Here is a 922746-nt window from a genome sequence, read left to right as displayed (position 1 = left end):
CTCCATCCAAGATATAAGCTATCTTTTCTCCCAATTGCGCATTTACATGGCCAGCATTCGTAGGGCTAATGTAACCGAACGGGTTAGCACTGGGCGCAGCAAGTGGAAATGGTAGTTCCTTCAAAAGTTCAAGCAGCAAAGGATGATCAGGAACGCGCACGGCAACATTATCCAGTCCGGACGTTACCAGATCAGGAATGATCTGTTTTTTGGGAAGCAATAAAGTCAGCGGACCGGGCCAGAAATGCACGGCGAGCTGCAATGCTTTTTCCGGAAAATCGGAAACGTATTGCTGCACTTTTTCTAGTGAATCCGTGTGAATGATCAGCGGATCGAAGGCCGGCCGGTTTTTCACCTCGAAAATAGACAGCACCGCACTGTCGTTCAAGGCATTACCAGCCAATCCATAAACAGTTTCGGTAGGAATAGCCACCAATTCCCCTTTCATGAGGAATTCTTTTGCAACTTCAATATCGTTTCCGGTAATCGCCAAAGTGGATGCTGTTTTTCAAAATGCAAAAGTACGGCGATGATTGTTAAGAGCAAATGTTGGGGCGAGTCATTTAGATTGTTTTTAAATAACCTTTAAAATTGAGATTGCAGACTACTGGTATATAATCCGTGTTTATATTTATTGATTAAATAGCATTTCTAAACTACCCTTTTTACTATGTTTCAAATCAAAGAACAACCTGCTGTTTTTGACGTCTGTATCATTGGCTCAGGAGCGGGAGGTGGAATGGCAGCACTTCAACTTGCCCAACAGGGAGCCAAAGTGGCGCTTTTGGAGGCAGGTGGATATTTCGATCCTGCTGATCCTAAATATATTACGCAGCTCAAATGGCCATATGAATCGCCACGCCGCGGTGCTTCCAACCACCGTCCGTTCGGGGATTTCGATGCTGCCTGGGGAGGCTGGGAACTGGAAGGGGAACCTTACACAAGAAAGAACGGAACACAATTCGACTGGTTCAGATCGCGGATGCTGGGCGGCCGTACCAATCACTGGGGCCGTATTTCGCTGCGTTTCGGACCAAAAGATTTTAAAAGAAAAAGCATAGACGGACTTGGCGACGACTGGCCGATCGGTTACGACGACGTAAAGCCTTACTATGATAAAGTTGATAAGCTGATCGGGGTTTTCGGAACGGTTGAGAACATGGACAATGAGCCGGATGGTATCTTCCTTCCTCCTCCAAAGCCACGTTTGCACGAGCTTTTCATTAAGCAGGCTGGTAAGAAGGCCAACATTCCGGTTATCCCGTCCCGGCTTTCGATCTTAACTAAACCGATTAACGATCAGCGTGGGGTTTGCTTCTATTGCAGTCAGTGCTCCCGCGCTTGCCAGGCATATGCGGATTTTTCTTCATCATCTGTGCTTTGTATCCCTGCTGTAAAAACGGGCAATGTTACATTGATCAACAATGCAATGGCACGCGAAGTGCTTACCGATCCGGTTACAGGGCTTGCAACAGGCGTTTCTTATGTTGACAGTCAAAAACTTACTGAGCATACCATCAAGGCAAAAGTTGTTGTTCTTGCTGCAAGTGCAGGGGAATCTGCAAGGCTGCTATTGAACTCAAAATCGGACAGACACCCGAACGGACTAGCAAATTCAAGCGGCGTGGTAGGAAGATATCTGCATGATTCAACGGGTGCTTCACGCGGCGCGTTCCTTCCGCACTTAATGGACAGAAAGCGTTATAACGAGGATGGTGTAGGCGGAATGCACGTGTACACGCCTTGGTGGCTGGACAACAAAAAACTGGATTTCCCAAGAGGTTACCACATTGAATACGGCGGTGGAATGGGCATGCCTAGCTACGGATTCGGTGCTGGAATTGAAAATATGAACGGAAAATATCCGACAGCAGCAGGTGTTACCAAGCCAGCAGGTGGATATGGTTCGTCGTTGAAAGAGGATTACCGTCGCTTCTACGGAGCATATGTAGGAATGGCCGGTCGTGGCGAAGCGGTTCCCAATTTTGATAACTACTGCGAAATTGACCCGAATGTGGTTGATAAGTTTGGTATTCCGGTGCTCCGTTTCCACTACAAATGGACGGATTACGAGATCAAACAAGCAAAACACATGCATGACACTTTCGAAGAGATCATTCATGCATTGGGTGGCGTTGCGAGTGGAACCAAGCCTGGCGCAGACACCAATTACGGCATTGCAGCTCCGGGTCGTATCATTCACGAAGTAGGAACGGTGCGTATGGGTAATGATCCCAAAACTTCTGCGTTGAACAAGTTCTCACAAGCGCACGACGCGAAAAACGTGTTTGTGGTAGATGGTGGTTCTTTTGTATCCCAAGCGGATAAAAACCCAACCTGGACCATTCTGGCGCTTTCTATGAGAGCTTCGGAGTATATCACGGAGCAGGTTAAACAGAAAAATATCTAACATTGGAACACAGTTTCAAATCATAACTATGAAACGTCGAGATACATTAAAAGCATTAACGCTCAGTTCCTTGGGGATAACTGCATTAAGCCCGCAGGTTGCCCTCGCTGAACAAAGAGAACTTGATATCCAAACGCCCCCGGAAACCCCGCTTAAAATTCCGGGTGGACGCACAAAGGAAGAAGCGATCAGGGACGCCAAATTAATGAAGGAAAAATTCCTTACAGTGGCAGAACTGGCAACCATCAAAGTGCTGGTAGACATTATCATCCCGGCTGATGATAAATCGGGCAGCGCGTCACAAGCGGGCGTACCGGATTTTATCGAATTCATTGCCAAGGATATGCCTCAAAACCAGGTTCCTTTGCGTGGTGGTCTGAAATGGCTTGAATTGGAATCTAACAAAAGATTCAAAAAAGGCTTCACATTATTGACCAAAGCGCAGCAATTGCAGATTGTGGACGACATCGCATATCCTGAAAAAGCGAAACCAATGCACAGCCAAGGTGTTGCCTTCTTCAATCTGATGCGTAATTTAACTGCATCCGGTTACTATACATCTAAAATTGGCATTGCTGACCTGGGTTATATGGGTAACACGCCAAATGTGTGGGAAGGTGTTCCTGCGGATGTTTTGAAGCAATATGGTTTGAGCTACGAATAGCATTTGGTTTTATAGCAAAAGGCCCGATTACTTCTCAGTGACCGGGCCTTTTCATTTATAGTAACTTTGCCTATTAGTAAAGCTTCTGACGCTGCTGCTTCACAGTTTCGTCTTTCAGGAATTCGTCGTAAGACATTAGTTTATCTAAAATTCCTTTCGGCCCGATTTCAATGATCCGGTTCGCGATAGTATGAACGAACTGGTGGTCATGGGAATAAAACAAAAGACAACCGGAGAAATCGATCAGGCCATTGTTCAATGCCGTAATGGATTCAAGGTCAAGGTGGTTGGTAGGATCATCCAAAACCAATGCATTAGCGCCTGAAAGCATGGTTCTGGAAAGCATACAACGCACTTTTTCACCTCCCGAGAGCACTTTCGCTTTCTTTAAAGATTCTTCACCCGAGAAAAGCATTCTTCCCAAAAATCCGCGGATAAAACTTTCGTCCTTCTCCTCAGAATATTGACGCAACCAGTCAACCAGATTCAGATCTACGTCAAAAAACGAAGTCGGATCTTTTGTGAAATATGACTTGGTAATGGTAACGCCCCAGGTGTAAGTTCCTTTGTCCGCCTTCTGTTCTTCATTGATAATATCAAAGAAAGAGCTGATTGCCATCACGTTGCGGCTCACGAACGCTATTTTGTCCCCTTTATTTACATTGAAACTAACATTTTCAAACAGCTTTGTGCCGTCATCAGCCGTTTTTGACAGGCCTTCCACACGCAAAAGCTGATCGCCAACTTCCCTTTCAGATTTGAAAGCGATATATGGGTATTTACGTGAAGACGGCTTAATGTCATCAATCGTAAGCTTATCCAGCAGTTTGGCTCGGGAAGTCGCTTGCTTGGATTTCGAAGCATTGGCACTGAATCTCCTAATAAAATCTTCCAATTCCTTGCGCTTATCCTCGGATTTCTTGTTCTGGTCCTGACGCTGCTTCAAAGCAAGCTGGCTGGACTCGTACCAGAAAGAATAGTTACCGGAGAACATTTGTACTTTACTGAAATCAATGTCGACCACATGCGTACAAACCTCATCCAGGAAGTGCCTGTCGTGGGAAACAACGATCACGGTGTTTTTGAAATCGGCAAGGAAGTTTTCCAGCCAGAGCACTGTTTCAACATCAAGGTTGTTGGTAGGCTCATCAAGAAGCAGCACGTCCGGATTTCCAAAAAGTGCCTGTGCAAGTAAAACCCGCACTTTATCATTGGCATTCAGATCGCCCATTGTGGCAGAATGCTGCTCTTCCGTAAGGCCTAGTCCGCTCAATAATTGCGCAGCTTCGGTTTCGGCTTCCCAACCATTCAAGTCAGCGAATTCTGCTTCCAGATCGGCTGCTTTTTCACCATCGGCGTCTGTAAATTCTTCTTTTTCATAAATCGCCTCGCGCTCCTTCATGATCTTGTAAAGGCGCTCATGGCCCAGGATCACCGTATCCATCACAGTATATGCATCGAATTCGAACTGATCCTGTTTCAGGAAAGTCATCCTTTCCCCGGGGTTCATGCTTACATTGCCTGTCTGCGGTTCTATTTCGCCAGAAAGGATCTTCAAGAATGTAGATTTCCCAGCGCCATTCGCTCCGATCACACCATAACAATTGCCGGGAACAAACTTTATATTTACCTCATCGAATAATACCCTTTTGCCGTATCGCAATGATACGTTCTGAACCGTAATCATTTTAAAATAATTTTTATGAATGAAAGCGCAAAACTACGAAATTCAGAACGAATTCGCATGTTGAACAAACTAAAACAAACGAAGCGAACCAGTGATTACCAGTCCGCTTCACAGAAATATTGAAATAAGATTAAGGAATAACCCGCAATGTATGGGCGCCTCTGCCAACGCTGATCATCGCGCCCTGTTTTTTGAGCGAAGGCGAATCGCCTTTTGCAACCGTCCAGAACTCAACTCCTCCATTTCCTGTGCCATAAGCAAGATATTCAAAGACAGAAACGGCCACATTTGAACCATCCTTATCAAATGCAACGCTTTGCGGATAAATGCCTTCAAACGGATAATCAGCCACTTTTGTCAGTGCGCCCGTAGGCGCTGCAACTTTATATAATGTCAGCGAAGCGCCGGCTCCTGAACCTGCTTCCGTCCAGGGTGCACCGCTTTTGCCCGCATTGACGGTTACGAGCATAGAGCCGTCCGGGCTCACTGCAAACGATCCCGTATTTGTTCCGGCAGGAACCTGCGCGGCTACTTTATGTTCGATCGCGCCATCCATAGAGAAGTTAACAACATGGATTTCGCCGTCCCCGGTTCCTTTTCCAGGTGATGCCGCCTTGGTATCCAGCACAAAATAATGCCTTCCATCTGCCGAAAATTTACCAAAAGAAGGCTCCGCTCCCACTTTGATGGGTTTGCCAACCATTTCCACATTCTTTAACTTCCCTGCTTCCCGGATCACTTTATAAAGTCCTACTTCATTGGAGTTATCAAGTGTAAATGCGATGAAATCACCGGATGGGTGCCATGTAATGTCAATGATTTTATTTGCTGTATCAATGGCCGCAGGCAGGTTCAGGAAACGTGCAGGCTTGCCATCCGGCCCTGCCTCAATAAAAACGAGTTCTTTGCCGACATCATTGGTGGTCAGTATCAGTTCGTTTTTATTCACATCAATAGCATTCGGTTTGCGCCCGACTGAAAACCCAAATTTTGCTTTCGGCGCCGCCAGGTTAGTAATGTCCACGACGAACAATTTTTCTCCTGCCGGAAATTCGGTGAATGCATCCTTATATTCACTCACGCCATCCTCCGGACGCAGCCTGCTATCGAGCACATAAGCAAGCGTTCCGTTCGCCGGGACGGCTAATGTCTTTGAAGATGCAAGCACAGAATTGGATACGATAGCGCTTCCAAATCCCTTACTGCCTCTTTCAACTGGAAATTTAATGGTCGTCAGCAGATCTTTTGCTGTGTTATCCCTCAACAGCTTGCCATCGACCAGCGCTGATGCTGCCATGTCGGCATCTGAAACAACGACCAAACCCCGGGCATTAAAATTAATGGGTGATTGGGCAATCGCCGGAACTGCTCCCAAGGCTGCCAAACCAGCAAATAATGCGACTTTTTTCATAGAGTGAATTTAAGTTAAAGGTGGTTACATTATTAAAAGGGTGGTTAAACCAAAGAAACCTTGTAAAGGGTTTAAGCCTTACAAGGTTTCTTTTTCAATCCGCAATATACGACAAAAAAAGAAAAGCCCCGATAACAGCGTTACCGAGGCTAAAATCTTTGCTACAAAAAATTATGCTGCAACTGAAATTGAATTAACCAATCTGGCCAATTTCGACTTCTGGTTAGAAGCTTTTTTCTTGTGAATGATGTTTTTCTTTGCCAAACGATCCAACATTGAAGATACAGTTTTGTAAACTTCAACAGCTACTGCCTTATCGGTCGTATCACGCAATTTCTTTATGTATGAACGTGTAGTTTTGTGTTGGTAACGATTACGCAAACGCTTTGTTTCGTTAGCGCGGATTCTTTTTAATGCTGATTTATGATTTGCCATTTTGTAATGATAATTTTCTCTTCTTCTATTCGGTTTGCAAAAATAGAAATTGCTTGTTGAAATGCCAAATTTAGCTGTAAATATATTTGCTAAACCTTACAATACTCACTTGGGCATACGTTGCACATCCGAATTCAAATATTCTTCTATGCGGTTTTCCAATTCAGAATAAGGAATGTTGCTGTGCAGCTCACCTTCCACAGCAAGCGAAATTTTACCTGTCTGCTCCGAAATAACGATCACAATGGCGTCCGTAGCCTCGCTCATGCCCATGGCAGCACGATGCCTGAATCCCAGCGACGATGGAACATCGATGCCGTCGGCAACCGGTAAAACACACCTGGCCGCTTTCAAAATGCCGTCCACAATGATAATAGCGCCGTCATGCAGCTCACTATATTGATTAAATAAAGAAACCAGCAGCGGTTTGGAAACGCGGGCATCCAATAGTTCACCCGTCTCCACAAACTTGCCCAGATCGTCGCGCTTGTTGATAACTATGAGTGCCCCGGTAAAATTGGCGGCGATGGTTTTGGAAGCATCGACGATCTCTTTCAAATTTTTGCCTTTCAGGTCCAGCACCGAATTGCCCATCATTTTTTTTAGCAAACCATTATTGGTATAAATAGTCGATTTACCTATGATGAGCAAAAACCGCCGGATTTCCTGCTGAAAAATGACGATCAGTGCAACGGCTCCCACGCCCATGAAATATTGCAGGATAGCGGTGAGTAAGCCCAGTCCCAGCCCTTTTACCACCAGATAAAACACGTAAACAAACAGGTAACCCAGAAAAACCCGGCTCGCGATGCTTCCACGGACCAGTGTAAAAACCTGATAAAGAAGGATGGCCACCAAAAAAACATCCAGGACGTCAGCCCAATTGATGTTTAAAAAACCCACACGCATAAGAAAATCAATATTATTTCGCGACTAAATTACTCTTTTTAATTTACACTTGAAGTAGCCATCCACAGTTTAACAGCTTCCGCAGCGGGCCTAACATCGTGCACCCGAATGATGGAAGCCCCTCGTTCCAAAGCCATTGAATTCATCACAGACGTACCATTTAATGCTTCCGCAGCGGATATGCCTAACGTTTTATAAATGGTTGCTTTCCGCGAAATGCCAACCAGAAGCAGGCAGTCCAGCAAGCTGAATGCTGACAAATGATGCATCAACTCGAAATTCTGTTCCGTATTCTTGGCAAATCCGAAACCCGGATCCACAATAAGGTCCGCAACGCCCAAGGATCTCAGCTTGTCTATCTTCCCTTTCAAATCTTTCAAAACATCCGGAACGAGCTGATTATAAGTGGTCATCGTGCTCATCGTTTGTGGCGTTCCGCGCATATGCATTAATATGTAAGGAACGCGTAATGTGCTGACAACATCAAACATCTGATCGTCCAGAGTTCCTCCGGAAACATCATTAACGATGTGGGCACCTGTTTCTATTGCCCGCCTCGCTACTTCGGACCGAAATGTATCGACAGAAATAATCAGTTCAGGGAAATTTTTATTCAGTGGCACCACAGCCGACTCCACCCGGTCCGACTCTTCGGCCGCCTCCACTTCTTTTGCACCGGGACGTGTGGAATATCCGCCGATATCGACCATTATAGCGCCCTCTGCCAGCATCTGACCTGCTTTTGAGAGTAATTCATCTTCCGATCGCATCCGGCTTCCTTCGTAAAATGAATCGGGTGTAATGTTGAGAATCCCCATCACGGCTGGCGTGGACAGATCGAGCAGTTTGCCCCTGATGTTGAGCGTTTTTTTGCTAACTTGCAACATAAAATCTTGTTAAATCCAGACAAGGAAGTGATTATCAAAGTGTTTGATTTTCTTGTCTATTAAGCAGTAAACCAATTTTACGCAGTGAAATCCACAGAATCGGAATATCAGGAAATCATTCAGTATTGCCAAGATCTTTTCGCAAAAAAAAATAAAGATTACGGGACATCCTGGCGCATATTGCGCATCCCTTCCCTTACCGACCAGATATTCATCAAAGCGCAGCGCATCCGCACCATTCAGGAAAAAGGCATGCAGAAAGTGGATGAAGATGTTTCCTCAGAATTCATCGGAATTATCAATTATTGCGTGATGGCATTGATCCAGATCAACTCTATTGAGCAGAAGCAGGAGATCAATGACACCGAACTGACGACATTATACAATCAGCAAGTGAACGAAGTGAAGGAATTGCTGTTTAATAAAAATCATGATTACGGCGAAGCCTGGCGCGATATGCGCGTTAGTTCTATGACCGATATCATTCTCATGAAGTTATTAAGGATCAAGCAGATCGAGGATAATCAGGGATTAACCCTTGTTTCTGAGGGAGTTAAAGCTGGTTATCAGGACATTATCAACTATTCTGTCTTTTGCTTGATCAAATCCAATGCTTTGCAAACCAATTGATCCGGTATCGTCGTTACTGGCATTCCTAAAATTTTTGAAATGAAAATTCTTGCTCAGATCTCACGCGTCATTGTTGGCTTACTATTCATTTTTTCAGGCCTGATCAAGCTGAATGATCCCGTTGGAACGCAATACAAGCTGGAAGAGTATTTTGAAGTCTTTGCAATGGACCTGCCCCAGTTTCATGACTTTTTTATGGCGCTTGTTCCGCTGGCGCTTTACTTTTCAGTCTTTCTGTGTACGGCCGAAGTGGTGCTGGGCATTGCGCTGCTTGTAGGATATAAACCCAGAACAACCGCCTGGTCGCTCCTGCTGATCATTGTATTTTTTACCTTCCTGACATTCTATTCTGCTTATTTCAATAAAGTAACGGATTGCGGCTGCTTCGGCGCGGCGATCAAGCTCACGCCCTGGACTTCGTTTGGAAAAGACATTTTCCTGCTTGCGCTGATCCTGATCATCGTCTTTTACCGAAAGAAATTCAAAGCATTGCCCACCGGCATTATCGTCGTCATTTCGACCATTGCTTCGCTCGGCATTGCTGTTTACGCATTAAGGCATCTGCCCATTCTGGACCTGCTCCCCTACCGCGTCGGCGCCAGCATTCCGGCCCAACTGAAACCTTCCGAGCCATTGCGCTATCTGTATATTTTTGATAAAGGCGGCAAAGAAGTTGAGTTTGAAAAATATCCAAGTGATACCACATTGGTTTTCAAGGAAATGGTTGTGCTGAATGAGGACGCAAAGCCCAAAATAACAGATTACAAAGTTTGGAATGATGCAGGCGATTATACCGAGGAAACATTCAAAGGCAAGAAGCTTTTCCTGATCATTAAAAACCTGACAGACATTAATACTGCTGCCTTACCAGACATTAACAAGCTGATTAACAGGGTAAAAACTAAGGGCGTAGAACCCATTATCCTTACATCCGGCAATAGTGAAGAAATTGTAAAATTCCTGGCTGCGCATCAGCTCAATGCTCCTTACTACTATGTGGATGCCACGGTTTTAAAAACCATTTCCAGGTCCAATCCGGGCTTGTGGCTTTTGAAGGACGGCATAGTAAAAGGAAAATGGCATTATAACGATACGCCGGACGCAGAGGAAGTCATTGATCTGGTAAAATAATGAGCATGAAGAATGTCATATTAGTCGGTATGATGTCGTCAGGCAAATCGACATTGGGTAAAAAGCTGGCGAGACTGCTGGGTTACAAGTTTGTTGATCTGGATAAATTGATTGAAAAGGATCAGCAAAGCGACATTCCTGGCTTGTTTGCACAAAAGGGAGAACCGTACTTCCGTGAAGTAGAGAGCCGTATCTTGAAGGAACAGGCTTCACAGCAAGGCATCGTGCTGGCATCGGGCGGAGGAACACCTTGTTTTCATGATAATATGGCTTTTATTAAGGGAATGGGCATCAGTGTATTTCTGGATGTTCCTGCTTCCAGCCTGGCCAAAAGGATCCGCAGCCACGGCAAGGACGATCGCCCTATCTTGTCGGGAGCAACTTCGCTAGAAGAAACATTACAGAACAAAATCGATGAGCGCCTGCCTTTTTATTCACAAGCAGACATTGTTATAAAAGGTGAAATTGAAGCAAATCATTTACTAGAAATGCTCCATCCGTTATTGTAGAAAACCTGCATAACAGAAAAATGCCCTCAACAAGTGGATCACTGGTTGAGGGCATTTTCATTTACAGCTGAAATCGTTTTTAGAAATTCATCCCAAAAGTCATTACAACGTTTACCGGCCTGTGCGTCACTTCAACAGACGCATAGTTTTCGGGATTATTTAAGACATAGGGTGTATAAAGGGATTTGAATGTGCTCATTGTTCCGCTGAGGTCGGCAAAAAACCTGTCTTTACGAATGCCAGCTCCGGCTGAAAAAAGCAGCTTATCTCTTTTAATTCCGTCATTGTTTTGGTAAGGATCGCCAATATAAGCAGCGCCAAGCCTTGCCCGGAACAAATTCGCCCTGAACTCACCGCCTAATCTGAAATTATAAGAGCTGCGGAATGTGTCTCTAAGTTCAGCTTTTGTATTGGACTTAAATGCAGAGTTGTCACTGCTGCTCAGGTAATTTGTCCGAACACCCATAGCACTGTAATCCTGGTATTCCACAGATCCGGTTATGAAACCTCTGTCTTGTACAAAGAATGTTGCTCCAAAGTTTGCTTTTAGCGGACTTCTCAACGAATACACAAAGTCATTGGGCGCGATCGGCAGGTTCAAATAGGGAGGCTGGATCAATGTTCCATCCGGACCGGTTACACGGTCATCAACAAATTCAGTGCTGACATTTTGTGTAAAAGTCTCTTTGATAGAGCTGAATGTTGGACTGGTTAGCACACCGCCAAGCTGGAAAACAGGGTTAACCTTATAAATAACACCAAGAGCAAAATTCACCCCGTTGCCAGTTACGGTCAAAGCCTCATTTTGTTGGGTGTAGATCAACTCCGGACTGTTCACATAACTATCCTGAAAGGTACGGTCGTAATTATATCTGATCCTGCTGAAACCGAAATTGGCACCGATGTACAGTTTATCATTATAATTACCTGCATAGGCGATTGTCCACTGCGTATTCGCGCCGGTTGCCGTATAAGTTCCGAACTGGTCCACGACGCTGTTTTTATCAAGCGCGTTATAAGGAGGCCCGGCTTCTGACGATGGGCTTATCAGATACATTTGATAATAAGCTGCCGGAAGCGAGTAGGCCATCGGACCGCCATTGGAAGCGTTGCCCTCAAAGTCTGCGTCAAGCTGCTGGATAGAAACTTTGTTAGCATTAGCATCTTCAACCACTTTATCTACAAAGGCACTTTTGTCATTAGGCCCCGAGAATGTATAATGGTCCCGGAATGACTGCTGCCGTGAAAACGATATACCCAATGAAGAGCGTTTCCATTTGCGCTGAAATCCCGGCTGACTGGCTATTACCAACGAAGCCTGTGCAATGTTCAGGTTCCCTTTGTTTGCCGAGTTTTTATCGCCTAAGTAGCTGGTTTTCGTGTTGCTGGGCGTGATTCCCGGACTGAATGTAAGTTCGGATCTGGTATAAAATCCCAACCCGGCCGGGTTGCCATGAATTGAGCTTGGGTCACCTCCCAGCGAAGCATGGTTGCCGCCTAAGGACTGGAATCTGGCTGATCCGGTCTGGTCACTTTCGGAATATCGCAAAGCGTCTGTCGCGTATTGCGCGTAGGTTGTTGAGGAAGTTAAAAGGGCACAGAACACAGCGCCCCAAAGAAGTGGTTTAGTCATGTTTCAGATAAAGAATTCGACAGTTAGTTCAAATACTAATTAAACGAAAACCCTGCAAAATTATGACATCTTGCAGGGTTTGAAATTCATTTTAAGCGCAATTATCAGCCAATTATCTTGGTCCTCTTGAAGAAGAACGAGTTGCCCCGCCGCCTCCACCACCGCCACTGCTCGCAGGAGCACTGTAACTTCTGGATGGTGCGCTGTAAGTAGGCTGGCTGTATGTGCGTTGAGGAGCTGAGTAAGACTCGCTTCTGCTGCTCGGTGTTGAATAACTTCTTGTCGGAGCAGTATAGTCAGACTGGCTTCTCGTAGGTGCCGTATAAGTACTGCCACTTGAACCTCTTGAAGACCTTGGCGATGCCTGGTAGCTTCTTGTTGTTACGCCATCAGAAGAATAATTGCTTCCGCTGCTGGCACGTGGACGTGAGTAATATACATTGTTCCCTTCGCTTGAACCTCTGCTGCTGTTGTAAGAACTTCCAGCGGCTGTTCTTCCTCCCGCATCTGCAACGCCTGTTCTGTTACCTGATCTTGACGACCGTGGTGAAGAATAAGTATCATTGGCTGAAATCGTGCTGTTTGCTGCACTTCTGCCTGATCTGTTACCTGATGCACTGCGCGGAGAACCTACGTAATTTCCATTGCTGTTAGAGCGGCCGTTGCTCCTTGAACTAGTTCCGGCAACCACGCGTGGTCCGGCTGTTCTGGTCAGGCCTCTGCTTTCGTAATTGTTCACTACAACAACCGGACGACTGTAAGCCCATGGATTATAGCCATAACCACCTCCGTAGAAGCTATCATAACCGTATCCATACATGCTATTGTAGCCCCATGGAGAATAACCGAAGCCATTGTAACCGAAACCATTATAACCAAAAGGATCATAACCGAATCCGTACATGCTGTTCATCCCCCAGGGCGAGTAGCCATATCCCAGCATTGAACCCATTCCAAAACCTACGTAAGGACGAATTCTGCCATATCCGAACTGGAAGCCTAAATTCATCATGCTTCCGGGCCAGTAAGAACCCAAACCGCCAAAGCCGTAAGGATTAGCAAAACGGGATGCGCCGCGGTCGTAACCGTCTGCAAATCCGGCGTTATAGCCTGGATCCGGTGAAAGCGCACGATTTACACTTCTTGAAGACAAGTACGACTCATCGTAGTAATCACTTGTTCCTTCATCCGCATTGCCTGTATAGGCGTAGTCGGGATTGTCTGAGCGGGAAATATCTTGATCTGCACCCTGTTCTCCTCTCACTACGCCAGGGCCGGTGTTATTTCCGTAGAGGTCATCATAACCGCCTGATCGTGAAACATATTGATTTGTGGTACATCCCCAAGCTCCCAGCAACACTAGCAAAGAAAGATATTTTGCTTTATTGATCATCGTCATGGCTTTTAAGGATTAAAAGTTTGTTGCTAATATATATAAAATTTCGTTCCTAAGTACTAAGTAAACGTCCGTTACAATACATTAATTCCAAAGTTAACATAAAAAACTATCTTTGCAACTCGCGAAAAAACAGGGTAAACATAACGATATACTCCTTTTCATTTATCAAATAATCCTAATAATGAGTAAAGCCTTACCAACCCGAAGTGAAAATTACTCCGAATGGTACAATGAGTTAGTAAAAAGGGCCGACCTGGCCGAAAATTCCGCAGTAAGAGGCTGTATGGTGATCAAGCCGTATGGTTATTCGATCTGGGAGAAGATGCAGCGTGCTTTGGATGATATGTTTAAGGAAACAGGCCATTCCAATGCTTATTTCCCGCTTTTCATACCAAAATCATTTCTTAGCAAAGAGGCTTCACACGTGGAAGGCTTTGCCAAGGAATGCGCTGTTGTGACACATTATCGCCTCAAAAACGATCCCGATGGAAAAGGAGTCATTGTGGATCCGGATGCGAAACTGGAAGAAGAACTGATCGTTCGTCCTACTTCGGAAACGGTGATCTGGAGCACTTATAAGAACTGGATCCAATCCTACCGCGACCTGCCCTTGCTGATTAACCAATGGGCTAATGTGGTTCGCTGGGAAATGCGCACGCGGTTGTTTTTAAGGACGACCGAATTTTTATGGCAGGAAGGCCATACGGCGCATGCAACCTCCGCAGAAGCCATTGCAGAAACAGAACAAATGCTGGAAATATATGCGCAATTCGCTGAGGAATGGATGGCGCTTCCGGTTGTTAAAGGCGTAAAAACGGCTAACGAGCGTTTCGCAGGAGCAGTTAATACATATTGCATTGAAGCTTTGATGCAGGACGGTAAGGCCTTGCAAGCCGGAACTTCTCATTATCTGGGACAAAATTTCGCAAATGCTTTTGATGTCAAATTTCAGGATAAGGATGGTAAGCTGGAATATGTCTGGGGGACATCCTGGGGTGTAAGCACGCGGTTAATGGGCGCACTGATCATGGCGCATTCTGATGACGCCGGATTGGTTTTGCCTCCGAAACTGGCCCCTATCCAGGTGGTGATTGTTCCAATTTATAAAAATGAGGAGCAGCTGAATTTAATTTCTGAAAAAGTAAAAGAAATTTCCAAGGAGCTTAAAAAACTGGGGATCAGTGTGAAATTTGACAACAGTGATGCCTACAAACCTGGTTATAAATTTGCCGAGTATGAACTGAAAGGCGTTCCCGTGCGTCTTGCTATGGGTGCACGCGATCTTGAAAACGGAACGGTGGAGGTTGCACGCAGGGATACCAAAACGAAGGAAACGGTTTCTCTTGAAGGCATTGCCGAATTCATCCAATCGTTGCTGGACAACATTCAGGAATCCATTTACAACAAGGCACTTGCATTCCGCAAAGAGAACACGACAAAGGTCGATTCGTTTGAAGAATTCAATAAAGTGCTCGATTCCAAAGGTGGGTTTATTCTGGCGCATTGGGACGGCACATCAGAAACTGAGGAAAAGATCAAGGAAGAAACTAAGGCTACAATCCGCTGCATCCCCTTGGATCAGGTGAAAGAATCCGGCGTTTGTATTTACTCAGGAAAGCCTTCGGCAGGAAGAGTCGTTTTTGCCCGGGCATATTAATTTTATCAATCCGAAAACAGTTCATTTTCCGCTGTTAGTAAGGCATTTTTAACCATTTAAGATTTACAAGATGAAGCAGGCGCAGGCAGGTGACAATGTACAGGTCCATTACAAAGGGACTTTGACAGACGGACAACTTTTTGATTCTTCGGAAGGACGCGATCCGTTAAATTTCAAGCTGGGTAGCGGCCAGGTTATCAAAGGTTTTGATGATGGCGTTACAGGCATGGAAATCGGTGATAAAAAGACCATTCACATCCCGAATGCAGAAGCTTACGGCCCTGTAAATGAGGATATGGTTATCAATTTCGAACGCTCACAAATTCCTGCCGATATTCCCCTGGAAGTGGGCGGAACGCTTAATATGCATCAGGATGGCGGACGGGTTATCCCGGTTGTGGTGAAAGAAGTGACAGAAGAATATGTTATTCTGGATGCCAACCACCCATTAGCAGGTCAGGACCTGATTTTTGAGCTTGAATTGGTTGGGATCAACTAAGAAGTGTAGAAAATTAGAAGTTAAAAGCATAAAGTCAGATGAATGTCTGGCTTTATGCTTTTTTATTTGGCCAATTTCAGACTGAATGCTTCGGGTTTGTTGCGGGAGATTTTAAGCAGCACCTGTTTCTCTGCCAAATCATGCAGCATTCGTTCCGCCCGTTTTTCGGAAATATTAATGATCCGTGAAAAAACTTTGGCTGTTACCGAGTCCTGCTCCCTCAGATAAGTGATCAATGTCTTTATATGTCTGGATGCCAATAGTTTTTCCAGGTCGGCATCGGTTTCTCCCTGCATGAGCAGTTTTGGAATGGGAATGCTTTTGTCCTTTACCCGAATGTAAATGATCCGCATATCTTTCTCATTCACCGCATAATGTGGCTTGTCGGGGCTTTCGTCAACATCCACCTGCATCACCTTTTTTCCGTCAAGTAACGCAGATTTTATCTGGATCGTCAGCTTCGGCTCAATCAATCTACCCGTGGCCGTTTCCAGCTTTTTCAGCTCGGCCAGCTCGGAACCCACGCCCAGGATCGCGCCCGAATCGGCAATCCCGATCAATAGGCTGCCGCCGGAGGTGTTGGCGAACGATACAATGGTTTTAGCAATCTTGTACGGGCTGTCAATCGTCCTTTTAAATTCGGTCGTAAGCCCTTCTCCTTCTTTTATAATCTGTATGATGCTTTTTTCCTGCATTTAAATCAATCCATATTTTTTCCCTGGCAGCGACCGCACCATTCCCTGGAATTCCAGGTTAAGCAACAACGCCGCCAGTTTATTCAAGTGCATTCCGGCATTCCAGGAAAGTTCGTCGACTTGCATAATGCCTTTCTGCCGGAGCAATGCCAATATCTGGCTTTCGTCTTGTGTAAACCCTTCAAAGCTTGCCTGCATCTGGACCGGACGAACTTCCGCAGGCTCGTCTCCTGCCTGCTCCCAGCCCATCGCCACCGCCATATCCTCAACAGACGTGAATATGGACGCTTTGTTGTCCCGGATCAGAAAGTTACAACCTTCTGAATGCACGCTGCCAAGCATGCCGGGCACTGCGTAAACATCGCGGTGGTAATTCTGAGCAAACTCGACCGTAATCAGGCTGCCGCCCTTCCGCGCCGACTCTACCACAATGGTAACATCACTCAGCCCCGCAATGATTCGGTTCCTTGCCGGAAATCTCATAAAATCGGGTTTGGTAGCGAGTGCATTCTCGGTAACAAGGCCACCATTTTCCTGCATTTCGAATGCTGTTTTTTTGTGTGCAAAAGGATAGATGACGTCCAGGCCGCTTGCCATGACGCCGATCGTCGGCATATTGTGCTTCAGACAAGCCCGGTGGGCGGTGATATCCACACCAAATGCCAGGCCGCTCACGACCATTACATGATAAGGTTCCAGCTCCTTAATAATGGTTTCCGTCACCGATTTCCCATAGTCACTCACCTGCCGCGTCCCGACGATGCCCACCGTCCGGCTCATATTAAAGTCAAAATTGCCGCGTGAGTAAAGGACAATGGGTGAATCGTAAAGCGATTTCAGTCTGGCCGGATAAGCCGGGTCAGTAAAGAAGTGCAGGTTGGTTGCGGTGTTGTTGCAGCTGCGGAATTCCTTTTCAGCCATTCCAAGCGATTCCTTGTTTAATATCGCCCTGGCTACTTTATCGCCAACGCCGGGAATGTGGATGAGTTTTCGGTAGTCGGATTTAAATACTTTCTCGGCGCCGCCGCAATGACTGATTAGCTGCCGGATGGTAACTGCGCCGACTCCGGGCGTGTGTATAAGCGCGAGTGTACAGATCTTTTCGTACTCTGTTAATTCCAACATGATAGTGTGTTTTGAGTGGCATACAATTTGCCTATATACGTAATGAAGATAAATCAAAAATAACAAAAATCCTCAAAGGGAATATGGATAATTTACAGGCCGCTGAAACAGAACCGGTTCAGAGTTTTGAAGGAATGGGTGCGACGTGCTACCCGGAAGGAGTTTATTACAGGGTGTGGGCGCCACACGCGGAAAGTGTTTCGGTAGTGGGGACTTTTAATGATTGGAAAGCAGATGCAAATCCCCTTTCACAAGAAGAAAACGGACATTGGGGTGCACTTATAGAGAATTCGAAGGAAGGTGATGAATACAAGTTTGTTTTACAGACACCATCCGGAGAATTGCACAGAAACGATCCTTATGCATTGAAGATGACCAACTCGGCTGGAAACTGTGTGGTTTACAACCACGCAAGTTTCGATTGGCAGGATGTTGGTTTTGAAATTCCAAGCTGGCACGAGCTGGTTATATATGAGCTTCACGTTGGAACATTCCATGTGAAGGAAGAAGGTCAAATCGGAACGTTACACACCGCTATTGAAAAGCTGCCATATCTCAAAGATATGGGCTTCAACGCTGTTGAATTAATGCCCTGTTCTGAGTTTCCAGGATCGCGCTCGTGGGGATATAATCCCGCAAGTCCTTTTGCGATAGAATCTGATTACGGCGGCCCTGATGGCTTGAAAGCATTCGTAAAGGCAGCACATGAGGCCGGCATAGCCGTTATTCTGGATGTGGTATATAATCACTTCGGGCCTTCGGACCTGGACATCTGGCAATTTGACGGATGGCATGAGAACGATGGCGGCGGCATTTACTTTTATAACGACTGGCGTGCAGAAACGCCTTGGGGCAGCACCCGCCCGGATTACGGCCGTGGCGAAGTAAGACAATACATTCATGACAATGCCATGATGTGGCTGCGCGAGTTCCGTGTAGACGGCCTGAGAATGGATATGGTCCCTTACATACGGAATGTGAAAGCAGACGGAAATCCTGGTAACGATATACCTGAGGGCATTTCATTAATGCAATGGATCAATAAAGACATTCGCGAATGTTATCCAAACTGCATTACCATTGCAGAAGATATGCATTCGCTGGACTTCATTACGGACTCTGTCGAAGATGGAGGCCTGGGCTACGGTTCTCAATGGGATGCCAGGTTTGTGCATTCAGTTCGTGAAGCCATTATCACCGCTAATGATCAGGATCGGAATATGGAGGATGTTGTTGAAGCGATTACACACCGTTACAATGAAGATTCCTTTCAACGCATTATTTATACGGAATCACACGACGAGGTGGCTAATGGTCAGGCGCGGGTGGCGGAAGAGATTGCAGATGGCGATGTAAATAACTGGTATTCTAAAAAACGCGCTGCTCTGGGCGTTGCGCTGGTGCTTACTTCACCAGGCATTCCAATGGTTTTCCAGGGACAACCCTTGTTAGAAGATAAATGGTTTTCCGACAGCGACCCGATTGATTGGTCAAGACTGGAAAAATTCAGTGGATTTGCAAATTTACACCGTGATATGATCCATATGCGCCGGAACTGGTTTGGTGTAACCAAAGGGCTGCAAGGACAGAATGTTGAGATCATTCGCGCCGATAAAGACAAGAAAGTGATCGTGATGCACCGTTGGAGTGAAGGCGGGCCAAAAGACAGCGTTGTTGTCGTACTGAATTTCTCAGTTGAAACATTCCATGACTATAAAGTTGGTTTCCCAAGAGCAGGGAAATGGCACTTGCGATTCAACAGCGACAATGAGCAATACGATCCGGAATTCTCCCATCTCGGCGTGTTTGACATTGAAACAACGGATGGTGAATTTGACGGTCTGTCGGCTTATGCAGAATTGCAAATCCCACCTTACTCAGTGCTTGTATTCTCTCAGGAGGATTAATTATAAACCTATGATAAATGCAAAAGACCGGCTCATCACCGGTCTTTTTTTGCTATTCAATAATCCTGAAAATCCGGTCCCAGCGTATTTTATTTAAAAAACTAACGGGATCGGGATCCAGTGACATCCATACAAAAACTGCTTTTCCAACAATGTGGTCTTTGGGCACAAATCCCCAATATCTCGAATCGGCTGAATTGTGCCGGTTATCGCCCATCATGAAATAGTAATCCTGGTGAAATGTGTAATCGGTTAACACTTTTCCATTTTGAAGGATTTCCCCTTCCTTAATCTCTACGTTATCATTGCCGTCATAATTTCTGATCACCTCTCCGTAAAGGGCAATGTTCAGAGGCGACATTGGAATGGTCAATCCTTCTTTCGGCACGATGATAGGGCCATAATTGTCTTTATTCCAATACATTAAATCCGTCTTTGGAAATAGAAAAGGCTCTTTCAGTCCTATGCTGCTGTAAATAGGCTCAATTCTTTTTACAAAATCAAAACCCTTTAACTTCTCAGCAATCGCGCTGGTTGTCTTGACAATGTAGCCCGACTGATCATTGGAAGCAATGGTGTCGTTAAACGTTTCCGTGAATTGGGAGAAGTCCGTAATGCCATTTTTGCGAAACACATTTTGTTCGTTCACCGGCGTAGATGTGGACACAAAATATTCACTCTGCATCCGGACCGGATTCTTTTGCGCTGCCCCATTCACATACACCTGGCCACCCCTTACTTCGAGCTTATCGCCTGCGATAGCAACACATCTTTTGATATAATTGGACCTCAGATCCAGCGGATGCGGATGCAGGTCCGGCAGCACGGAACTGTATTTATCATATGCATTGGGATGCTCCACCGGTAAATTAAAAACCACCACATCGCCCCGTTTCACATCCGCAAATCCCGGAAGCCGGTATTGCGGCAGCTGTATCCAATCCAGGTAAGACGGAATTTTCGTGCCCCAGATCGTTTGATGCGTGAGTGGCATTTGCAACGGTGTAACGGGTGTAGTTGTGCCATAATGCAGCCTGCTCACAAACAGATAATCGCCTACTAAAAGCGAATTCTCCATAGAAGATGTTGGAATAACAAAAGCGCTGAAAAACAGCCAACGGATCAATGTTGCAGCAATAACCGCGAACAGCACAGAATCCAGCCATTCCCGGAATGCAGATTTTTTAGGCTTAACTTGTTGAGGCTTTTGAGGAATAGAAGTGACAGACATAATGCCGAATTGTAATTTCTTGGCAATATAATGCTTATCTTAATAACAAGTTAATAGTTATATAATGTTTATTTATATATCAAAAAATAAGGAGCACATGTTGCGCTCCTTACCATTTCCATGTATAATGTCTGCTGCTTAGTTGATCACACGGAACAAACGGTTCCATCTGATCTTATTAAAGAAGCTCGTAGGATTTGGATCGATGGACATCCAGACGAAAACCGCCTTTCCCACTATGTGATCCATCGGCACAAATCCCCAATAGCGCGAATCAGCCGAATTATGACGGTTATCCCCCATCATGAAATAGTAATCCTGCTTAAATGTGTAGCTTGTAATGGCCTTACCAGCCACTTTCAAAGATTTTTCGTCAAACTCCACGCCTTCCAGTCCTTCATAATTCTTGATGACGGGACCATATGTCGCAATATTTTCAGGAGTCAGCTGGACGGTCGCCCCTTCTTTGGGAACGGTGATGGGGCCGTAATTATCGCGGTTCCATTTGAACAAAGAGGAATTCGGATACAGCATGGGCTCGCTAATGTCCTTCGATGATTTAACCAATGTAATGCCTTTTACAAAATCATAGGCTTTCAGTTTAGCTGCAATTTCCACAGTTGTGAAAACCAGGTAACCCATTTGGTCATTGGAAGGAATTGTATCATTAAAGCTCTCAGTATACGCATTGTACTCCGAGATACCGTTTTCCTTAAACACTTTTTCCTCATTCACAGAAGTCGTCGTCGCAACGAAATATTCATTCTCCATCCGAACCGGATTTTCAACCGCAGTGCCATTGGCATAAACCTGCAAATCCCTCACTTCCAGCTTATCTCCGGGCAATCCCATGCATCGCTTGATGTAATTTGTTTTCAAATCAACCGGATGTTGCAGTTCGGGCGGATAGTTGAAAACAACAACGTCTCCCCTTTTCACTTCGCTGAAACCAGGCAGGCGATATTGTGGCAATTGAATAGCATCTGAATAGGAAGGAATGCTGGTTCCCCATATCGTTTGATGTGTTAATGGCACTTGCAGGGGCGTTTTGGGCGTCCTGGTGCCATAATGCAGCTTGCTGACAAACAAGAAATCACCTACCAAAAGGCTGTTCTCCATGGACGGCGTCGGGATTGTAAAAGCTTCGAAAAACAACCAACGGATCAAGGTCGCGGCAACAACAGCAAAAAGTATGGAATCGAACCATTCTCTGACCGGCGATTTTCTTTTGCCGGTGTGAGCAGTTCGGGAAGTCATTTCTTTATTAATAGCCATGCTATAATCAATTGATAGTTAAGAGTTTATATTTAGATTTTCAGGAGGTCATTCATACCAAAAACACCATTTCTGCCAGGAAGCCATTCGGCCGAAACCACGGCGCCCAATGCAAAACCTGCCCGACTGTGCGCAGTATGTGAAATTTCAATGGTATCCACTTCCGACTCATAGCGTACAATGTGCGTTCCGGGCACTTCACCCTCCCTTTTGGAGGTAATTTGCAGGTAACCGCTTTCCGTTTCAGGAGCCAGTTTCCATCCTTCCAGGTTGTCTATCTCGTCTGTAATCGCTTCCGCGAGTGTGATTGCCGTGCCGCTGGGCGCGTCCAGCTTGTGAATGTGGTGAATTTCGGTCATGTATTGCTCGTAACCATGTCCGTTCATCAGCCTGGCCAGCTGACGGTTGAGGCGAAAGAAAAGGTTTACACCAATGCTGTAATTGGAAGCATAAAAGAAAGCACCGTTTTGCTGCACACAAAGCTTTTCAATTTCTGCCCGGTGTTCGAGCCAGCCGGTTGTGCCGCTTACTACGGGCCAGCCTTTTTTCAAACAGTATGTAATATTGTGATAGGCAGCTTCGGGAGCACTGAATTCAATGGCAACATCCACATCGGCAGGCTGCAATGCATCCATTTCCGAGCGGTTATCAATGTCAATTTTCCCTACGATTGAATGTCCTCTTTCGAGTGCAATCTTTTCAATCGTCTTTCCCATCTTTCCATATCCCAATAATAAAATCCTCATTAACGTAAATTTATTCTGTACTAAATTATTTTAGGTTAAAAACCAGCCTCACTCCGGGTGTCGGCGTCAGCATAGCAGGTTGGTTCAGTTTCGGCTCGACTCTTAATGTAAGGTCTTCCGACAAATCGAATGTCTTCAAATGTGCCGCCACGTTCGCCTCGACGATGGATAATGTATAGATCAAACCCGACACAATTAAAGCAAAACCCCGATTGCGTCGCCAGTAATTTTTGCCTCTCGCAGCCTGGTCACGCGTTGCTACGGTCATTTCACTGTTTGTATTCAACAAATTGCGAACCCGTATCGCCTTGGTTGAATCTGGTGTTAAGCCTTTCTTAATGCTTCCGTAAGTCGGACTGTTTGGATCAAGATCATAAAAGGATCTGTAAGTGTCCAGGTAATCGTGATATTTCAGTGAGTTGAGATAATAAGCATACAATCCACCTCCAAAAGCAATGTAAACGATAGGAAGTTTCCAGTAATCGCGGTTATAGATCTGCCCTCCTCCCGGAATCAATGCAAGCCTTGTCGCCGTTTTTGGGACCGGGAAAAATTTCTTTTCTTTTTTCTTCCCTGTCAGTGAATCTATTTCGCCAATTAGCGTGCTATCTGTTGTGATAATCTGCGCCTCACCGCGTTGCAATGTGTCCTTTTTTGATTTTTGTGCGATTGCTTCCACCGAAAACAACACCAATGCGAGAAGCCAAAACCAGTTTTTCAATCTTATTTAAATTTCAGTGTTTCCAGAATCTTTTTGAGCTCGTCCTGAGAAGCAAAGGGGATCTTGATTTCGCCTTTGTTGTCATTATTGCTTTTTACGGAAACCTTAGCCCCGAAAAAGGACGATAATTGAAACTGTAACGACTTAATTTCTTGATTAATTGTTGCCTGTTTTTTGCTCGCAAATGAGATATTACTCATCATTCCCAGCTTTCTGACCTCCTCTTCCACTTTTCGCACCGACCAGCCCTCTTCAATTATTTTGTTAAAAATCTTTAATTGACTCTGATCGCTGTTAATGGTGATAATGGCACGTGCATGCCCCATGCTGATCTGGTTGTCGCGCAATGCGGCCTGGATTACCGGTGGCAATTTTAGCAAACGGATATAGTTGTTGACCGTCGTGCGGTTCTTGCCCACGCGAACGCCCAGTTCTTCCTGTTTAAGGTTACATTCCAAAATCAGCCTCTGATAGCTGAGCGCAATTTCTATCGAGTTCAGGTTTTCCCGCTGAATGTTCTCGATCAGCGCCATTTCCAGCATTTGCTGGTCATTGGCAGTCCTTATGTAGGCAGGAATGGCAGTCATTCCAATGGACCTGGAAGCCTGCAAACGCCTTTCACCAGAGATCAGCTGATAGCTGTCTTCGGACAATTGTCTTACGGTAATGGGTTGGATAATGCCCTGAACGCGAATGGAATCCGCTAATTCCTGCAAGGATTCCTGATCGAATTTCGTGCGGGGCTGGTAAGGGTTTGCCTCGATAAGGCTCACATCAATTTCGCTCATCGAACCTACGACGTCCGTTGAAGACGGCCGTTCTTTGGTCCTGTGCGTATTTACTTTTTCAGAATCCTGAAGAAGCGCTCCGAGGCCTCTTCCCAATCCTGTCATTTTCTTGGCTTTACTGTTCTCCATTGCTTTCTCGCTATTCAATCATTTATCAGTTTACACCCATCGACCTGTCCGAGGACAGCAAACCATTTTTAGTAAGAATTTCCCTGGCCAGATTCAGATAGCTCACCGCTCCCTTGCTGTCCGCATCCTGCGCCATCACGGGGATTCCGTAGCTTGGCGCCTCGCTGATGCGTACATTTCGAGGGATAATGGTGTTGAAAACCAGGGATTCAAAATGGCTGGTCACCTCGTTCACAACCTGGTTCGAAAGCCGGAGCCGCAGGTCATACATGGTAAGCAGGATGCCTTCAATGATCAGTCCTGTGTTGAGACGGGATTGAATAATGGTGATGGTATTCAACAACTTACCCAATCCTTCCAATGCAAAATATTCACATTGAACCGGGATAATGACCGAATCGGCCGCGGTAAGGCTGTTGATCGTGATAAGCCCTAGCGAGGGCGAACAGTCTATAATGATAAAATCGTAGTCTTCGCGAATCTCGGCAATAGCGTCTTTCATGCGCTGTTCGCGGTTTTTGAGATTGATCATCTCTATTTCCGCACCTACGAGATCAATGTGTGAGGGTAATAAATTTAGATTCGGAAAATCGGTTTCCAGGATAATGTCCGCCGTTTTCGCCTGCTCCACCATGCATTCGTAAATGCTGTTTTCCATCTCCTGCGGATTGAAACCAAGTCCGGAAGTTGAATTGGCCTGTGGGTCAGCGTCTATGATAAGCGTACGGAATTCCAGCGCCGCCAGACTAGCCGCCAGATTAATGGCAGTTGTCGTTTTTCCTACTCCTCCCTTTTGGTTTGCAATTGCAATTACTTTGCCCATGTATTCATTTGAGTTACCCAAGGTCAAATTTCTATTATTCGGGGCAATTCACCAAAAAATGTTCCACGGAGTTTTAAATAAATCATTCAAGCAACTGCCATTCAATTAGTTAGTTGACATTATTATTTAATTAAAAATAAAAACAAAGCCTTTTTGAGAAGTGTTTCACGCCCAGACCTGCGTTCCTTCGGTGCAGTTTTTACACATTTCAATCTCCGAACGCGAGCGGATCAGTGATGCCCGGAAGTCGCTGTATTTTTTGCCTTTCCAAAGCTGGCGGAATGTCTCGCGCTTCATATCGCCGAGCTGATATTCGGCGTCTTTGTCAAAGCAGCAAGGCACCACGGCACCATCCCAGGTGATCACGCACGAATGCCACATCTTCCAGCAATGGTCTACAAATTTGTTTTTGATTGAATAGCGGCCGCTTTCGGCTTTTTCGTAGCGGGAATATTTGTCAATGGTCGGGATAAGGTCCGAACCTTCTTCATAGTCATAGATCTGAGCCGTTTTCAAACCCACTTCATCCACACCCATTTCCTCAGCCAGTTTTTTCACATCTTCAATCTGGTGCTCATTTGGTTTAACTACCAAAAACTGGAAAATCACATGTGGCGTGGCCGATTTCAGCTCCTTTTTCCATTTGATAATGTTGCGCGTTCCTTCCAGAACCTTTTCCAGATTCCCGCCAATGCGATATTGCTTATAAACGTCTTGCGTGGTGCCGTCAATGGAAATAATCAAACGATCCAAACCGGACTCGACCGTTTTCTTCGCTTTCTCGTCCGTCAGGTAATGTGCATTCGTGGAAGTAGCCGTATAAATGCCTTTGTCATGCGCGTATTGAACCAGTTCAAAAAACTTTGGGTGCAGATAGGGCTCGCCCTGGAAGTAAAAAATCAGGTATAGTAATGTGTCGGCAAGCTCGTCAATAGTCTTTTTATATAATTTTTCTTCCATCATCCCGGTCGGGCGTGTGAAGGACCGCAGGCCGCTCGGGCACTCCGGACAGCGTAAATTACAGGAAGTGGTTGGTTCGAAAGAAATGGCGATCGGCATGCCCCAGTGGACCGGGTTACCCGTTGCTTTTGAATAAAAATAACTGCTTAGTATCTGAATGGCGTTCCAGGCCCTTTTGGGAGTGACCTTGGACATCAGGTTCAGCCCATCTTTAAAATTTTTATTCATTATTTGTGGCTTTGGGCGACTGGCAAATGCTAGCTGCCTATTAATCAGGGAAATCAAAAAGAAATGTTGCAGCCGCGCTACACCACCGAGATTCCCGTCGTGTACTTGATTTCGGAAATTACGAAATAACTGCTGATGTGTAACACACTTTTAAGGGCAGAAAGTTTGTGCTGGTAAAATTGATTGTATGCCTCGGCATCTTCCACGATCACTTTAAGCATATAATCGAAGTTTCCCGAAACGACCGAACATTCGAGCACTTCGCTCATTTGTACAATCGCCTGGTTGAAATCCTCGAAGCTTTCCTTCCGCTGTTTATCCAATGTTACATTACAGTAAACCACCAGCGCTTTGCCCAGCTTGCGGCGGTTAAGGAGGCAAACATACTTATCAATGATGCCTTCTTTTTCCAGCTTGCGGATCCGCTCGTGAACGGGCGTCACCGACAAATTAATCCTGCTCGCTATCTCCTTGATTGTCAATTGAGAATCAGTTTGCAGCAAATCCATTATTTTACGATCCGTGAGGTCAGGTTGCATACAGTTTTTTTTATTACCCGGTCTACATTTGAGAAGTTATAAGCCGAATATTTTCTTACAAATGTGATCAAAAATAGTTTTTTTTACTGTCCTTATGCTTCCCGATAGCATCTTTTTTCTACAAAAACTACTTTTGCGAACTTCGAAATTCTACACTAAAAACATACTTCCCAATGATCATTGGTGTCCCCAAAGAAATCAAGAACAATGAAAACCGCGTAGCCGTCACCCCCGCCGGAGTAACCGAATTCCGCAAACACGGACACACCGTATATGTACAGGCGGAGGCAGGCAAAGGCAGCGGTTTCAGCGACGAACAATATGCAGAAGCCGGCGCGACGATCCTCAGCAGCATCGAAGAAGTCTACGCCATCGCTGAAATGATCATCAAGGTAAAAGAACCGATCGCCAGCGAATACAGCCTCATCAAAGAAAACCAGCTCCTCTTCACTTACTTCCACTTTGCCTCTTCCGAACCACTAACACACGCCATGATCGAGCGTAAGGCCGTTTGTCTGGCTTACGAAACGGTTGAAAAAACGGACCGCAGTTTGCCATTGCTGGTTCCTATGAGCGAAGTGGCCGGAAGGATGGCGATCCAGGAAGGGGCCAAATATTTAGAGAAACCGATGGGCGGTTTCGGAATTCTCTTGGGTGGCGTTGCGGGTGTGAAACCTGCTAATGTGCTCGTACTGGGCGGCGGGATCGTAGGAACACAAGCTGCAAAAATGGCTGCGGGACTGGGTGCCAATGTAACGATCGTGGACATTAGCTTGCCAAGATTAAGATATTTGGAAGACATTATGCCTGCGAATGTGGACACCGTGATGTCCAACGAATACAACATTCGCGAGCTGATCAAAAGCACAAACCTCATCATTGGCGGTGTGCTGATCCCGGGAGCGAAAGCGCCTTCATTGATCACACGCGAAATGCTTAAACTTATGAAACCCGGCACCGTAATGGTGGATGTGGCGATTGACCAGGGCGGATGTTTTGAAACTTCCAAAGCAACAACCCACGAAGATCCTATATATGAAGTGGACGGAGTTGTGCACTATTGCGTGGCCAACATGCCCGGCGCTGTGCCCTACACTTCTACCCTCGCCCTGACAAATGCAACATTGCCTTATGCATTGCAGCTCGCCAACAAAGGCTGGCAAAGCGCCTGCGCCACGAGCGAAGAGCTGCGTAAGGGCTTGAATGTCGTAAACGGAAAGGTGGTTTTCAAAGGCGTTTCGGATGCCTGGAACCTTCCGTATACAGACGTGCAGGAAGTTTTTTAATACCAAACCTAGCTAAGGCAACCTGGCTGGCTGTAAAGCCGGTCAGGTTTTTTCATTTCCCGAAATATTACAATTAATTTCGTCTCAGTATTGCAATTTCGAAAGTTATCCTTACTTTTGCATAAAATTTGAACGAACATCCGTTCGTCTCTCTGCTTCTTACACGGTTTAGCACTTTATAGATCCGCTACCAACCTTTAAAATTCGCCTGGTTGGCACACCGTTCTCATGCAGGACCCCACGGATGGTTTGTGGTGGGCTTTGCGCAATCCCCTTTTGAATTAGTTTACGATTTGGCTTTGAGTTTTTGGTTGTGGGACAGTTTTACCGTTTCCGACTTCGACCCATCGAGCCTGCTGACCTACGATACGTTTTCTGTTACGGCGATCCGCAGCAGCATTCAAATGACCGTAACAATTTGACTATCTTTTATTTACCCAAGAATTAATACAAAAATAAATATAATGACTACTGAAAATTTCGAAACTTTCGAAGAGCTTGGCCTCTCAGAAAACATCCTTAAAGCCCTTACTGAAATGGGTTTTACTAAACCCTCACCCATACAGGCACAAGGAATTCCCGCAGTAATGCAGGGATCTGACGTGATCGGACAAGCACAAACAGGAACCGGAAAAACGGCAGCGTTTGGTATTCCCGTGCTGGAAAGAATTGATGTATCCAATAATGCCGTTCAGGCACTTGTGCTTTGCCCTACCCGCGAATTAGCGGTGCAGGTTTCCGAAGAAATTGGCCGTTTGGCTAAATATGTAAAAGGATTAAGAATTGAAGCAATCTACGGTGGCGATTCTATCGACCGCCAGATCCGCTCCCTTAAAAAAGGTGTTCACATTGTTGTAGGAACTCCTGGGCGTGTGATGGACCATATGGAACGCAAAACGTTGAAATTTGACGAAGTGCGCATGATGGTGCTTGATGAAGCAGATGAAATGCTGGATATGGGTTTCCGCGAGGACATCGAAAGCATTCTGGCAGATATGCCGGCTGACCGTCAGACGATCTTGTTCTCAGCAACAATGTCTAAGCCGATTATGTCAATCACAAAACGTTTCCAGACCGACCCTATTTTGATCAAAGTGGTTCGTAATGAGCTGACTAACGTGAACATTGAGCAGGTTTACTTCGAAGTGAAGCCACAGGCTAAGGTGGAAGTAATGACGCGCCTGATCGACATGCACCATTTAAAATCGCTTTTGGTTTTTTGTAATACCAAAAGAAAAGTGGACGAAATCGTTGAAGATCTTCAATTGAGAGGATATGCTTCGGAAGGTATTCACGGCGATTTGCGCCAGCAGCAACGCAGCAATGTAATGAGCAAATTTAAGGCAGGTGTAACAACCATTCTTGTGGCTACGGACGTTGCAGCACGCGGAATTGACGTAAGCGGACTGGATGGCGTGATCAACTTTGACATTCCATTAGACGAAGAATATTACGTACACCGTATCGGCCGTACAGGTCGTGCCGGATTGTCCGGAAAAGCATTCTCACTGGTTGCCCGCGATGAAAAATATCGTTTGAAAACCATTGAAAGTTTTACCAAAGTGAAAATTGAAAAAGGAGTAATTCCTTCTTACGAAGATATCGTAGGTGTGCGTAAGGCACGTTTCGTTGAAAGCATTTCTGCTTCTATCAAAGAAGGCGACGATCAGGAGCTTTTCGGCGACGTATTGGAAATGTTGCACCATGCAGGTTATTCTACCGAGCAGGTTGTAGGCGCTATGGCTAAGCAGATCATGGGCGTTCAGAAGAACGAATATGCAGATGCTAACCTGGCTTGGGAAGAAAGACGTGGCGAACGCGACGGACGCAGAGAAGGCGGCAGCGACAGATTTGAGCGCCGTTCATCAGGAGGAAGCCGTTTTGGAGATCGCAGAGAAAGCGCTCCACGCGGAAACGACCGTTACGCTCCCGCAGCGCGCGGAGAATCACGTCCAAGATTCGAAGGCGGCCGCGACGAATCGAAACGTTCGGCTACACCGGAAGCTGGCATGACGCGCTTGTTCCTGAGCCTTGGCCGTAAAGATCACATTTTGCCAAAAGATATCGTTGGAGCCATTGCCGGCGAAGCGAACATTCCAGGTAAAACGATCGGTGCGATTGATATTTATGACAAATTCACATTTGTAGATGTTCCTGAGCGTGATGCCCGTGCGGTTTTGCGTGCAATGGACGGCAACACCATTAAAGGTAAGCCTGTACAAATTGATATCGCTAAATAATTAAGCTTAGCACATTTAAGAAAAGGGACTTGTAACAAAGTCCCTTTTTTTGTTATTTTTCGGTATGCAAAATCAACCGAAACCCGAGGTCTGGCTCAGAGGGCCACTCCCTGAAATATCCGATTTTCTGCAGCCCGCAGCCCACGCACTTTTGCAAGCGCAGGAAGAAATCAATGCAGAACTCAGCAATTTCCCCGTTGCATTGTTATGGGAACGCCCGGCAGATGTGGCGTCTGTTGGCTTTGATTTACAACACCTTACCGGCGTGCTCGACCGTCTTTTTACCTATGCCAGGGCTGAATCTCTGAGCGAAAATCAGCTTGCCTATTTGAAATCCGAGGGCCAGCCACTATCGTCCACATCGGCTTTGAACGAATTACTCGACGCATTCAACAGACAGATTCTCATCGCGCTAACACAACTCAAACACACTGACGAAGAGACGCTTACGCAGATCCGTTACGTGGGCCGGGCCATGTTACCATCCACACATCTGGGCTTGCTGTTTCACGCGGCCGAGCATACGCAAAGGCACACGGGCCAGCTGCTGGTAACTTCCCGCATGTTGAAACAAAGCGCTTAATCCTCACTTTCGGGTCTTATATGCAGGAGACGTCTGATCCAGGACTGGCTTTCAGTTTGTTGATCCGGCTTGTCTGTTTCCGTTAAAGAATCCTTCAACTGGCGCAGATCCGGCTGACCGGCGTTGATCCAGCATGTGAACCAGATGTCGGCCACCATTTTTATAGAAGCTCTCATGCGCCGCTCAACCTGCCGGTCGAGCGTTTCGTGGTAGCGGGTTGAAAATTCCAGTGAATAAGTCCGGGTAAGTACATTGTTACGAAGTTCGTAGCTAAACTTTTTTTCAGCCGGAAATGAAGCACTAAGCTGCTTTTCAAACAGAAAAACAGAATCTGTTGCGGCGTGTGACTCGGCCACGGTCTGCCACGCAATATTGGCAACATTATCCTGATACCTGGCCTGACCGATCCATAAGTCATAGTTTTCCGCAAACAACTCAGGCAACCGCGATTCCCAGAAGCCATGAATGCCTTCCTGACCGGTTAGTTGTCCATTATAATTCCGGGTTGTATGCAAAGGCACGTGGGCATCCGCAATGTAGTGCCCAAGATCTGCCGATATTCTAAGAATCCGACGCGCGTCTTTTTCTTTAAAGGCCTCCGTAAGCTGATAGGCAGCTGTTTGAATATACCAGGGAACAATGCCATGCTTGCGCAAGCTATCCTCGCCCATGCGCTTTACCGCCTCGTTCCAAAATTTCGGCAGCACCAGCACAGCACTGTCGCCATAGACATCCAGATCAATATAATGCCGCTCGGCCTCTCCTACCACAGCGTATCGGCGGCGGTCCGGGTTGACCGCATTTTCTGTTATATAATCAATGTTCTTTTTGTAGAAAACCTGCATTTCGGGTGGCAGGCGAAATACAGCCATACGATTGATCCGCTTGTGCGCCCAGAATCCCCAATGCGGTTTGCCGGATGTCAAAGCGAGAAAAATTAGCATTACCACGCTCATTTTCAGCCAAAAATGCCTCTCGAAAGCATTTTTCTTGAAAAAAAATTTCTTGCATCCAGATTTTACTGCCATATAATGTTTTGAAGGCCATTTTTAAGGCCTTTAACCTCTTTAGACGCTTTTTGCAAAAAATGGTCACATGAACGAGTATTTTGAAAACGCTCATTTTGCTGGTTGCACAAAATTCAACTGAATTTTGCCGCATTTATCTCTGAGTTAGCATTAAATACACATCCCGGCCTCCTGCGGCCTCCCAAACTAAATTCTGCATTCTGAACATTGTACTCAGGTTTCTTTTGCCGAATGCAAGAAAATCAGAATAAGTTATATTTAATATATAAATAATGCAATTATTAATTATTCGTTTATCTTTGTATCAAGAAAATTTAGAATGATTATCAGATTTTGAAATAATGAGAACCAGAAATAAAACATTAGGATATTTAGTACCCGTTTTTGCATTGTGCGTTTTTATGCTGCTGATTTACGGTGCGTATGTTCCTCACAAACCAGCTGAAATTCAGCGCGTAGTTTGTATCAAGTTTAAGCCGGGAACAACTAACGAGGACGTTGAAAAACATTTGCGTGATTTTGCTTCCATGAAAAACGCAGTGAAGGATGTAGTTGCCTATTCAGCAGGTCACGTTCAGAAACTGGAAGGAAGCGAAGAGCAGTTTGATGTGATCCATTACCTGACATTCAGAACAAAAGAAGGCGCAGCACAATATGCAGCGAATGCCGATCGCAAACAATTTGTGAAGGCTAATGAAGGAAATTGGGACAATGTATTGGAAATGAATTCCAACATTGAAAAGTAATTTACAATAGTAATAGGAGTGAAAATCTTAAAAAGAGTCGGGTATCCCGGCTCTTTTTTTTCGTTTCTACCAATTGATCGGCTCCAAGCCTTTGCTTTCGAGATAAGCATTAGCCTGACTGAAATGATGGTTACCGAACCAGCCTCCCCCGTTTGCCGACATGGGAGACGGATGTTTTGATTTCAATACAAAGTGATTTTTGTCATGGATAATGCTTCCCTTATCCTGGGCATAACGCCCCCAGAGCATAAAAACCACATTCTTTTTCTCGTCGGACACGCATTTGATAACAGCATCGGTAAATCGTTCCCATCCCTTGTTCTGGTGTGACCCGGCTTTCCCGCTTTCCACTGTTAATGTTGCATTAAGCAATAATACGCCCTGTTTCGCCCACCTTTCCAGATTACCGGAATTAGGAATGGGCTTACCCAGGTCGCTATTGATCTCCTTGAAAATATTGACCAGCGAAGGCGGGATACGCACGCCATCATTCACCGAAAAGCAAAGTCCGTTTGCCTGTCCAAAACCGTGGTAAGGATCCTGGCCTAGTATCACCACTTTACAGTCTTCAAAGCTGCAATAATTGAATGCATTGAAAATTTGTTTCGCCGGCGGAAATATCTGTTTCGTGCTGTATTCCTCTTTTACAAAGCTCACAAGCTCAGTGAAATACGGCTTTGCAAACTCCGGTTCCAGCCTTTCTTTCCACGATTGCTCTATTTTTACGTCCATCTCATCGTTTTTAAAACCAAACCCAAATTATATTATTTTGTTTTGGTTTTATCAGTAATTGATTGTTATTTTCGTTTTAGCAGAAGTAATGCAAATACAGCTCCGGCTGCTTCCCCATACCAACGCAAAACGCCCAAACACCCTCATCCATATGGTTTCCAAAGTGACAGATGGTGTGAAAGTCACCGTATTAACTGAGTATCAGCCCGATTATTCCAACCCGGGACAAGATCATTTTGTATTTACCTACAAGATCCTGATTGAGAACCACAGCGAGCATACTGTTAAACTTTTAAGAAGGCACTGGCTTATTTACGATGCGAACGGAACCGTACGCGAAGTGGAAGGCGCTGGCATTGTGGGACTGCAACCGATCCTGGAACCAGGGGATGTGCATGATTACGTGTCGGGATGCAACCTTCGTACAGACCTGGGCAAAATGGCCGGAACGTATCTGATGGAACGTGTACTCGACGGCCGCCAGTTCCGCGTGATCATTCCCGCATTCTCCCTGATCGCACCTTACAGAATGAACTGATCAACCGCCCGACTTCGGTTTTGGTTTACTAAATATCTTACCATTGATTGCTGCCTATTTAAAGTATTTGCTCCGCTCCGGTAACGAGCATTCCATTCATTCGCCTTTCCTTTTCGAACTTTACACGCAGGTTATTGCGGCAAAAAAGGATCAGAATCCCGAATATGAGGTTTTGAAAAAATTGCGCAAAGAACTGCTGGCATCCAATGAGCGAATCAACATTCTGGATCTCGGCGCCGGCTCGCGGGTGAATAAATCCAACCTCCGCAAAATCGGCACGATTGCTAAGAATGCCGAGAAGCCCGAAAAATTCGGAAAGCTCTTCAACCGCCTCGTGCAAAGATTTCAGCCCAAAACCATTCTCGAACTGGGCACTTCACTGGGGCTGACAACATTATATTTATCAAAAGCAAAGCCGGATGCAAGAATCCTGACTTTCGAAGGCTGCCCGGCCACAGCGCAGGTTGCACGCCATAACTTTGAAAAACTGGATGCTGAAAACATTGACATCGTGATTGGCAACATTGACCAGACGCTACCCGAAACATTAAAAAAGCTGAATCCGTCTTTGGATTTCGCCTATTTCGACGCCAATCACCGCTACGAGCCAACTGTCCGCTATTTCCAGGATTGCCTCCCCTACATGCACAACGATTCGGTCTTTATTTTCGACGACATCTACTGGTCCGATGAAATGACGCAAGCCTGGGAATTCATCAAAAAACATCCCCGGGTAACGTTAACGGTCGATTTATTCTGGATCGGGCTGGTGTTCTTTCGGCAGGAGCAGGTGAAGGAAGATTTTACATTGAGATTTTAATAAAACCGTAACATAACCGGGCCGCTCCGTTGAATAAATAAGCGCTGTTCTTGTAAGCATTCTTCTTATTATTGCCAGCTCTACTCATCCTCTTTTTTCCACGGAATGAATACGCAAACCATCCTGAAAGCCTTCGTTGAGAAGGCCGTCATATCCGAAGAACAAGCTTCAATCATAGCCGATTACGAGCAAAAAAAGGCGTTTTCGCTGCATTGGGAACTGCGCTCGATCCTTTACCTGGGAATTGTTCTTTTCAGCTCCGGCATCGGGGTTATTATTTATGAGAACATAGATACCATTGGTCATCAGGTGATTATCGCTTCAATTGCCGCCTTTACAGCCTGGTGCTTTTATTACACTTATAAGCATGCGCTTCCTTACAGCAACGAAAAAGTAAGCAATCCAAAAAAACTCGCCGATTACATTCTGCTGCTTGGCTGCACGACGTTCCTGGTTCTGGAAGGTTACCTCCAATTTCAATACAACATTTTTGGGACGCGGTACGGACTCGCGATCATTATTCCGACCCTGATTTTCTTTTTCTGCGCTTACCGTTTCGATCATAAAGGAGCCCTTTCCATGGCCATTACGGGACTTGCGTCATGGCTTGGTCTTACTGTGGCGCCGCTGGCTGTGCTTTCACAAAATGATTTCACGGATAACCGCTTACTCGCCACGGCTGTCATTCTCGGCTCGATCCTGTGCGCATTCGGCTGGGCATCAGAAAAACGGAACATTAAACACCACTTTGCATTTACCTATATTTTCCTGGGAGGCAATCTGGCGGTTCTGGCGGCATTGACCGGCATTTTCAGCGATCGCGCAGAATTCATCTATATGCTTGTGGGACTAGCCCTTTCCGTATTCTTCATCCAGCGCGCCCGCCTCACACAATCACTCATTTTCCTGCTCATAGGCGTCGTTTATGGCTACATAATCCTTACACATTTTATTTTCTCAAATATCGTTTCAGAAGACGCTTCTTTCGTTTTCGGGACGTTTTATTTCGCATTCACCAGCATAGGCGTTGTTTTCTTTCTGCTCAATTTTAAAAAATTCTTAGGGATCAAAAAATGAAAAAAGCCTACAACGAAACCTGGATTGAAAATCTGCACATTCTCAATAAAGCCGAACATTGGGCAGCTAAGAAGCTGCTGACCAGAGAACAGCTCGACCAGGCGGAAAAAGCATTTCCCCAGCAATTTTACCGGCCCGGCATTTTTGTAAAAATCGGGCTATTCATTTTCACACTCATCGCCTGCTCTTTTGCCTCGGGGTTTATATCCATGTTCATCATTGGCGACGGCGGGCAGGAAAACATTTCCGTCATCAGCCTTTTCTGCATGGCAGGGTTCCTATTCTTTTTGGAATTTTTGATCAAAAAAAGAGGCTTGTATCACTCCGGAACCGACAATGCACTGCTTTATGCTGCCCTTGGCGCAGCGGCAATCCCTATTTTATCGCTTTTTCAGGATCTTCAAGTCTGGCAATTCTGCATCATTTTCTTTGCTATCACATATGCCGCCACACTCCGTTACGCAGACCTGCTGACGGCCGCCGGCTCTTTCCTCATATTGATTTTAATGTTGGGAGATATGATGATGAAGTTTCCGATCGGCAAAGCGATCCTTCCTTTCGGAGTAATGATCCTTTCCGCGCTGGTTTATTTGATTGTGAAAAAAATCAAAAGCAGCTATTACCACGACTGCCGGAAACTGATCGAAATTCTGGCACTGGCTACGTTTTACCTGGGTGGGAATTATCTGGTTGTCCGCGAAGGCAATGCTATGCTGAATAACCTGAATTTGCCTTTCGCACCTCAAATTCCATTCGCTCAAGTCTTCTATTTCTTCACAATCGGCATCCCCGTTGCATACATATTCTTTGGATTAAAAAAACACGATCGTGTTCTACTGATTACCGGGCTGCTTTCGCTGGCATTGTCCGTATATACTTATAAACATTATTTCAGCCCGTTTACGCCTGCACAGGAACTGGCGATAGCCGGAATGGCCATGATCATCCTGTCTGCCGCTGTCATTAAATATCTGCATACGCCCAAACACGGCTTATCCGATGAGCAGGAAGGCAAACGTAAGCTGGCCAATCTGGAAGCCATTTTAGTGGCGCAACATCTTGGTCAGACGCCGGGTGAGGATGGTAATGTTGAATTTGGCGGTGGAAATTTTGGCGGCGGCGGTTCGGGAGAGACCTATTAATTGGGCAAAAATTCAGAACTTAGCCAGGTACTTTTCTTGCTTAGTCCTAAAAATGAAAAAACCTATTTTGTCCATTGCGCTGCTTTTATGCGGCATAAGCACTTTTGCGCAAACCATCCAAAAAACCGCAGGCAACCCCGTCTTTCCAGGATGGTATGCTGATCCTGAGGGAATTATCTTTAACAAAAAGTTTTACATTTATCCTACATTTTCTGCACCGTACGAGCAGCAGGTGTTCCTGGATGCTTTTTCGTCCGAAGACCTGCTAACCTGGAAAAAACACCCCGCTATCCTGGACACAGCGGCTATCAAATGGGCCAAACGTGCAGTATGGGCTCCTTCCATCATTGAAAAAGACAAAAAATACTATCTCTTTTTCGGTGCCAACGACATTCAGAATGATCAGGAGAAAGGCGGCATCGGTGTAGCCGTTTCGGACAGCCCGGAAGGCCCTTTTAAAGATCATTTGGGAAAACCACTGATCGACAAATTCCACAACGGTGCGCAGCCCATCGACCAATTTGTGTTCAAAGACAAGGATGGGCAGTATTATTTGTTTTACGGCGGCTGGAAGCATTGCAATGTGGCGAAGCTTAATAAGGATTTTACCGGCTTTGTCCCTTTTGAAGACGGCACCATCTTCCGCGAAATAACGCCCGACAACTACGTAGAAGGGCCATTTATGTTTATCAAAAATGGAAAATATTACTTCATGTGGTCGGAAGGCGGCTGGACAGGCCCTAATTATTCGGTTGCATATGCCATTGCCGATTCTCCTTTCGGGCCTTTCAAAAGAGTGGGCACGATACTGAAGCAGGACCCGCAAGTGGCAAGAGGCGCGGGACACCATTCCGTTATCCAGATTCCGGGCAAGGATCAATATTACATCGTTTACCATAGACGCCCGTTGACCGAAACCGATGGAAATCACCGCGAAACATGCATTGATGTCATGACATTCAATGATAAAGGTGAAATTAACCCTGTAAAAATCACGAAAGAGGGTGTCGGCGCGGTTACATTGAAGTGACAAAAGCTGATTAAACTTCATTCAATTTACTAATGCACAGCGCAACTGACTATATTTGTTTCTTATCAATAAAAAGTCAGTTGCCTGTGAAATTGAATGTTCTACCCCTAAGAATTCTAAGACCGCTTTCTAGTTTTAGCATCAAGTTCTTTCTATTTTTTGCTACAACTGCGTTTTCAGGCAACATTGTCAATGCGCAACGCTTTTCTTCCGTTGTATTCAGCAAGCTCCCCCAGGATTTACAATTATATCCGCGCAATGCACAAAGCGAAGCCGTAATCCCTATCTCCGGTTTTACAGAAAAGGCGGGCTACAATTACATATCTGTCCAGGTTTTCAGAAATGAAACTTTGCAGAAATACCTAAGGGCCGACATCAAATATGACAAAGGCATCGGCTCTTTTACAACGGAGGCCAAGATCAAAGCCGAGCTTGCCAATTATCATTTCAAAGTATATCTCTGCAAAACCAGCGATTCCACAATGGTTGTGGAGAGGAAGAATGTTGTCAGCGGGGATGTGTACGTGCTTTCGGGGCAATCCAATTCAACCGGCTTTTTCACCGAAACCGATACCAGCACTTTTTCCCGCACTTTCGGCAAGATAACGGCCGATCTCAACACCGGACCTTACAATGCTGCCGACACATTATGGGCGTTTTCCAACCAGGACCATTATGATTACGGCGTAGGCACAATGGGTCTGGAAATCCAGAAACAACTGATCCGGCAGTCCGGTGTTCCCAATTGCCTTATTAACGCGGGTTTTCACTGGTCATCGGCCTTCGCACACGCGCAAAGGACCGAAAGCAATCCCGCCGATCTCCGTAATGGTTATGGCCGGATGCTCTACCGCTTGCAAAAAGGCGGAATGGCCGGCGCCGTGAAAGCGTACATTTTTCGCCAGGGTGAAACCGAGGCTTACCATGAAGGTGGTAACTGGCCGGAAAATTTCGCAGTGCTGCGAAATAACTTGAAAAAAGACCTGCCTAGCCTGGGCAAAATTTATGTGTTCCAGATCGATGTGATCTATTTCGCATCCTCTGTCGGCGCGGAAGTGAGGGATTACCAGCGCAGGCTACCCAGCATTTATCCGGAGCTCCGATCATTGGCAACGGTAGGAACGCAGCAGTTTGACGGACTGCATTATGGAAAAGAAGGGAACAAACAGGGCGGCCTGGAACTATCCAGACTGATAGCCCGCGATTTTTACGGGTTAAAGGATACGGCGAACATTAACTCGCCCAATATCAGGAAGATATTTTATAAAACTCCGGAAAAAAAACAGGTGATACTGGTCTTCGATGAAGGTCAAGAGCTGGTGTATCCTGAGCCTTACAAGCCCAATGGCCAAGTTACCCTGGACATGAAGGATTTTTTCTATTTCAATGGTGAATCCGGTTCTGTTGCCTCTGCAAAAGCAGATGGTAACCGCATAATCCTGGAATTAAAAGCTCCTCAGCAAGCCACAACCATGGACCTGATGCCTATGTACACGCCTGAAAACGGCCCTTACTATCCGCTGAATGGTCCATTTATCAAAAATCAATTGGGCATGCGCGCTTTCACTTTCTTCAAGGTGCCGATTGGAGAAAGTCTGGCAACACCCGAGCTGGCAGCCGAAATTGAATCCACCGGAGGCAGCGTAAAACTCTCATGGAAAAAAGTGAATGCGGTTGCTCAATTTGTGCTGGAAAGAAAACGCGACGACGAGCCTGATTACGAGACAATTGCAACATTGGACAGCGCAACTTATATTTATCTTGATAAAAATACCGCTGAGGCAAAAAAAATAAATTACAGATTAAAGGGTGTAAGCAGCGCTTCTGAATCAGCAGATTACGGTTATGCAGAAGTTGAATACGAACTGATAACCGGGGTTGAAAAGGATGATGAAGCCATGTTCACAGTGTTTCCTAACCCTGCCCGTAAAGGCGAACAAGTGACGGTTAGAATGAAAAAGCCGGTCGATGGAACATTGTCATTAATCAATGTTAATGGCCAGTCACTGAGCGACGAGCGTATCTTGCAAAGTGATGAAGCATTCATCCGCATTCCCGAAAATGCAGCAGGCAACCATATCGTCAGATTGAAAGCCGGGGACAAAATCTGGTCCAAAAAAGTGCATGTGCGATAGCAAGGCGTAGAAAGGGGCATTACAGGCCGAACAATTTGTTTGTGGGAAATTAAAAACGATATTTAGAAAATTTTTTTGCACCCATAAATGCACTCTTTTAAATACGCACTGGAAATCTTCGGCGCTATAATCGTCTTGTTTTCCGTTATCCCGCTCATTCGCAACGACTTCTGGGCATTCCGGGTTTTTGAATATCCCAGGATTCAAAAATTATTCATAAACCTGTTGATCGTCATCCTTTACATTTCGCTGTTCCGGATGGGCGGTACTTTTGAAAAAATCTTCACAGCTGTCATCATTGCGAATGCGCTTTATCTGATGTATCAGATCTTTCCATTCACTTTCCTGGCAAAGAAAGCGCTTCTGAAAGTTTCCAAGCGGGATCCGGATAATCAAATCAGCATCATTTCGTCCAATGTTTTTCAGGACAACAAAAACACAGCCGGATGCATTGCTATGCTGAAAAAGCACGATCCTGATCTTATTTTGCTGCTTGAAACAGACCAGTACTGGAACGATGGCGTGCAGGAGCTTAATGAGAAATATCCGCATCAAGTGCTTGTGCCTCTGGAAAATACCTATGGTATGCTGCTGTATTCCAAACTGGAACTGGTGGGCGCAGAAGTCCGCTATCTTGTTGATGAAGAGATCCCTTCCATTAAAACGCAGGTAAAACTTACCTCCGGAAAACTGATCCAATTGTACTGCGTACACCCTACTCCGCCAGTGCCGGGAGAAAATATGTACTCCACCGAAAGGGACAAAGAATTGCTGCTGGTTGCCAAGGAAGTAAAAGGCCAAAATGCCCCTATCATTGTCGTAGGAGACCTGAATGACGTCGCGTGGTCGTATACGACGAATTTATTTACAAAAATTAGCGGATTACTGGATCCGAGACGCGGAAGAGGCTTTTTCAATACTTTTCATGCCAAATATCCTTTCCTGAGATTCCCCCTCGACCACGTTTTTTGCTCCACCGATTTCAAGCTGCTGCACCTGAAAAGGCTCGAAAACTTTAATTCCGACCACTTCCCTATCCTCATTGCATTGCAGTATGAAGAAATGGCGGATCTGCAACAGGAAGAACCGGAAGCAGATCAGGAAGAAAAAGAGCTCGCGGAAGAAAAGATTAATAAGGTTACCTGATAACGTGGCTGTACATTGCAGGAGTTAGTAAATCCTGCTTGCAGCGGGATTGGAATGATTTTTGTAACAACGCTTCATGATTACATGAAGTATTGATTCCCTTCTATCCCACTTTAATCTTTTGTTTAAATATGCATTACCAGACATATGAGGAAACAATAACGCCTGAATTGCATAAATGGCAGCAAAAGATGCAAAAGCGGCCAAATCTGGTAGATAGGACATCGAAAGCGGTTCAGGACAAAATCAATGACATTATTCCGGATAAGGTTCATGCCGTTATCACTTCCACGATCAAACAAATGACGCGTGCGGTGCTCACCGGAGCAGAATTTACCACAGCGCTGCCGGCACCCAAGAACTCACTGGAAGAAATTGAAAGAGAGGTTTCCAGGCGCATTGAATTTTATAAAAAAGCAGGAGCCGCAGAAGGCGGCATCATCGGCGCAGGGGGATTTGTACTTGCACTGGCAGAATTCCCGATCCTGATCGCCATTAAAATGAAGCTTCTGTTTGAGATTTCCGCATTATACGGGCATTCAGCGGAAGATTACCGGGAACGACTTTTTATACTTCATATTTTCCAGCTGACATTTTCCAGCCAGAAACAGCGCCAGAAAGTGTTTGAGCAGATCATTCAATGGCAGGAGAAAAGCCAGGGGCTTCCTTCCGACATTCACCAGTTCGACTGGAAAACATTTCAACAGGAATACAGGGATTACATTGATCTCGCGAAAATGGCGCAGCTAATTCCCGGGATCGGTGCAGCTGTGGGCGTCATTGTGAATTACCGGCTCCTGAATCAATTGGGCAAAACAGCGATGAATGCTTACCGCATGCGCTGGTTTGAAGAGCGGACGTTACCGGCCGCAAGAAGACAAGAACAATTGCCGTCACCGGCTCAGAACCAATAAAGTATACCAATAAGAGTTACCCTTTGATCCACTTTGCATAAAAATTGAATGAGCGCCAATCAAAAGGAAAAAGTTTATACAAAAGGCCTGGATTCGGCTTTACTGGCAGTTTACAACGGTTACATGTTTTTCCTGCGTTTTTTCCGGGAAGCCTTTCGCGGCCGGATGGAATTTCAGGAACTGGTCAAGCAATGTTACGCGATCGGCAATAAATCATTGTTGCTGATCGGCCTTACCGGCTTCATTACCGGAATGGTATTTACCAAGCAATCCCGCCCGTCACTGGCCGAATTCGGCGCCGTTTCCTGGCTGCCGTCTCTGGTTGCGATTGCCATTGTGCGCGCCCTGGCCGCATTGGTTACGGCATTGATCAGTGCGGGGAAGGTTGGGTCCAGCATTGGTGCCGAGCTGGGTTCCATGCGCGTGACCGAGCAGATCGACGCTATGGAGGTTTCGGCTGTTAACCCTTTCAAATTTTTGGTCGTGACCCGCGTGCTCGCATCTACGATCACGATTCCGATCCTGATGTTTTATTGTACGGGCGTAGCGCTTATGGGTGCTTTTCTGAACGTCACATTGAACGAGGGCACGAGTTTCAGGGCGTTTTTTGAAAATGCTTTTGAACAAATCACTTTCCTGGATGTAGGAACCTCACTCGTAAAAGCGATTGCTTATGGCTTTACGATCGGGATTGTGGGTTGTTACCAGGGTTACAATGCGAGCAAAGGAACGGAAGGTGTGGGTAAGGCTGCGAATTCGGCAGTCGTAATTTCCATGTTCCTGATCTTCATCGAGGAGGTCATTATTGTTCAGGTTTCGAATTATTTCAGAATATAAAATGGCAGAAATCAACCAAAACGAAGAGCCGGTCATTGAGATCAAAGATCTTTACAAATCATTTGGTGATCTGCACGTGCTTCAAGGAGTCAATTTGAAGGTGGATAAAGGCGAGAATGTTGTGGTCCTCGGCCGGTCTGGAACGGGTAAGTCAGTTTTGATCAAAATCATTGCCGGGTTATTAAAACAGGATAGCGGCGTTTGCAATGTCCTGGGCCGGGAAGTTGCTGAATTAAATCAGAAAGAGCTGACAGACATTCGCCTGAAAATCGGTTTTTCATTCCAGAACAGCGCATTGTACGATAGTATGACGGTGCGGGAAAACCTGGAATTTCCGCTGGTAAGGCATGTGAAGAATCTTTCAAAAGCGGAAATCAACGAACAGGTGGAATATGTGCTGGACGCCGTTGGCCTGTTGCAGACCATTAACCAGGTTCCTTCGGAATTGTCGGGCGGACAGCGGAAGCGGATCGGCATTGCCAGGACACTTATCCTCAAACCCGAAATCATGCTTTACGATGAGCCTACCGCGGGACTTGACCCTATAACCTGCCTGGAAATTAACCAGCTGATCAATGAGGTGAAGGAAAAATATCACACAAGCTCTATCATCATTACCCACGACCTGACCTGCGCCCGCGAAACCGGAGACCGGATCGCGATGCTGCTGGATGGCAAGTTCCTGAGACAGGGCACATTTGAAGAAGTATTTGCCACAGACGAAGAAAGAATCAAAAGTTTTTACGATTATAATTTTATTCAATAATGGAAACATCAGCCAGAAAACGCTCCATAACAGTCGGACTTTTTGTTATAATAGGCTTAATTATCTTCATAGTAGGGATCCTTACGATTGGAAGTATGAAGAAAGTATTTTCTTCAACAATCTCCGTCAAAACGTTGTTCGATGACGTGAACGGGCTGAAACAAGGCAATAATGTCTGGTATTCGGGGGTAAAGATCGGGACAGTGAAGACCATTCGCTTTTTGTCTAATTCCAAAGTCGAGGTTATCCTTCACATTGAGGAGAAGTCGCAGGAATTTGTCCGCAAGAATGCGAAGGCCAAGGTTAGCACAGACGGACTGATCGGTAACAAGATCATTGTCATTTACGGCGGAACGCAAAAGGTGCCTTCCATTGAAGATGGCGACGAGCTGGTGGTTGAAAAAATGGAAAGCACGGAAGAGATGCTGGCCGTTTTGTCTGAAAACAACAAAAACCTGCTGGGCATTACGAGCGCGTTTAAAACGATCAGCAAGAATATTCTTGAAGGAAAAGGAACGGTGGGAATGCTGCTGAACGATGAGCGGCTATATAATGATGTGGATCAAACGCTCGCCGCACTGAAAAAAGCATCTGTGAATGCACAGACCATGACAGCTTCCTTGTCCGGATTTACAGAAAAACTGAATCAAAAAGGCGGTCTGGCAAATGATTTTGCAACCGATACAGTGATCATGCGGGATCTGAGGACCACTATTGGCAGATTGAACGAAACAGTAACTTCTGCAAACGGAATGGTCGACAACTTGAAAACGGCGAGTGAGAACCTTAATTCCAACAGGACAAGTCCGTTAGGCGTATTACTACACGACGAAACGACGGCGAGCAATTTGAAAGGAACATTGCAAAACCTGGAAAGCAGCACGGAAAAGCTTGATGAAAACATGCAGGCGCTCCGTTCCAATTTCCTATTCCGCAGGTATTTTAAGAAAAAAGCCAAGGAAGAAGCAAAACAACCTGAGAAAGAGGCAGTAAAAGATTCAGTGAGCCAGTAAATAATTTCATATTTTTGTAAATATATTTCGTAAACCACAGCTCAATTGAAAAAGCTATAACCTCTAATTAATGGACTTACAACTTAACCCTGCTCTGGATCTTACTTACATTGACCAAGTTTATGGAGATGACCCTGTAATTCTTTACATGATTTTTGACGCTTTCATGAGCGATTCGGTGCCACGCTGGCATTCGCTCCGCAATGCATTGGAAACTGAGGATATGAAGGAAGCGGCGAGCATTGTGCACGGACTGAAACCGTCGTTCACCATGGCTGGACTTACGTGGATAAGGCCGAAAGTGGAGGTGCTTGAAAAAGCGATTAAAGATGACGAAACGCCGGAACAGCTGATGCACATGTATCAGACCATTTCAGCAGAACTGAATGAATTGCTACCGATCATCGAACAAGAATCGGAACGGTTGAAATCACTTCAATAAGACAACAAAAATGATAAGAAGCGAGCGTGTGGCATTAGCTATACGCTTTTTCTTTTGGATTTATCCCAGGCAGCACTCTGATTTCCTTTGTAAAAGCGGACAATCCCTGCCATTACCGCATAGTTCATTACGCAGAAATAGTAAGGAACGAACAATGCCTTCACCTTGATCTTTCGTTTTTCCAGAATCCATCCCGCGAGTGCGGCGCCGTAAAAAGCAACCTGCGCGAACAGAATCAACGCATACAATGCATTCCCGTCATTGACCACAATGATAATGTTCAGCAGGAATGCCAGGATCATTAAAAACGGCGTAATCGTCCACCGCAGCACCCGGTGGCTAATGTATTGAAATGATAAAAGCGGATAATTGAACGGGTTAAGGAGCTTTTTAAGCCGTAAAATGGACTGGATCCCGCCTGCTGCAATCCTCACCTTCCTTTTCAGTTCCTCCTTAATGTTCTCCGACGAAAGCTCCGATGCATAAGCCTCGGGTTCATAAATAATGCGGTAACCTTGCTGCGCAATGAGCATGGAAATCATAAAATCGTCGAGGATCGTGTCGGGCTCCACCTGCCGGTAAAGTGAGTGCCTGACGCTGAAAAGCTCTCCCGCTGCGCCCACCACCGAGTAAAGCTCCGAATCCCACTTTTTAAGCGTCGATTCGTATTTCCAATAGAAGCCCTCCCCTGCCGTGGCGTCGGACACTGCATCCTGCATCACCCGTTTTTCTCCTGATACTGCCCCCACTTTTGGGTCGGCGTAATGCCTGGCTATCAGCAATAGTGCATCCGGGTTCAGGTAGGTGTTGGCGTCCGTGAATACAACTACTTCTGTGTTAACCTCATGCATTGCACGGTGCATAGCCAGGATCTTTCCGCTTCGGACTGGCGTGTGCAGCAACTTGATCTGGCTGTAAGCGCTCACGAGCTCTGGCGTGCGGTCGGAGGAACCATCGGTAACAAAAATCAGGCTTAGCTTGCCGTGCGGATAGGAAAGCGCAAGCGTATTCTGAATTTTTTCTTCAATGATGCTTTCCTCATTGTATGCAGCAATGATGAGCGTTAATGTTGGCATATCCTGATCAAGCGACGGAACGGGCCTTTTTCCTTTTACAGCACGCCGTATCCTGACCAAAATGTACAGGATGATCCCATAACCAAGGAATGTATAAAAAACGATGAAGAGACTGAGCCAGAAGAGTATTTCCATAAATTATCGTGACAGCGGGAAGCCAAGGTTATTGCTATCCGCCTTATTGGTGAAATGCCAGGTGATTGCTTTCAGAAAAACAGGGATGAAATTGTATTCTTTGTTTTTAATGTATTGAATAATATTCCTGGGGACCACTGCCAGCAGGAAATAGCAGCAGAAGATCAGAAATTGCACGGGGGAGCCATTTTTTCGGATAAATAAAATGCGGTTGCGGTTCATAAAAAACTCCTTCAATGCGGACCTTTTGCCTACCGCAACAGATTCTTTATGGTATATCAAAGCAGAAAGATCAACGTGGATTTCATAACCTGCATGCCTGATCCGCTCACACCAATCCAGTTCTTCATAATATAAAAAGTAATTTTCCGCCATCACGCCCGCCTTTTCGAGCGCTTCCCGGCGGATCATCATAGCAGCCCCATGCGCATAGCCCGTAATGCCGCTCAGTGAATCATACTGGCCTTTGTCCTGCTCAAACTGACCAATACAAGCATTGCGTGCAGTGTAGTAATTCATGGGCGTATAACCCGTATACTGCAACATTCCCGGCTGGTCGAAGTAATGTATTTTAGGCGAAATCATGCCGATTTTCGGGTTGGCATCCATTGTGGCGACCAATTTGCCGATCAGGTCCGCGGTAACTTCAGTGTCGTTGTTGATCAGGAATAAATATTCACCCGTAGCATATTTCAGGCCAGTGTTGTTGCCGCCTGCAAAGCCCGTGTTTTTCTCCGACCTGATGAATTTAATGTGAGGATATCGTTCTACCCAGCCTGGCACGGGATCGGGTTTGCTTCCGTTATCCACCACCACAATTTCAAGGTTCGGATATGTGTTGACTTCTTCCAGTGACCTCAATAAATCTTCTGTAATCTTAGGCTGATTAAAATTGACAGTTACAATGGAAACGCTTTTCATCGGTTCGGAGCTGGGCACTGGAAAAGTCTGAAATGAAGGAATTTTTTTATTGGCTTGTAGAACTATTTCAAAATTAACAATTTAAATATAGCTTTAAACAAAATGTAGTTTTTGCGGTTATAAAATGTTCGCAGCCCTGCTAAAAGCCTCTGCTATCTAACTAAAATCTAATTCGATATTTACAAAGTGAAAATACCGCGTCTGCTAGATATTAAAAAAGTTTCCCGCATCCCGGACGCTGCCAAACTTTCTCCCGAAATGCCCCTCATCAGAAAAAAAGTGCATGAACTCATTGAGATCATCGCACATTCAGCTGTTAACAGCATACAGGCCAGCGCCTACCAGCAGGAAATTGAAGAAGCATTCAGGCGCTCAGCGCTTAAAGCAAAAGCAGCTGCGCCTTTCCGGGCACTGGACCAGGATAATAATCTTTCGCGGGAAGAGCTTCTGGAAGGGTTGGAGAAATTGCTTTCCGAAAACAAAATCGACAGCAAGATCAGCAGCTCGAAAGGGCGGAGCAATGCAGCTCAAAAAGCAGTAATGTTCATTCTGGCTATTTTATTGATTGTTGTTGGCTTCGCTATGATCATTATGCCGGCACCGCCTAGCTTTGAAATCTTCACAGTATATTATTTCAATGCAAATGACGGTGTTACGATCATGGATCTGGTGTCATTACTCATTATTTTTGGGGGAGTGCTTTTATTCGTGCTAAACTTCAATAAAAAATGATCTCGTTTTCGGAGCCGCCGACCAGTGTTAAAAAAATCTTGCTGGTAGAGGATAATCTCATGTTTCGAAGGGTGTTTGAAGCGTCCCTCATTAAAGCAGGATACAGCTGTGTGGCTTGCGAGTCGGGCACGGAAGCACTGGCTTTGCTGGCAGTCGAGACGCCGGACCTGATCCTTTCCGATTATGATATGCCCGTCATGAACGGTTTTGATTTCCGGCAGGCGATTTTGCTTAATCCGAAAATAAGTGACATTCCGTTCGTGTTCCTCACTTCCTTTACGGATAACTCCCTGATCCTGCAAGGTTTGAGCATGTACGCCATTGATTTTATCAACAAGGAAACGCCTATTCCGGTGATTATTTCCAAGCTGGGCAATATCATTAAATCACTCCAGAATGAGCACGTCAGGTCCGTCCGTGAGTTGCGGGTAGCAGCCGAGACGCTCAATGTCAAATCTATACCCACACACAGCCCGGTCCTGCCCGGCTTCCGCGTCCATTTTTGGCATAAAGGATATCTGGGTTACCCCGGTGGCGATTTTATTGATTTTGTACAGGCAGATCAGCGGTTTTGCTTTGCATTTCTGGGGGATATCATGGGAAAAAAGTGGACCGCGTGGTTCTTTACTTTCGGCTTCCTGAGCTATATCCGTGCCGCTATCCGCTTTTGCGTACTCGATAATGACCTGACGATAGACAACATTGTTCAGAAGATTAACAAGCTGATCTGTATGGACGAAAGTTTACAAAATATCCTATCCAGCCTCTCGCTCCTCTTGCTGGACAGTGAGACCGGCGAGGTGCATTACACAGGAGCGGGCGACCTGCCCCTGATCAGTTTCAGCTCGGAAACAGGCAAACCCGTAACCGTCCTTTCATCCGGATTGCTGCTTGGCCTGATGGAAGAAGGATTTTATGACAAGCAGGTTATTAAAATGAAAACGGGCGATCAGCTGGTCATCTTCACCGATGGCATGATCGATATTCCGTCTGCTGGCTCGAAGAAGAGCGACTATCCATTTTTTGTTTCCAAAATCACACCTTATCTCGGCGAGCAGGACAGCTTTGGCAAGATCAAGACCCACGTACTCGAAAGCATCAATGACAGCAATCAAATGGATGATGCAAGCATTATTTTTATTGAAAAAACATAATCCCTCATGATACTAAAAGTAAACGAAATCAACCACGTAGCACAGGCAACGATCTTGCCGCAGGAAGCAAGCCTTGCCAACGCCGAAATGTTCAAAGAAGAGATGATTACCCTTGTAGCCAATGGCGCACGGCTAATTGTAGTGAACTTCGAAAATGTAAATTATATCGATAGTTCATTTCTCGGCAGCCTCGTGGTCGCGCTGAAATACGCAATGCCCCGAAACGTCGATATATACCTGGTTTCCCTGAAGTCTGATGTAAAAGACCTGCTTACACTGATCAGGATGGATAAAGTTTTCAAAATCTTTAAAGACTTCGACGAAGCAATGGAAGCATCACAATAATTTATGGAGCACGATCGGATAAGAATTCACTTTACCAGCAACCGGGAAGAAATTCCCGGCATATTAAGGATCTGCCTGGACCATGTCGTGCAAAACACAAAAAACGCATCCCCATCCCCAGATACATTTTCAAAAATCAAATGGGTGATTACGGAGTTGCTGACCAATGCGGTAAAGCATTCAGGAACAAGAGATTGCACATTAAACATTAAGGTAGATAACAACCGCCTTTTTCTTGAAAAAGAAGATCGTGGAAATCCGTTGTCACTTATCGGGCAAGACATGGGTAAAATATTTACCTGGCCCATCAAGGAGTTCACCAACAGGGTCGAATTTCAGATCTATCATAACGGCGTCGATTCGCTGATCGTGAGATCGGACGATGCCCATTCAGCTAAATTCTATGTAAAAGAAATGACGGGCCCGGACATGCCGCGACTGCTGAATGATTCCAGCGAACATTTCGGCTTGCTAATCCTGACAAAAGCTTCTCACGAATTTTATTATGAATATGATCCCGAAACGCAAACCAACAGGTTTACCAGTGTTTTTCTATTCGCTGAAAAAACCGGTTAAGCGGGTTTGAGGTTCTGGAAAATGATGTCGGCAATGGTGTCCACTCTTTTTTCCCATGTATTTTCAGCCGCTATGGCCAGACGCCGCGATTGCAACGCTTTGCTATCCGTTGCCAGCGCTTCTTCGATTGCCGCCGTAAAACCTTGTGCGTCTGTACAGAAAGGCACAATGTCTTCGGTGAATTCTTTCAGGTCAGGATTGAAGTCAATGGCAACAACCGGCTTGCCTGCGCCGAGATATTCGAATAATTTGAGCGGGAAAATGCTGCTGCTCACCTCATCTTTTTTGAATGGGATCAGTGCAACGTCAAATCCTTTGATAACGGCAGGCATATCTGCATAGTCGATGGCGCCCAGGAAGAAGACATTGGGAGCCGTAAAAAACCAGTCGGGAACAAATTCCTTTGCCACTGGCCCTACGAAAACGAAGCTCTTATCAGCATTATGAGTAATTACTTCTTTGAGGAGGTCGTAGTCAATGCGCCTTTCTATGGCGCCCAGGTAGCCTATAATCGGCTTTTTGATTTTCAATAATTTCGGAAAAACAGGCAGCTCGGGTCTCAATGCCTTGCTGCTATGCGTGACATCAGCTGCGTTTGGCACAAAATAGGACTTGGGATTGAACTGCTTTTTTTCAAGATACAGCGCACGGCTGCTGCAAATCACCACATCGCTTTTCCGTACGAGAATATCCTCGGATACAACGCCATGCCGCTGGTTAAATGGCAGGATCATCGGATCGAGACAATGGTAAACCGTTAAAGCAGGCGACAGCCCGTTGACTAATGTAGGATAATGGAAGTTGAAGGAATTAATAAAAATGTAGTCCTTAATGTTATGCGCCTTAATGATCGTCCGCAATTTCCGCCGGATCATCGATTCATTGATTTTCAAAATTGACCGGAAAAAGCCGCTTTCGGGTAAAAAGTTAATGGATAACAGCAGCGGCGGGATAATAATTTTCAGGTTCGGTGTGTCCGTATCAATCAGCTTTCCGCTCCAAACAGATAAATGATTTTTCCGGACTTTGAATTCAGGGCCTTTTCTCAGCTTAAAATAATCTCTTACTGTAAATGGGTTTTCGACGTAGTACACCTTATTTTCCCTGGCCAGTAACCTCGCCGTGGTGTAATTTGTAGATTCAATGGTCGAATCAAATCGGGGTAAGCCAAAGACGATGATTTGGTGTCCTTTCAGTTTCATTGATCAAATAAGAATGCGGGTATTGCTGTTACGATAGAGGTCTTTTTAATAAAAGTGGGGGTAGCCGTCTTGGTTATTCAAATATATGTGAATCAGTCGGTAATAACCTCTTTCCATTCAAATTTGTCCGTCATAATGCCTTTGGGATGCTCGCGGCCGATCCGGAAACCGAACCAGTTCTTTGGGGCAATCACACGATTCTCTTTTTCGCACAGGTAAGCTGCCCACCAGGCAAATGTACTGTTCGATATGATCGCAATATCAGCATTCATAATCAACTGAAAATCAATAATTTCAGAATTCTGAGAAAAGATAAAATTGGGTTTTTGAGGAAAAGATTTTTTAACAAAATCCATATCATCGCTCACAAAAAACACCTGGTACTGATCCAGATCGTGAATGGCGTAAAGCTCTCGCTGAAAGTATTCGACTGGAAGAGAAATGTCCCTTTTTCCGTAAGCCAGGTAATCTGTGCGGCGAATGTGCACTACAATGGTCTTATGCTCTTTGAAAACGGCTCCGAACTGCTTTTCAAACTGTTCCTTGAACTCGCTGTGAAGGCGCGGCTTGGAAGTTTCGGGTAAATGTTTGATATAATAATCTGACTGAAAATAGCCATTGTAGATCGTGCCGTTCTGCGGTGTAAATTCTTTGGGACTGAAAAAATTTTGCACATAAACGTCCTTAAAGCTAAAAACCTTCGGCAGCATTCTGGTAAACACAGAATAGAGTTTGGACTGCAATGTTACATTATAAAATGCACCAAGATCGAAATATCTGGCCAGATATGCATGGTGTGGATTCGGAAAAAAATAGGTCAGCTTGTTGTTTTTGCTTTTGAGATACATTAAAAAAAAGTACTGAAAAAGCTGATTACCCAGCCTGCCGGAAAACTTTACGCCAACCATAATGCACCGTTATTAAAGTGATTCTTCTTATTTCAAGGCCCTGTTTTTCAAAAAAGGCTTAATGTACTTTTCGAGGAATTCGGGATAAAACCGGAACATGTACATCCATGTGTTCCCTATGCTCACATCAATCTCTCTTTTCAGGATCACCTGCGCTATAATAAAGCCGACCACATTGGAGCATAATGTTGCATAAGCCGCGCCCATTACACCAAAAGACCGGATAAAGAAATAGTTAAGGACAAGGTTCAATGTGGCTGTAACGACTACAACAAAAAAAGTGACCTTCGTTTTGCCGATGGAATCGAGGATTGTGCCGAACTGGCGGCCGTAGGGAATCAGCAAACAATACAAAAGCGTGATTTGCAGCAATGGAATGGAATCATTGTATTTTTCTCCTGCTATCAGGTGTATTACAATGTCCGAAAACAGATATAAGAATACAACCACGGGAACAACCAGCGCCAGCGTTGTCCCAACCGACTTTTCATACAAATACTTTATGGCCGATTTCCCCTCTGTTTCCATCCGCTTGGCACTTTGCGGAAAAACGATCGTCGCCACCGCATTGCCAGGAATGTCGATCAGGTTCGTGATCCGGACTGCGATGTTGAAAGCCCCGGAAGCAGCCGGAGACAGGAGCGCACCCAGCATCATCTGGTCAACGGTCCCCGAAAGCAGTGAGCTGATCAGTGTTCCGAATGCGTATTTGCCATAGCCAAACAGCTTCTTAACCCACATTTTACTGACCTCGTACGAAATTTGCAAATGTCTGCGGCAATAATAGAACGCCAGTGACATGCCCAAAATGGCACTTATGATCTGCACCCAAACCAGATAGATCAATTTCACTTCTACCGAAAACAAATAGCACACAACTACAAATGTGAAGAAGGAACCCTGCCTGATAATGGTCGTCAGGAATATGCCGTTGAAGCGCAGATTGGCCTGTTCAATGCCGTTGAATTGTGCCTGCAAGCCCGAAAAAAAATAGATTGCAATGTATAAATACAGCATCTGAACCAGCTCGGGAGAATCCCAAAGCCTGCTCAGAAACGGCGCGAAGATCAGAATGGCGGTGATGCAAAAGATGGATACAAGCCCGCTTATGGCAAATGAAGCAGTAATAATGTCAGGATGCTCGTGCTCATCCGAAGCAGAAATAAACTTAACCAGCGCATTTTGAAGCAAACCGCTTCGAATGGCTTCCAGAATGGTGGTGGTAGAAAGGAACAGCGTCCACACCCCGAAATCGTGCTTGGAAAGTAATCTTACCAGCACGTAAAATCCGGCAAAGCCAAAAAAGACCCCCGAGAAATTCTGGAGAATATTGATAAAACCTGACTTGATCCAGTAATGATCCTTCGGCTTGTCGCTCATTATCTTTTGACAAAATATGCCTCCACGAAATTTTTCACCTCATCATCCGTCTTTGCATGCAGGATTTTGGCACCGGAAAACTTCGGATACAGGTTTTCAAAGCAGTGAAAGTGATGTTCCGGGCCTTTTTTAGACAAGATCAGATTGGTGCCGCCGAAGTAACTTGCCAATGTTGCCGTGCCGCCATGAATCGATATAAATTTGCTTGCATTGGCATAAACCATCAGCTGCAAATGATTGAAATTGTTGGCTTTACCTTTGTTTTCCTTGAAAAGATCTTCCATCAGGATCACATCCGGATGCACTCTTGCAAGCCATTCATATTCGTCCATATCATAAATATCACTGTTGTCCATGGTGATATTGTGTGGCTTAGGGCGGTTGTAGATAATGGTATAATCGTTTTTAAGTTTACCAACGATGAATTCCAGCAATTCCATGCTGTAAAAGCTCACCGGCGGTCCGTCCCACTCCATGTTGTAGCGGTTAGCAATGATCAGGATCGGCTTCTCGAACTGGTAAACCGGGTTGGCGTATGTCTCTTTTAAGGGAACAGGCAGCCATTTTTCAATGTCGTAATCCTGGCTGTACAGGATCCGTGGCATTTCGAAATTGAAGTTCCCTTCATTGGACCTTGTTTCAAAAGACTCTTGATGGTCCGGTGAAAAAAAGTAAAGCTCCCGGGTATATTTGGATGATTCGGTGCTGAGAAGCGTTCCGTTTTTATAGTGCCAATAGGCAAAGGGAAGCACAAATTGGAGCTCCGGCGCAAACTCTCCCTGGAAGGACAGGCGTTTATACTTTTCCTTTGTTACATAATCCTTCACAACATATTTCAGTTGTTTCAGCTGGCAATAATAGGTGTGCCTGTAATAATATCTGACGTCAATGGTTAAATCTCCATATCGGGCCCTGACGACAAAACTAAGAATTTTGTTAAGTAGTGTTTTTACCATTCGTTTACAAAAACAACTTGAAACTTCCTTTCGGAATGCTAGCGGCGCAGTAGCACTTTGTGAAGGTGTATTTCAGGACAAAAGATTTAACCGTTTCAAATGTAGAATTAATTTTGCACTAATTTCACGCCTCAAAGAGATATAACTTGCCAAAATAATTAATTTGCATCGTCCTTAATGTTAGATAGAAAGATGGCAGAATCGAACCTGTTCAGTGATGTTTCCCTGTTGATTACCCATTACAATAGAAGTAGTTCCCTCGAACGACTGCTCCAAACGCTGAAAGACCAGCAGATCAGCTTTGGTGAAATCATAGTTTCTGATGATGCGAGCCAGCCTTTGCATTTGGATTACATTAAATCATTGCACAATAAGTTCGACTTTACCCTCATCACCACGCCTGTCAACAAGGGCCTGGGAAATAACATTAACAAAGGTCAGGCGGCTGTCAAAACGCCTTATCTCCTTTATATCCAGGAAGATTTTGTCCCGCTTCCTAAATTCCTCGGTGCATTCAAAGACGCTCTGCAATTCATGCGTGAGCGCTCCGAACTGGACATTGTCCGTTTCTACGCCTACTCCTCTTTTCCATATCTGAAACCTTTCCAAAAAGGCTTTTCTGAAATGTTATATCAACCATGGTATCTCGAAACGCAGAAAATTTACATGTACAGCGATCATCCGCATTTGCGCAGAAGCACATTTGCAGAGCGTTTTGGCACATATACCGAAGGCATCAAGTCTGACAAAACGGAATATGAAATGTGTGTTTCGTTTATTCAAAACAATGGTAAAGGGCTGTTTTATAATGATTTCAGCAGCTTACTCAGCCAGGAAAATTCATCCGCCGAACCCAGCACGGTAAAACGCGCAAACTGGCGTCAAAGCTCAAATCCACTCGTCGCCATGGTCAGGTCTGTTTACAGGGTTATCAAATACAATTACGACCTGCACGTCGACACGAGGTTTAAAAGACCCCGATAGGCCGATCAGGACGGCTTTTTGTAGGAACCTTCCTCCGGCAAGCGGGAGTTGAAATTGGCCAAAAACCTTTTCCGCTCCTTATTGATCCGCGCCATGAACACTTTGGTGAATGTGTCACCGTCGCGCTGTAATGTGCGGATTCCCGTCCAGGCCCTGGCCTTATTGGACCTCACCTGCCTGATCTTGCCATATTTCATCAAACCCAGGCACAGCTGTCCGTCATCACCCCAGAAATTGTCATTGATAAAACCCACTTTCAGGCCCAGCTCGCGAATGTAGCCCATGCTGATGCCGTAGGCGTTGTAATAAGGGCGGTTAATCTGCCTTACCTCCGAGATAATGTCTTTTCCCGTTTCCAGCAGCCCAAGTTTCCATCTCGGAAATCCCTGCTCGCTGATGAAAGAATAACGCCCGTAAACACAAACAACATCGGGTTTGCTCAGCACACGGATCATTTCCTGCACCCAGCACGACGGGTAAAAACAATCGGCGTCAGCCAGGAGCACGTATTTTCCCTTGGCGTTCAGCTGGCCGTGCTGCCGTGCCGGGCCGCATCCCTGTTTTTGCTCAAAAAGTCCTTTAACCGCCAGTTTGTCGATCGTGTCCTGCGTCCGGTCCTTGGAATTGTTGTTTACAACAATGATCTCCAACGGATAATCGCAAACAGTTTTGGAAAGGCTTGAAATACAGTTCAGAATGTTGATCTCTTCATTCCAGGCCGCAATGAGCACAGTCACTACCGGCTCGTCGCTAATGATCTTTTTAAGGTCCTTGTTAATGGAATCGAACACATGCTGGGGTATTTCTTCAAACTTTTTATAGCTTTTGCTATAATCGGTCAGCCACTCCGGGTTTTCGCTAAGATTCATACAGTTATAAGTTATGATTCACCTTGCGGCGAATTTGAGCCAATACGTTTTAACAATGCCAGCCGCTTCCGCGTAACCCGTTGTGATCACACTGCCGATCGAGAAAGGATGAAACCGGTTCAATCCCCAGTAACCCACGCCAACGCCTATTAATGTGGGTATAATGCCTGCAATGGCAACCCCATACACACTATGCGTGATGGCAATGCCCAGAAAAGATGAGCAAACGCTGGCAATGAGCATGACGACCACTTTTATAAAATTGATTTTCGGCTGATGGATTACGTCCAGGGTAAGCGCAAAAAATCTGTCCATGGGATACAAAAGGGCGAAAGTCATGAACAGCCGCATGATGTTGGCAGCTTCGGTATCCATGTATTTTTTGCCTCCGATAATGCCGATCGCCACATCCGCCAGCAGCAATGCCCCAATGCACACCGGCACAAGCGCGCAGGTAAGCAAGCCTGTATATCTTTTCATGATCTCGATCACCCGCTCTTTGTTGCCTGCGTTGTATGCCGCCGAAAGTTCAGGCATCCCGGTTGCCGCAAAGCTGCGCAGGGGAATTTCGATAATCTCCATCAGGCGCTGGCCCAGGTTATAGACTGCGAGCGCGGCAGGCCCGAGCGTGAAGTTAATGATCATCGTGTTGGACGTGCCAAACAGGTTCGAGCTGAGCGTTGTGCCCACGCTGTATTTTCCAAAATGAAACAGCTCACTGATCCCAGCTTTCGTACGGGAGCCAAATGCAGCAATGCGTGACCAGCCCATGAAGATGGAAAACAGGCTCGTGGCGATGGCTGCGGTAAGGTAAGCGTAGATAATGTTTTGCAGACTGGCCGTTTTTGTAACGGCCATAATGATGACCAGCAGGATAAAAACACCCTGATTTACAAACCGGATATATAACAAATGATCAAAGCGCTGCTCTGCCTGGACCACGCAAGTGGCGATAAAGTAAGGAAGTGAAGCGACATAAATAACACCAAACCATTCTACAAACAGGATCAGCGAAGGATTTTCGAGATAAGGCGAAAAGAAATAAGCAGGAACATTCAGGACAACAAGGATGGCAGTGATCGCGCCGGCTATAAACCAGGTTGAACCCACCACTTCGGCTTTTCTTTCCGGCGTTGCGCCCGCGTAAAACTTAATAAATGCGGTGGTGATAAAACCCGAACGGAAGGTGTCAACAAGCAGTAAAACAGAGAGAAAGAAAACCCACATCCCGATGCTGGCCACCGAAAGCGTCCTGTACAGGATAATCATATTCAGCATACCCAGAACGGACATAATGCCGTTTCCCGCCAACGATAGAAAGTGCTTGTTTTGTACTTTTTGTAAAAGTTCGAATCCCATTTAATAATGACTGAGGAAATCGGTATGGCCGGGTTGTGTAGACACAAATATGGAATTTATTTAATAATATATTGTTGATTTAGCGAATTAATTTTACAGATAAATTAACTAATTTTCCACCTTGTAAGGACCGCATATGACAACATAATATACATCTTTTATGCAACATAATTTTCCGGAGACTACTTTGCTGATAACCCACTACAACAGAAGCGGTTCGTTAGAGCGATTGTTAACAACATTCCAGAACCTGGGTTGTCAGTTCGCCTCTATCGTAGTGTCTGATGACGGAAGCAAGCCCGAACATCTCACCAAACTTGTTGCATTAAAGGACCGTTTCACCTTTGAGCTGGTGACCACGCCGGTAAACAAAGGCCTCGGTGATAACATTAACAAGGGTCAGGATGCAGTAAAGACGCCTTATACCCTTTATGTGCAGGAAGATTTTGACCCGACGGAAAAATTTCCGGAGACTTTTAAAGATGCGCTGCAATTTATGAATGAGGACAAAGGGCTCGACATTGTCAGGTTCTACGCGTATTTTGCCCATCCCAAACTGAAACCTTTCAAAAAAGGATTTTCGGAAATGATATTTTCTTACTGGGACCCGAGCCACCTCAAATTTTACATTTACAGCGATCACCCGCACCTGAGACGCAGCAATTTCCTTGAAAAATTCGGACGCTACCCCGACAAGGTAAATATCAACCTCAGCGAGTATACCATGGCGATAAATTTCTTGCATAAGAAAGGCAGAGGCCTGTTCTACAACGAGTTCACGACCATTTTTGAACAAAAAAACACTGCGCAGGAGCCCAGTACGCTGGATCGGAGGAGCTGGAAGCTAAGTGAAAATCCACTGGTGCTGCTTACGCGCTTTTTTTATCTGCGTTATCGCTGGCTGAAAAACAGCCTGGATCTTGCGTTGAAAAAGTAATTTAGGAATCGATCGAGGAGGCAATAATCCAATTTATGTTAACCAGTCCGGCTACAAAGTATTTTAGGTTGTATTACGCAGGCATTTATCTTGGATTAGCCCTGATATTCGGCTCTCAATACTTTACTTACCGGAATGTCAAGGACTTGTCCCTGAACAACGAAAGGCTCAATGTCACGATCGGCGTTTTGAACCAGACGGCGAATTTCGGGTTGGTTACCAAGGACTTTCAGTCCAATATGCGGGGATTTCTGATCACCGAAAACAAGGATCTGCTGGCCGACAATTATAATAAAAAAGTGCAGCTGGTAGAGATCAGCGACACGCTTTTTAATCTCGTCAAATCCAATCCGGTTCAGACGCAACGGGTTCAGGAATTATTAAAGATTTCCGGTGATATTGTCGCCTATACCCAGAACATTATCACCATTTACAGGACCGTCAGCGCAGATTCGGCGTTCAGCGAGATCAAAAAGGGAGAAGGAATCCGGCTTAACAGCCTGCTGAACAATCAAATCAGGCAGATTGAACAGCACGAACATTACAACCTGAACAAGCGCCGGCAGCTCGTTTCCACTACGCAGAAGAATTCAGAATTTTTCATTTTCGCAACCAGCGGTGTCGGATTTTTGCTGACATTGTTTGCCATTTTTTTCCTCAACAGAGACAAGCGCAAACAGCATCTTTTGCAAAAGGAACTGAATGAAAAGGAGCGCCTTTTGAACCAATATCTTGAAGCGATTCCCGATGGCGTAATGGTGGTGAACCAGCAAAAGGAAATTGTGCTGCTCAACCAGTCGGGGATGGAAATATTAGGGATCAAATCGCGCAAGATTGAGACCCTCGAGGAGGAAGTGCAGCAGCTCGTGCTGCGTGACCCAACCAATGACCACGTTCAGTTTACGGCTGAAACCTTACCCGTTGCAAGAGGCCTTGCCGGAGAAAAGCTGACCGGCAACAAGATTGACCTCATCAAAGCAAACACCATTTTCCATTTGGAAAGCAATGTGCAGCCGGTGGTAGGCATTGATGGTGAAATCACAAGCGCCATTACCGTGTTTCGCGACATTACCGAACGCGCCAATTACGAAGCTACGCTGGAAAAAGCGCGGATACTTGCGGAAAAGTCGGTAAGGGTGAAGGATATATTCCTCTCCAATGTGAGCCATGAGATCCGGACCCCACTCAATGCGATAACCGGGTTCACCAACCTGCTGGTTAGCGAGCTTACCGATCCCAAGAGCCTGGAATTTCTGGGTTACATTCAGTATGCCAATAAAAATCTGCTGGAACTGATCAATGATATTCTCGACTTTTCCAAAATTGAAGCCGGACAGGTGCATCTTGAAAAAGGGTCTGCATCAATCAGGGATTTGATAAAGTCCATATCAGCCATTATGAGGCAACGGGCTGGCGAAAAGGGCATTTCCTATGAAGCTATCCTTGCCGATAATGTGCCGGAATTCATTGAAACGGATAAGCTCAGGCTCACGCAGATCTTGTTGAATGTTTGTGGAAATGCAATCAAGTTCACGGAAACCGGCGGTGTAAAATTACGCGTAACCCCTGTGAGCGATCTGGTTAATGGCGTTCAGACGATCCGGTTCCAGGTGGAGGACACAGGGATAGGGATTGAAAAGGATAAGCTGGCAAGCGTTTTCAATCGGTTTGTACAGGCTACGGAAAGCACAACCCGCATTTTTGGAGGAACTGGGCTTGGGCTAAGCATTGTAAAATCACTCGTTGAGCTGTTCGACGGAAAATTGACGCTGCAAAGTGAGGTAGGAAAAGGCTCTGTTTTTACCATTGAAATCCCACTTAGAATAGCCGAGCACGCCGCTCCTGAGGCTGAGATCGAAAATGTGGATGACATCAGCAAGACGGTGTCATCGCTACATATACTCGCAGCCGAAGATAACTTATTGAACCAAAAATTGCTTTCCGCTATATTTGAAAGAATGAAGATCCCGCTGACCATTGTAAACAATGGCCTGGAAGCAATCCAAAGCCTGGAAAAGGGCGGTTTCGACATTGTGCTGATGGACATTCAAATGCCTGTAATGGACGGATATACGGCGATTAAGGAAATCCGGCAGTCCATTTCGAAGACAATTCCGATAATCACCATGACCGCACATGCCATGATTGGTGAAAAAGAAGAATGCCTCAGCATCGGCGCAAACAGCTATATTTCGAAGCCTTTCAAAGAAAGCGAACTGTTGTACACGATCGCCCATTTGGGAAATAAAGAAAATAATAAAAAAACAGCACCTGCTCACGACCAGCCTCTTACTAATAACACAATGACCAACAGTATCCTAAATCTTGAATATCTAGCTGAAATAACCGGAGGTGACCGCGAACTCCGCGACGAACTGATCAGCATGTTCGAAAATGACAGTAAAATACAACTGAGCGCTATCCGGGAGGCGTCGAAAACGCGTGATCTGGAACAAATGAGACAGGCTATTCACAAATTCCGGTCGTCACTGTTCTCGGTGGGGCTGCTTACCACTGCCAATCAGTACAAAGATTACGAAGCGAAGTTAAAACAGGGGATCTGGGACGAAGAGGACAACCGCAAACTATTGCAACTGGAGGCCGATTCCACGCAAGGCCTGGCGGAACTGAAAATGTTATAATGCGTTGATCGCCTTGTAAATTTCAGCAACGCTGTTTTCCCAGCTATGTGAACGGGCAAAGGCCTGCCGCTCTTCCGCTTTGGCGCCTGAATCTTCGGCCAGAGCTTTTTCTATCATTACAATATACTCTTCCTTGTTTTCGGCCAGATACACATGGTCGCTGAAAACATCCATCGCATTGGTCCTTGTGGCTACAACAGGCTTACCGAGAGCAAGATACTCATCTATTTTCCTGGGATAATTGCCTATGGTAAGCTGGTTGAGGAGCTGGGGATTAAGGCATACGTCGAATGAATTGATATAAGCCGGAAGTGTGTCTGCGTTTTTTGAGCCCGTAAAGATTACATTGTCAAGTTGGTGCAGCGTGCTTTCCTTAAACACATCATCCTCCGGCCCTACGAGCACAAGCTGCCACGCCGGGCGTGAAACAGCGATATAATGCAGCAGTTCCAGGTCCAGCCGTAAGTTTTGCAAAGCCCCCACATAACCGATCCTTGGCCCTGGAATAGATGCAATGTCGGCTGGCTCGGCAGCGCCTATGCCGGAGTTGAAAAGTTCAAGGTCACAGCCCTGCCCTACGTAAAAAGTATTGGGATTATATTGTTTACAGTAAGCGGCCAGATACGTGGAGTTAGCAACACAGATGTCGCTTTTCGCGATCAGCTCCGGTTCCAGCTTAGCGCCGTGCTTAGCCCAATACTCCACCCCTATCATGTAATCACGCGAGTAATATACGGACAGCCGTGGTTTCAGATAATCCTTTATGTAAAAACTCCGGAAAATATCATTGTCATTAAAATGTATGACATTCTCGAATCCAAGCCTTTTGAGCGCCCTGGCAATGGAATCGACAAAAATCCGGTTGTTCCTGGCATTGAACATTTTAAAGATATCGTCGAAAGAGATCCAGTTTATCGACTCGATCATGCGATCGGGATACAGCACCCAGAGATTTTTTTCTACTTCTTCCAGGCCATCCTCCTGCTTATGAAGCACGCGCAGGCGCCTGACGATTTTCGGATCGGCACTATGCCGCATGGCAGTAATGCGGTCCAGCGGCGCATTGACATATAAAACCCGGTGCGACTTACTGAATTCCAGTGCGATATTTTTACAGTTACTGCCAATCTCCACATCCCATGCCTGCTGTCCCGTGATAACGATATCCATATCTGATCGTAGTGAGTGAAAGAATCTGGTTAGGATGTGAGCCTTTTTCTCTCCCGCTGATCCAAAATCCTGGTCACCGAAATAATGGCAATGGTTAACGAAAAATAAATGTTGGCAGGAAATTGCACAAGCGCTTCCTGCGGGTAATTCCCTAAGTTATATGCAAATACAATCAGAAGCATGCACAAGCAGTACGTTTTTAATTCCGGGTTACGGATCTGGAAATAATTATCGATCCCGACCTTCAGGATGGTGAACATCAGGCAACAGAATATAAAGAGTCCTACCCACCCCAGCTCCACGGCAACGCGGACGTAACCACTATCCGGCGGGAATTTGGCGAGATAAGAATTGGGAGCAAACCGCACGCCCCAGACACCCGTCGCCCCCAGCCCGCCGCCAAACGGATGCGATTGAATGAAGGGCTGAATGCGTTTCTGATTGATTGCCCGTGTATTGAATGAAGCATCGTCCGAAGGCTTGAACGCCGACTGAAAGCGAAACAAGGTCGGATCGGACGTGGGCATAAGTACAAGCACGACGGTCAGCGAAAATGCGAAGACCGCAAATACAAGAATCTTCTTGCTGAATTTGAGAATACAAAACATGATAAGCCCTCCGGGAAGGAGCACATAAGCACCACGTGTGCCGGAATAAAGCATAGCCATTACGAAAATGACAGCCATCACACCCAACACCACTTTTTTCCAGATTTTAAGATTCCCTGAAATCAGGCCGACGCATAGCAATGTGCTCACTACCATGTGATAGGAAAACGCAACCGGATCCGAAAAGATGGAGAACTTACGCCAATGTCCGTTAATAAAGAGCAGATCGGAAATCAGGGGATCAGAATATAAATACTCATTTTCCGCATCCGAAAAGCCGATGAATTCCTGCTTGAAACCATATAGTGCCCCAATGACCGACAATCCGAGCCAGAGTTTCAGGATCAACCTCAGAAACTGTATCGTGTTGATCTGATACACGAATACGAAATACGTAAGCATGACAATAGCAACTGACCGGATCGTATACACCCACGCAAGGCGCGATTCGGCCGTAGGATTGCCCACCTGAAGGAAGTTATAGAACACCCAGATGACAATGATGGTGCTTACAGGTCCTTTCAGGATCTTCCAGTCAGGGTTTTTCTTTTGCGAGATAAAAAAACCAAGCATTAACAGAATTTCGACGCCGTCAACAGCCGTTCCCCACGGAAAGTTAATGCCCAGCCGGATAATCGAAAAGACAAAAATGGCGAGCATGAGCAGGATAATGATGCCGAATTTGGGATACGTCACAATTCCGTACAGCACGAGCACGCCAACAAGCGCAGCAATGATCAGCACACCAACTTTAAGTCCGAACACCGCATTTGCCCAACCAAAACCGACAGAGAAAAGCAGCAAAAAGAGCATTCCGGGAATGTTCTGCAACTTTTCGTCCCAAAAGATCCGGCGCAGATATCTTCTAACAGGACCGGCAGAATCAGGGCTGGAAGGTGTTGATATTTGATAAATTTCCACTAAAAGAAGACTATTTTAAACAAGAAAATGAACACGCTCACGAACGCCAGAACCAATGCAGCCTGCCGTACTTTTTGTTCAAAAGGTGGCAGCTCATCGAAACTTTCCTTTCTTTTCTTGCCGAACTTAGATGGATAAATTTTCATAATGTTCGCTCTTGCGATCCTGAGCTATGTTTTGTGGCAACAGAAATCTGATTGGCCTTACCTGCTTTCAATAGTGCGAGTATCTGAAAAGATATGAACTTCGGAATGTTCACGAGCGACTGATAGATCCGCGGGTCCGTTGCTGAGCTTTTCAGCGAGATGTAAAACCCAATCACAAATGTGCAAAGCGCGGCAAACCAGGCTAATGCAATGCCGGGCGCTATAAACAAATTGATCAGCATAAAGAGCACGGAGAGCAACAGGAAAATAAACAAAGGCGGTCGCAACAGCACCAGGCCAAACAGCGTCTGGTTCCAGTTGAAATTCACCAACCCTCTGAAAAACACGCCGAAGCCCAGCGCGAAATACTTGAACCAGGTGTTGATCCACCTTGCCCGTTGCTTCACCAGCTGGTCCGTGCTCGTGGTTTTCTCATCGTATACAACGGCCCGTTCAGCAAATGCAATCCGGTATTTCCGGCGTACAATCGCCTCTTGCAGCACTTTATCAAAACCGGCCCCGGTAACATCCAGATGTTCCAGACATTCCCTGTAAAGCGGAACCGTAAATGCCATTCCCGAACCTGCCAGCGTTGCCGAAGAGCCAGCCCCAAAAAGCACTTTTCCATCATAAAAATGATAGTAAATGTCCCTGGCAGCATCCAGACAAGCATAAGTGCTATCCAGGTTCTTAGCATCCCGAACACCCTGCACTGCATGGAAACCCCGACTGAAATAAACATTCAATTCGTCGAGATAACCCGGATCGGTCAGGTTGTCGCTGTCGATAATGGTCAGGTGAGAATGCGGCCGGATGAAGTTCCTGATCGCGTAAAAATGGGAACGGGTGTTGCTGCCGAGGACCGTTTCCGGCCGGAGCAACGAAACCTTGTCCGAGCCAAAATGCAGATTGCTGATATCGCATTTATCGGCAACCACATAAATATGGAAATTGGGATAACGGACCTTTAAAAATGCGCTCACAACTGCCGGCAGCTGTTGCGTTTGCTCATAAGCCGTCACAATCACAGCGTAGTCGGGGCTCGTGGTCACCGTGTTTTTCGAACGCCCTTTAACCGACCTGCGCACCGTGTAAATCAGCAGCAATGTAACCGGAAAGATCAGGTTGAAGCCAATAACGCATTGGATAAGCAGCCATATGTATCCAATGATCATCATACTTCTACGGGTTTGTCAATTTTGCCTGCCTGCTCCGGAATGTCTTCTGTGTTGGTCAAAACCCATCCTGAGAACTTTTCTTCCAGGCTGTTCAGATACTGGATTTTGGATTGATCCTCGCCTGAAATCGTTTCCCCGGCTGAGAATACAGCAACCACGCGATCCGTAAAGCTGATCCATTCCTTCGCCTTGTTCATGGAAGTAAGCGCGTCGGTTTCGATGAGGACAATGTCAAATTGTGTTTTCAAAACCTGGATGCGCTGCGCGATCATCTTCTCATCCGAAAGTTCAAGTAATGAGACATCTCCGCCTTTATTTCCCAGAATGCTGATTTGTCCCGGGACCGCTTCCAGCAAGTCGTTTTGTTTCAGATAATTTTCGAAAAGCCTCGATTCCGGATTCAGCTTGGTAATGTCGGGCTGGTTAAAATTGCCGTCAATGATCAGGACCGTTTTGTTGATCTTGGAAAACGCCCAGGCCAGTGCGACCACAAAGGACGTTTTACCAACATCATTAGAAAGGCTTGTTACTGCAATGATTTTCGGATCGCTCAGCTCGCTGTCCAGCTCGTAGCGGATAGAACGAACGAGGTTTTTATACAACCGGATCGCCTTGCCGTCGGAGGAATTCATGCCCGAAAAGCTCAGGCCGGAGTCCTTACCCAGTGAATTGAGATAACCCAATACAGGCCGGTCCGTCGTGTTCGCCAGTTGGAGCGGATACCTGATGGATTTGTCGAGATAAAAAAGGATGAAGAAAACAAACACGCAGAATGTAAAGCTGATAACACCCGAAAGCACGATCAGCACCATCTTTTTAGAAGCCTGAACCGTTCCCGGCATCGCTTTCTCGATAAGCCTTAAATAAACCGGAAAACTGAATTCCAGACTCGCATCATTATATCGCTGCAAAGCCTCAATGTATTCTTTGCTCGCAATGTCGATACTGGTTTCGTATTCCTGGATCGTGGCTTCGTTTGGCACGAGCCCGTCAAATTTTTTGTTCAGCCGGTTCAGCTCGCCCTGGATGGAAGCCACACTGTTTTTGGCCATTTCCAGCGAAATTTCCATAGTCAGCTTCTTCCCTACAAGATCCTGCTTAGTCACCATCGGATTGTAAATGTATTTATCCGAGGCCGCATCTATCTCAGCCGAAAGAATGTTCCTGACCGAGTCCATGCTGGCTTTCAACTTCGGGTTGAAATTGCTCGCGATATATCGTTCATTCAGGTCTCTCAGCGCCCGCTTGTCGCTCACAATGCTTTGATTAATGCTCGTTAACGCACTTTCAAAATATTTTCTGTCCGCAGGATTAAATTTGTTGTCAATGTTCTTGATGGCAGCATCGTAGGCGATAATTTCCTTCTGGGCAACTTCCCTTCTGGTTTCATAATCAGCCATTTGACCGTAAATGCTTCTGGCCTGCTCATTCAGGTTCATCACCCGGTTCTTGATCTTAAAATCCCGGAGCTTGTTCATCCTTTCATTCAGCGCGACCTGCTTCGCAAGCATAAAGCTTTGCAGGAAATCAATCGTTTTCTTGTTGTTTTCAACCACGCGTGACGAATTGAAGCCAATGGACTCCTGGCTCACTGCATTCACCACATAAGCAGCAAGATCCGGATGTTCGGCTTCGTATTCAATATCGATATAGTCACTGTTACCCGCGCGGTAAACGACCAGCTTCTCGCGGATTGCGGCAGCATCATAGCCCATGTCTGTGATGATGTTATTAAGGCTGTTTTCATAAGCTTTTGAGAGATCAAGGCCTTCGCGCGCTTTGTATTTTTTGGTCAGGAAGTTGATGGCCTTCGCCTTATCCGCCTTACTCATGCTTTCAAGCTGGTCCACAGGCTCCCGCCATGTCGAGTCTTTCAAATCTTTCAAATCATTGATCATCAACCGGTAAGAAACCAGATCGAGATTGCGTTTCAATGTCATCATCTGGATAAGGCTCTCAAACTTGCGGTTGATCTGGGACTCCTGCTCGTCCTTTTCCTTCGTAACGACCTGGTCGGTTTTATCAACAAGGCCCGTTGCAATCCGCGCACGGGACTCGAAAGTGTCGGGCAGCTTCTGGACCAGGAAATAACAAATAATAACCGTAATCAGCGGAACCAGGATGAGGGTAATCTTATTCCGTTGTAGTAATCGTAAAAATTGCAGCACTTCGCTCATTTGATATCTTCCAGTTTTTGTCCAACGATTTCTTCCAAACTACTTTTCGCCACCAGGACCTCGCCCTCCGCATTAACAATGTTCTGACTGTAATCCGATTGTACGATCAATGCCTGGTTGTAGTTCTGTAATGTTTCTTCACCTTTTTCAAACCGGTGTCTGGCGTTGGTAACCGCATCATTGATATCCAAAATAGACGACGACCTTATCCGCAGCACGGCGACCTTCTGCATATAAGTAAAATATCGCTTTTTAACTTCTGCCTCCATGTTGAGATCAAAAGCCTGTTTGTCGTATTCGGCCGCTTTGAATTCACTTTTGGCTTGTTTTACCTGATTAGGCTTTTGCAGGATGGAACCAATGTTGGCAAAAAAACCAAACTGGTAACCGCTCAGTAAATCCGGCGAAACAGAGCGGTTATTATTGTTAGGACTGTACAGATATGAAAATGAAAAGATGTCAAAATAGGAAAGCTTGGCCTTCTTAATGCCATTTTCAGCAATGTTGACCCGCGCTTCGTACATTTTGACCCGCGGATAATTTGTCTTGCAGGCGGCGATTAACTTTTCGAGATAAGCATAGTCCACATCTTTGCTCAAAGACTCCTGTGCGTGCGTTGTGAGGGTAATCAAAAACAAAGGAATTAAAAACACTGCGTATCTCATTGACATCAATTTTTAAAAAAATAACTTATTTAAAATGAATATTGCTTGATTATGTAGTTATAAAAAATACATTTGACTAAAATTACTTCTACTTTTTCCTGCCTTAACAAATGGCCTTTTCTGACCGAATCAAGAGTAACCCCCGTCTAAAAAAGTTCTTTCACTGGCTTCTTATCCCTACTAATCAGGCTCGTCCGAGGCTTTGGGTGAGAGTGATACTGAACCGCTTTTATCATCAAAAAGGTAAAAATGTCATCATCAGGAGCTGGGTAAGAATGGATGTATTGCCATTCAATCCCTTCTCAATCGGAGACAATTCTATGGTTGAAGACTTTACGACGATCAATAATGGTGTGGGAGAAGTTAGGATCGGCAATAACTCGCTGATCGGGCTGGGTAATGTGATCATCGGCCCGATTACGGTTGGGAACAATGTGATCCTCGCGCAGAACATTGTCGCCAGCGGATTGAACCACAACTACGCCGATATCAGACAACCTATTCATCAGCAAGGCGTTAGCGTAGCCCCGATTGTGATTGAAGACGATTGCTGGATTGGCGCCAACACCGTTATCACGGCCGGGGTAAGGATAGGAAAACATTGCGTAATTGCCGCCGGGGCCGTTGTCACTAAAAATATCCCTCCCTACTCTGTGGCTGTGGGCAACCCTGCGCGGGTTATCAAGCACTACGACGCGTCCAGGGATGAATGGATTAAGACCATTTAACATAAGCGTGTAAAAGTAATTTCGATAATGTTATGATAGGGAGGGTTATACGTTCTCTGATTGCAAGAGGGCCGGGAATGTTTTCAAGATAATCTGCATATCCATTTTAAAGGAAAATTCCTTGGCATAGGTAATGTCCAGCTGCGTCCTTTCTTCTTCCGACATGTCCGCCTTTCCTTTTCCGCGCTTGGTCACCTGCCATAAGCCGGTAAGACCTGCCGGGCCGGCAAAGCGCAGGATTTTATCGTCGGTCGTCATTTTTTCGGCTTCGTAAAGCGGCAGCGGCCGGTTACCCACCAGCGACATATCGCCTTTCAGAATGTTGATCAACTGCGGAAGCTCATCCAGACTGCTGTTTCTTAGAAACTGTCCGAAACGGGTGATCCGCGGATCATTCTGGAACTTCATAAATGCTGCTTTCTGATCTTTCTGGAAGTGATAAAGCTTTTCACAGATTTCTCTCCCATCATGGAACAACAAGCTTTTGCATTGATTTCCCGCTATGCATTCGTCGCATAAGCCGTTGCTTTCCATCTGGTTGGCAGCTGGCTCGGCGACCTTATTGTACATACTTAATGCAGCCATCTTCCGGATGAGCTGGTCGGCATCGGTACGCATGGTGCGGAATTTGTAAAGGTCAAAGATCTTGTAGCCGCTCCCTACTCTTTTTGATTTGTAAAAAACAGGGCCTTTTGAATCCAAGCGAATCAGAAGTGCAATTAACAGGAATACGGGAAGCAGCAGGAGGACCGCACCACCGGTCGAAATAACGTCGATCGACCTTTTCCACAATGGCGTGCGCGTGTTTTCCGCGCTGATTTTTTGAGAGGCTTTGCTGGCCACATACCATTGCCGTTTTTTGAAATAGCGGATGCGGGTAATGAGGTCGCCATCATCGAACCGGACAGAGAAAACGTCGTCGGCGTGATGCTTGCGGGCCGTTTCGATTGCCTCGCTGCTGAGCTTATCCACCATCAGCACAAAAGGAATGTTGCCGAAACCGGCCGTGTTCCGGATCGTGTCCAGCAGTTCAAGGCCACCGCTTTCGCTGTGGGCGAGGATGATATCCGCAGGATAATTTTCTTCCAGGGCATGCAGAACGCCCTCTTTTGAATCGAAATATTCAACCTGCAGCGTATCCGAATATTGTTCGGAAAATTTCAGATACTGTTCCAGATCCTTGTTCAGATAAATTACCCTGAACAAAGCAACATAGGATTTTGACTCAACAACCATTCCTTCGGACGTGCTTGCCAATTCCATATTATATTATTGATTAAGAGTAGCGTTTACTTCGGCGGAGGATCGCGTTGATCTTGGCATGAACCTCCATGGGATTGAATGGCTTTAACATAAAGTCGTCGGCACCCAGGTTGAGGCACTGGATACGTTCGCTGCTTTCATCAGATCCGGAAAGGATGATCACAGGGATATCGGCATATAAATTGCTGGCTTTCGCGACCTTTAAAAACTCTTTCCCGCTCAGATTCGGCATATGAAGGTCCGCGATGATGAGGTCGGCCTGGTTTCCCTCTTCCAGCCACAGCATCCCTTCGGACCCGTCATTTTTAATTACAACATTAAAGTCCTTTTTCAAAAAATGCTCCAATATTTTGGTAATACTGGGTTCGTCATCTAAAATCAAAAGATTTCTTCTACTGCTCATAGGTGGGTACAAATTATTCAAATTATCAAGGCCTGTTAAGGTGTTTCGGATTATGGCTTTCGCCCGGGTTGGGATGGTTGCCTCCTAAACCTATAAAATAATAGCTAATTATTCCGTAGAATTAATAATAATACTTTCCATTGCAAAATCTATCCGGAAATATTATCAGGAGACCCTTATTTCTGCGCATCAGATCATATTAAAAGCATCAAATTTTGGTGTTATCAATCGATTTCCAGAAATTATTATAAAGGGTAAATGTATGAAGGGGCGTGATGATGCTGATAGTAAAATTAAGTACTACAATCGAATTCACAAAAGATAAAGGTTCTAAATTAGAAAATATTGCAAAGTAGTTCTACGACAGGCTTGTAACCGCTATATCGCCAGGCATTTACAAGTTAATTTTCGAGATTTCACCTATTTTCTGAACTTCAACCGGAGCGTTGCAGCCGTGCTGACGGCGGAATCATTTTGTTGGGCAGGAACCCATAGCGGCCCTCCGCTGATAATGCGTATAGCCTCAGGTTGTAAAGGTTTTTTCCCTTGCGCTGTGAAGTCGGTTAATGAGCCATCCGCATTTATTTTAAAACTGACGATCACCTCACCATTTCGCCGGGCAGCGCGGGTTTGCTCGTCCAGGTAAGCATTGTAAGCATCCCAGCCCATTAGCGGACGGGCCTTTACCGGATAAATTGATTTGAATGCTGCAACTGATGGTGCCGTTCGTAGGGTGGATGCAGTTTCGGGCACAACATGATTGCTCTTTTTATACTTGGGCTTGTCACTCAGGCTGTTCGTCGCAGATGACCTGAGCGGGTCGCGCGCCGAATAGCTGAATGCCTGCCCCTCCGGCGCAGCCGATGCGGGAACGCTCACCTGATCCGAATGCTCTGCAATCCTTACTTCCTCATTAAGATTAGTTTCAACCTCAGCAACAGCAGGTTCCAATTCTTTGGCACGTCTCGGTTTGGACTCAGCCTTAGGTGTGGATTTTGAAGCTGAAACAGCAACCTCAGGTGTATTGGACAAACTCGGTTGAGCTTCCGGAGTGGGTCTGGTCAACGGCTTTTCCAATGGCTTTTGACTGATTTCACGGATTGTTTCTTGTTTTGGGTTTGAAACAAATACAAGCCAGCAGGCGCCCAATGTAATGATCAGCGATGCTGCAGCGCCATAAGCCCAGAGCGGCACCGTTCTTTTACGGCTGGCAGAAGTTCTGTTTTCTAATCTTTCACGGAGCTCTTTGTTAATGTTGGCAAAATCGATCTGATTATTTTGCAGTAAGAGAAATCCCTCATAGGCATCTGCAAGCAAGCGATTTTCAAGCATTTCCTTTTCCAGCAAATGCCGCTCACGGGAAGACATCTCGCCGTTCTGATAGCGGCGAAAATCTTCGAATCCTGATGTATCGGACCTATTTGCTTTCATTTTTTTCAATGCAAATTTTCAGGTTACGCTTACCATTCTGAATATAACTCTTCACCTTGCTGGCTTCGAAACCAGTCTCTTGGCTGATTTCTCTGTAACATTTTTCCTCTATATAAAACAGCTGGATTGCCTTCCGCTGAGCGGCCGGCAATGTGCCCAGACACGTTTCCAGTGCCTCGAATTTCCTTTCTCCAAAAAGTGGCTCGTCCTCTTCATATGAAACCATTATGGATTCAACATCCTCACTGTCAGCCTGATCTGCCGTCACAAATGTCCTGCTAGCCCGCAGCTGCATCAGGCAGAAATTCCGGGATACGCTGTGAAGCCAGCTTTTGAAATTTTCCACTTCATGACTTTTTAATTCAACCAGCAGCTTTTCAAATATCTGCATAACCGCATCCTTGCTCGCATCTTCGTCCTGCAAATACTTGTAACACAATGCAAAAACCATATCCATATAAGGCTCGTAAAGCTTGCCCAATAAGCCAGCGTCCCCCGAGCTGCGGTAAGCAGCGAGTTGCTGAGCTTCTGAAAGCGGTGCTACGATGTCTCTTTTGAATATCTTTAAAAACTTCACATGAGTCGAAAATAGAATGACCTCCGTTTGTTAACCCTTAGATGCAGCTTTTTTAAAATTCCATAAAAAAACCGAAAAACTTTTATGGAATCGTCCTGGTGCGTGCATCCAGCTGATAAACAAAATCTATTAGCCATGAAAATCAAAATTGTATTGCTCCTCATTGCCGCCCTGAGTGCATTTTCAATGCTCCAGACCAGGAAGATTTCCGGAGTTGTAACGAATGAAAACGGAATACCACTGGCAGATGTCATGGTTATGGTGGAAAAAACATTGCCGCACACTAAAACCGATTCGCTAGGAAGATATGAAATTCAGGTTCCGGCTTATGCTGTTTCGCTCACGTTTGTAATGCCCGGCTATACATCCAAAAAAGTAACATTAGGGACTTCAAATGTTGTGAACATAACCTTTGCAACCGGCAAAATGGACTTGACGGGTGTTTTGACTAAAAGCCGTTATCCTAAGCATAAGGTTACCGGCATTGTTGCCAATATGGAAATGAGCACGGCCACCTTCGCAGTGCCTGCCCAGCGCCACCAGCCCCTGGAAACGGAAAATTATAATCCGGTTAATGAAAACGGCTTCCAGAGTGCATCCCAAACGCCCGTCACCACATTCTCGGTTGATGTGGACAGGGCTTCATATAGTAACACACGCCGGTTCCTGAATTCGGGCCAGATGCCTCCTGTCGACGCGGTGCGGATCGAAGAAATGATCAACTATTTTGATTACGATTATGTGGGCCCATCCGGGGCTCATCCCATTGCTGTTTCGACCGAAATGACCGAGTCGCCGTGGAATCCGGGTCTTAAACTGCTGCATATCGGCTTGCAGGCGAAGCATATTCCCATGAAAGAGCTGCCTGCGTCCAACCTCGTTTTTCTTCTCGACGTGTCCGGTTCCATGTCGGACCAGAACAAGCTTCCCCTTTTGAAACAAGCTTTCAAGTTACTCGTTGACCAGCTGCGGCCGCAGGATAAGGTTTCGATTGTAGTATATGCGGGCGCGGCCGGTGAAATTTTGAAACCTACATCCGGAAACGAGAAAATGACCATCAAGGAAGCGCTCGACGGACTTGAAGCGGGAGGATCAACGGCTGGCGGCGAAGGCATTGAACTGGCCTACAAACTTGCAAAAGATAACTTCCTGAAAAATGGCAATAACCGGGTTATCCTGGCAACGGATGGCGATTTCAATGTGGGTGTTTCCAGTGAAGCAGCATTGCAGCGGCTTATTGAGGAAAAACGCAAAGAGGGCATTTTTCTAAGCATTATGGGATTTGGAATGGGAAATTACAAAGACAGCCACATTGAAACACTGGCTGACAAAGGCAACGGAAACTACGCTTACATTGACAACATTCAGGAAGCCAGGAAAGAATTTGTCCAGGAAGTCGGTGGGACGCTGTTCACGGTTGCTAAGGATGTTAAAATCCAGATAGAATTTAACCCAAGGCATGTAAAAGCTTACCGGCTGATTGGTTACGAAAATCGCGCGCTTAAAAACGAAGAGTTTCATGACGACAAAAAGGACGCAGGCGAAATGGGCTCGGGACACACGGTAACAGCATTGTATGAAATCGTTCCAGCAGGCTCCGAAAGCCATTATCTCGCTAAAAACGACCCGCTGAAATATCAGAAAACGGATGCTTCGGAGATAGGCAAAACGGATGAAATGCTAACATTGAAGATCCGCTACAAAAAGCCCGATTCGGAAGTGAGCACACTGTTCGACCTGCCTGTCAAAAATGCCTCCAAACCCTTTGCTTCCTGTTCTGAAAATCTCCGGTTTGCCAGCGCAGTGGCGGAGTTTGGCTTGTTACTGCGCAACTCTGAATTTAAGGGAAAGGCTGCTTATAAAGATGTGGTTACCCGTGCCAAAACGGCCCTTGGAAAGGATGACGAAGGCTATCGCGCGGAATTTATCCAGCTGGTAAAAACTGCGGAAGCACTGGACGGCAGGAAAGAGGTTGTCAGGCAGGATTAATTATGACCTTGCATCAGGCGGCGCCTAATGCAAGGTTTATAAGGCGCTTTCCTTCATCACCATATTGGAGAGAAAGCGCCATGTTTCTTCCCTGATCACTCATTTTTGCCCAGGTTTTCTGTAAAATATTGACCATTTTCTCCTCGCTGGTTTTCGCGATCAGGTCGTCGTATTGGAATTGCAGGAAAACAAGGCACAGTGCATTCTCCATGGTTTGCACTTCCTCATCGTCCTTGATGCGCTGCTTTCGGATGATTTGCTGCACGCGCTGGATGGTTTCATCCTCATAACCGACAGATTCCAGTATTTCTGCTGCCTTTGCAGCGTGAAACTTAGACAAATCAGTGCGCCATTTGAGATAGCCTACCCTACCCTCCGGATAACTGCTGCGTGCGATTTCCCAGCGCCCGATATGCTGTGCGCGGGATGCCAGTAACAGGCTTTCGCTCGCTTCGGGGTCCAGTTTCGTAACCCATTCATGCAATTTCAGCGCATAAAAATATTCTGACGGATATTCAGTTCCGTCATAGGTCAGATGTTCGGGGGCGTTACGGTTATAATCGTCAAAAAGCGTGAATGCTTTTTCCAGGTTTGTCATTTCAAATGTGTTTCGGAGGTGGCGGGTCTACTTTACAGCTTTAAATTTCAGTGAAATCCGGGTCATTCTTGGGTAATCGTAAGCGGTGCTCTGCGTTTTCATGGTAAAGAACTCATTGCTTACATCTTTCGGATCAATGGTCCATTCGCCACCCTTCGCAGCTCCGTCAGCGGCTCCTACTGTCAGGTTTTTATCATTTTGCCTCCATTTCAGGATAAATGGTTTGGCATCACCCTTAAATACACCCGAAAATGTGCCGTCCTTACGAACCTCAACCGTTTCCATATAGCGCTCGAAATCAATCCCGCCAGATTGCTTGGTCAGTTTCCCGTCTTTAAAAGTAACCGCGTCATTGACCACGATCTCATCGATTTGCCACTGTTTCAGCTCCGTGAGCAATGCAGCCGCATCCGCAGGACTATCCGCTCCGCTTTTGCAGCTGCTAAAATTGATCAAATAAAACCCAACAAGGATTAAGAAAACCGCTTTTTTTAAATACATAGAAACACCCGGTTGCTGTATTTCACAAATATAGCGACAACACAACATTCACAATCATTTTCCTGAACCTAGTCCCGGTTATACATGGTTGTCAGGTTCAGCAAATACTGCTGATGCTCGTCTGTAATCTGGCCTGGTGTAAGCCGCCATGACCAGTTATTCTCGTTGGAGCCAGGAATGTTCATAATTGCCGTCTCATCCAGGCGTAGCACGTCCTGCAAAGGCAGTATGGCCGCTTTTGCCACTGAGGAATAAGTAAGACGCGCCAATACATCACAAATATTTTCTTCTGTTACCTCATAACCAACATATTGCCCGATCAGCTCTTTGATATCATCGTCCTTCGCCGCCTTAAACCAGCCTAATGTGGTGTTGTTATCATGCGTGCCGGTGTAGGCATAAAAATTAACATTGAAATTGTGCGGAATGTGATCCGACTGCGCCATGTTTTCACCAAAAGCAAATTGCAGCACTTTCATCCCAGGCAGCTTGAATTTGTCCCGCAGTTTATAAACCTCCGGACTAATTTCTCCCAGATCCTCCGCAACAAAGGGCAAATCCCCTAGTGCGGATTCTATCTTTTTGAAAAATTCCTCATCAGGGCCCAGCTTCCATTCTCCATTTACGGCTGTTTTTTCATCACCCGGAACTTCCCAATAGTCGGCAAATGCACGGAAATGATCCAGTCGCACAATGTCAAACATTTCAATGTTTTTGGCCAGGCGGTCCACCCACCATTTATAATCTTGCTTTTTCACTGCACCCCAGTTGAATACAGGCATTCCCCACAACTGCCCGTCATCCGAGAACGCGTCAGGCGGCACGCCTGCAATGCCGGTGATCTTACCCTCTTCGTCCACGCAGAAAAGCTCAGGGTTGGCCCAAACGTCCGCCGAATCATAGCTTACATAGAATGGAATGTCACCCAGGAGTTTGATATCCTGTTCATTACAATAGGATTTCAGCTCTTTCCACTGCTTATCAAAAATGTATTGCTGCCACTTGATAAATTCAATTTTATCCCGGTCAATTCCGGCCAGCGCGTTTACGTCACGCTTTCTGAATTCTTCCGGCCAAGTATACCAGGGCTTGCCATCGTGCTTTTGTTTGAGGGCAATATAAATGGCAAAATCTTCCAGCCACTCTTCATTTTTTTCACAAAAAGCCTGAAATGCTTCCTTCGCCTCAGCAATGTCCAGCGAAAGGAATTTCTCATAAGCTTTTGACAAGAAGTCATGTTTTAATTTCCCTGCCTGCTCGTAATCGGCTTTGCCATCCTGTGGAAGCACAAATTCAGTCAGACTATCCAGTTCCAGAAGTCCTTCATTCGCCAGCATTTCCGGGCTGACCAGTAGCGGATTTCCCGCGCGGCTGGAAAGTGCGCTGTATGGCGAATTGGATTGCGCTGCTTCGACCGGATTAAGAGGCAAAATCTGCCATAATTTCTGTCCGCTTTTCGCAAGGAAATCGGCGAATGCATATGCCTCAGAACCAAGGTCTCCTATCCCGAATGGGGAAGCAAGGGATGTAATGTGCAGCAAAACACCTGCCTTACGCTCATTATCGGGCTTCTTCCCTTTCAAAACCGCAATAGGCAGACCATTGAATATTTCTGCTGGGGTTAGTTTCCCTTCATAGTTGGCTTCCTTTCCGGTGAGCATTTCTGTCCAGGCGGCCTCCATATTATCCGGCAGCACAATGGACGTATCCTTCCAGTCGAGGTCAAAAAACGCCTTTCCCTGCTCTTTGCATAGCATTGCACTGTGCAGCGGAATGGCTACAACCAGGAATTCTTTTTTATGTTTCCGGGCAAAAGCCAGAATATGCTCTTTATAGGCACCGCGGATTTTTAGCGGCACATATTCCCCTTCAGAGAAAAGGACAGGATTGGTTTTTCTGAGATTGTAAAGCTGGTGTGTAAGCCATAGTTTGATCTGCCCCGAATTCCTTGTTTCCCACAACTTTTCCAGCAGTCTTTCGGTATCATAATCCTCAAATTCCTTCAACCAGGTGTTGCGGATTTCATAGTCAAACGGCCTGCGATTGTCAGGATCCACAAGACTCAAATCCCAGAGTTCGGTTCCCTGGTAAACATCCGGAATGCCCGGACATGTAAATTTCAGCAGCACCTGCGATAAGGAATTCACTATTCCAGCATCGGTAATCGTTTTTAAATACTCCTGGAAATCCTGAAAGAACGGAGACTGCGGATCGAGCAGGGCAAGTGCAAACTCCTCCGTACTTTTCTCATAGGCCTCATTGGGCTCAGCCCAGGTTGTATCTGTTTTAGCTTCGCGAAGTGCTTTTTTCAGATAATCACCCAACCGTTCGGCAAAGTCGCCTGCATCCTCACCCGGCATCGGATAAGCTCCCACCAATGTCTGATAGATCAGATATTCGTCATTATCCGTTGGTCCGTCCGCCTTTTTCAGCGGCGCATTCAGTTTCCGCCATTCATTGACTTTGGCGATCCACTCTTCGGGCAGGTCGGTGAGCACATTGAGCCTTGCTCTTACATCCTCACCCCGCTTTGTATCGTGCGTAGAAGTGGTGTTCATTGATAATGGCCATTCCTTCCGGCGCACCCGCATTTTGTGATGGAAATCCTTTACCGGCATCCCAAAGCGGTCTGGAAAATCTCCCACATCATTATGTCCGATGAAGCGGTTATAAGTATACATTAATGTATCCTCTCCCCCTTTGGCCATCAGCGGCCCGGAGAACTGCATCCAGCGCTGATAGAATTCCAGCGCTTTGGCATTATACGCATCATCATTGTCAACCGTTTTCTTCAAAATAGCCTCATCAAGCATTTCTGCTGCGTCCGCCAGATCAGGATGATGCTCCTTAACCTCGGTCAACACAGCCCTTACTGCGTCGATTTCAGTCTGTGACAAAGGCATTTCCTTACCATAATAACGGTAAATAGGGCAATGGATCAGAAATTCGCCAATGGCTGCTTTAACTTTGTCTTTACCAACAGTTTCCAGTTCCTGCAAATCAACCAATTCCAGATCCGTAAACAGTTGGTAGAGATTATCCAGCTCCCCGCCCATGTGGTTGTTCAGGATTCCAGACTTTTTTTCCAACAACTGCTCCCTGATGGTGTCATCCGTTTCGGTAAGTTCATGGTAAAAATCAGAGAAGAGCTCTTCCGCCCCGGCATTGGTAAGAACATTGTTCACATCGGCCAGAAACTCATAGCCCGAAGTGCCTTGAATCGGCCATTGCACCGGCATGGACTCATCTTTTTCAAGAATTTTTTCAACAATAAGATAGGTGTCCTGGCCTGCGAGTTCGCGAAGCTTATCCATATAGCCCGCGGGGTCGTAAAGCCCGTCGATATGGTCTACGCGCAAGCCCTGGAAAATACCTTCGTCTACAAGTTGCTTGATAAATTGGTGATACTTTTCGAAAACGTCATCCCGCTGCATATTAAGGCATATCAGGCCGTTTACAGTAAAAAATCTCCGGAAATTAATTTTGGAATCGGTTTCCTGCCAGAAGCAAAGTAAGTATTCCTGCCCTTTGGCAATCGAAGTCAGTTTCTCCTTATCCGCATTGACCGAGGCTATGACCTGATCGATCCAGCCTTTGATCTTTTCGTTTTTCATCAGAGAAGAAAGTTGAAGCAAAAACTCGCTCCAACGCTGCGAAAATACTTTGGCATCCTCGGCCTCGTGAATTTCGTTCAGCTGGGTGACCAATTGCTGGATCGTCTCAGGAGCATTCTCCTGATCTGTGCCCAGCAGGTTCATGTAAGAACGGATATTCAAAGGAAATGTCGCCCCTTCGTAATTGATAACCAGCTTGTTTCCGGCGTATTCCAGTTTTAGCTGCTCATTTTCAATCACTTCTTCGAGCGTAGCGCCCAGAAAAGGGACCATTAACTTACCCTGAAACAACTTACTATTCCACGCTATATCAAAAAACGAAGCATATTCCGACTGCTGCCCTTTTTCGAGCACATCCATTAACCACTCATTTTCCGAATGAAATGCCATGTGATTGGGAACAATGTCCTGCAACCAGTCTATATCCAGTTGCTTCAATGTTTCGCTTATTTTTTTTAATTGCTCGATAGTTCCTATTTCTGGGTTAATGAGTTCGGGGCTGATGCCGTCGTAACCGTGCGTGCTGCCCTTTGTCGCAGCCAAAATAGGAGAAGCGTAGATCGTCCGGACGCCCAGTTTCTGTAAATAGGATATCTGGTTCTCGAAGTCTGAAAAGGAAAAATCTTTATGAAATTGTAACCGATAAGTAGCTGTTGGATTCTTCATAATGGCTGAATGTTATTTTTCCATCCGCATTAAATATTGTGCCACCCAATTTACTTACGGGCTATCAACCCAATTTACTGCCCCAGCAGTGCCCTCAAAACAGGAATTTCCAGCGGTTTGGAAAGCAGGTGCATTACGTAGGGATTGGAACGGACTCTGGCAATGTCGTCTGTGTCCACGGTTGAAGAAATCATGTAGATCCTGATCCGGCGTCTCAGGCTTTCGGGGAGATGTGCATATTGCCGGGTAAACTCGAATCCGTTCAGGCCGGGCATCTGGATATCGAGCAGAATGATGGTTTCGGGAAAATGTTCTGTTTGATTTTCAAGAAAATCCATGGCAGATTGGGCAGAACTGAATGCTTTGACGGCATGCGCAAGACCACTCTTTAAAAGCAGCTTTTCTTGCGTAAACAAGTCAAAAGCACTGTCGTCTATCAAAATAAACTCCATCGGTCCGGCTGGGAAAATTATGGATCTGAATAAGCTATAAACACTAATTCGTGTAAAACTCAAAAAAAAATAACCAAATACAATCAGCATCTACGGCCAGATTGCGTCGGGCCGGAACTTGAATTGATGAAATTGTGGCGGTATAAATTGAGAAGTCGCTGAAATTTACGCGATTACAAAAATTAATCCAAACCGGAAACTAGAAAATAACTGCAATATTAGCGGCTATTGACCTCAATTATAAGCTTCTGGACATTTCTCCAGGCATGGTTTTGATTGATTCAACAGGCATTCATGAACGGAAAACTAAAAATCGGATCGATGCATATTCAGGACGGCAGAAAGCGGGTCGTGATTTCCAACGTTACTCCCCAGATTGAAAGTGGCAGATTTCCTGCTAAAAGAGCCATAGGAGAAAAAGTGGTTCTGACGGCAGACATTATCGGGGATGGCCATGACGTGGTAGCGGCAAGCGTAATTTACAAACACGAATCAGCAACAATGTGGGACGAAGTTCCCATGAAATACATGATCAACGATCAATGGGAAGCGACCTGGAAACCAGAAAAAACGGGTTTCTACGAATATCGTTTTACTGGCTGGATCGACCACTTTACAACATGGAAAAATGGCCTCGTTAAAAAATACGATGCAAACCAGGACATTTCGGTTGAAATACTGATAGGCGCAGAACTGCTTGAAGAAGCGATGCAACTCGCTGACGAGACCGACAAACCTGCATTCACTAAATGGATCGAAGCGCTCAAAACAGGCCAGAACCCCGAAGCTGCGGTAAATTTGTCGGTGAGTGACGAGGTGGCCGATGCCATGAAAAAGATCCGCTACACGGATCGGATCACGGTGTACGAGCATACTTACAAACTGGAAGTGGAGCGCAAAAAAGCCGCTTTCAGCAGCTGGTATGAGCTTTTCCCAAGATCTGCCTCCGCATTGCCGGACACCCACGGAACATTCAAAGACGTAATCAACCTGTTGCCGCTGGTTTCGAAGATGGGTTTTGATACACTTTATTTCCCGCCGGTTCACCCGATCGGTGAAATGAAAAGGAAAGGGAAAAACAATTCACTTACACCATCCGAAACGGATCCGGGTTCGCCCTGGGCAATCGGTAACCGGCTCGGCGGGCACAAAGCGATCCATCCGGAGCTGGGCACAATCGAAGATTTTGTGGAGCTGGTCTCGGAGGCAAAAAACCTGGGCATCGAGGTTGCTATGGACATTGCTTATCAATGTGCCCCGGATCATCCTTATGTGAAAGAACATCCCCAATGGTTTAAATGGCGCCCGGACGGGACGGTCCAGTATGCCGAAAATCCCCCCAAACGATATGAAGATATCCTGCCTTTCGACTTCGAAACACAGGATTGGCAGAACCTTTGGATAGAATTGAAAAGTGTCATTGACTTCTGGATCGGTAAGGGTGTTAAAGTTTTCAGGATCGATAATCCGCATACAAAAGCATTTGCATTCTGGGAATGGATGATCGGGGAAGTGCGGAAAGTAAACCCCGAAATCATTTTCCTTGCTGAGGCATTCACCAGGCCGCGTGTAATGGAACGGTTGGCAAAAATTGGTTTTAACCAGTCATACACCTATTTCACATGGCGTAACAGCAAATGGGAAATAGAAAAGTATATGGAAGAGCTTACCAAAACCGACCAACAATACTATTTCCGTCCGAATTTCTGGCCGAATACACCGGACATTCTGCCGCATCATCTGGCAGAAGGTGGCGAGAATGCGCACATTATGCGTCTGATTCTGGCTGCTACATTATCATCCAATTACGGATTATATGGACCTGTGTATGAATACGGGGTTAACAAGCCGCATCCGGGAAAGGAAGAATATACCGACAATGAAAAATACGAGATCAAGCAGTGGGACTGGAAACAATACAGCCGCACGCGCGAGATCATAACGCGTGTTAATAGGATCCGCAAGGAAAATCCGGCATTGCAATCCACCTGGAACATTGATTTTGCGGAGACCACCAATGATATGGTGATCAGCTATATCAAGCAGGACGAAGAGTCGAACAATGCATTGCTGATATCCGTGAATCTGGACGTCTTCAACACGCAAGGCGCCCACGTTAAGGTGCCTATTCATCGCTTCGGCATTCATCCCGATCAGACTTACCTGGTCAGCGATATGCTTAGCGGTGAAAAATATTACTGGCGGGGTGAATACAATTTTGTTCAACTGAACCCATACGAAATGCCTGCACACATATTTAAAATTGAAACGCTCAATGGATAAAATAATGGAAGACAAAAACGGAATACTTGATAAGAACCTGCATTGGTATAAAGATGCCATTATATATGAATTGCACATTAAAGCTTTTAAAGACGGCAACTGCGACGGGATCGGAGATTTCAAGGGGCTTATGGAGCAACTTGATTATTTGCAGGACCTTGGCGTAACGGCCATCTGGTTATTGCCTTTTTATCCATCACCGCTCCGCGACGACGGTTACGATATCGCTGATTATTACTCGATCAACCCATCTTATGGTGATCTGACCGAGTTCCAGGATTTCCTGAAAGAAGCTCATCAGCGCGGCTTGAAGGTGATTACCGAGTTGGTTATCAACCACACTTCTGATCAGCATCCCTGGTTTCAGCGTGCAAGAAAAGCGCCGAAAGGTTCGCCGGAACGTGAGTTTTATGTCTGGACAGACGATCCGAAGCAATTCAAGGATGCCCGGATCATTTTCCAGGATTATGAAAAATCCAACTGGACGTGGGATAGCGAAGCAGAACAATATTACTGGCACCGCTTCTTCCATCACCAACCGGATTTGAACTATGACAGTCCCCTGGTACAGGAAGAAATCCTGAAAATACTGGAATTCTGGTGTGAAATGGGTGTGGACGGTTTCCGTCTGGATGCTGTTCCTTACCTGTTTGAACGGGATGGAACAAACTGTGAAAACCTTCCTGAAACGCATGAGTATCTTAAAAAACTGAGATCTTATGTAGACGAGCGCTATCCGGGCACATTGCTGTTGGCGGAAGCGAATATGTGGCCGGAAGATTCTGCTGCGTATTTTGGCGACGGTGATGAATGTCAGATGAACTATCATTTTCCAATTATGCCGCGCATGTTTATGTCGCTGCAAATGGAAGACCGCTATCCGATCACTGATATCTTTGACCAAACGCCTGAGATTCCTGAAAACTGCCAGTGGGGAATATTCCTGCGGAACCATGATGAGCTGACGCTGGAAATGGTAACCGATGAGGAACGTGACTATATGTATAAAGTATATGTCAAAGATCCGAAGGCAAGAATCAACCTGGGAATCAGGCACAGACTTGCTCCTTTGATGGAGAACAGCCGGAAAAAGATCGAGCTGCTTAACTCACTGCTTTTCACATTCCCCGGCACACCGATCATTTACTACGGTGATGAAATTGGTATGGGTGATAACTTCTATCTCGGCGACCGCGATGGAGTAAGAACGCCTATGCAATGGAACCCCGACCGTAATGCAGGCTTTTCACAGGCCAACCCGCAGCGGCTTTACTTACCATTGATCTTGGATCCGCAATATCATTATGAATCGGTGAATGTAGAGTTGCAGGAGCGTAATTCATCCTCATTATTGTGGTGGATGAAAAGGGCTATCGCTACCCGGAAGAAGTACGACGCATTCAGCCGCGGGGATATTAAGTTTCTCAACTCAGAGAACTCAAAAGTGCTGGCTTTCACCAGAACTTTCAAAGACGAAACTATGCTGGTGATCGCGAACCTGTCGCGCTTCCCACAGCCCGTGGAGCTGGATCTGGACGCATATAAAGGTTTCCAGCCGGTTGAAATATATAGCAAAAACAAATTTCCTTCGGTTAAAGATAACACCCCATATTTCTTCACATTGGAGGCATATGCTTGCCAATCTTTTGTAATGCAAAAAACGCATCCGGAAATCGATCAGAACGAGGAGCTTCCGCTGCTTGAATTGAAAGACTGGAGTGATTTGCTTAAACCGGAGGTTCTCGAAAAACTGGAAAACAAATTCCTGCCTTCTTACCTGATGAAAATGAGGTGGTTTGGTGGAAAAGGAAAAGGTCTGGACAGCATTAAGGTTGTTTCGCAGGCAACAATCCCGTTGGGACAAAACCCGCCGGCTTACATTCTGCTGCTTGAAATGGCTTATCAAAATGATCTGCCTGAAATGTATCAGCTTCCTGTGGCATATGGCAAAGAGCAATTCTCAAACCGTGTGAAGGAAGACTGTCCGCAAGCTGTAATCGCCAGGATCAAGATCGGTGGCGAAGAGGAAGGCGTGCTGTTCGACGCCATTTACGGACTGGAAATGCAGCAGGCCTTGCTTGTTAATATGGGTGAAAATGTAAAACTGAAAGCCAAAAACAGTGAGATCCATTTCACAGGAAATGCAGATCTGGCTGCGCACATTAAGGAGAATGAGAAGTTCAAACCGCGTGTGCTTTCGGGAGAGCAGAGCAATACTTCCATCACCTTCGACGGCAAGTATTTCTTCAAACTGTACAGAAAAGTGGACCGGGCGATCAATCCCGATATGGAAATCACGCATTTCCTTACGCATGAGGCGCAGTTCAAAAATATCCCGGCTTTTGTGGGCGCAGTGGAGTGGAAACACAAGAACGACAGCATGGTGCTGGGTATGATGCAGGAAATGGTTGTCAACAGCACCGACGCCTGGGCCAACATGCTGGACAGATTGGATAGCTTCAATGAAAAAATCCTTTCGACCAGCGAAATACAGCTCCCTACCGAACTTGTGGGCACATTGACAAACCCGGTGGGTTACGAGGACATTCCGGAGGCATTGAAGGACTTGCTGGATGTTCCCGTAGCGGAACAGGTTGCATTACTTGGAACCAGAACAGCTGAAATGCACCTGGCGCTGGCATCAGGCAAAAACAATCCGGATTTCAAACCAGAAGAATTTTCGCTGCATTACCAGCGCTCGGTTTATTCTTCGTTGCAATCACTTGTCCGCGTTGCATTCCAGAGTCTTAACCGCAACACCAAGAAACTGACGCCGGAAGCACAACAGGAAGCTGCGGACGTATTACAAATGAAAGACGAAATCCTGACGGAACTGAAAAAAGTATATAGCCGCAAAATCGACACGGACAAGATCCGGATCCACGGCGATTATCACTTAGGCCAGGTCTTGTTCACAGGAAAAGACTTCATCATCCTCGATTTCGAAGGCGAACCAGCGCGTAGTTACAGTGAAAGAAGGCTGAAACGCTCCGCATTGAGAGATGTCGCGGGCATGTTGCGTTCGTTTCATTATGCGGCATATGGCAGTTTGCATCTGGACAATCAGGTGCGTAAGGAAGACATTACGAAACTGCTTCCTTTTGTAGAACAATGGTATCATTACATGAGTGGGTTTTTCATGAAGGCATATCTGGAAACGGTTAAGGACAGTCCGATCATCCCCCAGAAAAAGGAGGACCTGGAAGTGCTGTTGCAGACATTCCTGCTGCAGAAGGCCATTTATGAACTGAATTATGAGGTCAATAACAGGCCTACATGGGTGATGGTGCCGTTAAGTGGCATAAAGTCACTCATGCACAAATCCGAACCTCAGGTAACAGCTTAAAATTTTGACCATGACAGATCAGCGCAGCGATGCATTGCCAATGCTTTCCGGATTTGACATTGACTTGTTCAAGTCCGGAACACATTATCATATTTATAATAAACTTGGCTCCCACATTATCGAACGGGACGGGGTCAAGGGAACGCATTTTGCCGTTTGGGCACCTAATGCGCAGCAGGTTTCAGTGGTTGGAAATTTCAATGGCTGGAACAGGGAATCACATCCCTTAAATGGCAGAACGGACGGTTCCGGCATTTGGGAGGGCTTTTTGCCGGGAATTGGCCGTGGAGAATATTACAAATATTTTATCCGCTCCAATAATGGTTACGAAGTAGAAAAAGGAGACCCTTACGCATTTCACTGGGAGACACCACCTCACACTGCAACCGTGGTATGGGACCTTGATTACCAATGGAATGATGCGCAATGGCTGGAAAAACGCCGTAGCGCACCTCCGCTCAGCCAACCTATTTCCGTTTACGAAATGCATATTGGCTCCTGGCGGAGGGTAGATGAAGAAGAGGGCCGTTTCTTAACCTACCGCGAGCTGGCCGCAGAGTTACCGGAATATTGCAATTACATGAATTTCACACACGTGGAATTTATGCCGGTGATGGAACACCCGTTTTACGGATCGTGGGGTTACCAGCTCACTGGTTACTTCGCTCCCAGCAGTCGATTCGGCACGCCTCAGGATTTCATGTTCCTTGTTGACTCGCTGCACCAGGCTGGCATCGGAGTGATCCTGGACTGGGTGCCTTCCCACTTCCCGACCGACGAGCACGGGCTGGGCTATTTTGACGGAACGCATCTTTACGAGCATGCTGATCCTAAAAAGGGCTTTCATCCGGACTGGAAGAGTTTCATCTTCAACTACGGCCGGAATGAAGTGAAGGCATTCCTGATTTCAAATGCTATTTACTGGCTGGACAAATTCCACATCGATGCCTTACGGGTTGATGCCGTTGCATCTATGCTTTACCTGGATTATTCCAGAAATGAAGGAGAATGGATCCCTAACCAGTATGGCGGACGCGAGAACCTGGAAGCGCTGGATTTCCTAAGGGAATTCAACAATGCGGTGCATACCAATTTCCCTGATGTTCTCACCATTGCCGAAGAATCCACCGCCTGGCCGGGCGTTACCAGCCCCACAAACAATGGTGGCCTGGGCTTTGACATGAAGTGGATGATGGGCTGGATGCACGATACATTGTCGTATTTCCAACTGGACCCGGTTTACCGCTCCCATCATCAGGGACAGCTTGCATTCAGCATTCATTATGCGTTTTCTGAGAAATTTACTTTGCCGCTTTCACACGATGAGGTGGTTTATGGTAAAAATTCGATGATCAATAAAATGCCTGGCGATCATTGGCAGCAGTTTGCCAACCTGCGTTTGCTTTATGGCTACATGTTCGGTCATCCGGGTGCGAAGTTGCTTTTCATGGGCGCGGATTTTGCACAACGGCACGAATGGCGACACGATTTCAGCCTGGACTGGAACGAAAACAACAATCCGTCCCATACAGGCATTCAGCTCTTGCTAAAAGATCTGAATGGTTTCTATAAATCGCAACCCGCTCTTTACGAAAATAATTTTTCACAAGAGGGTTTCGAATGGATCGATAATCAGGATGGTGTAAACAGCATCATGAGCTGGATCCGGAAAGGAAAGAATGAAGAGGACGATCTGATTTTTGTCGGAAACTTCACGCCGATTGTTAAGAGCAATTACCGGATTGGAGTTTCGAAGCCTGGATACTATCAGGAAATCTTTAATACGGATGACCTGAAATATGGCGGATCTGATGTGGTTAACCGGGAAGAACAGGAAAGTTATCCTGTTCCGAAATACGGAAGAATTCACTCACTACCGCTCGTTTTACCACCCCTTGGCATTGTTGTATTAAAATATGTGCGGGGTTTTGACTGGTTGTAATTTAATCTTCATCAATAAACTACTTTAATTATGTCATCTAATGGAAAATATGCGCTAATCACAGGCGCAACAAGCGGCATAGGCTACGAGTTGGCCCTGCTGTTTGCAAAAGACCAGTATAACCTGGTGATCGTATCGCGCGACGAGCAGCAGCTGGAAGTGAAGGCGCAGGAGTTCAGGCAGCATGGCGTGGAAGTGATCACAATTGCGAAGGACTTTTTCAACCGGGAAGAAACCTTGTCGGTTTATGACGAAGTGAAAAGCAAAGGGATTACCATTGATGTGCTGGTGAATGATGCCGGCCAGGGCGTTTACGGATTATTCCAGGATAATGAGCTGGACCGCGAACTTGACATTATTGAGCTGAACATCTCAGCTGTAGTGATCCTTACCAAGCTTTTCCTGAAAGATATGCTGGCAGCGAATTCCGGTAAAATCCTTAACCTGGCCTCTATTGCAAGTAAAACCCCGGGCCCATGGCAAGCGGTTTATCACGGGACAAAAGCATTTGTGTTGTCGTTCAGCCAGGGGCTGCGTGAAGAATTGAGCGAGACGGATATAACCGTAACCGCATTGTTACCAGGCGTTACCGACACCGATTTCTTTAACAAAGCAGATATGAACAGCAGCAAAGCTGTGCAGGACGAAGATTCCAAAGCTGATCCTGCGGGCGTGGCCAAAGATGGTTACGACGCATTGATGTCGGGCAAGGATAAGGTGATATCCGGGCTTAAAAATAAGTTACAAATGGGTATGAGCAATGTGACGCCCGACAGCATGGTCGCGCATAACATGAACGAAATGCAAAAGCCTGTTACTGAGGATTAATTTCCAATATTTCGACGTTACGGCCATATCATCGCAGGGTGATATGGCCTTTTTGCGTTTAGCCTTTAAATAAATCTCACCGGCCTTTTACTGGTTGAAAAAGCACATTCTTCTTCTTTTCTTTTAATTATACTTCCGGTTAAAAACAGATCAGCGTTTCCATGATAATCACCCGGCCTCACCGGGTAATGCCTGGCCAAGCGTCGATCAGTTTATGTGTCCCACGTCACCTTTTACAACATTAAAGACATTATGATAAACGCGCTGATTATCGATGATGAAATTAAAGCCCGTCACATTCTTGCCAATTATCTGGAAACAATGATCCCGGAGGAAATGACCATCAGGCAGGCACGATCGGTGGATCAAGCATTGGAAGTGATGAAAACATTCAAGCCCGGACTCATATTCCTGGATGTGGAGATGCCGGGAAAGTTTGGTTTTGAATTGCTGGCCGGCCGAAAGAATCCTGACTTCGATATCATTTTTATAACCGCATTCAATAAATACGCCATTCAGGCAATCCGGTTCAGTGCGCTGGATTACTTACTAAAACCCATTTGTGTGGAAGAATTGAGATCTGCCATTGAACGGCATATCGAAAAAGTGAAGGAGAAGAATGCCCGCCCGAGTCAGGTGCTTCTGGACAACCTGATGGACAACATTAAGAAGAAGGAAATTAAAGATTTTCGTCTGGCCGTCCCTTCCAGCGAAGGCGTTTTCTTCTTTATGCTGGACGAAATCCTGAGGCTCGAAGCAGACAAAAATTACACATCCATACATTTGGTTGGTAAAAGACCGTTCGTTTCCAGCAAAACCTTAAAGCACTTTGACGAAATGCTGGCCGACTTTAATTTCATCCGCACGCACAAATCACACCTCGTTAACTCCCGGTACATTAAGCAAGTGTCGCACAACAGTCAGTATGTGCTCCTTTCCGACGGATCGCAGGTGGAAGTATCCAGAAGAAAAAAGGAAGAAGTCCAACAGCAGCTGAACCTGCGCTAAGTTATCTGACCATTTGATCAAACAATTTACCCAAACTCACTTCCGGTTCCCGGCAAAAGCCGGGATGCACTTTTGATGATTGTATAACAGTGCTTCGCGTGGCGGTAAGCCAGCGGAAACGCGATGCAGGCGGCAGCGCAGCAATGGTGCCGCCTTCTTTTTTGCCCAAACAAATCAACTTCAATGCATTCAGGTAAGCACTTACCTCATCGAGGTCCAGGCTTTCGGACAGTACGCGCAACTTGGCAGCATTCAGCTCAATGGTGCATTCCAGAAAACGCTTTGACGGACAAAATAAAATAACACCCACATTCACAAATTCTTCGCGCTCGACCCTGGGCACGACGCGAATTACGGCGTACTCAAATAAGTGCTGCTCTTGCATCATTAGCTCCTTTAACAAATACATCCGACACGGAGAGCCGCGACGCTAAAAATTTCACATAAGCCTGCCGATGTTCTTCGGCAGTTTCAAAAGGCGCATCGCGCAGCAGCCAGTCATCCGGGATCAGCGATACAACGGCCTCAATTTTCTCAACATCTAAAATGGACTTGAATTCGGCATCAACAGACTCGATATCAGCAGCGTAACGAAGCAGCACATGATCTTTTACTTGTGCAAACGGCCGCTTTGCCTGCTCTTCCCAGTTATCCCACGAATGATGAAAATACAATGCTGCGCCATGGTCTATAAGCCATAACTCTTTGTGCCACATAAGCATATTGGTGTTCCTGGCCGTGCGGTCTACATTGGTAATGAGGCTGTCGAGCCATACGATTGCTGATGCAAGCCGTGACTCCACGTCGGTTACCACGGGATCAAAAGTAATGGCGCCGGATAAATAATGGATGGCCAGATTCAACCCCGTGCTGGCGCGAAGCAGATCCTGAATTTCTTCGTCGGGCTCTGTCCTCCCGAACGCCTCGTCGAGATTGGCAAAAACGATTTCAGGAACTTTCAAACCCAGCAATCGCGCAATTTCCCCTCCTATCAGCTCTGCAATCAGCGCTTTTGTTCCTTGCCCGGCCCCGCGGAATTTCAGGACATATAAAAAATCGTCGTCGGCCTCGGCAATTGCAGGCAGCGATCCGCCTTCCCGCAGCGGGGTAACATATCGGGTAACATTTACAGTTCTGGGTTGAAGTTGTTGACCATTCATTACATTATACTAACGGTTCAAAGCTGTCAATATAGAGATTTTTCATTAAACAAGTCCATTTCAGCCATCACCTGCGCCATCAGAAGGAGGCTTTACTCACATCCGCTCAGGTTGGAACGGTATTTGATACTTCCCTTAATATTAAACAAACTGGCAACCCAAACGACCAAGCGCATGAGACGGTTAAAAATATTAATGATTTTGATGGTGTTAACTGCACCAACGATTGCTTTTTCACAATCGCGGGATAACAAAACGGAGTCAAAACGCTCTGAGCGAACATTCCAGAAAAAATCTTCGAGGCTGAGCTCTTCGACAGACACATCCGATGTCTCCGCGATCGTAAAGGATTCGTCCAACGCCGAGAGCGGGCCTATCCTTAATGATAACGGAACCGTGAGCACAAACGGGACGATCAATGGAAGAAGCAGCACCGGTCGCCCCGATGCCGATACCACGACATCTTATTCAGTAAAACGCAATAAGAAAACGATCCGAAGCGGTGGTGCCGCAATGCCCGACACGACCAAGAGAAGAAGCAGACCTTAAAAAAGTTGACCATAACCCCGATCCAGCGTCGGGGTTCATTTTTTCCTTTGTATCAAAATACAGCAAAACATTGCTAGCCGACAAGCTTTGTGTAAGTTTTCAAAATTTCCTCCAAATCACCTTTTTTCGCCTCCACATCGGCCATATCAGTAAAGTACATCATTCTCCGATCTTTGTAATCCCCTTCCAGAAGTGCTGACTTAATTTGTACAATGGCAATGTGATGAAAGATCAAATGGACTTTTGTTTGCAGTCTATGATTAAATGTAAGCAGATCGGCCGATGTATAATAGCTTGGCGCATTCCATTTAATCCTTTCTTTGATTTCAGGATCAGCGTTTTTTATAATGTTGCGGACCGCTTCGATTTCCGCTTTCAACGGATGCTCCAACTGCTCCATATACGCCTCCACCTGCGCTGCGTCGCTTAATTTTACAGGTTTCGCTTTCGGTTCTTGATCTGTTTTTTTGGCCATGGTCGCAGGTTAGATTAAGGTTACTGCAATTACGACAATTGCTTATTTTTTGCAATGTTTTAACCAAACAATCAACACCTTTCAATGCGGCACATGCCTAGAATGAAGCATCTTTGCTGTCTTTGAATTTGTAATTTTAACAGCGAACTTGCAGCATGGTCTTCGATTTTCGGTTACAGGTTTTTAACACGGTCGCCCGCCGGCTCAACTTTACAAAAGCGGCTGCGGAGCTTTATATCACACAACCAGCCGTAACAAAGCACATTCACGAGCTTGAAAATCAGCTGAATACCAAGCTTTTTGAGCGTAACGGCTCACGTGTGAAGCTTACCCAGGCCGGTGAAATTCTCCTGCACCATAGCGAACAGATCTTTGAGATTTACCGGAACATTGAGTTTGAGATCAACAACCTTGCACAGCGCCAGGGCGGAAAGCTGCGGCTCGGCGCCAGCACCACGGCCGCGCAATACATTCTCCCTCCTATCCTGGCGGCTTTTCACAGGAAGTTTCACAACATTCAGGTAACGCTCACCATTAAAAATACCGAAGAGATTGAGCAAGCCCTGCAAAACAAAGAGATTGACCTGGGCGTGATTGAAGGTTTTTCCAAAAACGCTGCTATAAAGTATATCGAGTTTTTAAAGGACGAAATTGTTCTCGTGGCCGCCAGTAAAAATCCGACTGCCATGACCGGCACCGTTTCACCCGAAAAGCTCAAAACCATCCCGTTACTTATGCGCGAACCCGGTTCGGGGACATTGGAAGTGATCGCCCATGCGTTAAAGACGATTGGCGTCAGCATTGCCGAACTGAACATTGAAATGCAGCTGGGCAGCAGCGAAAGCATGAAACTATATATGCTGCATTCGGATTCCATGGCGTTACTATCTGTTCATGCCGTGCTGAAAGAGCTGCAAAGCAAGGAATGCCGCATTGTGGATGTGGAAGGGCTGAACATTGAGCGCTACTTCTATTTTACGATCCTGCACGGACAGCACGAGGCATTACCCGACCTTTTTATGAAATTTGCCCGCTTTGTTGCGAAGTAGACGTCCCAAATGAATTGAGGCTTTTTTGAGTAGTTATTTCCGAATATCCCATTTATTAAGTTGAGTTTGTATCCATTTTTTTCATCTGAAACAAGGTGAATTGTTTTTCTGAAATCCAATTATGTTAAAGATTACTCTGAGTCTCGTAACTGCCTTCCTGATCCTTTACTGGAATAATGCAGCGATCGACCGTTCTGCATCCGTTAACAGTTCAACCCGCTCTGTAACAGCGGATTCTCTTCCCAATGCAGCTGCCTGGCCTGCCGAGCTGAATGTTACTCATTTTGCGGGGTCAGACCTTACGCCAAGTCCGGCCTGCCTTGCTGTTGCAGCCAGCGGAGAAGTTTTTGTGGGCGTTGACATGATCGGATCACTGGGGAAAACGCCCGGAAAAGGACGCATTGTGCGCTTGGTCGATACGGATCATGATGGGAAAGTTGATAAAAATACCACATTCGCAGAGGTCGACAATCCGCGTGGGATCATTGCTATGGGTGATCGCGTGTATGTTTTGCACACCACTTTTTCAAAAGAAACTCAAAAGGCATCGGGGATGGACCTGGTCGTTTTTGAAGATAAAAACCGGGATGGCGTGGCCGACGGAGGCCCTTCGCCTTTGATCCAAAGCATAAGCTCACCAAAATTCCTCCAAAGCCGCGGAACGGATCATTCAACAAACGGGATCCGGATGGGGATCGATGGCTGGATTTACATTGCTGTAGGTGATTTTGGTTTTCATGACGCCGTCGACAGGTCGGGCAAAAAGCTGACCCAACTGGGTGGCGGAATCGTACGCGTCAGACCCGACGGGACTGAGATGGAGGTTTTCACTCACGGCATGCGCAACATTTACGATGTGGCGATTGACCCTTATATGAATATTTTTACAAGAGACAACACCAATGACGGAGGCGGCTGGAACATTCGGTTTAGCCATCAGATACAATCAGGTGAATATGGCTATCCTGTTCTCTTCAAGCATTTTACGGAAGAAATTATTCCTGCGCTCGTCGATGTAGGCGGTGGCTCGGGAACGGGGTCCTTGTTTATGGATGATCCCAACTGGCCCGCAAAATACAATCAGGTGCCTATGATGGCCGACTGGGGCAGAAACCAGCTTTACATTCACAGGGTGACACCCGACGGGCCCACGTTCACGCAGAAAGAAGAGGAATTCATCAAGCTTGCACAGATTACAGATATTGATATCGATGCGGCAGGAAGCGTTTACTTATCCGCCTGGGATGGCGCGGGTTATTCGGGGAATCCGGGCAAAGGTTTTGTGGTTCGGGCGGTGCCCAAAACTTGGCAGTACAAGCCTTTTGCCGACCTTAAAAAATCCTCTGTAAAAGACCTGGCTGCATTGCTGACGAATCCAAGCGCTGTGCAACGCCTTGCTGCGCAGCAGGAGCTGCTTACCCGGAAAGCAAAAGATGCCGGAAAAGCGTCCTTAGCCATTGCCACGAACAAAAAACTTCCGCTTTACGCCCGTGTTGCCGGGATTTTCACATACGCCCAGGTTGCAGGCACTTCCGGCCAGGATAACCTCGTTAAGCTCACCGAAGATATTGATGTGAGGGAATTTGCCCTCCGCGCATTGGCCGATCGCCTGAAAAATGTTTCCAATGTCCCTGTTGAGCCGTTTCTGAAAGGTTTGCAAGACGGATCTCCGCGCGTCCAGCTTGTATCGACGGTAGGATTAGGCCGGTTGGGCCGCCCTGAAACGGCAGACGCATTGCTGAAAGTTAAGGTGCCTGCATCATTCGTATCACCTGCCAAAGGAACAGAAGGACCGCACGCAACGCCAAACTCACCCATTATAGCCCCGCACATTGCCGTAAGAGCACTTGTTGCGCTCAATGCTGTGGATGCATGCGTGAAAGCCATCGGAACAGAAAATGCCACGCTCGCGCTATGGGCACTGCGTTACATGCATGATCCCAAAGCAGTATCAGGGCTGGTTTCGGCTTACGGACAAGCGAAAGACGATGCATCTAAAAACCAGATAATGTCCACATTAGCAAGGCTTTACAAAAAAGAAGCACCTTATGACGGCTCCTGGTGGTGGAGCACCCGCCCTGATACGCACGGCCCTTACTATAAGGCCGTTACATGGGAATCGTCGGATTCGATCAAAGGATTTTTGATGGAGGAATGGAAAAAAACGGATGAAAACGGAAAGCAGCGCTTTGCCGACCTGAATGGTAAACTGCGCATGGGAATCACCGAATTCGGCGGTGAAGAAGTGGTTGCTGCCAAAGAAGAAGTGAAAATCGATTTAAATAAAATCCGAAATAAAAAAGGGCAGGTGGGCGAATCTTCCATTGAAGACGTCATGCTGGCGATTGCCAAAATCGAAGGTAATCCTGCGTTGGGAAAACAGCTTTTCACCAAGCAGGGATGTATTGCATGCCATAGCCTCAGCAAAGGCGAAGTCATGAAAGGACCATTTATGGGCCAGATCGGCTCCATTATGAACCGCGAACAAATCGCCGAATCCATTTTGAAGCCCAATGCATCAATTTCTCAGGGATTTGCCACGGTGTTGATCAATGCAAAAGGGGATAAGACTTACATGGGATTCGTTTCCGAAGAATCTGCGGAGAAGGTCGTGATCCGTGACATTACCGGACAAGTAACGGTTATAAAGGCATCCGATATCATTTCGCGGAAAGAAATGGAGACGTCAATGATGCCTCCGGGGCTTGCTAATGAGCTTTCTTACGAGGAATTTGCTTCGCTGATCACATTTTTATCTCAGCAACGGAAATAGCGGCAGTCGTTGCAGCCCGGTTCAATCTTAAACATTCCATTCATGAAAAAACATCTGGCGTTTCTTTTCTTGCTTGCACTGGGATCCTGTAACGATGATAAAAACCAGCCCACGCCCTACCCCGACCCTGCGGTGCTGGCGAAGCAGCAGGCGCCTTTTGGTTCGCCGCCCGTAGATGTAAAATTGAAAGAGCTGCTGTATAACGGCAAGCTGGCTGCGGAATACATTTATGAGGGAGATTTGCTTAGCGAACAAAAAAAGTTCCTGTTTTTTAATGTTCCGGGGCATTATCAAAGCGGCAATTTCATAAGGAACGCGGGGGTTACAGAGTCTTACGATGTAGTCTCCGCGGCTTGGAACAGCGAAGCCCAAACCGTTTCCGATGTTTTCAAACCTGCGTATTCGATCCGGTTCAATAAGCCTGATAATGATTCATTGCGGGAAGTGACGGAAGAGAACCTGATCTTCCTGGAAATTTTTTACAGAACCTATGCAATTAATAAAGCAGGTTTTATCACGCGCCAGGAATTTACCGAGAAGACCAACACAGCCAACGATTTTTCAATATTCTACATCCGGAATGGGCAGCACAATATCGCCAAAAGCTGGGTCAAATATGCCGAACAAACTGCTCCCGGCAACTATGTCGAATACGAATTTGATAATCACCCGAACCCGTTCTTTAAGCTTGGCCTGGACCGGACCGGGCAGCTGGCTGCACATGCAATGAACCCGAACAATGTGGTGAAAGAGACCGTAAGCGATGCCAATGGCCCGATTTATTCTATTGATTACAAATATGAATACGCTGCAAATGGCTATCCAAGCAAAGTCAGCGTCGGATCCAAAAGCCCGGCTTTCACTCCCTATACGATGGAATTTAACTATTAACAAAGCTAGAACATTGCCCTAATTGCTTAACTGCAGGGATGGAATGGTAGATACGATCCCGATTTTTTTATATTTTCAATGTTTGATAGCAGGGCCGCCTCAGTATTGTCCATCCTTATTTTACATTTCGTATCCTTTCAAAGTTAGCCAACATATCCGCTATTTTGCAAAGTTTTTAATCCATGTGGCAGCGATGGTCACAGGCTGTGCGTTAGCGGAGTCTTTTGTCGAATTTTATATTTAAATTGTCACCCTTAACTTTTTATCAAAAACATGAAAAAATTAATACAAACCTGTCTTTTTGCATTCGCATTATTGCCAGGCGCTTTCGCAAACCAAGCAAATCCGAACCCCTCAGCCCCTGCCCCTGCGCCTATCGAAGGCCGCTGGGACATTACCGTAGATATGGATGGTAAAAAGGCCCCATCATGGCTGGAAGTGCGCCATTCAGGCAACCATACATTGATTGGCCAGTTTACAAGCGTCTCGGGAAGTGCCCGCCCTATTTCAGAAGTCATCTTTAAGGACGGCCAGTTTAGCTTTGAAATCCCACCTCAATGGGAAAAAGGCGATGGCAATTTGAAGCTCGAAGGAACGCTGACAGGAGAAAAGATCGCAGGAAGTGTAAGCACACCCGATGGTAAAAAATACAATTACACCGGCGTTCGCGCACCGTCATTACGCAGGACAGCGGCACCCGTGTGGGGCACGCCGATCAAGCTGACCGGCGGAAATGAGATAAAAGGATGGCATGCTGCAGGTGAGAATCAGTGGATCGCTGAAAACGGCATTTTACGCAGCCCGAAATCCGGTGCTAACCTTATTACAGATCAGAAATTTAATGATTTTAAATTGCATGTAGAATTCCGCATTCCAAAAGGAAGCAACAGCGGCGTGTATCTGAGAGGCCGTTATGAGGTGCAGGTTACCGACAGCAAAGGCATGGAGCCATCTCTGGACCAGTTGGGTGCTGTTTACGGCTTCCTGGTTCCAAGCGAAATGATCGCCAAAGATCCGGGCGAATGGCAGTCGTTTGATATTACACTGGTTGGCCGCATGCTGACACTGGTTACCAACGGCAAAACCGTGATCACCAATCAGGAAATTCCCGGCATCACAGGTGGGGCGCTGGACAGCAACGAAGGAGAGCCAGGCCCGCTTTACATCCAGGGCGATCATGGCCCGGTGGAATACAGAAATATTGTGATTACTCCCGCCAAATAATTTCAATCATTCAGAGCGGATTTTTATTGGATCAAACAAAAAAGTGGCAGGGAAATTCCCTGCCACTTTCACTATACACACACTGTCATGACCCTTGGGTCACCTCTTAAAAAACAGATGCATTTTAAGGCATCTGGCAAGTCGATTATTAGCTAGGTTTGAAAACATGGTTTGATACATTGAATACGCCGTTCAGGCTTACCGTCTACTTTAGAAAAAAATAACTTTCCTGAAAATCAGGAAAGTTATCCGCATTATTTACTCAACGTTCCTCTATTACTTAACCTTTAAACTTATCCGCCAGATCGAAGAATCTGACGAATGCCTAAGCTTTGGTTCAGAATATTGATCAAATATGGCAGGTTGGAGGCGACCAAGACAAATGCGATGATTAATCGGTGGACCTGAGTTAATTTACGGAAAATTTTGGCCTTAAATGGCAAAAATTCTAGACAGGTTGTTATATTTAAAGGTTAATTTTAATTAATTCCATTCCCGACTTAAATCCTTGACTAATGAACCGTAGAGAAGCTGTTCAAAAAATAACCTTCCTGCTTGGAGGCACACTCTCCGCCCCTTTAATGGCAGGTATCATGGGTGAAAAACTGAACTTTGGCCCTTCACTGGATATATCTGCCGAACAGGAAGCACTTTTGGCCGATGTTGCAGATACAATCATCCCAACCACCGGAACGCCGGGGGCCAAGGCGGCGGGCGCAGACAAGTTTATCACCAGGATCATGCGCGACTGCTACGAAATGGCGGATCAAAAGAAATTCTATTCAGGACTGGATAAAATAGATGCGCAAAGCAAAGAAGTGTACAGCAAAGGGTTTTCGGCCCTCGATGCAACGCAGAAAAATGACATTATCAAACGCACGACGGTTTCGGATAAACCATTTTTCCTGCAAATGAAAGGTTTGACCGTAACCGGTTATTTCACTTCGGAAATCGGCGCAACGCAGGCACTGGATTATTTGCCGATCCCGGGACGCTTCGACGGCAGCTGGCCGATGCCAAAAGGCCAGAAAAGCTGGGCGCTATAAATGACTATCCCTGACCAAATCATTAATAATATCCCTTATAATGGCGAATTTAAATATTGACGCAGTAAAAGAAATTACCTACGACGCAATCGTGATCGGTTCCGGCGTATCCGGTGGCTGGGCAGCAAAAGAGCTGACAGAAAAAGGGCTGAAAGTGCTGATGCTCGAAAAAGGCAAAAACCTGGAACACGTTACCGGCTACGAAAACGCCCTGAAAGCGCCCTGGGAAACGCAATACAACGGCCGGTTGACGGTAAAGCAAAAAGAAACGCACCCATTCCTCTCCCGCGATTATCCGTATAATGAAATGACGGAAAAATACTGGATGAATGATATGGACTCGCCTTATGAAGAAAAGAAAAGATTCGACTGGTTCCGTCCCAACATTGTTGGCGGGAAATCGATCATGTGGGGAAGGCAGTCGTACAGGTTAAGCGACATTGATTTTGAAGCAAATTTAAAGGACGGCATCGCAGTCGACTGGCCGATCCGTTATAAAGATATAGCGCCCTGGTACTCTTATGTTGAAAAGCATGTTGGGATTTCAGGCGAAAAACTGGGGCTTCCTCAGTTGCCGGACAGCGATTTCATTCCGCCTATGGACATGTATTTCGTTGAAAAGGAAGTCAGAAAAAGACTTGAAAAGCAATTCCCCGGCCGCACAATGACCATTGGCCGCGTTGCTAACCTTTCACAGCCTACCAAAATCCAGCTTGAAGGAGGCCGTTCTCCATGCCAGTATCGTAACAAATGCTCACTAGGCTGTCCTTACGGCGCTTATTTCAGTACGCAGTCCAGCACGCTTCCGCCAGCAGTAAAAACCGGCTTGCTAACCTTGCGCCCGGATTCGGTGGTGCGGGAAATTACTTATGACGCAAAATCGAGTAAAGCCACAGGTGTAAAAGTAGTGGATTCGGTAACATTGCAGGAAAAGGAGTATTTCGCAGGACTGATCTTCGTTTGCGCCAGCGCGCTGGGTTCAACAGCTGTGTTGCTCAACTCAACCTCGGACCGTTTCCCGAACGGAATGGGCAATGATTCGGGTGAGCTTGGACATAACTTGATGGATCACCATTTCAGAACAGGCGCCAGTGGCGTTTGGGAGGGTGATTTGGATAAATATTATTTCGGACGCCGTGCCAATGGCATCTACGTTCCCCGTTACCGCAACATTGGTTCTGATAAAAGGGATTATCTGCGCGGATTTGGTTACCAGGGTGGCGGTGGCCGTCAGGGATGGCAGCGCAATGTAGCCGAACTTGCTTTCGGTGCTGACTTTAAAGAAGAACTGACAACTCCGGGCAACTGGACAATGGGCTTCGGCGGTTTTGGCGAAACATTGCCTTACCACGAAAACTACATGTATCTGAACAAAGACAATAAGGATAAATTCGGCATGCCTGCGGTCGTATTCGATGCAGAACTGCGTGAAAACGAGAAGAAAATGCGCGTGGACATGATGAATGACGCAGCCGAAATGCTCGAAAAATCAGGTCTGAAAAATGTGAAGACGCATGATAACGGTTCGTATCTGGGCATGGCCATTCACGAAATGGGAACAGCCAGAATGGGCCGTGACCCTAAAACTTCGGTTTTGAATGGAAACAACCAATTGCATTCCGTTAAAAACGTGTTTGTTACCGACGGGGCAGCCATGACTTCGGCTTCCTGTGTTAACCCTTCGCTGACTTACATGGCATTAACGGCCCGCGCGGTTGATTTCGCTGTGAAAGAATCGAAGAAGAAAAATATCTGATAAGTCACTTACATTAGCATATCAAAAACTATCCGGGCTCATCAAAGCCGGATAGTTTTTTTTTAACCCAAATGCTATAACGCAAACATTTTGCAGTTTTTTGCAACATTTAATTTAGTTATCTCATTAATGTTGCATATTATTGCATCATAATCCTTTGTATTAGTCCTTTTATGCAAGAAAAAGCAAAAATAAGCGCTGCAAGAAAAGCGGTATTACTCATTTTCCTGGTCTGCGGCATCGGGTTATCCAGCTGGGCCCCGATGGTGCCTTTCGCTAAACTTGCATTAGGGCTCAGTGAGGCTGATTTAGGCGTCGTACTGTTAGCATTGGGAGCAGGAGCGATTCTGACAATGCCTATAACCGGAATTTTAATCAATAAATACGGTAGCCGCCGGATCTCTCTTCTCTCTGCGCTTATTATCGCTATATTCTTGCCCTTGCTCTTACTGGCCAGCACACCTTACGAACTTGCGGCAGCATTATTTGTCTTTGGAGCGGGTATCGGCTCTGTTGATGTGGCTATGAACGCGCAGGCCGTTTTGGTCCAGGAAAAACACGGAAGTCACATTATGTCATCTTTTCACGGAATGTTCAGTGTAGGCGGCTTGCTGGGTTCCATCGGGCTCGGTTTCCTTATCAAGGCCGGACTTTCTCCCACGGTTGCGGCGGTGAGCATATCCGCATTACTGGTTATTATCGCAGCCACACAGTTCAAATACCTACTCCCCCATTCCGAAGAAGCAAAAATCGACAAAGCGAGTTTTATTCTTCCAAAAGGCCCTGTGCTTGTGCTGGGACTTATGTGCTTTATCCTATTCCTGGCGGAAGGTTCGTTGCTGGACTGGAGCGCGGTATTTTTACAGTTTTCCCGGGACTTTGATCCTTCCCTCTCCGGCGTTGGTTATGCCGTATTTTCAGTTGCCATGGCCATTATGCGCTTAACCGGCGATAACCTGATCCACAAGCTCGGACCTTCCAAGGTTGTGTTTTACGGAACATTTCTGGCGGGAGCTGGTTTCCTGCTCGCAGTAGCAGTGCCCTGGGCGCCAGCTGCATTGGCCGGCTTTGTTCTGGTTGGTCTGGGTGCCGCTAATGTCGTCCCGATTTTCTTTACAGCCGCTGGTCGTTTTCCCAATGTACCACCGTCCGTTTCGCTTCCTGCTGTGACAACATTAGGCTACGCAGGACAATTGGCTGGTCCCGCATTGATCGGTTTTATAGCCGAATTCACCTCCCTATCCATCGCATTGGGCTTTGTGGGCGTGCTTTTGTTCATCGTGGCTTTCACTTACAAGCACAGGGATTGATTTTGAAATAACATTAAAAGGCTTCCCCTGTAAACAAATAAAATCCTGGCCCGTCTTTGGTAAAACCAACGTCCAGCCGGAGGAAAATGTCCTTTTTGGGAAAAAGCAAATAACGCAAGCCTACACCACCAGAGGCCCTCACGTGTTTGAATGTGAATGCATTGAGCTTAGGCGCTACAACGGCAGTGCCGGCAAAAGCAACTGCACCGAAACGCTTGCTAAACCCAAATGGCAGCCAACGGTGCTCCACCTGGCCTGCAATCATATTTTTATCCCGGTAACGGCCATAGTAGTAACCCCGCATGATCATTTCGCCGCCCATCAACGCAAGCTGGTTGAACGGAACATTACCCGAATAAAAATTGCCCAAAACCTGCCAAGCCAGCACATTGCGCGCGCTCACGGGGTGTGATGAACGCACATCCAGATTAACGCCCTGAAAATTAAAGTTACTTCCCAGTGCCGGGCTGTATTTCAAAAATGATATTTCGCCGAAAAATCCTTTGCGAACATTGAGCACATTGTGCCGGTTGTCGTAAACCAAGGCGCCGCCCAGCCCTATATTTCGCGTCCCGTCACTGCCCAGCGGCTTGTCATAGGTGTGATTATCAGGTTGTTCAAAATCTGTGTTATATAGTTGCTGGTAATCAATTTCAGGCCCGGCGAAGAAGTTGGGCTTTATTTTTCTTAGCACTCTTTGTTTAAAAAGAATGTAATTCGCGTCGATCAGCGCCGGGTCCTTACCCACTGTTTCGGGTCCTATGCCGTAATAAAGCAGCGGGAAACGCTGGAAACGCGTTCTGCCAAGGAAAAACCAGTTGTCTTTGTCTCCATAAATGGCATTATCAAGCCAGATGCCGTATTGTGCTTCCAACGTGACAAAAGTGAAAGCCTGCACTTCACTTAACCGGTTGAGTGTGTCTTTTTTAGCCTGAAAGATCAGCAAGGAGGACAATCCGAATTCAAAACTGGTTTCGGGCGAGTAGCCCAATGTAGGATAGATCCGAAAGCTGGATTCGCCGGGAGCGGTTGTATCAGAAACGGTTTTTTGTACAAATCTTTTAAACCAGCCCTCCTGTGCCTCAGCACGATGGCCCGCCGCCACATAAAGAATAATGAGCAGCGCCGCGACTTTAACCTTATCCAATTCCGGTAACTTTTGATGAGAAAGATTTTATATAACAAGAGATATAAAAATTGCGCCAAATGCCGGGAACCCATTTTCCAAAACGATCGAAAACCGTTAGTAGATCACAATTACATCATTGCTTTCCCTGTAAACGACATAAACTCCTGATGAAAAAATTAACGGCGCTTATCTTATTTCTGTTTTTGACCAATACGCTTTACGCACAAAATACAAAAGATCTTTGGTGGAAAAGGAACAATCTGAGGGTGATCCAGATGAACCTGCCTTCCTACGAAGCCGCCACGATAAACGCTGACTCTATCGTCGCAGATTTGATAACCTATTCTGCTAACACATTGCTGATCAATGCAGGCGGCATCATGGCTTTTTATCCCACGAAGCTGGATTTCCATTATACCAATCCTTTTATGAAGGAAAATGTGCTGGGGAATGTTATCAAAAAATGTCATCAAAACAACATTAAGGTTATCGTCCGCTTCGATTTCAGCCGCGTCCACGAAAGCATTTACAAAGCGCATCCCGAATGGTGCTACATTTCTCCAAAAGGTGAGCGGATCATCAACACCGACATGTATGTGGTTTCCATTAATGCGCCCTACGTGCAGGAAAAGGCCTTTAAGATCATTGAGGAAGTGATCGACATGTTCCCGATCGACGGCATTTTCCTGAATATGCCGGGTTACCAGGTTAACAATCCATACGAAGGAAAATACCACGGCATCGATCAGAATGAGTTTGATAAAAAGGCATTTGCCGCTTACTCGAACGGAAAAGTGCTTCCTACCGAAGAAAATAAAGCCGATTCACTTTATCAGAAATATCTTGCGTTTAAAAAACACACGGTGGAAGATTGGTCGGAAAGGCTTCATAAACTGGTGAAATCCAAAAATGAGCAGATCGCCATTTGCACTTACTCGGATAAGTTCGTTGACATTATCCGGCACGAATCGCAGAGCATGACAACCCTGCCTTACTGGCCTTACACGGCTTCCGACAATGTCAGCAATGCCGTTAATTCTTTTCCGGACCACATTATCAGCAACGCCAGTATTCAGCAAATCTCTTTTCAATCGCGCTATAATGCTGTGGAACCACAGGAAGTTCAGATCCGGCTATATGAGAACATTGCCAATGGTTCGGGCCTGGATCTCAGCATGATGGGTGATATGCGGGGCTATGAAGACGAGCGCAATTATGGGGTGATCAAGAAGGTTTATGCCTTTCACAAGCAGCATGAGCAGTATTTTGGCAAATATAAATCTCTGGCTAAAATCGCCATCATTGCGCCCGGCGCCTGGCCGAATGGCGAGCCGATGCAGGAATATCGCGGCGTCCAGCTCATGCTACGCGAGGCACACATTCCGTTTGACATCATTGAGGATGGTCAGATAGGAAACCTGGCTGAGAAAGTGAAGGGTTACAAGCTTGTCATTCTCCCCGAAATCACCTATTTAAAACCCGAAGCCATTCAGGTCCTGAAAGATGCGAGCAAAGCAGGCACTCACCTGATCGCCACAAGCCGCACCATGTTTGACAGTCCGGCAGCGTTGCAGGAGCTGTTTGGAGCTAAAATTGAGAAAAAGGATAATGACGGCGCCGGAAATTACCTCGTTCCGGACAACCGCAACATATTTAAAAGTTTCCCCGGCCAGAAAATGCTTTTCTGGAAATTCAATCTTGGACTTTACGACCTCTCGGGCACAGACCAAAAACTGCTTCCCATCTTATCCAAAGGCCGCCCCGGCCCACCCGAAATCATCGGCGGCCACGAACCGACGGGCTATTATGCTTTGGGGATCAAAAATCATGAAAAAAGCAAAGCACTCATTTTCCCTGTCAGCCTGGGCAGGATCTATTATATGCACGGCTACCAGGAGCACAAAAATCTGCTGCTGGACGCTATTAGTTACGTTTTACCAAATGCAAAAGAAGATATTCAAACCAATGCTCCGGAAAGAATTGAAGTTATTTTAAAGGAATTTACGAAGAACAACGTCAGTAATAGAGAGCAGACAAAAAGTGACGGTTTAATCATGCATTTGATCAATCTGACAGGTTTCAGCGGCAACACCTATTTTGCACCATTGCCCGTCTACAACCTGGATTTCAAAATCAAATCACAAAAAAAACCAACCAAAATCTTCTCCCTGAGCACCGGTCAGCCTATTAAGTTTACTTATACCAATGCGGCGATCAACTTGAAGATCAGCAGGCTGGATGGTTTCGATGGGATTGTGATGGAGTATTAAATGCTACATTTGAGCATGGACTTTTTTGATAAATTAAAAGGATTTGAAAGTCAAGCTATATTTCAATATGGAACAAAAACCAATCCCTACTTTATACGAATGGGCTGGCGGGATGCCGGTGTTTGAAAGATTGACGGAGCTTTTTTACAAGAAGGTTCTAGCTAATCCGCTTTTGGAGCCGGTATTCAAGCATATGTCTACGGAGCATCAGCTGCATGTGGCACATTTTATTGCGGAGGTTTTTGGTGGTCCTAAAATGTACAGCACGGAGGAAGGAAGCCATTTCAAGATGATCCAGAAGCATCTATCCAAACACCTGACCGAAGCGCACCGGAAACGCTGGGTGGCACTGCTGCTGGAAACGTCCGACGAAATCAACCTCCCCGACGACCCCGAGTTCCGGTCCGCATTTGTCGCCTACATTGAATGGGGCACACGCATAGCAGTCCTCAACTCCAATATCGACGACCTGACCATGAACCCCGAAGAACCGATGCCGAAATGGGGCTGGGGCGTTCCGGGCGGGCCGTTTATAACTTAGGCGCGTCGGGCTTGTTGGGTGTATCGCGGCTGTTCGCTCCTTTCACATTCAGTTTGCGGCGGTAGACCTTTTCACCGGCAGTCGCATAAATCGTGTCGAAATTTTCGCCGCCGAATGTAATCCTGGAAGCTGCGCCGGCGGGCGTTGGTAATATGGCATTTACACGGCCGGTTTGATCTAAAACCTGAATTCCCATACGCATTGCCACATATATGCGCCCCTCCCGATCGCACATAATGCCGCGTGCCCCGGCATTATCGTCATCGTCACGGACATGGAGCCAGCCGTATTTTTGCTTGTGGGTTAATGTTCCGTCCGGCTGGATCTGGTAAGCCCAAACCCAATGCGAAGCGGATTCCGTGGCATATAGCAATGTTTGATCCGGTGATAATGCTATGCCGCCGACAGATAACAGGGCTTTGTCAACAAGCACTTTTTTCCCATTGCGTGTGATTAAAAAAATGCTGCCGGATTTTTCCGGGCCATCCGAAACTGTTACGTATACATTACCATTGTGCGCGACTATTGAATCGGATTTCGAAAGGTTTTTGGTGATTTTCTGCTTCTTATTTGGCTCCTTCTTCTCTTCCGAAGTAAGCTCCCAATCCTGCCCGGGAATGAGTATGGCACTTAGCATTTGATTCTGTGAATTCCCTGCTTTCACGGGTTTAGGCCAATCTTTCCACAAAAACCGCATGGCTTTGGGGAACAATGCGGTTCCGTGCTTGCCGTTGTGGCCGCCTTCGCCCCACTGGTGTTGCACTTCGTAACCTGCGAATGTCAAAGCGCGCAGCATGGTTTGGTTAGCCATCCACCAGTCGCCGGCGTAAATGTTGAGGTCATTGGCACCGTCTTGAAGGAAGATCCGGATGGGCTTGGGTTCGTATTTCCTGACCAATGTGTGGTAACGGTCGGCACCACGCAAGCCCACATACGTGCCTATGGCGCTGTAAACGCGGGTAAATGCATCCGGACGCTCCCAGGCTGCGGTGAATGCACAAACTGCCCCGCTGCTCGATCCGCCTATCGCCCTATCATTGCCACTTTTAGACAAACGGATTACGCGTCCGTCACTGGTTTTCTGCTTTTCTACTTCCGGGAGAATTTCTTCAAGGATAAATCGTGCATAAGCATCCCCTAACCCATCATATTCAAAACTGCGGTTAAAACGATCATTAGCCTCACTTGCATTAGCAGCTCTCACTTTTCCGTGCATTACGAAAACGCCGATTGTGACAGGCATTTCGCCCTTATGGATCAGATTATCAAACACAACCGGCGCTTTCCACTGAATGCCGTCCTGGTTAATGTAAACACAAGCAGGCTTGTCAGGCTTATATTGTGCAGGCACATAAACCCAATATTCCCGCCATGTTCCCGGAAAGATTTTTGAATGTTCGAATGTAAATTTCAGAACCTCCCCTTTCGGCACACCAACCTGCTCTTCCGAAGCAGGATCTACCGGATAATTCTCAGTGGGCGCCTGCGCGAAAAGTGTGTTTATTGAGATACAAAAAATAAAAGCAAACGTGCGTACAATGTGCATTTCAGAGTTGGGTTTTTGATAAGAATAAATCCTCTGCCGGATGAATGAAAGCGAGTGGGAAATGTAATGCTATAAATAGCTCAGCCACCATTTCTTGTTCCGCTCACGGTAATTCCCAAACCACCGGCATGGATAATAGAGCGCGAGGACAATGGAAATCCATATCACATACACGATTCCAAGGCTGTAACCGAAATCGTTCGGGCGGAATTTGAAGAAAAGATCCGGTGCGGTCGCCTGTGCCCAGGTGTAGCCCGAGGACAAAACGGCGATCATGGTCAGCAAGTGAATCAGATAGAAATGCAGCATAAAGTAGAAGAACGGGACCTTACCGTAAACCGTAAAAAACCGCGTCAACGCATTGTCAGTATGTTCCGTGAAGGCAAGCAAAATAAGGATCGGGCCGAGTGTGATGAGGGTAAAAATGAGCGAGGGCGGATACTTGGACGCATTCATAAATGATAAAAACGTCCTCATCCCTTCCGATTGAGGGCTCCATAGCGATTGATCTCCGTAATAATTCACGAAGCGCAAAACGAGGAACAGCACAATGGCGGCAACGCCCGATTGCAGCAATATTTTTCTGCGTTTCTGTTCAGGAAAAGCACGGTTATAGATCATCCCCAACCCATATCCCGACATCATAATCCCCGCCCAGGGCAATATCACATATAAGAAAGCAATGTTCCCGCCATCGCCCCTCGGCACGAAACGCCCGGCGCCAGTCATGAAAATACCCAAGAAAATGTCGAGCCCCGAGCCGGGGGCAGCTTTTACCAGATCGAAAAGGTTATGTCCGAAGATCAGCACCAAACCGGAGATCAGAATCGCCTTTGGAGAAAAGAAACGTACGAACAATCCCAAAACCAGCATACTCGTTCCCAGCGCCCAGAGCACGGCGAGAAAGATGGTTTTAAATGTTACGTCAAACGAAAAGGCAAATGTCATAAAGGTTATTTCAACCAGAATCAGCCACAGACCGCGTTTCAGGAGGAAGGAAGATGTGTCAGCGGTGGTTTTGTTCTGGCCGGACAGATAGGCCGAAATCCCGGAAAGCAGCATAAACGACGGTGCGCAAAAATGCGTGATCCATCTTGTAAAAAAAAGGGCGGGATTGGTTGTGGCCGGATCGAGCGGATCGGCGGAGAACGCCGTAATGTGAAAATAGTCCCTGACATGGTCGAGCGCCATGATTACCATAATGAGCCCACGGACTGTATCAATGGACTTTATGCGCAAGGAGATTCCGTTCGTTAACATAGAACCTTGTTTCCGATAGAGTGATTTAATTCACTAAGAAGCTCCGGAACATGCTGGTTTACTGGTTATAACATGCCGGAATCACCTTGCTAAGCATATTTTACAAGAGTGCTGCACCGAAAACCCCGGCGCTGTCGCCCAGCTTCGGTTTCAGGATCGGAGTGGTCACAACGCCCTTGTTGAAAATGTATTTTTTGATCTTTTCAAAACCCGCGGTGTAAAGCAATTCAACATTGCCAACGCCGCCGCCAATCACGATCAGTCCCGGATCCAGGACATTGATCAATGTCGAAATGGCACGTCCGTAGAATTCCAGCAAGCGTTCAATGGTGGCTTTCGCAAACTCGTCATTGCCCTGGTGATAACGGTCAAGGATTACTTTCATCGTCAGCTTTTCACCACTTACTTTTTCGTAAAAACGTTCCAGCGCCGGGCCGGAAATGACCTGCTCTACGCAGCCTGCTTTTCCGCAATAACAAGGTTCACCGTTCTCTTCCAGAATGTTATGTCCCCATTCGCCGCCAATTCCATGATGTCCGGCAATGATCTTGTTGTTCACCACCAATCCGCCGCCAACGCCCGTGCCCATGATCACACCAAAAACAACTTCCGCCCTGGGATAATCCTTTCCGGCACCGATCAATGCTTCGGCCAGTGCAAAACAGTTGGCATCATTCGCAAGCTGAACAGGAATGCCTAATATTTTTTCAAGATCCGCTTTTAATGGCATGCCATTGAGACAGATCGTGTTAGAGTTTTTCATCAACTGCGAATCCGGCTCCAAAACACCCGGCGTAGCAAACCCGATCTTGGTTGGCTTCTCACCCACCTGCTCTGCAACCTGATCGATCAGTTTTTTGATCTGTGATAAAATATGCTCGTAACCGTTCGCAGATTCGGTCGGAAGGCGCATGCGTACAACTACTTCCAAATTGCGCTCGGGATCCAGCACGGCGCATTCTATTTTTGTTCCTCCTAAGTCAATTCCCCAGAGTTTCATAATATTAGGGCTGTCGGCCGCAGGCTCTCAGCAATCGATTTTTTTATTGATTATTGATTAAAGTTTTTGGAGCAAACCGCCTTAAAGCACTTTATAATATTTGTATCCAAACATGAAAATCACTGCATAGCAAATGATCGGCAAGTAATAAGCATGTGCCACATCCGACTCAGCCACAGCGCCCATAGCGAACGGGAAGAACGCGCCACCGACAACACCCATCGAAATAAAGGATGAAGCCTGTTGCGTATGCTTGCCCAAGTTTTTCAATCCCAAACTAAAAATGGTCGGGAACATAATGCTGAAAAAGAAGTTAAGCATCAGCAAGGCGATGAATGAAGGCCAGCCGAGACTCTGCGCGATGATAAGGCACATAACAATGTTACAAGCTGCAAAAATCGCCAAGATCGTATGCGGCGCTACGAAGCGCATCAGGAATGTTCCAACAAAACGACCTGTAAGCATTAACACAAAAAACAGGATCATATAATTACCAGCTACAACGTCGGTAAAACCCATTTTCTCGTGACCATAATTGATGAAGAATGCCCAGGTTCCGGCTTGTGCCGCTACATTGAAAAACTGTGCGATAACCGCCCATTTAAAATGTCTGTGATCAAAAAGCCCTTTTTCGGGATGCGTGTCCACATTCGCCGCAGCAGGATCAGCAACCACGTGCGGATCCGTTAGCGCAGGCACTTTTACAAATGAGAACAAAATAGCGATCGTAGCGATAACGCTTCCGATCACGATATATAATGTTTTTACAGAAGTCAGGTCCGTGCTGCCCTCCACATTGTTCCTCAACAAAAAGTAAGAACCAACCGCCGGTCCAATGATGGTGCCCAATGCATTGAAAGCCTGTGCAAAGTTGATCCGCATGTCACTCGTGCGCTGATCACCGAGCGACGCTACGAACGGATGCGCGACAGTTTCCAAAGTGGAGATTCCACAACCCAGGATAAATAATGCTCCTCCGAAGAATGGAAATGATGCTGCCGCAGCTGCCGGAACAAACAAGAACGACCCCAGTGCAAATAGCGATAACCCGAAAAGCACGCCGTTTTTATAGCCAAAGCGCTTCATGAAAAGCCCTGCCGGGATCCCCATAACACCATAAGCGCCAAAAATGGCGAACTGTACAAATGCAGACTGGGTTTTGGTAAGACTTAATACGTGTTGAAAATGTTTGTTTAAAACGTCGCCCATCGTGATGGCAATTCCCCAGAACATGAACAGGGACGTTACGAAGATGAGGGTTATCAAATATCTGTTTTCAGTGAATCGGGCTTTTGTGGGTTCCACGGTTGAGGAATAGTTGCTCATTTAGCTGAATAGTAAAATTTAATGTAAGGTAGATTCTATTTTTTGAAATGTAAATTAGAGAAATTTAATTGGAAGGATTTGGCTTTTTATTGAAATAGTTACTCATAAAAAGCAACTGATATTGTACTGCATTCGTCCAGTAAGGCCAATTATGGGCACCCGGCCGGACAAGATAATCGTGCGGGATATTTCTGTAAACGAGCTGTTCGTGCAACTTTTCATTCACTTTAAAAAAGAAATCGTCCACGCCGCAGTCGATGATTAAAGCCAGTGAGTTCGGCGTCAGCAGGTGCAGCATATTAATGACCGTGTTCTTCTCCCATCTTTCCGGCTGCTCGGCGTATTTTCCCAGTCGGTCGGCCATGTTCCAGTTATTTGGGAACGGCCTGATATCCACGCCGCCGCTCATGCTGCCCGCTGCCCCAAAAACATCCTGATGCCTGAAAGCAAGATAAAGCGCGCCATGCCCGCCCATGCTCAAACCCGTAATGCCCCGACCAGCGCGGTCCTTAATGGTTTTATATTTTGAATCAATAAAGGAAACCAGTTCTTTGGAAACATAGGTCTCATATTGCGACTGCGGGTCCATCGGGCTATCCCAATACCAGCTGCTGTAACCGCCGTCCGGGCATACAATGATCATATTATAAGTATCGGCCGCTGTTTCAAAGCCTTTCGCCTTCGAAATCCAGTCGGCGTGGTTGCCACTGTATCCATGGAGCAGGTAAACAACCGGATAGGCTCTACCCGAATCATACTGAGATGGCCTTATAACGACTGTTTTAAGGCTTTTTTTCATGATATTACTATAAACCTGAACAGTGTCGACAGTGGCTGCCGGGGAAAAATGGCAGATAATTGAGCAAATCAGCAGAACTAAAAGGGTGGTTCGTTTCATATGGTTTGAGAAAAATTTCTACAACTTAAAGCTATACATGATATCAATTGATCAAATATTGTAGAATTCGGGGAATAATAACGCCTTATTTCCAATCTTACAGGCTGGCATCCTAATTGATAAGATATTGATTATCGCAAATAACACTAACTCAAAAAATTAAGACAATGGGAAATCTTCTTTATACAATAGCTGTCATTTTGGTCATTCTGTGGCTAATCGGCTATTTCGGCTTTGCTAGCTTTGGAATGGGTAACATTATTCACATTCTTTTGGTGATTGCAGTTGTTGCAATAATTCTTCGATTGATTCGTGGCGACAGGGTTGTGTAAGGAAAACACCTAATGAAACAAAAGGCCCGGAATGTATGTTTTTTAACATATTTCCGGGCCTTTTTCTTGTTTTACTATGCACCGGCTTGCGAATTAAAGCAGGTCCTTAATCCGCACCCAAACGTTTTCAGCAAGGATTTTGTGTCCTTCCGCAGTCGGGTGAATGCCGTCGGGCAGGTTTAGTTTGCTTTCGCCACCTACGCCTTCCAGTAAGAATGGAATAAGGGTAATTTTATTTTTATCAGCAATCTCTGCATATACGGCTTTGAATTCCGAAGCATATTTCTGTCCCATATTAGGCGGGATTTGCATGCCTGCCAATACAAGTTTAGCATCGGGATACTTTGCCCGCACTTTGTCCAGAATGGCTTGCAGGTTCTTCCTGGTTTCCGAAACCGGGATGCCCCTTAACCCATCGTTACCGCCCAGTTCCAGCACAAAAATATCCAGAGGCTGTTTCAGAAGCCAGTCGATCCGGCTGTTTCCGCCTGAGGTGGTTTCGCCGCTCACGCCAGCATTGATCACCTTATAACTGAGTCCCAGGGAATCAATGCGTTTTTGGATTAAACCGGCAAATGCCTGCGAAGGATCATCCAGTCCGTATCCTGCGGTAAGGCTGTTTCCAAAAAACACAATGGTTTTGTTGGCACTGGCAGGGGTTTTTAAAGTTGTTTTTACCGAATCCTTCTGTTCGGCAGTTTCTTTATTTTCACTGTTGCAAGAAGTCAGAATGGCGCCGATAAGCAGCATTTTGGCTATAAAAACAAAGCGATTCATCATATAATGGTATATTTATGTGCAAGCTAAATCCAAAAGAACCAAATTGGAGTAAATCAAGTTGCCCCAGTTTAGCACACCGGAAAAACATAAAATTAAAAACAATTGATGGATACCATACTCGATCTGCAACAGGTTAGTAAAATATATAAAAGTGGCGACCGTTCGCTGACCGTTTTAGACAATATCAATTTCTCAATCGCAGCCGGCTCAACGATGTCGATCGTGGGGCCTTCCGGAAGCGGAAAAACTACACTTCTGGGCTTGTGCGCAGGTTTGGACCGGTCTACATCCGGAACCGTTGAGCTGCATGGAACGAGGCTCAATGGTCTCAATGAAGATCAGCTCGCCTCCGTCAGGAATCAGTATGTAGGTTTCATATTCCAAAATTTCCAGTTGCTCCCCACGCTTACTGCACTCGAAAACGTAATGGTCCCGCTGGAATTACGAGGCGAAAAGAACATTAAGCCCCGCGCGCTGGACCTGCTCGATAAAGTAGGCCTTGCCGAAAGAAGCCATCATTATCCTACCCAGTTATCCGGCGGAGAACAGCAACGCGTTTCCCTTGCCCGGGCATTTTCCAATAAACCGCAGATCCTTTTTGCCGACGAACCGACCGGGAACCTGGACGCAGAAACCAGCGAAAAAGTGGTAAAACTGCTTTTCGACCTCAACCGGGAAGCCGGAACGACGCTTGTGCTGGTAACGCACGATCTGGAACTGGCGGCAAAAACGCAACGCATTATTCGCATTAAAGGCGGCAAACTGGTTGAATGATGAATCAAGATAAAATTAATTTCCCCTGGTTATTGCAAATGGCGTGGCGTGACAGCCGGAAAAACCGCTCGCGGCTGCTCCTTTTCATCTCATCCATTATCCTGGGAATTGCTGCCCTTGTGGCCATTTACTCCCTGGGTGATAACCTCAGATTGAACATTGATAACCAAGCGGCAACATTAATAGGCGCTGACCTGGCCCTTAATACCGGAAAACCTGTTGAAGGAAAGGCTAAAACGCTTGTGGATTCTTTGGGGAAAACCAGGTCTGAGGAGCGCAGTTTTGCCTCTATGATTTATTTTCCGAAAAATGGCGGAAACAGACTTGCTCAGGTCAGGGCTTTGGAAGGCGACTTTCCTTATTATGGAAAGTTCGAGACCATTCCCTTGACTGCCGAACAAACATTCCGATCACGGCAAGAAGCGCTTGTAGATCAAAGCCTTATGCTGCAATATCAGGCAAAAGTCGGCGATTCGATCAAGATCGGAAATGTTACTTTTGCCATTGCCGGAATTTTGGAAAAAGCGCCTGGCTCTACGGGACTTACGAGCACAGTTGCGCCATCGGTTTACATTCCCATGCGCTATCTGGCCCAAACGGGTTTAATGCAGAAAGGAAGCCGCGTCGCTTACCGCTATTATTACAAATTCGCGCCGGAGACAGATGTTGAAAAGCTTGCCAAGCAGCTCGAACCTCGTTTTGAAGCCGGTGATCTGGACTATAAAACCATTCAATCCCAAAAAGAAGACACGGGCAGATCATTCAAAGATCTGACGCGCTTTTTAGCGTTGGTAGGATTTGTCGCATTGCTTTTGGGCTGCATCGGGGTTGCGAGTGCCATTCATATTTACATTCGTGAAAAACTCAACTCAATTGCTATTCTGCGCTGTCTGGGTGTAAAAGGCTCTCAGGCATTCCTGATTTATCTGATCCAGATTGCAGGAATCGGCATCATTGGTTCTATACTGGGCGCTATCCTGGGCACGACCATTCAGCAATTTTTACCGATCGTGATCAAGGATTTTCTGCCTTTTGAACTTACTACGGACATTTCCTGGCTCGCAATCGGACAAGGTTTGGCTATTGGTGTGCTAATTTCAATCCTTTTTGCATTGCCTCCGCTTGTTTCCATCCGTAAGGTTTCGCCGCTGAATGTGCTGCGCGTTTCGCTGGATGCGGTGAAGATGGAAAGAGATCCGTGGGCGTGGGTGCTCTACGGCCTGATCGTCGTGTTTATTTACGGCTTCGCATTTCTGCAAATGCAAACGTGGATCGAAGCGCTGGTCTTCACGGCCAGCATTCTGGCTTCGTTTGTTGTGTTATATGCATTCGCAAGTTTGCTTATGTGGCTCGTCCGCAAGTTTTTCCCGACGTCATGGAGCTATTTATGGCGACAGGGCCTGGCTAATTTGTATCGTCCCAACAACCAAACTTCCATTCTGGTTGTCTCCATCGGCCTCGGCACTTGTCTGGTCTGCACCTTGTTTTTTGTTCAAACGATTTTGCTCAACCGGGTGAAAATGTCGTCCAGCGGAAACCAGCCGAACATTGTCCTTTTTGACATTCAGGGCAGTCAGAAAGAAGCTGTGCTGGCAATTGCAAAAGCGCAGAATATTCCTGTTAACCAGAACGTTGCGATCGTAAACATGCGATTGGAAGAAGTCAATGGAAAAACAGCATCCGACTTTGAAGGCGACACCACAGCCGAGCAATCCCGCCGCATCTTTGGCCGCGAATACCGCGTAACATTCAGGGATTCACTGAGTTCCACAGAAAAATTGACCAAAGGAAAGTGGAAGGGCACTTACAAGAGCACCGACGGCCTCATCCCCATTTCTGTTGAGCAGGGATTTGCAGACCGGAGCAGGCTCAAACTAGGTGATACGCTGGTTTTCAATGTGCAGGGAACCATGATGTCGACCACCGTTTCCAGTTTACGCGAAGTGAACTGGGGCGAAGTCCAGACCAACTTCCTGGTTGTTTTCCCAACCGGCGTGCTGGAAGAAGCACCTCAGTTTCACGTTATGCTTACGCATGTGCCCAATCCGCAGGCATCGGCCGTTTTTCAGCAATCCATCGTGCGCCAGTTTCCCAACATTTCAATCATCGATCTGGCATTGGTACTTCGTGTTTTGGATGATATTTTCAATAAAATCGGTTTCGTGATCCGCTTTATGGCAGGTTTCAGCATTCTTACGGGACTAATTGTGCTGATTGCTTCCGTATTGATCAGCAAATACCAGCGCTTACAGGAAAGTGTGCTGCTCCGGACATTAGGCGCTAGTCGTAAACAGATCTTCTCCATTACGGCATTGGAATACTTTTTCCTGGGATCACTGGCCGCTTTTACAGGCATTCTGCTTTCGCTGATCGGGAGCTGGTTACTGGCAAAGTTCAGTTTTGAAGCGGAATTTAAGCCTGAGTTTATACCAATACTTATAGTCTTTTTATTCGTGTCTTTGATGACCGTTTTCATCGGGCTTATCAATAGCCGGGGCATTCTCTCGCGCCCGCCGTTGGAAGTCCTGCGCCAGGACGTGTAGGCGCTCAGGAGCTGATTTAACAATTCCTTAAACTCAAATTGTTTTCGCAAGGAGCAATAACAACGACTTTTGCGTGCAATTGCCGGTTGTGGCTGCTTGTGGGGTTTTTTGGTGCTTTTCCTGTTGATTTCATCCTATAAAATCTTCTTATTTTTTCAAACGTTTGCATAAAATTTCAAACGTTTGCATAGCCTATAAAGTAATTTCTATTAAATATTTTAAAAATACAATTTGTAATCTTGCGTAACCAGAACCCTAAAATATCATTATATGCCCCTCTCTGCTTGCGCATCCTACCTTTCATTAACAATTCAACCCAATAATTTGATCTCATGAAAAAAACTTTGACTCTATTAGTCAAAACCGGGACACTTAGCATTTGCCTGTTGCAGGGCGCGGCCATTTCTGGGCCACATGCAACGGCAGCGGCTATATTGCCGGTTTCGGGAAGTTTATCGAGCCATTTCGGAGCCGACATGCGTGTAATGCAGGACGTTACGCTCACAGGAAAAGTGCTGACAGACGGCACAACAGACGGATTGCCCGGTGTTACGGTGGTTGTTACACCCGTTGGCGGCGGTTCCAAGCAAGGCGCCACAACAGACGAAAATGGTGTCTTCACCATTTCGAGCCTTCAAACAGGAGTTCGTTACAACCTGGAATTCAGCTATATAGGTTTTGAAAAACAATCTCTGAACGATTTTTTACTCACAGAATCAAATAACAGTTCGATTGAAATCAAACTAAAAGAATCAACATCCAACCTTAGCGAAGTGGTGGTTGTAGGTTACGGAACGACTGTTAAGAAAGACATTACGGGATCCGTTAAATCTTTGAAAAGCAGCGAGTTCAATACGGGTATCATTAACTCACCGGAACAATTGCTGCAAGGTAAAGTTTCGGGTGTGAACATTACTTCGGCAACCGGTGAACCGGGTGCAAAAACCAGCATTACCGTTCGCGGGCCGGGTGGGATACGCACGGGAAGCACGCCGCTTTTTGTCGTGGACGGAATGGCGCTGGATAATAGCGGAACCGGCGGCGATACAAACCCGCTGAATTTCATCAATCCACAGGACATTGAGTCAATGGATGTTTTGAAAGATGCCTCTGCGACAGCGATTTATGGTGCACGCGGTGCCAATGGTGTTATTTTAATTACAACTAAAAAAGGAAAATCGGGACAAGCCAGCGTGACCTATTCAGGATCATTGGGGATATCCAAGATGGCCCGTCCGCTGGATGTGTTATCAGGCCCGGAATTTCTTACCGAAGCTGCCAAACTGGGCGGTACGGTGATTGATGGCGGCGCAAATACGGATTGGCAAAAGGAAATATCCCGGAGCGCAACCACGCATAACCACAACATTTCAGTAGGCGGTGGAACGGACAAGATGACCTATTACGGATCATTCGGTGCGCAAAAACAACAGGGTATTTTGAAAGGCAGCCAGCAGGACCGTTACACAGGCCGCATTAACCTTTCCCAAAAGTTGCTGAACGACCGCGTTACATTAGATGTGAATCTGAATGCAACCAATACCAAAAATAGACGGCCTAACATTCAGGGAATGATCGGCGGCGCTATAACGGCGAACCCGACTTATGCGCCTTACGACGCGAATGGCGAACCGTTTCAGTATCAGGATGGAACCAACCCGCTGATCCCGCTGAGATTATACAAAGAAGTTTTGAACACAAACCGTGTCCTGGCATCTATTTCGCCTTCGGTGACCATCATTAAGGGTTTGGTTTATAAGCTGAATTTCGGTCTTGATAATTCTACGGCAACCCAGGACAAGCAAACCTTGCCGAATGCTGTTCCGTTCGAGATCGGTCGTCTGGAAAATTACCAGACAAAAAACAGTAACAGCCTGATCGAAAATTACCTGACGTATACTGCAAATAGCAAGAACCACAGTTTCAGCGCACTGGTTGGTCACTCTTTCCAGCGCATCTCGTTGTCCGGAAAGAATTTCAGCATTAATAAATTCCCGATTTCGGACATTGAGCCTATTAATAACCCGAACCTTGGTCAGGATTTGACATTGATCCTGAACGCTCCGGGCGGTTATGCTCGTATTAATGAGCTGCAATCGTTCTTTGGAAGGGTGAACTATGGTTTCAAAGACAGATATCTCGCAACAGCAACGCTTCGCGTGGACGGCTCATCCAAGTTTGGAGCTAATAACAAATACGGCTCATTCCCTTCATTCTCATTGGGTTGGATAATTTCTGAGGAAGAATTCATGAAATCGTCTCCTTTCTCGGACCTGAAACTTCGTGCAGGTTGGGGATCAACGGGAAATCAGGAAATCCCTTCTAAAATTACACAGGCCCGTTTCACATCAGTTGTCTCACCCACAACAAGTTACCCAATCGGAACAGGCTCCTACCCTGCCGGGACTACCAACACCAGGCTGGCTAACCCGAACATTCAATGGGAAGTGTCGAAGCAAACGGATATAGGACTTGACTTCGCTTTGTTCAAAGGCGCATTGAGCGGTGAAATCGACTATTTTACCAAAACATCTGAGAAAATATTATTGGAAGTAATTCCTGCCGATCCTATCCAGCCAGCTGGTGTTTTCTGGACCAACGTACCTGATATGAAGATCAAAAACCAGGGACTTGAAGTTGATTTGAATTACCGCGAATCACTGGACAACGGACTACGATACTCTTTTGGTGGTAACATTACATTTATCAAAAATAACGTAACAGGTTCTCCTTATTCTGTAATCCCATCGGGCGCTGCCCAAGGCCCGGGCCTCACGTCGGCGACCATTAACGGATACATTAATAATCAGCCGATCGGCACATTCTTCCTGAAAGAATTTACAGGTTTTGACGAAAAAGGAATCAGCACATTCAGGGACGTGGATGGCGACGGAATTGTGACAGACAAGGACCGCGTTGCTGCCGGGACGGCACTTCCTACCCGGATGTACAATTTCAATGGTAATGTGTCTTTTAAAGGTTTTGATTTGACAGCAAACTTCAACGGCGTGGCTGGAAACAAGGTTTATGACAACACGGCCAACTCCAATTTCTTTAAGCTGAGATTATCAAAAGGTTTGAATGTCACCCGCGAATCATTTGCAGAAGCAGCTGAATCGGTGAACAATTCGGCGCCTGTGTCAACAAGATATTTGAAAAACGGCGCTTATCTGAGGTTGAATAACCTTGCATTGGGATACAACCTGAATACCACGAAACTGGGTATCAACAAATGGGTGCAAACTGTGCGCGTGTCGGTTACAGGCCAGAACCTCGTGGTATCGACCAAATACACAGGTTACGATCCTGAGGTGAACAACGACCGCAATATCAATGAGATTACTTCTTACGGCGTTGATTATCTGAGTTATCCAAAGGCTAAAACAATCCTTTTTGGTCTAAACATTGGCTTTTAATAAATAAAAGATGAAAAAGAAATTATCACTCATATTTGCGGTTGCGAGCTTATTATTTGTCACAAATGCCTGCACCGATCTTGAAGAGCAGGTTTTGGACGAAACGCTTAAAGCCAATTTGTCTCCCGACGAAGCTGCAAACGGCCTGATAGCGCCCGTTTACGCATTGCTGCCCAACTTGTTCCAGCATACGACCTACTTTGCGCTCAACGAAATATCCACCGACGAGGCCATCCTACCCTATCGCGGCGGAACCGACTGGGGCGATAACGGAATTTATCTGGCGCTGCACCAGCACAATACAACGGCTACGGATCCGAATGTTACCAGCACCTGGAACACATTATCGCAATCCATTTCCAGGTCGATCACGGCTATCACCGGTTTGAAAGATTCCAAGTCGGCCACGGCGGGACTTTACGCTGCGGAAGCTCGGGGCATGCGTGCATATTATAACATGATTATGCTGGATATGTACGGCGTGGTTTTTGTGAAGGACGATCCCAATGTGGCTTCCGTGATCATCAGGGGTGACGAAGCTGTGAAATACATTGAAAGTGAACTCCTTGCTATTGAGCCGATTGTACAACCTAAATCTGTGGTTGGCCCTGGAAGGCTGAACCAGGTTGCCGTTTGGGGACTACTAGCACGCCTTAATTTGAATGCAGCGGTTTACCGCAACATTTACGCACCGGCTTTCACATTTTCACCTGCGGATATGGATAAAGTAATCCAGTATACCGACAAAATCATTGCCTCAGGCCAAGCAAAACTGTCACCGGATTACTTCGCGATTTTCGGCAACCAAAACCATACGAACCAGGAGCTTATTTTCGCAGTGGACCAGCGTTCCGATTTGAATGGTCACAATCGTCTGGCTTATTTCTCCATCTCGGGTGACCAGTTCCCACTCGCAGCGTTTCCAGCCGCAAACGGAACGGACGGCCCCGCCATCACATCCGACTTTTACCAGTCGTGGGTGCAGGCATATGGCGCAGTTGATCCGAAACGAGATCCTCGGTTTTATCAGGAAAATATGTCTGTGTATTCCAACACAGCAGATACATGCGTGAAGGATTCTGATTACAAGATCAACCGCGGCATTCTGCGCGGTCAGCAATATGGTGCATTGCGTGTCAATGGCGCATTTGTAAGATGTCCGGATGGCAAGCTGAAAGTAGGTAAATTGGCCTACATCACCCGTAACCGCGCCGACTTGCCTGTAAGTTTTGGCGAACTCGTTGACTTTACGACGGCTGGAAGTAACTATAACACAGGTTTCCGCGTTGCGAAATACGAATTCGGCAGCGAATCCAATACAGGCCGTAACAAAGGGGATGCAGACATTGTAATCCTGCGCCTTGCAGACATTTACATGATGCGTGCCGAAGCCAAATTGCGTAAAAGCAACGATGCCGCCGCCGCATTGGCAGACGTAAACATCGTAAGGGCATCCAGAACCGCCACCACGCCGCCACCCGCATTAACAACCATGAACCTCGACCTGCTATTCCGCGAAAGAGGTTTCGAATTCTACTGGGAAATGCTCCGCCGCAGCGACATGATCCGTTTCGGCAAATACGAAGGAAAATGGACCGAAAAATCCAATGCCGACGTAAAGAAACGCATCTTCCCAATTCCCCAGGGCGCCATCGATGGCGCATCGAACACTCCTGGATATTTGGTACAAAATGAGGGATATTGATATTTGAGAAGTTCAACGTTTATAAATGCAAAAAAGCAGCTGGGGACCCGGCTGCTTTTTTTGCGTTTATAATTACCAATAAACTAGTTTACAAGGAATGAATTCGCAAATGATTAGCTCTCGATCTGTTTCAATGAAGACAATGGTGTATTTCTTTTTGTAAACAAAACATTTGTAGCCAATCAATCTTCTATCCGGTTCCCGACACGTGGCAAATGATCTATCCGATTTTCCGAGGCTTCCTAAAAAATCGTAAGTATCATCTACAAATTTCTTAGCTGTCTGCGACATTCCCTTTGATTCAATAAACCAAGAAATGTCAGCAAGATCATCAATAACCGATTGCCGAATGACTACTTCCCGGAAGCCCATTCATCAATTCGCTTCTTGCTTAGCGCACGAGCTTCCTCGATGGAAAAGGTTTTTTCAGGCTTCCACTTCAATGCTGCGGTTATTTGCAGCGCTTGGTAATCTTTTTTCGGAATGACAACATAGTTTTCGTCGTCAATGATTAATTCTTTCATGAAGTCCATGATTTAATAATTCAAGTTAACAATATTTACCGGACAAACAACTCCTGTTCATCCAATGCATCCTTTGCATCACTGAATTAGACGTTAGACTTTTCTATCGGTCACATTTATTTTCTAAAAACTCAAATCCGCAACGAACTTTCTCTAATAATCAACTCCGAAGGCAGCACGATGCTTTCATGTTTAAAGTCCTCTGCGCCATTGACTTGGTTAAGAAAAAGCCGTGACGCTTCCATGCCGATTTTGCGGCCAGGGCGGCTTACGGTGGTTAAGGATGGGAATGTGTAGGCAGAGATGGGCGAATTGTCGAAGCCTACCAGGCCGACGTCCTGCGGGATGCGGAGGCCTTTGTCTTTAACGACCCGCATGGCGCCGATGGCAACCTGGTCATTTACGCCGAAAATAGCGTCCGGTGGCGTGGCCATTTCCAGGAGCCGTTTTGTGGGTACAATGGCGCTTTCGACTTTAAAGTTGGTATTAATGATGAATTCTTCCTGAACGGGCATGTCATATTTTTTGAGGCAATCAATGTAGCCTTTCAAACGTTGTTCGCTGACCGTTAGGCCGTTAGGCCCTTTTAAATGGGCGATGTTCCTATATCCGATGCTGAGCAAATGCTCGACGGCCGCAAAAGCACCATGATAATCGTCCACCGTGGCCCGGCTGGTCTCGAAATCTTCATACTCGCGGTCAATAAAAATGAGCGGTGTTTTTCGCTGGATCACACTTTCCAGATGCTCGTAATAGCCTGAGTCATAAGTCTCCTGCGATACGGAAAGGAAAATCCCTTCGGTCCTGTTCGAGAGCAGTTTGGCGAGATATTCTTTTTCCAAAGCATAATTCTCATTGGTTACACAAATGTTAAGCGTGTAACCCATGGGCTGCAATGCCTGATGAAGACCTTCAATAACGGCGGTTTCGTAGTAATTACTGATTGTCGGGACAACCACTCCCAGCGATGCCGTTTTTTTATTTAACAAACTCAAAGACACCTCATTCCGCTGGTAACCCACTTCCCGGGCATATTCCTGGATGTTTTTACGGGTGTCTTCGTTGATGGCCGGATGGTCGTTAAGAGCGCGGGAAACGGTGGATGGCGAGCACCGGAAACGGCGGGCAATGTCTTTAATGGTTACGGGTCGGGGGGAATTCATTTGTATAATTATGGCAATTAAATCTTTGAAATTTTTTCAAACGTTTGCATTCAATATAAACATATTTACATTTTGTGTTTAATTTATACAACGCTATCATTGTGTACAAATGTAACGAATTACCACAATGAGTGACCTGCTAGTTAAACCTGCGCCTGACCAAAAAACCTACCATTCCCTTACGAGCGATCAAGCCGGTTGGACTTATTTGAACTTCGAGGCTAAAATACTGGATGTAAACGAACAAATTTCAGGAAACACGGGCGAGTACGAATATTGCTTCGTTTTGCTTGGCGGAAATTTTAAAGTCGAAGCCGCCGGACAAACCTGGGAAACGAAAAACGGTCGCAAAGATGTGTTCAGCGGAATTGGACATGCCATGTATTTGTCGAGAAATACGGATTACGTTTTAACGGCACAATCACCTCAGACCGACATTGCGATTTGCTACGTAGCATCCGACGAGGATCACCCGCCGCGCATGAAACGCCCGGAAGAAGCTGCGATCGAATATCGGGGCGGCGACAATGCGAACCGTCAGATTAACAGCTTATTGGAGCCTGGTTTTGACTGCCACAAAATCGTTTGCGTGGAAGTTTACACGCCTTCGGGCAATTGGAGCTCGTTCCCTGCCCATAAGCATGATGTTCGCACGGAAGATGAAAACGGCAATCTGATTGAGGCGAATCTGGAGGAAATTTATTTTTACAAAATCGACAAACCGCAGGGTTACGCCATCCAGCAGGTTTATACTCAGGACAGATCATTGGATGAAATAGTCCGTGTGCATCATAATGAAGCCGTACTGGTTCCAAAAGGTTACCACCCCGTTGTTGCCGGACATGGTTACAATGTTTATTATCTCAATTTCCTGGCCGGAAGCGACCAATCGCTGGCCAACACCTCTGACCCCGACCACGACTGGATTTACGGAACCTGGAAAGGCTCCGATCCGCGCTTGCCGATTGTAACGGCCGAAATGAATGGCAAATAACGCCGCACCCCTTTTTTAATTCTCCGCAATGAAAAAATACGACTTACTGACCCTTGGCCGCTCGTCTATCGACCTGTATTCGGCTAATGTAGGCAGTCCTTTTGAAAAAATAGAAGCATTCAACGCATTCGTGGGCGGATGCCCGCTGAACATTGCCACCGGTGCACGCAGACTTGGTCTGGAAACCGCCATTCTAACAGGCATAGGCAACGATCAGGTCGGGAATTTTATCAAACATTTCCTTGATAACGAAGGCATTAAAACAGATTATGTTCCAACAATTGAGGGCACCAGAAGTTCCGCTGTTGTACTCGGCATTGAGCCGCCGGATCGTTTTCCGCTCGTTTATTACCGCGAAAACTGCGCCGACATTAATCTGAACCTGGATCACGTTGATGCCATTCCGTTCGAAGATTTCAAAGCAGCTGCGTTTTCAGGAACGGCATTCAGCAAAGATCCGAGCCGCACTGCTATGTTTTATGCATTGGAACTAGCTAAGAAAAACAATGTGACCCGTTTGCTGGACATTGATTTCCGGGCCGATCAATGGTTTGATCCAAGGGCATTTGGCGTTACAATCCGGGCTGCATTGCCCAGCTTCAATATTGTCGTAGGGACCGAAGAAGAAATCCTGGCCACATTCCTGACCGACAAAGAGCAGCTCCTGATTAAGCATCAGCAAATCTCTGCTCCTGAAATCCGCGGCAACATTGAAAACGCAATCCAGGAAATTATGGCTTCCGGTGTGGAAACATTGGTGGTCAAGCGCGGGAAAGATGGCGCTTCTATTTTTCAGCCTGGAAAAGAGGAGGTTAAGGTGCCTGGTTTCCCTGTTGAAGTTTTGAATGTGCTCGGCGCTGGCGACGCGTTTTGCGCCGGATTTTCTTTTGGGTTACTGAGCGGCTGGGACCTTTATCAGAGTGTAAGAATGGGGAATGCATGCGGGGCGATCATTGTGACGCGCGAAGGCTGCGCCAATTTTATGCCGACCCGGGCCGAAGTGGATGCCTTTGTCGCTGGTTACGGCGGCTTCTAGTCTTCTGAATTAATGCAACCCAGGTTCCGATAATCGGACAATCTGACCAAACTTTTGAATTAATACAATTTAGATAAAATGGAAAAATTACAGAATTACATCAATGGACAGTGGGTGGACAGCCATTCGGATCATTTCGAAAATGTGCTGAACCCTGCTAACCAGGAAGTGCTCGCGCAAGTGCCTTATGGCAATGCAAAGGACGTGGAAGATGCTGCAGAAGCCGCTGTTAAGGGGTTTCAGGAGTGGAGAAGCACGCCCGTTTCGAAGCGCGTTCAATATTTGTTTAAACTAAAAACATTGCTGGAGGATAACGCCGACGACATTGCACGTACGATCGTGCTGGAATCGGGCAAGACGTTTATCGAAGCCAAAGCCGAAATGGTGCGGGCGATCGAGAATGTGGAAAATGCCTGTGGAATGCCTGCAATGATGCAGGGAGAATTTTCTGAAGACATCGCCAAGGGCATCGACGAATACATGATCCGTCAGCCGCTGGGCCCGTGTGCATGCATTGCGCCGTTCAATTTTCCCGGAATGATCACATTCTGGTTCCTGCCTTACGCGCTGGCTTGCGGGAACAGCTACATCATTAAGCCTTCGGAAAAAGTGCCGTTGACAATGACCAAAATTGTGGCGTTGATGGAAAAGCTGGATCTGCCAAAAGGCGTCCTTAACCTCGTGCAAGGTGCGTGTGAAGTAGTCGATGGCATTCTGGAACATCCTGCTATTAAAGGCATTAGCTTCGTAGGATCATCCAATGTTGCTAAATATGTGTATTCCAAAGGCGCTGCGAACGGAAAACGCGTACAAGCACAAGGCGGCGCAAAAAATCCCGTGATCGTGCTGCCCGATGCAGACATTGAAATGACTTCCCAAATCGTGATCGACAGTGTTTATGGTTGTGCGGGACAACGTTGCCTGGCAGCTTCGACCATCATCACAGTTGGTGAGTATAAGGACATTACGGAAAGTCTGGTGGAATCTGCCAAGAACAGAAAAACCGGTTTCGGACTCGATAGCGACGTGCAAATGGGTCCGGTAATTTCAGCTGAAAGCAAAAACCGCGTTCAGACATTGATTGATAAAGGATTAAGCGAAGGCGGAAGGCTGCTCGTTGACGGCCGCAATGCAAAAGTGGAAGGTTATGAAGGCGGAAACTTCATCAATCCAACCATTATCGAAGACATCCCATTAGACGGCGAACTGGCCGGAACGGAGATTTTCGGTCCTGTTTTGAGCCTGGTTCACATTAACACCATTGACGAAGCGATCCGGTTTATCAATGCAGGCAGATATGGAAATATGGCCTGCATATTTACGAGCAGCGGCTCCAATGCCCGCAAATTCCGCCATGAAGCAGAAGCTGGAAACATTGGTATCAACATTGGAGTAGCCGCTCCCGTGGCCCAATTCCCATTCTCAGGCTGGAAAGAAAGCTTTTACGGCGACTTGCACGGACAAGGCAAACACGCCGTAGAGTTCTTCACGCAAACCAAAGTCGTGATCGAACGCTGGCTGAAAGAGTGGAACAGGAAGTTTTGACAAAACATAAACCATTATTCTAATATAAAATGACTAGAAAATTAAAGACCGGGGTGATTGGCCTGGGTCGGATCGGGCAGATACATTTGAGCAACCTGGTTCATCACATGCCTGACGCACAGGTGATTATCGCTTCCGACGTCTTACCTGCGGCACATGAATTTGCACGCAGTCTGGGTGTTGCCGAGGTTACTACGGATGCTTATGATGTGATCAACCATCCTGATGTTGAGGCGGTTATCATTTGCTCACCTACTCCATTCCACGTTCCTTACACAGTTGCGGCTGCGGAAAAGGGAAAGCATGTGTTTTGTGAAAAACCTTTGGACGTAACACTGGAAGCGATTCAAGCTGCGGAAAAGGCTGTGAACGAGAACAATGTGAAACTAATGCTCGGTTTCAACCGCCGTTTTGATGCCAATTTCAGCAACGTCCGCAGTCTGGTGGAAGCCAATAAAATCGGTGATCCGCACATTCTGCGCATTACGAGCCGCGACCCTGCACCTCCGCCAGTGGAATATCTGAAAATCTCAGGCGGCATTTTCCTCGATATGTCGATCCATGACTTTGATATGGCGCGCTACATTGTGGGCAGCGAGGTGAAGGAGGTTTTTGTAAAAGGCGATGCGCTGATCCATCCGGAGATCAAGGAATTTGGGGACATTGACACGGCGGTGATCGTTTTGACATTCGAAAATGGCGCTATCGGCGTGATTGACAATAGCAGAAAGGCCGTTTACGGTTACGATCAGCGTCTTGAAATTTTCGGTTCAAAAGGCATGGCGAAGGCAGAAAACAACACGTCCGACACGCTCGTACATTTCGACAGCAATGGCGGACACATTTCGTTGCCGCTGCATTTCTTCCTGGAAAGATACGAAACAGCTTATCGGGTTTGTCTTAAATCATTCATTGACTGCGTGTTGCAAGACAAGCCGTCGCCTGTGGACGCGCATGACGGACTTATGGCAACCGCCATTGGCATTGCTGCAATGAAGTCGCTGAGCGAAGGCAGAAGTGTGAAAATCGAGGAGGTTTTGCAGTATGCGGTCGTTTAAGTTACTTCGTGCAGAAAATTGAATACCAATTTACCTAACCCTTTACCCGAATGTCCAATACCGGTTTGCAATCGCTGGATTATGTTGTATTCTTTATTTATTTGATAGGCGTTTCTGCTTATGGTTATTGGATTTACAAAAAGAAAAGCTCCAAGGAAGTCAGCTCGACGGACTATTTCCTGGCAGAAGGATCACTGACATTCTGGGCGATCGGCGCCTCGATTATTGCCTCCAACATCTCGGCAGAGCACTTTATCGGGATGTCGGGTTCGGGTTTTGCGATCGGGCTTGCGATTTCTTCCTATGAATGGATGGCGGCGGCTTCACTGATTGTGGTGGCGCTTTTTATCCTGCCGGTTTATCTCAAAAATAAGATTTATACCATGCCGCAATTCCTCCGGGAGCGGTATAATCCCACGGTAGCGACCATTATGGCCGTTTTCTGGCTGTTGCTTTACGTGTTTGTAAACCTTACTTCGATCCTTTACTTAGGTGCATTGGCATTGGAAGTGACTGCTGGTCTGGACTTTGCGTGGGGCATTATAGGATTAGGGCTCTTTGCCGTCATCATCACGATTGGCGGGATGAAAGTGATTGGTTACACGGACGTTGTACAGGTGATCGTGCTTGTTATGGGCGGGCTGGCAACCACTTACCTGGCATTAGATCTTGTTTCAACCCATTTTAACAGACCCGGGATTTTCAATGCGTTAGGCTTGCTCAAAGAACAGGCAGATTCTCATTTCCACATGATTTTGCCCAAAGAAAATCCTTTTTACAAAGACTTGCCGGGCCTATCAGTGATCATTGGTGCGATGTGGATCAATAACCTTGCCTATTTTGGTTGCAATCAATACATTATTCAAAGAAGCTTAGGCGCTGATTTAAAGACTGCGCGGAAAGGGATTTTGTTTGCGGCTTTGCTGAAACTGCTCATTCCGATCATCGTCGTTATCCCGGGCATTGCGGCTTATGTTTTGTACCAAAATGGCATGTTTCAAAAGGAAATGCTGGATGGCGTCGGCGTTGTAAAACCGGATCATGCTTATCCTGTTTTGCTCAATTTGCTTCCGGGTGGACTAAAAGGAATGGCCTTTGCTGCCTTAACCGCCGCAATCGTCGCTTCCCTGGCCGGAAAAGCGAACAGTATTTCGACCATTTTTACACTGGACATTTACAAACAATACATTAATCCGAACGCCAGCGAAAAACAGCTTGTGAAGATCGGCCGCTACACTATTTATGTAGCCATGATCATTGGCGTCATTATTGCGCCGCAGCTGCGTGTGCTGGATCAGGCTTACCAGTTTATCCAGGAATACAGCAGCTTCATTACGCCGGGTGTTTTTGCGATTTTCATTCTTGGAATGTTCTGGAAACGAACAACTTCCGCTGCTGCGTTGACCGCTGCATTGCTGACAATTCCATTGTCCACAGCCGGAAAGTTTATGGCGCCCGAGATTCCATTTCTGGACCGGATGGGCATTATATTCCTGATTCTCTGCGCGGTAATCGTAGTCATGACATTAGCTGATCCGAAAAGCAAACACAATCCAAAAGGACTTGAAATCGACCGGACCATGTTTGAACCAGGCAAAAGTTTCGTCATCGGCTCGATCATGATCTGCGGCGTGATCGCGGCGTTGTACACCGTTTTTTGGTAAAATAAATTATGCTTTTAACGACAAAACAACTTTTTGAAAAATGCTATGGCCGCTATGCGATTCCGGCGGTGAATGTGTTTTTCATGGAAGAAATCCACGGCTTGTTCGCAGCGGCTCAGGAAGCGGAAGCGCCATTTGTAGTGCAGACGACGCCGTTTGCAAGAGATTATGCGCACCCCGATATGCTGCTTTCTATGATCGCTGCGGCGGCCCGGATATATCCTGATGTAGCCTATGCAATCCACATGGATCATGGTTTTGAAGAACATATTTTTCAAGCCATTGAAGCGGGTGGTTACACCTCGGTGATGATTGATGCCAGTCATGATGATTTTGATCAGAATGTGGCTCGGACCAGGGAAGTCGTTGCGCGTGCGCATGCAAAGAACATTAGCGTGGAGGCCGAATTGGGTGTTTTGGCGGGTGTAGAGGACGATCTGACGGTGGATGCGGCGCATTCATTTTATACCAATCCGCAACAGGTTGAGGATTTTGTCAAAGCGACGGATTGTGATAGTCTGGCCATTGCGGTGGGCACGAGCCATGGCGCTTACAAGTTCTCAGGCGGACAAGGTTTGCAGTTTCACATTTTGGAAGAAATTCAAAAGCGGCTTCCGGGCTTTCCTTTGGTGCTGCATGGCGGTTCTAATGTAATTCCTGAGGTTGTGGAGCGCATTAACGCGGCGGGCGGCAATCTGAAAACGGATGCCAAAGGCGTTCAGGAAGACGAAATCCGGAAGGCGATCCCGCTGGGTGTTTGCAAGATCAACATTGCCACGGACACGCGGCTGCTCTGGACGATGGTGAACCGCGAATTTTTCCGCGACAAGCCGGAAGAGTTCGCTCCGACCACGCCGGGGAAGATTTTTATGGAAGAATATAAAAAATTTATGCTGAAAAAGTTTGACCTGTTCGGTTGTACGGGCAAGGCCGGCGATTTCACTTTCGCCTGATAATTCAAGCAAAATCATCACAAAATGACCAGAAGACTTACAGTAGCGCAGGCTACGATCACATTTTTAAAGAACCAGTTCATCGAGCGCGATGGTGTGGAACAGCCTTACTTTGGCGGTTGTTTCGGGATTTTCGGGCATGGTAATGTGGCTGGATTGGGCCAGGCATTGCAGGAAAACCCTGATTTTCGTTACTATCAATGCCGCAATGAGCAATCGATGGTGCATACGGCTGTGGCTTATGCAAAGGTTAAAAACCGTCTCGGTGCATTCGTTTGCACGACTTCCATTGGCCCAGGCGCTACGAATATGATCACCGGTGCGGCTTTGGCGACCATTAACCGGCTGCCCGTTTTGCTCTTGCCCGGAGATATTTTCTCTACCCGAGAGCCTAATCCCGTTTTGCAGCAATTGGAAAGCGCGTCGACACAGGACATTTCTGTCAATGATTGTTTTAAACCCGTTTCCAAATACTGGGACCGCATTAACCGCCCCGAACAGCTCATTTATTCGCTGCCGGAAGTGATGCGCGTGCTCACCTCGCAAGCAGAAATGGGCGCCGTGACATTATCCATGCCGCAGGACGTGCAGACACACGCCTATGACTTCCCGGAGGAGCTTTTCAGGAAAAGAGTCTGGCACGTCGGCAGGCCGAGACCAGATTTGATCACACTGCAGAAAGCTGCGGAATGGATTAAATCTTCTAAAAACCCTGTCATCGTTGCTGGCGGCGGAGCGATTTATAGTGACGCTTGTCCTGTTCTTCAAGATTTTGCCAGTAAAACGGGCATTCCGGTTGGTGAGACATTCGCAGGAAAAGGCGCGGTCCGTTATGACGCTCCTTACAGCATTGGCGGCCTGGGCGCAACCGGGACGAAATATGCGATTGAAATTGCGAACGAAGCCGATGTTGTAATCGGCATAGGAACGCGTTACAGCGATTTTACGACGGCTTCCAAGTCGATATTCAAGAACCCGGATGTAAAGTTTATCAACATTAATATTAGCGAATTCGATGCTTTCAAGCACGCTGCATTGCCGGTTATTGGCGATGCAAAGGCGGTTTTGGAAGAGTTATCAGGCTTATTAGGCGACTACGAAGTTGACTCAAATTACCGCCAGCACATTGCGGATGTTAACAAAGCCTGGGACGACGAAGTGACCCAGATTTACGCCGAAGGCAATGGAACGGTTGTACCTATCGATCAGGCAGTTGTAATCGGCACACTAAACAGTTTCATGGACGACCACGATGTGATGATCAATGCGTCGGGCAGCGCGCCGGGTGATTTGCATAAGTTATGGCGTGCGACTGATCCGAAAAACTTCCATCTGGAATATGGCTTCTCTTGTATGGGCTATGAAATTGCGGCAGGAATGGGTGCAAAAATGGCCGATCCGACGCGCGAGATTTACGTGATCTGCGGCGATGGCGGTTATCTGATGAACAACCACGAAATCGTGACCGCCATTCAGGAAGGCATTAAGTTCACGATCCTGCTTTTGAATAATAACGGTTATGCCAGCATTGGCGGTCTTTCAGAAAGCATTGGCAGTGAACGCTTTGGAACAATGTATAAATATCGGGATGAAAATTCGGGACAGCTTTCAGGCGATTTCCTGCCGGTGGATTTGGCCAAAAATGCGGAAAGCTTGGGCGCTAATGTAATCCGCGCGACAGATCGAGAATCGCTGGAAAATGCTTTGGCTCAATCCAAAACGGCCGATCGCACGACGGTTATTTACATTGAAACCAGTCTTTACCGCACCGTGAAGGGTTACCACGCCTGGTGGGAAGTGCCGATTGCGGAAGTTTCCACTTCTCCGAGCGTGCAAAAGGCCTTTGAAACATATAAAACAAACAAAAAAGAACAGCGCATTTTCCTATAAGCCATGAATTTCGAGAACATTAAACTAGGCGTTGCGCCCATCAACTGGACCAACGACGATATGCCCGAACTGGGCGGCGAAAATACTTTTGAGCAATGCATCAGCGAAATGGCGCTGGCCGGTTTCACAGGCTGCGAAGTCGGAAACAAGTTTCCACGTGATACGAATGTGTTGAAGAAGGCATTGGAATTGAGAGGTTTGCAGATTTGCAACCAATGGAATAGCTACGAGCTAACGACCAAAACCTTCGCCGAAAACCGCGAGAACTTCACCACATTGCTTGATTTCCTCGAAACAATGGGAGCGAAAGTGATTGGTGGCGGTGAAACGGGGAACAGTTGCCAGGGGCAAATGAATGTGCCCGTTTTCGAAGGAAAAGGTATGTTGAATACCAAAGAAGAATGGGACAGCTTCTCATTTGGCTTGAACGAACTGGGCAAAATTGCCCGTGACCGCGGCATGAAGCTGGCTTTTCACCATCACATGGGAACCTGCATTCAAACCATTGAAGAAACGGACCGCCTATTAAATGAAACCGATCCCGAAAATGTGTTCCTGAATTACGACTGCGGACATTTCCATTTCGCAGGCGAAGATCCGGCAGTTGCGCTTCAAAAATACATTGGCCGCACAGCGCATATTCATTTAAAAGACGTACGTCCGAGCATTTTGCAACGTGTTCACGACGAAAAGCTTAGCTTCCTGACAGCCGTTAAAAACGGTGTTTTCACGGTCCCGGGAGATCCCGAAGGCTGCATTGATTTCCCGTCCCTTTTTGCCATCATTAAAGAAAGCGACTACAACGGCTGGATCGTCCTCGAAGCCGAACAAGATCCCGCCAAAGCGGATCCGTTGGAATATGCTATGATCGCGAGGAAGTTTTTTAAGGGGTTGACAGGGATTTGAGATAACAAAACATTACATGATCGCCACCGGCCCAAACGGAAGTCTTGATTTTTTGAGATAATCCCGGACCTGTGGCGATAATTTTGTAAGCTCTGAATAAGAATTGATTTTGGCAGATAAAACAAAAACGGTTACTGGGTAAGCTTTAAAGTTTTGCTGATAACGCATGTTCTTGTCGAAAGTAAGCAACGCATGAAAGCCGTTTTCTTTCAGTAATGCCAATAACTGCGAATCTTTGACGCCGTTCCAGCCCATATCACCGATCGTAAAAATCTCGTGTTCGGGAAAGTCTTCTTTAAGTCTTTTTGGTAGATTCTCGTCAAGCAGCAGCTTCATAGAGTGCCGCAATGTTCTTTGAAGATGTTATTTTACTCGCAACCTCTAACAGACCAACGGCCTGTTCCTTACTAACGGTTGGAAAATCGTCAAGAAATTCGTCCAGCGAAACGCCCGCTTCCAGGTGATCAAATAAAGACTCGACAGGCACGCGGGTTCCGCTAAAAACGGGCTGGCCATTCAGAATGTCATTATCTATTGTCACAATTTGCTTGATATCCATAAGTCTCGGCATTAACGCATGCTGTAAATTTAAACAAAATTTACACTAATCAAATCTCAATTAAATTTCACGTATTTCCCCCGTTTGGAACGCTTCCCGCCGCCACAAAGTGCTTTTGATATACGTAATAGCAGTGTAGTTCGTTAAACAACTTAATTCAACAAACCTGCTAATATGTTAAATCTTAAAAAGTTAAACCTTCTTTTTGCGCTTGCACTGGGGATACTGGTGGCAGGGTGCAAGGATAAGGATGTGGAACCGGACGTGCTCGCTGCGGCGGATACGACGTCGGTTTCTGATAGAAAAGCAATCAATGCCTGGCTGTATGAGGTGATGGACGATGCTTATTTCTGGTATAAGGAGCTCCCGGCGGAATCCAGCCTGGACGCTTCGGCAAGCCCATATGACTATTTCGAAAAATTGATTTATCAGAGACAAACTGTCGATCGTTTTTCGGCTGTGACAGACGACATTGATGCGCTGCAAAACGAATTCAATGGTGTCAGCAAAATTTTCGGGATCAGTTACTCGCTTTCTTTTCTTGATGACGGTCAGTCGAACATCGGCGCTTTTCTGAACTATGTTGTGAAAGGAAGCCCTGCCGCGGCTGCGGGCCTGAAAAGAGGTGACATTATCCTGAAAGTGAATGGAACGCAGCTGACGCAAAGTAATTACGCCAGCTTACTAAGCGGAAATGAGACGGTTAAACTCACCATGGGTGCGTTACAAGATGGTAAAATCATCGCTACCAATACTACATATTCCATCACAAAAGCGGAGGTAACAGAAGATCCCGTTGCCTTTTCCACCGTTATATCCAAGCCGACTGCTGGTAAAACGATCGGCTACCTCGTATACACGCAATTTGTTCCTGGTAATGAGGCTGATAAGAACAAGTATGATAACGAACTGCGCCAGGTTTTTGCTGATTTCAAAGCAAAGGGCGTGAACGAACTGGTGCTTGACCTGCGCTTGAATTCGGGCGGTTATATCAGCTCCGCGAATACATTGGCATCATTGATTGGTAAAAACATCACGGCTTCCAAGATCTTTTACAAAGAGCAATGGAACGATAAATACATCGCTTACTGGCAAAAGCAAAATGGTGCTAATGCGCTCAATTACAACTTCCAGGCAGAGCCCAATAACATTGGCAGCAGCCTTAATCGCGTTTTCGTTCTTACTTCAAACGGCACTGCATCAGCTAGTGAGCTCGTTATTAATGGATTAAAACCTTACATGAATGTGGTCACCATCGGAGAGAACACGGCAGGTAAAAACCTGTTTGGTTCGTTGATCGATGACGATAAGGATCGCTGGAAGTGGGGCGTTTATGTTATGCTGGGTCAAACAGCCAATGCTAACGACGAGTCGGACTACGGAACCGTTGATGGCATTACGCCCAACTATATCGTGGAAGATTCAAAAGTCCCTTACAGCGCATTCGGGGATGAAAACGAAACCCTTTTCCGTAAAGCGCTGGAAGTGATGGGCGTACCAGCCGTTGCAAACAGCAGAATAGCAGCTGCGAAAAACGTGGAGCCATTCAGGAAGTTGCTTCGAGATGATCTGCAAACCAGAAAAAATCTGATGATCAAGGATGGTAGTTTGAAAGCTGTTAATCAATAAGTCGATATAAAATCAATGCAGTTAAAGAGGTTCCGGTTACGGAGCCTCTTTTCTTTTTAAACATTTCCCCTGTCAAATAATGGGCTGCTAACATCTAATATGTGGGATTTAGCGTAATTTTAGTATAAAAACCATTACTACTTAGCCGCTTCAAAGATTCCGACATAAATCGGGCTGTTTACCGTTTATAGATTTATCAGCGTCACTCACGTTCTTTACTTCCGGCCTCGGCTGAATATGAAAATAAGATTACTATTACTTTTTCTTTGCGCATTCCCTTTTCTGTCAAACTCTTACGGCCAGACTGTTAAGCATACTTACCGGTTTTACGAGACATTCGACGTGGCAGCGCCCGAGTGCGGGCCCGCGCTTACACCTGTTAAATTAGCAAGCGAATGTGCCGCCTTACCATCAACAGAGGGAGCTTTTGTCAACGACATTTTGCCTTGTGGCGTTCAGAGAAGAGTATATCAAAATGGCATGAATTCGGGATTAATGTATCCCAATTCTGATGGCACAATAACGGACAACTATACAATTCAAATTTACCTGAAACCCACTCAATGGGGCAATATATGGACTCGTATCCTTGATTTCTCTGGTGGTACTCTGAATCAGGGAATATATTTCAAACAAGACGCGGGGTCGGATGCAAGATGCTTAAATATTTTTCCGAATGGCACAGGGGGACCATGTCCATTTTTTAACACAAACACTTACTATCTCCTGACTATTACGAGGAATTCACAAACTGAAATTTTGGACGTTTATATTGATAATGTGCTCTTCGCTTCACATAAGGACACCAATCGAATGTACGTTGGCAAAGCAGGAACGCCTATCTATATTTTCCGGGACGATCAGTCGGTTTCCTGTGAATCAGGGCAGGCTAATTTTGGATATTTGTCGTTTACGGACCGTTATTTTTCTAAAACGGATGTGGATAAGACGTTTACCGATATCTGTTTTACAGCCAACATAAATCCGAACGCAGACTTCTCAACCGTTCCGTTCAACATTTGCAAAAGCGACCAGATTGTTGAAATCAAATACACGGGCACCATCCCGGTCCCCGGCGACGGCTACAAATTCGAATGGGATTTTGACGGTGCGCAGGTTATTTCGGGACGAGATATGGGCCCTTATACGGTAAGATGGAACAGCGCAGGAAAAAAAGATGTGCAGCTGAAAATTACCAATTTGCTATGCCAAAACGAAATTACCAACATTAAGCAAGTGGCTGTCAGTGACCTGAGCCTTACCACCACGCTACAACCCGGAACCTGCGATGGCAACAGCGAAGGAACACTTGCAATCACCGGAAAAGGCGGCACTATGCCGTATCAATATTCGATAGATTCCGTTAATTATCAGGCAGATGCAACATTTAAACTCTTTCCGGCGAACTATAAAGTTTTCATGAAAGATGGCGATGGCTGTGTGGTCAGTGAGCCCGTGAAAGTTGAATTTTCAAGCAATATCAATGTTCAAACCATTCCCGACACGGTTGTTTGTGCAGGTGAATCGGTGCAGCTTTTCACAACCAGCAACGCGCAAACATTCACTTGGGAAACACAAATGGGCCTGGACAATCCAAACTTAAAGGATCCGATTGCAAGTCCCTCAACCACAACACAATATATTGTAAATGCATCGCTAGGTGTGTGCAATCTGAGAGATACGGTTACGGTTCAGGTGGCCCCGGCGATTGAGGTGCGCTCCACGCCTGATGCATTTATAGACGCCAATGTTCCTTATCAACTAGTCGCTTCGTCGCCGCAAGTTACGAACCTGAATGACGCCACCTTCACGTGGTCGCCGCCGGATGGGCTAACCAATCCGTCGAGTCCGAGCCCGCGGGCGACGTTGCAGGCAGATCAAAGTTATACCGTCTTCATTACTTCAGGGATGGGTTGTACAGGAAAAGCGACTGTTAATCTGCGGGTAAGACGACGCGAAAACCTCAATGTTCCGACAGCATTTACACCGGACGGTGATGGTAGAAATGAGATCTTAATGCCGGTGATCAATGAGATTACCAGCCTTAATTATTTCAAAATATACAATCGATGGGGGGAATTGATGTTTTACACAAAAGATATGAACAAGGGCTGGGATGGCACATTTGAAGGAAAACAAGCCATTTCCGGGACTTACGTATGGATGATAGAAGGAATCTCCAACGAGGGAAAGGTGATGCGGAAGAATGGATCCGTAATGTTAATCAAGTAGTCTGTCACGCTGAGCGGAGTCGAAGCGATGATACTCCACTTCGACTCCGCTCAGTGTGATAGGCTACTTAATCCAGCTGAACTCATATTGCAATTCCGGAACTCTTGTCCGGTCTGCAATCCTCTTTAATCTGTCGGGCAGCGCCATCAGGTAATCTCTGGCTTTTTCGGCCTTCTCGTTAATATTCCGAACGGCGCCTATCTCCCACTCTATCAACAAACTATCTAGAATTTCGATGTAATCATTGGTTGTATATACCCCGAGCCTTTGTGCTGCATCGGAGAAATGAGAGAATGTGTCACCCATTTTCACACCCGATTCACGCAGGAAATGTGCGGGCATTACAATCTTTTTACGCATCATATCTTCCAGGGCCAGAAGTAGTTCCGAAGGATCCACCTCTAAAATACGCCTTACAAAGTCCTTGTATGCTTTTGCATGACGCATTTCATCAGAAGCGATCACACCGCAGATTTTGGACAAGTGCGGGTTTCCAAATTTCTTGGCCAATGTCGCCGTTCTTCTGTGCGAAACATTGGTTGCCAGTTCCTGGAAAGAGGTGTAAATGAAGTTGCGGTAAGGATCACGGTCTGTTCCGATATCAAAACCATCGGCGATCAGAAACTGCGTTGAAACCTCCATCGCGCGCATGTTTACACGACCAGACAAATAAAGATATTTATTCAGAAGATCACCGTGACGATTTTCCTCCGCTGTCCAGGCACGCACCCATTGAGACCATCCGGACGGATTATTAACCTGATCCACGCCAATTACATCCATTAACCAGGACTCATAAGTAGGCAGCGCTTCTTCGGTAATGGTGTCTCCGATCAGCACAGCAATGTAGTCGTAAGGTAATTCGCGGCAGCTTTCCTGCAATAACTTGACTTCGCTGAAAAAATTTTCATCGCTGGAATCCGGCAAAAAATCCTGCGGTTGCCAGTTCTCCTCAATTGGTTTTAAATATTCCGTCATAAGCACATTCAGGTCCTTTCCTACATGTTGCATGACTTCGAGTCTTTCAGCTGAAAGTGCGGTATCCATTATATTTCTATTTTTAGCTCTGTTTGTTAATTTACAAATTACGTGAATTTAATGTAAGTTTTGAATGACTTTTATCATTTCACAGCTGATAAATTAGCATAATCGAAGCAGTTTTAAACTATTTTTGCAGAAAAAAACGGATGAAAAAAATTCTCGACTATGTTCTTAGTGCTATTTACCTGACTCATTTTGGCCTAACCCTTCTCGTCTTTCACGTTTTACAGGTTATTGCATTTCATGTTTTTGGCAAAAAAGTACACAAAGCCGTTGTCGACTATCTCAACTTCTTCCTTACCTACGGCTTGTATCTCACCGGCTCCCGCATTACGCTGCAAAATCTGACGCAGCTGCCTGATAACCGCCCTATTATTTTTGTTGCCAATCACCAAAGCACATTCGATATTCCGGCGATCATCTGGTTTTTAAGAAAATATCACCCGCGGTTCGTATCTAAAATAGAACTATCAAAAGGCGTTCCAAGCATTTCTTATAACCTGAGAAAAAGTGGTGCAGCGCTCATCAACAGGAAAGATGGCAAACAAGCTGTAACGGAGATAGCGCGGCTGGGCAAACTCATCCACGATGAAAAAACGTCTGCTATAATATTTCCGGAAGGAACACGCACAGCCAGTGGCATCATGAAACCCTTTGTCCCGGGCGGCGTAGCCACATTGCTGAAACGCGCCCCGGATGCATTGATCGTTCCTATCGCGATCAATGGCACTGGCTCATTTAACCCCAAAGGAATTTTCCCTCTCAAATCATTTTCCCACCTCTCCTGGACCGTGCTTCCCGGCATCGAGCCTGCCGGAAAAAAAGCAGAAGATATTCTGGCGGAAGCAAAAGAAGCTATCCAAAATTCGATTTCAAAAAGTTAAGTATCTCAAAATCAAATCGTCCTGTACAGCGTTTAAACGGTTGTTTTTTCCTTAACAATCATTAACAAGCGCAATTTAAACCTATGTCTTTTGTGGCCCTCTAACCCATGAACTTAAAAATTTATTGGTCATGAAAAAGATATTTTTTGCAGTCGCACTGGTCACATTAGGATTCACAAGCGCATTCGCTCAATATGGTGCAACGCCTCACTCAGAACGGGGTGACCGCCGTCATTACGAATATCGTGAGCGGGGCGGATCTGAGATCAACTATCTCCAACGCGAAGCGCGCCAACGCATTGCGGCCGGAATCAACCGCGGCACATTGTCTTCCCGGGAAGCTAACGCGCTGATGAACCGATACGAGCGTATCGAGGCCCGCGAGAGAGAATACAGCCGCCGCGGAAGGTTGTCACCAAGAGAAACCCGGATCCTCCGTGAAGATCTGAAAAGATTAATGGCCGACACACGCAGAATGAGCGATCGCCGCGGCGATGGATGGGCCCGTGACAACAGAGGCAGATATTAAGCAATTAAATGGCAGTTGAAGGTTTAGGGTAATTTGGAAAACATCCGGTCGTTTGACCGGATGTTTTTTTTGATCATGATTACAGGTGACCCGTTTCTGCCGTATAACAGCTTGCCTGACTGCTATTTCTGCCGGCTTTTTAAAATTTTAGACAAAAGCGCTTTCCCCTGTAATGGCGCGCCCGACGATGAGCGAATTGATCTCTTTGGTTCCTTCGTAAGAATAAATCGCCTCTGCATCCGCGACGAAACGTGCAATGTCATATTCCAGCAAAATCCCGTTTCCGCCAAACAGCTCCCGCGCGTGATCCACAATTGATCGCATACGCAATGTGCTGAAAACCTTTGCAAGAGATGCATGCTCGTCGGTAAGCACGCCGCTGTCTTGTAGTTGAGACAGTCTGTAAACCAATGTTTGCATGGCCGTAAGATCGCCGAGCATGGTTACCAAAAGATCCTGTACGAGCTGAAATCCGGCAATCGGACGGCCAAACTGTTTTCTTTCCAATGTATATTTCAATGCAAGTTCATAAGCGCCGCGTCCGCAACCTACTGCCTGCCAGGCCACGCCAGCGCGGGTCATGCGCAACACATTGGCCGTATCTTTAAACGAATTAGCATTTTGAAGGCGGTCTGTTTCCGGCACTTTACAATCCGTTAAAGTGATCAAAGCATTCTGGACCGTCCGCAACGCCATTTTATCCTGCATTTTCTCCGCTACAAACCCGGGATTTTCTTTTTTTACGATAAACCCTTTTACCTGATTATCAGCCATATCTCTGGCCCAGATAATTGTAATGTCCGAAAACGTTGCATTACCAATCCATTTCTTCTGACCATTGATAACCCATTCATCGCCAATGCGTTCACAGGTTGTAGTAAGCCCGCCTGCAACTCCCGATCCTACTTCCGGCTCGGTTAATCCGAATGCCCCGATAATTTCCATCCGCTGCATAATCGGCAGCCAGTATTGCTTCTGCTCCTCCGAGCCGCATAAGTAAATCGAACCCATCGCCAGTCCGCTGTGGACGCCGAAAAAAGTTGAAATGGATGAATCCACACGTGCCATTTCCATCGCTACAAACCCTTCCAGCAAAGCGGATTTGCCTGCGCAGCCGTAACCTTTATAAGTAAGCCCGCTGATGTTCAGCTTAGCCATCAACGGGATAATGTGCATCGGGAAATGGGCTTTATTCCAATACTCGTTTGCGATGGGCCTGATTTCCGTTTCCATAAAGTCACGCACTTTCAGCTGAATTTCGCGATCCTCCCCTGTTAATGTGGCGCTAAGCTCGTAGAAATCGCCATTAACAACCGGCGGCGCCTTCTTTTTGCCCGATCCCGCTTCCATGAACTTCAACATTTTCCCAAGATCTTCCTCACTCATTTTAGACACGACACCCATCATTCTATTGAGGTCCACCTTCTTGGAAAGCTTTCCCAGCGCGTCCAGATCAATGTTTTTAAGTAATGTTCGTATGTCGGAAAATGATTCAAGAAATCCCATAATGCTGATTTTAATTGATTGCAATTTTTCTTTCTAAACAAAGTCCCGTTTCCCGGGAATCTATTCCATCCGAAAGAAATCGTTTCAATGTGTAGAATTTAATAATCATCGGAAACGTATAGGCTTCGGGTATGAAAATTGAGCATTAACCTGAAAAATCAGACGAATATGGCAACGCAAGCAAATAAAGAAAATGTAGAAGGCGGCTCACCGACACATGGAGGACCAAAAGGCAAAGAGAAGCAAAAAGACGACAGCGCAAAACCTTCCAAAACCCTTTCAAAAGAAGCGGCCAGGGAGTCGGAAGAGGAAAATATGACGGGCAAGAAAGGTTATAACGAAACGCCTCCGACCGTGCCCGTCAAGTCAACTAAACAGTAAGCTGTCATTTCATTTCCGACAATGCTTCCAATGCGGCGGCGAGGTAAACCATGGGTGCATTCCAGTTGATCGCAATCTCATTGGAAGCATAGGAACAATCGTCATCGGTGAACGACTCATCTGCAAATTTGCTGGTATAGGTCGTGCATTTATCCTGCTGAGCCGGATTGGGACCACCTGATAAAAGTCCCGGAACAGGATCAACAACGCCATCGGCAACAGACAGTCGATGGTGCGGATGCATAACGCGTTTTGATCCAAATCCCGTCAGAAATGAGTATCCCGTTGCATTCCTTCCCAGCAAATAATCCAGGTTTCCCTGTGCGGCCAGTGCGTATTTCGGATTTTTTGTGAGTTTAAAAGCGTAAAGCAATGCTATTCCCTGGTTGGCCGCCACTGAACTGCTCCCCCAGGCGTAATCCTTGCCCGTTTTGCCCATGACCGTGTGATATGGTTGCTTTTCCAGGTCTTGAAGCAGATTATCTGCAAAAGAAATAATATTCGTTTTCAGGCTTTTGGTTAATGCTGGATCGGTTTTGAGTTCATCCGCAAACCTGATCATTGTGTAATAACCCAGGGTTTTGACCTGATTCCAAGTTGGCAATGGCATGGGCTGATCGGCTTGAAATGCAATGTCTTTCAAGTAGTCGGATTTTTTAGTGAGCGCGTACATTTCCGCCGCAGCCCAGATCCATTCATCATTCACATTCCGGTCGCCATATGCGCCTGTCACAACGTCCGGATCAAACTTTTTATTCATTTCATCCTGATTATAAAGCACCGCAGGATTCTTTTTAGCCCACTCCCAGCCTTTCACGGCAGCAGTAATACAAGAATCGGAAAGACCTGGAAATTTATTCTCAAAATTCTTGAAAATACGCCCCGATTGGGCCATTACAGCAACAAAATCTAATGTGGCAGCCGTGCCTTTCTGAACAACATAACGCGGATTTTTACAAGCATCGGGCATGACCATGCCGTCGAACCGTGGATTTGTTAATTTGTGGTAAACACCGCCATCCGCAGGGTCCTGCATCGTTAGCATCCAGCGCAAATTGTATAGTGCTTCGTCCAGCAAGTCGGGAACGCCGTTGTTGCTTTCGGGAATGTTGGTCATGAAATTTTCGCAGAAAGACGGATAATCTTCATACAATGACAGCAGCGTGCCCATTGTGATGCCGGAATTGACGATGTATTTATTATAATCTCCCGCATCATACCAGCCTCTCGCTGAGCTGATTACTGAATTCTCGGCTCTACCCTCAGAAACAGCGGAAGCGTGGATCAAAACCTTATCGTCCGGGTGTCCGGCTGGGCGTGCCCACTTACCCGCAAACTTTTCGGGCAACTCCACAGAGGCCCGCTGGTAATAAAAGCCTTTAAGAGATGCAGCGGCAACATCTTTATAAACATGATCCTTAATTTCAAATGGCGCAGATTTGCGCAGAGACGGAACTTCCAATACATATTTTCCCGGCTTACGAACCTCCGAAAAATCTGCTATCCGGCTCATTTTCCCGGAATGCTGATTGGTTCGGGGCTCGCTCAATTTACCTTTGAAAACCGTTTTTCCGGTTGCAACATCTTTCAGTTGAAAAGCCGTTTGTTTATCACCGAGTACAACGGCGATTTTCTTTGCATTAGGATAAAATCCAACCTGATTTAAACGTACCGGATCGGGCTCATTCTGGCCAGAAGCTGGTTGCGACAAGCTAATAACTGAACAAATGAAAACGAGGGCAATCTGATATTTAAAGAGCGGGAACGGCTGCATGGACTTAATTTTTGACTGATTGTGCTACCCTACTTTTTTTGGTCCTACCGAATCGTAAACAACCACTTTTTCCCACAAATGCGCATAATCCTTAACGAATTCCAGGTGGATCGGGTGCGTTTGATAGATTTCCTCTTCGATGATATTTTTGAAAAAACACATCCATGAAAATGTGTAATCTCTTACAATAACAGACCGGTTTGTCTCAGCAGGTTTCCCGATGTGTACATACTGGATTGTCGGGACTTTTGCCAGCTTGTTTAAACCTTCCAGCAATTTCGCCTCATCCTGTGCATTATGAGGGTCTTTCAGGTAAAAATAAACGTGGTGAATAAATAGCTCCTTTACTTTTTCCGGCTCGGCTGCCAGTGGGGAAATTGAAGCGATTGTGGCTAGTCCGGCATTTTGCAAAAACTTCCGTCTTGATTTGTCTACCATGTTATTAAGCGAGTATCCCAGTTCTGATCGGGAAGGATTTAAAAATTAGCAATTCAAATGTTAATCAACACCAAGAATACAACTTCTTTCCAATCTTTTCAAACCAGGCGTTCATGGTAAGATTTAAAAAAGCAGGTCTTTATGTAAAAACACAAACACCCCGAAGAAGAAATTATCATTATCAAAGAAGGGACCGTTGAAGCGCTGGTCAACGGCAAAATGAAGCAAGTAGGACCAGGCTCCGTCATCTTCCAAGCCTCCGACCAAATGCACTCCATCAAAAACATAGGCAAAACGCCAACGACCTACCACGTATTTAGCTGGCACTCGGCTGAGATGAAGAAGTAACTAGGTGATTATCGGATTACTACTTCTTTAAAAATTTTTCAGGGACAGGGTAAGCTTCCAAAAGTGCCCGCATCTTTTCTGATTTTTTCTCGAAGTGGGCAGTAATTATTTCGATTTTTCTTGCAAGTGCCTTTTCTGCCTCGGCGTCTTTTGTTTTTTCAAGTGTTGTGTCCATAGTGATTACTTTTGTTTAAGTAAAAATATAAAATCATTTGAGGGATAGCAAAAAAGCGTCGTAATTCACTCCTGGTTCTAAATTTTGCCATTCACCCTGCCAGTCGGGAATAGCTCCGATACGCGCATCGGGAGAATGTATGTCCAATACCAAACCCTGCACTTTGTAAGTTTCTTTTAGATCCCTTAAATGTTTGTTGATACCCATTTGGTATTTCCGGGTTCGCATTGGGCAGCTGCCAGTCGCGTAAATATTAGCTTCGGGAATTTCACTAAGAAAATTCAGAGTTGTATGAGCTACAGTTCCAAGAATCTTGTCCGTGTCACCATTACGCGTTTCAATAGAATCATCGACCTTCTCGAGTAACTCATTCCAAACACCAAATCCTAGATTGAAAGCATTGTCGCGTAGCGGCGTAAAAATAATGATCATTTCAATGTTCCCACGAACACCATCGCTATGGAACTGATAGATACGTGCACTTAGCCTCTCGACTTGATAATTTTCAACCTTCATAAAAATCATAGTGTGTAATGAGCCACAATAATACCTAAAAAGCGCCACAGAATACTGCGGCGCCTTTTGGTAAGAATAATTTAATGGTATACTACTTCGTCTTCGCGTAGTCCGCTGCCATGGCATTAATCGCTTCGTCTTTCAAATGTTCTGAGGCGATTACCAGGCGGTAGCGGAATGTGGTGGATTCGCCTTTTTTTAGTTTAAAATTCAGTGTTTCTTTTCCGTTGCTCAGGGCTTTCATTCCTAATGGATTTACGGCGAAAAGACCGTAGCCGCGGGCGTGCCAGTAAGCTGGATAACCTACGTTTTTCGGGTGATCGATCATGGCGACGCTGATGTTTTCGTCTTTGATCTTTCCTGTGAGGTTGCACCAGATGGCGCGCTTGCCCCAAACATCCTCTCCTTCCACCCCATTACTGTTGCGGTAATTTCCGCTGATCCCTTCGTTGTTCATGACCGGAACCTTAGTGGCAATGCCGCTCGCGTCTGTGAAGATCTCAGGCTTGTTGGAAGGCAATTCTAGCTCGCGGGCTACACGGATCGCAAACATTCCGTCTTTAATGTCGGGCATGGCCACTTCGTCCAGCACGGCGGTTAAGGTTGTGGAGCGGTCTATGATGCGCTGATCGCCTTTGCCGCTGAAATGATAGGTTGTGGTTTCCTTTAATGTGAGGACACCATTTTTATCCTTCCAATCTGCGGTTACCGTCAGCTCACCTTTGTCTTTTCCACCTTTCATGGATTTGATGCCGGTGTGAACAATGGTCCCGTAAGCACGTTTTGCGTGGTCAACGGCGTCGGAGTTGTTCCAGTAATCATTGCCATTGACATCCTCATAATTGAGCCAAATCCCGACATGGTGCGGGTGATCGACGCGCTCGCCAGGTCTCGGATCAAGTGGCCAGCCTCTGGTAATGAGTGTGCCTTTTGCCGTTTGAACGGGATAGAGCACCGCTTTTTTCAATTTGTCTTCACCTGGATAGAAATAAGATGTAAAAGCTTTGCCATCGATTTTGACTTCAACCTTCTTTTCCTTCTCATTATTAACCAGATCCACTTTTTGGGCTTGCACCAACCCACCTGCTGCAAAAACAGAAAGCGCGGTTACTGCAATGCCCTTCGTTATAACGTTCACGTTTAATGTCGTTTAGCTTAAAACAATGTCTTTCTTCTTAGGATCCCAGCTCACGCGCTTGCCTGTATGAAGCGCCTGGGTGGCCATAATGTTCGCTACCGAGTGATTGAACCCAACACGCGCAGGCGCATTGCTCTCTTTACGGCTGCGGATACATTCCATCCAGTTGCGCATGTGAAGTGAAGTCATCGGATCTCCGCCGGTGTTGGCGTCTGTTGCAATTTTATCGCCTGCTTTCAACGACATTTCCGTCAGCAAGTTGGCTTCCATGCCCATTCCTTTGGCATCTTTTGCTTTCAAACCGCCTTCGGGAGTGATCTTATTGGTGTCGAGGTTGATCATTCCACCATTAGAGTAGTAATATTCCTTCACGCCGCCTGCTTCGTTGTTGAAACGGGATGAATAGATCACCTGGAAGCCTTTTTCCTTGTTATCAAATGGTCCGTATTCGAACGCGGCGCTGAATGTATCCACATTTGTACGGCCATCTTTCCAGGTATAAACCCCACCATTGGCTACGACATTCCGTGGTGCGTCAAGTGCTGAGAACCAGTGCACTGTATCAATCTGGTGAGCCATCCATTGTCCTGGAATCCCAGAAGAATATGGGTAAAACAAGCGGAATTCAAGATAAAAGCGTGGGTTCCATGCTACTTTCGGACGGTTCATCAGGAAGCGGTCCCAGTCTGTATCCTCTTTTCTGATTTGGGAAACTAGCTCTTTACGTCTCCAACGGCCAGGCTGGTTTACATTCCAGGTCATTTCCACCGTGGTAATATCCCCGAATTTGCCAGATTTAATGTATTCATAAGCAGCCCAATAGTTGGGTGCGCTACGACGCTGTGAACCCACCTGCACAATTTGCTTGGACGCTTCAACAGCCTTCAAAGCGATTTTCGCATCTTCCAATGTTTCAGCAAATGGTTTCTCCACATATACATCACGGCCCGATTTCACGGCTTCCGCACAATGCAATGCATGCTGGAAATCCGCCGTGCTGATGATAACTGCATCCACATCTTTACGACCCAGCAATTCTTCGTTATTTCTTGCTTTTGCAAATTCCGCAGATGCATAAGGCTTTCCTTTCATAAACGCCTCAGCTTCATCACGGCGGCGGTTCCAAAGATCGGATACGCCCATAAATTCAAAGTTCAGTTCTTTCGCATGATCAGAAAAGCTTGGAGCCAGCGAGCTGCGGAAACGATCGGAAAAACCAATAATCCCCACACGTACGCGATCGTTCGCGCCCAAAATTTTCCGGTAACTTGCTGCGCTAAAAGCATTTGAACCAACCGCAACACCCGCCGAAGCCAGCGCTGCATTTTTTATAAAATCCCTCCTGCTTGTCATGATATTGATCTTAAAAAGTTAATTTTCAGTTAATGTGCCGCGAGTTTGGCGGGCAATCAGTTGTAAAAAACCTAAGGACTTTTATCTACTCTTGAAAAATATTCTTTTTTAAACCGGAGCGCTTTATTTGGTCTCCTTAATTTTCAAACTGCGGAAGGAAACATTGTCGCCATGATCCTGCAAAAGCAGATTACCTTGCTGAGACAAGCCAAATCCTTCGAAACCTTTGAACTTGGATTCAGCCACGAAATCCTTGAACTGCTGCGAACCACGCACGTATTCCACCACTTTGTAACCGTTCAAAAAGTGCTGAACCGTTCCGTCCTTCTGCACCACAATCCTTCCCTGATTCCATTCTCCAATCTTTTTTACAGCATTTCTGGGTCTGTCGGCAGGGATTACATCGTAAAACGAAGCGATAGTACGGTTCCCGTTTTTGCCGAGCTTCGCATCCGGGTGTTTCTCATCGTCCAGCACCTGATATTCACAGCCAATGCCCGACTTTCCACCCGAATTGAATTTTTGGTCTACAAAATATTTTACACCACTGTTAGCGCCTTCCGTAAGTTTAAAATCAAATTCAAACTCAAATGCCGGGCCATATAATTTTTTGGTAACAATGTCATTTCCTGTTTCGGAACCGTCTGATTTTGAGATGGTGATCGTTCCGTCTGCATAATTCCAGCGTTTGGAAGGAAAATCCGTCCCGCCGTATGAGCGCCATTGATCGACCGTTTTTCCGTCATAAAGCAATGAATAACCCTGCGCTTTTTCCGCAGCATTCAGGGAATTAGGGATCAGGTTTACAATGCGAATGTTGGCTGCCGGGCTTGGTTTAAGATTTGAAGTTTTGATCCGCACATTTTTCCAGCTTACCTGCGTTCCTTCCAGGTCTTTGCTGCCAATAGCGTGCACTTGCAGGCAGATAAATCCGCTAGGCGTCATGTCGTCAATTACGTGTGCAACGGGAACACCGTTCAGGAATGTGCGGATGGATGATCCGATAGCTTCAATGCGGTATTTGTTCCAGGCGTCTTTTTTAAATGCTTTTTTTGCCTCCGGGTTCAAATCCAGCGGATATAGCCACCCGCGGCGTGCTTCGTCATAGAGTCCGGCTGAGTAAGCGCGGTCGCTCGGGTCGATTTCAACCTGGTAACCATGCACGCGGCCGTTTTGATATTCTGGTTTGGATAGGCTCCTGATCTGAATGCCGGAGTTGAGCTTGTTATCCACTTTAACATCACATTCAAAAATGAAATCACCGTAATCCTTCTCAGTTGTAAGGAAAGAATTGGGCGTATCGCTGACAGACGTTCCAACAATGGCGCCGTCTTTGACTTCATATTTAGCTTTTCCATTCAATTGTTTCCAGCCGGTAAGGTCTTTTCCGTTGAAAAGATTTTCCCATCCGTCTTTCGATTTTTGCGCATTCGCGAATGTCAGGGTGACCAAAAGAAGTAAAATGGTCAGCGGTAATCTTTGTTTTTTCATTTTAAAAGGAACTCTGTTTGATAAATGACCTAAGTAACGGACTAAAATTGACTTCCGTACATTATCAATGTAACGATATTTTGCATACGTTACCCTTACTTTTTAACAAACATTCCCATCATCCAAAGGACCTTTAAATCCTCTGACATGACGGGAATGTGCATTTTCAAAAATTCAACTCAATATTAATAACCCGGGTTTTGCGGGAATGCTGTTGCACCGCCTTCCGTTCTGTCGATCTGTGTCTGCGGGATAGGACGCAGCAAATGGATCGCTTTTACGTTAGGAGCTGCCTGCGGATTGTATTTCTGAACCCTTTCAACCAGGTTACCCCAGCGTTTCAAGTCCATCCAGCGGATCTGCTCTCCAAGTAATTCACGTCCACGCTCTTCCATGAGCATTTCCATGTTCATATCTGCCTGCTTGATCTCCATGGCGGCTGCTTTGCCAGCAAAGGCTGCACGGCGACGCACCATATTGATAGCGTCCGTGGCTTCTTTCACCTTGCCTGTCAGCAATTGCGCTTCGGCTAGCAACAAATAAGTATCTGCCAACCGGAAACACATGAAATCGCGGCTTCCCGGCTCGTAAGTACGGTCTGGGCGAAGGGGATCAAGGAATTTACGGTTCACAGGGAATAATGCTTCATCGTAACGACTTGGCACCAGCACCTGATAAGGCTTTTTCGCACGCTCTGCCAAAGGCATTTCGTAGCCAGGAATGAAAATCGCCGTATCCCCAGCTTTGAATGTTACTTCCGTTTTCGAGTTGTCAAATACGTTTGTAAACTTGCCCGGGTTGTTGGAAAGCCATGTATCCTTAAAGGTCTTCTTGTAACGTGAATCATTCACACGGTCTGCAAAGACGGTTTCCAGACAGTATTTCGTCGGGCGCATGCGCTTGAAAGGACGACCATTCAAAATATCCCGCACCATGCCGGCCTGCACGTCATATTGCATTCCGAAGTAAAGGTGCAAGCTGTTTCCTGTGCTGTTCGTCAATGGATCTGTGGTATACTGAACTGCAAACACAACCTCGTCATGGTTTTGATTGGCCTGATCAAAAACGCTTGCGAAATCCGGTAACAGCTTGAATGTATAGTTATTGATCACATTCGATGCATACGTTGCTGCTTTGGCATAATCGTCCGCTGCTTTGGAAGTTGAATTGCCTTTTGCCAAAAATACCCTGGCAAGCAAATGCTCCGCAGCTGGCTTTGTGGCACGACCGTAATCAGTGGCTTTCGATTTTGCTTCCAGGTCCGGCAAAGCGGATTCCAGGTCAGCAATGATTTGCTTGTAAATTTCCGATTCAGGCGCGCGGGTAGTTTTCTTGGTGGGCAAAATGGTTTCAGTCAACCGCAGATCGACCGGGCCATATTGCTGCATCAAAAGGAAATAATAATGCGCACGCAGGAATTTCATTTCAGCAACACGCGCTTTTTTGATCGCATCGGAAACAGTCGCAGCTGGCGCCCGTTCGATTACCGCATTACAAACGTTGATCCCGCGATAAGTTTCATCCCAAATGGTGGCCAGGTAATCCACAGTGGGCTGCAGCTGGGCATCATAAAAGTGAAAACCCTTGTAACCACCGTCCGCACCCGTCGCATAAAGGTCTGTGCCGAATTCAGTCATGGTAATGCCTTGCTGCGTTCCGTAGTAGTTTCGCAGCGAAGAATAGGCCGATTTGGCAGCGTCTTCAAAACCTTTCGGTGTATTAATGTAGTCATTGCCGATGTTGGAAATGACCTCTTCTTCCAGCAGGTCGCTGCACGACTGGCCCATGAGCATCAAAGCCATTAAGCCAATGTATTTGTATGATTTTTTGATGTATCTAAATGTCATTTTCGTCAATATTAAATGTTTTACCAAACCTTTCAGCATGCTCAGAACTTCACATTAAGTCCGATCGTGGATACGCGCGTAGCCGGCGTTACACCTGATCCGATGGTTGTCTCTGAGGTTTCAGGATCCACACCATTGTATTTGGAGCGATATTTCGACCAGATCTTTGGCTGCTGGATACTTGCAAACAAGCGAAGCGATTCCAGACCCAGTTTCTTGGTCAGATTATTAGTAAAAGTGTAACCGAAGTTGATGTTACGGATCTTCACAAACGAACCATCGTAATAGATAATCGCCTGATTGTTAACCGGGAACTCCTGGTCTTTGTTTGGCTGAGGGAATTCGTTGGTTGGATTGTTTGGCGTCCAGTAATCCACATACATTTGCTGATAACGGCCAGCCAATGCATTGTTATCGCGGTGGAACCCGCTGATGATCATCTGGCCTTGTCTTGCGTAGATGAAGAAAGAAAGGTCAAACCCTTTGAAATTGAAACGGTTGGTAATACCACCACTCCAATCCGGCACATCTGAACCCAACTTTTGACGGTCATCAGCATTGATCTTACCATCTGGCTGTCCGGTCAACTGTCCGTCCGCGCCGCGGCCATTTACGTCGGCAACTTTAATTTGCCCTACACGGCTTCCGTAAGATTTGGCTGCATCCGCTTCGTTTGTTTGCCAGATCCCCGCTTTTTTGTAATCAAAAAACTCAGACAAAGGATAGCCGATAAACCATTTGTTACCCAAATCATCCACCGCACCATTATAAAGCGAAATGATCTCTTCGGTGTTTTTGGTGAACTGGAAATCCGTAGTCCATTTAAAACCGTTTTTAGCATTCACGTTAATGGTAGATACGCCCAGCTCAATTCCGCGGTTGCGGGTTTCACCTACGTTACGTGTCACGGCATTGAATCCGATAGAAGCAGGCAGCTGATCGGAAAGCAGCAAGTCTGTTGTATTGGTTTCATAAAGTTCAAGAGATCCCTGAACGCGTCCTTTGATAAAGCTGAAATCGATACCCACGTTTTTGGTTGCAGAAGATTCCCATCTCAAATCCGGGTTACCGATCGTATTGGGGCGATATCCGTAAGCGGGCGTGTTATCCCAGGCATAAACAGTCCGGCCCAGCAAACCTTGCGTCTGGTAAGGTGCCACACCCTGGTTACCCACAGAGCCATAGCTTACCCGAAGTTTCAGGAGATCTAGCCACGAGACGCTTTTCATGAAAGGCTCATTTGAAATATTCCATCCCAAAGCAACACCCGGAAATGTTCCGTATTTTGTATTCTCTCCAAAACGGCTGGAACCATCACGACGAGCCGTTACAGTTACCAGATATTTGTCTGCATAGTCGTAGTTAATACGCGCCATGTAAGAGTTCAACGTCCATGGAATCAGCACGCTACCCACGCCTAACACTGCATTGGCGTTACCCACACTGTAAAATTGCTGTGTTTCGGCTGGCACACCCTGAACTGAGATTGTGTTAGCCTCAAAATTCTCGCGCTGCACCGAGTGAAGCGCTGTAATGCCCAGATTATGCTTCGCCGCGAACGTTTTATTATAGGTGACAATGTTTTCCAATGTCCAGTTAAAACCAAACTGGTTATAGATAGAAGCTTGCGGGTCACCGCCTTTTCTTGCATTGGTTTGCGCACCAATAAAGCGTCCGCCGCGTTCCACTGCAAAGTCGGGACCGAAATTGATACGGTATTTCAAACCTTCGATGATCTTCACTTCTGTATAGAGGCTGTTGAAGATCCTGTATTTTTTGCGCTCATCCACCTGAGCGCCTGGAACGATTTCAGCCAGCGGGTTGGTCAGAAGCGCATCGTTGGTTGGTGCGAAGATGAGCTTCCCTGCATCATCATAGGCTCGTCCAAGCGGGTTTTGGTTTAATGTAAATCCGTAAGGGTTCAAATCTTTACCATTTCTAACAGAATACATCAGGTAAGAAGATATCCCTACTTTCACGCGGCTGTTGATGTTATGGTCAATGTTGGCGCGCAGAGAAGTTCTTGTGTAATCCAGCCCTTCCGAAATCCCTTTATCCCTGAAAAATCCGCCGGAAATGTAGAATTGCGTTTTTTCGTTTCCGCCCTGCACCCCTACCGAATGGTTTTGCTGGAAACCCTGACGCAGGATCATATCCTGATAATCTGTCGTACGGTTTTTGGCAATCCCATCCAATTCAACGGCCTCAAACAATTTCGAATCCGCAAAGGCATCCACCTGGCCCGAAGGAACCGGATTTCCATTCGCATCCTTATAAATGCTCCCGGATGCAATGCCACGGCGCGACTCGCGCATATATTCTGCAAATTCAGGTCCTGAGAAAAGACGGATTTTATCCAGCGCGTCCGTTACACCCACATACGTATCGTAACTGACAGTAGTTTTACCTTTGGTAGACTCTCCTCTTTTCGTTGTGATCAGGACAACGCCGTTGGCACCTCTGGCACCATAAATCGCCGTTGCCGTCGCATCTTTCAGGATTTCCATAGATGCCACATCATTCGGGTTCATATCTTCATAACCGCCCGACACAAAATCAAACGGGCGAACAGACATTAATTCGTTCCGGTCACCTGCCAAAGGAATTCCATCCACAACATATAATGGGTTGTTACCGGCATTGAATGAACGTCGGCCACGGATAAGCACCTTTGGCGTAGAGCCAGGCTTACTTCCCGACTGGGAAACGTCCACCCCGGCCACACGGCCCTGCATGGCCTGGCCAATGTTGGTGATAGGCATTTCGCTGATCTGCTTGGCTGAAACAGATGAAATGGCCCCGGTTGTCTGGCTCTTTTTCTGGCTACCATAACCCACAACCACAACCTCCGAAAGCGCCTTCATATCGGACTCCAACTTGATGTCAACGACACTTTTAGCGCCTACTGCAACCTCCTGAGTAATAAAGCCAACCGATGAAAACACAAGCACGGCACCATTATCGGGCACGTCAATTTTAAAATTTCCGTCTGCATCTGTGTTTGTTCCGCTTCTGCTGCCTTTCAATACAACCGACACCCCGGGGATTGGCGTATTATCTTCTGATGAGGTGATTTTTCCGGAAACACTTTTGTCAATGGAAAAAACATGGGTTACGTTAGGCCGGTTCAGTGAAAATGCCTCGGCTGTGATGCCCGACACCATCATCGCTGCCATGGTCAGACGCAGGGCGCTTTGACCAGTACTGGTAAATTTTCTTTTCATACGCATGGATTGGTGATTGATAAAGTTCTGACTGCTTACTGCTTGACGAGGTTTTCTAAGCTTACCCCGATAAAAAATTATATTTATTATTAAAAAAGTTTTAATGTATATCAACGGTTACACTTATTCGGTGACAAAAGGTAAAATGGAAGCTGGTGATGGAAGTGTTGAGAAAAGGTTACCGCGATTTGCAAGCTGTTTTAGAACAATTCCGATAACAACATTTTTTGTACATAAAGTACAATTTCAAAGGCGGAATCGAGAATAGCGATAAGTGCCTTAACGCGGAAGTAAAAGCAGATTTTTATTTATGCAAACGTTATCGGGAACGTTGCCAGAATATTCAGTATCAAATATTTTATTGTAAAATATTACCAATCAGCTCACTAAGTGGAGTGAGATGCAGCGGTTTGTGCACTACGGATTTTGGTACTATACTAATATTATTTAATATAAATACCCCAGATGAAGCGGGTACTAATTTATTATGGAGAAGAAAAAGAAGGCAAGCAGAATAAGTAGTGCCATGGAAATTACACCAAGGATAATGTTACTTGAAGCCACGGGTTTTTTAAGGGCACCGGCGCTTGTTTGGGCGGGATCACGCTCGGTAATGATGTCCAGAGAATTCCGGATCCTCCCCCAGATTGAATTTACCTCCTGGCTCGAAAGCGAATCAGGCTTCCAGTCGGACGCCACCAAAACGAGTTCCCTGGCTCTGGCAACGGTGTCTTTCATGGACGGATACTTCGTCATCCAGCCTTCCCAAAAAGAGCGGATAGGTGGATCATCGGGAAACCGGACCCATCTAATGAATAGGTTTTCCATCGCTAACTCTTCCGCCGATAACTCCGAAAACGGTTTCATTTCAAGCACATTATAAATTCAAAAGGCACATTCCCTTTGGTATAAAAATCAAAAATCCATTTGCAAAAATCCCTGCAAACAACAGCACCGCAGGATCAGTGAATTTTATAAAAAAGAAAATCCCGGCAGGTTTATACTCAAAATGGCTTTCCTAAAAGACTAAATGCTGATCACTGTAACCCCAAATTCTAATTTGAGAGATGAGCCTGGCTTACCGGCAACTAAACGCATTTTTTCCTTACATTTGCCCCCTGTTTCGTAGACTATAAGGACCAAAATATATACAATGACCTCGCATCAAATACGTCAGGCTTTTCTTGATTTTTTTAGGAGTAAACAACATTTAATTGTGCCTTCGGCACCTTTGGTGGCTAAAAACGACCCTACCCTCATGTTTAACAACTCGGGGATGGCGCAGTTTAAAGACTTCTTTCTGGGCAATGGCACGCCTCCCTCCCGCCGCATTGCGGATACTCAGAAATGCCTCCGGGTTTCAGGAAAACACAATGATTTAGAGGACGTTGGTTTTGATACTTATCATCATACCATGTTTGAAATGCTGGGCAACTGGTCTTTTGGCGATTATTTCAAAAAAGAGGCAATTACCTGGGCGTGGGAGCTTTTGACGGAGGTTTATAAACTTCCGAAGGACCGGCTTTATGTGTCGGTTTTTGAGGGTGATTCCAAAGATGGCGTTCCGTTTGATCAGGAGGCCTGGGATCTCTGGAAGCCGATCGTGGGTGAAGACCGCATTATTTTAGGAAATAAAAAAGACAATTTCTGGGAAATGGGCGATACAGGTCCGTGTGGTCCTTGCTCAGAAATTCATATTGATTTGCGCCCTGCCTCGGAAGTGACGGAAATTTCCGGGAAATCGCTGGTTAATAATGATCATCCGCAGGTTGTAGAGATCTGGAACCTCGTTTTCATGCAGTTTGAACGCAAAGCCGACAGCTCGCTCGTGCCGCTTCCTGCCACGCATGTGGATACAGGAATGGGCTTCGAACGCTTGTGTATGGCGGTTCAGGCTAAGACTTCTAATTATGATACAGACGTTTTTCAAAACACGATCCAGGTTCTGGAAACATTGTCCGGCAAGCGATACGGCGTTAATGATGAGCCATTTGCGGATATTGCAATGCGCGTTATTGCAGACCATATCCGGGCAGTTGCATTTGCGATTACGGATGGTCAGCTGCCTTCCAACAACAAAGCTGGTTACGTTATCCGCCGGATTTTGCGCCGCGCAGTTCGTTATGGTTATTCCTATCTTGGTTTTCAAGAGCCGTTTTTCTACAAGCTGGTCCCTGTTCTGGCTGAGCAGTTTAAAGATGTTTTCACGGATCTGAAATCACAGGAAGAATTTGTGACGCGGGTGATCCTGGAAGAAGAAAAGAGCTTTTTAAGAACGCTTGAATCGGGCTTGAAACGACTGGATGTGATTGTGCATTCTTTGAAAGAGAAGGGCATTAATACCATAGCCGGTAACGAGGTTTTTGAACTGAGCGACACATTTGGCTTTCCGGTTGACCTTACCGCGCTTATCGCAAGGGAAAAAGGGTTTCAAATTGATGAAACAGGTTTCCAGGATGCATTGAGAGAACAGAAAAACCGATCGAGACAGGATGCGGCGAAAGAGGCGACAGACTGGATCGAGCTGCGTGAGGCGGACGGCGTTGAGTTTTTAGGATATGATTTTGAAGAAACGCACAGCCAGATTATCAAATATCGCAAGGTTAAGACAAAAACGGGAGAAGAATATCACATTGTCCTGGACCGCACACCGTTCTACGCTGAAATGGGTGGACAAGTTGGTGACACAGGCGTCCTGCTCCTGGATAACGGTCTGGCGGATGGTAAGAAAACAATCCGGATCGTGGATACCAAGAAAGAAAACGACCTTTTTGTACATATTTCGTTGGATAAAAATCTGGATGACGCACTACAAAATGCAGGAATTATCGTCGCTAAAATCGATAGCGACCGCCGTGAAAAGATCAAGGCAAATCACTCGGCAACGCACTTAATGCTGTCGGCAATGCGGGAAGTGCTGGGCACGCACATCGGCCAGAAGGGCTCTTACCTGAACGACGAAGTGCTGCGTTTCGACTTTTCCCACTTTGCGAAAGTGACCGACGAGGAACTGCAAAAAATTGAAGACCGTGTCAATGAAAAAATCCGTGAGGACATTGCATTGGACGAAAGAAGGAACGTGCCGATCAAGCAGGCATTGGATCAGGGTGCAACGGCGACATTCGGTGAGAAATATGGCGATTTTGTTCGTCTGATCATTTTTGACCCGACTTACTCTTTCGAGCTTTGCGGTGGAACGCACATTCCATCAACGGGCCAGATTGGTGTTTTTAAATTTATTTCCGAAGGATCTGTATCCGCAGGCGTGCGTCGTGTAGAAGCGGTTACGGGTGCGAAAGCGCTTGAAATCATGCGTGAACAGGAAGCAACATTGACGAAAATCAAAGATTTGCTCAAAAACCCAACGGATCTGATCAAGGCCGTGGAGAGCTTACTGGATGAACGCAATGCTTTGCAAAAAAGGATTGTTTCGCTTGAAAACGAAAAGATCCAGTCGCTGAAAACGACATTGATCGACAATATGAAAAAGCACAGCACATTCAACCTGATCGTAGAGAAAGTGGACGTGCCAAATGCTGATTCATTAAAACAATTATCATATGAATTGCGCGACCAGATCGAAAACCTGATCGCTGTTTTTGGGACAGAAATCGCTGGTAAGCCGCAGCTTTCGGTGTTTATTGCTGAAAATATCGTGCAGGAAACGGGTTTGAATGCTGGTAAGATCGTGAAAGATCTTGCGAAGGAAATTCGTGGCGGCGGTGGCGGTCAGCCATTCTTTGCAACAGCTGGCGGTTCGGACGCAAGCGGCCTGGACGCAGCACTAGATAAAGCGAAAGGGCTTTTCTAGGTAACTCAGTACGATACGACGCAAAAAAGGGCGACGCCAAAATTGGCGTCGCCCTTTGATTTTACGACTGACTCACACCTTTCGCTGAATCAACATTTATAGGCTTTTGAGGCAAAGCGCCAGGAAAACCGAATTTCCATCTGTTGTGAGACCAAAGCCATAACTCCGGCTGGCGCCTGATACTCATTTCCAACTCTGCATAATACAGTTTCATAATTTCTGTTTCGGTCATTTTTGCTGCGTCCTTCACTAGCAGGTTAAATCGAAAATTATATTTATTCACGCCGCGTTGTTGGACATCCAGATACACCACGGCACTATTTCGTCGGATCGCCATCCGTGCTGCACCTGTCTGTATATACGTATTATGGCGAAAGAACTGAACGACATGTTTGCCCGCATCGGCGGGTCTCTGGTCCGCAATGTTGATAAAAATGGTGGGCTTCGTATCCTGCCAATTGACTACCGAGCGATACCAATGAGTCTTCGGGACCAGCTTCACGCCAAAGCGGCTTCTCAGCCCTTTCAGTTTTTCGTTCAACATTCTGTTTGAGACTGGCGAGTAAGCGGCAAGCACATTGCAATCGGTTAGCAGCGGCAGGGAAAGCAAATATTCCCAATTGCCATAATGTGAAACCATAAGCACAATGTCCTTTTTCTCCTTTATCAACTGATGCAAAACAGACTGATTGCCATAGCTAACAAACTTTGCAAGGTCCTGCGGCGACAGTTTACGCACCAGGAAAGGCTCAATAATAAGATCCGCCAGATGCCTGTAATACCGATCGGCCAACACAGCTGTCTCTGCATTTGAAAGTTCGGGAAAACAGATCGCCAGATTTTTGAGGATCACATTTTTGCGATAAGGCCAAATGTGCTTGAATATCAGATAAATCAAGCGAGCGATTGATCGCCAGATGTGAACGGACAGGCTCGCGGTGCCCTTCCGGAAGAGAAAAGCGGTAAGTCCCCGCCCTTCTCTCCAAGGCAAAGTTTGCACGGCCCGCATTATAGAATAAACTGAATGCCCGTATTGAACCCTAGGTGAACACCCTGGAAATCTTTTGAACTATCGTTTTTCCAGATATATTTTTTGACAAAATCGTAGTCATTTTCGCGCTTGTAACTTACGTAATTGATGGTCGGGCCAGCGAAGATTTCGAGTTTGCTGCCAATTTTGTAAGCCGGGATAATGCGGAGTGAATTTTTAAAATAGTGAGCCTTTTTGAAGTTGGAAAGTGAATGACTCACGGCTTCGAGATTGAGCCTGAAATTGTTTACCAGCTTAATGTGTGCTCCCAAACCTGCTTCCACAGCGTACAAATCGTGTTTGCTATCTTTCAAATTGTATCCAATCCCGGCAATCCCATACAAAACGCGGCCACCGGAACGGAATGAGGCGATGGTCGTCATGGATTCGTCAACCGTTACCGCAATGGATTTTTCACCACTTTTGATAAAATTGAAAATGGCGATCGGGTAATCGCTGGTGTCGGCAATGTTGATCAAACCAGCCAGTTGGATGCCTTTCACATTCTTGGCAATGTTAGCAAAACCGGCAACCTGCCCATTGACATTCTTGCACTTATTCAGAAACCCGCTCACCTGCAATCCCTTCGCATCATTGCGTGTAATGTTGGCAAAACCAGCCATTTGCACCGACTGCGAGCTTCCGGCCAGGTTCATGAAACCCGCAATCTGCGCGCCTTTTGCTTCATTCTTAACAATATTTGAAAAACCTGCCATCTGGATTCCGTTGGCATTATTCCCGATAATGTTAGCCCCTCCCGCAATTTGAACTCCTTTTGCATTGTTGGATATCAGGTTTACCGCGCCAGCCATTTGCAATCCCGAAGCGTCCTGTTTGATGATATTCGCAGCGCCTGCGATGGCCACACCGGTTTCTGATTTGGACAGCCCGGCAATGGCGTGGAGCGAAAACTGGTTTGTATAGGACGCCGCGTGTTTGCCATTGGTGCTGAGCGGATATATAAGGCCAAAGTGCACGACCGATGTGCTGTCATGCTGACCAAAAGAAACAAGGGATAAACCGAAAAGGAATATGCTGAGAAGTGCAGCCTTAGCCGCGCAAAATCTTAAATTTTTCATGTGAATGTATTTAAAAAGAAATCATTTAAACACATACAGTCCGCAGGAACCCCAAAATTGCAGGCCTTCAATCCGGTCCAATTGCTGTATGCAAAGTACCGACAACGAGAGGCGGGGTTACCCTAAAAATTTGAAGAAGATATTTAGTAAATGTATTGAGCCTGTAAAATACTGCTACCCTCAACTTTCACAGCATCCCGAATTTTGCTATTTTTGGTTACGATCAGGACACTATAACAATAATATATGATAACTAAGGAGGAATCGCGTCTGAATGAGCATTTGAAGGATCTTCGTTTGGAAACTTTTGAGAAAGGTTTTCCCTTTATGCTTCATGACACAAAAATTACCACCGAGGGCTTCATCTATGAGTTCCCTGATGGCTCTATGAAAATAATGACCCTGGCAGACGATTTACAAACGATCGTAGAGGTGAGACCATTGACAACCGGTGAGATTGCCGGTGTTAGGAAAGAGCTCAATCTGCCTGCGTTCCAGTATGCCTGAGCTGTTCGTTATCACGGGACCAAATGGCGCCGGAAAGTCTTCAAATGCCAACATTTTAAATTTAAAGCTCACTAACCTTCCGGTTTTTGATGGTGACAAACTATTTTATCAATTGCTGGATAAGCATTATAAGATGACCAAAGTCGCCAAGTATGCCCGTGAGTTGGCGGACGAAGACCTTCAAAATATCTTCGAAGAACAGGTTAATAACGCTATTACGGGATATAAGGACTATGCCTACGAAGGACATTTCAGCACCGAAAGTTCCTGGAAAACCATCAGACGGTTTCAACAAGCAGGATATAAGATTAATATGATTTTCCTGGCACTTGAAAGCGTTAACATATCTTTACAGAGGGTTGCTGTGCGCGTTTCACAGGGTGGACATCATGTTGCGCCTGCTCACATTTACGAAAACTTTTACGGTAACATCAAATTCCTGGACCAAAACTTATCCTTGATAAACAAGCTCACGTTTATCGACAACAGTTCCATGAACGCCGTACACATTCTCACATTGGAGAATTGGGAAATCAGTTTTATCAGGAAGACAAGATTACCGAAATGGATGCAGCATAATATGCCCGAACTGATGAAGATTATCCGGAATTTTGACTCGAATTAAGAACTAAAATCTACCATAACGCCAGCTCAAACCACCTTGCCAGCCGATCCAGGAAGTCATGTTTTTGTTGCCAATCTTGAAGTCGGGGTAACCCTTTGGGGGGAAGGATTTGTAGCCTTTTTCGGTTTGGAAGCCATCGCTGTCGTAAATGTTGAATGACGGGCCGGCGAAGAGCATAAGGCGTTTATTCAGCTTGTAAGTAAGGGCAGTTTGGAAGCGGTAAATGAAGGGCAGCTTATCCCAGCTGGTGGTGTAAATGTTCTGATTGAGGATTTCGGTGAAGAAGCCAACCTTTTTGAATGGAAAAAACTCCCGCCCTATTCCAGCACCGAAAGTAAGGACCTTGTTTTGTCTGCCTGTGGTGGAGCCGACCATGAGTATGCTGTAGAATTTGTGCGTCCCCATCTTCCAGGCCACATTCAAAGGCGTAACGTCATTGGCATAAACAGAAATATTGGAAGTGCTTTTTTTGATAATGTTGATCAACCCTAAACTCAAACCCGACGAACTGTCTGCAATGTTAACAATGCCCAGCTGCGTTCCGTGAAGCCGCCTGGCCACATTTATGGTCGCGAGCTGAAACCCGCGCACCTCACGCTTGCCTATGTTGATCCCTCCGCTAATTTGTCCCCCCGAAAGGTTGCCTTTGACTACATTAACCCCACCGCCAACCTGTACACCGTTGAAATCTTCCGAAGCGTGGTTGTAAGCGCCCGAAATCTGCGCACCGCTCGATCTATCACCAAGAATGCTCAATGCACCTGACACCTGCACACCTCGCAACGGCCCTGCGGAACGGCTCAAAAATCCACTGACTTGCGAACCACTAACATTTTTTTTGACACTCCCAGCAAATCCGGAGACCTGAACGCCGCTCAGCGAGTCAAGAATGTGATTCAGAAAGCCAGCTACCTGGGCGCCTTTTACATCACCCGAAACCACATTAAATAGCCCTGCGATCTGGGCATAGCGCACATCCTGCTTTGAAATATTAAAGCCACCGGCTATTTCTGCGCCATTTACGCCAGCCGTATAACCACCCAGAAGGTTAAGCGAAAATTTGTTCACAACCTGCGAGCTCATCCGCCCATGTGTCCCCAAACCTGGTGTCAATGACGCCTGGTAGGGCAATGCAACAAAGAAACGGCCAATGTTGCGGCTTTGCGCGCGAAGCTTTGCGGAAAGGAAAAAACGGCCAAGCCACGTGGATTCGCCTTCGGAATAGCGGACGATGAGTGGGTCGAGGTCAACCGCTTTTTGTAAAATATTGATCCGAAGATCTGCACTTTCCTCATTGATCACGATCGTCGTATCCCCATAGCCCACTTTGCTGATTGTCAGGTTCAAAGGCAAGCTTCGGTCTTTGATCCGTATCCTGAAATGCCCGGCGTCATCAGATAATGTTGAAACCAGTAACTGCCTTGAATAAACGCTGGCGTAATCGATGGGCACATTGGTTTCCTGATCGAAAATATGACCGCTTATATAAAACACTTTTTCTTTCGCCGCGGGAAGAATGATCAGGTAATCACCTTTTTCCCTGTATTGATATTTGTTGCTGAACAACTGGCCCAAAACCTGCCTGACGGGTTGCCGGGCTACATTTAATGTAACCAGGCTATCGCCGGAAATGATGTTGCTGTTATAGGAAAAGTAAAATTTTCCCTGGTCGCTGATGTTTTTTAATACTTCTGAAACAGGTTGTTTTTGCGCGGATACGCTCACGGTTTTATTCAGAATGCCCTGTGCGTAGGTTGCACAGGGCATAATTAGCATGATAATAATGTATTTAATCGTGTTCAGTTTCGTAAAAGTCTGATTCATTCCGAAAGATAAGTGCTATTTCAAAATGATCTGCTCTCCCCTATGCTCAACTTTTATTGTTAATGTTTCACTAATCAGGCTCAATGTGCTGTCCAGCGACTTTGTATCAAATGTGGTGTTGATAGGCATGTTGTTCAGACGTTCATTTCCAATCACAATGTTGGCGTCGTAAGTTTCATTCAGTATTTCCACTAATCTCCACAAAGGTGTATCGTTGCAAACCAACTTGTTTGTCCTGTAATATTTGTAAAAATCATCTGCCGTTTCGTCCTTAACCAGTGCCGGATGCGATTTAAGCACGGTTGCTTTCTGCTTTGGACTAATGCGGACAAACTTGTTTTTTTTAGCCACTTCAACCAAACCGGTTTCCACGATCACTTCTGTCTTCTTCGCATTGTCCTTCACATTAAAACTGGTCCCCAACACCTTAACGGTCATATTATTCACAGCGATCACAAACGGTTTGGTCTTGTCTTTGGTAACCTCAAAAAACGCCTCGCCCGTTAATGACACCTCCCTTTTGCTGCCAGAGAATTCGGCCGGATACGAAATGCTTGATTTTTTATTCAAAGTCACAATGGACCCATCGGGCAATGTATCGATCACCGTTTCTGCCCCTGATCGAACAGTCAGCATTTGCGGTTCCGCATTTTGGCCAAAAAATACATATGCAAGCCAGCCGGTGCACAAAGTTGCAGCGATCATCGCAGCGACCCTGAGGAACGCGAACGACCTTTGGGGTTCGAAAAGCGGGATTACCGGCGCTTCTTCCCTACTCTTCTGCGTCCGTTTGCGGAACCGTTCCCAGGCTGCGTTTTCATCCACGGCGCTCTGTGCCGCGAGTTGCTTGCTCTGGTTCCATATCAATTCAAAATGTTCGAAATAGCGCTGGTTATCATCGCTGTCGGACAACCATTGGTTGATCTCGATCTGTTCTGCGACGCTCGTCTCATCCAGTAAAGCCTTGACAAGCAGGTCGTCTATGTTGTAATTCAGTTCTTTATTCATGACCGGCACGGATTAGCTGAGGAGAAATAAAAGTATGGATGCGGGCAGGAAATCAACCAGTTTCAGGCGCAGCAGACGCAGTGCCTTACCCATTTGATTTTCCACCGTTTTCAATGGCAATTGCAGGCGTTCGGCGATTTCCTGGTATTTCAGTTCTTCAAAACGGCTCATCTGGAAAATCGTTCTGCACTTTTCGGGCAATTCTTTAAGGGCTTTGTCCAGGCGCTGTTCAAGCTCTTTCAGTTCCAGCGGATGGGAGGTGTTATTGCTGTGTTCCATTTGGTTAATTGCGTACGTTTGGTAGGCGTCCCTCACTTTCAAATGTTTGATATAATTAAGGCTTTCATGATAAACCGAGCGGTAGAGATAGCCGCTGAACGATTCCTTGATTTCAATGTGATCTGTTTTTTCCCAAAGCCTGCAAAACACATTCTGCACCATTTCCTCGGCCATAACATCGTCCCGCAGAATGGTGCAGGCATAGGCATGAAGTCCCTTGAAGTGTGCTTTAAAAACCCGTTCAAACTCCGCTTCCCGATCTCTGCTTAAATATGTCACGTGATCCGCGATGGCTACGTTCATTGCAATGATTGATTACTGATAAAAAATAAGCGCCCGACTTAGGCTGTTCATTGGAATGACAACCAGTCGGGCGCTTACCCTAAATTTTCCGGAAAATAATTCCGGCATTTATTTGATCTATTGCTTTTTAGATGCTTTTAGTGAGTCGGCTTTATTGCTTTTGTAACGTTTGTCCGGCGTGCCGTCTTTTTTGAGGTTCTTGTTTTCGCTGTAACGCTTGTCCGGCGTCCCATCAGCTTTGAGTTTCTTGTTCTCAGCATAACGCTTATCGGGCGTTCCGTTGGCTTTTACCTTAATGGTTGTCTTGTCATTTCCGGTCTGCCTGGTGGCAACGGTCGTTTTGTTGGTAGCCGGTTTGGCTGGTGTTGCAGTTTGCGCAAATGAAGGCGCGGCAAATGCCATAAAGGCCAGCAAGACTAATGCTTTCAAGTTTTTCATTTTCATTGGATTAAAGTGTGACAAACGTGGATCATATTAAAGCAATTATAAAAAAATCCAGCCAGAGCTGTTCGATAAGGTGAATTTAATCATCATTTAATCCAAAGGTTTATGGATTAGCCGTTACTTTTTCCAATCAACAACGTCTCAATAGCATTTAACCAACAATGCTATGCCGACAAAAAACACAACCATTCAAGTTTCAGGGCAGGAAATCGCCCTTATGAACATTAATGACAACGATTTCATATCCCTCACAGACATTGCCAAGCACAAAAATCCGGAGTTAGCCGGACAGCTCGTCTTAAATTGGCTCAGGACAAGATTCACAATTGAATTTATGGGACTGTGGGAACAGATGCATAATTCGAATTTTAAAGTCATCGAATTCGATGACTTTAAAAATGATGCTGGCAGCAATTCATTTGTGTTGTCACCCAAGCAATGGATTGAAAAGACGAACGCTATCGGCCTGATTTCCAAAAGCGGACGGTATGCCAGTGGCACATTTGCGCACAAGGATATTGCATTCGAATTCGCGTCATGGATCTCTCCATCATTTAAATTGTACTTGATCAAAGAATTCCAACGCCTGAAATCAGAGGAGAGCGATCGCCTGAATCAAAGCTGGAATCTGCAAAGAACGCTGGTCAAGGTAAACTACACGATTCATACCGATGCAATCAAAGCTCACCTTATTCCAAAATCACTGAACAGGGAACAATGCAGTGCGATTTATGCAAGCGAAGCGGATTTGCTCAATATGGCGCTCTTTGGAATGACTGCCAAAGAGTGGCGTCATCAAAATAAAGGGATTATGGGCAATGTGCGGGATAACGCGTCCATTGAGCAACTAGTTATCCTCTCCAATTTAGAAAGCATTAATGCAATGCTCATCCAACAAAAGTTAAGTGCTTCGGATAGACTGGTTCAGCTTAATCAAATCGCGATTACACAAATGCGGTCGCTTTTAAACATCACGCTTGTGAAGAAGCTGGAATAGCAGCTATGGAATGTCTATGTCGATTATTTCAGAATCCAACTCAATTCCATCATAGACCAAAGCATTTAAATTGTACTTTTGCATAAATAAAATCTATTAATACTACTGACTCTGCTCTATCAAATGAATCTTCAACAACTGGAATACATTGTAGCCGTTGATAATTACCGGCATTTTGTTCAGGCGGCTGAACATTGCAATGTGACCCAGCCTACGCTTTCAATGATGATCCGTAAGTTGGAAGAAGAATTAGCTGTTAAAATTTTTGACCGGACAAAGCAGCCGATTGTTCCAACCGGAATTGGCCGTGAAATAATTGATCAGGCCAAAACGATTTTGCGCGAAGCATCTCGGATGAATGAGATCGCCAAACATTTCAATGGTGATTTATCGGGCGAATTGCGGATAGGGATCATTCCAACCATTGCTCCCTATCTGCTGCCGCATTTTGTAAATCCATTTATCAGTCATTATCCGGACATTAAGCTGCATGTGTCTGAAATGATTACGGAAAGGATCATAAGTGAGTTAAAACTGGGCAATCTGGATGTGGGGATCATTGCATCGCTATCCGAAGAAAGCAGCTTGCAGGAAATCCCGCTGTATAAGGAACGCTTTTACGCCTATGTTTCGGAAAACACTGATTTATATGCCAAAAAATACATCCTGCCAGCAGATATCGAACCTAATGAACTCTGGCTGCTGGAAGAAGGACATTGTTTTCGCACGCAGATCCAGCGACTTTGTGAGTTGAGCCGGAATAGTCAGTTTGGCAGTAGTTTCAGTTACCGGTCGGGCAGTATAGAAACGTTGATCCGGATGGTTGAAAAGAACGGAGGCATTACTATTCTGCCCGAAATGGCAGTTATGGAGCTTTCTGACATCAGGAAAAAACATATCCGGAGCTTTCAGTTTCCCGAGCCAGCGCGTGAAGTTTGCCTGCTGGTGAATCGCGAACAAATGAAAACAAGGCTTATAGATGCATTAAAAACAGGAATTACTGCCTATTTGCCGCAGGAAATTTTTGAAACAAATAAGGAAATAAGGATTTTGTAACAATGCGCATTGATCTCCGACTTCACTGAAACGGCTGCAAAACCCGGCCTAAGTTGAAGAAGTGCACGAATTATTCGACGACAACGACCGGACGAAGATTTCAAGGATTTTAGCTTTGGTGTTTGGGAAGGATTAAGACATTCATCATTTGGGGACCTTTACCTGATAAAGCCTCCCCAAATGAACCCTTCGAATTTCTTTAACCGGATGCCTTCCTATCACGTAGCATGTTGCGATTTTCAAATTTTTAGCCAAGGATTGAACATTTTTCAAATCTGCCTCAGTTGCCGTTTCTTTCACCTCAAAGCAATAGTTTTTGTCGACGATAAAATCAATTTCCCGACCCGTTTTAAGCTGATAATAAGCTACTTCTCCTTTATGCATTAGTTGATTAAAAACTGCATTTTCGAATTTAGAACCACTTCCTAATTCGCCTGATAATGAGGCAACACCATTATCTAAAAAATAAACTTTCTTTGCTTTTACAATTTCGCGATCAGGACTTGTGGAAAGAACTGGAATTGTTTTGATTAGGTAGCTTTTTTCCAAAAGTTCAAGATAGTTTTCAACCGTTGCCCGCGGTATCCCGATAACACTTGTAATTTTCGAGACATCCAATTTCGTCCCGATGCGAACAGAGAGCAATTTAATAAGTTTATACAAGTTGGTTGGATCGCGAATGTCGGATAATAAATTAAGGTCGAAATTAATATAGGAGCTTAAAATGTCGCTGATCAGGTCTCGCTTGTCAGCCGCAGAATCAGCCAGAACTACCTCTGGAAAACCCCCAAAATTGATATAGTCGTCATAATACATTTTAAGCCGCTCATATTCCGAGGAGATATAATTGACCGACTGGCTAAAATTCAAGGGAATCGCGCTGACACCATTAAATTTAAGGAGCTCGCCAAAATGGAGCGGAAAAATCTCAAAAATCTTTTTCCTACCTGCAAGCGACTCCGAAAATTGATTTTTCATATAGTAAGCACTTGATCCCGTCACAATGAATTTAATGTCATAAGTGTCGTATAAGTATTTCAGGACGCTTGGGAGGTTAGGCACCAGCTGAATCTCGTCAATGGCGATCAACACTTTCTTTGAAAAATCTGTCCCTTGCTGTGTTAGCGCGTGGATTATGGTTTCATAATTAGGTTCTGAAAAGATGGCTCTAATGTCTATCCTTTCAAGATCGAAATAATGCTTTTGTTGGATGTTCGACTGTGCAAGAAGCTGCTTAACCAAGGAAGTTTTGCCAGTTCTTCTCATCCCCGTTAAGACAGTTATCTGTCTTTTTGGCAAATGTTGAACTAATGAAGGATATATGTCTCTTTCTAAAAACATTGAAATTTGTGTTAGTTGATGCAGTATACCTAGTCAACCATATCAACACAAAAATAGTTATACTATTTTACTATACTTATATAAAAATAGTAAGCTTTTAACATTTTATTATAATATAAATAATACAGATTATCACTTACCACGGCTGGTTAAATACTCCTCCATCCGCTCTAATCCAAACGCATTGAACGTCATATCCTTCGTCAAACCGCCTTTTCTTGCTACTGCTACACCGTAATGCATGTCGAAATAGCCTTCTTTGGAGTGGGCGTCGGGGTTGATGCTGAGCAGGACGCCTTTTTCCATGCAGTAGGAAATCCAGCGCCAGTCGAGGTCGAGGCGCCAGGGAGAGGCGTTGATTTCTATGACGACATTATGCGCTGCACAGGCGTCGATGATGGCTTTGTGATCGATGGGATAGCCTTCGCGGGAGAGCAGTAGGCGGCCGGTTGGGTGACCCAAAATGGTTGTATATGGATTTTCAATGGCTTTTAGCAAGCGCGTTGTAGCCTTTTCCAACGACATGGTAAGGTTGCTGTGCACAGACGCTACAATGTAATCGAATGAGGCCAGGATTTCGGTTGGATAATCCAGCGAACCGTCACCCAGAATATCGGATTCTATCCCTTTCAGAATTTTGAAGGGCTTTTCCGGATTTTCGGATGCAAAACGTGCATTCAGTTTCTCGATTTCTTCATGCTGACGGATGACGTCCTCTATTTTAAGACCCTGAGCATATGTGGCGGTTTGCGAATGATCGGCAATTCCCAGATATTCAAAACCCAGCTCCCGGCAATACAGCGCCATTTGTTCCAATGTATGCTGGCCATCGGAATAAGTGCTGTGGTTGTGCAAAATCCCTTTCAGATCGTCCCAGGTAATGAGCTGGTCCGCGGAATGTGTCTCAGCCCAGGTAAATTCACCGGCGCCTTCCCGCATTTCAGGAACAATGTAAGGCAATCCCGCTTTTTGGTAAATGGCTTCTTCATTCTCAACCGCTTCATAATGAGCTTGCCGCCAGATTGTGCTGCCGGATGATGTGGGATAGCCTAAATGTAATGCGTCAGAAGTTTCTATAAATAAGTCATTGACAACACGTTCCGGCTTTGAAGCGATAATTTCAATGCCAACGGCCACATCCTGCACATTTCCCCGCCATACAAAAGGTGACGACCGCTTTTCATCCTGGACCAGGATTTCAATGTCGCCAATAAATGTCTGCAACAAAGCAGGCGAATCCGTTCCGACCAGGATTTTGATGTTGTCGACAATTTCGGCGCGGCGCCGGATGTCTCCTGCCACTTCCACCTGATCAAAGTTTTTTTTCAGCTCCCTGACGATCATCTCAGCAATTACTTCTGCCTTGTCCATCCGCAATTTGCCCGCCTGATCTTTCAAAAATGCCAATGAATCAATGATCTTTTGCTGAATGCTCCCGCCAAAACCTTTGAGCTTGGCGACTGAACCATTCAAACAAGCGAGTTCGAGCTCGTGCAGGTTGTCAATGCCCAGCTCTTGCCACAGAACGGCTATCTTTTTAGGACCTATTCCTTTGATATTGAACATTTCCATCACCCCCAGCGGCGTGTTGCGCAGCAGCTCTTCGAGCTCGGGAAATGTTCCTGTTTTTGCGATCTGAACAATTTTCCCGGCAGTGCTTTTACCAATGCCCTGCAACTTGGTAAGCTCCTGTTCCGTCATATTTTGGAGCTCTCCTTCCTTATATTTATCCAGGTAAAAGGCCGCAATGGAATATCCTTTGATCTTAAAAGGATCCACACCATGCAGTTCCATCAATTTGGCGGTCAATTCCAGGATCTCTACAATTTCAGGATTGCTCATATCATTTCAGGTTAAAGAATTCTTTGCGAATTACGAAGTATGTCTCAGCATTTGCAAATATCGGGCAAGTAGTCCATTTTTTCCTTTAAGTAGTTATAGTATCAGCTGGTCTTAAATAGAAAAAACTTTAAACAAAACAGCCCTTCCCGGGACATAAAATAGGATTTCCAAAATGAGCATTGATCAACTAAAAAGTTACCGCGACGAGATTCACAACCATTTAACAACTGAACTGCTTCCTTTTTGGGAAACCAGATGTGTAGACAAGGAAAATGGCGGCTTTATTACGCATTTCGACAATGCCGGAAATGACTCCGGTGAGGATGAGAAGTCGCTTATAGCGCAAACCAGGACTGTTTTTACATTTTCCTCTGCGCATAGGGCCGGCTATGGCGACGGTCGCTATGCTGCCATTGCAAGCCACGGCGTCGATTTCCTGATCAATAAAATGTGGGATGAAGAAAATGGCGGTTTTTACTGGCTCATGGACCGCAAAGGGAATGTTAAGATCGATGAAAAGATCGTTTACGGACACAGCTTCGCTATCTACAGTCTGGCCGAATACACATTAGCAACGGGCGATCCAAGGGGTTTGGAATATGCAGAAAAGGTTTTTGATCTGCTACAAATCCATGGCGCAGACACTTACTATGGCGGCTATTTTGAAATGTTCCACCGCAATTGGGAGCTGAAAGGCAGCGGCCCGGCTGGCGGCGACCGCAAAACCCTGGATGCGCACATGCATTTGATGGAGGCCTTCACTACATTATATGAAGCGAGCCAAAAACAGGTGCATAAGCGCAAGCTGATGGAAATAATCGAGCTGCTTTTGCATAAAATCATGCACCCAACCTATAAAACAGGCATCCCGCAATTCTGGGCAGACTGGACAGTTGCACCGCAGATCAAATTCGACATTATCTGGGGCTGGGACCGGTTTTCAGAAGACGGCATGAAAAGCAGTGCCGAAGACAACACCAGCTATGGCCATAATGTAGAGTTTGCATGGCTGCTTATGCACGCGCTGGACATTGCAGGCGTGCCTTATGACGCTTATCAGCACCAACTGCTGGCTTCGTATGATCACGCTGTGGAACACGGCATCGACTGGGAGTTCGGCGGCGTGTATGTGGAGGGCTCGCACGCGGGTGAAGTTTATGACCGTGAAAAGGAGTTTTGGCAGCAAGCCGAGGTGATCATTGGCATGCTGGACGCTTACCGTGTTTACGGCGATGAAAAATATCTAAAAGCTTACGACGCAACGCACCGTTTTGTGTTTGATAAAATGATCCACCATGAAGTAGGCGAATGGCTGCCATTGCTGACACGCCAGGGAGAGCCGATCTGGAAGCATATGAGCCATTCATGGAAGGTGAATTACCATTCCGTGCGTTCTATGGTGCAGGGAATTGTACGCCTTGATAAGCTGATTGCACAATCTGCGTAAGATTTTCCATACAAAAGGTTGTACTGATCCTTGAAATCACTTAGCCAGGACGCAAAACACGGTTTGGTATGATGTTTGAACTGTTGTGTGTAGTTCAATGCTTCTAACGAGGCTACTTTTTAAATTTAAATAGAAAAAGTCATGAGTGCTTTCACACAACAAGTAAAAGGCAATTGGAACGAGCTGAAAGGCAAATTCAAACAACAATATGCAGATTTGACCGACGACGACCTGTTATATGAAGATGGAAAAGAAGACGAACTTCTTGGAAAGCTTCAAAAGAAACTAGGAAAGACCCGTGAAGAAGTGGAAAGTGAAGTAGATAGATGGTCACGATAGACCCGGTTTGAAATACAGAGTAAATAATAGGTTAAGAGCCCTGGAATTGCGATTCCAGGGCTCTTTTTTTGTAGTAGGAAGCTCTGCATAAGTCCTTTTTGTTTCATCTTTTATATAAATATTCTTGAAATGAATCCAAATGAAATACCGGTCGGCATAGTGGGTTTGGGATTAATGGGTTGCAGTATAGTGACCTGCCTGCTGATTGCCGGCCATCCCGTAATTGCCGTTGCGCCTGTGAGCGCGGATCTGCTTCATGCGGAAAGAAGGATTCGGGAACATCTGGAAAATGCAAAAGAAAAGGGACTCATTGAAAATGGCCCGGAATTCTATTTTAAAAACCTCATCATTACCGAGGATTACGCTCAGCTGAAACCGTGCAAAATTGTTAACGAATGCACGATTGAAGACATTGATATCAAGAATTCAGTATATAAAAAAGTTGAAACGGTTATTGCGCCGGATGCATTGTTGTCGAGCAACACGTCTGCTATTCCAATTAGTCAGCTGCAAAAATTAACGCTTCATCCTGAGCGCTTTCTGGGATTGCATTGGACTGAACCGGCGCATACTACGCGGTTTCTGGAAGTGATCTGCGGGGATGATACGGACATTAAAAATGCAGAATATCTGTATGAACTTTCTTACAAATGGGGAAAAGAGCCAATCCTGGTAAGAAAAGACATTGCCGGATTTATCACCAACCGGCTCATGTATGCCATGTACCGCGAGGCGATCAGTCTGGTAGAAAATGGTTACGCGACCATTGAGGATGTCGACCGCTCGTGCCGCAACAATGCAGGCTATTTCATGACATTGGTCGGTGTTTTCCGATGGATGGACCTGACTGGCGTGCCTGCATATCACACAGTCATGAAAAACCTGCTTCCTACTTTAAACAACAGCACCGAAGTCCCCGAACTGATCGATAAAGTAGTCCGCGAAGGCGGCCGAGGTATCGCCAACTCCCACGGATTCTACAACTACGAACCCGGCGAAGCCGAAGTCTGGGAAGAAACATTCAAAGAATTCACCTACGAAATAAGGCAGCTCGCATTAAAATACCCGGCAGATGTTGTGAAGAAAAGACTGGCTAAGAAGCGGAATGGGTAACGTTATTTAGGAGGAAACTTTTTGTAAATATCCCCGCGTGACTGGATAGTAATGATGGAAACAATCTTGATTGTGCCACCGTCATATTTAAGGCCTATCCTGTAACCACCCACACGAATCCGGTAATATTCCTTGTTGCCTTTTCCTTGCAGCAAGGAACAGTCAGGAATATCCATGAGGTGATCAACGACTTTGATCGTATTCAAAACAACAGCGACTTGTCGCTGAATATAATCCGGACAACGTTTTAATTCCTTTACAAATGTCTTTTCGACAACTAGTTCCATCCCATTTCTTTTTGGAACTGCTCAAAAGTTAAGGTGTCACTCTTATCCCGGTCCTTTAAAATCTCGAGAAGAAAGATATCTTCCAGCTCCTGATTTTCAATTACTTTCAAAATTTTTTCCACCTCCTCAACCGACCAGTTTCCCCGTTTCTTTTTTTGGGAAAAATTAGGTGCAGGAATGCCGGTTTTTTCTGCGATGTAGGCATTTTTATATCCTGACTTATCAATCAGGATACCCAAATGACTTTTTAATTCTTTATAATCTTCGATAATACCTAACATATCAAGAACATTGGCGTTTCATATATTAGTAATATTACTAATTATTTTTTGTTTGATTACTAATATTGATTTAAAATTTCACTCGAAAGTGCAGGTTCCATAAAGAAGATTTAGCATCAAAATTTTTCCCTATTCCTCTCATTTCTCCTGATCCTTTTTACCAAAAAACTGGTTCTTGATATAAGACTTCACTAGTTTTGGATGGTGCCGGTTTTGGTGCCGGAAGTTTTTGGAGACCTCCAATTTTTTAGTAAAATAATTCCACAATGGATGATTTTATAGCTGCCCGATCTCAGATGGCCCTTTCGCTGGGTTTTCACATTATATTTTCCTGTATTGGCATGGTGATGCCGTTTTTTATGGCCGTAGCGCACTACTATTGGCTCAGGACCGACAACATTGTTTATAAAAACGTCACGAAAGCATGGAGCAAAGGCGTTGCGATCTTCTTCGCCACAGGTGCCGTCTCCGGGACGGTCCTTTCGTTTGAACTCGGGCTCTTATGGCCGGAATTTATGAAACACGCAGGCCCCATATTCGGAATGCCGTTCTCGCTGGAAGGAACGGCATTTTTTATTGAGGCCATCGCCCTGGGTTTTTTCCTGTATGGTTGGGACAGGTTTAACAAATGGTTCCACTGGTTCACCGGCGTCATTGTCGGCGTAAGCGGACTTGCATCGGGAATCCTGGTAGTGGCTGCCAATGCGTGGATGAACAGTCCGGCTGGTTTTGATTTTGTCAACGGCCAATATATTAACATTGATCCTATCGAAGCCATGTTCAATGACGCGTGGTTTTCGCAGGCACTTCATATGACCATTGCTGCGTTTGTGGCCACGGGTTTTGCGGTTGCGGGCGTACACGCATTCATGATCCTGAAAGGTGAGAATGTGCTTTTTCATACCAAATCCTTTAAAATAGCCGCGATATTCGGGTGCGTAGCTGCGATTTTGCAACCATTAAGCGGTGATATTTCGGCCAAAGATGTGGCCATTCGCCAGCCCGCCAAGCTTGCAGCAATGGAAGCGCATTTCCATACCGAAAAATCGGCGCCCCTGATCGTCGGCGGCATCCCTGACGAAGAGAATAAAAAGGTGGATTACGCCATAAAATTGCCTGGCTTCCTGAGCTTTCTGGCACACGGTGATTTTGAATCAGAAGTGACAGGCCTGGATAAAATTCCCGAAGAAAACCAGCCCCCGGTAGCCATCACGCATTATGCGTTTCAGATTATGGTCGGCATGGGCATGGCAATGATGCTGGTTGCTATCCTTTATTTTATTGCGCTTTGGAAAAAGAAAAACTGGCTCGCCAGTCCGTGGCTGTTGAAATTGTTCGTTGCAGCAACGCCGCTGGGCTTCATCGCCGTGGAAGCTGGCTGGACCGTAACAGAAGTGGGCAGACAACCCTGGATTATCCACAACGTCATGCGGACCGCCGACGCCGTAACCCCCATGCCTGGCATAGCCTACTCATTCTACCTTTTCAGCGCCGTGTATGTCTCATTAGCATTAGTCGTAATTTTCATGCTCTACCGTCAAATCAAAATGGTAGGAACGCTATACGACAAGCCGAGATAAGAATCCAACCAAGCACATCGCCCTGCGACCCGGTCAATCATCGCTCGGCGACCCGGTCAAACATTCAATCATCGCCGGCAACCCGGTAACATTTTAGATCAAAATGCTCTACATAGTCATCACCTTTCTCTGGACTTCCATCCTGCTCTACCTGCTGCTGGGCGGGGCGGATTATGGCGCCGGGATCATCGAACTTTTTACCTCACGTAAAAATAAAGCGGTGACCCGCAAGACATTATACGGCGCTATCGGGCCGATCTGGGAAGCGAACCACATGTGGCTGATCATTGCCATTGTGATCCTGTTTGTAGGTTTTCCGGTGATTTATTCAACCATGTCTGTGCACCTGCATATCCCGCTTACCATCATGCTTCTGGGCATTATAGCACGTGGGACAGCCTTTACTTTCCGACATTATGATGCGGTTGTAGATGATATGCAGTATTTATACAACACAATATTTGCCATATCGAGCTTCATAACGCCCCTATTTCTGGGCATCATTGCAGGAAGCGCCGTTTCCGGTCACATTGATCCACAGGCTGATACATTTCTTTCAGCTTATATTTTCAGCTGGCTGCATTGGTTTGGGGTTTCCGTGGGTCTTTTCACTGTGGCAATTTGCGGTTTTTTGGCTTCTGTGTATCTGATCGGTGAAACGGATAATGATCAGGACCGGTTGCGGTTTGCACACAAAGCGCAGTTTTTCAATATTGCTGCCGTCATATGCGGGATACTCGTTTTTATTGCCGCATATATCGAACACATTCCGCTGATCGACTGGGTCTTTGGAAACTGGGTCGGGCGGATCGCCATTGTTTCAGCTACGCTTTCGCTGGTCTGGATGTGGTCGCTGCTTTACCAGGGCAAGCTTGTTCTGTTGCGGCCCCTTGCAGGATTTCAGGTGACAATGATCTTGCTGACAACCACTTACAAGCATTTTCCTAACATTGTGATCTTAAAAGGAGGCGGCTATTTATCGCTGCTCGAACACAGCGGACAAGAGAAAACGATGGAGGCTCTGGCACTCGCATTGCTGATCGGCAGCGTTTTTATTTTGCCTGCATTGTTCTACCTTATTTACAGCTTTCAGAAGAAACCTTTGGAGTACGGAGCCGAACATTAGCCAATGAATCAACCATAACGGCCGTTCGCACATCCGAAAGGCGGCCTTTTCTCAATTACCAATACTTTGGAATGCGAGAAAAGTGCAATAGGCTTTGCATTAAAAGTGCCTCGCCCGCCTGGTATGATCAAAATTCTAATTGTTGATGATGAACAAAAGGCAAGGAGTTTCCTGCATCGGCTGATCATCGAGTTTGTCCCGGAAGTATCTGAAATCCGCTTCGCTGCGTCAGCAACCAAAGCACGGGAGCTATTGAATGACTATGAGCCTGATATTGCATTTCTGAATATCGAAATGGCTTATCAAAACGGGTTTCAATTGCTGATAAGTTTGAAAAACCCGCAGTTCGAGGTCATTTTCACAACCTGCCAGAGTAAACATGCTATTCAGGCTCTCCGGTTCAGTGCGCTGGATTATCTGATGAAACCCATTGACCCGAAAGAACTCGTCGGTGCGATCCAGCGCTATCTCGTGAAGCGCAATTTAAAGCCCAGAAAGCCAAAGACATATGAGCATTTCATAGGCAGCGCGGAGAAAAAAGACTCCAAAGAGTTCCGGCTGACGGTTAGCTCTAGTAAGGGCGTTTTCTTCTTCCCGCTTGCAGAGATCATTCGCATCGAGTCCGACCGCAACTACTCGGTTATCCATTTCACGGATCAGGTAAAACCTTTTGTTGCTACCAAAACGCTCAAATATTTCGAGTACATTCTCGAACAATTTAAATTCATCCGAACACACAAATCCCACCTGGTTAATGCTGAGCATGTTATCCGCATCTCCAACAGCAATGATTTTGTTGTGCTTTCAGACGGAACCAGAATAGAGGTTTCTCGGAGAAAAAGAGATGTTCTTATAAGGTTGCTGAATGTTTAATTGGGTGATAAATTGCCAAAAGAATTCGGCCCTGGTCAAGTAGATACGCGGCGAAGCGACGTTACTATATCTTGTTATTAATTACTAACTACGGACCTCTATGACCGATCGTAAAACACGGCTGGCTATCATTCTCATTACTTCGTTATTTTTTCTTTGGGGCTTCGCCCTTAATCTCAACCCCATCCTCATTCCGCATTTAAAGAAAGCATGTCAGCTAAGCGACTTTCAATCAGCACTTATTGATTCGGCTTCCTATATCGCTTACTTTCTGATTGCATTGCCTGCCGGGCTTTTTATGAAAAGGTTCGGTTACAAGGCCGGGATCACCCTGGGGCTGCTTTTGTTTGCATTTGGCACATTCCTGTTTTATCCCGCTGCCGAAATGAGGCATTTTGGCTTTTTCCTGTTTGCCTTGTTCGTGATTGCCAGCGGTTTAACATTGCTGGAAACGGCTGCCAACCCTTATATAACCGTTCTAGGAGACAGTGAGTCGGCGACGCAGCGACTTAACTTCGCACAGTCATTCAATGGTTTGGCTGCTTTTTTAGCGCCGTTAATGGGCGGGACTTTTATCCTCTCGGGAAAAACACTTTCTGAGCAGGAAGAGCAATCGATGTCTGCGGACCAGCTGAACAGTTACCTCAATGCAGAAGCCTCTTCGGTTCAAATACCCTTTCTGGTGATAGGAATTGTGGTTTTGTTGGTTGCGGTAATGATCTGGCGCACGCAATTGCCTGAAATCAAGGAAGAAACGGACGACAGCGGCAAGATCAGCGGCTCGATATGGTCAGAAAAAAACCTGATTTTAGGCGTCATAGCACAGTTTTTCTATGTTGGTGCGCAAGTTTGTATCAGCAGTTTCTTTATTCGTTTTTCGGATAAAGTCGCAGGCATTGATGAAAAAACGGCCGCATATGTGCTGTCCGGAGCATTTTTAAGCTTTATGATCGGCCGGTTTATCGGCACATATTTAATGCGATTTGTTGCTCCGCCGCGCTTACTCGCACTTTACAGCATTATTAATGTTGCGTTGCTTATCCTGGCCGTCCTTACCGAAGGCATGGTTGCGGTGTATGCATTGGTAGGCGTGCAGTTTTTCATGTCCATTATGTTCCCGACAATTTTTGCGCTTAGTATCCGCGGACTGGGAGAAAAGACCAAAATCGGGTCTTCACTGGTTATTATGTCTATCGTTGGCGGAGCGATTTTCCCGGTTATTATGGGTCAGGTTTCTGACATTTCGTCGATACAAACGGCCTATATCGTTCCGGCGGTCTGCTTCCTGGTGGTTCTTTATTTTGCGATCAAAAACAATTCAATTAAACATGTGACGCTGGGTGCTTCCCATTAAAAGTCGTCCGTATTCTTGCTAACATTCTCTATTATGGATTTACAATTAAAAGATAAAGTCGTCATCGTAACGGGTGGCGCAAAAGGGATTGGTGAAGGCATTGTGCATGTGCTGGCCAACGAGGGCGCTATTCCTGTTATAGTTGGCCGCAATGCTGCTGATAATCAAAAATTGGTTGACGAGCTTTCCGCCAAAGGCACGTCCTCATTCCAGGTGGTTGCCGAGCTTACCAGGCCTGAAGCTTGCGAGCAGGCGGTTGCAGCCGTTTTAGAAAGATTCGGCCGCATCGACGGGCTGGTGAACAATGCAGGTGTAAATGACGGAGTGGGCCTAGAAAGCGGTAATTATGAAGCATTTATGGCTTCGCTGCATAAAAATGTCGTGCATTACTATCTCATGGCACATTATGCATTGCCAGCGCTGAAAGCCTCCAAAGGTTCCATTGTCAATATCAGTTCAAAAACGGCTGATACAGGTCAGGGAGGCACATCGGCTTACGCTGCATCCAACGGCGGACGCAATGCACTTACCCGTGAGTGGGCGGTGGAGCTCCTTAAATATGGTATCCGTGTCAATTCGGTTATTGTGGCTGAATGCTGGACGCCGCTTTATGAAAGATGGATCGAAACGCTGCCCAATCCACAAGAAAAACTGGCTTCTATTACGGCGCACATTCCATTGGAAAACCGGATGACAACGGCCGAAGAAATCGCTAATATGACTGTTTTTCTACTGTCGCAACGTTCGAGTCATACAACGGGCCAGCTGATTTATGTGGACGGGGGTTATGTTCATCTGGATCGTGCGTTGGCTAATTCTTAATATTCTCAACATAAATTAGAAGTTTATTCCATTCAGCTATGGAGGTTTTGGTTTGTACAACACCCGGGGAATTTGCTTATCAGCAAGCAGAAAAACCAGCGTTAACCCCGGGGAATACCATTATAAAGATTAAAAGGATCGGCATTTGCGGGACAGATCTGCATGCATTTGAAGGAACGCAGCCTTTTTTCAATTATCCGCGCATTCTCGGTCATGAACTGGCCGGGGAAATTGTCGAAACGGACGGAGCGCCGGGGTTTTCAGTCGGTGAAGCAGTTACTTTTATTCCTTATTTCAATTGTGGCAAATGCATTGCCTGCCGGAACAATAAGCCTAATTGCTGCACGAGCATCCGGGTTTCTGGGGTCCATATTGATGGCGGGATGTCTGAATATTTATCGGTTCCCTCCTATTCGCTCGTGCATGGAAACGGTTTGAGCTTTGACGAATTGGCGCTTGTTGAAATGCTTTCAATCGGCGCACACGGGATCAGGCGGGCAAATGTGCAGCCAAATGAAACGGTGCTGGTCGTAGGTGCCGGGCCGATCGGGCTAGGAACGATGGAATTCGCGCGCATTGCCGGAGCGAATGTGATTGCGCTGGACATTAATGATGGAAGACTAGCGTTCTGCCGTGAAAAACTGGGCGTAGCACATACGATCAATGCATTGAATGGCAATGTTTTGGAAAAATTAGCCGAAATCACAAATGGCGACATGCCAACGGTTATCGTGGATGCAACGGGCAATTTGAGAGCGATTAACACCGCATTCAGCTATCTGGCACATGGCGGCAGATATGTGCTTGTAGGCCTTCAAAAAGGGGATATCAGTTTCACTCATCCCGAATTCCACAAGCGGGAAGCCACATTAATGAGCAGCCGGAATGCAACCCGCGCTGATTTCGAACATGTGATTAGCAGCATGAAAAACGGCTTTATCGATCCTACCACTTACATTACGCACCGGGTGGCTTTTGGTCAGGTGAAGGACGAGTTTGAAGGCTGGCTGGATCCTGCCAATGGTGTGATCAAGGCGATGGTTTCTGTGGATTGAACCGTTTGTTTTATTGTAATTAAAGAATTCCTGACTGTTTCGGATCAGGCATTTTGCTTTCATTTAGGGTGCGTATTTGCGTTAAGTTTGAACTTCAATGAGAAAAGCTGTTGAAATATTAATTACCCTCGTAATTTTGCAGGTGTTTTGCCTCAGACTTTTACGAGCCAAACATTGGAACAGTAACTACTTTCATGAAGAAAATCCGTAATTTTTGCATCATTGCCCATATTGACCACGGGAAAAGCACACTGGCAGACCGATTGCTGGAATTTACAAATACTGTAAGCAAACGCGAAATGCAGGCTCAGCTACTTGATAACATGGACCTGGAACGCGAGCGCGGCATCACGATCAAGAGCCACGCTATCCAAATGACTTATCCTTACAAAGGAGAAGAATATACTTTTAATCTTATTGATACGCCGGGCCACGTCGACTTTTCTTATGAAGTCTCGCGCTCCATTGCTGCCTGCGAAGGCGCATTGCTGCTCGTGGATGCATCGCAGGGAACGGAAGCCCAGACGATCTCGAACTTATATCTGGCGATCAACCACGACCTGGTGATCATTCCGGTTTTAAATAAAATAGATTTACCGGGCGCTATGCCTGAGGAAATTAAGGATGAAATGGTCGATCTGCTCGGTTGTGATCGGGATGACATCATTCCTGCCAGCGGAAAAGAAGGAATCGGCATTGAGGCCATTCTGAATGCGATTGTAGAAAGAATTCCGGCTCCGGTAGGCGATCCGAAAGCACCTTTGCAAGCATTGATCTTCGACTCGGTTTTTAATTCATACCGCGGGATCGAAGTTATATTCCGGGTTAAAAACGGGACAATCAGAAAAGGTGACCGCGTTAAATTTATGGCGACGGGCAAAGAATATATTGCTGACGAAATCGGAACATTAGGTCTGGCGCAAATCCCGAAACAAGTGGTGGAATGCGGCGACGTAGGTTACCTGATTTCGGGGATTAAAGTGGCTAAGGAAGTAAAAGTAGGCGATACATTTACGCATATCGACAGGCCTGCAAGTGAAGGAATTGTTGGTTTTTCAGAGGTTAAGCCCATGGTTTTTGCCGGGATTTATCCAGTGGACACGAGCGAGTTCGAAGAACTGCGCGAGGCCATGGAAAAGCTGCAACTGAATGATGCTGCGCTTGTTTGGGAACCGGAAACATCTGCGGCATTGGGCTTTGGATTCCGTTGCGGTTTCCTCGGTATGCTGCATATGGAGATCGTTCAGGAACGTCTGGAACGTGAGTTTGATATGACGGTTATCACCACGGTGCCTTCGGTGCAGTTCCGTGTGACGAATACAAAGAACCAGTTGTTGAACATCAGCGCACCTTCGGAAATGCCTGATCCTAACCACATTAATTCGATTGAGGAGCCATATATCAATGCACAGATTATCACGAAATCCGATTACATCGGCGCGATCCTGAACTTGTGTATGGACAAACGCGGCATTCTGAAAAACCAGGTTTACCTGACTTCGGAACGCGTTGAGCTTCAATTCCTTATTCCGCTTGCGGAGGTCGTTTTTGATTTCTTTGATAAACTAAAAACCATATCCCGAGGTTATGCGTCTTTGGACTATGAATTGGCGGGTTACCAGGAATCGGACATGGTGAAGCTGGACGTTATGTTGAATGGCGAGCCGGTTGATGCGCTTTCTGCCATCGTTCACCGATCAAAATCTTATGAATGGGGCAAAAAGCTTTGCGAAAAGTTAAGAGAACTGATCCCGCGCCAGATGTTTGAAATCGCTATCCAGGCGGCAATCGGTCAGAAGATCATTGCGCGTGAAACGGTGAAAGCGATGCGGAAAGACGTTTTGGCAAAATGTTATGGCGGTGATATTTCCCGTAAAAGAAAGCTTCTGGAGAAGCAGAAAAAGGGTAAAAAACGCATGCGCCAGGTTGGTAATGTGGAAATCCCGCAGGAGGCGTTTATGGCCGTATTGAAAATCAATTGATTAAATCATAAATATTCAGCCGAGCGCTGTCTTGGTCAATTTTATGGCGTGAAAGGCAAGACCTATCCGCGTTTTGTTGTAATTTTGACTGAATTCAAATTTTTAGACCAAGAAACTAAAATACCTTAACAAGCGATATGGCAGAAGTAATTCGTATGCCCAAGATGAGCGACACCATGGAAGAAGGTGTTATCGCAGAATGGCACAAAAAAGTTGGCGATAAAATAAAATCAGGTGAAATTATTGCTGAGGTGGAAACCGACAAAGCAACTATGGATCTTGAGTCCTATTATGACGGCACTCTTCTATACATTGGTGTTAACAAGGGCGATGCGGTTCCGATAGACGGCATTATGGCGGTTGTTGGTTCCGAAGGCGAAGACTATAAATCATTGCTCGAAGGCGGAAGCACAAATGGCGCAGCGAACGCGGAGGCAAGTGCAGAACCTGCCAAAGAAGAAGCAAAACCAGCCGCTGCCATTGAAACGGCGACGCCGGAACCTGCAAAGAAAGCAGCTCCTGCGGCCCCAGTGGAGAAAATCAACGCAGTCGTTGTCAGAATGCCGAAGATGAGCGACACGATGGAAGAAGGAACATTGGTAGGATGGCAGAAAAAGGTTGGAGATAAAGTAAAATCAGGTGACATCCTGGCCGAAGTTGAAACTGACAAGGCGACGATGGAGCTGGAAGCGTATGAAGACGGAACGCTGCTATATATTGGAATTAAAGACGGCGAATCTGTTCCTGTTGACGGCATTATCGCGGTTATCGGTGAAGAGGGCGCTAATGTGGAAGCATTGCTGGCCCGTGAAAACGGTGAAGGTGGTGCGGAAGTTGAAAACATTGATGCAACCGACGAAGGCAAAGCGGCTCCTGCTGCTGAGTCCGGTTCAAATGACGTTGACAAAACGGTTTCTGTCGCTGATTCAGGTGACAGGATCAAGGCTTCACCATTGGCTAAACGTCTGGCAGACGAAAAAGGAATTGATCTGAGCCAGGTTGGCGGTAGTGGCGACAACGGTCGCATCGTGAAACGCGATGTGGATGAGTTCAAACCTGCTGCGGCGGCCACTGCTGCAAAAACAGAAGCGCCTGCTCAGGCGGCATCTGCGCCAGCTCCTGTTGCGAAATCTGAACAGTCTGCTGCAAGCGCCCCAGCAAATGGTGACTTCACAGATTCGCCTATCTCGCAAATGCGTAAAACCATTGCCCGCAGACTGAGCGACAGCTTGTTTACCGCGCCGCATTTCTATGTGACAATGGAAATCAACATGGATAAGGCCATGGCATTGCGTCCACAACTGAACGAGGTGAGCCCTGCTAAGATCTCTTTCAATGATATGGTGATCAAAGCTTGCGCAGTGGCGTTGAAACAACATCCTGCCGTTAACTCAGCTTGGTTGGGAGACAAAATCAGAAGATACAATTACGTAAATATCGGTGTGGCCGTAGCGGTTGACGAAGGTCTGCTGGTTCCGGTGATCCGTGATGCCGACAAGAAAACATTGTCGACGATTTCCGGCGAAGTGAAAGATCTTGCAGGCAAAGCGAAAGACAAAAAGTTGCAGCCTAAGGACTGGGAAGGAAACACATTCTCGATCTCAAACCTTGGCATGTTCGGCGTAGATGAATTCACAGCGATCATTAACCCGCCGGATTCCTGCATCCTGGCCATCGGGGCGATCAAGAAAGTAGCGGCTTTCAAAGAAGATGGAACGGTTTACCCGCAAAACATCATGAAAGTAACCCTTTCTGCTGACCACCGCGTTGTAGACGGAGCATTAGGCGCTCAGTTCTTGCTCACAGTGAAAAAATTGTTGGAAGAGCCGATGAGTATGCTGGTTTAGCAATTTATTTATCATCTAAACAAAAACACACTATGAATGCAGACAGAAGATTAGATCAATTGGAGCCGGTTATCTCTGAACTATTAATAAAGCAGGATAGGACAGATAAGAAAGTTGACAACCTTACTTTTATGGTGTCAAACATAACTGAGTTGGTTATTACGCAAAATGAGAACATTACATTTTTGCTTAAAAATCAGCTTCAAATGTCCGGAAGGATTGGTAATATTGAAATTAGACTGGATGGAATGGACTCGCAGTTTAAAGACGTGCTCTCAAACCAGGACTCGTTAAAAGCGACTCAAAGTTTAATCTCCGAAAAACAGGAAGCAATGTTTATTACGCAGGAAGCAATGTCGGCTAAGCAGGATTTTTTGTCTAGAATGCAAGAGTCAATGTTGACCGAGCAACAGATGATATCCGCTAAACAGGATTTCCTATCGAGAATGCAGGAAACTATACTTGCTAAGCAGGATTTGATCCTTGACTTCATTAAAAAGGAGTAGATTTCAATTGTAATGATTTAATAAATGTACAAAGTGTCAGGTTTTCCGACCTGGCACTTTTGTTTTGTGAGGGGTTTTACGAATTAGTATAAAATCAATTTATGGAAAAAATACATGCTACCACAGTCTTGGGGGTGCTTCATAACGGAACAGTTTCCCTGGGCGCGGATGGCCAGGCTACAATGGGTAATACAGTTGCTAAAAGCAATGTGAAAAAGATCCGGACCCTAATGGGTGGAAAGATCCTCGTGGGTTTTGCAGGATCGACAGCAGATGCTTTTACGCTTCTTGAAAAATTTGAAGAAAAGTTGAATGCATACGGTGGCAATATGAAACGCGCTGCAATAGAATTAGCAAAAGATTGGCGGACAGACCGTTACCTGCGCAAGTTGGAAGCCATGATGATCACAGCTAACAAGGAAGAAATCCTCGTGATCTCAGGAACTGGCGATGTGCTTGAACCAGAAAATGGCATTGCGGCCATAGGATCGGGCGGGAATTATGCGTTGTCAGCTGCACAAGCATTGAAAAAACATGCTGGACACCTTACTGCGGAAGAGATGGTGCGCGAAGGATTAACGGTTGCAGCGGACCTTTGCATTTATACAAATCACAACCTGGTGATCGAAAAAGTCCAGTAGGATTATAATTCAGCCATTAATGTCATGATTTTCACCAGCGAATCGGAAATCATGCGGTTGCTGCCCGGCATGTATTTGTGGGCGATGATTGAAAAGCTGAGCAATGAACCTGATTTGGACGTGACATAACCGGCATAAGCGCGGGTTCCTTCAATGGACCCGCTCTTAACATGCATATTCCCAGCGGCTTTCGTGCCCTTACCAAGGTTCCGGACGGTGCCATTCAAGCCGAGAACGGCAATGCTCTTGTAAAAATCATTGAAACTGGCATCCTTGTTAGCAACGTTCAGAATGTCTGTCAGGCTGTGGGTTGTGATGGAGCCGGATGGTGACAGGCCACTTCCGTCTTTGATATAAAATCCCCTCAAATCCGCTCCTTTACCCGACCAGTAAGCCGTAATGGCCTTGGCTGCATCATCAAATGCTGCGTTTCCTGCAAGTCGTTTCCCGGCTTGCTTGAAAAGTGCCTCGGCATATAGGTTAACGCTCCAAAAATTAGTTTGCTGGCAAAGATCACGCAACGGCGGTGACTCGTATTTGTCCAGCACAACCTTAGGATTGGCAGACGCGGCGGGCATTCCGGGCTGCGGCACTTTGTTCTCTCCTATTCCGATCGCCGCGTTTAACAAACTATTTTTCAATGCAAAAGCCACATATTCAGCCGCATTGGGGATTGAACCTTTTACTGTAAACACTGCCGGGCCGGCAGGGATTGTGCCGGTAAGGACGACCGAATTGCCCAGCGGACTGCTGTAAACAATGGTCTTATCGCCAGAGCCTTTTTCACCCGTCGTGACCTTATTGACAAATGTCAGGTAAGGAATGGCTGGCTCGATGCCAACAAATGTGGTGGGATCGCCAAAGTCCGCGCCGGGCTTGAATTTAATTTTGTACAAATTTTCGTTGAAATTCAATCCTGAAACACCTGCGCCGTAATAATTCCCCATATCCCCCCAGATCCAGGTGCTGGCAACGGTTTCGGCATCGAAAAAGGAGGCATCGGGAATGATACTGCCTTTGATATACCGGATCCCCGTTTTTTTAACCGCTGCAAGCCAACGGGTAACGAGCTCGTTTGCTGTGGGATACCCCTTGAAACGCTCACTTCCCAGCGACGGATCGCCGGTTCCGTGAATGTATACATTACCGATTAATGTGTCGTTTCTGATGATCCCGTCGTGTTCCAGAAATGTTTGAAATTTAAAATCACCACCAAACACCGCCAGCGCTGTGGCTGTTGAGACTAATTTTAATGTGGAAGCGGATGGCAATGAGCGTTCTGTATTTAATGCGAAGACATTTGAGGCATCCTTTACTTTTTTTACACTCAGGGAAAGGGAACCGCTTCGCATCAATTCGCTGTTTTCGAGTTCCAGCACGGCATCGCGGAGGTTGTTGAGCGCGATACTGTCTATATTTTGAGCATTGACATTTAAACAGAAAAAAAGAAAAAACAAAAACAGGCCGGATTTCATATTAGTTTAGCAGGGTGACTTTCGCACAGAAAGAGAAGATACCAAATCTAAACTAGTAAGTAATCTCCAAATCTCAGCCGGTTTTTGGTACTTTTGTAAGATACACCCCATTTCCAACGTATGAAATTGACATTTTGGGGAGCTGCGCAGCAGGTGACAGGTAGCATGTTTCTTTTAGAGACAGATGATTACCGAATTTTAATTGACTGCGGCTCTGACTTTGACTTAGACGAGATCGGTAGAAAAACCAGGTATGAAGAGCAAAAAAGTGTATTCCCATTTGATGCGAGTTTAATCAATACAGTACTTTTAACACACGCTCACATTGACCATTCGGGCAACATTCCGAATCTGTATAAATATGGATTTGAAGGAAGGGTTGTTTGTACTGAGCCTACCCTGGCGCTCACTTCACTGCTTTTGAGGGATGCCGCTAACCTGCATCAGAAACGCCTGAATGCACGCATGAACGGTTCTTCCAAGAAAAGAGGCAAGAAAAAGAAGGAAGTTCCGATGGATTATTTCGTTGAAAAGAACGTAAATGAGGCATTGGACAACTTCGTGCCGGTCGCTTTCGGTCAGCGCTATCGCATTGCGGATAATGTAACCATCGTTTTCTACGCGGCCGGGCATTTGCTGGGCGCCGCGCATATTGTGCTTGAAGTTTATGAAGATGGCGAGAAAAAGCGAATCTGCTTTTCGGGGGACATCGGCCGGAGCAATTATCCGCTGCTGATTGATCCCCAGGAAATCCCGCAGGTTGATTATTTGATCTGCGAATCCACTTACGGAAACCGTCTGCATGAGGACCAGGGCTCGCCCGCGGAAGCATTAGCAGATGTGATCAAACGAACTTGCATTGATATTCCGGGCAGGTTAATTATTCCTTCGTTCAGTGTGGGCCGCACGCAGGCGCTCCTTTACACATTGAATAAGATCTACATGGATCATTCATTTCCAAACTTAAAGGTGTTCTCAGACAGTCCGCTGGCGCATAGCAGCACGAAAGTGTACCAGCGCCACGTGCGTCTGCTGAATAAGGAAGCACGCACTTTTCAGGATGATAATGACATGCTCTTTGATTTTGACAACCTTATCTATCTCGAAAGCTCCGATGCCAGCAAGGCTGTTTCCAATTACAACGAACCCTGCATTATCATCTCGTCTTCAGGTATGGTCCAGGGCGGTCGTGTGGAGCAGCATGTAGAGGCTAACATTGGCAACCCTTATGCTACTATCCTGATGATCGGATATGCTTCTGAGGGAACATTGGGATGGCGGCTTCTGAATGGACAGGACACGATCTCAATTCGCGGAAAGCAGCTGCCCGTCTTGGCTAATATTGAAAAAATTGACGTATTTAGCGGCCACGGAGATCAGAATGATTTATTGAAATTCATCACATTACAAGATCCGGAAAAGCTGAAAGGCATTTTTCTGGTACACGGAGAACAGCAAAGCATGGCTGATTTCCAAAGTAAAATTCAAGAAAACGGCTATAAATCGGTAGAAATACCATTGAGGGGACGCACTTACGAACTTTAAGCTGCCCCGCTGCCAAACAAACAAGAACCTGAATATGAGAACATACCTGGATTTCGAAAAACCTATGGCCGAGCTCGAACGCAAGCTCGAAGAAATGAAAACACTGGCGCAGAACAATAATGTGGATTTTTCCGGCGCCATTTCCTTATTGGAAAACAATATAACAGATCTTCGAAAGGAAATTTTTGAGAACCTTACACGCTGGCAGCGTGTGCAGCTCTCGCGCCATCCGGACCGTCCATATACGCTCGATTACATTGAGCTGATTTGCGACGAGTTCATCGAATTGCATGGTGACCGCCAGGTTCGGGATGATCCGGCTATTATTGGCGGGCTTGCCAATGTAGGCGGACAGTCTTTCATGCTCATAGGACAACAAAAAGGCCGGAATACAAAACAAAGGCAGCACCGGAACTTTGGTATGCCTAATCCCGAAGGCTATCGCAAGGCATTACGCCTGATGAAACTGGCTGAAAAATTCAACAAACCTATTATTACGCTTATCGACACTCCGGGCGCATTTCCTGGTATGGAGGCTGAGGAACGCGGTCAGGGTGAGGCCATTGCGCGTAACCTGAAAGAAATGTTCATGCTGAAAGTGCCGGTTATATGCATCGTGATCGGTGAAGGCGCTTCGGGCGGTGCGCTTGGAATTGCCATAGGCGACCGTGTTTTAATGTTGGAAAATACCTGGTACTCAGTGATTTCCCCTGAAAACTGTTCAGCAATCCTTTGGAGAAGCTGGGATTTCAAAGAGCAGGCTGCCGAAGCGATGAAAATCACGGCTAAGGATATGAAAAAGAACGGGTTAATCGACGGCATTATTCCCGAACCATTGGGCGGAGCACATTTAGATCACCACTGGATGGCCGAGAAGTTGAAAATGGTTATCCTGGAAAACATTAACGAGCTCGCTGCGATTGAGCACCAGGACAGGATTGACCAGCGCATTGAGAAATTCTGTGCAATGGGTGTAGTTGTTGAATAACCGGACCGATGAAGAATAGCAAGATAAAGAATATCATTTTTGACCTGGGCGACGTAATTCTGAACATTGACGTGCCCGTTGCGTCAAAATCATTTGCAGAACTAAGCGGCAGGGAACAAGCTGAAATCCTTGAACTATTCAGCAAAAATGCGCTTTTCCGGCAGTTTGAAACGGGCGAACTGGACGAAGCAGGTTTTCGCAATTATGTGCGGAAAATCCTGGAATTCTCCGATCTTTCCGACGAAGCCATTGATACAGCCTGGAACAGTCTCCTGCTCGATCTACCTCCGGAGCGCGTGGAACTGCTTCAAAACCTATCAAAAAGTTACCGGCTTTTCCTGCTGAGCAACACGAGCTCGATCCACATTACACAGGTTAACAAAATTCTGGAAGCATCAACCGGCGTTAAAAAGCTGGATGATCTTTTCGAAACCGTTTTCCTATCCTATGAAATGGGGTTAATGAAGCCCGACCCGCGGATTTATCAAAAAGTGTTGGAACAGGCAGGTCTTAAAGCAGAGGAGACCCTTTTCCTGGACGATAACCGCGACAACATTGAGGCCGCTTCGTTATTAGGAATTGACACCATTCACGTCCAGAAACCAGTAACCATTTTGGAATATCTTAAAGACTATGCAGTCTAACACACGCACTTACATCATTCAGGCCGTTCTTTTCATTCTGACGATCATTACCACCACAATGGCTGGCGCTGAATGGATTTACGGCAACATTTTTGCTTTCGTATACGACTTCGCCTACTTCCTGATGGGCAGCGGGACTGAAAAGCCGGTCACCGATGAAACCGTTAAATTTCTCGGGTGGGCTGAATTCAAGCAGGGCTTCCAATTTTCAATCCCTTTTCTGGCGATCCTGACCATTCATGAGTTCGGCCATTATTTCGTTGCCAAAATGCATCGCGTGAAGGTTACGCTCCCCTACTACATTCCGCTTTGGTTCGGTATTTCAAACAGTATCGGAACCATGGGCGCATTTATTCGCATTAAATCCGTTGTCCGTTCGCGCTTAAAGTTCTTCGACATCGGCATAGCTGGTCCGCTGGCCGGTTTCATTGCTGCTTTGGTGGTTCTCTGGTATGGCTTTACCCATTTGCCGCCACCGGAATACATTTTTTCCATACATCCTGAGTATGCGCGGTTTGGTATGAGTTACCCGCAATTTGCTTATGAAAATGCCTCAGGTAACATTGCATTGGGCGATAACATTCTATTCTGGATGTTCAAAACCTACATTGCAGATCCGGCGCGCTTGCCGCATGCCTACGAAATGATCCATTATCCGTACATTTTTGCGGGTTATCTGGCACTTTTCTTTACATCGCTGAACCTTATTCCAATCGGTCAGCTGGATGGCGGGCACATTCTTTACGGCTTAATCGGCAAGAAAAAATTTGATATCGTTGCGCCGATCCTTTTCGGATTGTTCGCTTTTTATGCTGGTTTGGGTCTTTTTACGGCCGAGTCGTTTGCAACAGGAAGCAATGCTGTTTTCTACGAGCGTTTCTTCTATCTGGCCATCTACATTTATTTCCTATATATCTGTTTCAAAAGGGCCAGCGATAGTCCCATGACGGGCTTAATGCTAAGTTTGATCGTGGTAGTAGGGCAATTCGCCGTATCTTACATTCGGCCCGACTGGCAAGGTTCTACCGGTTTCCTACCATTCATTTTCATCCTGGGCCGCTTCCTCGGCATCCGCCACCCCGACACCGGCGAAAATGAACCCCTCGACGCCCCCCGTATCATCCTGGGCATCTGCGCATTAATCATCTTCATCATCTCATTCAGCCCAACCCCGTTTATTTTGATTGAGTAGTAAAGCGTTGGATCAGGGGAATCTCAACGAATGAAACATTGTGCAGTTCGTCACATCCCTCCGGGATTTGTGAAATACGCACGAATAATATATTGCTACCAACATTGCATCGCTCCGCGATTTTGGGCGGTTGTGCAATCCCGGAGGGATGAAATATCGGTAGCAAAACGAGGGACAATGCGCTTTCAAATGAAGGATCAAAATTGCAACTTCACACATATGAAATCAGTAAACGTTAACCTACCAACCCCTATATTCTCCCGAAGGCAATTCGTTGCTGCTTGCGCCGGCGTGCCGTTTTTGGGGAAATTTTCTTTTGATGAGCCATTTACATATAGCGTCAAAGGAAAAATCAATGTTGCTGATCTTGGCTTGACGCTTATTCATGAGCATGTTCTCGTTGATTTTATCGGGGCGGATAAGGTTACACTGGATCGATGGGATCACGACGAAGTCATTAACAAAGTCCTTCCCTATCTGCTTGAAATTAAGGAAAGGGGCATCAAGAGTCTGGTTGAATGTACGCCTGCTTACCTTGGAAGGGACGTTTTATTGCTGCAAAAATTATCTAAAAAATCCGGATTGAATATCTTGACGAACACGGGTTACTATGGTGCTTCGGACAATAAATATTTACCCCGATTTGCCTTCACAGAAACCGCGGAACAACTTTCAAAGCGCTGGATTAATGAATTCCAGAACGGCATTGACGGTACGAACATTAAGCCGGGATTTATTAAAACCAGCGTTAATGCCGGCCAGCTTTCTGAACTTCACCAGAAACTGATCCGTGCAGCCGCACTTACTCATCTACAAACTGGATTAACGATCTGTTCTCATACGGGGCCAGCTCTCACAGCCGCTCAGGAAATCAAAATATTGCAGAAACATGGGGTTAGTCCGTCAGCTTTCGTCTGGGTTCACGCCAGCGGAAGTAATGAGGATTTTGAAAAAATTGCGAAAAGTGGTTGCTGGGTTAGTCTGGATGGCGTGAATGAAGATAATGTTGAGAAGATAGCTACGCTGATTTTATTTCTGAAAGCAAAGGGCTTTATAAAACAAATCCTCCTGTCACACGACGCGGGCTGGTATAAACCTGGCGAGCCAAATGGCGGAACATTCAGAGGTTATATCACCATTTCAGACAAGCTTTTACCTCTGTTGAAACAGAAAGGATTCAGCGAGTTCGATACAAAGCAGGTTATGCTCACTAATCCAGCCAATGCATTTACGATCCGTATCCGCAAGTTAAATGCATAAGCAGCATATTTCAACGGATTTCTCAGCCTTCAAATTCGATTCGAAAAGCTGTCCAGCCGTCTGGATTGGTCTGTAATGAGAATGTGAATCCGTGGTTTATGAGGATTTCTCTGGCTAATGTGAGCCCTATGCCCTGGCCGTCGTGCTTGGTGCTGAAAAACGGGTTGAAAAGCTGCGCCCCTACTTCGGCTTCGATGGGGCTGCCGTTATTTTTAATGGTCAGATTATTTGCGGAAACTTCGATACGGATCTCATTGCCAGGTTTGCACGCCTCAATCGCATTTTTCAGAACATTGACAAGCACGTGCTCCATCTGGCCTACGTCGATTTTTTTGAAGATAACATTTGCCGGCAGTGATGTGTGGATTGAGACACCCCGGTGTGCGGCTGCCGGCTCCATGAAAATAGCTACGTCCTTGACAAATTTATTCAAATCCGTAGGAACCGGCGCGGGTGCTGGCAGCCGAACGACGTCCGCAAAGTTTCGCATGAATTTCGTTAGCCGCCGGTTGCGTTCAGAAGCAATGGTTAGCGCTTCTCGCAGTTCAATGTAAGAATCATCCGAAAGAATATTTGTGGTTGTCTGCAAAATGGAATCCGTGGCGCCTAATGTGTTGTTAACCTCGTGTGCCATCATGCGGATCACTTTGCCATATGCATTCTTTTCCGATTCAAGTATCTCATTAGTAAGTTCTTCGATCATCAGAAACGAGCGACGGAAGCCTTGATCCATGAAATGCGAGCGCTGCACTTTGAATGTTACCACGCCATTGGTTTTCACAATTTTCGATTCCCCGTCCTGAATATGAGCCAGTTCAACCAGCAACGGGTGATTGGTTTCCTCCAATAACAGCCCTTTCAAACCTTCCGCTTCATTTTTGAAATATTCCTTTGCTTTGACATTGAACGAATCGATTTTTTCATCAAAATCGAGGATAATGATGGAAATAGGCGATGCGGCGATCAGTTTTTCGAGGAAAAAATGTTGCTCATGCAAGCGCGTCCGCTCCTCACGGAGCTGGTCGATCATAAGGTTATAAACTTCAATCAATGTATCCACTTCGCCTTTGCCGGTCGGGACGAATTTGATGGAAAAATCCTTGTCCTTAATGGCCTCAATTCCCGATTTCACAAATTGGATAGGTTGCATAAAATTCTGATAAATCTGTATGGAAACGATGGCAGAAAGCAACAGAAACACCTCAAAACCAATGAAAAGCAATTTGTCCTGATACAGAATTTTGTAAACCAGGAAAACCAGGACAATGTGCAATACCAATATGTAAAGAATGTATTTGGCCTTCGTTGATAATCTCATACGTCCTCGGATTCGTAGGAAATACCATATTTTTCCAATCTGCGATAGAGCGCAAACCGTGTGATTCCGAGCGATCTGGCCACTTTGCTCACTTTATTCTGGTGAAATTGCATGGCCTTGGTGATCATTTGATATTCCATTTCTTCCAAAGTGATCGCGCCTACTTCTGGGAGGTTTTTCTGGGCCGACGGCTGTATGCCGCCACTCAGATTTCGCTGTAAATCAGTTATATCCAACGTATCCGAGCCGGACAGCAATACGGTGCGCTCGACCAGGTTTTTCAGCTGACGGATATTTCCCTGCAACTGCAATGTCCGGAGCCATTTCATTGCTGCCGGGCTTAGGCGCAGGTTGGGGCGTTGATAAATGGTTTTCAGGTTGTTAACAAAAAATTCAGACAGCAACGGAATATCATCCGGCCTTTCCCTAAGCGCTGGCAGCTTAACGGTGATCAGGTTAATGCGGTAATAAAGATCTTCCCGGAATGTTCCTTGCGCGACCATCTCCTCCAAATTCCGGTTTGTAGCACAGATCACACGCACGTCCACCGTCCTGCTTTTACTGCTTCCTAGCGGCTCAAAAGTTCTTTCCTGCAACACACGCAGCAATTTTACCTGACTTGATAAATCCAGTTCCCCGATCTCATCCAAAAAGATCGATCCCTTATGCGCCATTTCAAACCGGCCCAAGCGATCCGTTTTGGCATCCGTAAAAGCGCCACGGACGTGACCGAACAGCTCGCTTTCAAATAATGTTGAAGAAATCCCGCCCAGATTCACCTTTACAAAGGGCCGTGATTTTCGCTTGCTATTCATGTGAATTGCCTCGGCAATCAGTTCCTTTCCCGTTCCGCTTTCGCCCGTGATAAGCACCGCCGCATCTGTGGAAGCAACGCGGCCAACGGTTTCCAGAATATCAAGCAGTTTAGGGTCCTGGCCTACAATGTTCTCGAAATGATACCGTTGTTCCAGCTTCTTCCTGCTGCCTGAAAGTGGTAATGTTTGTGACAAATTCAGAATGGTCCGCACCGATTGCAGCACATGATCATTCTGCCAGGGTTTGGTAATGAAATCAATCGCACCTTCCTTCATTCCCCTCACAGCCAGATCAATAGTGCCCCATCCCGTAATCAAAATCACAGGAATGGCAGGGTAACGCTTCTTAATTTGCTGCAAAAGCTGCATGCCCTCCTTCCCCGAAGTTTCAATCGAAAAGTTCAGGTCCAGCAGGATCAGCTCCGGCGTAACCGTCTTCAAAATATCAAAAGTCTCATCCGGCGACCCCACACCTCTAACCTCAAACCCCTCCTTTTTAAGCAGCAGGATCAAAGAAGTCCGTATCGCAAGATCATCATCGACAATTAGGAGCATTGCGCAACCTTATTATTTATCATAGAAAAAATGTACAAACTCTGAAAGGTTTAGAACCTGGATTTTGGGAAAATCCAATGCTTTAACAGCATTAAAATGTTTGTCTTCCGTAACAATGCAGACCGCGCCAGAAGCGACATAACAATCGACAAATTTATCATCGTCAGGATCCGCTTTAACAGCAAACCAGCGATAGTAGCGCGTTATGTGCTCAATGTTTGGCAGATTATCAAATGTGCTTAAAACAGCTTCTGAAACTGCACTTCCTAATTTCCTCTCGATAATCTCAGCATATTCGTCCAAAATTTCATTTGTGACGCAAAGCGTGATCGCGCCGTCGAGAATTCTTTGGAAAATCCAGTGAGAGGAGGAGCGGCTGGATATGGAAACCCATAAAACATTTGTATCAATTACAATTTTCAAGGATGTGACGGTGTGCGGTTATGTTCTTGCGAAAGTTGTTCGGTATGCTCAGATTTCCATCCTTTTTCAACCCAAACGTCGTCTGCCAGGCGAATCGCCTTCTCCGCAAAATAGGTTGCCAACATTTTTCGGATTGCTACTACGTCTTCATCCTCAATCTGGCGGGAATATACTTTCAGCAATTCCAGCTGGATATTTGAAAGTGATTGAGTATCCATTTGCTAGTTTTTGGTTTCAATTATTAACGTATGTGCTTACTGCAAGTTACAAAATTCCCATCTAAACCCTCACTCTTCATGCAACGCCACGGCAGGGTGGATCCGGGAGGCTTGCTTGCTGGGGAGCCAGGCGCAGAGGGTAACGATGATGTAAATTACGGCAATGGAGGCGAAAATTGAAGTGATATAAATTTCACTGTCCAGATCAAACACATTCATCAGCGGAAACTGCACGGCGAAAAGTAGCCCAATGATAAGACTGAAAGTCGCGATCACCCATATTTCTCCCAAAAACTGAATGGCCACTTTGCCTTCCGTGGCACCCATCGCCCTGCGAAGTCCGATTTCATTTTTCCTGCGTGAAATGTTGAGATTTAGTATCCCAAAAAGTCCCAGCGCAACATTAGTAAGCAAAAAAGCGCTGATAATCAGAAAAATCAAAACAGGAACGAGTGTCAGATTATGGCGGTTGAGCCGTGATTCTTTTAAGTAACTTACCTCAATTCCCCATCCCGGAAGCATCATCGCAATGTCCTTTACAAGCTTGGCTTCAAAGTTCGCATCCGTGCCTCGTTTGGTCTTGATCAGCACATTGGAATTCCAGCTGTCATCTTTGGCAAGCATTTCGAAGAGAGCCGGGTTATCCGACATATACTCACCTTTGGCTTTGAAATTGTCTACAACGCCCATCACCTTGTACGAGCTCTTATCATCGATCTTTATCACTTTATTCAGCGAAGTTTCATCGAGAAAGAGCTTGTCTTCCATTGCTTTATTGATGACAATAGGAACAAACTTCGCTACCCGATCACCGTCTTTGTACCAGCGCCCTTTTATGAGCGCCAGGTCAAGGGTTTTGCTGAAATCCGGGTCAGTATAATAAAAATCCCCGCCGACGGTAACCTTGTTATAAGTGATCGAATTGCCGATTTGATTTGCTGAAAATGGCGTGTTACTGCTCATTCTCGTGGCAGTTTCTACCTCTTTGTAAGACCGGATACGCTCCATAACGCTGGTAAGCTTTCGCGCAACTTCCACTGTATCCTGGTTGCTGGACAAATCTACATTCCAGACTTGTTCGTACTCAAAACCAATGGGTTGCAAATAATTTCTCACATTAAAAACGATCAGCGAAAGCACTCCGAAGAGCACCAGGAACGACGCCAGAATTTCGATTATAAGCAGGGAATGCGTGCCCTTCTTATTCCAGATTAGTTTGAAAAGATGTTTAAGCATGGGGGCATTTTTAATGAGTGAATGATTCAATGAGTGACCGGGTCGCCGGGCGATGAGTGAATGTTGCTTTCAGACTTTCAATGCATCTACGATTTTTAATCTTGACATCCTGAATGCGGGTAAGACGCCGGACATGAGGCCGAAAAATAGGCAGACGGCCAGGCTGATCAGAAATACGGGCACATTGATCGTCAGGTCTGCGTAGGCGATCCATCCGCTGGAATTGATGAAGTAAATGATCAGGTAAGAAAGCGCCAGTGCAAATGTGCCGCCAATGAATGTGATGAAAATATTTTCAATGATAAACTGCCAGAGCAATGCGGCCGAAGGTGCGCCAAAAGCTTTCCTGACACCTATTTCAGAAGCCCTTTCCAAAATCCGACTGACATTGACATTGACCAGATTAATGGCTGGCAAGCCCATAAACATTAAAATCACAAAACTCACCACCGTGTAAAACATGAACCGCTGCGTGCTGCTCCGGGCAAAAGTGTTGACGAAGTGATCAAAGTATTTATCTGCTTTCACTTCCAAAACAGTCAGGTTCTTCTCGGTATGGATCTCCGCATAAGGAATGCGGGAAATATTACTGTCAAATTCCGACTGGATCACAGGCATGTCAGCAGCATCTTTCGCCGTAGCGATGGCAATGTAGCGGCCTCTCATTCCTTTGTTCTCGTAATTGCTTTTGGGAGCCGTATAGGGAAAATAAATGTCCGAATAGCTGTAAACACGCGTTGGCGGACTGCCTTTCACCACACCTATCACGCGATAGTTGATGTTCTCAATCTCAATGTTCTTCCCCACCACCGATTTGCCGTCTGTTTCAAAATACTGGTCACGCAACGCATCCGTAATAACCGCCACGTGATCTGAATTTTTAATGTTGTTATCATTGTAAGGCTTCCCTTCCAAAAACTGAAAACCCATCACCTCCCAGAATTCGGCATCAGTATATTTGGTATTTAACTTTATTCTTTTTCCATTCACATAAGTGTTTGAAAAACTGAAATTGGACATAATAGCAACCTTATCAGCCGATTTCAGCGACTTCACATGCTTGGTCAAAAAATCGAAAGTTGCAGGTCCGGACGACATGGAAGTGCGCGCCGAATCGGTCTGGATAACGGTGGCAACATACAATGAGCGATCGCGGTTAACTTCCGGGTAATGTGTCCCGAACAAATGGTCCAGGAATGAAGTCAGCACCATTAACACCGTAAGTGTGAGGCTGATGCCGAAAAGCGTAATAAATGTATAGAAAGGATGCCGCAGCAGCACTTTCCAGGCGATTTTGATATAATTTAAGAGCATAATGTTAAATGAGTGATTGAGCGAATGTTGAATGATTGAATGACCGAATGATTGAATGAAAACTATTCAGTCATTCACTCATTCAATCATTCAATCATTAATTAAAGCACCTGCGTGCCATCAAACAACCGTATCAGCCTGTGCGTGCGTTTGGCCATGGCGTCGTCGTGGGTTACCATCACGATGGTGGCGCCTCCTTCATTCAGGTTTTGCAGAATGCTCAGGATTTCATTTCCCATTGCGCTGTCGAGGTTTCCGGTCGGCTCATCCGCTAAGATGATCTCCGGCTTGCCTACAATGGCCCTGGCGATGGCTACGCGCTGTTTTTGCCCTCCGGAAAGTTGCTTTGGGAAATGTTTCATCCGGTTGCTCAACCCCACTTTTTCGAGTGCTTCCTGCGCCAGCTCGCGGCGTTCTTTGGAGGAACTGGTCCGGTATAAAAGCGGGATTTCCACATTATCAATCACCGAAAGGTCGTTAATGAGGTGAAAGCTCTGGAAAATGAAGCCCAGTTTCTGGTTACGCAGACTTGCCAGCGATTTGTCCGTATATTTTTCAACCTTACTTCCATCAATCTCAATATGTCCCTTGCTAGGTTCGTCCAGAAGGCCCATAATGTTCAGTAAAGTGCTTTTTCCGCAGCCGGATGGACCCATTATAGAAACAAATTCTCCCTTTTTTACATCGATATTGATGTTGTTCAGCGCGAGTGTTTCAATGGAGCTTGTGCGGTAAACTTTTTCAACGTTTTGCAGTTTGATCATGGCTCAGTATGTTATTTTTTTATTTTGTTCAAAATCGTATAATGTCAAGATCCTCAGGCTGTAATAGGCTTGCCAGTAATCCCGCAACGCTAAAATGTAGTCTCTCCGGGCAATGTCTTTTTCCTGCGTTGCGATGCCCAGATCGGTAACACTCAGGTCACTCAGGATAAATCTTTCTTTGGCGATCTGATAGCGGTCCGCGGCAATATTATCGGCCAGTTTGGTGAGTTTAACCTGCTTTTGTAACATTTGCAAAAGGGTAACCTGCGTAAAAATCTCCTGCTCAAATGTCAGCTTCTCCTGCTCCACCGATTGCTGCGCAAACTCCTGATTCGCCTTCGCCACCTCCGTGCGGGCCTTATTACGACCCCAGGTCATGATCGGTAATGTAAATTGCAGCTCCACAAACTCACGGTCCTGCGGATTCCTGTATACGTCGGAGGGCTCTGCACCTTGATTTGATAATCCGAAAGTCGCATTCAGCGAAGCATTCAAACCGTTTTCCTTCCTGGCAAACTGCACTTCCCGTTCGGCTTCCAGCAATTTTCGCTTAAAAGCGACCGCAGCGGACCTGTTTGCAAACGCCTCATCCAATGCAAGCTGTGTATTGATTGCAAATTCCGCTGCTTCCAGTGGGATTTGCAGTTCCAGCTCCCTTTCATCCCGTGAACCCATGTACATTTTCAGTTTCAGGGAAGCTACTGCGGCTGCTTGCTGAGCCGATGCAAGGTCTTTCTGCGCTGTTAGCAGTCCCATTTGAAGTTGCAGAAGGTCATTCTGAGATATTTTTCCCAATGCCAACTTTTGCTGCGCGATCTTGTATAGCGTATCATTATTGCTCCGGTTCTTCTCGGCGATCTGCAAATTTACCTGCGCAACCAGCAGCTCGAAATAATAACCCGTCGCATCCAGCGAAACCTGTTCGAGCGACTGGATAAATTGCTGATTGCCCTCCTGGTATTTCAAAGGCTGAATTTTCCGGTCCCATTTCAATGTGTTAAACCGGAAAAGCGGCTGGGTAATGCCAATTTCAAATGGAATGCCGTTGTATCTGGTGTTATTTCTGGCAAAATCATCAAAACGCTGCGTCTGCTGCTGCACGTAAACCGTTCCACCCGTAAGCGCAATGCTCTGACTCAGAGACAAATTTAGCAAAGAGTTGTTGTTTGAAACCTGCTCAAAAGAAATCGTTCCGTCCGGTTGCCTGACCTCAATGTAAGATCTCGTAAAACCCGGAATTGTTCCATTCAGGCTAAGTTGCGGCCGGTAGTCCGCCTGGAACGAACGATATTGCCAATAGTTGGTTTTCCTGGCCGTAACCGCCTGTTTAGAAGCAACAGATTGCTCTTTGGACATGAGCACAACATCTTGCAGCGAAAGTATCCTGGGCTGTGCTAAAACCGGAAAAGTCACAAAACAAGCGAAAATGAATGTAAGAATGTTTTTCATAGCATTTATTGAATTGAAATTTCCTCCAAATGCTCATAATCATTCAAATCCGTCAGGATCACTTTCTCGCCCACCTCTAAACCGCTTTTTATTTCAACAAAATCGAAATTTGAAAGTCCGGTTTCAACTTCCCGGCGCAACGCTTTGTTGTCCTTCAAAACATAAACAAACTGCTTTTTCTTACCTGTAAATGCTGGTCCATTGGCAACGCGCACCGTATTGGAGCTGCTGCTGGTCACCACATAAACTTCCACCTTCATATTCGGCCTGAGCGATTCGCTTTTTGCGTTATCCAACTGGATCACAAACCCGATCACGCCGTCTTTCACAGCTGGTTTCACCTGCGTTATCACACCTCGTAATGTCACCTCATTCAGCCTGATAATCACGCTAAGTCCTGCTTTCACCTGATCTGCATAAATATCCGAGCAACTCCCCTCGACCCTGAAACTGCCCAGGTCAGCCACTTTTGCAAGCATTTCTCCTTCATTCACCGACGAGCCAATGTTCTCATTTACCCAGGTCAAAACCCCTTTCCGGTCGGCGACGATGTCCGCCATTCTCAGCTTATGCTGTAATTCTTTCAAATTCTTACTCTCAATCTGCGCGCCCAGTTCGGTCTCTTTCAAGCTCGCGCCCATCGATTCCCGGTTGTATTTTAGGTCATTCTCCAACTGCTTCTTTTCCAGCTCCGCAATTTTTAACGCGTTCTCTGCCCGGGTAATGTCTTCCGCCGTGCCCCCTCCTACTTTTTGAAGTCTTTTTGCATCTTCAAAATCAGCCCGGAGTTTGTTAATGTTCAAAGATTTGATGCGATCATTAATTTCAGCGTCATACAAGTCCTTGTTCAGCTTCATCCGCAGCTGCTCAATGCTGTTTTGCTTCAATTTCAGTTGGTCCTCATAACGTTCGGACTCGATTACAGTAAGCGACTTATCCAGCTCAACAATGGCCTCGCCTGGATTTACCTGCGTTCCCGGCGTCAGCAAAATGCGCTTGATGCTGGCGCGGATGGGGCTCGTAAAAATTTGCTCATAAGCCGGGATGACTTCTCCCGATGCAGTCAATGTGTTTTCAACATTCCCTTTTTCAACCGTTCCCGTACGGATTCTGCTGCTTTCCAAAGTGCTGCCAAGGGATTTGCGAAAAAAATAAAGCAATGTTACCGTTAAGATTATTCCCAGCGCGATGAAAAGCCATCGTCGGTTTCTGGTGGTTTTAATGTAGTCCGGCGCAACTTCCCGATCCATTGTTTTTTGTTTGGAGGTTAAATGTGTTTCATGGCTAATGTGCTTCTAGTTAATCCATTTTTGTGCCAACACATAAAACACTAACAATCAATGTTTTATATAAAAAATAAAAACAAAAAACCGTGCGATAGCGCACGGTTTGTGTGATTTGGAACTGAAAATTTAAGCCTTCGAAACTAGGTTTTCAGCTTCTTCTTTTTAGCTGCCGGAAACAGGATATTATTGAGGATCAGCCTATAACCGGCCGAATTTGGATGCAAGTTCAGGTCCGTAGGTTCTTCGCCTACACGGTGCTGGTAATCCTCCGGATCATGCCCCCCGTAAAAAGTAAAAAAGCCTTTTCCATGCGTGCTATGAATGTAACGCGCTTCCTTAGCAGTCTTATTTTCAGCCAGAATGATGACCTCAGGCTTGATTAGGCGATTTTTAAAAGCGGTTGTTTGGCCCAAGAAACCTTTGATAATGGTCTGGTGATTTTGCGTGAGCATGCTGGGCACCGGGTCCCATTTAGCAGAAAACTGGAACAGCGAGAAGAAATCGTTAGCCTCCGTCAGATTACGCTCTTCAGGCTGGTTATCAATGTCTGAAAACTCAACTTCATAAGGATAGGAAATGGTTTTGAAATCCTTGAAAGCAAATGTGTTATCATAATTTAGTTTACTATTAGCAGTCGGATCTACGGGCGTGCCATCGTACATAGCCTCCACAATATCCAGCCCTTCCGCGGCAAGTGTAATGTCAAATGTATCGGTGGCATTGCACATGGCGAACATGTAACCGCCACCCGTAACGAACTCCGAAATCCGCTTTGCCACTGCCAGTTTCATCTGTGGCACATTACCAAAATGGTATTTATTGGCCGTCTCTTCCGCCTCGCGCTTTTGCTCGCGATACCATGGAAAATCTTTGTATTGATAAAATTTACCAAACTGGCCCGTAAAATCTTCGTGGTGCAAATGCAGCCAATCGTATTCCGGAAGCTTATTGTTCAGCACTTCATCGTCATAAATCACATCATAAGGAATCTCCGCATAAGTTAGCACCAGCGTCACCGCGTCATCCCAGGGAAGCTTCGATTTGGGAGAATAAACGGCGATCTTAGGCGCTTTCTGCAATTTTACCGCATCCATATTCACATCCGGCGCACTGATCTGGCTCAGGATCTGACCCGCCTGCCCTTCCGAGATCACTTCAAAACTCACACCGCGAACCGTCATTTCCGACGCAAACTGCTGATTATAAGCGATCATAAAACTGCCGCCACGGTAATTTAGCAGCCAATCCATTTCCATTTCAAAATTTTTCAGGATCCAGTAAGAAATCCCGTAAGCCTTCAAATGGTTCTTTTGGCCCTCATCCATAGGGATAAGCAGCCGGTTGGACATGCTGTCAAATGATAATGTTAAAAAAATGATAAGCGGGATAAACAAGCGTATCACTGGTTTGATTCTTTCACGTTTCATGCGCAGCTTTACAAAGTCGGATTTTATTAAATATAAAAAGAAAACGATAGAAATCACATTATGGTGCACAAGCTTTAAAACCATGAACATCAGGGAAAATATTGACGAAGGCCTCCGCTCCATTCAAAGCAATCTGCTCAGAACCGTTCTCACTGCGCTGATCATTGCCATCGGAATCACGTCCCTGGTCGGCATCCTGACCGCCATCGAAGGCATTCAGAATTCGGTCAACAGCAGCTTTGCAGACCTGGGAGCCAACACTTTCACCGTCAAAAACAAAGAGGACGATGAATTTCGCAATGGCGGCCGCCGGAGCAAGCAATATCCCGCAGTAACCTATCGGCAAGCGCTTACATTTGCCAATCAATTTAAATCATCTTACACTGCAACCGCCTCACTTTCAGCAGACATAGGCGGAGCTGTTCAGGTAAATTATCTCTCCCAAAAAACAAATCCAAACACCAGCGTCGTCGGTTCCGACGAGCAATATCTAGGCATTAACGGCTACAAAATAGACCTGGGCCGTAATCTCGACAAGAATGATATGGAAAACGCGCTGAATGTTGCAGTGATAGGCCAGGAAATTGCCAAAAAACTCTTTCAACGCGTTGACCCGCTCAATAAGGACATTACTTTCATGGGCAGCCGTTACAAAGTTGTGGGTGTGCTGCAAAAGAAAGGTTCGCTCGGCGGACAAAATGACGCAGACCGCATTATCCTCATTCCCCTCGAAAATGGCCGCGGACTTGCCGCAAACCGCGCATTAACATACAACATTACCGCCTCTGCCCCGAACATTTCCGACGGAGATTTTATCGTAGAAGAAGCCCGCGGGATCATGCGCAGGATCCGGAACGATGCTTTGGGCAAAGAAGATTCATTCACCATCGACCGCGCGGATGCAGTCGCCAAGGATTTTGAAGAGGTGACCGGTTATCTGCGTATCGGCGGATTCGGCATTGGCATTATCACATTATTAGGCGCTTCCATCGCATTGATGAACATTATGCTCGTCTCCGTCACCGAACGAACCCGCGAAATCGGGATCCGCAAATCGCTCGGCGCAACGCCAGGTGTGATCCGTTTCCAATTTCTGATCGAAGCCATCGTTGTCTGCATACTAGGAGGAATAGCCGGCTTGATTCTAGGCATTGTCATCGGCAACGTCATTTCCGGCCTCATCAGCTCCGACAGTACATTTGTGGTTCCTTGGATCTGGATGGCGATGGGAATTCTCGTTTGCGTAGTTGTGGGCGTTCTTTCGGGGATTTACCCGGCCATCAAAGCCTCACGCCTCGATCCGATAGAAGCACTGCGTTATGAATAAGGAAGTTAAGTTTCGTGAATGTATTGCCATTATTTTTTCCAATGATTTTTTCGGCGATACGCTTGCTTAATATATTTTTCTCCCTACTTTTGCACTCCCAACAAGAGAAGATCAATGCCCAGATGGCGGAATTGGTAGACGCGTTGGTCTCAAACACCAATGAGGTTACACTCGTGCCGGTTCGACTCCGGCTCTGGGTACAAAAGCCCTTCAACGCAAGTTGAGGGGCTTTTTTGCTATTAGATGTTTTTGGAAAACGCGATTTCCAGCGCATTTTCCCCACATGGCTGGTTCGACTCCTGAGTACATCGGTTCCTACCAAAATCAAAATGTAGCACTCCAGGTTGATGTCCTAAAAAGTCAGGCTGTGGCAGGATTTCGCTGGTGAAAGTGTGTTAGGTGAAAAAGCTTGCCTTGCTCGATGCATCCATATTGGCGTGGTACGCCCTCGTCAAAATCGAAGTCCTGCTGGCCATATCTGATTTTGGAGTTGACGTTTTTCTTGAGCGCGGTTGTGTAAAAGTGATGGCTGATACTTTTCGGAGCCACGGCAGGTTGCGCTTTGATATCCTCAAATCGGACCACGCCGATGAGCGGGTGCTCAGGTCTGGGCAATTGCATCAATCGATGATATTCGGTGATGGTGCGAATGTGCCTTGGTGCTTCAATTGACTTCATAACAAAGGGATCGTTTATAACCCAAACAGTAATTTTAGCCCTTCCCTAAGTTCAGCGGGTGGACGCCCAAGTTTTTGGGCCAGATCGGCGGTCACTACGGATTCCTGCCCGTTTCGAATATCAGCATTAAAATCGGTAATTATTCTTGCCATTGCCTGCGGAATGCCTTTCTGAACCAGGATATCTTCGAACGCCTGACTTTCAACCGAGGTGTAGCGCACCTCTTTTCCCGACAGCTCAGTCAATGCCCGGGCAACGTCATCAAACGAATAGGCCTCCCCGCCCGTAAACAGGTATGTCTTGTTTTCGCATGGTTCGTCCAGCATTACATGCGCGATCGCCTCGCCCATTTCCTGTCGAAGCGCAAATAATGCTGCTGGCCGGGATCTTTTTCAGCATCGTTTCGATCACTGCACTTCCCAACGCACCCGTCGCGCCTGTTACTAATATCCGCATGATTTTGTTTTAAGTACAAAGCAAAGCTCGGCAGAAACCTGAATGCATAGATAGCCAAATCCGGCTTTATTGTAGCCCAATCTGACTTCCACAAGAAAACACTGGTAGGGATAAGATAGCTCGAAAAAACTGCATGTGTGGAGACAAGCTTAACAGGCCAGGCTTTTTGGTATATCCATTTAAATCAGTTTTGCGAATTGGAAGAAAACCACCACTTTTGTCAGACATAATACACAATATGCAAGCTCGCTCTTAGACAAGATGGAGAGTAACCGCATCGCCGACGAATGCAAGCTTTGTGTCTTTTCGAATAACCGACTATCCTAAACCCATCAGATTTTTCTAAAATGAGGCTTTTTTCAATGCTGCAAAACGCCTGCCGAATCGCAGGCTTGATCCTTTTTATCTTTTCCCAGAACATTCAGGCGCAAAACGCGCCTGCTAAACCAGCCAAACCAAATATCGTCATCATTATTTCGGACGATCATGCTTTTCAGGCGGTCAGCGCGTATGGCAACAAGCTTGTCAAAACGCCCAACATTGACCGCATTGCACAGAAAGGTGTCCGGCTCGACAAAGCTTATGTTACTAATTCCATTTGCGGACCCAGCAGGGCGGTAATACTCACTGGCAAATACAGCCACAAGAATGGTTTTAAGGACAACGAAACCTCCAAATTCGACCATAGCCAGGACAATTTTGCCAAACATTTACAGACCGGCGGATATCAGACAGCCTGGATCGGAAAGATCCACCTCGCAGGCAAACCGGAAGGCTTTAACTTTTTCAATCTGTTGCCCGACCAGGGTTCTTACTATAATCCGGAATTTATCGGAATGGACGGAAAGAGCATTAAAAAAGAAGGTTATGTTACCAATCTGATCGAGGATATTTCCGAAGAATGGCTGGACTCACGTGATTCCACCAAGCCATTTTGCCTGGTGGTCGGCCACAAGGCGACGCACAGAACCTGGCTGCCGGATACGGTGGATTTTGGCCGATATGATTCGCTGACATTCCCAATTCCAGCTAATTTTTATGATCAATACAAAACCAGAAGTGCTGCCGTAGTGCAGGATATGAGCATTGACAAAACAATGCAAATGGCATACGACCTGAAAATGCTCAGCTACAGTTCAAAAGGAGAGCCTACTGTAAACAGGATGAATCCGGCGCAGCGCGCGAAGTTTGACGCTTATTATGGAGCGATTGAAGCTGACTTGAAATCAAAAAACCTGACTGGCAAAGCACTGGCAGAGTGGAAATTCCAGCGTTATATGAAGGATTATTACAGCACGGCCGAGTCGCTCGACCGCAATATCGGGCGCATGCTGGATTATTTTGAAAAACGCGAATTGGATCAAAATACAATTGTGATCTACATGTCGGATCAGGGATTTTACCTGGGCGAACACGGTTGGTTTGACAAAAGGTTTATGTACGAAGAATCATTCCGTACTCCGCTGCTGATGCAATTTCCGGGCGTGATTAAACCAGGGACAAACAGCAGTCAAATGGTCATGAACCTGGATATAGCGCCTACGCTTCTGGATGCGGCCGGGCTTGCGATCCCATCGGATATGCAGGGAAAATCCATGCTGCCCGTCTTAGCAAATAAAGCTGCCAAAGGCCGGGAGGCATTGTATTATCACTATTATGAAAACGGTGAGCACGCGGTCTCACCGCATTTTGGGGTGAGCACGAAGGATTACAAACTCATTCGTTTTTACAAGCGGGTCAATTCATGGGAGCTTTTTGATCTGAACAAAGATCCCTCAGAGGAAAGCAATGTATACGGCAAAAAAGGATATGAAAAGACCACGCTTGCACTGAAACAGCAGCTCACGAAATTGATTGCGGAGTATGACGACAAGGAGGCGAAAGTGATCCTAAGATCAGAACCCTCGGCCATTAACGCAACTCATCCAGCTCCACAACTTTCGCCGTTTTGGTCAGCATATGAATGATGAGCCAGGCGATCAAATACGTGCAACCGCAGATTGTGAAAATGATGTTGTATCCTCCTTGCAGGTTCCCGGCTGCTTTGTAACTGTCCAGCAGGCTGCCGATTAACATGGGAAACAAAATTCCGCCAACCGCACCCGCCATGCCGCCAATTCCGACAACAGAACTCACGGCTTGTTTGGGAAAAAGATCGGACGGTAATGTGAATACATTGGTTGCCCAGGCTTGGTGCAATGCCACGGCAAAGCTGATCAGGCCGACTGCGATCCAGACGTCACCTGCGAACTGGATCAGGATTACCGATAACTCCAATACTGCGAATGCCAAGAGAACCGTTTTTCTGGCTTTTAATGTAGGCCATCCTTTTTTGATGAGCCACGAAGAAAGATAGCCGCCGCCAATGCTGCCGATGGTAGTTGCGGTGTAAATCAGCATCAATTCAAGGCTTGGCTTTTTAAGGTCCAAAGCAAATGTCGATGCGAAATACGAGGGTAACCAGAATAGAAAAAACCAATAAATAGGATCAATAAGGCCCTTTCCGGTAATGTAAGCCCACGTTTGCGGAAATGTAAAAAGCTTGATCCATTTCACAGGCTGCTTCTCGGCATCGTTTTCATCCTGATCCTGCCCGCTGACAATGTAATGCAGTTCCTGGGCACTGAGGCGCTTTTGCTGAGCAGGAATATCGTAGTAAATCAGCCAGAAAATAAGCCAGACAAAGCCGAGTGCCCCGGTAATCCAAAATACTTCCTGCCAGCCATAATGGTTTAATATCCAGGGCACCAGCAGCAATGCAACCACCACGCCGACGCTTGTGCCGGCGTTAAAAAGTCCCGTTGCCAGCGCACGCTCTTTTTTCGGAAACCATTCGGCAACCGTCTTGACTGCCGCAGGATAATTTCCGGCTTCACCCAAACCGAGTCCCACACGCGCCAGACCAAAACCAAATGCGCTCCTTGCGACAGCATGCAACATACCCGCAATGCTCCAAAAAACAATGGTGATAGAATAACCCATTTTCGTGCCGATTTTATCGATCAGCCAGCCGAAAAGTAGCAGACCCAGGGCATAGGCGGCCGTAAAAGCCATGACAATCCGTGCAAAATCGGTTTCAGTCCAAGCGAATTCTTTTTCTAAAATCGGTTTGAGTAAACCAATGATCTGCCTGTCAAGGTAGTTGATTGTCGTGGCCGTGAAAAGTAGCACAACAATGAGCCAGCGGTAATTTTTAGTTGTAGCATTCAGCATAATGAGGCGAGTTGCTTTTTGAATTGCAGGAAATGTGCTTTGAGGCTCTGCCAAAGTAAGTATTTTTCCATTTTGATAAATTTATTATTGGCTACGGCAATGCAAACGCCACATAGGTTCCGCCTGCTTTCAGGCCATAGCGTGCGCCTCCGGCAGCGATGGCTATGTATTGCTTGCCATTCACCATGTAAGTAACGGGCGTGGCGAAACCACCTGCGGGCAATTTGTATTCCCACACTATTTTTCCGGTTTTAGAATCGAACGCCCTTAGTTTTTCGTCGTAAGTTGCTGCGATGAAGAGCAAGCCGCCTGCCGTAACGATCGGGCCGCCGTGATTTTCTGTGCCAGTAGGCGGAATGCCTTTTCTGGTAAGCTCCGGGTATTCTCCTAACGGCACCTTCCAGAGATATTCGCCCGTGTTCATGTCAATTGCGTTCAATGTTCCCCACGGCGGTTTGATGGCCGGATAATTGTCCCGATCGCGGAACTGCACGTTGCCATTGTTTACAAATGGCGGTGCATACGGGAAATCGGAAGCGGTTTTTTGAATGTCTGAGACCGCGTGAATGTCATTAGCGGCCGGTTTTTTTTCCATGTTTAAAAGAAAATTGACCAGCTCCTCACGATCCGCTTTGGGAATATGTTGGAAAGACGGCATCCTGTTGCGGCCAGTTTCAAGCAATGTGCTGATCTGCGCACGGGTCATTCTCTTTCCAATGTCTTTTAAGGAAGGGTAAGCTTGGTTTGCGGGGGCGCTTTTGCCATCGTTTGCGTGGCAGGCGGCACAATTTGTATTAAACAGAGTATTGCCTTTCGAGAAGGTTTTTCCTGCTGATTTCTCTTTCGCATCACGCATTTTGAGCCACCAGAGCATGTTATTGGAGTTCACATACATGACTCCGTTCGGATCAGCGGCGGTTCCACCCCACTCTGCCCCGCCGCCAATGCCGTAAAGCAGGCCGCCTTTTAATGTTGGCGGTTGGTTTTTCAGGCCCTTAATGCTGTTTGTAAACCGTTCTAGCACGTAGGCGTGTGCTTCGGGCGTGCGGTTGGTAATGTTCGCCTCTGTCACTGTCTGATTTGCAAAAGGTGCTGGCTTCACCGGGACAGGTTGTGTGGGCCAGGGATGCTCGCCGGGCAGTGCATTGGAAGTTGGAGCAGGGATTTCTTTTACATCAAATAAAGGTTTACCCGTATCCCGATCCAAAAGGAAAATAAGGCCATCCTTGGTTGCCTGCGCAACTGCTTCTACCGTTTTGCCTTTGCTTTTAACCGTGATTAAATTGGGTGGACAAGGAATGTCACGGTCCCACAGGTCGTGGTGAACGGTTTGAAAATGCCATCTGCGCTTGCCGGTTGCCGCGTCCAGTGCAATTACGCAGTTGGCAAACAGATTGGTCCCTTTCCGGGCACCTCCATAAAAATCCACCGAAGGCGAGCCGGTTCCCAGAAACACTGTTCCGCGCTTTTCATCAATCACCATTCCCGCCCAACAATTAGCGCCGCCGAGTTTTTTGTAAGAATCTTTTGACCAGGTTTCGTAACCAAATTCACCTGGAAGCGGAATGGTCCTGAAAATCCAGGCCAGCTTTCCGGTACGCACGTCGAAGGCGCGGATGTGACCAGGTAATGCATCGCCGCCTTCGGAAACGGACGAACCGGTTATCAGAAGATTTTTGTAAATAACGCCGGGTGTCGTTGAGCGAATGTTGAAGTTATTCAGGTCATAGCCATACGTTTCTTTATCACCAAGTCCGGCATGAAAATCAATCTTTCCATTTTCACCAAACGCTTTCACCAACTGGCCATTATCAGCATTGATCGCATATAATGTTGAACCAGCCGTGTACAGAATCCGCTTATCATTGCCTTCCTGCCAGTACATGACGCCGCGCACGGGATGAAAGCTGGGCCGCACATTCGGGTCAGCAAATGGATCAAATTTCCAGAGTTCCTTACCGGTGCCCGCTTCGATGGCAAACACTTTCAGGCGCGGCGTGGTGCCGTACATAATGCCGTTGATGACAATGGGCTGACACTGAATATCCATTCCCCGTTGCTGTGGATCATTGTTCTCACCCGTGTCGTATGACCAGGCCAGTTTCAGGTTTTTAACATTCCCCTTATTGATCTGATTCAAGGCAGAGTAGCGGTTTCCTGCATTGTTTCCCCCATATACGGGCCAGTCGTCATTACGTTCAGAAAACTTTCCAGGCTTTGAAAACCTGGAAAGTTTCATTCCGCAAAAAAGGACTGTTACCAGCAGTAAAATCAGATATCTGACAGCAGTTCTTGTCATAGTTGTTACTATTCAGAGCGATGAACCATTGTTTTAGTTCAAATTTGGATTGATAGATGTGTCTGAATAAGGGAGCGGAAACCAATAGCTGGCTTTCGTGATGGGTTTGATGGGCTGTAAATCGTCCGGACTTTTCTTCGCATTCGCTTCCTCCACTTTCTCCAATCTTACGAGGTCAAACCAGCGCGTTGTCTCACACGCAAATTCCCACGCCCGTTCCTCTACCACCGCGTCGGCAAACTTAGCGGCAGTTAAGCTTCCCATTGCCAGCGGTTTTGTTCCCGCAGGCAAGCCACGCAGGCGAACCTGGTTCAATGCGTCGTAAGCAGATTGGTCTGGTCCGCCTGTTCCGCGCGCTTTCGCTTCTGCATACGTGGTAAGCACGTGCGGGTAACGCATCATGACCGTAGGCAGCGAAATGTTGGAAGTCACCAGATTGCCTTTGATATACCATTTTTTGTAATATGGATGTTTCGTCAGACTGTTTTGCCATGGAATTTTGGTCGCGCCCAGTCCGAATTCCGTGCGGAATGTGGCGTCTTTTCTTGGTCCCGCAGGGAAATCGCGGAAAAAGTTAAGCTCGGCAAACATATCATCCCAGCCTCCTTCTTCACCCGGCATCGCTGTGTTTCCATAGGCTGCGTTCCCAGTTCCACTGCCTCCCGCAAATCCGCTTATTTGAAAAACAGCTTCCCGGGTTCCAGGTGAAGCAGGATCGTTTTCAAACACTGCGGCAAATGTGGGCAAAAGCTCAAAACCGTAAGCAGTGTGGTTGTCGATCACCTCTTTTGCTTTGGCAGCGGCAAGGTCGTACTTGTCGGTTTGTTTCAAAGGCCAGCCTGCCATGGTTAGGTAAACTTCGGCCAGGAACGCTTTCGCTGCGCCTTTATTAGCCCGGCCCGGATCGCGTTTCAGGTTAGGCAAATTGGTTTCCGCAATCTTCAAATCGGCAACAATCAGATCGTAAATTTCCTGCGGCGTGGACTTCCCTACTGTAAGCAACTCATCCGAATATTCACCGGCCGTGATAAGCGGAATGTTGCCATAAAATCGTACGAGCCAATAGTATGAAAATGCACGGATGAAATGCGCTTCGCCGACAATGATGTCGATCGTGGCTTTTGTTCCAACCGTTTTTTCCCAGTTATTGATCACATTATTTGCTCCCTGGATGGCCTTGTAGCAGCCTATGTAAACGGCATTGGAGCGCTGATTGGTCGTCGATGGATTGAACTGATCGAACTCCCGGATGTCGGCTTTATTACTCGCCGGATGCGTAGTGATATCATCGCCACCCATGACTGCACCTAGTGCACCCGTGTGCAGGAACCCGTAAGACCATTGCGCCCCCAGCCCCTTATAGGCACCGGTTAATGCAGATTCGAGTCCGTCTTGTGTGGCGAGTACATTTTCGCCATACAGCAATCCTGTTGTGTCTTCGTCAAGATAATCTTTGCAGCCCGCGCCTGTCAATAGCAATGCTGCCAGAATAAGAAGGTTATATTTTTTCATTTTTGTCTGATAATTAAAAGCCAAGATTAAGTCCAATTGTGTAAACTTTCGCGTTAGGATAGGAACCGCGGTCGATGCCGATGGCCGTGTCTGTTCCTGATCCTACATTGCTGGATTCAGGGTCCGGACCGGTGTATTTGGTGAATGTCAAAACATTGGATGCACTAGCAAATACGCGTACGGTTACTTTGTCTTTGAAAATCGACGTGGGTAGATTATAAGAAAGGCTTATGTTTTTCAACCTGATGAAACTTCCGTTTTCCACAAAGCGGCTCGACTGGGTAAATGGCTGATATGTTTTTGTGAATGCAGGAATGTCGGAAGTCTCATTGCCGGGGCGATAATAATCCCTGATCTCTGTAAGCAGAAACTGCCGTGCATCACCCGAGCCCGACATTGCGCCGGCTCTCGTATAGTTCAGCTTATCCAACCCGAATGCACCCTGGAAAAACACATTCAATGTCAATCCGCTGTAGGTAAATGTGTTGTTCCAGCCACCCGTCAGTTTAGGGAAGGCGCGGCCCACGATCTGGAAATCATCCGTATTGATCGCATTGTCACCATTGAGGTCTTCATAACGCGGGTCACCCGGTACTCGGCCCTGTTTGGCAGCTGCATCCGCATCGGCTGGTTTGAATGTGCCCAGATAATTCAGGCCCCAGTAAGAACCAAGTGGCTCGCCGGGTTTCAGCATGAATTCGTTTGTAATGGACAACCCGCCACCAGCGCCGGTTCCTGTTCCAAGGCGAGGCAAGCCACCCAGACTGATGATCTTATTTTTCAATGTTGAAAAATTCAGATTCGTTTCCCAGCTGAATTTCCCGCTTTCAACTGGCGTTCCGCCGATTGAGAATTCAAAGCCTTTGTTCTCGATTTCACCTACGTTTCGGGTCTGTGTTCCGCCACCGGCGTAGTTAGGCAAAGCCACGTTCAGAAGCAGATCTGTTGTGCTTTTTTGGAAGTAATCGGCTTCCACACGCAGGCGGCCATTCAGAAATTCCATTTCTACGCCGACGTCTGTCTGCCGCGTTGTTTCCCATTTAAGGTTTTTGTTTCCCTGGTTTCCCTGAATCACACCGGCGGTAACGGCCGTATTGTTGAAAGCAACCTGCGTCGTGTTGTAGGCAGATAATGTTGCATAAGGATTAATTGCCTGACTGCCCGTAACGCCCCAGCTTGCACGCAGTTTCAGGTTGCTGAATACATTCATGTTTTTGATAAATTCCTCCTCAGAAAGTCTCCAACCCACGGCAACGGACGGGAAAACGCTGTTCCGGTTATCTTCACTGAATTTGGAAGAACCATCTCTTCTCAGCGCCGCAGTAACCAGATATTTGTCTTTGAATGCATAGTTAACCCGTCCCAATAGAGAGAATAAAGTCCATTTTGAAAATGCCGAGTTAACAGATGCTGCTGAGTTGCCGCCAATGTTGTCATAACCAAGCTGCGGAAAACGCAGACCGCTTGCAGTGGCGGTGAAATTTCTGTCGGTGAATTGCTGGGTTTCCAAAACCGCCACGGCGTTGATCGAATGGTTACCTACGGTTGTGGTGTAGTTCAGTGCATTCGTATTTTGCAGCGTTACTTGTTCGGATGAGTAGCGGGTTGCGCCGGGGTTGTTGTTGGAAAGTCTTTTACCCGTGAAATTCTTATTCTGCGCATTGAGGTAATTGATCGCATACTGCAAATCCAGGCTCAATCCTTTGATTGGTAACTGCCAGTTCAAACCTCCGATCGCATTGATGTTCATGCGGTCGATATCATTGGATTTATCATACAACTGATCCAGCGGACTTCTTGAAACCGAACCGATGGGATCCGCGAATGTAGGCTGGCCGTCTGCACCGTAAGCAGGTGTGGTAGGTGCCCATTGCAAGGCTTCGATCAACGGACCGCCGCCGTCTGTGTTGTGGTTCATTGATTTTGCGCCCGACAAATTCACGCGCAAGGCAAGCTTGTTATTGATCTGCGTGTTTAGGTTTGTGCGCAGCACGTAGCGCTTGAAACCCGTGTTTTCCACGATCCCCTTTTGCTTCACATAGTTTCCCGAAACGAGGAAAGAGGTTTTGTCATTGCCGCCCGAGACGGTCACCTGCTGCTGTGTTCCGCTGCCATTTCTGTAAATCAGATCTTGCCAGTCGGTGCCGCCGTTTTGTTTAAAATCTGCAATCTGCGCATCTGTAAATGGTTTGTTAGAACCGGTAGCGGAGGCTCTCGCATTGACGATTTCGGCAAATTCGTCTGCCGGCAAGATGTCAAATCTTTTAATTAAATTGGATACGCTTCCCTGACCTTCGTAATTTACTTTCAGGCCTTTTGTTCCTTTTTTGGTGGTAATAATGACCACGCCATTCGCTCCCCGGCTTCCGTAAATAGATGTTGAAGCAGCATCTTTCAAAATTTGAAGCGACTCGATATCGGCTGGGTTAAGCAAGTTGTAGTTTGCGCCTACAAAGCCATCAATCACATACAAAGGATCATTGTTTCCTAAAACAGAATTGGCTCCCCGCACTCTAACCCGCGAATCGCCGCCCGGCGCTCCATTGGATTGCGTGACCTGCACACCTGCCGCACGACCTTGCAAAACCTGATCGAGACGGGTAACAGGCTGTTGGGCAAACTCCCTGGTGGACACCACAGATAACGCGCCGGTTACGTCCGATTTTTTTTGCGTTCCATAACCCACCACAACCAGCTCGCCCAGACTTGTCGATTCCTGAGCAAGTTGTATATCAATGGTCGCTCGGTTGTTAATAGCCACTGTCTGGCTTTGGTATCCGATGAAGGAAAATACCAGACTTCCATCGCCGGGCGCATTTAGATTAAAATTTCCGTCAGCATCGGTGACGGTTCCCGTTGCTGTTCCACTCAGTAAAATGCTCACGCCTGGCAGGGCAACTTTGTCCTGGTCCGTAACCTTTCCGGTTATTTTGCTATTCTGCGCAAAGGCGTAGCTCTGGCTCAGAATAAAATGGAATAAAATCAGACTTAAAAGTTTTTTCATAGTAAAAAGTTCAATTGGTGTTATATAAAAGGTTTGAATAATACAATTTTCGTACACATAAGGCGGTAACAAGCCTGACATGCGTGACAGATGGGCGTGCTTAACTATCTATGAATGTGGAGCTTTACCAATTATGGATGGAACCGTCGGGCGCTTTCAGGATGGGATGCGGAAACTTGGTTTTCTCTTTGATCTCCATGATAAACGTTGCCTTTTTAGGGTCGAATTTGACGCCCAGTCCGGGGTTGTCATTGAGATATAACTTGCCGTTTTTGAAATTGATAAAATCCTCGTTGAAATATGCCGGACGCTCAGGTTCACCACCCACCAGCTCCATCATCATACGCGCCGGACTGCTGGAACCCAGCACATGCACAAGCGTGGCCGTGGAAAGCGGGCCGGTAAAGTGCGGGATCATCCCTACATAATGCGTTTCGCACATGGACGCCATCTTCTTGAATTCACTGATCCCGCCCGTGTTTGGAAGGGTAAACCGCGTGTAATCGATCAATCGGTTTTCAATCAACTCGTTGGTGTCCCAGCGGTCACCGAACTGCTCGCCGACGGCCAAGGGAGCCTTGGTCATGGACCTTACATTTTTGTAAACGCCCGGATTTTCCGAACGTACAACGTCTTCGATAAAATAGGGTTCAAGCTCTTCCAGCGCTGTACAGATTTTCAAACCGTCGGTCAAATCAAAGCGCGTGTGCAGATCAATTGCCCATTTGCCGCCGCCGCCTACTGCTTTATCAATTCGCTTACAGTAATCGATCGTCTTTTTAACATTATCATAAAATTCAAACGGCTGCTCGCCCCTGCCGCCCGTGGGTCCTATGCAAAATGTGCGTAATCCTGCTGCCAGGCAATCCTGGGCTCTTTCTTCATCGGTTTTGGCTTTCGAAGCACGAAAACCGGTGGCATAACAATCGATGTAGTCGCGCGTGGCGCCACCCAGCAATTCGTAAACAGGCACACTTAATGCTTTACCTTTAATGTCCCAAAGCGCCATTTCCAATGCACCCAAGGCGTGCAGTTTTTCACGGCCGGGCGGATAAAACATGCCGCGATATACATTCTGCCAAATGTGCTCGATGCGGAAGGGATCTTCGCCGATCATCATTTGCGCACATTGTTCGATCATATCCTTCGAGCCGCCTTCGCCAATGCCAATAATGCCACCGTCAGTTTCAATTTCAACGATCCCACGCGCCTGGTTGAAGAGTGGTTTGGTATAGCCCGGAGCCGCGTAATAGCGGATTTTGGTAATCTTCAATTTAGAAGCCGCTTCGGTCCGGGTCGTTGGAAATCCGGTCATCGCTGCGGCGGCGCCAAGGGTGGCGGTTTTCAGGAAAGTTCTTCTCTGCATTATTTATTGGTGGTTAATAAAATTGGACAGCCATGCTACTTTGTAATCCCTGTTAACTGAATGATCAGGGAATCGCCAGGATTTGTTTGCTTGAACATTCAGCCTTGGCCACGGATAAATCCCTGGCAATCAGCTATGCTTAATCGATTAAGCATTCGATTTTTAAAAAAATCTGGATTTGGTATCCAAATTTCGTTTTGCACTAACTGAAACACATTATTACTAATAATGAGACACATCCTAATAATAAAACTCTGTCTTATGTTTGACATAATAAAGGTAAAGCAGCAGTGTATTCCTTGCAAGTATATTGCGAAAATTATTTTTTTTTGCGGTAATTTCATATTGCAGTTAACATGAAATGCTTCTGCCATTTATCAGGACATGCTTGAACCCATCTCACCAAGTCCAGGCGACGGGGTATGTCATCGATCTGATGCAATAGCAATTTGTCTGCAACTTCGTTTTCTGTCTGCTACTTGGTTTTGTTTTAAAATATGAGCTTGTAGCCCGCACCACGAATGCTCATGAGCTGCACACTTTCATCATCCTTTAACATCTTCCGCAAATGGGACATGAAAACATCCATACTGCGTGCATTATAAAAAGTGTCGTCTCCCCAGATTTTAAGCAAAGGCACCTGCCTTGGCATCAGCGTGTTCCTGTTTTGAAGCAATAATTCCAGCAGCGCTGTCTCCTTATACGATAGCGCGTATGTTCCCAGCGGCGTTTTTAACTGCTGTATGAGGGTGTCGAATTCGCATCTGCCAAAACGCACCGGCATCTGCGATGCGCCTCTTGCTTCGTCCGAACTGTCGAATCGATGCAGCAGCGCCTCCATCCGGACCAGCAGCTCGCCCATATTGAAGGGTTTTCGGAGATAATCGTTTCCCCCGCTTTTGAATCCCTTAATCACATCTTCGGCCAATGACTTGGCACTCAGAAAAATGATTGGAACACTGCTTTTCTGTTTTCTGATGTCTTCTGCAACCGTGTAGCCGTCTTTCAGGGGCATCATGATGTCCAGCACACAGATATCCGGCTGGCTTGATTCGAAAAGTTGCAATGCCTGCTGTCCGTCGAAGGCCACTTGTACTTCGTAACCGCTGCTTTTGAGCCCATCGCTGATAATTTGTGCCAAAGTAGGCTCATCTTCGGCATACAGAACTTTATACTTCATGATAAGCTGGTAGAATGATTGTAAAGGTGCTGCCTTTCCTTGCTTCACTTTGAAGCTTCACTGAGCCGCCATGCTTCTCAACGATTTGCTTCACGTAATGCAAGCCCAGCCCTGAGCCCTTTATATTATGAACGTCCGGATTTTCAGGCACCCGAAAAAACCTTTCAAAGATCCGCTCCTGATATATCACTGAAATTCCAGGGCCATTATCCTGAAAGCTGATGTGTATTTTTTCCAAGCTGCATTTGCACGAGATCGCGATCCTGACATTCTTGCCGCCATACTTCAATGCATTGTCAATGAGGTTGTAAAAAACATTAGTCAAATGCACCGGATCTCCATCCACAAAGCAGGGTTCGGTGGCTGGTTGGTAATGGATGACAGTGGCTGTCTGTGCCTGGCGCAGCTGCATTGAAGAAACTACACTTGTCAATCCTTGCTGGACATCATACAATTCACGGCGCAGTGACAACTGGCCATTATCGAGATGATCAAGGCTGAGTACTTTGTCGATCATCAGATTCAGGCGCTGTAATTCCGATTGGCTAATCTGAATATAGTTGTTCATTTTGGCCGGTTCCTGCGCAAGATCGTAGCGCGTAATGGCATCAAGGGCTGCCTCGATGACGGAAACGGGCGTTTTTAATTCATGGGTCATATTGCTGGTAAACGCCAGCCTTGCCTGTGAATAAAGCCGCTGACTATGCATTATTCTGAACAGGAAGAAAAAGGCTGCTCCGGTTGACAAAAGCATCAGCAGCGAAGAACCGAGGTAATAGCGCATCCGGTAAAGCACCACTCCATTTATTGATTGCGCCACCAGCTGGTAAGTGTGCAAGAAAAAATTCAGGTTGTAGCCATGTTGCTGGCTCCGATAGGCCGCTTGCTGTGCTTTTTTCCAGATAGCGGGCGACTTAGGCTTACCGCTGTCGTAATCATATAATACATGATAGGTATCCAGATCAAGTTGCGCACGCAGACATTCAACCTTAACAAGGCTATCCATTCGGGCCAGATCGCGTTTATCAGCAGCCATTATTGTTTGCAAGGTCTCGCCTTCGTCATAAATACGGATAATTTGCCGGTGGCCTGACCTGGGCTTATCATTGGCAATGTGGATCCCTATCGTGACAATGGTGCTGTCGGGCCTGATCTGCGAGCTGAAACTGCCTCCAAACTGACGGTCGCGCAGCCGCGTAAAAGCTTGTTTGATTTGTAGCCAGTCAGAAGAAAGGAAAAAGTTCTTGAAATTTTCACTGTTCTCATGCCCCTTGGCAACGCTCAGGTAATCGCTTTGACTTGCCGCATTGGCCACTGCCTGGTCAAGGTCACGTTTTACCTGAACCTGTTGGGCGCGGAACAGCTGGCCGAGCCAGGCCACCTGTAGCCCGACACTAGCCAGCATCACTAATGCAACAATTGGGTACGCATATCGGTTGGAAAGCCATTTCATGCCACTAAGTTCAGCATATTGCAGCATTGGTAATAAGGCTGCCGGACGATTTAACCATGTTTAACATTGCTTAACCCGCCATAAGGCAGGTGCATGGTAGGTTTGCATCATGAAAAAGTTAGCAATATTTTTAATGATGATCCTGCCTTGCCTGACTTACGGGCAGATGCAGCTGCAAGGCAAAGTAGTAGACAATGCAGGTAAACCACTCGATGCAGCAACTATCATATTGATGCAGGATGAAAAGCAAATTGCACTGGCGTTTGCTGATTCGGGCAACTTTGATTTGACCTTCCCAGCGGGCGGCACATACACTATTTTTGCAAGCCTTGTGGGTTACCAGCAGGTCAGGATGCTGGTTGAACTGCCCAAAGACAGTCTCGTTCTCACCATGCAGCAGGACAACAAGCAGCTGGATGAAGTTACCGTTACTTTTCGCAAGCCACTGGTCGAGCGCAAAGTTGACCGGGTAACGTTTAATGTCGAGAACAGCATCCTGGCTTCCGGCAGCAGCGCCTGGGAATCACTCGGGAAAGCGCCGGGCATTCAGATTAACAGTAACGAGGAGATTACCGCCAACCGAAAAGGAGTGCGTATATACATTGACGGCAAGCCGCTTAACCTTGCGGGAGACGACCTTTCGGCTTATCTCAAAGGCCTTCCATCTCATCTGCTTGCTCAGATAGAGGTTTATTCAAACCCTCCGGCGCAATTCGATGCCGCAGGGGCATCCGTTATCAATATAATCACCAAAAAGGGTGGAAAACAAGGACTTAATGTAACCCTTAATACAGCTGCAACCCAGGGTATCTATCTGGGCCACAACACCAGCACGACTTTTAATTACAGGAACAATAAGCTTAACCTTTACGGAAGTTACGGCTTTGCGCACAGGCATAATTTTCAGGACCACGATGTGGACATTGATTACGGCACTTCTCTCTGGAGCAGCCCAAACCGTATTATTTATAAGTCCGACAACCATAACTATCGTTTAGGCGCAGATTATCAGCTGACCTCTAACCAGGTTATAGGCTTTCTGGTGACAGGAAGTAACCGCGCAGGTTCTTCGGCGGGATACACAAAAACACGGATAACCGGCAACCAAATGGCACTGGATTCAACATTGAAAACTGATAACTTCGCGGCCACCAGGGGAAATCAATACGCTTATAACCTTAATTATAACATGAAGCTCGATTCTGGCAAGCAGAGTCTGAATATCGATATCGATTACTCACCATACCAAAGCAAGACGAATTCTTTTGCCGACAACATTTCATTTTTGCCCAACGGCCAGCAGACCTCCAACAAGTTCCACATCTTTACCCCCAGCTCACAGCACATTGCTATTTACTCGGGTAAGGCAGATTACATTTACCGCTTGTTTGGATCCTGGGAAGCAGTGTCAGGCATAAAGTTCAGCAGTACGAAGAGCCGTAATCATTTTGACTACTATAATCGAGACGAAACAACACAAACAGCCGTTCCGGCCAACTTCAACCATTTCATATATCAAGAAAAAATTGCCGCTGCGTACACTTCCCTGTCGCGTACATTCGGGCAATGGACGGTGCAAGGGGGACTGCGGGCCGAATTTACCCGGATAAAAGGTTACTCAATAACACTTGATTCATTGAATGAACGCATGTATTTCAAAGTATTCCCAACGGTATTTGTCCTATATAAAGCCAATGAAAATCACCAGTTGCAGTTCAATTATGCCTACCGGATTGAGCGTCCCAAATACAACCGTTTAAATCCGGCCAAGCGTTATTCCTCGCCATTCAATTTCTATGTTGGTAATCCCGCCCTGCAACCTGCATTTGTACAAAATGCAGAGCTGAGCTATACTTATAAACAACAATATAGCATCACAGCTTACTACACCTCAATCCAGGATGTTTTCACCAACATCAATGTGCAGGACAATCAGACAAAGCTTTATTATGGAACGCACGCAAACCTGGGTTTAAGCGCGAATGCAGGTGTCCGTTTATCAGCAGCATTTCAGCCGTGCAGCTGGTGGGATATCAATGTGATGGGCGGCGCTTACAGGCTGCGGGAAAAATCAGCCTATTTGTCCAGCGCATTCGACTATCACCTGTTTTCCTACGATGCGAACTTGACGCAGTCCTTCACCATTCATACGAAAGCAGCAGTAAAGGCTGAGATCAGCGGGACTTACAACGGGCCCGGCATTCAGGGAATCTACCGGGCGGGGCACAATTGGCAAGTGGGTGCTGGTGTAAAAACAAATGTCTTTCGTGGTGCAGGCACTTTGCGGCTGGCTGTAAACGACATCTTTAATACTTACAACGTTAAAATCAGGATCAGTTACCTGGATCAACAAAGCAATTTCTTCCACCATGCCGAAAGCCGCACTGTATCATTGAGCTTTTCATATCGTATCGGAAAGAATGTAACCGCTTCGCGAAGCCGAAGTACAGCCAGCGAAGAGGAGCGAAAGCGTGCACAGTAAAGCTTACAGAAGATTAGCAAGGAAAGCGATTTCAAGGCATTGCGCGGCTTGGCAACAGCCGGAATGTAAATTACGGTATGCTACAAGCAAGAATTTTACTTAACCAAAAACTGGGACTGGTCGTATGCCTGGCCCTATATGTTAACGCTCATACATCATGTCCATAAATAACCAATCCAAAAACAGTAGTATCTCCAAACCCGAGAGTAAAAAAGCGATCGGAATATTTCTGCTTTTAACTTTTGCTTTTAGTAGCGTCGTTTGGATATTAACAATTCACTCAGGCGAAGGCCGGATCGGTGGCAGAATATATGGCTATGGCATCATGTGGTGCCCGGCGCTAGCAACCTGGCTAACGTGTAAAATCATGAATTACAGAGTTAGCGATCTTGCCTGGCAATGGGGTAAACCGAAATACCTGGCTTGGGCCTATCTCACTCCTTTATTGTATTCGCTGATCGCTTACCTGATCATATGGTTAACAGGCTGGGGAGGATTTTACAATAAAGAGTTTGTTACGGAAGCAGCAAAGTCCCTGGGCTGGGCTGGTTTATCTCCCGGCGTGTTCATCCCCTTATTTTTTGTTGTAAATGGGATTATCGGCCTTTTCGGGAGCATGAGTACGGCATTAGGTGAAGAGATCGGCTGGCGCGGATTTCTGGTACCCCATCTTAGTAACATTACCAGTTTTACCAATACCTCCCTGATCAGCGGCATGATCTGGGCCTTTTGGCACTACCCTCTTATTATCTGGGGACATTATAATGGCGGCGCGCCAATCTGGTATGGGTTGACCTGTTTTACTATAGCAGTGGTTAGCGCAAGCTTTATCTATACTTGGTTCAGGCTGAAATCAGCGAGCCTATGGACAGGTGTAATGCTGCATGCCAGTCATAATTTATTCATCCAGACTTTTTTTACACCTATAACCATTGTTTACAGTCCCAGGACCAATTACTTCATAGACGAATTCGGGGCTGTGCTTGCAGCTGTAACTTTTTGCGCCGCCATTTACCTCTGGTCCCGCAGACAAGAAGTGTTTTAAATTTGAATTATAGGCAGTGTTATTATTTTTTTATCCGTTTCCGTATCCTGCTCAATGATGGGTTCGTAATACCTAAAAATGAGGAAATGTGATAGGCTGGAATCCGCTCTATGATATTGGGGTGCTCTTCGAGCAGCCTCAGATATCGCTCCTCATGCGAAAAGAAGACAAATTCCTCTGTGCGCGTCTGTGCGTAAGAGAAGAACAGTTCTGCCAACAGCCTTCCGAATTTTGCCCAATTGGCATTGGCTTCATACAAATTATTGAGGTCTTTGTAGGAAATAAAAAAAATTTCAGAATCTTCCATTGCTTCTATATAATACCAGCAGGCTTTTTGGGAAATAAAGCTCCTGAAAGAAACGACAAACTGATTCTCTGAAAAGAAAAACAGGTTTTTATCTGTATCCGTTTTGGGATCGTGGTAGTATATGCGAAAAATCCCTTTTACAACTAATCCGAGGTCATTGCAGACCATGCTCTGCATATTAAAAAAATCCCCTTTTTTGATCGTTCGCGGTTTCCAGAACGGGCGTCCCTCAGCAATATCCTTTTCTTTCAGCGAAGCGAAATCTCTCAGACGCTGGGCTACAATTTCATTTTTGTCACTCATGGCACTTCATTAATTGATACAAAACAGCGGCAGCTGAAAAGCAAGAATAATTATTTTTTTGGCAAAACAAATTTACAAACGCCTCGTGATTTCTGAACTTCTATTGATCGTTTTACTTAAACGAAATGCCGCCAGTATGAAGTAAAACGCGCCAAAAGCGGCATAACCAGCTAGGGTATTCACACCTGTACCCGGCGTATGTGCTTGTAAATAGATGGAGACGCCCGCCAGCATGGACTGCCCGCCGCTAATAATCATCGGCCATTGACCGTCCATTTGCTTACGTCGATGCAAACCTAGGATTAGTTGGATCAGCCCAGTCAGGATTGCCCAGGCGCTAAAAACGATCATTGCCTCTGGAATTCCTTTTTGCAAGGCTATGGAAACCGCAATTGTGGTAATGACGCCGATGGCAACATTCACATATTGCGGTATTTTATTAGCCGATGGTGGGTTGGATTTAATGTCGAAAAAGGTAGCAATTACATCCCAAGCAGGATAGATGACAAACAAGACCATAGCGAAAGAAGCATTTGTCTTCGCTAAGGTGGTCACCAGCAATACCCATACAATTGAGAATGCAGCGCGTGTAAAATAAAGTGTCCGCAGCGACTTGGCGGTTTCAACAGCCTCGTTGGAGAAGGTAATTGTGGATGTGTCCGGTGATTTCATGATGTAACATTTTGTTTTTTGTTACATCAAAGGTCAATGGTATTCACTCGCCTGATTTTCACCTAAGTTAAAAACGCGAGTAAAAACCCGAAATTTTCGTCAATATTTTTGCTGAATCTGTTTTCAATCTTTTAAGGCTGCTTTTCCAAATTGATACGACATTGCCACCACAGCTGCTGACATACTGTTGTCATTTCCGCATTATAATTTTGAGAAAAACATTCCATCTTATGAAATTTGCATCCATCCGAATTATCACCGCAGACATCCAACCTCTAATTGCATTCTATGAACAAATTACGGGTTTATCCATTATTCAGCATACAGCGGATTTTGCAGAATTACACACCTCATCAATCGTACTGGCGATCGGCAGCACCCGGACTTTGGAGCTTTTTGGAGGAAGCCATCCGGCCGTCCCGGCATCCAATCAATCGGTCATTTTGGAGTTTCTCGTGGACGATGTAGACGCAGAATACCACAAGCTGGCAGACATCCTTAGCGATGACATTGTTCAAACACCAACAACAATGCCTTGGGGAAACCGCTCTATGTTGTTTCGCGATCCTGACGGAAACCTCGTAAACTTTTTTACGCCAGTCACCCGGTAAGCAGTTTGCCACCCATCAATGCAGCGCTGCCGACTCGCATGACAGGCTCACTAAGAGAAGCCTACCGAAGTCAAGTGTCAATATCACTGTTTTCAGCAGGCACAATACTTTAACATTGAATGATGTATTCATTTTCCCCGAAATTATTTTACATTCCCGGGGATAGTGGGGTAAATAAATCTCTTATAGCAACAAAGATCCTGCCGGGTTTAGCATATATAAATACACCAAAAGTGAAGAGCGATCTGAAAATAGTGTACCTGGAAGGTTCAGAGGCGGGGGCAGTTACGGCGCGACAAGCCTTAAACAAAGCAGGGATAAACGCTGAGATACGTGTTGCCTGCAACAACCATCAATATATAGCGGCACTAGCGGGTTTTGGCCCAGATATTATCCTCTCTGAATATACTCTGGCCGGTATCCATTGCTCAGAGGCAATTGCGAGTCTCCGGCAGAGCGGGCTGAAAATTCCTTTCATGATCTTCTCGAATGCAGTGTCCGATGAAATGGCAGAAGAGCTTCTGATGCTGGGGGTGGACGATTACATTATCAAGGACCAGCCCGGCCGCCTGCCGTTCGCAATACAGCAGAGTCTGGAAAAATACAAGCTTAAAAAAGAGCAGCAGGACATGCTCGAACAGTTAACCAACAGTGAAAAGCGTTTTCGCACGCTGGTGGAAAACAGCATGGAGGCCGTTGTCGTGCTAAATGCGCAGGCCCAGCCAACCTACGTTTCGCCGGCCGTTAAAAATGTATTGGGATACTCCCCGCAGGAGGTCCTTAACATGGACCTTTTTACTTTGCCACATCCTGACGATATGGAAGAACATGCTAAAGTCCTGATGAAAGTTCTTGCCAGTCCGGGCGTACCCATACAGGGGCATACCGGGCGGATGCTGCACAAGGATGGCACCTGGCGCTGGATTGAGGCTACGGTCACCAACCTGCTACATGAACCCGCTATCAACGGGATAGTCGACAATTTCCGGGATGTGACCGACACGGTCCTGGCCAACCAGCAGCTTAAACACAAGGAAGGGCGTCTGAGCCAGGCCCAGGCCGTTGCCCACCTGGGCAGCTGGGAACTTGATTTAGCGACGCGAACCAATGCGTTCTCCGATGAAGCCTGCCGGATTTGCGGTTTATCCCTAACAGACAATATCCAAAGTGCGGCTTCCTGGATATCGTTCATACATCCGGATGATGTTGAATACGTACTGAAAAAGAACCGGGATGCGATAGATTCCCAACAGGCGGCGGACTACTACTTCCGGATTGTCAGAAGGGACGGACAGATCAGGTACCTGCATGCGCAAACCCATGTAGAGCTAAATAGCCAAGGGCAACCCGTCAGCCTATACGGCGTGATGCACGATGTGACGGAAACTAAAAAATCTGAGCAGGCCCTGAGAAGTTCGGAATCCAACCTGCGGGCTGTCTTTGAAAATTCTATGGAAGGTTTTATCCTGGCCGATACCCAGGCGGTAGTAAAGTACTTCAATAGCAAGGCCAGTAATTTTTATAAGCTAAGCACCGGCAAAGAAATTCAAGTGGGCGGTAGTTTGTTTGATGCGGTCAGTAAGGACAAAAGCGCTGATTATCAAAAGATGATCACCAGTGTGCTATCCGGTAATACCCGGCAGTATGACCATATATATGAGCTAATTGATGGTGAGAGCAAATGGTTAAGCATTATGTTTGTCCCTGTGTACGGGAACGGCGAAATCACGGGACTCAGCTTAGCTATGACTGATATTACTGATCGGAAGCTGGCCCAGGAGCTGCTTCAACGCTCAGAATCGAACCTGAACGCTATTATCAACAATACCGATTCCCTAATTTACTCCCTTGATACCGACCTGAGATACATCACCTACAACGGCGCACTGAAAAGCATGATGAAGGAAAGGTACGGCATAGATGTACAGCCAGGCGATGATATCCGCGAATCTCTGGAAGAGTTTGATCCCGGCTCGGCCCAGGAATGGGAGGTGATCAATGCTCGTACATTGAGCGGTGAAATTTTGAAATTCGAAAAGTTGTTCCCCTACAACGGATCTGACAGCTATCTGAGATTTTCAATTCACCCCATCATCAAAGACAATACCGTTACCGGCCTATCCTGTTTTGTAAATGATATTACCCGGGAAAAACACGCTGAACAAGAAGTGCTTAAAGCGCTTGAAGAAAGGAATGTCATCCTGGAAAGTATAGGCGATGGGTTTTATGCACTAGATAAGAACTGGATTGTAACCTACTGGAATAAGCAAGCAGAGACCATGCTAAACTGCCCCAAAGACACCATATTGGGCCGGGTTGTATGGGATGTGTTTTCCGACATCGTAGACACCGAATTCCATCATAACTACCATAAAGCTATTGAGCAAAATGCCATCCAGCATTTTGAATCCTATTACGAAAGGGACAATGCGTGGTTCGAGGTGACCGCATACCCTTCTGCAAATGGGTTATCTGTCTATTTCAGGGATATTACCCAACGCAAGCACTCGGAGTTTGAGCTTAATGAGCTCCACAAAAATCTTCAGAAATATACCGATGAGCTTTTGGCTTCTAACAAGGGCCTTGAACAGTTCTCCTACATTTTATCACACAACCTGCGTGCCCCGGTTGCCAATATCATAGGTTTAGCCGAGCTGGTAAACGAGGACACCTACCCTGCACAAGTAAAGCAGCAGTTTGTGACCGAGATATTAGTGAATGTCAAACGTCTCGACGATGTCATTTCAGATCTTAACAGGATTCTGCAGGTTAAAATGGGAGTAAGTGAAAATAGGGAACCGGTTTCTTTGCAGCAGCTGATAGACGAAATCAGCTCGAGCATCCAGAATATTATCGAAAAAGAAAATGTGCGGATAGAAACCGATTTTAGTGCTGTAAGTGAATTATTCACCTTGAAAAGTTATTTGCATAGTATTTTCTTTAACCTGATCATGAACAGTATCAAATACCGCCAGAAGGACATCGATCCTGTGATCAGGATAATAAGCAGCAGGGATCAGGACCTGGTAACGCTTTCCTTTCAGGATAATGGAATGGGGATTGACCTGGCCAGTAAAGGTGCGCAACTCTTTGGCCTCTACAAACGCTTCCACCACCACGTGGAAGGCAAAGGAATGGGGTTATTTATGGTCAAGACGCAAGTTGAAATGCTTGGCGGGAAAATTGCAGTAGAGAGTGTCGTTAATCAAGGCACCGAAGTTAGGGTTGCATTTAGTCCCCATGCTTACCAAATTCCAGTTCATGAAACTACCTTCTAAATTCATTGTCGTCGATGACGATCCCGGCAACAACCTGATCTGCAAATATATCATTGGCTCCATTGCACCTGATGCCAGTATCCATCTGTTTACTGACCCCGAAAAGGCGTTGGAATGGATCAGAGAAGACTATGGTAATAGCACGCAGGATCAGCACGCTGCCCTCTTTCTTGATATCAATATGCCGGTAATGACCGGATGGGAATTTTTGGATACATTCTGTTCGTTTCCCAGCCTGGTACAGGAACAAATCACCATATTTATCCTCTCCTCTTCCATCGATCCGGAAGATACCCAGAAGGCAGAAAACCACCCACTCGTTAACGGTTACTATTCAAAACCGTTAAGTAGGGAAACGATAAAACAGATATTTAGCACATAATGTGGCCAAAATACTTCAACTAAAAAGCCGGAGCCGAAACATTAAAGTTTTAGTTCCGGCTTTTCCAAATACGCAAGCGATTTACTGATAAAACCAGCGTGCTTTGTAAACTTTCATGTCCGGGAATGCAAAACTCCGCTCCGGAGCAAGGAATCGTACATGATACGTCCACCAGCTTTTTTCAGGGATAGTGAAAATGTACTGGCCAGCGCTATCACGGTTCAGACTTTTAATATTCTCTGCATCGGGAAAACCGCTGATCTTGGTAAATTGATGATCGTTGAGGTTGAAAGTCCAGGCACCCGTATGTTCCGTCACAAAAAGGGCATTCTCATCTGAGGTAAGCCCCAGCTCATGTCCGCCTTCGCCAGGAATTTTCCAGTGTGCATTCAAGCTGAGACTTTTTCCGTTTACCAATTTATATTCCCTTAGGACATCAAATCCCAAAGCGAATAAACTCTTTCGCTTAGCATCCCACACAACCCCGTGAGCTGAATACAGGCTGTCCGTAAAAAGCGGCTCGTTGGGTTTTTTGATATCAAAAAGCATAATCTTGTTTCCATTCGCGTGCGTCGAGGCAGCAGCTGCTATCTTGTTACCTGGGAGAATTGCAACGGAATGTGCGTTAGGTACTTCGGCATAGAAAACGACTTTTTTATCGGACACATTCAGGATTGCGATCGCACCTGAGGACGATGATATCAGTATTTGTTTTCCATCGTTGATAGCCTTACAATCGTCGGTCGAATTGAACTTTCTGTTTCTGAAAGTTTCCGGAAGATCTTTTGCCAGATGCGCATCCCAGCTCCAAATGATCTCGGGTATGCTGTCACGAGATTTGTTGTAATCCACGATCAGGATCTTGCTATCCCCGCAAACCAGAAATGACTTTGGCGGAATGGATTGCGCGTATTCCTGATTTATCCATGCTTTTTTCAAAGATTCGTAATTGGGCTTTAAATCTTTAAAGCTGTAATTGTTGTCGGCCTTCTTCACAGCCTCGTACATGAACGAGCCTTTGTATCCGACTTCGACGAGCGCTGAGATGACATTGTTCCAATCGATGATACCCTTCCCAGGCAGCCAGTGGCGCTCGTTTACGTTATCATAGTCGGAAATGTGAACGGTACGGATCCGTTTATTCACCGCCTTTACAAAATCCTGGGGAGTCTCTTTCAATAAATGGTTGGAATCAAAACAAATACCGATGTTATCAATACCGTCCAATATCTGCAGGATCTCCTTGCTGGTGTTGCCCAGGCAGGTGCGGGGAAGGCATTCAATGTTAAGCGAAGCACCTTTTTTCTTGCTGTATACTGAAAGCTCTTTCAGCGACTCCCGGCAGGCCGCTATCTTCGCCGCCCGCTCCGAATCCGGAATTGGTTCGGTACTCGGGTGAATCACAATTTGCTTGACCTTCATTTCCATTGCCAGGTCGATGTATTCCTTGGCATTGCGCAAAATGTCTGGCCTCTTCTGAGGATCAGTTTCCGCCAGGTCGAACTTTTTGCCGTAAGGTATATGTGTCGACCAGATTACAAGACCCGCTTTTTTAGCATCACGATGAAAATTCTTCGCGAAGGCCAGGCGTTCCGCCGGTGTACCATTTACGAGTTCCGGTTTCCAGTTAACTTCAATATGCTCAATGCCACTCGCTTTAACTTCTTTCAATGTCTCAGGAGTTAAATCCGGGAACAGGCCGGAAGCTGTTCCAAGCTTCCAGCTTTCCGGAATTATTTTTTTACCCTGAGCCAAACAAGGTTGAGAAAGATAGCCTGCCGCAAACACGGTAAGCATTACAAGGCATTTCATTCCCAAAAGGCCTGAACCCATGTTTTTCGCAGTTTTAGTATCCAATGTTTTGATCTAGTTTAGGATTTCTGTCACGCTGTACATCCGGGATAGGCCACCAGTAGTCGCGCTGGGCATTGAATGTGCGGCTCATAATGGGTTTTGCGTCGTAAGTAAGAACGGGCGCGTTAAGTACCACCTCGGCAGTTTTCCATCTGCGAATGTCGGTATAGTACAACCCTTCACCTGCAAACTCGATGCGGCGTTCCAGGCGGATTATCTCTCGCATTTCGGCTTTGGTCTTTCCTGCAGCAAAGAGTGGCATGCCTGCGCGAGCTCGTATTTTGGTTACCGCGTCCAGTACTGAAGCGTCAGGCGCGGCCGAAGCTTCGTTTTGCGCCTCGGCATACATCAGCAATATGTCTGCATAACGGATCACCATATAGTTGATCTCCGAGCGACTTTCCTGAACGTTATTGCTATTGGCTTCCTTGTCATAAATAGTATATTTCTTGGTGCCATATCCGGTTACTACAAATCGGGCGGGGGTAACCAGCTGGCCCTGGAACATATCTCCGGGATACACGATCGTCTGGTACATACGCGGGTCGCGGTTGTCGTGCGGATTGGCTGCATCATACAAAGGCGACTGAGACTGGGGCAGCCCGTCTTTCATCAGATAGGCATTTACCAGGTCACGCACGGGTGCATTGGTATTGTACTGGCGGCCGATCAGGTCAAAAGAGCTCCCCAGTTGCGGTGCCATAAATTGTACATCAAAGATCGATTCGCTGCTGTTTTCATTCGCTGGAAGAAACAATCCGCGGTAGTTTGGAAAAAGTGCGTAGCCGGTTCCGGGAAGGTCCATCACTGCTTTGGCGGCATCGGCAGCCAGCTTCCATTTAGCAGCGTCTCCTGAGGTGTTGATTAATGGGCTTGCCTCAAAAAGGAGCACTTTCGCTTTCAACGCCAACGCAGCACCCTTGGTAGCCCTTCCAATGTCAGTAGCAGCTGAGTATTTTACCGGAAGCACAGCAATCGCTGCGTCCAGGTCTTTCAGTACCTGCTGTACTACTTCCTCCCGGGAATTCCGTGGCAGCTCCGACTGGGCAGCCGGGTCCGGCTGGTCGAGGATCAGCGGCACGCCACCGTAGTAGTTTGCAAGGGTAGAATAATACAATGCTCTCAAAAAGTTTGCTTCGCCCTTCATGCGATTTTTCAATGCAGCATCCATGGATACGGCATCAATTTTTGCAAGAAGCGAATTACAACGTCCTACTCCACGATAGGCGTCGTCCCATCTGCTGGTGATGATCGCTGAATTGCTGGCTGTCTGAGTACCAGCCCCGATCACATTCCAGCCTCCGGAGTTGTCATAGTTATATGCATTGGGTGTGGCGGTTTCCTCCCAGAGCGGAGTCGCGGTTCCACCAAACATACCTGCATTGCGCAACACAGCGTAGCAGCCGGTAAGCCCCATCATAGCATTGGATTCAGATGTCCAGAAGGTTTCCTCGGTATACCGGTCATTCGGCTGCACATTCAACATATCGTTTCCGCAACCGGCCATAAACAGACTGAGCGTAAAAACGCAGATTATCTTTTTCATAATATCTTTTTTAAGGGTAGGTTAGAAAGTAACGTTCAGGCCAAAGCTTACGGTCTTCAGCATCGGATAATCATAAAGGTTATCGGCGGTGATATTACGTTCAGGATCAGAGTCTTTATACTTGGAAAAAGTAAAGAAGTTCTGAACATTGGCAAACAGGTTCAGCTTGCTGATAGATGCTTTTGAAATCCATTTCTCAGGAAAAGCATAGTTAAGCTGAATGTTCTGGGCACGCAGGTAAGATCCGCTTCTCAGCCAGGCAGTTGAGGCCTGGTAGTTTTCCGAAGCGCCTTGCGGCGTGGTCAGGATAGGTAGCTTTGCGCCCGTATTTTGCGGTGTCCACGCATCGGTCGCCCATTCCTTGGTAAGTCCGGCACCGTTATTGACGGGATACGCCAGGTTAGCAGTAGGGTAAATATTGATTCCCTGCACACCCTGGAAGTAAGTATTGAGGCTAAACTGTTTGTAAGTCAGGTTTATCGCAAAGCTGTAATTCCATTTTGGAATGGACGAGCCGGTAATGATACGGTCGTCACCATTGATGGTACCATTGCCATCCATATCCTTATATTTCAAGTAACCCGGTTTTACTGCGTTGCTCACCTTGGCGCTGTTGTTTACTTCTTCCTGCGTCTGGTAAATCCCATCGCTTTGCAGCAAATAGTAAGCGTCCAGCGGGTAACCTTCTTTGTATATTCTTCTTCCGGTGATAACAGTTTCGCCATTCAGGTCGACAACCTTGTTTTTTACGTAACTGGCGCCTGTACGTAGTTCGTATTTAAAAGCACCAATCCGGTTTCTATGGCTGAGCGTAACCTCAAAACCTGTGTTATCCACCACACCTATGTTTCTTTGAGGACCGTTCAATGCACCCACCTGAGAAGGGATGGCAACCTGGCGTAAAATACCTGAAGTCCGTTTTTTGAAAACTTCGAATTCACCGGAAAGCTTGCCAGACCAGGCGTCTACATCCAACCCTGCGTTATAGGTAGTGGTTGTTTCCCACGAAATATTCGGATCGTTGTAAGATGTGGTGGCGGCGCCTGGCTGAAGTACATTACCAAATGAATAATCACTGCCCAGGCTTACCACATTGAGGTAACTGTAAAGCGGCACAGCCTGGTTACCCAGCTTCCCGATCGAGGCACGGAGCTTCAACAGATTGATAAAGTTGGAGTCAAAGAAGCCTTCCTGGTCAATGCGCCATCCGGCAGAAAGACCCGGAAACACCCCCCAGCGATTATTCTGGCCGAAACGCGAAGAACCATCATATCTTATTACTGCTTCAAGCAGGTATTTTTCCTTAAAATCATAATTAACTCTTCCAAAAAAAGAAGTAAGCTTATCGCGCGTTACCTCTCCGCCTATTACCGGGTTCAATGAACTTGCTTTCAGGTCAGTGAGCGTGTTTCCGGAGAGGTTTTCTATGCTTGCGTTGAATAGGCTGTTGTCAAAATCATTATAGCTTGTTCCAACCAGCGCAGATAAGTGGTGATTGCCTGCAAATGTTTTATCCCAGGAAAGTGTCTGGAAGAAATTCAGGTTCAGATTGCTTATGTTGCCATTGTAAGAAACCGTCTGCCCGTAGTTCATCACTGCCAGCGTGAGCGGATCGTAGGTATTTACCCTTGAATTAAAACGTCTTTCGACATTATCAAGCTTGTCGATACCCAGGTTAACGCTGTACTTGATATCATAGGGTAGCTGATAATCGGCAAAAAGCTTTGCAAAAATACGCTGAACGGTAGGCTTACGATAACCTTCCCTGACTAATTTCATCGGGTTTTCGATCAGGTTACGTCCAGGGGTACGGAATACCGTGTTGCCGTACCTTCCGTCCTCAACATAAGGCGTGAAAATAGGTAAGACCCGCATCAGGGAACCGAAGTATCCCGAAGTTGCGTCGGCAGGTTCGGTAGATTTTCTGTAATTGGCAATGATATTGGCTCCAACCCGCAGGTTTTTTGCCACTTGTGAAGACAGGTTCAGATCGATGGAATAGCGTTTTGCATTGTCATTTGCAATCAGCACACCCTTCTGGTCCATGTATCCCAGCGACAATTTGTAAAGCATTTTATCGCTGCCGCCTGAGAACTGGAGATGGTGCTGGTTAAGCGAGCCATTCTTCATCACCTGGTCGAACCAGTTAATGTTGGGGTAAGCATAGGGATTCGTAGCCATACCGGCCTGGTACTGCTCAATTTGAGCATCCGAATAATCAACTACTGTTTTGCCTTCATTGCGTAATGCCTGGTTTTTCAGCTGCATGTACTGGATCGGGTCCCAGATCACGTCGGGCATCATTGTGGGACTTTGGATACCGTACGAAAAATTGTAGCTGATCTTGCTTTTGCCTGCTACTCCGGTTTTCGTTGTGATCAAAACAACCCCGTTTGCAGCACGCGATCCGTAAATGGCAGCCGATGCATCTTTAAGAACGGTAATGGTTTCGATGTCATTGGGATTAACCTCATTCATGTCATATTCCATCCCATTGACCAAAACCAGCGGGTTGCTGTTGTTGGTCGTACCTACACCCCTGATGCGGATGGTAGCATTATCCGCCCCGGGCCGTGATCCCGATTGGTTGACCCATAACCCTGATACACCATGAAGTGCCTGGCTGGCATTGGTTACAGGTGTATTTTCCTTGGTTTTCATATCCAGCATGGAAAGTGCGCCGGTCAGGTTTGCTTTTTTCTGCGTTCCATAACCTACCACTACTACTTCTTCCAATGCTTTCGTGTCGGGTTTCAGTGTGATATCGAGGGTCGTTTTGTTGCCTGCAATCAACTCTTGGGTCAGGTAACCAACAAATGAAAACACGAGAATATCAGAATCGCTTTTGGTAACAATCTGGTATTTTCCGTCAACATCCGTCGTGGTACCCTGCTGTGTTCCTTTAAGCAAAACACTTACGCCAGGCAAACCAACCCCCGTTTCGTCAACCACAGTCCCGTTAAGGGTTTTGTCTATCGAATATTTAACGCCTCCCATCGGGCTCGCAGGGGGCGTTTTTTCCTCCTTTTTTTCATTTTTAATTAAAACCCGGTTTTCGGAAACGACATAGGTGAGCGATATGGGTTTAAGGAGTTCCTTTAAAATCGCTTCCAGGTTCCTGTTGGTGGCCTTGATATTTACTTTTTGATTAATATCAATGGCACTGGAACTGTAAACAAAGCGCACGTTTGTCTGACTTTCGATCGACAGAAGCACTTTTTTTAGCTTCACATTCTCCATTTCCAGGGAAACGGGCTTATTCAGAATGTCCTGCCCCTCGGCTTCGCGGGCATAAGAGAATCCACAAAAAAGTAATACGATAAGAAATTGGTTGAAGGACATTTTCATTGCGCTCCAGGCTGCGGCTGGAATCTGTAAATTTTTATGCATAAATTAGCAAAGTTTAAGTTTTTGACAGGACTTCAAACTGGTAGATTTCCACAAGTGTCATGGCCTCAAATTGACGTTTGAGTCATGTACTCATGTTAGCCGGCAATATTGACGTATTGCCGGCTTTTCATTGTTGGGGCAACTTTTAAAGGGTTTAGGAATATTTCAAAATAAGGGAGGAGGGTTTAAGTGAATGAAGGTTACAAAATTGGTATGTTAATATTATCCCCGTATTACCGGGTTGTCGTCATAATTTTAAGAATTCAAACTATTGTTCTTTTGTGGTGGCTGGATGTATGCAGCCGGTTCATTTGATCTTGCATTTATTTGGTTGCATTGCATCCGCTTCCCGTCACGAAGATTGTTGTCCCGCGAATCTCGTATTCTGCATCTACAACGCCGCAAACCATTTCCAACTGCTGATACATTGAAAGCCCATTCAGATCACCGGTAAACGCACACTGCTCCAATACTGGATTAGCGACGACAATCTCAACGCCGTACGCGTTTTGCATGGCGGACAAAACTTTCCGGATCGTCGCCTCCTCGAATTGGAAGTCGGAGACTATTGGATGTGGCAGTATGATCTCAGGTGCGTCGACAATATCTTGTCGGATGGTCCTGTTTTCAGTATCATACAATACTTTCTGGTTTGGCGTAATGATCACACCGTTTTTCTTTTTGCCACCAGAAATATCTGCAGCGTATACCGAAACCCGGCCGGTCTTAACAGAGACCTCGATGGTTTTGCTGCCACTATGAGGCCTGATCCAAAAACTAGTACCTAGCACTTCGGTAACGAGCTCACCCGTATGCACCAAGAAAGGCATTTTCTCATTGCGTTTTATATCAAAAAAAGCTTCCCCGGACAGATAAACTGTCCGCGTCTCTTTTCCATAGTCCTCTGCTGTAACAATGCTTGCATTTTCGGCCAGTGTGACTTTGCTCCCATCCGGCAAAGTGACTTTATGCTGCGAGTGACCGGTATTTTTAGTCTCAACTCCGTTGATTGAGATTTGGGACTCAGGAAGCAGCGAAACCTCTTTACGGATATAAAGAACCGAAATCAGCAGTAGGAAAGAGGCTGCTACACCTGTCCATAGCCATTTGTTATGCAGCCAAAGCCGTTCCTTAGGTGCCAGCGCATCGGACTGGATTCTGTCCCATATCAACTGCTCCGTCTCCATGGCTTCGGCCTCTGAGGCGAATGAACGATTCCCCTCATTTTGCCCGAAATGCAGGTCAGACCATTCCCGCAGGATAGCAATTTCTTCCGGAGGGCAATTTCCCGCTAGATATTTCTCTGAAAGGTTATCGAATTCATGATGTGTCATCAAGCCGTATTGTTAATTGTCTGAGTGAAAGGCCTGCAGATGCTGCCGAAGTATTTTGAGGGACTTGGTAATGTGATACTCGACGGCTTTGTCTGTCAGATCCATTTTTAGAGCAATTTTTTTGACAGGTATTTCGTCGATCTTGCTCATGCGGAATATGGTCGCCGTCTTTTCCGGCATTTTTTTCAGTACGTTCTCTATTGCGTTCGTCAAGTCGTTTACCTTAAAAATATCTTCCGAATCTTTGAACTCAAAGACCTGATGCAGCAGCTGATATTCCCGGTACTTTCGCAGGTTAATGTGCGACTTGATTAACTTATTCGTCAGGTTCCGTGCCGCAATAAAAAGGTAAATCCTTAAATGTTGAATTTGAGAATGCTTGCGGTTCTGCCATAAGCTTAACATCAAGTCGTGGACCACTTCTTCTGAATCTTCCTTATAACCCAGCTGCTGATATACAAAACCGTAAAGCTGCCGCCAATACCTTTGATAAATTATCTTAAAGGCATCCGCGTCATCACCTTTCATTAAATTAACCAACATTTCGTCATCCAGATCTGTATGGGACATCTGATTCATTGTTATTCCCTAAGGTTCACCTTAGGGCCGCAATCCCTAGATTTTTTTTAGTTTTTTTTTCAATACTACGGTGAAATCAACGCATTACAAGTCCGGCTCTTTCGGGAGTTTCTGTTTTACCACATCATGGGGATACTTCAATGCAAGCTCCCTAATCTCGTAGCTGAACGCGGTAAATGTATCTTCCCAGAGCCGGGCTTCCCCGGGTGCGTATTCGTAAAATCCATGTGCATTGGAAACACCATTGCCGCCTACTTTTACAATATCATCTATCAGTTTCGGAACATGCGTACTGTTATCCAATGTCGGCAGCAGATCCTTCATCACCGTGTGATACGCCGCTACACCGGTGAGGTCCATCCAGCGAAACACGCCCATTAACGTCATGAAATAACCTGCATTGTTGCGGCACGAACGATCCACATCTTCCACCGTCGCGTAGCCGTTTTCCACCAGACTAATTGCCTCGCGGTACATAGCGTACATCAGCCGGTTGGTGATAAATCCCGGAATATCTTTGCGCACAAGTATTGGTTCCTTACTCCACAAATGCGAAAGTTCGTACAGATATTCGCCTTTTGATTTATCACTTTCATCCCCGCAAATGATTTCCAGAAAACGCGTGGTATGCGCCGGTTCGGCCCAATGTAGTCCGAAGAAACGGTCCGGATGAATGGTTAGCTTTTGGAGCGTACTGATCGGAATGGCCGAAGTATTGCTGGCAAGCACGGCGTCGGAAGCGATGACCTGTTCCACTTTTTTAAAAACCGACTCCTTGATAGCAATGTTCTCAATGGTGCATTCAATGACCAGTTTGCAGCCGCTCAGCTGCGCGTAATCTTCGGTGATGGTTAGCTGATCGATATAAAACTCTGGGCCATTTGCGACCAAACCGTTTTCAAAAGAATGCTTTAAATGGTTGCATACCCTGCTTTCTGCATGAATCAAGTCACTTGCTATGGGGGCAACTGCTACCACCGGGTGACCGGCGATCAGTAAACATGTTGTGATGCTGCAGCCCATCAGCCCCAGGCCTACAACACCGACGGAAATTTCTTGTGGGTCCATTCTCATTTACTTTAAAGTGACCACCTGTCCTGTCCGTACCGATTCATCGCACGCAAATGCAATCCGGAGACTGTTCACCGCATCTTCCATATGATCCGTGAGATCAATATTTTCTTCGATTGATCTAAGAAAATAGCGCTGCTCCCGGTTACACAGTTCCTGATGGTCCGGGTCGTCCTGCAGATTGATCCACAAGTCTTCTTTCGCAAAATTTTCGTCCGCATCCAGGTCAGAGTAATGCACTCGAATAGATTCCGTTTTGGTATGGGCTTCAATGGAAGACGATTTACCCTCGCCGCCCGCTTCCTTCGCAACAATGGAGACCGATCCTTTCGGACCGAAAACATCTTTGACAAAAAAGGCCGTTTCACTCACCATTGGCCCCCAGCCTGCCTCGTACCAGCCCACCGAGCCGTCTTCGAAACGGATCTGTAATTGACCATAATTGTAATTCCCAACCGGAATTTCTTCCGTAAGTCTCGCGCCGATCGCATATACCTGCGTGGGTTTGGAACGCGTCATCTGGCACATTACGTCGATGTAATGCACGCCGCAATCCACGATCGGGCTCAAACTGGCCATCAGGTTTCTGTGCAGCGTCCACATGCTGCCCTGGCTTTGCTGGTTTAGGTTCATGCGCATTACCAGCGGTTTTCCAAGTTCATGCGACACGCTCACAAATTTCTCCCAGGATGGATGATGGCGTAAAATGTAGCCTACCACCAGTTTTTTCCCAGCTTTGTTTGCAGCTGCTACCACACGTTCGGCACCGGCGACTGAGTCGGCAACCGGTTTTTCGATGAATACGTGGCATCCTTTTTCAAAAGCGGCGACCGCAAATTTTTCGTGGGTGTCGGGGTAAGTGGAGATGCATACTGCGTCGGGATTGGTCGCTTCCAGCGCTTGTTCGTAATCGCTGAAAAGCGTGTAACCGCCGCCCAGTTTTTCATTCAAAACCTCCTTACTTTTTCCGGTGGAGACGATTCCGCAGATTTCAAACCCGCTGAGCGTGTGGTAGGCAGTTGCATGAGACGCGCCCATATTCCCGGCGCCCACAACGAGGACCCGTAGTGACTTTTTTTCTTCTGACATTTTGCTTAAGGATTTAGGAATAATTAAAAAACTCGATTCTAAAACACTATTTCAAGGGTTTCAGCACTACTTTTCGGACAAACATTTCTGCTCCCTCCGACTGGATCTGAATGCGCCCTTTCGATGGTTTTACCTGTGTTGCCTGATTGACAAGTGTACCATTAAGGTAAATGGATACATCATCTCCATCCGCAATGCATTCCATTGTATTCCATTCACCAACCGGCTTTTCAATATCTTTTGCACCTCTGAAACCTTTTACATCTTTCCACGATGGATCGCGGTTGAACCAGTCGATCCGGCCACTGTGAATGGTGAGTGGCGTTCCGCCCGGCTGATATACATTGCCGCCGCCTTCTTTTTTCGGCGCCACAGTCGCAGTCAATGCAAATTTATCGCTACCATCTCCCACTACAAGAAAATCGCCCGTTCCGCCTTCAATGATCTGGCATTCAATGGAGTGCATCCAAATTCCGTTGTAGCCGCCATCCTCGCCGGTGGAATGTAACAGTATGCCATTGTCGCGGGCACGATCCGCGCGGGGCGCATACGTTTTATCGCCCCATTTAAATTCCACGGTCAGCTTGTAGTTTTCGAACTCTTCATTGGTCACAATACTTCCGTACTCTTCTCCGGAGATATGTATCAAGCCTTTTTCGACTGAAAACACATTTTTCACGTCCTTTTCTTTTCCCCGGTTCTGCACGAATTTGTACCAGCCATCCAGGTTCTTTCCATTAAAAAGCTTGATGGTTTTTCCTTTCGACTGGGCTGCACTGTTTCCAGAAACAATCATCAGACAAATCAAGCAGGGAATGAACAGCGCATTTATTTTCATTTTCATAGGGTTTAGTTAATGGAAATCATTTTGGTTATTTCCTTTCCCGAGCTTCAATCATCCTTTCCAGACGGTATGGAAGTGCTTCCAAAAACGCGGTTAGGCTGGCCATTTCGGAGGATGTAAGTTGCTGATCTAGGCCGGGAGGCATCATCGATAAGGTTTGTGGCTCAATGGAAACGATCTCCGAACGCGGAATCCGCAATCCTGGAACCGGCCCCACTTCGATGATGATAGCCTCGGGCAACTGCTCCTTGATCACACCCGTATACGAGCTGGTTTTGGTAACAACACGGAAGGTTTCATACTCACGCGCAAAGCTCGCGCTCGGGTACACAACCGCTTCGAGAATATCATGCTTCGACCTAATTTCGCCGATGTTGGTAAGATCCGGGCCGAAACGTCCGCCTTCCGAACCTACGGAGTGGCATAAGTAGCAAGATGCTTTGCCGTAAAAAAGTTTTCGGCCTTCGCCCACATCGCCGCCTTTTAGTCGGGCTTCCATATCCTGTAAATGCGCCAGCCGCTCGGCATGCTGCGCTTTTAGTTTCACCAGCAACGGGGCGGCCATTTCATGTACGGATGGCGGAAAGCTTTTTAGTAACCTCTGAAAATCCTGCTCGGCGACATTATCAAGTCGGCCGGAGCCGGATTGGATCCCTGCGATCAATTCTTTACCAACCTGCTCGTTTGTATTTCCTTCAAATGCTTCCATTAATGAAGGCAACAGAAATAAGTCTGTTTTACCAATGTGTTCGCGGGCGATCACCAGTAACTGCTCATTATTGAGCTCCGCGTGGTTGAGCAGGCGGACCGAAAGCTGGCGCAAAGGTGAATCGTACTCCTTGCCGATGTATTTCAGTAACATTTTGAATTCACTATCGGAAAGTTTGGACGAGGACATAATCCGCGCGCTCAATGCTTTCAAACGGAAATCGACGGGCGCTTTTTCATCTTTAATGATCTCATTCAAACTCGGATTCATCGCCTCAATACGGCGTGATTCGATCAGGCCCAGAATCTGAGAACGTACCAAAGCATCGTCGCTGCGAAGTTGCTTTCCGATCTCAGTCACCCATGACGCCGGCAATTCTTTCAGTGATGATCTTGATATCACATTCAGCATCAACAACTTCCGGTCGGCAGTAGCCGACGGGCTACCAAGTTGCTTTGCTACAAAATTCTGCACAGAAGATTCTTTCATAAAAATGAGCATCAGGTCACCGATCGCTGCAGCATCCGACTCGGAAAGCTTAGCATCTCCCAGGCTTTTTTCAAGAAAACTGACAACAATATCCGTCCATTCCGGATGGTGGGATGCGATCCACACGGCTGTATTTCTGAGTTCAGCGTCTTTGCTGGCGAGTACCGGAGCCAGGTCGTTTTTCTTCAACGGCGTCCCATCCATCTGATCCAGTGCTGTCAATGCGGCGATCCGAATCTGAGGAGAAGGATTACTCAACGCTTTCACCAGCGGCTCGGTGGTTTTGAGCGTAATCAGGGAATGCACAATGGCGTGTTTTACAAAACGATCGCTGTTATCCGCAGCTCCATTCAACAATGCAGGCACAGCGCGTACATCTCCGATCTGACCTAATGCAGTAGCAGCCTGGCGGCGAACCGGCGGAAAATCTTTCTGAACCAGCTGCATGAGCTTATCGACCGATTTCACATCTTTTGCCAAGCCAATCATCCTCGCAGAAGCCACACGTACCACGCTGCTTTTGTCATTGAGTCCATTGCGGACACCAGCCCAGGCTGCAGTGGTATTGATTCTTGCTAAAACAAAAATCGCCGCTGCACGAATTTTATCGTCTTTGATAGTCGGTAAGGCGCTCAAAATCGGCGCCACTGCCGCATTTCCACGCAGTACCAGTTGTTCAGCGGCATTGTCGGCAACAAATGGACGGGTATCTGAAAGGTACTTTAGCAAGGTAGCCGGTGTCTGTTTTTCAAGATCCAATTTTTTGCCCCAGGGATCAGAAACCTTGGCTGCGCCCGTTTTGCGGATTCTGTAAATGCCGCCCTTTACATCCGGTTTCGCAACCCTCGACAATGGGCAGCCTTCTATGAACCAGCCGCCTGTGATTACCACCAGCATACTTCCGTCCGCATCCTGCAAAACATCGGTTGGGTGGGAATCCGAACTGGTGGATTTCATGAAAACTTCATCTTCGGTTTTGTAGGTTGCGCCATCTGCGGAAACGATATGGCGCATAACCCGGCCGGTATTAAACTCCGCATGGAAAAGGTCACCCTTGTATTTTGCACCAAAATTCGGGCCCCGGTAACGCATGAGTCCCGACGGAGCAACGCGTGCCATTTTGGTCATTACCGGCATGAAATCGCCTGTCATTTTCAGTTTATCTGCTTCAACGGCTGGATTTGGTTTTGGATACGTTCCACCTTCCACCCAGTGCATCAATGCGTCGCGTTGCCCATCCTGGGGATCGACGAAGTAGGTCATGGTACCAATGGTTTCACCGGACGGCATGAATGCAATCTCAATGGAATTGTCAAATCCTCCGCCGGACATTGCTTCCAGGCCGGTTCCATCCGGGCGGCAACGCCAGATCCGGGCGGTTTTGCCTTTCAATGCTTTCCCTTCCTTCGTGGTAATGCTGAACCCGCGGCGGGCGTCGGTAATGTACATCCAGCCATCCGGCCCGAAGAACGGACCTCCCAGCGTTGCCCCGTTTGAACTCAACACCCAGCCGGTCAAAATCACTTCTCTTTTATCTGACGTTCCATCTCCATTGGTATCGGTATACTTTACGAGATTTGGGGATTCGGTCACGTATAAGCTGCCCTGGTAAAACACCCCGCCTTTTGGAAACGGGATGTTTTTGGCAAAAATCTGATTTTTCTCGAAATTCCCGTCTCCGTCCACATCTTCCAGCAACCGGATGTGGTACGATGGTTCGGCCAGCATTTTCTCGGTCCCCATAATGTTTGGCTCGGTCGACTCGAAGACGAACAGGCGGCCTTTTCCGTCAAAACTGGCAAACATGGGGTACGAAAGCAATTCGGGAGACACGACGCTTTCGATCGTGAATCCTTCCGGCACGAGAAGTCCGGTAGCTTCCTGCGGGCTTTTCTCTGTTAGCCCGAAAGAAAAAATACCTACTAGTGCCAGCACGGCAGGCCGTACTAACTTTCTGGTTATGTTACGATTGTCTTTTGATATGAATGGATTCATCACTTTTAATTTCATTAATACGAAGTGGATAACGGGCTCAGGACATGTCTGAATAACTAAGGATTCTGAACCAGACTGCGGTTGATATTGATCTCACGCTCAGGAATATAGTACACGACACGTGGCGCAGTCGGCTCTACCGTCAAATGAAAGTTGTCTGTACCATGCAGACCCGGATATGCCCGCACCAGCGGAAGATTGTTCCTGTATATATCACCCGGACGGTGGCCTTCGTAAGCCAGTTCCAGACGGCGTTCTTCCAAAACCACATTCAACACACTGCCCCGGCCTTTGAGGGTACCAACCGTATAAAGTGCATTACCAGTCAGACCTGCACGCGTGCGGATCAGGTTTACATCGTCGATCGCGAGCTGGTTTTTCCCCGTTTTCGCATATGCCTCGGCGCGGTTGAGGTACATTTCGGCAAGACGCAGATACACGGGGGAAGCCAGGTTCGCGATCCCTTCCTGCCAGTTGAATTTATTGATAAAATACTGCGGCGACGTGCCTCGATACTGCAGCTTGCCATCAATGTAATGCGGCGTGATAAAGCTGATCCGGGCATCCTGCGGATTTTCATGCAAAAGATCCCAGAGCGCAACGGAAGTATAGTATTCTCCCCAGCCTGTCGAAAGCGTAGCCGGATCATTGTAGTACAAAGAACCCACGGCATTTTTGTCTTTGTTATCCGCCAGGGTATGCCTAAAATTGAAAATCGTTTCAGGATTGCTTTCGGGCACGAGCGTCGGTGATTTCTTGTACATCTCCGTGGAAGCCAGCTGGTAACGTTTTGAATTGATCACTTTATTGGCATACAAAATGGCATTTTCATTGTCCTCCATATACAAATAGATCCGCGACAAAAGCGCATCCACCACTTCTTTTGAAGCAAAATTTGCATTCTTCTGTTCGGTCATCAGACTCGCCGCTTTCACCAGATCTGCAATCACGGCGGCGTACACCTCTTTCACGGAACTTCGGGCCGGATACAAATTTTCGTCGGTTCCCAAAACGACCGGGATGCCGGGATTCTCTCCCTTATTCTGTGAATAGGGCCGGCCAAACAGCCTCACCAGGTTGAAATGCGCCATCGCCCGCAAGTACAGGTTTTCTCCTTTCAACTGATCCAGCTCTGCCGACTGCCCATCGGTGATCTTATTGATGACCAGGTTTGTACCGTAAATTAATTTATAGGATTGCGCCCAGAAATCGGTGGTCGGGTACATGGCCGGAATGTGCAGGTAGGATGCTCCCAGGGAAGCCTGGTCCCCGTCCGCGCCACTTTGTACCACATTATCTCCCGGCCATTCGTTCAGGGTCAGAAAATGACGGGTATATGCCTCGGTAACCAGCATGGCGTAATTTCCATACGTAGCGATCTGGATGTCGGCCGGAGTTGCCAGTGCCACTTCATTGGGCTTGCTGTCGTACGGCTGCAGCTCATTGTCGCAGGATGCCGTGAAAAGCAGCAGGGCAACCAGTATATTTTTAAATATGATATTTGATTTCATGATTTCCTTTTTTAGAAGCCGATATTAATTCCGAACAACACTTTCTTACTGATGGGATACTTGATGCTGGAAGTCCCACCGGAAGGCCCAAGCAATACTTCGGGATCCATACCTGAAAATTTGGTGAATGTTACCAGGTTGTCGCCGCTCACAAAAATCCGCACGTTCTCCGACTTGATCTTTCTTGCAAGATGATCGGGTAACTGGTAGGAAAAATTGATGTTCCTCAACCGGATGTAGCTGCCGTCTTCCAGGTATCTCGACGACGCCTGATTGGAGTTTTTGTTACCCCCAAAAACCGGTTTTGGATGCGTGGCAACATCACCGGGCTTCTCCCAGCGATTCCATCCGTCGGCGAGCACCATGCTGTTGTAGGTATAATAGGCCCCGTCCGAGTCGAACAACGCGCGTGACGTGTGATATACTTTGTTGCCGCTCACATAATTGAAAAATGCAGACAATGTAAATCCTTTGTAACTCCATGTGTTGCTCATGCCACCTGTAAAATCCGGAGATGCGGAGCCTACATTCTGCTGGGTTGCGCTGGCGTACGAGTTGGTGGTAGTCCTTATCTCCTCGCCATCGGTACCTTTGGTGATCTGCTCCCATAACGGGTCGCCGGTAGCGGGGTCTACCCCCATCCATTTGCGCAGGTTCCAGGTATAAAGCTCTTCACCTTCGCTGATGAGAATGTTTCCGGTTCTGATATCCTTTCCCTGGTCCAGCGTGAGTACCTTGCTGCGGTTGAATGCAATGTTAAAGTTGGTTTCCCAGCGGAACTTGCCACCCAGGTTCACGCTGTTCAGGTTCAGTTCCAAACCCCTGTTCCGGATTGCGCCCACATTCCTGATCACCGATCCAAAACCGCTGGTGTAAGGCATTTCTACATTCAGCAGCAGTCCGTCGGTCGTTTTGTTGTAGGCATCAATGTTCAGCATCAGTCTTTTGTACAAGCTGATATCCAATCCAAAATTCAGACTTTTCGCTTTTTCCCAGGTAAGATCCCGGTTATCCATCTGATACGGAAACGCACCGGAGTTGCCCGCATACTGCGTCGCAAAACTATAAAGCCCGAACGACTGGTAATTCCCGATTTCTGCATTACCGGTCACCCCGTAACTGGCGCGGACTTTCAGCAGGTCGAATGTGACAAAATCCTTCATGAAGCTCTCATTGCTCAGTACCCAGGAAGCTCCCAGGGTATAAAAGTTACCGGAGCGATTGTTTGCCCCGAACCGCGATGAAGATTCATTGATATACGATCCAACCAGAAAATAACGGTTGTCGTAATTGTAATCCAGCTGAACAAGACCTTTGATGAACGAATTTTCATTGATAAGTCCGTTCGCGGAAAGGATCCGGGAAGCGGTGTTCATCACATGCAGCCCGGGTGCAAAACCTTCGCCGGTTACTCCATCATTTTCTAACTTATTTTTTTCTCCTTCCAAAACAGCTAATGCGCTGATCTCGTGTTTGCCGAAATTCTTGTCGTAATGCAGGCGGTTGGACGTGATCATGGAAAGGCTGCTCACGAATCCGTTGGTGAGACGTCCCAGTCCTTTTCCTGCTTTTGCGCGGATATCGTAGTACAATTCACTTTTTGAACTGGAAGTACTCACCCGGTTGTAGGATGAAAATGTGAGGTTTGGGAGGATCGTATAGTCGAGGTTCAGGTCGCCGTCGAGGCCGGATGCATTGGCGTGATTGATATTATACTGCCAGCCGTGCAGGAAGTTTTCCTGCTCTCTTCCGTACCAGCCGCCATCTGTTCCTTTGTTTACAGAACCATCTGCATTATAAGGATTATCCCACGGCATGTTGTTGTAGGCTCCATATAATGCACCATCGAGGCCCGCGCGGTCGGAACCCTGGTTGCTGAACCTTGCATTCACTTTGAAATTCAGCTTCACCCGGTCGTTGATCTTCTGGGTAATATTGGCTCTTACATTATACCGTTTAGCATCGTTATAATTCAGCGTTCCCTGCTCATTGTAGTAATTTCCTGAAATGTAAAACTTGGTTTTTTCCGAACCTCCTGAAAGGGATAGCACGTAATTTTGTGTGATCCCAGTCCTAAATGCGAGATCCTGCCAGTTGGTATTTTGTGATACGACGCTCGCCGGTATTTCGGTATTGAAACGATCGGCCGGGTAGAAGCTTTGTTCATAATCGTACAACTGCTGGGAATTCATCACCTCGAAATTACCTGTGGTCACGTTGTTAAAACCGGCAGATGCATTGAAGTCAATGCGGGTTTTGCCTGTTTTACCAGCTTTTGTGGTAATGATGATTACGCCATTCGCTGCCCGCGAGCCGTACAAACCGGTTGCGGCAGCATCTTTCAAGATCGTAACCGACTCAATATCGTTTGGATTTGCATTCCCACCGATAATCCCGTCGACAACCATCAGTGGTGCCGAGCCAGCTGTAATGGAGCTCGATCCACGCACTACAATACTGCTGGTCGCATTGGGATCGCCGGAGGAATTTGAAACGATCACGCCCGGAGCCTTTCCCTGCAACAAACTAATGGGATTGTTTGACGTTACATCGTTTAGCTGCTTGCCGGAAACCACTGAAACCGAGCTCGAAAGCTGGGAAAGCTGTTTGGAAGAATATCCAACCACGACGATTTCATTCAGTGCTTTGGTATCTGCCATTAAAGAAACATTGATCACCGCAGAATTCCCAACTACGACTTCCTGACTTTCATATCCTACAAAACTGAAAATGAGCACACTCTGCGCGTCCGGAACTTCCATGGAATAGGCGCCATCCACGCCCGTATTGGACCCCTGACTGGTTCCTTTCAGCACAATGTTCACACCTGGCAACGGTTCCCCTTTTTCATCAATAACCTTCCCGGATATACGCTGTACATTTTTGATGGGTATAATCGGTTTCACTGGAATGGAATTGACTTTAAGATCGGTGGTCTTAATCACAATGCTGTTCTTCATCGTGACATACGACAAACCGTATGGATAAAGCAGTTTTGAAAGTACTTCACCTAATTTCTGATCGTCCGCATTCAATTCAATTTTCTTTGCATCCTGAGTACTGCCAACGAAAACAAATTTTACATCCGCAGCCGATGCCAGCTTGTCCAGCGCTTCGCTAAGCGTCACATTCCTGAGATGGATCGTTACCGATTTGTTGAGGTTCTGCGCATAGGAGTCCTCTGCAAATGACATCGAACAGATGGAGCAGACGAGCATGTAAAAAAAAGCGCTGTATTTCATCGTCATTAGAATATAATGAACTACTTCACCCCTTGGGAGAGATTTTTTCATAATTTTGAAATCATTAAAGTGATAGGAATTGTGTTTTTGTAGCGGACCGTTAGAGTTCGAAGGCTGCGGCACGCATACAAGCTTAAACTTTCATTTTACTGGTTCCCCGGGATCATTTCCGGGGATTTTTGCTGTCTGTGGGCTTTATTCATAGGCTTGGGGTTTAGATTTCCATTAAACTTCATTTTACTCTTCTGCATCATTCGCTCTGGCGCGGATATCCTTACAATTTCCTTCCAGTCTGTACTGTGCGTTTCCAAGGTTGTTCACATTTCCGCCCAATGAAACCGCAAGCATCTCCATCACATTCTCAATCGGTGTTTCGGCATCAAAATCGGCATGTACATAACAATCGCTTAAACCAGCATTGTAAGTAATTGCGACGGTGTAGTTTCGTTCCAGCGTTTTAATAACATCCGAAAGAAGCTTGTTCCGAAACTGCAGTTTTCCGTTTTGCCAGGCGATTTGGGCAGTGGCATCGATATCTACCTCTTTATAAATATTTCCATTCATATACTTCACCTGCTGGTTCCTGACGATCTGAATGACTGATTCTGAGGCATTAACCTGCACTTTCCCCGTCAATACGGTAACTGAAACTGCCGGATCTGCATCATAGGCCTGGATATTGAAGCTGGTCCCGAGTACTTTCGTTCTCACCTGCCCAGACTCCACGGTAAACGGTCTGTTTACATCCCTGAAGATTTCAAAATAAGCCTCCCCTTCCAGACTGACTTCCCGGCTATTTTTCTCGAACGAAGCCGGATAGGTCAGCTTGCTTTTTGCATTGAGCCACACGACCGAACCATCTTCCAATAAGATCTTTTTCTTCTCCCCAATGCCCGTAACTGTGGTTTGCATTTGTACCGAACTGAAAGTCGGATTTTCGGAAATGGCATGATCTGCCTTGCGCATAAAAAAGTAAGCCGTGATCCCGCAGCTCACCGCCAGTAACACCCAGACCGCGGCCATTCGCGACCACAGAGGTAATGAATAGGAATACTTTGGAGCAGGTTTGACTTCTGTTTTGACATCCAATTGATTCAAAAGCCGGTTATATACTTCCTGAACAGCTCCATTAGCCGATGCATCGTTCGATTCAGGCGATTCAAAATGCTGCGTAATCAGGTTTCGCAACGTACCGTTATCTTCCGGCAGGCCGAAATACGCGACGAGTTTACGTATCTGCTCGGGGGTGCATTCATCGGCCAGGTAACGCTCGAATAGTACTTTAATTTGTCCGTTGTCTTCCAAAGCGGTTCACGTCAGTTAGGATTCTGGGTGTAATACGCTTGGCAAAATTTAATCCTCTGCTCGGGAACAAAAAAAAAATTAAATTTTATAAATCCATCAAAATGCAGATGAAAAGCGACACCGTCACATCCGCGTGCATCTGCAGATATTTCTTGATCGCCCGGTTTGCTTTCACTATGTGGTCACTGATGGTAGAAGTCGATATTTGCATTATCGAAGCGATCTCTTCGTAGCTTTTTCCCTCTATTTTGGACAGCTTAAAAATGTGCTTTCGCACGGGAGGCAAGTGTTCAATGGCTTTATGAATGTATTGCAATCTTACCTCAAATACCTCGCTGTCCTCTGAACGGTAATACATGGAGGCAGAAGATATGAGGTTGTCTACCAGTACTTTATCCCTGGCCACCTTGCGGAAGTGGTCATAAATCAGATTTTGCGCGATCGTAAACAAATATGCCTTGAATGGCTTTTCGGGATTGATCTGCGAACGCCTCTCCCAAACCTTCAAAAAAAGCTCCTGTAATATTTCCTGGGATGTTTCCTCGCATTTGGTTAAACGCAGAATCTTTGAATAGATCTGTGCACTATACGTAAAATAGAGACTTGTAAAGGCACGCTTATCCCCAGTATTTAATTCCGTTAAAAGCTCCCTCTCTAGCATATTTATGCTGTCTAATGCATAACGACCATCTTTTCGATGGAATATGGTAAAGATAGCACATATTACTTTATTTAGAGTCGCGAATATCTGCTTATATGTCCTGCTTAGAATAACGGCTTGGTAAGGGAAATCTAGTTTACGTGGCTTAGGTTTGAGCGTGAGATAGTTATTCAGCTCATACGACAAGCTTTCCGCCCAGCCAAAACGGTTGCGCTGCGGAAAATGACTAAAAAAATAATACAGTTCGGGATGCTGGCTACCTAATCGTATATGATGTAGTATCAAACTCACCTAGCCTGAAATACCCCAATACTTCTTCATTAGTATCATTGACATTAGAACAGTTTCCTTTTAACTGTACAGGGATAGTTGGAAAAGGCCCGCCTTCATCACTTCCGGATTGCTGAATCAATATGTTTAGATAGTCGTAATATCTTCGTGAAATACCATAAACATTAATTCCTACAGTTACTCCTGCAACATTGTTTTCGTTATCGTTCTCAATATAATTTTCGTTACCATCTGAAAATTTATCGCTGATAACTGAAAGAGATGGCAGTGGTAAATTAGACGGAGCAAATTCACCTAAATAATAATTTGAAACAGCAACGCGGTCGTCAAAAAATACCTGAAGCACAATTTCTGTGTCACCATCAGAACCTTCAATGGCTTGCTCAACCCGATTAATAACAGGTGCTTTAATCAAGGTTTCGGTTGCCGTGTAGGAGTTGCCGTTGTAAAGGATTTTCAAAGTGTACGATGCGTTTAATTCCGGAATAAAGTCGGTTGCAGTGTAATTACCATTATTCTGATCGGCAAACACAAATACTGACCCATCATTTTCTTTGGTTACTGTTACTGAGGCACCCGTAACAGGAACATCCGGATTCTTGTCAAAAAAAGCAGTTGATTTTCTTAGATTAATGGTTTGTGTTTTTCCCGCAGTACCTTTTTGCCACTTAATAGACGCATCAACCACCAATCGTGCCCCACCGTTCGGGACATCAACATCTATGATATCTGTACACGAGTTTAATAATCCTATTAGAATAAGGAGTATCCCTAATTTGGTGAATATATTTCTGTTTTCCATTGTTTTAAAAATTAAAATTGTATGTTACTGATGGGACAATACCAAATATGGAAGTACGCGTGGCTTCAGATACGCCGGTCTGGTGATTTTGACCAAAAGAGATAGAGGCTGCATTGCTTCGGTTATAAGCGTTGTATATGCCAAATACCCATTCTCCCTGCCATTTTCTATCTTTATTTTTTTGCGGTGTTAAGGTTGCTGAAAGGTCTAGTCTGTGATAGGCAGGCAATCGGTCTGCATTCCTTTCGGAATAAGTCGCCACGGATAGTCCGTTGTATATAAACTGTCCGTTAGGATAGGTAACAGGTCGCCCTGTCTGGAATACCATATTAGCCCCAAATCGCCATTTTTTGTTGAGTTTATAACTTCCGGTAAACTCAAAGTCGTGGGTTCTGTCCCAGTTAGAGTTATACCATTTCCCATTGTTAATGCCTAATCCGCCAGCCGCTCCTCCGGGCGTGCGTTGCTGCGATTTTGACAACGTATACGCTACCCAGCCTGTAAAATCGCCTTGGTTCTTCCGCAATAGAAACTCTAAGCCATAAGCCCGGGCTTCACCAGTCAAAATTTCGGTTTCAATGGTGTTTTGTGCTATCAGTTCTGCACCGTTAATATAATCTATCCTGTTATCGATGGTTTTGTAATAGGCCTCGGCCTCGATGGAAAACATATTTTCGTTTAAATTTCTGAAATAGCCAATAGCATATTGGTCTGCAATTTGCGGTTCAATAAACTTTCCGCTAGGTGTCCAAACGTCCAATGGTGTGGCTGATGAGGTATTGGAAATTAAATGAAGGTATTGAGCAACCCGGTTATAACTTGCTTTAAAAGAAGACTTCTCGTTAAGCTGATATGAAAGTGCAAACCGGGGCTCTAAATTATTGAATATAGTTATGCTTTTTCCTTGACCGTAGTCTGTATTGGAAATGGGTTCGGTACGCTCATAAATGCCTAATTCCTTGTTGTAAATTACTGGTAGATTATTTGCGTAATTGTTTAATGTTTGCTTTCCAAGTCGATTAAAGTAACTAAGCCGCAAGCCATATTCAGCGGTGAGTCTTTCAGAAATCTTGTGTTCTAAACTTGCATAGATCCCAGCTTCGAAAGCAAATTTGTCGTCTAATTTCTCTGGATTAACGCCCGAAGTTGCATTTAAAGGATTGAGTCTTCCTGGATTAAAGTTGTAATAAATTCCATTTATCCCAAAGTCAAATTTTAATTTATCGCTTGCATAATACCCAAAGTCATAGCGCATATTATAATTGCTTATATCTGAGGTCCAATCAATTCCCTCAATAGGAATTTCCAGGTTATAATTATATCGACTGTATATTAAGGATACATTGGAGAATAACTTGTTATTGAAAATATGATTCCATCGCAAATTTCCTGAGAGGTTTCCGTATGAATTAGTGAAGAGTCCTGCCAGGTTAAAGTTATCATTGCCTAAATAACCAGATAGATATAGTTTGTTCTTCTCACTAATTTCATAGTTTGTTTTCAGATTCAAATCGTAAAATCCGGCTCTACTGCTCTCCTTGGCCAAGGCCAAGAATATATTTACATAAGAGGCTCGACCAGCAATCAGAAACGAACCTTTGTCCTTAAACATGGGCCCTTCCGCCGCCAAACGACTGGAAATAGCACCGATACCGCCAGTGAGTTCAAATTCTTTACTGTTTCCATCTTTTTGCCGTATATCCAGTACCGAAGAAGCACGACCTCCAAAACGGGCAGGAATTCCTCCCTTATAAAGTTTAACATCCTTAATTGCATCAGCATTAAATATGGAGAAGAAACCAAATAAATGAGAGGCGTTGTAAATAATTGCTTCATCCAAAAGAATCAGATTCTGGTCTTCTGCACCACCGCGTACATTGAAGCCCGATGCGCCTTCGCCGGCGTTGGTAACACCTGGCAGCAATTGAATGGACTTGATTAAGTCTACCTCACCCAAAACAACAGGTATCCGTTTGATATCCTTCGTTGAGAGTCTTGTCACACTCATTTGAGGTGTCCCAATGTCTACTTGTTTTGATTCTTCAGCTGTGATGACTACTTCATTTAATTGGGCGTCATCCCCTTTGAGCTCAATGTTAAGCTTTTGATTAGAGTTATGGTCTATGGCCCTTTCAAAAGTTGTAAATCCTAAATAGGAAATCGTTAAGGTATAATTACCTTCCGGTGCTGTAATAGAATAAAAACCGTATTCATTGGTTACGCTTCCAACAGAAGTCCCTTTTAAAATGACAGTTGCCCCCAGAAGTGTTTCACCGTTGCCAACATCCTTGACTATACCGCTAATTGTATATTTTGTTTGTGCAAAAAGGAATACTGGACACAACATTATGAGCACGAATAAGGCGTACCTTTTCCTTGACCCGAAGGGCTTGAACTGACTTGTTTTTTTCATAATATTTTAAAAAAGTTATTTATGTGTTCTTCTAAATCTTCCATTAATGGTTATGCGACGGAACCTTTGTGATGCGAACAGGTAGGCACACTGTAACCAACGGAAGAAACTACACGCAACGTAGAGACGAAACAGGGATACTGTTTTCAAAAGCCATTACGGGTTGTCGGAAAAAATAGTGGGGTTAATGCTGAAAAATCTTTTCTCTCAAAAAAAATATAGAATCACACCCCACCTTTGCATGTTACCTTCCGTAAGGGGAAGAAGATGATGTTAAATCTAATTACCATTGCTATTTAGAAGGAAAGCTCTCTTTGATGAAAAGGATCTGTCAAGCATTTTGGATGCCTGTAAGGGTGGCAATGCTCAGGCACAACGATGTCTGATCCGACAATTCGCAGGATATGCCAAAAGCATTTCGCTTCGATATGCGGCTACCTTTGAGGAAGCGGACGAGATTGTCAATGACTGCTTTTTAAAAGTGTTTATGAATTTACATAGCCATGATAAAGCGCAACCTTTCAAAGCCTGGTTTCGAACAATTGCTATTAATACGGCTATTGACCATTACCGGAAGAATCTCAAATGGCAGGAACAGCTTAGTCTGGATAATCTGGAAGTTGCGGACTGGAGTGATGACATTTTAAGCGAAATATCTGCCCAAGAAATATTAACAATGGTTCAACGCCTCCCACCGGCTTATAGAATGGTTTTCACACTGTTTGTAATTGATGGATATTCACATAAAGAAATAGCTAATATGCTTGGTATCCAGGAAGGAACATCAAAATCTAACCTGAGGGATGCCAGACGAAAATTGCAGACAATGATAAAACTAAACTTTCCGCATTTGTATCAACTTTATAACTGGCCTAATAAGGGATTTAATGAAAACTGAGCAATTTGACGACGAATTCCGGAAAAAGCTATTGGGTCTGGATCCAAGCGATGAAGAAGTCGATCGGATATATAATTATGTCTCTTCGAATGGTAATATGACGCCCCATTTTTCATGGACCAAAATCCTGATTTACGGGTTGGTCGCTTCATTACTGGTCGGCTCTCTATCCTTCAATTACGTTCAAAATCTTACCAATAAAAAACTCTTATCCTCCCTCGATTCTTTAAAAAGCAGAATCACTTCTATTGAACTAAATTCTGCTCAAAAAACAAGTCTACGTGTCGATACCATATACATTGACCGATATATTGAAAAAACCATTGCAGCCCAAAATCATCAGGAGTTGCTTTACACCAGGCAGGGTCCTCATAACGAAATTCAGCAGCCAATTAATAATCAGCCTACGGAAGAATCAGTACAGAATTCAAACTTCCAACCAGCAGATTCATCTGGCATGGTAATAGATAAAACGGCTGGAACGGTTGCAAAATCCATTGCTCGGAATAATGCTTCCGGCACAGGATTAAATAGCTACAAATCAGACGATGCCGTTGTTGAGAAAGAACCTTCCGAAATAAAGGGCAATGACAATAATCCGGCTAACAAAGCACCGTATACAAATACTGAAAATTTCCTCAAAGCTGGTAAGACAATATTAAATAGCCGTATTGGCAACATTCATCTTTCATTTACGCATTTGAAACTACCGGTTTTAAAGACGCCCGAGAAATTACCTTTGTTTAGCAAAGACAAACCTAAATATTACTCAGAATCAATGAAGTCGGTTCTTAAAAAGATGGATTATTATGTGGGTGGAAGCCTTGACGCAGGTAACAGGCAGGTGGCAGGCGCACTTTTCGGAGAGCTGCGGATCACTCCCAAATGGAGTTTTCAAACCGGTGCCCGCTGGAAAGAGATCACCGGCGACAGTTACGACACTGCCGAGCAGTTTGGTCAAAATACTCGCCAGGATTTTAGGGCTCTGTATGCGCCCTACATAGCTCAAAATGTTGATTTGTTAAATATTGAACAAAATCATCAGCTCGTTCAAATCCCTTTAACAATTGCACATCATTACGAAATACATCCGAATTGGGCCCTGCGTTTCGGGATAGGAACTGATCTTTTCGTCTACGCCCAAAAAGACATTCATTTCAATTATAAGAAAGACAGTCAATCCTTTGATAAAGGAGAATACAATGCGAAATTATCAATAAAGGCTATTAACGATATTACAATAAACCTGGGTCTGGAGCGTCGCTCGAACAAGTTCCTGTTTAGTGTAAGTCCTTATGTTAGTCCTCAATTACGTAAAACAGAATTTTACAACAAAGGTCTTTTGTGGGGCGGCAGGGTGCAGGCTTTCTATAAATTAAATAGATGACTTTTAACGACGTCGGCAGGCTGTCTCAAAAAACAATGTCCAAAAGCTCCCCCATATGATATTACTTACTATAACAAATTCAAATAACCCTCAGGAGGTGCTCTGCACTCCAATCCGTTAAATCCTTCTGGTCCACCAGAGGCGCCAATCAGCACCCGGGCCTTCAATCTTGGCTCTGCGGCATTCACTATTTTTCCTGTTGCAGGGTCGGTTACCTCCATTCCTGCCAGCATGGCCACGGTCTGGCCGCCCATGGAATGGCCGATGGCAGCAACTTTTGCTTGATCGACTCTTCCGGTTAACCCCGGCACTGTGGAAATAATTTCTTCTAAATGATCCAGGATAAATTGCATGTCCGTTGCCCGTGAACTCCAAAACAAGGGTGCTTCCGGAAGGGATGACGAAAGACCAAGTGCTCGGGAATTTTGATGAGTGGGTTGAATGACAACAAACCCTTCTGCCGCAAAAAAATCAACCATGGGACCGTATCCTCTATACGAAGAGAGGAAATTAGAGGGGCCATGCCCATGCGAAAGAAGAATGACCGGCAGGTTGTTTCCGCTAGCAGGAGCAGAAACTTTCATTTCGAGGTCTACGTGACGGCCGGAAACTGGTAATACAACCGGACTGAAGCTCATGATGGGTGTTTGTGACTGTTTCATGTTGTTATTGATTTTGAATTTTGAGATATGCAAAGTTCATCAGCCTTCAACTCCCCGGCGTAGTGAAATCGGGGCATTGCGTAGCCAAACCCCGGAAAAATTGAGGTACACATCAATTCTTTTCAATTTGTTTCAAACTCCATTTGTGATACATTTATAGACATCAACCAACAGACTTGAATACAAGAAAACATTGAAATACTTTAACCTTATTATTCTGGTTTGTTTTATGGTGACTGCTTGTTCCAAAAAGGAATCGAAGCAGTTTACGATTGGCTTTTCGCAGTGCACGGGCAGTGATAACTGGCGTAAAACCATGCAGGAGAGCATGTACCGGGAGCTGTCTTTCAATCCGGAGATTAACTTTGTGATGAAGGATGCGGGAGGAAACAGTCAAAAACAAATCACGCAGATTGAAGCATTACTCGAACAAAAAATTGACCTGCTGATCGTATCTCCGAATGAAGCCGAGCCGATTACACCTGTTGTAGAAAAAGCCTATCAAAGCGGAATTCCAGTCATTATTTTGGATCGCCGGACCAATTCTGATCAGTATACAGCCTATGTAGGTGCTGATAATGTGGAAGTCGGGCAGATTGCCGGAGCTTATACGAATACACTTCTGAAAGGGAAGGGAAAGGTGATCGAGATCAGTGAAAAGCCTGGCTCATCAGCGGATATTGATCGCCATAAGGGTTTTATGGAAACGGTCAGCCGCTTTCCGGGCATTAGATTGACAGCAAAATTGGATGGAGACTGGGACAAATATTCTTTCGAAGCTCCCCTCACCAAACTGCTGCAAACGCATACCGACATTGACGTTATTTTCTGCCAGAATGATCGCCGTGCGCTCACCGCTTTTAAGGTTTGTAACAATTTAGGTCTCGAAAAAAAGATCCGCCTCATTGGTGTAGACGGCCTAACCGGGCCGAATGGCGGCATTGATCTTGTTGATAGGAATGTTTTAAATGCTACTATTCTATATCCGACTGGCGGTGAAGAAGCCATTCGAACTGCGATTTCTATTCTTCAAAAGAAGCCTTTCAAAAGGGAAAACCGGCTTCAAATCACCATGATCGATTCGACCAATGTCAGGATCATGAAGTTGCAGAGCGAGAAATTGGTCGCGCAGCAGCAAGACATTGAACGTCGGCAGGAGAAAATTGAAGAGCAGCGTGCGATTTCTGAAAACCAGAGCATTGTCATTTACACCGTTTCCATCACGCTTGCATTAGCACTCATTTTCGGGGCCATTTCCTTTTATTCTTTACGCGAAAACAGGAAGATTAACAAGCGGCTGGAAGTGCAGAACCATGAAATTTCAGATCAAAAAAACCAGATCGAACAACTGGCGCAAAGTGCTGAAATTGAGAATGAGGCCAAATTAAAATTCTTCACCAACATTTCGCACGAATTCCGCACACCGCTTACATTGATTTTAGCACCCATTGAAGACGTCTTAGCCAGCGAAAAAATCCGCGATCCTTTGATTAAACAAGAACTTTCCCTGATCAGAAAGAACACATTAAGACTGCTTAGGCTGGTGAGCCAGCTGATGGATTTCCGAAAATTGGGAAGTCATCGCATGCAGGTGCGTGCTGGCGAGCACAATCTGGTGGCATTTGTGAAAGACATTATGGTTGCCTTTGAACGCATTGCTTCCAAACGCAAGATTGATTTTCAGCTGATCGCTTCCGATCCCGAAGTGATGGTCTGGTTTGATGCCATGATGCTCGATAAGGTGATTTTTAACTTGCTTTCCAATGCATTCAAGTTCACGCCCGATAAAGGAAGGGTTTATTTGTATATCAAAACCAATTCCAATAATCAAGCGCAGATTACAGTGGAAGACAACGGAATAGGCATGACGGAATCGGAAGTTGCGCATGTTTTCGAGGTTTTTTATCAAGCCGAAAGCGGTTATAAAGCATTGGGAACCGGGCTCGGCCTGGCGCTTTCCAAGGAATTGATTTCGCTTCATAAAGGCACAATTTCTGTTCGCAGCCAGCCTAATAAGGAAACAGCATTCACCATTGAACTGCCGCTGGGTAACAAGCATTTCCAGGAAGATGAATTACAAACCGGGCACGCGGAAGATTTTTCTATGGTTCAAAATTTCGAAATTCAGGAAGATGATCCGGCTTCGAATAATCCTTCTTCCAAGGAAGTTTCAGCTCATGAACAATCTGTGCTGCTCATTGAAGACAACAATGATCTGGTCAGGCTTTTGGAACAAAAACTGAATGTCAATTACCAAATACTCGTTGCTAATGATGGTGAAGAAGGTTTGAGGCTGGCATTTGAACACATTCCTGATCTGATCGTGTGCGACGTGACATTGCCCAAAAAGGATGGACTGGGCGTGAGCGCGATACTGAAAGCAGATTTCAGGACGTCGCATATTCCAGTGATTTTACTAACCGCCAGGACCACCATCGAACAGCAAATCGAAGGCATTCAAACGGGCGTGGACGCTTACATTACCAAACCATTTAACCTGCAATATGTGCAGGAAAGCATTAAGACTTTGCTGAAAAACCGGTCCGTGCTTCGCGAACATTATACGAGTGAGCTGCCCATTGAAACCTCGTCGGGCACGAATCCGAACAAACTGGATAAGAAATTTATCACCCAATTCACTGCATATATTGAGGAGCGTTACGATAATTCCGAGCTCAGCGTGGAAGATATTGGCAGAGATCTCGGCATGTCGCGGGTGCAGCTTTACAGGAAGGTGAAGGCGTTGCTGAGCATGAGCGTGAATGAATACATTCAGCAGGTAAGACTCAACAAAGCCAAGTTCCTGCTGCGCCGCGACGATCTGACCATTGCTGACATCGCCTATAAGGTCGGATTTTCCTCCCCTACCTACTTCTCAACGGCCTTCAAAGGAAAATATAATCAAACACCGATGGAATATAAGAAATCATAAGAAGCCAGATTTTTATTCAAGATTTTCAATCAATCGTCCAATGCGGTTCCCCCTGAATTCATAAGAAATGATACAATTTTGAAACAAGATGTATCAAAATTGAAAGGTTACGGATGTATCAAATTTTAAATCGCAAGTTAATTCACTGATTATCATCATTATATACTTCTAAAATACCACTGTATCAAAGTTTAACTTTTTTGAGATATTATTTAGTTATTCCGGGCAGCAAGTGGCGGTAGTTTTGACAAAAAATCAGAACTACCAATGAAAAACAGTAAGGTATTAGTTTGGTCGATCGTCGTTGCACTTGGCGGGTTTCTTTTCGGGTTTGATACGGCCGTGATCTCGGGGGCGGAAAAAGCCATTCAGCATTTATGGGATCTGTCCGCGGTCGAACACGGGTTCACGGTTTCCATCGCATTGATAGGAACTGTTCTCGGGGCTATGTTAGGCGGCATTCCGGCAGACAGACTGGGAAGAAAAACCACCTTATTCTGGATCGCTGTTTTATATCTCGTTTCATCTCTCGGTTCGGCGCTCGCGACGGATTGGTATGTTTTCATATTCTTCCGATTCCTTGGCGGACTGGGCGTTGGTGCTTCCTCAGTGGCTGCGCCCATGTATATTTCCGAAATCTCTCCTGCGAAGTCACGCGGAAAAATGGTTGGGCTATTCCAGTTTAATGTCGTTTTCGGAATTCTCATCGCCTACTTCTCCAATTACTTCATGCAGGATATGGGCGACAACGCCTGGCGCTGGATGCTAGGTGTGCAGGCTCTGCCTTCTCTGATTTTCTTACTCGCCATTCTTTATGTTCCTGAAAGTCCGCGCTGGCTGATCATGAAAAAGGGTGACGTGCAACAAGCCCGAGACATTCTGAACATCATTGATACGGAGACTAGCGAAGAAACTTTGTCTGCGATCATGAACGCAAACGAAGAAACAAAAGACAAACCTTCGGCCCGGCTATTTTCTGCCAAGTACAAAACACCTGTAATGCTTGCCATTCTGTTTGCAGTTTTCAACCAGGTTTCTGGGATCAATGCCATCATTTATTACAGTCCGCGCATTTTTGAAATGACGGGATTGGGAGCAAAAGCTGCGTTTTTATCTTCCGCCGGAATTGGGTTTGTGAACTTTGCCTTTACACTTTTAGCCATCAACTTTATAGATCGTTTCGGCAGGCGCACATTGATGGCGATCGGCTCCGTGGGTGTCATTATCACACTTGGATTGGTTGCCAGGGCATTTTTTATCCAAGACTTCACGGGCGTTCCGGTTTTCCTTTTTGTTTACATTGCCTTTTTCGCATTCTCACAGGGCGCGGTCATCTGGGTTTTCATATCTGAAATTTTCCCTAATGAAGTACGCGCAAACGGCCAGGCGCTGGGAAGCTTTACCCACTGGTTTATGGCGGCCGTCATCGCCTTTTCCTTCCCGATCATTTCCGAATATCTGGGCGGAGGAATTACGTTTTCCTTCTTCGCAGTGATGATGATTTTGCAGCTCATTTTCGTGTGGCGCATCATGCCTGAAACCAAAGGAACCTCGCTGGAAAGGACTGACAAAACAATGATTCTACATTAATTTCTCAACTTATATGACACCAAAAATAACCGTTTTCGGCGAAATGCTTTGGGACATGCTGCCTTCTGGCAAACAACCCGGCGGAGCGCCCATGAATGTGGCTATTCACCTGAAAAACTTCGGCATGAATCCTGCTTTCATTAGTCGCGTCGGCGACGACGACCTCGGCGTTGAGCTCATGGATTACCTTACCAGTCAGGATTTTAATACAGATTTTATTCAAACCGGCATTACGCACCTTACCGGCATTGTAAAGGTTAACCTGACAGATAAAACAGAAGTAACCTACAAAATCGTGCAGCCCGTGGCCTGGGACTACATTATGACCACGCCTGAAAACAAAGAGTTAGTAAAGAACTCAGATGTGTTTGTCTACGGCACGCTTTCCGTTCGCAGCCAGCAATCGCGTGACACGCTTTTTGATTTACTGAAAGATGCAAAATTGAAAGTGTTTGACGTCAACATTCGCCCTCCGCATCTGGACAGAGCCACAACCGAATATCTGCTGGAACAAGCCGACATTGTAAAAGTAAACGAGCACGAGCTTAACACGGTTTGCACCTGGTTTGGCATCCAGCCCGAAGTGGAAACGCAGATGAAATTTCTCTATGAGCGCTTCAACCTGAAACTAGTTTGTGTAACGCTTGGTGCCGATGGCGCGGTCGTCCTTTCTGGTGACGGATTTCATTCTCAGGGTGGCTATGTCGTGGAAGTGCAGGACACCATTGGCAGCGGCGATTCCTTCCTGGCAATGTTTCTGAAAGAATACATATCCGGCTCTTCCATTCCCTCAGCCCTTGAAAAAGCCTGCGCAGTTGGTGCGCTGGTTGCCTCCTATTCTGGTGCTACACCTGTTATTGCTGAAAAAGAAATTGCTGATTTTTTAATCAATAATCAAATCAATCATGTTTAAACGACTACCGCTTCTGGCTTTTGCCATACTATGTTGGGTGCAACTTGCGGCTGCTCAATCCAACATCACCGGAACCGTGAAAGACGGCGCCGGCGTGACGCTCCCGGGTGTAAGTATCCTCGAAAAGGGTACAACCAATGGCACATTATCCGATGCCGATGGAAAGTATAGCATCAGCATTAACGGTGGCGCTACGATTTTGTTTTCTTACGTGGGCATGGTCCCAAGTGAGGTGGTTCCGGGCACGAATAGTGTCATGGATGTGACGCTGGAATATGATTCAAAGAGCCTGAATGAAGTCGTTGTCACCGGTTATCAGTCTGAGCGAAAGAAAGATATCACAGGTGCGGTGAGTGTGGTGAGCATTAAAGACATTAAGGACAGTCAGGTGGGTAACCCGGCAAAAGCATTGCAGGGAAGAGTGCCGGGTGTGTTGATCACCACGGATGGAGCGCCCGGTGGTGGTGCTACGGTAAGGATCAGAGGCGGCAGTACATTGGGCAATAATGATCCGCTTTACATCATCGACGGCATTCCTACCAAAAGAGGATTGAATGAAATTAACCCGGCCGATGTCGAATCTATTCAGGTTTTGAAAGACGCATCTTCGGCGACCATTTATGGTTCAAGAGCTGCAAATGGCGTGGTGATTGTTACGACCAAAAAAGCCAAAAACGGTCAATCGCGGTTGAATGTGAACATTTCTACTTCAATTCAGGATTATGCTTCCAAGTTGAAAACATTGAATGCAGACGGCAGAGGCCGCGCTTACTGGCAGGCGGCAGTCAATGACAAAGCGGATCCAAATGCGAACCAGATTTATCAATACGACTGGAATAACGACTTCAATAGTCCTTCATTGAATCAGGTAAAGTATCCCGAATTCATTGATGCGGCAAAAACGATGAAGCCTGCGAACACTTATTGGTATGATGAGATTGCACAAAAGTCTATCATTCAATCCTATGATATGTCCATTTCTAATGGTTCTGAAAAAGGAAATACCATGTTTTCGCTGGGCTATTATGATAATAAAGGAGTTGTAAAATCGACGCATAATAAAAAGTATAATGCAAGGTTGAACACAGATTTCTCGCTCTTTAAGTCCAAATTGAAAATCGGCGAAAACCTGTCTGCTACTTACATCCAGGATGTTCAGTCTCCTACTGCTGATATTTTGTTTGCTTCACTGGTTTCACAGCCCGTTGTGCCGGTTTACACCGTCGATGGCGGCTGGGGCGGTCCTGCTTCCGGCATGACCGATCGCCAAAACCCGGTAAGGCTTATCGAGGACAACCGTCAGAACAAAGGCAACTTCTACCGGCTATTCGGAAATGTATTTGCCGACCTGGAAATTATCCCAAAACTGCACCTGAAAACCAGCTATGGAATTGATTACAGCGGTGGTTACAAGAGATTGCTTAGAAAATCGTACACCTCCGGTTTCTTGTCTGATCCAACCAATCAGGTAAGCAATTTCCAGGACTATTCAGGAAATTCGATCTGGCAAAATACATTAAACTATGACATTCAAACTGGTAAGCACCAAATTGGAATCCTGGTTGGACAAGAAAGCATCCGATATATCGCCCAGGAATTTTCAGCAAGCAGAAGAGGCCTGGCGTTGGAGAATATCAATTATTCTTATTTGAACGCAGGAAGCAACAACATTAATAATGGCGGCAGCGGCAGTGCGAATTCGCTTTTCTCCTATTTCGCAAAGGTTAATTACACTTACGCCGACAAATTCCTGGCATCGGCAACCGTACGCCGCGATGGTTCGTCACGCTTTGGAAAAGAAAACCGTTTCGGAACATTCCCTGCATTTTCATTGGGTTACCGTCTGAGCGAAGAAACATTTATTAAAGACATTCCCTTCATCTCTGACCTGAAACTAAGATATGGCTGGGGTCGCTCGGGTAACCAGGAAATTCCAAACAATGCTACGCAGTCTTTATACTCAGCCATTTATGGCAGCGATCCGACCTGGGATTTTGATAATGGCAGTGCTTATGACATTGGCGGCAACGGCACGGGCCAGCTTCCGTCAGGATTTACATTAATCCAACAAGGCAATGACGCGCTGAGATGGGAATCTCTGGCAGAATCGAATTTTGGTGTGGATTTTGGTTTTTTAAACAACACATTGACTGGTTCTGTTGATTATTTCCAGAGAAAGACTTCCGACATCCTCATCAGCCCGGCATATCTGGCCGTGATTGGTGATGGTGGAAACCGGTTTACCAACGGTGCTTCGATGAAAAACAGCGGTTTCGAAGCATTGCTTTCCTATGACTCAAAAATTGGCAACGATCTAAGAATCAACCTAACAGGTAACTTCTCTCTGTATCGCAACAAGATCACTTATTTGCCAAAAGAGGTGATTGCATCCTATCCGGGAAATGGAACGGACAAGACTATTCTGGGTCGTCCGGCCAACTCATTCTTCGGATATGTAGCCGACGGCATATTCCAAAATCAGGGTGAAGTAGACAATGCTGCAACCCAGCCGGGCAAGGGCGTGGGACGGATCAGATATGCAGATCTGAACAGCGATGGCACCATTGACGCGCAGGACAGGGATTTTATCGGAAACAGCACGCCAAAATATATGTACGGCTTCAATACTTCCGTAAGCTGGAAAAATTTCGATCTGAGCTTTTTCTTCCAGGGAATCAATGTAAAGGTTCAGAACGAATTTAAAACCTACACCGATTTCTCATCACTTTGGACCGGCACGAACTGGGGTGAAAGAACGCTGGACGCATGGACGCCTGAAAACACAAGTTCTGATATTCCTGCATTGACATTGGTGGACAGAAATAATGAAGGCCGCTTCTCGACTTACTTCATTGAAAACGGTTCCTATTTAAAGCTGAGAAACGCGCAGATCGGTTACAATTTCAAAAGTCTAAATGCCCTGAAAATCCAGAGCGCGCGGTTGTATCTGCAAGGAAGTAATCTGTTTACCATCAAAAGTAAAGCTTTCACAGGTCCCGACCCGGAGATTCCAAACTTCGCTTTCCCGATCCCTGTCATAGGAACCATTGGCCTGAATGTCACTTTCTAATTTCTGAAATCATGATCACTAAAAAAATAATATACGCCCTGACATTGCTCATGGTGCTTTTCACAGGCTGCGATGATGCGCTGGTAGAACCTGCTCAAGGCGTCATTTCGGGCGACGATTTGAACACCCCTGAAAATGTGGACAAAATGGTGGTAGCAGCCTACTCCGCACTTGGAAACGATCATTACACTTCCCCTTTTTCCAGTATGTGGGCGTATGGAAGCATTCGCGGAGGCGATATGTACAAAGGTGGCGACGGGCCGGGTGATTTGTCGGAATTCCATTTGTTCGAAACATTTTCCCTGAACCGGGTGGATAATGCATTGATCGACCAGGTTTGGTTCAGATTATATGTTGGAATCAGCCGTACCAATGATGCAATGCGGAGAGTGAGTGCATTTTCAGACGCGGAATATCCGGAAAAAGCAGCCCGCATGGGTGAACTGAATTTCCTGAGAGGACATTTCTATTTCCTGCTTAAAATCTTGTTCAAATATGTCCCGTATATCGACGAAACCATTGCCAAAACCGACTATCCGACCATTTCAAATGATAAGCTTTCCAATGATGAACTATGGTCAAAAATAGAAGCCGATTTCCGGAGTGCCGTTGACAAGCTTCCTGAAAATCAAAATGACAAAGGCCGCGCAAACAAGATGTCGGCGAAGGCTTATTTGGCAAAAACACTCTTGTACAAGGCTTACGAACAAAACGAAACCAATGCCGTCGTAACCATAAACAAAGCCTTGCTGACAGAAGTAAATGCGCTTTGTGATGAGGTGATCAGCTCGGGCAAGTATAATCTGAGTCCAGATTACGCTGACAACTTTTTGACAGCAACCGAAAACGGTCCCGAATCCGTATTTGCAATCCAATACTCAAAAAACGACGGCACACCACTCGGCAGGCTGGATTACGGACATGCGCTGAATTACACCATGAACCAGGAATACGGGTGCTGCGGTTTCCACGTTCCCAGCCACGACCTGATCAATTCCTTCAAAACAAGTGCTGACGGGCTGCCTTTGTTTCAAACCTATGCGGCTAATGACGTTGCAGCGTCCCTCGATTTCCAGACCAGCTCTTTCGATCCGCGGCTTGATCACACCGTAGCAAGGCCAAATGCACCATTCAAATATGGTAAAAGCTATGTATTCCAAAAATCCTGGGCACGCGCTCCGGCGGTTTACGGTGCATTTGCAAGCATTAAAGAAGTGGTTTTACCAACAGATCCGTCTTTCCAAAAAGTGCCGCCATTTATGTCCAGCGCCAAAAACTGGCAGATTATCCGGTTCGCCGATGTATTGCTTTGGAAAGCCGAAGCATTGATCGAACTGGGTAGACAAGACGAAGCACTTCCTTTGATCAACAGGATCCGTGCCCGTGCAGCCACAAGTACAGGTTTGCTCGTAGCAGCAGATGGAAAACCAACGGCCAATTTCAGGGTGAAACCATATGTTAAGAGTTCGGACTGGACACAGAACTATGCAAGAATGGCAATGCGTTGGGAAAGAAGACTTGAATTTGCTGGTGAAGGTTATCATTTCTTCGACCTGGTTCGCTGGGGCGTTGCGGCTGAAAACATTAATGCCTATTTCCAGATTGAGAAAACAAGGGCAACGCATTTGGGAGATGCGAAATTTACAGCAGGCCGGGATGAATATCTGCCTATCCCATTGAATCAGATCAATTTCAGCAGCGGCTTGTACAAACAAAATGCAGGATGGTAAATGTCAGCAACTGGCCTGGCTCAAACACAATCAAATAACTTTATGAAAAAAATAATCATTGCATTACTCCTTATCTGCGCCATAACCGGCTCTAATGCTATTGCCCAGGCGTTTAAAGAAAAATACCGTCCGCAGTTTCACTTTACGCCCAAAGCCAATTGGATGAATGATCCGAATGGGATGGTATATCACAACGGGATTTATCATTTGTTTTATCAATACTATCCGGACGGCAAGGTTTGGGGACCCATGCACTGGGGACATGCTACGAGCAAGGATATGATCGCGTGGAAAGAGCAGCCGATTGCTTTGTATCCGGATAGCCTAGGTTACATCTTTTCAGGAAGTGCGGTTGTTGATAAGAACAATACAGCTGGATTCGGGAAAGACGCATTAGTTGCCATTTTTACGCACCACGACCCTGTCGAGGAAAAAAAGCAAACCGGTAAACACGAAACGCAAAGCATTGCATACAGTTTGGACGACGGAAAAACGTGGACGAAATACAAAGGAAATCCGGTGATCCAGAATCCGGGCGTAACCGATTTCCGGGACCCGAAAGTAAGATGGTTTGAACCGCAGAAGAAATGGGTGATGACGCTGGCAACCAAAGACCGCATCACGTTTTATTCTTCTCCTGACCTGAAATCCTGGACGCGCGAAAGTGAATTCGGGGCGAATGAAGGCGGCCACGGCGGCGTGTGGGAATGTCCGGATCTTTTTCCGATCAAACACGAAGGAAAAGACATTTGGGTGCTGATCGTGAACATTAATCCAGGCGGACCGAACAAAGGTTCTGCGGGCCAATATTTCCTCGGAGACTTTGACGGTAAAACATTCACTTCCAATTCAAAGGAAACCAAATGGCTGGATTTTGGAACAGATAATTACGCAGCTGTAACATTCGCCAACACAGGCAATCGCAACATTCTGATGGGCTGGATGAGCAACTGGCAATATGCTAATCAGGTTCCGACAGATCCTTGGAGAAGTGCGAATACGATTGCCCGTGAGTTGGGTTTAAAAACAGTCGGTAAAGAAACTTACCTGACTTCGGTTCCCGTTAAAGAACTGGATGTTTTGAACACCACCACATTTTCAATGAAGAATGTAAAGGTGAAAGATCAGCTGGATCTGACGGAACAAGCAAAGAACAAAACCGGACTTTTCCGCCTGGATTTTACGACCAAAAACACAGCGGATTTCTCAATAGTGCTGGCGAATGAGGCTGGTAATGAACTGATCGTCGGTTATAACAAAGCAAAAAATCAATATTACATTGACCGTTCGAAATCCGGTGCCATTGACTTTGAAAAAGGTTTTGGAGAAAAACACATTGCGCCCAGATTTGCAACAGGAAGTGATATTCCGCTGACATTAATCGCCGACGTTGCCTCCGTCGAGCTCTTCGCTGACAATGGGCTAACGGTGATGACCGATATTTTCTTTCCGGAAACCCCGATGTCCAAACTGCACATTAAATCCGTTTCAGGGATTACGGTTGATAATCTGAAATATACAGTTTTGAAACCTTCGGTAGAATAATCATCTATTTCCATGCGGCAAATGTAAAAATTTGACGCATGGACAGGAAATCAACCTCAACGCGTGCTCGCCAGCGCCCACCATACTAACACCGGCTGAAAAAATAACCTTACTAAACGCTTCTTATCCGTATCAAGTCCGAATGCGTTTCGCTGGTGGGTGTATTGAGTGATGTTGCCGGGAAAAACGGCGGTGAAGAATGCAGCAGCGAACTTTCCGATTTTGGGCCGGTGTTCCTGAGGTGTGGCGATCAAAGCAGCTCCGAGGGCGATTTCCGCGATCCCGGAATAGACTACTGTGTCGTCCTTTTTAAGTGGAATAAAGTCAGGGACCTGTGCGCGGAACTCTTTTCTGGCGAATGTTAAATGACTGATGCCTGCATAAACCAGACTTGCTCCCAGCAATAGCCTGCCTGCGGTTTTTAAATCTTGTTGTTTCATCTTGATACGTAGGTTTTAGAAAATCAAGACAAGAACCATACCTGCACGCATATCATTCAGCATTCACTAGTTGTCTCAGAATCACATCCCGCAAACGGCCTTCATGTTCATCGCTCCATTGCCCTAATGCGGCGATGACGGGGATTAATGTCTTACCGAATTCGGTCAGGCTGTATTCTACTTTTGGCGGCACAACGGGATAGATTTTCCTGGTCACCAATTCGTGCTCTTCCAATTCTTTCAATTGGATATTCAAAACCCTGCGGGATGCATCCGGAATTTTGCGTTGGAGCTCGCTTGGGCGTTTATGACCTTCATTGATAAACCACAACAAACGTATTTTCCATTTGCCGTAGAGCACTTCGCCTATCAGATCAAGGCCACAATTCAGGTTCGGTAATGTTTTCCGCTCATACATATTTCAAATGTAAATGTATGTCTCAATTTGTGCAATAGGGGATCAATTTATCCCTATATGAATCGTAGTTCCGTACTTGTACCAACTGTTTTTACACACCAATTTTGCCCTATAAAATTCTTAAAAAAGGAAAAATAAAATGGAGCAATTTAATTTCAACAATGAGTTATCAGGCAAAATTGCACTGGTAACAGGAGGTACAAAAGGAGCCGGAAGAGCAATTGCAGAAAGGCTTTTACAGGCTGGTGCAACAGTTATCATTACCGCCAGAAACGCACCGGAAAAAGAGAACACCCGTTTGCATTTCATTCCCTCCGATTTGAGTAAAGCAGAAGGAGCGCAAAAAGTGGCTGATGAGGTGCTATCGACTTATGGGAGACTGGATATCCTGGTGAACAATCTTGGTTCTTCGGAAACCCCTGCCGGTGGTTTTGCCGTGTTAACTGATGAGGATTGGGAATCGACCTTACAAGCTAATCTGCTTGCTCCGGTCCGGCTGGACAGAGCATTGTTGCCACAAATGATCGGGCAAAAAAGCGGTGTTATCATTCATATCGCTTCTATTCAGGGCACGCTGCCGTTATTTGATTCCACATTGCCCTATGCAGCCGCAAAAGCAGGATTGATAAATTACAGCAAAAGCTTATCCAATGAGGTGACGCCAAAAGGAGTTCGTGTGCTCACTGTTTCGCCAGGCTGGATCCGAACGGAAAATGTGAAAGTTTGGCTGGAAAGGATCGCTCAAAGCTCGAATATTTCCGTTGAGGAGGCGCAAAAAAGTGTCATGGATGCCTTGGGCGGAATTCCATTTGGAAGACCGGCTGAGCCAGAAGAAGTGGCAGAACTGGTCGGCTTCCTCGTTTCGCCGAGAGCAAGCTATCTCACCGGAACAGAATTTGTCATCGACGGCGGCACTGTACCGACCATTTAAACAATTCAAAACGCACAAGTAAAAACAGGCAATAGAACGCTGAAATTGCAGGTCATGGAGAACGGCTGATAGAAGTATCTTCCGTTTGACTAATCTTATAAATTTTTGTATTATTGGTGTATACAAAATTTATAAACCATGATAAATCTATTCTATGTTTCCGTATTTGCTTTAATGTGCAGCACAGTGGTAGGTCAGGGCATGAAGACTGAAATTGTAGGCAATAAGCAAATGACAAATTCGAGTCGGGAGATTCCAAATTTCAGTCATTTAAGAATTATCGGACTGGATGTGGATTTACAAAAAGGACAAACCAATTCTATTTCTTTGACAGCAGAATCAAATATCATTGAGCACATTGTAAGTAAGGTCGATGGTGACACGCTTGTGATTCATTACGAGAGAAATCAGCCATTAAGAAATGTCACAAGCCCTAAAATAATGCTGACTTTCAGTAACAGTATAAACAGCATATTGGGTAGCATTTCTAACATCAAATTACTTTCTCTACTTGAAAATGATGATCTGGTTGTAAAACTTCAAACCAAATCATCCATTACCGGAATGGTAAAATTGAATTCCTTAAACCTGAGGATGGAAACGTCATGTAATGCCGCATTAAGCGGATCAGCGAATGATATGCATGCCGAATTATTCACAAAAAGCAACTTGAATGCAAGGGATTTGGCAATAAAGAACCTGGACATTGTTGAAGAAACGCACTGCAAGTCCGAATTGAATGTTTCAGAACAACTTACAGCCAAATTATTTGTTGAAAGCACACTCAATAATGTGGGTCATGCAAAGCCAGATATCACTTATCCGTCTATGGACCAGATGACTTCTATGAAATCATTCAGCCGGAATGTTGATATGTTTAAGTTTAATTGACAGCTGAAACGTGTAATTGAGTTTTCAGATTTGATAACAAACATTGACCTGGGTTCCACTTCGACAATCCATTATCACCGACATTGATACTGGATCTCTAACATTCTGTTATTAAATGCACCATTCAGCGGATAACTCTTGTCATTATATTGGTAATGAGAATCATGAACTTCACGGAATTGCTCTTTCACGAAAAGATAGCTGGCCCGTGTCATGTTATTTGTTGAAAGCAGATACATGAATTCAGAACTACTGCCTCCTTGTAACTCATGCCAGGTTTTGTTAGGGTTTGGGTGTGAATCATAGTCATATCTGATTTCTGTAACAATGTCCGGATATGCGGTTCGTTTGACGTAAATCACATTGCCTTTTTCATCATACTCGAGATCCAATACGAGCGTCAGCTTTTCTGTGTAGTTTTCTATTTTATCAGGCGATCCTTTGACTTCATAATCACTCCTTTTCACCCTGGAAATCCTGCCGTCCTTCCACTCGAATTCTGTTTTTGACATTGGGAATGGCATTCGTGAGTAGGAAATCTTGGTAGATAAGTTTCCATCGGCTCCATAATTGAACCTGGTTGCTGGGTTCTCACCGGATGCATTACCAATGGAGTTTAGCTTATTATCAGCATTATAACTTATGTTCATAACATCTTCCACCCGGCCAAATCCAAACGGATCCGGGTGGCTCGCCCGTATTTCAACCAGTTTTTTGCCATCATATTTGAAATTATAATGGTATCCACCCGAGGTCGTATCTGTGACATAACTCGAAATCAAACATGCATCCTGTTCCTGCTGCTTTTCAACAGTACTTTTTTGACAACTGAATAAAGAAATTAATAACAATAGAACAAAAGCAGATTTCATTAGGAAATGTAAGTCAATAGAATTCGAAACAATTATAGCATTTTAAAACATAAAGTAGCACGAAAAACGAAAATACGGCCAAACCTTACACCAGCCTTTCCCTGATCGCCAGGCTTACTGCTTCTGTGGCGCTGTTTACGTAAAGTTTATCGTAGATATTGCGGATGTGGTTATTTACTGTGTTGTAGGCGATGCCACATTCTGCGGCGATTAGTTTATAGCTGTAACCTTTGACCAGAAAACCCAATATGTGCTTCTCGCGCTCGGTCAGGTGGTAGTCTTTTTTAGCTATGGTTTCAGCAGAAAAGTAGCGCAGGACTTTGGTGGCAATGCTGCCGGTCATAGGCGCGCCGCCTTCAAGCGCCTCCCGCAAACTCTCGATAAACCGCTCCGGACTTGTCTTTTTTAATAAATATCCATTGGCACCGGCTTGCAGACTGCCAAAAATCCGCTCGTCTTCTTCAAAGTTTGTTTGGATGAGCACGGGCAATGCGCCAAAATGCCTTCTGATCAGGATAGTTGCATCGATGCCGTTAATTCCGGGCATGTCTATATCCATGAGCACAAGGTCCGGTTTCGATTCGGTAATGTTGACCAGAAGGTTGTTGGCATTTGGGAAAGTTCCGGTGCACACGAAACCGTCGGAGAGATTGAGGAGCATGGAGACGCTGTTCAATCTTTCCTGATTATCGTCGAAAATGATGATCCTTGACGCCATACGGTGAGTCAATAGCAATTAATATGATGTTGAAATAAAATATCCTGCAAAATTAGCATTCGAATTTCTTCTACAATATAGCAAATACTAGTCATCCTCATTGCATCAGAATACCAGCGTAATGGTCGTCCCCTCGTCGATGACGGAGTGTATCGTAAGCAGGCCGTTCATTTGTGCCGCCCGGTGGTGCATATTGGCCAGTCCATTGCCCTTCCTGATGAAATCCGGATCAAAGCCCCGGCCATTGTCATGGATAGTCAGCTTTGTATGGCCGCTTTCCCGCATTGTAAATACATCTATGGTGCTGGCATTGGAATATTTGGCAGCATTGTTCATCGCTTCTTTGAAAATCAGATACAGGTTTTTCCTCGTCTGCATATTCAGTTTAAGGTTTTGGATTTGAATATCTGTTTCAAAACAAAAAGTAAATCCTTTGGACTCGGCCAATGTGCTGCCAAACTCAAACATCCGGGCAAACACGTCCTCGATCTGGTCATTCCCGGCTTTGACACTCCATACAATATCGCTAAGCCCTTCCTGAACCTGCTGGGCATTTTCCTTTATCTTCCGGACCACCTGCTGATGTTCCGTTTTCTCGATTTGCATGAGCAATGCCTGGCTGTAAAAAGTAATGCTGCTAAGCGTGCTCCCGATCTCATCATGCATATCAGCGCTGATCCCGTTGCGGATTTTTTGGATATCCATGATCTGCCGGAGCCTGTATTGATAAAAAAAGTAAATCAGCAACCCCACGCCCAGCAGACTGAGAATGAAAAACCAAACCGATTGATACCAGGGCGTAAGAACCCGGATCGGTGACTGCCATTCCTGACTGCTCCAATCGGCGCCGCCAACGGAAACCTGGACTTTCAGCATGTAATCACCCGGTGGCAGACTGTTAAAGAGTAGTTTGTTCCCAAATTCAAACATTTGCCACCTATCGTCCCCCCACCCTTCCAGCTTGTAGCGAAACCGGTTCAATGACGTATTCTGGTAATCCGAGCTCATGAATGCAAAGGCAAACAGGCGGTCACCTGGATTGAAAACGATCTGCTGACCAGTCTGGTGGGTAATGATGGTGTCGGTTTTGTTCCGGCTCGCATCGAATTTCGAATAGGAAATAAGCTGCAATGCACTTTCTTTTTTCGCGCTTGAATCAAGCTCTTCCGGGTTGAATGCCACCACGCCGTTCAGGCCGCCGAAGTAAAGTGTGCCGTCTCTTGATTTCAGATAGGATCCATGATTGAATTCCAAATGAGGTAAGCCGTCTGAAATGCCGTAGTTATGGAATTTTCCCGTTTTCGTATTAAAGCGCGACAAACCTTTATTCGTACTCATCCAAAGATTCCCCCGTTTATCGGGCAGGGCCGCATAAATGTTGTTATCAGGCAGGCCGTCATGCGTGGTAAAAAGCCGCGTTTGTTTGCTATCTACGTCAATGCGGATCAAACCTTGCCCGGTTGCCGCCCAAAGTGCATTTTCAAACCATGTTGTATGGAAAATCTGCAAAGCGGGAAGCTTGATCTTATCTCCGGCTGCCTGTCCGTAATGTTCATAAATACTGGCATCCGCATTCAGCACATACAGACCATTGGTTGTACTGACCAAAACACGGTTTTTCTGCCAGGGCATGAAGTTGTTGACGCGCACGTTTTTGATATAGCGTCCCGCTTTATCATTCAAAAGAACAGGTTGCATGTCCCGCGTGCCGATAATTCCCATTCCACCCCAGGTGCCTGTCCAGAAAGTTGAGTCATTGAGTTTATAAAAAGAAGTAAAGCCGCGTCCGCTCACAAACGGGAAATCCACCTCCGCGTAAGCCTCGGTCTCAGGATCAATTTTAAGGAACTCGATGCCATCTGTTACTGCATAAACCTCGTTTTTGGTAAAAAGCACTTTATAAGGAATCACCGTATTCTTCATAGTCCTGTTCTGGCTGTGCAGCTGCATATGCCTGCTCCTATGTGTCACGGGATCGATCTGATGAAGCAGATATTGCAAACCGTCGCGGTTATAGCCATAGGAACACGCCCAGATCTTTCCGGAATTATCCTCAGTAATGCCTCTGACGCTGCTACCGATATCGCCGGTCTTTTCCAAAGGCACGCTCATGTATCGTCTAAAAATCTCTTCGGTTAGCGTAACTTTTATCAGACCGTTGACGCCTGCCACCCAAAAACTGCCGTCGGTGCTCAGACAGGCGGCAAAAAAGTAAATGTCTGCACCTGATTTTTGCAGCAGGCGGGTGGTCAGATCGGTGAATTGACCGGTTTTTTGATTTAATAAACCAATTTCCTTTGAAGATTTATACCACTTATAATTTCCTTTATCAGTATAAATGATCCCGGGCGCTATCGGGGCGTCCGTATCAGTAATAGGGCCAAAATGTCCGGTTTTGAAAGCATAATGCAGCATCCGGAAGTGTTTCCCTGTTTTTTGCTCAAAATATATTAATAATGTATCCGCACTCACCTGCACCACACTGAAGATGCGAAATGGACGGAGGTTAATGTCATTTCCTATCAGATCAGTTCGTTTAACCAGTTTGGCATTATCATCAATTTCGTCCAAAAAAGCCCCGTCACTAAACGCATACTGCTTGCCTTTCCCGTCCAGAAACAGGTTGGTAACTTGGCTCGCAACACCGGAAGCCTGTCCCGCATGGGTTGGTGGCATATATAGTGCCTCAGGAACAAGATCTTTACTGATCTTAATGAGCTTTCCACGCGGTATCGAAACCCAGCCATTTTGATCATTGTCAAAAAAAACATCCAGATGCTGTTTGGAATCAACACTTTTGAGAGCAGTTGAAGGTTTAATGGTCTTGCACGTGAGGTTAAGTACATCGACAATGCTGACGCCGATATTATGCGTCACCCATATGTCGCCACCCGGCCCGGTCTTGATTTGGTTGATCAGGGTTCCGCTGCCGATGGATCGGGTTAGCATGTCCGTAAAATTCTGAAAACTGTAACCATCATAACGCCATAGCTCCTGGCCGGTTGCCACCCACATGAAGCCGCGGCCATCCTGGGCGAGCGCGCGCGTATTCCGGCTGGGCAAGCCTTGCTCCGGGCCAAGCAACTGAATGTTTACACGCGTTTGCGGAGCCTGCGCCACGCAGATATCCGCAAAAAGCAAAACCAGGAAAGGCAGCAGACCATACAAGTGGATTTTTATGCAAGACAAATTTATCTTGAATTGTAAAACTCTGCGAAGCATGAAGAGGTGGGAGTGAATATAAGACGGATGTAACTTGTATACTCTTAAAGTGACTTTTCGATTAAAGAACAAATAACCTTTTTTCTAACCGCCTGTCACAACAATGATTAAGGAAGTAAAACCGGCCCGTATAGCAATAATTTGCTATTGCGTTATGGCGCTTTCCTATCGTCTTTTGCGCTAAGATTTTACTCAACGTTTTTTTCTTAATCACTATGTCCAATGCCAGGTTCTGTGAAAATGCTGCAACAGCGTTCTTCACAGGATTTCCCTGGTCTGCACAACCAAAAGCTCCACAATCATCATCCTTAACAACCTCAATTTCAAAACAATGAAAAAATTAATTTACTCACTTTCAACATTACTGGCTTTTCTCTTCGTCCTGGCTTGCACAGATCACGACATTTTTGAACCTGAACCGGAAACTTTGTCTTCCGAACTATTTGTAACCGGCTTGAAATATCCGATCGGGATGGCAGCGGATGACAAGAACAACCTGTGGGTAACCGAAGCAGGATCCGGTAAAGGCGATGATGGCAGCGTATCCATGATTACCCCCTCGGGCGTGAAAACGACATTTGTTACCGGTCTCCAGTCCCTGATGCGGGAAGGATCCATAGAAGGAATAGCTCATCTGGCTTACCGCGCAGGGAAATTATATTTTCTGCATGGCTCCAACGGCATACTTTACACAGCCGATGTGTCGTCCTTCAAATCCGGCGACAGCCCTGTTGCGCTGGCCCTTATCGACTCAGCAGACATTGGAAGCTATGTCGAAAGCCTGGCTTTGACCAATCCCATTAATTCAAATACATACCATGTTACATTCGGGCCGGACGATCATATGTACATCGTTGACGCCGGAAGCAATGCCATTATTAAAAGAGACAAGACAAGCGGCGCCCTAAGCCTTTTTGCTAAAATACCCAATGTTGCAGCGGGTGTGGAGGCTGTGCCAACCGGCATCGTTTACGATGGAAGCAAATTCCTCGTAAGCACATTAACCGGCTTCCCTTTCACGCCGGGTGATGCCAAAATCTTTGAGGTAAAGACCTCGGGAGCGGTTGAGGTTTACAAGTCTAACTTCACAACCCTGACCGGCATTACACTTTCAGCCAACCAGAAGCCCATCGTCATCCAGCATGGTGTTTTCGGAGCAATGGGATTTGCGGCTAAGTCTGGCAAAGTACTCAATGAAGACGGAAAGATCCTGCTCGACGGTCTTTCGCGGCCAACTGACATTATTCGTGGCAACGGCAAACTCTACTATTTGCTTAGCTATCAGGACGGGACGATCAGCAAGCTGTCGTATAAATAAGTTCTTCTTTCCGGAAAAGTGTGGACAGTCGCCCGATATAGTAGCGCTTCCATGATCTCAATGGGGAAGTTACGTCTCAGAAAACCGTTTCAGACGACACGAAACCGGATAATTTATTTATAATTATTCTAAGTTTCGTAAATAATGGTGCAGTTCTTCCTTGCACTAATTATTCCAGTGCTATCAATTTAGGATTAAATACAAAAAAGCGGAATGAAGTAACCGATTGGTTATTTATTCCGCTTTTTTGTATTTAATTCCTCCATTTTCTGGCATGAGAATTTTGCTGTATACATGGTCTGCTAGGGGGCCACACTATCCGCATACTCATGAGCAATAAATGCACTTTACTAATAGCGAGTCTTTTTCTTATTCTCTGCATCTACCTCAAAGAGGCACGTGCACGGGCTGAGGAAAGCAGTAAGTTGAAGTCTGAGCTTCACAGTAAAATGATAAGTACTGTCCCGGAGGCGGGCTTGTTACGCCGACATTAGGCTTCAAAGCTTAAAAACACACTTGTATATAAAAATATCAACCTAGACTATACTCAACGTATTAAATTTTAGCCGGGTAGAAACATCTTCCCGGCTTTTATTCTTTTTGATGGTTGAAATTTTTGCTGACACTCTTTCAGCCTGCTGATCCGGCTCTGGCCTAATGTTCACGTGATATTTAAAAGCCTGGGATACCTCTCATAAAAGGCACAGTCCCAATCGAAGTATACATTCTGTCCAACTTAATCCTTGACTTATATGCTTTTTCTATTCTTCATTATCGCCTGTTTTAACTGACTGCATGGGATCTGGGTGCAGCTTCTTCTAATTACTTACCGGCCGTTTCCAACGAGTTGCGCGCAGTGGAGCCCGGATATTACTTTTGTCTCGCAACGACACCATTGTCCGAAAATCAATATATTTTCGTCGCCACACCTTTAAAAAAAGGAAATTTGATGATCGATGGCCGGATCATTAATGTTAGCTACACCATGACCGACAAAGACCGGAAGGGTTTTACGGATTATTTTTCGGGTGAAAACTACAACGTCAGGTTGATTATCCGGGACGAAATAAAAAGTGAGATCGGCATTTCCGACTATCGCGGGATACTGGAAGTGCAGCATGGCGCTGAGAACCGGAAATATAAAGTCCACGGACGCCGCTATTAAGATTTTGAAGAAATTGGGAACTATACCATTATTGCAAGGTGTTCCGCAATAATTTTCCAACCAATTCTCTTCATGAAGCCTATCTATTTTCAAGAATTTGTTACTTCTTTTTCCGAAATTCTATCATCTGATAATGAATTCCTCGCCCTGGCAGCAGGTGGTTCATGGATCGATGGCCGGATGGATCAATTCTCAGACATTGACCTGGTTATTATTCACCAGTCTGAAACAATTTCTATTGAAGACAAAAAAGCATTGGCCGAATCAGCCGGCGATTTGCTCGCGTGCTTCACTGGCGAGCATGTAGGTGAGCCAAGATTACTGATTTGTCTGTACAATAACCCCATGCTTCATGTCGACTTAAAGTTTGTCTGTCTGCCTGATATGGCTTCCAGAGTAGAAGATCCGGTTATAATCTGGGAAAGAAATGGTGTGTTAACCGACGTACTGACACAGTCGGTGGCGAAATTCCCCCATCCTGATTTGCAGTGGATTGAAGACCGTTTCTGGGTTTGGGTTCACTACGCAGCCGCAAAAATTGGCCGGGGAGAGTATTTTGAAACGACAACATTTTTCTCATTTATCCAGCAAACTGTACTCGGCCCGCTGGCTTTGATCAGTAATAATGAGTTGCCAAAAGGGGTAAGAAAAATAGAATTCCTGCTTCCTGAGCAAGACTTAACATTCATGAAAAACACGATGGCGGAACATAATGCCGAATCCTGTTTGAATGCTTTGCAAAACACAGTCCGCTATTATCGATTCCTAAGAGAAGCCACGAAGCCGGATTCCCTCCAAATAAACCACCGCGCGGAACAAGTTGTAATGGCTTACTTGTCCGACTACGCGAACCAATCCTCCCGATAACATTCATTGCGAAGAGCGTAAGATATCCGGAAACTTCCCGGGAGAAATTGTATACTACTTTTTAAAATCCACACTCACCCAATTGATGCCATAAAATGGCCATTTCGTTGTCCATTAAGGCCAATTGCTGCAAAGTGTACTTCCCTTTTTTATACAACATTGCTAAACTAGCACCCGCCCTCATGACATCCGGGCGATCTGACGGATGAAGTGGGCATTGACGGTCGTTAAACCGAGCCGTTGGCTGCTTGTGACAGCTAGTTTTTGTATTTCAAAAAGTACATTTTAAAGCCATGAATTGGAAAAGTTGGATGCTTCCGGGAGCGATCTTTATTGCCTCCGGGTGTAAAATTCAGTACCAGACAGATAAGATTGAATACAAAGTCGAGTCCCAGGACGTTGAAGAAGGAAAACGACTTACTATGCTGGTGTGCGGATCTTGTCATTATAATTTTGAAACAAAGGATTTGAGTGGCAAAAGGCTGGAAGACACGCCAAAATTCATCGGTAAGATCTACTCCGCAAACATCACGCAGGATCCCGAGCGCGGTGCAGGCAATTACACGCCCGGCGAACTGGCTTACCTGATCCGCACGGGCATAAGCAGGACGGGACGACTAATGCCTTACATGCACCGCCCCAATATGGCCGACCAGGACCTGGACGACATCATTGCTTACTTGAGATCCGATGATGCTGCCGTAAAGCCATCGGTAAGGAGCGCGGGTAAAACAAAGTATACGCCTGCGGGCAGGCTTGCTTTGAGCATGATGAAACCCGGGGAATATCGCAACCACAGCATTCAAAAGCCCAAAGAGGATCAGGTTATGCTCGGGAAATACCTGGTCGATAACCTGGCTTGCTACCATTGTCATTCCAGAAGTTTTGCTTCGCTCGACCCGCTCGACCCGGCCAGATCGAAAGGCTATATGGGTGGCGGGAATAAATTGCGGGATGCAAGCGGAAAAAAGATCAAATCACCGAATCTTACGCCGCACATAACCGGCATCGAGAATTGGACGGATGCCGAGTTCAGACGCGCTATTACCGAGGGCATTTCAAAAGACAATTCGGTTATCAGTTACCCTATGCCGCTATTCCCGGAATTGACGGAAGATGAAAGTTCTGCCATATTCGCCTACTTACAAACTGTTCCACCCATAAAAAGGAAAAGATAACAAGCAACATTCAATTGGTAAACTCGTCGTGATGCGATTCGAGAAATGCGGGCTTACGCTGGCAAATGTCGTATGCCTCCCGCAACCCAATTGGCGCGTAATGCTGCTTTATTTTGAAAATATTATCTATTCCCACATCCAGGGATTTGCCCACATTCTCGTACGAGCCGTGAACATGTCCATAGAACAAAGGAACATTGTGATGCGACTGATGCCAGATCGCCATAGGATAATGGGCACACACGAATTTGAGGGATTCCACCTGATAGAAGCCTATCTGGGTAAATTCAATGAATAAATTTTGCGGGCCCACATGCGCCCGCGAGATATGGTGATCGTGATTGCCTTGCAGTAAGATCACATTTTTACAGGCAATTTTCTTCCTGAATATCTGGATATTATCCTTACCACCAAACGACCAGTCGCCGCAATGGATCAGCAAGTCATTTTTGCCCACAGTTGCATTAATGCCGGCAACGATGGCATCATTCATCTCCTCAATGAGCGGGAATTTACGACATCCCTCGGCATGATCCTCGGGCCACGTTGTTGTTCCTGAACAAATATTTTTATGCCCATAATGCGTGTCAGAGGTCAGGTAAACCTGATCGATTTTGAAGGGCAAATTACGGAATGGTATCATTTTGGAACTGCTTTCTCTAATCCTTATCAAATGAATGGTGTTCGCCTTAACAGTTATCTGTTTGCGTTACATTCATTTGTTTGCGTAATGCAACGTCACAACCCCTGATCCCAGTGTTCTGGATTCCAGTAATTTCAGATTACTCAGCTGCGTATTGCCGTCGAAGAGGCTGTTTCCTTTACCTAAAATAATGGGATGTAAAGTAAGCTGATAGGCGTCTATCAGGCCGAGGTTCATCAAACTTTTGGCCAGACCCGGGCTGCCGAATATGACAAGATCCTTGCCCGGCTGCGCTTTCAGCTTGTTCACCTCTTCCACAATGTTGTCTTTGATCAGCGTGGTGTTGTTCCAATCAGCACTTTCCAATGTGGTTGAAAAAACGATTTTCGGAATTTCCTGCACCCATCTGGCATGGGCCAGTGCATGCTCGTTCGCATTCGGGTCGTTGAGGACGGTGGGCCAGTAGCCTTCCATTAAATGATATGTATTCTTGCCATACACGGGGGAGCCTACCGTTTTAACCACTTCGTCTGCAAATTGTTGCAGCTCTTCATTATAAGTCAGGAAACCAAGTCCGCCGTTCGCGTCACCGGCAAAACCATCAATAGACATATGCGCAAATAAAACCAGCTTCCTCATTTTGAGCGTTTTTTCGATTGTTACCAAAGTAAATTTAGTTACAAAACTAACGCCAGCACAGCAGAATATTTATGGGGTTTCAGGACGACCAAGGGAGGTGTTAGCGACAATTTGAATGATGGTTGGCTTTGGTGTTTACTTTTTCCCAAAAGTGCTCTGAAACAATGCATAAAAAAAGCAACCAGCTTCGTGCTGATTGCCTTCCTTTCATTCTCAGGATTTCATCTTTCCGACATCCTGGAAGAAGAACACAAGTTCCTTAAATGAAACGAACCTATTGTGACTTCTCGGATCAGTCCCGCATTCTTGTGCAAAATGCGTGAAACCGGTGTACATGTCCCAGAGATCATTAATCCAAGTGGCAGCGTCGCTTGAAGAAAGCAACTCTTCCACTTTACGGCCATAGGCGCGATGGAGCGAGTCCGCAGACGTGTAGTCCTGCAACTCGCCATGTTCTTAATTTGTGTGCATAATTTTACGATTTATAGGATAAAAAACGAGCCCTGTTTTAGGTGTCCTAGTGCTCGTAAAAACACCCGGGGGCCTTTCGGCACACCCGCACCATAACAGGGCATTTCTTGCAAGATCATTCATACGTTTACGAAATTAGGAATGCGAATATTTGCAGGATTTCGGTGGGAAGCAAATTTGCTTTGACGGATATTCTTCAAAGGCCGGTTAGAATTTTCCTGCGGCTACTTTATTGGTAAGTGAAGGTCCTATCTTTGCGCCCCGATTAATCAAAAAATTGAAAAATGTTTATCAATTAACATTAGCCGATTTAGAAGAGTTAAAAAAGAGCCTACTACAAAAAGCGTTCACCGGACAACTAACAGAAAAACTAATCGAAGAAGAAATTTCATAAACACACACAACCCAAATGACCGAGCAGCAACTCATAGATTTGATAAATGAACTGGTTAAGCAGCCGCACGAAAGTGAATGGGTGGAGTTTAAGCTCAATTTTCATTCTCCGGAAGAGATTGGAGAACGGATTTCCTCACTTTCCAATGGTGCCTGCATTCATAATCAAAGTGTGGGTTATCTGGTATTTGGGGTTGAAGATCAAACGCATATTATTAAAGGCACTTCTTTCAAAGCGAAATCACAGAAAAAGGGAGGCGAAGACCTGGAACATTGGCTGACGTGCCGGTTAAATCCGAAGATCGATATTACGGTCTATGAATTTGATTATGATGTCAACCGGCATATATCGCTTTACGTCATTCCCGCGGCCAAGAACCAGCCAGTTGAGTTTCTTCACCAGTCCTATATCCGCATTGGCAGCATTACCAAAAAGCTGAACGAATATCCCGAGAAGCAAGCCAAAATCTGGAAGAAAGACACGGTTCCATTCGAAAAGGAAATTGCGATGGATAACCTGTCTGCGGCGGATATTACGAAATACCTGAGCACAGAAACTTACTTTGATTTGATGAAAGTCCCCTATCCATCGACGCAGCAAGGCGTTATTGATAAGTTTCTCGAAGAAGGATTGGTTGTCAAAAACAGCGGATATGCAATCACTAAACTAGGTGCCTTACTGTTCGCCAAACAGTTGAAGGAATTTGAAAGTGTAGCACGGAAATCGATTCGGGTAATAGTTTACAAGGGAAAAAATAAGGTTGAGACAGAAAGGGAACAAATCGGCGGACGTGGATATGCGATCGGTTTTGAAGGGTTAATGACGTGGATTAACGGACAGCTTCCTGCCAATGAAGAAATAGGTAAAGCATTTCGGAACGAGTCGCGAATGTATCCAGAAATAGCAGTCCGCGAATTAGTAGCAAATGCACTGATTCATCAGGACTTAACCGAGAAAGGCTTTCCGATGGTTGAAATATTTTCTGACAGAATCGAAATTTCCAATGCCGGAACTCCACTGGTAACACCGGATCGATTTATCGACGCTTATCTGTCTCGTAATGAAAAGCTGGCCGACGTTATGCGCAGGATGGGGTTTTGTGAGGAGAAAGGAAGTGGGTTAGATAAAGTGATTCTTAACATTGAGTTATATCAATTGCCTCCACTGAATGTGATCGTAGCAGAGAGCAGGACAAGGATTACAATGTACAGTTATAAAATTTTACTTGATCTTGATAGGAAAGAAAAGGTAAGGGCCTGTTATCAGCATGCGTGCCTGAAATATGTGTCAAACGAGAAAATGACAAACCAGTCTCTAAGAGATCGTTTCAAAATTGCCGATCACAATTACGCCGTTGCATCAAGAATTATCAGGGATGCTCTTACGGAAGGATTCATTAAGGAAGATGATCCTGAAAGTAAATCAAGAAAATATGCGGCTTATATCCCATTTTGGGCTTAGATTCTTATGTGACGGTAATGTGATAGGCAGGCATCAAAAAGAACTTAAATCACTGATTATCAGCAAATTTTTATGTGATGGTAATGTGATAGTATTTAATTCTTATTTGATAATCATTTGATAAATGGAATCAAGCTGGCCGTCATTGAAGCAAAAAGCGGCGATCTGGCTGTGGGCGAAGGCGTAGCGCAGGCAAATTATATGCGGAGAAACTCAGCGTTGAAACAACATATGCTACGAATGGAAAAGAGATTTACAGCATTTGTCTAAAAACTGGCAAAGAAGGTTTAGTCGAAAACTATCTTACACCCGAAGAACTTTGGGCCAAAACTTTTCCGTTCGAAAATACCTGGCGAGACAAGTTTAATGCGGTTCCATTTGAAGACGTGGGCGGCACTAAAGGAGCGCGATACTATCAGGAAATTGCGGTTAATAATACGCTGGAAGCGGTTGCCGGAGACAAGGACCGTATCTTGCTCACATTAGCAACCGGCACCGGTAAAACTTTCATTTCCTTCCAGATCGCATGGAAGCTTTTTCAAACCCGCTGGAACCTCAAACGGGATGGCGCACGTAGGCCGCGCATTCTTTTTCTGGCAGATCGTAACATTTTGGCCAATCAGGCATTTAATGCTTTTTCTGCATCTCTGGAAGACGCGCTTGTAAGGATCAGCCCGAAAGAAATCACAAAATCGGAGAACAGTTTCTGCCAAAATTCCAGGATAATGAAAAGATGATTCCGACCATTCTGACCACATCACAAAAGCTTTCCACAGGTGTTGATGCGCGGAACATTCGCAACATTGTTCTTATGCGTCCTGTTAATTTGATGATTGAGTTCAAACAAATAGTTGGTCGAGGAACACGTCTTTTTGACGGAAAAGAATTCTTCACTATCTATGACTTTGTCAATGCTTACGAACATTTCGCCGATCGGGAATGGGACGGAGAACCCATTGAACCGGAACCAAAACGTGTTAAACCAGATATCCCACCGGTAGAACCATCAAAAAAACCGGAAGATATAGGTGAGGACGATGATTCAGGGTCTGTGAAAAGGACCCGGGTAAAGATCAGGCTTAGAGACGGCAAAGAGCGTGAAATACAGCACATGATCGCAACTTCGTTCTGGGGTGCAGATGGAAAGCCAATTTCGTCTCAGGAATTCTTAAATAATTTATTTGGCGCATTACCGGAATTTTTCCAAAATGAAGAAGAGCTACGAGCAATATGGAGTAATCCACTTACCATAAAAATAATTCTCTAAAACCTGGACGCTGGATCAGGATAAGTTGCCAACATTATTAACATCAAAATACCAGTCACTTGAAGAAGCAAAAGCAATTTTAGGGAATGTATTTCATTGAGTTTAAAAGCATTTGTACGCGCAAAAAGGTGCCTAGTCCTTGCTCATCATCAGCTTGCCGCCTTTCTTAATAACCAAAACATCCCTCACCACGCTCTCACCCGGCAGGAACAGCTTCATGGTTGTCCGCGGACTTTCCACATTAAAACCCACCAGTTCTATATTTTTCCAATCGATCTGATCCGTTGACTGGGCCACTTTTGCATGGGGTAACACGGCGCCTTCGCGGACCAGCATGACCACTTCCAATTCACCAGCGGCAATATCGTGCCAGCCGCCTTCGTACACCTTGCGGCTTTGGTAATCCACCCATTTTCCTTTTGGTAAATACACCTGCCGGCTTTTGGCTTTTTCAAAAAACGGCGCAATCAGCATATCCGATCCCAGCATATATTCATTGTCCACCATCCAGGCACCCGGATCGTCCGGAAATTCGACCAGCAACGCGCGCACCATCGGCAAGCCCTTCTCGGAAGCTATTTTGGATTGGGTATAAATGTATGGCATAAGCTTATATTTCAGCTCCACCGCTTTTCTGAAATAATCCTGAAAATCTTTCCCATATTCCCAGGGTTCTTTGGGCGCTTGTCCATGCGTGCGGGTGTGGGAGCTCAGCAAGCCCATCATTAACCAGCGGCGGTAAAGATCTTCGGGCGTTTTCATGGTAAAACCGCCGATATCATGGCTCCAAAAAGTAAAACCCGAAAGTCCCAGCGACAATCCGCCGCGCAGCTGTGCTTCCATTCCCTTGTCCGTGGTTTCCGCATCCCCGCCCCAATGGATGGGGTAACGCTGGCTGCCAGCCCAGGTGCTTCTGGCCCAGATAATGTTGTCGCCGGTTATCTTTTTTGTCAGTTCCGACACGATCTTATTATAACGCAATGGATACAGGTTATGCTCATAAAAGCCCGTGCGGCCGGATGCATACACGCCCGATAATGGTGCAGCTTCACCAAAATCAACCTTAATAGCGCCAACGCCAAGTTTCAGCAATCCTGAAATTTTATCTTCATACCATTTAATGGTGTTGGGATTGGAAAAATCAAGCACAGCATCTTCATAGGGAATGGTCCCGTTTGCGTTCTTCACAGCCAGGCCTTTGTCCACGATTTCGGGATACAATGTGTTTTTCGGAACAAAATAAGGCAGCTGCCACAGCGATGTACGGAAACCCTGTTTTTTGAGGTCCGCGATCATGCCCTCAGGATTTTTGAAGCGACTTGGGGCGAAGTTGTAGTCGCAACGCCAGTCCGTCTCAAACCAGCCTGTGTCGAAATGGATGACGTCGGAAGGGATTCGGTTCTCGCGCAATTTGGCGGCAACATTGCGCCCGTCCTGCTCTGAGAAGTACGTTATGCGGCTCATCCACAGCCCAAATGACCACAACGGAGGCATGGATGCCTTGCCGGTCAGGTTTGTATATTCATCCAGAATGTCTTTGGGCTGACCCAAAAACACGAACAGGTCCAGGTTCTCATCGCCGATCTGCATGGCGTTGGATTCCCCGTAAGTAGCGCCAAAGTCGCAGGTTATGGGTGAAGTTGTGTGCATAAACATTCCATAGCCGCGCGAGCTCATGTAAAATGGAATCGGTTTATACATCGTCTGCGTTTGTACGCCATTCGGGTCGTGCGTCCATAAAACAACCTTTTGCCCGTTTTTGTCAAGCCGCGTAAACGACTCGCCGCAACCAAAAATCTTCTCGTCAGGCGAAATAGAAAAAACCGCAGCAACGCTCCGCGAATAGTCGGCAGCCCGGCGGACAAATGAAAACGGCAATGTCGGCGTATAAGAAGATTTGCCGTCTGCCTGCCCCCGCGTCTGCGTAAGCACTTTCCCATTTGAATCCTTAATCAGGATCTTCCAGGGATTTTCGTATATAGTAACAGATCCGTGTGCATTCGTGTATTCGTGGCCACCATTAATCTTTTTATATTTCCAGGAACCATCCTTAACCGGCTCTTTCACAAGCATCAGCGACATTTCGGAGAAAGGTCCCTGAGCACCCGTATTCGCACGTATACGGACTGTACGCGGCGATGTAAACTCAACCGAAAAAGACAAAACAGGATCCTGGGCGTATTCAATGGAAGGAAATTCATTGCTATAAGAGCGCTTATAGCTCAGCATAGAATTATCAAAATTATGCGCAGCGAAAGCCTCATGCCGCTTCCATTTGATCTTTCCCACACCGGTTGCAGGATCAAATGAGGCCAGACTATCGGCAAAAAACAATGTGTTGGAAAAATCCCGGAAATCACCGCTGATATCAACGGGGTCATTCACGAGCTTGCTCTGCTGGGCTGAAACAGGATTTATATTAAAGATCAGCGAAAGCAGGAGGAGGAGCAATGCTGTTTTTTGTAGGAATTTATAATGATACATATTGGAGGATGCAATTGTTGTTGCCCTTGATTGCTGTTACCTGGGCGGACTAGGTGTCCTTTCACCCTGAGCGGACCGGGCCGCCGGGCGGCCGAAGGGGTGCTACTGCCTAGGCATGACGCCTTTTGCATCGTGCTCCTCCCCTTCGACTCCGCTCAGGGTGACAGCCCTTCGGCCGTCAGGCGGTGCGCCCCTGAGGGTGACAGGGGCCGCCGGCCGTACTATTACTTCTTCACAATCCTGAAATTATCAACACTTCCATTAAACGAAGCAATGGCTACGTCGGCTGAGCCGAATGATACTTTCAGGTCGCTTACTTTGGATGCGTCTGCGATGGTGCCGCCGGAGGCGCTTTTGAATTCGGAAAGCTCTATGACGGCCGTTCTCCATCCATTGGTTTGATAACCGGTTGCGGTGAATTCTGTGGAATTCCAGGGCTGGAATGCGTATACGAATTCGGTGCCGCCTGCGGTGATCGTGATTTCGTATTTACCTGCTTTCCAAGGCTCTGCAATGTTGTGCTCGAATTTGAATTGTCTTTCAGCGGCCGGACCTGCTGCCAGCTTGAAATCGAAACTGCAAGTAGAGAAAACCCACGCGTCAGCGTAGCCCGTTGCGGGTAATTTGGTTTGTTTGATCCGTGAATATTTTCCTGAGATCGCATTCGCATCGGTTGCCGGCACAATCGGCGCTCCGCCCCAGCATACTTCTGCCCCCCATGTTGTTGCAGGCACGTCAAAATTGACCATATGCCCTTCCATACTGTTCACTTTGAAAGCGGTTTTGACAATGCCAAATTCTCCCTCCACCGTAACAATGTCCGAAACGGCAGTAGCGGGCATTTTGGCGGTGATCTGCTTCACGGTAGTGTTCAGGATCTGCAAGTTGGTCGCGCCTACTTTTACGGATTTAATGTTATAAAAATAATCTCCATTGATAACCAGCGTGCCTCCGGGCTTTACAAATTCGGAATACAAACCTGTGAGCACAGGCGTCGGCGCGGATAATACGAAGTCGTAAGTAGCCTCCCCGCCGCGGGTTTGCACTTTAATTTTATTGGACACATTCGCGTCCACTGCCTTGGTAGGCGCATTGGCTGGTATGGTCACAACCAGATTTGAGTTGCTGCCCAATGCAGCATTGAATGTAGCCTCGAAATCATTGAAATACACCTTCATCACACTCCCCAGGTTCTGTCCCTGGATCACGATCAGACTACCGGGTTCTGCTGCATTCAGCGAACTGTCGGCTTTGGTAGGGTCGAGCAGGCGGACGTTGGTGATTGCAGGCGCGCCGTCCACATCGTCGTCATTACAGCTCTGGAACGAAAGCAGCATTCCCGCTGCCAGGCACAGCCCCAGTGCTGTTTTATATATATTTTTAAAGTTCATCGCTTTACAAAAATTAGGGTTAGTCAACTAATGTGCTGAAATCAAAAGGAACCGGTTCACCTTTCAATGAAGGTGCATTCACGAGCTCTCCCTCGGGAAATGGCAGGTAAAGTGTGTTTTCCGACAACGGATAATACTCAGCCGGTGAATAAGTCACGGTGTATTTCTTCGGATTGGTAGAACCTGGCACGTAAGTCATTGTATAGTTCTCCCTGCGTTGTGCAGCGGTGTAAGCGATTGCTTTGGCCGGATTGAAATAATACCAGCGGACAATCTCATTCCAGGAATTACCTTCAAACACGGTTTCAATTCTTCTTTCTTTGAAAATATCCTCGAAAGTCAGTGAAGTTTTAGCCGCCAGACCCGCTCTTTTGCGCACCGCATTATAGTATTGCAATGCTTTGGCATCATTGGTTGTAGCCGCATTGCCTAAAACCGCATCTGCATAAATCAGGTAAACTTCTGCCAATCGCAGCATATAGGAATTGATATTGGCAGCCATGAATCCGCCCAAACCACCATTATCTGCCGGCGAGCCAACAATGTATTTTTTGATCGCCGATAATTGCGCAGGCCTGTTGTATTTCAAACCACCGGTCGCTTTCTGAATGTTCGGGTACACATCGCTGTCGAACATCGCGATTGATTTTCTGCGAAGTGAATCCGCAGGGTTTTCAACAAAATATTTCACCAGATCCGCCGACAAACCTTGCGCTGCGCCCCAGCCATCGCCCGTTGTGGTAATGTTGGCGTCGTAGGCAAAGTATGCCTGGAACGAATTGTTCACTCCCCAGGGACTGCTTACCGGCATCCATTGCAGCGAGAACAAGCTTTCCGGGTTATTTTTGGAAGAGTTGTTATTAGCACTTTCAAACAGCTCCGCATAGGTTGGCGCGAGCGTCCGGCCGCTTTTCATGATCACATCTTCCGCATAATATTTTGCACTGTCCAGATCCGACTGGTTACGCGTTCCTTTCTGGTTCAATCCGGCGCGCATCAGGTACATTCTGGCCAGCATTCCTTCGGCTGAATATTTTGTCAAACGGCCCTGATCGGCAGTTGCAGGAAGGTTTTCTGCTGCGAAACGGTAATCTTGAATCAACAGCTTCCACACATCTTCAATGCGGTTGCGGACAGGTGGCAAGTTAAGCTGTGCCACGTTATCATACACAATCGGCACCGCGCCCCAGTTGGTTACCAGGTAATAATAGGCTGTTGCACGCATAAAACGGCATTCACCCAATCCCTGCGCTTTCACAGAAGCCGAAGCCGTGCTTCCGGTCGCTTCCTTGATCGCCTTATAAGCATTGTTACTTTGCGCAATGATCTTGTAAAACGATTTGTAACCCGGCAAAAGCGTATTTACATCCGTCGATGGAATGGCGTGCTTAACGTATGCCGTCCTGTCATTGGAATTAAGGTTACCAGCGCGGGCTTCCTGAAATGACATGTTGGCCTTATCATTGAAATCGAACCACACAATGTTGTAAAGTGGCGCCGTTCCTGCCAGGATTTCGGCGTCAGTTTTGTAAAAATTACCCGAAGTGAGCGCGTCCAGTGGCGGGCGGTCCAGGAATTCTTCGCTGCATCCCTGCATAAGCATCAGTGTGCCGATGGCTGCCAGGAGTTTTATTTTGAATTGCATATAAAATTTCTTTTAAAAAATGATTGGATCAGATCGATTAAAAATCAGCCATCAGACCGAAAGAATACATACGAACAGACGGATAGCGTCCTGTGTCGATGCCGGCCATGACCGTTCCGCCATAGCTTACCATTCCGATCTCCGGATCATAACCTTTGTATTTCGTAATGGTAAACAGGTTTTGCGCGCCTACCGAAGCTTTCAATCCACGGATGAAAGTGTCTTTCAGCAATGACTTAGGGAAGTTGTAGCTCAATGTGATATTTTTCAAACGTACATAGCTTCCGTCTTCAATGAAATTGGTGCTCATCCGGTTGTTACCATTCGGGTCACCCGGCGCGATACGCGGGATTACGTGACCAGGATTGGTAAGTGTTACCGTTTCCGCATCACCTACTGCATAGCTGCTTGGGCGTGCATAGTTGGCCACCGATTTCCACTGGTTTCCAAATACACCACCATTACCCGGTACTTCCGCACGGTAACGCGGATAGTTAAGAATATCATTCTTGAAACTTCCCGTCATGAACGCGTTCAGCTCGAAGTTTTTGTAGGTCATATTGTTATTGAAACCCAATGTGAACTTCGGCCATGGGTTACCGATCACGGTGCGGTCTTCTGCATCAATGATGCCGTCGCCGTTCAGATCCTTGAATTTGGTATCCCCTACCCAGCTGCCTGTGAGCGGATTCATCGTCAGCTCGCCGTTGGATGTCTGGATCGCATGGCCTTTAATGTCGGCAGCGTCCTGATAAAGTCCCTCGGCAATGTAGCCGGTTAGCATACTGGCTGGTTGTCCCACCTCTGTTTTGAAACCAACCGAAGTTGCGTTCCAGGTTGGTGTGATCGGGTTCAGCAGTGACGTTACCTTATTGCGGTCGAACGAAAGGTTAATGCCTGTTCTCCAATAGAAACCCGCTTTGTCGATGTTCACCGTGTTCAATGTAAAGCCCACACCGCGGTTTTTCATGGAACCAGCATTAACGGCCGGCCAGCTCAGGTAACCTGGCGAGTAAGCAATGTCACCACCATAAGTAAACGGATATGAATTAACCGTGATCAGGCTCGTAATGTTTTTGATATAAGCATCCACGATCAGTTCCACGCGGTTGCTGAACATATGCAGGTCCAATCCGGCATTGATCACGTCGTCTTTTTCCCAGGTCAGGAATTCATTGGCAAAGTTAGAAGCCAGGAAGCCTGTGCCCCAGCCCGTTGGAACCGTTTGAAGTGTAGAATAAATGGCATTACCGCCGCTGCCCTGGTTACCCGAGCGACCGATCTCAAATCTCAGTTTCAGGTCATTGATTGCATTAACACTTTTCAGGAAAGGCTCTTCCGAAACGCGCCATGCCACCGAAACGGCCGGGAAGTTGCCCCAGCGACGTCCTTCACGGAATGCGGAAGAACCATCCATCCGGTAAGTTCCCTGCAAGAAGTAACGCTCATTGAAGCTATAATTCACACGTGCAAAATACGATTCACGCGATCCTGAACCTTTACCGCTGTTGTTGCTGACATTGGAAATAACAGATGCATCACCACCGGAAAGCTCTTCTATCGTATTGGTAATGAACTTTTTACGCGAACCGCTCAATGATTCATATGTAAATGCCTGTGCTTCATGACCAGCCATAATATTCACACCGTGACGTCCCAGTTTCAAATCATATGTCATACGGCTGTGCAAGCTCCACCAGTTGTTGGTGTTGACCGAGCGCGTCGAGGTGGCTGCGTCTTGTGAAACCACGTAACCGCCGATTGTATAAGAAGGGTGGAATGAGTAGTATTTCAAAAACTCAGAGCTTCCGTTCACCTCCGTGTGCCACGTCAGGTTTTTCATCAGCTTCACATCTGCAAAAAGGCTTCCTAAAATCGATGTACGGCGGTTATAGTCGTTGTAGATCTTGGAAATCATCACCGGGTTCGTGAATTGGAACTGTGTAGAAACAGGCCCGCCCCAGCTTCCATCCGGATTGGTTACCGGCACACTTGGGTTTTGGTCCAGAGCAAGCTGAATGATGCCGCCATTGTTCGTGTTCACTTTCTCTTCCGTAATACCAACGCTCATATTCGCGCCGATTTTCAGCCAGTTACGCGTTTGGTTTTCAAGGTTCAAACGACCATTATAGCGCTTGAAACCCGAACCTTCCACAATCCCTTTCTGATTAAAATACTCACCGGAAAGGTAATAGGTCGATTTTTCCGTACCGCCGCTCAGGCCCACAGAATACTTCTGCAATGTAGTCGGACGAAAAAGTGCGCTCTGCCAGTTTGTACCATCTCCTAATACCGAAGGGTCCGCAAATTGCGGTTCGGTAGCCGTGCTACCCACAGCCGCCGCTTCATTCCGGAACTGTGCATATTCACGCAGGTTCATTACATCAATGTGCTTTGGCTCCGATTGCAATGTCAGCAGCGAGTTGAAAGTAATTTTCGCTTCGCCCGCCTTACCGCGTTTGGTAGTGATCATGACAACACCATTCGCCCCTACTGCACCATAAATCGCTGTGGCAGAAGGACCTTGCAAAACGTTGATCGTTTCGATATCGTCCGGGTTAATGCTCGAAAGAATGTTTGAAAAACCGGTTGGCCGGTTATTCGGATCATCCTTCATGTTATCAGGCTTGATCTGCACACCATCAATTACATATAATGGCTGCGTTGTGCCCGTCAAAGAGCTTAGTCCGCGTATCAAAACCGAAGGCGCCGCTCCCGGCTGACCCGAATTTTGCTGCACCATTACGTTCGCCGCACGTCCCTGTAAACCCTGTTCAAGTGAAGTATTGATCGTTTTGCTCAGGTCTTTGCCAGAAACAGTCACTTGTGAGCTCGAAACGTCCGTTTTCTTCATTTCCCCGTATCCAACCACCACCACTTCGTCCAGGGCAGCAATGCTTTCCTGTAATCTGATGTCGATTTTTGTCTTGTTCCCTACCGGAATTTCCTGCGTCACATACCCGATAAAAGAGATCACCAATGTATTTCCCGCACTCGCCTCAATTGAGAATTCACCCTCCGTATTTGTAGTTGTACCATTAGAGGTTCCCTTCACCACCACGCTTGCGCCTGGAATTCCATCGTCGCCATCCACCGAAACCACTGTACCGGTAATCTTTTTTTTCGCATCGCCCTGCGCAAAGGCACCCAGCCCAGCGCCCATGATCCCCAATGTTAAAAGAAGAGGTCGTAGCAACCCGGCGAGGAACTGCAAGCTGCGACTTACCCGCCTTGTTTCGTACAAATTTTGTTGCATGTTGTTTGGTTTTATAAAGTGACTATTTGTTCACCTCCGATTTAGATTTTTCCGGGACTACTGGGTGAAGTGCCGGATTTGGTATAAATCGAATGAATAGTTGGACAAATGTGCCTTTAAAAAACAATCAGCAGGGGATCCAAATGTTTACAAATAGGGGTTCATTTGTAAACTCAGACGGAAAATTGCCCTATTTTTTCGCCTGTGGATGCATTATGGGATGGTTATTTAAAAAATGCGATTGAGCAGGTAATGAGCAAGTGTATGCCGATTATATGTTAGTATCAAAATGATCTTTTGTACTATTCCTGGCCGAGATGCTCTTTCCGGTAGGCTGTGGGAAGCATGTTATACTCTTCTTTGAAGAGTTTTGCGAAGTATTTCGGATTGTTAAAACCGATCTGATAAGCGATTTCAGAAATGGATAGCTGGCTTTTTTCCAACAGGCTCGCGCCCCTGCGTATACGGATGATGCGAATGAATTCAATGGGCGTTTTGCCGGTCAGTGAAAGGATTTTTTTGTACAAATACATGCGGCTCATGGACATGGCATCGCTCAGTTCTTCGACGGTAAACTCGGCATTGGACAGGTTTGCTTCCACCACTTTCACTGCGCTGTTTACAAATTCCTCGTCCAGCGAACGAATGGCAACCTCGCTCGGACGGATCTCAACGTGCTGCTGAAATTGCTGCTGCAACTGCTCACGCTGACGGATCAGGTTGGCGATCCTGACTTGTAAAATATCCAGCCGGAAAGGCTTGGTCACATACGCATCGGCGCCGGTCTGGTATCCTTGCAATTGCTGTTCTTCTTCCGCACGGGCTGTGAGCAGCACCACCGGAATATGCGAAATACGCCGGTCCGTTTTAATAATGCGGCAAAGCTCGATCCCGTCCATTTCGGGCATCATTACATCGCTTACGATCAGGTCAGGGATTTGTTCCAATGTGATTTCCAGTCCGGTTTTCCCGTTACCGGCTTCCAGGATGTCGTATTCTTTTTGAAATACTTCTTTTAAATACACCCTGAACTCGTCATTGTCCTCCACGAGCAGCACGAGCGGCTTGTTTTTCGCCGCTTTTTCCACGGGCAGATCTATTTCCACGTCGGTCATACTGGGCGCCAATGCCTCTGTCGCGGGCAATGCATACACTCGGGACGGATTTTCCTGCAAAGGCAATGTCACGGTGAATGTGCTTCCCTGGCCCACTGCGCTTTCGAGATCGATGGTGCCGCCATGCATTTTTACAAATTCCGAGACAATCGCAAGCCCGATCCCGCTGCCCTGGTTCATCATATTGTCGGGCATCGGATGCTGGTAAAACCGTTCGAACACCTTGGCTTGCGCGTCGGGCGGAATCCCGATCCCCGAATCGGCCACGCTTATTTCCAATGCTTCGCTATTATCCTGGTTCACAATGTGCAAGGTCACAGTTACGCGGCCGTTTTCCGGCGTGAATTTGAATGCATTAGAAAGCAGGTTATACATGATCTTCGACAACTTATCCTGATCAAAATCAGCATAGCGGGAGGTTAATTCACTTTCAAACCGGTAACGAATGTGCTTGTGCTCGGACAGGTCCGAAAAAGTCTGCGCGATCTGCCGCAAAAACCGGACAATATCTCCCCGTTCCGGCCGGAACTGCGTTTCTTCCACTTCCAGCTTTTTGAAATCGAGCATCTGGGTTACCAGGTTAAACAGCCGCTGCGCATTCCGGTGCACCAGCGACAACTGCCGGTGTACAGTGTGATCGGAACGGATATTTTTCAACAAGTTTTCGAGGGGAGTCAACATCAGCGTAAGCGGCGTGCGGAACTCGTGGCTTACATTGGTGAAAAACCGGATCTTCATCATGTCCAGCTCGTGCAGCTGCTGTGCATAATGTCGCTCCTGTTCGAGTTTGAAGTTCATCCGTTCGCGCTCAATCAGGATCCATCGCGCAACCATCAGCGCACCGGCTGCAAACAGGAAGTAAAGCAGATAAGCCAGAGGCGTCCGCCAGAATGGCGGCAGGATCACCACACGCAGGCTGCGCTCCGTGGACGCGCCGCCCTCTTTCATTTTCACCTTGAAAATATAAGTCCCCGGATCAAGGTTGGTGTAAGTCACCTTGCGCGTATTGTCGGCTTCAAACCATTGTTCGTTAAAGCCTTCCAATGTATACAGGTAATGGTTTTTCTCAGGATGCAGGAAATTCAGCGCAGCAAATTCGATCGTAAATACATTCTGGCTGTATTTCAACACAATGCGATCTGTCAGTGAAACCGACTTGGCCAGCACAGCCTCGCCATCGAAAAGCTCCCCAGGCTGAACGCTTTGATTGAAAATCTGAAAATCGGTAAGCATTACCTGTGTGGCGGTGCGTTCGTTTGTAATTTGTTTTGGATCAAAAATCGAGAAACCGTTGGCCCCGCCAAAAACCATTTCGCCCGATTGCAGACGGAGCGCAGCATTTTCATTGAACCCCCTACCCTGTAAACCATCGACCTCATTGAAGGTCCGCACCTGAAATGTGACGGGCACCCCACCCGAACGCTTGGAAATATCCACATGAACCAATCCTTTTGGTGTACCAAGCCACAAATTTTGCATCTCGTCGACGGCCACTGTCAGAATGGAGTTATCCGGCAAGCCGTGTCGCGTATTATAGGCAACGAATGCATTGGTGCGCGCGTCGTATCTGTTCAATCCTTCCGAAGTCCCGATCCAGATGTTGCCGAAATGGTCCTGTGCGAGTGAAGTAACTGCATCGCTGCTCAAACTTTTGGGATCGCCGGCTTTGTAGGCATAATGCACAAACCGGCCCGTTTGCCGCATTAAAACGTCGATCCCGTTTGCGGTTCCGATCCAGATGTTGCCTTGCCTGTCTTCGAGCATGGCCGAAATGTAATCCGAGCTGACGGAGTTGGGGGCCAGCCGCCGGTAATGCCGGAATGTCTTTTTGTTCCGGTCAAATAAATCGAGGCCATCGGCGAGGGTGCCTACCCACAATCGCTTTTGCGAATCTTCAAAAATCTCCCAGACGCGGTCATCAATGAGGCTCGTGGAATCAGCCGGATCGTGCAGATAGCGCGTGAAGGTTTTGCCGTCAAAACTGTTGAGCCCACCAAAATAAGTTCCTATCCAGAGCACATTGCTTTTATCGAGACAAAGACTGACAATCACGTTGTTACTCAAACTTGCGGGGTCGCCGGGAATGTTCTTGTATTGCCGGAATGTGTTGTTTTTACGATCAAAATAAATCAGACCACCGCCATTCATACCCAGCCAGAGATTGCCTTTCTGATCCTCCACAAACATATTCACATCGTCAAAAGGAAGGCTGCGCGGATCGCCGGGTGCGTGCTGTATCAGCGAGAATTTGAAGATATTCTTATGGTAACTGCAAAATCCTTTCTTAAATGTCCCGGCCCAGATCATGCCCGTCGGATCCTTGTACAAAGCCTGAATGCTGTTCTGGCTGATCGTTCTGGGGTCACCGGGATTAAACAGCATGGTGGAAACGGTCCCGCGTTTTTTGTCCACGACATTAATGCCCCCATGATCCGTGCCCATCCAGATGCGCCCATCCGGGCCGGTGACCATGGAACTTACGGTGTTGTTACTGAGGCGGAAATCTGCTCCGGCGGTGTTGGCAATGCGTAATGTGTTGTTTTTGAAATCAAAATAAAATGCACCCAATGCGGCTTTTACCACATACACCCAGGGCTCGCCATCGTCATCCACAAAAACCTTGTGGTTGGACAAATTACCCAGGTTTCGGTTTTGTAACATGGCACTTTGGACATCCACCTGGTAGGTTTTTGCATGCAAACGGGCCAGAAACCCATCGTCACACACCACCCACAAGTTACCCTGCGCATCCTCACCAAAATCGGAGATCAGACGCTTGGCGGGCTCGGATGAGTCTTCGGAAGGGCTGAATTTAACCTTGACCAGCTTTTTGGAACGGGTAATAAATTTCAGTAACCCCAGCCGGTTGTGATTGATCCAGTAGTCGCCGGAGCGTGTTTTTATAATGCGGCTGAAATTGGCATCGGGCAGTCCGAGCCTTTTTGCCGCCAAGTCGGCATTGTGGTCAATGCGTTCAGCGATGGGATCGTAAATATCAAATCCAACCGGTGTACTGATCCAGATATAACCCTGCGGATCTTCAAATATCGCATTGATCCGATGATCGGAAATGGTGGTGGAATCGCCTTGAATGTGCTTGAAAACGCGAAACGAGTAGCCGTCGAACCGATTAAGGCCATTAGCCGTGCCGATCCAGACAAAACCCTGGCTGTCTTTCAGGAAACAGTTGACTTCATTGTGAGAAAGTCCGCGTTCGGTGTTATAGCGTGCAAACTGATATTCATTGGATTGAGCCAGGCTCTTCCCCACGCAACCCAGCACGACCATTACCACCCAGCAAAAACCCCAAAAGCAACTTCGCATCACACAAAAAAACGAATCTTTTGTCTGAATTCTTACATTGTTATATGTGAATGTGGATACAACCGGGCGAGCAGGCAATGTTGCTGCCCGGCAACATTGCTTATCAGAGCTTCCTGCTGAAACTTAGTCCTACACCTGCCTGATTATTTCCATCCGGAAAGCTGTAAATATTCCAGGAGGTGCGTTTCTGCTCCATTTTCTTCTGGCGCAAAAGATTCCAGCTGCTCAATAGAATGGTGCTGGTGCCTATGCCTATATTGAACAAAGAAAGCCTGCCCTGACTGGTAAATTGAGGCGAATTGTCACCTCTCGTCAAACGTCTCTCGCGCGCAAAGCCAAAAGCACCCATAGCAACCTGGCTTGTCCCGGCCAAAAATCCGAGGACCGGGGCCGTTTTGGAATCAGCGCCCCTGGCAATATCTGCAATATTGATAACATTAAAAGTCGCATTTGCGCCCATCAAAACGGCTGAACTGATGGCATACATGGGCTTAATGCGGTTTGAAGGCTGATCGGGATATGGATATGAGCCGTAGGCTGGCTGAATCATCGCACATTCTTTCTTTGTTAACCCGCTCGACGCGATCCAGTTATCAACCGATTCGCTGTTCATATCCAAAATGTCGGCATACTGATAATTGGCGTTGATAAGCTCTGCTGTACGCCTGCCGGCAGTTTGTTCAACGAGATAACCTACCGCGCAAATATTCTGGTCTTTGTCGATGAAACACGGTTTGCGCTGCCCTTCGTAATCGTAGTTTTTAGGATACTTTCCAGCTTGTGCATAGCTCCGGAGCAGGTTGAGCAAATGGGTTCTTCTGGATTTAAATTCGCTGGTAAGGTGCGAAACATCCGCTTGACGCAAAAGCCGCTCCACATACAGGAGGTGTGTTTTGATCCGGAGCTCGTTATCCGTGTCCTCGTCAGGCTCAAATCCAAACTTCTCAACAAAACTAATGTTACCGATGACCGGGTTGACCACGTCGGACTTTTGGTGATTACACCCGGCAAAAAATGCGATACTACACAGGCAGATAAATAAGGAAACGGTGCGCATAGGACGTTGACGGTTAGGTTGATGGTTCGGTTTAATATCCTTCCAGTTACTAAGAACTAAACAAATCGAAAATGGTTGGAAACTACTCGTCAATCCTTTGTGCAAAAGCTTCCTATTCATTTTTCCCGCTAAAAAATGTTTCAAAATCTCCGCGGCATAGGGACCAACAAATATTGCGGGGGATGGGGAGGAGGAATTGCGGGGGATGGGGAGGAGGATTGTCATTTAAATCGCTTTTACCGGAAATCGAACGACTGCTGCCATGACACAGAACTACGCGAAGATCGCTTTCCGGGGACTTGCCAGAAATAAAGCTTATTCCTTCATCAACATTGCCGGCCTGGCCATCGGGATGGCCGTTGCACTGCTTATCTCCATGTGGGTGTGGGACGAATGGAATTTCAATAAAAAGATTGAAAACAGCGACCGCATTGCGCGGGTTATGTGGAATTCGACGCAAAATGGCAAGGTGATCACCTCTGCCAATATGCCGTTCCCACTCGCTGCCGAGCTGCGCAACAGTCACGGGCAAGACCTGGAACAGGTAGCCGTGTCATGGAGCAGTGACGATTATGATATCTTGTCGGATGAGAACAAGTTTCGGCGTAAAGGGCGCTTCATGGAGCCGCAGGGGGCGCACATTCTGTCGCCCATAATGATGAAAGGCAGCCGGGAGGCTCTTCAAAACCCTTCCGCGGTGCTCATTTCCGAATCCGCTGCGAGCGCATTTTTTGGAAAAGGTGAAGCATTGGGCAAAATCATCCTGATCGATCACGAGCTGCGGGCCGAAGTTGCCGGCATTTATCAAGATTTCCCTGAGAATTCTGAATACAAGAATCTCGATTTCATCGCACCATGGAAACTGTTCGTCAGTGCCAAAAGAAGGCAATGGATAGGCGAGGCTAAGGATAACTGGGGCATTAAGACATTTGAAATACTCATAAAAGTTACGCCCAAAACAAACATTGAGTCGGTGTCCGAGCGGATCAGCGGGTTAATGATGAGCCGCGTAAAGGACAATAAGATGGAAGCGAGTTTAAAACCAAGCTTACTATTGCATCCTATGGACCGCTGGCATTTGTTCGCCGATTGGGAAAATGGCCGGAATGCGGGCGGTCAGATTACATATGTATATATTTTCAGCGTTGCCGGCATCTCCATTTTGCTGCTGGCTTGCATCAATTTCATGAATCTGAGCACGGCGCGGTCTGAGAAAAGAGCCCGTGAAGTAGGCGTCCGGAAGGCGGTTGGATCGATGCGTTACCAGCTTGTTTTCCAATTTTTGTTTGAATCCCTTATTACCGTTACTATTGCATTGCTTATTTCATTTGTTCTGGTTGAAGTTGCTTTGCCTTATTTCAACGCGGTTGCCGATAAAAACCTGCAATTGGTACGAGGCACTGCATTCATCACCAGCCCGGCTTTCTGGATCCTGATCCTTGCGCTTTGTGGTGTCGTTTCCGTTATTTCCGGCAGTTATCCTGCTTTCTATCTGTCGTCCTTCAAGCCTGCTAAAATCTTAAAATCAGGGAATGTTCACTTTGGCAACATTACCTCCTTACCAAGAAAAATACTGGTCGTTTTACAATTCACGGTTTCTGTTTCTTTGATTATCGGGACCATTGTCGTTTTCCGGCAGATCCAGTTCGGACAAAACCGGGCAGTCGGTTACGAACGAAACGGACTCATTAATGTTCAAATGCCACGCGGGGGCGGCCCATTGGATGCGCTGAATAATGATCTGCTGCAATCGGGTTATGTGGCCGATGTTGCACAGTCATCCGGCCCGGCGACGGACGTGATGTCCAATGCGAGCGGATTTTCATGGGCTGGAAAAGCGCCTGACTTGCAGGAAAACTTCGCCGTCATTGCAGCTTCACACAGTTATGGCAACACGGTGGGCTGGCACGTGAAGGAAGGACGTGATTTTTCAAAAGCATTTCCGTCCGACTCTACGGCAGTTATTTTGAACAAATCTGCCGTTGAATACATGGGTTTGAAAGATCCGATAGGGAAAACCATCCGCTGGAAAGATGCGACTTTTAATGATGATGTGTATCACATTGTGGGTGTGATCGACGATATGGTCATGCAATCGCCTTTTCAGCAGGTGAAGCAGACTATCTATTTCATGACCTACGCACCAAATTTTCTTTACTTTAAACTAAAACCCGGAACCGAAACTGCGACGGCCATGGAAAAGGTCCAGTCCATTTTCAAAAAGCATCTGCCGGATGCAGTGATCGATTTCAAGTTTGCAGATCAGGAATATAGCTTGAAGTTTGCAGTGGAACAGCGTGTTGCCAAGCTGGTTACCTTCTTCGCTGTGCTCGCAATTCTTATTTCCTGCCTGGGACTTTTCGCATTGGCAGCATTCACCGCCGAGCGGCGAACCAAGGAAATCGGCATCCGGAAAGTGCTTGGCGCAACCATCACGAACATCTGGCTGATGATTTCGAAAGAATTTGTTTACCTCATCGTAATTGCACTGCTCATAGCAACTCCCCTAACCTATTATTCTTTATCCAACTGGCTTGCTAAATATCAGTATCATACCACATTATCCTGGTGGATATTCACAATTTCGGGGTTGCTGGCATTGGGTTTAACCGTGCTTACAGTAAGCTATCAGGCTATTAAAGCTGCCTCACTAAATCCTGTCAAATCACTTAAATCGGACTGATCACTTCTTTTCAAACAATTTGATCGTATAATCCAGCAGCGCAGTATCGCCTGACTTGCCGTGGCCCGGGATTATGACCTCGACGTCGGGATATCGCTGTTTAAGCCTGGTCACCGTTGCGGGCCAGGCGGCTTCGTTGGCGTCTTCCAGGTTCCCTTTTCCTGCTCCGACTTCCTTAATAAGGCATCCGCCAAACATTACTTTTTCGCTCGGGAAATAACCGACGACGTTGTCTTTGGTATGTCCTTCACCAAAAAATTCCGTGATCACATCCCTGTTGCCCACTTTCAATGCAAGCTTGTTATCAAAACCTTTTTCAGGCGTCGGGAAATTTTTTAGTTTGGTGGAAGCAATGGTGCGGTTTTCGGCATAAGAAGGAATCCCACGGCGTTGAAACTCTTTAAGCCCGCCTACACAATCTTCGTGAAAATGAGTTGCAATGATGGCGACGACCTTACAATCGAGGCTATCCTGAACCCAGCTGATGAGTTGCGAAGAAGTGGAATCATCGACCGGCGTATCAAAAATAATAGCTTCACCTTTATCAAATACAACCATCCCGTTGCAAGGCACTTTTCCAAATGTCTCACTTTGGAAGTAAGTAATGTGCCGGTAAACATTCGGCTTAACGCGCTCAACAATAATATCTGCCTTGCTGAAACTTTTGTCAGAAACTTTTGCGGATTTGCAGCATGTCAGGAGAAATACAAGGCTTAGGAACAGGAGTTGTCTCATTGTTGCGTATCGTTGATTTTTGTTTTTAGTAAAACAAAACGAATTCGCCTGCTTAAACAAATCTCAACCAACAAATAGCCGAATCAAAGTTAAAAATCACCTGGAAGTAATCGAATCGCGGTCCGCAGCTGCTGAACTGTCGCGATATTGCCTTCTCTGGCCCACCTGTGAACTGTCAGCGTATGTCTTTTGATTTGGACGCTGCGGTAGGGTCGTTACGGTTTTGGTCTGCATCATTCCCTCATTGCCTCCCGCGTCCGCTCCGCTCATTTCCCACCCTGTCAGTGGCGCGGGACTGTCTGTCGGTTTATACAGATCGGTTTTTATTTCCCTTTTAATATAAATGCTGGAAGGGTTTGCCAGCTTCGTCCTTGTTGCAAGCATCTCGGATTGTCTATTCTGATTTACCATGATCATGCAGCCAATCAAAACAAATAAAGTAATGATCAGGCTAAAAAACTGCCAATTTTTTGTCATAACTATGCAGAGTATACGTTCGCGGTGCTTTGCACTTCTTTACAGAGATATTTGTCACCATTGATCACTGTCTTAATGCACGTTACCAGTTCGTCGGGATGATTGGTTTTTAGTAGATATCCGCTCACACCCTCATCCAGAAGCGAATTTGCCAGATCGTGCTGTAATTTTCCAGCGTAAACGACGAATGATGATTGCGGATAAGCGCTCATAATGCGCTTTAATGCTACATTATCGATACCATCCGCTTCCTCTGTCATACCAATGATGATGATATCAAAAGTATGCTGTTCATCACATTTCCCGAACGTTTGCATACAAGAGGTTTGGATCATTGTGAGATTCTGGAAGTGATCCCTGAGAAAGATGCGCATCCCTGAGCGAAGGACCGGATGCTGGTCTATTACGGCGATTTTCATGGCGCAAAACTACAACGTATAGCTGTCAGCGACACGCGAGATAATTGAATTGATAATTGAAAAATGTTATTTGAGGACTAAAAAAATTAAATACCCTGACAAATTAATTCTATAACTATTTTTTCTAACTTGTTGTGTGAATATGCCAGGTGTCATTATTACTTACGTTCCTCATGAGCATTCAAATTATTGTGGCCGAGGACCATCCATTGATTTTGATGGGGATCCAGCATTTGTTGATGGAACACATGCCAGGCGCTGTCGTCACGGCAACCGGCGATTTCAACAAAGCGCTGGCCTTGCTTGAAAAACAGCCATACAACTTACTGATCATGGATATTAACCTGCCTGGCGGCGACAAAGTGGGAATGATCACCTCTGTGCGGATGAAACAGCCCAAGATCCCGATCCTGGTATGTTCCAGCTATGACGAACAGCTTTACGCGCTCCCTTTTTTGAAAGCCGGGGCCAATGGCTATATTTCGAAAACGGCACTTAACGAGGAATTTAAGCAGGCGATTGACAGTGTGATCAGTGGAAAAATTTACGCGAGCCCTTCGGTTATGGAGCAGGTTTTTGGTCAGCTTTTCAATAAAGGCAGCCAGGATCTGATTACTGATAAGCTGACGGACAAAGAGCTGGAAGTCGCCAAATTACTATCCAAAGGACTGTCTACCAAGGCCATAAGCGAGCACATTCACTTGTCACCTTCATCCGTGAGCAGTTACAAAGCAAAGATCTTTGAAAAACTCGGCGTAACCAATGTCATTGAACTTACGAGATATTTTGAATTGAACGGGTAACTTCATGTACCGGCATTCTCTTAATTGGAAACGTGTTATTGACGCCCGAATGAGAATCTGTCCGGTCATCGTTTTACGGTGCTTTCTTTGCCTTATGCTCGTTGCCTTTTACATTAAAGCGCAGCCGCAGGACGAGCTTTCATCGTACCGCCTCCAACATTTCACTGACGAAAACGGGCTCCCGCAGAATAGCGTAAAGGCCATTATGGAAGACCGAAACGGCTTTTTTTGGCTTGCGACAGAGGTGGGCGTCGTGCGTTTTGACGGGCAGAAGTTTATCACTTTCGATAAGTCTAATGTAGCCATTTCAAGCAACCGGATACGCGGCTTTGTTCCCGCCCTGCCAAGTCCGCAGGCCGATCCCGATTACGAATTTTACGGACTCACGGAGGACAACCAATACATCGGCATTCGCAACAACGGGCTGGTAAAATCTGACACCGCTTTTTATAAAAAATACACGCAGACCGACCCTTTCACAGGCAGGCAGATCAGGCACAACAGCATGCTGGGAAGCTCGCCCGCGCAATACCCAAACAGGCCGATGGAGGAGCATTACTTCGTGGCTGCGGACAGCGCGACATTCTACATATGGAGGCAAAACACCATTTCCTGCTATAAAAATCAAAAGCTGATCTCGACATCCCGCGGCTTGTTCCGGGATTTTTTCCTGATTGGGTCCCAACCGTTCGCCATCGACGCATTGGGCAGGATTATCAGAATAAGGATTGGGAAAAGCAATGAAATCGTTTCGCCCGATGGAGACATCGTTCGTAATGCTTCATTTATCAAGGGCAAAGACAATCTCAAATTGTATTGGAACAATGTTGCAAAAAGTGCCTTTCTATATCTGAATGAAACCTTCTACGCGCTCGAATTAACGCCTGGGGGACGATTGACCACAAAATTGCTTCTGCAGGGTTTTGATTTTGAGGATCAGGATATCGTGGCCGCGCATTATAGCAAAACCACCGGCGCTCTGCTGCTGGGAAGCACGACCAAAGGTTTGTTTTTAATTAAGAATAAAAACTTTGTAACGCTTAAAATAACCGGTAAGGACGCTGATAATGCATACTACGCACAAAAACCAGCGGGAAACAATGCTGTAATAACCAGCCAGGGATACCGTATAGGACGGAACGCAGCAGGTGCTCCGTTTTTTGAAGGCTTGGTTTCTCCGTTTATGAAAGAGTTTGGTTACAAATTCTCTCTGGCTATGAATCCTGACAGTTCTTTCTGGTTTGGGATCGGTGACGATCTTTTTAAATTGGATAAAACTGCACGAAATGTGCTATATCAGTTAAAATTGCAGCAAAAATTCATGTCGCTTCGTATCGATAAGCAACATAGGGTATGGCTGGGCGGGGAAAACAACACGCTGCATGAACTGGTAAAGTCCGGCAACGGCTACCAGCCCAAATTGGTTTTAAAAGCAGATTTCGGAGGTGTTTCCATCATAGGCCAGGAGTCAGCTGACGTCCTTCTGCTGGGAACTACAAAGGGGTTTTTCAGATATAATGTCCGCACCAAGCTGTTCCAAAAGCTGACTAATTTCAAGGATATGAGTATCCGGAGCTTTTACACAACCGCGGAGGGAACATGGATCACAACTTATGGAAACGGTTTTTTTCTGTTAAAAAAAGACCGCTTGATCCCGTTTCCCTTAGATAAGGACCGGTTTCTGGCCTTTGCACATTGCATCAGCGAAGATGCGAATGGCTTTTTTTGGATCACCACAAACAGGGGCTTATTTCAGGTAGCGAAGCGGCATTTACTGGACTATGTCCAGAATAGTCATAACATGGTTTACTATTTATATTACGACCGGAGCCAGGGTTTTGCTACAAATGAGTTTAATGGTGGTTGTTATCCGTGTTCTGTAAAGCTGGCCGACGGCACTTTATCACTTCCTTCAATGGATGGCCTTGTGTGGTTCTCTCCAAACAAAATCAAGCCCGAATTGCCGGATAGGGGCGTTTTTGTAAGTTCTGTCACTATGGATGGGAAAGACATCCCGGTCAAAGACACGCTGCTTGTTCCACATAACTCGGAACAGCTTCGCTTGCAGGTGACGACACCGTATCCCGGTCATGTGAATAACATTCAGATGCATTATTCCTTGTCAGGCGGAGGAAGAGAGGAGAAATGGTTGCGCGTTAATACCGACTTCATGATCTCCATCCCGAAGATGTCGTACGGTAAATACAACCTGACGATCAGAAAGAAAAACGGCTTTAAGACCAACGATTACACCTACAAAACGATCGTCCTGGACATTCGGCCGGCGTGGTATGAAACGTGGTGGTTCCGGTTACTCATCGCGCTTGCCTTGCTGGGATTGTACTTCATGGCTGTAAAATGGCGGGCGGGTTATCTGGTAAAAAAAGAGCGAAAAGACAATCTGGTCCGGCATTACCGGGTTATCAGCCAGATTGTTGCAGCCGTAAATCACGACATTCAGACGCCATTGCATTACATCGGCTATTCGCTGCGGTATATCAACGATTATCTTCAAAAACTGGAAAATGGTAATCCGCTGATAAACAGGATGAGCGAAGAAACGCTTAACACCACGGTGCACATTGGAACGCTGACCAAAAATTTGCTGGATTACATCAAAATTCAAAACAAAAACGGCTCTTCGCGCACACAAATGAGCCAGGTAGAGGCGCGGGCCATGATCGATGGCATTTATTCGCTTTTCTCCGGCATTGCCGTTTCCAGGGGAGTTGTATTAAAAAATAATGTTGAGCCCGGTTTTCATGTGTGGAGCGATCCCAGTCTGCTATCGATTATTGTGCATAATTTACTAGATAATGCATTAAAAATCAGCGCATCCGAAATAACAATATCGTCCGGCATTGAGGATGGCAAGAAGCAGATCATCATCGAAGACAGCGGAACCGGCATGCCGGAAGACCTTATGAAATGGCTCAATAAATCCTATCGCTCCTACGAAGAATGGCTGAAAATCTCCCTATACCCCGAACAAAGAGGCATCGGGCTGGTAATAGTAAAAGACCTAAGCGTCCTGCTCGCCATTAACATCATCGCCACCATCAACACCAAAAATCACACGATTGTGAGGTTGGTTTTTGAGTAGTTGTTTTGAAGGGATGAATGTTACTCTTTGTCTTCCTTCTGCACAACCCTTAAGTTCAATTTTTCTATCGTCTTGAGGAGATTACCATATTTGGTCTGCACTGCTTCTTCGGCAGTGACAAACTTCCTAACCGGCTTATTAGTAGCCGGTTTACTTCCAGACTTTGTCAGCGTTGCCATATATTTTTAGATAAATTGTTCAACGTTAATGTTCTTTAAAGATATTAGAAAAGCCTCATAGCGCTTCCCTTTGCAAAAAACTTCTATTTCGTCATTAGCCATTCCCAAGATATTGAAACGCTCTCTTAATGCCAAGAGTTCTCTTGCAATAGCGATCTGGTATAATCGCGTCCGTGCCTCGTTACTTCCGGAAAATACGACGACAGCCGCTGGATTTTCTGCCAGAAAGATATCAACAGCCTTAAACACTGTTGCCAGTATGGTCTGCATGTCGCCATTGTTGCTGATTGTTTGTGTATCAAGCAAATCATCCGGCGCAAGGTCAGCAAGGACAAGCATGAAGAAACAACTCCTATTTGTTTGATGAAATTGTATCGTTTTGGGAATCGATTTCTTTCCTATACTCAAAAAATCAAATCGTTTCGCTTCATTAAGCACTGTAAATTGATAAAAAGGTTTGTCCATTGGTGGTGTCATATTACATCACCCTTGATACGCACCTTCTTTAACAAAGTCACATTGCCCGTATATTTTTTTTACCTCCCCACCCTCAAACCAACTTATCAACCGTGATCGGTAGCTCTCTTATGCGCTTTGCGGTGGCGTGGAAAACTGCGTTGGCGATGGCGGCGGCTACGCCTACGATGGCGATTTCTCCGAGGCCCTTGGAGCCGATGGGATTGACGACCATATCAGGCTTATCAATGTAAATTACCTCAATTTCCGGAGTGTCCATGTGAACCGGGAGATGATAGCTTGACAAATCATTCGTCACGTAACGGCCATAACGGTGGTCCATAACGGCTTCTTCCATCAGCGCCATGCCTATGCCGCCTACTATGCCGCTAATGGATTGGCTCCGGGCAGTTTTGTAATTGATTATTTTGCCAACGTCCGCGCAGGTGACGACACGCGTTACCCGCACTTCCGCCGTAACCGGATTCACCTGCACTTCCACAAAATGACACCCAAAAGAATACATGGAATACTGGTCACGCTCCGGCCCGGATTTAGATTCTTCCGTGACTTCGACTTGTGGTAAGTTGTGATATTTCAAAATGTCGGGATACGAAATGGATTTCGAACCGGAGTCGGGCATCGCCTCAGCCAGTTCGGACAATCTCTTTTTCAGGGCTTCGCAAGCGACGTGAACTGCCGAGCCAACGCTTGGAATGGTGGATGAGCCATTCTGCCCTGGCGCGTCCGGCAGGCTGGAATCGCCCAGGTCAAACCGGATTTTTTCCGGGCTTATTCCCAGGACTTTCGATGCAATGCTGGTCATGGCCGTTCCTGTTCCCGGCCCAATATCCATCGTTGCGCTTTGCACAATAACGGACCCGTTGGCGAGCATAATCGCTCTGGCTTTGCTCGGGTGCCGGTGAAAACCATAAAGGCTCGAAGCCATTCCATAACCAACCAGCATATGGTCTTTTTGCATCGAGCGAGGTGCCATGACCCGATCTTTCCAACCGAATTTTTCAGCTCCCAGTTTGTAACATTCCCGAAGTCCTTTTGCCGACCACGGCAGATTCCTTTCCGGGTCACTTTCGGCATAATTGCGCAACCGCATTTCCAGCGGATCGATTTTCAATGCATAGGCCAGCTCGTCCAATGCCGATTCCAGTGCAAACATTCCCGTTGCGTCGCCAGGCCCGCGCATCCATGTCGGCGTGCTAACGTCCAGTTTCAAAAGCCTGTATTGCGTAGACACATTCGGGCAGGCGTACATGGCGCGGGACGCGAGGATGGTCCGCTCCAAATGTTCTTCGTAAGTGGAGGTCTGCCCTACCCCTTCATGTACAATGGCGAAAAGCATGCCCTGCTCATCTGCCCCCATAGCCACTTTTTGAACCGTATAGGGACGATAACCGACGGATGTGAACATTTGCTCACGGGCCAGAACGAGCTTCACCGGCCGATCCATTTTTTTGGCTGCCAACACCGCTGCCACCGTGTGCGGCCATACACGGATGCCCGATCCAAATGCACCGCCAATGAACTGCGCGTTCACTTTTACATTCTCCCGGGGCAGTTTGAACGCTTGCGCCAGATTCCCCTGGGCAGACTTAACTCCCTGATTTTTATCATAAATGGTCAATTTATCCGCGCCTTCCCAAACCGCAATGATCGCGTGCGGCTCGATGGGCTGGTGATGCTGCGTAGGGATCGTGTAGGTGGCCTCAATCTTTACTTTCGCTTCACGAATGGCATCCGGATTTCCCCTTACATAATCCTGAAAAGGTGAATTTTTATTTCTCTGTACGCCTTCTGCTAGGGCAGCATTTTTTATATTTTCCTCAAAGTCAGTTTGATGAGCCTCCTTTTGGTATTTTACTTTGACGAGTGATGCAGCTTGATTTGCCTGCTCCAATGTCTGCGCGACCACCATAGCAACCGGCTGGCCGCTGAAATAGACGAGGTTATCATAGAAAACGCGAAATGCTGTTCCGACAGCCGCTCTTTCGGCCGGTTGTTTAACATCCCCATGTCCCGGAACGCCGGGGGAATTCAAATGGCTGATCACAGCGAGGACGCCGCGGACAGCCGCCGCTTTTTTGGAATCAATGCTTACAATGCTTCCTTTTGCTATTGTACTGGTAATCAGCACAGCATAAGCCATATTAGGGAAGTGGTAATCTGCTGAATAAGTCGCGGCCCCCGTAACTTTTACCCGCCCATCCACACGATCGAGTGACATGTCCGGCTCCGAAGATTCAAAAAATGGCTTCATTGCTCTTGATTGTCATTTTGGACCTGCATAACGATATTTATTTTCTTATACATAGTTCAAAAAGCGCTATCTGCCTGCAAGTCTACCCGTTGTATCAACGCGCTGCCAGCACTTCGCGTATGCGCGTCCAGCGGATATCCGCGAAGCGATCGTTGTCAAGCGGGCTCATTTTTGGCTTGCCGCTCAACATGTTATGAAGATATTGCATACCCTGCCAGGGCGGAAAGACTTCGTCGTTTTGCGGAGATAAAGTGCGGGTGATTTTGATCATCGTGCCAAGAAAATCCAAGCCACCTGGACGCAATGTACCAAACTTTTCACCCGTCGCTTCCGAGGCTGCCCGCTGAATGTCCCGGATGGTCGCCACGTCTCCCGCAATCCGCAGATAACGCGGCGTCGTAGGATCCAGCGCCGCAGCTGCGGTATAATCAGCAGTGTCCCGCATGGTTGTAAAGTCCATGGGCTGATCCGCGTTTCCCCAATAAAGCACGCGTTTGATTTTAAACAAAACCACGGGCGCCTGACCGGTTAACAGGTCGGTAAACATTCCGTTAAGGATAGATGTGGCCACAATGGGCGCATCATTAAGCATCCTGCCAAATTCGCGCCGGAGATCAAGGTTGCGGTTGCTGCCATCGGGCAGCTTGGTGAAATCAATGCTGAAATCGGAAGGAATAAATCGCGGAATACCGGCAGCAACAGCAGCATTTAACAAACGCATCTGCATGTCAACAATCACGTCCCGGAGCCCTGATAGCGCGGAAACGAAGCAAGTCCCGCCGGCGCAAGCGCGTGTCAGCTCGTCGACATCAGCAAAATCCACCTCAATGATTTCGGCCCCTATACGCCGGAGTTCTGAAACGCGGGGGTTGCTGCTGCCTTGCCTGACGAGTGCCTTCACGACCCCACCGCGCTTCAATATAAAGCCTGCAATCAGAAAACCCAGCTCGCCCGTGGCCCCTGCCAGAATTATAGTCCCCGGTTCGGGTAATTTTGTAATGTCCGTCATGATATCCGTTTAATGTTGCAACAGAAAATACAACAATTGTACCCGGATACATTTACTTTACAGCATTGCAATGTATGGCTGAACGGACTTTCATTCAGGAACCGTCTTTCTAATCAAAGCACCGACAAAAAAGCAGCTCCTTGTTTTCATCTTCCAGACTTGATCTGTCACTTTTTCAGAGACTTAATAAACAATGTAACAGACTCAATGTCCGGCTCGGTCAGGATGCCGACGAACGAGGGCATCTCTTCATTATAACCCTTCACTATTTTGACGCCCGGTTTCAGAATAGATTCCTTAATGTATTTTTCGTCTGCAACTGCGCTTGTTCCATCCTCAAAAACACGTTTTGAACCGTACAGATTCTGAAATGGTGGGCCATACATGCCGTCTGTTTTCAAACCTTCTGAGTGGCAGCCGGCACAGGCCATTTTTTGGAATATTTCCCGGCCGTGTTCCGCTGAAACCACAACCTTTTTGTCTTCCTTTTCCGCGATTACCGGCTTTTTGACGTCCAGAAGCGCAAGATCAACATTGCCAAACCCATACGACGTCAAATCCATATTTTGCGCTTTGTTCACCGTAAACCAGAAGCTGTCGTTCATCTTTTTGCCGTCAGCCGCAGCCAGCTTATACGAAACTTCCATTTGCATCACTTCGGCCATTCCGGGGACCAGGATCAGAATCTTTTTACGGTCTGCCGACAAGTAGGAAGCGGCAGCAGTCAAGGTTTCCTCGCCGGAAGTACCATCCATTTTGAAGTGACCCGAACCATATTCTTCCGTGCGCTGATAATTCCATCTTTTCACTGCGAAATTGGCTGCATCCGCTGCCATTTTCGGATCCAGCTCCGCATCAAAACCAAGGATAATTCCTTGTTTGCCAGCCTTAAACTGGTTGGGCAAATAGCTCGTCTTACCCGTATAGCGCAGGCGCAGCAATGCACTGATGCCCGTTGAAGTAGAGCCCCACAAGTTGAAACCGGCAACATATAGCTGCCCGTCGACCGGGTTAACAATGCCTTTGGAGGTCGGCGCAGGATAATCAGCATGAATGACCGAAACCCCTCCCTGCGTTACATTCGAAGAACTATCAATCAAAACTCTGAACAAACCCGGCCGGCCAAATGAGAAATGGATCAGGCTGCCATTCAGCGGGCCCATCTTATTGCCGGTAATCCACGCCTGGCTAATGCTGGAACGGTCCACTCTATGCGGAATCCAGGTCAGTGGAGGCGCCACTTCCGGATTATCTGAGCGGTGGGCAGTGGGTTGAACGCCATAGTAATCCCCTTTTTTAATCAAATAAATAGGTGTTGACGGAACAAAATTTCCTTGCTGATCCGAAGCAGTAAGAATGCCCTTTTCAGGATGAATTCCAAGGTAAGGCCCCCTTAGCCCCGTTGCTATCACCTCCGATTTCAGACCGTTACGGCTTATTTTAAGGATCGCCCCATTCTGCGTCGATCCCGATCTGAAACCTTTGCCGGTTTTGGCAGTCATTCCCGGCCCGTTGTCCAGGCTTCCGCCTTTCGCAATGTAAAAACTACCGTCCGGCGCCGCCACCATATCCGCAGCCCATTCTCTCGATTCGGCCGATTGCTCCATCACATTGGAGAAATTTTCGTAGAAATCAGCCACGCCATCTTTATTAAGATCGTGCAATTTCACAATGCCTTCCCGCCCGAATACATAAACCCGATCATTTACGATTTCAATGCTCATAGGCTCATGAAAACCAGAAGCAAAGCGCGTCCATTTCAGATTTTGAAGGTTTTTATCAATTCCTTCGATCATCCACACATCTCCCTCGAAAGTCACTACGCTGGCACGCCCATCTTTGAAAAACCCAACATCTGCCACACGCACATTGCGCTTCCACGGATTCGGCAAAGGAAGCGTTAACTGATCCGTCACAAAAGCGGCCGTGTCCGGCGAGAGTTTCCCTTTGGTAACAACTGTTTCTTTCCATAGAGCCGGCCCGCCTTTTTTGTAGTCGGGAATGGACACCTTGCCCTTTTTACAATAATTTTCAAATGCTTTTTTAAGTCTGACAGGACCTTTCCAGATCACAACCGTCTCATTGATAGCCTTTTGAAACACAGGAACTCTTACCGTCAAGAACTGATTACCCGTAATTTCAGGCTGTAATAAACCTCCTTTGCCCAGAATACCGACCGCCGTAATTGTATCCTTGTTCGCCCCGTGGTATAGATATGCAATTTTGCCCTTCACCTCCGAACCCGTTGCCTGCCGGACTTCTGCCGCTGTCAGGAAAATCTCCTTTGTAGTGTTTTCAAATTGAAATGCTCTCGTAAAAGCCGTTTGATCTTCAAACTTCGTGCTTCCCGGCAATTCGGCAACGTCGGCACTCCCCACCGTATAGGTCAAAACAGCCTGATTACCATAGACATAAACGCCCTTCCACCGACCTTGCTCCGCAGGCATCGGCACCCAGGTTGGCTGCTTTGTTTCAATAATGTTGGATAAATCTCCCGAAAACGGCTTTTCCAGAGTCCAGCCAGGATAGAGCCCCGTGGCTATTTTCGCTTCTCCGGTGAGTGAAGCGATTTTATTATTCTTATTGAAAAAGTCCTTATACGAAACCTGCGCCATCAAAACCATCGGCAAATACTTCCCTGTCCATGCCACCGACCAGCGCAAAAGATCGGTATCGAAGCAAACATAAGTGTCGTTACCGAGCTGCAAAGCCAATGTTCGCGCCGCCATATTGTCCTGCGGGTAAGCCGGTCCAAGCTTACGCGCATCAACGGATGTGGAAATATATGGAAAGCCATCCTCTATGAACGAACCGAGTTCCAGGGAATCCTTGTAATTGGCGACAACCGTTTTATTATCCGTATAACCCGTCAGAAAAACAGAACCCAACGTCAAAATACACATCCAGACTGTCCCCAGGTGTTTACGGCAATATCTCAAAATAAGCATGGTAATGAATATGGTAAAAGAACAGAGTCAAAAGTCTGTTGCAGTTGAAAAGTTACTTGTAAAACTATCTGAAAAAGTGAAAGCGCACCTGTACACCCACTTGAAGAGGACGCGTAAATGGAGGTCTTAGCCTGAATGATTTTACCTTAAAATAACTCAAACCGTCTACTGGCACAATGGATTACCCAAGAATTCAGAATCTCCGCAATTTTTATCAAACGCATTAAGGAAACGCGTCATTTCAACTTTGTAAACCTTACTATGTTATGAAGAAAATTGTTTTACTATTTTCCCTACTCTGGTTCCAGCAAAAGCTCTTCGCACAAACCATCGAGAATGTCGGAATCAACACTTATTACCCCGATCCCAGCGCGGCGCTGGATGTTCAGGCTACGAACAAGGGGGTGTTGCTGCCTCGTGTTTTTTTGCAGTCAAACACCGATGCCGGAACCGTCGCAAACCCAGAAAGAGGATTGCTAATCTTCAACACAAATCCCGGATTACTGGATAAAGAAGGCTTTTACTTCAATATCGGTACGGCTGCGAGTCCTGATTGGAAGAGTATCGAGGAGAACATCAAGCTTCCTTTTAATCAGACTGCGACAAGTTCGGGGGCGCTTTTTTCTATTAAGAATACGACGACAACCGGCAATTCTGCTGGAATTGGAGGCTATGCTAATATTGGACAAGCGATAGCAGGCCTTTCGTCGACCGGGACGGCGGTTATGGGAAGAGGTATTCAAAATGGAACGGGGGTGTATGCTTCTTCACTTACTGGACTTGCGCTAGAAGTAAATGGCAAATTCAAATATGATGGCCCGACATTATCGCCAGGGACAGGAAAAGTTCTAACATCGGACGGTGTTGGCAATGCAACCTGGGAAACACCGCTTAACGAATTTGATAATATCTTCAATGGTTTTCAGGCGAGTGGCATTCTTGGAGGTGGCAGCCAGAATATGTCTGAAAGCACTTTCGTCAAAGTTGCATTCGCAAATCAGATTTACGATTGGGGCGGAAGTTACAATGACGTTAATATGGCTCCGCATAGCACTTTTAATGCTCCAAAACATGGGATTTATCATTTTGACGTAATGGCAAGATGGGAGAAAAGTTCAGACGACCTTTTTGGCCCTACAATGAAGCTTGTTAGAATTAGAGGCGGAGTTACCACAGAGTTGTCAGAAAGCAGGGCATGGTCAACGGACGGATCTCATACATCACACATAGCCATTGATTGTGAATTAGAGCAAGGCGATCAGGTAAATGTGATTGCCAGGTCTTATGGGACTCAGGTAGCCCTTGCGATGTCTGATAGGGATGCACACTTTAATGGACATCTTGCTATAGAACTATAATTTTTAACTCCCCAAAATTAAGATACTTATGAAAAAATTATTCATCCTTTTAACAACAACGCTATTATGGGAAAGCGCTTCTGCGCAAAGCGTCGGCATTAACACAAATTCGCCACACCCTAGCGCCATACTGGATGTAAATAGCACCAACAAGGGTGTTCTTTTTCCGAAGATCTCACTGCAATCGGAATCGGATAAAATAACAATTCCCAATCCAGCAAAGGGCTTGTTGATTTATAATACGAACACGCTGGCGGGCAGTGAAGGCTTATACTACAATTCCGGTGATGGTAACAATCCTTTTTGGAGAATAGTTGGTTCAAAACTAAGTTTCCCTTTCAGCCAGATCGGGAACAGTAATGTTGCGTTGTTTTATGTTTCGAATTCGGGCGTTTCGCAAAATTCCGTCGCAATTTCTGGATCCTCCGAAGTGATAGGTGTTAGAGGTGCCTCCGATACGGGGATAGGTGTTTCAGGAACGAGCTCGTCCGGAGTAGGAGTTTTGGCGGCAAGCACTTCGGGACTTGCCTTACACGTTTCTGGAAACCTTAAAATCGCAGGAAACGGACAATCCCCTGGCAACGGTAAAATACTGACATCAGACGCCAATGGTAATGCAACATGGCAAGCACCGGCTGTAAACATTGTCGCTTTCTCAGAAGTGGGCATCAACGGTGGAGGCAATATCAATTCATCAGGCGGACAGGAGTTTGTCACGGTTAACTTTGGCAATATCACATATAATGTCGGTGGAAATTATAACCCTCTGGCTAACAGCTTCGTTGCTCCATTTAATGGAATTTACCACTTTGACGCCATGGTTGAATGGACCCACGGAGATCCGGACTTGGAATTCAGTCCTTCGTTGCAATTGGTCAGATTTAGCGGAAATAATGTCTCAGAACTAGCACTAGACTACAAATACAAGGTAAGTTCCAAGTATACATCGATCATATCAATCGATTGTCAATTGCAGCAAGGCGATGTTGTAAATGTCAGGGGGAAATCGGGAGTAAACGGTGTAGAGCTTGAAACCGCAAACTCCACTGCTCATTTCAACGGAAGAATGCTACAAAAGCTTTGATGCAAAAAAATTCAGTTCATTCAATAGTCAAATAATATATTATGAAAACAAAACATACCATAATAGCACTGCTAGGCTTCACAGCCGTTTTTGCAGAGGCACAGGCGCAATTGAAGACAGGCGCGAACAGCTTCTTTATATCGCCGGGAACAACCGTGACCGTTAGCTCTTTGTCACTGACGCCAACCGAAGCGACGAACCTGAACAACAATGAAATAACACATTCGGATGTGGCAATTGCTGGTAAGCCAACGGGCAGCATCAATCGTGTTTACAATCTGGCGAGCCCACTTACTTTTAAAGGAAAAGTGCTGATCACTTATCTTGAATCAGAATTGAATGGTAACAATGAAAATGTGCTGCAAATCACACATGCAGGACCAGATCACATTTACACGATTCCGACGAACAAAAGCACACCCGACCCGATTTTGAACAATGTTTCCGAATCAGGAGACTGGACGAACATCAGCACCCTCACTGCAACAGAATCCGGCAGTGGGCTGCCTGTTACATTGGTGGACTTCGTTGCCGCACAAAAGGAAAATGATGTTGTTCTTACTTGGAGCACTTCGTTTGAAGCCAATAGCGATTTCTTTGAAATTCAGCATAGCACAGATGGGAAGAACTGGCTCGTACTCGGAGACGTAAATTCAAACGGCGATAGCAAGATAGAACGCACTTACTCCTACGTACATGAGCGACCGTTAGCAGCTGTGCATTATTACCGCTTGCGTATGGTAGACAATGATGGAAAATTTGCATTCAGCAGAATCCGGAATATTCGGGTGGCAAATAATTTCGCTGTTGCATTCCATCCAAACCCAGTAGCAGATTGGCTTACCATTGAAATGCCGGATGCACGTCAACCCGAAAATGTAAAAATTGTAAGTAAATCCGGCAGTGTTGTGTACGAAGCCAATAAGAGTGAACTACAAAAGCTGCCTGATGGTGCAATCAATTTGAAACAGCTTACACCAGGCATTTATGTTATACAGGTCCGTGAGCAGGATGGAACATTACATTCTTCTAAATTGATCAAAAACTGATTACTATGATCAAAAATCCCTATTCATGCGCTTGTATGATTTTATAAAGTGAATCTTTCTCTACCACGACGGCGTAGCTTAGTGACCAATGTGTCCTGGCTGCGTCGTTTTTTTGTTTCCAACTAGTGTGTTACCTGTTTAAAGCCACAGCTAATAAAGTCGATTCATGCCAAAACAATCCCTGTCAACAGCTTATCTAAAATTTTTCAGATATTTTTAGTGTCAAATGTTTGATATTTAAAATAACAATATTATTTTTACATCAAGGTTACACTTCATCAGCAAAAATTATGAAACGCGTTCACATCGACAACAACCATTGGAATACACTGGCCAGCATCAGGCATCACATGTATGAATATCTCCTGGTATTTTCTTGTGATAAGGTGACGGAAGCATTGCTTCATAATGTAAAGCGTTATTTTGAGGAAAATTATGGGTGCGCCTATGCTGCGAACCTGGTACCGCACCTTACGCTCTTCAAATGTACGATTCATGAAAACAAAGTGGATCGCATTATCCAGGGATTTGAGAAAGTGGCCCGCCATACATCTCCATTGTCCATTTCGCTGACGCAATTCAAGAAGTACGAATACGGGAAATTTTATGTCGATCTGGAAACAACGGCGTCCGATCAGGTGCTTGATCTGACTAAAAAGTTGAAATCAGAAATAGGCCGGCACGTGCGGCAATGGGCGCCCGGCGAGAATCATTTTTGTGAAGATCCGCATTTCACCATTGCAAGGAATATGAGCGCCTTGCAAACCGCCAAGGCAGCCATAGATTGGCTTTACCGCGAGTTCCTGGCATCATTTCAAGCCAGCGAAATGGTTCTCCTTAGGAGATCACTGGTTACAGGCTCTAAATACGAGCAAATCGCAAACTTCCCACTTCTTGGAGTTCCAGGAGGCAGTTATACACAAGGTTCACTGTTTTGAATGGTTAGGTTCATGGCGTGCGGGTGTCACATCATGAACAACATTCAATAGTTAGCGTAAACAAAATACCAGGAGTTGCCGCATATATGGGGTAGCAACATATGTGGAGTAACAAAATTCACTAGTGGGCGGCTCAGCAATGAGTAAATGTTTAAATTGCGTAAGGACGGCAGTATGATTAAGGCTGTTGATCCCGCAAAACCTGAACCAGCTACGTTTATGAAATTACGTCTCCTACTTAATTTGTCTGTTCTCAGCATATGTGCTTTTGCAGCAAATGGTCAGTCTTTTAACAACTTTCCGGTTACCACGCAAAAACCTCCTTTGCATGCCAAGCACTGGATCGGCATTACCGGAAAACCGTTGGCGGCTACGGCGGGAGCGATGATTTTTAGTAAAGGCGGGAATGCGATTGACGCTTCCTGCGCAATGCTGGCAGCAACCTGCACCATGTGGGATGTGTTGAGCTGGGGCGGTGAAACGCAGGCGCTGATCTATAACCCAAAAACGAAAAAAGTAATCGCAATCAATGCGATGGGTGTTGCTCCGACCGGGGCAACCGCTGATTTTTTTAAAAACAAGGGCATGAAATATCCACCGGAATATGGGCCATTGGCGGCAACAACGCCGGGAACGGCTGGTGGTTTAATGACAATGCTGGCAGAATATGGTTCAATGTCCCTGAAAGAAGTGCTCGCACCAGCAATGCAACTGGCGGAAGGATATCCCATCGAAGCACAGACTGCCAATGCGATCGAAAGAGATAAGGCCGAAATAAAAAAGTGGCCATATTCCACCAAAGTGTTTCTGCCACATCTTGGTTCAAAACGGGAGGCGCCGGATGCGGGCGAAATATTTGTTCAGAAAGACTTGCTGGCGACGTTGCAAAAACTGGTTGACACAGAACAGGAAGCATTAAAAAAGGGGAAGAGCCGGAAAGAAGCGATTTATGCAGCTTACGACCGTTTTTATAAAGGTGACATTGCCAAAGAAATCGCCAGAGGAACGAAGGAACAAGGCGGCCTGATCACAGAACAGGACATGGCCAATTGGAAAGTCAAGATCGAGGAACCGCTGATGACTTCTTACAGAGGGATCGATGTCTATAAAATGCAGCAATGGACGCAAGGCCCTGTGTTATTGCAGACTTTGAATATGCTGGAAAACTTCGATCTGAAAAGTATGGGTTACAACTCATCGCGATACGTGCACACGTTGTATCAGACCATGAACCTGGCTTTTGCCGACCGGGACTTTTACTATGGTGATCCGGCTTTTGCACCTGAGGAACCAATGAAAGGTTTGCTTTCGAAAGAATATGCCAAGGAAAGAATCAAGCAGATCAATTGGGAAACGAATGATGCGAAGGCACTTCCCGGAGATCCGTATCCATTCGAGGGAAAGAAAAACCCTTATGCAGATCAAATTAAGTCATGGGGAAATTTCCATGCTTCGCTTAACCGTAACGCGAACGGATTAAGTAATGAATATATGGATGAGTTCACAGCGGGGACGACATCTGTGGAAGCAGCCGATGAAGAAGGCTGGGTGGTAAGCATTACGCCCAGTGGCGGCTGGGTGCCTGCCTGCATTGCAGGCAATACGGGTGTGGGATTGAGCCAGCGTATGCAGTCATTCGTTCTGGATGCGAAGGAAAACCCGTTCAATGTTGTAGAGCCGGGCAAACGGCCGAGGGTTACCTTGACGCCAAGCCTTGCGCTGAAAGATGGAAAGCCATTTTTGTCATTTGCAAAACAAGCCGGGGATGAACAGGACCAGTTGCTGCTGCAATTCTTTCTGAATATGGTGGAGTTTGGCATGACGGTGCAGGAGGCTACGGAAGCACCCAGCTTTAAGACCTTGCAAATGTATGCAAGCTTTGGAGCACATGAAAAAGAGCCGGGCGGGCTTATACTCAACCAAGCCATGCCCGATTGGTCCCGAAAAGAACTTACCAGAATGGGTTACAAGCTTTACTTTCAGCCGAGAACAAGCGGACCGATCAATGCGATCTATTTTGACTGGCAACATAAAAGCTTCTGGGGCGGATCCAGCAACCATGGGGAAGATTATGGCATTGGCTGGTGATCCCTATTAAAATCCGGACCGTACTAACCCGGACAAGTGAGTTGCCATTCCTGTCGATGCATTTTTTTAAACAAAGCGCAATCAATATCTTTGAAATAAACCGATACGTATGTTTTCCGCTGCTGAATTAAAGAAACACAACACTTCATTGTCCACTGAAATTCTTGCAGGAGTGTCGTCGTTTCTGGCCACAGCGTACATTATCGTAGTCAACCCATCCATATTAAGCCAAACGGGTATGCCGTTTTCGGCAGTGCTGACGGCCACAATTCTGGTTGCTTTTTTCAGCAGCTTAATGATGGGTTTCTATGCAAATAATCCGATCCTGGTTGCGCCGGGAATGGGATTGAATGCATTTTTTACATTTACAGCAGTCTTTACCGAGAAACTGAGCTGGCAAGTTGCGCTGGGGACTGTGTTCTGGTCGGGTATCTTTTTCCTGTTGCTATCGTTTTTTAATGTGCGCGCCTACATTGTAAAGGCCATTCCAAAATCGCTGCGGTTTGCCATAGCGGCCGGAATCGGCCTTTTTATTACATTAATAGGCTTTGCAAATGCCAAATTCATCGTTGCCCATCCCGCAACAATGGTGGGTTTGGGCAAATTAAATGCTTCGTCGCTCACATTTGCCGCGGGGTTATTAATTACGGTCGTTCTTTTGATCAAAAATATTAAAGGCAGCATTCTTATCGGCATTGTTTTAACGAGCCTGCTCGCCTGGCCAATCGGACGCTGGTGGGGCGGAACGGAGACCATTATCAACATCGACACCATTGTTTCACAACCTGATTTCAGCCTGCTTTTCGAGCTGGATATGGTCAATTCACTGAAATGGAGCCTGGCCCCTATTATCCTGGCATTTGTTTTCACGGATATGTTCGACAGTCTTTCCACATTCGTAGGACTCGCCGAAGCGGCGGAACTGCTGGATGAGAACGGCGAACCCAGGAACATTAAAAGATCACTCGTTACCGACGCCTTTTCCACCACCATCGCTGGATTGGTCGGCAGCAGCCCGGGAACTGCATACATTGAATCGGCCGTAGGCATTGAGCAAGGCGGAAAAACAGGCCTTACCGCTGTTGCGGGAGCGATTCTCTTTCTTCCTTTTCTTTTTTTATCGCCATTATTAAGCGCTATTCCGGCTATTGCAACTGCTCCGGCACTTGTATTGGTGGGCGTTTTTATGATGAAACCGGTTGTCAAGATCAATTGGGGGAACCTGAGCGAAGCGTTTCCAGCATTTTTTGCGATGGTGCTGATTCCATTTACTTACTCCATCACGCAAGGAATTATCTGGGGATTTTTGAGCTGGACCGCACTGCATATTGCAACGGGCAAGATCAGGGAAATTAGTCTGGCGCTCTGGATCATTGACATTTTTGCCATTCTGGCGCTCATTCTTTAACTTTTTATGAAAAAATCACTCCTTATTTTTCTTCTCTTATTTTTACAAATCACAAACATTAATGCGCAGAGCATAACGGGCGTTCTTGGTGCATTTCCTCCTGAGCTGGTGTTGCTGCAAAGCAGAATGGAAGAGAAAAAAGACACGACCATACAGCAGATCCATTTTACAAAAGGCAAATTAAACGGCCGTCAGATCGTGTTGGCGCAAACGGGGATCGGGAAGGTGAATGCTGCGATCACTACGACTTTGATGATCGAACATTTCAAGCCACGCGAAATTATCTTTTCCGGAATTGCGGGCGGCATTGACCCTGCGCTTAACCCAGGCGACATTGTGATTGGGACACATGTGACTTACCACGATTTTGGTATGGCCGAAGACAACGGGATGCAATATTGGTCTACTAAAAACCCGGCAACAATGTTGGAAAACCCGAGGTCATTTGTTTGTGACAGTACATTGGTTAAGAAGGCGTTAGCCGTTTCCAAGGGACTTACATTCTCTAAGATCAAACGCGACAACGGCAGCTTTGAACCAGCTGTAAAGCAGGGAATTATTGTCACAGGCGATGTTTTTGTCTCTTCTAAAATTATCACGAAACGCCTCCGTGAAGAGCTGAATGCCGCTGCAACTGAGATGGAAGGTGCTGCTATTGCCCAAACTTGTTACCAACAAAACACACCTTTCCTGATCATCCGCAGCCTGAGCGACAATGCCAATGAAAAAGCGCAAAATGACATTATGGCTTTTTACGACATTGCCGCTCACAACGCCGCCACACTTGTAATGGCTGTTGTCGGGAAAATGTAAATGTGCTGTTATTATGCCCAGACATCGTTGCTGGCCGTTAAAATGATCGGCGCGCCGTCGGTTACCACGATTGTGTGCTCGTGCTGAGCCATGAAACCGCCTTTGTCCCCTACCGTTGTCCAGCCGTCGCCTGTTTCCACGGCCAGCGATGAACGTGTTGAAATAAACGTTTCGATGGCAACTACTGAGTTTTTCTTGAAGCGCCTCGTATTAGAACGGTCGCGGTAATTGGCAATTTCGGATGGTTCTTCGTGCAAATGCCGTCCTATTCCATGGCCATTCAAGTTTTTGATCACCTTATAACCGCGTTTTCTAGCTTCTGATTCTATTAAAAAACCGATATCCGAGATTCTTACGCCGCCTTTGATGTTGCTGATCGCCTTTTTCAGGATTTGTTTGGAAGCGTCCACAAGCTGCTGATGCCCGTTTGTATCTGGTCCCAACACAAATGATCCGCCGTTATCAGACCAGTAGCCACCCACTTCTGCCGAAACATCAATGTTCACCAGATCGCCATCACGCAAGATCGTTCTGTCCGTTGGGATGCCGTGGCAAAACTCATTATTAACGCTGATACACGTCCAACCGGGAAAGCCATAAGCGAGGTTAGGCGCTGATTTTGCCCCAAATTCTTTAAAAAGCCCAGCCCCGAAATTGTCGAGTTCCTTGGTTGTCATTCCGGGTTTTGCAAACGCCGTCATTCTTTTCAGGATCACGGCAACCACTTCACTCGCACGCTGCATTCCCGTTAATTCTTCTTCTTTGGTAATCGACATATCTTAATTGTAAAATCCCCTATGCTTATTCGCCCCTAACATAAGCAGACAAATGTGCTTAGTCAAGCGCGGATATGAAAATCGAGCAATTGTTTCTGGTGTTCTATTGTGGGAACAAGGATTTTCAACCGCTTCAAATCTTCTATACTCACGTAATAAACACTGCCTTTTTGTTTTGCGATCCTGTGAATGCTTCCTTCCAGACGTAATTGGGTAAGGATTAGTAACAAAAAATGGCTGTTCATGTGCTCATTGGCAACAATGCGCAGATATTTGGTATGTAAAACAAAATGGGGAAGATCGAAAAGGACACAATTGCCAAGCTGGCTGGAACTGCTGTTATGGGTAAATATAATGTCGCCGTGCTGGAAACCGAACTTCTTTTTCTCGCGCTCGGAAACGCGCATATATTTCTCTTCTCCCAGAATAATACTGTCGCCGACCAGTTTTTCAATGAGTGTGAATGGTTGTAAATTTTCATCGGGCCATTCGAACTGAGCATATTGGCATCCCGTCATGATCGTTGCCACAGCGCCCAGCTCTGCCTGCTCGCAGTCTTTAAAATTAAAATACTTTATGGGTTTCAATAATTCCATCGTTTTGCCCCGGTCATCAAAATGTGTCCGCTCGAACATTAAAGCGCTTCATAAGATAGCCGGATAAGCATAGGAATGGAAGAAGGCAGGAGCTGAATGCCGGGAATTTTGGCCTGAATGACAGTTATATCGGATTTAAGGAATGCATCAATGATCCTATTTACCGAGCCAATCCTTAAATGCAGCAATGCGATCCAGGCTTACAGTCACTTCAACTCGTGGCGTAGGCTCGATTTCCACGACCATTTTGCCCATGGGATGCTGATTCACCGACCGGATGGAATGTAAAGAGATCACTTGCGATCTGTTAACCCTGAAAAATCGATTCGGATCAAGCAGTTCAACAAGCTTATCCAAACTGTAATCAAGGCTATAAAATTTCCCGTCTGTTGTGTTCAACAGCGTGGTTTTTCGCTCATAGGAAAAATAGGCGACTTGCGCCACCGCAATGCTCTGCAATCGCGTTCCGGCCGTGACCATGAACCGCTCTTTATAGGCCGACTCCTTATAATTTTCCAGTAACCGGGCAAACCGATTTTCAGGCAACGCAGGTTTTACAATGGTTTTAAACTTGTCGATCGCCTCCGAAAGCTCTTGATCATCAATTGGCTTTAACAAATAATCGATACTGAACGTTTTGAAGGCCCTTAATGCATATTCGTTGAAAGCGGTTGTAAAAATAACAGGAACGGTTAGTTTCAGCTCTTCCAGAATGCGGAATCCAAGATCGTCTTCCAGGTGAATGTCCATGAAGATCAGGTCTGGAAGCTCCGCATTTTGTTTTGCAAAATATGCCAGCGTCTTTTCAACAGATCCGATTTTGTCGAGCACCCGGATCGTCTTCTCATACCTGTGAATGAGGTTTTCCAGGCGTTCGGCAGTCTGGCCTTCATCTTCAATGATCAATACTTTCATGTCAGCAATGGGATTTTCACAACGAATGAACCGCCTGTTTCAGAGACCGTTACCGGCTCTTTGGTCAGCAATCCATATCTGCGGATAATGTTGGACAGTCCTATTTCAGCCGAAGCCGGCAGGTTGTTCCGCTTTCTGATGGGATTACTAATAATCAGCTGAAAATCAATCATTCCAATACTGATATGCAAAGGATTTTCCATCGACATTTGGTTGTGTTTCACTGCATTTTCGATGAGCAATTGCAATGTGAGCGGAGCGATTTTGTACTGGTAATGGGCAGCAGCAGGGATTTCGATGTGCACATGCATCTTTTCCTCAAACCTCGATTTTAGTAAAAAAACATACGCTTCAATGAAATCCAGCTCCGTTTTCAATGTTACCGATTCCAGATCGGAATGATCCAGTATATAACGGTAAGATTTCGATAACCTATTGACATACAACACCGATTGCTGCGGATTCTTTTCAATGATAGAGGTCAGAATACTCAGGCTATTAAACAAAAAATGAGGGCTTAGCTGATTTTTGAGTGCTATAAAGCGGGTTTGCAAATTCTCCTTTTCGAGCTGTGCTGCGCGCAAGCTTACTTGTTCCAGCTGTTCATTGCTGCGCTTGACCGAGACCATATAAATGGTCGCCAACATAGCCATCACCGTCAGGCCCGTATTGGCTTTTGCTTTTTGCTGACGGTTGAAAGGCTGTATTTCCTGTTCGGTCCTTTTGATGACGATCTGTAATTGCTGCGCCAGCAACATTTCCATATTGCGCCAAAGGAAAATGAATGCAAAATTGAATAACACCGCCAGCACCAAACCAACGGCATAGGTAAAAAGCCGCCTCGGAAACCTGAACGTAAACGTTGCATCGAGCCTGCCGGATGAGTATTGTATGGCACCGATGATCGCGATCCATATCCTGAAAAACAGCAGGTTAACAGCGAATTCAGCAATCCAGAGCGGCATTTTATTTAAAATGGTCTCTCCGTCCAACGCCACATTGCTTACAAATATCCGCACAGGCAGATAAATGCAAACAATCCCGGCCGCCAGCTGCCACTCCTGTTTTGAGAATAATGTTGAGACCGGAACTAATCGCATAGCGGAAGCAGGGCGGCGAGGGTTACGTGACAGTACGAACCCGGACTATCATTATGTATGCCTGGAAATGTAATCTGCATGACTTGAATTGCATTTTTTCAAAAGTAAGTATAAATCTGAAAGTCCCAGGCTGTAATGCAACGGAATTGAAGTAGTGATGTGTCCTTATGACAAAGCAATTATTACTACGATCCTGCATGATATCAAGAAAATTCTATCTTTCATTGACTTTGACTGCGCTGCTTTATGTCTTTTCAGAAGTCATTTTCAGGATAGGCCTTTCCCTGGTCGGTTATCCGTTCTTTCAGCCGGCCCGATATCTTGAAAAGAAATATTACCCCTATATCGAAGCCATGCAGGAGGCGCAAGTGGAACGTGGCGGCGACACCCGGAACATCCTGATCCTGGGCGGATCGGTAGTCAACACGCATTGGTCGAGGTTGGAAATGCGGCTGGATACATTGTTTCAAAAGGCCTATCCGGCAGTTAAAAAATTCAACTTCTTCAATGTCGCCATGCCGGGCCACAACTCCCGCGACAATCTCGTAAAATACCGGCTGCTCAAAAACCAGCCCTATGACCTGGTCATTTTTTATGAAGCCATCAATGAGAACCGCGCCAATAACATTTCCACCGAAATGTTTTACCCGGATTACAGCCACATCAAATGGTATGACGAGATCAATTTGCTGTTGAAGCATCCGGAAATGAATGTGACTGTGATACCCTACTCCATTCATTTATTAATTAAAACACTGATAGACAAGATAAAACACCGGAATTACATCAGCAATGACCAGGTTGACCCTGCATATGCCGGTTATGGTGAGGACATTAAAACGGCTGCATCCTACTATAACAACCTGAATGACATTGCCCAGCTAGCCAACAAGAAACAGGACCCGCTGCTTTTGGTAAAATATGCAACCTTCTTCCCGCCCGGCATAACATTGACGGGTGAGGAGGCCGACAAAAAATATTTCACGCCCTGCTACATGGTGTCGCCGGTGACCACGTGGGGCAAGCCGGAAAATGTTGCGAAAGGAATCCGGATGCATAATGCAATGCTGGAAAAAGTGCATCGCGAACAAAAGACCGGTTTCTTTAATATGGCGGCGGTTATGCCCGAAGATTCGGTTTTGTTCTGTGATGTATGCCACCTGAGCGAGCCTGGCGCGCAGCGTTTTGCAAGGGAGCTTTCGAAACATATCGTATCGAGCGGAGTGTTAAAGTAATCCTTTTTGCATATTTAATTTCAGTTCAAAAACTTGCTGCAAATCCATATTTAGACCAATTATCGTTTAACTTTGTGCATCTTGACTCTCAAAACAGGGAAGTTGCACCTGTTAACCCGTTATTTTAATTCGTCTTAATATGAAAAAACTTCTTATTGCTGCCTGTGCATTCTTATCGTTTGCTGCTCAGGCTCAGCAGAATGTCCTTCTGGAACAATCTTTCTGGAAAACCTCCCCGGATGTGAATGCAGTGAAAGCGGAGATTGAAAAAGGAAGCAATCCTGCCCAGTTCAATAACAACATGTTTGATCCGGTTGTGCTTGCTATCAATGCAGGAGCGCCCAACCCTACCATTGAATATCTGCTGACCCAGCCGGGCAACACAGTGGATAAGGCAACCCACGACGGCCGGATTTATCTGCATTGGGCTGCTATGCGAGGCAATGTGGAATTGATGGAATATCTGGTTGCCAAGGGAGCGAAAGGAAATTATGTGGATGGCCACGGTGCTACGCCGATCAACTTTGCTGCAGGCGGCGGTCAGCAGAACACCAAAGTTTACGATATATGCCTGGCGCACGGCGCCGATTTGAAAAAAGACCTGAATAATGACGGTGCCAATGCATTGCTGATCGGCATAGCAAATGATAAAGACCTGGCGTTGACCAATTATTTTATATCCAAAGGCCTGGACTTAAAAAGCACTGACGCTGCCGGACACAATGCATTCAGTTATGCTGCCCGTGCGGGTAAGATCGATGTTTTGAAAACACTTTTAGCAAAAGGAGTTCCTGCCAATTCGGATGCGATTCTCATGGCTGCGCAAGGCGGTCGTGGCAGTGCTAACCCTATCGAAGTTTATCAATATCTGGAAAGCCTGAAATTGAAACCGACAGTTATCGGAAAGAACGGAGAGAATGCATTGCATGCTATTGTGCGCAAGCCAAAGCAGGAAGATATCATCAAATATTTCCTGAGCAAGGGCGTGGATGTGAACAAAGCGGATGAAGACGGCAACACCGTTTTCATGAATGCCGCGGCAAGCAATCGGGACACAGCGACCATTGGCATATTACTTTCCAGTGTTAGAAACATTAACCAGCTGAACGAAAAGGGCGTTAGTGCGTTGGCAATGGCTGTTCGAGGCAATTCCCCTGAGGTGATCGGCTACCTGATCGGCAAAGGTGCAGATATTAATACAACGGATAAAAACGGCGATAACCTTGCTTTCTATCTCGCTCAATCTTACAATGCCAGGACAGCAGGCGAGTTTGGACCGAAAATAAAAGTGTTGCAGGACAAAGGGTTTAAAATCGCTGCACCGGCGAAAAACGGTAACACATTATACCATATCGCAGTGGCGAAAAACGACCTGGCACTGGTTAAAAGTCTGGAAGCATATCAGATAGATGTGAATGCAAAAAACAGCGAAGGCATCACCGCATTGCACAAGGCTGCTATGGTTTCAAAAGACGATGCAATGCTGAAATATCTGCTTTCCATCGGTGCCAAAAAAGAGATTGAGACAAACTTCAACGAAACTGCTTTTGACTTGGCGGGAGAGAATGAGTCGCTTTCTAAAAACAATGTAACTGTCAATTTCCTGAAATAACTTTCATGTCTGATTTATTTAAAATAACACTCCTTTTCCTGACACTGACGATCGCCCGCCCAAACAATGCTGTTGCACAGGCGGCCGACAAGAGCAAATACAAATGCATGATCCAGATGACCAATTACATGGGTGAAGGCGCGTATATCGTGATTTCGCTCATTAACAATAAAGGTGCTTACGAGAAGACATTGTATGTGCTGGGGCCTGATAAAAAGTGGTACAACAGCATGAAAGAATGGCACAAGTTCCAATCCAGGCAAAAAGCCAACATCAGCGCCATTACAGGTGCATCGGTGACGGGAGGCGACCGGAGCGTGAACGTGTTTGAAATTGATAATGCCAAGATCAACGCGGGATATAAGATCCGTTTTGAGAGCGCTGTGGAAGACAAGGAATACCACGTGAAAGACCTGGAAATCCCATTGACCACCGAGTCACTGGCTGCGAAAAACGAGGGAACTGGATACATTCGTTACGTCCGTTTCAGCGCTAATTAAAGTTTAAGTTCCTTATGACCATTTCTGTATGGAGATACAGCCACCTTGCGTTGGCTGTATCTTCTTTTCTTTTACTGACCCTCGCCGCTGTTACGGGCATCATTCTGGCATTTCAGCCATTGTCCGAAAAAGTCCTGCCCTACCGCACCGATCATTTCAGTGAAACTACGCTGGCGGGAACATTACCCGTTTTACGAAAACAATATCCCGGAATCAGCGAGCTTACGGTTGATAAAAATCAGTTTGTACAGATCAAAGGCAGTGATGCGGAAGGGAAAAAACTGCAAGCTTACATTGATCCGCAAACCGGCACCCTACTGGGTTACCCCGCACCCAAAAGCGAATTTTTCGAATGGGTAACGGCGCTGCACCGCTCGCTCTTTATTCATGAAACAGGCCGGTTTTTCATCGGGCTGACTGCGTTTTTATTACTCCTGATCACCGTTTCCGGCACAATGCTCATCATTCAGCGGCAGCGTGGATTGAAACGTTTTTTCAGCCGCATTGTGCGGGATAATTTTGCGCAGTATTACCATGTGGTGCTTGGCAGGCTGTCGCTCATTCCTATTTTCATCATTGCATTAAGTGGCACGTATCTCTCGCTGGCCCGGTTTGGGTTGATAGAGTCCCCGGTTGTATCCACTGAGGTTGATTTTGATGCGATTAAGTCGGGACCTGTTCGGGATCCTGCTGATTTTGAGGTGTTTAAAAAAATAAATTTATCCGAGGTTCAAACCATTGAATTTCCCTTTTCCGAAGATCCTGAGGATTACTATACATTAAAACTTACCGACCGCGAGATAACGGTTAACCAGATCAACGGAGACATTTTAAGCGAGGTTCGATATCCGACGGCTGCATTGCTTACCGAGCTAAATCTGGACCTGCACACGGGGCGCACCCATGCGATATGGGCTGTTATCCTGGCAGTTGCTTCCGGTAACATTCTCTTTTTCATCTACTCAGGCTTTGCGATGACATGGAAGCGCAGGGCTAACCGGGTAAAAAACAAGTATACGGCCGATGAAAGTGAGTTTGTCATCCTGGTAGGATCTGAAAACGGCAGTACTTTTGGTTTCGCCAATGCCATTCACAAGCAGCTGATCGCAGGAGGCAGATCGGCTTATGTTACGGAGCTTAATAATTATAAAGTTTATCCAAAAGCATCAAACATCATTGTCATGGCGGCTACTTACGGGCTGGGTAACCCGCCTACCAATGCTGCACATTTCGCTGCACATCTGGAAAAGCACAAGCAACCCCGTCCCGTCCGTTTTTCTGTGGTAGGCTTTGGTTCACACGGTTATCCGGATTTTTGCAAATTCGCGTTTGAGGTTGATAATCTTTTGGCCAAACAGGATTGGGCTGTTCCTGCCCTTGAAATCCACACCGTCAATGACAAATCCCCGGATGAGTTCGGTCAGTGGGCAGCGAGCTGGTCGCAGCATGCGGGTGTGGCGCTTGCTATATCCTCCGACTCGCTAACCACCCGCCATGAACCCGTACAGCAACTTACCGTCGTTGATAAAACAACCGTTTCAACGCCAGGCGAAGCCTTTCTCATCAGCCTTCGGGCAAATAACCCGACGGATTTCACTTCCGGCGATTTACTTGCCGTTTATCCCGCAAATGATCACCGGGAGCGGCTTTATTCGATTGGCAAGGTTGGTAGCAACATTCAATTGAGTGTAAAATTGCATGAAGGCGGGCTGGGTTCGGATTATCTCTATCGCCTGAATGCAGGGAGCGAGATTGGTGCCAGGATTGTCGGCAACCCGCATTTCCACTTTCCAGAGAATGCATCTTCGGTGATTATGATCTCTAACGGGACGGGCATAGCGCCGTTCCTGGGTATGATTGATCAGCAAATTGCTTCGGTGGATTGCCGTTTATACTGCGGTTTCCGGGACGATGCCTCGTTTTTGCTTTACAAAACTTCCATTGAAACTAACCTGGAAAACGGGAAGTTAAACAGTCTGCACGTCGCTTATTCCCGGCTAGGCGCCAGGGAATATGTGAAAGATCTGCTGGCAAGGGACGAAGCTTTTGTGGCCGAAACGTTGTCCAATAACGGTGTAGTCATGCTTTGCGGGTCGTTGGCCATGCAGAACAATGTAGTCGCTTTGCTGGACCATATTTGTCAAACCCGCCTGGGGAAAAACATCAGTTACTTCCAGTCGCACGGCCAGGTGCTAATGGATTGTTACTAAGGGCGGTATCTGGCAATATTGAAATTTTTTGAAGTAACCACTTTACCGTCGTCTGTGATCATTACGCAACTGAATTCCGGGAATTGGTTGATGAGCTTCATTCCGGCTTCCTGACCCATAACCATCAGCGATGTGCTGAAACCATTGGCGCGCTCGGCACCGGGCCCGAAAACGGTCACGCTCGTGAGGCCCGTAGCAGGATAACCCGTCGCAGGATTGATAATGTGCGCATAACGCTTGCCATCTATAACCACAAACTTCTCATAACTGCCCGACGTCACTACGGCACCCTGACGAAGCGGCACCACCGCAAAAAGTTCTCCCGGACGCCCCGGATCCGTTATGCCGATCACCCAGTCGCTGCCATCGGGCTGTTTTCCCCACGCGCTCATATCTCCGGAACCATTCACTATGCCAGCCTTAATGCCCTGTTTTAACATCATATCTCGACACCGGTCCGTCGCGTAACCTTCCCCCAGCGCCCCGAACCCGATTTTCATTCCTTTCTTTTTCATAAAAATAGTCCCTTCCTCTTTATCCAGGATAATGTTTTGGTAACCCACATTTTCAACAGATTTTTTCACAGCATCGGCACTGGGCATTGCTGTCATTGAGCCATCGAATTTCCAGATGCGTTCCATAGCTGCAAAACTGATATCGAAGGCACCATTGGTCAGTTTTGAAAGAGCAATGGCCCTTTCCGTTAACCCGAAAACCTCCGCATCGACTTTCACCGGCCGGATACCCGCATTTGCATTGACTTCTGAAACCTGGGAGTCGGGTTTCCAATCGGAAATCAGATTTTCGATCCGCGTAATTTCCGCAATCACGGCATCAATGCCTGCTTCTGCTGCGGCGGAATCTTGTGCTACGATGGTGATGTCAAAACGGCCACCCATGAGCATAGTGGTCCTTTTCCGCAAAACCTGTGCATTTGTTGTGAGGCAAAAAAGAAAGAAGAATATAGTAAAACGATATCGCATGTCAGAAGGATTCTTTGCAAAATTAATCCCTAGTCCATCTTTTTAAACACTTTTCAAAAACTATTGCTGCACCACGCATTTATAGCATGCCGGTTGGTACGGTTTTAGTTTAGCACTGACGAAAAAATTAGATTAATGATATGGAAAATAATAAAAATACGCGCGACGGACGCAACACAAGCCTTTGGCAAAAAAATACATCCGGTGCAGCAGCCTCTGATGGGCTCGACACTTCCAGGACATTTGACACACTCGTTGTAGGTGCGGGAATTACGGGAGTAACAACGGCTTTACTCTTACAGAAGGCCGGGCGGAGTTGCATCCTCGTGGACGCGCACAATCCCGGATATGGCACAACCGGAGGCACCACGGCACACATTAATACATTTGCAGACACCACTTTTGCAGAAGTAGAAAGCAAATTCAGCGAAGAGGCTGCGAAACAATTCGCGGATTCCATCGCAGGGTCCGTACGCTTGATCCATAAGCATGTTGAAACCTACGAGATCGACTGCGATTTCGAATGGAAAAAAGGATATGTGTATTCGCAAACGGATAAAGAAACTAAGGAGCTGGACGATATTTTCGACAGCTCGCTGCGGGCTGGTGTGAAAGTGGAAGTGACCAGCCAGGTTCCCGTAAACTCCGAATTTCAAAAAGCCATTGTATTTGAAAACCAGGCACAATTCCACCCGCTCAAATACATCCAGGGCCTTCTTTCGGAGTTTGAAAAGCTGGGTGGTGTAACATTGGGAAATACGCTGATTGATGATATTAAAACAGAAGGCGGTGTTCACATTGCCTCAGCAACGTCGCGGGAAATAAAGGCGAAAACGGTTGTGTATGCCACCCACATTCCGCCGGGGGGAGTTAATGTGCTCCATTTCCGGAATGCGCCTTATCGCAGTTACGTCATAGCAGCTACGCTTACCAACGACGAATATCCTGAGGATCTGGTCTATGATATGCAAGAGCCTTACCATTATTTCAGGACGCATGAAATCGATGGACAAAAGTATCTGATAGCGGGAGGTCATGACCATAAAACAGGCCACGGTGATCCGGAACAGTCATTTACTGACCTGATCAACTTTACAAAACAATGTTATCCCGTCAAAGATATTTACACCCAGTGGTCGGCACAGTATTATGTTCCGGCGGATGGGTTGCCTTACATTGGCAAGTCGCCCGGGGCTTCGGACGGAATTTATACAGCCACAGGCTTCAACGGAAATGGTATGATCCTGGGAACAGTTTCGGCGATGGTTCTTTCAGATATTATTTTAAATGGAAAAAGCGAATACGAAGACCTGTACAATCCGGCAAGAATTAAGCCGATCGCTGGTTTTACAGAGGTCATCAAAGAAAATGCTGACGTCGTGGGCCGCTTTATAGCAGACCGCTTTGGTGTGCAAGAAATCGACTCAGTTGCCCAACTACCGGTTGATTCAGGTGAAATTGTTGAACTGGACGGTCAGAAGCTGGCCATTTACAAAGATTCAACGGGAAAGGTCCAGGCACTAGATCCGGTTTGCACACACACCCATTGCATTGTGAACTGGAATAATGCTGAAAAAAGCTGGGACTGCCCCTGCCACGGAGCGCGCTTTGATACGGACGGGACCGTACTAACAGGACCGGCCAGAAAAAATCTCCAGCCGGTCAACATTGGGGCAAAATGATATCAGTAATAATTATGAGTATGGTTTTAAATCATACTCATAATTGCGCCAGTTCGTGGATAACCGTCTTCGCGGCCAGGTCTGCTGCGAGCAGCACTATTTCTTCCGGAGAGCCTTCAAAAACTTCCCTTGCAGCAATAGAGCGTTCATTTAGGAACATATGAATGAAGATGGTGCCCACTGGCTTTTGTTCCGTTTCGCTCCCACCCGGTGTGGTTAACCCGGTAACCGCAACCTGGACATCAGATTTGATCAGGTTTTTCAGGCGCAGGGCCAGATCTTTGGTAACTTCCCCGGATTCAGGAGTGAATTCTTCTATCAAAGCCGGATCCATACCTAACACATCCACTTTTACTTCCGCATCATAACACACAAGTCCGCCTTTGAGGACACTGCCGGAATTTTCCGTCAATGAAAACTCCGCGGCTAGCCGGCCCGCCGTCGCACTTTCGGCGAAGGCAATGGTCAGTCCTTTTTCGTTTAAAATTTTACTACAATCAATAATCAGTTGTGAAGGCATATTTTCAATAGTTTAATCAGGAAACTGCATAGTTTGCGGCCGGTAGTCCGTATAGACGAGCCCGTTTTCTTTGCGCTCTCTTATAATGAAAAAGATATACAGGCTTCTTGGCAGAAACAACATTCAGCTTGCAATATAGCTGATGCGCTTTTTCTGCGACATAAGCCCAGGTAAAATTCTCATTCACCCGTTTCAAGGCATTATTACACAAGGCCTGATACTTTTCAGGGCATGATAATCCTTCCAACAAAGCATCGGCAAGTGCCTTAGGATTGTGCGGAGGAACCAGAAAGCCCGTTTTTTTATCTAACACTGTAAACTTGATGCCGCCAACATCGGAGCCTATGACCGGTGTGCCGCAAGCCATAGCTTCCAGTGGCGTTATGCCAAATGGTTCGTACCAGGGTGTTGAAATGAAGAAATCGGCTGCCTGATAATAGTAGCGGAGTTGCTGCCTGTTCCGTCGTCCTACGAACTCCACCGCGCCGGAAACTTCCTCTACTTCTGCCACTTCTTTGAGGCGTTTGAGCTCCGGATCATTCACAAAGTCAGGCTTCTCATCCGCACCGCCTACCACAAGCAGTTTGATCTTCGGAATATGTTTCAGGAACCGGATGGCGCGGATTACATTGTCAATGCCTTTGCGGGGCACAACCCTGCCCAGTTGGAGCAGCACCACATCATCTTTTTCAAGGCCGAGCTTACGTCTGGCTTTTTCTTTGGGATACGGATAAAATTCCTCGGAACTGAACCCGCACGGAATGATCGTTATGCGCGAAGGGTCAGCATTATAATGTTCTATCAGATCCTGTTTGTCCTGAGGGCACTCGGCGATGACGAAATCGGCGTCGTCCACAAGCATCTGCTCAATGTCCATCCGGGCTGCGGGAAATGCATCCTTGTCTTTCTGATGGATCATACGGATCTTACCTAAGGCATGGAAAGTAATTACATAAGGAATATCCAGTTGTTTTTTAACTTCGGAAGCCACAAGGCCGGACATGAAAAAATTAGCATGCACAAGATCATACTGGAAGTCCTGCTGGTTGATAAACCGGATCATGCTTTGGGTAAATTCATCCATATACCCCAGCAGCATTTCCTTAGGCACTTCCTGCGCAGGCCCCGCATCCATGTGAATAACGCGGATATTAGGAAGCCAGTGAACGATCTGAGACAAATCTTCATCGTCTCTCCGCGTAAAAATGTCAATCACATAACCCAGTTTAGCCAGACATTTGCATAGTTCGGCCACGTATACATTCTGGCCACCACTATCCACTCCGCCCAGGGTTGCCAGCGGCGAAGCGTGCTCACTGATAAATGCTATTCTTTTTGTCATGATTGTGGATCGTTAGTTGGATCGTTTGTCTGAAGGTATTTTCCCAATCACTGGTAAACCTGTTAATGTCAAATTTTTCCAGCGCCGTCTGTTTCGCTTTGGCGCCCATATCCGCAGCCCTTGCAGGATCGGCTATGAGCGAATTCATCTTATCAATTAGATTTCCAATGTTGGTATCAATAAATCCGGATTCGCCATCCTTGATCACGGTCACATATTCCGTGGTAGCAAGCGCAACAACGGGCATACCGGTCATCATGGCTTCGCACACCGCCAGACCGAAGCTCGTATACCGGATGGGGTTAAAGAAAAATCGGTAATGGCTGATAAATTCGGGAAGTTGCGGGTTCAGCACCTCGCCTAACCCACCGGATTCTGATGTTCCCATGCCGATCAGGTCCAGCGGCACATGCTTCCTCACTTCATCAAAAACATCCCAACCAGTGATCCGCCCCCGCTGTTGTATATGGTTAATCACCACAATGCCCCGGGGGATATCTCCCTGATAAGCAACCTGCGGGATGCACACTCCGTGCTCAATTACCCGCACATTGCGAATTCCGGTGCTGTCCCACATCAGCTTATTGAAATGCGTCACATGCACAAGCGTCACCTGCGGATCCGACATGACGTGCCGCGTGTTGGTGGGATGCTTTTCCGGTGTGTTATGCTCCACGTATACGCGCGGGAGTTGTTTCTGCCAGTCGGCGAGAACCTCATGCTGATCAATCAGGAAGTTGCGTTCGGACTGAAAAAGGATGCAGTCAAACTGCATGTTCCTGACTTCCCCTGCCGGCACTTCAATCACATTCGGACCAAAAGGAAACGTTTCTCCCCTACCGTAATAGCCTTCACTCTTGCGTTCAGTAACGGGGATGCAAATGTCATAATCACCTTGCGATAAGTAGTACAGATAGCTTCCGTGAATGTGCCAGGTAAAGATTTTTAACCTTCCATTTGTCGTGTTGATTTGATGCATAGGTCAGCGAATTTGGATGAGGACAGAACGGCGTTATAAAAACAATGCCATCCAGTACAAAACGCTTCCCTAATTATCAATGAGTTACGAAACCTGCTCATTGTCAGGACGAAACGATTTCAGGATTTTTATCAACATTTTAGAATCTCAGATTTACAAGCAATAAGTTCCACACATCTTGCTGGCACCAAACTTGTAAGCAACCCGCTGCATTTTAAACCAGACCACTGCTTATGTATATCCTTGGAATCAATGCTGCGTTTCACGATACCGCCGCAGCACTCGTAAAGGACGGCAAGATCATTGCTGCCGCCGAAGAAGAGCGTTTTACGCATATCAAGCACGGGAAACGGCCTGTTCCTTTTTCCACGTGGGAGCTTCCGTTTCATGCCATTGATTATTGCCTCAAAACAGCGGGCATCACCATGAAGGACGTCGACCACATTGCGTATTCATTTGATCCGGATGGCGTAAGCGAAGCAGCCGTATACGAAGACGACCTGCTTTCCGGCTCTGATGTGCTGGAAGCGGCAGATGTATACAATGGCTGGGATACATTATTTCTCAATTACATACGCAAAGCACCCGATCAGCTCCGGGACGGTTATCCGCACCATTTGCAAAAACGATTTGCGGATGCGGGTGATTTAAATGCAAAATGGACATTCATCAACCATCATAATGCGCATGCAGCAAGCGCTTTCTTTCCCTCTCCTTATGAAGAATCAGCCGTGCTGACGTTGGACGGCCGCGGTGAGAAGGCAACGACAGGCTATTTTTTAGGAAAAGGAAATAAAATCACACAGCTGGCGACGGTGGATATGCCGCACTCGCTGGGTATGTTATATGAAAAAATCACAACCTATCTGGGCTTTTTGCATTCATCCGATGAATACAAAGTCATGGCCCTTGCTTCCTATGGTAAGCCGGTCTATATAGAAGATTTCCGTTCCGTGATCCATATTGAGGACAACGGCCAATATACAATTGATGACTTCGACCCGGAACAATGGTGGGGACCAGGGAGGAAAAAAGATGATCCTTTTGAGCAGCTGCACCACGACATTGCACATTCCCTGCAAAAAGCGTTGGAGGAAACTGTGCTGAAACTGGTTCACTGGCTGCACGAACAAACCAACTCGGAAAACCTGTGCATGGCCGGAGGCGTTGCACTGAACTGCGTAATGAATGCAGTGATCCGGGATCATGGCCCGTTCAAAAATGTGTGGGTACAACCGGCGGCAGGAGATGCAGGCACGGCGCTGGGAGCGGCGCAATGGCTGGATGTAGCGTTGAACGCGCAAGGCGATATGCGCTATACGGCAGAGATGAACCACGTTTACTGGGGACCTGAATATACCGATGATGAGATAGAAAAATTCATGATATGGGCAAAGATGCCTTATAAGAGACTGTATAATGTGGCCAGCGAAACGGCCGCTATCCTGGCTGAAGACAAGATTATTGCCTGGTACCAGGGCCGTATGGAATTTGGTCCGCGCTCGCTGGGGAGCAGGTCTATCCTGGCGTCACCTATTCACCCGGATATGCAGGCCAGGCTTAACGATATCAAGGACCGGGAAGATTTCCGGCCTGTTGCTCCGGTGGTTTTGGAAGAAGATGCCCCTGAATGGTTTGAAGACGCAACCGTTTCTCCCTTCATGCTTTTTGTATATCCTGTAAAAGATGATAAAGCGGACCGCATCCCGGCGGTACGTCATACGGATGGAACGGCACGCGTGCAGACCATTAATGCACAGCAGCATCCGTTATATTATGAGCTTATCCGGGAGTTCAAAGCAAAAACGGGCGTGCCTGTTCTTGTAAATACATCATTCAATACGCGCGGCGAACCCATTGTTTGCTCTCCGCGGGATGCCATCGAATGTTTCTGGACATCACCATTCGACGCCCTGATCATTAATTCTTTCATCCTCGAAAAATAATGGCAGACCTGATTAGTGTAGTGATCCCAACTTATCGGCGACCCACACTTTTGCGCAAGTGCCTCGAAGCCATAGCCCTGCAAACGTGCAGAGGCTTTGCCTTCGAGGTTATTGTGGTCTCCGACGGGCCTGATCCCGCAACGGCATTGCTTATTGAGCGTATCAGGGCCGAGCAGCCTCATTTATCCATCTCATTTCTTCCCCTTGAAAGAAAAAGTGGCCCCGCGGCTGCCCGGAATTCCGGCTGGAAAAACAGCAAGGGTTCATTGATCGCATTTACGGATGATGACTGCATTCCCGCACCGGGCTGGCTGCAAGGGTTCTGGCAGCAATATAAAAATGAGGTTTTACCAGCGATGGCATTCACGGGACAAGTTGAAGTTCCGGTTCCTGAGCGGCCCACGGATTATCAGAAAAATGTTTCACATCTGGCTACGGCCGAGTTCATTACGGCCAACTGCGCTTGTACCAGAGCCGCATTGGAGCAGGTTAACGGGTTTGACGAATCTTTTCCCGCAGCCTGGCGTGAAGATTCTGATCTGCAGTTCAAGTTTTTGAAAAATAAAATACCCATTATCAAGGTGCACGAAGCGCTGGTATGCCATCCTGTGCGCGAGGCGGCCTGGGGATCGAGCATTCGCGACCAGGAAAAAAGTATGTTTAATGCGCTGCTGTTCAAAAAGCACCCCGACCTTTACAGGACCAGGATCGCGAGCGGACCAGTGTGGAATTATTATATTATTATAATGTCGACCATAGTTGCCATTATTGGATTGCTTGCAGGCAATAAATGGATTGCGGGCATTGCGCTTGGGATCTGGCTCATTACAGTGACCCGTTTTATTCTGAAACGCCTGAAAGGCACAGATTTAAGTTGGTCGCACCGGTTGGAAATGATCATTACTTCGTTTCTGATCCCCTACCTTTCCGTATATTGGACATTGCGCGGAGCCATGCGTTATAAAGTTTTTTTCCTATGAAATTCTCCCCGGATACCACACATAAGATTGCCATTTTCAGGGCGTTACAACTGGGCGATATGCTTTGCACGGTTCCAGCATTACGGGCGCTTCGCAATAGCTATCCCGACGCCGAAATAACATTGCTCGGATTGCCCTGGGCGGCATCCTTCAGCGAGCGGTTTTCTGATTATATCGATCGTTTCATTCATTTCCCCGGCTACCACGGCTTACCCGAGCAACCGTTTGACGAAGTAGCCTGGGATGCTTTTCAGGCGCAGATAAAAGAGGAGCATTTCGACCTTATCCTGCAAATGCAGGGGAACGGGAACATTGTCAATGAAATGCTGGAAAAGTTAGACGCTGGGCCGGTCGCGGGCTTTCATAGTGCTGGTAATCACAGTAATGAAGCGCTTTTTCTTGAATATCCCAATGGCATTTCTGAGATTGAGAAACATTTAAAAATGCTGGAAAACCTCGGAATCCCTTCACTGGGCACGGATCTGGAATTCCCGATATCAGCGGCTGAAAGGCGGCATCTGCAGGAATCCGTTTCCTTGCCGGATGGTCGTTATGTATGTGTACATCCGGGTTCCCGCGGTGCATGGCGGCAATGGCCTCCCTCACATTTCGCCAGCCTGGCGGACCATTGCGCAGATCAAGGCTATCACATAATCATTACCGGCACAAAGGACGAGGCACCTATTACTGCGCAAGTGATTGGCTTAATGAAACGTCGGGTTTTGGATCTTACCGGCAAAACGGGGCTGGGAGAAATTGCCGCGCTAATTGATGGGGCAGACCTGCTGATCAGTAACTGCACGGGCGTTTCCCACATTGCGGCCGCCACGCGCACGCGCAGCATTGTTATCAGTATGGACGGAGAGCCCGAACGCTGGGGACCTTTGAATAAATCTCTGCATTATACCATTGACTGGACCAGGGATACATCGTTCGAAAACGTCCGCATGGCGCTTGACAACCTGCTGAGCATTTAGTTATACGACAGACCTTCCGGATCAAAGTCGCTCGTCTTCATTGTCGCCAGATCTTCCGTATTGAAGTCGTTCGTTTTACGATACGACACATCGTCTGGATCTGTAATATTCAAGTGTATAGCGGACTGCTTTTTTGCTTCCAGTGTTTTTGTAATAAGCATTTGTGCCGCCATTAGCGCGTGCTGCGATTCTTCATGTAAAACCCGGCTGTATTTGCTTGAAAAATCAGTATCCCAAAGTCCCGAATGATGCCAGATATGGAGATGGTCCCAGTCGGGCCGGTCGATGATCGGATATAGACACACGCCCAGCAATGGAACGCCGCGATCCAGCACATCGGCACATTCCGATGCGATCATATTGATCCATAAAGGTCTGTCCTCTTTGGGATGGCTCGTTTCCGATATAATGATTGGCTTGTTATATCGCTCGTATCCGGCTTGCAAAAGATCGGCCAGCGGTTTCCAGCGAGGATCAAGCACAGGATCGTTCCAGCCGAGAAACTGGTATCCGCCTATGATCCATTGGTTGTTATAATAAAAATTAAAGCCGATCACATCCACCAGATCCTCGCTGCCGCCAAGCTCCGGGCATATCCGCCCGCAAAGCATATCGACGGACTGGAACTGCTGCTCATTCTGTGCAGCGGCGGTTGCCAGGTCTTCGAAGTCCGGGTCGAAATCAGGCACCATATTCACGAGCGGCTCTGTGGTCACGATCCGGACGAGGCCGCTGCGCTGTTTCATTGCTCTGGCTCCTGCAATGTAGGCGCGCATTAATGCATACTTCAATTCCCAGCCGTTTTTCGTACAGTAAGGCACCGTTCCGGCCACTTCTCCGCCCAGCCAGGAAATAAAACTCACCTCATTGATGGGTGTTACGAGCAATAATTTCCCAGGATTATTTTGAAAATAAAAATCAACAAATGCCTCACAAAGCGCCACAAAACGCGCGGTAAACTTGGGATGGAAAGGACTCAGATCATCTGGGTAGCCAAAATGACAAATGTCCCAGATCTGCTGCACATTGTGCTCGTCAGCCGCACGCATCATTTCCAGCACCGGACTGAAATCATACTCGTAAGGGCTTCTCTCCACGAAACTCCAACGAATCCCTTCGCGCACCGCTGAAATTCCCAGTAACGAAATCCGTGCATAATCCGCCCTGATCAGTTCGAGGTGACCGGTCATTTCGAGCAGATCGACCCGTTCGCCGCTGTTGTTCAACTGATCCGTGCATTCGAAGCCTGCCATCCAAAATGTTTTGAATGGATTCTCGAAAGTCCTTTTTGATTCAGTCAGGATGTTATTTTCAGTCAGCATTGCTGTTGGTCTAATGTCTGTCATTGCGGTTTATTTCTTGATCCGGGTCGGGCGAGGATGTAAGCAGTCCGGCCGGAACCGTTAATTCGCCGGTTTCAAAGTCAATCAGTCCGTTGCGTTCATCCTCAATGTTGGTGGCCTGCGTATAAACATCTCCCGAAAAGGACCGCTTTCTCAGTTCCTTTTTAAAAAGGGCGATCTGGCTGGCACGTGCAGAATCGTCCACCGGCCCGCCGTAGTTTTCAAATCCAAAACCTCCCCATTCACTTACGATCAGCGGCACCTGTTTCCTGTAAAAGAACGGGTCGCCGACAACGAGCGGAAAGGCTGCAACCGAATTGAGATTTCCGGCTGTCAATTCATCGAGCATCCATTTCCAATGATTGAGGTCAGGGGTGTACAAATGCGCGGTCAGCAGATCGGACTTTAATCTTCCCTCAAAGGAAATATGCTGCCAGCCGTCATTATCAACCACTATAAACTGCGGGTAGGCAATCTGCATGAAGTGATACATATTAATAATATACTGGCGCGTATCCACATTCACGGCAATGTCCTGGGCTCCCCAATCTTCATTATACAAGCTCCATATCACTACGGAAGGATGCGTCCCGATCAATGCCAGCATGCGCATCAGCTCGGCGCGGTGATTCTCCCGGCTCTTCTGCGTCGATTGGTGCGGACTGGGAACTTCCACCCACAGCAGTATGCCAATTTTATCGGCCAATTTATAAATACGCGGGTCCACACCCGCAATGTGGATCCTTACCAAGTTGCATCCCAGCTCTTTCATAGCCAGCAAATGCTTCTTGATCTGGTCATAGCTGGCATTGCCCGGCTGGTAAAGAATGCCATCCAGGTAAACCGGCAAATTATTGAGATACAGGCGACTGCCCCGGGCCTCAAATTTCCTGAGGCCGAATTTTGTTTCAATTTCAGAAATAGCGCCTCTTTCATCAATGAGCTGCGCCACAAGCCGGTATTGGTTGGGCGTTTCGGGCGACCATAGCAACGCATCCGGCAAGTCCAGCACAAGCCGTTGCGCCTTCTGGCCTGCTACAAGCACGAGCGGAAATTCGTCCTCTGCCACGAGTTTATCATATTTCCCCGATTCGGCACCAAAAACCGACAGCTTGATCTTGTACTGTCCCGGGTCATGAATACGCGTGGTAAGCGTGAACCGCACCAGGTTATCCTCGATAATGCTCACAACACCTACCCTGGATCGCAAACGGTTTCGTTCTACCCTTTCAAGCCATATGCTGCGGACCGCGCCGGTGAATGTCTGGTACCAGATGCCGCCCCGTTTGTAAACATGGGATTCTTGCTTACCACGCGGAATATCAGCGTCCATACTGCTGGTAACACGAACGGTAAGCTTGTTGACCGGCCGGAGCACTTCCAATTCATATGAAAATGAGGTATACTCGCCCATATGGACCTGCTCGCCTTCAATGGTGGATAACAGATGACCGTTTAACCAAACCCGGGTCTCATATCCGCAGGCACCAAAAGTCAGCTGCAAAATGCTGTCCGTATCATGCTCGGCCAATGCTTCCTGAGAAAGTTCGAATTCACGTTCGTACCATACTACGATTTTGTCCTTCCAGGAAGCAAGGTCATGCTGGGATGCTGCCAGGTGCTGTTCTACACTTCCGGGCCACTGCGCGGTTTGTGAAAAATTGTGCCGGACATACCAGCTTTCAGTAATCCCCTGGTCATTCGGATCGACTGCAAATTTCCACTCTCCATCGAGCAGCACATATTCGTTCGGCCGGAGCACCGCGCGGGGCAGATCATCCTGAAATGTAAGGTCCTCAACATTCGCTTCCCGGCTTTTGGACGAGCCGTAATTGGTATGGTTTTGCATTGCTATTTTTTTGAATTCCGCGTCGGTTATGTCCACTAATGCGGACGGATACTGTTACTAGCTGGCACTTTTGAGCTCTCTTGTCAGCGCAACCGGCGTTTCCTGCTTTTTGACTGAAAGCATCAACCGCTGCATGGCGCTAAAAGTGTGTTCCCAGGACTTGTCCGCCAGATATTCGTCTACGGACTGCAGCCATTGCGCATTCTCCTGGTTAGTGAGCTCATGCTCAATAGCATTAATAAAAGTATCTGCATCGTGCCCGATACTCACGAGACCCATTTTTGCATATGGAAAAACAACATCACGGATCGCAGTGGACACCACAGGCTTGCCTGCGGCGAGATATTCGGGTGTTTTTGTAGGACTGATAAAACGCGTGGATTCATTCAAAAGGAACGGGATCAATGCTACATTCCATCCTGCCAGATAGGACGGCAGTTCCTGATAAGTCTTGCATCCCAGATAGTGAATGTTGTCTGCAACAGGCAGTTCGGCCATATCGATTTTTACAACAGGCCCTATCAGCATCAAATGCCAGTCCGGTCGCTTGCTGGCTATTTCGCGGATCAGCTGCTGATCAAAACGCTCATCGATCACCCCATAAAAGCCCAGTTTTATTCCTTTAACGGAAGCCTGGTCTTCCGGCTCTGCCAGCTGTTTTCTGGCTGCCTGAAAGTGTTGCTTATCAATGCTGCTCGGGAATGGATGAATGTTGTGGTGACTTGCCTTCTTGGCTTCATATAAACTTACGCCGCCGGTAAATACAACATCGGCCTTGGCCAAAAGCTGCTGCTCGACGAATTTAAGGCGCGGTGGCGCAAACTTAAATGCCGACAGCTCATCCATGCAGTCGTACACGATCAGGCCGGGCGCAAATGATCTTGAAAACTCAAAGGCAACGGGCGTATAATACCAAAATACAAAATCAGCGCAGTCACGCTCCTCGAAGAATGAATCCAGAAGCATTTTGATCTGCGCGTTGGTCTGCTCCTGTGTGCCGCCGGCCGGAAGATGCGGCACGCAAACCCATAATCCGGGCAGCTTTTTATTAATGTCAAGATATGCCTTCCCGGAAGCATCGAAGAAAGGTTCTTCCAGGAAATAAACGTTCCCATTTTGGGCAAAGCGTGTCATCAAGTGTTGAGGCCGCTGAAACACAAAGTCCCACCTGAGGTGGGAAAAACATAGTAGGTCTTTCTGAAGTCTGGTGGTCATAAGAAAACGGTGTCGGATTAAAAGAAAAAACTCCCACTTAAATAAGAATTGTGCCAGGCGAAAATGGCGCTATAAAAAAGACCCGCACTGGAATGAGTACGGGTCTTTTTTTGGATTAAAATGCAGGCTTCTTAACTGTCGTCCCGCGAGCGTGACTTCATTAGTAACACAGCGAATGTAATCACCGCTGCACCCGTCAGCACCTTTTTTGCCAACCCTATTTTATTAAACTGCAGCTCGGATTTCAATCCATGCTCTGCGATCAGATCCGGTATGTGACCGTTTTTGAGATCTTCGCCGATTCCTTCCATCATGTTGATCCGGTCGGCTACTAAAAGTGCCAGCCAGTGCGTCCAGGTGTTTTCACTGTACCGGAAAGCAAAGCGCCGCAACTGCCCGCTCAGCCCTTTTGGCGGATTGGGTGTGCCGAACACGGCTGTAAGTCCGGGACGCTCGTTGGAATGCAATATTTCAACCAGCGCCGGTTGTTGCGCCGGGCGCTCCCAGATCATCCCTTTGTTATCGTTTTCGTTTCGTTTTTTTATCGGATAGTTCGGCACGTCCAATGGGTCCGCGTCGATGCCCCATCCGTTAATGTGGCTGTAATCACTTGCTGTCTTTTTCATATCGAGCTTATTTTCTTGCTGATGGTGGGATAAGAATCGTTTTTATACAGTTGTCCAGTTTCGCGGAAAAAATATGGTAAGCGTCCCCTACTTCTTCCAGCGGAATCCGGTGCGTAATGATCCCTTTCGGATCCAGGCGGCCAGCCTGCACGTGCTCGATCAACCTTGGAAGCAGCCGTTTCACGGACGCCTGATTGGCCCTGATCGTGATGCCTTTGTTGACTACATTACCGATCGGGATGAGGTTACCCGTAGGACCGTAAACACCCACAATCGACACAATTCCGCCTTTTTTAACAGCATTAATAGCCCAGTGTAAGGCTGTTGCTGAACCGGCCTGCAACATCAGTTTCCGGCCGGTAATGGTCTGCAATGCATCTCCGGCCGCTTCGCAGCCTACTGCGTCAATACACACATCAGCCCCGATCCAGTCTGTTGTTTTCTTAATAAAAAGCACAGGATCTTCCAATGAGCGGAAGTTATAGGCTTCGCATTGCGCGTATTGTTTTACAAATTCTAACCTGTATTCAATGTGATCAATAACGATCACCCTTCCTGCACCGAACAGCCATGCCGATTTCGCTGCCATAATGCCTATCGGCCCGGCACCGAACACCACCACCGTATCACCCGGTTTGATACCGGCCATTTCCGCAGCCTGGTAACCTGTGGGAACAACGTCTGTAAGCAAAACTGCATCGTCGTGATCCATGTCTTCGGGGATGAGCGTCGGGCCAAAGTCAGCGTACGGAACGCGCACATATTCTGCCTGCCCTCCGTCAAAGCCCCCAGCCGTGTGCGAATAACCGAAGATCCCGCCTACCGCAGTTGCCTCCGGATTGGATTCATGGCAGTTACCATACAGCCCCTGCTGGCAGAAAACGCATTTTCCACACGCAATGTTGAAAGGCACCAGGACGGTATCACCCACTTTCAGGTTTTGAACCGAATCTCCGATTTCTTCAACAACGCCAATAAACTCATGGCCAAACGTCGTGCCCACTCTTGTGTCCGGCACTAATCCGTGATATAAATGCAGGTCTGAGCCGCAAATACATGAGCGGGTAACCCGCACGATCGCATCTCCGGAATGCTCGATTTCAGGCATCGGCTTATTCCGGTCTGCTCTTACGCGGTAAGGTCCGCGGTAATTCATTGCTAACATATTATTTTCTTTAGTTAGTGATGATTAATATTCCTGTTGAAGCGCGCCTTACTAAAAAACCATTCCTCAGAAGATTAGTTATATGCACGCTAAATCGGCAATGGCACAAAAATTATAGCCCGCGGGAATAAATAGTTATCTAAAATTCATGCATATGCGGGTCAATAAATGGTTAATCGTTTTGCTGGTATTGCTTGTACTGGCTGGGGTTGGGATTTGGTGGTGGAAGTCGCCTTCTTCGGAAAACGCGAAAGAAAAGGCGGCAGATAAGGTGATGCCTACAATCGGCGTGGCTTCAACAAATATCACGGACATTGATGCCGAGCGGATCAAAATGCAAAGCAAGGTCATACTTCATAACCCCCTTCCGGTCGACATTAAAACAAGCCGGCTCAATTACGTCGTCTATATCGATTCCGTAAAGGTGATCGAGGATGCTTATGAGAAACCTATCAACATCCGTTCATCTGACAGCACCACGCTTACCATGCCTATGGAGCTGTTGGTAAAGCCAATGGCCCGAGTACTCAAATATTTTGAGGACAATAAGATTGACAGTGCGGATTATCAGATGAAAGCTTCTTTTGAGGTGGATGTTCCTATTGCCGGTGACCGCGAATTTACCATGAAAGTCTCGAAGCGACTGCCTGCTTTGCGAATACCCAAAGTAAAAATCAATCATGTGGATTTGAATGCACTTGCCCTGAAAAGCAAAGGCATGGATATCGAAGTGGCGGTGTTTAACCCGAATTTATTTCCCCTGAAATTAAGTGATGGAAAATTTGAGTTCAGCGTGGAAGACGCGCTTCAGATGAACGGAGTTTTGGAAAAAACCATTTCAATTCCGGCAAAAGGAAGCCAGAACATTTCTGTGCATGCACAGTTAACAGACGGCAATATGCTGAAAACCGGCTGGAAAATGCTGACAGACAAAAAAGATACGCAGTTTGCCTGCAAGTTCGCGGGCATGATCGATTCTGAAAACAAGATGCTCAACAAAAGTAAAATGGTTACAACCATCACAGGCACGCTCGATGAAATCACGAATGCTGTAAAGAAGGCGGACTAATGCTAAACTTTTGATAGAAAGATAAATGCGACGGTTAGGCTCAAAAGAAAAGCCGGAATGTTCCGGCTTTATAAATTCCCCAATACTGGCATTAATCTGCCCAGTTTAACTCCCTCATGCATTGCAACTTACGTTATCTCAGCAAGGCTAGCAACCGGTGCATATCATCCATTTCACCGCTTTTCTGACTAATGGCAGTTTTAATAATATCGTCCAGCCTGTTGTTGAATTCTGCAAATGCTGTTTGCAAAGATTCATAACAGCGTTGCAGACCTGCTGCATATTCCTGGTGCGCTGCCAATGTCTTTTTTGGATACTTTTCATAATCCATATATTCGACACTGATATGCTGGCTTACTATATCTGCCTGCCATTCCCCTATCGGCGCCGGCACGTCTATAGGCGGCCGACATCCCAGGAGATAGGTTTGTCCGTTAAAGGCATAATGCACGATCAGGACAGAAACCTTAACCTTTGCTTTATTATTTCGTCCTGGCTGGTAAACTGAAACAGGATAAATCCGTTCACACAATTCTTGCCGCCCGTTGAGAAAATCTAACTGGGGCAATTTCAGCTCCTGATCGTTTTTCAGACCGCTAATGTGCATTTCTATTTGCTCCGGCGCGAAATAAGCGTCAGGCCATTCGCTTATCAGGTCGTTAACCTCGTTTGTTTTCTTTAAAAATAGCGAGTCGAGGTCATATTGGTCAAATAAATGTATGGTTTTCATGGACAAGGCTAGGATGTTTCTTTTTGCTATCATTAAAAAATCAGTGCCCATTGCCCGCTTTTCAGATAATTTTGCAAATCTATTTTACTGCATAAATAAAGGCGTCGCTGCCACAGTTCGTGCATTTCTGATCGGTTGCATTGTCAACGGCTGCATTGCCGCATTGCTCACAAACGTACTCATCCGCTGCTTCGCTGATCTCATACTGATATTCCTTGTCCCAGATAGGCAAAATAGGCAGCCCGGGCACCTGATCGTATCTTCGCATTAACGTGAAAGTGCCACCAGCTTCAAAATAAAGTCTTTTTACCTCCCCCAGATGCCGGATACCTTTACTGCGAAGCTGCGCAAATGCTCTTTCCCGGGTTATACCCACCTTTTTCATGTTATGCAAATTCAGATGTGAATCCTCAATAAGCGGTGTTATATCCCCCTGTGTAACCGTTTCCAGCCTTTCATTTCTGGTGGCAAGCTTGGCGATCAGCTGCTGAACAGATACGACGATTACCGCAATGACCACAGCTGCAAGAATGCCGCGATCGGGCGATTGCAGCGGTACACCGATGGCGGCAGCAAGGGATACCATCGCTACCATTTCATTACGGCTGAGCTGTGAGGCCATTCTTTTGCCCATAAGCCGCATGGAGACCATGAGGATGAGATAGATAACAGCAATGCGTAACACTACTTCCAGGTAAAATTCAGGAGGAACGTCGCCTATGAATATTCGTTGCCAATCATTGATATGGATGTCTTCTGGTTTCATGAATCGGCAAGTTGGGATTTTACGGAAATGGTGGCGGAGATCCAGGTTTTAGCGGTGCAGATCTGGCAAGCCTCGTCTTCATCCGCTGAATTTGTAACGTTCCCGCACGTGGCACATGCGCGGGAATTTTCTACCATTTCCTGGGCATAACCGTTCACAGCATCATCGGTTGGAGGAAAAATAGGAAGGCCTGCGGCAGGCTCCTTGGTTTTGTAAATACTAAAAATACCGCAGGCTTCTAAGTATACACGCCCCGTATCTCCAAGGTTATAGACATTCTCACTTCTTAAAGCGGAAAACAGCTGCTGCCGCGACACCTTTGCAGCGGCCATCTGATCGAGCTGAATACGGCCATCCTTAACAAGAAGCTGCGTTTCTCCCTGGCTTATTTTTTCAAATGCCGGGCTCTTCGTCTCTGTAAGGTTCAGGCCGCGTTGAAAAATCAATGCGCAGATCAGGATCAGGATACCCATCAGCACGCCCAGCTGCGGGATCTGCATGGCAGGTGAGACGATTGCACCGAGGGTGACCATAACGGCCAGCTCGGATACCGTCAACTGACCGCCCATGCGCTTACCCATCAGCCTCACAATGATGAGCAAAGCAATATAAATGATGAATGTCCGTACAAAAACTTCCACAAGGAATTCAGGCGGCGCTTCCCCAAACAATATCCTTTGCCAGTCCCAGGGCTGTATGTCTTCTTTTTTCATTATTTCAAAAAAGATCTAGGATAAAGTATTTTTCTCTATTCCTGCATCCGGGCATTTCAGGACCATAATGGAGCTGGCAGGCACAGTTAATACTTCTCCGGGTTTGAAATCATCGCCCGATTCTGCAATCATCCCAGCGTCGGTGTCGATCACTATCTCCCACTCGTTACCACATTCTTCTGACGGCAGCACAAAGTCCACCGCTTCATCGGAATTATTGAATATCAGCAGGAAGCTATCGTCTACAATGCGTTCGTTGTCCATATTTACGCACCGGATCCCTTTTCCATCCAGGTAAACTCCTATCGCACCTGCGCAGCTTCTTTCCCACTGCTCATCCGTGAGCTGATTTCCGTCAGGCATAAACCACATAATGTCTTTCGCTTCGGAACCGTGGAGCGGCAAGCCCTGGAACCACCTCCTGCGCCGGAAGGTCGGATGCTCCTTGCAGAACCGGATCAGCGATCTGGTGAAATCAAGTAATTGGTTATCAGCCTTTTCCCATGAAACCCAGGATATTTCATCATCGTGACAATAGCTGTTGTTGTTGCCTCCCTGCGTACGGCCCAGCTCGTCGCCTGCTACCAGCATCGGCACGCCTTGTGACAGGAACATTGTTGCCAGAAAATTTCTTTTTTGTTTGTTCCGAAGCAGAATAATGGCTTCGTCATCCGTTTCGCCTTCTACACCGCAGTTCCACGACCTGTTATCATCGGCCCCGTCCTTGTTATCCTCGCCATTCGCCTCATTATGCTTCGAATTATAGGAAACAAGATCGTGTAGCGTGAAGCCATCATGGGCTGTAACAAAATTAACGCTTGCCGTGGGTCGGCGGTAATCGCCCTGGTAAAGGTCCGGGCTGCCTGTAAAACGATTGGCAAAAGCACTTATCCCTACCGACTCCCCGCGCCAGAAATCACGGATCTGATCCCGGAACATATCATTCCATTCCGCCCAGCCAGGAGGGAATTTCCCTACCATATAACCTTCATCACCAATGTCCCAGGGCTCCGCAATCAGTTTGACGCGCGAAATAATGGGATCCTGATGGATAATGTTGAAGAAAGAACCCAGGTTATCCGTCTCATGCAGCGTTCGTGCCAGCGTAGACGCCAGGTCAAAGCGGAAACCGTCCACGTGCATTTCGGTGATCCAGTAACGCAGGCTGTCCATGATCAGCGCGAGCACATTAGGCAATTGCACATTCAGCGTGTTTCCTGTGCCCGTGTAATCCATGTAATAGCGCTGGTCTTCCGGGGTCAGCCGATAATAGGAAGCATTGTCAAATCCTTTGAAAGAAAACGTGGGTCCCTGGTGATTGCCTTCCGCGGTATGGTTGTACACCACGTCCAAAATCACTTCAATACCCGCTTTATGGAGCTCTTTCACCATATTTTTAAACTCAGTAACCTGCTCTCCATTATGCCCGCTGCTGCTGTATCGTGGGTCGGGTGCAAAAAAATTGAGGGTGTTATAGCCCCAATAGTTGGTCAGCCCTTTTTCCAGTAAATGCCTGTCGGCCACAAATTGGTGGACCGGCATCAGTTCAATGGCCGTTATTCCCAGCGAAGTAAGATACTTAATGGTAACCGGATGGGCCAGGGCTGCATAAGTGCCGCGAATTTCCTCGGGAATGTCCGGATGCGTCATCGTCAGCCCTTTGACATGCGCTTCGTAAATGATAGAGTCATGGTAAGGAATTTCAGGACGCTTATCGTCTTCCCAGTCGAACTGGCCGTCAATCACAATCGATTTTGGGATAAATGGCGCACTGTCGGACTTGCTGAAACTCAGGTCTCCGTCCTCATGGCCGATTTCATAACCGAACAATGCATCATCCCATTTCAGGTCACCGGCCAGCGCGCGGCTGTACGGATCTACGAGCAATTTATTGGGATTAAAACGATGTCCTTTTTCCGGCTCATAGGGGCCTGCCACCCGGTAACCATATAGTTGTCCGGGTTTGAGTCCGGGAATATACACGTGCCATACGTGGTGTGTGACCTCCTCGATCTTGATCTTAATGTATTCTTCGGTATCATGCTCCGATTTGAACAGGCATAAATCTACTTCTTCGGCATTTTCGGAGAATACCGCGAAGTTGACCCCATTTCCGTCAAAAGTTGAGCCTAGTGGGAACGGATTTCCCGGTAAAACTTTAAGCTGCCTCGATTTCGGCGCTTTAATCAATTCATTTTCTATATGTCTGTCGGCCATAATGTGTTTGCTTTACTGTACATTAACTTCCGGCGAATATAAAATGTGTGCCAAAGTGGGCCATAGGACCCCAAAAGCGAGTATAATATTGATTTTCAAGCGGTATAATCTTTGTAAGCAACATGACCGTCATTTACTTAGCCTCGTGAATGACTCCCAACCCATCACAATAAAAGATTATGTTATGAAACCAGTAACCAACACCCTTTTGGCTGCCGCGACGGCCACATCCGCCATGACGCTTTTCAGCTATATTGCCTCGCACAAGGAGGATGAAAATTTCAGCGAACCAAAGCTGCTTGCGACATTCCTGGAAAGATCTCTGAATATTGAAAAAGAAGCGGCGCCACCGCTGGGCTGGCTATCCCATTACCTCATTGGTGCAGGGTTCGGAGTAGGTTATAAGTTATTTCTCAAATTGGGCAAAACGCAGGCTTCACCGCTGAACGGACTTTTATACGGGGCCGCAGCAGGTGCCTCGGGGATACTCTGGTGGAAAACAATGTTCGAAAACCATCCTAACCCGCCCAAAACGCACCGAAAAGGATATTACACGCAGCTTATGATCGCACACCTCATCTTCGGGGTGACATTATCTGCTTTTAAGGACAAACGAATTGTGTAGAGCAATATGACTCAACAACGCGGCGGCTGGTATGGTTTTTACATACCCGAGCCGCACTAAAACCAATAAATATGGAAAATATAACAAATGCCACGCATAGCGAAGGCAAAGTAGCCGAGGCAATCGAAGAGCAGACCGCTAAATTACCATCTGACATTTTCTTATGGGCGGCATTGGGATCAATGGGCGTTTCGCTCGCATTGAAAATCATGAAACGCAAGCATACAGCCTTGTTTGTAGGACAATGGGCAGCACCATTTTTGCTGCTGGGCGTTTATAACAAGATTGTTAAAACGCAGGGACACGATCAGGAAGGTGATTAGTCCATGCAAACTTAATTCAGCCCACCGTGCGTTATTTCAAGACACGGTGGGCTTTTTTATTATTGATTTTTAAATACAAATTTCTCTATAACTGCCACTTCACCCTCAACGCCTTTTGCCAAAATGCCGGCGCGAACCGCCCGGTCCCATGGTGGCAGGAAAGTAATATCAGGCGCGCTGATTTTCAAAGCTGTAAAAGCGGAGCCATTAAGGCTGTATTGAAAACCAATCTCCGTATTGTTTTTTACAGTCATTTTGATGAATAAATTTTTCCCCTTTGTGGCAATAGGAAACTTACCCAGACTGCTTCTTGCGCCATCTTTAACAATGGTAATGTCAATGCTATCCTGCTTTGCCACAGCGTAAATCAAATTTTTCTCGTCACCGATCAATGCTACACCGGCCATTGCGCTTTTTGCGGGAATGGTCTCCACAGTTGCCTCATAATTGGGGCCTTCTATCCTTCTTGCGATAAACAACTCGCGGTCGTCTTTAATCTGTAAACCTATACGGCCGTTTTTCAGCTCGAAAGCGGGCTTGTTGAAAACCGACCAGCTCCATTGCAGATCAAGTTTTTCTTTGTTAAAATCGTCTGTTGCCGTAAACATTTTCGGGCTGTCCGACGGGGAAAGATATTCATCTGTAAAACGGATCCAGTTATCGGGTGTGAATTCAAAACCGCGAACCAGCGCCTGACGGCCCGTATATTTGTTTGAAGACTTGTCGTAAGCGTGATAAAGGAAATAATTTTTTCCCTGGTACGTAACGGCTGTTCCGTGTCCCGGGCACATCCAGTCGCCCTGGCCGGTCATAATTGGGTTTCCTTCGAATTTCTCCCAGGGCCCCATCAGGCTTTTGGAACGTGCAATGCCGGTGGCATAGGTGCAGCCTGGCCCGCAGCAGCCTGCTGCTGCATAAATTGCGTAGAAATAGCCATTGTTCCTAATCACCGAAACGCCTTCCACAAGGTTGGCTTCCCAGGGCGTATCGTTTCTGAACAGCTCCTTTTTCTCGCCCACAAGCGCCGTTTTTTCCTCATTGATTTCCTGGATCCAGATCGGCGTTGCCTTACCTACGCTATTGCCGTCTTCTTTCCAGATCAGGTGCAGCTTGTTATTTTCATCCCGGATCGGGAAACCGTCGATCGAGCCTACTTCCTGACAAACCAGCGGACCGTGATCTTTGAATGGCCCCTCGGGCGTGTCGGCACTGGCTACCCCTACGCACAGGTTACCCCCTTTTTTATGTGCAGTATAATAAACGTATACTTTCCCATTCTCGTAATTCAGCTCAGGCGCCCAGTAGTAATAGTCCGCCCAGCCGGTCAGGTCCGGGAAAATGGATCCTGTTTGTGTCCAGTTTTTCAGGTCTTTGGACTTCATCACCGGAAAGCCAGGCGCCCAGTTGGAACTGGTTCCTGCGGCGTAATATGTGTCTCCTACTTTAATAACGGAAGGGTCCGCGAAATCACCACGGATTACTGCCTGCTGTGCATGGGCAATGTGTACGAATATCAACAACAGCAGACTAATGCTCAATTTTTTCATAAATAACTTTTAAATGTAAACTGCATTCCGGCCCCAAATATAAGCCAAAACGCTATTCGCCCGAGGGAACGGCAATGGCTTGCCCCGTAGAAACCGGCTCGCCGAAGCTGGGAAGACCGTCCGCTGTCCAGGTGAATTTCTGCATTCTCACATTCCGTGAACCGCCGCAGCCCTGCCCGGAGGCCGAGTTGGCATGGTAAATGATCCAGTCTTCCTTGCCGTCTCTGGATTTGAAAAAGCCATTGTGCCCCACGCCGAAAGCATTGGCCGAAGCCAGGCCTGTGAAAACCGGATTGGCTATTTTAGTCCAGCTTGCGGGTTTCAATGGATCACTTCCTTCCTGCAAACGGGCGATACCGAGCGAATAACGGTCATCCCCGCAGTAACTTCCCGAAAATACGAGAAGGGTTTGTCCGGCCGGGTTTTTCAAAATCTCCGGGCCTTCGTTCACTGGAAACCCACGCTTTTCCCAATCATACTGCGGATCAGCGATCTTCACCGTGGGTCCGGCAAGGGTAAACGGATTAGCCATCCGCGAAATGTATAAATTCTGGGTTAAATCGGTGCTTCCGCCTGCAAACGGCCTTCCTGACCAAACCATAAAGAGCGTAGTATCCTGCTGAAAAACAGTCGCATCAATGGACCAGAGGTCTTCCGGCTGCGTTTTGAGCTGCCCTTTGTCCGTCCAGGTGCCCTGCGTCGGGTCTGCATTTGCATTTTCCAGCACCCACATGCGGTGGTTGCGGTCCTGTCCGTCGGAGCCGGTATAGTAGATATACCATTTACCATTCAGAAAAAAGAGCTCCGGTGCCCATATATCCCGCGAGTTACCGCCCGATGCAGGCGCATTAAAGACCGTAACCGGCGTAACATCCTTCAAGCGGCTCATTTTACCCGTCTTCCAGATCTGTATCCGGTTGCCTAACGTGTGCAAATAATAGTAGGTTGTATCTTTTTGAAAAACCCAGGGATCGGGAGCAGCATTCAGTAAGGGGTTAGAGAATGTTGCTGCCTGCTGCTGCTTACCCGGCTCGGGGCTTTTTGCTTCCTTTTTACAGGATGCGTCGATAAATAAAAATGCAAGGCACCAGATCAGGACTGGCTTGTACAAGGTTTTAAATGTCATAACGGCGGTTTAAATGGAACCAGAATTTGCTACTAATAACGTGGATTCTGCGTTAAATTAGGATTTAAATCAATATCCGATTGTGGAATGGGATACCACTCGTTCCTGCCTTTTTCAAAGTTCGTAAATTCAGGGTCGCGGGCAGCCAGCTCTTTTCCTAAATCCCCCCACCGTTGCAGATCGGCGAATCGCCAGGTTTCACCAGTAAGTTCAGTAATGCGCTCATGCTTGATCTGGGCAAGGAATTGTGCTTGCGACAAGCCTGGTCTGGCCTGTGTAAGCGGTCGCAGACCTGCCCGCACACGCACCATGTCTACGAATGGATAAGCCTGTGCGGTTTGCCCGAGTCCGTTAAGCGCCTCTGCGTACATAAGTAAAATGTCGGCATAGCGCAGCAGGCGATGGTTATTGGGTGAACGGAAACCTTCCTCCGTCCGGCCCGCTTCATTATCATTGAGCTGTTTTCTGAACCATACTGAGCTGCTTTCGCCGGTGTTGGTGCCGTAACGGCTGGCAAATGTCTTCCCGTAAACCATGGTAAAGTTAGGACCACGAACGTCTGTAGAATCAAAAAGTAATGTTGCGGCAAGTCTGGGGTCTCTGGTGCCCAGTGCGGTATTTTCCTTTTTGAATTCGCCTACCAGCCAGCGACGCGCACCTCCATCCGAAAAGCCGACGCCCCGTGGCGCATAAAACTGCGCAATGGAAGTTCCGGTGTTATTAATACGGGTTTCATCCACGTCGTCATCCGTATTTTCGTTCGGATTAAAACGAAACTGGATCTCAAACACCGATTCGCTGTTGTTTTCCGTGGATGCTTTGAAGTTGTCCTGATAGTTGGCCGTAAGCGTGTACAGCCCTTTTCCTTCTCCTGTAATGAACCAGGCCAATGCTGTTGCTGCTTCCTGATTTTTATTCTGCTGCAAAAAGGCTTTTCCCAATAAACCCATGGCTGCGCCGCGTGTGGCCCGGCCGAGGTCGTCTCCGGTGTAGCTTAGTGGCAATGCAGGTGCGGCTTCGGTGAGGTCTTTTACAACTTGCGCCCAGGCTTGTTCATTGGTTGCATTAACAGGACGATCTGTTGGTTCGGAAGGTTCAAGGATAATGGGCGGCCTTCCGAAATAAAGCGTCAGGTTGAAATAAAACAGGCCGCGCATAAACTTCGCTTCGCCGATGATCCGGTTTTTCAATGCTTCGTCCATCTCGATCCCCGGCACATAAGCAAGCACCTGATTGGCCCTGAATATGCCGATAAACAGATTTTGCCACGTCCCGGCGGTCAGTCCTTCGTTGTAATTGGTCTGATTGAAACCCATTACATTGTTCAGCGTAATGTCACCGCCTGAGCCGTAACCTTCGTCCGAACGCAGCATGCCGTGGTAAAACAGGAACCGGGAATAAAGCGTGGCAGTCCTGTGGAATGTGCTGTAAACGGCGTTGATCCCTTTAATGGCATCGTTCTGGCTCTTCCAAAAAGACGCAATGGTAGGGTTATTCGGATTAGGCTGATCAAAATCGCGGTTACAAGCCGTGGCAACCATTAATATGAATGAGGTAAGCAAAAATATCTTTTTCATGTTGATGTCTTTTGAGATAAAGGCTGCTGATCAGAAACCCAGGTTGATGCCGAAAGAAATAATACGGGAAGACGGATATCCACCCAGGTCGACGCCCGGTTCGAGATTGAAATTCGCTCCGACCACATCCGGATCAAGGCCCGTGTATTTGGTGAACGTCAGCAGGTTCTGCGCGCTTACATATACTCTGGCATTGCTCAGAGCCAGTTTGGTAGTCACAGCTTCGGGGATAGAATATGAAAGTTCGACATTTCTAAGCCTCAGATAGGACCCGTTTTCCAGCCAGCGGTCGGTATTGCCGCGCACATTGGATACAATGCCCCGATCTGCACTGGCAGGGTCGCCTGCTGCTCCGGTGGAGTACGAAACCCCTAACCTTGGGAAATCAGTGTCCGTATTTTGTGGAGTCCACGGGTTAATGTCACGGCGGTAGTTGGAGTAGCCCATTCCGTCAATGTCCCTTCTCACATCATTGTAAATTTTTTGGCCAAATGCCCCATAGAACTGGACATTCAGCGATAAGCCCGACCACGACCCGTTCAGGATCAAACCGGAAGTTAGTTTTGGCCATGGACTGCCTGCAAATGTGCGGTCACGGTCGTTGATATCATCATTGGTTCCCTGATCTATGCGGTTTACGTAGCGGACATCACCCGGTTTTGCGTAAGCGGCCTGCGCTTTATGCGCCTGAATTTCTTCGTCATTCTGGAAGAGGCCATCTGTTTTAATCAAATAATATTCACCAATAGAGCGGCCAACTTGCGAACGCGTATTGCCCGATTGAATGTAATTCCTCGGCTCTCCCGTTTCTTCATCCACACCCAGATTACCCAACTCGAGCACCTTGTTCCGGATCAGACTGAAATTGGGCGCAACGCTCCAAGTGAATGGTCCGGATGTATGGCGATACGTAAAATCCAGCTCAATGCCTTTGTTTTCAATAGAACCAATGTTAACCAACGGATCGCCTTGCAAATTCCCGATGTAAAGGGGCAGTGGCAGCGATAGCAGAACGTCTTTTGCCACAGAACGGAAGGCGTCAATGGTAATAGCGAGCTTGTTGTTGAAAAGCACCAGGTCTGCACCAATGTTGGTTGTCGCTTTTTGCTCCCATTTAATATCTTCATAAACCAGCCTGGCTTGCGTAGCACCGGGAAATTCTGTCTGCCCCGATCCAAAAACTGCCCTTGGTGCCTGGTTTAAGAATCCGGTAAACTGATAGTTACTCAAATTCGCCGAGCCGAGGACGCCATAAGAACCTCTCAGTTTCAGCTCGTCGATAATGTCAGATTTGAAAAATTCTTCATTACTGACTTTCCATGAAGCTGCGGCCGATGGAAAATATCCCGTGCGATGGGCAGGCGAAAAACGTGAATCCTTATCAGCCCGGAAAGTGAATGTGAGGTAATATTTTTCAGCAAAATTATAGTTTAGCCTGCCCAAAGCGGAATTGATCAGCGTCTGTGAACGGGTTCCCGTCGCTGTCATGCCACCACTGGCCGAATTGATGGTTGTAAAATAATCACCGCCGTACACACCCAGTTGTAAACGCCGCCCCCCAACATCATCATTGCGAATGGTCTGCTGCGTATACCCTACGACCCCGTTTAAGTTGTGCTTGTTAAACGTAAAATTGAAATTCAATGTATGCTCAAACAGATAGCTCAGGAATTGTGCCCTTGTCTGCCCTACGCTGCTGAATTCCGGTGATTGGTTCCAGTACCAGAGGCCTTCTTTCCTGATGTTATTCGTTTTGTCAAAGCTCGTTTCCAAACCGGCATTGAAGCGGTAAGTAACGTTTTTCAGGATTTTATAATCGATAAATGCATTACCCAGCACTTTGAAAAAATTGGAAGTTGAGCGGGTAATGTCGTTGATGGCTGCCTGGTTTCTGGAAAATGACCGCGCATTGAATGACCCGTAACCCCAGCCGCCCGGATTGGAAGTACTTTGCAGGTCGGCACTTTGGACCGGGATGATCGGCAGGCTTGTCCATACATCGTACCAGGCATTCCCCTCTGCGAATCCACCCTGAAATGGTGCATTCCGCTCGGTGCTCGACACCATCAGGTTTTCGCCGAACGTAAATTTATTGCGGGTCGCCTCGGTGTTGATCCGCATCGAACCACGCTTGAAATCCCGGGCTTTGAGCACACCTTCATCCGCAAAATAAGAGCCGGAGATGAGATATTTGCTATCCTTGCCTCCCCCGGACAAGCTGACATTATAATCCTGAATACTGCCTGTTTGCAGCAACTCATCAGCCCAGTTTGTATTGACGGCGCCATTATAATTAGCCACAGATGGCTGCAATGCATAACCTGCCGCCTGGTAAGCGCGGGTATTGGTTTCCACGTATTCCTGTGCATTCATCATATCCCACCGTTTGGGAAGCGACGAAATGCCAAAACGCGCCGATGCATCCACTTTCAGCGCACCTTCTTTTCCTTTTTTGGTAGTAATGATAATGACTCCGTTTGCAGCCCGGGAACCGTAAATGGCCGCCGCCGACGCGTCTTTTAACACTTGTATCGTTTCTACATCATTGGGATTGACCGTTGTATTGGCGTCGGCCAGCATACCGTCGATCACGTACAGCGGACTGGCATTTCCGAACAGTGTACTCAGTCCGCGAATGTTCACTACTGCTTCCTGTCCCGGCGCACCGCCATTCCGGACCGCGACGCCCGGGGTCATGCCCTGCAATGCTTCCGGGACCGAACGGGCAATCCGCTTATTCGTATTCTGGGCGTCAATGATGCCCGTTGCGCCCGTCAGGTCTGAACGGCGAACCGACTGGTAACCGATCACCACAAATTCTTCCAGATTCTGAGCATCCTCGGCGAGCTGTATCGTGTAGCTGGTCTGGTCGGTAACCGGCACTTCCGAGGGCAAGTAACCGATAAAAGTAACCCTTAAGGTCTGACCATTTTGTGCAGTGATTGTAAACTTCCCGTCGGCATCTGTAATGGTGGCGGCATTCGTTCCTGCGACGACGACCGTGGCGCCAGGCAGGGCTTCACCCGTGGCTGTTTGCACGACACCGGTTACATTGGTGCCTTGCCCGAGGGCAAAATGAACGCCGGAAAGCAGAATAAATAAGAGTTGAAACAGGGTATAATAATTACGCATAGCTGATGGGTTGATGAATTTAATTGAATCCTTAATGTTAATTGTAACTCCTCATTGACAGGAAAAATTGCATATATTCTATAAAAATTGTGCCAATTCAAGGATAAAGCAATAATTACATAGCGTAAAATACCGCCACATTTCTATGGCGGTATTCTTATGCTGTTACATTGAAATCTGAGGTTACTCGCGTGGGATTATTACTGCTTCGTATTATGCTTGGTCGCCTCGTTTTTGTAGTTGTTGGTCTTTCCGGTGTGGTTCTTTGTATTTTTTGGTGCAGAACCGCTGCCCTTCTTCATGGTCGTATCCGATTCGGTCAGGTTTTTTTTACGCCTTGCTACTGCTTCCTTTGAGTTCAGTAATGATTTCGAATCTTCATTATCGGAAGAATATCTGCCGACGTCGTTCGCGTTCTCGTTCGTGGCGCCTCCCGGTCTCGTGCTTGATTGTACGTCACCGCTGTTAGCGTTGCTCCTGCCCTCCGGCCTGGGATTGGATGGACTGGCTGCCGGTGCGTTATTCGCGCCTTGCTTGCTCTGAGCGGCAGACTGTCCTTGCTTACTTTGCGATGCAGTTTGTCCTTGCTTACTCTTATCAGCATTTTGCCCGCCCGAAACGGTTGCATTTTGAGAATACGACACGGTGGTAGCGAATAGCATCGCTGCAAAAAATGAGATTATTGGCTTGTTCATGGTTCGGTTAATGTTTGATGAATAATGTTTGGCATAATAGCCATTCCAGGCGGAGGATATTATAAAAGGCATGCCAACAGATCAGATCGCTCACTAACAAATTTTCATTTTTGGGCACAAAAAAATAGGCACCTGTTAAAGTGCCTATTTGACGTCTAATTATGTCTGATCAAAGGTCGAGCCCCCTTCTTCTCAATCGCTCTTCATTGGTCAGATCTTCGGCTTCCACTTCTGTATGGCGCAGCGTTTCGTTGATTACCTCATCGCGCTCGTCCACTGTCTTGTTCAAGCTTACTTCTTCCACGACCCGAGCTTCCTTATTTACAACCGGGATCTCTGCATATTCCTTCATTTCAATAGTTCCTTCTGTGAAGGTATCAAAATCCGATTCTGAAGCAATGCGGTCAACAGGTGTCCTGTTCACATTCACTTGCTCCTGACGCAGGCGAACGCTTTCCTGGACCGGACGTTCAATGATGCGGCTTCTCAGACGCACGCCACCCGTTTCAATCTCGCGTTTCCCAACTTGCAACTCTTCCTTGATAACCGGTAACGATCCCGATTGCTCATCCGCAACGATGGATCTTTCATCCCGATCGGTTGCATAGTCATCTCCAATCAGTGAACTCTCCCGATTTGTTGAAATGTCATCGCTAACAATCGAGCTGTCGTTCCGAATTGTTGAATAGTCATCTTCAATAAGTGAACGATCGCGATTTGTTGAATACTCATCGCCAATCAGCGAGCTGTCGTTACGGGTTGTTAAATCATCAGAATCAGATACAACATTAAGCGATCGGTTTGCATAGGGATCTACTGTGTTATCGGGATATGGATTTACCGGAACTTCCGTAGCGGTGCCTGCATATCCTTGACCTGCCGTATATCCTTGGTCTGCCGTATACTTAGCATTATGGTCATTCACATCCACTGCACCGAACTGGTCAAGAATAGCAGCTGCGTTTTCCGCTTCCATCGCATTGGCAGCATGAACTGTTACAATGGTTCCGCGACGTCCCGCTTCCGAGTAACGTCTTGTTTCTTCTTCGTCCCCATCAAACAGGTCCCTGAAAAAGTTACCGATACGGTCCATCACATCCTCGTCGTCATTATGAACAGTTGATGTTTCCTGGTCCGACTTATAGGAAGCCGTTTTGATATCGACATCGCCGCCTGCGAATCCGTTTGCCAGTAAATAGTTTTGCGCTTCCTGCGCATCGCTTTCATATTCGAAAATTCCAACTACTGTATTAGCCATGATTTCTTATTTTAAAAGTTATTGGTTTGTTGATTAGCCGCCCACTCTTAAATATCCATGCCTGAAGTGTCTCTTGAAATCGTGACTTCTTCTTTTCTCAGCACTTGTGAATATGTTTTCTGATCCTGGTGCTGATGCTTTTTTATGTGAATTTCTTCAACCAGCATCAACCGCTTTTCCACAACCAAAACCTCCTTGACAACCGAAATAATGGTAATATCCCCCTCTTGTCGAACAGGTGCCGGAGCAGCGTCCACATACTGATTGATTTCTTTTCTTTCTATGGTCACTTCTTCACGCGTAACCGTAGCATCAGCGAAAACTTCCTCTTCCAGCACTTTTTTTGAAACAGTAACACTCCCCGTTTCTACAACTTTGGAAGATATCACCAGTTTTTCCTCGATTACCGGGATCTTCTTTGTTTCCCCGGAAGAAAATTCATGACCGATCCCGGAACCGTCATTATTGGAAGACATTGTTATTGTCTCGGAAATTTGTCCACAGTTTCTTTTGTCTCATCGGCAAGTTGTTCAGCGGAACCCTTTGCTTTATCGACATATGCATTCGCTGTGTCTTTAACCTGGTCTGTCAAAGAGTTAAGCTTATCCTTGGCTGTGCCAGCTACTTCGGCAGCCTTTGATTTGGTTTCTTCCCATTGATTTTTCAGCTTGTCTTTTTGCTGATCGGCCAGGTCTTTAATCTGCTGACGTGTCTCTGCGCCTGATTTTGGAGCGAATAACATGGCAGCTAACGCACCAACTGTCGCACCTACGAGCACACCAATTACAAAACCGCCGTTAAAATCTTCTTTGTCTTCATAATGATACTTCGAGCTCATGACATTATAATGTTTAGTTGAGCCTCAATTACTGCTAAAAATGTGCCAGGCGAAAAGCCAGCGACGATTCAGCGATGCATAGTGCAATGTTAGGCCATGCACAATTCGTTGGCCCAGTTATTTAGGGCGTAATGTTGATTTGACATTAAAGCTGTTTAGCTTTGGCAAATTACTTCCTGCAAAAGTATGTTTGTAATTCAATTGAATTCTCCGCTACACAATTATATAGCATGAATAAGAACGGCCCGATTATCATTATAGAGGACGACCCCGACGATCAGTTTGTATTAGAAGAAGTTTTTAATGAGCTCGGTTACTCTAATCCGCGGATGTATTTTGCGGATGGGCAAACGGCATTACAATATTTGTATCAGGTCGACGAACGGCCCTTTATTATTATCTCGGACATTAACCTGCCCCAGCTTAACGGACTGGAACTGAGGAGAAAAGTCCAAACAGATGCCGAGCTGAGCCTTAAATGCATTCCTTACGTTTATTTTACAACGGCCATCAACCATCAGGTCGTTATCGATGCTTACAGCACATCAGCGCAGGGATTTTTTGTAAAACCAGGTGAATTTGAAGAGATTAAATCGACTATCAAAGTGATGATCGACTATTGGAAAAAGTGTGCTGCCCCGAATAATTTCTGAACCGCCTTTCACTCATTTTCTGAATAAATCTTCCCGAACACTTCCTTGCTGAGCGGCTTGGAATGATAACCCTGCACAAGCGGATGTTCTTCGGCACTCTTGATATCCTCCGGGTCGATGGAGGACGAAAGCAAATATATCGCAAGTTGTGAGCGCATTTGACTGGGAAATAAGGCCACCTCATCCAGAAATTCCCACCCGCTCATTGTGGGCATATTAATGTCAAGAAAGAGCACCGTTTCCCCAAAAAGTGTCGCCTGCCCGAATGCTTCTTTGAAGAACGTTAGCGCTTCTTCCGGATTGGTAAACAGCTGTATGCTGGCCGCGGGTGCAACACTTGCGATCACATATTTGCAGACCATATTGTTGATCGGATCATCATCGACCACAATAAATTGAGCAGGTAACTTCATATAACCGGGTTTTGATTCAGTTCAGACTGAAATTCAATCTTGAATTCAGTGCCTTCATTCACAGTACTATTCACATGAATCTTTCCACCGAGCATTTCCACCTGCGTTTTGACCATAAACAGCCCCAGGCCTTTGCCTTCTACATGCTGATGGAAGCGTTTATATAAACCAAAAATCTGAGAGCCTTTTCTTGTCAGATCAATTCCCATCCCATTATCGCGTATACTAATGTTCACCAGGCCGTCGTCGAGGCTGCTGCTAATGTAAATAACAGGCGACAGATCCGGGCGGCGATACTTTATGCTATTGATAATCAAATTGTAAAAGATGCTGTACAGGTAAGTTTTAAGCGTAAACAACTCATCTACGGCGCGGAAGTCTGTTTGAATGCTGACCTGCTCTCTATCAATGATGTTTTGAAGGCTCGACCGTATGTTATCGACCAGATGCTGCAAATTCACAGATTCTTTGTTTTCACTTACCTCCCGTTTGATACGCAAGATTGTATTCAAATCCGAAATGACATCATCCAGCCTTTTTACATTCAATAGTATGCCTTCCAGGAACTCGTCCTTCACCGGTTGCGGATAGGCATCCTGGCTAATCAGCTCGCCGAGGCCGATAATATTTGCTACGGGCGCCCGCAGGTTGTGCGATACGATGTACGCAAACTGGTCAAGCCCTTTGTTGGATTCGGAAAGCTCACTCGCATAGTTCCGTAAATTCTCATTAAGCTCCCGGAGCCTTGATTCAGACTCTTTCCGCTCGGTAATGTCCCGGAAATATGCCGATAGGCCATTCAGGGAAGGGTAAGCTGTAATCTCGAACCAGGTGTTGTCCATTGCATAATAAAACTCGAAATGCTGGATTGCATTGAGCTCCACCGCCTTATTATATTTTTCATAAATAGTTGTCTGGACGACGTGCGGAAAAACATCCCACAAGCTCCGACCCAGTATTTTTTCTTTCGGGAGATGCAACAGGATCTCGGCTTCTTTGTTCCAATAGTTGACGGTCCAGTTTTTATCCAATGCATAAAACCCGTCCCCAATGCTTTCAAGGATCACTTTTCTTTCTTCAAGTGCCTTAATTACTTTTTCATCGGCTTGTTTTTGCTCAGTAACATCATGTAAAACACCATATAATGTAGCTGGTTCTCCGAGGCTGTTCAGCTCGATCTGCGCGCGCACGTGCAAATGCCTGACCTGCCCGTCTTTTCTGATGATACGGTGATGATAGTCGGCGGGCTGCATGGAATCCAATACGCGCTGATTGCTTTTTATAACATATTCCAGGTCCTCGGGATACACAAATGACAGCCACGACGCTGTGGATTGAATGTTGTCCTGATCTTCCAGGCCGTAAATCCGGCATGCTTCATCCGACCATACACTGGTATTGGTTGCCAGGTCTGTTTCCCAGCTGCCCAAATGCGCTATCGCCTGGGCCTGCCGCAAGCGTCTTTCTTTGTGTTTGAGTTGTTCGTCAGCGATCAGTTTCAATCTTTCCTTTTCGAAGAAATCCAGGGAGTAAGAAATTTCCATGGCTGCTTCCTCCAATAAAGTAATTTCGGCCTCAGTGAATATATCCGTTTCGGAAGCGTAAAGGTTAAACGTCCCCACGATCTCGCCCGATCTTTTGATGGGCAAAACCAAACAAGACTGATATCCAGCCAAAGCTGCCAGCGCTTTCCAGGAATCGGAAAGAAATTTTTCCTGTGTGTTATTGGTAATATAATAAGGCTGTGATTCCAGAGACGAACGCAACATGGTCTGCTCGCCAGCTACATTTGCAAGGCCAGCCATAAATTCTTCCGGCACGGCATGCTGCTCAACAACATTGATTTTTTCAGTGTCATGGACAAACATCCCTACCCAGGCTCCCTGAAATTTCCCGGTTTCACACGCAATCCTGCAAACTTCTTTCAGGACCGTTTGCGCGTCCGGCGCATGTACAACCGTGTGGTTAACCTGGCTCAGGAAAGCGTACAGCCTGTTCAGATGAAGTATTTTATCTTCGCTGACCTTTTGTTTTGTAATATCCCTGAAATTATCAACAATCCCATTCACCGCCGGCTCGTCCAGGAGGTTGGTTACCGTTGCCTCTATCCAGCGCCATGTGCCATCCTTATGAAGCATTCGGCCGGTGTGCCCTGGTATTGCGGTTCCGGGATTGGCAAATACTTTCATCATGGTATCCGATAACCCGGAAAGGTCCTCGGGGTGCGCCTTGGAAAAAATGTCCATAGCCATAACTTCCTCGGCCGTATATCCCAGGACGTTTTTTACCGCATGCGATACATAAGTTGGCCGCGCTTCCCTATCGAGTATCACCACCGCATCGCTGCTGTTTTCAACAAGGGTGCGAAAACGCCTTTCACTATTGGTTAATTGTTGCAGCAACGCCTGTTGTTCCCGCTTAACCTGGTATTTTTCAAGGGCCTTATGCACTGCAAATGACAAACGGCCAGCCTGATTTTTGATCATATAGTCATCTACCCCGGTCAGCAACATTTCTTCCGCCATTGTATCGGAGACCGCATCGGAAATAACAATGAAGGGAATCGTAAGGTCAAGCGACCGCAGAATTTCAAGCGCCTCGGTGCATTTAATGCCTGGTAAATTGTATTCCGAAAGAATGATATCGGGAGCAGATTCCGTAACAGCAGCAATAAATTGTTCTCTCGTGCCAGCTATTGTGATGACTGGAAGCAGGTCTGCTTTCTGCAAGGCTTGTGTTACAATGTTCGCTTGATCGTGTGAATTTTCCAGGTAAACTATTTTCAGACTACTCTCCATTTTAAATCCATTAGGATGTGTGCAACACGCCGGGGCTTGATTTTGAATTTATTATTTCAATATGCAAATGTTAAACGAAGAGTGAAGCTAACAATGTCGAATTATTTTGTATTAAATATAGGAAGAAGTAGTGTCGTAAACACTTCTTCCTTTTTTCGGCAGGGATTGGAGTTGAAGAATTGGGGAATGCTAATGGCTTCCGCCCCTCAGAGCGCTACGTGGTAGTTAGGGTCGTCGACGATATTTACTTCGATTACATCCTGTGCGTTGGCCAATAACCTGCGACAATCAGGGCTCAGATGGGTCAGATGGACTTTTTTGCCTGCTTTCTGATACTTTTCAGTGATCTTATTAAGCGCTTCAATGCCAGACATATCTGCAACCCGGCTTTCAGAGAAATCAATAATTACTTTTTCCGGATCACTAGCAATGTCGAACTTCTCGGAAAATGCAGTTACCGATCCGAAAAACAGCGGGCCATAGATTTTATAATGTTTGACGCCGTTTTCATCGGTCATTTTTTGGGCGCGGATACGTTTGGCACTCTCCCAGGCAAATACCAATGCCGAAATAATGACGCCAATGAGGACAGCCAGGGCGAGATTATGCAGGTAAATCGTGATCGCCGCAACCAGTATCCCTACAAACACATCCTGCTTGGGCATTTTATTAATAATCCTGAAACTCACCCACTCGAAAGTCCCTATCGCAACCATGAACATGACACCCGTAAGGGCGGCCATGGGAACGAGTTCAATGACAGGCGCACCGAAAAGAATGATCATAAGAATGGTCAGTGAAGCGATAATACCTGATAATCTGGCCCTTGCGCCTGCCGAAAGATTGACCAGCGTTTGCGCGATCATGGGGCATCCACCCATTCCGGTGAAAAAACCATTTAAAATATTTGCACTCCCCTGTGCGATGCATTCTCTGTTTCCGTCACCCCGCGTCCCGGTTATTTCGTCCACCAGATTCAATGTGAGAAGTCCTTCGGTAAGCCCCACCGCACCCATGACCAGGGCATAGGGAAAAATAATCTGTAATGTCGAGAAATTGAGCCGGATGTCCGGAATGTGAAAGGGAGGAAACCCGCCGCTTACGGACGCAATGTCGCGCACTGTTTTGGTTTCAATTCCCAATCCCAGGACAACGAGGGATACGATAATGATCGCAACCAGTGAAGGCGGAACTGCCTTCGTAAGTTTTGGAAAAATGATAATAATGCCGATCGTAAGCGCCACCAAACCAGCCATAACCAGTAACGGCGCACCTGCTAACCAGGTAGTTTCACCATTTACAACCGTTTTGAACTGTTCCAGCTGCGACATAAAAATGACCACTGCCAAACCATTCACAAAGCCATACATGACCGGCTGCGGCACCAACCGCACAAACTTCCCGAACTTGAATATTCCGACCAGGATTTGAAAAACCCCGGCCAACGCCACCGCTGCAAACACATATTCCACCCCGTGCGATTGCATAAGCGCGATCAATACAATCACCGTGGCTCCCGCTCCGCCCGAAATCAAGCCCGGCCGGCCGCCGAAAATGGACGTGACCAGGCCCATAATGAATGCTGCATAAAGCCCGACCAAAGGTGAAAAACCAGCCAGAATAGCAAAAGAAAGCGATTCCGGCATCATCGTCATCGCGACGGTCAGTCCGGCTAAAATTTCATTTTTATAATTTACTTTCTGCTTGAAATCGAACAGATTAAAGAAGCTTTTCATTTATAGATTTATTATATCATTCTGTTTCAGGAGCTGAGCCAGCCCATCATTGCAGCCCGAACCACCTGACAACTTCCCGCGAACAGCGTTGCGTAGCAACAGCAAAAGTATAAGGAAGATCTTCATAAATGATGATGGAGCCCACTTTTAAACCACAGAAAAGCTGGCCCATTGCAACCCATAGGCGGCTATATTCAATACAATGCTAAGTAAAAGACGTTACGGCAGGCCTTTCGACTTACTTAAAGCCTTCAGAATATCCAATCTTCTAATGCTAAGCCAGCCGATGGACGGAAATGTTGATGAACAGGAGTTATGGAAAGCATTTCAGTCGGGCAGCGAGGATGCCTACACCCACCTTTACCGGCTGCATGTGAAGGCCCTGTATCGTTACGGGATGAGCCTGGTGCCGGTTTCAGAAGCTTTTGTGCTGGACTGCATTCATGATGTTTTCACCGAGATCTGGATAAAAAGGGAGCGGCTTTCTCTTCCTGAACACATTCGTCACTATCTGCTCAAAGCATTAAAAATCAGAATAATTCATCTATTAAAACGGCAGGAAAAATCACATTCGCCGATTACACAGGCAGATTTAGACGATCTGTGGTCCGAGCCTTCCACGGACGAAGTGTATGCCGAAAAAGAAGAAGCTGAAAACCGGCAGGAGCTGATGCGCAGGCTGGTCGCACTGCTGCCGCATCGCCAGCAGGAGGCGATCAGACTTCGTTACACCGAAAATATGGATTATCAGGAAATAGGAAACATCCTTTCTGTGAACCGGCAATCGGCGCAGAACCTCGTCCACCGTGCTGTCCAAAAACTTCGTGAGTGGCTGAAATAGCCATATTTTATTCTGCATTTGCAAATTTTTTACTTTTTTTCAATGGCAAGTGAGTATGATCATAGCTGTTTTGTTATATACTGATAAATAACAGGCAGTAATGTGATTAAAGACTACACAAATTTCAGCGTAATTGACCTGGCGATAGATGATGCCTTCCTGCGGCACTATTTGTTACCAAGCCCTGAATCCGATCTGTTTTGGTACAATTGGCTGCGCGATAATCCGGGACAAGCAACAGATTGGGAGGAAGCCCGTAAGCTGGTAGAAGCAGTCCTGCTTGGATTAAAGGACTACACACGCATTTATCTTTCGGAAGAAGCAGAAGAAGAGTTGCTTCAAAGAATCTGGGCGACCAATCGCTCCGCGCAGCCGGACCGGGAAAAGGTCGTTCCGATGGTAAGCTGGCAACATAGCCGCCTGTTGGCCGCATGCGTGGTGCTGGCTATTCTGGCCGCAGGTTACTGGTTTGTATGGCAGCATGATGCAGCAGGTTCCATGTATCAGAAGCAGGTTTCCCAATTACAGGATACGCGCATTGAAAAAGTTAACTCACTTTCTGAGCCGCAAATATTCTACCTGCCCGACAGCAGTTCCGTGCTCCTGTTTCCTGCCAGTAAGATGAGCTATTCAAGCGCCTACAACAATGAGAACCGCAATGTATACTTGTCGGGCAAAGCGGTTTTTGACGTTCGTAAAAATCCGGAGCGGCCGTTTTTGGTATATGCCAATGAAATTATAACCAAAGTACTCGGCACGCGCTTCGAAGTAAGTGCTTTTGAAAAAGACGCGGATGTAATCGTGAAAGTACAGAGCGGCCAAGTTTCTGTTTATCAGGAAAAAGAATACAGTAACAGCTCGCGACAGCATTCAGAAAAAGCGGGCGTGCTGCTCTTGCCCAACCAGCAGGTCGTGTTCAAACGGACTGGCGAACAGTTCAACAAAGCACTGGTTGAAAGTCCTGCATTACTCCCGGCTGCACCTGTCAGCGCATTTGTGTATGATGAAACCCCGGTGTTAAGGGTTTTGGAAGAAATTGAAATGGCTTACGGTGTTGATATTGTCTTTAGTGACGAATTACTCCAAAGCTGCGAGCTTACTGCAAATCTGAGCGAGGAGCCCCTGCGTGGCAAGCTGGACATTATTTGCCGGTCTATCGGCGCTACTTATGAGATTGTGGATGCGCAGATCATTATCACTTCCAAAGGCTGCAAAGAGATTTGAATACCTTATTCCTAAACCCTAATCCTAAATCACCGCCCTATGAAAGGAAACACATAAACTACCGCCGCAAAAATTAGCCAACGATGCTTGCTCCATCGTTGGCCGGAATTCCTTCGATAACAGCCTTGCCAGACTGACGGGGAATCCTTTGTCCGAACTTTTCAATCATTACGAACAAACAATCAAAAATATGGAACATGCCAGAAATTTACTATTCCTATGTATGAAAATCTCGTTGGTGCAAATACTGCTGCTATGCGCATTTTTTGGTGTTTCCTGGGCAAATGACCTGTCGGCGCAGGAGTTGCTCAACCAGCGGCTTTCGCTGGACCTGAAAGAGAAAAAGATGAAAATGGTGCTCAAAGAGATTGAAAAATCGGCTGATGTACACTTTTCGTATAGTCCCCAGGTTATCGAATCCGGCAGGATGGTCAGTATCACTGTAAAAGACGCTACGCTGGGCGAAGTGCTCAAACAACTGCTCACGCCTTTACAGATTTCCTACGATGTAACCGGCAAGCAGATTGTGCTCAGCTATGCTCCCCAAATGCTTAAACCTACGAAAGAAAATAATCCCGGCTCGTCCGCTCCGATCGATAAATCGATAAACGGCCGCGTGACCGATGATAAGGGTGATGCGCTGCCGGGCGTGAGCATTATGATCAAAGGACGCACGCAGGGAACCACCACGGACAACGACGGCTATTACAAACTGACCGTACCGGATGGCCCGGTTTCCCTCATTTTCAGCTTTGTTGGATACACCAGTCAGGAAGTGGCCGCAGACAAAAGCAGCATTGATATTCAACTTACAGCAGATATCAAATCGCTGACCGAAATGGTGGTGGTGGGTTATGGAGTACAAAAGAAAACATCCGTAACCGCGGCAGTTTCTACATTGAAAGGTGAAGAAGTAGGCGATATTCCGATCACGAATTTAAGCAACAGTCTGGGAGGGCGGCTGTCTGGTGTGATTGTAAAACAGGGTTCGGGAGAGCCCGGACGCGACGGATCCAGCATATTCATCCGCGGCATCTCTTCTACCGGGGCCAATCAGCCGCTTCTGATCGTTGATAATATCCCTAGAAACTTCCAGCATTTAGATCCCAATACGATCGAATCCTTCACGATTTTGAAAGATGCCGCTGCCGTGGCTCCCTACGGTGTTGCCGGTGCAAATGGGGTTGTGCTTGTGACTACTAAACGAGGAAAAAAAGGCACGCCAAGCCTTACATACAATGGTTATGTAGGTTTTCAAAACCCGACTGTCCTACCCGACTATGCAAGTGCGCACCAGTTTGGCTTACTAAAAAATGCAGCTGCCGAATCGGCCGGTCTGCCGAAACCTTATACAGATGAAGAGCTGCAAAAATTCATTGACGGATCGGATACCGACAAATATCCGAACCATGACGTACGTAAAGAGCTCATCGCCCGGAATGCAGTAATCACGACGCATAACATTGAGCTTTCGGGCGGAGCCGAACGTGTATCGTATTATGCCAGTGTGGGTTATCAGCATCAGGCTGGTATGTGGCACGCAACCAACAACAACCGGTACAATCTTGCATTAAACCTGGACGCGAACGTAACAAACTCTACCAAAATTTCCCTGAACCTTAATGGCCGGGTACAAAAATCGCTTTACCCATCCATTAATACCGCGCGGATTTTCGAGCTGCTGCATTATGCCCATCCGCAGAACGGGCCGCTGTTTTTCAGCAATGGAATGAACGGTTCCTATGTGACTGGCAGCATTCTGAACAGCGGATACCAGCGGGATAATACCACCAGCATTTACACGCAACTTTCCATAGAGCAGCAGATCCCATTTATTGAAGGACTGAGCTTGAAAGGCACCATTGCCTACGATCCTACGACTGAAATGAGTAAACTCTGGACGTTACCCGTGCATCTGGCGTCTATCAATACTTCTCAGAAACCCTATGTGATCACCGATGGTATTTTTGGTCAGACGAAACCGTCACTGAACATGAGCACGGCGAAAAATCACCAGCTCACCTATCAGGCCGGCCTGAACTACAACCGCTCTTTCGGAAAAAACAACATTGGGGTTTTGGGTTTATTTGAAGCAAAAGCAAACGAGTTCATGACCCTTGCTGCGACTCGCAGGAACTACAATCTCGCGATCGACGAGATCAATATGGGTAGTAGCAGTAATGCGGATATGACCACCAGCGGGACTTCCAGTTCAGCGAGGCAAGTGGGCGTGGTTTATCGTGTCACTTACGATTATGCAGATAAATATTTACTTGAAGCAAGCGGTCGCTACGATGGAAGCTACTTTTTTTCACCTGAACAAAGGTTCGGCTTTTTCCCGGCATTCTCAGCGGGTTGGAGGCTGTCGGAGGAGCCGTTTTTGAAAGGAAAAGTGCGCTGGCTGGACAACCTTAAAGTGAGGGCCTCTTATGGAGAAGTTGGCGCACTTGCCGGAAGCCCTTTCCAGTATCTCAGTACATACAATGTGGTTGGCCCGGCATATGTGATTGGCGGAGGCGCGGTACAAGCCGTTCGCGAGCGCAATCAGGCCAATCCGAATATTACCTGGGAAAGGGCCAGAAAAACCGACATTGGTCTGGAAGGGACATTGTGGCGGGGGCTTTTGAATTTTGAAGTGGATTATTTCTACGAAAAACGTTCTAATATGCTCGTCAACCCAGATGTGGTCCTTCCGCTGGAATACGGCATCGGGCTGAGCCAGGTCAACGACGGGATCATGGACAACCGTGGTTTCGACCTCTCGCTGGGATCCAATTACCGCGTTTCCAACGATCTGCAAATATCACTTTCAGGAAACCTGACTTATGCTAAGAACAAAGTATTACAGGTGTTTGAAACAGCTACTACTTTCAATAACCCCAATAGAAGGCTGACCGGCCGGCCGCTGGGCACACAGTTCGGTTTCCACTCCCTGGGCTTTTTTCAGGTGGAGGATTTTGATGACGCGGGCGCGCTCAAACCGGGAATTGCAGTTCAGCCCTGGGGCAAAGTGCAGCCGGGAGATATCCGGTACGAAGACCTCGACGGCGATGGGCGTATCAATGACAATGACATCACAACCATCGGCGATCCCGTTGCAAGTCCGCGCATTATTTACGGAATTTCTCCTGGTGTCAAATACAAAAACTTTAATCTGGACATGCTCTTTCAGGGCGCGGGCAAAACCAACTTTTATTACGATCTGGATGCAGGATGGGCCTTTTTTAACGGAATGGGTGCATTCGCAAACCACATGGATTACTGGACGCCCGAGAACCGCAATGCCAGCAATCCGCGGATCACAGCTGCTCCAACCACCAATAACACACAGCGGTCGAGTTTTTGGATGGGCAATGCAAAATATCTCCGGCTAAAAACGGTCACCTTTTCCTACAACATTCCGGCTGCGGTAACCAAAAAAATCAGGACCCAGAGTGCCCGGGTATATGTATCTGCGCAGAACCTGTTTACCTGGACGCCTCTGCGCAATTTTGATCCTGAAATAGGAAATAACCTGGGCCGTGGTTATCCGCAGCAAAAAGTGACTTCAATTGGTCTGAACATTACGTTTTAAAACCCGCTAAATCACCATATCATGATAAACATCGAGATTATACGTAATTATAGTGGCAAGTGTCTGTTAATCTGCCTTTTTCTGACACAACTGTCCTGCTCCAAATTCCTGGAAGTTGAATCCAGGGAACAGGTTTCTGACGCTACCCTTTGGCAAACGACAGGCAATGCCGACCTTTTTCTTAACAATGTTTACTCCGGTTTGCCCGGCCCGTTTAACACATATGATCCGGGTGAAAATTTCACCGATAATGCGATGAACGGCGTGAATGGAACGGCAAGCCGGACACTTTACGCAAATTCCGTTTATACCCCGAGTAACACCCCCAATGTCTGGAATTTGTATAACAGCATCCGGGCCGCCAACCTGTTCATTTCCAAAGCTACGGCATCGCCACTTGCCGATGACTGGAAGAAATTGAGGTTGGCAGAGGCAAGGTTTGTGCGGGCTTACTATTATATGCTTTTATGGACCAATCACGGCGGTGTTCCCATTATCACCGATGTACTGAACCAGAGCGAGCAGGACGATGAGATTTTCCGCGCACGAAATACAGCGGAGGAAACTTACCAGTTCATTGTCAGCGAATGTGCGGCTATTGCCAATGATCTGCCCCTAACTGCCGAAGCCGGCCGCGCTTCAAAAGGGGCAGCATTAACCTTGCAGGGTTTTTGCGAGCTATACCAGGCAAGTGCGCTTTATAATCCTTCAAACGACAAAGCAAAATGGTTGCAGGCCGCAAAAACCAATAAACAGGTGATTGACCTTGCTGCCTACACCCTGTTTCCGAACTATGAAACCATGTTATTGGAAGCCAATAACAACAACAGTGAAGTCATTTTTGCCAAACAATATCTTGGCGGCACTTCCCTGGGGGCGGGTAAAGAAGGACTGTACGGGCCCTGGATCGTGGGCGGGATCCAGTTTGCTTACGGCGGCGTGAATCCTACGCAGGAGTTGGTGGATGAGTACGCAATGGCAAATGGTCTGCCTATCTCCGATCCCGCTTCTGGTTATGATCCCCAAAAACCTTATGTCAATCGGGAAAAGCGCTTTTATCAGTCTGTTATCTATGATGGCGCATTGTGGCTGGACAAGGAAATGGTCATGAAACAGGGTGTCGGCAGTCGGAATGCGACAGATTTGAGTAATACAAATGAAGCAACGAACACCGGCTATTATCTCAAAAAAGGGCTTGATCCAAAATATGCAGTCAACGGAGATCACAAGCTAAGTAGCGCAAATTTTGTGATATTCCGCTTGGCGGAGGTGCTGCTGAGCTATGCAGAAGCACAGAATGAAGCAGTAGGGCCCGATGTATCTGTATATGAAGCCATTAACGCGGTTAGAAAACGAGCTGAGCTTCCAGCATTGAAAGCAGGACTTACCCAGGCGCAAATGCGCACGGCGATCCACCGGGAGCGACGGGTAGAACTGGCTTTTGAGGAGAAAAGATGGTACGACCTGATGCGTTTGAAACTGGCTGAGAAAAATCTGAATGGTACGGTTCATGCCATGGTGATCGAACAGACTGGAGGAAAGTGGGTATACAAAGTCGTGCCTGCGCCGGAAGGTGCGAGAGCATTTTTTGCCAATAAAAACTACGTATTCCCTATTCCGCAGAATGCTATTGACAGAAATTCAAAGCTGACCCAAAACCCTAATTACTAGGACAGGATAAGGTCAGTACTCATTCAAATAGATTGCTATAATGACTATTTCAAAATTGCTTGGCGCTTGCATACTGCCGTGTTTGCTGCTTGTGACAACCGCAGGCTTACGCACTAAACCTGTTGCCCGCGAAGTGCCGCCGGAAAAGGCGTTGGCCACATTTCAGTTGCCCGACAATTTTCAGATCGAGCTTGTGGCCAGCGAGCCGCTGCTATCCGATCCGGTGGCCATGGAAATTGATGAATATGGCCGTATGTATGTGGTTGAAATGCACGGGTATCCTTTGGATAAAAGCGGAACAGGAAAAGTGCGGATCCTGGAAGATGCGGACGGAGATGGTAAGATGGACAAAACGACCATTTTTGCAGAGGGACTGGTGCTTCCAACGGGTATTATGCGCTGGAAAAAGGGAATATTGGTCACGGATCCCCCTAATGTGCTTTACCTGGAAGACCGGGATGGCGATGGCAAGTCGGACATCCGCGACACTTTGCTGACAGGGTTCGCTATGTCGAACCCGCAGCATAACTTCAATAACCCGCTGCTGGGCATTGATAACTGGATTTACCTGGGACATGAACCAGCTGTTACCGCCAAGGTTTTTCAGGAAGAGTTTGGCGACCGGGGCGGCGAGATTCTTTACCCGAAAGAAAAAGGCGGTAAAACGTTGCCACAAAATGCATTGGGGCGCAGCGTCCGTTTTAATCCGGATAGAAAAGACATTGAGATCCTTTCCAGCTATACCCAGTTTGGCCATACCTTCGACAAATGGGGCCGTTACCTCCTGGTGAGCAATGCTAACCCCGGTTACCACGAAGTGATCGCTGCCCGCTATCTGAACCGCAATCCCGACCTGCTGGTATCGAACGTAACGCAAAGCATTTCTGATCATTCGTCGGAAGTGTTTCCCATCACCAAAAACCCATTACACCAGTTGCTGACCGACGTGGGCGTTTTTACCTCTGCCTGCGGCATTACCAGTTACCAGGGAGGACTTTTCCCCGCTCCTTTCGACAGCGTCACGCTGGTAGCCGAGCCGGTCAGTAACATTGTTCATGCAGATATCATCCGAGACAAAGGCGCCAGTTTCACGGCCAGCCGCCTATATAAGGATAAGGAATTTCTTGCCTCGACAGATCCCTGGTTCAGGCCTGTGAATATGTACATTGGTCCCGATGGTGCTTTGTATGTGGTGGATTATTACCGGCAGATCATTGAGCATCCTGAGTGGATGGCCGATGATGTGATCAAATCCGGCGCATTGTACAATGGTGTAGATAAAGGCAGGATTTATCGTATTACACCAAAAGGAACCGCAAAAGCTTCCTGGACCAAAAACCTGAAACTTGGCGACGCCCCGGACGATGAGCTGGTGCAGCAGCTTGCCAACCCTAATATCTGGTGGAGAAGAAACGCGCAGCGATTGCTGCTGGACAGAAACCCTGAGCATGCTTTACCCGCTTTGGAAAAAATGGCTTCTAACGCAGCATCCCCGGCAGGCAGATTGCATGCACTCTGGACATTGGAAGGATTAAACAAACTGGGCACCAAGACTATTATCCATGCATTACAGGACAAAGAAGCGGGAGTGAGAGAAAACGCGGTCAGGCTGGCAGAACTCCATTTGCAGCAATCTCCGGAGCTTTCGGAAAAGCTGCTGAATATGAAAAACGATGCTAATGCAAAAGTGCGGTTTCAGCTCCTCGCTACACTGGGCTTTGTAGATACACCGCAGGCTGCGGAGGTGCGCCAGGCTATTTTGTTCAGAGATTTGAATGATCCCTGGGTACAAATTGCTGCATTGTCAGCTCCTACGTCCGGAAAAGGTGTGCTAATGGATGCGGTATTGAAGAATTACAAACCAGCAATCCCGGCTTATGCTTCGCTTGTGGAGCGACTGAGCACCATGGCGGGCACCAGCGGTGATACAGCTGCGATTAAAAAGCTGGTCAGAAATGCATTGACAAATGACGCATACAAAGGCAAACCATTGCTGAAAGCCGACTGGCGTCCTGCTGTATTGCACGGTCTGGCGCAAAGTATGAAGAAACCGAAGGATCCCGGCGCACTGAAAGACACGAAAACGATGCTATTGCAGGCCGCGTTATCCAACCCGTCGGCGGCTTTACGCGAAGCAAGCTTACGCTTGTTAAAAACAACCGGTTTACCACAAAGCAACGAATCGGTGCTGGCTATGCAGCGGTCTGCCAAACTTGCAGCCGACCCCAATGCCGCGCCCGAAAGGCGAAATGATGCGATCCAGTTCTTGTCTCTGGACAACCCGGCAAAGTATGAACAGATCCTGAAAAAGCTGGTCGCACCCCATGAGCCCCGTGCCATTCAGCTGACCGCATTAAAAACCCTGAGCGCTATCCCTGATGAAACGGTAAGCCGTTTTTTGCTCGAAAACTGGCCATCACTCACCCCCGACCTCCGGGATGCGGCTATCAGTACTTTTATGGTTAATGACAAGCGTATCAAATTGCTGCTTGACGGTGTGGAATCAGGTAAAATCCATCAGGAAAGTATCGGATGGCCACGTAGTGTCGGGCTTATGGCGCAAGGTAACGAAGCGCTGAGAAACCGGTCGAGGGCGTTGCTGACGAAGAAAGATGACGCCCGGCAAGGCATTATTAAAAAATACAATGAAGCATTGAGCCTCACTGGTAACGCATCTTCCGGAAAGCTGGTCTATCAGAAAAATTGCTCTGTATGTCACCAGATCGGCGGTAGCGAAGGTGTGGCTTTCGGTCCGGACCTGGGTACGATCCGCAACCGGCGCCCCGAGTCCATTGTGGGCGATATCCTGGACCCCAATCTTTCGATTGCCGATGGTTACGATATCTGGATCATTGAATTAAAAGCGGGTGAATCCGTGCAGGGATTGATCGCTAACGAAACGCCTACTGCGATTACAGTAAGCAATTACGGCGGGCAGAAAACCGTGATTGCCCGGAAGGATATCAAATCACTCAAAGCACTGGGCATGTCGAGCATGCCCGCAGGACTGGAAGCTGAAATTGACCAGCAGGCGATGGCAGATTTGCTAGCCTATATTAAACAACCCAAATAAAAGACCCTTATGCGATACTTAACAATGCGTTTTTTACCCGTTTGCATTATTCTTGCCCATATTGTTTTTACAAATGCTGCTTTTGCTCAAAACTTCCGGGCCTCGGTGGTGAAAGTTGATATAACACCGGATAATTCGCAGCAACTATTGGGTTACCAGGCGCGTAAATCCACCGGTGTGCACGATAAGATCTATCACCGCATTGTGGCTATGGATGACGGCAAGACGCAGTTTTACATTATTTCTACCGATATATGTCTCATCTCGCCTTCCCAATACGACAAGCTGACGGCCAGGCTGCAAAAGCAGTTAGGCATTACGCCGATGCAGGTTTGGTGGGCAGCAACGCACACGCATTCGGCGCCGGAAGTAGGCCCGGCTGGCTTGCCTTCCGTATTTCTAGGAGATCGCTACAAGCATGAATTTGATGCGCAGTATACCGATCTGGTGGAACAAAAGATCGTTGATGGAATGGTAGAAGCGAAGAAAAACCTGGCTCCCGCAAAGCTTGGAACCGGCTGGGGATCATCGAATGCCAATATCAATCGCCGCGCCAGGAGCATCGAGGGGAAAACAAGCCTGGGTATGAACCCGGACGGCCCGGTTGACCGCCGCATCGGGTTGCTTCGCCTGGAGAAAACCGACGGCAGCCTGCTTGCACTGATCGCAAATTACGCTATGCATGGGACCGTCATGAGCGGAGAAAACCTGCTGATCAGCGGCGACGGCCCGGGAATTGTGTCGGAATATGTGGAACAAAAAACCGGCGCTCCATTGCTATATATTAATGGCGCAGCCGGAAACATCGCCCCGATTTACAGCGTTTACCCAAGCCCGGCAGCGGGACGTTTGAACCAGTTCAAAGCTATGCTGGGTGAAAAGATCATTGACGCCAGCAAAACCATTACTGCAACTTCCAATCAGGTGACGCTCAAAGCGGCTGGCACTATCGTAGAAATCCCACGAAAAGAAGGTCTGGGCTGGCCCGATGATCTGAGAAATTATACGCGGACTACCAAGGCAGGTGTAAATATGATCCGGTTGCCGGTCCGTTTTCTTAAAGTAAATGACGACGTGGCCATTTGGAGTGCACCGCTTGAACTGTTCTGCGAAATCTCGAATGAAGTACGCGATCGCTCGCCATTTCCGTATACTTTCTATTTTGGATATACTAATGGCTGGCTGGGTTATTTGCTGGCAGAGGAAGAATTACAATACGGCGGCTATGAACCCACTGTTTCTCCCTACGCGCCAGGTGCTGCAAAATCGCTGACCGAAGCGGTAGTCAATTACCTGCAGGGCGATATGCGCAGCGGACATTAACCATTCATTCAGAACCTTTAATATTAAAATATGAAGCATTTAATAATTCCAATCATAACACTATTCTGCTTTTATACAGAACCCGTATTAGCCCAAAATAAACCTTTTAAATGGCCGGAAGGAAAACGAATGGCGATCAGCCTGAGCTTCGACGATGCCCGGCTGAGCAATGTGGATGAAGGAACGGCGCTACTAAACGAATACGATGTGAAAGCAACCTTTTACCTGGTTCCAAATAATGCAAAACAACGGTTGGAAGGGTGGAAAAAGGCAGTTGCCAGCGGGCACGAAATAGGAAACCACTCGATTAACCATGCTTGCAGCGGTAATTTTGTCTGGGCAAGAAAAAATCCCCTGGAAGATTACACACTGGAAAAAATGCGTGAGGAACTCATTGAAACAAACCGACAGCTGAAAGATATGCTCGGCGTAACGCCCACCGTATACGCCTACCCCTGCGGCCAGACTTCGCTCGGACGTGGAAAAAATACGCAGAGCTTTGTTCCCTTGATCTCGGAATTGTTTGTATCCGGACGCACGTGGCTGGATGAAGCGCCCGTAGACCCCACCTATTGCGATATGGCGCAGCTTACGGGTATGGAAACGGATGGAAAGAGCTTTGAGCAGATCTTAACGATCATTAAAGACGCCGCCAAAAACGGCCAGTGGCTCGTGCTTGCGGGACATGAAACGGCTGCATCCGGTGCGCAAACCACGCGGCTTGATGTGCTCCGCCAACTTTGCGCTTATGCCAAAGATCCGGCAAACGGCATTTGGATCGCACCCGTAGGAGAAGTTGCCGCATATGTAAAGGCTGCCCGCGATACGATCAACATTCCCGAAATGGTGGGGCCACAAACCGATGGGAAAATTGTTTTGAATGCAAACACCGGGAAAGGATTAGGACCAAAAATCCAGTATATGCCTGAGTGGAAAGCGTTTGGATGGTTTACAGCGGCGGATCGGGTGGAATGGGATGTGGACATAACCAATGCCGGTAAATACGAAATTCAAATGGAATGGTCGGTGGATGACACGGAGGCCGGTAAGCCATTTGTGATAGAAGCCGGCAGCGCCAAATATGCAGGTAAGGTGGGAAAAACGGGGTCATGGGAAACCTTCAAAAAAGAAACGTTAGGACAACTGAAGCTAGCCGCCGGTAAACAAAAGCTGGTATTCAAACCAGGTTCCCAGTTTTCCAAAGGTGCATTGCTGGATCTCCGAGCCATCGAGCTCGTGCCGGTCAAATGATAATCAATTGGATTTAAAAGATCACAGACCTAATGCGGCAAATGATCCCTGAACCTGCATAAACCCAGGTGCCTGCATCAACAGCGCTGCCGATAATGCCGTACATATGAAATGTCTGAAGCCGGGACATTTCCTGGATACGGAACCAGCTGATCACTTCGGCTTTCACAAAGCACTCCGAAAAATAAGGCTACCACGAGGTATTTCAGGTTGTGATACCACTTAAATAAAAAAGCCACCTACAATCTAATTGTAAGTGGCTGAATGTGAATGTGGAGAATATCGGATTCGAACCGACGACCTCTTGCATGCCATGCAAGCGCTCTAGCCAACTGAGCTAATCCCCCATTTCAAGTATGAATTCCCCTCCGTTGAAGGGAGTGCAAAGATGAAACGGAGAAAGCTTATAAGCAAGCTTGCAGCAAACTTTATCTTTTGGCAGAAAGGTCAGTGCGAAGTGATAAATTACCTCCTACCGCCTCCGAATGCTTTTGACAATGCCCAAATTACGATTGCAATTACGGCAACCACGAGAATGACACCCGTCCAGACGCCACCTTTAAAAATGCCGCCAACAACTTCACAGCTTGTAAGTGTAACGGTTAATAGCAAAACGATGAGGAAGTTGATGTATGCTTTCATGTGACGGTAAATTTAGGTTGGTACTTTCCATCATTTATCTAAAGAATCATTCCAAACGGTCCTATCGCACTTATTTAAGCATAAAATCCATAGGGATCAGACTGTTCCGGTCGTTAAAGAGCAGTTTTTCAAATAGTTGGACAGTTGCAGCTGCATCACCGTGAGCACGGTGGCGATTTTCAATATTGATTTCCAGACTTTCGCACAGATTTCCCAAACTGTAAGATTTCAGTCCCGGAAATATTTTCCTGCTCAACTGAACGGTGCACAGTAAATCGCGCTGGAAATATTCATCCAATGCGCCAAACTCGCGTTTGATAAAACCATAATCGAACTTTGCATTGTGGGCAACAAACCAGGCATCCTTCGTCAATGCGCGAACAGAGTCTTGCACATCATAAAATGTAGGCGAATCTTTCACCATCTCGTTATCTATCCCGGTAAGGCGGGTGATAAATGGCGGGATATAAATCTCGGGATTGATCAGGGAATGGAATATATCGACTATCTGCTGGCCGTCGTGCCGGAAAACGGCAATTTCGGTAATGCGTGCTGCTCCTCCCCCACCTGTTGTTTCAATATCTACTATCGCGTACATTAACCTGCTACCTTCCCTTTTTGATTTGACTACAAAAAAACAAAAAAATCCCCGGCAAAGCGAGGATTTTTTCAATAACAAGGAGGCATTTACGCAATGCCGTGTGCAACATTTAATTGAGCTGGAAACTGATAGGCAATGTAAAGCGAACCTTTACGGGCACTCCGGCTTGCTTACCGGGAGCCCAATTTTTCATTAGCTTCACAACGCGTACTGCCTCTTCGTCACAGCCAAACCCAATTCCTTTGATTGCAGTTACATTTTCAACTTTTCCATCAGATGCAACGGTGAATTCAACAAATACCTTTCCCTGAATGCCAGCTTGTGCTGCGGGGGCCGGGTATCTCAGGTTTTTTTGGAGGAAAGCACCCATTTCCGCCAGTCCACCTTTATATTGAGGCGCTTGTTCAACGCTCCTGAATATTTCTTCTTTTCTTGTTTCTAATCCTGCTGTGGCCGGCTTGGATGAAGCAACTTCGGGCGCCGGAGGCATGATTAGCGTGATTTCCTCAGAGCCATCCAGCGTTTTTTCTGCTGGCTGCGCATTTTCCAGCTCTTGAATGGCTGGTGGCAGATTTTCAATCGTTACCTGTTCATCCGGCAAAACTACCGGCGGCAGCGAACGGACCGTTTTAGGCATTGGCGCTACTTCCTCTTTCACTGGTGGTTTAGGAAGCATTTCCGGCGTAATGTCAATCGGGTTCGCTTCTACGATATACGCAATGTCATCCGGCTTTGACTCCGGCACCAGACGTGCGTACAAGTTGGGAAACATGACCAGCAGCAGGAAAAGCGTCACGCCCATCAGCACGGAGCGCTGGATGGTTTGCCCGTAACTTTTTCTTAAATCATAAGCTCCGTAAAGTTTGTTGCGGCCTTCGAAAACGATGTCATTTAATGATTTTTTCATGGCTAACAGATTTTGGTGATCGACACTCAGGTTCAGGAGCGATTGCCGATCAGCCGTTTCCATCATATTATGATAGATCTGCTCAAACGGTCTCCCATCCCAAAGACGCTCTTCTGCTTCACAAGCCAAATGGTCGAGGATCTCCGGGAGGAGTTCCGGATCCAGTTTGCTTGATTGCAAATATTTATTAATCAAATCAATGCGACTTTCCTGAAGGCGTTTCATCGGATTATCTGTTTAGATATGAGCCATGTAACAAGGTTTTACTCAGTTGCCAAACTTTTCGGGGCCAATAATAATCTTACAGCATCTATAAAACGTTCAAGGTCATTGGTTTTATTACGGGCGGCCTCATTTCCAGGGGTTGTCAGTGAATAATATTTTCTCAAACGTCCATCCACCTCAACCGACTCCGTTACCAGCATTCCTTCTTGTTCCAATTTATGTAAAACAGGATATAATGCACCAAATGTCAATGCGATAGCGCCGCCTGTTCTTTCTTTTACCTCCTGGGTTATCTCATATCCGTACATCCGGTCATGCTCAGCCAATAGGTTCAAAACTATGGTTTTCAATGTACCGCGTACGTACTCGTTACTCGTTGCGTTATTCTCCATGAGTGATTTTGTTTCTGAACAAATATATATAAGTTTTTTATATATACAATACAAAATTATCAGATTTATTTTGCTCTGCAAATGATTGTCTCAAATTTTAACTCTCGGCCAGCGGAATGGAGCGGTTAATGCGCTCTTCGAGGGAAATGAAGGTTTCGGTTCGCTGGATGCCGTTTACCTTCTGGATCTTGTCGTGGAGGATTTCACGCAAATGTCCCGTATCACGGCATACGATCTTTAAGAATATACTATAAATACCTGTCGTATAATGAATGTTCACAACTTCCGGAATGCCTTCGAGCTCGGTCGCCACTTGTTCGTAGAGCGAGCTCTTATCCAGGTAAATTCCTAAAAATGCACTGATGTCCCAACCCAGTTTGGCAGGGTCGATGACGAGCTGTGAGCCCTTTACAATACCCATCTGTTCGAGCTTTTTCATGCGAACGTGTACGGTACCGCCCGATACAAATACCCTTTTTCCAATTTCTGTATAGGGCAGTGCCGCATTTTCAATAAGCAGAGAAAGTATGCGCAAATCCGTGCTGTCTATATCTGAATATTTCTGCATTTAACATTCAATGTTTGAATTTTTCATAATAATCCTATCCAAATTATGAAACAATTGTAAATTTTAACAATTTTAAATGAAAATATTTTATATTTTAGTCTAGAAGTTTTAGTTTTGCAGAACCAAAGTATGAGGCATGTTTAATAAATGCCTCTTGCAATGAGAAATGTCACATTGTAGGGTGATGAAATTGGCAGCCATGCCCTCCTGTCTCGGGGGTGGTGAATAAGGGATAAACGCGGCATAATGCCGACGCAAGTCGACTGGGGTGGACCACCAACAGTATTTGTACCGTAGCTAACCGCACCGTGGGTGGTTCGAATCCCCCTCCTACAGCAAAAAAAACTTGACAAGCGAATTTTTTCGTATTAGTTTTATTTGGTTTTTAGTTTGTTGATGAAGTGTAATTTGACACGCGGGTTCATTTTGAAACCTGCGTGTTTTTTTTACACCTATTTCTCATCAAGCACCTTACCAATCAGCATTTGGCTCTCATGATTTTCATTCGAATGCATTTTCCCTAACTTGTCATTCAGGTCCTTCAAAACCTTTTTCGAATCTTCTGTCCCGATGGCAGCCACGCGCTGGATGGTATACGGCAGAATTTTAGGCAGTTTCGCTTTCTCGGCCATTTGCAGTGCCCTTTTCATATCCATTGCCGCTAGCGGTTCAGCAGCATACCAGACCATGAGCGGCAGATTATGGTCATCTGTATCCTCTTCTTTCTGCATCAATGCATCCACCACATCCCAACGCTGAGCGGGATCAAGCCGGAGCATTCCTGACGCCAGATAAAGCCTTACCATGGCAGATTGGTCATTCTGGGCCATTTCTGTGAATTTCTTTAATGCTTCCGGCGAGACTTGTTTGTCTTCCGTAAGCAACTGCACAGACCAGCTTCTGATGTATTCGTTTTCATTGCCCAGCAACTCCATGAGATCTTTGTCTTCCAGACCTTTGGTCACATGCAGCGTCCACAATGCACGCAGCTTGCGGGTTACGTCCGGGTTCTTGGCTAACATGTCCTTTAATGCTTTGTGCACTTTCTTATTGGGACCTCGTTCCTGCAAAAGTGTGCGCGCCTGTCTTACGTAGTAATCGTTATCATTAAGCTGATAATTAACCAATTCCATATCCGATGCCTTTGTCAGGTCCACTTTCACCCATTTGTCATTTTCATGCGTGATCTTGAAAATTCTACCCATCGTTTTGTCATGCACGTCCGGGTTAGGACTGTGACATTGGTTTTTGTCGTACCAGTCTATCGCCCAAACCGAGCCACTTGCATCATATTTGAAATTCAGCCATTGCGACCAGGAATCGTTCATTGCCAGAAAATCCGGCCGGTGCTGCGCTACATAACCTGACCCTTTTTTCTCAAAATGGTCAATATTCATGCGGGCGCCGTTAATGTTGTTCATGAAGATCTCATTGCGATATTCCTTTGGCCAGCTGTTTCCAAGATAAATCATCGCCCCGGCATGCGCGTGCCCGCCGCCAGCAGCAGCCGAACGGAAGTTGCCCGCATGCGGACCGCGTTCGCCTAACCAGTGGACGTGGTCGCCGATGGTCTTGATATCGTCGTAAGTATATGGATTAAAGTGCTTGCCCGCCTGACGCTGGTAACGCGCGCCTTGAATGACGTGATACATATGCGGGATTACGCACACCGTAATAAACGGATGCCCGTAATCATTGAAATCAATGCCCCATGGATTGCTAGAACCTTCTGCAAAAACCTCGAATTTCTGCAATGTGGGATGGTAACGCCATACGCCGCCATTGATTTCTGCCCTGTCTGCCGCTGGTGTTCCCGGCTTGCCAACCACAGAATTCGTAAAAACGCCGTGCGTTCCGTATAGCCAGCCGTCAGGTCCCCAGCGGAAGCTGTTCAAAACTTCATGCGTATCGTCCAGGCCCCATCCGTCCAGCAAAATTTGCTCGGGGCCAGCCGGTTTGTCCGTTTTAGGGTCAATTGGAATAAAGAGCATATTGGGAGCCGAACCCAGCCAAACGCCACCCATGCCCACTTCTATCCCACTAATTAAATTGAGGTTTTCTGCAAAAACTTTTTTACTATCCAATGTGCCATCACCATTCGTGTCTTCCAGGATTAAAATGCGGTCCCTACCCTGCCCTTCCGGCGCACGAACGGGATAAGTATGCCCTTCCACCACCCATAACCGGCCTTTTGCATCAATTGTAAAAGCAATAGGCTTCACCACTTCCGGCTCAGATGCTGCCAATGTGACTTTGAAACCTTTCGGCGGCGTCATGGCGGCAGCCGCTTTTTCGCCCGAAAGTCCTGCATTCAGGACCGGATCCAGCGGCGGGAGGATAATGATATCTTTTTGTTTGAGCTCATTGGGAAATTCGGGGCGGCTTGGGTAGAATAGGAATTCATCAAAATTGATATGCGCCCATTTATCGTCTGCGATGTAAGGAATTTGCGATATACCCGTCTCATTATCAATAATTCGGATGAAGATTTCTTTGTCTAAGTATTTTTGTAAATCAACAACTGCAGGCTGTAAAGTGGCGCGCCCTTGCCCGGTGATGTGATAAATAATGCTGTCCGTCCCGGCCAGGATCAGCTCCACGCGTGTATCCGCCAATGCGCCGCCCGAAACTTTAAATGCCGCGAAAGGTTGTGTCACTTTAAATGGCGCTGAGGTTAAGGTTCCCGTCGCTTTGTAATTTTTATTGCCGCCGCTGCTCAGGAAATATTTGCCGTCAAAACCGATTTTCATGTCTTTTTCATGCACCGGCGAGGGGTCCTCGCTGAGTAACGGATTGGCAAAAGCATCGCCCTTTGCTGTCCAGTCTTTCAATGTGCCCGTTTCAAAATTCAGGTTCAGCGGCTGGCCATCCTTCATAGGGAACTGCCCGGCAACTGTCATCTCGTTCACATTCCCTTCCACTACTTCGAAACTTCCTACCATGCCCGCCGCGCGGTGTCCCGGCACGGAACAGAAATAAGTATCACTTTCCTTCGCCACGAAGTTGATGCTCGTACTAGAACCCTTTTCCAGGATCACTTTGCTTTTAAGCCCCAGCTTTTCCAGCGATATGTCATGCGTCATCAGCTCGCCGTTGGTGATTTTTATGCGGACCTTATCCCCTTTATTGGCCTTTAATGTCGGATTGCGCGCACCATCCGGAGCGAAGTAGCCCAGCATGGTCGCCTCTAATGCATATTCCCGATCAAATTTCCCGGTATCCGACTTGGTCTCAGTTGCTTTGGCTAGGGAAGTTTTCGGCTTTTGCGCCATGAGCGGTGTTTGCAATGCCGTCAAGCCAACAATAAATGACAGCAACAATGATTTTGGAAGTGTGGACATAGGAATTAATATATTGGGCTAAAAATAATCCATTTAAAATCAAAAAAAGCAATAGATACGGCCCAGTGCAGTTGAGTTTACACCACACTAAACTTTTCAATAATCCGGGACGCGAATAGAGGAGTTTTTAAAAAAGGACGCGACGGCAAGGTTATACTTATTGGCAAAAGCCGTCAATAGAGGAGCATTAAAATGTCAGGACTTGCTGTTTTCTTCCAATCGCCAGGCGACAATTTTAGCGATGAGTTCTAGCGGCATCGGTTTATCGATCGGAAAATGCACCGAACCTTTCGTGCCTTTATAGCCTTCAAGATCCGCTTTCAATGATTCCGCCAATGCCGCAGAAACAGGATACAACGCAATATGCTTTTTCCAAGCCGCGAAATAAATCAGATAAGTCCCATTCAGATTAAATGTTGGCATATCGTAAGCAATCGTCTCCTCCGCCTCCGGAGCAGCCTCCCGCACCACTCCCCGAATCTGCCGCAAAGCCTCCTGCACTCCCGAAGGGAAGTTAGCAATGTATTCATCGATGTTTTTTGGTTTAGAGGACTGCATATCAGGCATTAGTTAGGGAACGTAAGTGCTTTGGGTTTAAAAACTTGTTACAATTTAATGGATAATTCCAAATGCCCACCCAAACCTAATTCAACAATTCTTTGTAGCGTTGATATCCTGACTTCTTTAATGTTATTTTCGATTTTAGAAATATAAGACCTCGTCGTTCCGACCTTAGTTGCCAATTCCTCCTGCGTCAGCCCCTTCTGCAATCGCGCCTCGTGAAGCATGGCTCCAATCTTAAAATGCTCATATCCGGCTTCCAGTGCATCTCTTTCTGCGCTTCCAACCAAGCCATAATGCTGATCCTTAAAATGATCTAATGTTGTTACTTTTTTCGTTTTCATAATCTGATTTAATTCTGAGTGCTAATGCTATTTCTTTCTTTGGCGTCTTCTGGGTCTTCTTCTGAAAACCATTGGCAAGCACAACCAGTTTTCCCTCGTCAAAAAAGCAAAAGATGCGAAAGATATCGCTCCCATGCTGCACCCGGATTTCATAAAGTCCTTCCGTATCTTCAATGTGCTTCAGATATGTTTCTGGAATTCGCGGAAGCTCTTGCAGCAGGCTTAAAGTCCAGATAATCTTTTCTCTGACTTTCTCACGCTGCCGGGAGAAGAACGCCTGAAAATAGTCCTCATAAAATATAATAGTGCGATGTCTGTGTGGTTTCTTCATCGAATATACAAAAAGTTGCCCCAAAGTGCACATTATTATTCGCGGGGGCAACTTTTTCGTGATACTGAGTGGCCAATTTATTTTGCGGAGTTAGTTAATGCGGATTCGTGCATTCGCAATATGAAAATTGAAACGCTTAAAAACGAAAAAGCCCAGATTTCTCTGAGCTTTCTGCGGTCTGGTGGTACGGCATTCCGGCGGGACACGAACCGCGCGGCCCGCTTTCCTGCGTGACAGGCTGCGCGGCCCGGCCAGATAATCTAACCAACTGAAATACTAAGCGAAACGCTTAAAAACGAAAAAAGCCCAGATTTCTCTGAGCTTTCTGCGGTCTGGACGGGACTCGAACCCGCGACCCCATGCGTGACAGGCATGTATTCTAACCAACTGAACTACCAAACCATTAAATAAAGAACTTCACTAATTTGCCATCCTTGCGGATAACATTTAAACTTTTCTGGCGGTCTGGACGGGACTCGAACCGGGCTGCGTAAGTCCGCGACCCCATGCGTGACACCTAACGTAGGCCGGGCATGTATTCTAACCAACTGAACTACCAAACCAATAATTTCAAAACTTCAACTCTTCTGGCGGTCTGGACGGGACTCGAACCCGCGACCCCATGCGTGACAGGCATGTATTCTAACCAACTGAACTACCAAACCAGACTAATTTCACAGCACTTTCCTGTAAAACGTGGTGCAAAACTAGTATTATTATTTTCCATTGCAATACTTACGACGCCAATTTAGTTATTTATTTGCAAAATATTAGTGTCAGATTAATGAAGAATCTGAAAGTGAAACAGTTGTATCCTACACAAAAATGACATTTATAAAAGAAATTATTCAGGTTCTCGAACAACTGGCTCCGCCGGCCTATCAGGAAAGTTATGATAATGCCGGATTAATCGTAGGATCAGGCCAGGTTGAGGTCTCCGGCGTATTGCTGACGCTGGATGTGACTGAGGAAGTGGTTGCCGAGGCAATCGACCGGAATTGCAACCTGATTGTAGCGCATCACCCCATAGTTTTTAAAGGACTGAAAAAACTGAACGGCAAAAATTATGTGGAACGGACTGTGCTGAAAGCCATCAAAAACGATATTGCCATTTATGCAACCCACACCAACCTCGACCACGTTACCAACGGCGTAAACTGGCAAATCGCAAACTTGCTTGGATTGGAAAATATCCGTGTCCTTGCTCCGAAAAAGCAGATTTTGTCCAAACTAACATTCTTCTCGCCAGTCGCAAACACGCAATCCATTCTTAACGCGCTTCACGATGCGGGCGCAGGGAACATTGGCAATTATTCAAATTGCAGTTTCAAAACAGAAGGAACGGGAACATTCAGGCCGAATGCTGCGGCCAATCCGGTCATCGGCAAAAATGGAGAGCAAGAGGAAGTGAGGGAACATAGGGCTGAACTCATTTTTCCTTCCTACCTGGAATCCCAGATCCTTCGTGCACTGCGGCAGGCGCATCCTTATGAAGAAGTGGCCTATTATCTATCCTCGCTGGAAAACGAAAACCAGGAAGTGGGCGCGGGTGCGTATGGCGAGTTGCCGGAGCCCGTCGAAACGGAAGCATTTTTGCATTTGCTAAAAGAAAAAATGAATTTGCATGTGATCAAGCATACCAAACCGGTGAGAAATGCGGTCCAGCGGATCGCTGTTTGCGGAGGGGCCGGCAGTTTTTTATTGCCGAACGCGATTGGGGCAGGTGCAGATATCTTTGTAACCGCCGACTACAAGTACCACGAGTTTTTCGATGCAGAAAGCAGCATTATGATCTGCGATATCGGACATTACGAGAGCGAAGTGTTTACGAAAAATTTACTGTATAACTATTTATCGGGAAAATTCCCTAATTTTGCACTCTGTTTGTCAGAAGTCAATACCAATCCGGTACGATATTTTGTTTAAACCTTCACTTTACGCATTGAAACAAGTCCATTAAAGACATACATGGAAAACACAATCGCACAAAAATTAGACGCTCTCCTGAAATTGCAGGAAATTGATTCAAGCCTTGACGAAATACTGAAAACGCGTGGTGATCTTCCTGAGGAAGTACGGGATCTGGAAGATGAAATTATTGGCTTTGAAACACGTTTAGGCAAGTTTAGAAGTGAAATCGCCAACCTGAACTCTGAGATCGATAATTTCAAGAACGCTCAGAAAGAAGGTGAAAAACTGATCAAAAAATACAAGGATCAGCAAATGAATGTTCGCAACAACCGTGAGTATGATGCGATCACCAAAGAAATTGAATTGCAAGAGCTTGATATGCAATTGGCTGATAAGAAAATCAACGAAGCCAAAGCCCGTATCCGCCTGATCGAAGATGACGCAAATCGTGCGGAGTCCGTTTTAAATGAAAGAAACGAAGATTTGAAAGCGAAAAAAGGCGAATTGAACGTCATTACAAGCGAAAGTGAAGCTGAGGAAAAAGGACTGATCGTAGAGAGAGAAAAGCATGTCAAGAAAATCGAAGACCGCTTATTGAAATCTTATCAGAAAATCCGTGATAACTCAATGAATGGTCTGGCTGTCGTGCACGTGTCACGCGGTGCTTGCGGAGGATGTTTCAGCATCGTTCCCCCACAACGCCAGGCTGATATCCGTGAACGCAAAAAACTGATTGTTTGCGAACATTGCGGACGTATCCTTGCAGACGTTGAAAGTGTTGAGCCTGTTCATCAGCGCAGATAACATTCCATATAAAAGATTAAGAGGTTGTCTTACCCGGACAACCTTTTTTTTATGTGCTTACAAACATGAATTGGAAAAGTATCCGGCATATTTCCGTAACTGCATTCCTGGGGCAAGCAATGCTGGCTTCGCTGCTTGTATGCGCTTTTTCCGTGCAAGCCGAAGACTTACAATATGACGTTATCTTTACGCCAAAGCTTCAAAAAGCCTATTTTGACATTCAAAAACTGCGTTTACCATCTGCCCGGGCATTAATCAATGCGGAACGCAACACGGAAAAAACCAACGCATTTATTCCCTATCTGGACAATTATGCTGACCTGCATTATTTACTGATTTCCGAGGATAAAAAGGCTTATAAGGAATTGTCACAGCTTGAAAATCCCCGTTTACAGGCGATTGGAAATCTGCCTGATAATTCTCCTTACAAACGTTTTCTGCAAGCCGAGATCCGCCTGCATTGGGCATTTGCCAAGCTTAAATTTGGAAATGAAGTCAGTGGATCGTGGGAAATTATCAAGGCTTATAAGCTTTTGGAAGAGAATCGAAAACGCTTTCCCGATTTCCTTCCCACACTAAAATCACTAGGGCTTTTACATGTCCTAATCGGCTCTATTCCAGAAAACTATGGATGGGTAGCCAAAATTCTGGGCTTAAAAGGCAACATTCAAAATGGGATCAACGAGTTGCGCATTGTTGAAAAAGAGGTGCCTTTTTTCAAACAGGAGGCCGAGCTGATCGACTTGCTATTGCACGCCTACACATTACAACTCTCACCTGCTCAACAAACGCGCCTGCGGCAGTGGCCCAAGCAACAGCCGGATAACCTCTTGATCCATTTCTTTGCAACAACTGTTTTGATGAAGGAAGGTAAGAGCGATGAAGCAGCACAGTTCCTTGCCGACGCACCTTCCGGAGATCCGTACATTTCCTTCCCTTTTTTGGAGTATTTAAAGGGGGAAATCAGTCTACAAAAGGGTAATTATAAGCAAGCTGGTGAGCATTATACATTATTTTTGAAGCAATATAACGGCTTCAACTACATCAAAGACAGCAATCTTAAACTGTTCATGTCGCATTGGCTTAATGATGAGGACCAGCAAGCGAATGTTTACATTAAAAAAGTTAAAGCAGCCGGCAGTGCAATCATCGAAGCCGATCAACTTGCGGAACGGATTGCGGCAGAATTCCTTTCCGGAAAAATAAATCCACGTCAAAAAATCCTTTACAAAGCACGATACGCGACGGACGGAGGTTATCTGAAAACTGCCTCATCGCTGATGGAAACGGTTACCGAAAAATCATTCATATCGACCGAAGAGAAAGCGGAATTTAATTACAGGAAAGGAAGGATTCTTCAAAAATCGGGTCAGGCTGCATCTGCAATTCCCTATTACAACAGGGCGCTTACCATCGCACAACAAGAGGCCGCTGGCTTTGGAGCAGCCTCTGCGTTGCAGCTGGGCTATATTTTCTTAGAAAAAAACGACAAGCCCAACGCAATTGCTCACTTCAAGAAAGCAATGGCATTCAAGAAACACGAATACAAAAACAGCATTGACAATAAGGCCCGCGCCGCGCTCACTACACTAGGCCAATAATTTTTTGTGACCATTCTCCCGTAACCACGTCTAAAAGGAAAAGTCATCTATTTCCTTTATGTCAAAAAACGGATTCAAAAACCCTCTGAAAATTTTAAGCTGGTCTGAGGAAGACCGCCCGCGTGAAAAATTCGTGCACAAAGGCAGGACCGCGCTGTCCGATGCAGAACTGATCGCCATCCTTATCGGATCCGGAACGCCTAGCATGTCCGCTGTGGACCTCGCCAAAATCGTCATGCAAACTTGCGGCGACAACATTAACGAACTTGCAAAGGCCACTGTCAACGATTTAAAGAAGCATCCCGGGATTGGCGAAGCGAAGGCGATCGCAGTGCTGGCGGCGCTGGAACTCGGCCGCAGGCGAAATGACCTCATAGGCAAGCAAAAACGGAAAATCACGAGCTCGAAATGTGTCTATGAGGAAATGAAGCAGTATTTGCTGGATAAGCCCAATGAGGAATTCTGGATCATCCTCTTAAACCGGGCGAACCAGGTGATGCGGTGCGTTCAGATCAGTGTTGGCGGGGTTTCGAGCACGTCTGTGGACGTCAAAGTAATTTTCAAACTGGCCGTAGACAACCTGGCCAGCTCTGTCATTTTGGTTCATAATCACCCGTCAGGGCAGCTTGTGCCGAGCAAAGCTGATACCTCACTTACATTACAAATAAAAGAGGCAGGCCGATTGCTCGACATGCCCGTTCTGGATCATATGATCTTTACAGATAATGGTTATTACAGCTTTATGGATGCCGGTGAAATGTGATCAGAAAACCTTGTCGCGGTCAATCACGCCATTCAGCTCGGCATAAGGAATCGTAAAATGAATGGCCCCGCGTGCATATGCGGCAATTTCGTAGGGATTGTAATAAAACAAAATTCCGTCAGGCACGAAAACGTAAGCAACCGGCAGCACAAACTTATGATTCAGCAGGAAATAACCTGCCTCTTCCAGGTCGGTTTCCGCGCTTAGCTTTTCTGTTTTTCTGAATGCCTTGTCCACCAGGCTTAGCAGTTTGGTAGAGTCGGAAACGAAGTCTTTCATCTCAATTTCAGCTCCTGTTTTTGTATTAAAAGCATGGTAGGAACGGAATGTATTGGGATGAGCGCCTCCGGTGAAAGCGTAATGATCGAGCTGGTAAAACAAGATTTTAGATGTAGAAAAAACCGTGTTGCCTTTCAGCTCCACTTCCCAGCAACCAGGAGCGTCGGGAAAATCCTTTTTGAAGTCGTTGTAATTTTTCTCAAAAACTTCAAAGGCGCTTTTAATGCTTTTTCCTGCTTCCGGGTTTGCAGCAATGCTGGCCGAATCTCCATAAGAGTTGATTCTTTGAAGAGATTTCTGTGTTAATGTTGTCCGGATTGCCTTTGCAGCCTCGCTGGAATCGGATGGCTCCCATAAATTGAGTTTGATGGAAATGCCTTTGCTATTAACCGTGTCACAACCTCCAAACTGTGAACTTACTTTGCTGCCAACAAGTTTTTGCTGACCGCCTTCCGAATTTTCCCGCTCGCCGGAACGATTACAGGCCGTAAAGAACGACACAGCCAGCAGGAAAGCACCAATTTTAATCAAACGCATTATATTTTCGATGAAATGGAAAAAGCAATTATAAACTCATCAGCTCCTTAAACCGGATGGCCTGACGGCGCGAGATCTCGATTTTGTCGCCGCCTTGCAGCGTAACAAGCAGTCCGCCGCTAAACCAGGGTTCTATTTTTTCGATCCAGTGCAGGTTTATAATGTGCTTGCGATTGGCGCGGAAGTAAGTGTTGGGTTCAAGCCGCTCTTCCAGATTATTTAGCGATTTTAATACCAAAGGTTTTTGATCATCAAAATGCAGACGAACGTAGTTTCCCATGGATTCAAAAAGGCGGATCTTGCCCAGTTTCACAAACCAGCATTTCTCACCGTCTTTCACGAACACCTGATCATTCTCGCCAAGCACTTTTTCTGCACGTTCATGCGCCTGGGCAGGTGCCTCCGGCTGCGCCTGATTTTCCTCGATGCGATGAATGGTATCCTTTAAACGCTCAGAATCAATTGGTTTTAACAAATAATCCAGTGCATTGAACTCAAATGCTTTGATCGCATATTCATCATAAGCAGTTGTAAAAATCACTTCCGGACTTTTTCCTTCAATAGACGAAAGCAATTCGAAACCATTTTTGCCTGGCATCTGAATGTCCAGGAACAGCAGTTCCGGCTGTAATTCTTCAATCATCACCAAAGCCTCTTCCGCATTGGCCGCTTCCCCTACAATGTCAATCTTGGTATAAGGTTCCAGCAATCTTTTCAATTCATTTCTTGCAAGGCGTTCGTCGTCGACAATAAGAGTCCTCATAACAGGTCAGTTAGGAATTAAATGAAGTTTAATAATTGATGTAAGCTGTCAGTTGCGTTTCCCTGTCTCCTCACCCACCATCATCACGCCCTCCGACAACATTGGAATCCTTACTTCGGAGCAAACCACGTCTTGTTTCTCCTGAAAAATGCGGAACGCTGCGCCCTTACCATATAAAATAGACAGCCGCTCGGCCGTGTTCTTTAAACCAACGCCTCCCGAATCCGTGTTACCCAGATTTCCCGAGTTGAGAATGGTAATAATCAGCAGCTCGTTTGCAATTTCCGATTTTACATCGATAAATCCACCACCCATTTCCTTTGAAACGCCATGTTTAATGCCGTTTTCGACCAAAGTTTGGAGCATCATAGGTGGGACTTGCCAGTAAATGGCTTGCGGATCTGTTGCTATGGAGTAACGTAGACGATCTTCATAGCGGACCTTTTCAAGTTCAAGATAATCTTCAACAGTTCTCAGTTCTTCTTGCAAGTCAACCGTTTTACGTCTGTCTGCAAGCAAAGAATTTCGTAAAATATTGGATAACTGTGTGATACTGAGCTGCGCTTTTTTAGGATCTTCATACACCAGTGCGCGGATGCTGTTCAATGCATTGAATGTAAAATGCGGGTTCAACTGTGAACGGAGGACCTTTGCCTCTGCTTCCCGCATGGACATTTTCAGCATGATCTTCTCATATCCGGCAAGCCTGGTTTGTTCTATATAATGATAAACAGTGTAAGACAAGATCCAGGCAAGAAGGTTTTTGCACCAGTTGGCGTAGTAACCCCAGAAAACAAGCGGCTGATTCAGTAAATTTTGTTCAAGCACTTTTCTGTCCATCGGCTGATTGACCAGGGTCATAATCAGTCCCAATAACAAAACGGAGCCGATCACGCGCAATGAGAGCCGCGGAAGCGGTAAAGAAGACCAGTTCCATTTCCGGATCACAAGCCTGTACACGTGCGTGAGGCAAATGCCTAGAAGAATGTTGGCTAATGCTGTGTAAAATACTCCGACTTCAAAACCAAATTCAAGCGCATAAGGCACATACTCGAACATGATCAGTAAGGTCCAGCCGAGAATTTGTAACGTCCAATAAGTACGTTTTTTGGACATAAAGGTTTTTCTGTTGTGCTGTTTGAACTTTGGCAAATGTATCCCTGTGAACTGCACCTCAGTTCACAAATACACCAAAGGAAACGAATGTACACAAACGGTTTTTACAAAGTTTGAGGAATTTCAAGAGACAACAGGTGGGTAATGTTGTTGGCCACTTCCAGCTCAAACTTCCCTGTGTCGTAAGAATAGTTGATTTTATACAAACAGAGGTTACTATGCTCGTAATCATCCATATTAACAAGAGTCTGATTGAAAAGCGTGGTAAGCAGCACCCGCATGGCGCGGCCGTGCATGGCAATCAGGATATTTCTTTCGTGCGGCCGGGACAGAATGGTCTCGATCACCGGGATCTGGCGCTCGCGCACCTGCAAAGGACTTTCTCCCTCTTCCGCCGCAAGATCAACCTGACCGTTTTTCCAGGCAGTGACCAGCTCGCGGTAATAGTTGTTATCACCCGTGTTCGGTTCGCGGCCTTCGCGGTTTCCCCAGGAGATCTCGTTCAGCCCTGCATAACTTTCATGAGGGATACCAAGCCTGATGAACCCACGAACAGTTTGATGTGTTCGTTTTAAATCAGAGGTGTAAATTTTATCAAAAGGAACATGTTGATAAGCATTAAAAAAAGCGGCAGCCTGGGCTTCGCCCCATTCATTCAGCAAGGAATCAACACCGCTTCCCTGAACCACTCCCCTGCGGTTAAAATCTGTTTCACCGTGACGAATGAGGTAGATAGACTTTCTTTTCAAAATAATAGGATTTTTTAAATATTAATTTTGCAAATACCTTGTTTTTAACCTTTTCAGCAGATACAAATTTATACAATTTTTAGATATGTTCACCAGATCCATTACGTTAGATGCACTTCATTCTTTTAGTCAGAATACAATTTCCAACCACCTCGGAATTGAGTTCACGGAGATTGGAAATGATTATATAACTGCAAGAATGCCAGTGGACAAACGTACGCATCAGCCATTTGGAATTTTACATGGCGGCGCATCTGTTGTTCTGGCAGAGACATTGGGCAGCATTGCATCATTTCTTTGTCTGCCCGACCCTGATAAACAACATGCGGTGGGTTTGGAGATCAATGCAAATCATATCCGATCTGCCAGGGCGGGTTTCGTCTACGGAACTGTGCGACCGATCCACCTGGGCAGGACAACTCACATTTGGGACATTCAAATCACCAATGAAGAAAGAAAGTTGGTATGCATCAGCCGCCTGACAGTTGCTATTGTGAATGCCGACCGCTGACATTATTTTGCAGAAAAATAACCTAACGATTAGATTAAAGACTAAATGCTTTCAGTACAAACCGACACACGACTTTCCATATTTGAGGGATTACAGGTTGAGGAGCTTTGGACAGCATCCAGGCAATTGGGATTTCCGTCGGCATTATGGAGATTACCGCACAGAAATGAAATTCAGCTGCTGATTTCGGTTCGGGACGGAATCCGAAAATGTCAGCCTGAGCTCGAAAAACTCTCACCCGGCTTCGTCGTAAGCAACTTTCATTGGGAAACCGATCAGGAGGTGCTGTTTCTGGAAGGCGACATTATTCTGACTTTTTCTGACGATAATAGTATAAAAGACATTGAAAATAACGTCAGCGAGGAACATCCGGATGTGATAAAGCTGGTAACGCTGGCCACTGAAATTGCCAAAGATGCCAATCCGCATGCCTATCACAATGCTATTGCCGTAAACGAATTACCGGATCTGAATGCCCGCGACCGTTTCAAAAGGACGGTCGAGCTGGCTGTATCTGCTATCCGCCAGGGGCAGTTTAAAAAAGTAGTTTTATCCCGCACAAAGGACTTAGCCTATTCCGAAAACTTTCAGCCCGCCAAAGCATTCTGCAAGCTGGCAAAAGTATATCCGCATGCATTTGTTTCACTGGTTAACCTGCCCGATCAGAATGAGTTGTGGCTTGGGGCGAGTCCGGAGGCATTGGTACGCCAGGATTCGAATGGCACTTTCAGGACAATGTCGCTCGCGGGAACGCAGAACGCGCGGAATGACGCTGGTGAACTTATCCCGAAGTTTGATATTCGCTGGGGCGAAAAGGAGATTGAGGAACATGCGCTGGTTAGCCGTTACATTGTGGAATGTTTCAAAAAAATCCGCCTCCGGGAATACACGGAGACCGGCCCTAAAACAGTTCTGGCTGGTAATTTATATCATTTAAGGACCGATTTTGAAGTGGATACGGCGACGTTGAACTTTCCTGAGCTCGCGTCTGTGATGCTTAAACTCCTGCACCCGACCTCTGCGGTTTGCGGCGTACCGAAACTTCCCAGCCTGCAATTCCTTACCGAGATCGAAGGCTATGACCGCTCATTTTACAGTGGCTTTATCGGGCCGGCACAAGTGGGCGGCGATACAAATCTTTTTGTAAACCTGCGGACGGTGAGGTTTAAAGATGGAAAAGCAACATTTTTTGCGGGTGCCGGCATCACCGAAGATTCCATTCCTGAGCGGGAATGGGAAGAAACGGAGATGAAATGTGATACACTTCTGAAAGTAATTGCGCAGGAATTCTAAAAATATATTTTCTGCTATTAAACTTTTATAGTAGAAAAAAGTCCAATAGGTTTTAGATTAATATATAATTTTGGGAAAGACCCGAATTTCGATATTATTCACAACAACGCCCCCTAAACCAAAGCTCTGGAATTATTATTTTATGAATCCAAACACAAAGTCTGTATTTTCGAAAATACCGAACCTGAATAAAACCCTCTCCTCTGTAATCCTCTCGGGTACGCTTCTCTTCACATTTTCATGCAAGGAAAAAAAGGACACTTTTCAGGCGAAGGGTGGTGGCGGACCTACGATCGTTGACGTCATCATTGCCAAAACTGAGAATGTAAGTGATAAGGTCGAAGTTAACGGAACAATTGTTGCTAGTGAATTTGCCGAACTCAGACCGGAAGTAAGCGGACTGCTTACATTTCTCAATGTTCCTGAGGGACAAACTGTTTCCAAAGGAACGGTGATCGCCAGGATCAATAATGCGGATTTACAGGCGCAGCTGAACCGTACAAAAGTGCAGCTCGAACTTGCAGAAACCACTGAAAAGCGATTGAAACAGCTTGTGGCCGTAAACGGCATTAACCAGGCCGATTACGATCTGGCTGTGAACCAAGTCAATACATTTAAGGCGGATATGGCTTACACACAGGCTTTGATTGACAAAACCATTATTCGTGCGCCATTTACGGGTGTTATAGGTTTAAGGAAGGTAAGTGAAGGTTCTTACGTGACGCCAACGAACGTCCTTGCTACCATGCAGCAGCTGGCCAATCTTAGGATCGATTTTACAATTCCTGAAACTTACCAGAAATATGTAAGGAAAGGTGCCAATGTAGAAGTGCTTCTGGACCAGAATTCCGGAAAGAGAGAAAGTGCACGGATTATCGCCCTGGAACCGCAGGTTAACCAGTCTACCAGGAACATTACGGTAAGAGCTGTGCTGAATTCCGGCTCCACAAGTCCGGGTTCGTTCGCGAAAGTATATTTGAATGCCAGTACGAATAAATCCAGTATCCTGATCCCTACTAACTGCATTATACCGGAAGCAATGGGCAAAAAGGCGGTTACCGTGAAGGGCGGCAAGGCGGTTTTTGTAGAAATCCAGACTGGTGACAGACGTGAAGAAGTAGTTGAAGTAACCAGTGGCCTGAGCGTTGGGGATACCGTAGTTGTTTCGGGCGTGTTATTTGCCCGTCCTGATGCCCCAGTGAAAGTGAGAAGCGTAAAAAGCTTGAATGCTGTGAAGTAATTACGGCGGTAGAACAACTATTTCCTTGAACCTGACCTATGAACATTTCTGAATTATCATTAAAACGGCCCGTTTTGGCCGTAGTTATGAACCTGCTCATCATCCTCTTCGGTGTGGTAGGCTATAACTTTCTCTCACTCCGCGACTACCCGGCCATTGACCCTCCGGTTGTGAACGTCCGCACGAGTTACACGGGTGCAAACGCCGATATCATTGAAAGCCAGATCACTGAGCCGCTTGAAAAAAGCATCAATGGTATTCCCGGTATTAAAAGTATCAGCTCATCCAGCCAGATCGGGTCCAGTAACATTACTGTTGAATTCAACCTGGAATCGGATCTTGAAGGCGCAGCCAATGATGTTCGTGACAAAGTAAGCCAGGCGCAGCGCAACCTTCCACAAGATGTGGACGCGCCGCCAGTGGTAAGTAAGGCGGATGCAAACAGTGATTTTATCCTGCTTCTTGCGGTTCAAAGTCCTTCCAAGGGTTTATTGGAATTGAGTGAATATGCAGAAAACGTATTGCAGCAAAGTCTTCAAACCATTGATGGAGTAAGTGCCATCAACATTTTCGGGCAAAAGCGTTATGCCATGCGCATCTGGCTTGATCCGGATAAAATGAGCGCCTATGGCATCTCTTTCAATGATATTTCAACAACATTAAGCTCTGAAAACGTCGAGTTACCCGCGGGAAAGATTTACGGAGCAAACACCGAGCTGACCATCAGGACAATGGGCCGGCTTACCAGCGAAAAAGAGTTCAGCGACCTCGTTATCAGAAATGACAGTGCAGGGATTGTGCGTCTGGCTAATGTTGCAAAAGTAGAGCTTGGCCCTGAAAATGAGGAACAAAGCTGGAAATACAACGGTATGTACGCCGTTGGTCTGGCGGTAATCCCACAACCGGGAGCCAACTATGTTGAGATTTCAGATGAGTTCAACAAAAGGCTTGCAGAGATCCAGAAATCAAATAAATCGGACATTACCTTCAATGTTCTCCTCGATAACACGCGACTGGTTCGTCAGTCTATCCTGGAAGTTGAGGAAACCCTTCTTATCGCCTTTTCACTCGTGGTGATCGTTATCCTGTTCTTCTTCAGGAGCTTTATCGTAGCAGTCCGGCCATTGATCGATATTCCGATATCGCTGGTTGCGACGTTCTTTATCATGTATCTGTTCGGGTTTTCAATAAATATATTGACCCTTCTAGGCATTGTACTGGCAACAGGACTTGTGGTGGATGATGGAATTGTAGTCACGGAAAACATTTTTCGAAAGCTTGAAAGCGGCCTTCCGATAAGGCAGGCTGCATTGGAAGGAAGCCGCGAGATCTTCTTTGCTGTAATTTCTACCTCGCTTACGCTTGCCGTTGTGTTCCTGCCCGTTATTTTCCTCGAAGGTTTTGTCGGCAGTCTGTTCAGGGAATTTGGTATCGTCGTGGCTTCCGCGGTTTTGATCTCAGCATTTGTTTCGCTTACGATCACCCCGGTTTTGAATGTGTTTTTAAATCGTAAAAGTGCAGGCCATGGCTGGTTCTACAATAAGACAGAGCCATTTTTCACAGGCATGGAAGATGGATACAACCGGTCACTGCGCGGCTTTATGAAGGCACGCTGGCTTGCCTGGGTTCTGGTGGCCGCCTGCGGTGTACTTATTTATTTTACCTACACCAACTTACAAAGTGAGCTGGCACCAATGGAAGATAGGAACAGCATCCGTTTCAACCTCTCAGCGCCGGAAGGAACCAGTTTTGACCAGATGCAGGGCGTTTCCGATCAGCTTTCCAACTTCCTGAACGATTCCATTCCCGAAAAAGCATTCACATTCTCCGCAACGCCGGGCTTTGGCGGCGGCGGTGTAAACAGCGGCACGGCGCGTATTGGCCTTGTTCCGGCTGGTGAGCGTAAGAAAAGCCAGAACGACCTGGCTCAGGAAATCAACAAGAAGCTGGCGCGTTTCAATGATGCGCGGATTTTCGCAACACAGGAACAAACCATTGCCGTTGGTCAGGGCTCACGGGGCGGCTTACCGGTTCAGTTTGTATTACAAAACCTTGATTTCAACAAGATTTTTGAAGTATTACCCAAATTCCTGGAAGAAGCGCGGCAAGATCCGACATTCCAGAATGTGGACGTGAACTTGAAATTTAACAAACCTGAGATCCGGCTTAATATTGACCGCTTGAAGGCACGAGATCTTGGATTGTCGACAACAGACGTTGCCGGCGCAATCCAGTCTGCATTTAGTGGAAGAAGGCTGGCCTATTTCATCATGAACGGCCAGCAATATCAGGTAATCGGCCAGGTGGAGCGTTCGGAACGGAACAAGCCTGCTGATATTTCGAAACTTTATGTGCGGAATAACCGGGGTGAAAATATTCCGTTGACGGCCGTTGTCCAGATGAAGGAAGAAAGCGGCCCGCCTACGATTTATCACTATAATCGTTACAAGAGCGCGACGGTTTCTGCATCATTAGTGGAAGGAAAAACCATCGGCGACGGTGTGGCCGCTATGCGTAGGATTGCCGCAAAACTGCTGGACGAATCATTCCAGACGTCACTGACAGGCTCGTCGCGTGACTTTGAAGAGAGCTCGTCGAACACCAGCTTCGCATTTGGATTAGCATTATTACTTGTATATCTGGTGCTTGCAGGACAGTTTGAAAGCTTTACAGATCCATTTATCATCATGATCACAGTGCCGCTTGCGTTAGCGGGTGCATTGCTGAGCTTGTATCTTTTTGGCCTCACGATCAATATATTCTCTCAGATCGGGATGATTATGCTCATTGGTTTGGTAACCAAAAACGGGATCCTGATCGTGGAGTTTGCCAACCAGAAACGGGAACAGGGAATGGGAAGAATGGCCGCCGCCGTGGAATCGGCCACGCAGCGTTTACGACCAATTCTTATGACGAGCCTTGCCACGGCCTTCGGAGCATTGCCGATTGCGCTTAGCCTGGGTGCAGCTGCCACGAGCCGCGTTCCGCTGGGTGTGGTTATCGTGGGAGGGTTAATGTTCTCGCTGATCCTGACATTGTTTGTGATCCCGGCGGTTTACACGTTCATCTCACCGAAAAACCACAAAATGACCGAAGAACAGAAAATGGCAGAAGAGCTGGCTGTTCAGCATTAACAGCCATTTTTCCTGAAATATTTATAAATCAACTATTGTCTTTGCATGAACCCGCTCCTGATTTTGAAATGTAAGAAAAACCTTTTGCTAATGCTCCTGCTGGTCAGCAGCAGCGCGTTTTCCATGCAGGCCGACAGCCTTACGATCACCTTGGAAGATGCGATCGCGACGGCTTTAAAGAATAATTACGAAATAGAAATCGCCAAAAACAATGTGGAAGCCAACACGCTGCTCAACAATTATGGCGTTGCCGGAGGCTTGCCGCTGGTGACAGCTCAGGCTTCCAATACAGAACAGATCACACAGGTCAATCAAAAGTTAACGGACGGAACTGAGATCAATCGGAATGCTGCAGCAGGTAACAACACCCAGGCCAGCTTGAATGCTGGTATTTTATTATACAATGGTAAAAGGGTTGTTTCCACAAAAAAACGTCTGGCCGAGCTGCAATATCAAAGCACAGAGCTGCTTAACTCTCAGATTCAGAACACAATAGCATTGGTAATGACGAGTTATTATGATGTCGTTCGCCAATTGAGTTACCTGAATACGGTACGAACTTCGATCCAAGCTTCCGAAAAACGACTTGAAATCCTGAAAGTGCGCAAAGAAGCGGGAATGGCTAATAATGCAGATCTTTTTCAAGCCGAAATCGATTTAAATACATTAAACCAGACATTTCTGGACCAGCTGAATGTAGCCCAGGTCGCCAAAACCGAACTGCTTCGCATCCTGACGCTCGATCCGAAGTCGGCGGTAAGCATTAAGGATACAATTATGGTTGATAACACGCTTAAACTTGACGCCATTCTCGACCGGATTGCGGCGAATGCAGACGTGAAAGCAGCGGATCATCAAATCCGCATCAACGAGCTGATCGTCCGCGAAACGGCTGCGTTAAGATACCCGACCGTGCGGTTCAACACGGCTTACAACTTTTCCAGAAACCAAACTGCCGCCGGTTTTACCTTGCTGAACAGGGTTGCAGGGCCTAATGCAGGCCTCACGCTCGCTATCCCGATTTACAACGGTTCGGCGTTTAAAAGACAGCAGCAGGTTGCGGAAATTAACACGGAAAGCGCCAAGTTGCAACGAAGCTCTATTGTCCGCGATTACAATGCAGGTGCAGTGAAAATGTATCAGACTTTCCTGACCTCGCTCGAACAACTTGAAACACAAAAACGCAACTTTAACCTGGCAAAACAGCTCTTGGATCTTACATTACAACGTTTTGAACTGATCCAGGCAACAATCATCGATGTGCGTGAGGCCCAGCGGAGCTTTGAAGATGCCGGTTACCGGATGATCAACCTGAATTATGCAGCCAAAGCAGCCGAAATCGAGCTAAAACGGCTTAGTAATACATTGCAATAGCATTTGAATCTCATTTTTGATTAAAGGGCTGGCTATCAAATAGTCAGCCTTTTCTTTTTGCGCTGGAAGAAGCGTTGGTGGCATAGGTTTTTCTCCTTTTTGTTTATCGAGATTAAAAAGAGATTAAACCTTTCACCATTTCACCCATCTAACAAACTTACTTCCTTCAACTTAACGTCATGAGAAATTTCCGGCTCCCCTTTTTGCTATTGCTTTTAATCAACCTGCAAAGTTTTGCACAGGAAGAGCCAGCGGAGACTTTCCTAATTAAAGGCAAATTGGAGGATGGGGATAAGAATCCGGTTCTGTTTGCCAATGTCGCACTCTATTCTGCAAAGGATTCCAGCCTGACAGGCGGCATTGCTTCTGACGATAAAGGCCTTTTTGAATTCCCTGCTGCACCGGGAAATTATTTTCTCAAAATCACGTATCTCACTTTGGATGAGAAGATTGTCCCCAATGTGAATGTGGCCAGCCAAAACCTGGACCTTGGAATAATTTCACTTCAATCGAATTCAAAAGTTTTGGAAGAAGTGCTCGTGCGCGGGGAAAAGAGCCAGATGGAATTACAGCTCGACAAACGTGTTTTTAATGTTGGAAAAGACCTCAGCAACATTGGAAGCAATGCATCGGACATCTTGAATAATATGCCTTCGGTAACTGTTGATGTGGAAGGAAATGTAGCATTAAGGGGAAGCGGTAACGTCCGGATTCTGATCGATGGAAAGCAATCGGGCATGATCGGCTTAAACCCGGCAGAAGCGCTGCGGCAGATTCCCGGCGACCTGATCGAGAGCATTGAGATCATTACCAATCCTTCCTCGCGTTATGATGCGGAAGGCGAAGTCGGCATCCTGAACATTGTGATGAAGAAAAATATCCGTTACGGATTGAATGGTTCGTTTACGGCGACTGCCGGTTATCCCTCCAATTTCGGCGGCTCTTTCAATCTTAATTATCGGCGTAAAAAGGTGAATTTGATTGCGAATTACGGCTTAATGTATCGCGAAGGGCCAGGCAGGGGCAATTCGCGCCAGGAATATAACAGCTCTGATACGAGTTTTGTCTATGAGCAACGTTCGGCGCGGACGCGCTCGGGGACTTCAAATAACTTTATGGTTGGTCTGGATTATTTTCTGAACAATTTTAACACGGTTACGGCGACAGTTTCTTACCGTAAGTCCATGAATAACAACAGGTCACAGCTGGATTACATGGATTATGATTTTAACAATGTACTGACACAAACCGTTACGCGTACGGAAAGAGAAACCGAGCCAAGAACGAACATTGAGGCAGCATTGAATTATGAAAAGAAATTTGACAAAAAGGGACAAAGCCTGTCATTCAATTCCAAATACATCATTAGTGACGAAACGGAATCCGCTCGTTACCGGGAGTTTTCGAATCTCGATCCAACCGGCATTATGCAGCGTGCATATAATACCGAAGATGAAAAGACATTCCTTGCCCAGCTTGATTACATTCAACCTATCGGGAAGGATGGAAAAATAGAAGCGGGACTAAAAACGTCCATCCGGTTACTGGACAATGATTTCTCAGTGCATCAGCAGGATGAGCAGATGGATTGGATTATTCTGGACCAGTATGATAACCGGTTTGCTTACGACGAAAAAATCCATGCAGGTTATGTCATGGCCAGCAATCAGTTTGGAAAAGTGTTTGTTCAAGCGGGGTTAAGAGGAGAATATTCGGACATTACTACGGAGCTTAAAAAGACGAATCAGCGCAATCACCGAGGCTATTTCAATCTTTTTCCAAGCATTCATACGTCATACAAAGTTGCTGATGCGCAAACTGTTCAACTGAGTTACAGTTACCGCCTGAGCCGTCCTAATTTCCGCGACCTCCTACCCTTCTCCAATTTCAGCGATTCCCGCGTATTCCGCGCCGGTAATCCATTGCTGAATCCGGAATTTACACATTCGTTTGAAGCCGGACATTTGCTGAATATGCCAAAAGGCTCATTGCTGTCCAGCATTTACTATCGTCACCGGCTGGGCGTTGTGGAGAACATTACTTCCGTTGATTCCACGGGTTTTACCACCATTACACCTATCAATCTTTCGACCGGCGATTCCTATGGATTTGAATTTAACCTCACCTATGACCCGGCTCCCTGGTGGAAACTGACCGGAAACGCGAACATTTTCAGGGCAATTAATGAAGGTTTTTACCAGGATAAGGCTTTAAAAAGCGACACTTATTCCTGGACAAGCCGGTTCTCATCGAGGGTTACATTGTTTAAATCTGTTGATTTTCAGTCTTCATTCAATTACCGTGCACCGCGCAAAACAACGCAGGGACGCGATCTGGCCATTTATTTTATTGATCTCGGGCTCTCCAAAGACATTCTCAAAGGCAGAGGAACGGTTACGGCCAGCGTGCGTGATCTGCTTAATTCTCAGAAAAGACGCAGCATTGTCGAGAATGCAGGTTACTATTCCCGTTCAGAGTTCCAGTGGCGTGCAAGGCAGTTTTTGGTAACATTCGCCTACCGCCTCAATCGCTCCAAAGAGAAGGAAAGAATGGATAACAAAGGCGGCGAAGGTGAAGAAGACTAATCCTACGGTTGAAAACCGTACATTTGCGCAAACTTTTGTACAATAGCGAATGCTTTTTATAGGAAAATACAATCACCTCACCATTGAGCGCTTAACCAGCGTCGGCATGTTCCTGAGTGATGTCGAGGGCGAAGAAGTGCTTTTACCAAATCAATATTTAACGGATGAAATGCAGATCGGCGACACCATTAAGGTGTTCGTTTACCTGGATTCCGAAGACCGGCCCGTAGCGACCACGGAAACGCCGAAAATCATCCGCAATCAGTTTGCTTTTCTGGAAGTAACGGATGTTACGGAACATGGCGCTTTCATGGATTGGGGTTTAATTAAAGACCTTTTCGTGCCGTTCCGCGAACAAAGCACGCCGATGCAGCTCGGAGAATGGCACGTCGTTTTCCTTTATCTCGACCAAAAATCTTCGCGCCTGATTGCATCCACCAAGATCGACCGTTTTCTTGAAAACGAAAGACTTACAGTTGCCGAAGGCGATGAAGTGGATCTGCTGATTTTTTCAAAATCGGATTTGGGTTACAACGCCATTGTGAATCAATATCACAAAGGTTTGATCTACGCGAATGAAGTTTTCCGTGACATTCATGTTGGCGATTCGTTAAAGGGTTATGTCAAAAAAATAAGGGAGGAAAACAAGCTGGACCTCAGCCTGCAAAAAACCGGTTATGAAGTCGTTGAACCAACTGCACAGGCTATTTTGGACCAACTAAAAAAAGCGAACGGTTTCCTGAATTTATCGGATAACAGCTCGCCGGAGGATATTTACAAGAAATTACAGATCAGCAAAAAAGTCTTCAAAAAGGCGATCGGTGGACTTTACAGACAAGGCCTGATCAAGATCGGTGATGACGGCATTAGGCTGGTTGTAGAAGATTAAAACAAAAATGCCGGCTTGCGACCGGCATTTTTTTTGTCATTTCTTCCCGTATTTGGCTTTATACTTTTCGTAAAGCCGTTTCTGTTTATCGTCCAGGTTCACTTTCCCGCCCTTAATAAAGGCCATCTGGATCACATTGCCGCGCATATCCAGCATATCTCCTGCCGTCACGAGGAACGAAGCCTGTTTCCCTTTTTCCAATGTTCCTACCAGTTTGTCAGCGCCGATGATTTCAGCAGCATTTTTAGTAACAAATTGCAATGCTTCCTCTGGCGTCACATTGCCAAATCCTGATGAAGTCCCCGCCAAAAAAGCCAGGTTACGCGTCCGCCACCATTCGTCCGCATACGTGATCGCCACTTTTACGCCTGCTTTGTGCAACATGCCGGGCAGCTCGTAAGGCAGGTAAACCTGTTCGTCCACACGGCCGGGAAGTCGGTGCGTAGGGTTTAGAACCACGGGAATCTGGTTTTCTTTCAGGAAAGCAGCGACTTTGTAAGACTCATCGCCGCCTACGATTACGATTTTTTTCACCCCGTTTTCCTTCGCAAAATTTACCGCTTCAATAATGTCCTTCCCATATTCCGCACGAATGTACAAATTGGCCGAGCCATCAAAAAGCGGCTTCATCGCAGCCAGGCGTAGGTTTACAGGACCAGGCGACTGCGTTTCCGCATAAGCTCTCGCATCTGCAAATGTGGAACGGAAGACATTAATGGCCTCAGCGCGCTTGTCATTTCTCTTAACCGAAACAGTGAAATCTTCATAATTAAAACTGCTCGACAAAAATGGCGGCCAGCTCAGCCAGATGCCATCGTCCTTGACCAAAACCGCATCTTCCCAGTTCCAGCCATCGCTGTAAAAAACAGAGGAGGAGCCGGAAATCACGCCGCCCTGCGGCACAGCTTGCGAAAGCAGAATGCCGTTGCCGCGCAAGGTAGGGATCACTTCCGAATCGGTGTTGTAAGCCACCAGCGCGCGAACGTGCGGGTTGATCTGGCCGACTTCGTTATAGTCCAAAGTGGCCCTTACCGAAGCAATTTCCTGCAAACCAACGGTCGTGTTGAGCGAAACTATGCCTGGATAAATGTGCTTTCCCTTGGCATCGATCACCTCGGCGCCATTGCCACCGGAAAAAGATCCCGTGGTGCCCACTGCCGTGATAATGCCGTTATCGAAGGCAATGGAGCCGTTTTCAATCACCTGTCCGTTGCCCACGTGAATGGTTGCGCCGGTGACGAGGATCATTTTTGTTTGTTTGACTGCCGGAGCCGGGTTTTGCGCGTTTCCGGTGGTGACGCATGCGGCAATGCCCAGCAGCAAGCCTGTCATCCGGCGCTTAATGTTATGTTTTATCATGATAATGAGTTGGAATCCTGATGATTAAGAAGATTAATGTCCTGTTTCGTGCTCGGTGTGAACGCCTACAATGTCTTCACAATGCCACATTTTGGGCTGCGTAGCTTGTGGTTTTTGCGTCGGTTTTCCTTCGGCCTTGTCGCCCAGCATTTTCTGGATCAGCCGCTCACGTTCCAAAGCCATTGTTTTCTGCTTTTCTTCATCTTTTTTCCTGTCAAAATAAACAGCGCCTTCCACCATCGTAAACTCAGGTCTTGCATAAATAGAAAGCGGATGCGCATTCCAGAGCACCAGATCAGCATCTTTTCCAGGTTTCACACTTCCCAGGCGATTATCCACATGCAGCAATTTCGCAGGGTTCAGCGTCACCATTTTCCATGCTTCTTCCTCCGGCACACTACCATATTCCACCGTTTTAGCCGCTTCCTGGTTCAGTCTGCGCGCCATTTCGGCGTCATCGGAGTTGATCGCCACGGTTACGCCTTCGTGATACATTAATGCTGCATTGTATGGAATCGCCTCTTTTACTTCCATTTTATAAGCCCACCAGTCACCGAATGTAGAACCGCCTATGCCACGTTTCGCCATCTTGTCGGCCAGCTTGTAACCTTCCAGAATGTGGGTAAATGTGTTAATCTTAAAATTCAGGGAATCAGCTACATGCATGAGCATATTGATCTCGGACTGCACATACGAATGGCAAGTAATGAAACGTTCGCTCGCCAGGATTTCGGCCAATGCATCCAGTTCAATATCTCGTCTTGGTGCATTCGCGGCTTGTTTTTTGGAACCCGCATTATAGGATTTCCATTGGGCAGCATAATCTTTTGCTCTCAAAAAATGATCAAAAAACACCTGCTCTACGCCCATTCTGGTTTGCGGAAAACGCGTGCGAACAATGTCGCCCCAGTTGGATTGCTTCACATTTTCTCCCAAAGCAAACTTGATCGTTTTCACCTCGGGAATCAGCATTTCGGATTGACTTGCACCCCATTTCAGCTTAATCAACGCACTTTGTCCGCCAATTGAGTTCGCAGATCCATGCAGCAAATGAGAAGTAGTCACGCCACCGGCCAGTTGGCGATAGATGTTCACGTCATCCGGATTGATCACATCGCTCATTCTCACCTCGGCTGAACTCGTTTGCCCGCCTTCATTAATGGTAAAGAGCGCAATGTGCGAATGTTCGTCTATAATGCCGCTGGTCAAATGCTTGCCTGTTCCGTCAATGGTTTTTGCTCCCGAAGGCGCCGGCAATGCCTTACCTACTTTCGCAATCTTACCGTTCTGAACGAGGACGTCTGCATTCTGTAAAATGCCTTCTTTCTCGTTGGTCCAGATCGTCGCGTTTTTGATCAACACCGTTTCCGCCACAGGCAATGTCTCATTTCCAAAGCCTACAAAAGGATAATAAACCAGCCCGGTTTCCTTCACTTTGGCGATCGTGGAATCCTTGGTTGCCGCAGGCTGATATTTCTCGGATAATGTTGCCGACCAGGGGACAACATTCCCATTCGGCAACACGCCTTCTCCGGAAAGATTTGTTCCCGCGAGCCAACCCGTCAGGCGAGTCGTTCCTGCACTTTTATCAGCCTGGTAAGTCATCGTCAGCAACTTGTCCGACAAGATAACCTTAGGCGTTACTTTCACCGAATCCTGTACAACGATCTTATAATCAGGCTTATCTAATCCACCCGTGATCTGCAACTTGCCCGCAGGCTGGTTGTTCACCGAGAGCGCGTAAGTCCCCCGCACATCCGGCGCATTCATGGCCGATAGTACAAATTGCTTTCCCTGAATCCAGTTTTCATAAATGACATTGTCTTTCCCAAACAGATCACCGGAAGTGATGATGAAGTTGGCCAGCAACCCGCTTTTCAGGCTCCCTACCTGCCCTTCCGCCTTGATCAGGCTTGCAGGAATGGTCGTTAATGCTTCCAATGCCTTTTCTTTCGGCAGGCCGTACTCAATAGCTGTTTTTATATTTTTCCAAAAATCACCCTTGTTTTTCAAGCCGGAAACCGTGAATGCAAACGGAATTTCGGCCTTCGCAACTTCGGATGCATTCTTGGGCGCCATTTCCCAATGTTTCAGCTGTGCCACGCTCACCAGATCCGCGTCCCAGGGATCGGCAACGTCATAAGCATCAGGAAATTGAAGGGGCAGAATCAATGTTGCCTTCGTGGCTTTTATTTCTTTAATGCGCTGATATTCGTCGCCTCCGCCTTTGATAATGTATTGTATTCCAAACTCATCACCGACCTTATCCGCACGCAAAATGCTGTATTTGTCATTGGTTTCGAAAAACGAAGGAAGGGTTTTGATCTGGTTGAATGCTTCAAGCGAAAGGTTGGTTTCCTTGGCCTTTTCTGTTTTGGCATACCAGTCGGCATCGTAATAATTCTGCCTTAACAGCGCTACTATGCCCATCGTTGACGACGGGTAAGTCTGTGAAGAAGTGCCTTTGCTGAATGAATAATGGGCCGACGCTTTTCGTTTCAACAATGCTTTGTTGGCAGCCTCATCGGTCAATGTTACTACTGCACCGTTTCCGCGTACAATCCCGTCATGTGGGTGAACAAGCACTGTCCCGAAACCGATTTTACGAAGCTCCTCGGCTTTTTTAGCGTCGGGAGTAAACATTAAGCTCGCGTCATTTTCAGGCTGAATAGCCTGGTTCCAGCCAAAGGCACCCTTTTTATTGGATTCCAGTTGCGGCGTTTGCCTGCCTCCCCCCGTCCGCTCGCGCTTCACTTCCGGCATTCCATAATCCGAATCCAGGTCAATTAGGGAAGGATAAATGTATTTTTCTTTCAAATCCATCACCACGGTGCCCGCAGGAATTTTCACCTGCTTGCCCACTTCACGGATAATCCCGTTTTCAATGAGCATGGTCCCTTTCAGGATCGTAGTTTTGGAATCGACAACAATGTTTGCGTTTGTAAAAGCATAGCGCCCCGGCCGGTCGTCATAGGCTCCGTTTTGGGGAAAAGTCTCCTGCGCATGCGCGATCATGCCGATCGTAAGACAGGTCAGCAGGGCTGATAATTGTTTAAACATAGGTTGGGATTTAATTGCAGTTCGGAACTACAATATACAAGTTAAATTGACAAATCAGGGCTTAAAGGGCATTTTCACTGGAAGTTACAATTGCCGCGGGGAATTGTTATGTTGCCTATTTTTTGCATCTTGTCGCTGTGTTTTCAAATGACTATTTAGCTTTTTAAAAATATGGACTATCAAGAATTTAAAGATTCCCTTTCCCAGGATTCACCACCAGAAACGGTCTCAGAGCCGCTCAAAGCGCTTTGGTATGCAGCAAAAGATGACTGGGAAGCAGCTCATAACATTGCCCAAAGCAAAGAAGGAACGCCCGTTTATGATCATTTGCATGCGTATCTGCACCGCGTAGAAGGCGACACCTGGAATGCCGGTTATTGGTACAAGCGCGCCGGAAAGCCTGTTTTTAAGGGTTCCTTGCAAGAAGAATGGGAAGCTTTGGCGCATGCTATGCTTTAAAAATATAAGGCTTTTACCTTATATTCAATTAATATAAGCTTTTTGCCTTATATTTGGCTGATATAAGGTTTTTACCTTATATTTAAACATTATAAGGCAAAAAGCTTATATTTATGAAAAAGCATTATGCTGTAATCACCGCTGATATGGTCAATTCAACGTTTTTCTCACGAGAAAAGACCACTGAATGGCTAAGCGAAATGATCGATTTGTTACGAGAAAATCCAGCCTTTGACTGGGTGTTGAAACCTGAAATATATCGCGGGGACAGCTTCCAGGGTGTGTTGAAAAACCCTAACGAAGCCATGTTTGCCGCCATTCTGGCCCGCGCCAATATGCGTACACATGCCAAAAACACCGATTTACGCGTAGCGATTGGCATAGGAAAAGCAGAGCAGCTTACCGACCGCGCGGGCACATCCGATGGCGAAGCATTTCGTTTGTCAGGGCATTTGGCCGACAATATCAGGAAGCAAAAAGCGCGGATCGGAATTGCATTGCCAACGCCTTCTGAGCCACTGAATGCGACATTGGATCTTTTGGAAACACTTATTGAGAACTGGACAACCGCTCAGAGCGAGGTGATTGTGGCTTTGCTTCTGAAAAAGAACATTAACCAGATTTCCGAGCAGCTTGGGATCAGTCAGCCTGCCGCCAGCCAGCGTGTGGCCTCTTCAAAATGGTGGGCAGTTGAAAATTTTCTTGCTACCTTTCCCAAACATTTATCACTATACACAAAAACAAAATCATGATCGAGTTTCTCCAATTATTGCTCGCACACATTCTTGTCGATTTCTACTGGCAGCCTACGAAATGGGTCATTGAAAAAAGAGAAAAATCTTTCCGTTCCAAATACTTTTATCTCCACATTGCGCTTGTCATCGTTGTTTCTTACGTCGTGCTGGGTTACTGGACCAATCCGGTTCCTGCTCTCGCATTAGGCGTGGCTCACGGCGTGATTGACATTGCAAAAATCGCGTTTGATAAAAAGGGAACATTACTCTGGTTTGTGGCCGATCAGGTTGCTCACGTAATCAGCATTGCGCTTACCGCGCTTATTATCACCAGTGCTTTGCCGGCTGGCGTGGAAACTTTCAAAACCTGGCTGTTCACTACCAAAACGCTCGCCATTTTCACTGGCGCGCTGGTTTCACTCTCTCCTATTTCGTTTTTTGTGGGCATCCTTACAAAACCCTGGCGAGAGGAACTGGCTGCATTGGCGCCTAATGCAGATGATAACCTGGCCAATGCCGGACGCTGGATCGGGATGTCGGAAAGGTTGCTGATCTTTGTTTTTGTACTGGTTAGTCAGTTTTCAGCCATTGGATTTTTGATTGCTGCGAAGTCGCTTTTGCGTTATAATGACAAATCTGCCAGCGGAGAAATTTCGGCAGCTTACATTAGCAAGAAGTCGGAATATGTGCTGGTGGGGACATTGATGAGCTACACTTGTGCGATCGCGGTGGCGCTGGTGGTGAAAACATTGTATTAAAAATCCAACACAATTAAACCTTGCTGCAACAAATTGCTCTAACCTGGGTATCTAAATTTGATAACCATGAAAAAGACAATGTTGGCCATGCTAATGGCTCTTTTCAGCATCGCAGCCTTCGCCCAACGCCAGGATTCTGATATGACGCCTGAAAAACGCGCAGAAAACCAGACCAAGCAAATGACCGAAAAGCTGAACCTTTCCGAAGATCAGCAAAAACAGGTTTACAACCTGACGCTGGCAAGAACGCAGAAAATGAAGGAGTTAAGGGATGCCCAAACCGCCGACCGCGAGCAAATGCGTGCTTCGATGGAAACCTACAACAACGAAGTCGCGAAAATACTGACGGTGGAGCAACAGGAAAAATACAAAACCATGCTGGACGATCGCCGGGGTGGCGACCGTCGCGGTGGAACGAGAGGACCGCGCGGAGAAAATTAATTTTGAATGAGTGAATGAGTGACCGGGTCGCCGGGCGATGACTGAATGACTGAATAAATTTTAAACATTCACTCATTCACTCATTCAATCATTCAATCATTCAATCATTCAGCGCAGCGGCGCCCGCTCATTCTTCTAAATCGCCATTTCGGTCTTAAATTCCGACGTGAAGTGAAAATGAATGGCTGGATTGTTTTCCCGGTTCATACGGATCATCCATTCAGATTCTGCCAGGAAAACCGGGTTTCTATCTTTATCGTAGGCGATCTGGTTTCCTTTGAGGCGGATAAACTGGTCCATAGCAGGCTTTTCATCAGCGGTAAGCCAGCAAGCGCGCGTAATGCTCATCGGAACCCAGCGGCATTTTGCGCCATATTCATGTTCGAGGCGATATTGGATTACATCAAATTGAAGTTCTCCAACCGTTCCTACTATTTTACGGTTTCCTAAGTCCAATGTAAAAAGCTGCGCAACACCTTCATCTGTAAGTTGTTGAATGCCTTTTTCCAATTGCTTGGACTTCATCGGATCCAGGTTGATCAACTCTTTAAAGATTTCCGGCGAAAAGCTCGGAATCCCTGAAAATTGAAGGTTTTCTCCTTCCGTCAATGTATCGCCGATCTTGAAACTTCCTGTATCATAAAGTCCTACAACGTCACCGGGAAAACCTTCGTCCATTACACTTTTCGCCGAAGCCATGAATGTAAAGGGAGAAGAAAAACGGACATCTTTACCCATTCTGACGTGTTTATAGAATTTACCACGTTCAAATTTCCCTGAACAAATCCTTAAAAATGCAATTCTGTCGCGGTGACGCGGGTCTAGGTTTGCGTGGATTTTAAATACAAAACCAGTGAACTTTGGCTCCATAGGTGACACTTCACGCACATCCGTCGGACGTGGCTGCGGAATGGGTGAGATTTCGCAGAATGTGTCCAGCAGTTCTTTTATACCAAAATTATTGATCGCACTGCCAAAGAAAACAGGCGCTAACTGGCCTTTTTGATAAGCTTCTTCCGAAAACACGTCATAAACACCTTCCACAAGCTCTACGTCCTCGGTAAGCTGCGAAGCGTCTCTTTCTCCAAGCAAATCCACGAGATTTTCATCTTCCAGACTCACCTTGGCAACGTCGCTTTCGATTTTCGTTTTGTTGATTTTGAAGAAATAAAGCATTTGCTCGTACAAGCTATAAACGCCTTTGAAATTTGCCCCCATATTGATTGGCCACGTCAAAGGACGCACGCGGATGCTGAGTTTTGTTTCCAGCTCATCCAGCAATTCAAACGGATTCTGGCCTTCCCTATCGAGCTTATTGATGAAAACGATCACAGGCGTGTTCCGCATCCGGCACACTTCCATGAGCCTTTCGGTCTGTTCCTCCACGCCTTTTACGCAGTCAATCACCAGGATAACGCTGTCCACGGCGGTTAATGTGCGATAGGTGTCTTCTGCAAAGTCCTTGTGACCGGGCGTATCCAGAATATTGATCAGCAGGTCTTTATATTCAAAGGTCATTACCGAAGTTGCGACCGAAATTCCCCTTTGCTTCTCAATTTCCATGAAATCGGAAGTAGCGGTCTTTTTGATTTTATTGGATTTTACCGCGCCCGCCGTTTGGATCGCACCTCCAAAAAGCAGCAGCTTTTCGGTAAGTGTGGTTTTACCAGCATCTGGGTGACTGATAATTGCGAATGTGCGCCGCTTCTTGATCTCTTCTAAATTACTCATATCTAAAATTTGCACAAAGATAAGAATAAACAAAAGCCGCCCCTAACCGGGACGGCTCTAAATTATCTCGTTAAGAAACGATCGGTGTTCAGACCGGATCTCAGTAAAATGAATGCTTGTAATCTTCCACAGAAGTCATGATCACCTCGTGTGCTTCTTCTCTGCCGTATACATTGGTAATTTCAATGTGGGCTTTTTCACCCGGCAAATTCTTGTAAGTCAGGAAGTAATGTTTCAAACGCTCCACGATTCCTTCCGGCAGCTCGCTCAGGTCGGAAAAACCGCCGTAGACTTCGTCACCTTTCAAAACGGCAATGATTTTGTCATCTGCTTCACCACCATCGATCAGACGGATTCCGCCGATAGGCTTCGCCGTGCAAAGAATGTCACCGTGCGAAATGATTTTTTCACAAAGAACCAAAACGTCCAGCGGGTCACCATCGCCTTCCGTTACGTCTCTTCCCGAACGCTCGCGGGCAAGCGCTGCGATCTTTTCTGAGCAGTACGTTTTAGGGATAAATCCGTAAAGTGCCGGAACGATGTTGGAATATTTTTGCGGGCGGTCGATCATCAGATAGCCCGTTGCTTTATCAATTTCGTATTTAACTGTGTCGGTAGGAACAATCTCAATAAAGGCAGTTACGAGGTTCGGTGCATTATCCCCCATCGGGATTCCATGCCAGGGATGTGCTTTGTGTACGTTAGCGATCATTATTTGTGTAATAGTAATACTTTTTAAATGGATAAATTTTTTAATAACGTTGATTGTGGGGGTTAACCGACCTTATCTGCAATGTTATAATCTCCTGTTTTTGACACAGATTGTTTTACAAATAATTCCCCGAGAAAGCCCGCAAGAAATAACTGTGAACCTACCATGATCGCAACCAGGGCGAGAAAAAACAACGGATTATCGGTGACATTCCGATAGGGCTGCAAATGGTAAATGTTGTAAATCTTTTTGCCTAAAAGCCAGAAAGCTATAATGCTTCCCAGAAAAAACATGAGTGTTCCCAGACTGCCAAACAAATGCATGGGCCTGCGCCCAAACTTATTCACAAAGGCAATCGAAAGCAAATCCAGAAAGCCAAAAATGAAACGTTCCAGTCCGAATTTCGTCGTGCCGTATTTTCTTGGACGATGCTGCACCACTTTCTCCCCGATCTTGCCGAAGCCATTCCACTTGGCGATCACCGGAATGTAACGATGCATTTCCCCGTAAATCGTAATGTTTTTGACCACTTCCTTGCGGTAAGCTTTCAGGCCGCAATTGAAATCGTGCAGCGAAACGCCGGAAATGCTGCGGGTGGCCGCATTGAATATTTTGGTAGGAACAGTCTTGGTAATCGGGTCGTAACGCTTCTTTTTCCAGCCCGAAACCAGGTCATAGCGGTCCTCTTTGATCATTTTGTAAAGCTCCGGTATTTCGTCCGGGCTGTCTTGCAGGTCGGCGTCCATGGTAATGATCACATCGCCTTTTGCCGCCTGAAAAGCCGTTTGCAATGCGGCGGTTTTGCCATAATTTCTCACAAAACGCAATCCACGAATGTTTGGATTTTCTTGTGAAATGTTTGAAATAACGTCCCAGGAGCAGTCTTTGCTGCCATCATCGACAAAAATCACTTCATAGGAAAAGCCATTTTCATTCATCACCCGCGCAATCCATTCACTGAGTTCTGGCAATGATTCTTCCTCATTGTAAAGCGGAACGACAACGGAAATCTGGATAGCTGATAGAGTCATGAATGTATAATAGCAAAGCCCAAAACCGGGATCACCGGGCAAAGTTCGTGTTTTTCCCGATCAAAATATCATATAAAAATCTTTGAGCAAATCCTTGAACGGCTGATTATAAGTCGTCCCGTCGGGCTCAAATATGTAAAGTTCTTTGTTAATGTCCTTATTATGAACCGGTTCTGTTCGCTGAAAGGTCATCAGATGACGAAATGCTTTCTTGCCTTCCTGGTGAAACAATGTAAGTTTTCTGGTCAAAACCCAGCCGGATGCCAATGCTTTTGTCAAAAACTGTTTGCCTTCATCAACCGGAAAAAGAATGTTGAACTTTCCGCTTTCTGACAAAAGCGTGTCGATAGCAGTCAGTAATTCGGCGAAATCCAGCGATTTAGCGTGGTGGGCAATGTTCTTTTTATCTAACGGGGAAAGCAGATCGGACTGGAAAAAGGGCGGATTGGTGATAATGACGTCATATTTATGCTCGGAAGTAAATTCCTGAACGGCAGAGTGAAAAAGCCTGATCCGGTCGTGATAAGGGCTGTTTTCCACATTCTCACCGGCCTGGTAAAAAGCCTCTGCGTCAATTTCAACGGCGTCAATGATGCCATAGGAATTCCGTTGTGCGACCATTAAGGAAAGCAAACCCGTTCCCGCTCCAATATCCAGAATGTAATCGGCGTCGTCGACATCGGCCCAGGCGCCGAGTACACAGGCATCCGTGCACACTTTCATGGCGCATTTGTCTTGCTGCACCGTAAAATTCTTGAAGCGAAAAGAGGAATTTCGTGCCATAACCGTTCTATTTTCTACCAAAGTCAGCCGGGTTTTCGCCCCAGTACTCGGTTTCCCATTTCAGGATCTTGTTTGAAAATTTATTGGCCGCAAGCCATCTTTCGGCGCGTTGCAGCATTTCAAAAACAGGTTTATTCCTCGGCGTTAACGCCAGTTTAGTATTTGCATGCTTCTTTTTGACCCAGGCAATGGCCGTTCTGGAATCGCTGTAAATGGGCAGATCGCTTTCCTTTTTTTGTAAATAAGCCAATGCGTGCACGATCGCCAGAAACTCCCCAATGTTATTCGTCGCGTCTTTGAATGGTCCCTGCAAGAAAATCCGTTCGCCGGTCTGGTAATAAATGCCCTGATATTCCATGTCGCCCGAAGCCGTATTCCAGGCCGCATCCACGGCAATGCTGTTTTTTATAGGTTTTCCAATGCTCGCGGGCGCTTCTTTGGTGATCGCGGGTTTGTTTTCCTTTTTAGCTACAAATTCCCAATAATTCCGCTGAATGGCCGCTTCCGCCTCTTGTATGGATTCAAAGGACTTGTAACGCGCGTCTTCAAAACCCTTAATCTGTGCCTCACACTCTTTCCAATCCGTAAAAACGCCCGTTTTCCTGCCCTGCCAGACGACGTAGTATTTTGTTTTCTTCGCCATTAAGCTTTTTCTTCCCAGATCTGGGCAATGTTTACGATCACTTCTACTGCTTTTTCCATGTCCTGAACCGAAACCCACTCGAGTTTTGAATGGAAAGCGTGTTCTCCTGCAAATATATTAGGGCAAGGCAAACCCATGAATGATAATCTGGAACCGTCAGTGCCTCCCCGAATACTGCGCTGAATTGGATTTAAACCGGCTTTTTGCATCGCTATCAATGCATTTTCCAAAACTGCCGGATGCTGGTCCAGGATTTCTTTCATATTCCGATATTGCTCGGTTACTTTGAATTCCATGCTGGAATGCGGGTAACTGGCCAGCACATTGTCAGCAATCTCCTTCAATTTCGCTTCTTTTTCATGCAATCCTTCAACTGTGAAATCGCGGATGATAAAGCCTAATGTTACTTTTTCCTGGATTCCTTCGATTTGGGTCGGATGGATAAAGCCTTCTTTTCCTTCGGTGGTTTCCGGGGATAATGTGTCTTTGGGCAAAGCAGCGAGAAATTCTCCAGCAATTTTCAATGCGTTTTCGAGCTTGCCTAACGCGTATCCCGGGTGCGTGCTCACGCCGTGAATCGTGATTTTGACGGCGTCTGCGGAAAATGTTTCGTTTTCCAATGTGCCTACTGCCTCGCCATCAACGGTGTAGCCGAAGTCCGCGCCTAGTTTAGCAATATTCACATGCTCCGTTCCGCGACCGACTTCTTCATCCGGCGTGAACAAAATGCGAATGTTACCGTGCTTGATCTCAGGATGTGTGACCAAATATTCCGCCGCAGCCATAATTTCAGCAACGCCTGCTTTGTTATCCGCGCCAAGAAGCGTGGTTCCGCTGGCTGTAACGATATCATTACCAATCTGTTGATCGAGATCATGCAGTTCAACCATTCTTAAAACCTGTGTTGGATCATCCGGCAAAACGATGTCGGCGCCGTTCCAGTTGTGATGCACGATCGGCTTTACATGCGCGCCTGACACGTCCGGGGACGTGTCCACGTGCGAGCAAAAACAAATGACCGGAATGTCTGTTTTCTCGGAATTGGAAGGAATGGTCGCGTAGACGTAACCATGCTCGTCCAGGTGCGCATCTTCAATTCCAAGTTCCTGTAATTCAACGACAAGCTGATTGCTCAGATCGCGCTGTTTGGCAGTACTAGGAAAACTCTCGGAATTTGGGTCCGACTGCGTGTCTATTTGCACATACCGAAGAAAACGTTCCAGCACAGATGTCATAAAAGCAGCATTTAATGTTTAGGAATCCCTGCGCGATCAGTTCAGGATGGAAGTCAGATCGGCTGGCGAATAATTGATATTTTTCAATGTTTTATCATCTGATTTTCTGTAAACCAGATATTTACCATTGTCTTCTTTGTAATAACAATCCGTGCCCTTGGCTTCATAATGCGCCACAGTCGCCTCGGCTTCTTCAATGTTAAGGCATGCTTTCGACATATTCGAACGCTGGACTTCATCAAACAAAGCCCTGAATTTTTCCCCTAAACCAAATTCCAGAACTGCCCCCGACAATACATATTGCAGGTCACATAGCGCGTCGGCGATCTCCACAATGTCCTTTTCCAGAATGGCTACTTCCAGCTCTTTCAATTCTTCCGCCAGCAATGCCACACGCAACCGGCTCCGCTCTTCGGATGGAATGGTTGGCGTTTCGAGAATGGGGTGTTTAAATGTTTTATGAAATTCAGCGACCTGGTTAAGGCTGTCCAATTGTTGCATGTCTTTTTGTATTAATTAAAAATTTCAGATATAAATGTGCTCTAAATCACCAGATTGGTTTTAAAAAGCTTGATCGCGATCGCCAGCAGGATGATCCCGAAAACTTTCCTGAGAATGTCTGTCCCACCTTGTCCGAGTTTTTTTTCAAGCCAGTTAGAAGATTTCAAAACCAGATAAACAAAGAAAAGATTGAGCATAATGCCGACCAGAATGTTCTCCGTCTGGTAAGCCGAACGCAAGGAAAGCAATGTGGTCATGGTGGCGGCGCCGGCAATGAGCGGAAAGGCAATGGGCACAATGGAAGCCACGCCTACATCTAGATTATCGTGCTTGAAAATGTTCCTGCCTAAAATCATTTCCATACCCAGCAAAAACAGGATAATAGCGCCCGCAATGGCAAATGAGGCCACATCCACACCAAACAAACTCAGCAAACGCTCTCCCAAAAACAGGAAAAGAACCATGATAAACCCTGCTGCCAATGTGGCTTTTTCAGATTCAATCTTGCCCAGCTTCCGGCGGAAATCCACGATCACGGGCAACGAACCCAGGATATCGATGACCGAGAAAAGGATGAGTGTTACGGAAACGATTTCCTTAAAATTAAACATGGGGCTATGCCAGGTGATATGTCCGCAAAGTTGCTTAAAACCCACTGCTTACACAACCCTTAATGCTATTCGAACCAAAATTTAGGCCTTAGGAAGCGCTTCCCGGAAGAAAATTGAGGAATGTGTTGAACTGCTTTTTATACTTTTCCTCGTCAATTTTATAGAAGAAAGCACCCTTTTTGGAGAAGCCCTTTTGTTTCTCGTCCAGCTTGACTAACAAATTGGTAGAAAGCAGCTTGCGCGAGAAGTTTCGCTTATCCAATTCTGTTCCAAAAATTGCTTCATAGAGTTTCTGCAATTGTGGAATGGTGAATTTTTCAGGAAGCAGCTCAAAACCGATCGGATGCTGGGAAGCTTTGTAACGCAAATGCTGAATGGCCATTTCAACCATGGAACCGTGGTCAAAAAGCAATTTGGGTAGTTCCTGGATCGGGAACCATTGTGCTTCGAAGTTTTTAGAAAGCTTATGATCGTAATCCTCTACATTGATCAAGGCGAAATAAGCCACCGAAACGGTCCTTTCGACCGGGTCGCGTTGCGGGCTTCCGAATGTATGAAGCTGCTCTAAGTAAATATCTGTGAGGTTGGTAAGCTCAAAAAGAATGCGGGACGATGCGCCTTCGAGGCTTTCGTCGGGCTGCACCCAGCCGCCCATTAAGGACCACGTGTGATGCTCGTCCTCGATGCCTCTTTTGACCAATAATAATTTTAATTCTTCGCCGTCAAAACCGAAAATAATGGAGTCCAGAGCGACCAGACACTTGGTTTGGGCCTGATATTGTTTTAATATATCTAATCGCACAACTTGATACTGCGGGGGTGAGTAATTAATATTTAGTTAATAAAGCAAATCGCCCCTATTACTACTCATTCGCTATTTTGAAGAGAAGGAAAGCAGAAAATCCTTTAATGTCCGGATCTCGCTATCGGTGATCGCCGGAAAATTCGCGATCCGAAAACTAACCTCCTTATCCTTCCCGTAACCATTCCCAAGCACAATTCCGGCTTGCAATGCCGCCTTTTTGATCGCCACAATGCGTTCTTTCGAATCCTTAACCGCAACCACCGTTTCTGAACGGACAGCCTCGTTTTCCACTAAAAGCCGGTAACCGTTTTCAGGCAAGAATTTACACCAATCCTGCGCGCGTTTGTGCGTCTGCTCCGCGACGGTTTCAATAGGCAGAACCTGCTTCATAACCCTACCCATCAGGTATATACCCAATGTATTCGGCGTGTAAGGCGTCTGGAATTTCAGGAAATTATCACGGATAAAAAGCAGGCTGTTGTAATGCGACCGGTTGCCAACGGCAATGGCACGTTCCACGGCTTTCGGCGAGACGATCATCACGCCCATGCCAGCAGGCAGGCCAAAACACTTTTGAACCGACCCATACCAAACATCCGCACTGTCCCAGGGAAGCACGACGCCAGCCATCGACGAAGTGGCATCAATGGCGATAATGTTTTCACATTGAGCACGTAATGTGTTCAGGAACTCCGAAGTTAGCGCGGTCCCGTTGGAAGTTTCGTTGTGTGTCAGACAAATGATTTCATTCGCAGCAAGCTTTGTTACCGCATTTAAATCCGGCTCTTCGTTGGTTTCGAAAAAACAAGATCGTGCAGAACCCGTCAGCTTTTGGGTGTATTCCATCCATTTTTCACCGAATGCACCATTGTAAATGTGCAGGCTGGCATCCGAAATGAGATTTTCGGCGATGATTTCCCAGCACTCTGTTGCCGATGAAACGAAATAAACCTCGTAGTCATCGGGCACATTCAGCTTGGTTTTCAGGTTACGGATCGCGTCTTCCAGCATTTGCATGAAAGCCGTGCTTCTGTGATTGGCACTGATGACGCCACTCTCGAATGCTTCTTGCAAATAGCGGCCAACCTCGTCGTAAACTTTGGAAGGGCCCGGATAAAAGGTTATCATTTTAAGATCAGATAAAGCCTTCGCGCACCATTGCCTTTTCCAGCTTTTCACCCAATGCCTGGGAAGCTTTCAGCAACGGCAAACGCACCGCAGAGCTGCATATCCCTTTGATTTCCAGACATTTTTTAATACCCACCGGATTGGATTCAACGTATAGTAAGGTGTCGAATTCAAGAAAAGCAAGCTGCAACTTGGCGGCTTCTTTGAAACGGCCTTCCAATGCATGCCAGGTCAGTTCGCCAAATTCTTTCGGGAATGCGTTGGCAATCACCGAGATGACACCATGCCAGCCCACGCTTACCATGGTCGTTACAAGATTATCATCACCTGAAAGCAACAGGAAATCATCCGGCACGCGGGAAGCGAGTTCCATACTTTGCTCGATCGAACCACCGGCGTCTTTAATGCCGATAATGTTGGCATGCCCAGCCAGCGCAATGATCGTATCCGGCTTCATATTGATCACCGTGCGACCGGGAACATTATAGAGCAGAACAGGAACAGGAGAGGCGTCTGCTATGGCCGTAAAATGGGCGATTATGCCTTCCTGCGTGGGTTTATTATAATAGGGACAAACCGAAAGAATGGCGTCCACGCCTGTAAAATCCGTTTCCTTAATGCAATCCAGCACGGATTGCGTATCGTTGCCGCCCAATCCGTAGACAATAGGAAGCGATTTGGAGTTATTTTTTATTGTAAATGCCAGGATCTCACGCTTTTCGCGGGAATTTACCGTAGGCGATTCGCCGGTTGTCCCCTGCACCACAAGGTAATCCGATCCGCCTTCTGTTACCAGGTCGATCAGTCTTTTCAAACCCGGGTAATCAATTGCATTCTGCTCATCAAAAGGTGTAATCAGCGCCGCTCCTACCCCTTTGAAACGTTGGTCCAATGGCATTATTTACTTATATAATTGGTTGAAATTTAAAACACAAAGTTAGCTTTCTGAGCCATTTTTCATCACTTATTCTCGATCATCGCTAAAAATTCTTCCTCGCTGAGAATGGTAACGCCCAATTTGCGCGCCTTTTCGAGCTTGGCAGGCCCCATATTAGCGCCTGCAAGCAAGTAATTGAGCTTACCCGAAACGCCGCTCAGGACCCGGCCGCCATTGACCTCGATTTTCAATTTGAGATCGTCCCTTTCAAAATTTTCGAAAACGCCGGATATCACAAAGGTTTTGCCTTCCAGCATGTCGCTTTCGAGTTCAACAGGCTTTTCATCGCTTTCCATCTGGATGCCCGCAGCCTGCAAGCGTGCCACCAATTGCTGGTTTTCGGGCACGCTGAAATAGGAAGCAATGCTCTCCGCGATCCTTCCGCCAATTTCCGGGACGGCAATGAGCTGGTCGTAAGTGGCCAATCGCAACGCATTCATGGATTTGAAATAAGCGGCCAGTTTTTCGGCCACCGTCGCGCCCACAAACCTGATTCCCAATGCAAAAAGCACATTTTTAAAAGGAACTGTTTTGGATAGATTAATGCCATTCAGAATGTTCTCAACCGTTTTTTCGCGGAAGCTGATCTTCTTCACCTTGCCCGTTTCTTCATTAAGAATGTTCTTTTCGAGGCCGAGAAGCGTTTCATTAGTCAGATCATAAAGATCAGCAGGCGTCCGAACCAATCCCAGATCAAAAAGCAGCTCTATTTTCCCCTCTCCAAGACTTTCAATGTTCATGGCCTTCCGGTGAATGAAATGCTCGATCCGGCCTTTCAGCTGCGGCGGGCAATGGCTGTCATTGGGACAGAAAAAGGCGACTTCGCCTTCATTGCGCTGTAATTCGGAGCCGCATTCGGGGCAATGTGTGGGAAAAATTAAAGGTTCAGTCAAGAATTTTTCGCGTTGTGAAATATCTACGCCTGTGATTTTAGGAATGATTTCACCACTTTTTTCGACAAAAACCGTGTCCCCGATTTCCAGTCCCAGCCGCAGCACTTCATTAGCATTATGCAATGTAGCCCGCTTCACGCGCGTCCCCGAAAGATGAACGCCTTTCACCTTGCTGTAAGGCAATGCGCGTTCGGTAATGTCGCACAGGTTCGCCACCGGCGTCACCGCTCCCGTCCGCCCGACCTGGTAAGTCACCATCCGCAGGACGGCGGGTTTGTTTTCAGCTTTGTATTTAAATGAAATGGCCCAGCGCGGACTTTTAGCCGTGAAACCTAGCTCGCGTTGCTGTTCGAAAGAGTTGATCTTCACCACAATTCCATCCGTAGCCAAAGGAAGTGTCAGCCGTTTTTCCTCCCATTCGTGGATGAATTCTATCACCTCATCAATGGTCTGTACTTTTTTCCAGCCCGGCGAAACATTAAAACCCCAGGATTTCAGCCCCAGCAAGCTTTCTTCGTGGCTTTTGAAAAATTCTGTGTCAGTAAGAAAAGAATAGAGATAGCAATCCAGTCCGCGCCGCGCGGTTTCCGCAGAATCCTGTAACTTGAATGATCCCGACGCCGCATTCCGAGGGTTGGCATATTGATTTTCACCCAATGTATCCATCTCCTCATTCAGCTTTTGGAAGGACGTGATGGGCATAAAACCTTCACCGCGAATTTCAAAAACAGGCGGAACATTCTCAGCTTTAACTCTTAATGGCAGGGAGCGAATGGTTTTCACGTTGTTGGTGATTTCATCCCCGCGCGTGCCATCGCCACGCGTAACGCCACGCACAAGCACGCCGTTTTCGTAGGTAAAACTGAGCGAAATACCGTCAAATTTCAGCTCACAAATGTATTCATAAGGCTCTCCATCCAGCCCACGTCTCACGCGGTCGTCGAAATTCCGAAGCTCTTGTTCATTATACGTGTTGTCAAGCGACAACATCGGGTGGCGATGATAAACCGTGTTAAAGTTCTTCGTGATCGTGCCGCCTACCCGGAGCGTCGGAGAATCTTCCTGCCGCAAATCAGGATGTTGATCTTCAAGATCTTTTAACTGTTTCAGCAGTTGATCAAATTCAAAATCCGAGACCTCAGAAACATTGTCCTGATAATATCGATAATTCAAATGCTGCAGTTTGTCTACAAGCTCCTGGATTTGCTGTTCTGGATTCATGGTAAGGCGGCTAAAACGGATAGTGCCCAAATTTAAGAAGCGTTCGCGCCGATTTCAAATAGTGCAGCCCTCCGTTACTTTTTTAGGAAACCGCGTATCAATGGAAAAACAAATCAAACACTTGTCTTTCTTTGATACACAAACTCGTATGAATCATTTCAAAAATTCATTAATTTTCCTAAAAACTCGCTATGCACATGAAAAGCACAGAAACAATCATCTGGCAGGACTGGGATCTCTCACAGATCATAAACGGGGAGGAAATCATGTCTCCTAGCCCTAAAAAGCCGCATCAGAAGGCGTCCCGTAAATTGCAACGGATTCTGGAAGATCATGTAGAGGACCATGATCTAGGCGAGATTTGGAACGCCCCTATGGACGTCATTTTTGAAGAAGACTACAATCGTTTGCAGCCGGACCTCATTTTTATTTCGAAAGAAAATGAGGACATCGCGCAGGATTGGATAAGAGGTGTTCCTGATATGGTGGTTGAAATCGTATCAAAAAGCACCATTAAAATGGATACGGTAGTCAAGAAAGAAATTTATGAGCGCTATGGCGTGCAGGAATATTGGCTTTTGAAACCGGAGAAGCGGTTTTTGGAAATTTACACCCTGACTGATGGACGTTATGAACTTTATGCTTCGTACGGCGAAAATGATGTGGTCAGCTCACCATTATTTCACGATTTGGCGTTCAAGTTGAACATTATATTCTAATTTCGGCCTGAACTAAGATTTAAAATTCATGGCGGAAATTGCCCCTTCGATACTTGCTGCTGACTTTGCGAATTTACAACGGGACGTAGAAATGCTGAACGTGAGCCAGGCAGATTATATACACGTTGATATTATGGACGGCATGTTTGTGCCGAATATTTCTTTTGGAATGCCCGTTTGTGAAGCCGTTCACAAGCATGCCACAAAGCCATTGGACGTGCATTTAATGATAGAGCAGCCGGATCGTTATCTGGAAGCATTTGCAAAAGCAGGCGCATCGATACTGACCGTACATTACGAAGCCTGTCCGCATTTACACCGGACTATCCAGCGCATTAAGGAAGTAGGTGCGTTGCCCGGCGTTGCATTGAACCCGCACACGCCAGTGGAAGTGCTTTCTGAGATCCTGGGCGATGTTTCCCTGGTGCTGATTATGTCCGTAAATCCGGGTTTTGGCGGGCAGAAATTTATACAAAACACGTATCAGAAAATTGCCAGATTACAGGCTTTGAAAGAAAAATTTGGCTACACATTCAAGATTGAGGTGGATGGCGGCGTTAATCTTGACAATGCGCCTTTGCTTGTAAAAGAAGGCGTGAACATTCTGGTTGCAGGAAGCTTTGTTTTCAGTTCGGAAGACCCGCTGAAAACCATTGCCGACCTGAAAACCAGCTGATTTTCAAGGTTCCGAAACACCCCGATATGTTAAAAGATTTTTCCCGACCAGGACTATGAAGTGGCTCAGATACTTCATTTTCAGCATTTTGGCAGCGTCCGGCCTGGCAGCTATTAATGTCTCCAAAAGGCCGGAGCTGGCTGTCGCTAAATTTCCTTTGAAAATCAGCCCGAATGGCCGCCACATCACCGATAATAATGGCGTTCCGTTCCTGATGGTGGCTGATGTGGCCTGGCAAATGCTGCGTAAGCTGAGCTATAACGATGCCATTCATTACATGGATGCGCGCAAGTCTCAGTCATTCAATACATTTCTGGTTCAGCTTTTGCCCGCACTTCCCAATCAGCGGAATTTTAATAAGACCCTTCCATTTCAGGATAACGATATTTCAAAACCAAATAAGCCCTATTTCGACTATTTTGACAAGATTATTGCCGCAGCGAAAGAGCGTAACCTTGTCGTGGGCATTGTGGTTTCCCGCAAAAGCTGGAATGCGATTTTCGACGCGCAAAATCCAACGGTTTGGAAAAATTACGGTGCCTATGTCGGCAAGCATTTTGCCAAGTACAGCAATGTGATCTGGATTGTGAGTGAGGAGGAATATCAGACAGCCGCTCAGTTCGAGGCTATTGCAGACGGAATCCGTTCCGTTTCTGAAGGTCAGATTATAGCGTCGCTGAGCACTTGCTCGCCTTCCAGTGTGAACGACAGCTCGAAAGTCAGATCAGACCTAAAATTCATTATTCCGGATTCTACGGTGACGCCCGCTGAGTATGCGGCGCTGGCCAACTGGCAAAAAAACTCAGCCGAAGTTGCATTAAGGCCATTTTTAATCGCTAATTCGGAGTTCCCAAAAGAAATAACAGACCAGTCTGTCTTGATCAGAAATCAGGCTTACCAGTCCATCATGAGTGCTGCTGCGGGCTTTTGCCATATGAGCACGATCAAAAATTTCAACCCGACCTGGAAAGTTAACATCGATAAAGACGGCGCGGAATACATTCATGAACTCGTCAAAATCCTGAAAGGCATTCCCTGGGAATATATGCAACCCGAAAACATCTCGGAACTGCTTCCCGATTCAACCGATAAGGCTGACATAGGCATAGTTTCTTTATCCAATAAGAAAATGTCCATGTTATACTTACCAGAATCGCGTCCGGTCCGGCTTAACCTTAATTATCTCAACGGGACGGATTTTGGAGCCGTCTGGTATAGTCCGCGCACGGGGAAAAGATGGTCTGGAGGTGAGTTTAGGGCTGCGCCGGAAGCGGTTGTTCAGCCACCCGATTCACAGCCGGGCTGGGATTGGATTCTCTTAATAGGAGCAAAAAAATGAATAAAACCTTACTCTTCAACGTTTTTCTGCTGCTTTCGGCAGTTGTTATAAATAAAGGATACGGTCAGCAGATTTTGTGGGCTAATAAAGTGCTGGGCTATTCTTCCGAAAACCGGCCCGCGCAGTACGGGCACGCCTTCCGCGCAAAACAAATTCTCGGCATTCCTAACAAGCTTCCCGATTTCGGGAATAGTCCGTGCGCCTGGATGCCCTCCGATCCCGATGGCCGCAATGAAGAGTGGATTAAGGTCGGTTTTGAAAAAACAATTTCCCTGAAACAGGTTGCTATCGCAGAAAATTTCAATCCGGGCGCCATTGCCCGGGTGTATGCCTATGATGAGTCTGGGAAGGAGTTTCTTATTTCCGACACACCCGCATCACAGCTCAATGTTAAAGGCAGAATGTTCAGGATCTTTCCAAAACAACAGAATATCCTGGCCAATGCGATCAAGATTGTGATGCAACCTTCGAAAGTTTCGGGAGCGAATCAAATCGATGCAATAGGGATTTCTGATGACACGACGCCCATTGAAGCTGTCATTAACATTGCAAAAGGGCCGCTTTTGAAAACCAAACGTGAAAACATGGGAGCGGCGATCAACAGTCAGGGCCAGGAAGTTGCGCCTATTATTGCCCCCGATGGCAAGACGCTTTATTTCACGAGAGGCAATTTTCTGGGCAATGTGGGCACGTCAGAAACACAGGACATCTGGTATTCCAAACTAAATGAAAAAAATGTCTGGGGCGCAGCGGTGAATATGGGCCCGCCGATCAATAATGCTGCGGATAATGCTATAACAAGCATTTCGGCAGACGGCAAAACCATTTATGTTATCAACGTTTACCGGCCGGACGGCTCCATGGAGTTAGGATTGTCGCGCTGTTTTCAGACGAAGACGGGCTGGACTTTTCCCAAAGAATACAAGATCAACAACCTGCGGGAAAGCATTACGGGCAATAATAAGATCAAACAGGTCGAAAGCATGGAAACCACGGTTTCGCCCTATGGTAATGTGATGATCATCTCGGTTGAGCGCAGCGATACGGAAGGAAAAAAGGACTTGTATGTTTCCTTTCTGCAATCGAGCGACAGCTGGTCGGAGCCGCTGCATCTTGGAAATGTGATCAATACGGCCGATTACGAAGGAACTCCGTTTTTAGCATTGGACAACAAAACATTATATTTTTCCTCACACGGACACAGCGGCTACGGAGCCGGTGATTTGTTCCTCACCCGACGGCTGGATGACAGCTGGGTCAACTGGTCCAAACCTGAAAACCTTGGCCCGGTGATTAATACTTCGCTTTGGGATGCTTATTTTAATGTTCCTGCAACGGGTGATTATGCCTATTTCAGTGCCAGCGAAAAGGTTTCGGGGCAGGAAGATATTTTTCGTGTAAGGCTTACTCCCGAGACACGCCCGGATCCGGTGGCCATCATTTCCGGGACCATCCTGGAAGCAGAAACGAACAAGGCTGTGCGTTCCGACCTCATCGCACAGATCAAGAAAAACAATGATGTTTTTACAAAAGCAACATTTGACCCGGAAACCGGCGAGTACCGGCTTATTTTGCCGCTGAAAGAAATTTACCGCATTACGGCATCTGAAAACGGCTATTTCCCTTTTACTGAGGAAATTGATTTATCCAAAGACACCACATTACGCAACATCCGGAAAGACCTTTATCTGCAACCTATCAAAGCGGGGCAGCGGATCAGGCTTAGCAGCACCATGTTTGCGCAGAGCAGCGCCGAAGTGATCCGGTCGTCCTACCCGGAGCTGGACAGGATTGTTTCGGCTATGACAAATTATCCGGCAATGGAAATTTTGCTGGAAGGACATACAGACAATCAGGGCGAAGTCCAAAAAAATGTAAAGCTGGCGGAAGACCGTGTGCAACAGGTCAAAAAATATCTTTTATCAAAAGGAGTAGACGGCAAAAGGATCCAGACAAAGGCCTGGGGACCAGCCAAACCCATCGCCAGCAACCTTACTGAACAGACCCGCCAGAAGAACCGGCGCGTGGAGTTTACAATTCTTAAAATCTAAAAAATATCCTATAAAGGGAATTTTGCTTAATTTCGCGGCAACTCGGTCTGTTTCCCAATTTTTGGGCAAAATAGAACGAAACAGAAATTATAGCGCACATCAACTTTCTTAAATGTCTTCAAACCGTACGAACGAAACTCTGAAAACCTGGCTCATTTTCGCTGTCATTTTAATTGCGGGAACTGCGCTCAGGCTTCACAATCTGGATCGTTACAGTATTTTCTTCGATGAGAGAAGCACAATGGTGATCAGCCAGGGTGTTGTGTTGGAAGGTGCCAACCAAAAGGAAGTTTTTTCTAAGCTAACATTATCGGATTCGCAGTTCTGGAAAACGCCTGAATTCAGCCTCAGGCCGCCAAGAGTCTTACGCTCATTTACTTACAACGAAAATTATGCTCCGCGTGCATTTACGCCCGCCGAGTTTTGGGCATCCAAAACAATAGAAGATTATTATGAAGCCAATAACCGGAGCGATATTGGAAACAGCCCTTTCTATTATCTGCTGCTGCATTATTGGATGGAGGTTTTCGGCCTTTCGGACTTCTCTGCGCGATCCCTTTCCGTGCTTTTCAGCGTGCTCATCATTGGTGTGGTATACTTGTTCGGAAGGCGTTTTTTTGGGGTTAATACAGGGCTGATTGCCGCTGCGATCGTGGCTATTGAGCCGTTTTTTATCGGTTACAGCCAGCAAGCCCGCAGTTACTCCTTAATGTTCTTCCTTACCCTGCTTGCTACATATTTCTTTTTACAAATCATTGAAAGAGAGCCTGCAAAGGGGAAAACAACCCGGCTTTACATTGGCTACATTATAACCGCAGCATTAAGCATCCTATCCCATTTTCTTTCAATTGCGGTCCTTTTAGGGCATGCTTTATACGCTTTGCTTTTTCTAAGGAATGTTAAAGGTTGGATAAGAATGGCGGTTTCGGCCGTGGCGGCTTTGTCTGGTGTGGCCTGGTGGATGATTTATGGCGGCGGGACGTATACGCTTCATACGCTTAATTATCAGGCAGCGCTCTACAAAAGAATGGCCGAAACACGGCCTATGGACAATCCTTTCGGGATTATTTTACCTGCCACAATTGGTAATGTGTTCACCAAAGCGCTGCCACTTTTTTCAGACCTCATTATTTTTACCAACGGCCTGACGGATGCCCTTGCCGGCAGAAAAAACGTGATTGTTTCTATATCAATTGGCGTGCTGCTGATCATTTGGTATCGGTTCAGAAACCACATTAAAATGCACGACGGACTGAAAGCGGCTATTCCTTTCGTTCTGGCCATTTCCGGTGCGGTATTTTACTCAAATCACAAGCTGCAATTCATCATTCTTTCGGTCAGTATTTTTGCACTTTCCTTTATTCCCGATGTGCATATCCAGGCTGATAAGCAACATAGGAGACGGCTTTGGATCATCTATATTATGGCGCTGTTTCCAACGATCTTTTTGATTATTATGTCGTTCAAAAACGGCCATACATATGGATTGATGCAGCGTTATTCGGGTTTTTCGTTTCCCTATGCGATCATATTGCTGAGTCTTTTGCTGCAATATTATAACACCATTAAGCTGGAATTCAGGGCATTGATCTTTGTTGGCCTGGCTTGTCAGTTGTATTTTGTTTCGTTACGGCTTGGAGAATTCTATGCAGACCGGTCGGTGAAATACGGCTATTTTTCGACACCGCGGGCTCCTAACCCTTACTATGAGGCGGCGCAAAAAATCAAGGAATTGTATCAGGAAGGCGACACGATCCTGTATCCCGCTTCCCGCTATCCGATTTTATCAGAAATGGACAGGACATTCCTCTCTTATTCAGTTCAGGACGCGCAGGTGACGAATTTGTATCTGCCCAAAGACGCGCAATATGTGCAGGTGATGGACACGACACAGACTACACATATTTTACTTAAAAAAGCAGGAAATCCTGAACCGGTTGTGATCAAGAAATTGAAAGGGCTGCGTTACGGATTGGAGTAGGCAATGTAGGCTGATATCAAAAGCCGACAAATAAGATTTTGTATATTGCACTCTCAAAATCGAAGATTTGACCTTTATTTAGTGAGATTTTCTTAATATCGACATATACACAGGCATGACCGCAGAAGAGATATTGAATGACCCAAGACAGATAAGCGGAGAACTTCGGCTTAAAATTCTGGGTCTCTACCACAAAGCAAATGCCGGTCATATCGGCTGCTCATTAAGCTGCATTGATCTGATGATCGCTGTTCTTTTTCTGCAAAAATCGGAGGAAGACACCTTTATTTTATCCAAAGGACACGCCGCCGCCGCATTATACGCCTGCCTGAATGTTACGGGCGAAATTACCGACGAAGAACTGGACACTTTTTACCTGGACGGCACCTCACTCCCAGCCCATCCGGCCCCAAGGCAATACAAAGGAATTCCTTTCGCAACCGGCTCACTAGGTCACGGCCTCCCCATTGCAACCGGAATCGCTCACGCAGCAAAAGTGGGTGGAGAAGAAACTTATTCATTCGCGTTGCTTTCAGATGGCGAGACGAATGAAGGAACAACCTGGGAAGCAGCACATTATGCGATCCAAAATCAGCTGGATAACCTGTTTATGATTGTTGATAAAAACGGTTTGCAGGGTTTTGGTCCAACGGATAAAGTGTTGGGAGAAACAGCCTCCGTTGAGAAATGGAATGCAATCGGTTTTGAAACGATAGAGGTTGACGGTCACGACATTAATGCGCTAAGTCTGGCTATTGACGAACTTAAAACGCACAAAAACGGGCTGCCAAAGGCGATTATCGCAAACACTGTGAAGGGTAAGGGAGTGTCCTACATGGAGAATAAATTAGAGTGGCATTATTTACCAATGAACAAAGACCAATACGAGCAAGCCACGCTGGAAGTAAAGGAACGCTACTTTAATGAATTGACGAATGCTTGACCAATTGCCGGTTTTCCGCGATAAAATAGAAAGTTTAAAAGGGCCAGTTTTTGTTTTTGGTGCAAGCGGCTTCATCGGAGCCAATCTTTTCAACGAAATTTTTAAGATCCGAAAGGACTGTTATGCGCTCACACACGACGCAACAAAAGCATGGAGGCTGAAATTGCTGAATGTTCCTTTTGAAAACATTGTCCATTGCGATATCCTTTCCAATAACTCTGTTCAAGAGGTTTTTGAAAAATATAAACCGCAAACGATTTTTAATCTGGCCGCCTACGGCGCTTACAGCAAGCAAAATAATGTTAACCTGACCTATGAAACCAATGTCATAGGAACCGTAAACATTCTGCAAAACTGTACGACCGAAATGGTTTATATCCATGCAGGAAGCAGTTCGGAATATGGCTTCAACTGCACTTCTCCAAAAGAGACTGATCGCGTTGAGCCAAACAGTCATTATGCGGTTTCCAAGGTTTCAGCGGCCTATTTATTAGAATATTATGCCAAAGTTTTCAATCTGAAAACGCTTAATCTCAGACTTTACTCCATTTACGGATATTGGGAAGAGCCGGACCGGCTGATCCCGAAACTAATCGAAAACGCCCGGAAAAAGCAACTTCCTTCGCTCGTATCTCCGGATATAAGCCGTGATTTTGTTTTCATAGAAGACTGCGTGGAAGCTTTTCTGGACGCGGCATTAAAGATTAACAAGGAGACTTCCGGGAAGTCCTACAACATTGCAACGGGCCGTAAAACAACGATGGGCGACCTCGTTGATACATCCAGACGAACATTCAACATTACGCAGGAGCCGCAGTGGGGCAGCATGTCCAACAGAAAGTGGGACCTTGCTGAATGGTTCGGCGATCCGAGTGCATTTGAAACGGACTTTGGCTGGAAAGCCCGGACTTCGCTGGAAACCGGTCTTTCAAAATACAGTGACTGGCAGGCGCAGATAAAATACGAAGACCGTGTCATTCCTGCTTTCGAAAATCCGAAACTGAACCCGATCATTACGGCAATCATCGCTTGTTATAAGGATGCGCAGGCTATCCCGTTCATGTACGAGCGGCTTGTGAAGACTTTCAATGATCTGAAAGTGCGCTATGAAATCATATTTGTCAATGACAACTCGCCTGATAATCAGGAAGAAGTGATTAGCCAGATTTGTGATAAAGATCCTAATGTTGTTGGAATCAGTCACTCGCGTAATTTCGGATCTCAATCTGCATTTTTGAGTGGAATGGAGATCGCAACGGGCGATTGCGTGGTTTTAATGGATGGTGATTTACAAGATCCGCCGGAAATTATCCCTGCTTTTTACGAGAAATGGATGGAAGGATTCGATGTCGTTTATGGCGTTCGGGTTCAGAGAGAAATGAAACCGCACATTCACTTTTTCTATAAATCGTTTTATAAAGTATTTCAGGGACTCAGTTATATTTCGATTCCCCGCGATGCCGGCGATTTTTCTATGATTGATCGCAAGGTTGTTAAGGAATTGGTAGATCTGCCTGAAACAGAGCAGTTTCTGCGTGGATTGCGCGCCTGGGTTGGTTTCAAGCAAACGGGCGTTCCTTATGTAAGGCCTGAGAGAATGTTTGGCGTATCAACCAACAACTGGACAAAAAACATCTGGTGGGCGAAAAAAGCGATTTTCTCGTTCAGCTTTGCGCCGTTAGAATTGATGAGTTACGCAGGTTTTGCCTTAACCGGATTTTCGATTTTAGGGATTATCTGGCAAATCTTAGCGAAATTCGTGTTTTTCAGGGACACACCGCAAGGCATCAGCACCGTTATTGTGTTAGTCGTTTTCTTCGGAGGGTTAACCATCCTCGGCATTTCATTCCTGGGAGAATACATTGCCAAGATCTTTGAAGAAACCAAAAAGCGACCAAAATACATCCGGACCAGAATCCGCCGCGGCTCAAAATCATACAAAACCGCAGACGAAATCCGGACGTTAGTGAAGCAATTGAGGAAGTAATGTAATGTTTAAGCAAGCTCAACAACTTTTAAATGAAATTGGATAAATTCAAATTAAGGTTGATGCTTGATGGTTATTATCAAACAAAAGACATTACACAACTATTGCATTAAATACCCTGAGGCCAAAGTTGCCATTGCCGAATGGGCAGACAAGACAGAATTGGCGGATTGGGCAAACTTCCTGGAAGTTAAATCCGTTTTTAACAGCGTCGACTATGTTGGCGATAACAGGTTTGTCTTTAACATTAAAGGAAACCAGTATCGAATGGTCGCCATGATATTTTTCAGCGTTCGGACGGTCTATATCCGCTGGTTCGGATCGCATAGCGAGTATGATAAGATCAATGTTTCAAAGATTTAAAGAACATTGCTATGAAACTTTCGACGGAACAAGAATATAATGACGCTTTCAGGGTTATTGATAACCTGATTGCTGGGAATTTTGAAGAGGACGTTAACAAACAGCAGGAGTTTTTGGAGGTTGCGAAAGCAATACAGGAATACGAGAAAAACATGTATCCGCTCCCGAAAATGAAGCCTGCCGTTAGAATCAAAAGTGCTTAACAGCATCATCATACAAACCGAATGAGAAAAGAATTTTCAAACGCTATGGAGCAGTTGGCAGTGGAGGATGACTCCGTTGTCTTCATTACTGGCGATCTTGGCTATAATGCATTGGAAAATTTGCAGGCCAAAATGGGTAAAAGATTTATAAATGCTGGTGTTGCTGAGCAGAATATGGTCGGCGTGGCAGCAGGATTTGCGCATAAAGGCTATAAAGTTTTCTGTTACAGCATTGCCCCTTTTATCGTTTACCGTTGCTTAGAGCAGTTTCGGAATGATGTGTGTTTCAATAACTTGCCCGTATTCCTTGTCGGGAACGGCGGTGGTTATGGATATGGAATCATGGGAAGCAGCCATCATACAATTGAAGATCTGGCTTGCCTGAGCGGCCAGCAGAACGCAAATGTGTGGGTTCCTGCTTTTGCTGATGAAGTGGAACCTATGATTCAACAGATTGTCACTGACGCGCGCCCCGCTTACCTGCGTTTGGGTGCGGGAAAAACAACCCCCGACAACAGTTACATTTCAGGTTCGTTCAAAGTAATCCATGCGCCGGAAACGGCTGAAATTACGGTTTTTGCATTAGGACCAATTGCTAATAATGTCATGACCGCCCTTTCACTTTCGGAAGATCTTACAGCGAAGGTGAATGTGATTACGGCAATGCATTTCCCTTTGCAAATTACCGACGAAGTGGAAACGCTCATTCGGAAAGCGCCTGCAATTCTTGTGGCGGAAGAACACATCAGCATTGGCGGATTGGCGCAACAGCTTTCTGTCCAGCTTTTGGAGAAAGGCATTTTCCCACGCGCTTTCAAAAGCCTCAGAGCGGAAGGTTATCCGAACGCCCGTTACGGAAGTCAGACATATCACCAGAAATTATCCGGCCTGGATCCTGATTCCATCGTTTCCCATATTGGTCAGTTAATGATTCCGGCATGACGAAAAAGGCTTTAACTATCTTTCTGAGCCTGATCCTGCTGCTACCGGTCCTGATTTATTTTATGGTCTGGAATTATTATGCTATTAATATTCCAAAATTCGACGACCACGCTTTAAAAGAATTTATCCTGTATTATTCCCAGGCGTCGTCCTGGAAAGAGAAGATCTGGCTGCTTTTTAAACAGCATAATGAGCACCGGATTTCCTTAACAAGGCTCATTTCCTGGTGGGACTATTCGTTATTTGGATCATTGAATTACCGGCATCTGATGACAACCGGGAATTTGTTGCTTTTGGCTGTTATCCCGCTTTGGTACGAACTGCTAAAAAAGAACAAAAAGCCTTTATCTGCCCTATTACCCGTCCCTTTTCTCTGGCTTACACTTGCATTTTGGGAAAATATGTATTGGGGAATGGCTGCGATCCAGAATTTTGGTGTCGTTACTCTGGCAGTCTGGACGTTGTATTTGTGTATCAATTTTAAAACACTGCCCTTCGTAATTTCCCTTATTCTTGCTGGCGTCACGATCCTGACGAGCGGGAACGGTTTGCTGGTTCTTCCGCTGGGCGCACTGCTATTATTCCTGACAGGCAATAGAAAGCGCTTCGCATTGTGGCTTGTTGTCAGCGCCGTTGAGATCTTCTGCTATTTCAATTGGTATACCAAACCGGAATCCAATCCTGAGTCCAAAGCGACCATTTTCCAGTTCATTAAGGGCTACATGGCATTTCTGGGATCATTTGCGGAATCATTTCCGGTTGCCGACCACATTAAGGTTTGCTTTTTTATGGGGATCGTTTTGTTCCTGGTTGCTATTTCTATTGTTTCCACCACGCTGTTCCGCATCGTCCGGAATAAATACAGCCAGAAATTTGAGCGCATAACCGACCTTTTCTGTCTCGGAACTATCCTTTTCATTCTGGCCACTGCATTAATTGTAGTTTACAGCCGTGCCGGATTTGGATTTGACACACTCGTAACCAGCCGTTATAAGATTTACTCGGTGCTCTTGCTGATTGTCGCGTATTTGTATGTGGTTATTCCGATTCGCGGAAGCTTTCTTTCACCCTATGTCACATCAATTGTTTTCCTGGGCGTGATATTCAACATTTTCAGCTACCATTATCATTTGGTTGACGCTTATAACTTGCGCAAGGAGTTAACGACTTCGCAGTTTAACTGGACTTTTACAGACAAAGAACTGAAATCCCCGACTGACACTTCGTTCGCGGCCAATATAGTCGAGAAAACGCCTGTCTTCTATAATAAGCTTCTCCCGCTCATTTCAGTGGCCGACCGCCAGACTTATGCCGGAAATTCACGCGGCCTGACCGAATTATACGATCGCAATACTTTCAAAGCTGGTGAAGAAAATCTGACCATTGAAAATAATACTTTTACCAGCCAGAGATTACAGGACAGCGGCATTTACATTTTGCTCAGTTCCAAAGAGCGATATTACTTGTTTCCAGCACTGAGAACGCGTAATACAAGCCGGAAAGAGCTTTTTTTGAAACAATATTACTTTGCACCGGGATTCAGGGCGAACATTCCTTTTTCTGAAATGGACAAAGGGCTTTATGATGTTGCATTAATCAGGCAGCAGGGAGATCAAACGGGCATTCTGTTTCAAAACCAGAAAGTGCGGGTAAAGGAAACTAAGAAAAAGACAGTGAAGGTAAACTGGTAATTATGCGCAGCACATCACAGGGACACATTATTCAACTTGATGGAATCCGCTTCATTGCCATCGCGCTGGTGCTGATCGAACATCTGTTTGTAGAAATCAACACGGTGCCCGTCGGCGCTACGGGAGTAACGATCTTCTTTGTACTAAGCGGCTTTTTGATTTCCCGGATTCTCCTGAAAAGCAAAGAGAAAAACTATGAACTGGAAGGCGGGTTCAAAAAATACCTTAGCAAATTCCTGATCCGCAGAACAATAAGGATCTTTCCGGTCTATTATCTGACCATTTTCCTGCTCTATATCTTTAATGTGCCTCCCGTAAGAGAAAAACTGGGCTGGCTGGCATTGTATGGGACAAATATTTACATGGCCTGGAATAAAACCTGGATGGGTTCTATGGACCATTTGTGGTCGCTGGCCGTTGAAGAGCAGGTTTATTTATTCTTTCCTTTCCTTATATTTTTTATTCCGAAAGGCAAGCTGGTTCCGGTTTTGGGCATTATGGGCTTGCTAAGCCTTGCATTTCGTTTTTACTATTTCTACACACATCCGAATTTTGCCCTGGACGACTGGATTGTTACGTATGTAAGTACGCCAGCATGTCTGGACTCATTTGCATTGGGTGGCTTACTTGCGTGGTTGCAGCTTTACAGGAACGATTTTTTTGAAAGGCTTTTCAGTAAATCATGGCCCGTTGTGCTTGCATTCGCTATATGGGTCCTGCTTCAGTTCTGGTCTAAAACATTTGATAACCGTTTCAATGTATCATTTGTTGTCCTGGACAGAACGGTGTCGTCCATCTTCGGCTTTTTCCTGATCGGGCGGGGCGTTATGGGTTATACGGGAATCATGGCCGCTTTTCTGGAAAATCCAGTGAGCATTTACTTAGGAAAAATCAGTTACGGCTTGTATCTCTATCACAATTTCGTCTATAACCACTTCCATAGTGGCCCTATGCATCCTACCGTTCGCATTTTCCGGAAAATCTACCAATATGCTCCGGAACTGAAAGGCTCGGTTGCCTTTGAAGCGCTGGTCGTGATCCTCTTAACGATTGCTGTCGCTGCTGTCTCCTGGCACTTTTTTGAGAAGCCCATTAATGCCTTGAAAGACAGGTACGCTTAGTAATTTATCATTACCCATAGCCCGGTTACAGGCTTTATTTATTAATTTCGCGCAACCATACCAAATAAGTTTCTGCATGTCGTACCTTCTTAGTATAGTAATGCCCGCATACAATGAACAGGATTGTATCGAAAAGGTAGTATATAATTGGACTAATTTCTTAAAAAATAAATTTCCCAACGACAATACAACACTGATTGTAATCAATGATGGTTCGAAAGACAATACGAAAGTGCTTTTGGACAAATTACAGCAGGAGGTTACCAATCTGACAGTTATCAATCAGAAAAACGGTGGTCATGGCAATGCAGTCGTAAATGGCTATCGCAAAGCGCTTGAACTGAATTCGGAATATGTTTTCCAGACAGACAGCGATGATCAGTTTGTTTCCGATGATTTCGATAAACTTTGGAACAAGCGCAGCCAATCACAGTTTATACTAGGTTACAGACAAGTAAGGCACGATGCCGGCGTCCGTTTGTTCATCACAAAATTCCTTCGCGGAACGATCTCGACGGTTTATGGCACATTCATTATGGACAGTAACATTCCTTTCCGTTTGATCAAAGGAACGTTCCTGCAAAAACTGATGAACCAATTGCCTGATCCTGAGCCCTTCGCACCTAACATTTTCTTGTCTGTGATGGCCAAAAAATCGGGTCAGGAATTGTTCGATATCCCCATTACACATAAAGACCGCGAAACCGGAACGGTTTCGATCGTCAAATGGAACCTGTGGAAGGTTTGTATACGCAGCTTTAAAGAACTGTTGCGGTTTCGCCTGGAACTCAATGATAAAGTGAGAGCGATCCGTGCTTAACCATTAGGCTTGTGTCGAAAAAATACATTTTAGCTATCCTGCTCGCTGCTGTCATTGCAGCAGCAGGATATTTTCTGTTCAAATATTCGAGAGGCTCGGCTGCTGCGTGGAAATTCATCCCGTCCAGCGCGCTCGTGGTCATTACCAGCGAACATCTTCAGGACTCTCTCTACGTCGCTACGGACGCAAATCTGGATGTAAAGCGACTTCCTCTGCTGGATGTAGCGAGCGATAATTTATCGCTCCTTAACCTTTTTACAAAAGACCAGAAAAAGTTAAGTAACTTCCTCAAAAACAAAGCAGTATCCTACTCCTACCATCCGCGCACAAGCACAGAATGGGGTGTGATCATGTACATTCCCATTGCTAATGAGGAAGAATCGAAATGGCTGAGCACGCCGCAGAATCCCAATATCCGCGCGCTGCACCATAACTTTCAAGATCATCGCATTACGGACATTATCGATGCCAATTCACGTCCGCTTTTTTCCTATCTTATTGAAGATCATTATTTAATTGTAAGCTATTACGGCGATCTGATCGAGGATGCAGTCCGGGCTTCTTCTATTAACATTGAATCATTCAGGCTGAAATCGCGCTTCTCCGATCTGAACGATTCGGACTATGGAACAAGCATTTATCTGCGAAATGATGCCTGGAAATCAGTTATTGCCGGTGATAATATCAATAGCAACTTTTACGAGTTCGGCCGGAATTTTCCAACATTCCAGGATTTTCACATTGAAGAAGCGAAGTCAAAAGGCGGTCTGTCATTGAAGTCGACCGGAACTGATGCACCGGATTATTACCTTACCAACATTATCAAGGACATTCCCGGTGCCCCGTTCAGCGGTCACAAGCACATATCTCAACAAACCTCATTTCTTTACAGATCGGGAGTTGTAGACCGGGCTGCATTTCAGAAGGAGTTTAAAAAATGGCATAAAAAATACAAGTCAGAATCCTGGAATAAGCTTGCTTACTACATTGGAAAGGAAAGCAATCAGCTCATCGATAACCTGGGTGCCGAGTTGATTTTATGTCAATTGGAAGAAAATAACAGCATTAGTGACGGCAAGATTTTGTTGGCTGAGTTTTCAAATTATGAAAAATTGCGGCCTGTACTGCAAAAGCTGGCGCGCCTTGCAAATGAAGAAACCAATGTTTCCATTGACCAATATCAGGGTTACGACATTTACTCTGTGCCCATTCCGGAGCTGCCGTCTGGCCTCTACGGCCCGATGTTTACCGGTTTCCCGCGCAGTTACATTACGTACATTGCGCCTTATCTGGTGATCAGCAACAATTCCCAGGTTTTGCAGAATTACATTGTCGACTACGAAAATCAGATTACCTGGAAACAATCCCCTGAATATGACAGCATCCTTACTTCTGCGAAATCAGAAGCCCAGCTTTCGTTGATCGTCAATTTGCGTAAGGCGCAGACGCGTGCAGGCAATGGCGGGATTAAGAAATATAATGATTTGGTTACCAAGATGGAATCACTCGTATTTCAATGCAAATATGAGGACGGCGATGCGTTTCCGGAAATCACACTTATTCCCAAAAAACGCCAGACCGCTAATAAAGTCCTGAACCGCACTTTCCTGAACATTGACATTGAATGGCCGGAAATCTTTGATTCCCAATTGGCGGCTTTGCAGAACCCGATCGATGGAAGTTCGGAGATATTGCTGACCGACAAGCAAAATAACTTACTAAGGACCAATAATTTACGGGAAGGGAAAACTGAAACAATTGCCAAGCTTAACGGGCCGATCATTACATCTGCCTATAAGGTCGATTTTCTTAACATTGGACGGCAACAGCGTATTTTTGCAACTAAGAGCACGGTTTACGCATTGGACGAAGATGATTCTACCACCGTCACAACATTTACGGGCTCGCTGCCTTCCGGCCAGGATATTGCTGCATTATACGCGATCGACGGTGGTGATGACGGCAGTAACCGGTTTATTATAAAAAATACGGCGGAAGAGCTTTTCCTTTGGGAAAGCGTCACAAAGCCGATCAGGCGACTGAACCACTCGGTTCAGTTCGAGAACATTCAAAGTCCCGTTGTTGCATTGAACCAGATCGGGAATCGGGGGTTTATTGTAACACAGAAAAACGGTAAGATTTTCCTCTTAAAGGAAAACGGCACGGTCAAGCAAGGTTTCCCGGTGGACATCCTGACCCGGACGGAAAGTGCATTTACGTGGACGCAGAATCCCGCAACCGGCCAGCCTGAACTTGTGGGTGTAAGTGTCTCCGGCGAGTTGATACGCATTAGTCTGGATGGCAAAATTACTTCCCGTAAGCAATTGCTGAGACCTGAACCCGGCTCGAAATTCAAGACATTATTTGACCGGAATTCGCTGGATTGGATCCTGATCCGATCATTGAATTCTAAAACGGCGATCATCACGAAGGATGGAAACGATCTTTTTGAAATAAAGGACATTCTTCCAAATTCGATCATTCAATATCACTTTTTTGGCGTTGACAATCGCTTTATTACCATTAAGTCAGGAAGTTACACAACGGTTTTCGACATGACCGGCAAGCGGCTGGGCGACAAGGCTATCCCGTCCGAAATGCCTGTGCAACTCACTTATCAGCCCGGATATTACAAATTGCTTATATTTAGCCGTTCGGAGAAAAAAATCCAGGTTTGGTCTATTAAGCTTCGTTAGCAGTTATGAAGTTTTTAAAATACGCGGTTTTATTTTTAGGATGCATTGTCTGGGCCACCGGGCTCAACCCCACCCTGTTAGCATTGGTTGGAAAATACAGATTAATCACCGACGGTTATCAGTACGGTGACCTTTACCGCATGGCCAACCTGTCCGCATTCAAAGATCCACGACAAGAATGCCCGGCATACACGCCCCCAGCCAGGAAAAGCACTGCAAAAAAAGTGCATTTGTATATCATAGGCGATAGTTTTACAGAAGCGCAGCGCGTAGGAAAAAGTGATTTCGCAGTGGATCATTATGCATATGTGAAGTGGGCCGATGTGCTGCATGTGAAACTCGACACGTCGGCGACCAACATTCTTTTGCTTGAATCCGTAGAACGCCATTTCAGACAGCATCTGGCAACACCCGTAACCTCCGTTGTGCCGGATTCAGCCACATTTACACAACAGATCTCGTCATCCAAATTTATGCACAAACTGGATGCAGCATTCAACGGGAAACAAGCGCAGGACCGCTTTGAGGCTCTTTTGTTCCAAAATGAAGCTTTTTTGAAGGTTAAGGAATGGAAAGCCGATTTTACCTATCATCTTTTTCATCGTGTCAACACCAATGTTACCCTGGTCGACAATGACCGTGCCGTGGTTTCACACATGGACACAGACACGCCCAACGTTACTTCTTCATTCTCCGAAGTCCGGAATTCAGAACTGGATTCGCTGGTAATGAATCTTGAATTGACAAAAAATGCTGCGCTAACAATGGGTTTTGACTTCGTTGCACTAGCTATCATTCCCAACAAAGTTTCTGTTTTACAGCCCGACTACGGCGTTTATAATCAACTGATTGAGCGGGTTTACACCCATCCAAAGCTGCCGGTTCCCTACATTGACGTGCTTACCGATTTCCGCAAAATGGGAGCTGCTTCTTACCTGAAAGGCGATTCCCACTGGACTTGTGAAGCACAGAATTTGTGGCTCAACAAAGCCAATGCATTGATTAACACACTCGTTGATCAGGAAAATATTTAAATGCCTGCCTGCTTATCTGCCGGGATTTTCTACATTTAAGTGAACAAATGTTACGTTCACGCTTTTAAAGATTTGGATCGTATGTCAGAGAATCACCCGCGCAGCTCACGTTGCAAAATTGAAAGACACTATTGCTGCTTTCTTGCCATTCTGATTCTGCTCGGTTCAGTTTCCGTAAAAGCGCAAAATAACCAGCTCAAACCGGGCTTTGATAAAGAGGAATATTTGGAATTGCTCAGGATGCACGTTCTGTTATACGATTCCACAAAGGTTGACCCTTCAAAACCAAAATCTGCAATCACAAAACCGACCCATTTTACGAATGTATACAACTCTTCCGTGGTGGGCCTGGATAACAAATGGGGATTGTGGATCAGCAAAAAGCACCCTATCGCAGTGCTCAATGTCCGCGGGACGACAGTGAATCCTGTCGGTTGGTTAGAAAACTTTTATGCGGCCATGGTGCCGGCAAAAGGCGAGGTTAAGCTGACGAATGACTACACATTTCAATATCATTTGGCCGACAATCCGGACGCGGCCGTTCATATCGGCTGGCTTGTCGGGATGGCTTTTTTAGCGAAAGATATTGTTCCAAAAATCGATTCCTGCTATAAGTCGGGCATTAAAGAATTTCTGATTATGGGCCACAGCCAGGGAGGCGCCATCACTTTTCTGCTTACTTCTCATCTTTTTCAATTACAAAAAGACAAAAAGCTGCCTGCCGATATCCGTTTCAAGAGTTATGCAAGCGCAAGCCCGAAAGTCGGAAACACTTATTATGCCTACGAATACGAGAGCCTGATTGACGGTGGCTGGGGTTACAATGTGGTAAATGCGGCAGATTGGGTGCCTGAGCTGCCCTTTTCCGTACAGACCCTGGATGACTTTAATGAAACCAATCCTTTTAAGAACATTGACCCGGTTATCAAAAAACAAAAACTGCTAACCCGGTTTGCCTTGAAGCACGCTTACAAACAGATGAAAAACCCGAGTGTTAAGGCGCAGAAAAACTATCAGAAATACCTGGGAAATTATGCGTCGAAGTCCATTAAAAAGGCATTGCCGGAGTTTCAGCCGCCAGTTTATTTCAAAAGTGCCAATTACGTCCGCATAGGGCCTACAATTGCATTAATCCCGGATGCAGCATATTACAAGCTATTCCCAGATTCAGATACGCAGGTTTTTATGCATCATTTGCCAGACCCGTATTTGTATTTAATGCAGAAATACAAACATTAATCTTAACAAGTTTCAATTCAAATATGCGTTTATTTTTTTACTCAATACTCTTCTCCTTTACATTATCAGCACAGGCCCAGTACACAACCCGATTCGAAAGCAGCGGCGGCAAACAAACGCCAACTTATGAAGAAGGGATTGCTTTTTACAAACTTCTGGCCAAGGACTTTCCGCAGATTCAGATCACTGAAAAAGGACTCACCGACAGCGGGTATCCGCTTCACCTGGTGTTATATTCAAAAAGCAAAACATTCGACATTAAAAAACTAAAATCGCAGCAAAAAGCCATTCTGCTGATTAATAACGCCATTCACCCGGGCGAGTCGGATGGTGTGGATGCGTCCATGATGCTGCTGCGCGACATAGCCGTTAATCCGGGAAAATTCCCTGAGCTAGACAATGTGATCATAGCCGTAATTCCATTTTACAACATTGGCGGTGCATTAAACAGGAACAGCACAACGCGCACGAACCAGGCAGGGCCGGAAGAATATGGTTTTCGCGGCAATGCCCGGAATTACGACCTGAACAGGGATTTTATCAAGAACGACACCAGAAATGCACGAAGCTTTGCGGCTATTTTCCATGAATTGGACCCCGATCTTTTTGCAGATACACACGTGAGCAATGGCGCTGATTATCAGTATGTAATGACATTGGATTATGCACAAAACGATAAGCTGGGAGGCAAATTGGGCTATTTCAATGATAAGGTTTTCCTGCCTTATATGTACAAGCATTTAAAAGAATCAGGATTTGAGGCAACGCCTTATGTCAATTCCTGGGGCCAGACGCCGGACAAGGGTTTTGTGCAATTCCCCGACTGGCCGCGCTATTCAACAGGTTATGCTGCATTGTTTCACACGATCGGCGTGATGACAGAAACGCATATGTTGAAGCCTTATGACAAGCGCGTTGCCGCAACTTACGCTTATTTGTTGGGCAATATTAAGTTCCTGGCAAGGAACCGCAGGGAGCTCCTGAAACTTCGGAAAGACACCAAAGATGCTGTAAAAACGCAGGAGAAATTTGCTGTTTCGTGGGAAGTCAATAAAGTCAAAAACACGCAAATTGACTTTAAGGGTTTTGAACCAGAATACATTACCAGCAAGGTGAGCGGAGCGCAAAGGTTATCGTACAACCGCTCTAAACCATTTACCAAAAAAATTCCTTTTTACGACACTTACTCGCCATTAGACGAAGTTACCAAGCCCGTTGCATACATTATTCCGCAAGGATGGCACAACATTATCGACCTCATGAAGCTGAATGGCGTTGAGGTAAAGCAACTCGAAAACGACGCTGAAATGGAAGTGGAGACATATTATATCCAAGACCTGGAAACGCCCAAGCAGCCATTTGAGGGCCACTACTGGCATACGAGCGTGACGACGAGAACTGTTAAACAACAGGTCAAATTCAAGAAAGGCGATTGGTATATCCCTGTAAACCAATGGACTAACCGTTACATTGTGGAAACGCTGGAACCGAAAGGTGTAGATTCTTTTTTCAAGTGGAATTTCTTTGACACGATCTTGCAGTCCAAGGAACATTATTCCGCCTATGTGTTTGAAGATCTTGCCGCCGAGCTGCTCGCCAAGGACGTCAGCCTGAGGATCAAGCTGGCGGATAGGCGTAAAAATGATCCTGAGTTTGCAAAAAGTGCCGCGGCGCAGCTGGACTTTATTTACGACAATTCGCCATACCGCGAAAAAGAATATATGCGCTATCCGGTATTCAGGCTGATGAAATGATGCTTTTCAGAAACGCAGCCCCAGATTAAAATTGAATTCGCCCGTGATATTAATGCCGCCATTACTTATCTGCCGGGTGTCATTATAAGTCTCCCGGTCGATATACCGCGACCCTAACCCTGCGTTCAGACCAATCTGGAAGCGTTCTGTGATTTGGAAATTCACATAATTGTTGACGATAATGCCAAATCGAAAAATTTTTGTTTCGGTATTGTTGCCCGTATAGGTTCCTGTGTTAGGATCGTAATAACCGTTATTGCGGGACTGTTTTCCAAAGCCGGTAAAAACGCTCGGTCCGACGGCATAGGTAACCTTTCTTTGTCCGAAGGGATATATTTTCAAGCCAGGAGAAAAGTAAAACGACTCTGTCTGATTGCCATTTCCATCAAACGTATAGTTGAAACGGTCCGGAAAAATGATGGAAATAGGCAGTATGACGCCAAAATAACCTTTTTCATCTGCCAGGATTTCATAGCTGAGCCCCAATCCTGGTCCGCTATCCAATGCTTTGAATGGTGAAAAGTTGATCAGATGCCTTCCAAAAAGATACGAGTTGCTCGCCGGATGTGCACGCCGCTTGCCCGGCAGATTTCTTTCGTCGATGAAAACAGTTTGTCCGTTTCCAAACTCAATGCGGTTCAACTCATTTTTTTTAATCACGAAACTGGCACTTCCGTCTTCCGAGCTGATTTTGTAAGAAACGCGGTCGATCCCAACTTCTGTAACCTTCCCCTCAATGGTCGAGCCGTTTTTCTTAACGAGAACATCCTGGCCGTTTGTAACTACGAATATCGCTGATAATAATACAGTTAGCGCGAAGGATCTGATCATAAAACAAATGAGTTGATGAATGTCAATCAAATTTAAACAATCCTGGATACTTTTGCGGAGTATATGGACTGAACGTTTAAAAATATACTACTGTTATACCCTTGGCTTACAAGGGCCTTTATATTATTCAGGCTGTTTTTATATTAATATAAAGGACAGCCATTTAAAAAAATCAAATGACATTTCAAGATTTAAAGCTCATTGAGCCTATTGCTAAGGCTCTTCAAGAAGAAGGATACACCACTCCCACCCCCATCCAAGCGAAAGCGATCCCCATTATCCTGGATCAGAAAGATTTACTAGGCTGCGCGCAGACAGGCACAGGAAAAACAGCAGCATTTGCTATTCCAATGCTTCAATTGCTTCATAATAATCCAGTTGGAAAATTCGAGAAAAGCAGAATCCGTGCATTAATTTTGACGCCAACACGTGAACTTGCGATCCAGATCGGTGAAAGTTTCGCCGCTTATGGTCGGCATACGGGTGTTAAGCATACAGTGATCTTTGGTGGAGTTGGTCAAAAACCACAAACGGATGCGCTTCAAAGGGGCGTAGACGTGCTTATAGCAACACCAGGACGTTTATTAGACCTTATTAATCAAGGCTTTATCAAGCTGAACCAACTTGAATTCTTTGTTCTGGATGAGGCTGACAGGATGCTGGACATGGGTTTTGTTCATGATGTTAAAAAAGTGATCAAGCTGCTTCCGGCTAAAAGGCAATCGCTGTTTTTCTCAGCTACAATGCCACCAGCAATTGTAACATTAGCTAATACGATTTTAAGAAATCCGCTGAAAGTAGAAGTAACTCCGGTTTCCTCCACTGCGGACACCATTCGTCAGTCTGTTTTTTTTGTAGATAAATCTGATAAAAATTCGCTTTTACTACACATTTTGAGGGACGAATCCATTGCAACTGCATTGGTTTTCACCCGGACAAAGCATGGAGCAGATAAAGTTGTGAAGGTTTTGAGAAAAGCAGGCGTGAGCTCTGAGGCAATCCATGGAAACAAATCCCAGAATGCCCGTCAGAACGCTTTGAAAAACTTTAAAAGCCAGACCACCAGGGTTTTAGTAGCAACAGACATTGCTGCAAGGGGAATTGACGTGGATGACTTGACACACGTTATCAACTACGAGATCCCTAACATTCCTGAAACTTACGTGCATAGAATCGGTAGAACCGGTCGTGCTGGCGCCAAGGGAATTGCATTTTCATTCTGTGATCTGGATGAAAAAGTCTATCTGAAAGACATTCACAAACTGATTGCCAAAAATATCCCGGTTGTAAACGACCATCCGTACGCAACGGGCCGGTAACAATGACAAGGAATACTTACACCGACATTAACCTCCATGAGGCCAGGCAATTAGGAAAACAACCTGATGCTGTATTAGTTGATGTAAGGGAAACCTGGGAATTTGAAGAATTTAATGAAGGCGGAGTTAATATTCCTTTGGCCGAGATCCGCGAAAGAAGAGCGGATCTCGTTCCATATAGGCGCATTATCGTAATTTGTACAAATGGTGTAAGAAGCAAAGTGGCTGCCATGGACTACTGCCGCGTGCCGGAGTGGCTCGATAAGCAGATTTTCCATGTCCACGGTGGGATTATTGAGTCGGAATAGATGTCCGAAGCTGAAATTTGCTAAGTCTTACAGGCTTGGCAAGTCCAAAACACCCTCAAAAACCCTAACCGCGGGCCCTATCAAATGAATGTTGTCAAATCCGGACGGCGTTTCTTCAAAATCAACTTTCAATGTGCCGCCAATTGTTTCAATGGTAATTGGCCCGTTAAAGCCCTTGCGTAAATGCGCCGATAATGCACATGCAGTTACACCCGTTCCGCAGGAGTAAGTTTCATCCTCAACGCCCCGTTCGTAGGTCCTGACGCTTAAATGATTGTCCTCGATCACTTCGATAAAATTTACATTCGTCCCGCCTTTCGGCCCATAAACCGAACCATAGCGAATTTCACTGCCGATATTCACAACATCCGTTTCTGACACATTATCCACATAAGTGACATAATGCGGTGAGCCGGTGTTCATGAAATCAAATTCTTCATAACGCTCGACATTGCTGACCGGGGACATTTTTAAGCTGATGACATCACCCGTAACCGTGGCCTCATGCAAACCATCAACTGCTATAAATGTCGTCGAATCCGTAAAAAGCCCTAAATCGTGCGCGAAGCGCACAACACAGCGTCCGCCATTGCCGCACATGCTGCCCTCGCCCCCATCCGCATTGAAGTACACCATTCTGAAATCGTAGCCCGGCTCATTCTGCAACAGGATCAGCCCATCGGAACCAATGCCGAACCGGCGGTGACAGATAGAAGCGATCAACTCTTTCGAAACCGGAAATGTTTTGCTTCGATCGTCAATCATCACAAAATCGTTTCCCGTTCCCTGATATTTAAAAAAAGCAATGTTCATATTATTAATGTTTCCGTCGGTTTAAACCGACGGGCATGGGGTCCATTTAAATTGACGGACAAATAAAACAATGGCCGCCGGTTTCAACCGGCGGACAATGGAAAAACAAAACCCTGCAAGAAATGATCGCTTGCAGGGTTTAAATTTTTTGTCCGAAGGAAATTTATATTACTTCGATACTTTAAGCTCTTTAATACGAGCGGCTTTACCCTGACGGCCACGTAAGAAGAACAGACGTGCACGACGCACCTTACCGCGACGAATCAATTCGATTTTAGCGATACTTGGTGAAAGAATTGGGAAAACACGTTCTACGGCAATGCCGTTTGAGATTTTACGTACTGTGAAAGTTTCACCGCTTCCGCTAAGGTTACGACGTTGCATAACCGTGCCCTGGAATTGCTGAACACGCTCTTTGTTACCTTCACGGATCTTAACGTGTACGTTGATCGTGTCGCCTGAAGTAAATTCAGGATACTCGGATTTACGATTTTCAATCGTAGCTTCTACGAGTTTAATAAGTTCGCTCATGACGAATGCTTTTTTGGATTTAAAATGATAGCTTGCTTCCAGCGGATGAGGTGACGCCCCTTCATTCAAAACAGCTCTTGCGAAAACGAGTGCAAAGCTAATATTTTTTCTTTGTTTGTAAAAGCATTTACATGAAAATCCTAAATGTTGAACAGATTCGCGCACTGGATGCCTATACTATTGAAAATGAGCCGGTTTCGTCGCTTGATTTAATGGAACGGGCTTCAAAAGCATTCGTGAGATGGTTTTGCGACCAATTTGTAAATACACGCCCTGTTGCTATTTTTTGTGGCAAAGGAAATAATGGCGGGGACGGACTGGCGATTGCCCGGATTTTGAGCTCCAATAATTATGATGTTCAAGTTTACATCGTTGAATACACAGACAAAGCTTCTCAGGATTTTCAGAGCAACCTAGCCCGTTTAAAGGATCATTTGCAACCCGTTACTATCACTGCCCAGGGTTCATTCCCAACATTGGCACCCAACGTGATTTGCATTGATGCCTTATTAGGATCCGGTTTATCAAGACCCGCCGAAGGGCTGTTGGCGCATGTAATTGATTCTTTAAATGCACTTCCCAACAAGCTGGTTTCAGTCGACATTGCAAGCGGATTGTATACTGACAAAAGCAATCAAAAGGATGATCCGATTATAGAACCTGACTTCACCGTCTCATTTCAGCTGCCAAAGCTTAGTTTTATGATGCCTCAAAACTCGAAATTTGTGGGTTCATGGCATTTGGTGGACATTGGTTTACATGAAGAATTTATTAAAAATGCAGAAACGCCTTACCATTATACAGACAAGCGCACAGCAGAAAAACTAATTAAGCCAAGGGACAAGTTTTCACATAAAGGCACTTTTGGGCACGCATTGCTTATGGCAGGGAGTTATGGCAAAATGGGTGCTGCCGCCCTTTCGGGCAAGGCTTGTCTCAGGTCCGGCGTCGGTTTGCTGACCATGCACATTCCGTCCTGCGGATATGACATTATCCAGATTTCCATTCCCGAGGCAATGGCCAGTACGGATCAGAATGTTAAACATTTAAGCGAAGTAACAGATCTCACATCTTACTCAGCCATCGGCATCGGCCCGGGCGTTGGCAAAGACGCTGCGACTGTTCAAGTCGTAGAAAAATTATTAGATGGCATCAATGCGGAGGATATAAAAGCCAGATTGATCATTGATGCGGATGCACTTAACATTCTATCCGAAAACAGACATTTACTGGATAAATTACCCGAAAACACAGTCCTAACCCCACATCCCAAAGAATTCCAGCGCCTGGCAGGAGAAAGCAAAGACGAATTTGAACGCTTAAAAATCGGCATTGATTTTGCCAAAAAACACAAAGCAATTATCTGTCTGAAAGGCGCGAATACAGCCGTTATTCATCCAGACGGCGAGGTGCATTTCAACTCCACCGGCAACCCCGGCATGGCCACAGGCGGCACCGGCGACGTGCTTACAGGGATAGTAACCAGTCTTTTAGCCCAAAAATACGAACCTGAGACAGCGGCAATCCTGGCAGTATACCAACACGGCCTGGCAGGTGACCGCGCCGCCGACCAACGAGGACAAAGCGCGCTGATCGCTTCGGATTTGGTGGAGCATTTGGGTTGGTAAGCGCAAAGATTAGATTTGATACAATTGATTAAGCTATGCAATACTTTCCCTGATCCTTCAACTCAAAACCTGATAAACCACAAACGCCGATACATAAGCAAGCACCATTAAATAGGCTAACTGGATCAACGGCCATTTCCAGCCGTGGGTTTCGCGCTGGACTACGGCGATGGTGCTCATACACATCATGGCGAAAACGTAGAATATCAGGAGCGAATAACAAACGGCTGGCGTGAACATGGCTCCGCCGGTTTCTGGGTTCTTTTCCTTTATTAATCTTTCCTTAACTGTCGGGACGTCCTCAAAATCACCGCTGATGCTGTAAATGGTTGCCATTGTTCCCACAAAAACTTCCCTTGCGGCAAATGAGGCGAGTAATGCAATGCCGATCTTCCAGTCATAACCCAAAGGCCTTATTGCCGGCTCGATGAAATGACCGAAATGGCCCGCGTAGGAATTTTCCAGGCGCGCGGACGAAATGGCTGCATTAACTTGTTCCTCAGAAGCTTGCGGCATGCTGGCAACAACTTTTTCCTCCGCCCGCTCCATTTTATCACCCGGGCCATATGTGGATAACACCCAAAGAATGATCGAAATAGCCATAATCACTTTTCCTGCTTCCAGCACAAATGATTTCACGCTGTCATACATGGTAAATGCCACATGGCCCCAGCGCGGCAGCTTATAAGAAGGCATTTCCAGCATGAAATAGCCGGGTTCTTTTCTGGGAATGAACAATGATAAAATCCAGGCAGTCGCCAGCGCACCTGCAAGACCCAGGAAATACAGTCCGAACAAAACCAAACCTTGTATATTGAGGAAGCCAAGCACTTTTGTAGGCGGCACAACCAAGGCAATAAGGATAGTGTAAATGGGCAAACGGGCCGAACAGCTCATCAATGGTGTTACCAAAATCGTCAGTAAACGTTCATAACGGCTGCTAATGCTCCGGGTTGTCATGATCGCAGGCACCGCGCAGGCCACGCCTGAGATCAGAGGAACTACGCTCCGGCCATTCAGACCGAATTTGCGCATGAGTTTATCCATAATCACCATCACCCGTGCCATATAACCCGATTCTTCGAGAATTGAAACGAGCGCGAAGAGAATGGCAATCGGCGGAATGAATACCAGAATTCCTCCCAGTCCAGCCATGATGCCGTCGGTAAGTAGATCATTTAAAAATCCTTGGGGCAAAACTGCTTTTGTCCATTCAATAGTTGCCGCAATTCCCGCATCCAGCAAATCGCTGGGATAAGTTGCCCATGAAAAAATGGCTTGAAAAACCAGGATCAGGACGGCAGCAAATGTAACATATCCCCAAAACGGGTGCATCAGAATGCTGTCCAGCTTTCGCGTCCAGTAAGGTTGTTCGGTTACACCTGCTGACTTAACTGATTTAGAAATTATCGGCTTTATTTTCTCATAGCGTGCAACGGTTTCTGCGGCCAGAAAGCCGTTTTCATCAAATTCGTGCTTTTCAATCAGTTTATCCAGCGCAACCCTTGCCCGCGTTTCCAAAAATGAGAAATTATCATGCTGGCAAACATACTGCAACGCAACGTAATCATTATCAAGGTCATACATACGCCTGACATCGGCAATCAAATCGATCTCGTTGTCTTTGGGCTCATAGAAATAGGCAAGTTCCGGTTTTTCAACCCGATCCGCCATTTGCCGCACCGCATCTTTCAAGGCATTCAAACCTTCACCTGTGCGCGCATTGATGCGCACGACCGGCACATTCAGTTTCATAGCAAGCTGCACGGCATTAACCGTCAGGTTCATACTCGTAGCCACATCAAGCATATTCAGTGCCAGGACGCACGGCAGGCCAAGATCGCTGATTTCAGTAAAAAGAAGCAGGTTCCGTTGAAGATTCGACGCATCGACAACTACGATAACGACATCCGGGAAGTCAGGGTGGGCAGGGTTAGCGAGAATGTCCATTACGACAACCTCGTCCCTTGATTTGGGATAAATACTATATGTGCCCGGAAGATCTACGACGATGGCAGCAGCATCGGGCTGGCCCGACTGGCCGGGAAGCTTGAATGTTCCGGATTTTTTTTCAACGGTAACGCCCGGAAAATTCCCGGTCTTTTGGCGTAAACCGGTCAATGCATTAAATAATGTAGACTTGCCGGCATTGGGGTTACCAACCAGCGCAACTTTTATATTCCCTTGTTTCAATGGAGAGGCTTATAATCGGAACGTATCGCTTATTCAAGCACAATCACGGCCGCCTCGTTCAACCTGAGCGAAAGGCAATAGGAACCGCCAACATTAATACAGATCGGATCACCAAAAGGCGCAACTGCATCCAGACGCACTTCGCACCCGGGCAGGCAGCCCATTTCCAGTAATTTTAATGACATTGCCCGATCCGTAAAAGATTTTATGACCCCCTTTTCGCCCTTTCGAAGATGACTGACCGTACGAGCTGACATACACTCCTTATTTAGATTCATTTTATTTAAAGTGCAAATAAAGCACTATCACACCGTAATTCAAACATAACTTTTGCAATTGTGCCCCCACCCATACAAATCATGGAAAATCATGACCGTTTTATTATTTCCCTCAGGCTTTATGTAGTACTTTTGCAGCGCAAAGAGTAAATGAGCAGCGGAATTTTGAACGAGATTAAAACCCTTATCTGGAAAGAAGTTACACTCGAATGGCGTCAAAAGTATGCGCTGAGCGGCATGTTACTTTACGTGATCAGCACCGTTTTCGTTTGCTATCTGAGCTTTAATCTCAGAAGAAATCAACTCACTCCTATTGTCTGGAACACACTATTCTGGATCATCATTCTGTTCACTGCGGTAAATGCGATCGCCAAAAGTTTCTCTCAGGAGCGCTATGGCCGGTTGCTTTATTATTACAGCCTTTGCAGTCCGCAGGCGATCATTATTTCAAAAATAATTTACAATTCGCTGATAATGTTACTGTTATCAGGAATGGGGTTTGTATTTTATTCGTTTGTAATGGGCAATGCAATCGGTGATATGGGGCTTTTTATCCTGTGCCTTTTTTTGGCCGCCATCGGTTTTGCATCTGTGCTTACCCTTGTGGCAGGGATTGCCTCCAAAGCGGATAACAGCGCAACATTAATGGCTGTTCTGAGCTTCCCGATCATATTACCCATGCTCCTGATGACGATCAAGCTGGCCAAGAATGCCATGGATGGCTTGGACTGGTCGGTTAGCACGGACGAAATCAGCACACTGTTATCAATTGATCTCATAGTAATTACGCTCAGTTATCTGCTTTTTCCTTATCTGTGGAGAAGTTGATTCAGACTGGCGAGTAAGCATTAAAGTAAAGAGTAAAATGAGAAAGATCTGGTGGAAAATCCTCTGCATAGTAATCATATTCTATGTCATTGTTATGGGTCTGATGGGCCCTGTTCCGCACCTTGCCATCATCAATGAGAGCATTCGTAATACTTATTTTCACGTAGCACTCTGGCTGGCAATGACCACCCTGCTGTTCGTGTCCATGATTTTTTCAATCCGTTATTTGAACAAAGGACGAATAGGTGATGACGACATTGCAAGCGAACTGGCCAAGTCCGCCATATTCTTCGGAATTTTGGGCTGCCTGACAGGCTCGGTTTGGGCTAATTATACCTGGGGCGATCCCTGGCCGAATGATCCGAAACTGAATGGTGCAGCAGTTGGCATCCTGATATATCTGGCTTATCTGCTGCTGAGAAGCTCTTTTGAAGACGAGCAGCGAAAAGCGCGTATTTCCTCAGTTTACAACATTTTTGCATTCGCTGTTTTTATTCCAATCATTTACATCCTGCCCCGGCTGACAGATTCTTTGCACCCAGGCAGCGGCGGAAACAGCACATTCGGCTCCTACGATTTCAACAGCGATATCCGTAAAGTATTCTATCCTGCTATCATCGGTTACATTCTGCTGGGATTATGGCTGGCCGAACTTCGGATCCGGATTAAAGTAATCAACCGCGTCAGGGACGAAGCATTGATAACTTCTGACAAAATCGCCTGAACACGCACTAAGTTTGAACGATCACAAACATTTTAAATCAAATTTTCGTTAAGAATTTAGACCGTTACCCATATAATGAAAAAAGTCTCCCTCTTACTACTCACCTTATTTTTGATCTCAGGAAACTTGTTTGCACAAGCTGTTGATAATGGCGTGCCTATGGCCGACAAACTCCGGGAAGACGGTAAGATCTGGGTTGTTGTAGCTGTGATTGCTGTGATTTTCGCAGGGATCGCGATCAATATGCTTCGGATAGATTCCAAAGTAAGCAAAATCGAAAAAGAATTAAATATCAAGTAAACTTTCATGAAAAAGATACAAATATTCGGTTTGATCATCATTGCTGTGGCTATTGGCATTATTGTCTCAACAGCCGGTGACGCGAGCACATATGTCGATTTTACAAAGGCCAAAGAGATGGCGCAGGACGGTGATGCAGAAAGCATTCACGTTGTGGGCACACTCAAAAAAGATGCATCAGGCCATATTATCGGCATGGAATACCAGCCTCAGGTTGATCCCAACTATTTTGCCTTTACATTGATCGACAACAACCAGGTGGAACAAAGGGTCGTTTACAAGAACTCAAAACCGCAGGATTTCGATAAATCGGAGCAGGTTGTGGTAGTAGGTAAAATGAAAGACGGCGCTTTCACTGCGGAGAAAATCCTGATGAAGTGCCCGTCGAAATACGAGAACGGCAAAATGGAAACGACTGAACATACAGCAGAACAATCATGATTCACAGCACAATCGGAAGTGCAGGTCACCTGCTGGTAATAATTGCATTTGTAACAGCCCTGGTTGCCACATTCGCCTATTTCAAGGCTAGCACGGCTGGCATCACCATTGACGATGCCAAAACCTGGAAAAAATTCGGACGCGCCGTTTTTTATGCGCACGTTGCTGCCGTTATAGGCGTGGTTTTCTCCCTTTACTGGATCATCGGAAACCATTATTTTGAATATCACTACGCTTGGAAAAACTCCTCGCTGTCCCTGCCAACAGGCTACACAATTTCCAGTTTCTGGCAGGATCAGGAAGGAAGTTTCTTGTTGTGGATCTTCTGGAATGTTGTTTTGGGTTGTGTTTTAATCTTCACAAACCGCTCCTGGGAAGCACCGGTAATGACCGTTTTTGCATTGGTGCAGGCGTTTTTGACTTCCATGATTTTAGGTGTTGTCATTCCTGGCTTGGATCTTAAAATCGGTTCAACACCATTCCTGTTATTAAAAGAAGTAATGCCGGATCTACCTGTTTACGAGATGGATGCGAATTTTATTCCGAAAGACGGAAACGGTTTGAACCCGCTTTTGCAAAATTATTGGATGGTAATCCACCCTCCTACCCTGTTCCTTGGTTTTGCTACAACATTGATTCCTTTCTCGTTTGCAATCGCAGGCCTTTGGACCAAAAAAATCCAGGAATGGATTCGTCCGGCTTTGCCCTGGGCATTATTTTCTGCCATGATCCTTTGCATAGGCATCCTTATGGGCGCTTACTGGGCCTACGAAACGCTTAACTTCGGCGGTTACTGGAACTGGGATCCTGTTGAAAATTCATCTATCGTGCCCTGGTTAATCCTGGTGGCGGCGGTTCATACAATGATCATTGGACGCAAGAATGCGACAGCGCTTAAAACGTCATTCATTCTTACCATTGCCACCTTTATCCTGATCCTTTACTCCACTTTCATGACGCGAAGCGGGGTTTTGGGAAATGCTTCTGTTCACTCATTTACGGATCTGGGTCTTTCAGGACAGCTTTTGATTTACTTGCTGACATTCACAATCGTAGCAATCGGCTTGCTGATTTATCGTTGGAAAGACTTGCCAAGTGACGAAGAAGAAGTTTCCACCTACTCTCAGGAATTCTGGATTTTTATTGGTGCAACATTACTTTGTTTGTCTGGTTTCCAGATTCTTGCAACGACCTCTATCCCAGTTTATAACAAAATCGCCGAAGCATTCGGAACGGTTTTAAACATGGCGCTTCCTGCCGATCAGATCGGACATTATAACAAATTCCAGCTTTGGTTCTTCTCCCTGATTGTCATTCTAACGGGTGTAGGACAGTTTTTCTGGTGGAAAAGAACAGGCAAGGACAAATTGCAAGCTCTGTACAATCCGTTGCTGATCTCGCTGATTATCAGTGCTGCGATCATCACGATTCAAGGTGTTAAGGAAATCCAATACATTATTTTGCTGACATCAGCAGTCTTTGCGATCGTTGCAAACGGGACGATTTTGATCAACATTATCCGTGGCAATTACAATTTGTCAGGCGGAGCGATCACGCATATTGGTGTGGCCTTAATGCTGATCGGGATCCTGTTTTCTTCGGCTTATACCAAAGTCGTTTCGATCAACAATTCGGGTTTGATGATTTCCCGGAGCGAAGAATTTACCAATAACGACAATAAGGAAAATAAGGAGAACATTACCCTGTGGCTTAATAAGCCCGAGAAAATGGGCGACTATATGCTTACCTGGCGCGACGTGCGCGTTGAGCCGCGTAAGATTCCTGGTTATATTCCTAAGAGCTGGGTCGATATCATCGAGGGTGATTTCCATGCAGTTGCTTTGAGAGACATTGTTGTGGACGGGAAAAAGTATAATGTCAAAGGCGATACAATCGAGCTTTTCCCTGAAAACTTCTATTACGAAATCGAATACAGGGAGCCATCAGGACGTATTTTCAGCTTATTCCCGAGGGTGCAGATCAACCCGAGAATGGGTGGAATTGTTTCGTCACCCGACATTCAGCGAAAGGTTGACAAAGACCTCTATACCCACGTAAACATGGTGACCAATCCAACTGCAGAGCCGGTTTGGAGCCAGACGGAGAACTTTACGATCAGCATGCGCGACACATTCTTTGTGAACGATTACGTCGCGATCCTGGATAACGTGGTGCGTACAGAGCAGGTTGAGGGCGTTAAGCTCGGCGATGGTGATGCTGCGGTGAAAGCCGTGATCCGCGTGCTGGATAAAGACAAAGAATACGTGGTAACACCTTCCTTCGTGATACGCGACCGCATGGTGGCACGCAAGCCTGAGGTAAATAACGATTTGGGCATGCGCATTCAGTTTCAGGAGATCAATCCACAAACAGGACAGTTCTCCTTCGCTGTTAATACCACCCAGCGCGACTTTATCGTGATGAAAGCCATTGAAAAACCGTTGATTAACATTCTTTGGCTGGGAACATTTGTGCTCGTGATTGGCTTCATTATGGCGACGATCAGACGTTTCAAAGACTTTATTAAAATGCGGGATAAGGAAAATCAGTCTGCCGATAAGAAGCCGAAAATCAAGGTGCAGGCTGTCTAGCGATTCTGGATCATTTAAAAGGGTGCGTTTGCTAAGCGAACGCACCCTTTTTATTTGTAATAACTCAAAGTTTCACGCGTAAAAGCAGCATGCTAAATAACGAACATCTAAGTTTTTGATTGAACAATATGTTAAAACCTGAAACCCAATCTGGTAAAGAAGAAAGCTCCGTTGGTGCCCATTTGTACGGGATCCCAGCCGCCACCAGATTCTGTCAGACTAGGCAGAGACTTATCAGGATAAACATTCAGAATGTTGCTGCCACCGATCGAAAGCGAAATGTTTTTGCTGAACTTGTAATTCGCAGTTAAATCAGTCTGGACTTTGGCCTTGTAGATATCCAGCTCATAGTCCCAATTGGCCAGCTTTACCTCGCCAAAGCGTATAAAACGGAGCATAAGGCTGAATTTATCAACGCCATAGTCAAACGTCAGGTTGATTTTCGACGGCGGCGCGGAAGCCAGGACGAAACGTCGCTCCCTTTCATCAAAATATGTGTCTTCTTTTCCTTGCAATCTTGGCACTGTATTAACCGGCCCCAAATCCATATCATTAAAGTTAGCCGCCAATGTTGTGCTTAGCCGCCCGATGCCCAGCGAAGTGGAATGCGCAATGATCAGGTCAATGCCTTGCGTGGTGGTGTAAGAAAGCGCGTTTGTGAAAAACTGGGCTTGTCCAACCCGCAGATCTTTCAGCAGCTCGCCGATATCCTCATCCTCATCGCTAAACTGCCCCGTAAGCACCACGCGATCCTTCACTTTTACATAGTAACCGTCAATCGTCACGGAAAGCCCCGGAGCCGGGTTCATCGTAAGTCCGATGCTGGCGTTTTGGGAAGTTTCCTGCTTTAATTTTGGAATGCCCAGCGCCCTGGTCACTTCGCTATTATTATTGGCCAGCAGCACATCCACCGCTTCACCATTGACGAAATTGGTGAAAGTTGAATTGAAATATTTCTGAGCCAGTGAAGGCGCCCTGAAACCTGTGCTCACCGATCCGCGTAACGCAATGGCGTTGGTGATCTTGTAACGCAAGCCGACTTTCCCATTCAATGTAGTCCCAAAATCGCTGTAACTTTCAAACCGGGCGGCTGCATCGATCAACAATTTTTTAGTCAGATCTGCTTCTACGTCCAGGTAAGCACCTGCGTTGGAGCGGCTTTTGTCCGTGACATCCGAGGGACTGTAACCCGGAAAGCCCTGCGATCCGCCTGCCAGGGATGGATCGTAATTGTAGTACGAACCGCGCTCGCCCGCGAAAATCTTATAGCGCTCATTCCGAAATTCACCTCCAAAAGCAACGTTGAGTCCTTGCAAAATGGTTTTGTAATGACGTGTAATGTTGAGGTTTGTAACGCTTTGTGCCAACTGAAATCCGCCTGCATCAAACTCCGTCCGTGACCCCTCGCCCAACGACGTGTTAATGGTGTTTTTCACATCAAACTGGAATTTATTAAACCCGTAAGTATTGCTGAGATCAATGTTCCATGACTTCCAAACGCCCCGAACTCCCGCTGTTACAGCTCTGTCATCGATGGTGCTTGCAATGATGGGATCAAATCCGTTAGGGTAAATGGAGGGCACATTGCGGTCATCATCGGCGAAACGTGTCCACGCATAAGCATCGCCTCTGCGCTTGTTGATTCCCCCGAAACTATAAAACTGGATATTCTCACCGACCGGAACTTTTGCATTGTAATAAAGCGCAGCATTGTTGATCCTGGGATCGCCATATTGCCGCCTTTGGAGCTCGTCCGGATCGGAAACTGTGTTTGCGCGGTTGGTATGGTCCCGGAAATTATAGTCGGCCGTCACATTCACAAAACCTTTTTGCGCAATTTTTACGCCGTAGTTGAAGTTAACATTATAATTCAGCCCATCGAAATCCTTGTTATCAAATCGATATTTTGCCTTATAAATTCCTGCGTTCACATTGGCGGAAAGCTGGTTGACTGTCTCTTTTAAAACAATGTTGATTACGCCCGCAATCGCATCAGAGCCATATTGAGCTGCTGCGCCGTCCCTCAAAATCTCGATACGCTCAATGGCCGCAGCCGGAATGGCATTTAAATCGGTGCCCGTATTCCCGCGGCCTCTTGTTCCGAAAAGATTGACCAATGCAGATTGATGGCGTCTTTTTCCGTTGATCAAAACCAATGTCTGGTCAGGTCCAAGGCCTCGCAGCGATGCGGGGTCCACATGATCCGCGCCGTCAGATCCCGTTTGCCTGTTGGAATTGAAGGAAGGCGCAGCGAATTGCAAAAGCTGGTTTACATCCAGCTGGCCTTGTTTGGTGGTGATCTCACGAATATCAATCACATCCACGGGCGAAGGCGTGTCGGTGGACGAACGGTTTGCGTTCCTCGAACCCACAATGGTTACCTGATTAAGAATGGACGCGTCGGTCATTGTGAAGTCCAGATTAGCATTGGCCGAAACCGCGCGCTCAACAACATTGTAACCGACAAATGTCGCAACGAGAACAGCATTGGACTTCCCTACCGACAGCGTATAGGCGCCGCTGCCGTCGGTAATGGTGCCATTATTGGTTCCTTTTTCCAGCACCGAAGCGCCAACGAGCGGCTCTCCGCGCTCATCGCGTACATTTCCCGAAACTTTAAGGCTTTGCGCCGTTGCATAAAATCCTGCAAGCGCAAGCAGACATGTAAAAATTGATTTTCTCACGAACGTTGGTGTTTGATTTTTGGTTATTCCTGCTTTCTAAATCTTCCTATTGCGTATCTTTACACTTAATAATCTTACGCTTACAGTTCTTTTTTTATGATCTCCACGCTTGTTAAATCCGCCCTCGGCCGTCTTCGCATCATTGCTTTTCTTGAAGGCATTTCTTACCTCGTTTTGCTCGGCATTGCTATGCCGTTGAAATATCTTGCCGGTCTTCCGCAGGCTGTCCGCATTGTTGGCATGGCGCACGGCGTTTTGTTCGTACTTTTTGTCGTTTTGCTGATCCAGGTTGCTACGGAAAGAAGCTGGTCTTTTAAGAAATCACTTCTGGCTTTCATTTCTTCGCTCGTTCCTTTCGGGACTTTTTATGCGGATGCAAAGTGGTTCAGAAGCTGAGAACACCGCCTGAGCCTTTATTCAACCATTCCTACACCCTGATCAAGTGCAAAAAATTTCTATCCTAAACCTTATTTTTTTCTGTTTAATCATTTCAAAAAGCATTGCACAGAAACCCAATGAAAAATATCAATACAATATTCATTCCGCGACATCCTCGCTGAACATTGATGGTGTCGCGGATGACCTGGCATGGGAATCCGCTGAGGTTGCCAACAACTTTTTCATGATCACGCCTATGGATACAAGTTTTTCCAGGGCGCTTACGGATGTGAAAATGTGCTATGATAAGGACAACCTCTACATTCTGGTGGTTAATTATAAGCCCGTAAAAGGCTCTATTATTGTCGAATCATTGAAAAGGGATTTTTCTTTCGGGAAAAATGACAACTTTCTCCTTTTCATGGACACATTTGATGATAAGACCAATGGTTTTTCATTCGGTGCCAATGCGGCCGGCGCGCCGTGGGATGGCCAGCAGGGAGATGGTGGAACGGTCGATCTGAGCTGGGACAATAAATGGGTGAGCGCGGTAAAGAATGATGATGACAAATGGGTCTGGGAAGCCGCAATTCCTTTCAAAAGCATTCGGTATAAGCCGGGAATAACGAGATGGGGCATTAATTTCAGCCGTCAGGATCTCACTATCTCTGAAAAATCGGCTTGGGCGCCCGTTCCGCGGCAGTTTCCTTCGGCCTCACTGGCTTACACGGGCGTGCTGGCATGGGACGTTCCTCCGCCCAATCCGGGCCCGAACATTTCCATCATACCCTACGCGGCCACGCGTTTGACAAAAGATTATCAAAAAGACACGCCTAATAAATATAAGCCGGCCATCGGAGGCGATGTAAAAATCGGCCTTACCCCTTCTCTGAACCTCGACTTAACTGTCAATCCGGACTTTTCTCAGGTGGACGTGGACGTGCAGCAGACCAATCTGGACCGCTTTGAATTGTTTTTCCCGGAGCGCCGTCAGTTCTTTCTAGAAAATGCTGACCTTTTCGCCAATTTCGGGTACGCTACCATCCGGCCTTTTTTCTCCCGACGCATCGGATTAGGCGTTCCGATTCAGTTTGGTGCGCGTATGAGCGGAAAGATCAACAAGAACTGGCGCATCGGTGTGCTGGACGTGCAGACGGGTTCTTCCGATAGCCTGACGCCCAGAAATAATTACGCGGTTTTTGCATTGCAAAGGCAATTATTAGCCCGGTCCAATGTCCGTTTTATATTTGTAAATAAAGATGCGACGAATTACTCGCCGGAGCAGCATCAGGCCACAAACCGCTATAACCGCAATATAGGAGCAGAATTTAACCTTGCCAGCGCTAAAAACCTCTGGACAGGAAAAGTTATGATGCTCAAATCATTCACACCTGGCAAGTCCACAGACGATTTTACGCACGCTGCTGATTTGAAATTTAACAAAGCCAATTTTTTCTGGCAGTGGCAGCACGAATATGTGGGTAAAAATTTCAATGCAGAAGTAGGTTACGTGCCGAATGCCGTCAGGATGGGTTATTACAAGATCAGTCCGAACATTGGTTATCTGTTTTTTGTCAAAAATCCAAAGATCATCAGCCACGGCCCCAAGCTGATCAGCAATGTATTTTGGGACAAAAAATTTGACCTCAGCGATCGTGAATTTATCCTTTCCTATAACCTGAATTTTATCAACCGCGCCACAGTTGCCGTTTGGGGATCGAGTAATTATGTCAGGTTATTAAGGCCATTTGACCCTACCAACCTCGGTGTGGGAACATTGGCAACCGGCAGCGAGCACAATTGGAAAGCCGCCGGTTTTGACATTGTTTCAGGTCCGCAGAATCGCCTTACTTACACTGCTTCGGGGATTTTCGGCGGTTATTATCAGAATGGTCATCGTAACAATTTACGGGCGGAGCTGGGCTATCGTGTGCAGCCTTACGTAGCGATCACCATGGCTGGAAACTATAACGATATCCGCCTTCCTGAGCCTTGGAAAAGAACGCAGTTATGGCTCGTAGGCCCGCGGGTAGACTTTACATTTACCAATAACCTGTTCTTTACCACATTCATGCAGTACAACAATCAGGCAGATAATATCAACCTGAATGCGCGTCTGCAATGGCGCTATAAGCCGGCTTCGGATTTATTTATCGTGTATACGGATAATTATCTGCCCGAAAATTTCCGGGTTAAGAACCGGGCAGTTGTGTTGAAATTTACCTATTGGTGGAATTTGTAATTCAGTAAAACACTTCAATATTCTTGCTTTTCAGCTGGCCGAGCTGCCTGCTGTATTTGGTCTCCGCATCGTCTTTTACAAATGGGTTGCCGCGCAGGTAAAGTTTTTCCAGTTTCTTTATTTCCAACAGCTGCTCCGGGAAATCGGGGAAGTTGTTGGAAGAAAGATCCAGCTCCTGCAATTTAACGAACGCGGTCAGTTCCGGGGGAAAATTGGTAAACCAGTTAAAACCCAGATCCAGAATTTTCAGATTTTGCATTTTGGTAATGCTTGCCGGGAGTTTGCTAAGCCGATTATGGTGCGCATATAATGTATGAATGCGGCTCAATTTGTCGATCCGTTCGGGCAATGCTTTTATCTGGTTATAGGAAACGGCCAGATGTGTCAGGTTTTTAAGCTTAGTTATGCTTTTCGGCAGCATTTCCAGCTGGTTATAATACAAATCCAATACTTCCAGATTCTTCATTTTCTTAATCCCCTTGGGTAAAACGGCGATGTCGGATTTGTAAAAATTCAGGTCTTGCACCGATTTCAGTTTTCGAAAACTGCCGTTGGACAATGCTGACATTTGGTTACCGCCAAGCCATAGCGTCCTTAATTTCTTGCATTTACGAATGGCGGTAGGAATGTTGGTAAATTTATTTTCTTTCAGATTCAGCAGATATAATGTGTTGTTACCTGTGATCTGAAAGCCTTTTTCGGTGAGCTTATTTTGCTGTAAATGAAGTTGAGCCAGCTTAGGCAGGCGCGCCATATCTATATGAACCGCCTGCAACTCGTTGTTTCCCAGATACAACTCTTCGAGGTTCGGAAACCGGTAAATGACATCGGGTAATGTCTTCAATTCCAGCTGGTTCAGATAAAGCCGCTTGGTTTTTAATGTATCCTGAAAAACGAGCGCCGTTTTGAGGTCAACGACCGAGCTGTCGCCACGCCTAACCTCGCGCACCACAGGCTGCTTCCCTACCGTTCGGACCGACACGACAGAAAACTTTTTCCCTGTTTTCGAAACTTTCCATCCATCAAAACCTGTCAGAAAAGCATATTTGGCGTGTTTATCGAGAGAGTCTTTGTCATATCCATCACCGGTCCGCAAGTCAAAGATCAAATAGTCCAGGCTTCCGGATTCATTGAAATAAATCTGCGTGAATACGGTGATACCCGGATTGGGATTCTCGGGAAATGCGGACGCGATGATCAGACTGGTTTTCTTCATCACCTCAGTCATCATAGACTGCTCCTCACTTCCGTACTCATTAGCGATTTTAATAGGGTCGATGCCCTCTTTTTCGAGATTTTTTGAAGAGACCACCTTCATTTGTGCGCACGCACATTGCACGCACAAGCAGATTAATGCAGAGAATATAGCTTTCATGACATAAAGGTTTTTATGGAAGTGCTAACATAACTAAAAGTTTAGTCATATTATTATAGTTACTTACATATTTGTCGCGAAAGGGAAATGAAGGGGTGAATGAATGAATTTTGAATGAGTGAATGAGTGAATGACTGAATATTTTTTTGTCACTCATTCACTCATTCACTCATTCATTAATTCACTCATTCACTCATTCACTCATTCATTAATTCACTCATTCAAATTACTTACTTCTTTCAATGGTGTATTGAACGAGTTGTTCGAGGGAATGCCGGTGTGGTGACTCAGCGAATTCGTATAAAAGTGCCCTTGCTTCCTCGACGTAACGCTGCATGACCTGCTGTGCGTAACCCAGGCCACCAGAATCTTTTACGAAGGCAATCACCTCGCTCACTTTTTTAGGTTTGTGACTTTCGTTCCGGATGATATTGATGATCCTCCGTTTTTCAAGCCAGCTTGCCTTATTGAGCGCGTAAATGAGCGGCAGCGTCATTTTTTTCTCCTTAATGTCGATCCCAAGCGGTTTGCCGATCTCGTCTTCGCCGTAATCGAAAAGATCGTCTTTGATCTGGAATGCCATGCCCACTTTTTCGCCAAACGCATGCATGCGCTTCACAATGTCAGCCGTAGCACCCACAGAACTGGCGCCTACCGCGCAGCAGGATGCGATAAGCGAGGCAGTTTTTTGCTTAATGATCTGATAGTAAACTTCTTCGTTAATGTCGAGCCGGCGCGCTTTTTCAATTTGAAGCAACTCCCCTTCACTCAGCTCACGAACGGCAGTAGAAACGATTTTTAGGATATCAAATTCCCCATGATCCACGGACAGGAGCAGCCCGCGCGAGAGTAAATAATCACCCACAAGGACGGCTATCTTATTCTTCCACAATGCATTAACAGAGAAAAAACCGCGACGGTAATTGGAGTCATCCACCACATCGTCGTGCACGAGCGTAGCCGTATGGAGCAATTCGATCAATGCGGCGCCCCGATAAGTGGACTCGGCTATCTGGCCGCAAACACCAGCTGAAAGAAACACAAACATCGGCCGCAGCTGCTTGCCTTTGCGGCGGACAATGTAATTCATAATCTGGTCCAGCAGCATTACGTCACTTTTCATAAACTGACGAAACTTGTGCTCAAAAGCCTTCATTTCATCTGCAACCGGGACCTGGATTTCCTTTATTGAAAGGGTCATATTTATGGACGAGGGCTTCAAAAATCCCTCCTGATATAAAAGGCGTCGGAAAAACCGGAATTCGTTTTCATCGTTTTTCCGCTTCTGAACTCTGATCTTCAAATTTGGAATAAAATCTTCTGTTTATATCAATTTTAGTATGAAAATGTTTAGAATTGAAAAAATTAGGATTGCGATCCGTCGTTCTACCATTCAATCACTGCGCCGGCACCCCGGTTCAAACAACGTTACATGAAAGCATTAGTGCTGGGAGGAGGATCAATGAAAGGCGCCTTTCAGGTTGGCGTTATACAAGCTGTGCTGGAAAATGGGTTTGAGCCCGAGATGGTCTACGGCATTTCCGTCGGCGCGCTGAATGCAACGTTTCTTGCCAATGAAGCGGGAAAGCAAATGCACGAAAAGAATGCAGTGCAATGGCCGGTCGTCGGCAGGAAACTGCTCGAATTCTGGATCAAAAACATTACGCAGCCACAGGACATTTCCATGCTCCGCTCGCGGGTAATGCTTGGTATGGCCACGCTTATGAGCCGTTTCGACGGGATCGTGGATCCTATGCCCCTGCATTCCATGATCCGGAAGCACGTGAACGATCAATATCTTCATAACAGCCCCGTTAAGCTGAAAGTAGGCGCCGTGAACATTGGCAGCGGAGAAATAAAGTATGCTTCGCCCGATAACCCCCACTTTATGAGCTATGTATATGCAAGCTCATCCATTCCTATGCTGATGCCCGCAGTCGAGATCGAGCAGCAGCTTTACCTGGATGGCGGTTTGCGGGAAGTGGCCCCTATCCGGCAGGCGATTGAAGATGGTGCTACTGAAATAGTGCTTATTGCCTGCCATTCGCCGCTTTTGTACCAGCCGGAAGACATGAACTCACGCAACCTGATCACATTGATAGAGCGCGTCAGGGACATTACCGTCAATCAGATCGTCAACAGCAACATTGCCTGGGCCGAGTCATTTGTCGACCGCTCCAATCTGCGCGGAAAGCCCATGAAACTAACGGTGATCCGTCCGGCGGCACCGCTTTTTCTTGATTTACAACATTTCACTTCCGAAGACATTTCCCGCCTGATTGTAGAAGGTTACCGGGCTGGGATTGAAGCCGTTATTGCAGCAACCGAAAAAGTACAGAAATAAAAAACCATTATTATAAAGCAAGAAAGTCTGCCCCGGATCGGAACAGACTTTCTTGCTTTATAATAAATCGTCTAGGCTGATCCCTAGTTAAAAATATAACGGATACCGATTTGTGCCTGCCAAACGTCATTGATCGTGCGACCTTTAACGAAAGCATCACGAACCAAAACTGTCTCGCCACCAATTACTTGTGTCCCCATTCTGTATGAAGGAACGCCGTCCGCAGAAACACTTGCGAAGTTAAGCGGGGTCGACTGTGTAGAGTTGGAAGAAACCGTTACCTGGTTGCCTACACCCCATTTGTTGTTGATCATGTTTCCAATGTTGAAAACGTCGGCACGCAAACGGATAATGTTCTTTTTATCTTTTGCACCCACTTTTACATAGAAATCCTGTTCAACGGTCAGGTCAAAGCGGGTTAACCATGGATATGCACCACCGTTACGTTCTGTATATTGTCCTTTTCTTTTTGACAAATAAGGATGGCTGTCGATGTAGTTCTGGAACGCTTCTTTTTGCTGTTCTGGTGAGAACGTGTAGGTCTTTCCATTTACAGTTGTAGTAGAAGTCACGAAATTAACGTCAGAAGCACTTTTCGGCACATATAGCAAGTCATTGTTCTGACCGTCACCATTCATATCCGTCGAGCTGATGTAAGAAAGCTTCGTTCCGCTGTTGGAAACACCGCCTAATGTGATCATCGTTGCTCCGCCGATTTTGCCACCATATTCTTTTCTGTAAGATACGTAACCTACAAAACGGTGACGCAGGTCGTTACCAGACCACGCAAGATCCAGATTGTTCAAACCATTGATCCCCGGCACGTTGCCTTCCACTGTGCTGGAAACAGAAGCGATGTCTTTTGCCTGTCCGTAAGTATAACCCACCATTCCACCAAAGCCGCGGGTTGCCGCTTTTTCCAGTTTTCCTGTGATCGAGTAAGAATAACCTTTGTTGGTGTTTGTCAAGACGTAAACGTTTGAAACATCTCCGTTGATCAGACGCGCCGCAGTCGCAGCTTGTCCGGACAATCCTGATGCAGGAAAACGGTCACGTGAGTCTGTGCCAGCAAACTGAGCAGTTGCAGGTTTAAGGTTCACGTCAATATAGCGGAGTGCATTGTAATTTTTGTTAAAAATACCTTCCACCGTTGCTATAACGCCCCAGCCAAGCTGCTGATCAATACCAATGTTGCTTTTCCAAACCTGTGGGAATTTCAGGTTTTCATCCGAAGCATTGACCTGGTAACCAGTCAACTTCTTGGATTGTTGCGGATTGTATCTGGAAGGATCTAATGTAAATGGAAAGTCTACAGTGTTACTTCCTTGGACTGTTGCAGAGTTCACACCGTTGTTACCCAATTGATTGGATATCAATACATAAGGAATTCTGGACAAGAATAACCCTGTTCCCCCACGCACCTGTGTCATTCTGTTTCCTTTCACGTCCCAGTTGAAACCAAGGCGAGGCGAAAGATAAATGCGTGCTTTCGGAACATTACCTGTGTTCACCTTATAGTCTGCACCTTCATTGTCTTTAAATGTCAATGCGGCTACATCTGCATTGTAATATTGTTTCGAAGTGTTCGGGATGGTGATATAATCTCCGCGAAGACCTGCTGTAACTTTGAAGTTTGGCGCAACCTGATATTCGTCCTGAACATACAAACTAAATGTCTGTGTCTTGAATTCCTGCCAAGGTGCAGAACCGTCCGGAAGCAATGAGTAGCGATAATTGAAACGAACCAATGTGTCCGGCGCAACTGTCAGGTTTGGATTAGCCAAATATGCATTGGCTGCATTTTTAAAATCCTGGATCGATTTGAACACGTAAACACCGTTCGAAGTCGGGAAGAACAAGTTGTTCGATTTGAAATATTCGAAAGAAGCACCCGCTGTTAATGTGTGTTTTCCGGCGAAGTAAGTCAGGTTATCCGTAATGTTCAATGTGGAGTAATCCAGACGGTTGTTCGGTGTAAAAGGATCGGAACCGATTGTCGTGTAAGTTGATCCGTCTTTCTGGATTTCTACGGTTGGGAAAATCGGTGCTTTGTATTTCCTGTCTTCGATCTGCTTATTGAATGTTCCGATCAGGTTATTGGCAAATTTTCCTCCGAAATTTGAGTTCAGTTCTGCTACGAAAGAGCGCGTGTTATCCTGGATAATGTAGCCCGTATTCTGAGGAGAAATTGCTGACAATGAGTTGGTACGGTTACCAAATCCTGCTGTGTTACTGCTGTTGCTCTGGCTGATCAACACGTCCGAATCCGAATCGTGGTGCGAGTAACGCAATGTCAGTTTATGTGCGTCGCTGATGTTATAATCAATGCGCGCAAGAAATTTATTACTCTTGTTCTCATTGTTAAAACCATCAATAGCACCGATGTCATACTTGAATTTATCCTTCATAAATGCGCCAAGATCTTCAAGATCAGCAGCAGTTGTGCGGGAAACATTGTCTCCTGACTGTCCGCGGTTAAGCACAAAATCCAATGCCGGGCTCGAACGTTTTACAAACTCACCGTTAACGAAGAAGAAAAGTTTGTTTTTAATGATCGGCCCGCCCAAACGGAATCCGGTTGTTTTCTCACTGAATTCCGTAACGTTGATCTTGTTTCCGTCCGCTTTGTCCCCCGCCAGGTTTTTATTTTTGAAAAAATGAAAAACCGAACCTGAGAATTCATTTGTTCCTGAGCGCGTTACCGCGTTAATACCCGCACCTGCAAAACCCGATTGACGAATGTCATAAGGAGCAATGTTGATCTGAACCTCTTCAATTGCATCCAGGGATATCGCAGAAGAACCTGTCCGGCCACCCGCTGCCGCCTCGCTACCCAATCCAAAACCGTTGTTGAAAACAGAACCGTCGATGGTAAAGTTGTTATAGCGGCTATCCTGGCCTCCAAATGAGCGGCCATTGCCATATGCATTGTATTTGGTAATGTCGTTAAGTGTCCTTCCCAATGTGGGCAGGCTGGTTAGCAAGCCCTTGTTGAATGTTGTTGCTGCTCCAGTGCGGTCCGAGCTGAAAATATCGCTTCCGGCACCGGTTACCACCACTTCACTAAGTTCAGTAGAACCGTCTTGCAAATCGAAATTAACATTAGCCGCTGTTCCGAGGTTGGCAAAAATGTTTTCTTGTGATTTGTCGCTGAACCCTACAAATGAAACCGTTACAGTGTAAGGGCCACCGACACGAACAGCCGGAATCGTGTAAAGTCCCTGCTCGTTGGTCACGGAACCATACTTACTTCCTGAGGGAACGTGAATCGCTACGACAGTCGCTCCCGGAAGCACATCTCCCTTGCTGTCTGCCACACGACCTGTAATTGCTGATGAAGTAACCTGCGCCCGGGCTTCGGGACTCAGCAGGGACATTAAGAAGACAACCAGCGCAAAGCTCGCTGCCCTGAAAAGTAAACTTTTCACGTTCATAAAATTAGTTGATTTGGTTTTTAATATTAGTAGCTTCATCAAAGGCGATGAGTAATATATACCGTAAAATAAATTCTTTTTTATTTCAATAACAAAATTGCAAATCCTACTAAAATACAATACTAATCGGCGTAACTGCTTGATTTGTTGGAATAATACATAATTCTGTACCAATTATTCAATATTACAAAGATTAAGAAATTGTTAACAAACCAGCGGATCCGCCCCATTGCTTTTTAAAGCAATTATTGATCTGCTAACCAGTTTTTTCGGTTGGAAAATAAATTTTTGAAACACCCGCAAAAAGATCCTGGAAAATCAATGTTGAATTAAAACCGGCCTGGTTTTGTCCTTCTTATAAATAGCCCGACTTTTACATTTCGACTATTAAAACCATTTCCAATACATAATGCAACTCAACTATAAACAGATCGGTGAAAGCGGAAGGGCTGTGATTATTCTCCACGGCGTTTTCGGTTTTCTCGACAACTGGCTTACAATTGGCAAGACCATTTCTGAACACGGCTTCCAGGTATATCTCGTCGACCAGCGCAACCACGGACGTTCCCCGCACGAGGGACATCTGGATTTTCAGACCTTGGCAGCAGATTTGAAGGGCTTTCTGGAAGAGCACCAAATCATTGATCCTGTTCTGATCGGCCATTCCATGGGCGGCAAAACCGTTATGGAATACGCCGTGACTTACCCGGAAACCCTTACACAGCTCGTCATTGTGGACATAGGACCCAAAGCCTACCCTATCCATCATAAAAGAATATTGGAAGGACTTAATGCGATTCCTATCAACGAAATAGAAAGCAGGAACCAGGCGGATGAGATATTAAGCGAATACGAGCCGATTTTAGCGGTGCGTCAGTTTTTGCTTAAAAATCTATACAGGAAAGACGAAGGTGGTTTCGGATGGCGGTTTAACTTGCCAATCCTCACATCCGATATGAGCAAGGTAGGATCAGAGATTGTTTCTAAACAAAAAATTGAAGCTCCCACCCTTTTTATCAAGGGTGAAAACTCCAAATACATTGTTGATGAAGACTGGGAAGGGATACTAAAAATATTTCCGAATGCCCGGCTCGAAAGCATTGCCGACGCGGGACATTGGGTGCAGGCGGAGCAACCGAAAGCATTTGTTGCCGCGCTGCTGAAATTTCTGGAAGAAACTACCTGACATATTTAAGCCGCTGATTATTGCACGGCGTAACGATCATTTCAGGACCGGATAGCTCTATTTCCCAACTGGGGCAATTAACACAATTGACGAGTACGCATAATGGATTCGGCGGAAGCGCGACCTGCGGCTTAACAGGCATTACCTGATCATTGATGATGAGCATTCCCGGGGCGCAGCAACGCGGTTTCCCGTCCGTGTCCAGCATCACACCGTCGGAACGGAAGATCAGCGTGTCTGCCTTGGCGAGGTCGATGGGCTCCCAGACCTTATTTCTGCCGTCGATGGCGTTTTTCTCAACTGCGGTAAGATACCATTTGCCCTGAACAGATAAAAGCTCCGGGGCGTTCATTGCCTCCATTGTGTCTTTTTTACAGGATAACAACAGGGCGATACAGAAGGGTATGTATAGTAACTGTTTCATTGTCTTTTAACTTTGTTATTTCACATATGAAACAAATCAGGTGAATAAGGTTGGAAGAAAATTTAAATTTCACATTAACTTATGAATCAACTCCCTACCAAGCTTTATCTTATCCCGACCATCCTTGCAGATGATACACAGCAGAAAGTGCTAAGCCCTCAGATTCTTAGCACGATCCAAAATCTGAATGTATTTTTTGTAGAGAATGTGCGGACGGCCAGGCGCTTTATCAGCGGCCTCCGGTTAGGTAAGGTCATTGACGAATTAACATTTATCGAGCTGCATAAGGATACGCCTGAGCACATTACGCGGGAGCATTTGCGGGCACTTACCCAGGATGCGGGCGTGCTTTCGGAAGCGGGTTGCCCGGGCGTGGCCGACCCCGGCGCCGTGGCGGTGGGCCTGGCTCATATACTGGGCATTCAGGTGGTGCCATTGGTTGGTCCTTCCTCTATTTTGTTGGCGCTGATGGCTTCTGGGCTGAGCGGCCAGTCTTTTGCATTTCACGGCTATCTGCCCATTGATAAGTCCGACAGGAAAAAAGCTTTGCAGCAGTTGGAACGCGACTCTAGACAAACCGGCCAGACGCAGATTTTCATGGAAACACCATTTCGTAACAACACATTTTTAGAGGCGATCCTCGAATCCTGCGCACCGGATACCATGCTTTGTATTGCTGCCAATGTGACGGCTGAGGATGAGTTTATTAAGACGATGTCTGTCAAAAACTGGAAGTCGGCCAAGCCCGATCTGCACAAGAAACCTTCGATTTTCCTGATTGGATAATGCTGAAATGTTATACAATCTTTCCAACCATCTGTGCGGGGAACTGATCTTAATGGTAATTAAAGTCAATAACTCAACTACAAACTTTACTCCACCATGAAAAAATGGATCCTGTTTTTGGTCTTTCCGCTGGCTGCTTTCATGTCATCGTGTAAGGACGACGATTCGCTTAATGCCGTATTTATCTCCGATTCCGCTTTTGAAACCGGCACGGATGGCTGGGCAGCTGAATTTGCTGAATACGACACAACCACCGATTCTTCAACACTTCGCATGTTAGCGGTCCGCTCACGGCTGCCAACCGGCCTGGATACGAGCAAATACGCCTATTTCGTTGAGGCGTCAAATCGCAGTGATGATATGTTTATGTATCTCAAAAAGAGACTGACCGGCTTTAATGCGAACCAGACTTACAACATCACATTTGAAGTAACCATTGCAACAAATTATCCCGAAGACGGCATAGGCGCCGGCGGCGCTCCCGGCGGTTCCATGTTTCTGAAAGCCGGCGCGTCCGGTGTTCAGCCAGGCCGGAGACTGGTAAGTGGAACATACGAATTCAATCTTGACAAGGGAGCCCAGTCGGAGGAAGGCGTTGATGCGGTTATCCTTGGAAACGCAACCAACGAAAGCACTCAGAGCGCATTCAGGCTCACCAAAAAGTCCAACACGAAACCATTTGCCGTGAAGGCCAACGAGAATGGTGAGATTTGGCTCTTTGTGGGCGTTGATTCCGGTTATGAAGGTCTCAACACCGTTTATTACGACCGGGTCAAAGCATTTATATCTGCGCAATAACGGCTCCTGGCAACTTATGATTTAAAGCGCTGCTGCATTTTTAATGTAGCGGCGCTTTTTGTTTTTGGCACATTCAGGGCATCTTTCAGGTCTGTTTGCAAAGTGTTTTGTAACTTCGTCCGAAACTATTGCAGCTCTTATCCATATAAAATGACGACCGTTCAGACTTTCACATTCAACCCATTTCAGGAAAATACCTACGTGCTTTATGACGAAACGGGCGAGGCGGTCATCATTGATCCGGGCTGTGTGGAGAAAGATGAATACGAGGAATTATATGGTTTTATTGAAAAAAATGGCCTGAAACCGGTCGCGATCATCAACACGCATGCACACATTGACCATGTCCTGGGCGTTGCAGCTGTAAAACGGAAATATAACATTCCCTTCGCGTTGCACCAGATCGATGAACCTTACCTGCGAGCCGTTAAAACTTACGCTTCCAATTATGGCTTTTACCAGTTTGACGAGCCCGAAATTGACCGTTATCTTACCGAAGGAGAAATTGTGAAATTCGGTACAACTGAGCTGGAAGTCATTTTTGTCCCCGGCCACGCTCCCGGACACGTTGCATTTGTAAGCCATGCCGATCATTTCGTAATTGGCGGTGACGTACTGTTTTACATGAGCATCGGGCGTTCGGATCTGCCGGGAGGAAACCATGAGATTTTAATCAACAGCATTCGCACCAAAATGTTTACATTGCCTGATGACTATAAGGTTTACGCAGGCCATATGCATGCAACGACCATTGGTTTTGAGAAGAAGAACAACCCTTTTTTCAAATAACCCATGATCCGCCGCAACATTCCCAACGCCCTCACCTGTGCAAACCTGCTATGCGGGTGCATAGGCGTCGTAGAAGCGTTTCATAATAATCTGGTTATTTCCTGCATTTTAATCGGGGCAGCACTTATTTTTGATTTTTTTGACGGCTTTTTGGCGAGGCTATTGAAAGTGAGTTCTGCCATCGGAAAAGATCTTGACTCGCTGGCCGACATGGTAACATTCGGATTGCTGCCTGCCATTATCGTTTATCAGCTCCTGATGCAAAGCATTCCTGACCTGCTCGGCATATGGAAAGCCTATCCTGCGTTTATCATTGCCATATTCTCAGCGCTAAGGCTGGCGAAGTTTAACAATGATCCCCGCCAGAGCGATTCCTTCATTGGCCTGCCCACACCGGCCAACGCAATGCTGATCGCATCGCTTCCGGTTATCCTGTTGACCGAAGATCCGTTCTGGAAAGACATTATTGTCAACACCACCAATCTCCTCATCTTATCCGTTGTAATGTCGTTCATGCTGGTCATGGAAATGCCATTGATTGCATTGAAATTCAAGCATTTCGGCTGGCAAGGGAATGAATTCCGGTTTTTGCTGATCGCATCGACGGTGATCCTGATCCTGACGCTTAAAATTCTTGCAGTGCCCGCCATTATCATTCTTTACATCCTGCTTTCGGTGGCGGATAATGTCACGAAAAAGAATAGATCAATTGGTAACATTTAGTTTTTATTGCAACTTTGTCACGGGTGTTTTCAAGTAATTCTTCGCAAAAAAAGTATGGCTTTCTCTAAAATAACCGGTCTTGGCTATTACGTGCCTGATAACATTGTCACCAATAATGACCTGACCAAATGGATGGAGACTTCGGATGAATGGATCCAGGAAAGGACCGGAATCCGCGAACGGCGCTACTTTGAGCATGGAAAAGACACCAATTACAGCATGGCCGCCGCAGCGTCCAGGCAGGCACTGGAACGTGCAGGTTTGGAGCCCAACGACATCGACGTTATTGTTTACGCCACCATTACACCCGACTATTTCTTTCCCGGCTCCGCCTTTTTAATGCAGCGCGAGCTCGGCATGGACGGGAAGCCGGTGATCGATATCCGTCAGCAATGTTCCGGGTTTGTATATGCGCTTTCCATTGCAGATCAGTTCATCCGCTCCGGCATGTATAAGACAGCACTGGTGATCGGCAGCGAGATCCAGTCTTCCTGGATTGACAAGACCACGGCCGGCAGAAACACCGCCGTAATCTTCGGAGACGGCGCTGGAGCAGCGGTTCTTACCGCCACTGAAGATCCCCAACATTGTATATTATCTACACACCTTCACGCAGACGGGCGTTTTGCAGAAGATTTATATGTAAAAGAACCAGGCAGCAGCCGCCCTGGCCGGGCTGCCACAAAAGAGATGCTCGACGAGGGTGGTTTCAATGTTCATATGAATGGAAATGCGGTTTTCAAGCACGCAATCGTCCGTTTCGGAGAGGTGATCAATGAGGCCCTGGAAGCGAATGGATTCCAGCAAAGCGATCTTGATTTACTGGTTCCGCACCAGGCCAATATCCGCATCAGCGACTATGTCCGCCAGCAATTAGGGCTGTCTGAGACACAGGTGGTTAATAATATTCAACGTTTTGGTAACACCACGGCGGCCTCCATCCCCATCGCCATGGCGGAAGCCTGGGAGCAGGGCCGGTTACAAGATGGAAACCTGATTTGTCTGGCTGCTTTCGGAAGCGGGTTTACGTGGGCTTCTGCGCTGATCAGGTGGTAAATAGCCTAATATTGGCCAACTGAAAGCATTACTAGCGTGCATCCCTCTATTGGTATGATATTTTTATCTTTAAGGATGCTTTTAAATTCAGGATTCTCTGTACCGGGATTGAAGATGACGCGTTTAGGGTTTAAAGAAAGGATATAATCGTAATATTCGGGCTGATGGGTTGGATTAATGTATAACGTCACCGTATCTACATCCTTCCAATCTTGTTTGTCCAAATGAATTTCTTCACCTAATGCAGTTCCCTTTCTCCGGCCAAGGAGCAAAATCGGATGTCCGTAGGTTCTGAGTTTTTGTGCAGCCAGATAAGCGTATCTGGTGGGATTTGAGGTTGCTCCGAGGACAAGCGTGCGCTTCATACTTTTAGATTTAGTGAACAAATGGAATCATATTCCTTGCTCATTAACATCGAAAAGATGCAAAATCGTTTCCAAGACAACAGATCGTGAGAGTGAGTACTAAAATCAGCTTTAAAAACTATTATATATTGTATCAAAATGAATGAGTCAAATGTAGGTCGGAGTTTCTGGAACGAAAAGTGGGCAAAAATTATCTTCGACGAAATCGAGAACGCTCCTCATTACGAAGTATCAAATTACGGCAGATTAAAGAGCTTTCAGAATAATCCAAAGGAAGGCGCAGTGATAAAAGGCTCTGTAATACAAGGTTACAGGTCATTAAATATACGGGTAACAGGCGGAAAGACAATCAACAGATACGTGCACAAGCTTGTAGCGGAGCATTTTGTTGACAAACCAAGCGATGAGCACATCTTCGTGATCCACTCGGATTTTGAAAAACAAAACAACCATTTCGAGAACCTGAAATGGGTTACAAAAGCTGAAATGATCGACCACAACCGGGAAAACCCTGCTTTTATCAACCGTGTTATTCCAAGAAGGACTAAAAATTATAAACTGACGGAAAGCAAGGTAAGGATCATTAAGAAGCTGTTAAAGAACGACAATAACCGCTTAAAAATGATTGCAAAGCAGTTTGGGATCACGCATACGCAGCTCAACAGGATTCGTTCGGGAGAAAACTGGAAACATGTAACCATTGAAGATTAAAGCAAATACTTAATTACACTTTTTCCTCGGTAGAAACCGTATAACCAGTGCCGTTCGCTCCTTCCTCGAAATCGACAGACAAACCGATTACGTACATAAGGTGTCGCCTGTCTACAAAGATCTTGATATCGTCCACCACATAAGTCTGGTCATGCTCGGTTGCGGTGTCAAAACCCAGCAGAAATGAACCGCTGCATGCGCCGCCTTTGAGTCCGACCCTTAATCCGTAAGTATCTGGAATTTTATTGGCGGCTAATGTTGTCCTTATTTCCGTTTTGGCCTTTTCTGTAAGCTGAACAGGGCTTTCCATTTTAAATCTGATGCAATGTTGTGTTAAGTATCTCCATGAACACGAAAGGCTGTTAATCCATTCGCTATTTCAAATAATTCTCTGCTTAATGCAGTTATTCCTTTAATTTTGCGGTTTATTGATCAAAATCAGCATTCTAAAAACGATGGAATATTATTCACTGCTTGTTATTGTCGTGCTTGGCCTCGCCATAATCTTCGGCATTTATGCAACCATTACAACCGTAGCATCCAAGTTGTCGGATAAGCAAAGATGGGAAATCCGCGGCAAACATACCGACATTACACTTCCATTAAGGTTGCAGGCTTACGAACGCATGTGCCTCTTTCTAGAACGGATCGCACCTAATAATTTGTTGATAAGACTGGTGCCCTCGGCAATGAGCGCCCTGGAACTGCAACAGATCCTGCTGCACGAGATCCGCGAAGAATACAATCATAATGTTGCGCAGCAAATGTATATCAGCAGCAATGCATGGGAACAGGTCACGAACGCTATGAACGAAATGGTTGCAGTCATCAACCAGGCTTCTACGGAAGTGGCTGCGGACTCTCCTCCTGCGGATCTTGCAAAAAAAATATTTTCGCACGTGATCGAGAGAGAAGTGCAGCCTTCGGCACATGCATTAAAGGTCTTGAAAGAAGAAATCAGGACTTTATTTTAAAAAGCAACCGGCTGTCGGGTCATGGCTGTCGGATTGCGTTATGTTTTACAATATTTCAGGCCGAAAGCGGATTGCCGCAGGCCGATAGCCATAAAAAATGCTTTATCCCAATACATTAGAACAAAAATTAGGCTTCGACAAGCTGCGGGAGCGGCTCAAAGAAGCTTGCATAAGCCCGCTGGGACAGAGTTACGTTGAGAAAATCAAGTTTTCGGAAAATTTCGGACTTGTCGAAAAGCTGGTAAGCCAAACAGCTGAAATGCAGAAGATTATGCAGATCGGTGAAAATTTCCCTTCTCAAAATTACATTGACGCCACTTCCTTTCTGAAACGCGCGGCCATTGAGGGAATGCTGCTCACGCAGGCCGAATTTTCTGACATTAAAGTTTCGCTGCTCACTATCAGACTTTGCCTTCGCTTTTTCGCAAATGAAGAGCCGGAAGCTTACCCGATCCTGGGTGAGTATGCCAAAACAATCCGCGTCGACAAGGCCATTACGGACGCCATTGACCGCATTATTGATGATCGGGGGCAGATCCGCGATTCGGCTTCATCCGAATTATCGCGCATCAGAAAAAGGCTTATATCCGAACAGGCGGGCATTCGCAAGAAGCTGGATACAATCCTGAAATCGGCACGGAGCAATGGCTGGGTAGGCGACGATGTTTCGCTGACCATAAGAAATGGCCGGATGGTTATTCCCGTTGCCGCCGAACACAAGCGGAAGCTGCGAGGATTCGTGCACGACGAGTCGGCCACCGGGCAAACCGTATTCATAGAACCAACGGATGTTTTAGAATCCAATAACGAGATCCGTGAACTGGAATACGAGGAACGCCGCGAAATTAACCGGATTCTACTGGAACTTACGGCACAGCTCCGTCCTTACGTCCCGGATCTGCAAAAGGCCTATGGCTTTTTGGGCTTGATGGATTTCCTGAGGGCCAAGGCAAAGCTCGCTGCTGAAATGAGTGCGATTAACCCGCCTTTTTTCAATAAGCAGTTTATCGACTGGCGTGATGCAAGGCACCCGTTATTACATCTTTCTTTCCAAAAACAAGGCAAGAAAGTGGTTCCGCTTAATATTGAATTGCAGGAAAAGCAACGCATACTCATTGTTTCCGGGCCAAATGCAGGTGGAAAATCGGTGTCGTTGAAAACAGTGGGTTTGATCCAATATATGTTCCAATGCGGCTTGCTGGTGCCGGTTGCAGAAGGTTCTACAATGGGTTTTTTCCAAAACATTTTCATTGATATCGGTGATGAGCAATCACTTGAAAATGACCTGAGTACATACAGTTCACATCTTACAAACATGCGCCATTTCCTGGCCATGGCCAACAGGCGCACGCTTTTCCTGATCGATGAATTCGGAACCGGAACGGAGCCGGGACTTGGCGGAGCAATAGCCGAAGCAATCCTGGAAAACCTGACCAAATCAGGTGCATATGGCGTCATCAATACGCATTATACCAACCTGAAAGTGCTTGCGGACAAAACCGAAGGCCTTGTGAATGGTGCCATGCGTTTTGACGGTGAGCACTTGGAGCCGCTTTATCAACTCGAAATAGGAAGGCCCGGCAGTTCTTTTGCATTTGAAATCGCTTCCAAAATAGGGCTGCCGAATGCTGTGGTTGACCGGGCGAAGGAAAAGCTGGGAACGCAGCAGGTGAATTTTGAAAAACTGTTGAAAGAGCTCGACATTGAAAGGCGGGTTTTCGCCGAAAAGAACATTGAAGTCGGCATTAAGGAGCGCAAACTGGCCAAACAACTTGCTGACTACACGGCACTGAAAGAAAAGCTGGATAACAATGAGAAAAAGATCGTTAACGAGGCAAAGCAAAAAGCCAAAACGCTCATTTCTGACGCTAACCAGCTGATTGAAAACACGATCCGGGAGATTAAAGAAAATAAAGCCGAAAAGGAAAAAACAAAGACAGTAAGGGTCGAGCTTGAAAAATTTGGCAAGAAAAACCTTGAACTGGAACAAGTGACCGAACCGGCACCGGCAGAGGACATTTTTGAACCCGAAAGCGGCGACATTATCCCTGGCAGTTACGTCCGGATTGTGGGCCAAACGGCTATTGGTGAGGTCATTGGATTAAGAGGAAAAGACGCCGAAGTGCGGATCGGTGACCTGAAATCTACCATTAAGCTGAATCGATTGGAAAAGGTTTCCAACAAAACTTACAAAGCCGCAACAGGCGAAAAGAAGTTAAAAACCAGTGCTAAGGGCGTTGATTTGAATGAGCGTATGCTCAATTTCAGTTTCAATCTGGATATGCGCGGCAAACGCGGGGAAGAAGCATTGGGGCTTGTGGACCAATTCATGGACAACGCCATCATGCTCGGCTACGACGAACTGCGCATCGTACACGGTAAAGGCGACGGAATACTCAGGACGTTGGTAAGGAACCATTTGAGAGGTTACTCGCAAGTTTCCGGCATGCAGGACGAGCATCCGGACCGCGGCGGGGCGGGTGTTACCATTGTAAAATTGAAATAGCGTTTATCTATCTCATATCAACAAAAAAGAGGGTGCCTTCCGGCACCCTCTCCTATTTTATAAGCCCAGCAAAATTAATGTGCTGCAGCCGCCGTAGTTGTGGTTGTTGAACGTCTGCCTTTCATCCAGAAGAACAAAATCCCGAATGCAACGATCAAAATCGCAGGGAAAATGATCATGGTGCTGAGCGTCGCCTGACCGGCTGCCAGTTCCATTTCATCACCTGTAAGACCTGCTGCAATTTTTTCAGCTTTCGCATCATCAAGCCATTTACCGATAACAGGCTGCCAGATCGCAGTTGAGAACATACCCACACCACCTACGATGGACATTCCCAACGCGCCGCTAAGCGGAACATTCTGTGCAATAAAACCAATCATTGTTGGCCAGAAAAGGCCCACGCCCATCGCGAAGATAACCGCTGCCGCATAAGCCGCTCCGCCTGTTACCGTGCTGAATAAATAGATTCCGATAGCCGCCAGCACAGACGAGCCCCAAAGAATCCCTGTTGCGCCAAGTACTTTCACGATTGGCGCAGCGAAGAAGCGGATCAAAGCCATTAAGCCTGTTACGAGCGCAAGAATAAGCATTGGACTTGCACCGCTTTTGCTCATGATCAAACCAGTCCATTGCTGTGGCCCGAACTCAGAAATAGCCGTTAGCATCATGCAAACGAAGATAAATATGAACAAAGGCGAGGCCATTGCTTTCAGGTTTTCGCCGATAGAAGTTACACCTGCAACGTGAGGCCTAGGAAATGCCTGTCCCCAGAACAAGAATGCATAAATCACAGCCGGGATCATAATCACCCAGATTTGCGCCTGCCATCCCAGGTTCGCATCAGTCATAAATTTAGATATCAAGCTTCCTACAACGATTCCGCCCGGGAACCACATGTGGAAACGGTTAAGCATCTTATTCATTTTCAAACCTTCGTAAGTGTCCGCTATCATTGGGTTACAGGCCGCTTCCGTACACCCGTTTCCAATTCCAATAAAAAATGTCGAGATCAAAAGGCCGGTATAACCGCCTGCATATATGGTAAGAAGAATGCCGATTACGTGGCAGACAAATGCAATCTGCATGATGATTTTTGGGCCCACGGTGTGGTAAACAAGTCCGCCAATGATCATGGACAAGGGAAAACCGAGGAAAAACATAAGGTTAATAAACCCAAGCTGCTCCGCAGTCAGGCCAAATTCATCCCCCAGCTGTGGAAGGATACCCGCCCGGATACTGAAAGAAAAAGCGGTGGTAATAAGAGCAAAACAACTAGCATTAAAAAGCCTGTCGCTATTAATTGTTTGAGTCATGAGACTAAAAGGGTTTGTTATTTAAATGGATGATTAACCTTATGGAGACTGCTGTTTTTATGTAAGAATTTCACAGAAAAAACAAATAAACGCTTTTTCTACTGCATTTAGTTATGCCCGGGAAGTGTTTTTTAAGTGTTAAAATTATATTTGTAAGAAGTAAGAGTCATCTATACTACTCTTTAACATGTTATAAATCTTTTCAAAACTTTAAACCAACTGGAATGTCAAGAAAGATTAGGATGGGTATGGTGGGCGGATCGCTTGATGCCTTTATAGGCGGCGTCCATCGCCGTGCTGCTATTATGGATGGAGAAATAGAGCTGGTTTGTGGTGTGTTCAGTTCCGATCCTTCCAAATCGAAAGAGACGGGCAGAGCCTTATATTTGCCGGAGGATAGATTATACAACGATTTCGAGGAGATGATCCTCAAAGAAAAAGAGCTTCCCGAAGGAGAACGCATGGATTTTGTGGCCATTGTAACGCCCAACCACATGCACAAGGCCCCTACTAAACTAGCCCTTGAAAACGGTTTTCATGTCGTTTGCGATAAGCCAATCACATTAAATACGGAGGAAGCGGAGGAAATTACAGCATTGGTTGAAAAAACAGGCTTGATTTTCTGCCTTACCCACAATTATACGGGTTATCCTATGGTCAAAGAGGCGAAACATATGATCGCTTCGGGTGCTATCGGCAAGATCAGGAAAGTGATTGTGGAATATCCGCAGGGCTGGCTGGCAACATTGGTGGAAGTGACTGGTAACAAGCAGGCTGCATGGAGAACTGACCCGAAACGCTCAGGCGCTGCGGGCGGCTTAGGCGACATTGGAACACATGCCGAAAACCTGGCCGAATACATTACCGGGCTGAAAATCACTCAGGTTTGCGCCGATCTGACAATTTTCGTCGAAGGCCGCTTACTGGATGACGATGCGCATGTATTGCTGCGTTTCGACAACGGTGCAAAAGGAATTCTGCAAAACAGCCAGATCGCCAACGGCGAAGAAAATGACCTGAACATTCGTGTTTACGGCGAAACAGGCGGCTTGCAATGGAAGCAGCTGGACCCGAACACATTGATCCACAAAACCAACCAGGGCGCACGGATCATCCGCACCGGTGTAGGTAACTTATCCAAAGCCGCTCAGGTGCACACCCGCATTCCCGCAGGTCACCCGGAAGGCTATTTTGAGGCATTTGCGAACCTGTACCGCAATTTTGCCATCCATTTGAGAGCATACTGGGAAGGAGGCAAAGCTGATCCCGTTTATGATTTCCCGTCGGCACAGGATGGCCTTAGGGGTATGAAGTTCATTGATGCCGTCATAGCATCAAATGCTTCGGATACCAAATGGACAAATTTCTGATCTAATCTTTTTTCACCTTTTCATTCAATACCCGTTTTATGAACAAAATTAAAGTTGGCGTTGTCGGAACCGGCTTCATTGGGCCCGCACACATCGAAGCTTTGAGACGTCTTCCCAATGTAGAAGTTGCTGCACTTTGCGAAGTAACCGCTGAGCTTGCAAAAGAAAAAGCAGATGGACTCGGAATCGCCCGTTCCTACACATTTGATGAATTACTGAAACAAGATGACATTCAGGCGATTCACATTTGTACACCAAACTTTCTTCACTATTCCCAGTCAAAAGCCGCATTGCTTGCCGGGAAACATGTTATTTGTGAAAAACCACTTGCCAAGGACCTGCATGAAGCAGAGGAACTGGTAAAACTGGCTGCTGAAACTGGCTTGGTTAATGCAGTTCACTTTAATTTGCGTTATTACCCTCTGGCGCGCCAGATGAAATCCATGCGCGAAAAAGGAGAATTGGGTGAAATTTATTCGTTCATCGGTTCTTACCTGCAAGACTGGCTGTTTTACCAAACCGATTACAACTGGCGCCTTGAACCGGACAAATCCGGCGATTCCCGCGCCATTGCCGACATTGGCTCGCACTTAATGGATATCCTGGAATACATTACGGGATTGAAAACTGTTGCCGTTATGGCCGATTTCAACACCGTTCATAAAACGCGTAAAAAACCGCTTAAAGCCGTTGAAACTTATTCAGGCAAAATGTTGCAGCCGGAAGATTACGCAGACGTCCCCATTACTACCGAAGATCATGCGAACGTTTTGCTTCGTTTCGATAATGGTAACAAAGGGGTTATCACCGTTTCACAAGTTTCTGCCGGCCGTAAAAACCGCATGAGCCTGGAAATTTCCGGTTCGAAGAAAACATTCAGCTGGTGCTCAGAATCACCCAACGAAATGTGGATCGGAAACCGTGACAAAGCCAATGAAATCCTGATGCGGGACCCGTCTCTGGTAAATGAAGACGTTCGCTCCACCATCACATTCCCGGGCGGACACAACGAAGGCTTCCCGGACACTTCAAAACAAATGTTCAAAGAAGTGTACGCCGCCATTGCAGAAGGCAAACAACCAGAAAAACCAACATTCCCAACCTTCGCAGACGGCTACCGCGAACTGCTGATCTGCGAAAAAATCCTGGAAAGCAACAAAGCACAGGCTTGGGTAACTATTTAATTTTGAATCAATAACATTATGAAAACAATAAAAGGACCTGGAATCTTTCTTGCCCAGTTTTTGGGCGATGAGGCTCCGTTTAATTCATTGGATTCTATCGCTGATTACATGGCGGGGTTGGGCTATAAAGGCTTGCAGCTTCCTACCTGGGATCCGCGTGTGATTGATGTGAAGCAGGCTGCTGAATCGCAGACTTATGCGGATGAGCTGAAAGGAAAGCTGGCTGATAAAGGCTTGGAAATCACTGAACTGGCGTCTCACATTATCGGACAATTGGTTGCTTCGCACCCGGTGTATGATGAAATGTATGACGGTTTTGCGGTTCCGGAAGTTCGGAATAACCCGAAAGCACGCGCAGAATGGGCAACGCAGCATTTGAAATATGTTGCCAAAGCGAGCGCAAACCTGGGTTTGAAAGCCAGTGCAACATTCTCAGGCGCATTGGCGTGGCCATTCCTTTACCCATGGCCGCAACGCCCTGCCGGTTTGGTTGAGACTGCATTTAAAGAACTGGCAGCGCGCTGGAAACCGATTCTGGATGTTTATGACGAAAACGGCGTGGATGTATGCTACGAGCTGCACCCGGGCGAGGACTTGTTCGATGGCTCAACATTCGAAATGTTTGTTGACTATTTAGACGGCCATACGCGCGCCAACATTAACTATGATCCAAGCCATTTTGTATTGCAGCAATTGGATTATCTGCAATTCATCGACCTTTACCACGACCGCATCAAAGCATTCCACGTAAAAGACGCGGAATTCAATCCAACCGGTAAGCAAGGCGTTTATAGCGGTTTTGCAGGCTGGGCCGATCGTGCAGGACGTTTCCGTTCGTTAGGCGATGGTCAGGTTGATTTTAACAGCATTTTCTCGCAATTATCTCAGTATGATTATGATAGCTGGGCGGTTTTGGAATGGGAATGCTGCATTAAGTCACCCGTTCAGGGAGCCGCGGAAGGCGCACCGTTTATTGAGAGCCATATTATTGAAGTTACAACTAAAGCATTTGACGATTTTGCCGGAACCGGTGCCGATGAGGCATTCAACCGCAAGGTGTTAGGACTTTAATTGTCGACTTCACAAGTATATTGAAAACCTATTTTCCTTATGGAAGATAGGTTTTTTTGCTATATCAGTTAACCCCATTATGACTCTAAGAATGAGTAATTTTTTAAATCAGATTTTACCAAAACAGCTGCGGAAGATTGGCATTGTGGCTATGGCCTGTTTTTGTGTAAATGCAACCGCGCAAACGGTGACCCCTGAAAAGCGGGTGCTTGTTTTCTCAAAAACTGCAGGCTTCCGACATGCATCGATCCCGGCCGGACGGACGGCGCTTATTAAGCTGGGCAAAGAGAAGGGCTTTGCAGTGGATACAACAGAGAATTCTTCTGTTTTTAATGAAAAAAACTTACAAAAATACAGCGCTGTCGTTTTCCTGAATACAACAGGCGACATCCTGAACGACAAGCAGCAGGATGCATTTGAACGTTACATTCAGGCTGGCGGTGGTTATCTGGGCATTCACGCGTCTACGGACACAGAATATGAATGGCCGTGGTATAACAAGCTGGCAGGCGCACAATTCCTGAGCCATCCGGGCAATCCGAATGTGCAGGAAGGTGAGGCTTATGTGGTGAATGACAAGCACGAATCCATGACCGATTTTCCTAAAAAATGGAAGATTAAGGATGAGTTTTATGATTTCAAAAACTTCAATCCGAAAGTGAATGTGTTGGTTAAGATCGATGAAAAGTCTTACAAAGACGGCAAAATGGGCGATGACCATCCCATGTCATGGTATCACGAATACGACGGTGGAAAGGCATTTTATACCAATTTCGGCCATGAGGACGCAACATTCGTTAACCCCGTTTTTGTAAAACATTTAACCGGCGGCTTGAATTACGTCATGGCTTCCAAGCTGGATTATTCCAAATCCCGTCCGGAAGAAAACCGCTTCACTAAGAAAGTGCTGGCAACAAAACTGGACGAACCAACCGAGCTTGTTGTGCTTGACGATCAACGCGTTTTGTTAAGTGAGCGCAAAGGAAAGCTTAAACTTTATAATCCGAAAACAGGTAAGATCAAGGTCGTTGCTGATGTTCCGGTTTATATCAAACAAGAATATGGCTTAATGGGATTAAACATCGATCCTAATTTCAAGACCAACAAGCTGGTTTACCTTTACTATTCGCCGCCTTCAACTGAAAAAGACACCGCTCAGCATTTGTCGCGCTTCAAATATGATGATGTAAAAGACACATTGCTGCTTTCAACCGAGGAAGTTTTGCTGACTGTGCCTGTGAAAAGAAATGATTGCTGCCATACGGGAGGTTCGATCGCCTGGGATGCAAAGGGCAATTTGTATTTATCTACGGGTGATGACGTAAACCCTTTCCAATCAAATGGTTATGGACCAATCGACGGACGGCCGGGACGTGAAGGCTGGGATGGTCGCCATACTTCGTCAAACACGAATTCCTTGCGTGGTAAGGTGCTCAGGATCAAGCCAAGATATGGCGATCGTCGTGCGAACATGCCGGGCGGGACCAACTTGTATGACATTCCGGAAGGAAACCTGTTTCCTCCCGGAGACCCGAAAGCCAGACCAGAGATTTATGTTATGGGAACGAGAAATCCGTATCGTATTTCAGTGGATCAGCATACGGGTTATTTGTATTGGGGTGACGTAGGCCCGGATGCATCCAATGATGATCCAAAACGCGGCCCGCGTGGTTATGACGAGGTTAACCAGGCAAGAAAAGCAGGCTACTTCGGTTATCCGCTGTTCATTGCCGACAATAAGCCATACGTTGAATTCAATTTTGCGGACAGCACGTCGGGAAAACCTTTCGATCCGGCTAAGCCTATCAACAATTCACCGCATAACACTGGTTTACAGGAACTTCCGCCTGCGCAGCCTGCATACATTTACTACCCATATGCCGATTCACCTGACTTTGGCGCTATTGTAGGCAAAGGCGGCCGTAATGCAATGGCTGGCCCTGTTTACTATGCTGCTGATTTTCAGGATAGCAAGAGTAAATTCCCTGGCTATTACAGCGGCAAATTCTTCTCCTACGACTGGATCCGTGATTACATTAATGTGGTAACCATGAATGAGCAAGGTGATTTGCAGAACATTGAGCGCTTCCTGCCCAATACGAAATTCAGTCACCCGATTGATATGCAGTTTGCTAATGACGGCTCATTGTATACATTGGAATACGGCCCGAACTGGTTTGCACAAAATGATGAGGCGAGCTTGTCGCACATTACTTATAATGCAGGAAACCGCGTTCCGGTTGCATTAGCAACTGCTACAAATACAGTGGGAGCGGTTCCTTTAAAAGTTAATTTCTCCTCAAAAGGCTCTATCGATCATGACGGCGATGCGGTGAAATATGAATGGACGTTTGGTAAAGGACTTCCAAAAAGCACGGTTGCCAATTCAAGCTTCACTTATGCAAAGCCAGGTGAGTACATTGCGATTTTAAAAGTGACGGACAGTGCCGGCAATTCGAACACTTCTGAAGTAACTGTGAAAGCTGGCAATGCCATTCCAAAAGTGGATGTGGCCATCAAGGGAAACAAGACTTTCTATTGGAATGATAAACCTGTAAACTACGAAGTTTCCGTGGCGGATAAGGAAGACGGAAGCCTGGCCGACAAGAAGATTCCGGAAGATGAGGTAACATTGACCATCAATTATCTGGAAGGCTTTGATAAAACGCAATTGGCACAGGGCCACGTTGCAAATACAGGTTTTGAAACGGGCAAACGGCTGATCGAGCTGAGCGATTGCAAGGCTTGCCATTCGATCGATAAGAAATCGATCGGACCGGCTTACATAGAAGTAGCAAAACGCTATGAAAAAGAACGCAACTCGGTTAAAACACTGGCCGACAAGGTGATCAGAGGCGGTGGCGGTGTTTGGGGAGAGCAGGCTATGGCAGCGCATCCGCAGCATAAGCCGGAAGAAGCGGAAGAAATGGTGAAATACATTCTTTCCCTGGCGAAGGAAAAAGTGGTGGATAAAAAGCCGCTCAAAAGCAGTTATGTGACCGAAGCCAAGAAAAAAGACGGTTCGTACATTTTCACGGCCAGCTATACCGACAAGGGGAGCGCAGCCATGGGACCATTAACCGGCTCAAAAACGATTGCATTGCGTCCTGCAACATTGCTGGCGAACGCGGCGGACAGCACCAGCAACATTTTCAAATTCAAAAATGAAAAAGGCGGTGAAATGGTCATTGGGACAAAAAACGGCAGTTTCATCACATTTGATGACATTGATCTGAGTGGAATTTCAAATCTGTCGGTGGCCGTAACTTCGGTTGCGGAACGGACAGCAGGCGGAATACTGGAAATCCACCTCGATGGTGTTGCCGGACCAAAAGTTGGTGAAGGAAAGGTTGATAAGGCCGAAACCATCAACATTACTATTAAAGCGCCGGCAGACAACAAGCTGCACAAGCTATTTTTCGTGTTCAAAAACCCCTCAGCAGGCCCGAAACCACTTTTCGGAATCGAATGGATAAAGTTCGATAGCGCAGCGTTGTAAGGTTTTGACGTTGATTTGATAAAAAATGCTGGCTTCGAGATGGAGCCAGCATTTTTTTTATTTTGTACAGAAAAGATCACTTAGCAAATCCCTCAATCCCTAACCCAAAAAGCGCGAAATCATACTTCACGGGATCTTCGGGACTTAGTTGCTTTAATGATGCAGTGAGTTCCTTGGCGGTTTGCCAGTCGGTGAGCGGGCGTTTGATGAGGCCTAGCAGTCGTGCGACGCGGTCTACGTGGACGTCGCAGGGGCAGACGAGCTGGGATGGTTTAATGGTGTTCCAGATGCCAAAGTCTACGCCTTTGTCGTCTTTCCTGACCATCCAGCGCAGGAACATGTTCAGGCGCTTGCAGGAAGATTTTCTTAATGGTGTGGCAATGTGTTTGGCCGTTCTGGTTGGGAAGTCCTCCGAGTCGCGGAATAGATTATGGAAACCTATTAATGCGTTTTCGATAGTTTCTTCGCCTTCCTGCATATGGCTGCTGAATGCAAATTCAAGCGATTCGTGCTGGCGGTAATACTGTTGGAAAAAATGGAGAAAATAAAGTGTGTCGGTCGCGTTGAATGTGCGGTGCTTGAAATGCAGGAATGGCTTTAAATCGCTTTCCGTGTGGTTAAGAACGAAGTCGTAAGGTGCGCCATCCATCAGCGCAGACAATTCGTGACATTTATTAATAATCGTTTTCCGTTGTCCCCAGGCAAGCACAGCCGCCCAAAAGCCCATAATCTCAATGTCCTGTTTTACAGAAAATGAATGCGGAATGCTGATCGGGTCCAAGGGAATGAATGCGGGCTGATTATATTGCTCAGCCTTTTCTTCCAGTAAATCCGTGACGAATGATGAAAATGTAGGGATGATAACCTCAGTGCCGTGCATGGCTTCCTCCGAACAGGTAAGCCAAAACTTTTGAAATACCTGAGAAAAACATAATGATGCCCGAAAACAAGAAGGTAAAGATGGCAATAAACGGATATAGAATCGTGAACATCACGCTCCATAATTTATAGCCGGTTGTGTTTTTCAGTGCTGCTCGCTCCTCTTCTCTTTTTGAACGAAATTGAGGTAAATGCTTCATAATGTTGATGTGGGATGCTTATTCAAGATAACTCACAACTGCCCGGAATCGTTTGCTGTTAGGCGAAACTTTTTCAAAAGCCCTTGAAGATAACTTGATTACAATGTCATCGTTAATGCTCGTATCGGGAATACGGCCAATGATGCGTACAATGATTTTTTCCTGATTATATTCATTCAAAACCTCCACCAAAGCGCCCACAGGAGCGGTGCGGTGCAAGCCCAGAAATTTGCTGGTGCTTTCATCCGTCTCGATCACTTCCGCAAGACCGGATTCTGATTTCTTCTTGCCCTTTACGACTTTTGGAGGCGCAACTTCTTCAACCGGCTTTACTACTTTCTCAGGAACAATGGCTTTTGCCTTTACAGAATCCTTTACCACAGTGGTTGTAGTAGTAACCTTCGGCGCAGGCGCTGCAACCGTTGGAGCCGGCTTTTCCGGTGCTTTCTCGCTGACGATCAGCTCCTGTCCGTCTTTAAGATTATCGTCGGCCAGGTTGTTCCACTTTCTCAGATCGGCCATTAATACGCCGTATTTTACTGCAACACGGTAAAGCGTTTCACCTGGTTCAACTTTGTGTATGCCGTTGGCTGGCGCAGCGACGGTTGCGCTGGCAGTTGGTGCAGATGTTGTTGTAGGTGCCGGTGCAGCGGGTGTCGCAGCGGCGGGTGCTGTGGGAGCAGGTGTTGTAGCCGCAGGTGTGGTTACAGTCGGTTTTACCTCCTTCGCCTCAGCTTTTGCTGCTTCTTTTTTATCCTCTTTCTTGTCTTCTTTTTTATCCTCTTTCTTGTCTTCCTTTTTCGAATCCTTCTTGCTGGTTTTCGGCGTGTAAGGCACCCTTATCGTTTGTCCTGACTGGATCTGATCAGCCATACCGGGGTTAGCCTCGCGAAGCGCCTGAATGGAAGTGCCATACTGACGGACCACCGCAAACATGGTCTGCCCCTGGTTTACCCTATGCAGAACGAAAATCTTACCTCCCACTCTTTCGACCCCAACGGAGTCAACCTTATAACTCCCGTTTGACCGGGCCTCACTCATACCTGTCAACAAACCTAACAAAATGGTCAGGCAAAAAATGTATTTCATTTATTATGAAAGTGTTAGACTCGAAAACTCGTTGTTATTTTTAAGATAAACCAATGTAGATGCTTTTAACATCATCGTTGAGCGGCCCATTCCTTCGCGTTCTTCAGATAGTTGTTCATGTAAAACCAACTGCCTTTGATCTGTCACAATGAGGAGGTATTGAACTGATTTATCCCGATCGTAAATATAATAAGAAAACATTATATAGGGTCTTTTCTCCAAATAATCAATCGTTACGGCTTCATGCCCGTTGGTTATTTCGCGGATAAATGAGGCCAGCTTTTGGAAATAAACACTGTCCTTCCTGTAACGAACCGGTTCCTGTAAAATTACTTTTTCCATTTGGGGCCCATAATTTTCTTTCAGCGACGCGGTTGCAGCTGTCTCCACATCACATACTTTATGAATAAACTGCTCTCCCGACTTGGTTGCGACTTCTATATGCCTGGAATCCAGCTGCCTTACCATTAAATGTCCGGGTAAGGCCCACCGAAAATGCCCGTCGGTGGCTGAGAATGCCAGTAAGTCGGTGGGTTCGGGAATATCCGGATAACGATAATTGTGCAGGAAAATGCTGTTCTGTGAAAATGCGGTCAGGGAACTCCACCAATCGGCTTCGTCGGGCGAATGATGCCACAGCTGTGTCATTTGTGCCGTATCAATGACACAAAATGATACTTTTTTCAATGTCGTGTCGCGCAATTCCACCACCCAGAGATCGCTGTCCGGATCGGCGTTGGGTAAAATCCGCCAGATATTTTGTAAAAACCGTTGAGAAAAGACCTTTTGCAATTTTTTAGCTTTATTTTGAAACAAAATTCAACAAAAATATAGACCAACCGACCTCGTGCGAATACTAGGAATAATCCCTGCCCGCTACGCTTCCACCCGTTTTCCAGCCAAAGCACTGGTTGATATAGGCGGAAAAAGCATGATCCAGCGGGTTTATGAACAATCGTCCAAAGCTACACAACTCGATCAGGTAATTGTTGCCACGGATGACGAAAGAATCTTTAACCATGTTGTGGATTTCGGCGGCAAAGCCATTATGACGGATAGCGCGCACCAGAGCGGGACGGACCGTTGTTTCGAAGCACTTTCCAAAACGGATGGCATATACGAATATGTGATCAACATCCAGGGGGACGAGCCATTTATCAGCCCTGAACCCATTGATAATCTGGCAGAAGCATTGAATGGTGAAGTGGAACTCGCAACGCTTGTCAAAGTGATTGACAGCGATGAAATCCTTTTTAATCACAATGTACCCAAAGCCGTTTTGAATAAGCGCAACGAAGTCCTGTATTTCAGCAGGCAAACAATCCCTTATTTACGCAACCCGGAATCGGGCCAATGGCTTGGCGCTCATACATTTTACAAACATATAGGCATCTACGCTTACCGGGCGGACGTCCTTGCGGAAATCACTAAATTACCCGTTTCCTCGCTCGAAAAAGCAGAAGCACTGGAGCAACTTCGGTGGCTGGAAAATGGTTATGCAATCAAAGCAGTGATCACTTCTGACGACTCTCATGGCGTGGATACGCCGGAGGACCTGATTCGTGTAAGCAGAAAGTTTTTGCTTTAAATTCCGGCATCTGGAACGCTATTTGTAACTTTTTCGGCAACGCGCTTTCAGATTTTATTCTCTTAAAAAACGTTAAAATGGGTATTTTTATACGACCCGTTCAAACTGGGGCGTTACCCTTGTAGTGATTTTATTAACAACAATTGAAAAAACGTATCTATGCAATATAACATTCTTTGGGCCGATGACGAAATAGATCTTCTCAAACCACATATCATGTTTTTGACCAATAAAGGTTACAGTGTTACGCCCGTGAACAGCGGCGCCGATGCACTGGACCGCATTGAAAATGACCGGTTTGACATTGTTTTTCTGGACGAAATGATGCCGGGTATGACTGGCCTCGAAACATTGGCACAAATAAAACAGCAACAGCCGAATTTGCCTGTTGTGATGATTACAAAGAGTGAGGAAGAGCATATTATGGAAGATGCCATCGGTTCCAAAATCGATGACTACTTGATCAAACCACTGAATCCCAATCAAATATTACTTTCTGTAAAGAAGATCCTGGACAATAAAAGACTCGTTACTGAAAAAACGACATTAAGTTACCAGCAGGAATTCCGGAATCTGGCGATGCAATATCAGGACCGGATTGGACATGAAGAATGGGCGGATATTTATAAAAAGCTGATTTACTGGGAATTGGAACTGGAAAGCTCCGAAGACCAAGGTATGGCGGAGGTTTTCAGCATGCAAAAAAGCGAGGCGAATGCTAACTTTTGCAAGTTTATTGAAGACGAATATGAAGAATGGCTGAACGACCCGCGTTCGGATAAGCCTATTTTGTCACATCAATTGATGAAACAAAAGGTTTTCCCGCATCTTAAGGGATCTGATGAACCATTGTTTTTCCTGCTGATTGATAATTTCCGTTATGACCAATGGAAAATGATTCAGCCAATCTTGCAGGAATATTTCAACATTGAGGAAGAGTCGTCCTACTACTCTATCTTGCCTACAACGACCGGGTATGCCCGTAATGCGATTTTCTCGGGCCTTATGCCTAGCGAAATGGAGCGTAAGCATCCGCAATGGTGGGTAAGTGACGAAAATACGCCCGAAGGTGAAGAGGGATTGAACAATCACGAGCATGACTTCCTGCAAAAGCAGTTGGAAATGAACCACCTTAATAACGTAAAAAGCTCCTATCACAAAATCCTGAACGCCAACCAGGGTAAAGCATTGATTGACAACTTCAACAACATGCTGAATAACCAGCTGAATGTGGTGGTTTACAACTTTGTGGATATGCTATCGCATGCACGGACGGACGTTCAGATGATAAAAGAACTGGCGCCGGATGAGGCTGCTTACAGGTCTATTACCAAATCCTGGTTCCAGCATTCACCACTTTTGGACTTCATTAAAAAGGTGGCGGAGAAAAAATGCAGATTGATCCTGACTACGGACCACGGCATGATCCGCGTTCAGAAACCGGTAAAAATCATAGGTTACCGCGAAACGAATACAAACCTCCGTTACAAACACGGAAAGAATTTGGGCTTTGATGATAAAAACCTGATGGTGTGCCGCAAGCCTGAAAGAATTTTCCTTCCAAAACCACACGTTTCTACATCTTATGTGTTTACCAAGGAGGATTATTTCTTTGCCTACCCGAACAACTATAATCAATACGTGAATTTGTACCGGGATACATTCCAGCACGGAGGTGTGTCACTGGAAGAAATGATTATTCCGATCATTGATTTAACTGCAAAGTAATTTAAGGTTCATATAAAAAAGTAAAGCATCCCGTCGCTCGACAGGATGCTTTTCCTTTTACAGGCTTATTTTAATCAGCCTTCTATAACACTTCCGTTCTCGCATTTCAAAACACGCGCCGGGAATTTCCTCAGGAATTCGTGGTTATGGGTTGCCATCAGAATAGCAACGCCAGCGTTGTTGATCGTCTTAAAAACCTGCATAATCTGCTCCGCTACTTCCGGATCCAGATTACCCGTAGGCTCATCGGCGATCAGTATCCGCGGCTCGTTCAGCATGGCGCGGGCAATTACGACCCGCTGCTGCTCACCGCCCGAAAGCTGGTGAGGCATTCTTTTCTGTGCAGTTCCCAGTCCTACCTGCATTAAAACCTCAGCAATGCGCTTTGAGATTTTGCCCTTATCGTCCCAGCCAGTTGCTTTTAAAACAAATGACAGGTTATCCTCAACAGAGCGATCGGAAAGCAACTGAAAGTCCTGAAAAACAATGCCTATTTTACGGCGAAGAAACGGAATATCAGATCTTTTAATGTTGTGCAGCTCGTAACCAACTACTTTGGCAGATCCTGTGTGCAGCCACAAGTCCGCGTACAACGTCTTCAAAAGAGAACTTTTTCCGCTTCCGGTCCGTCCGATCATGTAGACGAATTCACCGTTTTTTATTTCAAAATGTACATCGTTTAAAACAGGCCGCTCACCCTGATAAATATCTGCCCGATCCAGTATGATAATTGGCTCTGTTGACTCCGTCATAAAAAATTAGGTATTTGGATTTCCCTTTTTGTAATCAGCAAGGAATTTTTCCAGTCCGATATCCGTAAGCGGGTGTTTCAGCAATGCTTCCATCGCGCTCAAAGGACCAGTCATTACATCTGCACCAACTTCTGCGCATTGGATAATGTGCATTGGGTGACGAACAGATGCTGCCAGAACTTGTGTATCAAAACCGTAGTTTCTGTAAATCAAAAGGATTTGCTCGATCAACGCGATACCGTCTGTTGAAATATCGTCCAGACGACCGATGAATGGAGAAACATATGTAGCACCTGCTTTTGCAGCCAAAAGAGCCTGTCCTGCTGAGAAAATCAATGTACAGTTGGTACGAACACCTTTTCCAGAGAAATATTTCAAAGCTTTAACGCCTTCTTTCGTCATAGGGATCTTCACAACGATCTTGTCGTCGATCTCGATCAATTCTTCACCTTCACGGATCATTCCAGCCAAATCGATTGAAATAACCTCTGCACTTACATCTCCTTCTACGATGTCGCAGATTGCTTTGTAGTGGCGCATGATGTTATCCCTGCCCGTAATTCCTTCCTTAGCCATTAACGATGGGTTGGTAGTAACGCCGTCCAAAACACCAAGTGCTTGTGCTTCCTGAATCTCTGCCAGGTTAGCAGTATCAATAAAAAATTTCATAACGGGAATTTATTGGTTAGAATATTCCACAAAAGTAGAAAACCCTGGTCAAAAGCAAAAAGAAAGAGGAGAATAGAACCGAAAGGACATAAAAAAAGGCAAACCGAGAATCTCACCGCATCGACCACCTACCCTTGCTTCCGTCAGGACCTGGGGGATTCGGAAGGAGCTGGTAGTTCCGATTTGCCAGGTGCAAAGATAAAGACATTTTATTGACAAAAAGAAAACATTCATTTAACGTTTGGGCTTACTTTTGTGCGAATCAATTAGAAATGAACAGTTATGCCGCGTTATTTTTTTTTATTTTTCCTCTATTTATGTGTTTCATGTGCCCAATCTTCTGATGCTTTTTTGCAAAAAGGGAAAGAATTAATGCAACAGGGCAAGACCCGTGAAGCCATTGAGTTCATCAACAAAGCCATTGAAAAAGACGATGCGAACGCTGATGCATTCAATTTACGGGGCGTTGCTTATTACGAACTGAAAGAATACCCAAGCGCACTCTTGGATTTTGGCCAGGCAATCAAAATAAAACCAGCCTCCTACCGACCATACTTTAATCGTGCGCTGCTTTACACAGATGAGAACAAGCTGGATTCCGCATTTGCAGATTATAATAAATCAGCTGAACTCGCGCCGGACACCGCCGACGTATTCCTTAACCGTGGTCAGTTATTGGTGTTAATGGAAAGACCCACCGAAGCCATCGCTGACTTTGAGAAAGCCACCAAACTGGATGACAACAACAAAATGGCCTGGTATAACCTCGGAAATACCTGCTATCGCAACAAAGACTACAAGAAAGCCACACTGGCCTTTCGCCAGACCGTACGTTTGGACGCAGCTTATGGCAAAGCATTTTACGGGCTCGGCCTTGCGCAATGGAATGATGGTGAAAAGGATTTGGGTTGTACGAATCTGAAACAAGCCCTTAATGTTGGTTACTCGGATGCTGCCAATGCGCTGGCGCAATTTTGTAAATAAAACCAATCTAACCCCACTTCGATATGAGACTTTTTAAGATTGCTTCCGGAATACTTTTCATCGCTTTTGCTTATTTACAGCTTAACGACCCCGATTCGGGCTTATGGATTGCTATTTACAGTTTTGCAGCGCTTGCCTGTTTTATGAGCATTCGTGAACTGTGGCCTAGCTGGGTGTTTTATGCGCTTGGTGCGGGATATCTGGTCGCGGCTGTGCTGCAATGGCCGCCGGAATTTGAAGGGGTATTCTTTGGAGAAACTGCCATGCGAAGCCTCAACATTGAATTGGCAAGAGAGTCGCTCGGCTTGGGAATCTGCACGATTGTGATGATTGTGATAGGCAAATGGGGCTGATCTAATCTTTCAGCCATTCTATTTCTTTCAGCCCGACTTCCAGCATGCCGCTTTCGGAAAGCAGTTTCATAACCAGCTTGCCCTGCAAAGTAACATGGCTTACCGTGCCTTCAAGAACGCGGTCCTGATATTTAAACCGAACAGCGTGATTGTATCCGAAGAGGTTTGTCAAATAATCTTTACGGATACGATCATGTAATGTTCTGGATTTCAAATCGGCATAGGAATGATCGAGGCAGCGAAGCAGCTTTTGAAATTCTTCGCTGAGCACAAACTGCCGGCCTGTTTCCCTGCCAATAGATGTTGCGTAAGAATTCGTAAAGGCTGCCTGGTTAATGTTCACGCCTATGCCTATGATCGAGCTGGCAATTCTGCTTCCCTGAATGGAATTTTCGATCAGGACGCCGCTTACTTTTTTGCCATTCACATGCACATCATTTGGCCATTTCACTTTGGCGTCATTAACGTATAATGCGGCATAAGCGCAGATTCCCAAAGCGACTGTCTGGCTTAGTAAAAACTGGTCTCCTACCGGCAGGAAACCGGGCTTTAAAATGACCGAGAATGTGAGATTCTGACCCGGATCCGCCACCCATTCGGTCCCTCGCTGCCCCCTCCCTTTTACCTGATTGTCGGTTATGACAATAGTCCCTTCGTCAAACAACCCTGCGTGCACTATTTCAGCCGCTATGTCGTTTGTAGAGTGACAAGTTGGCAGATATATAACTTTTTTACCAATTATTAAGGTATCCTGTATAGAGTTGTACAATTTTTTTGTTTTACTTTAGGGTTTAGAAAAGGAATTAACTACGAATGAAAGAACGCAAAAATAAAGAACTATCCTCAAAAGATCTCTCTGAGCTGGTAGCAAAAGGAATGATAGAAAAGAAGGGCCTGGACATCGCAATACTTGACCTCAGAAATGTAAAAAACTCAATCACTGATTTTTTTGTAATTTGTTCGGGTAACTCCGACACGCAGATAGATGCTTTGGCCAATTCGGTTGAAGACGAAATTTATAAAATGTCCAAAACAGAACCCTGGCAGAAGGAAGGAAAGGCGAATGGAGAGTGGATCTTGATTGATTATGTTGACGTTGTCGCACACATATTCAACAAAGATCGCCGCAAGCATTATGATCTGGAAGAACTTTGGGGAGATGCAGAGGTGACATACCTGGAAGATTCCATGGTATAAATGACCGGCAGGTGAACATTCGCCTGGGCCGGAATGTTGTTTATTATATTTCCTCTTAATTAAAAACACAGAATGTCCGAAAACGATAACAAAAGAGGGCCTCTCAGTCCTAAAAGTCCCCAAAAAGGATATCAGGGCTGGATTATCGCTGCTCTGATTGCCACTATACTTGGAATAACATACCTCAACCGGACCTCAACCATTCGCGAGACGACGCAAAAGCGTTTCGAGAAAATGATGGCTGACAAAGAAGTCGAACGGGTAACGATTGTTAATGACAAGTCTGTTGAGGTAACGCTGAAACCAGAGGCCCTGAAACAAGATAAATACAAGGTTGTTGCAAAGGAGAATAATTATTTCGGTGGTGAGACAGTTTCTCATTACCAATTCCAGGTAACGTCCGCTGAAACATTTAAGAAAGATTTCGACAAAATGCAGGAAGGCATTCCTGACGATGACAAGGTGCCTTTTGTTGTAGATACGCGTAACGACTGGACCAGCTTCCTCGGAACCTGGGGCTTTTTCATTGTCATGATCCTGGTGATGTACTTCATTCTGGGCAGAATGTCCGGCGGCGTTGGGCCGGGTGGTCAGATTTTTAACATTGGCCGTTCACGTGCTACATTGTTCGATGCTGAAAACAAAGTTAAAATCACTTTTAACGACGTTGCAGGCCTTGACGAAGCGAAAGAAGAGATTAAAGAGATCGTTGAATATCTGCAAAGCCCGGACAAATTCAAGAAGCTGGGTGCTAAAATTCCAAAAGGTGCATTGCTTGTAGGACCTCCGGGAACGGGTAAAACATTGTTGGCCAAGGCTGTTGCCGGTGAAGCTGGCGTTCCATTCTTCTCCCTGTCCGGTTCCGACTTCGTTGAAATGTTCGTGGGTGTGGGTGCGGCGCGTGTTCGTGACCTTTTCAAGCAAGCAAAAGAAAAAGCGCCTTGTATCATCTTTATTGATGAGATCGACGCAGTTGGCCGTTCACGTGGACGTGGTGCAATGCCAGGTTCCAATGACGAACGCGAAAATACATTGAACTCGCTGCTGGTTGAAATGGATGGTTTTGCTACCGATTCCGGTATCATTATCGTAGCAGCAACCAACCGTCCGGATGTTTTGGACCCAGCTTTGCTTCGTCCAGGCCGTTTTGACCGTCAGATCTCAGTTGATAAGCCGGATGTTATCGGTCGTGAAGCGATTTTCAAAGTGCATTTGAAACCTTTGAAATTGTCGACTGACGTTAACATTCAAAAACTATCATCTCAGACGCCCGGTTTTGCGGGAGCTGAAATTGCGAACGTTTGTAACGAAGCAGCATTAATTGCAGCCCGTCGTAACCGTGAGGAAGTAACTATGCAGGACTTCCAGGATGCAATGGACCGGGTTATCGGTGGATTGGAAAAGAAAAACAAACTGATCTCACCTGAGGAAAAGGAAATCGTTGCTTACCATGAAGCAGGTCACGCGGTGGCAGGCTGGTTCCTGGAACACGCTGATCCATTGGTTAAAGTATCGATCGTTCCCCGTGGTGTTGCAGCATTAGGTTATGCTCAGTATCTTCCGAGAGAACAGTATTTGTATCGTACAGAACAGCTGTTTGACGAAATGTGTATGACATTAGGCGGTCGCGCTGCGGAAGATGTAGTTTTCGGCAAGATCTCAACCGGTGCATTAAGTGACCTTGAACGCGTTACGAAAGTGGCGTACAGCATGGTAACCATGTACGGAATGAACGAGCGTATCGGAAACATTTCTTACTACGATTCCAAACAAAGCGATTACGCATTCACGAAGCCATATTCCGAATCAACGTCACAAGCTATTGATGAAGAAGTTAGAAAGCTGATCGATCAGGCATACCAGTTTGTTAAAAATCTGTTATTCGAGAAGCGGGACAAATTGGAAGTGTTGGCGAAAGAGCTTTTGGAAAAAGAAATTTTATTCCAGAGTGATCTTGAAAAACTGATTGGAAAACGTCCTTACGAGAAGGAAACGAGCTATCAGGCCTACATTAACCGTCGTTCCAATGAAGAAGCAGCGATCCATGAGGAAGTTGTAAAACATACATTGGAAAAAGACAACAAAGAAGAAGAATTGGCAGAGGCAGGTAAAGACGTTTCAAACGAATAAGCCGCTTTGACTTCATAATTATATATAGCCGGGCAATCACATTGTCCGGCTATTATTTTTGTAACAAACATCCATCCCAAACTCCGCAACAGATGTCTTTTGAAATATTTGAACAACAATTTGGCGAGCTTACTGAACTTGTAATCCAGGAATCAACAACTGGAAATCGCTGTGTTATTATTCCTGAGTTAGGCGGCATTGTTCGCCAGTTATCACTGAGAAAAGGGCTTACTTTGTTTTCTCTGTTAAAGACGCCGCCTACTCCCGACAGCCTCCTTGCGGATACGAAGAGTGCTAGCGAACTCCTCTTTCCGTTTGCTAGCAGGATTCCGGATGGGAAATATAAGTTTCTGGGTAAAGAATATCAGTTGGTTAAAAATGAAACCGGCAACCTGAACGCCATACACGGATTGGTGAGAAAACAATCATTCAACATTGAGGAGCAGGACATTCAGGCCGACAGGGCTTCGGTGAAACTCTCCTATTCGATCAATAATCCCGAAGGCTATCCATTTGCCGTGGATTTCTCCGTACTTTATACATTGCACGCCGACGGGCGGTTTGTATTAACTTATGAGGCGATTAATCAAGGTAATGAGCCGGCTCCGGCAATGTTTGGATGGCATCCATATTTCGTGCTTGGTAATGAGCAGGCCGACGCATGGAAGATCAACATTCCTTCTGATGAAATTGTAGATTTTGACAATAACCAGATTCCGGTTGGCAGAAAGCCGTTTCTTGTAGAAAAGCCGACCAAAATATATCAAAAGGCATTTGATAATTGCTTCGTGGTAAATGCTGCGTCTGACAGTGTCACAACTGAGCTGATCTCAGAGAATCAGGACATTACATTGCGGATCAAACAGGAAACCGGAGAAGGCAAGTTTAATTATCTGGTCGTATACACCCCGCCTGCGCGCGATTGTGTGGCTATTGAGCCATTGACAGCCAATGTGGATTCATTCAATTCCGGCGAAGGGCTTAACATTCTTGCGCATGGAAAGAGCATTTCCGGCTCCATTACACTTACGCTCGTTTAAGAGCGGTGTTGCTTGTACCAAAAGGCCTTATGCCAGAGCAACTTCCAGTAAGTGAGATAGCGTAAATGGGCAGTGATAATTGATAGTTTAATGCTCAGATTATCCCTATGGCGCATATTATAAGTAAATATGCGCCACGATTTTGACTTCAATACCGGACGTTCGTTTTCCCAATGCGTAAGAATTGCATTTCTAAAATGTTCGGAAGGAGCGTTCACAGTATCTGCCATGTTCGGGCTTGAAAAGGTTTCACCAGTAAGCATATGGGCCATCGCCAGCGATTCCATGAGCAGCCGGTTGAAACCTTTCTTAATCGTCATGTCCTGAATGTAATCCCAATCGAGTTCATCCGCATGTTTCCGTAAAAGTCTTACGAAATCGCCCATGTATTTCAGCTTGTCCCACTGCTCGATGCCGCCATGGTGAATGACCATCAGGAGCAATTGGTTTTCCATGCGGGGAATGTGGATAGCAGCACCAGCCATTTGCACCTCAATCATATCATTTGAAAGTTCTTCCCACGTCAGATCATAGCAGTAACGAGGGTAACTCGGCCTCCACTGGACTTCCAGCGACTGCAATGTATGTTCCCCGACCGGTTCTAAAGGAAGCTGATAATCCGTATCCAGATAGGCCTGTCTCAATGCATCCTCACTCAATAAATACCTGCGGTAAGCGTCTGGCGCAAAGCCACTTGTTTTCAATGTGTCAAGACTTTGCGGAACATCTTCTTCCTTGATAAAAAAGTCAATATCGCCGAATTCCCGCTGATTGGGCTTGTCATACAACAGCCAGGCCCACAATGCACCTTTCATTAAAAAAGCTTTGACGTCAGCCGCAATAAGCTGCTGATATAAGCGCACGGAAATTCCTAAAAACGCCATATTTGTCACGGCCTGCCCCATCGCGAATTCTTTCAAAGCCGCTAAATGTTTAACAGGAATTTCAGGCTGTTCTGCCCCGTTTTGCAAATGATCCAATAATAATGGTCTCACCTGATGCCAGTTGGCCAGCCTTGTGAATTTTGGCCAGACTACCTCGCGTTGATGTATTTGGAATGGCGGTTTTGATTTCCCTCCGAGCGCAGCTTCAATCAGCAGGGCCAGCTCGGGAGAAATTTTCAGGTCTGGCATATTATCCGGCTGTTTGTTGTTCCGGAATGCATTCACTGACCCATTTTTCCAGGTTTTCAAATCCGTCCGGACGTTTCTTCTTCCACAGCTTCGCGGATTTGCTGCATTGGAAGCTCTGTAAAAAAAGTCTTTTCAAAACGTCCCTGGTAAGCAGTTGGCTGGGCAGCGGGAAGTGCTTCAATGTCTCGGTTGGGATCTCAGCGGCAGACAGCGCTGCCAACGGCTTCCTATTGCGCGCTCTATGCAGAAAAAACACTTTCTTTAATGGCACCGGCTCATGTGAAAAACCTGATTTCGGCTCATAAGAGAATTTGTTGACGCCTTCGCTCACCGGATGTAATTCGGATTCCGAGTAGTGCAGGCCTGCGACCGTTTTGTCCCAGATTTTAAGCTGTGGATATGCAGGAACAATGTAAGCTGATCCATCTTCATGGAAGGCGATAGCGGTTAGGTCGTCACTTAGTAATTTGCAACCTGCCTTAATAAACGCAGCTGCCGTTGTTGACTTTCCGGCTCCCGGCGTTCCCATGAAACACCAGCCTTCATTGCCCACCTGCACCGAGCTTGCATGCAGGAGAAACAACCCGCGTTGAAACAGGATCAAACCGATAGCCTCACTTACTGTAAACAGGCTTATCAGATTATCGTCATTAGTTAATGCATTAACATACAGATAATTACCATTTGTGGCTTTAAACGAGGCTATATTATCCCAATGCAAATAAAGATTCTCGTCAGCATCTTTCCCGAATGATGCCCGCACGCCTCTTCGATACAACTGTGTTTTGCCCAGAGCAGGCAATTCGAATGCTGCTGATTTGATATATAAATCGGGATCGGAGTTACCGTCTCCGTCACTTAATTCGGGAAGTTGTATTTCGGAAAGGATATTTAACCCAAAGGCTTTATAATAATGCATGTATATTATGGTAAAATCATTTCCAAACCCAAATTCGCTGATAAAGAACTGATTCCGGCCAGTTACCCATAATGACGGAGCCGTTTTTCTCCACCCAGGCATGTGCCTCAAACTGCTTGGCAGGATTTACTTCGATGCCTATTTCTAATGTTAATGCGGGCACTTTACGGAGCAGATATTTTGTTGCCAGCGCGCGCGGGAGACATAGCAATTCTAATGGCAGTATATGGGAGGCAGTATCCACGGCCCAGACAGTCTGATCGATTCTTTCCTGGGATATTTCACCGGTGTATTCACTTTTGCAAAGCCAATGGAATATTTTCCTGAATGTGCCAAAGGGTAAAATCGCCAGACCCGTTTTGATAAGCACCAGACTCACAGCCGCTTTCAGAAAAATGAGCTTTCCTTCATGCGATAAACCGTTCCATTTGGCAATATGGTGCTTAACTCGTCCCAATCGTCCCTAATTAGTTACCTCCACCAGTTTTTCAGAAATAAGGTCTTTCAGCAAAAAGTCAATATCATTTTTACAAGTTTCAGCATCAATCTCGTATTCGCTGATCACTGCATCACAAAGAGAATCAATGGTTTGTGGGCCCTTTTCCAGATTATCCCAGACAAGCATTCCTACTTCATTCAGTCCGTAATAAGCACCTTTGCTGTGATTGAGTATGACTGTTTCGCCGGCTACTTTGGAGCTAATCTGGTCTGAGGTAAGTTGGTATTTAGTCATGAGGGGCTATTCTGATGTTATATAATGTGTTTTGATTTGTACAAAGTTAAAAATTTTAATTACTCAATCTCAAACTTTATTCCCTGCGCCAGCGGGAGTGCCGTTCCGTAATTGATCGTGTTTGTCTGCCTGCGCATATAAACTTTCCAGGCATCCGAACCCGATTCACGACCGCCGCCCGTTTCTTTTTCTCCGCCGAATGCCCCGCCAATCTCCGCTCCCGAAGTGCCAATGTTCACATTAGCAATCCCGCAATCGGATCCTGCATGAGAAAGGAACAGCTCTGATTCTCTGATATTTAGCGTAAAAATAGCAGATGATAATCCTTGCGGAACGTCATTCTGGATGCCGATGGCTTCTTCCAGATCATTGTATTTGATCAAATAAAGAATGGGCGCGAAGGTCTCATGCTGCACAATTGCATATCTATTTTGAACCTCCGCAATACAAGGCGCAACGTAACATCCAGACGAAAATTCTGGCCCATTCAGCACTTGCGGCTCGACAATAAAAGTGCCACCGGCGTCTATCACTTTTTCTACGGCAAGCTGATATTGAGAAACAGCATCCGTATCGATCAACGGACCGACGTGCATGTTGGCATCAAGTGGATTTCCAATGCGCAGTTGCGCGTATGCTTTCACCAGCCGCTGCTTCACCTCTTCATAAATCTCAGCCTGGACAATGATCCTTCGGGTAGATGTGCATCGCTGGCCAGCTGTTCCCACTGCCCCGAATACAATGCCGGGGATAGCAACATGCAGGTCGGCCGACGGCGTGATAATGATGGCATTGTTACCGCCCAGTTCAAGCAAGCTTTTACCCAGCCGCCTAGCCACAGCTTCACCCACCGCTTTACCCATCCGTGTGCTTCCCGTTGCCGAAACCAATGCGATCCGGGGATCATTTGCCAGCCATGCTCCTACTTCGCGGCCGCCCGTCAAAATACACGACACGCCTTCCGGCACATCGTTTTTTTCAAGCACTGTTTTGATAATGTTTTGTGATGCCAATGCCGTTAGCGGCGTTTTTTCCGAAGGTTTCCAGATACAAACATCCCCGCAAACCCACGCCAGCATCGCATTCCACGACCAGACTGCAACCGGAAAATTAAATGCAGAAATAATGCCGACGACACCGACCGGATGCCATTGCTCATACATCCGGTGTTGCGGGCGTTCGCTATGCATGCTTAATCCGTAAAGCTGGCGCGAAAGACCCACTGCAAAATCGCAGATATCGATCATTTCCTGCACTTCTCCCAATCCTTCCTGCAAGCTTTTACCCATTTCATAACTTACCAGTGTGCCAAGCTCCGTTTTAAATTTCCGAAGCTGATCACCCATCTGGCGCACGATCTCACCGCGTTTTGGTGCAGGGATCTGTTTCCAAATTTTAAATGCTTCTACCGCTTTCTGCACCACGAAGTCATAATCAGAGCGATCAGCCTGGTTTGCCTGCGCAATTCTTTTACCGTCAACCGGCGAAACGGATTCCAAAATCCCTCCATTTCCGGCCTGATGAACTTTGCCTGTGCTAACACCATTATTAAGCTGCTGAATGCCTAGCGCATCCAGGACGGTTTGTATATTTTCCATTACTAAGTCTTTTGTGTGTAATGTTCCTTCTCAATTAAAAAACGAACCATTTTGCGTTTGAAGGAAATCTTGCAATAAAATATCTTCCTGGCGAATAAAACCCTTACTGGGTAACACACCATTTGCAACCATCTCTACAACCGAAGCAATGGAGGCGGCAGTTGTCCAGGAAATAGCGCGCCAATGTTGCCCGTCGATCTCAATGGGATGGTATGCCCGGTAAAACTCTTCCCTTTCCAACCGGTTTTCTTTCCAGCCTTCAACAACTGCATAAACGTAAACAACATCCTGCTGCACAGGCGGTTTTGCCTCTGTCAATATTTGCTCGATCAGTTCGCGCTTATCCTTCAAGCAAAGTTCGTAAAGCATGAAACGCATCAGACTGCAATGTCCGGGATATCGTATCGTCTTGTAATTCAGCGTATCCAGCTTTCCTTCCAATGTTTCACACATGGTCCCTAAACCTCCGGAGGTGATGAAAGCCTCAAACTCCTGCCCTTCTATATTGATCATTTCAATGCCTTCCAATGAAGGAACCATCTTCCGGACGCCATTGTGGATCACTTCCGCATCATTGATATACTCATTCACGACACCCGCCGGAGACCATGTAAAAGAATAACCCATCAAGCCATTCGGATAGCGTGGCAAAGCGCCTACGCGCAGTTCGATGTCGCGTAATTTGGTAAACCGTTTGGCCAGATCCATCCCTACTATGCCAATAAAGCCAGGCGCCAGGCCACATTGCGGTGCAAGCACGCTCCTGCTTTCCTTTGCCATTTCCCGTATCGCGGCGGTCGTGGCAACGTCTTCGGTCAGATCGAAATAATGTATTCCCTGCTCGCAGGCTTTGCGCGCGATGGGTAAGTTGAGATTATAAGGCATGCAGGATACAACTGCATCAAACCCGGCAAGCGTTTGTTCCAGAAATTCCGGATTGCTAATGTCGCCGGGGATTACCGGAAATGGAAGCAGCACAGCAGGTTGGGTTTTATCAACCCCGGTAACATTGAATTTTTTACTCAATAAAGTCCCGACGAGAGACCCCACTTTTCCGAGACCGATAACGAGGATTTTTTGCATGTATAGTCAAACATTTAGGTTGTAAATATTTTAGCTGTGGAGAAAGATATGAAAAGAAATAGCAGTTTTTAAAACTTACATGTCATTTTTGTATGATAAATAGAAGTGCTATGCAGATTGTCATTGTGGGTGGAGGCGCCTCCGGGTTTATGGCTGCTATAACGGCGGCAGAAGAGAACCCGGACGCGAAAATTGTGATTTTGGAGAAGAATAAGACGGTTTTGAACAAAGTCCGGGTGTCGGGCGGTGGCCGCTGCAATGTGACGCATAACCCGTCCGATCTGCGTTTTTTTATTAAAAATTATCCCCGTGGTGAAAAGTTGCTTCGGAAATTGCTACATCATTTCGATGCGAAGGACACCGTCAGTTGGTTTGAGAATAAGGGTGTAAAATTGAAGACCGAGCCCGATGGCAGAATGTTCCCGGTTACAGATTCTTCACAAACGATTATTGAATGCATGATCAGAACGGCTCGTAACCTGAACATTGAGATCAGAACGGGCACGTCTGTTCAGTCATTTTCTCAAATTACAGGGGAAGGCCGGGAAGGTTTTTCGGTTCAGCTAAATGACGATGAAAAACTCTATGCGGATAAACTGCTGATTGCAACCGGCGGCTATCCGAAGGCGAGCGGATTTGATTGGCTTCAAACGCATGATCACACGATCATTAACCCGCTTCCATCTCTTTTTACATTTAACACACCCGGGAATTATCTTCTGCCGCTGGCCGGTGTCTCAGTTCAGGATGCTCTTTTGAAAATTTCAGGAACCAAGCATGAATGGCAAGGCCCGCTGCTGATAACACATTGGGGTTTTAGTGGCCCGGCCGTTCTGAAACTTTCGGCCTGGGGCGCACGCGATCTTGCGGAAAAAGATTACAATTTTATTTGCAAGATCAATTGGGTTCCGCAAATGAATGAGCAGCAGGTCAGGGAATTTTTGATGGGTGAAAAAGCCAAAACGCCGAAACAGCAAATCTCCTCGCACGCAAGGCTGGGCATTCCCGCGCGGTTATGGAAAGTGTTCGTTGCAAAATCAGAAATTCCGGACGAGCTGCGCTGGTCGGACGCGACGAAGAAAGCATTGAACCGGCTTACTGAATTACTGACAAACAGTCAGTTTGACGTAAAAGGAAAGACAACATTTAAGGAAGAGTTCGTGACATGCGGCGGAATTTCCCTGAACGACATTAATCATGAAACATTAGAAAGCAAAGCAGTCCCAGGTTTATATTTCGCAGGAGAAGTGCTTGACATTGATGGCATTACAGGTGGCTTCAATTTCCAAAATGCCTGGACAACCGGATACATTGCCGGCAAAAACCTGGCCGGTCACTCAACATTGTCTGCCATAGCATCGAAATAAGCCCTTACCTTCTTCGCCCGGTCAAGCCCGACGAGCCCCGCCAACTGTTCCAATGAACTTTCACGGATACCACGGACAGAACCGAAGAATTTCAGCAATTTCGCAGCCGTCACCTTACCTACGCCGTCCACACCGTCCAGTTCACTGATCAGGCTGGCTTTGCTTCTCTTATCCCTGTGAAACGTAATCCCGAACCGGTGCGCTTCATCGCGGATCTGCTGAATGAGCTTCAATGATTCAGACTTTTTATCAATGTAAAGCGGCAGGGAATCTTCCGGAAAGTAGATTTCTTCCAACCTTTTAGCAATGCCGATAATAGGCACCTGGCCATATATACCCAGATTTTTCAATGCATCACAAGCAGCGCCAAGCTGCCCTTTTCCACCATCGACCACTATTAAGTCCGGGAGCGGCTGCTCTTCTGCAATCAGCCTGAGATAACGCCTTCCTACCACCTCGTTCATGGACGCGAAGTCATTGGGGCCGATCACGGTTTTAATGTTGAAGTGCCGGTAGTCCTTTTTAGAAGGCTTGCCGTCCTTAAAACAAACCATGGCCGCAACCGGGTTCGTGCCCTGAATGTTGGAGTTATCGAAGCATTCAATGTGCCTAGGGAGCGTCTTTAATTGCAAATCTGCCTTTAAACGAATCAGAATCCTGTCTTTTTTGGACGAAGTCGCAGATGCTTCCACTTCCCTGCGCTCAGCTTTATCACGGCGGAAATACATCACATTCTTCATGGACATATCGAGCAGTTTCTTTTTATCACCTATCTGAGGGACAGTCAGTTCCAGGCGCATTTCCAGATCGGGCTTAATGTTCGAGATCAGCTCTTTGGCTTCGGCCCCAAACTTGGAACGCATTTCGACTATCATTAATGCCAGGATTTCCGCATCGCTTTCATCAAGCTTTTTCTTCACCTCAATGGTCTGTGTAGCAACCATATATCCCTGTTTTATTTTCATAAAATTGAGATACGCGGCTTCTTCATCGGACACGATCGTCAGCACATCAATGTTCCCGATCTTCGGATTCGTAACAGTGGCTTTGCTTTGGAAATTAGAAAGGCTTTCGATTTTCGTTTTCCAGGAATGTGCTTTTTCAAATTCCATTTGCTCGGCAGCTTTCAACATTTTGTCTTTAAAATATTGTTGCGGCAGCGATAAATTGCCTTTCAGGATATTATGGACCTGTTCGATTTCCGCATTGTACTCGGCTTCGTCCTGCAACCCTTCGCACGGGCCTTTGCAGTTGCCAATGTGGTATTCCAGACAAACTTTAAATTTCCCTGCTTCAATGTTCGCCTGCGAAAGCGGCAACTGACACGAACGGATCGTGTAAAGCGATCTGAACATATCAAGCAGCGTGTGCATGGTCCGCAAACTGGCAAACGGACCGTAAAAAGTGCCCTTAGTCCTGTCCAGGTTGCGCGTTACGTACACACGCGGAAAGCGCTCCTGCGTAACGCATATGAAGGGATAGGTTTTGTCGTCTTTGAGGAGAATGTTAAACTTCGGCTGCAACTGCTTGATAAGCTGATTTTCAAGCAATAATGCATCCCATTCGCTGTGAACGATTGTGTATTCAATGCGACGGATCTGACTTACGAGCCGTTTGGTTTTACGGTCGTGCTGATTGGATTTCAGGAAATAGCTCGAAACCCGGCTTCTGAGGCTTTTCGCCTTACCCACATATATTACTTCCCCGGTTTCATCAAAATAGCGATATACACCTGGATCAAGCGGAATTTTTGAAAGTTCTTCTTTATAATTGAATTCAGACATTGAATAAATTTCTGGACCTTATCTATTTGAAAAAAACAACCGCACAAGATGAAAAGTTGCGTCCTTAACCAACTCAAAAGCATCTGCCTGGGCCTGGTTAAGATCCATAGGCCGGTTCAAAATGGACACTGCATAAGTTATGCCAGCATCACGCACTTGCTCGGGCGTAATCTGCAAAGTGCCGCAAACCACAGCCAGCGGAACCTGGTTTATGCTGCAAAAATCGGCCAGTCCTTTGACAACTTTACCTGCCAATGTCTGCTCGTCGACTTTACCTTCACCGGTAATAACCAGATCGGCATCTTTAATGCGCTCGGCAATGTGCGTTTGCTCAATAACAATGCTCACGCCGTCTTTCAAGACTGCATTTAAAAACCAGAGACAACCTGCACCTAAGCCACCCGCAGCACCTGCGCCCGGATGATTACTAATGTCTCTTTCAAAAGTTTTTGAAGCGATTTCACTCAAATTTTTCAGGCCATTGTCGAGCAATTCGACCATTTCGGGATCGGCACCTTTTTGCGGGCCGTAAATGTGTGCGGCGCCATTTGGCCCGTAAAGCGGGTTGGTAACATCGCAGGCAACCGTGATGGAAACTGCATTTAAACGGCGATCCTTTTCAGTTTCGTCAATAAGCGCGACCTCATGCATCGATTCACCTTTTGCAGGCAATTGCACATTGTTTTTATCATAAAAATGATAGCCCAATGCTTCCGCCATGCCCATACCGCCGTCGGTCGTAGCGCTTCCGCCTATGCCTAGAATGATTTGCTGAACACCCCGATCCAAGGCATCTTTGATGAGTTGGCCGGTCCCGTATGTGCTGGTTAGCAACGGATTACGCTCTTCCTGGGGCAGCAATGCCAAACCAGACGCAGCCGCCATTTCAATATAGGCAGTTTGCCCGTCACCGGACAGGCCGTAAGAAGCTGTAATTGAACGCCCTAGCGGATCATTTACTTCAATGCGGATGGTTTTACCTCGTGCTTGCTGTGTCAGGATTTGCGCTGTTCCCTCGCCTCCATCAGCTAGAGGGATGGTTGTGACATTCGCATCGGGGTAAGCAAGTAAAATACCCGCTTCGATCGCCCTGCAAACGTCAATTGCTTCAAGAGAGCCACGAAATTTGTCAGGTGCAACGAGAATGTTCACAATAAGTGCATTAACCCATTAAAACAACACGCCTTCGTCGTCTGAGCGGGAAGGTGGAACATATGTGTCGGTGCTGTCGGTGGACACGCCGCCGCATTCCCGCACGTAATTTTCAGGTTTTTTGAAAGGTTCTTTTCTGTATTGAACCAGCGTCGGATCTTTGTAAACCTTTTGCATAAACATTCCCCAGGCAGGCATCGCAATGCGGCCACCTTGCCCGTAAGCAATGGTCCGGAAGTGAATGCTGCGATCCTCTCCTCCTACCCAGATTCCGGACACCAAATGCTGTGTCATGCCCATGAACCAGCCGTCCGAATAATTGGAAGTTGTTCCGGTTTTGGCCGCGATCTCGTTGCCTTCGGTTACGCCATATTGTCTCAGCCTTCCAGCCGTTCCACCCGGATCTTCCACGGCTCCACGCATCAGATACAGCATATTATAAGCCATATTCTCGCTGATTTCCTGATTTTGCTTTTGGAAAAATTCCTGCAAAACATTGCCATAACGGTCCTCAATGCGGAGAATGGTCATAGGCTCAGTCCTGTGGCCACCATTGGCGAATGCACTGTAAGCGCCTACCATTTCAAAAACCGATACATCACTGATCCCAAGACAAAGTGAAGGAACTTCCTGCAATTTGCTCGTAATGCCCAGCTTATGGGCATACTCAGCCACGGTTTTGGCTTTCACCATTTTTATGAGATAAGCACTGACCGTATTCACAGACTTACCCAAAGCCTGACGCAGTGAAAGTGACTGGTAAGAGTATTTATTGTTGGAGTTTTTAGGAGACCAACCGCCGGGCACACCGTCGGAAGGACCAAAATAAATCGGGGCATCCGTTACGTGATCACAAGGCGTCAGGAAGTTTTTGTCCAATGCCGAAACGTACACAAATGGCTTGAATGTAGAGCCCGGCTGCCGTGATCCCTGCTTAACGTGATCATATTTGAAATATTTGAAATTGATGCCGCCTACCCAAGCCTTAACATGGCCGTTTCTCGGGTCCATTGACATCATGCCCGCTCTTAAAAACCGCTTGTAATATGCGATGGAATCAATCGGACTCATCATCACTTCTTTTTCCCCATTCCATGAGAAAACCTTCATTTTATAAGGCTTACGCATTATTTTCCAAGCTTCTTCCTCGCCCAGATCACGCTTTAATGAGATGAAATGTGGTGATCTCCGGGCGGCTGTTGTCAGGAAACCCGGAATTTCTTTTCCGTTATCAAATGACCATGGGTTACGACCTTTCCAGTGTTCGTCAAAGAGCTTTTGCTGTCCTTTCATATGCTCGGTCAGTGCGTCCTCCTGGTAACGCTGCATTCTTGAATCAATGGTCGTATAAATGCGCAAACCGCTGGTATACAGATCATAATTCATATCATGCTCCTCATTATACATCTTCACCCAGCTTTTCAGATAACCCCGCATGGATTCCCGGAAATAAGGCGCTAACCCTGTATTATGGCCTTCTACATTAAAATCGATGCCTAGTGGCTTTTCCTTATATCTCTCAAAATCTTCTCTCGGGATGTAATCGTATTTGGTCATTTGCGCCAAAACCGTATTTCTGCGGTTCATAGCATTGGTAGGGAAGCGCAATGGGTTGAAGAGCGTTGGGTTTTGCAGCATTCCAACCAGCAATGCAGCTTCTGTCACATTCAGATCCCATGCCTCTTTATTGAAATATGTCTTCGCAGCAACCTTGATCCCGTAGGTGTTATTACCAAAGGAAACTGTGTTGAGATACATTTGCATGATCTCCTGTTTGGTATATTTCCTTTCCAGGATCACAGCCAAAACCCATTCTTTGGTCTTTGCAATTACAATCCTTACCAAGGGTATTTTACCTAAAAGGCCTTCAAATTCCTCTGAACGTGTGTTAAACAAGTTTTTGGCAACCTGCTGTGTCAGCGTACTTCCCCCGCCTGAGCTCGAATTTCCGGAAACAACACCCTTGAAAACACGCAACAAACTTCTTGGATCTATACCCGAATGGTTCACAAAACGCGCATCCTCAGTAGCAACCAACGCGTCTATCAGATTGGGAGAGATCTGCGAAATATCAATCTGCGTTCTGTTTTCGAAGAAATACTTACCCAGTGACTTCCCATCTTCACTGATAAGCTCGGATGCAAGTTCACTTTTAGGATTTTCAAGTGTTTTCAAATCGGGCATTCCGCCGAATAACCAGAAAAAGTTAAAGCTGACGGCAACAATGTAAAGTATAAACAGACCCAGTCCAATTCCGATAGTCCGCCAGAGACGGATTATGGTGCGGCGATACTTTCCGGGTTGGAATTCAAGCATATAAAACGGAGTTAATTAATTGTAAACAGACAAATATACAATTTCGGCTAATTATCTCTTTCCCATGGAAAGCGAATTCAGCTCTTGCATCTCTTTGAGCCTTGGAAGATAGATGCTGGAAGGATATAACCTCATAAATTCAGCAATGGCCTGTGTGTAAGCATCTTTGCCGCGCACTTTGCCGATCAGGAAAACGCGTAAAAGCGCAAATTTGTCCTCCATAGCGTGGCCTTTATAAGCCGGAAGATTTTGTTCAATGTCATCAAGTGCTTTGGTATAGTCACCTTTTGAATAAAGGGCATAGGCAGCTTCATATTCCTTCACCGGGTTTCCCGAACCGGCCGAATTGTTATCAGATGCCTTACCAACTAGCCTGGCATAGGTGGAAGTCGGATATTCGTCGAACAGCTTGTTTTTCCATGTATCTTTATCATTATCAGCCTCATAGGTCAGATAAAGCAGATAATAGAGCTCTTCCTTGTATTGTGTTTTGGGATATTCCGCGAGAACACGCTCGAATGTGTTGATAGAACGCTGCGATTCCTGCAAATCGAACCTGTAAATCTTGCCCAGATTATAAAGTGCATCCTCTTTTTTCTTTTGAGAATCGGCCATCTGTCCTTCTGTGAGAGGGATATTTTGTTTTAAAGATGCGTGCAAAGCGTCCCATTCCGGTGTGCCCTTTTTCAGGCTGTTGTCGGCTATGACTTCTGTTTGTGCAGCAAGTGAGTCGGGTGCATTCGGATCATTACCGGCCAGTGAGCGCATTTGCCGGCTACTCCTGCGCCAGTCGTCTTCCAAAGGACGGTTACCCCAGGTTCTTTTAAACTCTGTCCGTCCTTGATTAATCAGTGCCGGATCGTAAAGCTCCCACCTGCGTTCGCCACCATTGATCAGCGGGTTTTGCACACTTTGAACATTCGTATTCTGAGCGACCAACATTGCTTTTCTTTCTTTTGCTTCCTGCTCCTTTCTTGCGGTTTCCTGCGCTTCAATAATAGCGTCTATCCGGTTATCTAGCGCGGCAGGGTTCATTTGCGCCAGCTTTTGCAGACTGTCTTCTGTATTTACAACGCTATAATGCTTTACAAACTCATCCAGCGCCCTTTTTCTCTCTGACACAAGCTTGTATTCAGGCGCTTGCTGCGGCAGAATGGTAAGTGCGCTATCATAATATGCTTTTGACAACTCAAATTTTTCCAAAGATTCATAGTTGATTCGCGCGAGTTGCAGGTAACTGTAAGCTTTCTGCTCCATATTTGTTCCTTTTGAGGCTGCAACGGCCTTTTGCAAATAACCAATGGCCTCGGGGATCTGCTTTCTATGCTCAGCCAACAAGCCCATCGTGAAATAGATCTTGTCGTTCAGGTCTGCATTCTTGCGATCACGAAGCATTTTATCAAAACCGACATCATCCAAATCCTTCTTCGGGTTCAGCACAACTTCATTTTGAAGCGAATTCATGGCAGAATAAAAACCCAGATCATAACCCGGACGATTTTTGCTTACACTTTTATAATGCTTATTCGCCAGTCCATACTGTCCCAGGCGGTCGTACATCTGAGCGGCCGCAAAGTGGATACGGGCTGTTTCGGTAGATTTTTTAAGGAGCGGAAATGCCTCTTCCAGGATCGCCACGGAAGTCAGATATTCTCCGTTTTGCTGGTGCAGGTAGGCTTTAGTAAGATAAAATTCGCGGGTCGATGATTTGCTGAGCGGCTGCTGGCTCAAATATTCGGCCACGCCCAGTGCATTGGAAAAATCCTTTCTGATAATGTAAGCCCGCATAAGCAGGATTAGCGCATTGTTCTTGTCATTTTCGTCCTTGCCATTTGCATACACATAGCGCAATGCTTCAAGCCCGTCGGCCCATTCGCCGAGATATAATCTGGATTTCCCAAGAACGATATAACTGTTGTCAACCCATTTACTGTTCTGGTGCTTTTCGGCAACTATGGACGCTTTTTTAATGGCATCCTGCAACTGCGGCTTTACAGGCAGGGAAAGCACTGAGTCCATGGGCAGCAGAATGGGCAGCAATTCATTATAGTTTTCTTTGTAAGCCTTATTCATCTGAAACTCCGCCTCGGCAAGACCCTGCTCGGCGATGAAATAGGCATTGTAATGTGCGGAAAGATTGTGGAAACCGACCGCCGCAGGTTTTGTACTGAACTGCGAACAACCTGCCACCAAACTGATCATGGTTAGTGAAAGGGCTGTGCGGCAGATGTAGAGGGCAAAACGGTTGGTCACAAATATGAAGTTAGGGATGTCTTTGGTCTTCTTATAAGCAAATCTAAAACGGTAATTTAAATAATTACGTATCGAAGATAAGCGCAATTGTAAAATTTGAAGCAATTTTGCCTCATATAATCCGGCAACTACATGGAAACGAACAATGATGATGCGGCAAAGGAAGAGCGTAAAAGGACGCTGCAAAAACAATCTTCGGGTTTCCTGAAATATTCCGGCATGGCCACCCAAATGCTCGGGACCATTCTGATCTTCACTTACGGGGGCTATAAGCTCGACGAATGGCAGCAAAATGATGTTCCGGTCTGGACGCTGGTGCTGTCGCTGCTGTCGATTGCAGGTTCATTATATATGTTGATCAAAGGTTTTACAAAAAAATAGATTGCACTTAAAGCGCCACGCATGTTACGAACAGTTGCTGCTACTATCATTATCGGAATTGCATTTTTCCTTGCTCAGCATTTTCACTTCGACCGCTTTTTGCACCCTTATATATGGTACATTCTGGTATTCTTCTTCGGGCTCTCGTTTTTCGCCCATCGCCTGATGGAGATCGGGTTTCGAAACAATCGTGAAAAATTTGTCACTTTTTACATTGCAGTCATCGTCGGAAGGATCATTCTCAGCCTGATTTTCATTGCATTATTTTTGTTCAAAGGGCTAAGTGATTCATTCTTATTTATTACCAACTTTTTTGCACTCTATTTATTTTATACATGCTTTGAAATATATGGTTTGTATCGTAACTTGCGCCGCAATTGACAAAGCATAGCATTTCAAGCCTTTATGTACACCCATTTGAGACTGTTTTTTACTACTGCCCTGGTTGCGGCAACCTGCCTTTTGAATGTTCCTGCAAGGGCGGACGAACCTACCCAGCACGAGGCTGAAAAGTTGGTTGAAGGCATTAATGAGCAAGAGCATAAAATTGAACATAATCTTGAAGAGTCAGAAGAGGAGTTCAATATTGGTCAGATGATCATGCACCACATTGCTGATTCCCATGAGTGGGAAATCACGCATGGCGTGGTTCTTCCGCTTCCTGTAATTCTTTATTCAGCAGATCGCGGAATTGAAGTTTTCTCATCTTCGAACTTTCACAACGAGCACCACGAATACAATGGTTATCACCTGGTTCACGGTGATGCTGAGACGATTGTCCCTGTTGACGAGTCCCGCGTTGTTTATGATTTCTCGATCACCAAGAACGTAGCATCCATGATGCTGAGCGCGGTGATCCTGATCCTGATCTTCACCAGCATTGCAGGTTACTACAAAAACAGCAAGGGCAAGGCACCGAAAGGTTTCCAATCCGCCATGGAGGTTATTATCCTTTTCATCCGCGATGATGTTGTGAAGCCAAATGTGGGCCCCAAATACGAAAAATACCTTCCTTACCTGCTGACATTGTTCTTCTTTATATTGGTCAACAACATTCTGGGTTTGCTTCCGGGATCGGCCAACGTGACGGGTAACATTGCTATTACAATGACGCTTGCCGTTCTGACATTCATCGTAGTTCACCTGAATGCAAATGGCAATTATTATAAGCACCTTGTAAAGCCAGATGGCGTTCCCATTCCGTTATTGCTGATTATGATTCCGGTTGAGATCGTGGGTGTTTTTATGAAGCCTTTCTCTCTCATGGTCCGGTTGTTCGCAAACATGACAGCAGGTCACATTATCCTTTTGAGTCTTTTCGGTCTGATCTTTATTTTCCAAAGCATTGTGATCGCTCCTGTTATTTCGCTTTTCGCCTTGTTCCTCAACTTTATCGAGATCATGGTGGCGTTTATCCAGGCATTTATCTTTACCCTTTTATCGTCCATGTACATTGGAAGTGCCATTGAAGAGCACAGCCATGCAGATCACGGACATTGATTGAATCTCTTTTTTATTAATTATATATTTTAACAAACACAATTATGTTGTTTCAAATCTTGCTTCAAGCTGCAGAACAAAGTGGTGCTGGTCTAGCTGTATTCGGTGCTGCAATCGGCGCTGGTCTTGCTGCTATCGGTGCTGGTCTTGGTATTGGTAGAATCGGTGGAAGCGCTGTTGAAGGTATCGCTCGTCAGCCAGAAGCTGCTGGTGCTATCCAGACTGCAATGCTTATCATCGCCGCTCTTATCGAGGCGGTTGCGCTTTTCGCAGCGGTTATCTGTCTGCTGATTTCGTTCAAGCTGTAGTAAAAAACATTGGGCCCCGGGCCCTTACTTCTTTTGCATTAGGCGGCTGAGGTAACATTGAAATTCTTCGTGGGAGCATTAGGCTTCCACGATTTTTTAAGAAATAAAAGAGAGCGGTTCTTACACTCAAAACTCATTATACTATGTCATTGCTTACTCCAAACCCAGGCCTTATTTTCTGGATGCTGGTTGTATTCTTGCTGGTTGTTTTCATCTTAGCCAAATTTGCCTGGAAACCGATCATTAAAGGCCTTAAAGACCGTGAAAATGAGATCCAGGGCGCACTTGATCTTGCAGAAAGAACAAGAGCCGAAATGATTAAATTGAAATCGGACAACGAAAAACTAATCGCAGAAGCAAACGCCGTTCGTGATCAGATCCTTCGCGATGCGAAAGATGCTGCTGACCGCACCATCCTTGAATCAAAAGATAAGGCAGCTGTTGAAGCACAAAAAATGATCGACAGCGCACGTGAAGCGATCCGTAACGAACAACAAATGGCCGTTACGAAAATCAGAAAAGAGGTTGCTGTTCTTTCCCTTGAAATTGCTGAGAAGGTTTTGCAACGCGAGTTGAAAGACAAAGAAGCACAGGAAAAACTGATCGCAGACCTTGCTTCCTCTGCCCGCTTAAACTAATTAGTCCCTTAAATTAAAAATCAATGTCAGTAAGTATAGTTGCTTCCAGATATGCAAAGTCGCTGATCGAGCTAGCCAAAGAACAGAATGTTCTGGAAGCGGTTTATCAGGATATGCTTTTATTTAAGGATACGGCTGAGAAAAACAGGGGCTTAATGCTTGCATTGAAAAGCCCGGTTGTGCGTCACGAGAAGAAACTGAATATTTTGAAAGCGCTTTTTGAAACGCGTGTCAATTCGGTTTCCTACGCGATCTTCACCATCATTACCAAGAAAAACAGGGAGGCAATCCTTGACGAAATAGCAAACGAATTTATCAAAAGCTATAACCTGAACCAGGGAATCCAGAGAGCGACAGTTACCACAACTATCCCGCTTACGGAAGAGCTTCGCAAGCAATTCTCTGACATGGTTACTGCAAAAACCGGCCGCACTGTGCAGCTGGCTGAGAAAATCGATCCGAATCTGATCGGTGGATATGTGCTGAAAATCGATGACCGTCAGATCGACGCATCTTTGAGAAGCCGTTTGAACGAGCTTAAATTACAGTTTGTAAACTGATATTTTTATCTGCATAATTTGGAAGACCCGGCTGCTATGCGGCCAGGTCTTTTTTTATGTCCAAATGTTGCTATACTTTCATCTTCGTAACATTCTTGAAGCTGATGTCGATCGCCTCCAAAGCCGGGCGCTTCGCTACATCCTGCTCCACGAAGAAATGCTGCAGACCAGCAATTTTGCGCGCGTCAAAGATCTTTTTGAAGTCAATAGAACCGGTTCCTACCTCTGCGAAAGACTGATCGGTTTTGTCCATATCTTTCACGTGCCACAATGGGAAACGGCCTGGATATTTTTTGAACAAATCAACTGGGTCAAGTCCTGCTTTTACGATCCAGTACAAGTCCAATTCAAGCTTAACCAAGTCAGGATCCGTGCTAGCAATCAAATCGTAAGGAAGCTGGCCGTCCATCTTCTTGAACTCAAAATCGTGGTTGTGGTAACCAAACTGCAAACCTGCTTTCTTGGCAACCTCTCCTGATTTGTTAAACAGATCAACGTATTTTTTATAATCTTCAATTGACTTTCTTTCGCCGTCCGTCAGATAAGCGCAGTTCACGTATTTCTGCCCGATAGCAGCTGCGTCGTCAACCGCGCGCTGCCAGTCGTTGGATAATGTGCCTTTTTGGTCTTTCATCTGAACACCTGCGCCATAATGTCCGCTTACGGGGTTTAGTCCCAGGCCGTCCAGGATCGCTTTGAATTCTTTTGGTGTTTTTCCAAAAAATTTGCCGTCGTTATATCCAAAAAGCTCAACTTCCTTGTATCCGATCGCCGCAACTTTTTTCAATGTCCCCTCCAAATCCTTCGCAAGGTCTGTCCGTAGCGTGTAAAGCTGCAAACCGATCTTAGAGGATGCCTTAGCCGTCAAATCAAATTTTGAAAGCATAGGAGCTGCCAACATAAAAGCACTCGCTTTCATGAATGATTTCCGTGAAATCTTCTCGTTGTAATTCATTTGTTTTCTGTCGAAAATTGGGGTTGGTTATATTTATTTGGTAATCGTAATTGCTCCTGAATTGGAAAGCTTCGTCTTCATTTCGTCCGTCACTTTCCAGTCTTCCGAAAAGTTTCCGTCGACAATCACATTGGTGGACGAATCTTTAAAGAAAAACAGGTCCTTGAATTCCGGAAGCCTGCGGTGCACAGGAGATATGAACGCAGCATCCTTATTATCCGCGCCAGTCCACCACGGCAAACCGGAGCTTACCGCCACATAATGCTTATCCACAGGGAATATGTAAAAAAGGCCATGTGACTTATCAGCAGCATTCAAATGCACCGGCAGCCGGTCGGCATATTTTGCAATCAGCGAATTGGTTTCTTTTGTCCCGAACAGAATCAAATTGCCATGCTCTATATCGCTTGGCCGCACATTTTTATCAGACAAAGTCCTCGGAAAGAACATGATCCTGCCTACAAATTCACCTCTGTAATAGGACCAGTTCGCGGCCTGCGTGGCAGCGTCTACGCGCTTTTTCAACTCTTCGGGTGAAGGATTGTCAGCAGTGCCATACACGTAAATATGAGGGGTTGAGAATGCTTCGTAAATTGGACCTTCTGCTCCTTTTTTCTTAACCAGGCCTGTCGCAATGGGATTTGTAGCCACTGCCCACACATTGTTGTTTTTCACGAATGAAACCGAGCTGTCCACTTTCGCCGAAAGCGCTTTTCCATCGATGCTGAACGTTACATTGCTTGCAGCATTAAATCTCGGGTGCCCTTTCAGGTTGACCGTAAATGCAGAAAGGTTTTTCGTGGTAATAGTTGCAGCATTGGGCTTGTTCAGATTGGCGTCGATCTCTGCCAGCGTTCCCAGGTTCATTTTATCAAACTGAACCCAGAATGCCTTATTGTATTTGTATTGCTTGCTGACAAACTTCACTCGATCAGGAAACGGATTACGTTCGGCGTGGCCGAACCATTCGAAGATAAATTCATTGTCATAGGCACTTACCCAGCTGTCATGTTTGACATCCACAAACTCTTTATAACTTACTTCCACTCCAATATCCTGCAGATGCTGCACCCACTTCCGCGTGTCCGCAACAGGAACCACGGGATCTGCATCGCCATGGAAAAAGTGGATCGGAAAATTCAATGCATTGGCTGCCAGATCGAACGTTCCGTTCGGCGGCGCAGGGCAAACAGGCGCTATTGCTGCCCATATGTCCGGCCTTGTCAGTCCGAGCCAAAGCGTTCCTCCCCCACCCATGGACAAGCCCGTGAGATAGGTTTTATTTTCATCGATTTTAAAGCGCTTTTTTACATCGTCCAGCACATCGTAAACATCCTCTTCCGGGATGCCCTGATAACCTGCTGTTCCTCTTGCAAATGGCGCAGCAACAATGAAATCGACATCTTCCCATTGTGGAAAATAGCGGGTTGCTTCTTTATCTGTCTCGTCCTCTGCATTGCTTTTTCCAAAAACACGACGCAAGTCCAAACGGTGATTGGAACCAGCGCCATGCAGCATAATTACCAGCGGATATTTTTTATTTTCATCGAAATTCTTGGGAAGATAGAGGCCATATGGCTGCTCGGTGTCGTCGGCGTCTGAGAAGAAAGTCAGGACTTGCGGGCCGGTAGCAAGCTTTTGCGCTTGTAAATTGGTAAAGCCCAGCAGTAAGCCCAGTACAATTAAAACTGCTTGATTCCGGAATTTGACGGTCATTTGATATGATAATTTTCTTGGGCTAAATATAAACTAAATCATAACGACTATTTGCTAAAATCTGCATTTCATTCTTGGTAATGAATGTTAACAAAAAAAAGAGGCGGATCAAATGACCCGCCTCTTCAAGCATTGTTACTTTAAAAGATCCGCCGATTAGTTGGCAAGCTCTTCTTCTTTTTTACGAACACTGATAACAAGTTGTTCACTGTTCTCTTCGTGATTGGCAACCAGCACATCACCTTCGCGCAAATCGCCTTTCAATATTTCCTCTGCTACGGGATCTTCAAGATATTTCTGGATCGCCCGGTTCAAAGGACGCGCTCCGTATTGCGGATCGTAACCTTTTTCCGATAGGAAGTCCTTCGCAGGAATTGTCAATTCTATTTCGTAACCCAAACCTTTCACACGGTTAAACAATTTACCCAGCGAAATGTCGATGATTCTGTGCAGATCTTCACGTTGCAGTGAGTTGAACACGATCACATCATCCAAACGGTTCAGGAACTCAGGAGAGAATGCTTTACGAAGTGCACTCTGAATGGTGCCTTTCATAATGTCGTCCTGATTTTCTGTTTTTGCCTTGGTTGAGAAACCGATGCCGGATCCGAAATCCTTCAAGTCACGCGCTCCAATGTTTGAAGTCATGATAATGATCGTATTTCTGAAATCCACTCTGCGTCCCAGACCATCAGTCAGGATCCCATCGTCAAGCACTTGCAGCAGAATGTTGAACACATCCGGGTGCGCTTTTTCGATCTCATCCAGAAGAACTACGCTGTAAGGCTTGCGTCTGATTTTCTCAGTTAACTGACCACCTTCTTCATAACCCACATATCCCGGAGGAGCTCCTACCAAACGCGATACGCTGAATTTCTCCATGTATTCGCTCATATCGATCCGAACCAAAGAATCATCTTTGTCAAACAGATAAGTAGAAAGCACTTTTGCAAGCTCGGTTTTACCCACACCCGTTGGCCCTAGGAAGATGAATGATCCAATTGGTTTCTTAGGATCTTTCAAACCTACCCTCGTGCGCTGAATAGCTTTCACAAGCTTTTCAATCGGCGGGTTCTGGCCGATAACTTTCGCTTTCAATTCATCCGCCATGTTCAGCAATTTCTTGCCTTCGTCCATGGAAACATTCGTTACCGGAATGCCCGTCATCATCGCTACCACTTCGGCTACATTATGCTCGGTTACGGTGTAACGCTTTTGTTTGGTTTCTTCTTCCCAAGCCAGTTTCGCACGATCCAATTGATCGATCAATTTCTTTTCACGATCTCTCAGTTGCGCTGCTTCTTCGTATTTCTGGCTTTTAACAACCCTGTTCTTTTCTTGCTTGATGTTTTCAATCTGCTCTTCGAGAACTAGAATGTCTTCTGGAACTGTAATGTTGCTAATGTGAACCCTCGCTCCTACTTCATCCAGAACGTCGATCGCCTTATCCGGCAAGAAACGGTCTGTAATGTATCTTTCAGAAAGCTTAACAGCCGTGCTGATCGACTCAGGCGTGTAATTCACATGGTGGTGATCTTCGTATTTATCCTTAATGTTTTCAAGGATCTGAATGGTTTCTTCAATCGAAGTTGCATCCACCATCACCATCTGGAAACGACGTGCTAATGCACCGTCCTTCTCAATATACTGGCGATATTCGTCTAATGTCGTAGCACCGATACACTGGATTTCTCCGCGTGACAATGCAGGCTTGAACATGTTTGAAGCATCAAGCGAACCGGAAGCGCCACCTGCGCCTACAATCGTGTGCAACTCATCAATGAAAAGGATCACATCCGGGGATTTTTCCAATTCATTCATTACCGCCTTCATTCTTTCCTCAAACTGACCGCGGTATTTTGTTCCTGCAACCAGAGAAGCCAGATCCAATGTTACAACGCGTTTTCCGAAAAGCACACGCGATACTTTTTTCTGAACAATTCTTAGTGCAAGACCTTCTGCAATCGCAGTTTTACCCACACCAGGCTCACCGATAAGGATCGGGTTATTCTTTTTACGACGGCTAAGGATCTGGGCTACACGTTCGATCTCCTTTTCACGTCCAACGATCGGATCCAGTTTACCAACCTCAGCCATTTTGGTCAGGTCGCGTCCAAAGTTATCCAACACCGGAGTCCGTGATTTCTCTGCTCCTTTCGATTCTTTACCAGATGCAGAGCCGCTTCCTCCTCCGAACATGCCACCTCTTGCCTCCTCATCTCCGTCTTCGGTCTCCGGCCCCATATGCGGCTTTGATCCTGATGATTGATATTCTAACATTTCTTTGATGACTTCGTAGTTAACATTAAATTTATGAAGAATCTGGGTGCCAACATTATCTTCATCACGCAAAATCGAAAGCAGCAAATGCTCTGTCCCGATCAAATTACTCTTAAAAATTTTGGCTTCCAGATAGGTAATTTTCAAAACTTTTTCCGACTGTCTTGTCAGGGGTATATTTTGTAAATTCTTAACGTTATTGGTCGCTGCGCCCTTTGTTGCCTGCTCAATGGTCTGTCGGACATCGTCCAGTGAAACGCCAAGCTTCTTTAATAAGCCAATCGCCACGCCGTCTCCTTCACGAATCATTCCTAACAACAAATGCTCTGCTCCAATGTAATCATGACCGAGGCGAAGGGCTTCTTCCCGGCTCATCGTGATTACTTCTTTCACTCTATTCGAAAATTTTGCTTCCATTATGCAGCAATAAAAAGTGTTTAATATTCTAAACGCTACTTGATCCTCGTTTGTTCAAAATAGCTTTACTGGAACTTACAGGATCTTAACAAAACACTCCTTGCTTCCGGCCCCATATTAAATAGTAAATCGATAATACTCAAGTTACTTACAAAATCATTCCCAAATGTCTGGTAATAAGGCTCTGGCTTATAATATTCGGGTGAAAAGTCGCTTTTCTTATTGTTAATGAGGGAAATAGCATTAAAAACGCTGCTTTCCTCCATTTCCAAACCTGACAAATTGTACTGTAAATCCTTTTTAACTCCTACCAATCTAAGACAAATTGTCAATAATTCATAATTCAAATCGACGAGATAAGCTAATTTTTTGTCGTATATCTGCAAAAGCTCCGGGGCGTAAAACTCGTAGAACGGGGATTTTCCGTAAGCTGATTGCAAGCAGCCTAAGTGACGGCGGAGCCAATCCTGGCCGTAGTCGATCTTAATGTCTTTCGTGGGGGTGGCTGTCTCGTACTTCTGAACCGGAACTGTCAGCTGGTCTACTTTATTCGCAGTCAGCACACTGCATCTGTTTCGATAGGTCTGCTTTACGTACCGTTCCTCAATGTCAATATAAATACGGTCGTACTTTAATAAACTTGTAAAATACGCTATACAAGGCAAATACTGTAATTCGATCCGTATTCCGCTAATTTCCTTACTGTTATTCTCAATTTCTGGCACTATCAAATATGGTAAAGCCTCACGATATTATCAAAAAATTTATAATAAATATTTTGCCCGGATAGCATTATACCATACGAACTTAAAACATTACAATTTCGGCCTATAAAAACATAGTCGTATCGCCCAGCCCTTCCCGGATGATCTCGAATCCGTCACTGTCTGATTTCACGATGGTCGAAGCAATGTTCCCTCCGTATCCGCCGTCAATAACAATGTCCACCTGGTGCTGGAATTTCTCATAAATCAGCTCGGGATCAGTAGAATATTCGATGATCTCATCGTCGTCTTTGATAGAAGTCGTGACAATGGGATTACCGAGCTCTTTCACGATCAGGCGGGCAATGTTGTTGTCAGGGACACGGATTCCAACCGTTTTTTTATTGGTATTTAAAAGTTTGGGAACCGCGCTGGTGGCTTCCAGAATGAATGTGTAAGGACCCGGCAAAACCCTCTTCATGATCTTGAATGCGGAATTATCGACGCGGGCAAAATCCGAAATGTGGCTCAGATCGTAGCAGATAAAGGAAAAATCGTTTTTTTGAGGCTTGATCCCTTTGATACGGGCGATTTTCTCGACAGCCCTGGAATTATAAATATCGCATCCAAGCCCATAAACCGTGTCGGTAGGATAAATCACCAGACCACCATTTCTAAGCACATCCACGACCTGGCGGATTCTTCTTTCGTCAGGATTTTGCGGGTAAATTTTTATAAACTCAGCAGGCATAGGCAATAGTAACTTTTTAAAATAACAATCCTAAAAGCTAAAACCTTCCTGACCAAGCGCTTTTTTTAAGTTTTTGATATAAAAACGATACGCAAAATTAACAGGAAGATGAAGTCTGCACATTAAAACAACGAGCTCGGTTTGCCATCCCGGATTCTCAATGTAGTTCAGCAAAACCCGAAAACGAACTGCAAGTTCATATTCTTGTGCATACCAGCATTTTCTGATAAATGTACGGATGCGTGCAGCCAAAAGATCGAATTCCTGCTGATCCCTGTTCAGGTCGTAAGCTTTGTTGCAGACTGCATAATAGGAGGCCAGCATGCCGCTTCCTTTTTTATAAACCATGGAAGAAAGGGATGAAGGCACAATGCGCTTTTGGGTAAGAATTTCATCCAGATAAAAATATTGGAATTTGGAAGCCGAGCGCACCCAAAAGTCGAAATCCTCAAATGTAAGCGTCTCATCATAGCCGCCGAGTTCAAGCATCGTGCTCGTACGCATCATCATGGTAGGCGTGCAGATGAAGTAACGTTCCAGCACATTTTTATAAACATCACCCGAAGGAATTGGCCTGACCGCGCTGCCATGCGCATCCACTGCATAATGATTACCAAGCTTTTTTCCGGCAGGATCAATGTATTGCGCATTGGAAAAAATCACCGCATAATTCTCCGGCAGCAATTCAAAAGCTGCCACTTGCTTTTCAATGCGATCGGGCATCAGCACATCGTCTCCCGAAAGGTCGATCACATATTTTCCCTTTGCTATGGACAGCCCGTAGTTAAAGGCGGCGCACAAGCCGGAATTTTTTCTGTTTTTAATCAATGAAAAATTCCGGGAAGGATTTTTAAAGGTCTGGATAACAGCCAGCGTATCGTCTGCGCTTGCATTGTCGATGACAATTAGTTCGAGGTTGGGGTAAGTTTGGTCAAAGACCGATGCGAGTGTGTCGCTAATGTATTTTTCCTGATTATAGGCTGTCAGGATAACAGTCACCAATGGATTCTCCTTTTCTTTCATCTCAACACGAAGGGCATTTCAGGGCGTTCAGCCACTTTTTTTAGTTCTTAATGAAGCCGTAAAGGACAAAACTAGCAACATTGAAGCGATGTCAGAAAAGTAGTTAGTTTGCGGTAGGTCAGCGTTTGGAGATGGCTTTGGCCCTGGTTGCTGTGTTAATTCCCGCATTGATTTCAAACCCAAGAATGATCACGAAGGCTAGCAGATAAAGCCAGATCATTAAAGCAATCATGGTTCCTATGGAGCCGTAAAGTTTGTTATAGGAGCTGAAACGGGACAAATAAAAGGAGAAGCCGTAAGTAGCAAAAAGGATCAGCACAGACGAAATGACAGCGCCGGCGTTGATAAAGCTGAATTGCCTTCCATGCGAAGGTGCAAACCTGTAAATCATGGAAATCGTGAGCATTAACGAGCCAAAACTGATGAGATAACGGGTAATGTTCAGCAAGCTGATCATCCAGGTGTCTCGCAGAATGTTCCAGTCGCTGAGAATATTCATCACCGCATCACCCACAATCAGCAAAATGACAGAAAGAAAAAGCACGAGAATTAGAAGCAGGGTCAGTAATGTAGCAATGCCGCGCAGTTTCAGGAACCCCCGCGTTTCGTTGTCATCATACACCATATCAAATGACCGCATCAACGAAATCATCCCATTAGTCGACGCGATCATGGCGAAAATAAAACCAAAAGAGAGCACGCCTTTCCTCGGCCTGCTGATAATGTCCATGATCGTCTGGTCTGCATCTCCGTAAATGCCGCTCGGAATATTTTCACGCAGCAATTCCATGATCTGCTGATCCAGGTGCTCGATGGGAATGTAGGGAATTAATGTAAAAAGGAAGATAATGGCCGGGAAAGCCGCCAGTGTAAGGCTGTAAGCAACCGCGGAAGCGCGCTGATCAATGTCGTATTTCCGGTTGCTCCTTACCAGATTCACCAGAATTTCGTACAGAGAAACTGTCCCGCCTAGAAAAACGGTCTGCTGCAACCAGACAATTAGCCGCTTCACATGACGGTTCTTCAACAGTTTCTCAAGCATAGGCAGTTATTTAAATTGCAAAATACGGTTTCAGCTTATTCAGGAGCTTTTCCGGGGCCACGCAAAGCTTTCCATTGTCGCGTCGTTGAAACACCAGTGTCGTTTCTCCCGTATTAAGAAGCACATTCAGCTGGTTACGGATCTCATAATGAAAAACGACCCTTATGCCCGGCATTTCCTGCAAAATAACACGGATACTCAGTTCATCATCATAGCGGGCAGGTTTAATGTAGCGAGAATGATTTTCGTAAACCGGCATCATAACCCCTTCATCTTCCATCACCTTATAATGAAAATCCAGGCTCCGCAATGCTTCCACCCTTCCTATTTCGTAATAGCGCGCATAATTTCCATAATACACATATCCCATCTGATCCGTATCCGCATACCGGACCCGAACGCCCTTAACTTCGTGAATGAACATTATTTCATGATTTTGAGTCGGTTCAACTCAGCCTGGTACATTCTTGCGTTGTTCAGGTGGTCCGAATAATTGGTGGCAAAAGCATGGTAACCCGAAAGGTCCGCCTTTGCACACATATATACATAATCGTGCTTTTCGTAGTTCAGCACAGCATTCAGGGAATTAAGATCTGCAACGCGGATCGGGCCGGGAGGCAAGCCTACATTAACATATGTATTGTAAGGAGATTTAATCGAAAGCTGACCATTCAAAATCCGTTTGATAGCGAAGTCCTGCAAAGCAAATTTAATGGTTGGGTCGGCTTGCAAAGGCATCTGGGCGTTCAGGCGGTTCATGTAAAGCCCTGCCACTTTGGCCCGCTCGTCTACTTTCCGCGCTTGTTCTTCTTCCACAATGGAAGCCAGGATCGATACCTGCTCAGGCGTCAGTCCGATGGCTTTTGCTTTTGCAGTTCTTTCCTCATTCCAATATTTTTTATACTCACTGTGCATCCTGTCCAGGAATTTCTCCGTGCCGGTTGTCCAGTATATTTCATAAGTGTTTGGTAAAAACATGGAAACGATCGTCAGTGTATCCAGCCCGTATTTATTACAAACAGCCGGATTGTTCAATGCTTTTCTGAAACCCTCTTCTCCAAACTCAAACCGACTGCCGATTCTTTTGATAAGATCCTCTTTCAGCCTGATATTGTTGAAAGTCAGCTTCACGGCATCCTGGTTTCCCGCCGCAAGCTTTTTAACCACTGTATAGTTACTTGATTTCGGCTTAATGACATATCTTCCCGGCTTTACCTTGTCAGGATAGTTCAGAAGCTTTGCCAGAAACTGAAATGAAATGTGATCATTAATAACGTCATGCTTATTCAGCGAATCAAGCACGCCTTTATAAGTCCCGTTTTCAGGAATAAGCAATGCAAAGCTTGTCTCTTTATCCGCTTGCAGGTTTGGCGTTTTGAATATCTGCCAGAAATAAAACGTGAATGTTGTAGTCAGAATGGCAATGGTTACAAACAACCCTACTTTGAAATTACGCGACATAAGTGATACGGCTATCGGCTTCCGGCAGGCGGCCGTCGGCTTTTGTGTTTAATGTTATAAATTGATTTCAAAGGGTATGCCAAATCTTTTGGCCAACTCCTGTAATGACAAAACGACGGGTTCGAGTAAATGAATGCCATTCACGCTGCGATCCGCTTCACTTTCACGCTCAGGGTCACCGGGAATAAGCACTTTTTGTCCATCCACAGCCCGGGCGCCGCGAAATGCCTTAATCCATTTGTCCATATCCTGCTTGAATTCCTCCGCAGGACGGAAACCATCCACGCGCATGGCGCCCAGGAAATGTCCCGTTCCCAAGCCAACACCCTGCTGCGCAGTCATGAATCCGGCAGTTGCAAATGGCGGAACCCAGGGGCCGAAATTAGCACCCGAAAGCACGCCCGAAAATATATCGACGATGGCTCCGAGTCCGTAACCTTTATGACTTCCATGCTCGCGGTCGGAGCCCAGCGGAAGCAAGCCGCCCCCGCTTTTCACGGCATTGGAATCCGTCGTGGCGTTCCCCTCCGCATCCTGCGCCCAACCAAGCGGAGCAGGCAATCCTTTGCGCTGCAATATTTCAAATTTTCCATACGCAACGGCCGTTGAAGCAAAATCTGCTACAAATGCAGGTTCCGTCAGAGCAGGCACTGCAACGGCTATGGGATTGGTCCCCAATAATTTATCCAAAGAAAAAGTAGGCGTTACCAACGGCGCGGCATTGGTCATGGTCCAGCCGATCATGTCTTTTTCCAAAGCCAGCATCGCATGATATCCGGCAATGCCAAAGTGGTTTGAATTCCGGACAGAAACCCATCCTGAACCCACTTTTTCGGCCTTTTCCATGGCAATTTCCATCGCTTTCGGGGCCACTACGAGACCTAAGCCTCTGTCGCCGTCCACAACGGCTGTGCTTGGGGTTTCATAAACAACTTTTACATCCGGCGTGGGATTAAGCCTTCCGTGATCATACAGTCGAACATAACCTGCCAAACGCGCAATGCCGTGGGAGTCAACGCCACGCAAATCGGCGCTTACCAAAACCGTTGAAGCCAGTTTCGCCTCTTCCGGCGAGCATCCGATGGCAAGAAAAACTTCTTCCGTGAAATGTTTTAAATAACTGGCCTGATACATATACGTCAAATGAGTGAACTTCTTTTCAAGTCCGCAAATATCCTAATTCAATTCGCATCGTCCAATATTTCATGGAAATCTGTTCAGCTGTGCTGTAAGACGGGCAGATTAATGCATTTCAAACCGCTGGCGAAGATTAGTTTAAGGTTAAAAAGTACGCAACAATGCAACACTTTTGCCCGTTTCAGAGAATGATTCCCTATATTTGAAACATTCTTTTAACGCTATGAAACAGCTTTTCGTTATCGCTATTTTTCTACTCACAGGGAGTCTTCACGCATGGTCGCAGGACCATTATGATGCCAGAAAAGCACTTTCAAGCGAAGAACTTTTTATCAAACAAGGCAATACAAGCCGGGTAATTGCAACACCCGGACAAAAATATCTGGTCCTGGATGCTTCTCCAATGATTGGAGGATTTCACAGATACCGCTTCTTTCCCGGCGACAACATTAAGTTCCGGATGCACAATGAGACCATTCGTTTCAACGAAACCATCGCCAGCGTCACTGATTCCTCTTTTAGCATTGCCATTATCAATGAGGCAGTTGGCAGAATGGATTACCAGGAAATCCTTTTGAAAGATATCCGGTTGATGAAGGTTTCACGACGGATCCCGTTCATTTCTCAGCTGGCACCGTTACTGCCTCTGGCCGGCCTCCTTTATGTGGGTGCCGATTTTTTTAACAAAGGCGTTGATGACAAAAGATTCACAACCGACGCATCTTCACTTGTTGTAGGCGGTGCGTTCATTGCCGCAGGTTTTGTTTGCTACAAACTGACTTTCTCCTCGCTTAAAATAAACGGCAGGAATAAGCTGAAAGTCCTGGAAACATATTAATACTTACCAAATTATCCGAAGGCCAATGCCTTTGATTTGTCCTTAATCTGATTCTTTACAGTGAAATCCATTCTAGTCCACCCACCCCAGAAATCCATACGCGCAGAAATCCGGCTTGCAGCATCCAAAAGCGAATGCAACCGTGCTTTGATCATTAATGCCTTGACCGGTTTTGAATGCGAGCTCACCAACATTTCGGAAGCACGGGATTCGCAAACCATGCTCAGATTGCTCAATTCCAATGATGCTGTGGCCGATGTGATCGATGCAGGCACGACAATGCGTTTCCTGACCGCTTATTTTGCTGTAACAGGTCAGGCGAAAATCATGACGGGCACGCCGCGGATGTGTGAAAGGCCTATCGGCATTCTGGTAGATGCGTTAAGGATCTTAGGTGCAGATATTGAATATCAGAAAGAAACAGGTTACCCGCCATTAAAACTGAATGGTTTCACCTATTCCGGCCAGAACGAAATCAACATGCGCGGCGACGTCAGCAGCCAGTATATTTCAGCATTGCTGTTAATAGCGCCGGGATTGCCTAGTGGATTGAAAATCCAGCTGGAAGGTGAAGTAGGCTCGAAGCCATACATTGAAATGACATTAAATCAAATGGCTCATTTCGGCATCAATTATCATGCAGACTGGCATACAAACACCATTATAATTCCTCCGTTCAAGTATGAGCCACATCCTTACGCCATCGAATCAGACTGGTCGGGTGCGAGTTATTGGTATAGCATTGTGGCGCTCGCCGATGATGCCGAAGTGGAATTGCTGGGATTGAAGAAGGATTCATTGCAAGGTGATAGCGCCATTGTCGACATTATGCGTCATTTGGGCGTGGAAAGTACATTTACGGAAAGAGGCGTTCTGTTAACCAAAATCGCCCCCGCCGCGTCCATAGGCTGGGACTTTACGGCTTGCCCGGATCTTGCCCAGACCGTCGCAGTTTGCTGCGCCGTTAAAGGCATTACTTTGTCTCTTACCGGCATCGAAAGCCTTAAAATTAAGGAAACAGACCGCGTTTTTGCCTTACAGCAGGAATTGCAGAAGCTGGGTGCCACATTAAAGGAAATAGAAAAAGACCACCTTTACGAAGTCGCTGGGATTCCGGGTTTTGAGTCCACAGAAACGCCATCCATCCACACGTATGACGATCACCGCATGGCTATGGCTTTCGCACCCGCCGGAATTGTGTCGCCAATTATCATCGAAGAACCGGGCGTGGTCGTAAAATCGTATCCTGGTTACTGGAAGGACCTCGCGGTGGTAACCACCTGGGAAGAAGTCTGACCTTCCGTTCACTAAACCCATCAATTCATGGAAAACGTTGCGTCGTTCTTTGCTGCTGTCCCGATATGGGCATACCTGATCCTGATTCCCGTTATCATTGCCGTCAGGGACATTTTGCAGCAAAAGCATACGATCCAGCATAATTTTCCATTGGTAGGCCATTTCCGCTATATGCTGGAAACGATCGGACCTGAGTTGCGGCAGTATATTGTGGCCAACAACCGCGAGGAGCTGCCATTCAACCGGCGTCAGCGTTCGTGGATTTACGCTTCTTCCAAAAAAGAAAATAATTACCAGGGTTTTGGCACAGACCAAAATATGCAAGAGCCTGGATATGTGCTCATTAAACCAGCAATGCTTCCTTTTCGGCTGGATACTACGCATAGCCATCACATCAAGAATGGCAATGATCCGCATCATTATACCATTCCTTCGGCCAAAGTAATCGGTCAATCCCATAACCGGAAACGCCCTTATCGCCCGCGTTCCATTGTAAATGTAAGCGCAATGAGCTTCGGTTCGCTTTCCTCGCGGGCCATTGAATCATTGAATAAGGGCTCGTACCAATTTGGCAATTACCATAACACCGGCGAAGGCGGCTTGTCTCCCTACCATAAGTTCGGGGCGGACGTGGTCTTCAATATGGGGACTTCGTACTTTGGTGTCCGGGACGATGATGGCAATTTTGTGATGGAAAAGCTTGTGAAAATGACACAGCAGAACCCGTTCGTGCGATTGATCGAGCTTAAACTTTCACAAGGTGCAAAACCGGGAAAAGGCGGCGTGCTTCCTGCGAGTAAAATCACGGCAGAGATTGCCGAGATCCGCGGCGTACCCATCGGCAAAGACGTGGTTTCCCCACCCTATCACAGCGCTTTTTCGAATGTGAAGGAAATGGTGGATTTTATCGAGGCCATGGCGGATGCGACGGGCCTGCCGGTCGGGCTGAAATCGGCCGTCGGGAAAACGGATATGTGGGAAGAATTGGCAGATATTATGGCCGAAACGGGAAAAGGCCCAGACTTTATAACCATTGACGGCGGTGAAGGCGGAACGGGTGCAGCACCGCCTTCTTTTGCCGATCACGTTTCGTTGCCATTGGTTTTTGCTTTCAGCACTGTTTATAAAATATTTCAAAAAAGAAACCTTACTGATAAGATCACGTTTATCGCTTCGGGCAAGCTGGGACTTCCTGCTCAGGCAGTGATGGCTTTTTCTATGGGTGCGGACATCATCAATGTGGCACGCGAGGCAATGATGTCAATCGGCTGCATTCAGGCGCAAACCTGTCATACCAACCGCTGCCCTACCGGCATCGCCACCAACAACAAATGGCTCGAAGCGGGCATTGATCCAACATTAAAGAGTGAGCGCTTCAACAGTTATATGAGCACGCTGGCCAAAGAGATCATCGAAATCACACACGCCACGGGATATGAGCATCCTTGCCAGTTTGGAATGAATGATATTGACATTTCAATGGGCGATCTCAATAAAACCATTACTTTGGCAGACAATTATGGTTATCTGAAAACCATTGTCCCCTATTCCGGCATTCGCGAGCTCCTCGATTGTCCGCATCTGGGTGGCAGAAAGATTCCTGGTGAAAAGACGGTTTAACCTTTTAGGAACATGATAAGAACTATACAAACCACACTTATTGCTTCATTCCTTTGCCTGAACCTTTGTTTCGCGCAAAACAACCCACGTTATTTTGTTCTTTTTAAGGATAAAACCAACACAACATTCTCCGTAGATAAACCGGCAGAGTTTCTGTCAGCCCGGTCTATCGAAAGAAGGACGCGGCAGAATATCCCGGTTACCACGCGTGATTTTCCTGTGAATCAAACTTACACAGCTGCAATAAAACAGCTGGGCGCGTCGGTCATTTTCACCTCCCGCTGGTTCAATGGCGCCGTGGTAGAAGCCAATGCTGCACAGCTGGCGAACATTAAAAAGCTGGCATTTTACAAAAGCATTGAATTCGACCTTCCCGTTGCCAACATTAACGGACAATCCCCCGGCGTAGAGCGCGTGAGCGCATTGAACCGGAAACTCGAAGCGGAAGAAGTCAACTATGGAAATATGAATGCGCAGCTTGCATTAATGGACGTTCCGCAGTTGCATACCAAGGGTTTCCACGGAGAAAATATGCTGATCGCGATCCTCGACAATGGCTTTTTGAATGCCGATCAGGTCGGCTTTTTGAAACCGCTCCGCGATGAAAAAAGGGTCATGGACACTTATGATTTCATGGGCCGCGAAAGCAATGTTTATAATGATGGATCGCACGGTTTGCACGTCATGTCCACCATGGCAGCGAATCAGCCCGGAACTATGATAGGCGCTGCATTTAAAGCTGATTATGCCCTGTATCGCACAGAAAACGACTTTCTGGAATCACCTTACGAAGAAATTGCCTGGTTAATGGCAGCTGAACGCGCAGACAGCGTGGGCGCGGACGTGATCAATTCCTCCTTAGGTTACAGCCAGTTTGACGCGGAATTTAACAAACCCGAATACAATTACACCTACGAAGATCTGGACGGAAAAACCACCATTGTAAGCCGTGCCGCGCGCTATGCAACCCGCACGGGCATGCTGGTGGTGTGCTCAGCCGGTAACGAAGGGAATAAGCCGTGGCACTATGTCACTGCTCCCGCAGATGTGGATTCTGTACTAACGGTGGGCGCGACCAATTACGAGCGGGCTTATGCAGCATTAAGTTCAGTTGGGCCAAATGCAGCAGGCCAGCAAAAGCCGGATGTTGCCGCCGTGGGCCTGGGCTCGGTGATCGGTAACACATCGGGAAATGTGGCGAGCAGCAACGGCACATCATTTTCGTCGCCTTTGATCGCTGGCTTTTCGACCATTTTGTGGCAGGCTTATCCTAATCTGACCGCGCAGCAGCTCATTTATGTAATCAAAAAATCGGGACATCAGGCCAGCGCGCCTGACAACTTGCTAGGCTACGGTGTTCCAAGCACGGTTAAGGCCGAACAGATTATTCAGGACGAATTTATGCCACTTGGCACAGAGGATAATCTGCTTACGGCCATTGTGCTGTTGCCCAACCCTGTCCAGGAGAATGCAAGCCTTTCCATCCCGCCACATTTGATCGGCAAAAAAGCTACGCTTAGTATCTATGGATTAAATGGAAAGGCATTAAGTATCTCAGAGTCAAGACTGACCAGCACACAGCCCATTGCTACAAACCAATTGGCAGCAGGCCTTTATCTGATTAACATCCGGGTGGATAATCACGAAAAAGCACTGAAATTCATCAAGCAGTAATCTTCCGGATCATCCGCACCACGGATTCGGAATCGTTCAGCTTTTGCACCTCCTGCAACGGGATCCACTGCACATCAAGCGATTCATCATTCACAACGATTTCCTGGCCGGGCGCAGCCTTAAAAGCAAACCGAATGTCATAATGGTTATGTGCAGGAAGGCCTTTTCGCTCGGGAATCAGATGAATATCGACATCAAAAATTCCGTTTTTATACAGATCCAAATGTTGGATCCCTGTTTCTTCCCATACTTCTTTACGCGCAACCCGTTCTGTGTCAGAGTCGCCATCACAATGTCCGCCGGGCTGTAACCACCGTCCCAGTTTCTGATGATGCATGAGCAACACCGATTGCTTGTCCGTAGAAAGTACAAGTCCGGAAGCCGTAATATGCCCGATTTCCAGTGACCTTTCGAAACAATCCGGGTGCATTTTCACAAATGCAATCGTGTCCTGATACATTTCTTTTTCAATTCCATCTTCCGGCGTATATGCATCAAGGAGGGTGAGCAAACTATTCCGCTTCATGTAGGCTATGTGATTTTTTCATTCTAATTTCACCACAAGTTTAATACTTCAAGAAATAAACCACCTTATTAAGAAATGAAAAAGTATTTATTATCGGTTTCCCTTGCCGCATTATTGGCTACAACCGCCATTGGTCAACGCACGCCACAGGCCAGCCCGGCCGCTACGGTAATGCAAAGCATCGGAGTAACCGATTTCACTGTAAAATATTCACGTCCAGCCCTTAAAGGAAGAAAAGTATTTGCCGACAGCTCCGCATTGGCTCCCTATAACCAGGTCTGGCGCACAGGCGCTAACATGGCCACCATATTAGAAGCCGGAACAGATTTCTCGTTCGGAGGCAAAAAAGTCCCCGCAGGAAAATACGCATTGTTTTCCATCCCATCCGGCGCTGCCTGGACTGTGATTTTGAATAAAAACTTCAACCAGGGCGGAACGCAGGATTATAAAGAAGCGGAAGACGTAGCAAGAGTCATGGTCGTTCCTACATCCGCTGAATTTACCGAAAACTTCAAAATTTGCATCGAACCTACGTCGGATAGCACGGGCTTCCTGAACATTGCCTGGTCGTCCGTTAATGTGCCTGTTCCGTTGGCTGTAAACACAGAGTCACTTACCATGGCCGGCCTTAATAAGGCAGTTGCAGAAAAACCGGAGGATATAGCGGCGTTACAGAGCACAGCAGGTTACTTGTTGTCCAAAGGCAAAGATCTGCAAGTGGCGCTTTCGCTGGCTGATAAGGCGATCGCACTGAAAGAATCTTACTCCAATTTATGGCTCAAAGCACAGATTTTAAGTAAGCTGGGCAAGAATGCAGAAGCATTGCCGGTTGCCCAAAAAGCATTGACATTGGGAGCTGCTGCGAATGATGTCGCTTTTTCAAGTTTTTATAAAGGACAAATCGAAAGCGGGATCAAGCAAATCCAATCCAAAGTTTCGGCCGCGCCCAAGCAGGCTTCCCCGGCAGTAAAAGGCAAGAAAAAGAAGAGTTAACAGAGAATGTTCAGATAATATGGGATGCGGCAAATTTTGTCGCATCTTTTTTTTGCATATTGGAAGTCGTTCCATCCCTCCGGGATTCAGATCCCCACACGCACGTTGCTACCAATATTACATGCCTCCGGCATTTGCTGGCAACAACGCTAAGTCGCGGAGCGACGTAATATTGGTAGCAATGGATATGCGAATGTTGAATTTAATGCCGGAGGCATGTAATGACATTCGTAACGCCACCCTGGAACCCACGTTAGCGGAAAAACCGTGGGACGGTCCAGCCGTATTTTACCGCTAAAATGCGAATGGCTATGATGACGAGTGAGGCGGAAATGAACGCAACATTGCGCCCGGCCCCAACGCTATCCAGCAGCAAATAACTGCAAGCGCCTGCAAAACAAGCGGTTGCATACACTTCCTTCCGATAAATGATCGGAATCTCATTGGTCATCATGTCGCGGATTACACCGCCCATGGTGGCTGTGAAGATGCCCATAATGACAGCTATCTCAGGCCGGACGCCCAGATGCAACGCTTTTTCTGTGCCGATAATGGTGAATAATGCTATCCCGAAAGTATCGAACAGAAAAAGCGTTTTACGAAGCCTGAGCAGGAATTTGTAAAAAATAAATGTAGCCAGAATGCCCGCCATAATGGCGTAAATGATTGTGATATCACTGATCCAGACGAGCGGGTAACTGCCCAGCAGAATGTCGCGCAATGTTCCTCCGCCAATGGACGAAATAAAAGCCGTGAAACTCGCTCCAAACCAGTCCTGGTGCTTCTGATCTTTCACAGCCAGCGCGCCGGAAATAGCAAAAGCGAATGTGCCGATGATCTCTAAAATATACTGAATGCTCATCCCACGAAATTGCTAAACCGCAACCGGGGCCTTGATGCCCGGCCAGGGACTGTAATCCTGCAATTCAAAATCTTCAAATTTGAAATCAAAAACACTCTTAACGTCCGGATTGATGACCATTTTTGGAAGGGCACGCGGTTCGCGGCTCAGTTGTAAGCCGACTTGCTCCAAATGGTTCAGGTAAATATGCGTATCGCCGCCGGTCCAGATGAAATCACCCAGATCGAGATCACATTCCTGCGCGATCATCATGGTAAGCAACGCATAACTGGCAATGTTAAACGGCACGCCCAGGAAAACGTCCGCGCTGCGCTGGTAAAGCTGGCAAGACAATTTCCCGCGTGTTTCTCCCGAATCTTCATCCGGAGGTGCCACGTAAAACTGGAACAATGCATGACAAGGCTGCAATTTCATTTCCGATAATTGCGACGGGTTCCATGCCGAAACCATGATCCGGCGCGAGTCCGGCGAATTTTTCAATTGCTTCAAAACCTCCTGCAACTGGTCCACAGTCTTGCCGTCAGGCCCTTCCCAGCTCCTCCACTGCTTGCCGTACACCGGACCCAGATCGCCATTTTCGTCCGCCCATTCGTCCCAGATCGAGACGCCGTTCTCTTTCAGATACTGAATGTTGGTATCGCCTTTCAGAAACCACAAAAGCTCGTGAATGATCGATTTTGTATGCACTTTTTTGGTGGTAACCAAAGGAAATCCGTCTTTCAGGTTGAAGCGCATTTGATAACCAAAAACACTGACCGTTCCTGTGCCGGTTCGGTCGGTTTTACGAACTCCGTGTTTGAGTACATGGCGTAACAAATCCTGATATTGCTGCATTGCGATATAATTAATGCGTTGTAAAAGAAGGTAATGTTGAATTAAACGGTTGCGATCTCAACGTCATAAGTGATCGTTGCAAGCGCTTCCAGCTGGGCTGTTGCCGAGCAATATTTTTCCATCGACAAGCCGATAGCACGGTTAATTTTGCTTTCATCCAACTGATTACCAGCAAATTTGAATGTCAGATGTATTTTGGTAAATGGCTTGCGCTGCGTGTCTTCTTCCTGTGTGCGGTCGCCGTCGGCGATAACGCGAAAATCGGTGATATCCTGGCGTTGCTTTTTGAGGATCAGTACCACGTCGATGGCGCTGCAGCTGGCCAGTCCCATCAATAATAATTCCATAGGCCGCACGCCTTGGTTGCTTCCGCCGATTTCCGGGGAGCCGTCGGTATGCACTTTCACTTCTGAGGAACCACTGCCTTCAAAATGAAAAGCATCATCAACACGAACGAGTTCTACTTTCATAATAATACTCCTGATTGTAAGCGGAGCTTGGGTTAAATGTAAATGTTCACAAGGCCAGCAAAAACTGCTTTCGCGAGTGATTTGTAATGTGCTGTCGGCCGTTATACTTTAATAAGGATATGAACCGGATCAAAGTTCAAATATACTCCATCAAACCCGATTCGGCTATTTAACCGAATAATTTAAAAAGATACATAAACCTCGTATATTCGTTTTATTATGCCGTTTTAAAGGTTTTTAATAAAATAAACGCGAAACGATATGTGGAAAGAGGACGATAACAAGCTCAAAAAAAGCTTCACTTTCAAGGATTTCAAACAGGCATTTGCCTTCATGACCGAGGTCGCGGAAACCGTGGACGAAATGGACCATCATCCTTTCTGGACCAACACTTATAACAAAGTGACATTTGAATTAAACACACATGACGCAGGCGACATTGTTACCGAGAAAGACCGGAAGCTCGCAGCTGCGATTGACGAAATTTTTGAAAAAACCAAAAAATAACTGCGTGGCCGGCCCATTTGCGCCCATTTGCATTCAATGAAACTTTACATAGTCCCCACGCCCATCGGCAACCTGGAAGATATTACACTTCGCGCCATCAATGTTTTAAAAAGTGTGGACGTAGTTCTGGCAGAAGACACCCGCACATCGGGATCGCTGCTGAAACACCTGGGCATTTCCAAGCCCATGCACAGTTACCATATTCATAATGAGCACCAAACGGTTACGCGGGTGGTAGAACGGATCCTGAAAGGTGAAAGCATGGCGCTCGTTTCGGATGCCGGGACGCCCGCTGTGTCTGACCCTGGATTTCTGCTGGTTAGGGAATGCATTAAGCAGGGCATTCAGGTTGAATGTCTGCCCGGACCTACTGCTTTTGTGCCAGCGCTGGTAAACTCGGGCTTGCCGAGTGACCGGTTCACATTTGAAGGTTTTTTACCCCATAAAAAAGGCCGCCAGACGCGTCTGCAAAATCTTGCGTCAGAAGAAAGGACGATGATATTTTATGAATCGCCGCATCGTTTGATCAAGGCATTGCAGCAATTCGTCGAGTTTTTCGGCGCCGACAGGCAGGTTTCGGTTGCGCGGGAGCTGACCAAAATTTATGAAGAAAATGTTCGCGGGACGCTGGAAGAAGTCATTGCATATTTTTCAGAGAAAACCATCAAAGGTGAAATCGTGATCATCCTGGCAGGCAAAGCAGAAGAAAAAAAGAAATCAGATAAATATGAGGATTAGCATTTTCAGGTTCATTGCATTTGTAGCGATTTTTTTACTGGCAAAAACAACCGCAAGCGCCCAATTTGCCACATTAAGCCCCGAAGCGAAGGTGAGCCTCGTTACATTCGGCCCCGGCGACGAACTATACTCCGGTTTCGGACACAGCGTGCTATGGGTTTATGACCCCGTTCTGAACATTGATAATGCTTACAGTTACGGCACATTCAGTTTTGACCAGGGTAATTTTTACATCAATTTCATGCGCGGCTATCTGCCATACAGCATTTCGGTGCATCCGCTGGGGCCCCAACTGGAATATTATCGCGCCGAAAACCGGTCTATTTCCGAGCAGGTCTTAAACCTGAGCATTCCGCAAAAACAAAAACTTTACAATTACCTGGAAAACAACTATCTGCCGCAAAACAGGGTTTATTCCTACAAATTTTTTTACGACAACTGCGCGAGCCGACTTGCCGTTGCTTTGAAAGAAGCCTGCGGCGACAGCCTGGTTTACAAAGGTTATACGCATGAAAAACTGAGTTTCAGGCAATGGATCGACCGCTATGCATATAAGCAGAATCCCTGGGCGGATTTTGGGATGGATCTGGCGCTTGGTACACCCGCAGATGAAATTGCCACACCTGAGCAAGCCACTTTCCTGCCTGATAACCTGGCCATTGCATTTACCGATGCAAAAGTAAAAACGGCTTCCGGGTTAATGCCGCTGGTAAAGAGTACAAATGAGTATTTCAAAGCCGAACCGCGCAATTACACCGGCATTTTCACCCCTATGAACGTTTTCTGGGCCCTTGCTGTGATCACATTAGCCATTACTTACTGGCAGATCAAGAAGGAGAAGCTTAATTTTCTTTTGGACAAAATTCTTTTCTCAGTTGTAGGTCTCGCAGGCTGGCTGCTCGCTCTGCTATGGTTCGCTACCGAGCACAATGATACCAAATGGAATTACGACATTCTTTGGGCTTTCCCGCTGTGGATGCCGCTGATTTTTCAGATTTCTAAAAAGAAGAAACCATCGTGGTTCTCGTTCTTGTTGATATTTTACGGATTTCTCTTACTTTGCGCAACAGGTAATCTGTTAAAACATAATTTCGTTGTGATCCCGATCATTTTGACATTGGTCATCCGGGTTTACTACATGAATAATTCACTCTCTAAAATTCCTGAGAAAGGATAGTATAGTAATGGATCTCGAACAGCTCACGCAACAAACCATAGAAATCGTAAGAAAGGCTTCATCCTTCATTCAGCAGGAAGCGGCATTATTTTCACGCGACAAGATTGAATATAAAGACCTGAACAATTTGGTTTCTTACGTCGATAAGGAAGCAGAAAAACTGCTGGTGGCGGGGCTTAATGCACTGCTTCCCGAAGCAAGCTTCATCACAGAAGAAGGCACAACCGGCCAGGAACCCGATCCAACCGCATTGAACTGGATCATTGATCCCCTCGATGGAACAACAAATTTCATCCACGGAATCCCGGTTTACTGCGTCAGCGTAGGACTGGCGAGAGGAAAGGAACTGCTCGTCGGCGTGATCCACGAGCCGAGCCTGAACGAAATGTTTTACGCATGGCAAGGCGGCGGTGCCTGGTGCAATGGAAAGCCGATGAGGGTTTCTAATGTAGAATCGCTGGCCGACAGTCTCATCGCAACGGGTTTCCCTTATTATAAATTCGAGAAGCAAAAGCGCTATATGTACATTCTGGAATTGCTTATGCAAAGAACGCACGGCATCCGGAGAATGGGCGCAGCAGCCGTGGATCTTGCTTACGTTGCAGCAGGCAGATTTGACGGTTTTTACGAATATAACCTCAATTCCTGGGACATGGCAGCAGGCGTGCTCATGATCAAAGAAGCCGGAGGAAAGGTAACCGACTTTAATGGCGGCGACAACTATCTTTTTGGAGGTGACATCATTGCAGCCTCAGGCGGTCACAAGGAATTGGTAGAAGTGATCAGAGAGAATTTCTAAGAAAATATAAGAATGGACATCGAACAACTCAAATACCCGATCGGGAAATTTCAGCACCAGGAGCTTTATACACCCGCAGAAGTTAAATCCAACATTCAGATCATCAGCGCATTACCATCCAAATTTATTAATCTTTTGGGTGGCTGGGACGATGACAAATATAACACACCTTACCGGCCCGACGGCTGGACAGTGCGACAGCTCGTACATCACGTGGCCGATAGCCATATGAATGCTTACGTGCGCTGCAGGCTTGCGATGACAGAGGATAACCCGGTGATAAAGCCGTACGAGGAACACCTTTGGGCTGAGTTGCCGGATGCAAAAATGGCGCAGGTTGAATTGTCCATTCAGCTGCTTCGCTATGTTCATTTGCGGTGGGTGCTGCTGCTTAATTCATTGGATGAAAATGATTTGGCAAGAACTTACACGCATCCCGCAACCGGCCGCGTGTTCCGCCTCGATGAAGTCATCGCCAATTACGCATGGCACAGCGAACATCATTACCAGCACGCATTTCAGCTTGCGGCCAGGAACAATTGGTAAAAACCGGCTGTTACTAAACCATGGGACAACAGATCATCATATTAATCCTTTTCCTTGCCGCAGTCGGTTTTATGGGCTGGCGTGTCTGGAAAGCATTTGACAAGCGAAATGCCGGCGGATGTGCAAAAGGGTGCGGTTGCGCAACGGATAAAGCGATGACTGCCAAAAACCATTGATATACAACATTAAGGCATAAAAACGGGGAGCCCAATTGGAGTTCCCCGTTTTCTTTATCAGCATTGGTATTTTACAACGCTCCTTTCTTGATATCCTCGACAACCGCCGGGTCTAACAATGTAGACGTGTCTCCTAAATTATTCATATCTCCTTCTGAAATCTTTCTCAAAATCCGTCTCATGATCTTCCCTGAACGCGTCTTGGGCAATCCTGTCACGAACTGAACCTTATCTGGCTTAGCGATCGGGCCGATGATACGGGAAACGGTGGCTGCAATGTCTTTTCGGAACATTTCAGGATCGTCCGGTTCACTTTCCGCGATCACATAAGCGTAAATTCCCTGGCCCTTAATGTCGTGTGCATAACCTACAACAGCCGATTCAACCACGCCCAAATGCATGTTAATGGCATTTTCGACTTCTGCTGTGCCAATCCTATGTCCGGAAACATTCAATACATCATCCACGCGGCCGGTAATGCGGTAATAGCCATCTTCATCGCGCAAACATCCGTCTCCTGTAAAATACATGCCCGGATAGGCTGAGAAATAGGTTTGTTTTGCACGTTCATGATCGCCATATGTGGTCCGGACAATGCCCGGCCAGGGAAATTTGATGCACAAGTTACCGCTGACACCATTCCCTTCCAGTTCCTTGCCGTTTTCATCCACCAACACCGGCTGAATGCCGGGTAATGGCAGTGTTGCAAAGGTTGGTTTTTCAGGCGTGATGCCGGCCAGCGGGGAAATCATAATTCCGCCTGTTTCGGTCTGCCACCAGGTATCCACCAAAGGACAATGGTCATGGCCAATGTTGGTTTTAAACCAATGCCACGCCTCTTCATTGATAGGCTCTCCTACTGAACCCAGTTTGGTAAGCGATGAAAGATCATGATTTTTAACAAAATCCAAACCAAAGCTCATGAGCGAGCGAATAGCGGTTGGTGCTGTATAAAGAATATTGACCTTATGCTTGGCAACAATTTCCCAGAACCGGCCTGCATCCGGATAAGTAGGAACGCCTTCGAAGATCACCGAAGTGGCTCCATAGCAAAGCGGACCGTAGACAATGTAGCTGTGACCGGTGATCCAGCCAATGTCAGCGGTGCAGAAATGGACTTCTCCCGGCTCATACTGGAACACATTGGCAAATGTATAGGTCACATAAACCATATAACCGCCGCAGGTGTGCACCACGCCTTTGGGCTTGCCCGTTGAACCCGAAGTGTAAAGGATAAACAATGTATCCTCGGCATCCATAGGCTCGGCGGGACATACGGAATCCACGTGTTTTACTTCCTCTTCCCACCACAAATCCCTGCCTTTCAGCATGGAAACCGGCGTCCGCGTGCGCGTCATCACGATCACATGCTTTACACTATGGCATTGATCCAATGCGGCATCAACCGTTTCTTTCATCGGGATCACTTTCGAGCCGCGGAATGCGCCGTCGGAAGTGATGACCATATTACACTCGGCATCATTGATCCGGTCGGCGATGGATTTGGCAGAAAAACCTCCAAAAACAACCGAATGAATGGCTCCTATGCGTGCGCAGGCCAGCACGGCCACCGTCAGCTCGGGCACCATAGGCAGATAAATACAAACACGATCTCCCTTTTTCACGCCATGCTTTTTCAGGACATTGGCAAAACGGCAAACGCGGTCGTATAAAACACGGTAGGTAATGGTTACGGATTTGTCCTCGGGATCATTGGATTCCCAGATAATGGCAGGCTGATCGCCGCGCTCGGCAAGATGCCTGTCCAGTGCATTTTCGGTAATGTTGAGCTCGCCGCCTTCAAACCACTTGATATTCGCTTCGTTGAAGTCCCAGCTCAGGACTTTTTTCCATGGTTTACGCCATTGAAACTGTTGGGCTACTTCTGCCCAGAAACCTTCGGGATCGTCTACACTTTGTTTGTAGGCAGCCTGATACGCTTCAAAGGTCTTAATTTTCATGATAAATAAAGGTTAGACTTAGGATTAAGGGATATAGGGGGACAATTTATAATTTTCATTTGGTTAGTCCTACTTATTACAATGCAGAAAAAATAGCCCTGAGTGTGCATGACGCTGATAATCAATGCCCAGCCGTCCAATGTTGATAAGCAGGTTTTTCAAGATTCTGCAATGCTGACCGTAAAGCATCGTAAAACTGTGACAGACGATCAAAAAGACGTATTTTCGAAAAGTTAAATTATAAACGATCACATACACATGGATAAAATCACATCACAACGCATTGCCGCTGAAACGTTTTTCACCGACGCAGAAACCGAATTCATCCAGGAACATTTGCGGGATGATGTGAGCAAGCTCATGTTACGGGCCAAGCATTTCAAGAACGTTAATGTCCGGAAACTAGGGGCGCAAATTCAATCCAGGCAAAAGGCCTTAAAGAAACTGCCTGACTGGTCCGCTAATCCCAACCTCATATTCCCGCCTGCCCTGTCGGTTGAACAATGTTCTTCCGAGGCTACGGCGCGGTATAAAGCAACGTTAATGTCTGGCGATGAATTGATTGACATTACAGGCGGCATGGGTGTGGATTGTTACTATATGCATCCGAATTTCAAAAATGTGCGGTATTTTGAGCAGCAGCCCGAGGTGGCCGTGACGGCAAAATTCAACTTTAAGCAACTGGGCGTCACCAACATTAAAGTGCAGGTGCTGGACTCAATAGAAACGCTTAAAACGGAGCAACGCTATGCCGACTGGATCTACGCCGATCCCGCCAGACGCAATGATAGACAGGAAAAAGTGGTGCTGCTTTCCGATTGCACACCCGATATCGTCGAAAATCTGTCCGTTTTATTTGAAAGTTCACCCAATATTTTGCTCAAAACGTCACCACTCCTGGACATCGACCTTGCTGCGAAAACGCTTGTTAATGTCAAAGAAGTGCACGTGATCGGTTACGAAGGGGAATGTAAAGAGCTGCTTTTTGTGCTTAAAAAAGACTGGATATCCGACACATTTGACATTAAAGTGCGCATTATCAACAGCTCCGGTAAGGTGATCAGCCAGCTGGACCTGACCCGTGATTCCGAGCGGCTGACCGGCGTGGATTACTCGCGACCATTGAAATATCTGTATGAACCGCATGCTGCCATCCTTAAAGCGGGTGCTTTCCGAACCGTATGCAGTGCTTATGCGCTCGCTAAATTGTCCATTAACAGTCAGTTATATACGTCTGAAAAGCTGATAACCGATTTTCCGGGCCGTGCTTTTGAAGTGGTTGCGGTTTGCAAGCCGGACATTCGCGAAATTATGCAGCACATGGAGGGTGACAAAGCGCATCTGACAGTCCGCAACTTCCCGGCCAAAAGCGAAGAATTGAGAAAGAAATGGAAATTGAAAGATGGTGGCAAATATTATCTCTTCGCCACCACATTCTCCAATAAACTGAAAGCAGTTGTAGTTACCGTAAAACCGGAGTCTTAAAGGAACTTCTCTTCATATTCCTTCTCCGAAAAGCCAATAGTCACTGCCTTGCCCGATGCGTCTTCGATCAGCGGTCTCTTAATGACCGACGTGTGCGCCATCATCAGCTTGGCAGCGGCTTTTTCGTCAGTTATCAGCGCTTTCTCTTCATCTGAAAGTGCTTTCCAGGTTGTGCTCGCCTTATTGACCACCTTATCCCAGGGAAGCGTTTTAAACCAGGCCTTGATCTTGTCGTTGCTGATGCCCTCTGTTTTGTAGTTATGAAAAGTATATGCAATGTGATGCTTTTCCAACCAGGTGCGCGTTTTTTTTACTGTATCGCAATTAGGAATTCCGTAAACCGTCAACATAAAAATAATTTAACCAATAAAATCTAACTTTTTGTTATCACCGGCTCCTCCGTGATGAGATCTGAATTGTGCATTTTCAGATCATCCAATTCTCCTTCCCAGCGCGCGATAACCGCCGTTGCAAGGCAGTTTCCTGTTACATTAACCGAGGTCCGGGCCATATCCATCAGCTCGTCGATGCCCATAATGAGCAATACCGGCCATTCCGGCATGCCAAAGTTGGCAATGGCACCTAGCAGGATTACCAATGTTGCCCTCGGGATCCCTGCTACGCCTTTACTGGTCAACATTAATAGTAAAACCATGGTAAGCTGCTGTCCGATAGACATTTCCGTTCCGGTAGCCTGCGCCACAAAAACAGTTGCCAAGGCCAGATACAAAGTCGAACCATCGAGGTTGAAACTATAACCCGTGGGCATAACAAAAGAAACGATCTGCCGCGGGACGCCAAATTTCTCCATTTTCTCCATCGCCTTTGGCAGCGCGGATTCGGAGCTTGTAGTGGCAAATGCAATGGAAACCGGCTCGAAAATAGCCTTTGCAAACTTCACAACTGGAATTCTTGCGAACCATGCAATGGGGATAAAAACGATGAGGACAAAAACAATCAGTGCGCAGTATAATGTTGCAAGCAGCAATGCCAGGTTCCTCAGCACGTCGATTCCCATATGCCCTACCGTTTCAGCAATGGCCGCACCTACGCCGATCGGCGCAAAAAGCATGATGATCTTGGTAAGCTTAAACATGACCTCAGCCAGCAATTCCACGCCATGAACGAATTTCTCTTTCTTGACGGTTGGCAGCAAAGCCAGGCTTATTCCGAACAAAACGCTGAAAACAACGATTTGAAGCACTTCTCCATGATAAATAGACTTGGCAATGTTCTCCGGGAATGAATGCAGAACAATGTCCTGCCAGGTTTGTTCAGCCACTTTCGGCAACGTTGCATTCAATGTCTCGGGAGGAATAATGCCGACGCCGGGTTTAAACCAGTTGGCAAAAAACAGCCCGATGAGCAATGCGAATGTGGTTACTACTTCGAAGTAAAGCAATGATTTCCAGCCCATTCTGCCCACTTGTTTCAAATCCGAATGCCCGGCTATCCCCGTTACAAGCGTTGCAAAAAGCAACGGTGCAATCACCGTTTTAATCATTTGTAAAAATATCTGCCGCAAGAAATGCAGCTCCGTGCCCATTTTCGGAAAATCATAACCGATTTCCGTTCCTACCAGCATGGAGATCAGGATAGACGTGGTCAGATTCCTTTTGAGGATCGCAAAAATGATCAGCCCGGCAAGAGCGGCCCAGCGAAGGCTCATTAAAACAGTGGCGGGTATGGAGATAATATCGTATGCATCCAGCACGGTGGCTATCGCAGCAATGGTAACTAGGACAATGTTGATGATGGTAATTTTGCTCTTCATACGGGAAATTGGAATGAGGAATTCTTTTCGACGGTAAACATATAAAAAATCAATTTAAGGCCAACTATCCGGACAGCCGCATTTAAAGCCTAGCACAAAATTAATTATATGTATTGGACAATATTATTTAATGATTGTACTAAACAATACTCGCTTTATAAAATAATTATTGGTTTGACGGGTTTTTGAAACAGTCTGGAAAATTTGAAATACACTACCACCGGGACACGGACAAACTGACATTAGTCCATAGATTATCTTTGTTTTAAAAGCGGCGGAAATCCTTGTTTGGAGTCTGTAAATTTGATATGTTCGGAAATTACATCATTCCATTCAAAACAAGCCCTGACAATGAACAAGATCCTTATCCCGATTGACTTTTCTGAAAACGCGGAACATGCATTGGCTGCGGCAAAAATCATAGCGGACAAAGAAGCTACAAAATTGCTCGTGCTGCATGCGTATCAGCCTTATATAGCGGATGTTAACATTACACCCGGCAATGTGTTGCCCGGCATCGACGGCAGCGATTTTCTCTCAATGAGCAGCGAGCTGGAAGTAGAATATCTGAAGAGGCTGGAAAGATATGTGGATGATGTGATTGCGGAAGGTTATCAGGCGGAAGCGATCTGGGCCATCGGCAGCGTTCAATCCACTGTGTCGGAAGCCATTGAAGCGCATAACCCAAATCTGGTCATTATCGGAAGAACCGGAACAGGCGGATTTCTGGATAAGCTGATCGGCAGCTCGGCCACAAGTATTGGCTTAAATTCCAGTTGCCCGGTGCTCGTGATCCCGCCGCAAAGCACACCGAAACAATTCCAGAAAGTCGTTTACGCCACGCAGTTTGAATATGATGAGACTGACATTCTCCGCGAAGTTTACGTGCTAATCAACCACCTCGGTGCTAATCTGACCTTATTAAAAATCAAATCAGATTCACAGCCAAACATTCAGGCTGATCATCAGTATATCGATGAAATCAAATCCAACTTCGCCATTGCGGAAGATGCGATCGTGTTTCGCGAGGCCCGGCACGTGCTGGATGGCATAGAGGATTATTGTGACGAAGTGGGTGCGGATCTGTTGATCATGTCGGCGCGGGAGCGGTCATTTATTGAAGAATTTTTGATCAATCCGAGCGTTACCCGTAAGCTGATCATCGATACACACGTGCCGCTGCTCGTTTTTCACCTTAAATAAAAAACATTGGAAAAGGCAGAGAATACAAGGGCTTTTCAGCCTGAACATCTGATTTCACGCGACAGGAAGCCGAAGCGATACAAGAAAAATCTGCTTACCTCTCCCGGCACACTCACGTACATTGGCCCTGATGTTGAGTTAAAAACCAAGATCAGGAAGATTGTGTATAATGATCAGATTTTCAAGGATGAACAAGTAAAATCTCTGCTGGAATGCAGCCCCGGCACAGCGACGGAAAAGGCCGTCACCTGGCTCGACGTCGACGGCATTCACGAAACTGCATTGATCGCCAAACTCGGCAAACTATATAAGCTGCACCCGCTCCTGCTGGAAGATGTGGTGAATACGGAACACAAGCCCAAACTGGAAATATATGACAGCGGCCACCTGTTCCTGACATTGAAAATGCTGCATATTGATTCGGAATCGCCTATCTGCCTTTCTTCGGAGCATGTCAGTTTTGTTTTGGGGGAAAATTACCTGGTGTCTTTTCAGGAAGAGCTAACAAATGATATTTTTTCCCCGGTGCTGGATCGTTTGCAAGCATCCGTTGGGAAAACGCGCAGGAACGGCGCTGATTATCTGATGTTTGCCTTAATGGACATTGTTATTGACAATTATTTTATCGTGTTGGAAAAACTGGGCGACAGCCTGGATACGGTTGAAGATCAGGTGATCCGGGGCACGGAGGAGTTGTCGCTCAAAGAACTCTATTCCCTGAAACGGGAGCTAACCATTGCCAGAAGGGTCATCTGGCCGCTGCGTGACATGATTAACCAGTTGATCCGTGAAGATAATCCGCTCATCAACAGAGATACAATTCCTTATCTGCGAGATCTTTACGACCATGTGATGCAGGTTCTGGACACCATTGACTCCTACCGCGAACTTGTGGCCAGCCTTGCAGATGTACATTTGTCCACGATCAGCAACCGGATGAATTCGGTGATGAAAACATTGACCATCTTCTCTGCTGTGTTCATGCCCCTGACCTTTATCGTCGGCGTTTACGGCATGAACTTCGAAAATATGCCCGAACTGAGGGCGCACAACGGTTATTATTATGTTTGGGGATTGATGATCGCGGTCACGACAGGGCTGATATTTTATTTCAAATCCAAGAAATGGATGTAAGGTTTGATACCTTTGTGGCCTGAAAACCGCATTGGAATGAACATTACTGCAAACAGCTTTCAAACAATCACCACCGACGCTGCTTACCTGCTTACGGACAGCCGCCAGATCTCATTTCCTGGCCAGAGTATCTTTTTCGCGATTAAGGGCGACCGTCATGATGGTCACCAGTTTTTACCAGCGTTGTATGCGAGCGGTGTGCGCGAATTTGTGGTTGAAGAGGCTGCTTATTCAGAGTCTTTGCGTTGGCAAACAGCGGTTTGGCACGATGCCACCATATGGATTGTGCCTTCCAGCATTCGTGCTTTGCAGTCGCTGGTGGCGGAAAGAAGGCGTCGGTTCAACCTTCCCGTGGTAGGCATAGCAGGCAGTAATGGCAAAACAATTGTAAAGGAATGGCTCGTCCAGCTTGCTTCTCCGCAGGCGACCATCGTGGCGAGTCCGAAAAGTTATAACTCCCAGATCGGTGTTCCATTATCCGTTTGGAACATTGGAAAACAACATACATTAGGCATTTTCGAAGCGGGCATTTCACGCGCTCACGAAATGGAATACCTGCAACCGGTTATGCAGCCAACGATTGGCATTTTTACCAATATCGGCCCTGCGCATGACGATGGTTTCAAAAGCCGTAAGCAGAAAATCACCGAAAAGCTCCGACTATTTACGAAGGTCAGAAAACTCATTTACCGCAAGGATTATACGGAGCTCGACGAAGAAATTAACCTGATATTAAAACCCGTAAACTCCTTTTTGCAGACGATCAGCTGGGGAAAACCTGCATCCGGCGCCGATATTATTATTTCGTATCAAAAAGACAAAGTCAAAACGGCCATTTCACTGACTGGTAAATTCGGCAACCAGAAGTTTGAGACCACATTTACCGATGACGCTTCGCTTGAAAATCTCACGCATTGCATCGTGTTTTTGTTGGATTTTGGATTTTCAAATACGTCAATCCAGGAAGGCATCCGGCTGCTGAAACCGGTTTCCATGCGTTTGGAACTGAAAGAAGGCATCAATCACAATTACATTATTGATGATGCCTATAACAATGATTTGCAGGGACTTTCCATGGCACTGAACTTTCTCGCCCAGCAGGAACAGCGCCAGAAAAAGACGGTCATTTTATCCGATGTATTACAAACGGGACAAACGCCCGCAGAACTTTACAAAACGGTTGCCAAGCTCCTGAAAGAGAAGACAATTGATCAATTGATCGGCATAGGGCCCGAAATCGAGAGTCAGGCTTCATTGTTTAACGTTAAGACGACCCACTTTTTCGCGGATACGGCCACATTCCTGCACGAATTTCCTTTCAACTCCTTATCAGACAGCCTTGTACTGATCAAAGGAGCCAGACCATTCTCATTTGAAAAAATCGTTCAGCGGTTGCAGCAAAAAGCGCATGGGACGGTTTTAGAGATCAATCTGGATGCATTATCCCATAATTTAAATTTTTACAGGTCAAAAGTCGGGGCGCAGACCAAGATCATGGCGATGGTGAAGGCATTTGCGTATGGAACCGGCAGTTCCGAAGTGGCTTCGCTCCTGCAATTTCACCGCGTGGATTACCTGGGCGTTGCCTATGCGGACGAAGGTGTTGCATTAAGGCAAAGCGGCATTACATTGCCGATTATGGTCATGAATGCTACTTCCCAAGCATTTGATCTGCTGCTGCAATACAGGCTTGAACCTGAAATTTACAGCCAGCGCATTTTTACCGAGTGGATCGCATTTGTAAACAAGAATAAGTTCACCGCCGAGATCCCAGCCATGCATTTGAAGCTTGATACAGGCATGCACCGCCTGGGTTTTGTAAAAGATGATCTGGAATGGCTGATTGAAATGTTGAAGGCAAATCCCCACATGAAGGTCGCCTCTATTTTCTCCCACCTTGTCGGAGCGGACGAAGGTGTTCACAATGCTTTTTCAAAACAACAATTCGAGCTTTTCCATGAAGGCGCACAGCAAATTGAAACAGCACTCGGTTATACTGCAATTAAGCACATGCTGAATTCAGCTGGAATTGTTCGTTTTCCGGATTATAAGCTGGATATGGTGCGTTTGGGCATCGGGCTTTATGGCGTCGAAGCAACCGGGCAGGAGCAGCAGGCCTTGCAGTCAGTGGGCACATTGAAAACAGTTGTCTCGCAAATCAAATATCTGTCGGCAGGTGAAACGGTCGGTTACAGCCGGCGCGGGCATCTGGACCACGACGCCGCCATTGCCACGCTGGCCATTGGCTATGCGGATGGCTACGACCGCGGATTAGGAAATGGAACTGGTAAAGTGTGGGTAAATGGCACGCTATGCCCTACAATTGGCAACATTTGCATGGATATGACCATGATCGACGTCACGGGAGCCACTGTCAACGAGGGCGACGAAGTGATTATTTTTGGAAAAGAAATGCCGATTATCGAACTCTCCAAACAAATTAACACGATCCCTTATGAAATCCTGACAGGAATCGGGGACCGTGTTAAAAGGGTTTTTTATAAAGAATAACTAAACCTGTGTTTCGTCTGGCGTTTCTGTTAACTCCCCCGTTGCGATGGCTTCGGGGACTTCCGGCCGGGATGGGCGAACCGGCTCATCCTCAAACAAATGCGTGGCCATAACCTGGTCGAGCGTTACGGTATAGAATGCCTCATGCACGTTAAGAGGCTCAGTTCCTTCTTTAATTTCGCATTTGATATAACTACCGTCTTCCTGCATTTCGTAGGCATTCACATTGTCGTGCAAGCTATAATACAGAATGTGGATCGCTTCCTGGCGTACGCGCGGGTCCACGAGCTTGAAGAGGGATTCAATGCGCTTGTCGAAACTGCGCACCATAGCGTCAGCGCTTCCGCCGTAAACCACCGGATCGCCGTTTTGATGGAAATAAAATATTCTCGAATGCTCCAGAAAGTCCCCTACCAGCGACCTGACCGTGATATTCTCACTCAATCCCACCCTTTGTGGACGCAAGCAGCACATTCCACGCACAATTAATTTGATCGGAACGCCTGCTTCGGATGCCTTGTAAAGTTCCAGAATGGTTGTCCGGTCTTCCAGCGAGTTGATCTTGATGCAAATACCGCTTTTCAAGCCTGCCTGCGCATTCTTGGCTTCCTGCTGGATCAGCTCTACCAATTTATCACGCATATAACGCGGTGCGGTGATCAGGTTCTGATATTCCGACGGAATCGAATGTCCGGTGATAACATTGAAAAACTCAGAAATGTCTTCCGTATATTTTTCATTGGAGGTCAGTAAACCCGTGTCCGTATACAGCCTGGAAGTGTCCTCATTGTAATTCCCGCTCGACAAATGCGCATAACGCAATACGCGATTTCCCTCATTACGAACGATCAGCAGCAGTTTTGTATGGGTTTTGAGTAAGCCAATGCCATAGATCACAAAGCAACCCGCTTTTTGCAGCCTTTGCGCCTCCCTGATGTTGTTTTCTTCATCAAAACGCGCCTTAACCTCAAACAAAACGGCTACGTGCTTACCATTTTCGGCCGCATGCAGTAATGCTTCTGTAACCCTGGAATTTTTCGCCAACCTGTAAATGGTCAGTTTGATAGACAAAACTTTTGGATCCTCGGCTGCCTGTTCCAACAGCTGCAATACCGGCTCAAAGTTGTTATAAGGGTGGTGCAAGAGGATATCCCGCTCACGCATTACTTCAAAAATATCCGGAATACGTTCCCTGTCCAGCCCCAGCGGAGGCACAGGCGGGTGGATCGCCGGAATCTGGTCTTTGAACTCGGGATGCTTGATAATGCCCCAGAATGATGTGTAATCGATAAAACCATCGATCGGGAAAATGTTATAATCGTCTATTTCCCAACGCTTTTTGAATAGATTCAGCAAATCAGGATTGGTATCATGCTCTATGGAAACCTGCACGACACGTCCCAGACGCCTGCTTTTTATCTTTTGTTTGATCTCATCAATAAAATCCGACTCTACATCGTCGCTTTCTTCCAGGGAAAAATCGCCGTTGCGGATGATCCTGAACAGATTGGTGGAAACAATGTCCACATTACGGTAAAGCTTGTGAATGTATTCCCTGACAATGTCCTCAATAGGCAAAAACAACAGCTCATCCTCGCGATCGATTACATAGAAACGAGGCAGATTAAGCGGCAACTGCACAAATGAAAGTTTCCTGTCCTCCTCGGAGCTGGTGCCTTTCACCTGCGTGATCACACCCAGAATAAGCACTTTCGCGAGTAAAACCGGGAATGCGTGGGTATAATCAAAAAGCATTGGGGTTAACATCGGATATACCGTCCGCTCGAAATATTCTTCCACAGCGGCCTTTTCGTCGTCGTGGACTGCATCCAGCTTGATGATCTTGAAACCGTGCTGCTCAAACAGCGGTAAAAGCTGATTTTTATAACAATCATTCTGCTTCCTGACAAACTCGTGCGCTTCACGCATGAGCACCTTCCGGAAAGGGATTTCCCTCAGACCGGAATAGTCAAGCCGCTCTTTTCCAAAATCAAGATAATTATAAAGGCTCCCGACGCGGATCGTGAAAAACTCGTCCAGATTGGAAGATGTAATAGCCAGAAATTTCAGGCGGTCAAAAAGGTTTCGTTCCTCATTGGTTGCCTGGTCGAGCACGCGGTCATTGAATTTCAGCCAGCTCAGATCCCGGCTGATCAGGTCACTCTGCTGAACCAGCGTGTTGGTCTTTTCAGTAGGCGGGCTGATGATCTTATTGTCTTCGGGGGAAGCAGTGCCTTTGGTACTTTTAAAAAAAGCAAACAGATTATTTAATCTGCCCTTTTTTCCATTGCTATATATGGGATCGGTTGAGCCGGACATATTTGAATTCTTTAAGGGTTGTGTTATAAATGGCTATTAAAAATTCAACGAATCTAAGAATCTAATGTTTCTCCTAACATGAAGTTTCTGTTAAATCTTAGTCCGAAAAACAGAAACGGATGGCTGCGATTGACAGCCATCCGTTTCCAAAACTTATAGGGGTCAAAAGCTACACGTCCACACGTGCATATTTGGCATTTTTCTCAATAAAATCGCGCCTAGGAGCCACTTCGTCGCCCATCAGCATAGAAAATAAATGATCTGCTTCTGCTGCTGACTCAATGGAAACCTGTTTAAGGCTTCTTTTATCCGGATTCATGGTTGTTTCCCATAATTGTTCCGCATTCATTTCTCCCAAACCTTTGTAACGCTGCACGTTAACCGATTCTTCACGACCTGCACCGATCTCCCGGATAGCAGTCTCTCTTTGTGCCTCTGTCCAGCAATAACGCTCTTCACGTCCTTTTTTCACGAGGTAAAGCGGCGGCTGCGCAATGTAAATGTAGCCGTGGTCGATCAGGATCTTCATATAGCGGAAGAAGAAGGTCAGGATCAATGTACGAATGTGGCTACCGTCAATATCCGCATCCGTCATGATGACGATCTTGTGATAACGAAGCTTGTCAATGTTCAAAGCTCTTTCATCTCCGTCTTTTCCGATCTGCACACCCATTGCGGTGAACATATTTTTAATCTCCTCGTTTTCGTAAATCCGGTATTCCTGTGCTTTCTCCACGTTCAGGATCTTACCACGAAGTGGCAAAATCGCCTGGTATGCGCGGTTACGGCCTTGCTTCGCCGTTCCGCCCGCAGAGTCCCCTTCGACCAGGTACAACTCGCAAACATTCGGATCGGTTTCCGAACAGTCGGACAGCTTACCAGGTAAGCCGGTTCCTGTCAGGATATTTTTCCGCTGCACCATTTCGCGTGCTTTTTTAGCAGCGATACGTGCTTTGGCGGCCAGGATAACCTTATCAATGATAACACGTGCTTCTTTCGGATGTTCGTCCAGATATGTATCAAGCATTTCCGACACCACCTGACTTACTACACCGGTCACCTCAGAGTTTCCAAGCTTCGTTTTAGTCTGGCCCTCAAACTGAGGCTCCTGAACTTTGATCGAGATTACGGCAGTTAAGCCTTCCCGGAAGTCGTCCCCACTGATCTCGATTTTTTCTTTGGCAAGAACCCCTGATTTCTCAGCGTAATTTTTCAATGTTCTTGTCAAGGCCGCCCGGAAACCGGAAACGTGCGTTCCTCCTTCAATGGTGTTAATGTTGTTTACATAAGAAAATACATTCTCGCTGTAAGACGTATTATACATCATCGCCACTTCCACCGGAACAGTTCCTTTCAGCGTTTCCATGTGGATCGGCGCAGGAATCAAGGGCTGACGGGTTGCATCCAGGTAAGTCACAAATTCGTTCAGACCGATCTCGGAATAGAACTCTTCACCTCTGAATTTGCCGTCCTCATCTTCCTCACGTTTGTCTTCCAGGGTGATCCGGATTCTTTTATTCAAATAGGATAATTCCCGGAGACGTGTTGCTACGGTTTCGTATTTGTATTCTGTAACTGTGAAAATGGTTGCATCCGGCAGGAAGTGAATAAATGTCCCTGTTTTTTCGGATTCACCGATCACTCTAACCGGGTAAAGCGGCTTGCCTTCGCTGTATTCCTGCTCGAATATTTTTCCTTCGCGATGGATCTCTGCTCTCAAATGAATTGAAAGTGCATTTACGCAGGAAACCCCTACACCGTGCAAACCACCGGAAACCTTATACGTATCTTTATCAAACTTACCACCGGCGTGAAGAACCGTCAAAACGACTTCCAGCGCGGATCTTTTCTCTTTTGTATGCATTCCGGTTGGAATCCCCCGGCCATTGTCCTGAACAGTAATGGAGTTATTTTTCTCAATTGTAACATTGATGGTGTCGCAATAGCCAGCCATCGCTTCATCAATGGAGTTGTCGACAACCTCCCAAATCAAATGGTGAACCCCCTTAAAACCAGTGTCACCAATATACATGGCCGGACGCTTACGAACGGCCTCTAAACCTTCAAGAACCTGGATGTTTTCGGCTGAATAACTATTTACTTCAATCACTGCTTCGTTTGACATATAGTTTGTTTTACACTTGGATAAAAAGAACCATTTTCAGGCTTTTTAAGCCCGTAAAGATACGATTTTTTTACCGCTTAACCTAGCACAAAAAACATTGGGATCACATCCGAAATACTATTTCAGGCTGTATGCGGAGCCAGATGCAAAAAGGGATTTATCTAATTTGTAAAACGTCTTTTGGCCGTTGTTGCTTACGTCCAGAATCCCCATGTCATAAGTTCCGGGAACGAGGTCGTCCTCTCTCAGGAAAGTGTTGAACCCTGCTTTGTAATAGTGCATTTTAGTGATGATTTCCTTTCTCGAATCTATTTTCGGATTGGCATTCAAGAGATGTATCACACGCGTTTTCTGGTCTCTCAAAACCAAAAAGCGATCACCGGCGAGGCCTTTTCCGCCGGGAGCAGCATTGCTTGCCACGAAGTAAGCGGTAAGGTGTTCGACGCCCTGCCGCACGACCCTTTCAATATCCCAGTCCTCCACATAAAGCGCGTAATTTCTGGCAGCCGTGGCGTTCGCGTTAAACATGGAATCCAGCTCGTCGCGCTCAACGACGGGTTCCGGCAAATGGAAAAATCCTTTTTCGTAGCCTGGTATCAGATAAAAGCTGCCATTCCTGATGATGGTCTTTTCAACCGAAAACATATTGCGGTTTGTTTTCCAGTTGTATACATCGGCGAGATAGGTCGTTCTTTTGATCGCAACCGTGCCTGTAAATTTGTAATAGGAATAAACGCAATAGAACACGCTCAGCGCTGTAATGGTATAAAAAACCGCTTTCCTGCGAAAGAATGAGCTGTAATCCAGCAACAGAATATAAAACATCACGGTCGACAGCGATGCATAGATCTGGAACCGGCTTGCTATGGTGCTGCCCGCCCACGAACGGAAAAGCGCAATCACCAGACTTGTTATAAAAATGAATGCGAACAACGCCAGCAGCTCAGCCGTCCCGGGCTTAACATTGACGGGCTTGTTGAAATAGATTGCAGCCACGCGCCAAACAATGTATACCATAAACGCAATGATAACTGCGCCCCAAATTGCCGACAATAGCTCCGGAAACGCCCATAGCGACATGGCCGAACCAATAAATCCGAAAAGTGATGAGAAAAACACCCCCAGGTCCTTAGGAAGGCTGACGGCCTGCCCTGATTCGTAACCTGCGAGGTAGATCACCAGGCAAAGGATCATGAATCCGCCTGAAATAATGGCCCGCTTGAAGTCCTTGAAACAAAGGAAGTAGAATATGATCGCAGGAAAAGACAAGATTCCGTTCCCATGCGTAAAAGTGGCCAGAAAGCAGCAAAGCATCGCGCCGTACAGCGACAGATTGGTGCGGCGGGAAGCCAGTATTATGGCACTGACCGTGAATGCCGTCAGGAACGAATGCTGCATTCCGTTCAGTGCCCAGCCAGAGACATCGTAATAAAGCGGCTGGAAATACAGGAAAGCGGCAGGAATGAAATAATAAAGCGGCAGCCTGGTCTTCTTGTATTGCAGGTAAATGAAATAGAAAATGAATGTTACATTAATCGAAACAAGCACGATATAAAACCGGAAGTTGAGATGCCCGGTGATGGTGTATTCGATAAGGGCGATAAGCCTCGGCACCACTGCCTTATGGTCATTGAATGTTCGGAAGAGCTCCGTGATCAGGCCAAGAACACCGAGCCCGCCCTGGGAAACCACTTCAATGAATTGGATTAAGAGAAAATCGTCCTGGTAGGGGAAGTTGACGGAATAATAAAAATTGTAAAATAAGTATACAAGAATGACCAAGCATATAACGACACCCGAGAGAAATCGTGACTTCATATGAACCGGAAAGTGAATTGAATTTTGTAGCCCTGATTTATTTAAACCCAGCATTTATCAATTCAAAACTAAACCATTATAACCGGATTCTTAAATTTCAACGCCTTTTTTACGCGCAGGCGAATGCGGAAACCGGATTGGCGCAATACAAAAAAGAGCGGGCATAACGCCCGCTCCAAGTAATTCCAAATGTTTCTTTTGGCTTAATCCACAACCACTTTATACCGGACCTGCTTGGTGCCATAATCTGCATTGAGAATGTACAAGCCGGGTATTAACCGCGTTTTTGCCTTCACATTCAGCTGATCGGGGCTGGTTTTTTCGGTGGTTATGGGAACGGTCCTGCCGGTAATATCGGTGAGCGTCACCGTGGGTGCCGCACCGGAATATTGCAGAAAAATGGTGCCCGAAGTGACAGGGTTCGGATATAGCGTTAGTTTCTCAGCATTTTCAAATGCGGCTGAAATGATCCGCGAATAAGCAAATGTGTCGTCCTGATCCACCATTTTCAGGCGATACAGGTTTTTGCCATTCACCGGAAACGAATGGACAAAATGGTAGCTTTTCAAAACCTTGCTTTCTGCCGCTGCGTCCACTTCTCCTATCTTTGTCCACTGCTTTCCGTCCACGCCATGCTGGATCTCAAAATGATCGCTGTTGGTTTCTTCGGAAGTCTGCCAGTGAAGCGAAACCGCGTTTTCTTCTTTCTTCCCATTGAAATTAATGAGGTTCACGGGCAGTGGTGCTGCATTAACGGCTGAGATATAGAATGTTGAAAATCCGTTTACGTTAAATCTTATCCTCCAGAGATTGAGTATGCCATCCCACTGAATGTCATCGTCGTTCGGGTCAATGGTAAAATCCGGGTTACCGGGCTTCATGTCGCCGTGCCATTGCAGGATCCTGAGGTTAGCCCGGAACCGGTCGGAATCCGTTGCATTCTCAGGCAGCTTGACTGTACTCATGGCATTGAAAGCCGTAAGCTCTTCCTGGCTGACATATAACGTAATGTTGGCACTTGTTGGGTTAGTGCCGCCCGGAGTCAGTTTGAAATGGCGTTGCACATAAGGCTGTCCGTCGTGCGAATTCACCTGGTTATCAATGTCAACTTTCGCTGTAAAGTTATCGGTGCCGTTCGTGAGGCCGGAACCTTTAACGGTGGAGATCAGCTTACAGTTTGCATCCGTCATATGGACGAATTTCCCGTCCGGAATGATGGAGGCTGACTGCTGTCCGTTGCCGGCAAGTGAAAGATCTTTATAAAAGCAGCCCGGCTTCACCACATCATTTTGCATTGTGAAGTTGATGGGCCTTCCGCCACCATTGTCAAAAGTGTTTCTCCACCGGATGTAAGCGTCGCAGTCGTTCCAGTAAGTATCACGTACTGTACGGCAACCATCACTGTCGATCATGCTGGACAATGTGAAGGTGTTTGAATTGCTGGGTGCAGGATTGATCACAGTCTTGTTCGTTACCCAATTGGAAGCGAGCGTTTTCAATGCATTAACCGCACTGGGAGACTTCAGGGCATTTTCGAGATAGAACATGGTTACCACATGGGCGCCGTGTGTAAAACTTTCCGTTGTAATGCTTTCCACCGATTCCATTCCCGTCACATAGGCCGCTTCGTTCACGTAAAGCTTCCCCGGCAGGTTGGACCGCACCAGATCTATTGCAAAACGGTGATCATAATATACTTCATCATTGATCTTGATACCATCCAGATCTGCACCGATCTCGTTAAAATGAAGCGTGCCCCTCGACCGGGCAATCTTATCGTAAACCGATCCGTGGTGCGTGATTACTTTTGTACTAGGACTTACACCTTTGACCGCGTTCTTGAACAAATTATTGGTCTCTTTTAAAATCAGCGTCCGGAATGTAAACCAGTCGGTTCCGTCCGGGCCGGTAAATGTGGAACCGGAAGGCCGCTTTGGCGAAACCTGGTCGAATGACGAATGATTCGTGCCCCAGGCAGCATTCAGATATTCGATATATCCATATTTTCCTTTCAGCCACTTCCTGTATGCATTGGTCATGGGCTGCGAGTAATCCGTCAGCGCATTGACCATATCGAGCTGCTGCTCATAGTGATATTTTGTAGAACCCATATCAAACTCACCTTCACCCTGGCGTGAGTATATCAGGTTCACATACAGCAGATTGTTCTGATCCTGCAAATATTTGTAACGCTGCATAACCTTTGCTGCAAATGCGGAAATGCGGTCACGCGTGGATTGCGCAGCAAGCGAAGTCATTACAAATTGCAGGTTAATGTTAGGCCTTATCGGACCGCCTTGCTTTTGAAAAACGGCCTCCTGCCCTTCATAGTTAACCACCAGCATGCGCTCTTCCTTTTTCCAGCCATCGCCCGTATCTACGCCATAGCGGTCGGAAATGCTGTTTGTAACATCATCGCCGGTGCTGACAGCAATGTTAAGCGCTATTTTCATCCCCAGCGAAGTGGCCAGGGAAATCTGGTCGTCATACTGCTTCCAAACATTGTAATCGCCTCCTTTCTCGGCTTTCAGAATCCTGGAAATTTTTCCTTCAATAGTTCCCCATTGCACCGTAAGTGCCACAGCATTGAATCCAATGTCCTTCGCCGCCTGAATGGTTGGCAAAGACGCATTGTCATTTTCATTGACCATGGAAACTGCGAAGTAGCGGGGCTGCTGAGCTGATAAGTCGAGCGGGGAAACAAAAAGGGAAAGAGAGAAGAAAAGAGTATTAGCCTGCCATTTTACGAATATACGTTTTCTCATATTTTCAAACACCACATTTACAAATTATTCGATTTTCAAATGTAAGAAATTCTACAAAATAGCATGGGTTTTTATTCATTTTTAAATAATATTAAATGAAATAATACTATAACCGCCGAGTTACAACCGAAACGCAGATGAATTCGTAAACCAAAAAAAAGGCTATTTCCCCTTCGGAAAATAGCCTTTTTGTATAAAGCAATGTAGTCTACATTTTTTCAAGCGGATGCTCTTTCAGCAACTGGTCAGGAGAATAAAAGTCTTTTTTGCTCTCCGTTGCAGCCCTTACCTGCTTCACTTTTTCAGGCATGATGGCCGGGCCTTTGTTTCCAAATGAATTCCTGACGTAAGTAAGCACGGCAGCCATTTCATCATCATTCAGCAAGCCGGCAAATGGCGTCATAGGCACCTGACCAGGATATTTCTGTCCATTGACCTCAATCGGCCCCAGCAATCCTTTCAAAGCCAGCTTGATCAACCGCTCATCGCTGCCCAGCACCCAAGGGGTGCCTGCCAATGGCGGGAACCCGGACGCTGTAAGCCCCTTTCCGTCAGGCTGATGGCAAGTTGCACAATATCCTTCTTTTGCATAAATAGTTTTGCCTAATGTATACAATTCGAGCGCTTTGCCTTTCAGTGCCGTTTGCGTCACTTCCTGCTTTTCTTTTTTCATGTTCTCACCATTAAGGTGGGCCAGCGCGCCTTCGTATGCATGGATCGTCCAGTCATCGAGCGGCAACTTTTTCGCTTCTGCCAGCACAGCAAGCCCTTTCTCTTTTTCGATCCACGAAGCAGCGACAATGGCTACAAGCCTAACCCGGCTGTTTTCGTCCCGTGCAGCCTGCATCAGCAGGTCGGCCTGATCCGGCACCTGATGGCCCGTGTAACGCACAACTTGTACGGCCGCAGCCCTTGCATGATAATCCTTTGCCTTCAAAACCTGCTTTAACAGCTTCTGGTCCACTTTATTAAGGCCCCATGTTACCCATAATCCTTCCAGCAGGTGGTGTTCGTATCTTGGATCATTTTTATCCAGTCCGGCAACCCACTTGGTAATTTTTGGCAGCACTTCCGAAGCATTACGGCCTCTGAGTTCACGTCTGGTCCTGTAACGCGTGCGGTATTCTGGCAATTTCAGGTTTTCCAAAAGCGCATCAATGCTGGCGCCATCCACTTTTGCAGGCGTTACCAACGGGCGCGAAGGATACGTAACACGATAAACGCGGCCGTGCGAGTGATCGCGCAAAGGGTCGCGGGCATTGTGCTGCATGTGACCGATGAGGATATTGTGCCAGTCGATAAGGTAAAGGGAGCCGTCGGGGGCGAATTCCATGTCCACCGGACGGAAATTGCGGTCTTCGCTTACGATCAGGTCCATGCGGTGCGTGCTTTTGTATCCCGTGCCGTCGTCCTTTAATGTATGTTCTTTTGTCCCCAAAAAACCAATCGTGTTATTGATCAGAAAGTCGCCTTGCAATTCATCCGGGAAATGGCGGCTGGAAACAAATTCCAGACCTGAAGTGGGCCTTACCCTGTGTTTTTCTTCTATCAGCTGAACCGATTTATGGTTGGCTTCTCCGTAGCGGGGCAAAATGGAGCCCGGCAACATCCATCGCACATCCGGACTGGAAGTTTCAGCAAAAAACGGCTGTCCCCAGTCGTCAAATGCAATGCCCCAGGGATTTGGGATCGAAAGCTGCGCGGTGCGTTCCAATTTTCTCAATTGCGGCGCATATCTGTAAAATCCACCATTCGTTGCCCGCACAGGCCCGTAAGAAGTTTCAACATTGGTATGTAAAAACACCCCTTCACCTGAATAAATAGCGCCCGAAGGGTCAACCGTAAAAGCGTGGCTGTTATGGTGCGTATCGTGATCGTCGAATCCGCTGAGCAGGATTTCACTTTTATCCGCTTTGTCGTCGCCATTCGTATCTGTGAACAATTTCAGATTTGTTCCCTGCGAAATGTAGACGCCTTCCGGAGCGATCTCAAAACCAAGCGGCAAATGCAGCCCATCTGCAAAAACGGTTTGCTTATCCGCTTTTCCGTCGCCATTGGTATCTTCCAGGATAATGATCTTATCATTCGGTTTTGAATCACCCGGCTTGTAATGCGGGTAACTTGGCATGGTCGCGATCCACAGACGGCCTTTGTTGTCAAATGACATCTGCATAGGCTTTGCCAGATCCGGAAATTCCTCTTCCGAAGCGAAAAGCTCGATTTTATACCCTTCCGGCACTTTCAGCTTGGCAAGTGCATCTTTCCCATACAAATATTGAAGGCTTCCGTTTTTTTCAGGATTAAAATTAGTTTTGACCGGAGGCAGGGGTTTCGTGTTTTTATCTGCCGCCGCAAGGTCCGTTTTCTGGCCTTTCGATGCTGCAAGCCAGATCGCCTTGTCCCGGATATCCGTCATTTCACGGATTTTCTCTATTTCAGCAGGATAATTATCAGGACCGAAAGGATTGTAACGACGACCATAAACGTGGACACCATTCGGGATCTTGAAATCATTGTGCCACATCCAGTTCTTCTCATCCACAGCGTCCTTCACCATTTTCCGGTTGGCCTCCGCTTTTGGTGATGCTTTGCCAAAAACCTGGTCTGCAAGGAGGACGCCCAGCTTTTTATAGCCAGCCTCATTCAATTGCGAGCCGTCAATGGTCAGATCCTCTTTGCTATCGGCATACCATTGCTTCGAGGGCGCAAATGCGTCTACAAAAAGCACATTGTTTTTTGCAGCGATTTCCTTCATTCCTTTTGCATAAAGCGCCAGGTTCTCATTTTCCTTTTTGCCATTAGGAAGGTCGAATTTGGCTGAAAGATCTTCGAAAGCGATCGGCGAGACGATGGCCAGCTGCGGCGCTGCGGCTCCGTTGTATTTCTGGCTTAATGTATGTTTGATAAATGCGTCCAGCTCAGCCTTATAATTTTCAAGTCCCTCTTTTCCCTGAAACGACTCATTATAGCCAAAGAATGCAATGATCACGTCCGGTCTCAGGCGCGTGAGCCACTGATCCGGCGTGTCCAGATGTCCTTCACTTTGCGATGGGTTGGCCAGTTCGGTCTGGAACTTTTCAGCTCCCGGAAAGGCCCATGGCAGGTTACGGCTCGCGTGCGGCCGGAAACCAGGGGTGTCGCCGCCATCGCACATATTGCGGATGTAGAGCATGTCCTCGGGATAGCGCACGTGCAGCTCCGTTTCGAAATTGTCGTAATTCATCATCCGCGAACCCAGGTTGTTCCCCAGCAGCACAATGCGGGAGCCCTTTTTAATGGTTAATGATGCTGATCTATTGAATTGAAAGGCACTAAATGCGATAATGATCAGTCCGAACACAATGAGCGATGTGTATATGCTGATTCTTTTGGGTTTAGACATTTCGGTTGATAAGCTTTAAGTGGGGATTTAGGATGTATTATTTCAATTATTTCGCTTCTCTATACTGCACATTAATGTCCATTTTGCCTTTCCATTTCGGGATTTTCATGCCTAATTCCCAATGTATGGCGTTGATAACCAGCCTTTGGAACGATTCAATCTTAAAATCGTCGGGATGGCCTAATGTGGTCATGAAGATCTTTGCACCAAATGAATTGGTCCCGGTCCAGGCAACCGGATTTTCAATTGCTTCCTTATCCGGGTCAACAGATTTGCCCATTAAAAGCAATGTTGAACCTTTGGTAGGATAATCAGGAAGGACCCTGTACAACCATGATCTTGCATGAAATGGTGTTGTAACTCCTGTTAAAATCGGATTCTTGGCCTGATCCGGAATGGTTGTTACATCCGTGCTGCTATTATGGCCGTAATGGGTATGCTTGGCAGCGCCGCCCCAGCCCGGAGGCGAATTCAGCGCGAATTCCCCGAATGCATTCCACTTTTCATTTTCATTTCCCTTGGGATAATTAAATGCATGGGTGGTTGTACGGAAGCCCATTAATGGCTTTTTTGATTTGAGATAGGCATCAATGTGCGCAAGTTGTTCTTTGGGAAGCTGGCGCCAGCGAAGATAGAAAACGGCAAGATCGGCATCCTTCAACGCTTCCAGACCTGGAATATCATTCTCACTGTTGGGCCCGGGATAAGCTTTGAGGACAATGGCTTTCATACCGTAGTTCTTTTCAAGTTCGGCGGCAATGATCGGCAATGTTTCTTCGCCGCTGTACTCATGGTCGCCCGTTACAAACACGACAACCGGCTTTTTGTTTTTAGTAGTGGATTGGGCAAATGTTGTGTTAATGTGCAGCAAAACGCCAAACAACAAAGCGCAGAGAACGAAGCAACGCTTACGTACATTCATGGTAAAGAGTTTTAGGATCAAAGTGGGACTGTCAGGATATAACGTAAAATACGGAAGAAACTACTGTCTTTCTAATGAAGACTGTTTCATCCAATTTTTCCCTTACTTTTTCATACAACTTTAAAAAAAGCTGAATCCCAGCGAAACAGAGAACCTGGAAAGGTCCACGCTGTCGTCTTTTGACAAATGAAGTGTTTCTGTATTAATGTCCGTTTTGCGCTGCAGGCGGAACACTGCGCCCATCATGGCAGACCCGGTCAGGCTGAGCGCAAATTTCCGGCCGAAACGATGCTCCGCCCCTACACTCACGCCCCAGCCCATTGTTTTGCCGTTGAATGTAAATGCATTGTCTCCAACCTGGGTATGGTTGCGATATGGCTGGTAACCAAGCAATAATGAGGTTAAGATGGCATTTTTGGGGTTTTTCATGATCGCCTTATGAATGACTTCGCCGCCCAGAAACTGGATTGCAACATCTTCTGTCATGACATTGCCTTGGCTGGCTTTGCTTTGGTAACGGTCGTATTTAACACCGAAACCTACTTTTTTCCAGGGAAAGTAGGCCACTTCGCCGCCGTAGGAAATACCGGATTTGAAATCTTTCATGTAACGCTTCCGGTCGTTGTCGAAAATAGGCCGGGACCGGAAAACGCGTTGTCCATAACCGCCATTGACACCAAACTTCCATTTGCTGTCCGCTGTCTCTACCTCATTTTTCACCGTTTCCTGCGCACGGAGAGGCATACAGGGTAGGCAAATGAGCAGCAGCAAAATGATTGTTATGTTCTTCATTACGTGAGTAGACCTAAAACACAGTTCCCAAAACTACTGATTTAGCAGGAAAGTCGGGACGTTGAGATTCTGATATTTGTCAAATGGCGGGTTTTATGCCGTTTGCTTTTAATTTCTCCACAATAAAATCGCCAATTGCTTTGCCCTGGCTCTGGCCGTTTTCAATCGCATCGCGGTAATGTATGCCGCCGTACAACCTGGAAATGGCCGCTTCCTCGGCAGCTTGCCTGAATGATCTGAAATCTCGTGTGGGCAGGTCAAAAATCACTTCTGTATCGTCCCGGAAAGAAAAATTATCACCCAAAAGATAGGTTAATGTTTCCGCCACGGCTGTGGAGATTACGCTGTGGCCGCTTGTATATTCGGGAAAAGGCGGTGTTTGCAGCAGCGGTTGCCACTTCTGGTCGATGTAGCGGGTGATCACGGTTTCGGGGCGGACGCGGCTGCTCCGGTATTTTTCGTCCCAGCAGCTGATAAAAGAATCCAGCAGCGTCGCCGCCGTCAATGCATGCACCATAATGCCTTTATCCAGATCCAGACCTGCTTTTGTAGTGGCAATGCTCGTAATGTTCATCCAGTGCCCGCCCGGGCTTATTTTTTTAAAACCAATGGACATATGGCCCGAGGTGTTGATTGCGAATGGGTTACAATCCCAATAAGAAGCAATGAAACGCTCTTTTTCGGTCATGTTCCGGCCTACGTCATACACTTCTTTCGAAAGCCGGTAAAATTCACTGGTGCTATCCTTACTGAACGCAACCGGCGGCTTTGGCAAAAACTGATTGCACGAGTCGATCATCATCGTGCGGATGGTTTTCCAGTGCGGCTCGATGCCTTCCATATATCCCGGGGGCGTCGGATACCAGTATGCCTCGCCTTTTTTCGGACGGTAACGCAGCCTCGTGCTTAATTTCAAATAACCATCTGTGTTGGCGTAGGTGACTGTTTGTTTGGCTACTTCCCGGGCAACGGCAATTGCCTGATCAATGGTTTTCTGCGCATGTCCTTGCCGGAGCAACGCTATAATGAGCTTTTTCTGGTCCTCTTCCAGCATATAACCCGATGGAAGAATAAGTCTGCCTGTTTCGAGAATGCAGTAAAGCGCCGCGATCTGGTAATTATAGCCGGGTGCGGCCGTAATGCTCGCGGGTTGCATACCCGGGATGAATTTGGTGGGCGGCACGATCTGCTTGTTGTGCTGCGCTACAATGTCATAAGCGCCCATGAGGCAATAAGTGTAAAAACGGCTCGCCGCCGGCGGGTTAACCACATCATGGATCATTACCATTGTGACCGAAAAAACGGCAGGCTGCAAGTGTGTCCGCAGCTCAGCTTTTGTCTTCTGTGCCACCGCGGCCTGGCTTGCCAGTAATGCCAATATGAAAAATACCCGGATCACTTTGTTCTTTTGTAAAATTGTAATGACTCATTAAATGCACCCACAACCAGACAAGGCGATTTATTAATCTCAATTTGAATGCAGGATTTCACGTCGCCCGTCACCGATAAACCTGAAAGCGGCTGTGGAATGTAAGCGAAACCACCTTTGCCGTCTCCTGCCAGCAGGCAGCCGTAATTTGCATCCATACTGCCGATTTTCAGCCGGTTATCGGTCTTGTTCCCCATCAAAAGCAGGTCTGTCTTCCCATCCTGGTTATAATCACCGGATGCAATCATGGTTACGGGTGCAAACTGCGCCTGTACGGGTAACGGTTGTTTTTCAAATGTTCCGTTCTTATTCAAAAAGCACACGGAACGCATTTCCGTTGCTTCCAGCTTGGTTGCATTGCTAAGTTCCTCATTCGAAAATATATTGGTGATGGAAGCATTTGCATAATCTTTATAGTAAGGAAATTTCTTACGCATAGGATAAATCTGATCATTCAGCTCGTCGCGGCTTACGAAGGGATAGGATTTACCCTGAACATAAAAACTGAAAAAGGGATCAATGGAGCCGTTTTTGTCAAAATCTGCGTAGTAAAGTTCTGCCGGTTCCTTTTCGGATGCTTTGATCTGCGTGTTAAGGCCCATATTGCCAGCCACAATGTCCAGCTTCCCATCCTGATCGAGATCGCCGATGAAAAGCGACGACCAGAACCCGGATTCCTCTCGTTTGAAGAACTTTAATGTATTGTCTGTGAAATCATTATTACTGAAAGAAAAGACTTTTATCGCCATCATTTCACCGCAAATGATCAGCTCCACACTCCCATCCGCGTCCAGATCCGCCCATTGCGCGTCGGTAACCATACCTATTTTGAAGAACGGCGAATCTTTGACTTTGTAATTGCCCTTTCCGTCATTGATCAGCAAGTAGGAAACCGGCGTTTCGGGATAGCGGCCCGGAATGATGCGGCCGCCGACAAAAAGGTCCTGATCACCATCTTTATCAAAATCAAATGCGCGAACGCAGGATTTACTGCTGGATTTGAGGTTGGGCAGTGATAAAACCGACAGATTGAGCTTGCCTTTCCCGTCGTTGAGATATATCTCATCCTGTAAGGAAATCGTGTTCGGCTCAAACATGGAATAGCCGCCTTTGGCCACATACAGATCATCAAAACCATCGCCGTTCGCATCGAAGAAAATGGCGGAAGTGGCTGCGGAAATATTCTCGTCGCCAACTGCAAAATCAGGCATTTCGCCGAATGTTCCGTCTTTTTGCTGCAACCAGATTTTCGCCTGCTTATTCTGGTCGCCACTTACAAAAACATCGTCCAAACCATCCTTATTCACATCCCCCTTCGCCACAATCGGGCCGGTTTGGGAATACATGGATAACATTAATGGCTGACGCTTGAAATCGTTTTCATTAAAACCTTCGTGCTGATATGCAATGCTGCTGTTTTGTTTTTGAAAAACAGGCGCATTGGTTTTAGCCGCTAATGGCTTTGCATTGACTTTGCCCGACTTCTCGATAACCAGTAATTGGTTCGATTTTACGTTTTGTAATAACTCAACAGCTCCGCCAGGCCAGATCACTTTCACGGAATCAATGGTGGTTGTTTCCCCTAATCCAAAATGCAGCCGGGTGGGTGTGCACGACAGATAACCCCGGTTGGGATTAACTTCCTGATATTGCTGTGTGCCTTTTGTATAAATGTAAACCTTCGCTCCTACCGCATTTTTATTGGCAGCATTGTCTGTGAGCTTAACTTGAAACCAGGCGTTGCCGGCTTGCTCCTGCTGCATATTCTGGTATACAAATGCCGGATCATTAATGTTGTTCACAACCAGGTCCAGGTCGCCATCATTGTCCAGATCCGCATAAACCGCACCGCTGGAAACCGCAGGCTGCGCCAGTCCCCATTGCTCCTGCATTTTACTGAATGTCAGATCCTTGTTATTCTTAAAAATATAGTTGGCCAGCTTGGTTGAAGGCATCGCCCGGATCAGGTCCATCAACAAGAAAGGCTCCTTGTCTACGGCCCTTCTGACCTTGTAATCACCCCAGTATTTGAGAAAATCCTTATTGGTATAATCCCTTAAATAGCCATTGGAAACGAAAAGATCCTTGTAACCGTCATTGTCAAAATCCGCCAGCAGCGGGCTCCAACTCCAATCTGTATTGGAAACGCCGGAGAACTGGGCTATCTCGCTGAATGTGCCGTCGCCATTGTTGAGCTGCAACATATTTCGCATATACTGCTTGTGCAGCTTCTGGTTCATCATAAGCTCAAAAGCTTCGTAATTTTCCTGTAACTGCAATAATTTCTGACGCTGATTGTCTTCCGGAAGCATATCCAGCGACATCACATCAGGCAAGCCGTCATTGTTGAAATCAGCAATGTCAATTCCCATCGAGAATTGAGCTAAATGCCTGAAATACTGCTGGGTAACATCCGAGAATGTTCCGTCCTGATTGTTGATATATAAATAATCCGACTCGTTGTAATCGTTGGTCACGTAAATGTCCTGCCAGCCGTCCTGGTTCACGTCTGCAATGGCCATACCCAGCCCGAATGTGAGCGGATACTGGTGAATGCCAGCTTTTTGCGTAACTTCTTTGAATTGATTTTTCTGATTTTCAAATAACTTATTCCCTGCGAGCATGTCCGTTTCCTGCTTGGCCTTCGCAAGCTCCATATTGTCGATTTTCTTGACACTATGGTTCAAAAGCATCATATCCAGGTCACCGTCGTTGTCGTAGTCAAAAAATGCTGCTTGTGTGCTGTAACTGATATTATCCAGGCCATATTGAGCGGCCTGCTCGAGGAATTTAAGATTTCCCTGATTGATGAAGAGCTGATTTTTTCGTTTTTCATCGGCTACTTTACCTGAGTAGCAAATGTAAATGTCCAGCAGGCCGTCGCTGTTCACATCGGCCATGGTAACGCCCGTTTTCCAGCCGTCTTTACGGCCTTCCAAACCTTTTCCTGCTGCATTGGTAATGTCCTTGAATTTTAAAGCCTGCCCCTTCGTCGCGCCCAGATTGAGGTAAAGCTTATTCGCTCCCATGTTTGAGGTAAGGAAAAGGTCTTCGAAACCATCGTTATTAATGTCGCCGACTGCCACGCCGCCGCCGTTGTAAAAATATTCGTACGACATCACATTCTGGCCTTCATCCTCGGTAATGGTGTTGATGAAGTTAATGCCGGTTTGTTTGGCAGGAAGCAATTGGAACAAAGGCTGCTGCGCTCTGACCGCAGCGATATGAAGAGTCAGAAACAATGCAAAAATCAGGTAACGATGGAGCCTTTTTGTATGCATTAATCTATTGTGACTGTTTAAAAAGAGGAAGATATGTTGTAAAATAAAAAACTTCAACGAAAGGTTGAAGTTAAAACTTAGTGCAATCAATTTTTGGAAAGCGGTAAGAAAATTTACATTTCTTACCGCTTTAATTTTATTTATTACTTATCCCACCAGATGCGTGAAACCCAGTTGTCTCCGCTGGAAAGTCTGCCTACTGCTTCGCTATAATTAGCTCCGTTCTGAGCAGCCTCCGTAGTTGGGTAAGGCTGTCTTCTTGGAATTGCTCCTCCTGAGAAGTTACCTACATAATTTACAGGTTTCAATTCAGGGAAACCGGAACGCTTCCAGTTGTTCCATGATTCTGTAAAGTTGAACAAAATACCGGTTGTAGCCCATATCTGCTCATTGATCTGCTTCAAAGCATTAGCAGGCACAAGCGGGTGAGCCGTTGCGTAAGCATCAGCTACCGCAGCCGTGATCACAGCACCTTCGCCATATTTGCCAAGCGACTGGATACCGGCAGATACGCCGTTCTTATAATGCGCTGCTGCCGTTCCGCCAACTGCATAACCTCTTGTTACAGCCTCTGCAAGCAACAATTCTGTTTCAGCATAAGTAAGCACGAAAAGCGGTGCACTTCTGGTCCGATAAATGGAAGTGGGACGGGAATAACGGCCGATTGGCGTTACGTTTGCGCCTGCTCCGGTGCCACCAGGATAACCTGCGCTTTTAGAGATGTCGGTTGCGCCGCCATTCAGGTCATAACCATTTGGAAGACCCAACTGAACTTCGGGAGCGCTGCTGCCAGAGGAAGTCAGTGCCTGATTAGCCGTCAATCCAGCCGCAGGAACTTCTGCAATCCGGCCTAAGCGCGGATCATTTGTGGCTTTCAGATAATCAATCATTGTCTTGCTCCATCTTACCTGATAAATGTCAGCTGGTGTAGACAATGCTGCTCCGTTACCATTGTTATAGCCATTGGCTTCGTCCATAATGATATAGGCATCATCCGCAACGCTTGCAAACGTGCCGCCGGCTGCTGCTTTCTCTGCATAAGTCTTCGCTGTTGCCGGATCTGCCTTTGTCAAACGCATCGCCAGTTTCAGCATGAGCGAGTAACCATACTTTTTCCATTTAACAATGCTTCCTTCATAACCTTCAAAAGAATCGTTGGTTGGAATAGGTGCATCTGCATTCAAAGCACCCAAAGCTGTTTCCAGTCTGGTCAGCAATGATTTGTAGACCGCTTCCTGCGTGTCATATGCTGGCAATGTAATGCCGGTTTTTGCTTGCAAAGCCTCCGTGTAAGGCACATCTCCGTAAGTGTCGGAGATGGTTGCAATGCTCTGCACCTGCATAATGATCGCAATGTTCATCAAGTTCACGAGGGCAGGCTTGTCTTTCGAAAGCTGCTCCATTTCATAGGCAAGGCTGGCTGCACGGAAACCCGTGTTCCATGTGCTTGACAGGTAGGAGTTGGTGTTGCTCGAAATCCCGTATTTGTCGCCGTTGGAATAATAGTTGGCTGCGCCGGAAGTTGTTGATGCAAGAACCTGCACCCACATGCTCTGGAACAGGATCCCGCCGTTATAACCTGCCGTGGCATTCACATAATTATACTGAACCGATGGCAGCAGCAGGTTGGCATCAAAGGATTCGCCGGTTGCTTTTGTCGGGTCGGTGTTCAGCTCGTCAAAGCTATCTGTACAGGACAAAGGAAGCAGCCCTGCCAGAATGATCATACTTATAATACTCTTTTTCATGTCGATTTTCATTTAAACTTGAAGTTTACGTTCACACCATAATTGCGCGTTGCAGGTAAACTGGTTCCTTCGATACCCGCGTATCTAAGGTTAGCACCGAAAGTAGCTTCCGGATCGATGTTTTTGGTTTCTCTTGCGAAATACAGCAAATTCCGACCAACCAGGGAAATGTTCACGGCACGGATCAATGGCCATTTTTCTACCATTTTCGCAGGCAGGTTGTAACCTAATGTAAGCTGGCGAAGTTTGATAAAGTCACCATCTACAACGCTTATTCCCGTCACATTGTTTGCAAGGGCTGTGTAATAAGCTTTTGCAGTGGCAGTAACCGTGTTAGGTGCACCTGTTTCCGTAACGCCTGTTGTCACACCGCCTTCGCGGCCTACCAGTGTCGCTTTGTTCAAACCGTTTCTGTAAGTGTAGTTTTCTGTTGCAGAAAGGATTTTGTTGCCATAGTTGTAATCAACCAAAACACCAAAATTGAAGTCGCCCAACCGGATGTCGTTGTTAAGTCCGCCATACAATGTTGGCAACACCGATCCGAAGCTCGTCAACTTGTCATCGCGAACAGGCAAACCCGAAGCATCTACAATGATCTGGCCATTTGCGTGATACTTGTAATCATATGCACGGATCTGCGGACCAGCCTCTCCTACTACGAACGCCGTTACTGCATTACCCAATGTTGCACGGTTGGAACCCAGGTTAATGTCCAGGTTGTCCTGGTCTGTGCTCAGGATTTTGTTTTTAACTGATGTCAGGTTGAAAGATACATTCCATTCGAATTTCGAAGTTCTTACAGGCGAGCCTGTCAACATTACTTCCAGACCTCTGTTTTGAACTGAACCTGTTCCTACCACACCTCTTACGTAACCTGTTGCGCTGCTGTATGTTGCAGGCATGATTTCGTTTTTCGTTTTCTGATCGTAGTAAGAAACATCCAATCCAAGACGGCTTCCGAAGAATTTCATTTCAAGCCCTACTTCAACTTCGCTTTTGGTAAATGGTTTCAGGAATAAGTTTGGAAGCTCATCGCTGAAATTTCCTGTAGGAACGCCATTGAAGGAGTTTCCTACACCATAGTAAATAGCTGTTCCATAAGGCGTTGCAGGCTCTCCGCTCGTACGGGCGTAAGAAGCGCGAACCTTACCGAAGCTAAGTGCAGATGAGTTCAGAAGATCCGTAAAAATGAATGAACCAGTTACAGAAGGTGTGAAAATGCTTCTTGCGCTGTTTGGCAGCGTTGAGTAAGAGTCATACCGGCCGGTTGTGCTCAAATTCAGGATGCCTTTGTATCCAAGATCAACACTGTAATAAGCCGACTGAACTTCGCTGTTCTGAACTTCATAGTTCCTGTTGAAATTCACCACGTTGTTCCAGCTGTACAAATAAGGAAGAACAAACGGGCCACCGCCGATCTGCACTTTCTCGTACTGATTTTTACGAAGGTTAGCACCCAGGATCGCGTCTACGGTGAAATCTTCGCCGAAGCTTTTGGTAACGCCCAACAATCCATCTACGTTGATTTCTGTACGCTGTGCATTGGAAAGCTCATCCAGTGCACCTTTACCATTCTGAGAAAAACCTGTTCCCCAAGGAGTTACTTTGAAAATACGGTCATTCGCATTGTCATAACCAACTCTTCCCTGTGCATAGATCCAGTCAGCGAACTGATATTTCACTGCAACAGCAGAGATCAAACGTTTCCGTTTTACGTCATTAACAAACTGGTTAACAACAAAATATGGGTTTGTAACATATTCGTCATCACTGAAAACGATCTCTTTTCCAGTTTCAGGATTGAAGCCCGGCGCAAGAATACGCTGATCAATGTTTGGTGCAAGGAAAATACCGTTGTTGGCATTCATCGGACCATCGCTCAATACAGGCTTGCCTTTGATTTTTTCGTCAATGTAATTGGCCATTACATTAATGCTCAGCCTCTTGGTAATGTTCTGATCAGCTGTAAGGTTGATCGTTTTTCTGCCCAATCCGCTGTTTTCAATGATTGATTTCGTATCAAGATTTGCAAGTGATAAACGGAATGATCCGTTATCGCCGCCTTTGGTTACTGCAACACTGTTTGTGAAGTTGGAACCAATGCGATAGAAATTCTTGATATTGTCTTTCTGAGCAGAGTAAGCATAGTTTTTACCGTCAAACTGGATCGCTTGTGAGCCATCCAGTCTTGCACCCCATGCCTGGCGTGCAGTTTGCTGCGCTGCCACAGCAGTAGTTGGTTTCATACCTGCATCTCCCTGACCGAATTCATATTGAAAATCAGTCATGTTGCGGGGCTCATCCATGGAATAGTTCAAATTGTAATCCACGGAGAAATCGCCTTTTTTCCCTGCTTTTGTTTTAACCAAAATAACCCCGTTGGACGCGCGCGCACCAAACAAAGCGGATGCAGCCTGACCTTTCAGAACGGTCATTGACTCGATATCGTCCGGGTTAAGGTTACCAATTCCGTCTCCGCCGTCAGCACCACCCCATTCTCCTGCACTTCCACGCTGCGTGTTATCCATCGGAACGCCGTTGATGACGATCAATGGTGAACCACCCGAATTCATACTTGGCATACCGCGCATAAGGATTTTAGCTGTTCCACCGGGGCCGCCGCTTGTTCCTTTTACGTTCAAACCGGCCACACGTCCTGCCAGTGAGTTGGCTACGTTCGTTTCACGAGCTCTTGTCATCACTTCGCCACCGATCGTTGTTACCGAATAGCCCAGTTTTCTGGCTTCTTTGGAAATACCTAAAGCCGTCACAACCACTTCTTCCAGGTTCGCCACGTCAGGTGTCATTTTCACATCCACTACGGATTTGTTACCGATGCTGATCTCTTGCTTCAAAAAACCAATGGAGCTAAAAACCAACACGTCCGTATCCTGCACGCCCGAAATCGAGAAGTTTCCTTCTGCATCCGAATTCGTTCCCCTCGTGGAACCCTTTACCGTCACAGATGCTCCGGGAAGCCCCCCATCTTTCTCGTCAGTCACCTTGCCCGTTACCGTTCTTCCTTGTGCGAAGACAGATAATGAAGCAAAAAGTAAAAAAACGACAAGTGGAATAAATCCCCCTGAACAACTTTTTAATAGCTTTTCTTTCATAGTTAGGATAAATTAATAGACTAAAATTAGGTTAAAACATGTATCGGCCGAAGATTAAACGCTCGGTCTTACCATTCGGCAAATATCCTAAGTTCTAAGCTAATTAAATAATTTTAAGAAAGCATTAATAGATTTTTATTTTTTTAATGTTAAGTTAATGTTGAAATGATACATTTTAATAACTCTTTTGTCATAAGTGTAGGTGCCCGTAAGTATGCTGGGTTGGGAAGCAAAACCAATTATTTTTTTGAGGCTGGCTTGCGGAGTTGATAAGTAACCAGCTTCGCATTATTCAAAGCTGCCAACAGCCGGGTTTCCTGCCCGGACGAGACAAGCGCCAGGTCACGGACTTCGCCGGTTGTGAAAAATCCGCTCTGGGATTGGGGAAGATATTGAAAAGAAAGATTGCCTTTGTTAAGAAAAACCTGAATGTAACTGGCGTCGCTTTTCCCGATCCGGACACGCGTTTGTTTGAGGTTACCACCCAGGATAATGTCCGACTTGCCATCCGCATTCATATCAAAAAGTGAAATGGCATAAACAGGAGAAAACTGTGCTTCAATGGGCAGGGGATGGAAAACCAGCTTTCCGTTTTTGTTTTCGAGAATGCCGCTCTTATAAATCTTTGCCGTCAGCTTTTGTGCATTTTTTAATTTTTCTGCTGGCAGCATGTCCGAGAGGCTGGCTTTGGAATAGGAAACGTAGTCGGTGTATTTCTTTTTCAGCGACGGGATCTGATCCAATAATTCATCCCGGCTCGCATAAGGCGCTTCCCGACCGTCCTGCGTGACGGTGATGACCGGGACAATCCGTTGCAAATTATCGTAATCAGCTGCATATAAAGATAGGCTGTCGGGGGAAGTGAGGTTCCATTGCCAGTTTGTCCCCATATTGCCAACCACAAAATCCATGTCGCCGTCATTATCGAGGTCCGCTGGCTTGATGACATTCCAGCAACCGTTTGTGCCAGCGGTTCCGTACATTGTGCTGGCGTCAGTTAACCGGCCGGCTTTGTTGCTGAAAACCTGGATCGGTTTCCAGTCGGCGGTGAGGATCAGCTCGGGATAGCCATCTTTGTTCAGATCTTCAAAAACAGCATCGGTTACCATACCCGCTCTCGCGAGCTGAGGCGCCAGAAGCTCTGTTTGATCTGTGAAATAGCCTTTTCCATTGTTCGTATACAGGAAACCACCTGCACTTTCAGGAAACCTTCCGGGCGTAACGCGGACGCCCACAAAAACATCCAGATCGCCGTCGCTATCGATATCCGAAACGGCTATCGTCCCGGCATTGCCTGCGAGGTTTGGGAAGTAAGTCCTTACAAATGTGCCGTTTACATTGGTATACAACCGGGGCATAGCCATTCTATCCTCCCGATTAAGTTCATAACCTGCACTCACAACCAACAAATCCTGATCTCCATCCCGGTCTGCGTCCAAAAATACGGCTTCGGCATCCTCATATCCTTCCCTGCCTGCAAATTCAGGCTGTGGCGACTGGACGAATTTTCCATTTTTACTGATGAACAAACTTCCGCCCTGCCCTCTTGCGCCGCCAATGTAAAAATCATCTGTTCCGTCGCCGTTAATGTCCTTTTGAGCGATTTTCGGGCCCTGGTAACTGAGCATATTCGGCAGCAAAGTCTGTATCCGGAAATCATTTCTCGCATCCTCCATGTGTGTGAAGTCAACTCCGTCAACCGGCTCCCAGTAAGTGAATGGTCTGACAACTGGCGCCTCGGGAAGCTTTTTAGCATCGCTATACTTCACAATCAAGGACTTGTTCGCTGCCGGATTTTTCAATGTCTGCCTACTGCCGTCTGCCCAGGCTATAACCAGCGAATCGACCCTGCTTTCATTTCTTAGACCAAAATGTACCTGATCCCATTGCGCAGACTGGAAGCCGCGGACGGGCATGAAATGTTGTGTTTGTGTGAGTGAATCGGAATAGAGCGTCAGTTTTGTCCCGGCCAGGAATGCGTACCTGGGCGATTCCAGTTTTACTTTGAGATAGTTGGATTTTAGCTTGGTTTCTGCATTGTTTTTATAAACAAATGCCGGTTGGTTCACATTATTTGTGACAATGTCCAGGTCACCGTCATTATCCAGGTCCGCGTAGATTGCGCCGTTGGATTGATTTGCCTTTTCAAAACCCCATTCCTTGATTTTTTTGGTGAATGTCAATCCTTTCTGATTCTGGAAAATATAGTCTGGTTCGTCAATAGGAGGCATTTCAGCGATAATTTCCATTTGTGTGGGCGTCTTTCCGCCTTGCACTGCCTTCACCTGCACATCCGTTGAGTATTTCAGAAACTCCATATTGGTATAATCGCGGGCATAGCCATTGGACACGAAAATGTCCTTCCAGCCATCATTATCGAAATCGCCCATAAGCGCCGCCCAGCTCCAATCGGTGTTCGAAACGCCTGCTAACTGGCCTATTTCGCTAAAAACAGGCACGCCGTTCGGATTGTTGCCATTGTTCAGTTGCAGCATGTTCCTCGAACTCTGATCATGGAAACCAGCGCGGACTAGCTGTTGATATTTATCATAATTATCATCTCCGGACGTAAGTTTGATACGCTCATTGGAAGCGGGAAGCATGTCTAGCGTCATAATGTCCGTCAGGCCATCATTGTTAATGTCGGACGCATCGGTCCCCATCGAATAAAGTGAATTGTGGCCGGTTGCCTCCCGGATGACTTCTCTGAATGTGCCATCTTTCTGATTGAGATAGAGATAATCATTTTCGTTATAATCGTTGGCAATGTAGATATCCTGCCAGCCATCATTGTTAAAGTCGTTAATATTCACGCCCAGACCAAAACTCAGCACATTGGATATTATGCCGGAAGAGTCGGTAACATTCGTAAACTTGCCAGCGTCATTACGCAACAGTTTATTACCATACGCTTCATTGCGCTGTTGGCGATAACTGCTTATCAAATTGCTGAAACCCGCATATTTTTGCACAGAATGGTTGAGCAGAAAACAATCGGTGTCTCCATCGCGATCGTAGTCGAAAAATACTGCTTGTGTGGTATAAGATTGGTCGTTAAGGCCGTATTCGGCGGATTTTTCTTTGAATGTTGGAATGCCGTCTGTGGTTTTGCCGTCGTTAATATAAAGGAGTTTGCTCCTGAGCCGTGGGTCCTGCGCGCCGGCCCGGCTTACATAAATGTCAATCCAGCCGTCATCATTAATGTCCACCAGCGAAACGCCCGTTTTCCAGCCCTCGTTTAATGCTGTTCCGGATTTTTCAGAGACATCCTCAAATTCGAATTCTCCCTTATTAAGATATAATTTATTGGCTACCATATTCCCGGTGAAATACAGATCCACCAGGCCGTCATTGTTAAAATCCGCCGCTGCTACACCTCCCCCATTATAGAAATAACCGTATGCCAGTACATTGTTCCCGGCATCTTCCTTGATGTAATTATTAAACTCAACACCTGTTTCACTGGATTTGAGCAGCGTGAAAAGGGTATCTTTGTTTTGACAAGATGTAAGGAAAATGCTGAGGAGCAGGATTATACGGCTATTTTTCATTGTAACCAGCATCAGTAGTTTTATAAAATCAAACAGTAGCAAAAAGGCAGGCATAGTGCCCGCCTTTTTGCTACATGTGAATTTAAGATAACATTATGGTTTATCCCACCAAAGTCTTGTCGCTGAATTGTCAGGCCCGCCGAGCAGCTTGATTGCCTCAGTTACAGCGGCTTGATTCGTCTGCTTTTCACTATCGACGTAAGGCGTGCGCCGTACTACTGCATCTTTGGGTGAATCAGGATTATCGGAGTTGATCCGGGCATACAGCTTTGGAAAACCAGTTCTGCGGTATTCAGCCCAAGCTTCGTGACCATTCGGATAATTTGCCAGCCATTTCTGGGTAATGATCTGTTCCAACTGCTTGGCCGGGACTGTTGCAAATTTTACAGGAACATCTGTTAAAGGAGGGCTTTTCACAAAATCTGCCAATGCCACCGGGGGCGTAGTTCCGTTGATGTAGGCCGTAATAGCCGCCGCATCCGTTATACCCCATTGTCTCATAGCAATATCAATTCCTTTTTCATAAAAGTCTTTTGCAGTGCCTGTGCCCATGTTCCATCCTTTCAAGGCGCCTTCTGCTTTCAGGAAGTAAGCTTCGGATGCATACATGATCGCAAATGGATTGGTTCCCTGTACGGCCGGAAGAAATGCGTCGGCAACATTGGAAGTTGCAGAGGCAGCATTGATCGGTTGCCCCAGCTCACCTTGTGTATATCCGTTACGCAACCCCTTGAATGTATTGGTAGTGCCAGGCACCGGCGCGTAATATTTACTGATCCGGGGATCTTCGTATCCTTTCAGAACACTTTCCATAGCCGCGCTCATCCGGAACTCATTCCAGGCGGTGGCCTGGTTCATCGGATTGAACGAGTTAGGGGTTACTTTCAGGAATGCGTCGTCTGCATTGGTTGCCAAAGTTCCAGCCGCCACCGCCGACTCAGCTTCTGTTTTCGCCAAGGCTGGCTCCACTTCCGACATCCGCATCGCGATCCGCAGCCTCAATGTATTTGCAAAAAGGATCCATTTGTTCACATCTCCGGCATAAATCTGATCTACCGAACCAAATACTTTTGTGCCTTTAAGCGTTTCCAGCGTGGCTGTTGAAGCTTTCAGGGTTGCGATAAAATCCTTGTAAATAAACTCCTGGCTGTCATAAGGCACGGATGCTTCGCCGCTGCCTACTTTCGAGTAAGGGATAGGTCCCCAATAATCTGTTCTTGGCAGATACATATATACTTTCCAGATGTTGGCCATTGCGAACTTGCCCGCGTTCTCATATTTGCCGCCAGGGCCTGTGTTTTCCAAAACACCCAGTAAAGCAGGAATCGCCGTGCCATAGAAGTCGTTCCAGGCGCCGTTAAGCCAGTTACCCACCATTACATTGCGATCCGAAGAGAAACCCTGCGCTACATTGGCAAAGTACTGCCCCTGCAAATCCGCGAAAAGGCTTTGGTAAGTTTGCCAAGCTGCAAAAATAGACCGGTACTGGGCCGCTGCATAAGCATTTTCTGTTCCGGATTCATCCAGTTCAGTCAGCTTGGTTGGATTTGTATTGATCTCCTCAAAATTCCCCGTGCAGGAATAAGTTGATACTGCAACAGTTGTAAGGAGAGCGAACGATAGTATTTTATAGCTCCTTTTCATTTTTCAGATTTACAATTAAAATGTCAAATTAAGACTTACACCCAATGAGCGCGTCGCTGGCATCGAGAACGATTCCAAACCAACCGTTGTGTTGGCCGAGCCCGCAACCAATTCGGGATCAAAACCTTTCGCCTTGTTCATAAGGAAAAACAGGTTACGGCCTACAAGCGATAATGAGGCGCTTTGAAAAGGCGATTTTGCCAGCACACCGGCAGGAATGGTATAACCCAGCGTGGCCTCTCTCAGCCTGATGTTGGAAGCACTGTATGTAAATGCTTCTCCGATAGGTGTATTACGTCCGCCAACAAATTTCCAGTAAGCCTCCGCTGTTGTCGACACGGTGTTAGCCGTGCCATCCGCCTGCACCCCTTCCACAACCATTCCGTCCCGTCCGGCCAGTGTTTCTTCTGTCACACCATCCGCATAAATGACCGCATTGGTGAAAGAAGTAACCACGCCCCCGATTCTTCCGCTGATCAGGAAGCTCAGATTGAAGCCCTTGTAACTGAAACGGTTTGTAACGCCGCCCGTCCAGCTTGGTCGTGAAGTTCCCAATGGAACAGTAGTGCTCGCAGTTACCAGCGGAATCCCGTTTGTACCAACTTTAATGCGTCCCTGCTCGTCTCTTTGAAAACCGCGGCTGTAAATCTGTCCCAGCGGCTTACCTTCCTCAGCACGCACAAAGTTCATAAAGTCAGAGGCCAGAGGCAGTGTAGCAACCCTGTCAGACAATTTCACGACTTCGTTCACATTCCTCGCATAATTCAGATCCAGGTTCCAGGAAAAATTCTCCGTTTTGACTGGTGCAATGTTGAATGTCAATTCTATACCGCTGTTTTTCACATCACCAGCATTAATGTATTCAAAACTCCATCCCGATGCACGAGAAAGCGGAACCTGGAACAGCTGGTTTTTGGAATTACTACTATACAATGTAAGATCGAAACCAATCCTGTTTTGCAGGAATTTCGCTTCCAGACCGATTTCACGGGCAGTGGTCAGCTCTGGTTTCAAATCGGGGAAAGGCTTAATGTTGTCCCTGACGATATAGCCCGTATTTCCTCCTGCTACATAGGAGTAAGTTTGTGCCAAAAGATATGGGCTGGCATCGTTACCCGTCAATGCGTAGCTTCCTCTGATCTTGGCAAAAGAAATGGCCTGAGGCAGATTGAACAGACTGCTCAGAACCGCAGCCGCTCCTACCGATGGGAAGAAATAGGACTGGTTTTCGGTTGGCAATGTAGACGACCAGTCATTTCTCGCAGATGCGGAAAGTGTCAATGCGTCTTTCCAGATCAGATCCGCGGATGCAAATACGCCTTGCTTGCGCGTTTGTGTCACGGTCCTGTTGGTAACTGAGTTTCTTGCATTTGTGGTTACAAACAAATTATCGCGGTTCAAACCGTTGTTCAATGTTTGGTGATTCACATAATCGCGTTTCAGGATGTTGCCACCAACCGTTGCGTCCAATTTGAAGTTTTCGCCAAATTGCTTGCTGATCAATGCAAATAAATCAAGGTTCAACTCGGAATTATCTCTCCAGTTGGTCTGGTAATCCCCGAAATCAGCAATGGTGTAAGTATTGGTATACCATTTTCCCTCAAACTTATCAATGTACTTGTCATATCCCGCACGTCCCATCACAGTCAGCCAGGTCGTAGGTTTGTAGTTAAGGGACGTAAACCCGTAGATCCGGTCGCGGTTATCAAGCGCAAGGACGCGGTTTTTGATCCAGTAAGGATTTTGGCCACCGTTAGAACCTGGGTTCCAGTAATTTTGAAGCGTTTTTCCGGTTGCCGGGTCTACATATTCAAAATCCTTGGCCTGCGCTAAATCGATACTTCTTGGAAGGCGCAGAATGTGGCGTTGCAGGTTAGCGAATGCTTCTCCTGTTTGCTGTCTGTTCTCAATTTTTTCGCTCAGATAAGTCACTTTACCATCAAAGCTGAGGTTGCTGGTGATCTGGCTGGACAAGCGCAGGTTGAAGTTATGCCTGCTTAGCTTATTGTTTGAAACAACTCCCTTGGCAGATGTATTTGTGTAGGAAAAATAAGTCTGCACTTTTTCGTTGCCCGCTGTCAGCGCTAAGGAGTTCGCCAGCGATGTTCCTGTTGAATAGAAGTCTTTATAAGAATTAGGCTGCGGGGAATAAGCATAGGTTTTACCTTTGTTTTCCGGATCAGGACCCCAGGCTGCTACTTGCTGGCCATCCATTTTAGGCCCCCAGCTAAATTCACTGTTCGGCTGGAACTTGCCTTCCACACCTTGTCCGTACACATTCTGGAACTTCTGCAACTCCATAGCTTGCTCTGCCTGGAAAGTGCTGCTGATGCTCACACCAACCCCTTTTCTGACAGAACCTTTTTTGGTGGTAATCAAAAGGGCACCATTTGCAGCGCGGCTTCCGTATAGTGCAGTCGCAGACGCTCCTCTCAATACGTTGATGGATTCAATGTCGTCAGGGTTAATGCTGGACAGACCATCGCTCGCATCGCGGCCACCGTTTGCATTGCCCGGACTAAAATTAGAGTTGTCAATAGGAACACCATCCACAACAATCAGTGCCTGGTTATTTCCTGTAATAGAACGATCACCACGCAAAACGACGCGGCTGGAACCACCCACACCAGAAGACGATCTTACAATGTCCAACCCTGCAACCCGACCGGAAAGTGAGTTGGCAACATTGAGTTCGCGCGCTTTGGAAAAGTTGTCTGTATTGATCATCTGGGTCGCGTAACTCAGTGTTTTTTGCTCTTTCGAGATTCCCAGCGCTGTTACAACCACTTCGCCCAGGTTTCTGATATCAGGTTCCAGGGCCACATTTACATTGGAAACCGAAGCGGTAACTTCCACTTCTTTCGATGTATAACCAACGGATGAAATGATGAGCGTTCCGGCTGATCCCATGGTGATGGTAAAAGCTCCTTCAGCATCTGTGTTGGTTCCCCGGGTCGTGCCCTTGATGAGGATATTTGCGCCGGGTATTCCTGCTCCGCTCTCATCATTGACCTTACCGGTAAGCTGCCGGTCCTGGGCCATTGACACGGAATTAAAAAGTGCCGTCACCACTAGCGTGAGCAGCAGGTATTGTAGACCTCTTTTCATAGGTTGAGCTTTGGGTTTATTGATTTTTTATGAAATGTATAATTAATAAAGAACACAAACAATTTATTTGGCAAAATTTAATTGCACTAAACTAATATTCGGCCATTTTCCATATCCTAAGTGATAAAAGTGACTATATCAGCCTAATAAGAAATATTATTTGTCGGATTAACATTTATTAATATTGCTGCGTTTTTTTTGCGTGCTCGAAACACAACGCAGCAGAGGCGGTTTTTGGAAATTTGTCAAATCCCGAATTTATGGATCAGATGGACGGGAAGGAAAGCAGCGTTTGCAATGATCGTATAGCATTGCCCGCTCCGATGATGTACATCGGAACTAGTATTATTGCAAGAAGGATTAGGCTGTTGACAGGAAGAATTAATCGTACTTCCGCCAGGCACCGAGAATGGAACCCGTAATTGCGTACACGAGCACACGCACGCCGCCATCGATCAGCGACAGCGCAAGCGGCCGCATGGAGAACATGTCTTTAACAATGATTTCAAAAAGCACAAAAACCACGCCGAAAAGCAAGCCGGTAAACAAACCTGAGGGCAAGGATTTAACAGGAATCTTGGTGAAAACCCATGCCATCGTATAAGCCACAAAAGAAGATGAAACGATGCTAACGAGATAAGGAATGGGACTCGTATTCCCTTTGATCTGCTCCGCGGTAAAGCCGTTCAAAGCCATCCAGCGGTCCGAAAAAGCGGCATACCACAAAGCCGGTATAATTTGACCTAACACCACACATACAAGCACGGCCCAAAGATTGACAGATTGTTTTCTCATTTGTTTGAGTCTTTTATTCAGTCATGGGGTCACCCCAGGGCAGGAACTCCGGGCAGCTCCCCCGATTTCAAATATAGGGTGTTTCGGAATTAGTTGTGCTTTTTATTTAGATGATATGACAAATTCTATATTACGCTTCAAACCATCGAATTTTGTGCGTTTGATGGGTGAACGGCGAAAGAGCTCGCGAAAAACCTCTTCTGTAATTTCCTGCCAATCGTTGTTTGTGAAACCTGCCAGACTTTCAGGCAAAGTGAATTCCTTGGTTGTGTGCGGCTTGGAAAAACGGTTCCATGGGCACACATCCTGGCAGATGTCGCAGCCGAACATCCAGTTATCAAACTTACCCTGCGCTTCCTGCGGAATGGCCTCTTTTAATTCAATCGTATAATAACTGATGCATTTGCTGCCGTCAACAACAAATGGTTCGGTGATTGCATCCGTCGGACAAGCATCGAGGCATCTTGTACACGTTCCGCAATAATCCTGAACGGCGCCGTCATACGCCAGGTCAAGGTCACAGATAATTTCCCCGATAAAGAAAAAACTGCCCATATCCCGGTTCAGCAGGTTAGAATGCTTCCCTACCCAGCCTAATCCGCTTTTTGCAGCCCACACTTTATCCATTACCGGCGCAGAATCCACAAATATTCTTCCGCTCACCTCCCCGATCTCCTCCTGGATGGATTGCAAAAGTGCGCCCAGTTTTTCTTTTAATACAAAATGATAATCCGTCCCGTAAGCATATTTGGAGATTTTGAGATCTTCCGGACCTTCCGGCAGCTTGTTTTCGGGATAGTAATTGAGGAGAACGGAGATGACACTTTTGGCGCCGTCGACGAGTTTACGGGGATCGAGGCGCTTATCGAAATGATTGGCCATATAGCCCATTGCGCCATGATGGTTCTTATTTAACCAGTTTTCCAGGCGCGGCGCTTCTTTTTCCAGAAAATCTGCTTTGGAAATGCCGCAGAAATCAAAGCCATTTTCCAATGCTTTGGCTTTAATAAACTGACTCCTCTGCTGCCTTACAAGATCTTCTGCCGTCATGCTGCAAAGTTACGAATTGATTGTAAAATGCCATCTTGTCAGTAATTTAGCCCTGGCAAAATAATTTAGGTCAATAAAGGTTGATTAAAACGTCACAATATCATTAAGAATTATGCCTGAAAATACCGAATTCAATATAGATCAAGACAAAAATTACGAAATGAACGAGGAACAAGCGCCACTAGGAGCTGACAAGTTAGACAACGACGAGACGAGTGGAACAAATTCAGTGCCGTTGGACAATGCCGGTAAGGAAATTTTGAATGATATGCCTGCTGATGAGGCGTCCTTGAATGAATCGTCGGTTGAAAAAGATCCAATGGAAGAAGCGAGGATCGAGCTTGCGGAGATGAAAGACAAATATATCCGCCTGTATGCTGATTTTGAAAACTTCCGCAGACGCACGGCAAAAGAGAAACTGGAAATGATCTCTGGCGCCAGCTCAGACATGGTGAAGGCAATCCTGCCTATCGTGGACGACTTCGAGCGCGCAAAAGTATCATTTGAATCCTCTACTGAAATCGACGCATTGAAAGAGGGCGTTGATTTGATATACACAAAACTTTTCAAAACACTGGAAGCCAAAGGATTAAAACCAATGGATTCCAAAGGTGAAACATTTGATGCAGAGCTTCACGAATCAATTGCGCAGTTCCCTGCTCCCTCTGAAGATCTTAAAGGTAAAGTGATCGATGAGATCGAAAAGGGGTATTTTCTTAACGACAAAGTGATACGTTACGCGAAAGTGATCGTAGGAGCTTAATTTCAGCAACATAAAATGGCAAAGAAAAGAGATTACTACGAAGTCCTTGGCGTAGACCGCGGTGCTGCCGCAGATGAGATTAAAAAGGCTTATCGTAAGCTGGCAATCAAGTTTCACCCTGACAAAAACCCGGACGATCCTACTGCGGAAGACAAATTCAAGGAAGCGGCCGAAGCGTACAGCATTCTCAGCGATGAGAACAAGCGCGCGCGTTATGATCAATATGGTCATGCGGGTGTAGGCGGCGCAGGTGCCGGTGCGGGTGGTTTCAGCGGCGGAGGATTTTCCATGGACGATATTTTTTCTCAATTCGGCGATATTTTCGGCGACAGTAGTCCGTTTGGTGACATTTTTGGCCGCGGTGGCGGTGGAGGCGGCCGTCGGGTGCGTAAAGGCTCGGATCTCAGGATTAAGCTGAAACTCAACCTGGAAGAAGTCGCTAATGGTGTTGAGAAAAAAATAAAGGTAAAACGACATGTAACCTGCAACACTTGCGGTGGCAATGGCGCGAAAAACGGAACGTCGCTGACCAACTGTAATTCGTGTAACGGAACAGGTCAGGTTAGGAAAGTGGTAAGCACAATGTTGGGCCAGATGGTTTCAACAAGCACTTGCCCGACTTGTAATGGCGATGGAAAGATTATCAGCGAGCGCTGCGATTCTTGTGCGGGAGAAGGAAGATTGCTGCAGGACGACCTAATCACCCTGAACATTCCGGGCGGTGTTGCCGAAGGAATGCAGCTTTCAATGTCCGGCAAAGGCAATGTGCCTACAAGAGGCGGCGTAGCGGGCGACTTGCTGATTGTGATTGAGGAAGAAGAAGATGCAAATTTGAAAAGAGATGGTAACAACATTGTTTTCGACATGCACCTGAGCTTTATCGATGCTACATTAGGAACATCCGTTGAAATCCCGACCATTGACGGCAAAGCCAGGATCAACATTGAATCGGGCACGCAGGCAGGCAAAATCCTCCGCTTAAAGGGTAAAGGGATCAAAGATTTGAATGGTTACGGCAAAGGTGATCAGCTGGTTCATATTAATGTTTGGACGCCACAGCAACTGTCATCTGACGAGCGTGAAACATTGGAATCACTTCGTCATTCGCCTAACTTCCAACCTAAGCCAGGAAAGAATGAGAAAGGCTTCTTTGACAAAATGAAGGATTTCTTTCACTGAGAAGGTTTATCAAATCGTTAAATATAGAACAAGCCGTTTCAGCAATGAGGCGGCTTGTTTACTTTGAACCGGAATGCGGTTATTCTTGTCGTCGCTCTGACTAACCAAAGACAATATCCGGTCCGGTCCTGTAATTCATTTAATCCAAATATGAAACATTTAGTAATTACCATTGCCCTATTACTTCCCAGAATGCTTTTCGCTCAAAATAACAACCCTTCCGAACTTACCTTCGCTACCTATAATGTAAGTATGGAAGCCGAAAATTATGTCCCAAAAGGCACAAAGGACATTTCGGAACAAGTGTTGGTCAAAGAGCTGGCCAGCGGCACGAATCCACAGATCCGCAACATTGCACGGATTATTAAGACTGTAAGACCGGACGTAATCCTGCTGAACGAGTTTGACTACATCGCCGATCCGCAGCAGGGCGTTTTACAGTTTGTGAAAGCTTACCTGAATGTTGATTCCGATGGCGCAAAGGCCATTGATTATCCCTATTACTATTACGGAACATCCAACACCGGACAGCCAAGCCCTTTCGATCTTGATAATAACGGCAAAACGGAACGGTTCGGAGCGGATGCGTGGGGATTCGGGGTGTATCCAGGACAGTATGCTATGGTGCTTTTATCCAAATACCCGATCGAAACGGATAAGGTGCGCACATTCCAGCATTTCAAGTGGAAGGATATGCCGCAGGCTTTGCAAACGAAAAAAGCGGACGGCAGCGATTGGTATGCACCGGAGGCATGGCAGCAATTCCCGCTTTCGTCTAAGTCGCACTGGGATGTTCCGGTAAAAGTGGGCGCAAAATCGATCCACTTCCTGGCCAGCCACCCCACGCCACCCAGCTTTGACGGTGCTGAGGACCGGAATGGCAAGCGTAACCATGATGAAATCCGTTTTTGGAAAGACTACATCAGCGGCGAGCAAGGCGCTTATATTTATGATGACAAAGGAACACGCGGCGCTTTGGCAACGGATGCCCGTTTTGTAATACTAGGAGATCAAAATGCTTCGCCTGATGAAGGCAATGCAATAGGTGAAGGAATAAAATCCCTCTTGTCCCACCCAAAAATCAACAACGATGCAGCACCTGCCAGTAAAGGCGGCGTGGAACATTCCAGCAGCAATCCGTTCGCTAAAAACCACACGGCCGTATGGCGCATGCGAGCGGATTACGTGTTGCCTTCGCGGGCTGGGTTGAAGTTCATTGATAGCGGTGTCTTCTGGCCGGCCAAAGGCGAACCGCTGGCTGAATTGGTTGAAAAACGCGAGTCGAGCTCGGATCACCGGTTGGTTTGGGTGAAGGTTAGTTTGGATTGATCTCCTTGTCACCCTGGGCGGAGTCGAAGGGACGCTATTACCTAGATGATAGCGCCCCTTCGGCTCCGCTCAGGGTGACAAGGGATGTTCAGCTTTAGCGCTCTAGCCATTGGCCGCCCAGCGGTCGGGCCTCCGAAGGTGCCGTTGTGCTAGCCCTTCGGCTCCGCTCAGGGTGACAAGACAGACGCCCTGTCACCCTGAGCGAAGCCGAAGGGGGCGTTACCACCTTGGTAATAACGCCCCCTTAATTACTTCCACACTTCGTTACATTAACAGCAGTTACTGCCCGCCGTACATGTTAAATGCGGCAAGGTGCTTCTGGAATATGGCTTCGTATTTCTTTGCGACGGCTTCTTGCTTCGCTTCGCGGCATTCCTGGACGATGATCTGCATGATGTAGAGATAAACGTTGGTGTCGCGGCGTTTTGTAGTGCCGTTGTCTTTGGCCCACGTTAATACCTCGTCGGCGCGTGTTGCCATGGTTTCTGCTATTTCCAATGCCTTTTTCGTTTCACCCAGGTCGAACAATGGTCCGATGAAGTTTGCCGAGAACTGGTCATATGGAATGCTTTTGTCCGGCATTGTAGCCAATGATTTTTCGATTGCTTTCTTAGCTTCGTCCTTGCGGCCGTCTGCGATCAGCTGACCCGTTAAGCGAAGGAATGCGATACGTGCCGTGGCAACCGGTGAACCCAGATATGTGTTGTCATAATAGGTGTTCGGGTTATCCAGCTCCCGCCAGAACATTTTGGTCATTAGGTTGTTGTACATCACATCCGTGTTCACGTAGCCGTCGCTGGCCCCCGGCACTTTTACGGGAAGCAGGCGGTAAGCGTATCCTTCCAGCTGCATGTATTCTTTCAAATTCAGGTAACTCGATCCGCCCAATGTTGAGGAGAAGTAAATCGGTCTTTTCCAGTCGTTTGTGGCAATGATGTCGAGCATGATCAGGTCCGATTTATACAGATCACCCTTACCAATGGTCCAGCTGATGGAATCGCTTACGAATGGGATCAGGTCGCTTTTGATAATATTCATTTTCTTAACCGCCTCTGCGTTCACAGGCAGGAAAAGCACAGATGATGGCAAGATAGAAGTCATATCGCCACTGGTTAGCGGCACTTGAATGGCTTTATTTTCTTGTTTTACCAATCCAAGATATTCTTTCAGGTTAATCCCTTCTTTTACGCTCGGAATTTCATAGAACGGCACAATGTCATTTTTACCGAAAGCGTAATTGTTTTTATCCAGAGAAATCGGAAGCGCTTCTGATAAATACGTTTTGCGCTTCATCTGGTCGATATACCAGTCCGTTCCTAGTAAGCTGAGGTTACATACACGCACGTCTGTCCGGAACCCTTCAACTTCCTGGACATACCACAATGGGAATGTATCATTATCGCCACCGGTGAAAAGGATCGCATTCGGTGCGCAGGAGTTCAAAAGGTTTTTGGCAAAATCCACGGAATGGAACCGGTTATCGCGGTTGTGGTTATCCCACCCTTTTACTCCCATAATAACGGGAACAACCAGACAGATCGCCGTGGCAGCTCCTGCTCTTGTAGTAGCGCTTTTTACGAATTTGCTCAATGCATCGGCAATGGAAATGACGCCAAAACCAATCCAGATACAGAAAATATAGAATGACCCCACGTAAATGTAATCACGCTCACGAGGCTCTGTTGGCGGCGAGTTCAGGTAAACAACGAGTGCTACGCCGGTCAAAATAAACAATAGTCCCAGGACAAGCAGGTCGCGTTTTTGTCTGAAATAAACAATCACAACCCCGAGTAATCCCAGTATGAATGGCAGCATGAAATAATTGTCATGCGCTTTGTTATTGGCAATCGGTGCAGGGTATGTTTTGCCGGCATCCCACGGAAGCATATTACCAGCCCCCTCTTCGTCACTTTCACGCCCTACGAAATTCCAAAGGAAATAACGCCAGTACATATGCCCGATCTGATACGAGAACATGAAAGACAGGTTGTTACCCATTGTTGGCTTCTGTCCTTCTGCCAGGCCGGTCATTTGCTGGTAAAGCTGGGGGTGACCCGACTGCGTGCTATACATACGCGGCAACAGCATGCTGCTCCCCGGTTCGTATTCATACTCAGGACGATAGTCATAAATAGCATACTTACCATCCTGTTTGCGATACATAGGCGCACCACGTTTCTGGCTTACCGGACGGGATACAAATGAAGGCCCGTAAAGCAAAGGACGGCTGCCATACTGCTCTCTTTTAAGGTAAGAAACGAAGCTCAGGACGTCGTTAGGATTGTTTTCATTGATGGGCGGATTGTACTCCGCACGCACAAGCACCATCAGGTAACTTGCATAACCGATCAAAACAAAAGCAAGTGAAAGCAAGCTTGTATTCAGGAGCACATTGCCTTTTTGGTGGGAATAACGGATTCCCCAGATGATGGCACCAATGAAAATAATGATGAAAAATATAACTCCTGACTTGTAAGGAAGCCCAAGTGAGTTTACGAAGAAGATCTCGAATTTACCCGCCACACTTGGCAAGCCAGGAATGATTCCTGAGTTGATAATAGCCAGGACAACAAGGCCGCCGGCAAATGCAAGAATGCCTCCGAAAACGCTGACCTTCGGGTATTTTTTGAAATAATAAACCAGCGCCAATGCCGGAATAGTTACCAGATTCAGCAAATGGACGCCTATTGAAAGCCCTACCAGGTAAGCGATAAAGATCAGCCAGCGGTTTTCAGCAGCCGGATCTTCGACGCGTTCCCATTTGAAAACGGCCCAGATAACGATCGCCGTGAAGAATGAAGACATTCCGTAAACCTCAGCTTCAACGGCTGAAAACCAGAACGAATCGGACCAGGTGTAAGCAAGTGCGCCCACAATTCCGGAGCCCATCAACAGGATAATGTCGCCTGATGTAAGGTCCGCATCGCTTTTCGCGATCAGCTTGCGTGCCAGCAATGTAATGGTCCAGAATAGAAAGAGGATCGTAAATGCGCTGCTTAGCACGGAAACCATGTTGATCCAGTAAGCAACATTAGTGAGGTCACCGAATGCTAATAATGAGAAAATCCGGCCTATTAACAGAAAAAAAGGTGCTCCCGGAGGGTGTGGCACCTGTAATTTGAAAGCGCAAGCGATAAATTCTCCGCAATCCCAAAAACTGGCAGTTCGTTCGACTGTAAGTGTATATGTGATTAATGCAATTGCGAAAACAATCCAACCCGTAAGGTTGTTGGAACGGTTGAAACGGGTCATTTGACAGACGGTAAATTTAAAAATGTTATGGGCAAAATGCGCAAAAACGGTAACTCGCTATGGGCAGTTTTATCAATGGTCGGCCAAAATTAGCAAAATTACCTCAACAGTAAGATTTTCCTTCTCTTAAAAAGTGTTAAAGAACTTAAAACCCTTTCACTTGTAAAAGATCCATTTGGCCAGCTCTTTGTAACTTACTTTTTTTCCATACATCAGGATACCAACGCGGTAAATCCGGGCTGCCAGCCACGTTGTGCCCATAAAACCCAGCACGAGCAGCACCATAGACAGCGCAATTTCCCAGGCCGGAACGCCAAACGGGATCCGCACCATCATAATGATCGGCGATGTGAAGGGAATAATGGAAGTCCAGAATGCCAGTGTCCCGTCGGGGTCGCGCAGGACGAATTGGGCGAAAACAAAAGAGAAAATGATTGGTAATGTGATCGGGAGCATGAATTGCTGGGTGTCTGCATCATTGTCCACCGCAGCACCTACAGCTCCGAAAAGCGCGCTGTAAAGCAGGTAACCTCCTAAATAATAGAATAGAAAGCAACCCAGGATCAAGGGAATATTCAAGCTGTTGATGGCCCCCAAAACTTCTGCAACCGGATTTTCAACATTACCGCCCGGCATACCCGATGGCCCGGGCATGCCCTTTTGGACCTTTTCCATTTCCTGTGCCATTTCAGGCGATTCTTTGGACATTTGGTTGCTCAAAACAGCCGAAGTAGCGCTCGTTAATGCGGTCGTAAGCAAAATCCAAAGCACGAATTGCGTGAGTCCAACCAGTGCTACCCCAATGATTTTACCCAACATTAACTGAAATGGCTTAACCGAAGAAATGATTACTTCGACGATCCGGCTTGTTTTTTCCTCTGTTATCCCGCGCATCACCTGCGTGCCGTAAATAAAAACGGACATATATATAAGGAATGCACAAATGCCGCCAATCACCGTTGCGGCTCCTGAACTGCTCGTTTTCTCGCCTTCCTCGCTCAGACTGATGGTTTCCGAGCTCACATTCACACGCGAATCTTCCAGGATTTTGTGCGTGATACCCGCTTCTTCAAGCTTAATGTTTTCGATTTCTTTCTCTATCACCTTTTCAATTTCCGATTTCAGGTCCATGCTCACATTTTTTGCAGCATAAATACGGACGCTTTTCGGTTCCTTAATGACATTTTCAGGAATGTACACCAATGCATTCGCGTCGCTATTTTTGAATTTGACTTTGGCAGAATCTATGGACGTATCCAGATAAGCAAATTTCAATGTTTCGCTATCCTTGAATTCATTCCGGAACAAACCGCTCTCATCCAGCACCTGGACCGTTTTTGTGTCAACAGAACCAACGGCAACCCAAATCACTACACCGTAAAAAGCGACGAATAGCAACGGCCCAAGCAGCGTCATGATCAGAAATGACTTCTTTTTGACCCTTACGAGATATTCCCTTCTGATTACCAAAAATATATTGCGCATTGTGGAAAGTTTTAAATGTAGGACGGCTTGAAACTATGCTTCCGGGACTTCATTGACGGAGCGCATGAAAATGTCGCTCATACTTGGAATGTTTTCTCCAAAAGACCGTATTTCAGCTCTCGGCAGCAAATCCCTGAGCAGATCATTTGGACTCGCAACTTCGCCCAGGTGAATGTTCGTACGCCTGTAACCGTTTTCAAGTTCTTTTTCAGGAGTAAGCGTGTAAAATTCTTCCAGACCACTCAGATCTCCTTTATATTCAACAAAATAAGTGTGGGTTTTAAATTGTTCCTTAATCAGCTTTTTGGGTCCGTCGAGCACTTTTTTGGCTTTGTGGATCAACGCAATGTTGTCGCAAAGCTCCTCCACGGTTTCCATTCTGTGCGTTGAAAAAATGATCGTGCTTCCTTTTTGTTTTAATTCCAGAATTTCGTCCCGGATAAGGTTTGCATTGATGGGGTCAAAACCTGAAAAGGGCTCGTCGAGAATGATCAGATCGGGTTCGTGGAGCACGGTGGAAACAAATTGCACCTTTTGCTGCATTCCTTTCGACAGGTCCGAAACGCTTTTATCCCACCAGGTTTTAATGTCGAATTTGATAAACCAGGTTTTCAGCTTGTCCATTGCCTGTTTCTGCGACAAGCCTTTGAGCTGCGCCAGATAGAGCAGCTGCTCCCCTACTTTCATTTTCTTATAAAGTCCGCGTTCTTCGGGCAAATAACCGATCCGCGAAATGTGACTTTGATTTAAATGCTTTCCGTCAAACAAAATTTCACCTTTATCTGGCCCGGTAATCTGGTTAATGATCCGGATCAGCGAGGTTTTTCCGGCGCCATTCGGCCCTAGCAAGCCAAAAATGCATCCTTTTGGGATGTTGATACTAACATCATCCAATGCAACATGATTGGAATACTCCTTGGTAACATTCCGGACTTCTATGATATTCATAATCTATATAATCGGCTGTAAAATGAGCTGCGAACTTGTGCGGTGTAAAATGCAAAGTAATCAGCGGCCAGATTAAAGTTACATTATGAGCGTCTAAAATCGAGTGATCAGTGGTAAAATAAAAAAAAGCGGGCGGATCACCGCTCGCTTTCGATTTTCAAATATTCAGGAAATGTGCTCAGATATATTTTTCTCTGATTTGAAATAAAACCCAAAACCCGATGACGCCGCTGATAAGCGCGACCAGAATGCTAAGCTGGATCAAATTACTCACCAAACCCACAAGCAATGCGTAATAAAGCAGGTTCCAACCCTCGCGCTTGCGGGCACGCAATGGCGAAAATGCCAGCACGTACATGATGAGCGTGATAACGCCAAGGGCAATGCTCACATAAAAGTTAAAACCAATGCCGACCGAAACGGCGCCCAGCCCAAGTGCTGCGCCACCAATGCCGAATGCCGTAAGCAAGCCTAAAATCCCAAGGATGGATAAAACGAGTATGAAATAGGGCCCGTAATGCACCAAAAATTCTTTGACAGACTCTGAAAACGGAGGGAATTTTTGTAAAAAGATGGGCTCTAATTCTTTTTCCAAAGGTAAGTTTGATTGCATAAAGAGGTACGTTTAGCTGAATATCAATAAATTAATCACTAAAACTAGAAAGAAAACTTTGTAACCCTTCTAACCCAATTAGCAACCGTTGCCGGTGTTTATTAATCGGCTTTTGGCATATCAAAGGCACATTAGTCTTCCGGATAAGGCACAAAAACAAAGCCGGAAAAATCGCCGATCAATGCAAAAAGGCAGCAGAACTCGTCGGCATTTTTGTAATTCTCGGTGAACATTAAAACCGATTCTTCGCCAATCAGCTTCCTGTCCACGAATTCCTGCATGAAACTAGCGCGATAGGCGTAGTTATTTGTCAGTTCGGTCCTATCGATCAGCAGTGCGCCTAATTCCACCTCACTATTGCTTACGATAAAAATCGGATAGTCAGAAAAGCCGCGTTTGCGGATCTGGTAAGACGCTTCTTTGAGCTGATCCGCCACTTTGATAAAATCCTGCGATATATAACCCATCAGTTTCTGGTTCAACTCAGGTGAGTTGGCGTCGTCCATCAGGGCATTTTCATTACTATTATTAATCATGATAATTTTAAATTAAAAAATCGGCTGACGCCTTACATTCTGGCTGCCAGCAGCAATGTTAAATCTTTATAGCGCATGTTAAAACTCCTTGCGATATGCGAATTTGTCAATGTTCCTTTGTGACAATACACTCCTTTCATAAACCAACGATTGGCATAAATCATTTCCTCGATGCCGCCAATTGTGCCTGTTTGCAATAAAAACGGCAAAAATACATTGCTAAGCGCCGTGCTGGCCGTATGCGCCACGCGTGAAGGAATGTTGGGCACGCAGTAATGAATCACATCATTATATTTGAATGTCGGGTGCTTGTGTGTGGTCATGCGGGAAGTTTCGAAAGACCCGCCCTGGTCAATGCTGACGTCAATGATTACGGAGCCGGGCTTCATCTGGGAAACCATTTCTTTGGTAACGACCAATGGGCTGATGCCGTTCTCAGCGCGCATCGTGCCTATGACAACATCAGCGCGGGCGATGGCCTCCGCTAATGTATCCGAGTCAATGATGGATGTATAAAGGTTTTGGCCTATCGCGTATTTTAACCTTTGTAACCTATATATATGTTTGTCAAAAACCTTGATATCCGCGCCCACGCTGATGGCGGCGCGCGTGGCATATTCCGCAACTGTTCCGGCTCCCAGGATCACGATTTTAGTGGGCGGAACGCCTGTAATACCACCCAGAATGATGCCTCTTCCACCATTAGGTGTAGATAAATATTCAGCAGCGATCAGCAAAACGGTGCTTCCCGCGATCTCGCCCATCGCCCTGATGATGGGCTTCCCTCCTACTTTATCTTCAATGAGCTCGTAACCGATCCCTGTTATTTTCAGCTCATTCAGTTTCTCAAAATATTTCTTTTCCAGCGTTGGCAGGTTCATCGCCGAAATTAATGTTGTCCCTGCTTTGATATAACGGAATTCTTCTTCCACCAGCGGCTCCACTTTCAGGATCACATTGGCCTGATACACTTCCTTGGCACTTTGCACGATCACCGCCCCGGCTTCGCTGTACTCGTGGTCGGAGAGGTTTCCGCCTTTTCCTGCATCTTTTTCAACCCACACTTCATGTCCGTTTCGAACGAGGATTTTTACAGCGTCGGGAGTCAATGCAATCCGGTTTTCCTGCAAAGAAACTTCACGCGGCAAGCCAATGTGCAGCGAATTCTGATCCTTGCGCACCGCCACCAGGGATTCCTGCGGATACAACGCCGACTGCTTGGCAAGCTCTTCGAAACCGGTAATCTGAGGTTGTGCCATTGAAAAAAGTAAATGTAAAACGAATTGATTATGACCTCTATACCTGGGTTGCCTTTAACATTCTCACGCCATTTTCATCCGCTTCCATTTGGATAAGCAGATAATGCAATGGCCATAAGGATTCAATTTTCCCTGGCCATTCGACAAAGCAGAAATGCCCGGAATCGAAATATTCCTCCACGCCCATATCGAGCGCTTCGACTTCATCCTTAATCCTGTAAAAATCAAAATGATACACCAATTTATCACCGGCGTCATATTCGTTGACCAGTGAAAATGTAGGGCTTTGAACGTGTGAGCGAACGCCCAGCTTTTTGCAGAGCGCTTTGATGAGGGTTGTCTTGCCGGCGGCCATATGGCCCTCGAAAAGCCATACGGGAATGTCTTTGCCAAGATGCAGCAGATCAGCAGAGACCGTTTCCAGTTCTTCCAACTCACTAAATTGCATAACGGCAGACTCTCCAAACATGCTACAAAAATACACATTTTGGAAAAACTCGTGACATTAAATCATGGAGTGTTGTGTTAAACCTTCCACTCGGCCTTCATGTCGCGGCCCAGAAGTTGGTTTGCCTCCTTGTCTTTTTTAAATTCTTCCTTTTTGGGATTCCAGGTTAATGAACGTTGCAGGCGATACGCGATGTTCCCAATATTGCAGACAGAAGCGGTCCTATGCCCCACTTCCACATCACAGATCGGCGGCTTCCGCGTCCGGATCGCATTCAGGAAATCTTTATAATGATTGTCACTGACGTAGACTTTTGAATTTTCACTGGTAAAGGTCTTCTCTTTTAATGTTTCGTGCGTGGTGCGCAGCTCTCCTCTTGCTACAAAAACCTCGCCGTCTGTTCCTACGAAATGACAATGTTGCTTGCCTTCCATCGGCCGGTGGATCACTTCGGCGCCGTTGGCATATTTGTAAATCAATCCTTTTGTAGGCTCTGAATAAACGAGCTCCACCGGCCCGCTGTTGTCCATGCCCAATCCCCATTGCGCGATGTCAAACATATGTGCGCCCCAGTCGGTCATGCCGCCGCCGCCAAATTCAATGTAATCACGCCATTTGGGCCAGAATGTGGCTGTCATGGCGGGTGCCAGTTCATTGTTATAAGGCCGGTTCATGGCATTGGGGCCCATCCAGAGATCCCAGTTCAGGCCATCGGGTTTTGTTTCTTCTTTTAAATCCCATGCTTTCGGCGGTCCGCCTACATTGACGAAAACCTGCTTCACTTTGCCAATGGCGCCACTTTGCACCAATTGCACAGCCTGCGTAAATTCCTTGGCCGATCGCTGCATGCTTCCTGTCTGGAAAACGCGATTATGCTTGCGGGTTGCATCCACCATAGCACGTCCTTCTCTGACAGTGAGCGCTAACGGTTTTTCGCAATAAATATCTTTCCCTGCCTCGGCAGCCCGCACCGCCATAGACGCATGCCAGTGATCCGGCGCTGCAATTACCACAGCATCAATGTCTTTACGGGCAAGCAACTCGCGAAAATCTTCAATTCCGATGGCTGACTTATAATTGCTTTGAGCCGCTTTCTCAGCATACCATTTATTTACATTGGTCACAAATGCTTCACGCTTAACCGCATACACATCCGAAGCAGCAACAATCTGCGTTTCCATCGTGTCCAGAAAACGATTCCTTAAACCGCCGCTCTGCCGACCGCAGCCGATAAATCCTAATGCAATTTTATCGCTCGGCGCCAGATATCCTTTCCCCAAAACATGCCTTGGAACGATCATGAATGAGGATAGCACCGCCCCTGCTTTTAGAAAGTCCCTGCGATTCAAAGTGTTGATTTCCATATCAGTTAGAAGTTGAGTTCTGATATTTCAAAGAAAAAAGAAGATATTTCTACTAACGAATTTTATTGATTGAAATCAATAGCAAATTCAATTTATCAAAAATTCCAATCGCTTTTTTAAATCCGTTGATTGAAATCAACGGCGAGATTTTTCAATATTCTATCGCCTTTGATTTTTAAACCACTTCCTTTTAAATCCGTTGATTGAAATCAACGGCGAATTTTTCAATCATTCCCGTCGATTTTAATCGACGGAAAATACTCGACACAGAAAATTGATTATCATCTAGTAAAAAACAACTTTCCAAAACTTATGATCATTAAGTTTTCATTTGAAAATTAAATTCAAACTCATGTCCCAACACATTTCCCGTCGCGATTTTCTCATCAATAGCGCTTTAGCTGGTGCAATTGCTCCTGTCATTGCGGACAATGCTTTTGCGGCAAGGGCTGATTCAGCAGCAGAAGTCCCTAAAATCAACATTTTTTCCAAACACCTGCACTTCCTGAATTATAGCGATATGGCGGATGCCGCCAAGGAACTCGGCTTCGATGGCATTGACCTCACGGTGCGCCCGAAAGGACATGTTTTGCCGGAGAATGTGGAAAATGACTTACCAAAAGCTGCGGAAGCGATGAAAAAGGCTGGTTTTACGCCCTTAATGTTCTGCACCGCCGTGGAAGATGCAACCAATCCGGTTGACAAAAAATTGCTGGAAACGGCTTCCAAGCTGGGTTTCAAATATTACCGCATGAATTGGTATAAATACAACGAACAGCAAACCATTCCGCAACTTCTGGATCAGTATAAGGATAAAATGGCTGGGTTAAGCCAGTTAAATAACCAGCTCGGGCTTGTTGGCTGCTATCAAAACCACGCGGGCAGACTGGTAGGCGCGAGCATGTTTGAAATCTGGGAAATTCTGCAAAAAGCCGATCCTAAAAGCATGGGTGCACAATATGACATCCGCCACGCCACATTGGAAGGTGGTCTTTCATGGCAAACGGGCTTCAATCTCATCAGGCCGAGCATTAAGACCATTGTTTTAAAAGATTTTATGTGGGAAAAAACCAATGGCAAATGGGGACCCAAAAGCGTCCCGCTCGGAGAAGGCATGGTGGATTTCAAAACCTATTTCAAACTACTGAAAGACAATAAAGTAGACGTTCCGATCTGCCTGCACCTGGAATATCCGCTGGGCGGTGCAGATCAGGGCGCGGATAAAATTACGGTGGATAAAAAGATCGTTTTCGATGCCATGCGACGGGATTTGAAAAGAGCAAAAGAACTTTGGCAGGAAGCATGAACAGCCCGTCATTATGAAGCGCCTGATCTTGTTTTCGCTGATTTTCGTGGCTGTTACCGGCTTCGCGATTGCTCCCTATTTAAATGATACGGACTGGCCGGAATACAACGGAAATGGTGAACGAAGTCATTATTCTGCGCTTAATCAAATTACAAAGAATAATGTCTCTGAGCTGAAAGTCGTGTGGACATATGCCTCCGGCGGAGCGGATACGGCGCGAAACCGCAGTCAGATGCAATGCAATCCCATCATTATTAACGGCATTCTTTATGGCGTTTCTGCATCTATCCAGGCTTTTGCGGTTGACGCGGCGACGGGCAAAGAAATTTGGAAAAGCGATTTGCCGGATGTTGCGGGAACGTTGAGCCGTGGTGTAACTTACTGGTCTGATAATCAAAGTAAACGCATCTTTTTTGGCGCTGCAAACTGGCTCTGCGCACTTGATGCAAACACCGGAAGGCTCATTGATTCGTTCGGTGATCACGGCAAAATCAACCTCAAAACAGGCATTGAACGCCCTGGCTCTGACGATTTTATATCATCCAACACACCTAACACCATTTATAAAAATCTGATCATTGTCGGCGGCAGGGTTGCCGAGAATGAAACGGCGCTTTTGGGCGATGTGCGTGCTTATAACACGGTCACGGGTAAGCTCATCTGGACGTTCCATACCATTCCGGACAAAGGTGAATTTGGCCACAACACGTGGTTGGCGCAGCCGGCAAGACAGAAATTCGGTGGCGCCAATGCCTGGGCAGGAATGGCCATTGACCGGAAACGCGGCATTGTTTACATTCCAACCGGCTCGGCGGCTTTTGATTTTTGGGGCGGCAACAGGCCCGGTGATAATTTGTTCGCCAATTGCCTCATAGCGCTCGATGCCGCAACAGGCAGACGACTCTGGCATTACCAGCTCGTCCACCATGACATTTGGGACCGCGATCCGCCTTGTCCGCCTAATCTGGTAACGCTGAACATTAACGGAAAACAAGTCGACGCCGTTGTGCAGATCACTAAGCAGGGTTACATCTTTGTTTTCGACCGCGTAACGGGCAAACCATTGTTTCCTATCAAAGAAACGGCCTTTCCAACGGATGCTATGGAAGGCGAAAAACCCAGCAAAACACAGCCCATTCCTACATTACCGCTGCCGTTCACAAGGCAGACATTCAGTGCAAAAGACTTTAATTCATTTGTCGCAGACCGCGATTCGTTGGAAGGGTTACTGAAAAAAGCACGCTTCGGAACGGCTTACATTCCGATCACCGGCGATATGACTATTTTTTATCCAGGAACAGATGGCGGCGCGCAGTGGGGCGGCGCGGCGACTGATCAGGATGGGATCATGTATATTCCGGCAAAGGAAATTCCGGTTTACACGACATTAAAGAAAAAGGAAGTGCTGAGTGAAAAGGCCGTTAACGGCAGCAAACTTTATCAATTGAATTGCGCCGCCTGTCACGGAGCTGATAAAACCGGAAACCACGACGGTTCTTATCCTTCACTCGTGAATGTTGAAAAGCGGTTATCCCGAGAACAGATCACAGCCATTTTACAAAAGGGAAAAGGAATGATGCCTTCGTTTTCGCACATTTCGGATGCAGAAAAAAATCTGATCACTGATTTTTTACAAAATAAAAACACGGAACAAAAGATCATCAGCACCAACACCGGGCAGGTTCCTTACCATAACACGGGTTATAATCGCTGGTATGACAAGAATGGCTATCCCGTAAGTCAGCCGCCTTGGGGAACGCTTACCGCCGTGGATCTCAACACAGGCCAACGCCGCTGGCAGGTGCCGCTAGGAGAATACAAAGCATTGACAGACAAAGGAATTCCACCAACCGGAACAGATAATTACGGCGGTCCGCTCGTCACATCGAGCGGCCTGATCTTCATCGCCGCCAGCCGCGACGAAAAGATCAGAGCATTCGACAAAGCAACCGGAAAAATCCTCTGGACCGCCACATTACCCGCCGCCGGCTACGCCTCAGCCAGCACCTATTCAGTGAAAGGCAAACAATTCCTCGTCATAGCCTGCGGAGGCGGTAAGTTGAATACGAAGTCGGGAGATAAATACGTGGCGTTCGCGCTGCCTTAGAAATGTTAGTTCCAAAGAATGGGGACCAACTTTTGATATAAGGCAAACTTCTTGTCCTGCGTAATGATAGTAAGCTTTTCTGCAATGGCCTGCGCAATGATCATCCGGTCGAACGGATCTGCGTGGAGCAAAGGCAGCTGTTCCAGCACGTCGTAATGTTCGTTGTAAAATGAGAGGGAATGAAAGGAATTCCGCATCGCGATTTTTTGGAATTCCGAGATGGGAACATTCAGATCCAGTTTTCCCAAACCTTTCTTGATCGTCATTTCCCAGTAAGTTGCGTGACTGACATAAAGGCTCGCAGAAGAAGAATTCAACTCGGAAATGACCTGACTGGAAAGTTTTTGATTGTTATCTGAATGCCAAAGTAAAATGTGTGTGTCTATTAAATAGTGCATAGTTAGTGTGAGAATCCGGGTGGAATAAAGTCGTCAAAATCGTCCGAAATGCGACCGACCATGCCTTTACCCCAACCTGGTTTCCTGAAACCGGAATCCGGATTGCTGGTGTCAAGAAGATTATTAACCATATCGATCAACTTATCATCCTCCGTGCTGATGATTTTTCCGATAATATCAATTTTCTTTTCTTCAGTTGTCATGGCAGCTTCATTTTGTCGTAGTCAAATATAATGTCATTAATTCCAAAACTCAAATATTCACGGGAGTGTTCGGGATGGCCAGCAGTTGCCCATTTCCCTTCAAAAGTTACCTTTGTTATTATTGTCTAAAAATAAAATTATGGCTTCACGAATTCTTAATGTTGGGTTGATTGGCTTTGGGTTGTCCGGGCGTTACTTTCATTCCCCTTTTCTTAGCACCAATCCGAATTTCAAGATCAAGACCGTTGTCGAAAGAAGTAAGAACGAGGCGCAGGAATTCGATCCGAACATTGGCAATGCGCGGTCTGTTGAGGAGCTTTTGAGCGACGAATCCATTGATCTTGTCTTCATATGCACGCCTAATGATACGCATTTCCCTTACGCAATGGACGCTTTGGAAAATGGCAAACATGTGGTGATCGAAAAGCCATTTGCGGCAACGGAGGAAGAAGCACGCCAGCTCGTTGCGGTGGCCAAAGAGAAAGGATTGATCCTGACGGCTTACCAAAACCGCCGCTGGGATTCGGATTTCTTAACCATTAAAAAACTGATTGCAGAAGATAAATTAGGCGACATTGTTGAGTATGAATGTCGCTACGACCGTTTCCGCCCGGTTGTTCCGACTGAATCCTGGAAAGAGAAAAGCGTTCCGGTGGGTGGCAACCTTTATAACCTGGGACCGCATTTGATTGATCAGGCTTTGGTGCTGTTCGGTGAGCCGCTGACAGTAACTGCCGAAATCCGTTCGGTAAGGCCTAACAGCGAGATTGATGATTACTTTGACGTGCGGCTGGGCTATGCGGATAAGCTGGTGATCGTAAAATCGAGCCTGATGGTTTATGAAAATTTCCTGCGCTATAACCTGCACGGGACGAAAGGATCATTTATCAAAGGCGGCCTGGACCCGCAGGAAGAGACATTAAGGAAAAATATTTTACCTACCGAAAAACCGTTGGGCGTTGAGCCGGAAAATCGCTGGGGAAAATTATCCAGCGAAGCGTTTACAGGCATCATCGAAAGTGAAGCGGGTGATTATGCGCCGTTTTATCAGAATGTGTATGACGCGATCGTAAACGGCGCGGAGCTGGCTGTAAAACCAGAAGAAATCCTACGCACAACGCGCGTGATCGATTTGGCTTTCCAAAGCAGCCGCGAGAAGCAGGTGATGACTTATTAATGTTTGATTTGGATTAAAAAAAACGAAAGGCTGTCACATTTCTGTGGCAGCCTTTTTTGCAGGAAGGTCCGTTGAGTTACTTAACAACTGCTGTTACCAGACGTTTTGTTTCCGTTGCGATCACGAATGGTTTTGCAGAAGTTTCGCCACCGTTGTTCACGATGAAGCTGTAATTTCCGTCAGTAAGGTTCGATAGATCGAAGATTTTTGAGTAGTTCTCAGATTTTGGAAGAACTGTGCTGTAAACGATGTCTCCGTTGAAATCTTTGATAACCAATGAAGATCTTTCTTTCACGCTGTCAAGCGTAAGTTTGAATTTCAATTCGCTGTTTGAAACCAGTTCAATAGAAGCGTTATTTTCTTTGTTTTTGTCTGCGGCGATGGTAAGATTAGCAGCTGATACTCCCAACAGAACTGCGATCGTCAAAATTGTCTTTTTCATGTTTCTAATGTTAATGTTTTGATTGAGTTTACTTTTGTACTTTTCAGATATTAAACCAACTCTATATTCTAATTCAATCTCAAACTTCCGTTGCACCGATATGCTGTGCTGTTTGATGATGTAAATGTAGATAACATTATGAATAGAATGCAACAGGCAAATATTCAGTTGGTTAAAGTTCTTTTCGTTGTTATCTAATCTTATTAGAATAATCCTATATTTATGGCAAAAGTGCAACAAGTAGTTTAAAATTTGATGGACGCCCAGATGACGCTAAGCAAAACCATTTTTGCACTTTTTTAATAATAACCATTCATAAAGAATTGCGGTTAACAAACACATAATATACCGCCGGATTTAAAGTATTTTCGTTTGCTATCCGTCTGCACTGTTAATACCAATTTTCAATCTTCACTTTGTCGGAGAAAAGGCCAAATATCATTCAAACCGTTGCGTCTTATAGTAAGCAGCTCATGGGGTTTATCCGGCAACGGGTGAATACCGATGAGGATGCTGAGGATATTTTGCAGGATGTTTGGTTTCAGCTAAGCAGTGTCCCTGAGATTGAAGCCATTGAGCAGATCGGCAGCTGGTTGTATCGCGTGGCGCGCAACCGTATCATTGATAAATACCGGAAACAAAAACCGGATTCGCTGGAAGATTACGGCTACGAGGACGAGGAAGGTGAGTTCTATTTCAAAGACATCCTGCTAGCCGATGACGGCACACCCGAAACGGTTTATATGCGAGAGCTTTTCTGGGAGCAACTGGGCATCGCTCTGGCCGAGCTTCCCGAAAACCAGCGGCAAGTGTTTGTTTGGAATGAACTGGAGGATCAGACTTTTCAGGAAATTTCAGACCGCACGGGAGAGAATATCAAAACATTAATTTCCAGGAAACGTTATGCTGTCCAGCATTTGCGACGAAGACTGGAAAACGTATATCAGGAATTTGTAAATTATTAAATTTGTCTATCATGAATCAGCGACATACATACAAGAAGCGCTTTTGGATGTTTCCCGTTTTCGGGTTTGCTGCTGCGCTCCTGCTGGGCGCGATTGTGCGTTGGTTATGGAATGCCATTTTGCCCGAGGTTTTGAATACCAATCCGATCTCCTACTGGCAGGCCGTTGGGTTGATCGTATTGTGCAGGATTTTGTTCGGCAATTTTGGCGGCGGACCGGGCAGGTGGCGTAAGCCTGGTTTCGGTGGAAACTTCCAAAATGAAGGAGGACCGGGATTCAGGTCGTGGCGAAATAAGTGGATGGATATGACGGATGAAGACAGGAAAAAATTTAAACAAGAGATGCGAAGGCGCTGCGGCAAGCCGCCCGAAAATGAATAGATACTACAAACCCAGCCCATAAAGCTGGGTTTTTTATTTTTTCAAAAATCATTAAAGTAATTTTTCTAATCAGCCGTCTGCGATGATGTACACCATTTGTATGCTATTCATTTTAAATCTAAAAAGCCATGTTTAATCAAATTCTTAAAACCGTTGCCGGCGGCATCCTGGGAGGGATTATCCTTTTCCTGATCCCGTTCCTGCTTTTCAAAGCACTTTTCTTTTTCCTTTTCATCGGCCTCATTTTCCGGCTGTTTGCAGGCAGGCGCCGCGGATACCACAGATGGAGACATTATGATCCGTATTTCGGCGGCCAGGATAGTCACCGTTTTTATGAAGGAAAAGAAGGGTTAAGAGATCCATTTTATCAGCATCCAAAAAATATTTAGCCATGAAAAAAAGTACAAGAATGCTGCTGGGGATAAGCATAGCGCTTATCACAGCAGCGAGTTTAAATTTTACAATAGGAAACCGCTTCCATCACCGCCAATGGGGCTCCGGATGGAGCCGTGAAGGAGGACCACATTACGGACACAGGGACTGCGGCGATAGTCATTCTTATCGGGGTGATGATCGGATGAAAGAAAATTCATCGCGGGAGCCGTCCCGTGCAGTTAGCCCCTAAATCCCCTGAAGGGGACTTTTACATCACTCTTGAAAGTCCCCTTTAGGGGATTTAGGGGCCCAGCATGCGTAAGCAATTTTCAACATTAAATTCAACACAAAATGTGCAATAACAGATTTGGACACCGTGGTCAGGGAATGCGCCATGAATATTCAGGAAAACAATTTGGCGGCAGCCATAACTATCGCGTGCCGGTTAACATCGTAAAAAACGATACGAACTATGAACTGATGGTGTTTGCACCTGACAGGGCGAAGGAGGATTTTAAGATCAGCATCAAAGGGCACGAGTTAACCATTGCCTATACATCAAACCACGAAAGAGAGGACAACCGGAACTGGATCCGCCATGAATTCAGCAAAACTTCTTTCGAGCGGTCGTTTGTGATTGATGAAACAGTAGATTCAGACAACATTGTGGCTGAGTACAACAATGGAATTCTCCATTTGAACCTCCCGATCATTCCCGGATCGGAAAAACCGGCACAGGAAATTAGCATCAGCTAATTAATAGGTGTTGACAAAAAAGGCCTCTGCCGAAATGCAGAGGCCTTTTTTGGTTATTTCAATGTCCGCTTATTTCCTTTGGAGTCGATGGCGGTTGCTTGCTCGGCGTAGGCGGGCAAGAATAAAGTATGCGAGGATTGCGACAGGAATGATGAACCGTATCCCAGCTCCTCTCTCCTGGTTTTTCCGCCTTTTAGTTTCAATAGCACCGTCGTTTCATTCGGCATAAGCGTGTGCTTTTTAGTCTCTTTGCGTAGCTGGTGGAAACACAACGAATCCCTGTTTTGTGAGGTGGCTGCGATCCAGTTATTGCCGGAAGATGCTAATTTCACTAACCCTTTTGCATTGCCCATGGCAGCATAACCGCCTTGCGCCAGGTTCAATGGCTTGAAATTGCCCTTCCCATCCCCTTTCAGTACCAACCCGTAAAACGCGTCGTACCGCCCTACCGAAACTTCCGACCCGTAATCATTGCCGGTAAGCAGCACATCCAGGTTTCCGTCCTGATCAAAATCATCGGCGATCATGCCGAAAATCGGTGCGACCTGTGCCTGGACTGGGAGCTCGCGGACTGCGAATTTACCATTTCCAAGATTTTCTATATAACTACTTTTCATCCAGGTGGCGCTCACATGCAGGGCGTCTTTAAGCTCTTCGGGTTTTAAGATTTCGGGCAGGCTTACCTGGGCAAACTTGTTGTATTCCTGAAAGCGCTGCCGCACCTGAATGATCTGCTTGCCCATATCATCCCTCGTATTGTAAGGAAACTCTTTGTAAGTCTTGTCGTCTGCGCGATAGTAAACGGTTGGTATGGCATCAAAATAGCCGTCATTGTTGAAATCTTTGGCATACATGCTCACCGGTTGTTTCTCGGAAGCACGCGCCAGTGAATTGATCCCCAAATTCCCGGCGATGTAATCCATATCCCCGTCGTTATCAAAATCTCCTGCCGTAAGGCTTCCCCACCAGCCTTTCTTGTCTTCCAGTCCGGATGTCGCTTTTGCAAATTTGCCTTTGTTATTTTTGAAGAAAGTTACCGGCATCCATTCTCCCGCAACGACCAGGTCCACCCAGCCATCATTGTCATAATCAGTCCATAATGCGTCGCATACCAAACCAATGTTGACAAGATCCGGAATGACAGCCTTGGTTGCATCCGAAAATTTCACTGTGCTGCTTTGTGAATCATTGCGCAGAATGTGACTTGAAACGGGCTTTGGATATGCCCCAGACTCCACCCTACCGCCAATAAAAAGGTCCAGGTCGCCATCTTTGTCATAATCGACTGCCTTTATGCAAGAACCATTCACGAGGAACTGTGGCAGAGCGGCTGTATCAAGGCTGAATTTGCCTTTGCCATCATTGGTATAAAGCAGCGTTTTAAGGCCCGGCGTGCCTGCCCGTATTTCATAGCTTCCGCTAACCACGCACAGGTCGAGATCTTTATCATTATCCGCGTCAAAAAGCAGGACGCCCATGTCTTCTGTGTCTTTCGTTACACCTTCCAAGCCGGGAAGTAAATCCGTAACCTGGAATTTCCCATTTGTTTGCTGCAACAGGAAGCGGCCTTTGAAGTTCATTGGACCGCCAATAAAGATATCGTCCAAACCATCCCCATTCACATCACCAGCAGCCAAAGCCGGGCCGAATTGTGACATTTTGTGCGGAAGCAGTTTTTGTATATTAAAATCAATAACATCGGTTTCCTGGTGCCTGTATGGAAGGTTTATCTTGGATGTAATGTCTGTAAAAAGCGGCGTTTCAGAGTTTTCATTCTGATGAGATTCGATGATATTCTTCGCATCTGCTTCGTTGAATGTAAGCACTTGATTCGTTTTTACATCCTTCATGATCTGTGACTTACCACCTGGCCAGGTCACTTTTACGTGGTCTACTTTTCTGGTTGTACCAAGGCCGAAATGTACATATGGCTCAATTGTTGACAAGTAACCGCGGTAAGGTGAATTCTCGGAAATCTGGCGCACCGTATCTGCATACATAATCTCTGCAATCGCGCCGATTCCTGCTTTGTTATAACGCGCTCCTTTGAATGCAATTCGTAAGTAATTGCTCTCTTCGGGCTTAGTCTGAATGCTGTTGTTCCGGTAAACAAATGCGGAATCATTGATGTTGTTTACCACGAAATCTAGGTCACCGTCATTATCAAGATCGGCATATGCGGCACCATTGGAGAAGCTTTCTGTTTCGAGGCCCCATTGCTCTGAGACATCCTGGAAACCTAGGTCTCCCTTATTTTTAAATGCAAAATTGTTAATCTTAATAGTCGGAATGTAATCCAGCATCATCATAGGCTCCATCACGCTCGATACTTCGTTCCGGTAAGCGATGAAGTCGAGGTCGGTAATGTCTTTGGGAAAACCATTGGTAATGATCATGTCCCTCATGCCGTCGTTATCGAAATCCGTAACCATGGGCGTCCAGCTCCAATCCGTTTCAGCCACGCCGCTCAGCAAACCTATTTCGCTGAAAACAGGACTTTTGCTCTTGCCATCCACCGATCCCAAATTAAGCTGCAATGTGTTTCTTGCCACCTGATATTGGTAACCAAAAAGCTCATTGTTCTGGTAAGTGACATAGCTGTTCGCGGGCGTCATCATTTTCTTCCTGCGGTTGGTGGCGGGCATCATGTCCACGGCGACCAGATCTACCAACCCGTCGTTGTTAATGTCGGCCACATCATTGCCCATCGCTGAATGGGAAGTGTGCTTGAATGAGGATGCTGCTTTGTCTGTGAATGTACCGTTACCATTATTAATGTAAAGCAGGTCATTGGTCAGATAGTCGTTCGTAACATAGATGTCCTTGTAACCATCCTGATTGATATCCGTCACATTCACACCCAAACCATAACCTTCTATAAGGATCCCCGCCTCTTTTGACACATTGGTAAATACGGGATGATTTAATTTTTCGTCCCAATCATTGCGATATAACCGGTCAGTTCTTTTTGATGATCCGTCGACGATCTTTTTGTGATATTTGTTGGGAAAAGTGTTGTCGTCCATCTCGTTAACGAGCAAAAAGAGATCCAGATCGCCATCATTGTCGTAGTCCAGAAAAGCGGCGTTGGTGGTGTGTGTAGTGTCGGCAACTCCATATTCTTTGCCCATTTCTTTGAAAACCGGAGTGCCATCCTTATCCAGCCCCTGGTTTACATAAAGCAAATTTTCGCGCTCCTTTGCGACCTTCCTTACTGACGCACAAACATAAATATCCAGCAGGTTGTCTGCATTGATATCGATCAATGCCACGCCTGTGGACCATTTGTTCTTAGCTTCCACTCCCGCCTTCCGGGTGACGTCCTCAAACTTGAAATCACCTTTGTTGAGATACAATTTGTTTTCAACCGAGTTTCCGGTAAAATATACGTCCGGGAGGCTGTCATTGTTGAAGTCGCCCAAAGCTACGCCCCCGCCATTGTACACATATTCGAACGAAAGAATGTTCATCGTATCGTTTTCCGCAATCCGATTCGAAAACTGAATGCCCGTTTCATCGCTGTCAAGCAGGGTAAATGTTTTCAACTTCTTATTGCATGACGAAAGCAGTGCAGCAACTACAAGTAGAATTAAGAAATGTTTTGGGGGTAAAATGGACTTCATTTGAAAAAAACAAAAGTGGGGAACATCTCGAAATTAATAAAAGGAGATGGTAAACAAATACCACCTCCTTTTATTAAGCAATTCTTAAAATATTAATAACCTGGATTCTGCACCAGAACGTCTTTACCAAGCAAGTCAATCTGCTCCTGAGGAACTGGCAGGAATTCATTTTTCTTCGATGTAAATTTCGTTCCGCCCAGTGCGCCGCTCAACTTTTTGCCTTCGTAAGTAAGGTAAGCATTGATTGCTGAATCAGCGATTTCCCAACGTACAAGGTCGAAGAAGCGGTGGCCTTCGCCGGAAAGTTCAAGTTTTCTTTCGAAACGAACTGCTGTGCGGGCTGCATCTTTGCTTGCGAAAGGCGCTTTGTAAGTATTGATCACGTAGTTAGCAGCAACTGCGCCATTGGCACGTTTTACAAAACTTTCTGGGTTAGCAGCACGTGTACGGACAAGGTTCACATATTCTCTCGCTTTTTCCAATGATCCCACTTCAATCTCAGCTTCTGCTGCCATCAAAAGGACGTCGGCATAACGGATAATGTTGACGTTGATCGCTGTGTAACCTGGTGTCCATGAGCTGTTATCCTGCAACGAACCAATGTCGGACTTGTAATACGCATATTTTTTAGGCGTATAAGGACCTGCATTTGGCTGGTTACGGATCCAGTCATTACCCGGGTGATCGATCCAGTCAAGGAAAGGAAGACCGCGACGGCCGATAGAGTGGTCCAGACGTGGGTCAACAGGACCTGCATCCGGCGTGAAAGCGTCAGACGATTTCAAACCCATATCTGTTTTCAGCTCTTTGCCTGCCGTGTTGTAAGAACCGTCCAGATAAGGAAGTCCGCTTGCATCAGTACGGAAAGAGTTACCCAGCTCAAAGCTTGGCTGGAAGAAAGAACAGCAGTTACCCGGACCGTTAGGACCTGTGTTATAAGGCCAGTTAAGGTCAAATTCCGGGTTTGCATTGTTTACACTTCCTGTGTTGGCTGCAGCCTGGATCGCGAAAACCGACTCAGAATTGTTGTCATTAGCCGCTTTGAATGCGTCCTGGAATTTTGGTACCAAAGCGTATTTTTTACCATTGGTTGTTTTACCGTTGGCAATGATCAGGTCATAAAGCCCTTTTGCTTCGGTAAACTTCTTCTGATACATGTAGATTTTCGCAAGATAAGCCGCAGCCGCCCATTTGTTAGCGCGACCAGCTGCACCTTGTGTTTCCGGCAGGTTTTCATAAGCAAATTTCATATCTGCTTCGATCAATGGCCAGATCTCTACTGTGTTAGGAACTGATTCAATGCCTGTTCCGTAGTCCTTTGTTTCATCTACAAAAGGAACATTGTTGAATCCTCTTTTCAGCTCGAAATAGTAGTGGCTTCTCAGGAAGCGTGCTTCACCACCGATTCTTTTCTTGTCGGCTTCTGTAACATCCTCCTGTGCAACACCCAGCAGCTTGATAACCAAGTTTGCACGGGCTACACCTTCGTAGTTTCCTTTCCATTTATCCAAAATTACACCTTGTGTAGTCTGATACTCAAAGCGTTGGATTGGGTTGATATCACTGAAATCCCCAGGGTCGGTTCCTTTGTTGGCATCACCTCCGCGAATACTGCCCCACACCCAGTTACTGGCGCTGGCCATACGGTTTGCACGTCCGTTAAGCTGTCCATACACCGATACAAGCACACCCTCAATCCCCTTTTTGGTTGAAAGCTGCCCTTCATCCAGCTGTCCTGTTGCCGGAATTGTCAGGAAACTTTCTTTACAGGAGTATCCGACCAGCATGATCACTAATAAAAGTGCCAGTCCACCTTTTTTTGAAATATTGTTTTTCATTTTATTCATTTTTATCAAGATCTGTCTAAACCGATGTTTTGAAATAAGGCTTTTGTTTCTTCGATTTTAGAAACCTAAATTGATACCCAATGTGTAGCTTCTTGTGATCGGATAGTTACCTACGTCGATACCGAAGTTTGTATCAGCATTTCCACCAACACCCGGATCAAGTCCTTTGTATTTCGTCAGCGTGAACAAGTTGTTCGTTGAAGCGAATACGCGCAATTTAGACATGCGAAGTTTGCTCAATATGTTGCCTGGCAATGTGTAGCCAAGTGTGATATTCTGCATACGGAAGAATGTTCCGTCCTCAACATAGAATGAGTTTGACTGCGTGTTCGTACTGAAATTGGAAGTACTTTCAAAGATCGGCGTATCAGTGTTCGTAGCATTTGGCAACCATGAACCTTTTACACGGTCACTAACTGCCGCTCCTGTAAATGATGGGTAGAAATCTGTAAACCATTTAGAAAGGTTGAAGATTTTGTTACCAACAGAAGTGTACATGTAAGTTTCAACGTCAAATCCTTTGTAAGTCAATTTCAGGTTGATACCGCCTGTGAACTTAGGAACCGGGCTTCCCAGGTAAGTTCTGTCATCCGCATTGATCACACCGTCATTGTTGATATCCTCATAACGGAAACGGCCAGGGCCTTTACCATCCTGAGCTGGCGCGCCGTCAACTTCTGCTTTGTCTTTGAAAAGACCCATCACTTTGTATCCGTAGAAAGAAGAGATTGCATAACCGATCTGGTTTCTGATTGGCTTGATACCACGGAAATCAGGGTTAACTGTCAGGTAATTGATACCCGGCGCAAGCGACTCAATCTTATTTTTAAGAATACCGGCAGTGAAATTCACTTCATAACCAAGGTCGTTAGTGATACGGCCACGGTTGATGATCTGCAAGTCAATTCCTTTGTTTGACATTTTACCAACGTTAACAGAAGGTGCAGCAGCATCGTAACCAGCTGTTGCAGTGATCGGAACCTGGAACAAAAGGTCCTTGGTGTCTTTCTGCCACAAGTCGATGATAACGTCCAGTTTGCCTTTCAGGAATGTTCCGTCGATACCAATGTTTTTAGTGATACTGGTTTCCCATTTCGCGCTTTTGTTACCAATCCGCGTTCTGTAATATCCTTCTAATGCGCTTGAATTGGTTCCGTTCAAGTCATAAGATGACTGGCCAAGACTTGCACCGAATAAGCTGTACTGGTTGTTTGGATCCACGTTGTTAGAGTTACCCATCAAACCGTAACCACCTCTAAGTTTAAGCTCTGTAACAAAAGGAACGCTTTTCATGAAGTTTTCCGAAGAAATTCTCCATGCTGCCGAGAACGCAGGGAACACACCATAACGGTTGTTTTCTCCGAAACGGGAAGAACCATCGCGGCGAACAACCCCTGTCAGGATATACCGGTCATTGAATGTGTAGTTGGCACGGGCAAACAGTGAGTAGAAGTTAACTCCTTTATAGTAATCACTGAACACCTGCTTGGAACCAACGTTATTCATGTTAATGTAGTTGATATCCGTCGAGAATGGATTCAAACCAGATGAATTCTGATTTTTCCCCACGCCTGTGTTCAATGCTTCCTGACCAATGATCACGTCCAGATTATGCAATCCGAAAGTTTTCTTGAAGTTGGCCGTGTTTGTCAATGTCCAGCTGAAACGGTGTCCCGAACCTTCATTGTAACCGAATGCAGAGTTGTTTTCAGAGTTTTCATATTGTAATCTGCTGAAACCTCTGTTGGCATAATTGGAATATTGAGCCCCAACGCTTGAACGCAATGTCAAACCAGGAACTACATCCAGTTCAATGTAGAAGTTACCAAAACCGTTACCGGCGAAACCTGCATTGTTTTTAAGACCATCCCTGCGTGCAACCGGGTTTTGCGGGTTATTGAAACCTTTTGAAGATGTTCCTGCATATCCGCCAAACTCATCGTAAACCGGAATGATCGAAGGCATACGGAATGCAAAAAGAATGTCATTTTCATTCGCTGCAACACCTTGTCCGCCCGATCCACCATCCTGACCTAATACTTGCAGGTAAGTAAACTGTGCATTCTGACCGATTCTCAGGTTCTTAAGCACATCAAATTCAGTATTAACACGGAAAGCATAACGCTTGAAACCATTGTTAATCATGATCCCTTTCTGATCCTGAACGCTGAAACCAGCATAGAAACGGTTGTTGTCGCCACCACCTGAAAATCCAAGTGAATGTCTCTGCAAAGGTGCGTTTCTTGTGATCGCATCATACCAGTCTGTTCCTTGCTTGTTAGCTTTAACCACCTGATAGATAGAACCGCGGTTTGGATCTACATTGTATTTCAACTTTTCAGCTGCAAGATCCACTTCTCCAATTACACCTGTTTTTCCGCCTACGTTAATGTAGTCTGGCAAAACCGGCTTGTCGCCTGAGCCATATTGTCCGCTGGCAACGTTTGTAAATTTAGGAAGTGAGTCACCCTGGAATGCGTCATTTCTGATCGCCTGCCATGTCCAGTCTGCCTGCTCCTGTGGCGTAAGCATAGTCTGTCCTTTTCCAGGAGTAGTTACCCCGAAAAGTCCATCATATGTAATGCTCAGTTTCTTAGCTTTCTTTGTTCCTTTTTTGGTTGTGTAAACGATTACACCGTTCGCTGCACGTGCTCCATAAATAGAAGCAGCCGCTGCATCTTTCAGTACAGTCGTTGTTTCAATGTCATCAGGGTTAAGAAAATCGGTTGATCCTGTTGGCACCCCGTCCACAACGTACAATGGCTCGTTACCACCGAAAGCACCAAAACCCCTTACGCGGATCTGGCTGGTTGTTCCCGGCTGACCGTTTGTAATGACAGTCACACCCGCAACGCGGCCTTGTAATTGCTGTTCAACGTTACCAGATGGGGTTGCTGTTAAATCTTTTGACTTAACTGTTGAAACCGCACCGGTTGTTTCTCTTCTGCTATCGATGGTGTAACCCGTTACGATAACCTCCTCTAGCGCCGAAACGTCGTCATCCATCTGAATGTTGATGACACTTTGATTTCCCACACTTACCTCTTTTGTCTTGTAACCCACAAAGCTGATGACTAATGTGGTGTTGTTACCAACATTGATAGAGAAATCACCATCCGTGTTAGTGTTTGTTCCCGTCTGGGTTCCTTTCACGACAACCGTGGCCCCTGGGATGCCTGTTCCGGCGAGGTCGGTGATCTTTCCTGTTACCTTACGTTCTTGTGCGAATGCAACAATTGCTGCAAAACTTAGCATGAAGGAGAAGAAGATGCCCCTGCCGGAGATCTTGTAGATTCTTTTCATAATACTCGGTTAGGTTAATAATTATTAAGCAGTCAAATCTATGATTATTTCCACAAATAATTGGCCGTTTTAGATTAATATTTTCTAGCAATGAAATAATAGTATTATAAAGAGATAAAATAATGTCATAGATAACCGACTTTTGAGTGTTTATTTACGCAAACGCATACAAAATCGTTAAGCCGCATATTGTACAATCTTAGTATTTCCACGCTACAACCTACTATTCCAGAATGCTAAGGAAGATCTCATGGCTTAAATATTACTTTTTCCAGATTTCTATTTACCTCTGCCTTAGTAACCTTTCATGCGGAACGGAAGGCTCCGGGGAGTCGGTTGCCGACGGGAAAGCACTGGCTGGAAAATATTGCTCAAACTGTCACCAGGTGCCCGATCCGGCTCTTCTGGACAAATCAACGTGGACAAATAGTGTGTTGCCAGCTATGGCGGAGCAGCTTGGTATTGAGGTTCTGGAAGGAAACATTTACCTGCATAGCCAGCAATCTGCGCTCTCCTCCGCGGACTGGACGAAACTTGTACATTATTATCAAACCCTCGCTCCGGACACATTGCAAGTTCCTAACGGTTACAAGCACACGCAGGACTGGGCCGTATTTACATTGAAGCAGCCAAAAATTGAATTATCTGCCGTAAGCAGCACATTATTAGTTGCAATCGATTCGTCCAGGCAACGCCTCTACACCAGCGACCTGGAAAATCCGGGCCTGTACACTTCCGACCGCCTGGAACAACGCAAGCTGCTCACCACGCTTCCCTCCTCCGCCATCGACATTTGCTTTCCAACGCTAAAAAACCCAGAAATGGCGATCACATGCATGGGCGGCATGCGTGCCCTGGACATTACTAAGGGCCAAATATTCACTTTGGATAAAAAACGCGGCACCGAACCCGAAATGATATCGCAGGACCTCATCCGGCCGATCCAGAGCCAACCCATAGATTACAACAAAGACGGATTACAAGACTACCTGGTCTGCGCATTCGGGCATAACAGAGGCGGCCTATACATTCTGAAACAGCTTGCGGACAAGCAAACTTCCGGCAGTAGGTTCGAGAAAGTGGTGGTAAGGGAAATGCCGGGGGCAACGCAAAGCTATATACGTGACCTGAATAGTGATGGCTGGCCTGATATCATGACGCTTTTTGCCCATGCAGATGAAGGGATCTGGGTTTTTATGAATGACCAGAAAGGAGGATTTATTGAAAAGAATGTGCTTCGGTTTCCTTCTGTATATGGTTCAAGCAGCTTTCAGCTCGTTGATGTCACGCAAGACGGCAAGCCGGACATTGTTTACACCGCTGGTGATAACAGCGACTTTTCGAGGATTTTGAAACCTTATCATGGCCTTTATATTTTTGAAAATACAGGAAACCTGATATTCCGGCAAAGCTATTTTTATCCTATTAATGGCTGCACAAAAGCCGTGGCGTCAGATTTTGATCAGGACGGCGACATGGACATTGCGACCATTGCCTTTTTCGCGGATTTTCATAAGAAGCCGCAGGAAGGCTTTTTGTATTTTGAACAAACCGATACAACGCCAAAGCAGCAACCGAATTTCAAACCGCACGCCGTGCCCGTGCATACGCATGGCCGCTGGATCTGTATGGATGTTGAAGATTATGACGGCGATGGAGACGACGACATTGTTTTGGGTAATTTTTCAAAAGGTTTTTTAAATCAGGAAAGCTTGAAGCCAACCTGGAATGTGCATATCCCTTATGTGCTGCTTGAAAACAAAACATTGTCTTCAAAATTGCAATAGGCTAATCGTCTCTTTTCCAGTCTGCTGGCAGCAGGGATGAGAAACGATCGTTACCCAGGTCGCCCGCAATCTCAAATCCCATGGGAATAGAAACCCATCCCGAAGGCGTAATGACCATATATCCCTGTGGCAGTGTGATTTGCGTGTAAGCATATGGCATGTCCGAATAAGGCGATCTTCCCTTTTTCTTCATATAAAAAACTTCTAACTGCGTGCCCGACACGACCAGCCGCTCCGTCACCAACTCTCCCGGCCGGATGAGCCGCATGCCGCGGATCTGCTCAATGCGGTTATGCAAATGATTGGCAATGGTGTTGTAGCCATTTTGTGTCCGCACCGTGTTGAACCTGCGCATGGAATCGGGAATTGCCTGATATACTTTGAAACCCTCCTCCTGCAAACTGTCCGACACCATACTCGACAATAAATGCTTCACAGAGCCCTGATAAGCGATCTTCTGGTTAGCGCGCCATTGTTTTTTCTGTATGCTGTCTTTCGGCACCAGCAGCTCAAATCTCGTGCTGCCACCATAGAATAGCTTTCCGTTGAAATAATCAAAATCGTCCAGATCCTGATGAATGCGATAACCTAATGCAAGGTTTTCAATGATCAGCGGCTTGGTCGTTTGCGCAGTTAAATGCTTGTCATCGTCCTCGGAAATCCGCAAAACCTGCGGGTTAACGATCCTGCATTGCTTGCTAAAACGGCTGTTTCCAAGCAGTTCTCGGGTGATAATTTTCAAGTTCCGCTCTCGTTTTTTATTCTTTTTAGCATAAACCGTAACGCCTTGCAGCTCCATTCCTTCCCTCAGTTTGAAAAGGACAGTCTTCACTCCCGGATGCTCAAACCGCAATGTTTGTTTGACAGTCTCATAACCCAAAAACGAAACTGCCATTTCGAGATTACCAATGGACAAATTCGTCAGCCGGTAATTGCCATTCTCGTCCGCATTCGTTCCTATGGTGGAATTATTAATAAAAACGTTGGCAAACGGAAGTGGCTTACCCGTTTTCTCGTCGGTCACCTTTCCAGTAAGCGTAACCATTCCCCCTTGCTGCGCATATACATGGCACAGACTGCAAACGGCGATGACGACCGTCAACCAAAAACGATATAAGGCATTAGGTTTAAGCAAATTATTAATCACGAGCATTGTCAGAATCCTGCACTTTTACTTCAAATATAAAACGACGGACGCATACGGGCGCGCTGTTTGCTGAAATAGGCAAAAAAAAGGCTGCTCCGCCAGGGAACAGCCTCTTCAATTCTATTTATAAACGAATTATTTCAACCCAAGCTCCTCGCCTATTGCGCTCACTTTTGCTTTCAGGCTGGCATATACATTGTCGAAATCTTCGTTTTTCTCCAGTGCAGCGCGAACACCTACGTAGAACTTAATTTTTGGTTCCGTTCCGGATGGGCGGCATGTGAATTTCGTTCCGTCTTCGGTGAAGAATTGAAGCACATTAGATGGTTCGATCCCCATTTCCCCCGATGGAATTGAATGCGTGGTGCCGCTGGTAAAGTCTACCGTGCTCAGTGCTTTGTAATCATCCATTCTGATTACAGGCGAGCCTGCCAATGTTTTAGGCGGGTTGGCACGGAAATCGGCCATCATCTGCTGGATTTCATCAGCTCCGGTTTTTCCTTTTTTGGTTAAAGAAATGAGTCCTTCATAATAGAAACCAAATTGCTTGTAGATTTCCATCAACATATCAAACAGGCTCAACCCTTTATCCTTCGCATAAGCAGTTAATTCCGCGATCATGGCGCAGGAAGCGATCGCATCCTTGTCACGAACTGCATCGCCAATCAGGTAACCATAACTTTCTTCACCACCGCCGATGAACTGCTCAATGCCTTCTTTTTCACGGATAACCTGTGCAATGTATTTGAAACCGGTCAGCGTGTTATAACATTTCACATCGTACGCTGCCGCCATTTTATCAATTAAGTCGGTAGTAACGATGGTTTTGCAAACAAACTGGGTTCCTGTAAGCTTGCCGGCATCTTTCCACGCATTCAAAAGATAATAGATCAGCACACTGGCAGTCTGGTTACCATTTAAAAGCTGGATTTCGCCATGATGGTTTTTCACCGCAATTCCTACACGGTCTGCATCCGGATCGGTTCCCAATACCAGGTCTGCATCAATTTCCCTGGCTTTCTCAACCGCCTTGGACATGGCTTCACTTTCCTCCGGATTTGGATAAACCACCGTTGGAAACTGGCCGTTTCCTTTTGGCTCTGCCTGCTCCTCAATCACAGTAACCGCCTCGAAACCCATTTTGGCCAAAAGCGCAGGAACCAATGTTACCCCGGTTCCGTGCAATGGCGTATAAACTATTTTAAGGCCTTTTTGACGCTCCAAAGCACCTTTTGAAATGGAGAGCGACAGAATATGATCCATATATTTTTCATCAACATCCGCACCGATCTTAATGATCTTCGACGCATCGCCGTCAAATTTCACGTCATCAATCGAAGTGATTGCGTTCACCTCGTTGATAATGTTCGTGTCGTGCGGTGCAACTACCTGAGAACCATCATCCCAGTATGCTTTGTAGCCATTATATTCTTTCGGATTATGCGAAGCCGTTACAACCACACCGCTTTTGCAACCCAGCAAGCGGATCGCAAACGATAGCTCGGGCGTAGGACGAAGCGCTTCAAAAAGATAAACGGTGATGTCATTTGCAGAAAAAATATCAGCAATGATTTTGGCAAATTCATCCGATTTAATGCGGCTGTCGTAAGCAATTGCCACTTTTATTTCTTCATTTGGAAATGCCTGGTTCAGATAATTTGCCAAACCCTGCGTCGCGGTGCCCACTGTGTAGCGGTTCATGCGATTGGAACCGATCCCGATAAGGCCTCTTAGCCCGCCCGTCCCGAATTCCAGGTCTTTATAAAATGCGTCTGTCAGTTCAGTATCGTTTCCTTCATCGATTAATTGCTGAATGGATTGTTTGGTATCGATATCATAATCACCGTTGAGCCAGCTGCTCACTTTGGTCATTACACTAGGTTCCAATTTTGCAGTCATAAGTTGATTGGATGGAATTAATTGAAAATATACTTTATGGATTGTTGAGTTACTTACTGATTTCCAGCTCTTCTTTTTCGGGTTGCCTGGCCGTTTCCTTAGCAGTTTTGTGGATGAGCTCGGCTACAAGCCCGGTCCAGCCTGTCTGATGGCTTGCGCCGCAACCGCGACCATTATCTCCATGAAAATATTCGTAAAAAAGAATGTGTTCATTGAAATTCGGGTCTTTCTGCATTTTCTGGTCAACGCCATACACGGCCCGGTTTCCGTCTGCATCCTTTTTGAAAATATCAATCAATCGGCATGCAATGGCAACAGCTGCTTCCTTAATCGTCGCAAGATTGCCGGAATTGGTTGGATATTCTACCATAAAATCCTCGCCATAGTAAGCATGGAATTTCATCAGGGAGTCAAATATGAGGTAATTTAAAGGAAACCAAATTGGCCCGCGCCAGTTGGAATTCCCACCCATAATGTCGGTAAGTGCCTCAGCCGGAGTATAATCCACTTGCAGCACCTCACCATTGATATAAAATTTATACGGATTTTCTTCATGGTATTTAGACAAAGCCCTAACGCCATAGTCCGAAAGAAATTCATTTTCATCCAGCATCCGCTTCATGATCATTTTCATCCGGTGACCACGCAGGATGGATAGCAGGCGATTTTCCCCTTTACCGGACTCAAACCAGCGTGATATCAGCCTCGCCAGATCCGGTCTGTTTGCCAAAACCCATTCTACACGCCGTTTGAAGACAGGCATTTTATCGAGGTTTTGCGGATCAAGAATCTCAACTGCAAAAAGCGGGATAAGCCCCACTATTGACCTCACTTTCAGCAATATACTCTGTCCATTCGGAATGTGGATCACGTCATAATAGAACTGATCTTCTTCATCCCAAAGGCTTATCGAAGAATTTTTGCCTCCTATGGACTCCATAGCTCCCGCAATGTGCAGGAAGTGCTCGAAAAATTTGGAAGCCATATCCTGATAAACCGGGTGCACAAGGGCGATTTCCACCGAAATACGAAGCATATTCAGCGTATACATTGCCATCCAGCCTGTGGCGTCGGCCTGTTGCAATTTTCCGCCAAAAGGCATTGGCGTCGACCGGTCAAAAACTCCGATATTATCCAGGCCTAGGAAGCCGCCGCTGAAAATGTTGTTGCCTGTATCGTCCTTCTGGTTAACCCACCAGGTAAAGTTCAGGAGCAGCTTATGGAATATTTTTTCAAGGAATTCAATGTCCCCTACTCCGTTATTCTGCTCACGATCAATCTCATACACCTTCCACGTTGCCCAGCCGTGCACCGGCGGGTTAACGTCCGAGAAATTCCATTCATAGGCAGGAATCTGCCCGTTAGGGTGCATATAATACTCCCGAAGTAATATTTCAAGTTGTCTTTTGGCAAAATCCGCATCCACCCTGGCCAGCGGAACACAGTGAAAAGCAAGGTCCCATGCAGCAAACCATGGATATTCCCACTTATCCGGCATCGAAATAATATTAGCCGCATACAAATGTTTCCACCCGGAATTCCGCCCCCATTTTCGGCCTTGATTTGGCCCCGGCTGCGCCGGATCGCCCTTTAACCATTCGTAAACATTGTAATAATAAAACTGCTTGCTCCAAAGCATGCCTGCATACGCCTGCCGCTGAATGGATCGCAGATCGGCATCTGCCACATCGCGCTGCAAATCGTCATAAAACTCGTCCGCCTCCCTGATCCTTTTTGCAAAAAGATCTTCAAAGCCGCCAAAAGGTTCTGAAATCGTATGGTTTACAAACCTTAATCTGAATGTAGTGCTTTCGCCAGCCTTAATGGTCCGTGTGAAACGGGCTGCTGCCTTCGTTCCAATGTTGTTTGGATTTACGGTCGAGGACTTTTTATTGCTGACAATGTAGTCGTTGATCCCGTCTTTCGGATAGGCTGTATTATTCGCAGTTCCGTATAGTTTCTTGAAATTGGTCTCGTTTTCACAGAACAGCAGTTCGTCCGCGCCATCCAGATACAGGTTGTATTTCCCGTGTTTACGGTGCGTAACCTCTATCAAACGGTTCGAAATACCATTCATGATCGGCTTATAATTGAAAGCCTCGTATCCCCACGACCACGTATTTCTGAACATGATCGTTGGCAAAACCGTGATAGGAGCATCCTGGTCGCTGCGGTTGAAAACCGTTACCTTCATCATAATGTCCTCTTCATCGGCCTTGGCATGCTCAATGAAAATATCGAAATACTCATCATTCTCGAACACGCCTGTGTCCATGATTTCATATTCCGGATCTTCCTTCCCGCGACGGCCGTTTTCCTGACGTAACTTTTCGTAAGGGAAAGCGTTCTGCGGGTATTTATAAAGCATTTTGGTATAAGAGTGCGTAGGTGTGCTATCCAGATAATAGTACATTTCCTTCACGTCTTCGCCATGATTGGACTCCCGATTTGTGAGGCCAAAAATCCTTTCTTTCAGGATCTTATCTTTATGGTTCCAAAACCCGAACGAGAAACATATATGCTGCTTATTGTCAGAAAAACCTCCGATTCCGTCCTCCCCCCAGCGATAAGCTTTTGAGAGTGCCATCTCGTGGGTGATATAATTCCAGGCATCACCATTTCCACTGTAATCCTCACGAACCGTTCCCCACTGGCGTTCAGACAAATAAGGTCCCCACTTTTTCCACCCTGTATTCTCTTTTTGCAGGCTTAGTCTTACTTTTTCCGCGCCGTGTGCCATTAATTTATATTTTTCTGAAAGGAATGAAAATCTCTGTGTAAAACTAAAAACTTAATCGGCAAATCATCACCGATCAGCAAATTTCACCTCAAACTGCAAGTGATTCCAGGTCATTGTAGACGCTTACCTGATAGTTTACTTTGCCTGCATAAAATGCAGTCGTTTCAGCTGCCCTCTGCGCCGTTTCGGTCAATAATGGATGGCGTTCCGTGTGCAACAATGCTTCCACATCCGCTACATATTCCTTGAACATCAGCGGATTGGTTAACACATAATATTTTCCATCCGAAGCATGAAGGACTGGAATTGGCTTCACTTCTCCTTCCGCATTCATCCTGCCGTATTTTGACCGTGCTGCTCTATAATCTTCATCAGTTGAAGCAAATACGATAAATTTCGAAGGTTTGCTTTTAGCATTCTCTGCTCTAATTTTCGCATCAAGACCATCCAGCAAAGTCCTTAATTGCCAGATATTTTTCCCGGAACGGATCCTTTCCCGGATCGACTGCCTCACAAGATAGGTAAGCGCATGCGTCACGTTCAGCCCAATTTCAGCCATCTGCTTGAAGATGAATGATGTAGGTGACATTCCGGGAATCGTATTAGGGTCATGGAGCACAATGGTGCCTTCTGGCGTCAGAAATCCGTCGATACGGACGCAAACATCAATGCCCAGTTGTTCAAAAACGGTCGCTATCACCTTTTGGATCTCCTGATTCAGTTCAAGCGTTGTGTCAACCGGAATGCGTTTGCGGCTCGCTCCGGGCTTATATTTTGCATTAAAATCAAAAACCTGTACCATTTTGATCACCTCGCTGGGCGGCAGGGCCAACGGTTTCCCATTATCAAGCTGGATGCAGCCGCAGGAAAACTCCTGCCCGCTGACAAACTCTTCTATTAAAACCTGGTCTTCACCATTAGCACTGCTGAGAACAGCAGGTTCATTTGCTGTTGAGAAATAGCTGTCCAGCACATCGATCAGCTTTGCCGGGTGATATATCATTTCACCATTCAAAACCAGCGGAAACCCGATTCCCTCATCAAGATTTGCCACTTTTTGTGCCCAAGCCTGTTTTTCGGATCCGCCCAGCGCATTCCAGGTCGCGCCATCGAGCTCCACCTGGAAAAAGCATTGGTTAACTGCTGATATAAATTCTTCCAAAGAATCATCCTTTACAATAGCAACGCCGATAGACGAGCCCTGATGCGGCGCTTTAATGACCAACGGAAGTCCTAAATGTTTTTTAAGGACCTGAAAAAGAATTGGATACTCATTTGGAATCCATTGATCATAACGCAATGTCCAGCTCTTTTTCTGCTGACCATTCACCAATGTGATCATTTCATTTTGAAGAATTTTATCAATTCCGACTGCCGAACCCATTAAACCGGGCCCGCTGTAAGGAATTTTATACCATTCCAACAAACCCTGAATTGCACCGTCCTCACAATCAGGGCCATGCATGGCCAGGAATACGAAATCGAAATGTTGCTTGAATTGTTCAGGAGATATTTCTACCCCAATTTCGGAAGGAACGGACTCGTTGGCGAGTTCTGGATGCGATTCTATATAGGTTTTAAAAACAGTTTGCTGGATGCTTCGCGACGGATAGAACTCCCTGATCTCACTGGCATACATAAGTGGTTTTTCCAGCAGGATAAAACGTCCGAAACTATCCACAAAGACCGGAACTGGCTCAAAAAGTGATTTATCCAGGTATTCAAAAGCAGTTTTTCCACCAGCAAATGAAATTTCCCTTTCGCGGGAAGGTCCTCCGAAAAAAATTCCGATACGCATATTTAAATGTCAGGTAAAATCTTCTAAATCTTACGCGCAATATAACGTACTAATCGGGACGAATCAATTTCTGGCTGAAATGCCCGAAAATTTTAAATAAAAAAGCAGCTTTCCGTTTAGAAAAGCTGCTTTTGACAAAAACAAGGTTATAAAACCGGCTTATTTTAAGCCAATTCAGGGACATTCACAGAAACAACTTTGCTAACATAAGGAACAGCTTTGCGAATGGATTCTTCCAGACCTGCGCGGAATGTCATTGCACTCATAGGGCAGCTTTGGCAAGAGCCCTGCAACTCCAATTTAACGACCAGATCATCAGTCAATTCCACAAATTTCACATCTCCACCGTCTGCATGCAAATAAGGTCGTACCGTATCGAGTGCCTGCTCGATGAGCTCTATTATTTTTTCTTTTGAATCCATTGTTAAAAAATCTATTTGCTAAGGTGCAAGAATATATTCAAAAAATCAAATCATTAACATATAATGCTAAGCCTGGATTTCAACGGGCTGCGTTTTCTCCTTTGTAGCATTTCTGATCGCAACCTGCTGCGCCAACGACTCAGCTGCATCACGGAAAGCATCATTCACAATCGGATTCATATCCATAACAGCCGGGCGTCCTTCATCACCTGCCTCCCTAATGCCTTGTACCAAAGGAATTTGACCTAATAAAGGAACATCAAACTTATCTGCAAGCAGCTGACCTCCGCCTTTTCCGAAGATATGATACTGATGATCAGGCATTTCTTCCGGCGTAAACCAGGACATGTTTTCAACTACACCCAAAATCGGCACATTGATCTGCGGCTGGCGGAACATTTGCAAACCTTTGATAGCATCAGCAAGTGCCACTTTTTGAGGCGTGGTAACGATCACCGCTCCGGTTACGGGCACTGTTTGCACTAATGTTAAATGTATATCGCTGGTGCCGGGAGGAAGGTCGATCAAAAGATAATCCAGATCGCCCCAGTCCGTATCTGCAAAAAATTGCTTCAAAGCCTGGCTGGCCATCGGCCCACGCCAAACGACCGCGCTATCAGGAGGAGTAAGGAATCCGATGGAGATCATTTTGATCCCGTACTGGCGGATCGGGTTAATGAAGTTTTTACCGTCTTTCGGCGTAATGGTAGGCTGCATATTCTCTGCACCAAACATTACCGGGATCGAAGGCCCAAAAATATCCGCATCAATAATGCCGACCGAAGCGCCCGAACGATGTAGCGCCATAGCAAGGTTCGCAGTGACTGTTGACTTACCCACGCCGCCTTTTCCGGAAGAAATAGCGATCACATTCTTCACGCCCGGAATAACCGGCCCGGACTGACGCGTTGAAGTTACATTGGCTGTAAGCTTGATAACAACCTCGACGTCCGGACTTAAATGCTCGTGAATGGCTGCCTCGCAATTTCTGCGGATCAGCTCTTTCAAAGGGCAGGCAGGGGTTGTCAAAACAACTGTAAATCTTACCTGATTCACCCCGATTTCAATGTCCTGGATCATACCCAACGTCACCAAATCCTTTTTGAGATCCGGTTCTTCAACAGTGCTGAGCGCCTGTAAAACTTTCTCCTTATTAATTGTAAATTCTCCCATTATACTGGTTAAGACCTCTCGATTGTTACGCCTTATGAAGCCCCGGAAACTTAAAAATATCTGATTCTATACTTGAATATTATGCAACACGAATTATTCCCAATGAGTTTATCTCAAATCTGAAAATTCATGGATTTTCTCTTCTGTTTCCGCAATTTCCTTGGTTACATCAATTTGCGATGACAGCGCTTTTAATTTTGACAACACGTTTTTCAGCAATTTCCGGTGACTTTCCGTAACCCCATGCAAAGGCCTGTGCTGCGTCATTTGGCGTATAGCGTCCCATTCTTTCATAAGATTCCGGGCGCTGGGTTCAATGTAAGTTTTAGCGAAAGCATTGAAAATGTAATCTTCTGCAACGTTGGTCGGATGGATCATATCTTCCTCATAAAACCGGTAATCACGCAGCTCATCCATCATGATTTCGTAAGCAGGAAAATACTCGACATGCTTGTATTTTTCGGATAACCGGTGACAAACCAGCCGCAATGTTGACTTGCTAACCTGGTTCAGCGGCAGCGTATCCCGTGTATGCCTCACCGGACTGACCGTCAATATCACCCTGAGATTTCTTTGGAAAGACTGCAATTTTTGGATCAGCTGATCATAAGCGATCATGATCTGATCGGGATGAAGCAGCTCTCTCAGGAAACGGTCGGCTGGCTGCTTATGGCAATTGCCAACGATCAGATTCGTCTGCTTATGCCGGTAAGCAAACGCAGTTCCGAAAGTGATTACCAGAACATCCGCTTCTTTCAAAAAGACTCTTGCAGACACCAATTTATCTGTCAACTGTGCATGTAAAGCCTCCCTATCATGTCCGTACAACGATGAATGGAAATCATGATGAAGCCAGATCTTATCCGGATTCTCTAAAAACAATGCTTGATTAGGCTCCTTACCTTCCAGCGTAATATCTAAAATTTTGGCAATGGCCAGCGGATTAAATGCAGTTCCAAAATCATTATTCAAAACCGGAAATTTATACCCGCTAAGCTGACTACCAAGCACATCTGCAAAACAAGAACCGATTGTCGCAATCCTGGAATGATGGCCAATTTTCCAATCCGATGGAGTGATGCCAACCTCCGTACTAAGCTTAATTTCCATCATTAACCTATAAAATGTATCAATCGCAAAATTACAAGTATTTGCCCGGTTTAGGGCAATTAATGTGTTTTCATAAATTAGAGAAAAGGATTATGTTTGGGATAAATTACACACTATACATTTTCTTTAATGCAAGAAACCTTCTACCCCTTTACGCTTGCCCAGCACGAGTTGCGGTATGAATTTGTAAGCGTCAGTGCTGAAAAGCGAGTAAAAAAGGTTGTTTTAGTAAGGCAATCCGATGACGAGACAGTTTACAACTTAGCCCTTCTTGATCTTCTATCAGACGGTGAACTTTGTGACATAACGGAAACAAAGAATAAGGATTTCCGAACAGTTATGGCAACGACGATAAAAATTATAACTGATTTTTTTAAGAGAAACCCAGGTAGCAACGTTGTCTTTCGAGGAAGTGATCCTAAACGGCACAGGTTGTACAGCATGATCATTACCAGAGAATTACATGCCTTCCATAATTCTTTCGAAATTTTAGGCGTAATAGATAGCGTGCTCTATCCATTTACAAGCAATAGTTCTTATCATTTTTATCTAATCAGAAGAAAACATGACACGAATTAAAGAAGACGACAAAGCTGCGAAGCTTACAGGTGAGCAGATCGTAAAAAAGAAGCTTGACGAGGTAAATGCAATGCTAAGGAAAATGGATCCAGCGCAGTTAGAGCGCATTAGAAAAGGCAAATCAATACACTCGAATGATTAAACCCTTACTATTTGGCGCATTCATGCTGTCGAGCCTTCTCTATTGCTGTGCTCAGCCTGCGACCACATCAGCAACCTCTTCCAAATACAATTTCGCCTCCACCCCTTCCTGGCAGGATGAATTCGATTACGCTGGTAAGCCTGACCCGAAGAAGTGGAGCTATGACCTGGGGGATCAAGGCTGGGGGAATAATGAGTTGCAGAATTATACGGATAAGATCGAAAATGCCAAAGTGGAAAACGGGCATCTAGTCATTGAGGCTGTTAAAGGAAAGTCGGGAAAGGCTGATTATAGTTCGGCGCGGCTGGTTTCGAAGGGTAAGGGGGATTTTACTTATGGCAAATTCGAAATTCGTGCGAAGCTTCCGAAAGGCCGCGGCACCTGGCCTGCGATATGGATGCTGGCGAGCGGAAACAGCTATGGAAATAAGGGTTGGCCGGATAATGGTGAGATTGATATCATGGAACACGTAGGTTTTGACCAGAACCGGGTTCATGGTAACATTCATACCAAGGCTTTTAACCATGCTATTAAGACGAATAAGGGTAATAATGTCGTCGTTGAAACGGTTTCGGATGAGTTCCACATTTACTCCTGCGAATGGACGCCCGAAAGCGTAAAGATCCTGTTGGACGGCAAAGACTATTTTACTTTTAATAAAGAAGCTGGCTACGACTGGGCTCAATGGCCCTTTGATAAACCTTTTCATTTAATTTTAAATATGGCTGTCGGAGGCAACTGGGGCGGACAGAAAGGCGTGGATGACAGCATTTTCCCTCAAAAAATGGAGGTCGATTACGTGCGCGTTTACCCGCTTGTCGAGAAAAAGTAGCTTTGAAATTCGAGCGCATGGAAGTATCTTGCGCTATGGATAATTTCGTTGTCTCGGCCAGAAAGTATCGTCCCGTCACTTTCGACTCGGTGGTTGGCCAGTCACACATCACTACAACTTTAAAAAACGCAATCCGCACCAATCACCTGGCGCAGGCTTTCCTTTTTTGCGGACCGCGAGGGGTTGGAAAAACAACTTGCGCAAGGATCTTGGCCAAAACCATCAACTGCCAGAACCTTGGCGACGATGTGGAAGCGTGCGGCGAATGCGAATCTTGCGTCAGTTTTCAAAACAATGCATCATTCAACATTCATGAACTGGATGCTGCTTCCAATAACTCCGTTGAAGATATCCGTAACCTGATAGACCAGGTTCGTTACCCGCCTCAAACCGGGAAATACAAAATCTATATTATTGATGAGGTGCACATGCTTTCGCAAGCTGCCTTCAATGCATTTTTGAAAACATTGGAAGAGCCGCCTGGTTACGCCATTTTTATCCTGGCGACCACGGAAAAGCATAAAATTCTGCCAACCATTCTTTCACGCTGCCAGATCTTCGACTTCAACCGCATTCAGCCGAAAGACATTGCTTATCATTTGTCAGATATAGCGCAGAAAGAGGGTATCGAAACAGAAAAAGAAGCATTGGAGCTGATCGGCCAGAAGGCTGATGGCGGTCTTCGGGATGCGCTTTCGATGTTTGACCTGAATGTGACATTTTCGACAGATAACAAGCTTACTTATGAAGCTGTGCTGGAAAATCTGCACATTCTGGACTACGATTATTATTTCAAAATCACAGATGCGCTGACTTCGGGCAGCATTGCCCGCTCGCTGGTTTTATTTGATGAAATTTTGAGAAAAGGCTTTGACGGTCATCTGTTCGTGGTTGGCCTTTTGGAACATTTCCGCAATCTTTTGGTATGCAAAGACCCGCAGACTGTAACACTTTTACAGGTTTCGGAGTCGGCCGAACGGAAATATCAGCAGCAGTCGGCATTGGCGGATATGAGCTTTTTGTTGTCTGCGCTAAGCATTGCCAGCCAGTGTGATATCAATTATAAATCGGCGAAAAACCAGCGGTTGCATGTGGAGCTTTGTTTGATGAAGCTTGCCAATCTGCCCCATGTCCTTCAACTTTCTTCTCTTGCCGCCGTTGATGAAACGGCAAAAAAAAAAGTTGAGCCTGAGCTAAAACCTTTAAATACTGCCCCTGCAACGCCCATTGAAACGCCCAGCAATGGTTTGTCCTTAAATGGAAATCATACCGAGGCTCCAGCGCGCGTTGCCCAGCCAGTTGTACAGGCCCCTTCGCGTCTCAAAAATACGATTGCATTAAGTCCCACAGCGGCGGTTGCAGATACAGCAGTTAAAGAAAAGCCAAGTAGCGAGGTGGAGAACGGTTATGCGGCCACGCAAACCAATGTAAGAAAAGAGACACTAACATTCGAAACGCTGCAAACGCATTGGTATGAATTCGCCGAAAAGCGAAGGATAGCAGGTAACTCAACAACGGAAGAAATCAGTTTGAACAAAGAATTCAAACTGGAAGGCACAAGCATTGAAATCGCTTTGGACAACACGCACCAGTTGGAAGCAATGGCGAATGTGCGTTATGAACTGCTAACCTATCTAAAAAGTCGCATTGATGCACCGAGGCTGGAAATAAACCCGCGCGTGGCGCCGCAGGAAGTGAACAGGCTTCCTTACACCCCGGCAGAAAAATTTAATTTTATGGCGGAGAAAAATCCGTATCTCCTGGAATTGAAACAAGCTTTGGGATTAGATGTAGATTTCTAATTTAGCTTCTTGCCGTCAGGAAAATTTCATGAAGCTTCAATATCTGCGGAATCAGAGCTGATTTTTCGTCATTATTGACAAAAAAATTGCCGACCATTCTCCGTTCGTCGTCCGAAACCTGTCTCTTTACAATGGCCCTGATCTGGTCCTCGCTGCGATTGTCCCTTTGCAGGATTCGGGATATCCGCAATTCCAATGGCGCTTCAACCACAACCACATAATCCAGTGCATTGCGGTCGCCAGCCTTATTCATAATGGCTGCTTCCTTTACAACATACGGCGATCCTGCATGATTTTCAACCCAATCTGCGGTGTCCTGCATGACGACGGGATGAATGATTGCATTCAGTTTTTTGAGTAAATGTTCATTGCTGAAAACCAGCGAGCTAACATATGCTGTATTATAATGTCCTTCGCTGGTGTAGGATTCTTTTCCTAACAGCGAGACAACACTTTCAATGATCTGGGGATTGTGATTGGTGAGCCATTTGGCCCGGCTGTCTGCATTGTAAACGGGAATGCCCAGGCAGGCAAACAATTTACAGACAACACTTTTCCCAGAGCCGATTCCGCCGGTAATTCCAACTTGAAGGGGAAGTGACATGACGGAAAATGACGTGAATGATGAATTTACGGCGTGATCACATTGAGATACTGCGCCACCTCAAAACTGATGTAAACGTCCCGATGACTAACCTCTACCAACGGCGAAACCGGCAGCGGGATGGGCAGGCTTTCGTCAAAGTTGTTTTGGATCTTGGGCGTAGGAACGCTGACACGGATCGTATCCGGATAAGTCTTGATCAACGAAACGGGCCCGTCGACAGATATAAGCGATGGGGAAACATTAATAATGCTCGAAATAACGTAACCATCCCGGATATTTATGGCCGCGCTATCCACCCGGATAGGAATGATCTTCCTGATCTTTCGCTCGAAATTGAGCTCGAATGTATCCGCAATGACATAATTCACGTGCAGGTTCGGGAACAATTCCGTGATCTGGTCCGTCAATGTGGTCGAGTTGATGAAACTTGCCTCATTGGGGTTGTTGACCTTATAAACCACGGGATTAGCATTGAAATTAAGCCAGGATTTTTGCAGCAGCGTCCAGCCGTCGCCCGAGACATTCACGGAAATCCGTTTTGGTAATGGCTGCATAGGAACAAAAGCCGAATAATCGTATTCGATGTCCAGCGGATAATTAAGCTTAATCGAATAATTATCCTTGTTCAATACATTCATTAACCAAAAAAACGAGGCTGCCAGAATACATACAAAAAAGGTCTTGACTTTATTCTGGCCTGATGGTGCGTTACTCATAACATGACTTTACCCTGCAATAGTACGCGCAACCGCTGACTTATCCACTGTAAGCTTCACTCCTTTATCCAGTTCAAGCGTAACAATGGCGTCTTCAACAGTATAAACCCGCGCGTGGATCCCTCCTATTGTAACGACTTGATCTCCTTTTTTAAGATTGCCAAGAAGCTCTTTTTGCTCTTTTTGTTTCTTTTGCTGCGGACGGATCATGAAAAAATAGAATACACCAATGATACCAACCCACATCACGACCTGGTAAATCATGGCTTCTGAACCGCCACTTGCTGCTTGTGCTAAAATCGAAAATTTCATTATAATGAACGGATTAGTAAGTTGTTAACCTTTCGGTTGTGATAGAGAAAGCTAGTTGAGTGTATCAGGCTTGGAAGCTGCATTTACAATTCCTTTCAGCCTGACCTCCGTGTAAGCCGGCTCCGTGTTGGCATAAACCGTTATGGTTTTTACCTGCGGGCCAGTTTTATTTTTACTGTCAAAACGGACTTTAATGCTGGAAGTCTGCTTCGGACCAATGGGATCTTTCGGCCACTCCGGCGTGGTGCAGCCGCAAGATGAAGTTATATTATTGAGGATCAAAGGATATTCGCCATCATTCCGGAACTTGAAATCATGTTCGACAATCTCCCCTTCCTGAATTGTCCCGAATTCAAATGTTGAACTATCGCTCAAAGTAAAAACAGGCATCTTTGAGTCTGCCTGTTTTGAATCTTCTTTATTATCGCTTTTGGAACAATTGGAAAGTAGTAATGCAACTCCCAATAAGAAACCCAATGACCGTATTTTCATATGAAATAAATCAGCTGGTCTGACCTTTGATTTGTGCCATCAGGCGATCTACGTCTTCAAGTAACTTTTCTGCTTTTTCGCGTGCATCATTGACAACACGCTCGCCCTCAGTCTTTGTGAAGTTATCAGGCTGGTCTTTTTTCTGAACAAGATCATCTATAACATCCTGTAATTTTTCTCTGTATTTAGACAATCTATATGTCAATTGCGTACGCAGAACCTCCCCTTTATCAGGTGCGTAGAGGATCCCGAGAGCAGCGCCAGTGACACAACCGGTTAAAAATGCGATTAAACTATTGCTCGTTTTACTCATGACTTTTGGTTTTTAGCTGTAATTATTGTGCTCAGCCTATTTGTTATCTATCAGTCCGCGTCCGCTTTTTCTGATCACGCCTTCTTTGGCCAGTTTAACCGAAAGCACGTCCAGGACACCATTTACAAACTTACCGCTTTTTGGCGTACTGTACCTTTTTGCAATTTCAATAAACTCGTTGATGGTTACTTTAACAGGAATTCCTGGGAAATGGATCAGCTCGGCAAGCGCCGTTTTCAGAATGATCAGATCAACCAATGCAATCCGGTCAAGTTCCCAGTTTTTCAGGTGCTCATCCAGATAAACATCATACTGGTCACTCTCCTCAACAACAATCCTGCAAAGTTCCTCAACAAAAAACCGGTCTTCTTCCCAATCTTTTGTCAACGGAGAAATTTCAAATGTTGCGCTGTTATCTGCTGATCTTAATGTTTTGATAGCAAGGCTCCTGATCAGTTCGCTGTGATCTACCCAGTAAAGATCGCGCTGTTCCAGATAGTCCAGGGGCACTTCATGCTTTAATATAACTTGCCGCAAAACGTGTTGTACAATGGCCTGATCTTCTTCCGGCGTATGCGATGCGTTTTTGCAATAAGCTGTGTATTCCTCGTCCTTACGCAGTGCTTCACGATAGGTTTTCCGGATCAGGTTCATTTCATTACTCCAATTGATCCCGTTCCTGATAATTTCTTCTTCAAGCGTTTTATCAGCAATCAAAACCTGGATAACCCGGTTCGTATCGAGTCCGGCATCCTTAGGAAAAGGCGCCTCAGGATCGTCATATCTTCTTTCGCGGTCAATTTTAGCCTGATGCGAAAGCTCTATTAACATGGATAAAACCCGGATGAAATCCACGTAAATGGATTCCGTTTCATTCAAAACCCGGCGAACCATTTTCTCCCCATCGGAAGTTGTTTGTCTGCTGTATGCCTCAAAAGCGCTACGCGCCACTCTGATCACCTGCTCAGGAAGTTCTTCATCTTCCTTCGGCTTTCCGTGCTTTATAAATTCATCGAGGGTCATTCCGGCAAGCTTTCTCATTCCCGACAGTTTCGCCCGGTCCTGAAATTCCATGGAATTAAGATCCGGCTGAAAAGCCGCTTCAATGTGGTCTAAGGCCAGTAAACGATTGGCATCTCTTGTAAGCTGACGGGCATAAAGCGCCTGAACCGCCTTAGTTCTTAATAATCTTCTATTCAGCATAAGCCGGAACACTAATTGGATAAAAGGTACAGTAAATCAAAGAACGTATCTGTATTTGGCAGGGCCGTTTGAATACTTTCCCCTGCGTTTTTCGTTTAAAATTGACCGCAAAAATAGACTATTTTGTTTAGAATCGAAAAAATGAAATGCCGTCTTTTAAATTTGCAACGTTTTGAAACGATAGGATGTTGGTTAGTTATCGCCTGTCTGGCTTGGGAAAATCCGCAGTTAAAATAAGATATAGTGAAAGCATTAAAGTACCTCAACCAGTACTTATGGAAATACAAGTGGTATCTGATCCTTGGGACCATTTTTACAATTATTTCTAACCTTTTTGGAATAATCCCTGCCCAGCTTGTGCGTTACGCGCTGGATCTGGTGATTGAGACGCTGGATATCTATTATCTGTTCAACGGCGCCGCTTTGCAGACTGAGATGTATGACATTTTCGCGTTCAGCATCCTGCTATATGGCTTGTTAATCCTTGCTATGGCGCTTCTGAAAGGGATTTTCCTGTTCCTTGTCAGGCAGACGATCATCGTTATGTCTCGGCATATCGAGTTTGAGCTCAAAAATGACATTTACCAGCATTACCAAACCTTACCAGCCAGCTTCTTCCGCCGCCACAGCACAGGCGACCTGATGGCCCGGATTTCCGAGGATGTGAGCAATGTCCGCATGTATGTCGGTCCGGCATTAATGTATGGCATCAACCTTATCGTCCTGTTCTTTCTGGTCATTTCCTACATGCTCTCCGTGAGCACGAAGCTTACTCTATTTGTGCTGCTGCCGCTTCCGGTGCTTTCGATCAGCGTTTACATTGTGAACAGCATGATCATGAAACGCTCCCAGGAAATCCAGAAGCAGCTTTCCGGACTGTCCACTTACGTGCAGGAAGCTTTTTCAGGGATAAGGGTTATTAAATCCTTTGTTCAGGAGAAACATTCATATACGAATTTTGAAAGAGAGGCGGAAGATTTTAAAAAGAAATCATTGAGCCTGACCAAGGTCGACGCCTTCTTTTATCCTGTAATTGTATTGCTGATCGGGCTGAGTAACATTCTCGTCATTTTCGTCGGCGGGCAGGAAATCATCAATGGGAACCTTACGCCTGGGAACATTACGGAGTTTATTTTATATGTCAATATGCTGACGTGGCCCGTGATGGCGCTCGGCTGGACAACGAGTCAGATCCAAAGGGCGGCATCTTCACAAACTCGGATCAATGAGTTTTTAAATGAAAAAACGACATTGGTTTCGGTCAAAAATATCGAGAAAGCACTCGAAGGCGCGATCACATTCAAACATGTAGGCTTCGTTTACCCGGATTCTGGTATAAAGGCATTGCACGATTTTGATTTAGAGGTAAAACCGGGTGAAAGCGTAGCAATTCTAGGAACTACGGGTTCTGGAAAAAGCACGCTGGCCCATCTGCTGGGCCGTCTTTACGATCCGACCGAAGGTGAAATCCTGATCGACAACATTCCAATGAAGGACTACGATGTGCATGCTTATCGCCGGCAAATTGGCTACGTGCCTCAGGATGTGTTCCTTTTCTCCGATTCGATTGAGAACAATGTTCGCTTCGGAACAACGGATATGCCGTTTGAACGAATTGAGCAAGCCATTAAGGATGCCGACTTGTATAATAACATTAAAGACTTCCCGCAGGGTTATCAAACATTGCTCGGCGAACGCGGCATAACGCTTTCCGGAGGTCAAAAACAGCGCCTATCCATTGCCAGAGCCATCGCACGGGACCCAAAAATCCTCGTTCTCGATGACTGCTTGTCCGCCGTCGACACCAACACGGAGAACATTATCCTTAACAACCTGAAACGCATCATGGATCAGCGCACCTCCGTGATCATCTCCCACCGCGTCTCCTCCGCCAAGCTCGCCGACCGCATCGTGGTGCTGGACGAAGGAAAAATTATCGAACAAGGAACCCACACCGAACTCATGGCCCTCAACAAGGCGTATAAAGAGCTGTATGAGAAGCAGTTAGTTGCGGAAGAAGCGTAAATGCGGCCTCTGCGACAATAATTGCTGGATATTTGTATATTTATGGTGCTTTACTTGCAAGATTATGAGACAGACCATCACAGTTGACATAATTAATGAAAAAGCGCTCAATCTTTTAATGGATATGGAGCGCCTTGAACTGATCAGTTTAAGGAAGGAAGAGCGGAACGCGCCAGCAGATAGGTTGCAAATTGCTCAATATAAAGGAGGAATGTCAAAACAGTCTATCCAAGATGTTGACACTCATCTGGATGAACTTCGAGCAGGATAATAAAAGCAGCAGAAATTCGAAAACTGCATAATCTTAAACTTCCCGATGCGATTATTGCTGCAACGGCAATGGTGTATAATCTTACGTTGGTGACACGAAACACTAAGGATTTTTCGAATATCAGCGGGCTAACATTGATAAATCCTTACGATCAATAAATCAAAAGCAACATTACTTCGACACTACATCTTTTACCAGCTTCCGCATCTCTTCCTTCAATTCGCGCATTTCTGAATGTAAAGTCAGCAAACTCACTTGCTTGTTATCCGCTTCGAGGTCAAAAGTCAGTTTACTACTAACAATCCAGATTTCCTTGATCTCACTCCTATCCAGTTTAATAGGGCTGTATTCCGGGTTTGAAGAAATTAGATTGATAAACGTTGACTGACTTTCCTGCTGTATTTTTTTCACTAAAATACTATCCACTGTCACAACAACGTAGATCTGCTTCGGATTCACGTCCTCCCAATCATCCAGCGCCTTCCCGACGATCCATTCGCCAGAATGCAGCACCGGCAACATACTATCGCCTTCCACCTGAAAACCTCGGAATGTAGCATTCCGGAATTCGGGCAGCGGGATAGAAAAGGCCGGCAATGTTTCAAACCATTGTGCATCCCCAATGTTGTTGGGATACCCGGCTGCCGCTTTGGCACTTACCAGCACGATGTTGTCTTTGCCAGCATTATCCACGGTCACAACCCTGGGACTCATCAGCAACTTGTCCGGCTGTAAATATTTCTGTTTGCTATCGCCGAAAAGCCATAATGGATTAATGCTATATTTTCGCAACAATTCCTTCACAACCTGCCCGGGAATCCGCGTCCGCCCACGCTCAATGTCAGCGGTCGTCGCGCTTATGCCCAGCTCGTCTGCAAACGCAGACTGGGTCAAATTCAACTCTTCCCTTATTTGTTTAAAACGCTTGAATTCCTCGTCGATCTGCATAGCCGAATGATCAGGTCAAAAAATCTGTAACTCCTTATCACAAGCAAAGATACATATTTTTTGGAATATTTCCTTTTTAATTTTGGATATGCTCCATATATTTGGAAATAATCCATATTTTTGTAAAAATTCCAAACGCAATGGACCGTACGATACTACATCTGGATCTGGACACATTCTTTGTGTCGGTGGAGCGAAAGCACGACAGCCGTCTTAACAACCGCCCCGTGCTCGTTGGCGGCACCGGGGACCGGGGTGTAGTAGCGGCATGCAGTTATGAAACCCGACCGTTTGGCGTGCATTCCGGCATGTCCATGAAGATGGCGCGTATGCTTTGCCCGGAGGCGACGATCATTCGCGGCGAAGCCGGGATTTATTCCAAAGAGTCGAAACTTGTGTCGGAGATCATTGCGGACACGGTACCCGTTTTCGAAAAAGCCAGCATTGATGAATTTTATGCCGACTTGTCCGGGATGGACAAGTTTTTCGGCACTTATCAGCTTGCTACTAACCTGAGAGAGCGCATCAAACGTGAGAGCGGCCTTCCTATTTCCTGCGGCCTTTCGACCAGTAAAGTTGTGTCTAAAGTCGCGACCGGCGAGGCAAAACCGGACAATCACAAGAAGATCGACGCAGGAACAGAAAAAAGCTTTCTGGCGCCCATGCACGTGCAAAAGATTCCGATGGTCGGGGACAAGACGAACAAGATCCTCTACGACATGGGTGTCAAGTATGTGAAAACGATACAGGAAATGCCGGTGGAAATGATGGGTGAAATATTGGGTAAAAACGGCATTCTGCTCTGGAACCGCGCAAATGGGCTTGACAATTCTCCTATCATCCCGTTTCATGAGCGCAAATCTATCTCGAATGAGCGGACTTTCGGTAAAGACACCGGCGACGTGAAGCGAATGCGGGAAATGCTGCGTGCGATGGGTGAAAATCTGGCTTACCAGCTTCGGAATGGCAACAAGCTCACTTCCTGCATTTCTGTTAAGATCCGGTATTCGGATTTTAATACGGTTTCCAAACAAGTGAAGATTCCTTACACATCTGCCGACCATACATTGATCCCTCAGATTGAAAGGTTATTCGATTTGCTGCATAATCGTCGAATGATGGTGCGGCTTGTAGGGGTCAATTTCAGTGATCTTGTTTCCGGCAGTCATCAGATCAACATGTTCGACGACTCCGAGGAGAAGTTAAATCTTTATCAGGCCATGGATTATATCCGGAACAGATACGGCACCGACAAGCGCGGAAACGCGATTCTAAGCTGGGGCACCACCATCGGCATCCCTAACATTTCCAGCATGGGAAACCCCTTCAACGGCGACCCGCCCATCATCCCCGCACATCGGAATGCGTGAATTTACTCGACGAATAAGTTTATTTCCAAAATACCATGCTACTCAACTGTCACTCTTATTTCAGCCTTCGTTTTGGGACTATTCCGGAACAGGAATTGCTTCAAATAAGCAGGGAAAACGGTTATGGCTGTATTGCACTGACCGATATTAATAACACATCCGGCTGCCTGAACTTCATCAGGATGGCGCCGAAATATGATATTAAACCAATCGTAGGAATTGATTTTCGCAATGGAATGCAGCAGCAATATGTAGGGTTAGCTAAAAATAACGCCGGGTTTCAGGAGCTGAATGCTTTCCTGTCAAAACATTCTCTATTGAAAGAAGCATTCCCGGATGAAGCACCGGAGCTGGAAAATGCGGTGTTCATTTATCCTTTTCAAAAACTATTTGCTACCAAAAAAGAAACGTTGCTACCCAATGAGTTCATTGGCATTGCGCAAAAAGACTTGAACAGAATACGCTTTTCACCATTATATAAACATAAGGAAAAGTTTGTGGTTATGCAGCCGCTGAGTTTTCGCAACAAGCGCGATTTCAACATGCACAGGCTATTGCGGTCGATCGATGAAAACACATTGCTAAGCAAGCTTTCACCTGCGGAAACGGGCGAAGAATCCGAGCAAATCATGCCGTTGAAGGTTTTGGAATATCACTTCAAGGAAAAAGATCTTGATTTCATTATCCATAACACCGAAAAACTGATGGAGGAATGCAGCATTCATTTCAATTTCGGTGATGACCGGGAGCATCAGAATCTGCGGGTTTATGGTGAAAGCGCAAAAGACGATTACCAAAAATTGACGTCACTCAGTTATCAGGCACTGGGCTATCGATACGGTGCGCATGTAACGGACGAGATTTTTGACCGGATCGCTATGGAACTCGATCTGATCCAGAAGCAGAATTTCGTGCCGTTTTTCCTGGTTAACCATGACATTGTCAGCTATGCGCGACGGAAAGGTTATTATTATGTAGGTCGCGGAAGCGGCGCGAACAGCATTGTGGCTTATCTGCTAAACATTACGAATGTTGACCCGATAGAGTTGGACCTTTATTTTGAACGTTTCATCAACCTCCACCGTAAAAATCCGCCCGATTTCGACATAGACTTTTCGTGGCGCGACCGCGAGGATGTGACACAATACATTTTCGACACTTTTGGGAAAAATGGGCAGACATCGTTGCTGGCGACTTATAGCACATTCCAGCACAGTGCGGCCGTTCGTGAGTTAGGCAAAGTTTTCGGTTTGCCTGCTTATGAGATCGATGCGCTGAGCAATGGAAAATTTGACCCTAAAAAACTGGACCAGATTTCGGGGCTGGTCATTAAGTATGCGGGTTATTTGCAGGATAATAATCAGCCGAACCATTTGAGCATTCACGCGGGCGGAATCCTCATTTCGGAAAGGCCTATCCATTATTTTACCGCAACCGATGTGCCACCCAAAGGCTTCCCTACCACGCAATTCGACATGGTGATTGCGGAAGATGTGGGACTGAACAAGTATGACATTCTTGCGCAGCGCGGGTTGGCGAAGATCAAGGAAACTTTGGAGGTGATCCGATACAATCGCCCTGGGGAGCAGCCTATTGACATCGACGATGTCAAAAAATTCAAGACTGACCCAAAAATCAACGAGCTCATCAAGCAGGCGCAATGCATTGGTTGCTTTTATGTGGAATCGCCTGCTATGCGCATGCTTTTACGTAAGCTGGAAGTGGATAACTATCTCGGTCTGGTGGCGGCAAGCTCCATTATCAGGCCTGGCGTGGCGAAAAGCGGCATGATGCGCGAATACATTTTGCGGCATCAAAATCCTGAAAAAATCCAGGAAGCACATCCTGAACTATTAAAATTAATGCCCGAAACGTACGGCATTATGGTTTATCAGGAAGATGTGATCAAGGTTGCGCACTATTTTGCCAAGCTTACATTGGGCGAAGCCGATGTGATCAGGCGTGGAATGAGCGGCAAATTTCGCGGGCGCGATGAGTTTGAGCGTGTGAAGAAAAAGTATTTCAAAAACTGCTCGGATATGGGCTATGCCCCGCAAACGACACAGGAAATCTGGAATCAGATCGCCAGTTTTGCCGGCTACGCATTTGCGAAGGGACATTCTGCGTCCTATGCAGTGGAAAGTTACCAAACCCTTTTCCTGAAAGCCTATTATCCATTGGAATATATGGTCGCCGTGCTGAATAACGGCGGAGGCTTTTACGCACCGGAATTATATCTCCACGAGGCTCGCATGATGGGCGCAACCATCATGGCGCCTTGCGTGAACAACAGCAATGCGCAAGCCGTGATCAAGGGAAAGGACATTTATCTGGGATTGCAGTTTTTGAATGAAATTGAAGAAAAAACGATCCTGAAAATTGTGTCGGCGCGCGAGCAGGATGGCGTGTACACATCCTTGAATAATTTCATTGATCGCGTGGCCATTTCAATCGAGCAATTGACAATCCTGATTCGCATTGACGCATTCAGATTTACGGGAATTAACAAAAAAACATTGCTTTGGAAAGCGCATTTCCGGCTCAGTAAAACACCGGCAAAAGTCCCGCAGAAGCAGTTGTTTCATACGGAAGTGAAAGATTATCAGCTCCCAACCTTCCACTCTTCGCCGATTGACGATGCATATGACCAGATAGAATTACTGGGTTTTGCATTATGCAGCCCTTTCGATCTTTTGAAAAATGCGCTGCCGAAAAGCGTCATGAGCAAAGACCTCCATGCTTACGTTAATCGCGAAGTGGTGCAATATGGGTATCTCGTAGCAGTTAAAAACACACGGACGGCGAGGGGTGAAACCATGCAATTCGGCACTTTTCTGGATCAGGAAGGGCATTTCATTGATACGGTGCATTTTCCACAGGTCGCAGCGAAGTTTAATTTTTCTGTAAAAGGTGTTTATAAAATCCGTGGCGTAGTCACAGAAGAATTTGGTTTTTTAACGATCGAAGTGATTGAAATTACAAGGATGGACTCCGCAACGCGTTAAGGTTATAGAAAGGGAAATTTTATTACGTTTTCATCCGGCTTTCGCTGGTTAAAGCAGTACCTTGACTCATCTTAATATTTCTATACAAAACGATTATGACAAAGCGAATCCATCTTATACTTGCGCTTGCCTGCATTTTTGCGGCATGTACAAAGAAAGAATCTGAATCCTCCTCAGCGACAGAAAACACTGCTCAGCCTGTTTCTGAATGTTACGCTTACACAACCGACAAGGACTCTGCCTTCCTGCATATTGAAATGAAAGCTGACAACATTGTGACAGGGGAATTGGAATATAGTCTGTTTGAAAAAGATAAAAACCGGGGCAAAATTGAGGGCAAAATCAATGGTGACACATTGCGAGCCGATTATCAATTCATGTCGGAAGGCGTAGAATCCACACGTGAAGTGGTGTTTCTAAAAATGGATGGCAACTGGGTCGAAGGATTCGGGCCGGTGGATGAAAAAGACGGCGGCATGAGGTTCAGCGACAGATCTAAGTTGGATTTCACCAATGGCCTGACGTTTAGAAATGCTAAGTGTCGCTGATTTCGAAAAAGTCGCAAGTTTTTTAAATATCTTTCGCTCTTCTGAGTGCATTAATTAAAATAAAAACAATGAAAAAGGCGCTGATCGCTTTATATATCGCGGGGTTTGGAATCGGCCCGCTGACTATTTCTTTTGCCCAGGATCTTTCAACCCAAAAAGTCCCGCTTGATCCGGGTGTGCGGACAGGGAAACTTAAAAACGGCCTGACTTACTATATCAGAAAGAATGCTGAGCCTAAAAATCGTGCAGAATTACGTCTTGCTGTAAAGGCAGGATCGGTCCTCGAAACGGATGCCCAACAAGGATTGGCGCATTTCATGGAGCATATGAACTTCAATGGCACGACCAATTTCCCTAAAAATGAACTGGTTAACTTCCTTCAAAAGACCGGTGTGCGCTTCGGGGCGGATTTGAATGCTTATACGGGTTTCGACGAAACTGTTTATATGCTGCCTATTCCTACTGATTCGGCCGGATTGCTGGACAAAGGCCTTCAAGTGCTGGAAGATTGGGCGCACGGCGCCTTGCTGGATCCTGCCGAAATTGAAAAAGAGCGCGGCGTTGTGCTGGAAGAGTCGAGAATGGGACGCGGTGCGCAACAGCGTATGCGGGATAAATTCCTGAAAGTAATCCTTAATAATTCGCGCTATGCAGAGCGGCTGCCGATTGGAAAAGACAGCATTCTTAAAAGCTTCAAACCGGAGACAATTACAGCATTTTACAAGGATTGGTATCGCCCTGACCTGATGGCCGTTATAGCTGTCGGTGATTTTGATGTGGATAAAGTGGAAGCTACGATCAAGCAGAAATTCGGTTCAATGCCTGCGCCTGTCAATGCTAAGAAGCGGACAAAATATACCATCCCACTGGATGGATCAACACAGGTGGCCATCGTGACAGATCCGGAATATCCGCAGAATCTGATTCAGCTTATTTACAAGCAGCCCAACAGCAAAGAGAAAACATTGAAAAATGTACGGGACAACTTCGCGCAGGGATTGTATAATTCAATGATGGCGCAGCGCATGCAGGAGCTTACCCAAAAAGCGAATCCACCTTTTCTGTACGGAGACAGCCAGTATGGCGACTTCCTGGGTGACCTGGATTCTTATACTTCGATAGCATTGGCCAAAGATGCCGCTTCGATGAAAACTGCTTTGACCGCATTACTTGAAGAAAATGCACGTGTGCAGAAATTTGGCTTCACACAGCCGGAATTGGATCGCGCAAAAAAAGATTTTTACAACTCCATTGAGCAGTATTATAAAGAACGGGATAAGACTAAGTCGGCAAATCATGTTCAGGAATATCTGGACCATTTCCTTCACGAGGAGCCTTATATGAGCGCAGAGGCTTATTTTGAATTTGTAAAAAAACATTTGGAAGGCGTCTCACTGGCGGAAATCAATGCGCTTGCCAAAAAATACATAACAGACAAAAACAGGGCCGTAGTGGTCATGGGGCCCGAAAAGAGTAAAGACGAACTGCCTAAGGAAGCCGAAATCCGGAAGCTGTTACTTGAAGCAGGCAAAGATGTAACTGCCTATGTGGATGACGTTGTTGACTCTCCCCTCTTGCCTGCCGAACCAAAACCCGGGAAGGTGACCAGCGAAAAACAATTGGATAAATTGGGCGTTACCGAGCTTACATTGTCAAACGGTGTAAAGGTTTTGCTGAAACCGACAGATTTTAAAAATGATGAAATCCTGATCAAAGCAACAGGAAAAGGGGGCTATTCGCAATTTCCGGAAGAACGTGAAACGGGTATTTTCGCCAGTTATCTGGTTCAATCCGGCGGTGTAGGGCCTTATAACCAAACGCAACTTCAAAAATTCCTGGCTGGAAAAACGGCCAGTGCCGGGCCTTACCTGAGCGAGCTGACCGAGGGAATGGGCGGCAGCACTAATCCGAAAGACCTGGAAACGACATTGCAGCTGATATACGCCTACTTCACAGCACCCAGGAAAGATGCAGACGTGGTAACCGGGATCTTGGCGAACCAAAAGGCCTATCTCGAAAACATGCAAAAAACGCTAACGCCTGAGAAAGTCTATTCCGATTCCCTGAATGGCGTCCTGACCAGCTATGACCCGAAACGCAGACCATTGAAACCGGAAAGCATTGATAAGGTTAATTTGGATCGTGCGGTGGAAATGTACAAAGACCGCTTTGCAGATGCATCCGATTTCGTGTTTACGTTCGTAGGTGCATTCAAGCCGGAAGAAATTAAGCCGCTGCTCGAAAAATACATTGGCGGGCTGCCTTCAACCGATCGTGATGATACATTTAAACACCCCAACATTTTCCCTCCGAAAGGGACTATTGACAAAACAATCTACAAGGGTTTAGAGCCTAAAAGCCGCGTTACACTGATTTCAAGTGGTGAATTTGAATATAGCCCTGAAAACAATATGCAGATCGAAGCATTGCAGGAAGTGCTGCAAATCAAGCTCATAGAGGCATTACGCGAAGAAGAAAGTGGCGTCTACGGCGTAAGTGTTTCAGAAAGCACTGACAAATTTCCCTCAGGACATTACCGGTTCAGCATTGGTTTTGGATGCGCGCCTGAGAATGTGGATAAGCTTGTGAAACGCGCGAGAGAGGAAGTGAACAAGGTGAAGCAGAACGGTGCAGATCCAAAAGACATTGAAAAGTTTGTAGCGGAAACACAACGTAAAACGGAAACTGCATTGAAAACCAACAACTTCTGGCTGGATTACCTGGATGATAACACATTCCTGGGCGACGACCTGAACGAGATTTTCATGCAGGACAAATTATTGAAATCCATCACCGTTGCCAGCACCAAAGCCGCGGCTGAAAAGTATTTCAATGACGAAAACTTCATCAAGGTTGTGCTAATGCCTGAAAAGAAGTAACCCAATAATCTGACATGAAGGAAGATGCAGAACTTACTGCATCTTCCTCAGTCGGTAAAGCAGCTCCCCCAGCCCATTAATCTGGATTTCATACATGGTGCTGAGCAACATTCCGAGCTTACCCGCCGGAAATCCCTGCCGCTGAAACCATTCCAGATATGAAACCGGCAGATCGGCAATCAATGTATCCTTGTATTTCCCGAAAGGCATTTTGTATTTCAAGAGCTCCTTCAAAATGGCCGGATCGGGCACTTGCATTTCTTCCATAAACAATATTTTAAGATTCGTTTGCTGCGCGAAGTTTCAGAATAAGGCTTGTTTTCATATCAAAAAGACCTTTTTCCAAACCGACAGGATAAGTGTGCGGGTTCACAAATCGCTTAATGCCTTTGTGAAAGTTGGAAAGCTGTTCCTGAACGCGGTCTCTCGTTTCATGAACAGAAGGCATTTTATAAACCAGATAACCTTTAACAAAAATCGGCACCAGCAAGTCTTCAAAAAATGTGCTTTCTGAAAATGACCGGTTTCTGGTAAAATCATAAGGATCCACCATGGTCGCTTTGCCGGTTGACGGTGTTTCAATGTTAAAAATCATGTCGGACACAAATCCTTTGGTATCCTTGAAACGGCGCACCTGCTGGATGCCAGGCGTAGAAACCTTGATAGCCTGTTCTGAAAGTTTTAATTTATAATCCCATTCACCTGATTCCGAACGGATTGCAGCAAGCTTGTATACACCGCCCAATGCAGGCTGATCATAGGCCGTCACGAGTTTTGTGCCTATTCCCCAAACATTGATCTTTGCACCCTGGATCTTCAAACTGTCCATAATGTGCTCGTCAAGATCATTGCTGGCCACAATGTTGGTTTTTTCAAACCCTGCATCATCGAGGAGCTTCCGCGCTTCGATGCTCAAATAAGCCAAATCGCCCGAATCAAGCCGGATCCCGCCCAAGTCATACCCACGCTCGCGAAGCTGATTACCCACTTTGATCGCATGCCGAACACCATTGAGTGAGTCGTAGGTGTCCACGAGCAGCGTTACATTATTGGGCATATATTGTGCATACGTTTCAAAAGACTCCAATTCACTGTCAAACGACATAACCCAGCTGTGCGCGTGGGTGCCCTTTACAGGAATGTCGTACAGTTTACCGGCCAGGACATTCGACGTTGCATCAAAACCACCAATGTAGGCGGCCCGGCTTGCCGTTACGCCACCGTCAGGACCTTGCGCTCGTCGCAAACCAAATTCAAGCAGTGTATCGTCCTTGGCAACCAGGCGCATCCTGGCAGCTTTTGTGGCGATGAGCGATTGGAAATTTATGAGATTTAAAAGAGGCGTTTCCAGCAACTGACATTGTAAAATTGGCCCCTGGATGCGTAAAAGTGGCTCATTCGGGAAGACAGCGGTTCCTTCGGGTATTGCATCGATGCTGCATGCGAATTCAATGTTTTTGAGATAATCCAAAAAACCCGGCTCAAACAGTTTTTCGCCGTCATTTCCTGTAATGGAGCCGACGTAGGCAAGATCCTCCTCGCTAAATTGGTATTCGCTCAGATAATCAACAACGCTGCTGAGCCCACAGGCAATGGTGAAGCCGCCCTGAAACGGATGTTTTCTGAAATAAAGATTGAAAACCGCTTCCTGCTCCGCCTTTCCCGCTTTCCAATAGCCATAAGCCATTGTAAGTTGATACAGATCAGTGAGTAAGCTTAGTGAAGTGTTGTATAATTGATTAATCATCCCGCATTTTGACACAATATGAAGGGCCTAATTAATAAAATTAATTGACACATCAATAAGCCATTTGTCTGTAAGCGGAGTAAGGAGTTGACCAGCCTGTCAGCCATATCACATTTTTTTCATAAATTTTCAATAACGTGCCTGCGGTTTTACCAATCGCTTTGATTTAAATAAAAACGATTCTGTGTCGTTGATAATCAGCTTTTTAAATTTAACATTTCCTATTTCAAGTGTGACATTACCCATAAACGTTAAGTGCCTCAATTCTTCCGACTGGTCTGAAAAATGATCTTTTGAACCCTTATAAATCGTATGTCTCTGGACAAAGGAGGTTTTTGTTCACTAAAACAAGATTTATGAACGAATCAATTGACACGCGGATCCGGGCTGTTGCATTGAATATCAGGAAGATCAGGGAGTACAGGAATTACACACAGGAGTATCTGGCGATGAAACTGGGCATTTCACAAAATGCATATAGTAAGATTGAATTGGGCTACACGCGCATTACACTGGAACGTCTCATACAGATCTCACACATTCTGGACGTTGATACGGTCAATTTGCTAAGCGCAAACGCAGAAGATCTCGTGCGGCTGCACACTTCGAAATGATGTAGCATTGCATGAAAGCAAAAAAGGGCTGTTTCGCGATGAAACAGCCCTTTTTTATGCCTTCTCTTAAATATCAGATTGCTTCCAGAATGCGCTCGATAGCAACCTGATAGCCAATCTTTTCTTTTAATTCGCTGATAGCAACGCGTTCCTGCTCCATTGTGTCGCGGTGGCGGATCGTTACCGTATCGTCTTCCATAGTTTGATAATCTACCGCAATGCAGAATGGCGTTCCGATCAGATCCTGGCGGGTATAACGTTTGCCGATGGCCGCGCCGTCATCATAAGTGGTGCGGAAAGACGATTTCAGTGAGTTGGCAATCGCCTGCGCTTTTTCAGCCAACCCGTCCTTCTTAACCAGAGGAAGCACTGCCACTTTGAATGGTGCCAGGGCAGGATGCAGCTTCAAATAAGTTCTCTCCTTCACATTATCGCCTTCGCCAACCGTCTCAACAGTATAAGCATTGCAGAATGTAGCCAGGAAAAGCCTGTCCGCCCCTACCGAAGTTTCAACCACATACGGAATGTAGTTTCCGTAAGGCTTACCATTTTCGTCCAGGTCCGAATCGAAATATTGTTGTTTCTTTTTCGACAATTCCTGGTGGTTTCTCAGGTCGAAATCTGTTCTTGAATGGATCCCTTCCATCTCCCTGAAACCAAACGGGAACTGATATTCAATGTCGACAGCCGCGTTTGCATAATGCGCCAGCTTTTCATGGTCGTGGAATTTCAATTTTTCCGCAGGCAAGCCAATCGCTTTATGGAACTTCATCCTAGCCTCTTTCCAGCTCTCATACCAAGCCATTTCGGTGCCAGGGCGGATGAAAAATTGCATTTCCATTTGTTCAAATTCCCGCATACGGAATGTAAACTGACGCGCAACGATCTCATTTCTAAAAGCTTTTCCTATTTGCGCAATCCCGAAAGGAATCTTCATCCGGCCGCTTTTCTGCACATTCAGAAAGTTGACAAATATTCCCTGAGCCGTTTCCGGACGAAGGTAAATCAGGTTCGAATCCTCTGCAACCGAGCCAACTTGCGTACTAAACATCAGGTTAAACTGACGCACTTCTGTCCAGTTGGCAGTTCCCGAAACCGGGCATTTGATATTTTCTGCAATGATCAGTTCGCGAACGCCGTTCAGATCTTCGGCACTCAGCAAACGGCCCATTTCAGCCAGCAAAGCCTGTCCTTTTTCAGCCTGGCCTTCCGCTTCATACTGTTCCGCTTTTCCTTCCAGCAGCTGATCCGCACGATAACGCTTTTTAGAATCCTTGTTATCGATCATCGGATCATTAAAACCATCCACGTGACCGGAAGCTTTCCAGGTCAGCGGATGCATAAATATAGCCGCATCAATGCCCACAATGTTGTCGTGCAGCTGCGTCATTGCTTTCCACCAAGCCGCTTTCAGGTTATTTTTCAACTCAACACCATTCTGACCGTAGTCATAAACAGCTTGCAATCCATCATATATTTCAGAAGAGGGAAACACAAAACCGTATTCTTTGGCATGTCCAACAATGTCTTGTAAAGAAGTAGCAGGTGCTTGGTTCATTCTATTTGGTTAAAAATCAATAAATAACAACAATTGAATCCACTAAAATCATCAATTGGGCAAAATTAGCGAATTTGCCGTCAATGCGGCAGGAAGGTTGGAAAATTTAGGGGTTCAAAGTGAAGGGCTTCCATTTGTTCTAACTCTATATATCGGTGTTTTCGATATGAGCAGGCTATCCAATTTGCTGCCGAAACTTCCATGAATTTCAAGATCATCGAATGTGACCTTTTCGTTAACAAGGATTTTAAGCACATCGTCACTTACATTCGCAAATTGCCTTGACCAACCGCTTCCAGGATCTCCACATAATGTTAAAAGCTCCAAGCCAGGCACATAATTTATAATGAACCTTCCATTTTTTTTTGATATTACTTCGTATGCCTCCCTGTCTTTTGCGCTGTTCTGATAATGCGCATACAATTCAGGAATAGCCTGTCGTCTTTGTGCTGCTCTATCCCCTTCTTCTAGATAAATAGTTGATATCACAGGATCTATTCTATCACCGCATCCGGATAATAGCGCGACCATAATCAGAAACCACAATTGAAATTTCATAATCGTTTTAGAATAAGCAATGTGAAACTTTGCAACTCTTCTTAATTTGAATTCAAATTTACAAGATGCTGGTATGGCCCATAAAGATTATTATACAAATTATTCCACGTATTCTGAACGTTTCCACCATGCAAGTTGAGAATGTCAGTCATTGTATGTTTTGAGCTCGAATTTGCACGTGAGACGAACGTATTTATAATTTCATCATTTTTTGGGATGGATCTGAAAGGCCCGAATCCCCATTTCGTTTCGCTTTCCATCCATACTCTTGCTGACATGTTGTTATGCAAATCCATTGCTTCCTTTTGAGTATGCACTTGGTTTCCATTATCATCCTGTTCGTGCTTTGAAGTTCCATCTTGGGTAAAATCTATCGCCTGATTTTCACTAACCGGGGAGCCTTTCAATATGTAACGAATTGATAATGCATTCCATGTTGCATGCTTAAAGGCGTTGGCTTTATTGTCATCATCATTATTACCAAATATACTGGGAGTCAAAAATTCAACATCTTTTGCGGCTTGAATATAATGCTGAGCCAGTCCAGGATTTAGCAGCAAATGATTCTTTTCAGGCTTTGTCAAAGATCCCGGTGATGGACCATTAGTCCTGGCATTTTTAGCGTTTTCCAACGCAATCACCTCCGCTACAACATCACGCTTGCATAGTGTCTGATAGTAATCATAGACAACAGCTCGCTTTTCATTTGCTTCTGCATGCGTTTCAATGTCTGGAAAATCTCTGTATATTCTTTCAAGATCTTTCTCCAAAACGCCCTCCTCCGAGTTGATGGTGGGATATTTAGCGTTTTGCGTTACTAAAATACGGAGTAGTTCTTCGTAGGTTATCAATGCTCGCTCACCGGAAGAGCGAACATTAGCGCCTTGCGCCGCCTTTTCATAATAAGCATCAAATTCTTCCTGCGTTTGCCCGAAAAGTTCTTTTGGGAAATAGATAGGAATGATGACGCGCTCTCCCTTGAATTCAATCGTTTCGGCTTTTTCCGATGCATTTGGTCCCGACGTCTGTTCAAGTTTGGGATCATTACAAGACAAAATCGTGAAGCCAAAAATCAGCAAACTGGCAGCTTTTCCCAGATTTAATTTCATAAATTGTAACTGTTTAAATAGTGAAATATTATTTAAATGATTCATGTCCCGCCCTTCCGACGCCAATCTGGGGGCGGGACTTCTGCTGCAAGATATTCGACATTTATTAAGAAATAGCTTGGGACATTCAGTCAATTACCTGGCGGCAGGCACGAGTGTCCGATCGGTATTTTTGGTGCAAGAAAATATTTCCGAAATCAGAGCGCTATTGTCCGAAACCGAACAGACTTTTACAGTAAAAATTATGTAACATATTGATTTTAAGCAAGTAACATGTATGGCATATTAGTTTTATAAGCTAAAACTATATTGCTTTTCAAATCCTGACTAATAACAACTTCATATCATGTTCCTTAATTACTTCAAAATCGCGCTTCGGAATTTTCGGAATCAAAGGCTGTTTAGCAGTCTGAATATATTTGGGCTGGCGATTGGCATGGCGGCGGTTTGGCTGATGGTTTTGTATGTTGCCGATGAGCTGAGCTATGATCGTTTTCATGAGAAGGCGGACCGCATTTACCGGGTTACGCACGAAGCAAAATGGTCTACCGGCGGCTTCAAATTTGCGCCTACTTCGGCTCCGTATGCTGCTGCGCTGCAAAACGATTATCCCGAAATTGAAAAGACGGCCAGAATCAGCACGGAAGGTGGCGGGACGATCACCTTTGCAGAAAAGAAGATCGAGGCTGGCAATATTTTCTTTACAGACCCTTCGATTTTTGGCATTTTCACTTATCCAATGCTCTACGGCGATCCAAAAACAGCATTGCAGGGTTCGCAAAAAATAGTCCTTACTAAAAAATTGGCAGAGAAATTGTTTGGCGATGCTTCCGATGCTTTGGGGAAGACGGTTTTGTTTTCAAATAATTATCCAAATACCGTTACCGGCGTGCTTGCCGACGTGCCAGCTAATTCACATTTGAATTTTCAAGCATTGCGCTCGCTTCCTGAGAATTACACCTCTGGCTGGCAGCAATCGGATCTTTACACTTATATATTATTGAAAAATGGCGTAGACGCTGCGAAATTTGAGCATAAACTCGACGGATTTTTTACAAAATATCTCAAAAGCGAGCTTGGAGATGTGCAGTACAAAATGTCGTTACAGCCACTGACTTTCATCCACTTACACTCTGACCTTGAATATGAGATCGGCGCAAACGGAAACATTAAGACGATTTATATATTCTCTGTCGTCGCTGCGCTCATTCTCATCATTGCCTGCATTAATTACGTGAATCTTTACACGGCGCGCTCCATGAAACGGGTGCGTGAAGTGGGTGTCCGTAAGGCGGTTGGCTCGAAGCGCTCACAATTGGTTGCCCAATTCCTGACCGAATCATTTCTGATGACCATTTCAGCAGGGATCATCGGTGCGTTATTGGTAATGATTACATTACCTTTTTTCAATGAACTAGCGAATAAAACGTTGACAATGAGTTATGATAATGGTTGGTCGACGGCTTTCACAGCACTGGCATTTGTTGTGATCATCGGTCTGGTCAGCGGCGTTTACCCTGCCTTTATGCTGTCTGGATTTCGGCCGGTTATTGCTTTAAAAGGTCAGTTGGGCAGCCAGATCGGCGGTGCTCAGTTTCGTAAATCGCTGGTGGTTTTCCAATTTGCCGTAACCGTGATCATGATCGCTTGTTCCGGCATTGTATACCGACAATTGTATTATGTTAATCATAAAGATCTGGGGTTCAATAAGGACCAGGTTTTGACATTTCATATCGATCGCGAAGAAACCAGGAGCCAGATCAACGCGATCAAGCAGAAACTAAACCAGAGCCCGCTTATCGAAAGCGTTGCTGCTGCAAGCAATCCGTTAGGGAACAATGGGTTAAGCTCCGGCGGTTTGTTCATAGAAACCGAATCTGGTGAAATGCCCGGTTCGCCACAGGTAATCAAACGATTTTCGGCAGATGGCGATTTTGTTAAAACATTGGAAATTAAACTTTTGCAAGGGAGAAGTTTTCATGACAACTCCCCGGCTGACCAAACCAACGCACTGCTGGTGAATGAAGCTCTGGTAAAAAAACAAGGCTGGAATGATCCGGTAGGCAAAAGGATCAGATATTTTATTGATGATAAAGGCACAACGAGGGAAGCAAAAGTGGTTGGTGTGGTCGCCGATTTTCACACCTATTCTTTACAGCACAAAATTGAACCGCTGGCGATCCAGCTCCCGGCGCCATCGGACAAAGACAATGTTTACGTGCGTATCCAACGCGGAAAAACGCAGGAAGCGCTGGCTTACATTAGCAATGCTTACAAGCCTTTCGATCCCGAAGCGAAGCTTGATTTTCACTTTATCGACGAGAATTTTTCCAGACAATATCAGGCAGAACAAAAGCAGGGAAGCGTTTTGCTATCATTTGCAGTGTTGGCTGTTGTTATTGCTTGCCTGGGTTTGTTCGGACTTGCAGCATTTGCCGCGGAAGCCAGAACTAAGGAGATTGGCGTCAGAAAAGTCCTGGGTGCCAGCGTGCAAAACGTCGTCTTGCTCCTATCGGGCGACTTCTTAAAATTGGTAATCATCGCCATCATAATCAGCATTCCTGTGGCAGTTTATGCCATGAACGAATGGCTGAAAAGCTTTGAATATCAGGCTGGTTTATCGTGGTGGGTGTTTGCGTCGGCTGGTTTTATCGCATTGGTCATTGCGCTGCTCACAGTGAGTTTCCAGGCGCTCCGGGCTGCGCTGGTTAATCCGGTTGAATCATTAAAAAGCGAATAACATCTGGATTAAGCGCTGGGCGGCAAACCGCTGGGCGGCAACCGCTGGGCGGCAACCGCTGGGCAGCAAACCGTTAAAAATAGTTAAACGGCAGCTCAGCGAAAATCAGCGCCCGAAAATTTGGCTAGTTTTGGGAATGATCCAAAATTACTTCAAAATCGCCTGGCGAAACCTGCTCAAACGTAAGTTCTATTCACTGGTAATGATCTTCGGCTTGTCGGTCGGGATGACATTTACATTCCTCATTATGAGCTACGTATGGGGCGAAATGAGGGTCAACAGCGACTTGCGAAATGCGGACAATCAATACATTGTCCGCAGCAAATGGAAGAACCCGGATATGGGCATTGATATGGCGACGCTGGGTCCGCTTGGCGCAACGTTAAAAGCTGATTACCCTGGTTTGGTTGCGAATTTCTACCGTTACGATGGCATTACAGTTGCCGTTTCCAAAAACGATAAACATTTCCGTGATGAGGTGCAGACGGGTGATTCAACATTGCTTGTTATGTATGGTTTCCCGCTGTTACACGGCGATGCCAAAACGGCATTGAACCGAAGCAATTCGGTGGCCATAACCGAGGAAAAAGCGTTAAAATATTTTGGCAGAACAGATGTTTTGGGTGAAACATTAACCTTGCACAATTTCATCGGCGGTAAGCAGGAATTCCAGGTTACTGCCGTTTTGAAAACGCTTGGTAATAATTCGGTGAACAATCTGTTGCCGAAGCCGGTGGAAATTTTTATTCCGTTAAGCAGCCTGGATGGCCGAAAGGGCGCGGAAGACAATTGGGATTTCCCATACATGATCACCTATATTGAGCTTCAAAACGGCATAATGCCGAAAGACCTTCAAAAGCCTATTGCTCAAACCCTCGCGACGCACGGATCTGCAAATACAAAGGCTAATCTGGAAATTTATCTTACGCCTCTCAAAGAATATTATCTTGACGCAAACAATGGATTAGTTCGGAAAATGATCTACACGCTTTCCGGCGTGACGCTTTTTATTTTGCTGATGGCCATTGTCAACTTCGTCAATATTTCCATTGGTAAATCCTCCTCTCGATTAAAAGAAATTGGTGTTCGAAAAGTGCTGGGCAGCCAGAAAATGCAGTTAGTCGGTCAGTTTCTTGCGGAATCCATCATTCTCGCATTGTTAGCCATGTTTCTTTCGATCTTGTTTTACGAAATCTCGCGCGGAGCATTTTCGGATATTTTGGGAAAACCATTGCCTTCTTCATTGGCATTGTTCCCCTATTCGCTTGTTATGCCATTGTTTTGCGCATTCCTAATCGGCCTAATGGCAGGGATTTACCCAGCATTTGTCCTTTCAGGCATTTCTTCAATCGACTCCATGAAGGGCAAACTGAAATCGATCAGAGAAAATGTGCTGTTACGACAAGGGCTTGTTGCGTCGCAGTTTGTCATAGCCCTGTTTGTGTTTGCGGGCGCAGTGGTCATCGCTAAACAGGTTGATTATTTTTTCAACAAAAATCTGGGTTACAACAAGGAATCGCTCGTTTCCATTGCCGTTCCCCGCGATTGGACGCCCGAGGGGTTAGCAAAAATGGAAGCCATCCGGGACCAGCTTTCGCAATTAAAGGAAGTAAGTAATGTGAGTCTGTCCTACGAAATCCCAAACGGAAACAACGGCGGTCACACCGGGCTATACAAGTCCGGCCAGGATTCGACACAGGCCATTCACACCCAATTTGTAAGCACAGACGAAAAATATGCCGACACTTACCAGATCAAAATCCTGGCTGGAAAGTTCTTTAATGCCAAACAAGGTGCATTTCAGGCCAACCGGATCGTGCTGAACCAGACTGCTGCGAAAGCCCTGGGTTTTGCAAATCCCCAAGACGCAGTTGGCCAGCAGGTAAGGGTTCATAATGTGCCCGGCATACTGACTGTTGACGGCGTTTCGGCAGATTTCAATTTCGCGTCTATGCATCAGGTTATCAAGCCATTGGGATTTTTCACGTAAAAGAAGGAAACGCGTTCCGCTTCCTCACATTCCGCCTCAACCCGTCTAATTTGGGTGAATCCATGGCTGTCATTGAAAACAAATGGCAAGAGCTGATGCCGGATGCGCCGTTCGAATATGCATTTATGGATGACACGCTTCAAAAACTGTATCAATCTGAAATGCAGCTCAAAAAGGCATCGCAAATAGCGACCATTCTCTCTGTAGTGATTGTTTTTCTCGGCGTCCTCGGCATGGTTTCACTCAATGTCGCCCGCCGAACGCGCGAACTGGGCATCCGCAAAGTCCTCGGCGCCTCGGAAATAGGCATTATCATGCTTTTTCTCAAAGAATTTTTGCTAGTAATGGCATTAGCCATGCTCATCTCCTTCCCCCTGGCATTCCTGACAATGAAACGCTGGCTGGAAACCTACGCCTACCGCATCCAGGTCGGCTGGGAACCGTTCGCCCTGGTCGGAACCGGATTTTGTCTGATTATCATTATCCTAGTCTGCCTGCAAACCACAAAAGCAGCATTAATGAATCCTGTTAAGAGCCTGCGGAGTGAGTGATGCGGGTTGGGGATTATCATCCGAAAGCATCTTATGATAATCCTGAGTTGAGTATTTTTTCTTGTCTAAAACTTCTTTCAATTCTTTTTGCAATCCCTGATCAAAATAATCCATCAACATCTTCCTAACTTCAAGTTCCTCTGACTCACTAATGCCCTGTTCGAAAAGCCTTAATAAGCTAATCTGCATATCATTAAGCTTGCTACTCCCACGAAATTGTTCCGATGTTGACACCATTTCCATCCTGATTTTACCAATGCAATTTACTAAATATCGCGATTTACTGAAACAAATTTAATCCTGCTTAAAACTAATAATGGTGTGGTAATATAATTACTAAACAGATTTAAAAACCTCATAAAGAACATATTCATCACTTTCTACAAACTCATGAATGGATTGAGTTTTTGACAGTAATGTCTCAGCTAGTGCGGAGGTTGAAGAGTTTCCGGTTCTTATCCAGATTACTTTGGGAGGAATGGAAAAAAGATGAAGAAGGCGGACAAAATCGTCATCAATGGTAAGAACTGCATCATAGTTATTTTCACGGGCAAACATGAAAATTTTATGATCATCTGCATTAATCAGATTCAAACTTTTCACATGCTGAACCTCACTATAACCTTCTGAAATAAGAGGCAGTAATCGATGCGAAATGTTCTGATCTACTAATAACTTCATGCAGCAACATCGTAAAAGATTTTCTTCTGCTGGTTCGCGGAGAATTCTAATGCAACCATAATATCCTCCTTTGTCAACTCCGGAAAGTCAGCAATAATATCTTCGAATGACATTCCAGAAGCGAGCCAGAGCAAAATATCCTCTACTGTAATCCGCATTTCACGGATGCAAGGCTTTCCACTTCTTTTGCCTTCATCTATGCTGATAATGTTCTTATAGATATACATAACAGGATTTTATATGTTAAACAAAAATAGCAAATCTTTCCATTAGACAGCGCCCTAACTCAACCGCACCGAGAACAGATCCTTGGACCGCATATAAATGTAGCTGACGACGATGATGGTGAGGATGCCGCCGGCCATGACGGATGGGACTGTGCCGAATGCTTTGGCCATAACTCCCGATTCGAATGCGCCGAGTTCGTTGGAGGAACTTACGAATATGCCGTTTACTGCAGCTACGCGTCCGCGCATTTCGTCGGGAGGGTAAATGAGCAGGATTGTTTGTCGGACGATTACACTTACACTGTCGAAGACACCGGTGGCGAACAGGGCGGCGCAGGATAACATAAAATTGGTCGATAACGAAAAAATAATGGTACAAACCCCAAAACCGGCCACGGCAATGAGCATATTTCGCCAGGCATTGTGCGTAGGCGGATAGTAAGCCATGGCAAACATTGTGAGCAGCGAGCCAATGGAAGGAGCCGCCCTGAGCAATCCTAACCCTTGCGGCCCGACTTTCAAAATATCCTCTGCAAAGACAGGCAAAATAGCCACCACACCGCCGAAAAGCACCGAAAAAAGATCCAGCGAAATCGCATATAACACAATCCTGGTGCGGAAAACAAACCGGAAACCTTCTTTCAGACTCTCTATAATAGGCGTAACAATCTTAGGAAATTCGGGGCGTGTTTTAATCATCCCCAACAAGATCCAGCACACTACGAAGTTGCCGATCACAATCAGTAATGTGTTCGTAAGGCCCATGTAAGCGTAAAGAAAACCGGCTATGGCCGGACCTGTAATAGATCCAGCCTGTGAAAATGAGCTGCTCCAGGTGGATGAATTGTGATAGATCACCCTGGGCACCAAAAACGGTTTCAGTGAACTGGAGGCTGGTGAGTAAAAGCCTTTTGCAAAACCTATTAAGGCAAAAACAGCATATATGACGATCAAATGCTGCGTCTCCGAAAGCCTGTCATAAATAAATGGTTGAAAGGCCATGTAAAGGATCACAGAACCCAGCAGAATCACCACCAGACTAATGTGCATGATCGTGATCTTGTTCTTTTGATCGGCTACATAACCCCCGAAAATGGAAGTTATCACAAAAGGGATTACCTGCGCGAGCCCGATCAATCCAAGCGCCAGCGGATCATGGGTAAGCTTGTAAAGTTCATACGCGACAATGACCTCCTGGATAAGAATGGACGCGGAAAAGAGAAATGAATTGGATATAAAAAACCGGAAGTCGGAATACCGGAGCGCTGCGTAGGGATCTTGGGAAGAAACTGTTTTCAATTCGTTAATTAGGTGTTCATTTTGGGTAACACGAATCTTTTACATTTCGTTTACAATGTTTTACAGGCCTTTTACGGCGTCTCTTTCAGGTTGCCCTACATTTGGTTTAATCAAAAAACAGCCAACCTTTTAAGTCAAATGTTATGAAAAACAATCTCTGGAAAATCGTCGCGGCGCTGACCGTCATGTTTTCGCTTCCGCCCTCTGTTGCGTTGCCTAAGGAAACGGTGGATAGTTTTTACTGGAACCCGGTTCTGCTGAATGGTCGCTCCGCAAGTCCTGCGCAATTGGCTGCCGCAAGTTCAGGTAAATTGTCGCTTGTAAAGTTTGATCCCCAATCCAGCCGGGTTACCAAAGTGCCGTTCATCATTTACCTGAAAAGAGGCGGAAAGATCATCAATAATGATGCATATGCGCACAATAATGCGGTTCTGGAAGGTGACATTTATGAAGTTCTGAAACCCGCACAAGCCGGCGATCAGCTGATCATTGATCCCGTCGATAAAGAGGCTCAGATCGATCGGCGCGTGATCACCGTGCGCAGCGGTCAGTTGACACCGCAATTCAAATGGTTTGGTTTTTACAAAAAAGGCGATGGCTGCTGATTCGTGATGGATTATGTTAAATTTGTTTATCCTCTTTAATTCCCTTTCAATGCAACCGTTCCGACTTGCTCTGTTTCAGAATTGCATGGATTTCAGGAAAATTGCTTTCCTGGTGCTGTTCATTGGATTATGCTTTTCGGGAAATGGGGTTTTCGCAAATAATGAGCAATTCCGGTTTGCTGAAAAAGCCAATCTGGCCCTTCGGCGCACGGCGCATTTGCTGTTACTAAAGAACGGCGATTCACTGTCAACCATCCCGCCCGTAAAGCAAACTGATCCGAACACATTCTCAATCCGGATGGAGCATTTGTTTGATTATGAGGAACTTCCGGCACTACTGAAACAGTCGCTTGAAATGCAAAACGTTAGTCGCGGCTATAATGTAATGGTGCTGAATTGTGCGGACGGAGAAGTCCAGCTCGGCTATAATTTCCTTGAACTTAACCAAAAAGACGGCGTTGCCTGCGGTGGCAGAAGGCTGGAAAAAGGCTGTTACCAACTGAAAGTCAGCTTCATTCCTGAAAACAATGAGACTAAAACCGCAAGCGGAAACTGGTGGCTGCTGCCGTTTGGAAGCGCGCTGGCCGGTCTGGGTTTCATGGTTTGGAACAAAACCAGGCACAAAAAGGATTTGAGGCCCATTTCACCCGCCGCCAACATGACTATTGATACCCGGACACGCCTCGGCGCCTCGCTTTTTGACATTAGTAATCAAACATTGATTTCCGGCGATGCCACGCACCAGCTTACATTCCGCGAAGCGAAACTGCTCGCATTGTTTGCCAAAAACCCGAACCAGGTTCTGGATCGCGACTTTATTCTCAAATCCGTCTGGGAAGATGAAGGCGTAATTGTGGGCCGCAGCGTAGATGTGTTCGTTTCCCGGCTCCGCAAAATGCTCGCTAGCGATCCGGCTGTGAAGATTACCGCCGTCCACGGTGTTGGATACAAAATGGAGGTCTTTTCTTAGAATTCCATGTTCAAAACTTTCCTGAAAATTGCCTGCCGTCATCTGTGGCAGACGAAATTGTACGCCCTTATTAATGTCACAGGCCTGGCGATCGGCACGGCTTGTGTGCTTTTAGCTGTGATTTACCTTGCCGACGAACACGGTTTCGACCAGTTTCACAAACACAATCCAAACCTTTACCGCATCACAACTACATATGCAGAAAAGGATAACGCCATCAAAACAGGTGGCACCGGCCAGGTGCAAGGCCCGATATTTAAGGCGCAGATCCCTGAAATACAGCATTATGCACGCATTATGGGCGGCGACATTTACAGCGACGTACGCGCTGGCGACAAAGCACTGAAACTACGTCAGTTGTTTGCAGACAGCTCTTTTTTTGAAGTCTTCTCATTCAAATTTTTGCAGGGAAATAAAAGCACGGCCCTCAAAACTGTTAATGCTGTGGTGATTTCTGAAAAAACCGCGCGCAAGTTCTTCAACCGAACGGATGTTGTTGGCCAAATGCTGCAAATGGATGCCGACCCGTCTGCGATCCGCATAGGCAAACCGCTGGTGATCTCGGCGATGGTCGAAAACCCGCCTGCCAATTCTTCGATCCAGTTTGATATCGTTTCGCCTTTTCAGTTTCTGCAAGTTTCATTTGATGACAAAAGCTGGCTGAATGCTTATCTGGGAACATTTATCGTGCTTCATCCGCAGGCAAATCCGGACGAAGTGATCGGAAAATTCAACCGTATCCATGAGCTGAATGCTAAAAGAGACAAAACCGTGGCGTACGGCTTGCAACGAATTACCGACATACACCTGAACCCGCAGGAAATCTCGGATCAAAGCCGGGAAGCAGGCATTGTCAATGGTAGCAAGCCCATTTATTCACTGGTTTTTCTGAGTCTTGCCGCGTTTATCATGTTGATGGCCAGCATTAATTTCATCAATATCAGCATTGCCAATGCCATGCGAAGGGCTAAGGAAGTCGGCATCAGAAAGGCGACGGGCAGCAGCAGGACGGCTATAATCCTTCAATTTTTGGGTGAATCGTCTATCATTAATGTTCTGGCCTTCATTTTGGCAATGGGCATTACCATTGGCCTTTTACCTCTTTTTAATCAATTGGCAGGTAAACAGATCCTGTTATCTGCACTTTGGAAAGCATCCTTAATGCTCTCCCTGCTTGGGATTTTGACCATTAACATTCTTTTATCAAGACTTTATCCTGCTTATCTGCTTGCCAATTTCAATCCTCTGGTTGTGCTGAATAACCGTCAGAAATTATCTTCCAATAATGTCTGGGGACGCGGCTTACTCGTGTTTCAATTTGCGATTGCTGTCGCGCTGGGCATTGCCACGGTGGTTTTTTACCGGCAAATGCAGTTTATCCAAACCAAAAATCTGGGCTATAATCCGAATCAGGTTATCAAAATCGGCATCTCGGGCGTGCGGGACGTGCAGAAGATCACCCGCAGTTTTCGATTTTACTTAAAAGAAAACATTTTGATAAAAAGCACATCGCTCGCTGGCGAATTCGGCTTTCGCGACATACAGGTGAATGATCGCAAACTGCTCAGCTATGTCCGCACAATCGACGAAAAATACGTTGATCTCATGCAGATCAGGATTGCAAAGGGCAGGAATTTCTCGGATCAGTTCCGCTCCGATAGTGCATTTGGCGTTCTGGTGAATGAATCATTTGTGAAAGCCTCGGGCTTCAAAGATGCCGTCGGCATGCAGATCACGTCCGAAACCAATGCTGCTGAAAAGCTGACTATCGTAGGTGTTGTCAAAGACTTTCATTACGGATCATTGAAACAACGCATTCAGCCCATGGTAATGCCCATGAGTGGCCATTCCGGCGGTGACGCGCTCTGGGTCAAGGTGGAAACAGTGCGACAGACAGAAGCATTGGCCTTACTGGAACGAACATTCCAGAAAGTATTACCGGGCGCGGTTTTCAACTACCAGTTTTTGGATCAGCAAAATGCGCTGGAATACGAAACGGAAACACGGTGGCAGCAAATCATCGGTTATGCAACCGCCATTTCTATGGCTATATGCTGCATTGGACTGTTTGGGCTCACCCATTTAGCAACCGCCAGGCGGACGAAAGAAACAGCGATCCGAGTCGTTCTAGGTGCAAAGGCTTCACATATAGCCCTGCTTTTTTCCGGCGATTTCTTGCGGATTGTCATCATTGCCATCCTCCTCGCCTGTCCCGTCAGCGCCTATTTACTGAACATTTGGCTAAGCGATTTTGCCTACCGAATCCACATTTCCTGGTGGATGTTTGCGGCTGTTGGAGGTGTTTCATTTGTGCTTACGCTGCTTACAGTTTCGTCCCAGGCGTTCATCTCGGCGCTCAAAAATCCGGTTTGCTCTTTACGCGCAGAGTAAACTTTTAAGGTCTTTGGAAATGCGCCGTTGGTCACGTCCGATACCGTACACATTTGTACGAATTCGGACGGTTCGGCTTTATAATCAAAAATTAAACTTCTTACTATCAATGAGTTAACCTTTTGGCAAGCCTTTTTTTAATAGGACTGGCATAAGAGACGGAGGTATATGCATTTGTTTTTAAATGTGCTTGTCTGTAATTATACCAAAAATCTCAAACCCAACATTTTTTATGATTAAGTTAGAAAAGATATCCAAATATTACCCGGCAGGTTTTGGCAAAACGTATGTGTTGCGCCACATTGATTTACACATTAAAGAAGGCGAGTTTGTATCGATCATGGGACCTTCCGGTTCCGGAAAATCGACATTACTGCATATTTTAGGGTTACTCGAAGAACCATCCGAGGGCGAATATCTTTTCCTGGACGAACCCGTTCAGAAACTGTCTGAGAAAAAGCGAACTGAACTGCACCGCCACCACATTGGATTTGTATTCCAGGCTTATCACCTCATCGACGAACTGACTGTTTATGAGAACATTGAAACACCATTACTGTACAAAGGAACGCCAGGATCGGAGCGTAAAAGCAGGGTTGCAGAATTGCTCGACCGCTTCAATATGGTTGCTAAAAAAGACCTTTTCCCCCACCAGCTTTCCGGTGGACAGCAGCAATTGGTAGGCGTTGCCCGGGCTATTGTGCATAACCCGAAAGTGATTTTTGCAGACGAACCAACCGGGAACCTGCATTCTGAGCAATCAATCGAGATTATGGAATTATTTCAAAAACTTAACCAGGAAGATAAAGTTACCATCGTTCAGGTAACCCACTCGGAAGTCAATGCCGGTTATGGAAATCGGATTGTACGCTTAAAAGATGGGTGGTTAGCCTAGCATTATCTATTAGCCATGAAACATTTAATTTTACTTTTATGCCTTTTACCGGTTTTCGGGAAAGCGCAATCTACGCTCAGCCTTGCTGAATGTGTGGACCTGTTGATCAAAAACAACCTTACCTACAAACAAGGAAGCCTTCAAGCGGAAGCTGCTCAGGCTCAATTGCGCCAAACGCGGTCGCAGATCCTGCCTCAAATTTCAATCACGGCGGATCAGAGCTTGAATATCGGTCGCAGCATTGACCAATATACCAATACGTATATAGACCAGGTTTATGGGTATAATGCGATTGGAACTGGTGTTAGCATTCCCATTTTTCAAGGTTTTAAATTACAAAATCAAATCCGCCAGGGAACATTGCTTAAAGAATCGGCAGTAGAGAACCGCACCGCCGTTTTCAATGCGCAAACTGTTCTTTTAATGCAGGGTTATGTGAATGTTTTAGCAACCAATGCATTACTGGACGCTGCTAACCAGCAAGTTGAATCATCAGCTCAGCAAGTTGACCGGGTAAGCAAGCAAGTAGATGCCGGAATTATTGGATCCAACCTCTTATTTGAAATTAAAGCGCAGCTTGCCAATGACAAATTTGCCCAGGTAACGGCGCTTAACAACTACCGCACAGCCCGTCTCGCATTGTTTCAGCGGATCAACATTAGTCCTGATGATAAAGTCCAGTTCGAGGCATTAACCCCAAAAGAAACCATTCCCCAGGCCGATAACGCAACTGCCATTTATGAAGATGCGCAAAAGACCTTTCCGGAGCTCCGGAGTGCGGAGTTATATCGCCAAAGCTTTGCATATCAGGTTAAAAGCATCAAGGCCGACAACTACCCATCGTTAAGCCTGGGCGGCAATATGCGGGCTTTTTATGCTTCCACCAATGCTAATCTTGATTATTTCAAACAATTGAACGCGACTCGCAACGGCTCCATTGGCGTGAGCCTGAACATCCCGATCATGGGTCGCTGGGTAACGCGTCCGCGTGTTGAGTATGCAAAAGTACAGGAGCGCCTGGCCCAGAACACATTGGATGTGACCAACCAGCAACTCAGACAAGCCATTGAACTTGCCGTGCTCAATCTCAATGCCATGGCCGATAAATATGCAGCCGCAACCGGACAGGTGGAGTCCTTGACCGCCAGCTTTGCAGTGGTAGAAAGTAAGCTGAATGCAGGGATTGCAAACATCTTTGAGTATTCACTTGCCAAGGCCAATCTTGCCAAAGCACAGGCCAATGCCATCCAGGCAAAATATGATTATGTCATGCAGCAGAGATTATTGCAATACTATCGTCAGGGCAACTGGACGGGCGTATTTTAAGATATAAAAGAATGTTAGGTTAAATTTGGTATCGGTAATCTTTAAGAGGCAGTGACATTCTCACTGCCTCTTTTTTGTACTATTTGCTTAAATTAAGTTAAATAACTAATTGGTTACATAAACATTATTATCTTGCTTCAACTAACTAAACATCAGCTATGAGAAAACTTATCCTCTTCTCGTCCCTCGGGATTTTATGCCTGGTTGCCGAGGTCCGGGCGCAACTTCCGAAAGGCACCCGATATTGGGGCACCACAATTACTTCCAACGGAGAAGCCACCACCCAGAAATCCAATGCTTACAAAGCAGATGCAAAACTCGCAAACATTTATCCGTCCCTGAGGACCGGGTGGGTTTTCAAAGAGAATACCATGTTTGGCATTGACCTGAGTCCGTCTATCAGCATGTCGAGAACTAAAAACGATTTCTCCGGAACCGAAAGCAAATATAAATACGACGGACTGGCCGTGAATCTGACTCCTTATCTCGGAAAATACAAACCATTGAGCCCAAAATGGTTGCTATATGTTCATTCGGGAGTAAGCCTGAGTTATGTGAGAACCAAAAATGCCGGTGAGGAAGAATCCAGGATTAAAAATGGCTATGGTGCGGGAATCAACATTGTACCCGGTGTTGCGTATCGGTTGACGCCGCGTTTCTGGATTGAGTCGGACGTGAGCGTTTTCAATCTTAACCTTTCGTACGTGAACTTCAACGATAGCAACAACATCAATTTTGGAACGGGGTTAAGGTCTGAAATTCAGCAGTATTTTACGTTACGCGCTGCATGGTATATCCAAAAATCTAACTAACCGACGCCATGAAAAAACAAATATTAATCATATTGTTACTGCAAACTTGCCTCGCAACGGCAGCAATGGCCCAGCTTGAAGGAAAGCGGTTCCTGTCGGGCGGCATAGGAGTGAATTTCACGAATAACAATCCCGATTTGACCGAAGCCACGAATAACTACGGCGGAAATGTCAACATTGGCGTCGGAAAATTCACTACGCAGAACAAAGCAGCCGGCTGGAACCTGACCGGTTATTTCGGCGGAGCCAAGACCTTACGCTACGTCAACGGTCAAAATGAGTCCCATAGCGAGATCAACCAATATGGAATTGGTATGGGACGGTTCTGGCAGTTTTATAAGCATTTCAACGAAAAAATCGGCATCTATGCCGGCCCGAACGTGAGCGCCAACTACAATTACAGAAAAGAACGGATTGACGAACAGAACGATGTCAATGATAAAAAAACCCATGAGACAACGCTCGCATTAGGCGTGGGTGCTGGTGTATATTACAGGTTGTCGGAAAGATGGTGGCTGGATGCAAGTCTTGGATTTGCCACTCCGTTTTCGTTGGGCTACACCAAGATCAACAATGATTTTATCGGATCCAATACGAGCTCTACATCAAATCAATTCACTTATAACCTGTCGCCGTCCTTCACTTTCCCGAGCGTCGGATTGGGGTTGCGTTATTTTTTAGCTCATTAAAAAGCTGCCCGATTTCTAATTTTTAAGACTTTTTACATTAAAAACACTGTGGATATGCCTTCTCTGGTATATCCACATTTTTTATATTAATGAAAAAATATACCCTGTTTCTCATTCTCGTTTGGCTGAGCGCTTGTCACAAGCCCAACACTGCTAATTTAGCAGAACCGTGGCAGCCCGATTACGACGTAAAAAGATCTGAGGCGTCGATTGAAGCATATGAGAAGAAGGATGCCATAAAAATGCCCGCGCCCGGTGGGATCGTTTTTACCGGAAGCTCGTCATTTACCAAGTGGCAGAATGCAGCCGAAGACCTTGCACCGCTGCCGATTATCAACCGCGGTTTCGGCGGATCAACATTCCCCGAGGTAATTTATTACGCGCCCCGCAACGTGTTGAAATACAATCCCAAAACAATTGTGACCTATTGCGAGAACGATATGTTCGGCAAAAAACCCAAGACGCCTGAACAGGTCCGGGACGAATACGTTACGTTTGTAAAACTCGTACGCGGCAAACTGCCTGATGTGCAGCTATATTTTGTTTCACTAAAACCTTCTCCGTCCAGGTGGGCTAAAAAAGACGATGTGATCAAGGCCAATCAGCTGATACAGGACTACATTAAGAAAGACAAAAAACACCATTATATAGATGTCTGGCCAGTAATGTTAAAAAACGGCCGGCCGGACGGGAGCATATTTGTCGGCGACAGCCTGCACATGAATGATGAGGGTTACCGCCGTTGGACTAAGGTTTTCAAGCCGATTCTGGAAAAGGCATTGTAGCGAAAATGTCTGGCCTGGCGGCTAAATCCAAAGATTTTAAAAGAACAGTAAGGGTATTGGTTTTAACGTAAAGTCACTATATTAACCGAAAAATACATTTCCGGGTAAAAAAGTGATATCGCATTCAAATAATGAAAGTAACAGCGGTTTTTGACATTGGCAGGACCAATAAGAAGTATGTACTTTTTGATGAAAAGTATCAGATTATAGATGAATTTTCAGAGTCACTTCCGGAGACAACGGACGAAGACGGGTTCCCGACCGAGGATATTGAACTGCTAACCAAGTGGGTGCAGGATCGCTGGACAGCTTTACTCGAAGATCCGAGATATGACATCAAGGCAGTAAACGTGGCCGCATATGGTGCCAGTCTGGTGCATCTGGATGCTTCCAATAAGCCGCTTACGCCATTATATTCCTATTTAAAGCCTTTTCCTGAGGATCTTTTAAAGCAATTTTACAGCAAATACGGCGACCCGACGCGCCTTTCTCTGCAAACGGGTTCTCCGGCGATGGGCATGTTAAATTCGGGCATGCAGCTTTACTGGCTCAAATACACTTACCCCGACATTTACAAGCAGATCGCTTCAACATTACATTTACCACAATACATTCTTTATCTGCTCACAGGCCGTAAAGTGAGCGATTACACTTCATTAGGTTGTCATACAGCACTCTGGAGTTTTGAAATGTGGGATTACCACGAGTGGGTGAAAGAAGAAGGAATTCACAAAAAGCTCGCACCTGTTTTGGCGTCCTCTTCATTTATATACAGACATAATGACAAGGGCATTCAGTCGGGATTTGGCTTGCATGATAGTTCTTCTGCGCTGATTCCTTATCGCATGGCTGTTAAGAAGCCATTTGTATTGCTGTCAACCGGAACCTGGTGTATTAATTTCAATTCCTTCGCTTCCAAGCCGATGACTTCCTATCAGCTCGAACGTGATTGCATGAACTATCTGACGCCTGAGGGCAGCGGAGTGACGGCTTCACGCTTGTTCTTGGGCAGGGAGCATGATTATCAGGTTGCGCGCATTGCCGAATATTTCCGTGTAGAGCCGGATTTTTACAAAACGGTTGCCTTTGATGAAGCAATCTTGAAACAAGATACGCCGCCTTTTTATACTGCTTGCATGGTCGGAAACGGACCTTCGCCTGAGCCTAGCCCACAGGACTGGCAGATCAGCGCATTTGCTTCAGCTGAAAGCGCCTATCATCATTTGATCAAAGGACTTACAGAATTGCTGTTCAAATCACTCGATCTGATCGGGATCAATGATGTACAGGCGATCTATATTGACGGGGGTTTTGCAAGAAATGAGATTTTCACGAAGCTCATCGCGCGTAATTACCCGAATCACACCGTTTACGCGACGGACCTTCCTTATGCAACGTCCCTGGGCGCTGCATTGCACGTGACAAGGCCGCAAACATTCGATTTTTCAAAAGAAATTTACGAGATAGAAGCACAATGACTTACTAACTGATCCTGCTCCAATTGGTCGCCTCCTTACCCATATGCTCAATATGCGCGCGAATGGGTTGGTTTACAGGTTGGAGCAGGTCAGGATCTGCATTCAGGATTTCCTCTGCGGATATTCTCGCTGCTTTCAAAATTTCCCCGTCCTGGGCCAGGTTGGCAACCAAAAGATCCAGAAGCCCGCTCTGCTGCGTCCCGGACAAGTCCCCCGGTCCGCGTAATTGAAGATCCACTTCCGCAATTTCAAAGCCATCATTTGTCCTGCACATTGTTTCAATGCGCAGCTTGGTTTCCTTGCTGATTTTATAATCGGTGATCAGAATGCAATAGGACTGTTCGGCGCCCCTTCCTACCCTGCCGCGCAACTGGTGCAATTGAGATAAACCAAATCTTTCCGCATTCTCGATGACCATTACGGATGCATTGGGCACATTAACGCCAACCTCAATCACCGTCGTCGCGACCATGATCTTTGTTTCCCCACGCACAAACCGCGCCATTTCATAATCCTTATCTGCGGACTTCATCTTCCCGTGCAGAATGCTGAGCGGCACGTCGGGAAATGCTCTCGAAACGCTTTCATAACCATCCATAAGATCTTTCAAATCCATTTTTTCGGATTCTTCAATTAATGGGTAAACCATATAGATCTGCCTTCCTTTTGCAATTTCATCTTTCAGAAAACCAAAAACAGATAACCGGTGCGCATCATAGCGGTGAACGGTCTTGATCGGTTTCCTGCCCGCCGGGAGCTCATTAATGGCTGAAATATCAAGATCACCGTATAGTGTCATTGCCAATGTCCGGGGAATGGGCGTTGCGGTCATAACAAGCATATGCGGGTTAATGCGGCTGTTCTTAGCCCATAACTTCGCACGCTGTGCCACCCCGAAACGGTGCTGCTCGTCGATAATGCACAATCCCAGGTTCTTGAATTGCACAATGTCTTCTATAAGGGCGTGCGTGCCTACGATAATGTGCATCGAGCCGTCCAGCAATTGCCTGTGGATAAGCTCCCTTTCCTTCTTTTTGGTTGAGCCGGTAAGCTTGCAAATGTTGACCCCCAGCGCATCAGCGAATTTCTTTAAACCCTGATAATGTTGATCTGCCAGGATTTCCGTCGGGGCCATTAAGCACGCCTGAGCATCATTATCCAGCGCGAAAAGCATTGAAATGAATGCGACAATGGTCTTACCGGAACCCACATCGCCTTGCAAAAGGCGGTTCATTTGTCTGCCGGTTTTCAGGTCTTCATGAATTTCTGAGAGAACCCGGATCTGTGCATTGGTTAATGTAAAAGGCAAATGATTCTCGTAAAACTGCTTTACCAGGTTGGTATGACCGAAAATCATCCCGGGATATTCCGTTTTGTGCAGCAGCTTGTTTTTGATCAACCGAAATTGATTGTAAAAAAGCTCCTCAAATTTCAATCTCCTCTGAGCCTGATGCAGCCACTGTGCATTTTGCGGCAGGTGAAAGTTCCAAAGTGCATCAGCCTTCGAGACCAATCTGTATTTCTGAACGAGCGTTTCGGGAAGCGTTTCACGGATGTGCGACCTGGAAACTTCCAGCAGCGATTTCATCATCCGGCTTATCGTCCGGCTGTCGACGAATTTCCTTCGAAGCTTTTCGGTAAGCGGATAAATGGGCTGCCAGAAACCGCCATTTTCGTTTTCCGGCGTGATCAGGTCGAGCTCCGGATGGGTGATGCTCCATCTGCCGCCAAATGCAACGGGTTTTCCAAAAACAATATATTCCGTATTCGGGCGAAGATTTTTTTCGTACCAGGCAATGCTTTGAAACCAAACGAGTTCCAGTATTCCCGTGCCGTCCGTAAAGTATGCCACGAGCCGCTTTTTGTTTCCTTCGCCGGTGAGGGTCCACTCGCGGAGCCTGCCCTTAATCTGCGCAGCCGGAAGCTGATCATTCAGGTTTTTGATCTGATGAAAAACGGTTCTGTCCTCATGTCGGAAAGGATAATGTTGGATGAGGTCACCAAACGTAAAAATGCCAAGTTCCTGATTCAGGAGAGCCGCTTTTTGCGGACCTACACCTTTCAAAAACTCGATTTTTGTATCAAAGAAGCGTGTTCTTACTGTTTGGTTTGCATCAGAAGTCATTATTCAAATATAGGGCGAATTCATAAAAAACAAAGATCCGAACTTTCGGATATGTTAATCAAAGTTAATGTGCCCGTTTCCCAACAGTTTTTGCACTACGTGGTTTGGTTCACAACTTTTGAATGGCGTATTTCGTTGGATTATTAATTTTTATCCACCTAAAATCAATTTTAATCATTTATGAAAACCACATTTTTAACGCTTTTCCTGACATTAGTTTCATTGACATGGGCAGCTGCACAAAGTCCGAGAGTGACAACCGACGGCCCTAATGTCAGCATTGCTTACGGCCAGCCTTCGAAAAAAGGAAGGGTCCTTTTTGGAAAAGAGGGAAGTGAAAGTTTGGAAAAATATGGAAAAGTATGGAGAACCGGCGCAAATGCTTCAACTGAAATCACTTTCAAAAAAGACGGCATGTTTGCTGGCAAAGCTGTAAAAGCAGGCACTTACAGCTTGTTCACCATTCCGGGAGAAAAAGAATGGTCTGTTATCCTTAACAGCGTTCTGGGCCAGTCTGGTGCTTACGACTACGAAAAAAATAAAGACAAAGATGTTTTGAAAGTGACTGTACCAAGCAAAACATATCCTACATCAGAAGAAAAACTTACCTTCAAAGTAAGCGCAACCTCGCTTGATTTTCAATGGGATAAGTCAGGGTTTTCTGTTCCTTTGAAGTTTTAATTGGCGAAGCTTTAACTTGCTTGTCAGCCGGAGCTTACCTGTCAGCCTGAGCGGAGACGAAGGCGCGCTACTCCTGGGTAACGCGCCTTCGACTCCGCTCAGGCTGACAAGCTTGTATTAGTTGAAAAGCTTATTAGGCTGACAGCTAATCTTACAAGTTCGCCTTGATCATATTTTCCAGCACTTGGAGATGCTCCGTAAATGCTTTTTGCCCAGCGTCTGTGGCTTTATAGGTTGTCAGGGGCTTTCTGCCTAGGAACTGCTTCTGGAATTCAATATATTTTGTTTCTTCCAATGCCTTCAAATGTGAGGCGAGATTGCCGTCGGTTAGCTGCAAAAGTTCTTTTAATTCATTGAAACTGAGCGAATCATTCACCACAAGCACAGACATCAGCCCAAGCCTAATTTTACTCTCAAAAACTTTATTAAACTTCTCTAACCACTCCATTTGTTACGGGCCTAAGGCCCCATTCTTGGCGACAAATTTTATCTGTTAAGCTCCATAAACAGCATTGCATCCCGGTTTCGAAGCCAAACGGCCTGGTCACGCTGATTGTTTGCACGCGTTGTCAGCAGCGTCGAAACAAATCCGGTGCCTAATGATATCCAAAAAAAAGTTTTCACATTATTTCTATTTCCCGAAACGAGCGAGTTCACCGACCCTATGACGCCCGCCAGGGATAAAACATAAGCAATGTTTCTTGTCCGGCGGGAGCTTTTGTAAAGTTGAAGCCCGCCTTGTGAGATGATAAACTCCTGATTCAGCGCCCTTTGACCTCTGTATAATACATTGTTTTTCACAAAACTATTTCCGCTTTGCAGATAAATGGTCTCCTTATCATACCATTTTTTAGCCATTACCACGGCGCTGTCGGAAACAGACTGGCCGTTGCTGACAAAAGAAAACAACAATAACGCCACGCAGATGAGGCCTTTGGCAACCGTTTTGTTGCTGCTTAACTTTTCCCTTTCGTACCGGTTGTACATGGTAAGGCCATAAATAATGTGCAGTACGCCAAATCCCAGCGCCCAAAAAAGCAGGGAATAGTTGGTCATGAAAAGCGTAAGGCTGCCGAGAGCGATTTCGCAGATGCCCATGTAAAAGAGCTCCGGGTAAGTGAATTTGCTCGCATTAACCAGTGCAATGCCGTAAAAAATCAATGTTGCCGGAAATACGATCCATAACATGCGATGGTAAAGCAGCATGGCCAGGCAAAAGATCCCACCTGTTAAAAGTGGCACAAGCATGCCGATCAACAATCTTTTAGAACTGCCATTCCAGACCGTTAACCCTCTTTTTCTGCCTTTACGTACAGTCAAAATAACGCCGGCAGCTAGCGACAGGATCAGGACACAAATGCCATCGGCAATCAAAAAGCGGGCAACATCTTGCTGGCTGTTATCGCCGTAAGGTGCAGCCGGTGACGCGACGGCAACGAGCCAATCGGTTTTGAATTTCGCATAGGCTACCCCGGCTCCGATCAGCGCAAAAACACCAATAAACACACCGCTCAACCCGCTTAGCGACAAGAACTTTGATGACCGCTCCATCAGGCTGCGGATCTCATTCAGGGTGTGCAGAGAGTCCTCGTTCGTATTCATAGAACAGATTGTAAAAGCGTTAAATCAAAAAAGGAGCAAAAATTTGGGGACAAAAATAATCAGGCCGACCAGCACCGCGGAGATAGCCAGAAGCAGGACGGCCGCAGCAGCCGTGTCTTTTACAACCTTAATAACAGGATGATAATCCGGCATAACGAGGTCTGCCAGTTTTTCAATAGACGTGTTAAACGCCTCAGCAGCCAGCACCAGCGCGATTTGAATGATAATAATGGTCCATTCGACGGACGAAATATCGAAAAACACACCGGCCACTAAAACCAGTATGCAGGCCATTAAATGGATGCGTGCATTGTTCTCGTAGCGAAATAGATTGTAAATCCCCACACCCGCGAAGCGAAAACTGCGTGCGGCTTTAAGAAAATCTATGGGTCCGTTCATTTTGTTTGATTTCTGCGAAAATATGGAACGCAAAGTACAACAACATCAGCACGAACGAAAACGTCAATGCGTGTTTTGTGCCTTCCCTTTCGCAAAAATAAGCTCGATTATTTCTTATTAACCTCCTCGAAAGCCTTCATCATCGCCCATTCTCTTCCGGCTGTGGGAGCTTTGAAAGTTTCCAGGCAGCCGCGGTCTTGCAGGGTAATGTAGCAGGTTTTGCCATTTTTACCGCCGAAGCAAATGTTGGAAACCTTTTTGCCAATGGTGGTAATGGTCTGGATTACTTTGCCTTCGGGAGATAGCACGGCAACTTCGCCTTTTCCATGCCTTGCAATGTAAAGATTGCCCTCGACATCGCAGCGCATGCCATCCATTCCGCCGTCTTCAAATTTGTGAAGGAGCTTTTTGTTGGATAAAGAACCATCTGGTGCCAGGTCGAAAACCCACACATTCCTTTGCACGCTTTCGTTCACATACAACTTCTTTTCATCCGGGCTGACGTCTATTCCGTTGGTAGTCCCCATATTTTCGGCTACCAACCGCGTTTTGCCTTCGGGTGAAACGTGCCAGATCTGGCCCGTTCCCTCTTTCCAGTTCGGGTCAGAGCAGAAAATGTGACCTTTTGCGGTGATAGCAAGGTCATTGGGCTGGTTCATTTTCGGTTCATTGGCAAAGACCGAAATGTCCTTTGTGAGCAGGTTTACTTTCAGCACATTATGCCCTGTAAAATCTGCTACGAAAAAAGTGTTCTTATCCGCAAACCGGATGCCGTTACCCGTGCTGCCCTTGGGAAGTGTTACGAAAAAGCTCGCATTGCCTTTCCGGTTCATGATTGCTACTGTTCCGTCACGGGCGAAATTCACTGCATATACGTTTCCTTCACTGTCAACCGCGGGGCCTTCACAGTTGCTTGTGAATTCACCTTCGTTGGAGAATTTTTTGCTTTTCGTTTGTGCAAAAGAAACCTGAGCAAAAACGGTGCAGGAAATAAGGAGGAGCAAAAATTTATTCATGATCAAGAATTTCAAGGCACTAATTTTTCCATTTGATCGCGCAACCAACCGGCTTGGTAATAGTCGTAACGACGGGTTTTCCGGTCAAAAGATTGCTAACGGCTTCATCTGCATATAACTTGGTAACCCCGGCAGGGTCTTGCGGATTATCGTCGATCATACCAATGTAACGAACCGTGAATTTGGAGCCGTTTTTTTGTAAAATATAAACCTGCGGCGTGCGCCCTGCACCAAACGCTTTGGCAACCTGCTGCGATTCATCCACCAGGTAAGGATAACCATATCCTTTCGAGGCTGCACGCTCTTTCATTTTCTCAAATGTATCATCCTGATGCGTTCCGGGATCGCTCGGGTTAATGGCGATGACAGGAAAGCCCTGTGCGGCAAACTTATTGTTCAATGCAATAATCCGGTCTTCATAAGCTTTGGCAAAAGGGCAATGGTTGCTTGTAAAGATCACAATGACGCCTTTTGCATTAATGAAATCATTCAGCGAAACCATGTTACCGTCCGTATTTTTCAATCGGAAGCTTGCTGCGGCGTCGCCTACCTGATATCCAGCGGATTGTTTCACTTCAATGAGTGCGATTTTTTCCTCAGATGCATTTGCATCGGACGCAAATCCCACACCTAAAAACATTGCAACCCATAACCAAATTTTCATTTTCCTGTTTTTTATACGCATGCTATCATTAAGACACAAAATATGGAATAAAGTAACAGATCGGATTGTTAAGTTTTGTTAATTCAACGATTCAACGCCATGAAGGCTGGTAATCATATAAAGGTAACGGTTTGTCAAACTTTAACTATACGCACCGAAATATTTGCAGGGAAATCAGGTAACATTTGCGTTAATGCATTGTAATTCTGTACGCAAGTGTCTATCTTTGCACCTCATTTTAGAAATCAGTTTTACATAATTTATTAACATGTACGCAATCGTAGAAATCGCAGGTCAGCAATTTAAGGTTGAAAAGGGTCTCGAAATCTTCACGCATAGGCTTGAAGGTGACGTGAACGCTGCTCTTGTGTTTGACAAAGTCCTTCTGGTTGACACCGCAGGCACAGTACAGGTAGGTCTTCCAACAGTTGCAGGCGCTTCTGTTAAGGCAACTGTTCTTGAACACCTTAAAGGTGAAAAAGTGATCGTCTTCAAAAAGAAAAGACGTAAAGGTTACAAAGTTAAGAATGGTCACCGTCAGTATCTGACGAAGATCAGCATTGACGAGATCGTAGCTTAATCAGTTTTAAATAAAGAAATTATAATTAATAGTTAAGATATCATGGCACATAAGAAAGGTGTAGGTAGCTCGAGAAACGGACGTGAATCGGAAAGCAAGCGTCTGGGAGTAAAATTATTCGGTGGCCAGGTTGCCAAAGCAGGAAATATCCTGGTTCGTCAGCGTGGAACCAAGCACAATCCTGGTAACAATGTAGGCATCGGCCGTGACCATACTTTATTTGCATTGGTTGAAGGCAATGTAGTTTTCCGTAAGACGCGTCAGAACAAGTCATACGTTCACATTGAACCGCTTGCAGTTGCAGCAACTGAGGCTCCTGTTACAGCAGAAGCATAGTCAGCAAAGGTCAAGATTTGACAATGAAAGAACCCGAAGGATATTCAGTCCTTTGGGTTTTTTTATGTTTAAAGGAAGGCATCAAACCAAAACCCCGATTTGCTTGTTTAACCTACACAAAGTCATTTACCCGTTTAAAACATACTTACCAAGACAATGCTAACACGCCCGGTTTTTGTATATACAGAATTAAGTCCGAACCCTAACTCGATGAAGTTTGTGCTCAACTTTGAGCTGGTGCCCGATGGACTTTCGTTTGACTATCCATCATTGGAAGCCGCTCTGGAAGAAGGAAAAGCTTCACCACTAGCGTCTGATCTCTTTCAGTTTCCGCATGTAAAAAGGGTTTTTATCGCCAGCAATTTTGTCACGATCACCAAGGACGATGCCATAGCATGGGAAGAAGTTCTGCGTGATACAAAGCAGTTTATCAAGATATATTTCGAAGAAAACCATCCCGTTTTCGAACAACAGACAATTGATAAAAATACATTGATCGTCGATGAAAGGGATTCTGACACAGTGCAGAAAATCAAAGCAGCATTGGATCAATATGTTCGTCCGGCTGTGGAATCGGACGGCGGCGCTATTAATTTCCATTCGTTTAATGAGGATTCGGGTGTTGTGAAGGTGTTGTTACAAGGATCCTGCAGCGGCTGCCCTTCTTCTACCCTGACATTGAAAGCGGGCATTGAAAACCTGCTTACGCGTATGGTTCCGGATGTGAAGGAAGTGGTTGCCGAAGGCGTTTAAGAACATGAAACCCATATACAGAAACCCTGTCATTCACTGGCAGGGTTTCTTTTTTTGTACTGTTTCACTAGTTTCGGCGTATGAAGCAATCGCTGCAAAAATTTTTGGATCAAATTGAAAGTCTGCAATCCAATGGTACCCGTTATTTTCCTGACGGGATATTTCCCGCGCACAGGGAGAATAAACTGATCGGTTACCACCGGCCGGATACTACCATCTTCTTTTCCGCGATTTCTTGCTTCACATTACAATCCATTGCGAAATATGCCGACCCGGAACTGCAAAAAATCATCGAACGGATCTGTAAGAATGTAATCAAAAATTACCCGGATTTCCAGAACAAGGACGGACTTAAAACTTACAACTTCTGGAAAACCAGGCCGTCACGACACTTTCCGAATGGCCACATTTTTCATCGTTTTGAACATTTCCGTATTCCTGACGATGTGGATGATACAGCATTCATTTACCTCACAACCAGCCCTACAGCTAATGAACTAGCCTGGCTGAAAGAGAAGCTCAAACTGCACGCCAACGGAACGAAGTTAAGCGTTCGCAATACATTTGAAGAATATAAAAGCCTAAAAGCCTACTCCACATGGTTTGGCAAAAACATGTATGTGGAATTCGACGTTTGCGTCCTCAGTAATTTAATGTATTGCATTCTCCAATACGATCTGCCTCTGAATGAGCATGATGAAGATAGCTTGCATTACATCCGCTCGGTTATAGAAACCGATCGATACATTACTATGCCGTTCCGCTGCGCGCATCAGTATCCGCGGACGCCGCTGATTATTTACCACGTCGCGCGACTGATAGCAACTTTCGATCCGCCTGCGTTGCAGCCGGTTAAGAGCAAATTTATTACCGATGCACAGCGCATTTTAAAAACCACCAATCATCCGATGGATAAGGTGATTATCTCTTCTTCGCTCATCCGGCTTGGTGTAAAAACCGAGCACATTGGCATTGAAAATTTCACCAAAACCGATTTTAACGGCTTCTTTTTCTTTATAGCCGGCCTCCTTACCGCTTATGAGCACCCAGTCCTTTACAAGCTCGCTATCAATCCGTTATTTCATATGCATTGGATCTGCGAGGCCCATTGCTGGACACTTCTCGCAGAATATGAGACACTTTGGAACAACACCGCACAAAATATGCGTTAAACTTTCATTCCCATAAACGACGAATAACGCAATGTCCGAAGCCACGATTTCTTTGCAGGTAAAACACATTATCCAGGAAGCAACCGACGCAAAGACATTCGTTTTTGAAAGAACGAACAAGCAGCCATTCACCTACAAAGCCGGTCAGTTCCTTACATTCCTGATTCCCATGCACGGGCACGAAACCAGGCGTTCGTATTCCATGAGTTCTGCGCCTGATGTGGATGAAGACCCGGCCATAACTGTGAAGCGCGTTCCCAATGGTGAAGTATCGCGCTTCTGGATTAATACGGTAAAAGTGGGCGACCAGCTTAATGTATTGCCGGCTTCGGGCAGGTTTGTATTGGAAGAGTCCTTCGGATCGCCGCGCGACATTGTGCTTATAGCAGCTGGAAGTGGCATCACACCACTTTTTTCCATTTTAAAACAAGCCCTGGTGCAGGAAAAGGAAAGCAACATTACATTGCTATATGCCAGCAGGAACGTGCGGCATGCGCTGTTTCATGACCAGATCCGGCAATGGCAGGAGCAATTTCCGGAACGGCTGAATGTCGTCCACATTCACAGTCAGCCGCTGGACGACTGGAATGGGCTGCGCGGGCGAATTAACAACACCAGGCTGGAACAGCTGGTCAACAAATCGTTGCGTTTCCAGCCCAGGAACGCACGTTTCTTCATTTGCGGCCCTTATGAGCTGATGCGTTCGGTGGAAATAACATTGCATTTCATGGGCTTTTCGTCCTTACAGATCAGGAAGGAGAATTTCATAATTCCTGCTGCACCACCGCCCCCGCCTGTCTCCTACCCGCACGTAATTAAGCTTAATTTTCGGAGTGAGACACATGATCTTTTTGTTCCTGCCCACACCACCGTACTGGATGCGGCCCTGGCGGCAAATATTAAGCTGCCTTACAGCTGCAAAGGCGGAAGATGTTCGACATGTGCCGGGATATGCAGGTCCGGAAAGCTGCATATGAGTGTGAACGAAGTGCTCACAGACCGTGATTTGGAGGAAGATGGGTCCTAACCTGCTCAGCTTATGTGGATTCCGCAGATGTTTCAATTGACATTATCTAAACCATTTCAAGCAAAAAGCGTACGAATGTGATTTCGTACGCTTTATTATGGATTTAGGATTAGCAGAAAATGGGTAATTCTGGAAAAGGTTAAAGGTTAGGTTCTTTCAAGTGTTAAGGACGAGGAACGTAGAATATTATTTTATTTGAGATCTTCCTGACAAAATTAATTGTAAAAATGGTTAATCCAATTAAAAATCGAAAAAGTGTTCGAGCACACACGCAAAATGTGTTCTCGGGATCGTACCCGAAAGCGCAGACGTAAATGCATTTGCACTGCGTAAAACTAAACTCTATTCAGGACAATCTCAAATTTATTATAAATAAAATTTGAAAAGTATTGTGCCAGATACATTAGTTTGTTCTAAACTATTTATCCTTCAAATAAAAATTTGATATTCGTCCTGGCAACCGAAAGTGATGGATACAGACACCCCAAGAAAGTGAAAAAGAGAATCGTCAGAATAAAAGACATAGCAGAAAAGGCCCAAACGTCAAAAGGAACCGTAGACCGTGTATTGCACAACCGAGGCCGGGTTGCCGATGATGTGCGTGAGCGTATTTTGAGCATTATCAAAGAGCTTAACTATGAGCCAAATTTCATAGCACAATCACTAAAATCCCAGAAGACTTACAATTTGGCCGTCCTTATCCCCGACCCAGATGCGGATTCGTACTGGGAAGCACCGAAAATCGGGCTTGAAAAGGCGGAAAAAGAATTACGTCAATATGGCGTATACATTACCCTGTTCATTTTCAATTCGCATGAGGAACAGTCATTTATCGCAAAGGCTAAGGAAGTTTCCAAAGAGCATCCCGACGGACTTTTGATCGCACCGGTTTTTTACAAAGAAGCATTGCCTTTTTTCGAAGAATGGGCGAATCTTAATATTCCTTATGTGCTTTTCAACACGCAGATTGAGCATGTAAACCCGCTTTGCTACATTGGGCAGGACTCGTACAGAAGTGGCTCGCTGGCGGCAAAAATCCTGAGTTTCGGCTTGCAGTCGCCTGGGACCGTTTTGGTGGCGCACGTGAATGAAGACATTTCGAACTCTGCCCATTTGATTACAAAAGAAGCTGGCTTCCGCGATTATTTTAAGGCCAGTGACGACGCTGCTTACAAGGTGATCAGCAAGGAGATCAATTTCCCGGATGGAGAAACGCTCGATGACCAGCTGGATGCGATCCTGACAGATGAACCGGAACTGAAGGCCGTTTATGTCACCAATTCCAAAGCATTCGAAGTGGCCTCCTACCTGGAAAGAAAGGCTTTAAAACACATTAAACTGGTGGGTTATGACTTGTTAAAGCCGAACCTCAACTTCCTGGAAAAAGAGATCATTAACTTTCTGATCAACCAAAATCCGCTTGGACAAGGTTACTGGGGAATTCATCAGCTGGCCAACTTCCTTGTGTTTAAAAAGGACATTCAGCCTATCAAATTCCTGCCGCTGGACATTATCACCAAGGAAAACCTGGATTATTACCTGGATCCGCAATAAGGTTTCTCGGATCAACAGGGTTTTGCATAGTAATGCTACTTACAAATCGCCGAACTGGCTGTACATCTCTTTCAGCTTGGGTTCGGTTTCTTTGGCCCGGATATCCTTGCGCAAAGCCGCTACACCCTGAATGTCTGTCAGCAAGCCCAAAGCCTGGAATGCGCCAAATCTGACGAAATAAGAAGGGTTTTCGCGCGCCAGCCCTTCCAGAACCGGAATGCTTTTGCGCTGCACATCCTGCTTGGATTTGATCAGATACTTTCCAAAAACCTGCAAAAAATTATACTTCTCAGTAGGCTTCATCGCCTTCATCTTGTCTAAAAACCAGTCGAACCGCTCCGGCTGGGCGAGTCCTGCGTAATAATTGCCAACTGATGTGACAATGGCATCATTGGGACTGTTTTCAAATTGTGCGGCTATTTCATTCGCATCGGTCGGTTGCGCCATCAGATATTTTTCTATCGCCACCGAAACGACCTGGTAAGAGCTGTCACTCAATGCTTCCCTGAAAATCGAATCGCTGTTGTTATCACCGAAAGAAGCCAGTGTGATCATCGCTTCCGAGCGCACTTGCGGATGTGCGTCCTGCCTTGCAGCGCTCTGGATCACCTTCTCAATATCAGCAAAACCGTCCCCGTCATATTCCGAAAAATTACTGATCGCCATCTGACGGAATTTCCAGAAAGGATCCGTCATCGCTTTTACCAGAATGGCCCTTGCTAAGGTGTCAGTAAGGTTTCCTTCCAATGATGCCAGCGCTTCATATTTATGTAAAAACCGGTCGCTATGCGTGTATTGGAACTCCATCTCACGTCTGTTCTTTTCATGCTCCACAACGCCAAGCAACTGCGCTTCCGCATCGAAAACAACCAGATCAGGCTTTTTAGCAGCTGGGAATTCGAGTGTTTGGTTTACCTTGTCGACTAGCACATTATACTGGCTTTTCTTACCGTTAACCCAAACATCCACTTTCAGCGGAAGCCTGTAAACCGTTGTGGCCAGCGTGTCCTGGGTTTGTTTTAATTTCAAAAGAACCTTTCCCGTTGCCGCCGCGTATTCCTGCTGGATTTTAATGTTTGGGTGCCCCGGCTTATGAAACCATTGATCAAAAAACCAGTTCAGATCTTCTCCCGTAACTTTTTCGAAAGACATTCTCAGATCATCGATCTCAGCGGTCCCGAATGCGTGGCTTTTTAAATAATGCTGAAGGGAAGCAAAAAAAGCATCATCGCCTACATAGTTGCGCAACATATGCAGGATCCGGCCACCTTTGGCGTAGGAATGGCTGTCGAACATATTTTCACGATCCTTATAAAAATAGCGGATCATCGGCACTTGCTTTGTTTCGGATTCAGCCAGATAAGCTTTCATTTCCTGCAAGTTCTGCCAGTCTGCTTCGTATTTTCCATTGTTATACTCACTCCAGAGATATTCGGAGTAATTTGCAAATGACTCATTCAAAGGAAGTTGCCCCCACTCTTCGGCGGTAACATAATCCCCAAACCAGTGATGCGCCAGCTCATGGGCAATAACAGCATCCGAGTTTCCGTCCACAAGCGACCGGGCGTCATTTTGAACGCCTTCTTCATGAACCGTGGCGGTTGTATTTTCCATTGCGCCCGCCACAAAGTCTCTTACGGCAATCTGTGCGTATTTTTCCCAGGGATATTCTATTCCGAAAACGTTGGCAAAAAAGCCCATCATTTCAGGCGTACGGCCAAAGATTGCGTGCGCATCCTGTCCATATTTTGGCTCAACGTAGTAACTCAGCTCCAATCCGTTTGGCATCATATCCTTGGCAACGACAAAGTCACCCACGGCCAGCATAGTAAGGTAAGGCGCATGCGGAAGCGTTTGTTTCCAATGGTCGGTCCGCAAACCGTTTTTGCCTTCATTCTGAGCAACTAACAGACCATTTGATAACGTTTTATAGGTGGTGTCTACGGTAATGTAAATGTCCTGGGTAAATTTTTGGTTAGGTGCGTCAATGGTAGGAAACCAGCAGCTGCTTCCTTCGGTCTCACCTTGCGTCCAGATCTGCTTCGGTTTGCCTTCATCCATACCATCTGCATTGATAAAATAAAGTCCTTTGTCGGATGCGCTGTCTCCCGGCTTGTCACGCGGAACGTCATTCGGACGCGCTATGTAATCTATTTTAACAAAAACGGTGTCTTTCCTGGTGTAGCTCTGGTCCAGCTTGATCAGCAATTTTCGCTTATCATAAGTGTATTCCAGCTTTTTCTTGACTTTTCCCTGAATCTCTTCCGTGGATAATGACCCGTAATCTCCCACCGTGTCCATGAGAGCGATGCCTTTTATATCAAAGCCCTTAGCATCCAGTTCCAGTATGTTTTGCGGATAAAAATGCGGCTTGAACATGAGAACGGCCGACGCCGGAACCTGCTGTTTCTCCCAGTCGAATGCGACATCAAGGCGTGTATAAAGAATATCACTTTTCCTTGGCCGCTCGGGACGGTAAGCGCCCTGTGAGGAAACTGTTCCCGGGTTCCTTCTTCTCAGCGTATCTGCCACCTCGGCAGCCTGTGAAGGAACGGAGAACAATAGCAATGCTGTGCAGATAACAAAGATCAAACGGCCCAAAAAAAGCCCCCTATCGTGGCTGGTAACGTCTCTTTTCAAGATGATTGTGTAGATGTATGTCAAAATGTTTTTGTTAGTATTTTTTGTTCTTTTGCTCAAATAAAATATCAGGTCGGCAGGATTCTCCCTGCTTCTGCTGCTCTCCTGGCAGGAATATACGACACCAGCATTGTTATGATAACGACGATAACGCCCGTATAGAGTATATCTTCCCATATTAATTTAACGGGATAGGCATCCACCAGTGACGTTGCCATTCCCATTGAAACAAATCCATATTTCAATTGCAATACGCATAGCAAAATTCCACCACCAAGCCCAGCCAGCGCACCAGACAGAGCCACAATTGCTCCTTCTGCAAGAAAAATTCTCCGGATCAACCCCGGCGTGGCGCCTAATGCATAGAGCATGGAAACGTCTTTCTTTTTCTCAATAGCCAGCATGCTGAGCGAAAAGAAAATGTTGATCGCAGCTACTAAAATAATGAAAGACAAGGTTATAGCCACAAAAAGTTTTTCCAGACGGATCGCACGAAGCAAGTCGGAGTTAAGCGAATCCCTGTCTCTGACCACAAACCGGTCACCCAATTGATCCGCAATCCTCCTGCTTACCTTTCCTTCCTTGTAACCTGGCATAACCTGCACTTCCAGCGAAGATCTTTCACCTTCATATCCCATCAGCTTTTCGACCAGTGCAATGGGTGCGATCACGTAATCGTCGTAACGTGTCTCTATAAAAAATATGCCGCCGGGCCTCAGCAGAAGGTGGTTAAATGCTTCTGAGGAGGTCAGGTTTAATGTTTTGGAGCCGGTTTTGGGATACATTAATTGTAACGGCGTAATAATGTCTTCCAAAGAAATGGATAAAGCATTCCTGACGCCTTCCGCAATGATGCCATACGGCGTGCCGCCCTGGCCATAAAGTTTTAATGTTCCTTCAATGATCGCCGTATCGAGCTGGCCCTGCCGCTGAAATGTGCTGTCAACGCCTTTGAGCCGCACAATGATCTGCTGGTTACCATACTGGGCAAGCGCGTTGTCTTCCACAACCTGCGTAACCAGCCTGACGCCTTCAACGGATCTGACCTTTTGAATCAATGCATTGTCTGTTTTAAACCTTTTGCCTTCGGCGGGCGTGATCTTAACGTCCGCATCGAAGGTTTTGAAGATTTTCCGGTTCAGGTCCTCCATTCCATTGAAAACAGAAAGCACGACGACCATAGCCATGGTTCCAACTGCTACGCCAGCCATAGCGATGCGGGCTATGACGCTGATGAAGCTGCGTTTGTTCCGGGAAAAAAAATAGCGGACAGCGATCCTGTACGAAAGATGCATTAGGCAGGAGCTTTAATCAATTGGATTCGTCGTCCTCGTCCGGTTGAGCTGGTGGAATAACAATATCCGAAAATAGCAGGTCCATTTTGGCTGCATACTCGGCAGTATCGTCCATATAGAATTGAAGATGAGGTACGATCCGAAGCTGGTGACGCACCCTTTCGCCCAGTTTCTGACGAATGAATTTGGTGTTTTCCTGAATCGTTTCCAGTAATATCGACTTATTTTTATCGGGCAAAAAACTCAGGTATGCTCTTGCAATGCTCAGATCTGGCGTAACACGCACGGCTGTAATGGTAACAAAAGAGCCATTCGTCAAATGATGTGCGTCCTTTTGAAATATCTCCCCAAGATCCTTCTGAATCTGCCTCCCTACTTTTTGTTGTCTTTTAGATTCCATGTTTCAAAAGTACAAATATCCGGACTTATTTTGTTTTTGTAGAATGCGGAGTTGTAATTTCGTGAAAGTTATTCTGATAAGATACATAATCCGCATACTTCTTGTTAAGTTTTTTTCGCGTTAACGCACGGTATCAGAGCATCAGTCTGGTCGTATTTTTCCTGCTGCTCCGGCTTCCATTTTTCATGGGGGGTGCGCCGCTGCTTATCCCGGAACTGAGCTGGATGCTGGTAGGCGAGCAAATGGGCCGTGGATTTATGCTCTACCGGGACGTGTGGGACAATGTAAGCCCTTTTTCGGGCCTTACTTACTGGCTTATCGACACGCTTTTCGGCCGCACGCAATGGGTTTATCAGCTCGCGGCGATCACGGTTTCAGTTGTGCAGATCCTTTATTTCAATTACGTTATACATTCCCGGGAAGTTTTCCCCGAACGCACGTTCCTTCCAGGTGCTTTATACGCATTGTTCCTGAACATTTCCTTTGATATGGGCACGCTCTCGCCCATGCTGATGGCTAATACATTCCTGCTATTCGCCTTCGGTGCCATTGTTAAGATCCTGGTAAGAAGGGAAGTAACGACCCAGGTTTTTGAAATGGGGCTTTATATCGGGATTGCCACATTGTTTTATCTGCCGGCTTCATTGTTCATGATCTGGGCATTTTTGGCGCTGTTGTTTTATACAGGTTCCACCGTGCGTCACCATTTGCTGGGGTTGTTCGGATCTTTATTCCCGTTGCTGATGGTCGTGCTGTTCTTTTATATGAACAATGGCATTGAAAGTCTTAACAGGAACCTGCTGACTTCTGTTTTTCAGGTAAAACAATATAACCTCAATGATTTTTCCTCGCTGATCGCGTCGCTGTTGCTGCCGCTGGGCTTCGGGGTGATGGGTTTTATGCGGATCTTCACCACGTTGCGCTTTGTCAATTATCAAACTCGGATCCAGCAGGTGATGGCGCTCTGGTTTATCATTGCGGTGTTCACTATTCCGCTCATGCAGTTTATGGCGCCTATGCAGTTTGTGATCTTCATCCCGCCTGCTGCGTTTTTTGCAACACATTATTTTCAGAGTTTCAGGAAAAAAAGCTGGGCCGACGAGTTTCAGTTTATCACAATGGGCGCTGTGATCCTGATGATCCAATATCAGGGTTTACGCGGCATTATACCCGGAATATCCATGGGTAAGCTCGAAAATCTGCGTGCAAAACAAGCAGCGCTTCCGGAACAGATCCAGAATAAGCGCGTTCTGGTGCTGGGGCAGCATTCAGGGGAGTATATCAATAATTACACGGCAACGCCTTACCTCAACTGGGAACTCGCCAGCTACGATTTACGCAACCTGGATAATTTTGACAGCGTGATCCACGTCTACGACAACTTCAAAAAGGACCCACCGGACTACGTTATCGACAAAGTGAACATTATGCCGAAACTGCTTTACCGCGTTCCGGCATTAAGAAGCCAATATGAATTAAGTCCCTGGAAAGGGATTTATCAGCGTAAGATCTAGCAGGCGATCTTATCCACCCGGGTCTGGTGACGACCACCTTCAAATTCCGTCGCCAGGAATGCGCCTACGCTTGCCAGTGCCGTTTCCAATTCGATAAATCGAACGGGTATGCAAATAATATTTGCATCGTTATGCTGGCGTGCTAATGCTGCCAATGGCAAATCCCAAACCAATGCTGCACGGATTCCCTGATGCTTGTTGGCCGTAATGCAAACGCCCTGGCCACTGCCGCAAAGCAACACGCCTTTCTCGAACTCGCCGCTTTCAACGCCGCTAGCCACGGGATGGGCAAAATCTGCATAGTCAGCAGAATCGGCGCTGTATGTGCCGAAATCCTTCACTTCAAAACCATTCGTCGTTAACCAGTTGATAACCGGTTCCTTATATGGAAAACCCGCGTGATCCGAACCGATAGCAATTTTTCTCATTAGTTTTTTGTTAATTGTAACATTTAATGATGGTCTTACAAAGTTACGATTATCTACTTCAACAACTAAATTGAATATCCGAATATGAGTGAAGAAGCAAAGCCAACCAATGCGGAATTAATAGACGTTTCCCTGATGAACCCCGCGGTTCCCGAAGATGAAAAGCGGATCAAGGAAGCATTTGAAGACCGGAATTGGAATGAGATAAAAAGTGCAGATTCCTGGGTTGTGTTTAAAGTAATGGCCGAGTTTGTTGAAGGGTTTGACAAGCTGGCGAAAATCGGGCCTTGCGTTTCTATATTCGGGTCGGCGCGGACGCTATCCACCAATCCGCATTACAAAACAGCCGAAGATATTGCAGCCAAGCTCGTAAGACATGGATATGGCGTAATTACGGGCGGTGGGCCCGGGATTATGGAGGCGGGTAACAAAGGTGCGCGTGAGCAAGGCGGAAAGTCGGTTGGATTAAATATAAAACTTCCTTTTGAGCAGCATAGCAACATTTATATCGATCCTGACAAGAACATTAACTTCGATTTTTTCTTTGTACGAAAAGTAATGTTTGTTAAATATTCGCAGGGATTTATTGTTATGCCGGGCGGATTTGGAACCCTGGACGAAATGTTTGAAGCGATGACGCTGATCCAGACCAAGAAGATCGGCCGCTTCCCTATCGTGCTTGTAGGAAGCAGTTACTGGACCGGTTTGCTCGACTGGATCAAAGGAACAATGCTGACCGAGGGCAACATTAATCCCGAAGACATGAAACTGATCAGTGTTGTAGACACGCCGGATGAAGCCGTGAAAGTGATCGACAACTTCTACAATAAATATATGTTGAAGCCAAACTTCTAAGCACACAAGTCGCAACATTACCAGAGCCGTATCCTAGTCAAAACGAAGATACGGCTCTATTTTTTTGATCATGGCGTCATCCACAACCCGCACTTTCCGCAAATCATCCACATTCCTGAACGGCCCGTGCTGATTGCGGTAATTAATAATGATGGCAGTGACTTTCTTGTTTTTGAAATACAAATGCTTACCCAAGGCCTCGGCACTCACGCTATTGAGATTAATCTTTTTCACTGCGCTGCTGACCTTTCCATAACGGTGCAGCTCAGCCAGGGACACAGAGTCCAGCCCGAAAATCTCTTGATATTGATCCGCAGAATGGAATCCCCCCAGCGCATCACGGAATTTGAGGATGCGTAACGAAAGCTTGCTTCCAATCCCGCGCAATTTCACAAGTTCGGTTGTATCTGCGGTGTTCATGTCAAATGCCGTTATGACCGTTTTCGAAGGCTTACTAAATGCTGAATAAGGTGCCTTATCGTTTCCAGTATGCTTTTTTATTCCGGTAATGTTCTTTTCAAGTGTTGGCTGAGCCGTAAAAACAATGTGTTTTTCGAGCTTATGGAACAGTTCTGACGGAAAATCGTAGATATTAAGCAGGTCGTTTTTCTTTCGGAATTTGCCTCCTTTGCTTCGAAAATTTTCAATTCTTTTAGCAAGAAATGCGGGAATGCCAAGCGTTTCCAATTGGTCAACGGAGGCCACATTAGGATCAAAATCAGACAGCTTAACCAGCTTCCCGGGTTTGCGTGCAAATGTTTTTTTAGGATACGGTTTAAAAGATTTACTCTTAGCCTGGCTTGCCTTCTCCAACACAACGGCCAGACTGTCCAGCATTTTCACATTAGCCGGGCGCTCGTTGATGTGCAGACCAGGCAACAGGAACCTCCGGAAAAAGAAGGGTAACCACAGCAAAAGCAGGCAGAGCACCATGAGGACCAGCGCACCCCTGGCTTCTTTTCTTGAAATACCAAAATACGATTGCAGCAGTGACGCGATTTTACGAAACATGTGTCGGGACATTAATTTCCCTTTAGACGCAGCTTTCGTTTTTGGTCACAAAAAAACTGCGAAGATGTTTTTACACCTTCGCAGCCCTCATTTACAATATAATTACTGATTCACAGAAACACTTCCGGCGCTGGCTGACAGCGTAACCGGAATGCCGCCGCCATTCATTTTTCCGCGGACACGGTCCTTTGCTGCTTCCCCATCAAAGTTTTTCAGGGCAATGTTCACTTTGTTTCCTTTCAGGTCCAGGTCTACGCCCTTATCCATCGGCATGGTCACGCGAACGCTTCCTGCTGAGCTCGACAGATCCACATAATCGCCTAGTTTAGCCATTTCCACCTCAATACTTCCCGCACTTGTGCTGGCCCGCAAGCTTCCCGATACATTAGCAAGCCTTACCGAACCGCCCGATGTGCCCGTATTCAATGTGCCTTTAATGCCATCGCCTTTTACGCTTCCGCCGCTCGTGCGTGCTTCAATGTCGCCTTCAAGGCCATTCAATGCAATGCTGCCGCCGGAGGTTTTGAGCTGGATTTTGCCGGTCAATTCGGTTGCTTTAATACTTCCTCCGCTTGTATGGAGGTCGATGTCCTTTTTGCAATTCATGACATCGATGCTGCCGCCCGAAGTCCGTCCGCGGATCATACCGTCGAGGTCACTCACTTTCAGGCTTCCGCCGCTTGTTTCAAAATTCTGCTCACCGCTCAGCGACGCAATGTGGATGCTGCCGCCGCTGGTTTTTAAGTTTGTTTGTGTATTTCTTGGGGCCGAAACTTTGAAACCAATGGAAATGCTTTTTTTATCATTCCATTTCACATTGTTTTTCCGTTTTGCAGTCGCAACAACCCGGTTTCCTTCCGTCCCGATAAGAATGTCGTAGTCTTCCAGGCGGTCTTCGATGTCTTCCTTGGTCAGTTCGCTCTTGCCATTCCAATTATTTGGTCTGACATACATTTCGACTTTGAATCCGCTGTTCTGGCCACCATTTACGGTTATTGAACCGCCAGATGTTTCTACGGCAAGTTCTTTCAGGTTTGCGCTATTGAAATTTTTGGTAACATAGGGCTTATCGCTATCAACCTGGGCAGAAACGGCCCCTGCTGTGAAAAGCGCAAACATTATTAAAAGTAGTTTTCTGTTTCTCATGTCTAATATGATTAGGTTTTTCTCAATGATGCTGAATCTGGCTGCGAGGTTGCATCGCCGGTATGGTTTTTGAAATAATATATTTAAATACAAAAAGACTACTATGAAAACCTTTCACATTGAAGTGGCGAATGACTCGGAAGAAGAATTGATCACTAAAATCCTCGAAAATTTACAGCAAAAAGGAATGATCCATTTCAGCGAAATTCCGGAGCATGAATCCACTGACAAGCCTATGCGCGCATCCGAAGACCAGGTTCACGAGATTATTGACGAAGCAGAGCTTGGCCCCTACTATTCCGAAAAGGAAGCCAAAGACATTCTCAATCTATAAGTTATTCGACCATTCTCGGTCGCATTTCACATTTTCAGAAAAGAGGCAAACCATTTGCCCGAATCCTTAACAGTGCGTTTCTGGGTCTTAAAATCCACATGCACCAGCCCAAATCGGGCTGCATAGCCTTCTGCCCATTCAAAATTATCCATCATTGTCCAGGCCAGGTAACCTTTCACTTTTACTCCTTCATTTTTAGCTTTCAATATAGCCGCCAGATATTCCTGATAGAATGATGTTCGCTCAGGATCTTGAACATTTTCTCCCTCCACCTGATCGTGAAAAGCGGCACCGTTTTCCGAAACAATGATCTCCCGGATTCCTTCGTACGCGTCAAATTGTTTCAAAATGTGATACATTCCATCACTGCTTACTTCCCAGCCCATAGCTGTTACCGGCACATTCCTGAGTTTTGCAGGGACTTCTTTCAACCAAACCACTGGTGCGAAATAAGAATGCTTAACCACCACACTGAAATAGTTTTGTATACCAATAAAATCAAAGTCAAATTTGAGCCTTTCGGCATCGCCGGGTTGCATGTAGCGTTTGATACTTCCTAAAAAACGGGACGCATCTTCCGGGTAACCCATTCCCAATGCGGGCTCAATAAAGAGTCGGTTCATCAATGCGTCGGCGCGTTTGGCAGCGCGTACGTCCCGGAAGCTCGCACTCGCTGGGTGTACATATGAACATGAAATGGCTGTTCCAATGTAAGCATCTGCAACATTGCGCCTGATCACTTCCCCACCGATCGCCTGGCACATGGCCAAATGATGCACAACGGGCAAAAAGTTGCTGATACTTTTCCTTCCCGGCGCATGCAATCCCGTGGTATAACCTAGTCCCGCTACAGCCATCGGCTCGTTGAGCACAATCCATTTTTTGACCCTGTCGCCAAATGCATTTGCACATATCGTGGCGTAGGACTCAAACCATTCCAGAATCTTTCGGTTTTTCCACCCGCCGAGATCTTCAAGTGCTTGCGGAAGATCCCAGTGATAGAGCGTAATCCATGGAACGATATCAAGTGACAAGCATTTGTCTATCAATTTATTATAAAATAAAATCCCGGCCTCGTTCACTTCGCCGTAACCTTTCGGCAAAATGCGTGACCAGGAAATCGAAAACCTGAATTCCTTGAAACCCAATGCATGTACCAGCTCGATATCGCTTTCGTAATGGTTATAAAAATCACAAGCTATGCGTGCATCATCCCCGTTTTTAATCTTGCCTTTTATCGTTGCAAACTTATCCCAGACGCACGGGCCACGGCCGTCCACATCCACCGCCCCTTCGATCTGGTAAGCTGCCGTAGCGACTCCCCAGCTGAAATCAGCACCAAAATCCTGCCTATTGAAATGAATATCCGTCGTCACTGCTGCCTTTTTATGTGCCGGAAAGTTAGAAACATATTACAAAAGAAAAGCCCTCCACCCGATAATTACGGATGAAGGGCTCTCAAAATATCAAGCGGCTGTTACCTCACGATCAGGATTTTGCGCGTCAGGGTTCCGTCATTGATTTTGACAAAGTATGTTCCCTGATTCAGTTTTCTAACGTCGATCGCATTAGATGCGTCAGGTAATGTGTTCAGAACCAGCACGCCACGCTGATCATAGAACTTAACACTTGAAATGGCCTGGCTGCTGTTCAATACGATGCGGTCTACCGTCGGGTTTGGATACACGCTCAATTGTGCGTCACCATCAAATTTCAGGCTTTTGATCGAACTGAAAGAGAATGTGCCATCCTGATCAACCATTCTTAACCTGTAAAGGTTGGTAGCCAGAGGGTTAGTGTGAGTATAGCTGTATGGAACCAATGATTTGCTTTCGCCTTGTGCTGCTACGATATCAAGGACCGCCCATTTCTTACCGTCACCGCTGTGCTGAACTTCAAAATGATCAGAGTTCGTTTCAGAAGTTGTTGACCAGGATAATGTGGCAACAGTCCCTTCTTTTTTCACATTAAAGGCAGACAATGTTACCGGAAGCGGAGGACCTGAGAAAGTTAAGCAACCTCCGTCAACTGCCAGATAATCTTCCGATCCGGAGCCCTGAATGCGGATTATTGTTGTACCTGATGGAATCGCACCGGCAAGAATGTATTTCTGCAAGCCATAAGGATCGCTGGTCACCAATTTATCGACCTGCTGTGTCAATGTCCCCAGCACTTTATTGGAGCCATTAAGGAAGATCATTTCGATTTTCTGATCCCGGTTCTCTTTTACCGCTGCCCAAATGCTCAATGTAACAGAATTTCCAAGAGATGATTCAAAGGCGAAATCCTGATGGAACGAACCGTTACCCGCTAAGATTAGGCTTTTCGAGCCGCACACGGCAATGGTAGCATCTGCAAATACGTGTCCTACTATTGTCCAGTTGGCCGTTCCTTCTTCAAAGCTGGCGTCAACCAATTTATTATCGTTACAAGTCTCGCATTGCGGAGTTGTTGGCGGCGTAAGGGTCATACACACCACGTCGAATTTGAAATAGTTACCTCCGGAAATTACATTGATCCGTACTTTGGTAGCTCCCACTGGTGCCGTTTCGGATAAGTTATATTGCTGTAACTTGTGCTCCTGCGTTACCTGATAGTTCATATGAACCAGGTTTTGAGGTGTTTCGGCAACTGGGATCAATTCGCCTGCGCTGTTATAAAATTCCAGTTTGAACTTGTGGTCCTGATTTGTGTCATGCGTTCCGCCATATACGCTTACATTCACTCTGGTTCCTGAGGTCAGGGTTACATCCTGGTAAACAGTTGCTGCACCCTCGATCAAACCGTTTTTGCTGCCGCAGATGCTGTATGGATCATCCTGTCTGAAATTTCCGTTTCCGAATTTCTGCCAATCATTCGTTCCGTTTTCGAAACTTCCGTTTTTCACTGCGTTTTCAGAATCCTTGCAGCAATCAGCAGTTACCGGAGGAGGCGTGATCGACATACAGGCAACATCCACTTTGAAATATGCCCCGCTAGCGTAAAATCTGAATTGAACCTTCACAGCATTTGCAGGAACAACATCCTTCTTTAATGTGAATTTTTTCAGCTTGCCATTTCCGGTAACCTGATAGTCCATATCAACGGTTACACGCTCATTTTCTATCTCGTTGTTGTTTTTGTCATAGAAACGAAGATAGAATTTATGCGTCTGCCTCACATCGTGCGTACCACCATACACAGTCATATTGATGGCGCTTCCACCCTGCACAGGCACATTTTGATACACATATCCCGACTGATCGATCAAGCCGTTCTTACTGCCGCATTGGTTGTATGCATTGTCAAGACGGAAATTTGTACCGTCTGACTTTTGCCAGTGATCCAATGATTCAAAATTTCCGTTTTTAAGCGCATTATCGGAATCGCTGCAGCCACAATCATCTGTGGCGTAGACATTTCCGGCAAGTCCGAAGGTTAACAGGAGGGAACAAATGAGCAATACGCGCGTTCGTAAAGGGCTCTGGAGAGAATGTAAAGCTTGTATGAGACTTGTAGCAGAAGCTAAAAATGCATTGAGAAAATTCGACAAAAAAAATTTGCGTAATTTTTTGAGTTCTACAAAATTCCCTGCCCATTTATGCTGTGTAGAATATAGTGTAACGGCTAAAACAGCAAACGGGCAATCTGCCGTTAAAAAATTGATGAAGGAGATAAACAGAAGATTATGAAGCCAGTGCAGTTAGCTTATTGACCGCAGGCTCATTTAGAGACATACGCTAAACTTACGTATATCCAGCGCAAAATGCATAAAATTGCATATGTACTGACCGCGCTCGTATTCAGGAAATTAAAAGTATAAAGCAGCGTAATGTAGAAATACTGTTAGCTTGATATTAAGCAAAGATGGGCTTCGGAGCGCAGACCTCGAAAATCTCACGCAGTTCTTGCAAAGCTTTCCGGATTCTTGACTTTACAGTTCCCAAAGGCAGGCTAAGCCGCTCTGAAACTTCTTCGTGCGTATATCCTTGGAAATAAACCATTTCAATAAGCACTTTACGCTCAGGAAGCAGGCGCTCTACAATTGAGCGAAGATCCATTGTCGCCGGAAGCGGGTTAAAAATCGTAGAGGAAATAAGATCGCCATCGCGGACAAGCTCCAGCTGGATAACGCGTTCCTTTTTCAATTCTACACGCAGCTTGTCAATGGCAGTATTACGCGCAATGTTCAGAATCCAGGTGAAAAGGGTTCCCTTCTCAGAATTGTAGTGGCCGATATTTTTCCAAATTTTCAGAAAGGTATCTTGCATAGCATCACAGGCACGTTCCTCGTCTTTCACAATCTTGACAATGATACCATATAACGCCGAAGAGTAATTATCATACAAATATTCAAAGGCACTACGATCGTTAGATTTCAGAAGGGATACAAGCGTTGCTTCTGTGTAGGTATACTTGGCATTCATGTAGATAGCTTTTTGTCTGGGTTCATGTCCGGCTATATCCGGCTCTTGTGATTTTATTAATATTGTTCCAGTTCCGTTTCCAATCAATCTGTGTAATTTACACCCAATGTGGGATCGGGACTTTATCTAACTATTCACTGCAATGACCTTAAAAAGCCTTTTCATATTTGTTTTGTGTATAATTGTCTCCTGCTCGTCCGAAAAGCGATCGGTTAATGATGAGGAAAAGCTGCAACAAATCGGTCGGGAATATGTAACACTGGGCCTTACCATTGGCCAGTATGACGGCGATTTTGTAGATGCATATTACGGGCCGGATTCCCTGCGACCGGCAGCGGCAAAGGACACGGCTGATTTCCCGAAAGACAGTTTGACCCTCAGGATCACAGAGCTTAAAAGTCGGGTTACTGACCTGCTAACCAATACAGAAAACGACACAATTCGTCACCGTGCTGAGTGGTTGGGCTCACAGCTTACGGCCTTTGAACGCCGGGTAAAGATCGTTGCTGGGGAGCGTGATGCATTTGATACAGAATCCCGGGATCTGTTTGATGCCGTTGCACCGATTTACAATGAAAAACACTTTCAGGACCTGATTGCACAAATGGACGGGATTTTGCCGGGCAAGGGTGCGCTTCCGGACCGGTTTCAGAAGTTAGCTGCGAGGTTTTTGATCCCAAAAGATAAGATTGACACGGTTTTTCAGGTTGCCATTGCGGAAGCGAGGCGACGAACCCTGCAACATTACACATTGCCTGCGGGTGAGAATTTCAAGCTCGAATACGTGACGGACAAGCCGTGGTCGGGATATAACTGGTATAAGGGCAATTACCAAAGCGTGATTCAGATCAATATTAGTCAGCCTATATTTATCCAGAGGGCCATTGACCTTGCCTGCCATGAAGGTTATCCGGGGCATCACGTGTTAAATGTGCTTTTGGAAAAAAATGTTTATTACGATCAGGGTTCGCAGGAAATTTCACTGTATCCGCTGTTCAGTCCGCAGTCGCTCATTGCCGAGGGAAGTGCTAACTACGGCATTTCCATTGCATTCCCCGGCGATTCTCAGGAACAATATTGCAAACAAATTCTGATGCCTTTGGCGGGTATTGACACCACCGGCGCGCATCTTTACTTCGAAGCGCTTAAAATAGGCTCTGCCCTGAACTATGCCCGGAATGAAGTTGCCAGAGGACTTATTAATAAATCAATGAATAACAAAGATGCATTGCGCTGGTTAACAGACTATTGCCTGCTGACCGAAAAGGGGGCAACGGACTATCTCAGGTTCATCAAAAAATACGGAAGCTATGTGATCAACTACAATTATGGTCAGGACCTGGTCAAAAACTACATTGAGAAAACGTCCGGCCAGGACCAGGAAAAACGCTGGAAAGCATTTGAGAAGTTATTAAGTAATCCTATGAGAGCCAGTGATCTGGTGGCGGCCGACAAAAAATAAATCAAAAGATTGCTTGTAAACCTTCCGGGTCACAACGACCCGAAAGGTTTTTATCATGGCTAGTGACTTTCGTCTGACTCAATGCCCAGGACACTCAAACGATATGGTGTTGCTGAAACTTTGATTTTCTCACCTTTGGAAAAATCTTTGGTATTGATCCGCAGCAATTCTCCGTTTTTCGGTTGGGTAATGTAGATAAACCGCGTTGTTGCTTCGAGCTGTGGCTTTTGGGTTTCATCTTTGGCAGTTGCAGGAATGACCGATCCGGTTTTCTTAACTGTATTTGTTTTTAAATCAAAAATCTGCACTTCGCCGCTGTGGAGCAGGATCACGAGGTTGTTCCCTGCATAATCCACTTTTGCCTGCATAATGTCTGTATTGGCAAGAATGGGCGTTACTGTGTTCGCAGTAATATCAATCAGATAAGCGCCTTTCGCGGCAGTGTAACCGATGAATTTTCCGGCTCCCTTCGCTTCCAGTATCGAACCAAACCATGCGTCACCAAAGTCCGCAGGATGTGCAATGAGCCTTTGTTTTCCACTTGATTCTACAACCAAAATACCACTCGAAGAGCCAAATAAAGACACAGAACCGTTTGTGGCGTTGCCGTGAATGCCTTTCGTTGCCAGCGTTGAAGCAAAAAGCGTTTTACCCGAAGCGTCGATGATTTTAACACGCTCAGGCAATGTACCCGCTACCGAGCCGTCTTTTACAGTAATGGCATAAGTGCCGTTATCAAACTTCGTCATTGCGCCGTGGTGCGCAACATTTCCTGCATTGACAATCGTCATTTTAGCACCCGGCGTGTGGAAGTCTGCCTCTTTCGCAATGGCCAGTGTGCCGTCCCCGTCATTGAAAGTGATGACCTCATCGCTTTTGCTCTTGAAGTGCGTCGGCTTATTTCCTGTTCCGGTCAATGCACCGAACTTCGGGGTTCCTTTCACATCCACATGATCTCCGTGGCCTTCAAAACCAGTATCAAAAAACTGGACATAATTATTGGCACCATTAACCAAAGCACCGAAACGACCTGCCTGCGTTCCATACAAGGCCGATTTAGGAAACTGCGCTTCAAATTTTTCAACAGTCAGCTTAACAGGATCTACCAGTGAGATTTCCTTGCTGCTCTCATCATTGACCAGGATACGGATGAATTTAAATTCGCTTTGCGCGGCGGGCGTAACCGGATTTTCGTCATCCTTATCGCAGGAAGCGAGTGCGAAAACCAGTCCGATTGTGAAGAGTGTTTTGAATAAATGCTTTTTCATAAAAAAATCTTTAAATGCAACATTGATGCAAATATAGAATCATCGGATTGAATATTGCAACAATGATGCAAATAAAGATTTTAAATATTAATTGCTTAGTTCAAGATCTATGCAATTGCCTCTCTAAGCAGGTTACGGCTCTCTTTTTTCACGAAGGTAATGGGAACGAAATCATCATTGGGAGCACCTATATAGTAAACCGTCCAATCCGGATCGTGATGTGACAGCATTTCGCTAATGCAGTCAGCACGATGCGCGACGGGATTTGAGCAGTCTTCCCAATAAAAAAGCTCAACACGATAAAACAAATTTTGCTTGATGCCATTAATTGTTACTTCAACTTTAATCTCCTGCTTTCCTTGAAGCGGCGGGATTGGGATAGCGATATGGCTCATGATTGTTTAAGGTTAGAAATGCAACATAGCTGAGTCGTTTATCAATGAAATTATGGGTTACTCACTTCGTAAAGACTTCACAGGGTTTGTTAATGCCGCCTTAATGCTCTGGAAACTGATCGTCAGCAGCGCTACCACCACTGAAAGCGCGCCAGCCAGCGCGAAAATCCACCATTCAATGTCAATCCGATAAGCGAAGTCCTTTAACCAGGTGCTTACGGCCCACCAGGCGATGGGCGAAGCGATCAGAATAGAAGCAATAACGAGTTTTAGAAAATCCTTAGATAGCAGTGCGACGATGCCGGCCACCGAAGCGCCCATCACTTTTCGTACGCCGATCTCTTTAAACCGGCGTTCAGCCGAGTAGGAAGCAAGCCCGAACAAGCCGAGGCAGGAAACGAAAACCGCCAGTGCAGCAAGGATGCCGACAATTTCACTAACCTGGCTATCAGCCTTATATAATGTTGCGAAATGGTCGTCGAGGAAAGAATACTTAAATTCCTGCTGCGGCACAATGTTGTTCCAAATCCCTTGAATGCCCGCAATAGCACGCTTGGCATCATTGCCTTTTATACGCACCGACATCTCTCCATAACCCCAATTCTTTTGGTTAAAAAGACAAAGCGTTTCTATCTTATGGTGCAGTGAATTGAAATTAAAATCCTTCGCTACGCCCACGATCACACCCGCCGAATCCATCCCCGAGAAGCCGAAATGCTTTCCTACCAGTGTTTGAAGCGTCAGTTTAGGCTGGTCTTTTAAAAGTTCTTTGGCCAAGGATTCGTTAACAATGTAAGCCTTTGCATTATCTCCTTCATCATCCCGGAAATTCCGGCCGGCAATGATCTTGATTTTATATAAAGACAAATAATCCGGGTCAACGACCACTTGCGAAGATGCGATCTGTTTCTCCGGCCCGTCGCCATGAAAAGTTACGCCGGTCTGATGTAAATTATTGCCCAGGCGTTGCTGCGAACCGGTTACACCCGACACAAATGAGCTGGCGAGCAACTCCTGTTTGAGGGCCTGATATTTGGGTCCCGACTTGGAATCGAGCGGAATGATCACAACTTGCTCCCTGTCAAACCCCGGGTCTTTTTGCTGCATGTAACGCAATTGCTTCACGGCGAAGCCAGTGGCAATGATGAGAAAGATGGCACTCGAAAACTGTGCGATGACGAGCAAATTCCTGAAATTCGCTTTTCCTGTCCTTAATGTGCCTTTCAAAACCGCGATAGGCTGAAACGAAGACAAGAATACAGCTGGATACAAGCCGGAAAATATGCCAATCACAATGGTTCCAAGCAGGATGCTGCCCAGCAATGAAGGATTGGTAAAAAACGCGAAGTCAAGATCGCGCTGACTAAAATTACTTACGACCGGAATCAGCAACTTCACCATCGCAACTGCCAGCACCAAAGCCATAAATGTCAGCAAAATCGATTCTCCGATAAATTGGCCGGCAAGCTGAAACCGCTGCGCGCCAATCGATTTTCTGATCCCGACCTCCTTTGCCCGGCCAGTAGAGCGGGCCGTGGACAAGTTCATAAAGTTGACGCACGCTATCACGAGCACAATGATGCCTATTACAGAAAATATATACGTGTAACTACGGTCGAACTTTTGATAATTGATATAATCGTGGGTGATATCTGTAGATTTGGCGTGGACATCGGAAAGCGGCTGCAAGAAAAGCTCATAATCGCTGGCGCCTTCTTTGCTCATGTGCCTGCCCAGGTAAGCAGGGAATTTCTTTTCTAATGCGGCTATATCTGCACCGGGAGCCAGTTCCAGATAGGTTACCAGCCAGTTGCCACCCCAATTGTTCATGTAATCCGGACGCGTGATGGTGCTGAACGAAAATAAGGCATCGAATTGCAGGTGCGAACTAGCCGGAACATTTTCCATGATGCCGGTTACTTTGAAGGTCAATGTATCCCCGCCATAATGGATTACCGACTTCCCGATCGGGTTTTGTTTTCCAAATAAGCTGGCAGCGCTTTTCTCGGAGAGAACCACTGTATTGGGTTCTTTCAGCACGCTTTGCTTCTGCCCTTCAAGCAGTTTAAAATCAAACATTTCCAGGAAATTAGCATCTACCCACAGTGCTTTGGGAACCTCTGTCTTCTTTTCCTGGTACAGCAACGGAACTTTATCGAACTTACTGATGCGGACAAAATCCTTTATCTCGGGATATTCATTTTTGAGTGTGGGGCCCATCGGGAACATCGAAAGCGCCACTTTCTGAGGTGCCACCATGCCTTTGAACTTCTGGACTTCATCGAGCCGGTAAATGTTTTTGGAGTGGATTTTATCAAAACTAAACTCGTAAAAAACAAAAACCATAATGAGCATGCAAGCAGCCATCCCAATGGCGAGGCCGACAATGTTGATCCCGGAAAAAACCTTGTTTTTCCAGATATTGCGAAAAGCAATTTTCAGGTAGTTTTTAAGCATAGCAGAGATAGGGATAAGATTGTGTCAGCAACAAACTTATGCCAAAAATTAACCAGTTAGTTATGAGATCCTTACATACAAAAAGGCGAACAAAGTTGTCCGAAATCGGACAACTTTGTTCGCCTTTGAACAGCCCCTCCAATGGCCTCCTACCAGGTTCTCTTAATGCCAAAATAACCGCCCGCAGAATCGACAAACAAACTGCCGTTATCAAGTCCGAATTTTGCTGTCAGACTGGTTTTTTTCAAATGTGGAAATGCGTATTCGCCAGCTAAATAAGTGGATAACTGCCCGCGAACCGGCTTGAAATTTTCGCCCGGCATCCCGAAATTCTGACTGTACGAGACCTTCAATGTAAGCGCAAGCATATTCCCCCAGCCTCCCTGCACGCCTGCATACCAAACATTCACCCGGTTGCTGGGAAAATAGCGTGAACTCGTCTTCTTTGACTGGTCCATATCCTTACCAGGCACAATAAACGGCGTGCCCACGGTCCGGTCGAAATAAGACCAGCCTTTGGAATATTGAGAATGGTTGAAATAATTATCAGCACCCTGGTAAGTGCTTCCGGGAATATAAAATGTGGATCCCGACTGGTCTTTTGTGGAAAGGAACTCTAATGTTACCCGTGACAGAGCAAAACCTGCACTATTTTGTAATGCATTCATTTTCACATTAATACCATACAAACCATCTGGTACATTCTTAAAAAGCATACTCGATACATCTTCGAACGGATGCTGATGATACACAAACAGCTGCTTGTCGCCAACCTTAGTTTCAAACGCAAAATCATAGCTTCCCAAATGATTACCTAAACGGTAACTGTCAAAAGAACCGTAACCGTTTTTGGTAAACCAGTTTTTGGAAGTGTAAGCCAGCACCACATTGGGATAGAACTTCCAGGACGATGGCAATTCGCCGTTCACTGCCAGTTCAGGATGTTTTTTGAGCTCTTCAGAATGCCCGGCCCAAAGCACATTGTGGTTTAAACCGAAATAAAATTTACTTTTTGATGTAGGCTTGCCCAGTCGCAGATACATAAACTTCTGATGAAGCCTCACGCCCTTTATATAATCCGTATCAAACCAGCCATGCGCGAAGCCGGCGTGGACAGCGAGAAAATTGCGTGTAAATTTCAAGGGAACAAAGGTAATGGTTCCGATCTGCACCTTTGGAATAGGCAGGGCATTACCCGAGCCTGCATAAAACCCGGATGATAATGTCGTATCGCCCAGTCCCATCACCTCAGGCCTTCTTCCGGCATAAATTTCCAGCATTTTGAACCTCGCCTTCACATGCGCTTCCGGCAACAAAACCTTAAACTGATTCTGCTCATTGTAGCTAAGAACGGGATTTACAGCAAATCCCCAATCTGTTTTTTGCGGACGGTTGGAAAGGCTGTCAAAAAATACATAGTCTTTTCGAATCGTACCCTGGATTTGTCCCGCAGGGCCGGTGTTGGGCACAATGCCGAATTGGTTGGTGCGCAGCCAAAATGGAGTCGTTTCGGGCGACGAAATGTATCCACCGGCTTCAAGCCCTGCTTTCAAACCTAAGGGCAAAGCATTTCCGTTTTGCGCGTTCACCCGCAGACATTGAAATGTGAAAAGGCAGATTGCAATGTAAAAAATGGCCTTAAACCTGAGCATAACGCAATTATATGAAAGGATTACCTTGCAAGATAAAGACGTTTGCACTAAAACTTTCTACCCAAAAATTATTTCAATGTTATTAAACGGCGTTACTCATTTTAATGTTTGCACCGGATTCGCAAGCGCGGCTTTAATGGACTGATAACCGACAGTAAGGCAAGCGATGGCGACGGCCATTAGTGCGGACACAGCAAAGATCCACCATTCAATGTCGATCCTGAATGCGAAATCCTGCAACCATTTGTTCATAAAATAATAGGAAACCGGGCTCGCTATAATGATCGCTATGCCCACCAGGCGCAAAAAATCTATGGATAACAAGGTGGTTATGCTGGCAATGGATGCGCCCAATACTTTGCGAATCCCAATTTCTTTGGTGCGTTGTTCAATGGAGAACAGCGCCAGCCCGAAAAGTCCGAGGCAGGACAAGAACACGGATAAAAGCGCAAACATGGAGGTAAGATTGGAGGCTAACTCCTCTCTTTTGTAAAATCCTGCTATCTCTTCGTCGTAAAAACTATATTGGAACACATATTCCGGAAAGTGTTTCTGCCAAACTTTCATAATGTCCGGAATCGTCGAAGCACTTAAATTTTGCAGCTTGATCCCGGCGCTGCGGTAATGTTTTTTAGATGCGTAAATGACGGTAGGTTCAATGCTGGAATATAGATCTGCATTGTTAAAATCGGACAAAACACCAACGATCACGCCCGTTTTATTATCCATATCACCCACTACCAGACGCTTGTTCAACGCTTCATCAGGGGATTTCAGCCCCAATGCTTTTACTAACTTATTATTGATCAGCAGCTCATGAAGCGTATCCGACTGAATTGGATTGCGACCTGCAATAAGCTTCAATCCGTAAGTTGCCACGTAATGGTTGTCCGCGCTTCTGGACCGGGCCACAAACTTCTCCCAATCGCGGTTTTCAAATTTAATGCTGCCGCCATTGCCTGCCTGCGATGAAGGTGGATTTCTAAAAAATGAGATGCTGGCGACTTCCTTGATCCTAGGAATTTCGTTGCTTAGGGCTGCAATTTCAGTAGTTCCTGTGTCGGGCAGTCCTACATGCAGGATCAGTTCTTTGTTTAAGCCCAAATCTTTATTTTTCAAATATCTGGATTGCAGAATGATCACCATTGAAACAGCGATCAAAACAAAGGAAATGCTGAATTGCACTACGACAAGCGACTTTCTCACGGAAAACGAACCGCGGTCGTTAGCAACCGCCAGACCCTTGATCGCCCGGACCGGATTAAAATTTGAGATAACAAATGCGGGATAAATGCCCGCTGCGCACACTACAAAAATCAACAGCACCAGGCTGAATGCGAGCAACTGAGAATCGGCAAACACATTAAGATCTAAATTGATTTCCAGCCAGTTACTGATCATTGGCATCAGCAACTTGGAAAGAAGAATGGCTAGAATGAATGATATTCCCGTAAACAAAGCAGCCTCATGAATAAAAAGCCAGAACACTTGCCATTGCGAAACGCCAAGCACTTTCCGGATCCCTACTTCCTTGCTTCTTTTTAAAGATTGGGCGGTTGTAATGTTAATGAAGTTGAAACAAGCAATGAGTATCAGCAGCAAACCAACTGTTGCAAGCATTATAATGGTGTAGTATTTGATTTTACCACCATAATGCATGTTGAAATGGACGTCGGAAAGTGGCTGCAAGTGATAATGGAACACATTGCTGTCCGCACCGTGAATCTTTTTCGCGAATGCGATCAGCTGTTGTTCCAAAGCTTCCTTATCCTCTTCGGAACGCAGGCTCACATACGTTTCCCGGTTGCTATCGATCCAGCCCCAGTCTTCATAGCCATATTCGGGAATCAGCTTCTTTAATGTAGGAAGTGAAACGAAGATGTCTTTTTTAAAATCAGTTTGCTCTGGAAAATCCTTGATAACGCCGGCAACTGTGACATTTTCAGCATTATTAATCCGGATCAGGCGGCCTATCGGATTTGATTTCCCAAAGTATTTTCTTGCGTAACGCTCTGTCAGGACAGCCTGTCCCGGAAGGTTCAAAACTGTTGCATTACCGGCAACAAACTGATAATCAAATATTTTAAAGAATTCCGAATCTGTGAAAGCCGCGGATGATTTTTCAAAAAACTTCCTGGAATTATTGGCCTCCTCAATGCTGAGCGTTAATTCACGCTGAGCCAGGTAAGCGGCATGCGAAATATTTGCAAACTCCTTCCTGAGCGCTGTATGCAAAGGAAAAGCCGAGCCCTTCTCATGCTCCACGGAACCATCTTCCAAATGGAGATCAACCACCATACGGAAGATCTTATCCGCCTGCCGATGATGCTTATCAACACCTAAATGATAGGAAACCAGCTGAAAAATGATGATCGCCCCAGCCATACCAATCCCCAAACCGGTCATATTGATAGCCGAGTAAACCTTATTCTTCACCAAATTCCGCCAGGCAATGCTAAAATAATTCCGAAGCATAATAAATTAAATTCACTCATTCACTCATTGAATAATCATTCACTCCGAAGACTTTTCACCGGATTCATCAGCGCCGCCCTGATACTCTGGAAACTCACAGTGGCGAATGCGATGGCCGCTGATAAAAAGGCTGCAACTGCAAAGATCCACCAGTAAATGTCGGTCTTATAAGCAAAGTTTTCCAACCAGCGGTACATTCCGTAATATGCTATTGGCGAAGCGATCACAAATGCAATGAGCACCAATTTCAAAAAGTCTTTGGATAATAACCCTACAATGCTGCCGGTTGAGGCTCCCATTACTTTCCGCACGCCGATTTCCTTTGTGCGCTGCATGGTGCTGTAAGAGGCCAAACCAAGCAATCCGAGGCATGAAATAAAGATGGCGAGGATGGCAAAATTGAAGAAAAGCTTTTCAAAACGCTCTTCACTCCTGTACTGCCGGTCGAAGAACTCGTCCATAAAATAGTAGCTAAACGGACGGTTTGGCATGACCGTCTTCCATTTTTGCTCCACAGCCGCAACGGTTTCCTTAATGTTGCCTCCATCAATTTTGATGGAAACCAGCTCGCTGCCGCGTGGCTCAATGCGCATGGTTAATGGCTTAATCGTTTCCTGCAAAGACCGGAAGTGAAAATCTTTAACAACCCCCACAATCTTGCCCTCACGGCCCCATTGCTTAAACCTGCGACCAATGGCTTCTTCCGGCGAGCTGTAACCAAACAACTTTACGGCGGCTTCGTTCATCACCATTGCCTGCGTCGTATCGGTTCCAAAATCCCTTGAAAACGGACGTCCGGCAGCCATTTTCAGGCCAAATTGCGGGATATAATCAAAGTCAACGAAATACAGGTCCAGGTTTGCGATCTGCAAATCCCCGCTTTTGTTCTCAATTTCTGAGTATGCGCCCGGATTACCGCTGCCCGGCACGCTGGAAGATGTCGCTGTGGACTTTACGCCCGTCAGGTCCGCCAGCGATTGCTTGAATGCATCTTTTTTGGGATCGCCCTGGGAGTTCACGATCATCATCTGGTCTTTACTAAACCCAAGATCACGGTTCCGCATGAAATCCATCTGGATGTAAACCACAATGGTCGCAATGATCAATGCAATCGATATTGCAAATTGAATGGTTACCAATGATTTTCTTAACAATATCCCTTTAACACTTGTCGTAAAACGACCTTTCAGTACAACTACGGGCTCGAATGAAGACAAAACCAAAGCCGGATATATCCCTGCTACGATCCCTATAATCACCGCAGCAACGAACATTCCAGCCACAAAAGGCAGGTTATCAAGAATTCCGGTGCTAATAATTTTACCGGAAAGGTTATTGAAGAGCGGGATCAATGCAGTGGAGAGCACGACGGCGAAGACGAATGCGATCAAGCACAAAAGAATGGATTCGCTGATAAACTGTCTCGCTACAAGCATCTTAGGCGCACCTACGACTTTGCGAATCCCCACTTCCTTCGCGCGCTCCACCGAACGCGCCGTAGTAAGATTCACAAAATTAATGCAGGCAATCAGCAAGATAAAGATGGCCACAACCGAGAACACGTAAACATTATTCATGCTGCCCGACTCTTCGGCGTCCCTGGTCGATTTCAGGTATACATCACGCAGCGGCTCCAAGAAAAGCTTGTAATACATTTGCGACTCTTTCATTGTTTTCCCAGCGCGCCGTTCAAGGAATGCAGGAAATTTGCTTTCAAGCGCCGTTTTTGTCGCACCAGGAGTGAGTAACAAATAGGTTGTTGCGCCAAAATTACCCCATTGATCGTCAAGTCCTTTATTGAAGCGCTGCGTCATGGTTGTCATCGAGAGGATCATATCGCCTTTGATCTGCGAATTTTCGGGAATATCCTTCATTACGCCCGTTACCTTAGCTGGTAAGCCCTCGCCCGAAAGCAACAATGTCTGGCCAATAGGATCTGCGTCTCCGAAATATTTTTTGGCCGCCTTTTCTGTAAAAACAATGCTTAATTGTTCCTTCAAAGCAGTTTTAGGATCTCCTTTTATTAGTTTAAAATCAAAAACCTGGAACAGGGTTGAATCGGCGAAAAGCGTTTTTTCCTCCTGGAATTTGATATCTCCTTTTCTTACTAAAAAGCTGCCGCTGCTCACGCGCGTAAAAGCTTCCACTTCGGGAAAATCACTTTTAATGTTCGGCGCAAACGCCCACGATGTAATACCCGCATTAATAGTCTCCGAAGGCGTTTTGATATCGGTTACCAGCCTGTAAATGCGATCAGCCTTGGTATTGAACGCGTCATAACTCAGCTCGAAATTCACGTAAAGAAATATCAGGAAACAGGCCGACATCCCGACCGTAAGTCCCATGATATTGATAAAAGAGAACACTTTGTGCTTCCACAAATTCCGAAAGGCAATTTTAAGGTAGTTTCTGAGCATGGTTATGAGTCGAAAAAAATTATAGAGGAAGCGCCCGCTGAGCGCTCTGAGCACAATCAAAACATATGTGCCAAATTTTACATCGAATACAACTAACTGACTAATAAATGATTATCCTTTAAAACAAAAAAATTAGCTGTCCGAAATCGGACAGCTAATTTTTAACCTGAACACAGGAAAAATCTTAGTTATAGTTGAATGCTATTTCATTTCCATAGACCACCGAGTTGTCTTCTAAAATAGCATAAGCACGGTAATAAACATTACCTCCACAAACTTCTCCGGATAACTTATGCTTAGGCCCGGGAAGAAATGGCATCGGAAAAACTTCTTTCATATCACTCTCAACAACAGGATTACCTACGCGGGGATTACCAACTCCTGTTGTAGTGTAAACGATTCCATACTCTTTCACTGTCTTCGTGCCCACATCCTTAATGTCCAGATTAAAAGTGTAACTACACTTCCAACCGTTACCCGAAGTCCATTTCAGCGTTTCCAACTGAGGCGGATTTCCAGGGAGCTCGTGATCCACACAAGCTTGCGTGAAAAGCACTAATGCAAAAATCAGGGAATAATAGAGCGTACGGCGCATATAAATAGTTGTTTGAGATAATTAAAAATGACCATAATACAACAAATATTACTAAATATTGGCCAAAACTTCAATACTAAGTCCCACAGAATTATTAATCGGTCTGCAATATACGTTTAGTCACTCTTTAACGACTTAACAGGGTTCATCAATGCAGCCTTAATGCTCTGAAAACTTACCGTCGTGAATGCGATGAAAATGGCCGTTACAGCGCTGATGGCAAACATCCACCAGCTTATAGTAATCTTATATTCAAAGTCTTGCAGCCATTTATTCATAAAATACCAGGCAACGGGCGACGCAAGCACAATGGCGATAAATACCAGCAACAGGAAGTCTCTGGAAAGCAATGCGACAATGCTGGATACAGATGCACCAAGCACCTTTCGTACGCCGATTTCCTTCATGCGCTGCTGGGCCATAAATGTGGCTAGCCCAAATAATCCAAGGCATGCGATGAAGATGGAAAGCCCCGCGAAAATCTGATAGAGTAAGCTCAATTGCCGGTCCTGATTGTAAAACTCCTCAATGCTCTGATCAAAAAATTTCCCTTGTAAAGTCACCTCCGGAAACACGCGCGCATGTATCTTTTCGATCTCACCAACTGCCCTTGACACGTTTTTGGTCTGGATCTTGATTCCCGCGAGCCAGTAAAATTTTGGCACAGGCATGATCATGATCGGCTTGGCGGCATCCCTTGCTGAATTAGCCTTAAAATCCTTTACGACACCAACGATAGGCTGCCATTCTCCGCCACCCATACGGATATTTTTTCCAATGGCCTCTTGCGGATCTTTAATCCCGACCTTATGCAGAAATGTTTCATTCACAACGCAGGAACCGATGGAATCGCCTGCCTGATAGGGCCCGCCAGCCGCGAATTCCATCCCGTAAGCCTGGAAATAATGATGGTCGGCAAATTTGTTGAAAACCTGAAAATCCTCGTCTTTTCCCTTATTGTCAAAAGCAAAATTGCCGGACCAGTTATCATCAGAAGAAGGAACATCGGATGAGAAGCTGACGGAAGAGATGTCAGGGCTTTGCAGGAGTTCATTTCTTAATGTTTCAAAACGGGTTTGATACGCTTCGTCCAGATTCACGGAATAGACTCCTTCTTTGACAAATCCAAGATCGAGGTTGCCGATGTATTTCATCTGCGCAATGGTCACAATGGTGCCTACGACCAGAATTTGAGAAATGCCAAATTGAATGATAATAAGCGCTTTTTGTAAGGAAACACCACCCAGCGACTGGTTTGCGATCTTACTTTTAATCGCTTCTATCGGCCGGAAACCCGACATCACCACCGCCGGATAGAATCCCGCAACAAAGCTTACGATGATAGTGAGAGCGCCAATAAAAAGCCAAAGCTGAGGATTTTTTACGACGGGAAGGTCCGCAGGAACACGTGATATTTTACCAAGTAAAGGCATGCTAAGCATGGCAATAAACACGCCAAGTACGACCGCAAAACCAACTATGAGGACAGTTTCGCTTAAAAACTGCCGTATCAGTTCTGAGCGACCGCTTCCAAGCACCTTCCGCACACCAACCTCTTTTGAACGACGCACAGATTGGACAGTGGCCAGATTGATGAAATTAATACAAGCCATTGAAATAATAAGAATTCCAATCACTACGAGCGTCCAGAGCACGTCCTTACCCATGATATGGTCGGAATAATTGACAAAACGGTCGTCATAATGCTGGTCTGCGAGCGGGCTGAGGAAGTGCTTTATCTTGAAATTATCCTTCTTGCTATTGTAATGTTTGGAAACAAATTTTACCAAAAGCTTGTCAATGCTGGCCGGTGCGACATTCTCAGGCAGAAGCACAAAAAGCTGATCATTGCTGCTTGTACCGCCCCAGCTTTCGAAGCCCCCGAAGCCAAATAACTGGGGCTGCTGTCTTTTGGATTCATAAGAAACCACCATGTCAACGGGAAAATCCGTGTTAATCGGCGGATTGGCCAGGATCCCGCCTACTTTCATCACTGTTTTGTTATTGATCTTAACGAATTGTCCTATGGCCTCTTGCCAGTTGCCAAAGTATTTTTCGGCACGCCGCTGAGAAAGCACGATCACATTGGGGTCTTTCAAAACCATTTTCGAGCCTGCTAAGAATGGAAAATCAAAGACATCAAAGAACTCTGGAACAGTAAGTAAACCGTCATCATCTTCGTAATATTTTTTTTCGGAAGTCTGATTATTGGCATCCTTGCCTAGCACCGTGACCTGTGGTTCGAGCGTGCCATAGACCGGCACAAGCTTTTCAAATTGCGGCACGTCCACTTTTAATGCTGCGTAAAAAGGCAACGGACTGCCGGGCGTATAATCGGTTTGTCCGGTCGCGTAATCCGTTTGCTTTACAATCCGGTAAATGCGGTCGTATTTGCTGTGAAATTTGTCAAATCCCGACTCATAGGAATATACTACGTAAAGCAACAAACAGGCGGCCACACCCACAGACAAGCCCAATACATTGAGAATGGTGTAGTTGCGATAACGCAGAATGGTCCGCAATGCAACTTTGAGATGATTTTTAAGCATAAGTTCCGGTTTTTGGCCAAGGCCTGCTCACTCATTTTTTAAAGATTCGACCGGGTTCATCAATGCGGCCCGGATACTTTGGAAACTAATGGTAATCAATGCAATGACAATGGCAAGGCTGCCTGCTGCTGCGAATATCCAGACAGGCATCTGAATTTTATAAGTAAAATCCTGCAACCATTTATCCATGAAGTAATAGGCAACCGGCACGGCGAAAACAATTGCAATCACAACCAGTTTTACAAAATCTTTGGACAACAATGCGACTATTGCCGAAACGGACGCACCGAGCACCTTACGAATGCCGATTTCCTTGGTACGGGTTTCAGCCGTAAAGGTTACCAGACCAAACAGGCCCATACAGGCAATAAAAATCGCCAATCCTGTAAAGACAGAGAACATTGTCGACATCCGGATCTCGGTTTTGAATGTCTCATTGAAAGCTTCATCCAGGAAATAGTATTCAAATGGCTTTTCATGGTCGTATTTTTTAAAAATCTTCCGGATCAATGTTACTTTATCCTGAATGTTCGCAGCCGGATCCAGGCGGGCGTAGAGCACACCGTTCGACCCCGGAAAATTGAGAATGTTCGTGGTATCGCTCACGACGATCAATTCCATGGCTTTAATGCTATTCTGCAAGGAAGTGAAATGAAAATCCTGCACAATGCCAGCGATTTCATCCGTTTCGCCAAGCATCTGGCCGATCGGATTCCCCTTGATACCGAGCTCCTTGATCGCCGTTTCGTTCAGTAATACGTGTTTGCGGTTTTTCATCACCCCGGCCGCCGGTTCCGTTTTCCATTTCAGGCCAAGCGTTTTTACAAATTGATTATCAGTGACCATGTTCGCCAGCCCGACATCTATTTTTGTGGTGAAGTTTTTGACAAACCACATATTATAGCCCTTGAAAAGCCCGGCATTGGTTACGGTAACATTCTGGACACCAACTTGTTGTTTTATTTCATCCCGCAGCGGAAAGTAACTTTTTGCAACCGTTGCCGAAAGCGGAATGCTCAGGATCTGATCTTTATATAAACCCAGCTTTTTGTTTTGCATAAATGTCAGCTGGTTTTTTACAACCAAACTGCAAATGATCAGCGCTATGGAAACAGTGAATTGGAAGACCATAAAAAACTTGCGTAAAGTAGCGCCATTGTGGTTTCCTCCAAATCTTCCCTTCAAGACATCCAAAGGTGCAAACCCGGATAAAATCAACGCAGGATAACTTCCGGCCACCAATGCTGAAAACAATAACAGGATCACCAAAAAGCCTAAAAATGAAGGAGAGATAAGAAATGAGGCATCTATTTGCAGGTTAAGCAGGTCGTAAAAAGGCTGCTGCAACAGATATACAAAGATGAAGGCAAGCAAAAACGCAAGCACACAAACCAGGACCGATTCGGCATAAAATTGACGAACGAGGCCACTCCTACCCGCGCCTATCACCTTGCGAACGCCTACTTCTTTTGCGCGCAAAGTGGCTCGGGCGGTGGTAAGGCTCATGTAGTTGAAAAGCGCCAGTGACAGGATCAGCAAAGCGACGCCCGCAAAAATGGAGATCAGTTTCGAGTTGCCGGATTCATTGAAATTATTTCCCAGATGCGTTGTGGCGAAGCTTTCCAGCACATAATTGGCCTCATTGTCAAATGCACCTGTGCGCATGCCTTCCCGTTTGATATTTTTCTCCACCGCCGCCACCGACTGCTCAGAATCCAGGAGCAGATAAGTATTGAATGCACCCGCATTGTCCCAGGCATTTTTATTATGATCATTCAGCGCGGGAAATGTCAGCGACGAGAGTATGAAATCAAAATTAAAAGTGGAGTTGGAAGGCGGATTTTCGGCAACGGCGGTGATACGCAACGGGTGTTTTCCTTCGTAAATCAGTGCTTTGCCGATCGGGTCTGTTGCTCCGAAATACTTTTCAGCAGCACGCTCCGAGATGACCACGTCGAAGGGATTTTCCAGCACCGCTTTTGGATTTCCTTCTTTCAGTTTGAATGTAAAAAAACGCAGAAATGAGGGATCAGCGAACATTACATTCTGCTCAAAAAAGACTTGTGACGGATTTTCAGGATTTTTGATAACCACCTTATCCACAATGGTTTTAACGCGTGCATAATCCTTAACTTGTGGATTATACTCCTTCAAAAACGGACCGAGTTTTGTCGAAAACGAATTGAACTGCAGGTCCGTGTCGCCCATTTTCACCCGCGCAAGGATCCGGTAAATGCGGTCGTGATTTGTATGAAATCTATCAAAACTAAACTCGTGCATTACAAACATAAGGATCAGCATGGAAACGGCCATTCCGCCCGCCAGTCCAAAAATGTTGATGAAAGAGTAAGTCTTGTTTCTGGCAAGATTCCTCAGGGCAATTTTGAGATAGTTCTGAAGCATTGGCTTTTATATTTAGTCACTCTTCAACGATTTTACGGGGTTCATCAAAGCGGCCTTGATGCTTTGAAAACTAGTTGTGAGCAAGGCGATTGCTATGGTTGCAAGCCCGACATATACAAATGTGAAAGGACTGATTTTGATCTGGTAAGCGAAGTCGGAAAGCCATTTATTCATACCATACCAAGCAGCCGGAACCGCTATTGCGATCGCAATCAGCATTAGTTTCACAAAATCTTTCGAAAGCAACAGGACAATGCTTGCAACCGAAGCGCCCAGCACTTTTCTGACACCGATTTCTTTGGTTCTTTGCTCTGAGATAAAAGCAATTAATGCGAACAGCCCCAGGCATGCTATGAAAATGGTAATGCCAGAAAATAATGCAAGAATTGAAGAAATACGGTTTTCTGCCTTATACATATCATCAAATTCCTGGTCCAGGAAGTGATATTCAAATGGGCGCATCGGGAAGTTTTCTTTCCAGCTTTTCCTGAGCAGTTCTACGGCCTGCGTTGATTCGTTACCCGCAATTTTCACCATTATTTTTCCAAAATAATTGTATTCCGGAATGATGGCGATGGGACCTATTTTTTCGTGCAATGATCTGAAATGAAAGTCTTTGGCAACTGCTTTCACTGCTCCCTCCCTGCCATTCATGCTAACTAATTTGCCAATGGCCGTTTCTGCCGTCCAGCCCAGCGCCTTTACTGCGGACTCATTGAGTATGAATGCAAATTTCCTTAACGCCGCCGAATCCGCTGTTGCCTGTAAAATATCGGTGTCGTTGAAATTCTGACCGGCAACGAGCTGCATTCCGAGTGTTGGCACAAAATCCTTTTCTACCGGAATGGCAGTAATGTTCAACTGGAAATTCTGCGGTTTGTCGCTGGCAGTGATGGTATAGCCGCCCTGCACATTAAGCGGCGAATCATAAGAGGCGGTAACCGACCTAACAATGGGATTAGTAAGCAATTCGTTTTTGATCGTCGTCAATTTCCCGGTGGAAATGCCGGTGCCCATGTTCACAACAATGATCTGCGAAGGATTCAAACCCAGATTTTTGTTCTGAATGAAATGAAGCTGCTGGTTGGCAATGATCGTCCCGATGATGAAAAGGATCGAAACGGTGAACTGGAAAACAACGAGCGAGCTGCGCAAGCCGGAGCCACTATTGGTTGCAAGAATTTTCCCTTTCAGCACCTTAATAGGCTCAAAGCCGGAAAGCACCGCGGCCGGATAAAGTCCCGACAACAAAGTCACAACAACAGCCAAGCCGATCATCAGCAGGATGACGGAATAAGCCGGCCAGATGCCCAACCCCAATGCACTTTCTGTGAGATTGCTAAGAATTGGAAAACCCAGAAAGGAAATAAGCAACCCTATCACAATCGCAAGGATCGTAATGAGGCCGCATTCAAATAAATATTGACGAAAAACCTGCATTCTGTCGGCCCCCATCACTTTCCGAACACCTACTTCACGCGCGCGAACGACAGACCTGGCTGTAACGAGATTGATAAAATTAATGCAGGCAATAACCAGAATCAGCAAGCCGACGCCCGAGAGGATATAAACGTATTTGTAATTGCCCGAGGCCTCCAATCCCGCAGAGACGTTGGAATAAAGGTGAATACGGTTAAATGCTTCCAGTTCAAACCTTAGCTTTGTAGACGGGTCCTGCGGATTATTCAGGTTTTTGGCTACATACTGATCCACCTTGGCCTGCAATGCTCCCATGTTCGCCTGTGGTTGCAGCTGCAAATAAGTGTACTCATTGGCAGCATCAAATGTTTCCGTTTTGGAGCGGGGCAATGTGCTGTAACTGCCTAACCAATTCCATTTTATATGTGAATATGACGGAATGTCGGCAATCACGCCAGTTACCTGCATGGTCAGATTCTCGTTCATCAACACCGATTTGCCGATTGCGCTTTCGTCACCAAAATATTTCCTGGCAGTGGTTTGGTCTATAACCACTGAATTGGGCTGCGCAAGCGCCGTAGCCTGATCGCCTTCGATAAATTCGGAAGGAAAAATTTTGAAATAGGAGGCGTCCGCAAAAAGGACTTTCTTCTCATTGAAGAGCTTATCATCATATTTGACAGCCACTGCTCCCCCACCGCTGTAAGGATAAAGCCGGACCGCTTCTTTGATTTCACCAAACTCGCGCGCAAAAACAGGCGCCACCGCCGTGGGTGTGACTGCAACATTCACCGGCTCGCTGTCACCGGATTGATAAAACAAATTCACCCTTACAATATCAGCACTATTGACCTGGAAGCGGTCATAACGGACTTCGTGCAGGACATAGGTGGCCAGCAAAAGGAAACAACCAATCCCCAGTGAAAGCCCTATGATGCTCACAAGAGAATTGGTTTTGTATTTCCAGAGATTTCGAACGGCAATTTTAAAATAATTCTTAAGCATGTGTTATGTATATGATCAGGTTTAAATTTTACTCACTTTTTAATGATTTGACCGGGTTCATCAACGCGGCCTTTATGCTTTGAAAACTGATGGTAAACAGGGCAATCGCGACAGAAATAACAGCTGCAAATGCAAATACGCCCCAATGAATGTTTGTATGATAAGCAAAGTCCTGCAACCAGGAATTCATTGCATACCAAGCTATGGGTGAAGCAATTACAATGGCAACCAACACCAATTTCAGAAAATCGTTGGATAGCAAGATCACAAGACTGGTGACTGACGCACCAAGCACTTTTCGTACACCAATCTCCTTCGTCCGGATTTCCGCCATGAAGATCGACAAACCCAGTAAGCCCATGCAGGAAATGAAGATCGCAATGCCCGAAAATATACCGAAAAGCAGCTGCTGGGTTTGTTCTGTTGCGTACAAAACGCCGAATTTTTGATCCAGAAACTCATATTCAAATGGCCGGTCAGGAAACTGTTTCTGCCAAACGGACTCAATGTGAGCCAAAGCTTCTTTGATATTACCACCCGAGATATGCACCGACATCCAGCCCAACCGGTCTGTTTGTGCAAACATGGCAATAGGAGCCACTTTCTGGTGAAGTGATTCGAAATGATAATCCTTGGTAACGCCCACGATCTGGCCGCGGATCTCGCCGTAACCAAAGCGTGCACCAACAGCGTCGGCAGGATTTTTCCAGCCCAACTGCTTTATGGCAGTCTCATTCAAAATAAAACCGTTGGTCTTATCTGTCGAAAAAGCTTTCGAAAAATTCCGTCCGGCTGCCATTTCTATTTCATATGCCGGAATAAAATCTTCATCCACAGACAATGATTTCACGCCAATATCTGCCGGTGCCATGGAATCGCCTTTCATGACATAGGCCTCCCAGGAATCCAGCAAACGGCCCGAAGGAATGCGTGATGATCGTCCCACCTCCACAATGTTGCTGTTTGCCTTTAACTGCTGCTTAATACTCTCATAGTTAATAACCGAATCACTTCCGGCACGCAATAGCACCATTTGATCTTTGGAATAACCCAGTTTGTAATTCTTTACATATTTCATCTGATTATAAACCACCGCCGTACAAATGATCAGCACAACGGCAATCGCAAATTGTGTCACCACAAGGCCCTGACGTAGTTTTCCATTCTTCAATGCAGATGCAATGCGACCTTTGAAAACACTTAGCGGCTGAAATGAAGTCATGAAGAATGCCGGATAACTTCCTGCTATCACGCCAGTGAATAAGGTGATAGCCAGCACAATGCTCAGGAATACAGGATCCAGTAATGCATCGAAAGAAAGTTGTTTTTGTGTAAAGTCATTCAAAAACGGGAGACATATGACAACGAGCAGAATGGCGAAGAATAGTGACACGACAACGAGCAAAATAGATTCACTCAAAAACTGCCGCACCAGCTGGTGCCTTACCGCGCCAATCACTTTGCGCATCCCCACTTCCTTGGCCCGCGTAGCGGAACGCGCGGTGGCAAGGTTCATATAGTTAATGCAGGCAATGACCAGGATGAAAATTGCGATGGCTGAAAACAGGTAAACATATTGGATATCACCATTGGATTCAATTTCTGAATCAAGGTGCGAGCGCAAATGTATGTCTGTAAGTTTTGTCAGGTTAAGCACCGAGTAAGTGGACGCTTTGGGATCAATATGGCGGTTCTGGAATGCCGGAAAGGCTTTTACCAGCTTTTGGGGATCGTAATTTTTAGGTAAAAGCAAAAATGTCGAGAACGAATTATTCCCCCAGTTTGACCTTAAACCCTCAGCTCCATAAACCCGGTCGTCATTCAGTGTAGAAAAGGAAATCAATGCTTCGGGATGAAAGTGAGATTGAGATGGCAAAGACTCAAAAACACCCGTTACAGTGCAGTCAAACTGGTTTTCCAGCTTAACAGTCTTTCCGATCGGGTTTTCTTTGCCAAAATATTTCTCCGCCATCTTTTTGGAAAACATGATGGAGAAGGGATTTTCAAGCGCTTTGTCGGGGTTACCCTGGATCACCTTGAAAGAGAAAAGCTTAAAAATGTTGGCCTCGGCAGCGAAAACATCATTTTCATTATAAATATTCTCACCGTACTCAATCAGCCCGCCCATTTCAAGCAACCGCACAACCTGCTCAACCTCAGGAAAATCCTGCTTCACCAAAGGACCAAATGGCGGAGCTGCATGTCCCAAACGAAGCGATTCGGTACCGTCTTTGGAAAGGAATGTCCGGTTCAAACGATAAATGCGTTCGGCATTTGCATGAAAACGGTCATAGCTCAGCTCGTCTTTAACATAAAGAGATAAAAGCAAAAAACAAGCAAGGCCAATGGCAACCCCAGATATATTGATAAAACTGAATGTCTTGTGTTTCAGTAAGTTCCGGAGTGCGATTTTAAGATAGTTTTGAAACATGGCTATTAGGCGTTTGACTTGCACGTCAATAAATGTATGCCATCCACATAAACGGCTGATTGTCAGAAATTTAAAACGAAAGCAATTGTCCGATAACGGACAGGGTTGTTCGCCTGTGCGCCGAGACAGACTTTTTGGCTAAAACCTCGGAAGTCTGTCTCAGTCAGCCACATCAATTCTGAACATCGTCGTTTCTGATGCTGCGCTTGTTTTTCTTGATGGCTTCTTTCAACCGGCCAAACTTATAATTAAGGCTTACATTGAAGTAGCGGAAGTAATCTCTCCGATCGTTGAAGGATGTAAAATTCGGCCCGGATGTTTCTGTATGGTATTTTCTGAATTTTGTAAATGGGTTATTTGCGGCGGCGGAAAACGAGAGTTTATCCTTTATAATGTCCTTATTCACACTGAACGAGGGGCTGATCATGGAATTGGACGTGCCTTGCAAATTCACGCTTGGTCCTATACTAACCAGATTTGCATTGATACGCCAGTCTTTTTCTAACTTATAACCCGTTGAAGCTGACAGCTGATACATCACACCGCTGTTAGTAATGGTCGCGCCGTTCACGACGCCCGTCACTTTTCCGTGCGCAATGCGCAGGTTCGCGCTGAAATTCCATTTTTTGGTGATCGGATAGTTCATATTCAAATTTCCATTAATGAGCCTGGCCCGGCCTGTATTTCCGTACGATGTGCGGGTGATTTCGGTCTCCGGATTGTACACGGCAACCGCAAAAATCAGGTCTTTAAATTGTGTAAAACCCACACCAAAATTGATAGACCCTTTTTTGGATTTACTATAACCCAATTGCAGATCATGCACGAACGCAGGCCGGAGATCCGGATTTCCTGTTCTTTCGAAACTCGGATTGGTGCGGTCGACAAATGGATTGAGCTGATAAATACCGGGACGCTGAATGCGTTGGGTATAGCCAAAATTCACACCAACATTATCCTTAAATTTCCTGTTGATCGAAACCGAAGGAATCACATTGAAATAATTTTGCTTCACTTCCGAATCGGTAGAAACAAAGTCGGCATTGATGACGGTTTGCTCAATCCTTGCGCCTGCCTTTATGCCCCAGTTTTTGAAACTGTACTGATATGTGTTATAAGCTCCAAAAACATTCTGCGTATTATTGAACATATTACTCATGGCGGTATTCACCACAAATGTCTTACGGTCAGCATCGTAGGTGCTATATTGAAAATCACTTTTATTATCCCGCATAATGCCTTTCAGGCCAGCTTCAACGTTCAGTTTTTTAATCGGATACACATAATCCACCTGAAATGTCTGCTCTGAGAAGCTCTGATCGTTGATCTGACGGTAATCTGGTGTGTCATAATTAATCCTTTCGGAGACCAGCAGGTTGCTGTTTTGGTCATTATCAAAACCATAGTAGCGATAAGACAAAGTCAAAAGCCTGTTTTTATCTGCTTTAAAGCCTTTTTGATAATTCAATGCTGCGTCCATTCCCTTTCCACGACCGTCATTGTAATTTCTTACACGATAACCCTCCACCACTTCTTCATTCACATTGATCACCGAAGTCTGATTGCCAGACCCATCAGATTTACTCCCGTTGAAATTCACCTGGGCACTTAATAAATTGAGGCTATCTACCTCATAACTAATCTCATATCCGATATACCCGTTCTTATTTCCTGATCGTGTAAAATTCTCCTGAAACAATTCTGATGGTTCCGTTCCCAATGCGGTCCGTCCCACCTGCGTACGTGTCAGCGGCGTGTCGTAGATGCTGCCGCCGGCCAGGGCTGTCATCCCAAATTTGCCCAGCTTTGCAGAAAATGTCCCGCCAAAACCCGGCCCGCCAACGCGGAAACGTTCGCTTACATTCAATGTGCCATCGTAACCATTATCCAGTTTCTTGTTTGTGATAATGTTGATAATCCCTGCCAATCCTTCCGCATCGTATTTTGCTGGCGGCGTTGTGATCACTTCAATGCGTTCGATGGAAGAGGCTGGCATGCTTCGCAACACTTCTTTATAGCTGCGTTCGACCATACTGGACGGTTTCCCGTTGATCAGAATTTTGAAGTCCGCATTGCCTTTCAGGTAAATGTTCTCATCGCCATCCACTGACAGGAAAGGGACCTTGCGCATCATTTCGAGCACACTGTAAACTTTGCTTTCGGGATCGGCCTGCAAATCGTAAGTAATGCGGTCAATCTCCTGCTTTACAATGGGTTTAAAAGCCGTAACCGTTACTTCTTTCAAGCCAACAGTTGCAGGGCTAATCGCTATCAACCCTAAGTCAATTGTATTTTTTAAGCTATCGGAAAGATCAGCGGTCAGGGTTTTTGAGTGATAACCTACGCCTACAAGGACTACTGAATATTTTCCTGGTTTCAGTTTCTCAAAAGCGAAGGACCCATCGGTTTTTGTAAAATCAGCTTTCACCGCGGCATTTCCTTGCATCAGATTAACGGTTACAAAATCAAGCGGCTTTCCGCTTGCAGAGTCGGATACCGCACCGGAAATTTTACCGCCAGGTGGCAAGGACTGACTAAGAGCAGCGGAACAGATGCATACGAGCCCGTAGATCAGGGCTGCAAGAATAGTTGAGAATAAAGTTTTCATGGCTAATTGATTATGGCTAACAGATAAAAAAAGGCATAGAAATTCCGGTAAGAGTTTTCACTCTTTTAAAATTGCCGGCACTAAATGATTTTGAAATTTGCCCTTGGCGCGCTTGACTTGATGCACCCCAGGCGACGCAACAAATGTATACAAAGGTACTTTGCGATGCAAGGTACTATGCTAAATTAATTTTTAGCTGCATAAAGTTGTCGTCTAGCACTGAATTGGGATTGCCTGAAAACAAAAAGACTTGCTAAGTCTTGAAGAAACAGAGTCCTTCAAAACTTAGCAAGTCAAAAAAATCAGGTTAGGTTTGATTAACCTCTTCGGTTGTAACGTCCGTTATTGTAGCTGTTCTGGTACGCAAACAGGCGTTGGCGTTGCACGGGTGTCAGCACTTCTAGAATGTCTTTTTGTTTAGCTTTTTCCAGTCTTTTTGCATTCTGAAAACTGCTGTATCGTCTGTTAGACATCAGTTCGTCATAGTGGTTTTCGATCTTTTTGATCTTGTTTTCCTGCTTGCGGGTCAGCTTTACAATCTGGTCCAGCTTGTTGATTTGGTATTCCTCCAAAGCATTGTCTCCGCGCGAATTGTTCACAGCAGGAACTTCATGCCGGTAACGTTGTGCGAAGCTGTTACCAATGGTCAATGTTACTATGGTTGCGATTGCTAAGATGGTCTTTTTCATGGTTTCTAATATTAAATTGTTTGTTCATGTAGGTTAGAGGCCTATTTTCCACAAACGTTTAACGCACCAGAAAAGCAATCTGCAAACTGTAACAATTACCAGATCATCTGCCCATCCGCACCGATGAATTGCTTTTATATTTTTATAAAAGCCGGGTTGAAACCCGGCGCCAGGAAATCTTTCGTGCCTGACGGCACTTGTCAGGACGAGTGCCGTCAGGCACGGATATTTTTAACCCCGGGTTTCAACCCGGGGGAGGACAGGGATGAGAGAGAGAGAGAGAGAGAGAGAGAGAGAGAGGGAGAGAGAGAGAGAGAGAGAAAAAAAAGAACCCTACTCGCTCCTCAGCGACTTCACGGGATTCATTAATGCGGCTTTGATAGCTTGGAAACTTACAGTCAGTAACGTGATCAGGATGGCAGTGATGGCCGAGACGGCGAAAACGACCCAGCTTAGCTCAATGTGATATTCATACTTTTTCAGCCAGTCGCTCAGGAAATACAATGCGATGGGTGATGCAATGGCGCAGGAGACGATGACCAGATAGACGAATTCTTTGGAGAGCATTGCCCACATTTGCGCAACGCTTGCGCCGAGCGCCTTTCTGATACCGATTTCCTTGGTTCTCTGCTCAGCCGTATAAGCGGCCAGACCGAATAAACCTAAGCAGGATATGAACACAGCCAACACCGCAAAAACTCTCGCCAACTTTCCGATCCGTTCCTCAGCCCGGAATTTAGCTTCATATTCCTCATCAGCAAACTTGAACTCAAATGGCGAATCCGGATCGTGCTTCCTGAATATGGCTTCCACTTTTTTGAGAGACTTTTCTATGGGAGCGCCAGGCAAAAGCTTCACGTTAATCAGGTTAGCCCATTCGTAATCCATTAGAAAGACAGTCGGGACGGCGGGCTCATAAGGAGATTGCATGACCATATCCTTAACAACGCCCACCACTTGTCTCGGTTTTCCATTAAAGCGGATCGTTTTACCAATAATATCCTTTATACCCGTCAGCTTAACAGCCGATTCATTTAATACAAATGCTGCTGTGTCCGTCGAGAATTCCCTCGAAAAATCGCGGCCTTCAATGATTTTCCAGCCAATTGTTTTTCCAAAATCATGCGTGCAAGCAATGGTCCCGAACAAAGGAACAGAACCTTCTTCCATTCCCTCCCATTCAAAACCGATCTGATTGGAATAAATGCCGGTCGTAGGACTTGACGATTCGCTCATTTCGTATACCACGCCGGATTTCAGCAAATCGTCACGCAATGGATAATATTTACCAAAAAGATTTGGCGAAATATTGATCTGTAAAAGTCCTTGTCTGTCATAACCGACCGGCCTGTTTTTGGCATGATGGATCTGCTGGAAAACGATGATCGTTCCGATAATTAACGTGATAGAAACTGTAAACTGCATTACAACCATCACTTTACGCGGCACGGCTGACCACTTACCCACTTTAAATGTGCCTTTCAAAACGGCAAGCGGATTGAACGATGACAAATAAAAGGCCGGATAACTGCCTGATATCAAGCCTGTAAATAATGAGAAAATGACCAGCATCAACCAGAACTGAATGTATTGCCAAGGAAAACTCACGTGCTTACCGGACAGATCATTGAACGCAGGAAGTGCAACCAAAACGATAAGAATAGCGAGGATTAATGCGAAGGAAACCACCAGAAACGATTCGCTCAAGAACTGGAATATCAGTTGGCTGCGCAACGAACCAATCGACTTTCTAATGCCCACTTCTTTCGCGCGCTTTTCGGACCGCGCCGTGCTGAGGTTCATGAAATTGATACAAGCCAGCAGCAGCACAAAGACGCCGATAATGCTGAACAGCCACACAAACTGGATGCCACCACCAACATTTTTGCCATTTTTAAAATCCGAATACAGGTGCCAGCGGCTCATCGGATGCAGAAAATATTGTGGTTTATCCGTTTTCGAAAAAGCATGCGGCAGTTCCACATCCCGTATTTTTAAGGACACCTTTTCGATATCTGCATGGTCGGCAACCTGCGCATAAAACTGGAAAGAATGGTTTCCCCATTGCGTTTGAGCCTCTTTTACCCAATTCTCGGCAAGCAGATAATCATTCCAGGGCAGCAGCAAGTTGAGCTCATTGAACTCGGAGTTGAAGGGAATGTCTTCATAAACGCCAGTCACTTTTACATCCTTCTTAATGTCCAGTTTAAGTGTTTTATTCAAAGGATCTTCCTTACCAAATAGCGCCTTCGCAACCGATTCTGAGATAACAACCGAGCCTGGCTCTTTCAATGCCGTTTTCAAATCGCCTTTCAGCATTTTCAAAGAAAGCATTTCTGGAAGGGCTGGTTGCGCCCACATGCCTGGTTTGTTGATTTTTTTATCCCCATTGGCCAGCAAATGCCCGAAATTCCACGATGCCATGGAGGTGTTTTTAAAATCTGCCGAGTATTTGTTGGCCATTTCCGCAACCGCCGGAAGCGACACGGCTCTTCCGCTACCGGTTTGGCCGTTAAATGTCTGGCTAATGTACGCTTGCGTGAGCCGGTCGTAGTTTTTGTGATATTTATTAAATGACAGCTCATCCCATACCCAAAGTCCGATTAGCATGGCAACCGCGATGCCTACGGCCAGCCCGGCAATGTTGATGAATGAATAGATCTTGTTTTTTGAGAGATTCCGGAATGCGATTTTCAAATAGTTCTTGATCATTGCCTGTGCAGTTTTGGGTGAATCGTTACTCGCTTCTTAATGATGTAACTGGGTTCACTAATGCTGCTTTGATGCTCTGAAAACTTATTGTTACCAATGCAATAATCACCGCCCCGATGCCAGCCACGACATATAACCAGGCACTGATCTCCACTTGATACGTAAAATCTTCCAGCCAACCCTTCATTACATACCATGCAATAGGAGACGCAATAATCAATGCGACTAAGACCAATTTGATAAAATCGACCGAAAACAAACTGAAAATATTAAATGCCGACGCGCCTATCGCCTTGCGAATGCCCATTTCCTTCGTCCGCGATTCAGCCATAAAAGCCACAACGCCGTATAAGCCCAGACAACCGATAAAAATGGCGATTCCTGTCAGGATTTTGAACAGGTCAAACAATTTGGACTCCTTTTCGTAAAAACTGTTCAGCGTTTCATCCAGAAATGTATAGCTGAATAAATAATCCGGGAATGTGGCTGACCAAACTTTTTCAATCCTTTCAATTTGCTTGGCATCCGCATTTTCCGACAGTTTAACTCCCAATGTGCGGTAATTGCCTCGATCGCTGGTAAGCACGCAGGGAATAATTTCACGGTGCAGACTATATGTATTAAAGTTTTTAACCACACCAACAATCGGCAGCTTATGCTCCGATCCACCGATCGTAAGCCGCTTTCCGATCGCGTCAGCCGGATTTTTGAAACCTAATTTTTTCACAAATGCCTCATTCACCACATATTCCCGCATAGTGTCTGCCGGCAAATACATGCGACCGGCAATGAGCTTCAAACCATAAGTTTTCACGTAAGCCGTATCCGCAGGCCGCATAACAATCTCGTAATCAAGAAATTCAGCATCATTCTCATATTTGAAACCTGTTTGCCAATTGCTCCTTGACATGGGTGTAAAGGCACTGAAACTCATGGATTTAATCTCCGGTTCATTTGCCAGCTTAGCATACAAACCTTCCAAAACACCCGGATCCTGGCTTGGAATCTGCATACTGATGATTTCGTCTTTCTGGAAACCAAGATCCAGTGTACGGAAGTATTTCATCTGACTGTAAGCAATCAATGTTCCGACGAGCACGATCTGAGAAATTGTAAATTGCAGCACAATAAGTCCCGAACGCAAATTTGCCTGCCCGCTTCCCACCGTCCGCATTTTGCCTTTTAATGCAAGGATAGGCTGGTAACCCGACACCACCATTGCAGGATAGAAACCGGCGAGAATGGTCGTTATGATAGTCAGCACAACCAAAAATGTCATAACCGAAGCATCTGTAACGAAAACAACGCCTTCCGCCTTGATGTTCAGAATGTTGGCAACGCTGGGCAGCACAACCTGCGCCACGATCAGCGCGAGGATAACAGACAGAAAGGTAATGACCGCAGTTTCTGAAAAATATTGTCTTAATAACTGCCCCTTGGTGCTGCCTAACACTTTTCTTACGCCCACCTCTCTGGCACGTCTGAGCGCCTGCGCGGTCGCAAGATTTATGAAGTTTACACAAGCCGTAATTAAAATAAACAACCCTACCAGAACCATTGCCCAGATCATTCCTTTGCTGATGGTTCTGCCGGTGTAATTGGAAGTTTTTGTATCAAAATGAATATCATTAACAGGTTGGAGGATAAACTCTTCGGTCGCCGCATCCTTTGGTTCTCTGTATTTTTTGACAAATGAAACCAGCTGCTGCTCCATTTTTTCTTCGCTTACATTTTCCGGCAGCATCATATACATTTGCCCACCGCCGTAAGTGCTTTGCCAGTCGTCCCAGTTCGTAAATGAGCCGTAATCTTTCAGCGACGCGAACGACAGCATGGTTGTGAAAGGGAAGTTTGTCGTCGCAGGCGGGTCCTGGATAATGCCGGTAACAATAAAATTCTTACGGTTTTCGACCCGGATGGTTTTTCCCATCGGATCCGCATTCCCAAAATACTTTTTCGCCTGGGTCTCAGAAAGCACCACTGTGCCCGGATTGTTCAGCGAAGTGGCAGCAGAACCTTTTAGCCACTTGTAATCGAATAGTTTGAAATATTCGGGATCGATAAATGAAACCGCATTATTGTCCTCAGGATACTTTTTCCTGTTTGTCCCTTCGCCAATCGTTACCAGTGCGCCGCGTAAGGCATATGTGCAGGAAACCTGATTTCGAATCTCGGGAAAATCATTCCGTAATGCTGCCAAAGCCGGAAGCGGCATTCCTGTGTTATAGCCCTTGTCCACCTCCCCTTTCGTATGTTTCAGGATACGGTAAACGCGGTCCACATATTTATGATGCCGATCAAAACTAAGCTCATACCGGACGGTAAAGAAGATCAGCAAACAACAGGCTAGCCCTAATGTAAGCCCGGTAATGTTGATCAAAGTAAAATTCCAATTACGCCGTAAATTTCTGAAAGAGGTGATGAGATAGTTCCTGATCATGGCTGTTTATTGCTTTTTCAATGGAGAATGTTCAAATGCGCTATATCCTGCATCACTCGCTTTTCAGCGACTTCACCGGGTTCATCAATGCGGCTTTGATGCTTTGGAAACCTACTGTTGCTACGGCGACCATTATAGCTGCCAGACCGACTAAAACGAAGATTAACGGGTTGATTTCAATGCGATAGGCGTAATTATCAAGCCATTTCTGCATGAAGAACCAGGCCAGCGGCGTGGCAATGACAATTGCGATCAAAACCAGCTTGACGAAATCTTTGGACAACACAAAAACCAGACTCGCAATGCTGGCACCCAGCACTTTACGCACACCAATCTCCTTGGTCCGCTGCTCCATCGCGATCAATGCGACGGCGAACAGTCCCAGGCAGGAAAGAACAATTGCGATGCCCGAAGCAAGGCTGAAAACTTTCGACAAATGTCCTTCCTCGCGATACCAGGAATTGGTGTTTTCGTCCACAAATGTTCCAGTGAATTCTGTTTCGGGTGCGACTTCATTCCAAACACTTTTCAACTTATCCATGGCCATGCGCACACTCTGCGGAGTAACCCGGACCAAGATATAATTCACAGACCCCGAGCCGCCTAAATGCATGGTGATAGGCTTTTTCTCATTTTTGGAAGAATAGAGCGTAAAGTCCGGAATTACGCCGATGATCTGATATTTGACACCCGCCGTATCAGTCTGGAAGTATTTGCCGACCGGATCCTTTTCCTGGATCATTTTAGCCATACTTTCCGTAATAATCACCCTATCCAGCGAGTCACTTGGAACAGCCGGACTAAATTCCCGCCCTGCCAGCAAATTGATATTTAGCACTTTGAGATAATCATAATCAATGGGGAGCCAGTCAGTTGTGACCTCTTTTTCTTTATATGTAAATCCAATAACACTCCTGGACGTGCTTCTGTCCTTGCCCACACCCAAGTTCACCGCACTTCCGCTGATAGCAAGCACATTAGGGTCTCCTTCAAGCTCATTACGCAGCCTCCGCAGGACTTTATTGCCATTGATCTTATTACCAACAGGAATACTGATCACCTGCTCCTTATCAAATCCGAGCGGTTGAGTCCGCAAATGGTTAACCTGCTGAACGGCAATTATTGTGCTGCAAATCAGTAAGCTTGATAATGTAAACTGCGCGATAATGAGCGAATTCCGAAGCACGCCGGGCTTTTTCAATGTTACCTTGCCCTTCAGTACTTCCACCGCATTGAACTTGGACATTTGCCAGGCCGGATAACCGCCTGCAATCAATGTTACCAGGATAAACAGTCCCAAAAGCAGCGCAATTTTGTCCGGTTCCAGCATGTAATCCAGACTTAGCTTGCTTTGGAAAGTGGCATTGAAGGTTGGTAACAATAAAACAGCAAGTATCACACCGGTTAGGAAGCCAAAAAAGCAGATCACGGCAGCTTCTCCCCAGATCTGGAAAAACAGCTGGTTTTTCAATGCGCCGAGCGATTTGCGGACACCCACTTCCCTCGCCCGGATGAATGACCGGGCGACATTTAAGTTGATAAAATTGATACAAGCGATCAGAAGAATAAAAAAACCAATTCCCATCAGCGCATATACAAGCGCAATCGGAGCCGCACCTCCGCCTGATATCCTTGAATCGAAACGAAGGTTTTTCAGGCTCTGGATCCTGATTGCAAAAATGTCACCCCTTTCGTCCGGCTTTGCACCCTTTCTTTTTAAACTGGTAATATTATCTGCGAAGTATTTTTCTGCAAATGGTTTCAGCCGCTTTTCAAACGCTGCTTGATCTGCATTAGGGGTCAATTTTAAATATACCCTGTGTGAATGCGCGTCCCACTGCTCCTTCGAATGTTGATATCCCCGATCGTTTTCTGTTCGCACAAATGCATCGTACTTGATTGTCGAGTTTTCAGGGAAATCTTTCAAAACGCCGGTAACCACATATTCTTTACGATTTTCATCCAAACCAACTTTCAACGACTTGCCCATCGGATCTTCTTTTCCAAATATGGCCTTAGCCATGTTCTCGCTGATGACAATGCTGCTCAAATCTTGCAGCGCCGTTTCCGTCGTCCCTTTTACAAGTGGGAAAGTGAATATTTTCAGAAAATCCGGGTCTGCAAACATTACTTGTTTATCAAAATATTTCCCTTTGTATTCCAGCACATCACTGCCGTTCACCACTCTCGTGATGCTTTCTATTTCCGGAAATTCCGCTTTCAATGCGGGTGTTAGCGGAAAAGGCATCGAGCCGGAAGCCTGCGCTTTTTCCGGATCATTGGACATAAAATAGGTTTGATAAATGCGCTCTTTGTCTTTATGAAAATTATCAAATGACAACTGGAAGTAAGCCGTCAGGAACAGGAAAGCGCTGATGCAGAATGCTACGGACAGGCCTACAATATTAATAAACGCGTAACCCTTGCTTTTCCAAAGGTTACGCAGCGCGATTTTGAGATAATTTTTGAACATTTTATTATCAGGCTAATATTTATTTCTATTCACTTTTTAACGATTTAATCGGATTGGTAACCGCTGCCTTTATCGCCTGTGTGCTCACAGTAACCAAGGCGATAACGACTGCCAATGCACCTGCTGCCACAAACATCCACCACTGAATGCTGATTTTGTAAGCAAAATCCTGCAACCATTGATTCATAATGTACCAGGTCAGCGGCGTTGCAATCAGCATAGAAATAATTACCAATTTGATAAAATCACTTGAAAGCAACCCCACGATGCTACCAATGGAAGCGCCCAAAACCTTCCTTACACCAATTTCCTTGATCCTTTGCTGCGCCGCAAAAGCCGCCAAACCGAACAAACCGAGACAGGAAATCAGAATGGAAATAATCGTAAATGAATTCACAATCCTGGCTGTACGTGCATCAGCAGCATAATTGCTTTCAAAATCCTGGTCAAGGAATGTATATGTAAATGGCTCACCAGGCACCAGCGACTTCCATTTGGCTTCCATAAAGGGCACAACCCGGCTTACATCTTTCGTATTGACGTGGGCGATAATGTAATTATGATTTGCATCGGCACTTAGAAAAAAGGCATACGGCTCAATGACTTTATGCAGGTCCTGATAATGAAAATCTTTCACTACACCTACAATTTCGAGCGAACTGATTGCATTGTTGCCTGAATTAAAGTCCAGGTGCTGCCCAACTGCCTTTTCCAGCGGGATCGCAAACTTCCGCAATGTAGCTTCATTCACTACAATCTTATAATTGGTATCGCCCGGAAATGCGGCAGAAAACATCCGGCCTGCCGCCATTTTGAAACCCATGGTTTCCATGAGGTCGGGAGACACCCAGTTTGTTTTCACTAATCCATCTTCATTTACACTTTGTCCAGGCAGAAAAACAGACATATCACTCGGATTGAGAATACCCGGATAATAGGCTGTTCCCGAAGCAGCGGTGATTTGATTATTCTCTAACATCTCGTTACGGAGTGCAGTATACGCTTTACGCGATTCCTCACTTCTGAACGGAATTACAATTTGTTGTTCGTTGGTAAAACCTAATGGCTGCTCCTGCATAAATTTGATTTGCCCCTGAATAACCATCGTGGCAACAACAAGGCCAATTGAGATCACAAACTGGAACACAACCAGCCCTCTACGCAATGCAGTAGCGGACACCGAATTGACAAATTTTCCCTTGATGACATCCAGCGGGTTGAAAACGGAAAGATAAAAAGCTGGATAACTCCCGGCCAGCAAGCCGGTAATGAATGCCAGAACCACAAATGAGGCAATGATTTCAGGCTTGAACAGTTCCGATAAAGACAATGCTTTATCCGCAAGCTGATTAAAAATAGGAAGGAAGAGAACTACAAAAACGGCCGCAACAATGAGCGCGAGGAATGTGAGTACCAGGGATTCACCCAAAAACTGACCGATCAAGCCACTTTTTCCTGCACCCATTACTTTTCTCATTCCCACTTCTGCGGCACGCTTTGCCGAGCGCGCGGTCGCGAGATTCATGAAATTGATGCAGGCGATCAGCAATGTAAAGATCGCTATCGAAGCAAGAACATAAAGGTAAGTGGTGCTGGTGGTGCTGGTAACAATCTTATCTATCCTGCTGAACAGGTGAATGTCTTTCACCGGAAGTAATGCAAGCTTTTTATCAAAACCAGCGATTTTCAGATCCTTACGTGCATATTTTTCGATAAATGAAGGAAGTTTCTCACTAAATTTTTCTGCGCTGGTGCCAGGCTTCAAACGCAGATAATGGTAAAACATATTATTACTCGTAAAATTCAGATCAGGCTGCTGCAGGTAATCGCCCACCCAGCCCACTTGGAGCGAGACAAAATAATTCGCATCAATGTGTGACTTCCCTTCCTGACTTTTAAAAACGCCGGTTACCTTGAAATTCTCATTATTCCCTGATTTCCCGCCAATTTTAACCGTCTTGTTCAGCGCAGGCCCACTTCCAAAAAGCCTATGGGCAGCAGCTTCCGAAAGGACCACAGAATGCGCATCTTTCAACGACGTGTGCGGATCGCCTTCGACAAATTCGTAGGTAAAAACATCAAAGAATGTAGAGTCTGCATGAATTCCCTTGGTTTCGTAGAATGACTTTTCGCCTTGCCCCGGCTGGTTTACAGTAAATAACGACTTGTCTTCCAGGAAATTCTGCCAAAGTCTGGTGACCAGCACCACTTCCGGAAATTCCATTTTCATAGCCTGTGCATATGGTGCCGGCCCGCGCGGGTTATCCATTTTCTCACCACTGGACTGGACATTTTCGCTGCGCAGGAGATACAGGTCGTCAATGTGTTCGTGCTGTTTGTCAAAAGAGATCTCACTTTGGATGTATAGCAGCAACAGCATGCAGCAAGTCATCCCAACGGATAGTCCAAACACATTAATGGCGGAAAAGAGCTTACTTTTAAGCACATTCCGCCAGGCAATTTTCAAATAATTTTTAATCATGGCTAGTTTTCCTTAATTAATCTTGACCCCACAAACGCGCTCATTTTCATGAGGTGCAGAGGATATTTTATTTTTCATAGCTAAATAGATATTTGAGTCTATTGAATAATTATACCACGACACGGATAAGCATCATATTTCACTCATTATCAATTCATTATATCTAATTTAAAACAACAAAAGTGTCCGGTTTCGGACACTTTTGTTCGGTAATGGACTGGTTAGATTTTTATTAGAAAAAGTCAGGTGCGAAGAGGTAGGATCCGAACTTTCGCCCGCTGTTCATACAGTGTTACCAAACTACCTTCTTCCAGGTAGAGGGAATATTGGGATAAGCACGCTACTACCGTCTCCCCAATCAAATGCGGCAGTAAACTTTGACTTCTGACTTGAAAAACACTCGGACTTGTGGCATTAGTCGCGGCTAAAATCGATCCGAAATCCAGATCATTTGTAAAGACAAGGTAACCGTTCAGCCGCGCATATTCAAAAATAATATCGTCCTGATCTGTCGCTTTTCCTACCGCCGACCAATGGACTGCATGAACTTGCTTACCAGCAAAGAATTCAACCCAGTGTGGCGACAAGTTCATGTCAATCAAGATCTTCATGCAGCTTGAAAAGGCATTTCGATTTCCTCCGACCGCCAGGCTGCATATGATAATGCTTGTTTAATATCCTCGATCTCTATGTAAGGGTAAGCCTGCAAAATGTTATCAAAAGTGCTCCCCGAGGCTACAAGGCCCACGAGCGTTCCAACCGTAACCCGCATTCCGCGGATGCAAGGCTTCCCCCCCATCATGTTCGGATCAAATGTTATTCGGTCTAAGATCATAAGCTTTGAATTCAGTTCTTCTCAAAATTAACCAATATTCCAAAATTTGCCTAATCCCAAACCTCTACTCATTCTTCAAACTCTCAACCGGATTAATCAATGCTGTTCTGATGCTTTGATAGCCTACGGTTAACAGGGCGACGGTGATGGCTAATAGGGCGGCGACGGCGAAATACCACCAGGAAATGACAATGCGGTAAGGGAAATCCTGTAACCAGGTGTCTGCCGCGTAATAGGAAAAGGGCAAGGCAAGGACTATGGCAACCAGGACAAGTTTGATGAAATCAGAAGATAGCAATGCTGCTATGCTGGCGGCGGACGCTCCCAGCACTTTTCTGATGCCGATTTCCTTCACCCGCGTTTCCGCATTGAACGTTGCCAGGCCAAATAGCCCGATGCAGGAAACAAAAATGGACAGCATGGCTGCTAATGTGATCATTTCCTTCCACTTCGCTTCCGACTCGTAGCGTTTCAGGTTTTTCGCATCCTCAAATTGATATTCAAACGGCATAAATGGGACATATTTGCGGAATATTTTTTCAACCGTTTTTACGGTTTCCACAGTGTTCCCATTACTCAGTTTGAGAAATAAGGTGCTTAACCCATAATTAGGATCCTGCGTCATCAACAGCGGCTGGATTGTGTCTTTCAGCGAGGCATAATGATAATTTTTGACTACGCCGATGACCGTCAATTTTTGATTCTTCCATTCAAAATTAATTTGCTTCCCAACCGGATTCTGCCATCCGGCCTTTTTCACAAATGCTTCATTCACAACCGCAGACTGCACAGGATCAGAAGGAAAGCTTTTCGAGAAATTACGTCCCCTAACGACCGAAATTCCCAAGGTTTTAAGAAAATTATCGTCCACGCCGATGTATCCAAAATTCATTTTCCCGGTTTCGATATTGGCCAGTGTTCCGTTATAATTTCCGTTAAATGCTGCAACCTCTTCTATGCCTGCAATGCTTTCAAGTTCTTCTTTCACCACAGCCAGATACTTCTCACCGGATTGGCCCCGACCCAGGCTGAAACTCATCAGATTTTTATCGTTATAACCTAAGTCCTTATTTGTCAAATATTTAAATTGTGAATAAATAACAATTGTTCCGATGACAAGACAAACGGACAATGCAAACTGAAAAACGACCAGACCTTTGGTCAGATAGTTTTTCTGTGTCAGCCTGGTCCGGTTGTATAATGTCTGCGCCGGGCTGAATCCGGAGAGCACCAATGCGGGATAAAAGCCTGCCACTGCCCCTGTTACGAGGAACAATGCAAAATATCCGGAAACCAGCTTGCTATCCAGTAAATATGACAATGCCAATTGCTTATTGGCCAGCTCGTTGAACGTAGGCAAAACAGCAAGCGTCAGAACAATTGCAAAGACAAATGCCACAAACGAAAGAATAAATGATTCACCCAGAAACTGGTAAATCAATTGCTTCCGCTGACTTCCCACAACCTTCCTGATGCCGATTTCCTTGGCTCTTTTCAGGGAACGGGCAACAGTTAGATTTACAAAATTAATGCATGCGATCAGCAGGATGAAAATGGCTATGCCAGATAAGATATAACTGTAAATAGCGCTGCTGCCGCGTCCGAGGCCATTTCGCAAGTCGCTTACTTCGCTGTCGAGATGGATTTCCAGGAACGGTTGCAGACTAAAATTGATCTTTTGATCAAAGTCCTTGATCTTGCTGATTTCCTCGGCTGATTTGCTTTTGAAAACCTGATTTAGTTTAGGAATAACGGCCTGGTAACTGGCTTTATCATGCAACAAAACGAATGTGTTCATATAAAAACCCAGCCAATCTTTGTCCGTCCAGCCTCTCACGACCTGCAACTCAAATGGGATCACAGCACCAAACTGCACTGAAGAATTCTGCGGGCACTTTTTGGCCACGCCGGATACAACCAGCTTCTCAAAAGTATCGCCGATTTTCAACTCCATTGTCTTGCCAACCGCATCCGTTGTATTGAAGTATTTCTCAGCTATTTCTTCTGTCAGAACTATCGAATTGACATTGGACAGCACCGTTCCAGGGTCGCCTGCAACCAGCGGTATCGAAAAAACTGTGAAGAAATTGTTATCAGCAAACAGCACATCTTCGCTCAGCAGCTCATTGCCTTTCCTCGTCACAAACGTGTTGCTCTGCGCCCTCACAATCTCCTTAATCTCCGGAATCTCCGCTTTAAAGCTCGGCCCGTGAATGGCATTTGTACTGCCGAGCGTCCGTGTCTCACGGCTGTCCGACAGGGTTACCTTTATGCGGAAAAGCTGATCCTTATGTGCCTGAAACCGGTCAAAACTGACTTCATCCTTGATATATAGCACAATAAGCATGCAGCAAGTAAGCCCGAGCGAAAGCCCGGCAATATTGATAAAGGAGAAAACCTTATTCCTCATCAAACTACGAACGGCAATTTTCAGATAGTTTTTGATCATGGCTTTTGGGTATGAATGTTGACTTACCTCTTTAAGCGCCCCTACTCACTCCGCAGACTCCTCACCGGGTTCATAAGTGCGGCCTTAATGCTTTGAAAACTAACGGTTAGCAACGCAATGGTGATAGCAATCGCCCCGGCAGCCAGGAACATCCACCAGGCCAGGTCTACGTGATAGGCGAAATCGTTGAGCCATAGGTTCATCCCAAACCAGGCGATAGGGATGCCGATCAGGATCGCGATAATGATCAGCCTTAAAAATTCTTTTGAAAGCAAAGCGACAATGTTGGCAACGCTCGCACCAAGCACCTTTCTCACACCGATTTCCTTTGTGCGCCGCTCAGCCGTGTAAGCCGACAAACCAAACAATCCCAGACAGCCGATAATGATCGAAATCGTTGCGAATGTGATGAAGATCTGCCCTACGCGCTGCTCGCTGCGGTAAACATTGTTGAAATCTTCGTCCATAAACCGGTAACTGAACGGCTGCCCGGGAGCCATTTTCTTCCAGAGTTGCTCCACCTGATCAACGGTTTGGGCCACATCGCCGCCATTCAATTTGAAGACGACTGTTCCGTTGCTGCGCGAAAGCACCAGGCTCAATGCACCAATATTTTTCTTTAATGATTCAAAATGAAAGTTCTTTACAACGCCAATGATCGTATAATCAATGCGTTGTTTCATCTTCTGATCTGCATATCCGAATATCTTCTTCCCAATGGGCTCAGCGTACCCGAGCACTTTTGCAGCGGCCTCGTTGATAATAATGCCGGATGAATCCGAAGGGAATTCTTCCTGGAATGGTCGACCGTTTGCCATTTGCAATCCCATAGTATTTATAAAATCATAATCAACGGCCCAGTTCTGCATACTAATGCCCTTGTCTTGCTGCATCTGGCCAGCCGGAAAAAATGTATTATCTGTACGTGACGATGGCGTTGGCAGGAAACTTGTTACCGTGGCATTTTCCACATTCGGAAGTCGCATTACCTGTTCCTTGAATGCCGTAACCTGCTTATCGAGAGCATAAGCGTCGTTCACGATCAACATCTGATCCTTATTAAAGCCCAGTTTTTTAGTTTGTATAAAATTTAGCTGACGATAAATAACACCGGTGCCAACAATCAGCATGACCGAGATCACAAATTGAAAAACAACGAGTGCATTGCGCAAATAGCCTCCCTTTCCTTGCAGCTCTACGCTATTTTTCAAAACTTTCAGTGGGTTGAAGGCCGACAGGAAAAATGCAGGATAGCTCCCTGCAAGAACACCCACAACACCGCCCGTAATCAATAATGTTATCCAAAATCCAACCTCGCCAATCGGAAATTTGACTTGCTTGCCTGCCAGATTATTGAAAAGCGGAAGAGCGAAATATGCCAGCGCAACAGCCAATGCCAGTGAAAAAAAACTAAGCATGACCGATTCCGTAAGAAACTGGTTGACCAGCGAAGATCTCTCCGAACCCAGCGCTTTGCGGACGCCGACTTCTTTTGCCCGGTTTGAGGAGCGGGCCGTTGCCAGGTTCATAAAATTAACACAAGCAATGGTCAGGAGGAACAAAGCAACAACCGCGAATATATATACGTATTGAATATTGCCATTCACATTAATCTCAGCCGTACGGTCTGAATGCAAATGGATTTCAGTCAGCGGAATAAGCGAGTAACGCAAGTAACTGCCCGACTTGCGAATCTCATCCAGCGATGCACCCATGAAGCTTACCAGCCATTTGGCTGTGTGTTTTTGCAAAACAGTTTCGAAGTTCTTTTCGAACTGCCTGGGATCGACACCTTCTTTAAGCAATAAATAAGTGTTAAAATTATGGCTTCCCCAGCCATTCAGCCGACTTTCAGGATTCGAGCTCATGGACAGCAGCATATTCATGTCCCGCAAATGCGACTGCGCGGGAATGTCCTGCATCACGCCTGTTACCGTGTAAGTCTGGTCATTATCAATTATTAAACCCTTACCCATCGGATTTTCTTTCCCAAAATATTTGAGCGCATTGCTTTCCGAGATCACCACAGTATAAGGATCTTTCAAGGCCTTTTCTTTATCACCCATGATTAACGGAAGAGAAAACACCTTGAAAAATGTTGAATCTGCGAAGCATACCTGATCTTCTTTCAGGTTCTCGGTGCCCTCGGACCGGCGTACAAGCTGACTTCCATTCTCACGAAGCCGCACAACCTGTTCAATCTGTGGATAATCCTTCTTTAATGTAAATGCGAGCGGATCGGGCGCAACGGCAAGCGCCATATCTGCCCCACCGAAACGAATGTCTGCATTGACCCTGTGAATACGGTCTGCGTGTTCAAAAGACTTATCAAAACTGAGCTCATCCAACACATAAAGCGTAATCAGCAAACAGCTTGCAAGGCCGAGTGCCAATCCGAAAATGTTCAGGAATGAGTAAAACTTATGCTTACGCAGGTTCCGCCACGCGATCTTAATGTAATTCTGCAGCATGTCCGTTGTTTTAAATGCCCCGTCCGGGAAGCTCTATTTCAATCTCGAAGTGGTCAATGATCTGCTGGCGTTCTTCCTCTGATTTCTCCGCTGCATTCACCGTTTTTTCGTAGATAAATTCTTCATTCCGTTTGCTGAATTTGTATTGCAAAAACAGCTCTCCCGATTCCTTACTAAACCTCACTTGTTTGGAATAACCATTGTCGCCAATGATCGTAGCGTGCTGCTGGTTTTCATCGTCGGAGATCCAGATTTGCGCTTTGGCATCTGCGGAAGAATACAGAACCGGCGCGTGAGGTGCGGCCGGAGCGGAAGGCGCAACAGGCGCAGGCGGAGCTGGAAGCACGTGGCTATGGCTCATTCTCTTTTGTGCGATCGCCAGCGTACTTGCGCCGGCGAGGAGGATTGTAAGGATTCTTTTCATGGCGCCTGCGCTAAACGTGCACTTTTTCGGTCACGATCTTGCCGTCGAACAAGTTGACGATACGGTGTGCGAAACCGGCATCATATGGTGAGTGCGTTACCATTAGAATGGTGGTCCCTGCTGCATTCAGCTGGCTCAGGAGGTTCATTACTTCTTCCCCGTTTTTGGAGTCGAGATTACCCGTAGGCTCATCCGCAAGGATTGTTTTTGGTGTGGCCACAACGGCGCGGGCGATGGCCGTACGTTGCTGCTGCCCCCCGGAAAGTTGCTGTGGAAAGTGATTGCGGCGGTGCATCATGTTCATGCGGGTTAATGCTGCTTCTACTTTCTCCTTGCGTTCGGCTGGCGGTGTTTTCAGATAAAGCAATGGAAGTTCAACGTTCTCATAAACAGTCAGTTCGTCGATGAGGTTAAAACTCTGGAATACAAATCCAATGTTACCTTTACGGATTTGTGCGCGCTGCCTTTCCGACATCTTGGCTACTTCTGTGCCGTAGAATTCGTAGGAGCCTTCACTAGGGTTGTCAAGCAGACCGAGAATGTTCAGTAAGGTAGATTTACCACAACCGGATGGTCCCATGATAGCGACAAACTCGCCGTCTTTTACATCCATGTCAATGCCGTTCAGGGCAGTGGTTTCTACTTCCTCGGTAGAAAAGATCTTATGAAGGTTGCTAATTTTGATCATTGGGTTTTCTTTGGCTATCGGCTTTCAGCTGAGGGCTATGGGCCTTTTATGATTGATTGAATTGATTACTAATAGAGTCTGATTCCTAAAATTCCAGTACTTCATTGTCCCCGAAGTTCTCGTATGAGCTTGTGATCACTTTCTCACCTGGCTGCAAACCTTCCAGAACCTCGAAATACTCAGGGTTTTTGCGGCCCAATGTAATTTTACGTTTCGAAGCACGCTTGCCGTCCTCACCCACCACATATACCCAGTTTCCGCCAGTTTCGGAGAAGAATCCACCCACCGGGAGCAATGTTGCTTGTGAAGGTTGTCCCAATTGCAGACGAATCGGAGCCGACTGGCCTCTCTTGATCAATTCGGGAGCGCCTTTATCAAATTGCATGTCCACTTCAAATCTTCCGCTCAAAACCTCCGGATAAATTTTGATGATCTTTAATCCGTAATCTTTTCCATTGAATTCCATAGAACCCATCAAGCCAGCAAAGATCCTCGAAATATAATGTTCATCCACGCTTACACGCATCTTGAAACCGTTCAGGTCATCGATTTGTCCAATGTTCTGGCCCTGGTTAATGTTCGATCCCACTTCCACATTCATAGAAGAAAGCAAGCCGGAAACGGGTGCCTTAACCGAAAGGTTTTCAAGCGTTTGTCTCCAAAGGTTCACGTTTTTCTGCGTGCTGGCCAATGTTCCTTCTAGCTGCGCGATCTGCATTTTGGAGTTTTCTTCCTGATATTTCTGCGATTCAACTTCAATCTCGCGCTGCTTGGTCAGGCGATCAAATTCTCTTTTTGTTTTCAAATAATCTGCATCCGGAATCACTTTATCCTTGTAAAGCTTAGCATTCCGCTCATGTGCATCCTTCGCCTGATCGATCTGAAAATCGAGCTCGCTTAATGTCTTTTGCAGGTTAAACCGGGCAATACGCAGGCTCTGGCGTGTATTCTGAAGATCATTTACCAGTCGGCTCGCCTCCGTTTCTGATTGTAGAAAGCTTAGTTTCAGGTTTTGGTTTTCCAATCTTAAAAGTACATCGCCTTGTTTTACCATGTTACCGCCTTCAATAAGTTTCTCGGTAACATATCCGCCTACAATGGCATCCAATTGAATTGTTTTCAATGGCTGCACAACGCCGGTTACCACAATGAATTCGTCGAATTTGCCTTGCTTAACCGTTGAAACTGTCAGTTTATCTTGCTCCACATTGAGCTTGCTGCGTTTATCGGCAAAGAAAAATTGATATACTAAAAAGGCAATCAGCAGCGTGCTGCCGGCGATTATGCCAATGCGTTGTGTGTTCCAGAATTTCTTTGGTTTGATTTTATCCATTGTCGAGCCCCCGGTGAAACCGTTGTTACTGGTGCTGGATGAGTTAGGTGTTTTGACTTCCATTATATTGTTGGTGATTGGATTCGCTGTTAAACTTTGATCTATTCTATCCAATCCCTATGCCAAAGGAGCCATAGCCATACAAAACACTAAATATCAATCCCTTAACCTTATTTAAAACCATTTTGAATGTCCGATAACGGACAATTTTGTTCGGGTGCGGACAAGCCATTTTTATGCTTATTAGGGTAAAATACTGACTTTTTAACGGGTTATAAAATTAAATTTCAAAATGCTTCTGCTATCTTTCCAAACAATAGCCAATAAAGGGATTTAGCCCTTAGCAACTCCAAAACCAGCCATGCAACTCTCTGAAGCAAAAATCCTGATCATCGATGACGATGTAGACGTATTAAGTGCGGCCAAACTCCTGTTGAAGCGCCACGCCAAAGCGGTGGACATTGAAAAAAATCCGCAAAAACTGCCATTCCTCGTCACCAACGGCGATTATAACCTGATCCTGCTGGACATGAACTTCACCCGCGACGTGAACAGCGGCCGCGAGGGCTTTCATTGGCTGGATCGCATTCTGGACATCAAGCCAGCTTCCAAAGTGATCATGATCACGGCATACGGAGACATTGAAATGGCCATTCGCGCGATCAAGGCCGGTGCCACGGATTTTGTACTGAAGCCCTGGGAAAACGATAAGCTCCTAACCACGATCAGCGGCGCACTTGAAGGGGGCAATGATAAAATACAGGTTGTTGCGGAGGAAAAAAGCAAGGACGAGGGCAAAAAAAGCAAGTCAACCGGCGAAGCCATAGTAGCATCAAGTGATTCGATGAAACAAGTGCTGGCCACCGCAGAACGCGTAGCCGCGACAGATGCTAATGTGCTCATCCTGGGAGAGAACGGGACGGGTAAAACACAGCTGGCCAAGCATATACATCAGCATTCAAAGCGTGCCGACAAGCCCTTCGTAGTTGTGGATTTGGGTGCATTGAGTGAGAGTTTGTTCGAAAGCGAGCTTTTCGGTCATGTTAAGGGTGCATTTACGGATGCAAAAGAAGACCGTGCAGGGCGATTTGAAGAGGCCAAAGGCGGAACCATCTTTCTGGATGAAATAGGAAACCTTACGCTGGCACTACAAGCGAAGTTGCTGACTGTCATACAGGAAAGGCGCGTTACACGGGTGGGATCCAACAAACCCATTTCTCTGGACGTGAGGTTGTTATGCGCTACAAATATGAATATTGAAAAAATGGTGACTGAAAAAACGTTCCGCCAGGATTTGCTCTACAGGATTAACACCATTGAACTGGACTTGCCTCCATTGCGCGAGCGTCCGGAGGACATCAGCGCATTGGCCGAATATTATCTTAAACAATACGGCAAGAAATACAACCGCCCGGTTAACGACATCAGCAGTGCATTGATCAAGAAAATGCAGCAGTACAACTGGCCGGGAAACATCCGCGAATTGCAGCACGCGATTGAACGCGCTGTGATTCTTTCGCAGGAAAAAACATTGCAGCCCGACGACCTTTTCCTGAAAAGCTCCGGCGGCACGCCAACTACCGCCACCGGCTTCGACCTGGAAGATATGGAGAAGACTTTGATCGTGAAAGCGATGAAACGTTTTAACGGAAATATTACAGATGCAGCGCGTGAGCTCGGTCTCAGCCGCGCGGCACTTTACCGGAGAATGGAGAAGTACGGCCTTTAATTGGCATGTTTTTTGGGTCATATCGAATAAAGTTTCTCAGGTTAATCTCAATTTATTCATATAATGACCAAATATTTCTTGCTGTTCTCCCTGCTGTTTTGCTATCAGTTGTCTTTTGCGCAAAACAGCAAAATCAACGCTGTTCCGCTTAAAAATGTAAAAACCAAACAAGGTTTCTGGCACACACGCGTGGAAGCTGCACGTGAAGTGACCGTTCCGCATGCTTTGCAACAATGCGAAGAATCGGGCCGGATCGACAATTTTGCGGTGGCTGGCGGGCTCAAAAAGGGAAAATTCGAAGGCGTACGCTTCAATGATTCTGACGTTTTTAAGGTTGTGGAAGGCGCGTCCTATGTGCTGCAAAACCAATATGATCCCAAGCTGGACCATTATCTGGATAGCCTGATCACGCTTTTTGCAGCCGCACAGGAGCCGGATGGCTATTTATATACAATCCGGACCATCAATAAAGACACCACCGGTTCTTACGACTGGATTGCCGGCCCTTACCGCTACGGATTCGAAAACGGCAGCCACGAACTCTACAATGTGGGGCACCTTTATGAAGCGGCCATTGCCCATTACGAAGCCACGGGCAAGAAAACACTGCTCGATGTTGCCACCAAAAATGCAGATCACCTCGTCAAGACTTTTGGCACCAAACCTGGCCAGCTGTTAGTCGTTCCCGGACACCAGGAGATTGAAATTGCATTGATCAAACTTTACCGGACTACTGGAAAAAAGGAATATCTGGATCTTTCCAAATTCTTCATTGATATGCGTGGTCGCTCGGATAAGCGTGCTTTGTATCTGGACGAGCACAAACTTGGCCCTGCATATTTCCAGGACCAGGTTCCGTTTGTGAGACAAAAAGAAGCGGTCGGTCATGCGGTTCGTGCGCAATACTTATACACAGCCGTTGCGGACATGCTGACGATCGAGGACGAACCTGAACACAGCCATGCTATTCACACAATATGGAACGATGCCACGGAGAAAAAGCAGTATGTCACCGGCGGCGTAGGCGCGCGCGAGGATGGCGAAGCTTTTGACAAACCTTACGTCCTACCGAATGACAACGCGTATGCCGAAACTTGCGCGGCGATTGCCAACATGCTTTGGAACCATAAAATGTATCTGTATACGGGTGAATCCAAATACATGGATGTCTTCGAGCGTGTACTTTATAATGGTTTTTTGGGTGGCATGTCGGTCAAGGGAGATAAGTTTTTTTATGTAAACCCCATGGCTTCCAATGGTGTCAATGATTTTAACAAGGGCTCTGGCGCTGAAAGACAAGCCTGGTTTGGAACGGCATGCTGCCCTACCAATGTATCCCGGTTCTTGCCATCAATGCCTGCCTATATTTATGCAACAAAAGGCAACGAGCTGATCGTCAATCTTTTTGCAGATAATGAAGCGACATTAACAGTAAATAATAATGCTGTTAAACTCGCGCAGCAAACCAATTATCCTTGGGACGGGAATGTCAAAATACTGGTGGATCCGGAAAAGGCAGGAAACTTCACGTTGTCGGTGCGGATTCCGGGCTGGGCAACGGGCGAGGCGATTCCCGGTAACTTGTATGCGTATACCAACAAAGATTCCAAGCCCGTAACATTGCGGGTTAATGGCAAAAACATGCCTGCAACGATTGAAAAAGGTTATATAAAGCTGGCTCGTAACTGGAAAAAAGGGGACCAGTTGGAGCTGGCATTGGATATGCCGGTCAGAAAGATCATTTCCAACGAAAACATTACGGCTAATAAAGATAAAATAGCCATCGAGCGGGGACCTGTTTTGTATTGCGCAGAAGGCCATGACAACAACGGAAAGGCACTGGATATACCTATCTCGGAAAGCCAGAACTTCGCTGCGAGTTATCAGCAAAGCTTGCTGGGCGGCATTAATGTTCTGAAAGCCGAAGCCGGTAATGTAACGCTCATTCCTTATTACGCCTGGGCTAACCGCGGCCCGAATGAAATGGTGATCTGGTTTAACAAAGCGCGGTAACCTGCGAGTAACAGCCAGGTAACTAGCCAATATCTGATAAGCTTTTTTCAGTATAGGAAACCTTTCGAAGTCCAGTCTACTTCGAAAGGTTTTTTTGTACCGTTTCCAGATCCTTTAATGTTCCGTTGACGATAATGTTGACGTCACTGTTTTTAAAGATGTCGTTTTCTGAGACCAGTTTACTTTTGAAATACAAAACAAATGGTAACTGTTTCCCTTTTGAAACAAGTTGACCTGCCGCTTTGAGAACTTTGCCCATATCAATGGCGAGCGGAATTTCGTAGATCTCGCTGCTCTTCCCTTTCACCTTGGTAACGCCCTTAACGCTCCCTTCGGCCAGGCGGTCCTGCTTACCCAGGTCAACAACGTATGCAGGATTTTCAAACTGAACGGGAAACGGATTCTGATTAGAGAATTTCAGTTTTAAGACAATTTCAGATTTACCCAGACTGAATTTTTTCATGTCATAATCTACAATTTCAACTTTGGGAAGCCTGTAAAGCGGCAGCCTTTTGTCCATATCAAGCACAATGCTGTCTTTTCCTAAAATCGGCTTCTTCAAATGAAAATGGCCTTCGAAATGATAATCGGCGCTATCTTCTCCCGCAGCATTTTCCGAATCTCCTTCCTTTTTTAGCTTCGCGATCTTCAACTTCGCTGGAATGGTAACCATTGTGCTGTCGCGCGGGTTAATTGTTAACGGTTTAGCATATTCGTCCTCTACAATGGTCACTCCGTTCATCTGCACAAAATAACTGAAGCGCTCTACGTCCACACCTACGGGCAGGGGATTGTCCACCAAAAGTTTCAGTGATAAATCAATAGTACTGTCCGTAATGTTGCTGATTTGCCCGATTCCCATTTCTACGCGCGGTTTCAGTCCCGAAACGGGATTGGCGTTTTCATTTTTATATTTTTTGAAAAGGAACCAGCCTATGGCACCGGCTGCAATGAAGACAAAAACAATAAGTACGATTTTCAGCGATCGGTTGGACTGCATAAATAAATGAGGGTTCAAATGGATAATGGGAATGCTCAAAAATCATTCCAAAAAATATCCCGCACGTACGCAATGCCATGAAAACTTCCCCAAAACTGGATTTTACGCAGCTATATGTGTACTTAAATCTTCATAGAAACCTGGCAACCAGCATTGGGCCACGGGCAAAACGCTGGTACGGTTTTTACCAATGGTGGGGGCAAGGACGATAGCAAGATCCTTCACAGACAACAATAAACTATTAAAACTACGAATCATGAAAGCGACTAAAAGTAAAACCGTTAACCAGATTACAGGAACAGACAGCGAAAAGCTAAAAGAACTATTTGTAGATGGTCTTAAAGACATTTACTGGGCAGAAAAACACCTTGCAAAAGCATTGACAAAGATGTCTAAAAATGCTACTTCGGAAGAACTGAAAGCAGCTTTTGAACAACATACAACTGAAACAGAAGAACACGCTGCAAGATTGGAAGAAGTTTTCGGTCTGATCGGCGAGAAAGCACAAGCTAAGAAATGTGCGGCCATGGAAGGACTTATCGAAGAAGCAGAAGAAATTATCAGCAGCACCGATAAAGGAACAATGGTTCGCGATTGCGGATTGATCATGGCTGCTCAGAAAGTTGAGCATTACGAAATCGCATCTTACGGAACATTGAGAAACATTGCGAGAACACTAGGCCACAGCGACGTAGCAGATTTACTGCAACAAACGCTTGACCAGGAAGGCGAAACAGACCATAAATTGACAGAGCTAGCTGAAACGTATGTGAACGAAGAAGCCAGCGCTGAATAAGCTATTACACTTCATCATCAGATTAAAGAGAAAGGGTTGGCCATATGGTCAACCCTTTTCAGTTATTGGTAATTCGAAAATCCTGTCAGGAATTTAGGAGTCGAAATCAGCCGCTTATGCCAAATTCAACTTCCCATGATCGCCGCCATCCGGCGTTGTGCCTGTAAGCACGGCTTTTACCATAGAAAAGAAAACCACCATTTTGGATGACGTCGCATCCCAGTAAGCAGCTTCTCCCGTTGTCACTTTTAAAAGCACCAGGTTTGGATCTTCCTTGCCTTCCGGAAACCAGGCTTTTGCCATCGGATTCCATAATTCCTCTTTTTTCGCTTCGTCTTCCACAATTTCAGCCTTTCCGGAAACGCTGATATAGGTGTTATTTTGGGGTTCTGAATAAATCAATGTAACCGGTTCGCCCTGATTCGAGCCGTCGCCAATGTCTGTGTTTCTATTTGTAAAAAACCAAACGTTACCGTTCTCATCAATCTGTTGCGTAGTCATAGGCCGCGATTCGATTTTCTCGTTGGCGTATGTCGTATACATGCAGAACCGGATATCCTCGGCCATTGATTTCAATTTTTCTATCGCTTCCTTATTTTGAAGGTCCTTTTCCATAATTGTTTTTGTTTGAATCTCTGATCTTATTTATCAGGGATTGTAAAACAACTATTCCAAGGGCTGGCTAGCTGCGCATTAATTTTTCATATTCCCGCTCTGCCATTTCCTTTTCGCCGAGATTACCGTATGCGGTGATATAATGAGAGGCAAGTCCTATGCCCCACCCCAGCATTGGAAATATCGGCCATGGCATATGATCATTGCCAAAGTGCGGAAAAGCGGTTACAGCCCACAGCAGCCATAAACCCCCATTCACAACCATATAAGTGCTCAGATGAACTTTGAACGATGCTCTCTTTTTCGCTTTTCTCCAGATAAATTCGTTACGCGGCGTTTCCATATTTGTATCGGTTTAGAATGTAAGGTTTCGCTTCAATGAACTGCTTTTTGACATTGATACAACCAAATTATAACACCACTATCCGTACGAAAAGCGAATACAGATGGAGTCCAGCATTTCCACGACGAAGAAACAGATTAGCCGGATGAACCGACTGGCCCTATTAGAATTCCAGACGATAGTTCAGCACCGGGATCAGCCCGGTCTGCGTTGTGTTTCTTATTTCCTTGTTGGTAGGGTCGTAAGTTTGCTCATATGCATTCAAACGATTGGTCACATTCTGGATGTCCAGCGAGATCGTGGATGCCGTGCGCCTTTTATTCTTTGTATAACTTACCCGAACATCCGAGCGGAAATAATGCGGCAGCTGCTCCGAATATGCCTTTGTCCAGTCGCGCTCTGTTTTTCCTGTTTGTTTGGATTTTTCGAGGTCAACAGGCGTTACGCGGTTTCCGCCCGACGCGAGCAGCTTAATGTTCGCCGCAAATACATTGGTTTTGTTTTTTCCCACTTTCCACTCTTTTCCTGCCAGAACATTCTGAACAAACTGACCATTAAACCTGCTGTCGCGCTCAATGCCGTCCCGACCGGTATATTTGGCCTGATATAGCGATGTTGTACTCATCAGGTAAATGCCGCCCGTCAGTGATTTTTCAACAGTCAGTTCCACGCCATAGCTGCGTCCGGTTCCGTCACTTGTTAGGGAATCATTGGCAAAACCACTGATCTCATTGATTTGTGAATTATGCAAAAGATATGGTTTGGTCGCGTTCGGTGAACCGATTGGCACATGGTAATGATGCTGATAATAGGTTTCGGTGAGGATACGCCAGCTGCTGGTTGGGCGGAACTCGTAGCCAGCCACAAAATGCACCGATTTCATCAGTTTAAGATCCTTATTAGCAGCAGCCGTTTTTCCACTTTCTGCATTCACCTGTGCGAAATAGGTTGAGATCGATTCTGTTTTGCTATGCAGCCCGGCCCCGAAACTAACGGTCGAGCGGGATGCGACGGCCCATTTCATCCCTAACCGCGGTTCGAGAGAAAACTGGTTATTAAGTCCCAATAACATGCCGTGAACACCCGCATTGATCGTAACTGTCGGCGATATACGCGATTTAAGCTGACCATATGCCTGATAAAGCTGAGTACTGCCCTTTTGATCCAGAAAAACACGCACAGGACCATTTTCATTATTGCGGTCGAAAAGGTTGAAATCCAAATGATTGATGATGAACCCGCCCCGGAAGGTATTTCTTGCATTCAATTTGTAGTTGAGAAGGGAAGAAATCCTGAGGGTCTGATTAATGAAGCTCTGGTGATAAGAGATTTGCTTTCCAAGGTCATCAGAGTCGTCCGTAACCTTGGTACCAGCGTATGAAATGATGCTTTCCACGTAAGCCTTGTTGCTGATATAGCGCAGATAATTGATGCCTAATATGCCCCTGTTTGACGTAAAAACTTCATTTTCCTGCGGCGTACGCTCCTTGGAAGTGCTGATCCCGCCAATTCCCCAAACCGTCACTACCGACCGATCATCCGAAGGAACGTGGATTTTAAAAGCGCCATCCTGGAAGTCCGTGGATGCATCGCCCTGAATGTTCAATCCCAATTTGTCAAGAACGGATAGGGTGGAATAGCGATAATTGGCCAGGTAGGAAGCGCCGCCTTTTGCACCGATTGGTCCTTCCGCGGCAAAATCGAGGCCCAAAACGCCGGCTTGCAGCGCATACTCACGCTTTTCATTGTTTCCGTTTCTTAATTTTAAGTCAAAAACCCCGGAAGTAGCATTGCCATATTCCGCCGGAAACGCACCAGTCAGAAAATCAGAATTCCCTAAAACGTTGGCGCTTAATGCACTTATCCCGCCGCCGCTGGACCCTTCCTCTCCGAAATGGTTGGGATTAGGAATTTCAACGCCTTCCATTCTCCACAACATTCCTTTCGGGCTGTTACCGCGTATAATGATCTGGTTACCACCATCATCGTTGGTTGCAACGCCTGCGAAAGACAGTGCCATCCGCGCCGGATCATTCACCGAAGCCGCAAACCTTTTGGTTTGATCCACCGTAAATGATCGTCCGCTAACGCTTACCATATCATTCAGTGGAGCGCCGTTCTCCTTCTGCGCCTTCACCACCACTTCATCCAACGACTTAAAAGATTCCGCCAATTTGATCGTCAGCTCTACTTCCTTGCCCGAACCGACAGCGATTTCCTGCAAAAAAGCGTCGTCATAGCCAATGCTTGTGATCTTAATGGAATGCCGTCCGACCGGCACATGCTCGATTCGAAATCCGCCTTCTGCATCCGTCGCGCCGCCCATGATCGGGTTAAGCGTAGTAATGATCACATTAGCACCGATCACGGGCTGCAGCGACTCAGCATCAATGACATGGCCCTTCACAAGTTGTGCAGGTTGCTGGGCATAAGCCAGCGAAAAGACCGCCATCGCGATCAGCGAAAGAATATATTTTTTCATAGCTAATAGTTTTCCTTCCAGACAACCTAGCTATGTCTTACCCTAACTTTTTAAAGAAATTATTTTTCAGGAATGTTTTGCGAACACTATTTTTTCCATGCAATTGTGGCACTATAATTCACAAATTTTTCATCTTTCGTTACCACCGCAAGATTTTCTTCAATTGATTGCGCAATGATGATGCGATCAAAGGGATCATGATGATGATGCGGCAAATTCGCATTCGTTAAAATGTGACTTGCTGTTATAGGGAGCAGTTCGAAACCTGTCTTATCGATAATTGCAAAAATCTCTTTGAGCCCGGTATGTAATTCCAATCTGCCCAAAGAATTTTTAATAGCAATTTCCCACAAAGTTGCGACGCTGATAAAACAGCTGCTACCAGCGTCTTCTAACAATGCCCTTGTTTTGCGTGGAAGTCTCAAATCATCTGTGATAAACCAAATAACTGCGTGCGTATCTAGCAGTAAATTCATTTGGTAAAGACATTAAATCCCTCGATATCATTATCGAAATCGTCCTTCATGGCGATCAATCCCTTTGCCATTCCAGCCTGCCTTTTCTTATTGGGCCGGGGCGTTACCGCAAAATCTTTTTTCAGATTATTAATAAAACTCGCTACCTGCGCTTTCTGCTGCACAGGCAAATTTGAAAGTTTCGTGTATAGTTTTAAGTCTGTCATCATGATAACTGTCTAAACAAATTTACAATTTAAAGCTCAATATCAGGCAAGTAACCCTATTAATGATCGGTTTATATATTTAGACGTACGTTTTGCCGATTGGTCACATTAAAACAGAAAATATTTTTTCCCTAATCTAAAACCCGCATTGGTACGGGATCAAAAAAGTGGTTTAAGGGGCCGTTTCCGGTTCCGGTTTTGGCGTCTTTACCGGCTGCGATGGCGGCGGAGATGTATTCTTTTGCGAAAATAATGGCTTCGGGGAGGGAGTTGCCCACGGCTTTGAAGGTGGCGATGGCTGAGGATAATGTGCAGCCGGTTCCGTGGAGATTAGGACTGGGGATGAATGCGGATTCAAATACCAACACTTCCTGGCCTTTCTGGGCTAAAACGTCAAATAATTGCTCGGAAACCAGATGTCCGCCTTTAAGTAAGACGGCCCGGCAACCTTTGGCAATCATTTCCGAAGCAGCTTCCTGCATGGATTCCAAGGAATTAATTTCCCGGCCCAACAGCAACTTTGCCTCATCAATGTTAGGCGTAACCAAATCTGCAAGCGGAAATAACTTTTCCCAAAATACATTGATCATCTCAGCGGTAGCGAGCCTGGTCCCGCTGGATGATGCCAGAACCGGATCTACGACCACGAATCCCGGCTTAAACTGCGCAATAATATCGGCGATCACCCATGCATTCTCAACCGTCCCGATCATGCCGATCTTAATCGCATCTACCTGAATATCTTCCAGAACGGCGAGCAACTGCTCTTTCAAAAAATCAGCCGGAACCGCAAGTACAGACCTCACTTCTACCGTATTCTGGGCCGTGAGCGCAGTTATTGCGGATAAACCGTTCCCTCCCAGTGACCCGATCGTCTTCAAGTCTGCCTGAATTCCTGCGCCGCCGCCGCTGTCTGATCCCGCAATGGTAAGTATGGTTGGATATCGGTTCATGAATGGTCCGGGATTTGTAAATACTTATCGGTGAAAGTAGTAGTTTTGAATAGTTTTAAAAAAAACAGACCCACTTAATAATGATTAAAGCTGCCATATTTGACATGGACGGATTGCTGATAGATTCCGAGCCAATCTGGACAGATGCTGCCCGTAAGGTAATGCAAAGAGTAAATTTTACGATTTCCGATGCGCTGAAAAACCAGACAACCGGCCTTTCTATCAAACTTTTTCTTGAATATTGTCACAAAATCCAGCCCTGGAATACGCCTTCTTTCGAGGAATTGGAACGGGAGATCCTGGAATATGCCCATGAAAATATCCTGGCTCACGCCGTGGCCATGCCAGGCGCAATTGAATTGGTAAAAAACCTGAAAGCGCAAGGTCTGAAACTGGCGGTGGCTTCGGCCTCGCATATGGACCTGATTGAAGGCGTGCTGAAAAGGCTCGAAATTATTGATTACTTTGATACATGGCATTCCGGGGAACTTGAAGAATTTACCAAACCGCATCCGGCAGTCTATCTGACAACGGCGGCTAAACTGGGATTACGCCCTGACGAATGCATTGCTTTTGAAGATTCGCATGCAGGTCTCCGATCGGCCCACGCGGCAGGAATGATCACGATTTCGGTGCCTGCGATGGAAGTTTTTGACGACGCCAAGTTTGATATGGCACATTATAAGATCAATTCACTTGAAAAATATATATTGAGCGAAATGTCCGGCGTGCCGCAAAGCGCGATTGAAAATTAAAACCCAAATCTTCTATCTCATTCATTAATGATCGGATTAAGACATTTCAGCATTGTGATCATGATCCGGATAGTGGTCATTATCCTGAGCGTCATCGCGGTTGCCTGGCTTGCGTCCAAGCACACGAATGAGGTGCTCGTATATGTGCTTGGGACCATTTTCATCTTTGTCCAGGGGTCATTATTGTATCAATATGTTACCAATGTCAACCGCAAGCTGACCTACTTCCTCGAATCGGTCCGCTATTCTGATTTCACGATCAATTTCCGTTCGGACAATAAGATGGGCCGGACATTCAAGGAACTCAACCAGCAGTTCAATGAAGTGCTTCATGCATTCAGGCAGGCGCGGGCAGAAAAAGAGGCTAACCTGCAATATCTGAATACGATTGTGCAACATATCGGGACCGGGTTGATCACGTTTGACAGCAACGGACAGGTTAACCTCATTAATAACGCTGCTTTGCGTATGCTGGGAATTTACCGGCTGCATCAGCTGAGCGAGCTTAAAGACAAGCATCCAAGACTGTACGAACTACTTTCTACACTAGACAGCGGCGTACGCGAGCTTTACCGGACGCCTTCGGACCAGCCGCTTGCATTGCAGGGTGCTGCGATCCAGCTCCGGGGAATGTGGGTCAGGATCGTGGTTTTACAGAATATCCAAACGGAACTTCAACAGCAGGAAGTAGAATCGTGGCAAAACCTGACGCGCGTTCTAAGGCACGAGATCATGAACTCGATGACACCGATCGTGTCGCTAGTAGGCACAATGCGACTGATTGTAAATGAGGACATTGAGAAGTCAACCAGCGATCAGGAGGCAGTAAATGACTTGAAAGAAGCATTGCATACGCTTGAAAAACGCAGTAAGGGCATGATGCAATTTGTGAATGCTTACCGCGATTTTACCACATTACCAAAGCCGGTGTTTGCTAATCTCAGCGTCGCGGAGTTGTTTCAGGAAGTAATCCAATTATTACAAACGGACCTTACCGGCTCAGGGGTTTTATGGAAAATTTCTGTCAAACCTGAAACGCTTACCGTAAAGGCCGACGCCAGCCAGATCCAGCAAGTGCTCATCAACCTGGTGAAAAACGCCTCCGAAGCATTCTCAACCCAAACAAACAGACTGATCACATTGAGCGCATATCAGTCTGACAGCGTGACCATTATCGATGTTGAAGACAACGGTGACGGCATTGAACCTGAGGCAATTGAGAATATTTTTATCCCTTTTTACACCACGAAAAAAACCGGTTCGGGAATCGGGCTCAGCCTCTCTCGACAGATCTTACAACAGCACAATGGTCAGCTGAATGTTTCCTCGGAAGTAGGAAAAGGAACCGTTTTTACCTTAATTATTTAGGCTAGTTTACTCTTCCTGTAACCGTAGCTGAAATAGATCACAAGCCCGATCGCCAGCCAGATCACGAAGATCAGCCAGTTGGAAGATCCCAGTTCGGTCATCAGATAAAGGTTTGTCAGAATGCCCGCAACAGGTAAAACCGAGAAGTTATATTTGTAGCCCATTACAGCTAGAATGCACCATGTGATCCAGAAAATGATCGTTAAGAGCTTATGCTCGACGATTTCCATCGCAGACATTGCTTTCCATTCATCAATCACACTTTGTCCGTAAATAGTAATTCCCGCAATGGCCAGGATCAGTGCAAAACCGATCAAATATTTCCCGTTCAGGTAAGGAACGCGGAATTTGGATTGTGCTGAAATGCCCGTATGATCCAAATAAAGAACGCCGCCGCAAACAAGGATGAATGCAAAAAACGTCCCGACGCTGGTCAGATCCACGAAGAAATCCATTTTAAAAAACAATGCAGGAATGCCGACCACAAAGCCCGTTACAATGGTTGCAAAGGATGGGGTCTGGTATTTGGGATGAATTTTCGAGAATTTTTTCCAAAGCAAACCGTCGCGGCTCATCGTCATCCAGATACGCGGCTGGCCAAGCTGATAAACCAGCAAAGCGCTCGTAATAGCAATAACGGAGCTCACGGAAATAACGCCGGCCATGAAATCAAGGCCATTTTTCTCGAAAACAAATGCCAGCGGATCGCTCACTTTCAGTTCTGTATAATTGACCATCCCGGTAAGCACCAGCGTGATGAGCACATACAGGACCGTACAGATAATAAGGCAGTAAATCATGGCCTTTGGCATATCGCGCTGCGGATTTTTACATTCCTCGGCGGTTGTTGATATAGAATCAAAACCAATGAATGCGAAGAAAACGGAGGCAACCCCGCCCATAACGCCCTTGATGCCATTGGGTGCAAATGGTGACCAGTTTTCGGGTTTTACATAAAATGCACCGGCTAAAATTACCAGCAGAACAACCCCGATCTTTAAAACCACCATAATGTTGCTGGCAGTCCTGGATTCGCGTATACCAATGTAAACCAGCGCGGTAATGAGCAATGTAACAAGCCCGGCGGGCAGATTGAGCATAATGTGCAGGTCACCAATGACGGGAGATGTTTCGTAGGCTGCAGCCGCAAATCGCTCATAGGTGCTCATTTCCGCTGCTGCAGCGCTGTGTAATTTTGCAAAGGCATCGGAAGCCGTTTCATAGTTGACAGTAAGCCATCCCGGCAGCACTATCCCGAAACCTTTGAGCATCCCCGTAAAATATTCCGACCAGGAAATGGCTACGACCATATTCGAAACCGCATATTCGAGAATCAATGACCAGCCTATGATCCACGCAAACAATTCCCCGAAGGCAACATAGGCATACGTGTACGCACTACCGGATACCGGCACTGTGCTCGCAAACTGCGCATAGGACAATGCCGTGAAAACACATGCAATGGCCGTAAATACAAACAACAGTGAGACCGCGGGCCCGCCGTTATAACTCGCAACGCCTATCGTACTAAAAATCCCAGCTCCAACAATCGCCGCGATGCCCAGGGAAACCAGGTCCCTTACGCCGAGAATCTTGGCTAGTCCGCCGTTTTCAGCTGAGTCGGCGTCCCTGAGTATTTGGCTAACTGTTTTTTTACGAAAGAGAGAAGAATTTTGTTTCATGCAAGCGCTGATTGGCAATGTCTTGTTGTGTTAATAAGTCGGCTAAAATAATGATATTCTCAACGCATCCTGCCAACGGTTGAAATTTTGTTTAATAAAATGCAGGTTTCCAGTAGAAAATTCGCCGGCATGAAATCAAACGCCAAAACAATGTGTTTGTGACTATAAATTACCTAATTTTCCGACTTGCAACCCCACCACATTCCATGAAAAAAATCGTTACGCTACTTGTACTCATTCTGCTTTGTGCCAGGATGTTGGACGCTCAGGACATTAAAGCTTACACCACAGCGCAGGCGCATTCCCACAATGATTACGAACGGAGAGGCGCATTTTATGATGCGATCGATCAGCAGTTCGGCTCAATTGAAGCGGACTTATTTTTGGTAAATGATACGCTCTTCGTGGCGCATAATCTCAAAGACATTCATCCCAAAAGAACATTAAACACGCTTTACATTCAGCCTATATTGACTAAAATAGAAAAGAATGGCGGCAGCATTTATCCGCAAAAAGACGTTCCCCTTCAATTTCTGATCGATTTGAAAACCAGCGCTACGGAAACGCTGGCTGCACTGGTCAAAGAACTAGAACCGCATAAGCACATTTTAGCGCCTGACGGCAACCTCACAATCGTGGTCAGCGGCAACACGCCCGATCCTGCCAATTTTAATAAATATCCCGATTTCATATTTTTTGATGGCCGTCCTGAGATCACCTACACGCCGGAGCAGCTCAAACGCATTGGCCTGATCAGTCAGGGATTTGCGAAATATTCGAAATGGAATGGAGAAGGCCCATTACCGGAAAAAGACAAGAAAGCGATTCAGAAAGTGATTAAGCAAACGCACGATCTTGGAAAAAAAATGCGGCTGTGGGCAACACCCGACAACATTAATTCATGGAAAATCATGATGACTTTGGGTGTAGATTACCTTAATACCGATAAAGTGAAGGAAATGGGAGATTACCTCAGAACTGCACCACGCTGACATTTCAAAATAAAATTTAGGCAACTTTACAATATTCAATAGTATTGAATGGCGTTCGGGGAGTTATAGGTTATATTGTATTGTATTGTTTTCTAACCTACCAACCTTTCCCTGCATGTCATCCGATCAAAACGCTGCGCTTAAAAAAGTTTTAAAACCAATACATCTCTGGGCCATCGCCGTCGGGCTGGTTATTTCGGGTGAATATTTTGGCTGGAACTATGGCTGGGGCGTTTCAGGCACAGTGGGTTTTCTGATCGCAACCCTGGTAGTGACGCTAATGTACGTCACATTCATTTTCAGTTTTACCGAACTGACCACTTCCATCCCGCAAGCTGGCGGGCCTTTTTCATATTCACAAAGGGCTTTTGGATGGCTGGGCGGCCTCGTCGCAGGTTACGCCACCCTCGTGGAATTCCTGGTAACGCCGCCTGCTATTGCGTTCGCGCTGGGAAGTTACACGCATTTCCTTTATCCGTCACTTGAAGTGCTGGACGTTGCTTTTGCGTGTTATGTGATTTTTATTCTGATTAATTTACTTGGGATCAAAGAGTCGGCCATGTTTTCCCTCGTGGTAACATTGCTTGCTGTGGGCGAGCTGCTGATATACATTGGCATCGTAGCGCCCCATTTCTCTTACGAAACCTTTGTTACCGAGCCGATGCCATTCGGCTGGCCGGGCGTTTTTGCTGCGTTGCCGTTTGCCATCTGGTTTTATCTTGCCATTGAAGGCGTAGCGATGGTGGCCGAAGAAGTGGAGGATCCCAAACGGACCATTTCACGCGGCTACATTTATGGGATACTTACATTGGTTGTGCTGGCGCTTTCAGTAATGATTTTCACCGGCGGCGTCGCACACTGGCGGCTGCTCAGCGAGATCGACTATCCGCTTCCCGCTGCGCTAGGCATCGTGCTGGGACGCGACAGTGCGCTTACACAGCTTTTTGCCAGTCTGGGACTATTCGGGCTGATCGCGTCTTTTCACGGGACGATCATCGGTTACTCACGGCAAATCTTTGCATTGGCCAGGGCGGGCTTGTTGCCGTCATTTTTAGGAAATGTCAATGCCCGGTTTCAGACCCCACACTGGGCTTTGATAGCGGGCGGCCTCGCCGGCTGCGTAGCGCTGAAACTCGGAACCACGGACCAGGTGATTATTCTGGCCGCATTGGGAGCCGTAGTTATGTACATTATCAGCATGGCCGCACTTTTTGCACTTCGCCGCAAAGAACCCCGACTTGAACGCCCTTTCACAGTGCCGGCTTACCCCTATTTTCCATTGATCGCACTTGTTTTATCCATCGTGTGCCTTATCGCGATCATTTATTACAATGTTCTGCTGAGCCTGTGGTTTTTTGCGGGATTGATATTAGTGACCATTCTGTATATGGCAACCGGCAGGCATAAGGTGGTCGAAAACGGCATGGCGGGAACCGAACATTTAAAATAAAAATCTTCGTTTAGCATCTACCGGTTACTAAATAGTTTCATCAAAATGGTCGCAACGCTTAACTAATTCGTATATTAAACTGGAATTCTTACTCAACGGTTATCTCAAATTTGAAACATCATAAAAACATTAACATTGCCCTTGCGCTAAAGCCCTGATTTTTAAAGCGCGGGTCTCCATTTTATAGTCAAGAATGAACATTTTAATTGTTGAGGACGATCTGGTTGTTGCAAAACATCTTCAATATCTTCTTAATGGCTTCGGTTATGAGGCGAATGACGTTGCAACAGACTACAATTCGGCCGTCGAGCTGCTGAATACCAAAGTTTTTCATCTTGCGGTTCTCGATATCAGTATCAATGGTTACCAAACCGGGATCGATCTTGCGCATTACATCCGGGAAAATTTTAAAATCCCGTTTCTGTTCCTTTCAAGTCATGAAGACATTGCGATTGTAAACGCCGCTTTGCAGGCTTCCCCGCACGCATTTCTTCAAAAGCCCTGTCAAAAAATCACTGTTTACACGGCGGTAAAGCTGGCTTTGAAAAACTATCGCCTTGCGGCCTTGGCAGGTGAATCCAACGAGGAAGAAAAGCAGGATTCTACGGTCATTAAGGATGCGCTTTTCATCAAGGAGAAGCACATGTTTACCAAAATCCTGCTTGCAGACATCCTCTATATCCGCAGTGACGACAATTATCTCGAATTGCACACCAAGAAAAAGAAATATACGATCCGGGAAACATTGAAAAACATGCTGCAGCAATTGCCGGCAAATTACTTCTTCAGGGTTCATAAGTCGTTTATTATCAATCTCAATGCCATTACATCCATCAATTACATTCATGTAATGATCAATGACATCGAGATCCCGATCACGAACGATAACAGGAACGAGCTGCTGAGCCGCGTGAAGACATTCTCATGATTTCCGACTTTCACCCCGGAAAATGACTGCTTCACCCCATTATTTTGCCTGCAAGCTCACTACGAATTATTATTACACCACGTAAGAACCCTCTTCTATTTTAACTATTAGTAGTTACCAGCAGCCTGAACTTCAACCTTTAATAAAAAAATTTTGAAGTTCAGGCATCCAATTGATTTACAAAAACGTAAATGGTGTAAACTGAGATTTTTCTGCATAGCATCGACCATGATGCGCCGACATAACCTAAACTAAATCATTACCATTAGTTTTTTTTATTTTAATATCGTTGAGAATAATTAGACATCCCCGGGAATACATTCCCTGGGATGTTTTGTTTTAATCTTATTTTAATGCGTGGAATAATATTTTAGGAGGATTTTTCAAAAGTCCTATTCCTAATTTTTAACTCCGCTTTTCAATATGCTTATCCAGGCAGTACGACACACTTTGGACGAAATCGATCATTTTCTCAGTCAAGTTTCCGCCGATCAGTACAATTATCCTTGCCCCCAACTCAGCGGTTCTACGATCGGGCAGCATACCAGGCACATTATTGAGCTGTTTGAATGCCTGATCAATCAATACAACGAGGGCACGATCAATTACGACAACCGTTGCCGGAACCCGCTCACCGAAACTTTGCCGGATTACGCCAGGGAATGTGTAGAAAAAGTCAGGAAGTCGATTAATAAGCCGGATAAGCAGCTTATGTTAGCGCAACGGATCGCGGGTGAGCACATTACACTTCAATCCAATTACCATCGGGAGTTGCTTTATAATCTCGAACATTGCATTCATCACCAGGCACTAATTAAAGTCGCTACCGTTGGCATGCGCGATTTGCAGGTTCACGAGAATTTTGGTGTAGCACCTTCCACTATTGAATTCAAAAAGCAATGTGCACAGTAACATACATTTGGGCGAATGGCCGGGCAATCATTACGTCCAACCGCGACGAACACGTGAACCGTCCTGCTTCCCTATCGCCGCAGTCCTATATAGTTCACGGTAAGCGGCTCACTTTCCCGAAAGATCCGCAAGCAGGCGGGACCTGGTTTGTCACGGACGAGGCTGCCAATGTGGGCGTTTTGCTCAATGGCGCAGCAATGCGGCACATTTCAAGAGGCAGTTATGTAAAAAGCCGGGGGCTGGTTTTGCTCGATATCATTGCCGGATCTTCGCCGATCGACACATGGCATACTTATAATCTGACGGGTATAGAGCCATTTACCATCATCTTGATGCAACAGGGAAAGCTGTATCAGCTTCGCTGGGATTTTATACAAAAAGAGACCAGTGTACTCGATGCGACTGACAACCATATCTGGTCATCCTCAACACTTTATTCCAAAGAAATACAAGAAGAAAGGAAAGAATGGCTGGCCGCTTTCGTGGCCGGTAAGGAGGACATTGATGCCGAGGACATGAAGCATTTTCATATGTACGCGGGCAATGGAAATGAAGAAAACGGATTGATCATCAACAAAAACGATATCATGAAAACGTTCAGCATAACGCAAACGGTCATTGAACAAAATAAAGCGGCGCTCTTTCATTACGATCTGCTGGAAGAAGCGTCATTTCCAACCCATTTGTAATTATTTAACCGTTCTTTTTTGAAAAAATTTGCACTCCTGCTTCATAAATTAACGCATTGGGAATACTGGCCATTCGGCATCGTTTACATTCCGATGCACTTCGTCTGGTTTTATTACTCCTTCAGGGCTAGGTCTTTCTTTTTCTTCAATGCATCAAATCCGACCATCAAGAATGGTGGTTTTCTAATGGAATCGAAAAAGGAAATTTATGATATCCTTCCCGCGCAGTATTATCCAAAAACCATGCTGGTAAGGCTTGGTGATATTTTTGAAACGGTTGCAGAAGAATGTGTCCGGGTCGGGTTACATTATCCGCTGATCGCTAAACCGGATATCGGAATGCGCGGAATGGCTGTGCAAAAGTTGGAAACGGATGCAGATCTTGCAATGTATTTCAAAAAGGCTGACTTTAACTTTCTGATCCAGGAGTTTGTAGACTTGCCCAACGAAGTAGGGATTTTCTACGTCCGCGAGCCGGATCAAAGCCAGGGAAAAATTACCGGGATAGTTGCCAAAGAATATCTCATCGTGACTGGTGACGGAAAATCGAGTTTAAGAAATCTCGTTGAAAGCAATCCGCGTTACCATATACAATTGGGTGCGCTTTCCAGAATGTATGGTGAAAAATTGCTCGACGTTCCGGCACGCGGTGAACTGGTTAATCTGGTCCCTTATGGAAACCATGCGCGGGGTTCCAGGTTTATCAATGCAACGCATCTCGCAACAGACCGGCTCACCGAAACCATCAACAAGCTCTGCACCCAGGTGCCGCACTTCTATTATGGGAGGCTGGATATCAAATATAACACATGGGAAGAACTTGAAAATGGACAAAACATTTCCATCATTGAGCTCAATGGCGCAGGCAGCGAACCCACGCACATTTACGATCCCGGACAATCCATTTTCGTAGCCTGGAAAGAAATTAGCAGACATTTCGGAATGCTTTTCAGGATCAGCATGCAGAACTACAAAAAAGGATTTCCTTTTCTGACGTTTCAGGAAGGTCTGGAAATGTTCAGGCAAAACAGCCTGCACGTGCGGAAATTAGAGAACTTTTGAAATAATGAGAAGTCTGAAAAATCTGGGCGTCGGATTCCTGGTCAGCTTAGTAGGCTCATTACCAATGGGCTATATCAACATTGTAGCACTTAAAGTGTTTGATACGCAAGGCTTACCTGCGCTGATCTCCTTTTTGCTGGGCGTGGTGACTATTGAGTTTTTCCTCATCCTGCTAACGCTTAAAGGCGCGCAATGGCTGCTTAATCATGAAAAAATCGTCAAAGCGGCGGAATTGCTTTCCATCATATTCATTGTGCTGATCGCACTATCCTTTTATACTGAGCCAGCGAATGCTTCCACGGGCGACAACATTTCAAGCCATTTCCTGGTTGCCTATCCCCCGCTGGTGCTTGGGCTTTTTCTCAATGCGATCAATTTTGTTCAGGTTCCATTCTGGACTGGCTGGAATGTATATCTGATCAACGCAGCACTGATCAATGTAAAAGGCAGACGAAAGTATGCTTACGTAACCGGCACATCAGTCGGAACTTTCAGCGGCATCCTGGTTTTTGTGTTATTTTTCCAACAGCTTTTTCAAAAAGCCTCGGGGTTCAGTTCGCAGCTGGCTTACCACTTTTTTCCGGCCATAATGCTGCTATTGGCTGCTTTTCAGGCATTTAAGTTTTATAAAAAACATTACCAAACTCAGGGATAGATCAGATATTTCTTGCGCATATCCTTGTAATTTCCCAGTCCGGGCTCCCAGCTTTTGCGAATCTCTTCCTCAGAAACACCAGCAATAATCTGCTTTTTTAAATTTTCAGTGCCGGCCAATTTGTCGAAGTTACCCATTTGCTTGCTTTGGCTCATGTCAAAAAACCTGGCTTTGTCAGGATAGGCTTTGTACATATCCATGATCCATGCGAGATTCAGTTTTCCTGCTTTTTCGAGTTTAGCAATGTCGTATTTCCGCAGATCCAGTCCATAGCACTCCTGATTAATGTGCAATGGCGATTCGCTCATTCCTTTGATGCTTTTCGGCTTAAAAACGAAATCGTATTTTCCTTTCAGTAACGGTGCGCCTAAAATGGTAAAGGGCATGTAAGTCCCGCGTCCCTGACTGATAATGGTGCCTTCAAACATGCAGATATGCGGGTAAAGCATTACAGACTGCTGTGTGTTCAAGTTTGGCGACGGCATGATCGGCAATGTATATGGCGTTTGGTGGTCATAGTTAGCCACTTTAATGATCTTCAATTTGCATTGCATTTTGTTCGGCAGCCAGCCTTCGCCATTGATCATCTGCGCAAATTCGGCGATGGTCAAGCCATGCGAAACGGGAATTTTATACATCCCGATGCCCGAACGCAAATGATCTTCCAGGATCGGACCGTCCACCAGAAAACCGTTCGGATTAGGGCGGTCCAGGATGAGCATTTCCTTGTTTGTCTCGGCGCACGCCTCCATCACATGTCCTAATGTGTTGATATACGTATAAAAACGAGCCCCAACGTCCTGAATGTCAAAGATCATCAGGTCTATACCGGCCATTTGTTCCTTACTAGGCTTCTTTTGCTTGCCATAGAGCGAAATCGCAGGGATGCCCGTTTTAGGATCCACGCTGTCGCTCACTTTATCGCCGTTGCTGGCCGTTCCCCGAAAACCATGTTCCGGACCGAATATCATCACCACATTGACACCCAATGCCACCAGGCTGTCCACAATCGGCGTTTTCCCAATGATGGAAGTCTGGTTGACCAATATCCCGATCTTTTTCCCTTTCAGATAATCCAGATATTCCGAAACCTGATCCGCACCTGTAACCGGTGCTTTGGCAGGTGCAACCGTGTTCTTACCAACATTTAAAGAATCACCTTCCGTTATGGCAGGCGTCTTTTGTGAGGAAGAGTTAACGCAGTTGCTAAACAAGCAGATGCATAGTGTGAGGCATAGTAAGGTGGAAATTGATTTCATTGGATTCAGGATTAATTTTTAAAATAAGCGCATTTGTCCCGCCCGCATAAATTGCGTCGTATCGAGGCCTGGCAATACGCTGTCCTTGAAATATTTACGGCAGGCATGCGCGTGAAGCTGCCTGATATTTTCTGCAAAGTTACCTTCGCCTACCATTCTCCGACCAAATTGAGAGTCATTCAGATTGCCTCCGTGACATTCCGAGATCTGGTTCAAGACTTTCGCCGCGCGGTCAGGAAAGTGGTGATGGATCCATTCGTCAAACAAAGTGGAAATGGTACCATTCAGCCTCACAATCGTATAATTGGCCCATAATGCGCCGTTTTCAGCGGCCGCCTGCACAATTGCAGGAATTTCGTGATCATTTAATCCCGGAATGATCGGCGCCGTCATTACGCCCATCGGCACACCCGCTTCGTGCAGGGCCTTCACAACCTGTAACCTGCGTTTTCCCGTCACAGTCCTCGGTTCCAATGCGCCGCGCAGGTCTTCATTTAATGATGTGATGGAAATTGCGCCGTGTACCAGGTTCAGCTTTGCCAGCTTTTCCAACACGTCCAAATCCCTTAGTACCAAAGCATTTTTGGTCAAAACACTCACCGGATTGCGATATTTGAGGCAGATTTCCAGCATTTGCCTGGTTAAGCGATATTTTTTCTCGCCAGGCTGGTAACAATCCGTGTTTCCTGAAAAATGAATGACCTTAGGCTCCCAATTTTTCGAATTGAAAAGCTTTTCAAGCAACTGAGGGGCGTTTTTCTTGACAATGATCTTCGTTTCGAAATCCAGCCCGGCAGAATAGCCCCAGTATTCGTGGGAGTTGCGCGCGTAGCAATAAATACACCCGTGTTCGCAGCCCCGATAAGGATTAATGGAATGAAAATGACCCAGATCCGGGCTATCCGTAACGCTGAGCAATGTTTTGGAATGCTCTTCGATAAACTGCGTTTTCGGGTTCAGCGCCGGTTCTTCCCACTGCTGCCAATCCTCCGACGTGTATTCTATTTCATGCTTAAAAAATTTGTTGTGGGTGTTAATAGCAGCCCCCCGGCCCCTAGCCCTGTTGTCCATTTGTTGATGATGATGAAGTGTAATTTTGAATGATTGACCGGGTCACTCATCGCCCGGCGACCCGGTCAATCATTATTTTATATATCTGAAATCCTCGTTGCCTTTTAGCGACAGCAATACGTCGTACATGAGTTGGATTACATTCTGAACGTCCTCTTTGTGAACCATTTCCACGGTGGTGTGCATGTATTTCAGCGGAAGTGATATCAACGCCGAGGCGATGCCTTCGGTTGAGTAGGCAAATGAATCCGTATCGGTTCCTGTCGAACGACTTACTGCCTGGCGCTGGAACAGGATCTTTTTCTCGTCGGCAATGCGGATCAGCATATCGCGCACATTGTTCTGCACAGCAGGTCCGTAGCAGATTACCGGCCCGCCGCCGCTTTTTAGATCGCCCTGCTCCTTCTTATTGTACATGGGCGACTGCGTGTCGTGCGTTACATCTGTAACGATGGCCAGATTGGGCTTCAAACGGCGCGCGATCATTTCCGCTCCGCGTAATCCGATCTCTTCCTGCACGGCATTCACCACATATAATGTAAAGGGCAATCGAACATTATTCTCATGCAGCATCCGCGCCACTTCGGCTATCATGAAACCGCCCATTCTGTTGTCCAGTGCGCGTCCCAGGTAATATTTGTCATTCAATTCATCCAGCCCGTCTGCAAACGTGGCAACCGTTCCCACGTGAATACCCATTTCGAAAACTTCGTCCTTTTTGGAGGCGCCCACGTCGATGAATAATTCATGCACTTTGGGAACGGCATCTTTGGCGACGTCCCTGACGTGGATCGCAGGCCAGCCAAAAACGCCTTTTACAACGCCTTTTGCCGTGTGCAAATTCACGCGCATGGAAGGTGCAATGATCGCATCCGAGCCTCCGTTGCGGCGCACATGAATGTAACCGTCATCTGTAATGTAGTTTACAAACCACGAAATCTCATCGGAATGTGCTTCGATTACAACTTTGTAGTCCTGGCCTCCGCCGATCACGCCCACAGCCGTTCCGTAGACGTCCACAATGGTGTCTTCAATGTAAGGCTTGATGTAATCCAGCCATATCTGCTGACCGCTTGCTTCGAAGCCGGTCGGCGATGCATTGTTCAGGTATTTATAAAGAAACTCTCTGCTTTGGTCTGACATATTTATCAAAATTACTTACTAAAAAATGCTGTTAAACAACGCCTTAATCAGCGCTTAATGTTGTTTCAAATAGCCCCAGAAAGCCCATAACCGTCTTTTTTTAAGATAATCCAGATCGGCCTGATGCTGATATGCCTCCCGCTCGAAAGAAATGTGGAGATAGGCGAGATAATGTTTTTTGTACTGGATCAGGCGGACTAAATATTCGGCAAAATACCAAATATAAAAGACAATCAAACCCAATTCAAGCTGTTGCCGCAAATGGATTTGCTCGTGGTTGATCAGGAAGCGGCTACATGGTTTTCTTTTAACCAAAATGAATGGAAACAACGCCATACCCTCCACCCAAAGGAAAGAAACATTCAATAAAAACCCTTTGAATTTCATAGCGGTGACTGGGATCCAAACCAATTTAAAACAAAAATGTTGGATTGCGAATGATCCAACATTCTCCAATCCAACATCCTATTTATGTCTTATGAAATTACTCGCTGAACCTGCTGATATCCAGGACTTCAAATTCCATCAATCCCGCAGGAACCTTAATTTCCGTTGTATCTCCTACTTTTTTACCCAGCAAACCTTTCCCGATCGGCGATCCCACGGAGATCTTGCCTGTTTTCAGGTCCGCCTCTTCTTCTGAAACCAAAGTATATGTCACTTCCATTCCATTTTTCCGGTTTTTGATCTTCACTTTGGAAAGCACCGCAACCTGCGAAGTGTCAATCGATGATTCATCGATCACCCGCGCATTGGACATGATCTCTTCAAGCTTGGCAATTTTCATTTCATGCATTCCCTGCGCATCCTTCGCCGCGTCATATTCTGCATTCTCGCTCAAATCGCCCTTATCCCGCGCTTCTGCAATCTGTTTTGCAATCTCCGTGCGGCCTTTTGTTTTCATATCATTCAGCTCATTCCTCAGCTTATTTAATCCTTCTTCCGTATAGTATGAAATTTTAGCCATGACCTTAAATTGGTTTACAATCCTTTAAATTTTTGAAAGTTTGAATAAAAAAAAAGAACGGCTCTAAGACCGCTCTACAAGAGTTACAACACTCGTAGTAGAAGGCTAGAAAACCTTATCTTTTCGGTTCGTATATGATTTCGTCTGTATCATAATTTTCTGTTAAGAACGACAAAAATAACAATATTTGTAAATGGTATCACCATTTTTTATCCAAAAGCGGTAACAAACTATGTCAACCCCGTTAAGAATAATTTTCATGGGAACGCCCGAATTTGCGGTCCCGAGTTTAAAAAGTCTGGTCGAAAGCAATTCTAATGTTGTGGCTGTCATAACTGTTCCCGACAAGCCCGCAGGCCGCGGACAGAAGCAAACCGCATCGCCTGTTAAGCTATACGCAGAAGCACAGGGCATTCCCGTTTTACAACCCGAAAAATTGAAAAATCCTGAGTTTCTAGAAGAGCTCAGATCCTATAAAGCAGACTTGCAGGTCGTGGTCGCATTTCGCATGCTGCCCGAAGTCGTTTGGAGCATGCCACCGAAAGGAACATTCAATTTACACAGTTCACTCCTCCCGCAATATCGCGGCGCGGCGCCCATTAACTGGGCCGTCATCAACGGGGAAACCGAAACCGGCGTCACGACATTCTTTATTGAAAAAGACATTGACACCGGAAAGGTTATTTTCCAGGATAAGGAACCCATCCACCGGGAAGATGACGCGGGCTCTTTATATGAACGATTGATGGAAAAAGGCGCGAGACTAGTTGTAAAGACTGTAAGAGCGATCGAGGCAGGCAATTATCCGCAGGAACCGCAGGAAGAGCCCGCCGAAATCCGCACCGCCCCCAAAATTTTCCGGGAAACCTGCGAAATCGACTGGCAAAAACCCGCATCAGAAATCCATAACTTCATTCGCGGCCTTTCTCCCTACCCCGCCGCCTGGACAACCCTTAACGGACTGTCGTGCAAAATCTTCAAATCGAGCATCGTCGAGTTTGAAGCCAGCGACACCCCAGGCCAGTTCCGGACAGACAGCAAATCCTATCTCTACTTCAAAACCAGCGACGGCTGGCTATCCATCGATGTTTTGCAACTGGAAGGTAAGAAACGGATGGAGATCGGGGATTTTTTGCGGGGGAATAGGCTGTGACCAAAATCTAACATTACATAATGCAAATTTCAATCATTGTTGCCGTATCGGAAAACGGCGTTATCGGAAAGGATAATGAACTTCTCTGGCGCTTGCCGGACGATTTGAAACGGTTCAAGCAGCTCACGCTGGGGCATCCGATGATCATGGGACGGAAGACATTTGAATCCATCGGCAAACCTTTGCCCGGGCGGACTTCTATTGTGATCACGAGCCAGAAGGATTTTAATGCGGAAGGCATTCTCGTTGCGCATTCGCTGGATGAGGCGCTGGATGTTGCCAGGAGCCTGGAAGGATCGGAAGCATTTGTGATCGGTGGGGGCGAAATTTATAAGCAGTCGCTGCCGCTTGCAGACCGGCTATATGTAACGGAAGTCAAAACAATTATCGATGGAGACACTTACTTTGAAATCACCGATCCCGGCTCGTGGAAAGAAACGGAGCGGATTGTGCGTGAGGCAGATGAGCGGCATAAATGGAAATTTGAATTTGTAAATTACATTAAACAAAAATTTTAATAAGTACCTTTGGGGCATAACCCACAGTGATTATCAGCGCAATGCAAGTTTTAGAAGAAAAAACAGCACTATCACCTATTATTGAGGTGCTTTCCGAGACATTTGAAATTCCTCAGCTCAAAAAAAAGCGGCGTGTTCACGTTCTGCTTCCCCACGATTACTACGAAAACCAGGAGCAGCGTTATCCGGTCCTATATATGACGGATGCGCAGAATCTTTTTGGTGAAGGCTCGCCTTACGGCAACTGGGAAATCGATAAAAGCCTGGCTGAACTGGCCAGGGAAAATAAAGCAGGCGTAATTATCGTGGCGATTGACCATGGGGATGAAGAACGCATCAATGAATTTTCTCCTTACGACAACCCACGCCTGGGAAAAGGACTTGGCTCTTTATTTCTACGCTTTGTTGCTGAAACGCTTAAACCGCACGTAGATGCCCATTACCGCACCAAGCCCGAGCGCTTGAACACGGGCATGGGTGGAAGTTCGGTGGGCGGGTTGCTCAGCATTTATGCGGCGCTGATGTTCCCACACGTTTTCGGACGCCTGATGATCTTTTCGCCGTCGCTCTGGATTTCGCAGAAGGTTTATTTTGACGCTATTCACTTTTTCGAGCCGTTTGAAACACGGATTTACTTATACGCTGGTGGCAAGGAAGGCGCTAATATGTTACCCAACTTTGAAAAATTACATAAGACGCTTGAAAACCAAGGCTTTGGTTATAAGCGTGTAAAAATTAAAAGTTCGGTCGATCCCGAGGGAGAGCATGAGGAAAAACAATGGAGCAAAGAATTTCCTACGGCTTTGAGATGGCTGTTTTTTGAAGAATAAAATCCTTGATCACATTGATTTTGATCGCATTAATACAGAAAAGGGAGAGCGGCGCATTGGCCAGCTCTCCCTTTTTCATTTGTCAATAAGCTATTATAAGATATATTGGCTCAGGTCCCTGTTCTTCACCAGGGCAGAAAGCTTTTCTGAAACCAGTTCCGCTGTCACAACAATGTGTGAATCGGCGCCGATAACGTCCGGAATGTCGAACATGAAATCATTGAGTAACAAGCTCATTACGGTTTGCAAACGACGCGCGCCAATGTTTTCAACCTCGCTGTTCACTTCAAAAGCGATCCTCGCGATCTCTTTCAATGCGCTATCCTCAAACTCCAATTCAACGCCCTCTGACTCCATCATGGCCACATACTGTTTAGTAAGGGCGTTTTTCGGGGTTTTCAGGATTTGGTAAAAATCGGCCTCAGTAAGGCTGTTCAGTTCCACGCGGATGGGGAAACGTCCTTGTAATTCAGGGATAAGGTCCGAAGGCTTTGCAACGTGGAATGCACCGGCTGCAACGAAAAGAATGTGGTCCGTGTTGATCACGCCGTGTTTCGTATTTACGGCACTTCCTTCTACGATCGGAAGCAAGTCGCGCTGAACGCCTTCGCGGCTTACATCCGGGCCGCCGCCTCCGCCCGATCTGCTGGATGCTACTTTATCAATTTCATCTATAAAAATGATCCCCAGGTTCTCCGCTTTCTTGATCGCCTCCATTTTCACCTCGTCCATATCGATCAGCTTGGAAGCTTCTTCATCCAAAAGGATTTTTCTGGCTTCTTCGACGGTCACTTTGCGTTTTTTGCCTCGACGCGGCATCATGTTACCGATCATTTCCTGAATGTTCATCATCGAAACATCGTCCATTGCGCCGCCGATCATGCCTACATTAGGTGCCTGGTTTTGCTGCACTTCAATGTCTATCTTCCGGCTGTCGAGCTCGCCGTTGCGGATCTTTTCACGGAAACGTTCCCTGGTCCGCTGGTTAAGCTCAGCATCGTTCTCAGGCATTACTTCGGACGTGTTGTTGTCCGGTTGGATTTTAACTGAACTCGAACCATGAACGGGCGGGATCAGGGCATCAAGGATAATGTCCTCCACAGCCTGCTCGGCTTTGAGCTTTACTTCTTCTTTTTTCTGCGTCCGCACCATGCCCACAGCCTGCTCCACCAGGTCACGGACCATGCTTTCCACGTCCCGGCCTACGTAACCTACTTCGGTAAATTTGGATGCTTCCACTTTCACAAATGGCGCATCTGCGATTTTGGCAAGGCGGCGTGCGATCTCTGTTTTGCCCACACCCGTAGCGCCGATCATTAATATATTGTTGGGAATAATTTCCTTTTGTATATCCTCGGGACTATTCATTCGCCTCCAACGGTTCCTCAATGCGATCGCAACATTGCGCTTCGCGTCATTTTGTCCGATGATGTATTGGTCAAGCTCGAAAACGATCTGACGCGGGGTTAGGCGATTTAAGTGTTCAGTCATGTGATTTAATATCGATAGGTATTATTATTGGTTTTACTCAAAAATGGCCATGTTTTCCGAAAAAAGAGGCCATGCTTTTCAAGATTGCTGAAAAGAACTATGCCGGTACAAAATGTCATGCTGGCGTGTTTCGGGAAATCTTTTGCGCGTTTACATTTTGTACATAGCCTTCCATTACCTTTGTTTTCTCTTCAAGTTTCTGTAAAAAGATTTGTTTATAATATGAAAAAAATCCTGCAAGCCCTTTACATTCTGGTTGCAAGCACTCCTCTCCTTTTCGCGCAGACTCCGGCTGATAACAATCCCGTGGACCTGGTGAACCCGCTGATGGGAACGCAGTCCAAATTCAGCCTTTCATCCGGTAACACCTATCCTGCCATAGCCCTGCCCTGGGGAATGAATTTCTGGATGCCGCAAACGGGCAAAATGGGCGATGGTTGGGCGTATATGTATGACGCTGAGAAAATCCGCGGTTTCAAACAAACCCACCAGCCAAGTCCCTGGATCAATGATTACGGCCAGTTTTCGATCATGCCTGTCACGGGAAAGCTGAAAATTGACGAGGAAAGCCGCGCAAGCTGGTTTTCACACAAGGCCGAAGTGGCAAAGCCCCATTACTACAAGGTTTACCTGGCCGATCACGACGTAACGACGGAGATCGCGCCTACGGAAAGAGCGGCGCAATTCCGTTTTACGTTTCCACAAGCCGACAGCTCATTTGTGCTGATCGATGCATTTGACAGGGGTTCTTACATTAAAATCATCCCTGCTGAACGCAAGATCATTGGTTACACCACCAAAAACAGCGGAGGCGTGCCGGCTAACTTCAAAAACTATTTCGTGGTCGTTTTTGACAAAGCATTTACATTCTCCTCGGCATTTCATGGAAAGACATTGGCCAAAGACACTTTGGAACTGAAAGCGGGCCACGTGGGTGCGGTTGTTGGTTTCAAAACAAAAAAAGGCGAACAAGTTGGACTGAAGGTAGCTTCTTCGTTCATCAGTCCGGAGCAGGCAGAGCTTAATTTGCAGCGCGAGATTGCGGGTGACAACTTTGAGGCCACCAAAGAAAAAGGGCGCAAGGCGTGGAACGCGGAGCTGTCGCGTATACAGGTGGAGGGTGATAACAAGGACCAGATCCGCACATTCTATTCGTGCCTTTATCGGGTGCTTTTGTTCCCAAGGAAGTTTTATGAATTTGATAAAGCCAACAAGATCGTACATTACAGCCCGTACAGCGGCGAGGTGAAGCCAGGTTATATGTTTACGGATAACGGCTTCTGGGATACATTCCGGGCGGTTTTCCCATTCTTCACATTAATGTACCCAACGCTTAATGCGCACATTATGGAAGGTTTGGCCAACGCTTATGACGAAAGCGGTTACCTGCCCGAGTGGGCCAGCCCTGGCCACCGCGATTGTATGATCGGTTCCAATTCTGCATCCTTGATCGCAGATTCCTACATTAAGGGAATCCGCGGTTATGACATTAATAAGCTGTACGAAGCCGTAATCAAAAACACCGAGAATGCAGGCCCGGTGAGTTCAGTAGGCCGTTTTGGTCATGAATATTATAACGAACTCGGTTATGTGCCTTACGACGTAAAAGTGAATGAGAACGTAGCGCGTACGCTGGAATATGCCTATGCAGATTTTTGTATAGCCCAATTGGGAACAGCTTTGAAAAAGCCTCAGAAAGAAGTTGATCTATTTCTGAAAAGAAGCCAGAATTACCGCAATGTATTTGATCCTGAAACGAAATGGATGCGCGGAAAGATGAAGGATGGACAATTTCAAAAGCCATTTAACCCGTTCAAATGGGGCGATGCATTCACCGAAGGGAACAGCATTCACTACACCTGGTCTGTTTTTCAGGATGTTAAGGGCTTAATTGGTTTGGTTGGCGGCAGAGAAGCTTTTGTTCAGAAACTGGATACGGTTTTTACATTGCCCCCTATTTTTGACGATAGTTATTACGGATTCCCCATTCACGAAATCCGCGAAATGCAGATCATGAACATGGGTAATTACGCGCATGGAAACCAGCCGATCCAGCATATGATTTACCTTTACAACTATGCAGGAGCACCTTATAAGGCTCAATATTGGCTGCGCCAGGTTATGAACAAGCTTTATCAGGCAGCGCCGGACGGTTACTGCGGGGATGAAGACAATGGCCAGACTTCGGCCTGGTATGTGTTCTCTTCGCTGGGCTTTTATCCGGTAACACCCGGAACAACGCAGTATGTGATCGGCTCGCCGCTTTTCAAAAAAGCCACATTAACGATGGAAGACGGTAAGAAATTCATAGTCCAAGCTCCGGCTTCGAATGATGCCAATATGTACATTCAGGGCGCTTCGCTGAATGGTAAAACATATGGCAAGACCTTCCTGGAACATGCCGACATTCAAAAAGGCGGAACGGTTCAGTTCAATATGGGCGCTCAGCCTTCCAAAACCTGGGGTGTAGCTGCGGATGCAGCGCCATTTTCGCTGACCAAATAGAAGTTATTGCTTTATAATCTGGTTACGCACCAGGACAATTTCCAATTATTCCACTTTTTAGGTCTGGCAAACCGGGAAGTGGAATAATTATTTGACACAAACCAAAAAACTAAATCAATTAAAAATGCAATACAGGAAACTAGGAAACTCTGACCTGGAAGTTTCGGTGATCACTTTTGGTGCATGGGCAGCCGGCGGCTGGATGTGGGGCGGAACCGAGCGAAGCGAAGCTGTAAAGGCCATCCAGGCTTCATACCATGCCGGGGTTACCTCCATAGATACGGCGCCTGTTTACGGGCAGGGATTAAGTGAAGAAATTGTTGGTGAAGCGATCAAAGATTTGCCCAGGGAAAAGATTCAGATCTTGACCAAATACGGGATGCGCTGGGACCTTACGAAAGGTGATTTTGCCATGCATAGCAAAAACAATGCAGGTGAGGACATTGACATTTATAAATATGCAGCCAAAGACAGCATTATTAAGGAATGTGAAGACAGCCTGAAACGCCTCGGAACGGATTACATTGACCTTTATCAAATCCACTGGCACGATAAGACCACGCCGATCGAGGAAACTATGGAGGCTGTTTCTCAGCTTATCCAGCAAGGCAAAGTGCGGCATGCGGGCGTTTGTAATTATGACGCAGCACTCATGCGCGAAGCGGCGCAATACATTGATCTCGTTTCGGACCAGGTTCCTTACAGCATGGTGAAGCGGGAAATTGAGAAAGAATTGGTGCCTTACTGCATTGAAAACAACAAATCCATATTGGCTTACAGTCCTTTGGAACGCGGATTACTGACTGGAAAAATGAAGCCGGGCCACAAATTCGCTGCGGACGATCACCGGGCTTCCATTCATTTTTATAAAGATGAAAACCTGGAACGCGTCAATGCATTCCTGGATAAGATCAAGCCCATTGCCGAAACAAAAAACGCAACACTTGGCCAGCTTGTGCTGCGATGGACGGTAGAACAGCCGGGCATCAGCATTGCGCTCGTTGGTGCGCGGGATGCCACTCAGGCATTGCAGAATGCGGCTGCGATCGACATTTTGCTGAGTGCGGAAGAGATCAATACGATCACCGCAGAATTGGATAAACTCCATTTAGTTAAATAAGGAGGGAAGGCCGCAAGGCCTTTCTTTTCGCTATCTTTGACATGTTCACCACGAATCAAAATCAGGCATATTTATCCAACATTATGAACAAAAACATTCCTTTCCTTAAAAAATATCTTCCCGTCGCATTGGGAGGTTTACTGCTTACCGCCTCCATCGGATTAATGAGTAACAGCGGTCTTGAACCCGGCAAACTTTCGGAAGCTAACCTGAAAGTCGACACGGTTGCATCAGGACTTACCATGCCATGGGCTTCTGCCTTGTTGCCAAACGGTGATATGCTGGTTACTGAGCGCGGCGGAAAATTGCGGCTGGTAACAGGCGGAAAGCTTGATCCCCAGGAAATCACAGGCGTTCCCGAAGTCTTTTACAAAGGACAAGGCGGCTTGCTGGACGTTGCATTGCATCCCGACTACAAAACCAATGGCTGGATTTACATCAGCTATTCTTCCCCAAAAGCAGCGGGTGAAGATGGTGAAGATGGCGGCGCGAACACCGCCTTGATGCGTGCAAAATTGAAAGACCATGCATTAACCGACATCCAGCCATTATTCAAGGCCATCCCGAATGTGAAGGGAAGCCCGCACTATGGCGGACGCATTGTATTTGATAAAAAAGGTTACGTTTTCCTTTCCCTGGGCGAGCGCGGACAAAAACAAAATGCGCAGGATCTTGGAAAAGATCAGGGCAAAGTGATCCGCTTGCATGAAGACGGCAAAATTCCCACCGACAATCCCTTCGTAAAAACAGCTGGTGCAAGACCCGAGATCTGGACTTATGGCCACCGCAACCCGCAAGGAATGGTTATTCACCCGGCTACGGGCGTGATTTGGGAGCATGAACACGGTCCGCAGGGAGGCGACGAGCTTAATATCATTGAAAAAGGCAAAAATTACGGCTGGCCGCTGATCACTTTTGGGATCGATTATGATAACAGCATTATTTCAAAAGACACTGCACGCGCAGGTCTGGAACAGCCGGTTGTTTACTGGAAACCGTCCATAGCGCCCTGTGGAATGACATTCGTTACGAGCGATAAATTCAAGGATTGGAATGGCGATCTGCTGGTTGGCTCCCTCAAATTCATGTATCTGCAACATTTGGTAGTTAAAGGAAATAAAGTGATCAGCCGCGAAATTATTTTTGATAAAATAGGTCGTGTGCGGGATGTGCGCCAGGCATGGGACGGCAATATTTACGTGGTGCTTGAAAATTCAGGCAAAGTTGTCCGCATCAGCCCAAAATCATAATGAAGAGTGTTTTCGCATTACTAACGGTCGCGGTTTTCTGCTCGGCCATGTTGCCGCAGGACGATGAGCTTGCCAAAAGCATTGAGCGGGGTAAAATGGTGTATTCCGAAAACTGCATAAGCTGCCACATGGGCACCGGCGAAGGCGTAACGGCCACGTTTCCGCCCTTGGCAAAATCGGATTATCTGATGAAAACGCCGGAACTGGCGATCAAAGCGATCAAATATGGGCTGATCGGTAAGATTAAGGTGAATGATGTGGACTATGATAACATGATGCCGAACCCGGGTTTGGGCAATGACGAAATTGCCGATGTTACGAACTACATTATGAACACCTGGGGAAACTCGTCCGAAAAGAAAATGATAACGGAGAAAATGGTTGACGAAATCAAAGAGAAGAAATAAGTTAACCAAAAGCTTGATATAGAACAGGATCGCCATAAACGATCCTGTTTTTTTCTTTTTATATAAAACCGAATGCCTGCAACATAGCCACCAACTTCACTATTTGAAATAAATCTAAATAAACGCTTGGTTCGAAAAAATTGCCGAACGATATTTGCCAGCCAAAATATTATTTAGACCAATTTTAAATACAATGCAAAGATTTTACGCTTTTATCCTGTTTATGCTTTGTGCAACTGCTGCATTCGCACAAAACGGCAGAATTACAGGCCAGATACTCAGCTCCGACGGCCAACCTGCGGAACAGGTTTCGGTCGGCATTAAGGGAAGTTCCAAAGGCTCTGTTTCCGATGCAGAAGGAAAATTTGTGATCGAAAGAGTGAAACCAGGCAATTACACCCTGCTGGTAAGCTTCGTAGGACTGGAAACGCAGGAAAAATCGGTGGAAGTGGTTGCCGGCGAAACGGTGAATGTTGCTTTCACACTTTCGGAAAGTGCTAACCAATTGTCGGAAGTGATTGTAAAAGGTGGAAACCCTTACAAATCTGATCAGGTTTCTTCGAGCCTGAAATTGCTTACTCCTATTTTGGAAACACCTCAAAATGTACAGGTTGTAACCTCCAAAGTTTTGGCCGATCAGCAGATCATCAGCATGAGCGACGGTTTGATCCGGAATGTAAGCGGCGCTACCCGCCTGGAACACTGGGGCGATCTGTACGCCAACATTACCATGCGCGGCTCGCAGATCCAGGCTTTTCGTAATGGGTTTAATGTTGTCAGCTCATTCTGGGGACCGCTTACCGAGGATATGAGCTTTGTGGACCACATTGAATTTGTAAAAGGCCCTGCTGGATTTATGCTGGCAAATGGTGATCCTAGCGGCCTCTATAATGTGGTTACCAAAAAACCAACGGGTGAAACAAAAGGTGAAGTGTCGCTGACGATGGGCAGCTTTGACTTTTACCGCGCAACATTGGACCTGGACGGAAAACTGGATAAAAGCGGAAAACTGCTTTACCGCCTGAACCTGGCCGGACAGAACAAAAATTCGCACCGCCCTTACGAATACAACAACCGTTACAGCATCGCGCCGGTCATTTCCTACCAGATCGATGATAAGACGAAACTGACGGCGGAATACACCATGCAGTATGCAAAAATGTCGGATGTTGGTTCCTATTACGCGTTTACGACAGACGGTTACGCGACATTGCCAAGAAATTTCACGGCTATGCCTCCGGGACTGGATCCCACGAAAATTAAAGATCAAAGCCTTTTTGTAAACCTGCAACACCAGATTAACAGCGACTGGAAGCTGACAGCGCAAGTCGGTTATTTCAACTATAATCAAAAAGGGTCCAGCATGTGGCCGGATTCCATCAGCGAGGATGCTCGAATGGTAAGGAGCGTGGGGATATGGGATGCAAAAAGTGAAATGACACTTGCACAAACGTTTATTAATGGTTCGGTAACGACCGGCGGCGTGCAGCACCGCATATTGGGCGGGATCGACATCGGGACAAAAAACTATTTTGCAGACTGGTCGCAGACGCACGGGCTGGATACACTAGGCGCGCTGTTTGACCCAAAAAATCCATATTATTCAACGCCCAACAATGGTTACCCGGTGTGGGACCGCTCGCTGAACCTGGAAGCAAGAGCTGTAAACGGTGGTGGAACCATGGACCAGAAATACACTGGAATCTACTTGCAGGATGAACTTGGTTTCATTGATAACAAGATCAGGCTGACATTGGCCGGGCGTTACACGCACGTGAGCCAGTCGTCGTGGGGCGGTGCGCCGGATAAAGCCAGCCATTTCACGCCGAGAGTTGGATTAAGTATTTCAATTGATAAAAACACTTCGGTGTATGCGTTATATGATGAAGCATTTTTACCGCAATCCGGAAGGATCAGAGGTGGCGGCAATGCAAAACCCATTACCGGAAGCAACCGTGAGCTTGGGGTGAAAAGAGATTGGGCGGAGGGACGCTGGAACACAACGGTCTCGGTTTACCGGATTGTCAAAAGCAATGAGCTGACACCAGATCCATTCAGCCCGAACAATTCAGGAATTAGTGTTGTATTTGGTCAAAAGCGTGCGCAGGGCGTAGAATTTGACCTTCGCGGATCCATTGTCAAAGGACTTAATCTGACAGCAAACTACGCCTATACCAATTCGGAAGTATCGAAAGTGAACGAGGGCGTCCAGACATTTACTGTTGGCGACGTGATCCCGGGGTTTGCCAAGCACACGGCAAACGGCTGGCTTAGCTACACATTACAGCAAGGCGCAGCTAAAGGGCTCGGCGTGTCCGGTGGTTTTACGTATCTGGCCGACCGCGCTACGGCTACATGGAGCCTCACGAATGACAAACAGAACCTGCCGAATTACTTCAAGCTGGACGGTGGACTTTTCTGGGAGAAAGACAAAATCAGACTGACATTGAACGTCTTCAATGTGCTTGATAAATATCTTTACAGCGGAAGTTTCGAGAGTTATATCAACGCTTACTACACACAGTCAGAAGCGCCAAGGAACTATCGTTTGGGGCTAGCTTATAAGTTCTGAGAACATTTATTCAACATATTTTCCGGGCATTCAGCGATCATATGCTGAATGCCCTTTTGTTTTCAGACGGCATGCGCCAGCATTAACCTTGCCCCTTTTTTAAATTTATCACTCAGCGCTTCATAAGTTTGATGCACTTTCCCATTTGGATCAAACTCCTGCCCGACAGTTGTAAATGCCTTCATATCGGCATAATGTTCGAAGATGCCAAGCGCTTTAAGCCCCATCATTGCAGCACCCACCGCACCGGTTTCGACTGTTTCATTCAATTTTACTTCCTTTCCAAAAATATCCGAAAGCATTTGCACCCAGATCGGGCTGCGCGCAAAACCGCCGTTGGCGTAGATCACATTAACCTTTTGCATTTCCATCAGGATTTTGCCAATTCCGAAGAGATTGAGTAGAATGCCTTCCATAACCGCCTTGGCGAAATGTGACCGCGTGTGCTGAATATCGAGTCCGGTGAACCCGCCGCGCACGGTAGAACTCCAAAGCGGCGCGCGCTCGCCCAGCAGATAAGGGTAGAAAAGCAGTCCGTTAGCGCCTGCATCTATTTTCGAAGCTTCTTCAAAAACCGTATCAAATTCCTCTTTTGGGAAAAATGTATTCATTAACCATTCAAAAATGACAGCCCCATTATTGGAAGGACCTCCAATAATGAATGTATGCTCATCCAGGACATAGCAGAAAGTCTGCATCTGGGGATCTGAGTAGGGTTTATCAAAACAAATTCTTACCGCTGCGCTAGTGCCGATAGTAACGGCCATAGAGCCCGTCTGAACCGCTCCGCTGCCCAGGTTGGCCAGGCAGCCATCGCTGGCACCCATGATCAGCGCTGTTCCTCCGGGTAAACCGGCATCGTTTTTCGCGGGCGTTTCTTCAATGTGATACGGAGAAACTGCAGTGGATAATTTCTCAGCCGTCAAACCCAGCTTTTTGAGTGTGTAAGCATCCCATTGTAATTCCCGGATATTGAACATTCCCGTGGCAGAAGCGACCGAATAGTCAATGACAAACTTGCCCGTCAACCGATAAATAATGTATTCTTTAATGCCGACAAAACGGTTTGCCTTTTTATAGATTTGCGGCTCATGCTTTTTGAGCCAGAGTAACTTACACACCGGCGCCATGGCGTGAACAGGCGTTCCGTTGTTGTAATAGATTTTTTTTCCGACCCTGGAAGTGCGTAGTTTGAGCGCAATGTCGGAGCTGCGGTTATCGGCCCAAATGATGAGTTGCGTAAGCTGCTTTCCGTCCTTATCCAATGCCAGCACACCATGCATGGCTGCACTAAAACTGATGCCCAGCAATTTGTGCCGCCCCGCGCAAGCTTTCACAACGGTTTTGATGGTTTTGCAGGCCGCATCATAAATTTCATCCGGGTTCTGCTCACTCCAGTCCGGGTGCGGATGGTACATTTCATAACTTTCACTGTGTGAGGCCAGAATGTTGCCTTTCACGGAATCGAAAGCGACGCATTTTACATTTGTTGTACCAATATCACAACCTATGATGTAGGGCATTTTGTTAAATTTAGAAGGCACTGACGGGCTAAAACCCAGTCAGGCAGCCCGATTATTTAATTAAAACAAATCAAAAAATCTGAAATCTTGCCAACAACTTGGCACGGATTTGTTATTTTCGCAGAAATAAACGCATTAAGATTTTTATACATCCGACCATGTCCGATACAACACATAACGAATCCAGTTCACTTTCCAGCGGAGTTTACGTTGCAGCATTTATCATTCTGTTCCTGGTGCTGGCTGTACTTGCTGATCTGTTTACCTTTATTTTGGGAACAATCGGACTTGTTATAACATTCGCAGCTTTTTACAGAGATAACAGCCACCACGGCGACGATCACCACTGATATTTCTGAGCTGATCAATCGCTGATCAAGCTGATTAATCGTTTCAAAAAACGTTTTAACGAACGGCCATTTCGGGCATGGATTGTAGTATTTTCCATTCCAACTGGCCGTTTGTCATGTCCGAAGTCCAGGATTCTTCGAACACACATTGATCCTCCAAGTCGCGATAGTCTGCGGTAACGACGTTGCCTTTCAGCAGCAATCGGACAAAGCCATTGTAACCGATCTGATGTCTTTTTATCACTTTCCGCACCCTGCGGTCATAATAACCTATTTTTTCGAGGTCTTTTCCAACAGGCATCGCCGTTTCAACGGGTAAGCCACCGTGACCAATGCAACGCCCGTAAGCCTCGGGACCTTTTCCGTTGGTACCAACGTTGTACACAACCAGCCTGTGATCATGTCCCCAGAACCAGACAACTGGGCGCACAACATCGCCCATCAGCTCACGAATCTGCTCGCCAGGCTTTGCATAATCTTCCCTGAATGATGATATGTACGGATGGTGGCTAAGGAAGACGATCCCGCGTTTGTCCGCAGGATTACCCAGTTGCACCACATCCCTGAGCCACGCCACCTGTTCATCTTTCAAATGACAATCGGGCGGCGAAAGGATCTCTACAAACGGCCTGCCGACGGAAGTATAACCCGTATCAATCCCTATGATTCGCCAATGTTCGTTTTGAAGACAAAAGAACCCGGCTTGTTGCGATTTTTTCACATCGCCTTCCTGAATGTACATAGCAGGCAGCAGGTGCTGGAAAAAGGCATTTCCATTGGAATACATTTCATGATTGCCCGATAAAGCCAAACTTCCCGACGCCCCATAATACCAGGAAGCATGCGGAGCGGTAAAATTATCTTCAATCTCTTTTGGCGCACCTACGAAGTAAATATCGCCCATATGTATGGTATAATCAGGCGCATAGCGGGCAACCAAATGCGCGACTGCATCTGACTCCGCCGTATCGCTGGCCCAATCGGACAGCAATGCAATGCTTATTTCATCTCTCGAAGGAATGGAAGAATTTAACTTGTAAACGCCCGTATCACCATTCCTCGGATAAGCCTGGTAAGGATGCCGCGGCCCGAAACGACTTTTCAGATAATGCCAGGCAAAGCCTAGCAGGTTGGTTTTGAAGAAGTTAGAAACAACATTGGTTGCACTGGATGTATCCTTAACGTGCTTTTCGTAAAGTTCAAGTTGGGTTTTTGCATGATTTTCGGCTTCGCTGTGACCAAGGTCCAGATACTTTTTGGTTCGGTCTTCTGCTGACTCGGGCATATGTAATTCGATATTCGGATGTTAACCGGTAAATAAAATGATTATTGATTACCTTTCCCAAAAAAATTAAACCACCATAAACACAGACTCAAATGAAAAAATTGACTTTTACTCTTATGTTCTTTTTTGCGGCGAGTGCTGCATTTGCACAAACGATGATCGCCAAGCAGGTTGCGGACTGGGAAAGAGCAAAAAAATACACCCAACAATATCTGGATGCAATGCCGGAAGAAGGTTATGCTTTCAAGCCCACACCTGAAATCCGCTCATTTGCGGCCCAGATGGACCATATTGCAGATGCTAACTTTGCATTTGTTTCGGCCGCATCCGGTAAAAAAAGTCCGTTTGAGGGTTCAGCAGAAAAAATGACAGATCAATCGAAAGCTGCTGTTTCTAAGGCGGTTATGGAAAGCTATGATTTTGTTATCAACACATTGAAAGGCATGACCGAAGCGGATCTTGCGAAAGACGTGAAAGTATTCGGAATGGATATGAAAGCGGGTGTTGCATTCGAAAAAGCATTCGAGCATCAGACACACCACCGCGGGCAGACAACGCCTTACATCCGTATGAAAGGCGCGACGCCTCCAAAAGAAATGTTATTCTAATCAACAAAAATGGGATCGACGAGATCCCATTTTTGTTTTGCTTCAAGCCTTTGCTTTTGACTTGATATTATAAAGGTTCAATGCAAAAAAGCTGTATAATTTCATAAACGCGGGTGGTATAACAAAGTCGCGGATCACTTCCTTCCTTCGCTGCGGCGAAGGATCTCCATCAGCCAGATATTTCAGCGCATACTTCAATCTTGGCCAGTAAGTTTTGCCATATTCTTTGGAAAACAGCAACTTATAATAGTAAGTGGCAATGTTCTTCTTCAACTTATCATCGTATTTATAGTCCAGCTCCTTATTAATGTTGGAATAAAGCTGAATACGGTTGAAAAGGAAATCAGCGCCATAATGGTTATCCGCAAAGCTTGCCCCTCCCCTGTTTTTCCTGTAAACCGACATCACTTCGTCGATATAACCAATCGGGCCACGGGTGGCAAACATGATATTTCTGGGAATATCGCCGCTGGTTGACAGGTTGGTCCACTCAGGATCAGGATGTTTGGCAAAATCCTCCCGACGGAACATTAAGCTGGAAGTCGCGATGAAACAAAGCTCGTCCTCTCCTACCAGGTCCTCCACGGTTATTTCCGGTTTTGAAAGCGTATTGACCAGATAAGGCGTCGCTGCATTGTCGTCAAAAATAACGCGGGCATTATGGTAACAAGCTGAGTAATGCGGATTTGCGTCCATCATTTCCACTTGTTTTTGAAGCTTATGCGGAGAAATCAGGTAATCGTCGCCGTCAAACTGCGCTATATATTCACCTTTGGCGGCTGCAAATGTGGCAAGTGCATTGAATTTACCATTAAGCCCCATGTTTTTCGGATGCAGCAAAAGCCTGATCTTATCTGGAAACCGTTGCTGGTAATCCTTTAATATAGCGGCCGTATTATCCTTGGAGCAATCGTCCCCTACAACAATCTCAAAAGGAAATGTAGTCTGCTGCATTAAGATCGAATCCAGCATCTGGGCTACAAACTTTTCGTGGTTGTAAGTGACAACACACACACTCACTTTTATCATATTCATTAGTCAATTGATGCACGTCTGGCTGTAAATTTAATTTTTTATTCCCGTTTTACCCGAATCATGATATTTTCCGGCCGGGATTGCCACTGTTTCAGCTCGTCAGTACAGACACTAAACTTATAACCGGATGAAATAAATTCCGTTACCCAACATTAATTTGCTATAATCTACATTTGTGAAAGTTTGATCACGACCATTTTCTTCATGTCTTCAACAGAAACCAACATCAGCAAGCCACTTTTCAGGGCTCCGCATATATTTTCCCGATTCGCCGGGCTTATCGCTGCGGAAAGCACCAGGCACGGTGGCGTAAGCAAAGCACCTTATTCATCATTGAACCTGGGCGGCTCGCAAGACGATCCTGCGGACGTGCTGGAAAACAACATTCGCTTTTTCAATGCATTAAATGTCCCGTTTGAAACCGTCGCCAAGTCGCATCAGGTGCATGATGATAAAATTTTAAATATCGAAAATCCAGGCCGGTTTGATGGTTTTGATGCGCTTATTACCAATAAAACGAACATTCAGCTAGCAGTAACGATCGCGGATTGCACCCCGCTCCTGATCTTTGATCCGGTAACCAGGAGTGTTGCTGCTGTCCATGCAGGCTGGCGCGGAACCGTAAAGGGCATTGCAGCTAAAACCATCGCTATGCTCGAAGCAGAGTTCGGCGCAGACCCGGCGAATTGCGTCGCTTACATTGGCACATGCATCGATGAATGTTCATTTGAAGTCGGCGAAGACGTTTCTGAACATTTTGAAGGAAAATATAAACGCTATGATTCTGAAAAACAGAAATATTTCGTGGATTTGAAGGCGAGCAACCGCGACCAGCTCCTGGCATCTGGGCTGTCTGAGGAGAACATAGAAGTCTCCCCTTTCTCGACGGTGCTCAACAACGAAGATTACTTTTCCTACCGCTTGGAAAAAGGTTTTACAGGAAGGCTACTGGCAACGATCGGAATGACCGACCGAGGCTAAAAAGCAGAAAGACAGCATCCTGGGATGCTGTCTTTCTTTTACTTCCATGTATTTTTATTGAGCTGGTGTTTCTACAATCGGATTTTCCTTTTCCGATGAAGATTGGGTAGCTGGTCGCGAAGCGGCGCGGCCAACGGCTGGCTTAGCATTGGTTGCTTTTACAGCGATCGGTTTAGCGGGAGCGGCAACAGCAGCTTTTGTGGATGCAGCGGCAACGAGCGCAGCAACCTTAGCAGCCTTTTCTTTCTTGCTTTCCTTTTTACCTTTGTCTTTCGATTTCAGCTTTTTCTCTTCATTCTTAGCATCCTTAGCCTGTTTTTTGGCAGTTTCCTTCTCAAACTTTGCTACTTTCTTAGCCAGTTTTTCAGCCGCCTTTTCGATAGACTTCTTTATTTTCTTGGAACCTGCAGAAACTGCAGCGATTTTGCCGGAAAGCGTTTCTGCAATTTCGGTCGATAATTTTTTTGTAGCAGATTTCATAATGTAGTTTTAAATTCTGGTAAAGTTTCTACCCGGTTGAACAAGCAAACGGCGTGTGAACGTGAGGATATATCATTGCATTTATAACCTGCAATTAATGCTTATTAAGCGATAAACACCAAATATCTCGTATTATATTTATGTTATCTTTTTGCTTACAAATTCCCAGAGTACGATTCCAGCGGATACGGACACATTAAAGGAATGCTTTGTTCCGAACTGCGGGATTTCCAGGCAGCCGTCGGCAGCGGCAATAACATTATCCGCGACGCCTTCCACCTCATTTCCAAACACAAATGCGTACGGCTTCTCCATGTTCGGAGCAAAATTTTGTAACATTACGCTCCCTTCCGCCTGCTCCACACACCACACTTCATAACCCTGAGCCTTCAACTGTTTCACCGCATCCTCGGCGCTATCGTTCTTTTCCCAATGCACCGACAACTCGGCACCAATGGCGCTCCTGGTAATTTCCCTGTGCGGGGGACTTTGGGTATAACCACATAAGATGATCTTCTGAGCCCGAAAAGCATCTGCTGTTCTAAAAAAGGAGCCAATGTTGGCCAGGCTCCGGATGTTATCAAGGACAATAACAAATGGGAATTTCTCCGATTCCTTAAATTCTTCAACCGTCAACCGGCCCATTTCTTCAATCTGCAACTTGCGCATGCGCGTTTTCATTGATGTTTCGGCAAACGTACGGGAAAGAAGCAAATTAATTTTTCAAACCCCACAAAAAAACCCCGCACGGCCAAGTGCAGGGTTCAAATCTTTTATCTGAGTCAATTATTTGATCTTTGTGATCAGTTCAACGATGTTTTTAACACCGAGTTTCTCAAAAATCCTTGCTTTGTAAGTACTAACGGTTGAGAGCTGTAGGTTGAGTTTTTCAGCTATTTTAGCGGTTCCTAATCCTTCTTTCAAAAGATTCATTACGTCCGTTTCCCGTGGCGAAAGACTTACGATCGGGTCTGGAAGAAACTCTCTTGGATTGATGAGCCTGTTGATATTCATTTGCTGCATATCTTCGCTCATGTATTTTTTATTGTTCAAAACGCTCATAACGGCTGTTTTAAACTCTTCCTCAGGCGCGTCCTTCGATAAATAACCGTCCGCACCGGCTTGGAGATACATTAAACCGTATTGCTGTTCGTCATAGCTTGAAAACATCAATATCCTTATGCCAGGAGATTTTTGACGGATGGTTTCAACCATTTTAGTCGTGTTCCCGCCGGGAATGTTGATATCGAGGATCAGAAGATCGTACGATTTCACTTCAATTTCCTGAAGTATCTTGTCAAAATCGTCGACGTCCGAAATGGTTGAGTCCGGTATCAGTGATTTGAGGAGGTGTTTGGTGCCTATTCTCACTACTGCATGATCTTCGGCAATAAGTATGTGTTTCATGTACGGGTTTGAGTCCAATTAATTAAAAAAATGCAGGTGCCAGTCTATAAAAACCAGGGAATCAACAAAAATAGCAATCAGCATTGTATTAAACATAAAAAATATCAAATTAGTATCTCAATTTTTAACAATTTTGAATAAAATCGTCTCCTGAGGGCATACTTTAAAGTAAACCATCAGTTACATACTACTAATTAGTCGTTTAGCTTTCAGATTATTTCTCACAACACACACTATTTAGGAAAAACAGATAAACTGGAAGTTTGTCTGGATATTGGAAAAAGCCACTTTTCAAAGACATTGGCTTTTCTCCCTTTTTTATACCTGGAACCGGAGCATTTATTAACCCAGACTGCCGGTCCGATATATGCGTTCTCCCTGCTCCGCCAAGATCCTCAGCATGTCATAGCCATTTTTCAATGTGTAGAAATGCCTGATAGCAGCTGGATTTCGCCTCCTAACGCTCCATTTGGCGGCATTCAATGCGGTACGGATTGCCAGGAGAGCGAGATTATCTTTTTTATAAATTGTATTAAAAAGTGGATCAATGATCGCTCAGGAAAACAGCTGACGATTAAAACTGCTCCATGCTGCTATGAACCTGATCAACAACGCTTATTACACGACGCTTATCTATATACTGGACTTATCCCCGTTCAGGCCTGCCTTAATAGTTATATTAATGTGGATGGCGATGACTTCATTGCTCACATCAGGCCGGCGGAAAAACGAAAATTCAAAAAAGCTGTTTTTGCTGGATTCAGAGCTGGGCCAGCGCATGAAATTTCATCCCAGGTTACTTATGAATTCCCGGCACACTGCCGTGAAAGTAATGGTTACCGCATGCCTTTAACATTATCTCAAATTGACATATTGAGACACACATTTCCCGAGGCATATCAGATTTTTACGGTTGTTGACCAGGAAAAGATCATCGCCCTTACCATGACGGTGCGGGTTAACGATCACATACTTTACAACTTTTTGTGCGGGGATTTACCTGACTACCGCGTTTACAGCCCGGTTGTCATGTTAATGGATCGCGTTTATCAACATTGTCAGCGGGAAAACATCAGGATATTAGACCTGGGCATTTCGCTGGATGGCAATGGTGTCCACAAGCCTTCGCTTAGCAGGTTCAAGAAAAATATTGGTGGGAAAGAATGTTTGAAAATGACTTATGAAATAACTTTCCGCTGATCAGATGCCCAAACAGTTACCATCCCGGTAAAACACGCTCGTGCACGTTTCGATGCCTACAATTGGCGCCATACCAATGAAATCCAGTCTTCGGAAACCTCTTTCTTTCAAATATTCCTTTGCTTTCTGATACCACTCACGTTCCGAATTGTCGAGGATCAGGACGCCATCATTGGTCAGATAATCGACTGCAAAATTGGCACATTTCACCCTGTTGCGTCCGTCAACAATGATAATGTTATAATGCTCGCCAGCATCCTTAACCGCCTGAATGTAAGAATCGCCCAGCGGTTTTTCGATAACTTTTGCATTGCCGGGAAGCTTTGGCTTTATAAGTTTGATCCATTCCGCATCGTGTTCCACAGCCGTAATTTGCTTCACGCGGGCACCATACCAGCGGGTAGAATTTCCAGAACCATATTCAAAAACCACGAAATCAGGCTTCAAACGCGGTTTCAAAAACAATATAAATGGATATGTATACCAGGGAAGCGGATCACCATTTGCGTCAACGGATTGTTTGGTATGAAAACTTCTGAACCAGCCGTACTGCTTCAAAGCACCGTCCAGAAAAAGCTGCACACTCCCACCCAGGCCGATCCCATTGAGCAGATCCCAGGTGTTATTTTTTATTTTTTTAATCATTTCAAATCCGACGGTTGACGCTTACCGGCACAAACGTACGAATTAATGTACTTTTCTCGCAGAATTGTCACGATGCGATCTGCTGCGCAACCATCCCATAATTCCGGGATCTGTCCTTTTTTACAATGTCCCCCCATTATCTTTCTGGCCATTTCCACCACGGATTGCGCATTCCAGTCGGGCAGCAGATGATTTGTGCCCGCTTCAACAGTGACCGGACGCTCGGTGCTTTCTCTTAATGTAATGCAAGGCACTTTCAGAAACGTGGTTTCCTCCTGAATGCCGCCAGAATCGGTGATCACCAGAGACGCGTTCTTAATCAATGTTAAAAACTCCCTGTAACCCTGCGGTTCAGTAATTTCCAGATTTTTTATTTTTTTCAAATCATGCAATAACCCTTGCGTTTCAAGGCTCTTCAATGTACGCGGGTGGATTGGGAAGATAATGGGATGCAATGCCGATAACCTTCTGATCATGTTTGCAATTTCGAACATTACCACCGCATTATCCACATTAGCTGGTCTGTGCATGGTCATTAAGATATATTCGTTTTGCCTTTCCGGTTGCCTCGCATCTTCGGTAACCTGATTCAAACAATGCAGCAGCGAATCGATCATTACATTGCCGACGAAGTGAATCTTTTCAGGCGAAATATTTTCTTTTAAAAGATTACAAACCGCCGACTTCTCCGTTACAAAAAGCTGATCTGCAATGGCATCGGTGAGAATCCGGTTAATCTCTTCGGGCATTTTCCTGTCGCCGCTCCTTAGCCCGGCTTCCACATGAACTACGGGAATATGCATTTTTACTGCCACTAGTGCGCAAGCCAGCGTGGAATTAACATCGCCCACGACCAGCACGATGTCCGGCTTTTCAATAAGGAGCACCTTTTCAAATGCAACCATTATAGCTGCCGTTTGCTGCGCGTGCGAACCATTGCTTACGCCTAAAAAATAATCCGGTTCGGGAAGTTGAAGCTGTTCGAAAAAGATGCCGGACATCCGGAAATCATAATGCTGGCCGGTGTGGACGATCAGGGAATTGATATCCGGATAGAGTGTGAAAGCGCGGTGCAGCGGCGCGACTTTCATAAAATTGGGACGTGCCCCAACGATATTGATTACTTTCAAGAAATAGTGTGTTTAATTAAGGAAGCAAAGTTATCACAAACATTCAGAGGAACTAATCGGGCTCCGCGGTTAGGCTATCTTCTGGTTTTTGTCTTAATTTTGCCTTGTTAATCATTGCACCTTCATGGGGATAATTGTACGTCAGGGTTTTAAAAGTTCAATCGTTTCTTACGTCGGGGTTGTCATCGGCATTTTTAACATCCTCATCCTCTATAACCAGTTTCTGACCCAGGAACAATTAGGTTTGTACGCTTCCACCCTGCTTACTTTTCCTGTCATTTACATGTCGTTTGCGCTGCTGGGCGTTCCGTCTGTCGCCGTGCGGTTTCATAGCCGGTTCCAGGATCATGAGTCGCGGAGGCAGCTTTTCACCTTTATCATCATTACGCCATTGGTCGGGCTGGCCGCTTTTGTGGTGCTATATCTGCTTTTCAAGCCGCTTTATCTTAAATTCTACCTTGACCATTCTCCTATGCTGGTCAAGTATTATTACGTTTTTATCCCGCTCACCGTGGGAATGGTTTATCTGCTGGCGCTGGAATCTTATTCGCGAATTAATTTACGTATTGCGGTTCCTTCCCTCATCCGCGAGGTCGGGTTGCGGCTTTTTAACAGCGCGGTGGTCATCATGTTTGGTTATAAAATCATCACTTTTGATACGATGGTGAACCTCACCGTGCTGAGCTACGGACTTGCCATTGCGGCCATGCTGATCTATCTGCACCTGCAAAAACGCCTTTATACCAGGCTGGATTTTGGCTTTATAAAACACCCAGCGTTCAAAGAAATGTATCGTTACGGGCTCTGGGTTTTGCTTGGCGGGGCCAGTGCCGCATTGCTTCCGCATATTGAAAAAGTCCTTTTACCTGCATTCAAAGGCGGTCTGGGCAGCACTGCCATTTTCGACATTGCCTCGCGGATCGCACTGGTCATTTCCATTCCCAGAAATGCCATTGTGATGATCAGCGCGCCGATTATTTCAGAAGCTTATACGCGCAACGACATTGCGCACATTGACACGATCTATAAAAAATCCTCGCTTAACCTCTTCATTATCGGCTCCTTCCTGTTCCTGGGCATATGGACCAACATTGATGCTATTTTTGGTATTATTCCAAAATCAGACATTTACTCGCAAGGCAAATGGGTCGTGTTAATGGTCGGCATTTCCCGAATCGTTGATATGATGACCGGCCTGAATACGGAAATCCTGACCAATTCGAAATATTATCGCTACGACATTGTTTTCATGTTGTTTTTCACGATCCTGATCTTATTCAGCAGCCAGTTCCTGATCCCGCTTTACGGCTTTAATGGTGCGGCTGCCGCGGCGCTCTTCTCCACGGTCATTTATAATTTTGTCAAATTGTTTTTTATCAGACAAAAACTTGGCATTCAACCCTTCACACTGGGAACATTCAAGGTAATATTGCTGGGGACTGTTGCCTATTTGGTCGCTCACTACATGCCGTTTCCCGAATCTGATGACCTGATTTCCACGGTAGTGATCATTCTGGCCCGTTCGGTTATTGTTACAGTGATTTTTGGTGGCGGAATCCTGCTCTGGAATGTATCAGAGGACATTTCGGCGGGCTTCGGAAGTGGCTGGAAATTAATTAAGACAAGTATTCTGAGGATAAAATAAGAGACCGTTATCTTTGAAGCATTAAAACAGATCCATTTCTGATGTCGTTAAAGGAAAAAATAATTGCCGGCGTTCTCAAACAGCCATATAGTTTATATCAATTGACCACCTACGATCCGACCAAACCGGTCAATATGGTCGTGGGAAGCATGTACTCGCTTTACAAAGGCTGGATACATTCTGATATTGAGACACTTAACTTGCTGAAAGAAAGTGATTGGCAAAAATATTTTAACGAAAATTCAATTGATAAAATCCTTGCCGAGCACGTCTGGGAACATTTGACACTGGAAGAAGGACAGCTCGCATTCAAACATTGCCATACTTATCTCAAACCCGGTGGTTTTCTGAGAGTTGCGGTTCCGGATGGTTTTAATCCCAGCGAAGAATACATCAATTATGTAAAGCCCGGCGGCACGGGAAACGGAGCAGATGACCATAAGTTGCTCTACAATTATCAAATCATGTCGCGCTCACTCGAAGCTGTTGGTTTTACAGTAAAATTGCTCGAATATTTTGATGAAGAAGGCCAGTTTCACAAGTCGCCCTGGAAGCCGGAAGATGGCATGATCAGGCGCTCGGCGGACCACGACAGCCGTAATGCTGGCGGAAAACTGGGTTATACTTCTTTGATCATCGATGCTTATAAAAGCTAACAATGAGTTTGCCCGCCAGTCTTGCCCCTATCGTGTTGTTTTGTTTCAATCGCCCTGCGCATTTGCAGCAAACGATCGAGGCGCTGCAACAGAACATACTGGCAACGGAAAGCGAACTGATTATTTACTCGGACGGGCCCCGGAATAAGTCCGATGAAACCCTAGTAGCGGATGTAAGGACTTATCTGACCTCTATTACTGGTTTCAAGCACATTAAGATCCATCATTCAGAGCAAAATAAGGGCTTGGCGGCTTCTGTGATCCGAGGCGTTACCGAAGTGCTGAACCAGTTTGAAAAGGTGATTGTGCTGGAAGACGACATGCTTACCGCGCCGGATTTCCTGGTTTTTATGAATGAGGCGTTAGCTGCATTCGAATCGCGTAAAGACGTTTTTTCAGTAACGGCTTACGGCCCGCCGATCTCTTTTCCGGCACATTATAAAGAAGACCTCTATCTCGCACCGCGCGCAAGTTCGTGGGGCTGGGGAACCTGGCGGAGCAAATGGAATAAGGCCGATTGGGAAGTTACAGCGTTTGACAAGCTGGAAAAGGATAAAACTAAAAGAAATCAGTTTAAATCAGGCGGAGAAGATCTCTGGCCCATGCTGGTAAAGCAACAGCGAAAAGTAATCGATTCCTGGGCGATCCGCTGGACTTACAGCCAGTTTCTGAATGATGCATATGGCGTATATCCGGTGCATTCGAAAATCAGGAACATTGGCACAGACGGTAGCGGGACGAATTTTACATTTAAAACGGGCTATTATGGCTCGGAAGTGAGCGACAGCAAAATCCGGATCGACCCGAACATTGTGCCTGATCATCAGGTTATTCAGGCATTTGCGGATTATTACAAACTTCCGCTTGCATTAAAGATCAAGAACCGGATCAAATACCGGATCTGACGAAACAGAAATTATATGTATTGGCTGCGCTATTTACTGAAAGAACCTTTCAACGCCTTGCGGACCTCAACCAACCGTGAGTTTATGGGTCTGCTATTGAAATATGGCAACAGTCGCAGGCATACGCGGACGCAGGTTGAATTTGGAAATTCAAAACTGACCGTGCCCGATACAATGTCGTTTCTCTGGCAGCATAAGGAGATTTTTGCTGATGAATTTTATTTTTTTGAGTCAAAAAATCCTGAGCCGGTCATTTTCGATTGTGGGGCCAATGTTGGGATGAGTGTTTTATATTTCAAAAAGCTTTTCCCAAAATCACACATTACGGCCTTCGAAGCGGAACCTGAAATCGCCGCATTGCTTCGTGATAACCTGAGGAATAACAACATTAATGATGTTAAGATCATTGATAAGGCTGTCTGGATGAATGATGAGGGCATTTGGTTTGGGAGCGAATCGGCAGATTCTTCCTCCATTTATTCCAGTGCTGAAAAGAAAAAAATTGCTTCAATCCGTTTAAAGGACTTTCTCCTGGCCGAAAAGCGCATTGATTTTCTGAAAATCGACATTGAAGGCGCTGAGAAAGAAGTGCTCAATGACTGCCGCAACGCCCTGGGCCATGTTCAGAATTTATTTGTCGAATTCCACTCCTACATCGGCAATCCGCAGGGACTGGCAGAAATCATCCGCATCTTCGAAGAAAACAACTTCCGTTATTACATCGACACCAACCAGCACCGCCTAAAACCCTTCACCAACTACCGCTACCGAGGCAACGACGTCATGGATTTACAGCTAAATATTTTCGGCTGGCGGGAGTAGGCGCTTGATAAATAGCTGACATTTCATGGAAACTTGAGATCACAAATTGTGATCTCAAAGAAGTCCCTAACCTACCTAGCGTAAGGGTTCGGCGGGAAAATGTGTATTTGGAAACCTTCACGTTTCATTGCATCCATTACTTTTTGTGAAGGTAATTTCTTGAAAATCACGGCGCACAGCACTTGTGACGGCATGAGCGAGAATTTGATCAGGAAGTCGTGCAATGCCAGTTTCCGTTTGATTTTTCGAAATGCGGGGGACGAATCGTCAGCTTTGTCTTTGGCGTAGGATGGGTGGTAATAGTTGTTGTTGATGCCTTTGAATGCGACGGCTGGCAGGCCCATTCCGTTCGCTAGTTTATCCATTTCCCGCTCCGAAAGCTTGAAAACATAGTTGCCTACTTCCTCAAAAGAATAGCGGTTCTTCCAATATTTTTGAAGCAGTTTCGTATCAAAACGATCGAAAATGTTCCGTAATGCCAACAAAAACGGCATTTTTGAGATCGGATCATGTGGCTCTACCAGGATGACTGCTTCCCTGGCGACCCGCAGCATTTCATAAACCCCCAGATAAGGCCTTGGAAAATGGTGATAGGCTTCCTTGCAAAAGATGTAATCGTAAGTGTCGTCGCCAAAGCTCAGTTTCTCAACATTCTCGACCGAATAATGATCAAAAAAGCCTCTGGCTTGCGATAATGGCAGAAATGTGCCGGAAATGTCTGTGGCAGTGGTGTCCAGGCCCTGGCGGAAAAAGTAGTTGGCGTCGAAACCATACCCATCGCCGATGGTAAGCCAGGATTTTTTTTCCAGAGTAAATGGCGCGGTTAATTCAAGCTGCCTGCGGTGGATCCAGTGATTGATCGTTTTGTGCTGTTCGTCGTACTCCCAGTTTTCTATCGCCTTGTCCTTTGCCTCCTGAGTAGCATACTGCACCTCATACCAACCTGAATGCGCCTCATGGCTTTGCTTTTCCGTAGACATTTTACCTTGATTACTATTTTTTGATAAAGATACTTTTAAGCATAAAATTTATTTAACCACAGAACTATTTAATTTTACCCTCTTACAATCGCAGGGCATTCAATTCTTATAACTCTCAAACAACGATCGCAGTAAATGGTGCTTCACCTCAGCAATTTTCACCTGGAAGGAGGAGCGGGCGTTGCCGCCACGCGATTGCACCGGGCGCTGCTGAAATCAGGCACAGAATCGAAGTTGCTGGTGTCCGGTTTATCGGCCGAAGAGCCGGGCGTTGCCGGACTTTCAAGCACAGCATTGCAGTCAAAACTAGCCTGGGTGCGGTTTGTTGGCGAGAGGCTTTATTTTTATCCGCAGGAGCGCGATGCATCTGTGCGATTTGCGTTCTCGCCGGCTGAGATTGGTGCCGATATCAGCAACAATCCCTGGGTGCAGGAAGCGAATATCATTCATTTACATTGGATTAACTTCGGATTTCTGTCCCTGGATTCGCTTGACAAGCTTTTTGCGTTGGGTAAACCAATCGTCTGGACGTTGCATGATATGTGGACATTTACAGGCGGGTGTCATTACAGCCGGGGTTGTGAAAACTTCCTGACGCATTGTCATTACTGCCCTTATCTGGCCAAACCAGACGCATACGACATATCTTTCGCGCAGTTTGAGCGGAAGCGCTCCATTTATAAAAATACCCGGATGGCACTGGTTTCCCCAAGCCAGTGGCTGGATTCTCTGGTAAAAAAGGCCGCATTAACGGGAGCTAAAAAATCATTGAGCATTCCTAACTGCATTGATACGGAATTGTTCAGGCCTTTTGAAAAACTTGCTATCAGAAGAAAACTCAACCTGCCTGAATCAAAAAAGCTGATCCTATTTGCCGGCGCCAACATTGGTGACCCGCGAAAAGGCTTTATGTTTTTCAGACAGGCTTTGGAAAAAAAAGGCTTACCGACCAGCGATATCGAAATACTGGTGCTTGGAAAAGCAAATCCCGATTTGATGGCTTCGTTTCCTGTGCCGGTCCATTATCTGGGGAAAATTTCGGATCCTAATGCCATGGTGGAAGCCTATAATGCGGCTGATATGATCGTGGTGCCTTCCCTGGAAGACAACTTGCCCAATACGATCATGGAGGCTATGTCCTGCGGCACGCCGGCTCTCGGATTTGCCACTGGTGGCATTCCTGAAATGATCGACCATCAAGTCAACGGATACATTGCATTGCAAGGGTCGGCACAGTCGCTTGCGGAAGGAATCGAGTGGATTTTGAATCCTGAAAACAATGCTGAATTGCCCGGTAAGGCACGTTCCAAAGTTTTGCAAACATATAGCGAGCGCGTCGTAGCGGATCAATACCAACAATTATATCACACACTGCTCGCAAATGAATGATTTCCCGCTGCTCACGATCGTTACGATCACATACAATGCCGGACCATTTCTTGAACGCACGCTCCAAAGTGCCCGGCACGCGCTGAGCAACATGGCCGCTCCGGAAGCTGTGGAGTATCTGATCATTGACGGGAAATCCAATGATACTACGCTGCAAATCGCTGATAAACATTCATTTATATCCAAAATAGTTTCGGAGTCTGACCGCGGTTTGTATGATGCCATGAACAAAGGCCTTGCACTGGCGAGCGGAAAATATGTGTGGTTCCTGAATGCAGGGGATGAAATTTATGATGCTAATGTTCTGAAAAACCTCATTTCCGCATTCGGATCAGATGCTGATGTGTATTATAGCGATGCAATGCTGGTTCGCGAAAATGGCGTTGAAATAGGTATGCGGAGTGAATTCACACCGCATTCGCTGCCCCGGGAATTGAAATGGCAGGATTTTGCATTGGGTATGAAAGTTTGCCATCAGGCGTTTATCGCCAAAAAGTCCATTGCCCCACCCTATGACATTAACAATCTCAGCGCAGACATTGATTGGGAAATTGAATGTTTGAAACGGGCAGAGCGGATTCAGTTCATTGAAAACCCACTTTGCCGCTATCTGGTTGGCGGGCTATCCGTACAAAATCACCGCCGTTCACTAATTGACCGATTTTATGTTTTACGAAAACATTTCGGTCTGGCCGCATCTCTGTATAATCATATCCGCATTTTTGTGCGTGGAACGCAGTTTGCCCGGTCTAAAGGCAAATATTGGTAGGCGTTTCCTCCTCTTTTGAACAAGAATAAATAGTGTCGTTTCTGAGCCACACCAGTTACAATATTTTGTTATTGTACTGAAAACCATATTTTTGTTTCGATGTTTTCTATTCTAATTATTTCTAGTAATCATGAAAAAAAATCTACTATTAGCCATGTTATGCTTGCTGAGCACGTGGATGTCCGTCTATGGGCAGAGTGTTCAGATTACCGGTAAAGTTACAACGGACAGTGACGATGCGCCGCTGCCGGGTGCAACGGTTCACATCAAAGGATCGACCATTGGAACACAAACCGACGCTGATGGAAACTACACAATCAGCGCGCCTTCGTCAAGTTCTGTTATCATTTTCAGTTTTGTGGGGTTAACTGCGCAGGAAGTGACTGTCGGCAGCCGAAGTGTGATCGATGTAAAACTGTCAACCGATACGCGCAGTTTGAGCGAAGTGGTCGTGACAGGTTTCGGATCACAGATCAAGCGCGATCTGACGGGTAACATTGCGCAGGTGAAAGGCACGGAAATACAGAATATGCCTGTTGCAAGCGTGGATGCAGCTTTGCAGGGACGTGCGGCGGGTGTTTATGTCAATAGCGGCTCGGGAAAGTTAGGCCAGGCGATCAATGTCCGTATCCGCGGAAATTCATCAATCAGCGCAAGCAGCCAGCCATTGTATGTGGTGGATGGCATGCCCATTACAACGTCCGATCTGAGTAGCAGCACTGGTGGCGCCACCAACCCGCTGTCCGACATTAATTCCAACGACATCGAATCCATAGAAATCCTGAAAGATGCTTCTGCGGGCTCTATTTACGGTTCCCGGGCTGCTAATGGGGTTGTTTTGATCACAACCAAGCGTGGTAAGGCGGGAAAAACCAATGTTAGTATCAATTATCAGCAGGGATCTTCGGAAGCAACACGGCGCGTGCAATTTTTGAATGCAGATGAGTACGTAAAGTTCTATACGGCCGCGGCCCTTAACAGCGACCGGATAGATGAATACGACCCCAGCGATCCGGAGTCGAATACGGCCTATTTCCTGGATAACCTAAACCGTTACAGTCTGGGAACTGCCAACACACCTCAGCAGAAAAACTACCCCTGGCAGGATCAGGCCTTCACCAAAGGCGGCATGCAGCAGCTTGATTTCCAGCTGAATGGAGGAAATGATAAAACGAAATTTTTCCTTTCAGGTCAATATCTGGATCAGAAAGGAACCATCATCGGCAATGAGCTGGACAGGCTTTCAACACGCATGAACCTGGATCACCAGGCGTCCAACTGGTTGCAAGTCGGCTTATCAATGGGTTTGGCGAGAACGGTTAACAAGCGCTTGCCGGGTGACAATTCATTCTCGAATCCGCTTCAAATGTCTGCATTAACGCCATTAACCCCATTTACAGATCCGGAAACGGGTTTGCCGATTGGTACGCCGCCGGGAGATGTGAACCTGCCCCTATATTTCAACCCGATGATCTCGGTTAAATATTCGAACTTCACGGCCACATCATTCCGGAACCTTACCAATGCTTATGCACAGATCAACATTCTGCCTTCGCTGAAATTCCGGACCGAGCTGGGTGTTGATTTATTAAATCAGAATGAAGAGAGCTATTACCAAAGCCAGAACCTGCGTAATGTAGATGAGGCGGTGAATGGATTGGGCGAAAACTTCGGCACGTTTGTAACCAACTACAACACCAACAATTTCTTCACTTTCGACAAAGTATTTGACATCCATAGCATTAGCGCAACATTGGGTATGTCCTATCAGGATTCCCAAACGAAAGAAAACTTCATTGCAGGAACACAGTTTCCCTCGAACTCATACAAAAAGATCGCGAGTGCGGCCACGAAGTCGGACGGAAGTTCTACCGAAACCAATTATCGTTTCCTATCCTACTTCTTACGCTTCAATTATAAGTTATCTGAAAGATATCTGCTGGCTGCCAGCGCCCGTATCGACGGTTCTTCGCGATTTGGAGCGAATTCTCGTTATGGGTTTTTCCCTTCTGTATCCGCAGGCTGGGTGCTCACGGAGGAAAACTTTTTGAAAGAAAATAATACGCTGAGCTTCCTTAAACTGAGAGGAAGCTATGGTTCTACAGGAAACTCAGAAATCGGTGATTTCCCGCAACTCGGATTGTTTTCAGGAGATGCGGGTTATGGCGGTGCAGCCGGGCAGCGTCCTTCACAGCTGGCTAACCCGAATTTGAAATGGGAAACAACGAAGCAGGCTGATATAGGTCTTGATTTCGGCTTGTTCAACAACCGTATCAATGGTGAAATTGATTATTATATTAAAAAAACCAATGGTCTGTTACTGGAAGTAAATGTTCCAGCAACTTCGGGCTTTGCTATCCAGGTTGCCAATGTAGGCAAGCTGGAAAACAAGGGCTTCGAATTCGTACTGAATACACAGAACATTGTGGGCGCATTCAAATGGACCACTTCATTTAACATTGCCAATAACAAAAACAAGGTCACAAACATCCAGAAACAAATCATCGAAGGCGGGATTTCCAATATGAGCCGGGTGATGGAAGGTGAGGCTGTGGGTGTGTTTTACACCGTTGAATATGCCGGTGTCGACAAAGCAAACGGCGATGCGCTATTCTACAAAAACACAGAAGAAGCCAATGGCAACATTGACAGATCAACAACCTCTTCCTACAACAGCGCACGTCGGGTAGTTGCGGGTAATCCAAACCCTAAATTTGTAGGCGGGATCACCAACACATTCTCTTACAAAGGATTAGACCTGACAATTTTCCTGAATGGTGTTGCCGGAAATAAAATTAATTTTTATGGTGTAGGCCAATATGCTTCCGCCAACGGGATCTATGAAGACAACCAGACAGTGGATCAGCTTAATTCCTGGACTCCGCAAAACACCGATACAAATGTACCGGAGGCGCGTTTTTACAAAGGAAATGGTAACGAGGCATCTACGCGTTACATTTATGACGGCTCATACTTACGCTTGCGAACCATGACATTGGGATACAATTTACCTTCCAACATTGTGAGCCGGATCAAGATGGACCGTGTCCGTGTGTATGTATCCGCCATGAACCTGGCCACCTGGACCAATTACAAAGGCTGGGACCCCGAAGTAAGCACGGATGACATTCCCGTAAGAGATTTGAAATTCGCACTTGGAAACGACTTTTATACACCGCCTCAGCCACGCACGTTGCTCTTCGGTGTTAACATTGGTTTCTAATTGCATTCAGCCATTTATTCTAAAATCATGAAAAGAAAAATATTCATATATAATGTGGCATTAGCCGCCGGGTTGTTTTTTACGAGTGCCTGCGATAGCAAACTGGACGTTGACCCAACACAAAGTATCGACGAAACGGCCGCGTTAAGCACATCGAAAGACGTAGAAGTGACGCTGATCGGCTGTTACGACGCTTTGCAGGATGTTGACGTTTATGGTGGCGCTTTTCAATACGCCTCCGAGCTTCTGGGCAATAATGATGAGATCGCCTTCGGCGGGACATTCAGGAATATGCTCGAAATATCTGCCAGACAGCTTACTACACAAAACCTGACTGCCGAATTGATCTGGCGCGACTCCTATATTGCGATCAACCGCTGCAACAATGTGCTGTCAGCGCTGAGCATTGTGGACGAAGAAAAGCGGGCACGCATCGAAGGCGAGGCGAGATTTATCCGCGGTTCGTTGTATTTCGACCTTGTAAGATTGTATGCTAAAACCTGGGGAGACGGAGATAACGCAACGAATCCCGGCGTTCCGCTCGTGCTCAAACCAACACGCGTTGTGACTGAGGAAGATAAGCTGGCGAGAAACTCAGTGGCCGAAGTGTACGCGCAGGTTTTGGAAGATTTGAATGCTGCAAAATCGCTGCTACCCGAATCTAACACCATTTACGCGACAAAATATGCCGCATCGGCTCAGCTTTCGAGGGTTTATTTACAGCAAAGCAATTTCGCTTTGGCGCGGGATGAGGCTAATGCCGTCATTGCATCAGGCAAATACACCCTGAACAGCGACTTTGAATCACTATTCTACACCTTCTTAAACAATGGTGGCGCCAATCCTGCTGAATATATTTTCGCGATGGTTGTGACCCAACAAGACGGTGTAAATGATTTAAACACATTTTTCGGAACTACCATTGATGACATTCCGGGAACGGGCGGACGCGGCGATATCCGTATTCTGAATAAGCACAGGGCACTTTATGAAGCAGGCGACAAGCGCGGCGAATTTTTCCTGACGCCAACCAACAATACATATACGCAAAAGCATCTTGACAATTTGGGCAATGTATTGCAGTTCCGTTTGGCCGAAATGTATCTCACACGGGCGGAAGCAAACTTCCGGCTCGGAACTGTCGTAGGCGCGACGCCGCTAGCCGACATTAACCGCATCAGGGCCAGAGCAGGACTGAAAGCGACAACGGCTGTAACATTGGCTTCTGTCCTGAAAGAGCGCCACTTAGAACTTGCTTTTGAAGGCCTGGCGCTCCATGATGCAAAACGGAATAAGCAAAACATCAGCACAATCCCCTATAATTCGCCCAGACTGATCTTCCCTATCCCGCAACGCGAGATCGATGTAAATCAGAAACTGGTTCAGAATGAGGGCTATAATTAAGGGATTTGACAAAAGGTCATTTCAAGAATAATAGAAAAACCACTTCTGCCTGGAAGTGGTTTTTTTAGTGCCTTATACAAAAACAAATGTATGATGCTATTACTGCCAGCTGATCCAGGATTTGGCATCTTTTGCGCTGACCATATCATACGTTGATGAAGAAGTCTGGATAAGATAGTAGCCGCTCGGTTCATATAGCAACTTAGCAGTTTCTACTGCGGGGCCTGTTGCGGGAGCCTTACCTAACGTTCCTGCATCACGGAAAATGATACGGCCATCGCTGGCAAAAGTCGGTGTATCGGGCGCAAAACCGTAAATAAGTCTTAGCGCATCATCTTTAAAAAATATTGGACCAAAAAGGTCATAAGTTGCATCATATCCAGGCTGGTAAATGACAAAAGCGTATTGCGCCCCATCTTCTGTTAGGTCTTGTATTTTAAATGCATCGTCGACGCCATTTACATGAAATCCTTGCAGTGAACGCCAGTCTCCGCCGGATTCAATCGGCTCTTGCCACCATCTTCTGGATGCCGCCAGATCCACGGATAGCGGCTTGGTGGCACTTACTACGGTTCCTTTCAAACCAGCCCCGGTAACCCCGACCTGGCCCGCATTGGCATTCCATGTTACATTTGTAAAGCCGTTGATGGTTTGTGAACCATTGACCAGTGGCGAGGAGAATGCCACACCTGCCTCTGTAAAGTAATAATTGCTGGTAAAAACTTTGGGTATGTTTCCATCGAGCCAAGTCATTTTAATGGTGCGCGTACTTGGGCTTAATGTAATTTCATAAGTTACATTTCCCAAAGTAACCCTTTTGAAATAGGCCTGATACTTTGTGATATTATTGAACAAAGCGCCTTTTGCCAGGTTACCCGCCGCATAAGATGCTGCCTGTGCCTGGGTTGCTTTGGTCAAAACAAGTCTGCTGTTATTTTTCCTGCCAACAAGTGTAATCGATTCCGATTTAACCGAATCCGGGAAGATGCTGAACTCGAAATCAGACAACAGCCCGTCGCCGCGCACACCGCCATTTACCTCCTCGTCCGGATCAGACAGAATGTGGAGATAGGAATAGGTATCAAAGATCAGAACCGGCGTTTGCACTGCTTTCAGGCGGTAACTGCTTTCCTTTGGTTTGGCAGCAGACTCATCGGAAAAATCGGAGTACATGGTGACGCGGTTCTTAGCATCAAATTTGAAATGAAAACCGTAAGTCCCGCCACCGCCAGGATAAATGACTGCATTCCAGCCATATGGAGACTCCACAAGTTGCTTTTCGTAGGATGTCAGCGCTGCGTTCAGTCGCGCATCGGCTGTTTCTTCAAACAATGTGTCGTCGTTATTTTCACAAGCCGTGAGAGAGACGCATAAAAACAGCAGATATAAAATGGATTTTTTCATCCGGAAATATTTTGAAATACAATTAAAAAAGCTTGTTCATTGATCCCCTAACCCTGTTTTGCAGGCTGTAAAAATCAATTTTCCAGGTGTTTTTATAATAAGCGACCACAATCGCTTCCTTTTGTCTTAATGCCGCTTGTGCCTGCGCTTTGGTGGTCCCCCGCGGGCTGGTGCCTTCGGGAATAGCATTTACAATTTTGTCAAAACCGGCTTTCCCTTCCGTCAGCATCATGGCGATCATTTCCACAAAATCCTCATCGAAATTCAGCGAACTGTAAGCCGTAATGAAGCCATCCCGGCGCGCATCATTATCCGACCAGTTGATCCAGTTTCCGCCTTGGTATAATGATCTTGAAACGGCTTTATATTCAACAGGGTAAAGAACAGTCTGATGCAAAATGTGACCAAATTCGTGATGGATCGTATGTAAAAACCAGTCTTTCACAAAGGACGAATCCCGGGCCGCATCATATCCGGCCATTCCCTTTATCTTGAAAAGATTCACCCCGAATAATACAACCTTACGGCCGCCCTCGGCCGTTCCGAGCGTGATCGAGCCTTCTGCATTATACTCGTTACTGCCGGATAGAATGAAGAATTTGGGCGAAAATTTGTTATAAAAAACTTTCCCTGCTTCCTGCACATACGGCATAGTCCAGGCTTTTTTGATGGTGCTAAGCAGCGGCACAACCTGTGACTCGTCCGGCGGAACGAGCGTTTTGGTAATGTTACCAAATTCAAACTGGTCCCATTTGTACTTGGCCGAAATGTTATAAGGTGTTACAAGACTGTCCAGGATCCATTTATCGATCGGTCCCTGCACCCATTCGTCACCTCCGAGGCCTGGAATATCTTCCGCCTCCCCTATTTCCTCCTCCTTGCAGCTGCTAAATCCCACCGTCAGGAACAATGCTGCGAAGAATAATTTATGTAACTGTTTTATCATCATATCATTAAATGCTTAGGATCATCGCTTGTTTTGTTCAATGCCTGCCAATGTAGCGGATTGTGGAATTTGTAAAATTCGTCTCGGATCATTGGCCTGAACCGTGAGCGTGCCGCCATTAACCGTTTGGTGGGTCACGGGCAGCGCATAACGCTGCAAATCGAACCAGCGCATGCCTTCCTGAACGAATTCGACGCGTTTGAAAGACAAGATTGTACTAATGATCCCGTCCCGGAGATTGACCGGCCCAAAAAACCTGCGGATACTCGCGGCTGTAACAGTATGCTTAGCAGGCTGATAGCCGCCGACACGCTTACTCACAAATAAATTCAGATCCGCCAGGGAAGCGGCGGTATTGCCCAGGAATGCATTGGCCTCGGCGCGGTTGAAAAGCACTTCCTCCGCCGTGAAAATCGGCAACATGACATAGGGCTGCCCAATTTCCGCATTGACGGATTCTCTTACAAAATATTCATTCAGTTTAGGGATGAGATAATTGTTATCTCCCTGGGAATACAATGGATAAGACCATCCCGGCGAATCATTGATAATGTTTTCACTTGCTGAAATTTCCTGCCATTTCTGGAAATTCATTCCAAAACGATAACGCGCAACATGTCTTCCGAAAAGGGAAGCAGTTTCTACGAGCATCAGGTTAGCATTCTGACTTGCTCTTGAATAAGTGTTGTAAAGTTCCTGTGGCGAAAGACTGGAATAGGTTGTGTTCCAGGGGCGGAGGTTATCCACAATGCTGCTGCCCGGAAAAACGGCATTGGCATACTGCACCACCTTGGGATAATCCCTTTTTACCAGATAAAAACGCGCCGCAAATGCATTCGCTGCTGCCCGGTTGAAATGGTATTTCGGAATGGTGTATGAGCCGTCACTGATCAGCGGTAAACCTTCAACCAAATCCTGCTCAATTTTTTGATACACACTGGAAACGGTGCCTCTTTCGTATTTTTTCAATACAACCGTTTCAGGTTCAGTAACATAGGGAACGCCCGGCTCTGTATTCGGCTGGCTGGGATCGAAAAATTTGCTGAAAAAATTGACCAGCATGAAATGTGCATAAGCCCGCGCCACCAATGCTTCACCCCGCTGGGCATCATACTGCGACGGATTTGAAGATTTGCTGATAATGTCCAGCGCCTGATTAGCAACAGAAATAGCGCGGTAACATTCCGCCCAGTATTGGTCGGGAGAATCTTGTTCATCGACCGTGGCCTCCACTTCTTCAAAAAGAAAAGATGCGCGGTTCGTCTTATCGTCTTCGCCAATGCCCTTGTCTGCAACATTATCGCTCATAGACTCCGCAAAAACAACATAACCTCCTTGCGGATAAGCTGTTGTAAGCAACTGAGAAACCTGTTGCGGCGTGTTGATCGTGGCCCTGGTACTATCCGGTTCTGTTGAAAGAAATTCTTCGCAACCCGCCAGCATAAAGAGCGGCAGAGCGAAAAGTATCTTTTTAAAAATTTTAGTCTTGTTCATATTCAAAAACTTAAAATCATCCATACTGATTACCCCCTTCACGATCATAATGTCAGTTTGAGTGCCACCGTGAATTGCTTCTGGATCGGCTGGGCCACACCACCCGAGTTGAAAAACTCAGGATCCTGTCCTTTCAATTTTTTATCCGCATAAATCAACCATGGATTGATCGATGACAGCTGAATGCTCGCTCCTTTGAAACCGTATCTTGCAGCAACCACCAATGGGACTTTATATGCCAGTGAGACAGATTTCAATCTGATAAAATCCCCTCTGGCAACGCGCTCGGTTGAATAATTATAGATGTTATAGGGATATGTTCCTGACAGATATTGCTTTTCAAGCATATCGCTGATGGATGGAACAGTTGTTACGCTTTCATCACCTGCCATTACCCACCGATCCAGGAATTCCCTCGGCATGGCATCCAGATCGCTGAATGTGTCCTTGTAAAGCGGGTTGAGGCGAATTTTGTTTCCGGCCTGATACGTTATAAACACATTCAGCGACAGATCTTTATAAGTTAATGTGTTATTAAAACCACCTGTAAATGGTGGGTCAACCGGCCCTTCATATTTAAGGTAACCTACATTCTGATCTTGCAGATAAACATCCGAACTGACTTCACCATTTTCGTTCAAAAAGATAGGCACGCCCGTTGTCGGATTCAGTGCGTCATATTTAATCGAGAATAAACTCCGAACGGGCCTTCCTTTTACATTGGCGCCTTCTGCTTTGACAAGATCAAAGATGCCGGGGCTGTTATCCACATTCGTGATCTGCGTGCGGGCATAACCCACCGTCACACGCGAGCGGAAATCCCAATCTTTGTTTTTAAATAAAACGCCATCCAAAGAAAAATCCACACCATAGGATTGCATATCGGCGTAGTTGGCCACTTTATAAATCTGCCCTCCTATCCCCGACGTCTTGATTTGATCGATCAGGTCAAAGCTGTTGCGAATGTAACCGTCCACGCTCAGGTTTATGCGATTAGCCAGAAAGCCAAGATCCAATCCCACGTTTCCGCTGTAAAGCTTCTCCCAGGTCAGCTCTGTGTTTTCGAGAGACGCAAGCTGTATAGCAGACTCTTTTTCATCACCATAAGGGCGTCTGGTAATGATGCTCTGGAACAATGCTGCTGAGTTTGTTGCCGGACCTGTGTCCGCAGAAAGCCCATAACTCGCGCGCAACCGACCCATACTGAGCCATTTAAACCTTTTGATAAAATTCTCACGGTCAAAATTCCAGGAACCTGCTACGGTGTACGTTGGCAGCCAGCGTGCTATTGCCGACTTTCCGAAGCCGTTGGAACCATCGTAGCGGACATAACCTGTGAAATTGTACTTGTCGTCTAATGTATAACCGGCGCTTCCGTAAAATGCAGCGAAACGCTCGTAATCCATCCGCATGCCGTAATATTGGAAATTGGCCTCAATGGTCTGTTTCAAGATCCGGTAATCCACAAACGGCGTCCCACCCTGCCCATATTGAAAGCCGTAACCGGTGTTATTGGAATTTTGCCGGTTAGTATATTTAATTTCCTGCCCCGCCAGCACATTGACAGCGTGCCTTTCATTAAAAGTTTTATTGTATCTGATGTTGTTACGAATGTTATAAAACAACATTTGATCCTCGTTCCGGTTGTAGAAACCACCGCTGGGGAGCACAACCACAGGATATGCATTGGGCACATCGGGATCGGTGTAGAGATATTTGTTGGCTAATGCAATCGTCGAATTATCCGCCGCGCGATATGCATTGGCCATATTGGAATTTTCGGTGATAATGTGCTCGCGGCCCGTTTGAATGTAGCGCAACGCACCTATAAAATCATAGGTAATGTTATCCGTGATTTTATAAGAAAAATCGCCCTGCAATTTGATATCGGCCAGATTAAGCTTGATCCGGTTGTTTTCCAGCTCCGATACAATGTTGAATGGTGCGAAGTTTCTTCTGAAAAATTCCAGGTTTCCATTTTCGTCATAGGCAGTCAGCGTCCGGCTCGTATTGAGCGCATAACTGAAAGGATTAATGTCGAAATCCCTGTCAAACTTGCCTTCGACCGGATTGCTTCTCCGGCTCAGCGAACCAGGCGCTTCCTGTCTTCTTACGGAAGCAAGCGTCAGCAGCCCGAGCGTAATTCTCGGTGAAAGCTGGTAATTGTTTTTAAAGTTTAATGTGTATCGCTTGACCTTATCAGCAATTGTCCAGCCATTATCATCGAGATAACTGGTTGATACATAAGATTGTGATTTGTCTGTCCCAAATGAAACGCTTACAGAATGTTCCTGAATGAAGTTTTGCTTGAAAAGGACATCAAACCAGTCGGTGTTGGTCCGGGCGTATCCCAGCAAGAAATTCCGCTTCGCTTCCTGCGTATTGGCAAGGGGAAAATTTCCCTGATCGTCGCCTGCGAGGGAATTGTAATATTTGCCATAAACACCATAATCAGGCTTGGAAAGGACGCTGGAAGTAAGGAAGCCTTTTCTTTCGAGCTCACCCAGCACAGACATTTGCTGAGCGGAGTTCATAATATTGAAATTCCTGTAACTGGGAGTCAGCTGCGTGCTGAAATTCCCGGAATAGGTAATGACAGGCTTGCCGCTTTTCCCTTTTTTCGTAGTGATCACGATTACACCATTCATGGCGCGCGCACCATAGAGTGCGGCAGCGGCGGCGTCTTTAAGAATGTCAAATGTCTCAATATCAGCCGGGTTAACCCCTGCCACTGCAGAACCCAGCAATGTTGTAGGATCGCCGCTTGAAAGCTGATCATTGGAAATATTAACAATATCTTCCTGCACGACACCGTCAATCACCCATAGTGGCTTGTTATCGCCATTCAATGAAGTTGCACCGCGAATCCGCACTTTGGGTGCAGCGCCGAATGTTCCGGAAACGTTTTGGACAGAAACCCCTGCTGCACGTCCTTCGAGCATCCGGCTAACATCGGGCAGACCGTCGATCTTGACATCGTCCGTTTTTAATGTTACAGCCGATCCTGTAAATTTATTTTTGTCAATTTGCTGAAAGCCAGTTACTACCACATCCTGCAATCCCACTGCATCCTCGGCGAGTTCGATAGAAACACTTCGCGCAGCTTTCACCTCTTTGGGCAAAAATCCGATCATTGTCACAACCAGCGTGGCACCCTCATTCACTCCTTGCAGCACAAACTCACCTTTTTCGTTCGTTACCGTGCCTTTTTGCGTTCCTTTCACCCGGACTGTGGACCCAACAAGCGTTTCCCCGGTCGTGCTTTTGACAACGCCCTTAATGTCAATATCCGCAGTGGATATTGTATTTGAAAAAACAGAAATTGTACTGGAAAGGAAAACGAAGAATGCAAGCAAAAATGAAAGCCGACTCAGGCCACTGATCCGATAGAGAACATTCATATAAAACAAAGTATAAGTCTAACGCAAATTAATGGGTTTCCGCCAGGACGGATTTAATGATTAATTATCTCAATAATACGCAGAAAAACGGAACGATATGGAGGGGTGGCGCTAAACTTTCGCTTTGCAATTAATAAAACTTTCTGTACTCAAATTTATTGTGATGTAACCGGGCGTTGTAGGCCTTTTTTTGACTATTTTTTTTTCTCTGTCAAAACGGAAGTAATGCGGTTCAATTCGTCAACTTTAAAGGCAAAATCGCCCTTTAACATATCCCTGACAGCCTTTAATTGTTCCATTGCCGTTTCCAGATTATCGGGCAAGGCTTCCCCTAAAACCTCCTTCAAACGCTTGGCGAGCGTCGGGGACATTCCATTTGTGGAAATCGCCACTTTCAAATTCCCTTTCCTCACCACCGAAGAAAGATAAAAATCGCAGATTGCGGGCGTATCGGCGACATTGACAAGCATGTTCCGCGACCTGGCTACGCCGGCGATCCGGGCGTTTTCCAGCTTGTCATTGGTTGCGACAATAACCATGTCTTTCGTGTCAAGATCCGCGTCCTCAAACCTGCGTTCAATTAAACTTATCCGGGAATTCAGGTTTGCTATATCGCGTATTTCCTGGCGGATGTCGGGGGAAACGAGCGTAACATTGGCAAGGGGCGAATTGTCCAGCACGGCTGTGATTTTTTCCAGTCCTACATATCCTCCACCCACGATAAGCGTATGCAGGTTTTCGAGTTTGAGGAAGATCGGGAAGAGATTGTTCATGTTCAAATTTACATTAAATCTGACAATAACCTGGTTATGCGAGGGCTTTTATAACTATTCCAACAAATCCACTTTTTCTATCTCCCACTTTCGCCGTACCTTTGCGGCATGATCGCGATTACCAACCTCAGTTACTTTCTTGGCGACCGGGCACTCTACGACAGTGCTTCGCTGCATATTAAGCCCAAACAAAAGATCGGCCTTATCGGTCTTAACGGCACAGGAAAGTCAACATTGCTTAGAATGATAAACGGGGAGTTCCAGCCGGACGGCGGAAATATCTCCAAATCGGGCGACTGTACCATCGGTTTCCTGAACCAGGATTTGCTTTCTTACCAGAGCGATGATTCCATTTTGTCGGTAGCCATGCAGGCTTTTGAACGGCAAAATGTGTTGCAAATCCAGATGGACAAGATCCTGCACGACATGGAGCACGATTATACAGATGCACTGGTCGATAAGCTGGCGCGGGTCCAGGAAGAATTTGAAGCATTGGACGGTTACACCATTCAATCCAAGGCAGAAGCGATCCTGGAAGGCCTGGGTTTTGTTACAGATGATCTACACAGACCATTGAAATTGTTTTCCGGGGGTTGGAGAATGCGGGTTATGCTGGCAAAGTTGCTCTTGCAAAAACCATCATTACTCATGCTCGATGAGCCAACCAACCACTTGGACTTACCTTCTATTCAGTGGGTTGAGAAATATGTTCAGAGTTATGAAGGCGCTGTGATCGTGGTTTCCCACGACAGGCAATTTCTGGATAACACCATTGACACAACGGTTGAAGTTGCCAATGGAAAGCTGAATTACTACGCCGGAAACTATTCCTACTATATGGAGGAAAAAGAGGAACGCAACGAAATTCAGCGCGGTGCTTATGAAAACCAGCAGGCCAAAATTCGCCAGACGGAACGATTTATCGAGCGTTTTAAAGCCAAAGCAACCAAATCGCGTCAGGTTCAGAGCCGTGTGAAGGCATTGGATAAAATGGATGTTGTGGACCAGGTGATCGACGAGAATGCGAAAGTGCATTTTCGTTTCCAATTTACTACGCAACCGGGAAGACACGTTTTCCAGCTTGAAGATGCTTCCAAAGCTTATGGCGACAAGGTCATTCTGGACAGCACCAACATTAGCATGGAACGCGGTGATAAAATTGCATTGATAGGAGCCAACGGACGCGGAAAATCAACAGTGCTTCGTGTTGTAGCTGGAACAGAGCCGATTGAAGGAAAAAGAAGACTAGGGCACAATGTTTCTTTTACATTCTACGCACAGCACCAGCTGGAATCGCTGAATGTGAACCACAACCTTATTGAAGAGCTTAAATACGCTAATCCTAACAAAACTGAGACGGAGTTACGGACGGTTTTAGGATGTTTTTTATTCACCGGGGATGATGTTTTTAAGAAAATAAAAGTCCTTTCGGGAGGTGAGAAATCACGGGTTGCATTGGCCAAGGTTTTGCTTTCGCAAGCCAACTTCCTGCTGCTCGATGAGCCTACCAACCACTTGGACATGCAGTCGGTGAACATTCTGATCCAGGCTTTGCAGCAATATGAAGGCAGTTACATTGTGGTTTCCCACGATAGATATTTTGTTGAAAACATTGCGAACAAGATCTGGTACATTGAAGATCACCAGATTAAGGAATATCCAGGCACATATCAGGAATATGAAGTGTGGGTTGAAGAGCGTGGTTTGCAATCGGCTGTAAGTGATAAAGCAACGGTTAGCAGCGCACCGCCACAGAAAGCAGCTCCGCAACCTGCATCCAATGGTAATGCCTCCAAAAACAATGGTAAGCCTGTTTCCAATGAAGATTCGCAAAAAATAAAGAAAGCACAGAAGCAGATCGAAGAACTTGAAGCTACGATCAACAATCTGGAAATCAAGAAAACAGAAACAGAAGTTAAGCTCGCAAATCCGGAGATTTACAACGATTCAAAAGCACTTGCTGATTTAAACAGATTTTATACAGACATTAAACAGAAGCTGGATCAAAGCACGGAGACCTGGGAGAATCTGATGCTGGAAGTGGATGCGCTGGCTGGGAAGTAAGTATTTAATATTAGTAATGCAGAAAGGGAAATCAAACGATTTCCCTTTTTGCTTTTAATGTCTAATTCAATCCAATAGTTCGAGCATAAACGTCTTTCAGCTCTATCTGGACATTAATGTTTGTCAATGTGATCCGCTCGTTAATGTTGTTGATTTCTGAATTCAACAACCAAGTGCCGTCTTCGTTTTTCCGAAAGACCTCGACGGAAATTGATAAGGAATCAACAAGGATATAGTCCGTCAATGTTGGGATTGATCTGTAAAGCCGAAATTTATCACCCCTATCATATGCGCTTGTAGATTTAGACAATACTTCAATTATTACAGATGGGTTGATTAATGTGTCCTTATCATTTTGAGAGAATTCCGGCTTCCCGCAAAGGATTATTATGTCAGGATAAGTATAAAGACCGTTTTGGGGAATATGCAAGCGCATGTCACTTGAAAAATTTTGACAAGATCGGCCTTTCAGTGCCATGTAAATTTCCCCTGATAGGTTTGCCATAATCCGATTGTGATTAGGACTCGCCCCTGCCATTGCAAATATCTCTCCCTTGTAATATTCGCTCTTATAATCGGCTTTCCTTTCCAGCTCCAAATACTCTTGTTCTGAATACATTTTAATAGTCTGTGCGATCATGTTGGATAATGTAAGTTAAAAAATAGTTGCCAGCGTGCAAAACACGTTTGGCTATTCAGACGTACATTACATAAAAAGTCACAGGATAATTTTAATGATTTATTATGAGGTTGATTTCGCTTTTTTTGTGGTTTGGGTTGACGTATGGAAATGCGAATGCGCAATCTCAAAACATCAGATTGGAAGATTTTATATATAATGATAAAATAAAAACCGTGCTGCTTGCACCAGCATTGGAAAACCCCGAAAACCCAACGCGCCTGCTAACGCCTTCCATTAAGCCGCTAACGAGTCCTGCCCCGCTTGTTTTAGAATTTGATGATCTTTCGGGTCAATTTGAGGGTTACCGTGCTAAAATCATCCATTGCAATGCGGATTGGACCAAATCAAACCTGAACGACATTGAATTTACATTTGAATTTAATGAATATCCGATCAATGATTACCAGCAGGCTTTCAGCACCAAAGTGCCTTATTTTCATTACAAACTAGAATTGCCTAAACTCAAATTATCAGGAAATTATGTCATTTATGTTTATTCCGATCGGGATAGAAAGCCTGTGCTAAGCCGCCGTTTCATGCTTTATGAATCACGCGTGAACATTGATGCGAAAGCGCGTTTTTCACAAGGGATTCAGCAGCAGTTCTCGGACCAGCAGCTTGATTTTGTAGTTGATTATAAAGGATATCCCTTAAATGCGCCGCAAACAGACCTGAAAGTGGTCCTCAGGAAAAACTTCCGTTTCAATGAAATAAGGACCAATTTTAAACCGACCAATGTCAGGCCTTTTGATCAGATTTTGGAGTACACATTCTTTGATCTGGAAAACACTTTTCCCGGCGGAAATGAATTTCGCTATTTCGATAGCCGAAGCCTGACAGGCAGGGGTTTTGGCGTTAATGAAATCGAGCGGTCGGACGAATTTACAAGGCTGATGTTATTCCCTGACAAGTCCCGGGCTAACAATGCATACATTCAAACAGATGATTTTAATGGTCAATACATTGTAGATCAACGTGAATCAGGGAACGGAAGTATCGAAGCTGACTATACGCCTGTCCTGTTCACATTGAGAACCCAACAAGACCCCGAGGCTACATTTTACGTGAATGGTGCCTTCAATCTTTGGCAACTTACGGATGCCAATAAGATGACTTACAATGCGGCGACAAATGCTTATGAAGTTGAAATGATGATCAAACAAGGCGTCATCAATTACAATTACACGATGGTTAAGGCGGGACAAAGACCGGATGAAGGATATATTGAAGGCAATTATGGCGCAACAGAGAATGACTATGACATCCTCATTTACCATCGCCCGCAAGCCGGAAGAGCCGATCTGCTGATCGGTTACCGTACTGTGGAATGGAACAGAAGGCGCTAAAAGGCACAAGAAAAGGAGCGACAGACAGTCGCTCCTTCATCAATCAGAATATTATTTGCTATACATTAAAACGGAAGTGCATGATGTCCCCATCCGCAACAACGTATTCCTTGCCTTCAACGGCCATTTTACCAACTTCTTTCACGCCAGCCTCTGTTTTATATTGCTCGTAATCAGCAATTTTAATCACTTCCGCACGGATGAAGCCTTTTTCAAAATCACTGTGAATCACACCCGCAGCTTGTGGCGCTTTCCAGCCTTTTTCAATCGTCCAAGCTCTTACTTCCTTCACACCGGCTGTGAAATACGTAATCAGGTTCAGCAGTGAATAAGATGCTTTGATCAATTTACTCAAACCTGATTCTTTCAAACCATATTCTCCCAGGAACATTTCATGCTCTTCCGGATCTTCAATTTCCGAAATCTGTGATTCGATAGCTGCACAAAGGACAATTACGTCTGCGCCTTCATGTTTCACAGCCTCGCGCAGTTTTTCAGAATACTCGTTGCCGGTCAGCATTGAGTTTTCATCCACATTAGCAACATACAGAACCGGCTTGGCAGTCAGCAATTGCAAATCACCGATTACGGCTTCTTTGGTTTCTGCATCAATCACGACGCTGCGGGCATTTTTGCCTTCTTCCAGCGTTGCTTTATATTTTTTCAGCCATTCCAGTTCCGCTTTTGCTTTTGCATCACCGGCACGGGCTCCTTTTTCTGTTTTTTGGATTTTCTTATCAACAGATTCGAGATCTTTCATCTGTAATTCAATGTCGATGATCTCTTTATCAAAAACAGGGTCCACACGACCTTCCACGTGCACGACATTTTCATCCTGAAAACATCTTACAACATGCACAATGGCATCAACTTCCCGGATATTGGCAAGAAATTTATTCCCTAACCCTGCTCCCTGGCTTGCGCCTTTCACAAGGCCGGCTATGTCAACGAATTCTATGATGGTTGGTATAACCTTCTGCGGACTTACCAGCTTTGTAAGAACATCCAGACGCTCGTCAGGCACAGTTACCACGCCTACGTTGGGTTCGATTGTACAGAAAGGATAATTGGCGGCTTCGGCTTTACCGGTTGAAATGGCATTAAAAAGAGTGGATTTCCCTACGTTCGGCAATCCCACGATCCCACATTGAAGACTCATGTTATAATTTATGCAGTTAAAAGCAGGTAGTTTTCCATGCAACAATGCAAAGAGCTCCTGTCTGCCAGATGATAATTTACAAAATTACCACTTAGCGAGTAGAAAAACCAAAAGCCTTCGTAATAGATTGCGAAGGCTTTTTCATTCTGTTAATTTTTTTAATCCCACTTAAGGTCCGACTCTCCAACTACGTCCACCTCATCTGCCTTGGCTTCGAACTGAGAAAAGTCAACTTCCGGCATCAACTCTGTTTTCACATGATCCACGGCATCCTTCAAAGCATCAACGAACTTATCAAAATCCTCTTTGTATAAAAACATCTTGTGTTTTTCATACGTAAAACCGTCTCCCTGCGGATGGCGGCGGCTTTCTGTGATGGTAAGATAATAATCGTTGGATCGCGTCGAGCGAACATCGAAGAAGTAAGTCCTTTTTCCTGCCCTGACCCTTTTGGAGTAGATTTGCTCTCTGTCTTCCACTATGTTAAGTTTTAAATAGGTTTTCAAACGCTAAAATATAAAGTTTATTGCTGCTAACAAAAAAACAAGAGCATATTAGCAATTTGTTAGTATTGACTAGTACATTTTTCATGTAGCGCGCTCACTTTTGCTTTCGGAATTGCTCTTTTTTAAAAAGTTTTTATTAGTTTTGAAATTCGTGGGTTTCCAATTTCTCGGGAAACTCCAAATAAATGGTATGAAATAAGGGCTTTTACCTTATTTATGTTTCACCTAAAACCACAGATATGACTTATAATCGTATCCTGATTCTTATCCTGTTAGCTTTCGCTTTCACGCCTGAAACCTTCGCACAGGTTAAACTAGGCAAAACTGAAACTGGTCACGCATCCTATTATGCAACCCGGTTCAATGGCAAAAAAACCTCCTTTGGAGAAGTGCATAAAAGCACAGAATTGTCAGCAGCTCACAGAAGCTACCCGCTTAATACGATGCTCGAAGTAACGAATCTGGAAAACGACGAAAAAGTAATTGTAAGAGTTAACGATCGCGGACCTTTTGCAAAAAACCGATTGGTCGATCTTAGCAACGAGGCCGCCAGATTACTTGGCATAATTGCAAAAGGTGTTGCCAATGTCTCCATCCGCGTAGTAGGCATGGAAGGAATGGTGCTCCTTGATCCTAATGAACAAATTGACGCCAGATCGGGAAAAGTAGTCGCCATGCGCGGCAACAGATAATGTAATTTCAGAATGAACAGCCGGCAACTTGATCTAGCAAAAGTAAGGGAGTTTGGCAATCTGGAATTTCTGGCAAAACAACTTGTGGAAGGCTTTATCACAGGCCTCCACAAATCCCCGTTTCACGGTTTCTCCGTTGAATTTGCGGAACATCAGCTCTATAACACAGGGGAATCCACCCGTAACATTGATTGGAAGGTCTACGCCAAAACAGACCGCCTTTATGTAAAACGTTACGAGGAAGAAACCAACCTCCGCTGCCATTTACTGCTCGATACTTCCTCTTCAATGTATTACCCCGAAGAAAGTTACGGCAAAATGACGTTCAGCGTAATGGCTGCTGCAAGCCTTACTTATCTTTTACAAAGACAAAAAGACGCAGTAAGCCTCTGCACATTCTCCGAAAATATCGAAATCCAGACGGCTGTAAAATCTACGCCATCTCACGTGCACAAGATTATCCTGGAACTGGACAATGTGCTGCAAAGCAAGCGGCCGCTAACAAAAACCTCCGTCGCCACCGTTTTGCACCAGATCGCGGAGAAAATCCATAAGCGCTCGCTTGTAGTAATTTTTAGCGATATGTTCGATAACCTGGAAGAAGCCGATAAGATCTTCTCCGCATTACAACATTTAAGACATAACCTTCACGAAGTCCTACTATTCCACGTTACCGACCGCCAAACCGAGGAGCTGTTCGCTTTCGAAAACCGCCCTTATGAATTTATCGACCTCGAATCGGGCGACAGGGTTAAGGTCCAACCGGATCAGGTAAGGGAATCTTACAAAGAATTTGTAGGCGACTTTTATCAAAAGCTTAAACTGAAATGCGGCCAGTATAAGATCGACTTTATTGAGGCGGACATTGCAAAAGGCTTCGATCCTATCTTAATGGCGTATTTGGTGAAACACGCTAAAATGAGGTAATTTTTTCAGAAATTTGAAAGCAGATCCCTTCCCGGTTTGCTGTCAGATATGAAAAAACACTTTACCCACTTCTTCTATTTAACCTTCATTTTATTTTCGCTGGCAGGGTGTAAATCTGCTGAGAAATCGCTTAAAAAGGGTGATTTCGATGAATCTGTCATCCGGGCGGTTGATAAGCTGAAAAACAATGCCACGCACAGCTCCTCCATCGAAGCGCTAAAACAAGCCTATCCCCTCGCGCTCGAACAACATTTGAATGATATCAAGCACAATAAGGAGTCGGATGACCTTTTTAAATGGGAGGCTGAATTGCAATCCTACGTTAAACTAAACAGGCTCTTTCAGGCGATTGATCAATGTAGTTCGTGTGCTAAACTGGTTAGCGCCCAGAATTTCGAAAAAGAGGAGAAACTGGCAAGGCATAATGCCGCAAATGTCCGTTACAAAGAGGGGCAAACATTGCTGGCGATAGGCGACCGCGAAAACGCACGGAAGGCTTATGAGCATTTTGAAGTGGTCAATAACCTGATCCCGAATTTCAATGATGTGGAGAAAAAGCTGGAACTGGCTTATGAGGTGGCATCTTTCAAAGTAGTTGTGGAGCAGGTTTTGGTTACTTCCAGGACTTACCAGCTGAGTAATGAATATTTTCAGGAAAGGGTCAATGAATATCTGCAAACCAATAAGCGGCTGAATAAATTCGTGCGGTTTTATATGCCCGAAGAAGCGGGAAACCTCAAACTCGAACCCGACCACATTATCAGACTGCAATTCGATGATTTCGTCGTAGGAAATACGCTCGTTGAAAAAAATACGGAAGTTGTGATTAGTAAAGACAGCGTAAAAGTGGGTGAGGTCCAGGTGGGCAGAACGAAAAAGCCTGTTTATGACAAAGTTACGGCGAAGCTGACCCAAAGCCGCAAAACCGTTCTCTCCGCAGGGTTACTGGATATGCAGATCATGGATTTCAAGACAAAGCGAGTAGAAACCCAGGAAAAATTTAATGGTGAATACAACTGGATGTGCGAATGGGCTTCCTTCAATGGCGATGAACGCGCCCTTACTGCGGCTCAGCTTAGAAAGTGCAAAAGCCAGGAACTGATGCCGCCTGCTCCCCAGCAACTATTCATAGAATTCAGCAAACCGATTTACGAACGCCTTACCAGCAAGCTGCAAAGTTATTATGCAAAATACTGATAAGGCGATTCATTAAAATTATCTACTAAGTATTTAAAAAGAGCGACATAAATAGCTCATCCAGGCTTGCCACCGCGATGACTTCGATCCTGAATTTTTTCAAGTCCAATCCTCTGCTGTTGTATTTTGAAATGTAAACTTTTTTGAAACCCAATTTTTCAGCCTCAGAAATTCGGTTCTCGATCCTGCTGACTGCCCTCACTTCTCCCCCAAGCCCTACTTCCGCCGCGAAACAGACCGAAGGCGGGATGAATTTATCTTCATAGGACGAAACAATAGAAGCAATCACCGCCAAATCAATCGCAGGATCTTCCACTTTCAATCCGCCAGCTACATTTAAAAACACATCCTGAACGCCCAAGCGAAAACCACCACGCTTTTCGAGCACTGCCAGCAACATTTGAAGCCGCTTTCCGTCAAAACCCGTGCTGCTTCTTTGCGGCGTTCCGTAATTAGCGACGCTTACAAGTGATTGTATTTCAATCAATAATGGACGGTTTCCCTCCATCATAGAGCCAATGGCAATGCCGCTTACCGGTTCGTCTCGCTGTGAAATGAGAATTTCGGATGGGTTACTAACCTGCCGCAAACCGGAACCGTGCATTTCGTATATACCAAGTTCAGAAGTGCTCCCGAAGCGGTTTTTCACTGTTCGCAGAATGCGATAGGTGTTATGACGGTCACCTTCGAATTGCAAAACCGTGTCCACCATATGTTCCAGCACTTTCGGCCCTGCCAGCGAACCATCTTTGGTAATGTGTCCGATAAGAAAAACCGGGACGCCCATTTCCTTGGCGTATTTCATAAATTCGGCCGTACATTCCCTCACTTGCGAGACGCTGCCTGCGCCTGATTCAATGTAAGTGGATTGCATTGTTTGAATAGAGTCGATGATCAGGATCTCAGGCTGAAAATCTTCGATCTGCCGGAAAATATTTTGGGTATGGGTTTCCGTGAGGATAAAGCAATTGTCACTTTTAGAATCCATCCGCTCCGCCCGCATTTTTATCTGCTGATCGGATTCCTCTCCCGAAACGTACAAAACCTTCTTGTTGGACAGCGTAAGTGCAATTTGCAGCATTAATGTTGACTTCCCGATTCCGGGCTCGCCACCGATCAGAACCAGCGAACCTTGTACAATCCCGCCTCCCAGCACGCGGTTGAGTTCTCCGTCAAATGTTGTGATCCTCGGCTCATTCTGATATTCAATTTCAGCAATAGAACGAGGTCTACTGGCCAGATTGACGCCTTTCCAGGCAACTGCGGTCTTCTTATCTTCTTTTTCAATAACTTCCTGAACAAAAGTATTCCATTCGCCGCACGACGGGCAGCGACCCACCCATTTGGGTGAATTATACCCACATTCCTGACAAAAATAAGCTGTCTTGGCTTTGGCCATAAGTAGAAAAGTAATATTTATATATCCTTAAAGACTAACACGATTTACCCAATAATTATCTAAATATTTGTACGTTTCAATCACAAAATCAAAAAAAATATGGGCCGGGTATAGTTTTTTATTTTTTCGCGTTATTAACCGGTTTTACTTAAAAAATTATATTATCCATGAACATCCTGAAAAAAGTAGCTTGCCTCTGCCTGTTATGCTTGATTGCCATAACATCCGCGCAAGCACAGAAAAAAGGTTTTGCGTTCGGTATTAAGGGTGGTGTGAATTTATCGCGCCTGACGATGGGAAATGTTTTTACGACGAGATACGACGCTGCGGGGAATCCCTACCTGGGATATGATGGCAAGGAAGTGAAGGATAATCTGAAACAAAGTTTTGATACAAGAACCGGTGCAGTAGGCGGCATTTATGCAAGATTCGGCCGTACATTATTCATTCAGCCCGAAGTGCTCGTTTCCACCAAAGGAGGATCATTTGAAATCGTTAAGAATGATCTTGAAACACCCGTAACAGAAAGAATTAATGTTAAATACAGCAACATTGATGTGCCTTTGCTCATCGGTTTTAAAGGCGGTCCGTTAAGAATTTTGGCGGGACCCGTAACTTCATTCAGAATTGGCGATAATCAGCGCTTAAGAGATGCTTTTGAACATTATACGTCGGACCTAGACAATGCCATGTCCGAGGCAACATTCGGATATCAGCTGGGTGCTGGCCTGGATATCGGCAGTTTTAGTCTGGATGTGCGAAGGGAAGGTTCATTTACCAATCTTGCATCGTTTCAGGTGAACGGACAAAATGTTGGAAACGGCAACGAGTCTGTGAAGCAAAAGATTAAATCCTGGCAGGTAACACTTGGACTGAAAATATTCTAAAAGCCTTGATTTTTAACTTGGCCTAAAAACAAAACAAGCAGCCTTCGATCATGCGATGGCTGCTGTTTTTATGAATAACCCACTAATTTAATTCACCAAAATCGCTTATGCGGAAATGCGCAGGTTGGTATGATCCAACATTCCGGAAACCTCTTTAATTTTCCTGCGCGAAACCACCACTTCTTTGCCGCAAGACAGTTTCAGCATGCGATCGTCTTCAAGGCGTGCAACCACGTAATCCGAATTTACCAGGTAAGATTTGTGCACACGCATGAAGTTTTGATTTAATTGACCGGCCAGTGATTTCAAAGTCTTGGAAACCAGATATTTCTTGCCAGTGTTCGTATATATGAAAGTGTAATTGCCTTCGCCTTCCAGGAAAGTAATTACCTCAGGAGCTAAGTAAACGGTCCGTCCCATTGATTGTACGGAGATGAAAGCGGCACTGCCATTGATTGATTTTGATGACAGGTTGCGGTGTGTAAAGCTTGAAAAATTTTTCATGGTAATAGAGACTAATATGTTTTGTTTTCTTGTATTCAAAATTAGTACATAGCGTATATTCAGAAAATACGTAGAAGTACGTATGCGTTTGTAACTAATTCATATACAATAATTTAACATTAGCAGAAAACGGAAAAGGCGTAACTAAACTTACTTAAATGCGTAATTTTACCTACTCCCGAAATCTTAGCCGCAATCAATTCACATCACTAGGCCGAACTTTAATTATCTTTGCACCGCTTTTGGTGTGAATCCTGATACATACCAGCCTCCAATCATTTGATAACAACAATAGTTTATGGTTACCGAACGCGTTAAAGAGTTAATTTCGGAATTAGAGCAAACCACAGTCAACAGCAAAGACCAGCTGGAAGCTTTCCGCCTCAGATATATCAGTAAAAAAGGTGTCGTATCAGAATTGTTCGACGGGTTGAAAAACATTCCTCAAGAAGACCGTCGCGCGGTTGGTCAGGAGCTGAACACGCTTAAAAATCTTGCGCAGGACCGGTTTCAGGAATTTAGTGCAGCCATTGAAAACGCTGTCGACACGAATCCCGAAATGGTTTTTGACCTGACTTTACCCGTCGTTCCTAACCAGCAGGGAAGCTTGCACCCATTGACCATTGTAAGAAGACGGATCATTGAAATTTTCGAAAGAATGGGTTTCAATGTTTCCTATGGACCTGAAATTGAGAAAGATTGGTATAATTTCAGCGCTTTGAATTTTGCAGATAACCACCCTGCGCGTGAGATGCAGGATACGTTCTTCATTTCAAAAAGCCAGGGTGAAGTGAAGGACGATGTGCTTTTACGTACGCACACTTCCAATGTGCAGGTGCGGTTGATGGAAAGACAAAAACCGCCGATCCGGTCTATTATGCCCGGACGTGTTTTCCGGAACGAGGCTATTTCGGCCCGTGCACATTGTGTTTTCCATCAGGTGGAAGGTTTATATGTGGACCGGAATGTGAGTTTCAAAGATCTGAAAGACACATTATATCATTTTGCCAAAGAAATGTTTGGTAAGGAATCAAAAATTCGCCTGCGTCCCTCCTACTTCCCGTTTACGGAACCCAGTGCGGAAATTGATGTGACGTGTTTTATATGTAAAGGAAAAGGCTGCAACATTTGTAAATATTCCGGCTGGGTAGAAATAGCTGGCTCAGGAATGGTTGATCCTAATGTGCTTACCAATTGCGGGATCGACAGTGAAGAATATACAGGTTTCGCATTCGGGATGGGAATTGAGCGGATTACAATGCTCCGTTACGGAATCAATGATCTGCGTTTGTTTACAGAAAACGACGTGCGGTTTTTAAGACAATTTGAAGGTGCCTAATTAGATAGAGTTAAAAGAAAAAAGCTCAAAGTTGCTGGACGCTGCGTCTGCCACTTTGAGCTTTTTTCTTTTACTAAAACCTCGTTTCCAAATAGTAAGGAAGCATTCTTTTCCAAACCCACCATTCATGCGGCATATCCGGCCCCCAGATGTCCAGCTCGTGCGGAACATTCTTTGAAGTCAGGATCGATGAGATGGCCCTGGAATATTCAGGAACCTCATATGCACCTGAACCTGTGACGAAATGAATGTGGCGGCTATCGCGATACATCGAAAGATGCCACTCGGCTTTCAATTGCGGCAAATAATGCACTGGTGAATTGAAATACACATTATCATCGTAATAACCGTCCGTATACTGGCTCAGATCGTAACATCCGCTCATGGCAATGATGCCGTGGATATAATCCGGATGCTTGAAAAACAGGTTAGCGGCATGCATTGCTCCAAAAGACGCGCCTACTGCTATGATTTCATTGTCCTGGCTTGAAGTATCCTTGATAAAAGGGATCACTTCTTTGATTACATAATCATTGAACAGCTGGTGCCGCACGGCCTTATCGTAGCCATGCATATAAGGGTTCATCCAGCTTTCCGAATTGATACTGTTAATGCAATAAACTTTTACTTTTCCTGCATCAATAAAAGGTGCAATGCTCTCTATTAGTCCATTTTGTTCATATTCCAAATAATCCGAAGCTGCTGTAGGAATCATCAACAAGGCTATTCCATAATGTCCGTAGACTGCAATATCCATATTCTCATTCAGCGCCGGACTATACCAACCGGTTACTTCACGTTGCATTGTTCAATCATTTAAGTTGCGTTATATACTGATAAAATCAGGCAGTCAACAATTTTGGTTTAAAGAATAAAATAAACCAACATCATTAACAGCCTGCCAGCAACTGTTAATGATAAATTAATACAACACCCACGTATCCTTGCCCCCTCCGCCTTGTGACGAATTTACGACCAAAGAACCTTTACGCAAGGCCACCCGCGTTAAACCACCCGGGATAACACTGATGTCGTCACCATATAATATGTAAGGGCGCAAGTCCACGTGCCGGCCTTCCGCATGTCCGTCTACCATGCAAGGCACACGTGATAATGAAATCGTGGGCTGCGCAATGTAGTTCCTCGGGTTATCACGTATTTTTTGCCTGAACAGCTCGTGTTCTTCTTCCGTTGCTTTGGGGCCGATGAGCATACCATAACCTCCTGCTTCATTAGCTTCCTTCACCACGAGCTGAGAAATATTTTCGAGCACATAATCGAAGTCTTCCTGCTCCCCGCAGATGTAGGTTTTCACATTAGGAATGATCGCCTCTTCTCCCAAATAATACTTGATGATACGCGGAACGTACGCATACACAACCTTATCATCGGCCACACCAGTTCCCGGCGCGTTCGCTAATGCTACACGGCCTTTTTTATAAACCTCAAAAATCCCGGGAATTCCAATCAGAGAATCGGCATAAAATGATTCGGGATCCAGGAAAGTGTCGTCGATCCGGCGGTAAATAACGTCCACAATTTGCAGTCCGTTGGTCGTCCGCATCTTTACGTATCCATCCGAAACCACCAGATCGCGCGCATCCACCAGCTCGACGCCCATTTGTTGCGCCAGATAGGAATGTTCAAAATACGCAGAGTTGTAAATTCCGGGCGTAAGCACAGCCACAGTCGGATTAGGACGGTCGGCCAGATGCTGTAACATTTGCAGCAATCGGGTAGGATAATCTGACACGGGCCTTACGCCGGTCCTGGCCAGCACGTCCGGGAAAATCTGCTTGGACAACTCCCTGTTTTCCAACATATAAGATACACCGGAAGGACAACGCAGGTTATCTTCCAAAACCATAAATGTCCCGTCATCGCCTTTGATGAGGTCGGTGCCTGTAATGTGGCACCAGATTCCTTTTGGCGGTTTCAGGCCGATACAAGGTTTTAAAAAGCATTTACTTGACTCAATCAGCTCTCTCGGCACAACGCCGTCGTTCAGGATATTCTGTTCATTATAAACATCATCAATGAACATGTTCAATGCCTTAATACGCTGTTTCAGACCGGTTTCGAGCCACTCCCATTCTGCATTGGAAAGCACGCGCGGAATGATATCGATGGGCATGATCCGCTCGGTTCCTTCGCCTTCGGAATATACATTGAATGTTATTCCCATCGAAAGCAATGCACGCTCGGTAGCCAGCTGGCGGTTGGTAAGGTCGTCGTGTGTGAGGTTTTCAAATTTGTTCTTTAAATGTTCGTAACCCGGCCTTATCTCCCCATCAGCTGTGAACATTTCATCGAAGAAATTTTCGCTTTGATAATCAGAAAATGAAAAATTCATACAATACAAAATTTGAATAAGTATATATCAGTTGTTTACAAAACAATATATGGTCAATCTTTCAACTAACAAACAAATAAACTGATAAATACGAGGTTATGCTAAATATTAAAATCATGCCGTTCGTTTAATGCAAACATTATTTTTCCAATCAATAAACATTGGTTGCAAGTCCGTGCAGTTAGGCTTTTCTTTGCAAGCGAATTGGCCCCGCATCAACGTCTTCTTAATAATATGTTTAAATATAGTTTACCTGCAATTGCACTTATTCTGGGATTGGCGCAGGCTGCCAAAGCCCAGCATTTGCCAGGTGTTGCAATGGGTAACTATGCTGGAACCAATGCGTTATATCACAATCCGGCCTTTGTTGCAGACAGTCGTTACAGCTTCTATGTCAATGTGGTCGGCACTCAGTTTTACACGGCCAACAATCACGTCCGATACGAAGCGCCCTACTCGTTTTTGAACCTGGTTACCAACACCGTCTCCGACGAATACCGTAACGAAAGAGGCGTTTTACAGTTTCCGCGTTCCTATCTGGGCGAAAAATTGAATGGAAATCAGAAATATCTGAACGCCGGTGGAGACGCCCGACTGCCTTCTGTAATGTTCAATTTGTTCAAAGGAAAGATCGGCGTAGGCATTTCAACGCGGGTAAGATACATGCTGAACACATCCGGCGTCACGGAGCCGCTCGCCAGGTTGATCAGTAAAACCACTCAGCTCGAAGAATTGCAAGGCCCTTTCTTCGATAACCAGGCAGGCAGGCTGCATTTGAATGGGATGGGGGAAGTTGCGTTCACGCTTGGCGGGACGGTGTATGATAATGAAACGGATTTTTTGAAAGTCGGATTTACCGTGAAAAGGCTGATCGGGCTTTATAATGCGCATGCGATCATTGACAATTCTTCATATGACATTCAGCCCGACGAAACCTGGGAGAACAAACGCCAGTTTATCCGCGTGGAAGAAATTAATATGCGTTACGGGATAACCCGTGATGAGGGTTTTCAAAATATAAAACCTTCACCAGCATGGCTGATAGGCGGCGCACCTCCGGGAAGCGGCTGGGGTTTTGACCTCGGTGCCGTTTATGAATACAGGCCGGATATTAACAAATTTTCATACACGGAAAAAGGCGAAAGAAAGCATGACGCATCCAAAAACAAATATCTGTATCGCGTAGCCGTTTCGCTAACAGACATTGGCCGGGTTCATTTCAAGAATCCAGCTTATGTTTTGCAACAGGAAATTCATACAACCAACAAGGAACTCCGTTACGATTCATTCCAGAAGCTGGAAGGTTCTGAGGGAATTTTCAATGCGATCAACAGTTCTCTGGACGGTGGAGCGCCGCTGGCACCCAATTTTAAGTCGGTGTTACCAACGGCTTTTCAGGCAAGTGTTGATTATCATGTGCAGCCGCGGGTTTACGTAAGCGGGTTATGGGTCCAAAATCTGATTCCTCAAAGTGCATTTGGCATGAAAGCCGAATCCGCGATTTCTGTAACACCGCGCTATGAGCATAAATGGTATGAAATTTCCGTTCCTTTAACATTGATGAACCGGTACAGATCGCCCGCAATCGGCCTCGCCGGCCGCATCGGTCCTTTGTGGCTCGGAACGGATCATTTAACTGGATTACTGAATATTGGCAATCCAAAATCCTTTAACTTGTATTTTGGGATTTCGGCAGGACTTTTCCGCCGCCCGCCCGAGTCACAAAATCAATGCTGGCCACCAGAAGATTCGTGGATAAGACGCATTTTTAGCAAACGATAAATACACCTTGCGCGTTTAATATTGATATGGCACAATTTCTATTGATGCTATGATCTTTAAAACACAAACTGAAATGAGAGAAGTAGAAAAAACAAAAGAAGAATGGCAAAAAGAGCTGACCGGACAACAATGCTTCGTGCTCTTCGAAAAAGGAACAGAAAGGCCTTTTTCACACCCATATAATGACAATAAGGAAGAAGGCACCTATGTATGCGCTGCCTGCGGCACACCATTGTTCAGCTCGGAGACCAAATATGAATCCGGGTCGGGATGGCCGAGTTTCTTCCAGCCGATCTCATCCGGAAATGTAGAAGAGATCGTGGACAAAGGCCATGGCATGATCCGCACAGAAGTGGTTTGCAGGACCTGCGGCGGGCATCTTGGTCACGTTTTTAATGACGGGCCCAAACCAACAGGTCTTAGATATTGCATGAATGGCGCGGCGTTGAAATTCAACAAAGCCTGATCAAATAGTTCATAAAAAGCCGGACGAACTCAAAAATGTCCGGCTTTTCTTATCTTTGAATTCTTACGAACCTTACCGTTTGATGGAAGTTATCAGATCGTTTTTTAATAAAATAAGGGCAATGTTCCAATTCATTGGGGCACAGCTTTCAACATTCATCAACCGTGTTGCATACAAGTTAACTTCGCTAGTTACGGGTAAGAACCGCGCCGATGCTTATTTTCAATCCTACCGAAACAAGAAAAGATCAATTCGCGAATGGTGGCATAACACCATAGACGTGAATGCGGCTTATTACAGGCCGGTAATGATCCTATGGAAAACATTCGTATACGGTTTCGTTACATTTGCCCTTTACATTTTTTGCGTGGAGACCAACTTCCTGTGGCTCATGGGAAGTATGCCGAGCGTAGAAGACCTTCAAAACCCGAAAGTGGCTCAATCTTCCGAAATTTATACGTCGGACGGTGTAATGATCGGCAAGTTCTATACAGAAAACAGGACACCGGTTACAGCCAAAATGATCTCCCCCAACCTCGTGAAAGCATTGATTGCGACGGAGGATGTACGTTTTTACAAACATTCGGGGATTGACTACAAAGCTATGGCGAGCGTAGCCGTAGGCATTATCACGGGCGCAACAGACCGCGGAGGCGGCAGCACGATCACACAGCAATTAGCCAAAAAACTTTTTAAAACCCGTAAAACCGGCGCTCGCGGCTTGCTCGGTTCCATTCCTGGTTTCAGTACATTAATTTATAAGACCAAAGAATGGCTCACGGCCATTAAGCTTGAACGAAATTTCACCAAAGAAGAGATCCTGACCATGTATTTTAACACGGTGGATTATGGTAACAACACGTACGGGATCAACACGGCGGCACAATCCTATTTCAGCAAATCCCCGGACAGCCTTAACATTCAGGAATCGGCCGTTTTGGTTGGTTTACAGAAAGCTACGACAACCTATAACCCGATCCGTAACATGAAACGGTCGCTGGAAAGGCGTAATGTGGTGATTAATCAAATGCAGAAATATGGCTATATCTCGGCGAAGCAAGCGGATTCCATCAGTGCGTTACCGATTGTTTTGAAGACAAAGTTCGAGACACCATACGATGGAAATGCCAATTATTTCAAGAATGCAGTAGTTGATTTTGTGAGAAAATGGGGTGAAGAAAACGGTTATGACCTTTATACGGATGGATTGAAGATTTACACCACGATCGATTCCCGCATGCAGGAAGCAGCCGAAGAGGCTATGGTACAGAAAATGAAGCAATTGCAGCGCGTTTTCGAAGACCACTGGCGCAACCAAAATCCATGGCGCGATGAGCAGGGAAAAGAGATTACGGACTTCCTGGACAATGTTGTAAAACGCACCAGCAAATACAAATCACTCGCCGCCAAGTTTCCAAACCAACCGGACAGTATCAAATATTATCTGAACAAAAAAGATACTATGACTGTGTATGACTGGAAAAACAGCGGTGAAATGACGCAGTATTGGAGTTCAATGGACTCTTTGGAATACTATAAGCGGATTTTGCGCGCGGGAATGATGGCCATGCACCCGCAATCGGGCCAGATTAAGGCCTGGGTAGGCGGTTTGGACTATAATTATTTCAAATACGATGCAGTAAAGCAAGGCAAAAGACAGCCCGGATCCACATTCAAGCCATTTGTATACACGACGGCGATTGACGATTCGACATTCAATATGTCACCCTGTGATCAGATCGTGGACAAGCCATTTGAAAAAATATACATGGAAGACGGCGAGCAAAAGGAATGGAGGCCGCGGAATGCAACGGGCACATTCTCTTATGCAAATATGACATTGCGCCGCGCATTGGCACAATCCATCAACTCGGTAACTGCTGAACTCACCGATCAGGTTGGCCCTGCAAATGTGGCTCGTTATGCCAAGAAAATGGGGATTACTACGCCCTTGAAACCATTGCCTTCCATCGGGCTTGGGCCATTTGACGTTTCGCTTTATGATATGGTGGCCGCTTATGGCGTTTTTGTCAATAACGGAACCTACACGCAGCCGATCCTGGTAACCAAAATTGAAGATAGCAACGGAAAAGTGATCGAAGAATTTCAGCCGGAACACCGCCAGGCCATTAGCGAAGAATCTGCGTTTTTAATGGTTCAAATGCTTAAAGGCGGCGTGGAAGAGCCGGGAGGAACTTCAGGGAGCATTCGCTGGAAGTTTGATGTGACCCGTAATGGCAACGAGCTGGGCGGGAAAACAGGAACGACTTCCAACAACTCCGACGGCTGGTTTATGTGCATCACGCGCGACCTGGTTGTAGGTGCCTGGGTTGGCGGCGACGACCGCAGCATTCACTTTCGATCCACCGATCTGGGGGAAGGCGCTAAAACAGCCTTACCGATCGTAGGAAGCTTTTTGGAGAAAATTTACAGGGATAAATCGCTGGCATTGGAGCCCGGACCATTCCCCAAGCCCACATTCAAAATCTCTAAAAATTACAACTGCCCGACGCAGTGGGCGCCAGCTGCGAATGATTCGCTGGGCATTGGCGGTGACAGCACACCAGCCAAACGGAATGATGAAGATGACTTTCTGATCGGCCCGCCACCGATTCCGCTGGATACGGGAGGAAGAAATTAGAAAAAATAATTGAATTCAAAAGACATTCTGGTTTAACCCGGAATGTCTTTTCTTTTTATAAATCCGTTCCGATCTTCAACACTTCCTTATACTGCATGCGATAAAGGTTAGCATAAAAACCTTCTTTTTCAAGCAATTGCTCATGGTTACCTTCCTCTACAATCTCACCTTTATCCACAACAATGATCTTATCCGCTTCCTGGATTGTGGATAACCTGTGCGCGATCACAACAGCCGTGCGGCCTTTCATTAATTTTTCAATTGCCTTTTGAATCAATTCCTCCGTTTCGCTGTCAACGGACGACGTTGCCTCATCCAGCACGATGATTTCCGGCTCATGCACCATAGCGCGCACGAATGAAATCAGCTGCCGCTGCCCTACCGAAAGCGTAGCGCCGCGCTCCATTACATTATAACTGTAACCACCTGGCAATCTTTCAATAAAATCATGAACGCCGACCAGTTTAGCTGCCTCAACGATCTTTTCGTGGGTAATGCTGCTGTCGCCCAGCCTGATGTTATTTTCGATCGTATCCGAAAACAAGAAAACATCCTGCAAAACAACGCCAATGTGCTTCCGGAGTGCATTAAGATCATAGTCATGAACTTCCACGCCGTCAATATAAATGTTCCCTTTGTTAATGTCGTAAAAGCGCGTTAAGAGGTTGATAATAGATGACTTACCTGCACCAGTTGCACCTACGAAGGCAATGGTCTGCCCGGAACTGACACTGAAATTGATATTTTTCAACACATATTCTTCTTCATTATAGGCAAACCAAACGTCCTTGAAAGTCACATTTCCCTTGATAGATTCCGGTGCAAATGTGCCTTCGTTGGCAGTATATTCGTCACTATCAAGCACTTTCAGGATTCTGTCGGTGCTCACGATGCCCATTTGCAATGTGTTGAATCGGTCGGCAAGCTGACGAATAGGTCTGAAAAACAGGTTGATAAACATGACGAATGCCGTTACCGTCCCGAAGGTGACTTCTGCATTCAAAATCTGTTTGGAACCATACCAAACCACCAGACCCGTTCCCGCAGCGGCTATAACGTCCGCAACGGGAAAATAAATGGAATAATAAAGGATAGACCGAATGTTCGCGTCGCGGTGGACCTTGTTGATTTCCCTGAACTTCTTAAACTCAATGTCTTCGCTGCTAAAAATCTGCACGATACCAATGCCCGTCAAATGTTCCTGGACAAAGGAATTGAGGTTGGAAACAGCCGCACGCACCTCGTTGAAAGAATCCTTGATCTTCTCCTTGAAAATGTAAGTACAAATCAGCATCAATGGAATGGTCGATAAGCTGATAATCGACAGTTTCCAATCGGTGTAAAACATCACCGCAATGATAAGGACCAACTGCAAAATGTCCCCGGCAATAGCCGCCATACCATCACTGAAAACGTTGGAAAGCGTTTCCACATCCGAAATCGTGCGGGTTACGAGCCTTCCAATGGGCGTGTTATCAAAAAATTTAAGCCTTAAACCAATGATTTTCTGATACAGCTGGACCCGGATGTCTTTGATAATATGCTGCCCCAGCCACCCGGACATATAAGTGTTCCAAAACTGGGCGAAGCCCTGCAGAATTGTTACGACGATCATAATGCCCAGCATGACAGTCAATTGCGCATAATCTCCGTTCGCAATGGGCGTGTCAATGGTATATTTGATCAGCAGTGGCGTCAGCGGTGCAAGTAGTGCATTGAGTAAGATGATGACAATCAGCAGATAGAACTGCTTTTCATACGGACGTACAAATGTATATAAGCGCCGTAATGTAGGAAGATCGAATATCTGGCCGCTTTTGGTTTCCTGATTCACCTGCTGAAATTAAATTGACAAAGTTTGTGACTGTGTTATTGACCAACAACGTAAAAGTAAAAAATGTCACCCGGGGATTAAAAATTCTGGCATTATAGTCGGTAAGGTGGTAGTTCTCTTGGTTTTCCGGCTTTTATGAGGGTTATTGAGTCAGCAAAATCATAGTCCATGGCTTTCGTTCCCGATGCAATTCCTGTACATTCCTTACCCAAAACACCTAGCCAGGTTCCTGCATTAAAGATTTTTCGTTTCAAAAACAGCGAAGGAAAATTAAGGGAATCGCCTGTTTCCCTGCCCATTACGCCCTTACCTACCGACACCCCGCACCGTCACACTTACTATGAGATCCTTTTTATAGAAGAAGGCGCTGGCTTTCACGAGATCGACTTCCATTCCTACAACATTCAGGGAGCCGGATTGCACTTCTTAACGCCCGGACAAGTGCATTTGCTCACATTCTCAACCTCATTCCAAGGTTACATCGTTGCCTTTTCCGAAGATTTTTACACTTTTTATAATCCCGTAAGCCCATCGCTTTCACAGCTTCCCTTTTTCCAGCCCGCGCGTAAGCAGCCCATCATTACGCTTTCTGAGGCTGAGAAACGCTATTTTCATAACATTCTGGAAAACATGGTTTCCGATCACCTGGCATCCGAAACGGATCAGACGATGATCGGAAAGTATTTGGGTCTTATTCTGCAAAAATGTGCTTTCCTCGCGCCAAAAAACATTCAGCCTGCCGAATCTGCCGTGCAAACCGTGCCGGAGCTGGTAGGAAGATTTCAGGAGTTGGTTGAGAAAAATTTTCGTCAAATGCATGAGGTTCAGCAGTATGCGCAAGAACTTTCTGTTTCGCCGGACTATTTAAGCAAGATCATTAAGAAATATCTCGGTACGCCCTCACAGGAATACATTCTGGACAAACTACTATTGGAGGCCAAAAGGCTGCTTGTATTTACCAACCTGAGCAGCAAGGAAATAGGTTACCACATTCACATGGACGACCCTTCCTATTTCAGCCGGATCTTCAAAAAGAAAACCGGGCTAACGCCCAACGAGTATCGCGATCATGTTCGGAAAAGTACCATTTAATAGCAAAAATGTACCTTGCCCCCGCCTGTATGGGCGGATATCTTTGTATTATCCAAAAATAAAATGGCTAAATAATACTATCGATATCCACTATGCAGATTCGCAACGATCTTACCGCCGCTTCGCTTCAGCCTAAAATTGACAAGCTCTGGCAGCTTTCCGCCGAGAAAATCAACCTTATTTCCCGGGAATACGATAATTCAAAAGGAACGCCCGTTTTCACAGTCAATGGCAAATACACATTGCGCGGCTGGACGGAATGGACACAAGGTTTCCAATATGGCGCGGAGGTTTTGCAGTTCGATGCAACGGGCGAAACGCAGTTTTTGGAAAGTGCCCGTAAGAACACGGTAAGCAGCATGGCTTCGCATGTTGGCCATTTTGGGGTGCATGACCATGGTTTCAATAATGTGAGCACTTACGGCAACTTATTAAGATTGATGAACGAAGGCCGCATTGAAGAAAACGAGTGGGAACGCAACTTTTACGAGATCGCCCTGAAAATTTCCGGCGCAGTCCAGGCTAAAAGATGGACGACGACAAAAGACGGACAAGGTTTTATCCATTCCTTCAATGGCCCGCATTCTCTGTTTGTAGATACCATACGTTCGGTGCGTGCGCTGATGGTTTCGCATTTACTAGGGCATAGCTTAATGGGTGAAAATGATGTTAAAACAAGCCTGCTCGAACGCGGCACATTACATTCTATCGCCACTGCTAAATATGCCGTTTACTATGGTGAAGGCCGTGATAGTTATGACATTTGGGGCCGCACGGCACATGAAAGCGTTTTTAACACCAATGACGGCAATTACCGCTGCCCCAATTCCCAGCAAGGTTTCTCCGGTTTCACCACCTGGACACGCGGACTTGCGTGGGCCATGGCGGGTTTCGCAGAACAATTGGAATCGCTTTCCAGCTTTTCTGACGACGAACTGGCGCAACTGGGCGGCAGAGCAGAAATCGAGAAAATATATTTGAAAGGTGCAAAAGCCACCTGCGACTTCTACATTGATAACACCGCCTCCGATGGCATTCCTTACTGGGACACCGGCGCGCCGCAACTTTATAAATTAGGCGATTACACGTCCAGAACTTCCGATCCTTACAATGAATTTGAGCCCATAGACAGCTCCGCGGCAGCCATAGGCGCGCAAGGTTTGCTTCGTTTGGGAAAATATCTGAATGATAAGGGCGAAACGGAACAAGGAAAAAAATACTGGCAGGCAGGCTTAACGGCATTGGACTCGCTATTTGCAGAACCTTATTTATCAACTGACCCAACGCATCAGGGCTTGATCCTGCATTCGATCTACCACCGTCCGAATGGATGGGACAACATTCCGGCTGGACAGAAAATCCCTTGTGGCGAATCCAGTATGTGGGGCGATTACCACGCACGCGAAGTGGCGCTTTATGTAGACCGCATTAATAAAAATCTGCCTTACTACACTTATCTGGGCGCTGTTAAGTAATCGAAAATGGAAAATATAACATTAGACCGTTGCTGCATACACACCATTACGACGAAGCCCTGGGAGCTTTCGGAGGCGGTGGAAAACTATGCGGCAGCTGGTGTGAAAGGAATAAGTGTCTGGCAGAATGCAACCGAACGGATCGGCCCTCACCGTGCCGGAGAGCTGATCCGGTCTGCCGGGCTTGAAATCGTCTCTTACGTTCGTGGCGGATTTTTCCCCCATACGAGCAGCGCAGGACGTGCACAGGCCATTGATCACAACCGGAAGTTACTCGAAGAAGCCGCAGCTTTGGGTGCTCCCATGATCGTGCTCGTATGCGGCGCATCGCCCGATCAATCCATGGAAAAGTCCCGCGAACAGATCAAAGAAGGCATTGCAGCCATTTTACCATTGGCCGAAAAACTGAAAGTGAAGCTGGCCATTGAGCCGCTGCATCCGATGTATGCTGCTGATCGATCAGCAATTAACACATTGGCACAGGCGAATGATATGGCTGAGTATTTTAATTCTCCGTATGTCGGCGTGGCGGTGGATGTGTATCATTTGTGGTGGGACGGCGACCTGGAAAAGGAAATCGCCCGTTGCGGTGCAAACGGAAACTTGCTGGCTTACCACGTTTGCGACTGGAAGGTCAACACCATTGATCTGCTGAATGACCGCGGGCTAATGGGCGAAGGCTGCATTGATCTGAAAAAGATCCGCGGATGGGTGGAAGCGACTGGTTTCAAAGGCTTTTGTGAGGTGGAGATTTTCTCCAACATTCACTGGGCCAAGGATCAGCATTTGTTTTTGAGAGAGATTACAGAAGCATTTTTAAAAACTGTTTAAAATAAAAAAATGACTACACATAACATTGGCATTATCATGAACGGCGTGACGGGCCGTATGGGAACGAATCAGCATTTATTAAGATCCATCAAAGCCATTATCGAGCAAGGCGGGGTGAAAATCTCGGCAGACGAAGTGATTATGCCGGATCCAATCCTGGTTGGTCGCAACGAAAGCAAGCTGCAATCGCTTTGCAAACAGTCCGGAATAGCGAAATACACAACGGATCTGGATTCTGTAATGTCTGATCCGCAGTATCAGATTTATTTTGATGCCCAGGTTACGGGTCGCCGCGCGGCTGCTGTGAAAAAAGCTATTCTTGCCGGAAAACACATTTATTGTGAAAAACCGACCGGAACAACGACCGAGGAAGCTCTTGAACTTTATGAATTGGCAACGGCCGCGGGTTTGAAAAACGGCGTTGTTCAAGATAAGCTCTGGCTTCCCGGAATGCTGAAATTGAAGCGTTTAATGGAAAATGGTTTCTTTGGAAAAATCCTTTCCGTACGCGGAGAATTTGGTTACTGGGTTTTCGAAGGTCATAGCATTCCGGCGCAGCGTCCTTCCTGGAATTACCGGAAAGAAGACGATGGCGGCATTATCGTAGATATGCTTTGCCACTGGCGCTATGTTCTGGACAACCTTTTTGGCAAAGTAAAAGCTGTTTCCTGCCTCGGCGCCACGCACATTCCCGAGCGCATCGATGAAAATGGCAACCCATACAAAGCAACTGCCGACGACGCTTGCTACGCTACGTTCGAGCTTGAAGATGACGTCATTGCGCAGTTCAACTCATCCTGGACCGTCCGCGTCCGCCGCGACGACTTGCTGACATTGCAAGTGGACGGAACGCACGGTTCCGCAGTCGCTGGCCTACGCGATTGCTACACGCAACATTACGGAAACACGCCTAAGCCCGTCTGGAACCCGGATATCCCCCAACCAATCCCGTTTTTTGAAGGTTGGGCGAAAGTGCCTGAGCAGGAAATTTTCGACAATGCATTCAAAGCGCAGTGGGAGCTTTTCTTGAAACACATTGTAAAAGACACGCCATTCCCATGGGATTTGAAAGCAGGGGCACGCGGTGTGCAACTGGCTGAAAAAGGCATTGAAAGCTGGGAAAAACGTCAGTGGGTTAACATTGAGGAATTATGAAAAACACGGCGTTAATCACCGGCGGAAGTCGTGGCATCGGCTTTGGAATCGCCAAAGCCCTTGCCAACGAAGGCTATAACCTCGCCATCAACGGCGTGCGCGACGAAGCTGGCGCAGCGGAAGCCCTGAATGAGTTAAGAGAACTGGGCGCGGAAGTGGCATACTGCCAGGGAAATATCGCCAATGCAGCCGATCGCGAGGCGATTATCGAGAAAGCCTATTCGGTTTTTGGACAAATTAATATTCTCGTAAATAATGCAGGAATAGCTCCGCGGGAACGACTGGATATCCTGGAAACGACTCCCGAAAATTTTCAGGAGGTTATGCAAACCAACCTCGAAGGGCCATTTTTCCTGACGCAGGCCATTGCAAAACGAATGGCACATGCGAAGCAAAATAACCACGCGTTTGAAGCGACGATCATTTTTGTGACTTCCATTTCGGCAACGGTTGCGTCTATAAACAGGGGTGAATATTGTATTTCGAAATCGGGCCTGGCGATGACAAATCTGCTTTTTGCAGTTCGTATGGCAGAGTTTAACATTCCCGTTTTCGAGATACGGCCAGGTATTATTGCCACGGATATGACTTCCAAAGTGCAGGAAAAATATGATAACCTGTTCCAGAGCGGCATCGCCTTGCAGCCACGCTGGGGAACGCCTGAGGACGTAGGAAAGGCCGTTGCATCGCTCACAAGAGGTGATTTCCCCTACTCCACCGGCCAGGTGATTGGTGTGGATGGCGGAATGTTGATTGATAGATTATAGCTTTCAAAGTAAACCAAATCACTTATGTCCGAACATTCCACTCCTCGCCCTAGCTTACTCTCACAATTGCTTCAAGTGCCGGTCATTGTGGCTGCGCTGGGCTATCTGGTCGACATGTACGACCTCTTCTTGTTCAGCGTAGTGCGCGTTCCAAGTTTGAAAGCGCTGAATGTGCCGACAGATCAGTTGCTCGGCGAGGGCATCCGGCTGCTCAATTATCAAATGGCCGGAATGCTCATCGGTGGCGTTTTATGGGGCGTTATTGCAGACAAAAAAGGACGGCTTTCAGTGCTTTTCGGATCTATTATCATGTATTCGCTTGCCAATATCGGGAACGGTTTTGTTACTTCACTGGATCAGTATGCATTGCTCCGTTTCATTGCAGGTGTGGGCCTTGCGGGAGAGCTGGGAGCGGGAATCACATTGGTAACCGAGGTTTTACCCAAAGAAATACGCGGTTACGGCACTACACTGGTTGCAACATTAGGCGTTCTCGGCGCTATCCTTGCCTATTTTGTGGCGGATATGTTCGCATGGCGGATTTCCTATTTTGTTGGTGGTGGAATGGGCTTGCTATTGCTTGTCTTGAGGTTCAATGTATTTGAATCGGGCATGTTCAAGCAGGTTAAGGAGCGAACTGTGGACCGTGGCAACGTTATGATGATTCTGACGAACGGGAAGCGTTTTGCCAAATATATGATGGCGATCCTGGTGGGGTTGCCCATCTGGTTTGTGGTTGGTATCCTGATCACATTCTCCCCCGAATTTGGCGCTGCAAAGGGAATTGAAGGAATCAATGCAGGAAAGGCAGTTATGCTGGCGTTTTCCGGACAAGTTTTCGGGGACATTTTCAGTGGTTTGTTAAGCCAATATCTGAAAAGCAGAAAGCGCGTAATTGGCTTGTTTATCATCCTTTCACTAACCATGATGGTTGGCTATCTGATGATCCCGTCGCTCGATCTGTTTACATTCTATCTGATGTGCGCATTGTTAGGGTTTTGCAACGGTTACTGGACCTTATTTATCACCATCGCCGCGGAGCTTTTCGGAACCAACCTGCGTGCCACTGTGGCGACAACTGTTCCTAACTTTGTAAGAGGCGCTACGATCCCGCTGGCTGCATTGTTTGTCAGCTTCAAACCGGACCTCGGCGTCATCCAGAGTGCCCTGCTCATTGGCGTGGCCACATCGCTGGTTGCATTGCTAGCTTTATATTTTTTAGAAGAAACATTTACAAAGGATATGGATTACGTGGAAAAGGAATAGTTCATACTCTTAATTGAAATTTTGCTAAAACGGCTCCTGCATTGCAGCGAGCCGTTTTTTTTAACACTTATTAACAGTTTAAAAAGCAACACATGCCTTGTACAAACCATCATTGAATCGAAATAAAGAAACCATTTAATTACTCATGAAAGATATAAACCACTCATTCACGTAAAGTTTCCACTCCTGTACTTTGTATTACATAGTACCGGGATTTGCGCCACCTTTGTTATGTCCTCAGAGACAAAAAGTAAATAAAATATTAGCCATAAAAATAAAATAAGCCATGAAAACTACAATCAAAACCTTCGCATTTGCCTTAGCATTAATCGCATCTTCATTTGCTGCCAACGCAGAAGACAAAGAAACCAAGAAAGCTTCAACATTCGGAACAGGAATTTACCCAACTAAAAGCGGTAAGATTAATGTTCTGGTCAACAAGGCAAACAACAACGCCAACACAGTGATTTTACTTAAAAACGAAGCTGGAAACGTTGTTTATCGCGAAACTGTCAGCAAAGACAACCAAAAATTCGGTCGTACATTGAACATGGACCAGATGGACGCAGGGAAATACGAACTGGACGTCATCAGCGGCAAAGAAATCCAATCCAAATCTTTCGAACTCTCGGAACAAAAATTGGAACGCTCTTTAACCGTCAAATAATTAAAGCGTAAACCTTAAATCACTAGGCCTCCGGAAACCCGGAGGCTTTTTTTGTTTAAGAAATTTTGGAAACCGTTACTTTTTTAAAAGAATAGCGTCCTAAGGTTAAAATTCATTTTGATAGTTCTACTTTTTGTGGAACTTTTTAATTAAATTTAACTTTGCGATGCAGTTAGACGAAAAAAGAATCTTAACTAAGTGGCAACAAAAAAACCGCGGCAATCGCAGACTATTAGATGCAATTGACAAACTGATTTTTGATTTAGAGAGTTCTGAATATGCTTCTTACACGGATTTACTGAAAGAACGTAAAGATGCGGATCAGGTGCATACTAAGGGCATTTTCTTCTTCAATGTTGAGAATGACCGTGTGCTGGTAGCGATCAAATTTGAGGAGAATCGAGCGATAGCGCTATGGATAGGCACACATAGCAGTTATGAAAAACTATTTAGGAACAACAAAACTACGATTGAGAAATGGCTAAGATCAAAGGGGCACATACGCTGAAAGAAACAGATATAAAATCAATGATTCGCAAAGGAGAGATCTCTTCCGAGTTAGAATTAGAACGCGCTTCACTTGCCGCAAGATTTCTCAGGCTTCAAGGTGAGGACCAACCCGAATTGGCTGCGCTAGAGCAACAATTAAGCACTTTAATTCGTGATTATGAATCGAAAAACTGGGCCGATTTTAAGCTGGTCACAGAAAAACAAGTGAAAGAAAGTAACCTGGCTGAAAAGCTCGCAGCTAGGGAGTTTAAGTTTTATAAACAAAGGCGCGAGCTGATCATCCAAACCTTGAAACAAAATGGACTCAATCAAAATGACTTATCCGCAATACTGGCACATAGCAAATCGTATACTTCCGAGCTTCTGAATGGGATCAGGTCTTTTTCAATGAATGACTTGGTCATCATCCATAAGCTCTTCAAAATAAAGTTGGAGGATCTTATTTTCACGGAGATAACTCCGGATGTAGAACTGAGGATAAGGGAAACATTTGAAAAAGCTGCCGAAAATACTTCAAAATCAAAAAAACCAGCACAGGTAACTTCTTTAATGAAAGCGCTTTATTCGTAAACACAATCTTGTGAAACAACTGCCTGTCAAAAGATATGATCCTAATAGACGTCATTTACGAACCGCTTCGCATAAATATTTATCAATAACTATTCACTCATTACTATGGACTCACGTCGCGATTTTCTTCAAAAATTAACCCTCGGAATCGGCGCAACCGCGCTAACCGACCTGCCCGCTGCTGCACGAGAGCTTTATGCCGGCCCAAAAGCAGACAAACAACTACGCGTCGCCATTATGGGACTTGGCAGTTATGGAACGCGGGTTGCGGATGCCATGAAAGATTGTAAAATGGCAACACTTGTGGGAGCCGTTTCGGGCACACCAGCCAAGATCGAAGATTGGAAAAAGAAATACAACATTCCTGAAAAGAACACTTACAATTACGATACGGTCAGTAAGATCAAGGACAATCCTGATATTGATCTTGTATACATTACAACACCTAACTCACTGCATTACAAGCATGTTTTGCAAATAGCTGCTGCTGGCAAACATGTTCTTTGTGAAAAACCGGTGGCTGACAATGCGAAACAGACGCGTGAAATGATTGCAGCTTGCGAGAAGGCCGGAGTGAAATTTTACATTGGTTACCGCATGCATTTTGAACCGCACACCCGCGAACTGATCCGCATGCGTGAGGCTGGCGAGCTGGGCAAGATTATGCATGTAAACAATTATATGGGTTTCAAATCCGGCGATCCGAATCAATGGAGACTGAAAAAAGCGCTGGCTGGCGGCGGAGCGATGATGGACGTGGGCATTTACGCACTGAACGGCGCACGATATGCAACAGGTGAAGAGCCGATCTGGGTGACGGCGCAGGAAACGAAAACCGACCCGGTGAAATTCAAGGAAGTGGACGAAACGATCATGTTCCAGCTAGGCTTCCCCAGCGGCGTGGTAGCGAGCTGCGGTACGACCTACAACTTCAATAATTACGAAAGACTTTATGTAATTGGCGATAAAGGCTTTGTGGAACTAAGCCCGGCATTTAGCTACGGCCCGATCAAAGGCCGGACGCACAACGGCCCAATGAATCAGCCCATAGTCACGCACCAGACATTGCAAATGGATGGCATTGCCGACATTATCCTCAACAACAAGCCCGACCCCAATGTAAGCGGAGCCGAAGGATTAAAGGATATGATCGTTGTTGACGCCGTTTACGAATCAATCCGCAAAGGCGGTGCAAAAATCATGTTAGCAGGCAAATAGACATTCATAATCAGGATCACCATGATAGTTTCGAAGTTGTTAAAGCAATGCATCTCCGTTCTCATGGTGATTCTTGCATTAAATACCAGTTGTAGTAAAAAAAACATCACCGCTTCCGGCAGCGGCGATATGGATAATCGATTCAAAGTTGTCGGCTATCTGCCAAACCGAACCGATCTTCTGGCGTCTGCCAAACAAATCGATTTTGGCAAAATCACCCACTTATACATTGCCTTCATTAATCCCGATTCCCTGGGGAATCTCACAGGAACTGAGAATCTCAAAGAAGTTGCCGCCCTGGCCCATTCCAAAAATGTCAGGATTATGGCATCGATCGGAGGAGGCGGCGCTCCGAAATATTATCCTTCCTTTTTAACAGGAGAAAAGAAAACAAAACTCATCAGTGACCTTGTAAACCTGGCAGTTGATAACAACCTTGATGGCATCGACGTAGATCTGGAAGGCGCATTAATTGACGCCAATTACGAAAGCTTTGTAACCGATCTTGCAGCCCCTTTGAAACAAAAAAACAAACTCATCACAGCCGCCATCGCCACAGTTTACAAGGATCAATTTACAGACAAAGCATTGGCCCAGTTCGATTTCGTAAACATCATGTCCTACGACCGCACCGGTCCATGGCGCCCCGACAAACCCGGCTCGCACGCCCCCTACTCCATGGCCGAAGAGGATCTCCAGTACTGGCTCGAAACGCGCAAAATCCCCAAAGAAAAACTAACTCTCGGCGTGCCCTTCTACGGCTACGGTTTCGGCGGCACCGCTCCCGAAAGCATGTCCTACAAAAACATCCTCCGCCAATATCCCGACTCCGTCAACCAGGATCAGATGCATTTAAATGGCGGAATGCTCTATTACAATGGCTTACCCACAATCCGGAAGAAAACACAGTTGGCAAAACAAAAAGTAAGCGGCGTAATGATCTGGCAATTATTGCAGGATAGCACCGGCGTGAAGTCGTTGCTTGGCGAGATTGATGGGGTTGTGAAAAGGAAGTGAATTTGCTGAATGTTATATTTTAAGTTAACTTTACATAACACACTATTAAATGGAGCAAATACGAAAGGTCGTATTTTATGGTAATTATTTTGACAATTTCTATCAAAAGCAAAATGCAAAAGTCAGGGACAAAATCGACTATGTGATTTATCTTTTAATGCATTTGGATCGGGTTCCTGAGAAATTCTTGAAACACATTGAAGGTCAGAAAGGCTTGTATGAGCTGCGGCTTGAAGCCGGCAGTAACATTTTCAGGGTCTTCTGTTGCCTTGACAAAGATAAAATTGTCGTCCTGTTAAATGGCTTTCAAAAGAAAAGCCAAAAGACTCCGGCCGACGAACTTCAACTTGCTGTAAAACTCATGAATGAATACTTGAATAAGAATTGATATGAAAGAAGACCTCGAAATTACTTCTGCGGAAGACCATTTTACCCACTATCATGGGGCACCAGGCGCAAAAGAGCGGATTGAATTTGAATTAAAAGCGAAAGCATTTCTGATAGGAGAAATCATTAAAGAAGAGCGAAGACTTGCGAAACTCACTCAGGAGCAGCTTGCTAATAAAATCGGGGCAAAAAAAAGCTTTATTTCCAGAATAGAAAATGGCCATACGGACATTCAACTTTCCACGCTTTATCGAATTTTGGAAATAGGATTAGGAAAGAAACTTGAACTATCAGTTCATTAATATTAAAAAAACGCAACCCCGGGCTCACTATATCCGGCATTATTTTGATATGAAAAAGTCAGTAGGTATTTATTCAATTTTTTCCGGGTTGGCAGCGTTGCTGTTCCCGGCATTACTTTCAGCACAGATGATGGATTCAAAATCGATAGTAGCGCCCGGCGCACAGGTTGAGAAACTCGGCGACGGTTACAAATTTACAGAAGGCCCGGTTGCCGATCAGGATGGCAATGTGTTCTTCACAGATCAGCCCAACAATAAAATCATTCGCTGGGACGCAGAAACAAATAAATTCTCCGTTTTCTCGGACAATGCAGGTCGTGCGAACGGCATGTATTTTGATAAAAAAGGAAACCTGGTGGCGTGTTCGGATGAAGACAATCAGGTTTGGTCCTTTGATAAAAACGGTAAGCCTACGGTGTTGGTAAAAGATTTCGAAGGCAAGCTTTTGAATGGCCCTAATGACCTTTGGATCGATCCGCAGGGAGGCATTTATCTGACAGACCCTTTGTATAAAAGAGACTACTGGAAGCGCGATCCGAAAATGCAGCAGGATGGTGAGCACGTGTATTATCTTGATCCGAAAGGAAAAAATCTGATCAGAGTTGATGGCAACATTAAAAAACCAAACGGGATCATCGGCACGAAAGATGGCAAGACGTTGTATGTGGCGGACATTGGCGACAACAAGACCTACAAATACGACATTCAAAAAGACGGAACGTTAACCAACCGGACCCTTTTTGTGCCAAAAGGATCTGACGGAATGATTCTCGACGCAGAAGGAAATCTTTACATTACGGGAAAGGGTGTTACCGTTTTCGATAAAAATGGTGAACAAATCGGTCACTTTCCGATTCACAATGGTTGGACTGCAAATTTGTGTTTTGGCGGAAAAGACAACGATCTTCTTTTTGTAACGGCCGAAACAGCAGTTTACGGATTGAAAATGAAGGTTAAGGGTGTGAAATAATCTTGCAAACTACTTTGCAGGCGCTTTATTGAAACCATAACTTGCGTGCTGAAAAACATTTGATACCAATATGTCTCAGCAAGCGAATAACCCATTTTTAACGCCATATAAAACCCCATTTCAGGTTCCGCCTTTTGACAAGGTGGAACCTGAACATTTTTTACCGGCTTTCGAGCAAGGCATGGCCGAGCAGAAATAGCATTGCGGCCATCCACTCAAATGAAGCGGAACCGACTTTTGAGAACACTATTTTAGCATTGGAACGCACCGGCGAGCTGCTCAACAGGGTGAGTTCGGTGTTTTTCAATCTGGCATCCGCACATACAAACCCTGAAATCGAAGCGCTTTCAAAAGACATTGCGCCGCAATTATCTAAGCATAGCGATGATATTTTCCTGAATGCCGCGCTTTTTCAGCGTGCAAAAAAAATCAACGACACTCGCGAAACGCTCAACCTGGATGCAGCCAGCAAGCGCTTGCTGGAGAAAACCTACAAAGCCTTTGTGCGGAGCGGCGCAAATCTCAGCGATGCGGATCAGGCCAAAATGCGGGACATTAACAAGCAATTATCTGTGCTAACTGTCCGTTTCGCCCAGAATTTGCTGGCTGAAACCAACAAATTTGAACTGATCATTCAGGATCAAACGCAGCTTTCTGGCTTGCCGGAGTTTCTCAAACTGAATGCTGCACAACTGGCTAAGGAGGCGGGCAAAGAAGGAAGCTGGAAGTTTACATTGCATCAACCCAGTGTGATGCCTTTTCTGCAATATGCTGATAACCGGTCACTTCGGGAGGAAATGTACAAAGCATATACAAGTCGCTGCAACCACGACGACGACCTTGATAATAAGGATATCATTGTACAAATCACATCCCTGCGTGCCAAAAGGGCGAACTTACTCGGCTACCCGAATCACGCAGCCTATGTTTTGGAAGAAAGTATGGCCAAAATGACCTCTAATGTTTTCGATCTGCTGGATGGATTATGGAAAGCTGCATTGCCGGTGGCCAAATCCGAAGCGTTGCAGATGCAGGCATTAATGAATAAGGAAGGAAACTCCGATGAACTGGAAGCGTGGGACTGGGCCTACTATGCAAATAAGGTCCGGAAGGAAAAGTACAATTACGACGCCGAAACCCTGAAGCCTTACTTCCAACTCGCTAACGTACGTGACGGCATTTTTGAGGTTGTGAAAAACCTGTATGGACTTACATTCACTGAAATCACCGACATTCCGAAATATCACGAAGATGTTACTGCCTATGAAGTAAGAGAGGCAAATGGCGATCTTACGGGTATTTTTTACATGGATTTCTTTACACGAAATTCCAAAAGAGGTGGTGCCTGGATGACTTCTTATCGCAAGCAAAGCGTGAAGGACGGCCAGCGCGTTGCCCCTATTGTGTCCATTGTTTGCAACTATGCCAAGCCAACCGGTGAAAATCCCGTTCTGTTGACCGCAGAGGAAGTCGAAACCTTCTTCCACGAATTCGGCCATGCGCTGCACGGTCTGCTTTCCAATGTTGAATTTGAATCATTATCCGGCACTTCGGTCCCCCGTGACTTTGTGGAATTGCCCTCCCAGATCATGGAACATTGGGCCTTCGAACCGGAAGTCCTCAAATTTTACGCAAAACATTACCAAACCGGCGAAACGATCCCTGACGAAGCAGTGGAAAAGATGAAAAATGCTTCGAAATTTAACCAGGGCTTTGCTACGGTGGAATATCTTGCAGCTTCCATGCTGGACCTTTCTTATCACAGTATCAGCCCCGACAAGCCCATCGACCCTGACAGATTTGAACAACAACGGATGAAAGACGCAGGTCTGATCAGGCAGATTGCACCGCGTTACCGGAGCACATATTTTCAGCACATTTTTGCAGGCGGCTACTCTGCGGGCTATTACAGCTACATCTGGTCGGAAGTGCTGGACAGCGATGCGTTTGCAGCTTTCAAGGAAACAGGCAACATTTTCGATCCGGTTACGGCGCTTTCATTCCGAAAAAATATTCTGGAAAAAGGCGGCACGGAAGAGCCTGCGACGCTTTACAAATCCTTCCGCGGAAGAATGGCTGACGAAAAATATCTGCTGGAAAACAGGGGACTGGTAAAAGCATAAGCGCACATTGATCCAACGTGCACAAAAAGGAGTATATACGGCTAAGCGGAGGTTTGCTCAGGCCATTTTACCCTTTACTATGATCCATACTTTATTATCGGAAGTGTTGTTACAAAAATCAACCAGCCCGCTTGCTATGCGCTTCATTTTTGTCGTCTCATTACTGCTGTTTTCTATGGCCGTTTCCGCTCAGGAACGCGTAACGATCAGCGGTTTTGTGAAGGAAAAAGGCAGCCAGGAGCAGTTGCCGGGGGTTAATGTGTACATTGAAGGCACACCCTACGGAGCAGTTACCAACACGTATGGCTTTTATTCCCTGACCGTGCCGGCAGGCGACAGCGCAATGCTTTCCTTTTCATTTGTTGGTTATGAAAAAACGGATTTACGCGTCAGTCTGACTAAAAATCAGGAATTGAGTATTTTCCTGGCGACCATTAATCAACTGGAAGAAGTGGTCGTTTCGGCGCGTCGGCAGGAGGATTATGTGAGCCGGTCTGTACAGATGAGCCAGATTGAGATTCCGATTGCGCAGTTGAAGAAAGTCCCTGCCTTTTTTGGCGAAAAAGACGTCTTACGCGTGCTCCAACTCATGCCCGGCGTTCAAAAAGGGACCGAGGGACAGACTGGTTTGTATGTGCGTGGCGGCGGGCCCGACCAGAACCTCATTATTCTCGACGATGCGGTTGTTTACAATGCCAATCACCTTTTCGGCTTCTTTTCCATTTTCAATAGTGATGCATTAAAAAGTGTGGAGCTCACCAAAGGCGGATTTCCGGCTCGCTATGGCGGCAGGCTCTCCTCGGTTTTGGAAATGAACATGAAAGAAGGAAGCAAGGATAAGCTGCACGGCGAAGGCGGGATCGGGCTTATATCGTCCAGACTTACACTGGAAGGACCCATTTCAAAAGGAAAATCTTCATTCCTGATCTCAGGACGCAGGACTTACATTGATTTGCTGGCTTCTCCATTTATTAAGCAGTCTCAAAAGGGCGATGAAAGCCAGGTAAGGCCAGGTTATTATTTTTATGATCTTAATGCAAAGATGAACTATGATCTCGGCCCTAAAGACAAGCTTTATGTAAGCGGATATTTTGGCAGGGATAAATTTTATGTAGAAGAAAAAAGCCCTGATTCCGAAACCCGGGCTGGCCTGGACTGGGGCAATGCAACGGCAACCATGCGCTGGAACCATCTGCTGAGCCAGAAACTCTTTGTTAACACATCATTCATTTTCAGCAATTTCAATTTCGGCGTTTCCAGTTATTCCAAGGACATTAACGGCGATGGAACGGTGCAGGATGAGTTTAGTCTGGAATACGATTCACGGATCAGGGATTTCGGCTTAAAAACCGATTTTGATTTTTATCCGTCTGCCAAGCACGCGATCAAGTTTGGAGCACAGGTTACGCAGCATAAATTTATCCCTTCGGCGCTAGCAATTGAGGGCTCTTTTATTGATAATCCAATTGAAAGATCTGCAAAACCGATCAATACATTTGAGGCCGGTGCTTACGTGGAAGACACCTGGCAGCCGTTTGAATCACTGAAAATGAACGCCGGCTTCCGGTTAAGTGCATTTCAAACCCAAACAAAAACCTACATCCGCCCCGAACCACGGTTTTCGGCGGCATTAAGGCTTGCAAAGGACTTTTCCGTAAAGGCCTCGTATGCCCAGATGAACCAATACGTTCATTTGCTTTCCAACACCGGATTGGGCCTGCCAACGGACCTTTGGGTGCCCACAACCGACCGCGTTGCCCCACAGCAGTCGCAGCAGGTCGCGTTTGGTTTTGCCAAGGATCTGGAACGGCCCGCGCTTACCTTGACGTTGGAAGGCTATTATAAAGACATGAACCACATCCTTAATTACAAGGAAGGATCTTCGTTTTTGAGCATTAATGGTGAAAATGCCAATGAGCTGAGCTGGGAAGACAATGTTACAGCTGGAAAAGGCTGGTCGTACGGAGGTGAATTTTTAATTCAGAAAAAAACAGGCAGACTTTCGGGCTGGGTAGGATATACATTGTCGTGGACCTACTGGAAATTCCCTGAACTAAATTTTGGTAAAACATTTTTCCCACGTTACGACCGCCGCCACGACCTTTCGGTGGTTGGGATCTATGAGCTGACCAAGCGCATAACCATCTCTTCCACATGGGTTTACGGCACTGGGAATGCACTAACATTGCCTATTGCAACTTACACAGGCGTGAGTGACAATTTCATCACCCGGATAAACCCGAACGGCAAACCGGCCATCGGCTGGAACGGCCCTATGGTAAGCGAATACGGCGCAAAAAACAGTTTCCGTGCAGAGCCTTTTCACCGGATGGATTTTGCCATTCAATTCCGCAAACAGAAAAAACGGCATGAAAGGACGTGGGAGTTTGGTGTGTACAATGTTTACAATCGCAGAAACCCGTTTTTCTATGATATAGATAACGACGACGCGGATACAGGAACCAGCACCAACAACAAAAACACGCTCAAACGCTATTCACTGTTTCCGGTCCTTCCCTATTTCAGCTATAATTTTAAGTTCTAATTGCGCCGCCATGAGACTGCATTCTATCATTATTATACTCATTTCAATTTGCTTCTCAGCCTGCGAATCGCTGATTACGGACATTCCTGCGGATAAGCTGCCGAGAACAGAATCCAAGCTTGTTGTACAATCATTCATTTCACCGCAATCGCCGCGCATTAATGTGGTGGTTACGGAATCTGTTCCGCTCTTTACGGATTCAGGGAATAAGGGAGGCGTTGTAAGAAATGCATTGGTAAAAATTTCAGACGGGACCAAAGAAGTGGCCATTCCTTTTGATTCCGCCAGCACATTATACAGCATTGACACATCAGTTTTTCCCATTATAGCAGGGAAAACTTATTCACTTTTTGTATCTGACGGCAACCGCGTAGCTACCGGCGTCTGTACAGTTCCTGCGGCCCAGGTACTGGCCACTTCTTATAAGCTGGACACTTCCTTTTCGAGCAATATTTTTGAACAGGACACCGTGTTGACCGTCCAAATGAGCTGGACCGACGCTCCCCGGGATACCAATTATTATCGGGTAAGAAGCTCCGTTGATCTGGAATATAGTGTTGTTGAAGGCACAAGCGCGGAAACATTTAAAGAAAGGCGGGTGAAAAACCGTTTCAATTTTAATTGGGATGAAACCATCGGCCGTAATGATTACCAAAGCGATGCGAACCTGGATGGGGCTGAATTCACTTCACCCTTAGGCCGCACTGTCTTGCCGAATGTGATCGTTTACGATTATGGAAACGGCAATAAATTCACGTTGTATCCCAAGGCGAAGATTGCGATGGTAATGCTCGAAATTTACAACACCGACGTCCACTATTTCAAATATCACCGGTCGCTGGAAATGCGCGGCACTTCGGATAATCCATTTATCGAGCCATCTTTGATTTACAGCAATATCAGCGGCGGCCTTGGTTGCTTTGCGGCCTACAATTCCGGGCAGGTTACTTATCGTCCCTGATCCGGGAAACGCGCTGCATTCTACATTTTTGGCAAATTGTGGTCAAAGCACCTCAAAATGTTCATCTCTTTTTTACAACAATAACAGGAAATCTGTGCATTAATTAAAGCAGGCGCAATTTACCGGGAGTGACGCTGCAAGGCATACTTTTTTCGTGCGTCTGATTCAAAAAGCACCACTATGCGTTTCTGCCGTTTTGAGGCAGCTGCCTTGCGGTAGTAATATTTGACTTTCAACAATAAAATTATCGATGTCAATTGTTGGCATTCGAAAGAAATACTAACCTTAAACCACTTTGTTATGGACTTGCAAGGCTCAGATCAAGATAAAGAACAAAAAAGACATCCGTCCAATAAAAACATGGACGAACCGGATACGCTTATTGAAACGCTCGAAGACTTACAGGCAGAGGGTTATACCTACGATTTCAATATGACCGCACACGCATTGGAATTGCATAAAGAGGACGGCATTTGCCTGACCCTTTCACCGGAGGACTTCGATATTATCAAGGTTTACCGTTTTGAGGGAATGACCAATCCATCCGATATGTCGATCCTCTATGCGATCGAATCGAAAGACGGGCTAAAAGGCACATTGGTAAGCAGTTATGGTGTTTATGCAGATGCGATGTCCAATGAGATGATCAAGAAACTCGATACGCGCAGCTCGTTGATCGTGCATCATCCGGAGGAAGATGACATGGCGCATTAAGCCCATTTTCGGCCGTTTAGACCATTAGTTCAGATTAAGATGTTACTTTGCCATAGAGATGGCCGGGTAGCATCTTTTTTTGTAGACCAGCATTGCATGAAAGAGATTTTTGAGTTGGAAAGGTTTCTGATGAACGACCTGCCTTACAAGTTCCTGGCAGAAGTGGTTGTGCGTTCAACGATCATGTTCGTAATTCTCCTGACCGCGCTTCGCGTGACCGGAAAGCGGGGGGTAAGACAGCTTTCGGTCTTTGAAACCGTCATTATCATTGCGTTGGGTTCCGCAGCCGGAGACCCGATGTTTTATGAAGATGTGGGTGTAATTCCTGCCCTTGTTGTATTTACGACCATTATCCTGCTTTACAGGTTTGTAACCTGGCTTACAGGGAAAAGTGTTTGGTTTGAAAAACTGATTGAAGGCAAAACGGTCTGCCTGATCAACGAAGGCCGGTTTTCCATCAGCGCATTTAAGAAAGAAACATTGGCACAAGATGAATTTTTCTCCGAATTGCGCGTGAAAAGTATCTCACATTTAGGACAGGTTTGCAGCGCTTATCTCGAACCCTCGGGAGAAGTCAGCGTCTTCTTTTATCCTGATAATGAAGTCAAATACGGCTTGCCGCTGCTGCCAGACCTTTATAATGCGAAGAGCAAGAAGATCTTCAAAGATGGATTTCATGCCTGCGCGTTTTGCGGAAATGTTGAAAAATTGACCATAGGGGAAGCCATTTGTCCGGTATGTGAAAGAGAAGAATGGGTTTTTGCCATTAAGACATCCAGATTAAGTTAGTAAAAACAGCCCTGTGAGCTGGCACGGGTATTTAATCATGTTTAACAAAAAAATTTAAACGCATACTATTATGCATATGGTAGAATTGACCGACGACTTAATAAAATCTGCCGAGGAGCGATCTGCCGGGCAGGCTTACCCTTATTTCGTCAAAAACCTGAAAGCCATCGGTGTTGACAATTATGAAATTAAGGTAGGAAACCACAGACGTACTTATACATCCGTTATTGGTGATAAGCTGGTGATTGAAGGTGACATTCCGGAGTTTGAATGTGCAGAAACATTCGAGCTGGAAGCTGTGAAAACAGCCATCAAACGCAATCAGGAGGGGGTTACCGACTATCCTACATTCCTGCGCGAAATAGGCGCTGCGGGCATACACACATATGTGGCTGACCTGGCGGGAATGAAGGTTATCTATCAGGGACCCAATTCGGAATATGAATATGAAGAAGCGATTCCGGAAGTTTAAACGGATCTGATACGCTTGTTCATTTCGTGTAAATGATCGTCCGTGAAATCCAGGTGGGTAACAAAGCGGACGAGGTTTTTTCCAAAAGTCACAGCCAGGATTCCCTGCTGCGCCATTTTATTTACATAGTCAATCTCTGAAATGCCTTCGCCGAGCCGGATAATGACAATGTTGGTGTCAACAGGAAAAATCTCTTCCACTTCGGGCAAATGCCGGAACATTTCACCGATAGCCCTTGCCCGGGCGTGATCTTCTTTGAGCCTTTCAACATGATGATCGAGCGCATACATGCCTGCCGCTGCCAGGAATCCTGCCTGACGCCAGCCACCGCCCATTACTTTACGGAAACGTCTTGCCTTTTTGATCACTTCATGTGTCCCCAAAAGCAGCGATCCAACCGGGCAGCCCAATCCTTTTGAAAGACAAATACTAATGCTGTCAAAGGCCTGACCATATTGCAAAGGGCTTTCACCCGTTTCAACCAATGCATTGAAAAGCCGTGCTCCGTCGAGATGCAGGGGAATGTGTTTATCCTGACAAACCCTCTTAATGGCTTCAATTTCGACTAAATCATAATAACAGCCGCCGCCTTTGTTCATCGTATTTTCCAGTGAAACGAGGCGGGTTACCGTTGAATGAATGTCGTGCTCGGGGCTTATCGCTCCTTCAACTTGCTGTGCTGTGAGCCTGCCACGATCGCCGTCCAGCAGTTTCACGGACGACAGCGCATTAAGCATGATGCCACCGCCTTCGTATAAGTAAATGTGCGAATATTTGTCACAGATCACATCGCTGCCCGGTTGTGTATGCACGCGGATCGCCAGCTGATTGGTCATTGTTCCGGACGGACAGAAAAGTGCTTCTTCCATGCCAAAAAGCTTTGCTGCCTTTTCCTGCAAGGCATTCACCATCGGATCATCGCCCAATACATCGTCACCCACTTCGGCCGCCCACATGGCTTGCTGCATTTCCTTCGTTGGCTTGGTGACTGTATCGCTGCGCAGGTCAATTTTCATATTCGGACTCAGATTTTAAATAATATGCAAAAGTATGCGCATATATTGCGAAAAAATCGGGATAATGGAATTTGAAGCTTATTTAAGGTTAAAAAAAATTGATCCGCAAACATTCAGCACGGTAGACCCCGACCGGTATGCGGAATGGAAAGCGCTGTTTGTCACCATGCATCCCGAAAGTTTTACCGCGCAAAAAAAATTCCTGGTCAACGAAATCCGGAGACGCTATCATTTGAAAGAAGACGTTTCGAAGCCGCAATAACTTAGCCTTTCATATCTTCCATCAGCTTCATTAGTATCCCAACTGTTTTTTCGGTTTGTTCCTTACTCGGCGTCGTATCCCAATTCCCGACGATCCCATTGCTGCCAATGTAAATGCCGTCTTTCCGGGAAATGAAGTTTGCACCCTGTGTATACAACTTGTAATTCACGTCACTTTGCGGGATCAGGCAAGAAAGCTGGCCGGAAACGGGCGTCAATTCCTGATCATTGAATACGGGTTTTGCACCGAGCCCCATGCAGTTTACCACCACTTTTTCGGGTAATGCATCAATATCTTCCAGTTTTTTGATCTCGTGGATTTTGACTTTGCCGCCGAACATGACAAAATCTTCCAGCTGATGCCGTAGATAACTCGGAATGTTAAACATTAAATTCGTCCGTCTGGTAACGTGGTCCGCTTTGAACGGATGTTCTTTTGCTTCGAGCTTTACGCGTTCAGGGATCAGACCGTGTATTTCAAAATCCTCTCCGCCGGCGCCGGGTGTGTAGACGGGCATTTGTTTAAAAACCCCATATTCTTCTGCCCAGCAAGCAATGTCATTCAATCCCAGAAAGAACTGAAACCGGCGGAACGAAAAGCGTGTTGCCTCTTCCCAAACCGCCTTGAACTCGGGCTTAGCCACCTTTACATCGCAAACCCGCGAAGCAGGCGACCATGTTCCGGTTGCCAGGTTACTGGTAATGTTTGGGGGAACGTCCTTCGTATAAATGGTTACTTCGCAACCGCTTTCCTGCAAGAGACGCGCCGTTGCAATGCCCACTGTTCCGCAGCCTATTACGGCCACTTTCTTTTCGTTGGTTGCGAGCACATTATTCCGCGCAATGTTCCCTGTTCCCCACGAAAGTGACCAGCCGCTGCCGCCATGCCCGTAGTTATGGACAATGGTTTTACTGCCCAATTGCTCCACGTCCAATCGCGGCCCCGACGCCCTGAATGGCCGCAGACCAACCGTTTCCTTCACAATGCGATCCATTGAAAGCCGTAATTTTGGAATCTGATGATAACCGCGGCCAATGTGGAAATGCTTGTCCGGGTAATATAGCTGGGTTTTGGGTGCACAGGATGAGGAAATGGTGCCTAATGCAAAACTGGCGGGAATAGCTTTCTCGAAAAAGTTTCTGCGGTTCATTAAGGATGGAATAGAAGGTGATACACTTGAAAAATAGCGAGGAACATTAGTTTTTACAAATATTCTATTGAACCATTTACTTTAACCCAAACATTATTGCAGCTATTACAGATTAATACAATTATAACGCACCATTGTCATACGCAACCTTCCATATCGAGCGCGGATTAAGGCGCTGAAAATTTTGAAGTGCGTTCGATTTAGGTAACTTTCCGATATGAACATTCACATTATAGACACTGGCTTCTTCAAACTGGACGGCGGCGCAATGTTCGGCGTGGTCCCTAAATCGCTTTGGAACAGGCATAATCCGGCTGATGAAAAAAATCTTTGCACCTGGGCCATGCGCTGCCTGCTCATTGAAGACGGCGGAAAACTGATTTTGATCGATACCGGACTCGGGAACAAACAAGATCAAAAGTTTTTCGGACATTACGACCTGCACGGAGACGCCAGCCTTATTGGCTCCATCAAAAACTGCGGCTATGACGTTACTGACATTACAGATGTTGTCCTGACGCATTTGCATTTCGATCATGTAGGCGGTGCCGTGCGATACAACCCCGACGGGTCACAATTGCTTCCGACATTTCCGAATGCCGTTTACTGGTCCAATGAAGCACATTGGGAATGGGCTGTCGACCCTAATCCGCGCGAGAAAGCTTCTTTTTTAAAAGAGAACATTTTTCCCTTGCAGGAATCCGGTCAGTTGAAGTTCATTGAGAAAGACCAATCTCCTTTTTCCAACATTGCATTTATCCACGTGGATGGTCACACCGAGCAAATGATGCTGCCAGTGATTCAATATAAGGACCAAAAGATCATTTACGCTGCGGATCTGTTGCCATCTTCTTACCACATTCCGCTTGCCTGGATCATGAGTTATGACATGCGTCCACTTGTTACGATGCAGGAGAAACAGGAAGTTCTGCAAAATGCCGCAGCAGAAAAGCACATCATATTATTTGAGCATGATCCCGTTTTTGAAGCAGCCGTTGTGGAGCAGACAGAAAAAGGAATTGCGATTCGTGAGCGCGGTGCATTGAGCACATTTATCAGCTAATGTTATGAAAATCGGTTTGGTTTTGTCCGGTGGCGGGGCACGTGGTATTGCACACATTGGTGCAATAAAAGCATTAATGGAGCATGGAATTAAGCCCGACGTGATCAGCGGGACAAGCTCCGGCGCATTTATTGGTGCTATGCTGGCGCACGGTTACACGCCCGACGAGATCATTGAAATGATCATCCAGACCAGTTTTTACCCCTATATCCGCTTCGGCTTCGGCGCGAACGGGCTTTTGCATATGAACAAGCTGGAAGCCGTACTTCGCAAATACATTCCCGAAAACACATTCGAATCCCTGAAAACCCCGCTTGTTGTAACAGCAACCGACATTGTTTCCGGAGAAGAATTGCAGTTCCGAAACGGCGAACTAGCCATTCCGGTGCTAGCTTCATGCTGCATCCCGGGCCTGTTCAGCCCTATCCGCTTTCAAGGCCGCGAACTGGTGGACGGTGGCGTGTTGAACAACCTGCCCGTCGAGCCCATTATGGAAGAAGCCGACTTCATCATCGGCATACACTGCAACCCATTTACGCTGGACAAGCCGCTTAAAAAAACCACAGAGCTCGTCTACCGCAGCCTCATCCTGGCCATGCACAGCAAGACCAAGGAACGCTTCAAAAAATGCAACCTCCTCATCGAACCCCCGGAACTAAGTAAGTTCAGCATTTTCGACTTCCGAAAAGCCGGGGAGTTGTTTGATGTGGGTTATGGTTATACGAAGCGTCTATTAGAAGAAACCGAGGTTATAATTGAATAAAAATCTAATCTCCAAGCTTCCTAACAACCCATTCGCCCACCTGAACGCCTTGCTTTTGTCCGTTTTCTATGGCATCCATGAAGTGGATTCCTCCGTAGAAGCGTGACATGCCGGATTCTTCGGCGGCGGCTATGAATGATGGGAATTTGCGGGCTTTCAGGCCGAAACGTTCTTCGACCGTGTCGGTGTATTCAAATTGGTTGCCGAAATAATGGGTTAACACAATGGCCGAGGCGGATGAGATGACGGAATGGCCGCTGAGATATTCCGGGAAAGGAGGTGTTTGTAAAAATGGTGTCCAGGTTGGATCAATGTATTTTCGGATGGCTGTTTCGGGGCGTATGCGGTTGCTGCGGAATTTTTCTTCCCAGCAGGTCATAAAGCCATCCATTAATGCAATGGCGACGGAAGTGTTTACCAGCATTGTTTTGGAAAAATCGGCCTTTGCTTGTTTGCAGGCAATGTTGGTAATCCCCATCCAGTGCGCCCCGGGCGAAATTTTCTTCATCCCTACCAGCAAATGTCCCTTATTCTCCAAGGCAAATGGGTTACAATCCCAAAACGCAGCCATAACCCTGTGCTCAGGCTCCTTTTTATCGTCGTAATTGAGCTTCATTAGTTTGAAAAAAGCAGAATTCTTGTCCTCCGAAAAAGCAACGGGCGGCAGGGGACGGAACTGTGCGGAAGAATCGAGCGTAAATGGCCTTACGGTCTCAAAATAAGGCTCCACGGGCGGAAAATAGCCCGGAGGCGTCGGATACCAGGCTCCCGGGGTTTGGCTTGGTTCGTATCGGGGAAAATTGCTGATCAGATTGTACTTGTCTGCTTTGGCATATTTCAAAATCTGCTTGCTGATAGCCACTGCATACTCCTGCGAGCCGGCGATCATTTCTTCACTAACCCCCTCATTCCTGCACGAATCGAGCAGCCGGGCTTGATATGTCTGCAAAAGCGAACCGGAAGGCTGCATTTTCTTCGCTGTTTCGAGCATCGCCAGCATGGCACTGAGCTGGTAAGAAAACGCGGCTACCGCAGGCTTTTCCATTTTCGGGTAATCGTTCAAAACGCCATGCATGCTTTTGTAAGCGGTGTCATTTTGTGAAACGACTTCGTATCCTGCCAGGCACGCATATGCGAAGAACCGGGCGCTAAGTGGCGGATTGGTCACATCATGGATCATGACGTCCGTCATTTGCAAGGTCATATTCCCGATCTCATCCGGACTGATGTTGGCCGGCGCATCCTTCTTGCAGCTTGCAAAAAAACAGATGCCGACAATGATCAGCCAGCCCTTAATTAACTTTGCCAATTTGATATGCTTTAATTTCTTGTTGATTTATTCCAAACAACAGCTTGTTACCTATCGGCAGCACGCTTCTTACATCTCCTTTTAAATTGAAGCCGGACTTATCTTGTTTAATGTAAGCAAACTGGCCTTTACCATTTCCTTTTAACAAAACACCGAAATTCGCGTCATACTTACCAAACCGCAGCCTAGCCTTGCTCACATTGCCGCAAAGGAGCAAATCCTTGTTCCCGTCTTTGTCAAAATCAACAGCCGTAATGGTGTACACGGGAGAAATCTGGGATTGGAAGGGAAGCTGCTTTTCGGTGAACTTGCCATTCGTGCCTTGTTCGAAATAGGCGGTTTTCAGGTAATTGGCTTTCAATTCCTTTGCTCCCGCAAGTTCGTCCGCTGTAAATATTTCTTTCGTTGTTGCATCAGCGTAGCCTTTGTAATCCTGAAAACGCGTTCGCATAATGCTCATTTGGTCCAGCATTTCGTCACGCGTTACATAGGGATAGCTTTTGCCCTGAATGTAAAAACTCATGATCGGATCTACGGAGCCGTTGTCGTCAAAATCTTTGTAAATCATTTCAACGGGTTCTTCGTCACTGGCTTTACATTGGCTGTTCAGACCTAAATTTCCTATTACCAGATCTTCCTTACCATCGCCATTTAAGTCGGTGAGCAATATTTTGTTCCACCAGCCGCTGTATTGTTTATCAAAATAACTGGTCGTTTTGTTTTCCAGTTTACCATTGACATTGATATAAACCGTGACCGGCATCCATTCGCCTACCACGATCAGATCTGGTTTTTTATCAGCATTCATATCTGTCCAAACCGCATCCGTCACCAAACCAATGTTTGCCAGTTCGGCAGACACGCTGGCTGTCTTGTCGGAAAATTTGCCTGAGCCGTCATTGATCAGCACATAACTTTTTGGTGTTTCGGGATAACGGCCCGGGATCACGCGACCGCCCACGAAAAGATCGGGTTTACCGTCACCATTAATGTCTGCAACGCGCACACAGCTTGTGCTTGTGATCATTTTGGGCAATGCGCCTGCGCTTTTGGTAAAGTTACCTTTGCCATCATTTAAATATAAACGGCTTTGCAGCAACGGATCTTCGGGCATGAAGGCGGCATAACCTCCACTGCAAACGAACAAATCCTGAAAACCATCGCCATTCGCGTCGAAGAACGCCGCATCCGTGTCGTCACTTTGTTTGTCTGATTCAAAAGCCGCCACTGGTTTGCTGGTAAAAGAACCGCCTTTTTGCTGTAAATAGAGCTTTCCGGCTTCCCCTGAGCCTCCGCCTGCGTAAATATCCTCCAAACCGTCACCATTTACATCGCCTTTGACCAGGCAAGGGCCCGAAAAAGAAATCGGGTTAATCAGCAACGGCTGTCGTTTAAAATCATTCGTATTACTGGCCTTTCCACTATATGCGATCGGTGACTGAACAACATTGTAGAGCGGGTTGGCAGATTCCGCATTGGGTTTGGCCAATTTTGCATTTGTTTCATTTAATGTCAAAAGCGCATTCACCTTAGGTTTAAGCACGCTTTCGCGCTTACCGCTGAGCCATACAATTTGCAGGGAATCAATGCTTTCTTTGCCCAAACCAAAATGCAGAACCGGCGAAACGCTCGATTGGTAACCGCGTGTGGGCATTTGTTCCAGATATTGTTTTTGGCCTTTGTTATAGATGGTAACCTTCGCTCCTATGCCCAGCTTATTGGCCTTCTCACCTTCCAGTTTAATCTTCAAATAGTTGTTTTTCAAAAGCTTATCACCATCATTCTGATAGATGAAGGCGGGCTTGTTAATGTTATTGACGATCAAATCCAGGTCGCCATCATTGTCAAGATCGGCATAAGCTGCGCCACCGCTGTTTGAAATCTCTCCTAATCCCCAGTTGTCGGCAACATTGCTGAATGTCAGGTCCTTTTTGTTTTGGAAAAGATAATTTTTCATGTTGGAGGACGGCATTTGATACACCATATTGAGCACATCCTCGCGCTTCACCTGTCCTTCGATACGCTTCAAATGATCGCCCATGAACTTAACAAAGTCCATATTCGTAAAATCACGAAGGTTACCGTTAGTTATAAAAATGTCTTTCCAGCCATCATTATCGTAATCAGCAAACAGCGATGCCCAGCTCCAGTCGGTGTTGGAAACCCCGGATAATTGCCCCACTTCCGAGAAAACAGGCAATTTGCTTTTTCCGCCCTGCCCCTGGTTAAGTTGCAGCATATTGCGCATATACTGGTGATTAAAACCCATCTTGACATTGAAATCAAACAACTCATAATTATCCAGGCCAGCTAGTAACTTCTGTCTGCGGTTGTCCTCAGGCAACATATCGAGCGTGAAAATGTCGGGCAAACCATCATTATTGAAGTCTGCAATGTCATTGCCCATGGAGGAATGGGACGTGTGGCCGATGGATGCATTCAGCACGTCGGTAAATGTGCCGTTTTTGTTGTTGATATATAAAAAATCGGGAACCGAATAGTCGTTCGAAATATACATATCCTGCCATCCGTCCTGATTTACATCGGCTACTCCAATGCCCAGGCCGTAAGTAAGGGGCGAACTTTGAATGCCTGTTTTCTTGGTAATGTCTGTAAAGTAAGGTTTTCCGTCTGCTTTGGGGTCATTCCTGAAAAACCGCACACCTGTAACCGGATCGTCCTTTTTAAGCAAATCGGCTGTGCTGGCTTCATCCAGGATCGGTAGTGATTTTGGATTGTGATTCAATAAGAACAGATCCATATCACCATCTTTGTCAAAATCGAAAAAGGCGGCTTGGGTGCTGTTACTAGGCGCACCCAAACCATATTTTTCAGCCGATTCTTCAAACTGCGGAATGCCGTTTGCATCATTTCCTGTATTTATAAAAAGCTGTCCTTTAAGACTTTCCGGCGAGACGTTCCCTGAATAACAAATGTAAATATCCAGCTTGCCATCACCGTTCACATCCGCCATGGTAACGCCCGTTTTCCACGGACGCTCCCTGCCTCCTACGCCCGCGAGTGCAGTAATATCTTCAAAAACCATCCGGCCTTTGTTAAGATAAAGCTTATTGGGCACCATGTTGCCGGTGAAGTAAATGTCGTCAAGCCCGTCACCATTGAGGTCGCCTGCTGCCACTCCGCCACCATTATAAAAATATTCGTACATCAACACATTGGTATTCAGTCCTTCTGTTAATGTATTGGCAAAATCGATTTTTGTTTTTTCGGCAGGTAAGAGGGTAAACAAAGGTTTCTGGCTTGTGCCATCTTTGGGCTTATCGGAATCTGCGGATTTATCACATCCCACAAAACCAAGACTCATTGCCAGCAACATCATTCCTGGGGTCCAGGATTTTATTCGCTTCATAATAGGACCACGAAGGTTGAACTGTATAGAAAAAAAACTATGCCTTCATAACGAAGACATAGTTCCACAAATTTACTAATAAAGCGAGGACTAACTATTTATCATAACCCGGATTCTGCACCAGTTTTGCATTTCTGTTGATCTCATCACGACTGAACGGACGGAAGTACATTTTATCAGCCCATGTACGGTTTTCATGCGATTTCTCGACAATCGGCGTATAAGTGTAAGTATATACATCTGTATCGTAATGATAAGGCTCCTTCATCGATTTGCCTGGTTTGAATTTGCCGAGCACGTTGATGTATTCCAATGGACGGCCCAATGTTTCTTTGGCGATCATCCAGCGGCGTGCATCATGGTAACGTTGCTCCTCATAAGCCATTTCAATTCTTCTTTCGTGACGGTAAGCATCTTTCAGCGCAGCACCTGATACTTTCAGTGCAGGCATACCGGCACGGAAACGGATCTTGTTCAACCAAGCCAGTGCTTCTGCATCCTGACCCAATTCAATGCTCGCCTCAATGTAGTTGAAAACGGACTCCGTAATACGGATGAATGGCCAAGGAATGTTCTGACGATCGGTGTTGTCGTACAATGCAGGGTTTGGATCTATAAACTTGCGCATGTAGTAACCTGTGCGGCTTCCGTTCCAGTCTTCGATAGAGCTGCTGCGGGTATCCAACCCTTTGCGGTTGATCAATGCTCCTTTGTCGTCCAGAAGGTCATAAGCACCGGTCTGGATCTGGTTTGCAGGATCCTTTGCATCGGAAGGGCGTGGTTTCCAGCCTGCGCCATCATACATGACAGTAGCGTAGAAACGGGGGTCACGGTTGTTGTAAGGAGCCGCAGCATGCGCTGGATTGGTCCATTTGAATGCCGTTCCGTCCATCAGTTCGTAATCATCCACCAATGTTCCGATCGGCGTGTTTCCAGCCCAGTTGTGGTAACCGTTCGGTCCGTTGTTCAAGCCTGTCTGACGCGCGCCTTCACCCAAACTTGGTGTGAAATAACGGCCGAAAAGGATTTCACTCGCAGCAGAAGGATCGAGCGTTTTATCCGCACTTGCACCCGCCATTGCGATAGAAATGTAGTTCAGCTTTCCTGCCGCAGCCGAAACGGGAGCAGTCAGGTTCAGCTTGTAAGCATTGCCTGCACCTGCATCAACAACCGCTTTTGCAGCAGCTTGTGCAGCCGTCCAGCGCGCCTTACGGTCGCCGGAAATATATCCCAAAAATTCAGGATTCGGATAAGCAGCAATCACAGCTGACTTTGCCTTTGCAGTAGGAATGTCGTGCAGATCACTTGCAGCGTACAACAACACGCGGGATTTCAAGGCCTGAGCAGCAATTTTAGAAGCGCGGCCTTTTACAAGTGTTTTGCCATCCAAAAGCAATGCTGCACTGTCACAGTCACTTACAATAGCCTGGATGCATTCGTCCCAGGTGTTGCGGGGAACGCTGTAATCTTCGTTCAGCGCATATACTTTCTTGATCAACGGCACAGCACCATAGTAGCGCGCCAATTGCTGATAGTAATATGCTCTCAGAAAATAAGCCTCTCCTTTTAAGCGCGCCTTCAGCGTCTCATCCGTAAATGTTGAAGTTTGCAGGTTGGCAATTGCAAGGTTAGCAGCCCGGATACGTGTATACATGGGCCCCCAGCCATAAGTGTCGTCCACCCAGCCTAGGTTGGACGGGCTCAAACTGCCTTCGTTCACGGTGTTAATGTTCCGGCCTGTGTGGGTGAACACGGCTTCATCTGTCAGCGAAGCAAGCATTTGCTCGCTAAATCCGCCTTGTTGAAGTCCCGCGTAAATACCCGTTACAAAACCTTCCGCAAGCGCACCATCCTTCCAGACTTCGTCGGCCTGGATTTCAGTAGGAGGCGTTACATCCAGAAACTCAGTGTCGCAAGACGATAATCCAGTCGCCGTAAGCAACGCAATTAAGATTATACTTTTATATTTCAATTTCATATTCGTTGTCTTTAAAATGCTACACGTAGACCGGCATTGATAATTCTTGCCTGTGGATAGTACTGGCCGCTGTTGGTAGTGGATTCAGGATCCCAAACCTTGATCTTGTCAAAAGTGAACAAGTTCAATCCGTTTACGTAGATGCGGAATTTGCTCAGGCCGATTTTGCTTCCCAATTCTGAAGGCAGGTTGTATCCGATCTCAACGTTCTTCACACGCAGGTAATTATTACTTTTCAGGAAGTAGTTGTTGATACCAGCTTGTCCTGTGTTGGTATAATACCGGTTGTTACGGTTCGTCAAACGTGGATATTCACTTGTTGGGTTGTCAATTGTCCAGCGGTGATCGTAATCGTATTTCAGATAGTTACCAATGTCTCCTGATTCCGTAAGACCTACGATCTGCAAACCTCCCAATGTTCCCTGCATCAATACAGAAAGATCGAATGCTTTGTAACCAAGGTTGATTGACGCACCACCTGTGAAATATGGACGCTGTACTTTCTCAGTTCTCAAACGGTCGTCAGCACTGATTTTTCCATCTCCATTCACGTCTTTGAACTTCATGTCACCAGGTCTCAGGTTGCCCGTGATCGGCGTGTAGTCCAGCTTGTTTCCATCGATCTCACCCTGATCTTTAAATACTCCGTCGAACTGATACACAAGGAATGAGTTATAAGGCATTCCGGTCGAACGCTGATAAGAAGGTGCGCCCGGTGTTTCATCCCAGTATTTGATCCTGTTTTTGGCATAACCACCATTCACACTTACAGAATATCTGAAATCGTCACCCGAATTGCCGTCGTAGCTCAACTTGAACTCCCATCCTTTATTTTGCAGTTTTCCAAGGTTTTGAGGAGGAAGCTTTCCATCGATACCCGCAGAAGAAGGCGTTGAACCCGCTTTCGGGATCAGAATGTTAGAACGGTTGTTTACGAAATAATCAAATTCAAATGCAAGCTTGTCGTTCAGCAATGTTCCTTCAATCCCGAAGTTGGAGTTGTTGGCAACTTCCCAGGTGAAGTTCCTGTTGGCAACACGTGCTTCCAGCAGAGATTTAGCCACCTGATCGTTGATAATGTAGCTACCAAAGCCCATTGTGGACAGATACTGATATTCAGCAAGCGTTTCTGTTCCAAGGAAATAAGGCTCAGCACCCATTTGTCCCCACGATGCACGCAGTTTTACGTTATCAACAACTTGCGAAATGCTGTTTTTCCAGAAACTTTCTTCCGAAACTCTCCAACCCGCAGAAACCCCCGGGAAGAAACCGAAACGGCCTTCTTTTGGAAATACATAAGATCCATCTACGCGCCAAAGGAATTCAGCAAGATACTTTTCTTTGAAGTTGTAACCTGCACGACCAAAATAGCTCAAACGGGCACGTGAGAACAAGTCACCATTGTTTGTCCCTGAGTTTCCAATGTTCTGCTCAGGCGTTCCACCAGCAAACAGCTGATCCACAACCGGTGAAATGTAGTAGCGACGGAATGCGAAGAAACCATCAGCATCCACTTTTTCACGCTGCACACCCGCCATAACATTGAAGTTATGCGAGCCGATTGATTTCTCGTAAGACATCTGGCCTGTCAGCTGGATAGACAATTCTTGGTAGGAGCCTTCTGTCAAACGCGGATCTTTGAAAGTAGAACGAACTGTTCCTGTAAGCAATGGTGAAGTGCCATCCGCTTCATAGGTTTTCTTATCCCAGAAATACAATGTCCAGGGCGTTTCGAAGTTTTTCTGACGGCGGATTTGCTTATCCAATGCTGCCATGGTGTTGATTTTCAACCCTGGTACACCTGGAATCAGAATTTCAAGACCTCCGTTTGTTTGGATATAATCTCTTCTGTCGCGCTCGTAACCAGTTGTGTTGGTTGTGATAACCGCTGGGTTTTGACCATTTTCAATGTCAGGACCTGCTTTTCCATTAGGCCAGATCGCTATTTCAGTTGGCTTACCACGCATCAGCATCCGGAAGATCGGACCTGCATCGTTACCACCGCTTGGATAGTTACGATCTTCTTCACGCAATGTAAGGCCCACGTTTGCAGAAATGTATTTGTTGATTTTTGTATCCAAATTGATACGCATATCATACTGCTTGTAAGCGGTCGCCGTGTTTTTGTAGTAACCTTCCTGGTTGATATAACCCAAAGAAGCCAGATATTTAATGTTCTCGCTACCACCTGTCAATTGCAGATTGTGACGCTGCTGCGGTGCCCATTTGCGGATTACCGAGCCGTACCAGTCTGTGTTGGGATGAAGCAAAGGATCGCTTCCGTCATTAAACTTCTTCATGTCATCCGGGTTAAAAACCGCATTGATGACGTTTCCGTTGTCTTGTCTTTTATAAGAACCCGTCGTGTTAAAGCCTGTCAAAGCGTTTCCCCACTCTCCTACCTGGAGGTTATCATAGATCTGCAATTCGTTACGGATCGTAGCGTATTCAGAAGCGTTAGCCATTTCAGGTGTTCTTGTTGGCTGTGAAGCACCGAAGTTCATGTCATAGGATAACTGTGGCTTGCCTGTTTTTCCACGTTTGGTGGTAATCAGGATTACCCCGTTACCCGCACGTGAACCGTAAATCGCAGCCGCAGCATCTTTCAGAACCGAAATGCTTTCAATGTCCGCAGGGTTAATACGGTCCAAACCACCACTCCGGTTAGGAACGCCGTCCACAACGATCAGTGCATTGCTGTTACCCAGCGAGTTCGTACCGCGGATACGGATGGCAGAACCATCGTTTCCAGGCTCACCGCTTGCTTGTACAGCCGAAATACCAGGCAGACGACCGCCCAGTGTGTTGGATAAGTTTGCGGCAGGCGCTTTTTCAAGCTCTGCTCCCTTTACTGCTGTTACAGAACCGGTTAGGGTTGCTTTTTTGGCAGTACCATAACCTACAACCACAACCTCGGTTAATGCTTTGGTGTCAGAAACAAGTTTGACATCGATATTTGATTTGCTGCCGACCGGTAATTCCTGTGTCAGATAGCCGATGAAAGAGAAGACCAATGTGCCTTGCTTGTCGGCTGCCACCGAGTAAACGCCCTCATTGTCAGTGACCGTTCCGGCTGTGGTCCCTTTCACCACCACGCTCACGCCCGGCAAGGCCACTCCTTGATCATCTTTGACTGTTCCCTTCACCACATTCTGGGCGTAAGCCCCTACTACTGCGATCAGAGCCAGTAAAAGAGAAAAAACACATCGCGATGCAGCACGAGATGTCCATCCAGTAGAAATTCTCATAGATTGAAATTTTGATTATATAATAGAATTAAAAAAAGTTGCTTAACCGTATAAGCACGGAACGTAGAGACAGCCACCGGCTTACATGAAGAAACCGGACATTAGAAGTAATAAGATTCAGATCGGAAAGTATTTACATAGGTTAGCGATGATTGTTTGGGTGAGTTAGAGAAGTTATCAGTCAGTTTTATCCAGCGTGTATTTTGTACACAATTCGACGCGTGATCCTGGGAAAGCGCATTGGATAAGCCGCTGGATTTTTGTTTTGCTCGTTCGTTTGTACAAAAAGATATTAAATATTTTACAAAAGAAAACATTCTGTCTTTTAACATATGCATTCTATGAAAATAACAATTTTATCTACTTCAAATTCGAATAATTATAGAATTGTATACCAAAAGTTACATATTTTGCGTCTGAAATGTGACGGATGTTTACTAACTTCGCCTTATAGTAATCTTGTATTTGTTACCATTGTTTACATAATGAAATTCCGTTTACTCTCCCTGATATGTATGTCGTTTGCATTCGGCTGCACCAAAAATGTGTCACCGGACGAATACAATCTCAAAGCAGCTGACCCGAAAATATTCCATGAAACAGCGACGCACCTGACGGATGTGATCATTCATGACATTTTCAAACCGCCGGTTGCCAGCCGTATTTACAGTTATTCTTTCCTTGCTGCCTACGAGGCGCTCGTTCCAGGATATCCTGAATACCAGTCACTTGGCGGACAACTCGTCAAATTTACATCACCGCAAAAACCAGATTCCTCCCTTGCGTACTGCTATCCGCTTGCCAGTATAAAGGCATTTGCAACGGTGGGCCGCACGCTTACGTTTTCCGGGAATATGTGGGACGATTATGAGAAGGATCTTTTTCAAAAATATCGCGATATGGGCATTCCGGACGATGTTTTTGAACGCTCCACTGCATACGGTGACTCTGTGGCCAAGCATGTGCTCGCCTATTCTGCAAAAGATCATTACAAAGAGATTCGCGGTTATCGCTATACGGTGACAAATGCGCCCGGAACCTGGGTGCCTACGCCGCCTGCATATGCGGATGCCTGCGAGCCTATGTGGAACACCGTTAGGACTTTTGCATTGGATTCCGTGACGCAGTTCCGCTGTCCGCCGCCAGCCAAATATGATCTTGACAAGAAAAGCAAGTTCATGGAACTGGCGATGGAAGTTTACAATATAGGCAAAACAATTACCGAGGAACAGAAGGCAACGGCTTACTTTTGGGATGATAATGCATTTGTAACCAATGTGGTAGGCCATGCCATGTTTGCAAACAAAAAAATGACTCCGGCCGGACATTGGCTGGCAATTATCAGGACCGTAGCCACAGACAAGAAACTCGATCTGATGCGTTCGACCGAAGCTTATACATTAGGAGCATTATCCCTTTTCGATGCATTTTCGGCTTGCTGGGATGAGAAATACCGGACAGTTCGGATCCGCCCGGAAACTGTGATCAACAACAACTGGGACCCTAACTGGCGGCCATTTTTGGAAACCCCTGCATTCCCGGAATATGTGAGCGGCCACAGCGCTATTTCAGCCGCCTGCGGAACTGTACTCACGCATCTGATTGGTGACAATGTTGCCTTCACCGATACGACCGAAAAGAAATACGGCCATGGTATCAAATCATTTAAATCCTTTGAAGAGGCGTATTGGGATGCCTCCATAAGCCGGGTCTACGGCGGGATACATTACCGCGACGGTGTCGAGCAAGGAACTTATCTGGGTCAGAAGGTAGGTGAAAATGTCTGGAAACGTGCCGTTACCAAAAAAGGCCGGCACGAAATCGCTGCGAAATAGTACAAGCTGATCCAGTTAAAAAAAAACGATTTTCCGGATCAGCCGAAAGCTAATCTTATTTCACATGATCTGAATTGTAATGCAGCCCGATGTTCTCGCGTCGGGCCATTGCCATTTTAATGATCAGATAGGAAACCGAAATCATGTTCCGGAGCTCGCAAATGGCTACCGAAACTTTGGATTCCCTGTAAAGCTGTTCGTGCTCTTCGTGAAGCAATTCCAGGCGGTCATAGGCCCGTTTCATACGACGGTTTGTGCGCACAATGCCAACATAATTGGACATAATGCTATTCAATTCCCGCGTCATTTCAGTCACCAAAACCTGTTCTTCGGGATGCGTGGTGCCCGTATCGTCCCATTCCGGAATGTTGTCGGGCGTGACTGCATCATTAAAACTGTCAACCGTACTTTCATAGGCCCTGTGCCCGAACACAACAGCTTCAAGCAATGAATTGGAAGCCAGGCGATTGGAACCGTGCAGACCTGTGCAGGAACATTCTCCCACTGCGTAAAGGAAGTTGATGTTGGTTTTGCCCCATTCATTAACCTTAATCCCTCCGCACATATAATGCTGCGCAGGAACAACCGGAATCATGTCTTTTCTGACGTCAATGCCGGAGTTAAGGCAGTATTCGGTAATGTTGGGGAAATGCTCTAAAAATTTCTCATAATCCAGGTGGCGCACATCCAGATACACATGATCGACACCATTCTTTTTCATTTCGGAGTCGATGGCCCTGGCTACAATGTCGCGCGGGGCGAGCGAAAGCCGGTCGTCGTAAAGCTCCATGAAAGTGCTGCCATCCGCCCGTTTTAAAATCCCTCCAAATCCTCTCACCGCTTCCGATATCAGAAAAGAGGGTTTTTGCCCTGGCTGATAAAAACTGGTGGGATGAAACTGGATAAACTCCATATTGTCGCATAGGCCTTTGGCGCGATAAGCCATGGCAATGCCGTCGCCGGTTGCAATGGTAGGATTGGTTGTGCTTTGATAAATGTTGCCGATCCCTCCCGTGGCTAACATGGTTGTTTTAGACACAAATTTCTCCACTTCGCCGGTCTGGCGGTTCAGCACGTATGCGCCGTAACACTGGATATCTTCCCGGTAACGATAAACGGTTTCACCCAAATGATGCTGCGTAATGAGCTCTACGGCATAATAGTGCGTAAAAACCTGAATGCTCTTGTGCCTGTTTACCTCTTCCAGTAACGCGCGCTCGATCTCCGCGCCGGTAATGTCTTTGAAATGCAGGATCCGGTGGTCCGAATGTCCCCCTTCTTTGGCTAAATCGTATTCCCCGCCCTTTTCTCTGTCAAATCGTGTTCCGTAATCGATCAGTTCCTGTATGCGCTGGGGCGCTTCCCGAACTACAATTTCGACAATGTTACGCTTGTTAACCTCATCGCCCGCATCCATGGTGTCCTGAATGTGCTTTTCGAACGAATCCGATTCGGCCCAAACCACCGCAATTCCACCTTGCGCGTATTTGGTGTTGGTTTCATCTGCCTGGACTTTGGTAATGACCGCAATGGAAATTTCCTGTTGTAATTCGTCAAAATGTCTCGCCAGTTTGGCTGCATAACTTAATCCGGCAATCCCGGAACCGATAATCAGGAAATCGAATTGGGGCATTTGTTTCAGGTTAATGTTTGGGCAATGTGTCCGGCTTTCGGCAGTCGGTTAAGCGCTGACTGCCGGAAGCTGTTCTAAATTCCTCTGCTTAATTCCAGCATCCGGGCAACGGATTTGTATGCTTTCAGCCGGATATCTTCCGGAACAAGAATCTCCGGTTGTTCATACAAAAGGGCATTGTACACTTTCTCTAATGTATTCATTTTCATATAAGGACATTCGGAGCAGGCGCAGGTGTTATTGTCTGAGCCGGGAGCCGGGATCAATTTCTTGTCCGGAACCGATTGTTTCATTTTATGCAAAATTCCCGCTTCTGTCGCAACGATGAATTTCTGATGCGGTGATGCCTTTACAAATGTCAGCAAGCCGGTAGTTGAGCTCACAAAATCGGCTTGCATTAATATGTCTTCCTTGCATTCGGGATGCGCAATAAGCAATGCATCCGGATGTTCCTCCCGGAGTTGTTTTAATTTTTCTCTTGAAATATCAATGTGAACGATGCAGGCGCCATCCCAAAGAACCATTTCACGCCCCGTTTTTTGCGCCACGTATCTTCCCAGATTAGCGTCGGGAGCAAAAATAATTTTCTGCTCAGGCGGCAAACTGTTAACAATCTGCAATGCGTTTGAAGAGGTGCAGACAATGTCCGTCAAGGCTTTAATTTCAGCCGAACAGTTGATGTAACTGATCACAATATGATCAGGATATTGAGCCTTGAATGCAGCGAATTTGTCAGCCGGAGCAGAATCCGCCAGTGAGCAGCCTGCATTCAAATCGGGAATTACAACCTTTTTACTCGGGCTTAAAACCTTTGCCGTTTCACCCATGAAATGCACACCGCAGAATACGATCATATCAGCTTCTGTGGCCGCGGCTTGCTGCGAAAGGCCCAGACTATCACCGATATAGTCTGCAAGATCCTGGATTTCAGCGTCTACATAATAGTGCGCCAGGATTACGGCATTCTTTTCTTTTTTCAATCGATTGATTTCAGCAATTAAATCAATATCATCAGCAACAGCCTCGGTAACATAACCGTAACGGTTGACCTGCTCTTCAATAGTTGTCATTATGGTGAATAATTGGCTTTTAGTTGATCATAAAAATCCAACCCGAATTTACACTAATAAACCAATGAAAAGCAAAGAAAGTGCATCGGTATAAAAATGAAAGGCCGCCGGAAATGTTTCCAGCGGCCTTTTTATAGGTTTGTTTGATGTCTGCTATTATAATATCCAGCGGAAGAAAACGTAAAGTGTTCCAGATAACAGCATGGTAACAGGCAATGTCAGCACCCATGCGATCACGATATTCCGTATTGTGCCGCCCTGCAAGTTCTTAACGCCCTTACTCGCGACCATGGAACCTGCAATCCCGGAAGAAAGCACGTGAGTGGTGCTTACAGGAAGTCCTAAGTATGAAGAAACGCCGATAGTGCTGGCTGCCACAAGTTCGGCAGAAGCCCCTTGCGCGTAGGTTAAATGTTGCTTACCGATTTTTTCACCAATGGTAACCACAATCCGTTTCCATCCTACCATTGTGCCGAGTCCCAGAGAAAGTGAAATCATCAAAATCACCCAATCCGGCGCATAATCTGTATATCTTCTGATCCCGCCTTCGCTTCCCGACTGCATTTTGAGGAATGCCTTATCGTCCGTATTCAGGTTAGCATGGCCGTTATCCAGAATCGTTTTCAGGTTACGGCTGATCAGCAGCAATGAGCGACGGGCGTTCATCCGGTCTTCCAAAGGCAGCTTGTGATCTACCAGCGGCTTCTGAATCTGCGCATTGAGTGTATCAATTTCCGACTGGATGGTAAAAAGATGGTGACGATCAGAAACAGACAGTCTGGATGAATCAATAGTGCTAACCGCACGTTCAATGCCGGCCAGGTCCGCCTTCATTCCGGCAGGGTCAATACTGTTGTCAAGTGCAAAATGTGCAGGAACAATGCCGATCAGGATCAGCATAACAAGGCCCACACCTTTTTGTCCGTCATTCGATCCGTGAAAAAAGCTTACCAATGTGCAGGTTGTGATCAAAATAGCGCGTATCCAGAGCGGAGGCGGCTGATTTTTCTTTGGTTCACTAAAAACAATTTCGCGAAGCGGCTTGGAAAGCATTCTGCGCAGAATGAACATAATGATGATCGCCAGGGCAAAACCGAAGATCGGCGATGTAAGCAATGAAGTGAAAAGCTCCTGTGCTTTGGTCCAGTTCACACCCGCGCCTTCTGAATTTTCAGGCATGAATGTAAATGCCAGACCAACACCCAGAATGGAGCCGATCAATGTATGTGAGCTTGAACTCGGAAGACCGAAATACCAGGTTCCAAGGTTCCAGATAATGGCGCTGATCAGCAATGAAAAAACCATAGCGGCGCTATGGTAGACATTCTGATCAATCAATAATTCAACGGGAAGCAGGTTGACAATCCCCATCGCAACGGCAATCCCACCCAGGAACACACCGCAAAAATTCATAAAACCTGACCAGATCACGGCCACATTGGGTTTTAATGAATTGGTATAAATAACTGTCGCAACTGCGTTGGCTGTATCGTGGAAACCATTTACAAACTCGAATGCACAAGCCGCTAAAATACTGAGAGCGAGGAGGATAAAAATGTCGGTTTCAAGACCAAACATAAAAGAAGAATATAGGTTTATTTAATAGGAGACAAAACTACTTATTCCTTACCGTTGCAATATTACCAAATTGTTAATTCAGGTTTCAGAATAAGTATCGGAGATTATGCTGCTTCTTTATTGGCCAACTGGCCGCAAGCTGCATCAATGTCCTTTCCGCGACTCCTGCGAACATGCACAGAAACGCCCCTGTCTTCGAGATATGCGGCAAATTTGTCCAGTCTGTCTGCTTCGGTGTTCTTAAAATCGGCCTCAGCAATCGGATTGTACTCTATAATGTTCACCCGCGCCGGAACACGTTTTGTAAACTCCCACAATTCCTTCGCGTCCTGCAAAGTGTCATTGAAGTTGTTAAAAACAATGTATTCGAATGTAATGCGGTTACCTGTTTTCTTATAAAAGTAGTTCAGTGCCTCCGCCAGGTTATCCAGTGAATTGGACTCATTGATAGGCATGATCTGATTTCTCTTCTCGTCATTGGCAGCATGCAATGATAATGCAAGTCTGAACTTAACCTCATCATCCCCAAGCTTTTTGATCATCTTGGCTATGCCAGCTGTGGAAACCGTAATGCGCCGGGGCGACATATTGAGGCCTTCGGGAGAAGTAATGTGTGCGATAGATTCCAGCACATTGGCATAATTAAGCAAGGGTTCGCCCATGCCCATGTATACGATGTTGGTCAATGGTGCCTTGAAACTTCCTTCCGCCTGTCTTGCGATCGCTACAACCTGATCGTAAATTTCTCCTGCTTCCAGGTTGCGTTTGCGGTCCATATAACCTGTTGCGCAGAACTTGCAGGTTAATGAACAACCCACCTGGCTGCTTACGCAAGCGGTCATGCGGTCGGCGGCGGGAATCAGAACGCCTTCAACCAGGTTGCCGTCGAACAGTTTGAATGCAGATTTTATAGTCCCGTCATTGCTTTGCTGCTGCTTGGCGATGTCGAGTGAGTGGATCAGGAAGTGCTCGTTGAGCAACTGGCGTGTTGCGAGCGACAGATTGGTCATTTCATCAAATGAATGTGCCGATTTTTTCCAGATCCATTCAAAAACCTGTTTGGCACGAAAACCCTTCTCTCCATGCGTGGCCAGCCAGCTTTTAAGCTGTTCAACGTCCATTTTCCGGATATCCTGCCGCTTATTAATTTCAATCATTATTTTCTTTCTATTAGCCCGGTGCGTGAAGCATCCGGACGATTTGGTTCGCAAAGTTACTGAAACTCAATCAGGGAACGTAACCTTTGCTGAATTTTGAAAGTTCAAATCATGGTGATTTTTGTACAAATCACAGATCCTCCTGCGAAACTTCCTCTTTTTCATCATCCAGATATTCCCGCTTCCATTCTTTAATCAGCTCGGTGCCAGACGGCATCCAGGTGAGTGCTTTTGTAATGAGGTTTGGCGCAACGGGCACCACAATTGGATAAAGATAAGTGTCGTCCGTCCTATGCGCAGGGATTTTTACACCAATCGCATTAACAAGCCAAAAGAAAACGCTGATCCCGAAAACCCAGGTCAGCACGCCCACCATGCCGCCCGCGAGGCTATCAAATGTCCCCAGCATGGAAAAGCGGAGCGATCTGCGGATAGAATAGCCAAATTGGTTTAAAAGAAAAATAGTAGGAAAGAAAATGGCCGAAAACCCAACATAAGGAAGGATTTTCTTGGCCACACTATCACTGAAATAAGGTGTGAGAATTTCCATTCCCAGCCCTAAAAATTTGAAACCCAATACCATGGCTATCACAAGTCCGGCAATGCCGATAATTTCTATTAAAAGTCCTTTGCGATAACCATGCAATGCCCCCCAAAGGAGGGGAAGGAGGATGAGAACATCCAATAATTTCATGCTAACAAGCTCTTTACCAAAGTAGAAACCACACGTCCGTCTGCCTGCCCAGCCAATTCTTTGGTTGCCACGCCCATCACTTTACCCATATCCGCAGGTGACGACGCTCCTACCCGGGCGATAATGTCCTGCAATTTGGCCTTAACCTCATCTTCTGTAAGCTGTTTCGGAAGGAATTGCTCGATAATCGCGAGCTCCGCTTCCTCCTTTTCCAGAAGGTCAGGACGGTTTTGGGTTTTGTAAATATCGGCCGATTCGCGACGTTGTTTTGCTGCCTTGGTGAGCAGTTTAAGTTCGTCATCAGCAGTGAGTTCACCCGTAGCGCCGCCTTTTGTTTCTTCCAGAAGAATAAGTGACTTAATCGCGCGCAAAGCCCGCAATGTATCCTGATCTTTCGCCCGCATGGCATCCTTAATGCCTGATTCAACTTGGGTTTTTAGTGACATGGTATTATAATTTTGAATGAGTGAATGAGTGAATGACTGAATGATTTCTAATTTTGAATGAGTGAATGAGCGGGCGCCGTTGCGCTGAATGACTGAATGTATTTTTAAATTTGAATATCAAAGGTTGAATTAAAATCGGCCAATGGGGCTGCAAAGTTAAAGGAAACCTTATAAATTGTCCTATTCCACGTAACCACTCATTCAATCATTCACACACATTCAATCATTCAGTCATTCAGCGCAACGGCGCCCGCTCATTCACTCATTCACTCATTCACTCATTGCCTATGACACGTCTAAGCGTTAACATCAACAAGATAGCAACCCTGCGCAATTCACGCGGGGGCGATAATCCCAATGTGCTTAAAGTGGCGCTGGATTGTGAGCGGTTTGGGGCACAAGGCATTACGGTCCATCCCCGCCCCGACGAACGTCATATCCGTTACCAGGATGTTTATGACCTGAAGGAGGTTGTGACTACGGAATTCAACATCGAGGGAAATCCTTCTGAAAAAAAATTCGTGGAGCTGGTACTGGCGAACAAACCAGACCAGGTAACATTGGTGCCGGATGCATTGCATGCCATCACTTCCAATGCAGGCTGGGATACGGTCACCAACAGAAGCGAGCTGACTGATCTGATCCAGACATTCAAATCCGCTGGAATCCGTGTTTCGGTTTTTGTAGATCCGGACGAAAGAATGGTCGAAGGCGCAAAAATCTGCGGCGCCGACCGTGTGGAGCTTTACACAGAGCCCTATGCCGCACAATATTTCGAAAACCGCCAAAAAGCGGTGTTGACATTCGTTTTGGCTGCTGAAAAAGCGCGGGAGGTTGGATTAGGATTGAATGCTGGACATGACCTTAGCCTTGATAACCTTCACTTTTTGAAACAAAGCATTCCCTGGATGGATGAAGTTTCCATAGGGCACGCTTTGATTTCGGATGCATTGTATTTGGGATTGGAAAATACGATTCAGATGTATTTACGGGAGTTGGAGTTGAAGCGTGTGGGGGGTGGGGGACCCCCAGTGGGCCCCCGCCCAGTGTGACAGACTTATTGCCTGTCACACTGAGCGGAGCCGAAGTGGAGGACCACCAGGCGGCCGAAGTGAATCCCCAACGCCGAAGTGCTACCACCCAGTCCGATACTCCCTCTTCACAAAGCGGTTAGCCACATCAAAATTCGTTATCTTCATATTAGCACCGTCCCAAATGAGCTTCTGCCTTCCGGGAAAGTTGAAGCCGCCTTTTCCGTCTGCTTTGGGTTCGCGGTGGAGGTAGGAACGTACGGCCAGGTTTCCCATTAAGACGATTTCGGTTAATGGTCCGGATTCCTCGAATGCGGAACTGGTGTATGTGCCGTGGCCCTTTTTGCAAGCTTGTACAAATTGCTGCTGATGCCCTTCCGATCCGCCCGGGACTAATGCACGGGGTTTAATGTTCGGTCTTACTGTTTCAAATTTCTTTTCAGGCCATAAGCGTGGATTGTTACCGAACATTTCGGCGCTCAGGATTCCCTTGGTGCCGGTGAAGAGCATGCCGCCGTCAACACTTCCGAAAACGGTTTTGTAGTCACAGCCTTCGGGCAGCTGCGGGCGCATTCCGCCGTCGTACCAGGAGAAATTAATGTCCTTACCCGGCGTTTTGGAAGCAAATTTCATGTGGATGGAAGCCGATGGCGGGGCTACGTCATCGAAAAATGCCTGCTTAAAAAAGTCGGCATACACGGATCCTACGCTGCATTCCACCGATGTGGGGTAGCCCAGTTTCAATGCCCGGAACGGCACGTCGATGAAATGGCAGCCCATGTCGCCCAATGCGCCCGTGCCAAAATCCCAGTAACCGCGCCATCTGAATGGCATATAGGCTTCGTGGTAATCGCGTTTCGGAGCGGTGCCCAGCCACAGATCCCAGTCCACACCTTGCGGAATGGGTTGTGACTCTCCTTTATCTTTGGGTGATTGCACGCCTTGCGGCCACACGGGCCGGTCTGTCCAGACTTCAATTTTATGCACGTCCCCGATAATGCCGGACTGGACCAATGCTTCTGTTTGCCGGGTCCCATCGCTGCTGCTTCCCTGGTTGCCCATTTGGGTTACCACTTTATATTTTTTTGCGGCAATGGTGAGGTTACGCGCTTCCCAAATGTCCTTGGTCAGGGGTTTTTCCACATACACATGTTTTCCAAGCTCCATTGCGGCCATCGCAATCGGGAAATGCATGTGATCGGGCGTGGTAACGATCACGGCATCCATGTTTTTGGCTTCCTTTTCAAACATTTTCCGGTAATCCTTATAATAAGGTGCATTCGGAAATTGCTTGCGGTATTTCTCCGACTGACGGTCATCGACGTCGCATAACGCGACAATGTTTTCCGCACCATTATTATAAGCCAGCCTGATATTAACATCCGCTTTTCCACCGCAGCCCACTGCCGCAATGTTCAGCTTATCGCTGGGCGGGATAAAGCCTCTGCCTAAAACATGCCTTGGAACAATCATGAAAGTCCCGGCGGTCAGCGCGCCGGCTTTTAAGAAATCCCTGCGCCTGATCTCATTTTTCCCGGACTCATTTTGCTGTTCCATAACACGTCATGATTTAGGTTTTGAATAAATATTAACCGTCAAAAATGAAAAGGAATTGGCTGCGGAAGACTACTAACGTCCCCCGAAAGTTTCGGCGATGCGCATCGCTACGCCCATATCACCGTCGATTTTAAGCTTGCCTGTCATATACGCCATCATGGCATTCAGGTCGCCGTCGATGAGTTTGAGCGCATTCTTGGTAGAAACTTCAAATGTGCAATCTGCTTCCAGGTCATCATTGGAAACCGTGTTAGGCACTGATTTGCTGTCTATAAATACGTTTCCTTCTTCGGTTTTAAACTTAACGGTTGCATTAAGGCCGCTGTCGGTTCCCAGGATATTTTTAACACGGTCGGTCAGAATTTGTAGGCTCATAAAAGCTGGTCTTTCGGTTGTTGAATTATTTTCGGACTAAAAATGACAAATGTATGTTCCCTTATAAGAATATTCAAATGGCTTTGGTGTTTTCAGCTAAAACCACAAATTTTACACGCATCATCAGAAAATCCTGCTGATATTATTTACTACCCAATGAGTGAACCAGTAATCCGTCCTACATTTCTTACCATATTATGTATCCTGACTTTTATGAGCTCCGTGTCCGGCCTCTGGACACAATCCGAAAGGTTATGGAACCCCGAAATCATGGCTGACAAGACACGTGAAACATTTGAAGGCGTGCGTGAAAACCTTGAAAATCAGGCAACGACTGCGGATACGGAGACCATGGACAAAATGTTCGAGGCGGTGATCGAGCAAACTACTGCCGGGTCCATTAAAACGGGAGCGATCATTATGCTGATTTTTGAATCGCTGTCCTTGTTTGCGGCTTATTTAATGTGGAACCTGGATAAAAGGGGCTTCTTCTTATATATGGGCGGAATCGCCGTTGCTTTTCTTTTGCCGCTGTTTCTGATCGGTGGTTGGTTAGGAGTTATTACATCCATGGCTGGGGTCTTCTTCAGTATTTTTATGCTAATTATGTATGCTTTCAATTTGAAACACATGCATTCGGCATAACCTCTTGCATTCCACGAAGAAAAGATTTTATTTTGCGGACTAATTTGAATCGAGAAAATGGCTTTAATTACAAAAATCAGAGAAAAATCCGGGATCGCTGTGACGGTTATCGCGATCAGTTTAATTCTTTTTATGGTGGGGGGCGACTTAATGGGCCCAAATTCCATGCTTGGAGGGGGAAATGATCAGACTGTTGGTGAAATCGCCGGCAAAGAAATCAACATTAAAGACTTCCAGTCACGCGTGGACGGCTTTCGTCAGAATTACGAAGCACAGTCAGGACGCAGCCTGAACGAAAATGAGCTGGCGTCGCTGAGAGATCAGGCCTGGAACCAGTTTGTAGTCGACATTGCCTACAAAAAAGAATTTGAAGATCTTGGACTCACTGTTACCGACCAGGAATTGGTCGAAATGGTTCAGGGTAACCACATCAGCCCATCGATTCTACAAGCTTTTTCTGATCCTACCACTGGTAAATTTGATAAAAACGCCGTTGTTAACTATCTGAAAAATCTTAAAACACTTCCTGTTGAACAACAAAAATCCTGGGAGAATTTTGAGAAAAGCCTTCGTGAAGAGCGCACACGTGCCAAATATGAAAACATGCTCAGACTTTCAACTTACATTCCGAAAGCACTGGCTGAAAAAGAATATGTGGCGCAAAACAGCAAAGCAACACTGCGTTACCTGTATGTCCCTTATTTCTCGGTTGTGGACACCACAATTAAAGTTACCGACAAGCAACTTGAAGATTATCTGAGCGCGCACCGCTCGGAATACAAAGGAACCGATACGCGTTCAATCGAATACGTTACTTTCCCGATCCAGCCTGCCAAAGACGACAGCGCTGCATTATACAGCGAAATTAAGGAACTTGCCCGCGGCCTGGCCACTGCGCAGAACGATTCATCTTTCGCAGCTATGAACTCAGACATTCCTTTGCCAATCAATATGTCATTGGGAACCATGTCCGATCAGTTGAAAGAAGCCGTAAAAACATTCGTTCCGGGTGGCGTTTATGGCCCTTACCGCGAAGGCAACACTTATTATATATACAAATATGGCGGAACGCGCGTGGATACGGTTGCTTCTGCAAGAGCCAGCCACATCCTGATCCGTGCTGAAAACCAATCTGACTCTGCAAAAGCTGCGGCCCGTACCAAGGCGGAAGGCATTCTTGCCCAAATCCGTGCGGGTGCTAATTTCGAAGCATTGGCTGCAACAACCAGCGCTGACCCGCAATCTGCACAGCGTGGGGGTGACCTGAGCTATTTCCAGAATAATGGCCAAATGGTGAAGCCTTTTGAAGAAGCTGTGTTCTCTGCAACTGCTCCGGGCCTGATCCCAAGATTGGTTGAGAGCCAGTTTGGTTTCCACATTATCAAGGTTACTGATCCAAAATCAAACACATTATACCGCATTGCAGCCATCGGAAAAACGATTGCCCCAAGCCAGGCAACACGTGACGAGGCTTACAGAAAAGCGGATGAGTTTGCAAACACGGTTAAAACGAAAACTGACTTTGACGAAGCGGTTAAGAAAAATAAAGCATTGGTTGTAGCCAACGCAAACCGCATCCCTGAATCTGCAACGAACATTAACGCCATTCAAAACGGCCGTGATATCGTAAGATGGGCATTTAAAGATGATTCGGACATTAACGAGGTTTCTCCTGTTTTTGAAACTGAGGAACAATATATCGTAGCTGTGCTGGTTGGCAAGTCTGATGCGAAGGATGTAAAAGTTGCTGACTTCCGCGATGAGCTTACTACTAAGGTTCGTAACCAGATCAAAGCAGAACAAATCACGGCAAAGCTGAAAGGTGCAACAGGCGACCTTCCTGCTATCGCTGCCAAATACGGCGCAGGTGCATTGGTTGAAAACGCAACGGATATTTCACTTGCAACAGGATTCTTAACCAGCGCAGGATTTGATCCGATCGCATTGGGTAAAGCATTCGGCTTGAAGCCAGGTCAGAAATCAGATGTTTTCACGGGTGAGAATGGTGTTTTCATTATGGAACTGGTTAGCAAAACAGAGGCGCCTAAGGTTGCGGATTACACGCAATACAAAACGCAGCTGACGCAATCACTGGAAAGCCGCATGTCGTATCTTGTAAACGAAGCGATCCGCGAGAACGCTAAAATCGAAGACCGCCGCGCGAAATTCTTTTGATTAGATTCAAAAAATTCAAAAAAAAGAGGAGCAGAAATCATTTCTGCTCCTCTTTTTATTTTCACTGCAAAAAATTCAGAAAAAAGTGATAGTATTGCAGCATGAAATGTCAATGTTACACTTATTAATAAAGAACAAATCACAATGAGCATCTTACTCGGAGAACAGGAGTATTTCAAAGGAATCGGGAAAATCGCATTTGAAGGTCCTGAATCAGACAATCCACTGGCTTATCGTTTCTACGACGAAAACCGGATCATAGCAGGCAAAAGCATGAAAGATCACCTTCGCTTTGCTGTTGCTTACTGGCATACATTCTGCGGTTCAGGCCTTGACCCATTTGGCGGACCTACCCTTTTTTACCCATGGGACAAAAAAGCAGATGCCGTTGACCGCGCGAAAGACAAAGCGGATGCTGCATTTGAATTCATTACTAAATTAGGTGTCCCTTACTATTGCTTCCACGATCTGGACGTTGTTGATTATGAGGACGATGTGAAGACAAACGAACAGCGTTTGCAAGCATTGACAGCCTATTTGGGTCAGAAACAAAAAGAATCCGGCGTAAAATTGCTTTGGGGAACTGCCAACCTGTTTAGCCATCACCGTTACATGAACGGCGCTTCTACCAACCCTGATTTCGATGTGGTTACACACGCAGGCGCTCAGGTAAAAATGGCTTTGGACGCTACAATCGCGCTAGGCGGAGAAAATTATGTGTTCTGGGGCGGTCGCGAAGGTTATATGACTTTGCTGAATACAGACATGAAACGTGAGCAGGAGCACTTTGCGCAGATGCTTAAAATGTCTGTGGCTTATGCACGTGCAAATGGTTTCAAAGGTAAATTCTTCATCGAACCAAAACCTTGCGAGCCTACAAAACACCAGTATGACTATGATGCAGCAACCGTAATCGGTTTCCTTCGTCAGCACGACTTGCTGGGCGACTTTGCATTGAACCTGGAAGTAAACCACGCTACATTGGCGGGACATACATTCGAGCACGAGCTACAAGTTGCTGTTGACGCAGGAATTTTGGGATCGATCGACGCTAACCGTGGTGATTACCAAAACGGATGGGATACAGACCAATTCCCGAACGACCTCGCTGAATGGACCAAAGCACTGTTGGTAATCCTGAAAGGCGGCGGATTGCAAGGCGGCGGAATCAACTTCGATGCAAAACGTCGTCGTAACTCAACCGATGTAGAAGATGTTTTCCACGCACACATCGGCGGTATCGACACAGTAGCAAGAGCATTGATCGTTGCCGACAAGATCATCCAAAACGGAGAATACGACAAAATCCGCACTGACCGCTACGCAAGCTTCGACGGAGGAAAAGGCGCTGACTTCGAAAAAGGACAATTGAAGCTGGAAGATCTGTTTGATCTGGCTGCCGGTAAAGGCGAGCCTGCAACGATTTCTGGCAAACAGGAGTATTTGGAGAACTTGATTAATCGGTTTATCTAGGGATGAGGGTTGGGCTATGACCCTGTCAGCTTACACCGTATAAGCCTGTCAGCCTGAGCGGAGACGAAGGCGCGCTACTCCTTGGTAACGTGCTTCGACTCCGCTCAGCATGACAGTGTTAATGGGCGCTCAGCATGACAGTGTTAATGGGCGCTCAGGCTGACAGGCTATGTGACAGGCTTATATCCGCTCAGGTTGGCAACCTACTTTCACTCTTCACTCAGCTCCTTATTAATAGCAACGATCCGTTGCTGAATCTCTTTCTGGACTGTCTCCAATCTTTTATCTTCCATAGGCTTTGCCATTTCCAGGATATTAGCCTGTAACAGGTCGCGCTCTTTTACGGCTTTGTCCATCTTCGCCGTGAGGCGTTTTTTGGCGTTTCCATCGGCGGACTTTATTTTATCATTGAGCTTGGCAATGCGCTCCTGTAAGCTGGATTCTTCTTTTTTGAGCGATGCCATGTAATCGCGCTGCTTCTCGTTTAATTTATCATTCGCTTCCAGCAGATCTTCCTTCGCAGCGGCCATGTCGGTTGTATCCGAAGTGTTGGCTATTTCCTGACTGGCTTCGTCGGCGGTTTCCAGGGCCTTTTCTTCGGCATTGGCCAATTCCTTTCTGTCTTTATCAGCTCCTGAGTTGCAACCTACCAGCAACGCGCCAGCGGCTATTGCGAAATTTGCGAAAACGATTCTTGTTAACTTCTTCATATCAGATCAAATTTGGTGATGATAGTGCAAACGGATAAAATACAATGCCAGCAACAAAGAAGCCGCTGAAAAATTTCCAGCGGCTTGCACCTTTAATATGCTTAACTATTAACCTAAATGCACGAATTGTAACGTTTCTGACTGCTTAATATCCGTTGTTCTGGCGCAGATTCGTGTTGTTACGGATTTCGGCCGTGGGGATCGGGAACAGCAGTTCGCGTTCTGTTACCGTGGGTCCATAAGTAAATTTGTGGCCTACGTAATTTTCAAACGTCTTGGTTTTAACATTGAATGCTTTCCGCAATCTTACCATATCAAACCAGGTGATGTTCTCGAAACACAGCTCATGCCAGCGCTCTTTCCAGATCGCTTCACGCAATTTATCCTTCGCCAAACCGGTCAGTGCGGGCAATTGTGCGCGTGTCCTGATGGCATTAACCGCTTCTAAAACTTTGGCAGATGGCCCGGTTGCTTCGTTTGCAGCTTCCGCGTAAGTCAGTAAAACATCGGCGTAGCGGATCACAGGCCAGTTCAGGTCGCTGTTGGCTGTGCTGGTTTGGGCTACGTTATCAAAATGTTTGTAAATAAAATATCCACCGAGATCTACTTCTTTGGTCCGGTCTGTTTCGTTGGTGAATTTGGTGTAGAAAAATTGCTTTTCCTTGATCCTCAAATCAGCGGCATCGTACGATTTTACAAAATCTGCTGTTGAGTAAATCCCACCCGTTTCATCCGAATACTGTGAGATATTTTTGTTGTAAGGGATGATCGACACCTGCCAGTTGGACGGAAGGATCTGCGTCCTGAACTGGATCATGAAGATATTTTCCTCCACATTTTTCTTAGCCGGGTTGTGAAGGTCATCATAGGAAGCAAAAAGCTTGAATTGCTTCGAATCAATCACTTCGCCAGCTTTTTCAGCTGCCAGTGCATAATGAGTAGCGCCTTTTTGCAATGGAAAACCAGCCATAGTAAGGTAAACCTGAGACATCAGCGATTTCACAGCACCCATGCTCACTTTTCCCGAAACATCAGCCCAGGGCAAGCCGGATGCTTCCGCCACCTTTAAATCCTCCACAATCAGGTTATACACATCCTCCGCAGCCGCGGCGGTTGGCTTTAATTGCTCGGATGTAAGATCCACCGGCTTGGTTACCAGCGGAATGTTGCCAAACATGCGCACCAGGTTGAAATAATAAAAAGCTCTCAGGAAACTTGCTTCACCAACGAGCATTTTGGCCTCAGCAGGGTTAATAGCGGGGATATTGGGTATTTTCTCGATGGAAAGATTGGCGTTGGCTATGCCCCTGTAATAGGCAGCCCAATAAGTCTGGCTGTACCCGTTATCAGAAGTATTCCTCAGATCTTTAACAAAATAGCTGTTAACAGCCTGCCCCAGATCCGTCCCGGCCAGTCCGGTTGCAAATTCGGTCATCATCCAGGCACCGCCGCCAAATCCGCTTGAAAGAGGCTCACGCAAACTAGCATAAATAGAATTGACTGCACTACGGCCCTGTGCGGGGGTAGTAAAATAGCTGTCGGTTGTGAAATTGCTGGGATCTGATTCATCCAGGAAATCCTTGCAACCTGTGGCCCAAAACATACTCACCACGGTGGTAAACAGTCCGATTTTTTTTGATATACTATTCATATAATGATTCGAATAAAGGTCAAGATTTACAAACCAATGTTGAGTCCGAGCATAAACACTCTTGGCTTCGGATAATCGTACAATCCAAATCCCTGGTCAAATGGTGAGCCTGAATTGGAAACTTCCGGGTCATAACCTTTGTATTTGGTGGTCACGAAGAAGTTCTGGATGGAGCCATAAATTCTCAAGCGGTCCAGTTTGAGCTTCGAGACCGTCGACGCCGGGAACGAGTAGGCCAGCAACAGGTTGCGCCCGCGGATGAATGAACCATCCGTAACTTTATGGCTGTCGTTGTTGGTGTCGTAACCCGCATTGATCGGCCGCACTTGTGCAATTGGCGTATTCTGATTTGTCTCTGTCCAGGCGTTCAGCACTGTTTTATAACTGTTGGCAATGCCTTGTCTGTCTTCTGCCGAGTGGATACTCCGGTCCAGCACGTCGTTTCCGTACATATATTGCAAATCCACCGTGAGCGACCAGGCTTTGTACTGAAAGGTGTTCAGGAATGTTCCGAAACCGTCGGGAATACCTTTTCCGATGATCGCCCGGTCCAGGTCATTAATTGCCCCGTCTTCGTTTAGGTCCGCGTATTTCACGTCACCCGGCAGCTCGCCGTAACTCTTTGCCAGATCTGCCTCTGCTGTTGACCATGTTCCCTGGTTCACTCTTCCGAAAAACGAACCCACCGGCTCACCAACCCGGATTACCGTGGCTCCCGAGAAAATGTCACTGCCACCGGACAATGCCAGCACTTTGTTTTTATTGACAGAAATGTTGAAGGTGGTATTCCAGGAGAAATCACCCGCTTTAATGTTGGTAGAATTCACCGCAAACTCAACCCCCTTGTTTTCCATGCTTCCGACATTGGTAAAAATGCTGCTGTAACCGCTGCTTAAAGGAAGTGGCGCATCAAGAAGCATTTCATTCACTTTTCTCCGATAAAGGTCCAGTTCAAAGCTCAGCCTGTTTGAAAACAAGCCCAATTCTATTCCCAAATCAACCTGCTGTGTTTTTTCCCATTGCAGGTTCGAGTTCGACATTCGGCTGATGCCCGTGCCAATGGCGCGGTTGCCACCAAAAATCACACTATAATCGATCACATTCGAGATATTGTTGGTCATACCAGCCAATGCGCGGTAAGCAGGAATTTCTGAGTTACCCGTAGCGCCATAGCTCGCCCTGATTTTCAGGTTGGAGATCGCTGCGTTCGATTTCAGGAATTCTTCTTCGGATATGCGCCATGCAAGTGCCGCCGATGGGAAGAACGCATATCTGTTGGCATCCCCGAATTTGGAAGAACCATCGATCCGGCCTGTAAAGGTGACCAGATATTTATCCATCAGGCTATAATTCAGCCTTGCAAAGTAAGAGTTGAGCCCATAAGCCTGCGCATTGGAAGTTGGGGCCAGTGCAGTTGCTCCTGCTCCAAGGTTATTAAACTGAAAATAAGTATCCGTAAAATTCTGGCTCCTGGCAAGATTTTCAAACCGGTCCACGTGCTGCCACGACAAACCCAGCATTGCATTAATGGAATGGATTTTCCCAAAATCCCGGACATAGGTCAAGTAGTTTTCAAACTGCCATGAATTGAAACGTCTGTTCTGAACAGAGGCATCACCATTATTTGAAATGTACTGCAAGCCCGCAGCAGCAAAATAGTCCTCGCGCTGATTGATCACATTGGTTCCTATTGTCGAGCGGAAATCCAGGCCTGGCGCCAGGCTTATTGTCGCGTACATGTTTCCAAGCATTGTTTGGGTTCTCAGGTAAGACAACCGCTCCGCTCCTACGCGCAATGGGCTGTCGCCGCCTTCCATTCCGGGATAATCCCTGTTGCTCGCCCATCTTCCGTCAGGATATTTAACCGGGATAATCGGCAAAGCTTCCAGCACCTGGCGCATAGCCGTGATACCTCCACCACCCAACTGGTCAATTTGCTTTTCGTTCTGGTCGGTATAGCCCAGGGTTCCTCCTACTTTTAGCCAGCTTTTGATCTGGCTATCGAATACAAATCTTCCTGCAAACCGTTTCTGCCACGATTCGCGCACGATCCCGTTTTCATTCCGGTAGTTCAGGAATGCGCCGTAGCTTCCTTTTTCACTTCCGCCTGTTAAGCCAAGCTGGTGGTTTTGTGTAAATGCTTTCTGGAATGTTTCATCTTGCCAATCCGTGTCGTAAAGTGGGTTACCACTGGCATCGAATAGCAGCGGATTAGTACGTTTCAGCTTAGGATCGGTGTATTTGGTTCCCGTCGCCCAGCCTACCGGATCGAATTTTGCGGCATTGACATAAGCCTGCTCTTCCACTGCCAAAAACTCTCTTGAATTCAAAACAGGCAGTTTTTTAGGTGCTATACCAATGGAAAAGTCGGTATCGTAAGTAACTTTTCCGCCGCCGGATGTTCCGCGCTTCGTGGTTACAAGGATTACCCCGTTCGCACCTCTGGCACCATAAATAGCCGTGGAAGAGGCATCTTTTAAAACTTCAATGGAAGCAATGTCGTTCGGGTTAATGTAATCAATGGGTGTACTTCCGTTCGCAAGGTCCACTGCATTCAAAATGACTCCGTCGATCACATACAGCGGATTATTGGAAACAGAAATCGAGCTCGCTCCACGGATACGAATATTCGCGCGCCCACCCGGCCGACCCGAGTTGGACGACACATTCACACCGGCAATGCGGCCCGAAAGTCCCTGGTTCAGGGAGGATGCAGGGCGTTCCTGTAAAACTTCTCCTTTTATCGTTCCAACAGCGCCGGTAAGGTCAGATTTCTTCACTGTTCCATAACCCACAACAACGATCTCGTCAAGCGCATTTTCGTCAGGTAACATTGTCACGTCAATGGCCGACTGGCTTCCGACTGTTACTTCCTGGGATTTATATCCTACAAAGCTCATTACAAGCACGTTCTGAGATCCGCCATCCGGAATATCCAGTGTAAATTCTCCATTGGCGCCGGTTGAAGTCCCGCGTTGGGTTCCTTTTAAAACCACGCTTACGCCGGGCAGTCCGCCGCCCGATTCGTCCGAAACTTTTCCTTTAACCGTCCTGTCTGCCACCGCTTGCGTGCCTGATGAAGTCAGCAGCGCCTGCTGGTTCAGCAAAGCCTGGTCTGTGGATGTCGGCTTGCCGGGAGCAGCGTCTTTTGTCCTGATTTCCGTAATGACAAAAGTATTTTTTCGCGTCCTTTTGTAGGTCAAACCGTTCTGTTGTAACAATAAACCCAGATTTTTTTCAAGTGACTGGTTGAAATCCAGTGTGCCCACGGCAACATTGACGGATCTTACCAGGCGGTCCTCGAAAATAATCTCAACCCCATAATGTTTCTGCAAATCAAGCAGCACATTCTTTAACTTCATTTCCTGGCCGAAACTGGTGTGCTGGCGCGTGGGAATAGAAGCGTAAGCGATAATCTGGGAGTGGGCAACCAGAGAAGATTGCGTCATCAGCACAATCCCGATTGCTACCCATTGCTTAGCTGATAGCGTTATATTCATAGTTAATTGATTTAGGTATTTATTGGTTTTTTAAAATGATGGTATCGCCGTTCTGCTCTATTTTCATGTCGAGAACCTCAGAAACCGTTTTCAACAGCTCGTCGGCATTCTTTGTTTTGAAATTTCCTGTAATAGTCCGCTCCGCGATCTCTGCATGGGAAAGCTTTACTTTCTGACCGAAATTTTCATCGATCATGGCCAGAATATCCCTTACTGATGTGGAATTAAAAACATAGCGCTGCTCTTTCCAGGTCGCAAATGTGTTGGTATCCTGCTTTTTGGCCAGCTGAACAGCTCCGGCTGGATCTACCACTGCCATGTCGCCTGGTTCCATCATGACTTCTTTACGCTCGTTGTTCTGAGAATAGTCAATGCGGACGCTGCCACTTTTTAAAGCTACTTTGGTTCCCCGCGGACGGGCAAACACCGAGAATGTTGTCCCGAGCACTTCCACTTGAAAATCATCTGATGTTTTTACCACAAACCGCTTATCATCAATGGTATGGCTTACTGCAAATTCCGCTTCACCTTCCAGAATTACATTTCTTACCTCGTCGTCAAATCCTAACCGCGGGATTTTCAGCTTTGAGTTTGAGTTTAGCGCAACGCGGCTGCCGTCTTCGAGATATACGTCGGTCGTTTGGCCGTAAGCGGTTTGGTAGGTTTTATACTGCAAGGGTTCGCGAAACCACCAGCCAAATCCCACAACGAATGTAACCGAAGCCGCCATTAACCAGAAACTGTTGGACCTTGCCGAGAAGAAGTTCGGACGAACGTGGCCGACGGATGTTTTGGAAGATTCTTCAACGGGCTCCGTTTCCAGGCGATGCAGCAGGGATTTGATTGCGGCGTCCTGATCCGGAACAAATTGCGGGCTTTTCGTTTCATATTCCATCAGCCATTGACTGAATGTCTCCTCATTATCTTTTTCCCGTATCCAATCTTCTACAAGCTGCCGTTCCAGCGGATTGGCGCGACCCGCCAAATACTCGAACAGCGTGTATTTTGATATAATTTTTTTCATCATGTTTTTAGTTTCGAAATAGTTGTCACGGTCCTTTTGACACATGACATTCAGGTTTTAAATGAAGCTTACCAGCATTAATCCCGCAGAAATCATCCATTCGCCTCGCAGGGCCAGCCGAAGGTGTTTCAAAGCTTTTGAAATGTGCACTTCCACCGTCTTGGGCGAAATATGAAGCTCAGCAGCGATTTCGTGGTATTTTTTATTCTCAAAGCGACTCAGTAAAAACACTTTCTGACATTGCATCGGCAGGCGCGCAATTACTTCATTCACTTTCAGAAAAAGGTTGTTATAATGGATTTCAGCGTCAGGCTGCTGATGGTAAGTTGAAATGGTGTTTTCTTCACTCGCTTCCAGGGAGGCCATTTTTCCGAACTCTCTACGCATATACGTATAGCATTCATTCCGCACACACCGGAAAAGATAGCTTGTATAGGATGATGTAATGTTCTCGTAAGCCCGTGTCCGGTAGAACTGGAAAAACACTTCACTTACCAGGTCTTCCGCGATTTGCTTGGAGTAGACAAACCGCACTGCGTGACTGCAAAGCGGGTTGTAATAGCGCCTGAACAATAGTTCAAGTCCTTTCCCAGGATCCTGTTCAAAAGTTGCCTTTAAAAAAACGGCAGAATCGATTTCATTGACATTACTCTTCCCTTCTTGTAAAGGAGACACGAATGTACTTGTGCGCTTTGGTTCCGGGTTAAGCAAAGGGTCGTGCATTGAGTCTTTATTTTATGTAATAATTAAAAGACTTTATTGCACTCGAATTCCCTTAGTCTGAATTAGAAAAAACTAAAACTTTTTTTAATTATATCGTTTGCAGCCTCAGGGCAATAAAAAAACCGCCACGGTGAGGTGGCGGTTTGCAATATACTTTCGTAAGATTATAAATTCTTGGCTTTCATTTCCTTCACTGCGTGGTCAACGGCACGTGCGGACAAGGCCATATAAGTAAGCGACGGATTTTGTGTAGACGTCGAAGTCATACAAGCGCCATCGGTTACGAACACATTTTTGCAGGCATGCAACTGGTTAAATTTGTTCAGCATGGACGTTTTCGGGTCCTTACCCATTCGTACACCGCCCATTTCATGAATGTCATTCCCCGGATTTCTGTGTCCGTCATGTGATTTTACATTCTTAAAACCAGCTTGCGTAAACATCTCGCTAACCTGCTCAATGTAATCCTTGATCATTTTCTCATCATTATCGTCATACCCAACCGAAATTTTAAGCTGGGGCATGCCGAAAGGATCTTTCATCGTCTCATCCAGCGCTACGTAATTGCTTTCTTTTGGAATGGTTTCACCCATCATGTGTGATCCCACGCTCCAATTGCCATATTTTGTAGCCAGAAGTCCCGCTTTCAACGACTCGCCCATTCCGTCCCGATCGTTATAGGTCTGGCGGTTCGCTCCAAAGCCGGCTGCATAGCCTCTCAGGAAATCGGTTTCCTGCTTGTAAACATTACGGAACCTTGGAATGTAGCCGCTGTTCGGGCGTCGTCCCTCGGTGGTTGAATCCAGGAAGCCTTCATACTCGCCGGAAATGCTCGCGCGATAATTGTGGAAGGCTACGTATTTTCCCAGCACACCGCTATCATTGCCCAGGCCATTCGGAAAGCGTGATGATATGGAGTTTAATAAAATAAGATTGCTGTTCAATGCGGCTGCATTTACAAAAATAATATCCGCATAAAAATCCATCGTTTCCTTGGTGTTGGCATCGATAACCCGAACGCCGCTCGCCTTTTGCTTCTTGTCGTCATAAATAATCGAATGCACGACAGAATGCGGGCGCAATGTCATATTCCCGGTTTTCATAGCCCAGGGAATGGTGGACGAGTTGCTGCTGAAATAGCCTCCGAACGGACATCCCCGCTCACAAATGGTCCTATGCTGACATTTCGCGCGTCCCTGATCGAGGTGGATCTGCTGCGAGTCGGTAATGTGCGCCGCGCGGCCGATAATAATGTGGCGGTCTTTGTATTGTTTTGAAACCGATTCCTTGAAATATTTCTCAACACAGTTCAGATCGTGCGGAGCCAGGAACTCACCATCCGGCAATGTATCGATGCCGTCTTTGTTTCCGGTTATGCCGGCAAATTTCTCCACGTGGCTGTACCAGGGTGCAATGTCGTCGTAACCGATCGGCCATTCAACGGCGAACTTGTCACGTGCCGGTCCTTCGAAATCATACTTGCTCCAACGCTGCGTCTGGCGAGCCCATAGCAGCGATTTGCCACCAACCTGGTAACCACGGATCCAGTCAAATGGCTTTTCCTGCACATATGGATGCTCATTATCTTTGGCAAAAAAGTGCGCAGACGATTCCTTGAAGTTATAGCATCTGCTGGCAATGGGATTTGCATCGGTAACCTCTTTCGGGAGCCTTTCGCGGTGCTCAAACTCCCAAGGCATCATATTCGTGGTAGGATAATCCTTAATGTGCTGCACATCGCGGCCGCGTTCCAGCACCAGTGTTTTCAAACCTTTTTCAGTCAGCTCCTTCGCCGACCAGCCGCCGCTGATTCCTGAGCCAATTACGATGGCATCATAAGTGCGGGCTTTTTTACTGTCAATATTAAAATTCGCCATAATTTTTTTGTGAGATAGGAAGGGAACTCCTAGCCTTTTGTAACCGGAACGCAGCCGTGGTAACGTGCCGGGATCATTTCATAATGGGTCAGGTTGGTCATCACATATTCGGACGACATATATCCCTGGATGGTCAGGTTTTTAACCATTCCTAAAAACGCTTTCTGGCTCGCGTCACTGCCTTTGTCCATGTCCTGCAAAAGCTGCATCCGCTGATCTTTGCCTGCGTCGGCAAATGATTTACCGAAACGCTGAATGCTTTGCTCGTCCAAATTGGACAGACCGCTTTTCAGGCCTGCCTGCGCTTTACTGTCGTAGCAATCTGTCACCATTTTTTGAACAAAACCACCTACGCCCAGTTCACCCGCTCCCGGCGTGTCTGTTTTTGGAATAATGGTTTCCACCATTCCGGTCAGTATTTTAGACTGGTCGGCTGAAAGCAGTGTGCCTTTTTCCAAAGCGCTTTTGCTCCATCCGGATGCCCATGCAGGCAGCCCCGCCATTGCGCCCATGGCCAGTGCCATGCTTTTAAGCGCTACGCGTCTCTCCATTGTTTTTATGTTTTGAATGTTGTTGTTACGCTGTTGAAAGCTTATTCTTCCAGAAAGTCAAGGTCTCTGCCGTGGGTTTCGGGAATGGTCAGAATGCAGAAAAGGCCTATCGCAAAGCATATGATTCCGACCAGCGCTCCTGAGTTAATGACTGAAAAAGAGTCTTTAAAAGTAGCAAATAATGTTGTCATAAGCACTACGGTCCCGCGCACCATATTGGGCACGGTGGTGGCTGCTGTTGCTCTCAAATTGGTCCCAAACTGCTCAGCACCAATGGTGACGAACATGGCCCAGTAACCAATACCAAACCCCAGCAATCCTGCTACGCCGTAAAATGTTGACACAGATTTGATTCCGGCATACAAATAAACGACGCTCCATATTAACGTAAATATCATCAGATAAAATACAGCCTTCTTACGCGATTCCAGCCAATGACTTAAAAAACCACTGCATAAGTCACCCATAGACAACCCAACGTAACACCACATGATTGATAATCCGGGCTTTACGACTTCTGACAGGCCCAGCGCTTTCCCGAATTCGTTGCTGAATGTGGCCAGGATCCCGATCACAAACCAGGTAGGAAGCCCGATCCCGATGCATTTGAGATAACGGATCAGCCGGTCTTTATTGGTAAAAAGCGCGAAGAAGTTTCCTTTCTCAACATGCTTTTGATTCTTGATATCCTTAAAAATACCGGATTCAAAAACGCCGATCCGCAGCAGCAGCAACGAAATCCCTAGTCCGCCGCCAATGAAATAGGCATAACGCCAATCGAAATATTCTACCGTAAAATAGGCCACTACTGCGCCCAAAAGCCCGATCCCGGCAACCAATGATGTGCCTATGGCGCGTAAATGCTTTGGTAAAATTTCGGAAACCAATGTAATTCCAGCACCCAGCTCACCGGCGAGGCCGATGCCTGCTATAAAACGTAAAAGCTTGTAAGTAGTAGGATCCTGCACGAAACCGCAGGCAATGTTGGCAAGCGAATAAGTAATAATGGAGCCAAAAAGCACGGATAAGCGCCCTTTTTTGTCCCCCAACACACCCCACAGGATGCCGCCCAGCAGCAAACCTGTCATTTGCCAGTTCAGGATGCTGGCACCAGTCAGTGAAATTTCTGTTTCCGAAAGACCGAGTGAGGCAAGGCTGGGCAAGCGTACAATCCCGAAAAGCAGCAGGTCATATATATCAACAAAATATCCAAGGGCAGCGACAATGACGGGGGCACTAAAAAGATGGGAAAAGTCTGATCGCTCAGCAGTAATGGTGGCCATTGTGATTAATATCGGGTTAAGGAGTTGTTATCGTTTCAAATAAATAGCCGGATTTTCACCCGGCTATTGACCATTTATACATCGAAAATTAGGCTGCAAATGTAATTGACAAAATAATATATTACAATTCTAATTTTTGTTTGTCTTTTAAAAGCTGCTGTTTCAATTTCGCATAATCCACGTCCTGAACGGCCACTTTTGTGTCAATCGCCTGCACGGCGGCCGCTGCTGCGCTTTGTCCTAAAATCATGAAAACAGGCTCCATACGGATCGATCCATAGGCAATGTGCGAGCTGGAAAGGCACACCGGAACGAACAAGTTTTCACACTCCTCTTTTTTAGGCACAATAGAAGCATAGGAAATGCTGTAAGGCGATTTTGGGTGCACACCAATGTCCCCTTCGTTCTGCACATAGCCATCTTTTTTCACATAACGCTGCGCATTGTGCGAATCCAGTGCATACGAGCCCATTCCGACTGGTTGCTCTACCGGCGTGATGCCCATTGTATGGTTTTCGTTCATCACTGTTGCCGAGATCATCCGGCGCGCTTCACGCACGTAAATCTGATGCGGCCATCCGCCGTTGTCCTTGAACTCGTCTTTGGGCAAACCCCACTTGCTCATCTCTTTACGCACATCCGCAGGGACGCGGGGATCGTTGGTTAAGAAATACATCAGGCCTTTCTGATACACTTCATGCGCCTTAATGATCTCTTTTCTGCGTTCGTAGGTTGCCTCAGGATAATCATAATTTTCACCAATAAAATCGGTGCTGAATGGGCCGTGGTTGTTTGTATCCGTCTTTTTATTGGGAATCGGGTCGTATTTATCAAATGTTTCGTCCCAACCTGCTTTGTAAACCCTGGCCAGTAATTCGTAATTGGCAACGTCATAACCTTCCGGTTTTTCGAACGGAATGCGGTTATCAGGATTTGACGAAAGGCACATACGGAAGCAGTAAGCCTGGATCTTTTTATCGCCCGAGCCGTTTTCCGCAATCGGCTCGTCGCTGATGTACGGCAACATGCCGCTTTTCGGGTCGCCTTCCACTTTGTAAGGGCTGATGTTTTTCTTGAAATAATGTCCGTGCTGAAAAACGCCCGCCTGCACACCATTCCATTTTTCATTGTAAACGCTGTTTGCCTCACGTCCCACGTGGTATTTTACGCCCGCCGAAGCCATAAGATCGCCTTCGTAAGTAGCGTCAATGAACATTTTGCCTGCGAATGTTTTACCTGAAAGTGTTTTGATTGAAACAATTTTTCCGTCTTTCTTCTCTACACCTTTATCCCTGTCCAGCCATTCGTCGCGGTAGATTTTAATGTTGTTTTCTTTTACAAAATCCTCAAAAACCTGCTCAGCAGCATGCGGCTCGAAAATCCACATGGTGCGCTCAGCTCCGTCCATAGCAGGAGTTCCCTGGCCTTTGTTGCCATATTCGTCCTTTTTCTGCCATTTCCAGGCTTCGGGCTTGTCGTAATGCTGGTATAACCTGTGGTAAAATTCCCTTGCAAGTCCCCCGATCACGGATTTGTTACCGGTATCCGTGAATCCCAGGCCGCCCGCAGAAAGTCCGCCCAAATGCTTATCCGGCGAAACCACGAGCACTGTTTTCCCAGACTTAATCACCTGAACAGCAGCTGTAACCGCCGCGGAAGTTCCTCCATAAATGATCACGTCCGCGGTAAGGGCGTCTTTTGCTTCTTCATTCTTCTTTTCAGAGCATGAAGGGCTGGCGGCGATTAAAAAAAATGCAATCAGATAAATCAAATACTTATTCATTTTCATCAATTGTTGGTTGGGAATAGGAAAAATCAGTAACCTGGATTTTGGTCTTTGGCAGGGTCAAGTGCCTTGTTATAAAGCAATTCTGAATTCGGGATCGGCCACATCATATGCTTGTCGGCAATGTCGATGTTCTTCACTTCCTTGATACGCTTTTTGGCAATGCCCAGGCGTTTCAGGTCGAGCCAGCGCTTGCTTTCGTACATGGTTTCGTAGCCGCGCTCACGCACAACAAGGTCAATAAATGACGTCAATGTTTGTCCTGCGAGTTTGAAATCCACTGGTGACACAGTTTCTGCATTATAGCCGTAAGCCCTGCGATGAACTTTGTTCAGACTTTCCAAGGCTTCGGCCGTTGGCGCGCCATTGGCCCTGGCTGCGGTTTCGGCATGGAAAAGCAATAGATCAGCATAGCGATACCATGGATAGTCATTTCCACCGCCGTCGGTTGCCACTGGATCGCGGAACTTCCGGTACAGGCAGGTGTTCGGGCCAAGGCCTACGTCTACATTATACAGGATGTGGGCTTTACGCAAATCTTTCATATCCCAGGTTTTGATAAAAGAATTGGAAGTTGAATCTGTATACTGTGCATATACGCCGCCCGGGCCATAGTAACGATACGGCCCAATGGCACGGTGCGCGTAGCCGACCAGTCCAAAACCCTGCTGACGTGAGAATTTGAAGTAAAAGATCTCTTCGGGAGTGGATACTACTTCCGGACCATAAATTTTTTGAAAATCTTCCGAAACACTCACAGGCACCAATGAATATTTTCCCGATGCCATCACCTCTTTGGCCCGTTCGCTGGATTCTTTCCATTTTTCCTGATACATGTAGATCTCCGAAAGCAATGTTTTCGCAGCCCATTTCGTAGGACGTCCTACTTCCGACGGCGCATCTGGCAGAAATTGCTCGGCGTTCAATGCATCACTCAAAATCAGATCATACACTTCCTCAATGCTGGCGCGTTTCAGGTCGGTAACCGTCATGTTTGCCTCCGTCCGCAAAGGAACGCCGCCCCAGTTGCGGACCATTGCGAAATAGATCACCGAACGCAGATATTTGGCTTCTGCCACAAACTTGGCAATGTCACCTTCCGAAATTTCTTTCGCTTTCGGCACATTATCGATTACAATGTTGGCATTCCGGATAGACTGGTAAAAGGCATCCCAGATTGCGCCAACACGGTTAATGTTCGTATTGTCCAGCCCCTGGTACAGGCTCACCGGCGTCTGGCTGCCCCTTGAATTTCCATAGTCCGGCAACCCTTCCTGCTGCGCCGGGTAATTGACACTCAGACCATTAGGGCCACGCATAGGACCGTAGATGGCATTCACCGCCGCACGTGCTTCGTCCGGGGTGTTGTAAAAAACTTCCGCAGCCAGTGATTTTGGCTCTTCTTTCAGAACGTCTTCACACGCCATGAGGGAAAGGGCGAGTATTAAACAGATAGCTATATTTTTCATTACAGGTGAATTTTAATGTTTGATAGATCAGAAACCTACGCGCAAGCCGATAGTCGTCGTTTTTGCAGTAGGATAGCTGTAATGGTCAATGCCCATGCGGATCGAGTTGGAGCCGCCATAGGAACTGATTTCAGGATCAAACCAGGAATATTTGGTGAATGTGATCAGGTTTTGTGCGCTTACATAAACCTGCGCACTGGTAAGCCATTTGATGTTTTTCACCGGCACATTGTAGCTCAGCTGAATGTTCTTGAAACGCAGGTAAGATCCGTCTTCTACGAACCGGTTCGAAACCTGCGCTTGCGACACTTTGCCTGTGATCAATGGATATTTGGCATTGGTATTGGTTGGCGTCCAGTGGTTTGCAAACACTTCGCGCGGCATATTCAGGGCCTGACCATAATCCATGGTTTGGTTTACAGAGCTCAGGTTGAAGATATCATTTCCCTGCGTGCCTTGAATAAACACATTCAACTCGAAATTTTTGTAATTCATGCTCGAATTGAGACCGTAAATCAGCTTCGGGTTCGGGTTTCCGATGATGCGTTTGTCGCCAATGTCACGCGTGCCGTTTCCGTTGAAATCTTCGTAAACGATCTTGCCGGTTTCATCATAGCCTTTTTCAATGTATCCGTAAAAAGTCCCGATCGACTCGCCTTCACGCAGCACATTCACATTGTCATTAATCACCGAAATGTCGATTGCCTGGCCCAGAACATCATTGCCGCCATATAATTTCAAGACTTTGTTCTTATTGATAGATGCATTAGCAGACACATTCCACTTGAAAGCGCCGGTAAGCACATTGGCATTGGCCGAGATCTCAAAACCTTTATTCTGCACTTTTCCTACATTATCAATGGTGTAAGTATAGCCCAGTGATGAAGGCAAAGGCACATTATTGAGCAGATCACGCGTATTTTTGATATAATAATCCAATGTCAGCGAGAATCGGTTTTGAAAAAACCCAATGTCCAATCCAATGTCGGACTGCGAAGTAGTTTCCCATTTCAATGGTCCGGCAAGGCGTAAGCCTGGTGCATAGGAAGTTGTTAAGGCGTCTCCAAAAACCACTTTGTTGGACGACAGCTGGTTTAATGTGTAGTACGGATCAATGGCCGTGCTTCCCGTTTCGCCATAACCCACCCGGATTTTCAGGTCCGAAATGAAGGGTATATCTTGGATAAATTTCTCCTCCGACAAACGATACGCAATGGATCCCGAAGGAAAGTAACCCCATTTCTGACGTTCGGTATAACGTGAGGAACCATCCGCACGGAAACTGACCGTTGCCAGGAATTTATCGTTAAAAGAATAATTTAACCGGCCCAGATAAGACAAAAGTGACCATTTGAAATAGCTCGATCTCGGCACACCCTGCGTTGCACCAGCGCCAACATCAAATGACTCCTGGATATCACTCACAAAGCCACTCGCGTTTGTGTTCAGCTCAGTCTGGGTCAGGTCCTGGTAAGTGAAACCGGCCACTGCGGAAATGCTGTGCTTGCCAATTTCTTTTACATAGCTTACCGTATTCTCATTCAACAAGCTGGTGGTCTGAGTGGTGTTAATGGAGGCTGACCCCAGGGAATTCACGAATTTTTTAGTTGTATAAAAGTCGCCGCGGTCATCCGTATTCTCAATCCCGCCCGAGATTTTGATAGAAAGTCCTTCCAGCGGCATGTAAGTAAGCGCTCCGTTGGCAAGCACTTTATTCGAACGAAGGTGATCCGTTTGCTGCTCAATAAAGTTCAGCGGATTAGTGATCACATTGGAACCCCAGGAATAAACCGTGGCCAAATTGGAATAACCACCTTCGGGCAAACGTGCATCCACAGTCGGGTAACCCGAAAGCATAGCCGAAATCAGCGAGTTACCCCTGTTTCCACCGCCTGAATTCTTGCGATCCGTGTCGATGCGGGTCAAAATTGTATTGATATCGAACTTAAACTTTTTGCTGAAATCGGTGCTCAGATTGGCCCGGATGGAGTTACGCACATAGTCGCTTCCAATAATGATACCGCCCTGATTGAAGTTGCTTCCTGAAACCGAGAAGCGTGTTTTCTCATTTCCGCCGTTTACCGAAACCGAGTGGTTTTGAATGGCAGCTGTCCGGAGTGTCAGATCCTGCCAGTCGGTTCCTTTGCCGAAACCATTGATTTCATCTTGTGTAAAATGCGGTGCAAGTCCGTCATTAGCAGCTTGTTCGTTGTAGAATTGTGCATATTCATTGGCATTCATCATTTCAATTTTCTTCCTCGGCTTTTGAAAACCTACATAACTGTCCAGGTCCACGCTGATCCTGCCTGACTTTCCCTTTTTGGTCGTGATCAAGACAACGCCATTCGCCCCTCTCGAACCATAAATGGCTGTGGCAGAAGCGTCTTTCAGGATTTCAATGGATTCAACATCGGCATTGTTCAGCAATGTCGGGCTGGTAGAATAAGGAAAGCCATCCACCACATAAAGTGGCTCGTTACCGCCCTGAACCGAGTTTGTTCCCCGGATCCGTACGCTGATAGGACTTCCCGGTGCGCCTGTGTTCTGCGAAATCTGCACACCTGTCGCGCGTCCGGCCAGTGATTGCATGAGGTTTGTTGCCGGGTAAGCATTCAATTCCGTGGATTTGATTGAAGCAACCGATCCGGTCAAATCAGACTTTTTAACAACTCCATAACCCACCACCACCAGTTCGCTCAGTGATTTCACATCAGCTTCAAGCGTAATGTTGATCGTGCTTTGATTTCCGACCGGAATTTCCTTGGTCATATACCCTACAAAACTCAGCACAAGCACTCCATTATCAGGCACATCCAGCGTAAAACCGCCATCGGCGTCGGTTGTTGTGCCGGTTTGCGTTCCCTTCACCACAATGCTTACCCCCGGAAGCGGCGCGTTCATTTCGTCCACCACTTTACCCGTAAGGTTACGCTTGGGAGAAATGCTTTTGGAAGGCAGTTCAGCCGGCGGAAGGGCGTCCTGTCTTTTAAGGATTATTATTTTCCCTGAAACTTCGTATTCAAGCTCCAAGGGCGTCAGTATCTGGTCAAGGACTTCGTATAAAGGCTTTTCGGTCGCGTTAACTGTCACTTTTCTGGCCGATTTGATCAGTTTGGAACTGAACACAAACCGGACATCGGCCTGCTTTTCGACCTGGCCCAGCACTTTTTTTACTTCACTGCCGCTGGCCTTAATCGTAATTTTCTGAGATAGAAGCGACTGCGCGTTGCTGTCGTGGGCTTGGCCGGTTCCAATGAACCATATGGCAAATATCAATTGTGTAGCTGTTATTCGCATCGTCCAAAGTAATACCTGGCGGTATTTAAAGGGTTTTTTCATAGATTTGATTGTTTTGTTATGATTCAAAAGCTGGCAAAACGGTCCCTGCCTCCGCATAGGAGGAAAAATGGCGACAACCAAAAGGGATTATTCGGAGCCGGTGATGCGGGAACATTGCCGGCTCTTTTTTATGGATTATTCTTTCTGTTTTTTAATCGGGTCGTTTAGGTGTTGGATTAAAGTAGAACATTGATTTACAACATATTAATATCAATTCTTACAACCTCTGCTGTGGATCACAACCTGCCCGTCGATGATTTCATAACTGGCTTCCACAGCCTGACAGATAATAAAAAGCTTTTCGTGAAGTGTCTGGTTATCCAGTGTTGCCGTTAGCGGGCAGTCTTTCAGAATTTCTGCATCGTACAGGATTTCAATACCATAAGCCTTGCCAACGGTTGCAAAAACATCGCTCGCAGGCGTGTCTTCGAATTCAAATTGTGGGATTTCAGCCTTAGGAACGACTATTTCGGGTTTCTCGACCAGCGTCTTCACCATTCTCACTTCCTCTCTCGAATAAATGATTTTCTGATTCGGGCTCAGCACAATGCCTTGCAATTCCCTACCCGAAGTTTTTTGCTCAAAATCAGGATCCGACTGCGGAAAAACGGAAACTCGCCCGGTTTTCACCTCCACCGTAACCTCATTCGAATTTCCATATGCCCTAATGGTAAAACTTGTACCCAAAACCTTGGTAACCAAGCCATTGGAATACACAAAAAACGGACGGTCAGCGTCTTTTGTAATATCAAAAAATGCTTCGCCTTCCAGGTAAACTTCGCGCTTGGCAGCCACGAACTTGTTGGCATAACGGATGCGGGCCTTGGCAGACAATGTCACCTTGCTCCCATCGTCTAAAACCACCGTCATAGGCTTCGTAGAAGCGTTCCACTTCTCGGTAATGCTGTCCTTATCCTCTTGAATGGGCTTTTCGAATGTGATCTGCCGAGACTCTTTTTTGGTAGAAAGTGAGTAAATGATCCAACCTGAAATAAGCAGCAATGCAACCGCTGCTGCCATGCGAAACCATGGAAAATGGTAAGTTTTTAGCTGTTTTACAGGCTCGGCAAAAGTGGGATATTTTTCAAAACCGTCTATGCGGCCAATGGTGTTCTTTACGATTTCTGTAATCTCAGGATCGCTTAATTCGGGTTCGTGCAATCGCAACGACAGCACTATACTCTTAGCCTGCTGAATTTTGTCATGGGCATCTGCATTTTTTTCAATCCACGCTTCCCAAAGCTCATCCGTTTCGCGCGTAGGCGACAGGACCCATTGCCTAAAAACGTTATCCCAGACAAAATCTTCAACGGTAAAATCTCTGTAATGATCCATATGAGGCTTGCTTCTAACATACGATAGACACAAAGCGGATCGGGATACCAATAAATTTTAAATTATTTCTAGAAAAATCAATAAAACCGCATTTTCAGTGGCATTATGACCCTTTTTTATATAAATAAATGGATCAAAAAGAAGGTAAGGAATTCAGCTTTCCAATGTTTTTTGAGCTGCTTAATGGCGATTTGGAGGAGGTTGGAAACGGTTTGCGGGGAAACGGACATGATCTCGGAGATCTGCTCCCGGCTCAGCTCCTGGAAAAATTTCAGATAGATCACTTCCTTCTGACGCTTAGGAAGCTCCATCAGCAGTTTTTCGAGCTGGCGCGTGCGCACAAGCGTGGATTCGTTGATAATGTATTGCTGCTCAACAGAAAATTCAAGATCAAATGCTTCATCCGCCTGCTCAGCATTCCCCTCTACCACCCACGACCTGGACGAGACGCTTCTGTGCATAAGGCGGCGCAGTGAAGCCATCAGATAAGGTTTGACAGCAACTTCCGCACTCAGATTCTCCCGTTTTTCCCACAAATGCAAAAACAAATCCTGCACCGAGTCCTTAACAAACTCCTGGTCCTTCGAAAATTTACAGCCGTAACGGAAAAGCACGCGGAAATGTGAAGACATCAATTGCTCAAACGCAGCCACATTCCCCGACAAAAACTGTCGCCAGAGCGCATTGTCATCAGAAGATTGAGGAGGCTGAGAATGTGGTTTCATAACATTGTAAAAGTTGCCACAAGGTTACAAACGCAAGCTTGCTTAATTACAACGATTAGTCAAACTTAATCCAATTTTCATCCTATACCAAAAAATCTTACACCCTGAACATTACTCCACCATCACCCTGACAGATTTCTTCTTGTGCTCCTTATTTTGAAAATACACGATATACATTCCCGACGCCAGCTCCTCGGCAGGGTGGATGAAGATTTTATCAGAAGCCGCTATCTCCGCCGAAATATTCACATCACGCCCCCACATATTGAATAGCCGGAGCGACGATTTATCCACGTTTTCAGCACGTAATGTGATCATTTTCCGAGTTGCCGGATTGGGCGCGACTACAACCTCTCCCGTTTTCAATTCAGATACACCATCACGGATCATTATTTCGTGGATGCGCACCTTACCCTGCCCGTTCCGGAACCGCATTTCAAAGTTGGAAAGTTTATTAGCAGCATATAAAGAATTGCCTGGATATGCGGGACTATTGAGGCTTACTGGTTCATTATCAACCCATAGATCGTAACTCCCCTGCAGGGCGTTGTAGGTGACAGCATGAGACGATGACAATTTGTAAGCCAGTAATTTCTTTGAATTATTCAGGACCCAGGTCAATGTAACCTGCTTCTTTTTGCCTATGACCTTACTGGTATTTTGCGTTGCGAAGTCTTTAATATTGAACCCACCATCTTGAAAATTAAGCGAGAACTTTCCAAACATCAATGCATTGCCCGGAAAGGAATGGTTATCAGGATTAAAATTTTCACCCACATAAAAATACATCGCATTCAGCGCCGCCGACTGCACAGATTCAGCGCTGAGGGTGATCTGGATAAATAATGTTTCCGGGTTCGGCTTAAATGGTGTCGCCCGCAAAACCCTTATAATCCCACCCGTCGCAGAATCCTCCTGCGTCCGCACGAGATCCATATAATTTTTGGAAAATTTAGAAAAAGAAAGCTCCGGAACCGTCTCAACAATATGGCTAAACTGCCCGGAATCAGGATCAGCACGCACATAAGGCCCCGATTTCGAGAAATCCTGGTGAAAATAAATAGTCTGCGCCAATGCACATTGAAACAGCGCCGACCACAAAACAGCTGCCAAAACGCTCAAAAAAGAAATAAAATGTGACGTCATAAAACATGGGTTTTATGTGTTTAGACGTCAGGTCTTAGTAATGGTCACAAAGTATTTTGGGAAATTTTTTATTAGTTGATAAAACGGCCCTTATGCAAGTTTGTAAATGAAGTCGATAATGTTTTCCTGCTTGATTCCCAGGTAGGTCCCATCCGTAAAGTCATCCATAGATAGGACTATTTTAGGATAGTTATCATTGACCCTTAACAAGTTACCGAATTCCCGATCTCTAACTTCATCTGTTGCGATGAGGTAAGCAACCTGGATGTAAAGTTTTTCTCCATTTTTTTCACATATGAAATCTATTTCCCGCCCATTTTCCCATCCGATCCGAACATCGTAGCCAGCCACTTTTAGGTGAATGAAAACAATGTTCTCCAAGATTTTATTAATGTCGCTTTGTCTGAAACCAACAACTGAATGTCGCAGACCCAGATCTTCGAAGTAATATTTTTCACCAATTTCAAACACCTTTTTTCCCACCAAATCCCAACGCTGAACCTTGAAGAGGAAAAAAGCATCTTTCAAGAAGTCCAGATAGTTGATGACAACGCTGGGAGACAGGTTAACTTTTTGCGATTTCAAAAAGTCACTCACTTTTTTCGCCGATACTATGCTGCCGACGTGGTCTGCGAGGAACTGGATAAGATTTTCCAGAAAAGCAACATTTCTGATATTATGTCGCTTAACGACATCCTTGAAAAGAATTGCAGAATAAATGTTTCTTAGGTAATCGTACACTGCCCGTTCCTCGAGCTGAAAGTGTACAAGACCTGGCAAGCCTCCAAATTTGATATAATCATTAAAGCTCTTCGTGCCTTTTTTAAGATTTCGAAAATGCAGAAACTCGCGGTAAGACAATCCAAAGACCTTAATTTCAACGTAGCGACCACTTAGGAATGTAGACAGTTCACCCGATAGAAGCTGTGCATTACTACCCGTAATAAAAATTTCAGCTTCCTTTTTAGCCTGAATGCTTCTCAGACATTTCTCGAACTCGTCTATTTCCTGAATTTCATCAATAAAGAAATAATTATTCTGATCTGTCTGCCTATTATCTTCGAAGTAGGAGTTGAGTGATTTATAGTCTTTTATGAAGTCAAATTCGTAGAGCTCCTTATTAATGTAAATGATGTTTGCGTTCGGATCCAATTGCTTGATTAACTCAATAAGTTGGTAGAGTAAATAACTTTTCCCAACTCTTCGTTGCCCTGTTAAAACCTTTATAAGGCTGACACCTAAAAATGGTTTGACCAAATCAATGTATCGTTCGCGCTTAATGAAATTCATCGTACCATTTAAATATACTTCAAATATACTAATAAATATATTATAGTTTTAAGTGTACTTAAAACTATCTACTCCTTTCAGCCTCCCTGATTTTTGCCAGTTCCCCTGCCATAGCCTTCACTTTTGCGGGATATTCGGTTGCCAGGTTTGTTTTTTCTCCCAGATCTTTGCTTAAATCGTAAAGTTGAGGGGATGCGTTATTTCCGGTTTCTGTGTTTGTCAGTTCCTGGATCGCTTTGCCTTCTCTTGGCTCAATGTATTTCCAGTTTTCCCTGGTGATGGACAATGCTCCGCCTTGTTTGATGAGATACGGCCTGCCGATTTTTGATTTTCCCAGGATGGCATCCATGGTATTGAAACTGTCCGGGGCATCATCGACCTCCATTTTTTGCTGGAAATAATGAGCGAATGATGCGAGCAGATCGATCTGGCAGATCAATGCGTCCGAAACAGTGCCTGGTTTAATCGCCTGCGGCCAGCGCGCGAGCCATGGCACGCGGCTTCCACCTTCAAAAGCGCTATATTTTCCACCTCTTAATACGCCCGCAGGCTTGTGCCCTTGGGCCAGTTCAACAGCCTTATCCGCATAACCATCGTCCAGAACGGGACCATTGTCACTTGAAAAAATAATCAGCGTATTTTCAGTCAACTTCAATTCATCCAGCTTTTTAAGTATTTCGCCTACCGTCCAGTCCATTTGCAGGATCACGTCGCCGCGCAAGCCCATTTGGCTTTTTCCTTTGAACTGGCTGCTTGGCATTCTCGGAACATGGATGTCATTCAATGAGAAATACAGGAAAAATGGGTTCTTTTGGTTTTCCTCCATGAACTGCTCCGCTTTGCTCAAAAACACATGTGCAATTTCCTCATCCGTCCACCGGGTCTGCTTCCCGCCCGTCATCCATCCAATGCGACCAATTCCATTCACTATGGTGTTATTATGCCCGTGATTCGGCGAGGCAGGTAATTTCAAAAGTTCAGGATTTTCCAGTCCCGTGGGCTCATTGCCTATTTTTTTGGAATAGTCCACTGCTATGGGATCCGATTTATCGAGTCCTTGCACATTCTGATTTTCGATAAAAACGGTGGGGACGCGGTCGGAGGTTGCGGGGAAAAAGTAAGCGTAGTCAAAGCCGGTTTCATTGGGGCCTTTGGTAATGGGTTCATTCCAATTGATCTGCTTGTTCTTTTCGCCTAGTCCCAAATGCCACTTTCCAACCGATGCCGTTTTATATCCTGCATTTTGAAAGACTTTCGCCAAAGTGAGCCGGTCAGTAGGAATAATCAGAGACGCATCGCCCGGCAAAACGCCCGTCCCTTTCTGCCGCCAGGGATATTTTCCTGTTAACAATCCAAACCTGGAAGGCGTACAAGTCGCAGAGGTCGTATGCGCATTCGTGAAGCGAACCCCTTCCTTCCCGATCCGGTCAATGCTGGGTGTCGAGATTTTTGTCGCGCCATAACTGCTCAGATCACCATAACCCACGTCATCCGCATAGATGAAAATAACATTGGGTCTTTGCTGTTTTTTCTGAGCGAACAGCAGCCCTTGGCTAAACAGGGTTACCGTTAGAAAAATGGCAAGAATACTTGGGGTCCGGAACAAATGCTTTTTTGTAATATTGGCAATACACATACTATGATAAGTCAATGAATGATCCTTTTTATGAGTTTGACTCGCTGAATAATGCAACGCGATTTGATTTTTTAAGCATTGGCAAGAAAGAAATTCACAAAGCCGTAATTTATAGTCAAACTGCCGATCCTCAAATTTTCTTTCTGAGTCTTGCCAATGTTTTACAAGACGACTCATTGGATTTTGTAACAATCAGTAATAATGGCGATTTAAAAGTTGTAATGGCAACCGTCGTCCAGACATTAATGACATTTCTTGACGTTTATCCGACGGCGATGATCGCTTTTACGGGTAACACGCCTTCTAGATCACGCTTGTATAATATTCTAATAGGTCAGGAGCTCGGTCAAGCATCAGCAAGTTTTAAAATATTCGGTATAAAAGGAGACCACATCGAGTCATTCGCACCTGATAGATGCTATGACAGCTTTCTTGTTATGCTTAAAAATGTTAATATTGAATAAAAAAAATAAATTATGGCAACTACACACAAAGACAAGACTGCAACCGTCACTCCTTTCAAAAAAAAGAATTTAGGACCTTTTGCAACAGAGAAAGAAGCTTCGGATGCGAAAAACGGAGAACTTTGGGAAAGGATTTCTAAAATGAATGTTAAGGAATTTGTTAAAAATCACTGACAGTAATAGACAAAAATAAGACCTGCCAAAGCAAATCTGGCAGGTCTTATTTTTTAATTCAACCTGAGTTACTTCGCCGCAGTTAAGCTTTTTATCAACTCAACTTCATCGTTCTTATAAGGCGTTCCGTCTTTGCGGAAGATGTCGTGGAACCAGAGGTCGGGTTCTTTGGTGTAGGCTTTTTTCCAGCTGTCCCATGGGTAGATCGTTTGCGATTTGCCGTCTACAAGTCCCCAGTTGATGGCGCCAACATTGTACTTCTTGGCGATAGGCAACGATCCTTTGAAGAAGCTGCCATTTCCGCGTGACATATACTCTGTGCAAATCATCGGGCGGCCGTATTGCTGCAACTGCTTGATACGCTTCTCAAAATCTGCTGCGTCTTCGTAATTATGAAAAGTAACAATGTCCGATTGGTCGATCATTACTTTTTCAATTGGCTTCAAAGTCTCATGAGAAGTCCAGTCACCATTCCAGACTCCCGCTGTCAATGGTTGCGAAGGATTCACGGACCGTGCCCAAACGAATGCTTTTGACAGCAATGGGATCACATAATCCACTTTGTTAGGCAATTCAACTTTGCCGTAAGAGCTTGTATTCGGGTTATCCGGCTCATTCCAAATGTCCCAGGCCAGCACCCTGTTATCGTTGGCAAAAGCAGCGACTGTGCCTTTTACATATCTTTCCAAACGCGGATATTGCGTACTGTCTTTCAGTGCATTGAGCCCCGGGCTCTGCACCCAGCCTGAGTTATGGACGCCAGGTTTTGGTGCACGTTGTTTTCCCAGCTTAGGAAACGGGTCCCAGCAGGAATCGAATAATACAAACAATGGCTTTATCTTATGTTTTTCTGCAATGTCCAAAAACACGTCCAACCGCTGTACAAAGCCGGCAGAATCTTCCTGGAACAACAAATCGTGCAGATAAACCCGCATCGTATTCATGCCGATATCAGCTGCCCAGCCAAGTTCCTTATTGATGGTGGCTGTGTCAAAATCGGCCGCCTGGAACATTTCGAGCTGGTTAATGGCGGTGCTGGGCAGGAAATCGGCACCTACCAGCCAGCCTTGTTTAGCATACCATTCGTTTGCCTGCTCCTTGGTCCAAATCTCACGCGTATCCTTTTGCTCCGTTGCGGCGCTTTCCTCTTTCTGCTCTTTTTTCGCGCAGTTTTGAAATGAAAGGCAAATAAGGATCGCCCAGACTGTCGTTTTTAAAAATCTCATTCAGTTAAGGATTTTGTTTATAATTATTTAAAAGACGCGCAGCAGCCTTTTCTACACTTGGCTGCGCATGAAGAATTTCCGGTCAGTTATCTTTTCTACGTTACCAGTCACCTGAAAAGTATGCTATTCAAGCCATACTATTTGCGTAAATGCGCCATTAGCAGCCACATCCCAAACTTCCACGCGCACCCATTTCCTGTTTTTCAAACTTTTGGTAAATGTAAATGACTTCTCTCCAAATGCTTCCGTATCATTCAAATTGATCACATCGTGAAAAACCTCTTTTCCATCCCCAGAAATCACTTCCGCCCGGTTCAATGGAAATGTCCATTTGGCATTTAATTTAATCTCAACATTCCCTTTCGCATCGACTTTTGTGGTTTCTCCGGATGTAACATTGTTCACTGTAAATACCGGCAAAAGCACTTCTCCCGTCGAGACAAAAAACTTACCTTTTTCCATTGCGTCCAGTAAAGATTGCCAGCCGTCTTCAAATTGTGGCATGTGATCGAGCTGCATGTAATTCACATTCAGATGGCCATACAACTCATAATTTGGCTCAATTCTGAACAAATCTGCCTCGGCGATCACATATTTTTTCTGTCCCCAATTGGCCATATCGTCCATCAGGTCCAGGACGCGTTTGCCTAATTTTGGCTGGGATAAATCCGCCGGCATTGCCTTCCAGGCGGCACCCAGGAATCGGTCCGACTTGTAAAAAGCTTCATCTTTATATTTGTCAGGAAAGCCGGTGGAACCTTTTGTTCTTGCGTGGGCAGTCCAGGCGAGGCCTTTTTCCAGTTCCAGCAACTTTAACATTTCCTCCTTATTGCCTATGCGGTAAAGCTTTCCATATTCCGCGTTTTCTTCAACAAATGGCTGGTTTTTCTCCCGCGACATGAGCCAGTAAACAGGTTTTGGGAAAATATTCATCCAATGTCCACCAAAGAAATTGTTCGGCTCCTCACCGGGCAGAAGCAGGAAATTACCATCCGAAAGCCGCTTGCATTCTTCAAACATCATTTTCAGTTCGGGCCAGCGCTTCGCTTCGGGTCCGCGCGGACTTCCCGGGCCGTGAAATTCACCGAGATGAACAATGTTAACGCCTGTGTTGCGGAATGCTTTTACAAAACCGGGCATCTCGGGCATGGGCCTCCGCGTAAGCACCTCATCCACATGCTCCTGGTGAAAGTGGCTGGACATGGTGTAATAGCCGGTCAGCGGTTCATAAGTATCATTATGCGTGAACGCTTTGACCTTTTCGAGCACTTTTCCATCCTTTTCAGCACTTAGCAGGCAGAAGAAATTATATCGCTGCTGTGTTTTGGGCGGCGCATTGAACCATGGAACCCAGCGGCGGTCGCCTAGTAAGTCATGCCGCAGGCCTATGCCAAAACCCGGAAACTGGTTCCGATAATTATTTCCATACCAAATGTGTTCGAGGTTATAAGCATTGTCCAGCGGGTAAAAAAACTGGTGCGGCGCTGGAAAAACGGCCAGACTGCCTTCTTTTCCTTCTCCGATAATGGTACGATATTTCACGGCCATCATATTCACAGTGTCCATCCTGGCAACGGCCCTGCTCCTGACATTATTCTCAGTATCCGACCAAAACAATTTTTCCCAGGGCGTCTGCTGGCTCACCAATCCCGCATCATAAACCACCGCCAGCGAATCGACATCGGTGGCCATGACAGCCGCAACATTCATTAGCGGACTGCCATTATAAAGGGTAAAATTGTATGAACCGGAAAATGGCCCTGCGATGGCGCCGGAGACAATAATTTCGGTTTGAGAACCTGCGGAAACGACCTTCACGCCCGTTTTATCCAGCTTAACCGGATAAGCTTTGTAAGGCAGATAAGCCGTTTTGTCAAAGAAAATATTCCAGCCGTTCTGCGACACAAGATCACGTTTGCCAACCGTCAGGATGACGGCCGGATCCAGGTTCTTAACAATGGTTTTATAAGCATTGTCTCTGCCCATCAGTAGACCGTTGATAATGGGCTGACCTTTGCTAAGATCAATGATAATTTTCCCGGATTCTGCATTGCCTGCGGGCCATTCTATGTGAAGCAAATTGCCTTCATTCGTTACTTTTACTCCTTTCTTTTTATCGAAACCAGCCAAATCAACAGGGATTTGAGCATGGGCACATATTTTGGAAAAGACAAAAAGGAACAACAGGACTTTACGCATAAGACAGAATTTTAAGAGAACATTTTTTTATAAAAGGCCAAACCTTCCTCGGCCAGTTCATCGGCACTATTAGCAAGCGGACGCCAGATGCAAGCGGCACGCGCAAGCTCCTTGGAAGGCTGACCGAAAGTTTCAATCACAACAGCGCCGTCATAGCCGATCTCGACCAATGCGTCCCGGATCCCCTCCCATTCCAAATGTCCGGTCCCAGGTGTCCCACGGTCACTTTCATTACCCTGGACATGGCATAGCAAGTCCTTCCCGATCTTCCTTACCGAAGCAGGAATGTCTTTTTCTTCAATGTTGGAATGGAATGTATCCAGAACGATTTTGAGGTTTGGGCTCGCCACTTCCTGCACAATGGAAAGTGCCTGATCAACCGTGTTTACCATGTCTGTCTCAAAGCGGTTAAGCGGCTCCAAACCAACGACAACGCCATGATCCGCAGCAATTTGTCCAATCTCAACGAGTGTTTCAATACACCAGGCACGCTCCTGTTTTTTCTGCTCATCCGAAACGATCCTCGTCTTCCCGACAGCGGAATAAACCGGCCCTCCGAAGATGGGGCTGCCTACATTTTGTGCAATTTTAATGCAGTCGATAATGTATTGTTTTCCCAGCTGCCGATGCAATGGCTCGGTGCTGGAAATGTCCCGCTCCGGCCCGAAAGCGCCGCTGATCGTAATTTTCAAATCCAGGTCTCGGGCGACGGTTTTTATCAATTCCCAATTGATAATGTCTGTTGCTTCCACGGCTATTTCAATAATGTCATAGCCCATGTTTTTAACCTTGGTAAGGAGGTCAATGTTCTGCGTGGAGAATGGGGAAACCCATATAAATGTGCTTGCTCCGAATAGCATTGGAGGAATGTTAGTAGTGAGTATTGAATGTGAGGCGTTACGCCTCGAAGCTCGGCACATTGACCCTTATGCCGCCATTCATGGCAGATTCATGGGCGCATATGCCTGCGCAGGTGTAATTCGCTGCTAATGCTGCATCAACCGCAGAATCGCGGCCTTCAACGATGGCGGCTACAAATTCCTGCACCAAATGCGGGTGCGATCCGCCGTGGCCTGCGCCCTGGAGGAAGGAAACGTGGTTTGGATCGTCTATTTTTTCGCGTTTTGTGAAATGTTTGATTGGTTCGATCAAAAGTTCGTCTGTATCGGGCACATCAATGCGTTTTGAATTTTCGCCGCCGTCGAAGATAATGTGGCTTTCATCTTGCAATTGCTCCCATTCAAAGGACATTTTGGTGCCGTAAACGTCATAACTCTCACGATACTGACGTACAACGTCAAACAATGAACGCGTTGCTTCTGCAACTACGTCCGAATTTTTTAGCGTAAATGTTGCTGTTTCCACTGCAAATGGCGACCCGTAACGACTTGCCAGATCTTCGCTTAACCGGCCTGATCCGTGACATACAACGGTTTCGGCAATGGTATTGTTGATTTTTAAGAGCGGAGAAATGGCGTGGGTGCCGTTCAGCATGGGTGGGTAACCCTTCCAATATTCGCCCCAGCCTTCCATGCTCATATCCTGAATGTGGGATCCGCGGACAAACTGAATACGACCTAGTTCGCCCGTTTCAGCCAGTTTCAAACCATATAAAAATTCACGCGTATAAAGCGCGGTTTCCATCATCATATACACCTTTCCGGAGCGGCGCTTGGCTTCGACAATCGCTGTGCAATCCTCCACGGTCATGGCCATAGGGATGGTGCACGCGGTGTGTTTTCCTGCATTTAGCGATGCCAATGTCATTTTCGCGTGCTCGGGAACAGGTGTTACAACGTGGATGGCATCTACATCTTCCCGTTTAGGAACATCTTCAAAATGTTCAAAAACCAGATTTGGGTCGAGATTGAATTTGGCAGTCAGTTCGTCACGGGTTTCTTTGCTGCGCGTACAAATTCCTACGGCTTTAATGTTCGGGTGATTTTGGTAAATGGGGATAAATTCTTTTCCAAAACCCATTCCAACGATAACGACTGTGATTTGCTTCTGACTCATTTTTGTTTTGTTTAGTTGTCTGTATTTTACTATGTCTCTTTGTTTTTGTCTCTTTGTTTTTGTCTCTATCTCTATCTCTCTATCTCTCTATCTCTCTATCTCTCTATCCCCAGGTTGAAACCTGGGGCTATAAATAAATTGTCCCGATGGGACTTTAATAAGTGCCTTTGGATTTGGGCCCTAGGAGTTAATAGCCGTCCCATCGGGACTATCTATATTGTTCCTCCGGGTTTCAACCCTGAAAAACCAGTTAGCAAGTCCCATCGGGACAATCCATATCATGGCCCCGGGTTTTAACCCGGGGAAAACTAGTTAGCAAGTCCCATCGGGACGATCCATATCAGGGCCCCGGGTTTCAACCCTGAAAAAACCAGTTAGCAAGTCCCATCGGGACGATCAATATCATGGCCCCGGGTTTCAACCCTGAAAAAACCAGTTAGCAAGTCCCATCGGGACGATCCATATCATGGCCCCGGGTTTTAACCCGGGAAAACCAGTTAGCAAGTCCCATCGGGACGATCCATATCATGGCGCCGGGTTTTAACCCGGGGAAAACTAGTTAGCAGCCCACTGAACAGCATTCCGCAAAATAGTCTGATAAGGTGCTATGGTGTGTGATGCCGCATCATGACCCAGGGCAATCCCTACAATCCTTCGTTTGGGATATTTCACAATGAATATGCTTGGAAAAACTTTCTCCGAACCGGCGGCTTTCGCAGTTGCCAGAACTTCAATCGGTGATCCTGATTCATCCGGAATCTGGTAATATAGCTCGTCGTCCAGATGAAATGTTTCGGGCACATTCTTCGTTACCGGGTGCTTTTTGGTTATTGTCACATCAAACGGGCCATATTTATCATGCCCTTTTGAGCCGCCGCCTACCAGCTTCTGATTGTATTCAGGCCAGTCTTTCCAGTTGTACCAAAGCGCAGGATGGGCAAGGACCAGGCCTTTACCTGCATCTACAAATGCAAATATTGCTTTCCTCGTCGCATCATCAGCGATGGGCTGGTTGTTGGCCAGAAGAAGCACGTCAATGTCTTTTAGTTTTGGTAAAATAGTGGTCGGGTCACTGGTATATTCGACCGTTGCCAAGCCATCTTTTTGCAGCGTTTCTACGTCTGTACCCTTATACCATTTATCAAAATCGTGAGAAGAGCCGCCGCCGACCATTAAAACGCGGATGGCTTTTTTAGCGGTTTTATCAATGCTATTGCCTGCATATGCCACTGAAAAAGCCACCAGCAGGATCCATGTCAATGCAGTTTTGAAAATTGAATTTGTCATTTGAAGAAAATTAAAAGTTTAGCTTCTGGGCTTAAAAGGCATTTTAAATTATTTAACTACCCGCAAAATCCCGTTCATTCCGCGCCAGTGGCCCGGGAATGTGCATACGTAAGTGTAGTCGCCGGGTTCATTAGGAACCGTAAATTCCAATGTGACCGTTTCGCCTGAGTTGACGAGTCGGGTTGCGTATAAAACTTCGGGAACTTTCGGAACATACTGCTTCTCAGCAGCTTTTGGGTCGCGCAGCATTTCGTCTGCTGCCTGACCGACTTGTTGCAATGTTCCAGGCTTGATAATGACCAGATTATGCTGCATTCCATCCGGGTTTTCCAGATTGATCACCACCTTTTGCCCTGCTTTCACCGTAAGCTGCTTTTTGTCAAACTGCATGATTTCCTTTTCAACTTTCAGCTCGATCACCGTCGCATTCGACGATTTTGTATTGCTGGCAGTTGTCGTTTTTTCGCGCTCCATGGCCGCTGCATTTTCTTCCGACGGACGATTCAGTTCCAGAGATGCCTTTTGGAAATTGCCTGCAAAGCCAAATTTACCTTCATACGAACCAATCTTGTCTTCACCTTCCATATCCTCGCCAGTGCGGACGGAGTTGCTGAGCGGCGTAGCAAAAAGCATATGCGCTTTTCCTTTTGCAGCTTCTTTTCCGTCGATAGCAATGGTAATGTCTCCCGTTTTGGTCAAACTGGCTACAACATCGAATTTTTCAGGGAGCGGCTCAGTGGTTGCTGCCTGACTCATCATACCATGCTGTTTGACCGCCATAATCAACTTGCCATCCTGAATGTACAATGCATAACCTCCATCTTTTCCACCATGTCCGGCGATAAAACCTTGCAATGCTTTGTCTTTTGCCTTGGTGACACTTGCTTTAATGGTGATTTCCTTTCCGGATACATCAGGCGGATATTGCAACGTATTGCGACGGCCCAACGGATATACTTCCTTTGCAAGCGCTTTTGTAACCTGCCCGGCAAACGCCGATTTCCCGGATTGCTTTTCCGAAGCAGCTAAAAATCCTTTTTCATGGCTAATAGCGGCGGCCAACAATGCTTTGGACAGCCATGGGTCTTTTGCGTTTTGTTCGTCCAATGCCGCCTGATAAACTGCTTCACCTACTTTCTCCGAAGCCGGCAATGTGATCAGAGCAACAAAAACACTTAAACGCGTATTCAGATTGGCATCTTTCATGCCTTTTTGAAGCATTCCAAAACTTTGTTCATTTTTTGGCAAAACACTTGCTGCTGCCTTGCGAACGCCCGCAGCCGGGTGTGTTAATGCTCTATTTACAACCTGCAATGGTTCCGCATTAGAACCGTCCAAGACACCGAGGCCATGTAATGTCCATAATGCATGGACGGCTGGGCTGTTTAGTCCAATCTCGTCTACTTTTGGGTTGTTGATGATTTTATACAAATCAGGAACAACAGACAGTTTTTTGGACTCTACCAATAGCCGCTGAGCCGTCATGCGCCAGAACATGTTATCATTTTCCAACGCGGCTACAAGGCCAGGCAGGTCGTCCTTTGACAACTTCATAGGAGGCGTTTTCTTGGCGTTTTTATAAACAACCCGGTAAATCCGACCGTGATTCAGGTCGCGCATGGGGCTGCTGAATGCGTTTCCGGGGCCTGGGGGCTGTTCTTTGGAGGGCATAATAAATTCTGCGGGTGACTGCGCAGGCACGAACACATTGTGCTGAATAATGAAGTTGTACCAGTCTGCAATCCAAACCGCTCCATCCGGACCTGTTTCCGCTTGCACCGGACCAAACCATTCGTCGGAACTAGCCATAAAATTCCAGCCGTCTTTTTCCTTAAAACCAGCTCCATCCGGTTCCAGAATGGCTTTATGCACGAGACGAATTGTGGGTTCAGAAACAAATGCAATGCGGTTCCAGTATTCTTTTGGGAAATTTCTGGCTGTATAGAAGCGGTGACCGGCAGCGGAAGTAAACCCGCCCACCACATCCACCTGCCGCAAATTCGGCGTTAGCGAATGCGCATCATAATGTCCGTCGATTTTTTGGACGGATAAAAGAGCAGGCTGATCGTCGCCAATGGTGCGCTGCATATACTGGCCAGGAATGGAATAATAAGCGCTATGCGTGTTGTTGGCGGTCGAAAGAAATACATTGTTATCCTCCGTCATGCCGAGGCCCCAGGTGTTGTTGCTGCTGCTCCCAAGGTAGGCAAACTCCTTTCCATCCGGTTTAAAATGGTAAACACCTTGTGAAAAATTCATTTTCTTGCCATCGATGGTGCCTTTGAAGCCCGAATAACCCAGCACGCCCCAGATCTTATTGTCAAATCCGTATTGCAAATTGGACGGTCCTGCGTGCGTATCATTCTTGCCCCAGCCTGTCATGATTACGTCCCGCACGTCAGCAACGTCATCGCCATTGGTGTCTTTCATGAAAACAAAATCCGGCGCCATGGAAACGATGATCCCGCCATTGGAGAAAACCATGCTGGTCGGAATGTTCAGCTTATCTGCGAAAACGGTGAATTTATCGGCTTTGCCATCGCCGTTGGTGTCTTCACAGATCTTAATGCGGTCATTGGCCGCACCGTCTGTTTCTTTGAATGTGTTGGGATAATCCACAGATTCTACGACCCATAGCCTGCCTCGCTCATCCCAGGCCATGGCAATGGGGTTGGTAATATCGGGTTCGGCCGCAAAAAGTTGTATTTCAAAATCAGCCGGGATCTGAGTCAATTTATTCGATTCCAATGGCGAAAGTGATTCCTGCATTTTCGGAACGACATGCCTCTTGGTATAATGAGAAATGGTATCTGACTGGTAAATGTCTACATCCGGCAATTTCAAGGCTGCAATTTCTGCCTTCACTTTATCGCCTACTGCCCACATGACGCCATTTCTTACTAGATCCAAAAATCCTCTGTTCGTCCAGGTGCTGTCTTCATGACCATAAGCCGTGTAAAAAACGCGGCCTTTCCCTTCGTTGCGCACCCATGTATAGGGCTCATGCACATTACCTTCGACGCGCTCTCCGAGCACAGTCTTATCAGGATTCAGGTTTTTGTGAACATAGGTTTCGTCCCAGGTCTCAAAATCCGTAATGCCCTGCATGACCGGATGATCGGGTTTTAAAATCGTATTTTTAAAACTGCCTACCTTATGAGAAGCAAACTGCCCGCCGATTGTTTTGATATACCAGCTCGAGTTCTTGAAACAGCCCGAAGCCGAATGCAGCGGGATGAGACCCTTGCCGCCTTCGACAAAAGCCTTCATTGCGCTTTCCTGTGACGGCGACAGTGAATCGTGATTGGCGTAAATGATCAGCCCGTCGTATTTTTTCAGGTTGTCGGCGTTGATGTCGTTCAGATCCGCTGTGTAAGTCATGTTGATCCCGCTTTTGAACAATTTCACGGAGAGCCAGGGCGCATATTTTCCCGAATCGTGGTGCTTGCTATTATGACCCAGAAACAGCACTTCTGCCCTGCGGCCTTGCGAAACACTCGTTTTTGTACCGGAAGAACCCTTTTTGCTCTTGGCGCACCCTAACACAAATAACCCGATCAGCAATACTAAACTGTACTTCCTCATTAATACGCTATTTAAATTCACTTGGAGTCTGTTATTTAAATTCCACCTTTTGAACCGGTGAAAAAATCATGTCTTCTACATCCTTGATCTTCACACCGACTCTTGCAAAAACATATTTCTGGGTCGGCACAAGTGCAGGAATTTCGGTCGCTATGGTGATTGCATTCAAATTTTTGACGT

752 protein-coding genes, 5 tRNA genes and 2 pseudogenes (2 of these 759 cut by a window edge) are annotated in these 922746 nt (G+C 46.0%); 349 read left to right on the top strand and 410 right to left on the bottom strand.

All coding sequences use genetic code 11. The annotated features are described in order from the left end of the window. On the bottom strand, window positions 1-493 hold the 5' portion of the coding sequence (locus tag LZG74_RS08460) for an L-threonylcarbamoyladenylate synthase (RefSeq protein ID WP_233796115.1). The gene continues 461 nt to the left of window position 1, outside the view; the window shows 493 of its 954 coding nt (coding positions 1-493); it begins with the start codon at window positions 491-493; its stop codon lies beyond the left edge, outside the window. 177 nt (window positions 494-670) lie between these two features. On the opposite strand from LZG74_RS08460, the gene LZG74_RS08455 reads away from it, so the two are divergent. Beyond that, window positions 671-2410 (top strand): GMC family oxidoreductase, encoded by a 1740-nt coding sequence (locus tag LZG74_RS08455; protein WP_026630293.1) that lies wholly within the window; start codon window positions 671-673, stop codon window positions 2408-2410. Between the two features lie 28 nt (window positions 2411-2438). Continuing rightward, a complete protein-coding gene (locus tag LZG74_RS08450) occupies window positions 2439-3074 on the top strand; it encodes a gluconate 2-dehydrogenase subunit 3 family protein (RefSeq protein WP_233796114.1) in 636 nt (211 codons plus the stop codon). 73 nt (window positions 3075-3147) lie between these two features. On the opposite strand, the gene LZG74_RS08445 is transcribed toward LZG74_RS08450, so the two are convergent. The 5 genes from LZG74_RS08445 to folP all read right to left on the bottom strand — a co-directional run bounded on the left by LZG74_RS08445 (window position 3148) and on the right by folP (window position 8403). Then, window positions 3148-4761, bottom strand: coding sequence for an ABC-F family ATP-binding cassette domain-containing protein (locus LZG74_RS08445; protein ID WP_233796113.1), 1614 nt, complete (start codon window positions 4759-4761; stop codon window positions 3148-3150). Between the two features lie 130 nt (window positions 4762-4891). Beyond that, the gene (locus tag LZG74_RS08440) at window positions 4892-6172 is read right to left on the bottom strand and encodes a beta-propeller fold lactonase family protein (protein WP_233796112.1); all 1281 of its coding nucleotides are present in this window, start codon (window positions 6170-6172) and stop codon (window positions 4892-4894) included. A gap of 171 nt (window positions 6173-6343) precedes the next feature. Then, a complete protein-coding gene (rpsT, locus tag LZG74_RS08435; RefSeq protein WP_233796111.1) occupies window positions 6344-6607 on the bottom strand; it encodes a 30S ribosomal protein S20 in 264 nt (87 codons plus the stop codon). A gap of 105 nt (window positions 6608-6712) precedes the next feature. After that, the gene (gene cdaA, locus LZG74_RS08430) at window positions 6713-7516 is read right to left on the bottom strand and encodes a diadenylate cyclase CdaA (protein ID WP_233796110.1); all 804 of its coding nucleotides are present in this window, start codon (window positions 7514-7516) and stop codon (window positions 6713-6715) included. 38 nt (window positions 7517-7554) lie between these two features. Further along, window positions 7555-8403, bottom strand: a complete 849-nt coding sequence (gene folP, locus LZG74_RS08425) for a dihydropteroate synthase (RefSeq protein WP_233796109.1) — start codon at window positions 8401-8403, stop codon at window positions 7555-7557. A gap of 84 nt (window positions 8404-8487) precedes the next feature. On the opposite strand from folP, the gene LZG74_RS08420 reads away from it, so the two are divergent. From LZG74_RS08420 to LZG74_RS08410, 3 genes are read left to right on the top strand one after another with little or no spacing between them, the layout of a single operon-like run. Continuing rightward, a complete protein-coding gene (locus LZG74_RS08420) occupies window positions 8488-9033 on the top strand; it encodes a DUF1599 domain-containing protein (RefSeq protein ID WP_233796108.1) in 546 nt (181 codons plus the stop codon). A 39-nt stretch (window positions 9034-9072) separates the two neighbouring features. Further along, window positions 9073-10164 (top strand): BT_3928 family protein, encoded by a 1092-nt coding sequence (locus LZG74_RS08415; protein ID WP_233796107.1) that lies wholly within the window; start codon window positions 9073-9075, stop codon window positions 10162-10164. A 5-nt stretch (window positions 10165-10169) separates the two neighbouring features. Continuing rightward, the gene (locus LZG74_RS08410) at window positions 10170-10673 is read left to right on the top strand and encodes a shikimate kinase (protein WP_233796106.1); all 504 of its coding nucleotides are present in this window, start codon (window positions 10170-10172) and stop codon (window positions 10671-10673) included. Window positions 10674-10752: 79 nt separating this feature from the next. On the opposite strand, the gene LZG74_RS08405 is transcribed toward LZG74_RS08410, so the two are convergent. Together LZG74_RS08405 and LZG74_RS08400 are read right to left on the bottom strand one after the other, a co-directional pair. Beyond that, on the bottom strand, window positions 10753-12306 hold the full coding sequence (locus LZG74_RS08405; RefSeq protein WP_233796105.1) for a hypothetical protein: 1554 nt from the start codon (window positions 12304-12306) through the stop codon (window positions 10753-10755). Between the two features lie 112 nt (window positions 12307-12418). Next, a complete protein-coding gene (locus LZG74_RS08400; protein WP_233796104.1) occupies window positions 12419-13705 on the bottom strand; it encodes a hypothetical protein in 1287 nt (428 codons plus the stop codon). A 181-nt stretch (window positions 13706-13886) separates the two neighbouring features. Here LZG74_RS08400 and proS point away from each other — a divergent pair, with 181 nt between their 5' ends. Beyond that, window positions 13887-15362, top strand: coding sequence for a proline--tRNA ligase (gene proS, locus LZG74_RS08395; RefSeq protein ID WP_233796103.1), 1476 nt, complete (start codon window positions 13887-13889; stop codon window positions 15360-15362). A gap of 70 nt (window positions 15363-15432) precedes the next feature. Beyond that, window positions 15433-15861: a peptidylprolyl isomerase gene (locus LZG74_RS08390; protein ID WP_233796102.1), complete on the top strand. Its 429-nt coding sequence runs from the start codon at window positions 15433-15435 to the stop codon at window positions 15859-15861. Window positions 15862-15923: 62 nt separating this feature from the next. Here the strand turns inward: LZG74_RS08390 and LZG74_RS08385 are convergent, their stop codons facing one another. Together LZG74_RS08385 and dprA are read right to left on the bottom strand one after the other, a co-directional pair. Next, window positions 15924-16556 carry a helix-turn-helix domain-containing protein gene (locus LZG74_RS08385; RefSeq protein ID WP_233796101.1) on the bottom strand — a complete coding sequence of 211 codons (633 nt, stop codon included), beginning with the start codon at window positions 16554-16556 and terminating at the stop codon, window positions 15924-15926. Next, window positions 16557-17681 carry a DNA-processing protein DprA gene (dprA, locus tag LZG74_RS08380; protein ID WP_233796100.1) on the bottom strand — a complete coding sequence of 375 codons (1125 nt, stop codon included), beginning with the start codon at window positions 17679-17681 and terminating at the stop codon, window positions 16557-16559. Window positions 17682-17764: 83 nt separating this feature from the next. Here dprA and LZG74_RS08375 point away from each other — a divergent pair, with 83 nt between their 5' ends. Next, window positions 17765-19588: an alpha-amylase family glycosyl hydrolase gene (locus LZG74_RS08375; protein ID WP_233796099.1), complete on the top strand. Its 1824-nt coding sequence runs from the start codon at window positions 17765-17767 to the stop codon at window positions 19586-19588. 52 nt (window positions 19589-19640) lie between these two features. Here the strand turns inward: LZG74_RS08375 and lepB (LZG74_RS08370) are convergent, their stop codons facing one another. From lepB (LZG74_RS08370) to LZG74_RS08335, 8 genes are all read right to left on the bottom strand, one after another. Continuing rightward, a complete protein-coding gene (lepB, locus tag LZG74_RS08370) occupies window positions 19641-20819 on the bottom strand; it encodes a signal peptidase I (protein ID WP_233796098.1) in 1179 nt (392 codons plus the stop codon). Window positions 20820-20957: 138 nt separating this feature from the next. Beyond that, entirely contained in the window at window positions 20958-22094 is a 1137-nt protein-coding gene (gene lepB / locus LZG74_RS08365; RefSeq protein ID WP_233796097.1) for a signal peptidase I, read from the bottom strand. 32 nt (window positions 22095-22126) lie between these two features. Further along, window positions 22127-22840 carry a 4-hydroxy-tetrahydrodipicolinate reductase gene (dapB, locus tag LZG74_RS08360; protein ID WP_026630312.1) on the bottom strand — a complete coding sequence of 238 codons (714 nt, stop codon included), beginning with the start codon at window positions 22838-22840 and terminating at the stop codon, window positions 22127-22129. A 25-nt stretch (window positions 22841-22865) separates the two neighbouring features. Next, window positions 22866-23561 (bottom strand): DUF5683 domain-containing protein, encoded by a 696-nt coding sequence (locus LZG74_RS08355; RefSeq protein WP_026630313.1) that lies wholly within the window; start codon window positions 23559-23561, stop codon window positions 22866-22868. Between the two features lie 2 nt (window positions 23562-23563). After that, complete coding sequence (locus LZG74_RS08350; RefSeq protein ID WP_233796096.1) at window positions 23564-24478, bottom strand: ParB/RepB/Spo0J family partition protein; 915 nt, start codon at window positions 24476-24478, stop codon at window positions 23564-23566. Between the two features lie 25 nt (window positions 24479-24503). Then, window positions 24504-25301: a ParA family protein gene (locus LZG74_RS08345; RefSeq protein WP_233796095.1), complete on the bottom strand. Its 798-nt coding sequence runs from the start codon at window positions 25299-25301 to the stop codon at window positions 24504-24506. Between the two features lie 165 nt (window positions 25302-25466). Continuing rightward, window positions 25467-26489, bottom strand: coding sequence for a radical SAM protein (locus tag LZG74_RS08340; RefSeq protein WP_233796094.1), 1023 nt, complete (start codon window positions 26487-26489; stop codon window positions 25467-25469). Window positions 26490-26566: 77 nt separating this feature from the next. Further along, window positions 26567-27028 (bottom strand): Lrp/AsnC family transcriptional regulator, encoded by a 462-nt coding sequence (locus LZG74_RS08335; protein ID WP_233796093.1) that lies wholly within the window; start codon window positions 27026-27028, stop codon window positions 26567-26569. A gap of 173 nt (window positions 27029-27201) precedes the next feature. On the opposite strand from LZG74_RS08335, the gene ald reads away from it, so the two are divergent. The 4 genes from ald (at window position 27202) to LZG74_RS08315 (ending at window position 31137) form a co-directional block, all read left to right on the top strand. Continuing rightward, window positions 27202-28314 (top strand): alanine dehydrogenase, encoded by a 1113-nt coding sequence (gene ald / locus LZG74_RS08330; protein ID WP_233796092.1) that lies wholly within the window; start codon window positions 27202-27204, stop codon window positions 28312-28314. A gap of 212 nt (window positions 28315-28526) precedes the next feature. Continuing rightward, window positions 28527-28736 carry a hypothetical protein gene (locus LZG74_RS08325; RefSeq protein ID WP_233796091.1) on the top strand — a complete coding sequence of 70 codons (210 nt, stop codon included), beginning with the start codon at window positions 28527-28529 and terminating at the stop codon, window positions 28734-28736. 42 nt (window positions 28737-28778) lie between these two features. After that, window positions 28779-30554, top strand: coding sequence for a DEAD/DEAH box helicase (locus LZG74_RS08320; RefSeq protein ID WP_233796090.1), 1776 nt, complete (start codon window positions 28779-28781; stop codon window positions 30552-30554). A gap of 64 nt (window positions 30555-30618) precedes the next feature. Beyond that, window positions 30619-31137, top strand: a complete 519-nt coding sequence (locus tag LZG74_RS08315; RefSeq protein WP_233796089.1) for a DinB family protein — start codon at window positions 30619-30621, stop codon at window positions 31135-31137. Here LZG74_RS08315 and LZG74_RS08310 read toward each other — a convergent pair. Beyond that, entirely contained in the window at window positions 31134-32009 is an 876-nt protein-coding gene (locus LZG74_RS08310; protein WP_233796088.1) for a zinc dependent phospholipase C family protein, read from the bottom strand. The genes LZG74_RS08315 and LZG74_RS08310 overlap by 4 nt on opposite strands. Then, complete coding sequence (locus tag LZG74_RS08305) at window positions 31954-32298, bottom strand: hypothetical protein (RefSeq protein ID WP_233796087.1); 345 nt, start codon at window positions 32296-32298, stop codon at window positions 31954-31956. Before LZG74_RS08305 ends, LZG74_RS08310 begins: the two co-directional genes overlap by 56 nt. Before the next feature lie 208 nt (window positions 32299-32506). On the opposite strand from LZG74_RS08305, the gene LZG74_RS08300 reads away from it, so the two are divergent. Continuing rightward, window positions 32507-32911 (top strand): Dabb family protein, encoded by a 405-nt coding sequence (locus LZG74_RS08300; protein ID WP_233796086.1) that lies wholly within the window; start codon window positions 32507-32509, stop codon window positions 32909-32911. A 66-nt stretch (window positions 32912-32977) separates the two neighbouring features. Here the strand turns inward: LZG74_RS08300 and ung are convergent, their stop codons facing one another. Beyond that, window positions 32978-33643, bottom strand: coding sequence for a uracil-DNA glycosylase (ung, locus tag LZG74_RS08295; RefSeq protein ID WP_233796085.1), 666 nt, complete (start codon window positions 33641-33643; stop codon window positions 32978-32980). Window positions 33644-33794: 151 nt separating this feature from the next. On the opposite strand from ung, the gene apaG reads away from it, so the two are divergent. From apaG to LZG74_RS08235, 12 genes are all read left to right on the top strand, one after another. Beyond that, the gene (apaG, locus tag LZG74_RS08290) at window positions 33795-34181 is read left to right on the top strand and encodes a Co2+/Mg2+ efflux protein ApaG (RefSeq protein WP_026630324.1); all 387 of its coding nucleotides are present in this window, start codon (window positions 33795-33797) and stop codon (window positions 34179-34181) included. 43 nt (window positions 34182-34224) lie between these two features. Then, window positions 34225-35001 carry an O-methyltransferase gene (locus tag LZG74_RS08285; protein ID WP_233796084.1) on the top strand — a complete coding sequence of 259 codons (777 nt, stop codon included), beginning with the start codon at window positions 34225-34227 and terminating at the stop codon, window positions 34999-35001. A gap of 105 nt (window positions 35002-35106) precedes the next feature. Next, the gene (locus LZG74_RS08280; protein WP_233796083.1) at window positions 35107-36078 is read left to right on the top strand and encodes a DUF2157 domain-containing protein; all 972 of its coding nucleotides are present in this window, start codon (window positions 35107-35109) and stop codon (window positions 36076-36078) included. Continuing rightward, window positions 36075-37220 (top strand): hypothetical protein, encoded by a 1146-nt coding sequence (locus LZG74_RS08275; RefSeq protein WP_233796082.1) that lies wholly within the window; start codon window positions 36075-36077, stop codon window positions 37218-37220. Before LZG74_RS08280 ends, LZG74_RS08275 begins: the two co-directional genes overlap by 4 nt. Window positions 37221-37272: 52 nt before the next feature. After that, window positions 37273-38250, top strand: coding sequence for a glycoside hydrolase family 43 protein (locus LZG74_RS08270; RefSeq protein ID WP_233796081.1), 978 nt, complete (start codon window positions 37273-37275; stop codon window positions 38248-38250). Between the two features lie 86 nt (window positions 38251-38336). Then, the gene (locus LZG74_RS08265; protein ID WP_233796080.1) at window positions 38337-40385 is read left to right on the top strand and encodes a T9SS type A sorting domain-containing protein; all 2049 of its coding nucleotides are present in this window, start codon (window positions 38337-38339) and stop codon (window positions 40383-40385) included. Window positions 40386-40472: 87 nt separating this feature from the next. After that, window positions 40473-41531: an endonuclease/exonuclease/phosphatase family protein gene (locus LZG74_RS08260; RefSeq protein ID WP_233796079.1), complete on the top strand. Its 1059-nt coding sequence runs from the start codon at window positions 40473-40475 to the stop codon at window positions 41529-41531. A gap of 131 nt (window positions 41532-41662) precedes the next feature. After that, window positions 41663-42445: an EcsC family protein gene (locus tag LZG74_RS08255; protein WP_233796078.1), complete on the top strand. Its 783-nt coding sequence runs from the start codon at window positions 41663-41665 to the stop codon at window positions 42443-42445. Window positions 42446-42493: 48 nt separating this feature from the next. Then, on the top strand, window positions 42494-43282 hold the full coding sequence (locus tag LZG74_RS08250) for an ABC transporter permease (RefSeq protein WP_233796077.1): 789 nt from the start codon (window positions 42494-42496) through the stop codon (window positions 43280-43282). A 1-nt stretch (window position 43283) separates the two neighbouring features. After that, window positions 43284-44048, top strand: a complete 765-nt coding sequence (locus LZG74_RS08245) for an ABC transporter ATP-binding protein (RefSeq protein ID WP_233796076.1) — start codon at window positions 43284-43286, stop codon at window positions 44046-44048. Between the two features lie 95 nt (window positions 44049-44143). After that, window positions 44144-45061 (top strand): MlaD family protein, encoded by a 918-nt coding sequence (locus LZG74_RS08240; protein WP_233796075.1) that lies wholly within the window; start codon window positions 44144-44146, stop codon window positions 45059-45061. 70 nt (window positions 45062-45131) lie between these two features. Further along, on the top strand, window positions 45132-45503 hold the full coding sequence (locus tag LZG74_RS08235) for an Hpt domain-containing protein (protein WP_233796074.1): 372 nt from the start codon (window positions 45132-45134) through the stop codon (window positions 45501-45503). A gap of 38 nt (window positions 45504-45541) precedes the next feature. Here the strand turns inward: LZG74_RS08235 and LZG74_RS08230 are convergent, their stop codons facing one another. Both LZG74_RS08230 and LZG74_RS08225 read right to left on the bottom strand, forming a co-directional pair. After that, entirely contained in the window at window positions 45542-46714 is a 1173-nt protein-coding gene (locus LZG74_RS08230) for a glycosyltransferase family 2 protein (RefSeq protein WP_233796073.1), read from the bottom strand. A 3-nt stretch (window positions 46715-46717) separates the two neighbouring features. Continuing rightward, on the bottom strand, window positions 46718-47635 hold the full coding sequence (locus LZG74_RS08225) for a glycosyltransferase family 2 protein (RefSeq protein WP_233796072.1): 918 nt from the start codon (window positions 47633-47635) through the stop codon (window positions 46718-46720). A 186-nt stretch (window positions 47636-47821) separates the two neighbouring features. Between LZG74_RS08225 and LZG74_RS08220 the strand changes: the two genes are divergently transcribed. From LZG74_RS08220 to LZG74_RS08205, 4 genes are read left to right on the top strand one after another with little or no spacing between them, the layout of a single operon-like run. Beyond that, window positions 47822-48367 (top strand): hypothetical protein, encoded by a 546-nt coding sequence (locus LZG74_RS08220; protein WP_233796071.1) that lies wholly within the window; start codon window positions 47822-47824, stop codon window positions 48365-48367. After that, window positions 48364-49521 (top strand): SpoIIE family protein phosphatase, encoded by a 1158-nt coding sequence (locus tag LZG74_RS08215; protein WP_233796070.1) that lies wholly within the window; start codon window positions 48364-48366, stop codon window positions 49519-49521. Before LZG74_RS08220 ends, LZG74_RS08215 begins: the two co-directional genes overlap by 4 nt. Window positions 49522-49527: 6 nt before the next feature. Then, the gene (locus LZG74_RS08210; protein ID WP_026630339.1) at window positions 49528-49866 is read left to right on the top strand and encodes an STAS domain-containing protein; all 339 of its coding nucleotides are present in this window, start codon (window positions 49528-49530) and stop codon (window positions 49864-49866) included. A gap of 3 nt (window positions 49867-49869) precedes the next feature. Further along, the gene (locus LZG74_RS08205; RefSeq protein WP_233796069.1) at window positions 49870-50442 is read left to right on the top strand and encodes an anti-sigma regulatory factor; all 573 of its coding nucleotides are present in this window, start codon (window positions 49870-49872) and stop codon (window positions 50440-50442) included. Here the strand turns inward: LZG74_RS08205 and LZG74_RS08200 are convergent. From LZG74_RS08200 to LZG74_RS08185, 4 genes are all read right to left on the bottom strand, one after another. Continuing rightward, a complete protein-coding gene (locus LZG74_RS08200; protein WP_233796068.1) occupies window positions 50439-51644 on the bottom strand; it encodes a glycosyltransferase in 1206 nt (401 codons plus the stop codon). The genes LZG74_RS08205 and LZG74_RS08200 overlap by 4 nt on opposite strands. Window positions 51645-51736: 92 nt before the next feature. Next, on the bottom strand, window positions 51737-52552 hold the full coding sequence (locus LZG74_RS08195) for an alpha-1,2-fucosyltransferase (RefSeq protein WP_233796067.1): 816 nt from the start codon (window positions 52550-52552) through the stop codon (window positions 51737-51739). A gap of 27 nt (window positions 52553-52579) precedes the next feature. Then, the gene (locus LZG74_RS08190; RefSeq protein ID WP_233796066.1) at window positions 52580-53932 is read right to left on the bottom strand and encodes a flippase; all 1353 of its coding nucleotides are present in this window, start codon (window positions 53930-53932) and stop codon (window positions 52580-52582) included. Then, window positions 53932-54888, bottom strand: coding sequence for a hypothetical protein (locus LZG74_RS08185; protein WP_233796065.1), 957 nt, complete (start codon window positions 54886-54888; stop codon window positions 53932-53934). The genes LZG74_RS08190 and LZG74_RS08185 overlap by 1 nt, the downstream gene beginning before the upstream one ends. A 177-nt stretch (window positions 54889-55065) precedes the next feature. On the opposite strand from LZG74_RS08185, the gene LZG74_RS08180 reads away from it, so the two are divergent. Next, on the top strand, window positions 55066-55872 hold the full coding sequence (locus LZG74_RS08180; protein ID WP_233796064.1) for a glycosyltransferase family 2 protein: 807 nt from the start codon (window positions 55066-55068) through the stop codon (window positions 55870-55872). A gap of 5 nt (window positions 55873-55877) precedes the next feature. Here the strand turns inward: LZG74_RS08180 and LZG74_RS08175 are convergent, their stop codons facing one another. Together LZG74_RS08175 and LZG74_RS08170 are read right to left on the bottom strand one after the other, a co-directional pair. After that, window positions 55878-56741 carry a glycosyltransferase family 2 protein gene (locus LZG74_RS08175; protein WP_233796063.1) on the bottom strand — a complete coding sequence of 288 codons (864 nt, stop codon included), beginning with the start codon at window positions 56739-56741 and terminating at the stop codon, window positions 55878-55880. Between the two features lie 18 nt (window positions 56742-56759). After that, window positions 56760-58100: a lipopolysaccharide biosynthesis protein gene (locus tag LZG74_RS08170; RefSeq protein ID WP_233796062.1), complete on the bottom strand. Its 1341-nt coding sequence runs from the start codon at window positions 58098-58100 to the stop codon at window positions 56760-56762. Window positions 58101-58260: 160 nt separating this feature from the next. Between LZG74_RS08170 and LZG74_RS08165 the strand changes: the two genes are divergently transcribed. Continuing rightward, window positions 58261-59037 carry a glycosyltransferase gene (locus tag LZG74_RS08165; RefSeq protein WP_233796061.1) on the top strand — a complete coding sequence of 259 codons (777 nt, stop codon included), beginning with the start codon at window positions 58261-58263 and terminating at the stop codon, window positions 59035-59037. 35 nt (window positions 59038-59072) lie between these two features. Beyond that, window positions 59073-61679, top strand: a complete 2607-nt coding sequence (locus tag LZG74_RS08160) for an ATP-binding protein (protein WP_233796060.1) — start codon at window positions 59073-59075, stop codon at window positions 61677-61679. Here LZG74_RS08160 and LZG74_RS08155 read toward each other — a convergent pair. From LZG74_RS08155 to LZG74_RS08135, 5 genes are all read right to left on the bottom strand, one after another. Continuing rightward, window positions 61674-62849 carry a glycosyltransferase gene (locus LZG74_RS08155; protein WP_233796059.1) on the bottom strand — a complete coding sequence of 392 codons (1176 nt, stop codon included), beginning with the start codon at window positions 62847-62849 and terminating at the stop codon, window positions 61674-61676. The genes LZG74_RS08160 and LZG74_RS08155 overlap by 6 nt on opposite strands. Window positions 62850-62878: 29 nt before the next feature. Next, entirely contained in the window at window positions 62879-64378 is a 1500-nt protein-coding gene (locus tag LZG74_RS08150) for an O-antigen ligase (protein WP_233796058.1), read from the bottom strand. Window positions 64379-64520: 142 nt separating this feature from the next. Then, window positions 64521-65702: a glycosyltransferase gene (locus LZG74_RS08145; RefSeq protein ID WP_233796057.1), complete on the bottom strand. Its 1182-nt coding sequence runs from the start codon at window positions 65700-65702 to the stop codon at window positions 64521-64523. Further along, a complete protein-coding gene (locus LZG74_RS08140) occupies window positions 65699-67879 on the bottom strand; it encodes a lipopolysaccharide biosynthesis protein (protein ID WP_233796056.1) in 2181 nt (726 codons plus the stop codon). Before LZG74_RS08140 ends, LZG74_RS08145 begins: the two co-directional genes overlap by 4 nt. Further along, window positions 67876-68544 carry a TolC family protein gene (locus LZG74_RS08135; RefSeq protein WP_233796055.1) on the bottom strand — a complete coding sequence of 223 codons (669 nt, stop codon included), beginning with the start codon at window positions 68542-68544 and terminating at the stop codon, window positions 67876-67878. Before LZG74_RS08135 ends, LZG74_RS08140 begins: the two co-directional genes overlap by 4 nt. 110 nt (window positions 68545-68654) lie before the next feature. Between LZG74_RS08135 and LZG74_RS08130 the strand changes: the two genes are divergently transcribed. Continuing rightward, window positions 68655-69272 (top strand): DapH/DapD/GlmU-related protein, encoded by a 618-nt coding sequence (locus LZG74_RS08130; protein ID WP_233796054.1) that lies wholly within the window; start codon window positions 68655-68657, stop codon window positions 69270-69272. Between the two features lie 45 nt (window positions 69273-69317). Here LZG74_RS08130 and LZG74_RS08125 read toward each other — a convergent pair whose 3' ends face one another. The 4 genes from LZG74_RS08125 to LZG74_RS08110 all read right to left on the bottom strand — a co-directional run bounded on the left by LZG74_RS08125 (window position 69318) and on the right by LZG74_RS08110 (window position 72946). Then, window positions 69318-70535, bottom strand: coding sequence for a sugar transferase (locus tag LZG74_RS08125; protein ID WP_255699040.1), 1218 nt, complete (start codon window positions 70533-70535; stop codon window positions 69318-69320). 13 nt (window positions 70536-70548) lie between these two features. Then, window positions 70549-70938, bottom strand: coding sequence for a response regulator transcription factor (locus LZG74_RS08120; protein ID WP_026630356.1), 390 nt, complete (start codon window positions 70936-70938; stop codon window positions 70549-70551). Between the two features lie 420 nt (window positions 70939-71358). Then, window positions 71359-72369, bottom strand: coding sequence for an energy transducer TonB (locus tag LZG74_RS08115; protein ID WP_233796053.1), 1011 nt, complete (start codon window positions 72367-72369; stop codon window positions 71359-71361). Further along, window positions 72356-72946: an RNA polymerase sigma factor gene (locus LZG74_RS08110; RefSeq protein ID WP_233796052.1), complete on the bottom strand. Its 591-nt coding sequence runs from the start codon at window positions 72944-72946 to the stop codon at window positions 72356-72358. The genes LZG74_RS08115 and LZG74_RS08110 overlap by 14 nt, the downstream gene beginning before the upstream one ends. A 135-nt stretch (window positions 72947-73081) precedes the next feature. Here LZG74_RS08110 and LZG74_RS08105 point away from each other — a divergent pair, with 135 nt between their 5' ends. Next, complete coding sequence (locus LZG74_RS08105; protein WP_233796051.1) at window positions 73082-74935, top strand: von Willebrand factor type A domain-containing protein; 1854 nt, start codon at window positions 73082-73084, stop codon at window positions 74933-74935. 13 nt (window positions 74936-74948) lie between these two features. Here LZG74_RS08105 and LZG74_RS08100 read toward each other — a convergent pair whose 3' ends face one another. The 4 genes from LZG74_RS08100 to LZG74_RS08085 all read right to left on the bottom strand — a co-directional run bounded on the left by LZG74_RS08100 (window position 74949) and on the right by LZG74_RS08085 (window position 80766). Continuing rightward, window positions 74949-75533, bottom strand: coding sequence for a DUF4202 domain-containing protein (locus LZG74_RS08100; protein WP_233796050.1), 585 nt, complete (start codon window positions 75531-75533; stop codon window positions 74949-74951). A 27-nt stretch (window positions 75534-75560) separates the two neighbouring features. Continuing rightward, window positions 75561-76034 (bottom strand): hypothetical protein, encoded by a 474-nt coding sequence (locus LZG74_RS08095; protein WP_233796049.1) that lies wholly within the window; start codon window positions 76032-76034, stop codon window positions 75561-75563. Window positions 76035-76102: 68 nt separating this feature from the next. Then, window positions 76103-80314 (bottom strand): malto-oligosyltrehalose synthase, encoded by a 4212-nt coding sequence (gene treY / locus LZG74_RS08090; protein WP_233796048.1) that lies wholly within the window; start codon window positions 80312-80314, stop codon window positions 76103-76105. A 74-nt stretch (window positions 80315-80388) separates the two neighbouring features. Next, on the bottom strand, window positions 80389-80766 hold the full coding sequence (locus LZG74_RS08085) for a response regulator (RefSeq protein ID WP_233796047.1): 378 nt from the start codon (window positions 80764-80766) through the stop codon (window positions 80389-80391). Window positions 80767-81060: 294 nt separating this feature from the next. On the opposite strand from LZG74_RS08085, the gene LZG74_RS08080 reads away from it, so the two are divergent. The 5 genes from LZG74_RS08080 to LZG74_RS08060 all read left to right on the top strand — a co-directional run bounded on the left by LZG74_RS08080 (window position 81061) and on the right by LZG74_RS08060 (window position 90173). Next, window positions 81061-83049, top strand: a complete 1989-nt coding sequence (locus LZG74_RS08080; protein ID WP_233796046.1) for an alpha-1,4-glucan--maltose-1-phosphate maltosyltransferase — start codon at window positions 81061-81063, stop codon at window positions 83047-83049. Next, on the top strand, window positions 83042-86395 hold the full coding sequence (gene treS, locus LZG74_RS08075; RefSeq protein ID WP_409014445.1) for a maltose alpha-D-glucosyltransferase: 3354 nt from the start codon (window positions 83042-83044) through the stop codon (window positions 86393-86395). The genes LZG74_RS08080 and treS overlap by 8 nt, the downstream gene beginning before the upstream one ends. Before the next feature lie 10 nt (window positions 86396-86405). Beyond that, a complete protein-coding gene (gene glgB / locus LZG74_RS08070) occupies window positions 86406-88337 on the top strand; it encodes a 1,4-alpha-glucan branching protein GlgB (RefSeq protein WP_233796045.1) in 1932 nt (643 codons plus the stop codon). A gap of 30 nt (window positions 88338-88367) precedes the next feature. Then, window positions 88368-89165: an SDR family oxidoreductase gene (locus LZG74_RS08065; RefSeq protein ID WP_233796044.1), complete on the top strand. Its 798-nt coding sequence runs from the start codon at window positions 88368-88370 to the stop codon at window positions 89163-89165. Window positions 89166-89417: 252 nt separating this feature from the next. Further along, window positions 89418-90173, top strand: coding sequence for a LytTR family DNA-binding domain-containing protein (locus tag LZG74_RS08060; protein WP_233796043.1), 756 nt, complete (start codon window positions 89418-89420; stop codon window positions 90171-90173). Between the two features lies 1 nt (window position 90174). Here the strand turns inward: LZG74_RS08060 and LZG74_RS08055 are convergent, their stop codons facing one another. Further along, window positions 90175-90561, bottom strand: a complete 387-nt coding sequence (locus tag LZG74_RS08055) for a DUF3037 domain-containing protein (protein ID WP_310589292.1) — start codon at window positions 90559-90561, stop codon at window positions 90175-90177. After that, on the bottom strand, window positions 90536-91333 hold the full coding sequence (locus LZG74_RS08050; RefSeq protein WP_233796042.1) for a HipA family kinase: 798 nt from the start codon (window positions 91331-91333) through the stop codon (window positions 90536-90538). Before LZG74_RS08050 ends, LZG74_RS08055 begins: the two co-directional genes overlap by 26 nt. A gap of 174 nt (window positions 91334-91507) precedes the next feature. Here LZG74_RS08050 and LZG74_RS08045 point away from each other — a divergent pair, with 174 nt between their 5' ends. Further along, complete coding sequence (locus tag LZG74_RS08045; RefSeq protein WP_233796041.1) at window positions 91508-91882, top strand: hypothetical protein; 375 nt, start codon at window positions 91508-91510, stop codon at window positions 91880-91882. A gap of 73 nt (window positions 91883-91955) precedes the next feature. Here LZG74_RS08045 and LZG74_RS08040 read toward each other — a convergent pair whose 3' ends face one another. Then, a complete protein-coding gene (locus LZG74_RS08040) occupies window positions 91956-92357 on the bottom strand; it encodes a DUF1801 domain-containing protein (RefSeq protein ID WP_233796040.1) in 402 nt (133 codons plus the stop codon). Between the two features lie 155 nt (window positions 92358-92512). Here LZG74_RS08040 and LZG74_RS08035 point away from each other — a divergent pair, with 155 nt between their 5' ends. The 7 genes from LZG74_RS08035 to LZG74_RS08005 all read left to right on the top strand — a co-directional run bounded on the left by LZG74_RS08035 (window position 92513) and on the right by LZG74_RS08005 (window position 102406). Further along, window positions 92513-93406 carry a LysR substrate-binding domain-containing protein gene (locus LZG74_RS08035; protein ID WP_026630372.1) on the top strand — a complete coding sequence of 298 codons (894 nt, stop codon included), beginning with the start codon at window positions 92513-92515 and terminating at the stop codon, window positions 93404-93406. Between the two features lie 121 nt (window positions 93407-93527). Then, a complete protein-coding gene (locus tag LZG74_RS08030) occupies window positions 93528-96179 on the top strand; it encodes a c-type cytochrome (RefSeq protein ID WP_233796039.1) in 2652 nt (883 codons plus the stop codon). 42 nt (window positions 96180-96221) lie between these two features. Further along, window positions 96222-97070, top strand: a complete 849-nt coding sequence (locus LZG74_RS08025; RefSeq protein WP_233796038.1) for a hypothetical protein — start codon at window positions 96222-96224, stop codon at window positions 97068-97070. 273 nt (window positions 97071-97343) lie between these two features. Beyond that, complete coding sequence (locus LZG74_RS08020) at window positions 97344-98294, top strand: DUF1080 domain-containing protein (protein WP_233796037.1); 951 nt, start codon at window positions 97344-97346, stop codon at window positions 98292-98294. 515 nt (window positions 98295-98809) lie between these two features. Next, complete coding sequence (locus tag LZG74_RS08015) at window positions 98810-99340, top strand: gluconate 2-dehydrogenase subunit 3 family protein (RefSeq protein WP_026630376.1); 531 nt, start codon at window positions 98810-98812, stop codon at window positions 99338-99340. Between the two features lie 40 nt (window positions 99341-99380). Continuing rightward, a complete protein-coding gene (locus LZG74_RS08010) occupies window positions 99381-101096 on the top strand; it encodes a GMC oxidoreductase (protein WP_026630377.1) in 1716 nt (571 codons plus the stop codon). Between the two features lie 173 nt (window positions 101097-101269). Then, window positions 101270-102406, top strand: coding sequence for an MFS transporter (locus LZG74_RS08005; protein WP_026630378.1), 1137 nt, complete (start codon window positions 101270-101272; stop codon window positions 102404-102406). 13 nt (window positions 102407-102419) lie between these two features. Here LZG74_RS08005 and LZG74_RS08000 read toward each other — a convergent pair whose 3' ends face one another. Then, complete coding sequence (locus LZG74_RS08000) at window positions 102420-103553, bottom strand: BamA/TamA family outer membrane protein (RefSeq protein WP_233796036.1); 1134 nt, start codon at window positions 103551-103553, stop codon at window positions 102420-102422. A gap of 149 nt (window positions 103554-103702) precedes the next feature. Here LZG74_RS08000 and LZG74_RS07995 point away from each other — a divergent pair, with 149 nt between their 5' ends. Beyond that, window positions 103703-105805, top strand: coding sequence for a family 10 glycosylhydrolase (locus LZG74_RS07995; RefSeq protein WP_233796035.1), 2103 nt, complete (start codon window positions 103703-103705; stop codon window positions 105803-105805). A gap of 67 nt (window positions 105806-105872) precedes the next feature. Next, the gene (locus tag LZG74_RS07990; protein ID WP_233796034.1) at window positions 105873-106346 is read left to right on the top strand and encodes a group II truncated hemoglobin; all 474 of its coding nucleotides are present in this window, start codon (window positions 105873-105875) and stop codon (window positions 106344-106346) included. On the opposite strand, the gene LZG74_RS07985 is transcribed toward LZG74_RS07990, so the two are convergent. The 5 genes from LZG74_RS07985 to LZG74_RS07965 form a co-directional block, all read right to left on the bottom strand. Continuing rightward, on the bottom strand, window positions 106336-107892 hold the full coding sequence (locus LZG74_RS07985; RefSeq protein WP_233796033.1) for an SMP-30/gluconolactonase/LRE family protein: 1557 nt from the start codon (window positions 107890-107892) through the stop codon (window positions 106336-106338). The genes LZG74_RS07990 and LZG74_RS07985 overlap by 11 nt on opposite strands. A 69-nt stretch (window positions 107893-107961) precedes the next feature. Then, window positions 107962-109152, bottom strand: coding sequence for a DUF1624 domain-containing protein (locus LZG74_RS07980; RefSeq protein WP_233796032.1), 1191 nt, complete (start codon window positions 109150-109152; stop codon window positions 107962-107964). A 100-nt stretch (window positions 109153-109252) separates the two neighbouring features. Next, window positions 109253-110152, bottom strand: coding sequence for an ROK family protein (locus LZG74_RS07975; RefSeq protein WP_255699033.1), 900 nt, complete (start codon window positions 110150-110152; stop codon window positions 109253-109255). Between the two features lie 81 nt (window positions 110153-110233). Continuing rightward, complete coding sequence (fucP, locus tag LZG74_RS07970; RefSeq protein WP_233796031.1) at window positions 110234-111478, bottom strand: L-fucose:H+ symporter permease; 1245 nt, start codon at window positions 111476-111478, stop codon at window positions 110234-110236. Between the two features lie 64 nt (window positions 111479-111542). Further along, window positions 111543-112376: an alpha/beta hydrolase family protein gene (locus LZG74_RS07965; protein WP_233796030.1), complete on the bottom strand. Its 834-nt coding sequence runs from the start codon at window positions 112374-112376 to the stop codon at window positions 111543-111545. 167 nt (window positions 112377-112543) lie between these two features. Here LZG74_RS07965 and LZG74_RS07960 point away from each other — a divergent pair, with 167 nt between their 5' ends. Continuing rightward, window positions 112544-112708: a lmo0937 family membrane protein gene (locus tag LZG74_RS07960; RefSeq protein WP_157486687.1), complete on the top strand. Its 165-nt coding sequence runs from the start codon at window positions 112544-112546 to the stop codon at window positions 112706-112708. Window positions 112709-112801: 93 nt separating this feature from the next. On the opposite strand, the gene LZG74_RS07955 is transcribed toward LZG74_RS07960, so the two are convergent. Continuing rightward, complete coding sequence (locus tag LZG74_RS07955) at window positions 112802-113485, bottom strand: arylesterase (RefSeq protein WP_233796345.1); 684 nt, start codon at window positions 113483-113485, stop codon at window positions 112802-112804. A gap of 108 nt (window positions 113486-113593) precedes the next feature. Here LZG74_RS07955 and LZG74_RS07950 point away from each other — a divergent pair, with 108 nt between their 5' ends. From LZG74_RS07950 to LZG74_RS07935, 4 genes are all read left to right on the top strand, one after another. Beyond that, window positions 113594-114262 (top strand): ABC transporter ATP-binding protein, encoded by a 669-nt coding sequence (locus tag LZG74_RS07950; protein WP_233796029.1) that lies wholly within the window; start codon window positions 113594-113596, stop codon window positions 114260-114262. Beyond that, window positions 114259-116805 (top strand): FtsX-like permease family protein, encoded by a 2547-nt coding sequence (locus LZG74_RS07945; RefSeq protein WP_310589291.1) that lies wholly within the window; start codon window positions 114259-114261, stop codon window positions 116803-116805. The genes LZG74_RS07950 and LZG74_RS07945 overlap by 4 nt, the downstream gene beginning before the upstream one ends. Before the next feature lie 332 nt (window positions 116806-117137). Then, on the top strand, window positions 117138-120221 hold the full coding sequence (locus LZG74_RS07940) for a SusC/RagA family TonB-linked outer membrane protein (protein ID WP_233796028.1): 3084 nt from the start codon (window positions 117138-117140) through the stop codon (window positions 120219-120221). Window positions 120222-120231: 10 nt separating this feature from the next. Further along, window positions 120232-121926: a RagB/SusD family nutrient uptake outer membrane protein gene (locus LZG74_RS07935; RefSeq protein ID WP_233796027.1), complete on the top strand. Its 1695-nt coding sequence runs from the start codon at window positions 120232-120234 to the stop codon at window positions 121924-121926. 353 nt (window positions 121927-122279) lie between these two features. Here LZG74_RS07935 and LZG74_RS07930 read toward each other — a convergent pair whose 3' ends face one another. Then, a complete protein-coding gene (locus LZG74_RS07930; RefSeq protein ID WP_233796026.1) occupies window positions 122280-122450 on the bottom strand; it encodes a hypothetical protein in 171 nt (56 codons plus the stop codon). A 131-nt stretch (window positions 122451-122581) separates the two neighbouring features. Next, the gene (locus tag LZG74_RS07925) at window positions 122582-123613 is read right to left on the bottom strand and encodes a LacI family DNA-binding transcriptional regulator (protein WP_233796025.1); all 1032 of its coding nucleotides are present in this window, start codon (window positions 123611-123613) and stop codon (window positions 122582-122584) included. Window positions 123614-123740: 127 nt separating this feature from the next. Between LZG74_RS07925 and iolB the strand changes: the two genes are divergently transcribed. The 8 genes from iolB to iolE all read left to right on the top strand — a co-directional run bounded on the left by iolB (window position 123741) and on the right by iolE (window position 133659). Next, a complete protein-coding gene (gene iolB / locus LZG74_RS07920; protein ID WP_233796024.1) occupies window positions 123741-124607 on the top strand; it encodes a 5-deoxy-glucuronate isomerase in 867 nt (288 codons plus the stop codon). Between the two features lie 28 nt (window positions 124608-124635). After that, window positions 124636-125643 carry a 5-dehydro-2-deoxygluconokinase gene (iolC, locus tag LZG74_RS07915; protein WP_233796023.1) on the top strand — a complete coding sequence of 336 codons (1008 nt, stop codon included), beginning with the start codon at window positions 124636-124638 and terminating at the stop codon, window positions 125641-125643. 78 nt (window positions 125644-125721) lie between these two features. Continuing rightward, the gene (locus LZG74_RS07910; RefSeq protein WP_233796022.1) at window positions 125722-127188 is read left to right on the top strand and encodes a CoA-acylating methylmalonate-semialdehyde dehydrogenase; all 1467 of its coding nucleotides are present in this window, start codon (window positions 125722-125724) and stop codon (window positions 127186-127188) included. Between the two features lie 29 nt (window positions 127189-127217). Continuing rightward, window positions 127218-128246, top strand: a complete 1029-nt coding sequence (iolG, locus tag LZG74_RS07905) for an inositol 2-dehydrogenase (protein ID WP_233796021.1) — start codon at window positions 127218-127220, stop codon at window positions 128244-128246. Between the two features lie 50 nt (window positions 128247-128296). After that, window positions 128297-129910 carry a sodium/sugar symporter gene (locus LZG74_RS07900; protein ID WP_233796020.1) on the top strand — a complete coding sequence of 538 codons (1614 nt, stop codon included), beginning with the start codon at window positions 128297-128299 and terminating at the stop codon, window positions 129908-129910. A gap of 8 nt (window positions 129911-129918) precedes the next feature. Next, complete coding sequence (locus LZG74_RS07895; protein ID WP_233796019.1) at window positions 129919-130863, top strand: class II fructose-bisphosphate aldolase; 945 nt, start codon at window positions 129919-129921, stop codon at window positions 130861-130863. Window positions 130864-130887: 24 nt separating this feature from the next. Then, on the top strand, window positions 130888-132753 hold the full coding sequence (gene iolD, locus LZG74_RS07890) for a 3D-(3,5/4)-trihydroxycyclohexane-1,2-dione acylhydrolase (decyclizing) (RefSeq protein ID WP_233796018.1): 1866 nt from the start codon (window positions 130888-130890) through the stop codon (window positions 132751-132753). Between the two features lie 3 nt (window positions 132754-132756). Next, the gene (gene iolE / locus LZG74_RS07885) at window positions 132757-133659 is read left to right on the top strand and encodes a myo-inosose-2 dehydratase (protein WP_233796017.1); all 903 of its coding nucleotides are present in this window, start codon (window positions 132757-132759) and stop codon (window positions 133657-133659) included. Window positions 133660-133671: 12 nt separating this feature from the next. On the opposite strand, the gene LZG74_RS07880 is transcribed toward iolE, so the two are convergent. Both LZG74_RS07880 and LZG74_RS07875 read right to left on the bottom strand, forming a co-directional pair. Continuing rightward, on the bottom strand, window positions 133672-133995 hold the full coding sequence (locus tag LZG74_RS07880) for a DUF5615 family PIN-like protein (RefSeq protein WP_233796016.1): 324 nt from the start codon (window positions 133993-133995) through the stop codon (window positions 133672-133674). Next, a complete protein-coding gene (locus tag LZG74_RS07875) occupies window positions 133979-134218 on the bottom strand; it encodes a DUF433 domain-containing protein (protein ID WP_233796015.1) in 240 nt (79 codons plus the stop codon). Before LZG74_RS07875 ends, LZG74_RS07880 begins: the two co-directional genes overlap by 17 nt. Before the next feature lie 174 nt (window positions 134219-134392). Between LZG74_RS07875 and LZG74_RS07870 the strand changes: the two genes are divergently transcribed. Together LZG74_RS07870 and LZG74_RS07865 are read left to right on the top strand one after the other, a co-directional pair. Continuing rightward, a complete protein-coding gene (locus LZG74_RS07870; RefSeq protein ID WP_233796014.1) occupies window positions 134393-135847 on the top strand; it encodes a S41 family peptidase in 1455 nt (484 codons plus the stop codon). Between the two features lie 237 nt (window positions 135848-136084). Next, window positions 136085-138079: a gliding motility-associated C-terminal domain-containing protein gene (locus tag LZG74_RS07865; RefSeq protein WP_233796013.1), complete on the top strand. Its 1995-nt coding sequence runs from the start codon at window positions 136085-136087 to the stop codon at window positions 138077-138079. 63 nt (window positions 138080-138142) lie between these two features. On the opposite strand, the gene LZG74_RS07860 is transcribed toward LZG74_RS07865, so the two are convergent. Next, on the bottom strand, window positions 138143-139126 hold the full coding sequence (locus tag LZG74_RS07860) for an acyl-ACP desaturase (protein ID WP_233796012.1): 984 nt from the start codon (window positions 139124-139126) through the stop codon (window positions 138143-138145). A gap of 140 nt (window positions 139127-139266) precedes the next feature. On the opposite strand from LZG74_RS07860, the gene LZG74_RS07855 reads away from it, so the two are divergent. Both LZG74_RS07855 and LZG74_RS07850 read left to right on the top strand, forming a co-directional pair. Beyond that, window positions 139267-140004, top strand: a complete 738-nt coding sequence (locus tag LZG74_RS07855) for a 1-acyl-sn-glycerol-3-phosphate acyltransferase (RefSeq protein WP_233796011.1) — start codon at window positions 139267-139269, stop codon at window positions 140002-140004. A gap of 130 nt (window positions 140005-140134) precedes the next feature. After that, complete coding sequence (locus tag LZG74_RS07850) at window positions 140135-140533, top strand: hypothetical protein (RefSeq protein WP_233796010.1); 399 nt, start codon at window positions 140135-140137, stop codon at window positions 140531-140533. Window positions 140534-140680: 147 nt separating this feature from the next. On the opposite strand, the gene LZG74_RS07845 is transcribed toward LZG74_RS07850, so the two are convergent. Continuing rightward, window positions 140681-142039: an acyl-CoA dehydrogenase family protein gene (locus LZG74_RS07845; RefSeq protein WP_233796009.1), complete on the bottom strand. Its 1359-nt coding sequence runs from the start codon at window positions 142037-142039 to the stop codon at window positions 140681-140683. A gap of 168 nt (window positions 142040-142207) precedes the next feature. Here LZG74_RS07845 and LZG74_RS07840 point away from each other — a divergent pair, with 168 nt between their 5' ends. After that, the gene (locus tag LZG74_RS07840) at window positions 142208-142420 is read left to right on the top strand and encodes a hypothetical protein (RefSeq protein ID WP_233796008.1); all 213 of its coding nucleotides are present in this window, start codon (window positions 142208-142210) and stop codon (window positions 142418-142420) included. Between the two features lie 4 nt (window positions 142421-142424). Here LZG74_RS07840 and LZG74_RS07835 read toward each other — a convergent pair whose 3' ends face one another. After that, the gene (locus LZG74_RS07835; RefSeq protein WP_233796007.1) at window positions 142425-144194 is read right to left on the bottom strand and encodes a glycoside hydrolase family 9 protein; all 1770 of its coding nucleotides are present in this window, start codon (window positions 144192-144194) and stop codon (window positions 142425-142427) included. A gap of 24 nt (window positions 144195-144218) precedes the next feature. After that, window positions 144219-144632, bottom strand: a complete 414-nt coding sequence (locus LZG74_RS07830) for a Dabb family protein (RefSeq protein ID WP_233796006.1) — start codon at window positions 144630-144632, stop codon at window positions 144219-144221. Between the two features lie 171 nt (window positions 144633-144803). Between LZG74_RS07830 and LZG74_RS07825 the strand changes: the two genes are divergently transcribed. Beyond that, entirely contained in the window at window positions 144804-144980 is a 177-nt protein-coding gene (locus LZG74_RS07825; RefSeq protein WP_310589302.1) for an AraC family ligand binding domain-containing protein, read from the top strand. 19 nt (window positions 144981-144999) lie between these two features. Here the strand turns inward: LZG74_RS07825 and LZG74_RS07820 are convergent, their stop codons facing one another. The 8 genes from LZG74_RS07820 to LZG74_RS07785 form a co-directional block, all read right to left on the bottom strand. Next, window positions 145000-145155, bottom strand: a complete 156-nt coding sequence (locus tag LZG74_RS07820; RefSeq protein ID WP_233796005.1) for a hypothetical protein — start codon at window positions 145153-145155, stop codon at window positions 145000-145002. Between the two features lie 33 nt (window positions 145156-145188). Beyond that, window positions 145189-145671, bottom strand: coding sequence for a DUF6934 family protein (locus LZG74_RS07815; protein WP_233796004.1), 483 nt, complete (start codon window positions 145669-145671; stop codon window positions 145189-145191). Window positions 145672-145762: 91 nt separating this feature from the next. Next, entirely contained in the window at window positions 145763-146800 is a 1038-nt protein-coding gene (locus LZG74_RS07810; protein WP_409014453.1) for a PmoA family protein, read from the bottom strand. Window positions 146801-146821: 21 nt separating this feature from the next. Continuing rightward, window positions 146822-148162, bottom strand: a complete 1341-nt coding sequence (locus tag LZG74_RS07805; RefSeq protein ID WP_233796003.1) for a Gfo/Idh/MocA family protein — start codon at window positions 148160-148162, stop codon at window positions 146822-146824. 123 nt (window positions 148163-148285) lie between these two features. Further along, a complete protein-coding gene (locus tag LZG74_RS07800) occupies window positions 148286-149653 on the bottom strand; it encodes a DUF1080 domain-containing protein (protein WP_233796002.1) in 1368 nt (455 codons plus the stop codon). A gap of 185 nt (window positions 149654-149838) precedes the next feature. Beyond that, window positions 149839-151500 carry a RagB/SusD family nutrient uptake outer membrane protein gene (locus LZG74_RS07795; RefSeq protein ID WP_233796001.1) on the bottom strand — a complete coding sequence of 554 codons (1662 nt, stop codon included), beginning with the start codon at window positions 151498-151500 and terminating at the stop codon, window positions 149839-149841. A gap of 41 nt (window positions 151501-151541) precedes the next feature. Beyond that, window positions 151542-154724 (bottom strand): SusC/RagA family TonB-linked outer membrane protein, encoded by a 3183-nt coding sequence (locus LZG74_RS07790; RefSeq protein ID WP_409014442.1) that lies wholly within the window; start codon window positions 154722-154724, stop codon window positions 151542-151544. Window positions 154725-155201: 477 nt separating this feature from the next. After that, window positions 155202-155591 (bottom strand): hypothetical protein, encoded by a 390-nt coding sequence (locus LZG74_RS07785; RefSeq protein WP_233796000.1) that lies wholly within the window; start codon window positions 155589-155591, stop codon window positions 155202-155204. Between the two features lie 286 nt (window positions 155592-155877). Between LZG74_RS07785 and alaS the strand changes: the two genes are divergently transcribed. Then, entirely contained in the window at window positions 155878-158535 is a 2658-nt protein-coding gene (gene alaS, locus LZG74_RS07780; protein WP_233795999.1) for an alanine--tRNA ligase, read from the top strand. Between the two features lie 61 nt (window positions 158536-158596). Here the strand turns inward: alaS and LZG74_RS07775 are convergent, their stop codons facing one another. Then, on the bottom strand, window positions 158597-159526 hold the full coding sequence (locus tag LZG74_RS07775) for a lysophospholipid acyltransferase family protein (protein WP_233795998.1): 930 nt from the start codon (window positions 159524-159526) through the stop codon (window positions 158597-158599). 17 nt (window positions 159527-159543) lie between these two features. Then, window positions 159544-160644, bottom strand: a complete 1101-nt coding sequence (locus LZG74_RS07770; protein ID WP_233795997.1) for a hypothetical protein — start codon at window positions 160642-160644, stop codon at window positions 159544-159546. A 246-nt stretch (window positions 160645-160890) separates the two neighbouring features. Here LZG74_RS07770 and LZG74_RS07765 point away from each other — a divergent pair, with 246 nt between their 5' ends. Continuing rightward, window positions 160891-161151 carry a hypothetical protein gene (locus tag LZG74_RS07765; protein ID WP_233795996.1) on the top strand — a complete coding sequence of 87 codons (261 nt, stop codon included), beginning with the start codon at window positions 160891-160893 and terminating at the stop codon, window positions 161149-161151. Continuing rightward, the gene (locus LZG74_RS07760; RefSeq protein ID WP_233795995.1) at window positions 161144-161776 is read left to right on the top strand and encodes a zeta toxin family protein; all 633 of its coding nucleotides are present in this window, start codon (window positions 161144-161146) and stop codon (window positions 161774-161776) included. The genes LZG74_RS07765 and LZG74_RS07760 overlap by 8 nt, the downstream gene beginning before the upstream one ends. A gap of 3 nt (window positions 161777-161779) precedes the next feature. Here the strand turns inward: LZG74_RS07760 and LZG74_RS07755 are convergent, their stop codons facing one another. The 4 genes from LZG74_RS07755 to LZG74_RS07740 all read right to left on the bottom strand — a co-directional run bounded on the left by LZG74_RS07755 (window position 161780) and on the right by LZG74_RS07740 (window position 165628). Next, window positions 161780-163600 (bottom strand): STN and carboxypeptidase regulatory-like domain-containing protein, encoded by a 1821-nt coding sequence (locus LZG74_RS07755; protein WP_233795994.1) that lies wholly within the window; start codon window positions 163598-163600, stop codon window positions 161780-161782. A gap of 15 nt (window positions 163601-163615) precedes the next feature. Beyond that, the gene (locus LZG74_RS07750; RefSeq protein ID WP_233795993.1) at window positions 163616-164608 is read right to left on the bottom strand and encodes a FecR family protein; all 993 of its coding nucleotides are present in this window, start codon (window positions 164606-164608) and stop codon (window positions 163616-163618) included. 12 nt (window positions 164609-164620) lie between these two features. Further along, window positions 164621-165190, bottom strand: a complete 570-nt coding sequence (locus LZG74_RS07745; RefSeq protein ID WP_233795992.1) for an RNA polymerase sigma-70 factor — start codon at window positions 165188-165190, stop codon at window positions 164621-164623. Between the two features lie 117 nt (window positions 165191-165307). Further along, on the bottom strand, window positions 165308-165628 hold the full coding sequence (locus LZG74_RS07740; protein WP_233795991.1) for a hypothetical protein: 321 nt from the start codon (window positions 165626-165628) through the stop codon (window positions 165308-165310). Between the two features lie 172 nt (window positions 165629-165800). Between LZG74_RS07740 and LZG74_RS07735 the strand changes: the two genes are divergently transcribed. Continuing rightward, complete coding sequence (locus LZG74_RS07735) at window positions 165801-166631, top strand: KilA-N domain-containing protein (RefSeq protein ID WP_233795990.1); 831 nt, start codon at window positions 165801-165803, stop codon at window positions 166629-166631. Between the two features lie 123 nt (window positions 166632-166754). Beyond that, window positions 166755-167687, top strand: coding sequence for a hydrogen peroxide-inducible genes activator (locus LZG74_RS07730; RefSeq protein ID WP_233795989.1), 933 nt, complete (start codon window positions 166755-166757; stop codon window positions 167685-167687). A gap of 144 nt (window positions 167688-167831) precedes the next feature. Here LZG74_RS07730 and LZG74_RS07725 read toward each other — a convergent pair whose 3' ends face one another. Both LZG74_RS07725 and LZG74_RS07720 read right to left on the bottom strand, forming a co-directional pair. Next, window positions 167832-168953, bottom strand: coding sequence for an ATP-binding protein (locus tag LZG74_RS07725; protein WP_233795988.1), 1122 nt, complete (start codon window positions 168951-168953; stop codon window positions 167832-167834). Window positions 168954-169160: 207 nt separating this feature from the next. Next, a complete protein-coding gene (locus LZG74_RS07720) occupies window positions 169161-170870 on the bottom strand; it encodes a DNA polymerase/3'-5' exonuclease PolX (RefSeq protein WP_233795987.1) in 1710 nt (569 codons plus the stop codon). A 172-nt stretch (window positions 170871-171042) separates the two neighbouring features. Between LZG74_RS07720 and LZG74_RS07715 the strand changes: the two genes are divergently transcribed. The 3 genes from LZG74_RS07715 (at window position 171043) to LZG74_RS07705 (ending at window position 173769) form a co-directional block, all read left to right on the top strand. Next, window positions 171043-172317: an AGE family epimerase/isomerase gene (locus LZG74_RS07715; RefSeq protein ID WP_233795986.1), complete on the top strand. Its 1275-nt coding sequence runs from the start codon at window positions 171043-171045 to the stop codon at window positions 172315-172317. Between the two features lie 141 nt (window positions 172318-172458). After that, window positions 172459-172656 (top strand): CsbD family protein, encoded by a 198-nt coding sequence (locus LZG74_RS07710; RefSeq protein ID WP_026630426.1) that lies wholly within the window; start codon window positions 172459-172461, stop codon window positions 172654-172656. 129 nt (window positions 172657-172785) lie between these two features. After that, window positions 172786-173769, top strand: a complete 984-nt coding sequence (locus LZG74_RS07705) for a 3-hydroxyacyl-CoA dehydrogenase family protein (RefSeq protein WP_233795985.1) — start codon at window positions 172786-172788, stop codon at window positions 173767-173769. Between the two features lie 2 nt (window positions 173770-173771). On the opposite strand, the gene LZG74_RS07700 is transcribed toward LZG74_RS07705, so the two are convergent. After that, the gene (locus tag LZG74_RS07700; protein ID WP_233795984.1) at window positions 173772-174056 is read right to left on the bottom strand and encodes a type II toxin-antitoxin system RelE/ParE family toxin; all 285 of its coding nucleotides are present in this window, start codon (window positions 174054-174056) and stop codon (window positions 173772-173774) included. Continuing rightward, a complete protein-coding gene (locus LZG74_RS07695) occupies window positions 174047-174337 on the bottom strand; it encodes a hypothetical protein (RefSeq protein ID WP_233795983.1) in 291 nt (96 codons plus the stop codon). The genes LZG74_RS07700 and LZG74_RS07695 overlap by 10 nt, the downstream gene beginning before the upstream one ends. A gap of 266 nt (window positions 174338-174603) precedes the next feature. On the opposite strand from LZG74_RS07695, the gene LZG74_RS07690 reads away from it, so the two are divergent. From LZG74_RS07690 to hslV, 10 genes are all read left to right on the top strand, one after another. Then, entirely contained in the window at window positions 174604-175917 is a 1314-nt protein-coding gene (locus LZG74_RS07690) for a cytochrome ubiquinol oxidase subunit I (protein WP_233795982.1), read from the top strand. Between the two features lie 103 nt (window positions 175918-176020). Then, on the top strand, window positions 176021-177043 hold the full coding sequence (locus tag LZG74_RS07685; protein WP_233795981.1) for a cytochrome d ubiquinol oxidase subunit II: 1023 nt from the start codon (window positions 176021-176023) through the stop codon (window positions 177041-177043). Between the two features lie 123 nt (window positions 177044-177166). Beyond that, window positions 177167-177916: a LytTR family DNA-binding domain-containing protein gene (locus LZG74_RS07680; protein WP_233795980.1), complete on the top strand. Its 750-nt coding sequence runs from the start codon at window positions 177167-177169 to the stop codon at window positions 177914-177916. A 100-nt stretch (window positions 177917-178016) separates the two neighbouring features. After that, complete coding sequence (fucP, locus tag LZG74_RS07675; protein ID WP_233795979.1) at window positions 178017-179270, top strand: L-fucose:H+ symporter permease; 1254 nt, start codon at window positions 178017-178019, stop codon at window positions 179268-179270. 33 nt (window positions 179271-179303) lie between these two features. Next, a complete protein-coding gene (locus tag LZG74_RS07670) occupies window positions 179304-180092 on the top strand; it encodes an SDR family oxidoreductase (protein ID WP_233795978.1) in 789 nt (262 codons plus the stop codon). Window positions 180093-180130: 38 nt separating this feature from the next. Then, on the top strand, window positions 180131-181147 hold the full coding sequence (locus LZG74_RS07665) for a zinc-binding alcohol dehydrogenase family protein (protein WP_233795977.1): 1017 nt from the start codon (window positions 180131-180133) through the stop codon (window positions 181145-181147). Window positions 181148-181341: 194 nt separating this feature from the next. Then, complete coding sequence (lepA, locus tag LZG74_RS07660) at window positions 181342-183129, top strand: translation elongation factor 4 (RefSeq protein ID WP_233795976.1); 1788 nt, start codon at window positions 181342-181344, stop codon at window positions 183127-183129. A gap of 137 nt (window positions 183130-183266) precedes the next feature. Further along, the gene (locus tag LZG74_RS07655) at window positions 183267-184976 is read left to right on the top strand and encodes a pyruvate dehydrogenase complex dihydrolipoamide acetyltransferase (protein WP_233795975.1); all 1710 of its coding nucleotides are present in this window, start codon (window positions 183267-183269) and stop codon (window positions 184974-184976) included. A 32-nt stretch (window positions 184977-185008) separates the two neighbouring features. After that, window positions 185009-185482, top strand: a complete 474-nt coding sequence (locus tag LZG74_RS07650) for a hypothetical protein (protein ID WP_233795974.1) — start codon at window positions 185009-185011, stop codon at window positions 185480-185482. Window positions 185483-185583: 101 nt separating this feature from the next. Then, window positions 185584-186123 carry an ATP-dependent protease subunit HslV gene (hslV, locus tag LZG74_RS07645; protein ID WP_026630438.1) on the top strand — a complete coding sequence of 180 codons (540 nt, stop codon included), beginning with the start codon at window positions 185584-185586 and terminating at the stop codon, window positions 186121-186123. 2 nt (window positions 186124-186125) lie between these two features. On the opposite strand, the gene dacB is transcribed toward hslV, so the two are convergent. Continuing rightward, window positions 186126-187598, bottom strand: a complete 1473-nt coding sequence (gene dacB, locus LZG74_RS07640; protein WP_233795973.1) for a D-alanyl-D-alanine carboxypeptidase/D-alanyl-D-alanine-endopeptidase — start codon at window positions 187596-187598, stop codon at window positions 186126-186128. Window positions 187599-187718: 120 nt separating this feature from the next. On the opposite strand from dacB, the gene LZG74_RS07635 reads away from it, so the two are divergent. From LZG74_RS07635 to LZG74_RS07615, 5 genes are all read left to right on the top strand, one after another. Then, window positions 187719-189143, top strand: coding sequence for an MBL fold metallo-hydrolase RNA specificity domain-containing protein (locus LZG74_RS07635; RefSeq protein ID WP_233795972.1), 1425 nt, complete (start codon window positions 187719-187721; stop codon window positions 189141-189143). 34 nt (window positions 189144-189177) lie between these two features. Then, window positions 189178-190131, top strand: a complete 954-nt coding sequence (locus LZG74_RS07630; RefSeq protein ID WP_233795971.1) for an acetyl-CoA carboxylase carboxyltransferase subunit alpha — start codon at window positions 189178-189180, stop codon at window positions 190129-190131. A gap of 8 nt (window positions 190132-190139) precedes the next feature. After that, window positions 190140-190775, top strand: coding sequence for an HAD family phosphatase (locus LZG74_RS07625; protein WP_233795970.1), 636 nt, complete (start codon window positions 190140-190142; stop codon window positions 190773-190775). Then, on the top strand, window positions 190765-191967 hold the full coding sequence (locus LZG74_RS07620) for a site-2 protease family protein (protein ID WP_233795969.1): 1203 nt from the start codon (window positions 190765-190767) through the stop codon (window positions 191965-191967). The genes LZG74_RS07625 and LZG74_RS07620 overlap by 11 nt, the downstream gene beginning before the upstream one ends. Before the next feature lie 219 nt (window positions 191968-192186). Beyond that, a complete protein-coding gene (locus LZG74_RS07615; RefSeq protein WP_233795968.1) occupies window positions 192187-193227 on the top strand; it encodes a phosphotriesterase in 1041 nt (346 codons plus the stop codon). 22 nt (window positions 193228-193249) lie between these two features. Here LZG74_RS07615 and LZG74_RS07610 read toward each other — a convergent pair whose 3' ends face one another. The 10 genes from LZG74_RS07610 to LZG74_RS07565 form a co-directional block, all read right to left on the bottom strand. Next, complete coding sequence (locus tag LZG74_RS07610; RefSeq protein WP_233795967.1) at window positions 193250-194545, bottom strand: PAS domain-containing sensor histidine kinase; 1296 nt, start codon at window positions 194543-194545, stop codon at window positions 193250-193252. After that, window positions 194542-195915, bottom strand: coding sequence for a sigma-54 dependent transcriptional regulator (locus tag LZG74_RS07605; RefSeq protein ID WP_233795966.1), 1374 nt, complete (start codon window positions 195913-195915; stop codon window positions 194542-194544). Before LZG74_RS07605 ends, LZG74_RS07610 begins: the two co-directional genes overlap by 4 nt. A 12-nt stretch (window positions 195916-195927) precedes the next feature. Further along, complete coding sequence (locus LZG74_RS07600) at window positions 195928-196338, bottom strand: putative toxin-antitoxin system toxin component, PIN family (RefSeq protein ID WP_233795965.1); 411 nt, start codon at window positions 196336-196338, stop codon at window positions 195928-195930. Then, entirely contained in the window at window positions 196335-196556 is a 222-nt protein-coding gene (locus LZG74_RS07595; RefSeq protein WP_233795964.1) for a hypothetical protein, read from the bottom strand. Before LZG74_RS07595 ends, LZG74_RS07600 begins: the two co-directional genes overlap by 4 nt. 69 nt (window positions 196557-196625) lie before the next feature. Continuing rightward, a complete protein-coding gene (locus LZG74_RS07590) occupies window positions 196626-197792 on the bottom strand; it encodes an ABC transporter permease (protein ID WP_233795963.1) in 1167 nt (388 codons plus the stop codon). A 69-nt stretch (window positions 197793-197861) separates the two neighbouring features. Beyond that, window positions 197862-199106 (bottom strand): ABC transporter permease, encoded by a 1245-nt coding sequence (locus LZG74_RS07585; protein ID WP_233795962.1) that lies wholly within the window; start codon window positions 199104-199106, stop codon window positions 197862-197864. Window positions 199107-199207: 101 nt separating this feature from the next. Next, window positions 199208-199870, bottom strand: coding sequence for an ABC transporter ATP-binding protein (locus LZG74_RS07580; protein ID WP_026630449.1), 663 nt, complete (start codon window positions 199868-199870; stop codon window positions 199208-199210). Between the two features lie 3 nt (window positions 199871-199873). Then, complete coding sequence (locus LZG74_RS07575; protein ID WP_233795961.1) at window positions 199874-201319, bottom strand: TolC family protein; 1446 nt, start codon at window positions 201317-201319, stop codon at window positions 199874-199876. Between the two features lie 5 nt (window positions 201320-201324). Then, on the bottom strand, window positions 201325-202569 hold the full coding sequence (locus tag LZG74_RS07570; RefSeq protein WP_233795960.1) for an efflux RND transporter periplasmic adaptor subunit: 1245 nt from the start codon (window positions 202567-202569) through the stop codon (window positions 201325-201327). Window positions 202570-202745: 176 nt separating this feature from the next. After that, window positions 202746-204008 (bottom strand): asparagine synthetase B, encoded by a 1263-nt coding sequence (locus LZG74_RS07565; RefSeq protein WP_233796340.1) that lies wholly within the window; start codon window positions 204006-204008, stop codon window positions 202746-202748. 106 nt (window positions 204009-204114) lie between these two features. Here LZG74_RS07565 and LZG74_RS07560 point away from each other — a divergent pair, with 106 nt between their 5' ends. Next, window positions 204115-205359: an ABC transporter permease gene (locus LZG74_RS07560; protein WP_233795959.1), complete on the top strand. Its 1245-nt coding sequence runs from the start codon at window positions 204115-204117 to the stop codon at window positions 205357-205359. Window positions 205360-205475: 116 nt separating this feature from the next. Further along, window positions 205476-205559 (top strand) — tRNA-Leu (locus LZG74_RS07555). A gap of 160 nt (window positions 205560-205719) precedes the next feature. On the opposite strand, the gene LZG74_RS07550 is transcribed toward LZG74_RS07555, so the two are convergent. Together LZG74_RS07550 and LZG74_RS07545 are read right to left on the bottom strand one after the other, a co-directional pair. Further along, window positions 205720-206037 carry a hypothetical protein gene (locus LZG74_RS07550; RefSeq protein ID WP_233795958.1) on the bottom strand — a complete coding sequence of 106 codons (318 nt, stop codon included), beginning with the start codon at window positions 206035-206037 and terminating at the stop codon, window positions 205720-205722. A gap of 14 nt (window positions 206038-206051) precedes the next feature. Beyond that, window positions 206052-206387 (bottom strand): hypothetical protein, encoded by a 336-nt coding sequence (locus tag LZG74_RS07545; protein WP_233795957.1) that lies wholly within the window; start codon window positions 206385-206387, stop codon window positions 206052-206054. Window positions 206388-206840: 453 nt separating this feature from the next. Between LZG74_RS07545 and LZG74_RS07540 the strand changes: the two genes are divergently transcribed. After that, window positions 206841-208460, top strand: a complete 1620-nt coding sequence (locus LZG74_RS07540; protein ID WP_233795956.1) for a sulfatase — start codon at window positions 206841-206843, stop codon at window positions 208458-208460. Here the strand turns inward: LZG74_RS07540 and LZG74_RS07535 are convergent. The 7 genes from LZG74_RS07535 to LZG74_RS07505 all read right to left on the bottom strand — a co-directional run bounded on the left by LZG74_RS07535 (window position 208405) and on the right by LZG74_RS07505 (window position 220520). Next, the gene (locus tag LZG74_RS07535) at window positions 208405-209706 is read right to left on the bottom strand and encodes an MFS transporter (RefSeq protein WP_233796339.1); all 1302 of its coding nucleotides are present in this window, start codon (window positions 209704-209706) and stop codon (window positions 208405-208407) included. The genes LZG74_RS07540 and LZG74_RS07535 overlap by 56 nt on opposite strands. A 91-nt stretch (window positions 209707-209797) precedes the next feature. Further along, the gene (locus tag LZG74_RS07530; RefSeq protein ID WP_409014441.1) at window positions 209798-212005 is read right to left on the bottom strand and encodes a PQQ-binding-like beta-propeller repeat protein; all 2208 of its coding nucleotides are present in this window, start codon (window positions 212003-212005) and stop codon (window positions 209798-209800) included. 33 nt (window positions 212006-212038) lie between these two features. Beyond that, complete coding sequence (locus LZG74_RS07525) at window positions 212039-213517, bottom strand: RagB/SusD family nutrient uptake outer membrane protein (RefSeq protein ID WP_233795955.1); 1479 nt, start codon at window positions 213515-213517, stop codon at window positions 212039-212041. Window positions 213518-213530: 13 nt separating this feature from the next. Further along, window positions 213531-216521: a TonB-dependent receptor gene (locus tag LZG74_RS07520; RefSeq protein WP_233795954.1), complete on the bottom strand. Its 2991-nt coding sequence runs from the start codon at window positions 216519-216521 to the stop codon at window positions 213531-213533. A gap of 124 nt (window positions 216522-216645) precedes the next feature. After that, on the bottom strand, window positions 216646-217887 hold the full coding sequence (locus LZG74_RS07515; protein ID WP_233795953.1) for an enolase C-terminal domain-like protein: 1242 nt from the start codon (window positions 217885-217887) through the stop codon (window positions 216646-216648). 490 nt (window positions 217888-218377) lie between these two features. Continuing rightward, window positions 218378-219067 (bottom strand): response regulator transcription factor, encoded by a 690-nt coding sequence (locus LZG74_RS07510; protein ID WP_233795952.1) that lies wholly within the window; start codon window positions 219065-219067, stop codon window positions 218378-218380. Beyond that, window positions 219057-220520, bottom strand: coding sequence for a sensor histidine kinase KdpD (locus LZG74_RS07505; protein ID WP_233795951.1), 1464 nt, complete (start codon window positions 220518-220520; stop codon window positions 219057-219059). The genes LZG74_RS07510 and LZG74_RS07505 overlap by 11 nt, the downstream gene beginning before the upstream one ends. A 109-nt stretch (window positions 220521-220629) precedes the next feature. On the opposite strand from LZG74_RS07505, the gene LZG74_RS07500 reads away from it, so the two are divergent. Then, the gene (locus LZG74_RS07500) at window positions 220630-223002 is read left to right on the top strand and encodes an outer membrane beta-barrel family protein (protein ID WP_233795950.1); all 2373 of its coding nucleotides are present in this window, start codon (window positions 220630-220632) and stop codon (window positions 223000-223002) included. Window positions 223003-223369: 367 nt separating this feature from the next. Next, entirely contained in the window at window positions 223370-224047 is a 678-nt protein-coding gene (locus LZG74_RS07495) for a CPBP family intramembrane glutamic endopeptidase (RefSeq protein WP_233795949.1), read from the top strand. Window positions 224048-224069: 22 nt separating this feature from the next. Here the strand turns inward: LZG74_RS07495 and LZG74_RS07490 are convergent, their stop codons facing one another. Together LZG74_RS07490 and LZG74_RS07485 are read right to left on the bottom strand one after the other, a co-directional pair. After that, on the bottom strand, window positions 224070-224657 hold the full coding sequence (locus LZG74_RS07490; protein ID WP_233795948.1) for a Crp/Fnr family transcriptional regulator: 588 nt from the start codon (window positions 224655-224657) through the stop codon (window positions 224070-224072). A 72-nt stretch (window positions 224658-224729) separates the two neighbouring features. Next, the gene (locus LZG74_RS07485; protein WP_233795947.1) at window positions 224730-225329 is read right to left on the bottom strand and encodes a hypothetical protein; all 600 of its coding nucleotides are present in this window, start codon (window positions 225327-225329) and stop codon (window positions 224730-224732) included. Window positions 225330-225559: 230 nt separating this feature from the next. Between LZG74_RS07485 and LZG74_RS07480 the strand changes: the two genes are divergently transcribed. The 3 genes from LZG74_RS07480 to LZG74_RS07470 all read left to right on the top strand — a co-directional run bounded on the left by LZG74_RS07480 (window position 225560) and on the right by LZG74_RS07470 (window position 229600). Further along, window positions 225560-225940: a VOC family protein gene (locus LZG74_RS07480; protein ID WP_233795946.1), complete on the top strand. Its 381-nt coding sequence runs from the start codon at window positions 225560-225562 to the stop codon at window positions 225938-225940. Between the two features lie 119 nt (window positions 225941-226059). Then, the gene (locus LZG74_RS07475; protein WP_233795945.1) at window positions 226060-229218 is read left to right on the top strand and encodes a PAS domain S-box protein; all 3159 of its coding nucleotides are present in this window, start codon (window positions 226060-226062) and stop codon (window positions 229216-229218) included. Next, window positions 229202-229600: a response regulator gene (locus LZG74_RS07470; protein WP_233795944.1), complete on the top strand. Its 399-nt coding sequence runs from the start codon at window positions 229202-229204 to the stop codon at window positions 229598-229600. The genes LZG74_RS07475 and LZG74_RS07470 overlap by 17 nt, the downstream gene beginning before the upstream one ends. Before the next feature lie 81 nt (window positions 229601-229681). Here LZG74_RS07470 and LZG74_RS07465 read toward each other — a convergent pair whose 3' ends face one another. From LZG74_RS07465 to LZG74_RS07395, 15 genes are all read right to left on the bottom strand, one after another. Further along, the gene (locus LZG74_RS07465; protein WP_233795943.1) at window positions 229682-231433 is read right to left on the bottom strand and encodes a DUF6528 family protein; all 1752 of its coding nucleotides are present in this window, start codon (window positions 231431-231433) and stop codon (window positions 229682-229684) included. A 13-nt stretch (window positions 231434-231446) separates the two neighbouring features. Further along, entirely contained in the window at window positions 231447-233000 is a 1554-nt protein-coding gene (locus tag LZG74_RS07460; RefSeq protein ID WP_233795942.1) for a RagB/SusD family nutrient uptake outer membrane protein, read from the bottom strand. A gap of 21 nt (window positions 233001-233021) precedes the next feature. After that, window positions 233022-236390, bottom strand: a complete 3369-nt coding sequence (locus LZG74_RS07455; RefSeq protein ID WP_233795941.1) for a TonB-dependent receptor — start codon at window positions 236388-236390, stop codon at window positions 233022-233024. Window positions 236391-236713: 323 nt separating this feature from the next. Continuing rightward, window positions 236714-237724: a FecR family protein gene (locus tag LZG74_RS07450; protein WP_233795940.1), complete on the bottom strand. Its 1011-nt coding sequence runs from the start codon at window positions 237722-237724 to the stop codon at window positions 236714-236716. A 12-nt stretch (window positions 237725-237736) separates the two neighbouring features. Further along, window positions 237737-238294 (bottom strand): RNA polymerase sigma factor, encoded by a 558-nt coding sequence (locus LZG74_RS07445; protein WP_233795939.1) that lies wholly within the window; start codon window positions 238292-238294, stop codon window positions 237737-237739. A 93-nt stretch (window positions 238295-238387) separates the two neighbouring features. Beyond that, on the bottom strand, window positions 238388-239371 hold the full coding sequence (locus tag LZG74_RS07440) for a 3-hydroxyacyl-CoA dehydrogenase family protein (RefSeq protein ID WP_233795938.1): 984 nt from the start codon (window positions 239369-239371) through the stop codon (window positions 238388-238390). A gap of 6 nt (window positions 239372-239377) precedes the next feature. Beyond that, window positions 239378-240463, bottom strand: coding sequence for a Gfo/Idh/MocA family protein (locus LZG74_RS07435; protein ID WP_233795937.1), 1086 nt, complete (start codon window positions 240461-240463; stop codon window positions 239378-239380). Window positions 240464-240509: 46 nt separating this feature from the next. Next, window positions 240510-241307 (bottom strand): DUF1080 domain-containing protein, encoded by a 798-nt coding sequence (locus tag LZG74_RS07430; RefSeq protein ID WP_233795936.1) that lies wholly within the window; start codon window positions 241305-241307, stop codon window positions 240510-240512. A 28-nt stretch (window positions 241308-241335) separates the two neighbouring features. Then, window positions 241336-244500 (bottom strand): PVC-type heme-binding CxxCH protein, encoded by a 3165-nt coding sequence (locus LZG74_RS07425; protein WP_233795935.1) that lies wholly within the window; start codon window positions 244498-244500, stop codon window positions 241336-241338. Window positions 244501-244556: 56 nt separating this feature from the next. Continuing rightward, on the bottom strand, window positions 244557-246011 hold the full coding sequence (locus tag LZG74_RS07420) for a RagB/SusD family nutrient uptake outer membrane protein (protein ID WP_233795934.1): 1455 nt from the start codon (window positions 246009-246011) through the stop codon (window positions 244557-244559). A gap of 11 nt (window positions 246012-246022) precedes the next feature. After that, a complete protein-coding gene (locus LZG74_RS07415; protein WP_233795933.1) occupies window positions 246023-249304 on the bottom strand; it encodes a TonB-dependent receptor in 3282 nt (1093 codons plus the stop codon). Between the two features lie 186 nt (window positions 249305-249490). After that, entirely contained in the window at window positions 249491-250558 is a 1068-nt protein-coding gene (locus tag LZG74_RS07410; protein ID WP_233795932.1) for a FecR family protein, read from the bottom strand. An 85-nt stretch (window positions 250559-250643) separates the two neighbouring features. Continuing rightward, window positions 250644-251219 carry an RNA polymerase sigma factor gene (locus LZG74_RS07405; protein WP_233795931.1) on the bottom strand — a complete coding sequence of 192 codons (576 nt, stop codon included), beginning with the start codon at window positions 251217-251219 and terminating at the stop codon, window positions 250644-250646. Between the two features lie 256 nt (window positions 251220-251475). After that, window positions 251476-252312, bottom strand: a complete 837-nt coding sequence (locus LZG74_RS07400) for a DUF4249 family protein (RefSeq protein ID WP_233795930.1) — start codon at window positions 252310-252312, stop codon at window positions 251476-251478. A gap of 4 nt (window positions 252313-252316) precedes the next feature. After that, on the bottom strand, window positions 252317-254725 hold the full coding sequence (locus LZG74_RS07395) for a TonB-dependent receptor (protein ID WP_233795929.1): 2409 nt from the start codon (window positions 254723-254725) through the stop codon (window positions 252317-252319). A gap of 289 nt (window positions 254726-255014) precedes the next feature. On the opposite strand from LZG74_RS07395, the gene LZG74_RS07390 reads away from it, so the two are divergent. Both LZG74_RS07390 and LZG74_RS07385 read left to right on the top strand, forming a co-directional pair. After that, entirely contained in the window at window positions 255015-255623 is a 609-nt protein-coding gene (locus LZG74_RS07390; RefSeq protein WP_233795928.1) for an RNA polymerase sigma factor, read from the top strand. After that, on the top strand, window positions 255613-257010 hold the full coding sequence (locus LZG74_RS07385) for a hypothetical protein (RefSeq protein WP_233795927.1): 1398 nt from the start codon (window positions 255613-255615) through the stop codon (window positions 257008-257010). The genes LZG74_RS07390 and LZG74_RS07385 overlap by 11 nt, the downstream gene beginning before the upstream one ends. Window positions 257011-257078: 68 nt before the next feature. On the opposite strand, the gene LZG74_RS07380 is transcribed toward LZG74_RS07385, so the two are convergent. Then, window positions 257079-257672, bottom strand: coding sequence for an alpha/beta fold hydrolase (locus LZG74_RS07380; RefSeq protein WP_233795926.1), 594 nt, complete (start codon window positions 257670-257672; stop codon window positions 257079-257081). A gap of 193 nt (window positions 257673-257865) precedes the next feature. Here LZG74_RS07380 and LZG74_RS07375 point away from each other — a divergent pair, with 193 nt between their 5' ends. From LZG74_RS07375 to LZG74_RS07350, 6 genes are all read left to right on the top strand, one after another. Then, complete coding sequence (locus LZG74_RS07375; protein ID WP_233795925.1) at window positions 257866-260604, top strand: substrate-binding domain-containing protein; 2739 nt, start codon at window positions 257866-257868, stop codon at window positions 260602-260604. 267 nt (window positions 260605-260871) lie between these two features. Then, a complete protein-coding gene (locus LZG74_RS07370) occupies window positions 260872-262194 on the top strand; it encodes a sugar porter family MFS transporter (RefSeq protein WP_233795924.1) in 1323 nt (440 codons plus the stop codon). A gap of 13 nt (window positions 262195-262207) precedes the next feature. Beyond that, entirely contained in the window at window positions 262208-263107 is a 900-nt protein-coding gene (locus LZG74_RS07365; protein WP_233795923.1) for a carbohydrate kinase, read from the top strand. Further along, window positions 263100-266177, top strand: a complete 3078-nt coding sequence (locus LZG74_RS07360) for a TonB-dependent receptor (RefSeq protein WP_233795922.1) — start codon at window positions 263100-263102, stop codon at window positions 266175-266177. Before LZG74_RS07365 ends, LZG74_RS07360 begins: the two co-directional genes overlap by 8 nt. 11 nt (window positions 266178-266188) lie before the next feature. Continuing rightward, window positions 266189-267907, top strand: a complete 1719-nt coding sequence (locus LZG74_RS07355; RefSeq protein ID WP_233795921.1) for a RagB/SusD family nutrient uptake outer membrane protein — start codon at window positions 266189-266191, stop codon at window positions 267905-267907. A gap of 42 nt (window positions 267908-267949) precedes the next feature. Then, the gene (locus LZG74_RS07350; RefSeq protein WP_233795920.1) at window positions 267950-269452 is read left to right on the top strand and encodes a glycoside hydrolase family 32 protein; all 1503 of its coding nucleotides are present in this window, start codon (window positions 267950-267952) and stop codon (window positions 269450-269452) included. Window positions 269453-269508: 56 nt separating this feature from the next. Here the strand turns inward: LZG74_RS07350 and LZG74_RS07345 are convergent, their stop codons facing one another. Next, window positions 269509-269892, bottom strand: coding sequence for a hypothetical protein (locus tag LZG74_RS07345; protein ID WP_233795919.1), 384 nt, complete (start codon window positions 269890-269892; stop codon window positions 269509-269511). A 52-nt stretch (window positions 269893-269944) separates the two neighbouring features. Then, window positions 269945-270310, bottom strand: a complete 366-nt coding sequence (locus tag LZG74_RS07340) for a helix-turn-helix domain-containing protein (RefSeq protein WP_233795918.1) — start codon at window positions 270308-270310, stop codon at window positions 269945-269947. 139 nt (window positions 270311-270449) lie between these two features. Here LZG74_RS07340 and LZG74_RS07335 point away from each other — a divergent pair, with 139 nt between their 5' ends. Together LZG74_RS07335 and LZG74_RS07330 are read left to right on the top strand one after the other, a co-directional pair. Further along, window positions 270450-271241, top strand: a complete 792-nt coding sequence (locus LZG74_RS07335; protein ID WP_233795917.1) for an SDR family oxidoreductase — start codon at window positions 270450-270452, stop codon at window positions 271239-271241. Window positions 271242-271379: 138 nt separating this feature from the next. Then, window positions 271380-272132, top strand: a complete 753-nt coding sequence (locus LZG74_RS07330; RefSeq protein ID WP_233795916.1) for a GIN domain-containing protein — start codon at window positions 271380-271382, stop codon at window positions 272130-272132. A gap of 74 nt (window positions 272133-272206) precedes the next feature. Here the strand turns inward: LZG74_RS07330 and LZG74_RS07325 are convergent, their stop codons facing one another. The 3 genes from LZG74_RS07325 to LZG74_RS07315 form a co-directional block, all read right to left on the bottom strand. Further along, on the bottom strand, window positions 272207-272914 hold the full coding sequence (locus LZG74_RS07325; RefSeq protein WP_233795915.1) for a hypothetical protein: 708 nt from the start codon (window positions 272912-272914) through the stop codon (window positions 272207-272209). Between the two features lie 175 nt (window positions 272915-273089). Beyond that, entirely contained in the window at window positions 273090-273722 is a 633-nt protein-coding gene (locus LZG74_RS07320) for a response regulator transcription factor (RefSeq protein ID WP_233795914.1), read from the bottom strand. 105 nt (window positions 273723-273827) lie between these two features. Then, the gene (locus LZG74_RS07315) at window positions 273828-276911 is read right to left on the bottom strand and encodes a sensor histidine kinase (protein WP_233795913.1); all 3084 of its coding nucleotides are present in this window, start codon (window positions 276909-276911) and stop codon (window positions 273828-273830) included. A 364-nt stretch (window positions 276912-277275) separates the two neighbouring features. Between LZG74_RS07315 and LZG74_RS07310 the strand changes: the two genes are divergently transcribed. The 4 genes from LZG74_RS07310 (at window position 277276) to LZG74_RS07295 (ending at window position 281472) form a co-directional block, all read left to right on the top strand. Then, complete coding sequence (locus tag LZG74_RS07310) at window positions 277276-278262, top strand: ScyD/ScyE family protein (RefSeq protein WP_233795912.1); 987 nt, start codon at window positions 277276-277278, stop codon at window positions 278260-278262. Window positions 278263-279118: 856 nt separating this feature from the next. Then, on the top strand, window positions 279119-279427 hold the full coding sequence (locus LZG74_RS07305; protein ID WP_233795911.1) for a hypothetical protein: 309 nt from the start codon (window positions 279119-279121) through the stop codon (window positions 279425-279427). A 72-nt stretch (window positions 279428-279499) separates the two neighbouring features. Beyond that, window positions 279500-280294, top strand: a complete 795-nt coding sequence (locus LZG74_RS07300; protein WP_233795910.1) for an oxalate:formate antiporter — start codon at window positions 279500-279502, stop codon at window positions 280292-280294. Between the two features lie 293 nt (window positions 280295-280587). Then, complete coding sequence (locus LZG74_RS07295) at window positions 280588-281472, top strand: c-type cytochrome (protein WP_233795909.1); 885 nt, start codon at window positions 280588-280590, stop codon at window positions 281470-281472. Between the two features lie 10 nt (window positions 281473-281482). Here LZG74_RS07295 and LZG74_RS07290 read toward each other — a convergent pair whose 3' ends face one another. The 3 genes from LZG74_RS07290 to LZG74_RS07280 all read right to left on the bottom strand — a co-directional run bounded on the left by LZG74_RS07290 (window position 281483) and on the right by LZG74_RS07280 (window position 283198). After that, entirely contained in the window at window positions 281483-282115 is a 633-nt protein-coding gene (locus LZG74_RS07290) for a metallophosphoesterase (RefSeq protein WP_233795908.1), read from the bottom strand. 72 nt (window positions 282116-282187) lie between these two features. Beyond that, window positions 282188-282754 carry a dihydrofolate reductase family protein gene (locus LZG74_RS07285; RefSeq protein WP_233795907.1) on the bottom strand — a complete coding sequence of 189 codons (567 nt, stop codon included), beginning with the start codon at window positions 282752-282754 and terminating at the stop codon, window positions 282188-282190. Between the two features lie 213 nt (window positions 282755-282967). Further along, window positions 282968-283198: a hypothetical protein gene (locus tag LZG74_RS07280; RefSeq protein WP_233795906.1), complete on the bottom strand. Its 231-nt coding sequence runs from the start codon at window positions 283196-283198 to the stop codon at window positions 282968-282970. Between the two features lie 436 nt (window positions 283199-283634). Between LZG74_RS07280 and LZG74_RS07275 the strand changes: the two genes are divergently transcribed. Both LZG74_RS07275 and LZG74_RS26490 read left to right on the top strand, forming a co-directional pair. Beyond that, on the top strand, window positions 283635-285080 hold the full coding sequence (locus LZG74_RS07275; RefSeq protein ID WP_233795905.1) for an ATP-binding protein: 1446 nt from the start codon (window positions 283635-283637) through the stop codon (window positions 285078-285080). Between the two features lie 126 nt (window positions 285081-285206). After that, window positions 285207-286251 (top strand): annotated as a pseudogene (locus tag LZG74_RS26490) (DEAD/DEAH box helicase family protein); the annotation flags it as partial. Between the two features lie 228 nt (window positions 286252-286479). On the opposite strand, the gene LZG74_RS07255 reads toward LZG74_RS26490, so the two are convergent. The 6 genes from LZG74_RS07255 to LZG74_RS07230 all read right to left on the bottom strand — a co-directional run bounded on the left by LZG74_RS07255 (window position 286480) and on the right by LZG74_RS07230 (window position 300619). Continuing rightward, window positions 286480-288831 carry an alpha-xylosidase gene (locus tag LZG74_RS07255; RefSeq protein WP_233795901.1) on the bottom strand — a complete coding sequence of 784 codons (2352 nt, stop codon included), beginning with the start codon at window positions 288829-288831 and terminating at the stop codon, window positions 286480-286482. Between the two features lie 224 nt (window positions 288832-289055). After that, window positions 289056-290222, bottom strand: coding sequence for a glycan-binding surface protein (locus LZG74_RS07250; RefSeq protein WP_233795900.1), 1167 nt, complete (start codon window positions 290220-290222; stop codon window positions 289056-289058). 19 nt (window positions 290223-290241) lie between these two features. Further along, the gene (locus LZG74_RS07245; RefSeq protein WP_233795899.1) at window positions 290242-291867 is read right to left on the bottom strand and encodes a RagB/SusD family nutrient uptake outer membrane protein; all 1626 of its coding nucleotides are present in this window, start codon (window positions 291865-291867) and stop codon (window positions 290242-290244) included. Between the two features lie 37 nt (window positions 291868-291904). Further along, the gene (locus LZG74_RS07240) at window positions 291905-295123 is read right to left on the bottom strand and encodes a TonB-dependent receptor (RefSeq protein WP_233795898.1); all 3219 of its coding nucleotides are present in this window, start codon (window positions 295121-295123) and stop codon (window positions 291905-291907) included. A gap of 302 nt (window positions 295124-295425) precedes the next feature. Continuing rightward, window positions 295426-299562, bottom strand: a complete 4137-nt coding sequence (locus LZG74_RS07235; RefSeq protein ID WP_233795897.1) for a hybrid sensor histidine kinase/response regulator transcription factor — start codon at window positions 299560-299562, stop codon at window positions 295426-295428. A 103-nt stretch (window positions 299563-299665) separates the two neighbouring features. Continuing rightward, window positions 299666-300619 (bottom strand): hypothetical protein, encoded by a 954-nt coding sequence (locus LZG74_RS07230; protein WP_233795896.1) that lies wholly within the window; start codon window positions 300617-300619, stop codon window positions 299666-299668. A gap of 262 nt (window positions 300620-300881) precedes the next feature. Between LZG74_RS07230 and LZG74_RS07225 the strand changes: the two genes are divergently transcribed. Further along, the gene (locus LZG74_RS07225) at window positions 300882-303302 is read left to right on the top strand and encodes an ABC transporter permease (RefSeq protein WP_233795895.1); all 2421 of its coding nucleotides are present in this window, start codon (window positions 300882-300884) and stop codon (window positions 303300-303302) included. Here the strand turns inward: LZG74_RS07225 and bla are convergent, their stop codons facing one another. The 3 genes from bla to LZG74_RS07210 form a co-directional block, all read right to left on the bottom strand. Beyond that, a complete protein-coding gene (bla, locus tag LZG74_RS07220; protein ID WP_233795894.1) occupies window positions 303303-304037 on the bottom strand; it encodes a subclass B1 metallo-beta-lactamase in 735 nt (244 codons plus the stop codon). Window positions 304038-304133: 96 nt separating this feature from the next. After that, window positions 304134-304514 (bottom strand): hypothetical protein, encoded by a 381-nt coding sequence (locus tag LZG74_RS07215; RefSeq protein ID WP_233795893.1) that lies wholly within the window; start codon window positions 304512-304514, stop codon window positions 304134-304136. 2 nt (window positions 304515-304516) lie between these two features. After that, window positions 304517-304933 carry a response regulator transcription factor gene (locus LZG74_RS07210; protein ID WP_233795892.1) on the bottom strand — a complete coding sequence of 139 codons (417 nt, stop codon included), beginning with the start codon at window positions 304931-304933 and terminating at the stop codon, window positions 304517-304519. A gap of 173 nt (window positions 304934-305106) precedes the next feature. On the opposite strand from LZG74_RS07210, the gene LZG74_RS07205 reads away from it, so the two are divergent. Both LZG74_RS07205 and LZG74_RS07200 read left to right on the top strand, forming a co-directional pair. Beyond that, entirely contained in the window at window positions 305107-305736 is a 630-nt protein-coding gene (locus LZG74_RS07205) for a response regulator transcription factor (protein WP_233795891.1), read from the top strand. 94 nt (window positions 305737-305830) lie between these two features. Then, the gene (locus LZG74_RS07200) at window positions 305831-308839 is read left to right on the top strand and encodes a HAMP domain-containing sensor histidine kinase (RefSeq protein WP_233795890.1); all 3009 of its coding nucleotides are present in this window, start codon (window positions 305831-305833) and stop codon (window positions 308837-308839) included. Between the two features lie 20 nt (window positions 308840-308859). On the opposite strand, the gene LZG74_RS07195 is transcribed toward LZG74_RS07200, so the two are convergent. The 5 genes from LZG74_RS07195 to LZG74_RS07175 all read right to left on the bottom strand — a co-directional run bounded on the left by LZG74_RS07195 (window position 308860) and on the right by LZG74_RS07175 (window position 315706). Next, window positions 308860-309018 (bottom strand): hypothetical protein, encoded by a 159-nt coding sequence (locus LZG74_RS07195; RefSeq protein WP_233795889.1) that lies wholly within the window; start codon window positions 309016-309018, stop codon window positions 308860-308862. A gap of 6 nt (window positions 309019-309024) precedes the next feature. Continuing rightward, window positions 309025-309483: a DUF6934 family protein gene (locus LZG74_RS07190; protein ID WP_233795888.1), complete on the bottom strand. Its 459-nt coding sequence runs from the start codon at window positions 309481-309483 to the stop codon at window positions 309025-309027. 85 nt (window positions 309484-309568) lie between these two features. Beyond that, window positions 309569-311749 (bottom strand): xanthine dehydrogenase family protein molybdopterin-binding subunit, encoded by a 2181-nt coding sequence (locus LZG74_RS07185; protein WP_233795887.1) that lies wholly within the window; start codon window positions 311747-311749, stop codon window positions 309569-309571. Between the two features lie 94 nt (window positions 311750-311843). Next, a complete protein-coding gene (locus LZG74_RS07180; RefSeq protein ID WP_233795886.1) occupies window positions 311844-312758 on the bottom strand; it encodes an NmrA family NAD(P)-binding protein in 915 nt (304 codons plus the stop codon). A 167-nt stretch (window positions 312759-312925) separates the two neighbouring features. Further along, window positions 312926-315706 (bottom strand): DUF6797 domain-containing protein, encoded by a 2781-nt coding sequence (locus LZG74_RS07175; RefSeq protein ID WP_233795885.1) that lies wholly within the window; start codon window positions 315704-315706, stop codon window positions 312926-312928. 266 nt (window positions 315707-315972) lie between these two features. On the opposite strand from LZG74_RS07175, the gene LZG74_RS07170 reads away from it, so the two are divergent. The 7 genes from LZG74_RS07170 to LZG74_RS07140 all read left to right on the top strand — a co-directional run bounded on the left by LZG74_RS07170 (window position 315973) and on the right by LZG74_RS07140 (window position 324444). Then, on the top strand, window positions 315973-317064 hold the full coding sequence (locus LZG74_RS07170) for a hypothetical protein (RefSeq protein ID WP_233795884.1): 1092 nt from the start codon (window positions 315973-315975) through the stop codon (window positions 317062-317064). Between the two features lie 28 nt (window positions 317065-317092). Then, window positions 317093-318148: a C1q-like domain-containing protein gene (locus tag LZG74_RS07165; RefSeq protein ID WP_233795883.1), complete on the top strand. Its 1056-nt coding sequence runs from the start codon at window positions 317093-317095 to the stop codon at window positions 318146-318148. 41 nt (window positions 318149-318189) lie between these two features. Then, window positions 318190-319197, top strand: a complete 1008-nt coding sequence (locus LZG74_RS07160) for a T9SS type A sorting domain-containing protein (RefSeq protein ID WP_233795882.1) — start codon at window positions 318190-318192, stop codon at window positions 319195-319197. A gap of 290 nt (window positions 319198-319487) precedes the next feature. Further along, window positions 319488-320135 (top strand): 2'-5' RNA ligase family protein, encoded by a 648-nt coding sequence (locus tag LZG74_RS07155; RefSeq protein ID WP_233795881.1) that lies wholly within the window; start codon window positions 319488-319490, stop codon window positions 320133-320135. A 219-nt stretch (window positions 320136-320354) separates the two neighbouring features. Beyond that, complete coding sequence (locus LZG74_RS07150; RefSeq protein ID WP_233795880.1) at window positions 320355-322223, top strand: gamma-glutamyltransferase family protein; 1869 nt, start codon at window positions 320355-320357, stop codon at window positions 322221-322223. 109 nt (window positions 322224-322332) lie between these two features. After that, window positions 322333-323631: an NCS2 family permease gene (locus LZG74_RS07145; RefSeq protein WP_233795879.1), complete on the top strand. Its 1299-nt coding sequence runs from the start codon at window positions 322333-322335 to the stop codon at window positions 323629-323631. Between the two features lie 6 nt (window positions 323632-323637). Beyond that, window positions 323638-324444, top strand: a complete 807-nt coding sequence (locus LZG74_RS07140; protein ID WP_233795878.1) for a 5'-methylthioadenosine/adenosylhomocysteine nucleosidase — start codon at window positions 323638-323640, stop codon at window positions 324442-324444. Between the two features lie 11 nt (window positions 324445-324455). Here the strand turns inward: LZG74_RS07140 and map are convergent, their stop codons facing one another. From map to LZG74_RS07120, 4 genes are all read right to left on the bottom strand, one after another. Next, a complete protein-coding gene (gene map / locus LZG74_RS07135; protein WP_233795877.1) occupies window positions 324456-325220 on the bottom strand; it encodes a type I methionyl aminopeptidase in 765 nt (254 codons plus the stop codon). A 62-nt stretch (window positions 325221-325282) separates the two neighbouring features. Next, entirely contained in the window at window positions 325283-325855 is a 573-nt protein-coding gene (locus LZG74_RS07130) for a restriction endonuclease subunit S (RefSeq protein ID WP_233795876.1), read from the bottom strand. Window positions 325856-325972: 117 nt separating this feature from the next. After that, window positions 325973-326731 (bottom strand): LytTR family DNA-binding domain-containing protein, encoded by a 759-nt coding sequence (locus LZG74_RS07125; protein ID WP_233795875.1) that lies wholly within the window; start codon window positions 326729-326731, stop codon window positions 325973-325975. Further along, on the bottom strand, window positions 326728-327831 hold the full coding sequence (locus tag LZG74_RS07120) for a sensor histidine kinase (protein ID WP_233795874.1): 1104 nt from the start codon (window positions 327829-327831) through the stop codon (window positions 326728-326730). The genes LZG74_RS07125 and LZG74_RS07120 overlap by 4 nt, the downstream gene beginning before the upstream one ends. Window positions 327832-328028: 197 nt before the next feature. Here LZG74_RS07120 and LZG74_RS07115 point away from each other — a divergent pair, with 197 nt between their 5' ends. From LZG74_RS07115 to LZG74_RS07100, 4 genes are all read left to right on the top strand, one after another. Continuing rightward, entirely contained in the window at window positions 328029-329066 is a 1038-nt protein-coding gene (locus LZG74_RS07115; RefSeq protein ID WP_233795873.1) for a hypothetical protein, read from the top strand. Between the two features lie 139 nt (window positions 329067-329205). Beyond that, window positions 329206-330678 (top strand): ankyrin repeat domain-containing protein, encoded by a 1473-nt coding sequence (locus LZG74_RS07110; RefSeq protein WP_233795872.1) that lies wholly within the window; start codon window positions 329206-329208, stop codon window positions 330676-330678. A gap of 5 nt (window positions 330679-330683) precedes the next feature. Continuing rightward, window positions 330684-331178 (top strand): DUF2271 domain-containing protein, encoded by a 495-nt coding sequence (locus tag LZG74_RS07105; RefSeq protein WP_233795871.1) that lies wholly within the window; start codon window positions 330684-330686, stop codon window positions 331176-331178. A 14-nt stretch (window positions 331179-331192) separates the two neighbouring features. Continuing rightward, window positions 331193-333388 (top strand): PepSY domain-containing protein, encoded by a 2196-nt coding sequence (locus LZG74_RS07100; RefSeq protein WP_233795870.1) that lies wholly within the window; start codon window positions 331193-331195, stop codon window positions 333386-333388. On the opposite strand, the gene LZG74_RS07095 is transcribed toward LZG74_RS07100, so the two are convergent. Beyond that, complete coding sequence (locus tag LZG74_RS07095; RefSeq protein ID WP_233795869.1) at window positions 333385-334371, bottom strand: FAD:protein FMN transferase; 987 nt, start codon at window positions 334369-334371, stop codon at window positions 333385-333387. The two genes, LZG74_RS07100 and LZG74_RS07095, sit on opposite strands and share 4 nt — an antisense overlap. Before the next feature lie 140 nt (window positions 334372-334511). On the opposite strand from LZG74_RS07095, the gene LZG74_RS07090 reads away from it, so the two are divergent. Further along, on the top strand, window positions 334512-336053 hold the full coding sequence (locus LZG74_RS07090; RefSeq protein ID WP_233795868.1) for an FAD-dependent oxidoreductase: 1542 nt from the start codon (window positions 334512-334514) through the stop codon (window positions 336051-336053). Window positions 336054-336090: 37 nt separating this feature from the next. Here the strand turns inward: LZG74_RS07090 and LZG74_RS07085 are convergent, their stop codons facing one another. From LZG74_RS07085 to LZG74_RS07075, 3 genes are read right to left on the bottom strand one after another with little or no spacing between them, the layout of a single operon-like run. Next, window positions 336091-336573 (bottom strand): CinA family protein, encoded by a 483-nt coding sequence (locus LZG74_RS07085; RefSeq protein WP_233795867.1) that lies wholly within the window; start codon window positions 336571-336573, stop codon window positions 336091-336093. A gap of 16 nt (window positions 336574-336589) precedes the next feature. Further along, the gene (locus LZG74_RS07080) at window positions 336590-337915 is read right to left on the bottom strand and encodes a glycosyltransferase family 1 protein (protein ID WP_233795866.1); all 1326 of its coding nucleotides are present in this window, start codon (window positions 337913-337915) and stop codon (window positions 336590-336592) included. Further along, window positions 337887-338894, bottom strand: coding sequence for a glycosyltransferase family 4 protein (locus LZG74_RS07075; protein WP_233795865.1), 1008 nt, complete (start codon window positions 338892-338894; stop codon window positions 337887-337889). The genes LZG74_RS07080 and LZG74_RS07075 overlap by 29 nt, the downstream gene beginning before the upstream one ends. Window positions 338895-339127: 233 nt before the next feature. Here LZG74_RS07075 and LZG74_RS07070 point away from each other — a divergent pair, with 233 nt between their 5' ends. Genes LZG74_RS07070 through LZG74_RS07060 form a run of 3 tightly spaced genes read left to right on the top strand, consistent with a single transcriptional unit; the run spans window position 339128 to window position 342797 of the window. Continuing rightward, window positions 339128-340840: a carbamoyltransferase C-terminal domain-containing protein gene (locus LZG74_RS07070; RefSeq protein WP_233795864.1), complete on the top strand. Its 1713-nt coding sequence runs from the start codon at window positions 339128-339130 to the stop codon at window positions 340838-340840. Beyond that, the gene (locus LZG74_RS07065; RefSeq protein ID WP_233795863.1) at window positions 340840-341820 is read left to right on the top strand and encodes a glycosyltransferase family 2 protein; all 981 of its coding nucleotides are present in this window, start codon (window positions 340840-340842) and stop codon (window positions 341818-341820) included. Before LZG74_RS07070 ends, LZG74_RS07065 begins: the two co-directional genes overlap by 1 nt. After that, window positions 341817-342797, top strand: coding sequence for a glycosyltransferase family 9 protein (locus LZG74_RS07060; RefSeq protein ID WP_233795862.1), 981 nt, complete (start codon window positions 341817-341819; stop codon window positions 342795-342797). Before LZG74_RS07065 ends, LZG74_RS07060 begins: the two co-directional genes overlap by 4 nt. On the opposite strand, the gene LZG74_RS07055 is transcribed toward LZG74_RS07060, so the two are convergent. The 5 genes from LZG74_RS07055 to LZG74_RS07035 form a co-directional block, all read right to left on the bottom strand. Then, window positions 342794-344143, bottom strand: coding sequence for an amine oxidase (locus LZG74_RS07055; protein WP_310589289.1), 1350 nt, complete (start codon window positions 344141-344143; stop codon window positions 342794-342796). The genes LZG74_RS07060 and LZG74_RS07055 overlap by 4 nt on opposite strands. Continuing rightward, window positions 344130-345989, bottom strand: a complete 1860-nt coding sequence (locus LZG74_RS07050; RefSeq protein ID WP_233795861.1) for a glycoside hydrolase family 2 protein — start codon at window positions 345987-345989, stop codon at window positions 344130-344132. The genes LZG74_RS07055 and LZG74_RS07050 overlap by 14 nt, the downstream gene beginning before the upstream one ends. Before the next feature lie 57 nt (window positions 345990-346046). Next, window positions 346047-347123 carry a glycosyltransferase gene (locus LZG74_RS07045; protein ID WP_233795860.1) on the bottom strand — a complete coding sequence of 359 codons (1077 nt, stop codon included), beginning with the start codon at window positions 347121-347123 and terminating at the stop codon, window positions 346047-346049. Between the two features lie 212 nt (window positions 347124-347335). Then, window positions 347336-347830, bottom strand: a complete 495-nt coding sequence (locus LZG74_RS07040) for a hypothetical protein (RefSeq protein WP_233795859.1) — start codon at window positions 347828-347830, stop codon at window positions 347336-347338. A 7-nt stretch (window positions 347831-347837) separates the two neighbouring features. Next, the gene (locus LZG74_RS07035) at window positions 347838-348995 is read right to left on the bottom strand and encodes a zinc-dependent alcohol dehydrogenase (protein WP_026631009.1); all 1158 of its coding nucleotides are present in this window, start codon (window positions 348993-348995) and stop codon (window positions 347838-347840) included. 154 nt (window positions 348996-349149) lie between these two features. Between LZG74_RS07035 and LZG74_RS07030 the strand changes: the two genes are divergently transcribed. Further along, window positions 349150-350064 carry an LEA type 2 family protein gene (locus tag LZG74_RS07030; RefSeq protein WP_233795858.1) on the top strand — a complete coding sequence of 305 codons (915 nt, stop codon included), beginning with the start codon at window positions 349150-349152 and terminating at the stop codon, window positions 350062-350064. 133 nt (window positions 350065-350197) lie between these two features. Here LZG74_RS07030 and LZG74_RS07025 read toward each other — a convergent pair whose 3' ends face one another. The 4 genes from LZG74_RS07025 to glgX all read right to left on the bottom strand — a co-directional run bounded on the left by LZG74_RS07025 (window position 350198) and on the right by glgX (window position 354490). Further along, window positions 350198-350794 carry a hypothetical protein gene (locus tag LZG74_RS07025; protein ID WP_233795857.1) on the bottom strand — a complete coding sequence of 199 codons (597 nt, stop codon included), beginning with the start codon at window positions 350792-350794 and terminating at the stop codon, window positions 350198-350200. A 79-nt stretch (window positions 350795-350873) separates the two neighbouring features. Then, a complete protein-coding gene (locus LZG74_RS07020) occupies window positions 350874-351560 on the bottom strand; it encodes a DUF421 domain-containing protein (protein WP_233795856.1) in 687 nt (228 codons plus the stop codon). After that, a complete protein-coding gene (locus LZG74_RS07015; protein ID WP_233795855.1) occupies window positions 351557-352273 on the bottom strand; it encodes a DUF421 domain-containing protein in 717 nt (238 codons plus the stop codon). Before LZG74_RS07015 ends, LZG74_RS07020 begins: the two co-directional genes overlap by 4 nt. 15 nt (window positions 352274-352288) lie before the next feature. Then, on the bottom strand, window positions 352289-354490 hold the full coding sequence (gene glgX / locus LZG74_RS07010) for a glycogen debranching protein GlgX (RefSeq protein WP_233795854.1): 2202 nt from the start codon (window positions 354488-354490) through the stop codon (window positions 352289-352291). A 184-nt stretch (window positions 354491-354674) separates the two neighbouring features. Here glgX and LZG74_RS07005 point away from each other — a divergent pair, with 184 nt between their 5' ends. Further along, window positions 354675-355115, top strand: coding sequence for a hypothetical protein (locus LZG74_RS07005; RefSeq protein ID WP_233795853.1), 441 nt, complete (start codon window positions 354675-354677; stop codon window positions 355113-355115). A 71-nt stretch (window positions 355116-355186) separates the two neighbouring features. Then, a complete protein-coding gene (locus LZG74_RS07000) occupies window positions 355187-355438 on the top strand; it encodes a hypothetical protein (RefSeq protein WP_026631002.1) in 252 nt (83 codons plus the stop codon). Between the two features lie 59 nt (window positions 355439-355497). Here LZG74_RS07000 and LZG74_RS06995 read toward each other — a convergent pair whose 3' ends face one another. The 8 genes from LZG74_RS06995 to LZG74_RS06960 form a co-directional block, all read right to left on the bottom strand. Further along, complete coding sequence (locus LZG74_RS06995; RefSeq protein WP_233795852.1) at window positions 355498-356985, bottom strand: family 43 glycosylhydrolase; 1488 nt, start codon at window positions 356983-356985, stop codon at window positions 355498-355500. A 52-nt stretch (window positions 356986-357037) separates the two neighbouring features. Next, window positions 357038-358111 (bottom strand): family 43 glycosylhydrolase, encoded by a 1074-nt coding sequence (locus LZG74_RS06990; protein ID WP_233795851.1) that lies wholly within the window; start codon window positions 358109-358111, stop codon window positions 357038-357040. A gap of 32 nt (window positions 358112-358143) precedes the next feature. Beyond that, on the bottom strand, window positions 358144-359688 hold the full coding sequence (locus LZG74_RS06985) for a RagB/SusD family nutrient uptake outer membrane protein (protein WP_233795850.1): 1545 nt from the start codon (window positions 359686-359688) through the stop codon (window positions 358144-358146). A gap of 30 nt (window positions 359689-359718) precedes the next feature. Beyond that, entirely contained in the window at window positions 359719-362820 is a 3102-nt protein-coding gene (locus LZG74_RS06980) for a TonB-dependent receptor (protein WP_233795849.1), read from the bottom strand. A gap of 200 nt (window positions 362821-363020) precedes the next feature. Beyond that, window positions 363021-363515: a hypothetical protein gene (locus tag LZG74_RS06975; protein ID WP_233795848.1), complete on the bottom strand. Its 495-nt coding sequence runs from the start codon at window positions 363513-363515 to the stop codon at window positions 363021-363023. A gap of 169 nt (window positions 363516-363684) precedes the next feature. Next, entirely contained in the window at window positions 363685-364773 is a 1089-nt protein-coding gene (locus tag LZG74_RS06970) for a YsnF/AvaK domain-containing protein (protein ID WP_233795847.1), read from the bottom strand. Window positions 364774-364820: 47 nt separating this feature from the next. Then, window positions 364821-365249, bottom strand: a complete 429-nt coding sequence (locus tag LZG74_RS06965) for a YsnF/AvaK domain-containing protein (RefSeq protein WP_233795846.1) — start codon at window positions 365247-365249, stop codon at window positions 364821-364823. 2 nt (window positions 365250-365251) lie between these two features. Beyond that, window positions 365252-365611: a YtxH domain-containing protein gene (locus tag LZG74_RS06960; RefSeq protein ID WP_233795845.1), complete on the bottom strand. Its 360-nt coding sequence runs from the start codon at window positions 365609-365611 to the stop codon at window positions 365252-365254. Between the two features lie 230 nt (window positions 365612-365841). Between LZG74_RS06960 and LZG74_RS06955 the strand changes: the two genes are divergently transcribed. Beyond that, entirely contained in the window at window positions 365842-366264 is a 423-nt protein-coding gene (locus LZG74_RS06955; protein WP_233795844.1) for a response regulator, read from the top strand. A gap of 8 nt (window positions 366265-366272) precedes the next feature. On the opposite strand, the gene LZG74_RS06950 is transcribed toward LZG74_RS06955, so the two are convergent. The 3 genes from LZG74_RS06950 to LZG74_RS06940 form a co-directional block, all read right to left on the bottom strand. Next, window positions 366273-366677, bottom strand: coding sequence for a response regulator (locus tag LZG74_RS06950; protein ID WP_233795843.1), 405 nt, complete (start codon window positions 366675-366677; stop codon window positions 366273-366275). Continuing rightward, window positions 366674-369475 (bottom strand): PAS domain S-box protein, encoded by a 2802-nt coding sequence (locus tag LZG74_RS06945; protein WP_233795842.1) that lies wholly within the window; start codon window positions 369473-369475, stop codon window positions 366674-366676. The genes LZG74_RS06950 and LZG74_RS06945 overlap by 4 nt, the downstream gene beginning before the upstream one ends. 206 nt (window positions 369476-369681) lie before the next feature. Beyond that, a complete protein-coding gene (locus LZG74_RS06940; RefSeq protein ID WP_233795841.1) occupies window positions 369682-371211 on the bottom strand; it encodes a SulP family inorganic anion transporter in 1530 nt (509 codons plus the stop codon). Between the two features lie 202 nt (window positions 371212-371413). Between LZG74_RS06940 and LZG74_RS06935 the strand changes: the two genes are divergently transcribed. The 7 genes from LZG74_RS06935 (at window position 371414) to LZG74_RS06905 (ending at window position 384168) form a co-directional block, all read left to right on the top strand. Next, window positions 371414-372052, top strand: coding sequence for an RNA polymerase sigma factor (locus LZG74_RS06935; protein ID WP_233795840.1), 639 nt, complete (start codon window positions 371414-371416; stop codon window positions 372050-372052). Window positions 372053-372154: 102 nt separating this feature from the next. Beyond that, on the top strand, window positions 372155-373276 hold the full coding sequence (locus LZG74_RS26385) for a FecR family protein (RefSeq protein WP_233795839.1): 1122 nt from the start codon (window positions 372155-372157) through the stop codon (window positions 373274-373276). 223 nt (window positions 373277-373499) lie between these two features. Continuing rightward, window positions 373500-376850: a TonB-dependent receptor gene (locus LZG74_RS06925; RefSeq protein ID WP_233795838.1), complete on the top strand. Its 3351-nt coding sequence runs from the start codon at window positions 373500-373502 to the stop codon at window positions 376848-376850. Window positions 376851-376871: 21 nt separating this feature from the next. Continuing rightward, window positions 376872-378521 carry a RagB/SusD family nutrient uptake outer membrane protein gene (locus tag LZG74_RS06920; protein WP_233795837.1) on the top strand — a complete coding sequence of 550 codons (1650 nt, stop codon included), beginning with the start codon at window positions 376872-376874 and terminating at the stop codon, window positions 378519-378521. 40 nt (window positions 378522-378561) lie between these two features. Next, a complete protein-coding gene (locus LZG74_RS06915) occupies window positions 378562-381594 on the top strand; it encodes a PVC-type heme-binding CxxCH protein (RefSeq protein ID WP_233795836.1) in 3033 nt (1010 codons plus the stop codon). A gap of 9 nt (window positions 381595-381603) precedes the next feature. Then, on the top strand, window positions 381604-382917 hold the full coding sequence (locus LZG74_RS06910; RefSeq protein ID WP_233795835.1) for a neutral/alkaline non-lysosomal ceramidase N-terminal domain-containing protein: 1314 nt from the start codon (window positions 381604-381606) through the stop codon (window positions 382915-382917). Window positions 382918-382947: 30 nt separating this feature from the next. After that, the gene (locus LZG74_RS06905) at window positions 382948-384168 is read left to right on the top strand and encodes a polysaccharide deacetylase family protein (protein WP_233795834.1); all 1221 of its coding nucleotides are present in this window, start codon (window positions 382948-382950) and stop codon (window positions 384166-384168) included. Between the two features lie 70 nt (window positions 384169-384238). Here the strand turns inward: LZG74_RS06905 and LZG74_RS06900 are convergent. The 14 genes and pseudogenes from LZG74_RS06900 to LZG74_RS06835 form a co-directional block, all read right to left on the bottom strand. Further along, window positions 384239-384407 (bottom strand): annotated as a pseudogene (locus LZG74_RS06900) (transporter); the annotation flags it as partial. 34 nt (window positions 384408-384441) lie between these two features. Continuing rightward, window positions 384442-384515 (bottom strand) — tRNA-Ala (locus LZG74_RS06895). Window positions 384516-384633: 118 nt separating this feature from the next. After that, the gene (locus LZG74_RS06890; protein ID WP_169720042.1) at window positions 384634-384810 is read right to left on the bottom strand and encodes a hypothetical protein; all 177 of its coding nucleotides are present in this window, start codon (window positions 384808-384810) and stop codon (window positions 384634-384636) included. A gap of 70 nt (window positions 384811-384880) precedes the next feature. Then, on the bottom strand, window positions 384881-385408 hold the full coding sequence (locus LZG74_RS06885; RefSeq protein ID WP_233795833.1) for a PolC-type DNA polymerase III: 528 nt from the start codon (window positions 385406-385408) through the stop codon (window positions 384881-384883). A 112-nt stretch (window positions 385409-385520) separates the two neighbouring features. Further along, on the bottom strand, window positions 385521-386543 hold the full coding sequence (locus LZG74_RS06880; protein ID WP_233795832.1) for an energy transducer TonB: 1023 nt from the start codon (window positions 386541-386543) through the stop codon (window positions 385521-385523). Window positions 386544-386581: 38 nt separating this feature from the next. Continuing rightward, window positions 386582-386935 carry a PadR family transcriptional regulator gene (locus LZG74_RS06875; RefSeq protein WP_233795831.1) on the bottom strand — a complete coding sequence of 118 codons (354 nt, stop codon included), beginning with the start codon at window positions 386933-386935 and terminating at the stop codon, window positions 386582-386584. Window positions 386936-387032: 97 nt separating this feature from the next. After that, entirely contained in the window at window positions 387033-387503 is a 471-nt protein-coding gene (locus LZG74_RS06870; protein WP_026630987.1) for an Lrp/AsnC ligand binding domain-containing protein, read from the bottom strand. A 452-nt stretch (window positions 387504-387955) separates the two neighbouring features. Then, complete coding sequence (locus tag LZG74_RS06865; RefSeq protein ID WP_233796336.1) at window positions 387956-390775, bottom strand: PVC-type heme-binding CxxCH protein; 2820 nt, start codon at window positions 390773-390775, stop codon at window positions 387956-387958. Between the two features lie 264 nt (window positions 390776-391039). After that, window positions 391040-391402 carry an iron chaperone gene (locus LZG74_RS06860; protein WP_233795830.1) on the bottom strand — a complete coding sequence of 121 codons (363 nt, stop codon included), beginning with the start codon at window positions 391400-391402 and terminating at the stop codon, window positions 391040-391042. A gap of 47 nt (window positions 391403-391449) precedes the next feature. Continuing rightward, a complete protein-coding gene (locus LZG74_RS06855; protein ID WP_233795829.1) occupies window positions 391450-391749 on the bottom strand; it encodes a helix-turn-helix domain-containing protein in 300 nt (99 codons plus the stop codon). Further along, window positions 391712-392080: a type II toxin-antitoxin system RelE/ParE family toxin gene (locus LZG74_RS06850; protein WP_233795828.1), complete on the bottom strand. Its 369-nt coding sequence runs from the start codon at window positions 392078-392080 to the stop codon at window positions 391712-391714. Before LZG74_RS06850 ends, LZG74_RS06855 begins: the two co-directional genes overlap by 38 nt. Window positions 392081-392408: 328 nt before the next feature. Continuing rightward, window positions 392409-392482 (bottom strand) — tRNA-Asp (locus LZG74_RS06845). A gap of 56 nt (window positions 392483-392538) precedes the next feature. Further along, window positions 392539-392643: transfer RNA gene (locus LZG74_RS06840), tRNA-OTHER, on the bottom strand. 25 nt (window positions 392644-392668) lie between these two features. Beyond that, window positions 392669-392745 (bottom strand) — tRNA-Asp (locus LZG74_RS06835). A gap of 160 nt (window positions 392746-392905) precedes the next feature. On the opposite strand from LZG74_RS06835, the gene LZG74_RS06830 reads away from it, so the two are divergent. From LZG74_RS06830 to radC, 4 genes are all read left to right on the top strand, one after another. Next, on the top strand, window positions 392906-394006 hold the full coding sequence (locus LZG74_RS06830; protein ID WP_233795827.1) for a Nif3-like dinuclear metal center hexameric protein: 1101 nt from the start codon (window positions 392906-392908) through the stop codon (window positions 394004-394006). A 42-nt stretch (window positions 394007-394048) separates the two neighbouring features. Continuing rightward, on the top strand, window positions 394049-394795 hold the full coding sequence (locus tag LZG74_RS06825; RefSeq protein ID WP_233795826.1) for a zinc ribbon domain-containing protein: 747 nt from the start codon (window positions 394049-394051) through the stop codon (window positions 394793-394795). Window positions 394796-394860: 65 nt separating this feature from the next. Continuing rightward, window positions 394861-396396 carry a tetratricopeptide repeat protein gene (locus LZG74_RS06820; protein WP_233795825.1) on the top strand — a complete coding sequence of 512 codons (1536 nt, stop codon included), beginning with the start codon at window positions 394861-394863 and terminating at the stop codon, window positions 396394-396396. A 58-nt stretch (window positions 396397-396454) separates the two neighbouring features. Then, entirely contained in the window at window positions 396455-397159 is a 705-nt protein-coding gene (gene radC, locus LZG74_RS06815; protein ID WP_233795824.1) for a RadC family protein, read from the top strand. On the opposite strand, the gene LZG74_RS06810 is transcribed toward radC, so the two are convergent. The 4 genes from LZG74_RS06810 to LZG74_RS06795 form a co-directional block, all read right to left on the bottom strand. Continuing rightward, the gene (locus tag LZG74_RS06810) at window positions 397160-397975 is read right to left on the bottom strand and encodes a DUF3298 and DUF4163 domain-containing protein (RefSeq protein ID WP_233795823.1); all 816 of its coding nucleotides are present in this window, start codon (window positions 397973-397975) and stop codon (window positions 397160-397162) included. 28 nt (window positions 397976-398003) lie between these two features. Further along, complete coding sequence (locus LZG74_RS06805) at window positions 398004-398738, bottom strand: LytTR family DNA-binding domain-containing protein (RefSeq protein ID WP_233795822.1); 735 nt, start codon at window positions 398736-398738, stop codon at window positions 398004-398006. A gap of 48 nt (window positions 398739-398786) precedes the next feature. Continuing rightward, on the bottom strand, window positions 398787-399854 hold the full coding sequence (locus tag LZG74_RS06800) for a sensor histidine kinase (RefSeq protein ID WP_233795821.1): 1068 nt from the start codon (window positions 399852-399854) through the stop codon (window positions 398787-398789). A gap of 104 nt (window positions 399855-399958) precedes the next feature. After that, window positions 399959-400603: a histidine phosphatase family protein gene (locus tag LZG74_RS06795; RefSeq protein ID WP_233795820.1), complete on the bottom strand. Its 645-nt coding sequence runs from the start codon at window positions 400601-400603 to the stop codon at window positions 399959-399961. Between the two features lie 85 nt (window positions 400604-400688). Between LZG74_RS06795 and LZG74_RS06790 the strand changes: the two genes are divergently transcribed. The 7 genes from LZG74_RS06790 (at window position 400689) to LZG74_RS06760 (ending at window position 411629) form a co-directional block, all read left to right on the top strand. Next, window positions 400689-401114, top strand: a complete 426-nt coding sequence (locus LZG74_RS06790; RefSeq protein WP_233795819.1) for a hotdog fold thioesterase — start codon at window positions 400689-400691, stop codon at window positions 401112-401114. Window positions 401115-401159: 45 nt separating this feature from the next. Further along, window positions 401160-402407 (top strand): chorismate-binding protein, encoded by a 1248-nt coding sequence (locus tag LZG74_RS06785; RefSeq protein WP_233795818.1) that lies wholly within the window; start codon window positions 401160-401162, stop codon window positions 402405-402407. 142 nt (window positions 402408-402549) lie between these two features. Beyond that, entirely contained in the window at window positions 402550-403647 is a 1098-nt protein-coding gene (locus LZG74_RS06780) for an efflux RND transporter periplasmic adaptor subunit (protein ID WP_233795817.1), read from the top strand. Between the two features lie 38 nt (window positions 403648-403685). Then, window positions 403686-406781: an efflux RND transporter permease subunit gene (locus LZG74_RS06775; RefSeq protein ID WP_233795816.1), complete on the top strand. Its 3096-nt coding sequence runs from the start codon at window positions 403686-403688 to the stop codon at window positions 406779-406781. A 45-nt stretch (window positions 406782-406826) separates the two neighbouring features. Next, on the top strand, window positions 406827-408155 hold the full coding sequence (locus tag LZG74_RS06770) for a TolC family protein (RefSeq protein WP_233795815.1): 1329 nt from the start codon (window positions 406827-406829) through the stop codon (window positions 408153-408155). A 179-nt stretch (window positions 408156-408334) separates the two neighbouring features. After that, on the top strand, window positions 408335-410740 hold the full coding sequence (locus LZG74_RS06765) for a TonB-dependent receptor (RefSeq protein WP_233795814.1): 2406 nt from the start codon (window positions 408335-408337) through the stop codon (window positions 410738-410740). A gap of 49 nt (window positions 410741-410789) precedes the next feature. Continuing rightward, the gene (locus LZG74_RS06760) at window positions 410790-411629 is read left to right on the top strand and encodes a S1 RNA-binding domain-containing protein (RefSeq protein WP_233795813.1); all 840 of its coding nucleotides are present in this window, start codon (window positions 410790-410792) and stop codon (window positions 411627-411629) included. 36 nt (window positions 411630-411665) lie between these two features. On the opposite strand, the gene LZG74_RS06755 is transcribed toward LZG74_RS06760, so the two are convergent. Together LZG74_RS06755 and LZG74_RS06750 are read right to left on the bottom strand one after the other, a co-directional pair. Continuing rightward, window positions 411666-412988 carry an amidohydrolase family protein gene (locus tag LZG74_RS06755; protein WP_233795812.1) on the bottom strand — a complete coding sequence of 441 codons (1323 nt, stop codon included), beginning with the start codon at window positions 412986-412988 and terminating at the stop codon, window positions 411666-411668. A 33-nt stretch (window positions 412989-413021) separates the two neighbouring features. After that, a complete protein-coding gene (locus LZG74_RS06750) occupies window positions 413022-416048 on the bottom strand; it encodes an amidohydrolase family protein (protein ID WP_233795811.1) in 3027 nt (1008 codons plus the stop codon). A 171-nt stretch (window positions 416049-416219) separates the two neighbouring features. Here LZG74_RS06750 and LZG74_RS06745 point away from each other — a divergent pair, with 171 nt between their 5' ends. From LZG74_RS06745 to LZG74_RS06730, 4 genes are all read left to right on the top strand, one after another. Then, window positions 416220-416507, top strand: coding sequence for a hypothetical protein (locus LZG74_RS06745; RefSeq protein ID WP_233795810.1), 288 nt, complete (start codon window positions 416220-416222; stop codon window positions 416505-416507). Between the two features lie 113 nt (window positions 416508-416620). Then, complete coding sequence (locus tag LZG74_RS06740) at window positions 416621-417259, top strand: SatD family protein (protein WP_233795809.1); 639 nt, start codon at window positions 416621-416623, stop codon at window positions 417257-417259. Further along, window positions 417256-417999: a DUF3307 domain-containing protein gene (locus LZG74_RS06735; protein ID WP_233795808.1), complete on the top strand. Its 744-nt coding sequence runs from the start codon at window positions 417256-417258 to the stop codon at window positions 417997-417999. Before LZG74_RS06740 ends, LZG74_RS06735 begins: the two co-directional genes overlap by 4 nt. Before the next feature lie 66 nt (window positions 418000-418065). Continuing rightward, window positions 418066-418440, top strand: a complete 375-nt coding sequence (locus LZG74_RS06730; protein ID WP_233795807.1) for a DUF4890 domain-containing protein — start codon at window positions 418066-418068, stop codon at window positions 418438-418440. Between the two features lie 135 nt (window positions 418441-418575). Here the strand turns inward: LZG74_RS06730 and LZG74_RS06725 are convergent, their stop codons facing one another. The 12 genes from LZG74_RS06725 to ligA all read right to left on the bottom strand — a co-directional run bounded on the left by LZG74_RS06725 (window position 418576) and on the right by ligA (window position 430671). Then, window positions 418576-420171 (bottom strand): peptide chain release factor 3, encoded by a 1596-nt coding sequence (locus LZG74_RS06725; RefSeq protein ID WP_233795806.1) that lies wholly within the window; start codon window positions 420169-420171, stop codon window positions 418576-418578. Between the two features lie 100 nt (window positions 420172-420271). Continuing rightward, on the bottom strand, window positions 420272-420883 hold the full coding sequence (locus LZG74_RS06720; protein ID WP_255699004.1) for an inorganic pyrophosphatase: 612 nt from the start codon (window positions 420881-420883) through the stop codon (window positions 420272-420274). A gap of 62 nt (window positions 420884-420945) precedes the next feature. Further along, complete coding sequence (locus tag LZG74_RS06715; RefSeq protein ID WP_233795805.1) at window positions 420946-421914, bottom strand: glycosyltransferase family 2 protein; 969 nt, start codon at window positions 421912-421914, stop codon at window positions 420946-420948. Between the two features lie 60 nt (window positions 421915-421974). Next, window positions 421975-422697: a tRNA1(Val) (adenine(37)-N6)-methyltransferase gene (locus LZG74_RS06710; protein ID WP_233795804.1), complete on the bottom strand. Its 723-nt coding sequence runs from the start codon at window positions 422695-422697 to the stop codon at window positions 421975-421977. A 7-nt stretch (window positions 422698-422704) separates the two neighbouring features. Further along, window positions 422705-423340, bottom strand: a complete 636-nt coding sequence (locus LZG74_RS06705; RefSeq protein ID WP_233795803.1) for a viroplasmin family protein — start codon at window positions 423338-423340, stop codon at window positions 422705-422707. Beyond that, a complete protein-coding gene (gene pepT, locus LZG74_RS06700) occupies window positions 423340-424575 on the bottom strand; it encodes a peptidase T (protein WP_233795802.1) in 1236 nt (411 codons plus the stop codon). Before pepT ends, LZG74_RS06705 begins: the two co-directional genes overlap by 1 nt. A gap of 36 nt (window positions 424576-424611) precedes the next feature. Continuing rightward, on the bottom strand, window positions 424612-425076 hold the full coding sequence (locus LZG74_RS06695; RefSeq protein ID WP_233795801.1) for a nucleoside triphosphate pyrophosphohydrolase family protein: 465 nt from the start codon (window positions 425074-425076) through the stop codon (window positions 424612-424614). Window positions 425077-425117: 41 nt separating this feature from the next. After that, entirely contained in the window at window positions 425118-425687 is a 570-nt protein-coding gene (locus LZG74_RS06690; protein ID WP_233795800.1) for a MarC family protein, read from the bottom strand. 88 nt (window positions 425688-425775) lie between these two features. Continuing rightward, window positions 425776-426489 (bottom strand): NrtR DNA-binding winged helix domain-containing protein, encoded by a 714-nt coding sequence (locus LZG74_RS06685; RefSeq protein ID WP_233795799.1) that lies wholly within the window; start codon window positions 426487-426489, stop codon window positions 425776-425778. A 72-nt stretch (window positions 426490-426561) separates the two neighbouring features. After that, window positions 426562-427620, bottom strand: a complete 1059-nt coding sequence (locus LZG74_RS06680; protein ID WP_233795798.1) for an aminotransferase class V-fold PLP-dependent enzyme — start codon at window positions 427618-427620, stop codon at window positions 426562-426564. 7 nt (window positions 427621-427627) lie between these two features. Next, a complete protein-coding gene (gene dapA, locus LZG74_RS06675; protein WP_233795797.1) occupies window positions 427628-428518 on the bottom strand; it encodes a 4-hydroxy-tetrahydrodipicolinate synthase in 891 nt (296 codons plus the stop codon). 62 nt (window positions 428519-428580) lie between these two features. After that, window positions 428581-430671, bottom strand: coding sequence for an NAD-dependent DNA ligase LigA (gene ligA, locus LZG74_RS06670; RefSeq protein WP_233795796.1), 2091 nt, complete (start codon window positions 430669-430671; stop codon window positions 428581-428583). A gap of 197 nt (window positions 430672-430868) precedes the next feature. On the opposite strand from ligA, the gene LZG74_RS06665 reads away from it, so the two are divergent. The 17 genes from LZG74_RS06665 to LZG74_RS06585 all read left to right on the top strand — a co-directional run bounded on the left by LZG74_RS06665 (window position 430869) and on the right by LZG74_RS06585 (window position 452230). Then, a complete protein-coding gene (locus tag LZG74_RS06665; RefSeq protein WP_233795795.1) occupies window positions 430869-431390 on the top strand; it encodes a Uma2 family endonuclease in 522 nt (173 codons plus the stop codon). Window positions 431391-431418: 28 nt separating this feature from the next. Continuing rightward, window positions 431419-432066 carry a ribulose-phosphate 3-epimerase gene (rpe, locus tag LZG74_RS06660; protein WP_233795794.1) on the top strand — a complete coding sequence of 216 codons (648 nt, stop codon included), beginning with the start codon at window positions 431419-431421 and terminating at the stop codon, window positions 432064-432066. A 55-nt stretch (window positions 432067-432121) separates the two neighbouring features. Next, window positions 432122-433405 (top strand): DUF4038 domain-containing protein, encoded by a 1284-nt coding sequence (locus LZG74_RS06655; protein ID WP_233795793.1) that lies wholly within the window; start codon window positions 432122-432124, stop codon window positions 433403-433405. Further along, a complete protein-coding gene (locus LZG74_RS06650) occupies window positions 433402-435456 on the top strand; it encodes an OmpA family protein (protein WP_233795792.1) in 2055 nt (684 codons plus the stop codon). The genes LZG74_RS06655 and LZG74_RS06650 overlap by 4 nt, the downstream gene beginning before the upstream one ends. Window positions 435457-435568: 112 nt before the next feature. After that, complete coding sequence (locus tag LZG74_RS06645) at window positions 435569-437437, top strand: glycosyltransferase family 39 protein (RefSeq protein WP_233795791.1); 1869 nt, start codon at window positions 435569-435571, stop codon at window positions 437435-437437. A gap of 115 nt (window positions 437438-437552) precedes the next feature. Continuing rightward, window positions 437553-438380: a transketolase gene (locus LZG74_RS06640; RefSeq protein WP_233795790.1), complete on the top strand. Its 828-nt coding sequence runs from the start codon at window positions 437553-437555 to the stop codon at window positions 438378-438380. Further along, a complete protein-coding gene (locus LZG74_RS06635) occupies window positions 438373-440367 on the top strand; it encodes an NAD-dependent epimerase/dehydratase family protein (protein WP_233795789.1) in 1995 nt (664 codons plus the stop codon). Before LZG74_RS06640 ends, LZG74_RS06635 begins: the two co-directional genes overlap by 8 nt. Window positions 440368-440436: 69 nt before the next feature. Further along, window positions 440437-440730, top strand: a complete 294-nt coding sequence (locus tag LZG74_RS06630; RefSeq protein ID WP_233795788.1) for a type II toxin-antitoxin system HigB family toxin — start codon at window positions 440437-440439, stop codon at window positions 440728-440730. 11 nt (window positions 440731-440741) lie between these two features. Further along, on the top strand, window positions 440742-440933 hold the full coding sequence (locus LZG74_RS06625) for a hypothetical protein (protein ID WP_233795787.1): 192 nt from the start codon (window positions 440742-440744) through the stop codon (window positions 440931-440933). A 21-nt stretch (window positions 440934-440954) separates the two neighbouring features. Further along, window positions 440955-441875 (top strand): transketolase family protein, encoded by a 921-nt coding sequence (locus LZG74_RS06620; RefSeq protein ID WP_233795786.1) that lies wholly within the window; start codon window positions 440955-440957, stop codon window positions 441873-441875. Beyond that, entirely contained in the window at window positions 441872-443566 is a 1695-nt protein-coding gene (locus LZG74_RS06615; protein ID WP_233795785.1) for a hypothetical protein, read from the top strand. The genes LZG74_RS06620 and LZG74_RS06615 overlap by 4 nt, the downstream gene beginning before the upstream one ends. Window positions 443567-443568: 2 nt before the next feature. Further along, on the top strand, window positions 443569-444687 hold the full coding sequence (locus LZG74_RS06610; RefSeq protein ID WP_233795784.1) for an acyltransferase: 1119 nt from the start codon (window positions 443569-443571) through the stop codon (window positions 444685-444687). A 76-nt stretch (window positions 444688-444763) separates the two neighbouring features. After that, window positions 444764-445507 carry a glycosyltransferase family 2 protein gene (locus LZG74_RS06605; RefSeq protein WP_026630941.1) on the top strand — a complete coding sequence of 248 codons (744 nt, stop codon included), beginning with the start codon at window positions 444764-444766 and terminating at the stop codon, window positions 445505-445507. 11 nt (window positions 445508-445518) lie between these two features. Continuing rightward, window positions 445519-448203 carry a DUF3352 domain-containing protein gene (locus LZG74_RS06600; RefSeq protein ID WP_233795783.1) on the top strand — a complete coding sequence of 895 codons (2685 nt, stop codon included), beginning with the start codon at window positions 445519-445521 and terminating at the stop codon, window positions 448201-448203. Between the two features lie 5 nt (window positions 448204-448208). After that, complete coding sequence (locus LZG74_RS06595) at window positions 448209-449237, top strand: hypothetical protein (protein ID WP_233795782.1); 1029 nt, start codon at window positions 448209-448211, stop codon at window positions 449235-449237. An 81-nt stretch (window positions 449238-449318) separates the two neighbouring features. Then, window positions 449319-450476 (top strand): lipase family protein, encoded by a 1158-nt coding sequence (locus tag LZG74_RS06590; RefSeq protein WP_233795781.1) that lies wholly within the window; start codon window positions 449319-449321, stop codon window positions 450474-450476. 23 nt (window positions 450477-450499) lie between these two features. Further along, window positions 450500-452230 (top strand): M14 family metallopeptidase, encoded by a 1731-nt coding sequence (locus LZG74_RS06585; protein WP_233795780.1) that lies wholly within the window; start codon window positions 450500-450502, stop codon window positions 452228-452230. A 6-nt stretch (window positions 452231-452236) separates the two neighbouring features. Here the strand turns inward: LZG74_RS06585 and LZG74_RS06580 are convergent, their stop codons facing one another. After that, a complete protein-coding gene (locus LZG74_RS06580; RefSeq protein WP_233795779.1) occupies window positions 452237-453061 on the bottom strand; it encodes a hypothetical protein in 825 nt (274 codons plus the stop codon). Window positions 453062-453237: 176 nt separating this feature from the next. Between LZG74_RS06580 and LZG74_RS06575 the strand changes: the two genes are divergently transcribed. Continuing rightward, the gene (locus LZG74_RS06575; RefSeq protein ID WP_026630936.1) at window positions 453238-454380 is read left to right on the top strand and encodes a DEAD/DEAH box helicase; all 1143 of its coding nucleotides are present in this window, start codon (window positions 453238-453240) and stop codon (window positions 454378-454380) included. A 2-nt stretch (window positions 454381-454382) separates the two neighbouring features. Further along, window positions 454383-454688: a rhodanese-like domain-containing protein gene (locus LZG74_RS06570; RefSeq protein ID WP_233795778.1), complete on the top strand. Its 306-nt coding sequence runs from the start codon at window positions 454383-454385 to the stop codon at window positions 454686-454688. A gap of 27 nt (window positions 454689-454715) precedes the next feature. Here the strand turns inward: LZG74_RS06570 and dapF are convergent, their stop codons facing one another. Together dapF and rplS are read right to left on the bottom strand one after the other, a co-directional pair. Beyond that, on the bottom strand, window positions 454716-455501 hold the full coding sequence (dapF, locus tag LZG74_RS06565; RefSeq protein WP_233795777.1) for a diaminopimelate epimerase: 786 nt from the start codon (window positions 455499-455501) through the stop codon (window positions 454716-454718). Between the two features lie 168 nt (window positions 455502-455669). After that, complete coding sequence (gene rplS, locus LZG74_RS06560) at window positions 455670-456032, bottom strand: 50S ribosomal protein L19 (protein ID WP_233796335.1); 363 nt, start codon at window positions 456030-456032, stop codon at window positions 455670-455672. Between the two features lie 131 nt (window positions 456033-456163). On the opposite strand from rplS, the gene LZG74_RS06555 reads away from it, so the two are divergent. Continuing rightward, window positions 456164-457660: an NAD(P)H-hydrate dehydratase gene (locus LZG74_RS06555; RefSeq protein WP_233795776.1), complete on the top strand. Its 1497-nt coding sequence runs from the start codon at window positions 456164-456166 to the stop codon at window positions 457658-457660. A gap of 57 nt (window positions 457661-457717) precedes the next feature. Here LZG74_RS06555 and feoB read toward each other — a convergent pair whose 3' ends face one another. Next, a complete protein-coding gene (feoB, locus tag LZG74_RS06550) occupies window positions 457718-459853 on the bottom strand; it encodes a ferrous iron transport protein B (RefSeq protein WP_233795775.1) in 2136 nt (711 codons plus the stop codon). A 29-nt stretch (window positions 459854-459882) separates the two neighbouring features. Then, a complete protein-coding gene (locus LZG74_RS06545; protein WP_026630930.1) occupies window positions 459883-460110 on the bottom strand; it encodes a FeoA family protein in 228 nt (75 codons plus the stop codon). 171 nt (window positions 460111-460281) lie between these two features. On the opposite strand from LZG74_RS06545, the gene LZG74_RS06540 reads away from it, so the two are divergent. The 5 genes from LZG74_RS06540 to ccsA (LZG74_RS06520) all read left to right on the top strand — a co-directional run bounded on the left by LZG74_RS06540 (window position 460282) and on the right by ccsA (LZG74_RS06520) (window position 465015). After that, window positions 460282-460959 (top strand): heme exporter protein CcmB, encoded by a 678-nt coding sequence (locus LZG74_RS06540; protein WP_233795774.1) that lies wholly within the window; start codon window positions 460282-460284, stop codon window positions 460957-460959. A gap of 37 nt (window positions 460960-460996) precedes the next feature. Then, window positions 460997-461683 carry a cytochrome c biogenesis protein CcsA gene (gene ccsA / locus LZG74_RS06535; protein WP_233795773.1) on the top strand — a complete coding sequence of 229 codons (687 nt, stop codon included), beginning with the start codon at window positions 460997-460999 and terminating at the stop codon, window positions 461681-461683. A 75-nt stretch (window positions 461684-461758) separates the two neighbouring features. Beyond that, window positions 461759-461983 (top strand): CcmD family protein, encoded by a 225-nt coding sequence (locus tag LZG74_RS06530; RefSeq protein WP_026630927.1) that lies wholly within the window; start codon window positions 461759-461761, stop codon window positions 461981-461983. A 6-nt stretch (window positions 461984-461989) separates the two neighbouring features. After that, complete coding sequence (locus LZG74_RS06525) at window positions 461990-462424, top strand: cytochrome c maturation protein CcmE (protein WP_233795772.1); 435 nt, start codon at window positions 461990-461992, stop codon at window positions 462422-462424. Then, window positions 462421-465015 carry a cytochrome c biogenesis protein CcsA gene (gene ccsA, locus LZG74_RS06520; protein ID WP_233795771.1) on the top strand — a complete coding sequence of 865 codons (2595 nt, stop codon included), beginning with the start codon at window positions 462421-462423 and terminating at the stop codon, window positions 465013-465015. Before LZG74_RS06525 ends, ccsA (LZG74_RS06520) begins: the two co-directional genes overlap by 4 nt. A 131-nt stretch (window positions 465016-465146) precedes the next feature. On the opposite strand, the gene LZG74_RS06515 is transcribed toward ccsA (LZG74_RS06520), so the two are convergent. Continuing rightward, entirely contained in the window at window positions 465147-467699 is a 2553-nt protein-coding gene (locus LZG74_RS06515; protein WP_233795770.1) for a TonB-dependent receptor, read from the bottom strand. Window positions 467700-467795: 96 nt separating this feature from the next. Between LZG74_RS06515 and LZG74_RS06510 the strand changes: the two genes are divergently transcribed. Both LZG74_RS06510 and LZG74_RS06505 read left to right on the top strand, forming a co-directional pair. Continuing rightward, window positions 467796-468095, top strand: coding sequence for a DUF3817 domain-containing protein (locus LZG74_RS06510; RefSeq protein WP_026630923.1), 300 nt, complete (start codon window positions 467796-467798; stop codon window positions 468093-468095). A 46-nt stretch (window positions 468096-468141) separates the two neighbouring features. Beyond that, a complete protein-coding gene (locus LZG74_RS06505) occupies window positions 468142-470319 on the top strand; it encodes a DUF5916 domain-containing protein (protein WP_233795769.1) in 2178 nt (725 codons plus the stop codon). A 1-nt stretch (window position 470320) separates the two neighbouring features. Here the strand turns inward: LZG74_RS06505 and LZG74_RS06500 are convergent, their stop codons facing one another. Beyond that, on the bottom strand, window positions 470321-471694 hold the full coding sequence (locus LZG74_RS06500) for a leucine-rich repeat domain-containing protein (RefSeq protein WP_233795768.1): 1374 nt from the start codon (window positions 471692-471694) through the stop codon (window positions 470321-470323). A gap of 226 nt (window positions 471695-471920) precedes the next feature. Further along, the gene (locus LZG74_RS06495; RefSeq protein ID WP_026630920.1) at window positions 471921-472895 is read right to left on the bottom strand and encodes a polyprenyl synthetase family protein; all 975 of its coding nucleotides are present in this window, start codon (window positions 472893-472895) and stop codon (window positions 471921-471923) included. Window positions 472896-473126: 231 nt separating this feature from the next. On the opposite strand from LZG74_RS06495, the gene LZG74_RS06490 reads away from it, so the two are divergent. Next, window positions 473127-474038, top strand: coding sequence for a patatin-like phospholipase family protein (locus LZG74_RS06490; protein ID WP_233795767.1), 912 nt, complete (start codon window positions 473127-473129; stop codon window positions 474036-474038). Window positions 474039-474121: 83 nt separating this feature from the next. On the opposite strand, the gene LZG74_RS06485 is transcribed toward LZG74_RS06490, so the two are convergent. Continuing rightward, the gene (locus LZG74_RS06485) at window positions 474122-477472 is read right to left on the bottom strand and encodes a carboxypeptidase regulatory-like domain-containing protein (RefSeq protein ID WP_233795766.1); all 3351 of its coding nucleotides are present in this window, start codon (window positions 477470-477472) and stop codon (window positions 474122-474124) included. Window positions 477473-477881: 409 nt separating this feature from the next. Here LZG74_RS06485 and LZG74_RS06480 point away from each other — a divergent pair, with 409 nt between their 5' ends. Then, the gene (locus LZG74_RS06480) at window positions 477882-478658 is read left to right on the top strand and encodes an alpha/beta fold hydrolase (RefSeq protein WP_233795765.1); all 777 of its coding nucleotides are present in this window, start codon (window positions 477882-477884) and stop codon (window positions 478656-478658) included. Here LZG74_RS06480 and LZG74_RS06475 read toward each other — a convergent pair. Then, complete coding sequence (locus tag LZG74_RS06475; protein ID WP_233795764.1) at window positions 478651-479082, bottom strand: hypothetical protein; 432 nt, start codon at window positions 479080-479082, stop codon at window positions 478651-478653. The two genes, LZG74_RS06480 and LZG74_RS06475, sit on opposite strands and share 8 nt — an antisense overlap. Window positions 479083-479163: 81 nt before the next feature. Between LZG74_RS06475 and LZG74_RS06470 the strand changes: the two genes are divergently transcribed. The 5 genes from LZG74_RS06470 (at window position 479164) to LZG74_RS06450 (ending at window position 483234) form a co-directional block, all read left to right on the top strand. Next, window positions 479164-479868, top strand: coding sequence for an SAM-dependent methyltransferase (locus tag LZG74_RS06470; RefSeq protein WP_233795763.1), 705 nt, complete (start codon window positions 479164-479166; stop codon window positions 479866-479868). Window positions 479869-479964: 96 nt separating this feature from the next. Then, complete coding sequence (locus LZG74_RS06465; RefSeq protein ID WP_233795762.1) at window positions 479965-480666, top strand: hypothetical protein; 702 nt, start codon at window positions 479965-479967, stop codon at window positions 480664-480666. 150 nt (window positions 480667-480816) lie between these two features. Next, window positions 480817-481455 carry an MBL fold metallo-hydrolase gene (locus tag LZG74_RS06460; protein ID WP_233795761.1) on the top strand — a complete coding sequence of 213 codons (639 nt, stop codon included), beginning with the start codon at window positions 480817-480819 and terminating at the stop codon, window positions 481453-481455. Between the two features lie 3 nt (window positions 481456-481458). Continuing rightward, entirely contained in the window at window positions 481459-482178 is a 720-nt protein-coding gene (pssA, locus tag LZG74_RS06455; protein ID WP_233795760.1) for a CDP-diacylglycerol--serine O-phosphatidyltransferase, read from the top strand. A 54-nt stretch (window positions 482179-482232) separates the two neighbouring features. Beyond that, window positions 482233-483234 (top strand): 3-oxoacyl-ACP synthase III family protein, encoded by a 1002-nt coding sequence (locus LZG74_RS06450; protein WP_233795759.1) that lies wholly within the window; start codon window positions 482233-482235, stop codon window positions 483232-483234. 5 nt (window positions 483235-483239) lie between these two features. Here the strand turns inward: LZG74_RS06450 and LZG74_RS06445 are convergent, their stop codons facing one another. Then, on the bottom strand, window positions 483240-483599 hold the full coding sequence (locus LZG74_RS06445; protein WP_233795758.1) for a CoA-binding protein: 360 nt from the start codon (window positions 483597-483599) through the stop codon (window positions 483240-483242). Window positions 483600-483737: 138 nt separating this feature from the next. On the opposite strand from LZG74_RS06445, the gene LZG74_RS06440 reads away from it, so the two are divergent. After that, entirely contained in the window at window positions 483738-484310 is a 573-nt protein-coding gene (locus tag LZG74_RS06440; protein ID WP_026630910.1) for an NUMOD4 domain-containing protein, read from the top strand. A gap of 13 nt (window positions 484311-484323) precedes the next feature. Here LZG74_RS06440 and LZG74_RS06435 read toward each other — a convergent pair whose 3' ends face one another. After that, entirely contained in the window at window positions 484324-484620 is a 297-nt protein-coding gene (locus tag LZG74_RS06435; RefSeq protein WP_233795757.1) for an iron-sulfur cluster assembly accessory protein, read from the bottom strand. Window positions 484621-484765: 145 nt separating this feature from the next. Between LZG74_RS06435 and LZG74_RS06430 the strand changes: the two genes are divergently transcribed. Together LZG74_RS06430 and LZG74_RS06425 are read left to right on the top strand one after the other, a co-directional pair. Further along, entirely contained in the window at window positions 484766-485284 is a 519-nt protein-coding gene (locus LZG74_RS06430; RefSeq protein WP_233795756.1) for a hypothetical protein, read from the top strand. Between the two features lie 97 nt (window positions 485285-485381). Beyond that, on the top strand, window positions 485382-487790 hold the full coding sequence (locus LZG74_RS06425) for an endonuclease MutS2 (protein WP_233795755.1): 2409 nt from the start codon (window positions 485382-485384) through the stop codon (window positions 487788-487790). 74 nt (window positions 487791-487864) lie between these two features. On the opposite strand, the gene LZG74_RS06420 is transcribed toward LZG74_RS06425, so the two are convergent. Continuing rightward, window positions 487865-489103 carry a sugar MFS transporter gene (locus LZG74_RS06420; protein WP_233795754.1) on the bottom strand — a complete coding sequence of 413 codons (1239 nt, stop codon included), beginning with the start codon at window positions 489101-489103 and terminating at the stop codon, window positions 487865-487867. 242 nt (window positions 489104-489345) lie between these two features. Here LZG74_RS06420 and LZG74_RS06415 point away from each other — a divergent pair, with 242 nt between their 5' ends. The 4 genes from LZG74_RS06415 to LZG74_RS06400 all read left to right on the top strand — a co-directional run bounded on the left by LZG74_RS06415 (window position 489346) and on the right by LZG74_RS06400 (window position 496227). Further along, window positions 489346-490473 carry a Gfo/Idh/MocA family protein gene (locus LZG74_RS06415; protein WP_233796334.1) on the top strand — a complete coding sequence of 376 codons (1128 nt, stop codon included), beginning with the start codon at window positions 489346-489348 and terminating at the stop codon, window positions 490471-490473. A gap of 38 nt (window positions 490474-490511) precedes the next feature. Beyond that, on the top strand, window positions 490512-491657 hold the full coding sequence (locus LZG74_RS06410; protein ID WP_026630904.1) for a Gfo/Idh/MocA family protein: 1146 nt from the start codon (window positions 490512-490514) through the stop codon (window positions 491655-491657). A gap of 18 nt (window positions 491658-491675) precedes the next feature. Further along, on the top strand, window positions 491676-492728 hold the full coding sequence (locus LZG74_RS06405) for a sugar phosphate isomerase/epimerase (RefSeq protein WP_233795753.1): 1053 nt from the start codon (window positions 491676-491678) through the stop codon (window positions 492726-492728). A gap of 91 nt (window positions 492729-492819) precedes the next feature. Further along, window positions 492820-496227, top strand: a complete 3408-nt coding sequence (locus tag LZG74_RS06400) for a ThuA domain-containing protein (protein WP_233795752.1) — start codon at window positions 492820-492822, stop codon at window positions 496225-496227. Window positions 496228-496303: 76 nt separating this feature from the next. Here the strand turns inward: LZG74_RS06400 and LZG74_RS06395 are convergent, their stop codons facing one another. Genes LZG74_RS06395 through LZG74_RS06380 form a run of 4 tightly spaced genes read right to left on the bottom strand, consistent with a single transcriptional unit; the run spans window position 496304 to window position 499187 of the window. Further along, window positions 496304-497107, bottom strand: a complete 804-nt coding sequence (locus tag LZG74_RS06395; protein WP_233795751.1) for a TIGR02757 family protein — start codon at window positions 497105-497107, stop codon at window positions 496304-496306. Beyond that, window positions 497094-497306 carry a hypothetical protein gene (locus LZG74_RS06390; protein ID WP_035361453.1) on the bottom strand — a complete coding sequence of 71 codons (213 nt, stop codon included), beginning with the start codon at window positions 497304-497306 and terminating at the stop codon, window positions 497094-497096. The genes LZG74_RS06395 and LZG74_RS06390 overlap by 14 nt, the downstream gene beginning before the upstream one ends. 18 nt (window positions 497307-497324) lie before the next feature. Further along, entirely contained in the window at window positions 497325-498395 is a 1071-nt protein-coding gene (locus LZG74_RS06385) for a LysM peptidoglycan-binding domain-containing protein (RefSeq protein WP_233795750.1), read from the bottom strand. Window positions 498396-498398: 3 nt separating this feature from the next. Beyond that, window positions 498399-499187 (bottom strand): DUF4905 domain-containing protein, encoded by a 789-nt coding sequence (locus tag LZG74_RS06380; RefSeq protein ID WP_233795749.1) that lies wholly within the window; start codon window positions 499185-499187, stop codon window positions 498399-498401. Window positions 499188-499242: 55 nt separating this feature from the next. On the opposite strand from LZG74_RS06380, the gene kdsB reads away from it, so the two are divergent. Further along, window positions 499243-499983: a 3-deoxy-manno-octulosonate cytidylyltransferase gene (kdsB, locus tag LZG74_RS06375; RefSeq protein ID WP_233795748.1), complete on the top strand. Its 741-nt coding sequence runs from the start codon at window positions 499243-499245 to the stop codon at window positions 499981-499983. A 159-nt stretch (window positions 499984-500142) separates the two neighbouring features. Further along, the gene (locus LZG74_RS06370; protein WP_026630896.1) at window positions 500143-501711 is read left to right on the top strand and encodes a bifunctional response regulator/alkaline phosphatase family protein; all 1569 of its coding nucleotides are present in this window, start codon (window positions 500143-500145) and stop codon (window positions 501709-501711) included. Window positions 501712-501785: 74 nt separating this feature from the next. On the opposite strand, the gene LZG74_RS06365 is transcribed toward LZG74_RS06370, so the two are convergent. Next, window positions 501786-502463 (bottom strand): cell division ATP-binding protein FtsE, encoded by a 678-nt coding sequence (locus LZG74_RS06365; RefSeq protein ID WP_233795747.1) that lies wholly within the window; start codon window positions 502461-502463, stop codon window positions 501786-501788. 6 nt (window positions 502464-502469) lie between these two features. Further along, entirely contained in the window at window positions 502470-503132 is a 663-nt protein-coding gene (fsa, locus tag LZG74_RS06360) for a fructose-6-phosphate aldolase (protein ID WP_233795746.1), read from the bottom strand. Between the two features lie 282 nt (window positions 503133-503414). On the opposite strand from fsa, the gene LZG74_RS06355 reads away from it, so the two are divergent. Then, window positions 503415-504116 (top strand): tetratricopeptide repeat protein, encoded by a 702-nt coding sequence (locus LZG74_RS06355; RefSeq protein ID WP_255698995.1) that lies wholly within the window; start codon window positions 503415-503417, stop codon window positions 504114-504116. A 23-nt stretch (window positions 504117-504139) separates the two neighbouring features. Continuing rightward, the gene (locus LZG74_RS06350) at window positions 504140-504469 is read left to right on the top strand and encodes a transmembrane 220 family protein (RefSeq protein WP_026630892.1); all 330 of its coding nucleotides are present in this window, start codon (window positions 504140-504142) and stop codon (window positions 504467-504469) included. A 1-nt stretch (window position 504470) separates the two neighbouring features. On the opposite strand, the gene LZG74_RS06345 is transcribed toward LZG74_RS06350, so the two are convergent. Further along, window positions 504471-505238 (bottom strand): biotin--[acetyl-CoA-carboxylase] ligase, encoded by a 768-nt coding sequence (locus LZG74_RS06345; RefSeq protein WP_233795744.1) that lies wholly within the window; start codon window positions 505236-505238, stop codon window positions 504471-504473. A gap of 44 nt (window positions 505239-505282) precedes the next feature. Here LZG74_RS06345 and rsfS point away from each other — a divergent pair, with 44 nt between their 5' ends. The 3 genes from rsfS (at window position 505283) to LZG74_RS06330 (ending at window position 508836) form a co-directional block, all read left to right on the top strand. Continuing rightward, complete coding sequence (rsfS, locus tag LZG74_RS06340) at window positions 505283-505666, top strand: ribosome silencing factor (RefSeq protein ID WP_233795743.1); 384 nt, start codon at window positions 505283-505285, stop codon at window positions 505664-505666. Between the two features lie 72 nt (window positions 505667-505738). Further along, a complete protein-coding gene (gene ftsH, locus LZG74_RS06335) occupies window positions 505739-507796 on the top strand; it encodes an ATP-dependent zinc metalloprotease FtsH (RefSeq protein WP_233795742.1) in 2058 nt (685 codons plus the stop codon). 92 nt (window positions 507797-507888) lie between these two features. Next, a complete protein-coding gene (locus LZG74_RS06330; RefSeq protein WP_233795741.1) occupies window positions 507889-508836 on the top strand; it encodes an aldose 1-epimerase in 948 nt (315 codons plus the stop codon). Here LZG74_RS06330 and LZG74_RS06325 read toward each other — a convergent pair. The 6 genes from LZG74_RS06325 to LZG74_RS06300 are packed head-to-tail and all read right to left on the bottom strand — an operon-like array spanning window position 508833 to window position 514302. Continuing rightward, window positions 508833-509969, bottom strand: a complete 1137-nt coding sequence (locus LZG74_RS06325) for a nucleotidyltransferase family protein (RefSeq protein WP_233795740.1) — start codon at window positions 509967-509969, stop codon at window positions 508833-508835. The two genes, LZG74_RS06330 and LZG74_RS06325, sit on opposite strands and share 4 nt — an antisense overlap. 1 nt (window position 509970) lies before the next feature. Then, on the bottom strand, window positions 509971-510888 hold the full coding sequence (locus LZG74_RS06320; RefSeq protein WP_233795739.1) for a serine kinase: 918 nt from the start codon (window positions 510886-510888) through the stop codon (window positions 509971-509973). A 16-nt stretch (window positions 510889-510904) separates the two neighbouring features. Next, window positions 510905-511345, bottom strand: a complete 441-nt coding sequence (locus LZG74_RS06315; protein ID WP_233795738.1) for a lasso peptide biosynthesis B2 protein — start codon at window positions 511343-511345, stop codon at window positions 510905-510907. 6 nt (window positions 511346-511351) lie between these two features. After that, complete coding sequence (locus tag LZG74_RS06310) at window positions 511352-511621, bottom strand: PqqD family protein (protein WP_233795737.1); 270 nt, start codon at window positions 511619-511621, stop codon at window positions 511352-511354. A 59-nt stretch (window positions 511622-511680) separates the two neighbouring features. Then, entirely contained in the window at window positions 511681-513219 is a 1539-nt protein-coding gene (locus LZG74_RS06305) for an aldehyde dehydrogenase family protein (protein ID WP_233795736.1), read from the bottom strand. A 30-nt stretch (window positions 513220-513249) separates the two neighbouring features. Continuing rightward, window positions 513250-514302: a saccharopine dehydrogenase family protein gene (locus LZG74_RS06300; protein WP_233795735.1), complete on the bottom strand. Its 1053-nt coding sequence runs from the start codon at window positions 514300-514302 to the stop codon at window positions 513250-513252. 110 nt (window positions 514303-514412) lie between these two features. On the opposite strand from LZG74_RS06300, the gene LZG74_RS06295 reads away from it, so the two are divergent. Next, window positions 514413-515669: an NAD(P)/FAD-dependent oxidoreductase gene (locus tag LZG74_RS06295; RefSeq protein WP_233795734.1), complete on the top strand. Its 1257-nt coding sequence runs from the start codon at window positions 514413-514415 to the stop codon at window positions 515667-515669. Here the strand turns inward: LZG74_RS06295 and uvrC are convergent. From uvrC to LZG74_RS06275, 4 genes are read right to left on the bottom strand one after another with little or no spacing between them, the layout of a single operon-like run. Continuing rightward, window positions 515636-517453, bottom strand: coding sequence for an excinuclease ABC subunit UvrC (gene uvrC / locus LZG74_RS06290; protein ID WP_233795733.1), 1818 nt, complete (start codon window positions 517451-517453; stop codon window positions 515636-515638). The two genes, LZG74_RS06295 and uvrC, sit on opposite strands and share 34 nt — an antisense overlap. Before the next feature lie 18 nt (window positions 517454-517471). Then, window positions 517472-518605, bottom strand: a complete 1134-nt coding sequence (locus tag LZG74_RS06285; RefSeq protein ID WP_233795732.1) for a glycerate kinase — start codon at window positions 518603-518605, stop codon at window positions 517472-517474. 18 nt (window positions 518606-518623) lie between these two features. After that, window positions 518624-520921 carry a penicillin-binding protein 1A gene (locus LZG74_RS06280; RefSeq protein ID WP_233795731.1) on the bottom strand — a complete coding sequence of 766 codons (2298 nt, stop codon included), beginning with the start codon at window positions 520919-520921 and terminating at the stop codon, window positions 518624-518626. 51 nt (window positions 520922-520972) lie between these two features. After that, entirely contained in the window at window positions 520973-523174 is a 2202-nt protein-coding gene (locus LZG74_RS06275; RefSeq protein ID WP_233795730.1) for a tetratricopeptide repeat protein, read from the bottom strand. 132 nt (window positions 523175-523306) lie between these two features. Here LZG74_RS06275 and LZG74_RS06270 point away from each other — a divergent pair, with 132 nt between their 5' ends. From LZG74_RS06270 to atpH, 6 genes are all read left to right on the top strand, one after another. Further along, window positions 523307-523555, top strand: coding sequence for an AtpZ/AtpI family protein (locus tag LZG74_RS06270; RefSeq protein WP_233795729.1), 249 nt, complete (start codon window positions 523307-523309; stop codon window positions 523553-523555). Between the two features lie 21 nt (window positions 523556-523576). Beyond that, entirely contained in the window at window positions 523577-523936 is a 360-nt protein-coding gene (locus LZG74_RS06265; protein WP_233795728.1) for a hypothetical protein, read from the top strand. A 24-nt stretch (window positions 523937-523960) separates the two neighbouring features. Next, window positions 523961-525055, top strand: coding sequence for a F0F1 ATP synthase subunit A (atpB, locus tag LZG74_RS06260; RefSeq protein ID WP_233795727.1), 1095 nt, complete (start codon window positions 523961-523963; stop codon window positions 525053-525055). Window positions 525056-525099: 44 nt separating this feature from the next. Continuing rightward, window positions 525100-525363, top strand: coding sequence for an ATP synthase F0 subunit C (gene atpE, locus LZG74_RS06255; RefSeq protein ID WP_026630873.1), 264 nt, complete (start codon window positions 525100-525102; stop codon window positions 525361-525363). A gap of 143 nt (window positions 525364-525506) precedes the next feature. Continuing rightward, the gene (atpF, locus tag LZG74_RS06250) at window positions 525507-526001 is read left to right on the top strand and encodes a F0F1 ATP synthase subunit B (RefSeq protein ID WP_233795726.1); all 495 of its coding nucleotides are present in this window, start codon (window positions 525507-525509) and stop codon (window positions 525999-526001) included. A 23-nt stretch (window positions 526002-526024) separates the two neighbouring features. Continuing rightward, window positions 526025-526561, top strand: coding sequence for an ATP synthase F1 subunit delta (atpH, locus tag LZG74_RS06245; protein ID WP_233795725.1), 537 nt, complete (start codon window positions 526025-526027; stop codon window positions 526559-526561). A gap of 70 nt (window positions 526562-526631) precedes the next feature. Here the strand turns inward: atpH and LZG74_RS06240 are convergent, their stop codons facing one another. The 10 genes from LZG74_RS06240 to LZG74_RS06195 all read right to left on the bottom strand — a co-directional run bounded on the left by LZG74_RS06240 (window position 526632) and on the right by LZG74_RS06195 (window position 538044). Further along, the gene (locus LZG74_RS06240; RefSeq protein ID WP_233795724.1) at window positions 526632-527516 is read right to left on the bottom strand and encodes a sugar phosphate isomerase/epimerase; all 885 of its coding nucleotides are present in this window, start codon (window positions 527514-527516) and stop codon (window positions 526632-526634) included. 33 nt (window positions 527517-527549) lie between these two features. Then, complete coding sequence (locus LZG74_RS06235) at window positions 527550-529232, bottom strand: alpha/beta hydrolase-fold protein (protein WP_233795723.1); 1683 nt, start codon at window positions 529230-529232, stop codon at window positions 527550-527552. A 156-nt stretch (window positions 529233-529388) separates the two neighbouring features. Further along, window positions 529389-531929, bottom strand: a complete 2541-nt coding sequence (locus LZG74_RS06230; RefSeq protein ID WP_233795722.1) for an ATP-dependent Clp protease ATP-binding subunit — start codon at window positions 531927-531929, stop codon at window positions 529389-529391. A 65-nt stretch (window positions 531930-531994) separates the two neighbouring features. Continuing rightward, a complete protein-coding gene (locus LZG74_RS06225) occupies window positions 531995-532654 on the bottom strand; it encodes a WbqC family protein (RefSeq protein WP_233795721.1) in 660 nt (219 codons plus the stop codon). Between the two features lie 103 nt (window positions 532655-532757). Continuing rightward, on the bottom strand, window positions 532758-533384 hold the full coding sequence (locus LZG74_RS06220) for an L-threonylcarbamoyladenylate synthase (protein WP_233795720.1): 627 nt from the start codon (window positions 533382-533384) through the stop codon (window positions 532758-532760). Window positions 533385-533414: 30 nt separating this feature from the next. Further along, a complete protein-coding gene (locus LZG74_RS06215; RefSeq protein ID WP_233795719.1) occupies window positions 533415-534407 on the bottom strand; it encodes a glycosyltransferase in 993 nt (330 codons plus the stop codon). A 118-nt stretch (window positions 534408-534525) separates the two neighbouring features. Next, window positions 534526-535449: a YihY/virulence factor BrkB family protein gene (locus tag LZG74_RS06210; protein ID WP_233795718.1), complete on the bottom strand. Its 924-nt coding sequence runs from the start codon at window positions 535447-535449 to the stop codon at window positions 534526-534528. Between the two features lie 10 nt (window positions 535450-535459). Beyond that, entirely contained in the window at window positions 535460-535873 is a 414-nt protein-coding gene (locus LZG74_RS06205) for a thioesterase family protein (RefSeq protein ID WP_233795717.1), read from the bottom strand. Beyond that, window positions 535873-536910 (bottom strand): endolytic transglycosylase MltG, encoded by a 1038-nt coding sequence (mltG, locus tag LZG74_RS06200; RefSeq protein WP_233795716.1) that lies wholly within the window; start codon window positions 536908-536910, stop codon window positions 535873-535875. Before mltG ends, LZG74_RS06205 begins: the two co-directional genes overlap by 1 nt. 54 nt (window positions 536911-536964) lie before the next feature. After that, window positions 536965-538044 carry an Ldh family oxidoreductase gene (locus LZG74_RS06195; protein ID WP_233795715.1) on the bottom strand — a complete coding sequence of 360 codons (1080 nt, stop codon included), beginning with the start codon at window positions 538042-538044 and terminating at the stop codon, window positions 536965-536967. A 226-nt stretch (window positions 538045-538270) separates the two neighbouring features. Between LZG74_RS06195 and LZG74_RS06190 the strand changes: the two genes are divergently transcribed. From LZG74_RS06190 to LZG74_RS06175, 4 genes are read left to right on the top strand one after another with little or no spacing between them, the layout of a single operon-like run. Continuing rightward, on the top strand, window positions 538271-538885 hold the full coding sequence (locus LZG74_RS06190; protein ID WP_233795714.1) for a hypothetical protein: 615 nt from the start codon (window positions 538271-538273) through the stop codon (window positions 538883-538885). Between the two features lie 60 nt (window positions 538886-538945). Continuing rightward, window positions 538946-540181, top strand: a complete 1236-nt coding sequence (locus tag LZG74_RS06185) for a 3-phosphoshikimate 1-carboxyvinyltransferase (RefSeq protein WP_233795713.1) — start codon at window positions 538946-538948, stop codon at window positions 540179-540181. Window positions 540182-540208: 27 nt separating this feature from the next. Then, complete coding sequence (locus tag LZG74_RS06180) at window positions 540209-541801, top strand: FMN-binding glutamate synthase family protein (RefSeq protein WP_233795712.1); 1593 nt, start codon at window positions 540209-540211, stop codon at window positions 541799-541801. A 12-nt stretch (window positions 541802-541813) separates the two neighbouring features. After that, complete coding sequence (locus LZG74_RS06175) at window positions 541814-543475, top strand: S8 family peptidase (protein ID WP_233795711.1); 1662 nt, start codon at window positions 541814-541816, stop codon at window positions 543473-543475. Here the strand turns inward: LZG74_RS06175 and LZG74_RS06170 are convergent. Then, window positions 543465-544001: an NUDIX hydrolase gene (locus LZG74_RS06170; protein ID WP_233795710.1), complete on the bottom strand. Its 537-nt coding sequence runs from the start codon at window positions 543999-544001 to the stop codon at window positions 543465-543467. The genes LZG74_RS06175 and LZG74_RS06170 overlap by 11 nt on opposite strands. Before the next feature lie 75 nt (window positions 544002-544076). Between LZG74_RS06170 and LZG74_RS06165 the strand changes: the two genes are divergently transcribed. After that, window positions 544077-544994 (top strand): DUF2911 domain-containing protein, encoded by a 918-nt coding sequence (locus LZG74_RS06165; protein ID WP_233795709.1) that lies wholly within the window; start codon window positions 544077-544079, stop codon window positions 544992-544994. 253 nt (window positions 544995-545247) lie between these two features. Here the strand turns inward: LZG74_RS06165 and LZG74_RS06160 are convergent, their stop codons facing one another. Genes LZG74_RS06160 through LZG74_RS06150 form a run of 3 tightly spaced genes read right to left on the bottom strand, consistent with a single transcriptional unit; the run spans window position 545248 to window position 547160 of the window. Then, window positions 545248-545856 carry a trimeric intracellular cation channel family protein gene (locus LZG74_RS06160; protein ID WP_233795708.1) on the bottom strand — a complete coding sequence of 203 codons (609 nt, stop codon included), beginning with the start codon at window positions 545854-545856 and terminating at the stop codon, window positions 545248-545250. A 12-nt stretch (window positions 545857-545868) separates the two neighbouring features. Beyond that, window positions 545869-546690, bottom strand: a complete 822-nt coding sequence (locus LZG74_RS06155; RefSeq protein ID WP_233795707.1) for a thymidylate synthase — start codon at window positions 546688-546690, stop codon at window positions 545869-545871. A gap of 41 nt (window positions 546691-546731) precedes the next feature. Then, complete coding sequence (locus tag LZG74_RS06150; RefSeq protein ID WP_233795706.1) at window positions 546732-547160, bottom strand: OsmC family protein; 429 nt, start codon at window positions 547158-547160, stop codon at window positions 546732-546734. A gap of 261 nt (window positions 547161-547421) precedes the next feature. Here LZG74_RS06150 and LZG74_RS06145 point away from each other — a divergent pair, with 261 nt between their 5' ends. From LZG74_RS06145 to LZG74_RS06120, 6 genes are read left to right on the top strand one after another with little or no spacing between them, the layout of a single operon-like run. Continuing rightward, window positions 547422-547667, top strand: a complete 246-nt coding sequence (locus LZG74_RS06145) for a 4a-hydroxytetrahydrobiopterin dehydratase (protein WP_233795705.1) — start codon at window positions 547422-547424, stop codon at window positions 547665-547667. A gap of 36 nt (window positions 547668-547703) precedes the next feature. After that, complete coding sequence (gene rsmI, locus LZG74_RS06140; protein WP_233795704.1) at window positions 547704-548405, top strand: 16S rRNA (cytidine(1402)-2'-O)-methyltransferase; 702 nt, start codon at window positions 547704-547706, stop codon at window positions 548403-548405. Then, on the top strand, window positions 548395-549582 hold the full coding sequence (locus tag LZG74_RS06135; RefSeq protein ID WP_233795703.1) for a DUF4105 domain-containing protein: 1188 nt from the start codon (window positions 548395-548397) through the stop codon (window positions 549580-549582). Before rsmI ends, LZG74_RS06135 begins: the two co-directional genes overlap by 11 nt. Window positions 549583-549589: 7 nt before the next feature. Further along, window positions 549590-550381, top strand: coding sequence for an inositol monophosphatase family protein (locus LZG74_RS06130; protein WP_233795702.1), 792 nt, complete (start codon window positions 549590-549592; stop codon window positions 550379-550381). A gap of 12 nt (window positions 550382-550393) precedes the next feature. Continuing rightward, window positions 550394-550927 carry a YfiT family bacillithiol transferase gene (locus LZG74_RS06125; RefSeq protein ID WP_233795701.1) on the top strand — a complete coding sequence of 178 codons (534 nt, stop codon included), beginning with the start codon at window positions 550394-550396 and terminating at the stop codon, window positions 550925-550927. A gap of 20 nt (window positions 550928-550947) precedes the next feature. Beyond that, the gene (locus tag LZG74_RS06120; RefSeq protein ID WP_084439650.1) at window positions 550948-551103 is read left to right on the top strand and encodes a FeoB-associated Cys-rich membrane protein; all 156 of its coding nucleotides are present in this window, start codon (window positions 550948-550950) and stop codon (window positions 551101-551103) included. 71 nt (window positions 551104-551174) lie between these two features. Here LZG74_RS06120 and acs read toward each other — a convergent pair whose 3' ends face one another. Then, on the bottom strand, window positions 551175-553064 hold the full coding sequence (gene acs, locus LZG74_RS06115; protein ID WP_233795700.1) for an acetate--CoA ligase: 1890 nt from the start codon (window positions 553062-553064) through the stop codon (window positions 551175-551177). A gap of 258 nt (window positions 553065-553322) precedes the next feature. Between acs and LZG74_RS06110 the strand changes: the two genes are divergently transcribed. Further along, a complete protein-coding gene (locus tag LZG74_RS06110) occupies window positions 553323-554549 on the top strand; it encodes a THUMP-like domain-containing protein (RefSeq protein ID WP_233795699.1) in 1227 nt (408 codons plus the stop codon). On the opposite strand, the gene LZG74_RS06105 is transcribed toward LZG74_RS06110, so the two are convergent. Together LZG74_RS06105 and LZG74_RS06100 are read right to left on the bottom strand one after the other, a co-directional pair. Then, entirely contained in the window at window positions 554546-554899 is a 354-nt protein-coding gene (locus LZG74_RS06105; protein WP_233795698.1) for an ArsC family reductase, read from the bottom strand. The two genes, LZG74_RS06110 and LZG74_RS06105, sit on opposite strands and share 4 nt — an antisense overlap. 23 nt (window positions 554900-554922) lie before the next feature. Next, a complete protein-coding gene (locus LZG74_RS06100) occupies window positions 554923-556323 on the bottom strand; it encodes a dicarboxylate/amino acid:cation symporter (RefSeq protein ID WP_233795697.1) in 1401 nt (466 codons plus the stop codon). Window positions 556324-556674: 351 nt separating this feature from the next. Between LZG74_RS06100 and LZG74_RS06095 the strand changes: the two genes are divergently transcribed. Genes LZG74_RS06095 through LZG74_RS06085 form a run of 3 tightly spaced genes read left to right on the top strand, consistent with a single transcriptional unit; the run spans window position 556675 to window position 561171 of the window. Continuing rightward, window positions 556675-557526, top strand: a complete 852-nt coding sequence (locus tag LZG74_RS06095) for a universal stress protein (protein WP_233795696.1) — start codon at window positions 556675-556677, stop codon at window positions 557524-557526. 51 nt (window positions 557527-557577) lie between these two features. Beyond that, complete coding sequence (corA, locus tag LZG74_RS06090) at window positions 557578-558660, top strand: magnesium/cobalt transporter CorA (RefSeq protein WP_409014452.1); 1083 nt, start codon at window positions 557578-557580, stop codon at window positions 558658-558660. A gap of 36 nt (window positions 558661-558696) precedes the next feature. After that, the gene (locus LZG74_RS06085; RefSeq protein ID WP_233795694.1) at window positions 558697-561171 is read left to right on the top strand and encodes a bifunctional UDP-N-acetylmuramoyl-tripeptide:D-alanyl-D-alanine ligase/alanine racemase; all 2475 of its coding nucleotides are present in this window, start codon (window positions 558697-558699) and stop codon (window positions 561169-561171) included. Here LZG74_RS06085 and ppk1 read toward each other — a convergent pair whose 3' ends face one another. The 16 genes from ppk1 to queG form a co-directional block, all read right to left on the bottom strand. Beyond that, on the bottom strand, window positions 561172-563490 hold the full coding sequence (ppk1, locus tag LZG74_RS06080) for a polyphosphate kinase 1 (protein ID WP_233795693.1): 2319 nt from the start codon (window positions 563488-563490) through the stop codon (window positions 561172-561174). It abuts the gene before it with no gap. 169 nt (window positions 563491-563659) lie between these two features. After that, window positions 563660-565615 carry a DNA topoisomerase (ATP-hydrolyzing) subunit B gene (gene gyrB, locus LZG74_RS06075; protein WP_233795692.1) on the bottom strand — a complete coding sequence of 652 codons (1956 nt, stop codon included), beginning with the start codon at window positions 565613-565615 and terminating at the stop codon, window positions 563660-563662. Window positions 565616-565732: 117 nt separating this feature from the next. Continuing rightward, window positions 565733-567433: a hypothetical protein gene (locus LZG74_RS06070; protein ID WP_233795691.1), complete on the bottom strand. Its 1701-nt coding sequence runs from the start codon at window positions 567431-567433 to the stop codon at window positions 565733-565735. Window positions 567434-567636: 203 nt separating this feature from the next. Continuing rightward, window positions 567637-570198, bottom strand: coding sequence for a beta-galactosidase (locus tag LZG74_RS06065; RefSeq protein WP_233795690.1), 2562 nt, complete (start codon window positions 570196-570198; stop codon window positions 567637-567639). A 208-nt stretch (window positions 570199-570406) separates the two neighbouring features. Beyond that, window positions 570407-573580: a PVC-type heme-binding CxxCH protein gene (locus LZG74_RS06060; protein WP_233795689.1), complete on the bottom strand. Its 3174-nt coding sequence runs from the start codon at window positions 573578-573580 to the stop codon at window positions 570407-570409. 46 nt (window positions 573581-573626) lie between these two features. After that, window positions 573627-574502: a ThuA domain-containing protein gene (locus LZG74_RS06055; protein WP_233795688.1), complete on the bottom strand. Its 876-nt coding sequence runs from the start codon at window positions 574500-574502 to the stop codon at window positions 573627-573629. 120 nt (window positions 574503-574622) lie between these two features. Beyond that, on the bottom strand, window positions 574623-575294 hold the full coding sequence (locus LZG74_RS06050; RefSeq protein ID WP_233795687.1) for an outer membrane beta-barrel protein: 672 nt from the start codon (window positions 575292-575294) through the stop codon (window positions 574623-574625). Window positions 575295-575373: 79 nt separating this feature from the next. Continuing rightward, window positions 575374-576693 (bottom strand): vanadium-dependent haloperoxidase, encoded by a 1320-nt coding sequence (locus tag LZG74_RS06045; RefSeq protein ID WP_310589284.1) that lies wholly within the window; start codon window positions 576691-576693, stop codon window positions 575374-575376. Beyond that, window positions 576690-580004 carry a VCBS repeat-containing protein gene (locus LZG74_RS06040; RefSeq protein ID WP_233795686.1) on the bottom strand — a complete coding sequence of 1105 codons (3315 nt, stop codon included), beginning with the start codon at window positions 580002-580004 and terminating at the stop codon, window positions 576690-576692. The genes LZG74_RS06045 and LZG74_RS06040 overlap by 4 nt, the downstream gene beginning before the upstream one ends. Window positions 580005-580147: 143 nt before the next feature. Then, entirely contained in the window at window positions 580148-581752 is a 1605-nt protein-coding gene (locus LZG74_RS06035; protein WP_233795685.1) for a SusD/RagB family nutrient-binding outer membrane lipoprotein, read from the bottom strand. Window positions 581753-581760: 8 nt separating this feature from the next. Continuing rightward, a complete protein-coding gene (locus LZG74_RS06030) occupies window positions 581761-584865 on the bottom strand; it encodes a SusC/RagA family TonB-linked outer membrane protein (RefSeq protein WP_233795684.1) in 3105 nt (1034 codons plus the stop codon). A gap of 239 nt (window positions 584866-585104) precedes the next feature. Then, window positions 585105-588416: a VCBS repeat-containing protein gene (locus LZG74_RS06025; protein WP_233795683.1), complete on the bottom strand. Its 3312-nt coding sequence runs from the start codon at window positions 588414-588416 to the stop codon at window positions 585105-585107. A 93-nt stretch (window positions 588417-588509) separates the two neighbouring features. Continuing rightward, window positions 588510-590060, bottom strand: a complete 1551-nt coding sequence (locus LZG74_RS06020) for a SusD/RagB family nutrient-binding outer membrane lipoprotein (protein WP_233795682.1) — start codon at window positions 590058-590060, stop codon at window positions 588510-588512. Window positions 590061-590075: 15 nt separating this feature from the next. Further along, the gene (locus LZG74_RS06015; RefSeq protein WP_233795681.1) at window positions 590076-593168 is read right to left on the bottom strand and encodes a SusC/RagA family TonB-linked outer membrane protein; all 3093 of its coding nucleotides are present in this window, start codon (window positions 593166-593168) and stop codon (window positions 590076-590078) included. Window positions 593169-593549: 381 nt separating this feature from the next. Then, complete coding sequence (locus LZG74_RS06010) at window positions 593550-593963, bottom strand: DUF1761 domain-containing protein (protein ID WP_233795680.1); 414 nt, start codon at window positions 593961-593963, stop codon at window positions 593550-593552. Window positions 593964-594065: 102 nt separating this feature from the next. Continuing rightward, window positions 594066-595013, bottom strand: coding sequence for a tRNA epoxyqueuosine(34) reductase QueG (gene queG, locus LZG74_RS06005; protein WP_233795679.1), 948 nt, complete (start codon window positions 595011-595013; stop codon window positions 594066-594068). 160 nt (window positions 595014-595173) lie between these two features. On the opposite strand from queG, the gene LZG74_RS06000 reads away from it, so the two are divergent. From LZG74_RS06000 to LZG74_RS05990, 3 genes are all read left to right on the top strand, one after another. Further along, window positions 595174-595776, top strand: coding sequence for a nucleotide exchange factor GrpE (locus LZG74_RS06000; RefSeq protein WP_233795678.1), 603 nt, complete (start codon window positions 595174-595176; stop codon window positions 595774-595776). 15 nt (window positions 595777-595791) lie between these two features. After that, the gene (gene dnaJ / locus LZG74_RS05995) at window positions 595792-596955 is read left to right on the top strand and encodes a molecular chaperone DnaJ (protein ID WP_233795677.1); all 1164 of its coding nucleotides are present in this window, start codon (window positions 595792-595794) and stop codon (window positions 596953-596955) included. A 150-nt stretch (window positions 596956-597105) separates the two neighbouring features. Further along, window positions 597106-598284 (top strand): endonuclease/exonuclease/phosphatase family protein, encoded by a 1179-nt coding sequence (locus LZG74_RS05990; protein WP_233795676.1) that lies wholly within the window; start codon window positions 597106-597108, stop codon window positions 598282-598284. Window positions 598285-598563: 279 nt separating this feature from the next. On the opposite strand, the gene LZG74_RS05985 is transcribed toward LZG74_RS05990, so the two are convergent. From LZG74_RS05985 to LZG74_RS05950, 8 genes are all read right to left on the bottom strand, one after another. Then, on the bottom strand, window positions 598564-601536 hold the full coding sequence (locus tag LZG74_RS05985; protein WP_233795675.1) for a DUF2723 domain-containing protein: 2973 nt from the start codon (window positions 601534-601536) through the stop codon (window positions 598564-598566). A gap of 156 nt (window positions 601537-601692) precedes the next feature. Continuing rightward, window positions 601693-603021 carry an ABC transporter permease gene (locus LZG74_RS05980; RefSeq protein WP_233795674.1) on the bottom strand — a complete coding sequence of 443 codons (1329 nt, stop codon included), beginning with the start codon at window positions 603019-603021 and terminating at the stop codon, window positions 601693-601695. Between the two features lie 33 nt (window positions 603022-603054). Beyond that, entirely contained in the window at window positions 603055-603969 is a 915-nt protein-coding gene (locus tag LZG74_RS05975; RefSeq protein WP_233795673.1) for an ABC transporter ATP-binding protein, read from the bottom strand. A gap of 178 nt (window positions 603970-604147) precedes the next feature. Continuing rightward, window positions 604148-604582 (bottom strand): hypothetical protein, encoded by a 435-nt coding sequence (locus LZG74_RS05970; RefSeq protein ID WP_233795672.1) that lies wholly within the window; start codon window positions 604580-604582, stop codon window positions 604148-604150. A gap of 131 nt (window positions 604583-604713) precedes the next feature. Next, window positions 604714-605118: a hypothetical protein gene (locus LZG74_RS05965; RefSeq protein WP_233795671.1), complete on the bottom strand. Its 405-nt coding sequence runs from the start codon at window positions 605116-605118 to the stop codon at window positions 604714-604716. Window positions 605119-605150: 32 nt separating this feature from the next. Next, entirely contained in the window at window positions 605151-606377 is a 1227-nt protein-coding gene (locus LZG74_RS05960) for an alanine dehydrogenase (RefSeq protein WP_233795670.1), read from the bottom strand. Window positions 606378-606414: 37 nt separating this feature from the next. Further along, entirely contained in the window at window positions 606415-606825 is a 411-nt protein-coding gene (gene tsaE, locus LZG74_RS05955; protein ID WP_233795669.1) for a tRNA (adenosine(37)-N6)-threonylcarbamoyltransferase complex ATPase subunit type 1 TsaE, read from the bottom strand. 77 nt (window positions 606826-606902) lie between these two features. Next, on the bottom strand, window positions 606903-608189 hold the full coding sequence (locus LZG74_RS05950; RefSeq protein ID WP_233795668.1) for a Gfo/Idh/MocA family protein: 1287 nt from the start codon (window positions 608187-608189) through the stop codon (window positions 606903-606905). Window positions 608190-608541: 352 nt separating this feature from the next. Here LZG74_RS05950 and LZG74_RS05945 point away from each other — a divergent pair, with 352 nt between their 5' ends. Both LZG74_RS05945 and LZG74_RS05940 read left to right on the top strand, forming a co-directional pair. Beyond that, window positions 608542-609495, top strand: coding sequence for a sugar phosphate isomerase/epimerase (locus tag LZG74_RS05945; protein ID WP_233795667.1), 954 nt, complete (start codon window positions 608542-608544; stop codon window positions 609493-609495). A gap of 13 nt (window positions 609496-609508) precedes the next feature. Continuing rightward, entirely contained in the window at window positions 609509-611602 is a 2094-nt protein-coding gene (locus LZG74_RS05940) for a pyrroloquinoline quinone-dependent dehydrogenase (protein ID WP_233795666.1), read from the top strand. Window positions 611603-611607: 5 nt separating this feature from the next. On the opposite strand, the gene LZG74_RS05935 is transcribed toward LZG74_RS05940, so the two are convergent. Continuing rightward, window positions 611608-612000 (bottom strand): type II toxin-antitoxin system VapC family toxin, encoded by a 393-nt coding sequence (locus tag LZG74_RS05935; protein ID WP_233795665.1) that lies wholly within the window; start codon window positions 611998-612000, stop codon window positions 611608-611610. Window positions 612001-612002: 2 nt separating this feature from the next. Next, complete coding sequence (locus LZG74_RS05930; RefSeq protein ID WP_233795664.1) at window positions 612003-612203, bottom strand: hypothetical protein; 201 nt, start codon at window positions 612201-612203, stop codon at window positions 612003-612005. A gap of 139 nt (window positions 612204-612342) precedes the next feature. Between LZG74_RS05930 and LZG74_RS05925 the strand changes: the two genes are divergently transcribed. Further along, the gene (locus tag LZG74_RS05925; RefSeq protein ID WP_233795663.1) at window positions 612343-613380 is read left to right on the top strand and encodes a Gfo/Idh/MocA family oxidoreductase; all 1038 of its coding nucleotides are present in this window, start codon (window positions 612343-612345) and stop codon (window positions 613378-613380) included. A gap of 76 nt (window positions 613381-613456) precedes the next feature. On the opposite strand, the gene LZG74_RS05920 is transcribed toward LZG74_RS05925, so the two are convergent. Then, window positions 613457-613822 carry a hypothetical protein gene (locus tag LZG74_RS05920; protein WP_233795662.1) on the bottom strand — a complete coding sequence of 122 codons (366 nt, stop codon included), beginning with the start codon at window positions 613820-613822 and terminating at the stop codon, window positions 613457-613459. Between the two features lie 416 nt (window positions 613823-614238). On the opposite strand from LZG74_RS05920, the gene LZG74_RS05915 reads away from it, so the two are divergent. The 5 genes from LZG74_RS05915 to LZG74_RS05895 all read left to right on the top strand — a co-directional run bounded on the left by LZG74_RS05915 (window position 614239) and on the right by LZG74_RS05895 (window position 616298). Beyond that, on the top strand, window positions 614239-614787 hold the full coding sequence (locus tag LZG74_RS05915) for an RNA polymerase sigma factor (protein ID WP_233795661.1): 549 nt from the start codon (window positions 614239-614241) through the stop codon (window positions 614785-614787). Window positions 614788-614798: 11 nt separating this feature from the next. Beyond that, window positions 614799-615167 carry a poly-gamma-glutamate biosynthesis protein PgsC/CapC gene (locus tag LZG74_RS05910; protein WP_233795660.1) on the top strand — a complete coding sequence of 123 codons (369 nt, stop codon included), beginning with the start codon at window positions 614799-614801 and terminating at the stop codon, window positions 615165-615167. Between the two features lie 128 nt (window positions 615168-615295). After that, the gene (locus LZG74_RS05905; RefSeq protein ID WP_233795659.1) at window positions 615296-615556 is read left to right on the top strand and encodes a hypothetical protein; all 261 of its coding nucleotides are present in this window, start codon (window positions 615296-615298) and stop codon (window positions 615554-615556) included. A gap of 2 nt (window positions 615557-615558) precedes the next feature. Further along, a complete protein-coding gene (locus tag LZG74_RS05900; RefSeq protein WP_233795658.1) occupies window positions 615559-615792 on the top strand; it encodes a hypothetical protein in 234 nt (77 codons plus the stop codon). Window positions 615793-615893: 101 nt separating this feature from the next. Continuing rightward, window positions 615894-616298 (top strand): Hsp20/alpha crystallin family protein, encoded by a 405-nt coding sequence (locus tag LZG74_RS05895; RefSeq protein WP_233795657.1) that lies wholly within the window; start codon window positions 615894-615896, stop codon window positions 616296-616298. A 53-nt stretch (window positions 616299-616351) separates the two neighbouring features. Here the strand turns inward: LZG74_RS05895 and LZG74_RS05890 are convergent, their stop codons facing one another. The 3 genes from LZG74_RS05890 to LZG74_RS05880 form a co-directional block, all read right to left on the bottom strand. Further along, on the bottom strand, window positions 616352-619921 hold the full coding sequence (locus tag LZG74_RS05890) for an FG-GAP-like repeat-containing protein (protein ID WP_233795656.1): 3570 nt from the start codon (window positions 619919-619921) through the stop codon (window positions 616352-616354). Window positions 619922-620013: 92 nt separating this feature from the next. Next, window positions 620014-621759 (bottom strand): RagB/SusD family nutrient uptake outer membrane protein, encoded by a 1746-nt coding sequence (locus LZG74_RS05885; protein WP_233795655.1) that lies wholly within the window; start codon window positions 621757-621759, stop codon window positions 620014-620016. Window positions 621760-621825: 66 nt separating this feature from the next. Continuing rightward, window positions 621826-625071, bottom strand: a complete 3246-nt coding sequence (locus tag LZG74_RS05880) for a SusC/RagA family TonB-linked outer membrane protein (RefSeq protein WP_409014436.1) — start codon at window positions 625069-625071, stop codon at window positions 621826-621828. Between the two features lie 233 nt (window positions 625072-625304). Here LZG74_RS05880 and LZG74_RS05875 point away from each other — a divergent pair, with 233 nt between their 5' ends. Next, entirely contained in the window at window positions 625305-626858 is a 1554-nt protein-coding gene (locus tag LZG74_RS05875; protein ID WP_233795654.1) for a VCBS repeat-containing protein, read from the top strand. A 1-nt stretch (window position 626859) separates the two neighbouring features. Here the strand turns inward: LZG74_RS05875 and LZG74_RS05870 are convergent, their stop codons facing one another. The 7 genes from LZG74_RS05870 to LZG74_RS05840 form a co-directional block, all read right to left on the bottom strand. Beyond that, complete coding sequence (locus LZG74_RS05870; protein WP_233795653.1) at window positions 626860-628011, bottom strand: carboxypeptidase-like regulatory domain-containing protein; 1152 nt, start codon at window positions 628009-628011, stop codon at window positions 626860-626862. Between the two features lie 129 nt (window positions 628012-628140). Continuing rightward, window positions 628141-629904 (bottom strand): phospho-sugar mutase, encoded by a 1764-nt coding sequence (locus tag LZG74_RS05865; RefSeq protein WP_233795652.1) that lies wholly within the window; start codon window positions 629902-629904, stop codon window positions 628141-628143. 49 nt (window positions 629905-629953) lie between these two features. After that, window positions 629954-632644 (bottom strand): MGH1-like glycoside hydrolase domain-containing protein, encoded by a 2691-nt coding sequence (locus tag LZG74_RS05860; protein ID WP_233795651.1) that lies wholly within the window; start codon window positions 632642-632644, stop codon window positions 629954-629956. Between the two features lie 88 nt (window positions 632645-632732). Beyond that, window positions 632733-634442, bottom strand: a complete 1710-nt coding sequence (locus LZG74_RS05855; RefSeq protein WP_233795650.1) for a D-alanine--D-alanine ligase — start codon at window positions 634440-634442, stop codon at window positions 632733-632735. A gap of 164 nt (window positions 634443-634606) precedes the next feature. After that, the gene (locus LZG74_RS05850; RefSeq protein WP_026632669.1) at window positions 634607-634864 is read right to left on the bottom strand and encodes a NifU family protein; all 258 of its coding nucleotides are present in this window, start codon (window positions 634862-634864) and stop codon (window positions 634607-634609) included. A 66-nt stretch (window positions 634865-634930) separates the two neighbouring features. Continuing rightward, window positions 634931-636037: an Mrp/NBP35 family ATP-binding protein gene (locus tag LZG74_RS05845; RefSeq protein ID WP_233795649.1), complete on the bottom strand. Its 1107-nt coding sequence runs from the start codon at window positions 636035-636037 to the stop codon at window positions 634931-634933. 108 nt (window positions 636038-636145) lie between these two features. After that, window positions 636146-637150, bottom strand: coding sequence for a GSCFA domain-containing protein (locus tag LZG74_RS05840; protein WP_233795648.1), 1005 nt, complete (start codon window positions 637148-637150; stop codon window positions 636146-636148). 126 nt (window positions 637151-637276) lie between these two features. Here LZG74_RS05840 and LZG74_RS26485 point away from each other — a divergent pair, with 126 nt between their 5' ends. Genes LZG74_RS26485 through LZG74_RS05825 form a run of 4 tightly spaced genes read left to right on the top strand, consistent with a single transcriptional unit; the run spans window position 637277 to window position 640502 of the window. Next, on the top strand, window positions 637277-637726 hold the full coding sequence (locus LZG74_RS26485; RefSeq protein ID WP_409014435.1) for a DUF6934 family protein: 450 nt from the start codon (window positions 637277-637279) through the stop codon (window positions 637724-637726). After that, complete coding sequence (locus LZG74_RS05835; protein WP_233795647.1) at window positions 637713-637868, top strand: hypothetical protein; 156 nt, start codon at window positions 637713-637715, stop codon at window positions 637866-637868. The genes LZG74_RS26485 and LZG74_RS05835 overlap by 14 nt, the downstream gene beginning before the upstream one ends. After that, complete coding sequence (locus tag LZG74_RS05830) at window positions 637861-638700, top strand: family 16 glycosylhydrolase (RefSeq protein WP_233795646.1); 840 nt, start codon at window positions 637861-637863, stop codon at window positions 638698-638700. Before LZG74_RS05835 ends, LZG74_RS05830 begins: the two co-directional genes overlap by 8 nt. Window positions 638701-638735: 35 nt before the next feature. Further along, window positions 638736-640502, top strand: a complete 1767-nt coding sequence (locus LZG74_RS05825; RefSeq protein ID WP_233796331.1) for a DNA polymerase III subunit gamma/tau — start codon at window positions 638736-638738, stop codon at window positions 640500-640502. A 1-nt stretch (window position 640503) separates the two neighbouring features. On the opposite strand, the gene coaE is transcribed toward LZG74_RS05825, so the two are convergent. From coaE to nusB, 6 genes are all read right to left on the bottom strand, one after another. Beyond that, window positions 640504-641106 carry a dephospho-CoA kinase gene (gene coaE, locus LZG74_RS05820; RefSeq protein ID WP_233795645.1) on the bottom strand — a complete coding sequence of 201 codons (603 nt, stop codon included), beginning with the start codon at window positions 641104-641106 and terminating at the stop codon, window positions 640504-640506. 26 nt (window positions 641107-641132) lie between these two features. Next, window positions 641133-641747, bottom strand: coding sequence for a hypothetical protein (locus tag LZG74_RS05815; protein WP_026632675.1), 615 nt, complete (start codon window positions 641745-641747; stop codon window positions 641133-641135). 87 nt (window positions 641748-641834) lie between these two features. Continuing rightward, the gene (gene yajC, locus LZG74_RS05810) at window positions 641835-642137 is read right to left on the bottom strand and encodes a preprotein translocase subunit YajC (RefSeq protein WP_233795644.1); all 303 of its coding nucleotides are present in this window, start codon (window positions 642135-642137) and stop codon (window positions 641835-641837) included. A 51-nt stretch (window positions 642138-642188) separates the two neighbouring features. Then, complete coding sequence (locus LZG74_RS05805; RefSeq protein WP_233795643.1) at window positions 642189-642629, bottom strand: DUF1573 domain-containing protein; 441 nt, start codon at window positions 642627-642629, stop codon at window positions 642189-642191. A gap of 10 nt (window positions 642630-642639) precedes the next feature. Continuing rightward, on the bottom strand, window positions 642640-642942 hold the full coding sequence (locus LZG74_RS05800) for a YtxH domain-containing protein (protein ID WP_026632678.1): 303 nt from the start codon (window positions 642940-642942) through the stop codon (window positions 642640-642642). Between the two features lie 36 nt (window positions 642943-642978). Continuing rightward, on the bottom strand, window positions 642979-644145 hold the full coding sequence (gene nusB, locus LZG74_RS05795; protein WP_233795642.1) for a transcription antitermination factor NusB: 1167 nt from the start codon (window positions 644143-644145) through the stop codon (window positions 642979-642981). Between the two features lie 243 nt (window positions 644146-644388). On the opposite strand from nusB, the gene LZG74_RS05790 reads away from it, so the two are divergent. From LZG74_RS05790 to LZG74_RS05780, 3 genes are all read left to right on the top strand, one after another. Next, window positions 644389-646170: an ABC transporter ATP-binding protein gene (locus tag LZG74_RS05790; protein WP_233795641.1), complete on the top strand. Its 1782-nt coding sequence runs from the start codon at window positions 644389-644391 to the stop codon at window positions 646168-646170. A 64-nt stretch (window positions 646171-646234) separates the two neighbouring features. Then, entirely contained in the window at window positions 646235-646441 is a 207-nt protein-coding gene (locus tag LZG74_RS05785) for a hypothetical protein (protein WP_233795640.1), read from the top strand. Continuing rightward, on the top strand, window positions 646438-646599 hold the full coding sequence (locus LZG74_RS05780) for a PIN domain-containing protein (RefSeq protein WP_310589301.1): 162 nt from the start codon (window positions 646438-646440) through the stop codon (window positions 646597-646599). The genes LZG74_RS05785 and LZG74_RS05780 overlap by 4 nt, the downstream gene beginning before the upstream one ends. 13 nt (window positions 646600-646612) lie before the next feature. Here LZG74_RS05780 and LZG74_RS05775 read toward each other — a convergent pair whose 3' ends face one another. After that, on the bottom strand, window positions 646613-647389 hold the full coding sequence (locus tag LZG74_RS05775) for a LexA family transcriptional regulator (protein ID WP_233795639.1): 777 nt from the start codon (window positions 647387-647389) through the stop codon (window positions 646613-646615). Between the two features lie 140 nt (window positions 647390-647529). On the opposite strand from LZG74_RS05775, the gene LZG74_RS05770 reads away from it, so the two are divergent. From LZG74_RS05770 to LZG74_RS05755, 4 genes are all read left to right on the top strand, one after another. Then, on the top strand, window positions 647530-648759 hold the full coding sequence (locus LZG74_RS05770) for a DNA polymerase IV (RefSeq protein WP_233795638.1): 1230 nt from the start codon (window positions 647530-647532) through the stop codon (window positions 648757-648759). A gap of 35 nt (window positions 648760-648794) precedes the next feature. Continuing rightward, window positions 648795-651764, top strand: a complete 2970-nt coding sequence (locus tag LZG74_RS05765; RefSeq protein ID WP_233795637.1) for a DNA polymerase III subunit alpha — start codon at window positions 648795-648797, stop codon at window positions 651762-651764. A gap of 95 nt (window positions 651765-651859) precedes the next feature. Next, the gene (locus tag LZG74_RS05760) at window positions 651860-652312 is read left to right on the top strand and encodes a hypothetical protein (protein ID WP_233795636.1); all 453 of its coding nucleotides are present in this window, start codon (window positions 651860-651862) and stop codon (window positions 652310-652312) included. A gap of 68 nt (window positions 652313-652380) precedes the next feature. Then, window positions 652381-655191: a pitrilysin family protein gene (locus tag LZG74_RS05755; RefSeq protein ID WP_233795635.1), complete on the top strand. Its 2811-nt coding sequence runs from the start codon at window positions 652381-652383 to the stop codon at window positions 655189-655191. Between the two features lie 33 nt (window positions 655192-655224). Here the strand turns inward: LZG74_RS05755 and LZG74_RS05750 are convergent, their stop codons facing one another. Continuing rightward, complete coding sequence (locus LZG74_RS05750; protein ID WP_026632347.1) at window positions 655225-655458, bottom strand: DUF3820 family protein; 234 nt, start codon at window positions 655456-655458, stop codon at window positions 655225-655227. A 10-nt stretch (window positions 655459-655468) separates the two neighbouring features. Then, window positions 655469-656938, bottom strand: coding sequence for a nicotinate phosphoribosyltransferase (locus LZG74_RS05745; protein WP_233795634.1), 1470 nt, complete (start codon window positions 656936-656938; stop codon window positions 655469-655471). A 356-nt stretch (window positions 656939-657294) separates the two neighbouring features. On the opposite strand from LZG74_RS05745, the gene LZG74_RS05740 reads away from it, so the two are divergent. Continuing rightward, window positions 657295-657552 carry a helix-turn-helix domain-containing protein gene (locus tag LZG74_RS05740; RefSeq protein ID WP_233795633.1) on the top strand — a complete coding sequence of 86 codons (258 nt, stop codon included), beginning with the start codon at window positions 657295-657297 and terminating at the stop codon, window positions 657550-657552. Window positions 657553-657625: 73 nt separating this feature from the next. On the opposite strand, the gene LZG74_RS05735 is transcribed toward LZG74_RS05740, so the two are convergent. The 3 genes from LZG74_RS05735 to LZG74_RS05725 form a co-directional block, all read right to left on the bottom strand. Continuing rightward, window positions 657626-659110 carry a glycine--tRNA ligase gene (locus LZG74_RS05735; RefSeq protein ID WP_233795632.1) on the bottom strand — a complete coding sequence of 495 codons (1485 nt, stop codon included), beginning with the start codon at window positions 659108-659110 and terminating at the stop codon, window positions 657626-657628. A 114-nt stretch (window positions 659111-659224) separates the two neighbouring features. After that, the gene (locus tag LZG74_RS05730; protein WP_233795631.1) at window positions 659225-659668 is read right to left on the bottom strand and encodes a hypothetical protein; all 444 of its coding nucleotides are present in this window, start codon (window positions 659666-659668) and stop codon (window positions 659225-659227) included. 41 nt (window positions 659669-659709) lie between these two features. Beyond that, complete coding sequence (locus LZG74_RS05725) at window positions 659710-660777, bottom strand: DUF6973 domain-containing protein (RefSeq protein WP_233795630.1); 1068 nt, start codon at window positions 660775-660777, stop codon at window positions 659710-659712. A gap of 346 nt (window positions 660778-661123) precedes the next feature. Here LZG74_RS05725 and LZG74_RS05720 point away from each other — a divergent pair, with 346 nt between their 5' ends. The 3 genes from LZG74_RS05720 (at window position 661124) to LZG74_RS05710 (ending at window position 666058) form a co-directional block, all read left to right on the top strand. After that, a complete protein-coding gene (locus tag LZG74_RS05720) occupies window positions 661124-663517 on the top strand; it encodes an ABC transporter permease (RefSeq protein WP_233795629.1) in 2394 nt (797 codons plus the stop codon). Window positions 663518-663653: 136 nt separating this feature from the next. Beyond that, window positions 663654-665507 carry an ABC transporter permease gene (locus LZG74_RS05715; protein ID WP_233795628.1) on the top strand — a complete coding sequence of 618 codons (1854 nt, stop codon included), beginning with the start codon at window positions 663654-663656 and terminating at the stop codon, window positions 665505-665507. A 50-nt stretch (window positions 665508-665557) separates the two neighbouring features. Continuing rightward, window positions 665558-666058: an ABC transporter permease gene (locus LZG74_RS05710; protein WP_233795627.1), complete on the top strand. Its 501-nt coding sequence runs from the start codon at window positions 665558-665560 to the stop codon at window positions 666056-666058. Here LZG74_RS05710 and LZG74_RS05705 read toward each other — a convergent pair. The 4 genes from LZG74_RS05705 to LZG74_RS05690 all read right to left on the bottom strand — a co-directional run bounded on the left by LZG74_RS05705 (window position 666023) and on the right by LZG74_RS05690 (window position 668265). After that, the gene (locus tag LZG74_RS05705; protein ID WP_233795626.1) at window positions 666023-666295 is read right to left on the bottom strand and encodes a hypothetical protein; all 273 of its coding nucleotides are present in this window, start codon (window positions 666293-666295) and stop codon (window positions 666023-666025) included. The two genes, LZG74_RS05710 and LZG74_RS05705, sit on opposite strands and share 36 nt — an antisense overlap. A 99-nt stretch (window positions 666296-666394) precedes the next feature. After that, window positions 666395-666739, bottom strand: coding sequence for a DUF5615 family PIN-like protein (locus LZG74_RS05700; protein WP_233795625.1), 345 nt, complete (start codon window positions 666737-666739; stop codon window positions 666395-666397). Next, window positions 666736-666966, bottom strand: a complete 231-nt coding sequence (locus LZG74_RS05695; protein ID WP_233795624.1) for a DUF433 domain-containing protein — start codon at window positions 666964-666966, stop codon at window positions 666736-666738. Before LZG74_RS05695 ends, LZG74_RS05700 begins: the two co-directional genes overlap by 4 nt. Before the next feature lie 54 nt (window positions 666967-667020). After that, window positions 667021-668265 carry an MFS transporter gene (locus LZG74_RS05690; RefSeq protein ID WP_233795623.1) on the bottom strand — a complete coding sequence of 415 codons (1245 nt, stop codon included), beginning with the start codon at window positions 668263-668265 and terminating at the stop codon, window positions 667021-667023. Between the two features lie 143 nt (window positions 668266-668408). Here LZG74_RS05690 and LZG74_RS05685 point away from each other — a divergent pair, with 143 nt between their 5' ends. From LZG74_RS05685 to LZG74_RS05645, 9 genes are all read left to right on the top strand, one after another. Further along, window positions 668409-668870, top strand: coding sequence for a hypothetical protein (locus LZG74_RS05685; protein WP_233795622.1), 462 nt, complete (start codon window positions 668409-668411; stop codon window positions 668868-668870). Between the two features lie 85 nt (window positions 668871-668955). Further along, window positions 668956-669840, top strand: a complete 885-nt coding sequence (locus LZG74_RS05680) for a winged helix-turn-helix domain-containing protein (protein ID WP_233795621.1) — start codon at window positions 668956-668958, stop codon at window positions 669838-669840. Between the two features lie 6 nt (window positions 669841-669846). Beyond that, window positions 669847-672231: an ABC transporter permease gene (locus tag LZG74_RS05675; protein ID WP_233795620.1), complete on the top strand. Its 2385-nt coding sequence runs from the start codon at window positions 669847-669849 to the stop codon at window positions 672229-672231. 232 nt (window positions 672232-672463) lie between these two features. Beyond that, on the top strand, window positions 672464-673126 hold the full coding sequence (locus LZG74_RS05670; RefSeq protein ID WP_233795619.1) for an ABC transporter ATP-binding protein: 663 nt from the start codon (window positions 672464-672466) through the stop codon (window positions 673124-673126). 15 nt (window positions 673127-673141) lie between these two features. After that, on the top strand, window positions 673142-674452 hold the full coding sequence (locus LZG74_RS05665) for a TolC family protein (RefSeq protein ID WP_233795618.1): 1311 nt from the start codon (window positions 673142-673144) through the stop codon (window positions 674450-674452). 158 nt (window positions 674453-674610) lie between these two features. Further along, window positions 674611-675264: an outer membrane beta-barrel protein gene (locus LZG74_RS05660; RefSeq protein ID WP_233795617.1), complete on the top strand. Its 654-nt coding sequence runs from the start codon at window positions 674611-674613 to the stop codon at window positions 675262-675264. An 8-nt stretch (window positions 675265-675272) separates the two neighbouring features. Beyond that, the gene (locus tag LZG74_RS05655) at window positions 675273-675953 is read left to right on the top strand and encodes a porin family protein (protein WP_233795616.1); all 681 of its coding nucleotides are present in this window, start codon (window positions 675273-675275) and stop codon (window positions 675951-675953) included. 89 nt (window positions 675954-676042) lie between these two features. Continuing rightward, on the top strand, window positions 676043-676738 hold the full coding sequence (locus LZG74_RS05650; RefSeq protein WP_233795615.1) for a GDSL-type esterase/lipase family protein: 696 nt from the start codon (window positions 676043-676045) through the stop codon (window positions 676736-676738). Between the two features lie 131 nt (window positions 676739-676869). Next, window positions 676870-678216, top strand: coding sequence for an FGGY-family carbohydrate kinase (locus LZG74_RS05645; protein WP_233795614.1), 1347 nt, complete (start codon window positions 676870-676872; stop codon window positions 678214-678216). Between the two features lie 4 nt (window positions 678217-678220). Here LZG74_RS05645 and recG read toward each other — a convergent pair whose 3' ends face one another. Then, window positions 678221-680341 (bottom strand): ATP-dependent DNA helicase RecG, encoded by a 2121-nt coding sequence (gene recG / locus LZG74_RS05640; protein ID WP_233795613.1) that lies wholly within the window; start codon window positions 680339-680341, stop codon window positions 678221-678223. Between the two features lie 180 nt (window positions 680342-680521). Here recG and LZG74_RS05635 point away from each other — a divergent pair, with 180 nt between their 5' ends. Then, the gene (locus LZG74_RS05635) at window positions 680522-681022 is read left to right on the top strand and encodes a DUF2911 domain-containing protein (RefSeq protein WP_233795612.1); all 501 of its coding nucleotides are present in this window, start codon (window positions 680522-680524) and stop codon (window positions 681020-681022) included. Between the two features lie 151 nt (window positions 681023-681173). Here the strand turns inward: LZG74_RS05635 and LZG74_RS05630 are convergent, their stop codons facing one another. The 5 genes from LZG74_RS05630 to LZG74_RS05610 form a co-directional block, all read right to left on the bottom strand. Next, window positions 681174-681470, bottom strand: coding sequence for a transcriptional regulator (locus tag LZG74_RS05630; RefSeq protein WP_233795611.1), 297 nt, complete (start codon window positions 681468-681470; stop codon window positions 681174-681176). Window positions 681471-681508: 38 nt separating this feature from the next. Continuing rightward, entirely contained in the window at window positions 681509-682624 is a 1116-nt protein-coding gene (locus LZG74_RS26380) for a hypothetical protein (protein WP_310589282.1), read from the bottom strand. Window positions 682625-682648: 24 nt separating this feature from the next. Then, complete coding sequence (locus tag LZG74_RS05620; RefSeq protein WP_233795610.1) at window positions 682649-683023, bottom strand: diacylglycerol kinase family protein; 375 nt, start codon at window positions 683021-683023, stop codon at window positions 682649-682651. 107 nt (window positions 683024-683130) lie between these two features. Further along, the gene (locus tag LZG74_RS05615; protein ID WP_233795609.1) at window positions 683131-684039 is read right to left on the bottom strand and encodes an SMP-30/gluconolactonase/LRE family protein; all 909 of its coding nucleotides are present in this window, start codon (window positions 684037-684039) and stop codon (window positions 683131-683133) included. 19 nt (window positions 684040-684058) lie between these two features. Further along, window positions 684059-684703, bottom strand: coding sequence for a thioredoxin family protein (locus tag LZG74_RS05610; RefSeq protein WP_233795608.1), 645 nt, complete (start codon window positions 684701-684703; stop codon window positions 684059-684061). Between the two features lie 268 nt (window positions 684704-684971). Between LZG74_RS05610 and rplU the strand changes: the two genes are divergently transcribed. The 6 genes from rplU to LZG74_RS05580 all read left to right on the top strand — a co-directional run bounded on the left by rplU (window position 684972) and on the right by LZG74_RS05580 (window position 690125). Beyond that, window positions 684972-685283 carry a 50S ribosomal protein L21 gene (gene rplU, locus LZG74_RS05605; RefSeq protein WP_026632321.1) on the top strand — a complete coding sequence of 104 codons (312 nt, stop codon included), beginning with the start codon at window positions 684972-684974 and terminating at the stop codon, window positions 685281-685283. Window positions 685284-685325: 42 nt separating this feature from the next. After that, on the top strand, window positions 685326-685619 hold the full coding sequence (gene rpmA, locus LZG74_RS05600; RefSeq protein ID WP_233795607.1) for a 50S ribosomal protein L27: 294 nt from the start codon (window positions 685326-685328) through the stop codon (window positions 685617-685619). A gap of 156 nt (window positions 685620-685775) precedes the next feature. Then, window positions 685776-686372: a NifU family protein gene (locus LZG74_RS05595; protein WP_026632319.1), complete on the top strand. Its 597-nt coding sequence runs from the start codon at window positions 685776-685778 to the stop codon at window positions 686370-686372. Window positions 686373-686452: 80 nt separating this feature from the next. Next, a complete protein-coding gene (locus tag LZG74_RS05590) occupies window positions 686453-687544 on the top strand; it encodes a hypothetical protein (protein ID WP_233795606.1) in 1092 nt (363 codons plus the stop codon). Between the two features lie 31 nt (window positions 687545-687575). After that, the gene (locus LZG74_RS05585) at window positions 687576-688571 is read left to right on the top strand and encodes a ferredoxin--NADP reductase (protein WP_233795605.1); all 996 of its coding nucleotides are present in this window, start codon (window positions 687576-687578) and stop codon (window positions 688569-688571) included. 492 nt (window positions 688572-689063) lie between these two features. Next, window positions 689064-690125, top strand: a complete 1062-nt coding sequence (locus tag LZG74_RS05580) for a LacI family DNA-binding transcriptional regulator (protein WP_233795604.1) — start codon at window positions 689064-689066, stop codon at window positions 690123-690125. 39 nt (window positions 690126-690164) lie between these two features. On the opposite strand, the gene LZG74_RS05575 is transcribed toward LZG74_RS05580, so the two are convergent. From LZG74_RS05575 to rbfA, 3 genes are read right to left on the bottom strand one after another with little or no spacing between them, the layout of a single operon-like run. Further along, entirely contained in the window at window positions 690165-692942 is a 2778-nt protein-coding gene (locus tag LZG74_RS05575; RefSeq protein ID WP_233795603.1) for a M1 family metallopeptidase, read from the bottom strand. After that, window positions 692834-694060 carry an FtsX-like permease family protein gene (locus tag LZG74_RS05570; protein WP_233795602.1) on the bottom strand — a complete coding sequence of 409 codons (1227 nt, stop codon included), beginning with the start codon at window positions 694058-694060 and terminating at the stop codon, window positions 692834-692836. The genes LZG74_RS05575 and LZG74_RS05570 overlap by 109 nt, the downstream gene beginning before the upstream one ends. A gap of 16 nt (window positions 694061-694076) precedes the next feature. Next, the gene (gene rbfA, locus LZG74_RS05565) at window positions 694077-694460 is read right to left on the bottom strand and encodes a 30S ribosome-binding factor RbfA (protein WP_026632313.1); all 384 of its coding nucleotides are present in this window, start codon (window positions 694458-694460) and stop codon (window positions 694077-694079) included. Window positions 694461-694561: 101 nt separating this feature from the next. Here rbfA and LZG74_RS05560 point away from each other — a divergent pair, with 101 nt between their 5' ends. Beyond that, window positions 694562-695974 carry a hypothetical protein gene (locus LZG74_RS05560; RefSeq protein WP_233795601.1) on the top strand — a complete coding sequence of 471 codons (1413 nt, stop codon included), beginning with the start codon at window positions 694562-694564 and terminating at the stop codon, window positions 695972-695974. Here LZG74_RS05560 and rpiB read toward each other — a convergent pair. Further along, window positions 695971-696402, bottom strand: coding sequence for a ribose 5-phosphate isomerase B (gene rpiB / locus LZG74_RS05555; protein WP_082214011.1), 432 nt, complete (start codon window positions 696400-696402; stop codon window positions 695971-695973). The two genes, LZG74_RS05560 and rpiB, sit on opposite strands and share 4 nt — an antisense overlap. An 84-nt stretch (window positions 696403-696486) precedes the next feature. On the opposite strand from rpiB, the gene LZG74_RS05550 reads away from it, so the two are divergent. After that, the gene (locus LZG74_RS05550; protein ID WP_409014434.1) at window positions 696487-697257 is read left to right on the top strand and encodes a TIGR00730 family Rossman fold protein; all 771 of its coding nucleotides are present in this window, start codon (window positions 696487-696489) and stop codon (window positions 697255-697257) included. Between the two features lie 33 nt (window positions 697258-697290). Here the strand turns inward: LZG74_RS05550 and LZG74_RS05545 are convergent, their stop codons facing one another. Together LZG74_RS05545 and LZG74_RS05540 are read right to left on the bottom strand one after the other, a co-directional pair. Beyond that, window positions 697291-698268 (bottom strand): ComEA family DNA-binding protein, encoded by a 978-nt coding sequence (locus tag LZG74_RS05545; protein WP_233795600.1) that lies wholly within the window; start codon window positions 698266-698268, stop codon window positions 697291-697293. Between the two features lie 102 nt (window positions 698269-698370). Beyond that, on the bottom strand, window positions 698371-699414 hold the full coding sequence (locus LZG74_RS05540) for a DUF4097 family beta strand repeat-containing protein (RefSeq protein ID WP_233795599.1): 1044 nt from the start codon (window positions 699412-699414) through the stop codon (window positions 698371-698373). A gap of 103 nt (window positions 699415-699517) precedes the next feature. Between LZG74_RS05540 and LZG74_RS05535 the strand changes: the two genes are divergently transcribed. Beyond that, window positions 699518-699748, top strand: a complete 231-nt coding sequence (locus LZG74_RS05535) for a hypothetical protein (RefSeq protein WP_233795598.1) — start codon at window positions 699518-699520, stop codon at window positions 699746-699748. A 26-nt stretch (window positions 699749-699774) separates the two neighbouring features. On the opposite strand, the gene LZG74_RS05530 is transcribed toward LZG74_RS05535, so the two are convergent. From LZG74_RS05530 to LZG74_RS05520, 3 genes are all read right to left on the bottom strand, one after another. Beyond that, window positions 699775-701124, bottom strand: coding sequence for a GH1 family beta-glucosidase (locus tag LZG74_RS05530; RefSeq protein ID WP_233795597.1), 1350 nt, complete (start codon window positions 701122-701124; stop codon window positions 699775-699777). 101 nt (window positions 701125-701225) lie between these two features. Further along, window positions 701226-703190, bottom strand: coding sequence for a T9SS type A sorting domain-containing protein (locus LZG74_RS05525; RefSeq protein WP_233795596.1), 1965 nt, complete (start codon window positions 703188-703190; stop codon window positions 701226-701228). Window positions 703191-703584: 394 nt separating this feature from the next. Continuing rightward, complete coding sequence (locus LZG74_RS05520) at window positions 703585-704154, bottom strand: RNA polymerase sigma factor (RefSeq protein WP_233795595.1); 570 nt, start codon at window positions 704152-704154, stop codon at window positions 703585-703587. A gap of 142 nt (window positions 704155-704296) precedes the next feature. Between LZG74_RS05520 and LZG74_RS05515 the strand changes: the two genes are divergently transcribed. Further along, a complete protein-coding gene (locus LZG74_RS05515) occupies window positions 704297-705616 on the top strand; it encodes a hypothetical protein (protein WP_233795594.1) in 1320 nt (439 codons plus the stop codon). A gap of 59 nt (window positions 705617-705675) precedes the next feature. Here LZG74_RS05515 and LZG74_RS05510 read toward each other — a convergent pair whose 3' ends face one another. From LZG74_RS05510 to LZG74_RS05395, 24 genes are all read right to left on the bottom strand, one after another. Beyond that, window positions 705676-706884, bottom strand: a complete 1209-nt coding sequence (locus tag LZG74_RS05510) for a hypothetical protein (protein WP_233795593.1) — start codon at window positions 706882-706884, stop codon at window positions 705676-705678. A gap of 107 nt (window positions 706885-706991) precedes the next feature. After that, the gene (locus LZG74_RS05505; protein ID WP_026632302.1) at window positions 706992-707279 is read right to left on the bottom strand and encodes a hypothetical protein; all 288 of its coding nucleotides are present in this window, start codon (window positions 707277-707279) and stop codon (window positions 706992-706994) included. Between the two features lie 57 nt (window positions 707280-707336). Beyond that, window positions 707337-709736, bottom strand: coding sequence for an ABC transporter permease (locus tag LZG74_RS05500; protein ID WP_233795592.1), 2400 nt, complete (start codon window positions 709734-709736; stop codon window positions 707337-707339). Window positions 709737-709885: 149 nt separating this feature from the next. Continuing rightward, a complete protein-coding gene (locus LZG74_RS05495) occupies window positions 709886-711388 on the bottom strand; it encodes a capsule assembly Wzi family protein (RefSeq protein ID WP_233795591.1) in 1503 nt (500 codons plus the stop codon). Window positions 711389-711484: 96 nt separating this feature from the next. Then, the gene (locus LZG74_RS05490; protein ID WP_233795590.1) at window positions 711485-713863 is read right to left on the bottom strand and encodes an ABC transporter permease; all 2379 of its coding nucleotides are present in this window, start codon (window positions 713861-713863) and stop codon (window positions 711485-711487) included. 35 nt (window positions 713864-713898) lie between these two features. Then, window positions 713899-716280: an ABC transporter permease gene (locus LZG74_RS05485; protein ID WP_233795589.1), complete on the bottom strand. Its 2382-nt coding sequence runs from the start codon at window positions 716278-716280 to the stop codon at window positions 713899-713901. Window positions 716281-716464: 184 nt separating this feature from the next. Continuing rightward, entirely contained in the window at window positions 716465-716875 is a 411-nt protein-coding gene (locus LZG74_RS05480) for a hypothetical protein (RefSeq protein ID WP_233795588.1), read from the bottom strand. Window positions 716876-716991: 116 nt separating this feature from the next. Next, window positions 716992-719424 (bottom strand): ABC transporter permease, encoded by a 2433-nt coding sequence (locus LZG74_RS05475; protein WP_233795587.1) that lies wholly within the window; start codon window positions 719422-719424, stop codon window positions 716992-716994. Between the two features lie 27 nt (window positions 719425-719451). Beyond that, entirely contained in the window at window positions 719452-721827 is a 2376-nt protein-coding gene (locus LZG74_RS05470; RefSeq protein WP_233795586.1) for an ABC transporter permease, read from the bottom strand. A 12-nt stretch (window positions 721828-721839) separates the two neighbouring features. Continuing rightward, entirely contained in the window at window positions 721840-724251 is a 2412-nt protein-coding gene (locus LZG74_RS05465) for an ABC transporter permease (RefSeq protein WP_233795585.1), read from the bottom strand. Between the two features lie 28 nt (window positions 724252-724279). Then, window positions 724280-726682: an ABC transporter permease gene (locus LZG74_RS05460; protein ID WP_233795584.1), complete on the bottom strand. Its 2403-nt coding sequence runs from the start codon at window positions 726680-726682 to the stop codon at window positions 724280-724282. Window positions 726683-726854: 172 nt separating this feature from the next. Continuing rightward, window positions 726855-729290 (bottom strand): outer membrane beta-barrel family protein, encoded by a 2436-nt coding sequence (locus LZG74_RS05455; RefSeq protein WP_233795583.1) that lies wholly within the window; start codon window positions 729288-729290, stop codon window positions 726855-726857. A gap of 317 nt (window positions 729291-729607) precedes the next feature. Next, window positions 729608-729979 (bottom strand): hypothetical protein, encoded by a 372-nt coding sequence (locus tag LZG74_RS05450; protein ID WP_233795582.1) that lies wholly within the window; start codon window positions 729977-729979, stop codon window positions 729608-729610. A gap of 333 nt (window positions 729980-730312) precedes the next feature. Next, window positions 730313-732691 carry an ABC transporter permease gene (locus tag LZG74_RS05445; RefSeq protein WP_233795581.1) on the bottom strand — a complete coding sequence of 793 codons (2379 nt, stop codon included), beginning with the start codon at window positions 732689-732691 and terminating at the stop codon, window positions 730313-730315. Between the two features lie 25 nt (window positions 732692-732716). Next, a complete protein-coding gene (locus tag LZG74_RS05440; protein ID WP_233795580.1) occupies window positions 732717-735131 on the bottom strand; it encodes an ABC transporter permease in 2415 nt (804 codons plus the stop codon). Window positions 735132-735183: 52 nt separating this feature from the next. After that, a complete protein-coding gene (locus LZG74_RS05435) occupies window positions 735184-737604 on the bottom strand; it encodes an ABC transporter permease (protein ID WP_233795579.1) in 2421 nt (806 codons plus the stop codon). 25 nt (window positions 737605-737629) lie between these two features. Further along, complete coding sequence (locus LZG74_RS05430) at window positions 737630-740086, bottom strand: ABC transporter permease (protein WP_233795578.1); 2457 nt, start codon at window positions 740084-740086, stop codon at window positions 737630-737632. Window positions 740087-740328: 242 nt separating this feature from the next. Beyond that, window positions 740329-740697 carry a DUF5615 family PIN-like protein gene (locus LZG74_RS05425; RefSeq protein ID WP_233795577.1) on the bottom strand — a complete coding sequence of 123 codons (369 nt, stop codon included), beginning with the start codon at window positions 740695-740697 and terminating at the stop codon, window positions 740329-740331. Beyond that, complete coding sequence (locus LZG74_RS05420; protein WP_233795576.1) at window positions 740694-740921, bottom strand: DUF433 domain-containing protein; 228 nt, start codon at window positions 740919-740921, stop codon at window positions 740694-740696. Before LZG74_RS05420 ends, LZG74_RS05425 begins: the two co-directional genes overlap by 4 nt. A 64-nt stretch (window positions 740922-740985) precedes the next feature. Further along, window positions 740986-743370: an ABC transporter permease gene (locus tag LZG74_RS05415; protein ID WP_233795575.1), complete on the bottom strand. Its 2385-nt coding sequence runs from the start codon at window positions 743368-743370 to the stop codon at window positions 740986-740988. Between the two features lie 41 nt (window positions 743371-743411). Then, the gene (locus LZG74_RS05410; RefSeq protein ID WP_233795574.1) at window positions 743412-745841 is read right to left on the bottom strand and encodes an ABC transporter permease; all 2430 of its coding nucleotides are present in this window, start codon (window positions 745839-745841) and stop codon (window positions 743412-743414) included. A gap of 10 nt (window positions 745842-745851) precedes the next feature. Continuing rightward, entirely contained in the window at window positions 745852-746265 is a 414-nt protein-coding gene (locus LZG74_RS05405) for a DUF1129 domain-containing protein (protein WP_233795573.1), read from the bottom strand. 10 nt (window positions 746266-746275) lie between these two features. Next, on the bottom strand, window positions 746276-746953 hold the full coding sequence (locus LZG74_RS05400) for an ABC transporter ATP-binding protein (RefSeq protein WP_026632278.1): 678 nt from the start codon (window positions 746951-746953) through the stop codon (window positions 746276-746278). 85 nt (window positions 746954-747038) lie between these two features. Beyond that, window positions 747039-748286 (bottom strand): efflux RND transporter periplasmic adaptor subunit, encoded by a 1248-nt coding sequence (locus LZG74_RS05395; RefSeq protein WP_233796328.1) that lies wholly within the window; start codon window positions 748284-748286, stop codon window positions 747039-747041. Between the two features lie 361 nt (window positions 748287-748647). Between LZG74_RS05395 and LZG74_RS05390 the strand changes: the two genes are divergently transcribed. Both LZG74_RS05390 and LZG74_RS05385 read left to right on the top strand, forming a co-directional pair. Further along, window positions 748648-750015 carry a sigma-54 dependent transcriptional regulator gene (locus LZG74_RS05390; protein ID WP_233795572.1) on the top strand — a complete coding sequence of 456 codons (1368 nt, stop codon included), beginning with the start codon at window positions 748648-748650 and terminating at the stop codon, window positions 750013-750015. A gap of 63 nt (window positions 750016-750078) precedes the next feature. Beyond that, a complete protein-coding gene (locus tag LZG74_RS05385; RefSeq protein WP_233795571.1) occupies window positions 750079-752028 on the top strand; it encodes a glycoside hydrolase family 127 protein in 1950 nt (649 codons plus the stop codon). Between the two features lie 76 nt (window positions 752029-752104). Here the strand turns inward: LZG74_RS05385 and LZG74_RS05380 are convergent, their stop codons facing one another. Beyond that, entirely contained in the window at window positions 752105-753028 is a 924-nt protein-coding gene (locus tag LZG74_RS05380; RefSeq protein ID WP_233795570.1) for an LEA type 2 family protein, read from the bottom strand. A 256-nt stretch (window positions 753029-753284) separates the two neighbouring features. Between LZG74_RS05380 and LZG74_RS05375 the strand changes: the two genes are divergently transcribed. Then, on the top strand, window positions 753285-753824 hold the full coding sequence (locus LZG74_RS05375; RefSeq protein ID WP_233795569.1) for a ferritin-like domain-containing protein: 540 nt from the start codon (window positions 753285-753287) through the stop codon (window positions 753822-753824). 114 nt (window positions 753825-753938) lie between these two features. Here LZG74_RS05375 and LZG74_RS05370 read toward each other — a convergent pair whose 3' ends face one another. The 6 genes from LZG74_RS05370 to thiD form a co-directional block, all read right to left on the bottom strand. After that, complete coding sequence (locus LZG74_RS05370; RefSeq protein WP_233795568.1) at window positions 753939-754439, bottom strand: pyridoxamine 5'-phosphate oxidase family protein; 501 nt, start codon at window positions 754437-754439, stop codon at window positions 753939-753941. 67 nt (window positions 754440-754506) lie between these two features. Next, window positions 754507-754782, bottom strand: a complete 276-nt coding sequence (locus LZG74_RS05365; RefSeq protein WP_233795567.1) for a 2TM domain-containing protein — start codon at window positions 754780-754782, stop codon at window positions 754507-754509. Window positions 754783-754945: 163 nt separating this feature from the next. Continuing rightward, window positions 754946-757264, bottom strand: a complete 2319-nt coding sequence (locus LZG74_RS05360; RefSeq protein WP_233795566.1) for a TonB-dependent receptor — start codon at window positions 757262-757264, stop codon at window positions 754946-754948. Window positions 757265-757350: 86 nt separating this feature from the next. Next, window positions 757351-757740, bottom strand: coding sequence for a type II toxin-antitoxin system VapC family toxin (locus LZG74_RS05355; protein ID WP_233795565.1), 390 nt, complete (start codon window positions 757738-757740; stop codon window positions 757351-757353). Then, on the bottom strand, window positions 757737-757949 hold the full coding sequence (locus LZG74_RS05350) for a DUF2281 domain-containing protein (protein ID WP_233795564.1): 213 nt from the start codon (window positions 757947-757949) through the stop codon (window positions 757737-757739). Before LZG74_RS05350 ends, LZG74_RS05355 begins: the two co-directional genes overlap by 4 nt. A gap of 128 nt (window positions 757950-758077) precedes the next feature. After that, complete coding sequence (thiD, locus tag LZG74_RS05345) at window positions 758078-758899, bottom strand: bifunctional hydroxymethylpyrimidine kinase/phosphomethylpyrimidine kinase (RefSeq protein ID WP_233795563.1); 822 nt, start codon at window positions 758897-758899, stop codon at window positions 758078-758080. A gap of 80 nt (window positions 758900-758979) precedes the next feature. On the opposite strand from thiD, the gene hxpB reads away from it, so the two are divergent. Together hxpB and LZG74_RS05335 are read left to right on the top strand one after the other, a co-directional pair. Further along, window positions 758980-759654 carry a hexitol phosphatase HxpB gene (hxpB, locus tag LZG74_RS05340; protein ID WP_233795562.1) on the top strand — a complete coding sequence of 225 codons (675 nt, stop codon included), beginning with the start codon at window positions 758980-758982 and terminating at the stop codon, window positions 759652-759654. Between the two features lie 27 nt (window positions 759655-759681). After that, window positions 759682-761022, top strand: coding sequence for a PAS domain-containing sensor histidine kinase (locus LZG74_RS05335; protein WP_233795561.1), 1341 nt, complete (start codon window positions 759682-759684; stop codon window positions 761020-761022). Here the strand turns inward: LZG74_RS05335 and LZG74_RS05330 are convergent. Further along, entirely contained in the window at window positions 761019-762704 is a 1686-nt protein-coding gene (locus LZG74_RS05330; RefSeq protein ID WP_233795560.1) for an amino acid permease, read from the bottom strand. The two genes, LZG74_RS05335 and LZG74_RS05330, sit on opposite strands and share 4 nt — an antisense overlap. Before the next feature lie 206 nt (window positions 762705-762910). On the opposite strand from LZG74_RS05330, the gene LZG74_RS05325 reads away from it, so the two are divergent. The 7 genes from LZG74_RS05325 (at window position 762911) to LZG74_RS05295 (ending at window position 769392) form a co-directional block, all read left to right on the top strand. Beyond that, window positions 762911-763696 carry a phosphatidylinositol-specific phospholipase C/glycerophosphodiester phosphodiesterase family protein gene (locus LZG74_RS05325; RefSeq protein ID WP_233795559.1) on the top strand — a complete coding sequence of 262 codons (786 nt, stop codon included), beginning with the start codon at window positions 762911-762913 and terminating at the stop codon, window positions 763694-763696. A 115-nt stretch (window positions 763697-763811) separates the two neighbouring features. Further along, window positions 763812-765146, top strand: coding sequence for an ethanolamine permease (gene eat, locus LZG74_RS05320; protein WP_233795558.1), 1335 nt, complete (start codon window positions 763812-763814; stop codon window positions 765144-765146). A gap of 193 nt (window positions 765147-765339) precedes the next feature. After that, a complete protein-coding gene (locus tag LZG74_RS05315; protein ID WP_233795557.1) occupies window positions 765340-766074 on the top strand; it encodes a LytTR family DNA-binding domain-containing protein in 735 nt (244 codons plus the stop codon). A gap of 423 nt (window positions 766075-766497) precedes the next feature. After that, on the top strand, window positions 766498-766986 hold the full coding sequence (locus tag LZG74_RS05310; protein WP_233795556.1) for a DinB family protein: 489 nt from the start codon (window positions 766498-766500) through the stop codon (window positions 766984-766986). Beyond that, a complete protein-coding gene (locus LZG74_RS05305) occupies window positions 766974-767675 on the top strand; it encodes an NRDE family protein (protein ID WP_233795555.1) in 702 nt (233 codons plus the stop codon). Before LZG74_RS05310 ends, LZG74_RS05305 begins: the two co-directional genes overlap by 13 nt. An 18-nt stretch (window positions 767676-767693) precedes the next feature. Further along, window positions 767694-768737, top strand: a complete 1044-nt coding sequence (locus LZG74_RS05300; RefSeq protein ID WP_233795554.1) for a hypothetical protein — start codon at window positions 767694-767696, stop codon at window positions 768735-768737. Between the two features lie 4 nt (window positions 768738-768741). Beyond that, entirely contained in the window at window positions 768742-769392 is a 651-nt protein-coding gene (locus LZG74_RS05295) for a hypothetical protein (RefSeq protein ID WP_233795553.1), read from the top strand. Here LZG74_RS05295 and LZG74_RS05290 read toward each other — a convergent pair. The 5 genes from LZG74_RS05290 to greA form a co-directional block, all read right to left on the bottom strand. Then, entirely contained in the window at window positions 769383-770651 is a 1269-nt protein-coding gene (locus LZG74_RS05290) for an exo-beta-N-acetylmuramidase NamZ domain-containing protein (RefSeq protein ID WP_233795552.1), read from the bottom strand. The two genes, LZG74_RS05295 and LZG74_RS05290, sit on opposite strands and share 10 nt — an antisense overlap. 18 nt (window positions 770652-770669) lie before the next feature. Further along, the gene (locus LZG74_RS05285) at window positions 770670-771722 is read right to left on the bottom strand and encodes a PA0069 family radical SAM protein (RefSeq protein ID WP_233795551.1); all 1053 of its coding nucleotides are present in this window, start codon (window positions 771720-771722) and stop codon (window positions 770670-770672) included. A gap of 72 nt (window positions 771723-771794) precedes the next feature. Further along, entirely contained in the window at window positions 771795-772865 is a 1071-nt protein-coding gene (locus LZG74_RS05280; protein WP_233795550.1) for a M20/M25/M40 family metallo-hydrolase, read from the bottom strand. Window positions 772866-772919: 54 nt separating this feature from the next. After that, window positions 772920-773252, bottom strand: a complete 333-nt coding sequence (locus LZG74_RS05275) for a hypothetical protein (RefSeq protein WP_233795549.1) — start codon at window positions 773250-773252, stop codon at window positions 772920-772922. Between the two features lie 97 nt (window positions 773253-773349). Next, window positions 773350-773832: a transcription elongation factor GreA gene (greA, locus tag LZG74_RS05270; RefSeq protein WP_026630790.1), complete on the bottom strand. Its 483-nt coding sequence runs from the start codon at window positions 773830-773832 to the stop codon at window positions 773350-773352. Between the two features lie 232 nt (window positions 773833-774064). On the opposite strand from greA, the gene fmt reads away from it, so the two are divergent. Genes fmt through LZG74_RS05255 form a run of 3 tightly spaced genes read left to right on the top strand, consistent with a single transcriptional unit; the run spans window position 774065 to window position 776333 of the window. After that, window positions 774065-774985 (top strand): methionyl-tRNA formyltransferase, encoded by a 921-nt coding sequence (gene fmt / locus LZG74_RS05265; RefSeq protein WP_255698961.1) that lies wholly within the window; start codon window positions 774065-774067, stop codon window positions 774983-774985. 20 nt (window positions 774986-775005) lie between these two features. After that, window positions 775006-775503, top strand: coding sequence for a dihydrofolate reductase (locus tag LZG74_RS05260; protein ID WP_233795547.1), 498 nt, complete (start codon window positions 775006-775008; stop codon window positions 775501-775503). Between the two features lie 41 nt (window positions 775504-775544). Then, entirely contained in the window at window positions 775545-776333 is a 789-nt protein-coding gene (locus LZG74_RS05255) for an alpha/beta hydrolase (RefSeq protein ID WP_084439634.1), read from the top strand. 93 nt (window positions 776334-776426) lie between these two features. Here the strand turns inward: LZG74_RS05255 and hslU are convergent, their stop codons facing one another. Further along, a complete protein-coding gene (gene hslU / locus LZG74_RS05250) occupies window positions 776427-777824 on the bottom strand; it encodes an ATP-dependent protease ATPase subunit HslU (protein WP_233795546.1) in 1398 nt (465 codons plus the stop codon). Window positions 777825-778046: 222 nt separating this feature from the next. Between hslU and LZG74_RS05245 the strand changes: the two genes are divergently transcribed. The 5 genes from LZG74_RS05245 (at window position 778047) to LZG74_RS05225 (ending at window position 785678) form a co-directional block, all read left to right on the top strand. Next, entirely contained in the window at window positions 778047-780329 is a 2283-nt protein-coding gene (locus tag LZG74_RS05245) for a GH92 family glycosyl hydrolase (RefSeq protein ID WP_233795545.1), read from the top strand. A gap of 124 nt (window positions 780330-780453) precedes the next feature. Then, the gene (locus tag LZG74_RS05240; RefSeq protein ID WP_233795544.1) at window positions 780454-781449 is read left to right on the top strand and encodes an aldo/keto reductase; all 996 of its coding nucleotides are present in this window, start codon (window positions 780454-780456) and stop codon (window positions 781447-781449) included. A gap of 83 nt (window positions 781450-781532) precedes the next feature. Continuing rightward, window positions 781533-782699: a PQQ-dependent sugar dehydrogenase gene (locus tag LZG74_RS05235; RefSeq protein WP_233795543.1), complete on the top strand. Its 1167-nt coding sequence runs from the start codon at window positions 781533-781535 to the stop codon at window positions 782697-782699. Then, on the top strand, window positions 782699-783106 hold the full coding sequence (locus LZG74_RS05230) for a cytochrome c (RefSeq protein WP_233795542.1): 408 nt from the start codon (window positions 782699-782701) through the stop codon (window positions 783104-783106). The genes LZG74_RS05235 and LZG74_RS05230 overlap by 1 nt, the downstream gene beginning before the upstream one ends. Before the next feature lie 193 nt (window positions 783107-783299). Continuing rightward, window positions 783300-785678, top strand: a complete 2379-nt coding sequence (locus tag LZG74_RS05225; RefSeq protein WP_233795541.1) for a TonB-dependent siderophore receptor — start codon at window positions 783300-783302, stop codon at window positions 785676-785678. A gap of 62 nt (window positions 785679-785740) precedes the next feature. Here the strand turns inward: LZG74_RS05225 and LZG74_RS05220 are convergent, their stop codons facing one another. Next, window positions 785741-787201 carry a gluconokinase gene (locus LZG74_RS05220; RefSeq protein ID WP_233795540.1) on the bottom strand — a complete coding sequence of 487 codons (1461 nt, stop codon included), beginning with the start codon at window positions 787199-787201 and terminating at the stop codon, window positions 785741-785743. Window positions 787202-787359: 158 nt separating this feature from the next. Between LZG74_RS05220 and LZG74_RS05215 the strand changes: the two genes are divergently transcribed. Then, on the top strand, window positions 787360-787551 hold the full coding sequence (locus LZG74_RS05215) for a hypothetical protein (RefSeq protein WP_233795539.1): 192 nt from the start codon (window positions 787360-787362) through the stop codon (window positions 787549-787551). Window positions 787552-787606: 55 nt separating this feature from the next. On the opposite strand, the gene LZG74_RS05210 is transcribed toward LZG74_RS05215, so the two are convergent. Next, on the bottom strand, window positions 787607-788836 hold the full coding sequence (locus tag LZG74_RS05210) for a metallophosphoesterase (protein WP_233795538.1): 1230 nt from the start codon (window positions 788834-788836) through the stop codon (window positions 787607-787609). A 92-nt stretch (window positions 788837-788928) separates the two neighbouring features. On the opposite strand from LZG74_RS05210, the gene LZG74_RS05205 reads away from it, so the two are divergent. Continuing rightward, entirely contained in the window at window positions 788929-789444 is a 516-nt protein-coding gene (locus tag LZG74_RS05205; RefSeq protein WP_233795537.1) for a DinB family protein, read from the top strand. Between the two features lie 42 nt (window positions 789445-789486). Here LZG74_RS05205 and LZG74_RS05200 read toward each other — a convergent pair whose 3' ends face one another. Next, the gene (locus LZG74_RS05200) at window positions 789487-790473 is read right to left on the bottom strand and encodes a glycosyltransferase family 2 protein (RefSeq protein ID WP_233795536.1); all 987 of its coding nucleotides are present in this window, start codon (window positions 790471-790473) and stop codon (window positions 789487-789489) included. Between the two features lie 210 nt (window positions 790474-790683). On the opposite strand from LZG74_RS05200, the gene pgeF reads away from it, so the two are divergent. Then, the gene (gene pgeF / locus LZG74_RS05195) at window positions 790684-791460 is read left to right on the top strand and encodes a peptidoglycan editing factor PgeF (protein WP_233795535.1); all 777 of its coding nucleotides are present in this window, start codon (window positions 790684-790686) and stop codon (window positions 791458-791460) included. A 54-nt stretch (window positions 791461-791514) separates the two neighbouring features. Here pgeF and LZG74_RS05190 read toward each other — a convergent pair whose 3' ends face one another. From LZG74_RS05190 to LZG74_RS05180, 3 genes are all read right to left on the bottom strand, one after another. Next, window positions 791515-791940, bottom strand: a complete 426-nt coding sequence (locus LZG74_RS05190) for a histone H1/H5 family protein, HCT subfamily (RefSeq protein ID WP_233795534.1) — start codon at window positions 791938-791940, stop codon at window positions 791515-791517. A 138-nt stretch (window positions 791941-792078) separates the two neighbouring features. Further along, the gene (locus LZG74_RS05185) at window positions 792079-792621 is read right to left on the bottom strand and encodes an RNA methyltransferase (RefSeq protein WP_233795533.1); all 543 of its coding nucleotides are present in this window, start codon (window positions 792619-792621) and stop codon (window positions 792079-792081) included. A gap of 105 nt (window positions 792622-792726) precedes the next feature. Then, entirely contained in the window at window positions 792727-793347 is a 621-nt protein-coding gene (locus LZG74_RS05180; RefSeq protein ID WP_233795532.1) for a response regulator transcription factor, read from the bottom strand. 595 nt (window positions 793348-793942) lie between these two features. Here LZG74_RS05180 and LZG74_RS05175 point away from each other — a divergent pair. After that, window positions 793943-794200, top strand: coding sequence for a hypothetical protein (locus LZG74_RS05175; RefSeq protein WP_233795531.1), 258 nt, complete (start codon window positions 793943-793945; stop codon window positions 794198-794200). A 20-nt stretch (window positions 794201-794220) separates the two neighbouring features. Beyond that, complete coding sequence (locus tag LZG74_RS05170; protein WP_233795530.1) at window positions 794221-794547, top strand: GNAT family N-acetyltransferase; 327 nt, start codon at window positions 794221-794223, stop codon at window positions 794545-794547. On the opposite strand, the gene LZG74_RS05165 is transcribed toward LZG74_RS05170, so the two are convergent. Together LZG74_RS05165 and wecB are read right to left on the bottom strand one after the other, a co-directional pair. Next, on the bottom strand, window positions 794548-795192 hold the full coding sequence (locus LZG74_RS05165; protein WP_233795529.1) for an FkbM family methyltransferase: 645 nt from the start codon (window positions 795190-795192) through the stop codon (window positions 794548-794550). Continuing rightward, window positions 795189-796322 carry a non-hydrolyzing UDP-N-acetylglucosamine 2-epimerase gene (wecB, locus tag LZG74_RS05160; RefSeq protein ID WP_233795528.1) on the bottom strand — a complete coding sequence of 378 codons (1134 nt, stop codon included), beginning with the start codon at window positions 796320-796322 and terminating at the stop codon, window positions 795189-795191. Before wecB ends, LZG74_RS05165 begins: the two co-directional genes overlap by 4 nt. Window positions 796323-796446: 124 nt before the next feature. Between wecB and LZG74_RS05155 the strand changes: the two genes are divergently transcribed. Genes LZG74_RS05155 through LZG74_RS05140 form a run of 4 tightly spaced genes read left to right on the top strand, consistent with a single transcriptional unit; the run spans window position 796447 to window position 800350 of the window. Next, window positions 796447-797967 (top strand): lipopolysaccharide biosynthesis protein, encoded by a 1521-nt coding sequence (locus LZG74_RS05155; protein ID WP_233795527.1) that lies wholly within the window; start codon window positions 796447-796449, stop codon window positions 797965-797967. A gap of 41 nt (window positions 797968-798008) precedes the next feature. Next, a complete protein-coding gene (locus LZG74_RS05150) occupies window positions 798009-798623 on the top strand; it encodes a methyltransferase domain-containing protein (protein WP_084439632.1) in 615 nt (204 codons plus the stop codon). A 2-nt stretch (window positions 798624-798625) separates the two neighbouring features. Next, on the top strand, window positions 798626-799528 hold the full coding sequence (locus LZG74_RS05145) for a glycosyltransferase family 2 protein (protein WP_233795526.1): 903 nt from the start codon (window positions 798626-798628) through the stop codon (window positions 799526-799528). 15 nt (window positions 799529-799543) lie between these two features. Further along, on the top strand, window positions 799544-800350 hold the full coding sequence (locus tag LZG74_RS05140) for an FkbM family methyltransferase (RefSeq protein ID WP_233795525.1): 807 nt from the start codon (window positions 799544-799546) through the stop codon (window positions 800348-800350). 71 nt (window positions 800351-800421) lie between these two features. On the opposite strand, the gene LZG74_RS05135 is transcribed toward LZG74_RS05140, so the two are convergent. After that, a complete protein-coding gene (locus LZG74_RS05135) occupies window positions 800422-801330 on the bottom strand; it encodes a class I SAM-dependent methyltransferase (protein WP_233795524.1) in 909 nt (302 codons plus the stop codon). A 135-nt stretch (window positions 801331-801465) separates the two neighbouring features. Here LZG74_RS05135 and LZG74_RS05130 point away from each other — a divergent pair, with 135 nt between their 5' ends. The 4 genes from LZG74_RS05130 to LZG74_RS05115 all read left to right on the top strand — a co-directional run bounded on the left by LZG74_RS05130 (window position 801466) and on the right by LZG74_RS05115 (window position 808115). Beyond that, window positions 801466-802719 (top strand): glycosyltransferase family 4 protein, encoded by a 1254-nt coding sequence (locus LZG74_RS05130; RefSeq protein WP_233795523.1) that lies wholly within the window; start codon window positions 801466-801468, stop codon window positions 802717-802719. Then, a complete protein-coding gene (locus LZG74_RS05125) occupies window positions 802712-803488 on the top strand; it encodes a glycosyltransferase (protein WP_233795522.1) in 777 nt (258 codons plus the stop codon). Before LZG74_RS05130 ends, LZG74_RS05125 begins: the two co-directional genes overlap by 8 nt. A 130-nt stretch (window positions 803489-803618) precedes the next feature. Then, window positions 803619-806711: a TonB-dependent receptor gene (locus tag LZG74_RS05120; RefSeq protein WP_233795521.1), complete on the top strand. Its 3093-nt coding sequence runs from the start codon at window positions 803619-803621 to the stop codon at window positions 806709-806711. 27 nt (window positions 806712-806738) lie between these two features. Continuing rightward, a complete protein-coding gene (locus LZG74_RS05115; protein ID WP_233795520.1) occupies window positions 806739-808115 on the top strand; it encodes a RagB/SusD family nutrient uptake outer membrane protein in 1377 nt (458 codons plus the stop codon). A gap of 99 nt (window positions 808116-808214) precedes the next feature. Here LZG74_RS05115 and LZG74_RS05110 read toward each other — a convergent pair whose 3' ends face one another. From LZG74_RS05110 to LZG74_RS05090, 5 genes are all read right to left on the bottom strand, one after another. Beyond that, window positions 808215-809519, bottom strand: a complete 1305-nt coding sequence (locus LZG74_RS05110) for a DUF4302 domain-containing protein (protein ID WP_233795519.1) — start codon at window positions 809517-809519, stop codon at window positions 808215-808217. Window positions 809520-809541: 22 nt separating this feature from the next. After that, complete coding sequence (locus LZG74_RS05105; RefSeq protein ID WP_233795518.1) at window positions 809542-810468, bottom strand: putative zinc-binding metallopeptidase; 927 nt, start codon at window positions 810466-810468, stop codon at window positions 809542-809544. Window positions 810469-810486: 18 nt separating this feature from the next. Further along, window positions 810487-811959, bottom strand: coding sequence for a RagB/SusD family nutrient uptake outer membrane protein (locus LZG74_RS05100; protein ID WP_233795517.1), 1473 nt, complete (start codon window positions 811957-811959; stop codon window positions 810487-810489). Between the two features lie 44 nt (window positions 811960-812003). After that, window positions 812004-815360, bottom strand: a complete 3357-nt coding sequence (locus LZG74_RS05095) for a SusC/RagA family TonB-linked outer membrane protein (RefSeq protein ID WP_233795516.1) — start codon at window positions 815358-815360, stop codon at window positions 812004-812006. Between the two features lie 194 nt (window positions 815361-815554). Further along, window positions 815555-816133 (bottom strand): bifunctional precorrin-2 dehydrogenase/sirohydrochlorin ferrochelatase, encoded by a 579-nt coding sequence (locus tag LZG74_RS05090; RefSeq protein ID WP_233795515.1) that lies wholly within the window; start codon window positions 816131-816133, stop codon window positions 815555-815557. 108 nt (window positions 816134-816241) lie between these two features. Here LZG74_RS05090 and LZG74_RS05085 point away from each other — a divergent pair, with 108 nt between their 5' ends. After that, window positions 816242-818197, top strand: a complete 1956-nt coding sequence (locus tag LZG74_RS05085; protein ID WP_233795514.1) for an ABC-F family ATP-binding cassette domain-containing protein — start codon at window positions 816242-816244, stop codon at window positions 818195-818197. A 61-nt stretch (window positions 818198-818258) separates the two neighbouring features. On the opposite strand, the gene LZG74_RS05080 is transcribed toward LZG74_RS05085, so the two are convergent. Continuing rightward, the gene (locus LZG74_RS05080) at window positions 818259-818837 is read right to left on the bottom strand and encodes a Uma2 family endonuclease (RefSeq protein ID WP_233795513.1); all 579 of its coding nucleotides are present in this window, start codon (window positions 818835-818837) and stop codon (window positions 818259-818261) included. Window positions 818838-818941: 104 nt separating this feature from the next. Here LZG74_RS05080 and LZG74_RS05075 point away from each other — a divergent pair, with 104 nt between their 5' ends. Next, complete coding sequence (locus tag LZG74_RS05075) at window positions 818942-820225, top strand: DUF5103 domain-containing protein (RefSeq protein WP_233795512.1); 1284 nt, start codon at window positions 818942-818944, stop codon at window positions 820223-820225. A gap of 58 nt (window positions 820226-820283) precedes the next feature. Here LZG74_RS05075 and ychF read toward each other — a convergent pair whose 3' ends face one another. Next, window positions 820284-821384 (bottom strand): redox-regulated ATPase YchF, encoded by a 1101-nt coding sequence (gene ychF, locus LZG74_RS05070; RefSeq protein WP_233795511.1) that lies wholly within the window; start codon window positions 821382-821384, stop codon window positions 820284-820286. A 158-nt stretch (window positions 821385-821542) separates the two neighbouring features. Next, window positions 821543-821890, bottom strand: coding sequence for a DUF3276 family protein (locus LZG74_RS05065; protein ID WP_082213641.1), 348 nt, complete (start codon window positions 821888-821890; stop codon window positions 821543-821545). A 239-nt stretch (window positions 821891-822129) separates the two neighbouring features. Between LZG74_RS05065 and LZG74_RS05060 the strand changes: the two genes are divergently transcribed. From LZG74_RS05060 to LZG74_RS05050, 3 genes are read left to right on the top strand one after another with little or no spacing between them, the layout of a single operon-like run. Then, window positions 822130-822582, top strand: coding sequence for a septal ring lytic transglycosylase RlpA family protein (locus LZG74_RS05060; RefSeq protein WP_233795510.1), 453 nt, complete (start codon window positions 822130-822132; stop codon window positions 822580-822582). 12 nt (window positions 822583-822594) lie between these two features. After that, window positions 822595-823509: a DUF58 domain-containing protein gene (locus tag LZG74_RS05055; RefSeq protein WP_233795509.1), complete on the top strand. Its 915-nt coding sequence runs from the start codon at window positions 822595-822597 to the stop codon at window positions 823507-823509. A gap of 48 nt (window positions 823510-823557) precedes the next feature. Continuing rightward, entirely contained in the window at window positions 823558-824706 is a 1149-nt protein-coding gene (locus LZG74_RS05050; RefSeq protein ID WP_233795508.1) for a hypothetical protein, read from the top strand. Between the two features lie 25 nt (window positions 824707-824731). Here LZG74_RS05050 and radA read toward each other — a convergent pair whose 3' ends face one another. Further along, the gene (gene radA, locus LZG74_RS05045; protein ID WP_233795507.1) at window positions 824732-826105 is read right to left on the bottom strand and encodes a DNA repair protein RadA; all 1374 of its coding nucleotides are present in this window, start codon (window positions 826103-826105) and stop codon (window positions 824732-824734) included. Between the two features lie 167 nt (window positions 826106-826272). On the opposite strand from radA, the gene LZG74_RS05040 reads away from it, so the two are divergent. Next, on the top strand, window positions 826273-826992 hold the full coding sequence (locus LZG74_RS05040) for a porin family protein (protein ID WP_233795506.1): 720 nt from the start codon (window positions 826273-826275) through the stop codon (window positions 826990-826992). A gap of 105 nt (window positions 826993-827097) precedes the next feature. Here LZG74_RS05040 and LZG74_RS05035 read toward each other — a convergent pair whose 3' ends face one another. Next, window positions 827098-827496 (bottom strand): LytTR family DNA-binding domain-containing protein, encoded by a 399-nt coding sequence (locus tag LZG74_RS05035; protein WP_233795505.1) that lies wholly within the window; start codon window positions 827494-827496, stop codon window positions 827098-827100. Between the two features lie 298 nt (window positions 827497-827794). On the opposite strand from LZG74_RS05035, the gene pheS reads away from it, so the two are divergent. Beyond that, complete coding sequence (pheS, locus tag LZG74_RS05030; RefSeq protein ID WP_233795504.1) at window positions 827795-828835, top strand: phenylalanine--tRNA ligase subunit alpha; 1041 nt, start codon at window positions 827795-827797, stop codon at window positions 828833-828835. A gap of 73 nt (window positions 828836-828908) precedes the next feature. Here the strand turns inward: pheS and LZG74_RS05025 are convergent, their stop codons facing one another. Both LZG74_RS05025 and LZG74_RS05020 read right to left on the bottom strand, forming a co-directional pair. Then, window positions 828909-829640, bottom strand: coding sequence for an esterase family protein (locus LZG74_RS05025; protein WP_233795503.1), 732 nt, complete (start codon window positions 829638-829640; stop codon window positions 828909-828911). 117 nt (window positions 829641-829757) lie between these two features. Continuing rightward, on the bottom strand, window positions 829758-831188 hold the full coding sequence (locus LZG74_RS05020) for a circularly permuted type 2 ATP-grasp protein (RefSeq protein ID WP_233795502.1): 1431 nt from the start codon (window positions 831186-831188) through the stop codon (window positions 829758-829760). 234 nt (window positions 831189-831422) lie between these two features. On the opposite strand from LZG74_RS05020, the gene LZG74_RS05015 reads away from it, so the two are divergent. The 3 genes from LZG74_RS05015 to LZG74_RS05005 all read left to right on the top strand — a co-directional run bounded on the left by LZG74_RS05015 (window position 831423) and on the right by LZG74_RS05005 (window position 836077). Further along, on the top strand, window positions 831423-832970 hold the full coding sequence (locus LZG74_RS05015; protein WP_233795501.1) for a DUF5723 family protein: 1548 nt from the start codon (window positions 831423-831425) through the stop codon (window positions 832968-832970). Window positions 832971-833043: 73 nt separating this feature from the next. Beyond that, entirely contained in the window at window positions 833044-833436 is a 393-nt protein-coding gene (gene msrB, locus LZG74_RS05010; protein ID WP_233795500.1) for a peptide-methionine (R)-S-oxide reductase MsrB, read from the top strand. Between the two features lie 82 nt (window positions 833437-833518). Then, window positions 833519-836077, top strand: a complete 2559-nt coding sequence (locus LZG74_RS05005; protein WP_409014432.1) for a penicillin-binding protein 1A — start codon at window positions 833519-833521, stop codon at window positions 836075-836077. A 55-nt stretch (window positions 836078-836132) separates the two neighbouring features. On the opposite strand, the gene LZG74_RS05000 is transcribed toward LZG74_RS05005, so the two are convergent. Then, a complete protein-coding gene (locus LZG74_RS05000) occupies window positions 836133-837911 on the bottom strand; it encodes an ABC transporter ATP-binding protein (protein WP_233795498.1) in 1779 nt (592 codons plus the stop codon). A 168-nt stretch (window positions 837912-838079) separates the two neighbouring features. Here LZG74_RS05000 and LZG74_RS04995 point away from each other — a divergent pair, with 168 nt between their 5' ends. The 20 genes from LZG74_RS04995 (at window position 838080) to LZG74_RS04900 (ending at window position 857742) form a co-directional block, all read left to right on the top strand. Continuing rightward, on the top strand, window positions 838080-839003 hold the full coding sequence (locus tag LZG74_RS04995) for an AraC family transcriptional regulator (RefSeq protein ID WP_233795497.1): 924 nt from the start codon (window positions 838080-838082) through the stop codon (window positions 839001-839003). Between the two features lie 92 nt (window positions 839004-839095). After that, window positions 839096-840478 (top strand): glycosyl hydrolase, encoded by a 1383-nt coding sequence (locus LZG74_RS04990; protein WP_233795496.1) that lies wholly within the window; start codon window positions 839096-839098, stop codon window positions 840476-840478. A gap of 6 nt (window positions 840479-840484) precedes the next feature. Beyond that, a complete protein-coding gene (locus tag LZG74_RS04985; protein ID WP_233795495.1) occupies window positions 840485-841309 on the top strand; it encodes a sugar phosphate isomerase/epimerase in 825 nt (274 codons plus the stop codon). A gap of 9 nt (window positions 841310-841318) precedes the next feature. Next, window positions 841319-842464 (top strand): Gfo/Idh/MocA family protein, encoded by a 1146-nt coding sequence (locus LZG74_RS04980; RefSeq protein ID WP_233795494.1) that lies wholly within the window; start codon window positions 841319-841321, stop codon window positions 842462-842464. Next, window positions 842461-843231: a 3-ketoacyl-ACP reductase gene (locus tag LZG74_RS04975; RefSeq protein WP_233795493.1), complete on the top strand. Its 771-nt coding sequence runs from the start codon at window positions 842461-842463 to the stop codon at window positions 843229-843231. The genes LZG74_RS04980 and LZG74_RS04975 overlap by 4 nt, the downstream gene beginning before the upstream one ends. Before the next feature lie 24 nt (window positions 843232-843255). Next, window positions 843256-844497, top strand: coding sequence for an MFS transporter (locus LZG74_RS04970; protein ID WP_233795492.1), 1242 nt, complete (start codon window positions 843256-843258; stop codon window positions 844495-844497). Window positions 844498-844783: 286 nt separating this feature from the next. Continuing rightward, a complete protein-coding gene (locus LZG74_RS04965) occupies window positions 844784-845164 on the top strand; it encodes a hypothetical protein (RefSeq protein ID WP_233795491.1) in 381 nt (126 codons plus the stop codon). A gap of 166 nt (window positions 845165-845330) precedes the next feature. Continuing rightward, complete coding sequence (locus LZG74_RS04960; protein WP_233795490.1) at window positions 845331-845672, top strand: type II toxin-antitoxin system HigB family toxin; 342 nt, start codon at window positions 845331-845333, stop codon at window positions 845670-845672. After that, on the top strand, window positions 845642-846244 hold the full coding sequence (locus LZG74_RS04955; protein WP_233795489.1) for a transcriptional regulator: 603 nt from the start codon (window positions 845642-845644) through the stop codon (window positions 846242-846244). Before LZG74_RS04960 ends, LZG74_RS04955 begins: the two co-directional genes overlap by 31 nt. A 105-nt stretch (window positions 846245-846349) precedes the next feature. Next, window positions 846350-847462, top strand: coding sequence for a Gfo/Idh/MocA family protein (locus LZG74_RS04950; protein ID WP_233795488.1), 1113 nt, complete (start codon window positions 846350-846352; stop codon window positions 847460-847462). Window positions 847463-847483: 21 nt separating this feature from the next. Next, the gene (locus LZG74_RS04945; protein ID WP_233795487.1) at window positions 847484-848479 is read left to right on the top strand and encodes a glycosyl hydrolase family 18 protein; all 996 of its coding nucleotides are present in this window, start codon (window positions 847484-847486) and stop codon (window positions 848477-848479) included. Window positions 848480-848528: 49 nt separating this feature from the next. Beyond that, window positions 848529-848867 carry a type II toxin-antitoxin system RelE/ParE family toxin gene (locus LZG74_RS04940; protein WP_233795486.1) on the top strand — a complete coding sequence of 113 codons (339 nt, stop codon included), beginning with the start codon at window positions 848529-848531 and terminating at the stop codon, window positions 848865-848867. A gap of 1 nt (window position 848868) precedes the next feature. Then, window positions 848869-849168 carry a helix-turn-helix domain-containing protein gene (locus LZG74_RS04935; RefSeq protein WP_233795485.1) on the top strand — a complete coding sequence of 100 codons (300 nt, stop codon included), beginning with the start codon at window positions 848869-848871 and terminating at the stop codon, window positions 849166-849168. A 49-nt stretch (window positions 849169-849217) separates the two neighbouring features. Then, entirely contained in the window at window positions 849218-850138 is a 921-nt protein-coding gene (locus LZG74_RS04930) for an SMP-30/gluconolactonase/LRE family protein (RefSeq protein ID WP_233795484.1), read from the top strand. A gap of 134 nt (window positions 850139-850272) precedes the next feature. After that, window positions 850273-852261, top strand: a complete 1989-nt coding sequence (locus LZG74_RS04925) for a M3 family metallopeptidase (protein ID WP_233795483.1) — start codon at window positions 850273-850275, stop codon at window positions 852259-852261. 136 nt (window positions 852262-852397) lie between these two features. Beyond that, window positions 852398-854806, top strand: coding sequence for a TonB-dependent receptor (locus tag LZG74_RS04920; protein ID WP_233796327.1), 2409 nt, complete (start codon window positions 852398-852400; stop codon window positions 854804-854806). 10 nt (window positions 854807-854816) lie between these two features. Next, window positions 854817-855767: a DUF4249 domain-containing protein gene (locus LZG74_RS04915; RefSeq protein WP_233795482.1), complete on the top strand. Its 951-nt coding sequence runs from the start codon at window positions 854817-854819 to the stop codon at window positions 855765-855767. Window positions 855768-856067: 300 nt separating this feature from the next. Then, the gene (locus tag LZG74_RS04910; protein ID WP_233795481.1) at window positions 856068-856481 is read left to right on the top strand and encodes a hypothetical protein; all 414 of its coding nucleotides are present in this window, start codon (window positions 856068-856070) and stop codon (window positions 856479-856481) included. Between the two features lie 96 nt (window positions 856482-856577). Next, window positions 856578-857270, top strand: coding sequence for a DUF421 domain-containing protein (locus tag LZG74_RS04905; RefSeq protein WP_233795480.1), 693 nt, complete (start codon window positions 856578-856580; stop codon window positions 857268-857270). A 70-nt stretch (window positions 857271-857340) separates the two neighbouring features. Then, window positions 857341-857742: a DUF1398 family protein gene (locus LZG74_RS04900; RefSeq protein WP_233795479.1), complete on the top strand. Its 402-nt coding sequence runs from the start codon at window positions 857341-857343 to the stop codon at window positions 857740-857742. On the opposite strand, the gene LZG74_RS04895 is transcribed toward LZG74_RS04900, so the two are convergent. After that, on the bottom strand, window positions 857739-858758 hold the full coding sequence (locus tag LZG74_RS04895; protein ID WP_233795478.1) for a low specificity L-threonine aldolase: 1020 nt from the start codon (window positions 858756-858758) through the stop codon (window positions 857739-857741). The genes LZG74_RS04900 and LZG74_RS04895 overlap by 4 nt on opposite strands. 64 nt (window positions 858759-858822) lie before the next feature. Between LZG74_RS04895 and LZG74_RS04890 the strand changes: the two genes are divergently transcribed. Next, on the top strand, window positions 858823-859020 hold the full coding sequence (locus tag LZG74_RS04890) for a hypothetical protein (protein WP_233795477.1): 198 nt from the start codon (window positions 858823-858825) through the stop codon (window positions 859018-859020). 1 nt (window position 859021) lies between these two features. Here the strand turns inward: LZG74_RS04890 and LZG74_RS04885 are convergent, their stop codons facing one another. After that, a complete protein-coding gene (locus tag LZG74_RS04885; RefSeq protein ID WP_233795476.1) occupies window positions 859022-860170 on the bottom strand; it encodes an FAD-dependent oxidoreductase in 1149 nt (382 codons plus the stop codon). A gap of 217 nt (window positions 860171-860387) precedes the next feature. Here LZG74_RS04885 and LZG74_RS04880 point away from each other — a divergent pair, with 217 nt between their 5' ends. Both LZG74_RS04880 and LZG74_RS04875 read left to right on the top strand, forming a co-directional pair. Beyond that, complete coding sequence (locus LZG74_RS04880) at window positions 860388-861233, top strand: MBL fold metallo-hydrolase (RefSeq protein ID WP_233795475.1); 846 nt, start codon at window positions 860388-860390, stop codon at window positions 861231-861233. 4 nt (window positions 861234-861237) lie between these two features. Continuing rightward, window positions 861238-861996, top strand: coding sequence for a patatin-like phospholipase family protein (locus LZG74_RS04875; RefSeq protein ID WP_233795474.1), 759 nt, complete (start codon window positions 861238-861240; stop codon window positions 861994-861996). Between the two features lie 4 nt (window positions 861997-862000). Here LZG74_RS04875 and LZG74_RS04870 read toward each other — a convergent pair whose 3' ends face one another. The 4 genes from LZG74_RS04870 to LZG74_RS04855 all read right to left on the bottom strand — a co-directional run bounded on the left by LZG74_RS04870 (window position 862001) and on the right by LZG74_RS04855 (window position 871901). Then, window positions 862001-863305, bottom strand: coding sequence for a vanadium-dependent haloperoxidase (locus tag LZG74_RS04870; protein WP_233795473.1), 1305 nt, complete (start codon window positions 863303-863305; stop codon window positions 862001-862003). Next, the gene (locus LZG74_RS04865) at window positions 863289-866675 is read right to left on the bottom strand and encodes a VCBS repeat-containing protein (RefSeq protein WP_233795472.1); all 3387 of its coding nucleotides are present in this window, start codon (window positions 866673-866675) and stop codon (window positions 863289-863291) included. Before LZG74_RS04865 ends, LZG74_RS04870 begins: the two co-directional genes overlap by 17 nt. Before the next feature lie 94 nt (window positions 866676-866769). Then, window positions 866770-868653, bottom strand: a complete 1884-nt coding sequence (locus tag LZG74_RS04860; RefSeq protein WP_233795471.1) for a RagB/SusD family nutrient uptake outer membrane protein — start codon at window positions 868651-868653, stop codon at window positions 866770-866772. A gap of 11 nt (window positions 868654-868664) precedes the next feature. Next, the gene (locus LZG74_RS04855; protein WP_233795470.1) at window positions 868665-871901 is read right to left on the bottom strand and encodes a TonB-dependent receptor; all 3237 of its coding nucleotides are present in this window, start codon (window positions 871899-871901) and stop codon (window positions 868665-868667) included. Window positions 871902-872386: 485 nt separating this feature from the next. Here LZG74_RS04855 and LZG74_RS04850 point away from each other — a divergent pair, with 485 nt between their 5' ends. Continuing rightward, window positions 872387-873736, top strand: coding sequence for a vanadium-dependent haloperoxidase (locus LZG74_RS04850; protein WP_233795469.1), 1350 nt, complete (start codon window positions 872387-872389; stop codon window positions 873734-873736). A 55-nt stretch (window positions 873737-873791) separates the two neighbouring features. Here the strand turns inward: LZG74_RS04850 and nadB are convergent, their stop codons facing one another. From nadB to LZG74_RS04820, 6 genes are all read right to left on the bottom strand, one after another. After that, entirely contained in the window at window positions 873792-875369 is a 1578-nt protein-coding gene (nadB, locus tag LZG74_RS04845; RefSeq protein ID WP_233795468.1) for an L-aspartate oxidase, read from the bottom strand. Between the two features lie 74 nt (window positions 875370-875443). Then, window positions 875444-876439: a quinolinate synthase NadA gene (nadA, locus tag LZG74_RS04840; RefSeq protein WP_233795467.1), complete on the bottom strand. Its 996-nt coding sequence runs from the start codon at window positions 876437-876439 to the stop codon at window positions 875444-875446. Between the two features lie 156 nt (window positions 876440-876595). Continuing rightward, window positions 876596-878017 carry an inorganic phosphate transporter gene (locus tag LZG74_RS04835; RefSeq protein ID WP_233795466.1) on the bottom strand — a complete coding sequence of 474 codons (1422 nt, stop codon included), beginning with the start codon at window positions 878015-878017 and terminating at the stop codon, window positions 876596-876598. Between the two features lie 104 nt (window positions 878018-878121). Next, on the bottom strand, window positions 878122-879174 hold the full coding sequence (rlmN, locus tag LZG74_RS04830) for a 23S rRNA (adenine(2503)-C(2))-methyltransferase RlmN (protein ID WP_233795465.1): 1053 nt from the start codon (window positions 879172-879174) through the stop codon (window positions 878122-878124). Window positions 879175-879304: 130 nt separating this feature from the next. After that, window positions 879305-879868, bottom strand: a complete 564-nt coding sequence (locus tag LZG74_RS04825; protein WP_233795464.1) for a CvpA family protein — start codon at window positions 879866-879868, stop codon at window positions 879305-879307. Continuing rightward, a complete protein-coding gene (locus tag LZG74_RS04820) occupies window positions 879865-880314 on the bottom strand; it encodes a GatB/YqeY domain-containing protein (protein WP_082213687.1) in 450 nt (149 codons plus the stop codon). Before LZG74_RS04820 ends, LZG74_RS04825 begins: the two co-directional genes overlap by 4 nt. A 287-nt stretch (window positions 880315-880601) precedes the next feature. On the opposite strand from LZG74_RS04820, the gene LZG74_RS04815 reads away from it, so the two are divergent. Further along, window positions 880602-881366 carry a pyridoxine 5'-phosphate synthase gene (locus tag LZG74_RS04815; protein WP_233795463.1) on the top strand — a complete coding sequence of 255 codons (765 nt, stop codon included), beginning with the start codon at window positions 880602-880604 and terminating at the stop codon, window positions 881364-881366. 81 nt (window positions 881367-881447) lie between these two features. Here the strand turns inward: LZG74_RS04815 and LZG74_RS04810 are convergent, their stop codons facing one another. Both LZG74_RS04810 and LZG74_RS04805 read right to left on the bottom strand, forming a co-directional pair. Continuing rightward, the gene (locus tag LZG74_RS04810) at window positions 881448-882902 is read right to left on the bottom strand and encodes a Gfo/Idh/MocA family protein (protein WP_233795462.1); all 1455 of its coding nucleotides are present in this window, start codon (window positions 882900-882902) and stop codon (window positions 881448-881450) included. 72 nt (window positions 882903-882974) lie between these two features. After that, complete coding sequence (locus tag LZG74_RS04805) at window positions 882975-883277, bottom strand: SCP2 sterol-binding domain-containing protein (RefSeq protein ID WP_233795461.1); 303 nt, start codon at window positions 883275-883277, stop codon at window positions 882975-882977. Between the two features lie 156 nt (window positions 883278-883433). On the opposite strand from LZG74_RS04805, the gene LZG74_RS04800 reads away from it, so the two are divergent. The 3 genes from LZG74_RS04800 to xylA all read left to right on the top strand — a co-directional run bounded on the left by LZG74_RS04800 (window position 883434) and on the right by xylA (window position 887570). After that, the gene (locus tag LZG74_RS04800; RefSeq protein WP_233795460.1) at window positions 883434-883922 is read left to right on the top strand and encodes a hypothetical protein; all 489 of its coding nucleotides are present in this window, start codon (window positions 883434-883436) and stop codon (window positions 883920-883922) included. 57 nt (window positions 883923-883979) lie between these two features. Then, complete coding sequence (locus tag LZG74_RS04795) at window positions 883980-886097, top strand: SurA N-terminal domain-containing protein (protein WP_233795459.1); 2118 nt, start codon at window positions 883980-883982, stop codon at window positions 886095-886097. Between the two features lie 144 nt (window positions 886098-886241). Further along, window positions 886242-887570, top strand: a complete 1329-nt coding sequence (gene xylA, locus LZG74_RS04790) for a xylose isomerase (RefSeq protein WP_233795458.1) — start codon at window positions 886242-886244, stop codon at window positions 887568-887570. A gap of 209 nt (window positions 887571-887779) precedes the next feature. Here xylA and LZG74_RS04785 read toward each other — a convergent pair whose 3' ends face one another. The 16 genes from LZG74_RS04785 to LZG74_RS04710 form a co-directional block, all read right to left on the bottom strand. Continuing rightward, window positions 887780-888280 carry a hypothetical protein gene (locus LZG74_RS04785; protein WP_233795457.1) on the bottom strand — a complete coding sequence of 167 codons (501 nt, stop codon included), beginning with the start codon at window positions 888278-888280 and terminating at the stop codon, window positions 887780-887782. A 145-nt stretch (window positions 888281-888425) separates the two neighbouring features. Continuing rightward, a complete protein-coding gene (locus tag LZG74_RS04780) occupies window positions 888426-889931 on the bottom strand; it encodes a RagB/SusD family nutrient uptake outer membrane protein (RefSeq protein ID WP_233795456.1) in 1506 nt (501 codons plus the stop codon). Window positions 889932-889957: 26 nt separating this feature from the next. Beyond that, window positions 889958-893431, bottom strand: a complete 3474-nt coding sequence (locus LZG74_RS04775; RefSeq protein WP_233795455.1) for a TonB-dependent receptor — start codon at window positions 893429-893431, stop codon at window positions 889958-889960. A gap of 19 nt (window positions 893432-893450) precedes the next feature. Further along, a complete protein-coding gene (locus LZG74_RS04770; protein ID WP_233795454.1) occupies window positions 893451-894458 on the bottom strand; it encodes a FecR family protein in 1008 nt (335 codons plus the stop codon). Window positions 894459-894512: 54 nt separating this feature from the next. After that, window positions 894513-895178: an RNA polymerase sigma-70 factor gene (locus LZG74_RS04765; protein WP_233795453.1), complete on the bottom strand. Its 666-nt coding sequence runs from the start codon at window positions 895176-895178 to the stop codon at window positions 894513-894515. Between the two features lie 164 nt (window positions 895179-895342). Then, on the bottom strand, window positions 895343-897055 hold the full coding sequence (locus LZG74_RS04760) for a GMC oxidoreductase (protein WP_233795452.1): 1713 nt from the start codon (window positions 897053-897055) through the stop codon (window positions 895343-895345). A 29-nt stretch (window positions 897056-897084) separates the two neighbouring features. Next, on the bottom strand, window positions 897085-897606 hold the full coding sequence (locus LZG74_RS04755; RefSeq protein ID WP_233795451.1) for a gluconate 2-dehydrogenase subunit 3 family protein: 522 nt from the start codon (window positions 897604-897606) through the stop codon (window positions 897085-897087). Window positions 897607-897647: 41 nt separating this feature from the next. Further along, on the bottom strand, window positions 897648-898889 hold the full coding sequence (locus LZG74_RS04750) for an MFS transporter (RefSeq protein WP_233795450.1): 1242 nt from the start codon (window positions 898887-898889) through the stop codon (window positions 897648-897650). A 121-nt stretch (window positions 898890-899010) separates the two neighbouring features. Continuing rightward, window positions 899011-900672, bottom strand: coding sequence for an FAD-dependent oxidoreductase (locus tag LZG74_RS04745; RefSeq protein ID WP_233795449.1), 1662 nt, complete (start codon window positions 900670-900672; stop codon window positions 899011-899013). A gap of 32 nt (window positions 900673-900704) precedes the next feature. Then, window positions 900705-902144, bottom strand: coding sequence for a RagB/SusD family nutrient uptake outer membrane protein (locus LZG74_RS04740; protein WP_233795448.1), 1440 nt, complete (start codon window positions 902142-902144; stop codon window positions 900705-900707). Between the two features lie 27 nt (window positions 902145-902171). Next, complete coding sequence (locus LZG74_RS04735; RefSeq protein WP_233795447.1) at window positions 902172-905483, bottom strand: TonB-dependent receptor; 3312 nt, start codon at window positions 905481-905483, stop codon at window positions 902172-902174. Between the two features lie 210 nt (window positions 905484-905693). Further along, window positions 905694-906818 (bottom strand): FecR family protein, encoded by a 1125-nt coding sequence (locus LZG74_RS04730; protein WP_233795446.1) that lies wholly within the window; start codon window positions 906816-906818, stop codon window positions 905694-905696. 116 nt (window positions 906819-906934) lie between these two features. Further along, the gene (locus tag LZG74_RS04725) at window positions 906935-907543 is read right to left on the bottom strand and encodes an RNA polymerase sigma factor (protein WP_233795445.1); all 609 of its coding nucleotides are present in this window, start codon (window positions 907541-907543) and stop codon (window positions 906935-906937) included. 111 nt (window positions 907544-907654) lie between these two features. Then, a complete protein-coding gene (locus tag LZG74_RS04720; RefSeq protein WP_233795444.1) occupies window positions 907655-908689 on the bottom strand; it encodes a T9SS type A sorting domain-containing protein in 1035 nt (344 codons plus the stop codon). 90 nt (window positions 908690-908779) lie between these two features. Further along, complete coding sequence (locus LZG74_RS04715) at window positions 908780-909979, bottom strand: ATP-binding protein (protein WP_233795443.1); 1200 nt, start codon at window positions 909977-909979, stop codon at window positions 908780-908782. A 64-nt stretch (window positions 909980-910043) separates the two neighbouring features. Next, complete coding sequence (locus LZG74_RS04710; RefSeq protein WP_233795442.1) at window positions 910044-911630, bottom strand: arylsulfatase; 1587 nt, start codon at window positions 911628-911630, stop codon at window positions 910044-910046. Between LZG74_RS04710 and LZG74_RS04705 the strand changes: the two genes are divergently transcribed. Continuing rightward, a complete protein-coding gene (locus LZG74_RS04705) occupies window positions 911630-912079 on the top strand; it encodes a DUF6934 family protein (RefSeq protein ID WP_233795441.1) in 450 nt (149 codons plus the stop codon). The two genes, LZG74_RS04710 and LZG74_RS04705, sit on opposite strands and share 1 nt — an antisense overlap. A 12-nt stretch (window positions 912080-912091) precedes the next feature. Further along, window positions 912092-912253 carry a hypothetical protein gene (locus LZG74_RS04700; RefSeq protein WP_233795440.1) on the top strand — a complete coding sequence of 54 codons (162 nt, stop codon included), beginning with the start codon at window positions 912092-912094 and terminating at the stop codon, window positions 912251-912253. A gap of 68 nt (window positions 912254-912321) precedes the next feature. On the opposite strand, the gene LZG74_RS04695 is transcribed toward LZG74_RS04700, so the two are convergent. The 7 genes from LZG74_RS04695 to LZG74_RS04665 form a co-directional block, all read right to left on the bottom strand. Continuing rightward, window positions 912322-913479: a cellulase family glycosylhydrolase gene (locus LZG74_RS04695; RefSeq protein ID WP_233795439.1), complete on the bottom strand. Its 1158-nt coding sequence runs from the start codon at window positions 913477-913479 to the stop codon at window positions 912322-912324. 123 nt (window positions 913480-913602) lie between these two features. Then, window positions 913603-915678 carry a hypothetical protein gene (locus LZG74_RS04690; protein ID WP_233795438.1) on the bottom strand — a complete coding sequence of 692 codons (2076 nt, stop codon included), beginning with the start codon at window positions 915676-915678 and terminating at the stop codon, window positions 913603-913605. An 11-nt stretch (window positions 915679-915689) separates the two neighbouring features. After that, complete coding sequence (locus LZG74_RS04685) at window positions 915690-916538, bottom strand: sugar phosphate isomerase/epimerase (RefSeq protein WP_233795437.1); 849 nt, start codon at window positions 916536-916538, stop codon at window positions 915690-915692. A gap of 37 nt (window positions 916539-916575) precedes the next feature. After that, window positions 916576-917694 (bottom strand): Gfo/Idh/MocA family protein, encoded by a 1119-nt coding sequence (locus LZG74_RS04680; RefSeq protein WP_233795436.1) that lies wholly within the window; start codon window positions 917692-917694, stop codon window positions 916576-916578. Window positions 917695-918249: 555 nt separating this feature from the next. Next, on the bottom strand, window positions 918250-918981 hold the full coding sequence (locus LZG74_RS04675; RefSeq protein ID WP_233795435.1) for a ThuA domain-containing protein: 732 nt from the start codon (window positions 918979-918981) through the stop codon (window positions 918250-918252). A gap of 48 nt (window positions 918982-919029) precedes the next feature. Continuing rightward, window positions 919030-922566, bottom strand: a complete 3537-nt coding sequence (locus tag LZG74_RS04670; RefSeq protein ID WP_233795434.1) for a PVC-type heme-binding CxxCH protein — start codon at window positions 922564-922566, stop codon at window positions 919030-919032. Window positions 922567-922597: 31 nt separating this feature from the next. Then, window positions 922598-922746 carry the end of a DUF3823 domain-containing protein gene (locus tag LZG74_RS04665; protein ID WP_233795433.1) on the bottom strand. It continues 556 nt past the right edge of the window, so the window shows 149 of its 705 coding nt (coding positions 557-705); its start codon lies beyond the right edge, outside the window; its stop codon occupies window positions 922598-922600.

Source organism: Dyadobacter sp. CY327, assembly GCF_021390415.1.
Classification (GTDB): domain Bacteria; phylum Bacteroidota; class Bacteroidia; order Cytophagales; family Spirosomataceae; genus Dyadobacter; species Dyadobacter chenhuakuii.
This window is presented reverse-complemented; position numbering and strand designations above follow the sequence as displayed.

Excerpts from the sequence above, each read along its gene's own strand:
- LZG74_RS08455 (WP_026630293.1), top strand. The coding sequence starts at position 671 with ATGTTTCAAATCAAAGAACAACCTGCTGTTTTTGACGTCTGTATCATT.
- LZG74_RS08450 (WP_233796114.1), top strand. The coding sequence starts at position 2,439 with ATGAAACGTCGAGATACATTAAAAGCATTAACGCTCAGTTCCTTGGGG.
- LZG74_RS08445 (WP_233796113.1), bottom strand. The coding sequence starts at position 4,761 with ATGATTACGGTTCAGAACGTATCATTGCGATACGGCAAAAGGGTATTA.
- LZG74_RS08440 (WP_233796112.1), bottom strand. The coding sequence starts at position 6,172 with ATGAAAAAAGTCGCATTATTTGCTGGTTTGGCAGCCTTGGGAGCAGTT.
- rpsT (WP_233796111.1), bottom strand. The coding sequence starts at position 6,607 with ATGGCAAATCATAAATCAGCATTAAAAAGAATCCGCGCTAACGAAACA.
- cdaA (WP_233796110.1), bottom strand. The coding sequence starts at position 7,516 with ATGCGTGTGGGTTTTTTAAACATCAATTGGGCTGACGTCCTGGATGTT.
- folP (WP_233796109.1), bottom strand. The coding sequence starts at position 8,403 with ATGTTGCAAGTTAGCAAAAAAACGCTCAACATCAGGGGCAAACTGCTC.
- LZG74_RS08415 (WP_233796107.1), top strand. The coding sequence starts at position 9,073 with ATGAAAATTCTTGCTCAGATCTCACGCGTCATTGTTGGCTTACTATTC.
- LZG74_RS08410 (WP_233796106.1), top strand. The coding sequence starts at position 10,170 with ATGAAGAATGTCATATTAGTCGGTATGATGTCGTCAGGCAAATCGACA.
- LZG74_RS08405 (WP_233796105.1), bottom strand. The coding sequence starts at position 12,306 with ATGACTAAACCACTTCTTTGGGGCGCTGTGTTCTGTGCCCTTTTAACT.
- LZG74_RS08400 (WP_233796104.1), bottom strand. The coding sequence starts at position 13,705 with ATGACGATGATCAATAAAGCAAAATATCTTTCTTTGCTAGTGTTGCTG.
- proS (WP_233796103.1), top strand. The coding sequence starts at position 13,887 with ATGAGTAAAGCCTTACCAACCCGAAGTGAAAATTACTCCGAATGGTAC.
- LZG74_RS08390 (WP_233796102.1), top strand. The coding sequence starts at position 15,433 with ATGAAGCAGGCGCAGGCAGGTGACAATGTACAGGTCCATTACAAAGGG.
- LZG74_RS08385 (WP_233796101.1), bottom strand. The coding sequence starts at position 16,556 with ATGCAGGAAAAAAGCATCATACAGATTATAAAAGAAGGAGAAGGGCTT.
- dprA (WP_233796100.1), bottom strand. The coding sequence starts at position 17,681 with ATGTTGGAATTAACAGAGTACGAAAAGATCTGTACACTCGCGCTTATA.
- LZG74_RS08375 (WP_233796099.1), top strand. The coding sequence starts at position 17,765 with ATGGATAATTTACAGGCCGCTGAAACAGAACCGGTTCAGAGTTTTGAA.
- lepB (WP_233796098.1), bottom strand. The coding sequence starts at position 20,819 with ATGTCTGTCACTTCTATTCCTCAAAAGCCTCAACAAGTTAAGCCTAAA.
- lepB (WP_233796097.1), bottom strand. The coding sequence starts at position 22,094 with ATGGCTATTAATAAAGAAATGACTTCCCGAACTGCTCACACCGGCAAA.
- dapB (WP_026630312.1), bottom strand. The coding sequence starts at position 22,840 with ATGAGGATTTTATTATTGGGATATGGAAAGATGGGAAAGACGATTGAA.
- LZG74_RS08350 (WP_233796096.1), bottom strand. The coding sequence starts at position 24,478 with ATGGAGAACAGTAAAGCCAAGAAAATGACAGGATTGGGAAGAGGCCTC.
- LZG74_RS08345 (WP_233796095.1), bottom strand. The coding sequence starts at position 25,301 with ATGGGCAAAGTAATTGCAATTGCAAACCAAAAGGGAGGAGTAGGAAAA.
- LZG74_RS08340 (WP_233796094.1), bottom strand. The coding sequence starts at position 26,489 with ATGAATAAAAATTTTAAAGATGGGCTGAACCTGATGTCCAAGGTCACT.
- LZG74_RS08335 (WP_233796093.1), bottom strand. The coding sequence starts at position 27,028 with ATGCAACCTGACCTCACGGATCGTAAAATAATGGATTTGCTGCAAACT.
- ald (WP_233796092.1), top strand. The coding sequence starts at position 27,202 with ATGATCATTGGTGTCCCCAAAGAAATCAAGAACAATGAAAACCGCGTA.
- LZG74_RS08320 (WP_233796090.1), top strand. The coding sequence starts at position 28,779 with ATGACTACTGAAAATTTCGAAACTTTCGAAGAGCTTGGCCTCTCAGAA.
- LZG74_RS08315 (WP_233796089.1), top strand. The coding sequence starts at position 30,619 with ATGCAAAATCAACCGAAACCCGAGGTCTGGCTCAGAGGGCCACTCCCT.
- LZG74_RS08310 (WP_233796088.1), bottom strand. The coding sequence starts at position 32,009 with ATGGCTGTATTTCGCCTGCCACCCGAAATGCAGGTTTTCTACAAAAAG.
- LZG74_RS08305 (WP_233796087.1), bottom strand. The coding sequence starts at position 32,298 with ATGCGGCAAAATTCAGTTGAATTTTGTGCAACCAGCAAAATGAGCGTT.
- LZG74_RS08300 (WP_233796086.1), top strand. The coding sequence starts at position 32,507 with ATGAGAACCAGAAATAAAACATTAGGATATTTAGTACCCGTTTTTGCA.
- ung (WP_233796085.1), bottom strand. The coding sequence starts at position 33,643 with ATGGACGTAAAAATAGAGCAATCGTGGAAAGAAAGGCTGGAACCGGAG.
- apaG (WP_026630324.1), top strand. The coding sequence starts at position 33,795 with ATGGTTTCCAAAGTGACAGATGGTGTGAAAGTCACCGTATTAACTGAG.
- LZG74_RS08280 (WP_233796083.1), top strand. The coding sequence starts at position 35,107 with ATGAATACGCAAACCATCCTGAAAGCCTTCGTTGAGAAGGCCGTCATA.
- LZG74_RS08275 (WP_233796082.1), top strand. The coding sequence starts at position 36,075 with ATGAAAAAAGCCTACAACGAAACCTGGATTGAAAATCTGCACATTCTC.
- LZG74_RS08270 (WP_233796081.1), top strand. The coding sequence starts at position 37,273 with ATGAAAAAACCTATTTTGTCCATTGCGCTGCTTTTATGCGGCATAAGC.
- LZG74_RS08260 (WP_233796079.1), top strand. The coding sequence starts at position 40,473 with ATGCACTCTTTTAAATACGCACTGGAAATCTTCGGCGCTATAATCGTC.
- LZG74_RS08255 (WP_233796078.1), top strand. The coding sequence starts at position 41,663 with ATGCATTACCAGACATATGAGGAAACAATAACGCCTGAATTGCATAAA.
- LZG74_RS08250 (WP_233796077.1), top strand. The coding sequence starts at position 42,494 with ATGAGCGCCAATCAAAAGGAAAAAGTTTATACAAAAGGCCTGGATTCG.
- LZG74_RS08245 (WP_233796076.1), top strand. The coding sequence starts at position 43,284 with ATGGCAGAAATCAACCAAAACGAAGAGCCGGTCATTGAGATCAAAGAT.
- LZG74_RS08240 (WP_233796075.1), top strand. The coding sequence starts at position 44,144 with ATGAAGAAAGTATTTTCTTCAACAATCTCCGTCAAAACGTTGTTCGAT.
- LZG74_RS08235 (WP_233796074.1), top strand. The coding sequence starts at position 45,132 with ATGGACTTACAACTTAACCCTGCTCTGGATCTTACTTACATTGACCAA.
- LZG74_RS08230 (WP_233796073.1), bottom strand. The coding sequence starts at position 46,714 with ATGGAAATACTCTTCTGGCTCAGTCTCTTCATCGTTTTTTATACATTC.
- LZG74_RS08225 (WP_233796072.1), bottom strand. The coding sequence starts at position 47,635 with ATGAAAAGCGTTTCCATTGTAACTGTCAATTTTAATCAGCCTAAGATT.
- LZG74_RS08215 (WP_233796070.1), top strand. The coding sequence starts at position 48,364 with ATGATCTCGTTTTCGGAGCCGCCGACCAGTGTTAAAAAAATCTTGCTG.
- LZG74_RS08210 (WP_026630339.1), top strand. The coding sequence starts at position 49,528 with ATGATACTAAAAGTAAACGAAATCAACCACGTAGCACAGGCAACGATC.
- LZG74_RS08205 (WP_233796069.1), top strand. The coding sequence starts at position 49,870 with ATGGAGCACGATCGGATAAGAATTCACTTTACCAGCAACCGGGAAGAA.
- LZG74_RS08200 (WP_233796068.1), bottom strand. The coding sequence starts at position 51,644 with ATGAAACTGAAAGGACACCAAATCATCGTCTTTGGCTTACCCCGATTT.
- LZG74_RS08195 (WP_233796067.1), bottom strand. The coding sequence starts at position 52,552 with ATGGTTGGCGTAAAGTTTTCCGGCAGGCTGGGTAATCAGCTTTTTCAG.
- LZG74_RS08190 (WP_233796066.1), bottom strand. The coding sequence starts at position 53,932 with ATGAGCGACAAGCCGAAGGATCATTACTGGATCAAGTCAGGTTTTATC.
- LZG74_RS08185 (WP_233796065.1), bottom strand. The coding sequence starts at position 54,888 with ATGGTAAAAACACTACTTAACAAAATTCTTAGTTTTGTCGTCAGGGCC.
- LZG74_RS08180 (WP_233796064.1), top strand. The coding sequence starts at position 55,066 with ATGTTAGATAGAAAGATGGCAGAATCGAACCTGTTCAGTGATGTTTCC.
- LZG74_RS08175 (WP_233796063.1), bottom strand. The coding sequence starts at position 56,741 with ATGAATCTTAGCGAAAACCCGGAGTGGCTGACCGATTATAGCAAAAGC.
- LZG74_RS08170 (WP_233796062.1), bottom strand. The coding sequence starts at position 58,100 with ATGGGATTCGAACTTTTACAAAAAGTACAAAACAAGCACTTTCTATCG.
- LZG74_RS08165 (WP_233796061.1), top strand. The coding sequence starts at position 58,261 with ATGCAACATAATTTTCCGGAGACTACTTTGCTGATAACCCACTACAAC.
- LZG74_RS08160 (WP_233796060.1), top strand. The coding sequence starts at position 59,073 with ATGTTAACCAGTCCGGCTACAAAGTATTTTAGGTTGTATTACGCAGGC.
- LZG74_RS08155 (WP_233796059.1), bottom strand. The coding sequence starts at position 62,849 with ATGGATATCGTTATCACGGGACAGCAGGCATGGGATGTGGAGATTGGC.
- LZG74_RS08145 (WP_233796057.1), bottom strand. The coding sequence starts at position 65,702 with ATGATGATCATTGGATACATATGGCTGCTTATCCAATGCGTTATTGGC.
- LZG74_RS08140 (WP_233796056.1), bottom strand. The coding sequence starts at position 67,879 with ATGAGCGAAGTGCTGCAATTTTTACGATTACTACAACGGAATAAGATT.
- LZG74_RS08135 (WP_233796055.1), bottom strand. The coding sequence starts at position 68,544 with ATGAGATACGCAGTGTTTTTAATTCCTTTGTTTTTGATTACCCTCACA.
- LZG74_RS08130 (WP_233796054.1), top strand. The coding sequence starts at position 68,655 with ATGGCCTTTTCTGACCGAATCAAGAGTAACCCCCGTCTAAAAAAGTTC.
- LZG74_RS08125 (WP_255699040.1), bottom strand. The coding sequence starts at position 70,535 with ATGGAATTGGCAAGCACGTCCGAAGGAATGGTTGTTGAGTCAAAATCC.
- LZG74_RS08120 (WP_026630356.1), bottom strand. The coding sequence starts at position 70,938 with ATGAGCAGTAGAAGAAATCTTTTGATTTTAGATGACGAACCCAGTATT.
- LZG74_RS08115 (WP_233796053.1), bottom strand. The coding sequence starts at position 72,369 with ATGAAAGCAAATAGGTCCGATACATCAGGATTCGAAGATTTTCGCCGC.
- LZG74_RS08105 (WP_233796051.1), top strand. The coding sequence starts at position 73,082 with ATGAAAATCAAAATTGTATTGCTCCTCATTGCCGCCCTGAGTGCATTT.
- LZG74_RS08100 (WP_233796050.1), bottom strand. The coding sequence starts at position 75,533 with ATGACAAACCTGGAAAAAGCATTCACGCTTTTTGACGATTATAACCGT.
- LZG74_RS08095 (WP_233796049.1), bottom strand. The coding sequence starts at position 76,034 with ATGTATTTAAAAAAAGCGGTTTTCTTAATCCTTGTTGGGTTTTATTTG.
- treY (WP_233796048.1), bottom strand. The coding sequence starts at position 80,314 with ATGAAGAATCCAACAGCTACTTATCGGTTACAATTTCATAAAGATTTT.
- LZG74_RS08085 (WP_233796047.1), bottom strand. The coding sequence starts at position 80,766 with ATGGAGTTTATTTTGATAGACGACAGTGCTTTTGACTTGTTTACGCAA.
- LZG74_RS08080 (WP_233796046.1), top strand. The coding sequence starts at position 81,061 with ATGAACGGAAAACTAAAAATCGGATCGATGCATATTCAGGACGGCAGA.
- treS (WP_409014445.1), top strand. The coding sequence starts at position 83,042 with ATGGATAAAATAATGGAAGACAAAAACGGAATACTTGATAAGAACCTG.
- glgB (WP_233796045.1), top strand. The coding sequence starts at position 86,406 with ATGACAGATCAGCGCAGCGATGCATTGCCAATGCTTTCCGGATTTGAC.
- LZG74_RS08065 (WP_233796044.1), top strand. The coding sequence starts at position 88,368 with ATGTCATCTAATGGAAAATATGCGCTAATCACAGGCGCAACAAGCGGC.
- LZG74_RS08060 (WP_233796043.1), top strand. The coding sequence starts at position 89,418 with ATGATAAACGCGCTGATTATCGATGATGAAATTAAAGCCCGTCACATT.
- LZG74_RS08055 (WP_310589292.1), bottom strand. The coding sequence starts at position 90,561 with ATGATGCAAGAGCAGCACTTATTTGAGTACGCCGTAATTCGCGTCGTG.
- LZG74_RS08050 (WP_233796042.1), bottom strand. The coding sequence starts at position 91,333 with ATGAATGGTCAACAACTTCAACCCAGAACTGTAAATGTTACCCGATAT.
- LZG74_RS08045 (WP_233796041.1), top strand. The coding sequence starts at position 91,508 with ATGAGACGGTTAAAAATATTAATGATTTTGATGGTGTTAACTGCACCA.
- LZG74_RS08040 (WP_233796040.1), bottom strand. The coding sequence starts at position 92,357 with ATGGCCAAAAAAACAGATCAAGAACCGAAAGCGAAACCTGTAAAATTA.
- LZG74_RS08035 (WP_026630372.1), top strand. The coding sequence starts at position 92,513 with ATGGTCTTCGATTTTCGGTTACAGGTTTTTAACACGGTCGCCCGCCGG.
- LZG74_RS08030 (WP_233796039.1), top strand. The coding sequence starts at position 93,528 with ATGTTAAAGATTACTCTGAGTCTCGTAACTGCCTTCCTGATCCTTTAC.
- LZG74_RS08025 (WP_233796038.1), top strand. The coding sequence starts at position 96,222 with ATGAAAAAACATCTGGCGTTTCTTTTCTTGCTTGCACTGGGATCCTGT.
- LZG74_RS08020 (WP_233796037.1), top strand. The coding sequence starts at position 97,344 with ATGAAAAAATTAATACAAACCTGTCTTTTTGCATTCGCATTATTGCCA.
- LZG74_RS08015 (WP_026630376.1), top strand. The coding sequence starts at position 98,810 with ATGAACCGTAGAGAAGCTGTTCAAAAAATAACCTTCCTGCTTGGAGGC.
- LZG74_RS08010 (WP_026630377.1), top strand. The coding sequence starts at position 99,381 with ATGGCGAATTTAAATATTGACGCAGTAAAAGAAATTACCTACGACGCA.
- LZG74_RS08005 (WP_026630378.1), top strand. The coding sequence starts at position 101,270 with ATGCAAGAAAAAGCAAAAATAAGCGCTGCAAGAAAAGCGGTATTACTC.
- LZG74_RS07995 (WP_233796035.1), top strand. The coding sequence starts at position 103,703 with ATGAAAAAATTAACGGCGCTTATCTTATTTCTGTTTTTGACCAATACG.
- LZG74_RS07990 (WP_233796034.1), top strand. The coding sequence starts at position 105,873 with ATGGAACAAAAACCAATCCCTACTTTATACGAATGGGCTGGCGGGATG.
- LZG74_RS07985 (WP_233796033.1), bottom strand. The coding sequence starts at position 107,892 with ATGCACATTGTACGCACGTTTGCTTTTATTTTTTGTATCTCAATAAAC.
- LZG74_RS07980 (WP_233796032.1), bottom strand. The coding sequence starts at position 109,152 with ATGTTAACGAACGGAATCTCCTTGCGCATAAAGTCCATTGATACAGTC.
- LZG74_RS07975 (WP_255699033.1), bottom strand. The coding sequence starts at position 110,152 with ATGAAACTCTGGGGAATTGACTTAGGAGGAACAAAAATAGAATGCGCC.
- fucP (WP_233796031.1), bottom strand. The coding sequence starts at position 111,478 with ATGAGCAACTATTCCTCAACCGTGGAACCCACAAAAGCCCGATTCACT.
- LZG74_RS07965 (WP_233796030.1), bottom strand. The coding sequence starts at position 112,376 with ATGAAACGAACCACCCTTTTAGTTCTGCTGATTTGCTCAATTATCTGC.
- LZG74_RS07960 (WP_157486687.1), top strand. The coding sequence starts at position 112,544 with ATGGGAAATCTTCTTTATACAATAGCTGTCATTTTGGTCATTCTGTGG.
- LZG74_RS07955 (WP_233796345.1), bottom strand. The coding sequence starts at position 113,485 with ATGAATCGCTTTGTTTTTATAGCCAAAATGCTGCTTATCGGCGCCATT.
- LZG74_RS07950 (WP_233796029.1), top strand. The coding sequence starts at position 113,594 with ATGGATACCATACTCGATCTGCAACAGGTTAGTAAAATATATAAAAGT.
- LZG74_RS07945 (WP_310589291.1), top strand. The coding sequence starts at position 114,259 with ATGATGAATCAAGATAAAATTAATTTCCCCTGGTTATTGCAAATGGCG.
- LZG74_RS07940 (WP_233796028.1), top strand. The coding sequence starts at position 117,138 with ATGAAAAAAACTTTGACTCTATTAGTCAAAACCGGGACACTTAGCATT.
- LZG74_RS07935 (WP_233796027.1), top strand. The coding sequence starts at position 120,232 with ATGAAAAAGAAATTATCACTCATATTTGCGGTTGCGAGCTTATTATTT.
- LZG74_RS07930 (WP_233796026.1), bottom strand. The coding sequence starts at position 122,450 with ATGAAAGAATTAATCATTGACGACGAAAACTATGTTGTCATTCCGAAA.
- LZG74_RS07925 (WP_233796025.1), bottom strand. The coding sequence starts at position 123,613 with ATGAATTCCCCCCGACCCGTAACCATTAAAGACATTGCCCGCCGTTTC.
- iolB (WP_233796024.1), top strand. The coding sequence starts at position 123,741 with ATGAGTGACCTGCTAGTTAAACCTGCGCCTGACCAAAAAACCTACCAT.
- iolC (WP_233796023.1), top strand. The coding sequence starts at position 124,636 with ATGAAAAAATACGACTTACTGACCCTTGGCCGCTCGTCTATCGACCTG.
- LZG74_RS07910 (WP_233796022.1), top strand. The coding sequence starts at position 125,722 with ATGGAAAAATTACAGAATTACATCAATGGACAGTGGGTGGACAGCCAT.
- iolG (WP_233796021.1), top strand. The coding sequence starts at position 127,218 with ATGACTAGAAAATTAAAGACCGGGGTGATTGGCCTGGGTCGGATCGGG.
- LZG74_RS07900 (WP_233796020.1), top strand. The coding sequence starts at position 128,297 with ATGTCCAATACCGGTTTGCAATCGCTGGATTATGTTGTATTCTTTATT.
- LZG74_RS07895 (WP_233796019.1), top strand. The coding sequence starts at position 129,919 with ATGCTTTTAACGACAAAACAACTTTTTGAAAAATGCTATGGCCGCTAT.
- iolD (WP_233796018.1), top strand. The coding sequence starts at position 130,888 with ATGACCAGAAGACTTACAGTAGCGCAGGCTACGATCACATTTTTAAAG.
- iolE (WP_233796017.1), top strand. The coding sequence starts at position 132,757 with ATGAATTTCGAGAACATTAAACTAGGCGTTGCGCCCATCAACTGGACC.
- LZG74_RS07880 (WP_233796016.1), bottom strand. The coding sequence starts at position 133,995 with ATGAAGCTGCTGCTTGACGAGAATCTACCAAAAAGACTTAAAGAAGAC.
- LZG74_RS07875 (WP_233796015.1), bottom strand. The coding sequence starts at position 134,218 with ATGGATATCAAGCAAATTGTGACAATAGATAATGACATTCTGAATGGC.
- LZG74_RS07870 (WP_233796014.1), top strand. The coding sequence starts at position 134,393 with ATGTTAAATCTTAAAAAGTTAAACCTTCTTTTTGCGCTTGCACTGGGG.
- LZG74_RS07865 (WP_233796013.1), top strand. The coding sequence starts at position 136,085 with ATGAAAATAAGATTACTATTACTTTTTCTTTGCGCATTCCCTTTTCTG.
- LZG74_RS07860 (WP_233796012.1), bottom strand. The coding sequence starts at position 139,126 with ATGGATACCGCACTTTCAGCTGAAAGACTCGAAGTCATGCAACATGTA.
- LZG74_RS07855 (WP_233796011.1), top strand. The coding sequence starts at position 139,267 with ATGAAAAAAATTCTCGACTATGTTCTTAGTGCTATTTACCTGACTCAT.
- LZG74_RS07850 (WP_233796010.1), top strand. The coding sequence starts at position 140,135 with ATGAAAAAGATATTTTTTGCAGTCGCACTGGTCACATTAGGATTCACA.
- LZG74_RS07845 (WP_233796009.1), bottom strand. The coding sequence starts at position 142,039 with ATGGGATTTCTTGAATCATTTTCCGACATACGAACATTACTTAAAAAC.
- LZG74_RS07840 (WP_233796008.1), top strand. The coding sequence starts at position 142,208 with ATGGCAACGCAAGCAAATAAAGAAAATGTAGAAGGCGGCTCACCGACA.
- LZG74_RS07835 (WP_233796007.1), bottom strand. The coding sequence starts at position 144,194 with ATGCAGCCGTTCCCGCTCTTTAAATATCAGATTGCCCTCGTTTTCATT.
- LZG74_RS07830 (WP_233796006.1), bottom strand. The coding sequence starts at position 144,632 with ATGGTAGACAAATCAAGACGGAAGTTTTTGCAAAATGCCGGACTAGCC.
- LZG74_RS07820 (WP_233796005.1), bottom strand. The coding sequence starts at position 145,155 with ATGGACACAACACTTGAAAAAACAAAAGACGCCGAGGCAGAAAAGGCA.
- LZG74_RS07815 (WP_233796004.1), bottom strand. The coding sequence starts at position 145,671 with ATGAAGGTTGAAAATTATCAAGTCGAGAGGCTAAGTGCACGTATCTAT.
- LZG74_RS07805 (WP_233796003.1), bottom strand. The coding sequence starts at position 148,162 with ATGACAAGCAGGAGGGATTTTATAAAAAATGCAGCGCTGGCTTCGGCG.
- LZG74_RS07800 (WP_233796002.1), bottom strand. The coding sequence starts at position 149,653 with ATGAAAAAACAAAGATTACCGCTGACCATTTTACTTCTTTTGGTCACC.
- LZG74_RS07795 (WP_233796001.1), bottom strand. The coding sequence starts at position 151,500 with ATGACATTTAGATACATCAAAAAATCATACAAATACATTGGCTTAATG.
- LZG74_RS07790 (WP_409014442.1), bottom strand. The coding sequence starts at position 154,724 with ATGAAAAGAAAATTTACCAGTACTGGTCAAAGCGCCCTGCGTCTGACC.
- LZG74_RS07785 (WP_233796000.1), bottom strand. The coding sequence starts at position 155,591 with ATGAAACCGTTTTCGGAGTTATCGGCGGAAGAGTTAGCGATGGAAAAC.
- alaS (WP_233795999.1), top strand. The coding sequence starts at position 155,878 with ATGACCTCGCATCAAATACGTCAGGCTTTTCTTGATTTTTTTAGGAGT.
- LZG74_RS07770 (WP_233795997.1), bottom strand. The coding sequence starts at position 160,644 with ATGAAAAATTTAAGATTTTGCGCGGCTAAGGCTGCACTTCTCAGCATA.
- LZG74_RS07765 (WP_233795996.1), top strand. The coding sequence starts at position 160,891 with ATGATAACTAAGGAGGAATCGCGTCTGAATGAGCATTTGAAGGATCTT.
- LZG74_RS07760 (WP_233795995.1), top strand. The coding sequence starts at position 161,144 with ATGCCTGAGCTGTTCGTTATCACGGGACCAAATGGCGCCGGAAAGTCT.
- LZG74_RS07755 (WP_233795994.1), bottom strand. The coding sequence starts at position 163,600 with ATGAATCAGACTTTTACGAAACTGAACACGATTAAATACATTATTATC.
- LZG74_RS07750 (WP_233795993.1), bottom strand. The coding sequence starts at position 164,608 with ATGAATAAAGAACTGAATTACAACATAGACGACCTGCTTGTCAAGGCT.
- LZG74_RS07745 (WP_233795992.1), bottom strand. The coding sequence starts at position 165,190 with ATGAACGTAGCCATCGCGGATCACGTGACATATTTAAGCAGAGATCGG.
- LZG74_RS07740 (WP_233795991.1), bottom strand. The coding sequence starts at position 165,628 with ATGAAAAACTTGAAAGCATTAGTCTTGCTGGCCTTTATGGCATTTGCC.
- LZG74_RS07735 (WP_233795990.1), top strand. The coding sequence starts at position 165,801 with ATGCCGACAAAAAACACAACCATTCAAGTTTCAGGGCAGGAAATCGCC.
- LZG74_RS07730 (WP_233795989.1), top strand. The coding sequence starts at position 166,755 with ATGAATCTTCAACAACTGGAATACATTGTAGCCGTTGATAATTACCGG.
- LZG74_RS07725 (WP_233795988.1), bottom strand. The coding sequence starts at position 168,953 with ATGAGAAGAACTGGCAAAACTTCCTTGGTTAAGCAGCTTCTTGCACAG.
- LZG74_RS07720 (WP_233795987.1), bottom strand. The coding sequence starts at position 170,870 with ATGAGCAATCCTGAAATTGTAGAGATCCTGGAATTGACCGCCAAATTG.
- LZG74_RS07715 (WP_233795986.1), top strand. The coding sequence starts at position 171,043 with ATGAGCATTGATCAACTAAAAAGTTACCGCGACGAGATTCACAACCAT.
- LZG74_RS07710 (WP_026630426.1), top strand. The coding sequence starts at position 172,459 with ATGAGTGCTTTCACACAACAAGTAAAAGGCAATTGGAACGAGCTGAAA.
- LZG74_RS07705 (WP_233795985.1), top strand. The coding sequence starts at position 172,786 with ATGAATCCAAATGAAATACCGGTCGGCATAGTGGGTTTGGGATTAATG.
- LZG74_RS07700 (WP_233795984.1), bottom strand. The coding sequence starts at position 174,056 with ATGGAACTAGTTGTCGAAAAGACATTTGTAAAGGAATTAAAACGTTGT.
- LZG74_RS07695 (WP_233795983.1), bottom strand. The coding sequence starts at position 174,337 with ATGTTAGGTATTATCGAAGATTATAAAGAATTAAAAAGTCATTTGGGT.
- LZG74_RS07690 (WP_233795982.1), top strand. The coding sequence starts at position 174,604 with ATGGATGATTTTATAGCTGCCCGATCTCAGATGGCCCTTTCGCTGGGT.
- LZG74_RS07685 (WP_233795981.1), top strand. The coding sequence starts at position 176,021 with ATGCTCTACATAGTCATCACCTTTCTCTGGACTTCCATCCTGCTCTAC.
- LZG74_RS07680 (WP_233795980.1), top strand. The coding sequence starts at position 177,167 with ATGATCAAAATTCTAATTGTTGATGATGAACAAAAGGCAAGGAGTTTC.
- fucP (WP_233795979.1), top strand. The coding sequence starts at position 178,017 with ATGACCGATCGTAAAACACGGCTGGCTATCATTCTCATTACTTCGTTA.
- LZG74_RS07670 (WP_233795978.1), top strand. The coding sequence starts at position 179,304 with ATGGATTTACAATTAAAAGATAAAGTCGTCATCGTAACGGGTGGCGCA.
- LZG74_RS07665 (WP_233795977.1), top strand. The coding sequence starts at position 180,131 with ATGGAGGTTTTGGTTTGTACAACACCCGGGGAATTTGCTTATCAGCAA.
- lepA (WP_233795976.1), top strand. The coding sequence starts at position 181,342 with ATGAAGAAAATCCGTAATTTTTGCATCATTGCCCATATTGACCACGGG.
- LZG74_RS07655 (WP_233795975.1), top strand. The coding sequence starts at position 183,267 with ATGGCAGAAGTAATTCGTATGCCCAAGATGAGCGACACCATGGAAGAA.
- LZG74_RS07650 (WP_233795974.1), top strand. The coding sequence starts at position 185,009 with ATGAATGCAGACAGAAGATTAGATCAATTGGAGCCGGTTATCTCTGAA.
- hslV (WP_026630438.1), top strand. The coding sequence starts at position 185,584 with ATGGAAAAAATACATGCTACCACAGTCTTGGGGGTGCTTCATAACGGA.
- dacB (WP_233795973.1), bottom strand. The coding sequence starts at position 187,598 with ATGAAATCCGGCCTGTTTTTGTTTTTTCTTTTTTTCTGTTTAAATGTC.
- LZG74_RS07635 (WP_233795972.1), top strand. The coding sequence starts at position 187,719 with ATGAAATTGACATTTTGGGGAGCTGCGCAGCAGGTGACAGGTAGCATG.
- LZG74_RS07630 (WP_233795971.1), top strand. The coding sequence starts at position 189,178 with ATGAGAACATACCTGGATTTCGAAAAACCTATGGCCGAGCTCGAACGC.
- LZG74_RS07625 (WP_233795970.1), top strand. The coding sequence starts at position 190,140 with ATGAAGAATAGCAAGATAAAGAATATCATTTTTGACCTGGGCGACGTA.
- LZG74_RS07620 (WP_233795969.1), top strand. The coding sequence starts at position 190,765 with ATGCAGTCTAACACACGCACTTACATCATTCAGGCCGTTCTTTTCATT.
- LZG74_RS07615 (WP_233795968.1), top strand. The coding sequence starts at position 192,187 with ATGAAATCAGTAAACGTTAACCTACCAACCCCTATATTCTCCCGAAGG.
- LZG74_RS07610 (WP_233795967.1), bottom strand. The coding sequence starts at position 194,545 with ATGAGATTATCAACGAAGGCCAAATACATTCTTTACATATTGGTATTG.
- LZG74_RS07605 (WP_233795966.1), bottom strand. The coding sequence starts at position 195,915 with ATGCTCCTAATTGTCGATGATGATCTTGCGATACGGACTTCTTTGATC.
- LZG74_RS07595 (WP_233795964.1), bottom strand. The coding sequence starts at position 196,556 with ATGGATACTCAATCACTTTCAAATATCCAGCTGGAATTGCTGAAAGTA.
- LZG74_RS07590 (WP_233795963.1), bottom strand. The coding sequence starts at position 197,792 with ATGCTTAAACATCTTTTCAAACTAATCTGGAATAAGAAGGGCACGCAT.
- LZG74_RS07585 (WP_233795962.1), bottom strand. The coding sequence starts at position 199,106 with ATGCTCTTAAATTATATCAAAATCGCCTGGAAAGTGCTGCTGCGGCAT.
- LZG74_RS07580 (WP_026630449.1), bottom strand. The coding sequence starts at position 199,870 with ATGATCAAACTGCAAAACGTTGAAAAAGTTTACCGCACAAGCTCCATT.
- LZG74_RS07575 (WP_233795961.1), bottom strand. The coding sequence starts at position 201,319 with ATGAAAAACATTCTTACATTCATTTTCGCTTGTTTTGTGACTTTTCCG.
- LZG74_RS07570 (WP_233795960.1), bottom strand. The coding sequence starts at position 202,569 with ATGGATCGGGAAGTTGCGCCGGACTACATTAAAACCACCAGAAACCGA.
- LZG74_RS07560 (WP_233795959.1), top strand. The coding sequence starts at position 204,115 with ATGAACATCAGGGAAAATATTGACGAAGGCCTCCGCTCCATTCAAAGC.
- LZG74_RS07550 (WP_233795958.1), bottom strand. The coding sequence starts at position 206,037 with ATGAAGTCAATTGAAGCACCAAGGCACATTCGCACCATCACCGAATAT.
- LZG74_RS07545 (WP_233795957.1), bottom strand. The coding sequence starts at position 206,387 with ATGGGCGAGGCGATCGCGCATGTAATGCTGGACGAACCATGCGAAAAC.
- LZG74_RS07540 (WP_233795956.1), top strand. The coding sequence starts at position 206,841 with ATGAGGCTTTTTTCAATGCTGCAAAACGCCTGCCGAATCGCAGGCTTG.
- LZG74_RS07535 (WP_233796339.1), bottom strand. The coding sequence starts at position 209,706 with ATGCTGAATGCTACAACTAAAAATTACCGCTGGCTCATTGTTGTGCTA.
- LZG74_RS07530 (WP_409014441.1), bottom strand. The coding sequence starts at position 212,005 with ATGACAAGAACTGCTGTCAGATATCTGATTTTACTGCTGGTAACAGTC.
- LZG74_RS07525 (WP_233795955.1), bottom strand. The coding sequence starts at position 213,517 with ATGAAAAAATATAACCTTCTTATTCTGGCAGCATTGCTATTGACAGGC.
- LZG74_RS07520 (WP_233795954.1), bottom strand. The coding sequence starts at position 216,521 with ATGAAAAAACTTTTAAGTCTGATTTTATTCCATTTTATTCTGAGCCAG.
- LZG74_RS07515 (WP_233795953.1), bottom strand. The coding sequence starts at position 217,887 with ATGCAGAGAAGAACTTTCCTGAAAACCGCCACCCTTGGCGCCGCCGCA.
- LZG74_RS07510 (WP_233795952.1), bottom strand. The coding sequence starts at position 219,067 with ATGAAGTATAAAGTTCTGTATGCCGAAGATGAGCCTACTTTGGCACAA.
- LZG74_RS07505 (WP_233795951.1), bottom strand. The coding sequence starts at position 220,520 with ATGAAATGGCTTTCCAACCGATATGCGTACCCAATTGTTGCATTAGTG.
- LZG74_RS07500 (WP_233795950.1), top strand. The coding sequence starts at position 220,630 with ATGAAAAAGTTAGCAATATTTTTAATGATGATCCTGCCTTGCCTGACT.
- LZG74_RS07495 (WP_233795949.1), top strand. The coding sequence starts at position 223,370 with ATGAATTACAGAGTTAGCGATCTTGCCTGGCAATGGGGTAAACCGAAA.
- LZG74_RS07490 (WP_233795948.1), bottom strand. The coding sequence starts at position 224,657 with ATGAGTGACAAAAATGAAATTGTAGCCCAGCGTCTGAGAGATTTCGCT.
- LZG74_RS07485 (WP_233795947.1), bottom strand. The coding sequence starts at position 225,329 with ATGAAATCACCGGACACATCCACAATTACCTTCTCCAACGAGGCTGTT.
- LZG74_RS07480 (WP_233795946.1), top strand. The coding sequence starts at position 225,560 with ATGAAATTTGCATCCATCCGAATTATCACCGCAGACATCCAACCTCTA.
- LZG74_RS07475 (WP_233795945.1), top strand. The coding sequence starts at position 226,060 with ATGATGTATTCATTTTCCCCGAAATTATTTTACATTCCCGGGGATAGT.
- LZG74_RS07470 (WP_233795944.1), top strand. The coding sequence starts at position 229,202 with ATGAAACTACCTTCTAAATTCATTGTCGTCGATGACGATCCCGGCAAC.
- LZG74_RS07465 (WP_233795943.1), bottom strand. The coding sequence starts at position 231,433 with ATGGGTTCAGGCCTTTTGGGAATGAAATGCCTTGTAATGCTTACCGTG.
- LZG74_RS07460 (WP_233795942.1), bottom strand. The coding sequence starts at position 233,000 with ATGAAAAAGATAATCTGCGTTTTTACGCTCAGTCTGTTTATGGCCGGT.
- LZG74_RS07455 (WP_233795941.1), bottom strand. The coding sequence starts at position 236,390 with ATGCATAAAAATTTACAGATTCCAGCCGCAGCCTGGAGCGCAATGAAA.
- LZG74_RS07450 (WP_233795940.1), bottom strand. The coding sequence starts at position 237,724 with ATGACACATCATGAATTCGATAACCTTTCAGAGAAATATCTAGCGGGA.
- LZG74_RS07445 (WP_233795939.1), bottom strand. The coding sequence starts at position 238,294 with ATGTCCCATACAGATCTGGATGACGAAATGTTGGTTAATTTAATGAAA.
- LZG74_RS07440 (WP_233795938.1), bottom strand. The coding sequence starts at position 239,371 with ATGGACCCACAAGAAATTTCCGTCGGTGTTGTAGGCCTGGGGCTGATG.
- LZG74_RS07435 (WP_233795937.1), bottom strand. The coding sequence starts at position 240,463 with ATGTCAGAAGAAAAAAAGTCACTACGGGTCCTCGTTGTGGGCGCCGGG.
- LZG74_RS07430 (WP_233795936.1), bottom strand. The coding sequence starts at position 241,307 with ATGAAAATGAAAATAAATGCGCTGTTCATTCCCTGCTTGATTTGTCTG.
- LZG74_RS07425 (WP_233795935.1), bottom strand. The coding sequence starts at position 244,500 with ATGAATCCATTCATATCAAAAGACAATCGTAACATAACCAGAAAGTTA.
- LZG74_RS07420 (WP_233795934.1), bottom strand. The coding sequence starts at position 246,011 with ATGAAATCAAATATCATATTTAAAAATATACTGGTTGCCCTGCTGCTT.
- LZG74_RS07415 (WP_233795933.1), bottom strand. The coding sequence starts at position 249,304 with ATGAAAAAATCTCTCCCAAGGGGTGAAGTAGTTCATTATATTCTAATG.
- LZG74_RS07405 (WP_233795931.1), bottom strand. The coding sequence starts at position 251,219 with ATGCTAGAGAGGGAGCTTTTAACGGAATTAAATACTGGGGATAAGCGT.
- LZG74_RS07400 (WP_233795930.1), bottom strand. The coding sequence starts at position 252,312 with ATGGAAAACAGAAATATATTCACCAAATTAGGGATACTCCTTATTCTA.
- LZG74_RS07395 (WP_233795929.1), bottom strand. The coding sequence starts at position 254,725 with ATGAAAAAAACAAGTCAGTTCAAGCCCTTCGGGTCAAGGAAAAGGTAC.
- LZG74_RS07385 (WP_233795927.1), top strand. The coding sequence starts at position 255,613 with ATGAAAACTGAGCAATTTGACGACGAATTCCGGAAAAAGCTATTGGGT.
- LZG74_RS07380 (WP_233795926.1), bottom strand. The coding sequence starts at position 257,672 with ATGAAACAGTCACAAACACCCATCATGAGCTTCAGTCCGGTTGTATTA.
- LZG74_RS07370 (WP_233795924.1), top strand. The coding sequence starts at position 260,872 with ATGAAAAACAGTAAGGTATTAGTTTGGTCGATCGTCGTTGCACTTGGC.
- LZG74_RS07365 (WP_233795923.1), top strand. The coding sequence starts at position 262,208 with ATGACACCAAAAATAACCGTTTTCGGCGAAATGCTTTGGGACATGCTG.
- LZG74_RS07360 (WP_233795922.1), top strand. The coding sequence starts at position 263,100 with ATGTTTAAACGACTACCGCTTCTGGCTTTTGCCATACTATGTTGGGTG.
- LZG74_RS07355 (WP_233795921.1), top strand. The coding sequence starts at position 266,189 with ATGATCACTAAAAAAATAATATACGCCCTGACATTGCTCATGGTGCTT.
- LZG74_RS07350 (WP_233795920.1), top strand. The coding sequence starts at position 267,950 with ATGAAAAAAATAATCATTGCATTACTCCTTATCTGCGCCATAACCGGC.
- LZG74_RS07345 (WP_233795919.1), bottom strand. The coding sequence starts at position 269,892 with ATGAAACAACAAGATTTAAAAACCGCAGGCAGGCTATTGCTGGGAGCA.
- LZG74_RS07340 (WP_233795918.1), bottom strand. The coding sequence starts at position 270,310 with ATGTATGAGCGGAAAACATTACCGAACCTGAATTGTGGCCTTGATCTG.
- LZG74_RS07335 (WP_233795917.1), top strand. The coding sequence starts at position 270,450 with ATGGAGCAATTTAATTTCAACAATGAGTTATCAGGCAAAATTGCACTG.
- LZG74_RS07330 (WP_233795916.1), top strand. The coding sequence starts at position 271,380 with ATGATAAATCTATTCTATGTTTCCGTATTTGCTTTAATGTGCAGCACA.
- LZG74_RS07320 (WP_233795914.1), bottom strand. The coding sequence starts at position 273,722 with ATGGCGTCAAGGATCATCATTTTCGACGATAATCAGGAAAGATTGAAC.
- LZG74_RS07310 (WP_233795912.1), top strand. The coding sequence starts at position 277,276 with ATGAAAAAATTAATTTACTCACTTTCAACATTACTGGCTTTTCTCTTC.
- LZG74_RS07300 (WP_233795910.1), top strand. The coding sequence starts at position 279,500 with ATGAAGCCTATCTATTTTCAAGAATTTGTTACTTCTTTTTCCGAAATT.
- LZG74_RS07295 (WP_233795909.1), top strand. The coding sequence starts at position 280,588 with ATGAATTGGAAAAGTTGGATGCTTCCGGGAGCGATCTTTATTGCCTCC.
- LZG74_RS07290 (WP_233795908.1), bottom strand. The coding sequence starts at position 282,115 with ATGATACCATTCCGTAATTTGCCCTTCAAAATCGATCAGGTTTACCTG.
- LZG74_RS07285 (WP_233795907.1), bottom strand. The coding sequence starts at position 282,754 with ATGAGGAAGCTGGTTTTATTTGCGCATATGTCTATTGATGGTTTTGCC.
- LZG74_RS07275 (WP_233795905.1), top strand. The coding sequence starts at position 283,635 with ATGACCGAGCAGCAACTCATAGATTTGATAAATGAACTGGTTAAGCAG.
- LZG74_RS07255 (WP_233795901.1), bottom strand. The coding sequence starts at position 288,831 with ATGTATCATTATAAATTCCTACAAAAAACAGCATTGCTCCTCCTCCTG.
- LZG74_RS07250 (WP_233795900.1), bottom strand. The coding sequence starts at position 290,222 with ATGAACTTTAAAAATATATATAAAACAGCACTGGGGCTGTGCCTGGCA.
- LZG74_RS07245 (WP_233795899.1), bottom strand. The coding sequence starts at position 291,867 with ATGCAATTCAAAATAAAACTCCTGGCAGCCATCGGCACACTGATGCTT.
- LZG74_RS07240 (WP_233795898.1), bottom strand. The coding sequence starts at position 295,123 with ATGCAACAAAATTTGTACGAAACAAGGCGGGTAAGTCGCAGCTTGCAG.
- LZG74_RS07235 (WP_233795897.1), bottom strand. The coding sequence starts at position 299,562 with ATGCGAAGTTGCTTTTGGGGTTTTTGCTGGGTGGTAATGGTCGTGCTG.
- LZG74_RS07230 (WP_233795896.1), bottom strand. The coding sequence starts at position 300,619 with ATGCGCACCGTTTCCTTATTTATCTGCCTGTGTAGTATCGCATTTTTT.
- LZG74_RS07225 (WP_233795895.1), top strand. The coding sequence starts at position 300,882 with ATGACACAGAACTACGCGAAGATCGCTTTCCGGGGACTTGCCAGAAAT.
- bla (WP_233795894.1), bottom strand. The coding sequence starts at position 304,037 with ATGAGACAACTCCTGTTCCTAAGCCTTGTATTTCTCCTGACATGCTGC.
- LZG74_RS07215 (WP_233795893.1), bottom strand. The coding sequence starts at position 304,514 with ATGACAAAAAATTGGCAGTTTTTTAGCCTGATCATTACTTTATTTGTT.
- LZG74_RS07210 (WP_233795892.1), bottom strand. The coding sequence starts at position 304,933 with ATGAAAATCGCCGTAATAGACCAGCATCCGGTCCTTCGCTCAGGGATG.
- LZG74_RS07205 (WP_233795891.1), top strand. The coding sequence starts at position 305,107 with ATGAGCATTCAAATTATTGTGGCCGAGGACCATCCATTGATTTTGATG.
- LZG74_RS07200 (WP_233795890.1), top strand. The coding sequence starts at position 305,831 with ATGCTCGTTGCCTTTTACATTAAAGCGCAGCCGCAGGACGAGCTTTCA.
- LZG74_RS07195 (WP_233795889.1), bottom strand. The coding sequence starts at position 309,018 with ATGGCAACGCTGACAAAGTCTGGAAGTAAACCGGCTACTAATAAGCCG.
- LZG74_RS07190 (WP_233795888.1), bottom strand. The coding sequence starts at position 309,483 with ATGGACAAACCTTTTTATCAATTTACAGTGCTTAATGAAGCGAAACGA.
- LZG74_RS07185 (WP_233795887.1), bottom strand. The coding sequence starts at position 311,749 with ATGAAGCCATTTTTTGAATCTTCGGAGCCGGACATGTCACTCGATCGT.
- LZG74_RS07180 (WP_233795886.1), bottom strand. The coding sequence starts at position 312,758 with ATGACGGACATTACAAAATTACCCGAACCGGGGACTATAATTCTGGCA.
- LZG74_RS07175 (WP_233795885.1), bottom strand. The coding sequence starts at position 315,706 with ATGCTTATTTTGAGATATTGCCGTAAACACCTGGGGACAGTCTGGATG.
- LZG74_RS07170 (WP_233795884.1), top strand. The coding sequence starts at position 315,973 with ATGAAGAAAATTGTTTTACTATTTTCCCTACTCTGGTTCCAGCAAAAG.
- LZG74_RS07165 (WP_233795883.1), top strand. The coding sequence starts at position 317,093 with ATGAAAAAATTATTCATCCTTTTAACAACAACGCTATTATGGGAAAGC.
- LZG74_RS07160 (WP_233795882.1), top strand. The coding sequence starts at position 318,190 with ATGAAAACAAAACATACCATAATAGCACTGCTAGGCTTCACAGCCGTT.
- LZG74_RS07155 (WP_233795881.1), top strand. The coding sequence starts at position 319,488 with ATGAAACGCGTTCACATCGACAACAACCATTGGAATACACTGGCCAGC.
- LZG74_RS07150 (WP_233795880.1), top strand. The coding sequence starts at position 320,355 with ATGAAATTACGTCTCCTACTTAATTTGTCTGTTCTCAGCATATGTGCT.
- LZG74_RS07145 (WP_233795879.1), top strand. The coding sequence starts at position 322,333 with ATGTTTTCCGCTGCTGAATTAAAGAAACACAACACTTCATTGTCCACT.
- LZG74_RS07140 (WP_233795878.1), top strand. The coding sequence starts at position 323,638 with ATGAAAAAATCACTCCTTATTTTTCTTCTCTTATTTTTACAAATCACA.
- map (WP_233795877.1), bottom strand. The coding sequence starts at position 325,220 with ATGTCGATTACCAAAGAAGAAGAATTAACGGGAATGCAGCGTGCGAGT.
- LZG74_RS07130 (WP_233795876.1), bottom strand. The coding sequence starts at position 325,855 with ATGTTCGAGCGGACACATTTTGATGACCGGGGCAAAACGATGGAATTA.
- LZG74_RS07125 (WP_233795875.1), bottom strand. The coding sequence starts at position 326,731 with ATGAAAGTATTGATCATTGAAGATGAAGGCCAGACTGCCGAACGCCTG.
- LZG74_RS07120 (WP_233795874.1), bottom strand. The coding sequence starts at position 327,831 with ATGCGATTAGTTCCGGTCTCAACATTATTCTCAAAACAGGAGTGGCAG.
- LZG74_RS07115 (WP_233795873.1), top strand. The coding sequence starts at position 328,029 with ATGATATCAAGAAAATTCTATCTTTCATTGACTTTGACTGCGCTGCTT.
- LZG74_RS07110 (WP_233795872.1), top strand. The coding sequence starts at position 329,206 with ATGAAAAAACTTCTTATTGCTGCCTGTGCATTCTTATCGTTTGCTGCT.
- LZG74_RS07105 (WP_233795871.1), top strand. The coding sequence starts at position 330,684 with ATGTCTGATTTATTTAAAATAACACTCCTTTTCCTGACACTGACGATC.
- LZG74_RS07100 (WP_233795870.1), top strand. The coding sequence starts at position 331,193 with ATGACCATTTCTGTATGGAGATACAGCCACCTTGCGTTGGCTGTATCT.
- LZG74_RS07095 (WP_233795869.1), bottom strand. The coding sequence starts at position 334,371 with ATGCGATATCGTTTTACTATATTCTTCTTTCTTTTTTGCCTCACAACA.
- LZG74_RS07090 (WP_233795868.1), top strand. The coding sequence starts at position 334,512 with ATGGAAAATAATAAAAATACGCGCGACGGACGCAACACAAGCCTTTGG.
- LZG74_RS07085 (WP_233795867.1), bottom strand. The coding sequence starts at position 336,573 with ATGCCTTCACAACTGATTATTGATTGTAGTAAAATTTTAAACGAAAAA.
- LZG74_RS07080 (WP_233795866.1), bottom strand. The coding sequence starts at position 337,915 with ATGACAAAAAGAATAGCATTTATCAGTGAGCACGCTTCGCCGCTGGCA.
- LZG74_RS07075 (WP_233795865.1), bottom strand. The coding sequence starts at position 338,894 with ATGCATCAAATCAACACGACAAATGGAAGGTTAAAAATCTTTACCTGG.
- LZG74_RS07070 (WP_233795864.1), top strand. The coding sequence starts at position 339,128 with ATGTATATCCTTGGAATCAATGCTGCGTTTCACGATACCGCCGCAGCA.
- LZG74_RS07065 (WP_233795863.1), top strand. The coding sequence starts at position 340,840 with ATGGCAGACCTGATTAGTGTAGTGATCCCAACTTATCGGCGACCCACA.
- LZG74_RS07060 (WP_233795862.1), top strand. The coding sequence starts at position 341,817 with ATGAAATTCTCCCCGGATACCACACATAAGATTGCCATTTTCAGGGCG.
- LZG74_RS07055 (WP_310589289.1), bottom strand. The coding sequence starts at position 344,143 with ATGACAGACATTAGACCAACAGCAATGCTGACTGAAAATAACATCCTG.
- LZG74_RS07050 (WP_233795861.1), bottom strand. The coding sequence starts at position 345,989 with ATGCAAAACCATACCAATTACGGCTCGTCCAAAAGCCGGGAAGCGAAT.
- LZG74_RS07045 (WP_233795860.1), bottom strand. The coding sequence starts at position 347,123 with ATGACACGCTTTGCCCAAAATGGGAACGTTTATTTCCTGGAAGAACCT.
- LZG74_RS07040 (WP_233795859.1), bottom strand. The coding sequence starts at position 347,830 with ATGAAAAAGACAGCAAGTGATTACAGCCACATTAACGGATGGGGCATC.
- LZG74_RS07035 (WP_026631009.1), bottom strand. The coding sequence starts at position 348,995 with ATGTTAGCAATGAATTACCGCGGACCTTACCGCGTAAGAGCAGACCGG.
- LZG74_RS07030 (WP_233795858.1), top strand. The coding sequence starts at position 349,150 with ATGCGGGTCAATAAATGGTTAATCGTTTTGCTGGTATTGCTTGTACTG.
- LZG74_RS07025 (WP_233795857.1), bottom strand. The coding sequence starts at position 350,794 with ATGAAAACCATACATTTATTTGACCAATATGACCTCGACTCGCTATTT.
- LZG74_RS07020 (WP_233795856.1), bottom strand. The coding sequence starts at position 351,560 with ATGAAACCAGAAGACATCCATATCAATGATTGGCAACGAATATTCATA.
- LZG74_RS07015 (WP_233795855.1), bottom strand. The coding sequence starts at position 352,273 with ATGAAAAAAGAAGACATACAGCCCTGGGACTGGCAAAGGATATTGTTT.
- glgX (WP_233795854.1), bottom strand. The coding sequence starts at position 354,490 with ATGGCCGACAGACATATAGAAAATGAATTGATTAAAGCGCCGAAATCG.
- LZG74_RS07005 (WP_233795853.1), top strand. The coding sequence starts at position 354,675 with ATGAAACCAGTAACCAACACCCTTTTGGCTGCCGCGACGGCCACATCC.
- LZG74_RS07000 (WP_026631002.1), top strand. The coding sequence starts at position 355,187 with ATGGAAAATATAACAAATGCCACGCATAGCGAAGGCAAAGTAGCCGAG.
- LZG74_RS06995 (WP_233795852.1), bottom strand. The coding sequence starts at position 356,985 with ATGAAAAAATTGAGCATTAGTCTGCTGTTGTTGATATTCGTACACATT.
- LZG74_RS06990 (WP_233795851.1), bottom strand. The coding sequence starts at position 358,111 with ATGACATTTAAAACCTTGTACAAGCCAGTCCTGATCTGGTGCCTTGCA.
- LZG74_RS06985 (WP_233795850.1), bottom strand. The coding sequence starts at position 359,688 with ATGAAAAAGATATTTTTGCTTACCTCATTCATATTAATGGTTGCCACG.
- LZG74_RS06980 (WP_233795849.1), bottom strand. The coding sequence starts at position 362,820 with ATGCGTAATTATTATACCCTGTTTCAACTCTTATTTATTCTGCTTTCC.
- LZG74_RS06975 (WP_233795848.1), bottom strand. The coding sequence starts at position 363,515 with ATGAACAAGCCAATAATCTCATTTTTTGCAGCGATGCTATTCGCTACC.
- LZG74_RS06970 (WP_233795847.1), bottom strand. The coding sequence starts at position 364,773 with ATGGCTAATACAGTAGTTGGAATTTTCGAATATGAAAGCGATGCGCAG.
- LZG74_RS06965 (WP_233795846.1), bottom strand. The coding sequence starts at position 365,249 with ATGTCTTCCAATAATGACGGTTCCGGGATCGGTCATGAATTTTCTTCC.
- LZG74_RS06960 (WP_233795845.1), bottom strand. The coding sequence starts at position 365,611 with ATGAGCTCGAAGTATCATTATGAAGACAAAGAAGATTTTAACGGCGGT.
- LZG74_RS06955 (WP_233795844.1), top strand. The coding sequence starts at position 365,842 with ATGAATAAGAACGGCCCGATTATCATTATAGAGGACGACCCCGACGAT.
- LZG74_RS06950 (WP_233795843.1), bottom strand. The coding sequence starts at position 366,677 with ATGAAGTTACCTGCTCAATTTATTGTGGTCGATGATGATCCGATCAAC.
- LZG74_RS06945 (WP_233795842.1), bottom strand. The coding sequence starts at position 369,475 with ATGGAGAGTAGTCTGAAAATAGTTTACCTGGAAAATTCACACGATCAA.
- LZG74_RS06940 (WP_233795841.1), bottom strand. The coding sequence starts at position 371,211 with ATGAAAAGCTTCTTTAATCTGTTCGATTTCAAGCAGAAAGTAAATTAT.
- LZG74_RS06935 (WP_233795840.1), top strand. The coding sequence starts at position 371,414 with ATGCTAAGTAAAAGACGTTACGGCAGGCCTTTCGACTTACTTAAAGCC.
- LZG74_RS06925 (WP_233795838.1), top strand. The coding sequence starts at position 373,500 with ATGAAAATCTCGTTGGTGCAAATACTGCTGCTATGCGCATTTTTTGGT.
- LZG74_RS06920 (WP_233795837.1), top strand. The coding sequence starts at position 376,872 with ATGATAAACATCGAGATTATACGTAATTATAGTGGCAAGTGTCTGTTA.
- LZG74_RS06915 (WP_233795836.1), top strand. The coding sequence starts at position 378,562 with ATGACTATTTCAAAATTGCTTGGCGCTTGCATACTGCCGTGTTTGCTG.
- LZG74_RS06910 (WP_233795835.1), top strand. The coding sequence starts at position 381,604 with ATGCGATACTTAACAATGCGTTTTTTACCCGTTTGCATTATTCTTGCC.
- LZG74_RS06905 (WP_233795834.1), top strand. The coding sequence starts at position 382,948 with ATGAAGCATTTAATAATTCCAATCATAACACTATTCTGCTTTTATACA.
- LZG74_RS06890 (WP_169720042.1), bottom strand. The coding sequence starts at position 384,810 with ATGAAAGCATACATCAACTTCCTCATCGTTTTGCTATTAACCGTTACA.
- LZG74_RS06885 (WP_233795833.1), bottom strand. The coding sequence starts at position 385,408 with ATGTACGCGATAGTAGATATTGAAACAACAGGTGGGGGAGGAGCAGCA.
- LZG74_RS06880 (WP_233795832.1), bottom strand. The coding sequence starts at position 386,543 with ATGAAACGCCTTCAGGAAAGTCGCATTGATTTGATTAATAAATATTTG.
- LZG74_RS06875 (WP_233795831.1), bottom strand. The coding sequence starts at position 386,935 with ATGGAGAATAACGCAACGAGTAACGAGTACGTACGCGGTACATTGAAA.
- LZG74_RS06870 (WP_026630987.1), bottom strand. The coding sequence starts at position 387,503 with ATGCAGAAATATTCAGATATAGACAGCACGGATTTGCGCATACTTTCT.
- LZG74_RS06865 (WP_233796336.1), bottom strand. The coding sequence starts at position 390,775 with ATGGCGCAAAAGCCGAAAACTTCCCTAGCCAAAGCAACTGAGACCAAG.
- LZG74_RS06860 (WP_233795830.1), bottom strand. The coding sequence starts at position 391,402 with ATGCAGTCCTCTAAACCAAAAAACATCGATGAATACATTGCTAACTTC.
- LZG74_RS06855 (WP_233795829.1), bottom strand. The coding sequence starts at position 391,749 with ATGAAAACGAAAAAAGTAACAACATTAGATCATTTTAAGGATCAGCAT.
- LZG74_RS06850 (WP_233795828.1), bottom strand. The coding sequence starts at position 392,080 with ATGAAGAAACCACACAGACATCGCACTATTATATTTTATGAGGACTAT.
- LZG74_RS06830 (WP_233795827.1), top strand. The coding sequence starts at position 392,906 with ATGACATTTATAAAAGAAATTATTCAGGTTCTCGAACAACTGGCTCCG.
- LZG74_RS06825 (WP_233795826.1), top strand. The coding sequence starts at position 394,049 with ATGGAAAACACAATCGCACAAAAATTAGACGCTCTCCTGAAATTGCAG.
- LZG74_RS06820 (WP_233795825.1), top strand. The coding sequence starts at position 394,861 with ATGAATTGGAAAAGTATCCGGCATATTTCCGTAACTGCATTCCTGGGG.
- radC (WP_233795824.1), top strand. The coding sequence starts at position 396,455 with ATGTCAAAAAACGGATTCAAAAACCCTCTGAAAATTTTAAGCTGGTCT.
- LZG74_RS06810 (WP_233795823.1), bottom strand. The coding sequence starts at position 397,975 with ATGCGTTTGATTAAAATTGGTGCTTTCCTGCTGGCTGTGTCGTTCTTT.
- LZG74_RS06805 (WP_233795822.1), bottom strand. The coding sequence starts at position 398,738 with ATGAGGACTCTTATTGTCGACGACGAACGCCTTGCAAGAAATGAATTG.
- LZG74_RS06800 (WP_233795821.1), bottom strand. The coding sequence starts at position 399,854 with ATGTCCAAAAAACGTACTTATTGGACGTTACAAATTCTCGGCTGGACC.
- LZG74_RS06790 (WP_233795819.1), top strand. The coding sequence starts at position 400,689 with ATGTTCACCAGATCCATTACGTTAGATGCACTTCATTCTTTTAGTCAG.
- LZG74_RS06785 (WP_233795818.1), top strand. The coding sequence starts at position 401,160 with ATGCTTTCAGTACAAACCGACACACGACTTTCCATATTTGAGGGATTA.
- LZG74_RS06780 (WP_233795817.1), top strand. The coding sequence starts at position 402,550 with ATGAATCCAAACACAAAGTCTGTATTTTCGAAAATACCGAACCTGAAT.
- LZG74_RS06775 (WP_233795816.1), top strand. The coding sequence starts at position 403,686 with ATGAACATTTCTGAATTATCATTAAAACGGCCCGTTTTGGCCGTAGTT.
- LZG74_RS06770 (WP_233795815.1), top strand. The coding sequence starts at position 406,827 with ATGAACCCGCTCCTGATTTTGAAATGTAAGAAAAACCTTTTGCTAATG.
- LZG74_RS06765 (WP_233795814.1), top strand. The coding sequence starts at position 408,335 with ATGAGAAATTTCCGGCTCCCCTTTTTGCTATTGCTTTTAATCAACCTG.
- LZG74_RS06760 (WP_233795813.1), top strand. The coding sequence starts at position 410,790 with ATGCTTTTTATAGGAAAATACAATCACCTCACCATTGAGCGCTTAACC.
- LZG74_RS06755 (WP_233795812.1), bottom strand. The coding sequence starts at position 412,988 with ATGATAAAACATAACATTAAGCGCCGGATGACAGGCTTGCTGCTGGGC.
- LZG74_RS06750 (WP_233795811.1), bottom strand. The coding sequence starts at position 416,048 with ATGTTTAAACAATTATCAGCCCTGCTGACCTGTCTTACGATCGGCATG.
- LZG74_RS06745 (WP_233795810.1), top strand. The coding sequence starts at position 416,220 with ATGGACTATCAAGAATTTAAAGATTCCCTTTCCCAGGATTCACCACCA.
- LZG74_RS06740 (WP_233795809.1), top strand. The coding sequence starts at position 416,621 with ATGAAAAAGCATTATGCTGTAATCACCGCTGATATGGTCAATTCAACG.
- LZG74_RS06735 (WP_233795808.1), top strand. The coding sequence starts at position 417,256 with ATGATCGAGTTTCTCCAATTATTGCTCGCACACATTCTTGTCGATTTC.
- LZG74_RS06730 (WP_233795807.1), top strand. The coding sequence starts at position 418,066 with ATGAAAAAGACAATGTTGGCCATGCTAATGGCTCTTTTCAGCATCGCA.
- LZG74_RS06725 (WP_233795806.1), bottom strand. The coding sequence starts at position 420,171 with ATGAGTAATTTAGAAGAGATCAAGAAGCGGCGCACATTCGCAATTATC.
- LZG74_RS06720 (WP_255699004.1), bottom strand. The coding sequence starts at position 420,883 with ATGATCGCTAACGTACACAAAGCACATCCCTGGCATGGAATCCCGATG.
- LZG74_RS06715 (WP_233795805.1), bottom strand. The coding sequence starts at position 421,914 with ATGACTCTATCAGCTATCCAGATTTCCGTTGTCGTTCCGCTTTACAAT.
- LZG74_RS06710 (WP_233795804.1), bottom strand. The coding sequence starts at position 422,697 with ATGGCACGAAATTCCTCTTTTCGCTTCAAGAATTTTACGGTGCAGCAA.
- LZG74_RS06705 (WP_233795803.1), bottom strand. The coding sequence starts at position 423,340 with ATGGCGAAGAAAACAAAATACTACGTCGTCTGGCAGGGCAGGAAAACG.
- pepT (WP_233795802.1), bottom strand. The coding sequence starts at position 424,575 with ATGACATCTGTGCTGGAACGTTTTCTTCGGTATGTGCAAATAGACACG.
- LZG74_RS06695 (WP_233795801.1), bottom strand. The coding sequence starts at position 425,076 with ATGCAACAATTGGACAGCCTTAACCAGGTCGCTGAATTTCATAAAACA.
- LZG74_RS06690 (WP_233795800.1), bottom strand. The coding sequence starts at position 425,687 with ATGTTTAATTTTAAGGAAATCGTTTCCGTAACACTCATCCTTTTCTCG.
- LZG74_RS06680 (WP_233795798.1), bottom strand. The coding sequence starts at position 427,620 with ATGATAACCTTTTATCCGGGCCCTTCCAAAGTTTACGACGAGGTTGGC.
- dapA (WP_233795797.1), bottom strand. The coding sequence starts at position 428,518 with ATGCCATTGGACCAACGTTTCAAAGGGGTAGGAGCGGCGCTGATTACA.
- ligA (WP_233795796.1), bottom strand. The coding sequence starts at position 430,671 with ATGAATCCAGAACAGCAAATCCAGGAGCTTGTAGACAAACTGCAGCAT.
- LZG74_RS06665 (WP_233795795.1), top strand. The coding sequence starts at position 430,869 with ATGAAAAGCACAGAAACAATCATCTGGCAGGACTGGGATCTCTCACAG.
- rpe (WP_233795794.1), top strand. The coding sequence starts at position 431,419 with ATGGCGGAAATTGCCCCTTCGATACTTGCTGCTGACTTTGCGAATTTA.
- LZG74_RS06655 (WP_233795793.1), top strand. The coding sequence starts at position 432,122 with ATGAAGTGGCTCAGATACTTCATTTTCAGCATTTTGGCAGCGTCCGGC.
- LZG74_RS06650 (WP_233795792.1), top strand. The coding sequence starts at position 433,402 with ATGAATAAAACCTTACTCTTCAACGTTTTTCTGCTGCTTTCGGCAGTT.
- LZG74_RS06645 (WP_233795791.1), top strand. The coding sequence starts at position 435,569 with ATGTCTTCAAACCGTACGAACGAAACTCTGAAAACCTGGCTCATTTTC.
- LZG74_RS06640 (WP_233795790.1), top strand. The coding sequence starts at position 437,553 with ATGACCGCAGAAGAGATATTGAATGACCCAAGACAGATAAGCGGAGAA.
- LZG74_RS06635 (WP_233795789.1), top strand. The coding sequence starts at position 438,373 with ATGCTTGACCAATTGCCGGTTTTCCGCGATAAAATAGAAAGTTTAAAA.
- LZG74_RS06630 (WP_233795788.1), top strand. The coding sequence starts at position 440,437 with ATGGTTATTATCAAACAAAAGACATTACACAACTATTGCATTAAATAC.
- LZG74_RS06625 (WP_233795787.1), top strand. The coding sequence starts at position 440,742 with ATGAAACTTTCGACGGAACAAGAATATAATGACGCTTTCAGGGTTATT.
- LZG74_RS06620 (WP_233795786.1), top strand. The coding sequence starts at position 440,955 with ATGAGAAAAGAATTTTCAAACGCTATGGAGCAGTTGGCAGTGGAGGAT.
- LZG74_RS06615 (WP_233795785.1), top strand. The coding sequence starts at position 441,872 with ATGACGAAAAAGGCTTTAACTATCTTTCTGAGCCTGATCCTGCTGCTA.
- LZG74_RS06610 (WP_233795784.1), top strand. The coding sequence starts at position 443,569 with ATGCGCAGCACATCACAGGGACACATTATTCAACTTGATGGAATCCGC.
- LZG74_RS06605 (WP_026630941.1), top strand. The coding sequence starts at position 444,764 with ATGTCGTACCTTCTTAGTATAGTAATGCCCGCATACAATGAACAGGAT.
- LZG74_RS06595 (WP_233795782.1), top strand. The coding sequence starts at position 448,209 with ATGAAGTTTTTAAAATACGCGGTTTTATTTTTAGGATGCATTGTCTGG.
- LZG74_RS06590 (WP_233795781.1), top strand. The coding sequence starts at position 449,319 with ATGTCAGAGAATCACCCGCGCAGCTCACGTTGCAAAATTGAAAGACAC.
- LZG74_RS06585 (WP_233795780.1), top strand. The coding sequence starts at position 450,500 with ATGCGTTTATTTTTTTACTCAATACTCTTCTCCTTTACATTATCAGCA.
- LZG74_RS06580 (WP_233795779.1), bottom strand. The coding sequence starts at position 453,061 with ATGATCAGATCCTTCGCGCTAACTGTATTATTATCAGCGATATTCGTA.
- LZG74_RS06575 (WP_026630936.1), top strand. The coding sequence starts at position 453,238 with ATGACATTTCAAGATTTAAAGCTCATTGAGCCTATTGCTAAGGCTCTT.
- LZG74_RS06570 (WP_233795778.1), top strand. The coding sequence starts at position 454,383 with ATGACAAGGAATACTTACACCGACATTAACCTCCATGAGGCCAGGCAA.
- dapF (WP_233795777.1), bottom strand. The coding sequence starts at position 455,501 with ATGAACATTGCTTTTTTTAAATATCAGGGAACGGGAAACGATTTTGTG.
- rplS (WP_233796335.1), bottom strand. The coding sequence starts at position 456,032 with ATGAGCGAACTTATTAAACTCGTAGAAGCTACGATTGAAAATCGTAAA.
- LZG74_RS06555 (WP_233795776.1), top strand. The coding sequence starts at position 456,164 with ATGAAAATCCTAAATGTTGAACAGATTCGCGCACTGGATGCCTATACT.
- LZG74_RS06545 (WP_026630930.1), bottom strand. The coding sequence starts at position 460,110 with ATGTCAGCTCGTACGGTCAGTCATCTTCGAAAGGGCGAAAAGGGGGTC.
- LZG74_RS06540 (WP_233795774.1), top strand. The coding sequence starts at position 460,282 with ATGAGCAGCGGAATTTTGAACGAGATTAAAACCCTTATCTGGAAAGAA.
- ccsA (WP_233795773.1), top strand. The coding sequence starts at position 460,997 with ATGAGAAAGATCTGGTGGAAAATCCTCTGCATAGTAATCATATTCTAT.
- LZG74_RS06530 (WP_026630927.1), top strand. The coding sequence starts at position 461,759 with ATGAAAAAAGTCTCCCTCTTACTACTCACCTTATTTTTGATCTCAGGA.
- LZG74_RS06525 (WP_233795772.1), top strand. The coding sequence starts at position 461,990 with ATGAAAAAGATACAAATATTCGGTTTGATCATCATTGCTGTGGCTATT.
- ccsA (WP_233795771.1), top strand. The coding sequence starts at position 462,421 with ATGATTCACAGCACAATCGGAAGTGCAGGTCACCTGCTGGTAATAATT.
- LZG74_RS06510 (WP_026630923.1), top strand. The coding sequence starts at position 467,796 with ATGATCTCCACGCTTGTTAAATCCGCCCTCGGCCGTCTTCGCATCATT.
- LZG74_RS06500 (WP_233795768.1), bottom strand. The coding sequence starts at position 471,694 with ATGAAAGCTATATTCTCTGCATTAATCTGCTTGTGCGTGCAATGTGCG.
- LZG74_RS06495 (WP_026630920.1), bottom strand. The coding sequence starts at position 472,895 with ATGACCCTTTCAATAAAGGAAATCCAGGTCCCGGTTGCAGATGAAATG.
- LZG74_RS06490 (WP_233795767.1), top strand. The coding sequence starts at position 473,127 with ATGAAAGCATTAGTGCTGGGAGGAGGATCAATGAAAGGCGCCTTTCAG.
- LZG74_RS06485 (WP_233795766.1), bottom strand. The coding sequence starts at position 477,472 with ATGAACGTGAAAAGTTTACTTTTCAGGGCAGCGAGCTTTGCGCTGGTT.
- LZG74_RS06480 (WP_233795765.1), top strand. The coding sequence starts at position 477,882 with ATGCAACTCAACTATAAACAGATCGGTGAAAGCGGAAGGGCTGTGATT.
- LZG74_RS06475 (WP_233795764.1), bottom strand. The coding sequence starts at position 479,082 with ATGAAACAGTTACTATACATACCCTTCTGTATCGCCCTGTTGTTATCC.
- LZG74_RS06470 (WP_233795763.1), top strand. The coding sequence starts at position 479,164 with ATGAATCAACTCCCTACCAAGCTTTATCTTATCCCGACCATCCTTGCA.
- LZG74_RS06465 (WP_233795762.1), top strand. The coding sequence starts at position 479,965 with ATGAAAAAATGGATCCTGTTTTTGGTCTTTCCGCTGGCTGCTTTCATG.
- LZG74_RS06460 (WP_233795761.1), top strand. The coding sequence starts at position 480,817 with ATGACGACCGTTCAGACTTTCACATTCAACCCATTTCAGGAAAATACC.
- pssA (WP_233795760.1), top strand. The coding sequence starts at position 481,459 with ATGATCCGCCGCAACATTCCCAACGCCCTCACCTGTGCAAACCTGCTA.
- LZG74_RS06450 (WP_233795759.1), top strand. The coding sequence starts at position 482,233 with ATGGCTTTCTCTAAAATAACCGGTCTTGGCTATTACGTGCCTGATAAC.
- LZG74_RS06445 (WP_233795758.1), bottom strand. The coding sequence starts at position 483,599 with ATGAAGCGCACGCTTGTCCTCGGAGCAACCTCAAATCCCACCAGATAC.
- LZG74_RS06440 (WP_026630910.1), top strand. The coding sequence starts at position 483,738 with ATGAATGAGTCAAATGTAGGTCGGAGTTTCTGGAACGAAAAGTGGGCA.
- LZG74_RS06435 (WP_233795757.1), bottom strand. The coding sequence starts at position 484,620 with ATGGAAAGCCCTGTTCAGCTTACAGAAAAGGCCAAAACGGAAATAAGG.
- LZG74_RS06430 (WP_233795756.1), top strand. The coding sequence starts at position 484,766 with ATGGAATATTATTCACTGCTTGTTATTGTCGTGCTTGGCCTCGCCATA.
- LZG74_RS06425 (WP_233795755.1), top strand. The coding sequence starts at position 485,382 with ATGCTTTATCCCAATACATTAGAACAAAAATTAGGCTTCGACAAGCTG.
- LZG74_RS06420 (WP_233795754.1), bottom strand. The coding sequence starts at position 489,103 with ATGACTCAAACAATTAATAGCGACAGGCTTTTTAATGCTAGTTGTTTT.
- LZG74_RS06415 (WP_233796334.1), top strand. The coding sequence starts at position 489,346 with ATGGGTATGGTGGGCGGATCGCTTGATGCCTTTATAGGCGGCGTCCAT.
- LZG74_RS06410 (WP_026630904.1), top strand. The coding sequence starts at position 490,512 with ATGAACAAAATTAAAGTTGGCGTTGTCGGAACCGGCTTCATTGGGCCC.
- LZG74_RS06405 (WP_233795753.1), top strand. The coding sequence starts at position 491,676 with ATGAAAACAATAAAAGGACCTGGAATCTTTCTTGCCCAGTTTTTGGGC.
- LZG74_RS06400 (WP_233795752.1), top strand. The coding sequence starts at position 492,820 with ATGAGTAATTTTTTAAATCAGATTTTACCAAAACAGCTGCGGAAGATT.
- LZG74_RS06395 (WP_233795751.1), bottom strand. The coding sequence starts at position 497,107 with ATGCACGGCACTGAGGTTATCATCCCTACATTTTCATCATTCGTCACG.
- LZG74_RS06390 (WP_035361453.1), bottom strand. The coding sequence starts at position 497,306 with ATGAAGCATTTACCTCAATTTCGTTCAAAAAGAGAAGAGGAGCGAGCA.
- LZG74_RS06385 (WP_233795750.1), bottom strand. The coding sequence starts at position 498,395 with ATGAAATACATTTTTTGCCTGACCATTTTGTTAGGTTTGTTGACAGGT.
- LZG74_RS06370 (WP_026630896.1), top strand. The coding sequence starts at position 500,143 with ATGCAATATAACATTCTTTGGGCCGATGACGAAATAGATCTTCTCAAA.
- LZG74_RS06365 (WP_233795747.1), bottom strand. The coding sequence starts at position 502,463 with ATGACGGAGTCAACAGAGCCAATTATCATACTGGATCGGGCAGATATT.
- fsa (WP_233795746.1), bottom strand. The coding sequence starts at position 503,132 with ATGAAATTTTTTATTGATACTGCTAACCTGGCAGAGATTCAGGAAGCA.
- LZG74_RS06355 (WP_255698995.1), top strand. The coding sequence starts at position 503,415 with ATGCCGCGTTATTTTTTTTTATTTTTCCTCTATTTATGTGTTTCATGT.
- LZG74_RS06350 (WP_026630892.1), top strand. The coding sequence starts at position 504,140 with ATGAGACTTTTTAAGATTGCTTCCGGAATACTTTTCATCGCTTTTGCT.
- rsfS (WP_233795743.1), top strand. The coding sequence starts at position 505,283 with ATGAAAGAACGCAAAAATAAAGAACTATCCTCAAAAGATCTCTCTGAG.
- ftsH (WP_233795742.1), top strand. The coding sequence starts at position 505,739 with ATGTCCGAAAACGATAACAAAAGAGGGCCTCTCAGTCCTAAAAGTCCC.
- LZG74_RS06330 (WP_233795741.1), top strand. The coding sequence starts at position 507,889 with ATGTCTTTTGAAATATTTGAACAACAATTTGGCGAGCTTACTGAACTT.
- LZG74_RS06325 (WP_233795740.1), bottom strand. The coding sequence starts at position 509,969 with ATGCCAGACCTGAAAATTTCTCCCGAGCTGGCCCTGCTGATTGAAGCT.
- LZG74_RS06320 (WP_233795739.1), bottom strand. The coding sequence starts at position 510,888 with ATGCATTATTATAAAGCCTTTGGGTTAAATATCCTTTCCGAAATACAA.
- LZG74_RS06310 (WP_233795737.1), bottom strand. The coding sequence starts at position 511,621 with ATGACTAAATACCAACTTACCTCAGACCAGATTAGCTCCAAAGTAGCC.
- LZG74_RS06305 (WP_233795736.1), bottom strand. The coding sequence starts at position 513,219 with ATGGAAAATATACAAACCGTCCTGGATGCGCTAGGCATTCAGCAGCTT.
- LZG74_RS06300 (WP_233795735.1), bottom strand. The coding sequence starts at position 514,302 with ATGCAAAAAATCCTCGTTATCGGTCTCGGAAAAGTGGGGTCTCTCGTC.
- LZG74_RS06295 (WP_233795734.1), top strand. The coding sequence starts at position 514,413 with ATGCAGATTGTCATTGTGGGTGGAGGCGCCTCCGGGTTTATGGCTGCT.
- uvrC (WP_233795733.1), bottom strand. The coding sequence starts at position 517,453 with ATGTCTGAATTCAATTATAAAGAAGAACTTTCAAAAATTCCGCTTGAT.
- LZG74_RS06280 (WP_233795731.1), bottom strand. The coding sequence starts at position 520,921 with ATGCTTGAATTCCAACCCGGAAAGTATCGCCGCACCATAATCCGTCTC.
- LZG74_RS06270 (WP_233795729.1), top strand. The coding sequence starts at position 523,307 with ATGGAAACGAACAATGATGATGCGGCAAAGGAAGAGCGTAAAAGGACG.
- LZG74_RS06265 (WP_233795728.1), top strand. The coding sequence starts at position 523,577 with ATGTTACGAACAGTTGCTGCTACTATCATTATCGGAATTGCATTTTTC.
- atpB (WP_233795727.1), top strand. The coding sequence starts at position 523,961 with ATGTACACCCATTTGAGACTGTTTTTTACTACTGCCCTGGTTGCGGCA.
- atpE (WP_026630873.1), top strand. The coding sequence starts at position 525,100 with ATGTTGTTTCAAATCTTGCTTCAAGCTGCAGAACAAAGTGGTGCTGGT.
- atpF (WP_233795726.1), top strand. The coding sequence starts at position 525,507 with ATGTCATTGCTTACTCCAAACCCAGGCCTTATTTTCTGGATGCTGGTT.
- atpH (WP_233795725.1), top strand. The coding sequence starts at position 526,025 with ATGTCAGTAAGTATAGTTGCTTCCAGATATGCAAAGTCGCTGATCGAG.
- LZG74_RS06240 (WP_233795724.1), bottom strand. The coding sequence starts at position 527,516 with ATGAATTACAACGAGAAGATTTCACGGAAATCATTCATGAAAGCGAGT.
- LZG74_RS06235 (WP_233795723.1), bottom strand. The coding sequence starts at position 529,232 with ATGACCGTCAAATTCCGGAATCAAGCAGTTTTAATTGTACTGGGCTTA.
- LZG74_RS06230 (WP_233795722.1), bottom strand. The coding sequence starts at position 531,929 with ATGGAAGCAAAATTTTCGAATAGAGTGAAAGAAGTAATCACGATGAGC.
- LZG74_RS06220 (WP_233795720.1), bottom strand. The coding sequence starts at position 533,384 with ATGCCTGCTGAGTTTATAAAAATTTACCCGCAAAATCCTGACGAAAGA.
- LZG74_RS06215 (WP_233795719.1), bottom strand. The coding sequence starts at position 534,407 with ATGAAAGAAAAGGAGAATCCATTGGTGACTGTTATCCTGACAGCCTAT.
- LZG74_RS06210 (WP_233795718.1), bottom strand. The coding sequence starts at position 535,449 with ATGCTTGAGAAACTGTTGAAGAACCGTCATGTGAAGCGGCTAATTGTC.
- LZG74_RS06205 (WP_233795717.1), bottom strand. The coding sequence starts at position 535,873 with ATGTTCATTCACGAAGTTAAGGGCGTTCGGGTCCGGTATGCGGATACG.
- mltG (WP_233795716.1), bottom strand. The coding sequence starts at position 536,910 with ATGTCGCGTAATTTCAAAGTAGGGTTGTTTGTAACCATTGCCATTCTG.
- LZG74_RS06195 (WP_233795715.1), bottom strand. The coding sequence starts at position 538,044 with ATGTATCAGGCCAGTTATTTAAAACATTTCACGGAAGAAGTTTTTCTT.
- LZG74_RS06190 (WP_233795714.1), top strand. The coding sequence starts at position 538,271 with ATGAAACAGCTTTTCGTTATCGCTATTTTTCTACTCACAGGGAGTCTT.
- LZG74_RS06180 (WP_233795712.1), top strand. The coding sequence starts at position 540,209 with ATGGAAAACGTTGCGTCGTTCTTTGCTGCTGTCCCGATATGGGCATAC.
- LZG74_RS06175 (WP_233795711.1), top strand. The coding sequence starts at position 541,814 with ATGATAAGAACTATACAAACCACACTTATTGCTTCATTCCTTTGCCTG.
- LZG74_RS06170 (WP_233795710.1), bottom strand. The coding sequence starts at position 544,001 with ATGAAGCGGAATAGTTTGCTCACCCTCCTTGATGCATATACGCCGGAA.
- LZG74_RS06165 (WP_233795709.1), top strand. The coding sequence starts at position 544,077 with ATGAAAAAGTATTTATTATCGGTTTCCCTTGCCGCATTATTGGCTACA.
- LZG74_RS06160 (WP_233795708.1), bottom strand. The coding sequence starts at position 545,856 with ATGAGCATTCAGTATATTTTAGAGATCATCGGCACATTCGCTTTTGCT.
- LZG74_RS06155 (WP_233795707.1), bottom strand. The coding sequence starts at position 546,690 with ATGCAGCAATATCAGGATTTGTTACGCCATGTACTCAAACACGGAGTT.
- LZG74_RS06150 (WP_233795706.1), bottom strand. The coding sequence starts at position 547,160 with ATGAAAGTAGAACTCGTTCGTGTTGATGATGCTTTTCATTTTGAAGGC.
- LZG74_RS06145 (WP_233795705.1), top strand. The coding sequence starts at position 547,422 with ATGTGGAAAGAGGACGATAACAAGCTCAAAAAAAGCTTCACTTTCAAG.
- rsmI (WP_233795704.1), top strand. The coding sequence starts at position 547,704 with ATGAAACTTTACATAGTCCCCACGCCCATCGGCAACCTGGAAGATATT.
- LZG74_RS06135 (WP_233795703.1), top strand. The coding sequence starts at position 548,395 with ATGAGGATTAGCATTTTCAGGTTCATTGCATTTGTAGCGATTTTTTTA.
- LZG74_RS06130 (WP_233795702.1), top strand. The coding sequence starts at position 549,590 with ATGGATCTCGAACAGCTCACGCAACAAACCATAGAAATCGTAAGAAAG.
- LZG74_RS06125 (WP_233795701.1), top strand. The coding sequence starts at position 550,394 with ATGGACATCGAACAACTCAAATACCCGATCGGGAAATTTCAGCACCAG.
- LZG74_RS06120 (WP_084439650.1), top strand. The coding sequence starts at position 550,948 with ATGGGACAACAGATCATCATATTAATCCTTTTCCTTGCCGCAGTCGGT.
- acs (WP_233795700.1), bottom strand. The coding sequence starts at position 553,064 with ATGAAAATTAAGACCTTTGAAGCGTATCAGGCTGCCTACAAACAAAGT.
- LZG74_RS06110 (WP_233795699.1), top strand. The coding sequence starts at position 553,323 with ATGGATAAAATCACATCACAACGCATTGCCGCTGAAACGTTTTTCACC.
- LZG74_RS06105 (WP_233795698.1), bottom strand. The coding sequence starts at position 554,899 with ATGTTGACGGTTTACGGAATTCCTAATTGCGATACAGTAAAAAAAACG.
- LZG74_RS06100 (WP_233795697.1), bottom strand. The coding sequence starts at position 556,323 with ATGAAGAGCAAAATTACCATCATCAACATTGTCCTAGTTACCATTGCT.
- LZG74_RS06095 (WP_233795696.1), top strand. The coding sequence starts at position 556,675 with ATGAACAAGATCCTTATCCCGATTGACTTTTCTGAAAACGCGGAACAT.
- LZG74_RS06085 (WP_233795694.1), top strand. The coding sequence starts at position 558,697 with ATGAACATTACTGCAAACAGCTTTCAAACAATCACCACCGACGCTGCT.
- ppk1 (WP_233795693.1), bottom strand. The coding sequence starts at position 563,490 with ATGTCCGGCTCAACCGATCCCATATATAGCAATGGAAAAAAGGGCAGA.
- gyrB (WP_233795692.1), bottom strand. The coding sequence starts at position 565,615 with ATGTCAAACGAAGCAGTGATTGAAGTAAATAGTTATTCAGCCGAAAAC.
- LZG74_RS06070 (WP_233795691.1), bottom strand. The coding sequence starts at position 567,433 with ATGAAGTCACGATTTCTCTCGGGTGTCGTTATATGCTTGGTCATTCTT.
- LZG74_RS06065 (WP_233795690.1), bottom strand. The coding sequence starts at position 570,198 with ATGAGAAAACGTATATTCGTAAAATGGCAGGCTAATACTCTTTTCTTC.
- LZG74_RS06060 (WP_233795689.1), bottom strand. The coding sequence starts at position 573,580 with ATGTCTAAACCCAAAAGAATCAGCATATACACATCGCTCATTGTGTTC.
- LZG74_RS06055 (WP_233795688.1), bottom strand. The coding sequence starts at position 574,502 with ATGAATGTACGTAAGCGTTGCTTCGTTCTCTGCGCTTTGTTGTTTGGC.
- LZG74_RS06050 (WP_233795687.1), bottom strand. The coding sequence starts at position 575,294 with ATGAAGAACATAACAATCATTTTGCTGCTGCTCATTTGCCTACCCTGT.
- LZG74_RS06040 (WP_233795686.1), bottom strand. The coding sequence starts at position 580,004 with ATGCATACAAAAAGGCTCCATCGTTACCTGATTTTTGCATTGTTTCTG.
- LZG74_RS06035 (WP_233795685.1), bottom strand. The coding sequence starts at position 581,752 with ATGAAAAAGAGTATTATAAGTATGATCATTCTGGCAGGGCTGCTTCCT.
- LZG74_RS06030 (WP_233795684.1), bottom strand. The coding sequence starts at position 584,865 with ATGAAAGAAAAGCTATTAAAAAGTTGTTCAGGGGGATTTATTCCACTT.
- LZG74_RS06025 (WP_233795683.1), bottom strand. The coding sequence starts at position 588,416 with ATGAAAAATAGCCGTATAATCCTGCTCCTCAGCATTTTCCTTACATCT.
- LZG74_RS06020 (WP_233795682.1), bottom strand. The coding sequence starts at position 590,060 with ATGAAAAGGAGCTATAAAATACTATCGTTCGCTCTCCTTACAACTGTT.
- LZG74_RS06015 (WP_233795681.1), bottom strand. The coding sequence starts at position 593,168 with ATGAAAAGAGGTCTACAATACCTGCTGCTCACGCTAGTGGTGACGGCA.
- LZG74_RS06010 (WP_233795680.1), bottom strand. The coding sequence starts at position 593,963 with ATGAGAAAACAATCTGTCAATCTTTGGGCCGTGCTTGTATGTGTGGTG.
- queG (WP_233795679.1), bottom strand. The coding sequence starts at position 595,013 with ATGACGGCAGAAGATCTTGTAAGGCAGCAGAGGAGTCAGTTTATTAAA.
- LZG74_RS06000 (WP_233795678.1), top strand. The coding sequence starts at position 595,174 with ATGAACGAGGAACAAGCGCCACTAGGAGCTGACAAGTTAGACAACGAC.
- dnaJ (WP_233795677.1), top strand. The coding sequence starts at position 595,792 with ATGGCAAAGAAAAGAGATTACTACGAAGTCCTTGGCGTAGACCGCGGT.
- LZG74_RS05990 (WP_233795676.1), top strand. The coding sequence starts at position 597,106 with ATGAAACATTTAGTAATTACCATTGCCCTATTACTTCCCAGAATGCTT.
- LZG74_RS05985 (WP_233795675.1), bottom strand. The coding sequence starts at position 601,536 with ATGACCCGTTTCAACCGTTCCAACAACCTTACGGGTTGGATTGTTTTC.
- LZG74_RS05980 (WP_233795674.1), bottom strand. The coding sequence starts at position 603,021 with ATGCGCAATATATTTTTGGTAATCAGAAGGGAATATCTCGTAAGGGTC.
- LZG74_RS05975 (WP_233795673.1), bottom strand. The coding sequence starts at position 603,969 with ATGAATATCATAGAAGTCCGGAATGTTACCAAGGAGTATTCCAATCAT.
- LZG74_RS05970 (WP_233795672.1), bottom strand. The coding sequence starts at position 604,582 with ATGCAATCAAACTTACCTTTGGAAAAAGAATTAGAGCCCATCTTTTTA.
- LZG74_RS05965 (WP_233795671.1), bottom strand. The coding sequence starts at position 605,118 with ATGATTAATAATAGTAATGAAAATGCCCTGATGGACGACGCCAACTCA.
- LZG74_RS05960 (WP_233795670.1), bottom strand. The coding sequence starts at position 606,377 with ATGGCACAACCTCAGATTACCGGTTTCGAAGAGCTTGCCAAGCAGTCG.
- tsaE (WP_233795669.1), bottom strand. The coding sequence starts at position 606,825 with ATGCAATTTAGTGAGTTGGAAGAACTGGAAACGGTCTCTGCTGATCTG.
- LZG74_RS05950 (WP_233795668.1), bottom strand. The coding sequence starts at position 608,189 with ATGGAAATCAACACTTTGAATCGCAGGGACTTTCTAAAAGCAGGGGCG.
- LZG74_RS05945 (WP_233795667.1), top strand. The coding sequence starts at position 608,542 with ATGTCCCAACACATTTCCCGTCGCGATTTTCTCATCAATAGCGCTTTA.
- LZG74_RS05940 (WP_233795666.1), top strand. The coding sequence starts at position 609,509 with ATGAAGCGCCTGATCTTGTTTTCGCTGATTTTCGTGGCTGTTACCGGC.
- LZG74_RS05935 (WP_233795665.1), bottom strand. The coding sequence starts at position 612,000 with ATGCACTATTTAATAGACACACACATTTTACTTTGGCATTCAGATAAC.
- LZG74_RS05930 (WP_233795664.1), bottom strand. The coding sequence starts at position 612,203 with ATGACAACTGAAGAAAAGAAAATTGATATTATCGGAAAAATCATCAGC.
- LZG74_RS05925 (WP_233795663.1), top strand. The coding sequence starts at position 612,343 with ATGGCTTCACGAATTCTTAATGTTGGGTTGATTGGCTTTGGGTTGTCC.
- LZG74_RS05920 (WP_233795662.1), bottom strand. The coding sequence starts at position 613,822 with ATGAAAAAGACAATTTTGACGATCGCAGTTCTGTTGGGAGTATCAGCT.
- LZG74_RS05910 (WP_233795660.1), top strand. The coding sequence starts at position 614,799 with ATGAATCAGCGACATACATACAAGAAGCGCTTTTGGATGTTTCCCGTT.
- LZG74_RS05905 (WP_233795659.1), top strand. The coding sequence starts at position 615,296 with ATGTTTAATCAAATTCTTAAAACCGTTGCCGGCGGCATCCTGGGAGGG.
- LZG74_RS05900 (WP_233795658.1), top strand. The coding sequence starts at position 615,559 with ATGAAAAAAAGTACAAGAATGCTGCTGGGGATAAGCATAGCGCTTATC.
- LZG74_RS05895 (WP_233795657.1), top strand. The coding sequence starts at position 615,894 with ATGTGCAATAACAGATTTGGACACCGTGGTCAGGGAATGCGCCATGAA.
- LZG74_RS05890 (WP_233795656.1), bottom strand. The coding sequence starts at position 619,921 with ATGAAGTCCATTTTACCCCCAAAACATTTCTTAATTCTACTTGTAGTT.
- LZG74_RS05885 (WP_233795655.1), bottom strand. The coding sequence starts at position 621,759 with ATGAAAAACAATATTTCAAAAAAAGGTGGACTGGCACTTTTATTAGTG.
- LZG74_RS05880 (WP_409014436.1), bottom strand. The coding sequence starts at position 625,071 with ATGAAAAGAATCTACAAGATCTCCGGCAGGGGCATCTTCTTCTCCTTC.
- LZG74_RS05875 (WP_233795654.1), top strand. The coding sequence starts at position 625,305 with ATGCTAAGGAAGATCTCATGGCTTAAATATTACTTTTTCCAGATTTCT.
- LZG74_RS05870 (WP_233795653.1), bottom strand. The coding sequence starts at position 628,011 with ATGCTCGTGATTAATAATTTGCTTAAACCTAATGCCTTATATCGTTTT.
- LZG74_RS05865 (WP_233795652.1), bottom strand. The coding sequence starts at position 629,904 with ATGACTGCAAAATTGGAACCTAGTGTAATGACCAAAGTGAGCAGCTGG.
- LZG74_RS05860 (WP_233795651.1), bottom strand. The coding sequence starts at position 632,644 with ATGGCACACGGCGCGGAAAAAGTAAGACTAAGCCTGCAAAAAGAGAAT.
- LZG74_RS05855 (WP_233795650.1), bottom strand. The coding sequence starts at position 634,442 with ATGCGTATCGGAATTTTTTTCGGAGGACCTTCCCGCGAAAGGGAAATT.
- LZG74_RS05850 (WP_026632669.1), bottom strand. The coding sequence starts at position 634,864 with ATGGATTCAAAAGAAAAAATAATAGAGCTCATCGAGCAGGCACTCGAT.
- LZG74_RS05845 (WP_233795649.1), bottom strand. The coding sequence starts at position 636,037 with ATGGGAGAATTTACAATTAATAAGGAGAAAGTTTTACAGGCGCTCAGC.
- LZG74_RS05840 (WP_233795648.1), bottom strand. The coding sequence starts at position 637,150 with ATGATGGAAATTAAGCTTAGTACGGAGGTTGGCATCACTCCATCGGAT.
- LZG74_RS26485 (WP_409014435.1), top strand. The coding sequence starts at position 637,277 with ATGCAAGAAACCTTCTACCCCTTTACGCTTGCCCAGCACGAGTTGCGG.
- LZG74_RS05835 (WP_233795647.1), top strand. The coding sequence starts at position 637,713 with ATGACACGAATTAAAGAAGACGACAAAGCTGCGAAGCTTACAGGTGAG.
- LZG74_RS05830 (WP_233795646.1), top strand. The coding sequence starts at position 637,861 with ATGATTAAACCCTTACTATTTGGCGCATTCATGCTGTCGAGCCTTCTC.
- LZG74_RS05825 (WP_233796331.1), top strand. The coding sequence starts at position 638,736 with ATGGATAATTTCGTTGTCTCGGCCAGAAAGTATCGTCCCGTCACTTTC.
- coaE (WP_233795645.1), bottom strand. The coding sequence starts at position 641,106 with ATGTCACTTCCCCTTCAAGTTGGAATTACCGGCGGAATCGGCTCTGGG.
- LZG74_RS05815 (WP_026632675.1), bottom strand. The coding sequence starts at position 641,747 with ATGAATGTATTGAACAAGGATAATTATTCGATTAAGCTTAATTATCCG.
- yajC (WP_233795644.1), bottom strand. The coding sequence starts at position 642,137 with ATGAAATTTTCGATTTTAGCACAAGCAGCAAGTGGCGGTTCAGAAGCC.
- LZG74_RS05805 (WP_233795643.1), bottom strand. The coding sequence starts at position 642,629 with ATGAAAATACGGTCATTGGGTTTCTTATTGGGAGTTGCATTACTACTT.
- LZG74_RS05800 (WP_026632678.1), bottom strand. The coding sequence starts at position 642,942 with ATGAGTAAAACGAGCAATAGTTTAATCGCATTTTTAACCGGTTGTGTC.
- nusB (WP_233795642.1), bottom strand. The coding sequence starts at position 644,145 with ATGCTGAATAGAAGATTATTAAGAACTAAGGCGGTTCAGGCGCTTTAT.
- LZG74_RS05785 (WP_233795640.1), top strand. The coding sequence starts at position 646,235 with ATGAGACAGACCATCACAGTTGACATAATTAATGAAAAAGCGCTCAAT.
- LZG74_RS05775 (WP_233795639.1), bottom strand. The coding sequence starts at position 647,389 with ATGCAGATCGACGAGGAATTCAAGCGTTTTAAACAAATAAGGGAAGAG.
- LZG74_RS05770 (WP_233795638.1), top strand. The coding sequence starts at position 647,530 with ATGGACCGTACGATACTACATCTGGATCTGGACACATTCTTTGTGTCG.
- LZG74_RS05765 (WP_233795637.1), top strand. The coding sequence starts at position 648,795 with ATGCTACTCAACTGTCACTCTTATTTCAGCCTTCGTTTTGGGACTATT.
- LZG74_RS05760 (WP_233795636.1), top strand. The coding sequence starts at position 651,860 with ATGACAAAGCGAATCCATCTTATACTTGCGCTTGCCTGCATTTTTGCG.
- LZG74_RS05755 (WP_233795635.1), top strand. The coding sequence starts at position 652,381 with ATGAAAAAGGCGCTGATCGCTTTATATATCGCGGGGTTTGGAATCGGC.
- LZG74_RS05750 (WP_026632347.1), bottom strand. The coding sequence starts at position 655,458 with ATGGAAGAAATGCAAGTGCCCGATCCGGCCATTTTGAAGGAGCTCTTG.
- LZG74_RS05745 (WP_233795634.1), bottom strand. The coding sequence starts at position 656,938 with ATGATTAATCAATTATACAACACTTCACTAAGCTTACTCACTGATCTG.
- LZG74_RS05740 (WP_233795633.1), top strand. The coding sequence starts at position 657,295 with ATGAACGAATCAATTGACACGCGGATCCGGGCTGTTGCATTGAATATC.
- LZG74_RS05735 (WP_233795632.1), bottom strand. The coding sequence starts at position 659,110 with ATGAACCAAGCACCTGCTACTTCTTTACAAGACATTGTTGGACATGCC.
- LZG74_RS05730 (WP_233795631.1), bottom strand. The coding sequence starts at position 659,668 with ATGAAATTTCAATTGTGGTTTCTGATTATGGTCGCGCTATTATCCGGA.
- LZG74_RS05725 (WP_233795630.1), bottom strand. The coding sequence starts at position 660,777 with ATGAAATTAAATCTGGGAAAAGCTGCCAGTTTGCTGATTTTTGGCTTC.
- LZG74_RS05720 (WP_233795629.1), top strand. The coding sequence starts at position 661,124 with ATGTTCCTTAATTACTTCAAAATCGCGCTTCGGAATTTTCGGAATCAA.
- LZG74_RS05715 (WP_233795628.1), top strand. The coding sequence starts at position 663,654 with ATGATCCAAAATTACTTCAAAATCGCCTGGCGAAACCTGCTCAAACGT.
- LZG74_RS05705 (WP_233795626.1), bottom strand. The coding sequence starts at position 666,295 with ATGGTGTCAACATCGGAACAATTTCGTGGGAGTAGCAAGCTTAATGAT.
- LZG74_RS05700 (WP_233795625.1), bottom strand. The coding sequence starts at position 666,739 with ATGAAGTTATTAGTAGATCAGAACATTTCGCATCGATTACTGCCTCTT.
- LZG74_RS05695 (WP_233795624.1), bottom strand. The coding sequence starts at position 666,966 with ATGTATATCTATAAGAACATTATCAGCATAGATGAAGGCAAAAGAAGT.
- LZG74_RS05685 (WP_233795622.1), top strand. The coding sequence starts at position 668,409 with ATGAAAAACAATCTCTGGAAAATCGTCGCGGCGCTGACCGTCATGTTT.
- LZG74_RS05680 (WP_233795621.1), top strand. The coding sequence starts at position 668,956 with ATGGATTTCAGGAAAATTGCTTTCCTGGTGCTGTTCATTGGATTATGC.
- LZG74_RS05675 (WP_233795620.1), top strand. The coding sequence starts at position 669,847 with ATGTTCAAAACTTTCCTGAAAATTGCCTGCCGTCATCTGTGGCAGACG.
- LZG74_RS05670 (WP_233795619.1), top strand. The coding sequence starts at position 672,464 with ATGATTAAGTTAGAAAAGATATCCAAATATTACCCGGCAGGTTTTGGC.
- LZG74_RS05665 (WP_233795618.1), top strand. The coding sequence starts at position 673,142 with ATGAAACATTTAATTTTACTTTTATGCCTTTTACCGGTTTTCGGGAAA.
- LZG74_RS05660 (WP_233795617.1), top strand. The coding sequence starts at position 674,611 with ATGAGAAAACTTATCCTCTTCTCGTCCCTCGGGATTTTATGCCTGGTT.
- LZG74_RS05655 (WP_233795616.1), top strand. The coding sequence starts at position 675,273 with ATGAAAAAACAAATATTAATCATATTGTTACTGCAAACTTGCCTCGCA.
- LZG74_RS05650 (WP_233795615.1), top strand. The coding sequence starts at position 676,043 with ATGAAAAAATATACCCTGTTTCTCATTCTCGTTTGGCTGAGCGCTTGT.
- LZG74_RS05645 (WP_233795614.1), top strand. The coding sequence starts at position 676,870 with ATGAAAGTAACAGCGGTTTTTGACATTGGCAGGACCAATAAGAAGTAT.
- recG (WP_233795613.1), bottom strand. The coding sequence starts at position 680,341 with ATGACTTCTGATGCAAACCAAACAGTAAGAACACGCTTCTTTGATACA.
- LZG74_RS05635 (WP_233795612.1), top strand. The coding sequence starts at position 680,522 with ATGAAAACCACATTTTTAACGCTTTTCCTGACATTAGTTTCATTGACA.
- LZG74_RS05630 (WP_233795611.1), bottom strand. The coding sequence starts at position 681,470 with ATGGAGTGGTTAGAGAAGTTTAATAAAGTTTTTGAGAGTAAAATTAGG.
- LZG74_RS26380 (WP_310589282.1), bottom strand. The coding sequence starts at position 682,624 with ATGAATACGAACGAGGACTCTCTGCACACCCTGAATGAGATCCGCAGC.
- LZG74_RS05620 (WP_233795610.1), bottom strand. The coding sequence starts at position 683,023 with ATGAACGGACCCATAGATTTTCTTAAAGCCGCACGCAGTTTTCGCTTC.
- LZG74_RS05615 (WP_233795609.1), bottom strand. The coding sequence starts at position 684,039 with ATGAATAAATTTTTGCTCCTCCTTATTTCCTGCACCGTTTTTGCTCAG.
- LZG74_RS05610 (WP_233795608.1), bottom strand. The coding sequence starts at position 684,703 with ATGAAAATTTGGTTATGGGTTGCAATGTTTTTAGGTGTGGGATTTGCG.
- rplU (WP_026632321.1), top strand. The coding sequence starts at position 684,972 with ATGTACGCAATCGTAGAAATCGCAGGTCAGCAATTTAAGGTTGAAAAG.
- rpmA (WP_233795607.1), top strand. The coding sequence starts at position 685,326 with ATGGCACATAAGAAAGGTGTAGGTAGCTCGAGAAACGGACGTGAATCG.
- LZG74_RS05595 (WP_026632319.1), top strand. The coding sequence starts at position 685,776 with ATGCTAACACGCCCGGTTTTTGTATATACAGAATTAAGTCCGAACCCT.
- LZG74_RS05590 (WP_233795606.1), top strand. The coding sequence starts at position 686,453 with ATGAAGCAATCGCTGCAAAAATTTTTGGATCAAATTGAAAGTCTGCAA.
- LZG74_RS05585 (WP_233795605.1), top strand. The coding sequence starts at position 687,576 with ATGTCCGAAGCCACGATTTCTTTGCAGGTAAAACACATTATCCAGGAA.
- LZG74_RS05575 (WP_233795603.1), bottom strand. The coding sequence starts at position 692,942 with ATGGGAAGATATACTCTATACGGGCGTTATCGTCGTTATCATAACAAT.
- LZG74_RS05570 (WP_233795602.1), bottom strand. The coding sequence starts at position 694,060 with ATGCATCTTTCGTACAGGATCGCTGTCCGCTATTTTTTTTCCCGGAAC.
- rbfA (WP_026632313.1), bottom strand. The coding sequence starts at position 694,460 with ATGGAATCTAAAAGACAACAAAAAGTAGGGAGGCAGATTCAGAAGGAT.
- rpiB (WP_082214011.1), bottom strand. The coding sequence starts at position 696,402 with ATGAGAAAAATTGCTATCGGTTCGGATCACGCGGGTTTTCCATATAAG.
- LZG74_RS05550 (WP_409014434.1), top strand. The coding sequence starts at position 696,487 with ATGAGTGAAGAAGCAAAGCCAACCAATGCGGAATTAATAGACGTTTCC.
- LZG74_RS05545 (WP_233795600.1), bottom strand. The coding sequence starts at position 698,268 with ATGTTTCGTAAAATCGCGTCACTGCTGCAATCGTATTTTGGTATTTCA.
- LZG74_RS05540 (WP_233795599.1), bottom strand. The coding sequence starts at position 699,414 with ATGAGAAACAGAAAACTACTTTTAATAATGTTTGCGCTTTTCACAGCA.
- LZG74_RS05535 (WP_233795598.1), top strand. The coding sequence starts at position 699,518 with ATGAAAACCTTTCACATTGAAGTGGCGAATGACTCGGAAGAAGAATTG.
- LZG74_RS05520 (WP_233795595.1), bottom strand. The coding sequence starts at position 704,154 with ATGAATGCCAAGTATACCTACACAGAAGCAACGCTTGTATCCCTTCTG.
- LZG74_RS05515 (WP_233795594.1), top strand. The coding sequence starts at position 704,297 with ATGACCTTAAAAAGCCTTTTCATATTTGTTTTGTGTATAATTGTCTCC.
- LZG74_RS05510 (WP_233795593.1), bottom strand. The coding sequence starts at position 706,884 with ATGAAAAAGCATTTATTCAAAACACTCTTCACAATCGGACTGGTTTTC.
- LZG74_RS05505 (WP_026632302.1), bottom strand. The coding sequence starts at position 707,279 with ATGAGCCATATCGCTATCCCAATCCCGCCGCTTCAAGGAAAGCAGGAG.
- LZG74_RS05500 (WP_233795592.1), bottom strand. The coding sequence starts at position 709,736 with ATGCTTAAAAACTACCTGAAAATTGCTTTTCGCAATATCTGGAAAAAC.
- LZG74_RS05495 (WP_233795591.1), bottom strand. The coding sequence starts at position 711,388 with ATGCTCAGGTTTAAGGCCATTTTTTACATTGCAATCTGCCTTTTCACA.
- LZG74_RS05490 (WP_233795590.1), bottom strand. The coding sequence starts at position 713,863 with ATGCTTCGGAATTATTTTAGCATTGCCTGGCGGAATTTGGTGAAGAAT.
- LZG74_RS05485 (WP_233795589.1), bottom strand. The coding sequence starts at position 716,280 with ATGCTCAGAAACTACCTTAAAATTGCCTTTCGGAATTTGTGGAAGCAC.
- LZG74_RS05480 (WP_233795588.1), bottom strand. The coding sequence starts at position 716,875 with ATGCGCCGTACGCTCTATTATTCCCTGATTTTTGCATTAGTGCTTTTC.
- LZG74_RS05475 (WP_233795587.1), bottom strand. The coding sequence starts at position 719,424 with ATGCTTAAAAATCATCTCAAAGTTGCATTGCGGACCATTCTGCGTTAT.
- LZG74_RS05470 (WP_233795586.1), bottom strand. The coding sequence starts at position 721,827 with ATGCTTCAGAACTATCTCAAAATTGCCCTGAGGAATCTTGCCAGAAAC.
- LZG74_RS05465 (WP_233795585.1), bottom strand. The coding sequence starts at position 724,251 with ATGCTTAAGAATTATTTTAAAATTGCCGTTCGAAATCTCTGGAAATAC.
- LZG74_RS05460 (WP_233795584.1), bottom strand. The coding sequence starts at position 726,682 with ATGTTTCAAAACTATCTTAAAATCGCACTCCGGAACTTACTGAAACAC.
- LZG74_RS05455 (WP_233795583.1), bottom strand. The coding sequence starts at position 729,290 with ATGAAAACTTTATTCTCAACTATTCTTGCAGCCCTGATCTACGGGCTC.
- LZG74_RS05450 (WP_233795582.1), bottom strand. The coding sequence starts at position 729,979 with ATGAAAAAGACCATCTTAGCAATCGCAACCATAGTAACATTGACCATT.
- LZG74_RS05445 (WP_233795581.1), bottom strand. The coding sequence starts at position 732,691 with ATGATCAAGAACTATTTGAAAATCGCATTCCGGAATCTCTCAAAAAAC.
- LZG74_RS05440 (WP_233795580.1), bottom strand. The coding sequence starts at position 735,131 with ATGATCAGGAACTATCTCATCACCTCTTTCAGAAATTTACGGCGTAAT.
- LZG74_RS05435 (WP_233795579.1), bottom strand. The coding sequence starts at position 737,604 with ATGTTCAAAAATTATCTCAAAATCGCGCTGCGTAACCTTTGGAAAAGC.
- LZG74_RS05430 (WP_233795578.1), bottom strand. The coding sequence starts at position 740,086 with ATGATTAAAAATTATTTGAAAATTGCCTGGCGGAATGTGCTTAAAAGT.
- LZG74_RS05425 (WP_233795577.1), bottom strand. The coding sequence starts at position 740,697 with ATGAAGATCTTGATTGACATGAACTTGTCGCCACACTGGGTTGAATTC.
- LZG74_RS05420 (WP_233795576.1), bottom strand. The coding sequence starts at position 740,921 with ATGATCTTAGACCGAATAACATTTGATCCGAACATGATGGGGGGGAAG.
- LZG74_RS05415 (WP_233795575.1), bottom strand. The coding sequence starts at position 743,370 with ATGATCAAAAACTATCTGAAAATTGCCGTTCGTAGTTTGATGAGGAAT.
- LZG74_RS05410 (WP_233795574.1), bottom strand. The coding sequence starts at position 745,841 with ATGCTGCAGAATTACATTAAGATCGCGTGGCGGAACCTGCGTAAGCAT.
- LZG74_RS05405 (WP_233795573.1), bottom strand. The coding sequence starts at position 746,265 with ATGAAAAGAATCCTTACAATCCTCCTCGCCGGCGCAAGTACGCTGGCG.
- LZG74_RS05400 (WP_026632278.1), bottom strand. The coding sequence starts at position 746,953 with ATGATCAAAATTAGCAACCTTCATAAGATCTTTTCTACCGAGGAAGTA.
- LZG74_RS05395 (WP_233796328.1), bottom strand. The coding sequence starts at position 748,286 with ATGGATAAAATCAAACCAAAGAAATTCTGGAACACACAACGCATTGGC.
- LZG74_RS05390 (WP_233795572.1), top strand. The coding sequence starts at position 748,648 with ATGCAACTCTCTGAAGCAAAAATCCTGATCATCGATGACGATGTAGAC.
- LZG74_RS05385 (WP_233795571.1), top strand. The coding sequence starts at position 750,079 with ATGACCAAATATTTCTTGCTGTTCTCCCTGCTGTTTTGCTATCAGTTG.
- LZG74_RS05380 (WP_233795570.1), bottom strand. The coding sequence starts at position 753,028 with ATGCAGTCCAACCGATCGCTGAAAATCGTACTTATTGTTTTTGTCTTC.
- LZG74_RS05375 (WP_233795569.1), top strand. The coding sequence starts at position 753,285 with ATGAAAGCGACTAAAAGTAAAACCGTTAACCAGATTACAGGAACAGAC.
- LZG74_RS05370 (WP_233795568.1), bottom strand. The coding sequence starts at position 754,439 with ATGGAAAAGGACCTTCAAAATAAGGAAGCGATAGAAAAATTGAAATCA.
- LZG74_RS05365 (WP_233795567.1), bottom strand. The coding sequence starts at position 754,782 with ATGGAAACGCCGCGTAACGAATTTATCTGGAGAAAAGCGAAAAAGAGA.
- LZG74_RS05360 (WP_233795566.1), bottom strand. The coding sequence starts at position 757,264 with ATGAAAAAATATATTCTTTCGCTGATCGCGATGGCGGTCTTTTCGCTG.
- LZG74_RS05355 (WP_233795565.1), bottom strand. The coding sequence starts at position 757,740 with ATGAATTTACTGCTAGATACGCACGCAGTTATTTGGTTTATCACAGAT.
- LZG74_RS05350 (WP_233795564.1), bottom strand. The coding sequence starts at position 757,949 with ATGATGACAGACTTAAAACTATACACGAAACTTTCAAATTTGCCTGTG.
- thiD (WP_233795563.1), bottom strand. The coding sequence starts at position 758,899 with ATGAACCGATATCCAACCATACTTACCATTGCGGGATCAGACAGCGGC.
- hxpB (WP_233795562.1), top strand. The coding sequence starts at position 758,980 with ATGATTAAAGCTGCCATATTTGACATGGACGGATTGCTGATAGATTCC.
- LZG74_RS05335 (WP_233795561.1), top strand. The coding sequence starts at position 759,682 with ATGATCGGATTAAGACATTTCAGCATTGTGATCATGATCCGGATAGTG.
- LZG74_RS05330 (WP_233795560.1), bottom strand. The coding sequence starts at position 762,704 with ATGAAACAAAATTCTTCTCTCTTTCGTAAAAAAACAGTTAGCCAAATA.
- LZG74_RS05325 (WP_233795559.1), top strand. The coding sequence starts at position 762,911 with ATGAAAAAAATCGTTACGCTACTTGTACTCATTCTGCTTTGTGCCAGG.
- eat (WP_233795558.1), top strand. The coding sequence starts at position 763,812 with ATGTCATCCGATCAAAACGCTGCGCTTAAAAAAGTTTTAAAACCAATA.
- LZG74_RS05315 (WP_233795557.1), top strand. The coding sequence starts at position 765,340 with ATGAACATTTTAATTGTTGAGGACGATCTGGTTGTTGCAAAACATCTT.
- LZG74_RS05310 (WP_233795556.1), top strand. The coding sequence starts at position 766,498 with ATGCTTATCCAGGCAGTACGACACACTTTGGACGAAATCGATCATTTT.
- LZG74_RS05305 (WP_233795555.1), top strand. The coding sequence starts at position 766,974 with ATGTGCACAGTAACATACATTTGGGCGAATGGCCGGGCAATCATTACG.
- LZG74_RS05295 (WP_233795553.1), top strand. The coding sequence starts at position 768,742 with ATGAGAAGTCTGAAAAATCTGGGCGTCGGATTCCTGGTCAGCTTAGTA.
- LZG74_RS05290 (WP_233795552.1), bottom strand. The coding sequence starts at position 770,651 with ATGAAATCAATTTCCACCTTACTATGCCTCACACTATGCATCTGCTTG.
- LZG74_RS05285 (WP_233795551.1), bottom strand. The coding sequence starts at position 771,722 with ATGGACAACAGGGCTAGGGGCCGGGGGGCTGCTATTAACACCCACAAC.
- LZG74_RS05280 (WP_233795550.1), bottom strand. The coding sequence starts at position 772,865 with ATGTCAGACCAAAGCAGAGAGTTTCTTTATAAATACCTGAACAATGCA.
- LZG74_RS05275 (WP_233795549.1), bottom strand. The coding sequence starts at position 773,252 with ATGAAATTCAAAGGGTTTTTATTGAATGTTTCTTTCCTTTGGGTGGAG.
- greA (WP_026630790.1), bottom strand. The coding sequence starts at position 773,832 with ATGGCTAAAATTTCATACTATACGGAAGAAGGATTAAATAAGCTGAGG.
- fmt (WP_255698961.1), top strand. The coding sequence starts at position 774,065 with ATGTCAACCCCGTTAAGAATAATTTTCATGGGAACGCCCGAATTTGCG.
- LZG74_RS05260 (WP_233795547.1), top strand. The coding sequence starts at position 775,006 with ATGCAAATTTCAATCATTGTTGCCGTATCGGAAAACGGCGTTATCGGA.
- LZG74_RS05255 (WP_084439634.1), top strand. The coding sequence starts at position 775,545 with ATGCAAGTTTTAGAAGAAAAAACAGCACTATCACCTATTATTGAGGTG.
- hslU (WP_233795546.1), bottom strand. The coding sequence starts at position 777,824 with ATGACTGAACACTTAAATCGCCTAACCCCGCGTCAGATCGTTTTCGAG.
- LZG74_RS05245 (WP_233795545.1), top strand. The coding sequence starts at position 778,047 with ATGAAAAAAATCCTGCAAGCCCTTTACATTCTGGTTGCAAGCACTCCT.
- LZG74_RS05240 (WP_233795544.1), top strand. The coding sequence starts at position 780,454 with ATGCAATACAGGAAACTAGGAAACTCTGACCTGGAAGTTTCGGTGATC.
- LZG74_RS05235 (WP_233795543.1), top strand. The coding sequence starts at position 781,533 with ATGAACAAAAACATTCCTTTCCTTAAAAAATATCTTCCCGTCGCATTG.
- LZG74_RS05230 (WP_233795542.1), top strand. The coding sequence starts at position 782,699 with ATGAAGAGTGTTTTCGCATTACTAACGGTCGCGGTTTTCTGCTCGGCC.
- LZG74_RS05225 (WP_233795541.1), top strand. The coding sequence starts at position 783,300 with ATGCAAAGATTTTACGCTTTTATCCTGTTTATGCTTTGTGCAACTGCT.
- LZG74_RS05220 (WP_233795540.1), bottom strand. The coding sequence starts at position 787,201 with ATGCCCTACATCATAGGTTGTGATATTGGTACAACAAATGTAAAATGC.
- LZG74_RS05215 (WP_233795539.1), top strand. The coding sequence starts at position 787,360 with ATGTCCGATACAACACATAACGAATCCAGTTCACTTTCCAGCGGAGTT.
- LZG74_RS05210 (WP_233795538.1), bottom strand. The coding sequence starts at position 788,836 with ATGCCCGAGTCAGCAGAAGACCGAACCAAAAAGTATCTGGACCTTGGT.
- LZG74_RS05205 (WP_233795537.1), top strand. The coding sequence starts at position 788,929 with ATGAAAAAATTGACTTTTACTCTTATGTTCTTTTTTGCGGCGAGTGCT.
- LZG74_RS05200 (WP_233795536.1), bottom strand. The coding sequence starts at position 790,473 with ATGATAAAAGTGAGTGTGTGTGTTGTCACTTACAACCACGAAAAGTTT.
- pgeF (WP_233795535.1), top strand. The coding sequence starts at position 790,684 with ATGTCTTCAACAGAAACCAACATCAGCAAGCCACTTTTCAGGGCTCCG.
- LZG74_RS05190 (WP_233795534.1), bottom strand. The coding sequence starts at position 791,940 with ATGAAATCTGCTACAAAAAAATTATCGACCGAAATTGCAGAAACGCTT.
- LZG74_RS05185 (WP_233795533.1), bottom strand. The coding sequence starts at position 792,621 with ATGAAAACGCGCATGCGCAAGTTGCAGATTGAAGAAATGGGCCGGTTG.
- LZG74_RS05180 (WP_233795532.1), bottom strand. The coding sequence starts at position 793,347 with ATGAAACACATACTTATTGCCGAAGATCATGCAGTAGTGAGAATAGGC.
- LZG74_RS05175 (WP_233795531.1), top strand. The coding sequence starts at position 793,943 with ATGAACCTGATCAACAACGCTTATTACACGACGCTTATCTATATACTG.
- LZG74_RS05165 (WP_233795529.1), bottom strand. The coding sequence starts at position 795,192 with ATGATTAAAAAAATAAAAAATAACACCTGGGATCTGCTCAATGGGATC.
- LZG74_RS05155 (WP_233795527.1), top strand. The coding sequence starts at position 796,447 with ATGGGGATAATTGTACGTCAGGGTTTTAAAAGTTCAATCGTTTCTTAC.
- LZG74_RS05150 (WP_084439632.1), top strand. The coding sequence starts at position 798,009 with ATGTCGTTAAAGGAAAAAATAATTGCCGGCGTTCTCAAACAGCCATAT.
- LZG74_RS05145 (WP_233795526.1), top strand. The coding sequence starts at position 798,626 with ATGAGTTTGCCCGCCAGTCTTGCCCCTATCGTGTTGTTTTGTTTCAAT.
- LZG74_RS05140 (WP_233795525.1), top strand. The coding sequence starts at position 799,544 with ATGTATTGGCTGCGCTATTTACTGAAAGAACCTTTCAACGCCTTGCGG.
- LZG74_RS05135 (WP_233795524.1), bottom strand. The coding sequence starts at position 801,330 with ATGTCTACGGAAAAGCAAAGCCATGAGGCGCATTCAGGTTGGTATGAG.
- LZG74_RS05130 (WP_233795523.1), top strand. The coding sequence starts at position 801,466 with ATGGTGCTTCACCTCAGCAATTTTCACCTGGAAGGAGGAGCGGGCGTT.
- LZG74_RS05125 (WP_233795522.1), top strand. The coding sequence starts at position 802,712 with ATGAATGATTTCCCGCTGCTCACGATCGTTACGATCACATACAATGCC.
- LZG74_RS05120 (WP_233795521.1), top strand. The coding sequence starts at position 803,619 with ATGAAAAAAAATCTACTATTAGCCATGTTATGCTTGCTGAGCACGTGG.
- LZG74_RS05115 (WP_233795520.1), top strand. The coding sequence starts at position 806,739 with ATGAAAAGAAAAATATTCATATATAATGTGGCATTAGCCGCCGGGTTG.
- LZG74_RS05110 (WP_233795519.1), bottom strand. The coding sequence starts at position 809,519 with ATGAAAAAATCCATTTTATATCTGCTGTTTTTATGCGTCTCTCTCACG.
- LZG74_RS05105 (WP_233795518.1), bottom strand. The coding sequence starts at position 810,468 with ATGATGATAAAACAGTTACATAAATTATTCTTCGCAGCATTGTTCCTG.
- LZG74_RS05100 (WP_233795517.1), bottom strand. The coding sequence starts at position 811,959 with ATGAACAAGACTAAAATTTTTAAAAAGATACTTTTCGCTCTGCCGCTC.
- LZG74_RS05095 (WP_233795516.1), bottom strand. The coding sequence starts at position 815,360 with ATGAATGTTCTCTATCGGATCAGTGGCCTGAGTCGGCTTTCATTTTTG.
- LZG74_RS05090 (WP_233795515.1), bottom strand. The coding sequence starts at position 816,133 with ATGAACAATCTCTTCCCGATCTTCCTCAAACTCGAAAACCTGCATACG.
- LZG74_RS05085 (WP_233795514.1), top strand. The coding sequence starts at position 816,242 with ATGATCGCGATTACCAACCTCAGTTACTTTCTTGGCGACCGGGCACTC.
- LZG74_RS05080 (WP_233795513.1), bottom strand. The coding sequence starts at position 818,837 with ATGATCGCACAGACTATTAAAATGTATTCAGAACAAGAGTATTTGGAG.
- LZG74_RS05075 (WP_233795512.1), top strand. The coding sequence starts at position 818,942 with ATGAGGTTGATTTCGCTTTTTTTGTGGTTTGGGTTGACGTATGGAAAT.
- ychF (WP_233795511.1), bottom strand. The coding sequence starts at position 821,384 with ATGAGTCTTCAATGTGGGATCGTGGGATTGCCGAACGTAGGGAAATCC.
- LZG74_RS05060 (WP_233795510.1), top strand. The coding sequence starts at position 822,130 with ATGACTTATAATCGTATCCTGATTCTTATCCTGTTAGCTTTCGCTTTC.
- LZG74_RS05055 (WP_233795509.1), top strand. The coding sequence starts at position 822,595 with ATGAACAGCCGGCAACTTGATCTAGCAAAAGTAAGGGAGTTTGGCAAT.
- LZG74_RS05050 (WP_233795508.1), top strand. The coding sequence starts at position 823,558 with ATGAAAAAACACTTTACCCACTTCTTCTATTTAACCTTCATTTTATTT.
- radA (WP_233795507.1), bottom strand. The coding sequence starts at position 826,105 with ATGGCCAAAGCCAAGACAGCTTATTTTTGTCAGGAATGTGGGTATAAT.
- LZG74_RS05040 (WP_233795506.1), top strand. The coding sequence starts at position 826,273 with ATGAACATCCTGAAAAAAGTAGCTTGCCTCTGCCTGTTATGCTTGATT.
- LZG74_RS05035 (WP_233795505.1), bottom strand. The coding sequence starts at position 827,496 with ATGAAAAATTTTTCAAGCTTTACACACCGCAACCTGTCATCAAAATCA.
- pheS (WP_233795504.1), top strand. The coding sequence starts at position 827,795 with ATGGTTACCGAACGCGTTAAAGAGTTAATTTCGGAATTAGAGCAAACC.
- LZG74_RS05025 (WP_233795503.1), bottom strand. The coding sequence starts at position 829,640 with ATGCAACGTGAAGTAACCGGTTGGTATAGTCCGGCGCTGAATGAGAAT.
- LZG74_RS05020 (WP_233795502.1), bottom strand. The coding sequence starts at position 831,188 with ATGAATTTTTCATTTTCTGATTATCAAAGCGAAAATTTCTTCGATGAA.
- LZG74_RS05015 (WP_233795501.1), top strand. The coding sequence starts at position 831,423 with ATGTTTAAATATAGTTTACCTGCAATTGCACTTATTCTGGGATTGGCG.
- msrB (WP_233795500.1), top strand. The coding sequence starts at position 833,044 with ATGAGAGAAGTAGAAAAAACAAAAGAAGAATGGCAAAAAGAGCTGACC.
- LZG74_RS05005 (WP_409014432.1), top strand. The coding sequence starts at position 833,519 with ATGGAAGTTATCAGATCGTTTTTTAATAAAATAAGGGCAATGTTCCAA.
- LZG74_RS04995 (WP_233795497.1), top strand. The coding sequence starts at position 838,080 with ATGGCTTTCGTTCCCGATGCAATTCCTGTACATTCCTTACCCAAAACA.
- LZG74_RS04990 (WP_233795496.1), top strand. The coding sequence starts at position 839,096 with ATGCAGATTCGCAACGATCTTACCGCCGCTTCGCTTCAGCCTAAAATT.
- LZG74_RS04985 (WP_233795495.1), top strand. The coding sequence starts at position 840,485 with ATGGAAAATATAACATTAGACCGTTGCTGCATACACACCATTACGACG.
- LZG74_RS04980 (WP_233795494.1), top strand. The coding sequence starts at position 841,319 with ATGACTACACATAACATTGGCATTATCATGAACGGCGTGACGGGCCGT.
- LZG74_RS04975 (WP_233795493.1), top strand. The coding sequence starts at position 842,461 with ATGAAAAACACGGCGTTAATCACCGGCGGAAGTCGTGGCATCGGCTTT.
- LZG74_RS04970 (WP_233795492.1), top strand. The coding sequence starts at position 843,256 with ATGTCCGAACATTCCACTCCTCGCCCTAGCTTACTCTCACAATTGCTT.
- LZG74_RS04965 (WP_233795491.1), top strand. The coding sequence starts at position 844,784 with ATGAAAACTACAATCAAAACCTTCGCATTTGCCTTAGCATTAATCGCA.
- LZG74_RS04960 (WP_233795490.1), top strand. The coding sequence starts at position 845,331 with ATGCAGTTAGACGAAAAAAGAATCTTAACTAAGTGGCAACAAAAAAAC.
- LZG74_RS04955 (WP_233795489.1), top strand. The coding sequence starts at position 845,642 with ATGGCTAAGATCAAAGGGGCACATACGCTGAAAGAAACAGATATAAAA.
- LZG74_RS04950 (WP_233795488.1), top strand. The coding sequence starts at position 846,350 with ATGGACTCACGTCGCGATTTTCTTCAAAAATTAACCCTCGGAATCGGC.
- LZG74_RS04945 (WP_233795487.1), top strand. The coding sequence starts at position 847,484 with ATGATAGTTTCGAAGTTGTTAAAGCAATGCATCTCCGTTCTCATGGTG.
- LZG74_RS04940 (WP_233795486.1), top strand. The coding sequence starts at position 848,529 with ATGGAGCAAATACGAAAGGTCGTATTTTATGGTAATTATTTTGACAAT.
- LZG74_RS04935 (WP_233795485.1), top strand. The coding sequence starts at position 848,869 with ATGAAAGAAGACCTCGAAATTACTTCTGCGGAAGACCATTTTACCCAC.
- LZG74_RS04930 (WP_233795484.1), top strand. The coding sequence starts at position 849,218 with ATGAAAAAGTCAGTAGGTATTTATTCAATTTTTTCCGGGTTGGCAGCG.
- LZG74_RS04920 (WP_233796327.1), top strand. The coding sequence starts at position 852,398 with ATGCGCTTCATTTTTGTCGTCTCATTACTGCTGTTTTCTATGGCCGTT.
- LZG74_RS04915 (WP_233795482.1), top strand. The coding sequence starts at position 854,817 with ATGAGACTGCATTCTATCATTATTATACTCATTTCAATTTGCTTCTCA.
- LZG74_RS04910 (WP_233795481.1), top strand. The coding sequence starts at position 856,068 with ATGGACTTGCAAGGCTCAGATCAAGATAAAGAACAAAAAAGACATCCG.
- LZG74_RS04905 (WP_233795480.1), top strand. The coding sequence starts at position 856,578 with ATGAAAGAGATTTTTGAGTTGGAAAGGTTTCTGATGAACGACCTGCCT.
- LZG74_RS04900 (WP_233795479.1), top strand. The coding sequence starts at position 857,341 with ATGCATATGGTAGAATTGACCGACGACTTAATAAAATCTGCCGAGGAG.
- LZG74_RS04895 (WP_233795478.1), bottom strand. The coding sequence starts at position 858,758 with ATGAAAATTGACCTGCGCAGCGATACAGTCACCAAGCCAACGAAGGAA.
- LZG74_RS04890 (WP_233795477.1), top strand. The coding sequence starts at position 858,823 with ATGGAATTTGAAGCTTATTTAAGGTTAAAAAAAATTGATCCGCAAACA.
- LZG74_RS04885 (WP_233795476.1), bottom strand. The coding sequence starts at position 860,170 with ATGAACCGCAGAAACTTTTTCGAGAAAGCTATTCCCGCCAGTTTTGCA.
- LZG74_RS04880 (WP_233795475.1), top strand. The coding sequence starts at position 860,388 with ATGAACATTCACATTATAGACACTGGCTTCTTCAAACTGGACGGCGGC.
- LZG74_RS04875 (WP_233795474.1), top strand. The coding sequence starts at position 861,238 with ATGAAAATCGGTTTGGTTTTGTCCGGTGGCGGGGCACGTGGTATTGCA.
- LZG74_RS04865 (WP_233795472.1), bottom strand. The coding sequence starts at position 866,675 with ATGAAGCGAATAAAATCCTGGACCCCAGGAATGATGTTGCTGGCAATG.
- LZG74_RS04860 (WP_233795471.1), bottom strand. The coding sequence starts at position 868,653 with ATGAAATTGAAATATAAAAGTATAATCTTAATTGCGTTGCTTACGGCG.
- LZG74_RS04855 (WP_233795470.1), bottom strand. The coding sequence starts at position 871,901 with ATGAGAATTTCTACTGGATGGACATCTCGTGCTGCATCGCGATGTGTT.
- LZG74_RS04850 (WP_233795469.1), top strand. The coding sequence starts at position 872,387 with ATGAAATTCCGTTTACTCTCCCTGATATGTATGTCGTTTGCATTCGGC.
- nadB (WP_233795468.1), bottom strand. The coding sequence starts at position 875,369 with ATGCCCCAATTCGATTTCCTGATTATCGGTTCCGGGATTGCCGGATTA.
- nadA (WP_233795467.1), bottom strand. The coding sequence starts at position 876,439 with ATGACAACTATTGAAGAGCAGGTCAACCGTTACGGTTATGTTACCGAG.
- LZG74_RS04835 (WP_233795466.1), bottom strand. The coding sequence starts at position 878,017 with ATGTTTGGTCTTGAAACCGACATTTTTATCCTCCTCGCTCTCAGTATT.
- rlmN (WP_233795465.1), bottom strand. The coding sequence starts at position 879,174 with ATGATTGAAATTAATAAGCGGCAGGATATCCGGAAAATGGACGTTGAA.
- LZG74_RS04825 (WP_233795464.1), bottom strand. The coding sequence starts at position 879,868 with ATGAAATTATTGGATGTTCTCATCCTCCTTCCCCTCCTTTGGGGGGCA.
- LZG74_RS04820 (WP_082213687.1), bottom strand. The coding sequence starts at position 880,314 with ATGTCACTAAAAACCCAAGTTGAATCAGGCATTAAGGATGCCATGCGG.
- LZG74_RS04815 (WP_233795463.1), top strand. The coding sequence starts at position 880,602 with ATGACACGTCTAAGCGTTAACATCAACAAGATAGCAACCCTGCGCAAT.
- LZG74_RS04810 (WP_233795462.1), bottom strand. The coding sequence starts at position 882,902 with ATGGAACAGCAAAATGAGTCCGGGAAAAATGAGATCAGGCGCAGGGAT.
- LZG74_RS04805 (WP_233795461.1), bottom strand. The coding sequence starts at position 883,277 with ATGAGCCTACAAATTCTGACCGACCGTGTTAAAAATATCCTGGGAACC.
- LZG74_RS04800 (WP_233795460.1), top strand. The coding sequence starts at position 883,434 with ATGAGTGAACCAGTAATCCGTCCTACATTTCTTACCATATTATGTATC.
- LZG74_RS04795 (WP_233795459.1), top strand. The coding sequence starts at position 883,980 with ATGGCTTTAATTACAAAAATCAGAGAAAAATCCGGGATCGCTGTGACG.
- xylA (WP_233795458.1), top strand. The coding sequence starts at position 886,242 with ATGAGCATCTTACTCGGAGAACAGGAGTATTTCAAAGGAATCGGGAAA.
- LZG74_RS04785 (WP_233795457.1), bottom strand. The coding sequence starts at position 888,280 with ATGAAGAAGTTAACAAGAATCGTTTTCGCAAATTTCGCAATAGCCGCT.
- LZG74_RS04780 (WP_233795456.1), bottom strand. The coding sequence starts at position 889,931 with ATGAATAGTATATCAAAAAAAATCGGACTGTTTACCACCGTGGTGAGT.
- LZG74_RS04775 (WP_233795455.1), bottom strand. The coding sequence starts at position 893,431 with ATGAATATAACGCTATCAGCTAAGCAATGGGTAGCAATCGGGATTGTG.
- LZG74_RS04770 (WP_233795454.1), bottom strand. The coding sequence starts at position 894,458 with ATGATGAAAAAAATTATATCAAAATACACGCTGTTCGAGTATTTGGCG.
- LZG74_RS04765 (WP_233795453.1), bottom strand. The coding sequence starts at position 895,178 with ATGCACGACCCTTTGCTTAACCCGGAACCAAAGCGCACAAGTACATTC.
- LZG74_RS04760 (WP_233795452.1), bottom strand. The coding sequence starts at position 897,055 with ATGGCGAATTTTAATATTGACAGTAAAAAAGCCCGCACTTATGATGCC.
- LZG74_RS04755 (WP_233795451.1), bottom strand. The coding sequence starts at position 897,606 with ATGGAGAGACGCGTAGCGCTTAAAAGCATGGCACTGGCCATGGGCGCA.
- LZG74_RS04750 (WP_233795450.1), bottom strand. The coding sequence starts at position 898,889 with ATGGCCACCATTACTGCTGAGCGATCAGACTTTTCCCATCTTTTTAGT.
- LZG74_RS04745 (WP_233795449.1), bottom strand. The coding sequence starts at position 900,672 with ATGAATAAGTATTTGATTTATCTGATTGCATTTTTTTTAATCGCCGCC.
- LZG74_RS04740 (WP_233795448.1), bottom strand. The coding sequence starts at position 902,144 with ATGAAAAATATAGCTATCTGTTTAATACTCGCCCTTTCCCTCATGGCG.
- LZG74_RS04735 (WP_233795447.1), bottom strand. The coding sequence starts at position 905,483 with ATGAAAAAACCCTTTAAATACCGCCAGGTATTACTTTGGACGATGCGA.
- LZG74_RS04730 (WP_233795446.1), bottom strand. The coding sequence starts at position 906,818 with ATGGATCATTACAGAGATTTTACCGTTGAAGATTTTGTCTGGGATAAC.
- LZG74_RS04725 (WP_233795445.1), bottom strand. The coding sequence starts at position 907,543 with ATGAAACCACATTCTCAGCCTCCTCAATCTTCTGATGACAATGCGCTC.
- LZG74_RS04720 (WP_233795444.1), bottom strand. The coding sequence starts at position 908,689 with ATGACGTCACATTTTATTTCTTTTTTGAGCGTTTTGGCAGCTGTTTTG.
- LZG74_RS04715 (WP_233795443.1), bottom strand. The coding sequence starts at position 909,979 with ATGAATTTCATTAAGCGCGAACGATACATTGATTTGGTCAAACCATTT.
- LZG74_RS04705 (WP_233795441.1), top strand. The coding sequence starts at position 911,630 with ATGAATGATCCTTTTTATGAGTTTGACTCGCTGAATAATGCAACGCGA.
- LZG74_RS04700 (WP_233795440.1), top strand. The coding sequence starts at position 912,092 with ATGGCAACTACACACAAAGACAAGACTGCAACCGTCACTCCTTTCAAA.
- LZG74_RS04695 (WP_233795439.1), bottom strand. The coding sequence starts at position 913,479 with ATGAGATTTTTAAAAACGACAGTCTGGGCGATCCTTATTTGCCTTTCA.
- LZG74_RS04690 (WP_233795438.1), bottom strand. The coding sequence starts at position 915,678 with ATGCGTAAAGTCCTGTTGTTCCTTTTTGTCTTTTCCAAAATATGTGCC.
- LZG74_RS04685 (WP_233795437.1), bottom strand. The coding sequence starts at position 916,538 with ATGCTATTCGGAGCAAGCACATTTATATGGGTTTCCCCATTCTCCACG.
- LZG74_RS04680 (WP_233795436.1), bottom strand. The coding sequence starts at position 917,694 with ATGAGTCAGAAGCAAATCACAGTCGTTATCGTTGGAATGGGTTTTGGA.
- LZG74_RS04675 (WP_233795435.1), bottom strand. The coding sequence starts at position 918,981 with ATGACAAATTCAATTTTCAAAACTGCATTGACATGGATCCTGCTGGTG.
- LZG74_RS04670 (WP_233795434.1), bottom strand. The coding sequence starts at position 922,566 with ATGAGGAAGTACAGTTTAGTATTGCTGATCGGGTTATTTGTGTTAGGG.